This window comes from Mycolicibacterium aichiense (genome assembly GCF_010726245.1).
Classification (GTDB): Bacteria; Actinomycetota; Actinomycetes; order Mycobacteriales; family Mycobacteriaceae; genus Mycobacterium; species Mycobacterium aichiense.
In genome coordinates this window covers 3,813,289-4,736,034 of the sequence record NZ_AP022561.1, presented here as the reverse complement: position 1 = coordinate 4,736,034, position 922,746 = coordinate 3,813,289, and the positions used below count along the sequence as shown (strand labels likewise).

The following is a 922,746-nucleotide window of genomic DNA, read 5'->3' as shown; positions in this document are numbered from 1 at the left end:
GCGTGAGCACGACTGCGGCACCGAGCGCGGCATCCTGGTCGACCTGGCCGAGCGCCAGGCCGACGGCAGCCTGATCCGGGATCCGCACGTCGAGACCTCGGCGTACGCCCGCACGCTGGCCGCAGACGCGGTCGACGAAGCAGGCAACGTCGTCGTCACCGCCGGACACGATCTCGGCGACCCGGCGATCGACGCCCTGCTGGAGGCCGGCATCACCTCGGTCAAGGTCCGCTCGGTGCTCACCTGCACCAGCGCCTCGGGTGTGTGCGCGATGTGCTACGGCCGTTCGATGGCCACCGGCAAGCTGGTGGACATCGGCGAGGCCGTCGGCATCGTGGCCGCGCAGTCCATCGGTGAGCCCGGCACGCAGCTGACCATGCGCACCTTCCACCAGGGTGGTGTTACCGGTGGCGCCGACATCGTCGGTGGTCTGCCCCGCGTGCAGGAGCTGTTCGAGGCGCGTATTCCGCGGAACCGCGCACCGATCGCCGACGTCGCAGGGCGGGTCCAGCTGGAGGAGACCGACAAGTTCTACAAGATCACCATCGTTCCCGACGACGGGAGCGAGGAGGTCGTGTACGACAAGCTCTCCAAGCGTCAGCGGTTGAAGGTGTTCAAGCACGACGACGGTTCCGAGCGACTGCTGGTCAACGGTGACCACGTCGAGGTGGGCCAGCAGCTCCTCGAGGGCTCGGCCGACCCGCACGAGGTGCTGCGTATCGAGGGCCCGCGCAAGGTGCAGATCCACCTGGTCAAGGAAGTCCAGGAGGTCTACCGGGCGCAGGGTGTGTCGATCCACGACAAGCACATCGAGGTCATCGTCCGGCAGATGCTGCGGCGCGTCACGATCATCGACTCGGGCGCAACGGAGTTCCTGCCCGGCTCGCTGACCGAGCGCGGCGAGTTCGAGTCGGAGAACCGTCGGGTTGTCGCCGAGGGCGCCGAGCCCGCGGCCGGCCGTCCGGTGCTGATGGGTATCACCAAGGCGTCGCTGGCCACCGATTCGTGGCTGTCGGCGGCGTCGTTCCAGGAGACCACTCGCGTGCTGACCGATGCGGCGATCAACTGCCGCAGCGACAAGCTGCAGGGTCTGAAGGAGAACGTGATCATCGGCAAGCTGATCCCGGCCGGTACCGGTATCAACCGCTACCGCAACATCCAGGTGCAGCCGACCGAGGAAGCCCGTGCTGCGGCGTACACGATCCCGTCCTACGAGGATCAGTACTACAGCCCGGACTTCGGCCAGGCCACCGGTGCCGCGGTGCCGTTGGACGATTACGGTTACTCGGATTACCGGTAGCTAGTCAAGGAAAAAGCCCCCGCCTCGGCGGGGGCTTTTTTCTGTTGCCGAACGTAACGCCAGGGCGGGTTTCGGCGCCGAATGCCACCCTGGCGTTACGCTCGGCGGCCGCGCGATGAGTTTGGTTGACCACCGGGGTCTAACCGCTATGACCCAACTGCTCAGAGTCCACAACTTCATGGTGTCGCGCGACGGCTTCGGCGCGGGTCTCAACCAGTGTTTCGAGCGGCCATTCGGCGACGCCGATCAGCCCGCTCTGTTCGCCTGGGTGGGCGCGACGGCCAGTTGGGTGGGCCGGCGCGACCCGGGTGGTACTCGCGGCCTCGACGACTACTTCACCCGTGACTTCTACAACAACATCGGCGCGGAGATCATGGGCCGCAACAAGTTCAGTCCCTACCGCGGACCGTGGGAGGACCACCCCGAGTGGCGCGGCTGGTGGGGCGAGGAGCCGCCGTTCCACACCCCGGTGTTCGTCATGACCCACCACGAACGGTCGTCGCTGACGTTGGGGGAGACGACATTTCACTTCACCTCGGACAGCCCGGCCCGCGTCGTGGAGCAGGCGAAGGCGGCCGCCGCCGGCAAGGACGTTCGGCTCGGCGGGGGTGCGACGACGGTTCGGGAGTTCCTCGACGCCGGCTTGGTGGACACGCTGCACGTGGCGGTCGCCGATATGACGATCGGAGCCGGATCGCGGCTGTGGGAGTCGCCCGACGAGCTCGACGACCGGTTCCACCACGAGGTCGTGCCAAGCCCGAGTGGGGTCACCCATCACCTGTTCTGGCGGAGATGACGGCTGTGCGCGGCGTCGGTGCGCGCGCCTAGACTCGACTGTGTGCTCATTGGTTCCCATGTCCACGGCGATGACCCGCTGGCGGCTGCGGCCGCCGACGGCGCCGAGGCAGTGCAGTTCTTTCTCGGCAATCCGCAGAGCTGGAAGAAGCCCAAACCGCGCGACGATGCCGAGACGCTGAAGGCGTCGCCGGTCCCGCTGTACGTGCATGCGCCATATCTGATCAACGTGGCGTCGGCCAACAACCGGGTGCGCATCCCGTCGCGCAAGATCCTGCAGGACACCTGCGACGCCGCCGCCGAGATCGACGCGACAGCGGTGATCGTGCACGGCGGTCACGCCGACGACAACGACATGGAGGCCGGCTTCGAGCGCTGGGCCAAGGCTCTGGCGCAGCTGGAGACCAGTGTGCCGGTGTATCTGGAGAACACCGCCGGCGGCGATCATGCGATGGCGCGCCACTTCGACACGATCGCCCGGCTGTGGGAGCGCATCGCCGATACCGGCATCGGATTCTGCCTTGACACCTGCCACGCCTGGGCGGCCGGCGAGGAGCTGATCGACGCCGTCGAGCGCATCAAAGCCATCACCGGCCGCATCGACCTGGTGCACTGCAACGATTCCCGCGATGCCAAGGGGTCCGGCGCTGACCGGCACGCCAATTTCGGTGCAGGACAGATTGATCCGCAACTTCTGGTCGCGGTCGTGCAGGCGGCCGACGCACCGGTGATCTGTGAGACGGCCGACGAGGGACGCAAGGACGACATCGCCTTTCTTCGCGAACACCTCAGCTAGCCGTGTGGGCTCGTCGAGTCGCGCTGGTGGTTGCGCTGGTTCTGGTGGCGGCCTGCGCGCCCGCGACCGGATTCGCGCCGGGTGTCAGCGCGCACACGATCCGGGTCGGCGGCGTCGACCGCGACTACCGGCTCTACGTTCCCGACGGTCTGCCGAAGCCGGCGCCGCTGGTCGTGATGCTGCACGGGTGGACCGGTAGCGCCAAACAGGCGCAGCGGAAGTACGGCTGGGACGAGCAGGCCGACTCCGCCAAGTTCGTGGTCGCCTACCCCGACGGGGTGGGCGGATCGTGGAACGCCGACTGGTGTTGCGGACAAGCGCGCAAGGACAACGTCGACGACGTCGGTTTCATCACCGCCGCTGTCCGCAACATCACCGAGAAGCTGGACATCGACACGACGCGCATCTATGCCGCGGGGATCAGCAACGGCGGCATGATGGCGTACAAATTGGCCTGCAACACCGGCCTTTTCGCGGCTATCGGGCCGGACGCGGCAACTCAGCTCGCTACCTGCCCGGCGCCGCACCCGACGTCGGTGCTGCACATCCACGGCACCGACGACCGTCTGGTCCGCTATGACGGTCAACCTGGGACCGCCCTGCCGATCGCGACCATGACACCGCCAGATGTCAGTGCGTTCTGGCGCAACGTCGATCGATGCGGATCCCCGGCGACGACCGTCGACGGAGATCTCACGACCTCGGTCGCCAGCTGTCCGAATGGGCGCAGCGTCGAGCTGATCACCGTGGCCGGTGGCAAACACGACTGGCCATCATTCGCCACCGAGCGGATGTGGGACTTCTTCGCCGCGCACCCCGGCCGGCGCGCCTAATTACCCGGGTCGCTTCGCTCGCCCCTCGCCTTCGGCCGGGCGGTACCCCCAGCCCGCCGAACCTAGACCAGATAGACCTTTCGCAGCGTCTCGGTCACCGTCCACACCGTCGGGGTGTCCTTGGCCAACCGCACCACGTCGCCGGCGCCCAGCGTGAGCGTCGGGGAGCCGTCGTCGAATTCGACGGTGGCGGCACCGGAGAGCACCACGAACAGTTCGTCGGCCTCGATGTCGCGCATGACTCCGGGTGTCATCTCCCACACCCCGACCTCGAGGCCGCCGAACGATCCGAGTTCGGCTGTCCCGGTGTGCGGCTCACCGCGCACCGACTGGTCGGCGGGCACCGGTTCGTGTTCGAGCCACTGGGTGGCGGCGTGGATGACGGAGTTCGGCTTCACGTCATCCAGCCTGCCATATTACGAATCTTGTGCGATTGTCGTAGAACTGTAATAGTGGTGCCATGTCGGACACGCATGTCGTCACCAACCAGGTCCCGCCGCTGACGGACCACAACCCGGCCAGCTCGCCGGTCCTGATCGAGGCCCTCATCCGCGAGGGCGGCCAGTGGGGATTGGACGAGGTCACCCAGCTCGGCGCGCTCGCGGGCAGCGCTCAGGCCCAGCGCTGGGGCGAGCTTGCCGATCGCAACCAGCCGATCCTGCACACCCACGACCGCTACGGCTACCGCGTCGACGAGATCGAATACGACCCCGCCTATCACGAGTTGATGCGCACGGCGATCGCTCACGGGGTGCACGCCGCGCCGTGGGCGGACGACCGTCCCGGCGCCCACGTGGTGCGCGCGGCGAAGATGGGGGTATGGACTCCCGAGCCCGGGCACGTCTGCCCGATCTCGATGACCTACGCCGTCGTCCCCGCGCTGCGGCACAACCCCGAGCTCGCTGCGATCTACGAGCCGCTGCTGACCAGCCGGACGTATGACCCCGAATTGACAGTGCCTGCCACCAAAGTCGGCATCACCGCGGGAATGTCGATGACCGAGAAGCAGGGCGGCTCCGACGTCCGTGCCGGCACCACCCAGGCTGTGCCCAACGGCGACGGCAGCTACACCATCACCGGTCACAAGTGGTTCACCTCCGCGGCGATGAGTGACATCTTCCTGGTGCTGGCACAGGCGCCCGGCGGACTGAGCTGTTTCATGCTGCCGCGCGTGCTTCCCGACGGCACCCGTAACCGAATGTTCTTGCAGCGCTTGAAGGACAAACTCGGCAACCACGCCAACGCCTCCAGCGAGGTGGAGTACGACGGTGCCATCGCCTGGCTGGTCGGCGAGGAAGGCCGCGGCGTGCCCACCATCATCGAGATGGTCAACCTCACCCGGCTGGACTGCACGCTGGGCAGCGCCACCAGCATGCGCAACGGCCTGACCCGCGCGGTGCACCACACTCAGCACCGGAAGGCGTTCGGCGCCTACCTCATCGACCAGCCGTTGATGCGCAATGTGATCGCCGACCTCGCCGTCGAGGCAGAGGCGGCGACCGTCGTCGCGATGCGGATGGCCGGGGCCACCGATGCCGTGGTCCGCGGCGACGAACGCGAGAGCCTGCTGCGCAGGATCGGCCTGGCTGCCGCCAAGTACTGGGTGTGCAAACGTGCCACCCCGCACGCCGCCGAGGCAATGGAATGCCTGGGCGGCAACGGGTATGCCGAGGAGTCCGGGATGCCGCGCCTCTACCGGGAGGCGCCACTGATGGGCATCTGGGAGGGGTCGGGCAACGTCAGTGCCCTGGACACGTTGCGCGCCATGGCGACCCGTCCCGAGTGCGTCGGCGTCCTCTTCGACGAACTGGCGATCACCGCCGGCCAGGATGCGCGGTTGGACGCGCACGTGGCCGACTTGCGATCCGAGCTGGAGAACCTGGACGGCATCGAATACCGCGCACGCACGATCGCCGAGGACATCACGGTGGCGCTGCAAGGTTCGCTGCTGGTCCGCCACGGTCATCCCGCGGTCGCCGAGGCGTTCCTGGCCTCCCGGGTCGGCGGCAACTGGGGCGGTGCGTTCGGGACGCTGCCCGCCGGGCTCGACCTCGCGCCGATCATCGAACGTTGCCTGGTGAAGGGATGACCGAACTCAAGACGATGACCTACGAGGTCACTGATCGGATCGCCCGCATCACCTTCAACCGGCCCGACAAGGGCAACGCGATCGTCGCGGAGACGCCGCTGGAGTTGGCCGCGCTGGTCGAACGCGCCGACCTGGACCCCAACGTGCACGTCATCTTGGTGTCGGGCCGCGGCGAAGGATTCTGCGCCGGTTTCGATCTCGGCGCCTACGCCGACGGCTCGTCGTCGGCCGGCGGTGGGGACCGGCAGGGCACCGTCCTCGACGGCAAGACGCAGGCGGTCAACCACAAGGCAGACCGGCCGTGGGACCCGATGATCGACTACCAGATGATGAGTCGCTTCGTGCGCGGCTTCGCCAGCCTGATGCATGCCGACAAGCCGACGGTGGTCAAGATTCACGGCTATTGCGTGGCTGGCGGCACCGATATCGCGCTACACGCCGATCAGGTGATCGCCGCCTCCGACGCCAAGATCGGTTATCCGCCGACCCGCGTCTGGGGTGTTCCGGCGGCCGGGCTGTGGGCGCATCGGCTGGGTGATCAGCGGGCCAAACGCCTTCTGCTGACCGGGGATTGCATCACCGGCGCGCAGGCCGCCGAGTGGGGCCTGGCTGTCGAGGCGCCGGATCCGGCCGACCTCGACGAGCGCACCGAACGGCTGGTCGAGCGAATCGCGGCGGTCCCGGTGAACCAGTTGATCATGGTCAAGCTGGCGATGAACACCGCGTTGTATCAGCAGGGTGTTGCGACCAGCCGGATGGTCAGCACGGTGTTCGACGGGATCGCCCGGCACACCCCGGAGGGGCACGCGTTCGTGGCGGACGCCCGCGAACACGGCTTCCGGGAGGCGGTCCGCCACCGCGACGAGCCGTTCGGTGACCACGGCCGCCGCGCGTCGGGGGTCTGACGCGGTGCCGCAGTCGTTGGCGAAGATGACCGCCCGCTCGGTGGTGCTGAGCGTATTGCTCGGCGCTCACCCGGCGTGGGCCACCTCGGCCGAATTGCTGCGGCTGACATCGGATTTCGGGATCCGCGAGCAGACCCTACGGGTGGCGCTGACCCGGATGGTCGCTGCCGGTGATCTGGTGCGTTCCGATGACGGGTATCGACTGTCGGACCGGCTGTTGACCCGCCAGCGGCGCCAGGACGATGCACTCCACCCGCGCATGCGCGACTGGAACGGCGACTGGGTCACCGTGGTGATCACCGCGGTCGGTATGGATGCCCGGGCCCGCGCCTCATTGCGAAATATGCTGCAGCTCAAGCGGTTCGGCGAGATCCGGGAGGGCGTCTGGTTGCGCCCGGACAACCTCGACGACGAGCTGCCCGCCGAGATCGCCGAACGGGTGCGGGTGTTGCACGCCCGTGACGACGATCCGGCTGAGCTGACCGAGCGGCTGTGGGATCTGCCTGGCTGGGCCGACGCGGGGCGCCAGCTCCTGGATGACATCGGCGCGGCTGACGACATTCCGGCGCGGTTCCGTGCCGCCGCCGCGATCGTGCGCCACCTGCTCACCGATCCGGTGCTGCCGGACGAACTGCTGCCGGCGCGCTGGCCGGGCGCCGCGCTGCGGCGGGCCTATGCAGACTTCGCCGCCGAACTGGTCGCGCGGCGGGATGAGGGACAACTGGTGGAGGCAAAATGACCGATCCGGTACGCGTCGAAAAGAATGGGCCCGTCACGACGGTGATCCTCGACCGTCCACAGGCCCGTAATGCCGTCGACGGTCCCACCGCGATGGCCTTGTTCAACGCCTTCGACGAGTTCGACAACGACGAGTCGGCATCGGTGGCGGTCCTGTGGGGCGACAACGGAACCTTCTGTGCCGGAGCCGATCTCAAGGCCATCGGCACACCCGACACCAATCCCACCCACCGCGATGGCCCCGGGCCAATGGGCCCCAGCCGCATGCAGTTGTCCAAACCCGTGATCGCCGCGGTCAGCGGGTACGCGGTGGCCGGTGGCCTGGAGCTGGCGCTGTGGTGCGATCTGCGGGTGGCCGAAGAAGATGCCGTGTTCGGGGTGTTCTGTCGCCGGTGGGGGGTTCCGCTGATCGACGGCGGCACTGTGCGCCTGCCTCGTCTCATCGGCCACAGCCGGGCGATGGACCTGATCCTGACCGGCCGGGCCGTGGGCGCCGAGGAAGCACTGGCCATCGGCCTGGCCAATCGCGTGGTCCCGGCAGGCCAGAGCCGCCAGGCCGCCGAGGAACTCGCCGCCGAACTGGCCCAGCTTCCGCAGCTGTGCCTGCGCTCGGACCGGATGTCGGCGCTGCACCAGTGGGGTCGGTCCGAAGCCGATGCCATGGACTTCGAATTCGGCAGCCTGTCGCGGGTGGCCGCCGAGTCTCTTGCCGGTGCACAGCGATTCGCCAAGGGCGCCGGCCGGCACGGTGCGAAGGCGTGAGCCGCGACTGCTACGACTTGTTGAGCGTGTTCCCTGAGCCCAGGTTGTTCACCTTCGGGTCGCCCTTGTAGGTGATCGTGTTGTTGAGGCCGACGACGGAGAGTTCCTTGTCGATCGTGCCGAACGTGATCTTGTTGTCCGCGCCGCCGATGTTCACCGACGCGCACGTGCCTTTGACCGTCAAGGTGTTGTTGGAACCGCCGACGTTCAGCGACTTGCCGTCGGCGCAGTCGATCTCCGCGGTCGTGCCGAACGAGCCGTAATTGATGGTGTTGCCCACTTCCACCTGTGCTCCGGACTGTCCGGCGGTGGCCGTCGGGGAGGGTGATTCCTTACTGGTGGATCCGCAACCCGCCAAGGCGATGGCGGCGAGAACGCTGATCCCAGCGATGAGGGTGGGGGAGTGCATCGGCATTCGTCCGTCCTTCGCGATTACCCCGGAACGCGGTCGATCCGGTTGTCATTCCTACCTCGCGGCCCACATCGAGGCCGTGGTGTTGTAGACGACGTTATCGGCCATCACGGTGTTCTACGACCCCTGCGTGGTGACTGCCCGGCATGATCTCGTCCCGGCGATGTGGTTCTGCACCGTGGATGTGACCGTTCCGGTGATACCCGCCTTCAGGGCGGCAGCGCCGGTCATGATGTACGCGCCGACGTGGTGTCCCCAGCTCACCGACATGTCTCAACTTTCACTCAACCCGAGTTGGAGCCCACGGAGCAGTCGGTCGGTCAACTAGAGTTCTCCGTCGATCCACCAGTGAAGGACTTGCGATGACATCTCGGCCGGAACCGGAGTCGGCGGCTGTCCGCCCGCGCCCCGGAAACCGGTCGTCCGCGAGGTCGAACAAGCTCAGCCGCGAGGTCATCGTCAACGCGGCCCTGACCTTCCTCGATCGGGAAGGCTGGGACGGACTGACCATCAACGCTCTGGCCACCCAGTTGGGCACCAAGGGTCCGTCGCTCTACAACCACGTTCACAGCCTGGATGATCTGCGCCGCACGGTCCGCATGCATGTCGTCGACGACATCCTGCGGATGCTGTCGGCCGCCGGGCAGGGCCGCACCCGCGACGATGCCGTGACAGCGATGGCCAGCGCCTACCGCAGTTATGCCCACCATCACCCGGGCCGATACTCGGCTTTCACCCGCATGCCCCTGGGCGGTGACGACCCCGAGTTCACCGCCGCGTCCCACGCTGCGGCTGCGCCGGTGATCGAGGTGCTGGCGTCGTACGGCCTGGACGGCGACGGTGCGTTCTACGCCTCGCTGGAGTTCTGGGCGGCGATCCACGGTTTCGTCCTGCTGGAGATGACGGGCGTGATGAACATGGTGGACACCGACGCGGTGTTCTCCGACATGGTCCTGCGACTGGCGGCCGGGATGGCACGGCGGAACGAAGCGGACGGCTGAGCCCACCCGGGCACCCGAATATTCGGTGCTGTCGGGAACCGGCGCCAGCATTCAGGCGTTGACCTGCAGTAAGGCGCCGTGCACCGAGTTTGGAGGGGCGTGCCCCGCCTGGTATCGTGGAAGCTCGTGCCTGGCCGATAGGGGCGCTTGCGGGGACGCATGCGCGCACGCCGGGCAAATTCGCATGTCCAGTATGCATCGGATTCGACCGGTGCACGGTGTGTGCGACACGCCCGGCAGCGGGGTACGCGGCGGGGTGAAAACAGCAGTACAGAGACTTGAGAAGCGCCGAAAGACGTACGAGAGAAGAAAGCCGGTAGATGCCAACCATTCAGCAGCTGGTCCGCAAGGGTCGCACCGACAAGGTCGCGAAGGTCAAGACCGCGGCCCTCAAGGGCAGCCCGCAGCGCCGCGGCGTGTGCACCCGCGTGTACACGACCACCCCGAAGAAGCCGAACTCGGCACTTCGCAAGGTCGCGCGCGTGAAGCTGACGACCGGCGTCGAGGTGACCGCTTACATCCCCGGTGAGGGCCACAACCTCCAGGAGCACTCGATGGTGCTGGTCCGCGGCGGTCGTGTGAAGGACCTCCCCGGCGTTCGCTACAAGATCATCCGCGGCTCGCTGGACACCCAGGGTGTCAAGAACCGCAAGCAGGCCCGTAGCCGTTACGGCGCGAAGAAGGAGAAGAGCTAATGCCGCGCAAGGGTCCCGCGCCGAAGCGCCCGTTGGTCAATGACCCGGTCTACGGCTCGCAGCTGGTCACCCAGCTGGTCAACAAAGTTCTGCTGGACGGGAAGAAATCGCTGGCAGAACGCATTGTTTATGGTGCGCTCGAGCAGGCTCGTGACAAGACCGGCACCGATCCGGTCATCACCCTGAAGCGCGCTCTCGACAACGTCAAGCCCGCCCTGGAGGTGCGCAGCCGTCGTGTCGGTGGCGCTACCTATCAGGTGCCCGTCGAGGTCCGCCCGGAACGCTCCACCACTCTGGCCCTGCGCTGGTTGGTGAGCTTCTCCAAGGCGCGCCGCGAGAAGACCATGATCGAGCGGCTGGCGAACGAGATTCTCGACGCCAGCAATGGCCTGGGTGCAGCCGTGAAGCGGCGTGAAGACACCCACAAGATGGCCGAGGCGAACCGGGCCTTCGCGCACTACCGCTGGTGATTGCACTGCCGGCGGCCACCGCGTGGCGGCTGCCGGCGCATGACCACACCAAATTGAGAAGCGAAAGAGTGGGAATTTAGCCGTGGCACAGGACGTGCTCACCGACCTGAACAAGGTCCGCAACATCGGCATCATGGCGCACATCGATGCCGGCAAGACGACGACGACCGAGCGCATCCTCTTCTACACCGGTATCTCGTACAAGATCGGTGAGGTGCACGACGGTGCCGCCACGATGGACTGGATGGAGCAGGAGCAGGAGCGGGGTATCACCATCACCTCGGCCGCTACCACCTGCTTCTGGAACGACAACCAGATCAACATCATCGACACCCCGGGCCACGTCGACTTCACGGTCGAGGTGGAGCGCTCGCTGCGCGTGCTCGACGGTGCCGTCGCCGTCTTCGACGGCAAGGAAGGTGTCGAGCCGCAGTCCGAGCAGGTCTGGCGTCAGGCCGACAAGTACGACGTCCCGCGCATCTGCTTCGTCAACAAGATGGACAAGCTGGGCGCCGACTTCTACTTCTCGGTGCAGACGATGAAGGATCGCCTCGGCGCGAACGTCGTCCCGATCCAGTTGCCGATCGGCTCCGAAGGTGACTTCGAGGGCGTCGTCGACCTGGTCGAGATGAAGGCCAAGGTCTGGCGCGGTGAGACGAAGCTCGGCGAGAAGTACGACGTCGTCGACATCCCGGCCGATCTGCAGGAAAAGGCCGAGGAATACCGCACCGCGATGATCGAGGCCATCGCCGAAGCCGATGACGACCTCATGGAGAAGTACCTGGGCGGCGAAGAACTCACCGTCGAGGAGATCAAGGGTGGTCTGCGCAAGCTGACCGTCACCAGCGCCGGCTACCCGGTGTTGTGCGGGTCCGCGTTCAAGAACAAGGGCGTGCAGCCCATGCTCGACGCGGTCATCGACTACCTCCCGACCCCGCTGGACGTTGCGGCCGCCGAAGGCCACGTCCCGGGCAAGGAAGACGAGATCATCTCGCGCAAGCCGTCGGCCGACGAGCCGTTCGCCGGGCTGGCGTTCAAGGTCGCCACGCACCCGTTCTTCGGCAAGCTGACCTACGTCCGGGTGTACTCGGGCAAGGTCGACTCCGGCGCGCAGGTCATCAACTCGACCAAGGGCAAGAAGGAGCGGCTGGGCAAGCTGTTCCAGATGCACTCCAACAAGGAGAACCCGGTCGAGTCGGCGTCCGCCGGTCACATCTACGCGGTGATCGGCCTCAAGGACACCACCACCGGTGACACCCTGAGCGATCCGAACAACCAGATCGTGCTGGAGTCGATGACGTTCCCCGATCCCGTGATCGAGGTCGCCATCGAGCCCAAGACCAAGAGTGACCAGGAGAAGCTGAGCCTCTCCATCCAGAAGCTCGCCGAAGAGGATCCGACCTTCAAGGTGCACCTGGATCAGGAGACCGGCCAGACCGTCATCGGCGGTATGGGCGAGCTGCACCTGGACATCCTGGTGGACCGGATGCGCCGCGAGTTCAAGGTCGAGGCCAACGTCGGCAAGCCACAGGTGGCCTACAAGGAAACCATCAAGCGCGCTGCCACCAACGTCGAGTTCACGCACAAGAAGCAGACCGGCGGTTCGGGCCAGTTCGCGAAGGTCCTCATCAACCTCGAGCCGTTTACCGGCGAGGACGGTGCGACCTACGAGTTCGAGAACAAGGTCACCGGTGGCCGCATCCCGCGGGAGTACATCCCCTCGGTGGATGCTGGTGCACAGGACGCCATGCAGTACGGCGTGCTGGCCGGCTACCCGCTGGTCAACGTGAAGGTCGTGCTGCTCGACGGTGCGTACCACGACGTCGACTCATCGGAAATGGCCTTCAAGATCGCCGGCTCCCAGGTGCTGAAGAAGGCTGCCGCCATGGCGCAGCCGGTCATCCTGGAACCGATCATGGCCGTCGAGGTCACCACGCCCGAGGACTACATGGGTGATGTGATCGGCGACCTGAACTCCCGCCGTGGTCAGATCCAGGCCATGGAGGAGCGCAGCGGTGCGCGCGTCGTCAAGGCGCAGGTTCCGCTGTCGGAGATGTTCGGCTACGTCGGCGACCTCCGGTCGAAGACGCAGGGCCGGGCTAACTACTCCATGGTGTTCGACTCGTACGCCGAAGTTCCGGCGAACGTGTCGAAGGAGATCATCGCGAAGGCGACGGGTCAGTAATCCTGGCCCGCCGGCTTGGCGGACCACAACTGAAAACATCAACACTGCAACTAGCTTGCAAACAACAAGTCCAGGAGGACACAGAAGTGGCGAAGGCGAAGTTCGAGCGGACGAAGCCGCACGTCAACATCGGGACCATCGGTCACGTTGACCACGGCAAGACCACGCTGACTGCAGCAATCACCAAGGTTCTGCACGACAAGTACCCGGAGTTGAACGAATCGCGCGCATTCGACCAGATCGACAATGCGCCCGAGGAGCGTCAGCGCGGTATCACCATCAACATCTCCCACGTGGAGTACCAGACCGAGAAGCGTCACTACGCGCACGTCGACGCCCCCGGTCACGCTGACTACATCAAGAACATGATCACCGGTGCCGCCCAGATGGACGGCGCGATTCTGGTGGTCGCCGCCACGGACGGTCCGATGCCGCAGACCCGTGAGCACGTGCTGCTTGCCCGCCAGGTCGGCGTCCCCTACATCCTGGTGGCTCTGAACAAGGCCGACATGGTCGACGACGAGGAGCTCCTGGAGCTCGTCGAGATGGAGGTCCGCGAACTGCTGGCCGCCCAGGAGTTCGACGAGGAAGCCCCGGTCATCAAGGTGTCCGCGCTCAAGGCCCTCGAGGGCGACCCGCAGTGGGTCAAGAGTGTCGAGGACCTGATGGACGCTGTCGACGAGTCGATCCCGGACCCGGTCCGCGACACCGACAAGCCGTTCCTGATGCCCGTCGAGGACGTCTTCACGATCACCGGCCGCGGCACCGTGGTCACCGGTCGTGTCGAGCGTGGCGTGATCAACGTGAACGAGGAAGTCGAGATCGTCGGCATCCGTCCCACCACCACCAAGACCACGGTCACCGGTGTGGAGATGTTCCGCAAGCTGCTCGACCAGGGCCAGGCCGGTGACAACGTCGGTCTGCTGGTTCGTGGCGTCAAGCGCGAAGACGTCGAGCGCGGCCAGGTCGTCGTGAAGCCCGGCACCACCACCCCGCACACCGAGTTCGAGGGCAGCGTCTACATCCTGTCCAAGGACGAGGGCGGCCGGCACACGCCGTTCTTCAACAACTACCGCCCGCAGTTCTACTTCCGTACCACGGACGTGACCGGCGTGGTGACCCTCCCCGAGGGCACCGAGATGGTGATGCCCGGTGACAACACCGACATCTCCGTCAAGCTGATCCAGCCCGTGGCCATGGACGAGGGCCTGCGGTTCGCGATCCGTGAAGGTGGCCGCACCGTCGGCGCCGGCCGGGTCACCAAGATCATCAAGTGATGATCTGATCCAGTTCCGCGAAGCGGCGCTCACCTTCGGGTGGGCGCCGCTTTCGTTTGTCGCCAACCACTCGCGCGCCGGTGCTAGGCTTCGGCATCCACAGCGGGGTGGGGCCATGGACGACGACGACTTTCAGCAGCCGGCATACCCGCCGTCGGTCCTGTTCGGCGGCGCGGCACTGCTGGCTGTGCTCGGCGGAATCGTCGCGTCGGTGCTGATGGTCAGCGCGGCAAGCGTCGACGTCCACCGCGTGCCACCCGCGCCGCGCAGCCAGCCGGCCGCGCACCCGGCGTCCCCGGCCCCTGTTCGGCCCGCACCGCCGGCAGAGTCCGGGGCGCAGAACAGTCTCGAGCTGCTCGTCGATCGGTTGGTCCCGCAGTTGCCGGGCTTGGACCAGCTGCTGCAAACCCCCTGAACAGGGCCGTCAGCAGCACCGTCACAGACTGCAACAAGTGGTCCCAAGCGACTTTGGTGGAGTTAGTCTGATCGCGACATTGCTGGCCGAGAAGGGGTGTGCCAAATGTTCGGGCGGTATCTCAAAGCGCAATTGACCGTGCTGCTGTTCGGCGGCCTCGTCGGTCCGATCTTCCTGATCGTCTACTTCGCTCTCGGACCGTTCGCGCGGCCGTACATCGGGTGGATGTTCTGGGTCGGGCTGTTGATCACGGCGGGCGACGTGCTCGCCGCCCTGTGGTTGACCAACTCCGGGATGAAGTTGGCCGCCAAGCATGAAGAGCTGAACCAGCGCGGTGTTCTGGTGCTGGCGCAGGTCACCGGCATCTCGGATACCTCGTGGTTCGTCAACGACCAACAGATGATCAAGGTGAATCTCCACTTCGAGGTGCCCGGTTATCAGGGTTTCGACAGTCAGGAAACGATGGCGTCGAGTCCCACCCGCATGCAGATCCTCAATGCCCACAAGCTGGTCGCGCTCGTCGAGCCGGGCACGCAGAAGTACGAAATCGACTGGAACGCCAGCGCTTTGATCGCCGGTGTGGTCCCTGCGCAGTTCACGCTCGCCGAGGACAACAAGACCTACGACCTGCGCGGGCAGGCCGGCCCGCTCATGGAGATCATGCAGATCCTGCGTGCCAACGGCGTGCCGATGAATGGCACCATCGACATCCGGTCCAATCCTGCGGTGCGCCAGCAGGTGATGGCAGTCGTTCGGCGGGCCGCCGCCGGGCAGCCGGCAGCCACCGCCCCGCCGCAGGCTGCGCAACCTGCCACCCCGCCATACCTGCCGCCGACGATGCCGGAAGTGTCCACCGCGCAACGTCTTCAAGAGCTCGAGACGCTGAGAGCGACCGGCGCGATCACCGAGGCCGAATACACCGCGAAGCGACAGCAGATCCTGGCCGACCTCTAGCCGCCGGCCTCGACCGACGCGTGCAATCGCACTCTAGGAGAAGGGAACTGGTGTGGTGACGTCTGCATCCGCGTCGTACGGCGTGCATTCCGAGGTGGGAACGCTGCGCAAAGTGCTGGTCTGTTCACCCGGTCTTGCCCACGAACGGCTGACGCCCACCAATTGCGACGACCTGCTGTTCGACGACGTGCTGTGGGTGCAGAACGCCCGCCGGGATCACTTCGACTTCATGGACAAGATGCGGGACCGCGGTGTGGCGGTGGTCGAACTGCACGACCTGCTCACCGAAACGATGGCGATCCCGGACGCCCGCACCTGGCTTCTCGACCGCAAGATCGTCGCCAACGAGGTCGGCATGGGGCTGGTCGAGGACACCAGATCGTTCCTCGACGAGTTGCCCGCCAGTCGGCTCGTCGAGTTCCTGATCGGCGGGCTGTCGACCCGTGACCTACCCGTCGACCTCGGCCGGGGCTACCGTGCCCTGGCCCGCGAGCACGCGGGAATCACCGAGTATCTGATGCCGCCGCTGCCCAACACGTTGTACACCCGCGACACCACGTGCTGGATCTATTCCGGTGTGACACTCAACCCGCTGTTCTGGCCGGCCCGGCATGACGAAACGCTGCTGATGAAGGCCGTCTACGAGTTCCATCCCGACTTCACCGGATCGACCGTGTGGTGGGGTGATCCCGAAAAGTCATGGGGGATGGCCACTATCGAGGGTGGCGACGTGTTGGTGCCCGGCAACGGCGTGGTGTTGATCGGGATGAGCGAACGGACCTCACGGCAGGCGATCACCCAAGTGGCGGCGACGTTGTTCGAGCGCGGCGCGGCTGACCGGATCGTCCTGGCGGGAATGCCCAAGTTGCGCGCCGCGATGCACCTCGACACGGTGTTCACCTTCGCCGATCGCGATGTCGTGACCATCTATCCCGAAATCGTCGACAACATCCAGACTTTCACGCTGCTGCCCAGTGATTCGGCGCCCGGTCTGGACGTCATCGAAGAGACCAAACCGTTCGTGGAGGTGGTCGCGAACGCCTTGGGGCTCGGGGCGCTGCGGGTGGTCGAGACCGGTGGCACCGCCTATGACTCCGAGCGACAACAGTGGGACAGCGGCAACAACCTGGTGGCCGTCGAGCCGGGCGTGGTGTTCGCCTACGACCGGAACACCCACACCAACTCGCTGCTGCGCAAGGCCGGGGTCGAAGTCATCACGATCGTCGGTGCCGAACTGGGTCGCGGACGAGGCGGCGGTCACTGCATGACCTGCCCGATCGTCCGCGACCCGGTCGTCTACTGAGCCGGGTCAGTTGCTGCACTACCCGAGTGGGTCATGGGCAGACACGACGTCACATTTGCGACCACTGGCCGGGAAGTATTTAGAACACGTTCCAGTCCTCTTGCTAGCCTGGCCTGGGCTGACTGAAAGGACCATTGATGACAACATCGTCGGGGACGCTCGAGGGGCGAGTCGCGTTCGTCACCGGTGCCGCGCGAGGCCAGGGCCGCGCGCACGCTGTACGGCTGGCACGCGAAGGCGCCGACGTCATCGTCTCCGACATCTGCGCCTCTGTCAGTGACACCATTCCCTATCCCGGGACTACCCCGGAGGACCTGAACGAGACCGTCCGGTTGGTCGAAGCCGAGGGCCGCAAGGTGCTGGGACGGGAAGTCGACGTCCGCGACGACGCCGCGGTGCGCCAGCTGGTGGCCGACGGGGTCGAGCAGTTCGGCAGGCTCGACATCCTGGTCGCCAACGCCGGCGTGCTGTCCTGGGGCCGGTTGTGGGAACTGACCGACGAGCAGTGGAACACCGTCATCGACACGAATCTCACCGGAACCTGGCGCACATTGCGTGCAGTCGTCCCAGCGATGATCGAGGCCGGCAACGGCGGCTCGATCATCGTGGTGAGTTCGTCGGCAGGAGTCAAGGCCACCCCGGGTAACAGCCACTACGCCGCGTCCAAGCACGGGCTGACCGCACTGACGAACTCGCTCGCATTGGAAGCCGGCGAGTACGGCATCCGGGTCAACTCCATCCATCCGTACTCGGTGGCCACCCCGATGACCGAAAACGACGCGATGTTGGGCGTTTTCGGCGCACACCCGAGCTATCTACACGGCTTCGCCCCGATGCCCTACCTCCCGGTGGGTCAGAACGCGACCGGAAAGCGGTCCGACTTCATGAACGTCGACGAGGTTGCCGACGTGGTGGTGTGGCTGGCCGGCGACCAATCGGCCACCCTGTCGGGTTCGCAGATCAGCGTCGACCGTGGTGTGATGAAGTACTAGCGGTCAGCCCGGTAGTACCAGCACCGGAACGGGGCTGTGCCGCAGGATCTTCGAGCCCCGTGAGCCCAGGAACACCCGCGCGATTCCGCCGACGGGCGATGTGCCGATCGCCAGCAGGTCACCGTCTTGCCAATCGACGGCGTCCAGAGCATCGTCCCAGCCGTTGCCGGTGGCCACCTCGACCTTGACGTCCGGTCCGACTATGCCGTCGGTCTTCAACTGCGCCAATGCCTCTCGTGCGTAACCGGCCAACTGCTCCAGGATCGAGTCCTCGGCGCTCAAGCCGACTTCCGGCGGGTACATCGTTCGGCCCCGAACCGCGAACGTGATCACCCGCATGGGCACGTTGAGCCGTCGGCCGAGTTCGGCGACACGCTGCACGACATGCAGTGTGTCGGCCGTTCCCGGGTAGGCGGCCGTGATCCGGGTCAGGCCGCCGGCCTTCGAACCGCGATAGCCGCGCGGGCTGATCGCCATCGGCACCGGCGAGGAGTGCAGCAGGCGGTCGGCGGTCGAGCCGATCACCACCTGCCCGAGCTTGCCGTCGGCGGCCGAGCCGAGGATCAGTACCTCCGCTTTGAGCTCGGAGATCGCTTCGAGGAGGCCGCCGGACACCGAGCGGTGCGACACCTTGTGATATCTGACGTCGAGCCCATCGGCGATCGCGTCGATACAGTCCCGGGCCTGCGCTGCGGAGTTCGTTGCCAATTGTTCGGCGTACTGGGCATATTCGGCGTCGATGCGGCCGAGCGACGGGGTCATCCAGGGTCGCGGCACGACAGTCACCACGGTCAGCGACGTCTGCAGGGTCCGGGCGGCTTCGACCGCCAGATACAGCGGCGAGCGACCGCTCTTTCCTGAGAGGTAGCCGACGGCGACGGTCACGGCTCGTCCTTGATCATCACGTCGTCGCCGCCGGGCACCGCCGTCGGAAGGGAACCGTCGGGGCCCGCGGCGTTCAACGCGCTGTGGCGCCGTCCCCAGAACAGATAGAAAAGCAATACCAGAGCGACGCAGCCACCGAAGACCAACCACGTCTGCCAGCGCAGGCCGTAGAGCACCGCGGCGCAGGCCAGGATCGACAGAACGGGTGTCACGGGGTAGCCCGGGACTTTGAACGGCCGCTCGAGGTCGGGTTGGCGCACCCGCAGGATCATCACACCGGCCGACACCGTGATGAACGCGACCAACGTGCCGATCGACACCGCGTCGAGTAGCCAGTTCAGCGGAATGAAGCCGGCCAGGATGCCGGTGACTGCGGCGACGATGACCGTGTTTCCCACCGGAGTCATGCTGCGCGGGTTGACCTTTGCGAACATCGACGGCAGCAGCCCGTCTCGGCCCATCGCGAACAGAATGCGCGTCTGCCCGTACATCACGACCAGCGTCACCGAGAAGATGGAGACCACCGCGCCGGCTGCCAGAACTGTGCTGGCCCAGGTGCTGCCGGTGATGTTCTCCAGGATCACCGACAGCCCCGCTTCGGCTTGTTCGTCCGATCCGAAGTCCGCGGCGTCCTGCGTGCCCAGGCCGGCGAACGCGACCAGGATGTAGAAGGTGGTGACCACGAGGAGGGCCGCGATGATGGCCCGGGGCATGGTCTTCTGCGGATTCTTTACTTCGTCGCCGGCGGTCGATACCGCGTCGAGACCGATGAACGAGAAGAAGATCATGCTCGCGGCGGTGGTGATGCCGGGAACGCCCTTGTCCCAGAAGCCGTGGAAGTGATCGGCGTTGAACGCGGTCAGCGCGATGACGATGAACATCCCCAGCACGCTGAGCTTGATCAAGACCATCACGGTGTTGACGAACGCCGACTCGCTTGCACCACGGATCAGCAGGGCCATGCACATCAGGATCAGCAGGACTGCGGGCAGATTGACGATGCCGGGGGCGGAGTCCCACGGGGCGGCACTCAAGGACTGCGGCAGCTGCCACCCGAACAGGTTCTGCAACAACTTGTTCAGATAACCGCTCCACCCGACGGCGACGGCCGAGATGGATACGCCGTATTCGAGAAGCAGACACGCTGCCACGCCCATGGCGACGACTTCGCCCATCGTCGTATAGGCATACGAGTAGGTCGAGCCCGAGACCGGCACCGACGACGCCATCTCTGCGTAGCAGATCGCCGACAGCCCGGCCGCGACCGCGGCCAGCAGAAACGAGACCAACACCGCCGGACCGGCTTCCGGCACCGCCGCGGACAGCACGAAGAAGATGCCGGTGCCCACGGTTGCGCCGACACCGAAGAGCGTCAACTGGAAGGTGCCGATACTTCTCTTCAGATGGTCGGAGGCACCGTGTGCGACCGGAGCACCGGCGACGGGGCGGCGACGGAACAGTTGCTGGGAGAGGCTCAGCGGCGGTGCGGTCATAGTGCCTCCTGGGGTCACCGAACTGAACTACTCGTTACGAGTGTGCACCCGCCTGCGCCAGCACACTTGCGAACTGCCCAACCGCCCAATCGATCTCCTCGGCGGTGATCACCAGCGGGGGAGCGAACCGCAACGTCGACCCATGAGTGTCCTTGACCAGCACTCCGCGCTCGGCGAGGGCGAGGCTGAGCTGCTTGCCGGTACCGAGTCGCTCGTCGATGTCCACGCCGGCCCACAGTCCCATACCGCGGACCGCGAGCACCCCGTGGCCGATCAGCGACCGCAATCGGGCGTGCAGATGGAGGCCGAGTTCGGCTGAGCGGGCCTGGAATTCGCCGCGCCGCAGGATGCCGACAACGGTGGAACCGATCGCCGCGGCCAGCGGATTGCCGCCGAACGTCGACCCGTGCTCGCCGGGATGAAGAACCCCGAGGATGTCGCGGTCGGCCACCACCGCCGAGAGTGGGACCACGCCGCCGCCGAGTGCCTTGCCGAGCAGATAGACGTCGGGCACCACACCCCAGTGGTCGCAGGCGAACGTATGGCCGGTGCGGGCCAGGCCGGACTGGATCTCGTCGGCGATCAGCAGCACGTTGCGCTGGGTGCACACTGCGCGCAGCCGGGGCAGGTAGTCGTCGGGCGGCACGATGATCCCGGCCTCGCCCTGAATGGGCTCGATGAGTACGGCGACCGTGTTCTCGTCGATCGCGGCTGCGACGGCGTCGGCGTCCCCGAACGGCACCGACCGGAAGCCGGGGGTGAACGGGCCGAAGCCGCCACGCGCGGTGTCATCAGAGGAGAAGCTGACGATGCTGATCGTTCGTCCGTGGAAGTTGTTCTCGGCGACAACGATATTCGCCATCCCGGCTGGGACACCCTTGACGTCGGCGCCCCACTTTCGGGCGATCTTGAGGCCACTTTCCACTGCCTCGGCGCCGCTGTTCATCGGCAGCACCATGTCCTTGCCGCAGAGCCCGGCCAGGGCGGCACAGAACGGGCCGAGCTGATCGGAGTGGAAAGCCCGGCTCACCAATGTCACGGCGTCGAGCTGGCGGTGGGCGGCGGTGACGATCTCGTCGTTGTGGTGGCCGAAGTTCACCGCCGAATACGCCGCAAGGCAGTCCAGGTAGCGGCGGCCCTCGACATCGGTGATCCACGCGCCGCAGGCATGGGAGGCCACCACCGGAAGCGGCGAATAGTTGTGCGCGGCATAGGCGTTGTCCAGTGCGATTGCCGCGGCGGTTGCGCCGGTGACGGTGTCAGCCATGGTCATGAAAACACCTCCAACGTGCAGCATTTCACTGAGCCGCCGCCCTTGAGCAGCTCGGAGAGGTCGACACCGATCGGGTGGAAGCCGGCCCGGTGGAGCTGCTCGGCGAAGCCGGTGGCCTGCGCGGGATGTACCACGTGCTTGCCGTCGGACACCGCGTTGAGGCCCAGCACGTAGGCATCGGCGCTCGCCACTTCGATGGCATCGGGGAATAGGCGGCGCAGCTGGGTTCGGGCGTCGTCGGTGAACGCCGATGGGTAGTAGGCGATCGTGGTGTCGTCGAGCACCGTCAACGCGGTATCGAGGTGATAGAACCGCGGATCGACGAGCTCCAGCGAGATCACCGGCATGCCGGTGAGGGTGCTCACCTCGGCGTGTGCGTTCAGATGGGTGCGAAAACCGGTGCCTGCCAGAATCATTGATCCGACGACCAGCAGGTCGCCTTGGCCCTCGTTGACGTGGCGGGTCGCTACCGGATCATGCCCGAGTTGGTCCATCCAGGCGGCATATGCCACCGATTCGCCGTGCCGCTCCGCATGCTTGAACCGGGCGACGATCGCGGTTCCGTTGATGATCAGTCCGGCGTTGGCGGCGTACACCATGTCCGGCAGGCCCGGTACCGGCTCGACGAGGTCGACGGTGTGGCCGAGCCGGCGATACGTGTCACGCAGGTGTTGCCACTGGGCGAGTGCCAACTCACCGTCGACGGGCGTGCTGGTGTCCATCCACGGGTTGATCGCGTACTCGACGGTGAAGTACGTCGGTGGGGTCATGGCGTAGTGGCGGAGTCGCTGGCTGCGCGGTGTCCTCGTCGACCCGACGGCGACATCGGGGGATATCGTCATGAATCAACCATAGAAGTGCAGTTTGACGCAATCAATCGATAACTATTGCGTGTCCATGAATGATCTATTGCGTCACCGCTAACATTGCGGTGATCTGTTGTGTGCCGTGCGAAAGGGCTGCTGAATGGACCGGCTGGACGACACCGATGAGCGGATCCTGGCCGAGCTCGCCGAGCATGCCCGCGCGACCTTCGCCGAGATCGGGGAACGGGTGAACCTGTCTGCTCCGGCGGTGAAGCGCAGAGTCGACCGGATGCTCGACGCCGGGGTGATCCGCGGGTTCACCACGGTGATCGACCGCAGCGCTGTCGGCTGGAACACCGAGGCGTACGTGCAGGTCTACTGTCACGGCACGATCGCGCCAGATCGATTGCGCGCGGCCTGGATTGACATTCCCGAGATCATCAGCGCCGCCACCGTGACCGGAACGTCGGATGCCATCCTGCATGTGCTGGCTCGCGATATGAGACACCTGGAGGCAGCGCTGGAACGCATCAGGTCGAGCGCCGACATCGAACGCAGCGAGAGCATCGTGGTGCTGTCCAACCTGATTGACCGGTCGCCCGCCTAACTGGTCGGTAGGTGCAGGCTGGCGCGCACGTGGCGACGGCGATCGTGTAAGAACACCACGTGAGCACGAGCGAAAACGGCATCCTGATCGTCGGCGGCGGCCTGGCCGCCACCCGCACCGCCGAGCAGTTGCGCAAGTCGGAGTACACCGGCCCGGTCACCATCGTCAGCGACGAGGTGCATCTGCCGTATGACCGCCCGCCGCTGTCGAAGGACGTGCTGCACGCCGACCTCGACGATGTCGCGCTCAAGCCCGCCGAGTTCTATTCCGAGAACGACATCACCCTGCGGCTGGGTAGCGCTGTCACGTCGCTGGACACCGGCGCCCGCACCGTGACCCTTGCCGACGGCTCGGTGCTGGGATACGACGAGCTGGTCATCGCCACCGGCCTGGTACCCAAGCGCATCCCGTCGTTCCCCGACCTGGAGGGCATCCGCGTTCTGCGCTCGCTCGACGAGGCGCTGGCGCTGCGCGCCCACGCCGCGTCGGCCCGGCAGGCGGTGATCATCGGTGCCGGCTTCATCGGCTGCGAGGTCGCGGCAAGCCTGCGCAAACTCGGTGTCGAGGTGGCCCTGGTCGAGCCGCAGCCGGCTCCGCTGGCCTCGGTGCTCGGCGAGCAGGTCGGCAACCTGGTCACCCGCCTGCACCGCGCCGAGGGCGTCGACGTGCGCACCGGCATCGGCGTGGCTGAGGTGCGCGGCGAGAACGGCCACGTGACGACCGTAGTGTTGTCCGACGGCAGCGAGCTGCCCGCCGACCTCGTGGTGGTCGGCATCGGGTCGCGGCCGGCCACCGACTGGCTGGAGGGCAGCGGTGTGGCCGTCGACAACGGGGTGGTGTGCGACGAGGCGGGCCGCACCAGCGCCCCCGGCGTGTGGGCACTCGGCGATGTCGCATCCTGGCGCGACGCCACCGGACATCAAGCCCGCGTTGAACATTGGAGCAATGTGGCCGAGCAGGCCCGGGTCATCGTGCCGTCGATGCTGGGGCAGGAGGCCCCATCGGTGATCGTGGTGCCCTACTTCTGGAGCGACCAGTACGACGTCAAGATCCAGTGCCTGGGAGAGCCGGAGGCCACCGACACGGTGCATGTCGTCGAGGACGACGGTCGTAAATTCCTGGCCTTCTACGAGCGCGACGGCGTCGTGGCCGGAGTGGTCGGCGGCGGCATGCCCGGCAAGGTCATGAAGACCCGCGCCAAGATCGCGTCCGGCGCCCCCATCGCCGACGTTCTCCCGGCGTCCTAGAACTCGCCGAGGTAGAACCGCCCACCCTGGTCGTCGGTGCACTCCGCCGTCAGCCCGTAGGGCTGCGGGGCCGGCTCGGCGAGAACCGATCCGCCCGCCTCCCGAACCCGGGCGACCGCCGCCGCGACATCGGACACCGTCCACATCGGCACCACGCCCGGTGTGTGCGAGCCGCCGGCAGCGCCGGACATCGGGTGGGTGTTCTGAACCGCCCAGCCGTCCTCGACCCGACCGCGTTCGAACGTCCATCCCAGCACCTGGCCGAAGAACTCGCGGAACGCCGTTGACTCACCGACCTCGTAGGTGACGTAGGACAGCTCACCGGGACCTGCCCCGTTGAGCAGCGGACGACGCTGGCCCGGGTCCGGCCGATAGATCGCGAACGCGGCGCCCTGGTTGTCGCGGGCCTCCAGCAGAGTGCCGACCACAGATTCGCGTGACGCATCCACCCGCCCGCCGGCGGCAACGATCGCGGCGCGCGCCTCATCCACGTCGTCGACCGCATAGCAGCAGAACAGCGTGGTGCGATCGGACGGCGAAAAGCCGATCGCCTCAACGGCATTGCTGACCTGACCGGCTGAATCGCACACCCAACCGAGCACCTGGGAGTAGAACGCGATCGCGCGGGCGGGGTTTGGGCTGTGCACTGACACGTAGCCGATGTCGCCGTGCCGGATCGGCTCGCGAACCGGCCCGCTGAGCATCCATCGATGGCCGAACGGGTCGCGGATGGTGGCAGTACGCGACCCGTGCCCTTCGTAGGGTTCGCGTTGCACCTCGGCGCCCTGAGCCCTGGCCCGGGCCAGGGCAGCGTCGGTGTCGGCGACCTCCACCATCAGGCTGACCGAGTTGACCCCCCGCTGCGGCGCCTGCAATCCGAGATCAGGGGATTCGTCGGCCAGGTACAGGACACCGCCGCTCACCGACAGTTCGGCGTGGCCGATGCGTCCGTCATCCATCACGATCGGGTCGCCGATCAATTCCGCGCCGAAGGCGTCGCGATACCAGTCGATCGCGGCGCGGGCGTCGGCCACCGTGAGGTACGGCAACGCGGCGGGGCGGGGGATGCCGGTCTGGGGTGCCGGCGCGTTCAGTTCGGCGACTGCTGTCGCGGTGCCGCTCATGGTGACTCCTTGGGTGTTCGCGGGTAAGGACAACGCGGACTCGAGCCGCGCACGCAACTCGGCCGCGAAGGACGGATCCGGTTGCACGGGAAGGTCTTCGGTGGTCAAGACGCGCAGGGGATCGGTCATGAAACACCTCCTTCCGGGTAGAGCTTTCTGAAGGCACGCCGGGCGCGGACCAAGAGCGCCTCGGTGGCGTGCACGCTGCGTCCGATCAGCTCCGCGCACTCGGGCACCGAACAGTCGTCCATGTAGCGCAGTGCGAGCACCACACGATGGGCTTCTGGGAGTCGGGCGAGCACGCTCTCGGCGACGATGCGGTCCAGCTGCGCGTCCCACTCGTCGGCGGCTTCACTGTCGGGCACGTCGGCGACCGGCACCGTGGACCGGGCCGAACGGCGCCGGTAGTGGTCGGCCAGTTTGTGCCGAGCCACCCCGAGTAACCACGGGACCGCCAGCGGCGGTGGTGCGGGCCGTCGGGCGGCATCCATCGCCGCGAGGAACGTCTCCGACGTGAGGTCCTCGGCGGTGGCCCGATCACCGCACCGGCGGACGAAATATCCGTAGACGACCGGAAGCGCGTCGTCGTAGAGCTCTAGCAGCCGGTACGGAGCATCGGGGGGTTCCGGATCCGCGCTCACACCCTTATCGTCGTCGCGCCGGGCGGAACTCCGACGGGTCCGCTGAAGATTTTTTCCGGCGCGCCGCCGTCAGCGTCCGTCCAGGTCGTCGAGTCCGTGCGCCACGACGTCGAAGGCATCGCCGATCGCCTGCGGCAGCGAGACCGCCTCGTCGGCCAGCCAGTACTCGTAGGCCGACAGGGCGACCCCGAGCATCAGCCAGGCGACCGACTGCGGAACCAGGTCACCGGGCTTGCCGCCGGTGCGGGCGGCCACGAAATCCGCGACCACGCCGCGCCAGCCCGCGTACATCGTCATCGAATACGCCTGCAGTTCCGCGGTCTGCAGGATCACCCGCATCCGCTGCCGGTGCCGTTCGGTCTCGGAGGGGTCAAAAGTGTTGAACGCCAGCAGCGCCGAGCGCAGCGCCGGGCTGATCGGTTCGGTGTCGGCGACCCGGTCGAACAGGTCGCGGAAGTGCTGCAGGTGTGCGTCGAAGTCACCCCAGGGGATCGCGTTCTTCGACGGGTAGTACCGGAACAGGGTGCGCCGGGCGATACCCGATGCCGCCGCCACGTCGTCGACGCTGACCGAGCCGAACCCGTAGTTGGCGAACAGGTCGAGGGCGACGTCGGTGATGTGGTCTCCGGTGGTGGACCTGCGCCGCCCCACCCGGGCGCCCGGAGAGCCTCCAGCACCAGTCGTCATCGACCCGCCCTTCCTTTTCGGCACTCGATGCCATATTCTTGCGATCTCGATCACAATTGTCGAGAACCTGGGCCGACGAAAGGGTGCTTTTCATGGAGCCGAGCCAAGCAACCGAGAACGAAACCGAACTGGTGACCGAGACGCTGGTCGAAGAGGTCTCCATCGACGGGATGTGCGGGGTCTACTGACCGTGCCCGCCCACGCTGTGGGCGATCCGGCTGTGGCCGGGTCGGCCTTCGACCCGGCACTCAGCTGGCGCTTGCATCCGCAGGTGGCCGTGCGACCGGAACCCTTCGGCGCGCTGCTGTACCACTTCGGCACCCGGAAGCTGTCGTTCCTGAAGAACCGCACCATTCTGGCCGTCGTGAATTCGCTGCCCCAGCATCCCGACGTGCGCTCCGCCTTGCGGGCGGCCGGGGTGGACGAGCCCGACGAGGCGCCCTATCTGCATGCATTGAGCGTGCTGGCGACCTCGAACATGCTGACCTGCAAGGATTCCCAATGACTTCGGTAGCACCGGTACCCCGGCTGATCGAGCAGTTCGAGCGCGGCCTCGACGCCCCGATCTGTCTGACCTGGGAGCTGACCTACGCCTGCAACCTGGCGTGCGTGCACTGCCTGTCGTCGTCCGGCAAGCGCGACCCGCGCGAGCTGTCCACGGCGCAGTGCAAGGGCATCATCGACGAGCTCGAGCGCATGCAGGTCTTCTACGTCAACATCGGTGGCGGCGAACCCACTGTGCGCCCGGACTTCTGGGAGCTGGTGGACTACGCCACCGCACACCACGTCGGGGTCAAGTTCTCCACCAACGGCGTGCGCATCACCCCTGAGGTGGCCGCGCGACTGGCCGCGAGCGACTACGTCGACGTGCAGATCTCCATCGACGGCGCCACCGCGGAAGTCAACGACGCCGTGCGTGGCCCGGGCTCCTTCGAGATGGCCACCCGCGCGCTGGAGAACCTGGCCGCGGCGGGCTTCAAGGACGCCAAGATTTCCGTGGTGGTCACCCGCCACAACGTCGACCAGCTCGATGAATTCAAAGCCCTCGCCGACCGCTACGGCGCCACCCTGCGGATCACGCGGCTGCGTCCTTCCGGGCGTGGCGCCGACGTGTGGGACGAACTGCATCCGACCCCCGAGCAGCAGGTGACGCTGTATGACTGGCTGGTCGCCAAGGGCGAGGGAGTGCTGACCGGCGACTCGTTCTTTCACCTGTCCGGCCTGGGCGCGCCCGGTGCGCTGTCGGGTTTGAACATGTGCGGCGCGGGCCGGGTGGTCTGCCTGATCGATCCGGTCGGTGACGTCTACGCCTGCCCGTTCGCCATCCATGACCGCTTCCTGGCCGGAAACATCGTCCGGGACAACGGTTTCGACAATGTATGGAAGAACGCCCCGCTGTTCCGCGAACTGCGCGAGCCGCAGTCGGCCGGTGCGTGCGGCAGCTGCGGGCATTACGACGCGTGCCGCGGTGGCTGCATGGCCGCGAAGTTCTTCACCGGCCTGCCGCTCGACGGTCCCGACCCGGAGTGCGTCGAGGGTTACGGGGTGCCCGCCCTGGCGACCGAGCGGGACAAGCCCCGCCCCAGCGCCGATCACTCCCGCGGCAAACCGATCCTGCTGACTCTGTCCACCCGGCCGCCGGCCAAGCCCTGCAACGAAAGTCCGATCTAGTCATGGCACGCGACACCTGGTTCGAAACCGTCGCCATCGCGCAGCAGCGCGCCCGCAAGCGCCTCCCGAAGTCGGCGTACGGCGCACTCATCGGTGGCAGTGAGAAGGGCCTCACGGTCAACGGCAACAACGAGGCCTTCAACGAGCTCGGCTTCGCCCCGCATGTCATCGGCGCTCTTGAGAAGCGGGATATGGCAACGACGGTGATGGGCCAAGAGGTTTCGGTGCCGGTGCTGATCTCACCGACCGGCGTGCAGGCCGTGCACCCCGACGGTGAGGTGGCCGTCGCCCGCGCCGCCGCAGCCCGCGGCACCGCGATGGGGCTGTCGTCGTTTGCCAGCAAGCCCATCGAAGAGGTCGTCGCGGCCAACCCGAAGACGTTCTTCCAGATCTACTGGCTGGGCGACCGGGACGCCATCGCCGCCCGCGCCGAGCGGGCCCGCGCCGCCGGGGCCGTCGGACTCATCGTGACCACCGACTGGAGCTTCAGCCACGGGCGCGACTGGGGCAGCCCCAAGATCCCGGAAAAAATGGACCTCAAGACCATGATCAAGATGAGTCCGGAGGTTCTGACCAAGCCGAGCTGGTTCTACCAGTGGGCCAAGACCATGCGCCCGCCGGCCCTGTCGGTGCCGAACCAGGCCGCCAGGGGCGAGGCCGGCCCGGCGTTCTTCGACGCCTACGGCCAGTGGATGGGCACGCCACCGCCGACGTGGGACGACATCGCCTGGCTGCGCGAGTTGTGGGGCGGACCGTTCATGCTCAAGGGCGTAATGCGGATCGATGACGCCAAACGTGCTGTGGATGCTGGCGTTTCGGCGATCTCGGTGTCCAACCACGGTGGCAACAACCTGGACGGCACGCCGGCATCGATCCGGGCGCTGCCTGCCATCGCCGCGGCCGTCGGTGACCAGGTCGAGGTGCTGCTCGATGGCGGTGTCCGTAGGGGCAGCGACGTCGTCAAGGCCCTCGCGCTGGGTGCCCGCGCGGTCATGATCGGCCGCGCCTACCTATGGGGTCTGGCGGCGAACGGGCAGGCGGGTGTGGAGAACGTCCTCGACATCCTCACCGGCGGCATCGACTCGGCCCTGCGGGGGCTGGGGAAGGCGTCGGTTCACGACCTGACGGCCGAGGACATCTTGGTCCCGGACGGCTTCGTCCGGGCGCTCGGAGTGCCCGGCGGCGGCGCGCACTGACCCCGCCATAAGCTAGCCTCTGGTGCTGGCGTGACTGACGGGACGACGGTGAACGCTCCTGGTGGGCGGTGCCGTCCCGATTGCGAAAGAAATCCGTCTTCTCCTCGAACAATTGGCGCATAGCAGGTGAATTCGGCCTACCATCGGCGCGTGGCTTTACGGAGCGAGCTGGGCAACTCGACATCGAGTCAGCTTCGCGATACCTCGCCCACGATCTTGATCCCGGTCGGTTCGACCGAGCAGCACGGCCCGCACCTGCCGCTGGACACCGACACCCGCATCGCCACCGCGGTGGCCCGGGCTGTCACCGCAGACCTCGACGGGTCGGATCATGATCAGTATCTGCTCGCGCCCGCGATCGCCTACGGCGCGTCCGGCGAGCACGAGGGGTTTGCCGGGACGGTGTCGATCGGCACCGCGGCGCTGACCACCGTACTGGTCGAGTACGGCCGTTCAGCGTGTGGCTGGGCGCGCCGGGTGGTCTTCGTCAACGGTCACGGCGGCAACCTGGAAGCCATGCGCTCCGCGGTGCGCCTGCTGCGCACCGAGGGCCGCGATGCCGCCTGGTGCCCGTGCATCGCCGAGGGCGGCGATGCCCACGCCGGCCATACGGAAACGTCTGTATTGCTACATATTTCACCGGCGGACGTGCACACCGACGCCTGGTGTAGCGGGAACAGGGCTCCACTGGCTACCCTTTTGCCGCAGATGCGTCTCGGGGGGGTGGCCGCGGTGAGTGAGGTGGGCGTGCTGGGTGACCCGACGACGGCGACTCCGGTCGAGGGTGAGCGCATCTTCGCGCAGATGGTCGCCGATTGTTCACGACGTATCGGCCGGTGGCGCCCGGCCGACGACGGGCTGCTGATATGACCCAGCCGCGGTTGCCCGACGGCTTCGCGGTTCAGGTCGATCGTCGGGTGCGCACACTCGCCGAGGGCTCGGCCCTGCTCGGCGGTTCACCGACCCGGCTGCTGCGCCTGGCGCCGGCAGCTCAGACCTTGCTGGACGGCGGCCGCCTCGAGGTGCGCGACGCGGTGAGCGCCCAGTTGGCCCGCACCCTGCTCGACGCCACCGTCGCCCATCCCCGCCCGGCGGGGGGTCCGTCGCACCGCGACGTCACCGTGGTTATCCCCGTGCGCAACAACCCCTTTGGGCTCTATCGGCTGATCATGTCGTTGCGCGGTATGCGCGTGGTGGTCGTCGACGACGGGTCCGAGATGCCGATTCAGCCCGACGATTTCGCCGGCGCCCGCTGTGATGTCGAGGTGGTGCGTCACGCGCGCAGCAAAGGACCGGCTGCTGCCCGCAATACCGGGCTTGCCTCTTGCGCAACAGATTTCGTAGCCTTCCTGGACTCCGATGTCGTTCCGCGGCGCGGCTGGCTCGAGGCGCTGCTTGGTCATTTCTGCGATCCCGCGGTGGCGCTGGTGGCCCCGCGCATCGTCGGGCTCGGACACAGCGATCAGCTGGTCGCCCGGTACGAGGCGGTGCGGTCGTCGCTGGATCTCGGTGAGCGCGAGGCTCCGGTGATGCCGTACGGCCGGGTGTCCTACGTGCCGAGCGCGGCGATCATCTGCCGGCGTTCGGCGCTGCTCGAGGTCGGGGGTTTCGACGAGACCCTGCCCTCGGGTGAGGATGTCGATCTGTGCTGGCGGTTGATCGAGTCCGGTTCTCGGCTGCGCTACGAACCGATTGCGCTGGTCGCCCATGAGCACCGCACCCAGATGCGAGAGTGGCTGGGTCGCAAAGCTTTCTATGGCAGCTCGGCCGCGCCGCTGTCAATTCGGCACCCGGACAAGATGGCCCCGGTGGTGATCTCGGCGTGGAGCCTGCTGGTGTGGCTGCTGATGGCTCTGGGCTCGGTGGGCGGCTATCTGGCCTCGCTGGTGTTCGCCGGGGTGACCACCCGGCGCACGGCGAAGGCCATGCAGAACACCGACGCGGGAATATCCGAGGTGGTGGTCCTGGCTCTGCGCGGTATCGGCGCGGCCGCCCTGCAGCTGTCGGCGGCGGTATGCCGGCATTACTGGCCGCTGGCGTTGGTGGCGGCCCTGCTCTCCCGGCGGTGCCGGCAGGCGATCCTGGTGGCAGCGGTGCTCGACGGTGTGCAGGACTGGATCACCCGCAACCGCAGCACGGACGTCGAGGGTAAGCCGATCGGCCTGTTCGCCTACCTGTTGCTCAAGCGCCTCGACGATCTGGCGTACGGCGCCGGGTTGTGGACGGGTGTCGTCCGCGAGCGCACGTTGCGGCCGCTGAAGCCGCAGATCAAAACCTGACTTGGTGGCCGACCACAGCACCCGCAGCGACGTCCTGATCGTCGGTGCCGGAAGCGCCGGATCCGTGTTGGCCGAACGCCTCTCGGCAGACGTGGGGTGCCTGGTCACGGTCGTCGAAACCGGGCTCGGTCCCGACGAGCCGGGTGTCCGAGCCCTCACCCGCAACGGCCTGCAACTGCCCATCGGCGCCGCGAGCCCGCTGGCCCAGCGCTATCGGACCCGCCTGACCGACGATCCGCCCCGCGACGCCGACGTCGTCCGCGGTGTGACGGTGGGCGGCTCCGGTGCGGTCAATGGCGGCTATTTCTGCCGGGCATTGCCGGTCGACTTCGACGGGCCTGCCGTGCCGGGCTGGTCATGGAACGAGGTGAGACCGCACTACCGCGCCATCCAGACCGATCTGGACTTCCCCGACCGCGCTGACGGTGGTCCCATCGCCATCCGGCGCACCAACGAACTCGTCGGCAGTACAGCCGCTTTCGTCGATGCGGCCCAGGCCGCCGGATTGCGCTGGCTACCTGACCTCAACGCCGAGCCCACCGGGGACAATGCGCCACCCGGCATCGGGGCGGTGCCGCTGAACATCGTCGACGGTGTACGCAGCGGCCCCGGCGCGGCATTCCTGGAACCGGCTGCCGCCCGCCCCAATCTGACCGTGCTGCCGCGTACCCGCGCCCTGCGTGTCCGGCTCTCCGGCGGTCGCGCGGTCGGCGTCGAGGTCGTCGGCCCGAACGGGCCGGCTGTGTTGGAGGCCGACCGGGTGGTGCTCTCGGCGGGCGCCATCTCCTCGGCGCACCTGCTCATGCTCTCGGGCATCGGACCCGCCGCGACCCTGCGCCGGCTCGGTATCGCGGTGGCGGCCGACCTGCCGGTGGGGCAACGAACCTGGGACCACCCGGAGTGGGTGCTGCCGACAACCTGGACCGTCGCGCCCCAGCGTCCGGTGCTCGAAGTGGTGCTGGTCATCGACGGCCTCGAGATTCGGCCGTACACCGGTGGTTTCATCGCCATGGTCGGCGACGGCACCGCCGGCCGCCCGGATTGGCCCCATCTCGGTGTGGCGCTGATGAGTCCCCGGTCCACTGGGCACGTCTCGCTGCAGTCCGCCGACCCGATGCTCACCCCGTTGATCGAGCACCACTACGACAGCGCGGGCGAGGATACCGCCGCGTTGCGGCGCGGCTGCGACTATGCCGCTGAGATACTGGGAACCACAACACAACTCGGGGAACCGATGTGGTCGACTTCCCAGCATCTCTGCGGCACGGCCCCGATGGGGCTCGACACCGACGAGCATGCCGTCGTCGATCCGCGGTGCCGGGTGCGGGGGATCGACAATCTCTGGGTGGTGGACGGTTCAGTCCTGCCGCGTATCACCAGCCGCGGCCCCCACGCGACGATCGCGATGATCGGGCACCGCGCCGCTGACTTCGTCTCGTCCGGTTAACCGTCGGACGAGCCGCAGTTGGCGGCCGTCCCGGCCGGGGGCCCACAACCCGATCAGCACGGCGGCGACCCCGACGAGAATCGCGAGCACCACGATCGAGCTCTGCATTGCGTGCAGGAAGGCCGACTTGCTGATGTCGGCCAACTGGGCGCCGGCGGGCCCGAGCCGGGTGGACACCGCCAGCGCTTCGGCCAGTGAACCACCGGCGGCCTGTCGCACGGGCGGCGGGAACGCCGACAGTTGTTCGCCGAGGCGGTGAGTGTATTGACCGGCCAGCACCGAGCCCGCCAAGGCGATACCCAGCGCGGCGCCGACTTCACGGACGGCGTCGTTGACCGCCGACGCCACGCCCTGCTTGTCGTCGGGTGCGGCGTTCATGATCGCCGATGTGGTCGGGGCGGTGCACAGCCCGACCCCGGTGGCCAGTACCAGCAGCGGCCAGGCCAGGCCGAGGTAGGACGAGTCGATCCGCAGGGTCAACAGACAGACGAATCCGGCTGTCAGGAAGAGCAATCCGGTGAAGACGACCATCCGTAGACCCAGCCGCGGCAGGTACCACGACGACGTCACCGACAGCACGCCCAGCGGGAGTATCAGCGGGGTCAGTGCCATTGCGGTTTGCAATGCCGAGTAGCCCAAAATCAGCTGCGTGTACTGCATGGCGAGAAACATGAACCCGAAGTTGGCCAGGAACAACACCGCGATCGCGGCCGCACCGGTCGCGAAATCGGCTCGCCGGAAAAGGGATACATCGAGCAGCGGATGTAGTCGGTGGGCTTCCAATACGCCGAATGCCGCGGTAAGCGCCAGCCCCGCGGCGAGGCAGCAGATCACCAGCGGATCCGACCAGCCGCGTTGGGGCGCCTCGACGATGCCGAACACCAGTATTGCGACGGCACCTGCGATCAGTAGCGCGCCGGGCCAGTCGAGCGGGGGAGTCGCAATGTCGCGGGAATCGCTGACCGTCCAGGTCAGCGCGAACAACAGCACGCCTGCGCCTGCCAACGCCCAGAAGATCGACTGCCACGGCCAAAATCGCAGCAACACACCGGAACCCAACATGCCAAGCACGGCGCCGCTGCCGGCCACCGCGGCCCAGATGCCCACCGCCTTGGTGCGTTCCGACTTCGGATAGACCACGGTGAGAAGGGACAGCGTGGCCGGCATGACGAACGCAGCTCCCGCTCCGGCCACCGCCCGAGCCGCGATGATCTGAATCGGTGAGTCGAAGAAGATCGGCGCCAGCGATGCCAACGTGAAAATAGCCAGACCGATCAATAGAGCGCCGCGGCGGCCGTAGCGATCACCGATGGCTCCGGCCGGCAGCAGCAGGCAGGCCAGTACCAGGGTGTAGCTGTCGACAACCCAGGTCAGCTGGGACTGGTTGGCCGAGGTCGACACGGCGATGTCGCCCAGCGCGGTGTTGAGGGCGATCATCGAGGAGATCACCAGCGCCACGCCCAGGCAGGCGACGGTCAATGTCCACGTTCGCTGCAGAGTCGAGACGTCCCGGAGTCGGCTATCGGTACCCTTGTCGGGCCGGATCGAGGTGTCCACGCAGGGCCTTCCTTCGGTCGCAGGTCCAACTGTGAGACTATCCGTCTCAAAAATATTCAAACGTGCTGATCGGCACCGGGGAGGTTTCAACTCATGGCAAGCCGACGCAGTGACCCCAGACCTGCGCGTTCACGCGCGCGGTTACTGGACGCCGCAACGGCATTGCTGCGCACGGGCGGCCCCAGCGCGGTCACCGTCGACGCCGTCACCCGCGGCGCGAACGTCGCGAGGGCGACCCTGTACCGGCATTTCCCGAGCGGAAACGACCTGCTGGCCGCCGCGTTCCACAGTCTTATTCCGCCGGCCCCGATGCCGCCGGAGACCGGGACGCTGCGGGAGCGCCTACTGGCGCTGCTGCAGGCGCAGGCCGACCTCATCTCGGAGACCCCGGCGCTGTTGTCAGCGACCTACTGGCTGGCGTTGGGCCCGGACATGGAGCACCTGCCCGGCAAGACCGGGGACGCGGACAGCCCGGAGGTCCGCACCCTGCGGGAGCGGGTCGCCCAGCAGTACGGCGCACCGTTCGACGCGATCTTCGACAGCCCGGACGCCCGGCGCGAGCTGGGCGAGGTCGACCGCGCGCAGGCCATCATGCTGTTGATCGGCCCGCTGGTTGCAGGCCGGATCAGTACGCTCGCCGACTTCGACTACCGCGAGTGTGCCCGCGCCGCGGTGGACGGCTTTCTGGCCGTCCACCGGATCAGTGAGATCACTTCAGCGAGTAGCGAATCGGCAGGCGTTTGAGGCCGCCGACGAAGGTGGTGGCCATGAGTTCGGGTTCGCCGGCGAGTTCGATGGAGCTGATGCGGGGGACGAGTTCGGTGAAGAAGCTGTTCATCTCCATGCGGGCCAGGGCTGCGCCCAGGCAGAAGTGCACGCCGTAGCCGAACGACAGGTGCTTGTTGGGGTCGCGGCCGACGTCGAAGCGCATCGGGTCGGCGAAGACCTCTTCGTCGCGGTTGGCCGAGACGTAGGACAGCAGTACGGATTCGCCCTTGGCGATGGGGACGCCGCGGACCTCGGTGTCGGCTTGGGCGGTGCGCATGAATTCCTTGACCGGCACGATGCAGCGGATCATCTCCTCGACCGCGGTGCCCATCAGGGAGGGATCGTTCTGCAGACGCTGTAGCTCACCCGGGTTGCGGATGAGTTCGAGGAGTCCGCCGGCGATTCCGGCGCTGGTGGTGTCGTGGCCGGCGCTGGCGACGATGACGTAGTAGGAGGCGGTGTCCATGTCGGACAACGGTTCTCCGTTGATCGTGGCGTTCGCGATCGCCGAGCTCAGGTCCTCGGTGGGGTTTTCGCGCCGGGAAGCGGTCAGCGCGTTGAAGTAGTTGAAGAAGTCCAGCAGCACCGCGAGCATGTCGTCGGTCTTGCCGCCGCGCTGGAACTCTTCGTCGTCTCCGCCGAACATCTCCTGGGTGAGCTTGAGCATCCGCGGGAAGTCGGACTCCGGAAGGCCCAGCAGCGACAGAATGATGTAGAGCGGAAAGTTGACCGCGATCTCCTGCACGAAGTCGAGTTCGGGTCCCTGCTCGAGCATCTTGTCGACGTAGATCTTGGCCAGCTCATCGCAGCGGGTCTTCAACGCGCGCATGGCTTTCGGGCGGAACCAATCGGCACCGATCTTGCGCATGTCGCGGTGCAGCGGGTCGTCCATATGGATCAGCGTGCGCAGGCCGATCCCTGCTTCCATCTGCGCACGCAGCACATCGTCGGCTTCGGCGATCGCCAGCAGTGGTCGCGGATCGTTGGTGAACAGGTCGTTCTGCCGCTCGATGTCCATGATGTCGGCGTGCTTGGTGATCGCCCAGAACGGGCGGTAGCCCTCTGCTTCGACCCACGAGACGGGGGCATGCGCACGCAGGTGAGCAAGCGATTCGTGCATCCGCTTCTCATCGGTGTAGCCCAGCGGACTGGCCAGAACCCGGGCCGCCTTGTCCATGATCCGTGGGGTCATCGGGTCTCCTCGCTCACTCATACCAGAAACTTGACGGGTGTCAGGTTCCTAGTTTGGCGCGAATTCTGCCAGGTCGCAGGCAAATCGCGGGAATTGCCAGGTCATGGCTCGGGCGGTCGGCCGCGTAGGCTCGATTCTCGTGCCACACCAATCGAGGAGCCGACGACTGCGGCGCGCGACGGTGCTGCTCATCGCCCTGGCCGTAGCCGCATGCGCGCGGAACAGCGGTGAGCCGCAACCTCAGGGTGCCGCGGCAGCCGAGCCGGAGTCGGCGGTGGTGCAGACCGCGGCCGGTGCGCTGCGCGGCGTGGTGGCCCCCGGCTATCGGGTCTTCAACGGCATTCCCTACGCGGCGGCACCGGTCGGGCCACTTCGCTGGCAACCGCCGCAGCCGGCGGCACCCTGGCCCGGTGAGCGCGATGCCACCAAACCGGGTGTGCGGTGCATCCAGGACACCACCTACGACCCCGACTACGGGCGTCCCACAGGTGAGGACTGCCTGAACCTCAACGTCTGGACTCCTGACGGGGCGAGCCGCTCTCACAAGAAGCCGGTGATGGTGTGGATTCACGGTGGCGGTTTCCTCAACGGCAGTGCCGACATCTACGACGCGCGGTGGATGGCCACCCAGGGCGACATCGTCGTCGTCACCGTCAACTACCGGCTCGGAACCCTGGGGTTCCTGGCGGATCCCGCGTTGAGTCAGAACGGCGACGTCGGCAATTACGGCCTCGCCGATCAACAGGCGGCGCTGCGGTGGGTTCGTGACAACGTCGCCGAATTCGGCGGCGACCCAACCCAAGTCACGATCGCCGGAGAATCTGCTGGTGCGATGTCGGTGTGCGACCACCTGGTCGCGCCCGAGTCGGCCGGCTTGTTCCGCGCAGCGATCCTGCAGAGCGGGCCGTGCCAGGCGCAGGCGGACCGGCCTACCGCCCAACAGGTCAGTGCCGAATACGCGGCCGCGGCGGGGTGCACCGATGCAGCCGCGGTGGCGGGGTGCCTGCGAAGGCTGCCCACCGAGGCCCTGCGACGCGCTCCGCTCTATGTCGGGTTCGGCCCCGACAAGCTGACCGGGCCGGTCACCGGTACCGACCGGTTACCGGCTGACCCGATGACCGCGATCGCGTCGGGCCGGGTGACTCGGATGCCGGTGCTTGTCGGCAGCAACGGTGACGAGTTCGCGATGTTCGCCGCAATCCAGTACCTCAAGGAGCGGCAGTTGCCGCCCTATCCGCAGTTGATGGCGAAAACGTTCGGCGGGGACGCCGCTGCGGTCGCCGACCGTTATCCGCTGGATCGGTACGGCGGCAGCGTGGGCCTGGCGTACTCCGCGGCGGTGACGGACAGCGTATTCGCTTGTCCCGCAGACCGAATCGCGTCTGGTCTGGCGCGCACCGGACCGGTGTACGCCTACGAGTTCAACGACCGCACGGCGCCGGCCCCCGACCCGCTGCGTGCGGCGCCGTTCCCGGTGGGGGCCAGCCACTCGCTGGAGTTGCGGTATCTGTTCGACGTCGGCGGCGCTCCGCCGCTGGACCCGGCGCAACGTGTGTTGTCCGACCAGATGGTGGCCTACTGGAGCCAGTTCGTGAAGACCGGCTCTCCCGAGGTGACGGGGTTGCCGCAGTGGCCGGAGTTCGGCGCCGACGAAGCCACCGGCAAGCGACTGTCGCTGCAGACCGGCGAGTTGACGGTCACCACCGACTTCAGTGCGCGGCACCAGTGCCCGTTCTGGACGAGCCGCAGCGGGGCGCGCTAGCTGCTCCAGCGCGGGTGGGCCACCACAGCCAGCGCGTCGGCGACATCGGCCGCCAGTGGCCTGCGCCGGTCTCCGCGATTCCTTACCCACTGTTGAAAGGCGAAATCGGCTGCTGCAAAGGACAGTTGGACCAGCAGCCCGGGGCGCCAATCCTCGGTCGGGTCGGCGTCCATACGCGCAGCCACGAGCTGGATCATTTGTTCGCGATCCGCGGTGGACAGCAGAGTCGCCCGGTCGAGCAACTCGGGTGCGGTCAGGATCGCCGCCCGCCAGTTCTCCAGATCGACATCCTCGAAGGATCCGACCCGGCTGACGATCGCGGCGGCCAGTGCGACGTCGGGGGCTTCGTCGTGCGGACGACGCACCAACAGCGATGCGATGGCAGCGTTCCCGCGCTGTACGGCCCCGAGCAGCAGATCCTCCTTGGTCGCCACGTGGCGGAAGAACGTTCGCGGTGACACCGACGCTTCGGCGGCGATGTCCTCGGTGGTGACGTTGCCGAATCCCCGTGCGGCGAAAAGCCGATAGGCCGCGGCGTGGATATCGGCCCGCACCTGCGCCCGCTGCCGGTCCCGTAGGGTCGGCGGCCGCTCTGCGGGCGGACTGCTCACCGGTAGGTTCCCATCCCGCCGTCGACGTTGATGGTCTGGGCGGTCATGTACGAGGCGTCACGGCTGATCAGGAAGGCGACCACCGCGCCGATGTCGGCGTGGGTGTCGCCGATCCGGCGCAGTGGAACACCTTTGACGATCTTGTTGTAGATGTCGGGGAAGGCGTCGCTCCATCCCGCGACGCCGTCGGAGTTCGCGAACGGGCACACCACGTTGACCCGGATGTTGTCGACACCCCATTCCAGCGCAGCGACTTTCGACATACCGCGAATCGCTTCCTTGGCGCCGGCATAGGCCCCGAACGACTTCTGGCCACCGGTCCCGCTGCCGGAGCCGAAGTTCACGATGGACCCGCCGCCGGCGGCTTTCAGTACCGGGTAGGCGGCCTGCATGAGGAAGAAGGTGGCCCGTGGGCCGATGTTGAAGACGAGATCGTAGTCGGCCATCGTGATGTCGGTGAAGGGCTTGGGTTCATCGGTGGCAATCGCGTTGTTGATCAAAGCGTCGATCCCACCGAATGATTCGACCGCGACGTCGACGATGTGCTGATAGCTGGAGTGGTCGCACAAGTCGGCGACCAGAGGCACGGCGTGCTGGTCATCGCGCAGGGCCCCCGCGACGCCGATCACGCCCGGGTCGCGGTCCACCATCAAGACCGAGGCGCCGCGTTCCAGGAGCGCCGCGCTGATTCCCCGGCCGACTCCGCGCGCCGCTCCGGTGACGATCACCCGGTGACCGCTCAGCGATTCCGGATGCCAATAGGTCGCCTCAGCGGACACCACGATGTAACTCCTCCGATGTGCGTGCAGTACCTGGGAACTCGATGAACTCCACCGCGGTTCCGTCGGGATCCTTGACGAAGAACATCCGCACTCCCGCGATGTCGAACGGAGCCTGGTCCGGCGCGAACCCCGCCGCCTGGACCTGCCGGTAGGTGTCGTCGAGGTCGGTGACCGACAGCGAGATGTTCTGGTTGCCGACGAATGACCGCTTCGCCGGACGGCTGCCTGTACCCAGCGACAGCAACTCGATCATCACTCCGCCGATCAGACCGCCCACCACCCGGCCCTGGTTCCCGTCGCCGGCGCCGAGTGCATGGTCGAATTGGTCCCCGGCCATGGTCTGGTCGAAGACCACGTCCATGCCCAGCAGCCCCCGGTAGAACCCCAGCGCCCGGTCCATGTCGGTGACGCCGACCACCAGATGCGAAAACCGAAGGTCCCGAAGGCTTTCCACGATCACTTGGCCAGGTGTGGCGCGGCCCGGCCGGCGATCAGCGGCAGGTCGAGATACGTCTTGATCCCGGGTGCGGCCTCACAGACATAGGGGATGGCGCTGATGCAGTGGTTGGCGGTGGCCACGACACCCGGGTTGCGCTTGAGCCCCTCCTCGACGGTTTCCGGTTGCAGCCCTTTGAAAGTCAGTGACACATCGCAGTCACCGGTGACCTCCACCTCGAAGCGTTCGCCCTTCTCGCCCAAGGTCCACGGCGGATCGAGTTCCACGTCACACATCAGCCAGTTCACCGCGGCCGTGACGACCGGCTCGTCGTCGACGATGGCCTGCCACTTGAAGCGGCGAGCGGCCACCGTGCCCGCCTCCATCGGAACCACCAGCTCGTCGGTTCCGTGGACCGCGACGGCGACCTCCTGTGTGGAGCGGATGCGGGGATCGGACCGAAAACCCAACTGATCGGCGACCATGCGCACCGATTGTTTGAAGCCGGCTTCCAGCAGCGCGGCAATGGGTCCACTCATCGCCTGTTCCGGCGTCAGACCGAAGCCCATCACCTCCCGCACCACCAACGGTGCGTTGTAGGTGCGGATGTCGGAGAATTCCTCGGCCCGGACATGGGTGATCGCGGCGGTGAGTGCGGAGATCATCAGCGGGAACCGCTCGGTGATGCCGCCGGGATGGATACCGGAGCCGTGCAACGTGGCGTTGCCTGCCGCGCACGCCTCCTCGAGGGCCTGCACCGCGGGATTCTCCCGGTCCGGGTAGACCCAGCCCACCGGGGTCACCACGTTCTTGCCGGAGCGCAGGATTCGCGCGACCACCGAATCGTCGGGCAGCAAGGGGGAGTACATGACGCAGTCGGCGTCCAGCGCGAGCAGCTCGTCGATGTCGGTCGTGGCGGCGACCCCGATGGGGGCTTCGCCGATCACCTCGCCGACGTCGCGGCCGTTCTTGTCGGAGCTGTGAACCCAGCATCCGACGAGGTCGAGTTCGGGGTGACGCAGCACGCCCTGGATTGCCGCCTTACCCACCCCACCGGTTGCCCACTGAATCACGCGATACATGAGCGGCATCGTATGCCGATATGGCAGTGACTGTCACCTATTTCAGTGCAGAAACCGGCCGACGGCCCGCCGGTCAGACGTATCGTCCGGCAAGGGACACAGCTATCGGGGGCGACGATGGACAACTCACGTTTGGATCGCACCGGCGGCAGCGCCGGTATCGCATTTGTCATCGCGACCGTGGTGGCCGCGATGCTGACGGGTAAGCCCCCCGGGCCCGAGGCCAGTAACCAGGCAGTCCAACGGTTCTTCGTCGACCACCACAGTCAGGTGGTGCTGCAGGGGTGGTTGTACGCGCTGGCGACGGGGTTGGTGATCTGGTTCGCGGTCGCGGTCCGCCGTCTGCTTCACACCGCAGCCGTCGGTCGTCATCTCGGCGATCTGTTCTTCGTCGGCACGGTGGCTGTCGCCGCGTTGTCCTTCGTCTCGATGTCGATCCGGATCGTCGCGGCGGGGGCGGCACATGAGCTGTCGGCCTCCGCGGTGCGCGCGGTGGGAGCCGATTTCAGTCTGGTGTTGTTGGCGCTCTGCGGCTTCATCGTTGCTCTCGCCGCGACCGGCTATGCGGGCTGCGTGTTCTCGCAAGCCGTGTTGCCGCGGTGGACCGGGTGGCTGGCGGTCATCGCTGCGGTGGTCAATCTGGTGGGGACGTTCAGCGTGTTCCTCGACGACGGCCCGTTCTCCATCGAAGGCGGGTGGGGAACGCTGCTGCCCGTCGCCGCCACCGGAGTGTGGTACCTCGGAACCTCGGTCAGCTTGTATCGGGCCCACCCGACTGCCACCCCGGCCCCGGCCGGGTAACGGCGTGCGGCAAGAATTGGTCGGTTCGCCGCTGCGATCCGGCTCGGCTGGAGGTGTCACCCGACACGGCCAAACCGACCCGCTACCAGGGTTCGGGCGGATTTAGCTGGGGCTCTGGCCGAATTTGGCTGGTGCCGCGATCTAGGGCATACTGTTCGGGTTGCCTTGAGCCGGGTTCGCCTCCCCTGCGGGAGCGTGCCGCCCAAGGTGTACGACCGGCGCCCGAACGGGCGCGTCCGGTCCCCATCTCGGAGTGCGGAAGATTTCGACCGTGCGTTCGGGACTGCGTGAGGGCGACACACCCGACCGCGGGGGCCGGAGCACCAGAGACAGGTAAAGAGCGGCGGCGATAGCCAGCGCTGTGACTCCGGCGAGAGCCGGCGGGAACGGCGCATGACCACCGTGTCCCTCCATGGGACCAAGCAGGAGTGAAGGTAGGAGAAGCGTGGCGGGACAAAAGATCCGCATCAGGCTCAAGGCCTACGACCACGAGGCCATTGATGCCTCGGCGCGCAAGATCGTGGAGACGGTCACCCGTACCGGTGCGAGCGTGGTTGGTCCGGTGCCGCTGCCGACGGAAAAGAATGTGTATTGCGTCATCCGCTCCCCGCATAAGTACAAGGACTCGCGGGAGCACTTCGAGATGCGCACGCACAAGCGACTCATCGACATCCTCGACCCGACGCCGAAGACCGTTGACGCTCTCATGCGCATCGATCTGCCGGCCAGCGTCGACGTGAACATCCAGTAGTAGGGGAGTCGACGAACAAATGGCACGAAAAGGCATTTTGGGCACCAAGCTGGGCATGACCCAGGTGTTCGACGAAAACAACCGGGTCGTCCCCGTCACGGTCGTCAAGGCCGGACCCAACGTGGTCACCCGCATCCGCACGCCCGAGCGTGACGGCTACAGCGCTGTGCAGCTCGCCTACGGCGAGATCAGCCCCCGCAAGGTCAACAAGCCGGTCACCGGTCAGTACGCCGCCGCCGGGGTCAACCCGCGCCGGCACCTCGCCGAGCTGCGGCTCGACGATGAGGCTGCTGCCGCCGACTACGAGGTCGGTCAGGAGCTGACGGCGGAGATCTTCGCCGACGGCGCCTACGTCGACGTCACCGGGACCTCCAAGGGCAAGGGCTTCGCCGGCACCATGAAGCGACACGGCTTCAAGGGCCAGGGGGCCAGCCACGGTGCGCAGGCCGTGCACCGTCGGCCCGGCTCGATCGGTGGCTGCGCCACCCCGGGCCGCGTCTTCAAGGGCACCCGGATGTCCGGCCGCATGGGTAGCGACCGCGTCACCACGCAGAACCTGGTGGTGCACAAGGTCGATGCCGAGAACGGCGTGCTCCTGATCAAGGGTGCTGTCCCCGGCCGCAACGGCGGGCTCGTGATGGTTCGCACGGCAGTCAAACGAGGTGAGAAGTGACTCTGAAGATTGACGTTCGCACTCCGGACGGCAAGCAGGACGGCACCGTGGAACTCCCGGCCGCCCTCTTTGATGTGGAACCGAACATCGCGCTCATGCACCAGGTGGTGAATGCGCAGCTGGCCGCCAAGCGCCAGGGCACCCACGCCACCAAGACTCGCGCTCAGGTCTCCGGCGGCGGCAAGAAGCCGTACCGGCAGAAGGGCACCGGTCGCGCCCGTCAGGGTTCGACCCGCGCTCCGCAGTTCACCGGTGGTGGCGTCGTCCACGGCCCGCAGCCGCGTGACTACAGCCAGCGCACCCCGAAGAAGATGATCGCCGCCGCACTGCGTGGTGCGTTGTCGGATCGGGCGCGCAACGAGCGGATCCACGCGGTGACCGAGCTGATCAGCGGGCAGACCCCGTCGACCAAGAGCGCCAAGACGTTCCTGGGTTCGCTGACCGACCGCCGCAAGGTGTTGGTCGTGATCGGCCGGGCAGACGAAGTCGGCGCCAAGAGCGTGCGGAATCTGCCTGGTGTGCACGTGATCTCGCCGGATCAGCTCAACACCTACGACGTTCTCAACGCCGACGACGTGGTGTTCAGCGTGGAAGCGCTGAATGCCTACATCGGCGCCAATGTTCAGGAGGTTTCGGCCTGATGGCGACCGTGACTGATCCCCGCGACATCATCTTGGCCCCGGTCATTTCCGAGAAGTCGTACGGACTGATCGAGGACAACGTCTACACGTTCATCGTCGCACCCGGCTCGAACAAGACGCAGATCAAGATCGCCATCGAGAAGATCTTCAAGGTGAAGGTCGACTCGGTGAACACCGCCAACCGGCAGGGCAAGCGCAAGCGCACCCGCACCGGTTACGGACAGCGCAAGAGCACCAAGCGCGCGATCGTGACCCTGGCCGCCGGCAGCAAGCCGATCGACCTATTCGGAGCTCCCGCCTGACCCGGCGGGAACGACTGCAGATAGAACTCAGGAATAGATAATGGGAATCCGCAAGTACAAGCCGACGACCCCCGGTCGCCGCGGTGCCAGCGTCTCCGATTTCTCCGAGATCACTCGCTCGACTCCGGAGAAGTCGCTGATCCGCCCGCTGCACGGCACTGGCGGTCGTAACGCCCACGGCCGAATCACCACCCGCCACAAGGGCGGCGGGCACAAGCGTGCCTACCGGGTGATCGACTTCCGGCGCAACGACAAGGACGGCGTCAACGCGAAGGTCGCTCACATCGAGTACGACCCGAACCGCACCGCGAACATCGCACTGCTGCACTACCTGGACGGCGAAAAGCGCTACATCATTGCGCCGCAGGGTCTTTCGCAGGGCGACATCGTGGAGTCGGGCGCCAATGCCGACATCAAGCCCGGTAATAACCTGCCGCTGCGCAACATCCCGGCCGGTACCGTGATCCACGCCGTCGAGCTGCGTCCCGGCGGCGGTGCGAAGCTGGCCCGCTCGGCCGGCTCGAGCATCCAGCTGCTGGGCAAGGAAGGCGCCTACGCCTCCCTGCGTATGCCGTCGGGTGAGATCCGCCGCGTCGACGTGCGCTGCCGCGCCACCGTCGGCGAGGTCGGCAACGCCGAGCAGGCCAACATCAACTGGGGCAAGGCCGGCCGCATGCGGTGGAAGGGCAAGCGCCCCACCGTCCGTGGTGTGGTGATGAACCCGGTCGACCACCCGCACGGTGGTGGCGAGGGCAAGACCTCCGGTGGCCGCCACCCGGTCAGCCCGTGGGGTAAGCCCGAGGGCCGCACCCGCAAGCCCAACAAGCCGAGCGACAAGCTCATCGTCCGACGCCGGCGCACCGGCAAGAAGCGCTAGGCAGGAGATTAAGACATGCCACGCAGCCTGAAGAAGGGTCCGTTCGTCGACGACCATCTGCTCAAGAAGGTCGACGTCCAGAACGAGAAGAACACCAAGCAGGTCATCAAGACCTGGTCGCGTCGTTCGACCATCATCCCGGACTTCATCGGTCACACCTTCGCCGTCCACGACGGTCGCAAGCATGTGCCGGTGTTCGTCACCGAGGCGATGGTCGGCCACAAGCTGGGCGAGTTCGCACCGACGCGCACGTTCAAAGGTCACATCAAGGACGACCGGAAGAGTAAGCGGCGATGACGACTGCAACCACCGAATACCCGTCTGCGACGGCCAAAGCGCGCCACATCGGGATCTCTGCGACTAAGGCTCGCCGAGTGATCAACCTGGTTCGCGGCAAGAGTGTCGAGGAAGCTCTCGACATCCTTCGCTGGGCGCCGCAGCAGGCCAGCGAGCCGGTCGCCAAGGTGATCGCCAGCGCTGCTGCCAACGCGCAGAACAACGACGGTTTGGACCCGGCGACTCTGGTCGTCGCGACCATCACCGCCGACGAGGGCCCGACCGCCAAGCGCATCCGGCCGCGCGCGCAGGGTCGCGCGTACCGAATCCGCAAGCGCACCAGCCACATCACGGTGATCGTCGAGAGCCGTCCGGAGCGCAAGGAGCGCTCTGCGGCTTCCGCTCGCTCGCGTCGTGCCCAGGCCAGCAAGGCGGCCTCGACGGCGCCGGCCAAGAAGGCTCCTGCCAAGAAGGCTCCGGCTGCCAAGAAGACGGCCGAACAGACGAAGGAGGGCTCGGAGTAGTGGGCCAGAAAATCAACCCCCACGGCTTCCGGCTCGGTATCACCACCGACTGGAAGTCCCGGTGGTACGCCGACAAGCAGTACGCGGACTACGTCAAGGAAGACGTCGCGATCCGTCGCCTGCTGGCCACCGGTCTCGAGCGCGCCGGGATCGCCGACGTGGAGATCGAACGCACCCGTGACCGGGTCCGCGTCGATATCCACACCGCGCGTCCGGGCATCGTGATCGGCCGTCGTGGCACCGAAGCCGACCGCATCCGCGCCGACCTGGAGAAGCTGACCGGCAAGCAGGTTCAGCTGAACATCCTCGAGGTGAAGAACCCCGAGAGCCAGGCACAGCTGGTCGCCCAGGGTGTCGCCGAGCAGCTGAGCAACCGTGTGGCGTTCCGTCGCGCGATGCGCAAGGCCATCCAGTCAGCCATGCGGCAGCCCAACGTCAAGGGCATCCGCGTGCAGTGCTCGGGCCGTCTCGGCGGCGCCGAGATGAGCCGCTCGGAGTTCTACCGCGAAGGCCGGGTGCCGCTGCACACGCTGCGCGCCGACATCGATTACGGACTGTACGAGGCCAAGACCACGTTCGGCCGCATCGGCGTGAAGGTGTGGATCTACAAGGGCGACATCGTCGGTGGCAAGCGTGAGCTCGCCGCCGCCGCACCCGCCGCCGACCGTCCGCGCCGCGAGCGTCCGTCGGGCACCCGCCCGCGCCGCAGCGGTGCGTCGGGCACCACCGCGACGAGCACCGAAGCCGGTCGTGCCGCCAGTGAAGAAACCGCAGAGTCTGCGGTTCCCGTCACAGCGGAGGCGCCGGCCGTCGAGCCCGCCGCTGAAACCACGGAGAGCTAACTCATGCTGATTCCCCGTAAGGTCAAGCACCGCAAGCAACACCACCCCAGGCAGCGTGGTATCGCCAGCGGTGGAACGTCGGTGACGTTCGGTGACTACGGCATCCAGGCACTGGAGCACGCCTACATCACCAACCGGCAGATCGAGTCCGCTCGTATCGCCATCAACCGGCACATCAAGCGTGGCGGCAAGGTGTGGATCAACATCTTCCCGGACCGTCCGCTGACCAAGAAGCCCGCCGAAACCCGCATGGGTTCGGGCAAGGGCTCGCCCGAGTGGTGGGTGGCCAACGTCAAGCCCGGTCGCGTGCTGTTCGAGTTGAGCTACCCCAATGAGCAGATCGCGCGCGAAGCACTGACCCGCGCGATCCACAAGCTGCCGATCAAGGCACGCATCGTGACACGAGAGGAGCAGTTCTGATGGCTGTTGGCATCAGCCCCGGCGAACTGCGTGAGCTCACCGACGAAGAGCTGACCGACAAGCTGCGGGAATCCAAGGAAGAGCTGTTCAACCTGCGCTTCCAGATGGCCACCGGGCAGCTGGACAACAATCGCCGGCTCCGCACCGTGCGTCAGGAGATTGCGCGCATCTACACCGTGCTGCGCGAACGTGAACTGGGTCTGGCCGCCGGACCCGCTGGTGAGGAATCGTAATGGCAGAAACAAAGGGCACCAAGCACACTGAGCGCACCGAGCAGTCGCGCGGCCGTCGCAAGACGGTCATCGGCTACGTGGTCAGTGACAAGATGCAGAAGACGATCGTCGTCGAGCTGGAATCTCGCAAGAGCCACCCGCTCTACGGCAAGATCATCCGGACCACGACGAAGGTCAAGGCGCACGACGAGAACGGCGACGCCGGTATCGGCGACCGCGTCTCGCTGATGGAGACCCGCCCGTTGTCGGCGACCAAGCGCTGGCGCCTGGTCGAGGTGCTCGAGCGCGCCAAGTAAAACTCCGGTCCTAGCAAAGGCGAGCCACGGCTGAATAAGCCGCGGCTCGCCTTTGTCGTGATCACCATCCTGCAACTCGTCTGCGAGGCGCCGACAGAACGCCGCGCAACGGTGACCGGCGTGGGATTCTGTGCGTATGACCACGGAGTTCAACGGCAAGATCGAACTGGATATCCGCGATTCCGAGGCGGACTGGGGCCCATATGCGGCGCCCACTGCGCCGGACAACGCGCCCAATGTGCTCTACCTGGTGTGGGATGACATCGGCATCGCGACCTGGGATTGCTTCGGCGGGCTGGTGTCCATGCCGGCGATGTCGAGGATCGCCGAGCGCGGCGTGCGGCTTTCGCAGTTCCACACCACGGCACTGTGTTCCCCGACGCGCGCGTCGCTGCTGACGGGCCGGAACTCGACCACCGTCGGCATGGCGACCGTCGAGGAATTCACCGACGGTTTCCCCGGTATCAACGGCCGGATTCCCGACGACACCGCGTTGATTTCGGAGGTGTTGGCCGAGCGCGGCTACAACACGTACTGCGTGGGCAAGTGGCATCTCACGCCGATCGAGGAGTCCAGCCTCGCCGCGACCCGCAGGCACTGGCCGCTGTCGCGCGGCTTCGAGCGGTTCTACGGCTTCATGGGCGGTGAGACCGATCAGTGGTATCCCGAGCTGATGTACGACAGCCATCCCGTGGAGGCGCCGGCCACTCCCGAGGAGGGCTATCACCTCTCGAAGGATCTGGCGGACAAGACAATCGAGTTCATTCGCGATTCCACGATGATTGCTCCCGACAAGCCGTGGTTCACCTACCTGTGCCCGGGGGCCGGGCACGCCCCGCATCACGTGTTCACCGAATGGGCCGACCGCTACTCCGGAACGTTCGACATGGGTTACGAGCGCTACCGCGAGATCGTCCTGGAGAACCAGAAGAAGCTCGGGATCGTGCCGCCGGAGACCGAACTGTCCGCGGTGAATCCGTACAACGACGTCACCGGACCCGACGGCCAGCCCTGGCCGGAAGGGGACACCGTGCGTCCGTGGGAATCGCTGTCCGACTCCGAGAAGCGGCTGTTCTCCCGGATGGCCGAAGTGTTCGCCGGCTTCCTGTCCTACACCGACGCCCAGATCGGCCGAGTGCTGGACTATCTGGACGAATCCGGTCAGTTGGACAACACGATCATCGTCGTCATCTCCGACAACGGCGCCAGCGGCGAGGGTGGGCCCAACGGGTCGGTCAACGAAGGCAAGTTCTTCAACGGCTACATCGACACCGTCGAAGAGAGCATGCGTTTCTTCGACGAACTGGGCGGTCCCACCACCTACGGCCACTACCCGATCGGGTGGGCGATGGCGTTCAATACGCCTTACAAGCTGTACAAGCGCTACGCCTCACACGAAGGCGGCATCGCCGACACCGCAATCATCTCCTGGCCCAACGGAATTGCCGCACACGGTGAAGTCCGGGACAACTACGTCAACGTTAGTGACGTCACGCCGACCGTCTACGAGCTGCTCGGCATCGACGTCCCGCACACGGTGAAGGGGATTGCCCAGAAGCCGCTCGATGGAGTGAGTTTCAAAGCGGCACTGGAGGACTCGACGGCAAAGACCGGCAAAGAGACCCAGTTCTACACGATGCTGGGCACTCGTGGCATCTGGCACAAGGGGTGGTTCGCCAGCGCCGTGCACCCCGCCTCGCCGTCGGGCTGGTCGCATTTCGAGGACGACCGCTGGGAGCTCTACCACATCGAGAACGACCGCAGCCAATGTCACGACCTCGCAGCCGAACACCCGGAGAAGCTCGCCGAATTGCAGAAGCTGTGGTTCAGCGAGGCCGAGAAATACAACGGCTTGCCGTTGTCCGACCTCAACGTGGGGGAGATGCTGGGCCGCTGGCGACCCACGCTGGCCGGTGATCGGCCGCGCTACATCTACTACCCGAATACCGCGCCGGTGGGGATGGGTGCCTGTGTGAACATCGTCGGCCGCTCGTTCTCGGTGCTGGCCGAGGTGGCCATCAGCACGCCCGACGTGCGCGGCGTGCTGTTCAAGCAGGGGGCCGGCCACGGCGGCTATGTGCTGTTCGTCGCCGACGGACGCCTGCAGTTCGTCTACAACTTCTTCGGCGAAGAGGAACAGCGGGTGATCGCCCCGGAGCCGCTGCCGCTGGGCGACCACATCCTGGGGGTGGGTTACGCCCGGACCGGCACGGTCGACGGCAGCCATACCCCGGTCGGCGACGCCACGCTGTACGTCGACGGGGCCGCGGTGGCCACCCTGACCGGTGTGAAAGCCCACCCGTTCACCTTCGGGTTGGCCGGTGGCGGGGTCAGTGTCGGCCGCAACCTCGGCCAGGCTGTCTCGGCCGCCTACCAGGCACCTTTCAGCTTCACCGGAGGAACGATCGCCCAGGTTGTGGTTGACGTGTCGGGGACTCCGTATGTCGATGCGGAGCGCGAGCTCGCGGTGGCCTTCGCCAGGGACTGAGCGCCGCGTCATACTGGAGCGGTGACTCGGCTGGTATGTGCCGCTGCGGCGGTGATGGTGCTGGCCGTTCCAGGCGTTGCCGCCTGCGCGCGCAACAGCGACGGGATGCCGATCCGTGCCGAGGCGTCCTCCTCCTCCGCTACCAGCGCCGCACCCACGTCGGCGTCGCCGTCCACCCGGGAGACCGACGAGCCGGAGTCGTCGCAACCGGGTGTGCTGGAGACCACCAAGGTGCCCGTCCCGCCGAACGCCGCCGTGTGCCGACAGGACCAGCAGGGTCAGACGGCGGTGGCCGCCGTCGCCGACCCGGCCGCGCCCAAGATCACCGTTCGGGTGCCGGAGGGATGGTCGGTGACCCCCGGCGCCGGCGATGTCGGTGCGTCGCTGTCGGGGCCTGACGACATGGTCGCCAAGGTGACGATCGCGGCCACCACGCTGGAGCCGGCCGATGCCTTCACCCGGTACGGCGATGATCTGATGGCCAAGTATCCGATCAGCACGCTGAGCCTGTTGCCGGGTGACTTCTGCGGATTCAGCGGGCAGAAGCTGATCGGCACCTGGGCCCAGGATCCGGACGAGTCGCTGGAGTACCACGACCGCATCGCCCACATCTGGACCAACAGCGGCAACTATCTGGTCGCCGTGCACGTGGAGGCGCCGGCGGGAGCTCCCGGTTTCGACGAGGCCGCCTCGGTGCTGACCGACAAGTTCAGCATCGTCATACCCTGAAGCCATGCTCACCGAGCTCGTCGAGGTGCCCGGCGGTGTCTTTCGAATGGGGTCGACGAGTTTCTATCCCGAAGAGGCGCCGATCCACACGGTCACCGTGGACGCATTCGCGATCGACCGGCATCCGGTCACCAACGCGCAGTTCGCTGAGTTCGTCGCTGCCACCGGGCATGTCACCGTCGCCGAGAAGGCACTCGACCCGGCGCTGTATCCCGGTGTGCCGCAAGCGGATCTGCAACCCGGTGCCCTGGTGTTCCGGCCCACTTCGGGCCCGGTGGATCTGCGGGACTGGCGGCAGTGGTGGGACTGGGCGCCCGGCGCGAACTGGCGCGCACCGTTCGGGCCCGGCAGCGACATCGCGGACAAGGCCGACCATCCCGTCGTGCAGGTGGCCTATCCCGACGCGGCCGCCTACGCGCGGTGGGCCGGCCGGCGGTTGCCGACGGAGGCGGAGTGGGAGTACGCCGCACGGGCCGGCAGCACCACGGACTACGTCTGGGGAACCGAGCCGACCGTCGAGGGCGCGTTGATGGCGAACACCTGGCAGGGGCGGTTCCCGTACCGCAACGACGGGGCGTCGGGGTGGACGGGGACCTCGCCGGTGGGGACTTTCCCGGCGAACGGGTTCGGGCTGGTCGACATGATCGGCAATGTCTGGGAGTGGACGACCACCCGGTTCTCGGCGCACCACGTGCTGAACCAGAAGGACCAGAGGAATTCGTGCTGCCCGCCGCCCACCGTGCCCGATCCCGCCGTCAGCCAGGCCCTCAAAGGCGGCTCGCATCTGTGCGCGCCGGAGTACTGCCACCGGTACCGGCCCGCCGCGCGGTCGCCCCAGTCGCAGGACACGTCGACCACCCACATCGGCTTCCGCTGCGTGGTGAGCGGCTGACCTGAGCCGAGATCGACGAAACGGCGCGATCCACTCGCACTTCCTCGGCGATGTGTCGGTTTGGGCGTCATGAACTGCAGCGATTTGGAGCTTTTGGGCTCGTCACCTAGCATGTAGGGGTTGCCTAGGGCAGACCTCGGTTATCTCCACGCGAGAAAACCCTGCGTGCTCTTTGGGCAGCAAGAACAAGACCGCGCACGTCAGGTCGGCATCTGCCGTGCACACAGTTAACCAGGTCGAGGAGATCTAGTGATTCAGCAGGAATCGCGGCTCAAGGTCGCCGATAACACGGGCGCCAAGGAGATCTTGTGCATCCGTGTTCTGGGTGGCTCGTCGCGGCGCTACGCCGGTATCGGCGACGTCATCGTGGCGACCGTCAAGGACGCCATCCCCGGTGGCAACGTCAAGCGCGGTGATGTGGTCAAGGCCGTCGTGGTGCGCACCGTCAAGGAACGTCGCCGCGCCGACGGCAGCTACATCAAGTTCGACGAGAACGCCGCCGTCATCATCAAGAACGACAACGACCCGCGAGGCACCCGCATCTTCGGCCCGGTCGGTCGTGAACTGCGCGAGAAGAAGTTCATGAAGATCGTCTCGCTGGCCCCGGAGGTTTTGTAAATGAAGGTCCACAAGGGCGACACCGTGCTCGTCATCGCCGGTAAGGACAAGGGCGCCAAGGGCAAGGTCCTGCAGGCCTACCCGACCCGCAACCGCGTCCTCGTCGAAGGCGTCAACCGGATCAAGAAGCACACCGCGCAGTCGGCGAACGAGCGCGGCGCATCCTCGGGCGGCATCGTCACCCAGGAAGCTCCGATCCACGTCTCGAACGTGATGGTGGTCGACTCCGACGGCAAACCGACCCGCGTCGGCGTTCGCCGCGACGAGGAGACCGGCAAGAACGTTCGCATCGCCAAGAGCAACGGCAAGGACCTCTGAGAGATATGACTACCGCAGAAAAAGTTCAGCCCCGGCTGAAGGCGCGCTACCGCGAGGAAATCAAGGACGCGCTCAACAAAGAGTTCAACTACGCCAACGTCATGCAGATCCCCGGCGTGGTCAAGGTCGTCGTCAACATGGGTGTCGGTGACGCCGCCCGCGACGCGAAGCTGATCAACGGCGCGGTCAACGACCTGGCGCTGATCACCGGCCAGAAGCCGGAGATCCGCAAGGCCCGCAAGTCGATCGCACAGTTCAAGCTGCGCGAAGGCATGCCGATCGGTGCGCGGGTGACCCTGCGTGGCGACCGGATGTGGGAGTTCCTCGACCGGCTGGTGTCGATCGCGCTGCCGCGTATCCGCGACTTCCGCGGCCTGAGCCCCAAGCAGTTCGACGGCCACGGCAACTACACCTTCGGACTCGCCGAGCAGTCGGTGTTCCACGAGATCGACGTCGATTCGATCGACCGTCCGCGCGGCATGGACATCACCGTCGTCACCTCGGCGACCAACGACGACGAAGGTCGGGCGCTGCTGCGCGCGCTGGGCTTCCCCTTCAAGGAGAACTGAGCAGATGGCAAAGAAGGCACTGGTCAACAAGGCCAATAAGAAGCCGAAGTTCGCCGTGCGGGCTTACACCCGCTGCAACAGGTGCGGGCGTCCGCACGCCGTCTTCCGCAAGTTCGGCCTGTGCCGAATCTGCTTGCGCGAGATGGCCCACGCCGGCGAACTGCCCGGTGTGCAGAAGTCCAGCTGGTAACAGACCCCTACAGAACAGGTGCGCAGCAGGCCCCCGAGGGAATCGACCCGAGTGGGAACCGTTGCGAGGAAGGTAGACAGGCCCAGTCATGACCATGACGGACCCGATCGCAGACTTTTTGACACGTCTGCGCAACGCCAATTCGGCGTATCACGACGAAGTGACCCTGCCGCACTCGAAGATCAAGGCGAACATCGCCGAGATCCTCAAGAGCGAGGGGTACATCAGCGATTTCCGCACCGAGGATGCTCGGGTCGGCAAGTCACTTGTTGTCCAGCTCAAGTACGGCCCCAACCGCGAGCGCAGCCTCGCCGGATTGCGCCGGGTGTCCAAGCCCGGTCTGCGGGTGTACGCGAAATCCACCAATCTGCCGCGGGTTCTCGGTGGGCTTGGCGTGGCGATCATCTCCACGTCGTCCGGCCTGCTGACCGACCGCCAAGCGTCCCGACAGGGCGTGGGCGGCGAAGTCCTCGCTTACGTCTGGTAGCGGGATAGGAGAAGCAGAACTATGTCGCGTATTGGTAAGCAGCCGGTGGCCATTCCCGCCGGTGTTGATGTGACGATCGACGGTCAGAACCTGTCGGTCAAGGGCCCGAAGGGCACGCTGGAGCTGGCGATCGCCGAGCCGATCACCGTGTCGCGCAGCGACGACGGCGCAATCGTGGTGAGCCGGCCCGACGACGAGCGGCGCAGCCGTTCGCTGCACGGGCTCTCGCGCACGCTGGTGTCCAACCTGGTGACCGGTGTGACCCAGGGTTACACCACGAAGATGGAGATCTTCGGCGTCGGTTACCGCGTCGCGCTCAAGGGCAGCAACCTCGAGTTCGCGCTCGGCTACAGCCATCCCGTGGTCATCGAGGCCCCGGAGGGCATCACCTTCGCGGTGGAGACGCCCACCAAGTTCTCGATCTCAGGTATCGACAAGCAGAAGGTCGGCCAGATCTCGGCGAACATCCGTCGGCTGCGCCGCCCGGACCCGTACAAGGGCAAGGGCGTGCGGTACGAGGGTGAGCAGATCCGCCGCAAGGTCGGAAAGACAGGTAAGTAAGCCATGGCTCAAGCACAGAAGGCAGCCAACGATCGGACGCCGGTCGGCACGAGTGTCTCGGCCGCGCGCCGGGTTTCGCGCCTGCGTCGGCACAACCGGCTGCGTAAGAAGGTCGTCGGCACCGCCGAACGGCCGCGTCTCGTGGTCAACCGCTCCTCGCGGCACATCCACGTGCAGCTCGTCAACGATGCCGAGGGTGTCACGGTCGCTGCGGCATCGTCGATCGAGGCCGACGTCCGCGCCGTCGAGGGTGACAAGAAGGCCCACAGCGTGCGAGTCGGTCAGCTGATCGCCGAGCGCGCCAAGGCTGCAGGCGTCGAGGCCGTGGTGTTCGACCGCGGCGGCAACACCTACGGCGGCCGCATCGCGGCGCTGGCCGACGCGGCTCGCGAGAACGGACTCAAATTCTAATGATGAACAACGGAAGGACCGCATGATGGCGGAGCAGACCGCAGCCGGCAGCGCGCCGGATACCGGCGCCCCCTCAGCCGGCACCCGTACCGACGTACAGCGCGGCGGACGTGACGATCGCGGTGGCCGTGGCCGTCGTGATGATCGTGGCGACCGCGGTGGACGTGGTGGCCGCGACGGCGGCGAGAAGAGCAACTACCTCGAGCGCGTCGTCACGATCAACCGGGTTTCCAAGGTGGTCAAGGGTGGTCGGCGCTTCAGCTTCACCGCCCTGGTCATCGTCGGTGACGGCAACGGTCTGGTCGGTGTCGGCTACGGCAAGGCCAAAGAGGTGCCCGCCGCGATCGCCAAGGGTGTCGAGGAAGCTCGCAAGAACTTCTTCCGCGTCCCGCTGATCGGTGGCACCGTCACCCATCCCGTGCAGGGCGAAGCCGCGGCCGGTGTCGTGATGCTGCGTCCGGCCAGCCCCGGTACCGGTGTCATCGCCGGTGGCGCGTGCCGTGCCGTGCTGGAATGCGCTGGCGTGCACGACGTTCTGGCCAAGTCGCTGGGCAGTGACAACGCGATCAACGTGGTGCATGCCACCGTTGCCGCGCTCAAGCTGCTGCAGCGTCCTGAAGAGGTGGCCGCTCGTCGCGGGCTGCCGATCGAAGACGTCGCGCCAGCAGGCATGCTGCGCGCGCGTCGGGAGAGCGAAGCGCTGGCTGCCGCAGCAGCGCGTGGTGAAGGAAGCGCATAACCATGGCAGAGCTGAAGATCACCCAGGTGCGCGGCATCATCGGTGCCCGCTGGAAGCAGCGTGAAAGCCTGCGGACCCTGGGTCTGAGGAAGATTCGCCAGACGGTGGTTCGCGAGGACAACCCGCAGACGCGTGGCCTGATCAAGGCTGTGCACCACCTCGTTGAAGTAGAAGAAGTGGTTGAGGCTAAATCATGAGCGTCATCAAGCTGCACGACCTGAAGCCGGCTCCCGGCTCCAAGACCGCGAAGACTCGCGTCGGTCGCGGTGAGGGCTCCAAGGGTAAGACGGCCGGTCGTGGCACCAAGGGCACCAAGGCCCGCAAGAACGTGCCGGTGACCTTCGAGGGCGGGCAGATGCCGATCCACATGCGGCTGCCCAAGCTCAAGGGTTTCCGTAACCGGTTCCGCACCGAGTACGCCGTCGTCAACGTCGGCGACCTGAACAAGGCCTTCCCGGAGGGTGGCACCGTCGGTGTCGACGACCTGGTGGCCAAGGGTCTCGTTCGCAAGAACGTGCTCGTCAAGGTTCTCGGCGACGGCAAGCTGACCGCCAAGGTCGACATCACCGCGCACAAGTTCAGTGGCAGCGCCCGCGAGGCCATCACCGCTGCAGGCGGTTCGGTCACCGAGCTGTAATTCGAGTTCCACGACAAAAGCCCCCGCACTTTGCGGGGGCTTTTCTCGTTGTGTCAGCTCAGCTGCGGAATGACTTCGGCGGCAAGGCGTTCCATCTGCTCGCGATCCTCCGCCAGGCTCGCGCCGACCGGGTGCAGCAACAGCGTCTGCGCGCCGGCGTCGATCACCTCGCGCAAACCGCGCACCACATCCGACGGTGTGCCGGCCACCGGAACCGCGTCCACGCCGGGCATCGAGCCGTAGATCCGGCGCAGACCGGCCAGCACCCGCTCGCGGGCCCGGGCCGCATCGTCGTCGACGATGAGATACACCCGCTTGCCGATCCGGAACGTGTCCGGATCCTTGTGCTGCTCGGCCATTTCGGTGCGCAGGGTCCGCACGGCGGTCGCGAAGTTGGCGGTCGTCGATGATCCCGCGCCCATGAACGCGTCGCCGTGACGTACCGCGCGGGCGATCGCGCGCGGGGCGTTGGCGCCGAACCAGATCGGCGGGTGTGGCCGCTGCACGGGTTTGGGCGCGATCGGCAGATCGTCGACGTCGCGGAACCGGCCGTGAAACGTCACCCGCGGCTCGTCGGACCACGCCGCCTTCATCAACTGCAGGCCTTCGGTGAAGCTGCTGATGAACGTGGCCGGGTCGACGCCGAACGCCTCGAACTTTCGCCGGCCACCGCCGGGCGCCACCCCGAGCTCCAGGCGGCCATGACTGAGCCGGTCGACGGCGGTCACCGTCGAGGCCAGCTGCAGCGGGTCGTGCAGAGAGGTGATCAGCACGGCCACGCCCAGTCGCAGGGTGGTGGTGCACGCTGCGGCCCAGGCCAGCAGTTCCATCGGTGCGATCATCGGCGACGGGCCGATGATCTGCTCGATCGTCCAGCCGCCCTCGAAGCCGAGTTCCTCGGCACGGGTCAGATAGCTCCGCAGCCCCTCGCCGTCGAAGCCGTCGGCGTCGAACTGCGGTATCGAGATCGAGTACTTCACCACTCCACGGTACGAGCGCGCGCAGGGGCACCCGCACCGGCGTGGGTAATCTCGACTGTATGTTCGCCTTCCTGCCCGCGATACCGGGCGCCGACGACCTCCGCGACGCGCTGCGGCGCATCGACACCGCCCGGCACCACGGTGTGCCCGACGGCTGCATCCTGGAGCTGGACCTGCAGACGGTGCCGCCGGAGTCCAGCGGCTTCGATCCGCTGACCTTCATCACCGGTGGCGGCCGGACGATGCTGCTGCGCGACGCGGTCGCCGCGATCCATCGCGCCGCAGAGGATCCGCGGGTGGCGGGACTGATTGCCCGCGTTCAGCTTTCGGCTGCCCCGGCCGGACCGGTGCAGGAACTGCGGGCCGCCATCGCCGCCTTCAGCGAGACCAAGCCGTCGCTGGCGTGGGCCGAAACGTACCCCGGCACCTTGTCGTACTACCTGGCGTCCGCCTTCTCCGAGGTGTGGATGCAACCGACGGGCACCGTCGGCCTGATCGGTTTCGCCACCAACGCCCTGTTTCTGCGGGACGCCCTGGACAAGGCCGGTATCGAGGCGCAGTTCGTGACGCGCGGCCAGTACAAGTCGGCAGCCAATCTGTTCACCCAGGACCACTACACCGACGCCCATCGCGAGGCCGATTCCCGGTTGATCGCCAGCCTGCACAGCCAGGTGTGGCAGGCCATCGCCGAGTCGCGGCACATCGACGTGGCCGCGGTCGACGTACTGGCAAACCAGGCGCCGCTGCTGCGCGACGCCGCGGTCGACGGACACCTGGTCGACCGGATCGGCTTCCGCGACGAGGCGTACAGCCGGATCGCGGAACTCACTGGCGCTCAGCCTATTCCCGGGTCGCTCCGCTCCTGCCCTCCGGAAGGTGTTTCGCCGGAATCCGGTGACGCCGACTCCGGCGACAACGCCCCGCCGCGGCTGTATCTGTCCCGCTACGCGCAGGCGGGCAAGGGCGGTCCCGCGGTGCCGATGCCGTCGGTGCCGGGCCGCAAGAAGCGCCCGAGGATCGCGGTGGTCACCGTCGCCGGGTCGATCGTCAGCGGCCGCGGCGGCCCACAGGGCCTGCCGATCGGGCGGTCCAGCGCCGGCGGTGACACCATCGGAGCGGCGCTGCGCGAGGTCGCGGCCGACGACGATGTGGACGCGGTTGTCGTCCGGGTGGACAGTCCCGGCGGCTCGGTGACGGGCTCGGAGACGATCTGGCGCGAAGTGAACCGCCTGCGCGCCAAGGGTAAGCCGGTAGTGGCGTCGATGGGCGCGGTCGCCGCATCGGGCGGTTACTACGTCGCGATGGCCGCCGACGCCATCGTCGCGAACCCGGGCACCATCACCGGGTCGATCGGTGTGCTGACCGGCAAGCTCGTGGCACGGGGCCTCAAAGAGCGCCTGGGGGTCGGCTCGGACAGTGTGCGCACCAACGACAATGCCGACGCGTGGTCGGTCAATGCGCCGTTCACCCCGGAACAGCAGGCTCTGGTGGAGGCCGAGGCCGATCTGTTCTACACCGACTTCGTGCAGCGGGTGGCCGAGGCTCGGCACATGTCCGTCGAGGCGGTCGAGGCGGTGGCGCAGGGCCGGGTGTGGACCGGGGCCGATGCCCTCGAGCACGGATTGGTCGACGAACTCGGGGGCCTGCGGACGGCGGTACGACGGGCCAAGGTGCTCGCCGGGATCGACGCCGACACCAAGGCCGAACTGGTCAGCTACCCCAGCTCGTCGCTGCGGGACTTCCTGCGCCCCAAGCCTTCATCGCAGCCGGCTGCGGCCTCACTGCCGGAAGCCATCGCGGTGCTGATGGGCCAGTCCATCAGGGGAGTGGTGGATCAGAGCGAGCGTGCCCTGACCGGAACCACTGCGCTATGGCTGGGGTTCAGCCCAGAGTGGCGCTGACGTAGACGATTTCACCGAACGGGTCGTTGTCGTCCCGCTCGGGCCTGGGCGGCAGTCCGAGCTGGCGGAACAGCTCCTCGTCGGCGACCCCGGTGACATCCCAGCCCTTCCCGGTGAGGTACTCCATCACGTGGCTGCGAGGGCCGGCGTAGACCAGCGACCCCATGTCGATGTCGAGGCCCTGTTCGCGGGCCTGGGCGGTCATCGCCGTCCCCTTCGACGGGTCGAAATCCATGATTCCGGGCACGAATTCGGTGGCCACGGCGCTGCCGGGCGCGCTCAGCTCGGTGATCGTGTCGAACAACCGGTCCTGTGCTTCGGACGGCAGATAGACCAACAGTCCCTCAGCCAGCCACGCGGTGGGCAGGCTCGGGTCGAAGCCGGCGGCGCGCAGTGCGGCCGGCCAGTCCTCGCGCAGATCGATGCCGACGGTGTGGCGCTGGGCGGTCGGCTGAACACCGAGGTCGTCGAACACTCCGGTCTTGAACGCGATGACGTCGGGCTGATCGATCTCGAACACCACGGTGCCCGACGGCCACGGCAGCCGATATGCGCGGGCATCCAAACCGGACGCCAGAATCACGGCCTGCCGGATGCCGGTTCCGGTCGCCGAGATGAAGTAGTCGTCGAAGAACTTGGCCCGCACGCCCATTGCGTCGATCATCGACTGCACACGCTCGGGAGCGAGGTCGCCGAATGCCGAGGTGTCCAGTTCGCCGTCGATCATCTTGATGAAGAAGTCGATGCCGACCGCGCGAACCAGGGGATCGGCGAACGGGTCGTTGACCAGCCGCCGCGGGTCGCTGGTGGCCAGCGCGCGTCCGGCGGCCACGGCTGTCGCGGTGGCGCCGACGCTGGAGGTCAGGTCCCAGCTGTCGTCATTGGTTCGGGTCATCACTGCTCCTGTGATCGGGTGGCGGTCAGGTAACCGGTGCTGTCGCTGAACTGCACCAGCGTCTCGTCGTCGGGCAGGTCAAAGCCGTTGGCGGCGTAGGATTCCCGGGTGCTCACCGTGCTGATGCGCCACCCGCGCTCGGCGAGGTAGTCGCCCGCCGAGTTGCGCTCGCCGTCGTAGAACAGGGCAGGCAGGTCGATGTCGGAGCCGATCTGTGCCGAGTACTTCTTGAACCTGTCGCGCCAGCTGTCCGGCAGTGTCGTTCCGGCGGCCATGAATTCGGTGGCGAATCGGCTTCCCGGTGCCGACAACGCGGTGACGTTGTCCAGCAATCGGTCCTGGGCCTCCGGCGGCAGATAGATCAACAAGCCCTCGGCGATCCACGCCGTCGGCTGGGTGATGTCGAAACCGTGTTCCCGCAATGCCGTCGGCCAGTCATCGCGCAGGTCGACCGCGACGGTGCGGCGATCGGCGGTCGGCGAGACCCCCAGGTCGGCCATCACGCGGGTCTTGAATTCGATGACCTGAGGCTGGTCCAACTCGAACACCACCGAGCCGGCGGGCCAGCTCATCCGGTAGGCGCGGGTGTCCAGACCCGAGGCCAGGATGACGGCCTGGGTGATGCCGTCGCGGGCGGCGTTGGTGAACACGTCGTCGAAAAACCGGGTGCGCACGGCGATCTGCTCGGTCATCCGGCGCCGGTTGAGCATCGGGTCGTCCTCGATGTTGGCTTCGCCGTTGGCGACCCGGATGAGGGACTCCACGCCCACGGCCTTGACGAGTACCTCGGCGTACGGGTCGTGGATGAGTGCGTCCGGGCCGCGGGAGGCCAGCGCGCGCGATGCCGCGACCGATGTCGCGGTGGCGCCGACGCTGGATGCCAGGTCCCAGGTGTCGCCGTCGTATCGGCTGTTTGTCTGGCTCATGGTGCTACTTCCGGATTGCGGTGACGGACACGGAGTTCCGCAGTGATTCGGTCAGGGTGGTCTCGGGGAAGGGGCGTCCGTACGCGGCGAACAGGTCTGCTCGCGCCTGGGAGCCGACCTGCCAGCCTTGCTGTTCGAGGTAGCCGATGACGGGGTTTCGTTCTCCGTCGTAGAACAGATCGGACATGTTGATGTCCAGCCCTCGTTCGCGCCATTGGTCGCTGATCGCCTTGGAGCGCTCAGCCAGACCGCGGCCGCCGTCCGGGTGGTATTCAGTGGCGATCCGGCTGCCGGGCGCGGACAGCGCGGTGATGTTGTCTAACAACCGGTCCTGGGCTTCCGGTGGCAGATAGACGAGCAGGCCTTCGGCGCTCCAGGCGGTCGGCAAGGTGGCGTCGAAACCGTTGGCCCGCAGTGCGGCCGGCCAATCGTCGCGCAGGTCGACGCTGACCGTGCGGAGATCCGCTGTAGGGGAAGCGCCGAGCGCGGCCAGCGTCTCTGTCTTGAAGTCGATGACCTGGGGCTGGTCGATCTCGTAGACCACGGTGCCCGCCGGCCAGTCCAGCCGATACGACCGAGAGTCCAGGCCGGAGGCCAGGATGACCGCCTGTCGCACTCCGGCGGCGGCCGCAGTCAGGAAGAAGTCGTCGAAGAAACGGGTCCGCACCGCCATCACACCGGTCATCACCCGGGCGGTCTCGGAGCCGTCCATGGCTGCCATGTCGATGTCGCCGTCGACCATCTTCGTGAAGACCTCGATCCCGACGGCGCGGACCAGGGGAGCGGCGAACGGATCGTCGATAAGGGCGTTCTCTTCGCGGCTGGCCACCGCGCGGGCGGCGGCCACCATGGTGGCGGTGGTGCCGACGCTGGTGGCCAGGTCCCAGGAGTCGGAGTCGCTGCGGCTCATCGGGCGCCGCCGTAGATGGCGCTGAGGTAGTAGAGCTTGCCCATCGGCTCGTCGTCGTCGAAGGTCCCGCGCCGGCCGGCGGCCAGCAGGTCGTTGACCGGGGAGCGATCGACCTGCCAGCCATGGTCGGTCAGGTAGTCGCTGGCCTCGTTGCGCTCGCCCAGATAGACCAGCGAGCCGAAGTCGAGGTCGAAGCCGTTGTCGCGCCAGTGCTGCGAGATGGTCTGCATCTTTTCGCGCGACTCTTCCTGTTCCTCGGGGTTCGACGGCGGCGCGGCGTCGATGGCCACCCGGCTCCCGGGAGCGGACAGGTCGGTGATGGTGTCCAGCAGACGGTCCTGCGCGTCCGGCGAGAGGTAGCCCAGCAGACCTTCGGCGCTCCACGCGGTGGGCGCCTGCGGGTCGAAGCCTGCCTCGCGTAGCGCGGTGGCCCAGTCGTTGCGCAGATCGATCGCCACCGGCCTGCGGTCACACGTGGGTGCGGCGCCCTGCTCGGCCAGCGTCTGGGTCTTGAACGCGATGACGTCGGGCTGGTCGATCTCGTAGACGACCATGCCGGCCGGCCAGTCCAGTCGGTAGGCACGGGAGTCGAGGCCGGAGGCGAGGATGACGACCTGACGGACACCGGCGTCGGCGGCGCCCAGGAAGAACTCGTCGAAAAACTTCGTGCGCACCGCCATGTTGTCGGTCATCCGGGTGACGCCCATGGCGCTGTCGTCGTCCGGGTTCGGCAGGTCGCCGCTGGCCATCTTCGTGAAGAAGTCGACGCCGACGGCCCGCACCAGGGGTTCGGCGAACGGGTCGTCGATCAAGGGGTCGTGCTCCCGGCTCGCCGCCGCGCGGGCAGCGGCGACCAGAGTCGCGGTGGCACCCACACTGGAGGCCAGGTCCCAGGTGTCGTTGTCGGTACGCGTCATCGTTTGACCTCACTGCCGCCATTTATACTTAGCTGAGTTAACCACTATCGACTGTACGTTGTTCCCGCTGTGCGATTCCTGAGCGCGCAGCGGCCTGCGGCCGTACCGATTCCCGCGTCGCTTCGCTGCTGCCCGCCGGAAGCTGATCCGCGGATTCCCGCCCTGCCTGGGCCAACTGTTACTCTCGTAGACTGTTTGAGCGAGCGGTGCCGCGGGTGAAAATCCAGGCGGCGATCGGCGCAAGGCAGGATTACCCGAACGCTGGCCAGGCCAGCCCCAATGGCACGCTGTGACTCACGTCCGGCTGCCCAGGAGGAAGAGTGCTCTCGGCTTTCATCTCTTCGCTCAGGACGGCCGACCTGAGGCGAAAGATCCTGTTCACGTTGGGTGTTGTGATCCTGTACCGGGTCGGCGCCTCACTGCCGTCCCCCGGGGTCAACTACAAGAACGTCCACCAGTGCATCGAGCAGGTGAGTGGTGGTGCCGGCGGGCAGATCTATTCGCTGATCAACCTGTTCTCCGGCGGCGCACTGCTGCAGCTGACGGTGTTCGCGGTGGGCGTCATGCCCTACATCACCGCCAGCATCATCGTGCAGCTGCTCACGGTGGTCATCCCGCGTTTCGAACAGCTGCGCAAGGAGGGTCAGGCCGGTCAGGCCAAGATGACCCAGTACACGCGCTACCTGGCGATCGCGCTGGCCATCCTGCAGGCCACCAGCATCGTGGCCCTGGCCGCCAACGGTGGACTGCTGCAGGGCTGCACCCTGGACATCCTGCAGAGCACCAGCATCTTCTCGCTGGTCATCATCGTCCTGGTGATGACCGCGGGCGCCGCGCTGGTCATGTGGATGGGCGAACTGGTCACCGAGCGGGGCGTCGGCAACGGCATGTCGCTGCTGATCTTCGCCGGTATCGCTGCTCGCATCCCCGCTGAGGGCAAGAGCATCCTGGACAGCCGTGGCGGCCTGATCTTCACCGCGGTCTGTGGGGCGGCTCTACTGATCATCATCGGCGTCGTATTCGTCGAGCAGGGACAGCGCCGCATCCCGGTGCAGTACGCCAAGCGCATGGTCGGCCGGCGGATGTACGGCGGCACGTCGACCTACCTGCCGCTGAAGGTCAACCAGGCCGGCGTCATCCCGGTGATCTTCGCGTCGTCGCTGATCTACATCCCGCACCTGATCACTCAGCTGATCCAGAGCGGTCGAACAACCCCGAGCAACGGCTGGTGGGATCGTTTCGTCGCCAACTATTTGACGAACCCAGCGGATCCCGTTTATATCGCCATCTACTTCGGGCTGATCATCTTCTTCACCTACTTCTACGTCTCGATCACGTTCAACCCTGACGAACGTGCCGACGAGATGAAGAAGTTCGGCGGCTTCATCCCGGGCATCCGGCCGGGCAAGCCGACCGCCGACTACCTGCGGTACGTGTTGAACAGGATCACCCTGCCCGGCTCGATCTACCTGGGTGTGATCGCCGTCCTGCCGAACGTCTTCCTGCAGATGGGCAATAGCGGCGGCGTCCAGAACCTGCCGTTCGGCGGTACCGCGGTTCTGATCATGATCGGTGTCGGTTTGGATACGGTCAAACAGATCGAGAGCCAGCTCATGCAGCGCAACTACGAAGGGTTCCTGAAGTGAGAATCGTTCTGCTGGGACCGCCGGGCGCGGGCAAAGGAACTCAGGCGGTCAAGCTGGCGGACAAGCTCGGCGTACCGCAGATCTCGACCGGTGACCTGTTCCGGCATAACATCAGCACCGGCACCGAGCTGGGGCTGGAGGCCAAGAAGTACCTCGACGCCGGTGACCTGGTTCCGGCGACGCTGACCAACGCGCTGGTCGACGACCGGCTCAACGACGCGGATGTGTCCGGCGGCTTCATCCTCGACGGCTTCCCCCGCTCGGTGGAGCAGGCCGAGGCGCTCAAGCAGATGCTGGCCAAGCGCGACTTGGTGCTGGATGCGGTGCTCGAGTTCCGGGTGCCCGAGGATGAGCTGGTCGAGCGCCTCAAGGGCCGTGGCCGCGCCGACGACACCGAGGACGTCATCCGCAACCGGTTCAAGGTGTACCGCGACGAGACCGCGCCGCTGCTCGACTACTACTCCGACGAGCTCAAGACCGTCGACGCCGTCGGCAGCCTCGACGAGGTGTTCGCGCGGGCGCTGCACGCACTCGGTCGCTGAGTTTCGATGGTTTCACTGCCCGGGCTGCGCAATCGCAAAACCGTTCCCGCCCGCACGCCGGGGGAGCTGGATGCGATGGCCGCCGCCGGCGCCGTGGTGGCGGCAGCGTTGCGGGCCGTCCAGGCGGCCGCCGCCCCCGGGGTATCGACCAAGGACCTCGACGACGTCGCCGAGTCGGTGATCCGGCAGGCCAGCGGCACCCCGTCTTTTCTCGGCTATCACGGCTATCCGGCCAGCATCTGCTCGTCGGTCAATGACCGTGTGGTGCATGGCATTCCGATGGCCGACGAGAAGCTCGCCGACGGCGACCTGGTGTCGATCGACTGCGGGGCGATCATCGACGGCTGGCATGGCGATGCCGCTGTCACGTTCGGAATCGGCACTTTGATCGCGATGGATGAGGCGCTGTCGGCGGCGACGAAGCAGTCGATGGAAGCCGGTATCGCGGCGATGATCCCGGGCAACCGGCTCACCGACGTGTCGCATGCCATCGAGAAGGGCACCCGCGCGGCCGAGCAGACCTACGGCCGCCGGTTCGGCATCGTCGCCGGCTACGGCGGGCACGGCATCGGCCGGGCCATGCACATGGACCCGTTCCTGCCCAACGAGGGCGAGCCCGGTCGCGGCCCCACACTGGTCGCCGGATCGGTGCTGGCGATCGAACCGATGCTGACCCTGGGCACCACCAAGACCCGAATCCTGGCCGACGAGTGGACCGTCGTCACCGCCGACGGGTCCCGCGCCGCGCACTGGGAACACACCGTCGCCGTCACCGACGACGGCCCGCGCATCCTCACGGTGTAATCGGCGCCGAGACCGCCATCATGGCTGTTGTCCGGCGACGATCACGACCCTGAAGTCGATTTCGCGGCTGACGCCCGGCGGCGAGCGCACACTGTGAACCAAACACCCACCGGTTACGTGTATCAGCCGGGAGGTTGACCATGGACGACCCGGAGGCGGCGTTGGTTCGGGTGCTCTACGAGGAGCACGCGGCCGCGCTATGGCGCTATGCGCTGCGGCTGACCGGCGATCCGGCCCGCGCGGAGGACGTGGTCCAGGAGACCCTGCTGCGGGCCTGGCAGCATCCGGAGGTCGCCGGCGACGCCGAGCGTTCTGCACGGGCGTGGCTGTTCACGGTCGCCCGCAACATGATCATCGACGAACGGCGCAGCGCCCGGTTCCGCCGGGAGACCGACTCGCTGAACACCGACGGTGCGCCGGAGCCCGCAGGGCCGGACGAGGTCAACAGCGCGCTGGACCGGCTGCTGATCGGGGATGCGCTGGCGCAGCTGTCGCCCGATCATCGCGCCGTCGTCCGCCGTTCCTACTATCTTGGCTGGACCACAGCGCAGATCGCGGCCGACCTTCAGATCGCCGAGGGGACGGTGAAGTCGAGACTGCACTACGCGGTGCGCGCGCTTCGGCTGACGTTGCAGGAGATGGGGGTGACCCGGTGAAGGATCCACACGATCCGTACGAGACATGGGACGCCGCCTACGTACTGGGGTCGCTGTCGAGCAGTGAGCGCCGCGAATACGAAGCGCACCTCAGCGGATGCGTGCCCTGCCGTTCGTCCGTCGGCGAGCTCAGCGGGATGCCCGCGCTGCTGGCCATGCTCACCCCCGACGAGGTGACCGCCATCGACACCGGCGGGATGGAACCACCGCCGTTGCGCCCGCAGCTGCTCGACGGCGTGCTGTTCGAGGTGCGCAGGCGCCGTCGCCGGGGCCGGTGGATCACCTGGTCGGTGGCCGCCGCAGCCGCTGCGGTGCTGGCCGTTGGTGTCTTCGTCGCGATCAAGCCCGCACCCTTCGGCGCGCACACCCCAGCCCCGCAGGTCTCGGCCGCGACGGTCAGCATGACGCCGGTGATGCCGTCGTCGTTCGACGCGACGATCCAGGTCACTCCGATGGGGTGGGGCACCCATATCGAGATGACCTGCACCTACCACCAGGAGATCGGCGCCGACGCGACCGAGGACGCGGACAAGCTGGCGATGTATGCCGTCGGTCGCGACGGCAGCAGGGTGCAGTTGGCGACGTGGATGGCGCGCGAAGGGGAGTCCGCCTCGCCGACCGGCAGCACGTCGATGCCGATGGAGAAGATCGCCGCAGTCCAGGTCGTCAAGGCCGAGACCGGCGACGTGCTGTTACAGCGCAGCCTGTAGGTCTGCGCCATGCGGTATGAATGTCCGGATGGCCGAATCAATCCCGCCCGCCAAGCCGGACCCGATCGCTGCCGCGCGACGCAACTGGGAGCGCGCCGGGTGGGGTGATGTCGCCGAGGGCATGGTGGCGGTGACCTCGGTGATGCGGGCCCACCAGATCCTGCTGGCCCGGGTGGAGAACGCGTTGCGGCCCTACGATCTGAGCTTCTCCCGCTTCGAGCTGTTGCGGCTGTTGGCGTTCAGCCGCTCCGGGGCGTTACCGATCACCAAGGCCTCAGACCGGTTGCAGGTGCACGTCACCAGCGTCACGCACGCGATCCGCCGGCTGGAGGCCGACGGATTGGTCAGGCGCGTGCCGCATCCCACCGACGGGCGCACCACGCTGGTCGAGATCACCGACCTGGGGCGCTCGACGGTGGAGGACGCCACCGCCACGCTCAACGAGGTGGTGTTCGCCGATATCGGGATGGCCGCGCCGGAAGCCCGGGCCCTGGTGGCGTCTATCGAGACGCTGCGCCACCACGCCGGAGATTTCTAACGCAGGGTTTCGATGACCGCGCTGAAGTCCAGATCGGCGTGCTCCTCGGCGAACTTGGCGTAGATCTCGGCGGCATGGGTGCCCAGTGGTGCGGTGGCGCCGGTCGAGGACACCGCATCCATCGCCAGCCCGAGGTCCTTGTTCATCAGCGCGGTGGCAAAGCCAGGCTGGAAGTTGTTGTTGGCCGGTGACGTCGAAACAGGTCCGGGCACAGGGCAGTTCGTGTGGACCGCCCAGCAGTTTCCGGTGGCGCCGGTGATCACGTCGAACAGCGACTGTGCCGACAGGCCCAGCTTCTCGGCCAGCACGAAGGCTTCCCCCACGGCGATCTGCTGCACGGCCAGCACCATGTTGTTGCACAGCTTGGCGGCCTGGCCTGCGCCCGATGACCCGCAGTGAATCACCTTGCTGGCCATCGGATCCAGGACCGGTCGAGCCCTGTCCAATGCTTCGGCGTCGCCGCCGACCATGAATGCAAGCGTGCCCGCGGTGGCACCCTTGATGCCGCCGGAGACGGGGGCGTCGAGCTGAGCCATCCCGGCCGCCGAGGCCTGTGCGTTGACGTCGCGGGCGTCGTCGACGGAGATCGTCGAGGTGTCGATGAACAGCGTGCCCGTCGCGGCGGCCGGAAGCGCTTCGGCATAGCAGGCTTTCACGATCGCACCGTTGGGCAACGAGGTGATGACGACGTCTGCCTCGGACACTGCGGCGGCGCCGGCGTCGAAGACCGTCGCGCCTTTCTCCTCGGCCGCCGCGCGTAATGCGGGTACCGGATCAAAGCCCCGCACCGTGTAGCCGGCGTTGACCAGATTGGCCGCCATCGGCCCGCCCATATGGCCCAGCCCCAGGAACGCGACCGTCGTCATGTGTGGCTCCTTTGCCTCATGCCGTTGCGCGTGCCCGGGCAGCTTCTGCTCGCCCGATGACCACGCGCATGATTTCGTTGGTGCCCTCCAGGATTCGGTGCACCCGCAGATCGCGAACGATCTTCTCGATCCCGTACTCCCGCAGGTAGCCGTATCCGCCGTGCAACTGCAACGCCTGGTCGGCGACCTCGAAGCAGGCGTCGGTGACATACCGTTTGGCCATGGCGCACAGCGCGACCTTGTCCGGTTCGTTGTTGTCCAAGGCGACGGCCGCGCGCCACAGCATCAACCGCGAGGTTTCCAGCGCGGTCGCCATGTCGGCCAGCGTGAACCGGATGGTCGGCTCGTCGAGAAGTGCTCCACCGAAGGCCTGCCGGTCGGCGAGATAACGCGCCGCTTTCTCGTAGGCGGCTTGTGCGCCACCCAGTGAGCAGGCTGCGATGTTGAGACGTCCGCCGTTGAGGCCATTCATCGCGATACCGAATCCGGTGCCCTCACCCTCCGGGCCGCCCAGCATCGCCGCAGCGGGGACCCGCACGCCGTCGAGGATCACCTGCGCGGTGGGCTGCACGTTCCAGCCCATCTTCTCCTCCTGTGCGCCGAAAGTCAGCCCAGGGGTGTCCTTTTCGACGACGAACGCCGAGATGCCACGCGGTCCGTCGGCGCCGGTGCGGGCCATCACGATGTACACGTCCGAGCTACCCGCGCCGGAGATGAACTGCTTGACCCCGTCGAGCACATAGTGGTCACCATCGCGAACCGCCTTGGTGCGCAACGCCGAAGCGTCCGATCCCGCTCCCGGCTCGGTGAGGCAGTAGCTGGCGATGGCTTCCATCGAGGCGAGCCGCGGGATCCACGACTTGCGCTGGTCGTCGGTGCCGTAGGTGTCGATCATCCACGCGCACATGTTGTGGATCGACAAGAACGCCGCCAGTGCAGGGTCGGCCGTCGAGAGCTGCTCGAAGATCCGCACTGCGTCCAGGCGCCGCAGCCCGCTGCCGCCGACGTCCTCGGCGCAGTAGATGGCGGCCATCCCCAGCTCGGCAGCCTCGCGCAGCACGTCGACCGGGAACTCCTTGGAGTGGTCCCAGTCCAAGGCATGGGGCGCAAGGCGTTTGATCGCGAACGCGGCCGCCGTGTCGGCGATCACGCGATCGTCGTCGTCGAGGGTCAGATAGTTCATTGCATTGTGGGGATGACGAACTCGGCGCCGTCCTTGATTCCCGACGGCCACCGCTCGGTGACGGTCTTGGTCTTGGTGTAGAACAGGATCGAGTGCGGACCGTGCTGGTTGAGATCGCCGAAGCCGGAGCGCTTCCAGCCACCAAAGGTGTGGTAGGACACCGGAACCGGGATCGGAACATTGACGCCGACCATGCCGACCTGAACGCGGGAGACGAAGTCGCGAGCGGCATCACCGTCGCGGGTGAAAATGGCCACCCCGTTGCCGTATTCGTGCTCGGTCGGCAGCCGCAGCGCCTCTTCATAGTCGTGTGCGCGCACGATGCACAGAACCGGGCCGAAGATCTCGTCGGTGTAGATCGACATGTCGGTGGTGACGTGGTCGAAGAGGGTGGGGCCGATGAAGAAGCCGCCCTCGAGGCTCGCGTCATCGAACGTCATCTCATCGCTGGTCTTCTCGCGGCCGTCGACCACGATCTCGGCTCCCGCGGCCACACCGGCGTCGATGTAGTCGCGGACCCGCTGCAGTGCGGCGCTGGTCACCAGCGGGCCGTAGTCGGCTTTGGGGTCCAGGCTGTGTCCGACGCGCAGCTCATTGATGCGTTCGACGAGCCTGCCGCGCAAGCGGTTTGCGGTTTCCTCCCCGACCGGGACCGCGACGCTGATGGCCATGCAGCGTTCACCGGCGCTGCCGTAACCGGCGCCGATCAGCGCGTCGACGGCCTGGTCCAGGTCAGCGTCGGGCATGACGATCATGTGGTTCTTGGCGCCGCCGAAGCACTGCGAGCGCTTACCGTTGGCCGCCGCGGTGGAGTAGATGTACTGCGCGATGTCGGAGCTGCCGACGAAGCCGACGGCCTTGATGTCGGGGTGCTGCAGGATCGCGTCGACGGCTTCCTTGTCGCCCTGCACCACCTGGAACACACCGGCGGGCAGGCCGGCTTCGAGGAACAGCTCGGCCAGGCGCACCGGGACCGAGGGGTCCCGCTCGGACGGCTTGAGGATGAACGCGTTGCCGCAGGCCAGGGCGGGGCCGGCCTTCCACAACGGGATCATCGCCGGGAAGTTGAACGGCGTGATGCCGGCGACGACGCCGAGCGGCTGGCGGATCGAGTACACGTCGATGCCGCCGCCTGCGCCTTCGGTGAACTCACCCTTGAGCAGGTGCGGGATGCCGATGGCGAACTCGATGACCTCGATGCCGCGCTGGATGTCGCCCTTGGAATCGGGGACGGTCTTGCCGTGCTCGATGGACAGCAGCTCGGCGAGCTCTTCGACGTTGGCGTTGACCAGCTCGATGAACTTCATCAGGACGCGGGCGCGCCGCTGCGGATTCCAGGCCGCCCATTCCTTCTGCGCTTCGACCGCGGAGGCCACCGCGGTATCGACGTCGGCGGCTGAGGCCAGCAGAACCTGGGCCTGCACCTCACCGGTGCTGGGGTTGAAGACGTCCGCGGTGCGCGTGCTGCTGAGGTTGCTGCGCTTACCGTCGATGAAGTGCTGGATGGTTGTGCTCATGACTGCCCCTTGGCTGACCTGCCGGCTGAATACTAGGACATCCTAGTAACGCTGTGACCGGCTACGCAAGGGGGCAAGGAGCCGTCTCGCAAGGGCCGCGACGGGGCGCCGGGCGGGCCGCGCCGCCGCGTGGGCCTACCTTCTTCCGAAACGCGATATCACCGGCGATATCACGTTGTGGAAAAACGGCTATCGCCTCGCCCTCGACCACTCAACGCCACTGGTAGCGCGTACTCGGCCGACCCGTCTTGCCGTATTCGGTGAGGCGGGTGACGGTGCCGTCGTCGGCCAGCCGTTCCAGGTAGCGCCAGGCCGTCACCCGGGAGACGCCGACCAGTTTCGCGGCCTCGTCGGCGGTCAGCCCGTCGGCGCGATCACGCACGGCGCGGGCGATCTCGTCGGTGGTCCCGGGTGCGGCGCCCTTGGGGGCCACCGACTTATCGGTGCTGCGGAGCTCGGCCAGCGCACGGTCCACCTCGGCCTGGCTGGCCGCCTCGGTGCCCGCCGGCAACGCCTCGCGGTAGCGGCGGTAGCGCTCGAGGCGGTCGCGGAACGCGGCGAACGTGAAGGGCTTCAGCAGGTAGGCCAGTGCACCGTGGGCGACGGCGGCGCGCACCATCTCCAGATCGCGTTCGGAGGTGATCGCGATGATGTCGGGGGCGGGCCGCAGCCCGGACAGCGCCGAGGCCAGGGCGATCCCGCTGGCGTCGGGCAGGCCGAGGTCGAGCAACACCAGGTCGACGGGTGATTCGGCTTCGGCGGCGATGCGCATCGCGTCGCGTGCGGTGTTGGCTATGCCCGCGACGGTAAAGCCTTGCAGCCGAGACAGATACGCGTTGTGCGCTTCGGCGATCAGCGGTTCGTCCTCGACGATCAGCACGGTGATCATCGGATCGTCACCGTCACCACCGAGCCGTAGGTGACGTCGGCGCTCAAGCTGCCGCCGTGCCGGTTGACGATCTGGGCGACCAGCGCGAGCCCGAGGCCCTGGTGTCCTTGGTCGCCGCCGGACTTGGTCGAATAGCCGCGCTGCCTGGCGCGTGCGAAGGTGTCGGGGTCCATGCCGGGGCCGCTGTCGGCGACCTGGATCTGCAGCTGCTCGTCACTCTGGTTGACGGTCACCTCCACCCACGGGTCGTCGCGGTCGCACGCGTCCATCGCGTTGTCGATCAGATTGCCCAGCACAGTGACCATCTCCTGCGGGCTCAGCAATGCCTCGGCCGGCAGGTGGGTCTCTTCGGTGATGGTCAACTCGATGCCGCGCTCGTCGGCCTCGGCGGTCTTGCCGAGCAGCAGCGCCACCAGGGCGGGTTCGCCGACGGCGTCGGAGACCCGGTCGACGAGCTGCTGGGACAGCGCCAGTTCCTGGGTGGCGAACTTGACGGCCTCCTCGGGACGGCCCATCTCCACCAGCGTGACGACGGTGTGCAGTTTGTTGGCCGACTCGTGAGCCTGTGCGCGCAGCGAGTCGGTAAAGCCCTGCAGTGAACTCAATTCGCCCAGCGCGCCTTGTAATTCGGTGCGGTCACGAATGGTGACGACTTCGCTGTCCGACGCGCTGACCGCGGAGCGGTTGACCACCAGTACCCGGTCATCGGTGAGCCGGACCTCGTCACGCACACCGGGGTCGTTGCCGCGCAGGAACTCTGGCAGATCGGCCCGGGTTATCGGGCCGGCAGGCAGGGCCAGCAGGCGTCGGGCTTCGTCGTTGGCCAGTGCGACGCCGCTGCGGTCCAACACGATCAGCCCTTCGGAGACCGAGTGCAGGATGGCGTCGTGGTGGTCGTACATCACGCGCAGCTCGTCGGGCGCCAGGCCGTGGGTCTGGTGCAGGACGCGCCGTCGGATCGCCCAGATGCCGACGAAGGACAGGGCCAGTGCCCCGGCCGCAACGCCGACGATCATCAGCCATTGCGAACGCCAGCGCGCGGAGAGGCTTTCGAGCGTGATGCCGGCGGCGACAAGCCCGATGACCTGTCCGCTGTCACTGCGCACCGGCGCGATGGTGCGCACCGACGGACCGAGGGTGCCGGTGTAGACCTCGGTGAAGACGTCGCCGCGCAACGCCGGCTCGATGGTCCCGATGTACTTCTGGCCGATCTGCTCGGGGTTGGTGTGGGTGAACCGGGTGCGGTCGGGCGCCATGATCGTGATGAAGGCGATGCCGGTGCTCTTGCGGACCGCCTCGGTGACCGGCTGCAGAACCCGTGCAGCGTTGCTGCTTTCGATCGCTTCCGCCGTGGACGGCGCGTCAGCCAGGGCGACGGCGATCGCGGTGACCTGCTGACGGGCGGCTTCGTCGCCGTGGCGTTTCGCATCGAAGAGGGCCAATGCGCTGCCTGCCATCACCACCAGCAGGATTACCGCGGCCTGCAGCGCGAAGGCCTGGCCCGCCAGGGAGCGCGGCAGTACGGCCACTGCCCACCTCCGCGATGAACGTAATGAACTAAAGCGTGACCTGCGTCACGTGAGGGTAAACCATCCTTTCAGACCTATTGCCGTCACACCGGAAGGAAACCGCTCATGACCACGGTTGTGGATCGTCCAGGCGGCGATGAGAAACCCCCCGCGCCCAAGCGCCGGGATCGCACCCACTGGCTGTACATCGCTGTCATCCTCGCGGTGGTCGGCGGCGTCGCCGTCGGTCTGATGGCCCCCGGCATCGGCAAGGACGTCGGCGTTCTGGGCACGATGTTCGTCGCCCTGATCAAGATGATGATCGTCCCGGTGATCTTCTGCACGATCGTGCTGGGTATCGGATCGGTACGCAAAGCCGCCACCGTCGGCAAGGTCGGCGGGTTGGCGTTCGGCTACTTCCTGGTGATGTCGACGATCGCGCTGGGCATCGGCCTGTTGGTCGGCAACCTGCTGCATCCCGGCAGCAGCCTCAAGCTCTCGGAGTCGACGGCCGGCAAGGGAGCGCAACTGGCCGAGCAGGCGCACGAGTCGGGCGGTTTGATCGAGTTCATCCAGCACATCATTCCGACGTCGCTGTTCTCCGCACTGACGGACGGCAATGTGCTGCAAGGACTTTTCGTGGCGCTGCTGGTCGGGTTCGCGATCCAGGCGATGGGCACCAAGGGTGAGCCGATCCTGCGTGGGGTGGAGCATCTGCAGCGGCTGGTGTTCAAGATCCTGGCAATGGTGTTGTGGCTGGCCCCGATTGGCGCGTTCGGTGCGATGGCCAATGTGGTGGGCCAGACCGGGTGGAGCGCGGTGACCAACCTGCTGGTGCTGATGCTGGGCTTCTACCTGACGTGCGTGGTGTTCGTGTTCGGTGTGCTCGGCGCGCTGCTGCGGATGGTGGCCGGGGTGTCGATCTTCAAACTGGTCCGCTACCTGGCGCGGGAGTACCTGCTGATCTTCGCCACGTCGTCCTCGGAGTCGGCGCTGCCGCGGCTGATCGCGAAGATGGAGCACCTTGGTGTGCAGCAGAGCACCGTGGGTGTGGTTGTGCCGACCGGATATTCGTTCAACCTGGATGGCACCGCGATCTACCTGACGATGGCGTCGTTGTTCATCGCCGATGCGCTCGGCGACCCGCTGTCGGTGGGGGAGCAGATCGGTCTGCTGGTGTTCATGATCGTGGCGTCCAAGGGTGCGGCCGGGGTGAGCGGGGCCGGGCTGGCGACGCTGGCCGGCGGCCTGCAGGCCCATCGGCCGGAGATGCTCGACGGGGTCGGCCTGATCGTCGGGATCGACCGATTCATGTCCGAGGCCCGCGCGGTGACCAACTTCTCCGGCAACGCGGTGGCCACTCTGCTGGTGGGTTCGTGGACCAAGACGGTGGACACGGCCAAGGTCGACCGCGTGCTGTCCGGCAGCGATCCGTTCGACGAGGTCACCATGCTCGACAACGATCACCCGCCGGCGTCACAAAAGGAGGCAGTCGCGGCCTGATCGCCAAGCTCACGACACCCCGGGAGCCCTTCCCCCGGGGTGTCGTGCCGTCCGGAGGCGAACATGGTCGTGAAACGGAAAAAGCCCGGCTGTCGGGGGGGCCGCCGGGCCTTTCCGCGAGAAGAGCCAGGCTCTGTCGCCCCTTCACCGTAGCGCAGCTCGCTGTGAATTACGGCTCTGAACTGGGTGAAAGCTGTGAGTTACCAATGACTTCAGTCGGCACTCCCTGTGATCCGCGGCGTTCTCGGCGGTGACCTGGGGTGCGACGCAGGTTTCGCCGGCCCCGTGGTCATCGGAGCCCGAGGTCGCACGCGCTAACGTCATGGGCGCGCCGATCGCCCGGCGCGCGCCCCCATAGCCCAATTGGCAGAGGCAGCGGACTTAAAATCCGCACAGTGTGAGTTCGAGTCTCACTGGGGGCACGGTTTAACAGGAAATATGCCGAAGCGGCCAGTCCGCACGGCGCGTCAGTCCGCGTACAGTCCGCAGCGATCTTCCATGCTGCGGACCATGAGCGCACCGACCAAGCGAAACGACCGGGCAGGCGAGGAGGACCGTTGGCACCGGCCAGCGCGGCGCGGCGAACAGGTCAACTGGCCCGCTGCCAACATGCCTGGCCCGGTCTGGTGTACCGACCCGAAGCACGGCAAGAGTGGCGCGCTGGTATGTACCGTGCGTCACGGCCAGGGCAAGCGTTGGCTAGCTCGGTGGGTGGACCACGACGGCCAGGAGCGCAGAACGGCGTTTGACCGGCGCGCCGATGCGAAGCGCCACATTGATGGGATCACGACGGCGCTGATTACCGGCACATATGCCGATCCGCACCTCCGCTGTGACCTTCGGGACCGTGGCTGAGACTTGGTTTGCGGCTAAGGCTGCTAACCGGGCACCTAAGACGGCTGCCGGTTACCGGAGCTTGCTAGACGTGGTGATCGTGCCCAAGTGGGGAACGGAGCGGTTGCGTGACCGGCACTGAACAGACTCATTCGATGGTGCGCCCAATTCTCCGCTGGAATGATGCACGGATGGCCGACGATGATTCTTCAGGCGACCGCGTAGCGAGAGAGTGGCCGCTGGAGGGACATTTTGAGTGTGGGGGTCAGGGGCTCATCGTGACGCCGGATTGCTTGAGCGGAGAGTTCAAGTCGCGGACCGCGAACCACGACATCATTATCAGCTTGCCGCAGCTTGACACGCGTCGCCCGCATCCGACGCTGCGTTCGCCTCGATGGACCTATGGCCCAATCGACGAGGATGAGGATCAGGACCAGGACGCCTGGGGGCTCGTGCTTCCGGACCTCGGCACGCTGAAAGTGCGGGCGCTGCTTTCACTGGCCGGTCTACCGGTGGACGATGATGAGTTAGACGAGGTCCAGTTCCGCGTCTTGCGCTGCCGGTTCTACACATCGCTGACGGCGTCCACCGACGAGGAATTCGAAGCTGCCGCCGATAAATTCGTGATGGAGCTTGAGGATTGGTGGGCGCGCTTCACTTCTTGGGTAAGCATTTTGACATCGCAAGACTTCGTACAGATCGGCGGCGGCAATTCAGGGATCTCGGCGGCCTTCTTCTACAAAAGCTGGAACGTTGAGGCGTGGACAACGGATGCGGACGGGCAGCGCATGAGCGAAGAAAGTTATGGGTACGCGACTGAAAATCGTGTACAGCCAACCCCCTTGGAGCTACAGAATCTCCAGGCGTGCATAGCCGCTACCGGCGACGGAGGTGCACCCCCGACGGAATGGATGTTGATTCGTGATGCGCGTTCACTGTTGAACACAGGTCAGACGCGGAGGGCGGTAATTGACGCTGCGACTGCAGCAGAGCTTGCAATGACTAAGCTCATCGACAACTACCTCGCTACGGCCAACACCACCGATATAGTGAAGAAAGCACTAGACGCGAGGTATCGAGCGCTCGAGGGACGCGCACGATTGCTGAGGGACCTGCGCAAGGGGCTGCTATCCCACCGACTAGATGAAGACCTTATTAAGCCGCGGAATTACGCAACTCACCGCGGTCACGCATTGACAGACGAGCAGGCGCAGACGGCAGTCGACATGGCTACTGCCGTTGTCGAAGAGGCGTATCCCCTCGCCAGCCTCCTGCATACGAACACAGCTTGATCAGCGACGTTGGACTTCGACGGTCTTGCCGGGCGCGCCGCCGACCGACCCGGCGTCGCGGTCGCCCTACTCCTTGGTGCTGCGGATCGTGCGAGCAATCGCTCGGATACAACTGCTCCGACTTTTGAGCACCCACCAATATTAGATTTGAAACAAGTCGATCTAGAGCAGCGGCTTACGCCAGTTGCGCCGCGCGGGCCGAATTTGGGCCGAACCTGTCGCCTGGCCTCGCTAAAGTCGCTCCATGCTTCGTCGTTTAGAACCTACCGGTTCGTATCGCTCGTTGAGCAGAGGATTCTGGCCGGCTGACCTGCCGTTGGGTAAGCGCTCGGTTATCTACGGCCACAACGGAAGCGGAAAATCCTCGTTCGCGTCGCTGCTCTTCGAGATCGCTTCCGATGGCAGTTCCACCGAGGTTCTGTGGGAAGACGAGAATGGACAGCAGCACACCGTGCGTGCAGGGCACGGCGGACCGTCGCCTGCTGTCGCGGTGTTCACGAAGGCGTGGGTACAACGCAACCTGTCGCAGTTCCTCGACGGAGCAACTGCTTCCCCCATCGTGACGCTCGGCGAAGAGGCGATCGAAGCGAAGGAGCGGGAGAAGGAGTTATCACGGCAGATCGAAGACCATCGCGCTAAGGCCCAAGAGGCGGACAAGAAGCGGCAGGATCACACTTCGAGGGCGCGGAAGCTTGCCACCGCCGCTCAGAACGCCGTGGCCGATCAACTGCGTGAATTCGACTACCAGCGCTTCTCCAAGAATCGCTACTCAATGCCCGTCGTTGAGGGGAAGCTTCGCGACTACAACGGGGAGTTCCCTGATGAGAGCCAACACGCTGAGGCTCTTAAGCGACTCGGGGAAGGCGCTGCCGACCGTGTGAGAGCAATTCCGGACCCACCTACCGGACGGGTGGTCGATCTTGAGGTCCTTGGTGCCTTGCTCGCTGAAACACCAACTCGCGTCGCCCTCGAAACGCTTGCCGCTGACCAAGTTCGGCAGGCATGGGTTGAACAAGGCATGCCGCTTCACGAGCATCTGGACGAGTGCCTCTTCTGCGCGGGACCGCTTACGAACGAGCGTCGTGCGAAGCTAGCCAAGCACTTCGACCAAAGCTGGTTTCAGATCCGTGAGCGTGCGCTTTCGTTGCTCCAACAGGTCAATGCAACAAAGGTGGCTTTCGAGGGCTGGCTCGCTAACATGCCAGACCCGAAGGAACTGTGTAGTGAGGTCCGCGACGGGTACGGCGTCCATGTGAAGGTGGTCGCGGCGGAGGTGGCGGCGCGGCTCGCGGCGCTGGAAGAGGTGAGGAAAGCACTCCAACTTAAGGCCGATGACCCAAGCGTCACGCCAGGGGTACCGGATGTGAACATACTTGCTACCGATCTATTGTGTGCTCCTTTGCAGCAGGCTGTTGCCGAGCACAATGAGCAGGCTGATCAACACAATGTCGTCGTTGAAGCTCGCTACGAGACGGTCTTGAACCATATTCTTGGCTCGCGGAGTGAAGCCTTTCGCAACGCAGAATCGGCTGCGCAGGGTGCGCAAGCAGATGCGAAGGCCGCAAATGATGCTGCTGATCTTGCTTCAAGGACACTCGCAGCGATCCGTCAACAGCAATTCTCAAACAGCCAGATGGCCGAGACGCTTACCAAGGACTCAGCCCGCGTGTATGGCAAAGACCACCTCAGTGTTGGCGTCACGGACGACGGAAAATCGTACGCATGCCTCCGCGGGGGTGCCCCGGCCACCCACCTAAGCGACGGCGAGCGCACCACATTGTCGCTGCTCTATTTCCTTCGCAAACTGGAAGACGAGACCGTAAGTGGCGACAAAGCTGCACGCCTCGTCGTTATTGATGATCCGTCGAGTTCGCTTGACCGCGAAGCGTTATTCGCAACGCATCAGTGGCTTGTCGACTCGCTTAGGGGGTTCGGGCAGTTCGTTGTTCTCACCCATGATTTCGGGCTTCTTGGACTCTTCCTTAAATCGCAGAAGAACGCATGGAGCGACTCGCGGAGGAAGATCCTCAAAGAGCAGAACGCCGACGAGGCGCGGTTTCCCAAGGCCACCTTTCTTGAGATGTACGCTTCATTGGACCAAGGTGTTCGCCGCACCAGGATCGCACCACTACCTGCGATGCTGCTGCAACAGACCACGGAGTATGCCTACCTGTTCAGGCAAGTGATGGACGGTGTGGCCAACGGACCTAGTCACGACCGTCTGTTTCTCTTGCCGAATGCGGCCCGTCGCGTATTGGAAGTCTTTACCAGCTATAAGGCACCGCACCTCGGCAACTTCGATCAGCGCCTAGCGTCATTAATGGACGTTGCTACCGAAAATCCGTATCGCGACGTCTACGACTTCTGTAACCGATTCTCGCATGGGGAGGGGCATGAAAGCATCGACGTGCTCGATGGGCGCGTAGTACATGGTCAGATTCGCCGATGTATGAAGTTTTTCAAATTCGCAGACCCAGAGCATTTTGAGCGAATGTGTCAGGCCACAGGTGCAGATGCGCATGCCATTGCATGAGTTGGGCCCCAAGTCGTCCGGTCGGCCCGGTTCGAGTCTCATTGGGGGCACTAATATGAGCAGGTCTCGCTAGTCGTATGCGTACAGCGTGGCGCCCCCGGGCACAACGCTGAATCCGTAGGTCTCTGTTGCCTCACGAAGAACCTTTGAGATGCGGAGGAAGCTCGGAATTCGTAGGTCGACATCACGGCCGCTGGTTGAAGAGGTCGTCTTGAAGCCGACAAGTTCTTGCTTCGATAACCCGAGTGGCCTCGGGGTAGGTAAGCCTTGTTCGGTTAGGAGATTACGTCGCCGGCGAGTGGCGAGCCAGACTTGGTTAGATAACCATCCATCGAGGGCGCGCAACTGTGCGTTATCATTCACTAGTGGATAGAACGCCATTACGCCTTCAAAGCGCATGAATGGAACCGTCCCATCTAAGTATCGGCGGATTTCCTTCTCGCTGAGTGGGCCATATATATATCTACGAATCTGCAATAGGCATGTGACGTAGTCCCGATCATTAACTGTTAGTTGACTCGGCGACTGCTGATGGCGAAGTGGTTCACGAATGAGGTTATTGTAGATGAATCCGCTTATCTTTTGTTTAATTCGTTCAACGGCGTTTTCTCCAATACGCATATCGCGCAGTGTTAAAGAATGTCCCAAATAGTTGATCGATGTGGCCTTGTTGAGTTCCGTCTTGGCTCCGGCATTCCGCACCAGGAGGCGGATGCCTTCGCTCTTCTTGACGTTGATTGGGGAGCCTATCTGCTCGGCCGCCTCATGCAGAAGCTCGGCCGCACTACAGATTCGTCCGTAATCAGAACTCCATATCAACGTATCGTCCGCATAGCGCACAAAGCCAACACCTAGTCGCTCAAGTTCGCGGTCCATCTCGGTCGCGGCGATATTCGCTAGGAAGAGGCTTATCGACGTTCCCTGGGCCAGTCCTACTGCGCCTGATTTTATTTCATCCCCGCCTGTGGATTCGATTTCCACTGGGCGGATACTTAGAAACGAACGGATGAGACTCTCCTCAAGGGGGGTCATTATTATATCCAAACGCTGCATGGCCTTGAAGAGATAGTCGTGATCTATTCTGTCAAAGAATTTGGTGAAGTCGTATTCTGCAACGAAAAGTCGATGCTTGGTCTTGAGTTCGTACCTTGCGTAGGACAAAGCATCATGTGGAGATAGGCCCGGTCGGTATGCGTAGGATCGCGAACTCATCTTTGACAAGTTCTTGCGGGACAGTGATCGGAGGAGCCGGTTCGAAATTACTTCGTCCGCTATCTCGAACGTCGTGATGGTTCGCTTACCGCCGCCAGCCTTATCTACCTGAAACTGTGCGGGCGCGTGCGGAACGTAGTAGCCGCCTTTGAGGCGAGCGGTCATGGCGTGCGCAATGGACGAGGCGCGGGCGCGTACTAAATAGGGGTTGAAGCCAGGTGTTTTTTGCCAGGTCGGGGGCCGCTGAACACTCAGCAATTCGGGCGTCTCAGTGCAGCGTCGCGATCTGCGAGCGTTTTCGTCGATAACCCACTTGGCGTACTCTTCGTGCTCCTTGATCAGTCGGTTGGACGCCAGCTCAAGTTTCTCTTGCAGTTTCCACCACATCGTGTTCTCCTACAAAGAAATTAGGGGCCAGGCGGACCGCCCGACCCCTAACCGGCTTCGCGTCATACGAAATTATGCTTTCACTGCTCCGAACGTGTCGAAGCCTCGAGTGAGTAGGCGGTGATCAACCCGTTCCCCTACTCGCTACCGACGCCAGGCCTAGCCCCTCTTGGGACCCGCATCGGATCATACGCATGGAAACAAGCCGCGGCTCATATTTGCGCGGTAGAAGGCGCTAACCCACGTCGCCTTGCCCAGTCGGCTTCTTGCCGTGGCGAGCGACTGGCCCCCGGCGACATCCGCAGTAGCGACTTAGAGCGGCCGGAGCGTCCTGTTGCTGAGTAGTTCCGTCTCAACCAGTGAATGCTCGCGAGAATCCCGCAGGAAGACCAACATAGTTTGAAGTCACCGACGGCGAACGGGCGGTGCATGGGCCCTGCGAAGTCCGATCTCAGTCCGCAGCCAGTCCGCATGAAGCCCGCAAGCGACTCAGGAGGACCGCAATCGTTCGCCAACCAAAGCCTTTGCCGTGCAATGTCTTAACGAGATGAACGAGCAATAACCGTAAGAATCCGAGACTGGCTGCGAGCCGGCGAAACGTTAGTATTGCGATCTTAAAATCCGCACAGTGTCGGTTCGAGTCCGACTGGGGGCACCTGCCGCCCGCGGCGACCCATCGGCCCTGCCTATGGCTGGTCGCAGCGTTCCCTCTTGGACATCGCCCGCTGATTTCGGCAGCGTGGATCGCATCATCGTCAGCAGGTCAGCGTCGACCGGCCCGTCCGAAGGAGACGCTGCGTGCCGCAGTCCGGGTTCTCTGTCGACAACTTCACGCTGGTCACACCAAGAACGTACGGCCAGCTCGAGGTCGGCGAGATATTTCGCGCACCCAGCCGTACTGTCACCGACGCGCACGCCTCGGTGTTTCAGGCGGTCTCGGCGGACAACCATCCCGTGCACTACGACGTCGAGTGGGCCCGGGCGCACGGCCATGTCGCCCCGGTGGTGCACGGCCTTCAGGTGTTGGCGTTCACCGCCCCCGGCGCCACCCCCTTTCCCCACATCATCGGCGAGGTGTTCGTCAGCTTCGAGAGTGTGTCCTGTCGCTTCCTCGGCGAAGTCCACGCCGGTGACACGCTGTACCCGCAGCTCGAGATCATCTCGTTGTCCGACGCCGGTGAACTCGGCCGCGTGACCACCGCGGCGACCGTGCACAATCAGCGCGGTGAATTGGTGCTCGACGGTCAGCACACCTACCTGCTCCGGCGCTGACGCGTCCCGGACCCGAACTCTCGACCCGCTGAGGAGCTGAGCACCTGTGCCCCAACCGACCGTTGTCCTGGTCCACGGCGCGTTCGCTGATGCGTCCACATATGCCCCGGTCACGAAAGCGTTGCTCGACGAGGGTATTTCGGTGCTGGCACCCGCAGTGCCCAATCGCAGCCTGCTCGGAGATGCCCGCGAGATCCGGTTTGTCGTCGAACAGCTCGACGGCCCCGTCCTGCTCGTCGGTCATTCCTATGGCGGTGCGGTGATCACGGTGGCCGGCGCCGCCGACAACGTCGTCGGTTTGGTGTATCTGGCCGGCTATGCCCTCGACGAAGGTGAGAGCCTGGCCGAACTCCAGGGCGGCTTCCCGGATTCGGAATTGACCGCCGCGCTGGTGCAGACCGATGTGCCCGCGTCGGTGGCCGGTGAAGCCCGCGTCGACGTCACGGTTGTGCCGGAGCGCTTCGGGCCGGTGATCGGTGCCGACGTCGACCCCGAACTGATTGCCACACTGGCGGTTTCGCAGCGACCGCTGGCCGCCGCTGCATTCGTCGAGGCGGCGCCAGGGGCCGCCTGGCGATCCAAGCGGTCCTGGGCCGTCGTCGCCGCCGATGACCACGCGATCAACCCCGACGTGCAGCGGTTCGGCTATCAACGTGCCGGTGCGACCACAATGGAGATCAACTCGTCACATCTGGTGACGCTCTCGCACCCACAGGAGGTCGCAGCATTGATCAGCGCGGCGCTCACCGAGGTCACTGTCTGATGGCCGCCGGCGACACACACTTCTACCGACCCGAGGACGGACACGGGCTTGCGCACGATCCGTTCAACGCGATCGTCGGGCCGCGCCCGATCGGCTGGATCTCCACCCGCAGCGCCGAAGGCATAGCCAACCTCGCGCCCTACAGTTTCTTCAACGCCTTCAGCTACACCCCGCCGTTGATCGGGTTCTCCTCGATCGGCTGGAAAGACACCGTGGCCAACGTCGAGGCAACTGGAGAGTTCGTCTGGAACCTGGCCACCCGCCCGCTGGCCGAGGCGATGAACCTGACATCGGCTTCTAAGCCCGCGACCGAGGACGAATTCGCCTGCAGCGGTTTGACACCCGAGCCGAGCCGTCTCGTCAGTGCTCCTCGGGTCGGCGAGAGTCCGGTGAACTTCGAATGCAAGCTGACCCAGTTGATCCGGCTGACCGGCATCGACGGGCAAGAGTCGCAGAGTTGGCTCGTCATCGGACAAGTCGTCGGCGTCCATATCGACCAAAAGCTCTTGGTCGACGGCGTCTACGACACCGCTGCCGCGGCGCCCATCCTGCGCGCGGGCGGGCCCGCCGCATACGCCGCGATCACCCACGATTCGATGTTCAGCATGACCAGACCTGACGACCAACAGAATTAGAAAGGGCGCCATGCCGACGATCACCACCGATGACGGCGTCGAGATCTACTACAAGGACTGGGGCACAGGGCAACCCATCGTGTTCAGCCACGGCTGGCCGCTGTCCTCCGACGACTGGGACGCGCAGCTGATGTTCTTCGTCAACCACGGTTATCGGGTGGTGGCTCACGACCGGCGCGGACACGGCCGCTCCGAGCAGGTCTCCGAAGGTCACGACATGGACCACTATGCCGACGACCTCGCCGCAGTCGTCACCCATCTCGATCTGCACGGCGCGGTGCACATCGGGCACTCCACCGGCGGCGGGGAAGTGGTGCGGTATCTGGCCCGCCACGGCGAAAGTCGCGCCGCCAAGGCCGTTTTGATCTCGTCGGTCCCGCCGTTGATGGTGCAAACCGACGCCAACCCCGGTGGCCTCCCGAAGTCGGTGTTCGACGACTTCCAGCTGCAGGTTGCGACCCGGCGTTCGGAGTTCTATCGCGAGGTGGCCGCCGGTCCGTTCTACGGATTCAACCGAGACGGAGTCGAACTCTCTGAAGCGATCGTCGCGAACTGGTGGCGCCAGGGCATGACCGGCGGAGCGAAGGCCCACTATGACGGCGTAGTGGCGTTCTCGCAGACGGATTTCACCGAAGACCTCAAGGGGATCGGAATCCCGGTCTTGGTGATGCACGGCGACGACGACCAGATCGTCCCCTACGCCGACGCGGGGCCGTTGTCGGCGGCGCTGCTGCCCAACGGCACGCTCAAGACGTATGCGGGCTTCCCGCACGGAATGCCCACCACCCACGCCGAGACGATCAACGCCGACCTGCTCGAGTTCGTCCGGTCCTGACCGTCAGGCCGATTCGCGCGCCGCGGTGCTGAATTCCTTCCAGACGCCGAAGAAGGCCTGGGTGGCGGCGGCGGGCTCGATGTCGTTGCGCCACACCAGGATTTTGTCGAAGCCAACGCTCGGGGCGAGGGTGCGAATCGCAAGGTCGGGGCAGTCCTGCAGGGCGGGATCTGAATCTGCGGAGATTGCGACGCCGACACCCTGGCGGGCGAACGAGACCTGTAGCCGAACGTCATTGGCGACGTAGTTGACCGTGATGTCGGCTCCGCTTTCGGCGATGGCGGTGTCCAGGCGTGACCGCAGCGCACTCGACGCGGGGTAGGTGATCACCGAATGGCCGCTCAGCGCGGCGATTGTCACCGGTTCGGCGAAGGTGAACACCGCCGGGTCGAAGACCGCTACCAGGTGACCGGAGAACATCGGGGCGCTCGCGATCGTCGCCGGCAGGGTGCCGTCCGGTCGGGCGATCACCGCGACGTGCAGCCGGCCCTGAACCACCATGTCCAGTAGGGGCGTACTCGTCGCTTCGGTGAGGTGTATGTCGATGCCCGGGTGAGCCTTGCGCAACGCGCCCAGCAGCATCGGGATCGAGGTGTTCTCCACACCGCCGCCGGTGCCGATCCGGAACTCGCCGCGCAGCAGGCCTGCGCGCGCGGAGAATTCCGCCTTGGCGTTCTCGGCGGCCGCCAGGCATTGCCGGGCGTAGGGCAGCAGGATCTCGCCGCCGTCGGTGAGTGCCACAGTGCGGGCGTCGCGGTCGAACAGTGGTTCGCCGAGCTCGCGCTCCAGAGCATTGATCTGGCCACTGATGGTCGGCTGCGTTACGTGGCAGCGTTGAGCTGCTCTGGTGAACGAGAGCTCGTCGGCGACCGCGACGAAGTACTCCAGACTGCGAAGGTCCATCCGATAAGGATGGCGTACGCCGGGCGAACGCGCCCTAACTCCCACGCAGCAGCTCACCCGCTCGCCGCAACACGTCCAGCTGCGCGGGGTTGTACAGTTCGGCCATTGCGTCGTCGATCACCTTGTCCGCGAACCGCTTTCCGCGCGGAGCGTCGGCGCGCGAATCGTCCAGACCTGGATTCGCCTCGCGCACGGCGCGGATGTAGGGAACCAGTCGTTCGGCGAGCGCTTGCCGGGTCTCCTCGGACGCATCGGCAGCCAGATTGTCCAAGTCGGCAGCAGCAGGATCATCAGGCGTCTGCCGCATCATGTCCGCATAGACCTGCGCGCCGCGGGTCCGAGCACGCGGCTCAGGACCACGACGAGCGAGCGGTCCGCGTCGGTCATTTTCGCCGCGGTGTCGGGCGCCACGAAGTCGGGCGGCAGATCGGTCGGTGCGGACTGCGTGAGCAGCTCGGCCAGCTCTGCGCGAACACGCTGTAACCGCGTGATCGTCTCTGCCAATTCAGCGTCGAGTTCGCGCAGTGCCTGTTCTGGGTATTCGTCGTGCTCGCCTATGGCGGCGATCTGGGGGAGTGAGAAGCCGAGGTCGGTCAGCCGCTTGATGCGGACCAACCGAACCAGATGCGCGACGCCGTACTGCTTGTACCCGTTGCTGCGCCGCGTGGGCTCGGGCAGCAGGCCGACGTCGTGGTAGTGGCGCACCGCGCGCAGACTGGTGCCGGCCAACTCGGCGAGTTCCCGCGTGCTCCAGGCCACGGTTCCATCATGGTTGATCAGCGCGGCTTGACTGTGCCGCTACGTCCGAGTGTGCGATGGATTGATGATCAGACCTGCGCACATCTCCGTCGACGACTTCTTCAAGCCGCCCGTCCGTGCGGCCGCCTCGATCTCTCCGGACGGCACTCGCGTCGCCTATCTCGCACCGTGGCGCGACCGGCTCAACATCTGGGTGCAAGGTTTGAATGACGGCGCCGAACCGCGGCGCGTGACCGCCGACGAGACACGCAGCGTGCTGCACTTCTCCTGGACCGATGATCCGCGTTGGCTGCTGTACCTGCAAGACGCCGGCGGCGACGAGAACTGGCACATCATGCGCGTGGACCTCGACGATCCAGAGGCCCAAGCAACAGACCTCACCCCGTTCCCGGGCGCCATGTCGGCCTTTGAGCTCCTACCCGAGAAGCCGGGGAAGGCCCTGGTCCACTCCAACAAGCGCAGTCCGACGCAGATGGACGCCTACGAATTGGACATCGCGTCGGGCGAGCTGACACTGCTCGCCGAGAATCCCGGCGACGTCGTCGGGTGGTTGGCCAGCCGGCGTGGCGACCTGTTCGCCACCAAGCTGAACCAGGGCGGCGATCTCGAAGTCCTCGAGTGGGTCGGTGGATCGCTGCGCTCCATCGCTCACTACGACGGCAAGGACTACACCATGGGCATCTATCCCATGGTGGTGACCCCGGACGGCGGCGGGATCTGGATGGGCTCGAATGAGGGCACCGACCGCACCCGTCTGGTGCGGCTCGATGTGGCCGACGGCAAGCAGTACGCCGTCGACAGCCACCCGAGGTTCGACATCGACACCTGCGCCCAGGTCTGGCCGGGGTTACCCGAGCCGCTCATCCAGAGCCGCGCCACCGGCGAACTGCTCGGCGTGCGGTATCTCCATGAGCGTCAAGTCATTCAGGCTCTCGACCCGCACTTTGCCGACGTCCTGAGCGCGCTGGGAAAACTCTCCGACGGAGACATCGGGGCGCTGTCCTGCGACAACGGCGGGACCAGGTGGATCGTCAGCTTCACCCACGACCGCGATCCCGGCGCGACCTACTTCTACGACCACGACACCGGTGACAGTCGGCTGTTGTTCCGTCCGTTCCCACATCTCGATCCCGAGCAGCTCGCTCCGATGCTGCCGGTGACGATCCCCTCGCGCGACGGTCTGGAACTGCACTCCTACCTGACCCTGCCGATCGGAGTCGAGCCCAGGAACCTGCCCTTGGTGCTGACTGTGCACGGCGGGCCATGGGCGCGGGACAGGTGGATGTACAACCCCGGTGTTCAGCTGCTCGCCAATCGCGGATATGCCGTGCTGCAGGTCAACTTTCGAGGCTCGGCCGGCTACGGCAAGGCCTTCCAGAAAGCCGCGATCGGCGAGTTCGCAGGCAAGATGCACGACGACCTGATCGACGGCGTCGAGTGGGCGATCGAGCAGGGATATGCCAACCGCGAGCGGGTCGCAATCCTCGGCGGATCCTACGGCGGTTACGCAACACTCGTCGGCGTCACGTTCACTCCGGATGTCTTCGCCGCCGCGATCGACTACGTGGGCATTTCGGACCTGAGCAATTTCATGCGGACCCTGCCCGAAGTAGCCCGGCCGCACCTGGCCAACAACTGGCACCTTTTCGTCGGCAACCCCGACGATCCAGAGGAACTGGCCGACATGCTCGCTCGCTCACCGATCACCAAGCTGGACCAGATCACGACACCGCTGCTGGTTATCCAAGGCGCCAACGATGTTCGCGTCGTCCAGGCGGAATCCGACAAACTTGTCGAGGGTCTGCGTGCCCGCGGCGTCGAGGTCGAGTACATGGTGAAAGAGGACGAGGGCCACGGCTTCGTCAATCCGAACAACACGATCGACATGTGGAACGCCGTGGATCGATTCCTGGAGAAGCATCTGTGACTGTCAGGTGTGAACGCCGAACGGCATCCGACTGCTCGGCGATGAACGCTGGGCCGGGTTCGGGTGCGCAACAATTTAGATCCGCCAGCAAACCCGCCACCGGACACGTTCCGAGTGGACGCGGGGGCGGCGATCGAGCGCGATCTGATTTACGCGCCCGACGCTGGTCCGCTGGGTATGCCGTCGCGCAGGCCCCTCCGCCCTCCGCCGCTCGCGCAAACGCCGTGAAATTTACATAAGAACGGTTATGGTACTGAAAGGTAACTTAGATCACGGTCTCAGCAAACCGCCTAACTTACCCCAGGGTAAGTTAGGCGGTCGGTGTTGATAGCTGTCCATCCTCTCCGGTTCACCGCCCGGCAACCTGATGAAATCCTCAAGAAGGTCGTGAACAGCGGTGTTGATCGGGCGCATCGGCAGATAGCTCAGCTATCCAGGGTCCTTTCGACGCGCAAGAAAGTTTCCGAAACCTCTACTTACTGACGAGTAAGGTGCGCTACGTTGTGGCGCTGAGGGGGGCCAAACATCTTCGAAGGAGAGTCATGAACGCTGCTGTTCGCCCGTACGCCACCGCTGGTGTTGCGCTGGTGGGAGCGAGTGTCATCGCGATCTCACCACTAGCGCCACCGCTGCCCGATGCCCAGGCGCTGCAGCGGTCGATCTCGTCGGTCAGCGTCGAGCTCAGTGCCGCGGTCAACCCGATCGAGAACTGGGTGCAGGTTTTCCAGAAGTCCGCAGCAAATCTCGGTGCACTCGGCCAGCAGATCGCCGCCAGCCCGGCGCCAATCCTCAAGCAGATCGTCGAGAACCAGCTCGCGAGCCTGAAGGCCTTGCAGACGGCCTATACCAATGACGCGGCGAACCTCAAGCTGATCTTCGAAAGCGTCCCCGGTACGATCGAGACCGCTCGCGGCCAGCTCCAAAGCGGTGACATTGTCGGCGCTTTCGACACCATCAACAACACCGTCGTGATCCCGCTCGCGCTGAACCTCGTTACGATCGTTTCCGATTCGACCGTCCCTCTGGTGAACACGGTGAACAACTTCGCCAAGGCCTTCGCCACACTGCCCAACACCGTCTTCCAGGTGGTCCTGCCGATGACGTTCCCGCTGGTGTCGACGATCAACGCCGCGGTGCAAGCGACGCAGGACGTGTACGACGGAGTGGTCGCCGGCGACCCGGGCGCCGTCCTCAACACCCTGGTGAACCTCCCCGCGAATCTGGTCGGCGGCTTCCTCAACGGGTCGGGCACCGTCCTCGGATTCATCGATGCCCCGGGCCTTCTGACGCCGTACAGCCCCGACTTCGGTTTCCTGGCCAGCGGGCCGATCGCCAGCCTGATCCAGCTGCGCGATGTCATCGCCCAAGCAATCGGAGCCACTCCGCCGGCCACGGCCGCCATCAGTGCGGCCAAGGTGCCCGCCGCCGCCAAGACGGTCACCCTCTCGACCGCTGCCCCGGAAACAACCGGCACGGCGTCGGCGGCCAGGGGTGCCACCAAGGCGGAATCGGAGGCTGCGGCTGACGACACGTCGGCCTCCGCCGACGCGACCGAATCTGCCACTGGCGGAACGGGTTCCACGAAGGCCAGCGTCAAGGCCACCCCTGCGGTGACGGCAGCTGCTTCCGGCAGCTCGGACTCGTCAAGCGACACCAAGGCCGGATCGTCCACCGCCGGTCACGATTCGAAGGCCGGCAGCGGCAAGAAGAGTTCGTCGGGTAAGTCCGGCAGGTCCGCCAAGGCCGGCAAGTAAGTGTGACCGCTCAGCGCCGGTCGCCCCCGATCGGGGAGGGAGCGACCGGCGCTGTGGCGTCGCTGCGAGACGCAGCGGCGGATGGGCCTCAGCGTCCGAAAAGCCTTCGTGTGTCGCAATTGATCGCTACAACTGTGACAACTAGCGGCTGTGCGCAGCTGCGCCACGGCTGGTCTTGTTGATCGCAGCGACCAGATCGCTCTTGTTCATCGTCGAACGACGCGGAATGTCGAGCTTGCGTGCGATCTCGGTCAAGTGTTTCTTGGTCGCATGGGCATCGACCCCCTCAGCGGTCTTGCTGTTGGCCTTCTTGGCTTTCTTCTCCCAGTGGTCGCCGACCTTTTCGAACTTGTTCTTCAGCGCGCTATAGGCGACGCGGTGGGCGCGCTCGGCGTCACTGTATTCCTTCTCTGCCGCATCGTGTGCTTTGGCGAAGGTGCGCTGGGCCTTCTTGCCCGACTTCTGCAGGGTGCTTGGCAGTTCGCTCTTCTTCGGCTTGCCGTTCTTCTTGGTCATCGGCACGGTGTTCGCTCCTTTCGGGTTGATCTGGCATGAGCCGCCACGAGCCGAGTGCTCGGCCGGGGAGCCCGCTGATTCGACGCCGACTACCCGCTGATGAGTCAGCTAAACGCCCCGCCCAACCTCGTGCCCATGTCGACTGCGACTTACCTTGTGGCACAAGGAATTCATCAGGGGGTTGCGCCCGCTGTCGCCGGTGATTCGCGCTCGAGCTTTCTTCGGAGACGCTGCAACCGCCACGGATGATCCTCGTGCGGCCACATCCTCTCGATCGCGGCGTTGAACTCCGCGCCCAAAAGCACTGCGAAAGCAGTGATGTAGAGCCACAGGACAACAGCAATGGGCACCGCGAGTTGGCTGAAGACGGCGTCGTGCCGAACGCTCAATGAGAGGTATGCCCGCAGCCCGGCAGACGCCAGCAACCAGATCGCCATGGCGAGTAAGGCGCCGGGCAAGTCGCGGCGCCAGGGTGTCCGCCATGGGGCGCCGACGTGGTAGATCGTCGCCAAGCCGACGATCAATACCCCGACGACCGATGGCCAGAAGAACAGGTGAAGTGTGCCAAGCGTGGTCTCCTCGACGGAGTCCGGCGCCACCCATTTCACAATCCGCGGACCGAAGACCATGGGCGGCAACACTGCCCCCGCACTCAGGAGCAGACCGATGGTGAGTCCCAAAGCCAGCAGGCGCCGCCGCCAGCCGGGTCGCGGTTCGAGGTCATAGGCGATCGTGATCGTCTCGAGGTAGCGATTCACCGCCCGTGAACCGGTCCAGACGCTCAGCAGCAGGGCAACGGAAACGACCCCTCCGCGCGTTTCGGTCAGCACGGTGTCCACCAGCTGCTCATAGGTGGCATAGCTGGGATCCGACAGGAACGACCTGGGGATTCCGAGTACGAGTTGGCGGAAGCCGCCGCGGCCTTCCGGGCCGAGCGCGGCTGCCACGAATCCGAGTGAACCCACGACCGCCAACAGCAGGGCCGGCAGCGAGATCAACGTGAAGAACGCTGCCTCGGCCGCCAACCCGGGGACCCGATCGTCGAGTGTCCCGCGGCCGGTACGGCCGATCAGCCGGCAGGTCTGCTGCAACGGCCTGGGTAGGAGGACGAACATCGCGTAACCGCGACGCCGCAGGGTCGAGCGCGCGGAGACGGCGGTCTCCGACATGCGCGACCACGCGTCTTGCGGCCTGCTTCGCAGTGACACTGCACCCAGCGTAGGAGGAGGCTGGCTCGCCAGCGGCGCGCGACGAGTGACGCGAGCTGATCGGCATGAATCCCCAACCGAATCGGTGTCCGGGCCCGCGGGAGGTGAACCTATCCGGCTTTCGGGGTACGTAACGTCGTGAACATGGATGCACGCAACTTGGCCTTGGAATGGACGGACACCACCCAGCACTGGCTCGTGGAGGTGCCGATCCGCCTCGCGGTGTACCTGATCGTCATCCTGATCGTCCGGTATGTGCTGCACCGAATGATCGACCGTGCGACTACCGGCCGGAGTGGCAAGAGCAGCGCCGGTGAGCAGCGGCTCCAGGATACGAAGCCCACCTTGCTGCGCCGCCTTCGTCATGGCGTCCCGGTGACAACCATCAGCGATCAAGCCAGCACTCGACGCCAGCAGCGTGCTCACACGATCGGGTCGGTCCTGAAATCCACAGTGTCGATAATTCTGCTGTCATGGTTGGTGCTGGCAGCACTCAATGTGGTGGGGGTGAATCTCGCGCCGTTCATCGCCTCGGCCGGCGTGATCGGCCTTGCGGTCGGATTCGGTGCCCAGAACCTGGTGCGCGACTTCGTCAGCGGCGTGTTCATGCTGCTCGAAGACCAATACGGGGTGGGTGACATCGTCGACCTCGGCGAGATGAGCGGCGAGGTCGAAAGCGTTGGTCTGCGCATCACCACCGTCCGCGACATCGACGGCACGTTGTGGTACGTCCGTAATGGAGAGATCTCCCGGGTGGGCAACATGAGCCAGGAATACGCGGTGGCCCGTATCGAGGTGCCGGTCGCGTTGACCGCCGACGTCGAACAGGCGGAGCGGGTGGCACTGGAGGCGGCCGCGCAGGCTATCGAGGACCCGACGGTGGGCGCAAAGGTGCTCGGCGAGCCGGAGATGCTCGGCGTGCAGGAACTTGCCCCGGACCTGCTGACGCTGCGCATGACGTTGAAAACCAGGCCGGGGGCGCAATGGTCGGTGCAGCGCCGACTTCGGCGGGAGATCCTGCAGGCCTACGACGAAAGCGGCATCGAATTGCCCTATCCGCGGGGGCGTATCCACGCCGTGGTGGGCGGCAACGCCGAGAAGTGAGGCGGGACGGGGCTGTTAGCGCATCGGAGAGAACAGATTACTGGGGGTAGCCCAGACTCCAGCCGCGGTACTGCCAGCCCGACCCCACATGTGGACTCGGCAGAATCTGGATGTTGTGTCCGTCGCCGTACCCTCGCTTGAGCCCTTGGACGCCGCCGGAGATATATGTTCCGTCACCACGGGCAATGTCGATGTGGGCGCCGTACGGGCTCTTGCTGAAGACGAGTGCTCCCCGCGGCGCATCCATGTCGGTATGTATCTGACCCTGTTGGAGCAGCGTCTGGTACATGGTCTCGGCGGCGCCATCCCAGCCGTACTTCGCCTGCGGCACGTCGAAGGCATAGGCCACAAAAGCCTCGCACCCGTAGGGGCCGAACATGTCTGAGCCGAGCGCACTTTCGGCCTTCGAGATGGCGTCGTCGGCTCCGGCGATCCTCTCTGCGGAGGCGGCGGGTGCGAACAGCAGTGCTACGGCCAGCGACAGTGCCGAGATTACGAGAGAAATGCGGGCGTTCAACTCATGGCTCCGATCCGACGTGAACGTTGGCCTCGTCGATGGGGCCGTGACTCGGTCTGCTCGTACGAGCCGCAAGGCTCGATCCAGATAACTTAATGGGTCCGTTCAGGTTGTGTTCAGATACCCGTCACGAGGTCGTCAAAACCGCTGGTGATCGGGTTTTCACCCGCAGACCACACCGGACGGCAGGCGGACTCGCTGAGTTCCGCCCGCTCAGACGGCCGCCTCGGACTGAGGGATCGCGGACACGACTGTGAGGTCATAATCGGTGACCTGCCATGCCTTCATCAGCGCGCTCAAGGAGAACTCGCGGCCGCCCGTATCCAGTGCGCTGTCGTTCACCCACACCTTCCCGTTCGTCACATCCACCTTGAGCACCTGTATTTGGTGGTTGTAGTCGGTGAAGTTCGGGTTGGCGCTGGACGCCTTCCAGCCGGGGAGCGACGAATACAACGCGTTGTTATTGATTCCGACCGTTACCGCCTTGCCTTGCGCCAGAGCGGCATCCATGTCGTTGAGTGCGCGTTGCCCGTCCGCGGGTGTCGCGGCGGAAATACGCTTGCCGTTCGCGTCGTAGGTCCCGTACACGGTGTTGACTGCCGTCACCGGGTAATGATCCTGCATCAGGACGACGGCGTCTTTCGGCCACGCGCCCATTTCGATCAGCTCACTGAGGAACATCTTCCGGCCGGGGATGACGACGCTGTCGAGCTCCTTGGCCCAATTGACAACCGTCGTCTCGTCGACGGTTTGTGTCCCGGTGACCTGTGCGGCCGCCATCGCCGAGGCCATCAACAAGCAGTTCCAGAAGCTCTGCTGGCGGTGCAGTTGCGCCAACTCGGTCACGTCACCGCCGTACACGCCCGTACCCGTGACGGTCACGTTGATTGTCCGGTCGATGGTGTCGGGCTTAGCGATCCCCATCGTCACGGCGACAGAATGCAGCACACCTTGAACGAAGCCCGCAAACCCCGGCAACTGAGCACGGCTGCCGTTGTTGACTGTGATGGTGAAACTGTCGCTGATGCCCGGGGCCACCATGTCGGGGTTGGGCGTGTAGACGTAGTTGCCAGTTGTCTCATCCAAGGTCAGCGAACCGTACTTCGGCTGTGTTTTCACCGAATACGTCACCGGGAATCCATTGTTGCTCTTGGCGTTGAGCTCAATGGTGATCACCTTGTTCGTGCCCCACTGGCCCCACACGTTCGGCGCGACCGTCGGTGACTGATTGAAGAAGGTGTACGACAGTGCCTGTGTGAACCCGCTCCACATCGACTGCAGTGCCGCAATGGCGTTGACGGAGGACGCTTTTCGCGCGTTAGCCGTCGGTGTGCTGGTAGCAGAACGGGTGTCGCTCACGACCGATGCGGCTGTCAGTGCGGTGGCCGACCCGGGCCCCCCAGGGTTGCCCGAGTTGCCGTAGGAGCCATTGTCACCAGGCGTGGCGTTGTTGCTTATCCCGCCGGTGCCGTAGTTGCCGTAGTTACCGCCGCCGCCGCCTGTGCTCGGGCGAGGACCGCCGGTTCCGCCGTTGCCGCCGTCACCGCCGTTGCCGCCGTCGCCGCCATTGCCACCGTTGCCATAAACGCCCTGACCGCCTTGGCCGCCGGCTCCGGCCCGGCCACCCGTGCCGCCGTCGCCCGCGACACTCTGGCTCGATCCGTTGCCGCCTTGGCCACCCTTGCCGCCGTCTCCGCCCTTGCCTCCTTGGCCGCCGAGGCCGAAGCTCCATCCGGCTCTGCCGCCGTCTCCGCCCCAGCCGCCATACCCGCCGTCGGCGCTTGCACCACCGACTCCGCCGATTCCGCCGACGCCGCCGTCACCGCCGCGACCGCCGATTGCGTTCTGGTCGTTGGTGTTTCCACCGGCTCCACCGGCTCCGCCCCGACCGCCCTGGCCGCCGACGCCACTCGAGCCGGAAATTCCGTTGGACGGAATTGCGAAGAGGTAGGCGCCTCTGCCGGCTTGGCCTCCGAGGGCACCACCGGGGCCACCCTCTCCGCCGGCACCGCCATTACCACCGTTGTAACCATTTCCGGTGGTTACGTTGTACGCCTTCGCCCAGTAATTGAAGCCACGTCCGCCGACACCGCCCCAGCCGCCCTTGCCACCGCTGCCGCCGTTTCCGCCGATACCGAAAACCAGGCTGCCGTTGCCGCCGTTGCCGCCGCTACCGCCCTCGGCGCCCGCGAAACCTTCCAGTCCATTGGGTGCGTCGGCGGTTCCGTTATCGCCGGGCCGTCCTTCCTGCCCGACGCCGCCGGCGCCGCCGTTGCCGCCGCGGCCGAACACCGATAGAGCTCCGACATCGCCCCCGTCGCCGCCGTCGCCCCCGCCGAAACCGCCCGCTCCGCCGGCGCCCCCGTTGCCCGTCCAGAGGCCACCGCGGCCTCCTTCACCGCCGTGGCCGCCGTAATCGTCTTCGTGGCCCTGTTGCGGACTGTCGCCACCGGCCCCGCCGTTGCCGCCGATCGAGTACAGCGAGAACCGACCGCTGTCTCCGCCGTCGCCACCGTCACCGCCGTAGCCGGCCTTGCCGCCGTTGCCGCCGTTGCCGCCGACACCTCCCATCGAGAACAGTCCGGTGTCGCCTCCATCACCGCCCTTGCCGGCCTTGCCGCCGTACTCGATGGCGTTGCCGCCGTCGCCACCGTTGCCGCCGTTGCCCCAGAACACGCCACCGTCGCCCCCGTTGCCGCCCACGGGCCCTTCGGTTCCCAGTGCCACGCCGGCGTTGCCGCCATTGCCGCCCCTTCCGAAGAAGCCGGCCGAGCCGCCGTTGCCGCCGGTCGCGCCACCTTGGGTTTGAGTGCCGTTTCCTCCGGAACCACCGTTGCCCATGATCAGGCCGCCGCGTCCGCCGTCGCCGCCGGAGCCATTGCCGTCGGTGGCCACGGCTGCGCCTCCCTTGCCGCCGTCTCCGAATAGCCCGGCCGCACCGCCGTTTCCGCCGTTGTAGCCGGCTCCGCCGTTACCGAAGATGCCGGCGCGGCCGCCGTTGCACACGCTCGGGCAGGTGGCGGAGGTATAGGAGAATCCGTTGCCCATCAACAAGCCGGCGTTCGGGTGCGCGGCCGTGCCGTTGCTGAAGAAGATGCTCAGGATCGACTCGATGCCGACGGCGGGGACCACGCGCGCCGACGGCGGCGTGCTACTGACCGTTGCGTTGGCGCGGGGAACCGAAGGCTCGTCGGTGGTGACCGCCGCCGCGGGGCTCACCTGCGCGATGGACGGCGCTTGGCTGACAGCGGCGGTGACGGCTGATGTCTTGTGGTCAGACTTGGCCGTGCTCTTTGCGGTCGCGGAGTTCTTGGCGCCATTGGGATTACGGGCCGCGTGTCCGTTGACGCCCGCTGATCGCGGTTTCTGCCGGGCGGTACTCGCGTGCCCCGTCGACTTCGCCGGACCGCTGGCCGCGGAACTGTTCGTGGTGGATCCCTTGGCGTCCGACGAGCCGCTGGAATCGGCTGACGCAACGGCAGGGAGCGAAGCGATGGCCGCACCGACACCGAGGGCAACCGCCGAGGCGCCGAGCCAGGTCAAAAACCGCGCATTGCCCGTGGGTGCCTGCCTCGGGGGCGTCATCCCGCCGAACTCGGCAGGAAGCAATCGCACCTCGGACGGCTGGCTGATTCGGGCATGACTCGATGACGGCATGACGGCACTTCCCCCACTAGTGACCACGGCTTGATTGGTTGCCGCACGCCTGGCTGCCGGCAACTTGTTGCAGGCTATAACTAATTAGCTGCAACGTCATGGGATCACCGAAATGTTCGGGCGGACCTTTCACGGGAGGGACATCCGGGTGCACCCGACCCGGTAGCTCACCGCAGTTCTGGGCGCCGGCGCGAAGTCGGATCACCCGGTCGTTTGTCTGCCTATTATCAGCCGATGCGCGGATCCAAGATTCTGATCACCGGAGTGAGTGGCCAGGTCGCCACCCCTGTCGCCCTCGCCATGGCGCCGGACAACGAGGTGTGGGGCATCGCCCGGTTCACCGACTCTGCGGTCAAGGACAGCCTCGAGAGAGCCGGCGTCCGGTGCGAGACCATCAACATGGCGGCCGGGGACTTCACCGGGCTGCCGACCGATTTCGACTACGTGCTGAACCTGGCGGTGGCCAAGAGCGGTCGCTGGGACAAAGACCTCGCCGCCAACGCGGAATCGGCGGGTCTTCTCATGGCGCACTGCCGCGGCGCACAAGCGTTCCTGCACTGTTCTTCCGGCGCGGTCTACGACCCGCCCGGCGACGAGCCGCGGACCGAGCGCACCGTTTACGGCGACAACCACAAGAGCCTGCTGCCGACCTATTCCATCACCAAGATCGCCGGTGAGACCGTCGTCGCGACCATGGCACGCGCCCTCGGCGTCCCGACCACCATCGCGCGCCTCAACGTTCCCTACGGCGACAACGGCGGCTGGCCCTATTTCCAGATGGAGATGATGCTGCGCGGCATGCCCGTCCCCGTCCCGCCCGGCGGGCCGGCCGTCTACAACCCCATCCACGAAGACGACATCATCGCGATGATCCCGAAACTGCTTGAGGTGGCCTCAGTTCCGGCCACCACCGTCAACTGGGGCGGCGATCAATACGTCAGCGTCCAAGAATGGTGCGCCTTCCTCGGATCGCTCGTCGGCACGGAACCGGTCTTCGAGGAAAGTGATCAAGCGCTGCGCGGCAATCCGTTGGACGTCACCAAAATGCATGAGCTCATCGGGGGCACCAGCGTCGACTGGCGCGACGGGATGCGGCGGATGGCAGCCAAGTTCCGCCCGGAGCTGGTCGGCTCCTAGCCCGCCGGTGGCCGAAATGACGCGTCGGCGCACCCGCACCGCGTAGGGTGCGAGCCACCACGCGATCGCTTCACCCATCCCAGACGGGAGGGCATACGGACCATGCCCGACAACGAATCCACTTCGACGATGCGGCCTCATTTCGAGGACATCCAAGCTCACTACGATCTGTCCGACGACTTCTTCGGCCTGTTTCAGGACCCGACCCGAACGTACAGCTGCGCCTATTTCGAACCCGCCGACCTCTCGTTGGAAGAAGCCCAGATCGCCAAGATCGATCTGAACCTGGACAAGCTCGATCTGAAGCCGGGGATGACGCTGCTGGACATCGGCTGTGGGTGGGGCGCCACGATGAAACGCGCGATGGAGAAATACGACGTCAACGTCATCGGCCTCACGCTGTCGAAAAACCAGCATGCGCACACCACAGAGCTGCTCGGCGCGGTCGATTCCGGGCGGACCCACGACGTTCAACTGCATGGCTGGGAAGAGTTCACCGAGCCCGTGGACCGGATCGTGTCGATTGAGGCATTCGAACATTTCGGCTTCGAGCGCTACGACCACTTCTTCAAGAACTGCTTCAACATCCTGCCCGACGACGGGCGAATGACCATCCAGAGCACCACCAGCTACCACCCCTACGAGATGGCCGAGCGCGGCACGCCCATCACGTTCGAGGGTCTGCGGTTCGTCAAGTTCATCCTCACCGAGATCTTTCCCGGCGGTCGCATCCCGACGGCCACCATGATGCAGGAACGCGGCGAGGCAGCCGGATTCACCGTCCCGGAGGTGCTGTCGTTGCGACCGCACTACATCAAGACCCTCGGCATCTGGGGGGATGCTCTAGAAGCCAACCGCGACAAGGCAATCGAGATCCAATCCGAAGAGGTCTACGACCGCTACATGAAGTACCTCCGCGGCTGCCAGGGCATGTTCACCAAGGAGTACTGCGACGTCAACCTCGTCACCTATCACAAGCCCGCGGCCTGAGGTCTGCATGCGCTCGACCGATCTCTGCCCGTGCGGGTCCGGCGCACCGTTCGGCCGCTGCTGTCTGCCGCTGCACCGGGGCGAGAGCAAGGCCGGCACCGCGCAGCAGCTGATGCGGTCCCGATACAGCGCCTACGCCGTCGGCGACCTCGACTACGTGTGGCAGACCTGGCATCCGCGCACCCGGCCCGACGCGCTCCCTCCGGCCGACGGGCTGACCTGGACCGGGCTGGAGATCGTCGACACCGCCGACGGGCAGCCCGGTGACGAATCCGGTGAGGTCGAATTCCGGGCGCGGTACCGGCAAGGCCCCCGACCTGGGGTGTTGCACGAGCGGTCGCGCTTCGCCGTGCGGGCCCGTCGCTGGTTCTACCTCGATGGGGACATTCTCGACTGACCAAATCCGCGCCCGGGCGCGGCCGCTGCTTTATGGTCGAGCCGTGCCCGAATTGGACCGTCGAAGCATGATGTTGATGTCGGGGCTGGGCCTGCTTGCCGCCGCACTTCCGATCCCGAGTGCGAACGCGGAAGCCCCCTACCTATTCCAGGACGATTTCGACGGACCGGCGGGGTCGGCCCCGAACCCGGCGAATTGGTCGATACAGAACTGGCAGGACGACGTCTGGCCTCCGGTCGAAAGCCAGTACCGCGACGACCGGCGCAACGTCTTCCTCGACGGAAACTCCAACCTCGTGCTCCTCGCCACCCACGAAGACGATCAGTACTTCAGCGGCAAAGTGCGGGGAAACTGGCGAGTCCCCATGGGCCATACCTGGGAAGCGCGGGCCAAGCTCGACTGCCTGACCTCGGGCGCCTGGCCCGCGTACTGGGCGGTCAACGAAGATCCGTTGCCCGACGGTGAGGTCGACATCTTCGAGTACTACGGCAACCGCAGCTGGGCGCCGGGCACCACGGTCCACGCGGCATCGAACGGCAAGACGTGGGAAAGCAAGTCGATCGCCGGGCTGGTCGACGGTGGCTGGCACACCTGGCGGATGCGTTGGGACGCAGACGGATTCAAGTTCTGGCGCGACTACGTCGACGGTGCGAAGCCCTACTTCACGGTGCCGCCCAAGCCGATCCCGGTCCACGGCAACCCCACCGACCTGCGCTGGCCGTTCAACAATCCCGGGTATTGGCTGGCGCCGATGTTCACCCTCGCGGTCGGGGGACCCGGCGGCGGTGATCCTTCGCTGGGTAACTGGCCGGCGGCGATGCTGATCGACTGGATCCGCATCTGGTAGCCGACGCTACCGCGGGGCAGCCAACCTCATCCCGGCGCCGCTACGTGCCGCCGGTTCCCGCGTCGACAACGCCTGCCTCATGTGCTCCGGGAGTCTCCGGCATCTCATGCCGCCCACCGCCCGATCGACGCTGAAGAAACCACACACCAGCCCCCACCGAGACCACTGCGCCGACGACGATGGTGGGCCACATCAAAACCTGCGCCAGCCAGACCCGCCGCTGGATTCTGAGGACGCGCTGCTCGGCATGCCGAACACGGGCCAGCTTGTTCATGTGTCCTCTAATGCCCACGATCAGCCGGGAGAAAACAGTCGCAATGTGGGATCGGTAGGCGCGTCCCTGCGGTGGGATGACGACATGACATCCGCCCGACCGGTTTTGCTTCTGGCGACGGTCGTTCTGCTCGCCGGTTGTTCCGCCGGGCAGAACACCGCGCCGGTCACGCAGGCGACCGCACCGCCGACCACGTCGGTCTCGGCACCACCGCCCCCTACCGCACCGACCACAGTCACCGTGACGGCCACACCCACCACCACGCCGCAGTCCGCTCCGAGCGCCGCAGGGGGATGCTCAGGCGAGGACCTCACCGTCACCACCGGGACCTTGCAGGAATCCGGCGCGCAACGTCAGGTCATCGTGTCCTTCACGAACACGTCCGGACACGCCTGCACACTGGTCGGATATCCGGGCGCTGATCTGGTCACGCCCGCCGGCGGCGTGCTGATCAACGTGCCACGCCGCCCCGCCAACGCAGCGCATCGACTGACGCTCAACCCCGGCGACGTCGCCACCGCCGACGTGACGGCCTCGGCACTCGACTCGGCAACGGGCAAGGCGTGCGCGCGGTGGGGAACCCTGGTCGTCACTGCACCCGATGACGTTGTGCCCCATACGATGAACGTCGACGTGCCGATCTGCGACGCGACGGTCAGCTCGGTCGACTGATGCCCTTACCGGCAGCCGCCGGCGGGGGTGGTCACGAACAGGTTGTCGGCACCACTGGCATCGGCATGCGAGCCGCAGTACGCGGTCGGCTATTCAATTTTCACTCTGGCATCACAAGGAGCCGGATGAGGGCGTCAGCGATGGATGCCGGTCGTGCGGAAACGGCTTCGATAGGAGCTCGGTGACACGCCCAACGCCCGGCGGAAGGTTCGGCGCATGGTGTCCGCCGACCCGAAGCCGGCCCGCCGCGCAACGGTCTCTTGGCCGTGATCGCCGGTCGCCAGCAGTACTTTCGCCGCCTCCAGCCGGGCCTGCTCGACGAACCGCGACGGCGTCAACCCCACTTGGTCGCGGAACATCCGAACCAGATGCCGCTCGCTGACGGCGGCGCGTTCGGCCATCGACGCGATCGAATGATCGGCTGCCGGATCGGTCACAACGGAGTCGAGGATCTCGCGTAGCCCGCGCGATACCGGCGAGGCGGCCTCGGTCCAGACGCTGAACTGGGCCTGGCCGCCGGGCCGTTGCAGGAACACCACCATCCAACGCGCCACCCGCCGGGCGACGTCGGGGCCGTAGTCGCTTTCCACCATGGCCAGGCCGAGGTCGACGCCCGCGCTGATTCCCGCCCCGGTGATGTACGGGCCGTCCTGAACGAACAACGAATCCGGCACCACCTCGATCTCGGGGTAGGTGCGCGCCAACTCCTGGCAATGCGCCCAATGGGTGGTCGCACGGCGGCCTTCGAGCAAGCCCAGGGCTGCAAGCACGAACGCGCCGGTGCAAACCGAGGCCACCCTGCGTGCCCGCGGAGCCAGCTCGCCCACCATTTCCAAGGCCGACGCCACGACGTCCGGGGTCTGCTCTTCGGGGATGTCGTGCTCGCCGGGGGTGAAGTAGAAGTCCGGCGGCACCCCACCCGGGACGATCAACGTGTCGATGTGGTCCGGCACCTCGGTAAGCGGGACGTCGACCTTGAGGGTGACGAACGAGGTCGTGTTCACGGCTTCGCCCGTCAGCGAGGCCAGGATCACCTGGTATCTCGCGCCGAAATCGTTTGCCCGCGCGAATATTTCGAGTGGCGCGGCCACATCTTGTAGCGTCACTTTGTCATACAGCGCGAACACGACGATCTTGGGCGCCGGTGATTCCCGCGCATTCGCGGGTCGACGCCCCGCGGCGGTCGGCCGCTGTGATCTGTGCTCGCCTGACACCCGGTGCTGTCCTCTCGTGACCCCATCCGAGGTGAAGTCAACGTAGCGGCACCACGGTGCGACGGCAACGTGAACGGTAGGTCGGTACCGATAAGTCCGGAATTGCGCGTTTCGTGTCCGGACCTGACGGGCCGAGCAATCGGGCCGTAACACCGCTGAAACCCCCTGGGCGGAGGCTGATTTCACCGTACTCCGCTCCGGTGTCGAAGCGAGTCACCAAACCTTCTAAGTAGGTGGGCCATGGATTCTCGGACAGCCCTGACGCTGAGCATCGGCGTGCTCGGCGGCGTGGCAGTCGCGTTCACTGCCGAAGTCATCACCGTGCCGATCTGGGTGGTGTTCCTGGCGTGGGCGTCGTTCTTCTTCGTCGGTGGCGGTGTCGCCGGCTGGGTCCGGTCGGTCTCGTCGAACATCGTCGGTGTGGTCATCGCCTCGGCCAGCCTGTACGCCGCCTATCTGATGGGCGGCAGTCTGCTGGTGACCGCGATCGCGGTGGGTGTCGGCAGCGCTGTCATGGTGCAGGCGTCGTGGGTGCCTCTGTTGGCCACCACTCCCGCCGTCGTCGTCGGATTCGCCTCCACGGTCTCGACGGTCGCCGGACGAGGCAACGACATCACCGTCACCACCGTCTCGCACCCGGGGCTCGTCGCCGCGGTGGCCTGCATCCTCGGCGCATCCTTTGGCCTGCTTTCGGAGTACCTGGCCACCGCGATGACGAAGAAGCCGGTCGCAGACACCGCACCCCCACACACGGAAGGAAGCCCGGCCTGATGAAACTGCAGCACTATCTCGGTGGCCTTGAAGGCCTGCCCGAGCCGTTGACCCTGGAGAAGCGGGTCTTCGTCGAGGAGTGGGAGAAGCGCATCTTCGGCATCCACGTCGCGATGATGGGCTTGTCGAACCATCTGGGGGCCGCGCTGCCGGCGTATCCGATCGACGAGGTGCCCACCGCCTTCAAAGACGAGTGGACGTGGGCGGACCTGCGTACCGGCGCCGAGGCGATGAACCCGTTCGACTACTTCAAGTTTCGCTACTACGAGAAGTGGCTGGGCGGCATCACCCAGTTCTTCATCGACAAGGGCTATGTGACCGAGGAGGAGCTCGCCGAACGGATGAACGAGGCGGCCTCGGGCGCCGACGCCGAGGACCTTCCGGCGATCGACGACCAGGTGATCGCCTATCTCCGCCTCGGGGACAGTCCGCGCCGCGACGTCGCGCACCCGAAGTTCGCGGTCGGCTCGCAGGTGCGCATCACCAATGTGCCCGCCGACGCGCACAGCCGGCTACCCGGTTACCTGCGCGAACGGGTCGGCACTGTGGAACGCGTCTTCGAGGGTGACTACGGCTACTTCACCCACACCGGCGATGGCATCGGTGACCCGATGCCGATCTACATCGTCGAATTCGATCCGGCCGAGATCTGGGGCCCGCGCGCCGAGGGCGGCCCGCTGAGGCTTTATGCCGAGTTGTTCGAAGCCTATTTGGCACCGATCGAGGAGAAAGCATGACCGGACAGTTCGCCTATCCACCCGACCGCGAGGAGATCAGCGCCAAGCAGGTGGCTGCACTCGAGGCGCTGCTCATCGAGAAGGGCGTCATCACACCGCAGACCGTGGACAAGGTGCTGGCCTACTTCGAGACCGAGATGACGCCGCTCAACGGCAAGAAAATCGTCGTAAAGGCTTGGACTGATCCCGAATTCGCAGCCAAGGTGGTGGCCGACACACCTGCGGCCGTCGCAGAACTGGACCTGCCGGAGGGGATGGCCGGCGCCGAGGGCGAGCACCTGCAGGCGGTGGCCAATACCGCCGGTGTGCACAACCTGGTGATCTGCACGCTCTGCTCGTGCTTCCCGTGGCCGGTGCTCGGGCTGCCGCCCTATTGGTACAAGGATCCGACATTCCGGTCGCGGGCCGCTCGCGAACCGCGCAAGGTGCTCGCCGAGGTCGGTCTCGAGCTGCCCGCCGACACCGAGATCAAGGTGTGGGACTCCAGCGGCCACTCGCGTTGGTTCGTCATTCCCGAACGGCCCTCGGGCACTGAGGATTTCACCGACGAGATGTTGATGGATCTGGTCACCACGGAGTCGATGATCGGAGTTGCATTGGCGGGTCCGACGTCATGAAGCTGCATGACACCTGCACCACCGACCAGGCCGCGCCGCAATTCGACCATGAGTGGCAGCGCCGCGCCTTCGGGCTGGCGCTCGCGCTCTCGGAGTTCCGGCACTACCCCTGGAGTGAGTTCCAGGAGACGCTGATCTCGACGATCGGCGCGTGGGAAGGCCTGCCCGAATCCGAACGGGGGCAATGGGAGTACTACGACCACTGGGTTGCCACCCTCGAGAAGCTCGTCGACCGCCACGAGCTCCTGACTGCGCCGCTGCTCACCGATGCCAACGATCACGCACTCGCCCACGAGCACGACCACGACCACTAGAACTGCGAGGACCTTTCGATGAACGAAGCCAATCCCACCCTCGGTGCGCCGCGTGTCGACCTGCGTGCGGCGGCGAACAGTCTTGCCACCCCACTGCGGTTGGCGGTGCTGACTCTGCTCGCGCTGATCGTCTACTACTTCGTCGGGTATGACCAGGGTGCCGTGTCGGTGTTCGGCTCGGACACGCATATTCACGAGTTCGTGCACGACGCCCGTCACCTGCTGGGGTTCCCGTGCCACTGACCGCCGAATTGCCTGCAGCTGTGCGCTATCTCGTGCCCGGGGTGATGGGCGGCATCGTCTGCTTCGCGTTCAGCCGGTGGCTGATCGAGCCGTTGATCTCCACCGCGGTGGACTACGAAGGTGCTCGCGAACACGCCGAGGCCGAACTCGCCGGAGAAGCTCATGGTCACGGTCACGAGCTCTTCAGCCGTTCGGTGCAGGAGAACTTCGGTGCCGCGGTCGGGATCATCGCCTTCGCCGTCGCGATGGGCGTGCTGTTCGTGGTGGCTTACACCGTGATTCGTTCTGCGATCGAGCGACGCGGCGGGACGGCCGATCCCACCGGCCTGGCTCTGCTGTTGTCGGCGGGGATGTTCGGGGCGATCACGTTGGTGCCGGGCCTGAAGTATCCGCCGAATCCGCCCACTGTCGGTCTGGAAGAGACCATCGGTGCGCGAAGTTCGGCCTTCCTGACCATCACGGTGGTCTCGGTGATCGCGGCGTCCGTCGCGACAGCCGCCGGGCTGGCGTGGTCTCGGCGGTGGGGGAGTTGGCCGGCGACCGCGCTCGCGGCCGGTGGCTACGGCGTGGTCATGCTGGCCACGTTCGCTGTGCTGCCCGGCTTCCACGAGGTTCCCGGCCCGCTTTCCGGACCGGACGGCATCCTGATCGAGGGCTTCCCGGCGCAGGTGCTGGCCGACTTCCGGGTGTATTCGTTGCTGAACCAGGCATTGATGTGGGCGGCGATCGGCGTGACGTGGGCGCTGCTGTCGGGATTGGCCGCCCGCAGCCGGCGGCGCTCGCTCGGAATGGATTATGTCGCAGCCTGACTGATCTCGGTGGTCGGTCATGCGACACTGACTCCCAGAGCAGGTGATGGGAGAACGTAGATGTCGCGCTGGACGAGGATCACCCGGGTCGCCGCTGTGGTGCTCGCCGGGCTGGTGATGGCGAATGCTGCACCGGCGCTGGCGGATCCGGGTGATCCGGCCGCGGGTCAGGACCCGACGCCGTTCATCGGCGTCGCGCCGTTCGGGCCACCGAGAATAGCTCCTGCGAACGGCTCGACGGTGGGCGTGGCTCAACCGATCATCATCGACTTTCCCGGACTTGTGGAGGACTCCGGCGCCACCGAGAACGCCATCCACGTCTCGTCGAACCCACCGGTCCCCGGCAAGTTCTACTGGATGACCCCCACCCAGTTGCGGTGGCGCCCGCTGAGCTTCTGGCCTGCGCACACCGCGGTGACTGTCGACGCAGGCGGTACCGTGTCAACCTTCCGCACCGGTGACACGCTGATCGCCACTGCCGACGATGCCACCCATCAGCTGACCGTCACTCGCAACGGGGTGGTGGAGAAGACCATCCCGATGTCGATGGGCATGGCGGCAGGTGGGCATCAAACCGCCAACGGGACCTATTACGTGCAAGAGAAGATGCCGTCGGTGGTGATGGACTCCTCGACCTACGGGGTCCCGGTCAACTCCACGTACGGCTACAAGACCACGGTCGAGCTCGCCGTGCGATTCGATGACAGCGGCAACTTCGTGCACAGCGCGCCCTGGTCGGTCGACGACCAGGGAAAGCGCGACGTCAGCCACGGGTGCATCAACATCAGCCCAGCCAACGCCCGCTGGTTCTACGACAACTTCGGCGCCGGCGACCCCATCATCGTGAAGAACTCGACCGGTACCTACACCAGGGTCGACGGGTCCAGCGACTGGCAGCGATAGCGGGTCGCGTTTTCGTTCGCTGGGGGAGCCGCACGCGGACAGAGATGCGGCAAAGCCTGCGTTCGCAGGCCGCTGAGCGATTTGCCAGAAGGTGCCACACCGGGAGCCGCGGGACCGGCCGAACGGTCCAAACACGGCTCATCCCTGTCGAATTCGATTTTTCGGCCCCGGCCATGGGGTAGGTTGCTCACGGGTCAGGGGTGACACGACGACGGGGAGTCACTATGTATGCAGTCCCTCGGCCCTTTGTTGCCGCCACGGCGGCAGTGGTCGGCGCCGGCGCCATCGCGATCAGCCCGGTAGGCCCGGTGGGCCCGGCGGCACTGGACATTCACGCCGCGCCTGCGATCCAGTTGGCTGCGAGCACCGACTGGGCGGACATCTTCACCAGAGCCGGCCAGAACGCGCAGGCGTTGTTCGACACCTGGCGACAGGCGCCGGCTCCCGTGCTGCAGCAGATCGTCGCCAACCAGATCTCCTACCTCAAAGAGCTGCCTGACTTCGCCGCCGTCGCCAACCAGATCCAGACCCATCTCCGGGCCGCGCTGGCCGCACCGACCGCTCCCGATCTGAGCACTCTGGACCCCACCCACGGAACCTTCTACCAACTGCTGCCTGCGGTCTTGCAGTTGCCCGGTGTCCCAGAAGCGTTGAACCTCATCATCTCCCCGACTGGGCGGCAGTTGCTGGGCTTTTCGACGACTGCGCTGAGCGGTTTGATCCTCGGCATGGCCGGTCCGGTGCTGGGGCCCCTGATCGTGTTGTCGTCGAGCGTGGATGCGATCCGGGCGGAACTCACCTCGCCGACGCCCGACGTGGCTGCTGCGCTCAGCACGTTGACGAACATCCCCGCGGCCATGACCGACGCATTCCTCAACGGCGGCCAGCACGTCGACCTGACGGCGCTGGCGAAGACATTCGGACCGGTGATCGGAGTCAGCTTCCCGGCCGGCGTGCAAGTCGGGGTCGCACTCGGCGGTCTACTCAGCCCGGGCGGCTCGATCTTCAATGCGCTGGATTTCGCATACGACAACAACCTGCTCGGTGTCCTCCACATCCACGTCCCGCTCGCCACCGGTACCGGTGTCGGGCCCATCGGGGCGTTCATGGACTTCACCAGAGCCATCGCCAAGGCCATCGGGTGGACCCCGCCCGCGAGCGCCGCCACCGCCACCGCCACAGCTCGGAGTGTGGCTGCGCCGAGCGGTTTGGCCGCGGTCAACGAGGTGCCGAAGTCCGTTCTGGCCGCCGCGCCCACCGCCACCGTGACGACGCCCATTGCCCCCAAAGCCACCACGAACCGTGATGTCAAGGCGAGCAAGGGAAGTAGTGCCGCAGCTCGCGACAAAACCACCGCCAAGCGCACCCCGGCGGCGGCCGGGTCCGGCAAGGGATCCAGCGCGCGGGCGAAGGCGCCGGCAAAAGCCGCGGCCGGGTAGCCGCCGGTCAGCGTTCCAAACTCGGTAGCCGGGCCCTCGGCGCGCCAGGGCCACGTTTCGACCGCGTCGGGCGATGATACGGGTGTGGCTGCTGATACCAATGTGACTAACCAGGAACCGCCGGTCGAGCGCCCGACATCGCAACCGGAGGCGTCCGCCGAGGCCATGGCCGGTGAGCCGCCGGCCGACCCAGCTCCCGTGTCGCCGCCCAAGCCGCGGACCTGGTCCATGCCGAAGTCGCCGATCACGCGCAAGCAGGCCGACGACGTCGGTCGCGTGGCGCTCAAGGCCGTCATCGGCATCGGCCGTTTCATCGCCGCTTTCGCCAGGAACTCAGCGCTCGCCGTCACCAAGATGTGGCGGGTGATCGAAGGCGTGCCGGCGGCCGTGCAGCTGTTCGGTGCCGCGGGCATCGGGATGCTCCTCGGCATCGTCGGCGCGATCACCCTGCACTCGACTGCGGGCCTGGTCTGCACCGTCGTCGTCATCCCGGTCTGCGCCGCAATCCTCGGTGCGCTCGGCCACCGGTGGTATCGGGGACTGGGTATCGACACGACTGAGCACTTCACGTCGGCCGAACCGACGCAATCCGACCTGCGGCGCTCGGTCGAGTACGTCGACAAGAAGCTGGCGCTGGCTCTCAACGCGTTCGGCACCGAGCAACACCAGCAGGCTGTCATCGCGTTGTTCCAGGCCAAGACGGCGGTCGAGCTCACGCTGGGGACGGAGCAGGACCCGCCGAGCCATGTCGACCTGTCGCTTCGTGCGGACGACTACGCCTTGCGGCCGAGGATCCGCGCCGGGTCGGCTTCTGCTCTGCCAGAAAGCAATTCGCTGGCGGCATCGTGACCGCACCGACGATCACCGGTCAGGTCGCTCTGGTCGAGGACGACTACACGCTCGTCATCAACCGTGGCGGCGACGCCGGGGTGAGACCGGGCATGATCTTCGCGGTGCACTCTACGTCGGGTCCGGTGATCACCGATCCCGAATCCGGCCGCGAATTGGGCAGGCTCAGCCGGGAGAAGCTGCGGGTCCGCGTCTTCGATGTACAGCCCCTGTTCGCCCGCGCGCACACCTTCGTCGAGACCGACAGCTTCCACGGCCTGCTCGGAATCCCCTTCGTGCCCGACGACGACGTCGTCGTCATCGACGTCGGTGACACAGTCGAATTGATCCCTCGAGACGCGCGCCGAACGCACGTCGCAGCCCAGTAGTTACGAAACGCGACGCCGGTCAGTCCCCAGCCCGCGGGCTGACCGCGAGCAGCGGAAGTTGTTGGCCCGCTGCGATCGACATGCGCTGGCGGGCAAGTGCAGGCCATGCCTGCACTGCACAGAACGGCGCGCACTGGTGCTGAGCTGCGCTGGTGCCGACGTGCACGCAGCACTGCACCAGGCGTTCCTCGATCATGGTCGACATGTCCATGAACGGCTTGATTGTGATGCGGACGACCCGTTCGCCCAGCATTCGGCGGAGCTTGCGACGCCGTCCGGGCAGCGCCGACGAGGCCATGGTGAGTAGCGTGCTCATGCCGAGATCGCAACTCTCGCAAATGGTTCGCCACACATCGCCGATATCGGGGTGCGACAGCGACGACTGCTCCGAGAGCAGGCCGAGCAATGATTCCTTGACCGCCAGGCGCAGCTGCTGGGGAAGCTCGCTGTCGGCGATCCGATTCGACACCAGCCCTAGTCTGGCCTTGAGGCCGTCGTGGCCGAGCAGCGACACCAGCGAGCGCCACGCGCCGGCGTCGTCACGAATCAGGTATCCGACCGAGCAGCAGTGCGGGTGCGAGCACGGTAGGGCGGTGAGGTCGCGCCACGTCACCGCGCCGTCGGTCTGCGGCCCGAGCCGCTTGAGCACCCCGGTGTGGGTGAGCCGGTCCAGAGGGTCGATGTGCCCGGACCGGCCGGAGCCGAACTGCGGCTGGATGCTGATCCCGCCGACGTAGGGTGTCGCCAGAGCCAGCGTGACCATGTCGCCGATCTCGGTGTCGTTCACCCCGAGGGCAGCCGTCATCACCAGCGTCGTGAAGATCTCCCGCTGCGACAACCGTTGCAGTGCGGCGTGCTTCACTGCGCGCAGATCCCCGCCGCGATGATGGCGATGTGCGGCCTCGGTGAGACCGTCGTACTGCAGATACACCTCGACGCGGTCGCGGTGCTCGGTGAGCAGGTCGAGCAGGCCGTCGTCGTTCGCGATGCGAACGCCGTTGCTGTTGATCAGTATTCGGGTGATCGGCCGACAGGTCAGTTCGGTCAACAGCTCGGGAAGCGCCGGGTGCAGTGTCGGCTCTCCACCGGAGAGCATCAGCACGTCGAGGCGGCCGTTCTCGCGGGCCAGCCGCTGGTCCACGTTGGCCAGCACGTCGGCGACGGCGACCACGTTGCGCAGGTCCGGTGAGGAACCCGTGAAGCAGGTGGGGCAGCGCAGATTGCAGGTTTCGGCGATGTCTTCGAGAAGGATGCACGTGTGCTGGGTCTGCATCTCCGGCAGTCCGCGCAGATACGCCGACGGGATCGGATCGAAATTTCCCGCCACATCGGGGGTGTGGGCCTTGGTGGGCGCAGTCCATTCCTCCAGGTAGCGCAGGATCTCCGGATCCTCGTCGTAGAGAGTGCTCACCAAACCGTGCGTCCCGCAGCCACGCTCGAGCCACACCCGCTGGTCACGCTCGACGAGCCGGCCGCTGAGGCGGGCGACATCGGCCAGCGACTTTTCGGGGGCCTCGTCGTGGCAGGACGGGCAGAAGGCGGTGACGTAACGCAACAACCGATCGCCGCGCAACCCCATCCCGGCGGTCACGCGTACAGCTCGGGGTTGAGACCCGTGCAGAATCCGACGGAGACGACGGATAGCACCGCCCAGCCGATCATCAGGCCGAGGCCCAGCCCCTTACCGTTCGCCTTCCCGGTGGCCAGCAGTACACCGCCCCCGCCGAAAGCGATGAGCGCCAACACCACTGCGCCGAGGACCACGGTGCCGTGCCCGCGCCCGTCGGACATGGCCAGCACGGCGAAGGCGATGACGAAGTTCAGCGGCATGTACAGAAACGCCCCGAGGAACACCATCCCGACCGAGATGCGCGGGGAGTGTGGTTGCCACGGCGGCGGCACAGGTGGCGGGTAGTCGTACTGACCCGGCGGCCGATACCCCGGCGGCGGCGGGTATCCCGGGGGCGGCGGGTACCACGGCGGCTGCGGCAGATAGGCGGGCGGCAGCGGCTGCTCCGGTGGGACGTCGTCGCCCTTCTCGCCGTTCCCCTTCTCGTCGTCGCCCGGTGGGGGAGTCGTCATGCGTGTACCTCCTGCCGCTGCGCTGGGAAGCGATAGTAGCCGCGGCGGTAGCCATACCACATCCGAACGCCGACAACGGCGAGCGAAGGCAGCAGGAACCATTGCGGCCGAGTCAAATCCAGCCACACCGTCTGGTTGGCGCGGGTGAACTCGACGAAGAAGCGGAACACGGCGTATGCCGCGACGTAGATGACGAACAGTTCACCCGGCCTGGTGATGCGGGGCCGCAGCCACATCAGCGCAGCGAAAGCCGCCAGCTGGAAGGCGATTTCGTACACGAACGACGGGTGCATCGCCTGGCCGGTGAGGCAGCCGGGGCATTCGGGTGTGCTGGCGGCGGCGTGTACACCCCAGGGCAGGGAGGTGGGCCGACCGGGCGCTTCGGTGAGATGGCACCCGATCCGGCCGACGGCCATCCCGAGTGCCACCGCCGGTGCGAACAGGTCGCCGGTCTTGCCCCGGTACCCGCCGAGTCGTTTGGCGATCAGCACCCCGACGTAGGCTCCGAGCAGGCCGCCCAGAATGCTTTTGGAGCCGTACTCCCAGGCGCGTGCCAACGTGGGGTTGGCGGCGAGATCCAGGTGACGTGCCCAGCCGGAGAGGCGCATTCCGATCGCGCCGCCGACCAGCGCTCCGGCGACCGCGACGAGCGACTGGTCGTTGACGGCCCCTCGCCGACGCGCCTCGACCATGAACACGACCATCGCGGTCACCACCCCGAGTCCGACGAACAGACTGTGCACCGGAATCGCCACCGGTCCGACGTGCCATTCGGGGACCATGGGTCAAAACCTATCGGCAATTTCGCGACCGCGACGTGTGATTGCCTGCGAGTGGTTCGGTTCGGACCGCCGCGTCGGCGTCCACGGTGGAATAACGTGACATGTCACGTAGTTCTTCTGGCTATACGTCCCACACATCGAGGAGTAATCATGGGTCAACTGAGCGGCAAGACAGCCCTGGTCACCGGCGGCACGTCGGGCATCGGCCTGGCGACCGCGCAACACCTGGCGGCCGAAGGCGCGCATGTCTTCCTGACCGGACGAACCCAGGAGCGGGCCGATGCGGCGGCGGCCACGATCGGTGACGCCGCGACTCCAGTCGCGGCCGACGTCACCGATATCGATGCCCTCGACCGTCTCGCCGAGGTGATCGGGCAACGTGGCGGCGGCGTGGACGTGATCTTCGCCAACGCGGGCGGTGGCGAGTTCGCGACTCTGGAGGAGGAGACACCCGAACACCTGGCCGACACCTTCACCCGCAACGTCGGCGGCACGGTCTTCACCGTGCAGAAGATGCTGCCCCTGCTCAACGAGGGCGCCTCGATCGTGCTCACCGGGTCGACGGCCGCCAGCCGCGGAGTGCCCGCCTTCGGTGCCTACGCCGCATCGAAGGCCGCCATCCGCTCGTTGGGCCGGACCTGGGCGGCTGAATTGGTCGGCCGCAGGATCCGGGTCAACACCGTGGTCCCCGGGCCGATCGAGACACCCGGGCTCAAGGGTCTGGCTCCCAGTGGCCAGCATGATGCGCTACTCGACGGGGAGGCCGCGACGGTGCCGATGGGCCGCGTCGGTAACCCCGGTGAAATCGCCACTGTGGTGGCGTTTCTCGCCTCCGACGCGAGCAGCTTCATGACCGGGTCTGAGATCTTCGTCGACGGCGGGTCCGTTCAGGTCTGATCCGGGCGCGGCAGCGTTCCCTCCCGCAGGATGCTGTCGTAGACGACCGCCAGGATGTCGGCCAACTGCTCGTCCTGGCGGTCGTCGAGGTCGGAGAAGAACAACGTGCGAACCCATTCCGCATGCAGCGGCGCGGCCGAACGCAGCGTGTCCCAGCCGGCGTCGCTGAGCAGCACGTCGGTGGATCGCCGATCGGTGTCCGATCGCACACGTTCGACCAAGCCGCGACCGTTCATCCGCTGAAGATGATGGGACAGCCTGCTGCGTTCCCAGCCGATCGTGGTCGCCAGCGCGGTCAGTTGGGTACGTCGGCCCGGCGCCTGCGACAGCGCGTTGAGCACCGTGTAGTCGCTGAGCGACAGTCCGCAGTCGGCCAGCAGTTGCCGGTTCATCTCGTATTCGAGCCGGTGATACACCCGCATGTAGTTCAGCCAGGTCCGCTGCTGGGAAGCGTTGAGCGGATAGCTCTTACGGCGTGCGGCCACGCGGGGTTCTCCTGTCTGAACAATGTGACGTGTCACGCATCGTAAGTCTGCCCGCTGCGCGTTCAGAAACGTTTCACAACATGTGCAGTGCGGGGTGGCACACTCGCCAGATGGATATTGACCCCACCGATACCGCCGTCGTCGTCATCGATCCGCAGAACGACGTGTTGAGCCCGACGGGTAAGAACTGGGAGGTTCTGGCGGCGTCGGTGACGGAGAACAACACGGTGGGACACCTCGTCGAGATCTTCACCGCTGCCAAGGCGGCCGGTTACCCGGTGGTCATCTCGCCGCACTACTTCTATCCCACCGACCACGGCTGGCTGTTCAACGGACCGCTGGAGTCCGACGAACTGGCCACCGGCACGTTCGCCCGCCGCGGTGCTTTGACACTGGACGGATTCGACGGATCCGGCGCCGACTGGCTCGAGGAGTTCAAGCCGTTCATCTCCGACGGTTCGACGATCGTGGCCAGCCCCCACAAGGTGTGGGGACCTCAGACCAACGACCTGGTTCTGCAACTGCGCAAGCGCGGGATCACCAAGGTCGTGTTGTGCGGCATGCTCGCCAACATCTGTGTGGAGTCCCATCTGCGGGATCTGCTCGAGCAGGGGTTCGAGGTGGCGGTGGTCCGCGACGCCACCGCGGGCCCACGACATCCGACCCGAGGTGACGGATATCAGGCGGCGCTGGTCAATTACGCATTTCTGGCGCACGCTGTGCTGAGTACCGACGACGTGGTCGCAGCCATGGCAGTTCCGACGGAAGGCTTGACGTGACGGAATCCCGGCCACCGTTCCCGCCCTTCGACCACGAAGCTGCGCTGCAGAAGGTTCAGGCCGCCGAAGACGCCTGGAATACCTGTGACCCGCAGCGCGTGAGCCTGGCCTATACCGCCGACAGCCTCTGGCGTAACCGCGATCAGTTCGTCACCGGCCGCGAGCAGATCGTGGAGTTCCTGACCACCAAATGGGAGCGCGAACTCGACTATGCGTTGCGCAAGAGTTTGTGGGACTTCCACGGCAACCGCATCGCGGTGCGCTTCCAGTACGAATGCCGCGACGCAGGCGGCCAGTGGTGGCGCAGCTACGGCAACGAACTGTGGGAGTTCGCCGACGACGGGTTGATGCGCCGTCGTGAGGCCAGCATCAACGACGTCGTCATCGACGAATCCGAACGACGTTACTTCGGGCCCCGGTCGGAAAACGAACGAGGCCGCGATATTCCGCTGCGGTGACCCCGAGCTGACAGGGAGACGACATGAGCAAGCATTACGCGTCCATCGCCTTCACCGACGATGTCCGCGCCGTCCAGAGCGATCATGGCAGCGACGCGTTCTACGGCCGCAAGATCGTGGCCGGTAAGGCCGCCCCGGGACGCGACCCGCTCACCGAGGACGAGAAGGACTACCTGAGCGAGCGGGACGGCTTTTATCTGGCTTCGGTGTCGGAGACTGGGTGGCCGTACGTTCAGTTCCGCGGCGGCAACCCGGGATTCATCCACGTCGTCGATGACCACACCATCGGCTGGGCCGACTTTCGGGGCAACCTGCAATACATCAGTACCGGCAACATGACCGGTGACGATCGGGTGGCGATCATCGTCCTCGACTACGCCCATCAGCGCCGGCTGAAGATCTTCGGGCACGCCCGCATCGTGACCGCCGACGACGACCCGGAGCTGCTGAAAGCCTTGACCGATCAGACCGACGACTCGGTGGTCGAGCGGGCCGTCCTGATCGATGTCGAGGCATACGACTGGAACTGCCAGCAGCACATCACCCCGCGCTTCAGTGCGGCTGAACTCGAACCCGCGCTGGAACCCCTACGCACCAAGCTGGCGGAGCTGCAGGCTGAAAACGACCGCCTGCGTGCCCAACTCGACGACCCGAAGGGGTGATCAGCCAATGGCGACACTGGTCTCGGTCAATGTAGGGCTCCCCAAGGATGTGGCGTGGAACGGGCGCACCGTGTACACCGGCGCCTGGAAGGCCCCGGTGTCTGGTCCGCGGATGGTGCGCCGGCTCAACGTCGACGGTGACGGCCAGGGGGATCTCGGCGGTCACGGCGGTGAGAACCGTGCCGTCCTGGTGTACCAGGTTGCCTCCTATGAGTATTGGGCCGACGAGCTCGGTCGCGACGACTTGGGGCCGGGTGTCTTCGGGGAGAACCTGACCGTCGACGGGCTGCCCGACGACGAGGTCTGCATCGGTGATCGGTATCAGATCGGCGAGGTGGTCCTGGAGGTGACCCAGCCCCGGGTCACGTGTTATCGCGTCGGAATGCGGTTGGGCGAGCCGCGAATGGCCGCCCTGCTGGTGTCACATCACCGGCCCGGGTTCTACTGCCGGGTGCTGGCCGAAGGCGAACTCATGGCCGGCCAAGAGGTGGTCAAGATCGCAGACGGTCCACAGCAGGTCAGTGTCGCCGAGATCGACGCTCTGCTCTACCTTCCCGGGCATTCCGGTGACGCCCTGCAGCGCGCTCTCGCGGTCCCGGCGTTGAGCCCCGGGTGGAAGACCTCGTTGCAGAGCCTGCTGGAGCAAGGCTCCGCAACGGGCAACACCGGGCTGACCGGGGTGGCGCCACCACCGCCGGTATGGCCGGGCTTCCGCGCGCTCAAAGTGACGGCGGTGCGCGACGAGAGCCGCAATGTCCGCTCGGTGTCGCTGGCCGACCCCGCCGGTGAGCCGTTGCCGAAATGGCTTGCCGGCCAATCGGTCGTACTGCGGATGGCGGTTGATCCCGACGGGCCTCCGCTCGTGCGCAACTACTCGCTGTCCAACGAGCCGGGCATGCCCGAGTACCGCATCGGCGTCAAGCGCGAACCGATGGGCACGGTCAGCGCATACATCCACGATCATGTGACGGTCGGCGACCTCGTCGAAGTCGCGGCGCCGCGGGGGAGCTTCTTCCTCGACGACAGCGCGCGGCCGGTGGTCCTGATATCGGCGGGTGTCGGGGTGACTCCGGTGTTGTCGATGCTGCATTCGCTGGCCCAGAGCGGCTCCGAGCGCCCACTCTGGTGGCTGCACGGCGCGCGGGACGGCACCGAGCAGCCGTTCGCTGCAGAGGTCAGGGATCTGCTGAATCGAATGCCGCACAGCATGTCTCGGGTATTCTTCAGCCGCCCGAGTGCGTCCGACCGGGTGGGTGTCGAGTTCGATCAACAGGGCCGGCTGACGGCGCAGGCATTGAGCGATCTCGGCCTACCGGTCGCCGCGCAGGTCTTCATCTGCGGCCCGGAACCATTCATGGACGCGGTGAGCGAGGCCCTTCTCACACTTGGTATCGACGCCCGCGACATCCACTCCGAGAGGTTCGGCGCCCATACGGCGATCACGCCCGGCATCGCGGCGGCCACCGCGCGTCCGCCACACCAGCCCGAAGGCCCGCCCGGTCCGGGACCCAGCGTGCAATTCGCGCGGAGCGCGCTCGCCGCGCCGTGGCGGCCCACCGACTCCAGCCTGCTCGAGTTCGCCGAAGCCTGCGATGTACCCACCCAATGGTCGTGCCGCACCGGGGTGTGCCATACCTGCGAGACGGCGCTTCTGGCCGGTAGCGTGCGCTACGAACTCGAGCCGCTGGAACCACCGGCCGACGGAAACGTGTTGCTGTGCATCGCCGCTCCGGCTGAAGACGTCGTCGTCGACCTGTGAGCCGTCAGGACTTGGCGAGGTAGCGTTGGAAGCGCCGCTGGGTGGTCGCCGACACCGGCCCGTCGGCGGGCCGTAGCGCATCGGTCATCAGGGTCCGCACCGCCTGGGTGTCGAAGTGGGTTCCGATCGCCACGAGGTGGGTGTCCGTTCCGGACGGGGTGGCGCTTCGTGCGATGTGCACCGTAGGCCCGACGACGTTGACCACGAAGCCCCGCACCGCGCTGCGATGCCGCACCGCCACCCGCCCTTTCATCCGGTACACGCCTGCGGGCGGAAACTCGAGCAGTTCGAGCAGCCGCGCCGGATCGATCGGCTCGGTGGCGGTCACCGTCACCGACTCGGCGTGCACGTGGTCGTGCTCACCGACCGTTTCTTCGAACAGCGCGTCGCGAAACGACAACTGGCCGGTCTCGCCCGTCGCCGCGGCGACGTCGTACAGCAGGGCCGGGTCGATGTTTCCGTTCGTGGCACCGATGACGTGGGCACGTGAATTGCGTTCCCGTACCCGGGCTTCGATCCTTGCCAGCACGGCATCGTGGTCGTCCGCGGGGACCTGATCGAGTTTGTTGACGACCACCAGCGTCGCCGCGCCGTAGCGGGCCGGTGCGACGCCGCCGCGGTCGACGGTGTCGAAATGCTGTACGGCATCGACCACATCGACGACGCCGCCGTCGCGAACTCCGGTGATCTCGCTGAACCCGATGATGCGGGCCAGTGCCGCTGGATCGGCAAGCCCGCTGGCCTCCACGATGATGGCGTCCAGCCGCAGCTTGGGATCCGCGAGCCGAGCCAGGGCGGCGTCCAATTGGCCGTCGTCGGGAAGGCAGCAGATGCAGCCGCCGGCAATCGAGGCGGGCTCGTCGATCTGCCCGCTGATCAAACCCGCATCGACATTGATCTCGCCGAAGTCGTTGATTACCACTCCGATCCGAGCCTGCGGGGTGCGCAACACATGGTTGAGCAGCGTCGTCTTACCCGCGCCCAGATGGCCGGTGAGCGCGATCACCGGGATCGTTGCGCCGCTGACAGCCCGGGACACCACGTTCCAGATGGTGCCATACGCGGCCGTGCCTCGACTCCCCACCTCGGCACGTTTGCTGGAAGCTATGAATGTTCACCTCGCGGCCGGCGAATGCCAAGACGGCTACCGCCGCGGCGCCGCAATGCCCAGCATGCCGTCCGGCCGCCTCGACGACTCAAACATTGCTGGGCGAAACACCCTCTCAGGCAGTGGCTACCTCGCTGCCGGCGGGCTAAAGTGCCTCAGGCAATCGTATCTTCCGGTCTGTTTCGCGGCGCTGTCGCGCAGTGCCGTGGGATCCATGTCAGGACCGGGTCGAGTCGTTTGCTGTATAGATGCGGCCGTGCGCGGGGCGCGCGCCGTGGCCGTCTCGAACTCGGGGGGAACAATCGTCACCGATCGCCAAGCGCTGACAACCCGCGGACGGGTGTGGGCCGGCCGTGGCGTCGTGGTCGCGTTGGCTCTGCTGCTTCTCACGATGATCGCAAACCCGCCCGCGAATGCCGTCGTGATGTGGCACCCCAAGGCTGCGCCGCTGCCCACCCCGTGGACCAAATTGGTTGGGCCGGACAACGCGCTGCCCGACTACCCGCGCCCGCAGATGACACGGGCGTCCTGGATGAACCTCAACGGTGTGTGGGGTTACATGGGTCGGTCGGCGGGCACGGTGTTGCCCGCTCCTCCCGCGCCGAGCGCATACGGCGAACAGATCCTCGTCCCGTACCCCGTCGAGTCCGCCCTGTCCGGCATCCAGCGCCACGACGACGAGATGTGGTACCGCAAGGTGGTCAAGGTGCCGAGCAACTGGGTGGGACAGCATGTGCTGCTGCACTTCGGTGCGGTCGATCAGATCGCGACGGTCTGGGTGAACAACCACGAGGTGGCCCGGCACGAAGGCGGTTACACCGAATTCAGCGTCGACATCACCCGGGCGCTGCAGTGGCCAGGCCCCCAGGAGATCACCGTCCGCGTCCAGGACCGCAACGACGCCAACCCGTTCCCGATCGGTAAGCAACGCAATCGACCGAAGGGGCTGTTCTACACCGGCGCGTCCGGGATCTGGCAGACGGTCTGGATGGAGCCGGTCCACGCCACCTACATCAACAAGGTGGACATCAGCACGGATCTGACGGGTATGACGGTCACCCCGCGCATCGCCGGAACGAAGGGCCAGCGCGTCGTGGTCTTCGTCGTCAAGCCCAACGGTGGCCGGGTGGTCGCCGTCGGCTCGTCCGGAGCCGGTGACACCATTCGTCTGCCGGTGCCGGAGCCGCACCTGTGGACACCCGACGATCCGTACCTGTACGACCTGAAGGTGGCGCTGGTGGATCCGTCGGGCAGGGTCGTCGACGCGGTGTCCAGCTATGCCGGGCTGCGCACGATCGGCACCATGCCCGACCCGCAGGGCCGGCCGCGAATCGCGTTGAACAACCGGATCACCTTCCTGCACGGCCCCCTGGATCAGGGGTACTGGCCCGACGGCATCTACACCGCGCCCACCGACGACGCGCTCAAGTCGGATCTGGTGCGGATCAAGGAACTGGGCATGAACTTCGTGCGCAAGCACGGCAAGGTGGAGCCCGCGCGCTGGTACTACTGGGCAGACAAGCTGGGGCTGATGGTCTGGCAAGACATGCCGTCGCTGGATGTATCCCTGGACATCCCGGTGGGTCCCGCTCCGGAGCCGTCACCCGCCGCGAAGGCCAATTTCGAGAAGGAACTGCTGGCCATGATCGACCAGCTGCGCAGCGTGACGTCGATCGTCGGCTGGGTGCCGTTCAACGAGGGCTGGGGAGAATTCGACACCGCCAGGATCGCCGGCGTCACGAAGGCGGCAGACCCCACTCGCATGGTGGACGCCAACAGCGGGGTGAACTGCTGCAAGTCCCGTGGCGACACCCTGGCCGGCGACATCTACGACGACCACACCTATGTCGGCCCCGGCGAACCGCAGATCCACGACGACCTGATGAAGGCGCACTCGAAAGGCCCCGTCCCGGTGGATAATCGGGTACGCGTCGACGGTGAATACGGTGGGCTGGGACTGGTGCTCGACCAGAATCGCTGGCCCGGTCGACCCGAGGCCTACGAAATGGCCGGCAGCCCGGCGCGACTCACCGAACGGTATGTCCAAGTCAGCCGCAGGCTGGAAGACATCGTTCGAAGGACAGGCCTGTCCGGGGCGATCTACACCCAGACCACGGACGTCGAGAATGAGGTCAACGGCTTCTTGAGCTACGACCGCTGGCAGGTCAAGATGCCGATTGCCGTTGTGGCCGAACGCAATCGCGCGGTCATCGCCGCCGGCACCCCGGGGATGGCACCGCAAGACGTCCGCCGGTGACGGCGATTGCCCTGTCGAACGTCCCGGTGTGGTCTACCGTGGTCCGATGCCGTACGGACGTAGCTTCGGACTCGTGGCCGGGATCGCCGCCACGTTGATCGCTGGTGCGAGCGGGATCGCGCACTCCGCACCACCCCCGCCGAGTCCCGATCAGGCCAGCGCCGAGTGGACCATCACCGACGGCTATTTCGTCAAGCAGATCGGCTGCACCCCCGAGACGCCGGGTGATCCGCAGTCGATCACCTGGGACCCGCCCGGGTTCATCCCGGGCTTCGGCGGGCAGGGAATGATCAACGACGCCAATCCGGCGCTGGGCGGTCATTTCTCGGCTCGGTGGGATCCGGCGCCCGGCTTCTGGGACGTTCAGTACGAATTCTGCTGAGCCAGAAGCTGATCCGCGCGCTACTGGTCTCGCGATGCGAGGCCGGCCGGGGCGTGCCCGATGGCCCGGTGGATGGCGTCGGCGAGTGCCAACGCACTTTCCTCGGTCAGCTCCAGTGCCACGCGGGCGGCGGGTCCCAGTGCCGGATTGAGCACGTCGATGTTCACGGTGTGGGTGTATGGCGCGTGCACCGGGTGGTCGACGTAGACGGTGGCCCGGTCGGCGCCGAACCATCCTGTCGCGCCCTTACCACTGCCCTCGATGGCGACGCGTTCGGTGAGATAGGTGCACATGAGCTGGCAGACCTAGCCTTTCAGGTGGGCGGCGAAGAAAGCGTCGATGCGCCGCCAGCCGTCGACGGCGGCGTCGACGCGATAGGCGGGCCGGTCGACGGAGAAGAACGAGTGCCCCGCACCGTCATAGCTGTGGAACTCGTGCGGCTTGCCGAGCCGGGTGAGCTCCGCGTCGAGGGTCGCCACGGCTTCGGGCGTCGGGAACCTGTCCTCGGCCCCGAACAGTCCGAGCATCGGAGCGCTCAGACTCGGCGCGAGGTCGAGGATCGGTTTCATCGCCTTGGGCATTCCCTCCGGCGGATCCTCGACGATGAACGCGCCGTAACAGTTGACCGCGGCGTCGAACGGCAACGAACATGCCGCCAGGAACGCGTGACGTCCACCCGAACAGTGACCGATCACGCCGAATTTCCCGTTCGCGCCCGGCAGTCCACCGAGGTGGGCGACCGCGCCGGCGACATCGCCGACAAGGCGCTCGTCGGGAACGCCGCCCGCGGCACGGGCGGCGGCCGCGGCATCGTCGGGATCGGCGCCCGGCGCCTCCCGCGAATACAGGTTGGGGCACACCACGTGGTAGCCGCTGACGGCGAGTCGGCGAACGAACTCCTTGGTCTCCCTGTCGTAGCCGGGCATGTGGTGGATCCACACCAGACCCCCGCGCGAACCGCTGGTCAGCGGTCCCGCCCAGTAGGCCTCGATCTCGTCGCCGCCGTGTCCCTTGATCGTGATGGTTTCCGCGCGGATCGCGTCCGAGCCCGCTCGTGTCATCGCACCGCTCCTTGGTTGAGTCTCACCGCCGCTGGTTTACCCGCCCCGCCACTCGTCATGATGGAAGGTGACGTGATCCACGGCAAGGGAGTCCCATGTGAATACCGCATCCGAGCAGCCGGCGACTGATTATCCACAGGTGGCCGCGGCGCGCGGCCGGATAGAACCGGTGCCCCGCCGCGTCCGCGGCTTCCTCGGCACGGAGTTGATCTTCGACACCACGGCTGCGCGGTACGTATGGGAGGTCCCGTACTACCCGCAGTACTACATCCCGCTCGCAGATGTGCGATCGGAGTTCCTCCAGGACGAGGACCATCCACAGCGCGTGCAATTCGGCCCGTCGCGCACGTATGCCCTGACCGCGGGGGCGCAGACGCACTCCGCGGCGGCGCGAGTGTTCGACGAGGGAGAGGGCCCGGTCGCCGGGCTCGTCCGATTCGACTGGGCAGCGCTGAGCTGGTTCGAGGAGGACGAGCCGATCTATGGCCACCCGCGCAACCCCTACGCGCGGGTCGATGCGCTGCGTTCCCACCGTCACGTCAGGGTCGAACTCGACGGCGTGGTGCTGGCGGACACCCACAGTCCCGTTCTGTTGTTCGAAACCGGTTTGCCGACAAGGTATTACATCGACCGCACCGACGTCGCTTTCGTGCATCTCGAGCCGTCGGACACCCAGACTCTGTGCCCGTACAAGGGCGTCACCTCGGGCTACTGGTCGGTGCGGGTCGGCGACACCCTGCATCCCGATCTGGCCTGGACCTACAACACGCCGCTGCCTGCGGTCGCGCCGATCGGGAACATGATCGCCTTCTACAACGAGAAGCTCGACATCAGCGTCGACGGCGCCGCGTTGCCCCGGGCGCAGACGCACTTCTCGTAGCTTTGGATTCCTGGCCTGACCTCAGTCGTCGGTGACGGTCAACGTCACATCGATGTTGCCCCGGGTGGCGTTCGAATACGGGCAGACCTGGTGCGCCTTGTCGGCCAGCGCGACGGCCGTCTCATGGTCGACGTTGGGTAGCACGATCTCCAGCTCGACCGCCAGGACGAAGCCGCCCGCATCGTTGCTGCCGAGTGAAACCTTGGCTCCCACAGCTGAATCGGAGACATCGGCCTTCTCTTGGCGGCCCACGAGCCGCAGGGCGGAGTGGTAACACGCGGCGTAACCCACGGCGAACAGCTGCTCGGGGTTTGTTCCGGTACCCGTGCCACCGAGTTCCTTCTGGATGCTCAGATCGACATCCACCTTGCCGTCCGAGGTGCGGCCGTGCCCGTCGCGGCCGTCGCCGGTGGCCAGTGCTTCAGCGGTGTAGAGAACCTTCATCGGAGTTCCATTCCTGTCGGTGAGCGAGCTGTCGTCGAGTCGTTGCACTGCATCGGGCGACCGCCTGATATGCAGGAAGTCCTGGCTTGCAACGCTTTATCATCGCATCTTCTGAGCAGGTGCGGAACGGTCCGAGCTCAGTGCGCAATCACATTGTGCACAGCTAAATGGGCCGACATGTAGCTTGCTCGACACAGCTGTGGCGCGAGGCGGGGCGCGCACCACCGGGCAGACGTTCAGTGGTCGAGCGAAGATTTACCACAGGCAATGGTTGCCTCAGAGCAATCATGACGTGTGAGTGCATGGTAACGATTTGGTAACGGCGGATGGGGTGACGAGGATCGCGCTGCGTCCCATCGGCGCAGGTAGCACAGACGCCGCAACCGCCTCGCCGCGTCCAAGGTGCAGTCTCACAGCTTGCTCACAACGCTTTGCGGGGCCTACGGTCAGCTCGCCGAAGACTTGAACTGACGACGACGATGACTTTGTTCGGTGGTGAGATTTCAACCCGAGATGAATGCTTCCAACACCCACGGGCTGCAGACTCCGTGGACCATTGATTCAGGTGGCGTGACCAGGCAACACGTGTCCTGGGAACGACACCTACGGTGCCCCTCCTCAACCGACGCTGTCGCGATGCGGCAGCTGGTCGACGCCACAGGGGTGCTCGACGTGAATTCGACATACGCATATCTGCTGCTGGCCACGGATTTTGCCAAGTCCTCCATTGTGGCGGACCGGGACGGCGAGCTATGCGGTCTTATCACCGCCTATCACCCCCCGGAGAGGCCGGAGGTGCTGTTCGTCTGGCAGGTCGCGGTGACCGAACGCGTGCGGGGCACCGGCCTGGCGGCGGCGATGCTCGACGAGCTCGTGAAACGCGTTCGCCGAGCCCGGCACGGCCATCCTCTGACCGTCGAAGCCACGGTGGGCCCCACCAATGGGCCGTCCCGCGCATTGTTCGGTGGCTTCGCCCGCCGTCATGGCGTCCCAATGACCGAGCGGCCCTACTTCGGCGCCGAGCTTCTCGACCCCGAGTGCGAACACGAAGACGAACCGATCTTGCGTATCGGGCCTATCGCGGCAGCACTTTCCGACTGAACCCACCCCGAAAGGAAACATGACAACCCAGGCAATGGTGCCTTCGTTCAATGACTCTCAGCTACCTGACGTCTACGACGCCGTCGAGTCGGAGGTGCGCAGCTACTGCCGCGGCTGGCCGGTGGAAATGGCCGGAGCCAGCGCTTCCTGGTTGACCGATACCAGCGGCCGACGTTATCTGGACTTCTTCGCCGGCGCGGGGGCTCTCAATTACGGGCACAACAACCCCCTCCTCAAGCGGCCGCTGCTCGACTACCTCAGCCGCGACATGATCGTGCACTCGCTGGACCTGGCAACCGAGGCGAAGACCGCATTCTTGGAGACGTTTCAGCGATTGATTCTTGCCCCGCGGGGCATGGACTACAAGGTGCAGTTTCCCGGGCCCACCGGCACCAACGCGGTAGAGGCGGCATTGAAGCTGGCACGAAAAGTGACCGGCCGCGAGTCGGTAATCAACTTCACCAACGCTTTTCACGGAATGACATTGGGGTCGCTGTCAGTGACCGGCAATTCCATGAAGCGTGCCGGAGCGGGTATCCCATTGGTTCACGCGACGCCGATGCCGTATGACAACTACTTCGACGGCGTCACCGCGGACTTTCACTGGTTCGAGCGAGTGCTCGACGACTCCGGTGGCGGGCTCAACCATCCAGCCGCGGTGATCGTCGAGACGGTGCAGGGCGAGGGCGGGCTCAACGTGGCTCGGGCGGAGTGGCTGCGCGCTCTTGCCGAGTTGTGCAATCGGCGCGAGATCCTGCTGATCGTCGACGATGTTCAGATGGGCTGTGGCCGGACCGGCAGGTTCTTCAGCTTCGAGGAAGCCGGGATCAAGCCCGACATCGTGACACTCTCCAAGTCGATCAGCGGATACGGGCTTCCGCTGGCGCTGACGTTGTTCCGGCGCGACCTCGATGTGTGGGCACCAGGGGAACACAACGGCACTTTCCGCGGTAACAACCCGGCTTTCGTGACGGCCACAGCGGCGCTCGAAGCGTATTGGCAGGACACCACTTTCGCTGACCAGACCCTGGCCAAAGGCGGCCTGATGCGAGACCGCCTGAATGCCATTGCGACCTCGAACCCCAAGATCAGCGCCCGCGGACGTGGTATGGCGCAGGGGTTGAAATTCGACGACGCGCCGACGGCGGCGAAGGTGTGCCGTGCCGCCTTCGAGCGCGGCGTGTTGATGGAAACCAGCGGCCCCGCAGACGAAGTGGTCAAGTTGCTACCACCACTGACGACTCCGGACGCCGAGATCGTGCTCGGCATCGACATACTCGCCGAGGCGGTCGCCAGCACGTCGTCCTGACATCCGCCAGATCAGCAGAAGGAGTTCACCTGTGATTGTCCGTACCACCGATGAGATAACCGGCACCGATCGTGACGTGGCCGCCAAGGAGTGGAGGTCCAAGCGCATCATCCTTGCCGGCGACGGAGTTGGATTCTCGTTCCACGAGACCACCATCAACAGCGATTCGGTCAGCGAGTTCCACTACCGCCACCACGTCGAGGCCGTGTGGGTTGTCGAGGGTAGCGGGACGTTGACCAACCACGAGACCGGTGAGGAGTATCCGCTCACCCCGGGCACGATGTATCTGCTCAATGGCCATGAGCGCCATCGGGTGACGTGTACCGAACAGATGCGGATGATGTGTGTGTTCAATCCGCCGGTGACCGGTACCGAGGTACATGACGAGACGGGAACCTACCCGCCCGCGGAGCCCGTCAGGTGAGCGGTCACCCCCACGACAACTACCCGACCCGGCTCGAGCGCCCGGCCGACCCGATCGCTCGAATCGAGCCGACGGTGTGGGGCGAGGGCAACGATGGACCGCTGTCCGAGCATGACCTGAAAACGATGGCAGCCAACGGCTACCTCACTCGTCCTCAGACACTCGGACAGAACTGGCTCAGACCGATGGGTGATGAGCTGGCTCGTATCGGCGGCCTGATCGATGATGAGGATCCGCGCATCGTTCGCGAACGGCAGGGCGGCATCCGCTCGGTGTTCGAGCCGCATCTGTTCAGTGACGTCATCGCAGAAGTGATCGGCCTCGACACCGTTCTACCGGTAGCGCGTCAATTGCTCGGCAGCGACGTCTATCTGCACCAGGCCCGGGTCAACCTGATGCCGGGATTCACAGGGACCGGCTTCTATTGGCATTCGGACTTCGAGACCTGGCACGCCGAGGACGGTATGCCGACGATGCGTGCGGTGTCGTGCTCGATCGCGCTCTCCGAGAACTATCCGTACAACGGCTCACTCATGGTCATGCCCGGATCGCATAGGACGTTTTTCCCGTGCGTGGGTGCTACGCCGACACGCAACCACACGTCCTCGCTGGTCCGGCAGGAAGTCGGTGTGCCCGATCAAGCAACCCTGACCGCGGCAGCGAATCGGCACGGAGTCGACCAGATCACCGGCCCGCCCGGCGGCGGATTGTGGTTCGACTGCAACATCATGCACGGATCGGGATCCAACATCACACCGTTCCCACGGTCGAACATCTTCCTGGTGTTCAACTCGGTCGAAAACAAACTCTGCCAGCCCTTCGCGGCGGCCGAGCCGCGTCCTGAGTATCTCGCCGCGCGCACCACCGAGCCGTTTTCCGTGCAGTCCGCAACCGCATAGGTTCACAGCACCTTCGACAGGAACTCCTGCAGCCGTTCGCTTTTGGGGTGGTCGAAAACCTGGTCGGGGGCATCGTCCTCGACGATGTTGCCGTCAGCCATGAAGATCACCCGCGAGGCGACCTCGCGGGCGAAACCCATCTCATGGGTGACGACCACCATCGTCATACCGCCCTCGGCCAGGTCTCGCAGTACCTGCAGAACGTCGCCGACCATCTCCGGGTCCAGGGCACTCGTCGCCTCGTCGAACAACATGATCGACGGATCCATCGCCAGTGCCCGCGCGATCGCCACCCGCTGCTTCTGGCCCCCGGAGAGCGTCGCGGGCTTCACGTGGGCCTTCTCAGCGAGACCGACCTGGCCGAGCAGCTCCATCGCCTTCTTCTCGGCCGCGGCCTTGTCCATCTTCTTGGTCGTCAGCGGCGCCAGCGTGACGTTCTGCAGGACTGTCATGTGCGGAAACAGGTTGAAATGCTGGAACACCATGCCGATGTGCTGGCGAACCTTGTCGAGGTCGACTTTGCGGTCGGTGAGATCGAAGTCGCCGACCATCACTTTGCCCGCGGTGATGTCCTCGAGCTTGTTCAGGCAGCGCAGGAACGTCGACTTTCCCGACCCGGACGGGCCGATGACGCACACCACCTCGCCCTGCTTGATGTCGGTGGTGATGCCGTCGAGGACCACGAGTTCACCGAACGACTTCTTGAGCTCTTCGATGTGGATCATCACCGTGCCTTCCGGCTTCGTTTCGGCGGAATCGGGAACGAGGTCGGTCATTTCACGATCCTTTTCTCGACGCGGTCGGAGAGTTTGGTGAGCGCCATGATGACGATGAAGTAGATGATCCCGATGATCAGCCACATCTTGAACGACTGGAAGTTGCCGGCGATGATGATGCGGCCGGTCTGCGTCAGTTCGGCGATGCCGATCACCGACAGGATCGAGGTGTCCTTCAGCGTGATCACGAACTGGTTGATGTACGACGGGATCATCGTCCGGATGGCCTGGGGCAGTATGACTTTTCGCATCGTCGGCAGATATCCGATGCCCAGACTGCGGGCCGCCTCCATCTGTCCTTTGTCGACGGACTGAATGCCGCCGCGCACGATTTCGGTCATGTACGCGCCCGCGTTCAGCGACAGGGTGATGATGCCCGCGGTCAGCGCGCTCATCTGGAAGCCCAGCGCCGATGGGATGCCGAAGTAGATGAAGAAGGCCTGCACCAGTAGTGGTGTGCCGCGGAAGATGTCGACGAACGTCGTGCCGATCGCACGCAGCACGATAGACCGGGATACCCGGAACAGGCCGAAGATGACTCCGAGTACCAGGGCGATCGCGATCGAGACGACCGTCAATATGACGGTCATCTTCAGCCCCTGCAGCAGGATCGGGTAGGTGCTCTTGATCAGCCCGAAGAATGAATTGTCATCCTTCGAGGCGCCTTCACCGAGGTAGCTGTTGACGATCTGGTCGTACTTCCCGGACTTCTTGAGGTTGTCCAGACCGGCGTTGAACTTCTTGATCAGCTCGGCGTTGCGGCCCTTGTTCACCGCGAAGCCGTAGCCGGTCGGCTCCTCTTTGGGGGTGACGGTCTTGAAGCCGTTGCCTTGCGCGATGCCGTACAGCAGCACCGGGTAATCCTCGAATACCGCCACGGAGTTGCCGGTCTTGACCTCGTCGAACATCGACGAGGAGTCCGCGAACGAGACCACCTGGAAGCCGTACTTGTCCTTGATGGAGTTGGCGAAGGTCGCGCCCTGGGTGCCGTTCTTGACCGCCACCCGCTGGCCGCGCAGGTCCTCATAGGACTTGATGTCGTTGTTGGTCTTCAGCACCGCCATCTGAATACCGGACTCGAAGTACGGCTCGGAGAAATCGAAGACCTGTTTGCGCTTGTCGGTGATCGACATACCGGCGATCACGCCGTCGACCTGATTGGCCTGTACGGCCTGCAGTGCAGCGTCGAAGCCGAGCGGTTTGATGTCGACGGTGAATTTCTGATCCTCGGCGATCGCGCGGATGAGATCCATGTCGATTCCGACGAAATTGCCTTGCTTGTCCTGGAATTCGAACGGAGCGAAGGTGGTGTCGGTGGCGATCAGGTAGTTCTCGCCGTCGGCTGATGCCCGCGCGGGCGCGAACAGTCCGGTGGTGAGCATTGCCAAGACGGCGGCCAGCGCCACCAAGGCAAACCCCCGCGCAGTACTTCGGTGAGACTTTCGGCGTAACCATCCGGTCGGCATGCGCTGCCCTCCCATTTTCCGATTGTGCGCGTGCAGTTCACGCTAACGTCAAGACTCGCCGCGTGTCTGGCTAACTGCCCATCGACGACGAGGAGTGTCATGACCATCCGACTGGTGACCTGCGCCGCGATCGCGCTGCTGCTGTGCCCGGCGATGACCACCGTAACGGCCTCGGCGACGCCAGCCGGCGGCGACGTGACGCGCATCGACCTCGCCAAGGGAGACACCGAGACGCCGGTGTCGATCACCACCGACGGGCCCGCGACGCAGATCGTCCAGAGCCTGTCGATGGCGCCCGGCGCGACCAGCGGTTGGCACACCCACCCCGGCACCGAATTGTCGGTGATCACCGGCGGCGCGGTGGCATTGCAGACCGCCGGTATGTGTACCCCGGTGACCTACGCCGCCGGGCAGGCGGTCGCGATTCCGGCCGGCGTTGCGCATCGCGTCGCCAACGAATCCGGTTCGCGCGCCGAGGTCGTCGTCACCTACACGCTGCCGGTCGCCGCCCCGGTCCGCGAGGACGCTGCCGACGTGTGCGCTGAATAGTCCGATCCCGGTATTTGCCAATATCTTTCGTCGAGAACTACGTCAACCCTGCTGGACAGTATTGGAGAAGCCCGACTTGTCGATCGTCGGTGAGCCGACGTGGTAGGTGATCTTGTTGTCCATCCCGGATGCCTCGATGGCGTCGGCCGCATCGACGGTGACGATATTGTTCATGCCGGACACCTGAACGCGCTTGCAGCGGCCGGTGATCACCACGGTGTTGTCCATGCCGCTGATGGTGACCACGCTGTCGTCGCACGCGAGCCGCTTGTTCTCGTTGACACCGGAGACGCTGAGATTCTGGCCTGCTTCAGGCGGGGCCTCGGTGGCAGCCGAATTCGACGGGGGAGCCGGGGTGCTGCGGCTGGGCCGGATGGCCGTGGTGAACGTGCCACCGCCGCCGGAGATGGTGGGCAGGCCCGGCGACGTCCGGCTGGCGTTGAGGTGACTGGTGATGAGGATCGCGCCACCGCCTACGGTGAGCCCAAGCACCAACAGCACGAACACAATCCAGCCGAGTCTCAAGCCCGGGGTGGATGACGAAACGGACGGCTGCGGCATCGGCGGGCCGTAATAGCCGGGGGGAGGCGGCGCCCAGCTGCTCGGCGGTCCGGAGATCCCCAGCTCGCTGGTGTGCGCCTGCTCGGTCAGCGGACGCTCGAGTTGCTGAATGCGTTTCTCGGGATCGTCGTCTGGGTTCATCGCCTCGCGCTCCTCGGTTCCGGTGCCGACAGAATATTGCCCACACGTGCTTGTCCGGGGGCTGATGAGGCCAAACTTGTGGGTGAGCGCGACATCGCCGGTGTTTGACCTCGAAAGGGTCATTGATTGATGTCGAAAGCGCCCGTTTTGCGGTGGTCACCTCCGGGTATCTGCCGGCATGGTTCGACCGCATCCCATCATCCGGCTGGCGCTGCACACGCCGGTCGAGATCTACGAGCACGGCTTCGGCCGGCTGCTCGGCAAGCGCTTCGTTCGCCTCAGTCACGGCGGATCCGAGTCGTGCGGCTGCCGCACGGTACTCGAAGTCATCGGCGCCAGCGACGACGAGGTGATGGTTATCGCCGGTCTCGGACCGTCATGTGAGTGGTTCCGCGACATCGCCTCCGGTTCGCCGGCATCAATCGAGATGGGTGGGGTGACATTCTCTGCCGAGCACCGGGTGCTCAGTGAGCCGGAGGCCGTCGCGGTGATCGCCGAATACGAACGGCGCCACTGGCTGATCCGGCCCATCGTCTACCGGGTGATGGGGATCCTGCTGTGCCGGGAGTACGACGGAAGCCCGGCCGCGCACGTCGACCTCGCGCACCGGCTGCCGATCGTCGCGTTTCGTCCTGCTCGCCTGGCTGCCTAGGTATACGGTCCTCTCGGCAACTTCTCCGCGGAAGTGGAGGTCGATGACCGAGGTGACTTCGCCGGCGCCGGGCCGGGCCTATCGTGTGCTGCTCACCCAGGGCACGCTCTACACGACGGGCACCCAGCTGGCCAACGTATCGGTGGTCCTGCCGTTCATCTGCGCCCAGGAGGGGTACTACTGGGCCGCCGGGCTGCTCTACCCCGCCTACTGCATCGGGATCGTCGGGGGTAACTCCCTGTCGCCCTACGTCCTCGCCCGAGCTCGCCACCTCAAACACCTGGTCATCGCGGCCACCACATTTCTGATGGCGACCCTGGTGGTGATCAGCGCGTTCTCGGCGTGGACCAAGTGGTTCATCGCGGGTATCTTCCTTGCGGTCTCACTTGCCACCGGAATCGTCGGGGGAGTCTCGAAAGTTGCTTTCTCGGAGGTGGTTTCGAGCAAGTTGGCAGAACAGCGCCGCAGCGATCTGATTCTCACGCAGGGTGCGATCGGCGCGATACTGGCGATCGGGACGACTCTGGTGCTGCTGCCTTTCCTAGCTCAGCGCGACCCCGCCCACAGCCATCTGGACCTGCTCTGGCTGGGCTCGTCGGGACTGCTTGCCGCCGCGATCGCCGCGGTGTTCATCGGTCCGGTGCGTGCGTCCGAGGTCGACCGGGTGACGTTCAAGGACACCTACCGCGACGGTGTGCGGGCAGCGCGGTCACAATCGTGGTTTCGCCGCTATGCGCTCGTCCAGTTGCTGTTCGTCCCGGTCAGCCTCGGCACGTCGTTCTACAGCATCCATGCGTCGGTGAATCACAGCGACACCGCAGGCAGCCTGCACGTCCTGGTGATCTCCTCGAGTATCGGCATGGTGGCGGGCGCACTGTTCTGGCGCTTCGTCAGCCGTGCCCTGGGGGTGCGCGGCATGCTGATCAACAGCGCTCTGCTCGGGTCGGCGGCCGCCGCCATCTGCGTGGTGATGGAGTACCGCGACGACCTCAACCACATCTGGATCTACGGCATCGTGTTCATCCTGGCGACGATGGCCAACCAAGCCATCTTCAGCGCCAGTTTGGCCTGGATCGGCGCGTTCGCCCCCGAGGATCACCGCGCCACCCTGCTGGGTTTCGGTTCGCTGATCATCGCCGTGGAGTCGTCGCTTCTCGGTGCGGCACTCGGCGCGGTGGCTCAGAGCGCCGCGGTGGTCGGTCCGATCATCACGATCCTGGGACTCAACGTGCTGGCCGGGATGGCGGCGGTGTGGGTGGCGCCCGGCCGAGAGGGCTAGTTCGGCAGCAGTAGCCGAACGGCGTGGGCGACGACGGCGTCGACATCATCGCCAAGGGTGCCGGCCAGCCACTGCTGAGCCAACTCGGCCATCGCGCCCGCATACATCGCGGCGCCGACTTCGGTTGCCACCCGGTCGGATTCGGGCGCGGTCCGGCGATGCTCGTCAAGCACGAGCTCGCGGACGTGGTCCTGGGCCAGGGTCCGGCGAGCCGCCAGTGCCGGGTTGGTGCGAGCTTCGGTGAACAGGATCTTGCCCCGCCGCGGGTCTGCCGAACTGAACTCGAGCACGGCTCGGATGCCGGCCGCAAGCCGGGCCCGCCGGTTGGCGGCACCGGCCATCGCCGCGGTCAGTAGCCCGCCGAGTTCTCCGGCCACCTCGTCGTACACGGCGCCCAGAAGCGCGTCGGTATCGCTGAAGCTCTCATAGAAGTAACGCGTGTTGAGTTCGGCTTCCCGGCACACCGACCGCACGGACACCGCGGTTTCGCCGCCGTCGCCGAACAACACGTAGGCGGCGCGGACCAGAAGGGCCCGGCGCTCGGCCTGTCGGTCGGTCGCGGATAGACCCGCCCACCGGGTGGCACTCGGCATCGGCCGAGGATATACGGCGATCGGTCGGCGCCGTGTTATTTTGGTTACGGGCGTAACCAAAATGGCGTGCTTGCCGGAAGGGACCAGCCGAGATGAAACTGCCGCTGCCGCACCAGCTTCTCGAGCGCAAGATCAGAAGCGATTTCGACAAGAACATCCGAGGAAAGTTCTTCCGTGGGCTGGAGTTCGCCGAGCCGGAAGGTGACCCGGGCTGGTTCGGTCCCGGAAGCGCGGTCTGGCATGTTCATTCGCACACCCCCGCACTGATCTTCGGACTGCAGTGCGCCGCGTTCATCGAACGCTTCGATCCGAGCATCTTCTGGATGGGCTCCGACCACTCCCGGGTGGTCGAGCACGATGACGACGGCAACCCCACGGGCCGGCTGGATCTCAAGGGGTCCGGGATTCGTCTGGCGCACTCGGTGGCGTTCTTCATCGGAACCGCCTACGGATCCACCGCCACCGCCGAGCGGGTCGCCGAAACCGTGCGGGCTATGCACCACACGATCAAGGGGGTGCGACCCGACGGCCTGCCCTACGACGCCGACGATCCGGAATGGCTGCGCTGGAATTACGCCACTGTCGTGTGGGGAATCGCGACGGGCCACGAGCTCTATCACCCGACGCCGCTGCGCAACATCGACCGCTATTACGGCGAGTTCGTCAGGGTCGGCCATGCCCTTGGCGGCACCGACCTGCCATCGACCAAGGCCGAGACCCTGGATTGCCTGCGGTCGTATCTGCCGCGGCTTGCTCTGACCCACGGTGCCGCCATGTTCACCGGACCCAACCTGCAGAACAATCCGGACGTTCCGCAGGAGGCCAAGTTCTTCGACTGGGCCATCCGCGACAGCATGCCCGACTGGGCGGCGCAGATGCTCGGGTATCAACCGCCTCATCCGGTCGAACGGGCCGCGCGGCGTGCCGCAACCTGGGCCGCCCTCAACGGGACACACCTTGCGATGGATCCACTGCCGGAGTTCCAGCAAGCCTGCCGGCGGGTGGCCGACGGCACGATGGTGGACCACACGGAGCCGTCCTACGTCTTGGGCAGCGACCCGATCCGCAGCCGTGAGACTGTCGAATACATGGTGTGATCTGGACCACTGGCGAATTGCTGAGACGCACTCGCTAAGCGCGCCGATCAGCGAACACGTTCGGGATCAAGATCGCTTCGGATCGAATCCTGCCCCGCCGAGGCTCCGAGCGCGTCAATAAAATAAGGATTTTCCTTAAGAATTTAGACGCGGCTGAGGCATTGTGATTTGTGCCTCTTTCGGCTTGGGGTCGGTAAGAAATTCTAAGGACGCGGCGCTTTGCGTTCATTCGTTTGTGATCTTGAATGCTGGCAAAAATGCACGTCAGCCGGTATTTCTCCGGGGCTGCCATGCCTTTGCAACGAAATGATAACGATCGTTGTCTTAGCAGGTGCTGAGATCTTCGGAGTGCTTGGTAATGGGTTCTGAAAAGCCGCGAATTCTCCGTGAATTGACTCGCTACACTCGACCCAGGCGGTTACCGGCAGGTAACGCGAAAACGACTAAAGACAATGCGCGGCGCAGTCCAGGCCGCCGGAGGTACGAGATCATGGCAAACACAACGGGAGTTACGGAAGGGTCCAATGTCACCGGTGTCGCGGTGGCTGAGCGGGTCGCCGCAGAGCGCTCTTTGTGGCTGTCGGCGCTGCCCTCGATCCGGCGAGCCCCGATCGGTGATCTGCTGCCGCAGCTGCTGGGCGGCGCCGAACTGGAGCCGCTGACCGAGCCGATCGCGGCGCCGGTCATGACCGTTGCGCGCACACTCGCCGCCGGGCATGGACCCGTCAGCGACATCGCCGTCAGCCCCGACGGCCGTCATCTGGTCACCGCCCACTACGGCGCCGACGTGGTGTGCGTCATCGACACCGCGACGCTGTCGGTCACCGCGACCATCGACGGGATCAGCGAGCCCTACGCGGCCGTCATCGTCGGTGACCGCGCCTATGTCAGTGCGGCCTCCAACGCCGAGGACGCCGTCGTCGCCGTCGACACCCGCACCGCGACCCCGCTCGCGGCCAAGACTTTCGACATGACCCTCTCCGGCCTGGCCGTCAGCCCGGCCGGCGACGTGCTCTACGTCGGCAGGACCGGCGAGGATGGTGTCGATATCGCGGTCATCGACATCGAATCCGGCTCGGTCACCGACGTGGCCATCCCGGCCGCGCCCGGCGCCTCCATCGAGACGGTTCGGCTCAACGCCGACGGCACCCGTCTGTTCGCCGCGTTGAGCACCCCGATGGGCGGCATGCTGGCGATCATCGACACCAGGGCCCGCGCGGTCAAGGCCGCCGTGTCCATCGACGGCTCGATCGGTGACATCGCTGTTGTGCCCAACGGCCGCACCGTTTTTGCCACCGGATGGGACATCGAGCTCGGCGGCGTCATCCATGTCATCGACGTCGCCGGTGCTCGGGTGACCGACACCATCGACATGGGCGGCGTCCCCACGCAACTGGTGCTCAGCCGCGGCGGTGCGTGCGCCTACATCGTCGACCGTGACGAGATCGCGGTGATGTGCACCGCCACCACCGAGATCGTCGACAGCGTCGCCATCGGCCCGCAGCTGTCCTGCCTCGCTGTCGACCCGGTGCGGAACCGGTTGTACGCGGCCGACTACGCGGGTGCGATCACCGCCGTTCGGCTGGATCCGGCAGCGCCGCAGCCGCAGTTGGCCGTCGCCGCTTCCTGACCGGCCTGCCACGATGGAGTCATGAGTGCGACTCCCCGGCAGCGCGTCGTCAACGTCGTCCAGCGGCGGGTAGCCAACCCACTGATGCGGCTGGTCCCGATTCAGACGCTGCTGGAAACGACCGGGCGAAAATCCGGCCGACCGCGGACCACCCCGATCGGCGGTCGACTCGACGGTGACACGTTCTGGTTGGTGTCGGAATTCGGCGATCGATCCCAATACGTCCGCAACATCGCGGCCAACCCGCGGGTACGGGTCCGCATCCGCGGTCGCTGGCACAGCGGTACCGCGGTGGTGCTACCTGGAGACGACGCGCGAGCGCGACTGGCCAAGCTTCCGCGGATGAACAGTGCGGCGGTGCGCGCGATGGGAGACAACCTGCTCACCATCCGCGTGGACTTGGACTAGTGAGCGCTGCAGTCCAGTGACACCGAGATCGTCTGGCTGGTGACGACCGGCACCAGGATGGTGCGATTGTTGCCCCGCCCCGGTCCGGTGTAGGGCACCCACTGAGTGACGGTCTGGGGATTGCGCACGTTCGTGACCACGCACTTCGACATCGGACCGGTGCCGATGCGGTCGATGTTCACCGTGTAACCCTGATTCTGCAGCTGATTGATCGTGGCCTGAGCCGAACTGTCGGCCCAGGCCGTCGCGGCCGGCCCTGCGACGATGCCACCCGCGGCCGCCACCGCGGCGAGCGCATATGCGGTCCGCATGATCGCGCCTCCTCTTTTCCCGCCCAATGATCCTCCAACTACATCGTCGTTGCCGACGAAAACGTTCCCGCTCCCGAAGATTCGCCCGGAGTTGTTTAGCCGCGGCAGGGCCGGGAACCCCGCCCTTGCGGGTGGATGCGCGGTCACACGGTCGAAAACGATTGGCGCCGCGCGAGAAATTGCCCGATCAATGGGATGCACGGTGCGCATGCGCCTCATCCTGCACTGCAGGAACGTACGCCAAGGAGGACCTATGGCAGGCAACAGCGGACCCGAAGAGGGCATCAAGGGCGTCGTCGAAGACGTCAAGGGCAAGGCCAAGGAAGCCGTCGGCGCCGTGACCGGCAGCGATGACCTCACCGAAGAAGGCAAGGCCCAGCAGGACAAGGCCGAGGCTCAGCGCGACGCTGCGGCCAAGGAAGCCGAGGCCGAAAAGGCTCGCGGCGAGGCCAAGGCCCAAGAGAAGCGGCAGGAGTCGCACCAGTAGACGGAAGAACCCGGCCGGAGATAACCGGCCGGGTTCTTTTTTTCAGCGTCGTGGCGCGTACATGATCAGTGCCACTCCCAACAGGCAGATCACCGAACCGGTCACATCCCAGCGGTCTGGACGGAACCCGTCGGCCGCCATTCCCCACAGCAGTGAACCCGCGATGAACACCCCGCCGTAAGCTGCAAGAATCCGGCCGAAGTGTGCGTCGGGCTGCAGCGTCGCGATGAAACCGTAAGCGCCCAAAGCGATTACGCCGAAACCGGCCCAAATCCAGCCCCGGTGCTCGCGGATGCCCTGCCACACCAGCCAGGCGCCACCGATCTCCAGAAGCGCCGCAGCCAGGAACAGAGCCGCGGATTTCAGCACAGCCATCGGGTCAGCATGGCACGGGCGAGTTGCTCACACCCACGCCGAGCAGTCGCCAACGACACAGTGTGGGAGCCCGACCTGTGGTCAACACCAGCCCGGTGTCCGCCGCAGAATTGCCTTCCGGCACCCGGGTCCGGCTCAGCCACGACGTGCTGCGCCTGGACGACGGCCACCGGGTCGGGGTCTCGACCGGGGGTCGCGGCGTCCCGCTGGTGTTCCTACACGGATACGGGCTGAACGCGCGGGCCTATCTGCGGCTGCTGAGTCGGCTGGGGGCGCTGGGATTCACCGTGATCGCTCTCGACGCCGCCGGGCATGGCGGAACGCCGACACTGCCCGCCCAGGCCACGCTGGAAGGCCGCGTCGATCTGACGCTGCGCGCCCTGGATTCGATGGGCGTCGGTAAAGCGGTCTTTCTCGGCCACTCCATGGGCGGACGGATGATCGTCGACCTGGCGTCGCGCGCACCCGAGCGGGTCTTGGCGGCTGTCTTGCTCAACGCCGCCGCAGGCGCCCCGTTCGACGAGTCGATCTCGCCCGGGCACCGCTCGCCGCGCGCGGTTGTCGAGCGGTTGCTGGCCGTTGCCGTCGACGCCCAAGGCGACCCGAGGCGGCTCCCGGTCGGTGAATTGGCCGGCTACGTGCGGCTGATGGCGGGTGCGTTGGTGCGAAACGCGCGTGCGCCATTCGGACTGACCGGCTCCCTGCGGGCGCTGCTGGGCTCCGGCGACTTCGCCGACAAGCTGGTCGCCATGCGCACCAACGGTGTGCCCACGATCGTCGTCCACGGCGAGAAGGACGGCGTCGTGCCGTTCGAGAACGCCTACGACATGGCTGAGCGTGCCGATGCCACCCTCTACCGGGTTCCGGGCGCGCACCATTCGTGGATGTTGGCTCACCCGCGTCAGGGCGCCGACATGGTGCGCCAGTTGCTCGGCGCAGAACTCGGCCGGGCACTGGAACGGGTGTACCGGGATACCCCGGACCTGGCCGCCGACGAGCTCGAGCCTGTCCAACTCGAATTGCTCCGGCCGCGCGCCGGCAGCCGCGCCGTCGCCTCTTCGGTTTCCGGTGGCCGGCCCGTCGACGGGCACCGGTCGCATCGACCGGGTAGCCGATCCCGGACCTGCTGCGTTGCCCGTCGCGATAGATTCGGGCCATGCAGAGCACGATGCAGAACTTTCCGCTGACCGTTTCCGCGATCCTGCGCTACGCCGCCACGGTTCACGGCGATCGGACCGTCACCACTGCGACCGGCGACGGGTTCCGGCACGCCACCTACCGCGAGGTCGGAGCGCAGGCCGCCCGGCTGGCCAATGCGTTGCGGCGCCTGGGCATCGCGGGCGATGACCGGGTTGCCACCTTCATGTGGAACAACCAGGAACACCTGGAGGCCTACGTCGCGGTGCCCTCGATGGGGGCGGTGCTGCACACGCTGAACATCCGGTTGTTCCCTGAGCAGATCGAGTTCGTCGCGTACGAGGCCGAGGATCAGGTGGTGATCGCCGACCTGTCGCTGGCTCCGATCCTGGCCCCCGTGCTGCCCAAGATGGAGACGGTGCACACGGTGATCGCCGTCGGCTCCGGCGATCTGGAGCCGTTCGAGGCATCGGGCAAGCGGGTGGTGCGCTACCACGACGTCCTCGGGGCCGAGTCCGATGAGTTCGATTGGCCGGAGATCGACGAAAATTCGGCTGCCGCAATGTGTTACACCAGCGGAACAACCGGTCATCCGAAGGGTGTGGTCTATGGGCACCGGTCGAACTACCTGCACTCGATGGCGGTCTGCAGCGGTAACGGGCTCGGACTCAGCTTCTCCGACAAGGCTTTACCGATAGTGCCGATGTTCCACGCCAATGCCTGGGGTCTGCCCTATGCGGCATTGATGGCCGGTGCCGATCTGGTGCTGCCCGACCGATTCATGGATCCCACCTCGTTGGTGACGCTGATCGAAAGCCAGCGTCCGACGGTGGCCGGCGCGGTGCCGACCATCTGGAACGACGTGATGAACCATCTGGACCGCAACCCCGGTCATGACATCTCGTCGCTGCGGCTGGTGTCCTGCGGCGGTTCGGCTGTTCCGGTGTCGTTGATGAAGGCGTTCGAGGAGAAGTTCGACGTGGAGATCCGCCAGCTGTGGGGGATGACCGAAACGTCGCCGATCGCCACCCTGGCCTGGCCGCCGCCCGGCTTGAGCCCCGAAAAGCAGTGGGAGGTACGCGGAACGCAGGGCCGGCCGATCTGCGGTGTGGAAACCCGCATCGTCGACGACGCGGGCGCGGTGCTGCCCAACGACGGCGAGGCGGTCGGGGAACTGGAGGTTCGCGGTGCATGGATCACCGGCTCCTACTACCGCAACACCGACGAGTCGAAGTTCCAGTCGGGCTGGTTGCGCACCGGGGACGTGGGGCGTATCGACGGTCAGGGCTACATCACGTTGACCGACCGCGCCAAGGACGTCATCAAATCCGGCGGTGAGTGGATCTCGTCGGTCGAACTCGAGAACTGTCTGATCGCCCACCCCGCCGTCCGGGAAGCCGCGGTGGTCGGGGTGCCCGACGAACGCTGGCAGGAACGGCCGCTGGCCGCGGTGGTGCTGCACGAGGGGGCGCAGGCCTCGCCGGAGGAACTACGGAATTTCCTGTCCGACAAGGTCGTTCGGTGGTGGCTCCCGGAACGGTGGACATTCGTAGATGAGATCCCGCGTACCAGCGTCGGCAAGTACGACAAGAAGACCATCCGCGCCAGGCACGCCGACGACGTCTACGACGTCACCTACCTCGGGTAGTCCGGCCGTACCGGCGACGGAACTTCTCGACCTGCCCCGCCGCGTCCATGATCCGGCGCTCGCCGGTCCAGAACGGATGGGAGTCCGCGGTCACCTCCGCGACTACGAGAGGGTAGGTGCACACACCGTCGGCCGTCTCCACGTCGATCGTGCGTGACGTCGTGATCGTGGAACGGGTCAGGAACGTCGTGCCGGTTGTGGCGTCCTGGAAGACCACCGGGCGGTAGTCCGGGTGGATATCGGGTTTCAACGGTCTTCTCCGTGATTGGTGGTGGGTGTGTTTGTGGGTGAGGACAATTCGTTGATATCCGCCGCGTCGCCGCAGGGCTCCTCGTGCCAGTGACCGAACGGGTCGGCATAGTCGGCCCAGCTTTCGGGACTGTTCATCTCGTCGTCGGTGACCAACGCCCGGCGCAGCGCGTCCTCGATTTCGAGGCGTTCCGCCCCGCAGACCAGAACGGTCATCGACGTTCGACGATCGCCGTAGCGGTCGTTCCAGGCCAGGCTTGCCAGAACCCGGCGCTCCGGCCCGACGTAGGCGGCCTCCGATTCGCTCATCGCCGCCAGCCACTTTCCGCCTGAGCTGACGCGCAGGCCGCCACCGGCGGACTCCAGGTACATCACGTTGTCGGGCTCGTTGGCCAGCCAGATCCGGCCGCGGGTGCGCACCACGCCGGTCAGCAGGACGTCGAGCGCCGCGTGAAGGCGCTCGGGCTGGAACGGGCGGTCGGCGGCGAACTCGAGAATGCTGACCTGTCCGTCGGTCTCCAGTGGTGGCTCACCGTCCAGCAGCGGGCCATGCGGATCGTCGCTGCGGCCACGGCGCGCGCCGGGCTCCAGGTTCGCCACTGCTTCCTCGACGTGGTCGGGCAGTTGAATGATCCACGCGCGAGGCGCCAGCCGACGCAGGACGGCCACGGTGGTGCGGTCCACCCTCGGCGCGACGATCACGTCGGCGAACTCGGCTTGGCCGACCATTACCTGGGCCACGGTGCGCCCGTCGTCGAGCTCGTCGTCGCAGAGCGCGTGCGCGAGCCAGGTCGATGAATCCAAACAGATTATGACGCCGATGATTTCGACATCCCGCGAGGCGGGTCCGTCCAGGTACCCGGGGCCCAGGCGGGTCCGGACGTGGTTGATGGCCCAGCAGACAGGTTCGGGCTCCAGGTTGGGCTCCAGGTGTATGACGATCCGCTCCACGTCGGCGCGGCGGTGCAGCCTGCGCAGCAGCAGGAGCAGGTCGTTGCGCACCGTGCACGACAGGCAGCCGTGTTCCAGCTCCAGGACATAACCGGCGGACGTGGGGACGCCGTTCTGGACGGTGGCCAGAACTCGGTGCACCACGTGGCCGTCGAAGTGGTGCCGTACGACCAGAGTTCCCTCCTGCCGCAGCAGTGTTCTGGTCACGGCGTCGCTGTCACCGTGACCCGCGACGAGCAGTACCGGGGTTCGCACCACACCTCCCGTATTGAAAACGATTTCCATTAACTGCCGGCACACGCTACAGTGCGAAAGGGCACTTGTCGAAAACCATTTTCAATAACACGAACCACCGCAGGAGGGTTGTCGATGTCTGCACGATGCCAAGTCACCGGGCGCTCACCGGGTTTCGGCAATTCGGTATCGCACTCGCATCGGCGCACCAGCCGGCGCTGGTCGCCGAACATCCAGATCAAGACCTACTACCTGCCCTCCGAAGGTCGGCGGGTCCGGCTTCGGGTCAGCGCCAAGGGCATCAAGGTCATCGACCGCGACGGGATCGAAGCCGTGGTGGCGCGCTTGCGCCGGGAAGGACAGAAAATCTGATGGCACGCAACGAGATCCGGCTGACGGTGAAGCTACGGTCTACCGCCGGCACCGGTTATACCTACGTGACGAAGAAGAACCGACGCAACGATCCCGACCGGATGGTGCTGCGGAAATACGATCCCGTGATCCGTCGCCACGTCGAGTTCCGAGAGGAGCGCTGAGGTGGCCAAGCGATCCAAGATCGTCAAGAACGACCAGCGCGTCGACATCGTCGCCCGCTTCGCCGAGCGGCGCGGCGAACTCAAGCGCATCATCCGTTCGCCGGGCAGCACTGCCGACGAAAAGCTCAGCGCCCAGCGCGAACTGGCACGTCAGCCCCGCGACGCCAGCGCGGTGCGAGTGCGCAACCGCGACGCCGTCGACGGCCGTCCCCGCGGACATCTGCGGAAGTTCGGGCTGTCGCGGGTCCGGGTGCGCGAACTGGCCCACCGAGGTGAGCTTCCCGGCGTGCGGAAGGCGAGCTGGTGAAGGCCAAGAACCGTAACCGGCGCCCCGCCGCGGAGGTCCGGCCACGGCGCAACATGCTCGCCGGGATGGGCCTGATCGAGGTGGACTACAAGGACACCGCCACCTTGCGGGTGTTCATCTCCGAACGCGGAAAGATCCGGTCGCGCAAGGTCACCGGCCTCACGGTGCGCCAGCAGCGGCAGGTCGCGACCGCCATCAAGAATGCCAGGGAGATGGCGCTGTTGCCGTACCCGGGGGCGAGATGACGTCCACGCCGTTCACTGTTGTGGTCTGCGCCGGTTGCACGCCGCCGGACACCTCGGTGCTCGACGCGCTGCGGACCATGGTGCGGGAGAGTTCAGGCGGAATGCTGGTTTCCACGCCGTGCCTCTTGGGCCCGGAGGGCTGTCCCGACGGCTGTCAGGCGCATCGGGGCCAGGGCGCGGTCGCCATGCTTCAGCCGTGCCGTGCTGATCGCACGCCGGTCGGTCCCGCGCGGTGGATCGACCTCAGCGTTCCGCGCGTTGGTAGGCGGTGACGACCGCCGCCCCGCCGAGACCGATGTTGTGCTGCAGCGCGGCGGTGACGTTGTCCACCTGACGCTTGTCCGCGGTGCCGCGCAGTTGCCAGGTCAGCTCGGCGCACTGCGCCAGGCCGGTCGCGCCGAGCGGATGCCCCTTGGAGATCAGCCCGCCCGACGGGTTCACCACCCAGCGCCCGCCGTAGGTGGTGTCGTCTTTGTCGATCAGCTCGGGAGCCTCACCCTCGCCGCACAGACCCAGGGCCTCGTAGAGCAGCAGCTCGTTGGCCGAGAAGCAGTCGTGCAACTCGATCACCTGGAAATCCGTCGGGCCGAGACCGGACTGATCGTAAACCTGTTGCGCAGCCTGCACATTCATGTCGTAGCCGATGATGTTGGCCGCGCTGCCGTCGAACGTCGACGCGAAATCGGTGGTCATCGCCTGCCCGACGATCTCGACGGCCTGACCGGCCAGCCCGTGTTTGTCGACGAACGCCTCACTTGCCACGATCGCCGCGCCGGAGCCGTCCGAGGTGGGCGAGCACTGCAGCTTGGTCAGCGGATCGGAGATCATCTTCGCGCCCAGGATGTCGTCGAGGGTGTACTCCTCCTGGAACTGCGCATACGGATTGTTCACCGAATGCTTGTGGTTCTTGAAACCGATCTTCGCGAAATGCTCGGCGGTGGTGCCGTACTTCTTCATGTGCTCGCGGCCGGCCGCACCGAACATCCACGGCGCCACCGGAAACGTCATCGAGTCGGTCTCGTTGAGGGCGACGATGTGACGCATCAGCGGCGACTCGCGGTCGTCGGCGCCGCCGCCGAGCGAGCCGGGCTGCATCTTCTCGAACCCGAGGGCGATGGTGCAGTCGGCGAGACCACCGCGGATGGCCTGCGCGGCCAGGTACAGCGCCGTCGAGCCCGTCGAACAGTTGTTGTTGACGTTGACGATCGGGATGCCGGTCATACCGAGCTCGTAGAGCGCACGCTGCCCGGAGGTCGAGTCACCCGAGCAGTAGCCGACGTACCCCTGCTGCACCTCGGCGTAGTCGATGCCGGCGTCGGCCAGCGCCTTGGTGCCGGACTCGTTGGCCATCTGGGGATAGTCCCAGCCTTCGCGGCGGCCCGGCTTCTCGAACTTGGTCATCCCGACCCCGACGACGAACACCCGGTTCTTTGTTCCGGCCATGGCCTATTCCTTCCGTCTCCGCTGACGATCCCGTTAGTGTAGACCCGATTGGAACACGTTCTAGTTTCCTGTAGAGGAGCACCAATGACGTTGCGAGTCGTGCAGTGGGCAACCGGGTCGGTCGGGGTCGCGGCGATCAAAGGTGTGCTGGAACATCCCGAACTCGAACTGGCCGGCTGCTGGGTGCATTCCACCGACAAGGCCGGCAAGGACGTCGGCGACATCATCGGAACCGAACCGCTGGGCGTCCTGGCCACCAATAGCATCGACGACATCCTCGCCCTGGACGCCGACGCGGTGATCTACGCGCCCTTGCTGCCCAACGTCGAGGAAGTGACCGCACTGCTGCGCTCGGGCAAAAACGTCGTCAGCCCGCTGGGTTGGTTCTACCCGAGTGAATCCGAAGCCGCCCCGCTGGCGGCCGCCGCCCGCGAGGGCAACGTCACCCTGCACGGCGCCGGGATCGGACCGGGCGCGGCCACCGAGCTGTTCCCACTGCTGCTGTCGGTGATGTCCACCGGGGTGACATACGTTCGTGCCGAGGAGTTCTCCGACCTTCGGACCTACGGCGCACCCGACGTGCTGCGCCATGTGATGGGCTTCGGCGGAACGCCGGAGAGCGCGCTGACCGGACCGATGCAGAAACTGCTCAACGGCGGCTTCTTCCAGTCGGTTCGGCTCATCGTCGACCGCCTGGGTTTTGCCGCCGAGCCGCAGATCCGCACCTCCCAGGAGGTGGCCGTCGCGACCGCGCCCATCGACTCCCCGATGGGGGTGATCGAACCCGGCCAGGTCGCCGGGCGACGCTTCCACTGGGACGCCGTGGTGACCAACACCATCGTCGTGCGCATCACGGTCAACTGGCTGATGGGCGAGGAAAACCTCGATCCCGCATGGTCTTTCGGCCCGGCGGGGGAGCGCTACGAGATGGAGGTGCGCGGCAACCCGAACACGTTCGTCACGGTCAAGGGCTGGCAGCCGGAGAGCGTCGAGGAAGGGTTGGTCAGCAACCCCGGCGTGGTGGCGACCGCGGCGCACTGCGTCAATTCCGTTCCGGCGACCTGTGCCGCCGCGCCGGGCATCGCGGACTTCTTCGACCTGCCGCTGATCACCGGACGCGCAGCACCGCAGCTCGCACGCTGACTATCGTTGACGAGATGGCTCACCCCGTCGTCGTCCAGCAGTCCCGCGCCATTCCCGTCGCGGTACCGGATGCGTTCGCCAAGACGCTGCCGATGCCGCTGCCCCAGTTGTTCCACCGCTGGTACGGACCGATCCCGCCAATCAAGGCCGTGCACGACCAGACCGGCGACTGGTCGGTGGCGGGGCAGACCCGCACCATCGTCTTGGTCGGGGGCGGAGGCATGCGGGAAACCCTGACCACGGTGGACGCACCACATGCGTTCGGCTACACCCTCACCGACGTCCGCGGCGCGATGGCACCGCTGATCGATCACGTCGAGGGGCTCTGGGCCTTCAGTGAACACGGCACCGGCACCAAGGTCACGTGGCAATGGACCTTGCACCCCAAGTCGGCGCTGTCCGCGCCGTTGCTTCCGGTGTTCGCCCGGATCTGGCGGGGTTACGCCGCTCAGGCTCTGGCCACCCTGTCGGATCACCTGCTGAGCTAGCGGCCACCGGCCTTCACGCGCTCCCGACGACTTGTGTTGCGGGCTGGAACCCACCCGCTTCCGCGCTCACCGTGGCACCTGGCACCAACGGGATCACGGCGAGGCCTTCGTCATTCGTGGTCACCGTCAACGGGCCCAGTGAAACCTTCGCTCCACGGACGGGACGAGCCTGTGGGTCTTCGGGAATGGCGGCGGTGACCAGCACCCGATTCCCACCGGCTGGAAACGAAATCGACAGCGGTGGCTGAGATCGTGTGGGACAGTTCTTTTGAGTTGGGATGCCCGCAAGCTTTACACCGTTGATGGCGGACTCCACGCCGCCCAGGTAGTTGCTGTCCGGGCCGACGACGACGAGCCCGCGTAGATAGCCTTGCCGAGCGCCTCTACTCGTCAGGTTTGCACTCCAGGTAGCGGTCAGGGGAGCGAGCACCACGAGGACCGTCTCCACACCGTCCAAGAACGTTGCACCGTCATCGGAGTAGTTCGCATAGGACACCGAGAACCTGCCCGAGGCATACGCGCCGAAGTAGGACACCAGAGCCGTCCCCGAGTACTTGCCTTTCAGCAGCCGGACCGGCCGGATGCGCCCCATCAGCGGATTGAAGTCCTTGACGGGAACCGACCACTGCGCGATCTTCGCCGGATCCTGATGTATCGGGGTCTGGGGGACTGTCGGTGTGCGGGCGGGGAACTTGAGAATGCTTATCCGCGTTTGTTTTCCGGTGCTGCCGGGACCCGGTTGTTCGTTGACCAGCGCGCGAGTCGAATCATCGAACCAACTCCAGCCCCTGATGGTCCACGCCGGGTCGATGACGATCGGCTGGCCGGAGTATCCGTCTTCTTGCTGGCCAATCGCCGTGTCCATCAGCCAGGGTTCGTTCATGCACCGCCTGTTGTTCCACAAGCTGACCCGTCCGATCTGGCCGAAACTGGCGCTGTCGATCAGCGCAGGACGGACCAGCTGTGTGAAGACGGTCATGCGGTTCAACCCGCGCGCCGAGCTGAAGTAGGTGGTCCTGCCATCAGGAGCGATCTCGCCGGCTTCGTTGTAGTCGAGGTCGCTGGTCAATGGGCGTCGATCGCCGGTGGCCGTGTCGAGTAGCCAGATGTCGTAATTGAGTCCGGTACTGGTGGTCTGATACTTCAGCGTTCGGCCGCCGTTGTTCCAACTCGCACCTTCGTAGAAGTGCGCCGCGTTGGCCAGATCCGCTGCAAAATCGGTCTTCTTGACCCATGTCGGGTTGAAGATTCGCTGGTCGGTCAGGGTGTACTGGTCACCGTTGAGCGTCAGCCTCGCGATGCTCATTCGCGTGCCTTCGATCGGATTGACTTCGTTCCAGGTGACGTATTCGCCATACCAGTCCGGCTTGGCTTCCCGGTTCTGACCGGTGAGCAGGCTGCCGCCGGCGGGAAATTGGACTTTCCTGCTGGTCTTGGTCTGACAGTCATAAATCGAAGGGGCACACTCCAGGATCTGATAGTCGATGTGGCCCGCTCCACCTCCTTGTTGCCCCGAGGTATTGGCGAACCAGATTCGCTTGCTGTCGCCCATGGCCTTGATCTTCGTCGCGTTGGTCGCGACGCCGCACGAGATGCACTGATAGGCACCACCGTTCAAGTCCGTGGTTGCGATCTGGGAATTGCCTGCGATCATGACCTCGACAACGAGGTGCTGATCGTCGGGCGCTACGTCGGCGGAGTCCACAGTCACGCCCGGCGGAAGTGAAAAGCTCAGCACCTGTTCGACTTCAAACGGTTCCAGCGACGGTGGTTGTGCTGCAGAAGCGACTGGCGGGCGGGCGATCACCACCGCCGCGACAGTGGTTGTCATGACGACGAACAGCGACAACAACTTGTATCGGACTGAACCGGGGAACATCGAGACTTCTCGCCTTCTGGTCAGGCACCGTCGATCGTGCGGACTTGGGCCCGCCGATTACCTGGTGCTCATCGCCTCGCGGTGTCGAATAGGGGACCGAGCAGGACCTGCCGGATCTTCGAGACGAGAGGGGATCTCGCCGGCCTCTGATCCCCGCGTACCCCCGCCGCTGCGATGGCTGCTGCCGCGGCGAAATCGGGATCACTGCCGGGTGCTGCATGGGAAATGACGATGACGCTGACATCCGGCGATGGCGTATCGCTCGTGTTCACGATCAGCGGACCCGGATCTGCAGGTGCTTGGTGCAACGACGGCGCAGGGGCGCTGAATATGGTGGCGCCCGCCAAGACGGTCAAGGCCCAGATGCCCAGCGCGCCAGAGCGTTCGTACACGGTGGTGCCGGCGACGTCTAACGCCATGACGATGACTCCCTCCGCGCTATGTTACATACAATAATGTACGTATGTATGCATCAAAGGCAAGAGGGCTCGCCGTATCGACGCTCGCAGCTGGGGGATAAGTAGCAGTTGTTACGTGCAGTGCAGCATGAATAAAGATCGGAGGTGAACGGTTGCGGAACTGATCAGCGTGCGTTCAGCAACGCCGCGGGCCCGCGCTGCATCAGCTGGCGCCCGATGATGATCCGCTGAATCTCGCTGGCGCCCTCCCAGATTCGCTCCACCCGCAGCTCGCGGAACATCCGCTCGGCGACGTTCTCCCGCATGTATCCGCGCCCGCCGAAGATCTGTACCGCCCGATCGGCGACCCGGCCGGCCATCTCCGAGCAGTACAACTTGGCCATCGAGGCCTGCCCGTGCAGTGCCTTACGGTCGAGCCCGGCGTCGATACCGCGGGCCACCTCGTAGAGCATGCTGCGCGCGGCGAACAGCTCGGTGGCACTGTCGGCGAGCATGCCGGCCACCAACTGGTAGTCGCCGAGCGGTTTGCCGTCGACCATGCGATCCGTTGCGAACGTGGTCATCTCGTCGACCAGGCGTTGAGCGGCGCCCACGCAGCGCGACGCCACCATGAGCCGTTCGAACCGAAACCAGTCCTGGGTGAACGTCATAGCTTCGCCCTCGGCGCCGACCAGGTGACTGACCGGAACGCGGACATCGGTGAACGACACGATCGGATGCTCGTCGGGAATGTGGTGTGAATAGTGCGGGGTGCGCACCACCTCCACGCCCGGCCAGGGCAGATCCACCACCAGCAGCACGTGGTCACCCTCGTGCGGACCGCCGACCAGAACAGCCTGAACGAAGACGTACTCGGCCAAGTTGAACGACGTGACGTGCCACTTGATCCCGTTGATCACGTACTCGTCGCCCTCGCGGCGCGCGGTAGTCTCCAATGCCGACACATCGGAGCCGGCGAACTCCTCGGTGATGGCATACGCCTCGTGCTTCTCGCCACGCACCGCGGGCAGTAGCCAGCGCTGCTTCTGGTATTCGGTGGCCACCTCGGCCCACCATTGCGGCGGGGTGTGCATCACCCAGGCGATCGCGTTGGTGACCTTGCCGACCTGCTCCTGGACCAGAACCTGTTGCAGCGCAGTGAATCCCGGACCGCCCACCGAGGTGGGCATGTTGGTGGCGTACAGGCCCAGTTCGATCGCCCTGGCGTGATGCGCGGCGGTCAGCTCCTTGGGCAGCTGGCCGCCGGCCATCTCGGCATCCACCTCGTAGGGGATCAGGGTCTCGACGAATTCGCGGGCGGTGTCCCGGATCCGCAGGTCTTCGGCTGTCAACCCGTACATTCGCGGTGCTCTCCGCTCGCTGGAAGCTCTTGACTGAGCGTTCAGTCTATGCCACGGTCTTGAGGTATGGCCAGCAGTCGCAGTGCGGACGTCGTGGTCGTCGGTGGTGGAACAGTCGGGGCGTGGACGGCCGTGCAATTGGCCGAACGCGGCGCAGGCCGGGTCGTGCTCCTGGAGGCGCAGACACTCGGTGACGGGGCCAGCAGCCGCGCCGCCGGAATGGTGCGCGCACAAGGCGGCACCGAGACCGCGATCCGGCTGGGGCTGCGCAGCCAGGAGTTCTACTCCACCAGCGGGGACCGCTATCCGTTGGACTGCGGCTTCGTGGCGCAGGGCTATCTGATGCCGTGCTTCACCGATGCCGAAGTGCAACAGGCCCACGATCGGATTGCGTTGCAGCGCCGACTCGGACTCGCCGTGGAATGGCTGTCCAGTTCCGATATCGACGACCGGCACACGGGTTTGACGCCCGGGGTGACTGCAGGCGGCTCATACGCACCCGGCGACGGATACATCAACGCGCCACGCAACGTCCTGGCCTACGCCGCCGCGCTGACCGCACACCGAGTGGATGTCCGGGAACACTGCGCCTTCACCGGTCTGCGGGTTGCCAAGGGCCGAGTGGTCGGCGTCGACACAACAGCGGGTCCGGTCGACACCGGCCGCGTGGTGCTCACCGGTGGTCCGATGCTCGGTGAGGTCGGCGCTACGGCGGGCGGGCGCATCCCGGCGGGGGGTACCCGGCACCAGGTCGTGGTCACCGAACCGCTGCGTGACGCCGACATCGACGAACTGCCTATGGTGTTCGACGTCAGCGAGGGAATCTACTGGCGTCCTGGCGAATTCGGCGGCGTGCTATGGGGGATGAGCAACCCGGCCGAACGTCCCGGCGAGGCAACCGAGTTCGACTGGAGCTACTACCAGAAGGCGCTGGCACGCATCGAGTCGCTGTTTCCCGCGGTGCGCGGACTGGGGCTGCGGCGCGTATGGGCGGCGACGATCGACTACACCGGAGATCATCTGCCGATACTGGGTCCGCTGCTGGCCGACGATGGTGCGGTGGACGGCACCGTGGTGGCCAGCCCGGCCGGGCACGGCATGATGTGGGGTCCGGCGGTCGCGGAGGCAGCCGCGGACCTCACGCTCACGGGTGGGTGTGACTGGCTGGATCTGACCGACCTCGGTTTGGACCGCTTCGATGCCGACGGCAACAGCCGGCTCGAGCCTGAACCGATCTCCCTGCCGTTTCCCGAACACGCCTGACACGAAAGGGCTTTCTCCCATGACCGCTGCTGTGCTGACCACTGTCCTGGCCCAGGCGGCCGACGCCGAACTCGAGGATTGGGGCCCGCTGGAGGAGGCCACCGGCGACCCGATGGCGACGCACGGTGTGGAGGTGTGGGTCGATGGCGACAAGTCGGCAGGCATCTGGCAGTGCGCCCCCGGTCCGTCGCACTGGACGCTCGAGGTCAACGAGATGATCTACGTGGTGTCCGGACGGATGACCGTCACCCCCGACGGTGGCGAGCCCAGCGACGTCGGCGCCGGCGATCTCGCGGTCTTCCCGGTCGGCTGGACCGGCACATGGGTGATCCACGAGACGCTGCGCAAGGCTTACGCGATGTTCTGATTCGATCACCGAGCGCGCGGGATGACGAGCGCGTCGACGGCCACCACACCGGTCGCAGACACGATCACCGGGTTGGCTTCGACGGCATCGAGGTGCTCACCGAGTTCGATTGCCAGCTGCGAGAATCCGACGATAGCGTCCGCAAGGGCGTCGACGTCGGCCGCGGGTGCGCCTCGCCAGCCCATCAACAACGGCGCGCTGCGCAATGACTGAACCAGCTCGCGGGCAGTGTCCCGACTGATCGGCGGACAGGCGACCGCGCGGTCCGCCAGCAGCTCGACCAGCGTGCCGCCGGCGGCGACCACGATCATCGGGCCGAAGTTGTCGTCGCGCACCACACCGAGCGAAATCTCGACACCCGCAGGGGCCATCGCGTCGACGCTGACGTCGGATCCCAACCGCTCGGCCATCTCTTCGTAAGCCACCCCGAGCGATTCGCGGTCACCGATGCCGAGCACGACTCCGCCGACATCGCTCTTGTGCGCGGCGCCGAGTGTTTTCAGCACCACCGGGTAGCCGACGGCATCCGCGGCGGCGAGCACCTCCGCGACGGTGTGTGCGGAATATGAACGGGTGACCGGAATGCCGTAGTCGGCCATCAGCCGGAAGGCGGCCGGCGCGTTCCACTCGGCCGCGGTCAGTTCGGCCGTCCAGCGCTGTGCCCGCTGGGCGTCGATGTGGGGGAGTGCCGTCGAGACCGGCAGCGGCCAGCGGGCCAGGTGGCCAAGGGCCGCGATGCCGCTGCGGGCGCCTTCGAGGACCGGAATGCCGTTGTGCCGCAGACCCGCTGCTGTAGCGCCGTCCACCGCCGACGGTACCGAGGCCAGCACCGCAAGCGGGGCATGGGTGCCGGCGGCGACGTCGAGCATCGCATCGGGGTAGGCGGTGTCGTCGTCGAACTCGGTGACCAGGTCGACGGCCAATGCGGTCACCGCCACGCCTGGATCATCGACCAGTGCCCGCAGACAACCGCTGAACAACGCGCGGGTATCGGCGCCGGTACCCCACACGTCAAGGGGGTTACCGGGGGACAACCCGTCGTCGAGCAGTTCTGCGAGTGTGCGTAACGTCGGGGTGGCGAGTTCGGCGAAATCCACCGCCAACTCATGTGCCAAGTCGGCGCACAGTGCACGTTCGGCCCCGGAATCGTGCACCGTGGCGATGCCGCGCGAGCCGGGGCGTCGTCGACGGCCGGCCTCGAAAAGTTCGATGGTGTCCACGAACTCGGCCATGTCGGTGACCCGGATCGCGCCGGTGTCGGCGCAGAATGCCTGCCAACCGGCCGCGTCGCCGGCCAGCGCACCAGAGTGGGCAGCGACCATCGCGCGCCCGCGCGGGGAATGGCCGACCGGCAGGATCACCACGGGGATGTCGCGCTGTGCCGCACGGCGCAGCCCGGCTCGCAGCCGTCCCACCGACCGCGGGGTCTCCAGCAGCAGGGCGATCATCGTCGTGCCCGGGTCCTCGACGATGTAGTCCAGGTAGTCGGCGGTGTCGGTGACCAGTTCTTGGCCTGAGGAGATCGCCACGCGGAACCCGAAGCCGCGCGACGCCCGCAGGATGGTGGAGAACGCCGAGCCTGAGTGGGTGACCAGCGAAACACCGCCCGACGGAAGAGGATCCGTTTCCAGATAGCCGAGCGCGCGCAGGCCGGTGACATTGTTGACAAAGCCCATGCACCCCGCGCCGCACACTGCCATCCCGGCGTCGGTGGCGGCCTGTGCTACGGCCCTGCGCAGCGGTGCACCGTGGGCGGAGCCGAAGATGACCGCCGACTTCACGCCCACTGCGGCCGCATTGTTCAACTCTGCCAGCAGCGCGGTGTCGGGTACTCCGAGCAGCACCAGGTCCACTGGCTCGTCGAGCGCGGCCAGCGACGGGGCGCAGGTGACACCATCGATGCGCTCATAGCGAGGATTGACCAAATGCATTCGCGCCGAACTGCGGCGAGCTTCGATGATCATCCGCTCCCCGAAGCTGCCCGGTTTCGCCGAGGCCCCGACGAGCGCCACCGAGCGGGCCTCCAGCATGGTGGCGACGCAGCCCCGCCGGCTGTCGCTCATCGCCTGCGGAAGCGCTTCTTCTTCGTGTCCGCCAGTGCGGCTCGCGCCGCCTGCCAGCCGGGGATACCGCACACTCCGCCGCCCGCGTGGGTGCCGGAGCTGCCGTTGTACAGCCCGGCGATCGGCGTGCGGTAGTCGGCGTAGCCCGGTGCGGGTCGCATGTGGAACAACTGCTCCAGGGACAACTCACCGTGGAAGATGTTGCCACCGATGAGGCCGTACTCCTGTTCCATCTCATGCGGCCCGACGATGTCGCGATGCAGGATCGAGGACTTGAAGCCCGGTGCCACCTGGTCGTACAGGTCGATCAGGCGATCGGTGTAGGCATCCAGCTCCGCGGTGTGCGGTTCGTTCGCCCAGTCCGCGGGCACCCACTGGGTGAACAGCGACATGATGTGCGTGCCATCGGGATTGAGTGTCTTGTCCAGAGTCGTGGGAATGACGCCGTCGCTGAAGGGCATCAGCGCGGGCTTGCCGACGCGAGCGTCCTGGAATGCCGCCTCGATGTACTCCATCGTGGGCGCCATCTCAACCGATCCGGTGTGGTGCTCGGCCTGCCCGTCGCTGGGATCGGCGGTGAAGTTCGGCAGCTCAGCCAAGGCCAGGTTGATCTTCACCACGCCACTTCTGGTCTTGAAGTGTTCGATATCGGCGACAAACTCGGCAGGCAGCTCGGTGCGCGGAATCTGGTCCAGGAACGCCGTTTTCGGGTGCAACGTGGTGACGACCAGGGGTGCGCGCAGCTCGTCGCCGTTGTCGAGCACGACGCCCTCGATTCGGCCGCCCCGCACCAGCATTCGGGAGACCCTGGCCTTGGTGCGGATCTCTGCGCCGAAGCTCCTGGCCGACCGGGCGATTGCCTCCGAGACCGCACCCATGCCGCCCTCCGGGTAGCCCCAGCTGCCGAGCTGGCCGTCGCCGACGTCGCCGATGGAGTGGTGCGCCATCACATAGGCGGTGCCGGGCTCATACGGTCCGGCCCAGGTGCCGATCACACCGTTGACGGCCAGAGCGCCTTTGATTTGCGGTGATTCGAACCAGTCGTCGAGCAGATCGGCGATGCTCATGGTGAGCAGTCGGGTGACATCTCCCATCATCCGGGTCGTCATGCCGCGTTGACTCCAGCCGAGTTTCGCGAGCTCGAACAGATCCGACGGCTTGTGCGATCCGATGTTGGGTGGCACCTGGGTCAGCAGTGGCCCCATGACGTCGGCGATACCTTCGAGCCACGCGTTCCACTTCGGCCAGGTGTCGGCGTCCTTCTTGGAGAACTTGGCCAGCTGCTCGTAGGTGCGGGCCGGGTCGTCCTCGTAGATGGTCAGTGACCCGCCTTCTGGAAACGCCTGGTAGTACGGGCCCATCGGGTGCACCTTGTAGCCGTGCCGTTCCAAGCTCAGATCCCGCACGATCGTCGGTGGCATCAGGCTCATCACATAGGACAGTCTGGTGACGCGCAGATGTGGCGCGTCCTCCCACGGCGCCTCGGTGGTGGCCGCGCCGCCGAGCGAAGCGCGCGATTCCAGCACGACGGTGTTGGCGCCCGAGCGCGCGAGGTAGGCCGCCGAAACCAGCCCGTTGTGACCGCCGCCGATGACGATGGCGTCGTAGGTGTTCGACATGACGCTCCACTTCCGTCCGCCCGTCCGGGGCAGGCTTTGACTGACTGTTCAATCTAATCGAGTGTTAGGCTTTCAACAAGAGTCGGCACCGGAGCCGCTGAGGGGAGTACGACGAGATGGCAGATCCCGCACCCGCGACCGAGAACAATGAGGCGAGGCGCATCCAGATGTTGCGCGCCGCAGCGGAGCTCATCTGCGAACGCGGCTTCTCCGAGACCAGGATCTCTGATGTGGCCAAACGGGCCGGGGTCAGCTCGGCGTTGGTCATCTACTACTTCGGCACCCGGGACCGGCTGCTGGTCGACGCGCTGCGCCACTCCGAGGAATCCTTCTATGAGGCGGCCGAGCGGATGCTCTCCGAGGTGCCGTCGGTTCGCGAACGGTTGTCTCTGCTGATCCAGTGGACGTGTGTTCCCGAGGCGGAGAACGAGATCCCCGGCGCGTGGGGTCTGTGGTTCGATCTGTGGGCGCAGGCGTTTCGGCACGACGAAGTCAAAGCGGGCCGGGTGGAGCTCGACGCGCGCTGGCGCCGGATGATCGTCGACACCGTGGAGTCGGCGGACCTGAAGTCAGACGTGGACGCGAAGATGTTCGCCCTGGAGTTCTCGGCTTTGCTGGACGGCCTGTCGATCCAGGTGGCACTCGAGGATCCGGAAGTCGATTCCAAGTTGGCCTACGAGATCGCGATGCGGTTCGCCGAGCGGGAGTTGGACCTGCCCCGCGAGAAGCGCACGCTGGTGGCGGCCGGTAAGGGCCGGCGCTCGCGCTAAACCGGGCCTGCGACCAGATCCGCCGCCGGATCCTTGATCACGACCGCTGCGCTGCGGGCCAGGACCCGCACGGCATCCGTCGAACACACGCAGGTGACCGGCATTCCGGCGTCGTACGCCGCTGACCCGGGACCGTATCGGTTCGGGACGTCGACGACAAGGGCTGTCGGGCCGCCGACGTCGACGTGCACCTGGGTCGATGCGCCGTGGTAGACGACCTGGGCCACCGTGCCGCGAATCGCGTTGTGCCCCGGGGGCACCGGGTCATCGGGGGACTGTAGTGCGATGCGCTCGGGCCGGATCACAATTGCAGCAGGCCCGGGCCGGCACGAGGTGTCCACCGTGGCGCCGAGGCGCGTCGCCAGTGCCGAGCACAGCGCGGCACCGTCGTTGATCTCTAGCACCTCGGCATCGAAAATATTGGCTGCGCCGAGGAATCCGGCCACATACGTGGTTGCCGGAGCGGAGTAGATCTCTTGCGGAGGACCGACCTGTTCGACGCGACCCTCTGCCAGGACGGCGATCTGGTCGCTCATCGTCAACGCTTCGTCCTGGTCGTGGGTCACGTAGACGAACGTGATCTCGACCTCGCGCTGGACGGCTCGCAGTTCGAGCTGAAGTTGCCTGCGCAGCTTGGCATCCAGAGCACCGAGCGGTTCGTCGAGCAGCAGCACCCGGGGCTGCAGAACCAATGCACGGGCCAGGGCGACGCGCTGCTGCTGGCCGCCGGACAGCTGGGTGGGACGCCGTTTGGCGAACTCGTGCATCCGGACCAGCTCGAGAGCCTCACCGACCCGGCGTTTGACGTCCTGCTTGGGGGTCTTCTGGTAGCGCAGCCCGAACGCCACGTTGTCCCAGACCGACATGAACGGGAACAGCGCGTAGGTCTGGAAGACGGTGTTGACCGGTCGCTTGTGAGGCGGATCCTGCGCGACATCGCGGCCGTCGAGCTCGATACGTCCCGAGTCGGGCTTCTCGAATCCGGCGATCATCCGCAGCGTGGTGGTCTTGCCACACCCGGACGCCCCGAGCAGCGAATAAAACTGTCCCGCTGGAATATCCAGGTCGATACCGGTCACGGCGGGAACGCCGTCGAAAGCCTTGGCCAGCTGATGCAGCCGGATGGCGCCGCCGGTCACCGGCGGCCGTCCCGACAGCACGCGGTCAGGCCGCCACCGCCTCGGCCAGCCGGGCGAAATTCGCGGCGAACCGGTCGACATCGGCCTCGTCGTGCTGAACGGACAACAACCATTGCTCCACCTTGCCCCAGGGTGGTAGGAACACACCGCCATTGTGCTGCATGAGCCAGTGCAGGTGGCCCAATCGGTCGTCGATCTGCAGAAAATCGCGGAAGTCATGGACCGGCTCGCGCTTGAACGTCACACAGCCTTTCGCTCCCACGCTGACCACGTGCCAACCGTAGCCGTAGCGGGCGGTCGTCGCCTCCAGAGCGCCGCGAAGCCGCTGGGCCAGCGACGCCATCCGGGTGTATGCCGCCGGTGTGAGCACCTCTGAGAGGGTGGCCCTGGTGGCGGCCATTGCCAGCGGGTTGCCGTTGAAGGTGCCGACCTGTTCGTACCGGCCGTCGGCGATCGCCGACATCACCGCAGCGGTGCCACCGATTGCCGCGACCGAAATGCCACCACCCAAAGCCTTTGCCAAACAGACGATGTCGGGAACGACACCCGATGCCGCGGTGACCCCACCCGGACCGGTGGTGAAGCCGGTCTTCACCTCGTCGAAGATCAAAAGGGCGCCGTCGGCGTGCAGTAGGTCGCGAAGGGCGGCCAGGTAGCCGTCGTCGGGCGGGATGATGCCGGCGTTCATCATCACCGGTTCCAAGATCATCGCGGCGACCTGGCCGCGGTGCTCGGCCAATGCCCGGGCCACCGCCTCAGGATCGTTGAACGAGACCACCACCACCAGATCGCGGATCGCCGCCGGGATGCCGGTATTGCCCGGCACACCGATCGGATGGTCGCGCGGCCCCACCTCGTCGGCATCGGGCAGCACCGAGACCTGCACCGAATCGTGGTGGCCGTGATAGCACCCCTCGACCTTGATGATGAGGTCTCGCCCGGTGACCGATCGGGCAAGATGCACGGCATCCATGGTGGCCTCGGTGCCGGAATTGGCAAAGCGCCACAACGGTAGATCGAAACGGCGGGCCAGCTCTGTCGCGATCCAGATCGCGTCCTCGGTCGGCTGGGCGAAGTGCGTGCCCCGGCGCACCTGGCCGCTGACCGCCGCGACGATCGCGGGGTGAGCGTGGCCGGCGATCGACGCCCCGTAGCCCCCGTGCATGTCGACGTATTCGGTGCCGTCGACGTCGTAGACCTTCGAGCCCGCGCCGTGGCTCATCCATACCGCCTGCGGTTGGGCGATCTGCCAGTTCGATGTCGCCCCACCGGCGAGGTGTTCACGTGCACGGCAGATCATTTCGGTGCTGCGCGGCTGCCGCGCCAGAAACACCTTCTCCTCGTCGGCGATCAGTCTGTCGACCGCATCCTCAACCTGGCTCTCGATTGTCGGCGAAGCCACTCCGGGCCACCTTCCGCTCGATTAGCGTGCGGACCTGCGAAAAAGCCGTCCGACATCTATTGACTGAGCGTTCAGTCTATGTCAGAGTCCAGGGAGCTATCAAGACTCGAGACGACTCGAACCACGGAGGCGCGGATGCCAGCACCCATCGGTCCCGGCCCGAATCGTCGGCAGTTCCTCCAGCGGGCCGCCTTGCTGGCCGCGGGCACTCCCGCGCTTGTGGCGTTCCTTGACGCGTGTTCCAAAGGGGGGCAATCAACTTCGGCCCCCACTTTGAAGATCGCGTCACCGCAGAACCCGGTGAAGTGGGATATACCGAACGACAACAAGCCGATCGCGGACGGGCTGGCGCCGGAAAAGGGTGCCACGCTGCAGCTGTACAGCTACGCCGACTACATCGCACCGGATGCGATCAAGTCGTTCGAGGACAAGTACTCCACCAAGGTGGCGGTGTCGACGTTCAACGACACCGATGAGGCCATCACGAAGATCCGTGGCGGCAATGTCGACTACGACATCTACTTCCCGAGCTACGACCAGATCAGCCGGCTGGTGAACGGCGGCCTGGTCCGTCCGCTCAACCACAGCTATATCGGCAACATCACCAATGTCTGGCCGTTCTTCGCCAACCCCTGGTACGACCAGGAGTGGCGCTTCACCGTGCCTTACACCGTGTACACCACCGGCATCGGCTGGCGCACCGACCAGGTGCCCGCCGACATCGGCGCATTGAAGAACCCCTACGAGTCATTGTGGGATCCGGCCTACAAGAACAAGACTGCCGTCATCGACGACTGGCACACCGCGATGGCGATGGTGCTGCTGAAGATGGGCATCACCGACGTCAACACCTCCTCGGCCGACGATCTGAAGAAGCTCGGTGACCAGCTGACCGAGCTGGTGAAGGCGACGTCGCCGAAGGTCACGGTCACGATGTACAGCGACCTGCCCGCAGGACAGCTCGGACTGTCGCAGATGTGGTCGGGGGACATCGTCAACGCGGTCAACTACCTCCCGGAAGGGACGGGTCCGGAGATCCTGCGTTACTGGTTCCCGTCCGACGGCAAAGGGCTGGTGGACAACGACCTGATCGTCCTGCTGCGCGGCGGCAAGAACCCGGTGCTCGGGCATCTGTTCCTCAACCACATGCTCGAGACCGAGGTGGCCAAGCAGAACTTCAAGCAGATCGGGTATCAACCGCCGCAGGTGTCGCTGAACCCGGACTCGCTTGTCGCAGACGGTCTGGTCCCGGAGAACCTGAAGAGTGCAATCGTGCGTCCCGAGTACTTCGATACCGGCTACCGGTTGTTGGAACTGGACGCCGCCAATGATGCTGCCTGGCACAATGTTTGGCGTGCCTTCAAGGCCGGGGGATCCTGACCGCGGTGCCCCGCGTGCGCAACAGCCGGTTGTGGCCTCTGCTGGCGATGCCCGGCACGCTGTGGCTCACGGTGTTCTTCCTGGCGCCGCTCTACGTGGTGCTGGCCATCGTCTTCGGCCAGGTCGATCCGATCTTCCGCACGCCCATCCCGGTGTGGAACCCGTTGGAGTGGGACCCGTCTCAGTTCACCTATGTGCTCACCCACATCGTCGGCGCCGACGGCGTCTACGGGCCGGCACTGGTACGCACCGCGGTCTACGTGGTGCTGGCGAGCGTCCTGTGCCTGGTGATCGCGTTCCCGGTCGCGTACTTCACCGCGCGACTGTCGGGCCGGTGGGCAGGGGTGCTGCTGGCGGCGTTGATCGCACCGTTCTGGATCAGCTACATGATGCGAATGCTGGCCTGGGTCAACCTGCTTCAGGACGACGGCATGGTGAACCGGCTGCTGCGCTTTGGCGGCCTGTTCGACGTCAATGTGCACTGGCTGACCGGACAGCCGGTGGTGGTGGTGCTCGGCCTGGTGTACGGATACGTGCCGTACATGATTCTGCCGCTCTACGCCGGCCTCGACCGGTTGCCTCAGGCGACCCTGGAAGCCGCACGGGATCTGGGCGCCAACAGGTTCGGGTCGTTCTGGAGGGTGACGTTGCCGATGTGCCGGCCGACGATCGTGGCCGCCGTGCTGCTGACCTGCCTGCCGATGCTCGGTGACTACTTCACCTCCGACATGCTGTCGGCCTCGCCGAAGACGGCAATGGTCGGCAACCTCATCAACGACAGTGTGCAGTCTCCCGGGCAGACCGGTCAGGCCGGTGCGTTCGTGATGTTGGTGCTGATCGTGACCGTGGTGCCGATGTTCTACTACGTGCGCGTGACCTCGCGCGGCGACGAGGTGTCCACATGAGAGGCCCGCTGGCGTGGTGGCGCGATCCGTGGCGGCCGCCGCGGATCCTGACGGCGGTCACCGCCGTCTATCTGGTGTGGTCGTTGCTGCCGGTGTTGATCGCGGTGGCCTTCTCCTTCAACGACGGCCGGTCACGAACCAATTGGCAGGGCTTCTCCTTTCGCTGGTACTGGGGCGACGCGACCAAGTCGGTGTGGCACGATGCGTCGCTGCACACCGCTCTGTTGCAGACGTTGAAACTAGGGGTGATCACCACGCTGATCACGGTGCCGCTCGGTGTGTTGTTCGCCATCGGCATCGACCGGTGGCGGGGACGGCTGCCCGCCGGCGCCAACTTGATGATGTTGGTGTCGTTCGTCGTCCCCGAGGTGTTGCTCGCTGTCGCACTGCTGTTCGTGATGACATCGCTGGCGTTGCCCTTCGGGCTGGGCACCTCCGCGCAGGTGATCGGTCTGGTCACCTTCCAGATCGCGTATCCGGCCGTCCTGGTACGCGCCAGGCTGGCCACGATCGGATCCCACTATGAAGAAGCGGCAATGGATTTGGGGGCATCCCCGATGCAGGCACTACGGCGGGTGACGGTGCCGATGCTGTTTCCGGCGATCTTCGCCAGTACTGTCCTGGTGTTCGCCGACGTCATCGACGACTTCGTGCTGGTGCGCTACCTGTCCGGAAACTCTGCCACCGAGCCGGTTTCGGTGAAGATCTACAACACTGCCCGTGCCGCGCCGACCCCGGCACTCAACGCGCTGGCGACGCTGTTGCTGGTTGCGGCGCTGATAGCGGTGACCGTCGGATACTTGGTGTACCGCCGACTGACCCGCGGCGACGACACCGCGGGCGGCGGCATCGCCGCATTCGCCGGGGAAGCCTGAGCCACGCCATCTCTGGACCTGCGCGGGTAGTCGGACTAGTCTGACTGTATGTTCAAACAGACTCCGGCGCCGGTGCCTGCCGAGGGCCTCGCGGCCGCGCTCGCCCCGTTCGGGCAGTCGCGGATGTTGCCGCGGGAGGCCTACGTAGACGGAGCAGTCTTCGAGTGGGAGAAGCAGAACATCTTCGGCGGATGGCATTGCGTGGGCCATGCCGGTGATCTGGATGGTGTCGGCGCCCAGAAGGCGGTCGGTTCGGGTTCGGACGGAATCCTGTTGGTGCGTGGCGAAGACGGCCGGGTGCGGGCGTTCGCCAACGTGTGCCGCCACCGCGGTCATGAGTTGCTTGCCTGCGGTGCGAGCGCCAAGCGGCGCGGAATCATCTGCCCCTACCACTCGTGGTCGTACAAGCTGAACGGCGAGCTGCGCAATGCGCCGGCCTTCGACGACGTCGGCGGGCCCGACCCGGTCGAATTCGGTTTGACCGAGCTGGCATTGGTGGATTGGCACGGTTACCTGTTCGTCGACCCCAGCGGTAGCGACGGCGATTTCGCTGCGCATATCGCGGGACTGGAAGAGGTCGTCGGCCCCTACCGGACCGAGGATCTGACAGTGGTCGCGCGGCACTCCTACGAGCTGGAGACGAACTGGAAGGTGATCGTCGAGAACTACCAGGAGTGCTACCACTGCTCGACGATTCACCCAGAGCTGTCGAAGATCAGCCCACCGACCAGTGGTGAGAACATCGATCTGCCCGGCGACTGGATGGGCGGCTGGATGGGCATGATCGACGAGGCCGAGACGATGTCGCTGAATGGGCGAAGCGGCGGGGTGGCGATCAAGGGTCTGTCCGAGCACGAGCTGCGCACCGTGATGTATCTGGTGGGGTTCCCCAACCTGCTCGTGAGCCTGCACCCGGACTATGTGATGACCCACCTGATGACGCCGCTGGCCGTCGACCGCACCCATGTGGAATGCGCGTGGGCCTTCCCCAGAGAAGCTCTGGACAAGCCCGGTTTCGACCCGTCGTACGCGGTGGACTTCTGGGACCTGACCAACCGGCAGGACTGGGCGGCATGCGAGTCGGTGCAGCGCGGGCTGAGCTCGCCGCATGCCAAGCCGGGCCCGCTGGCACCCGACGAGGACGGCGTCTACCAGTTCGTCACCCGGGTCGCACGGGCCTACATGGGATCTCGCTGACCGCTCGCGGAGCTGGTAACGTGCGGTTCGGGCGCGCAGGACCGCCCGACGTCCGCTCGAAGAGGCTCAGCCTCCCTGCTTTTGGCTTGTGAATCCTGACCGACCTCCTTCTCGGCCCGGCCTCGCGGACGCAGGGCACGTGAGAGGAGGCCGTCATGGCCAGCAGCCTGCCCGACAATCCGTCACTGGAGCATTTGCGCTCCGACGCCCGTGCTCTGCAGCGTCGGGTCATGGCCGACGACCGCGAAGCGATCGAGGCCGTCCGCCGTCATCATCCCCGTCCCGACATTGCGCTGCAGCGCTTTCGGCTGCACGACGGGCAACTCACGGTCGCCCGCCGGTACGGATTCAGCGGGTGGCCCGCGCTCGTCGAGTTCATGGCGGTCGCCGGCGAACTCGCCGTGGACCCCGGTGGGGTCGACGAGGCCACCTTTGGCGCGGCCGATCAGTTCTGCTCGCTCGCGTCGTTGCGCTATGACCACACCGATGCCCCACCACGGTGGCAGGCCGCCGCGACACTACTCGAGTCCAATCCTGCTGTGCCGCAGCATCATGTGTGGGCCGCAGCAGCGGCGGCCGATCCGGTGGCCGTGAACCAGCACCTCACGGACCGGCCAGAACTGGCGAGCGCACGGGGTGGCCCCTTCGGCTGGGTTCCGCTGATGTATCTGTGCTACTCGCGGGTCCCGCTGCGGCACAAGGAGAGTGAGGTCGTGGCTGCAGCCACTGTGCTGCTCGATGCCGGCGCCGATCCCAACGCCGGCTATCTGTGGCGCGCCCTGTCGACGCCGTTCACGGCGCTCACCGGAGTATTCGGCGAAGGCGAGCAAGGCCCCGGTCGTCAACCCCGGCACCGGTTCGTTACCGCCTTGGCTCGTCTGCTGCTGGAGCGTGGCGCGCATCCCGTCGACCAGCAGACCCTCTACAACCGGATGTTCCGATCCGATGATTCGCACCTCGAGCTGTTGTTCGACCACGGCCTGGCGGACGCAGGCCCGAGTCCGTGGGAACAGCGCCTGGGCGAAGCGATGGAAACCCGCGACCAGATGTGGCAGCGCCAAATCGATTGGGCCGCCGACCATGGTTTCGCAGAACGACTGGCCCTGCTGGCTCGCCACGGGATCGACGTGTCGGGAGCCGAGCCGGTGCAACCGTCGTTTCCCGAGGACCCGAACGTCCGCGACGCCGACGGCGCCACGCCGCTGCATCACGCGGCCTGGAGCGGGGACCTGGACCTGATACGCCGGCTGCTCGATGCCGGCGCGGACCCGGACCTGGCCGACTCTCGCTATGGGACGACGCCTTTGGGATGGGCGCAGCACGCCTACCAGACCGGCGCGATCGACTACCTGAGCAACTGGCAGACTCACACGCTGTGACCACCAAACGGGCCCTGATACTGGCCGGCGGCGGTATCGCCGGCATCGGCTGGGAGACCGGCATTTTGCGCGGGATCGCCGACGAGTCGCCGGATACCGCGCGGAGTCTGCTGGGTTCCGATGTGCTGGTGGGAACCTCGGCCGGTTCGACCGTCGCCGCGCAGATCAGCAGTTCGCTGTCGCTGGAAGCGCTCTTCGAACGTCAGACCGCCGAACCGTCATCGGAGATCGATCCCGGGGTGGACATCGATGCCATCTCCGCCCTGTTCCTCACGGCGATGGCCGAACCCGGCGAGCTGACCGAGAAGCTTCAGCGGATCGGACGCATCGCGCTGGACACGCCTACCGTCGGTGAGGCGGTCCGCAGACGTGTGATCGAGGCGCGGCTCCCCGAACATCATTGGCCGGACCAAGATCTGCGGATCACCGCCATCGACACCGCAACCGGGGAACTGGTGGTGTTCGACTCGAGCTCCGGGGTGGACCTCGTCGACGCCGTGGCTGCCAGCTGCGCGGTGCCCGGTACCTGGCCGCCGGTGACGATCGGCGACCGGCGCTACATGGACGGCGGCGTCAGCAGCTCGGTCCACACCGCGGTGGCCGCCGACTGCGCGACGGCCGTGGTGCTGGTGCCGGCGAGCGAATCGGCGCCGTCTCCATTCACCCACGGCACCGCGGCCGAGATCGCCGGCTTCGGTGCGCGCACCCTTGCCGTCTTCGCCGACGATGCATCCCTGAGCGCCTTCGGTCCCAATCCGCTGGACCCGCGCTGCCGGGTCCCGTCGGCATTGGCCGGGCGGGAGCAGGGCCGCCGGGTTGCGGCCGCCGTCACGGAGTTTCTGGCGTGATGATGATTTCCGGGCCGATGTGACGGTAGCCGTCCAGTGCCTTGACGGCCAGCTCTCGGCCTAGGTCGATGATCTCGGCGGCCCGATGGAAATCCAAACTGCGGCAAGCGGTTCGGGGCACCTCGATGAGCAGGTCCGGGGGATAGGCTGCCATCTGATGGCGGGCCAGCGCGGCCTGCGCGATGTCGATGGTGCGGTTCATCACCGCGAAGCTGCCCAGCTTGGGGACCGGGGCCTCACGCGAGCTGTCGATAAGTTGATCGTCGCTGCTCAGCTCGACGTCGTCGCCCTCGCCGTCGTCGGTCACCGAACTGGTCCCGAAGCGGCTCAGCATCGACCTCGCCGCAGGGGTGTCCAGAATCGAGCGGGCGGTATTGGTATCCAACAGTGCCGATGTGCTGCGCAACAGCCGACCGAGCCATTCGCTGCTGGCGGCGACTTCGGGGGCCTCGGTGGTGTCCTGGCTGCCCGCCGGGTCGGGGCCCGACAGGCTGATCGCGATCGTCAGGTCGGCATTGACGGCGGCGATCGGAGCCAATGGCAGCGGGTCGAGGATTCCGCCATCGGCCAGTAGCCTGCCGTCGAGCACGTGCGGCGCGATGACGCCGGGAATCGCGATCGAGGCGCGGATCGCGGCGTCGACGGGTCCGCGCTGCAGCCACACCGATTTCCCCGCGATCAGGTCGGTGGCCACCGCGGTATAGGGGATCGGCAGGTTCTCGATGGTGACGTCGCCGAGGATGTCGCGAACCGCGTCGAGAATCTTCTCGGCGCGCAGCACGCCTGCCGCGGTGATCGACGGATCGAGCAGCCGCAGCACGGCTCGCTGCGTCAACGTCTGAGCCCACTGTGCGAACTCGTCAAGCGACCCGGCCGCATGCAGGCCGCCCACCAGAGCTCCCATCGACGAGCCTGCGACACCGACGATCTCGTAGCCGCGACGCGTCAGCTCGTCGATCACGCCGATGTGCGCGTATCCCCGCGCGCCGCCGCTGCCGAGCGCAAGAGCGACCCGGGAGTTGGGGGATTGGTCGGGCATGGGGTCCATTCTGCTCACCGACAGCGGAAGGGCACCCCTTTCGGGATGCCCTTCCGTGGTGGCGCGTGTCACCGCGCCGCGCTCAGTCGCGCTGAATCACGTCGATGGTGCCGAGCTTGTCGCCACCAACGGTGTATCCGAGCGAATCGATTGTGGTGTCGCGGGCGTCACCGGACCCGCTAGGGGCGGCGGCCGCCGGGGCGGCCAGGCCGATGACGAGCGCGCTCATCGCGGTGCCCAGCAGGCCCGCGACCGCGTACTTGGTCATGATGATGTGCCTCTTCTTCGTTTCCTCGTCTGCCGGCTTTCGCCGGTCAATTACAAAGAAGTAAACCGCGAGGTCAGGCAATTAATTCCGGTGGCAGCAACTGAACGACGGCTGGCAGTAATCGGATTCCACGACGTACAGCTGGGCGCGGCGCCCGGAGTCGTCTACGGCAGGCGGACTAGGTGATTACCAGCGCCAGGGCTGCTGCGGCAGCCACCTCCACCAAGCAGTAGAACCAGTTGGGATAGAACGGCGTTCGGTCGCCGCACAGCGCCGCGATCACCCGTCCGAACGCCATACCGGCCAGAGCCACCGCGACCGCGAGCACGATGCCGGTGCGAACCTGCGGCTGCAGCAGGCCATAGCCGAGTACGCCCCCGACCGCGACACCGAAGCCGCCGTAGACCGCACGCACCTCGGCGCGTGCCTCCGGGCGCTCGAGGACGATGCCGAACGGTTCGATGAGGCTCGCCGGTGCCGCCAGGCCGTAGAGACCCATCCCGAGGAAGAACACGGCGACGATGGTGATCACCACAGGGCTCATATCGGCAGTATCGGGGCGAAACCACGACGGCGTCGACGACGGGCACCCCACACATCAGGCCAGGAGCGCCGGGCTGGCGTCTAGGTCGCTGACTACCGTGCGCTTGCGCATCGCGTCCTTGCCCGTCCAGTGTGCGACCTCGAATTCCGCAATGCGCCTGTTCGTTTCGAGATCGAAAGGACGGGAAGGGTCGTTTCCGGCGCCCAACGACAGGCGGCGCGGATGAAGACTCGCCGCGGTCAGCGGGTGACGACGACCTTGCCGGTCATCCGGCCCGACTCCACGAGGCGGTGCGCTTCGCACAGCCCGGCCGCGGAGAAATCCGTGATCGTCTCGGTGACGGTGCTGCGTAGCTCGCGGCGGTCCACCATCGCCGCCACCTCGGCGAGCAGCCGCTGCTGGGCGATCATGTCCGGCGTCTCGTACATCGACCGCGTGAACATCAGCTCCCAGTGCCACGCGATGCTCTTGGCTTTCAGCGCGACCAGCTCGAGTCCCTCGGGCTCGTCTATCGCGGTGATGTGGCCGAAGGGCGCGACGATCGCGGCGTAGTCGTCGATGTTGCCGGCCGAGTGCGGGGAGAACAGGTATCGCACGCCGTCCGGTGCCACCGCCAGGGTCTCATCCCGCAACCGGCGGTGGTCGACCACCACGTCGGCGCCCATCCGCTCAGCCCACCGCCGCGACTCGTCGCGGCTCGCGGTGCCGATGACCCGCACGCCGGTCAGCGCCTTGGCCAGCTGGATCATCACCGAGCCGACCCCGCCCGCCGCACCGAGCACCAGCAGGTCGCCGGTCGACTCCGGCGTGAGGCCGAAGCGGTCGAACAGCGATTCCCATGCGGTGATAGCCGTAAGCGGCAGGGCGGCGGCGTCGGCGAAGGACAGCGAGGACGGCTTGCGTGCGACGATGCGCTCGTCGACGGCCTGCAGCTCGGCGTTGCTGCCCGCGCGGGTGATGTCGCCTGCGTACCAGACCTCGTCGCCGACGGCGAGTGTCTCGACCGCCGGGCCGACCGCCTCGACGACGCCCGCCGCGTCGTACCCGAGGATCGCCGGTTCCGCCGACGGCGTCAGCCCGCGGCGCTGCTTCGTGTCGACTGGGTTGACCGACACGGCCTGCACGCGCACCAGCAGATCGCGGGGCCGCAGCTGCGGTACGGGGACGGTGACATCGCGCAGGCTGTCGTTCAGGTCGTCGGCGGCGAACGCGCCCACGGCGGCCATCGTTGCGGTCATGCCTTCTCCCAACTTCGCGGCACGGTGGTTTCATCCCGGCGCGGCTGCATCGACCCTGACTGTGCTCAGCCCCGCCGACGACGCGCGCACCGCCACCCGCCGTCAAAAGGTAATTCGGCGTCCGCCATCTCAACCGGAATCTTGAAAAAGCCTGGTAGAAGCGACGTCACCCGCCAACGTTGAGTGGACCTACAGCTCCCTGGCCCCGAGTTTTGCTACCCGTGATCGAAAGGCTCAGCAGCCGCCCTCGGCGGCGGCCCTCACCGCGATGATGACCGCGGCCTGCTGCGCCGTCGAGAGCTGCCCCCAGGTGCTGTTGAACGTCGCCGGGCCCGGGGCCGCGTTGCTCTGCACTTCCTTGAGGAACGGTTCGATGAGCGTCGCCGGTTCACCGCCCTTGGCTTCCATCCACTTCTTCGTCGCCATGCAGGCCTGCGCATATTGCTCTTCGGTCGATTCGGCGGGCGCGTCGATCCGGGTGGTGACGCCACCGGGCGACGTGCCGACCGTGCCCGACGGCGCAGCCGCTTCCGTCGACTGCGCCCCGCTGCTCGACGGCGCCGAAGTCGTGGACGGGGGCTGCCCGCCGCCGCCCGATGAGCATGCCGTCAGCACGGCTGCCACCCCCGCGACACACGCCGCGGCGGCTGACAAGGAGCGACATCGGTAGGGGCGCATCGTTTCAATCTATGCAACACTGGCGGCCATGACGGAGCAGACCAGGTCCAGGGAGTGTTGTCGGTACTAGCCGACCCCCCGATCTGACCCTGCAACGTGCGGAAAGTTTCTCGTCATGCCGTATTCGGGCGCTGCCCTCTCACTTGCCACCTTCCCGTCCATCGCACCAGCGGTCTCCGCGCCCACCCGGCTGCGGTTGCCCGACCTCATGCACGCCACCGATCGATACGCCGACGGCGTACTGCGCGGCCAATTCAACATGCTGCTGCCCCCCGGTGGCCCGCCGAGCGACGAACGCTGGTTCACCAGGCTGCACGCCGACGATGAGCTCGACGTCTGGCTGATCAGCTGGGTCGCCGGCCACACCACCGAGCTGCACGACCACGGCGGATCGCTGGGTGCGCTGACCGTGCTATCCGGCGCGCTGCACGAATACCGTTGGGACGGTGAGCGATTGAATCGCCGTCGCCTCGACGCCGGCGACCAGGCGGCTTTCCCGCTGGGGTGGGTGCACGACGTCGTCGGCGCACCGGCCGTTGCGGCCCCGGCCTCTGCCACACTGAGTGTGCACGCGTATTCGCCGCCGTTGACGGCGATGTCGTATTACGAAGTCACCGAACGTAATACGTTGCGCCGCACCCGCACCGAGCTGACCGACGCACCCGAAGGGAGCTGATCCGATGAGCAGCCGAATCGACCGCGTCCTGGCCGACGCCCGAGCGCGACTGCACCGGCTGACGGCGCAGGAGATCCCGGCGGCACTGCGACGAGGTGCCATCCTGGTCGACATTCGACCGGCCGCCCAACGCGCCGCCGAAGGCGAGACGCCGGCCGCGCTGGTGGTCGAACGCAATGTGCTGGAGTGGCGCGCCGACCCGACCAGCGAGGCCCGGTTGCCCCAGGCGACCGACGATGACATCGAGTGGGTGATCCTGTGCTCGGAGGGCTACACCTCGAGCCTGGCCGCGGCCGCGTTACAGGATCTCGGATTGCACCGCGCCACCGATGTCGTCGGCGGCTATCAGGCGTTGGCCGCGGCCGGTGTACTCGCCGAGCTGAGCACACTCACTCCGGCGCAGTGACGATTCCGCGTAGCCGCTCGGTCTTCTCCGGTGTCCACCCCGGCGGTTGCAGGATCGACGCCCACGCGTTGACGACGTCGCGCACGTAACGGTGGCCGTGCCCGTCGGGAACATCGACGGCCACCGCCATGTCGGCCGACACCTGCAAGAACGTGACGATCGGAATCCAGTACATATCCGGCGATACGTCGTACCCACGTGCTTCGCGTAACCAATCCGGTTCGGCGAACAGCAGATTCGGGTTCCACCAGCTGATCGGATCGGACGCGTGCTGGAGATAGACGATCCGTGGGTACCCCCACGGCTTGTCCGGCCTACCCAGATTGTCGGGGCGCGCAGAGAACCGGATGTTCTGACCGTCATCGAAGATCGGCAGCCACATCGGGGATCCGGCGTCGCGATTGACGGTGACGTAGTCCCACATCGTGTTGTTGAACGTCGGGCCCGAAAACAGTGCGCCGTCGGTGCGCGCGATGATGTTGTTCGGGCTCAGGAACGGAGCCTCGCCGCCAAAGGATCCCAGGCTCTCGCCGAACACCACGATCTTGGGCCGCTGCGCCTCGGGCATCTCGCGCAGTCGTGCGTCGACCGCCTCGAACAACGCCTGGCCTGCCTGTCGGGCGTTCTCCTTGTCCACCAGGAACGACAACCAGCTCGGCAGGAACGAGTACTGCATGCTGACGATCGCGGTGTCGCCGTTGTACATGTATTCCAGCGCGGACGCTTCGGCCTCGTTGATCCAGCCCGTTCCCGTCGTGGTCGCGACGGCGATGACCTTGCGCTTGAATCCGCCGGCGCGCTCCAACTCTCGCGCCGCAAGCTCGGCGGACGCCTTGATTCCGTTGGCGGAGTTCTTGCCCGCGTAGGCCCGGATCGGTTCGACCGCGGGGGTGCCGTTGAATTTGGTCAGCTGTTCGACCGACGGCCCACCGGCGACGAACGTGCGGCCCTGGTGGCCGACGGTGTCCCACGCGACCAGTGAGCCCGGGCCGCCGGAGCGCAGCGGGGTTTTCGGAGCCGGGTTGTCCGGATCCATCTCGTCGTTCACCGAGGCGAAAGTGCTGTTCAGGAAGCTCATTCCGCCCCTGATGATCACGCCGTTGAGCACGGCGATGGTCAGGCTCAGCAGCAGCACGACCACAACCACCGCCGAAACCCGCGGTGGCGCATACCGATTCAGCAGGCACACCATATATCTGACGAGTCTGCCTACCAGCTGGCCGATTTCGACGAACAGGAACAGGATGACCACGCCGATGATCGCGGCCTGCGGGTAGTTGTACCACTGCAGCCGTGGCACACCCATCAGGTCGCGGACGTGGTCCTGCCAGACGTGGAACCAGTAGATCGTCACGACCAGCCAGACGACTCCGACGGCGACCAACACCGGCCAGGACCACCGTGGCGGGTGCGGGCTCGACGGCCGCGACAACATGAATCGCACCAGCCAGACGGCAAAGACGCCCAGCCCGTAGCCGACCGCACCGGCGGCGCCGCTGACCAGGCCTTGGAACAGCGGTCCGCGCGGCAGCAGCGACGGGCTCAGGGACAGGCCGAGGAACACCAGGCCGACAGCCGTTCCGGTGAACGTGTAGCGGCGCTGCCACCAATCCGGCTTGGGCTCGGATTTGGGCTCCTCCACAACCTCCGGCTCGGTGACGGTCACGTCAGCACCTTAGCGGTGCGTGAAGTTCGCAGGGCGCTTCTCGGTGAAGGCGGCCATTCCCTCGGTCTGGTCGTCGGTGGCGAATGCGGAGTGGAACAGCCGACGTTCGTAGAGCAGGCCTTCGGTCAGCGTGGATTCGAACGCGCGATTGACCGCCTCTTTGGCCATCCGGGCGGCCGAGCGCGACATCTGCGAGATCGTCGTCGCGACGGCTTTGGCCTCGGTGAGCAGCTCGTCGGCCGGTACCACCCGCGACACCAGACCGCTGCGCTCGGCCTCGGCGGCATCGATGGTGCGGCCGGTCAGGATGAGGTCCATCGCCTTGGCCTTGCCGATCGCCCGGGTGAGCCGCTGCGAGCCGCCCATGCCGGGCAGCACGCCCAGTTTGATCTCGGGTTGGCCGAACTTGGCGGTGTCGGCGGCGATCAGCACGTCGCACATCATCGCCAACTCGCATCCACCACCGAGGGCGTAGCCGGCGACCGCGGCGACGGTCGGGGTGCGGACGGCGGCCAGCTTGCCCCACGCCGCGAAGAAGTCCGCGTCGAAAACCTCGGAGAACGAGAGCTCGGCCATCTCTTTGATGTCGGCGCCGGCGGCGAACGCCTTCTCGTTGCCGGTGATGACGATGGCGCCGATACCCGGATCGTTGTCGAATTCGGCGGCGGCCGTGGTGACCTCGACCATCACCTGGCTGTTGAGGGCGTTGAGCGCCTTGGGCCGATTCAGGGTGATCGTGCCGACCCGCTCGTCGCGGTCGACCAGGATGGTTTCAAAGTTTTCGTGGCTCATCATGTCCTCACTTGAAGGTCAGGTCCGGCTCTGCCGGCGCGAAATACTGTTCCACATCCTGCTCGGTCACCGCGGCCAGTGACGGCGGGTTCCACGTCGGGTTGCGGTCTTTGTCGATGATCTGCGCGCGGATGCCCTCGACGAAGTCGTGGGAGTCCAGCGACGCCGACGACACCCGGTACTCCTGAACCAGAACGTCTTCCAGAGTGTCCAGCTCGGCGGCCCGCCGCACCGAGGCCAGCGCGACGGACGCCGCGATGGGGGAACGGGACGCGATGAGGTCGCCGGCTTTCCTGGCGTCCTCGTTGTCGTGGGCGCGCAGGGCGGCGACGATGTCGGCGACGGTCTCGCCCGCATAGCATTCGTCAATCCAATGCTGTTGCGACAGAAGATGACTGGCCGGTGGATCGGTGGCGAACGCCTGGACGGCGGCGTCCACGCCCTCGGCGACGATCGCTTCGACGAATCCCTGGAGCTGCACGTGCGGCACGTAGTGGTCGGCGAACCCGAGCACGATGGCGTCGGCCCCGGAGAACGCCGCGCCGGACAGTGCAGCGTGCAGGCCGAGTTCACCGGGGGCGCGGGACAACAGATAGGTGCCGCCGACGTCGGGGACGAAGCCGATGCCAACCTCGGGCATGGCGATCTTGGAGGTGTCGGTGACCACGCGAACGCTGCCGTGCGCGGCGACGCCGACACCGCCGCCCATCACGATGCCGTCCATGATCGCCACGTAGGGCTTGGGGTAGTTGGCGATCTCGGCGTTGAGGCGGTATTCGTCGAGCCAGAAGCGGCGAGCTTCGGAACCGTCTCCGCGGGCGCTGTGATAGATCGCCACCACGTCGCCGCCGGCGCACAGGCCGCGTTCCCCCTCGCCGGCGAGGACCACTGCTTTGACGGCGTCGTCGTGCTCCCAGTCGGTGAGTGCCTTCGTGATGATCGTGACCATCGTGTGGGTCAGCGAGTTGATGGCCTTCGGGCGATTGAGCGTCAGGAAGCCGACGCCGCCGTCGACCCGGGTCAAGACTTCGTCGGATTCAGCCGTCACGGCAGAGCGGTCCTTTCCGTCCATCAAATTGGTTGGATGTCCTAGTTTTTCACTGGGGAAAGTACCAGTTGGCAAAAGATCGTCACCCGCCGGATGCCGCTCACAGGTAAGGTCAGGCTTCGTAGCGCCGGACACGCCGGGAAGAACGTTGTGGACTTCCTGGGAACTGGTTCCGGCAGCCGTTCGTTGACGGTGTGTTACGCGACTTCCAGGAGAGGATTCCGACGGTGCGGGAGACCAGCAACCCGGTATTTCGTTCGCTGCCCAAGCAGCAGGGCGGATACGCACAATTCGGTACCGGTGTAGCCGGTGCCCAGCAGGTGGCTTACCAGACCGATCCCTACGCGGGCGCCTACCAGCCGCAGACGGGCGTCTCGCGGCCCATGACGATCGACGACGTCGTCACCAAGACCGGCATCACCCTTGGTGTGCTGTCCGTTGTCGCGGTCATCTCCTACTTCCTCGTCTCGGCCAACCTGGCACTGGCCACGCCGCTCACGCTGATCGGTGGGCTCGGTGGGCTGGTCCTGGTGTTGATCGCGACCTTCGGTCGTAAGCAGGACAACCCGGCCATCGTTCTGAGCTACGCCGCGCTCGAGGGACTCTTCGTCGGCGCGGTGTCGTTCATCTTCGCCAACGTGGTGGTGTCCGGCGCCAACGCCGGTGTGCTGATCAGCCAGGCGGTGCTCGGCACCATCGGCGTGTTCTTCGGCATGCTCGTCGTCTACAAGACCGGCGCGATCCGGGTCACCCCCAAGTTCACCCGCATGATCGTCGCGGCCATGGTCGGCGTGCTGGTGCTGATCCTGGGCAACTTCGTGCTGGCGATGTTCGGTGTCGGCGGCGGTGAGGGCCTCGGCCTGCGCAGCGGCGGCCCGGTGGCCATCATGTTCTCGCTGTTCGTGATCGCGCTGGCAGCATTCAGCTTCCTGATCGACTTCGACGCTGCCGACCAGATGATCCGCGCCGGTGCGCCGGAGAAGGCGGCCTGGGGTGTGGCCCTCGGCCTGACCGTGACGCTGGTCTGGCTGTACATCGAGATCCTGCGGCTGCTCAGCTACTTCCAACAGCGCTAGCTGCTTCACCGTGCAAAGCCCCGGCCTGACGGCCGGGGCTTTGTTTTTGTGCGGGCTCATCGAGGCAGACCTCACGGCGCTGCACACGGCCTTTTCGGCGCACTCAGTTCTGACTCGATGGGCTGTGGATGGGTGCGCACAGCAATGGCAGTTCACCGCGATCCTGTTCCAGTGCAGCGGGTGTTCATCGGAAGCGACGCGATAGCTGCGGGCGAGCTGACTCGGTACCAACTTCGGGCCCACTGCCGACGCATCTTTCCGGACGTGTACGCGTATGGAGGTGGTGAGCTGTCGGTTCGTGACCGCGCAGCCGCGGCTGTTCTTTGGTCTCGGGGCCGTGCGGTCGTGACCGGTTTGGCGGCATCCGCAGTGCACGGATCGAAATGGATCGATCCATCGATACCGATCGAGCTCGCCTGTCCGAACAACAAGGCGCCAGCCGGGATCATCAGCCGCGCCGAGACGCTGTTCGATGACGAAGTGCACTCCATACCGGGTCTTCCGGTTAGCACCTTGGCGCGCACCGCGTTCGACCTCGCGCGGCGCGGGACGGTGAGACAGGCGGTCACGCACGTTGATGCGCTCGCCAACGCCACCCGGTTTAACGTCGACGACGTACTGGCGCTGCTGCCACGCCATTGCAATGTGCGAGGCGTGCGCCGAGTGCCCGCGGTCCTCGACCTCGCCGACGCCGGATCACAATCCCCGCGCGAGACCTGGTTGCGGCTGCTGCTGATGGCGGCTGGATTTCCGCGCCCCGAGACCCAGATCCCAGTGCTCAGAGATGACGGCCGTTCGCGCTACTTCCTGGATATGGGGTGGCGCGACGTGATGGTCGCGGTCGAGTACGACGGCGAGCAGCATCGCTTGGACCGCGGTATCTATCGCAACGATCGAACCCGATCGGAATTCATCGCCGACATGGGATGGCGCCGGATTCGAGTGGTCGCCGGCGATCGAACTGCCGACATCATCGAACGGACCAGGCGCGCATGGACATCGAGTCAGACCCCAGGGCGATGAAGCGGTACCGATCGTCGCCCTGAGGTCTGTCTCGATGACGAACTAGCTGAGGCGCTCGATCACCATGGCCATGCCCTGGCCACCGCCGACGCACATCGTCTCGATGCCGAACGTCTTGTCGTAGGTCTGCAGGTTGTTCAGCAGCGTGGCGGTGATCCGCGCGCCGGTCATGCCGAACGGGTGCCCCAGCGCGATCGCGCCGCCGGAGACGTTCAGCTTGTCCTCGTCCATGCCGAGCGCTCGCGCCGAGCCGAGCACCTGGACCGCGAATGCCTCGTTGATCTCGTAGAGGTCGATGTCGCCGATCGTCATGTTCGCCTGTGCGAGAGCCTTTTTCACAGCCTCGATCGGGCCGAGGCCCATGATCTCCGGTGACAGGCCGGACACGCCCGTCGAGACGATGCGCGCCAGCGGGGTCAGCCCCAGCTCCTTGGCCTTGGTGTCGGACATGATCACCAGCGCGGCCGCGCCGTCGTTCAGGGGACACGCATTACCCGCGGTGATCGTGCCGTTGGGCCGGAACACCGGCTTGAGCTGGCTGATCTTCTCGTAGGTGGTGCCGGCGCGCGGGCCGTCGTCCTTGGACACCACGGTGCCGTCGGGCAGCGTGACCGGCACGATCTCGCGCTCGAAGAAGCCGCTGTTGATGGCCTCCTCGGCCTTGTTCTGGCTGCGGACGCCCCAGTGGTCCTGGTCCTCGCGGCTGATGCCGGTGAACAGCGCCACGTTCTCGGCGGTCTGACCCATCGCGATGTACACGTCGGGCAGCAGGCCGTCCTCGCGCGGATCGTGCCACTCGTCGGCACCGGCGGTGGCCGCCTCCGAGCGCGCCATCGCATCCGCGAACAGCGCGTTCTTGGTGTCCGGCCAGCCGTCGGCGTTGCCCTTGCCGAAGCGCGACACCGTCTCGACGCCGGCCGAGATGAACGCATGGCCTTCGCCGGCCTTGATCGCGTGGAACGCCATCCGGGTGGTCTGCAGCGACGACGAGCAGTACCGGTTGACCGTGGTGCCCGGCATGAAGTCGTAGCCCAGCTCGACGGCAACGGCCCGGCCGATGTTGAAGCCCGACTCACCGCCGGGCTGACCGCAGCCCATGATCAGGTCGTCGATGTCATGCGGATCCAGCGAGGGCACCTTGTCCAGCGCGGCGCGCACCATCTGCGCGGCCAGATCGTCGGGACGGATGTCGACCAGCGACCCCTTCATCGCGCGCCCGATGGGCGAGCGGGCGGTGGAAACGATGACAGCTTCGGGCATGACGGCTCCTTGGTGTGCAGCTTGGGTGCAGCGAGACTGCACACGAACCTAGCTCGCGGTCACCACGATCGGTGCGGGGACCCCGGTTGTTCTGCGGCGCAGCAGCTGCGCCAGCGGCCCGAGCCGGTCGGTCAGAGCCCGTACCTCCGACTTGGTCGCCCACGGCAGATCGGGCACGGTGACACCGGTCCACTCGCCCAGGGCATGACAGAGCGCGGGCATCAGTTGGTTGGCGGCCAGCGCATATCCCGCGGCCGACGGGTGGTAGCGGTCCTCGGAGAACATCACCTCGGGCGCCTGCCGGAAGTTCGGCGCCAGCAGGTCAGCCAGCGGCACCGGCACTCCGCCCGCGGCGCGCACCGCAGCCGCCTGCACGCGGGCCAGCCGCAGGCCGCGATTGCGGGCCGTCCATCGCAGCGGCTGGGGGATGTCTTTGATGACACCGAAATCGGGACACGTCCCGACCACCACCACCGCACCGGAGGCGCGCAGGCGTTGCACGGCTGCGCCCAGCCGACGCGCCGACGGGCTGATGCCGTTGAGCGCGGTGATGTCGTTGGCGCCGATCATGATCACCGCGGCATCGGGCGGCGGGCCTGCCACGAACATCGCGTCGACCTGACCGGACAGCCCCTTGGACGTCGCACCCACGATCGCCTTGGTCGACAGCCGGATGAGCTTGCCGGACTCCTCGGCCAGACCACGGGCGAGCAGCACCCCGGGCACCTCGTCGGCGCTGCGACAGCCGTAGCCGGTGGCCGTCGAGTCGCCGAACACCATCAGATGCAGGTCAAAATCCATCCCGCGTTCCCAGCGCTGGACGGGGCCGCCGCCCGGGGCGTAGACACCGTCCGCCCGCGGTGGGATGTCCCAGGACTTCGGAATCACATTGCGGACCTGGTCCGCCTGACCGGTGAGCAAACTGCGCGCACCCAGGACGGCGGTTCCGGTCGAGGCCAGAACCCCCGCCGCTGCCAGCGCGGCCGTTGACTTCCGCGGAGCGCGTATCCCCACGAGCCCAGTTTAGGTGCTGCTCGGGCGTCAATTCGGGGCGCAACAGTGGACCCGCGATTACAGACAGGTATCAGATCCGGTAAGAAATCAGATCGTTAGTTGTTATAGGTAAGGCAGATGGCAAGCTAAGTTACCGGGCTTCGCTCAAGTGCCCGGGACACGTATCTACATTGGCGTAGGGAGTGTTGACGATGACCGCACCCAGCAAGATCCGGGCTTCTGCCCCCCATCATGTTCACGCTGGTAGCGGTCGCCCGCGCCGGTACCCGGTCAGCGACGGCGCGCCGGTCGAGGTCGTCGAGAGCGGCCCGAGCGTCGCCGCACGGCTGGTCTCAATCGGCACCCGTGCCACCATGTGGCCCACGTTGGCGGTGCTGAGCCACGTGCCGCACTGGCCATGGCCGTTCGGTCTGGTCGACTTCGTCGCCCGCGCGCTGCTGCCCACGCCCGGCACGGTGCGCGCCACGGTCGGTTTGCCGAACGCCTCGGCGCAACTGGTCCGGGCGCCCGGCGTCCTGCCTGCCGACGGCAACCGCCGGATCGTGCTGTACATGCACGGTGGCGCCTTCCTCACCTGCGGGGTGAACTCGCACAGCCGCATCTCGGTCGCGCTGTCGAAGTTCGCCGACTCGCCGGTGCTGGTGGTCGACTACCGGCTCATCCCGAAGCACACCATCGGCAACGCCGTCGACGATTGTTATGACGCGTACCAGTGGCTACGGACCCGCGGCTACGAGCCCGACCAGATCGTGCTGGCCGGCGACTCCGCGGGTGGTTATCTGGCCCTGACTCTGGCGCAGCGGCTGCAGGCCCTCGGAGAGGAGCCCGCCGCCCTGGTCGCCATCTCGCCGCTGCTGCAGCTCGACCACGAGCAGAAGGTGGCCCACCCCAACATGCGCACCGACGCGATGTTCCCGCCCAAGGCGTTCGACGCCCTGGTCGCCCTGGTTGCCCGAGCCGCGGCCAAGAACATCGTCGACGGCGAGCCCGAGGGCGTCTACGAGCCGCTCGACCACATCGAGCCCGGCCTTCCGCGCACGCTGATTCACGTGTCCGGATCGGAGGTCCTGCTACACGACGCCCGGCTGGCGGCGCGTCGGCTCGCCGCCGCCGGTGTACCCACTGAGGTGCGGGTGTGGCCCGGCCAGATCCACGACTTCCAGCTCGCGGCGCCGCTCATCCCCGAAGCCAAGCGCTCACTGCGACAGATCGGCGAGTACATCCGCGAAGCCACCGGCTAGCCGCGCGGATCCGCCGCCTGACACGATGTAGGCATGCGAATCGCGTCGCACATCAGCGAGCTGATCGGGCACACCCCACTGGTCCAACTGAACTCCGTCGTGCCGGAAGGCGCGGGGGTGGTCGCGGCCAAGATCGAGTACCTCAATCCCGGCGGCAGCGCCAAGGACCGCATCGCCGTGAAGATGATCGACGCCGCCGAGGCCAGCGGTCAGCTGAAGCCGGGCGGGACGATCGTCGAACCCACCTCCGGCAACACCGGCGTCGGCTTGGCGCTGGTCGCTCAGCGACGCGGCTACAAGTGCATCTTCGTCTGTCCCGACAAAGTCAGCGAGGACAAGCGCAATGTGTTGCGGGCCTACGGCGCCGAGGTCGTCGTCTGCCCGACGGCCGTCGCCCCCGACGACCCGGACAGCTACTACAGCGTGTCCAACCGGCTGGTCACCGAAATCGAGGGTGCGTGGAAGCCCGACCAGTACTCCAACCCGATGGGACCGGCCAGCCACTACGAAACCACCGGTCCGGAGATCTGGGCGGATACCGAGGGCAAGGTCACGCATTTCGTCGCCGGCGTCGGCACCGGCGGAACGATCACCGGCGCCGGGCGCTATCTGAAAGAGGTGTCCGGCGGCAAGGTCAAGGTGATCGGAGCCGACCCGGAGGGCTCGGTGTACTCCGGTGGCACCGGACGGCCCTACCTGGTCGAGGGTGTCGGTGAAGACTTCTGGCCCGCCGCCTACGACCCGGCTGTGCCCGACGAGATCATCGCGGTCTCGGACGCGGATTCGTTCGATATGACCCGACGGCTGGCCCGCGAAGAAGCGCTGCTGGTCGGCGGCTCCTGCGGGATGGCGGTCGTCGCCGCGATCAAGGTGGCCCAGGAGGCCGGCCCCGATTCGGTGGTCGTCGTGCTGTTGCCCGACGGCGGCCGCGGGTACCTGTCCAAGATCTTCAACGACGGGTGGATGTCGTCGTACGGATTCCTGCGGACCCGCCTGGACGGGTCGCTTATCGAGCCGACGGTCGGCGATGTGTTGCGCGGCAAGTCCGGGGCGCTGCCCGACCTGGTGCACACCCACCCGTCGGAAACCGTCCGCGACGCCATCGGCATCCTGCGCGAGTACGGCGTCTCCCAAATGCCGGTGGTCGGCGCCGAACCCCCGGTGATGGCCGGCGAAGTGGCCGGCAGCGTCTCGGAGCGGGAACTGCTCTCCGCGGTGTTCGAGGGACGCGCCAAGCTCGCCGACGCGGTGGCGGTGCACATGAGCCCGCCGCTGCCGTTGATCGGTGCGGGCGAACTGGTCAGTGCGGCGGCAAAGTCGTTGGGGGAGCGGGACGCATTGATGGTGGTCGAGGAGGGCAAGCCGGTCGGCGTCATCACCCGCCACGATCTGCTCGGTTTCCTGTCCGACGGACCCCGGCGACGCTGAAGTAGTTTCTCGGACAAATTCTTTGGGCGCCGTATTGCGCTCAGATGAAGATTGCGCTTTGTCGCGATACGCAGGTACTTCTCAGGTACATTTAGGCCGCTTTATCCCAGGTGATCACTCTCGAAGTGGAAGGCGCCATGACCGAACAACCGCCAGGCCCCCCGCCGGGGAGCTACCCGCCGCCGCCTCCAGGGAACTACCCGCCACCGCCTGCCGGTAACTATCCACCGCCGCCACCGCCCCAGGGCGGTTACGCACCGCCGCCGCCGGGTGCCGCCTTCGGCGACCCGCCTGCGCCCGGTCAGCCGGTTCCCCAGCTGCCACAAAGCGCCTACACGTCGTGGTTCACCCGGGTCGTCGCGTGGCTGATCGATTACATCCCGGCCTACATCATCTTGGGCATCGGCTATGGCGTCGTGATCGCCACCACGGACACCGAATGCGTCACCGACACGTCGCAGTACGAGACCGCTGACTACTGCGCGACGGGAACCTCGACAGTCGGCACGCTCGCTCTGGTCGTCGCAGGCTTGATCGCGATCGCGTTCGTGATCTGGAACCTCGGCTACCGCCAGGGCACCACCGGGTCGAGCATCGGCAAGTCCGTGATGAAGTTCAAGGTGGTCAGCGAAAAGACCGGACAGCCAATCGGTTTCGGTCTCTCTTTCGTGCGCGAGATCCTGTATCTGGTGGCTTCCTACATCTGCCTCGGCATCGTGTGGTTGATCGCCGTGCTGTTCCCGCTGTGGGACAGCAAGCGCCAGACCCTGGCCGACAAAATCATGACGACCGTCTGCCTCCCTCTGTAGACAAGGACTTTCGATGACGCAACCGCCCCCGCCTCCCGGTAACTACCCGCCCCCGCCGCCGGGGAACTATCCGCCGCCCCCGCCGCCGGGGAATTACCCGCCGCCCCCGCCGGGGAACTATCCGCCGCCGCCCCCACCCGGCGCCGGCGTGCTGTCGAAGGAGGCGTACACCCCGTGGATCAAACGGGTCGGCGCCTTCATCATCGACGCCCTCCCGATCGCGATCCTGTCCGGAGTCGGCCAGGGCCTGATGGTCGCCACCGGCGAGAACAACTGCACATCGAGCAGCGTCGACAACAGCTATGGCGTGTACTGCACCTCGCAGCCGTCCACGCTGGGCCTGATCCTGTCGTTCGTGTTCGGGCTCGCCAGCCTGGCGTTCTGGGTCTGGAACTACGGCTACCGCCAGGGCACCACCGGGTCGAGCATCGGCAAGTCGGTGCTGAAGTTCAAGGTGATCAGCGAAAAGACCGGCCAGCCGATCGGTTTCGGGCTCTCGGTCGTGCGCCAGATCGCCCACTTCGTCGACGCGATCATCTGCTACATCGGTTACCTGTTCCCGTTGTGGGACGCCAAGCGGCAGACGCTCGCCGATAAAATCATGACGACGGTGTGCGTGCCGCTCTGATGTCTCGAGCCGTTAGGCTCGAAACCGATGAGTGAGCAACGCAGCACAGCGGGCAGGAGCGAAGCGACCCGGGGTATCGGGGAAGCGGACAGGCATCGGGCGCAAGGGTTCGCGACCAGGGCCATCCATGCCGGGTACCGTCCCGATCCCGCGACCGGTGCGGTCAACGCGCCGATCTATGCCAGCAGCACCTTCGCGCAGGACGGCGTCGGCGGCCTGCGTGGTGGCTTCGAGTACGCCCGCACGGGCAACCCGACCCGTGCCGCGCTGGAGGCCGTGCTCGCAGCGGTCGAGGACGGAACCTTCGGGCGCGCCTTCAGTTCGGGCATGGCCGCCACGGACTGCGTACTGCGGGCGGTGCTGCGCCCCGGCGACCACGTGGTCATCCCCGACGACGCCTACGGGGGCACCTTCCGGCTCATCGACAAGGTGTTCACCCAGTGGGGGGTTGCGCACACGCCGGTGGCGCTGTCCGACCTCGACGCGGTCCGCGCGGCGATCACCGCCACCACCAAGCTGATCTGGGTGGAGACACCCACCAATCCGCTGCTGTCGATCGCCGACGTCGCCGCCATCGCCGAGATCGCCGCGGTCGGCGGCCAGAAGGTGTTGGTGGACAACACGTTCGCATCGCCGGCGCTGCAGCAGCCGCTGAACCTCGGTGCCGACATCGTGCTGCACTCGACGACGAAGTACATCGGCGGGCACTCCGACGTGGTCGGCGGCGCGCTGGTCACCAACGACGAGGAGCTGGACACCAAGTTCGCGTTCCTGCAGAACGGCGCCGGCGCGGTGCCCGGCCCGTTCGATGCGTATCTGACGATGCGTGGCCTGAAGACCTTGGAGCTGCGGATGCAGCGGCACAGCGCGAATGCAGCGAAGGTAGCCGAATTCCTGGCGGAGCACGACGCAGTGAGCCGGGTGCTCTATCCCGGTCTGCCCTCGCATCCCGGGCACGAGGTCGCAGCGCGGCAGATGAGCGGATTCGGCGGCATGGTGTCGGTTCGGATGCGCGACGGAATCGAAGCGGCACGCCGGTTGTGTTCGCGCACAGAGGTTTTCATCCTCGCTGAATCACTGGGCGGGGTCGAGTCGCTGATCGAGCACCCCGGTGCCATGACGCATGCGTCGACGGCGGGATCGCAGCTCGAGGTGCCCGACGACCTGGTTCGCCTCTCGGTCGGGATCGAAGACCCGGCGGATCTGCTCGGCGACCTCGAGCAAGCCCTAGACTAGCGCCGGCCGCACTGCGGCGGTGGTCACCGCCAGATTGACTTCGGCCATGTTGGCGTCGTCAACCCATGTGCCGCTGGCGATTTCGCTGGCTCGATCGCAGACCCAGTGCCAGCCGCGGTCGTTCAGACTCAGCACTGCGCCCAGTGCGCCGACGGTGTGCAGCAGCGAGATGATCGTCGCGGTGGCAGGGTCGGGGCGGTTGCCGTCGAACAGGGTGGACAGCAGGGCGGACCGGGCCTGGTCCACCCGTGCCCGGCTGGCCAGCGGCCAGGCGTAGGTGTTTCTGCGAAACCGATTCTGCGACAACGCAATCTGATGAATCTGGCCGGTGCGCAGCAGCTGGTCGATCACGCGGTCCTCGGTATGCTTGCGCAGCTTACCGATCGCCTCGGTCGCGCTGACCGGTGCCTGTTCGAGCAAGGCCAGCGCCGGGCGGACGACCGGATCCAGGGGAGGTGGCCCGGCTAAGGCAACCAGTCGATCGGCCGGGACGGGTTCGCCCGGTATCGCAGGCCGGACCCGGCAGTCGTAGGCGAGGTCCAGCAGCACTGCGGCGGCCAGCAGCCGGTGCAGCCGGCCCGGCTCCACGGCAGGCTGTGCCGCAGCGTTGTCGAGCAGCAGCAGAAGAAGGTCTTCGGCGATGCGCGCCACGCGCGAGCGGTTACGAGTGGTAGGGCTCGGCGCTGACCAGCGTGACCTTGACGGTCTTGCCGCTCGGCACCGCGTACTCGCGGGTGTCGCCCACCTTGGCGTTGAGCAGCGCGCCGCCCAGCGGGGAGTTCGGCGAGTAGACCTCGAGCTTGTCGTGGTCGATGCCCTCCTGGCGGGTGGCGATCAGGAAGGTCTCGGTGTCGGACTCGTCGCCGTCGTAGTAGACCTTGACCACCGAACCGGGGAGCGCAACGCCGGACTGCTTGGGCGCCTCGCCCACCTTGGCGGTGTTCAGCAGCTCCTGCAGCTGGCGGATGCGGGCCTCCTGCTGGCCCTGCTCTTCGCGCGCGGCGTGGTAGCCGCCGTTCTCGCGCAGGTCGCCCTCTTCGCGACGATCGTTGATCTCGGCGGCGATGACCGGACGGTTGGCGATCAGCTGATCCAGCTCGGTCTTGAGGCGGTCGTACGACTCCTGGGTCAGCCAGGTCACCTGGGTATCGGTCATCTCGCTGCGCTCCTCGTTTGTTGGTTACGCGATGTTCGCGTTGCAGTCTGTCGTCGCTGCTGGGAACATGCGGATGGTTCCGCGTGTATTGCCATCGAAGAGCTGCGATCAAACGCGCTAATGAAGCAATACACGGCTCCCAGCAGGAACCGTGTATCGACTCAGTCTACCACCGCGAGGACAGGCAGCCTTCATGCTTTCGCAGTTGGTTGTTGGTCGTTCCGTCGCCGGTCAGGGCGCGACGAGGTATCCGGGAACGTCAGTTCCGCAACCGTAAATATCGCCGACGAATGGTCGTTTGTACGACTTCACAAATGTAGTGACCTGCACCGTTGCCGCTTGCGACGGCGGCACCAGAATTTCCCGCCGACCGGTTTCGTCGCCGTCATGAGAACGGACTCGGACAATGCAATGCACCGGCCGGGACGGGTCCTTTCGGGTCACGCTGATCGTCACCGAAACGGTGTGATCGTCCGTGACCTGATACGCCGCGATCGTGCCCTCGACATCGTTGCCTTCAAACCGCTGATAGGCGATCAGAGCGAGCACCAATCCGCCGGCCAACACCAGCACACCCAGCGCGAACGCCACCCGACGCCGGGTGGTCGCCGGCAGGCGGGTACGCCCGTAACGCTCCTGCGGGAGCGGCGGGGGACTATCGGTCATGGGTTGGAGTCACGTCTCTAGTCAGCGGGCTTCGATTACGGGTATCCACGCCCGAATGGAACTATTGGACTATAGGGCGTGCTGTCGCTGTTACATCAGCACGTAAGGGCCAATGACGAGACAGTGAGTACAGGGGAGAAGTGACCGAACTGCGGCTGATGGCTGTGCACGCCCATCCGGACGACGAGTCCAGCAAGGGCGCGGCAACCGTTGCCCGGTACGCCGCCGAAGGCCACCGGGTCATGGTGGTGACTCTGACCGGCGGCGAACGTGGCGACATTCTGAACCCGGCGATGGACCTGCCCGAGGTGCGCGGCCGGATCGCCGACATCCGGCGTGACGAGATGGCCCGCGCCGCGGAGATCCTCGGGGTCGAGCACCACTGGCTGGGATTTGAGGACTCCGGCCTGCCCGAAGGCGATCCGCCGCCGCCGCTGCCCGACGGCTGCTTTGCGTTGGTGCCGCTGGAGCAACCGGTCGGCGAATTGGTGAAGCTGATCCGCGAGTTCCGTCCGCACGTGATGACCACCTACGACGAAAACGGTGGCTATCCGCATCCGGATCACATTCGCTGCCACCAGGTTTCGGTGGCCGCCTATGAGGCCGCCGCCGACTACCGGCTGTATCCCGACGCCGGCGAACCCTGGGCGATCAGCAAGCTCTACTACAACCACGGCTTCCTGCGTGCGCGCCTGCAGCTGCTGCAGGACGAGTTCGCCAAGCACGGCCAAGAAGGCCCGTTCGCCAGCTGGCTGGCGAAGTGGGACCCCGAGATCGACATCTTCGCCGGACGGGTGACCACCAGGGTGCTGTGCTCGGAGTACTTCAATCAGCGCGACGAAGCCCTCAAGGCGCACGCCACCCAGATCGACCCGGACGGATTCTTCTTCGCGACGCCCATAGAGTGGCAGCAACGATTGTGGCCCACCGAGGAGTTCGAACTGGCTCGTTCGCGGGTGCCCGCCAAGTTGCCTGAAGACGACCTGTTCACCGGAATCGAGATCTTCGAGTGAGAGACCTGTTCACCACCGCTGTGTCGGTGCTGGCTGATCCGCCCAAGAACACCGGGCCGGATTTCGGCAAGGCCAGCCCGTTCGGCCTGCTGATCGTCGTCGTCCTGCTGATCTGCGTCTTCATCCTGGTGTGGTCGATGAACCGGCATCTCAAGAAGCTGCCCCAGAGTTTCGATGAGCAGCCGGTCGACGGCGAAGCCATCGCCGCGACGACCACCGACGAGACCGCCGGCGCCGAGCGCGAGACCAAGACACCGCCGCATGAGCCCAGCGGCTAACACCCTCGGCAGCGCGACCAGCCCCTACCTGCGTCAGCACGCCGACAACCCGGTCCACTGGCAGCAGTGGACCCCCGAGGCGCTGGCCGAGGCGGCGCGCCGGGACGTGCCGATCCTGTTGTCGGTCGGGTATGCGGCCTGCCACTGGTGTCATGTGATGGCCCACGAGTCCTTCGAGTCCGAGGACGTCGCAGCGGTGGCGAATGCAGATTTCGTCTGCATCAAGGTCGACCGTGAGGAGCGGCCGGACCTCGACGCGGTGTACATGAACGCGACGGTGGCGATGACCGGCCAGGGCGGCTGGCCGATGACCTGCTTCCTGACCCCCGACGGCCGGCCGTTCTTCTGCGGCACCTACTACCCGAAGCCGCAGTTTCTGCAGCTGCTGGACGCGGTGTCCGAGACCTGGCAGACCCGCCGCGACGAGGTCGAAGAGGCATCCGATCAGGTGGCCGGGGAGCTGCGCCGAATGACGACCGGCCTGCCTGACGGCGGGCCGGAGATCGAGCCCGCGCTGTGCGACCACGCCGTGATGGCGATCCTGCGCGACGAGGACGTCGAGCGCGGCGGTTTCGGGCGGGCTCCCAAGTTCCCGCCCTCGGCGTTGATGGAGGCGCTGCTGCGGGCCTATGAGCGCACCGGCTCGCCATTGCCGTTGGACGCTGTGGTCAGGGCCGGCACCGCGATGGCTCGCGGCGGCATCTACGACCAGCTGGCCGGCGGGTTCGCGCGCTACAGCGTCGACGCGGACTGGGTGGTGCCGCATTTCGAGAAAATGCTCTACGACAACGCCCTGCTGCTGCGAGCGTATGCGCACTGGGGCAGGCGCACCGGTGACCCGCTGGCCTTCCGGATCGCGGCCGAGATCGCCGGTTTCCTGCTGAACGATCTGGCCGACGGCGGCATGTTCATCTCTGCGCTGGACGCCGACGCCGCGGGTGTCGAAGGCTCGACGTATGTCTGGACACCGGCGCAGTTGAACGAAGTGCTCGGTGAGGATGACGGCGCCTGGGCGGCAAGGCTTTTCGCGGTCACCGAGAGCGGTACCTTCGAGCACGGTTCGTCGGTGCTGCAGTTGCCCGCAGATCCCGACGACGCGCAGCGTTTCGAGCGGGTCCGTGCGGCGCTGCTGGCCGCCAGAGCGACGCGGATGCAGCCTGCGCGGGACGACAAGATCGTCACCGCATGGAACGGCTTGGCCATCACAGCGCTGGCCGAAGCCAGTGTGGCCCTTGATGTTCCACCCCTGCTGACGGCGGCGTCGCGGTGTGCGCAGGCCCTGCTGGAGCTGCACATCGTCGACGGCAGGCTGCGGCGGGCCAGCCTCGGCGGGATGGTGGGCGACAGTGCGGGCATCCTCGAGGACCACGCAGCGCTGGCCACCGGGTTGCTGACGCTCCACCAGCTCACCGGTGAGGCGGCGTGGCTGGCGAGCGCCACCGATCTGCTCGACACCGCGCTGCGGCACTTCGCCGACCCGGACCGTCCGGGTCGCTGGTTCGACACCGCCGACGACGCCGAGCAGCTGATGGTCCGACCTGCCGACGCGTTGGACAACGCGACGCCCGCCGGCGCCTCGCTGATCGCCGAGGCGCTGCTGACCGCCGCGCACCTGGTCGACGCCGACCGCGCGGCTCGCTACGGGCAGGCCGCCGAGGCCACCTTGTCGGCACATTCGGCTCTGCTGGCCCGTGCGCCGCGGTCGGCCGGTCACTGGCTGGCGGTCGCCGAGGCGGCAGTGCGCGGTCCGCTGCAGGTGGCTGTCGCCAGCGAGGGACCTGACTCTGAATTGCTTTCCGCCGCGCGGCGATTGGCGCCCGGCGGCACCATCGTCGTCGGTGGGGCGGTCAACTCCTCGCCGCTGCTGGAAGGCCGCGACCGGATCGGTGGAAACGATGCGGCCTACGTGTGTCGCGGCCGGACCTGTGACCTGCCGGTGACGGGAGCCCGGGAACTCGCCGACGCGCTGGGTGTGTCCGTGTAGCGTTTGCGGCCATGAGCGATGCCCTCGATCTCGAAGCCTTGGTCAACCGTTACCTGAGCACCGTCGCGGCGGGTAAAGCGGCCGATGTCGCTGCGCTGTACGCCGAGGATGCCACCCTGGAGGATCCCGTCGGCTGCGGCGAAGTCCATATCGGCCGACAGGCGATCGAGGGCTTTTACAAGAACGTCGAAGGCGCCGAGGTGAAATCGGAGCTGCTGTCGTTCCGCGCCGGTGGGACCGAGGCGGCGTTCATGTTCGCCCTCACGGTTGCGGGCGCGATGCGGATCGAGGTCATCGAGGTGATGGCGTTCAACAGCGACGGCGAGATCACGTCGATGAAGGCCTATTGGGGCCCGGAGAACGTCACTCAGCTCTGAGCGGTCCCAACCCCGGGTCGCTTCGCTCCTGCCCGCCGAGTCAGAAAACCGCGAACCACATCGCGATGTAGTGGCAGGTCGCAGCGACCGCGGTGCAGGCGTGGAAGAACTCGTGGTGGCCGAATGTCGTCGGCCACGGATTGGGCCACTTCAGCGCGTAGAACACCCCGCCGACGCTGTACAACAGCCCGCCGACGACCAGCAGCACCATGGCGGCGATCCCGGCACCATTCATGATCGGGACGATGAACCACACCGCCACCCAGCCCAGCACCAGATAGAGCGGCACGCCCACCCACCGTGGCGCCGACGGCCAGAAGCACTTCAGGAGCACACCGGCCAGCGCGCCGCTCCACACGATGGTCAGCAGGATCGCGCCGCTCCTCTCGGGCAGCGCCAGCATCGCGAACGGGGTGTAGCTGCCGGCGATGAAGATGAAGATCATCGAGTGGTCGAGCCGCTTCATCCACTTGCGGGCACCCGGCGACGTCCAGGTCACCCGGTGGTAGGTGCCGCTCACGGTGAACATCGCCACGATCGTCAGCGTGTAGATCAGCGTGGAGATGCCGGCCCGTGTCGATTCCACCGACCATGACACCGACACCAGCGCGGCACCGGCGATCGCGCCGATGACGGCGGCGTAGACGTGAATCCAGCCTCGCAGCCGTGGTTTTCCGAAGAACTCGACGGCGGCGTCAACGACGGCCTCGGGGAAGTCCTCCGCGTCCGACGACGTCGATCGGCGGGGATCGGTGGTGTCGACTCCTGCGGTCATCTCACCTCCATTGCGCCGGTGGCCACTGCCGCTCACAGTAGTCTGGATTGTCGTGGAGATCATTCCCCCGCGCCTCAAGGACCCGGCGTACCGGCTCTACGAGATGCGGCTGCGCCAGGAGCTGGCGCGCTCCAAGTCCCAGCTACCCCGCCATATCGCCGTCCTGTGCGACGGCAACCGGCGCTGGGCTCGTGATGCTGGTCACGACGACGTTGCCTACGGCTACCGGATGGGCGCGGCCAAGATCGCCGAAATGTTGCGCTGGTGCGCCGAATCCGGCATCGAGATGGCCACGGTCTACCTGTTGTCCACCGAGAATTTGCAGCGCGATCCGCAGGAATTGTCGGAGCTGATCGAGATCATCACCGACGTCGTCGAACAGATCTGTGCACCGGCCAACCGCTGGAGTGTGCGGACCGTCGGCGATCTGGAACTGCTCGGGGAGGAGCCGGCGCGACGGCTACGCGACGCCGTGGACAGCACCGCGCCGCTGGCGTCGACCGCGGCATTTCACGTCAACGTCGCCGTCGGTTACGGCGGGCGGCAGGAGATCGTCGACGCTGTGCGAGCGTTGCTGAGCAAGCAACTGGCCAACGGTGCCAGCCCGGAACAGCTGATCGAGTCCGTCACGATCGACGGCATTTCGGAGAACCTCTACACGTCGGGGCAGCCTGATCCCGATCTGGTGATCCGGACGTCCGGGGAGCAGCGGCTGTCCGGTTTCCTGTTGTGGCAGAGCGCCTATTCGGAGATGTGGTTCACCGAGGCGCACTGGCCGGCGTTCCGTCGGGTCGACTTCCTGCGCGCGTTGCGCGCCTACAGCCGCAGACATCGTCGATTCGGCATGTGATGGCCGCGCTGTCAGCAGTGGTGTTCACACTGAGCTGGTGGCTCGGTCTGTATCTGCTGGCACGTGACCCGCGTAAGCCGGTGCTCGCGCTGGCAGCGGTGGGGCTGTGCGGGTTCGCCGCCGTGGTGGCACTGGATGCGGTGCGGGTGGTCAGCGTCGCGCACGCCCAACTGCTCGGCCAGATCGAGATCTACCTCGTCGCGGTACCCGGGGTGGCCTGGTTCGCGGTCGTGCTGGAACTGGCCAGGCCGACGGACACCTGGCGCGGCCGCGCCGCCGAGCTGAGCCTGGTCGGCGTGGTCGCCGCCCTCACCCTGGTGGGCGCGGTGTTGGCCGGCTCGGTCGAGGGCCCGCTGCGAACCGGCCACTGGGTGATGTTCGCGGTGATCTCGGTGTCGACGCTGGGCGCGACAGTGGCCGCCGTACGCCGGGCCGCGCAGCCGGGTCGGGTCGCCGGTGTGGTGGTCATCGCCACGCTGTTCTTCGCGCTGGGCAACGCGATCCTGGTGATCCCGCTGGGCCTGGTGCCGAGCTGGCTGGCGTTGGCGTCCACCGGTTTTGACGTGCTGCTGCTCGGGTTGGCGGTCGCGTTGTGGGATGCGTTCGACGAAGGCCAGGCACTGCGCGCGGACATGCTGCGGTCGTTCATCGCCTCGGCGGTGGTGGCGGTGCTGTTCGGCGGGCAGGCGCTGATCGGGATGGCGGTCACCGGCGCCGACGGCCCGGGCCGCACCGCGCTGACCGCACTGCTGTTCACCAGCCTCGCGGTCGCCATCGCCATCAACGTGCTGGCCGACCCGCTGGCCGGGCTGCTGGACCGGTTGGCGTTCTCGAGATCGCCGCGCCTGCGCGCTGACCGCGCCGCCCTGCGTGGTGCGGAAGCCGCGCTGCCGCTGGTCGCCGAGAACCCGTTGGACGCCCTGGACGACGAGGCCTTCGCGCGGCTGACCCGCCGTGCGCTGGGCCACTACGGCGATCTGTCCAAACTCGTCGCCAGTCCACTGACGCAGCTGCCCGTCATCGATGAGCGACTGGCCGCCCGCGGAGCGGCCGACCAGCCGGTGGAGCGCGCCAACGAACTCAAGGCGCTGCTGGCCGATCACATCGCCCGGCTCAAGCCCCGCGACGGCGGCGAGTTCGGCACGACAGAGCACTGGCGCTACTACAACTCGCTGTACTTCCCGTACGTCGTCGGGGTGCGCGCATACGCCCAGAACGCCACCGCCGCAGGCCTGGACCCGGTCGCGCGGCAGGCGTGGCAGTGGTTCGTCACCGAGGTGCCGCAGCGCTCGCTGCACAACTGGCAGAACGCCGCGGCGCGGTTGATCGCCGCGGACCTGCGCGCCCGGATGGCCGTCGCACGGCCCTGAGCTGCGGTTGGCAGTGCCTGGCAGTGCCAGGCGTCGATCTGGCAGTGCGCGTCGAGCACCGTGATGACCATGACCGCCATAACCACCGGGAACCATCCGTTCTCCGATTCACAAGATTCGCTGCTGCGTTTCGCGATGCGCGTCGACGGCACCGGAACCGGCGTGCTCGGCCTCGCCGTCGCGGCGATGGCTGACCCGCTGGGTCGGCTGACCGGACTGTCCTCGGCGCAGGGTTATATCGCCGGCGCCGCGTTCGTCCTCTGCGGGCTCGTCGTCTACGCGCTGGCCGCCTCACCCGACCTGCGCCGCGTCGGCGCAGGACTCGTCGCGTTCAACGTCGTGAGCACCGTAGGTTTCATCGCGCTTGCCGAGACCGCGGTACTGCCGCTGACCACGTTCGGATCGATCGTCGCGCTGGCCGGCGGGCTCTACACCGCCACCTTCGCTGTCCTGCAATATCTCGGAATTCGCCGTTTGGAGGCACACGCATGACCACCACCCTGTCCACTCGATCGTCGGATTCGTTGTTGCGCATGGCCATGCGGGTCGACGCCGTCCTGTCCGGGCTGTGCGGCATCGTCCTGATGGCGGCCGCCGGACCGATCTCCGGGTTCACCGGCTTCTCTAAGGCCGCCGAGTTCACCACCGGAGCGGTCTTTCTCGTCTACGCGGTGGCGGTGTTCCTGGCCGCGGGACTGCGCCGGGTGCGCACCGCAGGCATCGTCACCGCGATCGCGAATCTGGTGTTCACCGTCGCGGCGGTGGTGGTCGTGATCGAGCTCGACCTGACCACCGCGGGTGTGGTCGCGACGCTGGGCAGCGGCGTGTACACCCTGGTGTTCGCCGACCTGCAGTACCTCGGGGTGCGCCGCATCAAATAGGGTTGCGCACATGCATGTCGTAGCGTTCGCCGCCTCGCGCAAGGCGGTCCTGGAAGAAGCCGGCGGGGTCACCGCGGAAGGCTTTCCGATGACGAGCTGCTACGTCGAGAGCCTGCCTGCACAGATCACCGTGCCGCTGGTGCTTGCGGTGCACGCCCAGGGCGGCACCGATTACGAGCCGCGCCGCTTCATCGTCGCGAAATCGCCCGAGGGTGAGCGGGTCGGGCTGTTGGAGTTCGCCTGGCAGTGGCCCGACAACCCAGGCGTGCCGGTGAAGTTCCGGGTCTTCGCCCACCACCTGCCGATCACCGTGTACTCCGCGGGGATCTACCGGGTGGGCCTCTACGACGATCCGGACGGCGCCGAGGCGGAGTTCGAGTTCCCGCTGCCGGTGTTGCGGCTCAACCCGCTCACCGGAGCGCCGACCAACTAGGTCTCCCGCTAGAGCTTGCGCAGCCGCAGCCGGTTGATCGCATGATCGGCGTCCTTGCGCAGCACCAGCGTGGCGCGCGGGCGCGTCGGCAGGATGTTCTCGATCAGGTTGGGCCGGTTGATCGAACTCCAGATTTCCCGGGCGGCCGCGACGGCCTGGGCGTCGGTCAGCCCCGCGTAGTGGTGGAAGTGCGAAGCCGGGTTCGCGAACGCGCCCGCCCGCATCGCCAGGAACCGGTCGACATACCACTTTTCGATGTCCTCGATGCGCGCGTCGACGTACACCGAGAAGTCGAACAGGTCCGACACCATCAGGGTCGGACCGGTCTGCAGGACGTTGAGTCCTTCGAGGATGAGGATGTCCGGGTGAGTGACGACGTGCTTCTCGCCGGGAACGATGTCATAGATCAGGTGTGAGTACACCGGGGCGCACACCTGATCGGCGCCGGACTTCACCGTCGTCACGAACCGCATCAACGCGCGGCGGTTGTAGCTTTCCGGGAAACCCTTGCGATGCATCAGGTTTCGACGGTTCAGTTCGGCGTTCGGATACAGAAAGCCGTCGGTGGTGACCAGGTCGACGCGGGGGTGGTGCTCCCAGCGGGCCAGCAGCGCCTGCAGCACACGGGCGGTGGTCGACTTGCCGACGGCCACGCTGCCCGCGACACCGATGACGAACGGCACCGGCCGGTCCGGGTTCTGCTGCGGCTCACCGAGGAACTCGGAGGTGGCGGCGAACAGCCGCTGACGCGCTGCCACCTGCAGATGGATCAGCCGGGCCAGTGGAAGGTAGACCTCTTCGACCTCGAGCAGGTCGATCTGCTCACCCAGGCCGCGCAGCCCGATCAGTTCGTCCTCCGTCAGCTTCAACGGGGTCGACATGCGCAGGGAACGCCATTGACTCCGGTCGAACTCGACGTAAGGGCTGGGTTCGCTCAGCCGCGCCATGGTGCCAGTCTTGCAGTTAGCTTGGTTGACATGCAGCCCGGCACCCTTATCCGCGATTACTTAACCCTCGGTTTGCGGTTCGACCGTATCGAGGAAGGCTACGTCGACTCCTTTACCGGCGATCCCGCGTTGCGCCGCGCCGTGGCCGACGAGCCCGCTCCCGAGCCTGCCGAACTGGCCAGGCAGGCCGACCGGTTGCTGACCGAACTGCCCGGCGTCGCCCGCACGGGTGGCTTCACCGACCAGCGTGCCGACTTCATCGGCGCGCACCTGCGGGCTCTGCAGTTCTCCGCGCGCAAGTTCGCCGGCGAGACGGTGGGTTTCGTCGACGAGGTGCGCAACTACTTCGATGTCGAGATCAGCCGCGGCGACCCCGAGCGCTACCGAGCGGCCCACGCCCGCATCGACGAGGTGCTCGGCGGCAGCGGTCCGCTGGCCGACCGGATGGAAGCGCATCGCCGCTCCGACGAAATCCCGCCCGAACGGCTCGAGGAGTGCATTCACGCGTTTTCCAGCGCGCTGCGCGACACGGTGCGGGCGACCTACCCGCTGCCCGACGCCGAGACCATCGTCTACGAGGTGGTCACCGACAAGCCGTGGTCGGGCTTCAACTACTACAACGGCAACTACACCTCGACCGTCGCGGTCAACGCCGACCTCAAGCAGCAGATGGCCAACCTGCCGCGGCTGGTAGCCCACGAGGCCTACCCCGGCCACCACACCGAGCACTGCCGTAAAGAGGCCGGGCTGGTCGCCGGCCAGGACCAGCAGGAGCAGACCATCTTTCTGGTCAACACCCCGCAGTGCCTGATGGCCGAGGGCCTGGCGGATCTGGCGCTGTATGCCGCGGTCGGGCCGGGGTGGGGAAGTTGGGCAGCAGACATCTACGCCGACCTCGGGCTGCGGTTCGACGGCGAGCGGGCCGAGGCGCTGTCGGAGGCGACGGCGGCGCTAGCCGACGTCCGCCAGGACGCGGCGCTGATGCTGCATGACGAACACCGCGACGTCGACGAGGTCGTCGCGTTCCTGCAGCGCTGGCTCCTGGTGGACGACACCCGGGCACGGCAGATGCTGCGGTTCCTGTCCTCGCCGCTGTGGCGGGCGTACACCAGTACCTACGTCGAGGGGTACCGCCTGCTGCGGGGCTGGCTCGACGCCCGGCCGGCCGGGGTGAGCCTGACCGAACGGTTCGGCCGGCTGCTCGACGAGCCGCTCATTCCATCTACGTTGCGGGTCGACGTGGCCTGAACAGGGCCGGATAGGCTTGGGTCATGACCGCAGACTCGACGATTTCGACGCACGCCCCCGCTCAGGGCGCCGACTACGCTGCCAGCGCCAGCGAGGCGTACCGGGCGGCGCTAAAGGTCATCGAGTCCGTCGAGCCGCGGATTGCCGATGCGACCCGCAAAGAGCTTGCCGATCAACGGGATTCGCTGAAACTGATCGCCAGCGAGAACTACGCCTCGCCCGCGGTCCTGCTGACCATGGGCACCTGGTTCTCGGACAAGTACGCCGAGGGCACCGTCGGTCACCGGTTCTACGCCGCCTGCCAGAACGTCGACACCGTCGAGTCGCTGGCCGCCGAGCATGCGCGCGAACTGTTCGGCGCCCCGTACGCGTACGCCCAGCCGCACTCCGGTATCGATGCCAACCTGGTCGCGTTCTGGGCCATCCTGGCCACCCGGATCGAGGCGCCCGCTCTGACCGATTCGGGGGTCAAGCACATCAACGACCTCTCCGAGGCCGAGTGGGAGCGGCTGCGCGCCCGGCTGGGTAGCCAGCGGCTGCTGGGCATGTCGCTCGACGCGGGCGGTCACCTCACCCACGGCTTCCGGCCCAACATCTCCGGCAAGATGTTCCACCAGCGCAGCTACGGCACCGATCACGAGACCGGCCTGATCGACTACGACGCCGTCCGTGCCGCGGCCAAGGAGTTCAAGCCGCTGATCCTGGTCGCGGGCTACTCGGCATACCCGCGGCGGGTGAACTTCGCGACGATGCGCGAGATCGCCGACGAGGTCGGCGCCACCTTGATGGTCGACATGGCGCACTTCGCCGGGCTGGTCGCGGGCAAGGTCTTCACCGGCGACGAGGATCCGGTGCCACACGCCCACGTCACCACCACGACCACGCACAAGTCGCTGCGCGGCCCGCGCGGTGGTCTGGTGCTGGCCACCGAGGAGTTCGCACCCGCCGTCGACAAGGGCTGCCCGATGGTGCTGGGTGGGCCGTTGTCCCACGTCATGGCCGCCAAGGCGGTTGCGCTGGCCGAGGCTCGCCAGCCGTCGTTCCAGGCCTACGCCCAGCGGATCGCCGACAATGCCAAGGCTTTCGCCGAGGGTCTGCTCAAGCGCGGCGCGACGCTGGTCACCGGCGGCACCGACAACCATCTGGTGCTGCTCGACGTCCAGTCTTACGGGCTGACCGGCCGCCAGGCCGAATCCGCCCTGCTGGACTCTGGTGTGGTCACCAATCGCAACGCGATCCCGTCCGACCCGAACGGCGCCTGGTACACCAGCGGTATCCGGTTCGGTACGCCGGCGTTGACCACCCGCGGGTTCGGTCCCGCGGAGTTCGACAGGGTCGCCGAGCTGGTGGTCGAGGTGTTGTCCAACACCGAGGCCGAAGGCACCTCGAAGGCCAAGTACAAGCTGGCCGACGGCACGGCGGATCGGGTGCACGCTGCCGCCGCCGAAATGCTGGCGGCCAACCCGCTGTATCCCGGGCTGACTCTGTAAGGCGTCGGGCCGGCGAAACGCCGGTGGCCGGGTTTTTAAACACCCGTGTCTTTGAGTTACAGTTACTTCATGGCACAGAAACCTGTCGCGAATGCGCTGACGCTCGAACTCGAGCCGGTTGTCGCTGACAATCTGGTTCGCTATCTGGCCACCGCCGACGAGTGGTACGGCCACGACTATGTCCCGTTCGACCAGGGCGAGAACTTCGCCTTTCTCGGCGGCAAGGACTGGGAGCCCGCCCAGGTCACCTTGCCCTCCGAGGTCGTCGACGCCTTGGAGATCCTGCTGATCACCAAGGACAACCTCGCCGGGTATCACCGCGAGCTGGTCGAGCACTTCATTCTCGAGGACAAGTGGGGTCGCTGGTTGGGCCGCTGGACGGCCGAGGAGAACCTGCACGCCATCGCGCTGCGGAACTACCTCGTGGTCACCCGCAACTTCGATCCGACCGCCAACGAGGACGTTCGCGTCAACCACGTCATGCGCGGCTACCGGGCCAAGAGCTTCACCCAGATCGAGACGCTGGTGTTCATGGCGCTCTACGAGCGGGCGCACGCGGTGTTCACGCGCAACCTCCAGGCCAAGATCGACGAGCCGGTGCTCAACGGACTGGTCGGCCGAATCGCCGCCGACGAGGAACGGCACGAAGAGTTCTTCGCCAACCTCGTCGCGCACTGCCTGCAAACCCACCGCGAGTCGACGATCAACTCGATCGCCCGTCGCGCGGCTGGATTCGGTCTGGTCGGCGGCGACATCTGGGAGTACCAGGACAAGCTGAACAACGTCGCTCAAGCCGGCATCTTCGGCTACGAAACCTCGCGCAAGGTGGTCACCGATCGCATCGCGGCTTGGGGTCTGGGCGACGAGGCGACGCTGAAGAAAATCGTTCGCTCATAACACGCCCGCGCGCCTGATCGGCGAGCGCGCTGGGACCGGAGTAGCGTCACTTTCGATGGCTAGCGACATGCTCTGCTGTCCGGGCGGTACCTATCGTTTCGACTACGACAGGACCGGTCCCGGTCCTGGTGCCGCAGTGTCCGCCGAGGGGTTCGCGGGGACCGCGTGAACCTGAGGAGCGCCCAGTGACCGATTCGCAGTCGCCCGTTCGGACGTATGTGCTCGACACCTCAGTCCTGTTGTCCGACCCGTGGGCGTGCACCCGGTTCGCCGAACACGAAGTGGTGGTACCGCTCGTGGTCATCAGTGAACTGGAAGCCAAACGCCACCACCACGAGTTGGGTTGGTTCGCCCGGCAGGCACTGCGGTTGTTCGACGATCTCCGTCTGGAACACGGTCGCTTGGATCAGCCGATACCCATTGGCACAGAAGGCGGAACGCTCAACGTCGAACTGAACCACAGCGACCAGTCGGTGCTGCCGTCCGGGTTCCGCACCGAGAACAACGACACCCGGATCCTGACGGTCGCCGCCAACCTGGCGGCGGAGGGTAAGCGAGTCACGTTGGTCAGCAAGGACATTCCGCTGCGGGTCAAGGCCGGCGCGGTCGGTCTGCTGGCCGACGAGTATCACGCCCAGGACGTGATCACCTCCGGCTGGACCGGAATGACCGAGCTCGATGTGGCTCCCGAGGATGTCGACGCTATCTTCGCCGAGGGCGAGATCGATCTCGAGGAGGCGCGTAATCTGCCGTGCCACACCGGCGTTCGGCTGCTCGGCGCCAACTCCAGCGCGCTGGGCCGGGTGAACGCGGACAAGAAGGTTCAGCTGGTGCGGGGTGATCGCGAAGTGTTCGGCCTCCGGGGAAGGTCCGCCGAACAACGCGTCGCCCTCGATCTGCTGCTCGACGAGTCGGTGGGCATCGTCTCGCTGGGCGGCAAGGCCGGCACCGGCAAGTCGGCGTTGGCGTTGTGCGCGGGTCTCGAGGCGGTGCTGGAGCGCCGCACCCAGCGCAAGGTCGTCGTGTTCCGCCCGCTGTACGCCGTCGGCGGCCAAGACCTGGGGTACCTGCCGGGCAGCGAGAGCGACAAGATGGGGCCCTGGGCGCAGGCGGTCTTCGACACCCTCGAAGGCCTGGCGTCACCGGCCGTGCTGGAGGAGGTGCTCTCCCGCGGGATGCTCGAGGTGCTGCCCCTGACGCACATCCGGGGGCGTTCGCTGCACGACTCGTTCGTGATCGTCGACGAAGCTCAGTCGCTGGAGCGCAACGTGCTGCTGACCGTGCTGTCGCGGCTGGGCAGCGGATCGCGGGTCGTACTGACCCACGACGTCGCGCAGCGCGACAACCTCCGGGTCGGGCGTCACGACGGTGTGGCTGCGGTCATCGAGAAGCTCAAGGGCCACCCGCTGTTCGCCCACGTCACGCTGATGCGCAGCGAACGATCGCCGATCGCCGCACTGGTCACCGAGATGCTCGAGGAGATCAGCCCCGGCGCCCTGCCCTGACACGGCGGAATCGCTGAGAATCCCTCCCAGGCGCGCCCGGTAAAATCACACGCGTGCCACGCCGCCCCGACAGCCTGTCCTGGTCCTACGTGCGGACTGTCGTGGGTGTCGTGGCGGGCGTGGCCGTCGTCGTGATCGGGGGTTTCACCGGGCACGTCAAGGTGGCCAAGGCTGATGCCGTCGACTGCACGGTGGTCAAGTGCGTGGCGCTGACCTTCGACGATGGGCCGTCGCCGTACACCGACCGCCTCTTGGGCATCCTCAACGACAACGACGCCAAGGCCACCTTCTTCGAGATCGGCAACAAAGTGGCGGCCAACCCGGCCGGTGCGAAGCGGGTCGTCGACGCCGGCATGGAGCTGGGCAGCCACACCTGGGAACACCCGAACATGACGGCGATCCCCCCGGAGGATGTTCCTGCCCAGTTCAGCAAGGCCAACGACGCCATCAAGGCGGCCACCGGGCAGACGCCGGTGCTGTGGCGGCCTGCCGGCGGGCTCACCAACGACGCGGTCAACAAGGTGGCCGCCCAGTACGGGCTCGCCGCGATCCTCTGGGACGTGATCCCGTTCGACTGGATGAACGACTCCAACACCGCAGCCACCCGCTACATGCTGATGACCCAGATCAAGCCCAACTCGGTGGTGCTGTTCCACGACACCTATTCGTCGACGGTCGACTTGGTCGAGCAGTTCATCCCGGTCCTCAAGGCCAACGGCTACCACCTGGTGACCGTGACCCAGATGCTCGGCCCGCGGGCGCCGGGCAGCGTGTACGGCAGCCGCGACAACGGTCCGCCCGCCAACGATCTCCAGGACATCCCGCCCGGCGACATTCCGACCCTGCCCGCGACCCCGTCGCCGAAGCCGATGCCGAACATTCCGATCACCGACATCCCGGGGGCCAATTCCGGTGGCTCCAACAACGGCGCATAGTCGGCGCGCCTAGGTGCACACCGCCACCTCGTTCGTCCTCACCCTGCTGGTGCTCGGCTATGCCGTGGTGTCGGGCTTGGTGGGCCGGTGGTACGTCGCCCCGGCGTTGATCTTCGTCGGGCTGGGAATGTTGTTCGGGCCCTTCGGTTTCAACCTGCTGCAAGCCGGCCCTGGCACCGAGGGCTTCACGATCCTGGCGCAGCTCGCGCTGACCGTGATCCTGTTCAACCAGGCGGCAAAGCTGGACCCGGGCAAGGTGTTCCGGCGCGGGCATGTCACGTTCCGGCTGCTGGTGATCGGCATACCGCTGACTCTGGTGCTGGGAACGCTGACCGCGGCAGCACTGCTGCCGGTGCTGCCGTGGTGGGAGGCGGTGTGCCTGGCGGCGATCGTGGCGCCCACCGAGGTGGCGCTCATCGAAGCGCTGACCGAGGACGGCCGGGTTCCGGAGCGGGTGCGCAATGCGCTGTCGGTGGAAAGCGGCTTCTACGACGGCTTTGCGCTCGCGGTGCTGCTGGCCGCACTCGCGCTGGCCTCGGCACACACCGACGAACGCCCGCGGGACTGGACCTGGTTCGTGGTGCGCACCGAGGTGGTATCGCTCGCGATCGGGGCGGCCGTCGGACTGCTCGGCGCGGTGGTGATCGCGTGGTCGCGGCGGCGGGAGTGGATGAACGACACCTGGGCTCAGCTGGCCACCCTGGCCATTGCGCTGATCTGTTTCGAATTCGGCGAGCGGGTGCACGCCAGCGGGTTCGTCGCCGCCTTCACCGGAGGTCTGGCGTTCGCGATGGTCGCGCGGCGCAGCAACACCCAGGTGTCGAACCAGGTGACGGATGCCACCGCACAACTACTGGAGTTGTTGGTATTCGCGATGTTCGGCGCGTTCGCGGTGATCGACGCCTGGCAGCACACCAGTTGGCGAGTGGTGCTGTTCTGCATCCTGGCGCTGTTCGGCGTGCGCGTGATCGCTGTGCTGGTAGCGCTGATCCGCACCGATCTGCCCGCCTACAGCCGAGTGTTCATCGGCTGGTTCGGGCCGAGGGGTATCGGCACGGTAGTGCTCGGGCTGCTGGTGATCGAGCGTGGCGAGATCCAGCATCCCGACCTGCTGACCCAAGCCGGCGTGATCGCGGTGACGCTGAGCCTGGTACTACACAGCGTCACCGCGCCCCTTGGGATTTCACGCTATAGGCAGGGCGCCTAGGCTAGGCGGCGCCGGCTCCGTCGCCTCCGCTGCCACCGGCACCACCCGTGCCGCCGTTGGCGCCGTTGTGGTTGTTGCCCGGGTTCGTGCCGTTTCCGCCGTTACCGGGCGTCGCGCCACTGCTGCCGGCGCCACCACCGCCACCGGCGCCCCCGGTTCCGCCGTTTGCGCCGGTCCCTCCCGCTCCGGTCGAGCCGCCGGTACCGCCGGTGCCGCCCTTTCCGCCCTTGCCGCCTGCTCCGGTAGAGCTCGTCCCGCCCTGGCCACCCTGTCCGGCGGTGCCGGCGCCGCCTCCCGCAGCCCCCGAGCCGGTGCCGCCCTGGCCGCCAGTACCGCCCTGACCGCCTTGGCCACCAGTGCCGCCGGTCACGTTGCCGGTGCCACCTTTACCGCCCTTGCCGCCGCCGCCACCGGTTCCGCCGGTGCCGTTCGTGCCGAGGTTCGCTCCGCCGGTACCACCTTGACCGCCTTGGCCTCCCGTGCCGCCGACCACGCCCGCGCCGCCGTTGCCGCCGTCGGCGCCACTGCCGGCCGGCTCGGTGGAATCGTCGCTGTTGACACCATTTCCGCCGGTGCCACCGTCGCCGCCGTTGCCGGTCGCCCCGGTGCCGCCGAAGATCCCGCCGCTGCCGCCTGCCCCGGCGTCGCCGCCGTCACCACCGGCACCAGGCGGCACCACGCCCGACGGGTTGCCGTAACCGGCCCCGCCGGTGCCGCCCTTGCCGCCGATGCCACCCGAGCCGCCGAAGAATCCGCCGCTTCCGCCCTGGCCGCCGTTTCCGGCCTTGCCTCCGGTCACCGACGAGGCGGTGCCCGCAGTGCCGGTGCCGCCCTGGCCGCCGGCGCCGCCCGCGCCGAAGAAGAGTCCGCCGTTTCCGCCGCGGCCACCGACTTGGCCGGCCAGGCCGGTCCCGCCGGTCCCGCCGGCGCCGAAGAAGAGTCCGCCGTCGCCGCCGTTGCCTCCGTTCAGGCCGTCACCACCGCGGCCGAACAAGATCCCGGCGTTGCCGCCGTTGCATTCAGTACCCGTGCAGCCGGCTTGGGCGTCGAGTCCGTCACCGATCAGCCAACCACCACGGCCGATCGGCCGAAAGACGTCGAAACCGTTAACGGTGACAGCGGAGGCGAGCGCGTTGGGTGTGAATGCACCGCCGATCAACGAGTTGTGGTTGTCGAGGAACCACAGGTCCGTGCCGGGGTTCAAGGGTGCGGGTGCCAGCGGCGATCCGAACGACGCCAGCTGGACGGCGGGCGAACCGGTCACCGGGGGCGGTGTGTCGGGGGAGGACGCGAGCAGGACGCCGACACTCAGCATCGCTGTTCCGCCGACCCCGGCGGTGATGCATCGCCGTGCTGACCTGCCTGCGGGACGGCCGACCTTGCGGTGTTTGGACATGCGAACCCCCTTGATTCAACGCCACCGTGCGAACTTGATTGTTTGCTGCGAGCGGATGGCTCAATGTAGACATTTGCTGAATCGGCGGTCAAGGATTTCGGCAAAATTGTCACAGATCGGCGAAGGTGGGTTGTCCCGCGCGACAGAAGTTCACGAAATTGACGTTGCCACAGCTAAATTCGGCCGTGTTCCCAGCGGTCGGGCGCGTCCCCCGTCGGCCGAACCTCGCGCGCAAACGTGTGTCCATGTATTTGCCATCGCGAGCAATGTTGAAATTCGGGTTAGCTGTCCCGATGGTGATACGGCATTGTCAGCCGTGGGACTCCATGCCGAGTTTTCGCGCATAACGCCATCGAGGGGCCGGGTTGTGAACCCGGCCCCTCGATAGTCAGCGCCGCCCGACGGCGGCGTCATCGACTTTTAGTCGCCCGGCTTGACCTTCGCCATGGCCAGCACGTCGAGGCGCTTGTCGAGTTCTTCCTCGGAGAGCTTGTCGCCGATCAGGCCGCGGTCGATGACCGTCTGCCGGATCGTCTTCTTCTCTTTCAGAGCCTGCTTGGCGACCTTCGCGGCCTCCTCGTAGCCGATCGCCGAGTTCAGCGGCGTCACGATCGACGGGGAGGACTCGGCCAGCTCGCGCAGGTGCTCCTCGTTGGCGATCAGGCCGTCAATGCACTTGGTGGCGAACAACTTCGACACGTTGGACAACAGGGTGAACGACTCCAGCAGGTTGCGCGCCATCATCGGGATGTACACGTTCAGCTCGAACGCGCCCGACAGGCCGCCGACCGTGATGGCGGCATCGTTGCCGATGACCTGTGCGGCCACCTGGGTGACCGCTTCGGGGATCACCGGGTTGACCTTGCCCGGCATGATCGAGCTGCCCGGCTGGAGGTCGGGGAGTTGGAGTTCGCCCAATCCGGTCAGCGGGCCCGAACCCATCCAGCGGATGTCGTTGGCGATCTTGGTGAACGACGCGGCGATGGTCTTCAGCGCGCCGGAGGCCTCCACCAGCCCGTCGCGCGCGGCCTGGGCCTCGAAAGAGTCCTTCGCCGTGCGCAATTCGGCCAGACCGGTCTGCTCGACGAGCACGTCGACGACCTTGGCGCCGAAGCCGTCCGGGGCATTGAGGCCGGTGCCGACCGCGGTGCCGCCGATGGCCAGCTCGCCGAGGCGGGGGAGGGTGGCCTTCACTCGTTCGATGCCGGCCTCGACCTGGCGGGCATAGCCGCCGAACTCCTGGCCAAGGGTCACCGGGACGGCATCCATCAAGTGGGTGCGCCCGGACTTCACCACGGTGCGCCACTGGCGGGCCTTGCCGGCCAGCGACTCGTGCAGCACCTCGAGCGCCGGAATGAGATGGCGCACAGCGGCTTCCGTCGCCGCGATGTGGGTGGCGGTGGGGAAGGTGTCGTTGGAGCTCTGCGACATGTTCACGTCGTCGTTCGGGTGCACCGTCACGCCGTTGCGCTCACAGATCGAGGCGATCACCTCGTTGGCGTTCATGTTGGAGCTGGTGCCCGAACCGGTCTGGAAGACGTCGATGGGGAACTGGTCGTCGTGCAGCCCGTCGGCGATCTCACCGGCGGCGGCGATGATCGCGTCGGCCTTTTCCGCGGACAGCTTGCCCAGGTCCTTGTTCACCTGTGCGCAAGCGGCTTTCAGCAAGCCCAGCGCGCGGATCTGGGTGCGCTCCAGACCGCGGAAGGAGATCGGGAAGTTCTCGACGGCCCGCTGGGTCTGGGCGCGCCACAGGGCGTTGATCGGAACCCGGACCTCGCCCATCGTGTCGTGCTCGATGCGGTATTCGCCCTCGACAGCACTGTCGGTCATCAAACGCCTTTCTTAGGGGAGTGGATATGCGGCGGTCTTGTCCCCGGTGAAATCCACCGCGGAGTATTCGTTGAGCTTGGAAAGCCGGTGATAGGCGTCGATCATCCGGACGGTGCCGGACTTCGACCGCATGACGATCGACTGGGTGGTGCACCCGCCGCCGAAGTAGCGGACGCCCTTGAGCAGGTCACCGTCGGTGACGCCGGTGGCGCAGAAGAAGACGTTCTCCCCGGCGACCAGGTCCTTGGTCGTCAGGACCCGATCCAGATCGTGGCCGCGGTCGAGGGCCTTCTGGCGCTCCTCGTCATCGGTGGGCGCCAGTTGGGCCTGGATCTCGCCGCCCATGCACCGGATCGCGGCGGCCGTGATGATGCCCTCGGGCGTGCCGCCGATGCCGGCGAGCAGATCGGTGCCGGACTCCGGGCGGCAGGCCGAGATGGCGCCTGCGACGTCGCCGTCCGAGATCAGCCGGATACGGGCGCCCGCTTCGCGGACTTCGGCCATCAGCTTGGCGTGCCGGGGCCGGTCGAGGATGCAGACGGTGATGTCGGAGACCGAGGCCTTGCGGACCTTGGCGATGCGCTGGATGTTGGCGGCGATCGGTGAGGTGATGTCGATGAAGTCGGCGACGTCGGGACCACCGGCGATCTTGTTCATGTAGAAGACCGCCGACGGGTCGAACATCGCGCCGCGCTCGGCCACCGCGAGAACCGAGATCGCGTTCGGCATGCCCTTGCTCATCAGGGTGGTGCCGTCCACCGGGTCGACGGCGAAGTCGCAGTCCGGCCCGTCGCCGTTGCCGACCTCTTCACCGTTGTAGAGCATCGGGGCGTTGTCCTTCTCGCCCTCACCGATCACCACGACGCCGCGCATCGACACCGAGTTGACCAGCTCACGCATGGCGTCGACGGCCGCGCCGTCACCGCCTTCTTTGTCACCTCGGCCGACCCACCGGCCGGCGGCCATGGCGCCTGCTTCGGTTACCCGAACCAATTCGAGGGCGAGGTTGCGATCTGGCGCTTCACGGCGGCGGGCGTCTGGCATGGCTGAGATTGTCCCAGAAGCCGGTCAGCCGTCCAGACCTGGGATACTGGCGGGCGTGAGTACCCCGTCCGAGACCGGCATACCGCCCCGGGAGCCCAAGCCCCGGCTGCTCCAGGACGGTCGCGACATGTTCTGGTCGCTGGCTCCCTTGATCGTGGCCTGCATCGCGCTGGCCGGGCTGGTGGGGATGTGTTCGGTGCGGCCCGACAGCCCTCGCGACGGGACGCCACCGCCGTATGACGCCGCCGCCGCGCTGAAGGCCGACGCCGAGACGCTGGCGATTCCGATCCGGTTGCCGCAGGTGCCGGCCGGTTGGCGGGCCAACTCCGGCAGCCGCGGCGGAATCGACGCCGGCCGCACCGACGCCACCGGGCAGCGCCAACGCGCCGTCACCGCGACCGTCGGCTACCTCGCCGCGTCCAAGATGTATGTGAGCCTGACCCAGAGCAATGCCGACGAGCAGGCGCTGGTGGGCTCGATCCACTCGTCGATGTATCCCACCGGCGCCCAGGACGTCGATGGGGTGAAGTGGATTGTCTACGAGGGCGGCGAGGGCACCGAGCCGGTGTGGACCACCCGGCTCGACAGTCAGGCCGGCCCGGCTCAACTGGCCATAACCGGGGCCGGGAGCAGTGACGACTTCCGTACGCTGGCCGTTGCCACACAGACGCAGAAGCCCCTGCCGCCCGGCTGATGAGGAGACGTCGATGCCCGGACCTGAAGCCGACCTGACCGGATGGGTCGGCGAGCCCTTCACGGCAGCCGGTATCACCCATGACGTCTACCGCAAGGGCGAGGGCCCCGGGGTGGTGCTGATCCCGGAGATTCCCGGCGTGCACCCCGGCGTGCTGGCATTGGGAAACTATCTGGTGGACAACGGTTTCACGGTGGCCATCCCGTCGTTGTTCGGCACTCCGGAGGCGCCGTCGATGACGCCGGCGATGGTGCCGGTGCTGGCGCGAGCGTGCGTGGCCCGGGAGTTCGCCGCGTTCGCGACGAACAAGGATCGGCCGGTGTCGCATTACCTGCGAGCGCTGGCGCGGGACGTGAAGGAGAAGAGCGGCAGCAAGGGCGTCGGGGTGATCGGGCAGTGCTTCTCCGGTGGTTTCGCGCTGGCGGCCGCCGTCGACGACAGTGTGCTGGCCTCGGTCCTCAGTCAGCCGTCGGTGCCGATCGGGTTGACGCCCAAGCAGAAGCGCGACCCCGGGATGAGTGAGGCCGAGCTGAAAGTGATCGAGAAGCGGGCCGCCGACGAGGGCTTGTGCGCGATGGGTCTGCGCTTCAGCGAGGATCCGATGGCACCGGCCGAGCGGTTCACGACGCTCAAGGACCGGCTCGGCGACGCGTTCGAGGTCATCGAGATCGACTCGTCGAAGGGCAACGCGGGCGGCTTCAGCCGGATTGCGCATTCGGTGCTCGCCCTCGAGGTGCGCGAGGTCGACGGGCACCCGGCCTTCGAGGCACGCAAGCGGGTTGTCCAGTTCCTCAAGGACCGGCTGTTCTGAGGGCTATTCGCGCTCGACGACGTTCAGGCCGTGGGCGGGTGTCCACCACTCGATGACGAGCAGCGTGGCGGCGTCGTTGAGGTGGGTGAGCACGACTTCGGTGATGTCGGCGCGGAAGAGGTCGCTGTCGGGGCCGTCGGAGATGGAACCGGAGTGAACGGCCCGTCCGGCGATCTTCGCCTCGCCGGGCCATTCCGCTTCTGCGCCGTCGACCGGGTCGACCGTGGCGGTGTGCAGCGCGAAGCGAGGATCGCGACGTAGGTCGGAACCCTTGCGCGCGTTGGGCATTGAGCCGAACGTGAGCTCTCCGTCGGCGAAGGTGCATTCGATGCCGGAGATTCGCGGTGACCCGTCGGCACGCAGCGTCGCAATGGTCTTGTGCTTGTGGGCGTCGAACAGCGACTGCACCCGCCGGGCGAACTCGGGTGCGCCCGCGTGGACATCCCGCCAGCTTGTCACCCCCCGAGCGTAGTACCGAACATATGTTCGGAAAAAGTCAGCTGCACGACTATTTCAAGCCGTCCGACAGGGCGGAGCCGCGGGCCCTGCTGGTCAGCATCGGTGTGTCGGCCAGGGCGGAGAATCAGGCCACTGCGCGGCGGCTGGCGGCCATCGCCGAACTGTTCGAACTGCGCCGTCGTGAGCGGGGTGAACGCGCCGACTGGGCGGTCGACACGTGGGCGGCGGTGGGAGCGGAGGTGTCTGCCGCGCTGCGGATCAGCCTCGCGAAGGCGGGCAGCTACCTGAACTATGGGCTGGCGATGCGGCGACTGCCCGGTCACCCGCGTCGCATTCATCGACGACGACAGCGCGACTTTCAAGGCTGAGGGCGCCGAACTCGACGAAGCCGAACCGGCCCGGTCCGAGGCCCTCGTGTACACGTCGAAAGCGACCATGCTGGCGCGCCTTTCGCGCGAGCAATTCAACCAGCCGCAGACCGCCGAGCAGATCGCCTCCTCGGTGTCCCGCGCCCTGGTTCGCAAAGCCGACGCCGCACTCCTCGCCCAGGCCGAACCGAGCCCGGTCAACGCCCCCGTGGCAGGTCTGCTCAACACCACGGGCGCGGTCGACGCTGGGCCGATCACCGACAGCCTCGACGGGCTGATCGACCTGATGCCGCCCTGCAGACCAACCGCGGAACACCCACCCACATCGTGCTCGGTCCGCTGGGCTGGGGCGAATTCCGCAAACTCAAGACCGGCACCGACTACAACAGCAGCCTGCTGGGTGCGGGAACCACCGGCGCCGTGGAACGGCTCCTGTCGTTGCCGGTCGTCGTCAACAACGAGATGACCGCCAACAGCGGCCTGATCATCGACAGGACGGCCATCGTGTCCGCGCTCGGCCCCGCCAACGTCGCCACCCATGAATCCACCTACTTCACAAGCGATTTGATCGCAGTGCGGGGTCCGTGGCGCGTCGGGCACGTCGTGGTGCTGCCGAGCCGGTGCGGCAAGTTCACCATCGGCGGCGGCAAGCTGATCGCCGTCAGTTGCCATCGGAACTGCGGTACTCAACGTCTCGTTTGTCTTCCGCACGCGTGGACTCGTAGCCCTTGACGTAGTCCAGGGTCGGCTCCGGCCCCTGGACGCCGGGGCCTTCGCAGTCGGTGTTCGACCCGATGTCTTCCGGGTTGGGGTTCGTCATTGGCCCTCCCTCTGCCGAAGAGGAGCGTTTCGTGGGCGGCGGGTTCAGGCTCGCGGAGAGCCTTCGACTGACCTTAGGTCCGGCTCACCAGGCCACTTGGGCTTGTCGTCGGGCCTAATTTGCGTGGACTTCGAACCCTTTACATCGCCGAGGTCCGGCTCTTCTTTATTATCTGTCATCCCACTATTCCCTTTGATCTACAGAAGGACTGTGATCAGGTCTTGACTGGGTGCGAAGTCAGGACCAGCCCTCCCGTGAATGCCACGGTACACAGCAGCGTGAGGAGAGCGGTCCATAATGCCCACTTCCGCCGCTTAAGGTGAGGTTGGTTGGCGTCTAGCAGCTCGGTGATCTTTCCGACGTATGCCAAGTAAAGCGATTCAGCGCTCTGAAACTTCACGTCCGGTGCGCGGCCACGCATGTCGGTGGCCATCGAACTACCGTCAAGTGTGAACATCCAGCCGCTGCGTGGCTTCATGACGTAGATCGCGGCGAGCGCAGTGACAACGGGGAGCATCACAAACGCCGCAAGAACCCAACCTGACATGTCCATCACCGAATGCAGAACGCTGTCGGAGTATGCCTTGCCAAACGCACCGAGGAAGGTCGCGGCGAGCGTCAGTAACCCGATTATGTCCTTGGCCTTGGATTGGAGCCCCGCGAGTTCGGTGTGCTGCCCGTCTAGTTCTGCAAACGCTTGGTCCAATGCCATTTTTGCTTCTAGTTCGCGTGGGTCAGTCATTGTTTGATTAAATCGCTGCGGTGCAGTTCCTGCGGTCATATAGCGGACAAGAACCCGGTAGCCACACCACAAATACTTGACAAACAGGGGGCGCCCAATCCCTCCCTTGGGTGCTACCGTCTCACGGCACGGACTGGTAAATCCCTTCAGTACGGCTATGGGATTCTCCGCTGGGGGCGACAGAATGGTGCCCCTAGAATTGCACGGTGACCATCGTCTCGGAAGAGCAGTACCGGGTACTCGCGTTTATCGCGGCGTGCAATCGAAGCTCCTATCGCCCGACGGCCACGCAAGTCATGTTGTGGCATAACAACCCGGAACCAGCTGAGGCTGAATACCGCATCGTTCAGGGTACTGGGGTCGGCTCCATGGGCTCCGTTGTCCGTGATTACGAGCGGATGGTTGACACGATGCTCGGCAGCCGGTTCCAGTCAACTATCACGTCGATTAGGGACCAGCTGCTTGGCAAGGATGCACGAAGAGAACTGGTTAAGCCTGGCGAGACGTTTATCGGGCACCTTGTCCGTCTGACGTGGTTGGAGGAGACGCCTGGTTCTGGAGAGGAACCGGGTTTAGTGCTCACCGAGCTTGGCCGTGCGTTGCTGCGGGACCGCGAGCGCGGAGCTACGGAGGAAGACGTGAGTGTCGTTGTCCTCGAAGGGCAAGACCCCCTTGCCTACCCAATCTTGGTAGGGCAGCTCGCCAATGCGGGCGCAGGTCTCCTCATCGATCCTTATCTGAAACTCGACGGCCTACACAGAATTGTCGTGAGCACACAGTTGACACGGCTCCTCGTATCGGGCAAGAGGTCCAACAATGCGGAATTGTCGGCGATGCAGACGCATCTTGACAGTGCCAGCCTTTCGCGGCCAGTCGAGGTGCGAAAGTCGACCAAGTTGCACGACCGGATTCTCCTTACCGAGGACGGGGCTGTGTTGACGCTCGGTACATCGCTCAACAGTGTTGGCACCACAACAACGGTCATGTCGCCGATGCCGTCGCCAGCACGCGAGTCCTTGCGGGAGCTATGCGAGCAATTGTGGTCGGAAGCAACTCTAGTCGGACCACAGATTGTCGAGGTTGAGCCCGACGATGATGGCCTCGACGAAGAGAACAACGGCGGTGAGCAAAACTGCGATGGCGGTGCGGTCCCAGGAGTGTAAAGCCAAGAAGCTCAAGGCCTAAGCCGCGATCCCGGAGGTCATGTTGCATAGGAGTTGAGCGTTGATGGAGCGCAGAATGCGGTTGTGACGGTTCTGGGTGTTCGGCCTCGGGCTGTGGGGTCGGGCCGCGGGTATGTGGCTTCGAGTGCGCGGCGGGTGCCGTTGTTGCCTGCGCGTCGGCATGATGGGCAGCGGCTGGCGCGGTGCCCCCCGGGGTGGCTGCGCGGCGGGGTGAGGCTCCGATGACGGCGCCGGGCTGCTTCAACGTGTGTTCGGGTTCGGCGTCTTTGGCGCTGGGGCTGGCCTGCCCGAGCTGGAGGAGTTGCTCGGGCTGGTGCCGGTCGACTGCTGACCGCCTGCGCGCCTTGTCCGGATTTCGAGACGGGCTGCGCGCGGCCAGGTTGTCACCGCGTGGCAGCCCGGTGCGGCCAGAGGATCGGCGGGATCCTGATGGCTGGTATGCGATCAGAGCGGGGTGTTGGTTCAGGGCTGCTCCTCAGATCAGCCTGAGGCGGCTTGGGGACTACCGCTACGGTCGGCGAATGGATATCGGGGGGTTTGCACTCGGTGGTACCGATGAGCACGGCAATAAGTTCACGTCTGTGCTTGCATCGGCAGTCCCGGACCGGCTGACGACCGCTGACTTGCCAAAGCCGGTGGTGGAGCAACTGCAGTTCTGCAATTTCGCGATGCACGCGCAACTGTCGGGCCATATGGGCGTGCTCGACAACCTTGAACAGGTCGCCGCCGATCCGCCCGATTTCAAGGTTCGCCTGAATGGCCAACCGGAAGCTGGAGTCGAGTTGACGACATTAGGCGTAACGAACATCGCGAGGCAGCGATTGGCAGAGATGCGCCAAATCGCACTGGCGGCAGAAGGCCAAATAACGGCCGATCGGGCGAGGTTCTCGCACCTAAACGGCCGAGTGGTCACTCTGGCTGAACTGCAGAGCGATGCCGACCGTCCACCTCGCCGCACCCCGGCTCAACGAGAACAGCTCGTCGACAACCTGCTGCAGCAACTAGAGGTGGACTTTGGCACTAGAGGCATCCCTGTCCCCGATGGGCAACTGCCGCAACATATTCCAGCTCATCTTGCTCAGCTAGGGATCCGGACGGTCGAAGACTACCTCATCTACGTAGATCAAGCTTCACAGCAGGAGTTCCATCAGCTGCAGGCTGCTGTTCAGATCAGTATCGACCACACCGAGCTGCGCGAAACCCTGCTGAAGGGAATCGACGAGAAGGACAAAGTCGGCAACGACATCCTCCTGATATCGACGGGCAGACCCGACATCCATGGCCAGATCGTTCCAGCTGATGCATTCGTATTCCAGATCGCCCGAGAGATGGTCCAAGGTGGTCTGCCCATCGCCCCGACGCACCTCAGCCAGATAATCCTTCACCACTGGAATTCGCCACAATTCATTGTGTTATTCGACCGAGCCGGTGGGCCGAAATTGGTGGAACCGAACCGGTAGAGGGCAGCCGTTGGAGAGGGGCGAAATCCGCCTGACCTGCGCTGTTACGGGGATGCCTTCCAACGCCTGCCTACGGGACGGTGATCTGGTCCCTGCCTGGCGGTCAGACCTACGTCACCACACCGGGCAGTGCCCGGTTGGTCCCGAGCTTGATGATTCCGACCCCGGCGCCGAGTGGACGGCCGGAAGTCGAGTCGGCGGGCGATCGCAGCGTCCTGATGCCGCGTCGCAAGACCACCCGGGCGCAGAACCGTGCGAAGTACGTCGCCAGCGAACGCCGGCGCAACCGCCGTCAGCACTCAGCACGCCACAGTGCACTGCTCGGACCCGCACCACCGCCGAACGACGACGATCCGCCGCCGTTCTAATGAGGAAAGGCCAGCGTATTCGCGTGCGTCAATATACGATGCGCGCGTGACCACCGCTCCTGCCGAGCCACAGAGCCCGACTCCCGCCGCGAAACCCGCGTCGCGTGGCAAGACCGTCGCCATCCTCACCGTGCTCGTCGTCGTGTTGGCCTACATCGTCACGTTGTTCGGCTATTGGTGGCTGTCCGGCTCCGCCAAGGAACTGGAGGCGTCGGGCGAAGGCAATGGATCAGAGACGACGGTACTGATCACGTTGCAGTCGTTGCGCACGGTCGACTACAAAGCGGACGCCAAAGTGCTTGTCATCCCCGCTGATTCACTGGTGGATGAGAAGCTGGACACCCTCAAGGAAGATATCGCGGTGCGGTTGCATCCGTGGAACTCCTTGGGCGACTTGAAGTTTCCGGCCGGGGCCGCGCCGGCAGAGGTGACGACGACCATCGACGTCGATGGCGATGTGAACACCTGGCCGTTCGATCGGTACCAGACCCAAGGCATCAGCGCCGACCTACTGGTGGGTGAGGGCGACGATCGCAAGATCATCCCGGCCAAGGTTGAGATCGCCGGCGCATTGCAGGGTTGGGACTTGTCCAGCGAGCAGGTCGCCCCGTCGCCCGCGGCCAAGGGGGACGGCGACGCGACGCAGGTGACCTTCAGCCGAGCCCTCGGACCGCTGGCATTCGACCTCGGCATCGTCATCGTGCTGCTCACCCTGCCGACCATCGCGATCTTCACCTCGGTGCTCGTGATCACCCGGCGCAAGCAGTTCCAGATGCCGTTCGCAACGTGGTACGCAGCAATGCTGTTCGCGATCGTCCCGCTGCGCAACATCCTGCCGGGCGCTCCGCCGCCGGGTGCATGGATCGACATGGCTTTGGTGCTGTGGGTGATCGTCGCCCTGGTCGCCGCCATGGTGATGGTCGTCATCTCCTGGTTCAAACAGGTCGACTAGCTTTCGGCAGGCTCGCCGTCCCCGGCGACCGTATCGATCAGTTTTCCTGAGCGATGTGGTGTGAACACGTGCACTATCCCGCCGCGGCTGGAGAAGATCGTCGCAGACATCTGACGCTGTGTCGAGGAGATCTGCGGGTGAATCAGGATGACTTATGAGCTACGTAGCTGACAAAAACCGTTACGACGTAGCCGAATACGCGCGCAGCGGCAGAAGCGGCCTCATGCTGCCCCGCATATCGCTGGGACTGTGGAACAACTTCGGCGACGACCGACCATTCGAGGTCCAGCGCGCCATCGTGCGGCGCGCCTTCGATCTAGGGGTGATCCACTTCGACGCCGCCAACAACTACGGACCCCCCGCGGGATCGGCTGAGCGCAACTTCGGGCGCATCCTTCACCAAGACCTGCGGCCGCATCGCGACGAGCTGATCATCTCGACCAAGGCCGGCTACGACATGTCCGAGGGTCCCTATGGCGAGTGGGGGTCGCGCAAGACGATGCTCTCCTCACTCGACCAGTCCCTGTCCCGGCTGAACGTCGACTACGTCGACATCTTCTACTCGCACCGACCCGACCCCGACACACCCATCGAAGAGACCATGGGGGCCTTGGCGCACGCCGTTCGGCAGGGCAAGGCTCTCTACGTCGGAATATCGAACTACAATGCCGACGAAACACGTTCCGCCGCTGCTGCTTTGACGGCTGAGGGGGTGCCGCTGACGATTCACCAGCCCTGCTACAACATGTTCGAGCGTTCCCCAGAGCACGGTCTGTGGGACGCAATCACCGAGACCGGCGCCGGCAGTATCGTCTACTCCCCGCTGGCCCAGGGTTTACTGACGTCGCGCTACCTCAACGGAGTTCCGGCCGGCTCGCGAGCGAGTGTGGGCCGCTGGATGACTGAAGCCAACATCTCCGAGGTCTACCTGGAGCGGGCCCGTGGCCTCAATGCGATAGCGCAACAACGCGGCCAGTCGCTTGCGCAGCTGGCGATCGCCTGGGTGCTCCGTCAGCCCGCGGTGACCAGTGCGCTGGTGGGCGCATCCAGTACCGCACAACTCGAAGACAGTCTGCAGGCTTTGAAGGGACCGGAGCTCACCGACGACGAGCTGGCACAAATCGAGATCTTCGCCGTAGACGGCACCGGCGAGGTCGCAGCCGAGTAACCCCTACTGGCCCTGGGGCTCGCCGTCCCCAGCGACCGCCGCTGTAGCTTCAGTCTCGGCTGCGAGACGCCGCCGGAACAACCGGCGGCGTTTCTCGGGCGGCTCGTGTGACGTCATCTCCACGCCCTTGTACACGGCCAGGTACACCGAAATCGTCGTGACGATGATGATCATCAGGACCGGGCCCAACACGATGCCCCAGAAGCCGAACATGGCGATCCCGGAGAACACCGCGAGCAGCATCAGCGCGGGATCTAGCCGGGCCTCGCGCGGCACCAGGATGGGGCGCAGGAAGTTGTCGACGTTGGTGACGCCGATGATGTGGAACAGCACCACGAACAGGCCGCCGGCGATGTTGCCGAAGAACATCATCCCGATGCCGAACGGGATGGTGATGATGCCGCTGCCCAGCGGAATGACCGACAGCGCGGTGAGGAAGATCGCGAAGATGAAGAACCCGTTGTGGAACCCGCCGATGTAGATCGACGCCGCGCCCAGCAAGCCCTGAACCAGCGCAATGATGAACTGGCCCTTCACCGTTCCCTTCACCATCGCGCCCATCTTGGCCAGATAGAGGTCGGTGACTTCTTCGCCCAGCGGGTTGAGACGGCGGATCAGCGTCAGCAGCTGTTCCTGATTGGTCAGCAGCGAGACCAGCACGTACAGAAAGATGATCGCCGAGGTGACGACGCCGATCGCGCCGCCCGCGGCGCCCTGCAACGCGTGCAGCAGCCAGCGTCCGACGTTCTGGGAAACGGTCACCAGCGAGCCGCGTACCGAGTCGGGGGTGACCGAGAAGTGGCCGAACGGCAGTTTGGCCAGCGCGTGATTGGCGTAGTCCAGCGCTTTGTCACCGACGGTCGACATGTCGGCGTTCTGCACCCATTCCGCCACATGCACCACCATGTGCGAAACCTGAAGCACCGCAAGCGTCACCAGCGCACCGACCGGGATGATGACGGTGGCCAGCGCCGCCAGCACCGTCATCGTCGCCGACAACCCGGTCCCGAACCGGCGCCGACACCGGTTGTACAGCGGGGTGAACAGGTAGGCGACGATTGCCGCGATCACCACCAGGATGAAGTAGTGCCGCAGGAAGTAGGCACCCAGCAGCACGGCGATCAGCGTGACGATCGCCAGCGCGCGCTTCTGGGTGACGGTGAACTCGGTGTTCACGCGAACTACTGATTCATCAGCCGGGTCAGGTGCTCCGCAATGTTGGGGTAGCGCTTGAGGTGCGCGCCGCCGTTGAGGTCGAGGATCTCGCCGGTGAGCCAGGACGACTGCGGCGAACACAGGAACGCCACCGCGTCGGCGATGTCCTGCGGCGTTCCCGCCCGGCCCAGCGCGGTGTTCTCGACGTACTCGTCGACGACACCGGGGACCATGGCCGCGCCTTCGGTCAGCGGCGTGTGCACGAAGCCGGGCGCCACGGCGTTGACCCGGATGCCGCGCGGACCCATCTCCAGCGCCGCCACCTGGGTCAGCATCGACAAGCCGGCCTTCGCCGCGCAGTAGGCGCTCATCCCGACCGCTGGCTGCCGGGCGTTGAGCGACGTCAGCGACACCAGCGCACCGCCTTCGCCGAGATGGCGGCCGGCATGCTTCATCACCAGGAAAGCGCCGTTGAGGCAGACGTCCACGACCGAGCGGAACTGCTCCGCGTCGAGCTCGGTGATGACACCGAAGCCACTGAACCCCGCACAGTTGACCACTACGTGCAGGCCGCCCTCGCGAGCCACGACATCGTCGAAAAGGGTTGCCACCGAGGCTTCGTCGGTGACTTCGACCTCAGCCCAGCTGTGCGGATCGCCCAGCGTCGCCGCACGTTCGCGAGCCAGATCGGTGTTGCGATCGGCGATCGTCACGCGGATGGCCTGGGCCGCGAGGGTCTGGGCCGTCGCCCAGCCGATCCCGGACGCGCCTCCGACAATCACCGCTACCTGTTCGGTCATGACACCTTCCCGTCGTTCTCCGGGGCTCCCCATTTGCGCCGCACCGCTTCCCACGGGTTGCCGTACCCGGGCGGCTGACCGTAGTACGGCGACTGGCGTTTGAGGTACTCCCGCGCCAACGGGGCGATCATCCGGAAGGCGTAGCGCTTCCAGCCGACCTTGTCGGCGGTCTCGGCCAGCATGTCGGGCCAGGAGTAGTGCTGGTGTTTGAGCACCTGTTGTGCGGTCGCCGAGTCCATCCAGTCGGTGGCGAACCAGCCGCCGTCGTCGTTCGGGTCACCCTTGCGTCCTGGTGGTAGCGCGCCGACCAAGCCCATCGCCGCCGTCGTCGCCGACCCGATGTCGCCCTGCCGCAGCCGGTGGGTGTCGTCGCCTCCGATCAGCAGGGTCTGGCCCGCGACGTCGGCTGTGGTGGCCGCCGCGAATGCGCACGCCACATCGCGGACGTCGACGGTCTGCAACCGCCCGTCGGCGGGCAGCACGCCTTCGAAGAAGATCAGGTTGGGGTCCATCCCGAGGTTGGGTTCGGTGGTCAGCACTCCGCCGAGGCGCAGGATCACCCAGTCCAGACTCGACGCGCGCACGATGCCCTCGGCTTCGACCTTGTGCTTGCCGTAGTTGTCGTACGGGTTGACCGGCGTCTGCGCGGTCAGTACATCGGTGATGTGATGCGGGTTGCGCGGCCCGTAGACGGCGATACTGGAGGCCTGCACCAGACGCGCCGGATTGGGATGCGCCTCAAGGGCTTTCACCAGATTGGCGGTCGCGCCGACGTTGACCTGGTAGGCCAGTTGCGGTTTGGCGTAGCACAGCGGTGGGATCACCGCGGCCAGGTGGATGACGGCGGCGGGGGAGACCTCGACCAGCAGCTTCTCGACCGCGGCCGGGTCGGTGAGGTCCGCCCAGCGGACCTGGACCCCGGCAGGGAGATCCGCAGCGGCCTTCACGGTCGCCGGGGTCTCGAGGTCGGTGGCGACCACCTGGCGGCCGGTGGCCGCCAGCCGCTTGACCGTGGCACTCCCCACCAACCCGAACGCGCCGGTCACCAGCACAGCGTCGGACATCGAACTCCCTCCCGGTCTGAGAACGCGTTCTAGTGAAGCACGGGCGGGGTACTGGTCCTATCGCTTCACGCAGCGGAAGCCGATATGGCTCATCCCGGTGTCGACCATCTGCGGCCGGCGCGCGGCGGGGCGGTAGCGCATGCAGTAGCTGTCCGCGCACAGGAACGAACCGCCCTTGAGGACCTTGCGTGGAACCGTGAACTGCGGTTGTGCGGGGTCATAGCTGGCCGCCTCGCTGGCCGCCCACCAATCGGTGGTCCACTCCCAGACATTGCCTGCCATGTCGAACAGTCCGTATCCGTTGGGCGCGAAGGAACCGACGTCGGTGGTGCGTCCGTAGCCGGGTTCCGGGCGCCAGGGAAACTCGCCGTGCCAGTAGTTCGCCAGTCGGTCGCCGGGCCGTTCCGGTTGATCGCCCCACGTGTAGTCGGCGTGCTCGTGCCCGCCGCGGGCCGCGGTCTCCCATTCGGCCTCGGTCGGCAACGCCAGTCCCGCCCAGGCCGCGTACGCTTCGGCGTCTTCGTAGGCGACGTGAACGACGGGGTGCTCGGCGCGGTTGGCGATCGACGAACCAGGTCCTACCGGGTGCCGCCACGAGGCACCCGGCGTCCAGGTCCACCACTGGCTGAGGTGACGCAGGTCGACGGGGCCGGTGGTCCGGCGGAATACCATCGAGCCCGGCTGCAGGTTGGCCGGCGGCGCGCCCGGATAGTCGGCCGGGTTCAGCGGCCGCTCGGCGACGGTGAGATAACCGGTGGCCGAGACGAATTCGGCGAACTCTGCATTGGTGACCTGCCGGGGCTGGATGCGAAAGCCGTCAACCGTCACCGCTCGTGGCGGGGCTTCCTCGGGGTAGTGCAGGTCGGATCCCAGTATTGCCGTCTGTCCGGGGATCGCAACCAGTTCGGGTTCAGTCACTGAACACGATTCTCCAGTCGTCGCGCATGCTGACCCGTGTCCAGCCGGATGTCTCGACATGATCGAGAGCCTTCTCCGCCCCTGCGGTGTAGGCGAATTCGCGGTCGGCGTCATCGTGGTGGATCACCATCGCCAGCGACGGTCCGGATGCGGCCATTGCGTACTGCAGCATCTCGATGTCGCCGTTGGAGTTGCCCACGGCGAAGATCGGCCGCCGGCCCACCCGGCCCCAGATGCGCACCGGCTTGACCGGACCGTCGTTGAGGAACTCCGGTTGGGCGGTGGTCAGCAGTTCGCCGTTCTGGTAGATCAATCCGACCGAACTGCCGATCACCCGTTCGGGCGGGACACCGTACATCGCCGTCGTGACGGGCCGCATGAAGTCGCGGCCGCCGCCGGAGACGATGTAGTTGGTGAAGCCGAATGACTCCAGGTAGCGCAGAAGTTCGATCATCGGTGCATACCCGCAGGCGGTGTAGGCGCGGCCCAGTGTCGGATGCCTTGCGTCGGCGAAAAACGCGTTCACCCGCGCCGCGTGCTCCTCGGTGGTGATGGTGGCGTTGGCTGAGAGGACAGCCCCGGCAAGGAGTTTCAGGTCGGAGTCGTCACCGTTGTAGTGCTTGGTATCGGCCTCGCCGAACCAGGCCAGATCGCCGGATGCCGCGGCGGTGTACGGCTGTTCGGCGGCCAGCGCGGGATCGGCGGCCACCTGTTCGGCGATCCGGCGCACCAGGAAGTCGAGCTGGATGTAAGCCGGCTTCTCGCACCACAGCGTGCCGTCGTTGTCGAACACGGCGACGCGCTCCTCCGGTGCCACCGAATTGACCGCCCGCTCGGCGAATTCGACGATGGCCGACTTCGTGGGCCCGTCGGTCCACGATTCCAGCATCCCCAACTCAGCCGCCGACCGTCTGGAGGAAGTCCTGAAGTTTCTCTACGGCGCTGCTGACGGTGAACGAGGCCGGTTCCCGCCTGGGCGGGAACTCTTTGAAGGTGTCCAGGAACTGCAGGACGACCGCGTTGGCCATGAACGCGATGTAGTCGTGATCGAGGAACCAGTCCCAGTAGGTGTTCGACGTGATGTCGGCGCGTTCGAACGGATCGGTGCGCAGGTTGAAGATCTTGGGTGCGCGCAGCACGGTGAATGGCTCGAACCAGATCCGCAGCGTGCCCTCGCACCGCTGCTCCATGAACACGACCTTCCAGTTTTCGATCCGGATGCCGAGCACGTCGCAGTCGTCGGAGAAGTAGATCAAACCGCGGCGTGGACTCTTGTCCACCTCGCCGGTCAAATACGGCAGCAGGTTGTAGCCGTCGATGTGCACGTGATAGGTCGTGTCGTCGATGGTGTGGCCCTGCTTCAGCTTGTCCACGATGTCGGGCACTCCGGCGGCGGCCAGGATCGTGGGCAGCCAGTCGTGGTGCTGGATGATCTCGTTGGACACCACGCCAGCGTCGATCTTGCCGGGCCAGCGGACCATCTCGGGCACCCGGAACGCACCCTCCCAGTTGCTGTTCTTCTCGTTGCGGAACGGGGTGGTGGCGCCGTCGGGCCAGGTGTTGGCGTGCGGGCCGTTGTCGGTGGAGTAGACAACGATCGTGTCGTCGGCCAGGCCGAGCTCGTCAAGGGTGTCCAGCAACAGTCCGACATGCCTGTCGTGGTCGACCATGGTGTCGTGGTATGGCGACTGCCATCGTCCGGCCTGACCGAGGCTCTCCGGCTTGGTGTGCGTTCGGAAGTGCATGTGCGTGGTGTTCATCCACACGAAGAACGGTGTGGCGGAGTCCTTTTGACGCTTGATGAAGTCGATACATGCCGCAGTGGTCTCGTCGTCGATGGTCTCCATCCGCTTCTTGGTCAGCGGACCGGTGTCTTCGACGCGCTGCTTGCCCAGGGGGCCGAAGCGCTCGTCGACCTCATCGGAGGCCTCCTCGGTGGCCCAGGAGTGGATCACGCCGCGCGGCAGCAGACTCTTGCGTAGCCGAGGGGCCTCCTCCTCGGTTGGATAGTCCGGATGCTCGGGCTCCTCCTCGGCGTTGAGGTGGTAGAGGTTGCCGAAGAATTCGTCGAAGCCGTGCGCTGTCGGCAGGTATTTGTTCAGGTCGCCCAGATGGTTCTTACCGAACTGGCCGGTGGCGTAGCCCAAGGGCTTGAGCAGCGTGGCGATGGTCGGATCCTCTGGCGACATGCCCATGTCGACGCCGGGCATACCGACCTTGCTCAACCCTGTCCGGTAAACGCTCTGGCCGGTGATGAACGACGAACGACCGGCCGTGCAACTCTGCTCGCCGTAGGAGTCGGTGAAGCGCATGCCCTCGGCGGCAATGCGGTCGATGTTGGGTGTGCGGTAGCCCATCAGGCCGTCGCTGTAGCAGCTGAGGTTGGTGATCCCGATGTCATCGCCCCAGATGACCAAGATGTTCGGCTTGCCGTCAGGCATGACGTGGCCCTCCTTCGGTCCGATCGCCTATGCGTTCACGCTATTCGCACCGGTGATTCGGTGTGACCGGAATCAGGCTTTGCAGCTTTCGTATTTCGCGATGAGGACGCGTTCCTCGGGGATCGGCGCGTACACCAGCGGGTCGTGTCGGGTGCAGCCGCCGACGGTGACCGCGACCGGGCCACGAGCGAAGCCGCGACCACCGATGTGTCCCGACAGCTGGTCGCTGGCGCTGTAGAGCACGGGCGCCGGCAATGTGGCGACGAACGGCAGATGTGCCTGCGCCAGCCGCAAAGCGACCGCGACATCGTGAGAGCCGATGGTCTTCTCGGAGAACCACACCGGTGGTGTCACCGGGTCGTTGATCCGGAGCCGGTCGATGTGCGGGATCGGCTGATCGGCGTTGAGCCGGTTGAACACGTTTAGTTCGGCCGCCGTGGGTAGTCGTCGCGAGGTCTTGATCTCGGCGGGGTGTTCCTTGCCTGCGTCGATTGTCCAGTCCAGCCCGGCCAGCTGCCGAAATCGAGCCGACAACGTGCCCGCGGCCGCGCTTACCGTGGTGTAGTCGCCGGGGTCGGCGAATTCGAGGACCGCCAGATTGGAGTGACCAGCCTCCTGAGTCGTCAGCTGTCCGCCTGGGTGGGTGATCGTAGCTCGCATTGACACTGTGGCAGAAGGAAATTCGCTTCTCAGTGCAACCCAGTCGCGAGTCTGGGCGATGATCTGATCGGCGTTGGTGATCGCCAGCACGCCGCTGTCGACGGCGAAGACGTTCCACCCGTGCCGCAGGTCGAGTTCGAGCCGGTAGCCGGCGTACTTGCCGCTGCTGATATCCCGTAGATAGCTCGCGGTGATCGTGGCTGCCTGGCCGGCTGTGACGCTGTCGGAGACGTCGACGTAGAGGCGAAAGTAAACCCGGCCCTGAGCCTGACTGTGTGCGATGTCCGCAGCGGCGTCCACGACGCCTGGCAGCTGCCGGACCTGAGCCGTCAGCGCCCGCGCGTCGGTGCTGCGGTCCGGCACGCCGGTACCGCAGCCCGCCAGTACGCCGATCATCATCGCCACCGCACCAAGGGCGCTGGCGACACGGCGGATCGACACGGCGACGTAGTTTACGGGCGGCAATCCTGGTGATGTGCTGTGCGACCCGAATGCCGGTGTACCTCGCAGCGCCGAGAAGGTGCATGGTCGAGGAGCGTCGGACGGTGGCCGATGCGTCGCCGGCTCGGTCGGCGACGATCGGTGTCGTTACGCTCGAAGTCATGCCGCGCAGATATCGAGTACTCACCGCGGCCGTTGTGGCTGCGGGGCTGACCGCGCTGCACACCCCGTCGGCCAGCGCAGGGACCGGCCACGAACCGCTGACCGCGGCGGGCCTGGTTGCGGCGCTGCAGTCCGAAGGTGTCGCGGCACCGAACCCGATTGACACCACCGCACAGGAGTGCCCCGCTGTGGACTGCTCACAAGCGATCGTCACCGACACCATGCGGGTCAAGTCCTTCCTGACGGTGCCGCAAGCCAAGTGGTATGCGGTGCGGCGTGGCCTGCCGCGGTTCGCCAACATGGTCATCGAATTCGCACCGCCGCTGACCAGCGCGCAGCGAGACGACTATCTCCAGGCGATCGGACGGTTGTTGCCGTGAGTTCCGCTCGCCTTTCCATGGGGGTGACGGTCGTTGTACTGCTGGCCGCCGCACTGCAGGGCTGCAGTCCCCGGGAGGCGGCCGCTCCATCACGCCCTTCGGCCCAGAGCGGACCTGTGATGCTCAACAACGTTTCGGTCGCCGAGGTGCTGAACGCCCTTACCAAGGCCAAGCTGCCCGCGCTCAACCCCCACGACGTCACCGCGTCGGCCTGCCCGACGGCAGGATGTCTGGAGGCGACCGACACCGATACCGTGTCGATCCTGAAATTTCCGAGTACCGGCCGAGCGGAGCTCTACGCCGCCGCGGTTCCGGACATGCTGCAGGTCGAAGACATCGTGGTCGTGTTCGCCCCGACGCTGACGAGCGAGCAGAAGGCCGCCTACGGGCAAGCCGTCAAGAACGCGATGCGTTAGCCCTTCATCTCCGCGTAGAGGTCGGTGTAGTAGGGCAGACAGTGCTCGAGCGCCTCGCCGGTGGTGTAGAGCGGCTGGTAGCCCAGGTCGCGGCGGGCCTTGGCGATGGAGAAGTAATTGTCGATCGACACCCGTTCCACCGCAAGCGGTTCCAGCGGCGGCTGCGGAAACTTGAACTTGAAGTGCAGCCACTGCCAGCCGGTCAGGACGGCATGGACGAAGCCGCCGGGGATCCATACCGTGGGCCACTTCTCGCCGCAGGCCTCAACCACCGGCCGGGAGAAGTCGAACATGTTGATCGGCTCGCCGTCGTTGATGAAGTACGCCTGCCCAGGTGCCGTGCCACCGGGCACCAAATGCTCTGCGGCCAGGATGAATCCGTGTACGAGGTTGTGCACGTAGGAGTTGTCGAGCTTGGCATCCTTGTTGCCGACGAGAACCTTGACGTGCCCGGCGATCACTCGCTCGAAGAGCTTGCGGAACATGGTCTGATCGCCCCGGCCCCAGATGCCGCTGGGGCGGATCGAACAGGTCAGCAGACCGTCCACGCCGTTCTGGCTCAGCACGAACTTCTCGGCCACCACCTTGGTCTCGGTGTAGAGGTCGTTGAAACGTGCTGTGTAGGGCAGTGTTTCGTCGCCGTTGACGATCCGCTGGCCGCCCATGACCACGCTGTTGGAGGCGGTGTAGACGAACCGCTTGACGCCGGCCGCCTGGGCGGCGTGCACCAGGTTCTTGGTGCCTTCGACGTTGACGTCGAAGCTGCGCTTGCGGTACTCCGCGGTGACCGATGCCCCACCCATCAGGTCGATGATCGCCGCGGTGTGGATGATCGTGTCGATCCCGTCGACGGCGGCCGCGACGGTGGTGGTGTCGCAGATGTCGCCCTGGACCACCTCGAGGCGCTCGTGGGAGGGCAACGCCGACGGTGCCCGGTCGAAGGCGCGGACAAAGTGTCCACGGTCCAGCAGCTCGGTCACGAGGTTGGCGCCGACGAATCCGGCGCCGCCAGTCACCAGGACGCGGCCCAGCTCGGTTGTCAGGGTGGCATCACTCATGGCGGGGAGAATAACTGAAACACGTTCCAGTTTTCCAATGTCGCAGGTTAGCGCGCCGGCCGGATCAATCCTCGTCGGCGTCGCGGGCGGCCAGCGCATCTTCGATGCGTTTGCGCGCTCCGGCTAAGTGCTCCTCGCAGCGTCGTGCCAGTTCCTCGCCTCGTTCCCACAACTTCAGCGACGAATCAAGATCGAGCCCGCCTTGCTCGAGCACCCGGACGACCTCGATCAGCTGATCCCGGCAATCTTCGTAGCCAAGCTGACTAATGGGCGTCGTCTCGTCAGGTTTGCTCATGGGGATCCGTCCGTCGGGCCTGTGCTACTTGCGCCGATCGCACCGTCGCCGACGCGGATGCGCAGCGCGGTCCCGGCCGGCGCGTCGTCGGTAGAGCGAAGGATCTCAGCTCCTTGTGGGCTGAGCACCTGGACCACGGCGTAACCGCGCGCCAGGGTTGCCGCCGGGCCCAGGGTGGCCAGCCGCGCCGCGAGGTGACCGATCCGGTCGGTTTCGGCCGCGACGAGGCGCTTGACGTCACGGCGGACGCAGGCCCGGGCCCGCTCGATCTCCTCGGTGCGATGTGTCAGCGCGCCCAACGGGTCGGCCAGCACCGGCCGGCTACGTAAATGGGTGACGGTCCGCTGCTCGCGGCCGACCCAGTTGCGCAGCGCCTGCGCACTGCGGTGCCGAAGCTCGGAGACCAACGCCCGCTCGGCTGCCGTGTCAGGCACCACCTTCTTGGCGGCGTCGGTCGGGGTGGCCGCGCGCATGTCAGCCACCAGGTCGCACAGTGGGTTGTCCGGCTCGTGTCCGACGGCGCTGACCACCGGTGTGGTGCACGCGGCGATCTCACGGCACAGCGTCTCGTCGGAGAACGGCAGCAGGTCTTCGACGCTGCCGCCGCCGCGGGCGATCACGATGACGTCGACGTCGGGGTCGGCGTCGAGTTCGCGCAACGCCTCGACGATCTGCGCCACCGCGTTGACGCCCTGTACGGCGGTGTTGCGGATGGCGAAGCGGACCTCGGGCCAGCGGGCGGCCGCCACCGTGGTCACGTCGTGCTCGGCCGCGCTGGCCCGGCCCGTGATCAGGCCGACGGTAGAGGGCAGGAACGGCAGCGGGCGCTTGAGCCGCGGGTCGAACAGTCCCTCGGCCTCCAGCAGCCTGCGCAACCGTTCGATGCGGGCCAGCAGCTCGCCGACGCCCACCGCGCGAATGTCGCTGACGCGCAACGAAAACGAGCCGCGAACGGTGTAGAAGCTCGGCTTGCCGCACACCACCACCTGGGTGCCCTCGGTGAGCTTCACCGGCGCCGAGAGCAGCAGGTCACGGGAGCAGCTGATATCGAGCGACATGTTGGCCGCCGGATCGCGCAGCACCATGTATGCCGTGGAGTTGCGCACGTTGATCTGGGTCAGCTGACCTTCGACCCACACCGTGCCGAGCTTGTCGATCCAGCCGGCGATGCGGATGGCCACCGCGCGGACCGGATACGGATTCTCCGCAGAGTTGCTCTGAGCGCTGGTCACTTGGCGGACGCGCGGGTGATCCTGTTGGCCAGCAGCGTCTGGAACGGGGCGCGGGCCTTGGAGGCTTCCTCGTAGGCCAGCAGGGCTTCGAGGTCGGCCACGCTGAGCGATTGCAGCCGGGCGCGCAGTTGCGCCAGGGTCAGCGACTCGTAGTCGAGCTCCTCGGCGATCGGCGGCGCACTCTTGGTGGCCGTTGCCCGAGACGAGGGCTGCGACGAGGCCTGGGCCGAAGACTGCGACTTCGGCTCGACGCCGTCGGTAGTGCTGTACAGCGCGAACCGGCCCTCGGTGAGACGCTCCCCGTCGTGCACGGGCGCGTCGTCGTCCTCGCTGGCGGAGTCCTCGTCGAAGGTCGCCCACTCGGGCTGCTCGTCCTTCGGCGGGAAGATGTTCTCCAGGGCGCTGTCGCCCTTGATCACCAGGTCGGCCAGGTCCTGCTGAACCTTCATCACGATGTGCGCGATGTTGCTCGCCACCGTCATCGGATACATCAGGATCGTGGAGGGCAGCTTGCGGGTTTCCTCGATGGCGGTCACGGCGGCGCCGACCAGCAGACGAACCCCATATGGTGCTGTTGCCATGGCAGACAGCCTACGGCTGGCCCCGCCGCGTTGCGGGAACGTACCCTGGAAACCATGCCGCCTACCGTCAACATGGGGATTCCCGGTGCCGCCAGTACGGCTACCGGGCCCGTAACCGGCAAGCGGGTGCTGCTGGCCGAACCGCGCGGTTACTGCGCGGGCGTGGACCGCGCGGTGGAGACCGTCGAACGCGCCCTGGAGAAGCACGGCGCGCCGGTCTACGTACGCCACGAGATCGTGCACAACCGCTACGTGGTGGACACCCTGGCCAAAGCCGGTGCGGTGTTCGTCGAGCAGACCGACGAGGTGCCGGAAGGCGCCATCGTCGTGTTCTCCGCCCACGGTGTGGCGCCGACCGTGCACGAGGAGGCGGCGGCCCGCAATCTGCAGACCATCGACGCGACCTGCCCGCTGGTCACCAAGGTCCACAACGAGGCCAAGCGGTTCGCCCGCGACGATTACGACATCCTGCTCGTCGGCCACGAGGGTCACGAGGAGGTTGTCGGCACCGCCGGTGAGGCGCCCGAGCACGTTCAGGTGGTCGACAACCCGGACGCCGTGGACAAGGTGACGGTGCGCGATCCGAACAAGGTGATCTGGCTGTCCCAGACCACGCTGAGCGTCGACGAGACCATGGAGACGGTGCGACGGCTGCGGGAGAAGTTCCCGACGCTGCAGGACCCGCCCAGCGACGACATCTGCTACGCCACCCAGAACCGGCAGGGCGCGGTCAAAGCGATGGCGCCGGAGTGCGATCTGGTGATCGTTGTCGGCTCGCGAAATTCGTCGAACTCGGTGCGGCTGGTCGAGGTGGCGCTAGGCGCCGGCTCGAAAGCGGCCAAGCTCGTCGACTACGCCGACGACATCGACCCGGCCTGGTTGTCGGGAGTAACGACTGTCGGCGTGACATCGGGTGCCTCGGTTCCCGAGGTGCTGGTGCGCGGGGTGCTCGACCGGCTGGCCGAATACGGCTACGGCACTGTGCAGACGGTTACCACGGCCAATGAGACGCTGGTGTTCGCGCTGCCGCGGGAGATCCGGCCCGCCCGCAGTTAGTTCTGCGACTCACCGCTCGGGACCTGCCGAGAGTAACGCCATGGCGGTAATCCAGGCGTTTCCTCGCCGTGGGGTTACTGTCGGCGCGGGCGCACCGAAGGCGCCGTTGAACCGGGTTCGGTCAGCGGTCGGGGCGCCACGATTCGGCGTCCCAGTCATTCGCACTCGGGCGACGCGACCTCGGCTGGCGGCCCGGCTCCGGATCGACGTCACCGCGATAACGCACCCTCGACACCGGGTGATGGGTGTCGCTGTCGCCGTTCGTCCGTCCGGGCGGGCGTTGCCGGGTCGGCGGTTCGTACGGCGGGTACGGCTCGTAGGACGGATAGGGCTCGTACGGCTCGAATCGGCTGCTGCGCCGCGGGGGTGAGCCGTAGGGGTCCCTGCGGTCGCGGGCCTCACGGGGCTCACGGGGCTCACGCGGCTCACGCCGAGACGACGTGCGGCTGTTCGGATCACGCGGCGGCTGGCGGCGGCGTCGCGGAGTCTCGGGATAGTCGAGTGCGTCGGGCTCGGCGTCGACGGGACGGCGACGGGACGACTGGCGGCGGGGCCGTTCGGGCGCCTCGGTGATGTCCTCGAGCGGGGGACGGGCGTGCCGCGAGCGGGTCGGTGCCGGACGCTTGGCGGGCCGTTCCGAGCGGGGACGCCGTTGCGCGGTCGCGGGCCGGTCGATGCCGTGTTTGCGTTTGGGCGCCTCGTCGGCGTCGTCATCGTCGTCATCGACGTCACCGCGCTGGAGCACCGACGAGAACTTGGCCGCCAGCCCCGCGAACAGGCCGGGGCCCGCAGCGGTTTCGTCGTCGCCGTCGTGGCGGGCCGTCGCCGACGATTTGGCCGACATTCCGAAATACCAGCGCACCAACCCGATTAGCAGAACGCCGGCCGAGGTGAACAGCATCAGCGGGAAGCGTTCGATCAGCGGGTAGCCGAAATTGATCAGAGTGTCCTTGACGCCGGTGAACGCTGCGCCGTGGAACAGGAAGTAGGAGCCCGGCACCATCACGAACAGGATCAGCGGAGGCTGAATGACGGCCGTGAAAATACTGGAGTGGCGCACCGCGAGAACGGCCGCCACACAGCCGAGCGCGTACATGGCGGCGAAAACGTTGCCGAGTTCCTTGTTGCCGGAGCCGGCATCGAAGGCGAAGCCAATTGTGGTGGCGATCACAGCAATCAGGACGGCGGCCCACCATGGCACGCCGGACAGGTTCGGGTGCGCCGAGCGGTGTGCGGGCGCCACGGAGGACCTCGCTCGCTGTGCTGACACACGTAGACCGTACCGGCTCCGGCTGAATGTGGACCGTCAGCGGGGCCGCTAGACGGAAATCGTCGTCCGGGGCTTTCTCCTGACTGTTCGCTCGTGCTGAGCGGCTGAGCCCTCGGAATCGTCGGTCGTGCCTCATGCGGTGGGAACAATCGACCGCTGTTCTGAGGTCGCTGACCCGCAACAATGTGCTGGCAGCCAACTACCCGTTCGCGACGATCGAGCCGAATGAGGGCGTCGTCCCGCTGCCCGACGCTCGAGGCCGACCAAACTGACGCCGACGAGTGCGTTCGGCCGAGGCGGACGATGTGCAGATATCACCGCGCGGGGACACCGCGTCGCACCGAAGGCGGCCGGAGTCATTCACACCGACTTCGAGAAGGGCTTCATCAAGGCCGAGGTCGTGTCCTACGACGACTTGGTGGAGGCGGGCACGATGGCCGCCGCCAAGGCGGCGGGCAAGGTGCGGATGGAAGGCAAGGACTACGTGATGGCCGACGGCGACGTGGTCGAGTTCCGCTTCAACGTCTAGCCACAACACAAAGTCGGGGAAGCGACAGACAGCTCTGGCGTCCTCAGTGGAGACCGCCTGTGCGCGGTCTACTGGTGGCGGTGTTCGTGCGGTGGTCGGTACGAAGGCCCGTATTTGCGGTCAAGCCACCAATTTCGAATCTTCGACACCCATTGGGGTTTCATCGACCCAGCCTCGTCCTGTTTGAGGGCGGACGCAAATAACGGGCAGACGGCGAGGTGGTGGAGTTCCGGTTCAACGTAGATGCGCGGTGCTGTAGCTATTTATCGATCGTCCGCGCGTGGGTCGCTTGCAGGATGCCGAGTGGCCCTAGCGGCAGCAGTTGGGGTCCAGCACTGTGCAGAGCGCGACCAGCGCTTCGCGGCGAGGTCGGTGGTAGACGTTCATCCCGCGACGCTCGGATTCGACCAGACCTGCCCGACGCAACTGAGAAAGATGGTGGCTGACTGTTGATTCGCTCAGGTCGACCGCCGCTGCCAGGTCGCAACTACACACCTCGCCCGCGTCCGAACCGAACAGCAATGAGACCAGCTTGACCCGAACCGGGTCCGCTAATGCCTTGAGCCGCAACGCGATCTCGAGTGCCGCCTGATCGCTGACGGGGCCGGCGGCCACTGGCGCACAGCGGACCGGCGCGGACATGTCCACTGTGGGCAGTGTCTTCGGCATGCTCACATCTTGCCACGGATGTTGACATACGTCGAAGAGGTGGCATCATCGTCGGTGAACAGAGTTCGACATAAGCCACATAGGTAGGAGCCGTCATGTCTCGCGCCCAACTCGCTCTCAACGTCGATGACCTGGACGAGGCCATCACGTTCTATTCGAAGCTGTTCGACACCCAACCGGCCAAGGTGAAGCCGGGTTACGCGAACTTCGCCATCGTCGACCCCCCGTTGAAGCTTGTCCTGCTGGAGAACCCAGGTAAGGGCGGCACCATCAACCATCTCGGTGTCGAGGTCGAATCCAGCGCGACCGTCCACGCCGAGATCGCCCGCCTCACCGGCGAAGGTCTGTTCACCGACGAGGAGATCGGCACCACGTGCTGCTTCGCCACCCAGGACAAGGTGTGGGTAACGGGTCCCGCCGGGGAGAAATGGGAGGTCTATACCGTCCTCGCGGATTCGGACACCTTCGGCAACAGCCCCGAACACGCTGAGGGAGGCACCGCCGAGGGCGGCGTCTGCTGTGGCGGCACCGCTGCCGATGCCGACGAATCGACCGCTACCAACGCCTGCTGCTGATCGTGAACGCGTCCTCCCCAACCGGCGTCGATACCGCGGTCGTCGGGAAGCTCTCGCTGCTGGACCGCTTCCTGCCGGTCTGGATCGGCCTTGCCATGGCGGTGGGCCTACTCCTGGGCCGCCTGGTACCAGGGCTGAACGCCGCGCTGGACAAGGTGCAGGTCGACGGCATCTCGCTGCCGATCGCGCTGGGCCTGCTGATCATGATGTACCCGGTCCTGGCCAAGGTCCGCTACGACCGGCTGGACACCGTCACCGGGGACCGCAGACTTCTCGTCAGTTCCCTGCTGTTGAACTGGGTCCTCGGACCCGCGCTGATGTTCGCGTTGGCCTGGCTCCTGCTGCCCGATCTACCCGAGTACCGCACCGGACTCATCATCGTCGGCCTTGCCCGCTGCATTGCGATGGTCATCATCTGGAACGACCTTGCCTGCGGCGATCGCGAAGCCGCCGCCGTCCTCGTCGCCCTCAACTCCGTCTTCCAGGTCGTCATGTTCGCAGTGCTCGGCTGGTTCTACCTGTCCGTGCTGCCCGGCTGGCTGGGGCTGGAACAGACCACCATCAGTACCTCACCGTGGCAGATCGCCAAGTCGGTGCTGATCTTCCTGGGCATCCCACTACTCGCCGGCTATCTGTCCCGTCGCCTGGGAGAGAAAGCCAAGGGCCGCGCCTGGTACGAGTCCTCATTCCTGCCGAGGGTCGGACCGTGGGCCCTCTATGGGTTGCTGTTCACCATCGTCATTCTTTTTGCGCTGCAGGGTGATCAGATCACCAGTCGCCCGCTGGACGTAGTCCGCATCGCGCTCCCGCTGCTGGCCTATTTCGCGATCATGTGGGGCGGGGGATACCTGCTCGGCGCGCTACTCGGGCTGGGCTACCAGCGCACGACCACCCTGGCATTCACCGCAGCCGGCAACAACTTCGAGCTCGCCATCGCCGTCGCGATCGCCACCTACGGCGCCACCTCGGGCCAGGCGCTCGCAGGCGTGGTCGGTCCGCTCATCGAAGTGCCGGTCCTCGTTGCGTTGGTCTACGTCTCCCTCGCACTACGACGGCGTTTCACCAACACCGCCCTACCATCGCCCGCGATGCCCGACAGGAGCACGACATGAATGACGTCACCGATACGAAGCCCACCGTGCTCTTCCTGTGCACCCACAACGCCGGACGGTCGCAGATGGCGCTCGGATACTTCAACCACCTCGCCGCAGACAACGCGGTGGGGTGGTCCGGAGGCTCGGAACCCGCCGACGAGATCAACCCGGCCGCCGTGGCCGTCATGGCCGAGGTCGGCATCGACATCGCGCGCGAGTTCCCGAAGCCGTGGACCGAAGAGATCGTCCGGGCGGCCGACGTCGTGGTCACCATGGGCTGCGGCGATACCTGCCCATTTTTTCCTGGAAAGCGTTACGAGAACTGGGAACTGCCTGACCCGGCAGGACAGGAGATCGACGCCGTCCGCCCGATCCGCGACGAGATCGAGGCGCGCGTGCGGGGACTTCTCGCCGAACTCGGCATCGAAGCCGCTGTGCGCTGACCACACCGGTCGGCCTCCCCGATGAATTCCGCCGGCTGAGCGAGTCTGTATGGCATGGGAAAGCTGATCTTCACCGCGAGCATGTCCATCGACGGCTACGTCGCCGACACCGACGGCGACTTCCAATGGTCGGCCCCCGAGGGGGCGGTGTTCGCCGTCCACGTCGAGCGGATGGGCGAGGTGTCCACCGAGGTGCTGGGGCGCCGGACCTTCGAGCTGATGCAGTACTGGGAGACCGATCCCGACGACCACGTCTGGACGCCGGCGGAGCAGGAGTTCGCCCGTCGCTGGCGGCGCATCGACAAGGTGGTGGCATCCTCGACGCTGACGCACGACGACATCGGGTCGCAACGCGTGCGTCTGGTGCCGGACCTGAGCCTGGCCGAGCTGCGGCGAATCGTCGACGACGCGCCGGGAGTGGTCGAGATCTTCGGGCCGACCATCGCGGCCGCCGCGATCCGGGCCGGCCTGGTCGAGGAATTCCAGTTCTTCGTGGTTCCGAAGGTGGTGGGCGGCGGCCTGCGCGCACTACCCGACGATGTGCGGCTCGACCTCAGCCTCGAGGGGTACGAGACGTTCGACAACGGCATCGCGCATCTACGCTACGTACCTCGGCAGGGCTGACCCTTAAGCAAGGCAACCCTTATGTGTGACAGCGGGATTCGATGTCGGGGTTATGACGCCGGAAGCGGGCGCCGAAACCTAGACTCACGCTAATCAAGGTCAGTGGCGGCCAAGGGGGTCTGGTGGACGGGGGTGCACAGGTCTCCGTCGATGCGCTGGCGGCAGAGGCGGGTTTCGATGCACTGCCGCCAGATGCCGGCATCGTGGTTCAGAACCCCGCCGGTGAGATCATCGCCGCCTCCGAAGTGGCGCAGGAGATCCTCGGATTGTCGTCCGACCAGATGCTCGGACGGACGTCGCAGGACCCGCGCTGGGCAGCGGTGGACGAAAACGGCCGATTCCTCGAAGGTGCAGAGGCGCCTGCCATGGTCGCTTCGCGCACCCGAGTTGCGGTGCGCGACAAAGTAATGGGCGTGCACCGCCCCGGCAGTGATGCCGCGGGGCGCCATGTGTGGATTCACGTCGACGCGGTGCCGATCTTCCGGGCCGGCGAACATCACCCATGGGCGGTGGTGGCAGCCTTTCGGCCGGTCAGCGGCGAAGCCCTGCACGCTCTTCAGCTGCGCGAATCCGAGCGACTCTTCCGCATGATCGCCGAATACAGCTCCGACATGGTCGCCTGGCAGCTGGTCGAGCACACGACGTTCCTGTGGGTGTCGCCCGCGTCGCGGACCGTGCTGGGATTCGAGCCGGACGCAATCATCGGGACGCGCGGGATCGATCTGGTCCACCCCGACGAACGGGCCTCGCTGGCGGAGACCTGGAAGACCACCAGCGGTGCGGTCAGAAGATTCACGATGCGCATGCGGCACGCAGACGGGGATTACCGCTGGATCGAGACCACCGCGCACGTCCTGCCCGTGGACGGTGACATGCCACAGCAGATGATCACCGCTCACCGCGACGTCAGCGACCGCGTGCAGGCCGAACGGGCCCGCGATGCCGCGGTGCGGATGTTCGAAGTGACCATGAGTCGCGCCACGATCGGCGTCGGCTGGCGCGGGCTGGACGGGACGCTGGCCCGGGTCAACCCCGCGCTGTGCAGCATCCTGGGCAGGAGCGCCGAGCAGTTGGTCGGGCACTCACTAGGGGAGTTCGCAACGGACGACGGATCGGTGTTCGAGGACGCTATCGCCGCCGTTCACGCGGGAGAACGCACCCAGCACGAGAGCGAACGGCAGTTCCTCCGGCCGGACGGGACGGTGGTCTGGTGCCTGCACACCGTTGTCGGGCTACCCGACGAGTTCGGCGTCGTCTCCTCGTCGCTGGTTCAGCTCCAGGACATCACCCAACAAAAGAAGGCGGTCGCACAGCTCGAGGAGGCCGCGCTGACCGACCCGCTCACCGGACTGCCCAACCGAACCGTTCTGGAAGATCGCCTCACCCGCGCTCTCGGCCGGGCAAGAGTCACCAACACCCTGGTGGGCGTACTGTTCATCGATCTCGACGATTTCAAGAGCGTCAACGACCGCTACGGCCACGATATGGGCGATAAAGTCCTGTGCGAGATCGGAATTCGCTTGGCTGCCGCAGCACGCTACACCGACACTGTCGTCCGTCTGGGTGGCGACGAGTTCGTCGTCGTCCGCGAACGTCTCCACGACCTCTCCCAGCTGGACGACCTCGCTGAGCACATCGGTCGCCGTCTATCGACACCGTTCGACGTCGATTCCCGCGAGCTGAGCATCAGCGCGAGCATCGGGCGCGCGGCGGGCTCTGATCTCACTGCCGCGCAACTGCTTTCCCGTGCCGACGAAGCGATGTACCGCACCAAACGCGACAGGCGCGGCGGTGCGTAGGGGAGTTCAGGCGTAGCCGACCCAGCCGCGAACGGTGAACGCCGCGAAGAACTCGGTGACATCGGTGAACCCCGCTTCGCGCAGGATGGCGCGGTCCTGGTCTGGCGAGAGAACGGGAACCTCGGTGGCAATGGCGTTGCGCGCCTTGTCGACATCCGCGGTATCGATGCCCGCGGCGATGAGGTTCGCGACATGGCGGCTGATCCACACGTCCCGTTCACCGCCGTCTTGCGGAAAGCTCATGTGCGCGACGACGAACGGCGCACCGGGCGCCAACCGCTGCCGGACCTGCGCGGCCGTCTCGACGCGGAGCTGCCGGGGCAGGAAGTGCAGTGTCAGCAGACTTGTCGCGGCGGCGAACGGACCGTCTGGAGCGTCCTCGATGTATCCCCGGTGCATGCGGACCCGCTCGGCATAGGGCCCGAGGTTTCGCGCGGCAAGCTCCAGCATCGCTGCCGACGGGTCCACAGCGTCGAACGTCCACCCCGGCTGGGCTTGGGCGAACGCCGTGGTCTCCAGCCCTCCGCCGGCTCCGAGCACCAGAACTCTGGCATCGGACGGCGCGCGCTCATCGATGAGAACCGTGGCCATACGGTGGATGTCGCGGTAGGCAGGCACCATCTTGGCCGCGCGGGCGGCGTACATGTCGACGAAGTGTGGATCATCGAACGGATTCGCTGTTGAGGTCATCTACCGATGGTGCTGACGCGCCGGCGATAGCGCCAAGGAGATTTGCCGATCAGGCAAGACGGGCGAGGCGCCACGCCGACGGCGGCGGATGCCCGCGCGCTACTATCCGCGAATGCGCGGAACACGGTTGGTCACGGTCTCTCTCGGCCTGTTGGCCGTCGTACTCATGAGTGCGGCATGCGGAAATTCCAACCAGTCCGCCCAACAGTCGCCGACCAGCACACCTCCCGGAACGTCGATGGCGCCCACTCTGGAAGCAGTCGCATTCGGCACCAAGGTCGACATCGCGTCGTCCGACGGCACCGCGGCCTACACGATCGACAACTTGCAGCCGGTGCCGCCGGACGCCCAGATCGTCCCGGCCAAGGGCACGATGTACGCCGTCGACGTGACGATCGTCGCCAAGAGCGGCACACCCACCTACAACGGCTTCTACCTCGTCGCGCGTGCCGCCGACGGGTCGAACATCGCTCCCGCCGTCGGTGCTGTCCGGCCCGGCATCACCTCAGGCCAGCTCGCGCAGGATCAGCAGGTCGCCGGCCACGTGGCCTACGACGTTGCGCCGGGCCAGACCATCACCGCGATCCAGTTCCGCGACCCGAAAGGCAAAGTGCTTGCGGTCTGGGGATCGGGGTAGGTTCGGCTCGGGAGGTGCGTCATGCGATGGGGGATCGGACGATCGGTGACCGCGATGCTGGGCGCGGCGGCCGCTGTTCCGATCGTATTCGCACCGGTGGCCTCAGCCGACACGGCACAGGCGACCATCGACGACCTGCAGTCCCAGGGCTACGTCGTCGCGATCAACTGGGTCGACGGCAACACCGGTGCGCCGTTGTCATCCTGCCGGGTGGTCGCCGTCCACAATCCGGACAGCTCGCCCGGGGAGTCGACCAGCGCGACCACCGTCTACGTCGACCTGTCGTGCCCGCACCGTGAGTCGCCGGTCGGTATCGGCGTCGGAATCGGCTTCTGACGAATCAGTCTGCCAGGACCTGGATTTCGTCACCGAGTCGATAGCCGTCGACCAAGGGTAGGGCGTCACCGCTCCAGAACCTGCCGGGATCGAACCAGTTCTCGTTCTTCTCGGTGGCCAGCAAGCCCATCTCCTCGTAGGTGATGGCCACCGTCTCCGCGCAGTAGGCCGTCTGCAACCCGACTTCACGCTCGGCGAGTTTGCGTCGCTGCGCGGAGTCACGAACCTTCTTGTGTACGACCGGGATTCCCCGCGTCCAGTCGCTGACCGTGGGTAGCCGCCCACGCAGCCAGCGGCCCGTCAACCGCGCGGTCGAGGGGAACGGGGTGCCGTCCATGCGGGCGATCACCTTCAGCAGCTGATCTTCGTGCTCGCGAGTGACATCCGGGGTGAGCTGGCGCAGCCAGCACCGCTGACCGTAGTGGTGCAGCCATTGCTCGACGGCCTCCCGGGCGTCGTTGAGCTGCACCCCGCGGTGATTGGTGCCGGTCCACAGGTCCAGCAGCTTGTGGCCGAGCTCGGCGTGCCAGATCAGCGGCGGCAGATCGTCGATCGCGACGGTCATGCCGACATGATTGACCGGGGCGTTGGTCAAAGTCTGGATCGCCCGGTCCGGACCAGATCCGCCGCGGAACAACCAGACGTCACCGGTACGGGTTTCGTTCAGCGCCTGTGTCAACGACACGGTGTGCTCACTCACCAGCGCAGCATAATGTGATCGCATGCGCGGTATCTGGAAGTGGATCGGTCTGGCCGGTGCGGCCGGCGTCGTCGCGGGCGGGGTACTCGTCGCGCGGGACCAGCGGCGCCGCAAGGCGTACACCCCCGACGAGATCCGCGCCCGGCTGCATCAGCGCCACGCCGAAGCTGACGCCGCACCGAAAAGCTAGGCCACCGCGTACAGCCGGTAGCTGCCGCTGAACCCCTTGAGCTCGGCGTCCCGTCCCTCGTCGAAGGTCTGCTGATCGCCGACGGCGGCCCGCACCGGCTCGCTCACCAGGATCTCGCCGCCATCGGCCTGACTGGCGACCCGCGCCGCCATCGCGACGTTGCGGCCGAACAGGTCGTCGCCGCGGCGCACCGACTTGCCCATGTGGATGCCGATCCGCACTCGAATGCTGTTGTTTCGCAGCCTTTTCGCGTCGCGCGCCAATTCCCGCTGCATCGACACGGCGCAATTCACCGCGGCGGCGGGATCGGCGAAGGCCACCATGAACCCGTCGCCCTGACTCTTGACGACGTGGCCGTCGTGTTTGTTCACCAACCGCCGGACCATCCGGTCGTGGCTGCCGATCAGCTTGACCCACGCTCGGTCCCCGATGCGTTCGTTGAGTGCCGTGGACTCCTCGATGTCGGAGAACATCACCACCACCTTGCCGTCGGGCGCCAGCCGGGCCAGATCGGGCCGCTCGACGTCGGCCCAGTCGGCGAGTTCCTCGATCGACGATCGCACCGCGCCGCCCAGGCCCTGGGTGCGGACCAGGTTGGCGGTCTGCCACACCTGCTTGACCGCCTCCCGGCCGCCCGTCCACAGCATGTTGCGGGTATCCAGGCGCCCGCGCAGCTCCTCGGTTTCCCGCCGGCTGGCCGCCAGACGTGAGCGCATCACCAGCAGCGCGATCGTTTCGGCCACGGCCAGCACCGCCAACACCGCAGCCGCGATCGTCCAACCCACTGTGCGCCGCCCTTCTGTCCGCGATCCTGAACAGATGATGCCTCCTTACTACGAGAGCAGATTCATCCGCGCGAATCACCCCCGGCGCGCGCAGGCAATCTGGCTGCGCTGGACGCGGCTGCTGCCCAAGCCCGGCGACGCGGTGGCGGACGTCTGGGTGATGCTGTTCGACCCCGACGGCGAGGGCAACTGCGCGCTGAAGGTGCCGCATCCACTCAGCGACGCCGACTACCTGTCCGATCCCTGGTCGGCCAGGATCGCCGACAGCGTGATCGACGACGTCCACGCACGCGCGAGGCTCGACGGAGCGTCGTGCGATCTGGCCATCACGCCCGGGGACGAACCGCCGGTCAAACTCCTCACCGACCGCTCCTATACGGCGAAGTTCCCGACCGCCAAGACCCAGGTGCGTCACCCGCTGGCCCGCTTCGACGGCACGGTGACCCTCGGCGACGCCCGGGTCGCCGTCGACTCGTGGACGGGCAGTGTCAACCACAATTGGGGCAGCAAGCACACTCCGGCGTACGCCTTCGGTCAGGTGTGCGGATTCGACGAGCATCCGAACTCGAGCCTCGAGGTGGTCACTGCGCACGCCGCGCTCGGACCGCTGCGGTTGCCCGCCACGACACTGTTCGTCCTGCGTCATGCGGGTTGGGAGGTGGCCGTGCGGTCCATCCTGAGCGCACGCCACACCCACGGTTCGTACGAGCCGTTCACCTGGTCTTTCGGCGGCCGCACCGACGGATTCGAGCTGCACGGCGAGATTAGCGCCGAACCGGGCGACGTCATCGGGCTGGTCTACACCGACACCAACAGTGCGACCAAGTACTGCTACAACTCCGCGCTGGCGAACTGTCGAATCACGCTGTCCGGCAACGGTATTGATACCGAATTGATTGCCTCGCGACGGGCGATGTTCGAGATCCTGACCGACCGGCGGCACGGCGACGTGCCGCTGTTGGCCTAGCCACGGTCGCCGGACCTTGAGCAATCCGCCCAGTTCAGGGCCTTCGTCTGCGTAAACTGCGGCCGTGGGGGACAGCCGTGCCTGGCCTGTCATGCGTCGAGGCAAGGAACTCGCCGCGATCCAGGCGACCCTGCAGGGCCGGCCCGGCCAATGCGGGACTCTCCTTCTGGGCGACGCCGGTGTCGGGAAGACCACGCTGGCACGGATGGCCGCGCACACGTTGCGCACCGCCGCGGTGTGGGTCGCAGGCAGCGAGTCCGCGCGCGACGTTCCGTTGGGTGCGTTCGCCCATCTGCTTGCCAGTCCGATGCCCACCGATCCGGTGGCCATGCTGGCCGCCGCATTTCACGCCGTCCGCCGGGAGAAGCTGGCGCTCATCGGCGTCGACGACGTGCACCTGGTCGACCACCTGTCCGCGACTCTGCTCCACCAGCTGGCTGTCGAAGGCGCGGTGCGCATCGTGGCGACCGCCCGCAGCGGCGAGCCGATTCCCGAGACGATCACCGCGTTGTGGAAGGACGGCTACCTGGCCCGGTTGGATGTCGCGCCCTTCAGCAAGGCCGAATCGGTGGCGCTCGTCGAGACGGCCCTCGGCGGCCGGCTGGAGCGGCTCTCCGCCGACCTGATGTGGGAAGCCTCCAGCGGCAACGCATTATTCGTCAGGCACCTCGTCGAGGGTGCGCTGGAAGCCGGAACCCTGCGTCAGGTCAACGGCGTCTGGCAGCTCCGTGGTGATACGGCGGTGGCCTCGAAACTGGCGCCGCTGCTGAGCGGTCGGCTCGACCGGTTGCCCGACGACGAACGCCGGGCTCTGCAGCTTTTGGCGGTGTCGGAGCCGCTGACACTGGACGTGATGTCCGAGCTCGTGGACAGCGATACGCTGGAACGCGCCGAGCGGCGGGGGCTGATCCGAGTCGTCGACACCAGCGGGATGGCTGAGATTCACTTCACCCACTCGGTGATCGGTGACGTCATCCGGCAGAACCTGGGCCATGTCGCGAGCCGCCGCCTGCGGACCGAGCTGGTCGGTGCGATGGATCTGCATCCACCGCAGGGGCCGGTGCAACGCGTGCGCCGCGCCGAACTCGCGCTGTATTCCAACACCTCGATGGACGCCGAATTCTTGTCCCGTGCAGCAGAAGACGCGATCGCCCTGATGAACATCACGGTTGCCGAGCGGCTGGCGCGCGCCGCCGTCGACGCCGGTGGCGGCCTGGTGGCCTCCGAACTGCTCGCGCGAACACTGCTGTGGCAGGGGCGGGCCCCGGAGTCCGAACTGATCCTGGCGTCCTTCGACCCGGACACCCTCACCGAGTTCGAGTTGGCCCGATGGGGCATGGCGCGAATTGCGAATCTGCAGTGGTCGATGGGCGACTCCGCCGCCGCCGCCGATATCCTGAAGATGTTGCAGCAGAGGATCACTCACCCTCGGGTGCGGGTGGGCGTGGACAGCCTCGCGGCCGCGCTGGCCGTGCTCGACAATCGACTCGATGAGGCCGTCGAGCTTGCCGACAAGGTGCTGGCCGATCCGACCGCGCCACCCATTGCCGTCGGATGGGCGGTCTTCGGCGGTGGTATGGCGGCCGCGCTGAAAGGGTGCACCGCCGACGCGGCGCGACTGGCCGCGCGGGGCCACCAGGTCTACGACAAGATCGATGGACTGCTGCGGTTCCTGCTGGCGCTGGCCGAAGTGCGTGCGCTGACGCTGGCCGGAGATTTCGCAGCGGCGCAGGCGCGTTCGGGTGACATCGTGCGGATCACCTCGCCCAGCCAGTACCGCGCCCGCGCGATGGCCAACGTCCTGGCCGGCACCGTCGAACTGGGGCGTGGCCAACTACGGGTGGCGATGGGCCGGCTGGAGGAGACCCTGGCCGCACTCAGTGGTGAGGCGGCCGCCTCGTGGAATGTTCCGGCCAGAATGCTTCTGGTGCAATGCTATTGCGGACTGGGCTACGACTCGGCCGCCGCACCTTTGGTCACCGAGCTTCGGGAGCTGGTGAGCCGCGCGGCGACGATGTTCGAACCTGCGGTCCGGATCGCCGAGGCCTGGCTGGCCGCGGCCATGGGCCATGTCAGCGGCGCGGTCACGATGGCCCTGCGCGCGGCCGACCTGGCCGCCGAGTCGGGTCAACGCGCCATCGAGCTGATGGCGCTGCACGCCGCCGCGCGATTCGGGGACAAGACCTGCCTGCCCCGGATAGTCGAGGTGGCCGCGGTGATCGGCGGGCCGCTGGCGGCGATCGATGCGTCGCACGCCACCGGACTGATGAACAACGATGGTGCAGCGGTGTTTTCAGCGTCGCAGGAGTTCGAGGCGATCGGCGCGTTGCTGTCGGCGGCGGATGCCGCTGCACAGGCCGCGGCGCTCTTCGAGGCCGCGGGACAGCGCAGGCCGTCATTGGAGGCCGCGGCCGCCGCCGACCGGCTCGGCAAGGAATGCGGAGGATTGAAGACACCAGCACTGATGGCCACGTCGCAGCCGCTGCCACTGTCCAGGCGGGAACGCGAGATCGCCCAGCTGGTCGTGCGCGGACTGTCCAACCGCGACATCGCCGAGCGGCTCGTGGTATCGACGCGCACCGTCGAGGGGCACCTGTACCGGATGTACCTCAAACTCAACGTGACCAGTCGCGAGGACCTGCGCGACATCATCCGCCACGCGCTCGACGACGAAGGGCCTGGTTGACTGGCGGTATGTCCATCCTCGTCGTCGGCAGGCTCGAACCGTCCTTGGAGAAGCAACTGACGGCGCGGCACACGCCACTACGGTTTCCCGTCGACGTGCAGCAGGCCCACGAGGTCACGGTCATCGTGTGCGGTGGCAGGCCGGGTGTTGATGCAGCGCTGATGGATTCGTTGCCCGCGTTGGGGGCCATCGTGAACTTCGGCGCCGGGTACGACGCCGTCGACGTCGACGCGGCCCGCGAGCGGGGGATCGGGGTGAGTAACACCCCCGACGTCCTCAACGACACCGTCGCCGACACCGCGCTGGGGCTGATCCTCGACACCATGCGCCGGTTCAGCGCCGCGGACCGATATGTGCGGGCAGGCCGCTGGGCCACCGAGGGACCGTTTCCCTACACCCGCGACCTCAGCGGCAGCCGTGTCGGGATCCTGGGGCTGGGTCGGATCGGCTCGGCGATCGCCACCCGGTTACGCGGATTCGACTGTGCCATCGCCTATCACAATCGCCGCAAGCTACCCGACAGTCCGTACCGTTACGCCGCCTCACCGGTGGAACTGGCGGCGGCCGTCGACGTCTTGGTCGTCGTCACCGCCGGGGGTCCCGACACCGCGCATCTGGTGGATCGCGATGTGCTGGAGGCGCTCGGCCCGGACGGTTTCCTGATCAACGTCGCCCGCGGCAGCGTCGTCGACCAGGACGCACTGATCGAGTTCCTGGAAGCGGGCCGGCTGGCGGGTGCCGGTCTGGACGTCTACGCGGCGGAGCCCGACGTACCTGTCCGGCTATGGGAACTCGACAACGTCGTGCTGTTGCCGCACCTGGGCAGCGCGACGCTGCGAACCCGAACGGCGATGGCCACGTTGGCGATGCGCAACCTGGAGGCGTTCCTCGCCAGCGGTCAGCTGGTCACACCGGTCTAGCGGGTGACGAACGAGACGACGGCCTCGCTGAACGCGTCGTTGTCGTCCCCGGCTGCGGTGTGGCCGGCGTCGGACAGTTCGACGAACTCGGCGGCAGGCACCTTCGCCAGGAAGTCCTGCACCCCTTCGGCACTGACCACATCGGACAGCTTGCCGCGGATCAGCAGGATCGGGATGGTCAGGTCGATGGCGGCCTGTTCGAGCCGCTCCACCCGGCCGAATGGATCGTCTTTCGGAGCGGTCAGGAACGCGGGATCCCAATGCCAGAACCACCGGCCATCCCGGAACCGAAGGTTCTTCTTGAGGCCGTCGAGATTCTTCGGCCGCTTACGGTGCGGAAGGTAGCCCGCGATGGCGTCGGCGGCCTGCTCCAGGTTGTCGAAGCCGTCCACATTGCTGAACATGAAGTCCCGGATCCGGGCGCTGCCGTCCTTCTCGAAGCGGGGCACCACGTCGACCAGCACCAGCTTGGTCACCACAGCGGGCCCGGCCTGTTCGGCCACCAGGATGCTGGTCAACCCGCCCATGCTGGCACCGATCAGCACCACGGGGCGGCCGATCTGCTCGAGCACCCGCAGCACGTCGGCGGACAACGAATCGACGCTGTAGTCGGCATCGGGGGCGCGGTCGCTGTCACCGTGTCCGCGAGCGTCCAGTGCGATCACGTGGAAACCGTGGTCGGCCAGGACCTGCCCGGTGTTCTTCCAGGAGAACCGGTTCTGCCCGCCGCCGTGCAGCATGAGGATCGTCGGGCGCTCAGCCGCCGACTCGGCGCCCCGGTTCCACTCATCAGCAACGAGGGCGAGGTCGTCGGTGCCGCGGAACTCCACTGTCTGACCGCTGTTCGTACTGCTCACCGGCATCCTCTCGACCGAACCTGAACAGCACGTTACATAGCGGTGCTATCGATGAGTTTCGGCACCCCGGCCGGTCAACCCCTTCGACCGCTCGAGAGGAGACCACCCGTGCCCACCATCACCCCGTCGCTGTGGTTCGACGACGACCTCGAGGAGGCGATGCGGTTCTACACCGGCGTCTTCCCCAACTCGTCCATCGATTACGTCAATCGCTACACCGACGCGGGGCCGGGCACCGCCGGCCAGGTCGTGTCGGCCGGCTTCACCCTCGACGGAACCCGGTTCGTCGGCATCAACGGTGGCCCGGTGTTCTCGTTCACCGAAGCGGTGTCCTTCCTGATCGAATGCGCTGACCAGGCTGACGTCGACTACTACTGGGATGCGCTGGTCGCCGGTGGACAGGAATCGCAGTGCGGCTGGCTCAAGGACCGGTTCGGGCTGAGCTGGCAGGTGGTGCCCACCCGGCTCTACGAGCTGCTCTCCGACCCCGACCAGACCAGAGCGGCCGCCGCGACCAAGGCCATGCTCGGCATGCGCAAAATCGTCATCGCCGATCTGGAGGCCGCTGTCGCGAACCCGTGACGGCCCTCACAGCGCCTACCGGTAGCCTTTCGCCCCAAGTGCGGGTGATCGGAGCCCGGTAACGCCGCAGAGGGAGAAACATGGCCGACGAGCCTGCCGAGCCTGCCGACGAGCCCACCACGGCCGTCGAGCTCGGGGTTGACGGGGAGACGCCGCCCGCACCGCCGAAACCGGCGCGCTCGCACGTCCAGCTGGCGCTGATCGTGGGCACGGCCGTCGTGGTCGCCCTGGCCGCACTGACGGGATGGCTCGGCTACCGGGCTTATGAGTCCCGACAGACCGCCCAGCTGCAGGACCTGCTGGTCGCAGTCGGCCGCCAGGGGGCTATCAACCTGACGACCATCGACGCCGCCGAGGCCGACAAGGATGTGCAGCGCATCCTCGACTCGGCAACCGATGCGTTCTATGACGATTTCGCGAAGCGGTCTCAGCCGTTCATCGAGGTGGTCAAGCAGGCCCAGTCCAAATCGGTGGGTGAGGTGACCGAGGCGGGGCTGGAGTCGGTGTCGGGGAACGAAGGCCAGGTGCTGGTGGCCGTCACCGTCACCACCTCCAACCGGGGTGCACCCAACCAGCCCAAGCGCTCCTGGCGGATGCGTCTGACGGTCAAGAAGACCGGTGACGACGAAGCCAAGGTCTCGAAAGTGGAGTTCGTACCGTGACGACTGAGGACGCCAAGCCAGACCCTGAGGTCACCGAGGAAGACGCCACCGCGGCCGAATCCACCGACACCGATACCGACGGCGCCGCCGAGGTGGCGGCTGCTGCCGAGGCCGCGCCGAAGAAGCGGTTCAGCCTCGCCGGGGCGGTGGCCTTCGGCGTGCTGCCGATCGTGGCGCTGCTGCTCGCGGCGGCGGCGGGCTATCTGCGCTACGAGGATTCGTCGCGCCGGGACGCAGACACCGCTCGCACCGAATCGGTGCAGGCGGCCAAGGACTCCACCGTCGCGCTCTTGAGCTACAAGCCCGAGTCGGTCGAGAAAGACCTCGGCGCGGCGCGCGACCGGCTGACCGGAAGCTTCTTGGACGCCTACACACAGCTGATCAACACCGTCGTCATCCCGGGTGCGAAAGAGAAGAAGATCTCCGCGCTGGCGGCCGTGCCTGCGGCGGCATCGGTTTCGGCCAAGCCCGACCACGCGGTGGTGCTGCTGTTCGTCGATCAGACAGTGGTCGTCGGCACCGATGCGCCGACCAACACCGCCTCCAGCGTGCGGGTGACCATGGAGAAGGTCAACAACCGCTGGCTCATCTCGGGATTCGATCCGATCTAGCGGACAGGGGGGCGATGAACGAGCCGCGCTGGATTGACGTCTCCGCGCCGGCGGTGCAGTTGCGCGCGCTGAGCTGGGGCCCGGACGACGGTCCAATCGCATTGTGCCTGCACGGCTTTCCCGATACTGCCTACGGGTTCCGGAAATTGGCGCCGCATCTGGTGGCCGCCGGCTACCGGGTCGTCGCGCCGTTCATGCGCGGCTACGTGCCCTCGTCGCTTCCCGCCGACGGCAGCCAGCACATCGGGGCCGTGATGGACGACGCGCTGCGGGTGCTTGCCGCGTGCAATCCCACCGGAGCCGACGTGGTCATCGGCCACGACTGGGGCGCGATCGCCGCGACCGGTTTGGCCGCGATGCCGGACAGCCCGTTCACCAAGGCCGTCGTGATGTCGGTGCCGCCGTCGGCGGCGCTGCGGCCCGGGGGCGGCAGGAAGCCGGCCAACCGGGGACGGCTGCTGCGCCTGCTTCCGGCGCAACTCCTGCGCAGCTGGTACATCACCTACTTCCAGCTGCCGTTCGCCCCGGAGCGTTCGTCGTCGTGGATCGTCCCGCTGCTGTGGCGCCGCTGGTCGCCCGGCTACAACGCCGCCGAGGATCTGCGCCACGTCGACGCCGCCATCGGCACCCCGGATCGTTGGCGCGCCGCGCTGGGCACCTACCGAGCCACCATCCGCAACACCCGCCCGCCGAGCCGTTACGCGGAGCTCAACCGGCTGTGGCTGGAGGTGCCGCGGCTGCCCACGCTGTACCTGCACGGCAGCGACGACGGTTGCATGACAGCGGAATTCACCCCCTGGGTGGCGGGTGTGCTACCGCCGGGCAGCGAAGTGGCGATCGTCGAGCACGCCGGGCACTTCCTTCAACTCGAACAGCCCGAGGTGGTGGGCGGGCAGATCGTCGACTTCCTGCGCGCTACTTCTTCTTGAACGCCGGATGCTGGCTGGCCAGCAGCGGCAGCAACAGTCGCCGCGGAGTCAGGTGATAGATCGCCGTCGCCGCCCGGTTCAACCGGCCCGGCACCACGACCGCTTTGCCCGCCGCCAGCCCGTCGACGGCCGCCGTGGCGACGTCCTCGGGTGACACCCACAGCGGCTTGGGTAGTGCGGCCTCGGCATCCTCGGTGGAAAACCCTGCGGCCTCGCCGAATCCGGTGTGTACCGGACCCGGGCACAGCGCGGTGACCGTGATGCCACTTTCCGCGAGTTCCTGGCCCAACGCCCGGCTGTAGGAGAGCACGAACGCCTTGGCCGCGCCGTAGACCGCCTGCCCGGGCAGCGGGCCGAAGCCGGCCACCGAGGCGACGTTGAGCACCGCCCCCCGACGCCGGCTCACCATGCCCGCCACGAAGCGGGTGCACAGATCGACGACCGCCGCGACGTCGACCTCCACCACGTTCAGTTCGGCGACGGGATCGGCCGCGGCGACCGGGCCCATTGTGGACAGCCCGGCGTTGTTGACCAGGATGTCGACGTCCAGCCCGAGTTCGGCGACCCTGCCGGGAAGCGCGGCCCGCTCGTGGGGCTGCGAAAGATCAGCGCCGACAACCGAACTCGGGCCAGGAAGCGTTTCTGCGAGTGCGGTGAGCTGCTCGGTGCGGCGGGCCACCAGTACGACGTGGTGACCGCGCGTGGACAGCACGCGGGCGATTTCGGCGCCGATGCCGGAGGAGGCTCCGGTGATCAGCGCGGCGCGGTCGGGACCGGGAGTCGGCAACACCCGGTCAGCCTAGGACAATGGCCGGCATGACTGCCAGCAGAGCGATGACCGCGGTTGACGCGCAGATGTTCTGGATGTCGGCCGTCGTTCCCAGCGATCAGCTGGTGCTGTACGCCTTCGACGGTTCGCCCGCATCGCCGGAGGCCGCCGTCGACGAACTGCGCCGGCGCGCCGAGGCGTGTGACGAGCTGCGGATGCAGGTGACGGACGACAGCCGGTGGCGATACCCGCGCTGGTGCCGCGGTGACGTCAGCGCCGACCAGTTCGTGCTGCACGACGCCGGGGGAGTGGACTGGCAGGGCTGCCTGGACGCGGCCGCCCGGTTCCGCGGTGACCCGCTAGACCTTCACCGAATGACTTGGCGCGCACACATTTTCCCGCGAGTCCAGAGTGTTCCGGGAGCCCGGGGAACGGGATCGGTGGTCGTCATGCAGACCGGCCATGCGTTCGCCGACGGCACCCGCGGGACCCTGCTCGGCGGAGCGCTGCTCGGCCGGCAACAGCCGGTGCCGGTGCCCGCGCCCGCGCGGCGAGGTTTCCTGCCGGCGCGCGGGGTGGCCGCTGCGCGTGCGTATCGCCAACTGGTACGCGACACCGAGGCCGGGCGGGTGCCGCCGGCCACGCCGGGTGCTCCGCTGCTCAGCATCAATCAGCGGCCCCGCGCGACGCCGGTGCTGCGGACGCTGGTGCTGGACCGCGGCGAGCTGACCAAACCCACCGTCACCATCGGGGCGTTGGTGCTGATCGCCGAGGCGCTCGGCGGATACCTCGCTGCGCGTGGCGAGGACACCTGCGCTCTGGCGGCCGAGGTGACGATGGCCGGACAACAGGGCTCGGGCGGGCACAACAACTTTCGCAACGTCGGGATCCGATTGCACCCGGAGGTCGACCGCGCCCGGCGCGTGGAGCTGATCGCCGCCGAGCTGGCCGCCCAACGTCTGCGCGGCGAGCACCCGGCGCTGCGGGCTTCGGCCGCCGCGTCCGCTGCTGTCCCGGCGGCGCTGTTGCGCTGGGGGGTGCGGCAATTCGACCCGGACGCGCGGTCGGCGACGGTCACCGGCAACACCGTGGTGTCCAGCGTGAACCGCGGGCCCGCCGATCTGTCCTTCGGCGGCCGCCCGGTACTGCTGGCCGCCGGGTGGTCGGGGCTCTCGCCGATGATGAGCCTGACTCACGGAGTGCACGGCCTCGGGGACACCATCGCGCTCAGCGTGCACGCCGACCCGGACAACGTCGACGTCGACGACTACCTTGACCGGTTGCGAGCGGCGCTGGCGGTCTGAACATTTGCCGTCGACCGCGTGAAGCCCGGTCGACGGCGGCTACACCTAATTGCCCCGGATGATAATTCTGGGCCCATGGCGGATGTGGCTGTGGTGCGTTGGCTTCAAGCGGGTGCGGTCGCGGCCGGTGTGGGGGCAGCGATGCTGGCGGCGCCGGCGATCGCCTCAGCCGACAACGGCGGCGGTTCGGCAGCGCCGGCGTCGCACTCGGCGCGGCAAGCGGGCGCCGTTAAAGCGTCGGTTGTCGGCGAGCGTCGTCCCACGGTGGGTCCACGCAAGGTACAGGCCTCGGCGCGGCCGACTGCTGACCGACGACGCCCACGCTTTCCCGGCTTCCCCGGCCCGGTCACCGGCGTCGGGAATCCCACCGGAAACGACGATCCAAGCACATCCACCGAGATCGTCACCGGCCTCTTCCGCGAGATTCTGCGCGCCGACCCCACCGCCGAGCAGTTGACGCGCTACACCGCCGTGTTCGACGCGAGGGGGCAAGCCGCCGTGGTGAACCGCCTCTACACGTCGACGGCCTTTCGTCAGCAACAGGTCAACAGCTATTACCTCGAACTACTCGGAAGAGCGCCCACCGCAGGAGAATTGGCGGCGGGCACCATGGAGCTGCGGATGGGTGTTCCCGAGCCGCTGGTGGTCGCCCAGGTGGCCAGCACCCGGGAGTTCTACCGGGTGAGCGGCGGCACCGCCGACACCTATGTCCAGCTGCTCTACCGGAGCCTGCTGGGCGAGCCGGCCGATGCCGGCCAAGCGGCCATTTACGTCCAGGAGTTACGGTCCGGCCGGCCGACGCAGGTGGTGGCCGTCCAGTTCATCAAGGCCAACGCGTTTCGCGCCGTGAAGATCCAGGAGATCTTCCAGGTCGTCCTCGGCCGGGCGGCCACCGACGCCGAAGTCGCCTCCTACCTCGGTAGCTGGATTCGCAACGGCGGCCTGGCCGGCACCGCGACGAAGGTCCTCAACAGCGCCGAGAACACCGGACGGATGACGACGGACGGGGTACCGCTGCCCGACATGGTTGCCGTCGACCAGCTGCAGCAGATCCTGATGGCACGGTACAACGAGGACCCGGACGGCTTCGTCAACCTGTTCAACACCTACCTCAAGACCGATCCCGTCACCGGCGAGCAGTGCCCAAGTACCTGCAACACACCGCTTTTGGCCTTGATCACCACCGGTGGACTGACCCGAGGCATCCCCAACCAGGCCATCGCGGTCACCCCGATCACCGCAGCCGTGAGCAGTCTGTTGCCGACGCAGAACGAGATCGATGCGACCAAGGCGCTGGAGGATCCGCTGCAGGACCCAGACCTGCTCGAGGACTACCTGGCCGGCGGCACCGTGCTCGCCAAAAGCGTGATCCTGACCGCCGACGACGGGCTCTACATCGTCGACGGTCACCACCGCTGGGGTGGCCTCTATGTCATCAACCCGTACTCCCAGCTGAGCTCGATCGACCTGGGCTACGTGCCCAACGCCCAGGAAGCGCTCAAGGAGACGCAGGTCGCCATCGTGGCCGAACAGGGGTACCTGAGTGCGCAGACCGTCACCGGCGACAACCTTTACACGATCAGCAAGGACGACTTCGACGACTTGGTCGAAGGTCTGATCGACAGTGGCGACGACAAAGACAAGATCCTGAAGATCTTCAAGAAGGAGAAGGATCTCACGAGCATGGCCCAGATTCAGGATTACCTGTGGGCCAACGTGATTCGGATGCGCCAGTTCAACGAGCCGGTTGCGGGAGCCACCAGCCGCGGCTACATGCCCCAGCCACCGAACAGCGACTACCAGCCGCTGATGCACTGGATGGAGAACGGCGCACTGAGCTACACCATGCCGGTGATCGGCTACGTGGGCTGAGCGCCTGCCCAGCACGCGGCGCGATGCTCTAGGTTTACCTCCATGACTGCCTACAGTGTCGGACTGCTGATCCTGCGTGTGGTGCTCGGCGTGACCATGGCCGCCCACGGTTACAACAAGTTCTTCGGTGGCGGCCGGATCAAGGGGACCGCAGGCTGGTTCGAGAGCATCGGCATGAAGCCCGGCACCTTTCATGCGCGGGTGGCGGCCAGTACCGAGATGGCGGCGGGGATCGGGCTGGCGCTGGGCTTGCTGACGCCGATCCCGGCCGCGGGCTTCGTCGCACTCATGCTCGTCGCGGCCTGGACGGTGCACCGGCACAACGGCTTCTTCATCGTCAAGGAGGGCTGGGAGTACAACCTGGTGCTGGCGGCGGCAGCCGTCGCGATCGCCGCGACCGGCGCGGGCAAGTACAGCCTGGACTACCTGTTGTTCAAGGGCACCAGCGTCTACCCGTGGCTGCACGGGTGGTGCGGCCTGCTGATCGCGCTGGTGCTCGGCCTGGCCGGCGGTATCGGTCAGCTGGCCATCTTCTACCGCCCGCCCGCCAAGTCCTGACCGGCGCAGTCCCGCGGCGCGGGAATTCGCACCCGTCCGACTAGAACACGTTCTAGTCTTTTTGCCATGGGATTTCTGAAGCAGGAAGTGCCCGTCATCGACTTCGAGACGTGGAGCAAGGGCACGCGCGCGGAGAAGATCAAACCGATGGCACGGCACTGGGCCGAGGTGGGCTTCGGAACGCCGGTCGCCCTGCACCTGTTCTACGTCATCAAGATCCTGCTCTACGTCTTCGTCGGGGCGCTGTTCGGTTTGGCCACCGCGGGCATCGGCGGACTCACCGACATCGGGTCGTGGTGGTCGGAGCCGATCGTCTACGAGAAGGCCGTGCTCTACACGATGCTCTTCGAGGTCGTCGGGCTCGGTTGCGGCTTCGGCCCGCTGAACAACCGGTTCTGGCCGCCGATGGGATCGATCATCTATTGGTTGCGCCCCAACACGATCCGGCTGCCACCGTGGCCGAAGGTGGTGCCGTTCACCAAGGGCGACAACCGCGGTCCCGTCGACATCGTGCTCTACGGGGCATTGATCGTGATGCTCGTTGTTGCGCTGTTCTCCGACGGCACCGGGCCCATCCCGGAGCTCGGCACAGAGGTGGGCCTGCTGCCGACCTGGCAGATCGCGACCGTCGTGGCGCTGCTGGCGCTGGCCGGTCTGCGCGACAAGGTGATCTTCCTGGCCGCCCGCGGCGAGGTCTACGGCGCGTTCGCGGTGGCCTTCCTGTTCAGCGGTGTCGACATCATCATCGCCGCCAAGCTGGTGTGTATGGCGATCTGGATCGGTGCCGCGACGTCCAAGCTGACCCGGCACTTCCCGTTCGTCATCTCCACGATGATGTCCAACAGCCCGGTGGTCCGGCCACGGTTCCTCAAGCGGATGTTCTTCAAGAAGTTCCCCGAAGACCTTCGGCCCGGCCCGATGTCGCACACGCTGGCCCACATCAGCACCGCCATCGAGATGGGCATCCCGTTGGTGCTGTTCTTCTCCCACGGCGGCTGGCCGACCACCATCGCCGCGATCGTGATGCTGTGCTTCCATTTCGGCATCCTGTCGGCCATTCCCATGGGCGTGCCGCTGGAGTGGAACGTCTTCATGATGTTCTCGGTGCTGTCGCTGTTCGTCGCGCACGCCCAGATCGGTATCACCGACATCACCTCGCCGTGGCCGATCCTGCTGTTCCTGGCGCTGGCCACCACGGTCTTCCTCGGAAATACGGTGCCGCGCAAGGTGTCCTTCCTGCCCGGCATGCGCTACTACGCAGGCAACTGGGATACCACACTGTGGTGCGTGAAGCCCTCGGCCGAGGCGAAGATCGAGCAGAACCTGGTGACGATTGCCAACATGCCGGCCGCGCAGCTCGAAAAGTTCTACGGGAGTAAGGAAGCCGCGCAGATCCCGCTGTTCATGGGGTACGCGTTCCGCGCGTTCAACACCCACGGCAAGGCGTTGTTCACCCTCGCTCACCGCGCGATGGCGGGGGGCAATGAAGAGGACTACTCGATCACCGACGGCGAACGCATCTGCAGCATGGCGATCGGCTGGAACTTCGGCGACGGGCACATGCACAACGAACAGCTGATCGCGGCGATGCAGAAACGCTGTCACTTCGAGCCCGGGGAGGTGCGCGTGGTGCTGCTCGACGGCCAGCCACTGCACCGGCAGCGGCAGGAGTACCGGCTCGTGGACGCCGCCACCGGGGAGTTCGAGACCGGATACGTCAACGTCGCCGACATGGTGAACCGTCAGCCGTGGGACGACACACTGCCGGTGCACGTCACGTCGGGACGCGACTGACCGAACGGTTGGTTGACCCGCTTGACGGTCGTCAAACGGCGTGTGTTTTGATCCAGAGATCACCCCGTCGTAAAGGAGAAAGCCGATGGCTGAAGCGGTAATTGTCGAAGCTGTACGTTCACCAGTCGGGAAGCGCAACGGTGGTCTGTCCGGTGTGCACCCCGCCGAGCTGTCGGCCCAGGTGCTCAACGGTCTGGCGCAGCGCGCCGGTATCGACCCCGAGATCGTCGACGACGTCATCTGGGGCTGTGTCATGCAGGCCGGTGAGCAGGCCCTCGACATCGCGCGTACCGCGGTGCTGACCGCAGGCTGGCCCGAATCGGTTCCCGGCGTCACCGTCGACCGCCAGTGCGGCTCCAGCCAGCAGTCGGTGCACTTCGCCGCCGCCGGTGTGGTGGCCGGCCACTACGACGTCGTCGTCGCAGGTGGTGTCGAGTCGATGTCGCGCACCCCGATGGGTGCCTCGCTGGCCAACGGCGGCAACCCCTACTCGGCCGGATTCAAGGGTCGCTACGACCGCACCCCCAACCAGGGCATCGGCGCGGAGATGATGGCCACCAAGTGGGGCCTGAGCCGCACCGACCTCGACCAGTTCTCCCTGGACTCGCACGAAAAGGCTGCTGCCGCACAGGACTCCGGCGCCTTCGAGGACCAGATCGTGGGCATCAAGGATGCCGACGGCAACATGGTGCTCAAGGATGAGGGCATCCGCCGCGGCACCACCCTGGAGAAGATGGGCCAGCTCAAGCCGGCGTTCTCCGAGGACGGCGTGATCCACGCGGGCAACTCCTCGCAGATCTCCGACGGCTCGGCAGCGCTGCTGTTCATGTCTGCGGAGAAGGCAAAGTCGTTGGGCCTCAAGCCGATCGCCCGTGTCCACACCGCGACGCTGGCCGGCTCGGATCCGGTGATGATGCTGAGCGGCCCGATCCCGGCCACCCAGAAGGCACTCGCCAAGTCGGGCCTGAGCGTGGACGACATCGGCGCCTTCGAGGTCAACGAGGCGTTCGCGCCGGTTCCGATGGCCTGGCTCAAGGAGATCGGCGCCGACGAGAAGAAGCTCAACCCCAACGGCGGCGCGATCGCCCTGGGCCACCCGCTCGGTGGCTCCGGTGCCCGTCTGATGACCACGCTGCTCTACCACATGCGCGACAACGGAATTCGCTACGGTCTGCAGACCATGTGCGAAGGCGGCGGCCAGGCCAACGCCACCATCCTCGAGCTGCTGTAGTGACCGACGTGCACGCCCCCGCCGCTCTCGGAGAGCGGCGGGGCAACGTCCTGCTCATCACCATCAACCGGCCGGAGGCGCGCAACGCGGTCAACGGCGCGGTCAGCACCGCCGTCGGCGATCTGCTCCAGCAGGCCCAGGACGACGCTGACGTCTGGGCGGTGGTGATCACCGGTTCCGGCGACAAATCGTTCTGCGCTGGGGCCGATCTGAAGGCAATCTACAAGCGGGAGAACCTCTTTCACCCGGAACACCCGGAGTGGGGTTTCGCCGGGTACGTCCGCCACTTCATCGACAAGCCGACGATCGCCGCGGTCAACGGCACCGCCCTGGGCGGCGGGACCGAGCTGGCACTGGCCAGCGATCTGGTGATCGCCGAGGAGAGCGCCAAGTTCGGGTTGCCGGAAGTCAAGCGCGGCCTGGTCGCCGCGGCAGGTGGCGTGTTCCGGATCGTCGAGCAACTGCCGCGCAAGGTGGCCATGCAGCTGCTGTTCACCGGCGAACCGATCACCTCGGCCGAGGCACTCAAGTGGGGCCTGATCAACGACGTCGTGCCCGATGGCACCGTCGTCGACGCGGCTTTGGCTCTGGCGCAACGCATCACCGTCAACGCGCCGCTGGCGGTTCAGGCCAGCAAGCGCGTCGCGGTCGGTGTCGACGACGGCGTGATCACCGCGGACGAGGCAGGCTGGACTCGCACCATGCGCGAGATCGGCCCGCTGATGAAGTCCGAGGACGCCAAGGAAGGGCCGCTGGCCTTCGCCGAGAAGCGCCCACCGGTCTGGAAGGCGCGCTGACCTAGTTAGGCCGTCGCGGGCTTGGTCGTCGTCGGAGTGGCCGACGTCGACTCGGCAGGCGAAGACGTCGTGGTCGGCGTCGTGCTCGTGGTGCTGGTCGAGGTGTTCGGCTCCGGGGCATCGGCCGGGCTGAGCACGGTGTCGATCATGTAGATGTACGCGCCCCGAGCCGTGTAGCCGCACACCAACTTCGCGGTGTCGTTGACCTTGATGTCGCCGCCCTTGCCGGTCACGTTGATCGGGCTGCCCTGCTGCGTGGGCATCTTGCCGTGCAGATCGTCGGGACCCAGGTAGCCGAGCACCAGGTGGTAGTACAGGGTGGACGTCAGCGCGGCCGGGTCACTCTTGAGCTGCGCGAGGGTGGCCTCGTCGAGCTTGGCGAAGGCGTCGTTGGTCGGCGCGAACACCACGTAGGGGCCACCGTCGATGACACTGACGATGTTGACCGCCGGGTTGAATCCGCCGGAGATGGCCGCGCTGAAGGTGCTCAGATCCGGGTTGGCGGCGATCGCCGCGGTCGCGTTCTGGTTGCCCATGTTCGTGAAGGAGCCGGAGCCGCTGGGAATGCGGTTCTTGTACGCGTCGCAGCCCGAGCCCTGCGGGTCGGGCAGTTGGCTCATGCTGGGGACCGGGATCTGCGTGGTGGTCGGTGCCGCCGGGGTGGTGGTGTCTGTCGTCGGATCGGCGTAGGCCTGGACGGCCGTGGGGATCGCGATGGCGATGGCGGCCAACCCTGCGGCGACGCCAAGGGACTTGGTACGAATGCTCACTTCGGCTCCTTTTGAGTCTCTAGTGGAGTCGGCGAAATGCGGGTCCCCGTTACCGCTGCGCCCCGGGGAATCGTACTGGCAGCAAAGCTTCAGTCTCAAAACGGCTGGTGAAGCTGCAGTTCAGAGCGCTGCCCGGCGCAGGGCTCCTGACCACGTCTGCCTACGATGTCGGCCATGGCCGAACCATTGATCATGTCCGTCGGCGGGCACAGCCCCGAACTGCACGCCGAATCCTGGGTCGCACCCAACGCGGCGGTGATCGGCCAGGTGCGGCTCGCCGCGCGGGCCAGCGTCTGGTATTCGGCGACGTTGCGCGCCGAGGCCGAATGGATCGACGTCGGCGAGGGCAGCAACATCCAGGACGGCTCCACCGTGCACGTCGACCCGGGCTTCCCGGTGAAGATCGGTGCGGGCGTGACGGTCGGGCACAACGCCGTGCTGCACGGCTGCACGGTCGAGGACGGTTCGCTGGTCGGGATGGGGTCGATAGTGCTCAACGGTGCCGTGATCGGCGCGGGATCGATCGTCGCCGCCGGCGCGGTGGTGCCGCAGGGCATGATGGTGCCGCCGCGATCCCTGGTGGCCGGTGTTCCCGCCAAAGTCCGCCGCGAGCTGTCCGACGCCGAACTGGACGGCAATCGGATGAACGCCGCGGTCTACGAACACCTCATCGACCTGCACCACGACTCCGCCTAACCGCCGGCGGGATCGATCTCACACAATGGTCAGGTTTGCGGCAGGGCAAGACTGCCGATATGTCCTAGCGTGAAGTCGATGCGGATCTTGGTCACCGGTGCCACCGGATACGTCGGTTCCCGGCTGGTGGCCCGGCTCCTCGACGACGGTCACGAGGTCGTCGCCGCGACCCGCAACCCGGAGAAACTGGGCCGGTTCGGGTGGTGTGACCGGGTGACGGCGGTCGTCTTCGACGCCGACGATCCGACCTCCGTCGAGACGGCGCTCGCCGTCTCCGGGCATATCGACGTCCTTTACTACTTGGTGCACGCCATCGGCCAGCCCGGCTTCCGTGAGCGCGACAATGCAGGCGCGGCGAACGTGGGCAAGGCCGCGGCTGCTGCCGGCGTGGGGCGCATCGTGTACCTCGGCGGCTTCGTGCCCGCGGACGACACGCTGTCCGAGCATTTGGCCGGCCGCGCCGAGGTCGCCGCGGCCCTTGCCGTCGAGGGCGGCGCCGAACTGGTCTGGCTCGGCGCGGCGGTGATCATCGGCGCGGGCTCGACGTCGTTCGAGATGGTCCGCTACGTCGGCGACCGGTTCTGGGTGATTCCGTTGCCGCCGTGGGCCGACCACGACATCGAGCCGATATCGATCAGCGACGTGCTCTACTACCTGCTTGCCGCGGCCGATCCGGCGGTGGTTCCTGCCGGGTCGTACGACATCGTCGGGCCCGACGTGGTGACGTACGGCGAACTGTTGCAGACCTACATCGACGCAGCGGGTGAACTGCGGGCCGGGCTGCCGGTAGGCGATATCGTGCCGCAGGCGGTGGTCGGCCGGGTGGCCGGCGCCGCGGTACCGGTGCCCAGCGGGTTGGCCGCCGATCTCATCGAATCGCTGGACCATCCGATGACGGCCTCCGACACTGTCCTACGTGACCATGTCGCGGACCCGCCCGGTGGACTCACCACCATCGAAGACGCCGTCGCCGCAGCGGTGGCCAGCCCGCCGCCATGCCCGGTCGACCGACTGGCCGACCCGCATCATCTCGCCGACAGTGATCCGATGTGGGCCGGCGGCGATGCGCTGCGACTGCGACGGATGGCCGCCACGGTGACTCCCGGGGTGGCGCGGCCCGCGTTGCGGCTGCTGAACTCGGTGCCCGGCCCACTGGCCGGAGTGCTGCGGACCGGCCTGGACCTGTTGCTGGCGAAAGTCCGTTTGTTATGACGATGCTGGCTGAGCTTCGGTCGGTGGCATCCAATGTTGCTGTACCGCACCAGGAGTGGCCGTCGGCGATCCGCCGGCGGCGCATCGCGGTGTGTGTGGTGCTGGTCCTGGGTGCGGCACTTCTCGGCTTGTCGCTGACCCGCAGGCCCGGTGACGCGGCGTTCTACTGGCTGACGATGGCGCTGGCGGCGACGTGGGCGTTCGGCGCGCGGGCGTCCGGCCCGGTGCACCTGGGGTGCATCCGCTGGCGCGGGCGAAATCAGCGTCCGGTCATCACCGGGCTCGCGATCGGATTGCTGCTGGGTGGAGTCTTTGTGCTCGGCGGTCTGGTGACCCGTGAGATCCCGCCGGTGGCCGCAGCCATCACCCGCGTTCTGGAGTACGCCAATCACGGCAGCCTGCTGCTGATCGTGGTCATCACCCTGGTGAACGGCTTGGCCGAGGAGATGTTCTTCCGCGGCGCGCTGTACACCGCACTGGGTGGATTCCATCCGGTGGTGATCTCGACGGTGCTCTACACCATCGCCACGTGTGCCAGCGGCAACTGGATGCTCGGCTTCGCCGCGATCATCCTCGGCACGGTGTGCGCCCTGGAACGCCGAGCCACCGGCGGAGTGCTGGCACCCGTGCTGACCCACGTGGTGTGGGGTCTGATCATGGTGCTGGCACTGCCGCCGATGTTCGGCATCTGGCACTAGGCGGGATTGGCCGGCTCCTCATCGGGTCGTCCCTCCCCGCATCGTCGACCGGCCTAACGCAGCGGGTGGGCGATCTCGTCGCGCGGCATCCGCGCCGCGACGAGCGCGACCGCGGCCAGTAGCACCGGCGCGATACCGGTCACCGCAAAAATGAGTTCCACCGGAACCACTTTCGACAGCGGTCCCGCGACCGCCATCGATACCGGCATGAACGCGAGCGAGACGAAGAAGTCCAGACTCGACACCCGGCCCAGCATCTCCGGCGGCACCCGGCGCTGCAGCAGCGTGCCCCAGATGACCATGCCCGCGCCGTCGGTGAGGCCTACGACGAACAGCGCGATCACCATCACCGGCAACGACGACGTCGCACCGACGAGCACCAGCGGAAGGGAGCCCGCGCCCCACATCGTCATCATCACCGTGAGGTAGCGCCGCGGCAGCCGCCGCGAGGACACCGCCAGCGCGCCCAGCGCACTGCCTAGTCCGAACGAGGCGAGCATCAGGCCGTATACCTGCTCGCCGTGGGCGAACCGGTTGTGGGCGATGAACGGAAGCAGTACTTCGATCGGGCCCATCGCCAAGAACACCCAGGTGCAGGCGAACAGCAGCGTCCAGCGCAACCATCGGGTGTGCAGGACGAACCGAAGGCCCTCCCTGAGATCGGTGAGCGCATGCGGCTTTTCGCGCTCGACGGTCATCACGATGTGTGAGCCGTGACCCGGGCGCATGGACACCAGCAGCGTCAGCGCGATTGCGAAGAGCACGGCCACCGTGACCGAGCCGAGAGCGGGGAAGGTGATCCCGATCAGCACGCCGGCCACCGCCGGGCCGACGGCCTGCTGCAGGGTGGGCCGGATCGCGCCTTCGACACCGTTGGCCGCCAGCAGCTGCTCGGCAGGCAGGATGCGCGGTAGGTAGGCGCTGTAGGCCGGGAAAAAGAACGCGGCACCGATGCCGAGAACCGCTGCCGCAGTTGCCATGTGCCACAGTTGCAGCTCGCCGAGCATGCCGAGGATGGCGACGGCGCCGGTGGCGGCGAGGTTGGTGACCTCGACGGCGATGATGATGGCGCGCTGCGATACCCGGTCGGCGACGATGCCGCCGACGAGGATGAAGGCCAGCATGCCGACGGCAAGGCAGGCCGCGACCAGAGACAGCGCGGCAGGGTCGTCGGCGAGGGCGATGACCTGCAGCGCCATCACGACAGTCCACATACCTTCGGCGAACAGCGAGATCGACATCGCCGAGATGAGCAGCCGGAATTCGCGGTACCGGAAGGGGGCGAGCACACGCCAGCGGCCGGTGGGTTTCACCGGCTCGATGTCGTAGTGCGTACTCATGCCTTCGATGGTCGCTGACCGGTCTGCGTCACGTCCAACGATTTTCGGTCAGCCGAACAGGTCGTCGAGCGATGGCGCGGGGCGGCCGGCGAGTTTATAACTCACCCACTGGTTCAACGAGATTCCCTGCTCGGCGGCCTCGACCACCAGTCGTTCGTGCAGCGCGGGCGAGGTGCGTACTGCGAACTTGCCGCTGTAACGGTGGTCGGTCAAGGACTCCGATGGGTCCATGCCGATCTCAGCCAGTTCGTCGAGTTCCCGGGCGATCAACTTCTCGACACGCTCGATCGCTTCATGGGGCGTGAGTGCCGTCGCGTACCGGCCGTTGAACTCCAGGCAGAGTCCGAGGTACTGGCAGTAGTCATCAGACCATTCAGCGCGGTACGTGTAGTTCGGCATCGCCCCATGATGGCCAGGTGGTCCGACATTTCCGGGTGGCCGTGTGCGTCAGGGGGCCGAGGGGGTGACTGGCTTTTCCAGAACGTGATATCACCGGCGATATCGCGTTCTGGAAAAGAGTGGTACTGCCCTGCCTGCTCGGCTAGTCGTCGGTGAACGTGGGCGAGCGGTGTTCCTGGAATGCCCGGGTTCCCTCGCGGAAGTCCTTGGAGCCCAACAGAACCAGCTGGCCTTCGCTTTCCCGGCCGATCGCCGGTTCGAGTTCGGTGAGCGTCGCGGCGTTGATCGCCTGCTTGGTCTTGCGCAGCGCGATCGCGGGACCGGACACCAGCTTGTCGAGCACTGCGGCCACGCCGGCCTCCAGTTCATCGGCGGGATAGACCTCGCTGACCAGACCGAAGTCGAACGCGTCGGCTGCCGAAATGCGTTCGGCCAGAAGCGCCATCTTCATGGCGCGGGCCCGTCCGATCGAGGCAGCCACCAACGCCGAAGCACCGCCGTCGGGCATCAAACCGATCTTGGTGAACGCCAGCAGGAAAAACGCCTTCTCCGAGGCCAATACGATGTCGCAGGCCAGCGCCAACGACACCCCGACCCCGGCCGCCGGTCCATGCACCACCGACACCACCGGCTTGGGCAGGTTTACGATCGCCCGCACCGCGCGGTTCGCCTCCTGCAACACCTCATCCGGGGTGTCCGGGCGGCGCTCGGACTGATCCTCGGCGCTGATGCCCGCACCGGAGCTGAACCCCCGCCCGGCCCCGCCGAGCCGCACGGCCCGGACGGCCGCGTCGTCAGCCGCATGTTCGAGGACGTCGGCGAGCGTGCGCAGCATGATCGCGTTCAAGGAGTTCAGGCTGTCCGGCCGGTTCAGCGTCACCGACAGCACTCCGCGCTCGAGTGACACGGTCAGTTCCGGGACTCCGGTGTAAGCGTCGATGGTCGTCATGGCTGCACCTTAGCCCCGGCGGGGGCGCAGCCCACGACGGGTCAGGCCAGGTGTAAATAGTTAAGGCGGCGATCAATCAACTGGAGGGTAGACACCTATGGCCGGACCACTGCACGGTTTGCGAGTCATCGAATTGGCAGGCATCGGACCCGGTCCGCATGCCGCGATGATCCTCGGTGACCTGGGCGCGGACGTCGTCCGCATCGACCGGCTCGGCAAGGGCACCGGCACCCCCAGCAACGACTACCTGCTGCGCAATCGTCGCTCGGTCGGCGCCAACCTCAAGGACCCGAACGACCGCGACATGGTCCTGGGTCTGATCGCCAAGGCCGACGTCCTCATCGAGGGATTCCGTCCCGGCGTCACCGAACGCCTCGGGCTCGGACCGGAGGACTGCGCCAAGGTCAACGAGCGCCTGATCTACGGCCGCATGACCGGGTGGGGTCAGGACGGGCCGCGCAGTCAGCAGGCCGGCCACGACATCAACTACATCTCGCTCAACGGCTTGCTGCACGCCGTCGGGCGGGTCAACGAACGTCCCGTCCCGCCGCTGAACCTGGCCGGTGACTTCGGCGGCGGCTCGATGTTCCTGCTGGTCGGCATCCTGTCCGCGTTGTGGGAGCGCGAGCGCTCCGGCAAGGGGCAGGTCATCGACGCCGCGATGGTCGACGGCTCCAGCGTGCTGGCCCAGATGATGTGGGCGTTCCGCCACATGGGCATGTGGAGCGACGAGCGCGGCACCAACATGCTCGACACCGGTGCGCCCTACTACGACACCTACGAGTGCTCCGACGGACGGTACGTCGCGGTCGGCGCGATCGAACCGCAGTTCTACGCCGAACTGATCGAGAAGCTCGGGCTCACCGACGCCGACCTGCCCGACCAGAACGACATCACCCGCTGGCCGGAACTGCGCGCGGTGCTCACGGACACCTTCGGCAAGCACGACCGCGACCACTGGGCCACGGTGTTCGCCGGCAGCGACGCCTGCTGCACGCCTGTGCTGTCGTTCGCCGAGGTCGACACCGAACCGCACAACACCGAGCGCAACACCTTCTACGCCGAGGCGGGCTCGACGTTCCCCGCTCCCGCCCCCCGGTTCTCCCGGACCGCGCTCGACACCCCGGCCGCACCCGGCGTACCGGGAGCCGACAACGAGGCCGTCCTGCGCGACTGGGTATAGTCCCCAACCAACCAGTAGGTCGAGCTATCTGAGTATCTGAAAGGAAACCATTCGTGGAGATCAAGGACGCCGTAGCCGTCGTCACCGGCGGAGCCTCAGGTCTGGGCCTGGCCACCACCAAGCGGCTGCTCGACGCGGGCGCCTCGGTGGTCGTCATCGACCTCAAGGGTGACGACGTCGTCGCCGAGCTGGGGGAGCGCGCCAAGTTCGTCGCCGCCAATGTCACCGACGAAGAGGCCGTCAGCAAGGCGCTCGACATCGCCGAGTCGCTCGGCCCGGTCCGCATCAACGTCAACTGCGCGGGCATCGGCAACGCCATCAAGACCCTGGGCAAGGACGGTCCGTTCCCGCTGGACGGCTTCAAGAAGGTCGTCGAGGTCAACCTGATCGGCACGTTCAACGTGCTGCGCCTGGCCGCCGAGCGGATCGCCAAGACCGAACCGCTGAAGGGCGAGGAGCGCGGCGTCATCATCAACACCGCCTCGGTCGCGGCCTTCGACGGCCAGATCGGGCAGGCCGCCTACTCGGCGTCCAAGGGTGGCGTGGTCGGCATGACCCTGCCGATCGCGCGCGACCTCTCGCGCAGCCTGATCCGGGTGTGCACCATCGCCCCCGGCCTGTTCAAGACCCCGCTGCTGGGTTCGCTGCCCGAAGAGGCGCAGCGCTCGCTCGGCCAGCAGGTGCCGCACCCGGCTCGCCTCGGTGACCCCGACGAGTACGGCGCACTGGCCGTGCACATCGTGGAGAACCCGATGCTCAACGGTGAAGTGATCCGCCTGGACGGCGCGATCCGGATGGCTCCGAGGTAGGACCATGGCCATCAAGACGAAGTTCACCGAGACCTTCGGGGTCGAGCACCCGATCGCCCAGGGTGGCATGCAGTGGGTCGGTCGCGCGGAACTGGTTGCCGCCGTTGCCAATGCGGGCGGGCTCGGTTTCATCACCGCGCTCACCCAGCCGACCCCGGCGGATCTGGCCAACGAGATCGCCCGCACCCGGGACATGACCGACAAGCCGTTCGGGGTGAACCTGACGATCCTGCCGGCCATCAACCCGCCGCCGTACGACGAGTACCGCCAGGTGATCGTCGACGCGGGCATCAAGATCGTCGAGACCGCCGGGTCCAACCCGGCACCGCACCTGCCGATGTTCCACGACAACGGCATCAAGGTGCTGCACAAGTGCACCTCGGTGCGGCACGCGGTCAAGGCCCAGAGCCTGGGGGTCGACGGCATCAGCATCGACGGGTTCGAGTGCGCCGGACATCCCGGTGAGGACGACGTCCCGGGCCTGGTGTTGATCCCGGCCGCCGCCGAGAAGATCGAGATCCCGATGATCGCCTCGGGCGGATTCGCCGATTCCCGCGGCCTGGTGGCCGCGCTGGCACTCGGTGCCGACGGCATCAACATGGGCTCGCGGTTCATGTGCACGGTCGAGTCCTGCATCCACCAGAACGTCAAGGAAGCGATCGTGGCCGGCGACGAGCGCGGCACCGAGCTGATCTTCCGCAGCCTGCACAACACCGCCCGGGTGGCCTCCAACGTCGTCTCGCGTGAGGTCGTGGAGATCCTCAAGGGCGGCGGGCAGTTCGAGGACGTCAAGGATCTGGTGGCCGGCGTGCGCGGCCGCAAGGTGTTCGACGACGGTGACATCGATGCCGGCATCTGGACCGTCGGCACCGCGATGGGCTTGATCAACGACATCCCGACCTGTGCCGAGCTGATCTCCCGGATCGTCTCCGAAGCCGAGGAGATCATCGGCGGACGGCTGGCGGGCATGATCGACAGCCAAGACGCAAAAGTGCCCGCCTGATCCCAGGCGGGCACTGCCCACATCAAAGCTCCGGACGGCGCGTCACCGCATCAGCCGTGGGGCGCCGTTTGGCGCAGCGCGCTAGCTCGCGTTGGCGAGCGGCGGCTTGTCCTCGAACTGCTCGGAGGTGTCACCCTCCACGAGAAAGTCTCCGTGATACAGCGCGTCGAAATCGATCTTGATGACATCGGCACTGGTGTCGTCGATCCACATACCCAGGACTCTATGAGTCGGCATTAAGGAATCTTTGAGCCAGGATTCGGAGTTTCCTGGCAATTGTTACTCGCGAGTCAGGTCGTGCCTTACTCAAAAGTCAGGTTGGTCACGGCTGCGGCCAAAAACCGCCTGCGGCTAGGGTGGCTCTGAGCAGGGAGGACATCACAGATATGTCACAGCAGACCGTGGACAACCCGTTCTTCGCCCGCTTCTGGACGATGTTGTCCGCTCATGAGTCCGAGGCCATGCGCAGGCTCCGCCGCGAGAATCTCGCCGGGCTGCATGGGCGTGTCCTCGAGGTCGGGGCGGGCACCGGAACCAACTTCGAGTTCTATCCCGACACGGTGACCGAGGTGGTCGCCCTCGAGCCGGAGACCCGCCTCGCACCGTTGGCCGAACGCGCCGCCGCGGCGGCCCGCATTCCGGTCACCGTGATCGAGTCGACCGTCGAGACCATGCCCGCGACCGAACCGTTCGATGCGGTGGTGTGCTCACTGGTGCTGTGCTCGGTCGCCGACCCCGACGGGGTGCTGCGGCAGCTCAAGTCCGTGCTGAAGCCGGGCGGCGAGCTGCGCTACTTCGAGCACATCGCCGAAGGCGGATGGCGCGGTCAAGTGCAGCGGGTGGCCGACGCCACGATCTGGCCGCGGTTCGCAGGCAACTGCCACACGCACCGCGACACCGAGCGCGCGATCTCCGGGGCCGGGTTCGTCATCGCGACCGCGCGCCGCGAGGCGCAGTTCCCGGCATGGGTGCCACTGCCGGTACACGAGGTCGCACTGGGCCGGGCGACGAAGAACTAGTTCGTCAACAGTTCGGGCAACTGCTGCAGCAGGGTCGGCAGCGCGGTGCTGGCCGACTCGCGGATGGTGAGCGTCGCATTCGCCGACAGCGGAGTCGGCTCGGGATTGACTTCCACGACGACGGCTCCGCGGGCCAACGCCACATCCGGAAGGCCGGCCGCCGGATAGACGATCCCGGATGTGCCCACCACCACCAGGACGTCGGAGGTCGCCACCGCTTCGACGGCGGCCTGCCACGGCTCGTCGGGCAGCTGTTCGCCGAACCAGACGATCCCGGGACGGACCAGTCCGCCGCATTCGCACTGCGGCGGCATCTTCTCCAGCTCAGGCTCCGGCATGTCCGGCAGTTGACCGTGGTAGCGCGAACCGCAGGTGTCGCACCAGAACTCGAACAGGCTGCCGTGCAGGTGGTGGACCGGGTTGCTGCCCGCCCGTTCGTGCAGATTGTCGACATTTTGGGTGATCACCGAAACCTCGGCGTAGTCCCGCCAGGCCGCCACCGCGCGGTGCCCGTCGTTCGGCTCGACCTGCTGCACGAGGTGATGCCGCCACAGATACCAGGCCCACACCCGTTCGGGGTGGTTCTGCCACCCGTCTGTGCTCGACAATTCGTAGGGGTCGTATTTCGCCCACAAACCGGTCTTGTCGTCGCGGAACGTCGGCACGCCGCTCTCGGCGGAGATCCCCGCCCCGCTCAGTACCGCGATACGCACATCCCCCAAAATAGCCGGTCTGGGCGATACTTAGCATGTGTCGGATTTGGGGGTCTGGTTACGCGTCGACGGTCAGGCCACGCGTCCGCTGTTTGATCAGCTCAGAACACAGCTCATCGAGGGGATCCGGGACGGGCGCCTTTCGCCCGGCACCAGGCTGCCGACGGTGCGCGAACTGGCCGGTCAGCTGAATCTGGCCGTCAACACCGTCGCGCGGGCCTACCGGGAACTGGAAACCGCGGGCATCGTCGAAACCCGTGGCCGCTTCGGAACTTTTGTGGCCCGCGCCGATCCCGCCGACGCCGCGATGGCCGCGGCGGCCAATGCCTACGTCGAAGCCGCGCGTGCGCTGGGACTGGGCAAGCAGGAGGCGCTGCAATATCTGGACAAGGCGTTCGGCTGAGCCGTCAGCCGAATTCCAGCAGCGTGTAGGAACCGCGGAAGCGCTTCGTCGGGCCGAAGTTCCAGATTGCCGGCCACACCTTGTCGAAGAAGAAGCCGCGGCCTTTCGGCATCGGGATGTCGTGGACCGCGGTGATCCCCGGCACCGTGTTGACCAGGTCGGCCAGCTGCACGGTGGTGAGGCTGAACGGCATCGGTGGGACGCGGTAGTGCTTCGAGGACTTCATACCCTTCGGGGCAAGCTTCTTGACGAACACCGGCGGCACGTCGAAGAACATCTGGCCGCCGGGAAAACGCTTGGCGCACTGGGCAATAAGGTCCATCGCCTCGTTCGGCTGCAGGTACATCAGCAGGCCTTCAGCGGTGATGAACACGCCGTTCGCCGTTTCCACCCGGTCCATCCAGCTGTAGTCCAGCGCGGACTGCGCCAGCGCGGTGATTCGCGGCGACGACGGCAGCAGACGCTCGCGCAGCTCGATCACCGGCGGCAGGTCCACCGACACCCAGTGGAACTGGGGATCCGCTATGGCGTCGCTCAACCGCCAGAAGCTGGTCTGGAAGCCTTCGGCCAGCGCGACGACGGTGGCCTGCGGGTGCGTGCGCAGATAGTTCACCGCGCAGGAGTCGACCGCCAGTGAGCGCAGCGCCATTTCCTGGCCCTTACGGCCGAACTTGTCGAAGTCGAAGTCGATGGAGTCGACGACCTTGATCGCCATCGGGTCGCGCAGGATCGCGCCCGGCAGACTCGCCTGGTAGGCGCGTCCGTTGAGCGTCAGCAGCGCGGTTTCGGAGACACCGCCGAGCTGACTGGCGTCGATCTTTTCCGTTGTCATGTCAATACCTTCGCCAGAGTGCGCAAGTTGCGCGTGGTGGTCGACGATTTGTAGCGCTTCTTACCCATCGTCTTACCGACGGCCGAGTCCAGCGTCGAGGACTTGGGGACCTGCCAGTAGAGGACACCGTCACCGCGTTCGATCTTCTCGTCGGGTCCGGCCTCGCCGGCCAGATCGGCCAGCTCGTCGAGGATGGCCGGATCGCTGACGAACGTCACGTACGAGTGATAGCCCTCGACCTCGGGTTCGAATGGATAGCCGTCGGCGATGGCGCGCAGCGTCTCGAGGTCGTAGACCAGCACCCAGGCTTCATATCCGAACGCATCCCGAAGTGCCGCTTCGGCTTTCGTACGCACCGTCTTGGCGGCGGCACCGCTGTCGAGCAACACGTTGCCGCTGGCGAGGATGGTCTTGACGTTCTTGAAGCCGGTGTCGGTGAAGGCGGCGGCGACGTCGGCCATCTTCATCGTCGTTCCGCTCACGTTCACACCGCGCAGGAAAGCCGCGTAGCGGGTCATGTTCTCGATGCTAGCGACGTAGGCTCGGGGGATGTCCCGTCAGGTGTTCGACGACAAACTGCTGGCGGTGATCGCGGGCAACTCACTGGGCGTGCTCGCGACCATCAAACGAGACGGCCGCCCGCAGCTGTCCAACGTGACGTATCACTTCGACCGGCGCAATCTCGTCGTCGAAGTCTCCATCACCGAACCGCGCGCCAAGACGCGCAATCTGCGCCGCGACCCGCGCGCCTCGATCCTGGTGTCCTCCGACGACGGCTGGTCCTATGCGGTCGCCGACGGCAACGCGATCCTCAGCCCGCCCGCAGCCGAACCACACGATGACACCGTCGAAGCTCTCGTGGCGCTGTATCGCAACGTCGCCGGTGAGCATCCGGACTGGGACGACTATCGACGTGCCATGGTCACCGACCGTCGGGTCCTTCTGAAGCTGCCGATCTCGCACCTCTACGGAATGCCGCCCGGCATCCGCTGACCAACGGGTTAGTCTGACCGCATGGCCGAATCAGAGTCCGAACCGCAGGACGACAACAAGCGCAAGTTCCGTGAGGCGCTGGAGCGTAAGAAGGCGAAGTCGGCGGGCGGATCAGCGCACACGGACAGCGGCCCCAAGCAGCCCCGCTCGCACGGCCCGGTGGAGAACCGGCGGGAATTCCGCCGTAAGAGCGGCTAGCCGGCGGCATGCTCGGAAAGCTCTGCCGCCGGGCGTGATTCCTGCCAGAGGATGGCTGCGAGACAGACCAGGGCGAGCACCCCGACCGCGACCGCGAACACGGTGCCGCCGGTGCGCAGCCCCCACGCCTGTGCGGCGAAACCCTCTCCGATCACCGGGATCGAAATCGCGATGTAGGCCACCACGAAGTAGGTGGAGCTGACCTCGGCCCGCCGCTCCGCCGGAGTGCGTTCGGCGACCGCCGCCAAGCCGCGGCTGAAGCTGATGCCTTGGCCGGCGCCGGCCACCACGGCCGCGGCGATCAGGCCGGGCAGTGACGAATAGTGCAGGGCGACAACCAGAATGCCCATGCCGACTGCCAGGATGGCGCAGCCCAGTGCAACCGCACGCTGCGGTTCGATACGAGTTCCGGCGATCTGCGCGATCGCCGAGGCGCCGAAGATCGAGCCGGCCATCAAGCCGGCCAGCGCATGATTGCCGATCCCGATGACGTTGGTCAGCAGCGACGGCGCCACCGAGGTGAACAACCCCGTGACGGCAAAACCGGCGAAGGCGGCCAGCGCGGCGGTGATGAACACCGACCGCACCTCGGGCGGCACCGAAAGCCGTTGCAGGCCGAGCTTTCCGGTGCGGCTCGACGTCTCGGGCACCGACAGGATCGCGACAGCGGCCAGCACCATCAACCCGATGTGGACGAGGTAGGTGAGCTTCAGCGGGCTCGGCGCGTACTGCGCCAGGATGCCGGCCAGGATGGGTCCCGTGCCGAGGCCGCCGATGTTGGCGATCGTCGCCACCGCCGCCGCGCGGGTCCGCCAGCTGGGCGGCGCGGCTTCGATGACCGCCGCGGTGGCGGTGCCGGTGAAGACACCCGCCGACAACCCGGAGAGCACCCGGCCCACCAGAAGCTCGGGCACCGAGTCCGCGAACAGGAACATCACCGCACTGGCCAGCGCTGCACCGACACCGGCCAGCAGCACCGGCCGTCGGCCGATGGCGTCGGACCAGCCGCCGAACACCAGCAGCGCGAACAACACCCCGCCGGCGTAGGTGGCGTAGATGACCGTCGTCGTCAGGACTGCGAAGTGCATCTGATCGGAGTAGAGCGCGTACAGCGGAGTCGGCAGCGTGGTGCCCACCATGACCGCGGCGAACGCGTAGGCCAACAGGGCGAAGGCGAACGATGTGCGGGTGGATGCCATGCGAATAGTCAACGCGAGCGCGCTGTGCACATTCCTGGCGAGCAGACACAAACTCGGGCGGATCGGTCGTCCGAAGCCCGAGTTTGTGTCTGCTCGGCGCTAGTGGTGCGTGGCCTTCTCCGCGCCCACCCCGGTCAGCGACCGGACTTCCATCTCCGCGTTGATCTCCGGATCGCCGGCGTCCTTCGACGTCAGCGTTCCGACGACACCGAGGACGAACGCCAGCGGAATCGACACGATGCCGGGGTTGGCCAGCGGGAACCAGTCGAAGTTCGCACCGGGGATCATCGCGGTCTTGTTGCCCGAGACGGCCGGCGAGAAGACGATCAGCACCAGGCAGCTGATCAATCCGCCGTACATGCTCCACAGGGCGCCGCGGGTGTTGAACCGCTTCCAGTACAGGGAGTACACGATCGTCGGCAGGTTGGCCGAGGCCGCCACCGCGAAGGCAAGCGCCACCAGGAACGCGACGTTCTGGCCGTTGGCCAGGATGCCGAGCCCGATCGCGGCGACACCGAGTACCACCGCGGTGATGCGAGAGACCTTGACCTGCTCCTCCTCGGTCACCTTGTGACTCTTGAGAACGCTGGCGTAGACGTCGTGGGCGAACGAGGCCGACGCAGTGATGGTCAGACCGGCGACCACGGCCAAGATGGTGGCGAATGCGACCGCGGAGATGACGCCGAGCAAAATCACCCCGCCGAGCTCGAAGGCCAACAACGGGGCGGCCGAGTTCTGCCCGCCCGGGGCGGCCAGGATCTTGTCCGGCCCCACCATCGCCGCCGCGCCGTAGCCCAGCGCCAGGGTGAACAGATAGAACGCACCGATCAGGCCGATCGCCCACACCACCGACCGCCGAGCCTCTTTCGCGGTCGGCACCGTGTAGAAGCGCATCAGCACGTGCGGCAGGCCCGCAGTGCCGAGCACCAGCGCCAGACCCAGCGACAGCAGGTTGATCTTCGAGGTGGTGTTGGCGCCGTACTGGGCACCGGGAGCCAGCACGTCGCGGCTGGCGACGCCCTTGGTGGTGGCGTCATGCACCATCTGCTGCGCCGAACCCAGGATGTCGGAGAAGTTCAGACCGAACTTGACCAGCACCATGGCCGTCATGATTGCCGCACCCGCGATCAGCAGGACGGCCTTGATGATCTGCACCCACGTGGTGCCCTTCATGCCGCCGACCAGCACGTAGACGATCATCAGCACACCGACCACCGCGATCACGAAGGACTGGGCGGTGCGGCCGTGGACGTCGAGCAACAGCGCGACCAGGCCACCGGCGCCGGCCATCTGGGCCAGCAGATAGAACAGCGACACCGTCAGCGTCGAGGTGGCCGCGGCCACCCGCACCGGCCGCTGCTTGAGCCGGAAGCTCAGCACGTCGGCCATTGTGAATTTGCCTGTGTTGCGCAGCAATTCAGCGACCAGCAGCAGGGCGACCAGCCACGCGACCAGGAAGCCGATCGAATAGAGGAAGCCGTCATAGCCATACACCGCGATAGCGCCCGCGATGCCGAGAAAGCTTGCCGCAGAAAGATAGTCGCCGGCGATGGCGATGCCGTTCTGCGGTCCGGAGAACGCCCGGCCACCGGTGAAGAACTCGGTGGCGTTGGTGTTGGTGCGACCGGCGCGGATCACGATGAACAACGTGATGAGCACGAAGGCCACGAAGATGCTGATGTTGACGACCGGATTGCCGATTCGGGCTGCCTCGGCCAAGACGGTGGTGCTCACTTGGCCGCGCCTTCCATCTCGGTGCGGATGGCCTCGGCGCGCGGGTCGAGCTCCCGATTGGCGAACCGCACATACAAGCCCGTGATGAGGAATGTCGTCACGAACTGGCCCAGACCGATGAGCAGTCCGACGTTGATGTTGCCCCACACCTTGACGGCCATGAAGTCGTGGGCGAAGGCGCCCAGCAGCACATAGGTGGCGTACCAGATCAGGAAGAACGCCGTGGTGGGAAACACGAAGCGGCGCAGTGTGCGGCGCAGCTCCTGGAACTCCGGGCTGGCCTGCATGGCCAGGTATTGGGCCCCGCTGGGATGGGTCTCCCGTGGCGGCAGGTCGGTTGTGGACACCGCGTGCTCCTCAGCTCGAAAAGGTGTGAACTCCGGTCGTGTTCACAGGCTATTGAGAGGTGCATCACAGTCCTAGAGCGCGCGCGGACGATGCGTTGAACGGTTGGCGCTCGGCGCTGAACGGTCCGCTCAGCCGCGGGGGACTCGTTCCAGCCCCATGCCGAGCCGCTCCGGTACATGCATGCGCGCGAAGATGCGCGCCACATCGGGGGGCACGTCGCTCCGGGTGACGCGGCTGACGAGCACCATCGTCGCGAACGCCAGCGGAACGGTGATGGCGGCGGGGTAGCCGATCAGCGTTGTCAGCCAGCCGCCGAGCACGTCGTCGTCGACCCAGCCGGTGATCGAGATGAGAATGGCCAGACCCGATGCCAGTGCGCCGACCACCAGCCCGGCGATCGCCCCGGTCGCGGTCAGCCCGCGCCACCAGATACCGAGAACCAGCAGCGGGCACAGTGTGGACGCCGCGACGGCGAACGCCAGACCGACACCGCGCGACAGTTCCAGAACCGGCGCGACGAGCGAGAGCGGGATCGGGATGAGGCCGGCTATCAGCGCCACGATCCGGAAGTCGCGGACCCGCCCGCGCAGCACATCGGTGGACAGCGCGCCGGCGATGCTGACCAGCAGACCGGACGAGGTCGCCAGGAAGGCCGCGATCGCGCCGGCCGCGACCAGCGCGCCGAGCAGTTCCCCGGGTAGCCCGGCGATGGTTGCCGACGGCAGCAGCAGCACCGACGCATCGGCCTTGCCGGTGATCAGTAGCTGGGGCACGTACAGCCGGGCGAACACTCCGAGCAGCACCGGGAACAGATAGAACAACGACAGTAGGGCGATCACGCTCAGAGCGGTGCGGCGTGCGGCGCGTCCGTCGGGGTTGGTATAGAAGCGGACCAGCACATGGGGGAGTCCCATCGCGCCGAGGAATGTTGCCACCATGATGGAAAACACTTGGTAGAGCGGATGTTTGCCGCCCAGTCCGCCGCCGCTGACGATCCACGCCGAGCCGCTGGCGGGTGCGCCGACGACGACGGGGGTCTGGGCTCCGGCGGCCAGCGTCAGGGTGGTGCCCTTCTGCAGGCTGTACTGGCCGGGACTGTGCAGGGCACCGCTGTGCGTCGGGCCGGACACCGTGACACCGGCCGGGTCGGCGACCGTGACGACCACGTCGGTGTCGATGCTGACGGCGGTCGGCTGGTCCACGGTGGGTGGGAGCGGGCCGCCGAGTGCGGGGTGTTCGTGCCCGAAGTGTATGAGCAGAGCCAGGGCCGGCACCGCGACCGCGGTCAGCTTCAGCCAGTACTGGAAGGCCTGGACGAACGTGATCGAGCGCATGCCGCCACCGACGACATTGGCGATCACGATCCCGCCGACCGCGAGCGGCCCGATCCAAACAGGCACGCCAAGAAGGGTTTTCAGCGCAAGTCCGGCACCCTGATACTGGGGAACGAGATAGAAGATGCAGACGGTGACGACGACGAGCATCGCGACCCGGCGCACCCTCGGTGAACCGAGCCGGAACTCCGCGAAGTCCGGCACGGTGTAGGCGCCGGAGCGACGCAGGGGAGCGGAGACGAACAGCAGCAGACCCAGGTAGCCCGCGGTGAAGCCGACCGGATACCACAGCGCGTCGGCACCGTACTTGGCGATCAGCCCGGCGACCCCGAGAAACGAGGCCGCCGAAAGGTATTCACCCGAGATCGCGGCGGCATTCCAGCGTGGGCCCACGGTGCGCGACGCCACCAGGAAGTCCGATGTGGTGCGCGACAGCCGAATTCCGTAGGCGCCGACGGCCACCGTCGCCACCGCGGCGGCGAGCAGGCCGCCCGCGGTCAGGGCCGTCGCCGTCGATCCGCTCACGGCGGACTCTCATCGTCGACGACGCCCATGAAGTCGCGTTCGCCTTGTTCGGCGAGCCGGATGAAGAGCCGACCGATGCCGTAGAGAGCCGGGTAGACCAGGATTGCCAGGGTCAGCCAGTTCAGCCGCATCCCGAACACGCTGGCATTCGACAACTCTGGGAACACCGCGTTGATCAACGGCAGCGCCGCCATGCCGCCGGCCACCACCGCGGCCAGTCGCAGCGCCAGCCCGAGCTGGGCCCGCACCAGTCCGCGCACCAGCGCGTCGCCGACCTCGGTCTGCTCCTGCACCTCCACCCGGGTGTGCACCAGGCGGCTGCCGCGCCGGTGGGCCAGCACGACGCGCTCGCGCTGCGGGCGAGCCGGCCTAGTCATCGGCGGTCCCCGGCCGGAAGGTCCGCATCGGATCACGGATCAGCCGGTCGCGCAGTTCGCGGGCCTGGCGGCGGCTGACCGGAAGCTCGACCGGTGCCGAGGCCCCGTTGGCGCGCAGTCGCACCATCGTCGAGGCGCCGGAGGTGCGCAGCCCGGTCACCATGTTCAGTGCGACGAGATAGGACCTGTGCACCCGCTGGAACCCGCGGCTGCGCCAGCGATCCTCCAAGGTGCTCAACGGAATTCGCACCAGATGCGAGCCGGAGGCGGCGTGCAGGCGGGCGTAGTCGCCTTCGGCCTCGACCCAGCCGATGGTGTCGCAACGCACCAGCTGGGTCACCCCGCCGAGCTCGACCGGGATGGTGTCGGCCTGCGGCTCGTCGGCAGGAGGGGCCGGCTCCGCGGCGCGCGCGGACACCACTCGCCGGACCGCCTCGTCGAGGCGCTCCTTGCGGATCGGCTTGAGCAGATAGTCCAGCGCGCCGACCTCGAAAGCGGCCAGCGCCTTGTCGTCATGCGCGGTGACGAACACGACGGCGGGCGGGTGCGCGAAATTGCCGAGCACACTGGCCAATTCGAGGCCCGAGAGCCCCGGCATGTTGATGTCCAGGAAGATCGCATCCACGGTGCGTTCGTTGATGATGCGCAACGCGGACGTGGAGTCGCCGGCGCCGGTCACCTCGGCGACATCGGGATGCTCGCCGAGCAGGTAGGTGAGCTCGTCGAGCGCCGGGGCTTCGTCGTCGACCGCCAACACCCAGAGCTGCACTGCCACTTCACCTCCTAGACGTGGACGCCCGCGCGAAACTTCGGCACTCGCATGATCACCTTCGTGCCCGCTCCCGGGGCGGTCTCGACCACCAGACCGTAGTCGTTGCCGAACGCCGCGCGCAGGCGATGGTCGACATTGCTCAGCCCGACGTGGGCGGTCTGCTCGCCGTCGCCGAGGACGTCGCCGTGCCCGGAGCGCAGGGCGTCCGGATCCATGCCGACGCCGTCGTCCTCCACGCTGATGACGCAGTCGGAACCCTCGTTGTGAGCGATGATTTCGATCGATCCGCCCTGCCGCCCGGCCAGGCCATGGCGCACCGCGTTCTCGACCAGCGGCTGCAATGCCAGGAACGGCACAACGACGGTCAATACCTCGGGTGCGATCTGCAGGGTCACCGACAGGTTGGGCCCGAACCGGGCACGTTCGAGAGTCAGGTAGCGATCGATGTTGCGCAGCTCATCGGCCAGCACCGTGTAGGGGCCCGCGGAGCGGAACGAGTAGCGGGTGAAGTCGGCGAACTCCAGGATGAGGTCGCGGGCCCGGTCGGGATCGGTGCGGACGAACGAGGCAATCGTGTTGAGCGCGTTGTAGATGAAGTGCGGGCTGATCTGGGCGCGCAGCGCGAGCACTTCGGCCCGGTCGAGCCGGGCCCGCGACGCGTCGAGTTCGGCCAGCTCGAGCTGGCTGGCGGCGTAGCGCGCCACCTCGGCGACCGCACCCAGCATGCCGGGCGAGGGTTCGGCGGTGTTGACCACGACGAGCACACCGATCACCGTGCCGTCGTCGTCGAGCAGCGGCTGGGCCACCACGGCGGGGGTCTGGTCGCGGGCGAGCACTCGGCGCTGGCCGGAGATCGCGTCCCGGGCGGTGTGGTGACAGACCTCGAGGATGGCCGGCGTCCACAGCGCGTCACCGAGCGGATCGAGTGCCAGCAGACCGGTGTCGCCGTCGTAGAGCGCGACGCCGTCCGAGCCGGTGAGGCCGCGCAGGTGCGGGGCGGCGCCGGTCGCGGAGTCGGCGTCCAAACCCTTGCGCAGTGAGCGTGCCGCCAGCGAGGCGGTGTGCAGCGCGGCGTGCACCGTCCGTTCGGCCGGTGTGGTGACCACGCTGCGGGTCAGCACGGCGATCGCGCCGACGATCAATGCGACCGCGGCGAGCGCGACCGCCAGCGCGAGCGCTACCGCACCCGACATCTCGGCGCCTCGCCTACTGGACGGGGCAGGCGTACTTCCGGGCTACGTCGAACACCCGCTCCTGCGCTCCGGGGCCGATCACGCCTTGCGCCGCCAGCTCAAGACCGATGTATCCCGGTATGCCGCCGATGCACGCCTGATGCGCGACGCGCCACGCGGTGTCGGGATTCAGGTTGTAGCCGTTGCGGGCCAGGCCCTGCATGTACAGGTCGAATTCGGGGGTGCCCTGATCCGGTATCGCGTGCGCGGTGCCGGCCAAGGCGAGAGCGGTCGCGACCGCCGCGACCGCAGGAGCAATCACCCGTCTCATGCGTTCACGATTGCACACCGCAGCGGCGCAGATACCCGAACCGATCCGATCGTCGTCCTAGACTGTCGGCCATGGCGAGATTGCAGCTCACCGGAGATCCCGCGTCCGACGACCTGTTGAGTGAGGATCCGTTCGCCCTGCTGACCGGCATGCTGCTGGATCAGCAGGTTCCGATACACTTACAAAATGAGTTCAGCGCCAAGAGCCCTGGTCGGGGCACGAGTCTCGGTAGTCCAAGGGCCTCAGAAGGTCTCGCATCTCGCTCAGATCGAGACTGCGACTAACTGGGCAATCTCCAAGGGCTACAACATCGTTGGGACCTTCGAGGATCTCGGTGTCTCTGCCGAGAAGCGTCCGGAAGACCGGCCAGACCTCGGGCCGTGGCTGACGCCTGAGGGCGCAGCGCAGTGGGACGTGATCGTCTGGTCGAAGATGGACCGCGCTTTCCGGTCTACCCGGCACTGCGTCGACTTCGCAAGGTGGGCTGAGGAGCAGCACAAGGTCGTGGCGTTCGCCGACGACGGGCTGACGCTGGACTACAGACCCAAGCGGCCAGGAGCCGTGAAGGGTATTGACGAGATGATGGCCGAGCTGTTCGTCTACCTCGGATCGTTCTTCGCGCAGCTCGAGCTGAACCGCTTCAAGACGAGGGCTCAGGACAGCCACCGGGCACTGCGCGGCATGGACCGCTGGGCCTCCGGAGTACCGCCTCTCGGGTTCAAGGTGGTCGATCATCCGAGCGGTAAGGGTAGGGGTCTAGCTACCGACGAGGTCGGCAAGGAGCTGCTGCACGAGATGGCTCGCCGTCTGCTGGACGGCTGGAGCTTCATCCGCATCGCGGCGTGGCTCAACGAGCAGGGTGTGCTCACCAACATGGACCGCGCTCGGGCGGCTGCTGGCAAACCACCGAAGGCTCGTCCGTGGAACGTCAACGTCGTCATCGACGGGCTGACCTCTCCACGTACACAGGGCTTCAAGATGACTGGGCGAGGCAAGCACGCGAGGACTGTGCTCGACTCCGAGGGGGATCCGATCCGGATGGCTCCGCCGACGTTCGATGACGCCACCTGGGCGCAGATCCAGAAGGCTGCCCAGCTCCGGAAGATCGGGCGGCGCAACCCGAGCAGGAGCGCGAACCCAGTCCTCGGGGTGGCCTTCTGCGGATGCACCGGCTGTCCAGCGTGCGGTGTCACCGAGGGCATCTGCGGGGCGTCCCTGGCCCAGCAGCACACGAAGAATCGGAGCGGGGGCGAGGACTATCGCTACTACCGCTGTGGTCGGACTCCGCTCAACTGCAACGGCGTGACGGCCAAGGCCGAGGACGTGGACTTTCAGCTTGCCCACGAGTTCACCTACTTCCGTGGCGATGAGCCGATGACCCGCAAGGTGTTCGTGCCGGGGGAGGATCGCAGTGCCGAGCTGGAGCAAGTCAACGCGACCATCGAGCGGCTGAGGATGGAGTCCGACGCCGGCCTCCTGACGACTCCTGAGGACGAGCGGATGTGGCTGGAGAGGATGAAGGCCCAGGTAGCCAAGCGCGACCAGCTCGCGGCCACTCCAAGCCGCGCAGCGGGGTGGGCGATCGAGGAGACCGGCCAGACGAAAGCTGACGCATGGAAAGCCGCCGACGAGAGCGAGCGGAGGCAGCTCTATCTCGACGCGGGCCTGAGGTACCTGCTCTGTCGGAAGGGCGAGCGCAGCTACTTCGATCGAAGCTACGATGGGTAGCTCACAGCACTCTCACAGGGGGAGATCTATGTACGACCGACCGGTGCAACCGGGTTGGTATCCGGATCCGAACGGCATACCGGGGCTCAGGTGGTTCGACGGCGAGCAGTGGACACCAAACTTCAGCGGGGCACAGCAGGGGCCAGCGCCCTCTCAGGCGGTCGCTGAGAAGCCGAAGGACCGGAACCCCTTGTTCCTGTTTCTCGCCGGTCTGTCGGCGCTACCGACGGCGTTCTTCGGCTGGGCGTACTACGAGTCCCAGGCGACGATCTCGGGCATCCTGTTCCTCTTCTGCTTCGCGTGGACGTACTGCTGGTGGAAGATGTCGGACCGGTACCGCTAAACGCAAAAAAGCCCCCTCCGAAGAGGGGGACTTTCTTACGCTACTGCCGCAGCAGCTTCGTCGGACATCGGAGGCTGCCAGTCACGGAGCGTCCAGTTGTCGATGGGTCCGGAGCCGAGGCCCAGTTCCCTGCCGTGTCGCACGCCGCCGTAGCGGAAGTCGCGACCGTGCTGAACGACGTTGTCAGTGTCAGTCCACTCGAGACCGATCGGCTCGCCGTTCTTGAGCACCACGTAGGTGTTCCGAGGCGCGTCGTAGTACATCGAGTAGAGACCTGCACCGCCGCCTGCTACGGCCTTCCGCTCGGTCATGGAGACCGCAGTCAGGGATCCCGTCCAGATAGCCACGCGGTTGTTGGCTACGGCCAGGACGACGGCCTGGGAGCCGTCTCGGGAGCAGTGCATCGCCAGCCCGGAGTGGAACTGGGATGAGGTTGCGGGGTAGACGTTTCCGTCGACTCGCTGAGCATCGCCGTTCGTCGGTCGGACGTACACCGCGCTCTGCGTTCCCTTGAAGAGAGCCCCACCGTCGGTGATCGAGCCGGTGCTGACGCACTTCCCGTTGACGATCGCGAGGTTCTTCTGCGGGCCAGCGGATCCCGCAGCGATGACGGTGATCAGCGACCACAGACCGCCCATCGCGGAGCGGTTGAAGTCGTCGGAGAACGACTGGTCGGTCAGCGGCAGGTTCTTCGCAGCCAGAAGCCCCCAGGGGGAGATCATGGAAGCGCCACGGGCAGTGGAGCACTCAGCAGCGGTGTAGCTGGACTTGCCGCTAGTTGCCGCCGTGCTGGTGTAGAACTGGCCCTGAACCATCGCGTCGGTCAGCGTCATGGACACCGACCTGACGATCGGGTTCGTGGTAGACGCGTTCCGGAGACGGATCAGGTAGCGCTCACCGGCCTGGACGATCTGGCCGGGGATGCTCGTCTCGACATAGGTCGTGCTCGTGGTGATCAGCGACGAAACGTCAACGGAGACAAGGCGAGTAATGCTGCCATCTACGTTCTCCCGGAACAGCTCCATGAAGACGTTGTTGAGGGCGGTAGTGCCCTCTTTCCAGAGCATCATGCCCATCGTGTCGATGACCGTCGAGTTCGAGATCGTGATGTACGAGCCACGAGACTGGTTCTGGAGCACCGACCAACCTGCGGCGTCGGAGTACGCACGGTTGTTCAAGCTCAGCGTGTGGGTGTGCGCCGTGCCGGCCGACTGGCCGTCGGTGAAGCCGTACACCTCGTACTGGGCGTTCATGTACTCCGGGTAGACCACGTCACCGATCGGGTAGCGGCAGACCCAGGTGGGGTTCCGCGCTGTCGAGGTGACCGCCGAGATGGCGAAGTTCTGCAGGTTGATCTGCGTGCTCGAGGTCTCGCGCTGAAAGCCGATCAGGTTGAGGAACCAGTTCTGGAAGTTGGCCACTGCCTGGGTGATTGGCGTGACTACGAGTCCGTTGACGATGTCGCCGAACTGGTTGATCATCGACTGCAGGTTGCCCAGGGCTCCGCTGAGACCGTTGACCAGAGTCTGCGGGATCGAGCCGATGACCTCTGCCGGGTTGGCCAGCAGCTTCTGGATCAGCACGGTCAGGTTCTGTCCGTAGACGTTGACGCTGACCCACCAGTCCTGCACCGCCGCGACGGCGGCGTTGATAGGCGTGACGATCGCACCACCGAGGATGTCGATCATCTGCCTGAGTTCCGTTGACAGGTGGTTGAATACGTTGAGGAGCCAGTCGTCCCACTGGTCGATGCCGAGGAACTTCGCCACGTCGGTGAGCGCGTTGGTGATCGCGTTGACCGCGCCTTGGACTGAGTTCCACGCGTCCGGGGGAGCCGGGAGGAGTGATTGGAACTGCCGCAGAACGTCCAACGGCAGCCGTTCTAGTTGCTGCCGAAGGAGGTTCAGTGCGGTGCCGGGGGTCGGTGCAGGGATCGAGAACATCGAGCGTATGATCTGCTCGTTGTACTTCTGGCCGAAGTTGTAGGAGCCACCGCCGATTTGGAATGCGCCGTCGGCGTCGGCAGCTTCTACTGCCGCGCCTGGGTAGTCAGTCATCTAAGCCTCTCAGAGGGGAAGACGAGAGGCCCCGATGGGGTCTGCCTTCCAGAGCGTTTCGAAAGCGAAGTAGTCGAGGTGGTCCGACATGGTGCAGTCCTTGTCGGCGTGCTGAACGAGCGCCTGGTGGTGCCAGCGGGCGTCGTAGACCGACCACGCGGTGAACGAGCGGAGCGTCTCCCGGACGGTCGCCAGCTCGAGCACGATCGACGTAACCTGCTCCTGCAGAGCGCGAATGATCTCGTTGTCATCGTTGACGAGTTCCTTGCGCCGGCCGCGCTTGTCCTTCTGCCGGTCGTGCCACCACTTGCCGCCGGGGAGCACCTTGGCCAGACCCTCGAACTTCTCGATGATCTGCGACCCGACGTACAGGACGAACATGATGACCGCGAAGAGTCCGATCCAGTTCTGCGGCAGGTACTGCCAGATCTCAGGTGACATGGGACTTCTTCCTACGGGCGAAGAGCCAGTGGACGTATGCGAACACCGCCATCGCTCCTGGTGCAGTGGACAGGGCATGCTCGCCGTCAAAGACGGCTGCGACATAGGCCAGGGTCATGGCGCTGTAGAGGATCATCAGGCCCGAGTGGGCGACGAAGCTGGGCCACGCCCTTGCGCTGGAGTCGTTGGCGCTCAGCGGGACTCCGGACATCAGAGCCTCACCGAACAGGCCGACGACGGCGAAGGTGATGAAGCCTGCGCCCCACACCTGGATCGGCGCGCTGGCCACGATGTCGGTGGTGGCTAGGGTCACCTGAGGGGTCAGGATGAACGCGATCCCTCGGAGGATCGCCTCGCACAGGATGACGATCTGGAGCACCCTGATGCCGAACGGGGGAGTGTAGCGGTAGGTCATTCGATGACCTCGCCGCCCAAAGGCGGGCCAACGGAACCGTCGGGGATCAACCCGGCGTCCTGATACTGCTTGATCATCGCTTGGTTCTCCTGGTCAGTGAGCTGCCGAATGTTCGGAATGCGAACGGGCTCAGGGTCTTTCTCATCGAGACCGACCCATCGGGCAGCGGGATTCATGTGGTGACGCTGGCCCCGGAAGGGCTGCTGAAATCTGATTTCCTGCTCAGGGAGCTGGCTGACGTGGATGTTTCCGTTCTCATCAGCCAGCGCCCTCAGAGCGTCGACATGCCGAAACCCACACTTCCACAGGTGTTCTGACCAATCGGCCAGGTAACCAGGGTGGGTGATAGCTCCGGTACCCGCAACCATCGGTAGGTTGCGTAGAGCCCACATGGCATGCTGCCGTGGGTCATTCGGGTCGTGAGCTTCTTGTGTGGGAATCGACATGGCGGTGCCTTTCGTGTTAGTAGAGCCCGATTTGCCCCATAGCGCCGTTGAAGCGCTTGAGTTCTTCGAGGATGTGGAGAGCGGGACTCTGCGCCTCGCGGTAGCCGACCGTGACTTGCCAGCCCGAGGGGCCGTCCTTGTCGATCCGGTACTTCAGCCGCTTGATCCGCTCAACGAACAACTGGTGCTCGATCGGGTAACCGAGCACCGACGTGCCGACGCGATGTCCAATCCAGCAGTGGCCGTAGCCATTCGGTGCGAAGATGTACGGACTTGCGTCGGAGACCTGGAGGGTGTGGGCCGTCCTGGTCCGGGTGCGGTGGATCTCAGCCGCGATGCCTGCAAACGCCGAGAGCGTGAAGGCACGCATGTTGCCTTCGACCATTCCCTCGAAGTAGTGGAAGTCACCGAGACTGGTCTTGATGTCCTCGAGTCCAGCGATCGGAAGTGACATCCCCATCGCACGCAGCGTGGGCACTTCCATGAACGCGCCGAAGACATCCGAGTAGATCGGCTCCAGCACCGCATCCATCAGGCCGCCCAGAGGCGGCAGGTCGATAGCTCCACCGAACGCACCAAGGCTCGCGAGAGCCGAGTTGATGTACGAGGTGAGGAGATCGCCTCCGATGTTGATCAGAGCACTGATGCCCTCGTTAATTCCAGGGGCCGAGCCTCCACCGGCCAGGAAGCTGGTGTCAGTGGCCTCGTAGTACGAGAACTCAGATGCGGTGATGCCAGTGAGCGGACCCTCCTCGAATACGACCCACGGAGACTTCGGGCTGGTGCCCAGGAACAGTGGGTTGTAGTACTCGCCGGGGTACTTGTAGTCGCCCGAGAAGACGTCCACGCCCTCGACCTGCCCGTCGGAGGTCAGGTTGACCGCCGCCCGGACGAACCCGGTCAGCCACGAGCCGCCGAAGGCGGTCTCGGTGCCCCAGCCACCGTTGTCCTCGACGTCCCATACGAGACAGCCGTGGCGCAGCGGGATGAGCTGCAGAAGATCCTCGACCTCCGGGATTCCCCAGAGGCCCTTCAGATCATCGAACGGGTGAGGGTCGCGGTCCTTCAGGTACCGGCGACACGTCAGCGTGAGCTGGTGATCCTCGAGCTGCTTCTTGACCGTGTCGTAGAACGTCCCGAACCTCGAGAAGACCATGTCGACGGGCGACTTGTCTGCGAGGAACGGGAACGGCTTCACGATGTTGCGCCAGTTTGCTGGGTTGAAGCTCGGACCCATCCACTCGTTGATGTCCGTAGGGTCATCAGGGAGTGTCCAGAGACTCGACTCCAACCTCAGTAGATTGACGAAAAGCGTAACCAGGATGCACCATTTGGCCGGACCGAAGATGATCCAGATCTTGGGGAACTGCACCTCGGGCCTGAGGAACGGGTTACACCAGACGCGGATATGCTTAGTTTGCTCGAAGTCGTGCAGGAACACGATCTCGAGGTAAGCGTCACCGTTCTTCTCCTTGACCACGCGATAGTGGTCCATGCACCCGCTCCAGCGAGCGCCCTGCTTCTCGATGACGATGTGGACGTTGCGCTTGGCGCGGCCACGGTGGTTCATCACCCACTTGGCCAGGTAGTGGTCAAGCGAAAGCTGCAGTGTCGCAACGCCGGTCTCGTTCTCGATGAACTCGAACTCGAGCACCCGCTCGCCGGCCACCAAGCCTCGGAGGCGGTAGTCGCCGTCGTACAGCTCGGCCTCGGGCGGCTTCAGACGGTCCCGCTCGCGCTTGGCCATCCGGGCCTGGATCTTCTTCCAGAGATCCTCGGATTCCTTGAGCGACTTCAGGCCACTCATTCGAGCCCCCAGCAGCGCGTCCACGGCCTCGGGAGCCGCAAGGTGACCACCTGGCCTGGGGCGCACCCAGACGCGGTGATCTCGAACTCACGCTCCTCGGTGTAGGGCGGGATCATGTTCCGGAACCGGACGCCGTTCATCCGAGCCCACACCTGAGAGCCGCTCTCGGAGCTGATCTGCTCCTCGCGGCGGTCGGTGTTGATGACGCAGTTCTCTCCGTAGATCAGACCCGGCAGCTTCAGCCGTCGGTTCTCGAACTCCGGGTCCTCGAACGAGTAGTCCGGGAGGATGAACTGAGTGAACGGGGCCTTCTCCCAAGGGATCGGGATAGAGATGCTCGCGCCCAGCAGGTTCATGTCGAAGTCTGGGATCGGCTCGGTGGAGCCGGGGACAGTCCACTTCGGGGCGATGTACTGGTCGGTCGGGTTGAGCCCTCCTTGGCCACGCCCCACCTTGATCTTCAGCGTCTCTCGCGGGAGCTTCTCCCACGGCCACTGGCCGGGGATGTTGATCATTGATGGCTTGAATCGGGTGTCCTGCTTGGTCTTCGCCGAGAAGACCTTGTCGTCCTCGTACCAGAACGGGTCGTACGCGATGCACGACATGACGGTCAGGTTGATCGTGTTGCCACGAGGGTCGGTCTTCATCTGGACCGTGGGGGATTCGAACAGCCGGATGTGCAGGTACCGAGTACCGGAATCCGGGGTGGTCACGTAGAGCTTGCAGTCGCGGTTGAACGCCCATGCCTTGCGCCACTCCGAGTCGCGGGAGAGCCAGCTCTTCGAGCCAGACTTCGCGTCGTTCAGGATCTCGACCCCGAAGACGATGTCGCGCTTCAGGATTCGGTGGTTCAAGTAGCGAGCACCGGGGTAGTTCCCCGGCTCCTCAATCACGACCTTGACGGGAGGGTCGTAGAAACAACCCTCCACGTCTGTGGCCAGGAACACTCCCTGGTCACCGGTCGTCAGATTGAAACGCTCACCGTTGACACCCTCGAGTTCCACGATGGTGTCGGTGATCAATTGCTTACCTCCTGTTGGGTGTCAAGTCATCGACCGACGATTGAGAGCGCGTTCTTCGACTCAGTGCGGTCCTTGATGGACATCGCCTCATCGACAGAACCGATCTGGAAGATGTACTGGATGCCCTCGGTGATCGCCTTCGAGATGACGCCGTTGCCTGAGATGCCCAGATCCGAAAGGAACTGCTTGCCAGTCGCTTTCGCGAAGTCGACAGGCGTCTTCATCAGACCGGACGCAGCCTTCACGAGCGGATCGTCATCAGCGACGTCGCCGAACTTCTGCTCGTTCTTGATGCGGTCGTTCTGGTAGCTCAGCAGATCCTTCTGCGCCTGGAGCTGATCGAGCTGGTTCCGGAGCGCCTCGCGGCCGGCCTTGTCGTCCTTGGGGACGGCGTTGTACTCAACCTTGAGTCGCTTCTTCTCCTCCTCGAGAGCTGCCAGCATCTGCTTCAGATCGTCAGACTTGAGGTTGTCGAACATCCCCGAGCCGTCGGTGCCAGCTTCCATCGCCTGCTTGATCTGCCCCGCAACGTCCTTCGCCAGCGAGAGCACGTCCTGTAGGCCGTTGCTCATGCCGGTGTGCAGACCCTGCATCAGGGCTTCACCGTTCGGGATCAAGACGACCTTGTCGTACGGGAGCGGACCCTTCAGGGCCGCGATCTTGGCAGCGATGCCAGAGACGAAGTCGTAGACCTTCTGAGCGCCAGCCTTGATGCCGCCGAGCAGACCGTTCATCAGCGCCTGTCCAGCGCCGCTCAGGTCGATGCTCGTGATCGCACCTACGATTCGGCCACCCATACCCGAGACGAAGCCGATGACGGCTTCTACGCCCGCTGAGACGGCACCCTTGATGCCCTCCCACGCGGACTGCACCGCGTTGGTGACTCCGTTCCAGGCACCTTGGGCAGCGGCCACGATGCCGTTCCAGGTGCCCTGAGCGATACCGCTGATCTGAGAGAAGACTCCCGCGATCGTGGGGACGATCGAGCTGAACGCGTTGACGAGCATCTGCCCCGGATTCTGGATCGTGGAGAAGATGGTCGAGAACGTCGCCTGGACGCGCTCACCGATTCCCGACAGAACACCCTCAACACTCGCGACAGCCTCGTTGAACTTGTCGCGGATGAAGGTGGACGCCGTGACGAACGGGGCCTGCATCTTCTCGGCCCAGCCAGAGAAGTCTGGCCCGTCACCGAGGAACTTCTTGTCGGCGAACAGGCTGTCGAACTTGTCGCGGACGTAGTTCACGTTGAACGCGTTGTCCAGCCAGGTCTCGAACGAGTCGAGCCCCTTGCCGATCTTGCCGTCGAACCACGGGTCCTGCTTCTTGCCTGCCTCGCGGTCCTCCTTGGACTTCAGCGGGTTGATGTTTGCCCACTCAGGCACCTTGATGGAGCTGAACTTGTCGGAGAGATCTACGATGTCCCGCAACAGGTTTGCGATGCCCTGCAGGTCGTCCTTGAAGTTCTGGATCTTCTGCGGGTCGCTCAGGAAGTCGATGCCCTGCTTGCCGATGTCGACCAGCGCGTCGAGCACGATCTTGAGCGTGTCCCCGAGTCCGCTGAACGCTTCCTCGAGTGGGGTCTTGCCGGTGAACCAGCTCGGTCGAGTCATCTTCTCGACCCACGCCGAGAACGAATCGCCAACCTTGTTGAACCAGTCCACAATTCCCTGCAGCGGCTTGCCGGTGAAGGACTGCACCAGGCCCAGCAGGCCGTCGGTGAACTTCCCGATGCCCGGAGCTGCGTTGCTGATCGCGGAGCCGATGTTCTGGATCGAGCCCTCGAGCTTGGCCATGCCAGCGCTGGAGGTGATCGTGTCGACCACCGACTTGGCCACGTTGGCCAGACCGTTGGACACCGAGGGCAGCGACCGCTCGAGAGCGGGGAATACCTTGCTCAGTTGCTCGAAGACCGGGGTGAACGCCTTCTGGTTCACGTCCGACATCACGCCCTTGAGCTGATCGAACGGACCCTTCAAGACCTCTGCGGCCTTCTTGATCCCGTCCAGCCCCAACGTGATTGCGCCGATCGGTGCGAGCACAGCGGCCAGTAGACCGGGCAGCGCCATCAGCGCCGTCGACACGATTCCGATCAGCGGGGTCAGCGTGGCGAGCACGCCAGCCGCGATCACCGCGTAACCAGCCGGGTTGATGCCCGAGCCGAAGCTCGGCCCCTTCATGTTCGCGAGCTTGTCGGCGAAGCCCGAGAGGAAGTTCCGGTCGACATCAGCGTCGACCTTCACCTTCGTCTTCATGCCTGCCGTCTTGGCCTTGACTTCCTCCCGGAAGTTGCCCAGGTTCGGCTCGACGTCGATCGTCACTTTCAGCGAGTTCTCAATCGCCTCAAGGTCTCTGGCCAGCTCCGACCGGAACTTCTTGGAGTCCGGAGACACCTTCACGGAGATCCGTGCGACCTCCACGCCGGTCGCCATACCGGCCTTTCTAGCCATTCATCTGCTCCCTCTTCATACGGGCGGCCCGCTTAGCGGCCACCACCATCGCCGCGAACGAACCCGGTTTGGGCTCGGCGGCTTGCGGTTCTAGATCATCTGGACGTGGGAATGGCTTGGGCAGCTTGGGCTTTGACTTGGCCGGGTCTCGGTTAGCGAGCAGGAACAGGTGGTTGCCTGCCTTCTGCGCGTCGACAAGCTCCGCTAGCGCGTAAAGGCGCTCATCCCAGCCCCGGTACTGCATGCCACCGCGTCGGGCCGCGTAGAACGCGCCCTCCTTGGGAAGACATACGACCAGGGCCAGGACGAACCTCGGCGAGAGCGGATCTTCATCTAGGAACAAGTCCCGCAGGTCGACCCGGTAGTACTGGAGCAGATCCGCGAGAATCGCCCCGCCGAACTTGTCGATCAGGCCGGCGAGGACGCGGCTTCCCCCAGTTGCGTCTCCCGTGCCCAGACCTGCAGAACCGTGGTGTACAGCTCAGCGCGGATCCGGGGATCCTCTTCCTTGTCCAGCTCGGACAGGAGCCGTCGCGGCGACGTGCAGATCAAGCGGAGAGCCCTGGCGATGATGCTGCACGCCTCGTTGGCGTACTCATCGATCAGCTCGTCGTCGTCCTCGTCATCCTCGTTCAGGTCATCCAGGTCCGAGATCTCGCGGATGGCAGCCAGAACCGCTTCACGGTCCTTCTTCGGCATCCGGAGTACGGGCTTCAGCTCGGCGGTGACATCGTCTCCGAGAGCGATCACGACCGGCTGGTACTTCTTGCGTGCCTCGGCGCGGATGGCGTCGAGATCGACAGTGTTTGTCATGGCGAACCTTTCGTATGTGGGCGGGCTAGATGGCGGGCAGGAGGGGGAGGCAGGCCCGCCAAGGAAACCTCCCCCTCCGGGGTAGACACCCGTTGGGTGTCAAGTAGTGATCAGCCAGCGTCCGGGACGTTGAACAGATCCTCGTTGATCCACGAGAACGGAAGCTCGTCCTCGTGATCCAGGTAGGTGAATCGCACCGGCAGCGCAGCGAGGTCATCGATCGGCAGTTCGATCGAGTCGTCGCGCTTCACGCTGGACTTGTGGGCGTGATGGCCCAGGCGCAGATCCTCGTCTTCGATGACGACGAAGACAGCCTTCTCGTTGACCTGGCCGGTCTTCACACCGAACACACCGGGGGTCTCGGAGGCGTTGGGGCCGTAGTACAGCGACAGCGCGTCCTCATCGAACTGGTGCAGCACGATCGTCAGGAAGTCGATCGGATCGTCGGTGGCGATCTCGCGCAGCTTCTTCTTCTGCCACGAGCCCTTCATCTCGGTATCGCCGCCCTCGAAGCCGAACTCAGGCAGGGTGCCTCGGCTGGTGTGGCCGACGCTCGCCCAGCCGGTCGCGCCGGTCCAGGTGCTCGGGTCCTTCAGGTTGATCGTCTTGAGCTGAGCCGGGGTCGGTGCAGCGGTGCCCACGGGGGCGACGTACACGTAGCCGACCGCAGCGGTCAAAACTGCATCGTCGTTTTCGGCCATTTAGGTTGCCTTTCGTCAGGATGTGGTTCGCGGCCGGCGCACGCCGAGCCGGATCAGCCCCTGGACACGCCAGGAGTCGGAATAGAGGGAGCTGAACTGCGTTGCGCCCATCGTTTCGAAAATGGACGTCAGATACCCTGCGGGAGTGGTGATTTGGTCCCCTACCGCGTCGTACAAGACGTCGAGAGCTGTCTCGTACAGCTCCTCACAGGTGATGAGACCCTCTGAGCCGTCGCCGAAGTCGGTGTAGGCCGACATCTCGATCACCGGCTTTACGTGGAGCTTCGGTGCTTTCGGGTTCCGGACGCCGCCGATGCGACGGATGTTGATCATCGGGAAGTCCCGGTAATCGATGTCCGGTACCCAGGTCGTGACCTCCACACCGGCCAGTCGAGGATCGCTCCTGAGGATGTGTGCCACCACCTTCTGTACGCGGGGCAGACTCGCCATAAGCTCTCCTACATGGTGTGACCGCCGTAGGCGGCTCGGGTCAGGATGTATTCGGGGTCAGGGGGTTTCGTGTCGGTTCCTGCGAACCAGCCGGAAGGATCGTGGCCGAACTCCAGCGCCATCGCGTTGGGAGCGTGCAGCGTTGTGAAGCAGTCCACGTCGTGCTCAGTCGACTCGATCTCGGCAGGGAAGTAGCCCTTCGGCGTGACGCGAGTCGTCTTGTTGGCCTGCGCCAGGAACGACCTGGCTCGACCTGACACATCCCGATTAACCCGTCGCACACCACGTTTGGTGTCGACGTGCCGCGCTGCGGCCTCGTTGGCGATGGCATAAACCTTGGCCATCAGAACCTCTTGATGGTGTAGTCGACGCGAGCCGTAGCCGGTGAGGCGTCGTAGACCGTGGCGTCACCGAAGACTGACCACCGCTGCCCGTTCCACTCGACCTGGCTCTGTGCTCCGAGGATCCCGTGAGCCTTGGTGAACGAGCGCGGGAAGCGCATGCGGTAGACCTTCTCGGACTCGAAGCCCTCGTTGTCCTGCTCGGCCCGTCGGGCTGACGTTCCGGACTGGTTGGCTACCTGCATCCGGGCCAGCGCCGGGATGCCTGTCTTGGACGGTCGGGTGAACTTGTTGCCGTCGGAGTCGACGGTCAGCTCTTCTGGGTAGACGGTGACCTTCTGGTACCGCGCACCGGTATCGAGGAGGCTCATGGGCTGTCCGTAACGGTCCGGGCTCGCGGCTTCGAGACGCGAGGCAGGTTGCCCCAGTGGATGCGCCAGTCGTGGACGCAGTAGCAGATGCCAAGCTCGTGGTCGCATAGCGAGCGGTCGACCTCGTCGGGTCGAACCGCCACGATGAAGCCGGGAGGGTAGACGATGGGGGCGCGGAAAGCATCGCTGGCGCTCATGTCGGCAGCACAATCTCGGGGGCAATCACCGACATTCGGGACAGCCGGTTGACTCCGAGGATCTGCCACTCTTCGGCCAGGATCTCCAGCTTGCCGCTGGCGAGGTCCGTCCGGAGCTGGTACATGTACGAGCCGTCGGTCTCCGACATGTAGCCCTCGGGGTTACGCACAAGGCGCAGAACAGCATCAGCTTCGATGTCGATCAGATCGGCCTTGAACGTCTCGGACTCTTCGACCTTGGTGGCCAGGTCCGGAATGCGCCTCTTGATCATGCGCTCTACCTGCTCGAGTCGTCGCTCGATCAGGGCCATCACTTCGGGCTCAGGCTCCTTGGCCCACAGGACCACAACGTCGTTCGATGTTGCGTAGGACATGGGTGGCTCCTTAGTGGGGGACACCCCAGAGAGGGCCGGTTTTAGGCCGGCCCCCTCCGTTGGGTGTCAAGTTCCGATCAGGCGGGGACCTGGTCGGTCAGGCGAACGAACGCCTGGGGGTCGTTCACATGCAGGCCGTACTCAGCCTCGACACGGACTGCGACGAGGTTGTGCTGCCACAGCGACACGAAGTTCGGCTGCGTCGGCGTACCCAGGTTCAGGGTCGCCTGGTCGGTGACGTCGAAGGACAGACCGCCGACCTGGCCCCAGATGATCTGGGAGAAGTCGCCCTGGAAGCCCAGGATGCGGTAGTCGTCTTCGGTGCCAGCGCCACCCGGAACATCGATCGCGACGTGGTCGCTCAGGATGGTCGGGCGCGACACGATACGACCGCTGCGGAACGGGCTGGCCGCTTCGCCGTAGGTCGACTCGATGAACAGCGGACGACCGTTCTGGTCCTTCGCGCCGTTGAGGATCGGCTCGACCTTGTCGTCCAGAAGCGTGTGGGTCCACTTCTTGTCGTCGTCCACCAGGAGCTGCAGGCCCCGGACGGCCACCGCGTCGTACACGGTCTGGTCGTTGGCAGTGCCCTTGTCCACCAGCGAGACGGCCTTGGTCGTCTGGTTGATGAAGGTCGGGAACGGGCTGCCCGCACCGCTGATGGCGGCGGCGTCGAACTTGGTCGCGAACGCGGTGCCCACCTTGGTACGCATGGTGCCCAGGTAGTTGGCGGGGTTCGCACGGACGGTTTCCGCAGACGCCACGAAGATCGTCGCGATCTTGTGGGGAGCGATGGTCTGGGAAGTCATGTCGCCCTTGGTGATCGGCTTCATGTCGCCTTCACCGATCCACTCAGCGGTCACGTCGCCGGTCCAGTGGGGGATCTTCTGACCCGTGGTGCCCATCGGCACCTGCTGAGCGAACTGCTGAACGATCGAGCGCTTCTCAGCCTCGGCGAAGTAGTCCTTCGCCATCTCGGGCTCGAGGTAGCCCTTGAACATGGTGTCGCCGGTCTGGGCGATCTGAGAGTGGTCGACCTCGAAGTCCTTGCCTGCGGCCATTGTTGGCCCTTTCTGTTAGGAGTGAAATTACTTGCGGGAGAAGGGATTACTTGTTGATGAGTTCCATCATCGCGTTGAGAATCCCGTCGCCGTTGAGCGCGAGAGGCGGCTTGCCACCCTTGCCCTGGGATGGGTCGAATGCAGGACTGGTGGTCTTGAATCCACCGGCCAGCTCGAAGGCAGACTTCGCGGACTCAGTGATCGAGTCCTTGTCTTCGCCCTTGAGGATGGAGGTGAACGCGAGAACCTTGTCGCTGGGGACCTTCAGCGAGAGAGCGGTCTGGAGCTTCTCCAGCTCGATCCACGCGTTGCCCAGCTCGTTCTGCAGTTCGGTGTAGGCGACGTCGCGTGCTGCCAGCTCGGCCGCGTGAGCCTCGTTGGCTGCCTTCACGGCTGCCTCGACCGCAGCGTTCTTGTCGGTGCGGTGCTTGGCGGCTTCCTGGCGAAGCTCCTTGACGTACGCCTCGTCGTAGACCTTGGGCGTCGGCTCCAGCGGCTTGTCGGTGGCCTCCGGGGCCGGGGTGCCTGCGGGAGTTTCTGCTGCGGCTTCGGACATTAGTTTTGCCTCCTGGGCATGGTTATGAACCCGCCTGGGGTTCAATGGATTACGCCGCGTAGGCGTAGGATGGGATGGAGATCTCGCCGCGAGCTAGGCGGCGACGGAGCGCGTTCTGCGTCTCCTTGTTCAGGTTGTTGGAGCGGGCCTCGCCCGAAGCGATGAGCTTCCGGGCTTCCTTGGTGGCATCGATCCAGAGCTGTTCGGCTCTTTCCTGCGCGGCCTTGCCAGGCCAGTTCGCCACGTCGAAGACCGGGAACGCGAGGCAGTCGCACCCTGCGTGCCACTCCTCGATGTACTCCTCGGTCTCTGCGCGGAACTTCTCGAGATCGAAGTTCGCCTCTCGGTAGAGGTCGAGCACGGTCTCGTCATCGAGAGCTATCCCTGCGGTGCTGGCCTGGGTGTACTCCGGGCCGCGAGAGATGAGCATCAGGCACCAGGCGCATGTTTCGCGACCAGTAGCCACCCTCGCCCAGCCCTGCACGATCTGTGGGGCTGGGTCATTCTTGACAGCGCCGATGATCTGTCGGCGTCCTGCCATTTCCACTTCGCGAACCGTTGTCAGGACTGTCCGGGTTACAGCACTCTGGGGAGAGTCGGCCTGCGACATACCCTTTCGTGCTGGCTCCATGTTCCTGACGAACCACTTCCACTCCAGCTCGCTCAGGAACCTCTCGTTCCTGGGAAGTCCGGGGTGGTGCTGTTCGCGCTGGAAGTCGTAGAAGTCCCGGCCCAGGGCGGCAGCTTCCGCATACCGCCGCTGGACCTCGGGGAACAGAATCTGCAAGAGGCTCAACCACTCTCCTGGGGAGAGGGCCGGCCCGGTGAAGAGTCCTGCAAACTTCCGAACGTAGCTAGCTAGCCCTGCAGTGATCCCGGCCTGCGCCGTCTGATACTGCTCAGGGTTCACGCGGTCTCCTTGTCGTCCTTCGAAACGACCTTGGCGTCAACCGGTTTGGCTTCCAGACCGTTGGGTCCTGTCTTGCCCTGGACGCCGGTATCGCCGCCGTCCTCGGAGTACATGGTGCCCATGAGGCCCAGGCCCATAGCCGCTTCCTGCTCGTCCCAGACGCGCATCTCTTCGCGCTCCTTGGGGGAGTAGCCCATGTCGATTCGAGCCCGCTCACGCGGGATGACTCCCTGGCCGTTGCCGTAGAGCTTGGCCGCTGCGTCGGCCTTGGCCGCGTACGTCGGAGTCGACGGGTCGCGCCAGACCGTCTCCATGCGGAGCATGTCCGGGGGAACCTCACCGCCGTGAACCATCCTGTACGCCAGGCGCATTGCCTCTTCCAGAGCGCCGCCGAAGATCATGTTCTTCCGCTCGACCTTCTTGATGAGCCGGTTCTCCGTCGCCCGGATGGCGTCGGCAGAGGGAGGATTCTCCGAGGAGGTGCTGAGGTACTGCGGGGGAAGCCCTGTGTACGAGGCGACCTGCTTGGCGATCGAATCGAGGGCCAGCGTGAAGTTCGCCAGCTCGGCAGCCGAGAACTGCTGGATCTTGCCGTCGCCGTCCTCGAACGCGAGGATGCGGGCGATGTAGGCGTCGAACAGGGTCTGGCCGGTGATCGGGTCCACGCCGATCTCTTCAGGCTTCACACCGAAGATCAGCCGCTGCGGAACACCCATCAGCTCGGCGGTCGCCTGCATCAGCATCAGGATCCGACCGGCTGCGTCGGTCATCGACCGAAGCTCCGGGGTGATCTCGCTGGTGCCGTACAGATCCGAGAGCCGGGTCCGGTTCGGCAGGGGTACCACCGGGACGGCCTGTAGACCGTGGGTGACCTGGAACCAGGGCTGCCACTCGTTGTCGGCCTTGAACCACCCGAAGGTGTCGTTCAGGGTGTAGAGCGTGGCTGCCTGGATCTCATTGCCCTCCTCGTCGTAAGCGACTCGAATGGCCTGGGAGACCTTGCCCACGCGGGGATCGATCTTGGCGTACATGCGTGTCGGAGGCTCGATCCGGATGAGCGGGATCTTGGGATCCCATCCGAGGTCGATCTGCGGGTCTGGCATGGACAGCGTGATGTACGAGCGTCCGTGGACGTAGGCGTCGGTGTAGCCAAGTGGGGCCTCGATGTCGAGGTTGTTGGCTTGCCACCAGTCCCACAGCTCCTCGTCGGCCTCGTCAGCGCCGCCGATGCGGAACCCCTCGACCGACTGCCGCTCCGCGATGGAGTCGACGTACAGGCGCGGGTAGCCAACGTGGGCGAGCAGCGACTGCATCTCACGCGGGACCGTGACGCCGATGGCCTCGGGCCGGCGCTCTGCTTCGTAGTAGCTGGTGTTGGTCTTGAGGTCCTTGGCGTGGTCCTCGAAGGCCGAGATCATCTCGTCTCGGGCATCTTCGGGATTGACGACCTCTTCCTGTCCGGGCAGCGGGGCTGTCATCGGACGGCCACCACCCGGCCACTGCGGGCCTTCTTACTCATCAGGTAGTCCTGTCTCGCCCCGAACGCGAGGACCGCGCAGACCGCAGCGTCGATCTTCTTGCTGGAGTCCTTCGTGGCCTTGCGAATCGAGATGGCGTCGTAGATTGTCGGATGGCGGTGTGCGTGCAAGATGTGCTGGCGCAGAACACCGTTGTTGTTGTGGAAGACCTCTCGCTCGAGCACAGCGTCGAGGAAGCGTTCGCAGTCGAACGCGAATCGCTTTGTCTGGCCGCGCATGTCGAATGCGATCGGATTGCCGGGGGAGGCGTTGACCTTGATCCGCTTCTTGAAGTCGCGGCCCCACTGGTCGACGTAGGCTTCGAACTCCTTGACATCGGCCCGGAACGCGACCACGTCGTATCGCTGGAACGCGGAGCGCACCGTGGCGTCCACGGCCTCTCGAGGTACTTCGCCGCCGTACTTCTCGGGATCCCAGACGTTGAGGACGAACAGCATCCCGTCATCGACCCGGCACGCCACCAGGGCGGTCCAGTCGTTGGATTTCGAGCCGTCGAACCCGAGCGTGATCTTCTGCCGGGGCTGTAGTGCGAACACCGGATCGGTGAGCGCGAGCCGGTCCCACTCTCTCGGTGAGATCCACGCGTCTTCCGCAGCGTCGACCTGGTTTAGGAACTTGCGCCGAGACTCCGTGGGGGAGTTCTTCGGGTTCAGGATCGACTTGAGGATGTCCTCGATCGGCAGCCACGTTGAGTCGCCTCGGGCGATCAGCAGGCCCTGCCGTAGACGCTCCACGCCGGCCGCATAGCCTTCGGGATCGTCCTTCCAGAACGGGATCTCGGGCTGGCCGATCGGAGTGTCTGCTGGGGCCTCCAGCGCGTCGTACATCAGGCCGACGTCGAGGATCTCGCCGGAAGCGATGTCCTCCCAGGCCCGATACGACAGCTCGGCTACCGTGTCCTTGCCGGGGATGTGGGCGTTGCAAATCGACAGCGTGCGAGCGCCGTCGACCTTGGTCATGTTGCCTTCGATGACGTCTGCCATCGCGTGGCCGTCGTTGACCTTGCCGTCCGGACCCTCGCCCCACCACTGCGTCTCGTTCTGAACGACGAACGTCGGGCGGTTACCCTCCATCGACGCGGGGCTTGAGGTCGCTGCTTCTATGCGTCCTGCGCCGCCGTCGCTGTAGATGATGAAGCGGTTGATGTCGAGGTTGTAGTCGGACTTGAGCTTGGCCGAGATCATCGACGGGAACAGCGAGAAGGTGTTCTTCGTCTGGTCCTGGCTGACCGCCGCCACCGTGATCCACGGGGAGTTGCGGCGCTTGCCGACCGGAGTGCCGTCGGCGTCGAAGTGTGAGAAGGCTACTGGGCCACAGAGTTCCGCGAGGCAAATCGCGGCGGTGAAGGGGTCCTTGCCCCAACCCTTCATGCGTCGGATGACGCCTTCGCGGTAGATGTACTGGCCGTTGTCATCTACGGCGTACCACCAGAGGACCAGCCGTACCTGCTCGTCGGTGGGGAGGAACATGTTCTCGTTGACCGGGACACCGGCCTCGGACAGTTCGATCAGCAGGCGCAGCCGCGCCGGATCATCGTGCCCGCCAGGAGTATTGACGTACTCCGACATCCAGGCGAGGACACCCCACCCGAGAGTCTTCTCGGGGAGGTGCCAGTTGCCATCAGCCGTCTTCTGCCAAGACGGCCCGATGATGTGAGGGGGAGACGGGGCAAGCTCCGGATGGTGGTTGTTGAGGCTCACCCCGCCTCCTTTCTAGGTCATCGGTCGTAGGGAGCTAGGTAGGGGTCTTGGTTGACCGCCGCCTGGCTGTACGCCGTCGGGAACTGGTTGAGGATCTGGCTGGCCAGCGGGCCGAAGACCGGCACGTTGCCGACCGCCCCGGCGATCACCTGTCGGATCTGCTCAACGTCGCTGTTGCTCTGCGCCTGCTTGACGAGCGCGTCCTGAACGCCCTGAGCGACCCGCTCAGCGGCAGACTTGCTGTCCCGGTTGGGAGTTCCGAAGACAACGCCTCCGGAGGTCAGACCGGCACCGAGGGCACCCATCCACTCACCGAAGGTCAGAACCGAGAGGTCCGGACCGTGAGCGGCCAGTGCGGCGGCTCCGAGAGTGGCTGTGATGACGGCCATTACGGCCTTGGCGATGGTGGGGATGGAGTACTTCATCTGGTTCCGTTCGGTGGGTAGGCGGCGATGTACGCCTCGAGTAGGGCCTTGTCGTCACGCTCGATGGAGGCGACGATGTTCTGATAGACCCGGACTGTGACCGGGTCGGTCTTCACGCCCAGGCCGCGAGCGGCCAGCACGATTCGGTGCAGCTCACCGAGATCGCCTGCGCGAGCACGCCGTTCAGCGTGGATCGGGTGGAGCATGCCGTCGAGGTTGTGTACCTTCTGGTGCAGCATCCAGATCGCGCCCTCTCCGGGCGTGGCCAGGTCGCTGGTCGATGGGGTCTTGTTGAACCAGCAGGCGTGCAGCTCCCGGATCATCTTCTGGATCTCTGGATCAGCCAATTCGTCGTCGTCTTCCTGTGAGATGAGCACCAAGAGCAGGTCGCCCATCGTGTTCGCGAGGTTGTATCGGGTCTGCCTGTCGGACAGGCCGTTGTAGCCGCCGTTGATGGCGTACGTGACCCCGTTGAGGTCGCGTGCGTCCGACATTGCGTTGATCTGCGGGCGGGACACCGTCCAGTACCAAGCCGCTCCGACGCCAGCCCACTCGAGGTCGGCCAGAGCGCGGTAGTTCACGACGAAGTAGTCCGGAGTCGGCACCAGCCCTCGGTCGTAGCACCACTTCGAGAACGCCCGGTAGTTGTAGTCCCAGGTGATCTGGATCCACGTCCGACCGATGTACGGCGCGTAGCGCCCGTTCTTGGCGATCTCCTCGGTGTAGACGAACCCACCTGACTCGTGGCCGATCTGGGCCAGCCACATCGCGATGCGAGGGGCGTTGGTGCAGTCAGCCTGCTTCAGGCCAGCGCTGACGGCTGGCAGGATCTCCTTGGCGCGAGCCATCGAGAGGCCGGTGGCCTTCGAGAGCACCCAGACCGGATCGGTACCGGCCGGCGTCGGCGTGTCACCGCGCCTGAACGTCGAGAAGCCGTCGGGCCGGATCTTGCGGAGGATGAAGTCTCCGACACGCGGGTTGTTCCAGGTGCCGTAGCCCATCTGGAAGTGCATCTCATCGATCGGGTCGGTCCAGTCGCCGCCCCAGTAGATGATCTCCTCATAGAACGCGAGAAGCTCGCGGAGAGTTGCCATCTGGGCGGGAGTGAACGTGCCGCGCTTGCGGAACGGGTGGGTGTTCCACCGGAGGTCCATCGCCGTACCGTTGAGGTGGTTCGACGTGGAGACAGAGTTCGTCGGGGTGTAGCAGCAGCAGTCAGCGTTGTACAGCGGCTCGATGTAGGCGTGGTAGTCCGCTGCGAAGGCGCGCATGACCGCGAGCGGCCAGCCCTTGAGGAACTGCATCGAAACGCCAGGTGCCCCAGGGATTTCCGACCACTGGAGCATGTCCTGTCCGACCCACGGTGGCCGCCAGCCGTTCTCGGAGTCGGGGCGGGCCATCAGACCCCCAGGAGCTTGGCGAGCACCTTCAGAGCCAGGTCATCGACCTTGCCGGGGATGTGCTTCGACACCTCGTCCAGCAGCTCAGGGTGCTTGCGGAGGTAGCTGACGGCGAACTTCAGAGCGAGCGCGAGCAGCTTGCCTTGCAGCGTGGTCATGGGCATTCCTTTCGTTGGGTGTCAAGGTGGTTCCCCATCAAGGATTCGAACCTCAACCTCTCGGTCCAGAGCCGAGCGTCCTGCCAGTTGGACTAACGGGGAAAGACCCAGCCCTACAAGAGAACTGGGTGGATGCACGCTCGCCAGGAGTCGAACCTGGAACCGGCGGCTTTGGAGACCGCTGCTCTACCAATTGAGCTACGAACGCTTGCGGGGGCTCCTCCCAGAAGGCAGGAGCCGCCCGATTGTCTTACAGCGCCACAACGGAAATGCGGCGGTTCAGGAACCGGGAGCCGACGTTGTAGGTCCGGTACTTCATCTTGAATGTCGTTGTGCCAGGGTTCAACCCGGTCAGCAGGAACGTCGCACCTACAGCGCCGAGCAGTGAGCCTCCGGTGATCTCCGGACGCTGCATGATCGCGTATGAGTCGTCTGCAGCCTTGGAGTTGGCTCCGGACATCGCGAAGCTCACGAAGCCTGCGTACCCGTTGCCAGATCCGAAGATGTGGCTGTACAGGCTGACCATGACCGATCCGCTTGCGCCTACCGTCACAGACACTGAGTCTGTGGTGGTGCCAAGGTCTGCGTAGGAGGTCGAGGTCAAGCCCTCTTCAGTGGCTACGAACGCTTCCGCAGCTTGCCCGACGGATCCGGCCGGCCCCTGCGGGCCTTGGGGTCCTTGGTCACCCTTCGGCCCCTGAGGGCCGGTAGCTCCGGTATCACCCTTAACGCCTTGTGGCCCTTGGGATCCCGTGTCACCCTTCGGTCCTTGTAGGCCGGTATCGCCCTTTGGTCCGGTTGCACCTGTAGCTCCTGGGTCACCTTTCGGACCCTGAATGCCTTGTGTCCCTTGGGGTCCGGTGTCGCCCTTCAGGCCCTGCGGCCCTTGAGCACCCGTGTCCCCCTTGTCGCCCTTGGCACCTTGAGGACCGGTGTCACCCTTAACGCCTTGCGGACCTTGGATGCCTTGCGGACCCTGAGGTCCGACGAACGGGACACCCATGCCGTTGGCTGGGAAGCTGGTTGCATCACGGAAGTAGAGCTTGCCGTCGGCCTGGACGATGAACGCCTGGCCGGGTAGCGCGTTGGATGGCAGGTTGGCGTAGGTGGCCACCGTACCCTCGATGTCGAGGCTGAGGCCCGCCTCACCTTGGATACCCTGCAGACCGCGAACACCTTGTGGACCCTGGTCACCCTTCGGCCCCTGAATACCCTGGGGGCCTTGGTCACCTTTCGGTCCGGTAGCGCCGGTCGGACCGACATCACCCTTCGGGCCTTGGAGGCCCTGCACGCCCTGGGGGCCAGTGTCGCCCTTATCACCCTTGGCTCCGGTAGCTCCGGTGGCTCCAGTGTCTCCCTTGGGGCCTTGCGGCCCGGTGGGTCCTGTCTGTCCTTGGGGTCCGGTGAGACCGGTCGGCCCCTGCGGGCCGGTATCTCCGCGAACACCCTGGATGCCTTGTGCTCCTTGGGGGCCGATCGGACCTTGCGGTCCTTGTGGACCTCGCGGGCCGACGGGACCAGCCACTGGGAGCACGCGGTCGAGAGGCTTCTCCAGCGTGCCGACGACGGTACCTTCGGGCTTGCCGACGTAGGAGACGGCTGGAACACCCTGCGGGGGAATGCCTTTCAGTCTCACTGCTGCACCGTCACATTCCCTCGGGTGACCGGGAAGCCTCCGCGTGGCTCACCTTCCGGGAGGAAGACGAGCTGCCACGGCGTGCGGTTGCCGATGGTGTCGACCTCTTCGCTCTCTACCTTGAGAGTGGCTCGAGAACCCTCGATGTCGAAGTCCCACAGGGTCGTTGCACGTCGACCGAGGTCGATGTACTCAGTGCGGATCTCCGGAGTGACCGGGGTAGCGGTGATGTCGTTGGTGAGCGCCGATGCGTTGCCGACGAGCAGCGGGTGCGGTCGGTTGCCCGCCTTGTTGATGAACTCCACGGTGTACCGGTGGTTCCAGTACTGGTCGACCGCCACCGACTCCACCGCGCCGGCCAGGAGCGTCTGGTTCTCGAAGAACTGCTTGAGCATCCCGCCGTTGAAGAGCACGTCGAACGTGACCAGGTCCACCTCGGTGTAACCCTTGAGCGACCGGCAGATGATGGTGAACTCCGTGTTGCTCTTGATGTCGAACTCAAGCTCGATCGGGAGCTTGTTGTCGAACATCTCGAAGAACTGCATCACCTTCTGGGTCAGCGTGTCCATCATCCGACCGTCGAGGACGGAGCGGCGACCGTTCTGGATCGTCCGGGTGTCGAAGCGGGTCAGCAGGTTTCCGGTGAGACCGCCGCCGAAGAAGTCGTTGGCGTCCTGCTTGTACGCGTGGACGGTGATCAGGTCGACGTCCCGAGCGGCCAGGAGGCCGGTGTACTCGATGTCGAAGTTGGTGCCCACACCTCCGGTGACCTTCGTGACCACGATGTTGCCCTTGCCGAGCTGGGGGAGTTCCTCGAGCGCGGCCTGGATCGTCGGGGCGTCTGCCTCGAATCGGATCGGGTCGGTGTCGTTGGCGCGGTAGGACAGGATCATGCGGCCTTCACCGAGCTGCTGCCCGAGCCAGCCGAGCAGGTTGGTGACGTTCAGCCGCTGCTTCTCGTTCTGGCTGTGGCCGGTCAGCTTGACGTTCAGGTGCCAGACCGGATTCAGGCCGGTGCGGGAGACCTTGACGTTGCCCGCGCCGATGGCCGGGATGTTCTCGAGCGCGGAGCGCACGTCGACCGTCAGGTCGTACGGGGACTGGTCCGCGTTGTAGAAGTCGATCGGCTCGGACTCAGCGCCGTCGTAGCTGAAGGTGTAGATGCCGTCTTCGGCCCCGAGGATCTCGACCTGCTGCACGCAGTTGTGCTCTCCACCGGTCTCCAGCTCGAAGAACAGGTCTCCGGGCGGGAAGGGAGTCGGATTGCCTTGAGCGTCAATATTGTCGAAGGCCCAGGTGAAGTCGCGGCCCTTGGTGACGACCAGGCTTTCCTTGTCAAGCTCGATGCCGATGGTGGCCATGCTGTCCTTTCGAGGTGGGGAAGACGTGTGTCAACCCCGAAGGGGGGAGCGCCGGAGCGGCGGCGCTCAGAACCCCCTCCGGGGGACGATCACTCTCCCTTCGCAGCGTTGGCGGCTGCGAGTCGCTGCTTGAGCACGTCGGTGACGTCGAGGACTTTCCCACCGGTCGGGGCGGTGGAGGCGCGCTCAACTTCGAGCCGCACACGTCGTCGGTCACCTTCGGTCAACAGCAGCGCGGAGAGCATCTGATTGATTGCGGTGAGTTTCATCGCACCGATGGTTTTCTTGTATCGGTTGCCGTTCTTGTCAACGGCCCACCCAACAAGTTCCTCATTCAGCGCGAGCAATGCGAGCTTTGCGTAAGTCCAGTCGGTCGGCTCGTAATACTTCACGGCTGCCGATTTCTTGATGGACTCGTAAATCTCGATGACCAATGGATGGGTCTCGCCATCGCACGACACGTCACCGAGTTCCGGAATTTCGACCGGGCCGATCATCGAGATCGTGTCGGTCTCGGTGTCCTTCTTGTTCCGGCGCACCAATTCTTCGTCGCGTTTACCGATAGGGCCTCGAGTGCCCACAATTGACCTCCTGGGTCTGAATGCGGGCTCCTGGCCCGATTATCGTCGCCCAGGGTGTCGTTCTTGCGGTCGTTTCCTCCGGGCCTTGAGTTCCCGACGGCGATTTACGCCTTCGGTGGATGATTTCTTGCCGTGACAAATACGGCAGAGCGATTGCAGGTTGTCGAAAGAGTGGTCGTCACCCGGCTTAACGTGGTCGACGTCGGTCGCGGCGCGAACACAGCCCGGACCTTTCACCTGGCAGAGCCAGCGGTCGTGCCTCAGTCGCGGGAGGCGGTACTTCAGCTCCCAGTCGGGCGGCAGTCGCTGCCGGCGGGTAGAGCTGTACCAGCTCACGGTTGCGTTACCCCTTAATAGAAGCCGCGCTCCAGGCGCGGCTAGAAGATCCGGCGATTGCCGGATCAGAGAATGACCGGCCATCAAGGCCGGTCTTGAATCGGAGCCGCTTGGTGCGGCTCCTCTAAGAGGATCCGAGCCTTAAGCGAGGATCTTTCCCCTCCTTAAGGTTCCCCTCTCTTTTTCCCCTACATATGTATATGCCTGTAATTTGCGAGATCTGGGCCTACGTGTGACGCACTTCACCTTGACAGCCAACGCGCTGTGTGCCGCTCTGTCGATTCGGGGGTATAACCCCCCTGGTGGGGGTGTGTTTGTCCGTCAGCGAGGCCCACAGCCTCGCGGAGGTGCCTTCTAGCTCGCTCCCTTCGACTTCATCGACTTGGAAACCCGTACACGATGGCTCACCCGCATAACCGACCGGTCGAGATAGGCGGGGGAAGGGGTACCCCCCTGGGGTACCTGACCTGCAGCGGAGCAGCAAAAGCCCAGGCCGGCACGCCTAGCCCAGCCCAGGCCAGCAAAGCCCAGGCCGCACACCCAGCACACCCCACTAGCTGCACATACCCCACCCCAGGCATCCCCCACTAGCAACCCGGCATACCCCCCACCCTGCAGGGGGTAGGCAGGCCACCCAGCACCCAGGGCAGGCCACCCACACCCAGCACCCAGGGCACTGGGCACGGCATCCGCACTGCATTCGCCGCAGCTCACAGGCCAGATTGCAATTCGGACTTGACACCCAACGGTGCGACGTGGTTAGCTCATGTCGTTCGGTCAGCACGACGGACAAGGCGCAAGTCGCCGGTGGAGCGGGGGAGATCCGCTTCGGTACAGGACATTCGTCCCAGGGCCTGCGAGAATCGCTCGACTTGACTCCCAACGGACCGCATGGTACGGTGAGAATCACAAGTTCACAGCGGGATCTACAGGGTGGGCCTTTCCAGCGGCCTAATGAGCGCACAGCGTTATAGCGAACAGCCCGAACTTGACTCCCAACGACGAACCTGATAGAGTGAGAATCACGCAAGACGGACTGACCAACCTGCAAAGTCCGGTTCCCTTTGGGACCGGGAGGTCTGCGGCCAGAATTGGCCTAAGAAAGAGCACGCGGCGAGCGTGACTGAGAGAGGGCTCTCAGTTGGTCGCGGAGCAATAAATAGTGGCGCGGCATGACGGACCTTGGTCCTGATTGTCGGTGATGGCCAGAATCGGGCGGAGGTACCCGAGGATCTAGGGTTCGCACATCACCAGCTTTCCCCCGAACCGTAATCGGGTCGGTCGACCGAGCTTTGTTGAGGCGGTCGGACGTGAGTTCCGTAATTACCATCGGCGCAAGGGATAAAGCGATTGGCTGATTCGACTGAGTTCGGCATCTGTGCTCTCAGGTTTGATTCCTGAGGAACGGTCAAGGGCAGGCACTGGCGGCATAGCGCGAGGGTTCGACTCCCTCTCTGCCCACTCATCAACTTGACACCCAACGACAGGACTAGACATGATCGCTGAGCATCGCGAGGTCCGTGTGACCCGTCGCAAGAGCATCGTCACCCCGTTCGCAGCTCCCGAGCTGTCGCCGGTTCGCACCGTAGACATCGAGCTCGACAAGGGCATCCCCGGATGGACCGACAAGGACGTGCTGGTCGAAGAGATCAACCGGCCAGGTAACCACAAGCCCGTCAAGCTCGCGAAGCAACAGCTCGAAGAGATGACCATGGGCACCGTGCTCCGCAAGCCTCGCGTCAAGCGTCGCTGAACTTGACTCCCAACGGAAGGATAGGCATGAACGTCACCAAGGTCTACATCGCAGGCATCGGCTGGGTCGCCTCGCGAGGCAACAGCGTCTACCGGGTCTCGGGCAAATGAGCAGGAGACTGCCGGCCTCTGATCCCCGCGTCGTCGGAGGTACCTACTTCAGCGGCTACTGGCGCATGGAGTACGTCGTCCTCGAGATGGACACCGTCGGAGATCTGACGTGGTTCACCGTCGGGTGGCAAGACGACCGCATCACCACGCACTGCACCGCTTGGGATCCCAGGCGTGACCGAGTCATCTCCCAACCCTCACCTTGACACCCAACGAAGGGACCATCATGGCTACCGCACTGCAGCTTTCACACGATGAGGTTCTGCGCCTCCGAGCAGGCGTGACGCTTCGCACCGTCACCAAGCGGATCATGGACGTCTACCGCGTAGCGTCCGACGCCGACATCCTGGCCGGGAAGGGATGGTACGACGAGGCGCGACGTGTCGCCCGTGAGCTTGCCGAAGAGGCAGGTATCAGCGTCACCGCTGCGGCGGCTGTCATCGCACACCTGAGTCCTCGTTGCCCGTGGGAACGCAACATCTCGATGGCTCAAGAGTTGGTCCGGACCGGGACCACCAAGGGGCTGTACGGCAACATCGCCAAGGCACGGCTGGCCATGATCGTGGACGATCCGTGGTCGACCTTCGGTGATGGTCCGAAGACGAAAGCGTTCGCGGCCAACATCATCGGTGACGACCACGCGGTGACCGTAGACGTGTGGGCCTCTCGCATCGCCGGGATCAACGAGCAGCAGCTCGGCCGCGTCGGGGTCTATGAAGCTGTCGCCCATGCCTATCGGCTCGCGGCGAAGCGAGTAGGCATCACCCCTGCAGAGATGCAGGCCATCACCTGGGTCGTAGTTCGCGGCTCTGCCAACTGACCAACTTGACACCCAACGAGAGGTAGACATGAAGCACGCTGCGCCCATCATCACCACCATCGCCGGAGCTATCGGGTCGTTCGGCCTGGTGTTCGGCCTGGGGAGCCTGTACATCGCCAGCTCGGACGCTGAGCCACCGATGGTCAACCTGACCGAGCTTCGGACGGTCGACGGCTACGACTACCCGGTCTGCTCTGAAGAGGATTGCTCGGATCAGCCTGGGCAAGTGGGGATTTGGTGCTCCAAGCGGAGCGGTAACTGCTACCTGGAGCTGGGCGAAGAGGCCACGTTCCTGATCAACGACGACACCGTCACCACGAACTGAGAGGCACCGAACCATGACCGCGATGCTCACACGTACCGAGTACGTCACCATGACCCTCGAAGAGGTGTCGCAGCTCCGGGCAGGAGATGTCGACGCGTACGGAGGCAATGATTCGGTCTCTGTCGCTGACAGCGGCCCGCACTTGGCCGAGTACTACGAGACAACGCCTCGATACAACTACCGGGGCGGCGTGTGCGGCATGTTCTGGGACAAGGTCCAAGAGGTCGTAGACATCCTGCTCGTCTCCCATGAGTGGCCGTTCGAGCCTCTGACTGTCGGGGGCGACACCCTCTACGACGGACACCACCGAGCCAACGCCGCGATCATCGCGAACTGGGACAAGCCAATTCCAGTCGAGCCGTGGTGAGCCGTGGACCTCGATCTCATGCTCGGAGCACGTAAGGCACGCCGGCTCCAGCGATCCTCATGGACAGCTCCTCGCCAGACCAACAACCAACCAGCACCGAAGGATTCGAAGAAATGACCAGCCCCAGCACCACCACACGTCCGCTCAACGAGATCGCCATCGAGATCAGCCGGGTGTGGAAGAAACCGTACTTCGGTGCGGCTCCCTACATCGAAGCGATGAAGTCCCTTCGAGGTGTGGGTGACAGCTACGGGTTCGATGACGCCCGATCGATCGTCCTGTACTTCCTGTCCAACGCCGGGACGTGGCGCGGCGAGGATGCCCGTCGGATCAAGGCCGAGCTGAAAGCGATGGTGAAGTGATGCTGACCCTCACGGTCCAGAAGTACGGCAGCACCAAGAAAGCCACGGCCAAGGCCAACGCTCCGCGCATCCTGACCGACCACCTCGAAGCGGCTACGCGCCGCGCTGGTGATCGGTTCGAGATGTCAGCACACATCCTGTCGGCTGACTCGAAGCTACCGTTCGGTCAGATCTTCCGTGACGGCAAACCCGTTGCAAGTTGGGGGATCTCGTGACCATCACGACCTCGGTCAACCAAGCCAAGGATGATCTAGACGTCGCGCTGGGGGAGGCCAGGAGACTAGATCTGCTCCTGCCTCCGCTGCTCTCAGATCTCCAGCGGTACGTCGGATCCGACAACGAGCTGGCAGTCATCGCCCACGCCGTGGACACGATCCACGCCAAGCTCCGCAAGGTTCGGGCGTCTCTGTAGCTACGTCCTCAACTTGACACCCAACGGAGGTGAGACGTGGACAACGTCATCGGTCGCTGCCAGCACTGCAACGTCCAGATCTTCGAAAACCCAGACGCAGACCCGGCTTTGGACGCTATGGCGCACCTCTGCTGGAAGTGCGTAAAGCCTTGGAAGGCAGAGCAATGAGCAAGCCCCGGATCCTCGACCTGTACTGCTGCGCTGGTGGCGCTGGGATGGGTTACCACCGAGCAGGTTTCGAGGTGGTAGGCGTCGACATCGAACAGCGGGACAACTACCCGTTCGAGTTCCATCGCGGAGATGCGATCGAGTTCCTCAAGGAGCATGGTCACGAGTTCGACGCGGTTCACGCGAGCCCGCCATGCCAGAGGTATAGCGCGCTCACCACGGGAACACACAGCTACCGGGAGAACAACTTCCCGGACCTGCTGCCGCCAACGCGTGAAGCGTTGGACGCGGTCGGCAAGCCGTACATCATCGAGAACGTCGTCGGCGCACCGATCCGTGCGGACCTGAAGCTGTGCGGCCTGATGTTCGGACTGCGGGTGTTCCGTCATCGGCTCTTCGAGGTGTCAGGCTTCTGGGCACCGCAGCCAGATCACCCGTCCCACAAGGGACATCGTGTCGCCGGATGGCGGCACGGCGTCAAGTACGAAGGCGACATGGTCGCGGTGTACGGCCACGGAGGCGGCAAGGGATCGCTGCAGGAGTGGCAAGACGCGATGGGGATCCACTGGACGAGCGTCCGCAAGGAGATCGCCGAAGCCATCCCACCAGCCTTCACCGAGTACATCGGCCATCAGCTCATGGCCCAGCTCCGAGAGGAGGCATGGGTTTGAGCGATGAACTGATCGAACTGCTGAACAAGTACCGCAAGCTCGCCAACGACCTGCACGACGAGGAGAACTAGCCATGACCGCCACCCTGACCAGACCCGCAACCATGACGCAAGCTATGGCACACCAGATCACAGTCGGCTTGATCCGGGAGCACGGTCTGGTCGGGTGGAAAGTCAAGCTGGACAACGCCCGTCGGCGGGCCGGCCTGTGCGATCACACGAACAAAGTGATCAGCCTGTCCAAACATCTGATGGCTATCCGTTCCTACGAGGACACGATGATGACCATCACCCACGAACTGGCCCACGCGCTGGTCGGCCCGAGGCACGGCCACGACGCGGTGTGGGCGGCTAAGCACCGATCGCTCGGCGGCAACGGAAAGCGTTGCTTCCAGCTCGAAGAGGTAGACCGTACGGCTCCGTGGCTCGGAACGTGCGACCACGGAAAGCAATTCGCAAGATACCGGCAGCCCAAGAGGCTCGACGGATGGCGCTGCCGATGCACGGCAGGAGCCTCGCCGGTCGTCTGGAAGAGGAATCGATGATCCAACGTATCTGGGCCACAACACTGTTCATCCTCGGCCTGATGATCTTCGCGGCGGCGGTAGCCATCGCGTACTCCGGTGAAGCTCACGCCGATGTGTCGGCGCGGTGTTATGCACACCTGGCCGAGATACCGGCCAGCCAGAAAACTACGGCAGCGGGGGACCGTAGGTATCACTTGGAGCACGGCGAGTTCTCGCCCTGCACCGAGCAGGATGCCAACGATGGCCGGGAGGCGGCGGTGTCGAGGGGTCCTGCCGCCTCCCACGACGACGACAAGCGCAAGGACGACGACAAGAAGTCCCGCTACTGCCGGAAGCATTGGTACTGCTGATGAAGTTCAAGGTCAGGTGCCAGTGCGGCACGGTGCTGAAGGCCGAGAAGCGCAAGCTCTTCGGCATCGCTGTGCGAGTCCATGAAGTCCAGAACGGCCACGCCGTGCAGATCAAGGAGCTGTGAAATGCCGCTATACAAAACGACTTTGACCATCGAGAACTTCGAAGACCTCGACCAGATCGCGGATGCTCACGCAACAGGAGCGTTCACCAACCGCGACCGCTACGAGGGCCACCCGGAGATGCAGAACAACTGCAACGTGGTCTGGGCAGCCAAGGCCCTGCAGACGTACGTCAACGTCGTCGGTCGGGACACGATCGAGACATCGGTCTCCGACCTCCTCGGAGATCTGATGCACCTGTGCGATGCGGCCGGCCTCGACTTCGATGAGCTGGTGAACAAGGCCGAGTACGACTACGGCGCGGAAGTGGAGGATCTGCAGTGAAGATGCGAATCGAGTTCGACACGGACAACGCAGCCTTCGAGGACGACTTCAGCCTGCAGGTCCACGAAATCCTCGACGAGATCAGTCAGCAGGTAGTCGGCGGCTGGCGCTCCGGGACCATCAAGGACTGGAACGGGGCGACCGTCGGCCAGTGGACACACGAGGAGGCATGACATGTACGTGGACGACGTAGACGACCTGGACGAGCTGCACGATCTGCTTGCTGAGGCCCATGACCGGCTCCTGGCCAATCCGGGGAATGAGCAGGCTCAGTGGGACATCGAGGACATCGAAAACCGCCTTGAGCAGGTAAAAACCGAAGACGTGGTACAAGCCACCGGCTGCGAGGAGATCTAAACATAGGGGCACTTACTAGTTGCTAGGACGTCATAGCTTCGGTTATGTTCGTAAGGTGTTGCCAGCATGTTAGTGAGGTGTTCTCAGCGCGTTGCCAGGTTCTGGTGGTAACGAATCCGCGTCGGGGGACGAAACACCTCATATACCCGATAAGGCGAGAAATGACTTGACAGTCAACTACTATGCTCCTTGACATGGAGCTACAACTGAAATCCTTACTCATGGAGGGAAACATGAGCGGCAAAATCACCAAGCAGCCCGGACAGCGAGCTGCGCTCACACTCTCAGACATTGAGAGTCTTCGCAGGAAGGGGTACAACCAGAGCCAAATCGCAGACATGTACGGCGTATCGCGCCAAGCTGTCTCGTGGCACAAGCACACCTACGGAGGTTCGTTGACACCCCGTCAGATCGTCAACAAGGCGTGGCCTTGGAAGACGACAAACCTCCATGGCAAGGCAGTGGCGTACCAGCGCCTGCGTGACCACGGCGAGTTCATGGCTAACGGATTCAAGGATATGAGCGACGAAAAGAAACGTCGCTTGGTTCGCTGGTGGGAGTTCTTGCGGGACAACGACGTTGTCCTCGAGTTCGACCCCAACCTGCCTCCGGAGCCTGGAGTAGCTCCGCACGGAGGCTTCGCGTACCGACCCCGGAAGTTGTCAGACGACGACCTCATAATCAGGGCCAACGAGTACACGAATCTGACCGAGGAAGGCGACATGATCTGGTGCTGGCCACCAGACGATGTCTTCGATCATCACAGATAAGAGAAGGCCCGACGCTGTGCGGGGGGGCCGGAAACAGGATACGAAAAGTGCCACTGACACGCCTAGTAGAAGCATTCCCCGGAGCCCGACATACCGACGTAGAAACGATCGTGGACAGACCGAGGTGGCTTTTCGCTCAGCGTTGTGAGGCGTGGATGGAGGACACACCTGAACTGGCGGTGACCTTGCTCCTCGTCTATCGAAGCTCCTTGGTGAGGAGCACCAAACCGATCTATCAGCCTGTGCAGGATCTCATCCTCGGAGCCGACTGCATGGATGTGTTGGGGGAAGGGGAGTTTGAAGACGAAACCATGATGAACAACCGGGGGCTGTTCTCCGTCTTCAGGCTCTACAGCGCGAGCGTGGTCGACCCCGCACCGTGGTCGCTGCCCTGTCTCCAGACGATCATCAAGACGCACATCTACGGAGAGTTGGTCAGATGAGCAAGACATCGCTGCCGCTGCGGAGCGTCAGCCAGTTGAACCAGTACACCCGCTGCCCGATGTCGTACAAGCTGGCCCGCATCGACAAGGTGTGGGCGAGGCCGGCCGCGTGGCTGCCTCAGGGCACCGCGTTCCACACGGTCGCGGAGGTCATCGAGAAGGCCCGCATGGAGGGCCGAGACGTGACCCTCGAACGGGCAGAAGAGATCTTCCGCGAGGAGTACGCCAAGGACATCGGAGCGTTGTGCGACGAGACCCCGAACTTCGAGTGGTGGTTCTGGTCCGGGCCGTACAACGGAGAGGCCGACATCGAGCGCCGGTTCCACATCGGGCTCGAGCAGATCAACAAGTTCATGGCGTGGCGTGAGACCCAGGGCCAGGAGATCTGGATGACTCCCGAGATCCGCGATCGTCGCTGCATCGTCGGTGACGACGAGGCTGGGCAGGAGCACCACGTCGCTGACTGTGACTGCAAGCCAAGTAAGCCCGCGATCGAGCTGTCGTTCAGCATCGAGCTGGAGTTCCCACCCGAGCTGGGTGCGATCACAGGGACCTATGAGGCCGACGGCATCACCGTGGAGTTCACGGTCGACGGCATCCGGGTCCGAGGATTCATCGACGCGATCGTTGTGGTCGACGGGGAGTTGAGGGTCCGTGACTACAAGACCGGGAACAAGCCGGGAGACGACTTCCAGCTTGGCGTCTACGCGCTCGCTGTAGCGATGATGTTCGGCATCGAGGCCCCCAAGAAGGGGGACTACTTCATGGCCGGTAAGAAGGGCAAGAAGCCGGTCATAACGGAGCCGTACGACCTCACTGAGTGGACGCGGGAGAAGATCACCGCGAGGTTTCACGAGATCGAGGAGAAGATCCAGGCCGGGGATTTCCCGGCTGATCCGGAGCCCGACAAGTGCGGTTTTTGCGACGTGAACTATTCCTGCCCCGTTTTCCAGTAGTTCAGCTTGACACCCAACGGGGTGTGTTACGTCACAGCTCGGCCCGGTCTCGAAAAATTACACGCATATACATAGGCAGGAAGAAAATGAGCCGGAACGAACTGCTGGCGACGACGACACCCAACGGGGTGGCGATCTTCAAGGAACACGTCGGGTACGTGATCCCAGGCAAGGAGTACACCTGGGTGGAGCTTGGCCCACGACCAGATATGCCTCCGTGGCACGCACAGGCGCAGCCAGCGCGCTACCCGTTCCCGGACCACGACGCGGCGCTCAAGTTCGCACGAGCTGAGAGTGAGACCAGCCCTGGCCGGGACGTGGTGATCGCTTACCCGGACGGTCGGCGCTGGGACGGGAAGGCGTGGGTCGCGTGAGGGACATCCAACCTGGGATGAACGTGGAGAAGCAGCGGCGAAAGCTGACTGTCCTCCATGACGAGGCACCGCCGTGGCACCGCGCCTACATCCGCACACTGATCGACGCGTTCGACACCGAGGTAGCCGCAGGCCGGCCGACCCCGGCCAGGGCGTTCATCCCGATGTATCACGAGGAGTTTGGTCTGTGACCAGCTTGACACCCAACGAGAGGAACCGATGACCCCGCGAGACTGGGATCCCAACCACCCGATGCTCCGGAGCCCGCTGGCTCCGCACGAGACGGCAGGCGTGCTGCGGGTACACCGCGCAGGCTTCAAGGGTCCGGACATCCTGAAGCTGCTGAAGATGCGAGCCACCCGGTTGTCTCGGGAGCTGGAGCGCGCCATCAGCGCGGAGCAGGAGGCAGCTCACCAGGGCCGCAAGATCCACGACGCCAAGATCCCCCAGGGGACGGTGTGACGGCCACCGAGCAGCTCAAGAAGGATCTCACCCAGATCATCAAGGGCTGGGAGGACCGGCTCGGGGGGAAGCGCCACCAGACCATCGACCTCCGAGATGCGTTGTACGACTACATCATCGAGACCTACGGGCCTCCGTTCTGATGGAGTGGATCGGGGCGTTCGCCATCTACATCGCCGTTGTCGTGGCCCTCGCGGTCACCTGGCCATGAAAGGAGATTCGTGTACACACCACGGCAGTCGCTCTACATTCGCGGCACTGCCGGTGATCCGCTACCCCAGGTCTGGGATGCGCTCGCAGCCAAGGGAACTGTGTTCCGGAGGGGCCAGCTCGTCCTCGTCTGCGCCGGCCCAGGCACGGGCAAGTCGGCGCTGATCCTGGCCTACGCCATCAAGGCGAAGGTGCCCACGCTGTACTTCAGCGCGGACTCCGATGCGTTCACCCAGTTGACGCGATCGGTCCAGGTTCTCACCGGCTGGGATACCGAGCACGCGAACCGAGCGGTACGCAACGAGGACATCGGTGATGTCGCAGCGCAGCTTGACGAGCTGCCAATTCGGTTCAACTACAAGGCATCCCCGTCGCTCGACGTGATCGAGGACTCGTTGCAGGCGTATGACGCTCTCTACGAGGACTTTCCGGCTCTGATCGTTGTGGACAACATCACCAACGTCCGCACCGAGTCAGGGGACGGTGATGACCCGTTCTCGGGCCTGGAGGCTCTGATGGATTACCTCCACGAGATGGGCCGGGAGACCGGCTCGTGCGTCATCGGACTGCACCACGTCACCGGTCAGCACAACGACGGCAACAAGCCAATCCCGTTGTCTGGCATCAAGGGACAGATCGGGCGCGTGCCCGAGATGGTCCTGACCTTGCACCGCTTGTCGGACGGCTACGGCTCCGACCAGCTCAACGTCTCCACGGTCAAGAACCGAGGGGGGAAGTCTGACGCGTCGGGCCAAGACTTCGCCTCGCTGGAGTTCGTTGGCGAGACCATGCAGATCACCGATTTCTGACCAGCTTGACACCCAACAGGAGAACCATGAAGAAGATCATCGCTTCCACCATCGCTGCCGTCGCGCTCGGCCTGAGCGTCGTCGGCTGTTCGTCGGACGCGGATGTCGCGTCGGAGAACCTCAGCAAGGCCGCTGACAACTTCGAGATCAACCGTCGCATCGTGTTTTTCAACGGCATCACCGACAAGTACCTGCTCGAGATCCAGGGCCGGTGCTCGATCAACCCGGACACCGGGGCCAAGAAGCTCGACGTGACGTGCAAGACCAAGGACGGCATGAAGAAGCACTTCCTCGGCCTGAGCGACAACGTCTCCTACTTCGTGGAGCAGGTCGACGGAGCACACGTCAGCACCGACTTCTACCAGGTCAACTTCAAGCCGCAGGCGATCCTTCCGGACATCGAACTGCGCTGATCTTGGTGGGGAGGGTAATAGGCCGTTCTGGGCAATAGGCACGCCGTACCCCGGTGCGCGAGCTGCCCTCCCCATCACCCAACCTTGACACCCAACGAGAGGAAAACATGACCACCCCGAACGCTATGCCGAAGAAGCTCAACCCGATCCACCAGCAGATCCTGGGGGATCTGATCAAAACCAAGCCGGTCTCGTGGACCCACAAGTCCCTCGACCCGGAGAGCCCGGATCCCAAGAAGCCCAACGTCATCAAGACCAAGGTCGTCGGTATCGAGCTGGCCAACGGTCTGGCCCGGAACGTCTCCGAGGAGAACGTCGACCGCCTCGCGAAGAGGTGGGTTGCGTGAGCACCGGGGAGGTCATCCACCTCCTCGAACTGGCGCTGATCATCTTCCTGGTCATCAGCGGCTGGATGCGCGGCCCTGAGGGTCCGCAGGGACCACATGGACCACAGGGACCGATGGGCTACATCGGCGAGAAGGGCGAACCCGGAGAATGCAGATGCAACACACCACGATAGTTCTGGACGACGGCTTCCGGGTCGGAGTATCCGAGGTCGGTTCCGGCCCAATGACTCTGGTGTTCCTCCACGGTCTCACCGTGAGCGCACCGGCCTACTCCGAGCTGTTCGAGCAGCTCGCGGGTAAGGGAATGCGGGTCATCGGTCTGGACGCGGCCAACCACGGTCGCAGCAGCTCGTTGCCCTGGGGCCACACGATGGCCGACATGGCCGACATCACCGTCCGGGCGCTGGACGCTCTGGGAATCGAGCGGGCGATCTTCGCCGGTCACTCGATGGGCGGCGGCTTGGTCGCTGAGGTTGCGGCGCGTAACCCGCACCGCGTGCTCGGGGCGGTCCTGATGGACGCTGCTACGGGCCAGGAGCACCACGATTCGATCTGTGTGGGCAACTACCTCACGTTCGGTATTCGGGCGGCACAGAAGCTCTCAGCGGCTGTGCTGGATGTCGTGGGTGATGCCGCAGACGCGATCCGCGTGCGTGACGCTGGTGAGCGGGCCAGCCTCGTAGGCACTCTGCGCGGCTCGGTATCAGGTCTTCGTTGCGTCAAGGCTGCCTACGCGCTGATGCGGGCCAACACGGTACCGCTGCTGACGGCGATGAACCGCCACGGTGTACGGACGGCAGTGCTCCACGGCCTGCACGACCAGATCGTCCCGTACGAGGCCGGCGTGAGCACGGCTCGGCTCACCGACGGGGTGTTCTACGCGGTGGACGGATTCCACTCGTGGATGCTGGTGGACCCAGCCCTGGCCGCTGATCTGATCAGCTTGGCGCTGCTCGACCTGTTCCCCCGGCGCTACATCATGGGGGCGAGCTGAGTGGCTCGAAAAGCCACCAAGCCGAAAGAGAGGGTATGCGTTGACTGCGTCACCGAGGGAATCACGTCCAAACGCAAGGCACCTCACCCCGGACCCCGCTGTGCTACGCATCATCGGGCAAAGAAACGAGAGCGCAGTTCAGGCTCATGGGCGGCGAGAATACTTGCGACGTACGGTATTACCGCTGACGAGTACTGGGAGATCTACGAGTTCCAAGGCGGTCGGTGCTACATCTGCCAGCGATCCACTGGCAAGATTAAGCGCCTCAGTGTCGACCATGACCACAAGACTGGAATCATCCGGGGTCTTCTCTGCACCATGTGCAACAAGTACACCCTCGGATGGGCTCGGGACTGCATCGAGTTCTTCAAGCGGGCCATCGCATACCTGACGAGCCCACCGGCTGTCCAGGTCATCGGGGAGCGCATCGCGCCGATCGAAGCAGACAAGCTCAGGAGTCAACCTTGACACCCAACGGAATCGCAGCGGCCATCCTCCGGTACTACCCGGACTGGGATCCTCCCGAGGATCGCAGCGAGTGGAACAAGTGCCTGTGCCCGTTCCACGGGGAAGAACACCCCTCTGCCGCAGTGAGTTACGACAACCAGGGCTTCAACTGCATGGCCTGCGGGGTGCGCGGAGACGCGATCTCGATCATCCGACACGAAGAGGAGGTGAGTTTTGCAGAGGCTAAGCGAATCGCAGAGAGCCTATCTGTGGGAGGCAACCACCCAGTACCGAAAAAGCCTGCCCGGAAGTCCAGCCGACGAGTATTTGGCGAGTCGGGGCGTGGCTCGAGTTCCCCAGTTCGGTCTGGGGTTCGTGGCAGATCCACTCCCTGGACATGAGATGTACCGAGGCTGCCTCTCGATCCCGTACATGCGCTGGTCGCAGTGGCGGGGATGGTCGGTGGCCTCAATTCGCTTCCGGCGCTTGGACGGTCGCGATCCGAAGTACATGACCGTGGCCGGGGATCGGCCTCGGATCTACAACACCGCAGCCCTGACCCGTTACTCGCGGGACATGGCGATCTGTGAGGGCGAGATCGACACGATCACCGCCGAGCTGAGCGGGATCCCATCGGTGGGACTCGCTGGCGCGCAGATGTGGAAGCCGTACATGCGGGAGCTGTTCCTCGGCTATCGCATCGTGAACATCCTGGCCGACGGAGACGACTCCGGGATGGACTTCGCACGGCAGGTAGCAAAGACGCTGCCGAACGCCCGGATCATCCCGATGCCCGATGGCGAGGATGTCAACTCACTAGTGATAACGCGGGGCAAAGACGCTCTGCTGGAAAGGATCTGATGCGAACCATGTTCGCTCCCGTGACGATCTACACGCAGCCGGGGTGCGGCCCCTGCACCGTGGTGAAGGAGCTGCTGGAAGAGGCTGGCATCGACTACGACGCGGTGGACGTGACGCTCAACAGCGAGGCGTACGACTACGTCACCAAGGTGCTGAAGCTGCGCTCGACTCCGGTCATCGTGACCGACACCCACGATCCCATCGTCGGAGACGACCGGGACAAGCTGCAAGACCTCATCCACTACTACACCGCATCGGAGACTGGCCTGTGACCGAGACCATCCTGCAAGAAGCTGAGCGAATCATCAACGGCCCCCGTCGAACTGACTACGGGCCGGTGGAGGAGTCCTTCCTCGACATCGCGAGCCGATGGACGGTCGAGCTGGGTCCGAAGCTCAAGGAGCCGCTGACGGCGTTCGACGTCGCCCACCTGATGGTGCAGATGAAGCTGTCCCGAGCCAAGAACGGCTTCCACCGGGACTCCTACGTCGACATCTGCGGGTACGCGGGTCTGACCGAGAAGCTGCCGCAGCCCAGCACGGATCCGGAGCCGTTCGAGACGAACACGGTCGCGGTCCGGATGGAGGACTTCACCATCAGCTCGGTGTCGGACATCCTCCGTGTGAAGAACGGCCTGCCCCGGAAGTGGCACTACCTGAACCACGAGATCCCGGACGAGGTAACGCTCGTCACCGACAAGGTCGGCGCTCTGTGGTGGCGGCGTGAGGGCGGCTACTGGCGTCGACAGCACGACGGCATGTCGCCTCGCGGAGTCTCCTCCGACGAAGTGAGTCCTTTCACCGAGGTTATCGAGGAGTTCGATGTCTAAGCGGATCGTCGTCATCAGCGACACCCAGATCCCGTTCGATGACCGGAAGGCCCTCAAGGCCGTCATCCGGTTCATCGGGGATACCCAGCCCGACGAGGTCGTCCACATCGGGGACCTGATGGACTACCCGTCACCGTCGCGGTGGACGAAGGGGACCTCCGAGGAGTTCTCCAAGCGGATCAAGCCGGATTCGGAGCAGGCAAAGACCCGCTTCCTGGCCCCGCTCCGCGCCGTTTTCGACGGCCCGGTGCTTGTCCACGAGGGGAACCACGACAGTCGCCCGTTCGACTATCTGGCCAAGTTCGCGCCGGCCCTGATCGAGTACGCCGACGACTTCCGGTTCCAGAACCTGTTGGACTTCGACGGATTCGGCGTCAAGGTGGCTCCGGAGTTCTACAAGATCGCTCCGGGCTGGATCTCGACGCACGGCCACCGTGGCGGCGTTCGGCTGACGCAGAAGTCTGCTGACACCGCGTACAACGCGATGGTCCGGTTCAACACCTCGGTGATCATCGGACACACCCACCGGCAGGGCATCAAGCCGCACACCTGGGGCTACGGAGGTCACCAGAAGGTGCTGTGGTCGATGGAGGTCGGCAACCTGATGAACATGAACCTGGCCCAGTACCTCAAGGGTGCAACGGCCAACTGGCAGACAGGATTTGGGATGTTGACGATCGAGGGCAACCACGTCAAGCCTGAGCTGGTGCCGATCGAGAACGGTCGGTTCTCGGTCGACGGAAGCGTCTGGGAGGTCTAGAACTTGACACCCAACAGGCTCCCGTTCCTTCACCGCAACCCCCGTTCGCGACAGCCAGTCGCGGCGGGGCCTGCAGAGGACATCGGCCCGTTCTTCGGGGACGGATACGCGTACGGACAAGGACACGGCGGCGCGGCATGGCACGCGGTCGCTTTGGCCAGGAAGGACAGCTAGTGAACGAAGAGCTGCTAGCGCCAGAGATCACGAAGGCAGCGCGGTCGGTGGCCAACCAGTGGCCGGGTGTGGTCGAGGCAGAGGACATCGAGCAGGACATCTGGGAGCACATCCTCAGCCGTCCGAACACGCTCGACGCTCTGTTCCACATGGAGCCGAACCCTCGGTACCAGACGATCTCCAAGATCGGCCATCGCATCGCCAGCAAGGAGCGCGACGACTACGACTACTTCACCGGGAACTTCCGGTATTCGGTCAACGAGGTCAAGCGGCTGCTGGAGAGCGGTGCCATCGGCGGCGCGGAGTACACCGTCCAGTCCGGGTGGTCTTCTGAGGAAAACGTCTCCAGCGGAGGCGAGTTCGAGGACGCGGTGACCGCGAGCATCTCGATGGAGACGGACCTGCAGCATGCGCTGGCCCGCCTCAAGGAGACGACTCCTCAGTATCACGACATCCTGATCCGCAAGTACGTCAACGAGGAATACCTCTCGACGGGTGCGGAGAAGAAGCGTGCTACCGACGCTCTGAAGTCGCTGGCCGACAACATGAACAGCAGCCACAAGCAGCAGCACGTCGAGCGTCCGGATGGGCCTGGGACACGCAAGCTGGTGTCTCGCGCTGCGGCACAGGCGATCTCAGCATGAAGACGCTGTTCGACGGTGAGTTCAACGGGATGGCCGGCTCGGAGATGTACCGGGCCGAGGTGTTCCCGGAGCTGTTCCCTCACCAGCCGCCGATGCTGCTCGAGAACTGGTCTCAAGACGACCTGGAGATGTATGTCGGAGGGTGCTTCACCCCCGGCTATGGAGAAAGGAAACTGTGACTGAAATCCCCTGGGGGCCAACAGGTGAACTCGTCTATAACCGCACGTACGCTCGAACAAAGCCAGACGGCTCTAAGGAGACGTGGGGAGAGACAGTTCAGCGAGTTGTTGACGGCAACCTCGCGCTCGTTCCGGAGCGCTATCAACTCGACGGTGAGCGTGAAGACCTCATCAGGCTCATGGAGCGTTTCGCTCTCCTGCCCGCTGGACGGCATCTTTGGGCATCCGGGGTGCGAAATGCCCAGCACCTGTTCAATTGCTGGGTGTCCGGGTGGCCCGAGAAGATCTCGGAACACTTCGAGTTCACGTTCATGCGCCTCATGGAAGGCGGGGGAGTAGGGGCGAACTACTCGAACTGCTACCTCGACCAGTACGGTCCGGTTCAGCAAGAGCTGTTCGTCCACATCGTCTGCGACCCAGACCATCCCGACTACGAGGACATGAAGGCGGCAGGCATCCTGTCGACCGAGTACGACCCCGACTGGGTCGGTGCCTTCGAGGTCGAGGACTCCCGTGAGGGCTGGGCGGCAGCCCTGGTGGATCTGATCGACACCCACTACCGGGACGAGGTCACCCACTTCCAGCGCGTCTACGACGTGAGCCGGGTTCGCCCGTCGGGGGCGAAGCTGAAGACGTTCGGTGGATTCGCCAGCGGCCCAAAGCCGTTCGCGGAGATGCTGATCAAGGTCTGCAAGCTCATGTCTCTGCGGGGATGGGCCGGAATGCCTCTCACCGGGCTCGACGCGATGGAGGTCGATCACGCTATCGCCTCGTGCGTGGTGGCCGGTGGAGTTCGCCGGTCAGCTCGCATGTCGATGATGCACTGGAACGATCCTCAGATCCGCGAATTCATCAACTGCAAGGCCGAGTCTGGTGAGCACTGGACGACGAACATCTCGGTCGAGGTCGATGAGGAGTTCTGGCGACTGTGTCAGGCCGACATCAACACCTGGGAGGACGTTCTCGAGCAGGCGACTGCTCGCGACGTGATGGAAGCTCTCTCCGAGGGAGCCGTCCGGAACGGCGAGCCTGGGATGTGGGACTCGAGCCTGTCCAACGTCGGTGAGCCGAACAAGGTGGTCTGCACCAACCCGTGCGGCGAGATCACGCTGGAGCCGTGGGAGCCCTGCAACCTGGGGCACATCAACCTCGCGGCGTTCGTCCGTGACACCGGTAAGACCGACTACCTCGGTCTGATCAAGGCGCACCAACTGATGACCCGGTTCCTGATCCGTGCCACCTTCTCGGAGGTAGCTGACCCGAAGAGCCGGGAAGTGCTCGACCGTAACCGGCGCATCGGCGTCGGGCACCTCGGTGTGGCTTCGTATCTGGCCCTCACAGGCCAGGCTTACAACGCGACGGCTGCGAACACCCGGTTCAAGAAGCTGCTGCGCGAGCTGGCTTCTGAGGTCGATGAGGCTGCGGAGCGGTTCTGTCACGAGCTGCGGATCCCGGTGCCGGTGAAGAAGCGAACGATCGCACCTACGGGCACGGTCGCGAAGCTGGCTGGAGTGAGTGAGGGTATCCACCCGATCTTCTCGCGCTACTTCATCCGGAGGATCCGGTTCAACGGCCACAACGACCTGTCGGAGCTGTCGCGGCTGAGTCGGGAGGGCTACCACGTCGAGGACGACCTGTACGCCCCGAACACAGCCGTGGTGTCCATTCCTACCAAGGACACGCTCCTGGCCGCTGTGGAGGAGATCTGGGGTGCCGAACGGGCCGAGTGGCTGGTGCAGTCAGCCGACGAACTGAGCCTCCGCGAGATGCTCTCGGTTCAGGCCACCTACCAGATGTGTTGGGCCGACAACGCGGTGTCGTTCACCGCCAACGTCGATCCGGACGCGTACAGCGCGACTGATGTCGCCAAATCGCTGAAGAAGTTCGCAGGGGTCATCAAGGGCTCCACGATCTTCCCGGAGGCCAGCTTCCCGCAGGCTCCGTACGAGCGAATCACCAAACAGCAGTACGAATCTGCTGTTGCAAAAGCCGTCTCTGACGGTGTCGATGAAGAGTGCGCTAACGGCGCATGCCCCATTAAGTGAGAGGTAACACATTGTCATACGATGACCCGTTCGCGGACGCACCGGCTCAACCCGAGCCGACCCCGGAGCCCACTCAGGCTCCTGCCCCTGCCCCGGCTCAGACGGCACCCGCCCCGGTGGCGACCGCTGCTGCTCCGGTGGCGGTCTCTCCCAGCGGAGACCTGTCGGTGACCTTCAAGGGCGACGGCAGCTACGGCTTCCCGTGGATCGTGCCGAAGTACACCAGCGTCTCCGAGGCTCTGGTCGACCTGGGCGTCAACCCCGACGAGGTCTCGGCCATGTCGCAAGGTCGGCGGTGGATCTCCCTGTTCGAGCGAGCCAAGCAGATGAACGACAGCTTCGCCGCGCTCGGTGGCGGCGCTCCGTCGAAGCCTGCCGGTAACGGCGGCGGTGGGGGTGGACAGCAGCAGCAGTCCCGCGCCCCGCAGGAGGCCAAGGAAGCTCCGAACGGCGAGAAGCAGTACTGCCAGCACGGCGAGATGGAGTACAAGTCGGGCATCTCGAAGAAGACCGGCAAGCCATACGCGCTGTTCTCCTGCACGGCACCTCGCGACGAGCAGTGTGCCGCGAAGTGGCCCAGCAAGTAGTCACGCCTCGAGCTTGACACCCAACGGGGGCCGGCACCGACGACCGGCCCCCACGACACTCTGAGCGGAGAGTATGAAAGCCACACTGATTGCGGCGACAGAGGTCAATCCATTTGCGCTGCAGGAGATTGGGTACGAGCCCAATCCATTCACCAAGCCTGACGGCGATGAGCCGTTCGGCGACTACGACGCCGACGAGCTGGCTGAGTTCGCAGGCCGTAACTGCTACCGCAGCTTCAACCGCCCGAACCCCGCTACGCGGGAGAACGAGGACTACCTCAAGCACATCCTCGAGATCGGGCACGAGAGCGTGCTGGAGCACGCTTCGGCGACGTTCTACATCGAGGCCAGCCGTTCGGTCCTGGCCGAGCTGAGCCGACACCGTCACCTGTCGTTCAGCGTGGTCTCGCAGCGGTACGTCGACCCGACGCCGCTGGGCGTCCACTGGCCCCCGGTGCTGGACAAGCTCCCGGCTCTTGACCGGGCGTACGCCGAGGACATCCTGCTCGGTGCCAACGACAGCTCCACGGCTGCGTACGACGCTCTGATGCTGATCTTCGAGGCGAACAAACTGCCCCGCAAGCAGGCTCGCGAAGCGGCGCGGTCGGTCCTGCCGAACATGACCAGCTCACCGATGGTCGTGACGGCGAATCACCGGGCATGGCGCTACGTCATCAAGGCGCGGTGGCACGAAGCCGCCGACGCCGAGATCCGTGAACTGGCCGGGGAATTGCTGCAGAAGCTCCGGGAGATCGCTCCTGGGATCTACCAGGACATCCCCGACACCCCCTACAGCTACTGAGAGGAACACATGGGACAGCGGGCTACCGCCATCACCCTGATCGATCGCGTCGTCATCACGACGGGCGAGCCGTTGCTGGACGCCAGTGAGGGCGTCCTGATCATCCAGCACGAGGGCGGCACACACCGAACCTTCAACTGGGACTTCGTCATTGACTACTACCAGATGAGCGAGGAAGAGACTCGCGCTCTGGGCGGGGAGGAAGAAGACTGATGCGGAAGAAGCATCTGAAAGCTGCGCTGGCGCAGGAGAAGTCGCTGGGCGACACGTTGATCTCTGAGAACGATCAGCTCAAGGTTGATCTGGCAGAGGCTGAGGCCAACCTGTCGGTGGCCAGCCGGTGCAACATCGAGCTGCGGGCAGACAACACGGCGGTACACGCCGCCAACGTCAAGCTGGCGCGTCGACTCAACGAGGCCCTGGAGTCGAATCGAGATCTCTCGTCCAAGCTGCGTCGGGCGACGGACCTGTTCGGCAATGCGATGGCCTTGGCCAAGCCGGATACCGGCCCGGACCGGGCGAATCGACAGAAGCTCACCGAGCAAGAGGTCAAGGACATCCGCGCCGCCTATCGGGGCGGGATGAAGCAGAAGGATCTCGCCGCCAACTACGGCGTCAACCCGGCCACCATCAGCCGCACCGTGAGAGGGCTCTACCACTGATGAAGATGTACGCGATCTACGACCACGACGGCGTCCTGAACCTCTACAGCAAGCGCGAGGTCTGGCAGTGGCTCAAGGCCGAGAAGCGTTGGCACGTCTTGGATAAGCGCCGCAAGCGCCAGGAGGGCGTCCCCCACGCTGTGCTCGTCATGCGTCGGATGGGCAAGCCCGAGACGCCAGTCCGCTACAACCGCGCCTACCGGCGCTCGCTGAGAAGGAAGTTCGCCTGATGAAGGTAACCGAGAAGAGCCGCAAGACAATCTACGTCGAGTTCGAGGAGGGTGACACCCTCTACGAGGCGTGGCAGAAGCTGGGCAAGATCAACGCGGCCGAATGGCCGATCAAGATCGAGGCTGGCGCGATCGTCATCGTGGAGCCGGAACGCCGATGAAAGTCCAACGCATTGAGCGGTTCTCGATTCCGATCACCGGCAGCCGGGAGAGCCTGAGCTTCGACGGAGGCACTACCGTCCGGACGCTGAAGCGGGCGCTCAACAAGCTCCCGCTGGACGGCAAGATCCAGCTCGACTACAGCCAGATCATCGTCATGCACGTCCACGACGACATCGAGGTGGATGGCGAATGAGGTACGTGCTGACCAACGCCGACGATGACCTGTTCCAGAAGAAGCAGGTTCGGATCGTGATCGACACGTATCCCGAAGTGGCCAAGAAGATCTTGGACGCTGCCGAGAAGCTCGTGGACGAGCACAACGCGGAACAGGACCGGATCGCAAAGGAGTCGATAAAGGCGGCTCTGAGCCGACGTTGCGTGCGTCCGTCGGATCAGTACTCCTTCCAACATCCAACCAACCCGTACCTGTAGGAGGGACATGATCGAGCTACGGCATGAGGTCGAGGGCGACCTCGTCACCATCAAAGTCGTTGAGACACCGGAGGATCTGGAAGGCTTCCGCGACTTCATCCGGGCTCACAAGCGCGCTCTCGCCGTCGATACTGAGACGACCGGGCTGGACATCTACAGCAGCACCTTCCGGTGCCGCCTAGTCCAGTTCGGTACTCAGGACGAAGCCTGGGTGTTGCCGGTCGATGAGAGTCCCACACAGCTCCAGCAGGAGACGCGCGAGGCACTCGCGCAGATCGAGACCATCGTCATGCAGAACGCGTCCTACGACCTGCAGGTGCTCGACCGCACGATGGGCATCAAGATGGAGGATGTTTGGCCGAAGGTGCTGGACACCCAGATCCTGGCCAAGCTGGTCGACCCCCGGCCCGTCAAGGCCGGCGGGTTCGGTCACTCGCTGGAAGAGCTTATCGCCAAGTTCATTTCGACGGAGCAGGCCGAGACGGTCAAGGGCCTCATGGTCAAGCTGGCGCAGGAGCACAAGACGACCAAGGCGAAGATCTGGTCGATCATCGACCTGTGGCACCCGGAGTACCTGACGTACGCCGGGATGGACACAATCTTCACGGCTCGGCTGTGCAGCAAGCTGACCAAGCTGGTCCCGGACGTGTCCCGGAAGCTCGTTCCCTACGAGCACAAGATCTCCGAGATCTGCAGCTACATCGACCGCAAGGGGTTCCTCCTCGACGTCGAGTACTCCCAGGAGCTGGGCGACCAGTGGCTGGCCGAGAAGGAGGTCTGGGACTCGATCCTGCTGACCGAGTACGGCATCGACAAGATGTCGAACGACCAGTTCGCCTCTGCCATCGAGGATCTCGGCTACAAGATCAAGGGCCGCACCGACAGTGGCAAGAAGCAGGTCAACGATGAGCTGTTCGAGACGCTGATCAAGCAGGGCGGTGAGGTCGGGGAGCTGGCCGCGATCATCCAGCAGTCGAAGAAGCTCGGGAAGTGGCGTAACACCTGGGTGAAGAAGTTCCTCGACAGCCGGGACGATCAGGACCGCTGCCACCCGTTCACCAACCCGTACGCGGCGCGGACCTCGCGCATGTCGATCACCGGTATCCCGGCGCAGACGCTGCCTGCCGGGGACTGGAAGGTGCGTCGGTGCTTCATCTCGGAGCCCGGACACGTCATGTCGTCCATCGACTACCAGACCCAGGAGCTTCGCGTGCTCGCGGCGCTCTCCGGGGACAAGACGATGATCGAGGCGTTCCGTACCGGGGCTGATCTCCACCAGATGACCGCAGACGCGGCCAAGGTGGGCCGCAAGGTCGGCAAGATGGCCAACTTCCTCACGGTCTACGGCGGCGGGCCAGCGGCCCTGGCCGAGCAGGCTGGGATCGACTTCCCAACGGCCAAGCGGGTTCTGGAGGCGTTCGCGAGGACGTACCCAGGAGTGGCTCGCTACGGCAAGAAGCTGGGGATGGACGCGGCTCGGGACGGCTACATCACCAACGCGATGGGCCGGCGGCTGCCGGTGGACAAGTCTCGGAGCTACTCAGCTCTGAACTACATGGTGCAGTCGTCGTCGCGTGACGTGACCTGCCGGGCTCTGATTCGCCTCCACGAGGCCGGATTCACCCCGTACCTCCGTCTACCCATCCACGACGAGATCGTGGCCTCACTGCCCGCTGACAAGGCGGCGTGGGGCGCTCAGCGCATCGCCGAGCTGATGAAGGACGAGATCGGCCCGGTGATCATCGGCACCGACCCGGAGGTCGGAGGCCGCGCCTGGGGATCACTCTACGTCTCGGACGAGGAACGCCCGAACATCACGGACCCGTACCTGCTGGTGGCGTGACCACCCGCGTACTGATCACAGGATCGAGGACATGGGCAGACCGTAGACGGATATTCGAAACCCTGGATTGGGCGTATCACAACGCCCCTCCGGGGCCTTTCGTCGTAGTCCACGGAGACGCTCGCGGAGCGGATTCCATTGCGGGACTGTGGGCTCGGATCATGCACCTGGTCGATCCGGACGTGACAGAGGAGTGGCACCCAGCCGACTGGGACCAGTACGGCAAGGCCGCAGGCCACATCAGAAACAACCACATGGTCTCGCTCGGAGCGGACCTATGCCTCCCCTTCCCGCTGGGGGAGTCCAGAGGAACAAGGGGCTGCATGCTGGCAGCCCAGAAAGCAGGCATACCAATGAAAGCCGCCGTATCACTCCCGGCACCGGACGGTCTGAACGACGACCTGATGGGTCGGGCGATCTACGAGCTGAACAAGCTCGGGACGATCATGCCGAACCCGCTGAGCGGTGAGTCGGCCATCGAGGTGTTCGAGATCCCCAACGCGATGAAGCCTCAGGGCGCTCCCAAGGAGCTGCGGTTCCTGCGGTTCGTCGCTGACCTGATGCCGTACGTAGGCCAGCCGTGACGGCCCCTACGTGGACCGCAGTCTTCGCCAGCACCAAAGATCAGGCCGAGGGTCTGGCCGAGTCTCTCGGGCTGGTGGACTACGTCGCATACGGAGTTGACAAGGGCAGCAGCCAGTTTGAGGGCGCTCGCGCCGGTCGCACGCTCATCGAGTCGGGCACTCAGGTCCCGATCGATCTGGCAGAGCTGATCTACGCCACCACCGTTGTGTTGTACGGAGGTCGCGTGTTGTGGGTTAGCGCAAAGGATCTCGGGTTGGAAGGTTGGTTACTGCCGTGACGCTGGGCCAGAAGTTCGCTGTGATGCAGCAGTTCGACGGTCGACTGGTCGACACGTTCGGGCTCGAGTTCGTGCTGCGAGAAGCCATGCGCGGCTTCACCAAGTCTGCTGAGCGCGACCCGCAGGTCATCGTCCCGTTCCATCACACGGTCAAGCAGTTGCACCGGTACGACATGATGCACGACGCGGATCTGGTCCGTACCGAGGCGTATGTGATCCGGGCGCAGCTCGCCATCGAGGGGCCTCGTTGACGGAGCACGCACTGCCGCACGCTCTGGTGACCGACCGAGCTGTGTTCTTCGACGGACAGGAGCTGCCCTGGCACATCGCCGAGGGCGGCGTCCATTTCCGGTACGGGGGCCGGGACGACCTGCACCGGCTGACGATCGAGTTCTTCGTGGAGAGTGCGACGTTCCTCGGGATCGATCAGGAAGCGCCGTGGGTCGTAGTCCAAGAGAGCGCGTGGCTGACAGCCCACAACTCGAAGTGGAAGACGCTCGAGGCCGTCATCAAACTCGACTACTGGGTTGAGCTTGGTTGGATCAAACATCTTATGGGAGAACTGAATTGAACGCAGACCTGGAGGCACAGGACCGCGATTTCTTCGACATTCTGTACCAACAGTGGTCGAAGACGACCTGGGCCAACTGCTCGTACTGGATGCCGTTCGAGGACGAGGACTTCACGTTCGGGATCAAAGCCGTTGTGCAAGAGACCGATTCGGAGATCGTCATCGCACGAGGGCTCACGGAGCCTGACGCAGACTTCATCTGCGGCCTGCACGGGGCTCTCCCGGACCTGACCCGTCGACTGCACGACGCTACCGACGAGGCCGTCCGAAAGGACGAGGCCAACGACGACGCGCAGGTGCTTCTCGCCGACGCCCTGCGAGACAACATGAAGCTCACCGAGATGCTGGACCGAGCAGGCACGCGCCTGCAGGAGTTGGGAGAGACGCTGTGAAGAAGGCCAAGCTGAAGGCTGAGCTGACCTCCTGGCGGCTGGACAGCACGTTCGACAGCAACCGGCTCACGGTCGAGGTCGACTTGCCACCCACCGGTATGCGGTGGGGCTGGGAGTCCGGAGCTGATCTGGCTCGGATGATCACCGACTACGCGCACTACCGCAGCAAGCCGTACTGGCGGCGCGTGTGGGACGCGCTGAGAGGGCTCTGATGTGGGAGTCCCACGACCCGTTCATTGACGGGTCCATCCCGGCCCCACGGAAGCCGATCCTGGCCGTCTACGACGACTACACGGTCGAGTTGTCTGGCCAGCGGTTCGCACTGGCGACCCCGCCTCAGCTCGACGCGTACAGCCGCTATCCGGACGAGCGACAGAAGGTCCGGGTGTCATTCGACTGCTACGAGATCCTGCCTGTCCTGGCAGCCAAACCGAAGCGCCGACGGGCCAGTGAAGCCCTCGGCTTAAGGCGACCGAAATGAAGCAAGGAGCTTAATGATGCAGCAGATGGTGTTCCTCACCCTCACACCCCCGGATGGGGAGGGCAAGCTCTACATCGAGCACCGGGAGATCACGTCCGTCTACGAGCTGCCCGACGGCAGCACCGAGGTGGCCGGGTATCTCGTCAAGGAGTCGTTCGAGCAGATCTTCGAGAAGCTCACCGAGGCGTACAAGCTCGTGGAGGGCGTCGAGTGAAGATCGGAGATCTGATCCGTCAGCTATCGACGCTGCGGGCTCAACACAAGACCGACTTCGAGGTCATGCGGTGGAACTCGTGTTGCTGCTACGGCGACGATGAGGTCGACATCGAGAACGTCGAGCTTCAGCCGAACGACGGGCACCCCTACGTGGTCCTCAGCTAATGCGGATCATCGTGGTACATGAGGACGGCGACCGATCCTCTCGGGTGGCTCTTCTCGCCCAGGAGGTGACAGCGTGTGTTGCCTCAGGCTCGATGCAATACCAAGGTGTCGACGTTGAAGTTCGGCACGAGTTCGACATGTGAAATCAGGCCCCCTGGGTTCGGCTTCGGCCGGCCTGGGGGGTCTTTTTTTTGTGCCCAACAAATACATAGCTTTCCTATGTATATGGGAAGGCTCTGCCCGGAGGCTACGATCACGATGTGCGGGCAGGGGTGTGTTCTCATCGTGTTGGGACTTTCCAGCAGATCCCGATGGAGACGGCGTTCGCCGGGCCGCGCAAGATCGCCGAGCGGATCGGCGGCATCGACCCCCGGCTGATCGCCGACTGCGATCCCGAGCAGTTCACTGAAGAATTCTCGAAAACTCCTGCCGTACACCGATTTCCGGGATCGATGGCCAAACGTGTGCAGGACCTGGCCCGCGAGATCGTCGACCGCTACGACGGCGACGCCGCCCAGCTCTGGCTCGACGGCGATCCCGACGGCGCCGAGGTGCTGCGCAGGCTGAAGGCGCTGCCCGGCTTCGGCGAGCAGAAGGCCAAGATCTTCCTGGCCCTGCTGGGCAAGCAGTACGGCGTCACTCCCAAGGGCTGGCGCGAGGCGGCCGGTGACTACGGCAAGGCCGGGACCCACATGTCGATCGCCGATGTGGTCGACAAGGGGTCGCTTGAGGAAGTCAGGGCGTACAAGAAGAAGATGAAGGCCGCAGCGAAGGCGAAGGCCTGAGCCATAGAGTGGGCCAAGGCGAAGGCCGGATAACGGAGGAACCATGAAGACGCACATCAACTGCCCGTGTGGCGAAGCGATCAGCGCCAAGGACGAGGACGAACTCGTCGACCTCACCAAGCAGCACCTGGCCGCGGCGCACCCCGGCATGGATTACGGCCGGGACGAAATCCTGTTCATGGCCTACTAGGCACTGTCATCGACTCAGAACCGAGAGCGACGTTTTCGCCGAAATCATCGCTCTCAGTTCTATCTCGATGCGGTCAGACCACCCCGACGGCGGCCTCGAGTTCCGCGAGTGCGGTTTCGGTCAGCGGAATGAGGTCGCGGACGTCGGCCATCACCTCACGGTCGGCGATGTACCCGACGCCGATCTGGTCGGCGTAGGAGCACAACGTCACGTTGAGCGCCATCCCGTCGTACACCACTGATACGGGGTAGATCTCGTCGACGCTGGCCCCGTTGAGGTAACTCTGCCGGGGCGGCCCCGGCACATTCGAAATCGGCAGGTTGTAACTGGGCCGCACCCATGAACTGAACGGCAGCAGCGGTGCCAGCGCCGTCGGCACGACAGCCGGCATCAGGACCATCAGCATCGCGCCCGGGCCCCGCGCCGCGACCTGGTACTTGACCCCAGCCATCGCCTCGTGGACCAACCGCAGCCGCTGCGCCGGGTCGTCGCGGTTGGTGGCCAGCGGGCACAGCCCGAGACCGAATTGGTTGCCGTGCCCGTTGTCGGCGGCGGTCGCATCGCGGTCGCGCACCGTCACCGGGCACAGCGCCACCAGCGACTGCTCGGGCAGTTCGTCCTGTGCAGTCAGCCACTCCCGCAGCACACCGGCGACCAACGCCATCGCAACGTCGTTGCCGGTGACGTCTGCCGCGTGCTGGATCGCGCGAATTCTGTTGTGGTCCAAACTGGTTGCCGCAAACGCCCGCTGATGGCTCAGCTTGGTGTTGAACCGGGTGTGCGGCGCGCCGAACGGCGCCGCGATCGTGGGCGTGATCAGTCCGCCGACCAGGTTGGTCACTTCCGCCGATGCGACGTTGCGCGCCAGATTCAATCCGGACGCCGCGACGCCCGCGGCGTCACGCACCATCGACAGCGGATTGAGGCCGCGGTGACGGGGCGGTTCTGGTGGTGTGGCGTCGGCGTAGAACGGCGGCATGTCGCGCCGGTCCGGATCTTCCGACAGCGAGTCGGCGATCATCTTCAGGCCCGCGACGCCGTCGATCACGATGTGATGGATCTTGATGTACAGCGCGAGCCGGCCGCCCTCGAGCCCGTCGATCAGATACGCCATCCACATCGGCGCCGACCGGTCGAGCGGCTCGGCGTGCAACTCCGACACCAGATCCCAGAGTTCGGTGGTGCCCGCATCCGGCGGCAGCGTCAGCCGGTGTACGTGGTGGCGCATGTCCAGCTCGTCCACCTCGCGCCACACCCACAAGCCGCCGGTGTCCACGCCGCGGTAAGGCCGTCGGCGCAGCCGCGGGTCGACCGGGTCGGAGGCGGTCAGGGCCTGCTCGTAGAGCTCGTCGACGAACGTCGTGCTCGAGGTCCCGGTCGGTGGGGTCATGATCAAAGCGACGGCGACGTGCATCGGGCTGGAGATCAGCTCAGCCGTCAGCATCATCGCGTCAAGCGGATCGAGCGTCTCCATGTGGTACCGACCCCCGTCGGGTTGGACTGCCGATCCCCAACCCTAGCGCGGCTTTTCGCGCCTCAGGGCACGACGGTCGAACCGATGGTCGGCATGAAGGTGCACTGCTTGTCGACAGTGGTGACCTGGCCGAAGATCGTCGACATGATGCTGCCGGAGCCGGTGTCGGCGATGGCGGTCAGCGTGGTCGGGCCCGCGGAGTTGATGTCCGGGTTCGGCTTCAGCGTGACGCCGCCGGACTTGCCGGTGGTCAGGTTCACCCAGGTGACGTTCAGCGGGAGCTTCTGCTCGGCGGCCGGAGCGGGAGTGCCCACCGCGGTGAACACGTAGGCGGTCTGCCCGGCGGCCGGACCCGGGGTCGGGATCTTGGCCGGGCCTGCGACGGAGATCGCGGTCGCGATCACGTTGCCGCCGTCTTTGAGGCAGCCGTTGCTGATCGACGGGTACATGAAGTCCTGGGTCGGCGGGCTGGCCGGGTCGTAGTTCGGCGGAGTCGCCGCCGCGGGCGCCGGGGCCGGCGTGGCGACGTTGATCGAGTTACCGGCCGGCGTCGCCGACGGGGTGGGCGGGGCGGCCGGGTTCACGACGGTCACCGGGGTGGGGACCTCGGGCAGCGCCTCCGGCGCCGGGCCGACGGCATGCGCGGGGTCGATGCCGACCGGCAGATGTGCTTCGGTGCCGAAGATCGAGCTGGGCGCGGCGCCGTCGGGGAGGTGTTCAGGCAGGGGGACAGGGCCGTTACCCGTGCCGGGCGTCAGCAGCGGCGTGGTGCCGTGCGCGACGCCGAGCGCCTGGGGGGCGGCGGGGGGAGCCGCCGCAGGCAACGCGGCCGACGGGCCGGCGGCCCCGCCCTCCTGCACGAACTTGGTCACTTGCTGGGCCAGTGCCGCCGAGCCGCCCGGCGTGGTGGCACCACCAGCGAGTTGTGAAGCAGCCGCAAGCAGCAGCGACTGCGCCGATGAGGGGTTCCCCGCGGCCTGCTGGACGACCGGGCCGAGCATCTGCATGGCGTCGAGGCCGGGCAGCTGGCCGGGATCCAGCGGGATGGCCGGGTCCGCGGCCGCGACCGGGCTGAACGCCAGGTTGGTTGCGGCCACGAACGCGGCGGTGGTCAGCCCGATAGCCATTTTGGCGATCTGCGGCACGGTGAACTCCCTCATCGGGTGGTGGTTGGTCAGGGCAGAGCGGACAGCGGCAGCAGCTGGCCGAGGCCGGCGCCACCCGGGGTGGTCGGCGCGACCGGGCCGCTGGCCGGCGGTACCCCGGCCGGTCCGGCGACCCCGGTCGCCACGGGGGCGATGGGGGCCGGGTTACCGACCGACAGGCTGTCGCCGACCTTGACCGGGAACGGCATGTCCGTCGGGGTCAGGCTGCCCAGGTCACCGGGCACTCCGAGCTGATTGAGCAGCGGGGCGACGGCCCCGGTGATCCCGCCCGGGGCAGGAGCGGCCGGTGCGGCCGCGGGGGCGGCCGGGGCCGGCATGCCCGGCAGCGTGGCGGTGGCCGGAGCGCCAACGATCGGCGAGACCGGCAGCGTCGACGGTGCGCCGGTGAGAGCCGACGCGCCGCCGAGAGCGGTCGCAGCGGACTGCAGAATCGCCGCGGCGCTGGCCGGGTTCGTGACGAACTGCTGCAACATGTTCAGCGCGGGCACGCCGGGAACAGCCGGCGAGACACCGGGGTCGGCGCCGGCCGACGGGCTCAGTGCGAGCGCGACCGAGCAGAGCCCGGCAGCACCAATTATGTTGGCGGCGAATAGCTTTGATCTACGTGACATGGTCATCCCAACTCCTCGAGTGCAGGTCTAACCCGAAGGTAGTCCGTTACTAGAGTTACTCAAGTGACACGTGTGGTGTTTATTCAACCGTTACGGCAGTGATGGTCTTGTGTGATGCGCGGGCCCGTGTGGGCCCGCTCGAAGTTCGGCGCGGTAACCGGTGTACAGCCCCGGTTAGCGCGCCGAAGTTGGGAGCGCAGCATCCGTCGCTACAGTCGCCACGTGGACACGAAGGCCCGGGCGCGGCCAGCCTGGCTGGCCCCGGTGCTGCTGATCGTCAGCGTGGCCGCGCGGCTGGGGTGGACCTACCTGGCGCCCAACGGCGCCAACTTCGTCGACCTCCACGTCTATCTCGGCGGCGCGGGGGCGCTCGACCATCCCGGCACGCTGTACTCCTACGTCTACGCCGACCAGACCCCCGACTTCCCGCTGCCGTTCACCTACCCGCCGTTCGCGGCGCTGGTGTTCTATCCGCTGCACCTGCTGCCGTTCGGAGTGGTCGCGTTCTGCTGGCAGCTCGGCATCATCGCCGCGCTCTACGGCGTGGTGCGAGTCAGCCAGCGGCTTCTGGGCACGCCCGCGACGGACGGCCGCGCGGTCGCGATGATCTGGACCGCCGTCGCGATCTGGCTCGAACCACTGCGCAGCAACTTCGACTACGGCCAGATCAACGTGATCCTGGTGCTGGCTGTGCTCTGGTCGGCCTACAGCAGCCGCTGGTGGCTGTCGGGTCTGCTGGTCGGGCTCGCGGCAGGCATCAAGCTGACGCCGGCCGTGACCGGGCTCTACTTCCTGGGTATGCGCCGCTGGGGCGCGGCGGTCTTCTCCGCGGTGGTGTTCGCCGGCACGGTAGGGCTCTCGGTAGCGGTGATCGGTCAGCAGGCCCGCTTCTACTTCACCGATCTGCTCGGTGACGCCCGGCGGGTCGGCCCGATCGGAACCTCGTTCAATCAGTCATGGCGCGGGGCGGTCTCCCGCATCTTCGGCCACGATGCCGCCTACGGGCCGGTGGTACTGGCCGCGATCGCGGTGACTGCGGTCCTCGCAGTCCTGGCGTGGCGCGCCTTGGACTCAGACCGGCTGGGGTGCCTGTTGGTGGTGCAGCTCTTCGGCCTGTTGATCTCGCCGATCTCGTGGACTCATCACTGGGTGTGGTTGGTGCCGCTGATGATCTGGCTCCTGCATGGCCCGTGGCGAAATCGACTGGGCGCCAAGGTGCTCGGCTACGGGTGGCTGGCACTCACGGTGATCGGGGTGCCCTGGCTGCTCAGCTTCGCCCAGCCGACGATCTGGCAGATCGGCCGACCCTGGTACCTGGCGTGGGCCGGGTTGATCTACGCCGTGGCGGCGCTGGCCACACTTGCCTGGATAGCGGCTACACCTCGCCGACAATCCCGTTGATATCGGACGCCATCTGCACATCCTTGTCGGTAATCCCGCCTTCGGAATGCGTGACCAGTACGAAAGTAACTGTGCGCCAGCGGATGTCAATGTCGGGATGATGGTCTTGGCGCTCGGCGCTTTCGGCGACGCGGCGCACTGCGTCGATCCCGTCCAGGAATGTCGGGAACTTCACCGAGCGTCGCAGTGCGCCGTCGGCGTGCTCCCAGCCGTCGAGCTTCGTGACGGCGGAGTTCACTTCTTCATCGGTCAGCACGGCCATACCGTCCAGTCTTCTCCGGTCTGAACGCTGGCGGAAGGCCGGAAGAAAAAACAGGGACATCTGTCTCAAATTCGGGACTCGTCGCCATAAGTGATGTTAGGTTGCCAAAGTTGCTCGACCTGTCGTCTCAAGAAACGGGACGGGTTCGCATTCGCACGTCAACCTCGGGGGTCTTGATGAATTCCTTCGCCGTGTCCACGATCACCCGACGGCCAGCATGGTTGCGGGCGCTCCCCGTTGAGTTCGGTGGCTGGCTCGGTGCATCGGCGGTCGCGCTCGGCATCGGCGCGGCACTGGCCTCGATGCCCGCGACGGCGTCGGCCGATTCGACCGGCTCGGCCGGTACCAAGGGGCCGAGCACCTCGAGCAGCTCCACCAAATCCACCGGACAGCACCGGCCCCACGTCGGCTCCACGCCCTCGGCCACGGCGAAGGTATCCAAGCCGGCCTCGAAGTCGGCGGCTGCCACCGAGGTCGTCACCCCCAAGACCACAGCGGCGGCAAAGGCGACGCTGCCCAGAGCGGCCGCGGTGCCGGGCCTGCCGACGCCGGAAACCGTCGTCGCATTCTTCGTCAGCAACGGGACCGCCGCGCACCCCAACGCCGGGATCATCGCCGGCAACGGCTACTCATGGACGGCTGAGACCTGCACGGGCACCGCTGCGTGCAAGGGCGGCAACGGCGGGTTCTTCGGTGACGGCGGAGCCGGGTTCAACGGCGGCAAGGGCGGAGCGGCGGGCGGATTCGGCAACGGCGGCGCCGGCGGCGCAGGTGTCGAAGCCGGCAACGGCGGCAACGGCGGTGCCGGTGGTCTCATCATCGGCAACGGCGGCGCGGGTGGTGGTGGCGGCGAGGCGTTCGCGCAGGGCACCAAAGGTGGCGACGGTGGCGCGGCCGGCATGTTCGGCAACGGCGGCAAGGGCGGCGCGGGCGGTGTTCTCGCCGGCGAAGCCGCGGAGGGCGGTACCGGCGGCCAGGGTGGCAACGGTGGCGCCGCAGGCCTGTACTACGGCAGCGGTGGCGCTGCGGGCAAGGGCGGCAACGCGATCCCGATCGGAGCAACCGGTGGCGACGGCGGCCACGGTGGCAATACCGGGCTGCTGTCGATCTGGGGCACCGGCGGCGCCGGTGGCGCGGGCGGCGCATCCACCAACGGCGGCAAGGGTGGTGACGGCGGCAGCGGCGGGTTGTTCTCGATCTTCGCCAACGGTGGCGCGGGTGGCGCCGGTGGGGCGTCTCCCACCTTCGGGGCCAACAGCGATCACGGAGGTGACGGCGGCCACGGCGGCACCGGTGGACTCTGGTCGGGTAACGGAGGCGCCGGTGGGGCAGGCGGTTTCGGCGGGGGTGACGGCGGTAACGGCGGAAGCGTCGGGATGTTGTCGCTCGTGGGCGCCGGCGGCAACGGCGGCGATGGCGGTGTCGGCCAGACGGGCGTACCCGGCGCGAGCCCGACGATCGGCCCCATCGACGGCGGTCCGGCTGGTGACGGCGGACCGGGTGGTAAGGGCGGTCACGGGGGCAACGGCAGCTTTGTTTTCGGTAACGGAGGCAACGGCGGCGTCGGTGGCCAGGGCGGTGCCGGTGGACAGGGCGGCAACGCTCGCTACCCCGGGTACACCTACGTCGGTGACGGTCTGGCCGGCGGCAACGGTGGCGATGGTGGAAACGGCGGAGCTGGAGGAGCCAGTGGCGGTGCCGCCGGGGCCGGCCGCTACTTGTTCGTGATCGCCTCCAACGGCTCCAACGGCGTCAGCGGGGCCGGTGGCATCGGCGGCAACGGCGGTGTGGGCAGCTTGGGCGGCTACACGGGCGATCCCGATGGCAACGGCGGCGTCGGAGGTTACGGCGGCAAGGGCGGTGCCGGCGGAATCGGCGGAACCGCGGCGGCCGGCGGTCGCGGCGGCACGGGTGGCGCGGGCGGTCGCGGCGGCAATGCCGGAGTCAACGGCACCGGCGGTGACGGCGGTAACGGCGGCAACGGCGGCCTCGCTGGGCAGGGCGGCATCAACGGCGGCGACGGCGGCCGCGGCGGCTTCGGCGGGGCGGCCGGATCCGGTGGCACTGGCTACAACGGCGGCAACGGCGGCACCGGCGGCAACGGCGCTGACGGCGGCACCGGTGGATCCGGCGGCGGCGACGGTGGACCCGGCGGCGGCGGCGGGAGCGGCGGTTGGGGTGGCATCGCCAACGGTGGTACCGGCGGTAAGGGCGGATACAACGGCACTCCCGGCACCAACGGCGCCCCAGAAGTAACAGCTTCGGCGGCCGCAGTCAGTGCGAATGCCGTTGCGCTGCGCCCAGTTACGGCCAGCGCGACGGCCGCGGCCACGTCCATGCCGACTCTGCAGTCGATGTTCAGCGACTTGTCGCGCGAGCTGAACTACATCTTCTTCAACCGGGCACCCGCGTTGTCGTGGCAGTCGTACGCGCCGTTCGGCCCCGGTAAGACCATCCGGGTCGACGCCATCGCGGCGAGCAACAACGGCTACCGCGTCACCTACGGGATCAGCCAGCAGCCCCGGTACGGCACCGTCACCCTCGACCAGGCCACCGGGCGTTACCTCTATACACCGGACTCGACGCTGGTCACCCCGGGTATCCAGGACAGCTTCACGATCACCGTCAACAACGGAACGGCGGCCGCCCTGCCCGGCGCGCTGGGCATGCTGCAGAACGCGTTGCACACCATCGCGGTGAAACTGGGTATCGCCCAACCCGATACGGTCTCGCGGGTCGTTTCGGTGACGGTGCCAGGGACGGGGTATTACGGCAATCGGGCGGCCAGTCAGTGGTGGGTGAAGCAGAGTTACAACAACTGCACGCTCATGGCGACGGCGATGGCCGTCGGCCAGGTCAGCGGCTTCGAACCCGACGAGCCCACGATGGTCACCCTGGCCAAGACCACGGCCAGTGTGGTCTATCCCGGTCGGCGGATGTATCTCGACGAGGACATTGCCAACGGGGTGGCTGTCAAGGACGCGGTCCAGCTGATGAACACCAACCCCGACTGGGGCGTCACCGCGACCACCCAGCGCTACGGCACCTACGACGAGAACGGCACCCGGATCACCGGGGCCACGGCGGCCGACGCGCAGATCGCACTGGGCGACCTGGAGGCCGCACTGGCCGCGGGCAACGCGACGATGGTCACCGTCGACGCGAAGTACACCTGGGGTACGCAGGCGGCCTATCAGTCACCGGCAACACCGAATTACAACCCCCTGACCCATGAGGCAGTGGTGATCGCCGTCGACACCGCAAAGGGCATGGTGTACTTCAACGACAGCGGACCCCAGTATGGAAAGGACATGGCCGTACCGATCGGTGCGTTCCTCAACGCCTGGCAGACCAACGACTACGAGCTGACCGTCGTCTCGGCGAATACCCAGAGCACATAAGCTCTTCGGTGTGTCCCAGATCGTCGTGGCCGGAGCACTGATCTCCGGCGCGACGCTTCTGGTCGCCCAGCGGCAACGTCCGCCCGAACTGGCCGGGCTCTGGGAGCTGCCGGGCGGCAAGGTCGCGACCGGGGAGTCCGAAGCCGACGCGCTGGCGCGGGAGCTCAGGGAAGAACTCGGGGTCGACGTCGTCGTCGGGGAACGCCTGGGCGCCGACCTGGCGATCGGTGAGTCAATGGTCCTGCGGGCCTACGTTGTCACCCAGACCGGCGGGGCCCTGCACCCGCACGACCACCGTGCCCTGCGGTGGGTGAGCGTCGCGGAGCTGGAATCGCTCGACTGGGTGCCCGCCGACCGGGCGTGGCTGCCGGAGCTTGCGAAACGCCTTGGGGAGTGAGCCCACCGCCCTATGATCTGGGGCGTGCTCACCGACGTCACCGCCGACGTTGATCTCACCGACGGCCGGTTCTACGCCAGCGGCTCGGCCCGCGAAGCCTACCGCTGGATGCGTACCCACCAGCCGGTCTTCCGCGACCGCAACGGCCTGGCCGCCGCCGCGACCTATCGCGCGGTGATCGACGCCGAGCGGCAGCCGGAGCTGTTCTCCAACGCGGGCGGGATCCGTCCGACGACTCCGCCACTGCCGCACATGATCGACATGGACGACCCGCAGCATCTGTTGCGGCGCAAGCTGGTCAACGCCGGCTTCACCCGCAAGCGCGTACGCGACAGGGCGAAATCCATTGATGCGCTGTGCGACACGTTGATCGACGCGGTGTGTGAACGCGGCTCGTGCGACTTCGTCCGCGACCTCGCGGCACCGCTGCCGATGGCCGTCATCGGCGACATGCTCGGCGTGGCCCCGGAAGACCGCGACACCCTGCTGGCATGGTCCGACGACATGGTGGTGGCGCTGAGCTCGGCGGCCACCGAGGAGTCGCTGCTGGCCGCGGCCACCGCACTGACCGCCTACAACGAGTTCATGGCCGGCTTCGTTGCGCAACGCCGGCGCGAACCGGCCGACGATCTCGTCAGCGTCCTGATCGCCGCCGACGTCGACGGGCAGCGGCTCACCGACGAGCAGATCTACGCCGAGACACTGCTGATCCTCATCGGTGGTGACGAGACCACCCGCCACACGCTGTCCGGCGGAACCGCCGAACTGAGCCGCCACCCCGAGCAGTGGCACGCGGTCAGCGATGACCCCGACCTGTTGCCCGGGGCGGTCGAGGAGATGCTGCGCTGGACCTCGCCGATCAAGAACATGTGCCGAACTCTGAGCGCCGACACCGACTTTCACGGCACGGCGCTGCATCAGGGCGAGAAGATCCTGCTGCTGTTCGAATCGGCCAACTTCGACGAGACGGTCTTCGGTGATCCCGATACCTTCCGCATCGACCGCACTCCCAACAACCACGTCAGCTTCGGCTTCGGTACACATTTCTGCCTGGGCAACCAGCTGGCCCGTCTGGAGCTCACCGCGATGACCCGCCGGGTGCTGGCGCGGCTACCGGATCTGCGGCTGGTCGACGGCGCGGAGTTGCCGCTGCGGCCGGCCAACTTCGTCAGCGGGCTGGAAGCCATGCCCGTCGAATTCGCGCCAACCGCACCGGTTTCGCGCTGAGGACCCGTCGTGGGCGTGCTCCGGTTCATCTGGCAGCGCGTCCTGGCGTTCGACCGGATCGGCTCCCGGATTCCGCAGCTCATCCAAATCTGGCTGCTGGAACTGCTTTTCGCGTTGCCGCTGGCGTTCTTCGTCGGTAAGGCCATCGACATCCACGGCGCGTTCGGGGTGCCGGGCACGGGGGAGTCGATGCCGGGGACTTTCTGGGGTGCGCTCGTGGTCGCACTGGTCGCCGGGTTCTTCTTCGTGCGCTCACTGGTGAAACCCCGGATCGTGAAGGGTTCGTGGGCTCCGGTGGTGCACGCCGACGTCGGCGACTTCACGGTGTACGCCGCCAACGACCAAGCCCGGGTCGACTACGTCTACTTGAGCAGCCACCCGTCGTACGCGCTGCTGCTCCTGCTGACCGTGCCCATTCCAGGGGTGATGGTCGCGGCCACCACCAATCAGGGTGACAGCACCTTCTACTGGCGGATCACCGGCATCGTCGGTCTGGCCATTCTCGGCTGCATGGCGCTGGCGCGGATATTGGCCTGGTACGTCTTCAGATTCGGACGGCGACAGCTTGACGATCAGGTGTCGGGTCTGCCGGTGTCGGCGCGCCGGCTCGGCTGGGAGATCGCCTGGAAACCGGTGCTGATGCTGGTGGTGCTGATGTACGCCATCGTGTGCATCCCGCTGGGCTGGATGTGGATCGCCGAGAAACGCACCATCGCGCGGCTGCCCGAGGTGACCGTGGCCGACGCCCGGGACCACGTCGGCGACTATCGCCGGGTGCAGGGGACGCCGGCATCCCCGCCGCAGTACTGGGCGCCTCGCGGAACCGGACGCGGCGGCAACAACTATGCCGGGGCCGGGATCCTCGTCGACCTCGACGCCGGAGGGCAGGCGCTGCTGCTGGCGGAATCGATGTCGGTGCCGGACTTCCGCGGCGTCCTTCAGCGCACCGACGGCGGTCGCCTCAACGCCACCGGCAAGGTGATCGACCAGATCACCGCCGACCAGCGCATCTACTACGGATTCGACCCGGGCGCATTCGGCGCGGCACCGCCGGGCGGGCGCGTCATGCTGCTGCTGTCCTACCCCTAGTACTTGAGGGCGTCACCCGCGACCCGCACATCGGCGAACTGTCGCGGATGATGCGCGGCGTGCACCGGGTGCATGAGCACGGGGTGGCGGCAGTGCGGGCACGTCTCCGGCTGCCGGCGGTCCGACGACACCGTCAGGTGGCGACACCCCGCACACCGGACGACATATGCCGCACCGATCCAGTTCAGCAGCCCGAGATAGATGGCGGCAGTCGCCGCGGTGCCGAGCACCACGATGAGGGCAATAGTGAGAACTTCGTAGACCGTCATGTCCGAACCTCCTTTGACGGTATGCATTCACGGTAACTCCGCCGAGTTTGCGAATGGTGTGGAAAGCCTGTTGGAATGCCGTGCGTGGGGACGCTGGCGACACTTTCGCGGCAATGCTGGCTGTTCGCGGTGGGTTCGGCCTGTTTCGCCGCGGCGACCGTGCCCGGTTTCTCCGCCGTCGCCGGTGCAGGTGCTGCCAACTGGCTCTGCTTCGTCGGCTCCTGGTTCTTCACCGCGGCGGCCTGGATGCAACTGGTTCTTGCCACACCGCCCTGGAAACTCGAATGGCTTTCGGCGGCAATCCAATTCGTGGGCACCGTGCTGTTCAACATCAGTACCGGTGCCGCAGTGTGGGCGCACGCGACCGGAGTGCGCCGCCACTACGTCTGGACCCCGGACGCGTTGGGGTCGGTCGCCTTTCTGGTGAGCGCGGCGCTCGGGGTGGCGGCGGCCACGATCGCGGTGGGGCTGATCGCGCTCGGGTCGCGCGACTGGCAGGCGGAATGGATCAACATGATCGGCTCGATCGCGTTCGGGGTCTCCGCGGTCGGTGCATTCGTGCGGCGAACCGGAATCACCGAGGACGCGCTGGTAGCGAACCTGGGGACCTTCTTCGGAGCGCTGTGCTTCCTCGCTGCGGCGCTGCTGGTGCTTCCACGTTTTCGCGAAAGGGCACCTGCGCTGCGAGAATCAGGGCCGTGAACAACCGAGACTTCCGCAATGTCGCCATCGTGGCGCACGTCGACCACGGCAAGACCACCCTGGTGGACGCCATGTTGCGGCAGTCCGGAGCCCTGACCCACCGTGGTGACGACACCATCGAACGCTTGATGGATTCCGGTGACCTGGAGAAGGAAAAGGGCATCACGATCCTGGCGAAAAACACCGCCGTGCATCGTCATAACCCCGACGGCTCGATGACAGTGATCAACGTCATAGACACCCCCGGTCACGCCGACTTCGGCGGCGAGGTCGAGCGCGGCCTGTCCATGGTCGACGGCGTGCTGCTGCTGGTCGACGCCTCCGAAGGCCCGCTGCCGCAGACCCGGTTCGTGCTGCGCAAGGCGCTCGCCGCGCACCTGCCGGTGATCCTGGTGGTCAACAAGACCGACCGGCCCGATGCCCGGATCGCCGAGGTCGTCGAGGAAAGCCACGATCTGCTGCTCGACGTCGCCTCCGACCTGGACGAGGAAGCGCAGGCGGCCGCGGAGAAGGCACTGGACCTGCCGACGCTGTACGCCTCGGGACGGGCCGGCATCGCCAGCACCACCCAGCCCGCCAACGGCGAGAACCCCGACGGCGAGAACCTCGATCCGCTGTTCGATGTCCTGCTCGAGCACATTCCGCCGCCGCAGGGCGATCCGGAGGCGCCGCTGCAGGCGCTGGTGACCAACCTGGACGCGTCGGCGTTCCTGGGCCGGCTCGCGCTGATCCGCATCTACAAGGGTCGCCTCAAGAAGGGCCAGCAGGTGGCCTGGATGCGCGAGGTCGACGGCCATCCGGTGATCACGAACGCCAAGATCACCGAGCTGCTCGTCACCGAGGGCGTCGAACGCACCCCCACCGAGGAAGCCGTGGCCGGTGACATCGTCGCGGTGGCCGGCATCCCCGAGATCATGATCGGCGACACCCTGGCCGACCCCGACCACGCGCACGCGCTGCCGCGGATCACCGTCGACGAGCCGGCGATCTCGGTGACCATCGGCACCAACACCTCGCCGCTGGCGGGCAAGGTGTCCGGCCACAAGCTCACGGCGCGAATGGTCAAGAGCCGCTTGGACTCCGAACTGGTCGGCAACGTCTCGATCAAGGTCGTCGACGTCGGCCGGCCGGATGCCTGGGAGGTGCAGGGCCGCGGTGAGCTGGCGCTGGCGGTGCTCGTGGAGCAGATGCGCCGAGAAGGCTTCGAGCTGACCGTCGGCAAGCCGCAGGTGGTCACGCGCACCATCGACGGCAAGCTGCACGAGCCGTTCGAGGCGATGACCATCGACTGCCCCGAGGAGTTCGTCGGCGCGATCACTCAGCTGATGGCCGGCCGCAAGGGCCGCATGGAAGAGATGGCCAACCACGCGGCCGGATGGGTGCGGATGGACTTCATCGTGCCCAGCCGCGGGCTCATCGGCTTCCGCACCGACTTCCTGACGCTGACCCGGGGCACCGGAATCGCCAACGCGGTGTTCGACGGGTATCGGCCGTGGGCGGGGGAGATCCGGGCCCGTCACACCGGTTCACTGGTGAGTGACCGCTCCGGCCAGATCACCCCGTTCGCTATGATTCAGCTGGCCGACCGTGGGCAGTTCTTCGTCGAGCCCGGGCAGGAGACCTACGAGGGCCAGGTCGTCGGAATCAACCCGCGAGCCGAGGACCTTGACATCAACATCACCCGTGAGAAGAAGCTCACCAACATGCGGTCCTCGACCGCTGACGTGATGGAGACGCTGGCCCGCCCGCTGGAGCTCGGTCTCGAGCAGGCCATGGAGTTCTGCGCCGAGGACGAGTGCGTCGAGGTGACGCCGGAGATCGTGCGGGTGCGCAAGGTCGAGCTCGACGCCACCAGCCGGGCGCGGGCGAAGTCGCGGGCCAAGGCCAGGGGCTGACCTGCGACCTATCGCTACTCTGAGGGGCGTGCCGAGGAGACCGTGCAGCCTTCGAGCCCTGGCTGTGCTGTTGTCAGTGCTGGTCACGGCCGCGTGTACGGTCAGCCCGCCGCCGGCCCCGCAGAGCACCGAGACCACGGAGTCGCCGGCGCCGTTGCCGCCCAAGGCGACCCAGATCATCATGGGCATCGACTCGATCGGCGCCGGGTTCAACCCGCACCTGCTGTCGGATCAGTCCCCGGTCAACGCGGCGATCAGCGCGCTGGTGCTGCCGAGCTCGTTCCGGCCGGTACCCGACCCGGCCACGTCGACCGGCTCGCGCTGGGAGATGGATCCGACGCTGCTGGTCTCGGCGGAGGTGACCAACCAGAACCCGTTCACCGTCACCTACAAGATCCGTCCCGAAGCGTCGTGGACCGACAACGCCCCGATCGCCGCCGACGACTTCTGGTACCTGTGGCGCCAGATGGTCAGCCAGCCCGGAGTGGTCGACCCCGCGGGCTACGACCTCATCACCGGCGTGCAGTCGATCGAGGGCGGCAAGACCGCCGTGGTGACCTTCGCGCAGCCGTACCCGGCGTGGCGGGAGCTGTTCAACGACCTGCTGCCGGCGCACATCGTCAAGGATGTGCCGGGCGGCTTCCCGGCCGGCCTGGCCCGCGCGATGCCGGTGACCGCCGGCCAGTTCCGGGTGGACAACATCGACCCGCAACGTGACGAGATCCTGCTCGCCCGCAACGACCGGTTCTGGGGACCGCCGGCGCACCCCGACCAGATCCTGTTCCGCCGCGCCGGCGCGCCCGCCGCGCTGGCCGACTCGATCCGCAACGGTGACACGCAGGTGGCGCAGGTGCACGGCGGGGCCGCTGCGTTCGCCCAGCTGTCGGCTATCCCGGATGTGCGAACCGCGCGGATCGTCACTCCGCGGGTCATGCAGCTGACGCTGCGGGCGCGCGAGGCCAAGCTGTCGGATCCAGCTGTCCGCAAAGCGATTCTGGGGCTGCTCGACGTGGATCTGCTGGCCGCCGTCGGCGCCGGCAGCGACAACACCGTCACCCTGGCGCAGGCGCAGGTGCGTTCGCCGAGCGATCCGGGCTACGTGCCCACCGCGCCACCGGCACTGGGCACGCAGCGGTCCCTGGAACTGCTCGAGCAGGCCGGCTTCCAGATCGACCGGACCCCCACCGAGTCGCCGGTGCCGTCGCCGCCGTCGGCGGGTTCGCGCACCGAGACACCGCAACCGGGGCCGCCGGAGATCACCCGCGGTCGGGTCAGCAAGGACGGCGAGATCCTGTCGCTGGTGATCGGCGTGGCGACCAACGACCCGACGTCGGTGGCGGTCGCGAACACCGCGGCCGACCAGCTACGCAGTGTCGGTATCGCCGCGACCGTGCTGGCCCTGGATCCGCCGGTGCTCTACGGCGATGCGCTGGTGAACAACCGCGTCGACGCCATCGTGGGCTGGCACGCCGCGGGCGGTGACCTGGCCACCTCGCTGGCGTCGCGCTACGGCTGCCCGGCTTTGGAGGCCACGCCTGTTCCGACGGCGGCTCCGACCAGCACGACGGCAAGCCCGTCGCCGACACCGTCGGCCAGCCCGCCGCCGGTGACCACGCCCGTGACGCCGACCAGCCCACCGCCGCCCACTCCCGAGTCGGGTGCGCTGGTGCAGGCGCCGTCGAACCTGACCGGAATCTGCGATCGCAGCATTCAGCCCAATATCGCAGCGGCCCTTGATGGTTCGGCCAAGATCGACGACGTCATCAACCTGGTCGAGCCGCGCCTGTGGAACCTGTCGACGGTCTTGCCGATCCTGCAGGACACCACGATCGTCGCGGTGGGCCCGAGCGTGCAGAACGTCAGCCTGAGTGGGGCGGTGCCGGTCGGCATCGTCGGTGACGCCGGCCGATGGGCCAAAGCCGCGCAGTAGGCGGCTGTTGTAAGTACTCCTATCGGGCCGAGGCGGCCTTGTGCGCGCGCTTGGAACCGGCGACACCGCCCTTCTTGGCGGTGGACGTGGCGCCGCCGGCTGCGGTCGTCTTCGTATTTGTGGACTTGGTGAGGCGGCTTGCCGCTCCGCTGGGGGCCGGCACCGTGGGGATCGGCCGTGTGGTGGCCCCGGGGCCGGCGAGGAGGTCGGCATAGACCCGCGCTCGCCCGGTGTCGATCTTGAAGGCGAGGTCGTTTGCCGCGGCGGTGACGGCCTGCTGGATCGGTGCCCGGCCTGCGGTCAATGCGGTGACGATGTCGCCGGTCTGGGCGAGCGTCGAGGCGAACGCCGTCGCCCCGGCCACGGCGCCGCCCAGCACGGTCAACGGGCCTTGCACCAGTGCCTGAGCCGCGATCTGATAGCCGGCGACGAGGGCGTCCTGGGATGCGGTGAAGGTGCGTTCGAGGGTGGCCTGCAGCCCGAAGCCGCCGAACGGCATGCGCGATGCGGTGAGCAAGCTGAACGTGTTGGTGATCGGCACCTGAAGGGCGAGCAGTGCCACGCCGAGCGCTTGGGGGACGTCACGGCCGGCCTGCAGCGCGCCGATGAACGCGGCGGGGCTGCTGATCAGTCCTTTGCCCAACCCGACCAGACCCCAGCCGGTGAACGGGGCATAGGTCGGTAGGGGCGCGGGGGTGTTCGGACCAAGGCAGTATGTGTCGCACTGCTGGGTGCTGCCGATCAGGATCGGCGTCGCGGCGAGGATGTCGCCGAGCAGGTTGATGCCGATCTGGTACGGAATCGCGCCGAATGCCGGGATGGAAAGGTCGGTGAGCTGGATCTGGGGGAGGTGCACCGAGGTGATGGGCGTGCTCTGGCTGGGGGTCAGCGGACTCACGGCGATGATGCCCGCCCCTGCGAGCGCGATGCTGGTCTTGTAGAGCGAGGTGACAGTGGCAGGCATTTCTGGCTCCTTCGCCGAGGTATACCGACCAGGCGAAACTTACCTGACAGCAAACTGACAAACTGCGAGTTGGCAGAAGTGGCGAACGGTGTTTGAGCGGACAACCAGTTCGGCCCGCGCGGGCGCCGTCAGTCGGTCGACGAGCCGGCGCCGGAAGATCCCGACGAACTGGACGAAGAAGTCTTCGAGTCCCGGGCCGACCCCGCCGTCGAGCGGGTGGTCCCCGTCGCCGGCTTGCTGTCACCGCGGCCCTTGGTCGGGGTTGTCGTGCCGGTGCCCGAGTCGCTGGAGTCGGTCGACTTGGTCGCGGGGGACGTCGTGGTGGTGGGCCGCAAACTGGCCGCCGTCGGCGTGGTGTCCGGTTTACGAGCGGAGCCGGCCTTGTTGTTCTGGCCGGACGGCTCCGGTGTCGCGGTATCGGTGGCCGGCTCACTGGTAACCGGTTTGGCCTCGGTCCCTGCGCCGGCGGTCGCCGAGGCGACCAGATTCTTCAGTGCCGCGGGCGGTGGGATGGCCGGCGGCCGACGCCCGTACAGAACGTCCCTGATCCCGTCGAGAATGATCAGCCCCGGGCCCCAGAACGCCCGGATCGCGGCTTTGACGGTGTCCAGCGCGCCGGCGATGTCGCCGGCGAGCAGATCCAGAGCAGCGGTCACGACGAATTGCGGAACGCGGATGATCACCGCCACCACGGCGTAGGCCGCCTCGACGACTTTTCCGCCGAGATATGAGGTGTCCAAGACCAGGCCATTGAGCGCCTGCACCACGTCGGAACTGACGACCGAGGTGACAAATCCCGTGGTGGATGGGACAGGAGTGGCGTTTGCCGACTCGACGAAGCCGGACCCGATCGGTTCTGGCCGGTAAGCAGTTTGCTCGGGGAGGGCCGCGACGACCGACGGTTCGGGATTGATCGCCGAGCTGACCTCGCGGCTGATGCGATCGGCGTCCGCGGCCAGGGCGGCCAGGATCTGCGCGAGCGCAGGGCCGATGTCCGAACTCGGCAACTTCGGCGTCAGTGCGCTGAGCAGGGATTTATCGGACGGACTGAGCAAATCGGGGCTGGTGGACAGCTGCGTCGTGGAGATCTGCATGTCCCTGGATGGAGGCGCGAGGGGGTTGGCCACGACCACAGTCGCCGCCACGAGTGCCACCCCTGTAGTGAGGAATGGCCCCAACGCCCGTCGCATGCCGTCTCCCTAATCCGTGTTTGCGGCACGGCTAGGAGAACGATACCTGAGAATAGGCTGATAAGGGTAAAGACACCGCCTGAGAATTTTTTTAAGCGAAAATTCCTGTTTACCGAGGTGGGGGCCAGAAAATCCTTGTGAGCCAACCCATTTAGGACGGCCGGTACCTTAAGGGCGGCTGAGGAAATTTGCATACGCACAGACTGGCTAATTCTGGTGCCTCACACCGGCGGCACGCTCGATTTTTCGTACACCAGCCACCGCATCTCGACCGGGCGTTGATCGCGGGGCACGTCGAACACGTCCAGCCCACTGACCCATTCGGCGTACCAGCTGGTCGGCGGCCAGGTCCCGGCAGGCAGATGGTCCTTCTCGTAGTCGTAGACCGACACGTCCGACACCAGTGCCAGCGCAGACCCGGCGAGCGCAGCCGCCATCTGGGGTTGGGTGAAGATCGTCGTGTAGCACTGTTGGCCCAGCTGCAGGGCCCCGTCGTCCGGGGTGTAAGCGCGGTGCGCGACGAAGGCGTTGAACACCAGCCGACCCCCCGGGGCCAGGCAGTGGGAGGCCAACTCGAAGATCCCGCGGAGCTGATCAGTCGACCGGAAGTCCGACACCACCTCCGACAGCAAAATCAGGCGGTAGTCGCGGCGCAGATCATCCATCGTCGCGAAGATGTCGCGCTGCAACACCCGTACTGCCAGCGACTCACTCTGTGCAGCCTCGCGGATGCTCTCGGCGAACGACGCCGTCATCTCCACCGCGTCGACGTCGTGGCCGCGGCGCGCCAGCGCCAATGCGTTGCGTCCGGTTCCCGCACCCAGATCCAGGATCGGACACGAGCGGGGGTCGGCCGCTTCGCCGGCCAGCGCCCACACCCGGGCGTCGGGTTCGGATCCGAACAGCGGTGGTTCGCGGGTGGCGATCCAGTTCTCGTACGCGCCTTCGACCGTCCACCAGCGGCTCTTGACGTGGTAGTTCAGCACCGTTCCGACCGGGGCCGCATACGAGATGACGATCTCCGAGCGCGGCGACGCGCCGAACGCCTCGGTCAGCTGGTCGCGCAGGATGCCGCGGAGTTCGTCGACCTGCTCGACGGTGAATTCACTGCCCAACGCCGCGAACAGGTTGGCGCACATGGTCACGTATGCCTCGAGCAGGCCGGGCACGGCGGGCAGGCTGATCTCGCCGGTGGCGACCGAACGCCGGAGCAGCCGGCGCGTCATCGCGCTCTGAAGCGATGGATCGGCGGTCGGGGACAGCGGCACGTCTTCCACGTGAGTCCTTCTACCCGATCCGGCGGCGGTTGTCAGTGATCGGTTTGCTCGTTCACCGGAATTTCGCGGCGCCGGGTGAGTAGACCGTCGAGCACACTGGCGGCGCCCGCGGCGGCGGCGAAGACGATCAGCAGCCACCACGGGGGATGGGCCAGCTCCCACACGAACAGCGCCGCCCAGGCGGGAGCACCCTGAGTGACGGCGAGTACGCCCGCGGCGCAGGCCAGTGACACCGCCGGGACGCTGACCGTCACCGGCGTCCAGGCGTTGATCGCCATGGCCACCAGCGAACCCATCGCCGCGCCGGTTGCCAATGCTGGCGTCAACATGCCGCCGACCGCGCCCGCGCGCAGGAACAGTGCGGTCACCAGCGGCTTGAGCACCAGCAGCGTCCCGGCCGAGGCCAGCGTCAGCCCGGAGGCGACGCTCACGGTCAGCACGCTCTTGCCGTTGCCCGGCAGTTCGGGCCACCAGTGCGACAGCACACCGACCAGCAGTCCGGCTGCGGCGATCGCGGGGATCAGCAGCCAGGAGTCGCCGACCCGGTGAGCCTTCGCGTACTGCATCAGCCGGTTGAAACCCCGGCCCACCGCGAGCGCCAGCGGGGAGATCAGTACGGCGAACCCGGTCAGCAGATAGGACAGTTCGGGATCGGGCCAATGCAGCGGCACCTCCAGATGGGTGACCGGTGCGGCCACCGCCACCGCGATGCTGGAGGTGATCATCGCTGTTCCGACGGTGCGCAGGCTCCAGCTGCCCAGCACGATCTGGATGGCGAACAGCGCGCCGCCCATCGGCACGCTGTACACCGCCGCCAACCCGGCCCCGGCCGCGCAGCCGAGCAGGATCCGGCGATCGCCGGCGGTGAGCGCCCACCTGGAGGTGCCCAGATCGCCGAGCGCGGCGGCGAACTGGCGGGGTGCGCCCTCCCGGCCGAGCGACGCGCCGGCGCCCACCAGCAACACCTGCAGGCAGGCGTCGAGCGACAACGCGAGCCGCGGCATCGGTCGCGGAGACTCGATGGCCTCGGACAAGGACGGCACCCGGGTGCGTCGCCGCAGCAGCCACCAGCCGAGGCCGGCGAGCGCTCCGCCGATCGTGGGGCCGACCGCGCGGCGCACCGGACTCGAGCCCGTCACTCCGTCCAGCAGGGTCCCGAAGCTGTAGTGGAACGTGAGGTGCTCGACGGCGTGCAACAGCAGGGTGGTCGCGGCGCCGGCGAGCCCGGCCAGCAGCCCGATCGCGACGACCGCGCAGCCGAACTCCAGGTGGCGCCGGTTCACGGGCCGAATCTATGCCACGTGCGCCGGTAGGGTGGCCGACGTGGCTGAGCAGGAAACCCCGCGACTGTTGTTCGTACACGCCCACCCGGACGACGAGACGATGAACAACGGGGTGACCATCGCGCGCTACGCGCAACGCGGCGCCGAGGTCACCGTCGTCACCTGCACCCTCGGTGAAGAGGGCGAGATCATCGATGACCGTTGGCTGCGACTCGCCGTCGACGAGGCGGATCAGTTGGGCGGCTACCGAATCGGGGAACTGACGACGGCCCTTGCGGCGCTGGGACTGTCCGGCCCGCGGTTCCTCGGCGGCGCGGGCAAGTGGCGCGACTCGGGCATGCCCGGCACCCCGGCGCGCAAGCACACCAAGTTCGTCGACGCCGACGTCGACGAAGCAGTCGGACTGCTGGCCGACGTCATCGACGAACTGCGCCCGCACGTCGTCGCCACCTACGACCCGGGCGGCGGCTACGGCCACCCCGACCATGTCCAGACTCACACGATCACCACCGCCGCGGTCGCGGCCGCGACCTGGAGGGTGCCGAAGTTCTACTGGGGTGTCATCTGCGCCAGCGCTTTTCGGGACGGCGTCAACGCGCTGCGCCCCGACGACGTGCTGTCCGACTGGATCATGCCGCCCGCCGACGTGGAGTTCGGTTTCCCCGACGACAAGATCACTGCGATCGTCGAGGCGCCCGAGCATGTCGACGCCAAGGTCGACGCGATCGCGGCCCATGCCACCCAGATGCTGGTCGGTCCGACCAGGCGGGCGTTCACGCTGTCCAACAAGCTCGTGCTGCCCGTGCTGGCCGCCGAACACTATGTCCTCGTCGAGGGCGCAGCGGGCCCGACCGACGAGCGGGGTTGGGAGACCGACCTTCTCGGCGGACTCGGCTTCGGGCACTAGGTTGAACCGACCTCGATCGACCCCGGCGGGACCGCGCCGCGCCACACGCTCCGTTGAGGTCGCCGACGACCCGGGCACGACGGACCCGGCCATCCGCACGGTGGTGCTCGCCCTGCTGGCCGTCGACGGCGTGCTCTCGGCCGTCGCCGGCGCGCTGTTCCTGCCGCTTTATCTGGGCGGGGTGCCGGTGCCGATCAGCGCGCTGGTCAGTGGTCTGGTGAATCTCGCCCTGGTGTGGGCGGCCGGCCACTGGACGGACTCCGACCGCCTTGCCGCGCTACCGCTGATGACGTGGCTGGTCACCGTCGCCGCGCTGACCCTGGGCGGGCCGGGCGGTGACATCGTCTTCGGCGGCCCCGGAGTGATGGCCTACTCGGTGCTGATCTTCCTGGCGTTGGGTGCCGCGCCGCCCGCGGTGTTCTTATGGCGGCGCACCCGCTAGCTGTTGCCCTTCGCGGCCTTGCTTCGCGCCGAACCGCCCGTCGACTTCTTGGCGCCGGATGTGGCACCCGACTTGGTCGAGCCACCCTTGTCCGAACTGGCGCTGCTGTCCGCCTTGGCGGACTTGTTGGTGCTGACGACCTTCGGCGCGGGGGTGTCCACCGAGCTGTTGGTGTCGGTGACCGCCTGCGCGGTGACGGCGGTGTCGTCGGCTGCGTCGGCCGTCTGGGTGACCGCCTGCGGACGGCCGGAATGGGCGAGGCCGGACTTGGCGGTCGCCGTTTCGGTCTTCTGCTCGACGGCGGCGCCGGCGCTCGCGGCCGCGGCAGGCGTCTTCAGCGCTGCGAACGGCAGCGGCGGCAACGGCGGCAGCGGGAACGGGAACCACTGCAGGCTCCAGAAGTACGCGACCTCCTGGGTGCCGACCACGCCGAGGCTGTTCAGGGTGGTCTGGGCGATCGCGGTCAGCCCGTTGCGCCAGACCGTCGGGTTCCAGAAGTCGTTGACCACCGGGTCCAGGAAGTCGTAGACGACGCTGTTGGCCACCGGGACGGTGAAGTTGGGGTACCAGATGTAGATCTGATCGCTGATGAGATAACCGAACGGGATCCATCCGAGTAAATACGGGCCCAGGTCCAGGGCGAAATAATTGCCCCAGTAGAGGACCCACTGATAGGCCGCGTCGATGGCGTCCGAGGCGGCATTGTTCGCCTGCGCTGTCTTGGCTGCTGCGGGCCGGCCGGGTGACGGGGCGACGTCCGGCGCGCCGATGGTGGCTGCGGCGGCATTGACCTGGTTGACCAGCGGCTGAACCGCCGCTGAGAGGCGGACGGAGTCCAGCGACATCGCGGCCGGCGCCGAGGGCTGCACGGGCGTCAATGCCACGGCGCCGACGACCGCCGCCGCTATCCCAGCGGTCAGATATGAACGGACGGACACGGTCATGGCGAACCCCCTGCTTCAGACACAGCTAATACTGACAATTTACGTTGCGTGCGCGTAAGTGTTACAGATTTTGTCGCCGTGTCCCGGTCACTGAGCGGGCCCGACGGGCAAGGTCGCGCGGCCACGTGCGAGGACTACTGTGTGCAGCATGTCAGTCGCCGGAGTTTCAGATTGTGGGACGTGCGGATGATTTCTCAGCTGTCGACGGTTACCGGGGAGTGGCCCTGAACTCGCAGCCAAGTAGCCCGTTGCCCACGCCGGTGGTTCCGCAGCGGACTGATGCTCCGCCGCCCGCTGCGCTGAGACGCGTCCTGCGTCGCGCCCGCGACGGTGTCGCCCTCAACGTCGACGAGGCGGCGATCGCCATGACCGCCCGCGGTGACGACCTCGCCGACCTGTGTGCAAGCGCGGCCCGGGTTCGCGACGCCGGCCTGGACTCCGCAGGCCGCCGGGGCTCTGGCGGGCGCCTGCCGGTCACCTATTCGCGCAAGGTGTTCATCCCGGTTACTCATCTGTGCCGCGATACCTGCCATTACTGCACCTTCGTGACGGTGCCGGGCAAGCTGCGTGCCGAGGGCAAGGGCATGTTCATGGAGCCCGACGAGATTCTCGACGTGGCACGTCGGGGCGCGGAATTGGGTTGCAAGGAAGCTCTTTTCACTCTCGGTGACCGTCCTGAGGCCCGCTGGGACGAGGCCAAACAGTGGCTGGACGAGCGCGGCTACGACTCCACCTTGGATTACGTGCGCGCGATGGCGATCCGAGTGCTCGAAGAGACCGGCCTGCTGCCGCACCTGAACCCCGGGGTGATGAGCTGGACCGAGCTGTCGCGGCTCAAGCCGGTCGCGCCGTCGATGGGCATGATGCTCGAGACCACGTCGCGGCGGCTGTTCGAGACCAAGGGGCTGGCGCATTACGGCAGCCCGGACAAAGATCCCGCGGTGCGGCTGCGGACGCTGGATGATGCAGGCAGGCTGTCGATTCCGTTCACCACGGGATTGCTCGTCGGGATCGGTGAGACGCTGACCGAGCGCGCCGAGACCATGCACGCGATCCGGCGCTCGCACAAAGAGTTCGGGCACGTTCAGGAAGTGATCGTGCAGAACTTCCGGGCCAAGGACCACACCGCGATGGCGTCGGTACCCGATGCCGGCATCGACGACTTCCTGGCCACGATCGCCGTGAGCCGCCTGGTGCTCGGTCCGAAGATGCGCATTCAGGCGCCGCCGAATCTGGTGTCGCGGCAGGAATGCCTGGCGCTGGTCGGGGCCGGTGTCGACGACTGGGGTGGGGTGTCGCCGCTGACGCCCGACCACGTCAACCCGGAGCGGCCGTGGCCTGCCCTGGACGAGTTGGCTGCGGTGACTGCCGCGGCGGGTTACGAACTGGTGGAACGCCTTACCGCGCAGCCGTCGTACGTGCAGGCGGGTGCGGCGTGGATCGATCCCCGGGTGCGCGGACATGTGGATGCGCTGGCCGATCCGGACACCGGATGGGCGCTGGACACCAAGCCGGTGGGCCGGCCCTGGCAGGAACCCGACGAGGCGTCGGAGTCCCTGGGCCGCACCGATCTTCATTCGGCCATCGACACCGAGGGCCGGCTGACCGAGACCCGCAGTGATCTCGGCAGCGCGTTCGGGGACTGGGAGTCCATCCGGGAGAAGGTCTCCGAATTGGCCGCCCGCGCACCGGAGCGCATCGACACCGATGTGCTGGCGGCGCTGCGGTCGGCCGAACGCGACCCGGGGGGCTGCAGCGACGACGAATACCTGGCTCTGGCCACCGCCGATGGCCCGGCAATGGATGCGGTTGCCGCCCTTGCTGATTCGCTTCGCCGCGAGGCGGTCGGTGATGACGTGACGTTCGTGGTGAACCGGAACATCAACTTCACCAACATCTGCTACACCGGCTGCCGGTTCTGCGCGTTTGCTCAGCGCAAGGGCGATGCCGACGCGTACTCGCTGTCCACCTCCGAGGTTGCCGACCGTGCGTGGGAAGCGCACGTCGCCGGAGCCACCGAGGTCTGCATGCAGGGCGGGATCGACCCCGAACTGCCGGTCACCGGTTATGCCGATCTGGTGCGGGCGGTCAAGGCGCGGGTGCCGTCGATGCACGTCCATGCCTTCTCGCCGATGGAGATCGCCAACGGGGTGACCCGCAGCGGCCTTTCGGTGCGCGAATGGCTGACCTCGCTGCGCGAGGCCGGGCTCGGTTCCATTCCCGGCACCGCCGCGGAGATCCTCGACGACGAGGTGCGCTGGGTGCTGACCAAAGGCAAGCTGCCCACCTCGGAGTGGATCGACGTGGTGACCACCGCGCACGAGGTGGGGCTGCGATCGAGCTCGACGATGATGTACGGCCACGTCGACACCCCCAAGCACTGGGTGGGGCATCTCAACGTGCTGAGAGCCATCCAGGACCGCACAGGCGGGTTCACCGAGTTCGTGCCGCTGCCGTTCGTGCACCAGTCATCGCCGCTGTACCTCGCCGGCGGAGCACGTCCTGGCCCGACGCACCGGGACAACCGCGCGGTGCACGCCCTGGCGCGGATCATGCTGCACGGCAGGATCTCTCACATCCAGACGTCTTGGGTGAAGCTGGGCGTCGAGCGCACGCAGGTTATGCTGCAGGGCGGCGCCAATGACTTGGGCGGCACTCTGATGGAAGAGACCATCTCGCGGATGGCCGGCTCGGAGAACGGCTCGGCGAAGTCCGCCGAGGAGCTGATGGCGATCGCCGCCGGTATCGGCCGTCCGGCGCGTCAGCGCACGACGACCTACACCGACCTGGCGGCCTGAGGCTCAAGCACCGAGATTCTGGGCCTTGAGCCAGGTGAGCGCGACATCGGCGACCTCCGGCCAGCCGTGGTCGACGATCAAGGAATGTCCCTTGCCGGTGAATTCGTGGAAATCGGTGACAGCCGACGATTTCGCGTACCGCTTGTAGGCGCCCCGCGCGGTGACCAGGGGCACCGTGTGGTCCTCGGTTCCGCCGGTGATCAGCAGTGGCCCGCGCCCGGTGTTCGCGGTGTCCGCGGTGGCGGCCGAGTTCGGCACGAAGTTGGCCGTCCCCACTTCGAAGAGCGGCTTGCACGGGGACGGGATCGCCCATTGTTCCCACAGCGCATCGGATTCCGTCTCGCTCAGCGCATTGCCGAACCCGTAACGCCACTGTCCGCGGGTCAGCCCTTTGGCGCGACCGTGGTTGAGCGGGTTGCCCAGCACCGGGAACGCCGAGCGCAACTGGGCCAGTGGGAGGGCTCGGATGCCCTTGATCGGAGCGGGATTGATGGCCACCGCGGCGGCAAGCTTGTTCTGGCCCAGGAGCAGTTGGGCGATCAGACCACCGAACGAGTGCCCGATCGCGATGGGCGGGGTATCGAACTGGTCGATGATCGCCGCGAAGTGATCGGTGACCTGCCGCAGACTGAATCCGGCTTGCGCGTCGAGGTTTTCGCGGGTTGCGGTCACTGTTTCCGCTTCGCCCGGCCAACCCGGCGCGATCGAGCGGTGGCCCTCGGTGGCGAACCGCTCGATCCAGGGCTGCCAGGAAGTGTGCGATACCCACAGTCCGTGGATGAAGACGATATCGGTCATGGCGGAGACGGTAGGTGGGCACTGTTGACCACAAGTGGACGACCAGTGAAGTGCGTTGCCCGCCCGGCGTCAGTTGGTCGCGGCGGCGTGCAGCGACTGGCGGAACTGTGTGCTGAGGAATTCCTTCGCGCGATCCTCGGGCCAGCCCAGCACGGTCACGGTGAAGTGGAAACCATTGTGCGGTCCGTAGTGGTAGAGGGTGATGTCCGCGAAGTCCTCGTCGGTGAACGAGTCGGCGAAGTCGCCCAGAGTGCGTAACTTGCGGGCGATTTCGTACAGCGCGGCGCGATGCCGCGCCATCGCCTGCCCCAACGATTCGGTGGCCGCCTCGTCATGAACCGCGGTCGCGAGAACCAGTTGAACGATGTCGTCATACCGGCGCCAGAACTCCAGATACGAGTCGGCGAGCGCCGCATAGACCTCCGCCGGCGATTCGCATCGCTCAATCTGGTCAAGGGTGCCTTGCACCAGGTCTGAGGTGGTCCAGCTGTCCATCAGTGAGCGCAGCAGACCTTGCTTGCCGCCGCACTGTTGGTACACCGTCCCTGCGGACACCCGGCTGGCCGCGGCGATGTCGTTGATCGTCGTGGCGAAGTAGCCGCGCTCGGCGAACAGCGTCCGCGCCGAGGCGAGCACCGCTTGACGCGTTTGTTCGGCGTATTCGTCTCGGCGTGAGCGGCGACGTTCCGATGGTCGTTCGTTCGTGCCGGGCGGTGAAGTCATGAGGGAACGAATCCTACATCGGAGTAATGGTGAACCCAGTGAAGCTACTGTGAACCTATTGTACATTGGCTGTATTGACTGTAGTGTCACTGCAGTGAGTTGGACTGCGGGCGGCGCCGCGTCGGAGGATGACGGCTCGCAGCTGCGCTTGCAGATCCTCGGGCCGCTGCGGGTATGGCGCGGCGAGATCGAACTGGACGCCGGACCGCGTCAACAACTCTGTTTGCTGGCAATGCTGTTGGCCCAGCCTGGGCAACCGGTGAGCACCGGGGCGTTGATCGATCTGATCTGGGGTGAACACCCACCGGACAGCGCGCTCAACGTCATCCACAAGTACGTGGGAGCGCTGCGTCGCGTCTTCGAACCATCGCTTCCGCCGCGGAGTTCGGGAACCCAGCTGCTCCGGCGGGGCGGCGGTTATATGTTCACGCCAGCAACGGCGGCTCTGGACCTGGCCGAGTTCCAGCAGCGCGTCGACGCCGCCCGGCGCGCTCTCGGTGAGAAACAACCCGACGTCGCCCTTGGGCATTACGAAGCGGCTCTGGGCCTCTGGAGGGGCGCGGCGGGCGACGGACTGGACTGCGCAGCGTCGGCGGCCCCGCTGTTCGCCGAGCTCAACAATCGATTCTTCGACGCGTGCGTGGGCGCGGCGGAATTGGCGCTGTCGATGTGCGCGCCGCAGCGAATCTCCGCGCCCCTGCGGCTGGCTGCTGCGATGGCTCCGCTGAACGAGCCGGTCCACGCTGCCCTCATCGCGGTGTTATCGGCGCAAGGGCAACAAGCGGAGGCGCTCAATCTGTTTCGCGTCACCCGCCGGCGACTCGCCGATGAGCTCGGTATCGAGCCGGGCCAGACGCTGCATCGTGCCCATCAGCGGGTGCTGCGCCAACAACCGGTGCGTGCCGCAACCTTCGTTGCCCAGTCGCCGCCGGTCACCGGCGTGATGACGCGGACCGCGGGTTTCGTCGGTCGTTTTCGAGAGACGGCAGCCGTCGCCGAATCGGTGAATGGTGCGATCGCACGCAGCACAGGACTCGTGCTCGTGGAGGGCGAACCCGGAATCGGCAAAACGCGTCTACTCGAAGAGATTCGCGCCACCGCCGGACGGCACGCGCTGATGGCGTGGGGTGACAGTCCACCGTCGGCTGGCACTCCGGCGATGTGGCCGTGGGTCCAGGCACTCAACGCAGTTGTGGCGGCACTTCCTGAGGAGGCGCAGCAACGCTGGCGTGCTGGAGAGATCGGCCACCTTCTGGATTCGGCTTCTGAGGCGTTGCCGCCCCCGTTGCCCGACAGCGGGGCGCGGTTCCGTCTGTTCGAGCGGGTAACCGCGTTGATCGGGGAGTCCGCGGCCGCACGACCCGTGGTGCTGGTCATCGACGATCTGCACTGGGCTGACCGGCCCTCGCTGGAACTGTTCTCGCACTTGGCATCCAGACTTCCCGACGGTGTTGCACTCGTCGGCGCGCTGCGAGATAAAGCGCCCGCACCGCGCGCCGACCTCACCCGGATGCTCGCCATCGCCAGCCGCGTGCCAGGTGTGCGCCGAATCCGGCTAGAACCGCTGACCCAATCTGATGTCGCCGATCTGATCCGATTCGAGATGGGGCGAGAGCCCAGTGTCAGTGCGGTCAGCAGCATCCATCGGCGGACAGTGGGCAACCCGTTCTTCGTGCGAGAGCTGTCACGGCTGCTGGCCCACCGTGAGACGTCGGTCGGTGACACGCCGGTCAGCGCGGAAGTGCCTGCCACGGTGCGCGACATCGTTCACGATCGCATCACCCACGTCGCCGACATGGACAGGGTCCTGCTGTTCACGGCTGCGTTGATCGGCCGCGACGTCGACCTCCGGGTGCTTGCCCACGCCGCGGGCCTCGATGCCGGGGAATGCCTCGACTGCCTAGAACCGTTGAACGAACTCGGCATTCTTGCCGCCACTGCAGATCCGTTCCAGTTCCGGTTCGTCCACGACTTGGTGCGGGAAGCGGTTGTCGAGCTAATTCCCGCCCACCGCACCAGCCGCATGCACGCCCGCATTGCCGATGCGCTGCAAGCCTTTTCGCGGGAAGGGGAAGTGCTGCTGGAGCGCCTCGCCCACCACCTGTGGGCCGCGGGGCCCTGCGTGCAACCGGATCGGACAGCAGACGCGCTCATGCAGGCCGCCCGGCGGGCGGTGAACAAGTGCGCATTCGAAGCGGCCGAGCACCACCTCTGCGCGGCCATCGAGTTGTCCCGGCAGGCCGCCGCGCCGGAACTGGAACTCGCTGCCCTGACCCAGCTCACCGCGATGGTGGGCATGCAGTCGATGTACGGCGCGCATGGATTGCGGGACATGTTGGAACGTGCGGAACGGCTGGCGGTCGGACTCGGGCGGGAGCGCGATGCCGCCGGGTTTCTCTATTCACGGTGGGCGGCTCATGCGCAGGCGATCGAGCTCGACGTCGCTCGCCCCCTGGCGCAGCGGTTGCTCGAACGAGGGTGCGCGTCCGCTGATCCCGTGGTGCGCTCGTACGGCTTTCAGGCCTGGGGGATCCAGCAGTGGAACGCCGGCCACATCGGTGAAGCATTCCGCTATCTGGTGCGCTGCAGGCAGTCGTTGCTCGACGAACTCCGCAACGACGAGGACCCGGTGTGCCGGGATCTGCACTGGCTGATGACGGGAATGCTGGCGGAGACCACTGCGCTGCACGGCGATCTCGACTCGGCGAAAGAGCTTTTCGACGTTCTCGAGTCCGCCGCGGGCGCGGAACCGTACTTGATCACGGTATGGGCGGCAATGGTGTGCCGGACCGCAGTGCTCGCCGGCGACCCGCACTGGGCGCTGCAGGTGGTGGCGCGCGGCCTCGAAGTGGACCCCGGCTTCAACTTCGTGTTTCTCGGGACGTATCAGAGATTGGCCGGCTGCTGGGCGGCGGCGATGACCGGTGATCGACCCGTCGATGCCGCCGCGCGTGACGCAGAGGCGCTCATCGCGGCGAACCTGCTGGACCCGCCGCGTTCCTGTGTGGCGACCTGGTGTGCGCTCCTGGCCGAGATGTGGCTTGAGGCAGGCGAATCCGACCTAGCCGCGACCGCACTCGAGCAGGCCGAGCAACATATGCGTGACCACGGCCAGCGGTACGCGGAAGGGTTTGTGCTTCTGATGCGCGCGCGGTTGACGCACGCCCGCGGGGTGCCGTCGGCTCAGGTGCGGGTAGCGGCGCAGCACGCCCGAGCGGTATCGGTGGACCGTGAGGCGCATCTGTTCGCCAGGCGAGCCGAGGCGCTTCTCGACGAACTCGATTCAGCCGCCATGCAACGCGCGGTCTGAGCGCCTGCAGTCCATTGCGAGTCCATTAGGTGTCAACAAGGACCACCTAACTTGGCAGGCATCCCGACCACAGGAGCGTGCCATGAGTCTTGTCCGCTATCACACCGCCACAATCGACGGTATCGATGTCTTCTATCGCGAAGCCGGCGACCCCGCCAACCCGACGATCCTTCTGCTGCATGGGTTCCCGTCCAGCTCGCACATGTTTCGCAATCTCATTGCCTCGCTTGCCGATTCCTATCACCTCGTGGCGCCGGACCATGTCGGTTTCGGCCAGTCGTCGATGCCGACGATCCACGAATTCGACTACAGCTTTGACAACCTGACCGCGGTGACCGAGAAGCTGATCGCCCGGCTCGGCCTGGAACGTTTCGCCATCTACATCCACGACTACGGCGCACCAATCGGTCTGCGGATCGCCAGCGCGGCTCCGGAGCGGATCACCGCGATCATCACACAGAGCGGTAACGCCTATCTGGAGGGCTTCACGCCCTTCTGGGACATTCTGTTCGCCCATGCCAAGGACCGCGCCGCCAATGAGCGCGGCGTTCGCGAATACTTCACCGCGAGCAAGACGTACTGGCAGTACACCCACGGCGTACCCCACGATCGGCTGGACCGCATCGCACCCGAAGCGTGGCAACTCGATCAGGCCGGGCTGGACCGCAAAGGCAACGACGAGGTCCAGCTGCAACTGTTCTGGGACTACCAGTTCAACCTCGACGGGTACCCGGGATTCCAGGAGTACTTCCGCACCCATCAGCCTCCGCTGTTGGTGACCTGGGGCCGCAACGACGAGATATTCGGTGCCGCAGGAGCAGAGGCCTTCCGGCGCGACCTGCCCGACGGCGAGTTCCACCTGCTCGACGCCGGCCACTTCGCGCTGGAGACACACGGCGAGGAGATCAGCGGATACATCCGGGAGTTTTTGGGCAAGGTGACCGGGTAGGTCCGGTCAGAGGTTGGCGGTGAGGAAAGTGCGGATCAACGGCAGCGCTTCGTCGAGCGCACTTTCCAACAAGAAGTGACCGCCGTCGATCAGATGAATCTCGGCGTTGGGCAAGTCGACCTTGAATGCTGCGGCACCGTGCGGACCGAACACCGGATCGCTGCGACCCCAGACCGCGAGGAGCGGGACGCCGGACGCCCGAAAGTACTCGTGGACAGCGGCGTACAGCGGGGGATTGCTGGCGTAGTCGCGGAACAGTGCGAGCTGGATGAGGTCGTTTCCCGGCCGGGACAGCCGGGCGTGATCGGTGATCCAGGTGGTCGGATCGACCAACGTCTCGTCGGCGACTCCGGCCAGATACTGCCAGCGAGTCATCTCCAGCGTCAGCGCCTGGCGAACCCCCGACTCGGTCTGCGGATTCTGATGCGCCCAGTAGGCCCACACCACCCGGAAGAAATCGGGCTGGAAGCCCTCCTGGTAGGCGTTGCCGTTCTGGGTGATGATCGCCGCGATCGACGACGGGTCGCGCAGTGCCAGGCGCCAGCCGATCGGTGCACCATAGTCGTGGACGTACATCGCGTAGCGGTGCACACCCAGGTGGCGCAGCAGTCCGGCGGTCAGGTCGGTGAGTGCGTCGAACGTGTAGGTGAATTCGCCGGCCGGCGGAGCGTCGGAGAGGCCGAAACCGAGATGGTCCGGGGCTATCAGATGCCATCGGTCGGCCAGCAGCGGAATGAGGTTGCGGAACATCGACGAACTGGCCGGAAAACCGTGCAGCAGAACAAGAATCGGTGCTCCGAGCGGCCCCGCCTCGCGGTAGAAGACCCGGTGTCTGTCGATGACGGCGAACCGATGGTGAATGGCGGGCATACTCAGTCGAAGACGACGACGGCACGCCCGACGATGTCGCCGCGTCCCAGTGCTTCGAGGGTGTCGTTGATATCCGCGAGGCGGGTCGGCACGACGTGATGTTTGATAGCGCCGCGCCTGGCCAGCGCGAGCACCTCGATGAGATCGTTGTGGTTGCCCCAGAATGAGCCGAAGTAGGACTTCTCACCACTGACGAACGGGAAGAGCGGCAACTCGACCCGCTCACCCATCAGACCGACTTGAGCCAGTGCGCCCTCGGTCGCCAGGATCGATGCCCCCAGCCCGAGGGACTCCGGCGATCCGGCACAGTCGAGCACCGCGTCGACCGTCCGCCGTCCGGTGAGCTGTTCGAGTTCGTCCTGTACTGCGTCGACCGACTTGTCGCGGACGTTGACGGTGTGGTCGGCACCGTTTTCGGTTGCTACGGACAGCTTCTCGGCGCTGCGTGCGAATCCGACGACGGTGGAGCCGCCGCCGAGGAGCTTGGCGTACTGGATCCCATAGCTGCCGAGTCCGCCGATGCCGGTGACGACGACGGTGCGGTCCGCGCCGAGCTTGCCGGCGGCGAGGAGCTTCTTCATCCCTCGGTAGGGTGTGATCCCGGCGTCGGTCAATGGAGCGAGATAAGCGGGCGTGACGTCGGGCTGGTCGGCGACGGAGATGAGGTGGTCGTAGGGCGCCAGCATGTATTCGGCGAACCCCCCGTTCGGGCCGAAGCCGACGAGTTGTCCGTTGCCGCAGAGCTGTTCATTGCCTTCATGGCATTGCCGACAGGTTCCGTCACCCCAGTTCGGGTTCACGATGACCAGATCGCCGTCGCGCAGGCCGGACTCATCGGGGACCTCGGAACCCAGCGCGGCGACATGCCCGCAGATTTCGTGACCGGGGGTGAAGGGCAATTCCACCGGGAGTCCGGCACAAAAGTAGCCGTCCAGCAGTTGGTAGTCGCTGCGGCACATGCCCGTCGCGGCAACCTTGAGGAGTACCTGGTTGGGCTGCGGCTGCGGGATCGGGATGTCATCGATGCGCAGCGGTTGATTGAACTCGTGAATGCGTGCCGCGAGCATGCCGGTGGACACCTCCGATAGTCGGGGTTTCGGTACCTCCACGCTAAGGCTCTGCTGTTGACGGCGACTGGACATCGACTGGATGAAGTCGACGTTCGCATGTGCTGGGATGGTCGCAAGCACAGGTACTTCTGGCTGAGGAGATCGCGAAATGAGCGTTCCGTATGTCCTGTTCGTGGTGACGAACGCGGCCTTCATCGGACCGCACCACCGGGCCACCGGCTTTTTCTTCCCGGAGATCGCCCATCCGGTCCATGAGTTGGACCGCGCCGGCATCGCCGTCGAATTCGCCTCGCCGCTGGGTGGCAAGCCCCCCGAGGACGGATTCGATGACTCCGATGAGGTGCAGACGTCGTTCCTCGGCAGCGCGGCCTACCGCCGTCTGTCGCGAAGCCGAAAGCTGTCCGAGGTCGATGTGCTCGACTACGACGCGGTGTTCGTGCCGGGCGGCCTCGGTCCCATGGTGGACATCACCGGCAACCCGGAAGTCAAGGACACCGTGCGTCGCGCGTGGGACGCCGGCCTCATCGTCTCCGCCGTCTGCCACGGGCCGTCGGCCTTCCTCGGCGTGACACTGGCGGACGGGAGCCCGCTGGTGCGTGGCCGCAAGCTGACCGCGTTCTCGGACGCGGAAGAGGACGGATATGCCGACCAGGACGTGCCGTTCGACCTGGAGCAGGCTTTGCGGGCCGAAGGCGCGCTCTACGAGCGGGCCGAGCCCTGGCACCCGAACCTCGTCGTCGACGGGCGGTTGATCACCGGACAGAATCCGCAATCCGGGTCCATCGTCGGTGAAGCACTGGCGCGCGCACTCACGCGGACCTGATGGACGCCTCAGTCGTGGTGATCGCGCACTGGCGGACCACCGAAGCCGATCTCGATGCCGTGCTCGAGCGTACGGCGACGCTGCGCAGGTTGTCGCTCGCCGAACCGGGATGCCTGGGTTACGACGCCTACCACAGCACCGAGGAGCCGACCTCGTTGGTGATCGTCGAGCGCTACCGGGACGTGGCGGCGCAGCAGGCGCATCTGGATTCAGCGCACTACCAGGAGCTGGTGGCCGACGGTATCCGGCCGCTTCTGGTTGCCCGGAACGTGGAGATCCTGCAGGTACGGGAGCTCGACTAGCAGCGCAGGGATGGTGTTGGCGGCGCGCACCGGTGTCGTCGGAGCCGTTGCGGGTATAGCTCGCTAATATACGAAACGTCTAGTATCAGTAACCGCGCGAAACGCCTTGTGCGAACCGGTGGGGGATGGCCGACAAGTTAGGGCACACTGAGTCGGCTATCCGGTGACCGGCATCGGATACTAGGCGTTCCCAGCAGCCCCGCAGACATACAGCCACCCCGAATAGAGCAGACCGAGGAGAACCTCAAGTGACGTACACGATCGCCGAGCCCTGCGTCGACATCAAGGACAAGGCATGTATCGAAGAGTGCCCGGTCGACTGCATCTATGAGGGTGCGCGCATGCTGTACATCCACCCCGACGAGTGCGTGGACTGCGGTGCGTGCGAGCCGGTCTGCCCCGTCGAGGCGATCTACTACGAGGACGACGTGCCGGATCAGTGGGCGTCCTACACCCAGATCAACGCCGACTTCTTCGCTGAGCTGGGTTCGCCGGGCGGTGCCTCCAAGGTCGGTCAGACCGACAACGACCCGCAGGTGGTCAAGGACCTGCCGCCGAAGGAAGAGGCCTGACGGCTCCCGTCCCGTTGCGCGCGCGGCGGCGCCCGGTATCGGAGGCGCTGCCGGTTTTTCCGTGGGACACCCTCGCTGAGGTGACGGCCACCGCGCGGGCTCACCCGGGCGGCATCGTCGACCTTTCGGTGGGCACCCCGGTAGATGACGTAGCCGAGGTCATCCGTGAAGCTTTGGCTGCGGCCAGCGCTGCGCCGGGATATCCGACGACGGCGGGAACGCCGGCCTTGCGGGCCTCCGCGGTGGCTGCGCTGCAGCGGCGCTACGGCATCACCGGCCTGCCCGAGCACGCCGTCCTGCCGGTGATCGGCACCAAGGAACTCATCGCGTGGCTGCCGACTCTGCTGGGCCTGGGCGCCGACGATCTGGTGGTCGTTCCGGAGCTGGCCTACCCGACTTATGACGTGGCCGCGCGGCTGGCGCACGCCCGGGTGATGGCGGCCGACTCGGTGACCCAGCTCGGTCCCGAGTCGCCCGCGGTGTTGTTCATCAACTCGCCGAGCAACCCGACCGGCAAGGTTCTGGGCCGCGACCATCTGCGCAAGGTCGTCGAATGGGCCCGTGAACGCGGCACGCTCGTGGTGTCCGACGAGTGCTATCTGGGCCTGGCATGGGAAGAGGAGCCGACGTCGGTTCTGCATCCGTCGGTCAGCGGCGGCGACCACACCGGCCTGCTGGCGGTGCACTCGCTGTCGAAGAGCTCGTCACTGGCGGGGTATCGCGCCGGCTTTGTCGCCGGTGACCCCGATGTGGTGGCCGAGCTGCTCGCGGTGCGCAAGCACGCCGGGATGATGGTGCCGGGGCCGGTGCAGGCGGCGATGGTGGCCGCGCTCGACGACGACGCCCATGAAATAGAGCAGCGGCAGCGCTATGCGCGCCGCCGCGACGTCATGCTGGCCGCGATGCGGTCGGCGGGTTTCACCGTCGACCACTCCGAGGCCGGTCTGTATCTGTGGGCCACCCGCGGTGAGCCGTGCCGGACGACGCTGGCGTGGCTGGCCGAGCGTGGCATCCTCGTCGCTCCCGGGGAGTTCTACGGAGCCCGGGGTGCCCAGCACGTTCGGGTGGCGCTGACCGCGACGGACGAACGTATCGCCGCCGCGGTGGAGCGGCTGGCCTGAGCCAGCCGCCCCACCCCAAGCGGGGTCAGTAACTCATCGTCAGTTCATGTTCCAGGGTTCGCCGTAGGTGGTGACGCTGTCACCGGCCTTGGAGATCAGGCGGGCGAAGGGGCGCAGCAGCACGCCGCCGGCCGCGCCGGTGACGGTGCCGTGGGCGTTGGCCACCGCGACCGAGCCGTTGGGACCTTCGACGTCGACGGAGAACGTGGCGACTTCCTGGATGCCGGGGCCGTTGCCCAGGTCAGCCGAGATCGACACACCCGGGAACAGGTTCGGGGTGATCACCGAACCGAGCGGGTTGAAGCCCGTCGGGGAGATGTTGGCGTCGTCGAGCAGGATGTTGGGGGTGGTGTAGCTGAAGTTGATGCCCACGCCCAGCGACCAGGGGAAGCCCACCTGGTAGCCCAGCTCCAAGGTGCCCGCGAACTCATCGGCACCCGGGCCGACCACGCTGTAGACAGCCTTGCCGGAGTGGAACCACTCCCGAGTCAGCCGGTTGCGGTCCAACGGGAACACACCATTGAGGAAGGTGTCCCACTGCTGCACCGTCATCGTCCGGCCACCGCCGTCGACCAGACTCAGCTCATTATCCAAACCTGCGTGCGACGTGCCTGTCCCGACGAAGAGTGCCGCGACGGCGGCGATCATCGCCACCAGCACTCGACCCATGTATTTCATCCTGACCCCTTGTGCTCAGTGGTTCGACGGTGATCGGGGGGCCCGGTTCACCGAGGTTTCTGGCGCCGTGACGGGCCTCACAGCCAGTCATGACAAAAGCCTCATCGGCAACAGATGCAACAGTGTTACCAGGTTCATCAAAAAATTTCTCGCTGAATGCGGCGCGGCTGCTTGACTGCTCAGATCACGCGGTAGCCCGCAGGCTCAATGACAGTAATAGCCGGACGTCGGGATCGCTCAGCGAAGTGGAAAGTGCCTGCTCCAGACGGCGCGCCCGATAGCGAACCGTATTCGGGTGGACATGAAGGACCGCCGCCGCCGCCGCCACATCGCCGAAGCAGTCCAGGTAGACCCGCAGGGTCTCTGCCAGCGTTGGGTCGGCTTCCCGCAGGGCGCGCACCCGCGGATCGATCAGCCGCTCGTCGGCCGCCACCAACGTGACGATCTCGTCGAGCAGCACCGTGGTGCGCGCCTCGGCCAGCGTGGTCACCTTGCCGAACACCGGGTGACGCTGGGCGCTGTCGAAGACGCGGTCGATCTCGCGGCGGGCGCCGGCGACGGCGGCCAGCCCCGCGATCGGAGCTGCGATCACCGCGTGCAGGTCCAGCCCGAGCTCGGCGTGCAGCGTGCCGATGGTGCCGCGGATCCACGACACCACCGCAGCGGTGCGACCGGAGTCCGGCAGGACGACGTAAACCCGCGAAGCGCCGGCGGCAACCTGCGCGTCGGGGCGAAAAGCGCTGGCGCTCAGCGCCAGAACGTCGGGCAGCCGAGGGTCGGCGACGGTGCTGACGAAGCCGATCACGGCGGCGCGGCCGTCCAGGGGGATGCGCAGTTCCCGGGCCACCCCGGTCAGGTCCACCTCGTCGGGATCGGCCAGCCCGAGCAGTTGTTGCACGGCCAGCAGGTGAGCCGAGGGCCGTGCGGCCAGTCGAGCCGTGATCCGGGCAGCCAGTACCGCCGCGCCGCGCAACACCTCGCCGGCGTCGTCGGCCAGCGGCCGGGTGCCCTGCTGCACCCAGATGGTGCCCTCGAATCCCGGCGGCCCGTCCTGGCGATGGATGCCGATCGCCAGCCGCGGCCGCAGCCCCAGTTCCGGCCGCTCGTCGACCGCCACCACGTCGGCCCCGGCGCGCAGTCGGTCGAAGATGCCCCATTGCGCGATCCACCGAAGATGCTCGGGCGGCCCGGCCCGGCCCAGGATGGACAGCCGCCGCAGCTCGTCGGCCTCGTCGTTGGACGCCGAATAGGCGAGCACGTGCGACTGCGCGTCCTCGATGCTGACCATGCCGTGGGTGCGATCCGCGATCGACTGCGCCAGCGCGAACAGATCGGTACCGGAATCGGTGAACGAGTCGGTGCGACGGTGTTCGAAGACGTGGTTGACCAGGCGGTACAGCCGTTCCCACCGAGCCTTCGGGTCGACGGCGACGACCGCGGAGCCGGCGGCGACGGCCCGGGCGACGACGGCGTCGGACGGCTCCTTGACGAAGATCGCCGCGGGGGAACCGTGCGCGGCGACCTGCCGGTCCAGCCATCGGACGGCGTCGGTGTCGGAGATGCCGAGGAGAAAGAACACGTCCGCCGATCCGGCGCTGACCGCCAGGCCCAGCCGCACGTCGTCCGAGTCGATCAGTGCCGCCGAACGGACCGGCCGGTCCAGCCCCCTCGGCGCCTCGACGAGCCGAACCAACGTCGCATCCAGGGCCAACACCAGCTGGCCGAGGCTGACGCCGGTATCCCGCACGTTGTCCGATGCTACTAGCACACTGCCTCAAGATTGGCGGATCAGCCAACATCTCGAGTCGTGTCAGGAGCCATCCTGAGGTGCATGGACGCCCGCACCGATGTTCCCGCGCCGGCCAACGAGCCGGTTCACGACTACGCGCCTGGATCTGCCGAACGGGACCGCCTCTGTGCGGCCCTGCACGAGCTGTCCGCCAACCCCGTCGACCTGCCGCACGTGATCGGCGGCGTGCACCGCCTCGGCGACGGCGACCGCATCGACGTGGTCCAACCGCACCGGCACAGCGCCCGGCTGGGCACTGTGACCAACGGCACGGCCGCCGACGCCGCCGCCGCGGTCGATGCGGCGATCACCGCCAAACACGACTGGGCCGCCACCCCGTTCGACGAACGGGCCGCGGTGTTCCTGCGCGCCGCCGACCTGCTGGCAGGCCCGTGGCGGGAGAAGATCGCCGCGGCCACCATGTTGGGCCAGTCCAAGACCGCCTACCAGGCCGAGATCGATGCCCCCTGCGAGCTGGTCGACTTCTGGCGCTTCAACGTTGCCTTCGCTCGGCAGATCCTGGCCCAGCAGCCGATCAGTGGACCGGGGGTGTGGAACCGCACCGACTATCGCCCCCTGGACGGCTTTGTCTATGCGATCACCCCGTTCAACTTCACCGCGATCGCCGCCAACCTGCCGACGGCGCCGGCGCTGATGGGCAACACCGTGGTGTGGAAGCCGTCGATCACCCAGACCTTCGCGGCCTACCTGACGATGCAACTGCTCGAGGCGGCCGGGCTGCCGGCGGGCGTGATCAACCTGGTGGCCGGCGACGGGCTCGCGGTTTCCGATGTCGTGCTGGGAGACCGGCGGCTGTCCGGTATCCATTTCACCGGATCGACCGCCACGTTCCAGCACCTGTGGCGTGAGGTCGGCGCCCGCATCGGCGACTACGACAGCTACCCGCGGCTGGTCGGCGAGACCGGCGGCAAGGACTTCATCGTCGCGCACAGCTCGGCTGATCCGGATGTGTTGCGCACCGCGCTGATTCGCGGCGCGTTCGACTATCAGGGCCAGAAGTGTTCGGCCGCCTCGCGGGCCTTCATTCCGCGCTCGGTGTGGCAGGCCATGGGTGACGATTTCCTCGGCGCGACCGAGGCATTGAGCTACGGCGATGTCACCGACCTGTCGAACTACGGCGGGGCCGTGATCGACGCCCGCGCGTTCGCGAAGAACGCTCGCGCTTTGGAAAGGGCCAAGAGCGCACCCGGTGTCACCGTCGCCGCTGGCGGTGAATGTGACGACAGTGAAGGCTATTTCGTGCGCCCGACGGTTCTGCTCTCCGACGACCCGACCGACGAGGCGTTCAGCACTGAGTATTTCGGGCCCATCCTGGCCGTCCACGTCTTTCCCGACGACGAGTTCGAGGCTGTTCTCGACGTCGTCGACGGCGGCTCCCGCTATGCGCTCACCGGAGCGGTGATCGCCGACGACCGGGCTGCTGTCGCGACGGCGGCCGAGCGACTGCGGTTCGCGGCCGGCAATTTCTACGTCAACGACAAGCCGACCGGTGCGGTCGTCGGGCAGCAGCCGTTCGGCGGATCGCGGGCCTCGGGCACCAACGACAAGGCGGGCTCACCGCTGAACCTGCTGCGCTGGACGTCGGCGCGGTCCATCAAGGAGACGTTCGTTCCGCCGACAAGCCACACCTATCCGCACATGGGGGTGCAGTGATGAGTGCCTTCAATCGAATTGCTCGACCGGTCATCCTGGCCGCCAGCCGCTCGAATCGGTTGCGGCACAGCGCCGAGCGCCTACCGATCGCGCGTGACGTGGTCGGCCGGTTCGTGCCGGGGGAGACGACAGACGACGCGCTGGCCGCGGTCCGCGCGCTGCGCGATTCGAGAATGGTCAGCATCGACTACCTCGGTGAGGACGTCACCGACACCGATGCGGCCGAGGCCACCGTCAAGGCCTACCTCGACCTGCTCGATGCGCTCGGTGCCCGGGTCGAGAACGCGGCCACCGTCCGCCCGCTGGAGGTGTCGCTCAAACTGTCCGCGCTCGGCCAGGCACTACCGAAGGACGGCGACAAGATCGCGTTCGAAAACGCGCACACAATCTGCCAGCGGGCGCAGCAGGTCGGTGTCTGGGTCACTGTCGACGCCGAGGATCACACCACCACCGACTCGACGTTGTCGATCGTGCGCGAGCTGCGTACCGAATTCGATTGGCTGGGAACCGTTCTGCAGGCCTACCTCAAGCGCAGCGAGGCCGACTGCGCCGAGTTCGCCGCAACCGGGGCCCGGATCCGGCTGTGCAAGGGCGCCTACGACGAGCCGGCGTCGGTGGCCTACCGTGATGCCGCCGACGTCACCGGGTCCTACCTGCGGTGTCTGCGAACGCTGATGGCCGGCAACGGATATCCGATGGTCGCCTCGCACGATCCTGTCGTCATCGCCGCCGCCGGGGAGATGGCGATCGAATTCGGCCGGGATACCGACCGTTTCGAGTACCAGATGCTGTACGGCATCCGCGACGACGAGCAGCGCAGACTCGCGGCGGAGGGTAACCAGGTCCGGGTGTACGTGCCGTTCGGGACGCAGTGGTACGGGTACTTCGTGCGCCGACTTGCCGAACGCCCGGCCAACCTGATGTTCTTTCTGCGAGCCCTGACGCACCGCTAGACAAGGATTCGCACCTGAGCGCACTCGACGCCATCACCTTGCTGATCGCCGGTGTGCTCGGTGGGTTGACGGGCAGCATCGCCGGGCTGGCCTCGGTGGCGACCTACCCGGCCCTGCTGGCCATAGGTCTGCCGCCGGTGACGGCGAATGTGACCAACACGGTGGCCCTGGTGTTCAACGGCATCGGCTCGGCGTGGGGATCTCGGCCCGAACTGGCCGGACAAGGACGTTTCATCACCCGGATGGCGCCGGTGACCATCGCGGGCGGGGCCGCGGGCGCGGTTCTGCTGCTGACCACCCCGGCCGATGCGTTCGAGAAGGTGGTCCCGGTTCTGCTCGCCCTGGCCTCGGTGGCGATCGTCGCTCCGCGCGGCACGCCCCATCCCGGGCGCCGGCGCCGACTCGTCGTGGTGGCCGAGGGCGTCGCGATCTTCGGAATCGCTCTGTACGGCGGCTATTTCGGTGCGGCGGCGGGCGTGTTGTTCCTGGCGTTGCTGCTCAATGCGGGAGCCCACAGCCTCGCCCACGCCAATGCCGCCAAGAACATCCTGCTCGGATTGGCCAACACCGTTGCGGCGGTGCTGTTCGCGTTCCTCGCGCCGGTGCACTGGCTCGCGGTCATCCCGCTGGGCGCCGGCTGCCTGATCGGATCCCGGCTGGGACCGGTCGTGGTCCGGCGCGCTCCGGGCACCCCGCTGCGCATCCTCATCGGTGTTGCGGGTCTGGTGCTGGCGGTCAAGCTCGGGTTCGACGCCTACTGACCGGGGTCAGCGAGACCAGCAGCACGCCAAGGGCGAAGGCGATGCTGAGGGTCAGGGGGAACCGCCCGGTGGGGGCGAATCCGAGGGTGGCGAACACCGAGATGGTCACCGCGATCGTCAGCGTGCCCGCGAACAACAACGCTTCGCCGAGCCGGGGCGGGATGGCTATTGCGACCTGGGGCAGCGGCGCCGAGAACAACCTGCGGCCCCACCACAACAGCAGCAGCTCGACGGCCGCCACCACGGCAAGGATCGCCACCCACTCCAGCCGGAACCACCACCAGGCCGCCGTGCCGAGGGTCGGTTGCGGCAGCAGCCCGGTGGGATACCCGGCGACCGCGACGATCACCACCGGGACCATGTGCCACAGGTAGAGGGCCATCACGTTGTCATTCGCGATGGCCAGAACGCGCTGCGTACGAACGGATTTCACCATCCGGTTCACCGCCGGCGCCACGGCCAGCACCACACCGGCCTGGACTCCGCCGAGCGCCAGCAGGGCCAGGTTGGGTGGTCCGGTGTTGTTCACGACGGCGCCGGGGACCCCGATCATGCTGACCGGATAGGGCCCGACGGTGACCGCCAGCGCCAGCACGATCGCCGACAGAACAGCCACCGCGATCGCCGCGCGACGACACAGTGTGCCGTCGTGCCAGGCGATGCCGAGCTGGTAGAGCACGCCCCAGACCAGCAGATAGTTCAGCCAGCCGACGTAGGGCAGGTGCGCACCGATGGCCGCCACATCCACCGCCGCCACGGCGAGCGTCATCACGAACGGCACCCACTTGCCCCAGCGCCGGTGTGCGGCGACCGCGACCGGGGTCAGCGCGACCACCACCACGTAGATACCCAGGAACCACAGGTGCATGGCCACCGCCCAGGCGCCGAAGTCGAGCTCCGAGCCCGCCACCCCGACCCGGCCGAGGAGGGCCACGACCAGTAGGGCGAACGCGACGTAGACCACGGTCGGTCCCAGCGGGCGGACCAGTCGCCGCCGCAGCCACGCCTGCCTGGACTCGTCGGGGCTGCGCTGTGTCCACGACACCGCACTCGCGTAGCCGGCCACCACGAAGAACACCGGGACGACCTGGAAGATCCACGTCAACCACTGCGTCCACGGCATGTCGACCAGCGGATTCTCCCGCCAGAACCCGCCGTCGGAAAAGGTCAGCGCCGCCGCGATCCAGTGCCCGATGACGACGAAGACCAGGGCGACCACCCGGTAGAGGTCGAAAGCATGGTTACGCGCCGCCGTCGTCGTGGTCGCCGTGTCGGTCACGTTATCCATTGTGCGGGCGCGGGGGTCCAGGGTCAGGCGGGCACTGCCGAGACGGGCATGACGACGCTGCCGCGGCAGGGGCCCGACGCGATGTCGGTGTGCCAGGTGCCGCGCAGAGATCCGTCCGGCTGCGGCGTGTAGAACGCCCACGAGGTCGCCGGGCTCCACTGCTTCTGATACCCGTCACCGAGGAAGCAGTCCCACACCCAGTCGTAGGTGGTGGCCCACTCGGCACCGTTCCACGTGTAGCGGGTCGGCTGCGGGATCGTCGGGTTACTCGGTGCGGGCCCGTCTACGACGGTCGCCACACAGGCGCCACCCGAGCAGGCTGTCGACAAGGTGAACACCGCGCCGAAGTCGTTCTCCTTCTGGCGAGTCGCCGGGCTGGTGCCCGCCTTCAGCGAGGCGTAAGTCGTCATCTGGTATCGCCCGTTCCAGGCCAGCGGCTGACCGTGCGCCGAGGCGGGGGACACCAGTCCCGCGGCGCAGATCGTCGCGGCGGCCACCAGCGTGGCACCCCAACTTTGGCTGCTCATGACTCCTCGGAACGTCGTATGCGAGTTATCAGCGTAGCCGTCAGAAAACCTCAACTGTCACAACTGCCCCACGCGTGTGGGTCACGATTAGGCCTCGAAACGCTCTTTGAGCAGCAGTTGTGCATACGCCGCGAGCGACTGGGCATCGGTGATCTCACCGGCGCGGATCAACTCCTCGAACCGGCTGCGCTCGAACCATTCGAAGTGCATGTCCTGCTCTTCGTGCTCACGGTCGGGCTCACCCTCGGTGACATCCGTGGCCAGGAACACCCAGCCCCGCTGGCTCATGATCCCGGGTGCGACGTCCAGGCGGCCGAGCAACATCAGCGAGCCTGCCGTAAGGCCGGTTTCCTCGCGCAGTTCGCGGGCCGCCAGATCGGCCGGTTCGATGTCGGGGTCCCCCGGGACGGTGCCCATGGGGAATTCCCAGCGGCGGGCACCCATCGGATAGCGGTACTGCTCGACCATCGCCAGCCGGTCGCCGTCGACGGCGATGACCACCGCATAGTCGGGGCGGTCGACGACGCCGTGGATACCCGTGGAGCCGTCCGGCCGTTCGACGATGTCCTCACGCACCGACATCCAGTGGTTGCGGTACACCTCGCGCGATGAGAGCTGGGTGATGGGCTTCACCGGCCCAGTATGTTCGGTAGCGTCGGCGGGGTGCTGCTGGCCTCCCTGAATCCCGCCACCGTCGCCGCCGGAGCCGACATCGGCGACGCCGTGCGGATCGACGACGCAGTGTTGTCCCGCAGCGATCTCGTCGGGGCGGCGACGTCGGTGGCCGAGCGCATCGGCGGTGCCCGCCAGGTCGCCGTGCTGGCCACCCCCACCGCGACCACCGTGCTCGCCGTCACCGGCTGCCTGATCGCCGGCGTCCCGTTCGTGCCGGTACCCGCCGACGTCGGGGTCGCCGAACGCGCGCACATCCTCACCGACTCCGGTGCCCAGGCCTGGCTGGGGGAGCTGCCCGCCGATCTCGGTGGCCTGCCGCATGTTCCGGTGCGGCTGCACGCACGGTCGTGGCATCGCTACGCCGAGCCTGCGCCGTCGAGCACCGCGATGGTCATGTACACCTCCGGCACCACCGGCCTGCCCAAAGGCGTGCTCATCAGCAGGCGCGCCATCGCGGCCCAGATCGACGCGCTGGCCCAGGCCTGGCAGTGGACCCCCGACGACACCCTCGTGCACGGGTTGCCGTTGTTCCACGTGCACGGCCTGATCCTCGGGCTGCTCGGGTCGCTGCGCGTGGGAAATCGCTTCGTCCACACCGGGAAACCGACCCCGGCCGGGTACGCCGCCGCCGGTGGCAGCCTGTACTTCGGGGTGCCCACCGTGTGGTCGCGGGTGGTCGCCGACACCGGTGCCGCCACCGCTCTGGCCTCGGCTCGGCTGCTGGTGTCCGGAAGTGCTCCGCTTCCGGTCCCGGTGTTCACCCGGCTGACCGAACTGACCGGCCAGCCACCCGTCGAGCGGTACGGCAGCACCGAATCGCTGATCACGCTGAGCACCCGCGCCGACGGTGAACGACGGCCCGGCTGGGTTGGCTTGCCGCTCAACGGGGTTCAGACCCGGCTGGTCCACGAGGACGGAACGGTCGCGCCGCACGACGGCGAGACCATCGGCAGCCTTCACCTCAAGGCCCCGACAGTGTTCGACGGCTACCTCAACCGGCCCGATGCCACCGCAGAGGCGTTCGACGCCGACGGGTGGTACCGCACCGGCGATGCCGCCGTGATCGATGGCGGCGACATGCACCGCATCGTCGGGCGAGAATCGGTGGACCTGATCAAGTCCGGCGGTTTCCGGGTCGGCGCGGGTGAGGTCGAGACGGTGCTGCTCGGCCACCCGGGTGTCGAGGAGGTCGCGGTGGTGGGTCTGCCCGACACCGATCTCGGCCAGCGGATCGTCGCGTTCGTGGTCGGCGATGCCAACCCGGAGGACCTGATCAGCTTTGTCGCCGAGCAACTTTCGGTGCACAAGCGACCGCGGGAAGTGCGGTTGGTCGAGTCGCTGCCGCGCAACGCGATGGGCAAAGTCGTCAAGAAGGAGTTGATGAAATGACGCTGCGGTTCAGCGAAGTCTGCATCGACGCCCACGACATCCACGCGCTGTCCGCGTGGTGGTCGACGGTGCTGGGCTGGCCCGCCGAGCCGACCGAGGACGGCGATGTGGCTCTGCGTGCCCCCGCCGGCGCCGGGCCCGACTGGCTGTTCCTGGCGGTGCCTGACGGCAAGACGGTCAAGAACCGCATCCACTTCGACTTCACGCCCGACGACCAGCAGGCCGAGGTCGACCGGGTGCTCGGGCTCGGGGCGCGCCACGTGGACATCGGCCAGGGTGAGCAGAGCTGGGTGGTGCTGGCCGATCCCGAGGGCAACGAGTTCTGCATCCTGTCGGCGAAGTAGCGCTCGCCACCCAGGTTTCTAGCGCCTGAAGGCCGCGGCGATCTCGGCAACCCGCGGATCCGCCCGGAGCTCCTCGAGGGTCTCAGCCAGCGGCAGCCGCCAGTTCGGGTATTCGTCGATCGTGCCCGGAAGGTTCGGCTGCCGAACCTCGCCGATGACGTCGTACGGCGAGATCAACTTCAGCCGGCTCGGCGTCGACGCCAGAAAACGGTGCATCGCAGAGATGATCGACGCTTCGTCGGGTTCACCATCGGCCAGCAGCCCTTCGCTGCGCAGCAATGCAACCCATTCCGCGCGCTCGGTGGCGGCGTTCGCTTCTTCGGCCGGGACGTCGTCGAGCAGGCCCAGGTCGGCGCGGGCGCGCACATGCTCGCCGCGGAGAAACCCTGCGGCAGTGGGCAGGTCATGGGTGGACAGGCTGGCCGCCGCACGTTCCGGCCACGCCGCCGAAGGGAGCAGCGGCTGGTCCGGGTCCGCCTCGTCGCGGGTGAACCACGAGACCGCCGAGCCGAGCATGCCGTTGGCGGCCAACGCCTCAGTGACCTCCGGTTCGACGGTGCCCAGGTCTTCACCGACGACGACCGCGCCGGCCCGGTGCGCCTCCAGGGCGAGAACCGCAAGCATGACGTCGGCGTCGTAGTGCACGTAGGTGCCGCGATCCGGGGTGTCGCCGGGCGGTATCCACCACAGCCGCCACAGACCGGCCACATGGTCGATGCGCAGACCATCCGCGTGAGACAGGATGGCGCGCAACATGTCCCGCAATCCCACGTATCCGGTGGTGGCCAGGCGGTCGGGACGCCACGGCGGGAGGCCCCAATCCTGGCCGCGAGGGGTGAAGTTGTCCGGCGGCGCGCCGACGCTCACGCCGGCGGCGAGCACATCGGCCAGCGCCCACGCGTCCGCGCCGTCGGCGTCCACCCCGACGGGCAGGTCGTGCAGCACGCCGAGGGCCATGCCTGCGGTTCGGCCGGCCGCGCGTATCGCGGCCAACTGCTCGGCGCACTGCTGCTGCACCCAGGCGTGAAAGTCGACTCGCGACGCCAGTTCCCGACGGGCAGCCAGGACGGCGGACCCCGTCACATCGCGCAGCGGAGCAGGCCACCGGCTCCACCGTCCGCCATGCCGCTCAGCGAGCGCGCAGTAGGTCGCCCAGTCGGTCAACCCCTCCGTGCCCGGGGATCCATCGAGCGGGGTGGGCCGGCCCACCGCGCGCCAGAGTGCTTCCAGCGCAGAGCGTTTGGCCGCCCACACCAGGTCGTGATCGATGCGCTCGGTGCTTGCCGACACGCGCAGCGCGTCCACCTCCGCGCGGGTGCCGGGGTCGGCCCGGTGATACGCCCCGAGATCCTCGATCCGCAGCGCCAAAGGATTGGAGAACCGCCGGCTCGACGGCGTGTACGGGGAGGGTTGCACCGGATGCGTCGGGCCCGGTGCGTGCAGCGGGTTGAGCAGCACCGCACCGGCGCCGTGCTCGGCGAGCGTCCACTGCAGGAACTCCCGCAGATCACCGAAATCGCCGATGCCCCATGACCGCTGCGAGCGCAGGGCATACAACTGCAGCATCCAGCCCCACGTGTCGGGCGTCTGCGGCACCTGCGCAGGTGCGGCCACCAGCGTCACCTGCTGGCCGTCGCGGGTGTGCAGGCGGTACCAGCCCGGCGCAAGATCTCCGGGCAGCTCGTCGCTCAGCTCGATGCGGCTGCCGTCCTCACCGACGAGCAGTACGGCCCCGGGCACCGAGTGCGGTGTGCCGGTCAGCCGGACGGCGATGGTCGGGGCCAGTCGCCCAGCGCGTCGGCGCTCGGCGAGCGCGGCCAATGCGGCGCGCCGGGCGGCCTCGGTGGTTGCGTCTACGTCGAGCAACCCCAGAACGCGGATCACCACATCGGCGTCGACCTCGACCGGCTCACGTCGCTCGTTGCGATAGGAGGTTGCCACGCCATGGGCCGCGGCCAGCTGCCGCAAGTCATCTCCGAACACGCTGCTGCTATACCCGAGCAGTCGTCTTTCACACCCGACCTAGTTGGCGTGCAGTGCCTCCGCCTAATTCGCGTGCAACGCGGCGTTGAGCGCGATGCCCTTGCCGTCGCGGGCCACCACCTCGACGGCGCCGGTCACCGAATTACGGCGGAACAGAAGGTTGTTCGCGCCGGACAGTTCGCGGGCCTTGACCGTCGTGCCGTCCGGGGTGGTGACTTTGGTGCCGGCCGTCACGTAGAGGCCGGCTTCGATGATGCAGTCGTCGCCCAGCGAGATACCGAGGCCGGCGTTGGCACCGAGCAGGCAGCGCTTGCCCACCGAGATGACCTGCGTGCCACCGCCGGACAGCGTGCCCATGATGGACGCACCGCCACCGATGTCCGAGCCGTCGTCGACGACCACACCCGCCGAGATCCGGCCCTCCACCATCGACGCGCCGAGTGTGCCCGCGTTGAAGTTGACGAAGCCTTCGTGCATCACGGTGGTGCCCGGTGCCAGGTGTGCGCCCAGGCGCACCCGGTCGGCATCGGCGATCCGCACCCCGGCCGGCAGTACGTAATCGACCATTCGCGGGAACTTGTCGACGCCATAGACCGCCACGTGACCGCGGCTGCGCAGCCGCAGCCGCACGTCTTCGAAGCCCTCGATCTGGCATGGGCCGAAATTGGTCCACACCACGTTGGTGAGCACACCGAAGATGCCGTCCAGATTCAGGCCGTGCGGCTCGACCAGCCGGTGCGAGAGCAGGTGCAGCCGCAGGTATGCGTCATAGGTGTCGAGCGGCTTGTCGGCCAGGTCCGCGATCACCGTGCGCACCACGATCGTCTCCACCCCGCGGGCCGGATCGGGGCCGGCGGCGGCCGCCAGATCGTCGGGCACCTCGGCAACGGAGAGCCGGGTGCTGCCCGACGGGCTGTATGCGCCCAGTTCCGGGTCCGGGAACCAGGTGTCGAGGACGGTCCCGTCCTCGGTGATGGTGGCCAATCCGACGCCAGCAGCAGAAGTCACGGTGCTCCACCGTAATGCATCGCGCTGCCCGCTAGCCTGGTCAGTTGTGTTGGATCTACACGCTGACCCGATCGCGCTGACCGCCGCGCTCGTCGATATCCCGAGTGTGTCGCGGGATGAGGCGCGCATCGCCGGCGAGGTCGAGTCGGCGCTGCGCGCGCAGACGTCGGGCTACGAGATCATCCGCAATGGCGACGCGGTGCTGGCCCGCACGAACTTCGGCCTGCCGTCGCGGGTGGTGCTGGCCGGTCACCTCGACACCGTTCCGATCGCCGACAACGTGCCGTCGCGGTTCGACGCCGATCACCTGTATGGGTGCGGCACCTCGGACATGAAGTCCGGTGACGCGGTGTTCCTGCACCTGGCCGCCACCATCGCCGAGCCCGCCCACGACATCACCCTGATCTTCTACGACTGCGAAGAGATCGAAGCCTCCGCCAACGGACTCAACCGGATCCAGCGCGAGCTTCCGGACTGGCTGACCGCGGACGTCGCGATTCTCGGTGAGCCGTCCGGCGGCTATATCGAGGCCGGCTGTCAGGGCACCTTGCGGGTGGTGATCTCGGCGACCGGAACGCGGGCGCATTCGGCGCGATCCTGGCTGGGCGACAACGCCATTCACAAACTCGGCCCGGTGCTCGACCGGCTGTCCGGATACCAGGCCCGGATGGTCGAGATCGACGGCTGTACGTACCGCGAAGGGCTGTCGGCGGTGAAGATCGACGGGGGTGTGGCAGGCAACGTCATCCCCGACGCCGCGCAGTTGACCGTGAACTTTCGGTTCGCGCCGGACCGCTCACCCGACCAGGCACTGGCTCACGTGCGAGAGGTGTTCGACGGGCTCGACGTACATCTGGAGCAGACCGATGTCGCCGCCGGTGCGCTCCCCGGGCTGAGTCATCCCGCGGCGGCGGCGCTGGTGGCGGCCGCCGACGGGATGGTGCGTGCCAAGTTTGGCTGGACCGACGTCGCCCGGTTCGCCGCGCTGGGCATCCCCGCCGTGAACTACGGGCCGGGCGACCCCAATCTGGCGCACAAACGCGACGAACGGGTGTCGCTGGCCCAGATCACCGCCGTCACCGAGACGTTGCGGCGCTACCTCACCGGGTGAACGGTCTTACCGAGCGGCGCGGGAGTTGAGCCGTTCGACCACGGCCTGGCCTCCGTTCCAGCCCGGTAAACCGGTGACCCCTGGCCCAGGGTGGGCTCCCTGCCCGACGAGGAAGAGGTTGTCCACCGGCGTGGAGTATTGCGACTCGCCCGGCACGCCCCTGCGGTTCCAGATCTGCACCGGGCTCAGCGTTCCGTGTGCGAAGTCGCCTTTGTGCGCACTGAACGCGCTGCCGAAGTACCGGTTGGAGAACACGACCCGTTCGCCGATGCGCTCTCGGAAGCCGGGGGAGAACCGCTCGATCGTGGCCAGGCAGGCGTCGGCGTAGCGCTCCTTTTGCTCGCGGTGCTCGTCGGCGTCCATGCCCACCGGGAAGTACTGCGCGTAGATCGTGGCACTGTGATGGCCTTCGGGCGCCAGCGTCGTATCGCAGTAACTCGGCATATACAGATAGGCGGGCGGATTCTCCGCCGGGAAACGGCCGGCCCGGTACTGGTCCCAACCGTCGGCGACGTACTCCGCCGAGGGAAGGTAGGCCAGCGTCGGGACTTTCTTGCCGTTGTCGGACACGAAGGGTTGCAGCCGCTCGATCCACTCGGGCTCGCCCTCGATGGTCATGTGCGCCTGGATGTATCCCAGATCGAAGTTGATCTCCCGGAGCTTCCGCACGAAGTCCGTCGGGAAGTGTTGTTCGCCAGTCAATCCCAGGAAGGTCGTATACGGGTCCGCGGTCGAGCACACCACGTCGGCGGTGACCGTCGATCCGTCGCGCAACGTCACTCCGGTGGCCTTTGGGCTTCCGCTGCTGGATTCCACCACAATCGATTTGACTGGTGTCGCCAGCCGGACGTCCACTCCCATCGACTCGGCCCGCCGCTGCAGTGCCTTGCTGAGGTTGCCGATGCCGCCGCGCGGCATCACGATGCGGTCGGTCATCTCGCCGGGGCTGCGCAACATGTAGTGGTAGACCAATGACGCCCCCGATCCCGGCGTCCACGGCCCGCCGTCGAACCCGTCGACCGCCATCGCGGCCATCGAGCCTTGCAGGGTGCGGGCCATGTCGCCCGGGAAGAACCGCCGGACGATGTCCATCGCCGGCCCGAACCACATGTCCGCGAACGCTCGCCGGGTTTCGCGGTCGGCTTGTTCTGCGATGACCTCGAAGATATCGATCTCCGGGTCGAACATCGCCTGTCGGAAGTACTTGTCGAACTGCCCGACATGCGCGAAGAGTTCACCGGCGGCCATCGCCACATCGGGCCCGTGATCCTCGAGCATGTGCGTGGCCATGCGCTCCATGTCGTTGTAGAGCACGAATGGCACGTCGCCCTCGTCACCGAACGTGCAGGCCGACGACCACTGCGGCACCAGCTCGTATCCGAAGTCTTCGATCTCGAGCCGCTTGGTCATCTGTTCCGACCACACCAGCACCGCCCAGGCGCCGACGCTGTGCTGGTAGCCGTCGAACAGGGTTCGGGTGGCGGCCATTCCGCCGACGAAGTGATTGCGTTCCACCACCAGCACGGATGCCCCTGCCTTGGCCAGCACATTCGCGGCGGTCAATCCGTTGTGGCCGGCTCCGATGATGATCGCGTCGAAATCTGGCATGACGTCTCCGTTCGGTTGTAACTGCGCATCCCCAAAATGGCAGATGTGACATTCTGGTGTCAAGGATGACAATTTGTGGCTTTGGCTTACAGTGACCCCATGGTCGGAGCGTTGACGTCTGCGACATCCAAGGCCGAGCGCACGCGGCTTGCGTTGCGCGATGCGGCGATCAAGCGGTTCGTGTTGGAGGGTTTCGACGCGACGTCGGTCGCCGACATCGCCGCGGACGTCAGCGTCAGTGAGCGCACCTTCTACCGGTACTTCTCGACCAAAGAGGAAGTGCTGTTCTCCGATTACGAACTGCGCCTCGAGTGGTTTCGCCGGGCATTGGAGGTAAGGCCACGCGGCGAACCGATCGTGACCTCCGTGATGACCGCGACCGAATCTTTCCCTGGTGAGCCTGCCGTGCTCGCCGAGCTGGCCAGGCTTCGTGATCGCGACCTTGGCGCCGGGCGCATCGAGTGGCATCTGCACCGTCTGCAGGCTCGGTACGCGTCGACCATCGAGAACCATCTGCTGCCCGCCGAACCGACGGTCGACGAGCGGCTGACGGCGCGCATTCGCTCGTTGATGATCGGCAGCGCGGTATTCAGCGCTCTCGACATCTGGATGCGCACGGCGGCGGGTGACCTCGCCGAACTGCGGCGACTCACCGAACTCGGGCTGCGCACAGCTGCCGACGGACTCTGAGCGAGTTCTTGCTTCTGTCGCATCTGACGTTTTAGTGTCATGTGCGACATTTGCTCAGTGCTGTTCGATGGGAAGGAAACCCGCGATGGACCGCGACGAGTTGATCGGCATCCTCAAAGACATCCTCGAACTGGCATCCGACGGCAGCACGGCCATGACCGACGACGTCGTCGAACTCGACAGCGCCAGGTTCTGCGATCCGGAGCGGTTGGCTCGGGAACGCGAGGTGTTATTCCTGCGCCGCCCGCAGGTGGTCGGCATGGCTGTCGATCTGAAACCCGGGCACTTCTCCACGCAGACCGTAGCCGGCGTGCCAGTTCTGCTGACACGTGACAACGACGGCGGATTCCACGCGTTCCTCAACGCATGCCGGCATCGCGGCACCACGCTGGCCGACGGATGCGGCAAAGCTCGTCGGCTCGTATGTCCCTGGCACGCTTGGTCATACGATCTGAAAGGATCGCTGACCGGGGTGGCCCACGCCGGCACCTTCGGTGACGTCGACAAGGGACAGACCGGCTTGATCGCACTGCCCGCCGCCGAACGCTACGGCATGTTGTTCGTCACGCCGACGCCTGGCATGGAGATCGACATCGACGCGATGATGGGCGATCTCGGAGCCGAGTTGGACGGCTTGGATTTCTCGCGATTACATCTGGTAGCCGAGCGCACCACCGAGGTCGACCTGAACTGGAAGTTGGGCAACGACACCGGATTCGAGCTATACCACGTGTCATATCTGCACAAGGACAGCGTAGGGCCAGCCAACATCGGTAACACCGGTCTGTACCGGCGCTACGAGTACAACCATCGGATGGCGGCGGTGTCGCCCGCCGCGCTGGATCTGATCGGTACACCTGAAAGTCAGTGGCGGCCGATGGATCACCTGCAGTTCATCTACAACATCTTCCCCAGCACCGGCTTGGTCGTCGCGGCACCGATGGTGGCCCTGACCCGACTGGATCCGGGCTCGGTTCCCGGCAAGTCGACGTTCCGGTTCGCCTCGTACAGCTGGGAGCCGCTGGACGACGAAAATGCCCGTGCGGGGGCGGAATTCATGAACGAGTTTCTCTACAACGTCGTCACCAGCGAGGACTTCCCGACTGCCGCACGCACCCAAGCGAATCTGGAGACCGGCCTGCTCGACCGCATTCTCGTCGGCCGCAACGAGCCGGCCATCGCCTGGGCGCACCGGGCTTATGACGTGCTGATCACCGGGTGAACGCGCAGTCCACCGTCTCCGCCAGTTTCGAGATCGCCCCGGCGGCCTGCGCATCGCCGAGCCGGGCCGCCTCATTCCACGCCCACACCGCGACCCCCAGCTGACCGCTGCGCTCCGCGCCGCGGGCCGCTTCGCGTGCGGCGTCGATCGCTGCGTGGGTGCCGTCGCCGACGGTGGCCAGCCGCCATGCCCGCGCCACCCCCAGTTCGGGGGCGAACAACGCGGATTTGGTGCCGTGCCGGGAGTCGGCCCGGCTCAGCGCCTTCGCCGAATCGGCGATCTCACCCTGCTGGGCCAGCGCGGTGGTCAGGTACATCAGCGACAGCGGACCCCACGAGTAGCCGGTGCGCTCCAGCGTCGCCGCGGCCGGGCCGAGTAGTCGCGCTGCACCCGTCGGATTCCCCTGGGCTAGCAGCACCTGCGCCAGCAACACCTCTCCGATCGAGCGGCCCGGCTGGGCCAGCTCGGCGAAGTCGGTGAACTCACCGGCGACCTCGAGCGCGGCATCGGGCTGCCCGGTCATCAGCAGCGTGGTGGTCTGCGCCAGGCCGACGGTGAATCGCAGCAGGCCGGGGTGCTCGGCGTCCAACGCCCGCTTCACCAGTGCGTCCACCTGATCGAAGCGGCCCATCCGTGCCGCGCACAAGGCCGAGGCGCTGGCCGCCCACGCCACCGCCATGTCCTCGGCCTCCGGCGCCGCGAGCACGCCTGCCGCGATCTCGACGGCCCGCGCCACGTTGCCCGCGTTCATCGCGAACGTCGCCGACAGCGCGTCCAGGGTCAGCCTGGCCGCCGTCGAGTTGATCCGCTTGCGGGTGTTCTGCAGGAACGCGGTGGCGCGCTCGGGTTCGGACAGCATCCAGAACTGATTGGCCGCGCGCGGCAACGCCCACGCCATCACCTCGTCCTCGGTGAGTGCGGCCGCGTCGACCTCGGCGAGCACCGAATCCGCTTCCCGGCCGCGGCCCTGCCAGGCCAGCGCGTAGCTGAGCGCGAGCCGGGCGTCGAAGCGTTCGGACCGCGCCAGGGCCGCCCCGGCGAGCCGTTCACTCAGGGTCAGATCGCCGAGCCGCAGCGCCTGCTGTGCTGCCGCCACCACGTCATCGACGGGCTCGGGGGAGTCGCTGTCCAGTGCGAGCGCCGCGCGGCCGAGGCGATCACAGAGGTGGCGGTGAGGCTGGGCGGCGAGCTGGGTCAGGATCTCGGTTCGTAACCGCCTGGTGTCGGCCGGGTCGGCTTCCTGGTTCATCCGCTCGACGAACAGCGGGTGACCGGCATACACCGTCTGGCCGAATAGCTCTGCGGCACCGGCTGTTTCGGCCTGTACAACGGCGTCGTCACCGGCGAGTGCGGCCAGGTCGTCGCGCGACAGCGGCTCGTGTACGGCCAGGTAGCTCAGTGCGGTGCGGGCCCCGGTCGGTAGCTCGGCCAGATACGCATCGACCAGACCGGCCAGTGACGTTGCCGCCGAACGGGTCTGCAGATGCAGTCGCAGTTCCAGCGGATTGCCGCCGGTGCGGCGGTACTCGTCGCCCAGCGGCCGACCCAACGCGGTCAGCACGGCCCCGGTCTCGTCCTGGTCGAGCGGACCGACGTCGAGCGCGGTCAGCAGTTCATCGTCGACCAGTGCGGTCACCGCCGACGGCAGCGTCGCGCCCGCCCGGACCGTGACGATCAGCCGGGCCGACCCGTGCCGCGCCAACTGATAGACCAGGCTGGCCGACAACGGATCGAGCAGTTGAGCGTCGTCGACGATGATCAACGTGCTATCCGCTTGGGCGAGCAGAGATTCCAGCGCCGAGTGGATCAGTGCGGCAGGCTTTCCCACCTCGTGGACCTCGACCAGTGGGCCGAACGCCCCGAACGGCACGGCGGCCTGGCCGCCGGTGGCTTTCACCCGGACCGGCGCGGTCTCCCCGAGCCGATCGGCGATCTGGCCGGCCAGCGTCGTCTTGCCGACCCCGTCGGCGCCGACCAGGACCAGCCCGCGATGAGTGCCGAGCAGCTCGATCGCGCGGTCGCAGGACTGGCGCGGCACGAGCGGCCACTGATTCGGCATAGCCGGACTGTATTTGCCTGCACCGCACCGGCACGGCAATAGCGGTAAATCGGCTGCGTTAGGTTTGCCGGTGTGGAACCCGAGAACCGCGACGACGAGTGGGCGGTGTGCGTCTACTGCGCATCCGGCCCGCGTCACCCCGACCTGCTCGACCTCGCCCGACGGGTGGGGGAGGCGATTGCCGACCGGGGCTGGACGCTGGTGTCCGGCGGCGGCAACGTCTCGGCGATGGGCGCGGTGGCCGAGGGTGCCCGCTCCCACGGTGGGCGCACGGTCGGGGTCATCCCCAAGGCGCTGGTGCACCGGGAGCTGGCCGACGTCGATGCCGACGAGCTGATCGTCACCGACACCATGCGTCAGCGCAAACAAGTCATGGAAGACCGCAGCGACGCCTTCCTGGCACTCCCGGGCGGGATCGGCACGCTGGAGGAACTTTTCGAAACGTGGACCGCGGGGTACCTGGGTATGCATGAAAAACCGGTGGTGCTCCTTGACCCCACCGGCCACTACGACGGTCTGCGCACCTGGTTGGGGTCACTCGTCGAGCCCGGTTTCGTCGCACAGGCAGCATTGGACCGGCTGGTGGTCGTCGATGTCGTCGAGGCGGCGCTCGACGTCTGCGCACCCCGGACGTGACCAGGGTTACTCTGACTCGCGGGACGGGCGACACACGGGAGGTGGCATCGATGGCCAGCAATAGTTCTGCCGAATCCGGCGATTCCGGCGCGGGAAAGTCGGGTGCGAAGCATTCGGTAGGGCTGCTCGACCTGGCCACCCGGTTGCCCGCGGTGGTGATGGATGCGCCCGTGATCGTGCGCGGCGCACTGACCGGTCTGCTGGCGCTGCCGACCACGAAGACCTCCATCGGCAAGGTGTTCCAAGATCGCGCCGCGCGCTACGCCGACCGCGTGTTCATCCGGATGGGCGACGAGAAGATCACCTACCGCGAAGCCAACGAGACGGCCAACCGGCTCGCGGCGGTGTTGGCCGACAAGGGAGTTGGCCGCGGCGACGTGGTCGGCATCATGCTGCGCAACTCGCCGCATGCCGTCCTGATGATGCTCGCCGCGGTCAAGTGCGGCGCGGTTGCCGGCATGCTGAATTACCACCAGCGCGGAGATGTGTTGTCGCACAGCATCGGTCTGCTGGATGCGAAGGTCGTGATCGCCGAATCCGACCTGATCGATCCGATCACCGAAAGCGGCGCCGAGGTAGCCGACCTGGTGACGATCGAGGATTTCGTCGAACAGGCCAAGGGCAAGTCGACCGACAACCCGGCGTCGGCGTCACAGGTCCAGGCCAAGGACACCGCCTTTTACATCTTCACCTCGGGCACCACCGGGCACCCGAAGGCCAGCGTGATGACCCACCACCGGTGGCTGCGCGCGCTGGCGGCGTTCGGCGGATTGGGGTTGCGGCTCAACAGCAATGACACCCTGTACTGCCCGCTGCCGCTCTACCACAACAACGCGCTCACGGTCGCGGTGTCCTCGGTGATCAACGCGGGCGGCACTCTGGCACTGGGCAAGTCGTTCTCGGCGTCGCGGTTCTGGGACGACGTGATCAATATGGAAGCCACCGCCTTCATCTACATCGGCGAGGTGTGCCGCTATCTGCTGAACCAGCCGGCGAAGGACACCGACCGCGCCCACAAGATCCGCGTCATCGCCGGCAACGGGTTGCGCCCGGAGATCTGGGAGGAGTTCACCCGCCGGTTCAACATCGGCCGGGTCGCCGAGTTCTACGCCGCCAGCGAGGGCAACACCGCCTTCATCAACATCTTCAACATCCCCAAGACCACCGGCATCAGCCCGATGCCACTGGCTTACGTCGAGTACGACGCGGAGACCGGCGAGCCGGCCCGCGACGAGAACGGCCGGGTCCGCAAGGTGGCGCCCGGTGAGCCCGGCCTGCTGATCAGCCCGGTGAACAAGCTCTCGCCCTTCGACGGCTACACCGACAAGGAAGCCAGCGAGAAGAAGTTGGTCCGCAATGCCTTCAAAGAGGGCGATGTCTGGTTCAACACCGGCGACGTGATGAACCCGCAGGGCATGCGCCACGCCGCCTTCGCCGACCGGCTCGGCGACACCTTCCGGTGGAAGGGCGAGAACGTCGCCACCACCCAGGTCGAGGCCGCGCTGGGCCAGGACAAGAACGTCGAGGAGTCGACGGTGTTCGGCGTCGAGGTGCCCGACACCGGCGGGCGGGCCGGGATGGCGGCGGTCAAGCTCCGTGACGGAGTGGAATTCGACGGCAAGGCGCTGGCCGACACCGTCTACGGCAACCTGCCCGGTTACGCCGTGCCGTTGTTCATCCGGATCGTCGAGTCGCTGGAGACCACGTCGACGTTCAAGAGCCGCAAGGTGGACCTGCGCAAGCAGGGCTACGGGGCCGACGGCGACGAGATCGAGGACCCGCTCTACGTGCTGAAGGGCCGTGACGAGGGCTACGTACCGTTCTACGACGAGTATCCCGAGGAAGTGGCGGCCGGCTCCCGGCCCAAGGGATAGGCAGCCGCCATGTCGTCGAACTCTGCGCCACCAGGCACCATGGTGGAGTGAAGTCGACGTTCTGCGGACGGCCGGTGGCCGGTGATCGCGCGCTGATCATGGCGATCGTCAACCGCACACCCGACTCGTTCTACGACCGGGGCGCGACCTTCACCGACGAGGCCGCCAAGGACGCCGCCCACCGGGTGGTTGCCGAGGGGGCCGACGTGGTCGACGTCGGGGGAGTCAAGGCCGGGCCCGGAACCCTGGTCGACGCCGACGAGGAGATCGCCCGGGTGGTGCCGTTCATCGAGTGGCTCCGCGGCGAGTATCCCGACCAGCTGATCAGCGTCGACACCTGGCGTTCCGCGGTGGCCAAGCAGGCCTGCGCGGCCGGAGCGGACCTGATCAACGACACCTGGGCCGGTGCCGACCCGTCCCTTCCCGAGGTCGCCGCCGAGTTCGGCGCCGGGCTGGTGTGCTCCCACACTGGGGGTGCGACGCCGCGCACCCGGCCGTTCCGGGTCAGCTACGGCACGACCGTGACCGGCGTGGTCGACGACGTCATCGCCGAGGTCACCTCCGCCGCCGAACGCGCGGTGGCGATCGGGGTGGCCCGGGACGCGATTCTGATCGACCCGACCCACGATTTCGGCAAAAATACTCATCACGGTCTTAGTTTGTTGCGCCACGTAAAAGATCTTGTTAATACCGGATGGCCCGTCCTGATGGCACTGAGTAACAAGGATTTCGTCGGGGAGACTTTGGGTGTGGAGCTCACCGAACGCCTCGAGGGCACGCTGGCAGCGACCGCTTTGGCCGCCGCCGACGGAGCCCGGATGTTCCGGGTGCATGAAGTGGGACCCACTCGGCGTGTGCTGGAAATGGTCGCGTCGATCCGTGGGGAGCGTCCGCCGGCGCGGACGGTGAGGGGCTTGGCATGACCGAACTCGCCAACGACACACTTCCCGGCGACACCTGGCTGTCTGACCACAGCTGGAGCCGGCCGACCTGGACCATCGCTGAACTGGTGGCCGCCAAACGCGGCCGCACCATCTCCGTCGTCCTTCCTGCGCTCAACGAGGAGGAGACCGTCGGATCGGTGGTGGACACCATCCGCCCGCTGCTGGGCGGCCTGGTCGACGAGCTGATCGTGCTGGATTCCGGCTCCACCGACGACACCGAGATCGAAGCCATCGCCGCCGGCGCCCGGGTGGTCACCCGCGAGCAGGCGGTGCCCGAGGTGGAGCCGCAGCCCGGCAAGGGTGAAGTGTTGTGGCGCTCGCTGGCGGCCACCACCGGCGACATCATCGTGTTCGTCGACTCCGATTTGATCGACCCCGACCCGATGTTCGTTCCGCGACTGGTCGGTCCGCTGCTCACCGGCGACGGCATCCACCTGGTCAAGGGCTTCTACCGGCGGCCGCTGAAGGTCGGCAAGGGTGAGGACGCCAACGGTGGCGGCCGGGTCACCGAACTGGTCGCCCGTCCGCTGCTGGCCGCGCTGCGCCCCGAACTGGGTTGCGTGCTGCAACCGCTGGGCGGCGAGTACGCCGGCACCCGCGAGCTGCTGACCTCGGTGCCGTTCGCCCCGGGCTATGGCGTGGAGATCGGCCTGCTGGTCGACACCTACGACCGGCTCGGGCTGCAGGCCATCGCGCAGGTCAACCTCGGCGTCCGCAGCCACCGCAACCGGCCGCTGATCGAGCTGGGTGCGATGAGCCGCCAGGTGATCGCCACGCTGCTGTCCCGGTGCGGCATCACCGACTCCGGGATCGGGCTGACGCAATTCCTGCCCGACGGGCACGACGGCTACCTGCCGCAGACCACCAAGGTCTCGCTGGCCGACCGGCCGCCGATGAACACCCTGCGCTGAGCGCGCTCTCACCCATACCGACATTTCGCAGCAGAAATGCGAGTGCAAGCGTGCAGAACGTCGATCTCGGCGCAAGTAATCTCGTGACGTGACATTGATCCTGCTGTACCTGGTGGTGCTGATCCTGATCGGCATCGTCCTGTTCGGGGTGGCCAGCCTGGTGTTCGGGCGGGGCGAGCAGCTGCCGCCGCTGCCGCGGGCCACCACGGCCACCGTGCTGCCCGCCTCCGGGGTCACCGGAGCGGACGTCGAGGCCGTCAAGTTCACCCAGGTGCTGCGCGGCTACAAGACCAGCGAAGTGGACTGGGTGCTGGACCGGCTCGGCGCCGAACTGGACCAGCTGCGCGGCGAACTCTCCGCGGTACGCGCAGCCGCCGGGCTCGACGAGCCGGTACACACCCACCACGCCGCGCCTGCTGCCGACGAGGAATCGGTGTGACGGAACCCGCGCCGGACGACGGCCGCACCCGCTGCGGCTGGGCGCAAGGGTCGCAGCTGTACCGCGACTACCACGACGACGAGTGGGGCCGGGAGCTGCGCGGCGAGGTGGCGCTGTTCGAGCGGATGAGCCTCGAGGCGTTCCAGAGCGGCCTGTCGTGGCTGATCATCCTGCGTAAACGGGACAACTTCCGGCGGGCGTTCAGCGGCTTCGACATCGAAACGGTGGCCGGCTACGGCGACCGTGACGTCAGCCGGTTGATGGCCGATGAGGGCATCGTGCGCAACCGCGCCAAGATCGAGGCCACCATCGCCAACGCCAGGGCCGTCGCCGAACTCGACGTCGACCTGTCCGACCTGTTGTGGTCCTACGCCCCGCCGCCGCGCCCGAGGCCCAAGACGATGGCCGACGTGCCGGCGATCACGCCGGAGTCCCAGGCGATGGCCAAGGACCTCAAGAAGCGTGGTTTCCGCTTCGTGGGCCCCACCACCGCCTACGCGCTGATGCAGGCCACCGGGATGGTGGACGATCACCTGGCGTCGTGCTGGGTTCCCGGCCCGACCACACCCTGACGGCGCAAATCGGACCCCCTAAATCGGCCCTTTCACACCAATGCTCGCCGATAAGGAACAATAGAATCGAAAACAAGCAGTTCAGTGCCGACGCACCAGCCACGTGCCCGGCGCTGGACCGGGTCCGTGAGCACGGGCCGGCTCGAACCTGGAGGGAGCACTCGATGGCGGCGATGAAGCCCCGGACCGGTGACGGTCCGCTGGAAGCAACCAAGGAGGGGCGCGGCATCGTGATGCGGGTACCGCTGGAAGGCGGCGGACGACTGGTCGTGGAGCTGACACCCGACGAGGCGGCCGCCCTGGGTGACGAACTCAAGAACGTCACCAGCTAACTGATCCACCCTCGAAACCCCGCGTCGACGCGCGGGGTTTCTTCTCGGCCGGTCGCCCTTCGGGCTATGCCGACACCTTGCGGTAAATTTCGAGCGTCTGCTCGGCGATGTGCGCCCACGAGAACTCGTCGATGCAGCGCTGCCGGCCGGCCGCCCCGAATCGGCGCGCCTTCTCCAGATCGCCCACCAGCGCATTGACCGCCTCGGCGAGCCCGGCCTCGAAGCCAACCGGGTCGCTCGACTCGTAGTGCACCAGCGTTCCGGTCACCCCGTCGTCGACCACCTCAGGTATGCCGCCCACGTCGGATGCCACCACGGCCGTTCCGCAGGCCATCGCCTCCAGATTCACGATGCCGAGCGGCTCGTACACCGAGGGGCACACGAACGCCGTTGCTGCCGAGAGTATTTCGCGGATCTTCCCGATGGGCAGGAACTCCTGCACCCAGAACACGCCACTGCGCCGCCCGGCCAGCTCCTGCACGGCCGAGCTCACCTCGGCGGCGATCTCCGGGGTGTCGGGCGCACCGGCGCACAGCACCACCTGGATCTCCGGGTCGAAGCGGTGCGCCGCGGCGATCAGGTGCGGGACACCCTTCTGCCGGGTGATCCGGCCGACGAACGCCACCATGGGCCGCGATGGGTCGACGCCGAGTTCGGCGAGCACCGACTCACCCCGCTCGGGCGGCGCCGGATACCAGACGTCGGTGTCGATTCCGTTCTTCACCACATGAACCCGGTCGGGGTCCAACGCCGGATACACCGACAGAACGTCGTCGCGCATGCCGGAACTGACCGCGATCACCCCGTCCGCCGCCTCGACCGCGGTGCGTTCCACCCACAGCGACACCCGGTAGCCGCCGCCGAGCTGCTCGGCCTTCCACGGCCGCAACGGTTCGAGGGAGTGCGCGGTCAGCACATGGGGGACGTCGTACAGCAGCGAGGCGAGGTGACCGGCCATCCCGGTGTACCAGGTGTGCGAGTGCACCACCGTCGCCTCGGCGGCCGCATTGGCCATCACCAGATCCGCGGACAGCGTCGACAGCGCCGGGTTGGCCCCCTTGAGCGCAGGATCGGGCTGATGGACGAAGGCGCCCTGGCGTGGGGCGCCCATACAGTGCACGTCCACCTCGCACAGTCGCCGCAACTGTGCGACGAGTTCCGTCACGTGTACGCCCGCCCCGCCGTAAACCTCGGGTGGATACTCCCGAGTCATCATCGCCACCCGCATACGCCCGACCGTAGTGGGCGGCGCTGCGCGGCGCATCCTCCTTCCCGTCGCTTCGCTCGCCCCGACCTTGTGGGTCAACGTGCTTGCGCGCGACCCCAAGTCGCTTCGGTCGCGACACGACGACCTGCAATAGCGGCGTTGGCCTAGCCGTCGGTTGCGTGTGCCGATAGGTTTGCAGGATGAGGGAATTGCCACACGTGCTGGGCATCGTCCTGGCGGGCGGAGAGGGCAAACGGCTCTATCCGCTGACCGCGGACCGGGCCAAGCCGGCGGTTCCCTTCGGCGGCGCGTACCGCCTCATCGATTTCGTGCTGTCGAATCTGGTCAACGCGCGCTACCTCCGCATCTGTGTGCTCACCCAGTACAAGTCGCACTCGCTGGACCGGCACATCTCGCAGAACTGGCGGCTGAGCGGTCTGGCCGGTGAATACATCACGCCGGTTCCCGCCCAGCAGCGTCTCGGCCCGCGCTGGTACACCGGCTCGGCCGACGCGATCTACCAGTCGCTCAACCTGATCTACGACGAGGATCCGGACTACATCGTGGTTTTCGGTGCCGACCACGTGTACCGGATGGACCCCGAGCAGATGGTGAAGTTCCACATCGAGAGCGGGGCCGGGGCCACCGTCGCCGGTATCCGGGTGCCTCGCGCCGAGGCGCACGCATTCGGGTGCATCGACGCCGACGAGTCCGGCCGCATCCGGGAGTTCATCGAGAAGCCCGCCGACCCGCCGGGTACGCCGGACGATCCCGAGCAGACCTTCGTGTCGATGGGCAACTACATCTTCACCACCAAAGTGCTGATCGACGCCATTCGCGCCGACGCCGACGATGACAACTCCGATCACGACATGGGCGGCGACATCATTCCGCGGCTGGTGTCCGACGGCATGGCCGCGGTGTACGACTTCAGCAACAACGAAGTCCCCGGCGCCACCGAGCGCGACCACGGCTACTGGCGCGACGTCGGAACGCTGGATGCGTTCTACGACGCCCACATGGATTTGGTGTCGGTGCACCCGGTGTTCAACCTCTACAACAAGCGCTGGCCGATCCGCGGAGAGTCGGAGAACCTGGCACCCGCGAAGTTCGTCAACGGCGGCTCGGCACAGGAGTCCGTGGTCGGTGCCGGGAGCATCATCTCCGCGGCGTCGGTGCGCAATTCGGTGCTGTCGAGCAACGTCGCGATCGAGGACGGCGCGATCGTCGAGGGCAGCGTGCTGATGCCCGGTGTGCGGGTTGGCCGCGGCGCGGTGGTCCGGCACGCCATCCTGGACAAGAACGTGGTCGTCGGCCCCGGCGAGATGGTCGGCGTGGACCTGGAGAAGGACCGCGACCGGTTCGCGATCAGCGCAGGCGGCGTGGTGGCCGTCGGCAAGGGCGTCTGGATCTAACCGGCCGGAAGCAGGTCAGGTCCGATGATCTGGACGCTGCTGCTGCCACCCCCGTCGCTGCCGGTCACCACGATGGCACCGGAATTCGGCTCGACGGCAACGGAATTGGGCTGACGCACGGTGGCCACATCGGCGAGGGTCCGGCTCGCCGCCGGGTCTGCGATATCCACCACCCGCACCGCGTTCCGCTCGGTCAGCGTGATGAAGAGGCGGTGGCGCCGGGCGTCGTAGGCCAGCCCGTAGGGCTTGCCGGGTGCCTCGATTCTGGCCACCTGGGTGACCTTCGGATCGACACGTTCGAGGTAGACGGCACCGCCGTCGGTGTCGGCGAACGCGGCCAGATCACCGGAAAGCGAGACCGCGTGGGTGAGTTTGGCGCCCACCGGGGCCTGGCTGACCAGCTCACGCGTCGAGCCGTCGTACACCCATACCCCGTTTCCCTGGACATCGGCGACGGCCGCGTAGTTGCCGACGGCCGCGACACCGCCGGGCTGCGGAGGGCCGGCGGGCAGCGAGGCGACCACCTGACCGTCGCGGACGAACAGGACGCCGCCGCCGCCTTCGTTGGTCACCACGATGGTTCCCGACGACGTCGCCGCCGCGTCGTGCGGCTGGCGTCCGACTCCGGTGACGGTGGCGGTGATGGTGCCGTCGGTGAGGTTGAGTTCGAGTAGCTCATCGGTGCCCTCCAGCGGGGCCAGCACGGGGCCGTCCGGACCGGCCAGGCTGAGGTGGCGAGCGGCGCTCGGGGTCGGGATCCGCTGGCGTTGCGTGCCGGTCGCGGCATCGAACAGCACTATGCCGTTGGGATCCCGCACCGCGACGGCCGCGATTCCCGACGTCCCGACGACGACGCCTTCCGGTGCGTTGCCGAGCGGGACGACGATGCCGGCCGGCGCCGCGGTGGGCGGACCCGCCCTGGCCGGCTCGGCGGGCGGGGCGTGCGTCGTGGTGACCGGCTGGGGTTCATCGGCCTGACCGGCGCACCCGGCCGCCACCGAGCATCCGATCGTCAGTACGCACAGAGACGTTCGGATGCGGTGGCCCACCTGCGCACAATGCCCCACCGAGATGTCGGCTAAACCGGACCCCGCGCGGCCTTGCGCCGTCGCCGGCGCCGCCACAGCGCGACCGCGGCCCACGCCAGGGCGATCATCACCACGAGCACCAGCGCGGGGATGAGTATCGCGATGAACACCAGTGCGACGCTGACGATGTCCTCGATGGTGCTGAGCACCGGCGCCGCGGTGCCGGCCGAGGCGACGTTGGCCGCCGGGCGGACCGCCGTTTTGGTCAGGTGGACGACCAGGGCCGTGACGACACCGATGGCGATCGGAACCCACTGGCCGGTCCTGGCGAATTCACCGGGGTCGGTGACCGCGGCGGTCTGCGCGGCGGTGCCCGACCCGAAGACGATGCCGCCGGCCGTCGGGCGGACGAACGTCTGGACGGCGTCGTTGACCGAGTCGAGAGCGGGGATCTTGTCGGCGACGACCTCGATCAGCAGCAGCACCGCGACGATGGCGATCACCCAGCCGTTCTCCAGCCACGACCACCCGGCCGGCAAGGTGACGAGGTCGGTGAACCGGGCCAGCAGCGCAAGCGACAGCAGCGGGATGTAGGCGTTGAGGCCCGCGGCGGTGGCCAGCCCGAAGCCGGTCATCAGCTCCAATGGCGCCTCCCATGCCGTGACGGTCGTCCTGTACAGGATGACGCGTCACTGTGCCGGGCGTCAGGCGTCGATGAGATCCATCTCCGCCGGGCTTGCGCCGCCGATGGCTTGCGAGATGAAGCTGCGCGTGGTCAGCGGGCCGCCGAACTGCTGCAGCAGACCGCCCTGGTCGTTGCGCCCGAGATCGATCGCTTCGAATCCGAACTGCTCGATGAGTGCGGCCACGTCGGCGTTGGCGGCCGCGTCATTGCCGGACACGAACAGCACGCGGCGTCCGCCGTGACCGTCACCGGGGTCGTGGGCGAGCACCTTGGCCCAGGTATGGCCGAACGCCTTGACCACCCGGGCATTGGCCGACCACTGTTCCACGAGGTCCGAGGAGGCGCGGCCGCCCAGGTCGGCCGGCGAAAAGGTGCTGTAGTCAATGGCATTGGTGGCATCGACGATGATGCGCCCATTCCAGTCGGTTACCTGGCCGACCAGACCCTCGACAGCGTCGAACGGGACGGCCAGGACGACGACGTCGGCGAGCAGCGCATCGGAGACGTCGGTGGGCACGATGTGCGAGCCCAGCCGCTCGGCGAGCGGCGCAACTCCCGCCGGTCCTCGCGAGGCGGCCACCGCGACGTCGAGGCCGATCCGCGCGAAGTGGCCCGCGACCGCCGATCCGATGTTGCCCGAGCCGATGATGGCATAGGTCATGTCAGCGCCTCACAGTTTTGTAGTAACCATTAAAGTTATTGATCGCGACGTTAGCAGAATCCATGACGGGGTGACGCTTAGGATCGACGCCATGGCTCGGCCCCCGAAGTTCGACCGCGCGGAAGCGTTGCGTCGGGCCATGCACCTGTTCTGGGAGCATGGATTCGAGGCCACCTCGGTCAACGATCTGACCGGGGCCATGGGCATTTCGGCCCCCAGCCTCTACGCCGCGTTCGGGGACAAGCAGGCTCTCTACGACGCGGCCGTCGACCTGTACGAACTGACCGCCGTGGTGCCACCCGCGCTGGAAGCGGCCACCGCCCGCGCGGCCTTCGAGATGATGCTGGACCGGGCGGTGGAGCTCTACACCCGGCCCGGCCATCCGCGCGGCTGCTTCGTCATCGCCGACCCACTGTTGCGGCAACGCAGGGGAGTTGGCCGCGCCGCGATCGCCGACCGGTTACGCCAGGCTCAGCGCGCGGGCGACCTCGACGGCGAGGTGGACGTCGAGGCGCTCACCGACTACATCGACACCGTCCTGCGAGGTTTGTCGGCCAAGGCCCGGGATGGCGCCAGCCGCAAGCAATTGCGGGCCGCCGCGGATCTCGCGCTGCGTGCCTGGCCTAAGCGGGCGAAGCGCCGGGCTCCTTCGTCACCACCGTGAACAACTGGGCGATGCGCTCGTTCTCCACGATCGCGACGTCGAAACCGGAGATCAACGGCTCGGTCCCGGCTGAACCGGGGGCAAAGACGTCGAACGCGAGAAACCCCATGTTCGCGGTCTGGCGCACGGGTCCGGACTGGACGAAATTCAGGCCGGCGAGCGGCCCGTCGAGCAGTGCTTGAGCCTTCTCGTGCAGGCGATCCTGACCGACGACGGTCTCCTCGGCATCCGACCACCGCACGTCCGGTGCGTAGTTGCGTCGAACGACCTCGAGACGTTGTTGTCCATCGCGCTCGTTGAACACCGCCAGGAGGTTCTCCTGCATGAGGCGAGTGATGTTCGGATTCAACGAGTTTCCTATCCTACGCGGGCACGGGCACTCGTCAACTTAAATGGTCATGCAAGTTAGGTCAAGTGCTCACCAGATCAGCGGCACCAGGCGGTAACGCACCTTCTGCGTGTACTCCCGATAGCCGTCCAGTTCCTCGGTGAGCATCTTCTCCTCGTCGATGATCCGCGCCGCCATCAACAGCAGCCCGACGACGACCAGCAGCAGAGCCCAGTACGAGCCGAGCGCCAGTGCGATCCCGATCATCAGGATCACATTGCCGAAGTACATCGGGTGCCGCACAAAGCCGTACAGCCCGGTGCTCACCAGCGGCTGGCCCTCCTCGACGATGATGTTGGCCGAGGCGTAGTGGTTCTGGACCACCACCCACATCGCCAGGCTCAGACCGGTTGCCACCAGCACATCGCCGACCACCGACAACCACGCAGGTACGGTCGACCAACCGAAGCGGTAGTCCAGGGCCGGCACCACCAGCATCGCGGCGAAGACCAGGAACGTCCCGGCGATCACGACCTTTTGGACCGGCCGGGTCTCCGCCCTGACACCGGCATGGGTGCGCCGCTCGAAGGCGTCGGGATACTTCCGGCCCAGGTACAGCGTCGGGATCAAGCTCGCGATGCTGAACACCGCCAGGAACGCCCAGCCCTGCCAATAGCTCAGGGTTCCCGCCGGGACGAACAGCAGCACAGCGAAGGCCGCGATACCGCCGATGGCCGAGATCGCGATTCGAAGTGACGGTCCCATGGTTCTCCTAGATGACGTCGCGGCGGCGATAGACCGCTCCGGCGATCACCGTGACGGCGACGGCGATCATCACCATCACGCCCAGTGCCGCAACGGAAACCGATGACGGTGCGGTGGTACGACCGACCGGTGAGGCCTCGATCAGCCACCGCGGCAACCGCAGCAGCGCACCGAGATACAACGCGAGGACCACGAATGTGACTGCCAGCCAGCCGATGCCGGGATGACGCAGCGCGACGCCGAGGGCGGCGATGCCGGCCATCACCGCCATCGCAGGCAGGAAGGCCAGCGCAGCCAACGTCAACCGCAGGATCGTGGTGGGCTCACCCAACGTCAGGCCGGCGCCGATGCCGTTGCCCAGGCCCGCGCAGGCCAGCAGCACGGCCGCGCCGGTCAGTGCCGCGCCGACCGCCGACAACAACCATGCCCAGCGCGACACCGAACCAGCAAGCACGGCTTCGCCGATCCCGGACTCGTCGTCGCGGTGTAGCCGCACCACCACCGTAACCACATACGCGGTGGTCGCCGCGGCCAGGAACTGCGTCATGGTGGTGTACACGCCGTCGGTGCCCTGCGCTGAAAGCACCCGGGCCAGAAGTTCATTGCCCTTGGCCGCGTCCAGCAGCGACTTGGTCATCGAACCGAACGCCGCCCCCGCGATGAGCAGGCCGACCGCCCAGCCCACGGTCAGGCCGCGATGAATGACCAACTGTAGTCCGAAGACCCCACCGACCGGGCGCGCACGGGAGTGTTCGCCGGAGGACGCCAGGAGGCCGTCGTCGTACTGGCGGCGGCTCTCCAGCGCGACGGTCGCTGCGGCCAGGACGACGGCCAGCGCGGCCAGCAGCGCGAGTGGCCACCAGCGCAGCGCGACGAAGGGGCGCATCTGCTGTGCCCAGGCGATGGGGGAGAACCAGCTCAGCGCGCTGCCGGAGTTGTCGATCACGTCGCCCGCCCCCCGCACCAGCACGGCCGCGGCCAGTGTCGCGAGCGCGGCTCCGCTGGCCGTTCTGGCCTGCCGCCACAGCTGCGCACTGAGCGCCGCGACAGCACCGAAAACAGTTGCGACGGCAGTGATTCCCACGCACATTGCCGCGGTGTCGACCACCGCGAAACCGCTGGCGGCCATGGCGATCGTCATCGTCACCGACAGCACGGCGTTCACCAACACGACCAGGATCAGGGCGGCGGCGGTGCGGGCGTGGCGGCCGACGATCGAGGAGAGCACCAGTTCGGCGGCACCGCTTTCCTCTTCGGCGCGGGTGTGGCGGATGACGGTCAGTATCGACAGGATCGATGCCGCCACCATCAACGTCAGGGTCAGCTCGTTGGCCATCATGACGCCGAGGTCGGTTTCGTTACCGCCGAACATCGGCCCGCCCAACATGATTCCGGCCGGAGTCTTGAGCAGGTTCACGCGCGCCTGGCGCTGCGCCTCGTCGGGATACGCGAGTTTGATCCCATTGGGGGCGTAGACCATCATCAGCGTCAGCGCCGAGATCCACGCCGTCAGCCGGATCCGATCGCGGCGCAGGGCGAAGCGGACGAGCGTTCCGGTCCCGGTCAGCCGGGACGGGGCGGGGGCGGTTGCGGTTGCGATCATGGCGCCGGCGTCCGGTATTCGCGCAGGAACAGGTCTTCCAGGGAGGCCGGCGTGACCGTCAGGTCCGCGATCCCGAGCTGGGTGAGATGCACCATCGTCGCGTCCAACGCGTCGCGGCCGACGGTGAATCGCACCCGACCGTCGACGATGTCGACGTCGTGCAGGCCCGGCCATCGGGTCACCACGGTGGGATCGCGGTGGGTGCGTGCCGTCACGGTAGTCCGCATCAGGTGCTGGAGCTGGGCCAGTGGCCCGGATTGCACCGTACGTCCGGCGCGGATGATGGTGACTGTGTCACAGACCTTTTCGACCTCGGCCAGGACGTGGCTGGAGAGAAGGACCGCCGCACCGCGACCCGCGACCTCGCGGACGCATTCCTGAAAGACGTTCTCCATCAACGGGTCGAGGCCCGATGTCGGCTCGTCGAGGATGTAGATGTCGGCGTCGGTGGCGAAGGCCGCCACCAGCGCCACCTTCTGGCGGTTGCCCTTCGAGTACGTACGGGACTTCTTGTTCGGGTCGAGTTCGAAGCGCTGAATCAGCCAGTCCCGGCGGCGGGGATCGGCACCGCCGCGCAGCCCGCATAGGAAGTCGATCACCTGACCGCCGGTCAGGTTCGGCCAGAGCGTCACATCCCCGGGCACGTAGGCGATGCGCCGGTGCAGAGCCACAGCGTCGTGCCACGGGTCACCACCCAGCAGGCGCACATGGCCGCCGTCGGCGCGCAGCAGCCCCAGAAGGATGCGGATGGTGGTGGACTTACCCGCGCCATTGGGCCCCAGGAAGCCCGCGACCGAACCGGCGCGGACGGTCAGATCCATGCCGTCCAGGGCCCGGGTCCGACCGAAAGTCTTGACCAGACCGTGGATTTCGACCGCCGCGGTGTCAGTCCGCGCTGTCGGTGCCGATGCCGTCGTCATGTTGTTCTCCCTCGGTGTGGGTCACAATTTCGCCGTGTGCGGCGAAGCTGTCGAACATCGTCGAATCGGTGAGCAGGCCCTCGGTATAGAGCTCGAGGGCGGGCAACATCATCTCGTTGGCGTAGTCGTGCAGAACGGCCCGCAAATCCGTTGGGTTGTCATGCAATTGGAGGTAGAGCAGGAAGGCGCCACCGCCCGCCATGCCGAGGTACTTCGCTCGTGCGGCCGGGTCACGGCTCGGCCTGATCGTGCCGGCGCGGACACCCTCGTCCAGGTAGCCCTCGACATTCGCGAACATGGTGCGCCAGAGGTTTCTTGCCAGCTCGCCGCCGGTCTGCATGCTGCGCACCAGGTAGGCCATCATCGGCGCGAACGATTCGATCTCGGCCGCCGCGGCGAGCCAGGTGGCCGGGTCGGTGGAACGGATCGTTTCGGATTTCTCGCTGCGGACCTCTTCGGCGATGTAGTCGTCGCACGCTTGGCGTAATCCGTCCTTCGATCCGAAGTGGTGGATGACGAGCCCCGGGCTCACCCCGGCCGCCTCGGCGATCGCCCGCACCCCGACGTCGAACCCGCGCGCGCCGAACAACTCGATGGCGGCATCGCGGATCCGGGCCACCGTCGTCAGGTCCGTTGAACGCATGTTTAGTATGCTAAACACTTGTTCAATCGTCGGTCAAGCACCTACCGCCGTCGGATCGAGGATTTCGTGGTGGGGCGGTCGCCGACGCCTCAGGCGGCGGTGCGCAAGGCGACCGGCTGGATAGCCACCTGCGTAGGCCGGGCGGCCCGGTTGAGCAGGATCTCGAAGGTTCGGGCGGCGCCCACCGACCCGTAGGAGTACGGCTGCTCGCGGCAGAGCGATTCGCCGGCGATGTCTTTGATCACGACCCGGACGAGATGGCTGGTCGGATCGGCGGACGAGCCGGTCTCGGTGACGGTGGTCGCCAGGCCGGCCAACGGCATTCGCGCCGCGTTTCGGCCGTGGCCCACGATGAGCAAACTCTGCGTGATGCGTAGGTCGCTCCACGTGGCCAAGACGCCGTCGCGGCGGTTACGGCGACTTTGCGAGAGATCGAAAACCACCGCGGCAATTCCGAGGAGCGCGAAAGGCACGAACAATGTAGCCACCATCACGGGACTAATCCGTGGATCCATATTCCCCCCCCCAGAAACACCGTGCGATGTCAGCCGTTAACGGCCGGACATATTCCCGCAATATTTCTGCCTCGCACCGACTTTGGCGTGAGGATGCCCACGAAAACAGTAAGGCAAACGCGTATGCGATGACTCCTCTCGATCAGAGTCGCTCTCAATCACGATGGCCTCACGGTTGGAAATCCTATTGAGTCGAAGGCGCGGATAAGTGCACTTTTGGAGAGTTTGCTGAAATTGCAGTAAGTGGACTCATAGCAACGATTTACCAGCTGAGAATTTGCCCCGGTGCACGCCGACGGCGGGTCTCTGGCTGTTCTGAAAATGGCATATTTCTGCTGGTGGCAGCATTTCCTCGCGCATGACGGCAAGAGTGGGTGTCACGCAATCTGCACGCTCGTTGAATATCAGCAAACTTCGGGCGCGAAAATGACGGGAAAAGGTCCGCCGGCTGCGGTGATCACCGGATCACCCGCTCTGTCGGATCAGTCGCGGGCGGCGACCAGGATTCCGTCGCCCAGCGGAATCAGCACCGGGGTGAGGCGCTCGTCCTCGGCGATCAGCCGGGCCGCCTCGCGCACGGCAGCGACCTCCGCATCGTTGGCCGCGGGGTCACCGGCGCGGCCGCCGAGCGCGGCGCGATGGACGACGATCGCGCCGCCCGGGCGCAGCAGGCGGATTCCCTCGACGATGAAGTCGGCCTGATCGGACGGTGCAGCGTCGAGAAACACCAGGTCATATGACTCGTCGGCCAGCCGGGTGAGGACTTCCTGGGCTCGGCCGGCGATCAGCCGGGTGCGCGACGGGCCGATACCGGCCTCGGTGAATGCCTGCTTGGCGATGCGCTGATGCTCGGGCTCGATGTCGATGGTGGTCAGCACGCCGTCGTCGCGCATCCCGGACAGCAGCCACAGCCCGCTCACACCGGCGCCGGTGCCCACCTCGACAACTGCTTTGCCGCCGGACAGCCGGGCCAGTACGCTGAGCAGCGCTCCGACTGCCGGTGTCACCGCTCCGGCGCCGGCATCGACAGCTCGCTCCCGGGCGGCCGCGACAATGGCGTCCTCGGAGATCGAACCCTCCGCATGGGCGAGCATCCGGTCGGCGCGGCTGGCCTCCGGCTGGCCGGTTTGGTCCTCGTTAGTGGCCATTCTCAGCAGCGTAGGCGCAGTTGGATCGGCGGGTGGGCAGGCGCGCCCGGCGCCGGATGAGTGCCGAACCCGCCGGTCCGAGGGGTCGCGCGGGAACGTCAAGGATGACGCGCCGTCCAGCAGTGAAAGAGCTGGACACGAATCGATAACGAAAGTATTTCTTAGTCAAACCTTAGTTAGCTCAAATCGCCCCCACACAGGTTTGGGGAACGGTAGCGGGCATGGAACAGAGCCCCCGCTGGTCGGGGAATATGCCCGACAACGGTCGCGTTGTCAGGCTTGATGCGGTCGACGGCACCCCGCCGTCAACGCAGGTCAACCAGGAGGATCCGACGACCACCACATTGATGGCTCCGGCGCACATGTCGCACCCCGAACAGCTGGGGGAAGCCGAGTGGGTTGAACCGTCCGAGGAACTGCAGGGCACCGCGGTATTCGATGCCACCGGCGACCGGACGGCCATGCCGTCCTGGGATGAGCTGGTGCGGCAGCACGCCGACCGGGTGTACCGGCTGGCTTATCGCCTGTCGGGCAATCAGCAGGACGCCGAGGACCTCACCCAGGAGACCTTCATCAGGGTGTTCCGTTCTGTGCAGAACTACCAGCCCGGCACGTTCGAAGGCTGGCTGCACCGCATCACCACCAACCTGTTCCTCGACATGGTCCGCCGTCGCGGCCGCATCCGTATGGAGGCGCTGCCCGAGGATTACGACCGGGTCCCCGCCGACGAGCCGAACCCCGAGCAGATCTACCACGACTCGCGACTGGGTGCGGATTTGCAGGCCGCCCTGGATTCGTTGGCGCCGGAGTTCCGTGCCGCCGTCGTCCTGTGTGACATCGAGGGTCTGTCCTACGAGGAGATCGGTGCGACGCTCGGCGTCAAGCTGGGTACCGTGCGCAGCCGCATCCACCGCGGCCGGCAGGCGCTCCGCGATTACCTGGCGGCCCATTCCGGCCAGCGGGGATTGGCTGACTTCACCGCCGAATCGGCGTAGACCGACGGGCAGCGGCCAAACTGTGGCCGGCATGTCATGTCACCGAGGGTTTCGCGCGCTACATTCGATCTAGCGGCGCGCAGCACCAGCGAGTAAGCCACGTGTGCTGGCGCGGCCGACGCGAACCCCGAGAGGAGCGCAGTGATGGTCGACCGTGGACACATGTTCCGTCGAGCATTCTCCTGGTTGCCCTCGCAGTTCGCCTCCCAGAGCGACGCGCCCATCGGCGCGCCCCGCCAATTCGGCTCGACCGAGCACCTGTCCATCGAGGCGATCGCCGCGTATGTCGACGGCGAGCTACGGATGAAGTCATATCTACGGGCGGCGCACCATCTGTCGCTGTGCCCGGAGTGCGCGGCCGAGGTGGAGGGCCAGAGTCAGGCCCGCACCGCGTTGCGGGATTCCCTTCCGATCAGTATGCCGAGCAGCTTATTGGGTCTGTTGTCGCAGATCCCGCAGGCGGCGCCGGATGATCCGGGTGCCCCGGACGGCCGGACGCGCCCCGGCGGCGACATCCAGCCCGGACTCGCCGATCAGTTAGCTGAACGCACAGACCGCGACCGGCGTAAGCGCCGGTAGGGTGGATGTGAAATCGGGCAGCGTCATGCCCGGTCCCACAGCGCGCGCTCGCGGCTGAGCGCTTGGATAGAGGTTGAACTTGAGCCCCAATCAGGACAACTCCGGCAGCAGCCCCCGTCTGGCACCGCGTCCGGTCTCCCGGCCTGCCGTCGATCCGGCCGCCACCCGCACATTCGGGCGCCCGCAGGGTGTCGACGGCTCGTTCGTGGCCGAGGAACTGCGTCCCGCCAAGTTCCGCGGGGAGGTCGAATTCCAGCCCAAGGACCACGTCCCGGACCCCGTGCTGGGGGAGGCGTTCGGCCGGCCCTACCCGGGCGGCGACTCGCTGCAGCGGCACCCTGCCGATGCCGGGGCCCTCGACGCTGAGCGCGACGTCGATTCCGACGACGCCGACGATCCCTGGCGGGATCCGGGCGCGGCGGCCGCGCTCGGTACGCCGGCACTGCAGCAGGCGGCACCTGTCGTCGCGGCCGGGCCCACCGGCAAGCTCGGCGTGCGGGACGTGCTGTTCGGCGGGCGGGTGTCCTACGTCTCGCTGGCGGTGTTGGGCATCATCGCGCTGCTGATCGGTTTCGCCGGCGGATGGGTGGGCCGCAAGACAGCCGAGGTCGTCGAGGCGTTCACCACCTCGAAGGTCTCGCTGGCCACCAACAGCACCGGTGAGGTGCCGCCCGGCCGGTTCGCCAAGGTCGCCGCGTCGGTCGCCGACTCCGTCGTCACCATCGAGGCGGTCAGCGACGACGAAGGCGCCCAGGGCTCCGGCGTCGTCGTCGACGGTCGCGGCTACATCGTCACCAACAACCACGTGATCTCGGATGCCGCCAACAATCCGAGCAAGTTCAAGATCTCGGTGGTGTTCAACGACGGCAAGTCGGTGCCGGCCAACCTCGTCGGCCGTGACCCCAAGACCGACCTGGCGGTGCTCAAGGTCGACAACGTGGACAACCTGACAGTGGCCCGCTTCGGGGACTCCGACAAGGTTCACGTCGGTGACGAGGTTATTGCCGCCGGTGCCCCGCTGGGTCTGCGCAGCACCGTCACCCACGGCATCATCAGCGCGTTGCACCGGCCCATCCCGCTCTCCGGTGAGGGATCGGACACCGACACCGTGATCGACGCCATCCAGACCGACGCCTCGATCAACCACGGCAACTCCGGTGGCCCGCTGATCAACATGAACTCTGAGGTCATCGGCATCAACACGGCTGGAAAGTCGTTGTCCGACAGTGCAAGTGGCCTCGGATTCGCGATCCCGGTCAACGAGGTCAAGCAGACCGTCGAGGCACTGATCAAGGACGGCAAGGTCGCGCACCCGACCCTCGGGCTCTCGGCGCGCTCGGTCAGCAACGACCTCGCCCAGGGCGCTCAGGTGGCCAACGTCAAGGCGGGCAGTCCCGCCGAGAAGGCCGGCATCCTCGAGAACGACATCGTGGTCAAGGTCGGCAACCGCACGGTTGCCGACGCCGATGAGTTCGCGGTCGCCATCCGTCAGCTCAAGATCGGTCAGGACGCGCCCATCGAGGTCATCCGCGACGGCCGCAAGGTCACGCTGACGGTGAACCCCGCGCCGGACAACTGACCCGATGTTCGCGAACGTCGGCTGGGGCGAAATGCTCGTGCTGCTGGTCATCGGGCTGGTGGTGCTCGGCCCCGAGCGGCTGCCGGGCGCCATCCGGTGGACATCGAATTCGTTGCGGCAGGCCCGCGACTACATCAGCGGCGCCACCAGTCAGCTGCGTGACGACCTCGGACCCGAGTTCGAGGATCTGCGCCAGCCGCTGAGCGAGCTGCAGAAGCTGCGCGGTATGACGCCGCGTGCTGCGCTCACCAAACATCTTCTCGACGGCGACGATTCGTGGATCGGCGAGGCCTTCCAGGCGCCGGACACAGTGAAGCCGCACAGTGCGCCGCCTCCGCAGGCGGTCGTGCCCAAACCCGAGCCGTTGCCGCCCGGCACGCCGGCACCGTTCGACGCCGACGCGACCTAGACCGTCATCGAGTGAGCGTCAGCGCTCCAGATCCAGCCGACTTCTCGAACGTGGGCTCTCACTCAATAGCCGTGGCCTAGAGGTGGCGGGTGGTGTCCAGGCCCAGCGACATGCCGGCCAGCCCGCGCCGTCGTGCTGCCAGCTTGTCGGCGATGCCGCGCAGTTCCTTGCCTGCCGCCGAATCGGGCGCTGAAAGAACAAGCGGGACACCGGAATCGCCGGCCGCCACCAACGCGGGGTCAAGCGGCACCTGGCCGAGTAGCGGCACATCAGCGCCGACGGAACGGGTGAGACTCTCGGCCACCTGGCGTCCGCCGCCTTCACCGAAGATCTGCATCGTGGTGCCGTCCGGCATCAGCAGCCCCGACATGTTCTCCACCACGCCGACGATGCGCTGGCGGGTCTGCAGCGCGATCGCCCCGGCGCGTTCGGCCACCTCGGCGGCGGCGAGCTGCGGTGTGGTCACCACCAGGATCTCGGCGCCCGGAACCAGTTGGGCCACCGAGATCGCCACATCGCCGGTCCCAGGCGGCAGGTCGAGCAGCAACACGTCGAGATCGCCCCAGTACACGTCGGCAAGGAACTGTTGCAGCGCCCGGTGCAGCATCGGTCCCCGCCACACCACCGGGGCGTTGCCCTGGGTGAACTGGGCGATCGAGATGACCTTCACGTCGTGGGCGACCGGCGGCAGGATCATCGACTCGACCTGGGTGGGGCGGTCGTCGGTGCCCATCATGCGCGGCACCGAGTGGCCGTAGATGTCGGCATCGAGCACGCCGACCGACAAGCCCCGAGCCGCCAGCGCTGCGGCCAGGTTGACCGTCACGCTCGACTTGCCGACCCCGCCCTTGCCGGAGGCGACGGCGTACACCCGGGTCAGCGACCCGGGCTGGGCGAACGGGATCACCGGCTCGGGCGCGTCGCCGCGCAGCTGCTTGCGCAGTTCGGTGCGCTGCTCGTCGTTCATCACATCGAGCGTGACGGTCACCGCGGCGGTGCCCGGCACATCGGCGACGGCCCGGGTCACCTTGTCGGTGATCTCGGTCTTCTTCGGGCACGCGGACGTGGTGAGGTAGACCTCGACGTGGACGGCGCCGTCGTCGGCGACCGAGATGCTCTTGACCATGTTGAGCTCGGTGATCGGCTTGCGCAGCTCGGGATCGATCACTTTGCCCAGCGCAAGGCGCACCTGGGTCTGAAGTTCGCTCTTTTCGGACATCAGGGCCGAGTCTAGGTTGTGCGACCCCCGTCAGCGGAAACGGCCTGAGTACCGACGCGACGCCCGACGGCGACGGTCGCCAGCACCAGAACGCCGATGACGACGATGGTGATCACCGAGTTGACGCCGTTGGCGGTGTCGACGGAGAACCTGCCGATGACGATCAGCCGGATCGCGACCTCGAGCAATAGACCGAGACCCCACATCGCGGAGAGCCGGATGTGAATGCGACGACGACGGTCGGCGTCAACCTCCTCCGGCTGGTCGTCGGCGTTGCTGAATCGGTCACTGACGACCTGCGTCAGCGGGGTGCCGATCACGCAGCTGCCCAGGAAGATCAGTCCGCCGATCGCGTTGACGACGGTGTTGCCGACCAGCACCAGCTTGGGGTCGGTCGTGGACAGGGCGACGGCCAGGCTGAGCCCGAAGGTCAGCAGCAGGTAGACGGCGAACGGGTCCAGTCGCCGAGCTCTGACCACGCCGTAGATCACGCGCAGGCCGGACAACACCGTGGCCGACAGCAGGGCGATGTATTCGGACACCCCCGCTGCGCGCAGCCCGTAGTAGGCGACAAGCGGCGGTGCGACGTCAGCCCCGACAGTCTGGAGCACGGGGCGCATCGAGCGCCGTTGCGCCGGGTGGCGTTGACTCACAACGCGTTACGGTATCGCCACTGGCTGTCCGCTCGCTGTGCGAACTCGGACCGCCCGGTGCGGGTGGCTAGCTGGCCGGACCCGGCAGCGCGCCGTGCACCGCAGGCAGCGGCGCCACCGGCACCTCGGCAACGGGCTCTGGAGCGGGCGGCGGGGGCGGCAACAGCCACGGCGGCTGCCACGGCGGCGGCGCTTCCGGCATGGCCTGAGGCTGGGCGGCAACCGGCGGGGGAGCCTGCGAACCGAGGCAGATCACCTGGCACGGCAGCGCCGGCAGCTCACTGGCGGGGCCGGGCAGCGGGCCGAGCGCCAGCGATCCCGCGGTCTCGGTGTTGTTGATGCTGAGCTGCGCCAGCGGATCGGTGGGCGGCAGCCCGATGGCATTGAGCGGCAGTCCCGGGCCCAGGCCCTCCGGGTTCTCCAGGTGGGCGTCCCCGAGAGCGGGTGCCGGCCCGACGATCGGCGGCAGGTTGATCGGCTCGACGCCGGTGGCGTAGGCGGCGGCCCAGCCCAGCACGTTCTGGGCATATGCCATCGAGTTGTTGTAGCGCAGGATCGCGGTCAGCACCTGCGACTGATTACGCAGATTCAGCCCACCGCTGCACAGGTAGCGGGCCGCGGCCAGCGCCGCGTCGTAGACGTTCTGCGGGTCGGCCTTGCCGTCGCCGTCGCCGTCGGCGGCATAGCGCGACCAGGTGCCGGGCAGGAACTGCATGGGGCCCATCGCCCGCGCATACACCGGGCGGCCGGCCTGGACCGTCTGCACGATGACCTCGTTGCCCGACAGGGTGCCGTCCAGCGTCGGGCCGTAGATCGGGTTGATCGCGGTGCCCCGGGCATCGGTGGCACCGCCGTTGGCGTGCATCGACTCGATACGGCCGATGCCGGCCAGCAGGTTCCAGCTCAGCCCGCAGCCGGGCGCGGCCACGGACATCTTCTGTTCGGCATTGCGGTAGGCCGCCAGCGGAACCGACGGGATACGCAGCGACCCGATCGAGCTGACCACCATCGCCGGCGGCGGAGCCGACGGGGTGGCCGCCGCGAAGTGAAAGTTGGTGGGCTGCTTGGTCAGAGCGACGACGGTGACACCCGAGGTGTCGATTTGCGGTGACACCGCAGCCAGCGGCATGACTTCCTTGCCGACCACCGGCGCATGCGGCAGGTCGGGCGCTGCGCTCACGGCTCCGGCAAGCACGACCGGGGTGAGCACAGCAATTCCGAACGCAGGCTTCCGCACCATCCGGCTGACGCGGTTTCCTATGCCCACTCGTCCGTCCTCAGATCATGCCGCCTGTGTGAACCAAGTCACCATACATATCTTCGTGACCTCAGTGGTATCCAATGGTCACCTTTGTCACTAACTCACCTCGTCGCCAAGGGGCTCGACGGCCGACCGGGCCTTCTTGGCTTTGTCCTTTTTGACCTTGCCGCCGTTGTCGGCCTGCAGCGATTCCAGCAATTCGCGAATCTCTTCGAGTTCGCGGCGAAGGTAGTCGCGGGTGGCGACCTCACCGACCGCCAACCGCAGCGATGCGAGCTCGCGGGCCAAGAACTCGGTATCGGCTTTGGTCTGCTCAGCGCGTCGGCGATCTTCCTCCAGCGACACCCGGTCGCGGTTTTCCTGCCGGTTCTGCGCCAGCAGGATCAGCGGCGCGGCATAGGCGGCCTGGGTGGAGAACGCCAGGTTGAGCAGGATGAACGGGTAGGGGTCCCACCGCCAGCGCACCGCGAACAGGTTCAGTGCGATCCAGACGACGACCAGGATCGTCTGCCAGGCGAGATAGCGCCCGGTGCCCAGGAAACGGGCGATCGATTCACTGAACCGGCCGATCGCCTCCGGATCGACGTTGAACGACAGCCGACGCGACGAGCGCGGAGTGTCGAGGCGCTGGCGCGCGGACAGCTCGCTCACGTCGTCCCCTCTGCGCTGGCCGCCCGCTCGGACAGTTGCGGATCCTCGTAGCTTTCCCGCCAGTCGTCGGGCAGCAGATGGTCGAGCACGTCGTCGACCGTCACCGCGCCGAGCAGGTGGTTCTCCTCATCGACCACTGGACCGCAGACCAGGTTATAGGCGGCGAAGTACCGCGTCACCCCGGCCAGCGACGTGTTCGGGGTGCAGCTGGGCAGGTCGGTGTCCACGATTCCGCTGACCAGGTTGGCGGGCGGTTCACGCAGCAACGCCTGCAGGTGCACACAACCCAGGTAGCGGCCGGTGGGTGTGGCCGTCGGGGGCCGCACCACGAACACCAGCGACGCCAGCGCCGGCGTCAGGTCGGGATCGCGCACCCGGGCCAGCGCTTCGGCGACCGTGGTGTCGGGCGCGAGCACCACCGGGTCGGAGGTCATCAGACCGCCCGCGGTGTCGGGTGAGTGACTCAGCAGGCGTCGCACCGGCTCGGAGTCCTCCGGGTCCATCCGGCGCAGCAGCACCTCGGCCTCGGTCGGGTTCAGCACACCGAGAAGGTCGGCGGCGTCGTCGGGGTCCATCGCCTCCAGGACGTCGGCCGCTCGTTCGGTGTCGAGCTGCAGCAGCAGGACGGTCTGGTCGTCCTCGGGCAGCTCCTGGAGGATGTCGGCCACTCGCTCGTCGTCGAGCGCGTTGATCAGCTCGGTGCGGCGCTTGGCGGGCAGATCACGGATCGCGTCGGCCACCTCGATCGGGCGCTGGCCTTCGAACTGGTGCAGCAGCTGGGCCACGCCCTGGCCGGGCATCGACAGCGCCGACGGGGTCAGGCCGGCCACGTTGTGCCAGTCCACCACCTGGATCGTCGAACGCCGGCCCAGCCTGCGATGGCTGCGCACCGCGACCCGGGTGACCACCCAGTCCCGGACGCGGGACTGCTCGATACCCAGGTCGACGACGATGACGTCGACACCCGACATCTGCGGCAGCTCGGGGTCGTTGACCCGCACCCGGCTGTCGAGGACCTGGCCGAGCACCAGGACCTCACCGGGCCGCTGCGCGAAGCGGCGCAACGACACATTGCCGGTGGTGAGGGTGACGGCGTTCGGCTCGATCGCGGTGACTCGCAAGATCGGAACGAAAATTCTTCGGCGAGTGAGCATTTCGACCACCAGGCCCAGGACGCGCGGTTGCTGGCGGACGATGCTCATACTGATCACGACGTCGCGAACGCGGCCGAGGGATTCGCCATCCGGACCAAGCACGGCCAGTCCCGCCAGCCGCGCCGCGTACACCCTGTTCACCGACGCCATGAGTCAAAGGGTAGGAGTGTAGGGGTGGAGAACGCCTATCGACCCCGCCGAACCTGCCTGTCGGTTCCTGGCAGCAGTCTCAAGATGATCGAGAAGGCCAAGGCATTGCCTGCCGACGAGGTGTTCCTGGACCTCGAGGACGCGGTCGCGCCAGATGCCAAGGCGCAGGCCCGCAAACAGGTCGGCGCGGCGTTGGCGAGTCCGGGCTGGGCGGGTCAGCTGCGGGGAGTGCGGGTCAACGACTGGACAACGCCGTGGACGTACTCCGACGTGATCGACGTGGTGTCCGAGGTCGCTTCGGCCCGCGACGGTCACCTCGACGTCATCGTGCTGCCCAAGGTGACCGACGCCAGCCACGTCCACGCCCTCGACCTGTTGCTGACCCAGCTCGAGCTGACCCACGGTCTGCCCGTCGGGGGGATCGGTGTCGATGCCCAGATCGAAGATGCCAAGGGACTGGCCAACATCCACGCGATCGCCGCGGCGCCGCGGGTGCAGGCGTTGGTGCTCGGCCCGGCGGATCTGATGGCCAGCCTGAACATGCGAACCCTGGTGGTGGGCGAGCAGCCGGAGGGTTACGACGTCGGCGACGCGTATCACCACGTGTTGATGACGATCCTCGTTGCCGCCCGCGCGCACGGCATCGCCGCGATCGACGGGCCGTATCTGAAGGTGCGTGACGTGGCGGCGTTCCGGCGGGTGGCCGGGCGTTCGGCGGCGCTGGGCTACGACGGCAAGTGGGTGCTTCATCCCGACCAGATCGACGCGGGCAACGAGATCTTCTCTCCTGCCCAAGCCGAATACGACCGCGCCGAACTCATTCTCGAGGCCTACGACTGGCACACGTCGACGGCGGGCGGAGCCCGCGGCGCGGTGATGCTCGGTGACGAGATGATCGACGAAGCCAGCCGCAAGATGGCGCTGGTGGTCGTCGGCAAGGGCCGGGCGGCCGGGATGCAACGTCAGGGTGAGCGATTCACCCCGCCGAGCTAATAGCTGCTGGGTGAGGTCGTGGTACTGGCGGCGAGGATGACCACGAACGCGATGTAGAGCACGATCAGGGCGATGATCACCGCGCCGATGGCCACGCCGGCGACCGCGAGCCCGAAGCCGTCCTGCCCGGTGCGCTTGGTTTCCCGCATTGCGACGATCCCGAGAATGATGCCTGCGATCGAGGGCAGCCCGCAGAGCAGCAGACCGGCCAGCGAGGTCACCAACGCCGCGATGGCTTTTCCGTTGGTGCCGGGCGGTTTGGTCGGCCGGTACGGGTCGTAGGGATCGCCATAACCGGGGTAGGCGGGGGGCGGGTACGGGTACCCCGGGTACGCCGTGGGCGGCGGGTAGGGCGCCGGATACACCGGTGGTGGCATCGTGGGGAAGTTCGATGGATAGTCCACCGGCGCGTACGGATCAGCCGGCGGCGGTGTGCCCTCCGGGTGCGGGGGATAGGTCATCGGGTCAGCGCCAGGCGTAGATCGCCCAGATCATGCTGATGATCAGGGTTGCGACGCCCACGACGATGCCGGCGATGGCCAGACCGTAGCCGCCCTGACGGGTTCGCTTGATCTGGTTGAGCGCGATGATGCCGCAGACGATCCCGACGATCGAGCCGATCCCGCACAGCAATCCGATGACCGACGCCACCAGTGACGAGATCGCCAGGGTGTTGGTGCCCTGCTCGGGGGCCGGGTAGCCGTAGCCGCCCGGATACGGCGCGGCGCCGTACTGCGGCGGCGGCGGGGGCGGGTAGGCGCCGGGCTGCGGAGGCGGATAGGCCGACGGTTGTTCGGCGTAGCCAGGTGCCCCGTAGGCGCCCGGGGACGGCGGCGGGTAGCCCGGCTGCGGGCCGTAACCCGGCGGTGGGGGCGGATAGCCAGGCGCGCTGTACCCCGGCGGCGGCGGGTAGGCCCCCGGAGCGTCGTAGCCGGGATAGGCCGGCGGGGCGGACTCGTAGCCCGACGGGGCGGTCTCGTAGCCGGGTGACGCCGGGTTCTGTTCGATGGGCGGGGCTTCGTGCGTGCCCTCGGACGGGCCCTGTTCGCCCGCGTTCTGCGGCTTTTCGCCGGAGTCGCCGCCGGAAGCTGTCATGCTGTTCAACCTAGCGTATGTGCAGGTGGCGCGGGGCTGGCTGGCTGTTGGGGCACCAACGCCCGCGCTACCACGTTGATCAGGGTTGATGAGGAATCTCACCCGCGTGAAGCGGGTGCGACACGACGCGACAAATGCCGCGCACGACAGGAGAATGAGCAGTTATGACCAGCCCTTTCCAGGGTCAGAACCCCGGCGGCGCCGCAGCCGCGCCACGCCGCGGGCCGGTCGGCCTGCCCACCCCGCCCAAGGGGTGGCCGATCGGCTCGTACCCCACCTATGCCGAGGCCCAGAAGGCCGTCGATTACCTCTCCGACGAGCAGTTCCCGGTCGAACAGGTGACCATCGTCGGCGTCGACCTGATGCAGGTCGAGCGCGTCACCGGCCGGCTGTCATGGCCCAAAGTGCTGGGCGGTGGCGTGATCACCGGCGCCTGGCTGGGGATCTTCATCGGCCTGGTGTTGGGATTCTTCAGCCCCAACCCGTGGGCGTCACTGATCACCGGCGTGGTCGCCGGCGTGATCTTCGGATTGATCACCTCGGCCGTCCCGTACGCGATGGCGCGTGGGACAAGGGATTTCAGCTCCACCATGCAACTGGTGGCTGGCCGCTACGACGTGTTGTGCGATCCGCAGAGCGCCGAGAAGGCGCGGGACATGCTGGCGCGCTTGAAGATCTGATGCGCTGATCACGGCGGATGCGGTCACGATCTGGCCGCATCCGGCGTGGGAGTGTTGCACATCACCGTAGGAGGGCTCTACGGTTTGGCCGCGGGGCATTGCCCTGCCGTGATGCAGCCTGCGCCGAGCGCGGACAGTTGCCGCACGTATCGGAGAAGGCGGGTGAAGGCGGGAGGCGGTGGGGAGATGGCTTGCCCAGGCGCACGCGCTCGGCGGGTCGGGGCGGCCGCGATCACCGCACTGACATGCGCCTCGCTGGTCTCGTCGTGCAGCTCCGGCGGGCAGGGTCTGGTGGTCAGCTTCTACACCCCGGCCAGTGAGACGGCGACGTTCACCGCGGTGGCCAAGCGCTGCAACTCCGAGCTCGGCGGCCGCTTCCGCATCGAACAGCGCAGCCTGCCCAAAGCGGCCGACGATCAGCGGCTGCAGCTGGCGCGCAGGCTGACCGGAAACGACCGCACACTCGACGTGATGGCGCTCGACGTGGTGTGGACCGCGGAGTTCGCCGAGGCGGGCTGGGCATTGCCGCTGTCCGACGACCCGGCCGGACAGGCCGAGTCCGATGCGACCGACAACACCCTGCCCGGCCCGCTGGAGACGGCCAAGTGGCAGGACAAGCTGTACGCCGCACCGGTCACCACCAACACCCAATTGCTCTGGTACCGAGCAGATTTGGTGGCGCCGCCGCCGGACACCTGGGACGGTATGGTCGCCGAGGCCACCCGGTTGCACGCCGAGGGTAAGCCCAGCTGGATCGCGGTGCAGGCCAAGCAGTACGAAGGCCTGGTCGTCTGGTTCAACACTTTGCTGGAAAGCGCTGGGGGACAGGTGCTTTCCGACGACGGAAAGCGGGTCACGCTGACCGACACGCCAGAGCACCGGGCGGCGACGGTCAAGGCGCTGCAGATCATCAAGGCCGTCGCCACCGCACCGGGGGCCGACCCGTCGGTCACCCAGACCGACGAGGGTACGGCGCGACTTGCCCTCGAACAGGGCAAGGCGGCGCTGGAGGTCAACTGGCCCTTCGTGTTCGCCTCGATGCTCGAGAATGCCGTCAAGGGTGGGGTGCCGTTCCTGCCACTCAACGACAAGCCCGAACTGCAGGGCAGCATCAATGACGCCGGCACCTTCTCACCGAGCGACGACCAGTTCACCGTCGCCTTCGACGCGTCCAAGGAGGTGTTCGGGTTCGCCCCCTATCCGGGGGTGATCCCGGGCCAGCCCACTCGCGTCACCCTGGGCGGGCTGAACCTCGCGGTGGCCAAGACCACCCGGCACGCGGCCGAGGCGTTCGAAGCGGTGCGCTGTATCCGCAACCTGGAGAACCAGAAGTACACCTCGATCGAGGGTGGTCTGCCCGCGGTGCGCGCATCGCTGTACGACGATCCGGAGTTTCAGAAGAAGTATCCGCAATACGCGATCATCCGTGATCAGCTGACCACCGCAGCCGTGCGCCCGGCGACGCCGAACTATCAGGCTGTGTCCACCCGGATTTCGGCCACACTGGCCCCGATCACCCAGATCGACCCGGACAAGACCGCGGACGAACTCGCCGAGCAGGTGCAGAAGGCGATCGACGGGAAGGGGTTGATCCCGTGACCGCCCCCGCCCGCAGCGATGACCGCCGCTCGCAACGCAAGCTGGCCTACCTGCTGATCACCCCGGCTGTCGTTCTCATGCTCGCGGTGACCGCCTACCCGATCGGGTACGCCCTGTGGCTGAGCCTGCAGCGCTACAACCTGGCCAGCCCGGCCGACACGAAGTTCATCTGGTTCGAGAACTATCAGACCATCTTGAGTGACAACTACTGGTGGACGGCGTTCGTCATCACGCTGGTCATCACGGTGATTTCGGTGGCGATCGAGTTCGTGCTCGGCATGGCGCTCGCACTCGTCATGCACCGCACCATTTTCGGCAAGGGGCTGGTGCGCACCGCGATCCTGATTCCGTACGGCATCGTCACCGTTGCGGCCTCCTACAGCTGGTACTACGCGTGGACGCCGGGCACCGGCTACCTGGCCAACCTGCTTCCGGACGGAAGTGCGCCACTGACGCAACAGATCCCGTCGCTGGCGGTCATCATCGGAGCCGAGGTGTGGAAGACCACCCCGTTCATGGCGTTGCTGCTGCTGGCCGGGCTGGCACTGGTGCCCGAGGATCTGCTCAAGGCCGCCGAGGTCGACGGGGCGGGCCCGTGGACCCGGCTGGTCAAGGTGACGTTGCCGTTGATCAAGCCGGCGATCCTGGTGGCGCTGGTGTTCCGCACGCTGGATGCGTTCCGCATCTTCGACAACATCTACGTGCTGACCGGTGGCGCCAACGACACCGCATCGGTGTCGATCCTCGGCTACGACAACCTGTTCAAGGCGTTCAACATCGGCCTCGGCTCTGCGATCAGCGTATTGGTGTTCCTGTCGGTGGCCGTCATCGCATTCGTCTACATCAAGCTGTTCGGCGCGTCCGCGCCCGGCACGGACAACGAGGTGCGCTGACCATGTCTGAGCGCGTGGGAGCCCGGCGAGCGGTGAGCTGGGTCGTGATCGATGCGATCGTGGTGATCTACGCACTCTTCCCGGTGTTGTGGATCCTGAGCCTGTCGCTCAAGCCCACGTCAACGGTCAAGGACGGCAAGCTCATTCCGTCCGAGATCACCTTCGACAACTACAAGGGCATCTTCAGCGGCGACGCGTTCAGTTCCGCGTTGATCAACTCGATCGGCATCGGGCTGATCACGACGGTGATTGCGGTGGTGATCGGGGGTATGGCGGCCTACGCGGTCGCTCGGCTGGAGTTCACCGGTAAGAAGGCGCTGATCGGCGCCGCGTTGCTGATCGCGATGTTCCCCCAGATCTCTTTGGTGACACCGCTGTTCAACATCGAACGCCGGCTCGGCCTGTTCGATACGTGGCCCGGCTTGATCATTCCCTACATCACGTTCGCGCTGCCGCTGGCGATCTACACGCTGTCGGCGTTCTTCCGGGAGATCCCCTGGGACCTCGAGAAGGCGGCCAAGATGGACGGCGCAACACCGGCTCAGGCATTCCGCCGGGTGATCGCGCCCCTGGCCGCGCCGGGCATCGTGACCGCGGCGATCCTGGTGTTCATCTTCGCGTGGAACGACCTGCTGCTGGCGCTGTCGCTGACCGCTACCGACGCCGCGATCACCGCGCCGGTGGCCATCGCGAACTTCACCGGCAGCTCGCAATTCGAGGAGCCGACCGGGTCGATCGCGGCAGGTGCGATGGTGATCACGGTTCCGATCATCGTGTTCGTTCTGATCTTCCAACGACGGATCGTCGCCGGGCTGACCTCCGGCGCGGTGAAGGGGTAGCGAGGTTTTCGATGGCCGAGATAGTCCTGGATCATGTCAGCAAGAACTATCCGGACGGCGCTGTCGCCGTGAAGGATCTGAGCCTGACGATCGCCGACGGCGAGTTCGTCATCCTGGTCGGGCCGTCCGGCTGCGGTAAGTCCACCACCCTGAACATGATTGCCGGCCTGGAAGATATCAGCGCCGGGGAGCTGAGGATCGGCGGTGACCGGGTCAACGAGAAGGCGCCCCGCGAACGTGACATCGCGATGGTCTTCCAGTCCTACGCCCTCTACCCACACATGACCGTCCGGCAGAACATCGCGTTCCCGTTGACGCTGGCCAAGCTGAACAAGGCCGACATCGCCAAGAAGGTCGAAGAGACGGCGAAAATCCTTGACCTGACCGAACTTCTGGATCGCAAACCCTCGCAGCTGTCCGGAGGCCAGCGCCAGCGGGTCGCTATGGGCAGGGCGATCGTCCGCCAGCCCAAGGCGTTCCTGATGGACGAGCCGCTGAGCAACCTCGACGCCAAGCTGCGTGTGCAGATGCGCGGTGAGATCGCCAGGCTGCAGAACCGGCTGGGCACCACCACCGTCTATGTCACACACGACCAGACCGAGGCGATGACACTCGGTGACCGGGTCGTGGTGCTACGCGGCGGAGAGGCACAGCAGATCGGCACGCCGGGCGAGCTCTACGAGCGGCCGGCGAACCTGTTCGTGGCCGGATTCATCGGCTCGCCGGCGATGAACTTCTTCCCGGCGACGCTCGACGGTATGAGCCTGCGGTTGCCGTTCGGCGAGGTGACGCTGAGCCAGGATGTGCAGAACGTTCTGGCTCAACATCCCAAGGCCGCCAACGTCATCGTCGGCATCCGGCCCGAGCACTTCGAGGACGCGGCACTGCTCGACGCCTACGAACGCATCCAGGCCACGACCTTCGAGGTGACGGTGGATCTGGTCGAGTCGCTGGGCGCCGACAAGTACGTGTATTTCACGACCGGCGGCGACAGCGCGAAGGCGGCCCAGCTGGCCGAGCTGGCCGCCGAGTCCGGTGCCGGTGGGAACGATTTCGTGGCAAGGCTTTCCGCAGATTCGAAGGCGGCGATCGGGCAGTCGATCGAGTTGGCGTTCGACACCGCCAAGCTGCACATCTTCGACGCCGACAGCGGAGTGAACCTCACCATTGCACCCGCAGGTTAAGTGAGCGAGCCCCTGGATTCGGTCCGCGCTCACCTACGCGGCCACTTCGCCGACGCCGGACTCGACGCCGAGCCGGATTCGGCGAGCGTCACGTTCCTCGGGCTGGAGCGCATCGAGGTGTTGCGCTTCGGGCCGGACGCCAGCGGGGTGGCTCACTATGTGACGCTGGGCTGTTCGCTGCACCCGATGACCGAACCGACGGCCGGCATCGCCGACCCGTTGCACGGCCCGCGCGCCGAGGTCGTCCTCACCCTGCGCGCCACCACCGCACCCCCGGGTCTGGCCCGCAGCCTGGCCGTCGTGGCGGCGACGCCGGCCGTCGAGGGGGTGGTGCTGGTCGCCGACGCGCTGATCGACCTGTCCGCGCCGCTCTGGGACGGTGCCGCGTTCACCGCTGTGCTGCTGGGTGATTCGGCTCTTCCCGACCTGCCGCTGGAGGCGCCCCGCGACCCGGTGCGCTTCCTGGCGGCGATCCCGGTGACGCAGACCGAGGCGGCGTGGGTACGGCTCAAGGGTGCCGACGCGATGCGCCAGGCCTGGCTCGACGACGGAGTCGACGTGCTGGACCCGAACCGGCGTGCGGCGCAACCGGGTTAGAGCCTCACAGCCAGTTGTTGCGCCGGAAGTTCAGGTAGAGGAACCCGCAGACCGTCGCCATGAGGGCGAGCACCGCCGGGTAACCCCAGGTCCATGACAGTTCCGGCATGTGCTCGAAGTTCATGCCGTAGATGCCCGCGATCATCGTCGGCACCGCGGCGATCGCGACCCACGCCGAGATCTTGCGCATGTCGACGTTCTGCTGCATGCCCACCTTCGCCAGCGCGGCCTGCACCAGCGACGACAGCATCTCGTCATAGGACTCGATCCGGTCGGCCGCCTGTGCCGCGTGGTCCAGGACGTCGCGCATATAGCGCAGCACCTCTTTGGACATCAGGTCCTTGAAGTCGGGATTGAATCGGCCGAGTGCGACGGTGAGAGGTGAGACCGCCCTTCGCAATTCGACGACTTCCCGCTTGAGCAGATAGATCGGCTCGATGTCGGTCTTCTTCAGCGGCGAGAATGTCTCCGACTCGATGGCGTCGATATCGCATTCCATCAGTTCGCTGACGTCGCGGTAGGTGTCCACGACGTGGTCGGCGATCGCGTGCATGACCGCATACGGGCCCAGTGCCAGGTGCTGGCGTTCTTCTTCCAGGTGTTTGCGAAGCCCGGCCAGTCCGGTGTGGTCGCCGTGGCGCACCGTCACGACGAAGTCGGGGCCGACGAACACCATGATCTCGCCGGTTTCGACGATTTCACGGGCCAGCGCGACCGACTCGTGCGGCACGTACGTCACCGTCTTGAGGACCAGGAACAGGGTGTCGTCGTAGCGTTCGACCTTGGGGCGCTGGTGGGCGTGCACCGCATCCTCGACGGCCAGCGGGTGCAGGCCGAACACCTCGGCGACCGCCTGCATCTGATGTTCGTCGGGTTCGTGCAGGCCGATCCAGACGAACGCCTTCTGCCCGCCGGCCTCGAGCTCGCGAACCCGTTCCAGCGCGGCGGCGTGGGTGAACTTGCCGGCAAGCCGGTCACCCTCGACGTAGACCGCGCAGTCGACCATGGCCCGAGCGACTGGCACGTGAATGCGTTTGACGTCGACGGGGGCGGATCGGGTACGGGTCACTCCCAGCAGAGCCTGTGGGCGTGGACGAAACGACGGCATGACCCGACCTCCCCTTGAGCGGCAGGCGGGGCCCTGACGGGCCCCGCGGAAATGTTACGCGCCAGTAGTGTTGTCGGCGTAGTTCACGCCAGGGAGACCCTGGTCGGTGAGCTTTTAGGGGCGAGTACCCTGACGCCGTGTCCGAAACAGTGAGTACCCCCCGCGTCGTTATCGACGACGAAGAGATCTTCGCCGCTCACGTGGGCGGCAAGCTGTCCGTCGAGCTGAAGGCGCCGCTGGACACCCAGCGCGCACTGTCGATCGCCTACACCCCCGGCGTAGCCCAGGTCAGCCGCGCGATCGCCGCCGACCACACCCTGGCCGCGCGCTACACCTGGTCCAATCGGCTGGTCGCGGTGATCAGCGACGGCACCGCCGTGCTCGGCCTCGGTGACATCGGTCCCGCGGCGTCGCTGCCGGTCATGGAGGGCAAGTCCGCGCTGTTCAAGACCTTCGGCGGGCTGGACTCCATCCCGATCGTGCTGGACACCAAAGACCCCGACGAGATCGTCGAGACGATCATCCGGCTGCGCCCGACGTTCGGCGCGGTCAACCTCGAGGACATCTCGGCGCCGCGCTGCTTCGAGATCGAGCGCCGCCTGATCGAGGCGCTGGATTGCCCGGTCATGCACGACGACCAGCACGGCACCGCGATCGTCGTCCTCGCGGCCCTGATCGGCGCCACCAAGGTGCTCGATCGCGACATGCACTCGCTGAAGGTGGTCATGTCGGGTGCGGGTGCCGCCGGAGTCGCGTGTACGAACATTCTGTTGGCCGCGGGCATCACCGACATCACCGTGCTGGACAGCCAGGGCATCCTGCACACCGGCCGCGACGACATGAACTCGGTCAAGGCGGATCTCGCCACCCGGACAAACCCGCGCGGGCTCACCGGCGGGATCGCCGAGGCGCTCAACGGCGCCGACGTTTTCATGGGAGTCTCGGCCGGACTCGTTCCCGAGGAATTGATCGCCACGATGACCCCCGGCGGAATCGTGTTCGCAATGTCCAACCCGGACCCCGAGATCCACCCGGATGCGGCCCGCAAGCACGCCGCGATCGTGGCGACCGGCCGAAGCGACTTCCCGAACCAGATCAACAATGTTCTGGCGTTCCCCGGTGTCTTCCGCGGAGCGCTGGACGCCGGGGCGCGCCGGATCACCGAGAAGATGAAAGTCGCAGCAGCAGAGGCGATCTTCTCCGTCGTCGGCGATGACCTGGCGGCCGATCACATCGTGCCCAGCCCGCTGGATCCCCGGGTCGGCCCGGCCGTGGCCGCAGCGGTGGCGGCGGCATCCGAAGCCTGAGCGAAACGTGCTGAGGCCGACGATGTTTCGCCGGCTGATGCTCGGACTTCTGGTCCTGGCGGCGGTCGCCTGCGGGTCGCCGGCGCCGGGACCGTCGATGGCCGTGGGTGCCACAGCCGACCCGGAATACACCCTGCTGGCCAATCTGTACGCCGCCGCTCTGCGCTCCTATGGGACAGGTGCGCACGTGGAGATCGTCGACGATCCGTTGCAGGCACTGGATTCCGGAGCGGTCAGTGTGGTGCCGGGGTTCACCGGACGACTGCTGCACAAGTTCGCGCCTGGCATCACGGCCCGCTCGGATTCGCAGGTGTACCGCGCTCTGCTGGGGGTGCTGCCGGAGGGGGTGGGTGCCGGTGACTACACCACCGCCGCCGACGACAAGCCCGCGCTGGCGGTCACCGATGCGACCGCGTCGGCGTGGGGCAGCCGCGATCTGACCGCACTGGTGAGCCATTGCGCCGGGCTGCGCCTCGGAGCGGCCGCGCACGTCCGTGGGTTGCCGACTGTGGTCGGTAGTTGCACACTGCCTGCCCCGCGCGAATTTCCAGATGCGGCAACGATGTTCGCTGCGCTGCGGGCAGGCGACATGACGGCCGCATGGACGGGGACCGCCGACACCGGCGTGCCGAGTGATGTGGTCGTCCTGGCCGACCGCAAACCGGAACTGGTGATGGCCGAGAACATCGTGCCGCTCTACCGTCGCAACGAACTCGACGACGCACAGGTCCGCGCGATCAATGAACTCGCGGGCGTACTCGACACCGGCTCGCTGGTCGACATGCGCCAACACGTCGCGCAAGGGCGCGATCCGCGGTCGGTCGCCGAGGAATGGCTGTCCGCGCACCCGTTGGGGCGCTGAGAAGATCAGCGCATCGGGGGAGCGAGCTTGGGCAGCACGGTGGAGAACAGCTGCTGGTAGCCCGAACCGGTGATGCGCACGATCACGTCGAGGATCTTGGCGTCGGCGCCCACCAGCACCCGCGCCTTGTTCTTGCGGACGGCGTCGAGAATGATCTGAGCCGCACGCTCCGGCGTCGTCCTGGCCAGCTTCTTGTCGAAGGCACTGGCCATCGCCGCTTGATCAAGCCCCTCGGCCACAGTCGAATTGCGCGCGATCGCGGTCTTGATCCCGCCGGGGTGCACCGTGGTCACCTTGACCGGGTGCTTGGCCAGGATCATCTCCTGGCGCAGCGCCTCGGTGAAGCCGCGCACCGCGAACTTGGCCGCGTTGTAGGCGGCCTGGCCGGGAACCGAGAAGATGCCGAACAGGCTGGAGACGTTGACGATGTGGCCGTCGCCGGACTCGATGAGGTAGGGCAGGAAGACCTTGGTGCCGTTGACGACGCCCCAGAAGTCGACGTCCATGATCCGCTCGATGTCCTTGAACTGGCTGATCTCGACGTCACCGGAGAACGCGATGCCTGCGTTGTTGTAGATCTGGTTGACCTTGCCGAAGTGCGCCTTGACGCCGTCGGCGTAGGCCTGGAAGGCCTCCCGCTCGGTGACGTTCAGCCGGTCGGCCTTGACGTCCACACCGATCGCCTTGAGGCGCTCTTCGGTGATCGCCAGACCCTCGGTGTCGATATCGCTGATGGCCAGCTTGGCACCCGACCGGCCCAATTCGATCGCCAGTGCCTGACCGATGCCTGACCCGGCTCCGGTCACCACCGCTACCTTTCCGGCGAACCCCTGCATGAACGACTCCTCCGAGTTGTTTGACGCATGTTTAATGGGACCTAGGGTATCGGTTCAGCACCCCGCCGGTAACAGCGGGATGGTCGACCGCGATGCTTAGAGCATGACATTTCGCCGTATGGCCAGCGTCGGGGCGGTTGCCGGACTGATCGCCGGCGCCGTCGCGCTGGCGGCGCCCGCGCAGGCGGACACCACCACCGACGACTTTTTGGCTGCGTTGGGCAATGCCGGGATCACCGGGATGGACCCCGCGCAGGCCGTCGAGATGGGGCAGTCGATCTGCCCGCTGCTGGCGGACCGCAGCCAGAACACCGCCGACATCGCCTCCACCGTCGCTGACCGGATGGGCCGTCCGCTGGGCGCGGCCACCATGTTCACGGGCCTGGCTGTGTCCTACTTCTGCCCCCGCGCCATGCAGGATCTGGCGAATGGCAACTCGCCGATCCCGCTGGACTTGCTGAACAACTTCGGCTTCTGAAGCGGCTGCCGCTGGCCGCCGGACAGGTGATGGCGGGCGCCGGTGTGCGTCGTCCTCGTAGGCCACGTCAGCGGGTCACCACCAACGTGATCGCCGGCTGGAGCCAACGTTGTGATCCCCGCTGACCGCCGTGGGGGGGACCGCCAGAGGATCGATTGGTCCGCTGGCGACCAAGTCGAGCACTTCGGGTAGATACCTGAGGGCGCCGGCTGACATTTCGAGCAGCGCCATTGGCCACCAGTTCCGGGTATTCGATCGCGAAGCTCTCACCCGCGAGTTCGAGGTCCCCGCCGAGTGGGAGCCAACCTCGCTGATCCGTGTGCCGGATCAACCCAAGGCCCACATTGGGTCGATCGGTCCGAAACCGATGTTGAACCCGAAGGGCTGCGGCGCCCGGGACGGCTTGTCGACTTTGATGGACGCGTGGCCCTGCCTCTGGCAGAGTGATGCGCCGCCATTGTCGCGGCATGTCGCCGTATTCGATGCCGCCCCGGCGACTGGTGCCAAAGCCACGGTCGCCGCGGTGACGCCCGCGAGAATGAGCGGCGCGATAGCGCCCTGGAGTCTGGTGGTCATCGGTGGTTCCTTTCCGCGAGGCCTTAGACAGGCCATGCATTCGGAAGTCGCTGTCGCACAGTCTGTTTGACAGTGAACTTCGCTATGCATCCAGGTTAAGCCGGTGTGCGCGCCGTTTCACGTGACTCATATCGAACGCAAACTTCTGTGCTGCAACGGATCTGAACGCCGAAAGGCCACGGGGAAGCCTCCAGAAGGAGGATCCGCCGCGGCCTTGGTCGATCTAGCGCAGGGCTGCTATCCGAGCGCCCAGATCGGGGCGAGGGGACCGGCTTGGCTGCCGAACCCCCACTGCATTCCAGAGTCGCGTGGAGTCGTCACGATCGAAGCGTGCCCCTGCTTCTGGCACACCGACGTTCCGGTGGACTCACGACACTCTGGTGAACCACTGGTAGACGCCTGAGCGGCTGGTGCGGCCGCAATCGCGGCGGCAGCGGCCCCGGCGATGATGAACGGGCTCAGGCGGCGCAAGGTAGTGGTCATCTCGATTCCTTTCATCGGTTGTACTCGTTCTGGGCTGAATTCGAGCGGCGGGCTGCGTCAACGAACTCCGTTGTTCTGTAGTCGATTCCGCTCGTCGTCCCACGCCTCTAGCCTAGAAGGTTTCGGCCGCTTGCTCATTCAACTCATAGCGGAAACAAATGTGAGAAGCGCTTGCGGTCTGAAGCCTTCAGGCGACGATATGAGGAGGTCGGGCGACCATTGGATTCAGTTGATCGAGACCGGCTTACCAGGATCGGCCGATGCCTACGGCCCGGCCGTAATCGCGGCGGCGGTGGAGCCGGCGATCAGAAAGCTCAGATGGGACAACGTCATAATCAGGGCAATCCCTCACGTCGTCCCGAAGGCCGGGTGGGATCTACGCGGCCAGCGCATCGGCTGACAGCCTGTCCGCGAGCGGTTTCCGCCTTGCCGTCCCACATCTCGATTCTGGAAACGGCTGGCCAACCTGCCATCCAGCTCATAGGAAGTTCAAATCTTGAGGACTCGGTGAGTGCAGAGGTATCGAAACTGTGAATCGGGTGTTCCCCGGTTTTGACTCCACCTCCACGGTTCCCCCGTGGGCCTGAACGATGGAGCGCACGATCGCCAAACCCAAACCGCTGGAACCAGACTCACGTGCGCGAGCTTTGTCGGCGCGGACGAATCGATCGAAGAGATTGGGTATGACCTCGGGGGGAATGCCGGGCCCGTCGTCACTGACGACCATCTTCACCGTGGCCGGGTCACCGGGTGCGATGCCGACCGCCGCCGTGACATTGACGCCGGCCGGAGTATGGATGCGGGCGTTGGCCAGCAGGTTGGCCAGTACCTGGTGTAGGCGTGCTCTGTCGCCGCGGATCCGTACCTGGTGATCGGGGAGCTCGAGGTGGAAGTGATGATCGGGCGCACTCACCGCGGCGTCGTTCACCGCATCGGCCACCAGGTCACACAACTCGACGTCCTCGATATCGAGATCATTTCGTTCCTCGAGGCGAGACAGCAGTAGCAGGTCGGCGACCAGTACGGACATCCGGCGGGACTCGGCCTCGATGCGCGCCAGGGCGTACTCCGTGGTCTCCGGCAGCGTCGCGCTGTCCTGCCGGGTCAGCTCCGCATAACCGAGGATCGAGGCCAGCGGGGTCCGCAACTCGTGGCTGGCATCAGCCAGGAACTGCCGCATACGCCGGTCGGAGGCAGCCAGGTCTGCGAGTGCGGAGTCGACGTTGATGAGCAGCCTGTTCAAGGCGTGTCCGACGACTCCGACATCGGATTCCGGGTCGGTGTCGGATTCATCGACACGCGCAGTGATGCGAGTCTCTGTTCCATCCAGCCGCAGCGTCGCTACCTCGCCGGCAACCGCGGCGATGCGTCGCAGAGGCTTGAGCGCGTGACTGACCGTCCACACCGTGCCGATTCCGGTGGCCAACAGCGCCAGCACGACAAGAATGACGACGATGAGCGTCTCGTGCGCCACCGTCTTCTCGGCCGGTCGCAAGGAAACGGCTGCCACCAGCCGCTCTCCGGCACCGACGTCCCGGCTGTCCGCCCGATACGGACCGAGTTCACCGAGTTGGACGGTACGCGGCCCGCTGTCAGCCCAATTCACGGCTTCCATGGCGCGCTGGGCATCGGCCGGCGCCGGTAGTTGTGCGCCGTCGGCAAACACATTGGAGTAGACCACGGCGCCGTCACGAACCACCGCGATCGCTGTGCCCGGCGCCTGGTTTTGGAAGGCGCTCGCGCGTCCCATCGGCATGCCGGTCGCGTCGGGGGCGATGGTGCGCTGGGCGTCCCACTTGGCATAGGCATAGGAGAACGCCGCAAGAGAATTCGCCACCTGGGTGTCGCTGAGGCGAATCGCCTCGTCGCGCAGACTGATCACCGCCACCGTGCCGACCACGATCAAGGCGACGCTGACGATGGAGGACACTCCGATGGCGAGCTGGCGTCGCAGGGAGCGACGCCTCCACCACCGTTTCGAAGCGGTCATTGCTCCTCGGGCGGGCGCAACATGTAGCCGACCCCGCGCACGGTCTGAATCATCGGCTTCCGTCCGTCGTCGATCTTGCGGCGCAGATAGGAGATGTAGAGGTCGACGATGCTCGAGCGACCGCCGAAGTTGTAGTTCCACACCCGGTCCAGAATCTCCGCGCGGGTGACGGCGCGCCGGGCGTTGCGCATCATGTAGCGCAACAACTCGAACTCGGTCGAGGTCAACGTGATTCGCTCACCGCCCCGGGTTACCTCCCTGCTAGGGCCTGAGAGAACCAGGTCACCCACTTTGAGGGTTTCCTCGCTGGGGTCGGTCATCGCGTTGGCCCTTCGCAGCAGGCCCCGCAACCGTGCGACGAGTTCTTCCAAGCTGAACGGCTTGGTCAGATAGTCGTCGGCTCCCGCGGTCAGTCCTTGGACGCGATCCATCACCGAGTCCCTGGCGGTGAGGAACAGCGTCGGGGTATACCGGTCGTTCTCGCGGATCTGCTTCAGGATCTGCAAGCCATCGGTGTCGGGCAGCATGATGTCCAGGACCAGCAAATCAGGTTCGACGTCGCGGAACTTCTGGGCGGCCTGTTCACCGTTGTGCGCCACCTCGATGTCCCAGCCCTCATAGTTGAGAGCCATCTGCACGAGATTGGTCAGCGCCGGCTCGTCGTCGACCAGCAGCACGCGGATCGGCGTTCCATCCGCGCGGGTGATCCGCGGCAATTGACCGAGCACGGCCTGCCGGCGTGGACGAGATCCGGGCGCCTGAGAATTTACCGACGTAGCCATGCCATCAATGGTGGCCAAACACATGATGAATTGTCATGAAATCCATACTCGCTTCAAATGTGCGGATTTCAGACCGACGTCATCGATTCGTCATGGCGTCCTGGCCGGCGGCTACATTGACCGCAAGAGGCTGAGGCCTAGCCGAAGGCCTCGTCGATGATCTCCTGCTGCTCGACGGCGTGCACCTTCGACGATCCCGACGACGGCGCCGACATGGCGCGCCGCGAGATGCGCTTGATCCCGGCCAGCTTCTCCGGCAACAACTCCGGCAGCGTCAGGCCGAATGTCGGCCAGGCGCCCTGGTTCGCCGGCTCTTCCTGCACCCAGAAGAACTCGGTGGCATTCGGATACGAGTCCAAGGTGTTGCTCAGCCGCCGCTTGGGCAGCGGGGCCAGCTGCTCGACGCGGACGATCGCGACGTCGTCTCGCTTGTCCTTGTCTTTGCGGGCCACCAGCTCGTAGTAGATCTTGCCGCTGGTCAACAGGATCCGGGTGACCTTGTTCCGATCGCCGTCACCGTCGGTGTAGGTCGGCTCCTCCATGATCGACCGGAACTTCTGCTCGGTGAAGTCCCGGATGTCGCTGACGGCAGCCTTGTTGCGCAGCATCGACTTCGGCGTGAACACGATCAGCGGACGGTGCACCCCGTCGAGGCCGTGGCGGCGCAGCAGGTGGAAGTAGTTCGCCGGGGTCGACGGCAGTGCGATCGTCATCGAACCCTCGGCCCACAACTGCAGGAATCGTTCGATGCGGCCCGAGGTGTGGTCGGGTCCCTGGCCCTCGTGGCCGTGCGGCAGCAGCAGCACCACATCGGAGAGCTGGCCCCACTTGGCCTCACCGGAGCTGATGAACTCGTCGATGATCGACTGCGCGCCGTTGACGAAGTCGCCGAACTGCGCCTCCCACAGGACCAGCGCGTCCGGATTGCCCACCGAGTAGCCGTATTCGAAGCCGACGGCCGCGTACTCCGACAGCGCCGAGTCGTACACCATCAACTTGCCGCCGGTCGGCGTGCCGTCCGGGTTGACGGTCAGCAGGTCCAGCGGGGTGAACTCCGCACCGGTCTTGCGGTCGATGATCACCGAGTGCCGCTGGGTGAACGTGCCGCGCCGGGTGTCCTGTCCGGAGAACCGGATCAGCTTGCCCTCGGCCAAAAACGTTCCGAGCGCCAGCAATTCGGCGAACGCCCAGTCGACCTTGCCCTCGTAGGCCATCTCGCGCCGCTTCTCCAGCACCGGCTTGACGCGCGGGTGCACGCTGAAGTTCTCCGGGAACGCCAGGTGCGCATCGCCGATGCGGGCCAGCAGCGACTTGTCCACAGCGGTGGTCATGCCGCGCGGGATCATCTGGTCTTCTTCGACCGACTCGCTGGGTTCGACCTCGTGCTTCTCGAGATCGCGAACCTCGTTGAACACCCGCTCCAGCTGACCCTGGTAGTCGCGCAGCGCGTCCTCGGCCTCTTTCATCGAGATGTCGCCACGGCCGATGAGAGCTTCGGTGTAGGTCTTGCGGACACCGCGCTTGGTGTCGATGACGTCGTACATATAGGGCTGGGTCATCGACGGGTCGTCACCTTCGTTGTGCCCGCGACGGCGGTAGCACAGCATGTCGATGATGACGTCCTTCTTGAACTTCTGCCGGAAGTCCACCGCGAGGCGGGCCACCCAGACGCAGGCTTCGGGATCGTCGCCGTTGACGTGGAAGATGGGCGCTCCCACCATCTTTGCGACGTCGGTGCAGTACTCCGAGCTGCGCGAGTCCTGCGGCGAGGTGGTGAAACCGATCTGGTTGTTGACGATGATGTGGATCGTGCCGCCGGTGCGATAGCCCCGCAGTAGCGCGAGGTTCAGCGTCTCGGCCACCACGCCCTGGCCGGCGAAGGCCGCATCGCCGTGCAACATCATCGGCATGACGGTGAAGCCGTCTTCACCGGTCCCCTTGTCCAGCAGATCCTGCTTGGCCCGGACGATGCCTTCCATCACCGGGTCGACAGCTTCGAGGTGTGACGGGTTCGCGGTCAGGGAGACCTCGATGTCGTTCTCGCCGAACATCTGGATGTAATTGCCGCTGGCACCGAGGTGGTACTTGACGTCGCCCGAGCCGTGCGCCTGGGACGGGTTCAGGTTGCCCTCGAACTCGCTGAAGATCTGCGAGTAGGGCTTGCCGACGATGTTGGCCAGCACGTTGAGCCGGCCGCGGTGTGGCATTCCGATGACGACCTCGTCGAGCGCGTGTTCGGCGGCCTGGTCGATCGCGGCGTCCATCATCGGGATGACGGTTTCCGCGCCCTCCAGCGAGAAACGCTTCTGCCCAACGTATTTGGTCTGCAAAAAGGTCTCGAACGCCTCAGCGGCGTTCAGCTTGGACAGGATGTACTTCTGCTGGGCGACCGTCGGTCCTTCGTGCTTGACCTCGATGCGCTCCTGAAGCCACTTCTGCTGCTCGGGTTCCAGGATGTGGGTGTACTCCACGCCGATGTGGCGGCAGTACGCGTCTCGAAGTAGCCCGAGCACGTCGCGCAGCTTCTTGAATTCCTTGCCGGCGAATCCGTCGACCTTGAACACCCGGTCGAGGTCCCACAGCGTCAGGCCGTGGGTGTTCACGTCGAGGTCGGGGTGGCTGCGGAAGCGGGTCTTGTCCAGGCGCAGTGGGTCGATGTCGGCCATCAGGTGCCCGCGGTTGCGGTAGGCCGCGATCAGCTCCATCACGCGGGCGTTCTTGTCGACGATCGAATCGGGGTTGTCGGTGCGCCAGCGGACCGGCTCGTAGGGGATGCCCAGCTCGAAGAAGATCTCGTCGAAGAAATCGTCGGAGAGCAGCAGCTGGTGGATGGTCCGCAGGAAGTCGCCGGACTCCGCGCCCTGGATGATGCGGTGGTCGTAGGTCGACGTCAGCGTGATCAGCTTGCCGATGCCGAGCTCGGCGATGCGCTCCTCGCTGGCACCTTGGAACTCCGCCGGGTATTCCATCGCGCCGGCGCCGACGATCGCGCCCTGCCCGGACATCAGCCGGGGCACCGAGTGCACAGTGCCGATCGTGCCGGGGTTGGTCAGCGAGATCGTCACTCCGGCGAAGTCCTCGGCGGTCAGCTTGCCGTCGCGGGCGCGCCGCACGATGTCCTCGTAGGCCGCGATGAACTGGCCGAACCGCATGGTTTCGCAGTTCTTGATCGCGGCGACCACCAGCGACCGCTGTCCGTTCTTACCCTGCAGGTCGATCGCCAGGCCCAGATTGGTGTGCGCAGGCGTGACGGCGTTGGGTTTGCCGTCGATCTCCGCGAAGTGGCGATTCATGTTGGGGAATGACTTGACCGCCTGCACGATCGCGTAGCCGAGCAGGTGCGTGAAGGACACCTTGCCGCCACGGGTGCGCTTGAGGTGGTTGTTGATGACGATGCGGTTGTCGATCATCAGCTTCGCCGGGATGGCCCGCACGCTGGTCGCGGTCGGGATTTCCAGCGAGGTGTTCATGTTGCGGACGACGGCTGCTGCCGCGCCGCGCAACACCTGGGTCTCGTCGCCGTCGTCCGACGAGGACGCCGGTGCCGGCTTGGGTGCGGGCTCCTTGGCGGGCGCCTCCTTGGCCGGGGCTTTGGCCGGTGCGGCCTTGGCCGTGCCGTTGTCGGCCGGCGCGGGCTTGGCGGGCGCCGGCTTGGCCGGCGGGGGAGCCGGTGCGGGTTCCGGCGGAGCGACGGGCGCCTTGGTGGCCGTGGACTGGCCGTTGCCGCCGGCGGCCGAGTCGGTCGTCGGCTCCGGGTTGTAGTCGACCAGGAACTCGTGCCAACTGGGATCGACCGAGGAGGGGTCGTCGCGGAACTTGCGGTACATCTCCTCGACCAGCCATTCGTTCTGTCCGAATGGTGAACTAGTACTGCTCACGGCAGTTCCTCGCCTCAATTCCTTCGTCCCGGCAAGCCGTGCTCGACGGTTTGCCCCACTCTTGCGCCACGACACCTGGCCGCCGTCTAAAAGGCTATCGCTTCTCCGTTGTTCCCGAAGCACGTCAGCTCCATGCCCGAAGCTGGTGCGACAACCGGTCGTCGGAGGTCGGCGAACGGTTATCCGCCCGGCTCGATCGCTGGCAGCAGGTGCAGGCTCACCGGCCACCGGCTGGGCGCGGGCCCAAACGCCGCGCGGGCATTGTTCACTATCTTTTTGCCCATCATTCGGTTGCCACCGCCACCCACCGCGGCACCGATGCCGACGGGAAGCATCTTGCCGAACGCCATCGCCGAGCGCTTGAGCGTGAACCGCTTGACGAAGTAGCGCATCAGTCGGGTGTTCAACTGGGCCAGCGCCGGCAACGGCAGCATGTCCGCACCCTCGGCAAGCCACGCTCCGCTGGTGCGGCTCGGGCCGATCAGGTCGGCTATCGCGCCCCTGCTCTCTTCACCGACGAGCACCGCCAGCACCAGCGCGCGGCGACGCTCGCGCTGCTCGAGCGGGATGCCGTGGACATCGGCGACAGCCAGGACGAACACCGTGGTGGCCTCCAGGAAAACCAGCGTCTCGCCGGCGACCGCCGACAACGCCGCCAGTGTGCCGATGCCGGGGAACGCCGCCGCCGACCCGACGGCGGCACCGCTGGCCATCACCGCGGCCAGATAGCGCTTCTCGAGCTTGGTGACGATCTCGGCCGGGGTCGCTTCGGGATTGGATCGGCGCAGTCGCGCGACGTAGGCGCGGACCGCCGGGGCCTGGGCGCGAGTGCTGCGCTCCAGGATCTGGGAGAGCACCCGCGCAGTCATGGTCGCGTCGTCCTCGACCTTGGCCGGCAATTGCTCGCGACGGAGCTTCATGGGTGTGCCTTCCTGATAGGCGTAACACCAGGCTAACGAACGACCACCAGGTAAAGGTGCCTCGCGGTGATCCCGGTCACCGTGGGTCGGATAGCCGCAGGAGGAACAAATAATCGGCTGCGCGTGCTGTGGGTGGGCATGGCAACATCGCGAACTGTGACTGCCACCCGCAACCCGCAGCCGCTGAGCGCGGACGTTGCGGTTCCGAGCCGGCTGCGAATGATCGTGGTGCTGGGCGCGCTGGTGGCGCTGGGACCGCTGACCATCGACATGTACCTGCCTGCGCTTCCGCGGATCGCCGACGAGCTCGGGGTGTCGTCTTCGGTGGCGCAGCTGACGCTGACCGGAACGCTGGCCGGGCTGGCTCTCGGGCAGCTGATCGTCGGTCCGCTGTCGGATTCGCTGGGGCGGCGACGCCCGCTGATGGCCGGGATCGCGTTGCACATGCTGGCGTCGCTGCTGTGTTTGTTCGCACCCGATATCGCGGTGTTGAGCCTGGCCCGGGGCCTGCAGGGGATGGGCGCGGCCGCCGCGATGGTCGTCGCGGTCGCCGTCGTCGGTGACCTGTTCGACGACAGCGCCGCCGCAACCGTGATGTCACGGCTGATGCTGATCCTCGGGGTGGCGCCGATCGTCGCGCCGTCATTGGGGGCGGCGGTACTGCTCAAGGCGTCGTGGCACTGGGTGTTCGCGGTGTTGATCGTTCTGGCGGGCGCGCTGCTGTTGGTTGCGGCGCTCGCGCTGCCGGAGACCCTCCCGGTGGGCAGCCGCCGACCGCTGCGGGTCCGCTCGATCGCGGCGACCTACGGGAGTCTGCTGCGCGATCTGAAGTTCGTCATCCTGGTGATCGTCGGCGCGCTCGGGATGGCCGGGCTGTTCGCCTATATCGCCGGCGCGGCCTTCGTCCTGCAGGGCCGCCACGGTCTGGATCAGCAGACGTTCGCGTTGGTGTTCGGGGCGGGGGCGATCGCGTTCGTCGTCGCCACCCAGCTCAATGTCATTCTGCTGCGCCGGTTGTCCCCGCAACGCATCCTGATGATCGCGCTTACCGTGGCGACCGGGGTTGGCGCGGTGTTCGTCGCACTGTCGGTGACCCACACCGGCGGTATCTACGGCTTCCTGATTCCGGTGTGGGCTGTCCTGGCGATGATGGGCTTCGTCATCCCGAACGCTCCCGCGGTCGCGCTGTCGCGCCACCATGAAGCGTCCGGAACCGCCGCCGCCCTGCTGGGTGCCGCGCAGTTCAGTGTCGGCGCGGTCATCGCGCCGGTCGTCGGCTTGATGGGCAACGACGAGGTCGCCCTCTCGGTGGTGATGACCGCCGGTGTGGCGATCGCGTTGGTGGCGCTGCTGTTCGTCGGGGGCACCGACGACGCCGCACCGAGTCAGACACCGCAACGATGATTCCGGCCGTGGACTCGCTCTCAGGTCTGGCTCGACGGGTCGATAGGCTCGATCCGGCGGCGTGACGGCTTGAGGCGCGGGGGCCCACCAATCGTCCGGCGGGGGTTTGGCGGGGGCGCGCGCCGACACCATCGCAGTAGCCGAAACGAGGTAGTGGATATGACCAGGAACATGGCCGGCCCGGCGCCGGACGTGGACTTGGACCCCGATCCGGTCGCGGCGCCCGACGTGCCGGCCAACCCGTGGCCCGCCCTGTGGGCCATGCTGGTCGGCTTCTTCATGATCCTGGTCGATTCGACGATCGTCGCCGTCGCGAATCCCAGCATCATGGACGGGCTCCAGATCACCGACTACGACACCGTGATCTGGGTGACCAGTGCGTACCTGCTGGCCTACGCCGTGCCATTGCTGTTGGCCGGCCGCCTCGGCGACCGCTTCGGACCCAAGAACCTCTACATCGTCGGGTTGGCGATCTTCACGGTGTCGTCGTTGTGGTGCGGTCTGGCCGGCTCCATCGACACGCTGATCGCCGCCCGCGTGGTGCAGGGGCTCGGCGCGGCGCTGCTGACGCCCCAGACCCTGTCGACGATCACCCGGATCTTCCCGCCCGGGCGACGCGGCGTCGCGATGAGCCTGTGGGGCGCGACGGCCGGGGTGGCCACACTGGTCGGCCCGCTCGCCGGCGGCGTGCTCGTCGGCCGGCTGGGCTGGGAGTGGATCTTCTTCGTCAACGTGCCTGTCGGTGTGATCGGTCTGGGGTTGGCGGTCTGGCTGATCCCGGCGTTGCCCACCCGCAAACACCGGTTCGACATCGTCGGGGTGGCGCTGTCCGGGATCGGGATGTTCCTGGTGGTGTTCGGCCTGCAGGAAGGCCAGGCTCATCACTGGGCAGCGTGGATCTGGGCCGTGATCGTCGCCGGCATCGGCTTCTTCACCGCGTTCGTGTACTGGCAGTCGATCAACCGCAACGAGCCGCTGATCCCGCTGCAGATGTTCGCCGACCGCGACTTCAGCCTGTCCAACATCGGCGTGGCCGTGATCGGTTTTGTCGTCACCGCGATGATGCTGCCGGTGATGTTCTACGCACAGGTGGTGTGCGGGCTGTCGCCGACGCGCTCGGCGCTGCTGATCGCGCCGATGGCGGTGTCCAGTGGTGTGCTCGCCCCGTTCGTGGGCCAGTTGACCGATCGGGTTCACCCACGTCCGATCCTCGGTTTCGGTTTCTCGGTGCTGGCGATCGCGTTGACGTGGCTGTCGATCGACATGACGCCGACGACGCCGATCTGGCGGCTGGTGCTGGCGCTGACCGCGATGGGGGTCGGGATGGCGTTCATCTGGGCGCCGCTGGCTGCGACCGCCACCCGCAACCTGCCCGCGCACCTGGCCGGTGCCGGGTCGGGCGTGTACAACGCGACCCGCCAGGTGGGCTCGGTGCTGGGTAGCGCCGGGATGGCCGCGTTCATGGCGTCCCGGATCAGCGCCGAGATGCCGGCCGCACCGGCTGATGCCGCTCCGAGCGACCTGGCGGTGCTTGCGCTTCCGTCGTTCTTGCGGGAACCGTTCGCCGCCGCCTTGTCGCAGTCGATGCTGCTGCCGGCGTTCGGGGCGCTGTTCGGCATCGTGGCCGCGTTGTTCGTGGTCGGCGGGTTCGGTTCCCCGCGCCCGGTCCGGGACGGCGACGAGGTCACCGACGAGATCCCGGTCTACGACGACGGCTATGACGACGACTACTACCTGGAGTACGTGGTGGATCGGGAGCCGGTCGCGCCGCCGGTGCGTGACGAGCGCGACGACGAGACCGAGGTGATCAGATGGCACCCGCCAGTCGCGCGGCCCGAGCTGGGTGCGGAACCGGTCGGCTTGCCGCACAACGGTTTCCCTGTAAATGGTGACCGATCACGGCACCGTCTCAGCGATCCGGGCGAGTCTCGGCCGGCTCGGCACTACCGCGACGAGCCCGCCGAGGTCCAGAGCCATGGCCGTCACTCACGCCCGGGTGACTGACCGAAGGCTCACCCTTCCGCACGTTCTTCTCGATTGAGTACTATGCTCGCTGAAAAAGAGAATGCAGTTTTCAGCGAGGAGAATGATGGCCGCGAAGGGTTCGCTCACCGACCGCACGCTGGTCGTGTCGGGCGGTAGCCGGGGTATCGGTCTGGCCATCGCGCTCGGCGCGGCACGGCTCGGCGCCAACGTCGTGCTGCTGGCCAAAACCGCTGAGCCGCACCCGAAGCTGCCGGGCACGGTCTACACCGCGGCCGCCGACATCGAGGCTGCCGGCGGCAAGGCGGTCGCCGTCGTCGGTGACGTGCGCAGCGAAGAGGACGTCGCACGCGCTGTCGACGCCGCGGTGACCGAGTTCGGCGGGGTCGACATCTGCGTGAACAACGCCAGCGCCATCGCCACCGACCCCACCGAAACGCTGTCGGCCAAGAAGTTCGATCTGATGCAGCAGATCAACATTCGCGGCACATTCCTGTTGACCAAGGCGTGCCTGCCGCATCTGCGCAGATCGCCCAACGGCCACGTCATCACCATCGCCCCGCCGCTGAACCTCAACCCGCACTGGCTCGGCGCACACCCGGCCTACACCCTGTCCAAGTATGGGATGACACTGCTGTCGCTGGGCTGGGCAGCCGAATACGCCGACACCGGAATCGGATTCACCTGCCTGTGGCCGGAGACCTATATCGCGACCTCGGCGGTGGCCAACTCGGCGGACTTCGAGGAGGCGCTGGCATCCTCGCGCAGTCCTGAGATCATGGCCGACGCGGCGGTCGAGATCATCACCTCGCCCGCCGCGAAGGTCAACGGCGGTTGCCTGATCGACTCCGACGTACTGCGTGCCGCCGGTGTCGAGGACCTGTCCCGCTACGGCGGGGGCGACAGCCCGATCATCGACATCTTCGTCGACCGCTAGCTGACGGGCATCAGATCCTGGTACTCGGTGCGAACACCCTGGCCGTAACTGCGGAACGCTTCGACGGGGCCGACTGTCGAGTCCAGCCCGGCCGCGACCGCCGCCTGCGCCTTGAACACCCTTGCCGCAGCGCTCAGTTGGTGGCAGACCTCGGCTCCTCGGCGACCCACGCTGGGCAGCCAGACATCGCCCCAGACGGTGACCTCGGTGCGTGCCGAGCGGACCGATGCGGCCAGTGCGTCGCGGACCCGATCGTCCTCTCCGCACACCGCCCCGGCCAGCGCGAGCGCGGTGGGAAGGTCCGACCCGTCGAACATCACGCGCAGCGCGGTGGGCTGCACGCCGAGGATGCGCAGAGCGTCGAGGTCTCCGGCGTGGGCGACCGCGACCCGCACATCCCAGCCGGCCATCACCCGATCGAACAGCCAGCCGCCGGCCGAGTCGACGACGTCGGCGACGTGGGCGCCGACGACATCGAGTTGGTAACGGGCCAGCCTGGGTGTCCGCTGGCGCGACCTGGCCACCTCGTGCTGCCGGTCTCGCCGGTCGAGTTCATGCACGCCACACAGCGTGACACTTCGTAGGTAATCTGTAAAGGTCATCATCGGCCGAAGAATCGTCGCAGCGCCTCGGCCTGCATCACCAGCAACGTCTGGCTGACCTCCCAGTCCGGGGACAGCGAGTCAAAACCGTGACAGGTACCGCCGAAGACGTGCAGGTCGGTGCGGACACCGAAACTCATCAACCGGCCCGCGTAGTCCAGCGCCTCATCACGCAGCGGATCCAACTCCGAGCAGGTGATCAAGGTGCTTGCCGCCCCGATCATTTGGTGGCTGCGCGCGGGCACCGCGGCGGCGCTCGGAAGGGTCTCGCCGAGGTAGTGCCGCCACATCGCCTCGGCCGCGGCACCGTCGAACCCGGGCGTCGAGTCGAACTCCGCCTTCGATGCCGTGGGGCGGTCATCGAGCACCGGCTGGTGTAGCAGCACGCCGACGATCGGCGGAGCCTGGCCGGCGGCGGCCCGCTGCGCCAGACCCGCGGCCAGCGCCGCGCCCGCACTGTTACCGGCGAGCACAAGGCGATCGCGGTCGAGCCCAAGGTCCGGCCCGGCCGTCCAGCTCCGCTGCAACACCGTCATCGCGTCGTCCAGCGCGGCGGGGAAGGGGTGCTCGGGTGCCAGCCGGTAGTCGACGGACACCACGGTGCATTCGCCGCGGCGGGCCAGTTCGACGCACTGCCGGTGATCGGTATCGAGATTGCCGAGCATCAATGCTCCGGCGTGGCAGTAGATCACCGCGGGCGACGGAGATGTGGCGCCGCGGTAGATGCGCACCGGAACGCCTGCGGCATGGCCGTCGACGATGTCGACCCCGGCAGTGTCGATCTGTGCGACAGCATCGGCGCGCCGGACGTCGAGCGAGATCCGCACGGCGGCAAGGGTGTTCAGTGACAGATCAGTGCGTGCGGCGGCGAACGCATGCAGGGCGGGATCCAGCCGGCGGAGAAGCTCGGGGTCCGGTTCCATGGCTAGACAGCCGGCGGGGTGAACGTGTAGTCGCGCGGGCGAAACCGGCGGGTCATGGCCCAGAACGCGCCTGCGCTGCGCGGCCACTGTGTGACCACCCGGCCGTTGGGTGCTCGGAAGTAGTTGCTGCACCGCGTGATCCACACGGTGCCTTCCATCCAGCGGTCGACGTCGGTCAAGAAGGCCGACATGGTGTCGGTCCGCACCGCGACATAGTTTCTTCTGTTGCGGCGCAGATGTTTCAGGGCCCGCACGACGTAGCGGGCCTGGGCCTCGAGCACAAAGATCACGCTGTTGGAGCCGACGTTGGTGTTCGGCCCGTACAGCATGAAGAAGTTCGGGAAGCCCGGAACCGTCATGCCCAGATAGGCGAAGGCGCCGTCGCGCCAGGTATCGTGCAGCGATCGGCCGTCCTCCCCGCGGACCTCGATCTGGCCCAGGTAGTCGGTGGCGGCATACCCGGTGGCGCACAGCACCACATCGACGTCCAGTTCGGAGCCGTCCGCGGTGACCAGTGCGCGTGCCCGCAGTGAGCGGGCCGGGCTGGACACCACCTCGACGTGCGGTTGGGTCAGCGTCGACAGGTAGTCGGCAGCGAACACCAACCGTTTGCAGCCAAGCGGATGGTCCGGGGTGAGCTTGGCCCGCAGGTCGGGGTCGGCAACCGATGCTTCCAGGTACCGCAGCGAAATGTCTTTGAATTCTTGCGTTTTGTCGCTGCCGTTCTCGATCACCGAGATGTTGCGTTCACTGCGTAGCCACAGCCGGGTCCGGTAGAGCTTCTTGGCGAACGGAACCCACCGGAAGACCCAACGCTCCCGGTCGCTGTACGGCCGGTCCGGCTTGGGCAGGATCCAGGTGGGGGAGCGTTGCACCGAGTACACCTTGTCGGCGACCTTGGCCACCTCCGGAAGAAGTTGCGACGCAGTGGACCCGGTGCCCAGCACGGCAACCCGGGCCCCGGTGAGGTCCACCGAATGGTCCCAGCGCGCGGTGTGCATCAGCGTCCCGGTGAACGGTTCCTGCTCGCGCAGCTCGGGCATCAGTGGCCGGGTGAACATCCCCACCGCCGAGACCACGATGTCGAAGGTGTGCTGGGCGCCGTCCGAATCGGTCAGCGTCCAGGTGTTGGTACCCGAATTCCACTGTGCCGAGGTTATTTCGGTGTTCAGTCTCAAGTGCGGCCGCAGGCCGTGGCGGTCGGTGGAGCGTTCGAAGTACTGCAGCAGTTCGGGCTGTCCGGGCCACATTCGGCTCCACTGTGAGTTCAGGTCGAACGAGTACGAGTACAAGTGCGACTTCACATCGCACGCCAGGCCCGGATAGGTGTTGATGCGCCATGTGCCACCGACGCCGTCTTCACGGTCGAAGATGGTGAAGTCCCGGAACCCGGCCTTGGACAGAAAGATTCCGAGCGCCAGACCGCCGGGGCCGGCGCCGATGATACCGACCGACAGCGCGGTCACCCGATCCGCAGGCACTGGCCACCGTCGACGACGAGCTCTGCTCCGGTGATGAACGACGCGTGCTCGGACACCAGGAACGCCACCGCATCCGCGACTTCCATCGGCTGGCCGAGGCGGCCGCTGTAGGACCGTTCGATCAGCCGCTGCCGCGCCGTGTCATCGAGCATCGGGGTGTCGATCGGCCCGGGGAACACCGCATTGACCCGGATGCCGTCACCGGCGAGCTCGGCCGCCGCGATCTGGGTCAGGCCACGCAACGCCCATTTCGACGATCCGTACGCCGCGTGGAACGGGAACGGCCGGATCGCGCCGGTACTGCAGGTGTTGACGATTGCCGCACCCTCGGCCGCGCGGAGATGGGGAAGTGACGCCCTGATACCGAGGAATGGTCCCAACGTGTTGAATCGCCAACTGCTTTCGAACCCTTCCGCGGTCTCCTCGGACAGCGGCGCCCGGTGCAGCACGCCGGCATTGTTGACCAGCGTGCTCAGGCCACCGAAGCGCTTGACCACCTCGGCCACCGCGGACGCCCACAGCTCCTCGGAGGTGACGTCCAACTCGACGGCGATCACCCCCGGGTCGTCGAGCTCCTCGACCTGCTTGCGTAGATCGTCGATCAGCCGGTCGGCGGCGCCCACTTCGAACCCGTCGGCCCGCAACCGTCTGACCAGCGCCGCACCCTGACCGCGCGCGGCTCCGGTGACAAGTGCGACCTTGGCTGTCATGCGCGTCCTTTCGCTTCGGCGAGATGCGCAATTGCCCCGCGGCGCAAAGCCTGCGACTCCGGGGCCAAGGTGATCAGCTGAAAGCCCAACGCGGCCAGTTCCTTTCCTGTGTTCCCATCACCGGCGTGGATGCCGGCCACGATGCCCGCCGCCGCTGCGGCCTGGTGTACGCGGACGATCGCATCCCTCACCTTCGGCCGGCTGGTCGCCTTGACCACCTCGTGGCCGAGGGAGATTGCGAGGTCCGCCGGTCCGACGTAGACGCCGGCAAGACCGGGGACCGCGCAGATCTCGTCGACCGCGTCCAGGCCGGCTGCGGTCTCGATCATCGCGAACACGCTCACCCGATCAGCCAACGCAACGGGGTCGATACCCAGGCTGGCCCGGAGGGGACCGAAGCTTCGGATGCCGATGGGCGCGTAGCGGGTTGCCGCCACCGCTTCGGCGGCCTGTTCGGGACGGTCGACCATCGCGACGATGATCGCGTCGGCGCCGGCGTCGAGCACACGCCCGATCGGTGCGGCCGCCGTCGAGGGCACCCGGACCGCGGTGGCGATCGGGACGTGCTCCATACGGCGCAGGATCTGCGCAACCTCGGCGTCGTCGAGGTAGCCGTGCTGGATGTCGAAACCGACGTAGTCGTAACCGGCGTGGGCGAATTCGTCGGGGCCGAGAAAGGTGGGACCGGTGATCCAGCCACCCCATACCTGCGGTTTGTCGGCGAGCGCCTGCTGCAGTCTGCTGGCGGTCATGAGGCCACGATCGAGATCTTGACCCGTCCCGGGGTCGGGCGGCAGGCGAACTCGAAAGCCTCCTGCACGTCGGCGACGTCGAAGGTGTGCGTGACGTAGTTGCCCAACAGGTCGGGATGCTTGCGGGCGAACGCGTCCGCGGCGTCGAGCACTCGCCGGCGGTCCAGTGTCACACCGGATTTCAGCGTGAGATTGTTGCGCAACATGGTGCGCATGCTGATCGGATAGCTGTCGTCGTCGGGCACACCGAAATAGAACACGGTGCCGCCGAATCCGGCCGCTTCGACCGCGTTGTTGAGGGTGGCGACCTGGTGCCCGACGGCTTCGATGACGATGTCGGGTTTGTCGTGCGGTGCCAGGTGCGCCACCCAACGGTCGCTGGTGGACCGAACCACGGTGTCCACACCGAACGTCGCGCCGACGTCGTCACGGTAGATGGGGTCGACCCCGATGACGTGTGCTGCGCCGGCGGATTTGGCCGCAAAGGAGAACAACAACCCGATCGATCCCTGGCCGATCACGGCCACCCGTTTGCCGTCCAGCCGTGGAAGTTGTTCGAGCGCATACAGAATGCAGGCCAGCGGCTGCAGACCCACCGCGTGGGCCGGGCTCAGCGACGGGTCGTAGGGAGCCAGTCCGTTGCCGTCGGAGATCACGAATTCCATCAGGCCGTCGAATCCGGACGCCCAGCCGACGACGCGGTCACCGGGCTGGTGCTCGGGGTGGTTACTGGCCAGGACCTCGCCGACGATCTCGTGGACCGGGAAGCCCGCCAGCTCGGCGGCGAGTGCCCCGGTGTCGCCGGGCAGGCGGCCCTGCACGCCCTTGAAACCGGGGATGTCGCTGCCGCAGATGCCGGCGGCCAGGAACTTGAGCAGCACCTGTCCGTCGCGCAGCCGGTCGTGCGACGGGTCGAGCACCGTGACCCGTTCGAACGTGTACGGCGCGACAAGCCGATAACACCACACAGGCTCAGGCCTCCGGTAACGCGTGGGTCGTTGACAGTGCCACGTACGGAGCGTGACATTTGTGCGATGTTTTGTAAAGGTAGGGCATGACCGTTCTCGGCTCCTTGTCTCGCGCTCAGCTTGCCAGCGGATTCTGCTTCGGTGAAGGCCCCCGCTGGTTTGAAGGCCTGCTGTGGATCTCGGACATGCTTGGCGAGGCCGTGCACACGATCAGCATCGACGGGTCGGTGACCACGGTGGGGCTGCCCGGGCACGCACCGGCCGGTCTGGGGTTTCGTCCCGACGGCACGTTGTTGATCGTGTCCACCGAACGCCGGCTGGTGCTGGGCTATGACGGGGAAGTCGTCACCGAGATCGCCGACCTGTCCGGGATCGCACCCGCCGGCCTCGGCGACATGGTGGTCGACCCGCAGGGCCGGGCCTTTATCGGTTCGCAAGCCCGCGAGGGGGGCATCATCGCCCGGCTCGATCTCGACAATGCGGCGACCGTGGTGGCCGGTGATCTCGATTTCCCCAACGGGATGGCGATCACGCCGGACGGCGGCACGCTGATCGTCGCCGAATCGATCGGGCGGCGGCTGACCGCCTACGAGATCGGCGCCGACGGGTCTCTGTCCGGGCGTCGGGTCTTCGCCGACGGGCTCGACGGTCCGCCGGACGGAATCGCCCTGGACGAGGACGGCGGGGTGTGGACGTCGATGACCCTGGCGCATCAGTTCGAGCGGGTGGTGGCCGGGGGTGAGGTCACCGACCGCATCGACATCGGTGACCGCGCGGCGATCGCCTGCATGCTCGGCGGCCCGGACCGGCGCACCCTTTTCTTGGTGTCGGCCCCCGATGCGTATCCACAGCGGCTCGTCGGCACCCGGGGATCGTGCGTCGAGATGGTCAGGGTCGACATCCCCGGCGCGGGCTTTCCGTCAATCGAGAGGTGACCATGACCGACAGCTACTACGAACTCGTCGACCCGGACGATCCCCGCGGGGAGAAGTTCCGGGCCACCGACTTGGTTCGCAGCACGTGGACGTCGCACATTCAGCACGGCGGCCCGGTGTCGGCTCTGTTGGTCCGTGCCCTGCAGGGTTGTCAGCGTCGAGACGACACCCGGCTCAGCCGGGTGGTCGTGGATCTGCTGGGCCCGGTTCCGGCGGACGGTGATCTGTGGATGACCGCGTCCGTCGAACGACGCGGCAAACAAATCGAATTGGTGTCCGCCCAGATGCTCGGTACGGGCCCGGACGGGCAGCCCCGCCCGGTCGCCAGTGCCAGCGGATGGCGGATGCTGACGCTGGACACCGAAGCGCTGCTGTCGGCGCCGGTCGCTCCGCTGTCACCGCGCTCGACGGGGGTCAATCGCAACCTTGCCGACAACTTCGACCGCAATTACGTGCACAGCCTCCAGTGGCTGTGGCTGACCGACCCCCTGGCACCCGGTCCGGGCGAATCGTGGCTGCGGCCGCAGGTCGATCTGGTGGCAGGCGAGGAGATCACCCCGCTGGAGCGGTTGTTCGCGGTCGCCGACTGCGCCAATGGCATCGGCTCGAAGATCGACATCAGGAAGTACACGTTCCTCAATACCGATCTGGTGGTGCATCTGCACCGGGTCCCGGTCGGTGAGTGGACGGGTATCCGCGCCGAGACGATGTACGGCCCGGATGGGGTGGGGACGACGGTCGGCACCCTGTTCGACGACGACGGGGCCCTCGGCGTCATTGCGCAGTCGGTGTTGGTGCGGCCTCGGTAGTTCGGTCGGCGTGAGCCCGGCGGCGAGATCGACGGTAGCGCGGGAAAGTTCGAGTGGGGGTCACGGTGGTGTCGATCTCGGTGCGCCGGGCCGGTCGATGACTCCCATTCACGGACTTTGTCGCTCCGAGGCGGGGGCGCAAGCCGCACCTAGTCGAACAGCACTGCCGGATTCAGGTAGCCCGTCGGGTCGAAGGCCGCCTTGATCGTGCGCATCGCGGCGATGTCCTGCTCAGTGCGCGCCATCGACAGGTATGCACGCTTGCGGCTGCCCACGCCGTGCTCCGAGCTGACGTTCCCGCCATGGGCGGCAATCAGATTCATCATCGCGGCGTACAGGTGCGCTTCCTGTTCGGCACCGCAGCGCAGGACGTTCAGGTGCAGATTGCCCTCACCGACGTGGCCGAACAGAACCGGGACCGCCTCGGGTGCGTGCTCGGCGACCAGACCGGTGGAGTCCGCGGCGAACGACGGGATCGCCGACAGTGGCAGGGAGACATCGAATTTCAGCGGTGGCCCGAACAGCCCGACCACCTCGGCGGTGGACTCCCGGACCTGCCAGAGCCGCTGCTGGGCGGTGCTGTCGACGCCGACGGCCGGCTCACCGGCCAGCTCGGCATCCGCCAGTGCATCGGCCAGGCGCTCGGTCAGATCGGTCTCACCGGCCAGCTCGATCAGCAGCAGCCACGCTCCGTCGGTGGGCACCGGCACGTCGAAATGCTCGGCGGCCAGCGCGGCCGCCCGCGCGTCGATGAGCTCAAGGGCCGCAATCGATTCGGTGTCACGCAGCGCGCGCCCCGCGCTCACCAGGGCGTGCAGGTCATGGAATCCGCACACCGCCGTCACCCGATGCCTGGGCGCCGGGTGCAGCCGAAGGTCCAAACCGGTGACGACGCCCAGAGTGCCCTCGGCGCCGATGAACAGTGAGGCCAGGTCGTAGCCGGTGTTGTCGGCCCGCACCTGGCTGTGCCGGTGTACCACCGATCCGTCGGGCAGCGCGATGTCCAGACCGAGCACCTGTTCGCCCATATTGCCGTAGCGGACGGTACGCAGGCCGCCGGCGTTGGTCGACGCCATCCCGCCGACTGTGGCGGAATCCCGTGCCGCGAGGTCGACACCGAACAGCAGCCCGGCCGCAGCGGCCGCGCGCTGGACGGCCGCCGCGGTCACACCCGCCCCGACGCGGATCCGCCGCTCGACGACATCGACAGCACCGATCTGCGTGAGCCGTTCAGTGGACAGCAACACGTCGTCGTGCTCAGGAACTGTTCCTGCCACCAGCGACGTACGCCCGCCCTGGACCGTCACGCACACCCCGGCCTCGCGACACTCCCGCAGCACCGCGGCGACCTCATCGGTCGAGCCGGGCCGCACCAGCGCGCTGGCCGTGCCGCGGTACCGCCCGGTGTAATCGACGCTGCGGCCATCCAGGACATCGGCGTCGGTGAGGACGTGTGCCTCACCCACGATGCCCCGGAGCCGTTCGGCCAGCGAAGAACTCATGCCGTGGGTTTACCACACATGGCCAGGAATGCTCCCAACTCCACCAACCCCGCCGGCGTGGAGGGCAGATAGTCGGTCAGCAGTGCCGAACGCACGATCATCGCCGCATATTTAGCCCGGCTGACCGCGACGTTGAGCCGATTGCGGTTGAGCAGGAAGGAGATTCCGCGCGGTACCTCGGCGATCGAGGAGGCCACCAGCGACACGAACACCACCGGGGCCTGTCGGCCCTGGAACTTGTCCACCGTGCCGGCCTGCACGTCCGAGAGCCCGGCCGCGTCGAGCAACCGCCGCAGCAGCACCACCTGCGCGTTGTACGGGGTCACGATCAGCACGTCGGCGGCGGCCAGCGGCCGGGTGCCGTCCTCGTCGGTCCAGGCCGACCCCAGCATCGCCTCGATCGCGGCAACGATCGTCTCGGCCTCTTCACGGCTGTCCGTCGAGTTGCCGTCGTGGTCGACGGTCAGTACCTGCACCCCGGGCTCGACACCGTCGAGGTGGCGTGCCGCGGTGCGCTCCTCGACCGAGTGCAGCCGGTTGTCGTAGGACAGCCGCGACACCGCCGCACATACCGCCGGATGCATTCGGTAGGAGCGGTCCAGAAAGTAGCCGAGTTCCTCGGGCAGCGTGTGCTGCCCGTCGACGAGCCAGCCGAGCGCCGAGGCGTCCACCGGCTCAGGGTGGGTGCCCTGGCTGACCTGCGGGAGTTGCTGCGGGTCCCCCAGCAGCAGCAGGTTGCTCGCGGCGTGTGCGACGGCGATGGTGTTGGCAAGGCAGAACTGGCCGGCCTCCTCGATGACCAGCAGGTCCAGGCTGGCCGGGGGCACCCGCGACGAGTTCGCGAAATCCCATGCCGTGCCGCCGATCACGCAGCCGTCGTTGCCGCCGATGAACGCGGGATAGGTCTTTTCGTCGATATCTGTCCAGGGGCCCGTCCCGCTGGGCTTCTTGGCCACCACGGCCGGGTCGACGCCGGCGCCGATGATGTCGCGAAACAGGTTCTCCACCACGGCATGTGACTGCGCGACGACGCCGATGCGCCAGCGATGTTCGTTGACCAGGACGGCGATGACCCGGGCTGCGGTGTGCGTCTTGCCGGTGCCGGGCGGTCCGTGCACCGCTACATACGACGAATCCAGCGCCAGCAGAGCGGCGGTGATGTTCGCGACGCAGTCCTGCGTTCGAGGCAGCGGCCCACCGGTTCGGGGTGGCCGTCGCAGCAGGATGTCGACCACCGCTGACTGCGGTAGGGCGGGAAGTCCGGCGGCGATCTGGACTGCGGCCGCGTCGATCGACTCGCGCAGCGCCTTCGTCGGAAACGGGGGACCGGGCGTCAGCGCGAACGGAACGGCATCGAATACCCCGCCGCTCTTCGGTTCTCGTTCCATCACCAGTACCTCGGTCGGCGCGGCCGGGTCGTCGCACCCGAGCACGGTGACCGAGGAGTACGCGCGCCGCTCCGGGTCGTCGGACAGGCCTGCCGGGGTGGGCGGCTGGTACATCGCGTACATGTCGCGGTCGAGCTCGCCGGCCGCGATCGAGCCGGTCAACACCAGTCGTCGCTGCTGTTTGCGGGCGCGTGGTGGTACGTTCCAGTCGGTGTCGACGGTTACGTTCTCGGCGAGGAAAACTCCCGGGGTGTCGGACCACTCGTCTACGGGACTGTTCAACCGGTCGAAATGGCCCCACCAGAAGGGTTTATCCTCGCGGCGGTGATACCCGCGGGCTGCGGCGATCATCGCCACCGCCCGCTGCTCGGGACTGCGCGCGGTGACATCGTCGCCGGCGAACGCGCCCAGTGCGCGCGACAGGTCATCGTCGACGTCGACCTGCCCGCCGTCGGCGACCGGCTGTGCGCCCAGCGGGGGCACCCCGGCCTCAAAGGCGCGCTGCAGCAACCAGTCCCGCAATACCCGGGTGGATCGGCAGTCGTAGAGGTTGTAGTCCTCGATCTGCTTGAGTACCGTCGCGGCCTCGTCGGCCCGGCCGTCGGCGAGCAGTTCGCAGTAGCGCGCATATTCGGTGATCGAGTCGGTCGCGGTGGTGACGTCGCCGCCCCTCAGCTCGGCTCCCATGTACAGCGGCTCGAGCGACTTCAGGCTGTAGTTCTCGGTACCGACCCGAATGCTCTTGCGCACCAGGGGATACAAGTCCACCAGCACACCGTTGCGCAACAGGTCGTCGACTTCGTTCTCGCCCTCGCCATAGCGACCGGCCAGCCGCAACAACGCTGTCCGCTCGTAGGCCGCGTAGTGGTAGATGTGCATTTTCGGGTGCCGCTTGCGGCGCTTGCGCACCATGTCCAGAAAAGCCTTGAGCGCCTTGCGCTCTTCGCGCCGGTTGTGGGCCCACAGCGGCCGGAAGTCCCCGCCCGCACCGAGCACACCGAACATGTACTCCAAACCCCAGTCGGTGCCGTCGGCCGTCCACAACGGGTCGCCCTCGAAATCGAAGAACAGGTCACCCTTGTCCGGATCCGGCAGCAGCATCAGCGGCTGCGGGTCGGCGACCTCGTACGGCGGTTTGCCACCCACCCGCGGGGCGATCTGCAGGCGGGCTTGGCGTTTCAGCGTGTCGACCATCCGGGCCGGCATCTCCGGCACCGGGCCGGTGTGCTCGGCCAGCTGGTGCAGCGTGGTGATGCCCGCCTCGAGCAGGCGCGCGCGCTGGCTGACCCGGATTCCCGCGACCAGCAGCAGGTCATCGGACTCGCGCACCTGCGTGTCGCATTCCGGGCAGCGCATGCACGCCCGCACGGTCTCGTCGGACCAGCTGACCGCGGCATCGCCGGCCAGGTGGCGATCCAGCAGCCCCTGCAACTCGGCGCGACGGGAACGGTAGACCGGCAGCAGTTCGGCGACGCGATAGGACGTCGTCGACCCGTTGCCCAGGACCAGCTCCACCTCATCGTGGACTTGCACGCCGGCTGCCGCGAGTGTCTCGGCGTACGCGGCCAGCTGCAGGAGTGCCTCGACCTTCACCGACCGGGCGAGTTTGGTGTCGCGCAACCGGTAGCGATCACCGTCGAGCACCAGGAAGTCGGCGAATCCGGCGAACCGGCCGTCGAACATGGCGGCCTGGTAGATGACGGGTGCGCGCCGCCCGACCGCGCTCAGGGTGGCCTCGGCCGCGGCGGTCAGGCCGGCGACGGAGTAGGACGGCCTGCCGATGACGGCGACGTCGGACAGTGAGCGCAGCTCGTCGAGATGACGCTGCTCGTGCTGGTCACCGAGCTCGGCGGTTCGGGCCAGCAGCTCGTCTTCGACCGACACCGCGGGGCCGCGGCCGAGCTTGGCGTCGAAGGCGCGCAGCAAGGCGTACTCGCATCGCGCGGCGGCGGCGAGGTCGGAGGCGCTGTAGACGACCCGGTCGTCGGCGACGAACACAGACTCACTGTAGGCGGGGCGACCGACGGCCGGCCGTGGGCGACTATGAGCGTTTCGGAACTCTGCTGCGCGGGGACTCGTACCGTGTATTCGTGCGGCCGTTCGCGGATTGTGCCGTTGGCGGCCCGCCGGAACTATCCCGGTGAAAGGGAAGATCATGAGGCGCACAGCGATACTGATGTCGTCATCGTTGCTTGCCGCTGCGTTCTTGAGCGGGTGTGGCGGCGACACCCAGTCGTCGTCTCAATCCGCTGCTCCGCTGACGCCCCTCCCCGTCGTGACGAGTGCCGCCCCCGCGTCCGGGGGTGACATCGTCATCTCGAACATGAGCTACACGGTGCCGCCGTCAGTCAAACCGGGCCAGCAGTTGACGATCGTCAACAACGACTCGGAGAACCACACCGTCACTGCGGACGCGAACAACGAGTTCGATGTCCGGATCTCAGGTGGCGGCGGCAGGGAGACTCTGACCGCCCCGACGACGCCGGGCACCTATCCGTTTCACTGCAAGTACCACGCCAACATGCAGGGCGTGCTGACCGTCGCCTAGTGGGAGCGCACCGACTGCTCAGCCGTTGCCGATGAGCTCCACGCCGTTGCCGTTCCAGCGGAATTTCACCACGCTCTGCATGCCCAAGCCGTTGACGTAGGACAGCGCGACGGTGTCGCCGGTGCTCTGCGTGGTGTCGACGCCGTTGAAGCCGTAGGTGTCGGGCACCCCGGTCGGGATGAACTTACCGAGATGGAACATCACCGCCCGGGTGTTGGGATTGGCGGCGTTGGTGTTGGCCTTGATGATGATGGCCGACAGTTGCGCACACTCGTTGTAGTTGCCGGCGATCGGGACCGGGTACCAGCCCTGGTTGCTGTTCGGGTCGCGGGGGAGTTCGGAAACGGTCTGCGCGATGGCCGGCGCCGCCAGATTGACGGCGCATGGGTCCGGCGGCGGCGTTGTGGTCGTCGTCGGCGGTGGTGGCGGCGGGGGCGCTTCGGTGGTGGTCACCGCGCTCGTCGTCGGCTGCGGAGTCTTGGCCACCGTCGAGTCACCGGAGCTACAGCCGGCGAGCGCTGTCCCCACCACGACCGCCGCCGCCATTAGCCGAACCCACACACCGGCCGACGGTACCGGCCTTTCGGAGCAGAAGCGGGTTACGGCACGCTGCGGCAGTAGACTGCAGATCCGATGACAACCCCGGACGACGCCCCCCAGACCTTCGCCGACCTGCAGATCCACCCCGCGGTGCTGCAGGCCGTCTCCGATGTCGGCTACGAAACCCCCTCCGCGATCCAGGCCGCCACCATTCCGGCGTTGCTGGCCGGCTCCGACGTCGTCGGCCTGGCGCAGACCGGCACCGGTAAAACTGCGGCATTCGCGATCCCGATTCTGTCCAAGATCGACCCCGCCAGCCGCACCACTCAAGCGCTCGTGCTGGCGCCCACACGTGAATTGGCCCTGCAGGTGGCCGAGGCGTTCAGCCGCTACGGTGCCCATCTCAAGGTCAACGTGCTGCCGATCTACGGCGGCTCCTCGTATGTGCCGCAGCTGGCCGGACTCAAGCGCGGTGCACAGATCGTCGTCGGCACCCCGGGACGCGTCATCGACCACCTGGAGAAGGGCAGCCTGGACCTGTCGCACCTGGACTACCTGGTGCTCGACGAGGCCGACGAGATGCTGCAGATGGGGTTCGCCGAAGACGTCGAGCGCATCCTGGCCGACACCCCGGAGTACAAGCAGGTCGCGCTGTTCTCGGCGACCATGCCGCCGGGCATCAAGAAGATCACCACCAAATATCTGCACGACCCGGTTGAGGTCACGGTCAAGTCGAAGACCCAGACCGCCGAGAACATCACCCAGCGCTATTTCCAGGTCTCGTATCCACGCAAGATGGACGCGCTGACCCGGCTGCTCGAGGTCGAGCAGGGCGACGCGATGATCGTGTTCGTCCGCACCAAGCAGGCCACCGAAGAGGTTGCCGAGAAGCTGCGCGCCCGCGGGTTCGCCGCGGCGGCCATCAACGGCGACATCCCGCAGGCCGTGCGCGAGCGCACGATCAGCCAGCTGAAGGACGGCACGATCGACATCCTGGTCGCCACCGATGTGGCCGCCCGCGGATTGGACGTCGAGCGCATCTCGCATGTGGTGAATTTCGACATTCCGCACGACCCGGAGTCCTACGTGCACCGCATCGGGCGCACCGGCCGGGCCGGCCGCTCGGGCACCGCGCTGTTGTTCGTCACCCCGCGGGAACGCCACCTGCTGAACTCGATCGAGCGGGTCACCCGGCAGAAGCTGGTCGAGGGCCAGCTACCGTCGGTCGAAGACGTCAACGCCCAGCGGGTGGAGAAGTTCCGCGACTCGATCACCGACGCGCTCAATGCGCCGGGGTTCGAGATGTTCCGCAGACTGATCGAGGACTACGAGCGCGACAACGACGTGCCGTTGACCGATATCGCTGCCGCGCTGGCGCTGCAGAGCCGCAACGGCGAAGAGTTCCTGATGACCGAGCCGCCGCCGGACAAGCGCCGCGAACGGCCTGACCGGCCGGATCGCCCGGAACGCGACCGTGCGCCACGCAAGACCCGCGACGATCTGGCGACGTATCGCATCGCGGTCGGCAAGAAGCAGAAGGTCGGTCCGGGGTCGATCGTCGGGGCGCTGGCCAACGAAGGCGGCTTGCACAGAAGCGATTTCGGGCACATCACGATCAAGGAAAACTTCTCACTGGTCGAGCTGCCTGCCAAGCTGTCCAAGGAAACGCTGAAAGCGCTTGAGAAGACCCGGATTTCCGGTGTGCTGATCGATCTGAAGCCGGATCGCGGCAGCCCACGATACGACACGCGTCCCGACTCGCGTCCCTCCGGCGGGAAGCCCCGGCGCACGAGCCGATGACCGCGTCCGGTCAGGTCGACCAAGGCGGACTGGAAGCAGTTTCGGGTGTCGACCGGGTCGCCTCGCTGACCGGTGTCCGCGCCGTCGCGGCGCTGCTGGTGCTGGGTACGCACGCTGCCTACACGACCGGCAAGTACACGCACGGGTTTGTGGGTCTGGTGTATTCGCGGCTGGAGATCGGCGTGCCGATTTTCTTCGTGTTGTCCGGCTACCTGTTATTCGGCCCGTGGGTGCGCGCCGCCGCGGCCGGGCAGGCGGCACCGTCGGTACGCCGGTATGCCTGGCATCGGGTGCGGCGCATCATGCCGGCCTACGTGATCACCGTGCTGGCGGCCTACCTGATCTACCACTTCCGGTCCGCCGGACCGAATCCCGGCCACACCTGGATCGGCCTGTTGCGCAACCTCACCCTGACCCAGATCTACACCGACAACTACATGTTCAACGGCTATCTGCACCAAGGACTTACGCAGATGTGGAGCCTGGCGGTCGAGGTCGCGTTCTACGTCGCGCTGCCGTTCTTGGCCTGGTTGCTGCTTGTCGTGCTGTGCCGGCGGCGCTGGCGTCCCGGTCTGTTGCTGACCGGGCTGGCGGTGCTCGCGCTGATGAGTCCGGCGTGGATGGTGCTGGTGCACACGACTGACTTTCTGCCCAGCGGCGCGCGGCTGTGGCTGCCCGGTTATCTGGCCTGGTTCATCGGCGGCATGCTGCTGACGGTGTTGCAGGCCATCGGAGTTCGGGTGTTCGGGTTCATTGCGGTGGCCCTGGCCGTCGTCTGCTTTCTGATCGTCTCCACCCCGATCGCCGGCGAGCCGACCACATCGCCGACCGGCATCGCCCAGGCGTTGGTGAAGACCGTGTTCTACGCCGTGATCGCGACATTGATCGTCGCGCCGCTGGCACTGGGGAACCGCGGCTGGTACGCGCGGGCGCTGGCCACCCGGCCGATGGTCTGGCTCGGCGAGATCTCCTACGAGATCTTCCTGGTCCATCTGGTGGTGATGGAGATCGCGATGGTCGAGGTGCTGCGCTGGCCGGTCTATACCGGTTCCGCGCCCGCGCTGTTCGTGGTCACGCTGATCGTGACGATCCCGGTGGCGTGGCTGCTGCACCGGTTCACCCGGGTGCGCACCTAGTCCTTGCGTTGAGGCCGCATCCAGAGCGAAGAATCTGCGAAATCCACGCTCTCAGTGCGCTCTCAATAACCCCTTCTCTCCGCTTATTCCAGGGTGGCGATGCCCTCCGCGTCGACGGCCACCGTGGCGCCGGCGATGTCCTCGGTGACGGTGGCTGCCGCCTGAGACGGATCGGTGATGACGGCCAGTGCGCGACTGCCGATCGGGGTGCGCACAGCAAGGAAGGCTTTTTCGGCGGTGTCCTCACGTGTGAATGGGGTGGTCCAGGTCTCCACTGTGCCGGTGCCGGCCCACGCGTCTTCGGCGAACACGGTGGGCTCGGCGTCAACAGCTGATTGCACGTCCTCCCAGCGGAATTCATCGGTGGGCGGCTCGGTTCCGTAGATCCCGAAACTGTGTTTGGTCAGATACCCGCCATTGGCGGTGATCAACCCGACCGAGCCGGGCGCGCCGGTGAGTCGTTCGGCCATCGTTGCGATGGAATGCGACACGTAGTTGTTCCACGGTCCACCGGCAAAGGTGAGGCCCCCGGTGACGGTCAGTGGTCGGCGCGGATCATCGGTCGGCAGGCCCAACTCGTTGGCTCCGACCTGAACCGCGCTGGGGAAACAAGAATAGATATCGATCAGATCGATGTCATCGATGCCGCGCTGAGCCAATTCCAACACCCGCTCACCGCCGATCCGGATACCCGGGGATCCACTGAAACTCGCCCGCTGCCCGATCAGATATGTGTCGTGCGCGTCGGTGCCCGCATACGGGAACACCCACCGCTCCCGCGGAATTCGCAAATGCTGCGCCTTGGCCACCGAGGTCAAAATCAGAGCGGCACCTTGATCGACCATGTTGTTGGAGTTCATCAACTTTGTGTAGGGCCAGCTGATCATCCGGTTGGACGGACCCTGCCGCCAGATCTGCTCGGCCGGCACCGCCGTACGGGTCCAGGCGTGCGGATTGTCCTGGGCCGCTTCGCTGAACTGCGCCCACAACGCCCCGATGCGCTGCCGATGCGCGTCGGCGGATTCCCCGGACGCCAGACGCAACGCTTGCTCGAACATCGGATACACGTACGCCGGGCGGTCGAGTCCGATCCGGGTCTCCGCGGGGCCAGCCAACGCGAACTCCTCGTCGGCCCCGGTGGGCAGCGGCACCGACTCGTCCTGTTTGGTTCCGACCCACTTCTCACCCCGGGCCCGCATCCGGGTGCGGCTGCGCCAAGTCTCGCCACCAGCGATCAACACCACCTCGTTACGGCCCTGCTGAATGTCCAGGCACGCCTGGTTGACCAACGACTGCGGAACGTTGCCACCAATACTGGTGTAGCGGGTCGCCGCGTCAGGGGCGCCGATGCGCTGGGCCAACAACAAACCCGCATCCCGATACCGCCACGACAACAGATTGACGATCCGAACCGCATCGACGGCCTCGAGCACTCGCGGAGCCGCAGAAACCCGCGCCGCCTGCTCCATCAGGTCCACCGGTTCGGTGGCTGCACTCTCCTGGCGCTGGTTGACCTGGCCATAACCGACGAGTACCGGCGTGCGGGGGTTGAGAGACATGTCCGGAGTCTAATCATTATAGGTAAAGTGTTGGATCGCCGGCGAGAGCTCCGCCCGATCGGCAGCCATCGGAGCACGGCCGCACTACCGCCGTCCCCGCCTTGTTCTCCGCCGGCTAGCTAACGCAAGGTCGCAAAAGCGCAGCACGAGTGCTGGTTATGGCCTAACATCGATAGATAAGATGCCAAGGCGGTCCGACATGACCGGTGAGTCGAGGAACGCATGAGCGGGCAATCGCAACAACTCTGGTCGATCCCCGAACCGGGTGGAGTCCCTGATGGCCCGACCCGATAAGCCCCTGGTGAGCCGCTCCGCTGCGGTGCTCGCGGCGGTCGAGATCATCGGGGCCGAAGGGCTCGACGCCTTCACCATGCCGCGGCTGGCCGATGAATTCGGTATCCGGGTGCCGTCGCTGTATCACCATTTCCGCGACCGGGACGACGTGCTGCTTGCGGTGGTGCGGTATGTCGCAGGCACCGCTGTCGCGACATCGGAGGTCGTACCCGGCCCCGACTGGCCGGACTTCTTCGTCGCGCTGGCGATGAACTTCCGGCGGTCGTTCATGTCGCATACCAACACCGCGCCGCTGTTGTTGCGCTACCGCCCTCGCGATCTCCTGCCGGGCGGGTACGAGGCCGCGGCCGCGTTCTTGAAGTGGTCCGAAGTGCCGGTGGCGCTGCATATCCGCATCCTTGACGGCATGGAGACGCTGCTGATCGGGGCCGTTCTCTGCGAAGATCTCAATCCTGCAATAGCTGCGGATAACAGCTTTCACAGCTGCGCTGTCGAACCGGGCTCTGCTTTGGCCAGTGCGCTCAAGGCCTGTGATCTGAGCGCCGACGCGATGTTCGAGGGCAAGGTACGCGCATTCCTACTCGGAGTGACACAGATGGTGGGATCGAGCTGACGACAGCTCTCGATTAAACCTAACGACATGAGGTATTGACGGCGGCGCGTGCGCCTGCATACTGTGATCGCGCGCCGCGCCGCCCACCGTGTGGCGCCCTTTGCGCGGCAGGCACGCGATCGCCGACCGAGACGAGTCCAGGCGGCCATGCATTACGCCGATGCGGTGGCTGAGAGGAGTGGAAACAGTGACCTGGGCCTCGACAGATGCGCCGCTGGCCGGCCTGCGGATCGTGGACACCACGACCGGTGAGGTGGCCCAGGTGACCCGACTGCTGGCCGATCTGGGCGCTGAGGTCGTGAGGGTCGAGCCTGCGGGCGGGTGCGGGGAACGGCGCCTACCACCGCTGATCGACAGCCAGAGCGTCGCCTTCGCGTTGCACAACGCCAACAAGCGCAGCGTCATCCTGGACGCCTCCGACGACGGCGACCGCGAACAATTCCTGGCTTTGGTGAGCGGTGCCGACATTATCGTCGACAGTGGAAATCCAGGACAGGCCAGCGCATTCGGCGTACCCGTCGCGGATCTGGCACATCGTTACGAGCATCTGGTCGCAATGTTGGTGACCGACTTCGGCACGCAGGGGCCCCGGTCGCACTGGCGTGCCAATGATGCTGTGCTGGTGGCGATGTCGTCGGTGTTGTGCCGTTCGGGTGCACCGGATGGCCCGCCGGTGCTGCCACCGGCGGGGATTGCCTCATCCACGGCCGCGGCGCAGGCGGCGTGGGCGGTGCTGGTCGCCTACTTCCACAGGTTGCGAACCGGGCGCGGTGAGTATGTCGACTTTGCTCGCTATGACGCCGTGTTGCAGGCCCTCGATCCACCATTCGGCGCGCAGGGGCAGGCTGCCGCGGCACGCGGGCTCAGCACCGCGCGGCGCGGTCGGCCGAAGAACCAGGACTCGTACCCGATCTTCGCCAGTAGGGACGGCTGGGTGCGCATCTGTATCTTGGCACCTCGACAGTGGCGCGCCATGCGAGCGTGGCTGGGCGAGCCCGCCGAGTTCCAAGACGTGAAATACGACAGCATCAGTGCCCGCGCAGCCGATTTCGACAAGATCCGCACTTTGATCGCCAGACTGTTCGCGCGTCACTCCGGCGAACAGCTCGTCGCCGAGGGTGCTGCGCGGGGCGTGCCGGTCGCGGCCATTCTGACTCCAGCAGAGGTGATGGAGTGCGCGCATTTCAACGCCGTGTCGGCGTGGACCGATGCCGCCATCACCGATGAGTCGATCGTGACGGTGCCCGACGGCTGCGTGGTGGTCGACGGTGTACGGGCCGGTGTGAGGTGGTTGGCGGGCCGGGCCGGTAGTTCGGAGCCGGTGTGGCCTGAGCGGCCCGTGACCGTGGCCGCTGCGGAGGCCACGGCGCGCCCGCTCGAGGGCGTGACAATCCTGGATCTGGGGGTCATCGTCGCCGGGGGAGAGCTGGGCAGACTGTTCGCCGACATGGGTGCCGAGGTGATCAAGATCGAGAGTCCGTCCTACCCCGACGGGCTGCGGCAGGCGCGTCCGGGCCAGATCATGAGTGAGTCGTTCGCCTGGACGCACCGCAACCAGATGGCGCTGGGACTGGACCTACGCGCCGACGGCGGTGCGGAGTTGTTCAGCCGACTGGTTGTCCGCGCAGATGCGGTGTTCGCCAACTTCAAACCGGGAACCCTTTGCGCACTCGGTTTTTCATTCTCTCAGTTACAGGAGATCAACCCGCGACTGGTATTGACCGAAAGCAGTGCCTTCGGTGACAACGGCCCCTGGAGCTCCCGACTCGGCTACGGTCCGCTGGTGCGGGCCGCCACGGGCATCACCCAGCTGTGGGCCACCGAGGATCCGCCGCGCCCGGACTCGCCCTATCCGTTCTCCGACGCCGTCACGGTGTTCCCCGATCACCTCGTGGCGCGACTGGCGGCGATTGCCACGCTGGCCGCGCTCATTCGACGCCGCCGGACCGGTGTCGGGGCACAAATCCACATTTCCCAGGCCGAAACGGCGGTCAGTCAGTTGGATGCGCTGTACACGACGTCGTGGGCGCGCGCCCGCGGCACTGCGGTGACCGAGGATCTGACCCTGCACGGCGTCTACCCGTGTGCTGGGGACGACGAATGGTGTGTCGTGACGGTCGGTTCCGACCATGACTGGAACGCTGTTGTGAAGGCACTCGAGGCCGCCGGACTCGACACCGATCCACGATTCGGCTCCGCGTCTGACCGCTGGGAACACCGCGCCGAATTACACAGCGCTCTCCAGCGTTTCACTCGGCGGCACGATGCTCATACTCTCGCCGAGACGCTGCAGCAGACCGGTGTCGCGGCCGCCCCCATGCTGCGAGGCAGTGACATCATTGATGAGCCGCAGGTGCGGTCCCGCGGCTTGTACGCGGAGATGACGCATCCGTTGTTCGACGTGCGGCTGCCGACCGAGACAGGCCCTGCGCAGTATCGGCGCATTCCGCCGGCTGAACTACGCCCGGCACCGCTGCTCGGTGAGAACACCGTCGACGTGTGTCGCCGGCACCTGCAGATGGACGATGCGGCGGTCGAACGCCTCATCGCCGCCGGTGTCCTGTACGCACCGCCCGCACCAGCATCGATTGCGGAGGAATCACTGGCATGACTGTGTCCAGCCAAGTGCCGGCCGAAACCGACACCGCCCGCATATTCGTCGGTGGCACCTACCGCGAAGCCGCACAGACCATTCCGGTCATCGATGCGGCCACCGGCGAGGTTTTCGCTGACGGCCCGAACGCCACGACATCCGAGATCGACGACGCTGTGGCCGCGGCGCACGAGGATCCCGCGTTGCGCTGGGCGTCCGCCGCACCTGCCGAGCGTGCCGAGGTCCTCAAGCGGTACGCCTCGGCGCTGCGGTCCCGCGGTGAGGACACCGCACGGATGGTCTGCCGCGAAAACGGTATGCCGATCACCTTGTCCCGTGCGGTGAACGGAATCTTCCCGGCCGCGCTGGTCGGCTACTACGCGAAGTTGATCAAGGCGTGGGAGCCTGAGGAAACCCGTCCAGCTCTGGTTGGGCACACCGTGGTGCGGCGCGAGCCGGTCGGCGTAGTGGGGGCCATCACGCCCTGGAATTATCCACAGGCACTGGCGATTATGAAGATCGCGCCGGCTCTGGCCGCCGGCTGCCGTGTAGTACTCAAGGCTGCCCCGGAGACCGCACTGGATGCGCTGGTATTCGCCGACGCGGCCGTGGAGGCGGGTCTTCCGCCGGGGGTACTCAGCGTCGTGCCCGGGGACAGCGAAGCAGGCGCCCATCTGGTGAGCCATCCCGGGATCGACAAGGTGGCGTTCACCGGATCCACCAACGCCGGCCGGATCATCGGCGCCGAGTGCGGTCGACTGATCAAGCCCGTCACGTTGGAGCTCGGCGGCAAGTCCGCAGCGGTGATCCTCGACGACGCCGATCTGGCGGCGACGGTGGCCGGCTTGCGGACGGCGTCATTCGTCAACAACGGCCAAACATGTCATCTCAGTTCGCGCATTTTGGTCCCGAACTCGCGCTACGGCGAATTCGTCACCGCCATAGCCGACTTGGCTACCAGCCTCAAGGTCGGCGACCCGCTCGACGAGACGACCGACGTCGGCCCGCTGGTCAGTGCTCGGCAGCGGGACAGGGTTCTCGAGTACATCGAGATCGGCCGTGGCTCAGGGGCCCGGCTCGTCGCGGGTGGCTCGGTGCCGGTGGACCGGCCGCGCGGATGGTACGTCGCTCCCACCGTGTTCGCCGATGTCGACAACCGTGATCGAATCGCTCAGGAAGAGATCTTCGGCCCGGTGATTGCCGTCATCGGCTATGACGATGAGGCCGAGGCAATCAGGATGGCGAACGACACCGAGTTCGGCCTGGCCGGCACGGTATGGTCGCGCGACACCGGGCGAGCGCTGGACGTGGCCCGGGCGATGCACACCGGCTCGGTGGGAGTCAATCACTATCAGCTGGATATCCAGTCGCCGTTCGGTGGTGTCAAATCGAGCGGTCTAGGCCGTGAGCTCGGCCCGGAAGGTCTGGACGCCTACCGGATCACCAAATCGATGTACTGCGCCGACCAGATCGCGGGTTAGGGTCCGATGGCTGCTATCACCGGGAAGGGGCGAGACCTTGCCGCCCGGATCGACCTCGCGCCATGGCACGCCGAGGATCTGCGCGTGGGAGACTGGATGAACCTGGGCACCGTGCGGGTCGACCGCGACGAGATCCTGGCCTTCGCCAGCAGGTTCGATCCGTTGCCAATCCATCTCGACGAGACCAACCCGGTGTTCGGTGATGTGATCGCCAGCGGGGTGCACACCATGGCGTTGTTCTCCAGCCTGGCCTCTCGTGAGTTCATACCGCGGCTGGCGTTATTGGCAGGCAAGGGAATTGACCAGCTGCGCTTGCCCGTCCCGGTGCGCCCGGGCGCAACGCTGGCCGGGGCCGTTGAGATCGTGGATATCGCTGAGCGTTTGGCCAGGGCCGACGTGACGTACAGCTCCATCCTGACCGACGAAACTGACCGGGTGGTGTTGAGTTTCATCGGGATCACGGTCGTGGCCCGGCGTCAGACCGCAGACGTCTAATTGGTCTGCTGTGCAACGCTGTTCAGCAGTGGGTAATCCAGGGCGTTGGGGAAACGATCACCCGTTACCGAATACTGAATTGCTTGGTCAGAATGACCCTCTGTGCGGGCAGAGGTGCTGAACGGATCGGTCGGCGAAGTGCAGGGCCAGTCCCATTCCCCAATCTGAATGCATCGAGGCGACGTGACGTCCGGCGTCCCAAAGCGAAGCGTCGTTCGGCGGTCGCATGAGATTGCACACGGCCTGCCCCTCAAGGATGGCCTGTCGGCTGTCCACGACGATCCCGTCCCCGGCGATCGCCTGGAGGAAGACGGAGTAGTTTGCGCTGGGGTCGACACTGTCCGGCTCGGCGTATGCCGGCGCCACGGATGCGATCGTCAGCAGCGTAAAGGCGCTCACCGCAATCCTTCTCCACTGCGACCCCATCCTGACCGCGTCGCGGTCGGACCCGAAACCAGTCGGCACGGCCGTGCGGTGGAAATGGCCCAAGCTGATCATCCCGATAAACTACAGTAAGTAGATAAGTAGTCAATCCAAATCCTGAAGATCGGAAGGCGCTGGTTGCTGCGTCCTGAGCCGGAACTTGGTAGCCGCCGCTCACGAAGCGAGTGACGGTTGACACACTTATCCTAAGGTCATAAGGTTACTTGCAGAGGCCCTTGTCGATTTTCGTGTTCGCTGCGCGAGAGGATCTTGGACGGCTACTGTCCTCAAGCCGCGCACCGCTGGATTTTGTGGACTTGAGTGCGGCACCTGTTGCTTACGAGACACCCTCGCGGGCGCGCATCAGTACTGAGGCCGCAAGTGTCCCAAGGAGATTGTGTTGATCACGTGGAATTGTTCGGGGGCTGTGGCAATCGGGGCGTTCGTCCTGGGCGTGAGCGCTGCCATGCCAGCGCACGCCGATCCGTTGGTCCCTCCTACGCCGGCCGAAATCAACTTCCTCGATCAGGCTCGCCGCGTGTTCGCGGCCAGTCACAACCCGGTGTCTTTCCGCAGCGATGGTGAATTGCTGAGCGACGGTTGGTACGCCTGTGACAAGCGGGCCGCGGGCTTCGTGGGGACCGAAGCAACCCTGGTGACACCGGCGCTCACGCAGCTGGCCTTCATCTACCTATGTCCGTGATGCACCCGGCGTAGTCGGCCGGCTCGCGGACAATCACGGATTCGGGTCGCCGGCATCGGACGTTGAAAGCGCTTTCGTCCGGGGTTTCTGGTGGGACCTCGAAATCCTGCAGTCCAGAACGGCTTTCGATATCTCGTTTGCCTTCGGCCGGGCGAGTGCGCCTAGGGCCACTCGGGTTTGCGGGTGTGCTCGTTGGGTGTGAAGGGCCTGGGGCCCGAGACTAACGGCAGCGAAAATAACGCGGGTGCATTTGGGGCTTGGCAACTAAAGCTATTAGGTATAGGTTGTTACTCGCTGTGAGCCAAACCACTTTGCTGTAGGTTTAGCGTCACCGCCCACAACCCAGTTGCTCGAGGTCAACGTAGCGGAGGGGCCGCGTGCAGGTTTCGGCGCCATATCCGGACATGACCGAAGTCGTCCATGACGGCGATGAGCGACATGAGTAACGCAAGCCGGTTCACCGGCCGGATTTCACAAGCGACGATGGGAGAGCAGTAGTGGCTCAGTCGAGGCTCGCAGTCACCGAGCATCGAGGTGCGTCCATGGTCTTCCAGTCGGGTCCACTCGCGGGCGTCCGACCACGGTGCTGCAGCGCCGTAGTCGCAGACCTGGCCGAGTCCGGGTTGGGCGGATGGTAAACGTCGCGGATCCACCCGCTGCGACCAGTCGGGCTGGCAATCTTCGCCACCATCAGCCACAGTCCGGCGCGCTCCACTCCGCGAAGCGCAACGCGACACGGCTGGCCAAGGCTCCGGTGGCGGCCGCCGGGACCACCGGTCGCGGCGTTGCCCTTGCTATTTCCGTTCTGCGCTATGCCATTCAGGACACCGTCACCGGCCGACTGCCGGCGGGTGAGTTCGTCTGGCAAGCCTGGGCACTGTTCAAGGTCACCGCGACCCCGGCTGTATTGATGGCAATACCGATCGGCGGGATCGTCACGGTTGTCGTGTCGGGACTCGTGGCGCAAGTGGGTGCAACCGCGCTTCTCGGCGCGGCAAGTGGAGTGGGGGTTCTGCGCCAGGGGGCGCCCGTCACAGCAGGTCTGCTTATGGGCGGTGCCGCGGCATCGGCGATCGCATCTGACTTCGGGGCGCGGGCCATTCGCGAGGAGCTTGACGCCATGCGAGTACTCGGTGTGGACCCGGTTCGTCGCCTCGTGGTACCTCGTTTCTTGGCGCTGTTGCTGATCGCACCCATGCTGACCCTGGTCATCATCGTGTCGGGAACGGCGTCTGCGTTCCTGCTCTCGGTCTCGGTGAGCGGCGTGGCGCCTGGGAGCTTCTGGAACTCATTCGGAACGTTCGCCAAGATGACGGACGTTTACTTTGCGATCGGAAAGGGCCTCGTTTTCGCCGCGATCGTGGCCGTCATCTCCTCGATGCGGGGCATGGAGGCGAAGGGCGGGCCGCGCGGTGTCGCGGATGCCGTCAACGCGGCCGTGGTGATCAATGTCGTTCTCATCCTGTTCGCGAACCTTGCGATCACGCAGATCTCGACGATGTTCTTCCCCACGGCGGTGGCGTGATGTCGGCACCGTCTGGTTTCGGGCGCGCGGGTGCAGCCGTTGCCGACACCGTCAAGAAGCCCGTGAGCGGATTCGGCCACTGGATCTTGTTCATCGGTCAGGTCTTCTACTACTTGCCCCTGACCGTGCGGCGCTACTCTCGTCAGACCTTGGCCGCGACCCTCAACATGGCGTGGGGCAGAGGATCGCTGATCGTCGATGGCGGCACGATCAGCGTGCTACTCCTACTAGGCATCGCGACCGGTGCGTCTCTCGGGATCGAGTCACTTGCGGTATTGAACATCCTGGGATTCGGATCGCTATCGGGCATCATCGGCGGAATCGGTGCCGTCCGAATTCTCGGACCCATTGTCGCCGGAATCGCGTTCATGTCCCAAGCGGGTACGCGCATGACCGCCGAAATCGGAGCCATGCGGATCGCGGAAGAGATCGACGCCGTGGAGGCGATCGGCCTGCGGCCCATTCCATTTGTCGTCGGCACTCGACTCATCGGCGCATTGACGTGCGTCATACCCGGCTATCTGCTGACCGTCATGGCCGTTTTCTACACGATCCAAACGGTGGTCGTTGTCTTCAACGGCGAGCACGGAGGTACGTACTTCCACTACTTCGCCATGTTCCTCACGCCGATTGATCTGCTCTATTCGACGATCAAGTTGACCATCTACTGCATTGCGGTGACGTTGATTCATTGCTACTACGGATATTTCGCCTCCGGTGGACCGGTAGGCGTCGGCATGGCGTCGGGTCGGGCCGTGCGCGCGAGTCTGGTGACCATCGTGGTCCTGGACTTCACCACCACTGTGCTGCTGTGGGGTCTGCAGCCCGAGTTCATCTTCAAGGGATAGAGGGAATCTCATGTTGAGAGGATCCGCGCAGCGCCAGGAACGGGTGCTGATGTCCATCAGCGGCGCCGTCGTCTTGTGCATCGCTGTGGCGGTATCACTCGTCATCGTCGACCCATTCGGCGAGCGGGCAAAAGGGCTTTATTCCGTGGTGATTTCGACTCCTTATGTTGGACAGGGTGTGCAGGCGGGCACGGCAGTCGTCATGCACGGCGTCAAGGTCGGGCAGGTCACCGACGTCACCAACTTGGCCGGCGGTGGCGTGCAATTGGAAACGGCCCTGCAGTCGCAACCCACCCGAGGCCTTACCGACAGTGTCAGCATAGATTTCAGGCCGATCAACTACTTCGGCGTACCGGGCATCAACCTCGTGCCGAATCCAGGAGGCCGAGAACTCAAGGACGGCAGCAGACTCAGTCTCACACCGTCGGGAAACTTCACCCTTTCGGAACTGCTCAATCAACTGGGCAATGTCTCTGAAGCATCCCTCACCCCGCAGTTGATCAAGGTGATCGATCGCGTGACCCGCTACACCGACGGCTTGAACCCGCTGTTCGAAACCGCGGTGACCGTATCGCGGGCCGTTGAGGCCGTGCAGATACATCCGACGGAGGACCAACTGATCAAGCTGTCTTCGGCAGTCGAAGCCGTACCACCATTCGCGAACGAGGCGATCATCGCCGGCAGGCGGATCATCGACTACAGCTATTACCCCGGGCAGATCCGTGGACCTGCGTCGTCCAGCGGCCCAAAATACGAGTTCCCCTTCCTGACCGACGTCGACACACCGAGCCTCGGTGACATCTCCCCGGAGTTCTACGCCAAGCACTGGGACACCTACCTGAGCCTCGCGCAGAATGGCCTGTTCGGTGCGGTGGGCAAACTCGTGAGCAGCCACGTAGATGACCTCATCCCGTTGATCAGCGGTATCAAAGCGATCACCGATACCGGACCCGTTCTGCTGCGACCGCAGGATGTGGCGGAGAAGCTATCGGAACTGCGTTCCCGATTCGAGAAGCTCTATGCCGGAAACGGTACGCAACACGCAGTTTCGGTCCGGATTCTGCTGGACAGCTTGCCCGGCGTTGCGTCGTCGGTCGGGATCGCGACGGAGGGCACCCCGTGAAGCCGTTAGCTGCCTCGTGGCGGATCGGCGTTGCGCTCGTCGTGTCGGTCGTGCTCTTCATTCTGCTGTCGAACACCCTCGTCAATCCTGTCGATGTCCAAACACGAACGTATGTCGCGGAATACACCGATGCCTCCGGTCTTCATCAGGACGGCGATGTACGGGTGCGGGGAGTTCGTGTCGGCAAGGTCGAATCGGTCGACCTGGCCCGAGTCGACGGCCAGAATGTCGCCCAGGTGAAGTTCACGCTGGACCGCAAGTACGGCGTCGTGCCCGCCACCCGGCTCGCCATCAAGTTCCAGGCGCTCACCGGTGTTCGCTATGTCGATGTGACGGACCCGGCTGAGAACTATGCCGAGGCGAACTTGGTCAAGCAGATACCGACGTCCATGACCCAGCCCTCTTTCGACGTGACCGCCCTCTTCAACGGTCTGCAGCCCGTGCTGGCAACGTTGAGCCCCGAGGAGATCAACACGTTCACCGCCAACGCCGCATCCTTCTTGACCGGCGACGGCAGTGGATTGGAACCGCTGCTGCAAAGCATCCGCCGGCTCACGGAATTCGTGTCTGACCGTCAGCAGGTCGTCGCAACGTTGATGAACAACCTCGCCCAGATCGCCAATGGGATAGGCGGCGCCTCCGAGCGGTTCATCCACATCATCGACCTGGTGAACCGGCCTGTGGACAAGGTGAATTCGGTTCTCGACGAGTTTCGCAAGGATCTGCTGTACAGCAAGGACTTCTTCGATCCGGTCACCCGGCTGCTGCACAACGCCGGGTTCAGAAACGGAAACAACGTCGACGATGCGTTGGATCGGGCATCGAGCAACCTCGACAATTTCTTCGACGCCTTCAAGCTGGTCCCGGTGATCAACGAGAACGTCCCACCGCCGGGCAGCGACGGGACCGAAGTGCAGCCGTGTTCGAGGGGCAACTTTCAACTTCCCGAAACGATGGATGTGCTGCTGAATGGTCAACGGGTGGTGTTATGCAATCGCTGATGTCAAGTCGTCTTCTGCGGAGCCCGGTGTCCTGGGGTGTTGCGACCATCGTGGTCGCGGCCGTCATCGGACTGGTGTTGGCATACGTCTACTACAACCCGCCGGGCCAAGAGCAGGCCGTGTCCTTTTACACCGATGACGCGAACGCGATACGTGTCGGAGAAGAGGTGCGCATGGCCGGAATCAAGGTGGGGACGGTGACCCGGTTGACGCTGGAGCCGAATCAGGTTCTGGTGCAATCGAAGATCGACAATCAAGCCTTCGTCGGCGATCAATCGCAGGTCGACGTTCGCATGCTCACCGTTGTCGGTGGCTACTACGTCAATCTTGCGTCGATGGGTAACGCCCCGCTGGGAAATCAGAAAATTCCAGCCTCACGAGTCACGATGCCGTACAGCCTGATTCGAACGCTGGCCGACACCACCAAGATTACCGAGCACGTCGATACCAAGCCGTTGAACGAGTCGCTCAATCAGATCTCGCAGGGCTTGACCGGCACCAACGTACAGGTGGTCGCCACCACGATAGATGCCGGCAACGCACTGATGTCGACCGTGGAGCGGCAACGCGGTCAGGTCACCGAAATTCTCAACCTCTCCGATGAATACATCCGGGCGCTGGCCCAATACCGAGACAAGTTCACCCAACTGGTGCGGAAGGTCTCGATCGCCACGCAGACGATGGTGATCTACGACAAAGGCATCTCCCAGACGCTGCAAGGTCTGGGCGAAGTCCTCCTCGCCATCAAACCGCTGGCCGACACTTACGAGGCTCACCAGGCCGAATTCGTCGAAAAGATAAGAGATTACCTCGAGCGAGGCCGGTCCTTCGTCGAACGCAACGGGCTGACCATTCGCGCACTCAAGCGGGTACAGAATCTGTTCGATCGAATCCTCAACGCTCAGAACGCCGACCCGGGACTACTGGCAACAGACCTTTGCGTACCAGTGCCTGGGAGTGCCTGCTGATGAGTCCGCTGCGTCCACCCGGGATCCGGGGCCTGGCATCGGTGTCGGTCATTGCGATTGCCGTGGCCGCCTGCTCCTCGTGCGCGTCACCTACCAAGGCAGAAGCCGCCCACTATTGCGCGATCATGCCTGACAGTGTCGGACTCTACGTCGATAACCCCGTGACGCACTTGGGCTTTCCCATCGGGAAGGTCACCGCGCTGACTCCGTCTGCTCAGTCTGTTCGGGTGGATTTCACCGTCGATGATGGACGGAAGATCCCCGCGGATGTCAAAGCAGTCACCAGGTCGACATCGATCCTTGCCGATCGAGCATTGGAACTCGTCGGAGATTACGAGCAGACGCAGAAGTTGCTCCCGAACGGCTGCATCCCACTCGGTCGATCGTTGACCCCGAAGAGTCTGTCTCAAGTCATCGGATCCTCGACGAACTTCATCAACTCGATCAATCCCGCAGGCTCGGACAACATCGGGCAGATGGTGACCGGTATCGATCGAGCGCTGCGCGGCCAGGGGCCGGGGGCCAACAGGTTGCTCACGACCACGTCGTCGGTCGTCGATGCGCCTGACCAGGCCATCGGTGATCTTGCTTCGGTGACCCGCAACCTCAGGCAGTTGACCACCACGCTGGTCGATGTCGAGCCGACGCTGCACGGGGTGTTCGACGATCTGGCCACCTCCGCAGGTGAAGACGCCGCCGAAACTCTTGAAGGCTCCTCGAAGACGATGGAAGGAATCATTCCCGTCATCGAAGCGGCCGGAAGTATCGAGAAGGAACTGGGCCCACAAATTCAACAGCTACTCGAGGCGGTGTCGGTCTTCCTCAGGAAGGCAAGTCCGCGCGCACCGTATTACGCGAGTCTGCTCAACGTGGCGCCGCGCGTGCTCAACGGGTTGATCAACCTCGTCAACAACCACGATTTCACGCTGCACTACCGGCCGCCGCTGTACCGGATTCGCACGCCCGACGGCGTTGCTCAGTGCAACATCATGAACGCGTCGGTCCCGGGCAGTTGTGCAAACGTCAAAGGAACGCCCTACGCGGTGGACGTGGCACTACTGCAGTATGTCCTCACTCTGGCGGCGGCCAAATGACACGGCAGTCCCGGTGGCTGGCCGGTGTCATGACAACCGTCGCCCTGACGGTGTCATCCTGTGCCGCAGTCAATGTCGATGCGCTACCGCAGCCAGGGCCCTCATACGACGACGGCTATGACATCGTCATGAAGTTCGACAGCGTGCTGAACCTCCCCGACCGCGCGAAGGTGGTACTGGACGGCGTCACCGTCGGTGTCGTCTCGAAGGTGACCCTAGCCAGCGAAGACGTCGACGTGACCGCGCGGATGAAGCGCGGCATTGTCATCCCGTCGAATATCCATGCGGTGCTGCAGCAGGCAACCGTATTGGGCGACATCTACGTTGCGCTGGAGCGGCCGCCGGCTGACACGGGGCCGGCCCCCGCGCTGGCGCGGGGCGGGGTTATCCCGGTTGCTCAGACGACGTCCCCGCCGCAGCTGGAAGACACCATCGCCAGCCTGGCCAACTTCGTGTCCAGCGGGTCCATTCAACGGGCACAGAACACCATCATTCGGCTCAATCGCGTCGTGCCGTCGAGTGACGAGGTGCGGATCTTGACAAGCCGGGTCGAGACCGACCTCTCAGCCCTGGCGGGAAACCTCGATTCGGTTGACCGGCTGCTCGACGGAGTGGCGAAATCCGCCGAGGTCGTGAAAAACCGGGTTCCGGACCTGCAGTACCTCTTCTCGCCGAAGGGGCAGCTCGGATTCGAGCATCTGGTCGCGGTGCTGGACTACATCGGCACCATCCTGCCCAGCGTTGGCAGCATCACGTTGGGTGGCTACTGGCTTGTGCCATTCCTGAATTCGCTGGCGGACTCCACGGGCGCGCTGCAGGAGTCGAAGGTGGCAGGTGAAGCCGAGATACCGAAGTATCGCAAGGTGTTCACCGAGATGTTCCTCCCGGTCGACAAATACCCGGCCATCAACATCACCTCGATCATCGGGCCGGACGGCCGCGAACTCTCCTCCAACGTCGCGGACGTTCTTCGAATTCTGGGGGCAACGCCGTGAGCGTCATCAAGGTGAAGGACGTCATCTCGTACTTGGTCTTCGCGGCAATCATCGCGATTGTCCTGTGCTACTTCGCTTCCCTTGGACTTCGTATCCAACCGCCGGCGCACCGGACGAACCTCTCCATGGACGTTCCAGACGTCAACGGCCTGGTGCCCGACTCGAATGTTCTCTTACGCGGTGTGCCCGTGGGCAAGGTGACGAGCACATCGACGTCCCTGCATGCGGCGTCCATTGCGTTCTACGTCGATGGTGCCTATCAGATTCCCGTCGACACCGAGGTGCAGCTGCAGAATCTGTCGGCGCTGGGCGAGTCCTACATTGAACTGGTCCCGCGCAGCGACGACGGTCCGATGCTGAAGGACAACCAACACATCTCCACGGCGTCAGTGGTCCAGCCGCCGTCGATCTCCGAGTTGGCGACAAGCGTTGTGCGCGTCCTGCACCAGATGGATCCGGAGGCACTTGCTCGCATCATCGACGAGTCTGATGCCGCCCTGCCGGACCCCGTCGCTGTGTTGCCCAACTTGTCGCGCGCCAGCAACCAGTTCAACAACATGCTCAACGGGCTGGACGGGCAGGGCCGCGAGCTGCTCAGCAACTTCGGGACGCTCATTCACAATTCCGAGTGGGTGAACCCCGATCTGACCACTTTCACGCCGGTGGCGGCGAAGGCCGGGGTGAACTGGCAGGACTTCTACAAGCATCTCCCAATCCTCATGAGCCGCAACCAGCCCGAAGCCATCGCCGGGTTGAACAACCTTGTCGCGCGTCTTCAGGCGTTCCTCGATACGAGTGGCGGCGATCTGAAGCTGGTGGGGGAGGCGCTGCAACCGAAACTCAACACCATCGCCGCGACGTTGATGAACTTCGACACCGGACAGATCCTGGACCACTTCCTCCAACAAGTGCCCGCAGACGGGCTGATCACGCTACGAGTCACCCCGTGACACCCCGGCGAGCGGCTGCCCGCCCGGCATCCCTCTCGAGAAAGGCAACACCATGACCGTCAACGACACCGACATCCAGCAGACGCGGGAAGCCGACCTAATGGTTGACGCAGAAGCGAACTCAGCGGATATCGCCGCCGCGGCAGAGGCCGGTAAGACGTCATCATTTGGGCCGCGGGCCATTTCGTTGAGTCTGAGGGGTCTCATCCTCGGCGCGATCATTGCGATACTCGTCGTCGCGGTCGCCACCCTGGGTTGGTTATATGTGGGTGCGCGTCACCAAGTTGACCAGCAAGCCGTCAAGTCAGCCAACGACGCGCATGCCGAGAAGATTGCGCTGGACTACGCGGTCAACGCCGCGACGATGGACTTCAAGGACCTGCAGGCCTGGCATGTGAAACTTGTCGCAGGCACCAGTCCGGAGCTGACGAAGAAACTGTCCGACGCGGGTACCTCGATGGAGCAGGTCCTGGTTCCGCTGCAGTGGAGTTCGACCGCGAAACCCCTGATCGCCAAGGTCAGATCGTCCACGGGCGGTGTCTATGTCGTGGACAGTTTCGTCAGTGTGCAGACCAAAACCGTGCAGGCGCCCGAGGCGCTGCAATCGACGGCGACCTACAGCACGACGATCGACAGCAATAACAACTGGTTGATCACCGATGTCGGGGGCATCGGCTCCGCGATGGGTTCGAAGTGAGACATCGAATTTCGCGCAGCAGGTGTGCTGTCTACTCCGCTGTGAGTGTATGCGCGATGGCGTTGGTGACCGGATCGCCGGCCGGCGCCGATCCCAACGCCGAGATCCCCATTCCTGGTCCTGCGTCTGATAGCTCGTTGATCAGGCCGCTGCCCGTCATCACGCCGACACCTTCCAGCTGGGCGCCGAAGTTCCCCTTTCCGTATGACCAGACGAAAGACAAGGTCACCGCCGCCGACGTGACAGCAATGAGCGAAATGTGCCAGTGGTACAACGCCCAGTACGCCACGCTTCGATCCCAGATCGCGAGACTGCAGAAGAACCGGATCGGTCCGGACGGAAACGATTTCGACTACACCCGAGACAACATCGGGCAGCAGGTGGACATCGTGACGGGCAACATCGGCCAAGCCCTCGACTTCTTGACACCGCGGGTGCAGGCGCTCACCCAAGCACAGAATCCATACGGCGACAATTACTTTCCCATCTACAAAGGCGAAGCCTTCTACAAACTGTGGGAGCAGTTGTCCAACGTCAATGCTGGGATCCTGGCGCATCAGCCTGACTGGTTCACCGCGCCATCTGTACAGAAGGCGCAGCGGTGGGGCAGTGATATCTACCGCTCGCGCGTGTGCGAACAATGACAACATGTGGGTGGGGTTGTGCAACATGATGATTGAGCAGCTCATCGCCAGAGCCCAGTGGGTGACGGGGCTCCGCTTCGAGCTCCCTTCTCGCGTTCGAATCACAACCGGGATGCTCGCCACCGCTCTCGCCTTGACCAGCCTATGCATGCCACCGGCAGCGCTGGCGGATTCCACCGACTTGCTGAGGGCGGCGGTGGCGGCCGCTCGACCCGCGGCGTGCCCGCTGCGGCCCGACCCGGTGATAGACCAGGCGGCCGAGGAAATCAACCAGACGACTGACAGATGGATCAATAACGCGGCACGGGCTGTTCCGGAGACCAACGCGCTCGCGGTGCTGCGGGATCTGGGCTACGGAGGCACCACGGCAACGATCTTGTCCGGCGCTGCGACGGCTCCAGCCAACGCCATCAAGGCAACCCTGCTTCAGGGTTTCGACAAGCTTCCGGACTGCTCATACAAGGACTTCGGTGTGAGCACCCTGTACAACGCGAAGAAAGACATGACCCTGACAACTGTCGTACTGGCCGCGTAACAGACCTGCCGGTCAACGTGAAAGCTCGATGTTCATTGCTCAAAGGTGGAGGACGACAGATGAATTGGACTCGCCGGGTGACGGTCTCGCTGACCGTGTGCCTCACCGGGTTGTTCCATCTGCCAGTGGCGCACGCTGAAGATACGGTTACCTACGACATCTTCTCGGACTCGGTCGGCCAATTGGCCGGTGTCGAATACCGCGACACCGCAGGCAAGCATCTGCTCCAGGATGTGTCGCTGCCCTGGACTCTGACGGTGCCGGTGGCCGATGCGACCAGCCCGACGGCGGATGGCGCCGAGCTGCGAGCCGACTGGAGACCCAACTTTCGAACCGCAGCGACCGTCGCGCGAGTTCTGCAGGGGCACTTCGTGACGGTGCGCATCACGAAGGGCCAGACCGTTCTCTGTGAAAGCATCCTCGACTTGGGAAATGCCACCTGTTACGGCAGCGTGCCGCATACCGCGGAAAACGAGTCGTCACCAGGGAACCTTCCATGATGTGCCGAATACTGAGAACTGCGCCGCGAATCATCAAATTGCTCTTCATATCCACCGGAATCAGTGCGATCCTGCTGACGGGTTCGCCTGCTGTGCTCGCGGAGCCGAACGGGGGTTCCGCGACGAGCCCCTACCCCTCGACCTACCTCATTCTCGACTATTACGACAAGGTCAAGTACGACGACTACTTCACAAGTAGTGCTGGGGGCGTGTGGTTCTCGACCCCACTCGGGCTGAACTGCGGCATCTGGGATCGAGGTAGTTTCGGCTGCGTCGGTGATATTCGCGGGGCGCCCCCGGGAACGACGAACATCGGATGGGTGAACGGAAACGTCGTCACCCGATACGACTGGCTGCTGGGAGTTCAGTTTCCTCAGGGGCGAGCCGAACGTGAGCTGTCACCCCGCAGCTACATCGAATACAACGGGACGCGGTGTGCCACGATGGCCGATACCAGCACCTATTGCGCACGCGGTCCTTTCAGGTTTTTCGTCACGCCAACGCGAACCTGGCTGAGCCCCCCATGACGTCGGGGAATCTCGGCTGAGTCACCACTACGAAATGGAGCGTGAATGCACATAGCTGCTGGGGTTGTCACCTGCCTGGCCGGGATGGGGTTGGTAGTGGCGGCAGCGCCACTCGCGCACGCCGACGATGCCGACGTCATTCGTGAGGCGCGAAGCATCGGCATTTTGAACAGTGATGTCAACATCATCAGCGCGGGTCGGTCGGTCTGCTACGTGCTGCGATTGGGCAACCGTCCTCCGGTGGAGATCAGTGGCAAGATCGCACGAACCTTCGTCATCGACCAGGATCAGGCTCGCCGATTCTCCTTGGCGTCCGCGAACGAGTGGTGCCCGCAATGGAGTGGACTGTTCGCGGACTGATCCGCTCAATCCAATTCTGCCGGAGCTTAACTCAGGCACACGCGGTGAGGCTTCCGCTGCCACCAGGAGGAATTTGTATGGGTATTGCAATTGCGGTCGAGGGGTTGACTAAGTCATTTGGTTCCCAGCGAATTTGGGAAGACGTGACCCTCGATATCCCCGCCGGTGAGGTCAGCGTGCTGCTGGGTCCGTCGGGTACCGGTAAATCAGTGTTCTTGAAGTCGTTGATCGGTCTGCTGCGCCCCGAGCGCGGCAAGATCATCGTCGATGGCACCAACATCATCGAGTGCTCGGCCAGGGAGCTCTACGAGATCCGCACGCTGTTCGGCGTGATGTTCCAGGACGGCGCGCTGTTCGGCTCGATGAACCTGTTCGACAACACCGCCTTCCCGCTTCGTGAGCACACGAAGAAGAAGGAATCCGAGATCCGTCAGATCGTGATGGAAAAGCTCGACATGGTCGGCCTGGGCGGCGATGAGAACAAGTTCCCCGGTGAGATCTCCGGCGGTATGCGCAAGCGTGCCGGCCTGGCCCGCTCGCTGGTGCTGGATCCGCAGATCATCCTCTGCGACGAGCCCGACTCCGGTCTGGACCCGGTCCGCACCGCGTACCTGTCCCAGTTGCTGATCGACATCAACGCCCAGATCGATGCCACGATCCTGATCGTGACGCACAACATCAACATCGCCCGTACGGTGCCCGACAACATCGGCATGCTGTTCCGCAAGCACCTGGTGATGTTCGGTCCGCGTGAGGTCCTGTTGACCTCCGAGGAGCCGGTGGTGCGCCAGTTCCTCAATGGTCGCCGGATCGGCCCGATCGGTATGTCGGAGGAAAAGGACGAAGCCACCATGGCCGAAGAGCAGGCCATGGTTGATGCCGGTCACCACGACGGTGGTGTCGAGGAGATCGAGGGCGTTCCCCCGCAGCTGACGGTCACCCCGGGTATCCCGGAGCGCACCGCGGTCAAGCGCCGCCAGGATCGGGTGCGTCAGATCCTGCACACCCTGCCCCCGGCCGCCCAAGAAGCCATCCGCGACGACCTCGAAGGCACCCACAAGCTGCGCTCGCACACCTTCGCCGAAGAGTTCCCGGCCGCGGCCATCGACACCGCTGACTCGGCATCGCTGCCATGACGAATCCCCGATGCTGACGGTCCAGCCGATGCCATACGTAACCCGCTATCACGAAACAACTTTGGCTTGGATATTGGCCGAGTTGGCGGCAGACCGGCTTCCTCGTCGGCTCAGGGTCCAGGTTTTCGCCAGTATCGGTGCGGGCGATGTTCGGTCCGCGATATTCAGGCTGTTGGAGTCTTGCCATCGGGATGGCGTACCGATACCGCTGCAGATGAGGTTGTCGCTGAGCAATTGGCTCGACGGCTATGCCGGTACCGAGATAGAGGCCATCCTCCGGCCACTCATCGACAGTGGCGGCGCCGTTACTCTCGCTCGAACGTGAGCCAGGGGAATCGCGGAACCTCCTCGCGCGCAACCCCGGTGAACTGAGGCGGGCGCTTCTGCAGGAAGGATGCCACCCCTTCGGCCAGGTCGGGAGTCGTGAAGCCGTAGGAGATGGTCTGACGGTCGACCGCGAAGGCGGCTTCGGGATTGCCCCGGGCCGCCATCACGGTGAGACCTCTACGGATCACCGCCGCTGACACCGGTGCGACGGTAGATGCTATCTCGCGGGCGAGTGCGTCGGCGGCGGCCCAGAGCTTCTCGCGCGGATGTACCGCGGTGACCAGCCCGGCGTCCGCGGCCTCGTCAGCGTCGAAAATCCGTCCCGTGATCATCCATTCCTTGGCCTTGCCCAGCCCGACGATCTGGGGTAACAGCCACATCGATCCGGCCTCGGGGAACAGCCCACGGCGGGCGAAGACAAATCCGAAGCGGGCGTCGTCGGAGGCAAGCCTGAAGTCGGCGGCGAGTGTCATCGACAGGCCCACCCCGACCGCGGCCCCCTGGATGGCGACGATGACCGGCTTGTTGAGATTGACCATCGGTCGGGCGACCCGGGTGGCGGGTTCATCCCAGAGCGGATCGTCGGGATCGCCGACGGTGGGATCGCCGCCGGCCATGTCCATCCCGACGCAGAAATGCAATCCCGCCGCGCGCAGGATCACCACGCGCACCCGGTCGTCGCCGTCAGCGCCCAACAGCGCGGCGTTGAGTTCGTCGGCCATCGTCAGGGTGAATCCGTTGCGTGCCTCCGGCCGATTCAACGTGATGGTGGCGATCTGGTCCGCTGTGTCGTAGGTGATCGTGGTGAATTCCATGTCTGCACAACTCCTATGCATCACCTAGGACGTCTCGACCAGGTCGCGCCGGATGATCTCTTTCATGATCTCGTTGGTGCCGCCGTAGATCCGCTGGACGCGTGCGTCGATGAACGCCTTGGCCACCGGGTACTCCATCATGTAGCCGTAGCCCCCGTGCATCTGCACTCCGGCGTCCGTGACGCGGCCCTGCAGTTCGGTGGACCAGAACTTCGCCTTGGCGGCGTCGACGGCCGACAGTTCGCCGGCGTTGAACGCCCGCACGCACCGGTCGATGTAGGCGCGGTTCACGTCGATGGCGGTCTGCAGTTCGGCGAGCATGAATCCCGGCCCCTGCATGTCGATGATCCTCTTGCCGAACGCGAGCCGTTGGTTCACATACGACTTCGTCCAGTCGAAAACCGCCTCCGCGGACGTTTGCGCGGCAATGGCGATGCCGAGGCGCTCCAAGGGCAGGCTCTGCATCAGGTAGGTGAAACCGGCGCCCAATTCGCCCAGCAGGTTGCCGGCAGGCACGCGGACATCGTCGAAGAACTGCTCGGCAGTGTCTTGCGCGGCCAGGCCCATCTTGTCGAGCTTGCGCCCCCGCCGGAACCCTGGGGTTCCATCCTCGACGAGGAACAGGCTGTACCCGCCGGGGTCGTCGGTGCGCGCGAACACGATCACCACATCGCAGAGCACACCGCTGGTGATGAAAGTTTTGGAGCCGTTGATGATCCAGTCATCGCCGGAGCGCGTTGCCGTGGTCGTGATCGCGCGTAGGTCGCTGCCGGCACCTGGCTCGGTCATGGCGATCGCGCCGATAATGGATCCGTCGACGAAGCCCGGTAACCACCGCTTCCGTTGCTCCTCGTTGGCGTGGCGGAGCAGATAGTTCAGCACGATGTCGTCGTTGGTCGAGAAGCCGGACTGCAACGCCGAGGCGCCGACGCGAGCGATCTCCTCCTGGATGACCACGCGGTAGCGGTAGTCCAGCTCACCGGCGCCGCCGAATTCTTCGGGGACTGACAGTCCAAGAAGTCCCTGTTTGCCTGCGGCGAGCCAGGTCTCGCGATCCACGGCGCGGTCGGTGTCCCACTTCTCCATTTTCGGCACTGCATGGCGCTCCACGAAGCCGCGTACCGAAGTACGGAATACCTCATGGTCGGTTTCGAACAGGTCGGTCTTCATGCGGCTCCCGGAGATTTCGGAGTAAAACTAATATTGATAGGTTATAGCTAAAGCCGCCCGTGCCGTCCACCGGCCGCGACGGCTGAGCTGGATCGTGGTCGCGGCACTGCCGCAATGTGACCTTGACCACCTATTGCCAATAGGTTTATGGTCGTGGCACGCCGGCTTCCAAGGAGGGTGCACAGCAAGTGAGCGCACAAACGATCGACCTGCCCGACCGCCTCGTGACCGATTTCGACATCTACGACCCGTCGTTGGCCGGTGAAGTGGATCGACTCAACGAGAAGGTCCGCGAGCTGGCCGCCGCCGGCCCCGTGGTCTACTCGACCGCGTACGGCGGGCACTGGATCGTCACGGGCTACAAAGAAGCCCATGCGGTCCTTCGTGATGCTGAGACGTTCTCGAGCTACCCCAACAACCTGGTGGGCGCCGGGGATGGCAAGTTCATTCCGATCGAGCTCGATCCGCCCGAGCACACCTCCTACCGGAAAATCCTTCAGCCGCTGTTCAGCCCTCGCCGAATGAAGGAGATGGAGGCCGAGATCCGTCTGGTCGTGGATCGGCTCATCGACAAGTTCGCCGACCGTGGCTCGGCCGAGTTCGTCTCGGAGTTCGCCCACGAACTGCCCACCTCGGTCTTCTTGTCGCTCATGGGCTGGCCACTGGAGGACGCACCGCTGTTCACAGAGGCCACCGATATCGCCATTTTGGGCAAGCCTGGCGCGACCGAGGAAGAGAATTTGACGGCCCGCCTCCAAGCCGCCGGCCAGATGTTCGGCTACTTCGCGCAGGTGTTGGCCGACCGCCGGAGCCGCCCCGACGCCACCGACATCACCAGTGTCATCATCGACACCCCGCTGGACACTCCGGAGGGACCGCGACAGCTCACAGATGATGAGTTGTGCCGGATGTTCTTCCTGCTCTTGATCGCCGGCTTGCACACTGTGCAGGGCACGCTGGCGTGGAGCGTCATCCACCTCGCCGGCCGCCCGGCCCTTCGCCAGCAGCTCATCGAGGATCCGGGACTGCTTCCTGGCGCCGTCGAGGAGATGCTGCGGTATGAAGCGGCGGTCTCGATGGGGCGGCGTGCCACCGTCGACACCGAACTCGGTGGACTGCCGATCAAGCAAGACGACCAGCTGATCGTGATCTTGGCAGGGGTGAATCGCGATCGTGGCGAGTTCGTCGACCCCGATGAGGTGCAGTTGGATCGCACCCCGAACCGGCATTTGGCCTTTGGGTCGGGCCCGCATCGCTGCATCGGGTCCCACCTCGCCCGCATCGAGGTGGCCGCCGCACTCGAAGCGATTCACCGCCGCATCCCGGATTACCGCATCGATGCGTCGAAACCTGTGCTGTCGCACGCATCGCAGGTCCGCGGCGTGACTCAGCTGCCGATCGTCTTCACCCCGGAGAATCGGCGCGCCCGGCCCACCGGGTAGGCCACCTAGAGATAGCGGGTGTCCCGGTGGTCGCGCGACCGATAGAACAGGAAATACACATCAGATGGCCCTGAGCGCGTCGTCCACCCGGGTTGGTCCTCGGATATGCCCACTCTGCGAGTCGACGTGTGGACTGATGTTCACGATGGACGGCCGCCGGATCGTCGAGATCACGCCGAACCGGTCCGACGTCTTCAGCGCTGGGCATAGCTGTGCCAAGGGCATCGGGCTGGCCAGCGTCGAGAACGACCCGGACCGAATCCGCACGCCACTGCTGCGCAGGGCATCTGGTGACTTTCAGGAAGCCGGCTGGGATGAGGCGTTCGCGGTGATCGACGAGCGTCTGCCCGAATTCGTCGTCAACGATCCGGGCAGCTGCGCGGTCTACCACGGCAATCCGGCCGCACATCATCTCGATTCCCCGTTCTATCTCGGCGAGCTGTTGGCCGCACTCGGGACGCGTAACGTCTACTCGCCGGCCAGCGTCGACACCTGGCCCAAGAACCTCGCCCACCTGCTGCTCTACGGTTCGGGGCTGGGTATCACAGTGCCGGATATCGACCGCACCGACTACATGCTGGTGATGGGGTCAAATCCGTTGGTATCCAACGGGAGCACGATGACCGCGCCGGGAATGCAACGACGTCTGGAGGCGCTGCGCGCCCGGGGCGGCAGACTGGTGGTGGTGGATCCCGTGCGCACCCGCACCGCCGAGGTCGCCGATCTTCACGTGGCGATCCGGCCGGGGACCGATGCGTTATTCCTCCTTGGCGTGCTGGCCGTCATCGCCCGCGAAAACCTGGTCAAGTACCACCTCATTCCTGACGTGGTTGACAATCTCGCCCAGGTCATCACGATGGTTGCCGAGTACACCCCCGAGATCGTCGCGACACCGTGCGGCATCGATGCGCAGGTCATCTACCGTGTCGCGCGCGAATTCGCCACCGCGCCTTCGGCAGTCGCCCATTCCCGCATCGGCAGTTGTCTGCAGGAGTTCGGCACGCTGGCGAACTGGCTCATCGAAGTTCTCTCAGTGGTGACCGGAAATCTGGATCGGCCCGGAGGCGCGATGTTTTCGCTGCCGCCCGGCGGCGGCCCGAACACCTGGCCGGTGTCCAAACCGCCGCGGCTGATGTTCGATCGGTGGCGGTCCCGGGTGCGCCAGCTGCCGGAGCTGCTGGGCGAGTTGCCGGCCGCCTGCTTCGCCGAGGAGATCCTCACCCCGGGGCCGGGTCGCACCAGGGCGCTGATCACCCTCGCCGGTAACCCGGCGCGCTCAGTGCCCAACAGCAATGCCGTCGAAGCCGCGCTCCGCAGCGTCGAGTTCATGGTGTCGGTGGACTGCTACCTCAACGAGACGACCCGGTACGCCGATGTCATCTTGCCGCCGCCGCCGATGTCTACCCGCGGGCACCACGACATCCTGTTGGCGCACTTCCAAGTTCGCAACGTTGCCCGCTACAGTCCTCCGCTCATTCCGCTGTCCGAGAACGAATTCGCCGAGTGGCAGTTGCTGCTCCGACTTGCCGCCGCGGCGGCCGGGCAGCCGAACCGGTCGATCGAAGAGATGGACAATGCCGTGGCGGCGGTCGCCGCGCGTCGCGCCGCGGCGATCGCCGGCGTCGACATCGAGCAGGTACTGACCGAGACAGCGCGGCGAACCGGGCCGGCGCGGCTGCTCGACATGCGGCTACGCAGCGGCCCGTACGGTGACCGGTTCGGCACCAATCCGGGTGGCCTCACCCTCGAACAGTTGGAAGACAGTCCCAACGGAATCGACTACGGCCCGCTGCAGCCGCGATTACCCGAGGTGTTGCGGACCCCCAACGGCCGTATCGATCTGGCACCGCCGATGATCGTCGCCGACCTACCCCGGCTGGCGGCCGGCATCGACCGCCCGATACCGGAGTTGACGCTGGTGAATCGGCGACAGCCGCGCGGCATGAACTCCTGGCTGCACAACGCACTCCCGCAACCACATTCGGGACTATGTGCGCTTCTGATGTCCCCTCAGGATGCCGCGGCACACAGCCTGCTCTCCGGCGACCAGGTGACCGTCACATCCGCAACCACGTCGGTGACCGCCGAACTACGCATCGACTCCGCCCTGCGACCGGGGGTGGTCAGCATGCCGCACGGCTGGGGTCACACCGGGCCCGGCATGCAGACGCCCCACGCGGAATCCGCTCCCGGCGCCAACTACAACGCGCTCGTCGACGATGGCGCGCTGGAACCGCTGACCGGGTCCCCGATCGTCAACGGCATTCCGGTTGTCGTCCGCCTGGCGTAGGCGCCCACCGAACCCGCCCACCCGACGAGGAGCTGCGATGACCTATGTGGTGACCCAGAACTGCTGTAACGACGCCACCTGTGTGGAGGTGTGCCCGGTCAACTGCATCCATCCCGCACCCGGCGAACCGGGCTATGCCAGTGCCGAATTGCTGCACATCGACCCCAGGGCGTGCATCGACTGCGGTGCCTGCGCCGAGGTGTGCCCGGTGGACGCGATCGTGCCCGACCACGACATCACCGACGCCACTCGCCGCTATCTGGACGTCAATGCCGCCTTCTTCCAGCGCGCCGGCAGCCCTGAGCCGGCGGTCGCCGGCCGGGTGAAACCTACCGCGACAGCACATCCCGAGCGCCTGCGGGTCGCTGTCGTCGGATCAGGACCATCGGCGTTCTATGCCGCCGAAAACCTGCTGAGCCGCCGCGATGTGGACGCCGAAGTGACCATGATCGAACGGCTGCCCTTCGCCGGCGGACTCGTGCGCTACGGCGTGGCTCCCGACCATGCGAAGACAAAGTCCATCGAACGCACCTTCCAACGCACCCTGCGGCGCCCGGGGTTGACTGCCTACTTCGACGTCGAAGTGGGCGCCGACCTGAGCAGCGACGAACTCTCGGCACACCACCATGCGGTGCTGTTCGCCTCGGGTACCTCCGAAGACCGCCGCCTGGGCATCCCCGGCGCCGATCTGGCCGGCAGCCACTCCGCGCGCGAGTTCGTCGCCTGGTACAACGGCCACCCCGATTTCGCCGATCGCACTTTCGACCTATCCCACCCGCAGGTGGTCATTGTCGGCAACGGCAACGTCGCCCTCGATGTCGCGAGGATCCTCACTACCGACGTCGATCGGTTGCGGCACACCGACATTGCCGAGCATGCGCTCGATGCGCTGAGCGCCAGCGCGGTGCGCAACGTGATGGTGCTGGGCCGTCGTGGTCCCGAGGCGGCGGCGTGCACCACCCCCGAGCTGATCGGGCTGGCAGCCGACCCCGGCGTGGACATCACCGTGGACGACGCAGTTTCGGCCGGTGATGAGACACCGCTGAAGGTGCAGATCCTCGCCGAGTACGGCCGGCGCGCCCGACGACCGGGCAGCCGCACCATCGACTTCCGATTCCAGACCACCCCGGTCGAATTGGTGGGGGACACCCACCTCACCGGCGTGCGCGTGCAACGTCGGGGGATCGCGGGCTCGGCGATCGTGGACTGCGGGCTTCTGTTGCAGTCCATCGGGTATCGCGGTGCGCCCATCCCCGGCCTACCCTTCGACACCACGACGGGCACGGTGGCCAATCAAGCCGGACGGGTCTTCGATTCGGTCTCCGGCCATCCGGTCCGGGGGCGCTACGTTGCCGGGTGGATCAAACGTGGACCGACCGGCGTCATCGGGACCAACCGGTTCTGCGCCGACGAGACGGTGCACTGCCTAGTCTCAGACTTTCACAACGGCCTACTCAGGCAGCCGACGGCCGATCCGGATGCGTTCGCGCGACTCATCCAGTCCCGCAGCCCGCACAGCTTCGGTGCCGACGGCTGGATCGCCATCGACCGGCACGAGCGCGCCCAGGGGCGGCGCCTGGGCCGTCCGCGCGTCAAGTTCATCGATACCGAGTCGGCGCGGATGACCGTTGCCGCCGAAGAAGGAGGCCCGCGGTGAGCGGAACGGTTGTCGACGCCTTGGCCTTCTGGGCGCGTACCAAACCTGCCGCGACCGCGATCGACTTCGACGGTGACACGGTAAGTTACGCCGAGTTGGCGCGCTGGGCCGACGGTGTCGGCCATGTCCTCCTCGACCGCGGTGTACGACCCGGGGATCGAGTCAGCTTCGTCGGGGTGAATTCACTGGAGTGGTGTGCTGCCGCACTGGGCGCTCTCGTCGTGGGTGCCATCGCTGCGCCCTTCAACAATCGGATGGTCGCCAGGGAGTTGGCCGACTTGGTGCACGATTGCCAGCCATCCGTGGTGTTCTGCGATGAAGCTCTGCTGCCGCGACTAGATGACGTGCACGCCCAGGATCCGTCCTTCGAGATCGCGGTCTTCGAACGTGATGTGCGCAGCCTTCGGCACAGCTGCCCGACGCCGGTGCGTAGGCCGGTCATGGATACGAACATGCCCACGGCCATTGTGTTCACCAGTGGCAGCACCGGCCGGCCGAAAGGGGTGATCTTCACACACGACACCATCGCCGGCGTCGCTCATGAGTGGTCTCTGCTGGAACCGGTGTCCGGGCGAGATCTGCGACCGCTGATGGTGCTACCGCTGTTCTCGGCGGCCGGGATCATCTGGGGCATCGCACGAACGGTGCTCAATGGCGGAACGTTGTACCTCCAGCCCCGCTTCGACCCGGTCCGCGCGCTCGAGGTGCTCATCAGGGACAAGCCCAACACCCTGACCGGACCGCCGATCCTGTTCGAGCAGATCGCCGGCGTCGATGGCTTCGACGACGCCGACCTGAGCCATCTGTCGACAGCGCACGTCGGGGGTGCACGGGTGTCGGTCGAGCTGCTGGCCAGGTGGGCGCCCCGCGGCGTCGCCCTGCGTCAGCTGTACGGCCAGACCGAGATCGGCGGAACCGCGAGCGTGACACCTCTGGAGGAAGCCGCCCACGGTGCCGAAACCTGCGGCAGAGGTGGCATATTCACCAAGATCAGAGTGGTCGACGCCGACGGAGTCGACTGCCCGCCGCACGTGACGGGTGAGATTCTGCTGCGAGGACCGGGCATGATGCCCGGATACTGGCGCAATGAGGAAGCGACCCGCGCCGCCCTCGTCGACGGGTGGCTGCGCACCGGAGACCTAGGAATGCTCGACGAGCGGGGGTACCTCACGTTCGTCGACCGGCTCAAGGACATGATCATCTCCGGCGGGCTGAACATCTCGCCCGCTGAAGTCGAAGCCGTGATCGCGACGATGCCGGGTATCGAGGAGGTGGCGGTAATCAGTGTGCCCGACAAGAAGTTCGGTGAGACCGCGGCGGCTCTGATCAGGGCATCACGGCCCCTTGACGAGAGCGACGTCGTGCAGTTCTGCAACCAACGGCTCGCCGACTACAAGGTACCCCGCTATGTGGTCCTGTGCGAGGAGCCGCTGCCCAGACTGGCCAGCGGCAAGATCGCCAAACCGCTGCTGCGCTCGACCTATGCACAGATCCCCGGCAGCTATGCGCGCGTGAGGTGACTGAGTCTGTGGCAGTGAACTGTTCGCGCATCACCGATGGTGATGGACGTCGCCTATAGCGGTGGTGACTGGAACAAAAGCCGGCAAGACGAACTCGCGCAGCATCTTTCGATGTCCCGGATCTTCGGCGGAAGCGAAGTCGAGCCGGCCGACAAGGATGAACTGCACCAGGCCCAGCCATTCGGCGACTGCATTGATATCCAGATCAGGTTTGATCTCACCGCGCGCCATTGCTTGCCGGAAGATAGGACCCCACATCTCAGCGGTCAGGTTGGTGGCCAAGTGCGCGCCACCGACGATGGGGGTCGCCAGTTCCATGTGCTCGGGGCTCACCAACATCCGGACGATCGGATCCTGTCGACCGTGGTCCACAAGATAGATCAACCCTTCGACGAGCTGGTCGGCGAAAGTGGGGTGACTGAGGATGAAGTCGTAGGCGCGTGCGAACAGCATCCGCGAGCGCCGCTCGATCAGCGCGGCCAGGAGCGCGTCGCGGTCACCGAAGTAGCGATACACGGTGGGCCGGGACACCCCGGCCTCTTTGCCGATGTCGTCCATGGTCGACTTGGGCACGCCGTACCGCGTGATCACCCGCTCCGCTGCGGCGAGGATCTGCTGGCGAGCTTCGTCAGCGTCGGAGCTCAGGCCGCTGCCGCTCTTGCGGCGAGCCATCTCGTCTCCTGTCGCTCGGCATCTCGGAGTTCGTGATTCTACAAGCGATCGTCTACGTCTCTGGAGTGAACCGGATCGGCAGGCGCGCGCAACCGCGAACCTGGCTGGAATGAAAAACCGGTGGATCGGACTCGATGAGCTGATAGTCAGGGATCCGGCGGTGGATCTCCTCCAGTGCGATAACGAGCTCGATGCGGCCCAGGTGTGAACCAAGGCAGCGGTGCACGCCGGCGCCGAAGGACAAGTGCCGGTTGGGGTGACGCTCGATGTCGAAGTCGGTCGGAGCGGTGAACTCACCGGAGTCACGGTTGGCTCCGCACAGCATGACGATCAGCTGGTCACCTTCGGCGATGCTGACGCCGCCTAGCTGGACATCTTTGGTCGCCCGTCGCCCGGGGATGATCGCCGCCTCCATCCGCAGGATCTCTTCGACCGCCTTGGGGATCAGCTCCGGGTCGGCGACCAGTGCGGCCCGCTGTTCGGGATTCCTCACCAGGTGCACGATTGCCCAGCACAATGAGCCCTGCACGGTGTGCAGCCCGCCGATCAGCAACAGGAAGAACATCCGGTTGAGCTCTTCGTCGTTGAGCAGTCGGGTGCCTTCGGGCAGTTTGACTTCGGTGTGGATGAGCTTGGAGGTGATGTCCGTACCAGGATTGGCGCGGCGGGATTCCACGATGCTCTGGAAGTAGCCGAACATCTGCAGTCCGGCCATCATTCGCGCCTGATTGGACTCCTCCTCGGTACCACCGGGCTTGCCGAACAGAATGGTGTCGGTGGCCTCGGTGAACAGGGGTGCATCGGCCAGGGGCCAGTCCATCAGGGCGAGGAAGATCCGGGCGGGAAGCTCGTGGGCGAACGCCGACACGTATTCCACCTCGCCCTTGCCTGCGAACTCGTCGAGCAGCTCATTGACCACGGCGCGGATGTCGTCGGACAGCTTTTTCATCCGCTGGGGGCTGAACAGCGGCTGTAGCGCCTGCCGGTAGGAGGTGTGCTCCGGCGGGTCGAGCTCCAGGGGGATGAACTTGCCGATATCGCTGGTGACCAGATTGTTGGGATAGCTGGAGAAGGTCTCCGGATTGGTGAGCACCTCTTGAATCTCTTTGTAATGCGTGACAATCCAGTGTCCGCCGTGGGCGCGCGAGTAGACCACGGGTCCGATCGCTGCCAGTTCGGCCACCTTGTCCTGCATCACGTCGACGGGGGTGGCCAGAGCGGGGTCGTACACGTCGAAGTCGACGACCAGTTCAGTCGGGACGCTCGTTGCTGCGGTCATGTGGTGGGCTGTTCTCCGGTGTCTGGGTGGTCAGGAAACGGGTTGGGGGTTCAAGTCCTCGTCGAACCACATCCCGACGCGCGAGAGCGTGCCGCCGTCGGTGGCGCCGATGGTGGCGCCGGAGATGTAGGCGGAATCGTCGCTGACGAGGAACAGTGCGACCTTGGCGTTGTCATCGATCGACGGCGGGCGCTGCAGTTTGAGCGGGATGGGCGACACGGTCGGGTTCCAGGGTCCGGCGACCTCTTCGTAGGACTGGCCGACGACCGGAGTTCCGGGGGGCATGAGGAAGTTGGGCGACATCCCGTGTGTTGGCGCGATGGCGTTCACTCGAATTCCCCAGGGTCCCAGGTCAAGTGCGAGTCCGCGGACCAGCCCGTTGACGCCGGCCTTGGTGGCCGAGTACATGGCGATGTTGTGGTAGGCCACCAGCGACGCGGCCGACGAGGTAGCCAGGATGGTGCCGCCGCCGTTGGCCTTCAGGCTCGGGACAGCAGCCTGGGCCGTGTACACGACGCCGGACAGGTTGACCCCCAGCACGTGCTGCCAATCGGATTCGGTCAGGTCCTCGAATGCGACGTATTCGCCACCGGCAACGGAGGGAACGCCGCCCCGCGACACCACGCCTGCGTTGGCCCAAGCGATGTCGAGCTTGCCGTAATGTGCCACGGCCTCGTCGACGGCGGCCTGGATCTGCGCTTTGTCGGCCACGTCAGCGGTAATTGCGATCGCGTCTCCGCCCGCCTCCTGCACCAGCTTGAGTGACTGCTCAGCGCGATCACCGTCGATGTCGACGATGGCGACCTTGGCGCCTTCGGCGCTGAAAATCTGCGCACTCCGGCGACCCAGCCCAGACCCGGCGCCGGTGATGAGCGCGACTTTGTTCTCCAGCTTCATGATCCTCCTCGGTTGAGCCCCGCGGATCCTGCGCTTTGCGGGGCGCTCCACAACGTAGTGAGACTGTGACGTGAGACACCGGTCGGCCAAACCTTACGCCGGTAGATATGAGACGTCAATCAAGAAATGTCAGACGATAAATAAGCGGCGTTGTCGCAGCTGAGCGAGGTATGCGGTGGATCGGCGATGCGTGCGGACCGCCCTGAACGGTTGCGGTGGTACCGGCCTGTGTGTCGCGTCCTCGTACCCGACTAGGCTAACTCCATTAGATTAATCCGCGAAGGACGACTGTCCCGTTCGGCCTGCTCTTCATTTCGCGACAACCAGAAGGACGATGCGGTGTCATCGACGACCACACCTGAACCGATCGAGTCGATACTCGACCTGTATGGCCTTGCGGGTTCGGTGGCGATTGTGACCGGGGCCGGTAGCGGACTCGGTGCGGGATTCGCCCGAGCGCTGGCCGAGGCAGGGGCGGATATCGTCGTCGCGGGCCGGCGCCGGGTACAGCTCGATACGACCGCCGCGACCGTTCGCGCGACGGGTCGGTCTTGCCTGGTGGTCCCCACCGACGTCACACAGCCCGACGCGTGCGCAGAATTGGCCGAGGCCGCACTCGCGGAGTTCGGACGGGTGGACGTGCTGGTGAACAATGCCGGTGTCTCGCACGTCGCGCCGGCGACTTCGGAACGGCCGCAGGACTTTCAGGCGGTGATCGAGGTGAATCTGATGGGCGCTTACTGGGCGGCGCAGGCGTGCGCGCGCGTCATGCAGCCCGGCGCCAGCATCGTGAATGTGTCGAGCATGCTGGGTCTGGTGAAGTCCATCCTCCCGCAGGCGGCGTACACCGCAAGCAAGGCGGGACTGATCGGGCTGACTCGTGATCTCGCAAACCAGTGGTCAGCGCGAAAGGGCATCCGGGTCAATGCGATTGCGCCCGGCTTCGTCGAGACCGACATGATCGGTGAGATGTCCGAGGAGACACTGGCACGGTTCCTCGCCGCCTGTCCGATGGGGCGGGTGGGTACGCAACGTGAGATCGACGCTGCCGTGCTCTTTCTCGCCAGCCGGGCATCGAGCTATGTGACCGGATCGACGCTGGCCGTCGACGGCGGCACGTCGGGGCATTGATCGATCTGTCGGCAAGCCAGTCAGCGGGCGCGCGGAAACCGTTCCGGGACATCGTGATATTCCGCGCGGATGGCCCGCTTGTCTAGCTTGCCGCTCGGCAGGCGGGGCAGCGGCTGATCGCGAAGCACCACATAACGCGGGATCTTGTAATCCGACAGCAGGGTTTCGCAGTGCGCGATGACCGCCTCCTGGCTGGCCACGGTGCCGGTGATGATGGCGGCCGGGGTCTCGCCGAACCGGGCATCACTGGCGGCGATGACTGCGACCTCGTCGACTCCGTCGAGGGTGCCGATAGCCGATTCGAGTTCGACGGGCGAGATGTTGATCCCGCCCGAGATGATCAGATCCTTCATGCGGTCGACGAAAGTGATTCGGCCCGACTCGTCGGCGACTCCGAGATCCCCGCTGTGTAACCAGCCGTCCCGAATGGCCTGTGCCGTAGACGTGGGGTCGTCCCAGTAGCCCGGAGTCACCAGGGGGCCGCGCACCACGATCTCGCCCTGCTCGCCGGGACCACGAAGCTCTCCGTCCTCGCCCATGACCCGCACATCCGTGAAGATCGACCCGATGCCGCAGGAGCCCGGGTGCTCGAGCGCCTCATGGCGCAGCGTCGCGGTGGCCACCCCGCCGGCTTCGGTCATTCCGTAGATCTGGCGAAGTAACACGCCCTTGTCAGCCCACCTGCCGAGCAGTTCCACCGGCACCGCGGCGCCTCCGACGATCGCAGTTTGTAGCGAGCTCAGATCTGCTTCGGTGAATTCGGGTGTCTTCGCCATCGCTTCGAAGATCAGCGGTACGCCGAAAAGTGCTCGGACACCGTGGCGTTCGATGAGGCCAACCGCTCGCGAGGGGTTCAGTTCCGGTTCCACGATGAGCGTCCCGCCGAGCACGGTGGTCATCAACAGGCCGTAGACCAGACCTGGCGTGAACGCCAGGGGGAGAACCAGCAGGGTCACCGTACCGGGACGGAAGCCGTCCTGGGTGAGCGTGTTCTCCAGCACGATGGACAGCAGACCGGCGTTGGTGAGGATGACGCCCTTGGACAGGCCGGTCGATCCGCTGGTGAAGATGACGGCAATGGCGTCCTCTGGGGCGCGGTCGATCCTGAAGTCGTCGGGTTCGCCGGTGCGTTCGGCCTCGACGATGTCGAAGTCCACCACCCCGAACTCGTGGCCGCCGGGGCGGGCAGCCTGCGCAGCGGCCACGTGAGCGTTGCCGGCCAGGATCAAGCTCAGCCCGGCGTCGTCGGCGATCTTGCGGATCTCGGCCGGCTTGAGCCGAGCGTTCAGCGGTACCAGCACCGCACCGCTCTTCATGATGGCCAGTGCCGCCACCGGCCAGGCCAGAGCATTGGCGCTCAGCAATCCGACCCGATCGCCGGGTTTGACGCCGTCCTCGGAGAGTCGCCGAGCCAACCGGCTCGACCAGTCGTGCAGCTCGTGGAAGGTCAACCGGTCCTCGGCAACAATGAGGGCGGTTTCGTCGCCTTTGGTTCTGGCCCACCAGTTCAGGGCGGACCCGACGCTCGCTGCCATCTGCTCCTCGTTTCCAGGCTGAGACCGGGTCAGGCTGTCGCCGGGGACCCGAAGACTGTCGAACTCACCAGGGGGGCCATCGGGCCGCCGATCAGCAGTGAGATGTCCGCGCCGGCAACCGGGTTCGGAGATCCGCCGCGGATCTGACGTACTGCCTCCACTACCAGGCCGATGCCATGTACGAAACCTTCTGCAATGTTGCCGCCAGCGGTATTGATCGGGAGTGTACCGGTTTCGACAGTCAGGTTTTCGACGGTGAGGAATTCCCCGGCCGCGGGTCCGCCGGGAGACAGGCCATGGTCGATGATCGAAGCGACGGCCGGTCCAGTGAAGTTCTCGTAGACCTGTGCCACGTCGACATCACCGGGTCCGATTCCGGCACCGGCCCACAGCCTGGCCACCATCGCAGGATGGAAACCCGCAGTGCTGTAGTCGGTCTCATTCTCCACCGATTCGCTCCAGCCGGCGGCGGCGCCCTGCACCCCGGACAGGATAAGAGCGGGCACGCCGCGGTAGTCCCCGGACCGTTCCGCACTGACCACGAGAACCGCTGCAGCGCCGTCATTCTCACGTGAGCAGTCGAACAGGTGCAGCGGTTCGGAGATCCAGCGGCTGTTCTCGTAGCGGGTGTGGTCGACGGGATGGCCGTACGCCACGGCGTCAGGATTGTTCTGCGCGTGGTGATAACCGGTCAGTGAGATCGCTTCCATAGCCGAGCGGGGGACGCGGTCGACTTCGAGTAGACGCTGTGTGCGCAGCGCGCATATTTGGGCCGGCGCGAGCACGCCGTGTGCGGTGTACAGCGATCCGATGTGACCCTTGGCGAACGCCCGGCGTCCGTCGGTGCCCTCAGACAGGCCGCGGTAGACCGCGACGCAGTCGGCCTGACCGCTGTAAACGGCGGCGGCGGCGCAGTTGACAGCGGCGGCGATACCGCCGCCCCCGCCGCCCCACACTTCGGTGGACCAACGAACCTCGCGCACGCCCAGCGCAGCGCCGATGGCGAGGCCCTCACTGGAGTCGCCTCCGTAGGAGACGAAGCCGTCGATGCTGCGAGGATCGGCGCCGGCGTCCTCGCATGCCCGCAGGATCGCCGTGAGTATCAGTTGCGCCGATGTCAGAGGGCTGGTGCCGCGCTTGTAGTAGCCGGTCGAGCCGGTGCCGACGACGGCGGTGGATCCGCGGAAACTCATGACAGTGGGTTCTCCAGGTGCCAGCGCAGCAGGGGCCAGTGCTGTTCGTCGGGTGGCGGCTCGATGTCGCCGCGTACCGGCGCTCCGATGGTGGGGGTGATGCCGTCGGCATCAGCGAGGACGCCGACCACCCGCGCTCCATCGGCACCCGGCAACTCGACGAGGACTACGACGTAGGGCAGGTGACCGGTGCTCTCCGGGGTGAACGGCTGCCAGGTGCGGGTCCAGGAGTAGACGGTGCCGACCGGTGCGACGACCTCCCATCGGGTGTCCATCGAATGGCAGGACGGGCAGATGGGACGCGGCGACCAGATCCAGCGGCGGCATTCCCCACAGCGCTGGATCTTGAGCTCGCCTTCGCGAAGCGCGTCCCAGTGCGGGGCGTCCAAGCCGTCCGCACCCGGCCCAGTGATGTCCATCCAGGGTGCGGTGGCGGGGATGTTGCGCACGCTGAGCACCCGCCAGCTACCGTCCTCGAATCGCACCCAGCGGCTGCGCAATTCGAACCATTCGTCATCGGGCTTGCGGTACCGGATGACGGCGTCGTAGCGGCCGTCGCCGACGTCGGTGATGGTGCGCACCTCAGCGCTCTTGAGCGGCGTGGGGACATCGGCCGAGGCGATGAGTTGCCCGATACGGTCGGGCAGAAAATCGGCGAGCACCGCTCGGTTGTCGCCGGCGGCCACGGCCTTTCCGTGAGCTTCGACGGTCGCGGCAAGGCCGGCGGGCAGCGACTCGAGTTCGACGCTCATCGGTGGCCTCCGAGTTGTAGGAGCACGTCGGTGCGGTCGTGCTGGAAGTTGACCAGCCGGCAGACATTCACCCAGGCGGCGTCGTCGGAGTCGACGTGGATCACAAGCCCGGTGAGGCCGGCTTCGTGGGCGAGAGCCGCGGCTCCGTTGAGCAGGCGCCTGCGGGAGTTGGCGTCCGCCTGGGGCGTGGCGGCCAGTGCTCGCACGGTCGCGCAGCGGCCAAACTCCTCTGATTCCACCGCGGTGAAGTCCATGCCGACGGCGCCGATGACGCGGCCGCTCTCCCGAAGCGCATGATGGGGTCCGGCGGTCTCGATCAGCGTCGATGCCCACGGGTATTCGGCGAGGGCGGTCGTCGAGATCGGTTCCAGCACAGGAGCTCCGGCGGCCTCGTTGACCGAGGCTGTGGGTCTGACCAACTTCCATACCCGCCGGGTGCGGGCAATCAGGAACCGGTTACTGATCCGGCCGGAGGCGGGGTGGTTTCCCTTTGCCCAGGCCGTGACAATGTGCGCACCGGTGCCCTGCCACCCCTGCGGTCCCGAGGTGTCCAGCCCGATCCGCTCGAAGAGCAGAGTCATGATGCCGATCGAACGCAGTTGCGGATCGACCACGCCGGATGCTTCCGCGGTGCCGTCGTCATTGACCGTCAGACGGATCACGCCGGCGATGCGCTCGGGGTGATCGGCGGCTCCCAGTGCTGTGGCGTAGGGCAGCATCCACACCAGCAGGTGCCGGTATCGGGGATCGCTGCTCGCCATCGCGCCGGCGATGTCGGCGAATTCGATGGTGGTGTATTCGGGTTCGGCGTCGTAGTCGGCTGCACGGCGTAACAGGTCGGCCAGTTGGGTCGACTCGTCGTCGCTCAGCGTGTCCCGCCATTCGTATTTGATCATCTGGTCAGGACTCGACCGTACCTTCGGCCAGCAGCTTCTTTGTCTCGCGGCGGAACACTTGGTTGGCGGTCTCGTTGCGGCCCAGCAACATGTCTCCGGCATCAGCACTGGCCATTCCACGCTGGGAGTTACGCAGCAGGGGGAAATCCTCGTTGTGCAGGACGGCCAGCAGGATCTGCCAGTTCTTGTCCCAGACCTTGTTCCAGTGCTCTTCGGTCATCCCGGACCGCTCGACCGGCGGTACTATCAGGCGCTGCTCCATCCGAGATTTGGCGGGGTCGCTGATGTCCGGACGGAACGTCAAGAGCTGGAAATGATCCGGCTGCCGCAGCAGGGTGCTGTTGGGCAGCAAGAAGTGCGTCTCGGTGACGTAGCGGTCCAGATTCTCCTCGCCCGGATCCTCTTCCAGCCAACGGTCGATGGATTTGCGCGGCGCGATGAAGCGGCAGTGCCGGCCGAAGTCCTCGAACGCCATCACATTGGTGTGGATGATCTTGCCTGCAGTGTTGGGATGGGCGTACTGGATGTGGTAGCCGTCCAGAAAGGCGTCCTGCATGATCTTCCAGTTCGTCGGCTCATCGAAACCTGCCGAGCGGACACAGTGCAGTTCGTCGAGGCGGTAGCCGGCCAGGATGGCATCCATGTCCGGACCCAGCCAATCCGCGACATCGATGGTCGCGTGCGCATTGTCGACCAGCCAGATGAAGCCGTGACGCTCCTCGCACGGCAATTCGATGAGCCCGCGTTCCTTCCGGTCCACCTCGCCGAAAGTGTTGTCACGAGTGATCATTCGCAGTGAGCCATCGGGATCATATGACCACCGGTGATACTGGCACGAGAAGAACCGGCAACGGCCCTTCTCGGAGTCTTCAAGCATGGCCCCGCGGTGCCGACACAGATTGACGAACGCCTTGATGCCACCGTCGCGCTGCCGGACCACGATGACGTTGTTGCGCGGCATCTGCACCGTCAGGAAATCGAACGGTTTAGCGAGCTCAGACCCGTGCGCGACGATTGATGGAACCCGGCCGAAGATGTGGTCACGTTCCTGCTGGGCCAGAACCGGGTCGGTGAACTCTTCGGCAGTGAACGGGACGACGTCGTCGAATTTGTCGGTGGTCTCGTTACGCAACAGCTCAAGTGCTCGGCGGATGCGGTCTTGCCTGGGGAGCGATGTCGTCATGATCTGCCTTTACTACTGAGCGGTGAATTGACCGGCCACTGAGCGTCACTGGGAACCTGCAGGTTCGCAATCCTGCCCGGAAGCGCGTCGTGTCTACGGTGGCCGGAACCGACCCGCGACCCGCGCCGCCGATGCCAAAAAACCTTACGCCGATAGGTATGAGACGTCAATCAAGAACTGTCCGTTGATGCACCGCCTCGGCGATACCGCCATGTTTCCCATTGCCGGGGACGTTTCCCATTGCCGGGGACAGGGATCTTGGCGGCAGCATCTCTCGGAGGGGGCGTCGCTCGGGCGGATCGGGGCCCGGGACGTTCAGTTGTCTTCGATGATCAGCGCCAGCTCGGGGCAGGACGCGACGCCGTCACGGATGACGCGCTCGTCGGCGGGGTCCACTTCGTGCGGTTCGAGGATGGAATATCCGTCGTCGTCGATCGGGAACAGGTCGGGATCGACGGCGTAGCACTGAGCATGGCCGGCGCACTTGGCCCTTTCGAGTCGAACCTTCATGTGCATGCCTCCTTGGCTGATGGAACGGACGGTGGCAGGTGACAAAACTATAGGTTTTAGGTAGGTGAAAGCGATAGTGGTCAACAGTCGGTCGAAACCTTACTCTTTTAGATATGGTGCGTCGGCCACCGAAGGGAAAAGTACTTTTCATGAACGAAACCAGCACTGCCTCCGCGCTCGATCCGCGAACCACCATCACGGTTCGGTGCCCAGGAGATGGGCGCATCGTGGGCGCCGTGCCCGAAATGGACGAAGCGGCGGTGGCTGCATTGGCCGGCCAGCTGCGGTCAGCGCAGCCTGCTTGGGAAGCTCTCGGCCCCCGCGGCCGCAGTGTGCATCTGCTGCGCTGGCTGGACTGGCTGCTCGACAACGAACGCAGGATCCTGACCCTGGTCCAGCAGGAGACTGGGAAGTCCTGGGCTGATGCATCTTTGGAGATGGCCGTAGCCATCGACGTCATCAACTACTTCACGGCCAACGGTGAGAAGTTCATGGCCGATCGGACAGTGAAGGCGGCGGGCGCCGCCAACAAGGTGCGCCGGCTGCGGGTGCAGGTTCGGCCACATCAGCTCGTCGGGCTCATCACCCCGTGGAACGGACCGCTGGCCAGCCCGATGATGGATGTCGTCGGAGCGTTGGTCGCCGGTGCCGCCGTCCTGTGCAAGCCGTCCGAGGTGACGCCGTTGGCGTGGACCGAGGCCGTGCGTGGGTGGAACGAGGAGATAGGCGCTCCGCCGGTGCTGGGATGTGCCAACGGCGCGGGGGCCACCGGTGCGGCCGTTGTGGACCAGGCGGACATGGTGATGTTCACCGGGTCGGTGCGCACCGGCAGGGCCATCGCCGTGCGCTGCGCGCAACGACTCATCCCGTGCAGCCTGGAACTCGGCGGCAAGGACGCGCTGATCGTGCTCGCCGACGCCGATATCGAGCGGGCCGCGGCCGGTGCGGTGTGGGGCGGCATGACGAACTCCGGGCAGGCGTGTGTTGGTGTGGAACGCGTCTACGTGGAGGCGCCCGTCTACGACCGCTTCGTGACCCTGGTGACCGAGAAGGTCGCCGCCCTGCGCCAAGGCATGGACCAGCCAGGCAGCTTTGCCTGCGATATCGGCGCCATGGTCACATCGGCACAGGTCGACATCGTCGCCGACCACGTCGCCGATGCGGTGGCCAAGGGCGCGCGCGTTCTGACCGGAGGTCACCGCAGTCCGGGGGGCAACTTCTTCGAGCCCACCGTGCTGGTCGACGTAGACCACACCATGACGTGTATGCGCGAGGAGACCTTCGGGCCGACCCTCGCCATCATGCGGGTCAGCAACGAAGACGAAGCGATCGCGCTGGCCAACGACTCCGAATATGGACTCAGCTCCAGCCTGTGGACTCGCGACCGCGCCAGGGCGGATCGCCTCTCGCGACGGATCGAGGCGGGTTCGGTATCGGTCAACAACGCAGTGGTGGCGACATTCCAGATGCCGATACCAATGGGGGGCTGGAAGAACTCCGGACTGGGAACGCGGTTCGGTGGTGCACACGGCGTGCTGAAGTACTGTCGGCAGCAATCAGTGGTCGAGGAGCGGTTCGCCCTGAAGTCGGAGCTGCTGTGGTACCCGGTGATCCCGGCCAAGGCCAGGATCATCGCCAAGCTCACCCGGCTGATGGGCGCGCACGACTGGCGCCGTCGACTGGGCATCGGCCGGTCGTGACGGCGAGCACGGCTCTGTGTAACACGTTGGGGCACTCGATCATCGGTTAGTGCCCCAACCACCGGGTTGATTGAAACCACGCGGACGAAAACTGATGACTCTAGGTTGGACACCGCGTGACGCAGGCTCGATGAGCCGCGGCGTCAGTGCGGACATATCCGGGCCGGGCCCTGGGCAAGGTATGCTAAACGAGCATCGTTAGGTTAAACCCGGGGAGTGGCATGGCGAGACCGTCTAAACCGCTGATCACCCGGTCGACGGCAGTCGCAGCATCTATCGAGATTATCGATTCTGAAGGCTTGGAAGCCTTCAGTTTGCCACGGCTTGCCCAGCACCTCGGTGTCCGCGCGCCCTCGCTCTATCATCATTTCTCCGATAAGAACGAGATCCTCACTGCCATCGCCAAGCACATCGCGGGTAAATCCGTTATCAAACCCAGGCGTCAGCCCGGCCCCGACTGGCCGGAGTATTTCGTCAGTTTGGCGCTGAATTTCCGTCAGTCGGTCCTGCGCCACCGGAACGCGGCCCCAATTCTCGTCGAGCACCTGCCGCGGGAGATCTTGATCGACAGTTTCGAGGACGCGGCCCAATTCCTCAGCGACTCAGGGGTGCCCCTGCACCTGCACATCCAGATTCTCGATGGCATGGAGATGCTCTGTATTGGTGCTGTGATGGTCGAACCGCTGCGCCGTCCCGCAGGCGGGCGCAGCCTGTTTCCCAACATCGATGCTGCTGCGCATCCGCATCTCGCTGAAGCTGCCGCGGCAAACGAGCTTTCGGTGAAAGAGATGTTCGCCGAACGCATCCGGAGTTTCCTCTACGGTGTCGTCCTCACTGGCGAAAACCGACAGGCTGGCAACGAAGAATCGGCATAGTCATGTCCGTATCGGTGAGCGCTCAAGCGTCGCGTTGAGATCGCATCCAGAGCGAAGTATTTGCGAGATTCTCGCTCTCAGTGCGCTTTCAACGATGGGTTGGAGTCGCTGGGGCACACCATCGGAACGACGAACTCCTCGAGAATCGCCCGCTCGTCCTCGGCGTCGCGGCCGGGAAAGATCAGCAGCGACGTCAGCACCCGAACCAGCCAGCGGGCGCGTCGGTGGACGACCTCGGGATCGTCGGGCCGCAGCGACAACAGGAAGCCGGATGTCAGCGCCTGAATGACCTCGGACTGCTCGGCGATCTCCGCACCGATGGGCGAGTCGGCGGTAGCGAACCACGAAGACAGCGCCGGGCTTTCCCGCACCAGCGTCATCGACGTGGTGAGCCCGGTCAGTAGCCGCTCCCGCGGGTCGGGGATGCCGTCGATCAACTCGGTCAACTGCTCGTAGAGCCGGTAGGCCTCGCGGTGCACGTACGCGGTGTACAGCACCTCCCGGTTCTCGAAGTAGCGGTACAGCGTGGCTCGCGAACACCCTGCGGCACGGGCGATGTCATTCATCCCGACGCTTCGGACGTCGTTGCCTGCGAACAGCTCGCCGGCGGCGTCGAGGATGCGGTCGGTGGCCACCTCTGCCCGGCGCGAACTCAGCCAGTCGCCCGCCATCAGCCGCGCACCCGGAACGGCACCGACAGCGGCCGGCGCACATAACCGCCCCCGGCCCACACGATACCCGCCTCGTCGATCTCGAAATCCGGGCAGCGCGAGAGCAATTCGGTGAGTGTCACCCGCGCCTGCATGCGGGCGGCCGCCGCGCCGAGGCAGTGATGTGCGCCGTGGCTGAACGTGAGGATGTTGCGCGGACGCCGGGTGACGTCGAGTTCGCCGGCGTCCGGGCCGTATTGGCGTTCGTCGCGATTGGCCGACCCGTACAGCAGCAGCACCTTGCGTCCCGCCGGAATGGTCTTGCCGTGCAGTTCGACATCGCGGGTGGTGGTCCGGGCAAGTCCCTGCACCGGAGAGGTCAGCCGGAGCAGTTCGTCGACGGTGTCGGGGATCAGCTCCGGTTGCTCGACGAGCATGCGGCGCTGGTCGGGACGCTGATGCAGCAGCGGCATCGAACCGCCGAGCATGCCGGTGGTGGTGTCGTTACCGCCGGTGACCATGGTGAAGGTGAAGGCGAGCACCGACAGCGTCCCGGCGATGTCGCCGTCGGCGCCGACACCGGCGGCCACCAGGTGCGACACCGTGTCGTCTTCGGGCTCGCGCCTGCGCCGTTCGATCAGCTCGGAAAAATAGCCCATCATCGAACCGATGGCGTCGCTGACCGATCCCAGAGCGCTCAGTCCGCCGGCGTTCGCCGCGACGATCGCCTCGGTCCAGCCGTCGAACTGGTCGCGATCCTGCTCGGGGACGCCGAGATAGTGCGCGACGACCATTGACGGCAGCGGCTTGAACAACTCGGTGACGATGTCCCCGCCGCCGTCGGCGCGCAACCGTTCGATGCGCTCGACGACGAACTCGCGGACCTTGGGTTCGACGGCCTCGACCTGCCGCGGGGTGAAGCCGCGTGACACCAGCCTGCGGAACTCGGTATGCACGGGCGGATCCTGCATCACCATCGGCGGGTTGTCCTGCAGCCCAATCAGTTCCAGCTCGTTATAGTTGACGGTCAGGCCCTGGGCCGAGGAGAACGTCTCGTGGTCCCGGGCGGCGGCGAAGATGTCGGCGTGCCGGGACAGCACCCAGTAATCGTGGTCGGGGTTTTCCGGCACGACGTGGTGCACCGGATCGTGGTCACGCAGTGCCCGGTACATCGGCCAGCGATCACCCCAGGTCTCGGCGGTGGCCAGCTCGAAGCGGGCTTCGGCGTCGTGAGACACAACAGCGGTCATGTCTTATGGTTACGACAAGCCTAGGTTTGTGTCAAGAGTCGTGCCTGATTCCACATGACGTGGGCACACCCTCAGGGCTGCCGACGGGGCATTGCTGAAACTGCGGAACCACTCCGTTACCAGAACGCGGGGACGGCCTCTCTGCAAACCCTCTCTCGAGCGCGGCGCATCCATGTCAGCAACACAGCCCTGCAGTCGGCGGGCTGTGGTCGAGTCACCGCTGTGACGACGAGTCGTGCCGCAGTCGAACTCCGGCCGAGCAACAATCGAACAGTCGCGCGAGTCAATGAAGTTCCTTGACAGGCTAACTAGCAAAGCCATACATTCGACTCGCCCAACAGGTCGTTGGGTTTCAGCAATGGGAATTTCGGGCTCCCGTCGGTGTGCGATTGGAACCCGCATCCGGGGGGAGTTTCATGCCGTCGTCAGTCCGCTCATCCTTCGCCACCCTGACCCGAGTTTCGGCCTATTCGTACCTTGCCGCTGGCGTCACGGGTGCAGCCGCGGTCGCCGGGCTGGGCGTCGTTCTGTCGGCGGCTGCCGCTGAGTCGGCGCCGGCGACAGCGAATGTTCGCCTGGCTTCCGTGGACTCGATGATGCCTCTTGCGCCGGTGAATTGCGTTGTGAGCGAGCCGAGCTGCGGCGTTTCTCCGACATCGACTACGACACCTGCCATTGCCAACGCGGTGATGGCCTCGATAAGCATCCGTCCCATTGTTGGCGAGGGGGGCTGGCTCATCGGCGACGGTATCGATGCGGCAGACGATTGCGTGGGAGCGGCCTGCAACGGCGGCAACGGAGGACTGCTCTGGGGAAGCGGCGGTGACGGCGCCAACGGTGGCCGCGGGGGAGACGCGGGAATGCTGTTCGGTGATGGCGGCAAAGGCGGCGCCGGCCTCAACGCGGTTTATTCCGATACCCAACTCATCAGCGCCGCAACCGATGGCGGTAACGGCGGCCGAGGCGGTCTGTTCTTTGGCAATGGTGGCAGGGGTGGCGACGGCGGTAAGGACCAGAACTATCTCGACTCCGCTGTAGTGGCCGCCAACAACGCGACCGGAGCCTCCGGTGGAAACGGTGGTGCCGCAGGCTGGTTCGGCGGCGATGGTGGTAACGCCGGCTGGGGAGGTGACTCGTTCTCGCAGAATGGCAATGCCGTTGCCGGAACGGGCGGTCGGGGTGGCGCTGCCAATGTCGGCAGCGGTGGCCTCGGAGGCGACGGTGGCAACGCTGAGTCCGGGACCGGCGACGCAAATGGGGGCGCGGGCGGCGCCGGTGGCAAGTCCGTCAACGGCGGCGGTGGTGGAGGCGGCTGGGGTGGCGACGCTGCAGCGTACGCCCGTGGCAAGACCGCCCGAGGCGGGGCGGCCGGGTCTGGCGGTGCGACGGTCATGGGCGACGGCGGTGATGGCGGCCGAGGCGGCACAGGCTGGGGCCAGACAGATGCCGCTGCAGTCGGAGGCGCTGGCGGCGCAGGCGGCAGCACGGTGGTCGGCAATGGAGGTACCGGTGGTGGTGGCGGACTTGCCGACCCGGTGACTGCAAATGGAACCGGCGGTGCCGGGGGCCGCGGCGGCAACTCGGCCTTGGCGGGTACCGGCGGCGGCGGCGGCGGCGGGGGAGAAGCGTACGCCGAAGGCATCGACCAGCAATCGACATTTGGCACAGCCCAGGGCGGTAACGGCGGGGCTGGCGGCCATGGCGGCGTGATCGCAGGCATTGGAGGTAGCGGCGGCGATGGTGGCAATGCCAGTGTGCCGCCACTTAATTCGGGCGGGGAGGGTAATACCCCCATCGCCGGAACCGGTGGAGCGGGTGGCCGTGGCGGTGCTATCGCCGGCACTCCAGGCAAGGCTGGCAAAGATGGCCAGGCAACCCGGCGCGATGCCGATTCGTCGGCCAATCGATCCGCCGGATCTGCTAGGTAATCCGCCGGATCTGCTAGGTAAACAGCCCAGCTTTCGCCAGTCGGCACTGGGCCGGGTGACCGGTCCAGTGCCGACGGCATAACGCAACATGAACCCGTCTTGCCCATGACCGGTGTAAGCCGCGTAGCAAGAGGGAACAGCACCTCCGGTCGAAAACTGCAGCAGCTCGAGGTGGGACACTACCGGTCGTCATGGAGGACTCGCTTCATCGCCGAGGCACGCGTTGAGTCAGATCCATCCCCGGCGTGGTGTCTAGCCGCGAAGGAAGTGCTGCCGCTGCAGGAAAGTCAAGACATCGTGCCTTGAGCGCCGAACGTCGTCCACTGCTGTAATCGCGGCACACCGCAGCACCGTGGCCAGCCGCCAAACCGCTACTCTCACAACCGAATTACTCTTAGAGCCCACTTTGCGTTGGGTAGAGCACGAAGACCTCGACGTGATCGCGCGTTCACGCCGAGGTCTTCGCCAAGTCGCCGCTTATCCGCAAGCGAGCGTGCTGTCAGCGGAAGTGCACCAGGTGCTGGGCCTTCGCGGGGTCGTTGTTGTTGAGGTCGCCCATGGCGAAGGGGGTGTTCACAACCGAGTCCAGCGCATCCTTGCGCGGCATGTTGGCTACCCAGGCGGTTCGCGGTATCGGGTTTCCGGTCTGTTCGCCTGCGAAGATCAGGTAGGAGTCGGCCGACCACGCGCGAATGAACACGTCCAGGGGGATCTGTACGTCGCGGCCAACCGGCTGATTCGTTATGGGGTCTAGATCGTCGCCGAGGCCGCTGTCATTCAGATGAACGATGTTGTTGTTCGTATCGACGCCGATCACAACCACTGAGTGGTCTGCTGTCTTGACGTTGGGCGGCGGATCCTTTTTGTAGACCTCGGCCCAGACGACCGCGGAATCGATACCCACGATCACTGCCTTTTTTGGATCGTCGAGGGTGGACTTGAGATCCTCTAGCGCCTGGTTCGGATCCGTGTATCGGGTATACGTCGTCGTAATACCATGATTCGCCAAGAGCGCTCGAGCGTCCCCATCGTTGATTCCTGTGTCGCTATTCAAGCCGAGGTACATCGACTTGCCGGGCCCGCGGTTCACGCTTGGAGTGGTAGAGGCCTCGTACACGATCTGAGCCTCGCTGGGTGTCTTGCCGGTGAGCTGACCGATCACCATGGCTGTTGCCATCAAGGTGCAATTCATAGAGTGCTGGGAAACCCAGTATTTGGCGTTCGTCGTCGGGTCGCCGTACATCCGCCCTTGCTCGAGATCGCGGACGGCTGAACCGACCGAGTCGACGACGGTCTGCGGACTTGGTGCCGGCAAGGTCGGTGTTGTGGCCGGCGTGGTGGTGGGCGCCGCGACGACGTTCAGGACCACTCTGCGTTTGGCTTGTCCGACGCCGCTGGGTCGCAAAGTCACACTGGCGCGCGTGAGTGATGCACGATTGGACGCGTTTGCGGCCGTAGAGTCAGGCGCCGCAACGCTTTCAGCCGGTGCGGACGAACCCGTCGCGGACTCTGAGGAGCGAGTCGCTCCCGGTTGGGAGGAACGCGGGCGCTCTCTCTTGGCTGCCGGCTTGGATGACGATGCCTGACTGCTGGCGCTCGGCCCCGACGACGACGTGTTCTCCGATGGGGACGCCGTGGCCGTAGCCGCGGTCGCGCCGGCAACCGCGAGACCAACCCCGACTGCAAAAGCAAACGTGCCGACATGTGCAAGAGACTTCGCTGAGCGCATTAGCGCAACCCCCAGAAAGGTGAAATCCGCAGCGCCTGTCGACGCTGAGCCTGGTTGACCCGAGTGCAACTTATCACCGAAAGATGCTGATCGGTAGTGGCTTTTCCATGCTCGACACTAGGAATGTTCCGCCCGTTCTCACTCGATTCGAGAGGAACGTGGTTCTTGCCCTCGCTTGCTTGTGCGGGTAGCGGATATAGCGGGCAACCACTCCGTGGTGCGAGAGGGCTAATAAGCTCGGTTAACTTGAATGCGTCAGCCGAGAGGGTGTGATAGCGCGGCAGCACCTTGTTTCGGCCTGGCGCCCGGCATCTAGCAGAGGGAGTGGACGGGCTCAGTCTTAACCGGATGCCGGACGTCGGCGTCACCATGACAGCGCAGCGACGGAGCATCAATTGCTGTGTCAATCAACGCTATTCCGATTCTTGGCGTAGCTGCTCCGCCGACTTCCCCGCCCACCGAGTGTCCGGTGGCGCGAGCGTTGCGTTGACGGCGACTCCGTCGTGGGTTTCGCGACCGCCGCGCCAGTGGCCGGGGTGACTCGCAGAGGACCCCGGGCACTGACGGCTGATCTGCCTACCGATTGTCGGTGCTGAACAGGTACCACCCGCCGTCGCCCGGACCGCAGTACCAGTACGGGTAGGCACGGTCGAAGCCCGGATCGTTCCAGACGAGTGGCGCGTCCGCCTGGCATTCGCCCTCGGTGGCCCAATGCCACGGGACTCCGTTGGCGTCGGTCTCCAGGTAATCAGTGGCGTTGGCCGTACCTGCTGCCCCCATCAACCCCCCGAACGCCAACGCAGCCACCGCGATTGCCTTCTTCATTACATCCCCCCTGTGGAGTTTTTGTCAGTTTGCTGAGGGCATGCTAACCCACAGATCCGCGCGGAGGTTGAAATCAAGACTTCAGAATGGCTTGGGTGCGTTGGTCTTCCCCGAGCGACTCGGCCAGATCCGTGATCGCATCGAACGCTTCTCGATGTGCTGCGCCGTCGACGCGTCGGCGGGGGCGAAGCGGATCAGCGGATGGGTGCTGCCGTCGCTGCACGCGGCAGTCGCCGAGAACTACTCATCCTCGGGCCACAGAATGAATTCATCGCAGACGTACCGAACGGGCTCAGGGCCGGCGTCGCGCAAAGCGGTCTGGACCGTGCGCAGATGCTCGACGGTCATTTCCAGCGGCGGTTCGTCGGGCTGAAAGGAGGTCAAGACGGGATAGTCCACTCCCGCGGTTCTCGTCATCTCGATGTGACACCCGATCACGTGGGTTATCGGGTGGGAGTCACAGAACGCGACCAAGCGGTCGACGCTGAGGGTAAACGCTTGCCAGTCAACGATATAGAGACGGCCGCGGTAGATTGTGTCGCCGGTGAACAAGATGCCGGTCATGCGGTCGTAGAACGTGACCGCTGAGTCCTGATGGCCGGGCGTGGCGAGAACATCGAGGGCGCGATCCCCGAGATCCACCGTCTTGACCGCATCAGGTTCAGCGGCGAAACCGAAATAGTTCCACGCCGTGCTCTTGTCGGCCGGCACAAGCACCGTGGCGGGGCGGCCGGCGAACTGGTGGTCGCCGGCGACGTGGTCATCGTGCGAGTGAGTGTGAAGTATCAGCAGCTCGTACTCTTGCCGCCCTGCGCGGCCGCGACGGCTGGTCCACCGTTCGATCAGTTCGTCCACCACCGCCCGCAACGGAAAGAACTCCGGCGATGCGGTCGCGCCCGTGTCGAGAAGCACAGCACGGTCGCGTCCGAAGAGCAGGAACATGAACGGCGCTTCGTAGTCGATGGCCATGTTCTGGCGCAAGATGACTGTGTCGTCGTCGTACCAATGGATCTGTATGTCGGGATCCGCGTTGTGCTTTGCGGAGATCGAACCGTGGATCCATCGCACATCCAGTGGTCGCGCTGCAGGTACGTGGCGCAGATCGCTGACAGGCATCAACCCTCCAAGGTGCGTCGTCTTAACGAGCCGGGTACGGCGCACATCTCGTCCGGGGAAGCGCTGTCGCGCATCGACAGCTGTGGACGCTAGCACCTGTCTGTGCGATGCGTCGAGCGGCAGGAAACGGTTTGTCTCTCAGACGTATCGGCGCAATGCGATTTTGGCCAGTGCTACGGCGTCGTGTCCGTTCGAAGCCGGGGTCGCGTCCCGTTCGGTTGCGGCTGGCCGTGCGAGCGGGGGTTCACGGCCGGCCTCGACGAGTGCCCGGTGCAGAGCCGCAGCTTCCCCGTGAGCGCCTAGACGTGCGAGAAGGCGCGTCACATCCGCCAGCGTATCCCACTGGTAGGAGCCGATACCTGCGCTGCCGAACTCCCAATGGTCGACGAGGTCGGCGAAAATCCCTGCGGCGGCGACCGGGTCGCCGTGCACAGCGCGGATCGCGGCATCTTCGGCGCAAGCGACACCGATCAGCCAGTTGTTGACTACACCGGCGGCGAGCTCACGGGCTTGCTCGAACAACGTCATCGCCCGCTCGGGCTGGGTAGGGGCCAGCGCCCGTCCGAGCGCGCACAGCGCCATCGCCCGGACCGTGGGATTGGCAACCCTATCGGCGACTTGCATCGCCTCGTTGCCGGCGGCCAGACCCGCGCCGGGATCGCGCAGCGCCGCATGGCACACGGTGATGTTGTACAGGACCCAGACCAATCGGTGCGGATCGGTCGCCACGCGGGCGGCGATCAGCTCGCGCTGGTAATGCTCCAGAGCCGCAGCCGGGTCGCCTTCGTAGAGTGCGATATCGGCGAGGATGTCGGTGGGATCAGCGCAATAGGAGACGTCGGCACTCGCCGACCGCTGCGGGACCAGCGCGACCAGTTGTCGTGCACGGTGATAGCGCCCGGCGAACCATGCTGCGCGCGCTGCGGTTCCGACCGCGGCGGAATACAACGGATGATCCTCGTCGGCGATCTGCACTATTTTCTCGGCCCACTCACCGCAATGCACTCCGATGCGCATGAACATGACCTCGGGCAGTGAGATGACCAGTCGCAGCGCGCGGTCGACGTCACCGACGGTGACCATCGTCTCGAACGCTGAGCGCAGGTTGTCGTAGTCCGGTGTGGTGTATCTGGCCGGTTCGGTGACGAACCGTGCGATCCACTCCGCCTCCTGCGCACCTCTGACTCCGGCAGCGGCCGCAGCGATGAGGTCGGTGAAATAGTGCGCATGGCGCGTGGTCGTCTCGGCAAGGCGCCCCGTGTCCGCAAGACGTTCGCGCCCATAGGCGCGCAGTGTCTCGAGCAGTCGATAGCGGGTGGCGCCGGGGCCGGTCTCCACCTCCACCATGGACTTGTCGACCAGTCCCATCAGCAGTTCGACGGAATCGTCTTCGCTCATCCGAGGTTCGGCGCACACCGCGTGTACCGCGTCGAGATCGAATCCGCCCGCGAACACCGACAGGGTCGCGAACAGCGTCTGCTCCTGATCCGACAGCAGCTGATACGACCAGTCGATCGTTGCGGTCAGGTTCTGGTGACGTGGATGAGCGCCGTTCACCCGGCCGCTGAGCAGTCGCAGTCGATCGAGGCGGCGCACGACATCGGCAGTCGACATCGCGCGCATCCGAGCCGCCGCGAGCTCGATAGCCAGCGGCAACCCGTCGAGCCGACGGCAGATATCGGCGACCGCCCCCGTTCGCTCGCGCTCGGGATCGAAGTCCGGCCGGCTGGCTCTGGCTCGTTCCACGAACAACGTGGTGGCCGCGTCTTCGGTGAGCGGCCTGACCGGTACCACCTGCTCGCCTCCAGCCCCCAATGATTCCCGGCTCGTGGCAAGAACTTTCACGTCAGGACAGTGTGTGGTGATCCGGTCCATGAGCAGAGCAGCCTGGGGCAGGACGTGTTCACAATTGTCCACCACCAGCAGCATGCGCTGCCGCTGCAGGAACTCGATGAGTGCGTCGTCAGGGCGCAGATCCGCGCCGGGCTGAAATCGAAGGGCAGCGCACATCGCGCGACTCACGGCTGCCCCATCGTCCAACGGGACCAGTTCGACGATGACCACACCGTCGGCGAATCGGTCTGCCGCCTCCTGCGCGACCGCCAGTGCCAGCCTGGTCTTGCCGACGCCCCCGACGCCGGTGAGAGTGACCAGTGCGCTCTCGTCGAGCGCGGTGAGCGTTGTGCGCACATCACCGGCGCGGCCGATGAGCCGCGTTGGCCGCCTTGGTATATGCCGACCAAGGGTCGAGGGCCACGGCCCTACCGGCGATCCAGCGTCACGGTGCAGGATCTGAACGTACACCGCCTCCAGTGCGGGACTAGGGTCGACGCCGAGCTCGTTACCCAGGCGTTCGCGCATGAGCCGGTAGGTCTCGAGGGCATGGTCCTGCCGGCCGCTGCGATACTGCGCAAGCATCAGTTGACCGGCGACCCGCTCATCGAGCGGATGGGTCTGCGCTGTCTCCAACAGCTCACCGAAAATTTCCGCGTGCCGACCCGCGCGCAAGGCGGCGTCATTGCGATCAAGAAACACGGAAAACCGTTCAGCAGCAAGCGAACTGCGCAGCTGATTGGCCCAGGGTGTGTCGATTGCAGACAGTGGCTCGCCTGTCCACATGTCGAGCGCGTTGTTGAACAGCGTCACCGCGTCTACGGGGATCTGAGTCTTTCGGGCGTCGCGAACCTGGTGCCGAAAGCGATGCAGATCTACTGACTGCTCATCGGCTTGCAGCATATAACCGCCGGGTCCGCGGGTGATGCGTGCCTCGCCGACTCCGGTAAACGAACGGCGTAGCCGAGAGACATACGCGGCCAGAGCATTACGCGCCTTCGCAGGCGGAGTGTCAGCCCATACCCGGTCGATGAGGACATCTGGAGGCACCGGGCGGTTCAGGTCGACCAGCAGACAGAGCAGCACGCAGCGTTGTCGGATGTGACCGATGTCCACCCGGCGCTCATCGACATGCGCGTCGACCTCGCCGAGCATCCGAAACAACAGCCCCACGCCCTACAGGTTTCACCATTGGCGACCACACGGCAATCAGCCGATCGTCAGCTCACCTCCACCACTACGTCGGCTTTCGGCCCTTGCCTGCAGTGCCGCTGGCGCCGTTGGCCGTCTTGCCGAGGCCGCCCGGCCCACCCAAGCCGGCCAGCCCGCCGGGCCCGGCGTTGCCGCCGTTGCCACCACCACCGCCGATCCCGGGACCGTTGGTCGACCGGCCTTGGCCGCCTTGGCCGCCGGTCCCGCCCGAGGAGAGCAGCCCCCCGTTTCCGCCTGTCCCGCCCTGGCCACCGAAGCCCTGACCGTCGGTGCTCTGCGCATTGCCGCCGAAGCCGCCATTGCCGCCCGCGCCCGCCTGGAACCCGCCATTACCGCCGGTGCCGCCGTTGCCGGCTTCGGTCAGCGTTCCACCGTTGGCGTTGCCGCCGGAACCGCCGTTGCCGCCATTGCCTCGCACGACAGTGTTGCCACCCTGACCGCCAGACCCGCCCGTGGCGCTCGTCTTGCCCAATGCTGAGCCGCCGGTACCGCCGTTGCCTGCGGCACCGAGGTAGGAGTCGCCACCTCGTCCACCCGCACCCCCGAATCCGGCGCTGTTCGTGCTGACCGCTTTGCCACCGTTTCCGCCGTTGCCGCCCCTGCCGGAAAACAACCCTGACCGGCCGCCGTCGCCGCCCTTGCCGCCGCCGGCCGACTCGACGCCGTTGGTGCCGCTGCCGCCCTGGCCGCCGTTACCGCCGTTGCCCGCCAACACTCCGGCGGCGCCCCCCTTACCGCCGGCGCCGCCGGCGCCCAGAAAGTTGGTGCCGGCGTCCGCTCCGGCTCCGCCGTTTCCGCCGTTGCCGAACACACCGGCACTGCCGCCGTCGCCGCCGCCGCCTGCTCCTTTTGCGTTTCCGCCGTTGCCGCCATTCCCGCCGAGGAGCCCGCCGCGGCCGCCGTCGCCGCCGCTGCCGAGAACGGTCGCCGAGCCGCCGTTGCCGCCGTTGCCGAACAGCAGACCGCCCCGACCACCGTTCTGGCCAGGGCCGCCGTCGGCGCCGTTGCCGATCAACAGACCGGCGTTCTCGCCCGGTTCGTCCCCGTTGCTGATGAAGATGGCGATGAAGTCGCGGACCGGATTGGCGGCGGCAGCGTGATCGATGACCGCTGCCGGGCGAGGTTGCGCCGCAGCATGATTGCGATGGAAGCGCCGCGGCGCTGTCGGCAACGTCGTCGGGCGGGGGAGGGCGGCGAATAACGTTGTGACGGTGCGGCCGCGCCCGAGTGCGGACACTGCCGGGGCTGACGTCGATCCCCGGCCGGGTCCCGATCGCGACACCACGAGAAGTGACGATCGCTGTCCCGCGCGCGGGCTTTCTGGTGACGGTGGAAACGCTGGCGACAGAGGTGTCGCGGGAGCAGCGTCGTCGTGCACCACGATGCGTAGGTGTGCCTGGTGTAGCCCCACTTGGTAGTGGTTCGGGGCGAGTGCAATCTCCGCGCCGAGGAGTGCGGTCAGTACCCCGATCCGTGCAACCGGGGCGATGTAGTGGTCAAACATCGGTGTCTTCGCCGACTTTCGTCTCAAGTTGAGTTCGGGGCGGGGAGACGGTGTTCGCAGCACACCGCGTTGCCCGGGACCTACCGACTGTGGGGCACCGTTGTTCGGCGGGTGTGAAGCATTCGTGAAATGGCCAGGTGGAAGGCTGTTTGCCCCCGAAACATCACACGAAGCTACGAGTCGCTGGGACCTTTGGGCAGCGTCGCCAGTAGGGCAGCGAGGCCGTATTCGAAAACGGCGTCGTAGTCGGTCGGTGATTGCAGCGCGCGGACCAGGTCACGGTCCGGCCAGTCGTCGGCCCACAGCGTGGGGTCTTCCTCGTCGTGCTTGGGACCGCGCACCGCCGAGAACTGCATGATGGCCGACGATATGACGTGAACCTCGATGGCCCGCAACACCAGCGCTGCGCCGGTTCCGGTGACACCCAGGCGGGCGAGTTCGGTCGCCAGGCGCTGCTGCACCGGCAGGAACAACGCCGGGGTGCGGTTGCGCTCGTGGGCTATGCCGAGCAGGTGCTGGCGGTCGATGAGTGCGCGGCGCTGTGCGCGGGCAAGGGCGGCGATGCGCTCGGCGGGGTCGTCGGCGTCGGCGGGCAAGGCCGCCATATCGCCGACCAGGCGTTCGACGAGACTGTCGAGCAGCTTGTCCCGACCGCCGACATGCCAGTAGATCGAGGTGACCGCGACACCGAGTTGCTCGGCGAGTCCGCGCATCGTGAACGCGTCGACGCCGTCGTGCTCGATCATCCTGGCTGCCGCGTCCAGGATGGACTCCGCGGTGACCGGGTCAGGACTTCGGGCCACCGGGTTCACCTCCGGTCATGCGGTCAGCTTCCGGGAGGTCGAGGTAGCGCTCGAGGTTGCGGTGCAGGTTGATCACGCGCCGCTCCTCATTGGACAGTGTCACATGGGTGAAGCCCGGTTGACGCAGCCCACGTTGGAGACCGGCCAATACTGAAATATCCTGCGTCAGAACCAGACCCGGATGAGCCTCGTCGGCGCTCATGCGCACGTCGATTGGGCGGGTACGTGGTGCACCCGGCGCCATCCGGCTCCATAAGTACATGACGAGCTCACCGTGTTCGGGATCGGGGCCAGGGTGTGAGGTCATCACCGTCAGGTGGTCGGCGTTGGTCAGCAACGTCAGGTTGGGAAACACGTTGTACTGGTGTAGCAACATGATTTGCTCGGTGCTGGCCCAACCGAGGTCGACCCCGCGACTCGCCGCGAACTCCCTTGTGCGGGCGGCAATCACATCAGGTACCGAATCTCCCCCTGGGTACGGCGTGCCCTCCTCGACGCCCATCAGCGTGCCCTGAGTGGCCACGTACGCGTCCCAGACGTCGTTGTCGGAGATGGGTTCCTTCAGGTGCGGGCTCGGCACTCCGTAGAATTGCTCCGACTTTCCGGTGTGACCCCAGATCTGTTGCGGTGCAAAGACATCATCCATGCACCGGTGCAGTTCGGGGTGCAGCGTCTGGATGTGGTAGGTCTCGCTGTAGCCGTCGGCGATCGTCTTCCAGTTGGCGTCGACCTCGATCGTCATCGTGGCGTAGCAGCGGAAATCCTCGAGCCGGTTCCATGCGATGTCGGCGGGCATCGCCTCCAGATAGTCGCCGAGAGGCATCGCGGCGGCGTCGAGGTTGACGAACACCAGCCCCGCCCAGACATCGACTGAAGCAGCGACGAGAGGGTAGTCCTCCATGCGCAGCGCGCCGAAACCCTTGCGGTTGGGCACGCGCTTCAGCGCCCCGGCGAGGTCCCACGTCCAGCCGTGGTAGCCGCACCGCAGCTCGCGCAGCTCCGAGCCGGCGCCCGTGCACAGCGAATTACCGCGGTGCCGACAGACGTTCTGGAATGCTCGCAGCTGCGTGTCGTCACGGACGATCAGGACCGAATATGGCCCGCACCGATATTCGAAGTAATCACCCGGCTCCGCGACATGATCGAGCGTGCAGGCGAGCTGCCAGATGCGCGGCCACAGATGGTCGTTCTCGAGGCGGGCGAACTCGGGGGAGTAGTAGCGCGCGGCGGGCACGCGGGTCGGGCCGGCCGGAGGCGGCCCGATCGCGTCTTCGCGTCGAACATCGTGCGCCGTGTGCGTCACCATGCGCCTCCTTGCGAAATCTTCTCCAAACGGTATTACACCCGGCCCTGTAACGGTGTTACATTGGCGAACGGAATCCCATGGACATCGTGTGTCGAGGAGCAGCCATGTTCGACCTCAAGATCACCGGCGGGACCGTCGTCGACGGCACGGGCGCCGACCGTTTCGTCGCCGACGTGGCCGTCAAGGACGGGAAGATCGTGGAGGTGCGGCGCCGCAGCGCGTCCGACGCGCCGCTGGCAGGCGAGGCCGCCGAAACCATCGACGCCACAGGCAAAGTCGTGGCACCCGGGTTCGTCGACATCCACACGCACTATGACGGTCAGGTCAGCTGGGACAGCCTGCTCGAACCGTCCAGTAACCACGGCGTCACCACCATCGTCACCGGCAACTGCGGCGTCGGTTTCGCGCCGGTGCGACCCGGCTCCGAGCAGTGGCTGATCGAGCTGATGGAGGGCGTCGAGGACATTCCCGGCAGCGCGCTCACCGAGGGCATGACCTGGGGGTGGGAGAGCTACCCCCAGTACCTCGACGTGATCGGCAAGGGCAACTACGCCGTCGACGTCGGCAGCCAGGTCGCGCACGGATCGGTGCGGGCCTACGCGATGGGCGAGCGGGGAGCCCGCAACGAGCCAGCGACTCCCGACGACATCGAGGCAATGGGCCGTCTGGTTCGTGAAGCCATCGAAGCCGGGGCGCTCGGGTTCTCGACGTCGCGCACGCTCGGCCACCGCGCCATGGACGGTGAGCCAGTGCCGGGCACCTTCGCCGCCGAGGACGAGTTGTTCGGCCTGGGCCGGGCGATGGCGGCCGGTGGTCAGGCCGTCTTCGAACTTGCGCCGCAGGGTGTGGCCGGCGAGGACATCATCGCGCCGAAGAAGGAATTGGAGTGGATGCAGCGCCTCGGCGCCGAGATCGACCGGCCCATCTCCTTCGGCCTGATCCAGGTCGATGCCGCACCCGACCTGTGGCGCGAGCAGATGGACATCTCGGCAGCCGCGCACGCCGCGGGCGCCCGGCTCTACCCGCAGATCGCGGCGCGCCCGTTCGGCATGCTGTTCGGCTTCCCGGGCCACCACGCCTTCACCCATCGCCCGACCTTCCGAAAGCTGAAGGGGGAGTTGGGTCGTGAGGAGCTCGCACACCGGCTCGCCGACCCGGCGGTCAAGGCTGCGATCCTCGGTGAGGACGACCTGCCGCCCGACCCCAACAAGCTGTTCGACAACATGAACATCCTCGTTCAGTACGCCTTGGGTCGGATCTACCACCTTGGCGACCCGCCGGACTACGAGCCCACCGACGAGCGCACGGTCGAGAAGATCGCCGCCGACCGCGGCGAGGACCCGCTGGCCACGCTGTACGACCTCATGCTGGAGGCCGACGCCACCAACATGCTGATGCTGCCGTTCTTCAACTACTCGTACGGCAACTGCGACGCCATCCACGAGATGCTGACCCACCCGGCCGGTGTCGTCGGGCTGTCCGACGGTGGTGCGCACTGCGGAATGATCTGCGACGCTTCCTATCCCACGTTCCTGCTGACCCACTGGGCCCGCGATCGGCATCGTGGTGCGAAGCTGCCGCTGGAGCATCTGATCCGCAAGCAGACCCACGACACGGCGCAGCTGTTCGGCCTCAGTGACCGCGGCGTCATCGGTGTCGGCAAGAAGGCCGACCTCAACGTCATCGACATGGACGCGCTGCGGTTGCATCCGCCGAAAATGGCTTACGACCTGCCGGCCGGCGGAAATCGGTTGGTGCAAGGCGCGTCCGGCTACGCCGCGACGATCGTCAGCGGCACCGTCACGCGCCGCGACGGCGTCGACACCGGCGCGCGTCCGGGCCGGCTGGTCCGCGGGGCCCGCTGAACGCTAGCTGAACACGCCCAACTCGTCGAGCACGTCGGCGTAGGCGAGCACGTCCGCGGCGAACAGCTGCGGCTGCTCGAACGCCGCGAAGTGGCCACCGCGGTCCTGGATCGTGTAGTGCACCAGGTGATAGTGCTTGTGCGCCCACACTTTCGGGATTCGCACCAGCTCTTGCGGGTAGACCGCGTAACCGGTCGGGACGTCGACCCGGCCCGACCACGGGCTCAGCGCACCGGTGCCGGCGTGGGCCGCCTCGTAGTACAGTCGCGCAGCCGAGGTCGCGGTACCGGTCAGCCAGTACATCATGAGATTGTCGATCAGCCGGTCGGTGCGGATCGGCATCCCGCCGCGGACGTCGCTCCAGGCATGGAACTTCTCCAGGATCCAGCCGGCCAGGCCCACCGGCGAATCCTCGAGTCCGTAGCCGAGTGAATGTGGCCGGGTGCCTTGGATTTCCATGTACGCGGTGCCTTCGGCCATCCGCTCGGCGGAGGCGATGAATGCGGCCATCTCTTCCTCGGTGACACCGTCCATCGCGTCGGGACCCTCGGCGGACGCGAAGAGCATGTTGGTGTGGATGGCGACCGCGCGATCCGGGTAGTGCTCGCCGAGGTATCGCACGACCAGAGCACCCCAGTCGCCGCCCTGAGCCAGGAAGCGCTGGTAACCCAGTTGCGTCATCACCTCGGCGACCGCTGCCGCAACAACCGAGGTGTCGACGCCGCGTTGGGTGGTCGGGCCGGAGAACCCGTATCCGGGCATCGAGATCACCACGACGTGGAACCGCTCGTGCAGCATCGGCAGGGCGTCGAGGAATTCGATGATCGAACCCGGCCAGCCGTGTACGAGCACCAACGGGATGGCCTCGCTGTTGGCGGACCTGCGGTGCAGGAAGTGGACGTGCTGACCGGCAGCGTGGGTCACGAACGACCCGACGGCGTTGATCTCGGCTTCGGTTGCCCGCCAGTCGTACTCGTCACGCCACCGGTTGACGAAAGCCTTCAGGAACGACTGATCGGTGCCGTAATCCCAGCCACTGCCGGGCAGTTCGGCCGGAAATCGGGCGGATTCGAGGCGGCGGCGCAGGTCGTCGAGATCGGCTTGCGGAACCGCGATCTCGAACTGCGTGGGGGAGTGAGTCATCGCCGTCCACCCTAGCCAGGCGGGACCTGCTGACGGAGCTAAATGACCGCGCCGGGATTCAGAATCCCGTCGGGGTCCAGCGCGGCCTTGATCCGGCGATTGAGTTCCATTGCTTCAGGACCCAATTGACCTGCGAGCCACGGCTTCTTGAGCCGTCCGACCCCGTGCTCACCGGTGATCGTCCCACCCAGCGACACCGCCAGGTCCATGATCTCACCGAACGCCTTCTCGGCCCGCTCGGTCATCGCGGCGTCGGCAGGATCGAAGACGATCAGCGGGTGGGTGTTGCCATCGCCGGCGTGGGCGATCACCGAGATCACCAGATCGCGGTCGGCCGCGATCTTGGCCACCCCGCCCACCAGCTCGGCGAGTGCAGGCAGCGGCACTCCGACATCCTCGAGCAGCAACGAACCCTTGGCCTCCACCGCGGGAATGGCGAACCTGCGGGCCGCGACGAACGCCTCACCCTCGGCCGGATCGGATGTCGAAAAACATTCTTTGGCACCGGCTTCGGTGAAAACCCGGGCCATGTACTCGGCGTCCTCGGCGCCGGCCGGGCCCCGGTCGTCGGAGGCGGCCACCATCATCGCAGCCGCCGAGCGATCCAGTCCCATCCTCAGCTTGTCCTCGACGGCATTGATGGACACCGCGTCCATGAACTCCAGCATCGAGGGCCGGATGCGTCCGGTGATCGTCACCACCGCACCGGCCGCGGCCTCCACCGAATCGAACGTCGCCACCACGGTGCACGCCGACGGCTGGGGCGGCAGCAGCCGCAGCGTCACCTCGGTCACCACCCCGAGGGTGCCTTCACTGCCGACGAACAACTTGGTCAGCGACAGCCCGGCAACATCTTTCAGGCGCGGGCCGCCGAGGCGAACCGCGGTGCCGTCGGCCAGCACCACCTGCATGCCCAGTACGTAATCGGTTGTCACGCCGTACTTCACACAGCACAGACCGCCGGCGTTGGTGGCTATGTTGCCGCCGATGCTGCAGATCTCGTCCGACGACGGGTCGGGCGGATACCACAGGCCGTGCTCCGCGACCGCCTTCTTCACCTCGGCGTTGAGCAGACCCGGCTGCACCACCGCGGTGCGTGTCACCGGGTCGACGGTGATGTCGCGCATCTTCTCCGTCGACAGCACGATCCCGCCGTCGACGGCGGTCGCGCCACCGGAAAGTCCGGTGCCCGCTCCGCGCGGCACCACCGCGACACGGTTCGCCGAAGCCCAGCGCAGCACCGTCTGCACCTCTTCGGTGCGGGTGGGCCGCACCACAGCCAACGGCATCCCGGCGGCGGGGTCGGCGGCGCGGTCGTGGCGGTAGGACGCCAAGATGTCGGGGTCGGTGACGACGACCCCGTCGGGAAGCTGAGCGGCCAGGCCGGCCAGAGCACTCACGGCCATTGCGCCATCCTAGGCGCGTCGTCGTCCAACTCCTTGAGGGCGGGCAGCCAGGGACACACGATGCCGATCGCCAAGATCGGCACCGCCAGTACCAGGAATGTCACCGTGAGACCGAACGCGTCGACCAGCGGGCCGGCCAGCGTGAACCCGATCGGGCCCGCGGCGTAGGTCATCGACGTCATCACCCCGACCACCCGTCCGCGCAGCTGCTCGGGGGTGCGGGTCTGCATGATCGAGTTGTAGATGGGCCCGATCGGCCCGTACACCAGGCCGACCAGCGCGGCCAAGGACAAGATGACCGGCAGCGGCGGCAGGAACGCGATGACCGCCACCGCGATGCCGAACGTCAGCACTGCCGTCAGCACCGTCGCGCGCTTGCTGGCCACTTTCGACAGCACGGTCCAGCTCAGTGCCCCGACCAGCCCGCCGATCGACAACGCCATCAGCACCCAGCCCAACTGGGCCGGCTCGTTGCGGTCGGTGAAGTACTTGGGGAACAGCACACTTTCCATCGGCAGGTACAACCCGGTGACGGCGAGGTCGACCAGGCCAAGGGTGCGCAGAACCCGGTTCCGCCAGACGAACTTCAACCCTTCCAGAACTCCGGAAACCACGCTCTCCGGTAGCTTTTCGCGTTGCGGACGGCCGGTACCCTCCAAGCGCAGCACCGCCATCGCCAGGATCGCCAGCCCGAACAGCGCGGCGGTCACCCACATCGCGTTGACACCGCCGAGCGTGGCAATGAGCAGGCCGCCGACACCCGGACCGGTGATGTAGGCCAGGTTGAACACGGCCTCATAGACGCTGTTGGTGTGATCGAGGGTCCAGCCTGCTCGGACCGCCGCCTCGGGCAGCATCGACTGCCGCGCGGTCATGCCGGCCGGATCGAAGAACGCGCCGAGGGCGGCCAGTGCGGCCAGGACGAGGGTGGTCAGCACCTCGGTGCCGAACGCGATCGCCAAGACCGGGATCGCGGCCACCGCGATGGCCGACAGTGCGTCGGAGAGCATCGCCACCCGGCGTCGACCGACGAAGTCGACGGCGGCACCGGCGATGAGGGTGGCGAACAGCAGCGGCAGGGTCGCCGCGCCCGCAACGATAGAGGCATCCACCGCACTGCCGGTGCGCTGGAGCACCAGCCAGGGGAACGCGACCATGGAGATGCCGTTGGCGCCCGCGGCCAGGAAGGTCGAGGACAGGATCAGCAGCGCGGGGACGCGCGTGATGGTCACCGGCAGAGCTTAAGTTCTCGCACGCCGTGCGGGACCCGGGCAGAGTGGACCGGTGACCCTCTTTCCACATCCCCGGACCGGCGTCCTGTTCTCCTCGCCGGTCCCGCCGGGTACGGGCTGGCCAGGGGACCCGGCTGTGCCCGAGACCACGGTGGCCACCGACGCCGCCCAGGTGGCGGCTCTGGCGGCGGAGGCCAGCGACGTCGGGGAAGTGGATGCCCAGGTCAGCGTGTGCCGGGCATGTCCCAGACTGGTCGCCTGGCGGGAAGAGGTGGCGGTCACCAAACGTCGCTCGTTCGCCGGCGAACCGTATTGGGGCAGGCCGATCACCGGATGGGGCTCGGCGCAGCCGAAGATTCTGGTGCTGGGCCTGGCCCCGGCCGCCCACGGGGGCAACCGGACGGGGCGGGTGTTCACCGGTGATCGCTCGGGGGATCAGCTGTTCGCCGCGCTGAATCGCGCGGGGTTGGTGAACCAACCAACCAGCGTCGACGCAGCAGATGGCTTGACCACCAAGGATATTCGGGTAATGGCCGCGGTGCGGTGTGCTCCGCCGGCCAACAAGCCCGCGCCCGAGGAACGATCGACGTGTGAGCCGTGGCTGACCGCCGAGTGGCGGCTGATCGCGCCCTCGGTGCGGGTGATCGTCACCCTGGGCGGGTTCGGCTGGCAGGCCGCGCTGCGCTTGCTCGCCGATGACCTGCCTGCGCAGGCGAAACCGAAGTTCGGGCACGGGGTGGTCGTCGATTTGCCGTCGGGGCGGCAGCTGCTGGGGTGCTATCACCCAAGTCAGCAGAATATGTTCACCGGGCGACTCACCCCGGCCATGCTCGACGACGTGTTCACCGACGCTGCTGCACGCGCGGGCCTGCGGCGGTGACCTTATTCCCGGGTCGCTTCGCTCCTGCCCTCCGGTGACCTTATTCCCGGGTCGCTTCGCTCCTGCCCTCCGGTGACCTTATTCCCGGGTCGCTTCGCTCCTGCCCGCCGGTGAAGGGAAGCATGCGCGCACTCGTATCGTTGAGGTGACTATGCGGCTTTCTGTCCTCGACCTCGTTCCGGTACGCACCGACCAGACCACCGCCGACGCGCTGGCGGCCACCGTACGGCTGGCTCAGACCGCCGACCGCTTGGGATTCACCCGGTATTGGGTGGCCGAACACCACAACATGCCCGCGGTCGCGGCCACCAGCCCGCCGGTGATCCTGGCCTACCTGGCTGCCCAGACCACCCAGCTGCGGCTGGGTTCGGGTGGGGTGATGCTGCCCAACCATGCCCCGCTGGCTGTCGCCGAGCAGTTCGCGTTGTTGGAGGCCGCCGCGCCGGGACGGATCGATCTCGGGATCGGCCGTGCGCCCGGCTCCGACCCGGTGACGTCGTACATGTTGCGGGGCACGCGGGACGATTCCGATATCGAGAACTTCCCGCAGTACCTCGACGACGTCGCGGCGCTGATGAGCGCGCACGGGGTGCGGATCCCGATCCGCAACCAGGACTACATCCTCAAAGCCACGCCGGCGGCGGTCGAGGAGCCGCGACTGTGGCTGCTCGGCTCGTCGATGTACTCCGCGCATCTGGCCGCCGCCAAAGGCCTGCCGTATGTGTTCGCGCATCACTTCGCCGGGCAGGGCACCGTCGAGGCGCTGGCCACCTACCGGTCGGAGTTCCGGCCCAGTGCGGTGGCCGCCGAGCCGGTGACGTTCATGACGGTCAACGCGGTGGTCGCCCCGACCCGGTCCGAGGCCGAGGCGCTGCTGCTGCCGAACCTGCAGATGATGGCTCGGCTGCGCACCGGCCAACCGCTCGGGCCGCTCGACCTGGTCGAGGACGCGGCGGCGGTGACCATGCACCCGCAGGCCGAGGCGATCATCGCCGCCGGGCGCGGCAAGGCCGTGGTCGGGTCACCGTCCGAGGCGGCCGACCAGGTTCGTGCCGTGGCCGCAGAGTTCGACGTCGACGAGGTGATGGTCAACCCCGTTGCATCCGCGCATCGCGGGACCGACCCGGCGACCGCCCCGGACCGGGAGACCACGCTGGAGCTGCTGGCGAAAGAGCTTTTCTAGCAGGTGCTTTCAGGACTACTTCACCGAGATCGACGCTGGCGTGACGTTTACTCGACCTTTCCCGCGCTGCCGTCGATCTCGATGTCAGCCGGTGGGGGATGACAAGGATTGTCGCTCGGAGGCGGACGCTCAGGGTGTCAGGCGCACGACCGGGATGGGCCTCCTGGTGCCGCGCTGATAGGAGCTGTAGCGGCCGCCGTTGTTCGAGTCGCAGATGTGCCACAGCCGCGCGTAGTCCGGGTCGTCCGGCATCACGATGTGTGCCGTAACCGCCAAACGTTTTCTGCCCAGGTTGATTTCGATCTTCGGCTGCGCGCGCAGATTGTGGTACCACGCCGGATTGCGGTCGGCTCCGCCGTTGGACGCGACGATCAGGTAGTCCTCGCCATCGCGGTAGTAGGCGAGCAGATTCGACCGGGGCTGGCCGGTTTTCGCCCCGATGGTGTGCAGCATCAGCGAGGACGGAACCCCGGGCATCCGGTGCCCGATCAAGCCGTTGGTGCGCCGGTACACCCAGTCGTGCACCTTCACGAACGTCATCAGTGCGGAATCGGGCATGGCTCTCTCATCCAGTTGTGTCGAGCTGGGACAGGGCGTCGCGCAGGATCCGTCCGGTGCCCTCGCGGTCGGGGTCACGGCGCAGGAGCATCCCCTTGGCGAACGACAGCTTGTCGCCGTCGCGCCGCGGGATCACATGCAGGTGAATGTGAAACACCGTCTGCATGGCCGACTTGCCGTCGTTGATCGCGATGTTGTTGCCGGTCGCGCCGAGATCCGACGCGCGGGTCGCCTGCGCGATCCGCTGCCCGACGGCGAGCATCCCGGCCAGGGTCTCGGCAGGGGTGTCGGTGAGGTCGACCGTGTGTCGCTTGGGCACCACCAGGGTGTGGCCCCGGGTGAATGGGCGGATGTCCAGGAAGCCGAGGAAGTCGTCGTCGGAGTAAACGCGGATGGCAGGTGCCGTACCGGCGACGATCTCGCAGAACACGCATGCCATCTGGTCACCGTAGCGGGCAGCGTTAGGCTGCGGGAGATGGACTCCACCGACATTGCCTTCGCCGGTGCTGCCGAGCAGGCGCGCATGCTCGTCAACGGCACCATCACCGCGCCCGCCCTGCTGGAGTTGTACCTCGACCGGATAGCGCGCGTCGACCGGGAATTGCGGGCCTATCGCGTGGTGCTCACCGACAGCGCGCGCCGGGAGGCCGTCGCCGCGCAGGAGTTGCTCGACGCCGGCGAGCGCAGGCCGCTGCTGGGCGTCCCGATCGCGATCAAGGACGACGTCGACGTCGTCGACGAATTCACCTGCTACGGCAGCAGCGCCTACGGACAGCCGCCGACGAGCGATGCGCTGGTGGTGCGCCGGCTGCGGGAGGCCGGTGCGGTGATCCTCGGCAAAACGTCGGTGCCGGAGATGATGCTCTGGCCGTTCACCGAGACGATCTCCTTCGGCGCCACCCACAATCCGTGGGATCTGGAGCGCGCGCCCGGCGGCAGCAGTGGCGGCAGCGGTGCGGCCGTGGCCGCGGGGCTCGCGCCGATGGCGTTGGGCTCCGACGGCGCCGGGTCCATCCGTATTCCGTCCACCTGGTGCGGGCTGTTCGGACTCAAGCCCCAGCGTGACCGGGTGCCGATGGCTCCGCACGACGACGCGTGGTGCGGCTTGTCCGTCAACGGCCCGATGACGCGCACAGTGGAGGACGCCGCGCTGTTCCTCGACGCGACGACGCAGGTGCCGGGCCCGGCAGGGGGATTCGTCGCCGCCGCGAGCCGGGAGCCGGGCAGACTCCGAATTGCCTTGAGTAGCAAGCTTCCTCCGACCATGCTCGGTCGAGTCGGGAAGGCGCAGCAGAAGGCACTCGACGGTGCCGAGACGCTGCTGCGCGATCTCGGCCACGAGGTGATCTGGCGCGATCCCGACTATCCGGCGTGGGCGGTATACGGCCATGTGCTGCCGCGGATGTGGCGGGGCGCCTTCCAGGATGCGACCGCTCTGCCGCACCGGGAACGGCTCGAGCCGAGGACCAAAGGCATTGCCCGGCTTGGCCGCTTGATCTCCGAGGCGCAGATCGCCAAGGTGCGTGCGGCCGAGCCGGCGCTCGCCGCGCGGGTCCAGTCGATCTTCGACCACGTCGACGTGTTGATCACCCCCGGCACCGCGACCGGTCCGTCGCGTATCGGGCAGTATCAGCACCGCGGCGGGGTCGCGACGCTGGCCATGGTCTCGGCTCGGGTGCCGTTCAACGCGATGTTCAACGCGACGGGCCAGCCCGCCGCCGTGGTCCCGTGGGGTCTCGACGACGCCGGGGTGCCGATGTCGATCCAGCTGGTCGGCCGGCCCTCGGACGAGGCGACGCTGTTGTCGTTGAGCCACCAGATCGAGATGGCGCGGCCATGGGCGAACCGAAGACCGCCCGTCTCCTGACGGGAGTGGGCGCCTCTCAGCGCGGAGTGGCGGGTGATGCGGGAGCACTGATGGCCGGTAGCAGCTGAGTTCGGAGGAATTCGAGCTGCCCGAGTTCGGTCAGCAGTCGCGCGGCGATCGATCCGGTGGCGCCTGTCGTAGCCCACCAAAGGTGCGCCCGCCGAGCCGGGGTGGCCTGTTGACGGGCATGGCCGGCGGCGTTGATGACGATAGCTCGCGCGTGAATGCTGTAGGGCAGATGAATGATTCGCGGCGTCGCGCGGGTTCTGGCGCCGTAGCTGTTTTCGTAGAGCTGCATGACGGCAAGACTGCCGCTGTCGCGCTCGTCCAAAGTTGCCGTCACCAGGTGTCCGGGATCGGCAAGCAGGCCCATGAGTACGTGGGCGGATCCGAGGACGTCGCTGCCGTACCGATATGCCACCGAGTGCGCGCCGCTCAGCGCCTGCTCCGCGGGCCTGTTCAGCGACGCCAGCGCCTGTGCCATTCGTGCGGCGCTGAGGTCGCCTTCCGGAATCGGGGCACCCGCGATCATCCGCGAAATTTACGATAGCGAAGGCAGTTGCGCAATATCGCGATATTGTAGTTCAGCTAATTTAATTGCCCGCCCGCGTAAGGGCAGGTCACGGCCAGAACTCGCGTCGGAGCTGGCCCTGGGTGATCAGGATGTTCACCGAGTCCTCCCAACGGCGAAGTTGGGACGGGTTGGTGAGCGGCTCGGTGAGGTGCTGCTCGAGCTGCCGGCGGAAGACAATGGCACCGAAGACCAGCAGCAGAGGGTTGAGTGCCGCCCACACCACATCGAGATCGCGATGGACTGCTCCGGCCTGGGCGAGCTGCTCCCATCGCGCGATTCCCATCCGCGCCATCGCGTCGAAGAGCCCGACGCCGCCGGCGGCACCCTCCACAAGCTGGCGCCCCATGAAATCCAGCGCCGCCACATGTTCGGCGAACAGCCGGCTCACTCGACGCCCGATCTCAGGGGCCGACTCGGCCGGCGACTCTGGCATTGGCTGGGCCATCACGGTGCCGATGACCTCGAGCGCGTGCGCCTCCGCCGCTTCGATCAAGCCCACCTTCGACGTGAAGTGGTGCTGTACCAATCCCACCGACACCCCGGCGGCGTCGGCGATCATCTGCAGCGTCGTCTCGGCGGTACCACGTAGAGCGAAAAGTTCCAACGCCGCGTGAATAATCGCGCTCCGTCTGGAGCCCTCTGCGGCAACGTCCGAGTCCACAATCTCACCTGTCCGTTACGGCGTCAGTTGTCCCTCCATAGCGAGCCACCGGCGACCCGCCACCGCGCCACTACGGCCGTCGCCCCGCGGTTGACAACGTCCGTGGGCGGACTCCGAGGTCAACCCAACAGGCTCTACCTAGCGATTGTGACAGTTCAGCGCGTCTGGCCATACGTTGATTCGCTCGGCGCGTCGGCTGCGGCATTTCCGAACGGCGCGAGCGCCGCGCTCCAGGTCGCGAGTTTGGCGGCGTAGCGCATGGTCTGCGCGGGGCTGGTCGAGGGCAGACGCACGAACGTGGCAGGCGTATCAGCGCGCACCAGCCGGCCGAAGTTGCGTTCGGCCGCCGCTCCGTTGAAGCACACCCGTTCGATGCGCGGCTGGGAGGAGAAGTATGTCCCGAAGTCGTTGGGCACCATACTGTCCGGCTCGACGGCGGAATCCAGGCTCCCGACCCGTCTGCAGTGCTTGAGTACGTCCCAGACGGCGATGCGGTGGCGGCGTAGTACCTCGGTGCGATGCTGATACGGAGCGTCGGGCTCACACCCGAACACCTCACCGATGATGTGCCAGAACGCATTTCGTGGGTTCCCGTAGTACTGCCCGCTGGCCAGCGAGAGCACGCTGGGCATGTTGCCGAGAATCAGCAGCCGCGCATCGGACGAGCCGATGGGAGGCAGCCCTTCCAGGAGCGGGGATCGTGACATCGGGGTCGACGGTATACGTTGGGTCGGTGACCGACACCGTCGACCCAGAGGCCGCCGGGCTGCTCGACGGGCTCACGGGCGATGCCCGTGCCCAGCGAGCTGAATTGATTCCCTGGTTGATCGAGCAGGGCATCACCGTCGAGGAGATCCGGGGGGCGTTCGCGCCAATGCTGCTCCCCGGGCGCCGGATCCTCGGCGATGACGGGACGAGGCTGTCGGCTCGGCAGATCAGCGAGCAGACCGGACTGGACCTCGATCTGCTCCGGCGCTTCCAGCGCGCCAGCGGCCTTGCGACGGTCGATGATCCCGACGCGGCGGTGTTCCTCAAACCTGACGCCGAGACCGCCGTGCACGTCAAGCGGCTTCTGGATCTGGGATTCGATCCCGACCGGCTGCTGGCCGTGTATCGCACTCTGGCAGAAGGCCTTTCGCGTGCCGCCGAGGCGATGCGCTACATTGCAGTCGCCACGACGATGCAACATCCCGGCACCACCGAACTCGAGATGGCGCAGGGCGCGCAGGTGTTGGTCAGCGCGGTGGCACCGCTGCTCGGCCCGATGGTGCAGGACATGCTCATGCTGCAGCTGCGCCACGCCATGGAAACCGAGGCGATCAACGCCAATGAAAGGGCTGTCGGCGCATCGCTTCCCGGCGCCCGCGACGTCGCGGTCGCCTTCGCCGACCTCGTCGGGTTCACCAGGCTGGGCGAGACGGTCCCGCCCGAGGAGCTCGAACAGCTCGCCAACCGGCTCGCCGACGCCGCGCGCGATGTGGCGGTGCCGCCGGTGCGATTCATCAAGACGATCGGCGACGCGGTGATGATGGTGTCCACGGACACTGCGGCATTGCTCGACGCGATGCTGACGCTCGTAGAAGCCACCGAAGCCGACGACGCCCTGCCGCAACTGCGGGTGGGTGTGTCTCATGGCCAGGCCGTCAGTCGCGCGGGTGACTGGTTCGGCAGCCCGGTCAACCTGGCCAGCCGGGTGACCTCGGCGGCCCGGCCCGGGTCGGTCCTGGTGTCCGAGGCGGCGCGGGAACAGATCGGGGACGACCCCTCCTTCAGCTGGTCGTTCGCTCGGGCGCGGCACCTCAAAGGCATTCAGGACGAGGTCAAACTGTTCCGGGCCCGCCGGGCCGAAAAGCTCTGATCGACAGCCCTTCCACGTGCCCGCCGCGTGGCGGCCGTTCGCCCACAGAGAATGCCTGGCGCATACTCTGTAACGGTGTAATCATGTAATACATGAAGCACCAACATGCACATCGTCGGCCCGGCCGCCCCGGCGGCTGGCAACAGGCCGACCAGCCCGACGCCACCGACGCCGGCGAGTGGTTCGCCGGTCGTCTGCCCGATGGATGGTTCGCCGGAGACCCGACGGTCATCGTCGACCGTGAAGAGATCACCGTGATCGGGCGGCTACCCGCGGCGGACACACCGGACAGCGACGCGCGGGCGGCGGGCCGGGCATCCCGGTTCCGGGAGGACACTCGCTCCGAGCGAATCCGGATCGCCGAGGAGGCCCAGGACAAGTACGGCCGCAAAGTCTCCTGGGGCTTGGACATCGTCTCAGAAGGCTCCGCGGAACCGGAACGAATTCTGTTCACGCACATCGCCGTTCCGGTGATGACCCGCCTCAAGCAACCTGAACGCCAGGTGCTCGACACGCTGGTCGACGCGGGCGTCGCCCGGTCGCGCTCGGACGCGCTGGCCTGGAGTGTGCGCCTCGTCGGTGAGCACGCCGAGGAATGGTTGGCCAAGTTGCGCTCGGCCATGGCCGAGGTGGACGACCTGCGGGCCGAAGGCCCCGGGCTCTGACGTCGCGAGGGGGTTAGGCCTGCGTCATCGCGTAATAAGCGCCCCGGCGAGCGAGAAGCTCGGCGTGGCTGCCGGTTTCGACGATCCGGCCGGCTTCCATGACCAGGATGCTGTCGGCGTCGCGGATGGTCGACAGCCGGTGGGCGATGATGAAACTGGTTCGGTCCCGGCGCAACTTTGTCATCGCATGCTGGATCAGCAGCTCGGTGCGGGTGTCCACCGAACTGGTCGCCTCGTCGAGGATCAGCAGCTGGGGGCGGGCCAGGAACGCCCTCGCGATGGTGATCAGTTGCTTCTCGCCGGCACTGATATTGCCGCCGTCATCGCTGACCCGGGTCTCATAACCATTGGGCAGCGTGTGGACGAACCGGTCGACATACGCGGCCCGGGCCGCCTCGATGACCTCGTCCTCACCCGCGCCGGGCTTCCCGTAGGCGATGTTCTCGGCGATCGTGCCGCCGAACAGCCAGGTGTCCTGCAGAACCATCCCGATTCGTGAGCGCAGCGACTCCCGGCTGACGTCTCTGATGTCGGTGCCGTCGAGCAGGATCCTCCCGGCGTCGACGTCGTAGAACCGCATCAGCAGATTGACCAGAGTGGTCTTGCCGGCCCCGGTCGGACCGACGATCGCCACCGTGCTGCCCGGCTCGGCGACCAGCGACAGGTCTTCGATGACCGGGGTGTCGGGCCGATAGCTGAACGACACGTTCTGGAATTCGACGCGGCCGCCGCCGTTGCCGGCCAAGGCGATTGGCACGTCCGGGGTTTCTTCGGGCTCGTCGAGAAAGTCGAAGACCCGTTCGGCGCTGGCCACGCCGGACTGCAGTGTGTTGTACATGCCGGCGACCTGGGTCAGGGGCTGGTTGAACTGGCGGACGTACTGGATGAAGGCCTGGATGCTGCCCAGCGTGATCTGGCCGGTGGCGACCTGATAACCGCCGACCACGGCGACTGCGACGTAACTGAGATTCCCGATGAACGTCGTCGCGGGGGAGACCAGGCCGGAGAAGAACTGTGCGCCAAAGCTTGCGTGGTAGACGTCGGAGTTGAACTCACGGAACTTCTCCTGGGCGGCGGCCCGGTGGCCGAAGGTCTTGACCACGGTGAAGCCGCTGTAGGTCTCCTCGATGTGAGCGTTCAGCCGGCCGGTGTTGGTCCACTGGGCGATGAACATCCGCTGCGAACGGCGTGCGATCACCCGGGTCACCCACAGCGACAACGGAACCGTCACGACGGTGATCAATGCCAGCAGCGGGGAGATGCTCAGCATCATCGCCAGCACCGCAAGCACGGTGAGCACCGATGTCAGCAACTGGCTGATCGTCATCGACACCGAGGTCTGGATGTTGTCCACATCGTTGGTGACTCGGCTCAGCAACTCGCCACGCTGCCGGGAATCGAAGTAGGACAATGGCAACCGGTGGATCTTCTCCTCCACGTCGGCGCGCAGTGCGGTGATGGTGCGTTGCACGATCACGTTGAGCAGCCGGGCCTGCGCCCAGATCAACAGTGCGGCAACCACGTACAGTGCCAGCGCCAACAACAGGGTGCGGCCCACCGCGGCGAAGTCGACTCCGCGGCCGGGTACCACATCGGTTCCGGACAGCAGGTCGGCGAACGTGGTGTCACCGCGCGCCCGGGCCGCCGCCACCGCTTGGTCTTTGGTGATCCCGGCCGGCAGCTGCCGGCCGATGACTCCGTTGAACAGCAGGTCGGTCGCGTGGCCGAGGATGCGGGGACCGATGACACCCAGCGCGATGCCGACGATGGACAAGCCGATGACCGCCGCGGTCGGCCACCGGTGCGGTGTGAGCCGCCGGAGCAGCCGCAGCGCCGAACCCGTGAAGTCGCGCGATCGGGCCTGCCGCGGGTCTTGGCTCATCGCGCGCATGCCACCGCCGCGGAACGCGGGCCCGGTCATCGGCCGCCGCCGACGCTCAAGTCGACCGACTGGGAGTCGGCGAACTGCGCATAGGTCTCACAGCCGGCCAGCAGCGCGTCGTGGGTCCCGGTGCCGACCACCCGGCCGCCATCCATCACGACGATGGAGTCGGCCTGCATGACGGTCGAAATGCGCTGGGAGACAATGATCACCGTGGAATTCGCGGATTCTTCACGAAGCGCGGCCCGTACCCGGGCGTCGGTGTGGACGTCGAGTGCGGAGAACGCGTCGTCGAACAGGTAGATCGCCGGACGCCGGATCACCGCACGTGCGATCGCCAGTCGCTGACGTTGCCCGCCGGAGAAATTGATACCTGCCTGCGCGACCCTCATCTCGAGACCATCGGGATGGGCGCGAACGAAGTCGTCGGCCGCGGCGACCCGCAGCGCCCGCCACATCTCGTCGTCAGTCACTACCTGTCCCGGGGCCGCGCCGAGCGCCAAGTTGTCGGCGACGGTGCCGGAGAACAGATACCCCCGTTGCGGAACCAGGCCGAGGGTGGCCCACAGATGCTCGGGGTCGTACTCGCGTACGTCGATCCCGTCGACCCGGATCGCGCCGTCGGTGACGTCGTAGAGCCGGCAGATCAGGGATATCAGCGTCGACTTCCCGGACCCGGTGCTCCCGACGATCGCCGTTGTCGTCCCCGGCCGGGCGGTCAGCGAAACACCCTCCAGCACAGGGCGCTCCGCACCCGGGTAGCAGAACGTCGCGTTGTCGAGTGTGACCGCACCGCGGATGCCGCCGTCCGGGAGTCGTGGCGAGGCGGGGCTGCTGATCGCCGGCTCGGTGTCCAGCACTTCGGTGATCCGTTCGGCGCAGACCGAGGCCCGGGGCAGTATGACCAGAATCAGGGTGGCCATCAGAACGGCCATCAGGATCTGCATGAAATACGACAGGAACGCGATCAGCGAGCCCACCTGCATGTGTCCGGAATCGATGCGCAGGCCGCCGAACCAGATCAGGGCGACGCTGGAGATGTTGATGGTCAAGGTGGTCACCGGCAGCATCAGGGCCTGCCAGCGTCCGGCGGCCAGCGCCGTGTTGGACACGGCCGCGTTGGCGACAGCGAACCGGTCGCGCTCGAACGGCTCTCGGGCGAACGCGCGGATCACCCGGATGCCCGAGAGCTGTTCGCGCATCACCCGGTTGATGCCGTCGATGAGCCGCTGCATGCTGCGGAAGATCGGCAGCATCCGCGACACGATCCAGAAGTTGGACAGCGCCAGCACCGGAACGCTGACGAGGAGAAGCCAGGACAGGCCGGCGTCCTGATGGATCGCCATGATGATGCCGCCGACGCACATGATCGGTGCTGTCACCAGGGTCGTCGTGGTCATCTGGATGAGCACCTGGATCTGCTGGACGTCGTTGGTCGTCCGGGTCAGCAGCGACGGCGCCCCGAACCGCGCGGTCTCCCGCTCGGAGAACGTGGTGACGTGGTGAAACATCGCCGAGCGCAGGTCGCGACCGAACCCCATGCCGGTCCGGGACCCGAAGTAGACCGCGACCACCGCGCACACCACCTGAAGTCCGGTGACGGCCAGCATGACCAGCCCGAGTTCGGTGATCAGCCCGGTGTCGCCCTTGGCCACGCCGTCGTCGATGATCGCTGCGTTGACGGTCGGCAGATACAAGGAGGCCAGCGTGCTGACGGTCTGTAACGCCATCACCGCCGCGACCAGCCACCGGTACGGCCGGACATACTGTCTCAGCAGCGCCAGGAGCATTTCGCTACTGTTGCACACCGCTACCGGGGCACCGCTGACGTTGTCGGGCCGCGCCGTTTTCTGTCGCCGAGAATCGCGACAAAGTGGCAGGTCAAGCGGCCTGTCGGTGGTTGTGTCGAGGGGCTGCCGCTACAGTGCATGCTGTGACTTGCAGCAGGTGCGCATGACAGCGACGCGCAAACTCGCGTTGGCTGCCGGGGTTGTAGCCATCGCGGCCTCTATCGGCGCATGCTCGGATTCGGGCAGCGGCCCCAGCCAGCCACAGGGTTCGCAGGCTCCCGCGCCGCAGTCGGGCAACGCCAAACACGGTCCGATGTTCCCCGAATGCGGTGGCATCACTGACCAGACGATGGCCGAGCAGACCCGGGTGACCGGCTTGGTGAACACGGCCAAGAACTCGGTCGGCTGTCAGTGGCTGGCCGGCGGCGGGATCCTGGGACCGCACTTCTCCTTCACCTGGTACCGGGGCAGCCCGATCGGGCGGGAACGCAAGACCGAAGAGCTGTCGCGCACCAGCGTCGAGGACATCAACATCGAGGGCCACAGCGGGTTCATCGCCGTCGGCACCGATCCGACTCTGGGGGACAACCTGTGCGAGGTCGGCATCCAGTTCAACGACGACTTCATCGAATGGTCGGTCAGTTTCGCCGAGAAGCCCTTCCCGCCGGCCTGCGACGTGGCCAAGGAATTGACCCGTCAATCGATCGTGAATTCCAAATGAGCCCGCGCCGGGTAGCAACCGCGGTGGGTGCGGCGCTGTGCGCTCTGGTGATGGTCAGCGGCTGCGCCAAGACAGTCGAGGGCACCGCGGCCAAGTCGGGCTCGGGCAGCGTGCCGCGCAACGACAACTCGGCCCAGCAGTACCCGAACCTGCTCAAGGAATGTGACGTCCTCACCACCGACATCCTGGCCAAGACGGTGGGCGCGGACCCGCTGGACATCCAGAGCACCTTCGTCGGTGCCGTCTGCCGCTGGCAGGCCGCCAACCCGGCCGGCCTGGTCGACATCACCCGCTTCTGGTACGAGCAGGGCAGCCTCGACAATGAGCGTTCGGTCGGGCAGTTCCTCAAGTACCAGATCGAGAACCGGTCGATCGCCGGTGTGCCGTCGATCGTGATGCGGACCAGCGATCCCAATGGTGGGTGCGGTGTCGCCAGCGACGCAGGCGGTGTCGTCGGGTGGTGGGTCAACCCGCAGGCCCCCGGCATCGACGCGTGCGGTCAGGCCATCAAGCTGATGGAACTGACGCTGGCCACCAACTCCTAACGCGGCACGTGGAATGAGGTCAGCTCGGCACAGCTGAGTTCCAGGGCCGCCCAGCCGACCGGCACCCGCAGCACGGCGATGGCCGACGTCGGGTACTTCATCGCGATGCCGTCGGCCGCCCCGCGGTCCGAACGGTCGGGGTCGGCCAGGCCCAGTGACAGCTGGCTCATCGTCGGTTCGTGGCCCACCACCATGAGCGTCGCGACATCATCGGGCACCTGGTTGATTTCGAGCAGCATCGTTCCCGGGGTGGCGCCGTAGAGCCGTTGGGAGTAGGTGACGGGCGCCGTGATACCGGTGCGCTCGAGGGTTTGACGGGTGCGGGTCGCCGTGGAGCACAGCACCAGATCGATCGCCGGGATGTTGGCCCGCAGCCACTCGCCGGCCAGGCCGCCTTCCCGGACACCGCGGGACGCCAGCGGCCGGTCGTGGTCGGGCACCCCGTTGGGGTAGTCCGACTTGGCGTGGCGCATCAGGACGAGGGTGCGTTCTCCAGCAGTCACCGGCCCAGGCTAAACCCCGATCGGTACATGCCGGACGAGGTCCACGGACTTGTCGGCGCCGCGCCCTACACTCGCCGCAGCACCCCACCGAGAACAGGAAGGACGCCCGCGAATGCGATTTCTGCACACCGCCGACTGGCAACTCGGCATGACGCGGCATTTCCTGGAAGGTGAAGCCCAGCCGCGGTACTCGGCCGCCCGGCGTGATGCGGTCGCAGGCCTCGGCGCGCTGGCCCGGCGGACCTCCGCGGAGTTCGTCGTCGTCGCCGGTGACGTGTTCGAGCACAATCAGCTTGCGCCCAAGGTGGTCAGCCAGTCGCTGGAAGCGATGCGCGCCATCGGCGTTCCGGTGTATCTGCTGCCGGGCAACCACGATCCACTCGACGCGTCGTCGGTGTATACCAGTGCCCTCTTCCGGGCCGAATGCCCGGACAACGTGACCGTGCTGGACCGCGACGGGGTGTGGGAGGTGCGTCCCGGGGTGCAGTTGGTCGCGGCGCCATGGCGCACCAAGGCACCGACCACCGACCTGGCAGCCGCGGTGCTGGGGGACCTTCCGGCCGACGGCACCGCGCGCGTTCTGGTCGCCCACGGCGGAGTCGACGTGCTCGACCCCGATCCCGGCAAGCCGTCGCTGATCCGGATGGCTGCCGTGACCGATGCTGTCGCGCGCGGCGCCGTCCACTATGTCGCCTTGGGCGACAAGCACTCCCGTACCTGCGTCGGCGAGAGTCGCAGGGTGTGGTATTCCGGCTCGCCGGAAGTGACGAACTTCGATGACGTCGAGGCCGATCCGGGTCATGTCCTGCTGGTCGACATCGACGAGGCGGACCCTGCGCATCCGGTCACCGTCGATTCCCACCAGGTCGGACGGTGGCGGTTCGTGACGTTGCACCGCCAGGTCGACGACACCCGCGACATCGCCGATCTCGACCTCAATCTGGATCTGCTGGCGGACAAGGACCGTACGGTCGTTCGGTTGGGGTTGACCGGCTCGCTGACCGTCACCGACCGTGCGGCGCTGGATGCCTGCCTGGACAAGTACGCCCGGCTGTTCGCCTGGCTCGGCACCTGGGAACGACACACCAACATCGCGGTCATGCCTGCCGACGGCGAGTTCGACGACCTGGGCATCGGTGGGTTCGCCGCGGCCGCCGTCGACGAGCTGGTCGACACGGCCCGCTCCGGTGACGACGAAGCCGCCCAGGATGCCCAGAGCGCGCTCGGGCTGTTGCTCCGGCTGGCCGGGGGGAGCGCGGCGTGAAACTGCATCGGCTGGCTCTGACGAACTATCGCGGAATCACCCACCGCGACATCCAATTTCCCGACCACGGCGTGGTCGTCGTATGCGGTGCCAATGAGATCGGCAAGACGTCGATGATCGAGGCGCTCGACCTGCTGCTGGAATCGAAGGACCGCTCGACGAAGAAAGACGTCAAGCAGGTCAAGCCGACGCACGCCGATGTCGGATCCGAAGTCCTCGCCGAAATCAGCACCGGCCCATACCGTTTCGTTTACCGGAAACGCTTTCACAAGAAGTGCGAGACCGAACTCACGATCTCGGCGCCCCGGCGCGAACAGCTCACCGGGGACGAGGCGCACGAGCGGGTCCTGGCCATGCTCGGGGAGACGGTCGACACCGAGCTGTGGCACGCGCAGCGGGTTCTGCAGGCCGGCTCGACGGCGGCGGTGGACCTGTCCGAATGCGACGCCCTTTCGCGGGCACTGGATTTGGCGGCGGGCGACGACGCGGCGCTCTCGGGCACCGAACCCCTGTTGATCGAACGGATCGACGCTGAATACGGCAAGTACTTCACGGCGACGGGTCGGCCGACCGGTGAGTGGGCGGCGGCGATAGCCCAGCTGCGTGCGGCCGACGAGGACGTGGCCCGGTGCGCGGCCGCGGTCGCCGAAGTCGACGAACGCGTGCGCAGGCATGCCGATCTCGCCGAGCGACAAGCCGTGCTGGCCGACCGCGGCCCCAGTGTCGCCCAGCGGCTGGCGGCCGCCCAGACGGCGGCCACCGCGCTGGCCGCGCTCGGCGACCAGCTGCGTCAGGCCGAGCTGATCGCGACCGCGGCGCAGGGCACCTGCGCCGCATCGAGCGCCGCGCAGGCGCAACGGGCTCGCCTGCGCGAGGATGTGGCGGCGCGCATCGCCGCCGTTGCCGACGTCCAATCGCGGCTGGCAGCCGCCATCGAGGCCGAACACACCGCCCGCGAAGTCGTCGAAATGGCGTGTGCGGCAGCCGCGGAATCGACCGCCGTCCTCGCCACCGCGCAGGAGACGGTAGACCAGGCCCGTCGGGTGGTGGATGCGCTGGCCGCCGACGAGCAGGCGCAGCGTCTCGCCGCGCGGCTGGAGCGGATCGAGACGATCGAGCACGACCTGGCCACCCTGACCAAGGAGCTCGCCGGGATCACGCTGACCTCTGAGGTGATGGCCGATGTCGAGTCGGCCGCGGCACTCGTCGAGCGGATCGAGGCACAGCTCACCGCCACTGCGACGACGGTGGAGTTCACGGCGGCCACCGATCTCGAGCTGACGGTGGGGGCGCAGACCATCCGGCTGACTGCTGGACAGAGCTGGGCGCCCCCCACGTCATCGCCGACGGCAGTCGAGCTGCCCGGGATGCTCAGTGTGCGGATCGATCCGGGCGCTACCACCTCCAGCGTTCAGGCCAAACTGGAAGCGGCACAACTGGTTCTGGCCGAGGCGCTGCGGCAGGGCGGTGCCGTCGACCTCGAGAGTGCGCGGAATCTCGACCGCCGCCGCCGGGAACTGGTCAGCAACCGCGATCAGTTGGCCGCGACACTGGCCGGGTTGTGCGAAGACGAAGGCGTGGTGGAGATGCGCGCGCGGCTGGCATCTCTGCGTGAGACGATCTCGCCTGTCCTGCTGGCCGCGGGTATCGACGCTGCCGCCGCGCGCGCGGCGTTCGTGAGCGCGATCGAGGCGCGTGAAACCGCGCGTGCCGACGCCGATCTGCATCAGCGGGCGATGGCCGGTGCCAATGTCCGGCTGACCGAAAGCAGCACGGCGGCAACGGTTCTTCGGGCAAAGGCGACCGACGCCGGTGCCGAACTCGATGTGGCCAGAGAGCGGTTGGCAGCACTGCGCGCCGACAGCGACGACGAGCAGCTGGCCGCGCAGGCGGCCGCCGACGTCGAGGCTCAACGACAGGCCGACGCGGCGGTGGCCGAGCTGGCGACGGCGTATGCCGCCTGCGACCCCGCTGCCGTCCAAGCGGAGCTTGCCGAGGCCAGCGCCGCGGCAGCTGCGCTGGAGGGCGAGTACGCGCAGGTCGGCCAGGCTCTCAACGACATCACCGTCGAGCTCGGCATCATCGGCAACGAGGGCCGGCAAGGCAGCCTCGACACTGCCCAGATCGCCCGCGAACACGCCTTCGCCGAGCATTCACGGGTGTCTCGCCGGGCTCGGGCCGCGCAGTTGTTGCGATCGGTGATGGCCCGCCACCGGGACAACACCCGGCAGCGTTACGTCGCACCGTTCCGCAGCGAAATCGAGCGGCTGGGCCGTCCGGTGTTCGGGCCGAGCTTCGAAGTCGAGATCGACAGCGATCTACGAATCTGCAACCGCACCCTGGATGGTCGGACTGTTCCCTACGACTCGCTGTCCGGAGGTGCCAAGGAACAACTCGGCATTCTGGCTCGGCTGGCCGGTGCAGCGCTGGTCGCAAAGGAAGACTCCGTACCGGTGGTCATCGACGACGCGCTCGGCTTCACCGACCCGGACCGGCTGACGAAGATGGGTGCGGTGTTCGACACCGTCGGAGACAACGGGCAGGTCATCGTGCTGACCTGCACACCGGCCCGCTACCTGGGCGTGCACGATGCCCACGTCATCGAACTGATCGCCTGAACTGTCCCTCGCGGGTTGGTCATTCCGGTTCGTCTGCGGCCGCCCGAGCCGAGGAATCGCTGTGCCTGTGCTGAGAACTCGCCGTGAACGCCGGTATTCGGTATTCAGCCGATCGGCGAGCGACACTGCGCGGCAATAATTCTGGAAAGTCGCTGTGTGACGTGGGCCATCCCGGCGCAACCGGGTGAGGCGAATTACAGGACCGCACCGTCTCGTTTATCTAGAATGTCTAATATTGTTTCCGGATGAGTCGGGATAGCCTGTGTTGCAGTACTACTGACGATCTGTTGGCGCAATACATGTCGCCGGACGGCACCATATCCGTCCCTGATGACCTCACCCTCACCTCTTTTCTCGCCGACCATGCTGAGCAGGAGGAGTACCGCGCCGCCTATCGCTTCGTCGACTACTCGCACGATGCTGACGGCAGCATCGAGGAGCTGAGCTGGCGGTCGTTGGCGACCGCTTCCAACGCTGTGGCGGCCAGGCTCCGCCAGGTCACCGCACCTGGAGACCGAGTGGCGATACTGGCCCCCCAAGGGCTGCACTACGTCATCGGTTTCTTCGCCGCCATCCACGCCGGAACCATCGCGGTGCCGTTGTTCGTGCCGGCACTCTCCGGCCATGCCGAACGGCTGAGAGCGGTTCTTGCGGACTCGAATCCGCGCGTAATCCTGACCACCGCAGGTGCAGCAGAATCAGTTCGTGACATGCTACGCGCGATAGCCACGGCAGATCGGCCGCGCGTCATCGCCGTCGATGCCGTCCCGGTTTCCCTCGGCCAGAACGCGATCCACATAGAGCACACTGCCGATGACGTCGCTTACCTGCAGTACACCTCTGGTTCGACGCGCACACCGGTCGGTGTCGAGATCACTCACCGGTCCGCGTGCACCAACGTCGCACAGATGATCCTGGCCGGCCGGCTGGACATGGGAATTCGAAGCGTGAGCTGGCTTCCGCTCTACCATGACATGGGACTGGTCATGATCATGTTTCCGATGTTGTGCGGTGGTCAGATCACGCTGATGGACCCGATGGCATTCGTCCGTCGCCCCTATCGATGGATTCGGCAGCTCGCCGACGAGGCGGTGCACGGTCGGACTTTCGCAGCAGCACCCAATTTCGCCTTCGCGCTCTGCGCTGAACGCGGCCTCCCGCCGGCCGGCGAGCAGGTGGATCTCGGCAACGTCGCCGGTTTGCTCAACGGCTCGGAGCCCGTGACGATGGATGCGATCGACAAGTTCACCGCCGCGTTCGCTCCCTACGGCTTGCCCGCCACGGCGATCAAGCCGTCGTATGGAATGGCCGAGGCGACGTTGTCGGTGGCCAGTATCGCCGCCGGCGCCGCCGCCTCCGCGATCCATCTCGACAGGAGCGCGCTGGCCAAGGGCCATGCGGTTCCGGTGGACGCCGGCGCTGCGGGGGGCGTGTCACTCGTGTCCTGCGGCCAACCGATACCCGACCAATGGCTCGTCATCGTCGACGCGGCTTCCGGTGCCGAACTGCCCGATGGGTGCGTGGGGGAGATCTGGCTGCACGGCAACAACATCGGGCGAGGGTACTGGGGACGTGCAGACGAGACCCGAGAAGTCTTCGGGAACAAGCTGCAAACCCGCCTGGAGACCTCGAGTCACGCCGATGGTGTGGCTGAGAACGGAACATGGCTTGCGACAGGAGATCTCGGTGTCTACCTCGACGGTGAGCTCTACATCACCGGCCGTAGGAAGGACCTGATCATCATCGATGGCCGCAACCACTACCCGGTCGACATCGAGGCCACCGTGAGCCAGTCCACCCCGGCGATTCGGGACGGATACGTTGCGGCGTTCGCCATTGCGTCGAAACCATGCGACTCGGGCTCCGGCACTGCGGGCGAGCTTCTCATCGTCGTGGCCGAACGCGCCGTCGGTTCGAGTCGGATGGACTCCGCCGTCGTGGTGGAGGCGGTACGGGCGGCAGTGGCCCGCACCCATCACATCCCGGTCAGTGATTTCCGGCTGGTTCCTGCCGGGACGATCCCGCGCACCACCAGCGGCAAGCTGGCACGGCAAGCCTGTCGCGCGGCGTATCTCGCAGGGGAATTCTGCTGAGTCTCAGTCCGCTAGCGCCAGAATCTCGTCGAATCCCGCTGCCAGACAATCGCAGAACACCTCGAAGTCCGGGATAGCGCCCGCGTCGACGTCGATGCCGAGGGCGCAGGTGTCGACGTAGGTCAGCAAGGTCACGTTGACCGCCGCGCCCACGGTCGGGCCGAAGGCGTATTGCTTGCGCACCCGCGCGCCGCCGAGATAGACAGGCACGGGAACCCCCGGGACGTCACTGCACAGGAAGTCGACGTTGCGCAGGATCGATCCGATGTACCAGCGCGGCATCGCGTTGAGGGCGCCGGCGATCAATTGCGTGTACGGAATCGACTTTTCGTTGCGCACCCGGCCGGTGCAGTCGTGAATGCTTCTGATGCGTCGTGCCGGATCGGTGATCCCGGCATGAACGTCGAACCGCATCAAGGTGATCCGGTTACCGCCAGTCTCGTCGTCTTCGGTGCGTAGGTTGATCGGCATCGTCAGATGCAGGTCGAAGACGCCGACACCGTGTTTGTCGTGGTAGCGGCGCAGGCCGCCGGCCACCCCTGCGACGAACGCGTCGTTGAGTGCGCCACCGCTGCGGTGGGCGGCTTCGCGCAGTCGCGGCATCGGAACGTCGAGCACGCCGAGCCTGCGAACCAGTGTCCGGTCTTTCATCAGCGCAGAGCCCGGTTTGTTCACCGGGCGAATCGTCCGGTACACCGACGCGGCCAGTTCGCCCGCGGACTCGACGGTATGCCGGGGACGTCGAATGATGTTGAACAACAATCTCGGAGCGATCTTGACCGACTCGCTGAGCAGAGTGCCGATCACGCCGGCGTCGTAGCGCAGGGCATCGCCGTACTCCGCCAGGGGTTGGCGCGCAGAAACGGCCGGCGCCGCGGGCATCGTCTCGACGCCCTGAGCATCCTCACTCAGATCGAAGAGCCGCATCGCGATCTGAACGCCACCGACGCCATCGGTCAGTGCGTGGTGGAATTTGCACAACACGGCAGCCGCGCCGTCGTCGAGGCCCTCGATCAGGGTGACCTCCCACATCGGCCGGGCCCGGTCGAAGTCGGACATCGCGGCCAGCCGGGCCATCTCGAGCACACCGTCCAGATTCCCCGGCTCCGGCGCCGATACCCGGCGCATGTGATAGTTCAGATCGAAGTCGGGGGCATACTCCCAGCGCGGCGGCGTCGGCGGCGGTGAGTTGACCACCCGCTGCCGGAACATCGGCAGCTCGCGGCTGACCAGATCGAACCGCTCCCGCACCAGGTTCCAATCCGGGGACCGGTCGAGAAGTATCACCGTCACCACCGTGGATCTCAGCCGCGGATCGGCTTCCATCGACCAGGTGAACGCGTCTGTGTTGCGCATGAATTCGGTCATGATCTGCTCCCACCATGAACGTACGACGCCACGGCAGCGGGCAATACGTCACCGGGTCAGCTGGTGACTTTGTTCCCTGACACTGGGGACCTCAGCCTGCGACAGGCAAGGGTGGGCTCAGAGCTCCCACGTTCGCATCGGCGGCATCGCCCAGCCCGAGATGCTCGCGCAGTGTCGTGCCGGTGTACTCGGTGCGGAACAGCCCGCGACGCTGCAACTCGGGGACCACCGAGTCGACGAAATCGTTGAAAGTCCCTGGCGTCGCCGCCGAGGACACCATGAATCCGTCGGCCTCCCCGGCATGAAACGATTCCTCGATCTGGTCGGCGACCTGCGCCGCGGTGCCGACGAACTGCGGCAGCAGCACACCCTGCGCATACCAGGCGCCGATATCGCGCAGGGTCAGGCTGTCGCGTTTGGCCACGCGGCGGACCGCGTCGAAAAGTCCTTGGGTACCGCTGACTTGGACGTCTTCGACCGGGGCGTCCAGGTCGTAGCCGGAGAAGTCGTGGTCGGTATGGACGCTCAGTGTGATCAGCCCGGAGATCGGGTCGGCGAGCTCGTTGTGATAGGCCTGCTTCTCCCGAGCGATGGACTCGGTCTCGCCGATGAACGGGATGAATGCCGGGAAGATCAGCACCGTGTCGGGGTTGCGGCCGAAGGTCTCTGCGCGCGACTTGATGTCGTCGTAGTAGGCCCGCCGGCCTTCGGGAGTCGGGTCGATCTCGAAGATCGCCTCCGCCCACCGCGCCGCGAAGTCCCGGCCGGTACTCGACGACCCGGCCTGGATCAACACCGGCCTGCCCTGCGGGGAGTGCGGCACATTCAGCGGCCCGCGGGAGCGGAAATAGCGACCGTTGTGATCGACGTGCCTGATCCGGTCAGGGTCGGCGAACACCCCGGACTCTTTGTCCAGGACCAGCGCGTCGGGTTCCCAGCTCGACCACAATTCGAGGGTGGTCCGGACGAACTCGTCGGCCCGCTCGTACCGGAACTCGTGACCGAGGTGCTCGTCGTGGCCGAAGTTCTGCGCCTCTCCTTGGGTCAGCGATGTCACGATGTTCCACGCCACGCGTCCGCGGGTGATGTGATCGAGGCTCGCGAAGATCCGCGCCAGCTCGTACGGATGAAAATAGGTGGCGGATTTGGTGATTGCCAATCCCAGCTTCGACGTGACGGCCGCGATACTGGCGGCCACGATCGACGGGTCCAGGGTGGCAGTGGCTTGAGTGCCGCGCCGCAGCGGCTCGGCGATTCCGTCACCGAACCGGACCGGCGCGGCCAGCAGGTCGGCGAAGAACAGGAAGTCGAACTTGCCGCGCTCCAGGATGCGCCCGATGCGGTGGTAGTACTCCGGGGTGAGGAAGCCGGTGTCGCTGGCCGGATGCCGCCACGCGGCATGTGAATGGGTGACCTGGGAGGCGATCTGGAAGCCACCGAGGTGCAGTTGCCGGGTCATGAGGTGTCCTTCAGGTACGTCGAGATCGACGAAATGTGGGGGTCTGCTCGCGCTTTCGCGGCGACATGTCGGTTGGGCGAAAGAGGGATCAGAAGTAGGCGTTCGCGGGGATCGGCGTGCCGTGCAGCAGGTTCTGGCCGACCACCCGGGCCTTGTAGGCAACCGGGTTGTGCAGGGTGATGGTGCGGATGTTGCGCCAGTGCCGGTCCAGATTGCGCTGACGGCTGGCCGCGCTGGCCCCGCCGAGCTCGAGCAGCCGGGTGGCCGCGTCCAGTGCGACGGCGTCGAGGTGGACCTTCACCTTGGCGACCTTGAGCTGCGCGTCAGCCGCCTGAGCGGCGTCGGGCACGCCGTCTTGCACCGAGTCTGTCGCCGCCTCGATGGCAGACGCCGCGTCCAGCACGGCCGCCCGCGCGATGTAAGCGGTGCTGGCCAGCTCGCCGAGCTGACGCTGATACAGCGGATCGTCGACCGGACGCTCGGTCAGCGCGTGGCTGAAGCTGCGGGCGCGCGAGCGCAGCAGCTCGGCGCCGTCGTCGACGATCGACTGGAGCACACCGGCGACAACGGCATGGATGTAGAGCTGCAGTGCCGCGTACTGCACGGTCGGCACCGGCTCGGCGTCGTACGGGGTGTCGGTCAGAATTTCGTCGGGCGCGACGTCGACGCCGGTGAAGACGGTGGTCCCGGTACCGGTCCGGCGCTGGCCGAAGCCGTCCCAGTCGTCCACCAGCCGAACGCCGTCCCGGTCGGCGGGCACGATGACGGTGGCCACCGAGTCGTGGTCGGTGGTCGCGGTGACGGTCAGATAGTCGGCGAACAGCGTCCCGGTGCTGTAGTACTTCTCGCCGGTCAGCCGATAGCCGCCGGGCACGGGCAGCAACCGGGTGTTGAACACCAGGCTGCCGACGGCGTTCGAGCCTTTCTCGCTGAAGGCGTTGCCCACTATGTGACCGTCGGCGACCGTGGCCAGCCACTGCCGTGACCGCGGCTCCTCGCTATTTCCCGAGTCGCTTCGCTCCTGCCCTCCGGAGAGGGTGCGAAGTCGTTCCTCCACGAACCAGAAATGGGTCCGGAAGATATGTGCCACAATGGGATCCGCAGCGGCCACATCGATGACGGTCGAAAATAGCTGACGGACAGTGAAGTTCGATCCACCGAGGTCGATCGGTAGTCGCAAGGTGCCGAAGCCGGCCTGCTTGAGCGCGCTGACTTGGTCAAAGGGGTTCTCGTCGTTGAGGTCTCGGTCCCTGGCGCCGGATCGGATCTGATTCAGCAGATCATCGAACTCTGCGGTGCCGGGCAGGATACGGTTGACAGGCTGCACTGTGGTCATGGTTTCGTTCTACGCCGGAGCCGCGTCGGCAAGCACTGCTTTGACTCACCCCGAACCTAAGGAGCGCGACGGCGCATTCCATTCCCGCGCCCGGCGAGGCAGAATCGACGGCATGACAGGCCGGCGGCGATGACTCTGAACGAGAAGCGCCGCCGCGCCCACGAGAAACTCGCGGCGCTGCCCGGAGTTCGGCCGATCCGCCGCCCGGTCACGGCGACCGGATCCGACGAGTTCGACCTGTATTACGTGCGCACCGGCCGCAAGACCCGACATCCGCTGGTCATCATCCCCGGTGGGCCCGGTGCGGCCTCGATCGCGCTCTACCGGGGCCTGCGCCGCCGGGCCGCCGCCGAGGGCCTCGACGTGATCATGATCGAACACCGGGGCATCGGGATGTCCCGCCACGACGACAACGGCGCCGACCTGCCGCCCGAGGCGCTGACCATCGAGCAGGTGGTGGACGATGTCGCCGCCGTGCTCGACGACGCCCAGGTGGACAGCGCCGTCATCTACGGCACGTCCTACGGGACATATGTCGCCGCCGGGGTCGGGGTGCGCCACCCGTCTCGGGTGTTCGCGATGATCTTGGATTCGCCGCTGCTGGCCGGCGACGACATCGAGGTGGTCCGCCAGACCGTGCGCAGCGTGCTGTGGCACGGCAGGCATCCCGACACCGAGGAACTGGCGGACAAGGTCCGCCGGCTGGCCGACGAGGGCGTGATGACCCCGGCCGGGGCGCAGCTGGCCGCCACCGTGTACGGATTCGGTGGCGCGCGACTGCTGGACCGGCAGTTGGACCTGCTGCTGGCCGGCCGCAACCTGGTCTGGACGGCGATGGGTCACTTCGGGGATCTGATGGTGAACCGAAAAGCGCCGTACCGCAACGAGAGCGACCTGGTCGGACGGATCGGCTATCGCGAGCTCAACTACGCGGCCGATCCGGACGGTCTGCCGCTGGATCCGGCTGTGGCCATGCGCGAGTTCGCCGCCGGCGAGGCGACGCGGTTCGAGGCCGAACCGTTCGACCTGGTTGCGGAGATGCCGAAGTTCACCTGGCCCACCGTGGTCGTCTCCGGCGGACGCGACCTGATCACGCCGCCCGCGGTCGCCGATCGCATCGCCGAGTTGATTCCCGGCTCGGTGCTGGTACGACTACCGACCACCGGCCACAGCGTGCTCGACACCAAGGAGCGGGCAGCGCTGCGAATCGCCGAGGCGGCAGCCATCGGTCGGATCGATACCCTGCGGGGACAGGAGGCAGAGCTCGACGGGATGCCGAGCGTCCCCGCGGTGCGGCTGATGGTGTCTGCGTTGGAGGTGGCCGCTCGGGTCGAGGCGGTGCTGCCCGCAGCGCTTCCGCGCGCGGTGGCCCGGACTATCCCCAAGCCCGTTACTTCATGAATCCTATTGCGGTGTAGTTCAGGTCGCCCAACCCGGCCGGCCCGTAGTTGGCCAGGTTGCTGCGCACCGCGACGTTGCCCGCGGACTGGAACAACGGCAGGCTGAACCCCTCGCCGAAGATCAGCTTGTCCACATCGTTGGCCAGGCCGCGGGCCTTATCCGGGTCGAGTTCGTTGAGGACTTGCTCGACCTTGGCGTCGATATCGGGGCTGCTGATCTTGCCGAAGTTGCTCTCGGCTCCGGTGGTGTAGATCTGGTTCAGGCAGCACAACGCGAAAGCATCACCCACCCAGGAGAATTGAGCGATGTCGAAGTCGCCGGGGATGATGTGGTTGGTGAAGAACCCGTTGCCGGGCTTGGCATCGATCTGCAGATTCACCCCGATCTGGGCGAGGCTGTTCTGTGCGACGAGGGCTACCTGCCTGGTGGTCTGCGCGTCGTAGAGGACGTCGCGAATGACCAGCTGTTTGCCGTCCTTCTCCCGGAACTGCCCGGCCTGTTTCCAGCCGAGGGCATCGAGTTCTTGTTTGGCCTTCTCCGGGTTGAAGGCGATCACTTCGCTGTTGTCCTGGTAGCCCTGCTGGCCCGCCACGAAGATGTGGTTGTTCAGCGGAACGGGTTTGTCGACCAAACCGCGTTGGGTCACATCGGCAATCGCCTGACGGTCGATACCCTTGGAGACGGCCAGCCGCAGCGCCTTGTCCGAGAGGATGGAGCCGGGCGCGCCGTTGAAGGTGAAGTGATACCAGCTCAGACCCGGCGATCGCCGGATCGAGATGCCGGCAGTGCGCCGGGCGATGGTCAGTTCGTCCAGCGAGCCCAGACCGGTGGCATCGATCGTGTTGTTCTGCAGCGCAGGCAGTCTCGCCGCGTCATCGAGCACCAGGAAGGTGAACGAGTCCAACACCGGCGCAGTGCCCCACCATTTCGGGTTGCGGGTCAGCACGATCCGCTGGGCGGTGCGGTCCAGTGACGAGATCAGGAACGGTCCTGCCGACGGTCCCGGACCGTTGAGTTGTCCCTTGTTGAACACGTCAGGGTTGGCAGTCATGGCCTTGGGCAGCAGCATGGTGTTGCCTGCGAACATGCCTCGCCATTCGGCGTAATGCTTGGCGAAGGTGATGACGGCCTGCCGGTCGTCGACACCCTTGGTGACCGATGCGACCCGATCGCTGCCGTTGGGTGAGGCGATCGCGAAGGCCTTGTCCTTGCCGCTGGTCGCGTTGATCTGGGAGGCGATGTCCTCCCAGGTGATCGGGGTTCCGTCGGACCAGACGGCCTTGGGGTTGATGGTGTAGGTGACCACCTGCGGGTCGGTGCCGGTCAGCTCCACGTTGGTGAAGTAGTCGGTGTTGACCTTCATCGAACCGTCGGCGGCGATGACGAACGCGCGCGGCATGGTGGGCCGCAGGATCGCGCCGGTGTCGGCCTCATTGCCATCGATGTTCAGTGTGTTCCAGTTCGACGGGAACGACGACAACGCCAGTCGCAGATTGCCGCCCGGCTGCAAGGTGGCCGGGTCCTGCGGATTGATATCGCTGGTCGAGCCGAGCTCGGCGTTGCCGCCGGCCGAGGGGACGTCGCGCTTGCTGCCTGAGCAGCCCGCCACCACCAGACTTGCCACGACTGCCAGCACTGCAATTCGGCCGGCGCTCCGGCGGATCGATCGGGTCACGCCACTGATGCTAACTGCGAGTGGGATCCGGTTGCGGGATAGCGGCCAGCAACTTTCTGGTGTAGTCGTGCTGCGGGTTGGCGAAGATGTCGTCGGCATCGCCGTACTCCACCATCGCCCCGCGGTACATCACGACGATGCGATGGGCGAGATGCTTGACCACCGACAGATCGTGCGAGACGAACAGATAGGACAGGTCGAACTCGCGCTGCAGGTCCAGCAGCAGGTTGATGATGCCCGCCTGAATGGACACATCCAGCGCCGACACCGGTTCGTCGAGCGCCAGAATCTTGGGCTGGAGCGCCAATGCCCGGGCGATGCCGATCCGCTGCTTCTGGCCGCCGGAGAACTCACTGGGGTAGCGGCTGGCGTCGGCGCGACGAAGCCCGACGATCTCGAGCAGTTCGGCAACCCGCGTGTCACTGCTCGTCTTATCGAAACCATTGGCGCGCAACGGTTCAGCCAGCAGTTCGAACACCGGCAGCCGGGGGTCGAGGGATGCCACCGGATCCTGGAACACCACCTGCAGATCGCGGCGCAGTTCCCGGCGCCGGGCGGCTGTCAGGGTGGCGACGTCATTGCCCAGAACCTCGATGGAGCCGGACTCCGGCGCCGCCAGGTCGAGGATCTGGTGCAGCGTGGTGGATTTGCCGGAGCCGGACTCGCCGACAATGCCCAGGGTCTGCCCGCGCATCAGGTCGAAGCTGAGGCCGTCGACAGCGCGAACCTCGCCGATGGTGCGGCGGAACACCACGCCTTTGGTCAGCCGATAGGTCTTCACCAGGTCCCGCACCGTGATCACCGGCGCCGGTTCCGCGGAGTCGTCGACGGCCACCGGCTGAGTGGACACGCCGTAAATCTCGGCCGCGGTGCGGCCGGTGACCTGGTCGGTGCGGATGCATGCCGCCAGGTGGCCTGCGGATGCCGGGTCGACGGGCACCAGTGCCGGTTCATCTGCGCGGCACTCGTCGATGGCCAGCGGACAGCGCGGGTTGAACGGGCAGCCGGGTGGCACATCCACCAGCGAGGGCGGTGCCCCCGGAATGGGCACCAGTCGCGTTCCCTGCGGCGAATCGAGGCGTGGAACGGAGCCCAATAGTCCTGCGGTATAGGGCATTCGACGGTCGCGATACAGTTCGTCCACCGAGGCGACCTCGACGGGGCGCCCGGCGTACATCACCAGAGCCCGATCGGCGAACTCCGCGACCACGCCCAGGTCGTGGGTGATGATCAGCACGCCCGCGCCGGTGACGTCGCGGGCGGTCTTGAGCACCTCGAGGATCTGAGCCTGAACGGTCACATCGAGTGCGGTTGTCGGCTCGTCACAGATCAGCAGGTCCGGATCATTGGCGATGGCGATCGCGATGACCACCCGTTGGCGCTCACCGCCGGACAACTCATGCGGAAAGGCCCGGGCCCGCCGTTCCGGCTGGGCGATTCCCACCAACTCGAGCAGCTCGACGGCGCGCGTGCGCGCAGCCTGCTTGCCGACGTCGCGGTGGTGCACGGTGATGGCCTCGGCGATCTGGTCGCCGACGGTGTAGACCGGGGTCAGCGCCGACATCGGGTCCTGGAACACCGTTCCGATGCGGCGCCCCCGGATCTTCGACATCTCGGCGTCGGACAGGCCGAGCAGCTCCCGGCCGGACAGCCGCACCGAACCCGACACGGCGGCATACTCCGGGAGCAGGCCGATGACGGCCATGGCCGCCGCGGACTTGCCCGACCCGGATTCGCCGACCATCGCGACGACCTCGCCGGGGCGCACCTGATAGGTCAGGCCCCGCACCGCGGTCAGGTCGTCGCCGTCGGTGGGGAAGCTGACCGCGAGGTCGGTGACCTCCAGCAGAGCCTCGCTCATGGCTTCGTCTTCTTCTTCCTGCGACCGCGGCGCAGCGTGGCGCTGCCGGGGTCCAGCGCGTCGCGCAGCCCGTCCCCGGTGAGGTTGGCGCACACCAGGATCAGCACCAGAACACCGGCGGGGAACAGGAACACCCACGGGAACGTCGTCGCCGATTTGGTGCCGTCGGCGATCAACGTGCCGAGCGAGATATCGGGTGGCTGGATGCCGAAACCCAGGAAGCTCAGCCCGGTTTCGGCGAGGATCGCCACCGCCACGTTGAGTGCGGCGTCGATGATCAGGATCGAGGCCACATTCGGGATGATGTGACGGGTGATGATCCGCCGACTCGAGACGCCCATATACCGTGCGGCTTGGACGAATTCGCGCTCCCGAAGGCTCATCGTGAGGCCTCGCACCATGCGCGAGCTCACCATCCAGCTGAACCCGGCCAGCAGGACGATCAACAAGATGACGTTGGCCGAGCTCTTGGTGATCGGCGTGAGGATCGCGATCAGGATGAACGACGGCACAACCAGCAGCAGGTCCACCAACCACATCAGCGTCCGGTCGCGCCAACCGCCGAAGTAACCCGCGATGGAGCCGACGGTCGCGGCGATCCCGGTCGAGATCACCGCCACACATACGCCGATGAGCATCGACTTCTGCATACCGCGCAGGATCTGAGCGAACAGGTCTTGGCCCAATGCGTTGGTGCCGAACCAGTGGTCGGCACTGGGTGGGTCCTGCAGCGCATAGAAGTCGAGATCGGTGTAGGACCAGGGCAATAGCGGCGGCAGGGCGTAGCACCCGATGAACAGCACGGCCAGGATCACCAGCGACGCCATCGCACCCCGGTTGCGGGCGAAGCGGCGCAGCACCAGTGTTCGCCGCGAGGCGAACTCCTCGGGCTTCACACCGGAGCGGGCGCTATCGGTCGTCTCGGTCACGTCACCCTCACCCGGGGATCGAGCATCGCGTAGATGACATCGGACAGCAGCCCGGCCAGAAGCACGACCGCACCGGAGAACACCGTGATCGCCGCCACGATGTTCGTGTCCTGGGTCGCTATGCCCTGGACCACCCACTCGCCCATGCCATGCCAGCCGAAGATCTTCTCCACGAACACTGCCCCGGTGACCAAACCCGCGACGCCGTAGGCGAACAGCGTTGCCATCGGAATCAGTGCGGTCCGCAGCCCGTGCTTGAACAACGCCTTGCGCCGGGTGAGCCCCTTGGCCCGCGCAGTGCGGATGAAGTCCTGGCCCAGCACGTCGAGCATCGCATTACGTTGGTAGCGGCTGTAACCGGCGATCGCGCCGAGCGCAAGCGTGACCGAGGGCAGGATCAGGTGCTGCATCCGGTCGACGAACTGATTCCAGGAGCCGCCGACGGCGTTCGGGGAGGTCTCCCCGATGTATTCGAAAAGGTGCACTCCGAGAATCGAATTAACCCGCAGCGCGGCCAAAATCGCCAAGTTGGCGATGACGAACGTCGGCGTACTGATCACCAACAACGACAGCAGAGTGATCACCCGATCGGATAATCGATATTGCCTGATCGCACCCCAGGCGCCGACCACGACGCCGATCACGGTGCCCAGTACCGAGCCGATCACCAGCAGTCGCAGGCTGACCCCGATGCGGCGGCCCAGTTCGTCGGAGACCGGCTGCCCCGTGACGGTCGTGCCGAAATCACCGCGTACCGCGCCGGCCACCCAGTGGGCGTAGCGCAGAGGGATCGGCTTGTCGAGATCGAGTTCGGCGGCTTTGGCGTCGATCACAGCCTGCGGCGGACGCGGATTGCGTTGCATCAGACTGTTCAACGGCGCGAACGTCAATGACGTCAGCGTGAACGTGAGAAACGACGCCAAGGCCAGCAGCACCACATAGTTGAGCAGCCGGCGCGCCAGAAAACGCGTCATGGGCCGCTGCCCGGCGCAGGGTGCATGCAGCACAGGGTAGGAGATGGTCGGTCGAAACGGCGCCAAGACCTACGGGCGGTGCACGGTTAGGCGGCCGGGGACATGGGAAGACTGCGTGCGTGCACGTGAAGCAGATCACACAACGATTGGCTCCAGCCCTGCTCGTCGCAGTGGCGCTCCCGGCACTGGCGGCATGCCAGGACAAGGGCACCACCGTCGATCCGACCACGACCAGTCCCAGCCCGACGACAGCGCAGACGTCGAAACCGATGCTGCCGAGTTCGTCGATTGCGTCGGCCAGTCCGCAACCACCGACCCCCGGCGGCGGCTAACCCGCACGTCAGCGGCGCGCAGGTTTGGTCTCACAGCTTCGGGTTAACCAATTGCCAGCGGTTTGGCAGGGTAGCCGGCCCGCAGAACTGGTCCGAGACCGATTGGAAGTGTCGAGATGACAAACATCAAAACGCTGTCCGCCGTGGTCGGCGGCAGTGCGATTGTGGCCATGGGTGCACTGGGCGTCGCGATAACCGATAACGGGAGCGGCACGATCGTGTCCGACCCGGGCACCTTCACCTCGCCCGCGACGTCCTCGATGACGACAGGCGAGACCACGAAGGAAACCGCGGTGGAGCCGACGAAGACGCCGGAAGTCGCGGCGCCGCCGGTCACCGCGACGACTCCCGAAGCGCCCTGAGACTTGCAATCAGCCTGATCGTTCATGGTGGCGGCGGCGGACTACGTCGCTAGCATCGCGATCATGAGCGTCACCGATCAGTACCTGGCGAACAACGCGGAATACGCAAAGACCTTCACCGGTCCGTTGCCGTTGCCACCCAGCAAGCATGTCGCGGTGGTGGCGTGCATGGACGCCCGGCTGGATGTGTATCGGATCTTGGGCCTGGGCGACGGTGAAGCACACGTCATCCGCAATGCCGGGGGAGTGATCACCGACGACGAGATCCGCTCGCTCGCGATCAGCCAGCGGCTGTTGGGGACCAAAGAGATCATCCTGATTCACCACACGGATTGCGGGATGCTCACCTTCACCGACGATGTCTTCAAAGGCGAAATTGAGGATGAGATCGGCATCAAGCCCGAGTGGGCCGCCGAAGCGTTCACCGACCTCGAGGCCGACGTGCGGCAGTCCCTGCGTCGGATCGAGGCCAGCCCGTTCGTCACCAAGCACGAGTCGCTGCGCGGATTCGTTTTCGACGTGGCCACCGGCAAGCTAGCCGAAGTCACTCTGTAGTTCGGTCTGCGCGTAACCCTTGACTTGCTTCGTCATGCTGGTTAGATTCCGGGTTAGCTTTGTAATTCTGGTCAAATCTACCAACTTTACGAGGAAATCATGGCGAGTCCGGTGGTCGAACGCCCCAAGCCGGGGCAGTACGAGCTGAGCCACCTTCGGTCCCTGGAGGCCGAGGCAATTCACATCATTCGCGAGGTCGCAGCCGAGTTCGAACGGCCGGTGCTGCTGTTCTCCGGCGGCAAGGACTCGATCGTGATGCTGCATCTGGCGATCAAGGCGTTCGCGCCCGGCCGGCTGCCGTTCCCGGTGATGCATGTCGACACCGGTCACAACTTCGAGGAAGTGATCGCCACCCGCGACGCGTTGGTCGAGCGGTACGGCCTGCGCCTGGTGGTGGCCAGTGTCGAGGAGGACATCGCGGCAGGCCGGGTCGTCGACAATGGCCCGTCGCGCAACCCGCTGCAGACCGTCACGTTGCTGCGGGGCATCCGGGAGAACAAGTTCGACGCTGCCTTCGGCGGTGCCCGCCGCGACGAGGAGAAGGCTCGGGCCAAGGAGCGGGTGTTCAGCTTCCGCGACGAGTTCGGTCAGTGGGATCCGAAGGCGCAGCGCCCCGAGCTGTGGAACCTCTACAACGGGCGTCACCGCAAGGGTGAGCACATCCGCGTCTTCCCGTTGTCCAACTGGACCGAGTACGACATCTGGGCCTACATCGGTGCCGAGGAGATCACGCTGCCGGGCATCTACTATGCCCACCCCCGGCAGGTCTTCCAGCGTGACGGGATGCTGCTGGCCGTCCACGAGTTCCTGCAGCCCACCCCCGATGAACCGGTCTTCGAGACCTCGGTGCGGTTCCGCACGGTGGGCGACGTGACCTGCACCGGCTGCGTGGAGTCGACCGCCTCCACCGTCGAGGAAGTGATCGCCGAGACCGCGGTGTCTCGTCTGACCGAACGTGGCGCCACCCGCGCCGACGACCGTATTTCCGAAGCCGGCATGGAAGACCGCAAGCGCGAGGGGTATTTCTGATGAGCACTCTGTTGAGGATTGCCACCGCCGGCTCCGTCGATGACGGCAAGTCGACCCTGATCGGCCGCTTGCTCTACGACTCCAAAGCCGTGATGGAAGACCAGCTCGCCGCTGTCGAGCGGACGTCGCGCGAGCGTGGCAACGACTACACCGACCTCGCACTGGTCACTGATGGCCTGCGCTCCGAGCGGGAGCAAGGCATCACCATCGACGTCGCCTACCGCTATTTCGCCACGGCGAAGCGGAAATTCATCATCGCCGACACCCCTGGCCACATTCAGTACACCCGCAACATGGTCACCGGAACCTCGACCGCGCAACTGGTGATCGTGCTCGTCGACGCGCGGCACGGCCTGCTCGAGCAGTCCCGCAGGCATGCGTTCCTGGCCTCGCTGCTGGGCGTTCAGCACGTCGTGCTGGCGGTAAACAAGATGGATCTCATCGATTGGGACCGTGAGCGTTTCGAATGGATCCGCGAGGAGTTCCACGCCTTCGCCGCCCGCCTCGACATCCACGATGTCACCACCATCCCGATGTCGGCGCTCAAGGGTGACAACGTGGTGACGAAGTCGGACAAGGCGCCCTGGTACGACGGTCCGCCGCTGCTGAGCCACCTTGAAGAGGTCTACATCGCCGGCGACCGCAACCTGGTCGACGTGCGCTTCCCGGTGCAGTATGTGATCCGGCCGCAGACCGTCGAGCACGCCGACCATCGCAGCTACGCGGGCACGATCGCCGGCGGCGTGATGCGCCCCGGGGACGAGATCGTCGTATTGCCGAGCGGAAAAACCAGTCGTATCACCACAATCGACGGGCCGACCGGACCGGTCGAGGAGGCGTTCCCCCCGATGGCGGTGTCGATCAGTCTTGCCGACGATATCGACATCTCCCGCGGAGACCTGCTGGCCCGCCCGCAGAACCAGCCGGTGGCCAGCCGGGAATTCGACGCCACGGTCTGCTGGATGGCCGACGAGTCCTCGCTGGAGCCGGGACGCGACTACATCATCAAGCACACCACCCGCACCACTCGGGCCCGGGTCGGCGCGCTGGACTATCGCCTGGACGTCAATACCCTGCACCGCGACAAGAGCGCAACGGCGTTGAAGCTCAACGAACTCGGCCGGGTCACCCTGCGCACCCAGGTGCCGCTGTTGCTCGACGAGTACTCCCGCAACGCCGCGACGGGATCGTTCATCCTGATCGATCCCGACACCAACGTGACGGTGGCCGCGGGCATGGTCCGCGACACCGCGCCGACGGCCGCTCGCAGCGCGTCGCCGAACACGGTGCGCCACCAGTCGCTGGTGGACTCCGGTGACCGGCTCACGAAGGGGCGCACCCTGTGGTTCACCGGCCTCTCCGGCTCGGGGAAGTCCTCGGTGGCGGTACTGGTGGAGCAGAAGCTGCTCGAACATGGTTGCCCCGCTTATATTCTCGACGGTGACAACCTGCGCCACGGGCTCAACGCCGACCTGGGCTTCTCGATGGCGGATCGGGCTGAGAACCTGCGCAGGCTAGCCCACATCGCCACGCTGATGGCCGATGCCGGTCTGACGATCCTGGTGCCCGCGATCAGCCCGCTCGAGGAACACCGGGAGCTGGCCCGCAAGGTGCACGCCGACGCCGGCGTGGAGTTCTACGAGATATTCGTCGACACTCCGCTCGAAGACTGTGAGCGACGGGATCCCAAGGGGCTCTACGCCAAAGCCAGGGCGGGGGAGATCACTCACTTCACGGGAATCGACAGCCCCTATCAGCGGCCGAAGAACCCGGATCTGCGGCTGACCCCCGATCACGAATGCGACGAGCTGGCCCAGCAGGTCATCGATCTGCTGGAGGCCCAGGCGTGAGCGACCACGATCTGGCAGCCGAGCTGGCCACGCAGGCCGGCAAGCTTCTGCTCGACGTTCGTGCCGAGCTGGCCGACGCCTCAGGTGCGGAGCGAAAAGCAGCGGGCGACAAGCGCTCTCACGATTACCTGATGGAAGCGCTCGCCGCGGCACGGCCCGAGGACGCGGTGTTGTCGGAGGAGGGTGCCGACGATCCGATCCGGCTTCGCAGCCGACGGGTGTGGATCGTCGATCCGCTCGACGGGACGCGGGAGTTCTCCGAACTCGACCGCGACGACTGGGCGGTGCACGTGGCACTGTGGGAGGACGGCGAGTTGATCGCCGGCGCGGTTGCGCTTCCCGCCCAGGGCATTACGTTGGCGACCCCCGCCGTGTCGCCGCCCCCGGCTGCGCCGAGCGCGCCGCGGATCGTGGTGTCGAGGACCCGGCCCCCGGCGGTCGCGCTGGCAGTTCGCGACGCGTTGGGCGGCGTGCTGGTCGAGATGGGTTCTGCCGGAGCCAAGGTCGCAGCCGTGATTCAGGGCCGCGCTGACGTGTACGTGCACGCGGGTGGTCAATACGAATGGGATTCGGCTGCCCCGGTGGCTGTCGCCCGCGCCGCCGGGTTGCACACCTCACGTATCGACGGCTCACCGCTTCAGTACAACCGGCCCGACCCGCTGTTGCCCGATGTCGTGGTGTGTCGGCCGGAATTGGCCGAGGCGGTGCTGGCCGCGACGCAGTAGCGTTGCGCCATGACTGAACTCAACACCCTGCGGGCGCTCGCGGGCCTACCGCTCGACCCGCCGAGTCTGGCCACGTCGACGCTGATCCTGATCGACTGCCAGAACACCTACACCCAGGGCGTGATGGAACTCGAGGGTGTTGAGGCCGCACTGGATGAGGCGGCCGCGCTGTTGGATCGCGCGCGGACTGCGGGCATTCCGGTGATCCACATCCAGCACGACGACGGCCCGGGGTCGCTGTACGACGTCAGTGGCGAGAGCGGGGCGATCGTGCCCCGGGTCGCCCCTCGCGACGGGGAACCGGTGGTGATCAAGAACTACCCCAATTCGTTCGTGCAGACCGACTTGGATGAGCGGCTCAAATCGGTGGCTGCCGAGAATCTGATCATCGCCGGATTCATGACGCATATGTGCGTGAATTCGACCGCGCGTGGTGCGTTCAACCTCGGGTATGCACCCACGGTGGTCGCAGCCGCGACCGCCACAAGGTCGTTGCCAGGTGTGGACGGTACCGACATCCCTGCGGCATCGCTGCACGCCGCGAGTCTTGCCGCTCTCAAGGATTTGTTCGCTGTCGTCGTCGCCGATTCGGGTGCGATCTCAGACTGAGGCCGCGCTTCGGCCCTTTCCTGAGAGATTGAGGCCATGAACCTGAGATTCCGCGGGCCCGATGTGGCTCTGCGACACGCTCATCGGGTGGTTTTCTAAACGCGTGCTGGTGCGATCGCAAATTTGCTGATCGAGCTCCAGGACGACTCACCTGCATGTCAGCGCCGGTAAGAAGATTAGCTATCCGACACGTCTTGGTGATTCTGACGTTTCCGTCAGAAAATATTTTCGGCTAAATCGTCAATTATCGCTTTCCCTCAGGTTTTTCTCAGGTACGTTCAGCTTTGTCAGTGTTGACCCCAGCCCGGGAGGGATTGAAATGCAAATCTCCATACGCTCTCAGCTCATTGCGGGAACCGCTGCCGTTGTCGGCGCCAGCGCGATTGCAATGACGCCAGTAACGCAGGCCAATCTCGCTCTGCCCGACCTCCAGGTGCCGTCGGCCGGCCAGGTGGCCCTGGCCGGGTTCGACAGCCCACTATCGGAACTCCTCGGCACGTTCAGTTCCTTCAATCAGTGGGTGCTGAGCGCCGATAACACGACCGCCGGCTACACCGACCTCGGCGGCCTGGTCACCGCTGGTGGCGTCGCCATCGCGAAGGGCGGCTACCAGTTCAACGCGGTCGGTCTGCTTCCGCAGATCATCAACGACCACCTGCCGATCATCAGTCAGCTCGGGTACAACGGGGCGGCCTCCCTGGGGAGCGCCGCCAACGCCGCGACAACGATCGGGCTGATCGCCAGCGAAGGTGTGTGGAACCTACCCGGCGCCTTCGTGACGGCCACTCAGCAGGCGCTCTCCGGGGATATCCCCGGCGCCATCGCGACGTTGCAGTCGGCGATCGTGGGACCGTTCGTGGCCGCTGGCCAGGTCGCCCTCGCCAGCGCCAACTACATGCTGGACAACGCGGTCGCACGGGGTACCGCCCTGCTCGGTGCCGTTCCGGACCTGGTCAACCTGGTCGTCCAGAGCTCCATCGGGCAAGCTCAGGTGCTTGCGGGCACGTTCAGCGCCGTCGTGCAGAACGTGATCACGGGCATCACGAACGGTAATGCCGAGGAGGCGTGGAACGCCGCGGTGGACGGATTCTTCGGACCGCGGGGCGTCCCTGGCGCAATCCTCAACCTGACGGTCGGCGCGGGTGTGCAAACGGATGCGACCACGGTCGTGCCGAGCGTTCGCGGCGTGATCCAAGCCGCCGTCCATGGCATCGCCGACGCGCTGTCGCAGACCGGATCGGCGCCGCCCGTTCCGCCGCCGGCCGCCGCCGCCGCGAAGACGGCATCCCCGTCCGCGTCGGCACTGCGTGTCGCGGCTGTGGAGTCGTCGCCCGCGGATGACAGCGGTGCCGGCAACGCCAAGTCCGGTAGCGGCAGCGATACGTCCGCTTCCGACCACTCCACCGCCAGCAAGGGCAAGGCCGGCAGCGCAGGCAAGTCCGGCGCCAAGAAGGGCGTGGCCGGCTCCAAACGGCCCGCCAAGGCCTCGGCCGGTTAGTCCGCGGAGTAATCCGCGGCATCGATGGGGTGCCCCTGCTTTTCGAGGTCTTTGAAAAGGAGGGGCACCCTGTTTTCCCCTTCGTCAAATTAAGCCTATTACTCGAATAGCAATTGGGTCTTTCTCTCTAAGTTTCCTCTCAGGTATTCTTAAGGCCGCAATTGGCCTGAGTGCCGGGAGGTGAGCACACGGTGCGGCGCGGCATTGGTGCGATTTTCACGACTGGAGTAGCCCTCGTGGGAGCGACGGTCGTCGTCGCCAACCCGGTGTCGGCACCCGCGTCGGATGTTCGCGTTCCCCCGGTCAAGCTCTCGGCCGACAGCACGGCATCAACCACCGCTCTCGACCGGGCTCTGCTCGAGACGTTGACCCGAGACGCCGGTGGCGCAAGCCCCGCGGACCCGCTGAAGAGAGTGGTCGCCGGGGTCGTCACCAACGTCACGATGCTCAGCGGTCGAGCAGTGGATGAAGCGTTGTGGACCGACGTTCCCGGGAGACCGACGCCGGTGCGCGTCCCGTACCCGCCGCCGGTGCCGCCGAAAGCGGTCGCCGATCTGCTCAGCGGGAAGCCGGCCGTCGTGCCGTCAGCCAATGCGTCCCCCGCGATCATCGAGGATCGAGCCCTCCAACATGCCGTGACTTCGGTCGGGGATTACGTGGGCTATGTCAGCGTGCAGGTCGTCGAGACCACCGTCGCGGCCGCCCGGATCGCCGTGGCCAAACCGCGGCTGATCGCGGACACGCTGGCTGCGCTCACCGACGGTGACGTCGATGCCGCCATCTCCACTGCCCTGCGGGTGGTCGCGGTGCCCGTCGGGCCGCCGTCGAAGATCGTCAAGGCGATCCGCGGGGAGGTCCGTCAGCGGCTGACCGAGCTGACGGATATTTTGCGTCGGCCGGTGCCGTCCCGGCCGAAGGCGACCCTGACTCCGACGGTCAGCCTCTCATCCGTCGCTGACAGCGTGGCATCGCTTCGCCGCTCGCTGGGCCATCGCCGCGGCGTGACTCTCACGGCCAGACCGGGGGCATCCTCCAAGCCGGGGACCTCCACCGAGCCCGAGACGTCGACCAAGCCCGGGGCGGCGGTCGACACGACGGGCACCGCCACCACCGACAGCGACGCCAAGCCGACGGCTGCCAACGGCGCGACGGATCTGAGCGACGGAAACAAGGCGGTGCCCAGCACCACGGCTTCCCAGTCCCCGGTCCAGCAGCGGGCCCAGAACCCGGTAACCCAGGTTCGTACCTCGCTGGACCGGTTCGCCGACACCCTCCGCAAGGCGCTCACACCCCATCGGGCTCCGCAGCGCACCGGCACCACACCAGCACCGGCCTCAGACGCCTCGTGAGCCTGCTGCCGACCAGGCAGTGGCAGAATTCGCGGAATGCGGATGTCAGCGAAGGCGGAATACGCCGTCCGCGCCATGATCCAGCTCGCGTCAGTCGACTCGGGCGCACTGGTCAAGACGGAGGATCTGGCCAAAGCCCAGGGCATCCCCGCGCAATTCCTGGTCGACATTCTCTCCGGTCTGCGGACCGACCGGCTGGTGCGCAGCCACCGCGGCCGCGACGGCGGCTACGAGCTGGGCCGACCGGCCGCCGACATCAGCATCGCTGACGTGTTGCGCTGCATCGACGGGCCGTTGGCAAGTGTGCGTGATATCGGCTTGGGCGACCTGCCCTACAGCGGACCGACGGCGGCGCTGACCGATGTGTGGCGGGCGCTACGTGCCAGCATGCGCTCAGTGCTCGAGGAGACCAGCCTGGCCGATGTGGCCGGCGGGCAACTGCCAGCCCACGTTGCCGATCTGGCGCACGACTATCTCAGGCAGGAGAACCGGCGCGGGCACCACGGCTAGCCGGCGCCCGATCCGTACGGCCGGGTGATGATCTCGAGGTAGTGGCCCCCCAGGTCACGGAAGTAGACGCCGCGACCGCCGTCGTTGTGGTTGATCTCGCCGGGCCGGGCGGCGCGGGGATCAGCCCAGTGCGGCAGCTCTCGATCGGAGATCTTGCGATAGATCGCGTCGAAGTCGTCCTCGGACACCAGGAAGGCGTAGTGCTGTGGGTGGATTGGTTGCTCGGCGGGAACGTCGGCGAAATCCAGGCTCAGCCCGTGCTGGAGGGTGACAACGAGGAAATGCCCGAACGGCACCGCATCCGGTAGCCCGAACAGCTCCGTCAGGAAATCGGCGGATTGCTGCTTGTCATGTGCCGCGACGATGGTGTGGTTCAGCTCGATTGCCATTACCCTTGCCAGTCAAGCACTTTGGGTCACCCCGTGCAATCATCGCCGGCCTGCCCGGTCGGAGCCCTCGGATGCCGTACCGTCTGTTGCTTATGGCAACACCGCAGACCCGGGTCGAAGTGCTGGGCAACATCGGGCCCAACTGGTTCGCATCGGTGATGGGCACCGGGATCGTCGCGACCGCGGGCGCGACGCTGCCGCTGCAGTTTCCTGGACTGCGCGGCTTCACCGAGGTGGTCTGGGTGATCGCCGCGGGGCTACTCGTCGTGCTGATCGCGATTGTCGGCCTGCATTGGCTGCGCCATCCGACGGTTGCCCGCACCCATGCCCGTAATCCGCAGATGGCGCATTTCTACGGTGCGGCACCGATGGCGCTACTGACCGTCGGCAGCGGTGCCGTACTGATCGGCCGTGATCTGATCGGCGAGCGGCTCGCCGTCGACCTGGACTGGGTGCTGTGGACGGCCGGCACCGTGGGTGGGCTGTTCACCGCGGTGAGCATCCCATTCCTGATGTTCACCCAGCACAACGTCGAACCCGACGCCGCATTCGGCGGCTGGCTGATGCCGGTTGTGCCGCCGATGGTCTCGGCGGCCGCCGGGGCGTTGCTCATCCCGCACATGGCGCCGGGCACGGGGCGCACCACCATGCTGTACGGCTGCTACGCGATGTTCGGACTGTCCCTGGTTGCCGCGTTCATCATCATCACACTGATCTGGAGTCGCCTGGCGCTCTACGGAACGTCCGGCACCGCGCGGGTTCCCACGCTGTGGATCGTGCTCGGTCCGCTCGGCCAATCCATCACCGCCGCAGGACTTCTCGGCCACGTCGCGGCATCGGCCGTCGAGCCCGAGCTCGCCGCGGGCCTGAATGCGTTCGCCGTCATCTTCGGAGTTCCGGTGTGGGGCTTTGCGATCCTGTGGATCGCGCTGGCCGCCGCACTGACGATTCGCACGCTGCGCCGGGGTATGCCGTTCGCCCTGACGTGGTGGAGCCTCACCTTCCCGGTGGGCACCTTCGTCACCGGCACCACTCAGCTGGCGGTGCACACCAACCTGCCCGCGTTCGAGGTCGCGGCGGTGGTCGCCTACGCCGGGTTGCTGAGCACCTGGCTGCTGGTTGCGGTGCGGACCGCACGAGGCAGCCTGCGGGGCAATCTGCTCAACCCGCCGCCCGCCGCCGGGCCGATCCGCGCCCAGAAGGACCCCGCGCGCTAATCAGCTAGCGCCCAAACCGACGATTCGCCGCGAAAGTTCGAGTGCCACGCGGGGAAAACGTCGATCTCGAGGTGCTTCGACAACTAGTCGCGTGGATCGAGCGGGTTGACCCGGTTGACGATCAGCGGATCAGCCTTGGTGAACGGGAAATTGGGCAGATCGTCGATGTGAACGTTGAACGTCGCAGCGAGCACTTCGCGCGAGTACGCGCTCGCCGACGCCCGATACCCGATATCGCCGGGGGTGGGCTGGTCGAAGAAGATCGCGAAATGCAGGTCGGGAGCATCGAACACTTCGATGTGGTGCGGGTAGGCGCGAGGGATGAAGTACATGTCACCCTGCTCCAGATACCAGGTGTCCAATGTTCCGTCGGGGTTCATCACGGTCATCCGCGAACTTCCCGACGCCACATAGCCCATCTCCGCGGTGATCGGATGCCAGTGGGGTTCGCGCATGCCGTCCTCGCGGATTCGAAGGGAGTACATCGACATGTCCTTGAGTGCGGGCCAGAATTGGACCCGGGCCAGGCGTGCCGATCCGACCGCGCTGCCGACCGGCGGGCTTTGGGCTTCGACCCCGAATTTGTGCGGATCGTTGAAGTGAGCGGTGCTCGGAACTGACGGATCGCCCACGCGCGCCGCCAGTTTCCGGTCCGTGGTGTCGCGGCGGATCTTCGCGAAATCCGAGGCCGGCAGGTCGTAGGTGTTACCCAGCACCGCATCTGTCATCGCGCCGAACGCGGCGCCGAGGCCGAAGTCCTCGGGCCGCTCGTGCCGGAACGACAGGATGAACTCGGCAGGCTCCTCGCCGATGTTCTCGATGTGGTGCAGCGACCCTGAGTCGACGTGGAACATCTCGCCGGCACCGATTGTGAACGACGAAAATTGGCTGCCGCTGTCGAGCACCGACACCAGCGATGTTCCCGACACGCAGTACGCCAGTTCGTTGGCGTTGGCATGCCAATGCGGCGTGCGCATCGCACCGGGATTGATCACCAGGCGTTTGATCGACAAGCCGGACAGGATAGGCAGGTTGTCGGCAGTGACGCGGCGGATCGAACCGAGGTCCGATTCTTCGACGATCTCACCGTCGAGCAACGACATGGAATGTTCGCTGCGCTCGAGTTTTGTCATCTGACTGCACCTTCCGTTGGGCGAACGTGACGACGTGACAAGCTCACTGCTCAAGGACGTTCGGTTGGGCGTTACTTGCGGGCGGTGAGCTCCAACGCGATGTTGTCGGGATCGCGGAACTCAAGGATGTAGGCCACGCCGATGTCCTTGATCTGCTCGTGCTCGATGCCGAGGGAATCAAGGTGGGCGGCGGCTTGCTCGAGGGCGTCCAGGCTGGGCAGCGTGAAGGCCAGGTGGTCGAGGCCGACCCGGTCCTCGTCGAAGGCGCCGGTGCCGGTGGGTCGCAGCCCGATCAGGTTGTCGCCGATGTTGTAGATGACTCCACCGAAGAGGAACGAAAGCTGCTCGCGAGTCGCTGCGTCGGCGTTCGCCGGCAGCTCGGCGTAGACCGGCCAGCCGAACACGCTGTCGTAGAACCGGCGGGAAGCCCCGATGTCGGTGACGGTCAGCCGCACGTGGGCAACGGCGGAAGTGGTGATCGGCATGTGCTCCATCCTGTCAGTAGGTCGGATCGGCGCGGGTGGTCGCCCGGGGCGTGCCAGAATCGCGAACGTGCAGATTGGCATGACATTGCCGGTGATGGAACCGGACGTTGACGCAGACATCCTCAAACGCTGGGCGCAAACGATCGACGAAGGACCGTTTTCCTCGCTGTGTTGGGGGGAGCGGATTGCATTCGGCAACCCCGATTCCCTGACCCTGCTCGGCGCCCTGGCCGGCTGGACCGAACGGGTGCCGCTGGTGGCCACCGTCGTCGTACCCCAGCTGCACGACCCGGTGATGCTCGCCAAGGGGCTGGCGACCGGGGATCTGCTGTGTGGCGGACGGCTGACCGTCGGCCTGGGTGTGGGCGGCCGGCACGAGGACTACCGCGCCGTCGGCGCCGACCCGAAGACACAGACCATGCGTGACATGGCCGAGCGGGTGGCCATCATGCAGCGGGTGTGGGCAGGGGAGAAGATCACCGATTCGGTGCTGCCCGTCGGACCCAGCCCCGCCCGCGAAGGCGGACCACGGCTGCTGGTCGGCACCACCGGGCCCAAGACGGTGCGCAGCGCCGCGCCGTGGGCGGAGGGTCTGGCCGGTATCTCGATGGATCTCGACCTCGAGAAGGAGAACGCTTTGTTCGACGTCGCCCGCGACGCATGGGCCGCCGCGGGCAAGCCCAAACCCCATCTGGCGACGTCGTTTTGGTTCGCACTCGGCGAGGGCGACGCGCCCCGCCAGCAGGTCATCGATCATCTGCGTCACTACATGAACTGGATACCGCGAGAGATCGTCGACGTGATCGCCCCGACCAGCGGTTGGGCCGGTACCGAGGAGGAGCTCGTCACGGTACTGCGGGGCTTCGCCGAGATCGGGACCGACGAGGTACACCTCATCCCGACCAGCAGCGACATCGAGCAGGTGCGCCGGGTCGCCGAGCTGGTCGGTGAGATTTCCGCCCACACGGGAGTTTCGGCGTAGAACTGCGAGAGGATGACCGATGACCCAGCCGTACGGCAACTATCAGATCGAGATCTACTTCCAGGGTCTGACCGGTACAGTGCCCAGCCTGCCGATGTCGTTCGACGAGTTGGAAGCCCGTGCCGCCCAGGCCCTTCCGCCGTCGATCTGGTCCTACGTCGCCGGCGGCGCGGGTGACGAGCGCACCCAACGGGTCAATGTCAGCGCCTTCGAACAGTGGGGCTTGATACCACGCATGCTGGTCGGCGCCACCGAGCGCGACCTGTCCGTCGAGCTGTGGGGACGGCGCTGGCCCGCGCCGGTGTTCATGGCGCCGATCGGGGTGATCGGGCTGTGCACCCAAGACCACCACGGCGACCTCGCCGCCGCGCGGGCGGCCGCCCGCACCGGGGTGCCGATGTGTGTGTCCACGCTGACGATGGATCCTCTGGAGGACGTCGCTGCCGAATTCGGCGACACGCCAGGGCTTTTCCAGCTGTACACCCCCACCGACCGTGAGATGGCGGAGAGCTTCGTGCACCGCGCCGAAGCCGCCGGGTACACCGGCATCGTGGTCACCTTGGACACCTGGGTGCCGGGCTGGCGGCCGCGCGACCTCTCCACCGCCAACTTCCCGCAGCTGCGCGGCATGTGTCTGTCCAACTACATCAGCGATCCCGTCTTCCGCGCGAAGGTCGATGCCGACATCGACGCCGACCCCCGCAACGCCGTGCTGGCCTGGGTCAGCAATTTCGGAAACTCGTTGACGTGGGAGGACTTGACCTGGCTGCGATCGCTGACGTCGTTGCCGCTGATCCTCAAGGGTATCTGTCATCCCGACGACGCCCGGCGCGCGATCGATGCCGGTGTCGACGGCATCTACTGTTCCAATCACGGCGGACGGCAGGCCAACGGCGGCGTGCCGGCCATCGATTGCCTTCCCGATGTGGTGGCGGCGGCGGGTGACGTTCCGGTGCTCTTCGATTCCGGAATCCGTTCGGGCGCCGACATCGTCAAGGCCCTGGCGCTGGGCGCCAAGGCCGTGGGTATCGGGCGCCCCTATGCCTACGGCGCGGCGCTGGGCGGCACCGACGGGATCGTGCACGTGCTGCGCTCACTGTTGGCCGAGACGGACCTGATCATGGCCATCGACGGCTACCCGACGCTGGGGGACCTGACCCCCGACGCGCTGCGGGCCGTGCGACAGTAATCCCATGCCGCAACCGTCTATCAGGGTCAGCCGCCTGCCGGAGAAGCAGAACACCGAACGTGCGCGCCTCGACGAGCTTCTCGATGCCACTCCGCTGGCGACCGTCGCGTTGATCCGGGACGGGCACCCGATGATCTTCCCGATAGGCTTCGCCCGGATCGGCGATGAACTGGTGATCCACGGATCGACGGGCTCGCCCTGGCTGCGCCAGCTCGCCGACGGTGCGGCGGCCGCGGTCTCGGTCACCGCCCTCGACGGAGTCCTGGTGGCGCGCAGTGGCTTTGAGTCGTCCTTCCAATTCCGCAGCGCCACACTGTTCGGAACCTTCGTCACGATCGAGGAACCCGACAAAACCCGCTATCTCGAGACGCTGACCGACACTTTCATCCCGGGCCGGGTGGCGGAGCTTCGCGCGAGTTCGCGCAAGGAGCTGGCCGCGACCATGGTGCTGCGGATGGAGATCAGCGATGACAACTGGTCACTCAAGATCGGCGATGGGTGGCCCGAGGACGATGAGGGCGACGTGGCTGCCGGGGCATGGGCGGGCGTGGTCCCGCTGACATGCGTTTACGGCGAGCCGCGCCGGGCGCCGGACTGCGATCCCGCAACGCCGGTGCCGCCGTCGGTCAGGGCGATGACTGGTGAGCTGTCGAACCGGCGGGGGCGGCAGTTTCGTCAGTGAACGGTTTCGGGCGGAGGATCAGACTGAAAACCAGTGCCACGACGCCGATTCCGACCGCAAACCAGAATGCCTGCTGGAACGTCGAATCCGTTCCCGAGCCGACGATCGGTCCGGCCCAGGCGAAGCCGAGGGTGAAGCCCATTCCGTAGCTGGCGTTGGCGATGCCGGGCAGCGCCCCCGGCGCCTCGTCGGATGCCTGCAGGACGCCCAGTGAGCTCAGCGGTGTGAGTATCACTGCGGTGCAAGTGAATCCGAAGACCACCATCAGCGCCGCAACCGCATATTTGTGGTCGGCGAACACCGCCATCAGCGCGACCACGACGATCGACGCCACGATCCCGGCTCGCAGGACGGTGACGAATCCGATGCGTACCGCCAACCGTCCGATGAACGGTGCGGTGATGACCTGCACGACCGCACCGGGGGTCAGGAACAACAGGGCGGTCATCGTCGCGTTGAGACCGAAGCCGGAGTCCGGGTCTTCGGCCATCGCGGGCACGATGAAGCCGAGAACCACCATGAAGGACCCCATCACCAGAATGGTGACGACAAGCAGCGGCCAGGCCTCACGCGAACGCATGTGCTTGAGAGCGACGAGGGGATGGTCCACTCTCCTGTCGACCACCACCAAGGCGAGGAAACCCACAACGGCGGCCGTCAACCAGATGAGCGCGGGCGTCGACCCCCACCCCTGGTGGCCGCCGTTGGACAAGAACATGGTGAGTCCGGCGACGGTCAGGCCGATGAAAACGGCACCGATCCAGTCCATCCGGCCCTCCGCGCGGGCAGCCTCGTCAGCGGGAACCCATTTCCACACGAAGGCGACGGCGATGAGACCGACCACGAGGATCAGGGCGAAGATCGAACGGTAGCCGAACGCGTCGGTCATGATGCCGGCCAGGAACGCGTCGCCCCCGGCCACCCCGCCGTTGATGGACGCCATCACCCCGCAGCACACACCAAACGTGGCTCCGGACAGGCGTGCTCGAAGAATCAGGAAAGCAAGACCGTAGGTGATGTTGGATGTGCCCTGCAGGAACCTGCCGACCACGACGACGGGGAGTGAGGTGCTCAGGCACAGCGCGGTCCCGATGCACATCACCACCACGATGCCGATCAGGACGCGCTTGCGTCCGATGTAGTCACTCCAACGGATCAGCACGACGTTGGCGAGCGCCCCGGCCAGGTAGAACGGGGTCGACATCGCGACGAACGCACCAGGTCCCAGGGTTTCGTTGATGTCTCGGACGGCCGGCGCCAGCATGGTGGCGTTCAGCGAGAACGACATCAGCGAGAAGACCAGAGCGGCCACCAACAGGACGATCTGCCTGCGAGACAGGGAATCCGTCTCGGAACTGGGCGGCTGGCTCACGATGGATGCATCGTAAGTGACGACGTCCCGTCGCGCCGCTGTTCAGCTGGGGTTTTTGGGCCCGAGCAGATTGCGCCAGAATGTCCGGAACCACTCGGGAAACGCGACGTCCTCGCCACGGTGTTCCGGCGGCGGCGTCGCCGGCTGGTCGGGCCGATCGGGCTCGGGTGGGATGGGTTCGGTCACGGTGTAGCCCACCGTATCGGAAGGGGTCTACGCGGACAGCTCATCGGTGGGCTGCGCGGCGATCGCAGCCAACCACTCGGCGCTGACGGTCAGATCGTCGAGTTGGCGGTCGATACCCTCCACCCGGTGGGACAGTTCGCGCAGCTGGCGCGCCAGCCCAGCCCGTTCGCGGACCAGCTTGGCCCGTAACCGCTCGACCATCACCAACAACGACTGAGCCTCCGAGCTGGTCGGGGTTTCGGCGGTCGCGGTCATCGGCGTCTCCTAGGGAGAAAGGAGATATTCCCATACCCCCAGCCCGTGGTCGCTGAACATCGAAATTCGGCGAATCAGTCGGCACTGTCGCTGTTCGCGGCACGGCGGGCGGCGACCAGATGCAAGAGCAGGCCGACCGCGAGCAGGATCGCGCCGAAGAGCCAGACCTTCGCACTCTGCTGGGTGAGCAACAGCAGGCAGGACGCCACGCCCAGCACCGGCACCGGCGTCCACACCTGGAAATGCGAGTGGTTCACGGTGTCGCGGCGCAACACCAGGACGGCGACGTTGGTCGAGATGAAGACGAACAACAGCAGCAGCACAACGGTTTCGGCCAACGTCGACAGCTCGCCGATCGACGTCAGCGCCATCGCCGCGACGGTGGTGGCGACGATCGCCGCCCACGGAGTGCGCCGATTGGGCAGTACTGCGCCGAGTGCACGAGGCAGCAGGCGATGCTCGGCCATGCCGAAGGTCAGCCGGCTCGCCATGATCATCGTGAGCAGCGCACCGTTGGCGACCGCGACGAGCGCAATCAGACTGAACACCGTGTCGGGTATGCCGACGCCCGACGCGGCGACCACCGACAGCAGCGGGCCCGACGATGTCGACAATTCCTCCGACGGCAGGGCGATGGCGCTGGCGAGCCCGACCAGCGTGTACACCACACCCGCCGTGAGGAGCGCCCCGAACAGTGCCCGCGGGTAGACCCGGCTCGGGTCACGAATCTCCTCGGCCACGTTTGCCGACGTCTCGAACCCGACGTACGAGTAGTACGCCACAATCGCCGCACCCAGGATCGCCAGCGCCGGCGACGAGTCCGGCGGGAAGGCGGTCACCCGCGAGACATCCCCGCCACCGCGGCTCATCAGGACGGCGACCGTGACCACCACGATGATCAACCCGCTGAGCTCGACGACCGTCATCACGGTGTTGCTCTTGACCGACTCGCTGATACCCCGGGCATTGAGGCAGGCCACCAGCAGCAGGAAGACGACCGCGGCCGGCACCGCGGGCACGTCGATGAACGTCTTGAGGTAGTCACCGGCGAATGCCAGCGCCAGGCCGGCCGCACTGGTCACGCCCGCCGCGAGCATGCTGAACCCGACGAGGAAAGAGATGGCCGGGCGGTGGAAGGCACGCTCGGCGAAGACCGCCGCCCCGCCGGCCCGCGGATACTTGGTCACCAGCTCGGCGTAGGAGCCTGCGGTGCACAGCGCGAGCAGCATCGCGATCAGCAGCGGTGCCCACAGCACCCCGCCGACTTTCTGGGACAGCACACCCATCAACGCGTAGACGCCCGCGCCGAGCACGTCGCCGAGGATGAACAGATAGAGCAGCGGCCCGGTGATCTTGCGTTTCAGCTTGGTGTCGGTAGCGCGCGCCAGCGCGTCGGCAGTCATGGCGTGGGGGATAGCCGCTCGGCGGCAAAAAACACCGACGAACTAGGCGAGGACGCGATCGGCTTCCCGCAGGCCGCTCAGGTAGGCGCCGTGGACCGTGCCGAACCACTCAGGATTGGTGGCCTCGCCGGCGAACATCAGCCGCTCACCGACGGGCTCGCCGAGAGCGTGCATGTCGTCCGGGCTCGACCCGACGGCGATGAAACTGTATGAGCCCCGGGCGAATCGGTCGGTTCCCCACGTCGTCACGATGGACCCGGTGGGCTTGGGGGCGTCGATCGCGGTGATCAGTTCGTCCACCGCGTCGGCATCCGACATCGACTCGCGCGACCAGGCGGCCCGCCCGCCGCGCAACCCCACCAGTAGAGGTTTGCCGGCGAAGACGAGTCCATTGACCAGATCGGTGACGGGCTGGTTGTCCCCCACGAGGCCGATCATCGGCGTGGTTTCCGGCCAGAAGGGCGCATCGAAGGCCACGACCACCTTGTTCAACAGGCCGAACCCGAGGCGCTCGATGGCGCCCCGCTTGACCTCGGGAAGCGGGGGGTCGAAGGCGATGGTTGCGGCCTTGAGGACTCCGAGTGGAACGGTGACGATCACCCGATCCGCGGTGACGGTGCCCTGCGCGGTGTCGATGCGGACCTGGTTGCCGCCGTGCGCGATGCGGGTGACCTCGGTGCCCAGACGGACGTCGAGGCCCTTCGCGAGGTGCTGGGACAACTGGGTATAGCCGCCGGGAAGTATGACGTCAGGACCCGTGAACTGTTCTTCGCTGCCCAGCCAGCGCAAGGACAACTGGGCCGGGTCGGCCGCGTACTCGCCCGCGATGCGTGAGGTGACGTTCCACGCGACCAACGGATCGTCGAGGTTCGCGATCCCGATCAGTCCGTCGGCCACCGACTCGTCGGCCGAGGCGTCACCGCTGCGATCGTCGAGTTCGCGGGCGATCCGGTGCCAGTCATCCGCCGACGCCGCGGCGGCCTTTTTGTCGACGAGCCGGTGATCCTCGAGCAGGACGAAGTCCTCGAAATCGGTCGGTACCGTTTTTGCCCCGACGTCGTGGGCCAGCGTGGTGAGGGGATTGCTCTCGGTGCCGTGGATCCACGAGGCGCCGATGTCGATCGGCACGCCGAGCGAGGTGTCGGTCCACGTGCGGCCACCGATCCGGTCCCGAGCTTCCAGCACGGTCACCCGCAGACCGGCGTCGGCCAGCTTCCGCGCGGCGGCGAGTCCGGAGAATCCGGCGCCGACGACCACGACATGATCGCGGTCCTTGTCGTTCGTGCCGCCGCACCCCGGCAACAGTGGAGTGGCCGCGAGCGCGCCGAAGCCCAACAGGAACCCGCGGCGCCCGACCCCACGCATGGCGGTGACGCTAGACGCCCTTCCCGGGCGATCGCGCCCGATTCGCCGATGTCGCCAGCGGGTCGGCCGGGGGTTCGTGCTGACCTTTGCTATGCACTAAGCGTGCAACCCACCACAGCGCCCGAACCGCTGAGCCCCAAGCCAGTGCCGACCGTCGTGGCGCTGTGCCGACGGCTGGTCGGTAATCCGGTCTTCGAAACCCTGATCGTGATCGTGATCTTGATCAACGCCGCGATGCTGGGGGCGGAAACCTTCCCCACGGTGTCGGACGGACTCGACCACGCCTTCGATGTGGGCTACAACGTCATCCTCGCGATCTATGTCGTCGAGTTGCTCATAAGGTTCACCGCGGCCGGGTGGAACGTTCGGGAGTTCACCAAGACGCCGTGGAACATCTTCGACTTCATCGTGATCGCGGCGTCCTTCATCCCGGGCATGCGGACGACCGCGATGCTGTTGCGTCTCGTGCGACTGGCGCGGATCGTGCGCATCATCCGCTTCCTGCCCGACCTGCACGTGGTCATGGGCGCGATCGCACGAAGCATCCCCGGCGTGGCGTCGCTCGCGGCCGCCACCGCGCTGCTCATCTACATCTACGGGATGCTCGGCTGGGTGTTCTTCGGCAACTACGCTCCCGAGCATTTCGGGAACATCGGCCGCGGGATGATGACGATGTACGTGATGCTGACGCTGGAGAACCTGCCCGAGAACGTGGACATGGGACTGAAGGTGTCGCCGTGGTCGGTGCTCTTCTTCATCAGTTACACGGTCATCCTCAGCTTCCTGGTGTTCAACCTGTTCATCGGCATCGTGCTCAACTCGATGGAGGAAGCACGGGCAGCCGACCGCAGGCAGCACGAGAGCGATGACCTGCTCGAGCGGTTACGGCTGGCGCGTCAGGCACTCGAGGATGCCGAGCGGGAACTGCAGCGCACGCACCGGGACGACCGTAAACCGGGCCTGTGAGCCTGCCGCCGGCTGTGAGTTGAGGCGTTTTCCGCACGACGCAAGAGCACCGTGATTAACTGGCGGCTTCTCAAGATGCGGCAGTTGTGGCAAATAGAAGGGCACTCGTCCATGAACTCAGAGCGGTGCTTACGACGAGTCGTCGTTGTGGGAAGTCTGATCGCACTATTTCCGCTCGTGCCGGCGACGCCCGCCTCGGCGGACCCGATCATGGATGCGCTGGCTAACACCTCGTGTACCTACGCGCAGGTGACGGCCGCCTTGAATGCGGAGGCACCGGCCCTTGGTAAACAGCTCAACGGACGGCCCGATATGCAGGCCAATATTCAGCAGTTCCTCGCCATGTCCCCCGACCAGCGTCAGCAGGCGCTGGCCCAGCAGCAAGCGGTGAACCCACAGTTGAATGCGCTCATCTTCGCGCAGATCGGCCCACAGATTACGCAGGTCGCGAACACCTGCATGAATTACTGACTCCGCGTTTGGCCGGATTCCGGGTTGGCCGGGACCGTTGCGCCGGGGAGCCCAACCGCACACCGTAAACGTGGTTATGGCATTTGCGCCCAGCCATGACGGACCTGGCCAGGACGGTCGTGATTTCTGAGAATTCTGTCACCACCTGTTTTGCTGCACTCCGGACGACGGAATTCGTTGAACTGGGGATAAAAGCACCAGCGACATATCGTTTCGGCAACGGTGCCGGCGAGCGTCGGCGTAGGGTCGTCTCAGAGTTACCGCCGGGTAGGCCGCCGGGGGCATGAACGTGTTCTAAAACCAAGATTTGTCGCGCGCGTAAAGCTAGAGTCGCACCTCATGCAGGCGACGTTGGCTAACTCTCATCCGACCAATGGCGCCTCTTCGGCGTTGCTCGATGGGTCGGACGTCACCGAGGCGCTCGCCGCAATCCGCAGTCCGGTCGCAGTCGTGGCCTCGGCGCACGGGCCCCGCACGGTGGTTCTCGACGGCGCCGGCGTGCTGACGCCGGAGCTCATGCGCCACGACATCCTCGCGGTCTTGCCACCGATCTATCCCGAATGGCTCGGCGACCGGAGTTTCACCGCGACGCATGGTGTGCGGTTCCCCTACGTCGTCGGCGAGATGGCCCGCGGTATCGCTACGCCCCAGATGACTGTCGAGGGTGTGCGCGCCGGGGTGATGGCGTTCTATGGAAGTGCCGGGCTGGATCTGGCAACCGTGGAAGCGGGCCTGCGTGAAATTCAGGCCGCGCTCGGTCCGAACGCCAGCGGGTGGGGCGCCAACCTGATCCACAATGTCCAGAGCGACGGCGTCGAACTAGCGACGGTGGATCTGTTCCACCGGCTCGGTGTCCGCTACGTCTCCGCCTCGGCGTTCATGCGACTCACGCCCGCCGTCGTCCTCTACGCGGCCAAGGGGCTGCGCCGCGACGCACACGGACAGGTCGTGCGGTCCGGGCACATATTCGCCAAGGTGTCCCGCGACGAGGTCGCCCGCCAGTTCCTCTCGCCCGCCCCGGAAGCGATGTTGACCGCACTTGTCGCCGAGGGCCGGCTCACCGCGGAAGAGGCCGCGCTGGCCGCCGGCATCCCGATCGCGGAAGACATCACCGCCGAGGCGGATTCGGGCGGCCACACCGACAACCGCGCGCTGACTGTGCTTCTCCCGCGATTGATCAGCCTGCGCGACGAGATCGCCTCCACCTATCGCTATCCGGTTCTGCCGCGGGTCGGTGCCGCCGGCGGGTTGGGGACACCGGCGGCGGTCGCCGCCGCCTTCGCCGCCGGAGCCGCGTACGTGCTGACCGGTTCGGTCAACCAGTCTGCGGTGGAAAGCGGTCTCTCGCCGGATGCGCGAGCGCTGCTCGGAATGGCCGAATCGACCGATGTGGCGATGGCGCCTGCCGCGGACATGTTCGAGATGGGCGTGACCGTGCAGGTCCTCAAGCGCGGCACCATGTTCGCTCAGCGCGGCCACCGGCTGGCCGAATTCTATCGTCGCTACTCCTCACTCGAGGAGGCGCCGGCCGAGGAACTCGCGAACCTGGAGAAGACGGTCCTCGGCCGCAGCGTCGCCGACATCTGGGCGGACACCGAGGCGTTCTTCGCCAAAAGTGACCCGCGGCAGGTGGAACGCGCGGCGGCGGATCCGAAACATCGCATGGCGCTGGTGTTCCGGTGGTACCTCTTCACGGGTTCGCAGTGGGCGCGCGACGGAAACACCGCCCGCCGCGGCGACTATCAGATCTGGTGTGGGCCTGCGATGGGTGCCTTCAACCAATGGGTTCGGGGGAGTTTCCTCGAGCCAGTGGAAGCGCGGACGGTCCGCCAGATCGCGCTCAACCTGCTCGAGGGAGCCGCGACTGTGACCCGTGCCGGCCAGTTACGGGCAGCGGGCGTCGCGATGCCTGCTGCCTCCTTCGATTTCCGTCCACGTCCTCTCGGATAAGGGTTATCTTGACTGACAACACGCACCAGCCCACTGCAACTCCTATCGCGGTGGTCGCCATGTCGGCGATCTACCCGGGTGAGTCTGGGCTCGACGGCTTCTGGCGCACGATCACCACCGGCCGCGACGCGATCGCCGACGTTCCTCCCTCGCATTGGCTGATCGAGGACTACTTCGACGCCGACCCGAAGGCGCCGGACCGGACCTATTGCAAGCGGGGCGGTTTCATCGAGGCCGTGGACTTCGACCCGGTGAAGTTCGGGCTGCCGCCAAACGCTTTGCCGTCGACCGACACCGGACAGATTCTCGCCCTGGTGGCGGCCCGGCAGCTGCTCGACGAGGTGCAGCGCGGCGGCGCCGACATCGACCTGGATCGGGTGGACGTCGTACTCGGGGTCGCTTCGACGACCGAACTCGTGGTGCAGATGGGCTCGCGGATGCAGCGGCCGATCTGGCGTAAAGCCTTGCTGGAAAACGGTTTGTCCGAGAGCGAAGCCGACGAGATCTGTCAGGACATCGCCGATCACTATGTGCCGTGGCAGGAGAGCACCTTCCCGGGTCTGCTCGGGAACGTGATCGCCGGTCGCGTCGCCAACCGCCTCAATCTCGGCGGGGCCAACTTCGTCACCGACGCCGCCTGTGCGAGTTCACTCTCCGCGCTGCAGTCGGCGCTGCACCGGTTGTATCTGCACGAGTCGGACGTGGTGCTGACGGGCGGCGTCGACGCGCTCAACGACGTGATGATGTACATGTGCTTCTCGAAGACGCCGGCGTTCTCCGCGACCGGTGACTGTCGGCCGTTCTCCGAGGGTGCGGACGGCACGATCATCGGTGAGGGCGTCGGCATGGTGGCCCTCAAGCGTCTCGCCGACGCCGAGCGTGATGGCGACCAGATCCACGCGGTGATCCGCGGTTTGGGTTCGTCGTCGGATGGGCGTGCGTCCAGCGTCTACGCTCCTCGTTCCGAGGGGCAGGCCAAGGCGTTGCGTCGGGCGTACGAGCGCGCCGGCTATGACCCCTCGACGGTGGAACTCGTTGAGGCGCACGGCACGGCAACCAAGGCCGGCGATGTCGCCGAGTTCGCCGGATTGAAGTCGGTATTCACCGACAATTCGGCTCGGATCGCGCTGGGATCGGTGAAATCCCAGATCGGTCACACGAAGGCCGCAGCGGGCGCCGCCGGTCTCATCAAAGCCGTTCTTGCGCTGCAGCATTCGACGCTGCCCGGCACCCTGAAGGTCGATCGGCCCAATCCTGCAATGGGGATCGAAGATTCGCCGTTCTACGTCAACGCGCAGACCCGGCCCTGGGTGCGTAAGGGCGATCAGCCCCGGCGAGCGGCCGTCAGCTCCTTCGGCTTCGGCGGCAGCAACTTCCACGTGACGCTCGAGGAGTATCAGGGCGAGCACCGTGCCAAGCGGCTGCGGACCCTGCCCAGCGAGCTGGTGGTGCTCAGTGCGCCGTCGGAGGCCGAACTGCAGAAGCGGGCTTCCGATATTGCCGCGGCCGCCCGCGCCGGCGAAAGCCTCGCGCGCATCGCCTTCGATGCCGCAGAGGTCTTCGACGCATCGCAGCACGCGCGTGCAGGGCTGGTGGCGACCGACGCCGAATCACTTGCCGCGGTGGCTGACCGGCTCAGCATTGCGCTGGCCGGTGGCACCGTCGCGACGCTCAAAGATGCCAACATCGCCGTCGGCCTGGGCCCGGCACGCGACGGCAAGACCGCCTTCCTGTTCCCGGGGCAGGGCAGCCAGTACGTCGGGATGGGGGGTGACCTCGCACTGGCCTTCCCCGAAGCGCTCGCGATCTGGGACGGGCTGCAGGGTGATCTGGCCGACCTGCCCGGCGTCGTGTTCCCGGAGCCGGTGTTCGACGCCGCTGCGGCCGATGCGCAGAAGAAGGAACTCACCGCGATGGCCAACGCGCAACCGGCCATCGCCGCAACCAGTCTCGCGCAACTGGCGCTGCTCGACCTCCTCGGTGTGAGCGCCGATGCCGCGGCCGGCCACAGCTTCGGTGAAGTCACCGCGCTGGCAGCCGCCGGTGTCCTGCCGATGGAGAGTCTCGTCGAGACGGCACGCACCCGCGGCACGCTGATGAACGAGGCGGGCCAGGGCAAGGACGGCGCGATGCTGGCGGTGTCGGCGACCGCCGATGACGTACGTGCGCTGGTGGCATCGCAGCCGGACAACGGATCGCTGGTCGTCGCGAACGACAATGCGCCGACTCAGGTGGTTCTTGCCGGTCACGAGACCGATATCGCGTGGGCCGAGAATGCGGCGAAAGCCAAGGGCTGGACGGCGGTTCGCCTGCCGGTCGCCTCGGCGTTCCACTCCCCGATCGTGGCTTCGAGCTGCGCACCCCTGACCGCATATCTGAAGACGCTGAAGATCGGCCAGCCGAACTTCCCGGTGTACGCCAACGCCACTGCGCAGCAGTACGGCGAGGAGGTCGCCACCCAGCTCGGCGATCAGGTGCAACAGCTGGTGCGTTTCCGCGAGATGATCGAGGCGATGGCCCGCGACGGGGTCACGCGTTTCGTCGAGGTCGGCCCAGGACGGGTGTTGACCGGACTGGTCGGGAAGATCCTCGGATCGACTCCGCATGCCGCGATCTCCCTGGACGACCAGAAGGCCGATGGGCTGCGCGGTTGGCATCGCGGCCTCGCGGCGTTGGCCGCCGACGGCGTGGCCCTGGACCTCGGCGCCCTCTTCGATCACTACGAGGAGCCGTTGCAGTACGTTCCTGCCCCCAAGCATGCGGTGAAGGTGGGAGGCGCCAACCTGGGCAAGCCGTATCCGCCCGCCGACGGCAAGGTGTCGATCACCCCGAAGCGCACTCGGGTGAGCACGCCCAGCCCGGCACCGGCGGCCGCCACGGCGCCCGCTATTGAGAAGCCGGCGCCGACCGTTCAGCGCATGGCGTCGCCTGCGGCTGCCGCACCGGCGCCGGTGGCGCAGGCACAAGCGCCCGTGATTCACCAGCAGGCACCGGTGGTGCAGCAACAGGTGGAGGTACAGGCCGAGGTCATCGAAGCGCCGCTGTCCGGCGATGTGTGGAGCGTGATCGACAGTATCCAGAAGGAAACCGCCGAACAGCACCAGCGCTACATGGATGTCGTCACGCGCAGCCATCAGGCATTCCTGGACATGTCCACCCAGATGATGGCCCACGTCGTGGGCGATCCGCGGACGACTGCGCAAACTCCGATGGTGACGGCCAGCGTTGCAGCGCCACAGGTTGTGGCCCCTGCGCCTGCTCCCGTCGCGGTTGCGCCCGCGCCGGTTCCGGTTATGCCCGCGCCGGTTTCGGCTGCGGCTGCGGCTGCGGTTACGCCCGCGCCGGTGATCGCACCGCCGGTCACTCCCGCTGCCCCGGTCGCGTCGGTGACTCCGCCGGCTGCGGCTGCGGGTCCGGCTGCGGGTGATGTTGTGCTGTCGATTGTTTCGGAGAAGACGGGTTATCCGGTGGACATGCTCGGGTTGGGCATGGAGATGGAGGCCGAGCTGGGGATCGATTCGATCAAGCAGGTCGAGATTTTGGCGGCGTTGCAGGCGAAGTTCCCGGGTGCCCCGGAGATCCCGGCCTCGGAGTTGTCCGGGTTGCGCACTCTGCAGGATGTGGTGGATACGGTCGCCGGTTTTGCGGCGCCGGTGGCTGCTGCGGTTGCGGTGGCTGCGCCGGTGTCTGCGGGCCCGACTGTCGCCGCCGGTGATGTTGTGCTGTCGATTGTTTCGGAGAAGACGGGTTATCCGGTGGACATGCTCGGGTTGGGCATGGAGATGGAGGCCGAGCTGGGGATCGATTCGATCAAGCAGGTCGAGATTTTGGCGGCGTTGCAGGCGAAGTTCCCGGGTGCCCCGGAGATCCCGGCCTCGGAGTTGTCCGGGTTGCGCACTCTGCAGGATGTGGTGGATACGGTCGCCGGTTTTGCGGCGCCGGTGGCTGCTGCGGTTGCGGTGGCTGCGCCTGTTTCTGCGGGTCCGGCTGCGGGTGATGTTGTGCTGTCGATTGTTTCGGAGAAGACGGGTTATCCGGTGGACATGCTGGGGTTGGGCATGGAGATGGAGGCCGAGCTGGGGATCGATTCGATCAAGCAGGTCGAGATCCTCGCCGCATTGCAGGCGAAGTTCCCGGGGGCCCCGGAGATCCCGGCCTCGGAGCTGGCCAACCTGCGCACCCTGCAGGACGTTGTCGACACCGTCTCCGGATTCGCGGCGCCCGCACCGACATCCGCTGCGCCGGCTGCGTCTGCGGGTCCGGCTGCGGGTGATGTTGTGCTGTCGATTGTTTCGGAGAAGACGGGTTATCCGGTGGACATGCTCGGGTTGGGCATGGAGATGGAGGCCGAGCTGGGGATCGATTCGATCAAGCAGGTCGAGATCCTCGCCGCATTGCAGGCCAAGTTCCCGGGGGCCCCGGAGATCCCGGCCTCGGAGCTGGCCAACCTGCGCACCCTGCAGGACGTTGTCGACACCGTCTCCGGATTCGCGGCGCCCGCACCGGTCGCGGTTTCGACTGCCCCGGTCGCAGTGGCGGCCGCCGGCCCGACCGTCGACGCCGGTGATGTTGTGCTGTCGATTGTTTCGGAGAAGACGGGTTATCCGGTGGACATGCTCGGGTTGGGCATGGAGATGGAGGCCGAGCTGGGGATCGATTCGATCAAGCAGGTCGAGATTTTGGCGGCGTTGCAGGCGAAGTTCCCGGGTGCCCCGGAGATCCCGGCCTCGGAGCTGGCCAACCTGCGCACCCTGCAGGACGTCGTCGACACCGTCTCCGGATTCGCCTCCGGTGGACGCACCGAACAGCCCACCACTGCACCGCAGCCGGCTGCGTCCTCCTCCGCGCCGGTCGGCCTGTCCTGCACCGAAGCCGAGTTGCGCGCCGCTCCGCCCACCGGTCTCGCGATGGCGGGCCTGCGCGACGGCGTCGTCTACATCACCCGTGAGGACCCTAACTTCGCCGATGCTCTGCACACCTCGTTGACGGCTCGCGGCATCAACGCCAGCACTGTCGACGAGGTACCCGCCGAGGCGGGCGCCGTCATAAGCCTTGCGGCCCTGTCCGCAGCCCGCACACCCGAAGACTGTGTCGCCATGCATCTGCGCGCATTCCACGCCGCACGCAGCGTCGCCAGGAGCAGCGCTGCGACAAGGGTATTCGTCGCCGTACAGTCGACAGGCGCTCGGTTCGTCGCCGCCGACGTACCGGTCGGAGTCGCGAGCTTGGTGAAGACCGCAGGCTGGGAATGGCCGAACGCATCCGTGCGAGCCATCGACATGGAAAGCCTTGACGCCGAGCGACTCGCGGCCGAACTGCTAGAGGGCGGTAGCGGTATCGAGGTCGCGCTGCGCGCCGACGGCACCCGGTTGGTGGCGGTCGACGACATCGAATCGTCGGTCGGCGAGGGTGAGACGATCAGCGTCACCACGGGCGGCGTTGTACTGGTCACCGGTGGCGCTCGTGGTGTGACTGCGGACTCGGCGCTGGCGCTGGCCAAACGCCATGGCCTGCGGCTCGCGCTGCTCGGCCGCACGCCCCTGCGAGAGGTGAGCGCCGACGAACCGGCCGGCACCACGGCCGCCGAGATCGCCACCGCCCTGGCGGCATCGGCGCGGGCCCGCGGTGAACAGCTCAGCCTGCCGCAGGCACGTGCTCAGGCCGAAACCCTGCTGGCCGAGCGGGAAGTCCGGGCCACCTTGTCGACCGCAGAGCAGCAGGGCACGCCGGCGCGCTACTTCGCGGCCAGCATCACCGACCGCGCCGCGCTGGACAACGTGCTGAACGAGGTCCGGGCCAACTTCGGACCGATCGTCGGTGTCGTTCATGGCGCTGGTGTGCTCGCCGACAAGCGCCTCGAAGACCTCGACGACGACGGATTCCTCAAGGTGTTCAGCACGAAACTGGTTGGTGCGGAGTCACTCCTCGATGCAACCTCGTGTGACGACCTGCGCTTCATCTCGTTGTTTTCCTCCATTGCCGCGCGAGCAGGCAATCCCGGACAGGCGGCATACGCGTCCGCCAACGCGGCGCTGGAGGCCATCGCAGCCCGCGAGTCCGCACGGCGCAACGGTGAATGTGTCGTCCGCGCATTCGGCTGGGGACCGTGGGACGGCGGAATGGTCGACGCGACATTGAAGAGCCGATTCCTCGCGGGCGGTGTGGGTGTCATCCCCATCGACGAGGGAGCACAGTTCTTCGCCGATCACGCGCTGTGCCGGTCGTCGGCCACCGCGGTCGTGGTTGCCGCCCCCGCCGAGCCCCGGCTGCGGGCAGCGCACCTGGAGTGGGATGTGTCGGCGGAAAAGCTGCCGGTGCTCACCGATCACCAGGTCCGCGGCAAGGTGGTGGTGCCGGTGGTGATCGCGCTGGATGCGATTCTGCGCGCGGCCCGTGGCCTGGTCGCCGACACCTGCCCGGTGGTCCGTGATTTCCAGGTGCTCTCCGGTGTCACCTTCGCCGAAGGCGAAAAGCAGACACTGCGAATCGATTTCGAACCCGTCGGCTCGGAATACGCGGTGTCGGTCAGTGATGCGCAGGGCCGGGCCCGCTACCGCGCCACCGTCGACACCGCAGCCATCGCGGCGCCACAACTGTCGGTTCCGCCGGTGTCGGGATCGGCCTGGCCGGTCAACGTCGACGAGGCGTACGCCGGACCCCTGTTCCATGGACCGCAGTTCACGGTGGTCGAGCGACTCGACACGTTCGGCGCTGCCGGCGGAAGTGCGGACCTCAAGAGCCTTGACGCTCTCGGCTGGCCGCAGAACGGCTGGGCAATCGACGCCGCGGGTGTCGACGGCGGGCTGCAGCTCGGCATCGTGTGGGCCGCTTCTCAGGGGCGTCCGCTGGTGCTGCCGATCCGTATCGCGCGTGTTGTTCTGCACCGGGCGTTCGGCGAGGGCAGTATCGGACGCTGCCGGTTGGCCGCACACCCGGTCAACGACAAGCGGGTCGACTTCGACATCGCGTACGAAACCTCCGACGGTGCGCTCATCGCAACGCTCGAGGGTGTCGAGTTCTACGCCGCGGGCGGCGCCGCGGACACTCCGGCGTGAGCGTTTTCGAACCCGTCGCGATCGTCGGACGCAGCTGTGTGCTGCCCGGCGCAGGGACACCCGAGGAGTTGTTCGACGCATCGCTGAGCGGACGCTGTCTGCTGACCCCCACGCCGAGTGATCGATGGCGGGGGGTGGACCCGAACAAGCTGCTGGCCAGCGACAAGCCAGGGTTGCGGGTGTCGTCGGCGACCGGAGGTTATGTCGACACGTCGTTCGACCTGAGTCAATTCGCCGCGCGCATACCGGATTTCGACCGACTCGATCCGATCGTTCGGTGGCTGGCTCAGTGCGCGCAGCAGGCGCTGGGCGGTCCGCTCGCGGCGCCACGCACCGGCTTGATCGTCGGCAATCTGTCCTACCCCAGCACCATGGGCACCGCGTTCGTCGAGGCCGTCTGGACGGGGGAGGGCAACGACGATCCGCGTAACCGGTTCTCGTCGGGGCTGCCCGTGCACCTGGTTGCCGGGGCGATGGAGATGAATGGTCCGGTGTTCGCGCTCGACGCGGCCTGCGCATCGTCGCTCTACGCCATCAAACTCGCCTGCGACGCATTGCACGACGGTGATGCCGACGTGATGCTCGCCGGCGGCGTCAACGGATCGGACGACCTGTTCCTGCACCTGGGTTTCACCTCGCTGCAGGCGCTGAGCCCGACAGGGCAGTCTCGCCCGTTTCACGCGGAAGCCGACGGACTGGTGCCGTCGCAAGGTGCCGCCCTGGTGGCGCTGAAGCGTCTGGCCGACGCGGAGCGCGCCGGGGACAACATCCTCGGGGTGATCCTGGGCGTCGGGCTCTCGAACGACGGCCGCCAGAGCGGCTTCCTGGCACCGGCGGTGGGCGGTCAGACCCGTGCCATGATGTCCGCGCTGGAGCAGGCTGGGCTGACCCCCGCCGACATCGACTACGTGGACTGTCACGCCACCGGCACCCCGCTGGGTGATGCCACCGAGCTGCAGAGCATCGCGGCCGCCTACGGTGACGTTCCGCTGAAATTGGGTGCGCTGAAAGGCAACCTGGGTCACACCATCACGGTGTCCGGAGCGGCGAGCTTGGTAAATGTGCTCTCCGCCATGCAGGCGTCGACCATTCCGCCGACCGTGTGTGGGAAGCCGACCGACAAGCTCGCCGATACGCCGTTCACCTTGGTGACCACTCCCACGGCGTGGGACGGCCCGGTCAAACGCGCGGCGGTCAGCAACTTCGGGTTCGGCGGCAACAACGCCCACCTGATCGTCGAGAATTACCGCGGCCCACAACCGTCGATGACCCGGCAACAGCCGCCGACCGACGAGATCGTGATCTGCGGAATCGGTGTGGTCACCGGCGACGCAGGCGATCCGGAGGCATTCCGCCGCCGGGTGTTCGGTCCGGAGGCGCAGCCCACCCCACTCGACAGCGTCGCACTGGACCTCGCCGGGCTCGGATTCCCGCCCAACGAACTCGCGGGCAGCCTCAGCCAGCAGACCGTCATGCTGGCAGCGGCCGGACAGGCGCTCGACGGTGTCGTCACCGATCCGGACCGCACCGGAGTGTTCGTCGGTATGGGCTGCGACGCCATGATCGCGCGGCAACGGTTGCGGGTGCTCAACACCGACAACGAACGCTGGCTGGACGCCAACGCGCAAGCGGCCCCCAAGCTGACCGCCGACGGCGTAGTGGGAACCATGCCGAACATTCCCGCCAACCGCATCCACGCGCAGCGCGACTTCCGCGGATTCGGATTCACGGTGTCCACCGAAGAACTGTCCGCGATCACCGCTCTGCAGATCGGCATTCGAGCGCTGCGGCACGGTGAGCTCGACACCGTCGTCGCCGGCGCGGTCGACATGTGTTGTGAGCCGGCGCATTCGCGGGCAGCTGATGCGCTCGACGCCGACACCAGCGTGGGTCACGGCGACGCCGCGGTGGCCTTTGTGCTCAAGCGGCGTGCGGACGCCGAGGAGGCCGGCGACGAGATCATCGCTGTCATCGACACCGACGACGAACCGCTCGAAACGGATCCGAATTTCGCGGTCGGCCGGATCGGCCGCACCCATGCGGCCAGTGCCGCCGTGGAGATCGCGGCCCGTGCCGAAGCAGTCCGGGCCCGGGTGCGGGTGGACGAGGCCGGGGCTCAACCGGCGCCGGGCGGTACCTCGGCGGCGGTGTGGGTGGAGGCGCTGGGCGGGCATGCCGACGGCATCACCGTATCCGCCGCCGACGGCGCGCCCAAGCCACTGGCTGTTGGCGTCGTGCCGTTTTCGCAACGCTATGCCGGCAACAGCCGGGCGGATCTGCTCGCGCGGATGCGGCGTGGCGAGCCAGGTGGCGCCGGACCGGTCCGGTGTTCATTGGTCGGTGACAGCGAGTCCACGGTGGACAAACTGCGCCAGCAGGCGCTCCAGCGCCTCGAACGCTTCGAGGCGCCTGCGATCCCCGGCATCGCCTATGCCGAGGAACCGATGGCCGGCGAGCTGGCGTTCACGTTCACCGGTGCCGCCGCGGCGTACCCGGGCGCCGGGCGTGATCTGTTGTTCGCGTGGCCCGAGATCGGTGACGCGCTCACCGAACGACTCTCCGGTGTCGGGGATCTGGCGCGCGCGCTGCACGGCGCCGGGATCACCACGCTGGATCCGCGCACCCAGCTGACCGGCTGCGCTCTGGTCTGCCAATCGCAGGCCGAGTTCTCAAGGGCCGTACTCGGTCTCACACCGACTGCGGCGATCGGACTTTCGTCGGGTGAGACTAACTCGCTGTTGGCCTTCGGGGTCTGGCGTGATCTGGAACCGATGCTTGGGGAGATCGAAGCGTCCGGCATGTACGGCGACGAGCTGACCGGTGACTGCCGGGTGGCCGCCGCCGACTGGGGGCTCGGAGATCAGCCGGCACCGTGGGAGTGCTGGCGGATCACCGCGCCGCGGGCCGAGGTCGACGCTGCACTGGCCACCGAACCGCGCGCCTACATGACGATCGTGCAGGCACCGGACGACTGCGTCATCGGTGGGGATCCCGCGGCATGCCGCCGGGTGATCGACGCGCTTGCCGGCGCCACCGCGATCCCGCTGGGGCTGGACATGGTCATCCATTGCGAGGCCATGGCGCCGTTCGCCGAAACCTGGCGCAGCATTCACACCCGGGAGACGCACGAGGTCCCCGACATCCGCTTCTACACCAACGCGGTCAACCGGGCCTATGTGCCCACCCGTGAAGCAGCCGCCGAGGCGATCACCCGCCAGGCCCTTGAGCCGATCGACTTCCCGGCAACGATTCTGCAAGCCTGGGACGACGGTGTCCGGATCTTCGTCGAGCACGGCCCGCGCAGCATCCTGACCGGGGCGGTCGGCAAGATCCTCGGCGACCGACCGCATCTGGCTGTCGCGCTGGACCCCCAAGAACGGCGGGGGCTGCGTGCGTTGGCCGAGAGCGTGTCCAAGCTGTGGGTGCACGGACTGCCCGTCGACATCGAGGCGTTCGAGGCGCGTATCCGGCAACTGCGCGAGCAGCGGGAGCCGGCGTCGTCGGAGGGCACCCGCAAGCTCACGCTGGCCGCTCATTGGCCGGACATCGTTTCGGTTCCCGAGGCGCCCCAGACTGTTTCGCCTCCCGCACCACCCATGCCTGTCTCGACGCCGGCGGCGTCCAGAAACGGAAGTACGCCAATGCCTGAAGTGCGAAGTGTTCAAGTCATGCCGCCCGCGCCCGCGCGACTTACGCCGCTGGTGGTAGCCGAGGACCTCGTCGTGCACAGCGTCACGGAGACAAGCACTGTCGTGGCCCGGCCGGTTGCGCCTGCCGCGCCGGCGGCTGCCACGCGCAGCGATCAGACGACGACGGCGTTGAACCTGGTCGCCTCGGTCAGCCACGCGCACACCGCGTTCCTGGAGCGGCAGGCAGAGGCTCACTCGTCGTTCCTGAAGTCGCGCGGCGATCTTCTCGCCCTCGTGTCGGGACGGCGGGGATCGAATTCCACCGTCGCGACGAGCGCGCCGGCCGTCTTCACACCCGCACCGGCGGCTGCCCCCGCTCCCGTGGCGAGCGCACCGGTCATGCCTGCGCCGAGTGCACCGCCACCACCGCCGCCACCACCACCCGCACCACCCGCCCCGCCGCCGCCCCCGGTCACCGTCGGCCAGCCCGCGCCGCCCGCTGCGCCGGCGCAGGCGCCTGCGCCGAGCAAGCGGTTGGCTGCGTCGAAAGAGCCGCTGTGGACCCGTGCTCAGCTGGAAGTTCTTGCCGGCGGCAAGGTCTCGGAGGTGATGGGACCGAAGTTCGCCGAGTACGACCAGTACGAGCGGCTGGTGCGGATGCCGGAGCCGCCGCTGCTACTGGCCGATCGGGTGATGAGCATCGAGGGCGAGCCCGGAACGATGGGGACCGGCCTGATCGTCACCGAGACCGACGTCGACCCGGACGCCTGGTACATCCACAACGGCCGCATGTCACCGGGTGTGGTGATCGAGAGCGGGCAAGCGGATCTGTTGCTCGCCTCCTGGCTTGGCGCGGATTTCACCAACCGCAGCGAACGGGTCTACCGCCTGCTCGGCTGTGACCTGACGTTCATGGGTGAACTGCCCAAGGGTGGCGACACGCTGCATTACGAGATCCACATCGACGGTCACGCGAAAACCGGTGATACGCGGTTGTTCTTCTTCCACTATGACTGCTACATCGGCGACCGGTTGATGATCTCGGTGCGCAACGGGCAGGCGGGATTCTTCTCCGATGCCGAGCTTGCCGAGTCGGACGGGGTGCTGTGGGACGCCGCTGACGACGCGCCGCGCGATGGCGCAGTCCGGGACGAGCCACCCGTGGTCACCCAGAAGCGTTCCTTCAGCGCCGCCGACGTCGAGGCCTTCACCGACGGTCACGCTTACCGGTGCTTCGGGCCCGGCTTCGAACGGGCCGCTGCGCATACCCGCACGCCGTCGCTGCCGAAGGGCAGACTGCGGCTGATCGACGAGATCGCCGAATTCGATCCCACCGGCGGGCCATGGGGCCGCGGTTACCTGCGTGCCACCGCCGCCGTGCCCAAGGACATGTGGTTCTACGACGGGCATTTCAAGAACGATCCCTGCATGCCCGGCACACTGATGGCCGATGCGGCCACCCAGGCGCTGTCGTTTGCGATGGCTGCCTACGGTTTTACCATCGAGAAGGATGGGTGGCGGTTCGAGCCGGTGCCCGACGATATGGCCCGTTTCGTCTGCCGCGGCCAGGTGACGCCGGACGCCGACCACATGCTCGACTACGAGGTGTTCATCGAAGAGATCATCGACGGGCCCACGCCGACGGTCTTCGCCGCACTGCTCTGCCGCAGTGACGGTTTCAAGGTGTTCCACGCCCGGCGCTTCGGGATGCGCCTGGTCCCGGACTGGCCGATGCCGCCGGGTGCGCCCGGGCCAGTGCAGATCCTGGCCGGCACCAACGATGTTCGCGGTGACCAGGGCGCGCTTCTGGCGTGCGGGCGCGGGATGCCGTCGGATGCGTTCGGCGCCCTGTATGCGCCGTTCGATGGCACGAGGCGGGCACCGCGCCTGCCGGATGAGCCGTACCATTTCATGTCCCGCGTGCTCAGCGTGTCCAGCCCGCCGGGAGTTCCGACCAAGGGTGGCACTGTCGTCGCGGAATACGATGTGCCAGAGGGTGAGTGGTACTTCGCCGACGCGCACGTCGACGCGGTGCCGATGCCGGTGCTCATCGAAATCCTGCTGCAGCCGTGCGGCTGGTTGTCGTCGTACAACGGATTCGCCGCGAATCGTCCCGACGACGTGGTGTTCCGCAATCTCGACGGCGGCGATGTCATCCAGCATCGGCCGGCCCGGGTAGGCACCCTGCGGGTGACCTCGACGCTGGAGCGGTTTGCCGATGGCGCCGGTTCGACGATCGTCTTCTTCGACGTCGTCTGCACCCAGAACGACGACGTCGTCATGACGATGAAGACGGCATTCGGCTTCTTCAGTCCCGAGGCGCTGCGCAACCAAGTCGGCTTGCGAATGAAAACCGGTGTGCTCGAGGCGCTTTCCGAACCGGCGCCGGTCGAATTGCCGTACCGGGCGCCTGAGCTCGACGGCGCACCGTGGCTGGACCAGGGCCGGCTTCAGGTGCTCGACCGGGTCAAGTTCTGGCCCGGCGGGGGAGAAGCCGGGCTGGGACGGCTGGTCGCCGAGTACGACGTCACCCCGGAAGCGTGGTTCTTCAAAGCCCACTTCTTCCAAGATCCGGTGCAGCCGGGTTCGCTGGGTCTGGAAGCCATGCAGCAGGCGGCCCGCGCGGCGTTCCGGCTGGCCGGTTTGGCCGGCGCGGGCGACGAATTCGAGTTCGAGCCGGTCGCTTTGGACCAGATGTTCAGCTGGAAGTTCCGCGGGCAGGTGACACCGACCAACAAGCGCACCAAGTCAGAGATCGAGATCCTGTCGACACAAAGCGACGACCGCGGCGTGCTCGCGGTGTTCGACGGCCGGTTCTGGTGTGACGACCTGTGCATCTACGAGACCCGTGGGATGGGCGTTCGCGTCATCCGACGGGTGTCATGAAGGGCATCATCCTGGCGGGTGGTTCCGGTACCCGCCTGCACCCGATCACTCTTGGGGTCTCGAAGCAGTTGATCCCGGTGTATGACAAACCGATGGCGTATTACCCGTTGTCGACGTTGATGTTGGCGGGGATTCGCGACATTTTGGTGATTACGACTCCGCATGATGCGGAGAGTTTTGAGCGGTTGTTGGGGGATGGGTCTCGGTTCGGGGTGTCGATCACGTTCGCGCAGCAGCCGTCTCCCGACGGCCTGGCTCAGGCGTTCACCATCGGTGCGGACTTCATCGGCAACGACAAGGTCGCCCTCATCCTGGGTGACAACCTGCTCTACGGACCGGGGTTGGGCACTCAGCTCAAGTGTTTCGCCGATGTCGACGGTGGCCAGATCTTCGCCTACTGGGTGGCCGAGCCGTCGGCCTACGGTGTGGTGGAATTCGACCCCACCGGTGTGGTGGTGTCGCTGGAGGAGAAGCCGAAGCAGCCCCGAAGCAACTTCGCAGTCCCTGGGCTGTACTTCTACGACAACAACGTGGTGGCGATCGCCCGAGATCTGTCACCGAGCGATCGCGGCGAGTACGAGATCACCGACGTCAACCGGGCGTACCTGGACCAGGGACGGTTGCGCGTGCAGGTGTTGCCGCGCGGCACGGCGTGGCTGGACACCGGGACGTTCGATCAGATGACCGACGCTGCCGATTTTGTCCGGACGATGGAGCGTCGGACGGGGTTGAAGATCGGGGTGCCGGAGGAAATCGCCTGGCGGCAAGGCTTTCTCACCGATGATGAGCTGCGGGAGCGCGCCGAGCTGTTGGTGAAGTCGGGGTACGGCTCGTATCTGTTGGATCTGTTGGAGAGGGGTCTGTAGTGGCGCAGCTTCTGGTCACCGGAGGCGCCGGGTTCATCGGATCAAACTTCGTGCATTACGCGCATCAGCACACCGACCACTACATCACCGTGCTGGACAAACTCACCTATGCCGGGAATCGGGAGTCGTTGGCCGGTTTACCCGAGGATCGGGTCAGCTTCGTGCACGGTGATGTCGCCGATGCTGAGCTCGTCGACAAGTTGGTGGCAGGCGCCGACAGTGTGGTGCATTACGCGGCGGAGACCCATAACGACAATTCCCTGGATGATCCGGAACCGTTCTTGCGCACCAATTTGATCGGGACGTTCACGTTGTTGGAGGCGGTGCGTAAGTATGGGGTGCGGTATCACCACATTTCGACTGACGAGGTGTACGGCGATCTGGAGCTGGATGATCCGGGCCGGTTCACCGAAGCCAGCCCGTACAACCCCTCCTCACCGTATTCGTCGACGAAGGCGGGCAGCGATCTGTTGGTGCGGGCGTGGATGCGTTCCTACGGTGTGGCCGCGACGATCTCGAACTGCTCGAACAACTATGGCCCGTATCAGCATGTGGAGAAATTCATCCCTCGTCAGATCACCAACGTGCTGCGCGGGGCGCGCCCCAAGCTCTACGGGGAGGGGTTGAATGTGCGGGACTGGATCCACGCAGATGATCACTCCTCGGCGGTGTTGATGATCCTGGAGAACGGCCGGATCGGGGAGACGTACCTGATCGGTGCCAATGGCGAAAAGGACAACCGGACCGTCGTCGAGTTGATCTTGACGATCATGGGCCAGCCCGCCGACGCCTACGACCATGTTCCGGATCGCACCGGTCACGACCTGCGCTATGCGATCGATGCGACCAAGCTGCGCGACGAGCTCGGGTGGCGGCCGCGTTATCCTGACTTCGAGCAAGGGCTGGCCGCGACGATCGAGTGGTATCGCGACAACGAAAGCTGGTGGGCGCCCGCCAAAGACGCCACCGAGGCTTTCTACGCCAGACTCGGGCAATGACAGGGGAGCGCAAGCAATGACGGAGCTCGGAAAACCACTCCGCGCGACGGAGACGGCGATTCCCGGCTTGGTCATCTGGGATCTGCCTGTTCACGGTGACAATCGGGGCTGGTTCAAGGAGAACTGGCAACGCGAGAAGATGGTGGCCGCCGGGATGCCCGACTTCGGGCCCGTGCAGAACAACGTCTCGTTCAACGAATCCGCCGGCACCACCCGTGGCATTCATGCCGAGCCGTGGGACAAGTACATCTCGGTGGCGACCGGACGGATCTTCTGCGCCTGGGTCGACCTGCGCGATGGCCCGACGTTCGGGACGGTGGTGACGGCGGAAGTCGACCCGTCCCGGGCCGTGTTCGTGCCGCAGGGTGTCGGCAACGGATTCCAGACCCTGGAGCCGAATACTGCTTACACCTACCTGGTCAACGACCATTACTCGCCGGATGGTGTCTATACCTCGCTGAATCCAGCCGACGAGACCATCGCGATCGACTGGCCGATCCCGCTGGATCAGGCCGAGCTGTCCGCCAAAGACCGGGCTCAGGGCCCGCTGTCGGAGGTTGTCCCCGTGCGGCCGCGCAAGATCCTGGTGATCGGTTGTAACGGACAGTTGGGCCGCGCTCTGCGTGACGCCTACGACGGCCTGTCGTATGTCGAGTACGTCGATCTGCCCGACTTCGATCTGACGTCCCGCGATTTCGCCTCGGCGCGCTCCTGGCGCGAGTACCAGACGATTGTCAACGCCGCGGCCTACACCGCGGTCGATCTGGCTGAGACTCCGGACGGTCGAGAGGCGGCGTGGGCGGCGAACGTCGCCGGCATCGCGAACCTGGCGCGGGTCGCGGCGGCACACCGCCTGACGGTTGTGCACGTGTCGACGGACTACGTGTTCGACGGGAGCGCGACGCGGCCCTACCGTGAGGACGATCCGATGACGCCGCTGGGCGTCTACGGGCAGACGAAAGCCGCCGGCGACCAGATCATCGGGACACTGGACCGGCGTTACATCCTGCGCACCTCGTGGGTGATCGGTGATGGCCGAAACTTCGTGCGCACCATGCTTTCTCTGGCCGAACGAGGTATCGACCCGTCGGTGGTCGACGACCAGATCGGCCGGCTGACGTTCACCTCGGAGCTGGCCCGGGCCATCCGGCATGTGACCGAGACCCGCGCACCGTACGGGACCTACAACGTGACCGGATCCGGGCCGGCCACGTCCTGGGCCGACGTGGCGCGGCGTACGTTCGAACTCGCCGGTCACGATCCTTCGCGGATCAGCGGGGTGTCAACGGCGGAGTACTTCAGCACGGCCACGAATCCTGTTGCGCCGCGCCCGCTACACGGGGTCCTTGATCTCGCGAAGATCGAGTCCACCGGGTTCGTGCCCGCTGATGCCGGTGAGAGCCTGGCGGATTACGTCCGCCTGGAGACCCGGACAGCAGTCAATTAGACCGTTGCTCTTGGGATTTCGGCGGTGACGGGTTCGTCATCCGCACGGTCCTCGCGAGGCAGCATGTAGGCGCGAACCGACGCGCGTGTTCCCTCGGACCGGAGCATGAAGCTCGCCGGGCGGGGACGCACCAGCTGCGGCCACCAGAACCACCTGCCGAGCAGCACGGCGATCGACGGCGTCATGAACGACCGTACGACAAGGGTGTCGAACAACAGGCCCAGGCCGATGGTGGTGCCGACCTGACCGATGATCTGCAGATCGCTGGTGACCATCGCGGCCATGGTGAACGCAAACACCAAGCCGGCGTTGGTCACAACTTTTCCGGTGCCGCCCATCGCGCGGATGATGCCGGTGTTGATGCCGGCCCCCAACTCTTCCTTGATCCGCGATACCAGCAGCAGGTTGTAATCCGAGCCGACCGCCAACAACACGATGACCGACATCGGCAGCACCATCCAGTGCAGTTTGATGCCGAGGATGTATTGCCAGAGCAGCACCGACATACCGAAGGACGCGCCCAATGACAGCGCGACAGTCCCCACGATCACCAGGGCTGCGATCAGGCTGCGGGTAATGAGCAGCATGATGATGAAAATCAGGCAGAGTGCACCGATCGCCGCGATCCAGAGATCGTATTTGGAGCCGTCGCTGAAGTCCTTGAACGTCGCGGCGGTCCCGGCGATGGAGATCTTCGACCCTTGCAGTGGCGTCGTTTTGAGCGCTTCCTCGGCCGCGAGTCGGATCTTGGCGATGCTCGCGATGCCCGCAGGCGACGCGGGTTCGTCCTTGTGGGAAATGATGAACCGCGCGGCTTTTCCATCGGGGGATAGGTAGGAGCTCATCGCCCGCTTGAAATCAGGGTTCTCGAAAACCTCTGGCGGCAGATAGAAGGTGTCGTCGTCCTGGGCCGCGTCGAATGCCTGCCCCATGGCGCCGGTGTTGGAATTTGAATCGTCGAGCACTCCGAACGTTCCGGACATGGTGGCGTGCATTTTGAGCATCATGTCCCGCATCGATTCCATGATTGAGATCATCTGAGGGATCTGCACGAGAAGCTGGGGCATTAGCTGGTCCAATGTCGCGAACTGGACGAGCATTTCCTTCATTTTGTCGTTGATTTGGCTGATGCCGTCGATCGCGTCGAATACCGATCGGATCGAGAAGCAGATCGGGATGTCGTAGCAGTGTGGCTCCCAATATAAATACGCCCGGATGGGCCTGAAGAAGTCGTCGAAGTCGGCAGCGCCCCCCATGAGCAGCTTGACCACTTCGGACATTTCTTTCGTCGTGATGAACGAATCGTGGGTGATGTCGTTGAGCCGCTTCTGCAGTTCATACATGCGCTTCATCAACACGATTTGCCGGTCGAGCAGCTTGACCTGCGCGAGCATGTCGTCCATGCGTGCTTTCAGGAACTTGATACTGCTCTGCATGCCCGCGTTCTGCATATCCATCAGGAAGGGCACCGAGGTGTGCTCGATCGGTGTGCCTTCAGGGCGGGTGATGCCCTGAACCCGGGAAATGCCAGGCACTTTGAAGATGGACTTTGCCAGTCTGTGCAGGATCAGGAAGTCAGCCGGATTCCGCATGTCGTGGTCGGATTCGACCATGAGGATTTCGGGCATCATCCGGGCCTGGGAGAAGTGCCGGTCAGCGGCCGCGTTTCCGACGTTCGCGGGAAGATCCTGCGGAATGTAGAGGCGGTCGTTGTAGCTCGTCTGGTAGCCGGGCAGTGCAAGCAGGCCGACCAGCGCGATCGCGATCGTGGTGATGAGAATGGGTACCGGCCAGCGGACGACCGCGGTGCCGATACGTCGCCAGCGGCGGTTCCTCAGCCGGACTTTGGGATCGAACAGCTTGATGCGGCTGCCGACGGCCAGAAAAGACGGAACCAGCGTGACGGCAACCGCGACCGCGACGAACATGCCGACCGCCGACGGCACACCCATGCTCTGGAAGATGGGTAGCCGAGTGAAGCTCAGGCACAGCATCGCTCCGGCGATGGTCATACCGCTGCCCAGGACGACGGGGGCGACGCTGCGGAAGGTGCTGTAGAAAGCGGATTCAATGTCTTCACCACATTGACGCGCCTCGTGATATCGGCCGAAGAAGAAAATGCCGTAATCGGTTCCTGCGGCCATTGCCAGCGCAACCAGCAAGCTGACCGCAAACGTGGAGAGGCTGATGACGCTGTGGTCGGCGAGAAACGCCACGACGCCGCGCGCAATAAGGACTTCGATACCGACCGTCAGCAACAAACCGATGACTGTGATGATCGAGCGGTAGACGAAGAGCAGGATCACGAAAATGATGACGCCGCCGACCGCGGTCATCTTGATCATCGAGTGGTCGCCCGCGTGCTGCATATCGGCGACCAATGCCGCCGGGCCGGTCACATAGACCTTGATCCCGGGTGGCGCGGGCGTTCGTTCGACGATACCGCGGACGGCGTTGATCGACTGTCCACCCAGTGTCGTGCCTTGATTACCGGCCAGGTTCAACTGGATGTAGACGGCTTTACCGTCTTTGCTCTGCGCACCGGATGCGGTGAGCCGATCCCCCCACAGGTCTTGCACGTGCTCGACATGCGTTGTATCGCTTTTCAGCTCGCGAATCAGTCCGTCGTAATACGTGTGTGCTTCCTCGCCGAGTTCCTGCTGACCCTCCATCACCAGCATGGCGAAACTGTCGGAGGTGGATTCCTGGAACACATTGCCCATGCGGTGCATCGCAATGACCGCCGGGGCATCCTGTGGCGCCATCGGCACCGAATGGTCCCGACCGACGGTCTCCAGCCAGGGAACGAAAAAGGTCACATAGACGGTGATCGCCACCCAGGCCACAATGATGAGCGGTGACAGCGCGCGAATTGAACGCGCGATAGCCGGCCGTCGGGTCGGGCTGGTCGGTTCGGCCGGCTGGGCTGCGAGTTGGGTGTCCGCCACTTACCGCTCTTGGTTCTGCAACAAGGCGCGCACTAGCGGACGCGGTCCTGTCGGTCGGAGCATTGAGCTGGCGGGACGGGGCCGAACCCGCTGTGGCCACCAGAACCAGCGGCCCAGCAGCGCGGCGATAGACGGTGTCATGAACGCGCGTACCACCAAGGTGTCGAACAGCAGGCCAACTGCGATCGTGGTGCCGACTTGGCCGATGCTGATCACATCGCTGACGATCATCGACGCCATGGTGAACGCGAACACCAGGCCCGCGGTCGTCACGACTTTGCCGGTTCCAGCCATAGCGCGGATGATTCCGGTGTTGATACCGGCGCTCAGCTCTTCCTTCATTCTCGCGACCAGTAGCAGGTTGTAGTCAGATCCGACGGCCAAAAGGATGATCACGGTCATCACGAAGACCGACCAATGCAATTGAATGCCGAGTAGGTACTGCCATATGAAAACGGCCAGGCCGAAGGACGCACCTAGTGAAAGCAGTACCGTCCCAACGATCACCATCGCTGCAATAAGGCTTCGCGTGACGATCAACATGACGACGAAGATCAGGCACAGCGCCGAAACGACCGCGATGATCAAATCGTATTTGGTTCCGGTGACGGTGTCTTTGACGAGCGCGGCGGTACCGGCGAGAGAGATCGGCGAGCCCTCCAAAGGAGTGCCCTTGAGAGCTTCCTCCGCCGCGCTCTTAATCGCATCGACTCGGCCAATGCCGTCGGGCGAGGTGGGGTCGCCCTTCTGGGAGATCAGCATGCGAACGGCCTTACCGTCCGGTGAGATGAAGATCTTCATGACTCGTTTGAAGTCTTCGTTTTTGAAGACCTCCGGCGGAATATAAAACGAGTCGTCGTTCTGGGCGGCGTCGAATGCCTTACCCATGGCAGTGGAATTCGTGCCGTTGCCGTCCATCTGGCCCAACACACCGGACATAGTGCTGTGCATGGTGAGCAGCATTCCGCGCATGCTCGTCATGATCGCGATCATCTCCGGGAACTGGGCAAGCAGCTGCGGCATGATCACGTCCATCTGGTCCAGATTCGCGGTCAGCTGTTGCAGTTTGTCGGTCAGTCCGTCGACGCCGTCAAGGACGTCGAAAATGCTTCGTATTGACCAGCAGATCGGGATGTCGAAGCAATGCGGTTCCCAGTAGAAGTAATTGCGGATGGGCCGGAAGAAGTCTTCGAAGTCGGCGATATGGTCACGCAATTGCATGGTGATATCGGCCATTTCGTGCGTGCTTTTCACCATCTGATGCATCGTGGCTGACAACTGCTTCATCAAGTCGTACATGTGCGACATGATGGCGATGGTCTGCCCTAATTGATCGGCCTGTGTGAGCAGGTCCGCCATACGCTGCTTCTGGAAGAACATGAACTGCTGCTGGCCGGCCTGCTGCGCGCTCATCAGATACGGAATCGTCGTGTGCGCGAGAGGGGTTCCCTCGGGGCGTGTAACGGCCTGAACTTTCTCGATACCCGGAACTGCAAGGACCGCCTTGGCCAGCTTGTTCAGCACCAGGAAATCTGCCGAATTGCGGAGGTCGTGATCCGTCTCCACCATCAGTATTTCGGGCGTCATCATCGCCGACGGCGGGAAGTGCCTCGCCGCTGCGTTGATGCCGTCAGTGGCGGGAATGCTTTTCGGCAGGAAATGCTGGTCGTTGAAGTCGGGCTTGAAGCCGGGCAGCGTCAACAGTCCGACCAGCGTGATCGCCAGGGACGCAACCAGAATGGGCCCAGGCCACCGGACGATCGCCGTTCCGATGCGCCGCCATCCGCGGGTGCTGGCAGGCCGCTTGGGCTCGAACAGGCCGAAACGGCCGCCTGCGGCGATGACCGCCGGAACGAGGGTGAGGGCCACTGCGACCGCGACCAAGATGCCGACCGCGCACGGGACGCCCAGAGCTTGGAAGGCGGGCAGTCGGGTGAAGCTGAGACAGAACGTGGCCCCCGCAACCGTCAGGCCGGTGGCCAATACGACGTGGGCGACCCCGCGGTAGGTCGTATAGAACGCCGTCTCGCGATCCTCGCCGGCAAGGCGCGCCTCGTGATAGCGCCCGATGAAGAAGATGCCGTAGTCCGTTCCGGCCGCGATCACCAGCGCCACCAACAAGTTCACCGCAAGACTCGTCAGTCCGATGATCTCGAAATGGCCTAGGAGCGCGACGATTCCGCGGGCCGCCTGCAGCTGTACGAAGACCACCATCAGCAGCGCGATCACGGTAAGTGGCGCGCGATAGATGATCAGCAGCGTCACGAGAATGACCGCGATACTCACCAAAGTGATGGTGGTGACCGTGCTGTTTCCGGCGACACTGATGTCGGCGGCCAGCGCCGCGGGACCGGTCACGTATGTTCTGATGCCCGGTGGGGCGGGAGTCTGTGCGACGACGTGCTGGACGGCCTGGACCGATTCGTTGGCTAGGGCGTCGCCCGCTCTGCCAGTGACGATGATCTGAACGTAGGCAGCCTTACCGTCATCGCTCTCCGCGGCTGCGCTGGTAAGTGGATCACCCCAGAAGTTCTGGATGTGCTGCACGTGCTTTGTGTCGCTTCGCAATTGCCGGATCAGCCGGTCGTAGTACGCATGCGCGTCATCGCCAAGGGGTTGTTGACCTTCGAGGACGATCATCACCGGGGCGTTGCCGCTCGTGGACTCCTGGAACACCTCGGACATGCGCTGCGTCGCCTTCCACGACGGCGCGTCGGTGGGGTTCTGGGAGACCGCGTGCTCGGCCTCGACCTGCTCCAGAGTTGGAACGCCGAGCGTCAAGCCGACGATGATCGCCAACCAGCCCAAGATGACCAGCGCCGAGAATCGGCGAATCGTGTCCGCGACGACGGGCCGGCCGGTGTCCAGCTGGTGATTACTCATGCGGCCTTCAGCAGACAGGAGACGAAGGAACTTACTTCATGCGTCACGGTCTTCTCGTCCTTGACGACGCCGTCGACAGATATCCGGCAGCCGATGGTGTCGCTGTCGCCTTGCGCCGCGATGCTCCCGATGCCCGCGGCAGCCGAGATCGGGAACTCCAGCGACCACGGCAGCGTCGCGTCGGTGTGTACCGGGTTGCCGTCTTCGTCGAAATAGCTGATCTGGGCCGGCGTTCCTGAAGGTCCGAAGATCTCGTACTTCATATGCTTGGGGTTGTACGGCTTGCCCTTGTCGTTCTTGGTGTCGCCGTACGAGAGCGACTTCTCGCTCCCGAAGATCCCGTGCAGGCGATACACGGTCAGGCCCCCGGCGGCGAGCACGGCGATCACCACCAGTGGAATCCACAACCGGCTTAACGACTTCAGCGGTAGGCCACGATTTCGACTCTTACGGGCGGGACTTGCGGCCTGGGGCGGTGGTGGAGCCGATGGGTGAGCAGGCGGCGCGGGGGCGTCGTCGTGGGGGCGGATGATGACATCGGGCTGAGTTTGCGCAACGTCGGGCGAACGTCCTTCGATCACCGCACGACGACCTTTCCCATCTTCCACGCGCTTCCGCTTCCAGCACCAGCCGCCGGCTGGAGAATGCACCAACTCATCGGGTGGCAAGCCCTCTCGGCGTCGCCTGTGTGGCGGGCGTCACAGTCCCTCGTACGGTTATCCCCGCAAACGAGCGACGCCCCCGAGAGCGCGACCGATCTCGACGAGAGTCAACCATGATGAGGGCCTCCGTATGGGCTCTTTTGGTGATGCAACAGCGGAGCATACGCGCTTGCGCATGCGTAAATGTGTGGTTATGGCTAACTGTTATACCGGCTTCGTACTGGTTGCATTGACGTGCCCGCAAGCAGCCTCGCCGCAGGCTTGGAAGTTTCACTCGGAGCGAAATCGCTAGTCGATCTCGCCGCTGAGGCCGAACTCGGCCAAGGTGCGTTCGGCCAGTTCGCGCAACGCTGCCCGAGTGGTCACCGAACCCGGTTGATAGCCCCGCACGCAGACGCCGACCTGGTTCATCTCCATCGAAGTCCCGACGAACACCTGCAATTGGCTGCCCGTCCGCTCTAGCCACCCTCGGGTGACGTTCTGGCTCGCGCCGCGCGCGAACATCGCGTCACACAGCGTGCCGTCGGGCCTGCTCGCTGCGGGGCCGGTATCGCCGAGGTTCGAGCAGACCGCGGGTCGCTCCGGATCGCTGACCGCGTAGTCGATCAGATGCCGCCATGCGCGCTTTGGGGTGAAGGGCGTCAGTGCGACGAGCTCAGCCGACTCGTCCTCGGTGTCCTTGGCATCCTTGAGCGCCTGCTTGATCGAGGTGCGGGCCTGCGTCAGATCGGTCGTCACACCGTTCGGGTCGATACCTACCCGAACGAAGGAGACGGCGACCGCGCGCGCATCGTCCATGGTGCGGGTGTTGACCGTCAGCAGTAATCGGACGTCCGCGGCGTCGCCGTGTGTACGACCCATATGCCGGTCGAGTCGAGCGGTGAATGCCGCGGCCAATGCGCTGGCGGTTCCGCCGAGTGCTTCAGCTCGGGCATTCCATTCGTCCAGCCGGAGCCGGATCCAGATGTTGGGCGCGATGACGAGGTCATCCGCGCCGCGGGTCGAAACGGCCACCGGCAGCGAGGCCTGCGCCTGGGAGTGAGTGACATCTTGCTGGCGCCGCCGGGCTTCCTTTGCCGCAGCGAGAACCGCCCGGCCGACCGAGGGAACATCGCGCGCAGTCTCGACGGCGTCCTGGGTCAATGCGCGCAGTCCCGGGCGAGAGCGCGGCGGCGGGTAGCCCAGATCGCGAGACATGCCCAGCAGCGCCTCGGTCACCGCGACCGCAGCGCCGATGCCGTCGATGACGTAATGCGAGAGCACGAGGCTGATCGCGGTGGAGCCGTCGCTGAGCGGGACAACACTTATTCGCCAGCCGGGTCCCGATTCCGGGTCGATGGGGAGTTGAGTGCGCTCGTCGAACCAGTCGCCGAGTTCCGCTCGCGGGCGAACGGTGGTGGCGATTTCGAGCTCTGACGATTCCGGCGCTGCGACCCACCGATGCCGGCCGAAGGGCAGCGGCGACCGCTCGATGAGCCGTCCCATCATTCCTTTGCCGAGTTCGCGGCGGAACCGCTTCAGCGCTTCTATGTCAACCGCGCGCTGGTAGACCCAACCGACCTGCATCACTTCCTTCTGGCCGGCCGCTTGATGACCCGCGTAGAAGGCCTGGTCCATCAAATCGAGCCGATTGTCCCGCTGAGCAGCATCGTTGGCCGCGGGCGCAGGGCGGTCCTGGATTGACACGAGCGTCAGAGTAGCCGACCGGTGTGGTCGGGAGGGCTGGACTCGAGCGGTCGCCGCGGTCATGACGTAACCGGGCGATACCTTGTCGAGGAAGTCGGCGGACCCCTATTCTGCGGCGGTGATCAAAAGTCAGCCGGGCGCCCAGGGTCGACCGGTTGCTCTCTTCGTATTGGGTAACGGGCGGTCCGGAACTTCGGCTCTGGCACAGGTTCTCGCGCTCAGCGGTGCCGCGCTTCCGCCCGGCTTGTTGGGCGCCACGTCCGAGAATCCCCGGGGCTTCTTCGAACCGCGTGCCGTCATCCACCTGAACCAGGCGATTCTGCACGACCACGGAAGTTCCGGCTACGACACTTCGCTGGTGCCGCACGACGACGATGTGTTCAGCGTCGGACGCAACACCGCGTGGGTCGCCAAGGCGAAGGACTATCTCAGCGGACTTCCGGCCGCACCACTGGTGGTCATAAAAGAACCGAAGACGACGACGGTGTCGGGCATCTGGTTCGAGGCGGCCCGCCAGGCGGGGTTCGACGTCGCCGCCGTGATCGCGGTTCGCCATCCCGACGAGATCATCGGTTCGCTCAGGAAGCGAGCCAACCAACAGAACTATGTGGACTCGTCACCGGAACTCACCTGCGCCTGGTGGTTGAAATACAGTCTGCTGGCCGAACGAGACACTCGCAGTGTGCCGCGGGTGTTCGTCGAATACGCCAACCTCCTCAGGGACTGGCGTCTGGAGGTGAAGCGGATCTCCACTGCGCTGGGTGTCGATCTCGACATCGAGGACGAATGCGCGGTCGACGAGTTCCTCACCCCTGACCTGCGGCATCATCAAATCCGCGGCGCGGTGACCGAGCCCTTCGGCACTGACTGGATCGGCACGGTCTACGAAACTCTGGCCGCCGCTGCGCGGGACGAGTCCTGGGATGCCTCGGAATTGGATCGTGTGTACGCCGCCTTCGCGGCCGGCGAGCGCGGCTTCAGTAAAGCCTTCGAGGATTCCCGTCGCTACCGCAACATCAACCGCCTGCTGCCACCGCCACTGGTCAAGCTGGGTTTGGAGACCCTGGCCCTTGCGCACCGGCGCAAGGGGACATGGTCATAGTTGCGCCGGGTGGTACCTGACCGAGTTACGCTGCCCGGCGGCTGAGCGGGTACGGGGACGAAGGGCCGGGAGCATCCGATGAAATTTGTGCTGGCTTTTTACGGCACCCGTGGCGATGTCGAGCCCGGGATCGCTGTTGGGCGCGAACTGATGCGCCGCGGTCATCACGTGCAGATGGCCGTCCCTCCGGACGCGATCGGTTCGGCCGAGGCTGTCGGCCTCGAAGCCGTGGCCTACGGGCCGGACACCCGGACCTGGCTGGAGGACACCCGCGACTTCTGGGGCTTCTTCTTCCGCAATTTCTGGCGCGTCCGCGATGTGCGGAACTACCTCCGGGAATCCCGTGAGCCCGGCATCAAGGCGTGGGGCGAGATGACCAAGGCGCTGGCTTCCATTGCGGGCGGGGCGGATCTCTTGGTGACCGGAGTGAGCTACGAGGAACTCGCGTTCGACGTCGCTGAATATAGCGGCACTCCACTGGCCACCCTGTTGTGGTATCCGATGCGGGTGAACGGCAAGCTCTTGCCGTTCTTGCCCGAACCTGCAGTCCGCGCGGTCATGCGGCTGGGGGAGGCGGTGATCTGGCGGGGGGTGAGAAACGAGGTCGGCGAAGCGCGGCGTGAGCTGGGACTGCCCCCGGCGACCGGGCCGGTACCGGGGCGGATCGCCGAACTCCAGCTGCTGGAGATCCAGGCTTATGACGCCGCGCTGTTCCCGGGGCTGGCACAGGAGTGGGCGCACTGGGAAGGTCAGCGCCCCTTCGTCGGGACCCTGACGCTGGAGTTGGCCACCGAAGCCGACTCCGACGTGATGGCTTGGATTGCCGCGGGGACGCCGCCGATCTGCTTCGGTTTCGGCAGCATTCCGGTCGAGTCACCCGCCGACATGATCGCAATGATCGCCAGCGCTTGCGCACAGGTCGGCGAGCGGGCGTTGGTGTGTGCTGGCTGGACCGATTTCAGCGACGTCCCGCAGTACGACAACCTGAAGGTTGTGGAAGCGGTGAACTACGCGACGATTTTTCCGTCCTGCCGTGCGGTCGTGCACCACGGCGGCGCGGGCACCACCGCAGCAGGGCTGCGCAGTGGAATTCCGACATTGGTCCTGTACATGGCGGATGTGCAGATGATCTGGGGCGCCGCGGTCAAGAAGCTGAAGGTGGGGACCTACCGGAAGTTTGCCGCCGCCTCCGAGAAGACGCTGGTCAAGGATTTGCGCACCATTCTCGCCCCCGAATATCGCACTCGTGCCCGCGAGCTCGGAGCCCGGATGATCACGCCCCCCGACAGCGTCTCGACCGCCGCGGACCTCATGGAGAACTTCGCCCGCAGCAAGCAAGCCCGGTGAAATCCGATCCGGGCAAACTCCGATAACTGACGGCTGGGCAAGTTTAGACTCAGCGCCGAAATGCTGGCATGCGAGATAGGGCCATTTTGACCATCACCGACTACGACGTGCGATCTCTGTACCTCGACCTGCTCCGGCGGAACCTGACCCGGTTCGGAATGCATGAGCGGATGCCCTCGGACTGGCCGTTGCGGCGACGTCTACTGCTGAAAGCTGCCAACACCTTAGGTCCGAAACTTCGCGGTGGCGGCGTGAGCGCTCAGAACTATCGGGAGGCGGGACTGGACTGGCCGGCCGAGGCCGAGACGATGATCGGTATGAAACGGCTCACCAGCCTGCAGGAGTGCGTCGAGACGGTACTTGCCGACGACGTCCCCGGCGACCTCGTCGAGACCGGAGTGTGGCGCGGCGGCGCGTGCATTCTGATGCGGGCGGTGCTGGCTGCCTATGGGGATCGGACCCGCAACGTGTGGCTCTGTGACTCCTTTCAAGGTGTTCCGCGCTCTGATACCGAGAACTACAAGGCGGACAAGGGGATTCACGCAGAGATCGTCTCGGGCATCCTCGGCGTTTCAGAGGCCGACGTCCGGAAGAACTTCGAGCGTTACGGCCTGCTGGACGATCAAGTTCGTTTCCTGCCAGGCTGGTTCAAGGACACGCTGCATGACGCTCCGATCGAGGCCATCTCGGTGCTGCGACTCGACGGCGACCTCTACGAATCCACGATTCAGGCGCTGGACGCGCTCTACCCGCGCCTGTCGCCCGGCGGCTTCTGCATCGTCGACGACTACCTGGCGGTGAAGGCGTGCGAACAGGCTGTCACCGACTATCGGAACAAGCACGGGATCACCGCGGAGATCGTCGACATCGACGGCACCGGAGTGCTGTGGCGCAAATAGCGCAGACGGAACTGTCTTCGCCATCGCGCAGGAAACATGGCTGACGGCTCGGTACGGATCGGCATTCTCGGTGCTGCCGGCGTCGCGCGAACGGCGGTGATTAAACCGGCCAAGGACAACCCCGAGGTCGAGGTTGTGTCGGTGGCCGCTCGCGATGTCGACCGCGGACGCGCTTACGCCGCACGGCACGGCATCGGCACAGTCCACGACAGCTACGAGGCGCTGATCGCGGATCCCGCCGTTGACGCCGTATATATACCGCTACCGAATGCCTTGCACGGCAAATGGATTCGAGCCGTGCTCGAAGCTGGCAAGCATGTTCTGGTGGAGAAGCCGTTCGCGGCCAATGCCGCCGAGGCCCGCGAGCTGGCGGCGCTGGCGGCCCAGTCGGATCGCGTGGTGATGGAAGGTCTGCACCACCGCTACCACCCCGCCTCGGTGCGGATCGAGCAGATCCTCGCCTCTGGGGAACTGGGGACGATTCAGCGGGTCGAGGCGGTCAACTGTTACCTGCTACGTGACTTCGCGGGTTCTCGTTACAGCTACCCGCTTGGCGGCGGAGCGACGATGGATCTCGGGTCCTACATCGTCGACACGATTCGAGTGTACGGGGGCTCGACCCCGGAAGTTGTTTCCGCACAGGCAAAGATACGCGGATCGCAGATAGACCGGGTGATGACCGCGGAGCTCAGATTCGCCGAAGGCCACACCGGCAGGCTGCATTGTTCGATGTGGTCGGCCGAGGTGCCGCATTACGGCACGAAGGTGGTGGGGGACCGAGGCGAGTTGAGGTTGCATCCGCTGGCGCCGTTTCAGCGGTTCTCGGTCCGATCCGCCGACGGCAGACGCGATGAGAAGTTTCCGATGCGCGCCACCTACGCCTATCAACTGGATGCGTTCGCGGGGGCGGTGTTACGGGGCGAGCCGGTGCGGACATCTGCGGTGGATGCGGTTGAGAACATGACGATCATCGACGGGATCTACCGTGCCGCCGGCCTTGCCGTCCGCGAACCGGTCTAGCCGCCAGTTCGGCAGGTAGCCTGCCGCCGGTCAACCAGGCGTCGGCGACGCGGGCGAAGAGATCCGGGTGGTGCAGAGGCCAGTCATGTCGCATACCTGTGGCGACTCGATCGACACCGTGCGGCATTGATCGCGCGAGCAATGCCGCGCATCGGTGAAGCGCTCGCATTTCACCAGTGCCGGTTACGAACAATGATGGTGCGAACGACTTTTGCAGTCCGGCAGGGATGGTGAATCCTGCCGACGACTCAGCAATATGGGCGAAGTGCGCACCTGCATTCAACCGGGCGTCCTGCTCATAGCTCTCGTTCTGCACGGCGTACCCGGCGTCCCAATAGCGATTTATCAGAAGCCATCGCAGTGCAGCGGTGCGGGCGAACATGCCGGCCAGCTTGCGTGTGAGCTGGACCGCCGGCAGTGTGTTCACCACGGTGCTGCTCAACACCGCCCGGTCGACGAGATGCGGTTCGGTGGCCAAGAGCTGGACTCCGACCTGGGCCCCGAGTGAGTAGCCGACCACGTGCGCGCGGCCGGTTTCGACGCGGGCGCGGATCAGTTCGGCCACCATGCCGGCTGCTCGGCCCATCTCGAACGGGCCTGCCTGAAAGCTCCTGCCGTACTGAGGAAGATCAGGAACCAGACAGCGGTAGTGCGGTAACCGGGCGACCACCGGATTCCAGGTCCAGCCGCTCATGATTCCGCCATGCAGGAATACGATCGCGGGCGCGTCGACCGGACCGGAGGCGCGTACGAACAGATCCACTCCTGCGATGCTAGGTCAGTCGGCGAAGTGCGCTTCGTTGATGTGCTCGGCGACCCGCAGCGCGTTGGCGGCGATCGTCAAGCTCGGGTTGATGCCGCTGCTGGACGGGAAGAACGACCCGTCCACGACGTAGAGGTTGTCCACCTCGTGTGCGCGGTTCTGCGGGTTCAGCACACTGCTCGCCGGATCGGTGCCGAAGCGGACCGTGCCGCAGACGTGGCCCAGGGTTCCGTTGTCTTCACCGGTACGCAGGGTCAGCGTGCGGAACGGCTGCAGCACCTCTTTGAGTGCACCCAGGAACACTTCGCGGCGCTGGATCTCGTTGGGATGCAGCCGGTACTGCAGGCGCAGCCGCTGACGGCCGTCGACACTCGGCCGATCGCTGGGCAAGACACGGTTGTCCCGATAGGGCAGGTCTTCCATGATCGCGGCGAGGACCAGTCCGCCGCTGATCACTCTGTCGTAGATCGGCCGCGCAATGGGGCTGCTCCACCGCAAAGCCTTTGAGATCCAGCCTGGCTGGTTCATCATCATGTCGATGGGGGCCAACGAGGCCATCGAGCTGGCTGACTGCACCGTGCCGTATTTCTGGCCGTCGATGAAATAGAAGTCGTTGAGTCCGATCTCTTTGTTCTCGGCGGTGATCTTGCTGCCGCGCTGGGGCCAGATCTCGATCCAGTCCATGACATGGCGCATGAGGTTGCGGCCCACCATGTCTGAGCCGTTGGCCAGCCCACGATTCCAGTCCCCGGATCGGGAATTTAGCAACAGCACCGGGGTGGCGAGCGCGCCCGCCGCCAGCACCACCACTTTGGCCCTCAGCGCGAGCATGTCATGGCGGCGCTGGCAGATCACGCGTTGTACCCGGGTCTGGTCTGACTCGAGCCGCAGCACCCGGCATTCGGCCAGCAGCGCAGCACCGTACTCGGTGATGGCGGGCAGCACGCCGCTTCGGGCCCCGTCGTACTTGCACCCCTTAGGGCAAAGGTAGGCCTGGCATGTCGCGCAGTCGTCGGTGTAGTCACAGGCCATCGGCAGGTGATAGGGATGAAGTCCGCGCCCGGCCAGATAGTTCACCAATGGCTGATTGTCTGCCGAAAACGGCGGCGCGGCGGGCAGTCCCACGTCTGCCGATTCCGGCCGCAGCGGATCCGGCTGGCCGCGTACCCCCAGGAGTTTCTCGGCCTCGGCGTACCAGGGCGCAAGCTGTTCGTAGGTGATCGGCCAGGTCTCCGGCACAGTGGATTCGCCAGGGTCGGTGAAGAACTGGCGGGGAGCGAAGTCGTCGACGAAAAACCGTTCGCAGACCATGCCGTAGAGAGCGGAAGATCCGCCGGGCCCGGCGCCGATGAACGGAACAAACTTTTTCGGGAAGCGCCCGCTGATATCGGTAACTTCGTCGTTGCTGCGGCCCGCACGGGCCAGCGTGTCGTAGTAGGTCTCTTTCGACCGGGAGGCTTGTGGCTCGGCCATTTCCGGCATCGCTGCGCGGATCGTTCCCGGTGTCCCCGGCAGCGTCGAGCGTCCCTTCTCCACGAACAGGACGCGCCGGCCCGCTCGGGCCAGCCGTTGGCCGAGCATGCCACCACCCATACCGGCGCCGACGACGATGACGTCCCACTCGACGCGTTCGGCCCCGCGCCCAGTCAGTTCGCCGTCAGGCACAATCGAGCTCCTCGTTGAGATTGCCCAAAACCGGCCTGATCTGGGCGATTCGGGATGGTATCAACGCAAGCCGAGAATGGCGGCGAATTCGGCGTCGTGGCGATCACGCTCGAAGCGCCTGACCGATTCCGCGGCACCGTAGGCGAGGCGGCGGCGCAGGTCTTCGTCCGCTTCCAGCTTCATCAAGTTGGCTGCGAGCGCGTGTGCGTCGCCCGCTGGACTCAACAGTCCGGCGACGTAGGGCTGGATGATCTCTGGGGTGCCACCGGAGTTGGTTCCGCAGACCGGAAGTCCCGCTCGCATCGCCTCCACAGTCACCCGGCCAAAGGCTTCGCTTTGGCTACACATCAGACCGACGTGGGCGGCTGCCCAGTAGGGGCCGAGGTCGCGGGTCGGCCCGTGAATGGTGACCAGGTCTTCGACGCCTAGGCGTTGAGCAAGGGCGTGAAACGGTTGTTGGTTGCCAGTCCCGATGAGTGAGAGTTCGATGTCGACACCGGCCTGGCGCGCGATCGCGACGGCTTCGATGGCCAGCCGCTGTCCCTTGGCATGCGAGAGATAACCGGCTAGGACGGTTCGCATGCGCTCATCGGGGTGGCGCTCCGGCGGTGTGCCGAGTGGAGTGTCTACGGCCGGATAGAACACGACCGTGTTCATTGTCGGATCTATCCCAAGCACGGCTTCCTCGACCGCTTGCGAAATGCAGATCGCTGTGTGCGATAGCCGGCCGATCATGCGGACGGTCCTGGCGTAGCCGTACAAGAACCAAAGTCCGTGATCGTCTCGCCCGAATTCGTCGACCATCCAGTAATGGGGGATGCCGAGAATTTTGGCAGCGATAGCGTGCGACGGAATGGTCATCGTATTGGTGACCACTACGGTGGGGCGCTCGCGAATCAGCAACGCCAGTGCCTGCACGATGCCCGGGAGCAGAACAATGTTGTAGGGAAGCCAGCCGATAACCACGTGCGGGTCGATGCGAAACCGCGACCATTTGCCGAAACCCCACCACGGAACCCACGCAGTTTTTGCCCTTACCCCGTATCCAGCGCAGGCCTTGACGGCGTCGCCTTTGCCTGGGAACACGGCGACGACATCAATGTCCGGCCGCTTCTCCCGGAGAGCCAAGAGCGCGTCTCGGAAACAAATAACACCGCCGCCGCCGAAGCTGCTGACATTCGAGACCACGACAGCTCGGGGAGCGGCGTTTTGATCGCATGAAGTTCCGTTCGCGCGAAGGCGGTTTCGCGCACGGTGCATGACCCCGGCGGCAAACATGGGCGAAGTATAGGGGACGGTCCACCGGCGCTAATCCGTATCGGCACCGCGCGATCTCGCGGTTGCGGTGACGCCGGCCAATGGCGATTAAGCTGCGTGAATTGGTGATCTGGTCGCTTCAAACAAGGTGTTAGCATCGCGCATGCCTGACAGCGCTGCCACCGTTCGGATCGGCGCGCTGGGCGCGGCCCAGATCGCGCCGGCGGCCCTGATTGAGCCCGCCAAGGGCAACCCGGAGGTCGTGGTCACCGCCGTCGCGGCGCGCGACGTATCACGCGCCCAAGCTTTTGCGGCCAAACATGGCATCGCGCGGGTGCACAAAAGCTACGAGGCGCTGTTAGCCGACCCAAAGGTTGACGCGGTCTACAACCCGTTGCCAAACGGCTTGCACGGCAGGTGGACTCGAGCCGCGCTGGAGGCTGGTAAGCACGTCCTGTGTGAAAAGCCGTTCACCGCCAACGCCGCGGAGGCCCGCGAGATCACAGACTTGGCGGCGGAGTCGGATCGGGTGGTGATGGAGGCGTTTCACTACCGGTATCACCCGTTCGCCGTGCGCGCCGAGGAGATCATCGCATCTGGAGAACTGGGCACCCTGCAACGTGTGGATGTCGCGTTCTGTTTTCCGTTGCCCAAGTTCTCCGACATTCGCTACAACTTCGCCCTCGCCGGAGGCGCCACCATGGACGCCGGTTGCTATGCAGTGCACATGCTGCGGACATTCGGCGGTTCGACGCCGGAAGTTGTTTCGGCACAGGCGAAGCTGCACACGCCGCAGGTGGACCGGGCGATGCGGGCCGAATTGCGCTTTCCCGAAGGTCACACCGGCCGGCTTCGGTGCTCGATGTGGTCGGCAGATCTGCTGCGGATCAGTGTCACGGTGTTGGGCGATCGCGGCGAGCTCCGAGTGATCAACCCGGTGCTGCCGCAGCTGTTCCATCGGTTCACCGTCCGCACGGACGCCGGCAAGCGGGTCGAGCGCTTCCCGCGACGCGCCAGCTATGCCTACCAGCTGGACGCCTTCGCCTCGGCGGTGCTCCGCGGCGCGCCGGTGCAGACCGGCCCGCTGGATGCGATCGAAAACATGACCGTGATCGATGCGATTTACCGCACTGCGGGTTTGCCCGTCCGCGAGCCGAGCCGCTGACGGTAATGTCAATTCGGGCCATCCATGGCTAGAACGCGTTCTAGTATCGCGGCGGCGGCTTGAACAGGGAGAGAGAAGGAATGCCAGATAGCGCTGGCCGGGTACGCATCGGCATCCTGGGTGCGTCCAGCTTCGCGCCGACGACGATCATCAACCCGGCTAAGGACAACCGCGATGTCGTGGTGGCTGCGGTGGCGTCGCGTGACCAGCCCAGTGCCGACGAATTCGCCGCCAAGCACGGCATCGCGAAGGCTTACGGCAGCTACGAGGCGCTGATCGACGACCCGGAGCTGGACGCGATCTACGTTCTGGTGCCGACCAGCATGCACGGTAAGTGGACGAAAATCGCGCTCGCCGCCGGTAAGCATGTGCTGGTCGAGAAGCCGTTCACGGCGAACGCCGCCGAAGCCCAGGAGATCGCCGATCTGTCCGCGTCGTCGGACCGTGTCGTCATGGAGGCGATCCAATTCCGCCACCATCCACTGACCCGCCGTGTCGAGGAGATCATCGCCTCAGGTGAGCTGGGTGTCCTGCAGCAGGTTGACGTCACCCTGTGCGTGATGCTGCCGACGTTCAAAGCCAATTGCTACAACTACGCCATGGCGGGCGGCGCGATGATGGACGCCGGCAGCTACGTGACGAACATGGCCCGCACGTTTGGCGGCTCGACGCCGAAAGTTGTTTCGGCACAGGCAAAATTGCAAAAGCCCCGGGTCGATCGGGCAATGAAGGCCGAACTCGAATACGCCAACGGCCACACCGGGCGCTTGCAGTGCGCGCTGTGGTCGGGGAATCTCTTTCGAGCAAGCGCCAAGGTCGTCGGTTCTGACGGCGAATTGCGCTGGCTCAGTCCCGCCGCACCTAACCTGTTCCCGCGGCTCTCGATCCGGTCGGCCAACGGGAAACGGTCCGAGCGCTTCTCGCGCCGCCCCACCTATTCCTTCCAGCTGGACGCCTTCGCCGGATCGGTGCTGCGCAACGAGCCGGTGCGGACATCACCCCAGGACGCCGTCGAGAACATGAGCGTCATCGATGCCGTCTACCGTGCGGCGGGCCTGCCGATCCGGGAGCCGAGCTGAGCGGTGGTCAAGCGATGAAAGCGGTTCTGGCATGCCACGGCGTCCGCGGTGATGTCGAGCCCAGCGTTGTCATTGGTCGGGAACTCCTGCGCAGAGGCCACGATGTCGTCATCGTCGTCCCACCGAATGTGGTCGGCTTCGCCGAGGCTGCAGGCCTGACGGCGATCGCTTGGGGCACGGATTCGCAGGTCATGATGGACGCGCAGCGTGACTACTGGACATGCTTCTTCCACATGCCCTGGCAACCGAAGGATCTGACCCGGCTGGGCGATCGAATCGGGGAGATAGTCACCCGGTGCTGGACGGAGGAAGCGTTCTCGGCCCTGGCTTCGGCAGCCGACGATGCGGACCTGATCATTGCCGGCAATGGTTTCGAGCAGTTCGCGGCAAACGTCGCCGAACACCGCGGCATTCCGCTGGTCACTGTGGACTTCTTTCCCATGCGGGCCAACGGCAGGGTGCTACCCCTTCTGCCGCCGCCGCTGGGCCGCGCTGCGATGACCGCCTATCAGCGAGTGTCCTGGACAGGTGTGGTGAAGGACGTCGAGGACACCCAGCGTCGTTTGCTTGGCCTGCCACCAGCAACAGAGCCCTGGCCAGCCCGAATCGCCGAACGGGGATCCCTGGAGATCCAGGCCTACGACGCGGCGTTCATCCCGGGGTTGGCGGCCGAGTGGGCTAGTTGGAGTAGCCAACGCCCGTTCGTCGGGACGCTGACGCTGGCGTCCCCCACACAGTCCGATGACGAGGTCGCGTCCTGGATCGCCGAAGGAGCGCCGCCGATCTTCTTCGGGTTCGGCAGCGTGCCGGTCGGTTCTCCCGCCGACACGGTCGCCATGATCAGTGCGGTTTGCGAGCGGTTGGGCGCGCGAGCGGTGGTGGGTGCCGGCTCATCTGATTTCGCCGAGATCTCCTGTCCCGAGCACGTCCAGCTGGTGGGCTTGGTGAACTTCGCGGAGATCTTCCCGCTGTGCCGCGCAGTGGTGCATCACAGCGGTGCCGGGACCATCGCTGCGTGCCTGCGATCGGGAGTCCCGCAGGTGGGTCTTTGGACTCTGCCCGACCAGTGGTTGCGGACCAGCCAGCTCAAGCGGTTGAAGGTGGGTACCGGGCGTCGCTTTACCGCCACAACCGAGAAGTCACTGATCGCGGACCTGCGCACGGTGTTGGCGCCGCAATACCTCACCCGGGCTCGGGAATTCTCGAAACTGATGACAACACCGGCCGAAAGTGCAATGGCGGCAACTGATCTCGTCGAAAAATTCGTCCGCCTGAAACGTCTTTGCTGATCGGGGAAATGCATGGTTGTACACGCTAAGACAGCGTTGATTACCGGGATCACCGGGCAGGACGGTGGTCACCTTGCACCGCTCCTCCATGAGAAAGGCTATGAGGTCTTCGGCGTCATCCGTGGTCAAAGCAACCTTAAAAAAGAGCAGCTACTCGATGAGTTCCCGTACGTCAACCTCATCGAAGCCGACCTGCTGGACCCATCATCGATAATCCGCGCAGTGGACCAATCAGACCCGGACGAGTTCTACAACTTTGGTGCGGTGAGCCAAGCAACCGTGTGCAATCGATTCGCCCGTTCGGGCTGGGAAGCACTCCAACCAGTGTGTACAGCACTCGGGAAGCCCCTTCCGCCTGTCGAAATCAACCAGCGCCGTGCGATCGATCTCTCAGTGATCAGCGGGAGTGCTGAGCGGCCGATATGCGAAATCGGTTGGCATGCAGGATTGAGTTCCGCACTTCCATCGATGATGTCGTCGAAGGGATGAGTGGGCACAAGGTCATGTAATCCGTTGGCGCCCCGTGTGGGCCAACCAGAGTCAGATCGATCCTCGAGATTTACGAAGGCCTTTGGTCAACACCGAGGCAGGGGCCGTCGGCAACGCAGAGTAGGACTACATTGGGCTTCCGCAGCGCACTAACGTTCTGGACGGAGCGTTTCAACAGCGCAGTGCTATCAAAGCAGCGTGTCCTCATCGGCCAGGGACTGGCGTGGCGGGTACGAGACATTCCGTCGATCAACAACTTCTCCGACGTGGAATTCTCCGTCTTCAGCCAGTGGGGAGATGACGGCATCATCCAGTGGCTTATTCACCGGATTCCAGGCCTGAGCGAAACATTCGTCGAATTTGGCGTCGAAGGCTACCAGGAGGCAAACACCAGATTTTTGCTCGTCAACGACAACTGGCGCGGCCTGGTCATGGACGGCTCGCGGCTGAACATCGAGGCCATCAAGCTCGACCCCATCTCGTGGCGCCACGACCTCCAGGCCACCTGTGCCTTCGTTACCGCTGAGAACATCGACCAGCTGCTTCTATCGCACGGGTTTGAAGGTGACATCGGTCTACTGCACATCGACATTGATGGCAACGACTACTGGGTTTGGCGCGCGATCACTGCGATCCGTCCCGCAATCGCCATCATCGAATACAACAGCGTGCTGGGTGCGGAACGGGCGATCACCATTCCCTACGACCCGAAGTTCACGAGAGGGGGACCCACCAACGTGTTGTACTACGGGGCATCTTTACCTGCTTTGTGTGACCTAGGCCAGTCCAGAGGATATGACTTCGTTGGCAGCAACAGCGCGGGCAATAACGCGTACTTCGTTCGCTCTGATCTGCAGCACGGTCTTGAGCCCCTCACGGCGGCAGGGGGTTATGTCGAGTCAAAGTTCACCGAGTCCCGAAATGGTAAGGGTGAGCTGACCTACTTGCGTGGAGAGCAGCGATTGGCCTCCATTCGCGGTTTGCCGGTGATCAACACCCGAACTGGTGTCGAGGAGCAGCTCTGAGCCGAACTGGCACAACTCTTTTTGCGAAGACCGCGCCAGTCTGGCATCACATGATCTTGCGATAGACCTCAGCGGTAGCGGCGGCGCAGGTGTCCCAGGAGAAGGCGCTCAGGCGCGCGTAGCCGCGTGACCGCAGATCGGCTCGCAAGGTTTCAGACGTCACGACACGTTCCAGAACCGCGCGCAACTCCTCAGAACTATTTGGATCGAAATAAAGTCCGGCCGTGTCGACCACTTCCGGAATCGACCCGGCATTGCTGCACACGACCGGGCAACCATGGCTCATGGCTTCAAGTGGGGGGATGCCGAAGCCCTCGTACTTGGACGGATAGATGAACGCACTGGCACCCCGGTAGCGCGCCGCGAGATCACGGTCGGACCCGGACTCGAAGCGCACCCGGTCCGCGATGCCCAACCGCTCGATTCTTTTGCGTTCGTGGTACATCTGGGGGTTTCCGCCGAAGGCAATCAGCTCGAAATTCCGCAGCGCGGGGGAACTGCTGTATGCCTCCAACAAAGTATCAAAGTTCTTGTATCCGTCGCGGTGTCCAACATATAGGAGCGTGGGCCTGTCTTGACCTCCGTCTGCAGTCCCATCGTTAGCGTCTTCAGTCAGCGAATAGCCAAGGTGTACAACGCTCGTGCGTTCTGGATCGACGCCGTGTAGGCGCACGAGGTCTTGCCTCGTGTTCTCCGATATGCAGATCACGTGGTCGGCGCGATTGACAGTGGCGCGTTTCGCAGCGATTGTCTGTTTATCCTCGGGCATGAACAACTCGTGAATCATGTCGTAGACCGTCACAACGCGACGCTTCGCATTACCGAAGGGCTTGGTCGCGTAGTAGGTCTCGTGCACGATGTCTGCATCCGAGTGCGACCAGGCAAGCGGGGCGATCACCTGATTCGTACGTTTGACTGCAAGTGGCACCCAGCCGAACACGTTGTAGGGCACGTACTTCCCACGGGTGAAACGACGAGCGGAATCGGCTGCTAGATAGGCGTTGACATGCAGCGGAGCGATGACGGAGACCTCCGACACCGTGTCGGCCGGTAGCCGGATTGCCAGCTCGAGAAAGTAGCGCGAAACACCGCCATAGCGCTGCATGGAGAAGATCTGGTGATCGAATGCGACTTTCACTGACGCCGAGCCCCGGTGAATTCAGCCTTAACTGTTGCCTGATGATCGACCAACGTACTTTTTGTTAGGGCATAGGCGATTCGGGGACGTAAGTGGGACAGAGCAGGTGCGACTACGTGGTTGGAAATGTCACACGTAAGTATTTTCATGCGGCCTCCTCCACCCCGGACACAGCCGGACCTCGACGAGTGTAGTGGTAGGCCCTAGTTCCCATCGGCGCATGTGCACATCAATAAGCACAACGTACGAGAACGAACGGTTTTATGAGACTTTTGTTGGCGATCAGATAACCTTCGCTACACAGGCGGTGTGCTCGTCGGCGTTACGCGCCGTGCGTAGGGTCGCTGATGATGACTCACTGGTAAAGAAAGCTCTCGTGTATGTCGGGAAACGAGTGAAATTCTTGGTAGCTCTCGGAGTGCCGTCATGTGGCGGCCATGGCCGAGACCATCTAGCTGGCCGAGACGTGGCCGCTGGCTTTGTGGTGCGGTGCTCGGAGAGCGTTTCGCCTTCGATGGACCTCGATCTGCCATCGCGGCCGCGCCGAGCGGATGAGTTGAGATGAGCGCGGACCGGGAAGTGGCCGGCGACAGCGACAACAATGACGACGGGCGCTGCCGTCGCCGGAAGCTAACGCTCGGAGAAGAATTCGATCCGCGAAGCAATGCGCTGAATGCCTGGCGATTGATACTGGCGACCGGTGTCATCCTCTATCACTCCTGGCCCCTCACCGGGCGGCACGTGTCTGTCGCGCCGGTTCAGCAGCTGCTGGGAAACGGATGGGTGGACGGCTTCTTCGCAATCTCGGGATTCTTGATCACCTGGAGTTGGTTCCGGCACAGCAGGGCTCGCGATTACTTCATCGCTCGAGGTCTGAGAATCCTTCCCGGGCTGTGGGTATGCCTTGTCGTCACCGCATTTGTCATCGCTCCGATCGCAATCGAGATCCAGGGTGGCTCGGCGGCAAAGCTGCTGTTGTCGCCCGGGCCGTTCAAGTACGTCCTGGGAAACAGTGCCGTACAGCTACTTCAGCACGATATTGATGGCACGCCCAGTGGGATCCCGTGGAGCGGGGAATGGAACGGTTCTCTATGGACCCTCTTTTGGGAGGCGCTTTGCTATGTCGCTATCGCCGGCCTCGGTATAGTCGGGCTGCTGCGGCGCCGCTGGCTCATTCCCATACTGCTGGCGCTTGCGCTGTACTGGTCGGCCACACTACCGCCGTATGGCGCCCTGATCGATGCGCCGCCGGGCGCGCACGTGCAACTCGACGCAGCGGCCCAGCAGTTGGTCCTCAGCGGCATGGCCGCGCGTTTCGGTGTGATGTTTCTGTCCGGAGCTCTCATCTATCAACTCCGGAACGTGATACCTGCGCGATGGTCACTGGTCGCGTTGAGCGTCGCCATCGTGGTCGGATCGAGCTTTCTTCCCAACTATCGCGTCCTTGCGGCGATTCCGTTGGCGTACGCCATCATCGTTTCAGGGGCTCTCGTCCACAACAAGCGTTTGACGCTTAGGACGGATCTGTCCTACGGCGTCTACATCTACGCATTTCCGGTGCAGCAGTTGCTCGTACTCTCAGGCCTTGCCTTCTTGAACCCGTTTGCCTTCGCGATCGTCGCCGCTGTCGCCACCGTGCCGTTAGCCGCATTGAGCTGGTTTATGGTTGAGAAGCCGGCGGTCGCGCTGAGGTCGCGGCTCAAGCCTAAGGGGCCACCCGAGTTTCGTTCACGTGAAGATGCCTCGCTTCAAACGATTGAGTCGGACTCGTTTGAAGTACCACCGGACGCTTCGAAACAAGGTTGAGATCTATGAGACGTGATGTATCCGAAGGGAAATCATGACCAACAGTTCGTGGCTTCGGCAACTCGCGAAGTATCTCGCCCGCTTTGACCTTCGTGAGGTATTCGGCGACCGCACGGTCGTGCGTAATGTGCAAGGCGTCCGGCTGGCGATGCCGTGGTCGCACCGGCTTCCGGACTACGCGCGCCTCTATCCCACCTACGGCCAAAACCTTGTCGACCTGGCGGTGGGTCTCGGGGAGATTGACAAGCCTCTAGGTGTCATCGATGTAGGAGCGAACATCGGCGACTCGGCAGCCCAGATCCTCGCGAGAGTCGATGCCCGCGTGCTCTGCGTCGAAGGAGACCCCGAATACCTGCCCTATCTCGAGCGGAACATCGGGTCCGACGACCGGTGTGTGATCGAGTTCGGACTACTGGTCACCGAGCTCTCCGATGCCGCCGGCCTCGGTGCGGTCCGAGCAGGCGGCACGACCCGTTTCGCCCAGGACGGCGCCGGCGACGGGGCTACGCCGGTGGCCGTGGCCGAGCTGGCGAGCCGCCACCAGGAACTGCCGCCGATTCGGCTCGTCAAGTCGGACACGGACGGCTATGACACAACGCTGATCCCACCGCTCGCGCGGGCTTATGCCGAATCCCGTCCGGTGTTGTTCTTTGAGTACGATCACGACCTGACGCGCAAGGCCGGCAAGCCCAATCCCGTTGCGGTGTGGGCAGATCTCAGGGATGCGGGCTACTCGTCCGTCGGCATCTGGGACAACTTCGGAAAGGCACTCCATCTCCTGTCGATTGACGACGTGCCAGCCCGGGCCGCGATATTGGACGCGCCGTTTGCCGATCGGGGGTACTACTACTGGGACGTCGCCGTCGTCCACGCCGACGACGATGCTGGCAAAGCCGTGGTAGAGCGACTCATCCCAAAATCGCGGTGAGCACCGGCTGGCCTAAGACAGCTCCACAGCGTCCGGCCCACCACCACGACCGCAGGTGAAGCGTTGGCGTCCATGGCGTATTCAGCTCGCGAAGTGGGCCTCGTTCAGATGCGCGGCCACCCGTAAGGCGTTGGCAGCCACCGTCAGGCTCGGATTCAGGCCGGCGCTGGACGGAAAGAACGAAGTGTCGACGACGTAGAGGTTGTCGACCTCGTGCGCGCGGTTGAGCGGGTCCAGCACGCTGGTGGCGGGATCGGTCCCGAACCGGCAGGTACCGCAGACGTGGCCCATGTTTGAGTTTTCTCTACCACTGCCCAGGCCGCGGGTGCGAAACGGCTTCAGGACCTGCTTGAACATCCGCAAGAACGCCGCGTGGCGCTCGACCTCACTGGCATGCAGGCGGTACTGAATCCGCATCCGCTGCCGGCCATCTGAACCCGGGTGTTCGGGCAGCAGCACCCGATTGTCGGCGTACGGCAGGTCTTCCATCATCGAGGCCAGGATCAGTCCACCCGTGAAGAATCGGTCGTAGACCCGGCGCACCGCCGGGCTCATCATTCGAAGTGCTTTCGCTTGTGGGCCAGGGCGGTTGGTCAGCCATTCCATCGGGGGGATGGCGCCGAACGACTGTACGGTCCCGTATTTCTGGCCCTCGCAAAAGTAGAAATCGTTGAGGCCGATCTCTTTGTTGGCGGCCGTGATCTCGGAGTCGTGTTCCGGCCAGATCATGATCGGATCGAGTAGATGGCGCATCAGATTGCGGCCCACCACGTCGGAGCCGTTGGCAAGTCCGCACGGCCAATCGCCTGATCGTGAATTGAGAAGCAGCACAGGGGTTGCCAGTGCGCCCGCAGCGAGTACGACCACCTTTCCGGTCAGCGTGAGCCGGCCGGTGGGGTGTTCGCACATCACCCGCCGGACGTGGGTGTGGTCAGCCTCGAGGTGAACCACCCGGCACTGCGTCAGCAGGGTGGCCCCGTGCTCGGTGACAGCGGGCAGCACGCCGTTGCGTGCCGAGTCGTTTTTGCACGACTGCGAGCAGAGGAAGGTTTGACAGGTGGCGCACTCGGGCGTGTAATCGCAGGCCATCGGCAGGTGGTACGGATGCAACCCGCGCCCCGAAAGGTAGTCGACAATCGGCTGGTTGTCGGCAGAGAATGGCGGTGCCGCAGGCAGATTGACGTCGGATGCTTCAGGCCGCAGTGGGTCGGGCTGGCCGCGGACGCCCAGCAGCCTTTCCGCCTCGGCGTACCAGGGCCTCATTTCGTCGTAGGTGATGGGCCATTTCTCGGGCACAGTGGAATCGCCCGGGGCGTCGAAATTCTGCCGAGGAGTGAAGTCCCGTGCGAAGAATCGTTCGCAGACCATCCCGTACAGCGCGGACGAGCCCCCGGTTCCGCTACCGATGAACGGGACGAAGCGTTTGGGGGAGCGGCCGCTGATGTCCTCGACCTCATCGGTCGACCGGCCGCCACGGGCCAGGGCGTCGAAGTAGGTCTGCGCGGACCGAGTCGCACGCGGCTCAGCTAGTTCCGGCATCGCGGAACGAATCGTGCCCGGCGCCCCAGGCAGAGTCGAGCGGCCTTTTTCGACGAACAACACGCGCCGGCCGGATTGAGCCAGCCGGTAGCCGAGCATCCCGCCGCCCATGCCGGTGCCTACCACGATGACATCCCACTCGATGCGTTCTGCCTCGCGCGCGGTCACTGCGCCGTCAGCCAAATCGGGCTCCTCAGCATGATGGCCCAAATACTGACCTGGTCTGGGCGATTCGGGATGCTATCAACGTTAGGCCGGTGCCACGGCCGAACGCTTACTGGCTCGTCAAAAATCCGGTAATAATGGCCGTTGCTCCTGTTGGTGTGGCCGCAGGACGACCGAAAGGCCGGAACCGGCGATGAAACTTGTGCTGTCGAGCTATGGCGGTCGCGGCGATATCGAGCCCGCCGTGGTCGTCGGCCGTGAGTTGCTGCGCCGAGGCCACGACGTCCGCATAGCTGTCCCGCCCAATCTGGTGGGTTTCGCCGAGGCGGCCGGGCTCTCGGCAGTTGCTTACGGGCTGGATTCCACGGACATCCTCGAACTTCAGTGGCGATATTTCACGTTGTACGGCCGGACTCCGTGGAAGCTCAAGGAACTCAATCGGATGGCCGCCGAAACCGCGCAGTTTGCGCAGCACTGCTGGGCGGAGATGACCACGACGCTGGCGTCGGCGGCTCAGGACGCCGACCTGTTGCTCACCGGGCTGATCTTCGAGCAGCCGGCGGCCAATGTCGCAGAGGCCTATGACATTCCGCTGGTAACGCTGCACTATTTCCCGTATCGGGTACACGGCCAGCTTCTGCCGCTGCTGCCGTCACCTCTGAGCCGGCTGGCGATGACGGTCAACGAGTGGACCGCGTGGCGCGGCACTCGCAAAGGTGAGGACGCGCAACGCCGCGGGCTGGGTCTGCCGCGGGCCGGCGGACCCGTGCCCCGCCGTATCGCCGATCGAGATTCGCTGGAGATCCAGGCTTACGACGAGCTGGTTTTTCCCGGTCTCGCACGCGAGTGGACCAAGTGGGATGGTCGGCGGCCGTTCGTCGGGGCGTTGGCGATGGCGTCGCCGACCGCTTCCGATGACGAGGTGGCGGCCTGGATCGCAGACGGCACGCCGCCGATCTTCTTCGGGTTCGGCAGCGTACCGATCGGAGCGCCTTCGGACACGATCGCGATGATCGCCGCGGCGTGCGCGCAGTTGGGCGAGCGCGCGATCGTCGGCGCGGGCGGCACCGACTACAGCAACGTTCCACAGTTCGACCACGTGAAGATCGTCGGGCAGGTCAACTACGCGACGATTTTCCCGACCTGCCGGGCGGTGGTACATCACGGCGGGTCCGGCACGCTGGCTGCCTGCCTGCGGGCGGGGGTCCCCCAATTGGTGCTGTGGACGTTGCCCGATCAACCCTTTTTTGCTGCGCAGCTCAAGCGGCTGAAGGTCGGTGCCGGGCGTCGTTTCTCGACGACAACAGAGAAAACGCTGGTAAAAGGCCTGCGACGAATCCTCACCCCGGAATATGCAGCCTGTGCTCGCGACATCGCCCGACAGATGACCACACGGGGGGACAGCGTCGCTGCAGCCGCCGATCGGGTGGAGGAATTCGCGCGCCTGAAATGCCGCGTCTGATCAGTTGTCCCGGCCATCCGAATTTCGGGTCGACGACGTCAATATTGGATTAGGCTGCCGAGCGACCCGCCTGGTCGTGAGACCCGGTTAATTCCAGCACGCGCACGCGTCGTTGTAAGGGAGCTAGGAACGGCGATGGTTAGAGGCGCGTTCGGACAAAGCGATGCCGAGGTCGACCTCTTGGTCCGGGGTATGCGGGCCGGGATCGCGGTCGTGGGCTTCGGCTACATCGGCACCGTGATCGGAGCCGTGCTGGCCGACCGCGGCTGGCCCGTTACCGGAATCGACGTGCGCGCGAACATCGTCGAGGAGATCAACCAGGGCAGGACGAGTGTTCCCGAGCCCGGCCTCGGCGAGCTCGTCGCTGACAGCGTCCAGGTCGGGCGCCTCCGAGCCACGTCGGACTTCAGTGTCATCGCGGACAACGACTTCATCATCGTCACCGTCGGTACGCCGCTGGGCCCGGACTACGAGCCGATCGTCGACGACATCAAGGCAGCGGCGCGAGCAGTCGGGGAGCACCTGCAGCGGGGCCACCTCGTCATCCTGAAGAGCACGGTTCCACCCGATACCACCGAGACGCTCGTCCGGCCGATCCTCGAAGAAGTATCCGGTCTGAAGGCCGGTGTGGACTTCGGGTTGGCTTTCTGCCCCGAGCGGCTGGCCGAAGGGCAGGCAATCCGTGAGCTGACGTCGATTCCCGTCGTGGTCGGTGCGGTCGACGAGCGCAGTGCCCGTAGCTGCGCCACGTTGTGGCGCCACGGTCTCGGACTCGAATCCATCGTCGTCGAGGATCCGCGGACCGCGGAGATGGTGAAGCTCGCCGACAACCTCTGGATCGACCTGAATGTCGCGATGGCCAACGAACTCGCGAAGGTGTGCGACCGTCTGGACATGGACGTGCTCCAGGTCATCGCGGCGGCGAACTCCATGCCGAAAGGCAGTCACAACGTCAACATCCTGATGCCCAGCATGGGGGTAGGCGGCTACTGCCTGACGAAGGACCCGTGGTTCGTCAACCACCTCGGCGAGACGCTCGGGTTGGACCTGCAGGTGCCTAAGACATCGCGGACCGTCAACGACACGATGCCTGAGTACACCTATGGCCTTCTCACCGCGCTGCTGGCCGATCAAGGCAAGGCGATCGAGAACAGCAAGATCGCCGTGCTGGGCATAGCGTTCAAGAACAACACCGGCGATTGTCGTCTCACACCGACGAAATACGTTGTCGCCCTTCTCGAAGGGTCGGGATGCCAACTCACCGTCCACGACCCCTGGGTGCCCGACGAGGAAGCCCACACGGTCACCAAGATCCCGCTGAGTCCGGACATTGAGTCGGCCGTCAAGGATGCCGATGCGCTTGTCGTCCTGGCCGGGCATCGGGAATTCCACCAGATTCCGCTGGTTCGGCTCGCGGACCTCGCGGCCGACCGGTGCGTCTTCCTGGACGGGCGTAACAGTTTCGACCCGGCTGCCGCGCGCGCCGCGGGTTTCATCTACAAGGGGATCGGCCGGTAGTCGGCCGAGAAGTGCCCACCCACCACACGCACAACGAAAGAGCACGTATATGTCCAATGTCGTCGTGACCGGCGGCTACGGTTTCATCGGATCGCATCTGGTTACCGCCTTGTTGGAACGCGGCGACACCGTCACCATTTTCGACTTCGCGAAGAACACCCGTGACAGCAGCATCGACTTCGACGGCCATCCCAACTTCCGATTCGTGCAGGGCGACGTCACGGACTTGGCGGCACTGGAAGCGGCGTTGACCGGTGACGTCGACACCGTGTTCCATCTGGCCGCGGTCGTCGGTGTCAAGAACTACATGAACGATCCGCTTCAGGTCCTCGACGTCAACGTCATCGGTACGCGAAACGTACTGGAGTTGAGTCAACGCCACGGCATTCGCGTGGTGTTCGCCAGTACCTCAGAGGTGTTCGGGAAGAATCCCAAGCCGCCGTTCGCCGAAGACGACGACCGTGTGTTGGGGTCGACCAAGACCGCGCGCTGGAGCTACAGCACCAGCAAAGGGATGGCCGAGCATCTGGTGTTCGCGATGCATGCCGCCTACGGACTGCCCGTCACGGTAGTTCGGTACTTCAATGTCTATGGTCCGCGGCAGAATCCCATATTCGTGGTGTCGCAGACCATTCATCGCATCCTCAATGGACTTCAGCCGTTGCTCTACGACTCGGGCGATCAGACCCGGTGTTTCACCTACGTCGACGACGCTGTCGCCGGGACCCTGCTCGCCGCCGACAGCGACGCGGCAATCGGTGAGGCTTTCAATGTCGGAAGCATGGTCGAGACGACCATGCGCGAAGCGGTGGATCTTGCGATCAAGATTGCCAGTGTGGATTCGGTGTCCAGCGCCGAAGCGGTCGACACGGCAGCACGTTTCGGCGGCCGTTACGAAGACATCCCGCGACGCATCCCGGACTCCACCAAGGCGCAGCGCGAACTGGGCTGGCGGCTGAAGGTCGATGTCGAGGAGGGCATCCGTCGCACCATCGAGTGGGCGCGCGCCAACCCATGGTATCTCGAACTATCGGCCGGGGACGGTAAGGGCTAGGACCCCAATGAAATTCGTGCTGGCGAATTGGGGTACGCGCGGCGAAGTCGAGCCATTCGCTGCAATCGGGCGGGAACTGGTCCGCCGCGGACACGATGTGCATCTTGTCGTCGCGCCGGAGATGGTTGGTTTCGCCGAGTCCGCCGGTACACAGGCCGTCGCCTTCGGGCCAAGTCTGCGGGTAGCCGATGACCCCCACCACGAGTACTGGAAACTGTTCTTCAGCAAGCCATGGAAACTCCGGACATTGAACAAGCTGCTGGCCGAATTCGCGACGCCCCTCAACGAGTATCGGCAGCAGGTCGAAAAGACCCTGCTGTCGCTGTCGGACGGTGCCGATGTGCTCCTCACCGGATTGAATTATGAGGACGTCGCATCCAATGTCACCGAGCATTGCGGCACCCCGCTGGCCACGCTGCAGATCTTTCCGCTGCGGGTCAACGGTTTTGAGATGCCATTCCTTCCTGCACCGCTGTGCCGCGCTGTGATGAAGATGGTGGAGTGGCTGACCTGGCGCGGGCACAAGGCCGAGGACGACGCCCAGCGTCGTGCCCTCGGACTCCCGAAGGCCGGCGGGCCTTGGACGCAGCGGATCGCCGAACGTCAATCGATGGAAATCCAGGCCTACGACGAGGTGTGCTATCCCGGGCTGGCGGACGAGTGGGCACGATGGAACGACCGGGAGATCCCGCAACGCCCTTTCGTCGGGGCGCTGACAATGCAGCTGCCGACCGATGACGATGCCGACGTCGCGGCGTGGATCGATGCCGGCACGCCACCGATCTTCTTCAGCTTCGGGAGTATGCCGGTCGACTCGGCAGCTGACACAATCGCAATGATCGCCGGCGCCTGTGCGCAGCTCGGAGAGCGGGCGCTGGTGGGCGCTGGATGGACCGATTTCAGTAGAGTCCCCGCCTACGACCACGTCAAGATCGTCGGGCCGATGAACTACGCAGAGATCCTTCCGAGCTGCCGCGCGGTCGTGCACCACGGCGGCGCCGGGACCACGAACGCGGGCCTGCGCGCTGGGCGTCCCACGTTGATCACCTGGATGCTGCCCGATCAGGGGTGTTGGGGGTCCCGGCTCAAGAAGCTGAAAGTGGGCACCGGCCGACGATTCGTCGCCACCACCGAGAACACGTTGGTGGCGGACCTGCGGACGATTCTCACTTCCGAATATGCCAGGCGTGCACAGCAACTCGCCGACCGGATGATCACGCCGGCGGAAAGCGTCGCCCTCGCCGCCGACCTTTTGGAGAAGTTCGCGCTGTCCCGCCGCGGTTGATCAGGGGCAGATACCGACCCACTGCGGGTCGCCCGCGAGTTGCTGGCAGTTGGCCACCAAAGACTTCGCCGACTGGGCGGCGCTGACACCGACGAGCACCGGGAGCATGGCCATCGCCGCGATCGCTGCGGCCAAATGCGGTCCGGGTACTTCGCGTCGCCGGGTCCGCAGAGTCCGGTTCGACTGGCGTAGAGCAGATACACCAGGCCCACGTCGAAGGTGATCGTCACGCACCAGCGTCGTCCATGCGGGGTCTCGAGGAACCTGTGACGGGCTCGCTCGCAGTGCCCCTGACGGGCGAGCATCGTCACAGCGAACGGGGCGATCCCGGCCACCATCGATCCCACCCAAGGGAACCCCGTGGTTGAGACCGCTGATCGGAGTGTTCTTGGTTGTGACGGTGATGAACGGCACGTCCGATCGGTGTAGGCGTGCTCGCCGTCGGCACGATCCGGCAGCCCATCGCACTCCGCCGAGGCGGCCCGCCGCCCCAGAAGTGCGATCGTCAGCGCGACGGCCAGCGCCAGGAAGACCGCGACGAGTGCCTGCAGAACGGGTCCGTATGCAGCAGGAGCATTCCGACGGTTCCGTAAGCGACCGTTGCTTGACGTCGGACGTCGCGGCTGACCTCAACCGCGGATACCCCCGGATTCGGTGGCCTTACGGTACCCGCGAACAGCCAGCGGCCCGACTACCGCGGTGCCGGCAATCGTCCACAGCGCCCCCCACAGCAGAGGCCATCCCGGAACTCCCCCTTGTGCGAGTGTCCGCATCGATTCCACTATCGGTTCCATCGGCTGAAAGCGCAGCAATGGCCACATCCATGACGGCAGCGACTCAACCGGCGGAGAACCAGAGCTGGCGAACACGGCAGTAATCGCCGGCAATCCGAGCCAAATCAGCGTGGTTCCATCTTTTGCCCGCACCGCGATCGCTATCACGGCCATCGCGAACACGACTACGACCATCACCGGTACCAATAGGTAGAGCAGCAGCTCGAGCGGGCCCCCTCGGAACCGAAGTCCCAAACCGATGCCGACCGCGGTGATGAATGCGGTGCTCACCAAAGTCCGAACCGCCTCCGCGATCAGCCTGCCGGTCAGGGCGCTGGCACGGTTGACCGGTAGCGCCCACAACCGGCTGAGAAGACCGCTATCGCGTTCGAAAGACATGCTGAGACCAACTGCAAGCGCCCCGGAGAACGCTCCGGCGATCGCACAAGTAGGCACCAAACCGTAGAGGCTGTCGGACCCAGTGATCCGCAGTACCGATTTGCCGACCAGCAGATAGTAGGTGATGAGCAAAAAAGTCGGGAAAACGAGAGATTGGATCGGCACCAGCGGGCTGCGGCGCCAGTGGATGAAGTGCTGGCAGGCGAATACCCAACTCTCGTAGAGCAGCGAGCTGCGCGGCGCAGCCGGCACCTTCATGTAGTACGCCTCTGCATGCGCACCGCGATCGTTCCGAAAACCGCCAGCAGTCCGAGGCACCAGGTAAAGCTGCTCGCCAGACTGCCGACCGCGACACTGCCGGCAGCCAGTTCACGCAATGTGTCGGTCACCTGCGAAACAGGTTGGTAGCGAACAAATCCGTGCAACCACTCGGGGAACGAGTCAACCGGAGCCATGCCGGTGGACAACATGGTGAGCATCATCTGCGGGACCAGGAGGATCTGACTAGAGCCTCCGGTCCGTCCGATCTGGGCACCTGAGACCCGCACCCCGACCGCGTCTGCGGCGAGTGACAGCGCCAGCGTCAATGCCAGAACGAATAAGGCGAACAGCGCGAGGTGGCCTGGGCCACCAAGTAGCCGGAAGCCGAACGCGTAACCAGCGGCGAGCGTGGCGATGAGCACGACGACCCCGCGGATAAGGCAATACAGCATGCGAGCGGACAGCGGCGCCAAGGAAGAGATGGGCATGGTGCGCAGACGAAGTCCGAGCTCGGACTGATGATCTCGGGTGGCGCGGTCGACGGTCGTCAGCGCACCTAGCAATGTCACTTGAACGATGATCACCGGCAGCAGGTACTGCGAATAGCCGATGCCGCCCGTATCGATCACATTTCGCAGCGCGAGGTTAAAGATGATGAAGTTCCCGGCCGGTGCGAGCACCGCGAACGGCAGATCACTGCGCAGCGTGTTGCGCACCATGCGTTCAGTCAGAACGACGACTGCACTCACGCGGTGACGCTGCCGGTCAGGTGTAGGAACACCTCGTCCAAGGATGGCTTGCGCAACGAAATATCTTCTAGCTCAACGTCGAGCTGGTCGACCCGGCGGAACACCTCGCTGAGCGTCGCAACACCATTGGGTGCCAGCACCGACACGGTGTTGGCGTCTTCGTCGGCTTGGGCGTCCTGCAGATCTGCGACTGCAGCCAGGATCCTGGAAAGATCTGCCGGATTGACCGGACTCACAGTGCAGTAGCTGAAGCCGATGCGCCGCTTCAGATCATCGGCCGTCCCAGTCGCCACCACCCGTCCCTGATTGAGCACGACAACCGAATCGCTCAGCAGGTCTGCTTCCTCGAGGTACTGAGTCGTCAACAGCACCGTCACGCCGTCGGCGGCCAGTGACGACACGAGGTCCCACACGTTGCGGCGACTGCGCGGATCCAATCCGGTGGTCGGCTCGTCGAGGAAGAGAACCTTGGGCGGGACTACCAGTGCGGCGGCAATGTCGACCCGCCGCCGCATGCCGCCGGAATAGGTGAGCACGTTGCGGTCGGCAGCGTCGGCGAGATCGAACTGCTCGATCAGGGCTTCGGCCCGCTTGTGAGCCTCCTTGCGGCGCAGGCCATGTAGCCGGCTGAACATCACCAAGTTCTCCCGGCCGGTGAGCTGCCAGTCGATTGCCGCGATCTGTCCGGTCATCGCAATGGATGCGCGGACGGCGGCTGGATCCTCGCTGACGTCGTGTCCGGCCACGATCGCTCTGCCGTAGGACGGTTCCATCAAGGTGGACAGAATGTTGATGGTGGTGGTCTTTCCAGCACCGTTGTGGCCGAGCAGAGCGCACACGGAACCGCTCGCGACAGAAAAACTCACGTCCTGCAGGGCGAGTATGTTTCCGTCAAACGTCTTCGCTACGCCGTCAAGCTCGATCACAAATATTGACCATAGCGTGAGCAGAGTCGGCGCGGGCCAAGTAGCGACGTCTTGGTCGCAACCGAGAAACTCAATGCAATCGCCTATCTCTTGACAGAGGTGATCAGTGTTCGACGGAGAGAATCAGTTATTTGCCAATCCAGTCGAGAAGGGCGCGCATACCCTCCTCGAGCGACCACTTGGGACGCCACCCGAGCTCATTCGTCGCGTGCTCGATATCGCACCTCGCGGCGCGAACGTCGCCGTCGCGGAATTTCCCCACAACGACCGGGTCGGGTGCCCCGCAGATGGTCGCGAGTTGTTGCGCGAGTTCATGGATTGTGGTCGGGACGCCTGACCCGATGTCGACGCATCGCGACGGTGCGGCCGGGCTCTCAATTGCCATGAAGATCGCCTCGACAACATCGTCGATATAGACGAAATCCCGGACGATCTGGCCGTCCTCGTAGACCTCCAAGGGCTGCTTCTCGCGAGACAGCCGTGCGAAAAGCGCGACGATGCCGGTGTACGAATTCGTCAGAGACTGGCCCGGCCCGTACACGTTCTGAAGGCGCAACACGCTGAGCCGGGTGTCATGAGCGGCCGTCCAGGAAGCCAGGATGTGCTCCTGGGCGAGTTTGGTTGCGGCGTAGATATTGGTGGGCCGAGGCTCGGTCTGGACCGCACTGCTTGCGAGCGGAACGGCGCGTTCTCCCCTGGGGCCGTGCGGATCCCAATCACCTGCGACGAGCTGGGCATGGCTGCGAGACGCCGGGTAAAAGACGTGGTTGCCGGATTGCCAGGCACCTTCGCCATACACGGCTCGAGAGGATGCCAGCACCAGCTGCGCAGGTACGTGCCCGCAACGACTTAGTGCGTCAAGCAGTTGCGTGGTCCCGACGACGTTGACCGTACCGTGGCGGCTGGCTTCCGAAAGTGATTGTGCGGTACCGGTTTCAGCCGCAAGGTGCACGATCTGCGAAGGCTTGAACAGGCGCAGGACGGCATCGCAGTCAGGGGCATGCGTGACGTCGCCGGTGAAAAACCGAACGGAGGGCGGCAGGTCGATCACTGTGCCTTCGGCGTGCACCTGCTGATGCAGGATGTCCATCACTGCTACCTCGTAGCCGACTTCGACGAGACGGCGCGCAAGCGCGGACCCGATGAAGCCGGCACCGCCGGTGATGAGGATGGATCGTGACGTTGACAACAGAAGCCTCCTGGTAGCTAACGGTGGGCGAGTGCACGGTCGGCTAGCGCTGCGATGGCTGGGGTCAGCACCCGCGAGTACTGCAGGGTCAGATGGCTCACGTCGAGGTAGACCAATGTGTTGCCGACGATGACGGGGCAGCGCTGGGCGGTGCAGAACAGATCGGTTAGGTCCGCGTACTGCCCGCCGCCGGCGGCCGTGGCGCGGGCCTCGGCGCTGATACCGGATGGATCTACCGCCGCCGAACGGGCCAGCGAGCAGGCCGCCGCATTGTCCAGATGACCAGACACGCAGATCGGCACGTTGGCGTGCGGGCTCGGTATCGGCCCGAGCACCAGCACCTCGGTGCCCATATCGCGCAGTTGCCGCACCAGGTGTGTCATGCCGTCCAGCCAGGCTTTGTCGTATGCGCGGAAGCCCGACATCGTCTCGTCGATGCCGTATCCCCGCCACATGCTCACCACAACGAGTCGAGGGCGTTCGGCCGCGAGCCGGGTCAAGATCTCGTCGCGCCACTGCTGGCAGTGCTGAAGATCTTCGACCAATTGGCCGAACGCGCCGCCGGATCGTGCATCGATCAGGGCGCACGCTTCCTTGGCCATCATCTGCAGGCGCCAGTGCCGTTGGGCGGCGATTTGCTGGAACGCCGGCGTCCACATCGCGGCGTGCGAATCACCAATCAGCGCAACGGTATTTGTCGAGCTGGTGTCGCCCATGAAGCAGTCGGGTTGCCCGCTGTTGTACGGTGATCGCAGGCATCCCTGGTAGGTGAAGTCCACCTGTTCGGCGGCCAGGTTGTTCAGCGGCGGGGCGAGGTTGGATGGTACGGGCGCGTTGCTCGTGACGGCACTCGCGAGCGCGGTCTGTACCTGCGCGACGGTCTGTGCAACGGCGGCGTCGTAGGCCGAGATGGCTGAGCCGGTCGGGACCGACGGGCCGGTGAGGGTCACCGCGGCTGCCGGTGCGCCGCGCCCGATCGGGGTCGGCACGACCTGCAGAAGCCCGAGGCCGACGAAGACGGCGATCGCTGTGGCCACGGCGCCCAGGCCAAGGCTGCGCCACGCGGAGTCGCGGATCTTCGGGGCGAACCGCAGCGGGTTTTCCAGATAACGCATGGTCAGCCACGCCAACCCGGCTGCAAGCAGGGCCGCGATGATCCGTTCGCCCAATCCCAGCGGACGGTCCAGCAGTGCCGGTGCGAGAACGAGGACCGGCCAGTGCCAGAGGTACCAGGAGTAGGAAATGCGGCCGATGGCGCGCATCGGCGACGTGCTCAGGAATTGTCCGCAACCCTCTGATGGCGTCGCGCAGCCGGCGCCGATCACGAGTACCGCACCGAGCGTGGGCAGCAGTGCTGCCGTGCCGGGAAACGGTGTCGTCGAGGTGAACCACACGCCGGCGAACACGATCATGCCAAGACCGAGCCAGCCGGCAATCGCCGCTATCAGGGCAGAGAGGCGTTGCCAATGAATTGCGGTGAGCGCGACCAGTCCGCCGACAGCCAACTGCCACGCCCGCGTGGGTAGCGAGAAGAACGCCAACGTGGGCACGACGTAGGTGATCACCAGTGACATTGCAAACGAGATGACGGTGACCAGCGTGAGGACGATGAGGTACGGGCGCCGCGACGACGCGATGGCACGCGTCTTGTCGCGCCGGAAACGCCTTATCACCCAAGCTGTTCCGAGTAGCAGCGGCGCCCAGACCAGATAGAACTGCTCCTCTACGCCCAACGACCAGTAGTGCAGGAAGGGCGAGGGTGTCAGCAGATCCGAGAAGTAGTTGATGTTGTCGATGACGAACCAGTAGTTGCCGACATAGAGCGCGCTGGCGATGCCGTCGTACAGGACCGTCGGAACACGCAGAGGCGGCAACAGGAGTATCGACGCGACCATCGTGGCGACGCCGACCATGGCCGATGCGGGCAGCAGTCGTCGCGCGCGGGCGCCGTAGAACTTCCGCAGCCGAACGCTGCCGGTGCCGCTCACCTCCCGCCAGAGCAGGCCGGTGATCAGGAAGCCGGAGATCACGAAGAACACGTCGACGCCCACGTAGCCGCCGCCGATGCCGGGCACGGCAGCGTGGAACAACACGACGGCGGTCACGGCAATGGCACGTAAGCCCTCGATGTCCGGGCGGAAGTGCGACTTTTCGGGGCGCCGACTGTGCTGTTCTTCGCTAGCCCTGAGGCTGTCGGCGTGAGCCAAGATCACCTACCTGCTTTATCAGCGAATGCGTCAATTGAGTCGAGGCATTCTTACACTCCGGCGGCGGCGTCAGTGGACATTTGGCGAAGAGGTTGGTCGCACTAACTGATCGCGAGCGCACGATCCGCCAGTGCACCGAGGGCCGGTGCCAGCAACCGGACGTATTCGATCGTCAGGTGGTTCTTGTCGAGGTACACCAGTGTGTTGCCGACGATGGCCGGGCAGCGCTCCGCGGTGCAGAACAGGTCGGTGATGTCGGCGTATTGGCCGCCGCCCGCCGTGGTCGCGGCGGCCTCCGCCGCGATACCGGCTTCGTCGACCGCGCGCGATCGGCTCGCTGAGCATGCCGTCGCGTCGGCGAGGTGACCGGACAGACAGATCGGCGGCACCGAGTGCGGGTCGGGGATCGGACCTAGAACCAGCACCTGTGCGCCGGCGTCACGCAGCTGCCGGACGAGGCGAGTCAGGCTGTCGTTCCACGACGCGCTGTACGACGTCAAGCCAGCCGGGTAGCCGGAGCCGGGACCGTACTGCCGCCACATCGTGACCACGATCAGCTTCGGGTGCTCGGCGCGGAACCGGTCGACCACCTGACCACGCCACTGCTCGCACTCGGTGTACTCCCGGTGCAGTTGTGGGCTGGTGATGGGCAGATCCAGCAATGGACAGCCTGCCTTGACCACCATCTCCAACCGCCAACCGCGCTGCTCGGCGATAGCGCGGAAGCCCTGATTCCACATCGCCGCATTCGAGTCACCGACCACCGCCACCGCGTTCGTCGACGCGGTGTCGCCGGAGGCGCACTCAGGCGCGGAGACCTGCCAACCGCTGAGCATGCAGCCGCTGCGGTACATGTCGTTGAGCTCGGCCGCGGCGTCGGCAAGTGGCGGCTGAAGGTTCGACGGGACATCCCTCAGATCAACTGATGCCGCCACCGCAGACTGCACTTCGGCGAACGCATGCTTGACCGCCTCGTCATAGGACGCGGCGTCGCCCCGCGCGATCGGAGGTGGCAAAGCGGTGAAATTCAGCGGCCTGGCCGGAGCTCCACGTCCGACCGGGGTCGGCACCACGACCAGCAGGGCCACGCCCACAGCGGCCGCGACTGCGGTGGTCACCGCGCCCAATCCCAGGCTGCGCCAAGGCGACTCGCGAATCTTCGGAGCGAACCGCAACGGGTTCTCGACGAACCGCAGCGTCAGCACCGCGAGCCCGGCCGACAGCAAAGCCGCGGTCAGCCGGCCTGCCAGCCCCAATGAGTGGCCGACGATCAGCGGCGCGAATATCAGCACCGGCCAATGCCACAAGTACCAGGAGTAGGAAATGCGACCAATGGAGCGCATCGGCGCCGCACCCAGCAGCCGTCCGCATCCCTGATCGGGTGCGGCGCAGCCTGCGCCGATGATCATGGCCGTTCCGAGCGTCGGCCACAGCGCCGCGGTACCCGGATATAGCGTGCTGGCACTCAACTGGCGGCAGGTCACCAGGATCACGGCGAGCCCAGCGCACCCGACGATCGCGGCCGCACGTGGTGAGAGTCGGCGCCATTGGCCTGCGGTCAGTGCGATCAAACCGCCGACGGCCAGCTGCCACGCGCGGGTTGGCAACGAGAAGAATGCGACGAACGGCGCCCAGTACGACGCGACCAGCGACATTGCCAACGAGATCACGGCGACTACGGCGAGGATCACCAGGTAGGGGCGCACGGATGCGGTCGCCTGGATTGCGGTGCGCCGGCGCGACCGCCGGATCAGCCAGGCCGCACCGAGGATCAGCGCCGGCCAGACCAGATAGAACTGCTCTTCGACACCGAGCGACCAATAGTGCAGGAACGGCGACGGCGGCAGGTACGGCGCGGAGTAATCGACCCCCTGCAGGAGGAAGCGGTAATTGCTGACGTATAGCGCGCTGGCGATACCGTCGCCGAAGGCGGTGCGGGCCTGCAGCGGCGGCAGCAATACGGCCGCGCCGATCGCGGTGACGACGCCGACGAGTGCCGAGGCAGGCAGCAGTCGGCGGGCGCGGGCGCCGTAGAAGCCGCGCAATCGGACCGTGCCGGTGGAATTCGCCTCACGCCACAGCAGCCCGGTGATCAAGAACCCTGAAATGACGAAGAAGACATCGACGCCGACGAACCCGCCCCCGATGCCCGGCACCTCGGCGTGGAAGAGGACCACCGCCAGAACTGCGACCGCCCGCAATCCCTCGATGTCCGCACGGAACCCTGGTTTCCCCATCCAGCCCGGCCTCTCTACTTCTGGGCCAGCGCGCGATCGGCCAGGGCCGCTGCCACCGGGGCCAGCGCCCGTGCGTAGGTCTGGGACATGTGGTTCTCGTCGAGGTAAACGAGGGTGTTGCCCACGATGACCGGGCAGCGCTGCAGGGTGCAGAACAAGTCGGTGGTGTCGACGTACTGCCCGCCGCTCGCCGTGACCGCGGCAGCCTCGGCGGTGATCCCTGATGCGTTGACCGCGGACGATCGAGTCGGTGTGCAAGCCGGCACGTTATCCAGATAGCCCGACAGGCACGCAGGCACATGGAAGTGCGGATCCGGGATCGGTCCGAGCACCAGCACGTCGGCGCCGGTATCGCGGAGTCTCTGCACCATGCGGGAGAGGCCGTCGATCCACCCAGCGTCATAGGACCGGTAGCCGGACAGGGATTCGGTGGTCCCGTAGCCGTGCCACAGGCTCAGCACGATCAACCGCGGCCGCTCGGCTTTCAGCCGACGGACGATCTCCTGGCGCCATTCCGCGCAGTGTGCGAGGAGCTCTGCCAATCGGCTCAACGGATTGGTGATCGGTATATCCAGCAACGGGCAGGCGCCCTTGGCCATCAGCTCGAGGCGCCACTGTCGTTCGGTAGCGACCCGCTGGAACGCGGGAGTCCACATCGCCGCGTGCGAGTCGCCGACGAGGGCGATCGTCGTTGCCGACGTGGTGTCACCCATGGCGCATTCGGGCTGTCCACTCTCGAACGGCCCGCGTAGGCACCCGTTGAAGGACAGGCCCTTCTTCTCGGCGAGAGCGTCGAACAACGAGGGCGCCAGGTTGGCGGGTACGGATGTGAGGTCGGCCGACGCGGCGACGGCGGTCTGCACTTGGGCGAATATCTGCTTCACCGCGGCGCGGTAGGTCGGTGAGGGCGCGCCCGTCGCGACGGTTACCTCGGTGAATGTCACCGGCGTTGCGGCGGCACCGTGCCCGATAGGCGTGGGTGCAACCTTCAGAAGCCCCAGCCCGACACAGACTGCGATCACGGTGGCGACAGCGCCGAGCCCGAGGCTTCGCCATCCGGAGGTGCGGATGGCCAGCGCGAACCGCAGCGGGTTCTCAAGATACCGCAGCGTCAGCCACGCAAGTCCGGCCGACAAGAGCGACGCGATGACCCGTTCGGCCAAGCCGAGCGAGTGCCCGAGCGCGAACGGTGCGAGGACCAGCACCGGCCAATGCCAGAGGTACCACGAGTAGGAGATGCGACCGATGGCGCGCATCGGCGCCCATCCGAGCAGGCGTCCGCCGCCCTTGGTCGGTGTGGCGCAGCCGGCGCCGATGACCAATGCCGCACCGAGCGTCGGCAGCAGTGCCGCGACCCCCGGGTACACGGTGGCGGGGCTGAGCCACCCGCAGGCCAGCACGATCAGAGCCAGGCCGGCCCAGCTCGTGGCGGCGGCGGTCCGAGGCGAGAGGCGTTGCCATCCAAGGGATGTCAGCGCCACCAACCCGCCGACGGCCAGCTGCCAAGCCCTGGTGGGCAAGGAATAAAACGCCGCGGCCGGCAGGATGTAGCTGCCCAGAAAAGACAGGACGAACGACACCACTGCGACCAGTGTGAGCAGGACGATGAACGGGCGCTTTGACGATGTGACGCCGTCCGCCGGCCGGTGTCGCGCTCGGCGCGCCAGCCGGAGCAGCCACACGGTGGCGAGCAACATCGGTGCCCACACCAGATAGAACTGCTCTTCGACGCCGAGCGACCAGTAGTGCAGGAACGGCGACTGCGTGATGTGGTTGCTGAAGTAGTCGACACCGCGCAGGACGAACTGGTAGTTGCTCACGTAGAGCGCGCTGGCGATCCCATCGGTGACGGCGGGCCGAGCCTGCAACGGCGGCAACAGGATCACCGAAGCAGCCATCGTGACGATGCCGACGGTGGCCGATGCCGGCAACAGGCGGCGGGCGCGAGCGCCATAGAAGTTGTGCAGCCGGACCTTCCCGGTGCCGCTTAGTTCACGCCACAGCAACCCGGTGATCAGGAATCCGGAGATGACGAAGAACACGTCCACGCCGACGTACCCGCCACCGATGCCGGGAACCGCGGCGTGAAACAGCACGACGGCCAGCACGGCGACGGCCCGCAGACCTTCGATGTCTGCACGGAATATTCCCGGTTCGGAGCGTCGGGTCGGCCGGCTGGCGGTGGGGCTAACGCTGTCGGCCTGGTGCAAGATCACCTAACTTGTCGAGCGGACGCCTGTGTCGGTCGAGGCATTGTTGCATTCGCGTCCGTCAATAAGGGGTGGTTTATCCGTGTTCGGCGATCCACGTGGTGGTGTAGCTCAGTGTTGCGGGGATGCTCTTGGTCAAGCCGGCGCCGATCGATTTCTCGAGTTGGCCGCCCACCAAGGGAATCTTGACCTCTACGCTTACCGACGAGCGCAGCTGCGATACGTGGCCTGCCGCAGCCAGCCAGTTCTCGGCGCGGCTCGATCCGAATCCGCCGGCCGCCGATACGTCGACCGCGCCCCGAACCCGGCCGTCGCCTGCGGATCGCCATGTTTCGCGGTACTGGAGCTTCAGATCGCCGGGAATTGCCTTGGCAATCAGGCCGGGCAACATCTGGCGACCGAGGTATTGGGTGATGTGCACATCGACCGTCCCGTCGACATCGACGGTCAGTGAATCCAGGGTGGATGCGGCGTCGCCCGCCAACCGGTCCGCCCAGTAGTCGGCGCGTCCGAACGTCGCGTGAATCGACTCGACGCTGGCGGCGGATTCGCAGACGATCTCGAATGAACGCGGCATAGCCGACCATTCTTACCCGCACGGGGAGTGAGTCGAAACCCTCATGCCGGGCAACCCCTTTGTGGTAGGAACCACGCGTGAATATCAGCGGCGTCAATTTCAACAGCGGCCTCGTCAAGTTGGCCGATGCGATGCCAGGTGTGAACCGGATCAGGGCCGTCCAACAGGCGCTCGCCATGCGCTCCGATCCGGTCTATCTGGAGATCGGTGTCTCGCGCGGGCAGGCCTTCCAGCGGATCAGCGCCGACGTCAAGTTCGCCGTCGACCCGGCGTTCCGGCTGACCGAGCGCACCCGTGAGCTCGCCGACGCCAAGGGCCGGGTCACCAAATACTTCGAGACCACCAGCGACGCGTTCTTCGAGAACGAGACGGCACTGCTGCAGGAGCATCCGGTCGACGTCGCGCTGATCGACGGCCTGCACACCTACGAGCAGGTGGTGCGCGACGTCGAGAACACCGTGCGCTACCTCAAGGACGACGGCGTGATCTTCCTGCACGACTGCAACCCGCCGTTCGAGTTGGCGGGCCGTCGCGCGGAGTCGTGGGACGAGTTCATGGCGCAGCAGTCCGGGCCGTTGAAGATCGGCATCTGGAACGGCGACGTCTGGAAAGCGATCGTCGAGCTCCGCAGCACCCGCTCCGACCTCGTGGTCGGCGTGCTCAAATGCGACCAGGGTGTCGGATTCGTCCGCAAGGGCACACCGGAGTCGACGCTGCCGTACACCCCGCAGCAGGTCGCGGCGCTGACCTATGCCGACCTCAAGGCCGACCGCACCCGTCTGCTCAACCTCAAGCCGCCCCGGTATCTCGGCGAGTTCCTTGCCATGAGCCCCGCCCAGTAGCTCGTCCCGATTCGGCGATGAAGTTCGTACTGGCAACGTGGGGGAGTCGCGGCGATATCGAACCCACCGCGGCTGTCGGCCGTGAGTTGGTGCGCCGGGGGCACGAGGTGTCCATGGCGGTGCCGCCGGATCTGATCGAATTCAGCAAGGCCGCGGTCCCGGACACGGTCGGATTCGGCCCGAATTCGCGATCGATTCTCGACGCACACCGTGATTACTGGACGTGCTTCTTCAGCACGCCGTGGCGACTGCGGCAGATGGCCAGAGCGCGCCGGGAGATCTCGGGCCCCCTTTTCCAGGGCTGGCAGGACATGAGTGCGACGCTGATGTCGCTGGCCGACGGGGCAGACCTGATCTTCAGCGGCATCAACTTCGAAGATGCCGCCGCCAACGTCGCCGAACACTTCGACATCCCGCTGGCCACCTTGCATTACTTTCCGCTGCGGCCCAATTCCCGCGTGCTGTCTTTCCTGCCTGCACCGCTGAGCCGGGCAGTGGTCCGGGCTTTCTGGTGGATGTCGTGGCGTGGGACGAAGAAGGTCGAAGACACCCAGCGTCGCGAACTGGGCTTGCCCAAGGCCGAGCACTCGGCGCCCCGGCGGATCACTGAGCGCGGGTCGCTGGAAATCCAGGCCTACGACGAGGCGTGCTTCCCCGGGCTCGCGGGCGAATGGGCACAGTTCGACCAGCAGCGGCCGTTCGTCGGCACACTGACCCTGGAGTTGGGCGCCGACACCGACGACGAGGTGCTGTCCTGGATCGCGGCGGGCACGGCACCGATTTTCTTCGGCTTCGGCAGCATTCCGGTCGAGTCGCCGGCCGACACGATCGCGATGATCGACTCAGCCTGCGCACGGCTGGGGACACGCGCGCTGGTTGGCGCGGCCAACACGGATTTCAGCGACGCCCCGCACTCCGAGCGGGTCAAGGTCGTCGGTCTGATGAACTATGCGACGGTGTTCCCGGCCTGCCGCGCGATCGTCCACCACGGGGGCTCGAGCACCACGCCCATCGCCATGCGCGCCGGAGTTCCTCAGCTGATTTTGTTCTGGGATCTCGTGCACGCGATCTACGGGGGCGCGGTCAAGCGGTTGAAGGTGGGCGTCGCCCGGCGATTCTCCACGGTGACCGAGGAGACATTGGTGGCCGACCTGAGCGCCGTTCTTGCTCCCGAGTACGTCGCCCGAGCCCGTGAACTCGCCACCAGGATCACCGAACCAGCCAAGAGCGCCGCCGCCGCCGCCGACCGTCTGGAGGATTTCGCCCGCAGAGGTCCCGTCACGCGGTGATGACGGCGCCGGGCGCCGCGCTTGCTGGCTCGTGACGCTAATGGTCGTAGCCGGGTTGTGAGCACTTGTACGGCACTGGCCAGCGTCACGACGAAATGCCACGAAGGTGGCTCTAACTGCGCCATCTGAGAGAAACCCGTGGCCACCACTGTCAGTCGACGGCGTCTGGATACAAAAGGTTGCTATCCGGTGATGTGAGTCACACCCAACTTCATGACATGGGTCACACCACGAAGTATGGTTTGGAACTTGTTCTACCTATATTGACGAGAGTGTCGGGAGACGCGGTGAGCACCAATCCGTTCGATGACGACGAGGGCGCCTTTTTTGTGTTGGTCAACGACGAGGAACAACACAGCCTGTGGCCGGCGTTCGCCGACGTCCCTGCCGGATGGCGTGTCGTTCACGGTGAAGCCGATCGCGCTGCCTGCCTGGAATACATCGAAGCGAACTGGCCCGACATCCGACCGAAGAGTCTGCGCGATCGGTTGGCAGGAAGTCGAGCGTCTGACTAGTTGAGGGTTTGGGTCTGGGAGTCGTGATGGAACTCAACGAGGACGCGCTTCCGCTGACGCGCGCGCAGCTGGACATCTGGCTGGCACAGGAAACGGGTCAATCCGCAACCGACTGGCAGATCGGCATGCTGTTGAAAGTCGAGGGCGCGCTGGAGCGCGACGCCTTCGAGTGGGCGCTCACGCGCGCGATGCGAGAAGCCGAACCGGTCAGGGCGGCGTTCTTCGAGGAGGGCGGCAAGGTCTTCCAGCGGGTGATCGACTACCCGGAGATCGACCTGGACTTCTACGACTTCAGCGGAGCGGACGACCCCGAGCGGGAGGTGCAGGAGACGGCGCTGTCGATCCAGCGCACGACGATGCCGTTCACCGGCCCGCTGTTCAAGTACGCGCTGTTCGAAACCGGGCCTGCCGAGTTCTATGTGTTCGGATGCTTCCATCACATCGTCATCGACGGTGCCGGAATCTGGTTGCTCGTCAACCGCGTCGCATCGATCTACTCCGCCACCATCTCCGGCGACCTCGTCCCGCCCGCGTTCTTCGGCTCGCTGAAAGACCTGCTGGACTGCGAAGCGGAATACGAGGCGTCCGCCGACTTCTCCGCCGACCAGGAGTACTGGTCGCACCACCTGCCGGCCGACGGAGTTGCAGGCAACCAGCGATCGGAGTCGCCCGACGACAGCGACCTCGGCTTCCGTTCAGCGCCTGTCCGGCTGGATTCGGCAGTGCTGCGCCGGGTCGACGAGCTGGCCCACATCTGGGACATCCCTCGCACCGCGGTCATCGCCGCGGCGAGTGCGCTTCTGGTGCGGGGCCGGTGCGGGGCGGGTGCCGAGGTGGTGTTCGACTTCCCGGTCAGCAGGCGGGTACGACCGGAGTTGAAGACGTTGCCTGGCATGGCCGCGGGACTGGTGCCGCTGGTGCTCGGCACCCCGGCGCGGACGTCGATCCGCGACTTCTGCACGCAGGTTGACACCCGCATGCAAGAAGCGCTGCAGCACCAGCGATTTCCGGTGCACGCCCTCGAACGCGGCTCACAGGCATCCCGGTTGGCGATCAACTTCTTCCCGGCCGCGTTCACGTTGGACTTCGGCGGTGCCCCCGCATCGGCCACCATGACCAACTCGGGTCTGGCCGGCAGCTCGGGATTCACCTTCTCCGGGCTGGGGGAGGAGTTGTATCTCAACGTGCTCGGCTCGGGACGTCTGTTCGCGGAGTGGGATTCCGCCGAGGTGACCAGGCGGCTGGTGCAGGTGCTGGTGGCGATGACTGCGGACCCGGCCAGAAGCCTGTCATCGATCGACGTGCTCGACGGTGCCGAACGCGACCGGCTCGCCTCCTGGGGTAATCGTGAGGGGCTCACCGATCAGCTCGGCACGCCGGCGTCGATCCCAACACTTTTCGCGGCGCAGGCGGCCCGAGTCCCCGATGCGGTGGCGCTCAGCTACGGCGAGCAGGCATGGACCTATCGCCGGCTCGACGAGACATCGAACCGGTTGGCCAACCTCCTGGCGGCGCGCGGCGCGGGCCCGGGGCGACGGGTGGCACTGTTGCTGCCGCGATCGGCCGAGGCGATCGTCGCAATCCTGGCCGTCCTGAAGACGGGCGCGACATATATCGCCATCGATCCGGCGGTTCCGGACGCGCGCATGCAATTCGTGCTCGACGATGCCGCCCCCGTCGCCGCGATCACCAATTCCGATCTGCGCCAACGCCTTGACGGACGCGACATGCTGATCATCGACTTCAGCGATCCGGCCGTCGACGATCAACCGGCGACCGCGTTGCGGGGGCCAGAGCCCGATGACATCGCGTACATCATCTACACATCGGGCACCACGGGAACCCCCAAGGGCGTACCGATACCGCACCAGAACGTCACCCGGCTGTTGGAGGCGCTGGCCGCCGACATGGTGCTGGCCGATCAGGTCTGGACCCAATGCCATTCCCTGGCATTCGATTTCTCGGTGTGGGAGATCTGGGGCGCGTTGCTGTATGGCGGCCGGGTGGTGGTGGTACCGGACGCGGTGGTCCGTTCGCCGGAAGACTTCCACGCCCTGCTGGTATCCGAGCGGGTAGAGGTGCTGAGCCAAACCCCATCGGCGTTCTACGCACTGCAGAACGCCGACTCGCCGGCGGCTGGTGACCTATCCCTCAAAGCCGTGGTGTTCGGTGGCGAAGCGCTTGAACCACAACGACTCCGAACCTGGCTGCAGAATCACCCGGGATCACCGCGGATGATCAACATGTACGGCATCACCGAGACCACGGTGCACGCGTCGTTCCGCGAGATCACTTCGGCCGACACTGACAACGCGGTCAGCCCGATCGGGCGGCCACTGGCCAACCTGGGCTTCTTCGTGCTCGACGGGTGGCTGCAGCCCGCTCCCGCAGGCGTGGTCGGCGAACTGTACGTGTCCGGCTCGGGGCTGGCCTACGGATACGTCGGCCGCGCCGGCTTGGCGGCAACCCGGTTTGTGGCATGCCCTTTCGGGGAGCCGGGCGCCCGGATGTATCGGACCGGCGACCTGGTGCGCTGGACAGCAGACGGCGAACTCGAGTACGTGGGCCGCGCCGATGAGCAGGTCAAGATCCGCGGCTACCGCATCGAACTCGGCGAAATCCAGTCCGCCCTCGGCGATGTGGAGGGCGTCGAGCAAGCGGTCGTGATCGCCCGCGAAGACCGCCCCGGCGACAAGCGATTGGTCGGCTATATCACCGGGACCGCGGACCCGGCTGCGGTGCGTGCGGCCGTGGCTGAGCGCCTTCCGGCCTACATGGTTCCATCCGCCGTCGTCACGATCGGCGCGCTGCCGCTGACGGTGAACGGAAAGCTCGACACGCGGGCACTGCCGGCGCCCGAATATCAGGATGTCGACTCCTACCGGGCCCCCGGCGACGCCGTCGAAGAGATCCTGGCGGGAATCTATGCCCAGGTTCTGGGGCTGGAGCGGGTCGGGGTGGACGAGTCGTTCTTCGAGCTGGGCGGGGACAGCATCCTCTCGATGCAGGTGGTGGCCCGGGCTCGGGCCGCGGGCGTGTTGTGCCGTCCGCGTGACGTTTTCGTCGAGCAGACGGTGGCCCGGCTGGCTCAGGTGGCCAAGGTGATCGACGCCGACACCGACCTGGCCGGCGACGGGGTGGGTCCAGTGATCGCGACGCCGATCATCCGCTGGCTGGAAAGTCTGGAAGCCGCGGGTAGTCCCGTTGCCCACTTCAACCAGACGGTGGTTGTCCAGGCGCCGGCGGGTACGACCGAAGCCGATGTGCTCGAGATGCTGCAGCTTCTGCTGGATCGACATGCAATGCTGCGACTGCGGGTCGACCGTGACAAAGATGGCCGCTGGTCCCTGGAGGTGCCCGAGGCCGGTTCGGTGGACGCACGTTCGCGCCTGCACACCGTCGACGCACTCACCGACGACGCAGTGCTTCATGCCGGAACCCAGTTGAACCCGTCGGACGGCGTCATGCTGAGCGCGGTCTGGGTGACCTCGACGAACCGGCTGGTGGCGATCATCCACCATCTGGCGATCGACGGGGTGTCGTGGCGAATTCTGTTGGAGGACCTGAACTTCGCCTGGGCCCGGCATCGCGCCGGCGAGCCGGTCGTGCTGCCCGAGCCGGGTACGTCCTTTGCTCGGTGGGCGTCGGTGCTCGCTGAGCATGCGTACCGCGCCGGTGTTGTGGCAGAGGCGGACGTGTGGCGAAAGATCGCCGCGACGCCGGCCGCATTGCCTCAGGTGGATCCCTTTACGGACACGATGGTGACCGCGGGGAACCTCGCGGCAGTGCTTGACATCGAGACCACCAAGGCGCTGCTCGGGGACGTCCCGGCAGCGTTTCATGCCGGCGTTCACGAGATCTTGTTGATCGCATTCGCTTTGGCCGCAACGGAATTCCTGGGAACCGGTGGGGCGCCGATCTCCATTGACGTCGAGGGGCATGGGCGCGACGAGGACTTGGCCGCCGACGTGGACCTGTCGCGAACAGTGGGCTGGTTCACGGCGAAATATCCGGTGGCGCTGGAAGTCGGCGGTTTGACCTGGGCTCAGGTGGCTGCCGGCGACGCGCGGCTCGGCGCGGTGGTCAAAGCGGCCAAGGAGCAGCTTCGCGCCATGCCCGAAGGCCTGAACTACGGAGCCTTGCGCTATCTCAACCCCGAGGTCGATCTGGAAGCACCCGACCCGGTGATCGGGTTCAACTATCTGGGCCGCCAGGGCGCGACGAGCGCCGAAACATCCGGGGACGCCTGGCAGATCTGCTGGGACGGCCTGGCGAACATCAGTCCGAGCGTGAAGCCGCCGATACCGTTGATGCATACCCTGGAGCTCAATGCCGGCACAGTGGACACCGACGCGGGTCCGATCCTCACCGCCCAGTGGATGTGGGCACCGTCGGCACTCAATCAGGCACAAGTAAATCGGCTGAGCCAGTTGTGGTTTGAGGCGTTGACCGGTATCTGCGCGCATGTGCAGGGCGGCGGAGGCGGGTTGACTCCGTCGGATATCGCGGCCAGCCTCACCCAGGAGCAGATCGACGAGCTTCAGCGGCAGTATGCGGATAGCTGATGCTTTACCGCTGACTCCGCTGCAGCAGGGGTTGTTCTTTCACGCCAGTGCGGCTCAGGGTGGCGACGATGTCTACGCTGTGCAGCTGTACGTCGGCTTGAGCGGTCCGCTGGACCCGCAGCGGTTGCACGACGCGGTGCAGGCGGTGGTGGCCAGGCATCCCAATCTGGCGGCCCGGTTCTCGCAGAAATTCGCCGAGCCCGTGCAGGTCATTCCGGCTGATCCGGTGGTGCCCTGGCAGTATGTGGAGCTCGATACCGAAGACCAGCTCACGGAGCTTTATGCTGCAGAACGAGTCGCGGTGTGCGAGTTGGGAAATCAGCCGGCGTTTCGGGCAGCACTGGTCCGGACCGCGGCCGATGAGTATCAGTTCGTGCTCACCAACCATCACATCGTGCTCGATGGGTGGTCGCTGCCGATCCTGTTGGGCGAGGTGTTCGCCAGCTACTACGGGCAGCGGCTGCCCCCGGCGCCGCCGTACCGCCGGTTCGTCAGCTGGTTGACGGGCCGTGACCTCGACGCGGCTCGCGCGGCGTGGCGTGAGGTGCTGGCAGGGGTCGAGACTCCGACGATGGTCGGGCCAGCGGGGCGGGAACCCGGCGGACGCGCGATCGCCTCTTTCCAGCTGTCCGAGGACACCACCAGGGCGTTGGGTGAGGTGGCGCGTTCGTGTCACACGACAGTGAGCACCGTGCTGCAGGGCGCCTACGCCCGGGTGCTGATGGCACTGACCGGTCAGCGCGACGTCGTCTTCGGCACGACAGTGTCCGGCCGGCCGGACGAGGTGTTCGGCGCGGACGCGATGGTAGGCCTGCTCATCAACACGGTGCCGGTGAGGGTCGGCATCGATGCGACGACCACCACCGCTGATCTGTTGGGGCAGGTGCAGAGTGATCATGCCCAGACGCTGGACCACCAACACCTGGCGCTGAGCGAGATTCACCGTCTCACCGGCATGGATCAGCTGTTCGACACCTTCTTCGTCTACGAGAACTACCCGATCGACGCGGCCACGCTCTCCGGCAGCGACGGATTGTCCGTGACGACGTTTGCCCACCACGAGACCAACCACTATCCGCTGTCGGTTCAGGCAATTCCGGGTGACGAGCTGACACTGCGCGTCGAGTACGACACCGACGTGTTCGACGCGGCGGGCATCGACGCTCTGGTCGGGCGGCTCACGCGCGTGGTGGCGGCGATGATCGCCGATCCCGAGCGGGCGTTGTCGACTCTGGACCTGCTGACCGATGACGAGCGCGCCAGACTCGATGGCTGGAGCAATCGCGCGGTACTGGCTCAGCCGGTACCCCCGCCGCCGTCGATCCCCGAGTTGTTCGCGGCGCAGGTGGCGCGTACCCCGGAGGCGCCTGCGCTGACCTTCGACGGCCGTACGATGACCTACCGCGAGCTCGACGCTGCTGCCACCAGACTCGCATATGTTCTGGCGGACAAGGGTATTGGTCCAGGTCAGCGAGTGGCGATTCTCTTGCCGCGATCGGCGGATGCAATCGTATCGATTCTGGCGGTGCTCAAGACCGGGGCGGCGTATGTGCCGATCGACCCGGCCGCACCGTCGGCCCGGATGGAGTTGGTGCTGGCTGACGCCGAGCCGGCGGCGGCGATCACCAACTCCGCGTTGGCCCAGCGGTTGGCGGGACACAACATACGGCTGATCGACGTGAATGACCCGGCTCTCGATCATCAGCCCGGAACCGACCTCGTCGGACCGACACCGGAGGACATCGCCTACCTGATCTACACCTCGGGAACCACCGGGGTCCCCAAGGGCGTGGCCATCACCCATCGCAACGTTGCGCAGCTGATGGACTCGCTGCACGCGGCAGCCCTTCCACCGACACGGGTGTGGTCGCAGTGCCGCTCTTATGGATTCGACGTCTCGGTCCAGGAGATCTTCGGCGCGCTGCTGGGCGGTGGCCGCCTCGTGGTGGTGCCGGAGTCGGTGGCCCGCGCGCCGGAAGACCTTCAGAGACTGCTGGTTTCCGAGGGCGTAAGCGTATTCAGCACCACTCCGTCCGAAGTGGGGATGTTGTCGCCCGCGGCACTGGAGTCGGTGGCGCTGATCATCGGAGCCGAACCTTGCCCGACCGAGCTGGCGGATCAGTGGGCGCCCGGACGGGTGATGATCAACGCCTACGGCCCCACCGAGACGACGGTCGACGTCGCATTGAGTGCACCGCTGGCCGCCGACTCCGGGCCGGTGCCGATCGGGCCACCCATCGCGGGGGCGGCACTGTTCCTTCTCGACGGCTGGCTACGGCCGGTGCCGCCCGGCTCGATCGGTGAGTTGTACGTGGCAGGCCGCGGTGTCGGTGTCGGCTACTCGGGCCGCGCGGGGTTGACCGCGTCCCGCTTTGTGGCCTGCCCGTTCGGCGGATCGGGAACACGCATGTATCGCACCGGCGATCTGGCGTGGTGGGGCGCGGACGGCCAGCTGCGCTATGTGGGTCGCGCCGACGAGCAGGTGAAGATCCGCGGCTTCCGCATCGAGCTCGGTGAGGTCCGCTCGGTGCTGGCCGGCCTCGACGGGGTCGACCAGGCGGTGGTGATCGCCCGCGAAGACCGTCCCGGCGAGAAGCGGCTGGTGGGTTACGTCGTCGGGACAGCCCAACCTGCAGCACTGCGTTCGGCGCTGGCCGAGCGACTACCCGAATACATGGTGCCCGCAGCGCTCATGGTGATCGATGCGCTGCCGCTGACGGTCAACGGAAAGCTCGACCGAAAAGCGTTGCCGGCGCCGGAGTTTCAGGACGTCAGCCATTACCGCGCACCGACAACGGCGGTCGAGGAAATCCTGGTCGGCATCTATGTGCAGGTACTGGGTGTGCAGCGCGTCGGCGTGGACGACTCGTTCTTCAACCTGGGCGGTGATTCGCTGTCGGCGATGCGTCTGATCGCGGCGGTGAATGCCGGAGTGAACACCCGCCTTTCGGTGCGAGCCCTGTTCGACGCCCCGACCGTTGCGCAATTGGCCGCCGTGATCGCAGGCGACGAGGTTGCGTCGACACCGGCAGCCGCCACACCCGTGCCGACTCCTGTCGTCGCCAAGAACACCTCGACCGGTGCCGGCGGCAGCTTCCGGATAGCCGACGTGCTGCCGCTGACCCCTTTGCAGCAGGGACTGCTGTTCCATGCCAGTGCGGCTCTGGGCGGCGACGACGTGTACGCGGTGCAGCTGTATGTCAGTTTGACTGGTCCCCTGGACGAGGAGCGGCTGCAGGCAGCGGTGCAGGACGTCGTCGCGCGGCACCCGAACGTGGCGGCGCGATTCTCGCAGAAGTTCGCCGAACCGGTGCAGATCATTCCGGCGGACCCGGCGGTGCCGTGGCAGTACTTCGACTTGGCCACCGCCGGTGGCGACGTCGGGGAGCTGATAGCACAGATCTGTGCCGCGGAACGTAGTGCGGTGTGCGAGTTGGCCACTCAGCCGTCATTCCGTGCGGCGCTGATTCGGACGGCAGCAGATCAATACCGGTTTGTGTTGACCAACCACCACATCGTCCTGGACGGTTGGTCGCTTCCCATTCTGCTCGGCGAGGTGTTCGCCAGCTACTACGGGCAGCGGTTACCTCCGGCCGCGCCGTATCGGCGGTTCGTGAGCTGGCTGTCCGGCCGCGACCTCGACGCCGCGCGCGCGGCGTGGGGTGAGGTGCTGGCCGGTTTCGACACGCCGACATTGCTCGGCAGCGCAGGCCGGGCGAGCCTCGGGCACCGCGAGGTGGTGGCATCCGTGGTCCCCTGGCACACCACGAAAGCTCTTGCCGAGCTTGCACGCTCACGCCACACGACGGTGAGTACGGTGCTGCAGAGCGCCTTCGCGCGGGTGTTGATGTCCCTGACGGGACAGCGTGATGTGGCATTCGGCACGACCGTGTCGGGGCGTCCCGATGAGGTTTTGGGAGCCCACTCGATGGTGGGTCTGTTGATCAACACGGTGCCGGTGCGGGCAACGATCACCGCGGCGACAACCACGACCGAACTGCTACACCAGCTGCAGAACTCTCATGCGCAGACGCTGGATCATGAGCACCTGGCGCTCAGTGAAATACACCGTGCAACCGGTCACGACCACTTGTTCGACACATTCTTCGTGTACGAGAACTACCCGATCGATGCCGCCAAGCTGTCCGGCGCCGACGGGCTGTCCGTCACGAACTTCGCGCACCGCGAATACAACCATTATCCGCTGGCGATGCAAGCGATCCCCGGTGACGATCTGCACTTGCGAGTCGAGTACGACACCGACCTCTTCGACGCGGCCGCGATCACGACGCTGATCGAGCGGCTGAAGCGGGTATTGGCAGCGATGATCGCCGATCCCGACCGTCCGCTGTCTTTGATCGACGTACTCGACGACGCCGAGCACGCCCGAGTGGACCAGTGGAGCAACCGGAACGCTCTCGCGGAGCCGGTGCCCACCAGGTCGATTCCGGCGTTGTTCGCCGCGCAGGTGGCGCGTGCTCCGGACACGGTGGCGTTGACGTGCGGCGAGCATTCACTCACCTACCGAGAGCTGGACGAGGCTACAAACCGCTTCGCACATCTGCTGGTCGGCAAGGGGATTGGTCCCGGGCAGCGGGTGGCACTGCTGGTGCCGCGCTCTGCAGAGGCGATCGTGTCGATTTTGGCGGTCCTCAAGACGGGCGCAGCCTACGTTCCGATCGACCCGGCCGCACCGTCCGCGCGGATGCAGCTGGTACTCGGCGACGCTGCGCCTGTCGCGGCGATCACCACCCCGCAGCTCGCCGAGCGCCTCGACGGCCACGGCCTACCGATCATCGACGTGCATGACCCTGCGGTAGCGGACTGCCCGAGCATCCCGTTACCGGGCCCGGTGCCCGAAGACATCGCATATCTGATCTACACCTCGGGCACCACGGGAATTCCCAAGGGTGTGGCGATCACCCACCAGAACGTCACCCAGCTGCTGGCGGCGATGGACACCAAGATCGCGATGGCAGAACAGGTCTGGTCGCTCTGGCACTCACTGGCCTTCGACGTCTCGGTGTGCGAGATGTGGGGTGCGCTGCTGTATGGCGGACGGCTGGTGGTGGTGGGAGAATCGGTGGCTCGCGCACCCGAGGAGTTTCATGCGCTGCTGGCCGCAGAACAGGTCAGCGTGCTGTCCCAGACGCCGTCGGCGTTCTATGCGTTGCAGACCGCCGATACGCTGCGGCCCGAGGTCGGACGTGAGCTCAATCTGCGCGCGGTGATCTTCGCCGGCGAAGCCCTTGAGCCGCAACGTCTCCGACCGTGGCTTGCCAACCACCCGGACACCCCGCGCTTGCTCAACCTGTACGGCACCACCGAGACCGCCGTACACGCATCGTTCCGCGAGATCGTGCACGCGGATATCGCGGGCGATTCCGATGTGAGCCCCGTCGGGGGGCCGTTGGACGATCTGGCGTTCTTCGTCCTCGACCAATGGTTGAAACCGGTTCCGGACGGTGTGGTCGGTGATCTCTACGTGGCCGGGCCGCAGGCTGGTTTGGGCTATTGGCGTCGCCCGGGCTTGTCGTCGTCCCGTTTCGTCGCATGCCCGTTCGGGCCGCCCGGTCAGCGGATGTATCGCACCGGCGATCTGGTGTGGTGGGGTGCCGACGGCGAACTGCGGTACGTGGGGCGCGCCGACGAACAGGTCAAGATCCGCGGGTATCGCATCGAACTCGGCGAAGTCCGGGCCGCACTCGCCGCGGTGGACGGGGTCGAGCAGGCGGTGGTGATCGCCCGCGAGGACCGACCGGGCGAGAAGCGACTGGTCGGCTATATCACCGGGTCAGCCGATCCCGTAGCTGTCCGCGCGGCGATGGCCGAGCGCATCCCGGAGTACATGGTTCCGGCCGCGATCATGGCGATCGACACGCTGCCGCTGACAGTGAACGGCAAACTCGACCGGCGCGCCCTGCCCGCGCCGGAGTTCGTCGATACCGATTCCTACCGCGCAGCGACGACCGCGGTTGAGGAGATCTTGGTCGGCATCTACGCCAACGTGCTTGGCGTGCAACGGGTCGGCGTGGACGACTCATTCTTCGATCTCGGCGGCGACTCGCTGTCGGCAATGCGCCTGATCGCCGCGGTGAACACCGGAATGAACACCCGGCTGTCGGTGCGAACGTTGTTCGAGGCTCCGTCGGTCGCGCAACTGGCGCTTCGCATCGGCGGAGAAGACAACAGGTTGTCGCCGCTGGTGCCGATGGAGCGCCCTGAGGCGATCCCATTGTCGTTCTCGCAGAACCGATTGTGGTTCCTGGATCAATTACAGGGGCCCTCACCGACGTACAACATGGCAGTCGGTCTGCGGCTTCAAGGGCACCTCAATGTCGACGCGTTGGGCGCGGCGCTGGCTGACGTGGTGGGTCGCCACGAAAGCCTGCGCACCGTGTTCGCCGCACCTGACGGGGTGCCTCAGCAGGTGGTGATACCAGCGCAGCAGGCGGACTTCGGATGGGAGGTCATTGATGCGGCCGCCTGGACGTCGGCCCAGCTGGACGACGCAGTCAGTGCTGTCGCACTGCACGCCTTCGATCTTGCCGTCGAGATTCCCATGCAGGCACGACTGTTCCGGATCAGCGAGAGCGACCACGTGGTGGTGGCCGTGGCGCACCACATCGCCGCAGACGGCTTGTCGATGGACCCGATGGTGCGTGATCTGGGCGTGGCCTATGTCTGCCGCAGTGCGGGCCTGAACCCGATGTGGGCCGAATTACCAGTGCAATACGTCGATTACACGCTCTGGCAGCGCGCGCAGTTCGGTGACCTGGACGACAGCAACAGCCTGATCAATGCCCAACTGGCGTACTGGCAAGATGCGTTGTCCGGCATGCCCGAACGGCTCGAGCTTCCGACTGACAGGCCATACCCGCCGGTGGCCGATCAACGTGGCGCCACCACGTCGTGGCAGTGGCCCGTCGAATTACAGGAGCGGATCACCCAGGTAGCCCGCGAACACAATGCGACCAGCTTCATGCTGATCCAGGCCGCGCTGGCACTACTGCTTGGCAAGCTCAGCGCGAGCACCGATGTGGCGGTGGGATTTCCGATCGGCGGCCGGCGAGATCCCGCCCTCGACGACCTGATCGGGTTCTTCGTCAACACCCTGGTGCTGCGCGTCGACGTCGGCGGTGACCCCACCGTCGCGGACCTGCTGGATCAGGTGCGGACTCGCAGCCTCGCAGCCTACGAACACCAAGACGTGCCGTTCGAAGCCGTCGTCGAGCGGATCAATCCGACGCGGTCGCTCAACCATCATCCGCTGGTCCAGGTGATGCTGGCCTGGCGGAACCTGCCGGGGGAGACCAGCGACGACATCGCCATGGCTCTGGGGGACCTGCAGGTCACCCAGCTCCCGCTCGACACCCACACTGCGCGTGTCGATCTCGCGTTCTCGTTGAGCGAACGGTTGACCCACGACGGCGCGCCCACCGGGATCGCCGGGATGGTGGAGTTCCGCACCGACGTCTTCGACGCCGCCACCATCGAGACGTTGGTCGCGCGACTGCACCGCGTACTGGTTGCCATGACGGCCGAGCCGACCCGACGGGTGTCCACAATCGATGTGCTCGACCCCGCCGAGCGTGCCCGCCTCGACACGATCGGTAACCGCGCGGTGTTGACCAGGCCGACGCAGGCTGAGGTGTCGATTCCAGAGCTGTTCGCCGAACGGGTTGGCCGCGCACCGACAGCCGTCGCACTGACGTCCGGCGACGTGTCCATGACCTACCGGGAGCTGGAGGAGGCGGCAAACCGGTTCGCATACCTGCTGTCCGGCAAAGGTGTCGGCGCCGGCGACTGCGTGGCGTTGTTCATGGACCGCTCGGCCGAGGCCGTCGTCGTGATGCTGGCCGCGCTGAAGATCGGCGCGTCCTACCTCGCCATCGATCCCGCGCTGCCTGAAGCCCGCATCGAATTCATGCTCGGCGATGCCGCGCCGGTCCTCGTCGTGACCACGGCCGAGCTACGGCCCCGGCTGCACGGGCACGATGTCGCGGTCGTCGACATCGACGATCCGGCCGTGGCCCGTCAGTCCGCGGCGGCGCCGCCGCCACCGGACCCGGACAACATCGCCTACCTGATCTACACGTCGGGCACCACCGGAACACCCAAAGGCGTTGCGCTGAGCCACCGCAACCTGGCCCACCTGGCGGCTTCTGCCCATCCCGCACTTCCGCCCGATCAGGTGTGGACGCAGTGCCACTCCTATGCCTTCGACTTCTCGGTATGGGAGATTTGGGCCGCACTGCTCGGTGGCGGGCGGCTACTGGTGGTACCCGACGCGGTGGTCCGTTCGCCCGACGACTTCCACGCGCTGCTGGTCCGTGATCGCGTCAACGTTCTCACCCAGACCCCGTCGGCGGTCGCCGCGCTGCGCCCGCAGGGGCTCGAATCGGTGGCGCTGCTGCTGGGCGGTGAAGCCTGTCCGCCGGAGGTGGTGGAACAGTGGGCACCCGGCCGCGTGGTGATCAATGCTTACGGCCCAACCGAAGTCACCGTGTATGCGTCGATGAGTGCGCCCTTGGTGGTCGGCGCCGAGGTGCCGATCGGAGCGCCGCCGCCGACCGTCGCCCTGTTCGTCCTCGACGACCGGTTGCAGCCGGTGCCGGAGGGCGTGGTCGGTGAACTGTATGTGGCGGGCCGCGGTGTCGGAGTCGGGTACATCGGGCGCACCGATCTGACGGCTTCGCGGTTCGTGGCCTGCCCGTTCGGCGATCCCGGAAACCGGATGTACCGCACCGGCGACCTGGTGCGGTGGCGCGCCGACGGGCAACTGCAGTACCTCGGTCGCGCCGACGAGCAGGTCAAGATTCGCGGCTACCGGATCGAGCCCGGCGAGATCCAGGCCGTCCTGGCCGGTCTCGACGGGGTCGAGCAGGCCGTGGTGATCGCCCGTGAGGACCGTCCGGGTGACCCACGCCTTGTGGGTTACTTCACCGGGACGGCGGATCCGGTCAAGATCCGTGTCGCGCTCGCCGAGCGACTCCCGGCGTACATGGTGCCGGCCGCGGTGATCGAACTGGCCGCGTTGCCGCTGACCGTCAGCGGCAAGCTCGACCGGCGGGCACTTCCGGCGCCGGACTATCAGGATGCGGAAAGCTACCGTGCGCCAAGCACTCCGACCGAAGAGATCCTGGCGGGGATCTTCGCCCAGGTGCTGGGTACCGAGCGCGTCGGCGTCGACGACTCGTTCTTCGACCTGGGCGGGGATTCGTTGTCGGCGATGCGTCTGGTCGCCGCGGTCAACAACAGCCTGGGCTGCGGTCTCGCGGTGCGGGCGCTCTTCGAGACGCCCACCGTGGCGCAACTGGCACCCCGGCTGTCCGGAGCCGAGGGCTCCGCGGAGCCACTGGTCGCCGGTCCGCGGCCGGAGGTCGTGCCGCTGTCCTTCGCACAGAACCGATTGTGGATCGTCGACCAGCTCCAAGGGCCGTCACCCATCTACAACCTGCCGGTCGCGTTGCGGCTGCGCGGCGAGCTGGATGTGGATGCTCTGGGTGCGGCGCTGGCCGACGTGGTGGACCATCAGGAGAGCCTGCGGACACGTTTCCCCGAGGTGGCCGGAGTGCCCGAACAGCTCATCGTGCCCACCGAGATGGCCGATTTCGGCTGGACCGTCATCGACGCGACCGGCTGGTCGGACAGCGAACTCGCTGACGCCATCGACACGGTGACCGGCTACGCATTCGACTTGTCGCAGGAAATCCCCATGCAAGCCAGGGTTTTCCGGGTCGCCGGTGACGAACATGTGCTGGTTGCGGTGGTGCACCACATCGCCGCGGACGGGTGGTCCATCGCTCCGCTGGTGCGCGATCTGGGTGTCGCGTACGCGAGCCGGTCGGCCGGTGAGGCTCCCGGCTGGGCCGACCTCTCGGTCCAGTACGTCGACTACACGCTGTGGCAACGAGCGCGGCTCGGCGATCTGGCCGATGCCGACAGCCGCATCTCCGCCGAACTGAGCTACTGGGAAGACGCACTCGCCGGCATGCCCGAGCAGTTGCAGCTGCCGACCGACCGGCCATACCCGATGGTCGCCGACTACCTCGGCGCGCGGCTCGACATCGACTGGCCTGCCGAGCTACAGCAAGCGGTCGAACGGGTGGCGCGCGAGCATAATGCAACCAGCTTCATGGTGATCCAGACCGCATTGGCGGTGCTGCTGTCGAATCTGTCCGCCAACAGCGATGTGGCGGTGGGCTTCCCGATAGCCGGGCGTGTTGACACCGCGCTGGACGAACTGGTCGGATTCTTCGTCAACACCTTGGTGCTGCGGGTTGACCTGTCCGGCAACCCGACCTTCGCCGATCTGCTGGCGCAAGTGCGTCGACGCAGCCTGTCCGCCTACGAGCATCAAGATGTTCCGTTCGAGGTACTGGTCGAGCGGCTCAAGCCGACCCGCAGCATGGCCCACCACCCGTTGGTGCAGGTAGTGTTGGCGTGGCAGAACTTCGGTTGGCAGGCAGGCGATGCCGCCGGTTTGTCGCTCGGCGAGCTGCAGGTCGAACCCCTGGCGGTGGACACCAAGACCGCCCGGATGGACCTCACCTTCAATCTTGCCGAACGCTGGACCCCAGCGGGTGAGCCCGCCGGTATCGGTGGTGGTATCGAATTCCGCACCGATGTGTTCGACGCCGCCAGCATCGAGAAGATCGTCGAGCGGCTACAGCGTGTGCTCGAAGCGATGACTTCCGAGCCGAATCAACACATGTCGGCGCTGGACGTTCTGGATAGCGCCGAGCACGCCCGGCTTGATCAGGTCGGCAATCGAAGCGTGCTCACTGAAGCGGTGCCGAGCACCAAGTCGATCGCGTCGGTGTTCGCGGCGCAGGCGGCGCGGACGCCCGATGCGATGGCGGTCACCTTCGAGGGCCGTTCGATGTCGTATCGCGAGCTCGATGAGGTGACCGACTGCGCCGCCCGTGTGCTGATCGGCCGTGGGGCGGGCCCCGGGCAGCGGGTGGCGCTGCTGCTGCCGCGCTCGGCCGAGGCGATCATGGCGATGGTGGCCGTCGTCAAGACCGGTGCCACCTATGTTCCGATCGACCCGGCAGTGCCCGAGTCGCGACGACAGTTCGTGCTGGGTGACGCCAAGCCGGTCGCCGCGATCACCACTGCGGCGTTGACGGAACTGCTTGACGGGCAAGCCCTCTCGGTCATCGATGTCAACGATCTGAACGACCTCGCCGTCGATACCAGCGCGGCACTACCCGGGCCGCACCCGGACGACGTCGCGTACATCATCTACACCTCGGGCACGACGGGCACACCCAAAGGCGTGGCGATTCCGCACCGCAACGTTATTCGGCTGCTCGAGACCCTGGACGCCGATATGGACATGACGGGGCTCGCCTGGTCGCAATGTCACTCGCTGGCGTTCGACTTCTCGGTGTGGGAGATCTGGGGCGCGTTGCTGTACGGCGGCCGCGTGGTCGTGGTCCCCGACGCTGTGGTGCGTTCCCCGGAAGACTTGCACGCCCTTCTCGTTTCGGAACGCGTCGGGGTGCTCAGCCAGACTCCGACCGCGTTCTACGCACTGCAAGCCGCCGACGCCGCACATCTCGAACTCGGTGCACAGCTGGTACTGGAGGCTGTGGTGTTCGGCGGGGAAGCGCTTGAGCCGCAACGCATGCGCCCGTGGCTTGAGAATCACCCCCCGGGTTCGCCGCGCTTGATCAACATGTACGGCATCACGGAGACCACGGTGCACGCCTCGTTCCGCGAGATCGTGGCCGGCGATGCGGATAGCGCCGTCAGCCCCATCGGGGTGCCGCTTGGTCACCTCGGCTTCTTCGTCCTCGACACGCTGTTGCGTCCGGTCGCGCCTGGGGTGGTCGGTGAGCTGTACGTGGCCGGCGCCGGGGTGGCCGACGGGTACATCGGTCGGGCCGCCTTGTCGTCGACCCGCTTCGTGGCGTGCCCGTTCGGGGAACCCGGCGCGCGGATGTATCGCACCGGTGACTTGATGTATTGGGGCGCAGACGGCGAACTGCGCTACATGGGACGCTCCGACGAGCAGGTCAAGATCCGCGGATACCGCATCGAGCTCGGCGAAATCCAGTCCGCCCTGGGAGCATTGGACGGAGTCGACGATGCGGTGGTGATCGCTCGTGAGGACCGGCCCGGCGACAAACGTCTGGTCGGATATTTGACCGGCATGGTGGATCCGGTTGCGGCGCGCGCCGCGTTGGCGGACAAGCTGCCGTCGTACATGGTCCCCACCGCGGTGGTCGTGATCGATGCGCTGCCGCTGACGGTCAACGGCAAACTCGACACCAAGGCCCTGCCTGCGCCGGACTATCACGACGCCGACTCCTACCGTGCGCCCTCGGACGCCGTGGAGGAGATCCTGGCAGGCATCTACGCGCAGGTTCTCGGCCTGGAACGGGTGGGCGTCGACGAGTCGTTCTTCGAGCTCGGCGGCGACAGCATCCTGTCCATGCAGGTGGTCGCCCGGGCGCGCGCTGCCGGCGTGCTGTGCCGTCCGCGCGACGTTTTCGTCGAACAGACCGTGGCCGGGCTGGCCCGGGTCGCCACCCTCACCGACGGTGAGAGCGATGTGGTGGACGAAGGTGTCGGCCCACTGGCGGCGACCCCGATCATGCGGTGGCTCAACGAAGTTCAGGGACCGGTCGACCAGTTCAACCAGACCGTGTTGATCCAGGCGCCGGTCGGCGTCACCGAGGACGACGTGCTGGTGGTGCTGCAAGCCATCCTCGACCGCCACGCGATGTTGCGGCTGCGCATCGACGACGACGGTGCGGGCGGTTGGTCACCGATCGTGCTCGAGCCGGGAGCGGTGGATGCCGCGGCGTGCCTGCAGACGGTCGAGGTGCTCTCGGATGAGGTGGTGACGGAGGCCAGGTCACGGTTGAACCCGGCGGCCGGCCAGATGGTCACCGCCCTGTGGGCGGTGCCGACGGGGCAATTGCTGATGATCGCGCACCACCTGGTCGTCGACGGTGTGTCGTGGCGAATTCTGCTGGAGGACTTCAACCTCGCGTGGGCCCAGCATCACGGCGGCCAGGAGATCGCGCTGTCCGCCCCGCGTACATCCTTCGCCCAGTGGGCGTCGGTTCTGGCCGAGTACGCGTACCGGCCCGAGGTCACCGGACAGCTGGAGCGCTGGCGGCACATTGCCGCGATGCCCGCACTATTGCCTGCGGTGCAACCGGCGGTCGACACCTACGCCAACGCTGGCAGTCTGTCGGTGGAGCTGGACCCCGAGACGACCAGGATGCTGCTCGGCGAGGTGCCTGCAGCTTTCCATGCCGGCATCAACGACATTCTGCTGATCGCCTTCGGGTTGGCGTTGGCCGAATTCCTCGGCGCCGCAGGCGCACCGGTCGTGATCGATGCCGAAGGTCATGGGCGGCAGGAGGATATCGCCGATGTCGACCTGTCACGCACCGTCGGGTGGTTCACCACCAAGTACCCGGTAGCTCTCCGGACGGCCGGGCTGGACTGGGGGCAGGTGCTCGCCGGCGATATCGCTTTGGGGCCGATCGTCAAAGACGCCAAGGAGCAGCTTCGCGCCCTCCCGGACGGCTTGACCTACGGACTGCTCCGCTATCTCAACGACGACGTTCAGCTGGCCGGCGCGGACCCGACAATCGGATTCAACTATCTCGGTCGGATGGGCGCAGGCGGCGGCCAGGTGTCGGGGGACATCTGGGAGATTCGGGAGGACGGCTGGAAGGTGACCGGCCCTGCGGCGGCGGTCCCGATGCCATTGATGCACACCGTCGAACTCAATGCCGGCACAGTGGAAACCGCCGATGGACCGCGGCTGCGGGCTGGATGGACCTGGGCGCTCAGTGCGCTGGATCATGAACAGGTCACACGACTGAGCGAACTGTGGTTCGACGCGCTCGCCGGCATCTGCGCGCACGTGAACGCCGGCGGCGGCGGGCTGACACCCTCCGACATCGCGCCCGCGCAGCTGACCCAGAAGCAAATCGACGAGCTCTGCCGGGTCAACGACGTCGCCGACATCCTGCCGCTGACGCCGCTACAACAAGGACTGCTGTTCCACGCCGACATCGCTCACAGCTGCGGCGACGACGTCTATGCCGTACAGATGGCTGTCACGTTGGGCGGCCGGCTGGATCCCCACCGCCTGCACGAGGCTGTGCAGGCCGCGGTCCAACGACATCCCAATCTCGCGGCGCGCTTCTGGCGGTCCAGCGGGCGAGAAAAACGCGACCCGGCGATCTATTCAGGTGGCGATCCGGTCCAGGTCATCCCGACCGACCCGGTGGTGCCATGGCGCTATGTCGACTTGACTCATGTCGCCGCCGAACGCGACGACCAGATCGAACAGCTGTGCGCGGACGATCGGGCTGCGGTCTGTGATTTGGCCGGTCAGACGGCATTCCGGGCCACGCTGATCCGCATCGCCCCCGGCGAGCACCGGTTGGTACTGACCAATCACCACATCCTGCTCGACGGATGGTCGCTGACCGTGTTGCTGCAAGAAGTCTTCGCCGGGTATTACGGACAGCGGCTGCCTGCGGCTGTGCCATATCGCAGATTCATCGGTTGGCTGGCCGACCGGGACGTTCGATCAGCGCGTTCAGCGTGGGCCGAAGCGCTTGCCGGGTTCGACACTCCGACAGTGGTCGGGACTCGAGATCCCTTGGGCCAAGGGCCGCGGAACGTCACGTCGCTTCGGGTCTCGGAGAAGACGACGCAGGCGCTCAACGACCTGGCTCGCGCCCAGCACACCACCATCAGCACCGTATTGCAGGCCGCCTGGACTCAACTGTTGATGGCGATGACCGGCGGTCGAGACATCGCCTTCGGCGTCGTGGTCGCGGGTCGCCCCGCCGATGTTCCAGGCGTGGACTCGATGGTGGGGCTGCTGATCAACACGGTGCCACTGCGGGTCACCGTCTCACCGGATGACACCACTGCGGATCTGCTCGGCCGTCTTGCCGATGCGCGAAGCCGTACATTCGAGTACGAGTACCTGGGCCTCAACGAGATTCACCGGGCAGTCGGCCAGAGCCGGTTGTTCGACACCGTCTTCGTCTACGAGAACTATCCGACCGACACGTCCTTGTTGTCGGGCGCGGACGGGCTCACGGTGAGCGACGTCGACAGCCGCGATTACTACCACTACCCGCTGACCGTTCAAGCCGTGCCGGGTGACGAACTGGACCTTCGCATCCAGTACCGCACCGATGTGTTCGATGACAACGCCATCCAGCGACTGATCGCTCAACTCGAGCAGGCTCTGATCGCGATGGCTGACGATCCCGGTTCCCCTCTGATTTCGTTGGAACACTGGGACACCGCGACATCGGTCGTGCCGACGGTGGACTATCCGCACGAAAGCCGTGGTCCCGCTACCGATGTCGAAGCAAGCCTGTGCGGCATCTACGCCCGGGTGCTCGGCACCGAACACGTCGGGGTGGAAGACTCGTTCTTCGACCTGGGTGGCGACTCACTGTCTGCCATGCGCGCGGTCTCCATTCTCAACGCCGTGTTCGATCGTCAGCTGCCAGTGCAGGCCCTGTTCGAGACACCAACGGTGCAAGGACTCAGCCAGCGGCTGGGATAGCGACTGCTATTTCTGTGACGCCTCGTCGTAGCCGGCGCTCGTGTACCACTGCGTCACGTCGTAGCCGGCGTCGTAGCGGGTCAGCCATTCCTTCGCGAGAGCAGGCATCTTCGACTTGGCGGGCTTGTGGCCCGGAATCTGGCTGCGCATGACGCCCAGCGCGGCGACCGCTTGCTCCCGCAGCGGGATGTGCGGGTAGAACTTCTGGATCGGTCCGTAGTCGGGGACATCGAGTGTGCAGAACTTCTGCAATAGCGGGAAGCGCACTGCAAGAGTTGTTTTCAGCCCCGGACTGCCGAACATCGAGGTCGCGTCGACCTTGCGCACGTCGAGCGGGATGAGTTTGTTGAAGTTCCTGGTGATCGACACCATTGCCGCCCCGCCGTGCTGGAACACCGACGGTGCCACCCGCATGCGGTACCAAGGTTCTCCGACGACTGCGTCGTAGATGATCAGCGCCGAGCTGCGGTGTTCAATCTCTTCGACGAAGTGCCACAGGAATAGTGAGGCCACTCGGTCGTCTCCGGGTGCGAACAAGGTGTCGGCGTGGTTGAGCATCATCGTGAAGGTCGGCGTGAACGTCGCCTCCAGATCGGCGATATAGGCCAACCGATACTTCACCGGGGTGGTGACGGTCAGGTCGTCGTACACCGCCATCACGTCGTCGAGAGCCTCTTGCAGCGCCGGATACGCCTTGATCAGACCTTTGGCATGTTGGCGATGGGCCATGCTGTGCTGGCCCTCCTGGCGGACGAACGCCAGAGCCTCCTCCGCGACCGCGGGATCGGTGATATCCGGCAACACCTCGTGGACCGTCGCGCTGATCATCTTCTCGATGGCCAGGAACATGAACGACAGCATGTTGCCCGCGCAGGAGAACGCCGGATCGGACGGATTCCAGTTGAACGGGACGGGACGTTCGGCGAAGGCGAATCGCAGCTTTCGCACGATGAGATCGGTCATCTGTTCACCACATGTAGGGAATCAGTCGGGACCGGACCTTCTGGGTGTACTCGCGATATCCGTCCAACTCGTCACCGAGCAACTTCTCCTCGTCGTGGATGCGGGTGGCGAGTGCGGCAATTCCCGGCATGACGAAGGCCAGCGCCCAGAAGGAGCCGACAGCCAACGGCAGGCCGACGAGAATCAGGACGTTGCCGGTGTACATCGGGTGTCGCACCAGTCCGTAGAGGCCGGTGCTGACCACGTGCTGGCCTGCCTCCACCTGGACGGTTGTGGACGCGTACGTGTTCTGGATGGCGACCAGCACCGTGACGACCAACCCCGCGCCGGCCAGTGCGCTACCGATGACGCACAGCGCGGCCGGCACCGCAGACCAGCCGAAGCGATGGTCCAGACCACCGACCACGCAGATCGCCACCAGCGAGCCGTAGAGGCCGAGCATCACCATCTTCTGCACGGTTCGGCCCTCGGCGACCGGGCCGCTCTTCATCCTACGTTGTAGGACAACAGGGTTCGTTATCTGCAGGTAGATGCTGGGCACCCAGGCGGTCACTGCGAAAACCGCCAAGAACACCCACGCCTGCCAGTAGTCGAGGGTGCCTGCGGACACGAACAGCAACAGTCCGATCGCGACGAGCTGACCGAGGCCGAGTGCGGCCACTCTGAGAACGGCGTTCACTATCCTCCCAAGAATCCTGTCCTGTAACGCCTACCGCTACGCCGACGCGTCACTGTTGGACGGCGCCAGCCTCTCGCACAGCAGCTCCGCCAGTCCGCGAATGGTGCCGACGGCGAGGTCGCTCGGCGTCAAGCGCACTCCTGTCTCGGTTTCGATGCGGGTGCGCAACTCCAGAGCGCCCAGGGAGTCCACCCCGTATTCGGACAGCGGCCGGTCCGGATCGATGCTGCGCCGCAGGATCAGGCTCACCTGATCGGAGATCAGATGCCGCAGCCGGGCGGGCCACTGGTCGCGCGGCAACTCACTGAGCTCGGCTCGCAATCGGCTTGTGCCGGTGGAGCCGTGGCCGGTGATCTTGAAAGCCTCCGCGAACGGGGTGCGCTGGGCGAAGGCGGTCAGCCAGGTGTTGTCGACCGTCGGCGCGTACCCGGTGTAGGCACGGTCGTGGCGTAGCAGCACATCGAGTGCGTACGCCCCTTCGTCGGGAGCGATGGCACCGGCGGTGTCGGCGAGCTTCGTGCCGCGGCCGATCCGACTCCAGGCGCCCCAGGCGATGGCGGTTGCCGGCAGTCCCTGAGACCGCCGCCACCGAGTGAACGCGTCGAGCCAACTGTTGGCGGCGGCGTAAGCGCCTTGGCCGGGCGAACCGACCAGTGCGGCGGCTGAGGAGAAGGAGCAGAACCAGTCGAGCGGCTGATCGGCGGTCGCGGCATGCAGGTTCCACGCACCGTAGGCCTTTGGCGCCCAGTCGCGTTCGATGAGATCGTCGGTTATGTTGGCCAGGGTGGCGTCATCGATCACCGCCGCGGCGTGCAACACACCACGGACCGGCAGACCGGTGGCGGTCGCGGCTTCTACCATTTTCTGCGCGGTGGCGGGATCGGCGATGTCACCACAGTGCACCACCACGTCGGCGCCCATCGCCCGGATCAGCTCGATCGTCTCGAGCGACTTCAACGTCGGCTGCGAGCGGGAGGTCAGCACGATGCGCCCACAGCCGGCGATGGCCATCTTCTCCGCGAGGAACAGGCCCAGCCCGCCCAGACCGCCGGTGACCAGGTAGGCGCCGTCGTTGCGGAACGGCGTCACCTGCTCGGCCGGCACGATGGCTCTGCTCGTTCCCGTCTGAGGGATGTCGAGCAGGAGCTTACCGGTGTGCTGCGCCGCGCCCATCACGCGGATAGCGGTGGCGGCTTCGGCCAGCGGGTACTCGGCGTACTGCGCAGGTGGCAGATCGCCCTCTGCGACAAGCTGATTCACCGTCCGCAGCAACTCACCCACCCGCTGGGGATGGCTGAGTGACATCAGGGCGAGGTCGACGTAGTAGAACGTGAGATTCCGGCGGAACGGGAACAGTCCCAGCCGGGTGTTGCCGTAGACGTCGCGCTTGCCGATTTCGACGAAGCGGCCGCCGACGGCGAGCAATTCCAATCCGGCCCGCTGCGCGGCGCCGGTCAGCGAGTTGAGGACGACGTCCACACCGTAGCCGTCGGTGTCCCGGCGGATCTGCTCGGCGAAGGCGGTGCTGCGGGAATCGTAGACATGCTCGATTCCCATGTCGCGCAGCATCTGTCGCCGTTCTTCGCTGCCCGCGGTGGCGAAGATCTCGGCGCCCGCGGCCCGCGCGACACCGATGGCGGCCTGGCCCACGCCGCCGGTCGCGGAGTGGATCAGCACGCGGTCAGCGGCGGTGATGCGGGCTTGATCGTGCAGTCCGTACCAGGCGGTGGCCGTCGCGGTGGCCACCGCGACGGCCTGGTGATCGGTCAGTCCCGGCGGAAGCGTCGCGGCCAGCCTGGCATCGCAGGTTACGAACGTCCCCCAACAGCCGTTCGCGGAGAACCCGCTGACCCGGTCGCCGACACGATGGTCGATGACGTCAGGCCCAACCGCGGTGACCACGCCGGCGAAATCCATGCCCAGTTCCGGCAACGCGCCCTCGATCGCGGGGAACAGCCCCATGGCGACAAGGACGTCGGCGAAGTTGATGCTGGACACGCCAACAGCGACCTCGATCTGCCCCGGTCCGGGCGTGACGCGTTCATAGGCGACCAGCTCCAGTGTTTCCAGATCCCCGGGCGTGCGGATCTGCAGGCGAACGCCGTCGAACTCGTTGTCCGCCAGGGTGATATGCCGGTCATCGGGGGCAAGCGGGCTGGGCATCATCCGCGCGGTATACCACTGGCCGCCTCGCCAGGCGGTCTCATCTTCGTCGGACCCGCTGAACAGATGCCGAACGAGATGTTCGGCATCGGCGGCGTCGTCGACATCGATGTGGGTGGTACGCAGATGCGGATGCTCGGCACCGATAACCCGCACCAAGCCACGCAGGCCGCCCTGCTCCAGATTGGGTGTGTCCTCGGCCAGCACGGTCTGCGCAGCGTGGGTCACCACGAACAGGTGCGGCAACTGCGTCGGAGTCTGCAACAGTTCGCGGGTGATACGAACCAGATGCCCGACGTATTCGCCACCCCGCGACGCGAAATCGGCCCCACCGAGCCCTGTTTCACCTGGTCCATTGAGGATCACCATCCCCGTGACCTGTCCAGAGCGCAGGTTGTCGGCCAGCTGTCCGGCGTGGACCGGGTGATCGGCGGATCCCGGCCAGCACATGGTGGTGCACTGCGCGCCTTCGCGTTTCAGTGCGTCGGCCAACGAGGCCGTGAGCGCGGTCGGCGTTGCGGTGGTACTGACCAGCAGCCAGGTTCCTGCGTCGACGTGAGGTGGTTCAGGTAGCTGCCGCGGGTGCCACTCGATGGTCAGCAACCGCTCGCTGAGCAACCGATCTTGTTGAGCTTCCTCAGATTCGCCTGTGCCGCATCGTAGTCCGTGCACGCGGAGCAATACTGCGCCGTCCTCGTCGAGCACATCGAGGTCGGCCTCGATCTCGGACGAGTCGACGCGAGTGATACGGACGTGGCAGTAGCGGGCGGTGCGGGTGGCGGAGTACAGCCGCAGCCGCCGCACGCCGAGGGCCAGCCCCAGTGCACCGTCGCCGGTGGCTTGGATCTGCGGGCTGGCCGCGACCGCCTGGAAGCAGGCATCGAGAAGCGCTGGGTGCACGCCGTACGCACTCTGTTGTGAGCGGATCTTGCTGGGCAGCACGACCTCGGCCACGACGGTGTCTGTTGCCTCCGCGCCGGTGTGCACGGCGCTGAGACCGCTGAAGGCCGGGCCGTACTGAACACCACGCTGATCCATGCCCGCGCGCACCTCGGTCCCGTCCGTCCGATGCGGATGCAGGGCGAGTAGTGCGTCGATGTCATAGGCGGTGGGGTGCTCGCCGCCGGCCGTCTTCAGGGTTGCGCTGGCCCGACGTACCTGCGCGCCGCCTTCCTCGGACTCGACGATGAACTCGACCACGCCGGGGGAGGACACCGTCGCCGAGGCGCCGACGGTGGTCTGCTGATCGAGCAACAGGGCCTGCTCGAAACGGATGTCGTGGACCTCGGCGGCATCGCCCAGCACGGTATGCGCGGCGCTCAGGGCCATTTCGCAGTACGCCGCCCCGGGCAACAGAGGCACGTCGCGGATCGAGTGGTCGGCCAGCCAGGGTTGGGCCTCGGTGCCGACCTCGGCCTGCCACACATGGCGCTCGGGTTCCTCCTGCAGTCGTACGTGCGGGCCGAGCAGCGGGTGTACCGCTATCGAGTGACCGCCGTGCGCAGGGGTGTCCTTGTCGCCGTGCTCCAACCAGAGCCGGCGCCGCGTCCAGGTCGGCAGTGGAGCGTCCACCAGTTGACCGGTCGGATACGGCACGGCGAAATCAATTGCCGCACCGGCACTGTGGAGTCCGGCCAGCAGATCGCGCAAGCCGTTCGGCTGGGCCTGCTCACGCCGCATGGCAGCAAAGGTGGCAACCGGAGTGTCCAACGTGCCGGCGGCGCGCTCGATCGCGTGGGTGAGCATCGGATGTGGCGACATCTCTGCGAACACCCGGTAGCCGTCTTCCAAGGCGGCCCGCACCGCAGCGGCGAACCGGACCGTGTTGCGAAGGTTCTTCACCCAGTACTTGTTGTTACACACCGGCTCCTCGCGCGGGTCGAAGCCCGTCGCGGAGTAGAAGGGAATCTCTGGCGTCCGCGGCGTGATCTCGGCCAGGACCTGTGTGAGTTCATCGAGAATCGGATCGACGAGGGGAGAGTGCGCTGCCACGTCGATCAGCGCCTGACGCACCATCACGTCGCGTTCTTCCCAGGTCGCCATCAACTCGCGCACGGTCGCTGCCGCACCGCTGACCACCGTGGACTCGGGGGCGGCGACGACGCCGACCACGACATCCTTGATGCCGCCTAGGGTCAGCTCCGAAAGTACCTGCTTGGCAGGCAGTTCCACCGATGCCATGATCCCGGCCCCCGCGATTCCCGCCATCAGCAGCGCGCGACGGCAGACCACCCGCACACCGTCCTCGAGAGACAGCGCCCCGCAGACCACCGCGGCGGCGACCTCACCCATCGAATATCCGATGACCGCGCCTGGACGCGCACCGTAGGCAGCCATGGTCGCCGCCAGCGCGACCTGCACGGCGAACACGGTCGGCTGGAGGTGGGCGTCACCGCTCACCACGTCCGCTGCCGTCATCGCGGCGGTTACCGAGAACCCGGACTCCTCGGCGACCAGCGGCTCGATCTGCGCAATCGTCGCGGCGAAAACCGGTTCGGTGGCCAGCAATTCGGTGCCCATGCGGGCCCACTGCGATCCCTGTCCGGAAAACACCCATACCGGTCCGCGCTCGCCGTGTCCCAGTTCGGCCGGATAGGGCGCATCGCCATCGGCCACCCCACGCAGCGCTCTGGTCAATTCCGGTCGGGTGCGGGCTGTCACCGCGGTCCGCACCGGGCGGTGCGCGCGACGGCGGGCCAACGTGTACGCCAGATCGGGCAAGGCGACGTCGTCATGGGTTTGCACCCACTGGCCGAGGCGGCCCGCGGTGCGGCGGAGCTGCTCTGCGGAGGTCGACGACACCGGGAAGAGAAGCGCGACGGGTGTGACGCTGTCGTCCTCCCCGACGTTCGGCCGGCTCTGGGGGAGAGGAGCTTGTTCGACGATGGCATGCACGTTGGTGCCGGACACCCCGTACGACGACACAGCCGCACGCCGCGGATGTAGGCCGCTGGTGGGCCACTGCGTCGTCTCCTGCGGCACGAAGAGTTTCGTCGGGATGCGGGCCAGGTCGTCGGGCAGGCGGGTGAAGTGCAGATTGCGCGGAACCGCACCGTGCTGCACAGCCAGAATCGCTTTGATCAGACCGACGGCACCGGACGCCGATTGCGAATGACCGGCGTTGGTCTTCACCGAGCCCAGTGCGCAGGGCTCGGAGGTGCCGTACACCGCGCTCAAGCTGGCGAACTCGATCGGATCACCGACCGGTGTGCCGGGTCCGTGCGCCTCGATCATGCCGATGCTGTCTGCGTCGACGTCGGCAGCAGCCAGCGCGGTCCGGTACACCGCGGCCTGGGCAGCGGCGGAGGGGGTGGAGATGTTCACGGTGTGGCCGTCGTGGTTGGCGGCCGTACCGCGGATGACGGCGAGGATCCGGTCGCCGTCGCGCAGCGCATCCGGCAATCGCTTGAGCAGCACCATCGCACAGGCTTCGCCGGCGACATAGCCATCGGCTGCGACGTCGAAGGCGCGGCAGCGTCCGGTCGGGGATAGGTGACCCGCTGCCGTCCCAGCCAGATATTTGCGCGGGTCCAGCATCACGTACGCGCCCCCGGCGAACACCAGGTCGCTTTCACCCTCGCTCAGGCTGCGGCATCCCATATGCACTGCGAGCAGGCCGGACGAACACGCGGTGTCGACGGCCAGTGCGGGACCGCGGAGTCCGAGCGTGTAGGCGATGCGGCCGGCCGCCATGCTGAAGGTGTTTCCGGCGAATCCGTACGGCCCCTCCATGGCGTCGGAATCGGCCGATACCGTTTGGTAGTCGGCATGGGTCAATCCGGTGAAGACACCGGTCAGCGAGTCCTTGAGCTTGTCCGGTGTGAGCCCGGCGTGCTCCATGGCCTCCCAGGCGGTCTCCAACAGCAAGCGGTGCTGCGGATCGATCGCCGCGGCCTCATCTTCGTTGATGCCGAAGAATTCCGAATCGAAGCCGGCGACATCGTCGAGGAATGCGCCCCACTTCGATGCCGTTCGACCTGGCACACCGGCTTCGGGGTCGTAGTACTCGTCGTTGTCCCAGCGATCGCGAGGGACTTCGGTGACCAGGTCGTCGCCCCGCAGCAACGCCTCCCACAGCTGCTCAGGGGACTCGATACCACCGGGGAGTCGGCAGGCCATGCCGATGACGGCGATCGGCGTGGGCGATGTGGCGTTCACAGCGGCCGAGGGATCCGCCGGGTCTGAACAACCTGTCCGGTCATCGATCGCACCGAATGAAACCATCCCGTCTCTCCACAGCAACGAAAACTGCGGACCGGTCCGTTGCTGACTCACCGCCGGTTCCCCCGAACCCGGGCAAGGCAATTATTGACGCAGACGCAGCGTTGCGGGTCAAGTTTGCTTGATTCGCAACTATCCGCAGCGGCAGACCGACGAGTCGAGCCGTTGCGCAGGTGCCTTCGGCGCCCGCTTAGCGACGGTACGGGGTACTTGACGCAAGCGTCACTCAAATCCCGGTTCAAAGGTATCGGGACAACGGCCTTTGATAGCTTGCTTCGCGTGACACAGGCGATCGAGGCTTCTCTTCCGGCTCTGCTGCGCGAGCGAGCAAGTATGCAGCCGGACGACACGGCGTACACCTTTATCGACTATGACCAGGACTGGGCCGGCGTCCCGATCAGCCTGACGTGGCCGCAGTTGTATCGCCGGGTCACCAATATGGCCCGTGAGCTCCGGCTGACCGCCGCGGCCGGCGACCGAGCGATGATCATCGCGCCGCAGGGGCTGGAGTACATCGTCGCTTTCCTCGGTGCGCTACACGCCGGAGTGATTCCCGTCCCGCTGTCGGTCCCGATGGGGGGTGTCACCGACGAGCGGGTCGAATCGGTACTCCGCGACGCCTCGCCTGTTGCTGTTCTCACCACTTCCGCGGTGGTAGCCGAAGTCGCTCGCAGCGTGACGCCGGAATCGGGGCAGCCGGCGCCCGCGATCATCGAAGTCGATCGGCTCGACCTGGACGCCCCGCCGCAGTCCGGTGGCGGAATGTACGAGGACGGCAGTCCCCACGACACCGCCTATTTGCAGTACACGTCGGGCTCGACGCGTTCGCCGGCCGGCGTGATGATCTCGTACACGAATCTCCTGACGAACCTGCAGCAGATCACCACCGACTACTCGCGGCATGCCGGCATCACTCCGCCGGACTTGACGTTCGTCTCGTGGCTGCCGTTCTTCCACGACCTCGGATTGATCCTGGGAGTGTGCTCGCCGATCGTGCTGGGGACCAGCGCGGTGCTGACCAGCCCGGCGTCGTTCCTGGTGCGGCCCGCGCGCTGGATGCAGTTGCTGGCCACCAATCCGTGCCCGTTCACTGCGGCACCGAACTTCGCGTTCGATCTGGCGACGCGCAAGACGTCCGACGAAGACATGGCCGGACTCGACCTCGGCGGTGTGCACACCATCCAAAGCGGCGCCGAACGCGTCCAGCCGGCGACGATCAAGCGGTTTACCGACCGGTTCGCTCGGTTCAACCTGAACGAGAACGTGATCCAGCCGTCCTACGGCATGGCCGAGGCGACGCTCTACATGTCGACACCCAAGCCCGAAGACCCGATCAAGGTCGTCCACTTCGACTCCGACGCGCTGACCGCCGGCGAGGCCAAGCGGGTCAGCGGTGCCGAGGGGACGCCGTTGATCAGCTACGACGGCCCCATCAGTGCTCGCTCACCGATCTTGCGGATAGTCGACCCGGAGACCCATTCGGAGGTTCCCGAAGGCAAGACCGGCGAGATCTGGTGCCACGGCGACAACGTCAGCGCCGGCTACTGGGAGAAGCCCGAGGAGACGGCGCGCACGTTCGGCGCGACGATCGTCTCGCCATCGGAGGGCACGCCCGTCGGACCGTGGCTCCGGACCGGCGACGTGGGCTTCATCTCCGAGGGCGAGTTGTTCGTCGTGGGCCGCATCAAGGACATCCTGATCATCTACGGCCGCAACCATGCCCCCGACGACATCGAGGCGACGGTCACCGAGGTCACCGGCGGCCGCTGTGTCGCGGTCGCTGTTCCCGACGACTCCGTCGAAAAGCTGGTCGTGGTGATGGAGATCAGGAAGCGTGGCGACACCGAGGCAGAGGTCGCGGAGAAGCTCGAGGCCATCAAACGCGATGTGACGGTGGCGATTTCGAATACGCACGGCATCGCAGTCGCGGATCTCGTGCTGGTGGGCCCCGGTTCCATCCCGGTCACCACAAGCGGCAAGGTCCGGCGACAGCTGTCGAAGGACCTCTACCAGCGCAACCAGTTCACCCGGGTGGACGCCTAACGCCTTACGGCAATCCAGGGCTGCCGTCTGCTCCGCCGGTCGCCGTCCCATTGGCCGCGACGGCGATGCCACCGGTGCCACCTGCCCCGCCGGCTGTTGTCCCGCCGCCGCCGTTGCCGCCCTTGCCGCCGATGGAGTTCCCGAGGCTGTAGTTGTACGCGATCCCGCCCTGGCCGCCGGCGCCACCGGTGGTCGTGCCGGTCCCGCCGGCACCGCCCTGCCCACCGACCGCATTGCCGGGGGAGACGACGCCGGGAATCAGCGTCGCGACCGACAAGAGGTAGTCCCACAACGGATCGCTCGAGAGGTCAGCCGTGCCGCCTGCGCCGCCGTTGCCGCCTGCTCCGCTGGTGCCGGTTCCGCCTGCGCCGCCGTTCCCGCCGTACACGCTCCCGGGGTGGTAAACGCCGGTGAAGTAACCGAATCCGAAGCTGACGACAGCGCCGCCTGCGCCGCCGTTGCCACCCGTTTGGCCGTCCCCGCCTGTGCCGCCGTTGCCGCCGGCGCCGCCGATCAGACCGCCGCTCCCGCCCGCGCCGCCGTCGCCGCCGACTCCGGCGGTGTTGGCTCCGCCTGCGCCGCCGTTACCGCCGACGCCGAACAACAGGGCGGACCCGCCTGCGCCGCCGGTTCCGCCGTTCGCGCCGTCGCCGCCGTTGCCGCCGTTACCGATCAGGCCGCCGGCTCCGCCATTGCCGCCCGTGCAGCCGGCACTGTTGGTGCAGGTCGCGCCGGTCCAGGTGTAACCCTTGCCGCCGCTACCCAGTAACCAGCCGCCGCCCTGCCCGTCCGGGTTCGTCGCGGTGCCATCCGCTCCGTTGCCGATGATCGGACGGCCCTGCCATTCGTTGGTGACGAGGGCGGTAACGATCTCGGGGAAGCTGATCGATACCGTCGGGCCGCCGCCTCCCGTCTGGGCATACGCGACGATCGCGCCGATGATGTCGGTGAGCGTGAGATTCGGTGGGGCGGTGGGCGAGTCCGCCGCGGACGCCGTCAGAGTCGCCGCGGTCCTGGCCGACGTCGCGGTGCCGGATTGCACGACGGATGCGGCCGGCTCGGTCGTAGCGGCCTCGGCGGTGGAGCTCGAGTCGGCAGCCGCTGCGGGCGTCGCCGCCGGCGTTATGCGGCGAGCGGCTGATGTCGACTTTGCAGGGATGGTGCGGTTGCTGGCTCCCGGTTTGACGGTGCCGGTGCGTTTGGGCGCTGTCGTTCGTCCTGTACCGCCGACTTTCGCGCCGGTGCTGCTGTGTGCTGACGACGGGGAATCATCGCTGGGTGAATCGGCGTGGGCCACACCCGTCGCGCCGTTCAGCGCAGCGCAAACGCCGAGGGCGAGGGCGCCAGTGCCCAACCAGATTGATACTTTGCTGTGAAGCGGCTGGGGGGCCGGCCGGCCGACGGTGCGCCGACGGCGAGATCTCGCCGGGTTTGTCGCGCGGTGTCGTGCAGCCATGGTTTGCTCCCATGCTCGCTGATGCGGTAGCGGTCACATGGTAACAACGCGCGATCCTCGCGACGGCAAACTTTCGATCGCCCGGTTGACGGCTGCGTCGTGCGGCGTCAGGTGCCGCCAGCCCCACCAGTCCCGGCGGTGCCACCCGTCCCGCCGGCCCCGCCGTTGACGCCGGTGGGACCACTGCCCGGGTTGCCTGCTCCGCCACCGACGCCGCTCTTGCCGGCACCTGCTCCCGCCCGACCCGCACCGCCGGTGCCGCCACCGCCCCCGGTGCCGCCGGTGCCGCCGGTGCCGCCGGTGCCGCTACCACTACCGGTCCCGCCGGTGCCGCCGGTTCCACCGACCACGCCGTTGCCGCCGACACCACCGGCCCCGGTGGTGCCCCCGTTGCCGCCGGTGCCGCCGGTGCCGGCATTGCCACCGATCCCGCCGCCGCCGCCGCTGCCGTTGCCGCCGCCGGCGTTGCCGCCCTTGCCTCCGACGCCTGCGGTTCCGCCCGTTCCGCCGGCGCCGCCGCTACCGGAGCCCCGCCCGGTTCCGCCACCGCCGCCGGTGCCCGCGGTGTTCGCGTTGCCGCCGGTGCCGCCGGAGCCGCCGTCGGTCCCGACGCCGCCGGCTCCGCCTGCTCCGCCGGTGCCACCGGTCCCGCCCTTGCCGGCCGTATTGGTGCCGATGGTGGTGTTGCCACCCTTGCCGCCGGTTCCGCCGGTGCCGCCGGTTCCGCCCGCGCCGCCCTTGCCGCCGCCGATTCCGCCGATACCGCTACCGCCGGCGCCGCCCTGGCCGGCGGTGCCACCCGTGCCACCGGTGCCGCCCGCGGAGGGATTGGCGCCGTTGGAACCGGTGGTGCCGGTCGCCCCGTTGCCGCCGTTGCCGCCCGTGCCGCCGACACCACCGGTACCGATGCTGCCGTTTGCCCCTCCGTTGGCGCCTGCGCCGGCCGCGCCACTGGTTCCGCCCGTGCCGCCCTTGCCGCCGGTCTGACCGACGCCGCCTGCGGTCGTATTGGTGCCGCCGGTCCCGCCGTTACCGCCGGCGCCGCCGATACCGCCGTTACCGCCGGCGCCGCCACCGACTCCGCCGATACCGCTGCCGCCCGTCCCGCCTTGTCCGGCAGTGCCGCCCGTGCCTCCTGTTCCGCCCGCGGTGGGCGTGGTGCCGGTCGTGCCCGCTGTGCCGGTGCCGCCGACGCCGCCATTGCCGCCCGTGCCGCCCTGGCCACCGGTGCCGGTGCTGCCGTTGGCACCGCCGTTGGTGCCGGTGCCTGCGGCACCGGCGTTGCCTCCGGTGCCGCCCTTGCCGCCCGCGGCTGCGTTGCCGCCGGTCGTGCCGGTGTTGGTGCCTCCGGTGCCGCCCGCACCGCCTTGGCCACCGATGCCGCCCTGTCCGCCCGCGCCGCCGCCGACCCCGCCGATGCCGGCGCCGCCGGTGCCGCCGGTGCCAGCCGCACCGCCCTGGCCGCCCTGGCTGCCCGCCGTCGGAGCTGTCGTGGAGTTGGAGCCGGCTGTTCCCACTCCGCCGACGCCACCGGTTCCGCCGGTGCCGCCGACGCCACCGGTGCCGATGGTGCCGTTGGCGCCGCCGTTGGTGCCGGTGCCCGCGGCGCCGGCGTTGCCGCCGGTGCCGCCTTGGCCGCCGGCTGCACCCTGGCCGCCTGCGGTGGTGTTGGTGCCTCCGGTTCCGCCCCCACCGCCTTGGCCGCCGATACCGCCTTGGCCGCCTGCGCCGCCGCCGACCCCGCCGATGCCCGCGCCGCCGGTGCCGCCGGTACCGGCTGCGCCGCCCTGGCCGCCCTGGCCGCCGGCGGTCGGTGTGGTGCCGGTCGTCCCCGTGGTGCCTGCCCCGCCGACGCCACCATTGCCGCCGAGTCCGCCAGTCCCGCCGGTGCCGATCGTGCCTGCCGCCCCGCCACCGGTTCCCCCGACACCCGCCGCACCGGCATTGCCGCCGGTGCCGCCTTGGCCGCCCGCGGCGCCGGCCCCTCCGGTGCTACCGATGTTGCTGCCACCTAGGCCACCGGTGCCGCCATTACCGGCGACACCGCCCTGGCCGCCTTGGCCGCCACCGGTACCGCCGATACCCGCTCCGCCGGTGCCGCCGGTTCCGCCCGCGCCGCCCGCGCCGCCTTGGCCGCCGGCTGTCGGAGTCGTCGCGGAATTGCTGCCCGATGTTCCCGTCCCGCCGCTGCCGCCTTGGCCGCCGGTACCACCCTTGCCGCCGGTGCCGGTGCTGCCGTTGGCGCCGCCGTGAGTGCCGGTGCCCGCGGCGCCGGCGTTGCCGCCGGTGCCGCCTTGGCCGCCGGCTGCACCCTGGCCGCCTGCGGTGGTGTTGGTGCCTCCGGTTCCACCGGCACCGCCTTGGCCGCCGGTACCGCCTTGGCCGCCTGCGCCGCCGCCGACCCCGCCGATGCCTGCGCCGCCTTGGCCGCCGGTGCCTGCTGCGCCGCCTTGGCCGCCTTGTCCGCCCGCGGTGGGTGTGGTGCCGGTGGTTCCGGTGGTGCCCACTCCGCCGACGCCGCCGGTTCCGCCGGTGCCGCCTTGGCCACCGGTGCCGATGGTGCCGTTGGAGCCGCCGTTGCTGCCGATGCCAGCGGCGCCGGCGTTGCCGCCGGTGCCGCCTTGGCCGCCGGCTGCGCCCTGGCCGCCTGCGGTGGTGTTGGTGCCTCCGGTTCCGCCGGCACCGCCTTGGCCGCCGGTACCGCCTTGGCCGCCTGCGCCGCCGCCGACCCCGCCGATGCCCGCGCCGCCGGTGCCGCCGGTGCCGGCTGCGCCGCCTTGGCCGCCTTGTCCGCCCGCGGTCGGCGTCGCGCCGGTGGTTCCGGTGCTGCCCACTCCGCCCACGCCGCCGGTTCCCCCGGTTCCTCCGACGCCGCCGGTGCCGATCGTGCCTGCCGCGCCGCCACCGGTTCCGCCGACGCCCGCCGCGCCGGCGTTGCCGCCGGTGCCGCCTTGGCCGCCCGCGCCACCCTGGCCGCCTGCCGTGGTATTCGTGCCGCCGATTCCGCCTACGCCACCCTTACCGCCGATGCCGCCTTGGCCGCCCGCGGCGCCGCCCGCTCCACCGATTCCGGCACCGCCGGTGCCGCCTTGACCCGCGGCACCTCCGCTGCCGCCTTGTCCGCCCGCGGTCGGAGTCGCGCCGGACGTGCCGGTGGTGCCCGTGCCACCAGCGCCGCCATTGCCACCGAGGCCGCCGGCCCCCGCACTGCCGATGGTGCCGATGGTGCCGCCGTTGCTGCCTGCGGTGCCGGCCGCGCCAGCGGTGCCGCCGCTGCCGCCCTGTCCGCCTGCGCCGCCGCTGCCGCCGTTGTTGCCGGTATTCGCGCCGCCGTCCCCACCGGTGCCGCCGACGCCCGCGACACCGCCTTGGCCTCCGGTGCCACCACCGGCCCCGCCGATGCCTGCGCCGCCGGTGCCGCCCTGTCCGCCTGCGCCACCCTGGCCGCCCTGACCGCCAGCTGTCGGCGTGGTGCCGGACGTGCCGGTGGTGCCCGTGCCACCGGCCCCGCCCTTTCCGCCGAGGCCGCCGGCCCCCGCACTGCCGATGGTGCCGATGACGCCGCCGCCACTGCCGCCGAGACCGGCTGCGCCGGCGTCTCCACCTTGGCCGCCCTGCCCGCCGGCGCCGCCGCCGCCGCCAGTTGTACCCGTGTTCGAGCCGCCTTGGCCGCCGGTCCCGCCGACGCCGGCGACACCGCCCTGCCCGCCTGCGCCGCCGCCCGCGCCGCCGATGCCAGCGCCGCCCGTGCCGCCCTGTCCGCCTGCGCCGCCCTGGCCGCCTTGGCTGCCCGCGGTGGCCGACGGTCCCGTCGTGCCGGCGGCGCCGACGCCGCCTCCGCCGCCTGCACCGCCGGTTCCACCCGCTCCGCCCGTGCCGATCGCACCTGTCGCACCGCCGCCGCTGCCACCTAGGCCGCCGGCGCCGGCGCTGCCTCCGGTGCCGCCCTGCCCGCCTGCACCGCCGGCGCCGCCGCTGGTACCGGTGTTCGTCCCGCCGGTGCCGCCCGCACCGCCCTTGCCGCCGACACCGCCTTGGCCGCCGGTGCCGCCACCCGCGCCGCCGGTACCGCCTTGCCCGGCCGCGCCGCCCTGGCCGCCCTGACTTCCCGCGGTGGCCGAGCTACCGGTAATGCCTGCGCTGCCGGTTGCGCCGCCACCGCCGTTGCCGCCGAGGCCGCCGGCACCGCCGAGGCCCATGGTGCCGCTTGCACCACCGTTGCTGCCGCCCGCGCCCGCTGCGCCGCCGGCACCACCGGTACCGCCCTGGCCGCCTGCACCGCCGGCGCCGCCGCTGGTGCCGGTGTTGGTGCCACCGAGCCCGCCGGTGCCACCCTTGCCGCCTGCGCCGCCGTTTCCGCCCCGGCCACCTACGATGCCGCCGCCACCTGCACCGCCATTGCCGCCCGCACCGCCGCTGCCACCCGCGCCGCCCTGACCGCCGGCAGAGGGTGCGGTCGCGGAATCGGTGCCGGCCACCCCGACCGCACCGTCAATGCCGTCGCCGCCGTCGCCGCCATCACCTGCGCTGCCCGCGGCTCCGTAGGCGGAGCCGCCCGCGCCGCCGGTGCCGCCTGGCTGGCCCGCACCGCCGCTGGCCCCGCCGCTGCCGCCCTTGCCGCCAGTGGCAAGTCCGCTGGCGAGGGTGTTGTAGGCCATTCCGCCCGTACCGCCGGCCCCGCCGACGGTCGCACCTGCGCCACCGTTTCCGCCGGCAGCGCCGACGGCTGTACCCCAGGGTGCGGGCACTGCACCGTTGAGGGTGAAGTCATAGGGGCCCATGATCGCGGCCCCGCCTTCGCCGCCTGCGCCGCCAGCCCCGATGGTGCCGATTCCGCCCTGGCCGCCGGCCCCGCCGACGGCGTTTCCGAAGCCGTAGCTGTTGGCGATTCCGCCCGCGCCGCCGTTGCCGCCAGTTCCGCCGTTGCCACCCGCGCCGCCGGCCCCGCCCGCCTGCATGGCACCGCCACCCGTGCCGCCGTTGCCGCCGGTGCCGGTGCCGCTGTTGCCACCAGCGCCACCCGAGCCGCCTGCGTTCAGGTATCCGCCTGCGCCGCCGTTGCCCCCGTTGCCGCCGTTGCCGCTCCCCAGTCCGGCTCCGCCGTCCCCGCCGTTGCCGCTACTACCGCCGCCGATCAGCCCGCCCTGGCCGCCGGCGCCGCCGTTGCCGCCGGCCTGGCCGGAGACTGTCGCCGCGCCGCCGGCGCCACCCTGACCCCCTGCTCCGAACCAGAGTGCTGATCCACCATTTCCGCCGGCTTGCCCGGCAGCGCCCGTTCCGCCTCTGCCCCCGTTGCCGACGAGACCCGCCAAACCCCCGTTGCCGCCGGCGATTCCGGAATTGGACGGCGCGGACCATCCGTCACCACCGTTGCCGAACAACCAGCCGCCCGGCTTGCCGTTCGGGCTATCCGCCGTCCCGTCGGCGCCGTTGCCGACCAACGGCCGCCCGGTGAGCACGGTGATCGGATCGACGTTGTCACTCGCCCGCGGTGTCTTCGCGGCGAGCAGGCTGTTCGGTGCCGGCAGTGCCGTCCCTGGAAGAGACAGCGCGTGAACTCTCAGGTGCGGCGAGTTGGCAGGGACGTGCTCGGGCTTGTGAGGGCCCGCGGCAGCGGGTACCGCGACGCTGCCGCTATGGGTGGCGTTGGCTGGGCGATGGCTTGCTGGCGTGGTGCGTCCGGTGCTGCCCGCTTTGGAACTGGCGCCCCCGTGAGGGGCGGAGTCGGGGCTGGAATCTGCATGGGCGATGCCGCTCGCAGCGGCGAAGGTGGCACAAAACCCAACTGTGACGGCGCCTGTTCCGAGCCAGAGGGAGAGCTTGCTGTGGCGTTGCTGCGCGCGACGAATCGCCTTGGCCTTCGTTCGCCCCGCCGCACGATGCCTCGCAGCCATGGTTTGCTCCCAAGTGGCTATTGCTACAAGTTGCGAATCGTAGCAACGTTTGGTGCCGAGGTGCGGGATTCTTGGGATCTGCTGTGTCTTCGCTGCCAAAACGCGCTAAATGCGCTGGCAGACGTTCGTAATGATGACTAAAGACCTCGACGGAAGGGATGCCTTACCCAGCCGCCGAGGGTGAAATTTCAGTGCAGCGCGTGTTTTGGCAACGAGCGGGTCAGTTTGCCTGAGCCTTGCCAGAGCTGCCGGATCGCGCCGATTTTGCGACCTTCTTGCCGTTGCCGCCGGACGGCGACGAGGTGCCCGGCCGCTTCTGGCCGATGCCACGCGAGCTGGTGGCCTTCTTGCTCCCAGTCGTGGGCGTCGTCGCGGTGGCGTCCTCGGTGCTGCTGCTTGATGCAGCAGGGGTGGCAACCTTCTTGCTGCTGCCGACAGCTGCTGCACCCCCGGCGATGACGCCGTTGATGTCGATGCCCGGAAGCGACCTCGTGATCGTCTTCAGGTTTTGGCTGATCGCCCCGGCGATCGCGAACGGACCCCAACCAGCTGTCACGACGTTGTCGTCGCCGAAGAAGTTGAATGCCAGGCTCAGCGTGGTGTTGGGGAACGGGCCCCAGGAGGACACGGTGTTCCCATTGCCCAGGACGTTCCCGGCCGCGGTAAGGATGCCTTGGGCTTTGACGATGCTGTCGCCCAGGAAATTCGTGGTTGAGCTGAAAAATCCTTGTGTCCATGCGGTGCCCGCGTCGCCGATGTTGAGGGCGAGGTTGCCGAAGCCGCCGGCACTGGTGGCTTTGGTGCCGTCTCCGCCCACCGCGCTGGCAAGGGTGAGATTGAGGCTGCCGATGTTTGTCATGGTGCCAGGGCCGATTTGCAGGGCGATGTTGCCGAGGCCGGCGACGCCCGTCGACTGCGGCCCGGTCCCGCTCATCATCATCCCGATGGCGAAGTTGAGAGCGCCAATGGCTGCGGAGCTGCCCGGGCCCTGCTGCCACGCGATGTTCAGGAGTCCGGGAAGAGTGGATGCCCTCGCTTGCTCGCCATTGGCCACCGCGAAGCTGAGGAAACTGAAGGTCGTCGCAGTGGCTGCGTTGGTGCCCAATGAAATCGCGCCGCTGAAGAATCCATTGCCCGCATTTGCGGTTGCATTTGTGCCGATGGCGATGGCGAAACTGGTCAGGTTGCTTGTGCAGCCCCCACCGTTACCGATGCCGAAGGCGGAGATGCAGCTTGCGTTCGCTGCGGGGGCTTCGCCGAGAGTTCCGAGGGTGAGCGCGCCGGAAACCAGGGCCCCAAGCACCATGCCGCCTCTGGCGCGAACTCGATTCATCAATTAGCCCTATGGGTTGTGACATCTTTGCTGGCTGAGACCGTACGTGACGCGGTTGGAGCTTACAGCTTTTCCGATGGATATTCACCCAGGCTTTCCACAGAGTGGGCCTCAGACTTCCGCGGACTGGTGAGGCGGATGATGAGGGAGGGACTCGGACCCATCCTCGTGGCCGCCCGTGTTGGTGAGCGTTTAAACAGCTCAAGCCAGTTTTGACTCAGTCAGTGTGACTATCACATCGGTTTGTTGGAGCGCCGGAATGAGCGAGACGACCAGCGGGGTTTGGATGTCCCGCCGACCGCGCTGCGGCACCGGATTCACCTATCTTGGCAATGTCGCAGTCGTCAGCACTGGTATTTGCCACCCTTAACTATGTCTTGCCAGACGACGCTGGGGAGCCTGCGGTGTGGCCGGATGCTCAGAACGGTCTCATTCCGAATAGCGGACCGTCGCGAAAAGTGGATCGGTTACTGCTTCCGATGCTTTCCACCGCCGGAGCTGCTGCCATTCGAGCCTGACTTCGCACTATCACTGGAGTCGCTTGCTGAGTCCGGCTTCCGATGGCGGCCGCCCGACGCGGTTGTTGTCGTCTTGGTGTCGTTGCCTGCAGTCGTCGTCTCGCTGGCACGATGACGTCCGCCACCGGAGGTGACCGTCTTGTTGGCCGGCGCGCTGCGGGAGGCGGTCGTCGTTGTCGTCTCGCTGGCCTCGGCCGGTGTGGAAGCCGCGCTGCTACTGGTCGTGACGCGCAGCGGTTCGGACTGCCGCCCGCTGCCGCCGACGCCGACGTCGGATCCGTCGCTTGATCCGCCAGACCCACCGTTTGCACTGCCGGCCGCCGGTAGGTGGACCGTCGGCAGGTGCAGCGACGGAGGGTTGAACGACGGCAGGTTCAGCGAGGGCAGATTGACCGACGGCGCGTGGAAGGTGGGCATGTGGAACGTGGGCGTCGAGAACGCCGGTAGCGATGTCGGCAGGTGGAAATTGTTGAAGTTGATTCCCGGCCCTTTGAGAAAGAGCGACGCGGCTTCCTGGTTGAACGACAGCATGAAGGACAGGGGGCCGTTGACGGCGTCGAGTACGTTGCCGATGCCCCATGAGTTCACCACTGAGCTGAACAGCACGGGAAAGCCGGTCTGCGACATGAGCTGAACCACGTTGCCGGTTCCGATGAGGTTCGCGGCGAGGCTGAACAACCCCTGTATCGCCACGGTATTCGTGCCCAGAAGGTTAGCGGCCGTAGTGAAGAGGCCCTGGGCGAAAACGCTACCCGCGTCGCCGAGCAGATTGAGAGCCCATGCGCCGATACCGCCGGCTGCGGTCGACTGCAGCCCGCCGCCGTTGCGCAGAATGCTCAAGGCGAGGTTGAGGAGGCCGACGGTCGTCACCGTCCCCGCCCCGAAGTTCAGAGACAGGTTGCCAACGCCGGCTGCGCCTGTCGTTTGTGTCCCACCGCCGTTCGGCAGGCCGAGCGCGATATTGAAGCCGCCGACGGTCGAGGCTGTACCCGGCCCGAGTTGGATGGTGATGTTGCCAAGGCCGACGGCACCAGAGGAATTTGGCGCTCCGCCCGGTGCGCTGGCGCCGAGGACGAAATTCAGCATGCCGCCGAGCGTCGATGCGGCGCCCTGACCGAATTGCAGGTTGATTCCGAACAACGAGCCGAGCGTGGCCGAGGATGACCCGTTCCCGAAAGCTCCGGCGAAGGTGAACGCGGCGATGTTGGTCAGCGCGGTGGCGCCGTTGCCGATCGCGATGGCACCGCCGAACAGGGCGTTACCGGCATTTGCGGTGGCGCCGGGGCCGATCGCAATGGCCAGGGTGGTCAGGTTGCTCGTACAGCCGTTGCCGTTGTTCAAACCGAAGGCCGAGAAGCAGTTGGCCTGGGCGGTCGGTGTTGCGGTGAATGCCCCGGCGGCAAGCGCGCTGGAGACCAACGCGCTAAGTGCTGCGTTACGACTCCGTTGGACCCGCCCCACCGACCATCCCGTCCCTCGAACCTGTATTTGCTGGTTTGGACCGTACCGGACAAGTCCGCGCAACTGACAGTCTTCTCCTGGATCGTCGCCGGTGATTCATGTCTGATGCGTCGACGGCGAATGGGCGAGGTGCCACCGCGCGACGCGCGACCATCGGGCCCCGGTGTCGGCAAGGCCGCACCGCAATTCGCTCGCTGTCGAGGGGATGGCCTGAGGGAGCAGGGCTTGGAGTGCAGTTGGCGCGACTGAATTCCGGAGGCAAGCAACGGAATTGACTCAACGGATGTTTGTCGCTTTGACGACGGCGGGCCCATGCGGATCCCGCTTCGAACTGAGTGCCCCCGGCAGGATTCGAACCTGCGGCCTTCTGCTCCGGAGGCAGACGCTCTATCCCCTGAGCTACGGGGGCGCACGCACAGCTGCGCCAATGGGCTCCGACAGCCTAACTCATCTGGGTGACTGCTCCTGCCCGCCGGACCTATCCCCGGGTCGCTGCGCTCCTGCCCGCCGGACCTATCCCCGGGTCGCTGCGCTCCTGCCCGCCGGACCGATCCCCGGGTCGCTGCGCTCCTGCCCGCCGGACCGATCCCCGGGTCGCTGCGCTCCTGCCCGCCGGAGGCCGAGATATCGATTCGGGCGCTGACCACGTCAGACCATAGGATGGACCCTCGTGACACCCGCCGACCTCGCCGAGCTGCTCAAGACCACCGCCGCCGCGGTGCTCGCCGAGCATGACCTGGATATCGCCGCCCTGCCAGCGACAGTGACCGTCGAGCGTCCGCGCAACCCTGAGCACGGTGACTACGCGACCAACGTGGCGCTGCAGCTGGCCAAGAAGGTCGGTGCCAATCCCCGTGAGCTGGCCGGCTGGCTGGCCGCGGCGCTGGCCGCGGCCGACGGTATCGCCGCCGCCGAGGTCGCTGGGCCCGGCTTTGTGAATCTGCGCATCGAGGCCTCGGCGCAGGGTGTCATCGTGAGCAACGTGCTCGCCGCGGGCGCGAGTTACGGCAATTCCACCGCGCTCGACGGAACCCGCATCAACCTGGAGTTCGTCTCGGCCAACCCCACCGGCCCGATCCACATCGGCGGCACTCGCTGGGCCGCCGTCGGTGACGCTCTTGGCCGGCTGCTGAGCACCCAGGGTGCCGCGGTCACCCGGGAGTACTACTTCAACGACCACGGCGCCCAGATCGACCGGTTCACGAACTCCCTGATCGCCGCCGCGAACGGAGAGCCCGCGCCCGAAGACGGCTACGCCGGCGACTACATCAAAGACATCGCTGACCAGGTGCTGGCCGAGGCCCCCGACGCGCTGAGTCAGACCGGCGATGAGCAGAAAGAGACCTTCCGCTCCATCGGCGTGGACCTGATGTTCAACCACATCAAGGAATCGCTGCACGAGTTCGGCACCGATTTCGATGTGTACACCCACGAAGACTCGATGCACACCAGTGGGCGAGTCGATCAGGCCATCGCCAAGTTGCGCGAAACCGGCAACATCTACGAGAAGGACGGCGCAACGTGGTTGCGCACAACGGAATTCGGCGACGACAAAGACCGGGTTGTCATCAAGAGTGACGGTCAGCCCGCCTACATCGCCGGCGACCTGGCCTACTACCTGGACAAGCGTCAGCGCGGATTCGATCTGTGCATCTACATGCTGGGCGCCGACCACCACGGTTACATCGCCCGGCTCAAGGCCGCCGCGGCCGCCCTCGGCGACGACCCCGACACCGTCGAGGTACTGATCGGGCAGATGGTCAACCTGGTTCGCGACGGACAGCCGGTCCGGATGAGCAAGCGCGCCGGAACCGTCATCACCCTCGACGATCTGGTCGAGGCCATCGGTGTGGACGCGGCGCGCTACTCGCTGACCCGCTCCTCGGTGGACACCCCGATCGACATCGACCTGCAGCTGTGGTCGTCGGCGTCCAGTGAAAACCCGGTCTATTACGTGCAATACGCGCACGCTCGGCTCTCGGCTCTGGCCCGCAATGCCGCCGACCTGGGGTTGACCCCTGACACCGAGCACCTGGAACTGCTCACCCACGACAAAGAGGGCGCGCTGATCCGCAACCTCGGCGAGTTCAGCCGAGTGCTCAAAGCCGGTGCCTCGCTGCGCGAGCCGCACCGGGTGTGCCGCTACCTCGAGGACCTGGCCGGCGACTATCACCGGTTCTACGACTCGTGCCGGGTGCTGCCCATGGGCGACGAAGAGCCAGGCGATCTGCATCGTGCGCGATTGGCTCTGTGCGCGGCCACCCGCCAGGTGATCGCCAACGGTTTGAGCATCCTCGGCGTGTCGGCACCGGAGCGGATGTGAACGCTCACCCAGCTGGCCCGCGCCATGCCGACGAGATCCATCACGGCGGCGCGCCGCAGCAACCGCAGACCGCCGCAGATGCACTGTTGCTTGCTCCGAATGTATGGCCGCGCAACCTTGTTCGTGGTGACGACGGCGAAGTATCGATCGCGGGTATATCGGTGACCGACCTGGCCGCCGAATACGGAACGCCGCTGTTCGTCATCGATGAGGACGACTTCCGCTCCCGGTGCCGCGAGATCGCCGCGGCGTTCGGCGGCGGCCACAACGTGCACTACGCGGGTAAGGCGTTCCTGTGCAGCGAGATCGCCCGCTGGGTGGACCAGGAGGGCCTCTCGCTCGACGTCGCCAGCGGCGGGGAACTCGCCGTCGCTCTGCACGCGGGGTTCCCGGCCGAGCGAATTGCCTTCCACGGCAACAACAAATCCGTCGACGAGCTCACCACTGCGGTCAAGGTGGGTGTCGGACACATCGTGCTGGACTCGATCACCGAGATCGAACGCCTCGATACGATCGCCGGCGAGGCCGGTGTGGCGCAGGACGTATTGCTCCGGGTCACCGTCGGTGTGGAGGCGCACACCCACGAGTTCATCGCGACCGCCCACGAGGATCAGAAGTTCGGCCTGTCACTGGCCAGCGGCGCGGCCATGGACGCGGTGCGCCGGGTGTTCGCCGCCGACCACCTGCGCCTGGTCGGACTGCACAGTCACATCGGCTCGCAGATCTTCGACGTGGCGGGCTTCGAGCTCGCCGCCCACCGGGTCATCGGTCTATTGCGCGACGTGGTCGCCGAGTTCGGGGTCGACAAGACCGCGCAGATGGCCGTTGTCGATCTCGGTGGGGGACTGGGCATTTCCTACCTGCCCCAAGACGATCCGCCGCCGATCGAGGATCTCGCCGGAAAGCTGGACGCGATCGTGCGCAGTGAGTCGGCGGCTGTTGGATTGCCCGCGCCCCGCCTGGTCGTCGAGCCCGGCCGGGCGATCGCCGGGCCGGGCACGGTGACGCTGTACGAGGTCGGCACGGTCAAAGACGTCGCGGTCGGCTCGGGCGCCTCGCGGTGCTACGTCAGCGTCGACGGCGGGATGAGCGACAACATCCGCCCGGCGCTCTACGGCGCCGAGTACGACGTCCGGCTGGTGTCTCGGGATTCCGACTCCGCGCCGACGTTGGCCCGGATCGTCGGAAAGCATTGCGAGAGTGGCGATATCGTCGTCCGTGACACCTGGGTTCCCGAGGACGTGACACCCGGTGACCTGCTGGCGGTGGCCGCCACCGGCGCCTACTGCTATTCGATGTCCAGTCGATACAACCTGATCGGCCGCCCCGCAGTGGTGGCCGTGCGCGACGGGCGGGCTCGCCTGATCCTGCGCCGGGAGACCGTCGACGATCTGCTGAGTTTGGAAGTGAGGTAGGAACCGATGACGGAAAAAGCAATAGGCGTAGCGGTATTGGGCCTGGGTAACGTCGGCAGCGAGGTTGCCCGGATTATCGAGGAGAGCGCGCCGGACCTGGCGGCCCGCATCGGTGCGCCGCTGGAGCTGCGTGGCGTGGCGGTGCGCCGGGTCGCCGATGACCGCGGCCTTCCGGTGGAGTTGCTCACCGACAACGTCGAGGAACTGGTGTCCCGCGAGGACGTGGACCTCGTCGTCGAGGTGATGGGGCCCGTCGAACCCGCGCGCAAAGCCATCCTGACCGCGCTCGAGGGCGGCAAATCGGTGGTGACGGCGAACAAGGCACTGCTGGCGCAGTCCACCGGTGAGTTGGCCCAGGCCGCCGAACGAGCCCATGTCGACTTGTACTTCGAGGCCGCTGTGGCTGGTGCCATCCCGGTGATCCGGCCGCTGACGCAGTCGCTGGCCGGCGACACTGTGCTGCGTGTGGCGGGCATCGTCAACGGCACCACCAACTACATCTTGTCCGAAATGTCTTCCACCGGAGCTGATTACAGTTCAGCGCTGGCCGATGCGAGCGCTCTGGGGTACGCCGAGGCCGACCCGACGGCCGATGTCGAGGGTTACGACGCCGCGGCCAAGGCCGCGATCCTGGCGTCGATCGCGTTCCATACCCGGGTCACCGCCGACGACGTCTACCGCGAGGGCATCACCAAGATCACCCCGGAAGACTTCGAGTCGGCCAAGGCCCTGGGATGCACCATCAAACTGCTCTCGATCTGCGAGCGGGTCACCGGAAGTGATGGGCAGCAACGAGTTTCCGCCCGCGTCTACCCGGCGCTGGTCCCGTTGAGCCACCCGCTGGCCAACGTCAACGGGGCGTTCAACGCCGTCGTCGTCGAGGCGGAGGCCGCCGGCCGGTTGATGTTCTACGGTCAGGGCGCCGGCGGCGCGCCGACGGCGTCGGCGGTGATGGGCGATCTGGTGATGGCCGCCCGTAACCGGGTGCAGGGTGGCCGCGGTCCGCGCGAATCCAAGTACGCGCAGCTGCCGATCGCGCCGATGGGCATGATCGAGACCCGGTACTACGTCAGCATGACCGTCACCGACCGCCCCGGCGTGTTGGCCTCGGTCGCAGCCGAATTCGCCAAGCGTGACGTCAGCATCGCCGAGGTGCGTCAGGAGAGCATGGCTGACGAGGGTGCCCGCATCGTCGTGGTGACCCACCGGGCCACTGACGCGGCGTTGTCGGAAACCGTTGCAGCACTGGCCGATCACGATGCGGTGCAGGAAGTCAACAGCGTGCTGCGCCTGGAGGGAACCAGCGAATGAGCTCAATCAAGGCATCTCCCGTGCACACCCCGTGGCGCGGACTGATCGAGGCCTACCGGGACCGGCTGCCGGTCGGCGCGGATTGGACTCCGGTCACCCTTCTCGAGGGTGGCACCCCGCTCATCAGTGCCCCGCGGCTGTCGGAAAAGACCCGCTGCACAGTTCATTTGAAGGTCGAGGGTCTCAACCCCACCGGCTCCTTCAAGGACCGCGGTATGACCATGGCGGTCACCGACGCCGTCGCGCGCGGTCAGCAGGCCGTGCTCTGCGCCTCGACCGGCAACACCTCAGCGTCGGCAGCGGCATATGCCGCCCGGGCCGGGATCACCTGTGCGGTGCTGATCCCGCAGGGCAAGATCGCGATGGGCAAGCTGGCTCAGGCGGTCATGCACGGCGCCAAGATCATTCAGATCGACGGCAACTTCGACGACTGCCTGGAGCTGGCCCGCAAGCTGACCAACGATTACCCGACCATCGCACTCGTCAACAGCGTGAACCCGGTGCGCATCGAGGGCCAGAAGACCGCGGCGTTCGAGATCGTCGACGCGCTGGGCATTGCACCGGACGTGCACTCGCTGCCGGTCGGCAACGCAGGCAACATCACTGCGTACTGGAAGGGCTACCGCGAATATCACCGCGATGGCCTGTCCGAGCGGTTGCCTCGCATGCTCGGCACGCAGGCTGCCGGCGCGGCGCCGTTGGTGTCGGGTCAGCCGGTCACCAACCCCGAGACCATCGCCACCGCGATCCGCATCGGTTCGCCAGCGTCCTGGGACGGGGCGGTGACGGCCCAGCAGGAGTCCGGCGGCCGGTTCCTGGCGGCCACCGATGACGAGATCCTCGCGGCATATCACCTGGTCGCCGAGTTGGAAGGCGTGTTCGTCGAGCCGGCATCGGCCGCCAGCATCGCCGGTCTGCTCAAATCGGTCGAGGACGGCTGGGTCAAGCCCGGCTCCTCGGTGGTGTGCACCGTGACCGGCAACGGCCTGAAGGATCCGGACACCGCACTGCGCGGCATGCCGGAAGTGAAACCGCTGCCGGTGGATCCGGGCGCCGTCGTCGCCGAGCTGGGCCTGGCCTGAGAGACGTGCCCCGGTGACCGTGAAACTGCCTACCGGCCTGACCTCCCACGCCACTGTGGCGGCGTCCAGCGCCAACCTCGGCCCGGGCTTCGACAGCCTCGGCCTGGCGCTGGGGCTTTACGACGAGATCGTGGTCGAGACCACCGACGCCGGGTTGATCATCGAGGTGGAGGGCGAAGGGGCCGGGCAGGTGCCGCAGACCGCCGAGCATCTGGTGGTCCGGGCCCTGCACCGGGGCCTGACGGCCGGTGGTGCGGGCGTCCCGGGACTGCTTGTGCGCTGCCGCAACGCGATTCCGCACTCTCGTGGTCTCGGTTCGTCCGCCGCGGCGGTTGTCGGAGGGTTGGCGGCCGCGAATGGCCTTCTGGCACAGGCGGATTTGGAACCGCTGACCGATGCGCAGCTGATCCAGCTGTCGTCGGAGTTCGAAGGTCACCCTGACAACGCGTCCGCCGCGGTCCTCGGTGGGGCAGTGGTGTCGTGGACCGACATCAGCACGACACCCGCGACGTACACGGCGGCTCCGCTGCGACTGCACCCGGACATCCGGCTGTTTCCGGGAATCCCGCAGGTAAGGTCGTCGACCGCGGAGACCCGGGTGCTGCTCCCTGACCAGGTCAGCCATGTCGATGCCCGCTTCAACCTGAGCAGGGCCGCGTTGCTGGTGGTTGCGCTCACGGAGCGGCCGGACTTGCTGATGGCGGCCACCGACGACGTTTTGCACCAGCCGCAGCGCGGGCCTGCCATGCCGGCCTCGGCGGAATACCTGCAGGTGCTGCGGCGTTGTGGAGTTGCAGCGGTGCTCTCCGGTGCTGGTCCGTCGGTCTTGGCCATCACGACCAGCGCGGAACTGCCGGCTGAGGCCGTCGAGTTCGGCACCGCGACGGGATTCACCGTCAGCGAGATGAGCGTCGGCAAAGCAGTTCGCTGGAGCTCGGGCGTCGCAGTCCGCGGCTGACTTGCGCACACGCCGGAGGCGATTTCTTGCTTTCCGGCGCTAAAGGGGGATATCCTCGGTGCCGTCCCGGCAATCGCAGCGACTGTTCCTGCGCCGACACTAGGACGACCACCAATTTCTCTTGTGTTCAACTCATGGACTGACGGTTCGCCATACCTCCATGGTCGCGAATCCCGGCGATCACCGTTGACACACAGACGATGGTGAGACTTCGCATTCAGCGAATCGGCTGAATGCCAGAACCCCTCGCCCCGATGAACGGCGGGGGAAAGAAAGGAAATCCGTGACCGATACGGACCTGATCACGGCTGCAGAACGCGCCCCTCAGACGGAGGCGCCCGCCGTGACCGCAGAATCCCCCTCGGCGCCTGACTCTCGGCCGGACACCTCCCCGCAGGCCGCCCCCAGTGGGGACGCCGGCCCGAGCGCCTCGCTCTCCACGATGGTTTTGCCCGAACTTCGTGCCCTGGCCAGCCGCGTTGGTGTCAAGGGAACCTCCGGAATGCGCAAGAGCGATCTCATCGCCGCCATCAAGGAGCACCAGAACGGCGGCAACGGGACCGCCCCACGCAGTGCCGACACCGCCGAGAAGGCGCCCGCAGCCCAGCCCGCCGCCGAGCCCACCGAGGCCCGCGACAACACCGAGGCCCGCGACAACGCCGAGAACACCGCCGACACCGCGTCCGCCGACACCAATGGTGGCGAACCGCGTCGCCGTGAGCGGCGGACCGCGACCCGTGAGGCCGGAGCCTCCGGGTCCGACGCTGCAGACCAGCCGAAGTCGCAGGACAATCGGCCCGAGCAGGGTGAGAAGAAGTCCGAGAACAAGGCCGACAACCGCGACTCGGGTGACCAGGGCGCCAACCAGTCCGGCGGCCAGCAGAACCAGAACCGCGGGGACAACCAGAACCGTGGTGACAATCAGAACCGCGGGGAGAACCAGAACCGTGGTGACAACCAGAACCGCGGGGACAACCAGAACCGCGGGGACAACCAGAACCGCAACAACAACAACCAGAACCGCGACAACGACGGCGACGACGACGACCGCCAGGGCCGTCGCGGCCGCCGGTTCCGCGACCGTCGCCGCCGCGGTGAGCGGCAGGGTGGCGAGGGCGGTGGCGGCAACGACACCGAACTGCGCGAAGATGACGTCGTTCAGCCGGTCGCCGGCATCCTCGACGTGCTGGACAACTACGCCTTCGTCCGCACCTCGGGCTACCTGGCCGGTCCCAACGACGTCTACGTCTCGATGAACATGGTCCGCAAGAACGGCCTGCGCCGCGGCGATGCCGTCACCGGCGCGGTCCGGGTGGCCAAGGAAGGCGAGCAGAACAACCAGCGGCAGAAGTTCAACCCGCTGGTCCGCCTGGACAGCGTCAACGGCGGCCCGGTCGAGGCGGCCAAGAACCGGCCAGACTTCACCAAGATGACGCCGCTCTACCCGAACCAGCGACTGCGCCTCGAGACCACCAGCGACCGCCTGACCACTCGGGTAATCGACCTGATCATGCCGATCGGCAAGGGCCAGCGGGCCCTGATCGTGTCGCCGCCCAAGGCCGGTAAGACCACGATCATGCAGGACATCGCGAATGCGATCACCCGCAACAACCCCGAGTGCCACCTGATGGTGGTGCTGGTCGACGAGCGTCCCGAAGAAGTCACCGACATGCAGCGGTCGGTCAAGGGTGAGGTCATCGCCTCGACCTTCGACCGTCCGCCGTCAGACCACACCCAGGCCGCCGAGCTGGCCATCGAGCGGGCCAAGCGCCTGGTCGAGCAGGGCAAAGATGTCGTGGTGCTGCTCGACTCGATCACCCGCCTGGGCCGTGCCTACAACAACGCCTCGCCGGCGTCCGGCCGCATCCTGTCCGGTGGTGTGGACTCGACCGCGCTGTATCCGCCGAAGCGGTTCCTGGGCGCGGCCCGCAACATCGAGCACGGTGGCTCGCTGACCATCATCGCGACGGCCATGGTGGAGACCGGTTCGACCGGTGACACCGTGATCTTCGAAGAGTTCAAGGGCACCGGCAACGCCGAGCTCAAGCTCGATCGCAAGATCGCCGAGCGCCGGGTGTTCCCCGCGGTCGACGTCAACCCGTCGGGCACCCGCAAGGACGAGCTGCTGCTGAGCCCCGACGAGTTCGCGATCGTGCACAAGCTGCGGCGCGTGCTGTCGGGGCTGGACTCGCATCAGGCCATCGACCTGCTGATGAGCCAGCTTCGCAAGACCAAGAACAACTACGAGTTCCTGGTTCAGGTGTCCAAGAACACGCCCGGCGGCCCCACCGGCAACGGCGACCTCGACTAACCCGAACTAGCTCTGCCTCAGTGCGTCCATGCCGGGCGCCAGCAGACCGTCGAGTGCCGACCAGGGCACTGTGATCGTCGGTGTGCCGTGGAAGAACTGGTAGTCGGCGAAGTGAATCTCCAACCCCGCCGGCGTCGGAATCCAGTTGGCGAAGTTCGCCTCTGTCGGCGCGTTGCCCGGTTCGTCGGGCATCGGCGTCGGCCCCACTCCGCTGACGGCGGGCAGTAACGCCTTCGTCTGTTCGGAGAGCTTGTCCAACCCCGCTTGTTTGTCAATGAACAAGTCTCCCAACGTGATCGGCTTGGCGCTGCGCGCGTCGATCACCACTGTGCTGACGTAGCTGCTCGGATGCGCCGACGGCGTATGCACATACAGGCCGCTGATCAATTCCGACACCGATGCGCCGCCGAAGTAGATCTGCGGCTGGGTCTCGAACGTCCATGTGCCGTCTGGGTCGGCGTCGCGTTTGACCGGTTCCAGCTGTCCGTCGGCGGAGGCGTGCACCGCGCTGTTGAAGGCTCCGGCCACCCGTGGATCGCCACCGGTGATGGTGTCGACGGCCAATGTCCATCGGCCCTTGCCGTCGGTGGTGGCATCACCGGCGGTGGACCGGGTGACCGAATAGGTCTGTTTGTTGGCGACGCCCTTCGTGGGCGCCTCGGTCGTGGGCGACGCAGCCGCGGACCCAGACGAGCCGACGGCCGCCGTGGTGGCCGTCGTCGTCGCCGACGTGTTTGTCGAACCCCCGCATGCGGTGAGACCGACGGCCAAAGTTGCAACCAAGACCGCCCCCCGGCGGCTGCGTGTGCCCATGCCTGACATTGTGTCAGGCGGTCGGTCGGTGCGGCGCAGAGATTATGATTGCGCTTGGCGCGCAATGGTTTTCGGCAGCGCTCACTCCGCGGCGGGTGCCATCCGGAGTCCGGGGAGCACGTAGCGCCGCATGAAGCGCAGCACGGCGGCGTGGTCGTCGGGGTCGATCGTCTCGCCGGGAACGGTGCCGAGGGTGATCTGCACCCGGGCCACCCACTCGGCTGCCTCGTCGAGGTCGGTGTCGGCGTGGATCTCGCCGCCGTCGCGTGCCGCCTCCAGGTACGGCCGCCAGAACCGGCCGAGATCGGGCACCAGGCCCTGCACGCCGGCGCCGGCGCAAGCCGCGAACTCCTCGGGTTCGTCGCGTCGCAGCTGCATCACGAGCGCGCCGGGGGAGTCGTAGGCGCTGCGGCCCAGCCGCACTCCGACGGCCAATCGATCCTCGAAGGTGTCGAGTCCGTCGAGCACTTGGTGCGATTCGGCCCAGAACGCATTGTTCAGGCGCACGATCGCCGCACCCAGCAGCGAGGCCTTGTCGGGGTAGTGCCGGTAAAGCCAGCCGCGGGAGACCCCCGCTGCCTCGGCCACCTCGGAGACCGTGGTCGCCCGGATGCCCTTGGCGCGCAGGCACGACTCGGCGGCGTCCACCAGCCGCTCCTGCACGGATTTCTGTCGGCTGTCGGCGTCGGCGCTGGCAGTCACCTTGGTGGCCCTCCTTGTCTCGACCCGACAGTCCCGATACGGACATCCTTTCAAACGGGACCGGCCAGCCGTCCCGCACACTGGTAGACAGATCTGGCATTCTGTTTACCCTGCGCTTCTATTGTGACCTAAGGCACTCTGGAAAGCCGCGGGATGCCGAAGTTGGCCGAAGAGGGGAGATCCGTGGCCGAGACCGTCCAGCAGCTGCTTCGTCAGCGCCTCGACGACACCACACCGGCGGTGAAGTTCGGCGAGCAGGTGTGGACCTGGCGCGAACACCTCGACGAGGCCGCCCGCCAGGCGGCGGGGCTGATCGCGATCGCCGACAGCGATCGGCCACTGCACGTCGGCACGCTGCTGGGCAACACTCCCGCGATGCTGACCGCTATGGCGGCGGCCGGCCTCGGCGGCTATGTGCTGTGCGGGGTCAACAACACTCGCCGCGGTGCGGCGCTGGCCCGGGACATCGTCAAGGCCGACTGCCAGATCCTGCTCACCGATTCGGCGCACCGTGAACTGCTCGAGGGCCTGGAACTGCCCGGCGTCCAGGTGTTCGACGTCGACTCCGACGAATGGTCGGCGCTGCTGGCCGACGCCGGCGAGCTGACACCGCACCGGGAAGTCGCCGCGACCGACACGTTCATGCTGATCTTCACCTCCGGCACCAGCGGCGAACCCAAGGCGGTTCAGGTCGCGCACATGATGGTGCCGTTCGCCGGCGTCGCGCTGGCCGACCGGTTCGGGATCACCGCCGATGACGTCTGCTACCTGTCGATGCCGCTGTTCCACTCCAATGCGCTGATGGCCGGCTGGGCGGTGGCGCTCAACGCCGGTGCGGCGATGGCGCCGGCCGCGTTCTCGGCGTCCGGCCTGCTCGCCGACCTGCGTCGGTACGGTGCCACCTACATGAACTACGTCGGCAAGCCGCTGGCCTACGTACTGGCCACACCGGAGCAGCCCGACGACCACGACAATCCGCTGCGGGTCGCGTTCGGCAATGAGGCCACCGACCGCGACATCGCCGAATTCGGGCGCCGCTTCGGGTGCGCGGTGTGGGACGGGTTCGGTTCCACCGAGGGCGCGGTCATCATCACCCGCGAGGATGACTGCCCACCCGGTTCGGTAGGGCGCGGCTTCCCCGGCGTGGCCATCTATGACCCCGAGACCCGGCAGGAATGCGCGACGGCGGTGTTCGACGAGGCCGGCGCGCTGGCCAACGCCGACGAGGCGGTGGGGGAGATCGTCAACACCACCGGCGGCGGCATGTTCGGCGGGTATTACAACGACGGCAACGCCACCGACGAACGCCTGCGCCACGGCATGTACTGGTCCGGTGACCTCGGCTACCGCGACGCCGACGGCTGGATCTATCTGGCCGGCCGCACCGCGGACTGGATGCGCGTCGACGGCGAGAACATGGCCGCCGCTCCCATCGAGCGGATCATCCTGCGGTTGCCGCAGGTCAGCCAGGTGGCGGTCTACCCGGTGCCGGACGAGCATGTGGGCGATCAGGTGATGGCGGCGATCGTGCTCGCCGACAACGCCGAACTGACCCCCGCCGAGCTGGAGGACTTTCTGGCCCATCAGTCGGACCTGTCGCCCAAGTCGTGGCCCCGGTACGTCTGGATCGCCGACGAGCTGCCGGCCACCGCCACCAACAAGGTGCTCAAGCGTGAGCTGATCATCCAGGGGACCAAGCCCCGCAAGGGTGTGCTGTGGACCCGCGCGGCGCGGTCGAGGAGCTACGCCATCGCCTGAGGAATAGGCCGAGGCGACCGCGCGTTTGGGCTGGTGACGGTCAACCTGGCATACTGGATCGTCGACCACCTCAGGTACCGGTTCACGCTCGAACTGCCAGGAAAACACTCGGGCGACCCGGCGACCATCGAATGCAGAGGACACCATGAAAACTGGGATTCATCCCGCTTACGCCGAGACCACCGTGGTCTGCGGTTGTGGCAATTCGTTCACCACTCGCAGCACCAAGGACGGCGGACACATCACCGTCGAGGTGTGCTCGCAGTGCCACCCGTTCTACACCGGCAAGCAGAAGATCCTCGACAGCGGCGGCCGCGTCGCCCGCTTCGAGAAGCGCTACGGCAAGCGCAAGACCGGCGAGACTGCCGACAAGTAGCTGCTTTACCGACGCCCGCTCTGCTGCCATGCGCGCAGGCCGGGCGTCGGTTTGCGTTCGGGGCCGGTTGACGACAGGAGGAAGCGATCATGACGCACGCGACGGTTGAGGCCGTGCTGACCGAACACGCCGACCTCGAACGTCAGATGTCCGATCCGGCACTGCACGCCGACGCGGGCAATGCCCGCCGGGTCGGCCGCCGGTTCGCGCAGCTGGCCCCGATCGTCACCACCTACCGCAGGCTGGAGACCGCCCGCGGCGACCTCGACGCGGCCCGCGAGCTTGCCGCCGAAGACGCCTCGTTCGCTGCCGAGGTGCCCGAGCTGGAAGCCAGGGTCGCCGAGCTTGATGCGCACCTGACCGATCTGCTGGCGCCGCGGGATCCGCACGACGCCGACGACATCGTCCTCGAGGTGAAATCCGGTGAGGGCGGCGAAGAGTCGGCGCTGTTCGCCGCCGACCTGGCACGGATGTACATCCGGTACGCCGAGCGGCACGGCTGGACGGTCACGATGCTCGACGAGACATGGTCGGATCTCGGTGGCTACAAGGACGCGACGCTGTCGATCCGCAGCAAGGGCGACTCGGCGGACGGCGTGTGGTCGCGGATGAAGTTCGAGGGCGGCGTGCACCGGGTGCAGCGGGTGCCGGTCACCGAATCGCAGGGCCGGGTGCACACGTCCGCGGCCGGCGTCTTGGTCTACCCCGAACCCGAAGACGTCGAGGCTGTCCAGATCGACGAGTCCGACCTGCGGATCGATGTGTACCGCAGCTCCGGGAAGGGCGGGCAGGGCGTCAACACCACCGACTCGGCGGTCCGCATCACCCACCTGCCCACCGGCATCGTCGTCACCTGCCAGAACGAACGCTCCCAGCTGCAGAACAAGGCCCGCGCGATGGTGGTGCTGGCCGCGCGCCTGCAAGCCCTCGCCGAGGAGCAGGCCTCGGCCGACGCGTCGGCAGACCGGGCCAGCCAGATTCGTACGGTCGACCGCAGCGAGCGGATCCGTACCTACAACTTCCCCGAGAACCGCATCGCCGATCACCGGATCAACTTCAAGGCGCACAACCTCGATCAGGTGCTCGACGGCGATCTGGACCCGCTGCTCGATGCCCTGGCCGAGGCGGACAAGCAGACCCGGCTCCAGCAGGCATGAACCGGCTGCGGCAGGCCATCGACGTGGCCACCGCTGCGCTCGCTCGCGCGGGCATCGACTCGGCACGCATCGACGCTGAGCTGTTGGCGGCCCATCTGGCCGGCACCGTTCGGGGCCGGCTGGGCACCATCGACGAGCCCGACGCCGACTTCTTCCGCCGCTATCACGAGATCATCGACGCCCGGCGAACCCGCGTTCCGGTGCAGCACCTGACCGGCTCGGCGCCGTTCGGCCCGCTGGATCTGACGGTCGGTCCCGGGGTGTTCATCCCGCGTCCGGAGACTGAGGCGCTGCTGGAATGGGCTCTGGCGCAACGCTTGCCCGATCACCCGACGATCGTCGACCTGTGTACCGGATCCGGTGCGCTGGCGATCGCGCTGGCCACGCAGCGACCGCAGGCGCGGGTGATCGCCGTCGACGACGACCCCACCGCGCTGGGCTACGCCCGCCGCAACGCCGAGTCGACGGCCGTCGAACTCATCGAAGCTGACGTGACCGTCGCGGGGCTGCTCCCAGAGTTGCGCGGTAGCGTCGACCTCGTGGTATCCAACCCGCCGTACATCCCTGTCGGGGCAGAGCTGGAACCCGAAGTGGCCGACCACGACCCGGCGCATGCGCTGTTCGGCGGCGACGACGGTATGGCCGTGATCGGTCCTATCGCGCGCCTGGCCGGTGGCTGGCTCAGGCCCGGCGGACTGCTGGCTGTCGAGCACGATGACACCACGTCGGAGCTGACTGTTGAAACCATCAGTGCCACAGACTTTTTCGCCGACATCACCCCACATTGCGATCTGGCCGGCCGCCCCCGATTCGTGACCGCCCGCCGGGTAAAGGAGTCAGCGTGACCCAGGTGTTCGACTGTGCCGACCCCGACAAGCGCGCCGAGGCGATCGCCGCCGCGGCGGCGGCGGTCAAGAGCAGCCGGCTGGTCGTGATGCCCACCGACACGGTGTACGGCATCGGGGCGGACGCCTTCGACAGCGGTGCCGTGTCGGCGCTGCTGGCCGCCAAGGGCCGCGGTCGCGACATGCCGGTCGGTGTGCTCGTCGGCTCGTGGCACACCATCGAGGGCCTGGTGTATTCGGTGCCGCACAGCGCCCGCGAACTGATCCGGGCGTTCTGGCCCGGCGCGTTGAGCCTGGTTGTGCAGCAGGCGCCCTCGCTGCAGTGGGACCTCGGCGACGCCCGCGGCACCGTGATGTTGCGGATGCCGCTGCACCCGGTCGCGATCGAACTGCTGCGCGAGACCGGGCCGATGGCGGTCTCCAGCGCGAATTTGTCCGGCCGTCCGGCGGCGACGACCTCGGAGGAGGCGCAGCGCCAGCTCGGTGATCTGGTTCAGGTGTATCTCGATGCCGGGCCGTCGCAGGAGCAGGCCGCCTCGACGATCGTCGACCTCACCGGGTCGACCCCGCGACTCCTGCGCGAGGGGCCGATCAGCGCGGCCGCCATCGCCGAGGTACTCGGCACCGACGTCGCCTCGTTGACCCCCTGAGCCGTCACAGATTGGTGCAGTACGGTTTTTGCGATGGCCAGCACATCGGAATTCGTTGCGAGCACCGCGCTCGCGCTGGCTGACCGTGGTGCCGGTGTTCCGTTGCGCGAGTTGGCCCTTGTCGGGCTGACCGCCGCGATCATCACCTATTTCTCCACCGGCTGGGTGCGGGTGTTCGCCACCCGGGTCGGCGCGGTGGCCTATCCGCGCGAGCGTGACGTCCACCTCAAGCCGACCCCGCGGATGGGTGGCCTGGCGATGTACGTCGGCGTCGTCGTGGCGGTCTTTCTGGCGTCTCAGCTGCCCGCGCTCACCCGCGGCTTCATCTACTCCTCGGGCATGCCGGCGGTCGTGGTCGCCGGTGGACTGATCATGGGCATCGGGCTGATTGACGACCGGTGGGGCCTGGATGCGCTGACCAAGTTCGCCGGCCAGATCACCGCGGCCAGCGTCCTGGTCACGATGGGCGTGGCGTGGAGTGTCCTGTACATCCCGCTCGGCGGGGTCGGGACCATCGTGCTGGACCAGGTGTCTTCGATCCTGCTGACGTTGGCATTGACGGTGTCGATCGTGAACGCGATGAACTTCGTCGACGGCCTCGACGGGTTGGCGGCGGGGCTCGGCCTGATCACCGCGCTGGCGATCTGCATCTTCTCGGTCGGCCTGCTGCGCGACCACGGCGGCGATGTGCTGTTCTACCCGCCCGCGGTGATCTCGGTGGTGCTGGCCGGCGCGTGTCTGGGGTTCCTCCCGCACAACTTCTACCGCGCCAAGATCTTCATGGGCGATTCCGGCTCGATGCTCATCGGCCTGATGCTGGCCGCGGCCTCCACCACCGCGGCCGGCCCGATCTCGCAGAGCGCCTACGGCGCGCGCGATGTGTTCGCCCTGCTCTCGCCGTTCCTGTTGGTCGTCGCGGTGATGCTGGTGCCGGCGCTGGACACGCTGCTGGCCATCGTCCGCCGCACCCGCGCCGGCCGCAGCCCCCTGAGCCCGGACAAGATGCATCTGCATCACCGGTTGCTGCAGATCGGGCACTCCCATCGCCGCGCTGTGCTGCTGATCTACCTGTGGGTGGGCATCATCGCCTTCGGTGCGGCGGCCACCATCTTCTTCGACCCGCGTTACACCGGGGCGGTGATGCTGGCGGCGATCGTCGTCGCCATCGTGGTCACGTTGATCCCACTGTTGCGCCGCCGGGACGACGATTACGAGGGACTTTACGACAGTAAGTAGTAGACGTGTTTTCTGCCGTCTACCATGTGGTACGGTGCTGGCAGAACCCAGCCGAGACACAGCAAGAAACCTCGCGGGTTGCCGGCCCGGCCCATCGGATTCACGTCCGATCGGCGCCGATTTACGACCGACAAAGGGAGCTGCCCCTTGGGTGATTCCAGCGCGCCTGTCGCCCTCCGATACGCTCGGCGGACCAGGACGAAGGATCACTTGACCGGCTCCCCAGAACGCAAGATTGAGGTGAACCTGTGACGACACCAGCGCAAGATGCGCCGTTGGTGTTTCCGTCCGTTGCCTTCCGGCCCGTTCGGCTTCTTGCGATCTGTGCTGCGCTGACCGCCCTCGCTGTCGTGCTGGCCGCGGTCGCCGGCTACATCCTGTTCGGGGTTTTCTTCGGCGTCGGCCTGGCACTGGGCCTGGTCAACGCCGTGCTGGTTCAGCGGTCGGTGGAGTCGATCACCGCCGGCGACCACCCGCTCAAGCGCAAGATGGCACTGAACTCCGCGACCCGGTTGCTGGTGATCACGTCGATCGGCCTGGCGATCGCGATCATCTTCCGGCCGCTGGGGCTGGGTGTGCTCTTTGGTTTGGCGCTGTTCCAAGTTCTTTTGGTTGTGAGCACCGCGTTGCCGGTGTGGAAGAAGATTCGCACGGGCGAACACGACGCCGACGTAGTTGCAAGCCCCGGAGCTGCCGGCTCCGCCGACGAAGCACCGAAGGATTGACCACGCGATGAGTGAACGCATCCTCGCCGAGGCCGCCATCGAGGTCGGCCACCACGACACCGCCAAGTGGCTGGGTCTGACGGTCAACGTCGACACCATCATGGCTACCGCGATCGCCGCCGTGATCGTGATCGCGCTGGCGTTCGTGCTGCGGGCCAAGGTCACCTCGACCGGCGTGCCCAGCGGCGTTCAGCTGCTGTGGGAGACGCTGACGACTCAGATGCGCGGCCAGATCGAATCCGCGATCGGCATGAAGATCGCTCCCTTCGTGCTGCCGCTGGCGGTGGCGCTGTTCATCTTCATCCTGATCGCCAACTGGATCTCGGTGCTGCCGGTGCAGTACGGCACCGCCGACGGCAGCACCCACGAGCTGCTCAAGCCGCCGGCCGCCGACATCAACTTCGTGCTGGCTCTCGCGCTGTTCGTGTTCTTCTGCTACCACGCGGCAGGTATCTGGCGCCGCGGCCTGATCGGTCACCCGGTGAAGCTGCTCAAGGGCCACGTCGCGTTCCTCGCCCCGATCAACCTCGTCGAGGAACTGGCCAAGCCGATCTCGTTGTCGCTCCGACTTTTCGGCAACATCTTCGCCGGTGGCATCATGGTCGCGCTGATCGCGCTGTTCCCGCCGTACATCATGTGGGCGCCCAACGCGATCTGGAAGACGTTCGACTTGTTCGTCGGTCTGATCCAGGCCTTCATCTTCGCGCTTCTGACGATCCTGTACTTCAGCCAGTCGATGGAACTGGAAGAAGACCACCACTAAAAGACGTGTTCGACCCAAGGACCACCCACTCACCTGGTAGGAGTCCTACCAGCAACCAAGGAGGATAAGTAATGGCAGACCCTCAAATCGTCATGGGAGCCCTGATCGGCGGCGGGCTCATCCTGGGCGGCGGCGCCATCGGCGCCGGTATCGGTGACGGTATCGCCGGTAACGCCCTGATCTCCGGCATCGCCCGGCAGCCCGAGGCCCAGGGCCGGCTGTTCACGCCGTTCTTCATCACTGTTGGTCTGGTCGAAGCGGCGTACTTCATCAACCTGGCGTTCATGGCCCTGTTCGTGTTCGCCACGCCTGGCGCTTCCTAGTCGGCATGGGGGAGCACAGCGTCACTCTGTTGGCGGCCGAGGAAGGTGGCACCCAGAACTTCCTCGTCCCCAACGGCACCTTCTTCTTCGTACTCGCGATCTTCCTGATCGTGCTGGGCGTCATCGGCAAGTTCGTCGTGCCGCCGGTCCAGAAGGTGCTCGGTGAGCGCGAGAAGATGGTCGCCAAGACCACCGAGAACAACCGCAAGGCCACTGAGCTGGATGCCGCCGCGGACTCCGATTTCCAGAAGGTGATGGCCGAGGCCCGCACCGAGGCATCGGGGATCCGCGACGAGGCCCGGGCCGAGGGTCGCAAGATCCTCGAGGAGCACCGGGGCCGCGCCAGCGAGGAGGCTGCCGCAACCCTGCAGCAGGCGGCCGATCAGCTCAAGCAGCAGAGCGACAGCATCTCCGGTGACCTGAGGTCGTCGGTCGACACGCTTTCTGCCACGCTGGCCAGCCGCGTTCTGGGTGTTGAGGTCTCCAGCGAGTCGGCGACAACGGCGCCGGGACGGTAGGACATGTCAACCTTCATCGGACAGCTCATCGGCTTCGCGGTCATCGTGGCCATCATCTGGCGGTACGTCGTGCCGCCGTTGAAGAACATGATGGCCAACCAGAAAGAGGCCGTCCGCACTCAGCTCGAGGACAGCGCGAAGGCTGGTCAGCGGTTGGCTGATGCCGACAAGCATCACGCCAAGCGGGTCGACGAGGCCAAGGCCGAAGCCAAGCGCATCGTCGAAGAGGCGCGGGTCGATGCCGAAGGCATCACCGCGCAGCTGCGTGCGCAAGCAGATGTCGAGGTGGAGCGGATCAAAGTTCAAGGTGCGCAACAGGTTCAGTTGCTGCGCGCTCAGCTGATCCGGCAGTTGCGTCAAGACCTCGGCAGTGAGTCGGTGCGGCGCGCGGGCGAGTTGGTGCGTGCCCATGTCGCCGACTCGCAGTCGCAGTCCGCGACTGTCGACCGCTTCCTGGACGAACTGGATTCGATGGCGCCGGCGGCGTACGCGCCCGAGGCGGGTTCGGATCTGCGGTCGGCCAGTCGCGATGCCCAGGCCGCGGTGGTCGAGAAGTTCGACGCGCTGACCTCGGATCTGTCGGTCGACGAATTGTCCGCCCTCTCCGATGACCTTGCGTCGGTGGCCGGTCTGCTGATCGCAGAACCCATCCTGGCCCGCCATCTCGCCGAGTCCTCCGGTGAGGTCGACGCCAAGAAGCAGTTGATTCACCGGCTGCTCGGCGGCAAGGTCGGCGACAAGACACTGGACCTGCTCGAGACCGCGGTATCGGTGCGCTGGTCGTTGACCTCGGATCTGGTCGACGCCATCGAGCATGTCGCGCGGCTGGCACTGCTGACCCGCGCCGAACGTGAGAATCAGGCTGACGAGGTCGAGGAGCAGCTCTTCCGCTTCACCCGCATCCTGGACGAGCAGCCCCGGCTGACCTCCCTGCTGGGTGATTACACCGCACCGGCCGATGGTCGGATCGAGTTGCTGCGCAAGGTCCTCGGCGACGGTAGCGGCGCCAGCGCGACCGCGACCGCACTGCTGGTTCAGACCATCAGTCTGCTGCGCGGCGACCGGGCCGACGAAGCGGTGCTGGCACTGGCTCAACTTGCGGTCGCCCGGCGCGGCGAGGTCGTCGCTCAGGTCAGTGCGGCCGCCGAGCTCAGTTCGGAGCAGCGCACCCGCCTGACCGAGGTGCTGACCCGGATCTACAACCACCCTGTTTCGGTGCAGCTGAACATCGATCCGTCTGTGCTGGGCGGCCTTTCGGTCGCCGTCGGCGACGAGGTGATCGACGGGACGTTGTCCTCACGGCTGGATGCAGCTGTGACGCGGCTTCCCGACTAGCCGACCGACCGACCGGCCGACAAGCCAACCGAACCCCAAGACCCAAAACAAAGGCAGGAAGACGAAAAGCCATGGCAGAGTTGACAATCTCGGCTGACGACATCCAGGGCGCCGTCCAGGAGTACGTCTCGAGCTTCGAGGCGGATACCGGGCGCGAGGAGATCGGCACCGTCATCGACGCCGGCGACGGCATCGCCCACGTCGAGGGTCTGCCCTCGGTGATGACCCAGGAGCTGCTGGAGTTCCCCGGCGGCGTGCTCGGTGTGGCGCTGAACCTCGACGAGCACAGCGTCGGCGCGGTGATCCTGGGTGAGTTCGAGAAGATCGCCGAGGGTCAGCAGGTCAAGCGGACCGGCGAGGTGCTCTCGGTGCCCGTCGGCGACGCCTTCCTGGGTCGCGTCATCAACCCGCTCGGCCAGCCGATCGACGGTCAGGGTGACATCGAGGCCGAGGGTCGCCGCGAGCTCGAGCTGCAGGCGCCGTCGGTGGTGCAGCGTCAGGGTGTCGGTGAGCCGCTGCAGACCGGCATCAAGGCCATCGACGCGATGACTCCGATCGGCCGCGGCCAGCGCCAGCTGATCATCGGTGACCGCAAGACCGGCAAGACCGCCGTCTGCGTCGACACCATCCTCAACCAGCGGGGCGCCTGGGAGACCGGCGATCCCAACCAGCAGGTGCGCTGTGTCTACGTCGCGATCGGCCAGAAGGGCACCACGATCGCCTCGGTGAAGCGGGCCCTCGAAGAGGGTGGCGCGATGGAGTACACCACCATCGTCGCGGCCCCGGCTTCCGATGCCGCCGGCTTCAAGTGGCTCGCGCCCTACACGGGTTCGGCCATCGGCCAGCACTGGATGTACAACGGCAAGCACGTGCTGATCGTGTTCGACGATCTGTCCAAGCAGGCCGACGCCTACCGCGCCATCTCGCTGCTGCTGCGCCGCCCGCCGGGCCGCGAAGCCTTCCCCGGCGACGTCTTCTACCTGCACTCCCGCCTGCTGGAGCGTTGCGCCAAGCTCTCCGACGAGCTCGGTGGCGGCTCGATGACCGGTCTGCCGATCATCGAGACCAAGGCCAACGACATCTCGGCGTTCATTCCGACCAACGTCATCTCGATCACCGACGGCCAGTGCTTCCTGGAGTCCGACCTGTTCAACCAGGGTGTGCGCCCGGCCGTGAACGTCGGTGTGTCGGTGTCCCGCGTCGGTGGTGCCGCTCAGATCAAGGCGATGAAAGAGGTTGCCGGTTCGCTGCGTCTGGATCTGTCGCAGTACCGCGAGCTGGAGGCCTTCGCGGCCTTCGCCTCCGACCTCGACGCCGCGTCGAAGGCTCAGCTGGACCGCGGCGTGCGCCTCGTCGAGCTGCTCAAGCAGGCCCAGTACAGCCCGATGGCGGTCGAGGATCAGGTCGTCGCGATCTTCCTGGGCACCCAGGGGCACCTGGATTCGGTTCCGGCCGAGGATGTTTCGCGCTTCGAGTCCGAGTTCCTGGAGCACGTGAAGGCCAGCCACGCCGAGATCCTCACCGGCATCAAGGAATCCAAGAAACTCTCCGAGGAGGCCGAGGAGAAGCTGGTCTCGGCCATCAACGAGTTCAAGAAAGGCTTCGCCGCCAGCGACGGCAGCTCAGTGGTCGCCGACGAGCACGAAGCTGACGCTTTGGATCCCGAGGACCTGGAGAAGGAATCGGTCAAGGTCCGTAAGCCGGCGCCAAAAAAGAACTAGTAGAAGAGCTATAGGGAAATGGCAGCCACACTTCGGGAACTACGCGGACGTATCAAATCCGCCTCGTCGATCAAGAAGATCACGAAGGCTCAGGAGTTGATCGCCACGTCGCGGATCGCCAAGGCGCAGGCCCGGGTCGATGCAGCCCGGCCCTACGCCACCGAGATCACCAACATGCTCACCGAACTGGCGGGCGCAAGCGCGCTCGATCACCCGCTGCTCGTCGCGCGGGAGAAGCCGCGGCGGGCCGGTGTGCTGGTGGTCTCGTCGGATCGGGGTCTGTGCGGCGGCTACAACGCGAACGTCTTGCGCCGGGCCGAGGAGCTCTTCTCGCTGCTGCGGGAAGAGGGCAAAGATCCGGTGCTCTACGTGGTGGGCCGGAAAGCCCTGGGCTACTACAGCTTCCGTCAGCGTGAGGTCAAAGAGTCGTGGACCGGCTTCTCCGAGCGGCCCGATTACGAGCACGCCAAGGAGATCGCCGACACCCTGGTGACGGCGTTCATGTCCGGTGTCGACGACGAGGGTGACGAGGCCGGCGCTGACGGCGTCCTCGGTGTCGACGAGCTGCACATCGTGTCGACGGAGTTCAGGTCGATGCTGTCGCAGACGGCGACGGCGCTGCGGATCGCCCCAATGGTCGTCGAGTACGTCGGCGAACCGGAAACCGGCCCGCAGACGCTGTTCTCGTTCGAGCCCAATGCCGAGGAGCTGTTCGACTCTCTGCTGCCGCGCTACATCGCGACACGCGTGTACGCGGCGCTGCTCGAGGCGGCGGCGTCGGAGTCGGCGTCTCGTCGGCGCGCCATGAAGTCGGCGACCGACAACGCCGACGATCTGATCAAGGCACTCACGCTGGCGGCCAACCGCGAACGTCAGGCGCAGATCACTCAGGAAATCAGCGAAATCGTCGGTGGCGCCAACGCGCTGGCCGACGCGAAATAGGCCACACAGGAAGCGAAGAGAGAATGACTGCTGCCGTAGAGACCAAGACCGCCGGACGCGTCGTCCGCATCACCGGCCCCGTGGTGGACGTCGAGTTCCCGCGTGGCTCAGTGCCCGAACTGTTCAATGCGCTGCACGCCGAGATCACCTTCGGCGCGCTGGCCAAGACTCTGACCCTCGAGGTTGCTCAGCACCTGGGTGACAACCTGGTGCGCTGCATCTCCATGCAGCCGACGGACGGCTTGGTGCGTGGCGTCGAGGTGTCCGACACCGGCGCCTCGATCTCCGTGCCGGTCGGCGACGGGGTGAAGGGCCACGTGTTCAACGCCCTCGGCGACTGCCTCGATGACCCGGGCTACGGCAAGGACTTCGAGCACTGGTCCATCCACCGCAAGCCGCCGGCCTTCGCCGACCTCGAGCCGCGCACCGAGATGCTGGAGACCGGCCTCAAGGTCGTCGACCTCCTCACCCCGTACGTGCGTGGCGGCAAGATCGCCCTGTTCGGTGGTGCCGGCGTCGGCAAGACCGTGCTGATCCAGGAGATGATCAACCGGATCGCCCGCAACTTCGGTGGCACCTCGGTGTTCGCCGGTGTGGGGGAGCGGACCCGTGAGGGCAACGACCTCTGGGTCGAGCTTGCGGACGCCAACGTGCTCAAGGACACCGCGTTGGTGTTCGGTCAGATGGACGAGCCGCCAGGCACGCGTATGCGGGTCGCCCTGTCCGCGCTGACCATGGCGGAATACTTCCGCGACGAGCAGGGCCAGGACGTGCTTCTGTTCATCGACAACATCTTCCGGTTCACCCAGGCCGGCTCCGAGGTGTCCACGCTGCTCGGCCGTATGCCGTCCGCCGTGGGTTACCAGCCGACCCTGGCTGACGAGATGGGTGAGCTCCAGGAGCGCATCACCTCGACGCGTGGCCGTTCGATCACCTCGATGCAGGCCGTGTACGTGCCCGCCGACGACTACACCGACCCGGCGCCGGCCACCACGTTCGCGCACCTGGATGCCACCACCGAGCTTTCCCGCGCGGTGTTCTCCAAGGGCATCTTCCCGGCGGTGGATCCGCTGGCGTCGAGCTCGACGATCCTGCACCCGAGCGTCGTCGGTGACGAGCACTACCGGGTCGCCCAGGAAGTCATCCGGATCCTGCAGCGCTACAAGGATCTTCAGGACATCATCGCGATCCTCGGTATCGACGAGCTCTCCGAAGAGGACAAGGTCCTGGTGTACCGCGCCCGCAAGATCGAGCGCTTCCTGAGCCAGAACATGATGGCCGCCGAGCAGTTCACCGGGCAGCCCGGTTCCACGGTTCCGCTCAAAGAGACCGTCGAGGCCTTCGACAAGCTGGCCAAGGGCGAGTTCGACCACCTGCCCGAGCAGGCGTTCTTCCTGATCGGTGGCCTGGACGACCTGGCGAAGAAGGCCGAGAGCCTCGGCGCCAAGCTGTGAGTTTCACAACGCGAAAGGTGATGTGAGATGGCCGAATTGGACGTCGACATCGTCGCCGTCGAGCGCAAGATCTGGTCGGGTAAGGCGACGTTCGTCTTCACCCGCACCACGTCCGGCGAGATCGGCATCCTGCCTCGACACATCCCGCTCGTGGCACAGCTCGTCGATGACGCGATGGTGCGTGTCGAGCGGGAGGGCGAGGACGATCTGCGGATCGCGGTCGACGGCGGTTATCTGTCGGTCACCGAGGAGGGCGTGACGATCCTCGCCGAGTCCGCGGAGTTCGAGTCCGAGATCGACGCGGACGCCGCCAAGTCCGATGCGGCGTCCGACGACCCGCAGACTGCTGCCCGGGGTCGGGCGCGTCTGCGCGCCCTGGGCCAGATCGACTAGTCGAGAGCCAGCGACTGATGAGCGCGCCGATGATCTTCATGGTCGCGCTGGTCAGTGTGCTAGTACTCGTCGTCGCGGCTCTGTCCTATCGGTTGTGGAAGCTGCGCCAGGGTGGGACGGCGGCGATCCTGCGCGACACCCCTGCGGTCGGCGGGCACGGCTGGCGGCACGGAGTCATCAGGTATCGCGGGGATGAGGCCCGGTTCTATCGGCTGTCGAGTCTGCGATGGTGGCCGGATCGCCGGCTGAGCCGGCGTGGGCTCGAGGTCATCGCCCGACGTGGCCCGCGCGGCGACGAGTTCGACATCATGTCCGACGCGATAGTCGTGCTGGAACTGCATGACATCACCGGTGAGCGCGGCCGCGGGTATGAAATGGCGCTGGACCGCGGGGCTCTGACGGCGTTTCTGTCCTGGGTCGAATCGAGTCCGTCGCCGCGGGCGCGGCGCCGCACCGCCTGACTTACGTCTTCGCAGGCCCTTCGGCTTTGCCGCCGCCGGGCTGCCACAGCACGTCACCACCCGGATTGGCCACCCGGCCCAGGATGAACAGCAGGTCAGAGAGCCGGTTGAGGTAGCGCGCCGGCAGCGGGCTGACGGTATCGGGATAGGTCTTGACCGCGATCCATGCCGAGCGCTCGGCACGTCTGGTCACCGTCCGCGCGACATGGAGCAGGGCCGACAACGGGGTGCCGCCGGGCAAGATGAACGAGTTCAGGGCCGGCAGATTTTCGTTGTAGTGGTCGCACCACGCCTCGAGCCGCTCCACGTACGGGGCGGTGATCCGCAACGGCGGATACTCGGGGTTTTCGACGACCGGAGTGGACAGGTCGGCGCCCGCGTCGAACAAGTCGTTCTGGATCTGCACCAGGACTTTGCGCAGGTCGTCGTCGGGTTGACCCAGGGCGACGGCCACTCCGAGCGCGGCATTGGCCTCGTCACAGTCGGCGTACGCGATCAGCCGCGCGTCATTCTTGTCCACCCGTGAGAAATCACTCAGTCCCGACGTCCCGTCGTCGCCGGTCCGGGTATAGATGCGGGTCAGGTGTACTGCCATGGGTGAAACCGTACCGGCCTGGTGGCACGGAGCCGGGCCTTGCCTCCACTAAACTAACGGCCGTGGGCGAGCGTTTCGTGGTGACCGGTGGTAACCGGTTGTCGGGCGAAGTCGCCGTTGGGGGCGCCAAGAACAGCGTTCTGAAGCTGATGGCGGCCAGCCTGCTGGCCGAGGGCACCACCACGATCACCAACTGCCCCGACATTCTTGACGTACCGCTGATGGCGGAGGTCCTTCGCGGCCTCGGCGCGAATGTGGAACTCGATGGGTCGATTGTTCGGATCACCTCACCCGACGAGCCCAAATACGAAGCCGACTTCGCCGCGGTGCGCCAGTTCCGGGCCTCGGTCTGCGTGCTGGGCCCATTGGTCGGACGGTGTAAACGCGCCCGGGTCGCACTGCCCGGTGGCGACGCGATCGGCTCGCGCCCACTGGATATGCATCAGGCGGGGTTGCGCCAGCTCGGCGCCGACTGCACGATCGAGCACGGCTGCGTGGTGGCCACCGCCGAGCGCCTGCACGGCGCCGAGATCCAGCTGGAGTTCCCGTCGGTGGGGGCGACCGAGAACATCCTGATGGCCGCGGTCCTGGCTGAGGGTGTGACCACGATCCACAACGCGGCCCGCGAGCCCGACGTCGTCGACCTCTGCGAAATGCTCTGCCAGATGGGCGCCCAGATCGAAGGCGCTGGAAGATCGACACTGACGATCACGGGCGTCCCTCGGCTGCACCCCACCGAGCACCGGGTGATCGGCGACCGCATCGTGGCCGCGACGTGGGGTATCGCTGCGGCGATGACCCGCGGTGACATCGCGGTCACCGGGGTGGACCCGGCTCACCTTCAGCTGGTGTTGCACAAGCTGCACGATGCCGGCGCCACTGTCACCCAGCACGACAACGGGTTCCGGGTGGTGCAGTACGACCGTCCGAAGGCCGGCAATGTGGCGACGCTGCCGTTCCCGGGCTTTCCCACCGATCTGCAGCCGATGGCGATTGCGCTGGCGTCGATCGCCGACGGGACGTCGATGATCACCGAGAACGTGTTCGAGGCGAGGTTCCGGTTCGTCGAGGAGATGATCCGCCTGGGTGCCGATGCCCGGACCGATGGTCACCATGCGGTGGTGCGGGGAATCCCGCAGCTTTCGAGTGCACCGGTGTGGTGTTCGGACATCCGGGCCGGCGCCGGGCTGGTGCTGGCCGGGCTGGTCGCTGACGGAGAAACCGAAGTTCACGACGTGTTTCACATCGACCGGGGCTACCCACTCTTCGTCGAGAATCTGGTGCGACTTGGAGCTGAGATAGAACGCGTGTAATGTAGGCAGTCGGCCAGCCGCGCCGGACCCAGAGATGGGGAGGCAGCGGCAAGTTGACAAGCCAACAACAGCAAGTAAGATGGCAGGGTTGCCTGCTGGCGGTCGTCGGCCGGGTGTGTTGTTTGAGAACTCAATAGTGTGTTTGGTGGTTTTTGTTTGTTGTTGTTTTTTGCCGCATTCTGATACCCCCGTGTTGGGGTGCGGTTGTTGATGCCAGTTTTGGTGTCTTTTGTTTGGTTTCAGGCTTGTTCTGATTCGAATTCTGCCTTGCCTTTTTGGGTGAGGGGTTTTTGTTTGGAGAGTTTGATTCTGGCTCAGGACGAACGCTGGCGGCGTGCTTAACACATGCAAGTCGAACGGAAAGGCCCTTCGGGGTACTCGAGTGGCGAACGGGTGAGTAACACGTGGGTGATCTGCCCTGCACTTTGGGATAAGCCTGGGAAACTGGGTCTAATACCGAATAGGATCATGGCCTTCATGGGTTGTGGTGGAAAGCTTTTGCGGTGTGGGATGGGCCCGCGGCCTATCAGCTTGTTGGTGGGGTAATGGCCTACCAAGGCGACGACGGGTAGCCGGCCTGAGAGGGTGACCGGCCACACTGGGACTGAGATACGGCCCAGACTCCTACGGGAGGCAGCAGTGGGGAATATTGCACAATGGGCGCAAGCCTGATGCAGCGACGCCGCGTGAGGGATGACGGCCTTCGGGTTGTAAACCTCTTTCAGCAGGGACGAAGCGCAAGTGACGGTACCTGTAGAAGAAGGACCGGCCAACTACGTGCCAGCAGCCGCGGTAATACGTAGGGTCCGAGCGTTGTCCGGAATTACTGGGCGTAAAGAGCTCGTAGGTGGTTTGTCGCGTTGTTCGTGAAAACTCACAGCTCAACTGTGGGCGTGCGGGCGATACGGGCAGACTTGAGTACTGCAGGGGAGACTGGAATTCCTGGTGTAGCGGTGGAATGCGCAGATATCAGGAGGAACACCGGTGGCGAAGGCGGGTCTCTGGGCAGTAACTGACGCTGAGGAGCGAAAGCGTGGGGAGCGAACAGGATTAGATACCCTGGTAGTCCACGCCGTAAACGGTGGGTACTAGGTGTGGGTTTCCTTCCTTGGGATCCGTGCCGTAGCTAACGCATTAAGTACCCCGCCTGGGGAGTACGGCCGCAAGGCTAAAACTCAAAGAAATTGACGGGGGCCCGCACAAGCGGCGGAGCATGTGGATTAATTCGATGCAACGCGAAGAACCTTACCTGGGTTTGACATGCACAGGACGCCGGCAGAGATGTCGGTTCCCTTGTGGCCTGTGTGCAGGTGGTGCATGGCTGTCGTCAGCTCGTGTCGTGAGATGTTGGGTTAAGTCCCGCAACGAGCGCAACCCTTGTCTCATGTTGCCAGCACGTTATGGTGGGGACTCGTGAGAGACTGCCGGGGTCAACTCGGAGGAAGGTGGGGATGACGTCAAGTCATCATGCCCCTTATGTCCAGGGCTTCACACATGCTACAATGGCCGGTACAAAGGGCTGCGATGCCGTGAGGTGGAGCGAATCCTTTCAAAGCCGGTCTCAGTTCGGATCGGGGTCTGCAACTCGACCCCGTGAAGTCGGAGTCGCTAGTAATCGCAGATCAGCAACGCTGCGGTGAATACGTTCCCGGGCCTTGTACACACCGCCCGTCACGTCATGAAAGTCGGTAACACCCGAAGCCGGTGGCCTAACCCTTGTGGAGGGAGCCGTCGAAGGTGGGATCGGCGATTGGGACGAAGTCGTAACAAGGTAGCCGTACCGGAAGGTGCGGCTGGATCACCTCCTTTCTAAGGAGCACCACGAGAATCAGGCCCGCCCACATCGTGTGGGGGTTCGGTGATCTGATCGATTCGTTGGATGGCCTTTTATCACCTGTCGTGGGTGTCACCTGTAGTGGGTGGGGGTCTGGTGCACGACAAGCAAACGACCAGGACGGGGACCTTCCTTTGGTGGGGGGTTGTCTGGTGCTGCCAAACACACTGTTGGGCTTTGAGACAACAGGCCCGTGCCCGGGGTTCCGGGTGGCTCCGCGTTGGCGGGGTCGGTGTGTTGTTGCTCCATCTTTGGTGGTGGGGTGTGGTGTTTGATTTGTGGATAGTGGTTGCGAGCATCTGGTACGCATGAGGCGCCGGCTTCCTTTGGGGGTTGGTGGTTTTGTGTGTGCGATTGATGTGCAATTTCTTTTTTCGAATTGGTTTTTTGTGTTGTAAGTGTTTAAGAGCGCATGGTGGATGCCTTGGCACTGGGAGCCGATGAAGGACGTGGGAGGCTGCGTTATGCCTCGGGGAGCTGCCAACCGAGCGTTGATCCGAGGATGTCCGAATGGGGAAACCCGGCACGAGTGATGTCGTGTCACCCACTACTGAATACATAGGTAGTGGGGGGGAACGCGGGGAAGTGAAACATCTCAGTACCCGTAGGAAGAGAAAACAATTGTGATTCCGTTAGTAGTGGCGAGCGAACGCGGAGGATGGCTAAACCGTATGCATGTGATACCCGGCAGGGGTTGTGTGTGCGGTGTTGTGGGACGTTTCGTCTTCGGTCTGCCGGCCGGGGCGGGAGTGATAAACCGTGGTGTTAGGTGAAGTGACCTGGGATGGTCTGCCGTAGTGGGTGAGAGCCCCGTAACTGAAAACATCACGGCTCCTGTGGAACTGTTCCCGAGTAGCAGCGGGCCCGTGGAATCTGCTGTGAATCTGCCGGGACCACCCGGTAAGCCTGAATACTTCTCAGTGACCGATAGCGGATTAGTACCGTGAGGGAATGGTGAAAAGTACCCCGGGAGGGGAGTGAAATAGTACCTGAAACCGTGCGCTTACAATCCGTCAGAGCCCTCCTTCGTGGTGGGGTGATGGCGTGCCTTTTGAAGAATGAGCCTGCGAGTCAGGGACATGTCGCGAGGTTAACCCGGGTGGGGTAGCCGTAGCGAAAGCGAGTCTGAATAGGGCGTATCCACACAACAGTGTGTGGTGTAGTGGTGTGTTCTGGACCCGAAGCGGAGTGATCTACCCATGGCCAGGGTGAAGCGCGGGTAAGACCGCGTGGAGGCCCGAACCCACTTAGGTTGAAGACTGAGGGGATGAGTTGTGGGTAGGGGTGAAAGGCCAATCAAACTCCGTGATAGCTGGTTCTCCCCGAAATGCATTTAGGTGCAGCGTTGCGTGTTTCTTGCCGGAGGTAGAGCTACTGGATGGCCGATGGGCCCCACAGGGTTACTGACGTCAGCCAAACCCGAATGCCGGTAAGTGAAAGCGTGGCAGTGAGACGGCGGGGGATAAGCTCCGTACGTCGAGAGGGAAACAGCCCAGATCGCCGGCTAAGGCCCCTAAGCGTGTGCTAAGTGGAAAAGGATGTGCAGTCGCAGAGACAACCAGGAGGTTGGCTTAGAAGCAGCCACCTTGAAAGAGTGCGTAATAGCTCACTGGTCAAGTGATTGTGCGCCGATAATGTAGCGGGGCTCAAGCACACCGCCGAAGCCGCGGCATCAACCTTGTGTTGATGGGTAGGGGAGCGTCCTGCACACCGGTGAAGCAGCCTGGTAATGGAGCTGTGGAGGGTGTGGGAGTGAGAATGCAGGCATGAGTAGCGATAAGGCAAGTGAGAACCTTGCCCGCCGAAAGACCAAGGGTTCCTGGGCCAGGCCAGTCCGCCCAGGGTGAGTCGGGACCTAAGGCGAGGCCGACAGGCGTAGTCGATGGACAACGGGTTGATATTCCCGTACCCGTGTGTGAGCGTCCCTGATGAATCCATTCTGCTAATCGCCCAAATGGTGGCCAACCAATTCCTTCGGGAAGCGGGGGTCGCCGGCTGCGCGAGACCCGGGTGGGTAGTAGTCAAGCGATGGGGTGACGCAGGTAGGTAGCCGTACCAGTCAGTGGTAATACTGGGGCAAGCCCGTAGGGAGTCAGATAGGCAAATCCGTCTGGCATATATCCTGAGAGGTGATGCATAGCCGAGTGAGGCGAATTCGGTGATCCTTTGCTGCCAAGAAAAGCCTCTAGCGAGCGCACACACGGCCCGTACCCCAAACCAACACAGGTGGTCAGGTAGAGAATACCAAGGCGTACGAGTGAACTATGGTTAAGGAACTCGGCAAAATACCCCCGTAACTTCGGGAGAAGGGGGACCTCCTACTGTCATGGCACTAGCTGCCGGCAGCGGTGGGGGGTGGCACAAACCAGTGAGAAGCGACTGTTTACTAAAAACACAGGTCCGTGCGAAGTCGCAAGACGATGTATACGGACTGACGCCTGCCCGGTGCTGGAAGGTTAAGAGGACCCGTTAACCCTTCGGGGTGAAGCGGAGAATTTAAGCCCCAGTAAACGGCGGTGGTAACTATAACCATCCTAAGGTAGCGAAATTCCTTGTCGGGTAAGTTCCGACCTGCACGAATGGCGTAACGACTTCTCAACTGTCTCAACCATAGACTCGGCGAAATTGCACTACGAGTAAAGATGCTCGTTACGCGCGGCAGGACGAAAAGACCCCGGGACCTTCACTATAGCTTGGTATTGGCGTTCGATACGGTTTGTGTAGGATAGGTGGGAGACTGTGAAACTCACACGCCAGTGTGGGTGGAGTCATTGTTGAAATACCACTCTGATCGTATTGGACTTCTAACTTCGGACCGTATATCCGGTCCAGGGACAGTGCCTGGTGGGTAGTTTAACTGGGGCGGTTGCCTCCTAAAATGTAACGGAGGCGCCCAAAGGTTCCCTCAACCTGGACGGCAATCAGGTGTTGAGTGCAAGTGCACAAGGGAGCTTGACTGCGAGACGGACATGTCAAGCAGGGACGAAAGTCGGGACTAGTGATCCGGCACCCCCGAGTGGAAGGGGTGTCGCTCAACGGATAAAAGGTACCCCGGGGATAACAGGCTGATCTTCCCCAAGAGTCCATATCGACGGGATGGTTTGGCACCTCGATGTCGGCTCGTCGCATCCTGGGGCTGGAGCAGGTCCCAAGGGTTGGGCTGTTCGCCCATTAAAGCGGCACGCGAGCTGGGTTTAGAACGTCGTGAGACAGTTCGGTCTCTATCCGCCGCGCGCGTCAGAAACTTGAGGAAACCTGTCCCTAGTACGAGAGGACCGGGACGGACGAACCTCTGGTACACCAGTTGTCCCACCAGGGGCACCGCTGGATAGCCACGTTCGGACAGGATAACCGCTGAAAGCATCTAAGCGGGAAACCTTCTCCAAGACCAGGTTTCTCACCCTTTTAGAGGGATAAGGCCCCCCGCAGACCACGGGATCGATAGACCAGACCTACACGCACCGCAAGGTGTTCAGGGAACTGGCACTAACCGGCCGAAAACTTACAACAACCAAAACAACAAACCAATTTGTTTTCGGAAACTGTAAAGACGCACACACATTGCCCGCAACCACACCACAACAATCAACACACTGCACCCCACCACCAAAACTATGTACACTCGGAAAAGAGTGAATAAAGTTACGGCGGCCATAGCGGCAGGGAAACGCCCGGTCCCATCCCGAACCCGGAAGCTAAGCCTACCAGCGCCGATGATACTACCCCACAGGGTGGAAAAGTAGGACACCGCCGAACACAATTTAAGACCTGTGCCCCCTAATTTCGATTAGGGGGCACAGGCATTTGTGTATGTAGACGTCAATCGAATAGCGAAAGATCGGCCGGAATTCGGCTTTTCTCCAGCGCCAGCAATGCGCGCTTTCGATCAATTCCTCCGCCATATCCGGTCATTCCGCCGGTTGAACCGATAACGCGATGACAGGGGACGATGATGCCGATCGGATTTCGGCCATTTGCCATTCCCACCGCACGCGATGCTCCCGGAGATCCGATTTGCATGGCGATTTCTCCATAAGACCGAGTCTCGCCGTACGGAATGGTGCGCAAAGCCGACCAGACTTTGCGTTGGAATTCGGTTCCGCCGAGTTCCAGGTCGAGGTCGAATTCGGTGAGTTCACCGGCGAAGTAGGCCGCCAGCTGCTCGACCGCGTCGGCGAATATCTCATCATCGGACTGCGCCCAGTCGGACCGATCCGGCTCATGCGTCTGGTCCACCATCCGTAGATGTCGCAGCGTCGATCCCGTGCCGGCCAGGGTCAGTGGACCCACCGGGCTATCGATGATTCGGTACCGCATTGTCGTCGTCACGGTGTCTCCTTCGGTGGCCAGTGATTCACGGAATGGTCCAGAGTCGTCCACAGATGCTGCACGGCGTATGACCGCCATGGTCGCCAGCGTGCACTGTGTGTGGTCAGCTCCCGCACGTCGCCCGGCAGGCCGAGTTGTTCGGCCGCGAGTCGCACACCGAGATCGCCGGCCGGAAAGGCGTCGGGATCACCCAGCCCCCGCATCGCGACGATCTCGGCCGTCCACGGTCCGATTCCGGGTAGCGCCAGTAGCTGTTGACGAGCCTGCTGCCAGTCGCAGCCGGGATTGAGTGTCAGCTCGCCACCGGCGAGGGCCTCGATCAGCGTGGTCACCGTGCGCCGCCGGGTGGCCGGCACCGCAAGGTGCGCCGGATCGATGTCGGCCAGCTGAGCGGTGCTGGGAAACGTGTGCGTCAGGCCGCCATGCGGATCGGCCACCGGTGTGCCGTAAGCGGCGACGAGCCGGCCGGCGTGGGTGCGTGCCGCCTTGGTGGAGACCTGCTGACCGAGTACGGCCCGCACCGTCAGTTCTTCTTCGTCGACGGTTCGCGGGATCCGCTGCCCGGGCGCCTTGCTCACCACTGGGCTCAAGTCGGCGTCGGCACCCAGCACATCGAGTACGGCTTCCGGGTCGGCGTCGAGGTCCAACAGCCGCCGGCAGCGGGCGATCGCCGTCGACAGATCTCTGACATGCTCGAGCACCAGCGTGCAGCGCACGTGGTCGGGCTGCGGTGTCAGGCTCACCACGCCATAGCCCGACGGGAGGCGAAGTGTACGGCGGAAGGCGCCGTCGCGAACCTCTTCACAGCCGGGGACAGCAGTGCCCGCCAGGTGCCCGAACACGCCTTCGTAGGCGAACGGGGTGCGTACCGGCAGCCGCAGTGACAATGCTTGCCCGTCGGGCGCGCTCGCCGACCAGTCCCGGCGGGAGGCTTTGGCCCGCAACGCTGTCGGTGTGGTGTCGCAGGCCGCCCGCAGGGTGTCGTTGAACTGGCGGATGCTCGCGAAGCCAGCTGCGAACGCGATATCGCTGAACGCCATGTCGGTGGTCTCGATGAGCACCCGTGCGGTCTGCACCCGCTGTGCGCGGGCCAGGGCCAGCGGCCCGGCACCGACCTCGGCCTGCAGCATCCGCTCCAACTGGCGGGCGGTGTACCCGACCCGGCTGGCCAGTCCCGTGACGCCTTCGCGGTCCACTGCGCCGTCGCCGATCAAACGCATCGCCCGGGCCACCGCGTCACCGCGGACATTCCATTCCGGCGAACCCGGTGAGGCATCCGGTCGGCACCGTTTACAGGCCCGGAAGCCCGCTCGCTGGGCGGCCGCGGAACTGGGGTAGAAGCGCACGTTGCGGGCCAGTGGCAGCCGCACCGGGCAGCTCGGCCGGCAGTAGATGCCGGTGGTCTTGACCGCGGTGACGAACCAGCCGTCGAACCGCGAGTCCTTGGACTGGACTGCGCGGTAGCAGCGGTCGAAATCGTCATGCACGTCTTGAACTTTTACACGTCGGCACCGACAGCACTAGCGGAAAAACGACATCGTGGTCGCGTGCCGGTGGGCGGCGGCTTCCGGCACAGATCAGGAGATCGCCAGACCGGCCACGATGAGCCAGATCGCGATGTAATGGCATGCCGCGGCCGCGGCGGTGAAGGCGTGGAAGAACTCGTGGTAGCCGAAATACGCGGGCCACGGGTTGGGCCATCGCAGCCCGTAGAGCACGGCACCGATGTTGTACAGCACGCCGCCGGCAATCAGGAGACCGACGACGGTCAGCCCGGCACCGTCGAGAAGTGTTCGGGCGTAAGCGATTGCGGCGTAGCCGAGCATCACGTACAGCGGCACGCCGATCCACCGCGGCGCCGAGGGCCACAGCACCTTGAGCGTGATGCCGGCCGCCGCGCCGATACACACGATGGTCAGAACTCTGGTGGCGGTCTCTGCTGGCATCGCCAGGACGGCGATGGGAAAGTATGTGCCCACGATGAACACGAAGATCATCGAATGGTCGGCACGCTTCATCCAGTTCAGCGCCTTCGCCGAACGCCACCGCACGAGGTGATACGTCGCGCTGATGCCGAACATGGCGACGATGGTGGTGGTGTAAATCGTTGTCGCCCAAGCCGCGTTCGGGGAGGCTACCGCCAACGCCACACGCACCAGCGCCACACTGGCGACGATGGCGACGATGGCCGAGGACAGGTGAATCCAGCCGCGGACCCTCGGCGTGCCGAGCACATCGACGATCGGCTCGGCTCGGCCCGGGGCTGAAGGCAGGAGTGGCGGCGCGGCTTCCCCGGATGTCACGCGGGAACGGCCAACCGAGTCGGCTCATCGTGGCCGCGCAGCGTCACCGCATCGGTCAGGACCCAGTGGGCACGCTCGGAATCGCCGGCCCGCTCGACGGTCGAGGCGGTCACCAGCAGGCGGTTCTCGGTGGATTTGGCGAGCTCGGACAGGCGTGCGGCTTCATTGACCGGTCCGCCGATCACCGTGTATTCGAATCGCTCGTTGGCACCGACGTTGCCGGCCACAACCTCCCCGGCGGCGACCCCGAGTCCGGCCGGGCATTCCGGGACCTCCTGCTCGAGGCGCCGCATGATCGTGCGGGCTGCGGCCAGCGCATCGTCTTCGGGGTTGTCGAGCGTGACCGGCGCACCGAACACCGCGAGCGTGGCATCACCCTCGAATTTGTTGAGCAGACCGTTGTGCCGGTTGACCTCTTCGACGATCACGGCGAAGAACCGGTTGAGCAGGTCGACCACCTCGATCGGGGGCAGCGTGGCGACCAATTGAGTGGAGCCGACGATGTCGACGAAAAGTACTGCCACGTGGCGCTCTTCACCGCCGAGCTGCGGTTTCTGCATTTCGGCGGCCGCAGCCACCTCGCGGCCGACGTGACGGCCGAACAGGTCGCGCACCCGTTCGCGCTCCCGCAACCCGGCGACCATCGAGTTGAATCCCCGTTGCAGCTCTCCGAGTTCGGTGCCGTCGAAGACCACGACGCTGGCCTTGAGATCCCCGTCCTCGACGCGTTTGAGCGCAGAGCGCACCACCCGCACCGGAGTCGCGGTGATCCAGGCGAGCACCCACATCAAGGCGAACCCGAACACCAGCGTGGCCGACGAGGTGATCAGGATGGCGACCTCGAGCTGCGTCTTGGTCATGTTGTCCAACACCAGCGAGATCAGGGCGCTGAGCCCGATGCCGATCACCGGCACGCCCGACCCGAGCATCCAGACCGTCATCGTGCGGCCCATGATCCCCGGCGCCAGCCGGTGCGGCGGCGGCCCGGCTGCCAGCGCCAGCGCTGCAACAGGGCGCAGTGCGAACTCGGTGGCCAGGTAGGCGCCGGTGGAGACCATCACCCCGGCAAAGCCCGTCACGAGCAGGATCCGGGGAATGAAGTCGGTGTCGAAAAGCCCGTAGAGGATGGTGAAGATCACCGTGCCCACCACCCAGAGCGACAGCTGGGCAAGCGCGACGCGCCACGGGGTGAAGAACGCGTTGCGCTGGTCGACGCGGGTCGGCGCACGGCCTTCGGCTGCCCACCGGAGGTTTTTGACCGTGCGGGTGGTGATCCACCAGCTGCCGAACGCGAGCGCGGCTGCCGCATACGCGGGTGCGACGCCGAAGGTGAGCCACGCCGGCACGTCGGTGAACACGCTGGGTACCGGATAGGCCACGCTGACCAACAGGGCCGCGACCACGATGCCCAGGACGTTCACCGCCAGCAGCGATACCGTGACCAGCGTCTGGATCCGGACCCGGCGGCGGGCCGGGCTTTCGTTGACCCTTCCCAGGATCAACGAGCCGTAGGCCGGTGGGCCGGCCAACCGGCCGCTTTGCCGGGTCACCCGTTCCAGAACCCGGCCCAACCGCTGCGCGAGGCTCGGGGGGGACGTCATGGTGGTGTCAGCCTAATTCGCCGGGCGTCGTAGACCCTAAGCTTGGGCGGTGCGCCTCGTGATCGCCCAATGCACCGTCGACTACGTCGGTCGCCTCACCGCCCACCTGCCGTCCGCTCGCCGACTGTTGCTGATCAAGGCCGACGGCTCGGTCAGCATTCACGCCGACGACCGTGCCTACAAGCCGCTGAACTGGATGAGCCCGCCGTGCTGGCTTACCGAGGAGGCCAAAGACGACTCATTGCCGGTGTGGGTGGTGGAGAACAAGGCCGGTGAGCAGTTGCGGATCACCATCGAAAGCGTCGAGCACGACTCGAGCCACGAACTCGGGATCGATCCCGGACTGGTGAAGGACGGCGTCGAAGCGCACCTGCAGAAGCTACTGGCCGAGCACATCGAGCTGCTGGGTGACGGCTACACACTGGTTCGCCGGGAGTTCATGACGGCCATCGGCCCGGTGGACATCCTCTGCCGTGACGACGAGGGCCGTACGGTCGCGGTGGAGATCAAGCGCCGCGGCGAGATCGACGGTGTGGAGCAGCTGACCCGCTACCTCGAGTTGCTCAATCGGGACAGTCTGCTGGCGCCGGTGACCGGGGTGTTCGCCGCCCAGCAGATCAAGCCGCAAGCCCGAACGCTGGCTACCGATCGCGGGATTCGTTGCCTGACTTTGGATTACGACGTCATGCGGGGGATGGACAGCGACGAGTTCCGGCTCTTCTGATGCCGCGGCACCGGCCACCTCGCCCAAAAGACCGCGGTGTTCCGCCGCTACCCCTGCCGCGCCGCATCGAGTCGGGCGCAGACGGATTCGACTACGAAGTGCGATCGGTACCGGGTGCGCGGGCGGTCAAGACCTACCGGTGCCCCGGCTGCGATCACGAGATCCGCTCGGGGGTCGCGCATGTAGCGGTATGGCGCGCCGACGATGGTGAGTCCGCGCTTGAGGATCGACGGCACTGGCACACCGCCTGCTGGGCGAACCGCGCCACTCGCGGGCCGACCCGGAAGTGGTCGTAGAAATCTGGCGTGACCTAGTGTGACGCGGCCGGCTCGACGAGCTCGACCAGAACGCCGCCGGCATCCTTCGGGTGGATGAAGTTGATCCGTGAGTTCGCGGTTCCGCGGCGCGGTGCGTCGTAGATCAACCGGACACCCTGGTTGCGCAACTGCTCGGAGATGGCGTCCAGGTCGCTGACGCGATAGGCCATCTGCTGGATGCCGGGGCCGCGCTTGTCGATGAACTTCGCGATCGTGGAGGTCTCATCCAGGGGCGCCATCAACTGGATCTGGGCGCAGTCCGGGGCCGCGTTCTTCAGCGACAGCATGGCCTCACGAATGCCCTGGTCGGTGTTGATTTCCTCGTGCACAAGGATCATCCCGAGGTGCTCGTGGTACCACTGGATGGCCGCGTCGAGATCCGGCACCGCGATGCCGACATGGTCGACAGCGGTGACAAGAGCACTGGCCAGGACTGGACGGGCGTCAACTTGCTCAGCGGTCATAACGCAAAGGTAACCTAACCACATCGGATTCAACACTGGGGGATCCGTGGATAGCCGCCTCGGGGCGGTGCGAAACGCTCTTGGAGGTAGGTATGACGACGTCGGTGATCGTTGCTGGAGCACGTACTCCCATCGGGAAACTGATGGGTTCGCTCAAAGACTTTTCCGGCAGTGATCTGGGTGCGATCGCGATCAAGGGCGCGCTGGCGAAGGCCGGAGTCCCGGCGTCGCTGGTCGACTACGTGATCATGGGCCAGGTGCTGACCGCCGGCGCAGGCCAGATGCCGGCTCGCCAGGCCGCCGTGGCTGCCGGTATCGGATGGGACGTGCCCGCCCTGAGCATCAACAAGATGTGCTTGTCCGGCATCGATTCGATCGCCCTGGCCGATCAGCTGATCCGGGCCGGTGAGTTCGACGTCGTGGTCGCCGGCGGCCAGGAGTCGATGACCAAGGCGCCGCACCTGCTGATCAACAGCCGCGAGGGCTACAAGTACGGCGATGTCACGGTGCTCGACTCCATGGCGTACGACGGCCTGCACGACGTGTTCACCGACCAGCCGATGGGCGCGCTCACCGAGCAGCGCAACGACACTGACAAGTTCACCCGCGCCGAGCAGGACGAGTTCGCGGCTCTGTCGCACCAGAAGGCTGCCGCGGCCTGGAAGGACGGCGTTTTCGCCGACGAGGTCGTGCCGGTCGCGATCCCGCAGCGCAAGGGCGACCCGATCGAGTTCAGCGAGGACGAGGGCATTCGGGCCAACACCACTGCCGAATCGCTGTCCGGGCTCAAGCCCGCGTTCCGCAAGGACGGCACGATCACGGCGGGCTCGGCCTCCCAGATCTCTGACGGCGGTTGTGCCGTCGTGGTGATGAACAAGGCCAAGGCCCAGGAGCTCGGGCTGAGCTGGCTGTGCGAAATCGGGGCCCACGGCGTGGTCGCCGGCCCGGATTCCACACTGCAGTCGCAGCCGGCCAATGCGATCAAGAAGGCCATCGCGCGCGAGGGCATCACCCTGGACCAGCTGGACGTGATCGAGATCAACGAGGCGTTCTCCGCCGTCGCGCTGGCCTCCACGAAGGAACTGGGTGTGGACCCCGAGCGGGTCAACCGCAACGGCGGGGCTATTGCCGTCGGCCATCCGATCGGTATGTCGGGTGCGCGGATCACGCTGCATGCGGCGCTGGAGCTCTCGCGGCGCGGATCGGGTTACGCCGTGGCCGCGCTCTGCGGAGCGGGCGGCCAGGGCGACGCGCTGGTCCTGCGCGCCGGCTGACCGGGGTAGCCCGGACCTCGTCAACGACGAGGCGTAGTAGCTGGCCTGCTGCTGCGGCACAATGGCTGCATGACGAGCACCTTTGACATCCGAAGCACGGCAAGCCGCTTCCGGTTGGTGGCGCTGGCCGAAGCGGTGAGCTGGGTCGGGCTGCTGGTCGGGATGTACTTCAAGTACCTGGGCAGTCCGCGTACCGAGATCGGCGTCAAGGTTTTCGGCATGGCCCACGGGGTGGTGTTCATCGCGTTCGTGATCACTGCTCTGATGGCGGGCATCGCCTATAAGTGGGGCGTGCTCACGTGGTTGCTGGCGTTGCTGGGGAGCATTGTGCCGCTCGGCAGTGTGATCTTCCTCATATGGGCTGATCGGACGGCGAAATTGGCGTCGGCAGCGGCTGGTGCGGCTTCTGGTCAGCCACTCGATTCGGCGCCCTTGACGACGTGACAGACTTGGCAACGTGACGCGTCCACGCCCCCAGATCGGCCCGGCCCTGGCCGGCGCCGTCGACCTGTCCGGCCTCAAACAGCGGGCTGCGCAGCCCGCGGACGGTGCGACCGCCCCCAGTGGTGGTGTCGAGGTCACCGAGGCCAATTTCGAAGCCGAAGTCCTGGTTCGCTCCGGCCAGCTGCCGGTCGTTGTGCTGCTGTGGTCGCCGCGCAGCGACGCCTCGGTGCAGTTGGGTGAAGTGCTTGCCGCGCTGGCCGCCGACGACAACGGAAAGTGGTCGTTGGCGACGGTCAACGTCGACGTGGTCCCGCGGGTCGCCCAGATGTTCGGCATCGAAGCGGTGCCGACCGTGGTGGCGCTGGCCGGTGGGCAGCCGCTGGCCAGCTTCCAGGGCATGCAACCCCCCGAGCAGTTGCGGCGCTGGGTCGATTCGCTGCTGCAGGCGACAGCTGGGAAGCTCTCCGGCTCAGGCGATTCCGGGGAAGAGGCAGCCGTCGACCCGGCCCTGGAGCAGGCGCGCGAACTGCTGGAGTCCGGCGATTTCGCGGCCGCCGCCGCGGCGTACCAGGCCATTCTCGACGCCGATCCGCAGCATGCCGAAGCCAAGGGTGCGTTGCGGCAGATGACCTTCCTGCAGCGCGCCACCGAGCAGCGCCCGGACGCGGTGGCAGTGGCCGACGCCGCTCCCGACGACATCGAGGCGGCGTTCGCCGCCGCCGACGTGCAGATCCTGAATCAAGACGTCGTCCCGGCCTTCGACCGCCTGATCGCGCTGGTGCGCAAGACATCCGACGAAGAGCGCACCAAGGTGCGGACCCGGCTGATCGAACTGTTCGAGCTGTTCGATCCCGCCGACCCCGATGTCATCACCGGCCGACGGAACCTGGCCAACGCGCTGTACTAGTCCTCGGTCGGTGCGGGTTCCAGCCAGATCGCGGAGTTCGGCGGCAGCACCAGCGTCGCCGATGCCGGCCGGCCATGCCAGGGTTCGTCGGTGGCCTCGACGGCACCGAAGTTGCCCGCCCCGGCACCGTTGTAGACCGTCGCGTCGCTGTTGAGCACCTCGCGCCAGGTTCCGGTGTGCGGCAGCCCAAGCCGGTAACGGCTGTGCTCGGCTCCGGAGAAGTTGAACACGCACGCCAGCACCGAGCCGTCGCTGCCGTACCGCAGGAAGCTCAGCACGTTGTTGGCCGAGTCATTGGCGTCGATCCAGGAGTAGCCCTCCGGCTTGGTGTCCTGGCTCCACAGCGAAGGGCGGCTGCGGTAAAGCTCGTTGAGGTCGGCGACGAACCGCTGAATCCCGGTCGAGTAGCTGTTCTCGTCGAGCTGGTACCAGTCGACGCCGCGTTCCTCCGACCATTCCGCGCGCTGACCGAACTCCTGGCCCATGAACAGCAACTGCTTGCCGGGGTGGGCCCATTGGTAAGCCAGCAGGCTGCGCAACCCGGCCGCCTTGACGTGGTCGTTGCCCGGCATGCGGCCCCACAGGGTGCCCTTGCCGTGCACCACCTCGTCGTGGCTGATCGGCAACACGAAGTTCTCGCTGAACGCGTAGAGCAATGAGAACGTCAGCTCGCCGTGGTGATAAGTGCGATAGATCGGGTCCCGGCTGATGTAGTCCAGGGTGTCGTGCATCCACCCCATGTTCCACTTCATCGAAAAGCCAAGGCCGCCAAGGTTGGTTGCCCGGGTCACCCCTGGCCACGAGGTGGACTCCTCGGCGATCGTGACGATGCCCGGATGGCTCTTGTGCACGGTGGCGTTCATCTCCTGCAAGAACTGCACCGCCTCGAGATTCTCCCGGCCGCCGTAGATGTTGGGCGTCCAGCCGCCGTCGGGGCGCGAGTAGTCCAGGTAGAGCATCGATGCGACGGCGTCGACCCGCAGACCGTCGATGTGGAACTCCTGCAGCCAGTACAACGCATTGGCCACCAGGAAGTTGCGCACCTCGGCACGGCCGAAATCGAAGACGTAGGTGCCCCAGTCGAGTTGCTCACCGCGGCGCGGGTCCGAATGCTCATACAGCGGGGTGCCGTCGAAGCGGCCCAGCGCCCAGGCGTCTTTGGGGAAGTGCGCGGGCACCCAGTCGACGATGACTCCGATGCCGGCACGGTGCAAGGTGTCGACCAGGTGCCGGAATTCGTCGGGGGTGCCGAACCGAGAGGTCGGCGCGTAGTAGGACGTCACCTGGTAGCCCCACGATCCGCCGAACGGGTGCTCGGCGACCGGAAGGAATTCGATGTGGGTGAATCCTTGGGCCAGAACGTATTCGGTGAGTTGGTCGGCAAGCTCGAGGTAGCTCAGGCCGGGCCGCCAGGAGCCCAGGTGCACTTCGAGGGTGCTCATCGGCTCGAACACCGGATTCTGCGCCGCCCGCTGCGTCAGCCAGTCGGAGTCGTTCCAGGTGTAGTCCGAGGTGAACACGCGCGACGCGGTGTGCGGCGGGACTTCGGTCGCGAACGCGAACGGGTCGGCGCGGTCGGTAACCGATCCGTCGACGCCGTGGACCCGGAATTTGTAGAGCCCGTCGGTGGGGAAGCCGGGCCAGAACAGTTCCCACACACCGGAGGAGCCCAGCACTCGCATCGGGGCGTCATTGCCGTCCCAGTGGTTGAACTCGCCGATCAGATTGATGCCCTTGGCATTCGGGGCCCAGACCGCGAACGACACGCCCTCCACCACGCCGTCGGCGGTCTCGAACGACCGCGGGTGCGCACCCAGGATCTCCCACAGCTGCTCGTGGCGTCCCTCGCCGAACAGATACAGGTCCATCTCGCCGAGCGTGGGCAGGAAGCGGTAGGCGTCGGCGACGGTGATGGTGTGTCCGCCCGGGTAGGTGACTTCGAGCCGGTAGTCCACCAAATTCGTGAACGGCAGCGCCACCGCGAACACCCCGGAATCGATGTGCGCCATCGGGTGTCGCTCGCCGCCGACGAGGGCGACCACCTGCTCCGCGTGCGGCTTGAGCACCCGGATCACCGTGTGGTCGTCGTACTCGTGGGCGCCAAGGATGCTGTGCGGGCTGTGATGGACTCCGGACTCCAACCGGGCCAGCTCGCCAGGATCCGGCGCCAGGTGCGGGCTGGCCAGTTTCTTGGTTTTCGTCATAGGGAAGGCTCCTTCGTCGTTCCCGTCATTCCCGGCGCAGCAGAACTGCTCTTTGCTCCTGCGGGACCAACGGCATGTTCAGGATGTGCGCGACGGCCCGGGCCGGTTCCAGTCGCACATAGTTCGACTGCCCCCATTGGTATTCCTCCCCGGTGATCTCGTCGCGCACCCAGAAGCGGTCATAGGGCTGCATACCCAAAGCGGCCATGTCTAGCCACAGGGTGCCTTCCTCGGGGCCGAATGGGTTCAATGTCACCACCACCAGCACGGTGTCGCCGGATACCGGGTCGAACTTGCTGTAGGCCAGCAGTGCATCGTTGTCGACGTGGTGGAAGGTGATGGTGCGCATCTCGCACAGCGCGGGGTGGAGGTGGCGAATCTCATTGAGCCGCCGCAGGAATGGCTCCAGTGACTGGCCCTGGGCCAGGGCCGCCTCGAAGTCGCGAGGCCGCAGCTCGTATTTCTCGGAGTCCAGGTACTCCTCGCTGCCGTCGCGCACCGGTAGATGCTCGAAGAGCTCGAAGCCGGAGTACACGCCCCACGAGCTGCCCATGGTCGAGGCCAGCACAGCCCGGATCGCGAACATGCCCGGACCGCCGTGCTGCAGACTCTCGTGCAGGATGTCGGGCGTATTGACGAAGAGGTTTGGGCGGGTGTAGTCGGCGTGCTCCGCGATCTGGCGGCCGAACTCCTCGATCTCCCACTTGGCGGTACGCCAGGTGAAGTACGAATACGACTGCGTGAAGCCGAGTTTCGCAAGCCCGTTCAGGCGCGCGGGGCGGGTGAACGCCTCCGCCAGGAATAGCACGTCGGGGTCGATGGCCTTGACCTGGCTGATCAGCCATGCCCAGAAGTTCGGCGGCTTGGTGTGCGGGTTGTCTACCCGAAAGATCTTGATGCCGTGGTCCATCCAGTGCCGCACCACTCGCAGTACCTCGTCGTAGAGGCCGCCGGGATCGTTGTCGAAGTTCAGCGGGTAGATGTCCTGGTACTTCTTCGGCGGGTTCTCTGCGTAGGCGATGGTGCCGTCGGGCAGCTCGGTGAACCATTCCCGGTGATTCTTGGCCCACGGGTGATCCGGAGCGCACTGCAGCGCCAGGTCGAGTGCGACCTCCAACCCGTTGTCGCGCGCCGCGTCGACGAACCGGTCGAAGTCCTCGATCGTCCCGAGTTCGGGGTGGACGGCGTCGTGGCCGCCCTCGTCGCTGCCGATCGCCCAGGGCGACCCCACATCGCCCGGTTCGGCAGTGACGGTGTTGTTGCGGCCCTTGCGGTGCACCTTGCCGATCGGGTGGATGGGCGGCAGGTACACGACGTTGAACCCCATCGACGCGACCCGCGGGAGGGCCGCCGCGGCGGTCTCGAACGTGCCGTGCACGGGCCGGCCGTCCTCGTCGCGGCCACCGGTGGACCGGGGGAACAGTTCATACCAGGCGCTGCACCGCGCCAACGGCCGATCCACCCAGATCCCGTACGTGCTACCCCGGGTGACGAGCTCACGCAGCGGAAACTGGGCCAGTAGTTCGGTGACCTCGTGCGAGAGTGCCAGGGCCGCGCGGGTCAGCGGGTCTCCGGATTCGCGAAGTGCCGCCGCGGCCTCCAGCAGCGGCGCGCGGCGGTCACGCGGCACTCCAGTGGCGGCGCGGGCCAGCAGATTGCCGCCGACGATCAGGTCGTTGTTCAGCTCCGACTCGCCCTGACCGGCGTGGAGCTTGACGGTGACGTTGTGCCGCCACGTGGTGAGCGGATCGCCCCAGCCGTCGATCCGGAATGTCCACAGGCCCACCCGGTCGGGCACGAACTGGCCGTGGAAGACGTCGGGGGTGCGGCCCATCTCCATCGGGTACAGCTGGGGTTTGACCCGGCTGACCGCGGGGGACGCCTCGGTCAGTTCGGCACCCTCGAGGGCCTTGACGCGCCGGGCCGGATTCTGCCCGAGCTGAGGGTGAGCAGTTCCGAGGTAGCGCACCACCAACGTCGCCGCCACCGCGTCATGCCCCTCGCGCCACACCGTCCCGGCGACCGGCACGACTTCGCCGACGACCGCCTTGGCGGGATAGGTACCGCAGGACACAACGGGCGCGACGTCATCGATCTCGATACGACCGGGCACCCAACCACTCCATTCCTGACCTGTGCGACGTGGTCTGCTCCGCGTCGGCTTGAGTCGGTTTCTCGTTGTCGTGGCGCAGCAACCCTGGTCGCTGCACCGGTCGTGAGTCTTCTTGACCCTCGGGGTAACCGCATCGCGCCCTCTTCACACCGTAGTGCGAAGAATGACGGCCTGCGGAAGAAGCGCATGCTCACGCCAACCGCACCAGGGGTCTCAGTAAGGTAGGAACGCGTGAAGGCCCTCCGCAGATTCACGGTCCGTGCCCATTTGCCCGAGCGGCTCGCAGCCCTCGGCCGATTGTCGACCAACCTGCGCTGGTCGTGGGACAAGCCAACACAAGATCTGTTCGCCTCGATCGATCCGCGACTGTGGCAACAGGCCGGTCAGGATCCGGTTGCGCTGCTCGGTGCGGTCGCCCCGGCGCGGCTCGACGAGCTGGCTGAGGACGAGCAGTTCCTCAACGCTCTCGATCAGTTGGCCGCAGATCTGGACGACTATCTGAGCCGGCCGATGTGGTACCAGGAGCAGGACTCCAAGTCGATGCCGTCAGGTATCGCGTACTTCTCGATGGAGTTCGGCGTCGCCGAAGTCTTGCCGAACTATTCGGGCGGCCTGGGCATTCTGGCCGGCGATCATTTGAAGTCGGCATCGGATCTGGGGCTGCCGCTGATCGCTGTCGGCTTGTACTACCGGTCCGGGTATTTCCGGCAATCTCTGACTGCCGACGGCTGGCAGCACGAGAACTATCCGTCGCTGGATCCGCAGGGGCTGCCGCTTCGCCTGCTGGCGGACGCGGCGGGCGCGCCGGTGCTCGTCGAGCTGGCGATGCCGGACGCCAAGGTGCTGCGCGCCAGGGTGTGGGTGGCCCAGGTGGGCCGGATCCCGCTGCTGCTCTTGGATTCTGATATCCCCGAAAACGAACACGATCTGCGCACCGTCACCGACCGGCTCTACGGCGGCGACCAGGAGCACCGCATCAAGCAGGAGTTGCTCGCCGGGATCGGCGGCATCCGGGCCATCCGTGCGTTCACCGCCATCGAGGGTCGGCCCGCCCCGGACGTGTATCACATGAACGAGGGCCACGCGGGCTTCCTGGGGGTGGAGCGGATCCGCGAATACATCTCCGAGCAGAAGCTGGATTTCGATACCGCGCTGACGCTCGTGCGGGCCAGCACGGTGTTCACCACCCACACTCCGGTCCCGGCGGGAATCGACCGCTTCCCGGTGGAGATGGTGCAGATGTACTTCGGCGATGACGGGAAAGATGGCCTGTTGCCGGAGGTTCCGGTCGGACGGGTGCTGGCGTTCGGCGCCGAGGACGACCCGTCGAAGTTCAACATGGCGCACATGGGCTTGCGGTTGGCGCAGCGCGCGAACGGGGTGTCCCTGCTGCATGGGCGCGTCAGCCGCGCGATGTTCGACGAGCTGTGGCCCGGCTTCGACCCGGCCGAGGTGCCGATCGGCTCGATCACCAACGGTGTGCACGGGCCGACCTGGGCGGCGCCGCAGTGGATCGAGCTCGGCCGGGAACTCGCCGGCTCCACCGAGGCGCTGCGCGAGCCGAATGTCTGGGCGAGGCTGCAACAGGTCGACACCGGTCACATCTGGTGGATTCGTTCTCAGCTGCGCGCGCTGCTGGTCGAAGACGTGCGCCAGCGGCTGCGCCGGTCGTGGCTGGAGCGCGGCGCCTCCGAGGCCGAACTCGGCTGGATTGCAACGGCTTTCGATCCTGATGTGCTGACCATCGGTTTCGCCCGCCGGGTGCCCACCTACAAGCGTCTGACTCTGATGCTGCGTGATCCGCAGCGCCTCGAGGCGCTGCTGCTCGACAAGGACAGGCCGCTGCAGCTGATCGTCGCAGGTAAGTCGCACCCCGCCGACGATGCGGGCAAGGCGTTGATCCAGCAGATCGTGAAGTTCGCCGACCGGCCGGAAGTCCGCCACCGCATCGCCTTCCTGCCCGACTACGACATGTCGATGGCCCGCCAGTTGTACTGGGGCTGCGATGTGTGGCTGAACAACCCGCTTCGTCCGCTGGAAGCCTGCGGCACGTCGGGTATGAAGAGCGCGCTGAACGGGGGACTGAACCTGTCCATCCGCGACGGCTGGTGGGACGAGTGGTATGACGGCGAAAACGGTTGGGAGATACCGACGGCCGACGGGCTGGCCGACGAGAACCGCCGCGACGACATCGAAGCTGCGGCGCTCTACAACCTGCTCGAACAGTCGGTGACGCCGACGTTCTACGACCGGGACGACAAGGGTGTGCCGAACCGCTGGGTGGAGATGGTCCGGCACACCTTGCAGGGCCTCGGACCCAAGGTGCTGGCGTCCCGGATGGTGCGCGACTACACCGAGAAGTACTACGCGCCCGCTGCTCAGTCGTTCCGCCGCACCAGCGCGCCGATCGACGGTTTGCCGTTCGGGGCGGCCCGTGAGCTGTCGGCCTACCGGCAGCGTGTCCGGGAGGCCTGGCCGCACATCGAGATCACCGATGTCGACAGCACCGGGCTGCCCGACACACCGCTGCTGGGGTCGGAGCTGACGCTGACCGCGACCGTCGCGCTGGCCGGGCTGAAACCGGACGAGGTCGACGTGCAGGCGGTGCTCGGCCGGGTCGATGCCTCCGACGCGCTGCAGGACCCCGTCACCGTGGACATGGTGCACTCGGGTTCCGGTGACGGCGGGACCGACATCTTCTCGACGACGACCCCGCTGCCGGTGGCCGGTTCGGTGGGCTACACCGTCCGCGTGCTGCCGCACCATCCGCTGCTGGCCGGCGACAACGAGCTCGGTCTCGTCACGCTGGCGTAACGCCGGGAGTTGCTGAACCGGTTAGCAGGGCAGGGGAGCCACCTGTAGGTTCCCAACAGGATGTCGAGGGGTCCCGCATTGGGGCGGACCATCGGCAGCCGGGAAGGTGTTCGGGGCAGTGTTCGTTCGTCGCGCAGCGCTGATGGCGCTGGTGGGCACCTTGTTGGCCGCGCCGGTACCGGCATCGGCCGATCCTGATCCCGGCGGCCCCGACTTGAGTCAGCCCGTCGCCGCGGCCGACCCGGCCGCACCGCCGGTCGATGACGGGAAGGTGGCCTCGACGCCGCCGGCCATCACGAAATCGCCGGACGGATGGACGCTGACGATTTCGGCGAGCGACGAGGTGCAGATGCCGATCGCTCCGCTGACCACCGCCATCTCCTCACGGGAGTACTCCGTGAGCGGCATCTTCAACGGCGCGCTCGACGGCCCCGGCGAGAACCCGAGGGGAGTGTTCGAGGTCGGCTACCAGATCGGGTGCGGCATCGACATGAGCACCTCCAACGGCGTCGCCCTTGGCGGAACGATCGGGGTGAACTCGTCGCTCGGAATCATCGGGCTGGACTTCCCCAACAACGCGGCCGAGGGTCTGCTGCCCGGTATCGGCGGCAACGTCGGCGGCGCCATCACCGTCGGTCTCAAGCCCGGCATCATCAACATCGTTCCGGTGACCAAGAAGCAGTACAAGGGCGACCGGCCGTGGGTGTCCATCAGCAACTTCCACGTGAAAATCGATGGCTGCGTGGGGGAGTCGTTCATCCGTTCCTATGCCACGCTGAGCAAGTCCACCGATGAAGGCGATGCGATCCTGTCCTGGTACGGGGTGACGAAGAAGATCTAGCTTACATCGCGGCGGCCGCGTCGGGATTCAGGATGAACAGCCCGGCAATCGTCTCGTCGTCGCGGAAGGTGATGCGAGCGACGAAATCTCCCGCCTCGAAGGACAGCCGGGTGTTGGTGGTCGTGACCTCGCCGATCCGCACGGCTGTGATGTCTCCGTGGTTCTGATAGGCGCCAGCCCTTGTGGCGATCTCAGCCCAGCCGAAGGCGAGCGCCTCGTCGGTGAGTTGCTCGCGCATTGTGGTGTCGAAGCGGGCACTGACATCGGACCACCGGCCGTGCGCAAGATCGTCGATCACGGTCCTGGCCAACTCGTCGGCGTCGGCGAGCGGACTCGGGTTTCCGTAGCGCTGCACTGCGGTCTGATGGGACACACCGAGCGCCTCGCCGATTTCCTGCCACGTTCTGCCTGCCTCGTGCGCTTGGTGCACGGCCTCGGCTGTTACCGCCTCGGCCCGTTGTTGAGCGTCGTACGCCGCGCGCACCGATTCCAGGGGATCCACATCATCGAGTGTGCGCCCAGATCGCGAACGGCGTCCACATCCCGATCTCCATGCACACTCGCCGGGCGCCGTCCTAGGGGAAGCGCTTGATGCAGCGGTCCTGATCGCCGAGCACTCCGATGCGGAAGGCGTCGATGCGATTGAAGCCTGCGGGCACCGACTCGCCGTTGACGTCGCCGGCGACCAGGCCGTTGGTCAGCAGACCCGACACCGCCTCGTCGATGTCGCCGGCCGTCAGCGCCACGGTGTTGCCGTCGGGGGTGGTGACCTCCTTGGACAGCTTGGTGGTGGCGACGCCCGTCAGGCACGCGGTGCGCAAACCGGCTTCGGCGTTGTCGAGCACCAGGCCGCCGCGCTCGTGCTGCAGCGCCAGCATGTAGCGCGACACCAGCACGGAATAGGCGGTGTTGTCACCGGTGACCAGGACGTTGTCCTGACCTTCGTTGAAGGCGCCCATCTTCTCCAACCCCGGCAGGTCGATGGCGATCGTGTTGCTGGCCGGGCAGTAGGACACCGGCGGGCTGGGCCGGGCGTCGGGGCATTTCGACGCCGACCCGGCGTCCAGGCTCAGGGTGGGCGGGTTCTTCGGCGTGAACAGGATGTTCATCGCCTCGATGATCGAGCGGACCGACTCCTCGCTGACCGGCCACTCACCGGTCTGGTCGCGCTGCAGTTCGATCGGCAGGTCTCCGCGGCGCTGGCCGATCTCTTGGGCGTCGATGGCCGCACACGAGGACGGTCCGTCGGTGAACCCGGTCTGGAACGCCGAGATCCGCTCGAACGCCGACCCGTGCTCGTCGCCGCCGTCGGCGTAATCGTCTTGGCTCAGCAGCGGGTCGCGGAACGAGATCATCGCGGCCAGAAGGTTGTTCAGCCCGTCGCCGGTGCTCAGGGTGAATCGTTTCGAGTTGCCTTCGGCCACCCACCGGATGTAGACGCCGGCGAGGCAGTCGGCCTGTTGCTCGGCGACCAGAGTGGGGGTGCCCTTCTTGTTGAGCTTGGCCATTTTCTGAATGGCGTGCCCGTATTCGTGAGCCAGCACCATCGTGATTGCCATGTCGCCGTTGGCCTTTCGCAGCGCGGGCAGCAGTACGCCGCGATCCCAGCCGATGGTGTTGTCGTCCTCGCAGAAGCCGGCATTGATCAGGTCGGAGGTGGTGTCGCCGCAGAATTCGCCGTCGTATTCGTTGGAGTCCCAGGAGATCAGGTCCTTGACGGGCCGGAACTCCCCGTCGAACGAGCCCGCGTAGTTGTCCTTCCAGAACGACTCCAGATCGCTGACCGACTGGGCGCCGATCTCGTCGTCCTTGCCGCCGTCACTGTGCAAGACCTTGCGCGTCGGCTTCTCCGCGTCCGAGCGCAGACCGCTGGCGCCGTCCACCGCCTGCAGGCCGCCGACCTTGAACGGATCGTCGAAGACGGACACGGCCTTTCCGGAGATGGTGGTGCCGCAGCCGGCCAGCACCACAGCGGCGCTCGCGACGGCGAGCAGGCGTGCGAGGTGTCGTCGGCGCATGGGGCCACCCTCTCCGAGGCATCGAAATTTGCTCTCACCATTGTGCCGTCCGCCTGCCGCTACCGATGCCAACTCACGGCGGGCCCCCGTCGCGTAGGCGCTGAAGTGCCTGCTTGACGCGCTCGGGATCGGTGGTCGGCCAAAACGGCGGCAGCGACGCGCGCAGGTAGCCGCCGTATCGCGCGGTCGCCATCCGTGAATCCAGAACCGCCACGACGCCCCGGTCGTCGGCGCGACGCAGCAACCGGCCCGCCCCCTGGGCGAGGAGCAGGGCGGCATGGGCGGCGGCGACCGTCATGAACCCGTTGCCGCCCCGCGCGGCGACGGCCCGCTGCCGCGCCGTCAGCAGCGGATCGTCGGGTCGGGGGAACGGGATGCGGTCGATGAGCACCAGCGACAGCGACGGCCCCGGCACATCGACGCCCTGCCACAGCGACAGCGTGCCGAACAGCGACGTCTCGGGGTCGGCGGCGAACTTCTCGACCAGCGCCGCGGTGTTGTCGTCCCCTTGGCAGAGGATCGGGGTGTCGATGCGGGCCCGCAGCGCCTCGGTCGCCGCCTTGGCGGCGCGCATCGAGGAGAACAGCCCCAGGGTGCGTCCGCCGGCCGCCTCGATGAGTCCGGCGATCTCGTCGACCTGTTCGGGGGAGCCTGCGGAATCCCGGCCCGGCGGCGGCAGATGCGCCGCGACGTAGAGGATCCCGGACTTGGCGTGCTCGAAGGGGGAGCCGACGTCCAGTCCGGTCCACTTGGGTCCGCCGCCCAGCCCCCAGGCGCCAGCCATTGCGTCGAACGAACCGCCGACGGTCAGCGTTGCTGACGTCAAAATCGTTGTTGCACTGTCGAATAGCCGGGTGCGCAGCAGCCCGGCCACCGAGAGCGGGGCGACGCGCAACACCGGACGGAGGGTTCCGCGGTTATCTTCGTGGTCCAGCCACACCACCTCGGTGCGGTCGGGGATGGCCGGGACAAACGAGTCCAGCACCCGCGACGCCGCGTCGCCGATCTCGGTCAGCGCCGCGATCGCCTCGTTGCGGGCCGCGGCGGCCTTCGGGTCCTTGGGCGCCGGGTCGATGTCGCCTCGGGCGGCGGCGGCCGCATCCCGCAATGCGGTCAGGTAGGTGGCCAACTCGTCGTCGAGGTAGTCGAGCCGGCCCGGCTGCGCGTCGTGGATCGCCGAGGAGAACGTCGCCACCGCCGCGTCCATCCGTTGCACCAGCGCCGGGCTGACCAGGCGGGAGATCCGCCGGACGGCCACTCCCAGCGGGGCGGGGGTCAGTTCACCGGTGGCCACCGACGTCACCCGGTCCACCAGTTCATGGGCCTCGTCGACCACCAGATACTCGTGCTCGGGCAGCACCGCGGCATCGGCGATCGCGTCGATCGCCAGCAGCGCGTGGTTGGTGACGATGACCTCGGCGCGGCCGGCTTCACCGCGCGCCCGTTCGGAGAAGCAGTCGGTGCCGTACGGGCAGCGCGCCATGCCGAGGCATTCCCGGGCCGAAACGCTGACCTGCGTCCAGGACCGGTCGGGCACACCCGGTGTCAGCTCGTCACGATCGCCGGTCTCGGTGGACGACGCCCATGCCGTCAACCGGGCGACATCACGGCCCAGCGCGCTCGCCGCGACGGGCTCGAACAGTTCCTCCTGCGATGCGTCACCCGACTCGTCTGCGCTTCCGTTGTGAATCTTGTTCAGGCACAGATAATTTCGCCGCCCTTTCAGCAACGCGAACTTGGGTCGCCGAGGCAGGGCGGGTGCCAACGCGTCGACCAGCCTGGGTAGATCGCGGTCGACGAGCTGGCGTTGCAGCGCGATCGTCGCCGTGGACACCACGACGGGCGACCCCTCCGACACCGCGCGGGCGATTGACGGGATCAGGTAGGCCAGCGACTTGCCGGTCCCGGTGCCGGCCTGCACCGCCAGATGCTCGCCCTCGGCGAAGGCGTTCGCGACCGCCTCGGCCATCTGCACCTGCCCGGGGCGCTCGGCGCCGCCGAGTGCGGACACCGCCAACGCCAGTAACTCGGTGACCGGCGGCACGTCGCCGTTGTGGCTGTCGTCGCTCACCGGGACCGCACCGGCACCTGTCGGGTCGGGATCGCCGGCTCGCCTTGCGAGAGCGCCAGGCCTTCCCAGGGCAGGCTGCGCAGCCCGCGCACCACGAGCTCACGCGCGGCGGCCAGGTCGGCTGACGCCACCGGCCGGCCTGCGCGCACCAGCGGCACGGTCAGCACCCTCGCCGGCTCGGTCACCTCGGGTGCGGCGGCCACCGGGTAGATGACCTCCTCGGTGATCGTGCCCGTCGGTCGGGACAGCCGCAGCGCGGCCTTGCGTCCGCCGTGAGACTCCTTGTGGCTGCTGCGTTTCTGCACGGGAATGCCGTCGACCTCGACGAGTTTGTAGACCATGCTGGCGGTCGGGGCGCCCGAGCCGGTGGCCACCGAGGTCCCGACACCGTAGGTGTTGACGGGGTCGGCCCGCAGCGCGGCGATCGAGAATTCGTCGAGGTCACCCGACACCACGATCTGGGTACCGGTGGCACCCAGATCGTCGAGCTGGCCGCGCACTCGGCGGGCCAGTACCCCGAGGTCACCGGAGTCGATGCGCACCGCGCCGAGGCCGGTTCCGGCGACCTCGATCGCGTTGGCCACCCCAGCCGTCACGTCGTAGGTGTCGACCAGCAGCGTCGTCCCGACGCCCAGAGCGTCGACCTGCGCACGGAAGGCCGCCTGTTCGTCCGGGCCCGCCGAGGTGGTGTGCAGCATCGTGAACGCGTGCGCGCTGGTGCCCATCGCCGGGATGCCGTAACGGCGGTTGGCTTCGAGGTTGGAGGTGCCGGCAAAGCCGGCGATGTAGGCAGCGCGGGCCGCCGCCACCGCCGCCTGCTCGTGGGTGCGGCGCGAACCCATTTCGATCAGTGGGCGACCGGCGGCCGCGCTGACCATCCGCGCGGCCGCCGAGGCGATTGCGGTGTCGTGGTTGAAGATCGACAGGGCCAGCGTCTCCAGCAGCACGCACTCGGCGAAGGTGCCGGTGACCGACAGGACCGGCGAGCCGGGGAAGTACAGCTCGCCCTCGGCGTAACCGTCGACATCACCGGTGAACCGGAAGTCCTGCAGATAGTCCAGCGTCGCGTCATCGAGGAAGGACCGCAGGGGAGTCAGTGCGTCGTCGTCGAAGATGAACTCGCCCAACGCTTCCAGAAACCGGCCGGTGCCCGCGACCACGCCGTACCGGCGGCCGTCCGGCAGGCGGCGGGCAAACACCTCGAAGGTGGTCCGGCGCTCGGCGGTGCCGTCGCGCAGCGCGGCCGCGAGCATCGTCAACTCGTACTTGTCCGTCAGCAGGGCGGCGGTCACAGCGCAACCGTATCGGCCGCCCGGCGGGCTGGATAGCGGAAGAGGCGGCTCGCTATCCTTGGTCGCATGGGTTCGCAAGCAGCTCCGACTCGGCCGGACGCCAGCGGAGCGCAACGCACTGAATCCGTCGCTGCCGTCGATACCCCGTGGGTGACGATCGTGTGGGATGACCCGGTGAATCTGATGAACTATGTGACCTACGTGTTCCAGAAGCTGTTCGGCTACAGCGAGCCGCACGCCACCAAGCTCATGCTGCAGGTTCACAACGAGGGCAAGGCGGTGGTCTCCGCCGGGAGCCGGGAATCCATGGAGGTCGACGTGTCCAAACTGCATGCCGCCGGGTTGTGGGCGACCATGCAGCAGGACCGCTGACCGCGTGCGCAAATGGAAGCGGGTCGACACCGCTGAGGGTCCTCGGTTCCGCTCGGCGCTGGCCCCGCACGAGGCGGCGCTGCTGAAGAACATGGTCGCTTCGGTGCAGGGCATGCTCGACGAGCGGGAGGCCGCGACGCCGCCGGATCCGCTGGAACAGATCACCGGAATCCGGGCAGGCAACCCGCAGGCGCCCGACGACACGACGATGCGGCGCCTGCTGCCCGACTTCTTCAAGCCCCAGCGTGATCATCCGGCCGGCTCCGCTGCTGCCGAAAGTCTCAACGGTGCGCTGCGCAGCCTGCATGAGCCGGACATCATCGATGCCAAAAGATCTGCGGCGCAACGGCTTTTGGACACTCTCCCGGATGGTGGGGGCAGGTTCGAGATCACCGAGGACGATGCCAACGCCTGGGTGTCCGCGGTCAACGACGTCCGGCTGGCGCTGGGCGCGATGCTCGAGATCGGCCCGGAGGGCCCCGACCGTCTGCCGACCGACCATCCGCTGGCGGGTCACCTCGACGTCTATCAGTGGCTGACCGTGCTGCAGGAGTATCTGGTGCTCGGCCTGATGGGCAAGCCCATCCGATGACGAAGCGCAGGCCCATCCGATGAACACCGGGTCGATCACCGACGTCGGGGGCATCCTGGTCGGTCACCACCACCGCCTGGACGACGATGCGAGCCTCGGCTCCGGCTGGGCCTGCGGCACCACCGTGATCGTTGCGCCACCCGGCACGGTCGGCGCCGTCGACGTTCGCGGCGGCGCGCCCGGCAGCCGCGAGACCGACCTGCTCGACCCGGCCAACAGCGTCCGCCACGTCGACGCCGTCGTGCTGACCGGCGGCAGTGCCTACGGTCTGGCCGCCGCCGACGGCGTGATGACCTGGCTGGAGGAGCAGGGCCGCGGGGTCGCGATGGACGGTGGCGTCGTCCCGATCGTTCCGGCCGCGGTGATCTTCGATCTCCCGGTCGGCGGCTGGGCGTGCAGGCCCACCGCCGAGTTCGGCTATGCGGCGGCGAGCTCGGCCGGTGCGGAGGTGGCGGTGGGAACTGTGGGTGCGGGTGTCGGTGCCCGTGCCGCGGTGCTCAAGGGCGGCGTCGGTACCGCGTCGATGACCCTCGAATCCGGGGTGACCGTCGGGGCGATCGTCGTCGTGAACAGTGCGGGCAACGTCGTGGACCCGGCCACCGGGCTGCCGTGGATGAGCCACCTCGTCGCGGAGTTCGGGCTGGCTGCGCCGCCCGCCGAGCAGATCGCCGCGCTCACCGCGCTCGACAAGGAGTCCAGCCCGCTCAACACCACCATCGCCGTCGTCGCCACCGACGCGGCGCTGTCGCCGGCCGGGTGCCGGCGGTTCGCGGTCGCCGCCCAGGACGGCCTGGCGCACACCATCCGTCCCGCGCACACCCCGCTGGACGGTGACACCGTCTTCGCGCTGGCCACCGGCGCGGTCGAGCTGCAGCCCGATCCCGATACGCCGGTGTCGATGGTGCCGGAGACCAAGGCGCTCGCGGCGCTCGGCGCGGCCGGCGCGGATTGTCTGGCGCGGGCTGTACTGGTCGCGGTGCTGGCAGCTCAGTCGGCGGCCGGCGTGCCGACCTACCGCGATGTGGTGCCGGGGGCCTTCGGCGTCGGTGCCTGACCCACGCTCGACCCCCGCAGAGGTGCTCCACCGGTAGCCTGGACGAAGCCGACGAGGCGCTGGCAAGGCCAGCTCTGGGCGTAGAAGAGGTATGAGGCACAGATGAACCAGCCGTTGGGTTACCCGGCGACTCCGCCGCAGCCCAAGAAGCCCGCAGCGTGGAAGGTCGGCGGCGCCACCATCCTGTCGTTCGTCGCGCTGCTCTATGTCATCGAGATCGTCGATCAGCTCTCGGGACACTCGCTGGACCGCAACGGCATCCGGCCACTGGAAACCGACGGCCTGTGGGGCATCGTCTTCTCGCCGCTGCTGCACGCCAACTGGCAGCACCTGGCCGCCAACACCGTGCCGGCCCTGGTGCTCGGCTTCCTGGTGACGCTGACCGGTATGGCCCGATTCGTCTGGGCCACCGCGATCATCTGGATCGTCGGCGGATTCGGTACCTGGCTGATCGGAAACGTCGGCTGCGGGCTGGAGACCAACCACATCGGCGCCTCCGGGCTGATCTTCGGCTGGCTGACCTTCCTGTTGGTCTTCGGCTTCTTCACCCGGCATATCTGGTGGATCGTCACCGGGATCGTGGTGCTGTTCGTCTACGGCGGCGTGTTGTGGGGGGCGCTGCCCGAATTGACCACCTGCGGCGGGGTGTCCTGGCAGGGCCACCTGTGCGGGGCGATCGCCGGGGTGCTGGCGGCCTATTGGCTGTCCGGCCCGGAACGCACAGCGCGGGAACGTAAGAAGGCCGGCCAGTTTCCCGGCCTGACGTCATGAGCGACCGCTTCGCGCCGGTCGGCATCTTCGATTCGGGCGTGGGCGGGCTGACCGTCGCCCGCTCGATCATCGACCAGCTGCCCGACGAGGACATCATCTACGTCGGCGACACCGGCAACGGCCCCTACGGCCCGCTGACCATCCCCGAGGTTCGGGCGCACGCACTGGCGATCGGCGACGACCTCGTCGAGCGCGGGGTCAAAGCTCTCGTCATTGCCTGCAACACCGCGTCGTCGGCCTGTCTCCGCGATGCGCGGGAACGCTACGACGTGCCCGTCGTCGAGGTGATTCTGCCCGCGGTGCGGCGCGCGGTGGCCACCACTCGCACGGGACGCATCGGCGTCATCGGCACCCGGGCGACGATCGCGTCCGGGGCCTACCAGGACGCGTTCGCGGCGGCGCGCGACGTCGACGTCGCGGCGGTGGCGTGCCCGCGGTTCGTCGACTTCGTCGAGCGCGGCGTCACCAGTGGCCGCCAGGTGCTCAACCTGGCCGAGGGGTATCTGGAGCCGCTCCAGCGCGCACAGGTCGACACCTTGGTGCTGGGCTGCACGCACTACCCGTTGCTGTCCGGGCTGATCCAGCTGGCCATGGGGGATTCGGTCACGCTGGTGTCCAGTGCCGAGGAGACGGCCAAAGACTTGCTGAAAGTTCTGACCGAGCACGATCTGCTCCGGCCGCACGAGGCGCCGGCGGCGACCCGGCTGTTCGAGGCGACGGGTGATCCCGAGGCGTTCACCGCTCTGGCTGCGCGCTTCCTGGGTCCGGCCATCACCGGCGTCCACCCCGTTCATCGTCACGTCTCGGCGCCAACGTGATTCTCTCTGACAAACCCGTCATGTTTTCCTCTTGTGGCAACCGGGCATGGCAAGCTGGTGGCTGTGCGAATCACCGTCCTCGGTTGCTCCGGCAGTGTTGTCGGGCCTGATTCGCCGGCGTCCGGCTACCTGCTGACGGCACCGGACACGCCGCCGCTCGTCCTCGATTTCGGTGGCGGAGTGCTCGGCGCGCTGCAGCGCTACGCCGATCCCAACGAGGTGCACGTCCTGCTGTCGCACCTGCATGCCGATCACTGCCTGGACTTGCCCGGCCTGTTCGTGTGGCGCCGCTACCACCCGAGCCCGGCCCAGGGCCGCGGCATCATGTACGGCCCGAGCGACACCTGGACGCGGCTGGCGGCGGCGTCGTCGCCGCTCGGGGGCGAGCTCGACGACTTCTCCGACATCTTCGACATCCGCCACTGGCAGGACAACCAGCCCGTGCAATTCGGTGCCCTCACCGTCCTGCCGCGGCTGGTGACCCATCCGACCGAGTCGTTCGGAATGCGCATCACCGACCCGTCCGGCGCCACACTGGTTTACAGCGGCGACACCGGCGTGTGCGAGTCGCTGGTCGAATTGGCAAAGGGTGCAGACGTTTTCCTGTGCGAGGCATCGTGGACGCACGCACCGGAGCGGCCACCGCATCTCCATCTGTCGGGCACCGAGGCCGGCCGGATGGCCAAGCGTGCCGGCGTCGGCGAACTGCTGCTCACCCACATCCCGCCGTGGACGTCGCGCGAGGACGTGATCTCCGAGGCCAAGGCGGAGTTCGACGGTCCGGTGCACGCCGTGGTGTGCGGGGAGGCCATCGAGGTCCGTCGGCACTGACGCCCGACTCGGGTGTGCTTGACGAACTCCGCCGCGGCTCGTCCGCGCTGCATCGTCGCTCGGCTAGTGTTGCCCGGTGTCCCGACGACAAGACGGCAGGCTTGACGACGAGCTGCGCCCGGTAACCATCACCCGTGGCTTCACCTCCCACCCGGCCGGCTCGGTGCTCGTCGCCTTCGGCGAGACCCGGGTCATGTGCACAGCGAGCGTCACCGAGGGGGTGCCGCGCTGGCGCAAGGGCTCCGGGCTGGGCTGGCTGACCGCGGAGTACGCGATGTTGCCAGGAGCCACCCACACCCGCTCGGATCGCGAATCGGTGAAAGGTCGCGTCGGCGGCCGTACCCAGGAGATCAGCCGCCTGGTCGGGCGCTCGCTGCGGGCGTGCATCGATCTGGCCGCGCTGGGCGAGAACACCATCGCCGTCGACTGTGACGTGTTGCAGGCCGACGGCGGAACCCGCACTGCGGCAATCACCGGCGCCTATGTTGCGCTCTCCGATGCCGTCACGTACCTGGCGGCGGCAGGCAAACTGTCCGACCCGCGCCCACTGTCGTGTGCGATCGCCGCGGTCAGCGTCGGGGTGGTCGACGGCCGCGTTCGCGTCGACCTTCCCTACGAGGAGGATTCGCGCGCCGAGGTCGACATGAACATCGTCGCCACCGATACCGGGACGCTGGTCGAGGTCCAGGGGACCGGGGAAGGTGCGACGTTCCCGCGGTCGACGCTGGACAAGATGCTTGACGCTGCGCTCGGTGCGTGCGAGACCTTGTTCGCCGTCCAGCGCGACGCGTTGGCTCTGCCGTATCCCGGTGTGCTGCCCGACGGTGCGCCGTCGAAGAAGGCGTTCGGGAGCTGAGCTGAAGCGCGTACTCGTCGCCAGCCGCAACGCCAAGAAGCTGGCCGAACTGCGCCGGGTGCTCGACGCCGCCGGGCTGGCCGGGCTGACTCTGGTTTCGCTCGATGATGTCCCGCCCTTCGATGAGGCGCCCGAAACCGGTGCCACCTTCGAGGAGAATGCCCTGGCCAAGGCGCGCGACGGCTACGCGGCGACGGGGCTGCCCACTGTCGCCGACGACTCGGGGCTGACAGTCGCCGCCCTCAACGGGATGCCGGGGGTGCTTTCGGCGCGCTGGGCCGGAACACATGGCGAGGACGCCGCCAACAACGCGTTGCTGCTGGCCCAGTTGCGTGATGTGCCCGACGAACGGCGTTCGGCGGCGTTCGTGTCGGCGTGCGCGCTGGTCTGGGGTCCCGGCGACGCCGACAGCGCGGTGGTGCGCGGCGAGTGGAACGGGGCGATCGCCCGGGAACCGCGCGGTGCGGGCGGCTTCGGCTACGACCCGCTGTTCATCCCCGAGGGCGAGAGCCGCAGCGCTGCCGAGCTCAGCCCGGCCGAGAAAGACGCGGCGTCGCATCGCGGCCGGGCGCTGGCGTTGCTGATCCCGGCACTGAGATCGCTGCTCAGATGAGTGGAACGAGATTTTCCTAGCGCATCTAACCTGTGCCATGATGCTCGGGTGGGTCGTCACTCGGTCCGGGCGGCGCACCCCGGTGTTCTGATCGCCGTCTTGGCGGCGGCGGGCATCAGCGTGTCGTTGACGCAGACGCTGATGATCCCGCTCATTCCCGAGCTCCCAATGCTGTTGCACACCAGCCCGTCCAACGCGTCGTGGACGATCACCGTCACCCTGCTGACCGCGGCGGTGGCCACCCCGGTGTTCGGGCGCCTCGGCGACATGCACGGTCCCAAGCCGATGTTGATGATCTGCGCGGGTGCGATGGCCGTCGGCTCTTTGATGGCCGCGGTTACCAATTCTCTGGTGCCGTTCATCATCGGGCGGGGGCTGCAGGGGCTGGCCCTGCCGATCATTCCGCTGGCCATCAGTGTGCTGCGCTCGGCGCTGCCGGCCGAGCGGGTCGGCCCGGCGATGGGGCTGATCAGTTCGTCACTGGGTGTCGGCGGCGCGATGGGCCTTCCGCTGTCGGCGGTGATCGCCCAGAAGGCCGACTGGCACACATTGTTTTGGGGCGCAGGCGTTCTCGGCATCCTGGCGATGCTGCTGTTCGCCTTCCTGGTGCCCAATGTCCCGGCCAGCTCGGCTGACCGGTTCGACCCGCTGGGCACCCTGCTGCTGGCGGTGGGGCTGGTGACCCTGCTTCTGCCGATCTCCAAGGGTTCGACCTGGGGCTGGACCAGTTCGACGACGCTGTCGCTGTTCGTGCTCTCCGTCGCGGTGTTCGCGATCTTCGCCCGCTGGCAGTTCCGGACCGCGTCGCCGATCGTGGATCTGCGCACCACACTGCGGCGGCCGGTGCTGACCACCAACATCGCCGCGGTCCTGGTGTGCTTCTCGATGTTCGCGCTGTCGCTGGTCGGTCCGCAGGTGCTCGAGCTGCCGGCCGGAACGGGCTTCGGCCTGGGGCAGTCGATGTTGCAGGCCGGTTTGTGGATGGCCCCCGGCGGGCTGGCGATGATGGTCGCGGCCCCGCTTGCCGCACGTACCGCGGGCCGTCGCGGTCCCAAGTTCACGTTGGTCTGCGGTTCGGCGATCATCGCGGCCGCCTACCTGGCTGCGTTGTGGCTACTCGGCAGTCCTGCGGCGGTGATGGTGGTCAACGTCGTCGTGAGTTTCGGTGTCGGGTTCGCGTACTCGTCGCTGCCCGCGCTCATCAACGCCGCGGTGCCGGTGTCCGAGACGGCCGCCGCCAACGGAATCAACGCGCTCGCCCGATCTTTGGGCACATCGGTGTCCAGCGCTGTCATCGGTGTCGTGCTCGCGACGATGACGATCACCTACGCCGGACACGTCGTGCCGTCGCTGCACGGTCTGCGAACGGCGCTGCTGATCGCTGCCGGTGTCGCCGCGCTCGCGGCCGCTGTCGCGATGACGATCCCGACTCGGGCGGACACCGCCGTCGCTGGCTGGTCGCCCGACGAACTCGAGCTGTCCGACGACCCGCTGATCAAAGGTTGAAGCGGGTCTTCAGCTCCCGGGTCTGCACCTGCTCGACGATGATGCCCAGCAGCGGGATGGTGCCGGCCAGCAGCACGCCGATGGTCTTGGCGATGGGCCAGCGCACCTTCACCGCGAGGTTGGCGGTGAAGAGCAGATAGATGAAGTAGACCCAGCCGTGCACCACACCGATCCAGGTGGGCGGGTCGTCGACCTTCACGATGTACTTCAGCACCATCTCGTAGCAGAGCGCGATCAGCCACAGGCCGGTCGTCCAGGCCAGGACGCGGTATCCGAGCAGGGCTTTGCGGATCGTCTCGCTCGGGACGCCCGCGGGGGTGTGGGCTTCGGGCGACTCGGGTGCGGTCATGCGGTGGTCCTGTTCTGATCTTCGTGGGCCCTGGTCTGGTTTTCTTGGGCTCTGTCGGCCGCGGCCAGCTCGGCCAGGTAGGCGTTGTATTCACGCATTGCGGGGTCGGCCTCATCGGACTCGGCTCCGGCCGTGGGCCGTTCGGGAAGCAGTCCGGCGGGGATCTCGGTGATGGAGTCGGCGTCCGGCGGCGGCTCGGGCACGCCTTCTTCTTCATAGCGGATGAACTTGCGGTAGGCGTACACGCAGAATCCGGCGAACATCGGCCATTGCAGGGCGTAGCCCAGGTTCTGGAAGCTGCCCGACGTCGACTCGAATCTGCTCCACTGCCACCAGCCCAGGGCCAGGCAGCCGCACGCGGCGATGATCACCAAAACGATCAGCGCGAACCTGCGGCGGCGGGTCGTGGACACACCACGACGGTACCCTGCCAGCGGTTATGGGTTCACCGGTGAGTGGCGCTCAACACTTGGGGCCGAAGCCTGCGCCGGGCTAATCCTGGCCGATGCGCCCGGTAGACTCCGATGTCTTGCGGGCGTGGTGGAATTGGCAGACACCCGGGCTTTAGGTGCCCGTGCTTGAAAGAGCGTGAGGGTTCGAGTCCCTCCGCCCGCACAAAATGCCCTCGTGGCGTGCGTCACAACGGTTTAAGTCTCGACCAGATCTCACGCCGGTCACAAAGCTAATCTACTAGCTCGACTAACTTTTGAACTCTAAGCTCGGTCTCAGGTAGTTGATGAAAAACGGAGCTACGGTGATCGAGTTGGGCAAAGTCAGAGATGTCGTTTTCTTCGCGGCGGCGACATCGAGGCTCTACCTGACACCCGATAAGAAAATGGCACCGAGAGTGGAGTACCGGTGAGCGATCCCATGATGACGTCCGTCGACTTGATCCGTTATGCGATCGCCGACCAGGTGCGTGAACTTGGCGGAGACACCGACAAGATCGACCAGATCGCCATGTCTGCGGCCTACGCCATCTTCATCGGCATGGCCGCCGACGCATCCCGCCAGGCGCGCTGATCTGACGTTCGCCTTGGGCTCAGCCGAATAGGCTGCCTGATCCCTTTTGTGTTCGGCCACAGATGGCCACAATCATTGCCCCACGCTGATCCGGCTCAACCGATCGGGAAGTGGTCCGACCCTGCGTCGCCGCCCGGAATCACCGGGATGACGATGGCCGATGGATGAGCAGCGTCATGCAGGACGGTCTGCGTTGCCTGCTGCGTCGCGACGCTCTGCCCGAACGGCTCACCGGTATTCGGGTTCGGGGCGAACTGCGGATAGTCGCTGCTGGAGATCTCCAGTCGGATCCGGTCGCCGGAACCGAACTCATAGCTCGTCGGCCAGATCGCGATGTGGTACTCGTAGGGCTGGTTCGCCACACCGGGGCGCGGGTCGGACAACGAGTCGCGGAACGCCGTCCGCACGATCCCGTTGTTGAGGTTGATCGCATCTCCGTCGGGCTTGACCACGATCAGCTTGGCGGTGAAGTCGGTGTCGACGGCCGACGAGGACGCCCACAGGTCGACCGTCACCGGTCCGGTCACCTCGGTATCGGCTGCCAGCGGATCGCTGGTGTAGACCAACACATCGGAGCGCTGTTCGACCGGTATCTGGTCGTAAGGCCCCTGCGGTCCCGAACGGGCACCGCAACAGGAATGCCCGCCGACGCTGGGAGCCGGATCGGTCGGGTCGTAGACGTAGCGGTCCGGTGTCTGGCCGACGGCCGTTGCTGTCGTGGTCAATGTGCCGGTGCGCGAATTCATTTGGCCGTCGCCGGACAGGAAATAGCGAGTCCACCGGGTCTGGGGCAGCGGCCAGCCCGGCGCCGACTTCCAGCGATTGGCGCCCATCAGGAAGTAGTCCACCCGCGGGCCGGCGCCGGAGGTCCCGTTGACGCCATTGCTCATACCCTTGAGGAAGTGGTCGTACCACTGCAGCATCAGTTCGTTGATCGGAGTCGCGCCGACGGAGCCGATGTCCTTCAGCAGTGGCGCCGGCTCCGACCCCGACCGGCCCCAGTCCACGTGGTCCCAGGGGCCGATGACGAGTCGCTGGTTCGTCCGGGCTTCGGGCGTGGCCGCCGACGTCACCATCCCGGTGAAGTTCTCGATGCCGCCGGCCAGGAATGCGTCGTACCAGCCTTCGACGTCGAGAACCGGCACCCGAACCGACGGATAGCGGTCCCGGATGCTCCACTGTCGCCAGAAGTCGTCCCGGGTCGAATGCGCGATCCAGTCGAAATACCACGGTGCCACAGCAGGATTCGCGGGCTGCAGCGGCGGGAGGGCTCGGTAGGGCAGGAAGTTCAGCCATCGGGTCGAGTCCGCCGCGGCGGACTTGAGCGCGGCGGCAGTCGGGTCGTCGCGCCGGTTCTCGGCCGCGGTGGTGGCCAGACCGAGCGCCCAGGGCTGCACGAACGCCAGCCGGAACTCGCCACCTTCGTACATCCAGCCGTCGTAGTAGTCCGAGGCGGTGTTCGCCGGAACGATGGTGACCAGGTGTGGGGGCGCTGTCGTGGCGGCCAGCCATTGGGTCGCGCCGACATACGACGAGCCGTACATGCCCACCTTGCCGTCCGACCCTGGCAACGCGGCAGCCCACTCCACCGAGTCGTAGCCGTCGTCGCGATCGTGGGTGAACTCGCTGAAGGTGCCCCCGGAGCTGCCCTGTCCCCGAACGTCTTGGATGACAACGAGATAACAGTGCGAGGCGAACCAGTCGGGTGTCTGGTAGCGCCACGGCTGCACCTGGGCGCCGGACTTCCCGTACTGGGTGCGCATCAGGATCACCGGAACCGGGCCGGAGTGCTCCGGCCGGTACACGTCGGCGCGCAGCACCGTGCCGTCGCGCATCCGGGCCGGCACGTCGGTCTGCTTGCTCACCGTGCACGGGCCGCGGCCGGTCGAGGGCGGCCACGCAGCGTCGGTGACGCGCCTGCTCGATCCGCCGCATGCCGACAACACCAGGGCCAGCGCCAGCATCACCGCGAGGGCACGCGTCGTTCGCACGTTTCCACGCTACGCAGGTGGGCTCAGATCATCTCTCTCGCGGTGAGCCACCGCATGATGGGCCAGCCCGCGAACACCGGCAGCCAGCAGGTCAGAACGCGATAGAGCAGGACAGCGGGAACGCCGACGGCGGCGGGTACGCCGAAGGCGGCGAGTCCACCGATCAGGGCGGCTTCCACCGCGCCGACACCGCCGGGGGTGGGTGCCGCCGACGCGAGCGTGCCGCCGACCATCGTGACGATCGTGACCGTGACGAACGTGGTGTCACCGCCGAACGCCGAGATGCTGGCCCATAGCACCAGTGCCATTCCCAGAGTGGTTGTGGCGCAACCGAGTACGATGATGGCGAGCCGCTTGGGTTCGCGCATCAGGTCCAGCAGCTCACTGCCGACTTCCTGGAGTCTGGGCCGCAATGCCGTGCCGAGCCAGCGGCGTGCCTTGGGCACCAACAGGAATGTGCCCACGATGCCGAGCGCGACGCCACCGATCAGGTACAGCAGGGTGGTGCTCGGCACGAAGTGCGACAGGTCGGCGGTCGCGCCCGCGGCGACGCTGAACAGGATCAGCAGTGTCACGTGGGTGATCACCTGCACCGCCTGCTGCAGCGCTACCGCGGCGGTGGCCCGCAGCGCGCCCAGCCCACCCTTCTGCAGGAAACGGGTGCTCAGCGCCAGCCCGCCGACACCCGCCGGCGTGGTGGTGGCGGCGAAGGTGTTGGCGAACTGCATGATGACGAGGTTCCGGAAGCTGACGAGCCCGGATGCGCACGCCCACAATGCAGCCGCCGCACCGACATACGTCAGCGCGGAGACGGCCAGCCCGAGCAGCGCCCACCACCAGTTCGCATTGCGCAGTTCGCTGAAGAAGGTGGGCACCGTGCTGATGAACGGGTAGGCGACATAGACCAGTGCGACCAGCAGAACCAGCTGGATGACCTGCTTGCGGGTGAACCGGGTGATGGTCTCGGTCTTGATCTCATCAGCGCCGGTCTGCCGTTTGACCTCGTCGCGGGCGGCGGCCATGACGGCCTTGGGATCGTTGACGGACTTGCGAATTCGGGCCGGGACCGCAGCCCGGGTCAGGCGTCGCGATGCGGTGAGGACGGTCTCCTTGCCCAGGGTGTGGACGGCGGCCTGCACGGCGGCTTCGGGACTGAACCGGTCGGACGTCGTCACCAGCAGTGCGGCGATGTCGGACTGCAGTTGCTCGTCGGTCGCGCCGTATTCGGAGTTGCCGAATCCGCCGAACAGCACCTTCCCGGAGTCGACCGTCATCTCCTTGAACCGCAGGTCGCCGTGCGCGATCTGGTGGCGGTGCAGCACTCCGAGCGAACCCCAGACCGCGGTCACCAGGGCCTCGTCGCAGGCCGAGCCGATCGGGGAGCCCAGCGGCGGGGTGTGGGCGTACAACGTCCACCCGCGGTCCAGTGCCGCGACCACCATCGTGGTGGTGTTGGACACTCCGAGGTCGCAGACCGCGATCGTCATCAGTGCGCGGTGTTCGACAGCGCGGCGCATCGAGGCCTGCAGCGGAGCGGTCTCGGAATCGCGCAGAATGAGCCAGCGCCAGAACTGGCGCAAGGCGCCGCCACTGCGCTGATTGGGCCCGTACATTTCCAGGACCACCCGCGAACCGGCGTCGTCGGCCCCCGCCAATTCCAACGGCCCGGACCCGGCCGGCCGCACCACCGTCAGAGACGTCACCAGAAACCCGCGGCGGGCCAGCGCGCGCACGGTTCCGTCGAGGGGGACTTCGAGCGCCGGGGTGCCGACCACCCACACCGTCAGGGCCCCGACGAACCAGCCGACCGAGAGTCCCAGCAGCGAGCGGGCTGGCACGACCGCGCTGACCACCAGGTGGATCGGCACGAACGCCAGCAGCAGCGTCCACCACCATCTCCGCCAGCGGCCCGGCAGCCACGGCCCGGACACGGTGAGGACGGCGGCCAGCATCGCGATCCAGCGGGGATCGTCGAGGAATTGCGACAGCGTGGTCGACAGCCGCTCGGAAAGGTCGAAATGCCAGCGGGGCGCGGCGATCCCGTTGCCGGTGATCGACAGTGAGATCACGGCGAGGAATCCGGCGGCCACGTACGCCGCGAACAACTTCCACTGCCGCGCGCCGATCAGCCCGATCAGGATCACGAACGGCAGCGCCAGGATCGCGACGCCGTAGGCGAGATACACCAGGTTGGACTGGGTGGGGGTGAGCACACCCACGATCATCGAGACGGATTTCTCGAGTCCGACCCAATCGTTGCGGGTGATCAGCGAGCTGGTGACCACGATCACCAGGACGAGGGTCGCCAGCGAGAGACGCACGATGTCGTTGGTCCGGCGGGTCAGCGGCAGCAGCACGTCGCCGGAGATGGCAACATCGCGTCCGTCAACTCGCACCGCTGCAACCTATCCCGACTTTCACCGGGGAGGTCTCATTGACCGCCCGTCAGACGAAGCCGACGTAGCCGAGCAGTGCCGCGGCGCCCACCACGATCAGCGGATTGGTCTTGGTCCGCACGAAGATGAGAGTCGCGACGCCGGTGATCAGATACGCCCGCCAGTCGTGGTCGGCGGCCTTGCTCATGACCAGCGAACTGGCCAGGATCAATCCCACGGTCAGCGGAGCGAAACCTTTTTCCACCGCGTAGCGCAGCTTCGACTTCTGGGCCTTCTGCCAGGACACCGTGATCAGGTACATCAGGCCCGCCGCCGGCACCACCATCGCCACCGTGGCCAGTAGACCGCCGACGATGCCGCCGATCACGCCGAAGGTGCCGAGGCCGGCCGCATAGCCGACCAGTGCCACGATCAGGATGCTCGGCCCCGGTGCGGCCTGCGAGATCGAGAAGATATCGGCGAACTGGGAGTTCGTCAGCCAGTGGTGCCCGGTCACCGCCTGCAGGTGCATGTCGGGCAGCACCGTGTTGCCCCCGCCGATCGACAGCAGCGACAACGAGCCGAACATGCCGATCAGGGCCAGGAACGTCTTCATGCGTCGACCGGTTCCGGCGTCTTGCGGGGCCAGGCCCAGATCAGGCTCAGGGGCGCCAGGATCGCCAGCGTCAGCAGCAGCGGCCAGCGGAGCACCCCGTTGAGGACGAAGCTGGCCAGGAAGAAGGCAACCGGCATCACGCCTTTGAGGCATTTCTGACCGGTTTGGATGACCATCGCCAGGGTGAGGGCGACGGCGGCCGCCGAGGCGCCGTGCAAGGCGCCCTTGATCGCGGGCACTTCCTTGAACGTGAAGTAGACGAAGCCGAGCGTCAGCACAATCGCGACGGGCATCAGGCACAACCCGATCACGGCCGCGACGGCTCCGGCCAGTCCCTTCATCTTGGTGCCGACGAACACCGCCAGGTTCACCTGATTGGCGCCCGGCACGATCCGGCACATCGTCATCGCGGAGAGGAACTCCTCTTCACCCAGCCACTGTTTCTCGACGACGATGACCTCGCGCGACCACGCACCCAGACCGCCGCCGAACGACGCCAGCGCGATGTGATTGAAGGTCCGCGCGACCTCGAACAGGGAGACCTTCTCCCGGGTCGGACCGGACTCACTCATGGACCAGGTCGTGGTCGTGCGGGAACTCGTCCTCGACCGGACGGTTCTTCTCGAGCGGATCGGGTGGCTCGTAGTGGCTGGAGGCTTGCCAGTCGCTCTTGAAGACCTCTTTGAGCCGAGCCACCACATCCGGGTCGTCGGTGGTGACACCGAGTTCGCGGCGAAGGTCGAAGGCGCTGCGATCGATGTTCATCGACCCGACCAGAACTTCTCTGCCGTCGATGATCAACAGTTTGGCGTGCACCCGCAGGTTCTTCTGCTTGCGCACCTCGACGCCGAACCGGCGCAGCGTGCGCAGCGAGGCGAACGTATCGAGGATGTCCCATTCGCTGATGCCGTGCTTGCCGCCGCACAGGACCCTCACCCTGACGCCGCGGTGCGCGGCCGCCGCGATGTGGTCGAGGATCACGGCATCGACGTACTTGGGGTGCTGGATGTACAGCTTGCGCTCAGCGGAGTCGATGAACCGGGCCATGTGGTACCGGGAGTTGGAGTTACTCCACAGCAGTCCTTCGTATCTGGGCGGTGTGAAGTCTCGATGCTCCCAGTCGGCGTTGAACACCTCGACGATCTGGGCGATGTGTAAAGGATCATGGGTGATGATGCCGTAGTCACGGGTGAGCGTGAAGTACTTGATCATCAGGTTGTAGGTCGCGACCATTGCCGCGCTCTCGTCGACGACAATCGACTTCTCATGCGTCACATAGAATTTGGGGCTGGACCACTGGACGTCGATGCCCGCGCTCTTGAACGCCTCGTAGCTCTCGTCGTTCGCCCGGTCGCCGCCCGAGCGCTGCGGGTTGAGCATGATCCGAACGTCGACCCCGGCCTTCTTCCGGTCGATCGCAGCCTCGATCAAGCTGGGCTCGGTGAATGTGAATTGCTTTATCAGAAGCGACTTTTGCGCGCTCATGATGAATTCGCGGACCGGTTCCAAACCGTCGTCTGGCTCGACGATCACGCGCGGGGCGTTAGCAGGCATAGGTTTCGGATGCTAGCACCAGAACTGCCCCGGCACTTTGCCGTTGGGTGAATGTCGGGGGCGCGTCGCGCTCGGTCGGCACCGTCGTGACTCAGGGTGGCGGTGCCGGAACAGCCGGATCTGCCAGCGCAAAGCCGAGTCCGGGTGGGACGTTGACCTCCGGACCGGGCGCCGTGCCGGGCAGCGGCTCGCCAAGTTGCTCGTAGGGGACCTGGCCGAGCAGTGCGCCGTCGAGCGCGCCCTCGGAGTACATCGCGTGCAACCGGCGCAGGAAGGCCAGGCGGCCAGTCCCGGGCTGCTCGGCTGACGGGCCGATGCCGATATCGGGTTCGCCCTGCCCCGGCGCGGCGGGGGCGACGTTCTGTGCAAGGAGATAGTCATTGTTCAGGGCGCGCAGATCCGGCGGTGCGGCGGCATTGGGCGCACCCGGTGCGGACGGAACCGGGTTCTGCCCCAGCAGAAGTCCCGGCGCGTACACCGAGAGGTCGGGCAGCCCGAGCGGCCCGGCCGCCGGCTCACCGCTTTGGGCGAGAACGCTGCCAACCGACGCGTTCGGCGGCACGGGTACCGGCACCACGGGATCGCCGGGTCCGGGATCGGCTGCGGCGCTCGCAGACCCGATGAGCGCCGCACAGGTCGCGGCGGCAAGCATCACCGTCGACACCAGCGTCCGGTGGCCCGTGTTCATCGCGCTCTGTCCTCCTGGCCTCGATCCTCGTCACACCGTAGTCGGCATTCGCCGCGACGATGCCGCGAACGGTGGCGAGGGTGCGGTCAGGGGGCCGGCGCCGGCGGTGGCGGGAGCAGTGCCGGGTCGGCGGGGACAGCCGGAGCCGGCGGGGCTCCGGGGTCCCCGGGCGGCGGCGCCGCCGGGTCGGGCAGGAACTGCTCGGGCCCTGCCGGGATGTTGGTGCCCGGCGGCGGGGCTGTCCCCGGAAGCGGTTGCCCTAGTTGGTCGGCCGGCATGCGTCCCAGCGCGCCGTGAAGGAAGGCGTGCACACCCTTCCATTGATTGACCCGGGCGAAAGGTCCGTCCGCACCCGGTCCCAGCTGATAGGGGGACTGCTGGTCCGGGGTGGGCATGCTGTTGTTCTGCGCCATCAACAGCTGCGCGCCGTTGAGGATGTCGGCGCTGGGCGGTGTGGCGGGTGCGGTGCCTGCCAGCGCCGGGGTGGGTGTCTGGCCGAGCAGCAGCTGGTTGCCTGCGGGGCCGCCGAGGATGCCCGCGAATCCGTTGACCGAATCCGAAATGGTCGCCGGCGACGGGATGAATCCCTCGGGAGACGGCGGTGGCGGCGGGGCCGCCGGGTCGACCGGCGGCGGGTCGTCGGCGGCGGCGGTCGCCATGGGGGCGACCGCCGCTCCGACCGCGAGCGCGGTCACGACCGCGCCCTTGACGAGCATTCTGGGTAGCTGGCGCATCCGGTGTCAGAAGACTTTGGTCACGCCGTAGTACGCGACGATGTCGTCGGCGTCGGTTCCGGAACTGGTCAGCACTGCATACGAGCGCAAAGACGATGCGCCGACACAGTTGTCGATCTTGATGTGGATGTCCTTGAGCGTCACACGGGCCGAGGTCCCCTTGAAGGACTTCTTGTCGACGACGACGTTGGTGACCGTGCCGGGGCGCGGATCGACTTCGATCTGGCCCTGGACCGGGAAACTGATGGAGCCGGGCAGCGACAGGCCGCCGGTGCCGAGGCTGGCGTTACCCAGGCTCGCGCCGACCGAACCGATCAGCTTGACCTTGTCCATCTCGACCCCGCAGCCGACCTGGTATCCGGCCTCCAGCGTTCCGCCCGACACCGAGCCCGTGGTGGTGCCGGTGAATGTGCCGCCGACCACCCAGTCGCGCGAGGACAGCGACGTCGTCAGCGGTGCCACCGGCAGCTGCGTCTCGTCCTTCGCGACCACCGTGAGGGTGCGGCCGTCGGGTGTCTTGGCGATACCGGGAACCTCGGAGGCGACGGCGCCGTTGTCCGGTGGTGGGGGAGGAGCACCTGCGTCAGCGACGGGCGGCGCCGCCGGATCGGCCGGGTCGGCCAACGCGAGCGGGGTCGCTCCCATCGGGATCAGCATGCAAACTGCAGCCGCGGTGGCAAAGCGATGCAACATATCCTGTCGGCGCCTTCCGTCTGTCACTGGTGAAATGTCTGTGAGAGATGATTGATTTGTTGGGTGTCCGGTCGGTGAACGCGGCGTCAACAGTCAACGCCCTGGATTCGACCACTGGGCGTTCTCGCGGTAATGCAGGTAGTGCATTTCGGCTGCCCACCACCACGTCCGTGACGGGCAGCCGAGTGCGAGAACGACGATGTGAAGTTGTTAAACGGCTTTCGTGACGCCGAGGTAGGTGACCACGTCGTCGGTGTTGTCGGTCGAGCTGGTCAACGTGGCGTATGAGCGGATGAAGGACTGGCCCGCACAGCCATCGATCTTGATCCGGAAGCCGGTGATGGAGATGCGCGGCGCAGTGCCCTTGAACGACTTCTTGCCGACCGGCACGATGTTGACGACACCCGGCTTCAGGTCGATCTTCATCTGGTACGACGCCGAAAGGCCAAGAGTGACGGGCAACAGCGAGCCGTTGACGACCGGGATGCCAACGCCGGGGGTGATACCGCCGGTCGCGATGGACTCGATGTCGTCTTGGATGATGCCGCAACCGATTTGGTAACCGGCCTCCAGTGTGCCGCCGGCCAGTTTGGTGCTGCCGCCACCGTCAACCGATCCGGTGAAGGTGCCGTCGACGAGGTACTCGCGTGACCACGGCGAATTGGTCAGGGAAGCGACGGGTTCCATGGACTCGTCCTTGCCCGACACATTGAGAACCCAGCCGTCGGGCGTCTTGAGAACTCCGGGCGCAGCCGACGGCACCGGTCCCGCCGGGCCGTTGGGCACCGGGCCTGCGTTGGCAACAGGTGCCACGTTGGGATCTGCCGGCGGGTCGGCCAGCGCCAGCGGAGCCGCCCCGATTGGGGCCAGCAGGCATACTCCGGCCAATGCGGCAAAGCGTTTCAACATGTCGTGTTGGCGCCTCTCGTAGTTGATAACCACTGTGTCGTTCGGAGGAATCATTGAGTTGGAGGGTGTCTGAATGGTTAACGCTGCCAAAACAACTCCCGCCCGGTTACCGTCTACCGTGCGTCATTTCGTCCCGTAGCCGCTCAGACGGGTGCGGTTGGGTCTCAAGGGAATACCAACTGCGTACAGCGCCGGTGAAGGAGACACCCGATGGATCCCCTGGCGGTGCCCGTTGTTCGGCAGCCGTTCACCATCCCGACAGATATCCCGTTGATCATCGTTCTGTCCTGACCCTGTGGAGCCCTGACGGCACGGATTCCGGGTGGGGCTGGTTTGGAACTTCCAGCCGGACGGTTCGGGGGAGCCCACGATCCAGGAGGAAGCAATGAGATCACTGCAACACGGCCGGATTCTGACTGCCACCCTGCTGGTGTCGGGCTCGGCTCTGCTGTGCGCACCGGCTGCGTTTGCCGATCCTGATGCGCAGACCGACCAGCCGGCACCCGCGCCCGGCACTGTCGCGGCGGTTGTCGCCGCTCCGCCACTGGATGCACCGCCGCCGGATGCGGCTCCTTCCAGTGCGGTACCCGACGCCTGCAAGCAATTCGGGATGGCGCTGGACCATGCGTCGTCGTATTACGAGGACTTTGCCTACGACTCGGCCGGCGGCGGCAACAGCGTCAACTACGACGATCCGAACGTTGCAAACGCAAATGTCTACGGCCGCACCGCATTGCGTGAGTCCGCGGCCGCCGCCATGTCGGCAGCGTCGGCGCCGGGTCTACCCAATGACATCGCGGCCCCCATGCGGTCATGGTCGTTGCGGGCCACGAAGCTGTTGATAATCATGGGAATTCGTGGCGGCGGTGACTCGTTGAACTCGACCGCAAACGATATGAACACCGACGCCAACAATGTGCAGATGGCGTGTGCGATGAACGGCGCGCGCGCCTGACCCGAATATCAACCCGCTCAACCGAAATCGGCCCCCTCCTTTCGGAGGGGGCCGATTCGTGTTCTGACGGGTTATCCGCCTGCGCCGCCGGTGCCGCCCTTGCCGCCGGTCGGGCCGAGGCCGCCGGAGCCGAGCTGGCCGCTCTTGCCGGAAGTGGCGCCGCCCTTGCCGCCGGTGCCGCCGTTGCCGCCCTTGCCGCCGGAGATCACGCTGCCACCGCCGGTGGCGCCGGTGCCGCCCGCACCACCGGTGCCCGTGGTCGCGCCGTTGCCGCCGTTGCCGCCGGCACCGCCTGAGCCACCGCTGAAGCCGCCGAAGCCGCCGAGGCCGCCGTTGGCGCCCTTGCCGCCCGTCGCGCCGGCGCCGCCCTTGCCACCGGCACCGCCAGCGCCACCGTTGTTACCGGCCACGCCACCCTTGCCGCCGGTGCCACCGCTGCCGCCGGCGCCCGTCGTACTGGTGCCGCCATCACCGCCGGCCGCGCCCGCGCCACCGTTACCGGCCACGCCTCCGGCGCCGCCCGAGCCACCGGTGCCGCCGTTCCCTGCAGCGCCGGTTCCGCCTGCGCCACCGACACCGCCGCTGCCACCGGCACCGCCGCTGCCCGACCCCAGGCCACCGGCACCGCCGGTGCCGCCGGTGCCGCCGTTACCACCAGTCGCGGTGCCCGCGCCGCCCGCGCCGCCGGCGCCGCCCGCGCCGCCCGCGGCGGAGCCATAGAAGCCACCCTTGCCGCCGTTACCGCCTGCGCCGCCGTCGGTTCCGGCCGCGCCGCCGCCGTAGCCCGCGCCGCCGGCGCCGCCCGCACCCGCGGAGCCGCTGCCGAGGACAGGCAGGCTCGCGGCGTCTCCGCCGTTGCCGCCCTTGCCGCCCGCCACACCGGCGGTCGTGCTGGCGCCCCCGGCCCCGCCGGAGCCGCCGCTACCGGCGAACGGTCCGGCGTTGCCGCCGTTACCGCCGGCACCGCCGGCGATGCCCTTTCCGCCGTTGCCTCCGCCGCCGCCGAACAACGCGCCGCTGGAGGAGCTGCCGGCGATCAGGCCGCCGTTGCCGCCGTTGCCGCCCTTTCCGCCGTTGATGCTGGCGCTGGTGGCGTCGCCGCCGTTGCCGCCGTTGCCGTACAGCCCGGCGCTCCCGCCGTTGCCGCCGTTGTAGCCGTTGCCGCCGTTGCCCATCAGCAGGCCGCCGCGGCCACCGTTGCAGGAGGCGCTGGCGCACTGGGTGTCGGCGGCGCTGTAGCTGTAGCCGTTACCGATGAGCAAGCCGCCGTTGGGGTGCTCGGCGGTGCCGTTCCCGATGAACTGGCCGACCAGGTTGTTGGCGGCGTTGGCCGATGCCGCGGCCGTCGGGGCAGCCGCCTTGGAGTTGTTGCCGGCGAGGCTGTTTCCGAAGAGCAGCAGATCCGACTCGGTTGACGTGAGTTTGTACGCCGGCGACGCCACCGCTGTGGAGGCATCGGTGGTGGCGAACAACACGGCCGCACCCACCATCGCCGCACCGGCGACGCCCGTGGTGACGAAGGCTGGCGCAGCCACCCGGAGCGATTTCTTGCGGTGTTTGGACAAGGTCGAATTCCCTTCGAAGAAGACGTTCAGTCCGGCAAATGCGCCGAGTGGTCCCTGACAGAGAAATCCAAGGAGACAACCCTTACCCCGGACTGGACCCCACTTGGCGCGCTGCCGAACTTCGTGCAAACGCCAGCTGAACTCAACCTGTAAAAGCCGTCGTAGTGGCTATTTGCAGAGTTCGGCGATCTTGCTGTTCGTCTTCTCCGCGTCGCTTAGCCGCTCGGCTTGCTTCGGGTCGGTGTTGGCGACACCGGCTAACGCGTTCATCGAAATATCCTGCAACCCGGTCGCGAAGCCGCGAATCGCGTCGGCCAGATCGCTCGGCGTGGCCGGGCTCAGGTGCGCGAGAAGGTAGGTCGCACCGCCCGCCATGGCCAGCCGCGCGTTGGCCGCCACCCCCTGAACCTCGGCGCCCGGATCGGCGTGGGTCTGCAATGACACCGCTGCACTGACTGTGCGGTAGGCGTCGCACGCATTGGCTTTCGGGTCACCGGTCTGCGGTGCGGCGGTCGGCAGTGGATTCGAGGGAGTCGGCCGGAACAACGCCCATCCGGCGAGTGCCACCGCAATCAGTGCGATCACCAGCGCGACGGGAGCGAGCCAGCCCACCGACGACTGGGATTGGTGGGTGGGACGGTGCGATGTCGACGTCGTGGCGTCAATATCGTCGGTCGGCTCCGGCATACCCACGATCCTAATCACGGGCCGCGGCAAAGCCGTAAAAGCGTATTCTGGCAGCGGAAAGCCTTTGGGGTATATCGATGACGATGCGTTGGGGGCGACGGCCGGTGTGGTTGATGGTTGCCGCCGGGCTGGTGGCCGGGGCCGTAGCCGCAGTGCCTGCCGCCGTGGCGCAGGGCTGCCCGGCCGGGCACGTCAATAACGAGTACACCGGTCAGTGCTATCTCGAGGGCAGTGCCCCGACCATCAACGGCGTGCCGTGTGTGGCGAGCAATCTTGGTCTGTGCCAATCATTTCGGCAGAATCAGCAGCCGCCGAGAAAGCCCTACACCGCAATCGGTTAACTGCGGGTCAACGTCTTCGTCATCAGCCGTTGCATCCAATTCGGCGATATCTGCGACAGTGCGGCCAACACGGTGGTCTGGCGGCCCACCGGATAGTGCACCCTGGCCAGTCGGCTGCGGCGGTGTGTCGCCGCGTAGACCGCGGCGGCCACGTCGTCAGGCTGTAGGTTGACGCCCAGCGACTTGGTGCTGCCGGTCTCGACGCCGTCGGTCATGGCGGTCTTGACGAACAGCGGCCACATCGCCAGCACCCGGATTCCGTATCGGCGCCATTCGAGTTCCAGCGCCTCGGTCAGCGCGCGTAGCGCGAACTTGGTTGCCGAGTAGGTGGCGAGCTCCGGCTGGCCGTACAGCGCTGAGGCCGAACACATGTTGACCACCTGGGCGCCCGGGGTGTCGCGCAGGTAGGGGAACGCGGCATGCAACCCGGTCAGCGCGCCGGTGAAGTTGATGTCCACCATCTGCCGGTGCACGTTGAGCGGAACGTCGGCGAACGGACCGGTGGTCAGGACTCCGGCATTGTTCACCAGGACATCGAGTGTGCCTGTGCCGCCGGTGAATTCACGCAGTCGGGCCGACCACTGATCGGCATTGGTGACGTCGAGCTCGCCGATCGCGACATCGCCTCCGAGTGCACGGATCTCCTCGCGCAGCCCGGTGAGCCCGTCGAGGTCGATGTCGTATGCGCCCACCCAGTAGCCGTTTCGGGCGAAGGTCAGTGCGGTCGCCCGCCCGATACCCGCAGCGGCTCCGGTGATGAAGACGCCGGGTGCGCTCATGTCACACGACTTTCAGGTGCCGGACGTGGACCTCGGGTTCGGAGGCGATGCGATCGTTGGCCGCGGCCATCGCGGTGTCGACGCGCACGGCTGCGGTCTGGCAGGCTGCGGTGGCCTTGCGGCCCAGACCTCCCACATCGTCGGCGGCGTTTCGGAGATACGCCGTCAGCGTGACGCGCAGCCGGTCGCCGACCAGGGCCAGACGATTGCGGAACCGATCGTCGACCGTCACGGTGACGTAGGGCAGTTCGAGCTTGATCATGAGCGCCTCCAGAGCCGTTCTTGTCGAATGTAGACGAAGTCGGCAGCGAGTCGGGCACGTGCGGTCAGGGTCGCACGCCGATCGTCGTGGAGTTCAGGTACTCCTCCCGCGGCGACGTCGACATCGGTCATTGCACTCACCCCTGGTCGCATGCAAGCCTGTCACCCGAAACCGAGAATCCGATTCTCGCACGAGAGGAACGCCATGGGTACGGCCGCCAAGGGATATGTCATCTTGACCGAGGACATCAAGGACCCGGAGGGGATGAAGGCCTACGGCAAAGCCGCGGGCGCCGCGATGGGTGGTGTCAGGGTGCTCGCCGTCGATGCCAAACCGCAAGTGCTCGAAGGTGATTGGCACGGACACCAGACAGTGGTGCTGGAGTTCGAGTCGGTAGAAGCTGCGAAGGCCTGGTACGACTCGGACGCCTACCGCGCTGCGCGGGAGCTGCGGCGCGCGGCCGCCGACACCAACGCGGTGATCCTCTCCGGGTTCTAGCCCCAGGCGTGCTCGGCGCCCCTCTGGCGATACCAGTCGATCAGGTCCGGGTCGTCGATCGAACGCGGGTCGAGTGATACGTCGGTGTGCCCGGCCATGATCGCGGTCACCGGTACCTCCAGTTTTTTGCCGGTGCGGGTGTGCGGGATCCCGGGAGCGGAAATGATGTCGTCGGGCACGTGACGCGGAGAGAGGCTGGTGCGGATCGCCGAGCGGATGGTGTCGGCGAGCTCGTCGTCGAGCACCCGCCCCGGCGCCAGCGTGACGAACAGCGGCATCCAGTAGGCGCCGTCCGGTCCGTCGATGCCCAGTACGAACCCCTCGGTCACCGCATCGATCGCCTCGACCACCTCGTAGATGTCAGCCGAGCCCATTCGTATCCCGTGCCGGTTGAGGGTGGCGTCGCTTCGCCCGTGGATGATGAGTGAACCGCTGTCGGTGACGGTCACCCAGTCGCCATGCCGCCACACGTGCGGTGCCGTTCCGTCTGCCCATTCGTGATCGAAATACGCTGCGCGGTAACGGGACCCGTCATCATCGTTCCAGAATCCCACCGGCATCGACGGCATCGGCACAGTGATCACCATTTCGCCTACGTCGTTGACCAGCGGCTCTCGTTGCGGTGACCAGCTGTAGAGAGCCACCCCGAGGTAACGGGTGGTCAGCTCTCCCGGCACCACTGGCATGCCTGCGGTGCCGCCGGCGAAGGCGGTCACCACGTCGGTGCCGCCGCTGATCGAGGAGACCGCGACGTGCTCACCGACGTGCTCACGCACCCAATCGAACAGGTCGGCCGGCAGCGGTGATCCCGTGCTGCCGATCGTCGTCAGGAGGCGCAGATCATGTTGGGCGCCCGGATGCAGGTCGGCCTTGCGTGACGCCAGCAGATGGCCGGGACTGGTGCCGAAGTAGGTGACCTTCTCGTCTTCGAGCAACTGCCAGAGCCGGTCGGCATCCGGGCACAGGGGGTGCCCGCTGTAGCAGACAACTGTCGAGCCGCACAGTAGTCCTGCGATCCGGAAATTCCACATCATCCAGCTCAGCGCGGTCTGCCAGAAGAAGATGTCGTCGGACCCCAGATCTCCATGTAGCGCAGCCGCTTTCAGATGTTCGAGCACGACACCGCCGTGGCCGTGCACGATCCCCTTCGGCCGGCCGGTGGTGCCGGAGCTGAAGAGCACCCACAGGGGATGGGCGAACGGGACGGCGGTGACCTCGGGGTCGACCGGATGGGCCACAATCGCGCGGTAGTCGTCGCTGTCGAGCAGCACCAGGTGCGGCCGGCCGGGCAGCAGGGTCAGTAACTCGTCGGTGTCGTTGCGCTTGTCGAACCAGCGCCCGTTCAGCCGGTACCCGTCTGCGCTGAACAGCACCTTGGGTTCCAGTTGCGCCAGCCGTGATGCGGCACCCTGCGGTGCGTAGTCCTGCCCACAAGCCGACCAGACCGCCCCGAGCGCCGCGGTCGCCAGGAACGCGATCATCGCCTCGGCGACGTCGGGCAGGTATCCCGCCACGCAGTCCCCGGTCTGTACCCCGAGCCTGCGCAGTTCGGCAGCCACCGCGCCGACCCGGCCGGCAAGCTCGCTCCAGCCGATCTCGGTACGGGTGCCGTCTTCGTCGATGCCGACGATCGCCGCACCGGGGCGCCCGGTATGGCGAAGGATCTGGTCGAGGTAGTTCAGCCGGACGCCGGGAAACCAGACGGCGCCGGGCATCGTGGCGTCGGCGAGCACCGCCTCGTCGCCGGACGCGGGACCAACCTCGGCGCGCACGTCAAAGTGCTCCCACAGTGCGCGCCAGAAACGAGCGGGATGGTCGACCGACCACTGCCACAGCTCGGCGTAGCCTCCGCCGGGGGCGCCGTGGCGTGCCGCCGTGGTCGAGGCGAACTGCTTCCACTGGGGTTCTGGGCCCGGCATCGTGATCCTCGCGTCCGCTGGGTAAACGTCACTCGCTGTCGCGCCCACTCAACAAGTACCGCTCTGAGCAGTCAACCCCGCGACACAAACCGCCGCGAAGATGTTCGCGGTGCGGTAATTGATCGCCCAGCTGTCCACTTGGTGAACGCTAGGATCCTTGGCTGTGACCGACAAGCCCACTGTGGTTGCGCGTGTCGCCGCGTTGCTGGGTGCGGTCGGGGCCGCGGAACCTGCTGGGGCATCGACGACGGAGGTGGGCAAGGCCGCCGCGCTCGCCCGTCCGACCGCCCATCGCCTGCTCACCTCGCTGGCCGAGGTCGGGCTGATCGACCGGGACACCAAGACCGGGCGATGGCTGCTCGGCCCCGAGATGTATCTGCTGGGCGCTGTTGCCGCAAACCGGTACGACGTCACCGACAAGGCCCGCGAGGTGGTCGCCCGCCTTGCCGCCGAGACCGGTGAGAGCGCCTTCTTCTCGGCGAGGCGCGGCGATGAGACGGTCTGTCTGCTCAGCGTCGAGGGCAGTTTCCCGCTGCGGTCCCACGTCCTGCGCGAGGGCATCAGGTTTCCGCTCGGGGTGGCCTCGGCCGGGCTGGCAATCCTGAGCCACCTGCCCGCCGAGGAGGTCGATGACTTCTTCTTGCGGGCGGTGCCCGCGGCCGATTGGGGTGACGAGCACACCGAGGAGTCGATCCGGGCCAGGATCGAGGCGACCCGCCTCACCGGATACGCGGTGAACCCGGCGTTGATCGTCGAGGGCAGCTGGGGCATCGCGGCGGCGGTGTTCGACCAGAACGGCAGGCCGGCCTGGGCGCTGAGCCTCACCGGGGTCGAAACCCGCTTCAGACCCGACCGGCGCCAGGAACTCGGCACACTGCTGCTTGAGCAGGCGCACCTGCTCTCCGGGCGGCTCAGCTCGTAGGGTCGACTGCCTCACCAGCGTCTTCCGCGAATTCTGCACATGACTTGCCCAAAGCGGTATTGGCATTCTCATAAACTGCAAGTACGGTATCCACCGATGGACCACCTATCCCACACGTCGTCGGGAATCCCGCTGCAGCCGGTGTACGGACCGGCCGACCGCAGTGGCGATCCCCCCGCGCCGGGCGCGTTTCCGTTCACCCGGGGCAATTTCTCCAGCGGCTACCGCGGACGGTTGTGGACGTTCCGCCAGTATTCCGGCTTCGGCACCGCCGAGGAGTCGAACGAGCGCTATCGCTACCTGCTCGAGCAAGGCGGTACCGGACTGTCGGTCGCCCTGGACCTGCCGACCCAATGTGGCTACGACTCCGACGATCCGGAGTACGGGGAAGAGGTCGGCCGGGTCGGTGTCGCGGTCGACACCCTCGCCGATGCCGAGATCCTGTTCGACGGGATCCCGCTGGACGCCATCAGCACCAGCTTCACCATCAACGGCACGGCCGCGATCCTGTTGGCGTTCTATGTCGCCGCCGCGGAGAAAAAGGGGGTGCCGCGCGAAAAGCTGACCGGCACCATCCAGAACGACATCCTCAAGGAGTACGCCTCGCGCGGAACGTGGATCTGGCCGCCGGAGCCGTCGCTGCGCCTGATCGCCGACACCATCGAGTTCTGCGCGGCCGAGGTACCGCGGTTCAACGCGATCTCGGTCGCCGGCGCGCACTTCCGCGACGCCGGCGCCAACGCCGTACAGGAGATGGCATTCACCCTCGCCGACGGTGTCACCTACTGCGACACCGTCGTCGAGCGCGGCCGGATGACGATCGACCAGTTCGCGCCACAGATCTCGTTCTTCTTCTACACTCACGGCGACTTCTTCGAGGAGATCGCCAAATACCGTGCGGGACGGCGTCGTTGGGCGACGATCGTGCGGGAGCGGTGGGGAGCCAAGACCGACAAAGCCGCGATGTTCCGGTTCGGCTGCGTCTCGGGCGGGGCGTCGTTGTACGCGCCGCAGGCGCAGAACAACCTGGTGCGGGTGGCCTATGAGGCGTTGGCCTCGGTACTCGGTGGCGTGCAGTCGATGTTCACCGCGGCCTGGGACGAGCCGTTCGCGCTGCCCAGCGAGGAGTCCGCGACGCTGGCGCTGCGCACCCAGCAGATCCTGGCTTACGAGACCGGGGTGGCCCGGGTGGCCGACCCGCTCGGCGGCTCCTACTTCGTCGAGGCGCTCACCGACGCCACCGAGGAACGGATTATCGAGATCATGTCCGACCTCGAAAAGCACGGCGGCATGGTGCAATCCATCGAGGATGGTTACCTGCAGGGCCTGATCGCCGACGAGGCCTACAAGATCCATCAGGACGTCGAATCGGGCGTCCGGCCGGTGGTCGGGGTGAACAAATTCGTCGTCGACGAGCCCGCCCCGGACCTGGCCACCTACGAGCTCGACGCCGAGGGCCGTGACAAGCAGCTGCGGCGGCTGGCGAAGGTGAAGGCCGAGCGCAGTGAGCTCGCAGTGAAAGAAGCCCTTGCCGCACTGGCCCGTTCAGCGGAAGGTGACGACAATCTGATGCACAATCTGATCGACTGCGCCAATGCCTACTGCACGGTGGGAGAGATGGTCTCCACGCTGAAGTCGGTGTGGGGCGAATTCCAGCAACCGGTGGTCTTCTAGTGAGCGCTCGCATTCTCGTTGCCAAGCCCGGTCTGGACGGCCATGACCGCGGAGCCAAGATCGTGGCCCGCACCCTTCGTGACGCCGGCTTCGAGGTCATCTACACCGGCATCCGCCAGCGCATCGAAGACATCGTGTCGATCGCACTGCAGGAAGATGTTGCGGTGGTGGGGCTTTCGATCCTGTCTGGCGCGCACCTGGCGTTGACCAAGCGGACCGTCGACGCGCTGCGGGACGCCGACGCCGGCGACATCGCGGTGATCGTCGGCGGCACGATCCCGCAGAGTGACGTGGCCAAGTTGCTGGAAGTCGGTGCCGCGGCGGTATTTCCGACCGGGACGTCGCTGGAGACCCTGGTGACCGACGTCCGTGCTCTGACCTCAGAACAGGTGGGGTGAGTGATGCGTCTTGGAGTGATGATCGGCGCCGAGCGGGGCGATATGGCCCGCAAGGTGAAGAAGCTCCTCGAAGACATCGAGTGGGCCGAGGCCGCCGGCTTCGACACCGCGTGGATGCCGCAGGTGCCCAACGACTACGACGCCCTGACGATGGTGGCTCAGATGGGCGCCCGAACCTCGCGTATCGAGTTGGGCACAGCGGTGGTACCGCTGCAGGCACAGCACCCGATCGCACTCGCCCGCCAGGCGCTGTCGGTGCATGCCGGCAGCGGCAACCGGCTGGCGCTGGGCGTGGGACCGTCGCACCACTGGATCATCCGCGACATGCTGGGGCTGCCCTACGAGAAGCCGGCGTCCTACACCCGCGACTACCTCGAGGTGCTGAACGCCGCGCTGGCAGGCCCGGGTGATGTGGACGTCGAGAACGACACCTTCACGGTGCACAATCCGACTGTGCTGCAGGCGGAGTCGCCGCTACCGGTATTGCTGGCTGCCCTGGGTCCGGTGATGCTGCAGATCGCGGGTGAACTCACCGACGGCACGGTGCTGTGGATGGCCGACGAGCGCGCGATCGGCGACCACATCGCGCCGCGGATCACCAAGGCCGCCGACAACGCAGGCCGGCCCGCTCCGCGCATCGTCGCCGGAATCCCGGTGTGCCTGTGCGCGAACTCCGAGATCGAGGCGGCCAAGGACCGGGCCAACCGGATCCTTGCCGAGGCCGAGACGTCGCCCAACTACCAGAAGCTGCTCGACCGCGGCGACGCACGCAACGTCGGCGACCTGTGCGCGGCCGGCGACGAAGAGGCAATCCTGGCCCGGTTCCGCGCGTTCGCCGACGCCGGAGTCACCGACCTGTCGGTGCGCCTGCTGCCGATCGGGGAGACCCGGGACGAGTTGGTGGCGTCGAAATACCGCACCCGCGAGGTGATTGCGCAACTCGGCGCCGAGGTGCGATGAGCACCGCCGCTCCACTATCCGGCGTTCGAATTCTTGAGGTCGGCACCATGCTGGCCGGGCCGTATGCCACCATGCTGCTCGCCGATCTCGGTGCGCAGGTCATCAAGATCGAGCCGCCCGGCGGGGAGATCTCCCGTCAGGTCGGGGACAGCTATTTCGCCAGCCTGAACCGCAACAAGCGCAGCGTGTGCCTGGACCTGGCCTCCGAAGCCGGCCGCCAGCGCCTCGGTGAGCTGGTCGCGGAATCCGATGCGCTGCTGGTCAATATGAAGCCCTCGGTGATCCGGCGGTTAGGGCTCACCTATGAGGCGCTGCGCGCGCACAACGAGAAGATCGTGTGTGTCGCGCTGACGGGCTACGGCCTCGCCGGCGGCGACGACCCCGCCTTCGACTACGTGATCCAAGCGGCCACCGGCGTGGCCGCGATGACCGGTGACCCGGATGCGCCGCCGACTCTGCCGGGCTACTCGTCGGCCGACAACTCCACCGGGTTGACCGCGGCGCTGGGACTGCTGGCGATGATCGTCTCCGGGCGGGGTGGGCAGGTGGACGTCTCGCTGCGCGACGTGATGTTCTCGCAGCTGAACTATCGGGCCTCGGCCTATCTCAACGATGGTGTGCACCCGCGTCGGCATCCGTTCGGTGCGCACTCGTTTTACGTTCCCGCGCAGCTGTTTCCGACCGCGGATGGGTATCTGGCGCTGTTCGTCACCCACGACGGCTTCTGGAAGATCTTCGCCGCCGAGGCCGGCATCGACGGCTTCCCGACGATGGCCGAGCGATCGGCGCACCGCGATGAGGTGCTGGCGATCGTGACCGCAGCGCTGGCCGCCGACACCGCGGCGGGCTGGGAGGCGCGGTTGCGTCCGTTGGGGATTCCGGCGGCTGCGGTGCGATCGCTGCCCGACGCCCTCGAGGCGACACCGGAGGTCGTCGTCACCGCGGGGGATTACCGGCTGGTCGGCAGTCCGGTGCGGGTGGTCGGATATGAACCCGACTATCTGCCGCCCCCGGTGCTCGACGAGTTTCAGTCGTCGTAGGTCACGGTCACGTCGGATTCGGGCACGCCCTGGCACGTCAGGATCAGGCCGTCGTCGATCTCGCTGTCGTCGAGGACCTCGTTGACCCGCATCGTGACCCGACCGTCGGTGAGCGTCGCGATGCAGGTTCCGCAGTTACCGGCTTCGCAGCTGTAGGGCGGGGTCAGTCCGGCGCGTCGGGCGGTCTCCAGCACCGTCTCGCCGTTGTTGACCGGCATGGTCACCGTCTTACCGTCCAGCGTGATCGTCGCCGTGCTCACTTCTCTCCTCAGCGTTCGCGCAGTATCATTCTACCCAGATGAGAATACAGTTCTCTACTGGCGATAGTATGTTCTCGTTTGTTGACCTGTAGATGGGATTGTCACTGACCATGTGCGAGCGGACTGAGCCGTGAGCGACGTGAGAGTGCTTGCCTTCGAGGACCGCATCTACACACGATCTCAGGTCGATGCGCTGTCTGCGGGATTGGCAGGCACTCTCGCGAGCCGTGGCGTGCGGGCCGGGCAGCGCATCGCGCTGATGTCGTCGAACCGGCCCGAGTTCATTTTCGCCGTGCACGCCATCTGGCGCCTCGGTGCGTCCGCGGTGTTGATCAGCCCAGCCTGGAAAGCGGCCGACATCGGCCATGCGCTCGACGTATCCCGCGCCGACCATGCCGTCGGTGACAGCCCGTTGTTGGCCGACCTGATGCCGATGCTCAGCCTCGACGATCCGATCAGCCCGGGGGAGCCCTCCCCGGTGGAGTACGCGGCTGACTCCGATGCCGTACTGGTGTTCAGCTCGGGGACCACGGGTATGCCCAAAGCGGTTCGGCACACTCATGGTTCGCTGGCCGCGAGCATCCGGCACTGGCGTCAGGCTCTTGGCCTGACGGCAGTCGATCGCATGCAGATCGTCACACCGCCGTCGCACATCCTCGGCCTGCTCAACATCGCCACCGTGCTCGACGCCGGCGCGTGGATGCGGCTGCATCGCCGGTTCGACATCGACACCATGCTGCAGTGCATCCAGGATGACCGCATCACCGTCGAAATGGCCGTCGCGCCAATCGCATTGGCGATCGCTTCGCATCCGAAGCTCGACACCTACGACCTGTCGTCGCTGCGCTACATCATGTGGTGCGCCACCCCGGTCACCACCAGCGTCGCCGAGGCCGTGACCGAACGCACCGGCGTCGGCTGGATCTCGGCATACGGCACCAGCGAGGTACCGGTGATCGCGTGCTGCCCGCGCGATATGGCCCGGCTCGACACCGTCGGGCGGCCGATCCCCGCGGTGCGCATCGTGTCGACGGATACCGGCGAACCGGTCGGGCCGGGCGCGGTCGGCGAGATCCAGGTGCGCTCGGAATCAGCGATGGCCGGCTACCTGCCCGCCGAGGCCACCGACGAGGCGTTCGACGACGGCTGGTATCGCACCGGGGACCTCGGTTTCCTGGACGACGGCTGGCTGCGAATCACCGACCGGCTCAAGGAAATGGTCAAGGTGCGGGGCTTCCAAGTCGCTCCCGCCGAGGTCGAGTCGGTGCTGCACGGCCATCCCGCCGTGGCCGACTGCGCGGTGTTCGGTGTGCCCGACGAGGCGGACGGTGAGGCCGTGATCGCCGCGGTCACCGTCGCCGAGCCGGTGAGCGCCGAGGAGCTGGACGCACTGGTCGCCCAGAAGCTGGCGTCCTACAAACGTCCCCGCGACATCGTTTTCGTGCCCGAAATCCCGCGCCTGCCATCGGGCAAGGCGTTGCGGCGAGTTCTCAAGGAGCAGTATGGATGCACGCCTGACCAGTGAGCAGCAGCAGCTGCGCGATGCCGCCGCTCGGCTGGCCGACGACTTCGGGCCGGGCTCCGTCGCGGACCTGGACGACCAGCAGCGCCGGGCGCGGCTGGCCAAGACCGTCGACGCGACCGGCTGGCGGTCGCTTCGTTCCGACGGTGCCAGCGGCGTCGAAGTCGCCTTGGTGGCCGAGGAATTCGCCCGTGGTCTGGTCGACGTGCCGTTCCTCGGGCCGGTGCTCGCCGACGATCTGTACCGCCTGCTGGCGGCCGACCCGGTGCCGGCGACCATCGCGGTCGGTGACACCGTGATCGACGCCGACGGGGCCGCCGCCGCGATGCGGCTGACCGGTCACACCGTCGACTCGATCGGTGTCGGCGCGGCCCGCGACGGCGCGGACCTGACCCGCGTCACCGCCGCCGCCTCCGGCTCACCGGACACCGTTGGGGAGCTGACCGCCGAGCAGGCGCAGCGCTGGTACGCCCTGGCGCTGGCGGTGACGACGGCCGACCTGGTCGGAGCGGCACGCGGCACCCATACGCTGGCAACCGAATACGCGAAGGTGCGCGAGCAGTACGGCTCAGCCATCGGTTCCTACCAGGCTGTCGCCCACATGCTGGCCGAGGGCCTGGCGCTCATCGAGGGGTCGGTGAGCGTGCTGCGCCACGCCGCTTGGGCTGTCGACGAGCTGCCCGCAGAAGAAGCAGTGGAAGCCGGCCGGGTCGCCAAGATCTACTCCGCACGAGCCGCACTCGCGGTGTGCGAGATGTCGATCCAGGTGCACGGCGGCATCGGCAACACCTGGGAGTGCCTGGCCCACGTCTATCTGCGCCGGGTGCTGGCCGCCACCGAGACCTGGCCAGTCAAGTTGGAGGAGTTGACCATTGGACTTTCGTGATTCGCCGGACGAGGCCGCCTTCCGGGAGCGGTTGCGCGGCTGGCTGACAGAGCAGAAGGGCAAGTTCCCGACCTCGGGCGACGCCTACTGGGCCAAGGCGGGGGACTGGCACCAGGCGCTCTACGCCGCCGGGTTCTTCGGCACCTCGTGGCCGTCGGCGTATGGCGGCCAGGGCTTGCCACCCGTGTTCGACGTGATCGTCGACGAGGAGATCGCCAAGGCCGGGGCGCCCGCGCGCCCGAGCCTGGGCTACCTGGTGGTCGGTCTGAGCCATCACGGCAGCGAGGAACTGCGGCAGCGCTTCCTGCCCGGGATGATCAACGGCACCGAGCGCTGGTGCCAAGGCTTTTCGGAGCCCGGGGCCGGATCGGACCTGGCCTCGCTGACCACGACCGCGACCCGAGACGGCGACGAGTACATCGTCAACGGTCACAAGATCTGGACCAGTTACTCCGACTGCGCCGACTGGTGCCTGGTGTTGGCCCGGACCGACAAGGAGGCGGCGAAACACAAAGGCATCTCGGCCTTCATCGTCACGATGCACCAGCCCGGGATCGTCCAGCGGCCACTGAAGATGATCAGCGGTGTCACCAAGGAATTCGGTCAGGTCGAATTCGACGGCGCGCGGGTACCCGCCGCGAACATGGTCGGCGCACCAGGTGACGGCTGGAAGCTGGCGATGACCGTGGTCAGCCACGAGCGCGAGCCGTCGACGCTGGGGTTCTCTGCGCGGTACGGAAAGCTGGTGCGTCAGATGGCGTCCCGGGTCGAGGGCCCGGCCCCCGACGAGCTGGCGTGGGCGTGGGTGCAGACCGAGATGTTGCGCCTGCACGTGCGCCGGCGTCTGTCCGAGCAGCTCGACGGCATCAAGCACGGACCGGACGGGTCGCTGGACAAATTGTTGATGACCTGGACCGAGCAGTCGGTAGGACATGCCGCGTTGGCCACTGTCGGCACCGACGATGAGGAGTTGTTCGGCGCCTACCTCTACAGCCGTGCCCAAAGCGTGATGGGCGGCACGTCACAGATTCAGAAGAACATCATCGCCGGACGAATTCTTGGACTGGGAGTTTAACGACATGTACGACATGCCAGACGAAATCGACGTGCAGGCCGACGGTCCGCTGCGGATCATCACACTGAACCGGCCCGACGAGCTGAACGCCGTCAACGACAACCTCCATGTCGGACTTGCCAAGATCTGGGAGGCGCTGGGCGAGGATGCCTCCGCGCGGGCGGCGGTGATCACCGGTGCGGGCCGGGCGTTCTCGGCCGGCGGCGACTTCACCTACCTCGACGAGCTGCGCAACGACGAAGCGTTGCGGCAGAAGACGATCAAGCACGGCCGTGATCTGGTGATCGGTATGGTCCGCTGCCGCATCCCGGTGGTCGCGGCCGTCAACGGCCCGGCGGTCGGGCTGGGCTGCAGCCTGGCCGCACTGTCCGACGTCGTGTACATCGCCGAGAACGCGTTCTTCGCCGACCCGCACGTGTCCATCGGTCTGGTCGCCGCCGACGGCGGGCCGCTGGTGTGGGGATCGCAGATCAGCCTGCTGCAGGCCAAGGAGTTCGCGCTGACCGGGGTGCGGATCACCGCGCAGCGCGCAGTCGAACTCGGGCTGGCGAATCATGTTGTGGCCGATCCGGTCTCGGAGGCGATCGCCTGCGCAAAGAAGATCATCGAACTCCCGCAGCAGGCGGTCGAGGCCACCAAGCGGCTGATGAACATCCAGCTGGAGAAGTCGGTGATGGCCTCGCTGGACTACGCCAACCTCGCCGAATACGTGTCGTTCGGCACCGCCGACTTCAACAGGATCGTCGACGGCTTGATCGCCAAGAAGTAGATCGCGACAGTAACGCCACGGTGAGAATTCCGGCCGGAGTCCGCCGTGGCGTTACTGTCGGCGCGGGCGCTACTTCGGCGGGAAGCGCAGCGCACCGTCCAGTCGAATGGTCTCGCCGTTGAGGTAGTCGTTCTCGGCGATCGACAGTGCCAGTGCGCCGTACTCGACCGAGCGTCCCATTCGCTTCGGGAACGGCACCTGCGGGCCCCAGTACGCCTCCAGTTGGTCGGCGGCCTTCCCGTAGGCGGGGGTGTTGATGGTGCCCGGCGCGATCGCCATCACCCGGATGCCCAACGGTGAAAGGTCGCGTGCGGCAACCAGAGTCATCGCCACCACGCCACCCTTGGCGGCCGAGTAGGGCAGTTGTCCGATCTGGCCTTCATACGCCGCGATAGATGCGGTATTGATGATCACCCCGCGAGCCCCGTTGTCGTCGGGCTCCTGGCGCGCCATCGCGGCCGCGACATGACGCATCACGTTGAACACCGCGGTCAGGTAGAAGGTGATGGTCTTGGTAAACGCCTCCAGCTCCATCGGGGCGCCGTCCTTGCCGACCAGCCGGCCCCCGCCGGCCGGGCCGCCGTGGGTGTCCACCGAGATGCGCAGCGGCCCCAGTTCTTCGGCGGCGGAAATGGCGGCCAGCACATCGTCGTCGTTGGTGACATCGGTGCGGACGTAGGGGATGGCGAGCTCGGCGGCAAGTTCCTTGCCCTTGTCGTCGGCCAGGTCGGCGATCACTACCTTGACACCGGCCGCGTGCAGTTTGCGCACGGTCGCCTCGCCTAGGCCACCTGCACCACCGAAGACGACGGCGGAACTCCCACTGATCTGCATAGCGTTACCCTTCTTGCAACTGACGCTCTCTAGTTGAGAGAATAGTATTCTCATACCGACCGGATTTGGTCAATCACGTAGGGACGTAGCGTTGCCCTCTATGGATGTCGCCGAGCTGATCACCGCGGCCCGCGGCGGGAACATGCGCGCGGTCGGGCGGCTGCTGAGCCTCGTCGAGAGCGACCGCCGCGACGAGGTGCTCACCGAGATCGGCCGGGCCGTGGTCCCGGTGGTGGGCGTGACGGGCCCGCCCGGTGCGGGCAAGTCGACCACGATCGCGGTTCTCGTCGCGGCGTATCGCGAACGCGGACAACGGGTTGCGGTGCTGGCCGTGGATCCGTCCTCGCCCTACAGCGGGGGCGCGTTGTTGGGGGACCGGATCAGGATGGCGCAACACATCAACGATCCCGACGTGCTGATCCGCTCGGTGGCCACCCGCGGCCATCTCGGTGGCCTGGCCGCCGCGGTGCCCGCCGCGATCCGGCTGCTCGGCGCGCTCGGCTTCGACGTCGTCCTGCTCGAGAGCGTCGGGGTCGGGCAGTCGGAGATCGAGATCGCCGCCGTCGCCGATCCGACGATCGTGATTCTCAATCCCGGTGCGGGGGATGCGGTCCAGGCCGCTAAGGCGGGCCTGCTCGAGGTCGCAGACCTGGTGGTGGTGAACAAGGCCGACCGAGAGGGTGCCGCTCAGACGGTGCGCGACCTGAAGTTCGAGACGCACGTACCGGTGCTGACACTGGTCGCCGCCCGGGCCGAGGGGGTGGGGGAACTCGTCGAGGCGATCGAGGCCCACCGGCGCGCCGACACCGCCGAGCGCCGCACCGCACGAGCCCGCGCGCAGGTGTTGTCACTGGCGCAGAGCCGGCTGCATCGCCATCCGGATCTCGACGCGCTGGCACAAGCCGTCGCCGACGGAAGCCGTGATCCGTACAGTGCCGCGGAAGCCTTGATCGCTCAACCGGTTTCTCCCGCGGTCGAGCGGTGAACCGGCTTACTTACGGGCGAATCCCTGCGAGCAGAACGTCCACACTTCGTCCCCGCTGATCGGCGTGTGGACGTTCTCGTCGTCCTCGACCCCGCTGGACTGGGCGATGAACATGATGGTCTGCATCGTCATCGCCGCCATCCGGCGAGGGTTGGCGTCTTCCCTCAACTCGCCGGCAGCGGACGCCTCGTCCATCAGTTCGGCGAACAGCGCCACCAGCGGTGCGTGAGCGACCTTGACCTCATTGGGATGCGAGATCAGCAGCTGGGGGGCGAAGTCGGTGAACAATGGCCGGCGCGCGGTCGGATCCGGCCGGGACAATTCGAACAGCAGAGTGACGGCGACCTTGAGCCGGTCCAGCGGATCGGTCTGAGCCGACGTCGCGGCCCGGATCTGGTCGGCGGCTCGGCTCAGCGCATCCTCGAACAGGGCGAGCAGTAGCTCGTGCTTACCGTCGAACTGCAGATAGAAGCTTCGTAGCGACTGTCGGGACCGGTCGACGACTTCCTGCACGGTGAAGTCGGTGCTGCCCTTTTCGGTGATGATCGCCTGCGCGGCATCGAGGAATCGCTGCACGCGCTGCCCGGCGCGCACCTTGGCGGTCCGGATAGACCGCTCGACGGCGCGCTGCTTCCAGGCAGGCTCTTCGCTCGGGCTGTTCACTGCCGGGCTCGAGACGTGCGGATGCGGTTTCCGATGTTGCTCACGGTAAGAGAGTACTACTCTCAGCGACGAGAATTATGTTCTCAATTCAATACTGACCAAAATTTTTGTTCCGGCCAGTCTAACGGGTGACCAGCGCATTCGCCGCCATGGCGTACGTCACAGATTTCCGAGCCGTGGAGCCTGACCCAGCGACCTGATCGCCGACCCGGCTTCCCTGGTCAGATCACGTGCCGAGCCGAGCAGCCCGTCGAGCACGAATATTCGCTTTACGTGCCGGTGCAGGTCGTGCTCGTCGGTGAACCCGATACCGCCGAGAACCTGCTGACAGTGCTTGGCCGCGGTCAATGCCGCCTGACCAGCAGCCGCCTTACCCAACAGACAGGCCAGATCCGTGCCCTCGCTCTGGGCCACCGACAAGGCCGCTTCGGCGCCCTCGACGGCGACCAGGGTCTCGGCGAGCCGGTGGCGCACCGCCTGGAACGACCCGATCGGACGGCCGAACTGGACCCGGTCGACGGCATGCTGGCGTGCCAGCCTCAGCATCGCCCGGGCGGAACCGGTCAGCCACCAACCCAGCGCGAGGCGGCCCCTGGCCACCGGCACCTCCGAGCCGGTGTCGACGGTGCCGATCGGCAGTTCGGGATCCATCGCCGAGCGCACGCCGTCGGTGCGCTCCCACCTCACCCAGCGCCCACCGGTGTACGGCAGCGCGATGGTGCCGCCCGGCGCGCGCCCGGTAGACGCGAGTACGACGTCGTTGATCACACCGGCATGCGTGCCGGTCTCGCCCAACAGCCGGAACACCAAGCCCGTTGCCTCAGCCGGGATCTCGTCGAGCATCTCCAGCCAGCCGAGGTCGCGCAGAACATCCTCGACATTGGGGGTTCCCTCCACCGCCGCGGCGCTCATCGACTTTTCGAGCGTGTCGGCCAGCATTCCCAGTTCGCCGTCGTCCACGTCTCACTCCTTCCCGAGATCGAGAAGCCGGCGGGCGATGATGTTGCGCTGGATCTCCGCGGTGCCGCCGTAGATGGTGGCCGAGCGCGAGTACAGGAACTCCGAACGCCAGGGCGTCTCGTCGAGCTCGAGCACCCCGGGCAGCACATCCCGTGCGGTGTCGTAGAGGCGCTGTTCGGCACCGGCCAGCAGCACCTTGTCGATCGAGGTCTCCGGCCCCAGCTTCGCCCCTTCGGCGAAGCGGTGCTGGGTCGCCGCCGACCTGCAGCGCACGGTGTGCAGTGCCAGGTAGGCCGCGCCGAGCTCAGCGTCACCGGCGTCGGTCTCGTCCGCGATCAGGCGGTCCAACCGGGTGAACAGGTAGGAGATCCGCTGCCAGAAACAGGTGGATCGCTCGAATGGCAACAGGTCGTTGGCCAGCCGCCAGCCATCGCCGGGATTGCCGAGCATGCGATCGGCCGGCACCACCACGTCGTCGAAGTACACCTCGCAGAATTCGTCCACGCCGTGCATGGTGTGCAGCGGCCGCACCGTGATGCCGGGGGAGTCCATGTCGACGAAGAACGCGGTGATGCCCTCGTGTTTAGGCGTTTCCGGCGAGCCGGTCCGGGTCAGCAGGACGCAGCGCTTCGAGAACTGGGCGAAGCTGGTCCACACTTTCTGGCCGTTGATCACCCACGCGTCGCCGCGCAAGGTGGCCTTGGTGCTCAGCGATGCCAGGTCACTGCCTGAGCCGGGCTCGGAGAAACCCTGGCACCAGTGCTCGTCGCCGCGCAGATAGCGCGGCACCATCTCGGCGGCGAGTTCCGGCCGCGCGTACGAGATCATGGTCGGCACAAGGACTTCCATCATCGAGTACGGACCAGGCTCGGCGATGTTGCGACCGAGGACCTCCTCGGCGACGATCATCCGCATGATCACCGAGCCGCCCAGACCGCCTACTTCTTCCGGCCAGCCGTAACGCATCCATCCGGCGTCGTAGAGGGCTCGGCGTACCCGGCTCATCTGCTCGATATGGGCGGGCAGCGAATGATCCGGGCCGGGGCTCAGATCGTGCGCGTCGAGCCAGGCTCGCAGGTCGTTGCGGAATTCGTCGGCGGTCGTGCCGGATTCGGCTGCCGTGGTCATCCGCCGGCCGGCCGGCCGATCGCGTGCGGGCGGCCCGAATCGTGCACACCGGTGCGCCGGATGAACGTCATCGCGCGGGTGTTCAACCGCCACCCCTTCTCGGTCCGCAGGTAGGTGTCGCGGTAGTAGCCGATGCGCATGTCGTGCGCCGAATGCTCGATGAAGCACAGCGGCTGGGTGCCGGTGGCCTTGTCGGGGTCGTTCTCGTCGAATTCGACCAGCGACTCGCCGGTCATGAACAGCCCTTTGGGTGCGGCGTCGACGAGCTCGGGGAACCGTCCCAGTGAATAGGTTTCGCCGAACGCGCTGTAGGTGCCGTCTTCGGTGAAGACTTTCACCAGATTCTCGACATCCAGCTGGGTGATGGTCACCGCGTAGCGGGCGAGCAGTTGCTGGATCTCGACGATGTCGTCAGTCCGTTTTGTTGACATAGACCTTCCCGCCTTTCATGACGAAGGTGACGTTCTGGGTGACGGTGATGTCGGACAACGGATCACCGGGCACGGCGATGATGTCGGCGAGCAGTCCTTCGGCGATCCGGCCCCGGTCGGTGACGTTGATCAGGTCGGCTCCGACGACGGTGGCCGCCCGCAGCACCGCGGCCGGCGGCATCCCCCATTCCACCAGGGTCACCAGTTCATCGGCGTTCTTGCCGTGCGGGATCGCGGGTGCATCGGTGCCGACCGCGATCTTCACCCCGGCCTCGTAGGCGGCCTTGATCGACGTCTCCGCCTTCGGGAACATCTCGGCAGCCTTGTCCTGCAACACCTTCGGTGCGTGCGAGACATCCATCGCCTGGGCGAGCCGGCGGGTGGTCACCAGAAAACGATCATTGTCGACCAGCATCTGGATGGCCTCGTCGTCCATCAGGAAGCCATGCTCGATGCAGTCGATCCCGCACGCCACCGCATGCTTGACGGCCTCGGCGCCGTGGGTGTGGGCGGCCACCCGCAGCCCGCGCCGGTGCGCCTCGTCGACGATCGCCCGCAGTTCCTCGTCCGAATAGTGTTGCGCCCCTGCCTCACCGGTCAGCGACATCACGCCCCCGGACACGCACACCTTGATCAGCTGCGCGCCGTGCTTGATCTGGTAGCGCACTGCCTTGCGGACCTCGTCGACGCCGTTGGCGATACCCTCCTCGACGGTCAGCTCCAGGGCGCCCGGCATGAACGCGGCGAACATGGTCGGGTCCAGATGCCCGCCGGTCGGCGTGATGGCATGCCCGGCAGGCACGATCCGCGGACCGTCGATCCAGCCCGCATCGATCGCCTTGCCCAGCGCGACGTCCAACAGGTAGCCGCCGGTCTTCACGAACAGCCCGAGGTTGCGCACCGTGGTGAAACCCGCGCGCAGCGTGCGGCGGGCATTGCCGACCGCGCGCAACACCCGGGTGGGCGGATCATCCTGTACCTGCGAGAGGCCGGGGTTCTCGCCCCGGCCGCCCATCAGGAGGTTGACCTCCATGTCCATCAACCCCGGAAGGAGGATGGCGTCTCCCAAATCGATGACATCGGAGCTCTCGTCGACTTCGCCCCCGACGGAGACGATCCGGTCGCCCTCGACCTTCACGATGCCTGGGCGGACGATCTCACCCGCGTCGACGTCGACGTACCCGGCTGCCTTGAGGGTCGTTGCGCGTGGCGACGAGCCGCTTGCGCGAAGAGCAGACAACCTAGACCACCGGCTCCTTGATCAGTTCGATATACGCGGCGCCGCTGTCGAGCACGCGGGGCTGCTTCCACACCTCGACCGGAAAGCTCACCTGCACGATCGACTGTCCTAGGTGTACCAGAGCCTTGGCGTCTTCCGGCATGCCTTGGAGCGGAAAGCGGGCGTCGACGTAGACCATAATGTCCTCCAGTCGCGCCAAGCCGGCGTCATACAGCTCTTGCATCTCGGCCATCGTCGAGTTCAGTCGCTTCTGATAGCGCTCTTCCTCGGTGGGCAGGCACCAGTCGCTGAAGCGCTCCAGATCGGCGAATTCCGCTGGCAACTTAGACATTTGCTGGATCCCTTTCTTCAGCCCTCGGGCTGGGCGCGGCGGCCGCCCCGTTTCCGTTCCCGGCGGCCAATGACTCTTTGTACCGATCCACGTACTTGTGCGCGGTGTGGTGCAGATGGCGCAACAGGATCTCCTGATCGCAGAGCGGGAAATCCAGTACGGCGCGGGTGCCGATCTGGGTCTGCGTGGCTTCGAGGGTGTTGGCGTCCTGGAACGCGTACTCCTTGAAGGTCACCGCTGCCAGTTCCTGGGAGAGTCGTTCGCGCAGGTTCTTCGGCGGCACGAAGTACAGATCGGCCTCGAAGATGTGGGAGTCCACCGCAATGGGCCAGTAGTTGTAGGTCAGGTACCAGCCTGGCGCCCAGAACAGCAATGTGAAGTTCGGGAAGAACTCGAACGAGTCCTGGCCCCACGTCGAGTGCCGGCCAGGATTGATGGCGGGTGGCAGCTCGTCGGGCAGGATGCCCTTGATAGCCGGGCGGTCCCACGGGCCGAACAGACCGCTGTGCAGGATCCGTTCGATGGGCTTGACCATCTTCAGATCCTTCGGCGGACTCATGCCGCCCCAGGACGAGATCATCGAGTGGTCGCCCTTGATGTCGTAATGCAGCGCCTCGAAGCCGAATTTGGCGAGCTTCTCGGCCTCTTCTTTCTCCGCCTGCTTCATGTGCAGGATCGGCGCGTGGTAGAACTCGACGAAGGCGTCGATGAACAGCTTCCAGTTGGAGCCGACCGTCGCGCGATAGCTGTAGTGCTCGGTCATTTCGTGGAAGGGATAGCCCTTCAGGCCTTGACCGAACTCGCCGAGGTACTCCTCGAGCGAGACCGCGTCGTCGTCGAAGTTGACGAAGATGAAGCCTTCCCACACCTCGCAGCGCACCGGCTTGAGTGGGTAGTCGGCCTTGTCGACGTCGAAGAACTCCTGCTCCTGCTGGATGAAGGTCAGGTCCCCCTTCAACGAGTACCGCCAGGCGTGGTATTTGCAGACGAATTGCCGGCAGCTGCCCGAAACCTCTTCGCCGGGATAGTCATTCCATACCAGCTTGTTGCCGCGATGGCGGCACAGGTTATAGAAGGCGCGGACCTCGTCGCCGTCGTTGACGATGATGATCGACGTACCCGGTCCGACCGACGGCAGTTCGCGGGTGATGTAGTTGCCCTTCTTGGGGATCAACTCCACGCGGCCCATCTGCAGCCATGTCTTGCGGAAGATGGCCTGCTGCTCCAGCTTCCAGTGTTCGGGATCGATCGAGTCCTCGTAGTTGACCGGACCGGTGCCGAGTTCCGGCCAATTCTCGGTCCAGCTGCCGACATCCGGCTTCTTGAAAAACGCCACGTACTTACCTTTCGTTCTCGAGCTGTACGCCGAAAGTGTTGAACGCCATCGCCAACATGCCGTAGGCGCCGACGGTGAAGACGAAGTCCATGCGCTGACGCTCGGTGAGATGGTTGCCGAGCGCGGCCCAGGTTTCGTCGGTGAGATTCGATTTCTCCTCGAGCTCGTCGGTGGCCTCTACGACCAGCCGGTCGAGCTCGTCGATGGCCCCGCCGCTGCGGATGGCCTCGACGTCGTCGTCGGTCAGCCCTTCCGCCTTGGCCATCTCGACGTGGTGGGCCCACTCGTAGGTGCAATCCCGGCGATACGCCACCCGCAGGACCGCGACCTCACGCAGCCGGGCCGGCAGCGTGGAGCGGAACAGTAGATAAACGTTGAAGCCGAGGTACGCCTTGGCCAGGTCGGGGTGGCGAACGAGAGTCGACAGTGCTGTGCCGGCGCCCTCGGGGTTCTGCCGGTCGCGCGGCACCATGCCCTTGAGCGCGAGCTGGACCTCGTCGTCCCACTGCTCCGCAGGTAGCGGTGTCAGACGCATAGGTAACACCCTCTCGCAGTGGAGAATCGCATTCTCATATCGGGATAACAGGTTTCCATGAACGGGGCGCAAGGTCAATCCCCGCACTTGAGCAGGGCCGAAAAACCAAGGTCGAGCAGGCGTGTCGGCGGGTCGGCTGACGGACCGCGTGCACCGGTGAGCGCTTTACCGGATGTTGATTCTCGTGGAATGAGAAGCTAGTTTTCATTACAGAGGTCCGCGACGGAAGGAGCCGGTATGCGCAAAGAGGACATGATCCTGATCAGCGTCGACGACCACATCGTGGAACCGCCCGACATGTTCGCCAATCATCTGCCGAAGAAATATGCCGACGACGCTCCCCGGCTGGTGCACAATCCCGACGGCTCAGACATGTGGCGGTTCCGCGACATCACCATCCCCAATGTCGCGCTCAATGCGGTGGCGGGCCGGCCGAAGGAGGAGTACGGCCTGGAACCCCAGGGGCTCGATGAGATCCGGCCGGGCTGCTACAACGTCGACGAGCGGGTCAAGGACATGAACGCCGGCGGCATCCTGGGCTCGATGTGTTTCCCCTCGTTCCCGGGATTCGCCGGCCGGTTGTTCGCCACCGAGGATCCGGAGTTCTCGCTGGCGCTGGTGCAGGCCTACAACGACTGGCACGTCGAGGAGTGGTGCGGGGCCTACCCGGCGCGCTTCATCCCCATGACGTTGCCGGTCATCTGGGATCCGGTGGCTTGTGCGGCCGAGATCCGCCGCAACGCCGACCGAGGGGTGCACTCGCTGACGTTCACCGAAAACCCCGCGGCGATGGGCTATCCCAGTTTTCACGACTTCGAGCACTGGAAGCCGATGTGGGACGCCCTGGTCGACACCGACACCGTGCTCAATGTGCACATCGGCTCCTCGGGACGGCTCGCGATCACCGCCCCCGACGCGCCGATGGACGTGATGATCACGCTGCAGCCGATGAACATCGTCCAGGCCGCCGCGGACCTGTTGTGGTCACGGCCGGTCAAGGAATACCCGGACCTCAAGATCGCCCTGAGTGAGGGCGGCACCGGCTGGATTCCCTACTTCCTGGAGCGCGCCGACCGCACCTATGAGATGCACTCCACCTGGACCGGGCAGGACTTCAAGGGCAAGAAGCCGTCAGAGGTGTTCCGCGATCACTTCCTGACCTGCTTCATCTCCGATCACGTCGGGGTCCAACTGCGTAACGACGTCGGCATCGACAACATCTGCTGGGAAGCCGACTACCCCCACTCGGACTCGATGTGGCCCGGTGCCCCCGAGCAACTCGACGACGTCCTTCGTGAGCACAATGTGCCCGACGACGAGATCAACAAGATGACCTACCAGAACGCCATGCGCTGGTACCACTGGGACCCGTTCACACATATTGCCAAGGAACAGGCGACGATCGGCGCGCTGCGCAAGGCTGCCGAAGGTCACGATGTCTCCATCCAGGCGCTGTCGAAGAAGGAGAAGACCGGCGCCAACTTCGCCGACTTCGCGGCGAACGCCAAGGAGCTGTCCGGCAACAAGGACTGACAAGGTCCGTAGGCGACAGGGCGCCGGTGCGCACAGCGGGAGATCGCGCCGGTGCACGGGCCTGTGTGCCGACATCGAGTAGAGGAGCGTTGTTGTGTCTTCAGGTATGAGCTTCGAACTGACCGAGGATCAGGAGCTGATCCGTAAGTCGGTGCGGGAGCTGGCATCACGCTTCGACGACCACTACTGGATGGAGAAGGACCAGCAGCACGAATTCCCTTCGGAATTCTACGACGCCATCGCAGGTGGCGGTTGGCTCGGGATGACGATCCCCGAGGAGTATGGCGGCCACGGTCTGGGCATCACCGAGGCGACCATCTTGGCCGAGGAGGTCGCCCGCTCCGGCGGCGGGATGAACGCGGCGAGCTCCATCCACATGTCGATCTTCGGGATGCAGCCGGTGGTGGTCTTCGGCTCCGACGAGATGAAGGCCGCGACCCTGCCGCGCATCGTCAACGGCGATCTGCACGTATGCTTCGGCGTCACCGAACCCGGTGCCGGACTTGATACTTCGCGCATCACGACATTCGCCAGGCGCGACGGTGACAGTTATGTCGTCAACGGCCGCAAGGTGTGGATCTCCAAGGCGCTGGAATCCGAGAAGATCCTGTTGCTGACCCGCACCGAGAGCCGCGAGGACGTCGAGAAGCGGGGCGGCAAGCCGACCGAAGGGCTCTCGCTGTTCCTCACCGACATCGATCGGGACCACGTAGACATCCGCCCCATCAAGAAGATGGGCCGCAACGCGGTCAGCTCCAACGAGGTGTTCATCGACGATCTGCGGGTCCCGGTCGCCGACCGGATCGGCGAGGAGGGCAAGGGCTTCTCCTACATCCTGCACGGGCTGAATCCGGAGCGGATGCTGATCGCGGCCGAGGCGCTGGGGATCGGCCGGGTGGCGCTGGACCGCGCAGTGAAGTACGCCAACGAGCGTGTGGTGTTCGACCGGCCGATCGGGATGAACCAGGGCATCCAGTTCCCGCTGGCCGACTCGCTGGCCCGCCTCGACGCGGCAGAGCTGATCCTGCGCAAGGCAACGTGGCTCTACGACAACGGAAAGTCGTGCGGCCGGGAAGCCAACATGGCCAAGTATCTGTGCGCGGATGCTGGTTTCGCGGCAGCCGATCGCGCGCTGCAGACCCACGGCGGCATGGGTTATTCCGAGGAGTACCACATCTCCCGGTTCTTCCGGGAGGCGCGCCTGATGAAGATCGCGCCCGTCAGTCAGGAGATGATCCTGAACTTCCTCGGTGCGAATGTGCTCGGCCTGCCCAAGAGCTACTAGGAGCCGGGAGTCTGGCCGACCGTATGGTGATCTGATGACTTCTGCGCAAGGACCGGCAGCGCCGCTGGCCGGCATCACTGTCGTGGCGTTGGAGCAGGCGGTGGCGGCACCGATGTGTACGCGCGTCCTGGCTGACTTCGGCGCTCGCGTGATCAAGGTGGAGAACCCCGCGGGCGGGGATTTCGCCAGGCACTACGACGACGTCGTCAACGGCCCGGGCGGCCTTGCGGCCCACTTCGTCTGGGCCAACCGCAACAAGGAATCGATTGCGCTGGATCTGAAATCGGCCGAGGGCCTGGAGGTCCTACACCGGTTGCTCGACCGCGCCGATGTGTTGGTGTCCAATCTTGCGCCGGGTTCCACCGCCCGGCTCGGCATCTCAGCCGACCAGCTGCGTGATCGGCACCCTGATGTGATCGCGGTCGAGATCGACGGGTACGGCGCAGGCGGGCCGCTGTCGAACAAGCGCGCCTACGACCTGCTGGCGCAGTCGGAGTCGGGATCGTGCGCGGTGACCGGTTATCCCGGGAAACCGGCCAAGCCCGGACCGCCGATCGCCGACATCTCCACCGGGCTGTACTCGGCGTTGTCGATCATGGCGCTGCTGATCTCGCGCGGTCAGCGGGAGCGGCGCGGCTCCGCCGTCACCGTGAGCCTGTTCGACACGATGATGGACCTGATGGGGTATCCGCTGACCTATGCGCAGCACTCCGGCATCGATCAGGAGCCGCTGGGGATGAACTCGCCGGCGGTCGCGCCGTACGGCTCCTTCGATACCGCCGACAATCAGACGGTGGTGCTGGGAACCACCAACGACCGGGAATGGCAACGGTTGGCACGCGAGATCATCGACCGGCCCGACTTGGCCGACGACCCGCGGTACGCCAGCAACTCCGATCGGTGCGCCCACCGCGACGAACTCAACTCGGCCATCCAAACCTGGTGTGCGCAGCACGATCTCGCGCATATCCAAAAGACGGCCGACGCGGCGGGCATCGGCAACGCCCGCTACAATCTGCCCAGCGAGGTGCTCGCGCACCCGCAGTTGTCCGATCGTGACCGCTGGCGGACGGTGGAAACCACCGCGGGTCCGATCCAGGCCATCCTGCCGCCGCCGATCATCGAGAACTACGAGCAGCCGATGGGCCCGGTACCCGGCCTCGGTGAGCACACTGATGCGTTGCTGGCCGAATTGGGCTTGTCGGACAACGACATCGGCAGACTGCGTGAGCAGGGTGCCGTCGCGTGAATGATCGTCACAACTAAGGAGAAGCCATGCGGGAAACGGTGATCGTCGAGGCGGTCCGCACCCCGGTCGGTAGGCGAAACGGCGGGCTGTCCGGCATGCATGCCGCCGACCTGGCGGCGGTGGTGCTCAACGCACTCGCCGAGCGCACCGGCTTGGACCCGGCGACGGTCGACGACGTGGTGTGGGGCTGCGTGTCCCAGGTTGGTGACCAGTCGAGCAATATCGGCCGGTTCTCGGTTCTGGCCGCCGGCTGGCCGGAGTCCATTCCCGGCACCACGGTCAACCGGGCCTGCGGATCAAGCCAGCAGGCACTGGATTTCGCCGCGCAGGCAGTGATGTCGGGCCAGCAGGACGTGGTGGTCGCCGGCGGCGTCGAGGTGATGAGCCGTGTTCCGCTCGGGTCGGCGCGGGCCACCGGCATGCCGTATGGCCCGAAAGTGCTCGAACGTTATGACGACTTCTCGTTCAACCAAGGCATCTCCGCGGAGATGATCGCGCAGAAGTGGGGACTCTCACGCACCGACCTCGACGAGTTCTCGGCGCGCAGCCACGAATTGGCCGCTGCGGCACAGGATCGCGGGGCCTTCGACGACCAGATCGTCCCGGTGGCCACCGACTCATGCGTGGTGAGCGCCGACGAAGGCATCCGCCGGGGGACCACCGTCGAGAAACTGGCCGGACTCAAACCGGCGTTCACCGAGGACGGCGTCATCCACGCCGGTAACTCGTCGCAGATCTCGGACGGCGCGGCCGCCCTGCTGGTCACCACCGCCGAATATGCTGCCGCACAGGGCTGGACACCGCTGGCGCGCTACGTCGCGGGGGCAGTCGCCGGCGCCAACCCGGTGATGATGCTGACCGGCCCGATTCCTGCGACGGAGAAGGTGCTGGGCAAGACCGGTCTGAGCATCGACGACATCGGAGTGTTCGAGGTCAATGAGGCGTTCGCGCCGGTGCCGATGGCGTGGCAAGCCGACACCGGCGCCAAGACCGAGCGTCTCAACCCGCTCGGCGGCGCGATCGCGCTGGGCCACCCGCTGGGCGGCTCGGGCGCGGTGTTGATGACACGCATGCTGTATCACATGCGCGACAACGGAATTCGCTACGGACTGCAGACGATGTGTGAAGGCGGTGGCACTGCCAACGCGACCGTCGTCGAGCTGATCGGCTGACGGGCTCGATGCGTCGCGATCTGTTCACCGCCGACCACGAGGCGTTTCGCGAGCTCGCTCGGGACTTCATCGAGAAGGAGGTGGTGCCCGCCTATCCGCAGTGGGAGAAGGCGGGCCGGATGCCGCGCGAGACGTTCGCGAAGCTCGGGGAGACCGGGATCATGGGCGTCACGCTGCCCGAAGAATACGGCGGCGGCGGCCAGGACGACTACCGCTACAACGTGGTCCTGCAGGAAGAAGCCGCCCGCGCACTGGTCACCTTGTCGACGGTCCGCACCCAGCTCGAGGTGATCCTGCCGTATTTCCTGCACTACGCGAACGACGAACAGCGAGCCCGCTGGTTCCCGGGTCTGGCAGCGGGCACGCTGCTGACCGCGGTCGCGATGACCGAGCCCGGCACCGGGTCGGACCTGGCCGGGGTGCGCACGACCGCGGTGCGAGATGGCGACCACTACATCGTCAACGGTGCAAAGACTTTCATCACCGGCGGCATGCAAGCCGATCTGGTGGTCGTGGTGGCGCGGACGTCCACCGACCCGGACAATCGTCGCGCCGGGCTGACGTTGCTGGTCGTCGAGGACGGGATGGCGGGCTTCACCCGCGGACGCGAACTCGAGAAGATGGGCTGCAAAGTTCAGGACACCGCGGAGCTGTCATTCGTGGACGTCCGCGTGCCTGCGGCCAACGTGCTGGGGGAGGAGGGGCAGGCCTTCAGCTACCTCGGGCACAACCTGGCCCAGGAGCGGCTCACCGTGGCGGTGGGCTCGGTGGCCCAAGCCCGCTCGGCGATCGCCGCGGCGATCGAATACACCCAGAGCCGCAAGGCTTTCGGCACGCCCGTCGCCTCGTTTCAGAACACCAAGTTCGAACTCGCCGCCTGCTCGACGGAGGTGGAGGCCGCCCAGGCCATGCTCGACCGGGCGGTCGCCCTGCACGTCGAGGGCGAGCTCAGTGGCGCCGACGCCGCCCGGGTGAAGCTGTTCTGCACCGAGATGCAGCAGCGCGTGATCGACCGCTGCCTACAGCTGTTCGGCGGTTACGGCTACATGATGGAGTATCCGATCGCCCGGCTCTACACCGATGCGCGGGTGACCCGGATCTATGCCGGCACCAGCGAGGTGATGAAGGTGATCATCGCCAAGTCCCTGGGGTTGTAGCCGGCCCGCCGTCGCGCTGGACCCGTCGCGAGATCGACTCCATGGCTGCTGACGGCGCCAATTCACGGCCCTGACGTCGGTCTCGGGCTAAGCGGTTTGCTGACCAAAAAATTTCCGCTGAGACCCTTGTCACACACGACCAAACCAACCTACTGTGTGTTCACTAGGTTGGTCTGGCGGAAGGGAGCGCGGTGACGACGACGACTCGGCCCTACGCCACCCTTCTCGCCAAAGGCGAGGACCGTAAGCAGCGCATTCTCGATGTCGCGCAGCGGCTGCTGGCCCGTAACGGCTGGCGTAACACCACTCTGGCGCAGATCGCCAAGGAGGCGGGCGTGACCGCCGCGGGGCTACTGCATCACTTCGAGTCCAAGGAACAGCTGCTTCACGCGGTGCTCGACGCCCGGGATGCCGACGACAGCGAGCACGCCGACTACCTGACCGGCGACCTGGTCGAGGGCATCGCCAATGCCGCTGACCGGTTCGACCGGTCACCGCAGCTCGTCGGCACCTTCGCGGTGCTGATGGTGGAGAACATCGCACCCGACGCCCCGCTGCACGACCGGCTGGTGGACCGCTACCGGCAGGCGGTCGACATCATCGCCGACCGGATCCGCAGCGGTCAGGCCGAAGGCCGATATCGATCAGACGTGAACCCGGCCCGGAAGGCCGTGGAAATCCTGGCATTTGTGAATGGAATGGAGACCTCATGGCTGCTCGACCCGTCGATACCGCTGATCGATGTGTTCCGGGAGTACTCCAGGTCGCTGGCGAGCCAGCTGATGGCGCCCGCCGGATCATGAGATACCGGCTCGACATCGTCGCCCCCAGCGTCGCCGAGGCGGTGCGACACGCAGGCGGTTGGATCTTCGACCGCGTGATGGCGGGCTGGGATGTCAACGTCCTGCTCGCGGAGCCCGGGGACACCCGCCCCTTGACGATCCTCGGCGCCCAGACTTCCGACTTCGAATCGATGATCGCGGCCGGTGACGATCAGCCGCACCCGCAGGCGCTGGCGGTGGCCGCCGATCTGCTCGACACCGATGCACGGGTCCGCGAGGGCGTGCTTCGCGCGCTGGATTACGGCATGACCGAGGTGGCGTTGTGGGGCGACGCGCAGCCGAGTGATCTCGACCGCGCCATCGCGTGCGTCGAGCACCGCCTGAGCTCAGCGGCGCGGGTGTTCAAAGCACAGGCACTGGCCGCCGCCGACGTCGACGACGTATCAGTCGCGGCGACCGAGACCTTCCGAAGCGGCGCGATGAGCTGCCCGCCGATCGGCGCCGACCTGGTCCCGGCCGGCTGAGGCCGACCGGAACCTACTCCGTGATGGAGATGGCCTGCCGGGGGCACTGACGCACCGCGTCGCGAATCTGGGCCTCGTTCTCCGGGGTCACCTCGTCGGACAGGACGTGCAGGTAATCCTGGTCGTCAACCTGGAATACCTCCGGGATGATCCCCATACAGATCGCATTGGCCTCACACAGGCCGAAATCCACTTCAATCTTCATCGCAGGACCTTCACCGGTACGTGGGAGAAACCCGCCACATTCTGCATCTGAACCCGGCGCAGCCCCTCCCACTGGACTTCGTAGCGGGGCATGAAGTCGAGCAGCTTCTCCAGCGCGAGTGCGCTTTCCATGCGCGCCAAGGCGGCGCCAAGGCAGCTGTGGATGCCGTAACCCAGTCCGAGGTTCTGCGCCTCGGTGCGGTCGCGGTCGATGTCGAAGGCGTCGGCGTCGGTGAAGGCGTCCGAGTCCCGGTTGGCCGACGCCAGCAGGAGGAACACCGGCTTACCCGCCGGGATCTTCCCGCTGGGCACTTCGGTGTCCTTGAGGGTGTACCGGACGTTGTACTGCACCGGCCCCTCGTAGCGCAGCAGTTCCTCCACCGCCGCGGGAATCTTGTCCCGGTCGTCGAGCAGCTTGCGCCACTGCTCGGGGAAGCGGGCGAAGTTGACCGCTGCTGTCCCCATCAGCTTGGTCACGGTCTCGGCGCCCGCACCGCCGAGAAGTGTTGCAAAACCACAGATTTCGATGTCATCCAGCCTGCGCATGTTGCCGTCGTCATCGGGGATCTCGGCGGCGATCAGGCGGCTGATCATATCGTCCTGCGGGTTCTCACGCCGTTCCTGCACCAGGCCGTAGTAGTACATCGCGGTCTCGATGTTGGCCTGCATGCCGGCCTCACTGGTCCCGATCTGCCCCGGTTCACGGGACAGGCTGGTGTCGATCCAGTGCCGAACCTGCTGCCGGTATTCCTCGGGGACGCCGGCCATCCGGGTGATGACCTCGACCGGGAACGGCCCGGAGAAATCCTGGACCACGTCGAAGTTGTCCGGATCGGCTGCTGCCAGATACTTGTCCACCAGTTCGATGACCACCTCACGCTGCGACTGCACCGCGCGGGGGGTGAAGGCTTTGTTGAGCAGACTCCGCATGTGCCGGTGCTCGGGCGGGTCCATGAAGATGATCGACTTCTGCGGCGGCTCGTCCGCCTTCACCATGGCCAGATCGCAGCCGCGGGTCGACGAGAAACTCTCATGATCCTTCAGCGCCGCCGCGACATCCTCGTGCCGGGAGATGGCGTAGAAGTCCTCGCCTGCGTCGTAGTACAGCGGGGCCTCGGCTCGCATGCGCGCGTAGATGTCGAACGGGTTGTTGAAGTACTCCTGCGAGAACGGATCGAAGACGAGTTCAGCCTGAGTCATTGCGTTCTCCTCCGAGGCGAGAGCTGGGCTATAAGCGTTACGGAAGGTTGGTTGAGTGTAACGCTAACAGTGGGGTCGGCGGGAGAGCGGAAAATGGCTAATTCCCCTGACCTTTCGCGCTGGACAGGCCGGCGTCGACCACCGCGGCGAGGAGTCCGAGGTCGGTTCCCAGATCGGCGGCGGTCGCGCGGACAGCGGCGACGTCCTTGCCGATGAATTCGCCGACGGCAGAGATGAATCCGCTCGCCGAGCCGACGCGTGCGATCGACTCCAGAGCCCGGCTGGTACCGCTGCCGTGGGGGAGCGCGCTGAGCAGAGTGGCCTCGTCGACACCGAGGCGACCGGCGAGCCCGACCGCCTCCGCCACGATGCCGATCTGCGCGGCGAACAGCGCGTTGTTGATCAACTTGACCCGCTGACCGAAACCGGTCGGTCCGACGTGCAGCACCGGGTCGGCATAGCTGCACAGCACCGGTCGCGCCCGCGCATACGCGTCGTCGTCGCCGCCGACGAACACCGTCACCGTTCCGGCGGCGATGTCATGCGGTCCACCACTCACCGGTGCGTCGAGCACGCCGACGCCGAGGTCGCCGGCCTGCGCGGCGATCGCCTCGGCGGTGCGCGGATTGCCCGTCGTGTGCACGATCAGCACCGAGCCCGGCCGCATGGCACCCAGCAGGTCATCGGCCAGGACGATCTGGCGCACCTGCTCGTCGGTGAAGACACAGAGAGCCACTGCCTCGGCGTCATGTGCCACCTCAGTGGCGCAGCCGACCCCGGTGGCGCCCAATTCCGTTGCCGAGGAGCGCTTCTCGGGAGTCCGGCCGAGCACGGTCACGTCGTGGCCGGCGCCGGCCAGCCGCCGCACCATGGGTGCACCCATCCGGCCCGCGCCGATGAAGCCGACTTTCACCGTGGGTTGTCCATCAACCTCAGTGCGGCGTCGGCGGCGTCGAGCACCGCGCCGGGCTGCGCGCCGGCCTTCTCGGCGATGCCGGCGATCAGGCTGACGTCCTTGTGCAGCAGCCCCGCGGCGACCTGCTTGAGAATGTCCAGGTTGCCGCCGAAGCGGGCCACGCTGCCCAGCGCGAAGCTGTTGGCCGACCCCCGGGTGATCACCTCCGACAGGTTCTCGGGCGTGATACCCAGCGCCGCACCGAGATCCAGCGCGGTCTTGGCGGTCGCGATGTTCGCGGTGAACAACAGGTTGTTCAGCAGTTTGGTCACCTGCCCGGAGCCGACGTCACCCAGGTGCACAATCGGATCGGCGTAGGTGGCGAACACCGGGCGGACCTTGTCCACGACGGCATCCTCACCGCCGACCATCACCAGAAGCTTTCCCTCGTCGGCCGCCGGGCCACCGCCGCTGACCGGCGCATCGATAACCGAGACTCCCTGAGCTGCGGCCTGCTCGGCCAACTGACGGCAGGTGTCGGGATGCACGGTGGCGTGCACGGCGATGACGCCACCGGGCTGCAGTCCGGACAGCACGCCGCCGTCGCCGGTCGCCACCTCGAGCACGTCGGCGTCACCGACGACACACAGGCACACCAGGTCACTGCTGGCAGCCAGCTCCTGCGGCGAGGCCGCGACCGTGGCCGCGGTGTCGGCGAAGGGTTCCACCGATGCCGCGCGCCGGGCCCACAGCGTGAGCGGGTAGCCGCCCTCGACGATCCGGCGTGCCATGGGTGCGCCTTGGCTGCCCAGCCCGATGAATCCGACGCGCATTAGCCGGCCTCTCTGCCCAAATCGGCGGTGATGCAGTGCGTGAAGAACGACAAGACACTCGAGTGATACTGCGCCGCAGCAACACCCAAGCTCAGATTGTGGCCGGCGCCGTCCTGGTGGTGGATCTGGACCCGCGGCGACGAGCCGAACAGTGCGGCGATGTCGGCCAGCGCTTCAGGCGTCGAGTCCCATACCCGTTCGTGCTCGGCGGCGGTGAAGCGCACTGGCGCGGTGACATGGCCGGCGAGTGCCGGGAAATCCCGCCCGGCCCAGTGGGTCGAGATCTCCGCCTCTTGCGGCGGCGCGCCGGCGGAGCCGACGGCGTTGATCACGTCGGCGGGGTAGAGCTCTTCGGGCGCCCAGATCAACTCCCGCAGACCGGCGGGCCGATGGGTCGGGGTTGCCTGCTTGAGAATGGCTCGGGCAGCCGGATATTGGCGTAGGCCGGTGCCGGCCAGTTCGAGGCCCAGCAGGTCGTGACCACGCTCGGCGACGGCCATCCGCAACGCGAGTTCGCAGCCGTTGGAATGCGCCAGGATGAACAGGCCCGCGCCACGGTCGCGCTTACCGAGGATGGCGTCAGCGGCCCCAAAGGTCAACCCGACCCGGCGTTGCGGGTCCCACATCGAATCGGCGTAGGGCGCCGACGCTCCGTAGCCCGGCCGGTCGAGTGCCACCGCGCTGAAACCCGCTGCGGCCACGGCCCGTACGAACGACAGCTCGGGGTGGTTGGGGCAGTCGAAGTACGCCGCCGAAGACGCCCCGCCGTGCAGGGCGATGATGACTCCCTGTGGATCCGCCGCCTCGGCGAACAAGCCCGACATCGGGATCCCGTCGACCGGAACCATCCGGCGCACCGGGGTGGCTGTGCTCACCGGTCGACCCGCATCAGAAGAACCCCGCTCGGCGTCAGCCCTCCGCTGCTCGCCACCGCGACGCGGGCGCCCGCGACCTGCCGGTCGCCGGCCTCGCCCCGCAGCTGGCTGACCGCCTCGTGGATCAGGCCCATGCCGTGGGTTCGGCCGTGGGAGAGCTGGCCACCGTGCGTGTTCAACGGGAGCACACCGTCGCGGGCGATGTTGGCGCCTCCGTCCAGAAAGTCCTTCGCCTCGCCGATCCCGCAGAAGCCGAGCGCCTCCAGCCACGACAAACAGTTGAAGGTGAACCCGTCATAGAGCTCGGCAACGTCGACATCGCTGGGGCGCAACGAGGTTCGCGTCCACAGATGCGCCGACTGGCCCAGCACCTGAGGCTCGTGGGTCAGCGTCGTCTGATCCCAGTCGGTGCGTTCGATGATCTGGGTGCCGACCGCCTCGAACAACACCGGCGGCTTGGGCAGGTCGCGGGCGGCCTCCACCGCGGACACGATCACGGCGACAGCGCCGTCACAGGGCACATCGCAGTCGTAGAGCCCGAACGGTGTGGTGATCGGCCGCGCCGACAGGTAGTCCTCCATCGTCATCGGGTCGCGGTAGATGGCGGTCGGATTCAGCGCGGCGTTGGACCGCTGGTTGATCGCGATCCAGCCCAAAGTTTCGCGGGTGGTGCCGTACCGGGCGAAGTGCCGTTGGGCGTTGAGCGCCAACGTGTGTGCAGCGGACGTCGCGCCGAACGGCATCTGCCAGCTGCTGGTGCGCGCCCCGCCGGGCGGCGCCATCTTGCCCTGCTTGAGCAGCTCCTGGAAGGTGGACTCCCACAGCGTCCGGAAGCACAGCACGTGTCGGGCCATCCCGGTGGCGACGGCCATCATCGCGGCGATGATGGATCCGCCCGGCCCGAACGTGTCCATGCCGCCGTTGATCCACGTCGGGCGCAGTCCCAAAGCGCCCTCCAGTGCGGTCACCCCGCCCTCGCCCATGCCGGCGATGTCGAGGCCGGGATAGGTGGACAACCCATCGATATCGGCGAACGTGAGCCCGGCGTCGGCCACCGCGGCTTCGCAGGCCTCGACGGTCAACGCCAGCGGGTTCACCATCAGGCGGCGGCCCAGCCGTGACGCGCCGATCCCGGTGATCGCCGAGCGCTCCTCGAACTTCGTGGTGGTCAGCGGTGGCCGGACATGCTTGGCGAAGTCCTGCGGGGCGATGTCGTCGGCAGGCTGGTCGGTGAGCTGTTTCGGTGTCACCGGGCGGAACAGCGGCAGATAGACGTCGTCGTTCTGCTCGAAGACGACCTCGACCAGCTGACCCAGTTCGAGATCGGCGGGGTCGGCGTCGATGATGTTGGTGGTCAAGCGGACTCGCGGATCTTCCTGAATCGCCACCTGGGCCACCACGTAGGGGGCAGGCAGGCCCGGAATGCTGAACCGCTCGTTGACAGTGAACGCCGACAACACCGCCTTGCCGCTGACCGGCCGGGCCTTGAGGTCGTGGCTTCCGCAGTACCGGCATACCGGCTGCGGCGGATGGATCAACGAGCAGCACCCTTGGCACTCCTGGATGCGAAGGGTGTCGTCGGCTCCCGACGTCCAGAAGAACTCGTTCTCGCCGGTGACCTGAGGCAGCGGGGCGCGGCTCACTGCGCGTAGCCCCAGCGGGCCTCGAAGACCGGTGAGTCGTCGGCCGGTGTGTCCGCAGGCCGGGTTTCGCCGTCGAACTCGTTGTCGCTGATCTCGATGATCGCGTGCACCGGGCAGTCGAACAGCGCCCGCAGCACATCGTCCCGGTCGGCCTCGGCCACCCTGCCGTCCCCGATCAGGGACGCATAGCCCCAGTCGTCGAGCGAAAAGTGCTTCGGCGCGTGCTTGGCGCAGGCGCCGAAACCGTCACAGATCGTCCGGTCCAGCCGAATTCGGATCTCACCACTCATGGCTGCGTCACCGCCTCCACCTCGTAGGGACGCTGAGCGCTGAATCGGCCTGCCCCGCACGGATCGCAGGCGCCGGCCAGATGCTGTTCGACAACCGCGGGGAAATGCCTGAGCAGGCTGCCCGCCACATTGGCCGCGCCGTCGAGGGTGGCGCAGGCACCCCGGCCGCGCAGCACGACGGACCAGCGCTCAAGACGGGCCACGTCTTCGGCGGTGGCCGCACCGTCGCGCAGCGCTCCTGCAGCCGCGGCCATCGCCGCCGTGCCGTTGAAGCACGACCCGCACTGCCCGGCGTTCTCCCGGTCGAAGTAGGCCAGCACCGACGCGGCCACGGCCACCGGACAATCGTCGGTGAGAATCGCCACCGCGCCGCAACCGAGGCCGCATCCCAGCTCGCGGAACGTCTCGTGATCCAGGGTGGTGTCGAGCACATCGCGGTTGAGCAACCCCGCGAAGTATCCGCCCATCAGGGCGCCCTGCACCGAGTCCGGCGAAACGCCGTGTATGGCAAGCACATCGCGGAAGGGCATGCCGTGGGGCACCTCGTAGAGGGCCGGTGGCCGTCCGGCTCCGGTGATCGTCATCAGGAAAGTGCCCGGCGAGGCCGCCGTGCCTGCCGAGCGGAAGGCCGCGGCGCCGTTGCGCTGGACATACGGCAGGTTCGCCAGTGTCTCGACGTTGCTCACCAGAGTGGGGTGTCCTGCGACGCCGTGTTGGAACGGCCGTGGCGGTTTGTCACTCGGCTTGGCCGGTCCGCCGTTGACGGCGCGCACCGCGGCGGTTTCCTCACCGGCCACGTAACCGGCGGCTACAGTGACGATCGAAATCTGAAGGCCGCCAAGCGTATCGAAACCGACCTCAGTGAGCGCGTCGTCGACGGCGCGCGCCGCATCGAGGTCGGAGACGTAGATGTAGGCACGCTGGGCGCCGACCACGCGGGCGGCCAGCCGCACGCCGTCGAGCACGAGGTGCGGACGGTGGCGCAGCAGCCAACGGTCCTTCACCGACGCGGGCTCGCCCTCTTCGCCGTTGGCCAACACGACGGTCTCATGGCCGCGGGAGTGCGCGGCGCGCACCGTGCGCAGTTTGACCGCCAGCGGGAAGGCGGCACCGCCGCGGCCGAGAAGGCCCGAGCCCTCCACCTCGGTGAGCAGGCTCTCGGCGCTGTCCAGCGGTGAGTATCCACCGACGGACATATAGGCGCTCATGCTCTCCACCGTTGCGGGCAGCCGCAACAACCGCGGGGTGCAACCCGGGACGCTGGCGACGGTCAAGGCCGTGCCTGCGGGTGCAGTCGCATTCATCGGTCACCTCTTCTGATTCGGGCACCCGTCACGAGATCGCTAGGCTGGGACCCATGAGAACGGCGGTGGTGCGTGTCGATGTCGACCCGGCCGGTGAGCTGACGCCCGCGCAGCTCACCGAGGGCGTGGCGGCGCTGCGCAAACTCGCCGAGGACAGCGGTGTGACCGTGGTCGACAACAACCTGGCCGCGATGCCCCGCGGCCGCAGGGAAGCCGAACTTTTGATCAGCAACGCCACGGAAGCCGATCTGACGGGTGTCGGTGTCACCTTGTGCGCCAGGGCATTCGGCACCGAACCGGTGATCGGTGTGGTGACCTACGTCAGCCGTGGGACTGACGAAGATGCGCACGGGGTGCTGGCGGGATTCGGGTTGCGCGGTGAGATCGCCCGAACGGAGGGCGACGACGGCTACGACATTTTGGACGTCTCGCTGAGCAAGGCCGACATGGCGCGCATCCCGGAGAGCCGGGTGCACACGGCGTTGGAGGCGTCGACCAACTGCGAAATCCGCATCCGCCTGGTCTGAATGCAACCGGGTGCTCATCGGCCCAGGAAGTCCAGAATGGCCGGGGCCGCCTGCACCCAGGTATCGAACATGTTGAAGTGCTTGACCTTTCCCGATGCGCGGTCCTCACCGGCGCGCTCCCAGGCATCCTCCGGCCACGGCGGGTCGATCAGCGTTGAGCCCTTGATGAGGCAGTTCACCTCGAGCGAGGTGCGCTTGGGGTGGTCCCAGTCGTTCTCGCCGCCGCGGATGATCAAGGTGGGTACCGTGATGTCGCCGAAGAACTCGTCATCGACGCCGGGGATCGCCTGACCGGGCTTGGGGACGAACGCATTGAGCCAGCGCAGCATCACCCGGAGGAACTCGTCGGAGTCCATCGCGAGGATGCGCTCTCTGTTCGCCGGGTTCTCGGCGATGCGCTGTTTCCATTCGTCCACGTGCAGAAGCCCTTTGATGCCGAGGCCTCGCACCGCGAGGATGCTGGGCACCAGATAGTACGAGCCCAGCACGAAGCTGCCGTAGACGCCGCCGACGATGTTCCAGGTCACCAGCTTGGTGGCGATCTCCGGGTACAGGATCGTGGTCAGGATCGAGTCCCGGGCGCCGCCGGATCCGCCGGCGATGATGCACGGACCGATACCCAGGCCGGTGATCAACCCGTGCAACGTCTCGGCGCGCATGTGGGATTCACTCTGCCCGTAGAACTGGAGGTCGGACTTCCCGCAGTTGGGTCGGTCCCACAGCAGCACCCGGTAGCCGCCCTTGACCAGTTCTTCGGCCAGCGGACGCAACCCCTCGATGTCCTTGCTGTATCGGCCGCCGGGCGTCAGGGCGATGAAATCACCCGCTTCGCCCAGGATCTCGTAGACGACGTTTCCGCCGTTGATCGTCATCGCCTGTTCGCCGTCGCGCAGCTGCGGACCGGTCGTAACCGCGCTGCTCATGCGGCCCCCTCGCAGGCTCGGGTGCCGCATGCCTGCCGTTGATTCGCTCCGCAAGCGTCGCTCATGCCATCACCAGAACGTCGTCGCCCACCACGCGGACCGGGTAGGTGCGGATGCTCCACTCCGGCTTGACCGCAGTCGTGCCGGTCGCCAGCTCGAATCCCCACTGGTGCCAGGGGCAGTAGATGTACTCGAGATCGCGGACCATCACCGCGTCGCCCGGAACGCTCTCGTCGACGATGTTGCGCCCGCGGGGGCGTCCCGAGCACAACGGGCCGCCTTCGTGCGGGCAGTAGTTGGCGATCGCGTAGAACGTGCCGTTGACGTTGTACACCCCGACGCCATGCCGGCCGATCGGCACCAATTTGTGTGTGCCGGGCGGAATTTCGTCCACACTGGCGACGACGTGTTCTCGGCCCTGCGCCAGGCGGGGCTGCTTGTCGGGTTTGGTCATCTGCTCAGAACACCCGGGTCTGACCCTCGAGGGCCGGGACGGTGTCGGGCAGGCCGTACGTCTCGATCCCGTTGCGGAACATCACCGCTTCCCGCGCGTGCTCGGGAAGGTGCTTGACCAGCCAGCGCGGATCGTCGTAGGTCCAGTGCGGGTAGTCGGAGGAGAACAGCAGGATCTTCTCGCATTCCATCCATTCGAAGGCCCGCAGCAGTTCGGTCTTGTCCTCGGGATAGTCCAGCGGCTGGGTGGTGAATTTGATGTGGTCCTTGACGTACTCGCTGGGCTTGCGCTTGATGTCCAGCCAGGACTTGCGCGCGTCGTAGATGGCGTCCATCCGCCACATCAGCGGCAGGATCCAGCTGAAGGCGTGCTCCACGAACACGATTCGCAAGGTGGGGAACCGGTCGAAGAGCCCGTCGAAGATCATGCTCATCACTTGGTTGGCGGCCAGCAACGAGTAGCTCACCATGAAATCGTGGTTGTAGCTGGGCAACCCCACCGGCGGGATCGGCAGGGTCTCGAAGAAACCCCGCGACAGGTGGCAGCTGACCGGTTTGTTGGCTTTGACGGCCGCCGCCCAGATCGGATCGTATTTCGGGTCACCCCACGACGGTCGCGGCTCGGCCTTGATCATGACCTGGGCCATGTACGGGTGCTCGGCCCACTTTTCGATCTCCCGAGCGCCGCCTTCGGGGTCTTCGATGGCGACCAGGATCGAGCCGCGCCACCGTTCGTGCCAGTTTGTCTTGCTGTCCAGCCAGTGCTCGGCCTGCCAGGTGTTGTGCGCGTAGGACAACGCCGCCGTGGCTTCGGGTATCCGGCACGGCGCGTGCGCCGGTTCGAGGATGCAGACGTCGGCGCCGGCCTCCATGATGGCCTGGCGTAGCGCGAGGTCGGGGTCGCTGCAGGCGAATTCGCCGTCGTCGGGGAAGGTGTCGACACGCATCGCGTAGGCATGCGCGTAGTCGGGTGCGTCATAGTAGATCGTTTCGCCGACCCGATGGTTCCTGAAGTACTTGGTCCGTATCGGCTCTGGGATGTACTCCTGCAGAACGCCACGCTTGGGCACCGGATGGACATCGGAGTCGACGCACCGGATCGCGATGCGTTCGGCGGGAGCGACTCGCTCCTGGCTGTGGGTGAGAGTCATCGTGATCTCCTTAGCTCTCTATGCGAGTCAGTGTGTTCCGACGCCGGCAGGGATGTCTATGCCGTAGAGCGCCGCGGCGTTGCGCCAGCAGACCTTCTCGCGCTGCTCGGCGGTCCACGCGCTGGGCAGCGCGCGGACATCACCGCAATGCCAGTGCGGATAGCTCGAACCGAACATCAGCATGTCCTCCTTGCCGGTGAAGGACAGCCATTCGTCGGCGAACTCGGCTTCGCCAGGCCCGTCGAGGCTGTTGTGGATGAAGTGGACGTGCCCGGGCAGGTAGTCACTCGGCATCTTCGGTGCCCACGGGGTCTGTTCAAGGTGCGGCCGTCCGAAGCAGTCCATCCGCCACATGAACGGTGTCAACATGTCACCGGCGCCGTCGGCGAACACGAACTTCAGGTCCGGCATGCGCTCGAACACGCCCTCGGCGATCAGGTTCAGCAGGTGATAGATGTAGCTCAGTGAGCTGAAGCCCAGGTACTGCTCGTAGGTCCGGGTATGCCCGGACGGCGTCGGGGGGAACGCGATGCCCTCACCGGTTTCGATGTGGGTGGCCACCGGCAGGCCTGCGTCGACGGCCGCCTCCCACAGATCCCAGAACTGCGGCTTGCCGTAGAGCTCCCGGGACTGCATCGGGATGCCGATCTGGACGACCCGCGGGTGATCCTTGTACTTCTCGATCTCCCGGAGCGCGCCGCGGATGTCGTCGGGGTTGACCCGGATGGTGCCACGGAAGCGCTCACCGAATTCGGCATGATCCAGCCAGCGCGACACCATCATCTCGTTGTGGGCGGCCAGGATCGCCGTGCCCAGGTGCCGGTCGGGCATGATGCCGCGGCCCATCGGATGCAACACCGCGACGTCGACTCCGCGATCGTCGAATAGCTGATGGGCGACGAAGGCCGGGTCGGAACCCGGGTACTGACGATCCGGCCCGCGCGTCCCCTCGAGGTATTCGCCGCCGGGTGCGCCGTACCAGTCCATTTCGTAGTCGGGGAAGCCGCGGCTCATGAACGGCTCCCGCATCACGCCCCGCAACTCAGGCGTGGACCCGAAGAAGATGTGCACGCTCGCGTCGATGACGGGAGTCGTCGTCCCGTCGCGGTGCTCTATCACCAAAGCCGCCTTCCGGAGGTCCGTCTGCGAGTAAACCCGAGTTCTTCAGGAGCAAGAATACTGTTCTCACGATTGAGAGTAGAACCTCATTACCACTTTGCCTCAACCGACCGTAGGCAGCAAGCAAATCAGCCGGTAGAGTGCGATACCGTCTTAGGAGAACCTGTGGTTCACGAATAGAGAATCAGATTTCCATTCGGGTGCTCTGACCCGGGTAGGAGGCGGCGAGTGCTACTGGAATTCGATGCTGATCAGCGGTTGTGGCAGGACACGGTGCGTGACGCGGTGGCCAAGCAGTGCCCCGCTTCGCTGATCCGCGGGATCGCCGAGGACGGCATCGACCCGACACCGCTGTGGGAGTCCTATGTGGACGCGGGTTGGACGGAGCTGGCCGACCCGGAGAACGCGGTCGAGCTGGCGATCGTGCTGGAGGAGTTCGGTCGGGCGACCGACCCGACGCCGTTCCTGGCCACCCTCACCCAGTTCGCGCCGCTGGCCGGTGATCGCTACGACCCCCGCCAGGCGGGGACCGCGGTCTTCGAGGGCATCACCGCTCATCGCGACAACAGCGGGTGGGTGCTGTCCGGAACGTGCCGGTACGTTCTCGACGCCGACCGGGCGCAGAAGCTCGCGGTGGTGACCGACGCCGGCGTATTCCTCGTCGACGCCGCCGTCGCCACCGTCACCCGGCTCTCGGTGTTCGATCCGGTCATGCACGTCGCCGACGTCACCTTCCCTGGCGTGGTGGTGTCCGACAACGATCGTGTGCACGCCGACCCTGAGCAGGCCCGCCACGTCGCCTTGACCGGAGTCGCGATCACGACCGTCGGCGCATGCCAGCGGATTCTCGACCTGGCTCTGCAGCATGTCCGGGATCGCCACCAGTTCGGAGTGCCCATCGGCTCCTTTCAAGCGGTGCAACACAAAGCGGTCGACATGCACGTCGCGATCGAGCGGGCCCGCGCCCTGTCCTATTTCGCCGCGCTGACGATCAGCGCCGACGACCCGCGCCGCCGATTGGCCGCCGCGATGGCGAAGGCGGCGGCCGGTGACTGCCAGTCGGTGGTCTTCCGCCATGGCCTGCAACTGTTCGGCGCCATGGGATTCACCTGGGAGAACGACGTTCAATTCGCGCTCAAGCGCGCCAAATCCGGCGAGCTCATGCTGGGTGGCGCCGCCGAGCATCGCGCCGTGATCGCCGACGAGTACAGGGAACTGTAGATGCAACTTTCATTCGATCCCGACGTCGAGGCGTTTCGCGACGAGTTCAGTGCGTTCCTGGACGCCAATCTGCCGACCGAGGCCGAGACCCAAGAGCGGCCGCGGTCGGTGTCCCACATGCCGGCCTGGGCGCGGCGCTGGCAGCGGCTGCTGTTCGACAACGGCTGGCTGCTACCCGGTCAGCCGCCGGAGTTCGGCGGCCGCAACGCCTCGATCCTGCAGCAGTTCGTGCATCTCGAGGAGCTCTGCCGCCGCAGGATCTATCACAGCTTCAATCCGCAGGGCGTGAATATCATTGCGGCATCGCTGATTTCGTTCGGATCTGACGAGCAGAAGCACCGATGGGCGGTGCCGGTGCTCAAGGGTGAGAAGACCGCGTCGTTGGGGATGAGCGAGCCGAGTGCAGGCTCGGACCTCGCCTCGCTGCGCACCCGCGCAGTCTTGGACGGCGATCACTTCGTGGTCAACGGCCAGAAGGTGTGGACCTCTGGCGCCCACGACGCCGATTTCCTGCTGACGTTCGTCCGGACCGACCCGGACGCCCCCAAACACAAGGGCATCAGTGTGCTGCTGATCCCGACCGACCTGCCCGGGGTGGTGTGCCGGCCGTTCGCGTCGATCTGCGGGATCGACGACAAGGACTTCAACGAGGTGTTCTTCACCGATGTCCGGGTTCCGGCGGAGAACCTGGTCGGACCACTCAACGGTGGTTGGGGAGTGGCCAACGGATCGCTGGGCCACGAGCGCACGATGATGTGGCTGGGCTTCGCCGACCGGATCGCCAACATGATCGGGGATTTCGAGCCGAGAACGCCCCTGGAGAAAGACCAGTACGCGTCGATGATCATGGACTACCAGGCGCTGCGACTGATGGGTTCGGAAGGATTGGCGAAGGCTGCCCGCGGGGAAACCGACGTGGCCTCGGTGTCGGTGGTCAAGCTGTTCGGTTCCGAGGCCGAGCTGCGAGCGTCCGAATACGCGCTCACGGCAAGCGGATCCGATGGTCTGGTTCATCCGTCCAGCACCGGGCCCTACGCGCACCTCAACCTGGATCACTACTTCGCCAGCTGGTTCGAGCGTCACGCCCGCAGTTTCTCCGGAACGATCGCCGGCGGTACCTCCGAGATCCAGCGCAACATCATCGCCGCGCAGGTGCTGGGCCTGCCCCGGTCGAAGTAGACGATCCGACCCGATTCAGCCCTGCCTGCGTGCGCCGCCGGGTCACGCCAGGCACCCGTTGGCGATCCTGGGTGTGCCAGTCGCGCGCCTGGTGAGAGAAGCTTTCTGCCTTGGGGTTAATTCCCGCGCGCGATGGGTATAGAGCTCTCACTCGATCGGATCCAAGGTGTTGGAAACCTGCCGGCACCCCCCGTGAGTCGTTTGCTGACTGATTTCTGACGTCGTCAAGAGGCTCTCAGGAATTCTCAGGTTATTCCGAGTTGCGCAGGTACTTAAATGAGCGTCAGTTAACTCACTGTGCAACCGAAAGAGCGATAATCAGTCGATCCCAGCGAATAGTTATCGCGCCGCGACCGATCTGCGTTACCGCAGTCGCAGAACTCGTCACCTGGGCACTTCCCGACTGGTCCCGCCCGTACTCGACACCGAACTGCGTAGACCGCGATGTTCCCCATCGCGTCGCGGTTCAAACCGGTTTCTGCAAACTGGTCGGGCTGCTGCGCATGCATCGCGGTGAGCGCCCGACGGACCGGGCCCCGGGCCGGCGAGCGGCGTGTCGCGCCTGCGATTCGCGGTGAATTTTTCTCGGCGGCCGGAACGCCGGTCTGCCAGCAGCAGCGAACCCGGCCACGGGTCACAACTGACACACTGGTTCTTGCTGACTGTTCGCTTAGCTTATGATTTCGGCCGGCCAGACTACCCCGGTTTCGGTGGTTTGTGCGGTGGGCCAGGCGCGGGTGTGGCTACCTCATTAGGCGTGCTTAGGCGCTATGTGGGCCGAGGCCGGGACGCCCCGCGAAGGCGCACCCCCGCCGGGACGGCAGCTGACGCACAATTATTTGCTGTAACTATATATGCGGACCCGTTAAATAATATCGGCTAATTTCGATCTAGCTAACTCGAATGGAATTGGTCACGGATTCGACACAGCAACCCCAAAAAACTGAGAGCAAACACTTGGCTACTTAGCTTCTTCTCAGGTATGTTCGCGGCTGTCGGGGCACAGCCATTTTTAAGGGGAAGTCATGGACGTTGCTGTTCGGTCGTATCTGACCGCGGGGGTGGCAGTCTTCGGGGCCAGCGCGATTGTGCTGGCGCCCATTCAGGTGACGCCGCCAGATCTGCATCTGGTGCGCGATCGCGCTATGTCGGCACTTGCCGACGTCTCACTGTCCTCTCTGGAAGACGTGATCCAAGCCATCAACAACGGGTGGAACGGTGTCAAGGGCGGGCTCAACGCTCTCAACAGCGCTGCCGACACCGCGATCACTCAGTTCGGTGATGCGCTGCAGTCGACCTTGATCGCCGGAATCGGTTCGGGCAACACCGCTCTGCAGTCCGTCGTCGACGGACTGCTCGACGGTGGGAGCACGCTTGCCCGCGCGGTCGACAACGCGATCGCCGCATTCCCGAACCCGCAGGCGTTCATCGACGCGGTGGTTCAGGCCTTCGCCAACGTCGACGTCAACCTCGGGCTGGCGCTGCAGGCCGCGCTGAATGCGGCACTGAACCTGAACCTGGCGCTGAACCTGAACGCGGAGGAACTGGCCAACGCCTTGATCGCCGGCGGCGCCGCTCTTGCCGCGGCATTCAACGCCGCGGTCGCGGGCTTCCCGACGCCGGCCGACTTCGCGGCGGCGTTCGAAGCTGCGCTGTCCGCCGTCAACCCCACGCTCGGCATCGTCGCCAACGTGATCACCAACCTCACCGGTGCGCTGGGCGACGTCGTCCGCGCGGCGATCACGGCCAAGGTCGACATGTTCCAGGCGGTGCTCACCGCACTCGCTGACAGTGGCAGCGCCCTGTTCACGGCCTTCCAGGCTGCGTTGTCGGCATTCCCGAACCCCGCGGCGTTCATCACCACGCTGGTTCAGGCCTTCACCAACATCAACGCCAACCTGGGCCTGCAGCTCATGCTCGCGCTCCAGGGCGAGATCAACAGCGTGGGTGACCTCCTCCAGGCTCTCGTCAACGGTGGCGTCACCCTGGCCGCGGCATTCAACGCAGCCCTGGGCGATTTCCCGAGCCCGGAGGCGTTCGTCAACGCGCTCACCGGTGCGCTGGCGGCGCTCAACCCGACGCTGGGTGTGCTCGCGAACGCGTTCACCACGTTCACCGGTCAGCTGGCGACCACGATCCAGGCCGGAATTGCGGCCGGGCTCACCGGTTTCCAGGCTCTGCTCGATGCGCTGGGCAACCCGCTGAGTGCGCTTTCGGCAGCGTTCCAGGCGGCGCTGGCCGCGTTCCCGAACCCGCAGGCGTTCTTCAACGCTCTGGTTCAGGCGCTGAGCAACATCGACGTCAACCTGGGTCTGGCGCTGCAGGCCGTGATCAATGCGTCGATCGACGGCCCGCAGGCCTTCCTCGAGGCGCTGATCTCGGGTGGGGCGGCACTGGCGGCAGCGTTCAACGCCGCACTGGCCAACTTCCCGAGCCCGCAGGCCTTCGTCGACGCCTTGGTCGGCGCGTTCGCAGCGCTCAACCCCACGCTGGGCATCCTGGCCGACGCGTTCACCACGTTCACCGGTCAACTGGCCACCACGATCCAGGCCGGAATTGCGGCCGGGCTCACCGGTTTCCAGGCGCTACTCGATGCTCTGGGTAACCCGCTGAGTGCATTGTCGGCGGCCTTCCAGGCGGCGCTGGAGCTGTTCCCGAACCCGCAGGCGTTCTTCAACGCGCTGGTTCAGGCGTTCGGCAACATCGACGTCAACCTGGGTCTGGCGCTGCAGGCCATCATCAACGCGTCGATCGACGGCCCGCAGGCCTTCCTCGAAGCGCTGGTCAACGGCGGGGCGGCACTGGCGGCGGCGTTCAACGCCGCACTGGCCAACTTCCCGACCCCGCAGGCCTTCGTCGACGCGCTCACCGGCGCGCTGGCGGCGATCAACCCGACGCTGGGCATCCTGGCCAATGCACTGACCACGTTCACCGGCCAGCTGGCGACCACGATCCAGGCCGGAATTGCGGCCGGGCTCACCGGTTTCCAGGCGCTGCTCGACGCGCTGGGTAACCCGCTGAGTGCACTGTCGGCGGCCTTCCAGGCAGCGCTGGCCGCGTTCCCGAACCCGCAGGCGTTCATCAACGCGCTGGTTCAGGCGTTCAGCAACATCGACGTCAACCTGGGTCTGGCCTTGCAGGCCGCGCTCAACGTCGGCGTCGACGGGCTGCAGGGCTTCGTGGACGCGCTGGTCAACGGGGGAGCGCAGCTGGCTGCGGCATTCAACGCCGCACTGGCCAACTTCCCGAGCCCGCAAGCCTTCGTCGACGCGTTGGTCGGGGCATTCGCAGCGATCAACCCGGCCCTGGGCGTGCTCGCGGATGCGTTCACCACGTTCACCGGTCAGCTGAATGCGACCATCCAGGCCGGAATTGCGGCTGGGCTCACCGGTTTCCAGGCTCTGCTCGATGCGCTGGGCAACCCGCTGAGCGCGCTGTCGGCAGCGTTCCAGGCGGCACTGGAGGCGTTCCCGAACCCGCAGGCGTTCATCAACGCTCTGGTCCAGGCGTTCGGCAACATCGACGTCAACCTGGGCCTGGCTCTGCAGGCCGTGATCAACGCCTCGATCGAGGGCCCGCAGGCCTTCCTCGAAGCGCTGGTGTCGGGTGGGGCGGCACTGGCGGCGGCGTTCAACGCCGCACTGGCCAACTTCCCGACGCCGCAGGCGTTCGTGCAGGCCTTCGCCAACGCACTGGCGGCGCTGAACCCGACCCTGGGCATCCTGGCCAACGCGTTCACCACGTTCACCGGTCAGCTGGCCACCACCATCCAGGCCGGCATCGCGGCCGGTGGGACCGCCTTCCAGGCGGTGCTCGACGCGTTGAGCAATGGTGCCACCGCGCTGTCGGCGGCGTTCCAGGCGGCTCTGGCTGCGTTCCCGAACCCGCAGGCGTTCGTCAACGCGCTCGTCGACGCTCTGGGCAACATCAATGTCGACCTGGCACTGGCCTTGCAGGCAGCGCTCAACGTCAACCTTGATGGGGCACAGGCGATCATCGACGCGCTGGCCAACGGGGGTGCGCAGCTGGCAGCGGCCTTCAACGCGGCATTGAGCGACCTCCCGAGTCCGGGCGAGTTCGTCACTGCGGTCACCGGAGCGCTCGGTGGCGGTCTGCAGGTCGCACAGCAGGTGTTCAACCAGGGTGCAGCAGCACTCCAGGCTGGAATCGACGCCGGTGTGCAGGTGGGCAACCAGCTCCTCAATGCACTCGGCAACGGGCTGGTCCAGGGCGGTGCGGCTCTGAACGCGGCGATCAACGCCGCGCTGGCTGCCTTCCCGAACCCGGAGATCGTGGTCAACGCGCTTGCGACCGCGGGCGCACAGATCGCCGCAGGGCTGAACACCCTGGTCAAGGGGATCAACGCGAGCCTGGGGATCAACATCAGCTTCGACATCGGTGGCATTCACATCGGTGGTGGCATCAACGCCGGAGCAGGGGCCGCGGCCCTCGCTGCGGCCGGTGCCGCAGGGGCCGCCACGGTGACGAGCATCAACGACAAGGTGACGGGCATCGCAGGCAACGCGCCGACGGTCTCGCTGAAGGTTGCGGACTCCACGCCCGCGCCGACGGCGAACAAGACCGCCGACACGACGCCGTCGACGTCGGCACCGAGCACGAAGGTCTCGGCTCCCAAGCTGACCCTTCCGGCTCCGCCGAAGATCTCGCTGCCCGCGCCGCCGAAGATCTCGCTGCCTGCGCCGCCGAAGATCTCGCTGCCTGCGCCGCCGAAGGTGTCGCTGCCGTCGCTGCCGAAGCCGTCGACCAAGGGATCCTCGGACACCAAGGGATCCTCGGACACCAAGGCCGGCACCAAGGCCGACAGCTCCGCCAAGGGCTCGGGCTCCGGTTCGGGTTCGGGTTCGGCCAAGGGCGGATCCGCCGGCAGTGCAAAGAAGGGCGCTGCCTAACCAGCACGAAACGAACTGTGGCCCTCTCCGGAAGGAGGGGGCCACAGTCGTTGGTTCAACCGTTCACCAATCGATGACGGCGGCCTCTTTGCGCTCGGTGATGGGGCGGGCCAGACCCTGCTCCTCGCAGATCCGCTGCAGGTTGGCCAGCGTCTCGTCCAGCCCGGGACCGAGACGCGGTCCGGGAGTGAAATCGGCAGGCAGGTGTTTCATGCCCTGGATGACGCCGATCGTCTCGTAGTGCACGGTTCCCTCCTGATCGCAGACGTAGTCCGGCATGCGGTCGAGCACGGCGGTGACCATCGACTTGAACACCGTCCGAGCCACGTTCGACCCGACGCATCGGTGCACACCGATACCGAAGCTGAAGTGGCGGTTACCTTTTCGGTCTAGCACAACCTCATTGGGCTTGTCGAATACCGAGGGATCCCGGTTGGCCATCGCCCACGACAGCCACAGCCGCTCACCCTCTTTGAAGCGGTGGCCCTCGACCTCCACGTCCCCGGCGAACGTGCGGCCATCACCGGGTGCGGGGGTGTAGTAGCGCAGGAACTCCTCGGTGGCGGAGTCCAGCAGCGCGTCCCGCTCGCGGCTGAGCCGGTCCCGCTCGGCGGGATGCTCGCTCAGCCATTCCAGTGAGTGGGCGGTGAGAGCGGTGGTGGTATCGAAGCCCCCGCCGATGATCAGCCCGAGGTTGCCCAGGATCTCCAGATCGGGGGCCGGCTCGCCGTCGATCCGCAGTTGCAGCAGTGCGTTCACCAGACCGGGCCGCGGATTCTCGCGGACCTCCATCATGGTGGTGACCATGTCGAGGCCCATCTGCCGGTTCATCTCGGCGACACGCGCGGCGTCCGGCGAGTGTTCCGGGGTGGAAACCGACAGGTGGGCGGGCTCGCTGTACACCGGCCACTTCTGCAGCTCGATCCCCATCATCGCGAGGGTGAGCACCGCGGGCACGATGTTGGCGAGGTCATCGACGAAGTCGATGTGCCCGGTCTCGATCTTCTCGTCGAGCGACGCTCGTACGATCTCGTCGACGAACGGCACCCAGCGCTTCACCGCGGCGGGGGACAGGTACGGGTTCAGTGCCCCGCGGTAGGAGCTGTGCTCGGGCTCGTCCATTTCCAAGATGCCGCCGCGAACCACCGTGGCCCGCTGAGCCTTTGGGATGGTGATGCCTTTGTAGGGTGTTTCACCGGTGAGGTCGTGGTGGTTGGAAACCACCGGACAGCGCGCGAGCTCGAAGACCTCTTTGCTGCCGGCGGCCACCCAGTGACCGTCGTAAACATCGGTCCACGCCATCGGGCAGCGGGACTGCATCTCCTCGGTGATCTTCTCGAACTGCTGCCGATATTCCGGCGTGTGCCGATCGAAGTGATAGGTCGGCTGCTTTCGTTCGGTGTCGTCGGTGACGTCATCGATACTCAAGGCATTGTCTCCCTTGATATTTGGCTGGCAAGACTGGGGGTCAGTCCTCTTCGATGAGGATTGCCTGTTCCGGACAGGACTGCGCGGCTTCGCGCACGAGCTCGATCTGATCGGCCGGAACCTCTTCGGTCACCGGCGACGAGCTGCCGTCGATATCGCTGAGCTCGAACATGTCTGGAGCGATCATGGCGCACAGCGTGTGCCCCTGGCACCGGTCCTGGTCGACCCGAACCTTCACGAATTCCCTCTCAAATCTTCTGGTAGTTCCGGGGTTCAGACGTGGTAGTCGTACCACTTGAGGTAGCCGCCGGCATCTACGCGCAGCTGCATACCGGTGACGTAGCGAGCCTCGTCCGACGCCAGCCACAGCACCGCGTTGCTGATGTCCAGCGGCTCGACGAAGTTGACCTTCATTGCCTGCTGGATGCCGAACACCGGCTCAGCGTCGGCGCGGGTCGGGTTTTCGAGATCCGGCCGGAACGAGCGATACATGGGGTCGCTCTGCAGCATGTCGGTGTTGCAGTTGGTCGGGTGAACGACGTTGGCCCGGATACCGCGCACGGCGAGCTCGGTGGCGAGGTCATGGACATAGTTGGACAGCAGGCGTTTGGCGACCATGTACGACATCCCGCCTGGGTCCGCGCCGGGGTTGTCCTTCTGGTGTGCGTCCATCAGCGCCGCGGTGGAGCCGGTCGCGATGATCGAGGCACCTGCCTCCAGATGGGGAAGTGCCACCTGGATCGCATTGATGGTTCCGATCAGGTTGGTGTTGATGACATCGCACCACGCCTGCAGTGGGGGCTGCCCTTTCATCCCGGCGATGCCCGCCTGGGCGACGACGATGTCGACCTTGCCGAACTCGGCGAGCCCCTGGTCGAGGGCGGCCTTGAGTTCGGCGGCTTCCCGGACGTCGGCCTGCGCGGTGACGATGCCGCGCCCGGTCTTCTTGACCAGTTCGGCGGTCTCCTCGAGATCCTCGGGGGTCGCCATCTTGTAGCCGATGGTGTCGATGTCCTTGCACAAGTCGACAGCGATGATGTCGGCGCCTTCCTCGGCCAGCCGCAGGGCATGGCTGCGGCCCTGCCCGCGCGCGGCACCGGTGATGAAGGCGACTCTGCCCTGGACTCGTCCCACGGGTATTCCTCTCTCTGACTGCTGTCGTGTTGTGTTGAAAAGTCTTGTGGTGCCGGTGCTCAGGTGTGCGCGATGTCGAGGAATCGCCGGAACAACGTGCGGCCCGACAGGCCGCCGATGGCCAAGGCCGTCGTCACCAACGATCTCCGCCGCACTTTGGGTGGGTCGCCGATCCAGCGGATCTCGTAGCTCAAGAATCGCCCTTTCTGATATGAGAACGCTACTCTCGGTGTGATCTATTTCGCAAGACACATCCGCGCAATGTGTCTAACTGCGGAGATGCGCCGCCGGACGACATCCAGAGGGGTGCGTCATGGATGTGACGTGTTCGGTGAACGCGGCTTGAGTTCTCTCGCTCTGAATGTATGATTCGCCGGAGATGAGAACCGAGTTATCCGACGACTGGAGGAGTTGCTGATGTCGGCCCAGGACACGACGGCCACCATCGCGAGCGGCGAGCAAGCGGGGCAGGGCCACGTGTCCGAGCGGCACATGCTGATCGACGGCCAACTCGTCGATGCGCAGCACTCCTATCCGTCGATCAATCCGGCCACCGGAGACGTGGTGGGCTACGCGCCCAACGCGGACGTCGCCGACGCCGAGCGTGCGATCGCCGCGGCCCGAACGGCCTTCGACGCCACCGACTGGTCCACCAACGTCGAGCTGCGCATCCGGTGCCTCGAGCAGTTGCACACAGCGCTCGTCGAGCACAGCGACGAACTGCGTGCGCTGACGATCGCCGAGGTGGGTGCCACCAAGGCGTTGACCGAGAGCGCCCAGCTCGATGACCCGATCCGGATCGTCGGCTACTACGCGAACCTGCTGAAGACGTATTCGATGTCCGAAGACCTCGGCGAGATCGAGAGCCGGGGGCAACGCCACCACCGCTGGGTCGAGAAGGAAGCCGCCGGTGTGGTGGCCGCCATCATCGCCTACAACTATCCGAACCAGCTTGCGCTGGCCAAGCTGGGTCCGTCGTTGGCGGCCGGCTGCACGGTCGTCCTCAAGGCCGCGCCGGACACCCCGCTCACCACGCTCGCTCTTGGTGAGGTGATCGCCAAATACACCGACATCCCTGCCGGCGTCATCAACGTGATCAGCTCCACCGACCCCGCGGTCGGTGCCGCACTGACCACCAGCCGCGACGTCGACGTCGTGACCTTCACCGGGTCGACGGCGACCGGACGCAAGATCATGGCAGCGGCCAGCGACACCATCAAGAAGGTCTTCCTGGAGCTCGGCGGCAAGTCGGCCATGGTGGTGCTCGACGATGCCGACTTCACGAACTGCGCCATGATGGCGGCGTTCATGATCTGCTCGCACGCGGGCCAGGGCTGCGCGATTACGACGCGGCTGCTGGTTCCCCGCGCGCACCACGACGAGATCGTCGAGCTGGTAAAGAATTTCATGGGCATGGTCCGCTACGGCGACCCGGCCGACCCGGCCACCTACATGGGACCGCTCATCAACGACACCCAGCGCGAGAAGGTCGACGCCATGGTCCAGCGCGCGGTGGCGGCCGGCGCGACCGTGGTCATCGGCGGGAAAAAGGTCGACGGCCCGGGCTTCTTCTATGAGCCCACGCTGATCACCGGAGTCGATCCCGACAGCGAGCTCGCGCAGGAGGAGATCTTCGGACCGGTCCTGGCGGTCCTCGCCTACGACGACGACGACGATGCGGTGCGGATCGCCAACAACTCCATCTACGGGCTGTCCGGCGGAGTGTTCGGTGGCCAGGACCGCGCGCTGGCGATCGCCCGACGGATTCGCACCGGCACGATGGGCATCAACGGCGGCAACTACTTTGGCCCGGACAGTCCGTTCGGCGGTTACAAGCAGTCCGGTGTCGGCCGCGAGATGGGTGTGGCCGGCCTGGAGGAATTCCTCGAGCGCAAGACGCTCGCGGCGGTGGTGTCGTGAGGCCGCTCGACGGGGTCCGCATCCTCGAGGTGGCGATGTACGGCTTCGTGCCGTCGTGCGGTGCGGTGTTGGGGGAGTGGGGCGCCGAAGTCATCAAGGTCGAGCACGCGGTCACCGGTGATCCGCAACGCGGCTTGCGGCAGACCGGCTCGCTGCGGGTCGAGGGTGATCCGAATCCCAATGTGGAGCACGCCAATCGGGGCAAGCGCAGCATCGGACTGGACATGTCGGTCCCAGAGGGCAAAGAGGTTCTCTACGAACTCGCCCGCCGGTCCGACGTGTTCCTGACCAGCTTCCTGCCCGGGCACCGCGCCAAGTTCGGCATCGACGTCGACGACATCCGTGCGGTCAACCCGAACATCATCTACGCGCGCGGCAGCGCCTTCGGGCCGCGTGGCCAGGAGTCGGAAAAGGGCGGTTATGACATGACCGCGTTCTGGTGCCGGGCAGGCACGGCGGCGACGATCACACCGCCGGGAACCGAGGGCATGATCGCCCCGCCCGGACCGGCCTACGGTGACACCATCTCCGGCACCAACCTCGCAGGCGGAATCGCGGCGGCGTTGTTCAAGCGCGAACGCACCGGCGAAGCCTCGGTGGTCGACGTGTCGCTGCTCGGCAGCGGCCTCTGGGCGATGGGCCACACCATCGCGTTGACTCAGCATCTCGGTGAGCAGCTGGTGGCACCCGTGCCGGGCGTTCACGGCTCACCGATCAATCCGCTGGTGGGCCTCTACGAGACCGCCGACGGCCGCTACATCTCGTTTGTGATGATGCAGCCGACCAAGTTCTGGGCGGACGTGTGCCGCCACATGGATATCGCGGAGTACATCGACGATCCGAGGTTCGGCGGCGCCGAGCAGATCGCCGCCAACACCGCTGATGCCGTTGAGATCCTGGGCAAAGCGATGGCCACTCGGACCCTGTCGGAATGGTCGACGCGGTTCGCCACGCTGGCCGGTCCGTGGGCGCCGGTGCAGGACACCCTGCAGGCCGCGGCCGATGCCCAGGTGCGGGCCAACGAATACCTGGTGAAGGCCGGGGAATTGGAGCTGGTCGCCAATCCGGTGCAGTTCGACGTCGCCGCTCCGCGCAGCGGCCCGGCGCCGGGATTCGCCGAGCAGACCGACGAGATCCTCGCCGAGATCGGCCTGGACTGGGACCGCATCATCGAACTCAAGACCGCTGGCGCGGTCACCTAGGTCGCGCCGGAGATCCATGCCCCACATCGTCGCCATTGGCACCTATCTACCCTCATGGGGGTGTGACACACATCGCATTGCCGGCGATGATGAGGACGCCATCACACTTGCTGTTGAAGCGGGCCGGGCGGCGCTGTCCGAGGGCGGCGCCGTCGAGCGGGTGGTGCTCGTCAGCCGGGACCTGCCCCTGGTGGAGAGCAGTAACGCCGCGGTGCTGCTGGCCGGTCTCGGTCTGGATCCTGAGCTCGAGGTCGACGAGCGGCTCGGCGGCGCCCCGGCCACGCTCGACGCGGTCAGCTCGGCTCGGCCGCGCACGCTGGTCATCGGCTCCGACTTGGATCCGGCTGGGGCAGCGGCGATCCTGACCGGCGAGGACGGCTTGCAGGTTCGTACCGCCGCGCGGGTGGCCCGCAGTCTGCCGGTCCGCACCCGCAATGCCGACGGGGTGGTGCACGACTATGGCGACCCGCGGCTACTCCACGAGCGCGGGCTGGTCGCCTCGCTGGCAGCGGCCTGGCTCGACACTCCGGTCGCGCTGGCCGGCGTCGACCATGATCGCGCGATCGAACTGTGCGGCGGCGAGCCACCTGTCGTGCCGACCGCGGGTGCCAGCGCAGGGCTGTTCGCCTTGGCGGCGCTGGCCGAGTCGAATGTCAACGGCCCGTTGGTTGCCGTGGAACAGGCCAGCCTGTCCGGCGTGACGGTGGCCGGCGGCGGTGCTGCCGTCTACCGGCGCGAGCCGACGGCGCAACCGCGACCGCAGACCAGGGCTGTCGCCGGACCCGACATCCCGATCTCACTGGCCGCCTATGAGCGGGCGTTCGAAGCCAAGGTGCGGTGGGAGGCCGGCCGCCACAGCGGCAGCGAGGAACTGGACTTCCCGCCCCGCTACCGTCTCGACGATGCCGGCCGGCTGGCCACCGACTACGAACTGGTGCCGCTGCCCCGGGTGGGAAGCGTCTACACCGAAGTCACCGTTCACATTCCGGTACCGGGTCTGCGAACGCCCTACTCGTTGGTGATCGTCGAGCTCGACGGTGTCGGTGTGCGCGCACTGGTCAAAGTCACCGGATTCGAGGCCGGGACCGTGCGCATCGGAGATCGTGGTCGGCTGACGCTGCGCCGGGTCGCCGTGCGATCGGGTGTGCCCGACTACGGGTACGCGTTCGAGCCGTACGCGCCCGCGACCCCGCGGACACCGTCGGTCCGGTCATGGGGTGCGGCATGAGACGTGTCGCCATCGTCGGCGCCGGGATGACGGCGTTCGGCGAGCACTTCGCCCTCGGGCTGAAGGACCTGCTCCCGATGGCGTTCGCCGAGTGTGCCGCCCGGGTTGACAAGGGCGTCAACAAGTCTGAGATCGACGCCGCCTGGTTCGGTGCGATGGGAACGGCCGACGGTTTCCCGGCGGGGATACTTGCCGATTCGCTCGGACTGCCCGACCTGCCGGTGACCCGGATCGAGAACTCCTGTGCGACCGGCAACGACGCGGTCCGCAATGCCCTCTACGGCATCGCCTCCGGTGCGGCCGATGTCGCGCTGGTGATGGGTGCGGACAAATTGCGGGAGACCGCTTCCAAGCAACTGCTGTGGGAGTGGGAGGCGATGGCCCGCGACATGGCGTGGGACTATCCGCTGGGATTGGTCGCGCCCGCGGGGTTTGCTCTCCATGTTGCGCGCTATTTGCACGAAACTCCGGCCACGCGTGAACACATGGCGATGGTGGCGGTCAAGAATCACCGGCACGGCCTGTCAAATCCAAAGGCGCGGCTCCGCTTCGAGGTCACCATCGATGAGGTTCTCGCCGCGCCGATGGTGGTCACACCGTTCGGCGTCTACGACTGCGCGCCTCAAAGTGACGGCGCCGCAGCGCTTTTGTTAGCAGCCGAGGATGTGGTGGACCGTTTCACCGACCGGCCGGTGTGGATCCGCGGGGTGGGGCTGGGTTTGGATTCCGTGATGCATCAGCACAAAGCGGATATGACGACGTTCCCGGCGACAACCCGTGCGGCGAAAAGGGCTTTTAGAATGGCAAATTTGACGCCCTCGGATATCGATGTGGCGGAAGTTCACGATTTCTTCACCGGCATCGAATTGATCAGCTATGAAGATCTCGGCTTCGCCGAACCCGCAGAGGCCTACAAGTTAATGGAGGCCGAGGTGACTTGTGTGGGTGGAGCTTTGCCGGTGAATCCCAGCGGCGGCCTGAAGTCCAAGGGCCATCCTCCGGGTGCCACCGGAGTGGCCCAGTGCGTGGAACTCTTCGACCAGTTGCGCGGGGAAGCCGGCAATCAGGTGGATGGCGCCCGAATCGGTTTGGCTCACAACATCGGTGGTCCGACAGCAGTCGCTGCGGTGACAATCTTGGAAGGACCGGGTGGCCATGGCGGGTAAGGGGGCCGAGCGTTGGTCGCCGGGCATCGCTCTGAATGGGCTGTCGGGTCCGATGCAGGCTATTGGTGGCTTGTTTGCGATGTCGGCTGATGCTGTGCGGTTTGTGTTTCGGAAGCCGTTTCAGTGGCGGGAGTTTTTGGAGCAGGCGTGGTTTGTGGCGCGGGTGTCGTTGGCGCCGACGTTGTTGGTGGCGATTCCGTTCACGGTGTTGGTGTCTTTCACGCTGAATATTTTGTTGCGGGAGTTGGGTGCTGCTGATCTGTCGGGGGCGGGGGCGGCCTTTGGTGCGGTGACTCAGGTGGGTCCGTTGGTGACGGTGTTGATCGTTGCGGGTGCTGGGGCGACGGCGATGTGTGCGGATTTGGGGTCGCGCACGATTCGTGAGGAGATCGACGCGATGGAGGTGCTGGGGATCAACCCGGTGCAGCGGTTGGTGACGCCGCGGATGTTGGCTTCGGGTTTGGTTGCGCTTCTGTTGAATTCGTTGGTGGTGATCATCGGGATTTTGGGTGGTTATGTGTTCTCGGTGTTCGTTCAGGATGTGAATCCGGGGGCGTTCGCGGCGGGGATCACGTTGTTGACCGGGGTGCCGGAGGTGATCATCTCGTGTGTCAAGGCGGCGTTGTTCGGGTTGATCGCGGGTTGGTGGCCTGTTATCGGGGTTGACGATCACCGGGGGTGGCGCCAAGGCGGTGGGTAATGCGGTCAATGAGACGGTGGTGTACGCGTTTATGGCGTTGTTCGTGGTGAACGTGGTGGTCACGGCCATCGGTATCCGGATGAGCGCCCGGTAGATGGCGTCGTTACAGGCTTTGTATCCGCGGATCGCCCGGCAGGTGCGCCGCCCGTTGGGCACGATCGGGCGGATCGGGGATCACACGATCTTCTATGGTCGGGCGATCGCGGGCACCCCGCACGCGGCGTTGCATTTCCGTAAAGAGATCATCCGGTTGATCGCCGAGATCTCGATGGGTGCGGGCACGTTGGCGATGATCGGTGGCACCGTGGTGATCGTCGGGTTCTTGACGTTGGCCGCCGGTGGGACGTTGGCGGTGCAGGGCTATTCCTCGCTGGGCAATATCGGTATCGAAGCACTCACCGGCTTTTTGGCCGCGTTCATCAACGTGCGCATCAGCGCCCCGGTGGTGGCCGGGATCGGCCTGGCCGCCACCTTCGGGGCGGGGGTGACCGCCCAGTTGGGGGCGATGCGGATCAACGAGGAGATCGACGCCCTGGAATCGATGGGCATCCCCCCGGTCGAATATTTGGTGTCCACCCGGATTGTGGCGGGCATGGTGGCGATCACCCCGCTGTACTCGATCGCGGTGATCCTGTCGTTTGTGGCCTCCCAGTTCACCACCGTGGTGTTGTTCGGCCAGTCCGGCGGCCTCTATGACCACTACTTCAACACGTTCTTGAACCCGATCGACCTGCTCTGGTCGTTCCTGCAGGCGATCTTGATGGCCATCACGATCCTGTTGATCCACACCTACTTCGGCTACTTCGCCACCGGCGGACCCTCCGGGGTCGGCGTCGCGGTCGGCAACGCGGTACGCACCTCCCTGATCGTCGTCGTCTCGGTCACCCTGCTCATATCCCTGGCCATCTACGGCTCCAACGGCAACTTCAACCTGTCCGGATAGGGAGATGACGTGACACGAAATCTCGGTCCGGGTCCGGCCGACCGGTCGGAAACCGAAACCGCCGCCGCACCGGTGGCGGCCCGAACAGGCGCAAGCTTCGGCGCGACCGGGTGGGCGCGACCAGTGGCCGGCCTGTCCACAGTGGTCGTCGTGGCGGCGATCGTCGCGGTCGCGGTCGGCCTGTTCCGTGGCGACTTCACCAAAACTGTTCCGGTGACCGTGATCTCGGACCGTGCCGGCCTGGTGATGAATCCGGACGCCAGGGTGAAGATGCGCGGTGTGCAGGTCGGCAAGGTCGAGTCGATCCAAACCCGGCCCGACGGCACTGCCGAACTGCGGCTGGCGATGGATCCCGCGCAGCTGCGCAAGATCCCGTCCAACGTGGTCGCCGACATCGCCTCGACGACGGTCTTCGGCGCCAAGTACGTCAACTTCGAACCCCCGACCGATCCCTCGCCGAAACCCATGTACGCAGGACAGGTTCTGCAGGGCCAGCACGTCACGGTCGAGATCAACACCGTGTTCCAACAGCTGAACCAGGTCTTGAACAAGATCGACCCGACCCAGCTCAATGCAACGCTGGGTGCATTGTCGAAGGCGTTCGCGGGGCGCGGTGAGCAATTCGGACAGACCGTTGCCGATTTCGACAGCCTGCTGGCCAGGCTGGAGCCCAGCCTGCCGAATATGGCCAAGGACATCGAACTGACCGCACCGGTGGCGGCCGCCTACGCTGACGCCGCACCGGATCTGGTCCGGACGGTGCAGAACACCAACAAGATCAGCCAGAGCATCGTCGACGAGCAACAGAACTTGGATACCTTCCTGGTCAACATGATCGGCCTGGCCGATCAGGGCAACGAGGTACTCGGCACCAATCAGCTGGCGCTGAGCAAGGTGCTTCACTTGCTGGCGCCCACGACAGCCTTGTTCAACGAATATGCACCGGCGATCAACTGCACGCTCGAGGGCATGAACGTCGCCCGTTTGCAGCCGCCTGCTATGGATCCTGGCGTGATCGTCAACGTTGCTTTCACATTGGGCATCGAGCGATACCGCTATCCGTCCAACCTGCCGAAGGTCGCGGCCACCGGCGGTCCGCAGTGCATGGGCTTGCCGAACATCGGTTTCGGCAACAAGTCCAAGTACCTGGTGACCGACACCGGTGCCAACCCGTGGCAGTACGGCAACCAGGGCATCGTGCTGAACTCCGATGGTCTCAAGCAGCTGTTGTTCGGCCCGCTGGACGGACCGCCGCGCAACACCGCACAGATCGGACAACCCGGATGATGCGCACCACAAGCACATTGGTCAAGTTCGGCGTGTTCGCCGTCGTGATGGTGGTCCTGACCGCGTTCCTGTTCCTGACATTCAGCAACTACCGCAGCGGCTCCACCAACGGATATTCGGCTGTGTTCGGTGACGCCTCCCGCTTGAAGGAGGGAGACACGGTCCGCGTCGCCGGTGTTCGGGTGGGCACCGTCGACAGTGTCGACCTGCTGGCAGACAAGAATGTCCTGGTCACCTTCGATGCCGACCGCGACATCGTGTTGACGACGGGAACCCAAGCGGCAGTGCGGTATTTGAACCTGACCGGCGATCGGTACCTGGAACTCGTCGATGGACCCGGCTCGACCCGGGTGCTGCCGGCAGGCTCCCGAATACCCAAGGACCGAACTCAGAGCGCGCTGGATCTCGACCTGTTGCTCGGTGGGCTGCGGCCGGTGATTCAGGGGCTCAACCCGCAGGATGTCAATGCCCTCACCGCATCGCTGATCAACATCCTGCAAGGGCAGGGTGACACTCTCGATTCGCTGTTGAGTAAGACCACGTCATTCTCGAATGCGCTGGCCGACAACAGCCAAACCGTCGAGCAGCTCATCGACAACCTCAAGGTCGTCGTCGACACACTGGCCAAGGACGGCGACAAGTTCTCCGGCGCCATCGACAAGCTCGAGAAGCTGATCTCCGGTTTGTCCCAGGACCGCGAGCCCATCGGGACGGCGATTACGCAGCTGGACAACGGAACTGCCTCGCTGACCAGCCTTCTCGACCAGGCCCGCGAGCCGTTGAAAGGTGATGTCGAGCAACTCAATCGTCTGGCACCGCTGCTGGACGACCACAAGATAGTGCTCGATCGGGGTCTGCAGCGCGGTCCGGAGACCTACCGCAAACTGGCCCGACTTGGGGCTTATGGCAGCTGGATCATGTACTACATCTGCGGGTTGTCCATCCGGGTGACTGATCTGCAAGGACGGACCGGGGTCTTCCCGATGATCAAACAAGAATCCGGTAGGTGTTCGGAGCCCTAATGCTGAAATACCGAGCTTCAAACCTTTGGCGCGCCGGCTTTCTCGGCGCGGTCCTGATCATGCTGGTGATCGCTGTCGGGTTGCAGCCCGAGCGTTTGGTGCAGCTGGCCACTTCGGTGCGTCATCAGGCGCTATTCACCGAGGCCGGTGGGATCACCGTCGGCAACGACGTGACGCTGTCCGGCATCAAGATCGGTTCGGTCACCGACGTTGCACTGGACAACGGCGATGCGCTGGTCACCTTCACGACGGCGGGCAAGTACGCGCTGGGCTCGCAGACCGCGGCGCACATCCGCACCGGCTCGCTTCTCGGCGAGCGAGTGCTCACGCTGGAATCGGCAGGCAGCGGCACTCTTCGCTCCGGCGACGTGATCCCGACGACCCGCACGTCGTCGCCCTACTCTCTCACCGAGGCCGTCAGTGATCTGACCAGTAACACGGCCGGCACCGACACTGCGTCGCTGAACCAGTCGCTCGACACCCTGTCGGCGACGATCGACCAACTCGCACCGAAACTGGGACCGACCTTCGACGGCCTGAGCAGGTTGTCGCGATCGCTCAACAGTCGAAACGAGAACCTGGCCGGTCTGTTCAAGAGCGCCGCCGACGTCACCACAGTGTTGGGGCAGCGCAGCCAGCAGCTGAATACGTTGATCCTCAACGCCAATGACCTGCTGGCCGTGCTCAACGACCGGCGTGAGGCGATCGTCGACCTACTGGCCAACACCGCCGCGGTGTCGGCGCAGCTGACCGGTCTGGTGCACGACAACGAGGACAAGCTGGCGCCGACGTTGCAGCGGCTGAATTCAGTGGTCGCAATGCTGGAGAAGAACAAAGACAACATCGGCAAGATGCTGCCGAGTGTGAAGAAGTTCATCCTGTCCGAGGGCGAGACGCTGGCCAACGGCCCGTACTACAACGCGTATGTGCCGAACCTGCAGCCCGCACAGTTGCTTCAGCCGTTCATGGACTATGCGTTCGGCTTCCGCCGTGGCGTCAACGCAGGCCAGCCGCCGGACAACGCGGGGCCGCGCGCCGAATTGCCGCTGCCGTACAACGGTATTCCGGGAGGGTCCCGCTGATGATGCGCAGACGTTGGGTGAAGGTGCTGTCGGTTCTGCTGGCCGGGCTGCTGGTGGTGGGTGCGGCGGTTCTCGTGCGGAACATCTTCTTCGGCCCCAAGACGGTCAACGCCATTTTCACCACCGCGACCGGCATCTACCCCGGTGACGACGTCCGGGTTTCGGGTGTCAAGGTCGGCACCATCAAGGCGATCGAACCGCAGGGCACCCAGACCAAGCTGGTACTCGACGTCAACCGCGACGTCCCGATTCCCGCCGACGCCAAGGCGGTGATCGTGGCGCAGAACCTGGTCGCCGCCCGCTACGTGCAGTTGACGCCGGCCTACCGGAACAACGTCGGCCCGAAGATGGCCGACGATGCGGTTATCCCGCTGGACCGCACGGCAATCCCGGTGGAGTGGGATGAAGTGAAGGCACAGCTCATGCGGCTGGCCACCGACCTCGGACCGCAAAGCGGCGTCTCCGGTACGTCGGTGTCACGCTTCATCGACAGCGCCGCCAACGCACTCGACGGCAACGGTGACAAGCTGCGCCAGACCATCACCGAGCTGGCCGGAGTCTCCCGCGTCCTGGCCGGCGGCAGCGGCAACATCGTCGACATCATCAAGAACCTGCAGACCTTCGTCACGACCTTGCGCGACAGCAACGAGCAGGTGGTCATGTTCCAGAACCGGCTGGCGACGTTGACCAGCGTGATAGACGGCAACCGCTCGGACCTCGACGCCGCTCTGAAGAACCTGTCGGTGGCGATCGTGGACATCCAGCGGTTCGTCGCGGGCAGTCGTGATCAGACATCGGAACAACTTCAGCGGCTTTCGAATGTCACCACGAACCTGCTGGACAACAAGATGGAGATCGAGAACATCCTGCATATCGCGCCGAACGCGTTGACCAACGCATACAACATCTACAACCCGTCGTCGGGAAGCGCAGTGGGACAGTTCGTGTTGAACAACTTCTCCAACCCGACGGAATTCGTCTGCGGGGCAATCGGAGCCATCGAGAACACGACAGCCCCGGAAACGGCGAAGCTGTGCAGCCAATACCTCGGTCCGGCCCTTCGCCTGCTGAACTTCAATTACCTGCCGATCGGTATCGATCCGTATCTGATGCCCGCCGCCGCTCCCGACGAGATCGTGTATTCACAGCCGAATCTGGCACCGGGCGCCGGCGGCCCGACGCCCGATGTTCCGCCGCTGCCGCCCTACCATTCGGCGTACGAGGGTGTTACGCCGGGACCTGCGCCGTTCACCGGCCGCGCACCAGGTGAGGCACCGCCGGGTGCGGCGCAGTTGCTGCCGGGTGGATCTCCGGCGATACCGCCTTCGGTGATCTCGTCGTTGCCCGGCATGTTGAACCCGGCTGGCGCGTCGCCCGGTCCGGCACCAGGTCCCCCGATGGCCGCGGAAGCAGGAGGGACACCATGATCAGCGGAAAAGCCCTGCAGCGGGCTGTGATCACCGGGTCCTGCGTTGCGCTGGCCACCAGTGCGTGTGCGTTCCAGGGCGTCAACTCGCTGCCACTGCCCGGCGCCGTGGGCCGCGGGTCCGATGCCGACGTCTATCACGCCGAGGTCGCGAATATTGCGACCCTGGAACCGAACTCGCCGGTCATGATGAACGACGTCGTCGTCGGTAGCGTGCGGAAGCTAACGGTCAAGAACTGGCACGCCGACGTCGAATTCTCGGTCAAGCCCGATGTTGTCGTGCCGGCGAACGCTGTGGTCAGCGTCGGCCAGACCAGCCTGCTCGGTTCCATGCACCTGTCGTTGAACACTCCGATCGGCCAAGGGCCGAGCGGGAAGCTCAATCCGGGCGCGACTATCTCGCTGAATGCATCCTCGACCTATCCGACCACCGAGCAGACACTGGCCTCGCTGGCGGCTGTGGTCAACGGCGGCGGGCTGGGCCAGATCGGCGATGTCATCCACAACTTCAGCACTGCTGTCACCGGCAACGAGGCTGCGTTCCGCGACTTGATCACCCGACTGGACACGTTCGTAGGAACGCTGGACGGCCAGCGCGACAACATCGTCTCGGTGATTCAGTCACTCAATCGGATGGCATCGACGTTTGCCGGGCAGCGTGACGATCTGAGTCGGGCGCTGCAGAAGATTCCGCCGGCCATTGATGTACTCATCAAGGAAAGGCCAACGCTCACAACGGCTTTGCAGAAGCTCGGTACCTTCAGCGACACGGCGAACCGACTGGTCAACGAGTCGCAGGCCGACCTGGTGGCCAACCTGAAAAACCTGGAACCGGCGATCAAGGCGTTCGCCGACGTGGGGCCAGACCTGGACGCGTTGCTCGAGTATGCGATCCACTTCCCGTTCACCCAGAGCTTCATGGACCGCGCTATCCGAGGTGACTACTACAACCTGTTCGCCACCATCGACCTGACCATCCCGCGGTTGAAGCGCACGCTGATGCTCGGGACGAGGTGGGGAGACGCCAGCGCACAGCTCGTTCCCGCGCCCGGCGATCCGGCATATCTCAACTACACCTATGACCCGCTCAAGACGGGAGTTGCGCCCCCGCCACCTGATGGCTTGGACGACAATCCGCCGGTGACACCGCCGCCGGCGGCGATCGCCGCCGCGGGCCCGATCCTGCCTCTTGTGCCACCGTCGCCGACCGGGCCCCCGGGGACGCAGATCTACACCCAGGAGCAACTGGCCGCCACGGGAGTGCAACCGATTTTCGCCGGACCCTATGGGGCCCCGGCAAATCCGCCGGCCAACACACCGCCGGCGGCGTCGACGGGAGGGGGCGGCTGATGCTCACACGGTTCGTACGCACCCAGCTGATCATCTTCACGATCGCCTCGATCGTCGGCGTGGCCATCATGATGTTCGCCTACGTCCAGTTGCCCACCCTGCTGGGATTGGGCAGGATCACGGTCACGCTCGACTTGCCCGCTACCGGCGGTCTGTACCAGTTCAGCAATGTGACGTATCGGGGCCTGCAGGTCGGCAAGGTGACCTCGGTCGAGCTCACCGATACCGGCGCCCAGGCGACGCTGTCGCTGGATACCTCACCGAAGATCCCAGCCGACCTCAAGGCCGAGGTACGCAGCATGTCGGCGGTGGGTGAGCAGTACGTGGAATTGTTGCCTCGCAATGACAAAGCGCCGTATCTGCAAGACGGTTCCGTCATTCCGGTCGGCAGCACGTCGATCCCACAATCGGTGGGCCCGATGCTCGACCAGGTGAGCAAGCTGATGGACACCATCCCCAAGGACAAGCTCAGCCAACTGCTCGGTGAGACCTACCAGGCGTTCAACGGCACCGGCTATGACTTCGGTTCACTCCTCGACTCGGGAGCGACAATCACCCGCGACGTCAACGGGATCGCCGACAACACCAGGGCTTTGATCGACGACGCCCGCCCGTTCATCGGGGCGCAGGAAATGACCACCGACTCGATCCGAACCTGGGCGCAGAGCCTGGCCGGTATCACCGAGCAGGTGGCCGACAATGACCCGCAGTTCCGGTCGATCCTGCGTGACGGTCCCGGCTTCGCGCAGGAGACCTCACGGCTGCTCGAGCAGATCAAGCCGACGCTGCCGTTGCTCTTGGCGAACATGACGACATTCGGTCAGATCTTCCTGACGTACAACAAGTCCATCGAGCAGCTGCTGGTGCTCGTTCCTCCGTTCGTCGCCCAGATCCAAACCTACCTACCAAGCAACAGTCCCGCGGGCCTGCCGAACGGTGACTTCGCCTTGGGCCTCGGCGATCCCGCGGCGTGCACGGTCGGGTTCATGCCGCCGTCGTCGTGGCGCAACCCGGCCGATACCTCGGTCATCGACACACCCGATGATTTGTACTGCAAACTGCCGCAGGACTCGCCGGTCGCGGTTCGCGGTGCGCGCAACTATCCGTGCATTGAACATCCGGGTAAGCGGGCGCCGACAGTCGAGCTGTGCAACGACCCCAAAGGTTTTCAGCCGTTGGCTCAGCGGCAACATGTGACCGGTCCCTATCCGATCGACCCGAACCTGATAGCCCAGGGCATTCCGGTGGACAGCCGAGTGCTACCGGATTCCAACATCTATGGGCCGCTGCAGGGCACGCCGCTGCCGCCGGGGGTGAGTGCGCCGCCGCCCGGTGCCCCGCCGATCGACTCGCCACCACCGAACTTCGCGGGCACCGGACCGGGTCCGCTGTTGCCCGGTCAGCCGATCTACGAAACCCCGCCGGTGACACCACCCGGCCCGCAGGGCGATATCGGCCCCGCGCCGATCAACCTGCCGGGACCGGAGAACATGCTGCCGCCCGACCTGCAGCCGCCACCGCCGCCGGAATCTGATGTTCCGCAGGTGACTCCGAGTTCGTTCAGTCCAGCCGGCCATAAGGCGCCCGCCTTGCAGGTCGCCAAGTACGATCCGCGTACCGGTCAGTACATGGGCAGCGACGGCACGCTCTACCGCCAGACGAACCTGGCCAAGCCGGCGACGACGTGGCAGGACATGCTGCAGAGCTGAAAGGGGATGACAATGCCTGTATCTCGGGTACCGACCGCCATCGGCGCGGTGGCCGTCCTCGCTGCCATCTATAGCGCGGCGCCCGCTGCGGCAGAACAGAATTGGGGTATCAACGGCACTTTCCTGACATCGTCAAACGGCGAGTGGGCGAAGGTCAACGACCGTTATCAGGACCAGCCGTCCGAGCGTCAAACCTGGACGATCTCCACCCAGTGCATTTCACCCACGGAGTGCACCGGAACCGTGCACAGTGACGCGGGCTGGACTGCCCCCATCTTCACCACCGATGGTCTGTACTACGTCAAGCGCACTATTCCGAACTGGCGGTTCTGTGCCGACGGAGCGGCAATCGAGGGTTTCCAGGAGTACAAACTCTATCCGGTTGGCTCCGACGGCCACTTCGACCTGGCAGCAACGGAATACACCGGCGAGAATCGGGTTATCGGACCGAGCGGGTCGTGCGGTCGCAATCAGCCGCCGGTGATCCATATGCCGTTCTACATGAAACCGGCGTAGGCCACTACCAGTTCTTCAGCGAGCACAGCGCGCCCTTGGGCCCGCTGTCGCGCTTCACGACCTGGCCGTTGATCTCCAGGGTGCAGTTGAAACCGGCTGCGGCCTTGGGAATTGCGCCCGTGGCCTGGACGACGACCATGCTCCACTGGATCGGGTCGGTCAGTGTGGCCTCGAGAACCCACGGCTTGTTCGGCCCGACGGTCGCTTCGACATTGGGGCTGAAGACATACGGGTCGTGGCTGTAGTCCGAGAATGTCGGCGGATCGGTGTCGCGGTAATAGATCTCTGCGATGACGGGTTTGTCGGAGGTCACGGTGTAGCGCACGTTGTACGCGGGCGGTGGCGGGGGAGGAGCCGGATCGCCACCGGGTAGCGGTTCGTCGGCCACCGCTGGCGTCGCGAAACCCATTGCGGCGCAGAGGACGACAAGGGCAGTGCCGGACAACTTCGAAGACAGTCTCATGGTCACATCCGGTTCAGACTGAACGGGTAGGTGAAGCTGCCGCCCGCGGCGCCGTCGCACCCGGCATCGAATGTCGAGACCATCGAACCGGCAAGGGTGTTCGCGTCCCAGGTGTACACGTCGTGGGTGGGAATGGTTGGGCCGTAGTAGATGTCACCACACCGCAGGCCGAACGGGTCGTCGATGGTGAAGGTGTACTGGCCGTTGACGAGCGGCGCGTCGCCGGCACTCTGGACGGCCTTGGCGATCGGCCGCGGCAGCGTGAGGATGTGGATGCAATTGGGGAGGTTGTCATATGTGTCCGGTGCTTTGCATGGCGTCAGCGCCGACCAGACCCAGGTATGAAAGTCCCTGCGGTCGGGCATGATCAGCTCGTAATTGCCGAGGTTCATCTCAGCGGATGCCGGCGGTGCGAGTGCCACCGTTGCCGCCACCACGACTGTGGTGATCACAAGGGATTTCACGCTGGCTTCCTCCACGTTCGGTGCGCACGGTGCGAAGCCCCGGATATCGCACGCCGCGAGATTGGCATTCTCGTCATCGGAGAATACTATCTTCCGCCTTCCCGGAGAAAGGGTTTGGTGGTTCTGTTCGCCGGTCAGGCGAATTCGACGTCCGACACCTTCAGCTGGTCGCCATCCCGCTGCAGGCTGACCACGACCCGCCACACCCGTGGCTGCTGGTCCTCCTTGGGGGCATCCGGCCCGGTGCGCTGCGAGGTGGCCGCGACCAGGACGGTGGCCGAATCCTTGTCCATCGACTCGACGGCGGTGTCGTTGACGGTGACCTTGGTGACGACCTTCGATTGCTGCATCGCCTTGATCAGATCGTCGGCGCCGTCTTGGAAATTGGCTTTGAACTTGCCCGTCGAGTCGTCGATTACCCGCTGCACGCTCTCTTTGGCCTGATTGAAGTCCATCGACATCAGGTTCACCACGCCTTGCCGCGCTGCGGCCGAGAACTCGGCTGTGCGATGCCGCTGTGCCTCGGCGTCCTGGTGTTTCCACACCATCCATCCGGTGCCGCCGAGCAAGCCGATGATCGCAAGAATGGCCACCGCGGCGGCGATGGTCTTACCGACGGGCAGGCGCCGTCGGCGCTTGTTGTCCGGCGCGGCAGGCGATTCGATGTCCCCGGCAGGGGCAGGTTCGGTGCCCTCGGTGGTGTCGACTTCGGCGTTCTCGGGATCGGTCCCGGTCTCCGGGACTGCCGGCGCCTCGTCGCGAGACTCGGCCAGCTTGCGGCGCAATTCGTTTGCGCGGGCCCGGGCTGCCTCGGCCCGAGCCTCCGCCGCCGCCGCCGCAGCCTCCGCCGCCTCGGCGGAGTTCAGGTCGTCGGGGTCGGGAGCTTCGGATTCACGGTTGCCCGGCGGCATGGGACCCTCCTCGTCCATCGCGGTCGCATGGCGACGCGCGACGCTAGCACTGCCGCCCAGCATTACACAGCGGCTAACCCGGTCTGTGGGAGGCGGGTTTTTCTTCCCGGTTTCTTTTCTGAGCCGGAGAATTCGGTTACCGAATATGCGAGAGTGTTCGGGTGCGATCGACCGTGGCAGTTGTTGCTGGACTCATGGCGGCTGGAATGCTGATGCCGGCGTCGGCGTCCGCGGATCCCGACGGGCCGCCGATCAACGCCAACGAATGCAATGACGCGTTCTGCACCCCGGGTATCACGCCGGGTGTCGAACTCGGTGCCCCGTGCAGCAATACGACGTATTACGTGTTCGGCGTCGACACCCGTAACAACTGGGGCCGGTTGATCTTCTGCGGCTCACCGCGGCGCTACGAACCGCGGTATTTCCGGTCGCCGCCGATGGTGGGCGTCAAGAATCTGAACACCGACTGTGTGGGCTATGAGAACTCCGTCGCGCAGGCTCCCGACGGGATGTTTTTGACCTGCGTCGCGGCCGGCGGGCGGACCCGCTGGGTGCAGGGCGACGCCTGAGTCACCCGTGCGGGGCGACGGCTGGGCGCCGCCCCGACAACGTCAGCCTCTGCCGGTGAACCGGACGTGGATGTCGGCCAGCCCGCGCAGGATGTATGTCGGCTCGTAGTTGTATCGACGGTTCTCGGCCGAGCCGTGGAACTCCTCGTCGATGGTGATCTCGCCCATCCGGTCCAGCATGCGTTCCAGCGAGACCCGTCCCTCCACCCGCGCCAGCGGTGCGCCGGGGCAGGAGTGGGCACCGCGGCCGAACGCGATGTGCTCGCGGACGTTGGGCCTGCGGACCTGGAATTCGTGGGGGTCGGTGAACCGCCGCGGATCTCGGTTGGCCGCACCGGGCAACACCATGACGACGGTGCCGGCCTTGATGTTCATGCCGCCGAGCGTCGTGCTCCGGCGGGCCAGCCGGGAGTCACTCTTGACCGGGCTTTCCAGGCGCAGTGACTCCTCGACGAAGGTCGGGATCAAACTGCGGTCCTTGCGCAGCGCCTGCTGCAGGTCGGGCCGCTCCACCAGAGCCTTGATCGCCGCCGACAGAAGCTTGGCGGTGGTCTCCTGCCCGGCGGCGAACAGGAACGTCGCGGTGCGGGCCACGTCGATGACCTCCGGGATCGATCCGTCCGGGTACGTCGCGCTCGCCAGGTCCGTCAGGACATCCCCGCGGGGGTTGCGGCGACGGTCTTCGAGGTAGGCGCAGAACTTCTCGTCGAGGAACTCCAGCGGGTTGAGGACCATCGTCTCCTGGTCGAGGTTTCCGACCCGGGCGCCCGGCCGATCGGCGCCGAGCACCGTGCGGAATTCCTTGTGGTCCTCTTCGGGGACGCCGAGCAGGTCCGCAATTACCAACAGCGAGAACGGTTTTGCGTACTCGGCAAGGAACTCGCTGCAACCCAGCGAGAGGAACTCGTCGAGCTGGCGATCGGCCAGCCGCCACATGAAGTCCTCGTTCTCCTTGAGGCGCTTGGGCGTCAGCAAGCGGCTGAGCAGTGAACGCGCCTTGGTGTGGTCGGGCGGGTCCATCGTCACCATGTGCTCGTACATGGGGAACTGTTGGCGGTGCGCGTCGATCTGCGCGTTGAGGTCGTCGCCCTCCGGGGTGAACGGCAGGGGCGGGAACGGGCCGCCGAGAGCCACGATGTTGGAGAAGGCATCGGCATTCTTGTAGACCTCAAGGGCTTCTTCGTAGCCGGTGACGGCGACGAATCCGTGCGGCTCAAGTCGCAACACCGGGCTCTGCTCACGCAGATAGTCGTAGTACGGGTAGGGGTCGGGAACCAGCGACTGATCGGTGAGGAAGTCAACGGTGGCGAAATCGGTCATGCGTGTAGTTCCTCCCGGCGGGCTGATTGCTGAGCACCTGCTTAGCATGGCGTAAAGTGCGTGGTCAAGGCCGGAACCCATAGGCCCACGTACTATCGGCGTGTTCGATCGGCGGTCGTGGACAGAGCAGAGGTGGCACATGGCATCGGCGCGGCGGATAGGTGCGCCCGACGCGAAGAATCGCGCGGTGCTGTTGGACGCCGCTGAACAGCTGCTGATCGAAGAGGGCTACGCGGCGGTGACCTCACGCCGGGTCGCCGAGAAAGCGGGACTGAAGCCGCAACTCGTGCACTACTACTTCCGCACGATGGACGACCTGTTCCTGGAGATCTTCCGCCGCTACGCCGATCAGGGAATGGAAGCCCACCGGGTGGCGCTGGCCTCGCCGCAACCCTTGTGGGCGCTGTGGCGATTCGGGATCAACCCGGACGCGAGCCGTCTGACCATGGAGATGGCGGCGCTGGCCAATCATCGCAAGGCGCTGCGCACCGAGATGTCGCGATACGCCGAGCTGTTCCGCGAGCAGCAGCGCGAGGTGTTCGTGACCGCCCTGGACCGGCACGGGGTGCTGCCCAGCGAAGTGCCGCCGGTGGTGTGGTCGATCCTGCTGACCGGCCTGTCGACGGTGGTGATGCTGGGCGAGGCGCTCGGCGTGACCGCGGGCCACGCGGAGACCATGGAACTGGTCGAGCGCTACCTCACGCTGATGGAAGGTCCGCCGCAGTCGGTGGAAGACTCAGCTCACCAGTGGCGCAGCGAGCAGAGCGCGCCCTTGGGGCCGGAGTTCTCCGCGACGACGACGCCGTCGACCGCAAGCACGCAGTGAACGTTCGGCGGGGTGGGCGATAGCCCGCTGGTGGCCGCCACCATCGCCCACTCGTCGGGGTTTGCCAACTGAACGTTGAGCACCCACTTCTTGGTGGGGCCGATATCCGCCTCGACCTTCGGGCTGAAGACGTAGGGGTCGTGGCTGTAGTCCGACCAGTTCGCCGGTTCGGTGTCCCGGTAGTAGATGTCGGCAGCCCGGAACGGCAGCTCGGAGAACACGCTGTAGGTGACTTGGTGCAGCGGCTCCTCGGCGCCGGCGGGAGCCGACGAACCGGCGACGCACACCGCAGCCAGTGCAACCGCAGAACACATCCGGACTAAGCGCATGGCTCAGTTTGGCATGGGAAAGTCCTCCCGGGGCACGGTTTCTTGTGTGGTGGGACCTTCTATGCGACAGTGCGCTTAGAGAACTCTATTCTCGCTTTCGGCGAAGCAGCATTCCCAGTAAGGGGGTCGGCCATCAGAGACGCGCTCATTCTCGACGCGGTGCGCACTCCTCGCGGCCGGGGTCGCCCGGACGGCGCGCTGCACGGCATCCATCCGCAGGATCTGTTGGCGCAGTGCCTCACCGCGACGGTCGATCGGCTGGGCTTCGATCCCGCCGCCGTGGACGACGTAATTGCGGGCAACGGAATCTTGGCGGGGGAGCACGGTGATGACATCGCCAGACTGTCGCTGCTGCTGGCCGGCTGGCCACAGACGGTCCCCGGAATGACGTTGAACCGGTTCTGTGGGTCCGGACAACAAGCCGTCACAGTGGCGGCCGCCGGGATTGCCGGTGGCCAACAGGATCTGGTGGTGGCCGGCGGCGTGGAGTCGATGTCACGGTGGAACGTCGGTGTCGGAACGCCGACCATCGACGGCGCGAATCCGGCGTTTCGGCGACTGTACCCGACCGTGCCGCAGGGTATTTCGGCCGATTTGATCGCCTCGGTGGAAGGATTCGGCAGAGCGGACGTCGACGCATTCGCGGTCGCCAGTCAGGACCGCGCCGCAGCGGCGATCGCGGGCGGATACTTCGACCGGTCGATCATCGCGGTGCTGGGCGGTGATGGCGAGATCGCCGCGGACCGCGACGAGCATCCTCGGCCGGGAACGACAGTGGAAAAGCTGGCCACGCTGCCGCCCGCCTTTGAACGCATGGGCGCAGCGAACCTGGACGGCGAGAACCTCAGCTTCGACGAGATCTGCTTGAGCCGGTACCCCGATGTGGCGCGCATCGACCACGTGCACCACGCGGGCAACTCCTCGGGCGTCGTCGACGGTGCCGCGGTGGTGACGCTGTCATCAGCTGACTGGGCGCGGGCTCACGGTGCGGTGCCGCGCGCGCGGATTCGCGCCACCGCGGCGATTGGCAGCGAGCCGATCATCATGCTCACCGCACCCGGCCCGGCGGCCGAGCGCGCTCTGGCCAAGGCCGGAATGACAATCGGCGACATCGATCTCTGGGAGATCAACGAGGCGTTCGCCGCAGTGCCGCTCAAGACGATTCGCGATCTGCGCCTGGATCCGGAACGGGTCAACGTCAACGGCGGAGCGATCGCGCTCGGACATCCGATCGGGGCAACCGGGGCCATGTTGATCGGCACAGTGCTCGACGAGTTGGAACGTCGCGACCGCACCACCGGCGTGGTCACCATGTGTACCGGCGGCGGAATGGGTACGGCGACCGTCATCGAGCGGGTGTGATGACCGAGACCCTCGAGCTCGAGACGCCGGCGCCCGGCGTCCTTCTGATCCGGCTCAATCGCCCGAAGCAACTCAACGCGATCAACGAGGTCATGCGCGACGAGCTTGCGCTCACCGTGGCTGCGGCGGGGCGGGACCAGTCGGTACATGCGGTGGTGATCACCGGTGCCGGTCGCGGCTTCTGTTCGGGGATCGACATCCGTCACTTCGGCCCGGGCATGCTCGATGCCAACGCCCCCGCCATCGACCGGCTGCGCTTCCAGGAGGCGATGGCGGGTCTGGTGCGCGCGGTCGCCGACCTGCCGCAACCGGTGATCGCGGCGGTCAACGGAGCGTGCGTGGGCGCAGGATTGGCGCTGAGCTTGGCCGCCGATATCCGGATCTGTTCCACCGCAGCCACATTCGGCAACGCTGCGATCCTGCTCGGACTGTCGGGCGCGGAGATGGGGATGAGCTATCACCTGCCCCGGATCGTCGGGGCGGGGGTGGCCGCGGACTGGATGCTCACCGGCCGCACCGTGCCTGCTGAGGAAGCGGACCGTCGCGGGCTGGTCAGCCACCTGGTGGAGCCCGAGGAGCTGGTCGAGCGATCCGTGGATATCGCCCGTCGGGTCGCCGAACTGGCGCCGTTCGGAGTTCAGCTGACAAAGCGTGCGCTGCAGGTCAACATCGCCGCCGCGGGGCTGGGCCCGGCGCTGGAGCTGGAGAACCGCAATCAGGTTCTCAGCCACGCGACCGATGACGCGGCCGACCGCCGATCCACCTGGTCGTAATCGGAAGGGACGAAACACATGTCATGGGACTTCTCCACCGATCCGGATTGGGCTGATCAACTGAAGTGGGTCGAGGAATTCGTCCGCTCGGAGTGCGAGCCGATCGACTACATCGTCTCCGAATCGCATGACCTCACCGACCCGGTACGCCAGGCGTTGATTCCGCCGCTGCAGCAGATCGTCAAAGACCGCGGCTTATGGGCCACTCACCTGGGCCCGCATCTCGGCGGCCCGGGCTACGGGCAGGTGAAATTGGCGCTGCTCAATGAGATCTTAGGCCGGTCCGAGTGCGCGCCAATCGTTTTCGGTTCGCAGGCGCCGGACTCGGGCAACAGTGAGATCCTCGCGCACTACGGCACGCCGGAGCTCAAGGAGCGTTATCTCGAGCCGCTCCTGGACAACCGCATCATCTCCTGCTTCTCGATGACCGAACCTCAGGGTGGCGCCGATCCCAAGATCTTCGAGACCACCGCTGTGCAAGACGGCGACCATTGGGTCATCAACGGCGAGAAGTGGTATTCGTCGTTCGCGTCCAAAGCGTCGTTCATCATCGTGATGGCGATGACCGACCCCGATGCCGCGCCGTACGACCGGTATTCGATGTTCGTGCTGCCCGGCGGCACCCCCGGGATCAACGTGCTGCGCGATGTCGGGCTGGGTTACCAGCCGCTCGGGGGCGGCGGCCGCGAGGGCTACGTGCGGTACGAGAACGTGCGTGTCCCCGCCGACCACATGCTTGGCCCGCGCGGTGGTGCGTTCGTGGTGGCGCAAACCCGGTTGGGTGGCGGTCGAATTCACCACGCGATGCGGACCGTCGGCCTGGTGCGGCGGATATTCGACATGATCTGCGAGCGGGAAGTGTCGCGCTACACGCAGGGCAGCGTGCTGGCGGACAAGCAGATGGTGCAGGAGATGGTCGCCGACTCCTGGATGGAGATCGAGGCGTTCCGGCTGCTGACTTTGCAGACCGCGTGGAAGATCGACCAGTACAACGACTACAAGGCGGTACGGGCCGATATCTCGGCCGTCAAGGCGATGATGCAGAAGGTGTTGCACGACGTCTCGGCGCGCGCACTGCAGATTCACGGTTCGCTGGGTACCAGCCACGAGATGCCGTTCGTGCAATACCTGACCGAGTCGTTCGTGCTGGGGCTCGCCGACGGGCCGACCGAGGTGCACAAGGTGACCTTGGCCCGGCTGCTGCTGAAGAACCGCGAACCGGCGCCGGATCTGTTTCCCTCCGAACACCTCTTGCGATTGCGAGCCGCCGCCGAAGAGAAGTTCGCCGACCGGCTGGCCGGCATTCCGCGCGGCTAGTCCTTTTCGGCGTCCTTGGCAAGCAGGCGTTCTGGGTGGTGGTAGGTGTTGGTGCCTGCGGTGAGTGGGAGTTGTGGTGGGGGGATCCATTCGGTGTTGCCGTTGGCGAGTTTTCGGGTTTTCCAGCCGTGGTCGAGGAGTCGGTGATCGGCCGGGCAGGCCAGGGTGAGGGTGTCGATGTTGGTCAGCCCGCCCTGGGCCCATTCGTCGACGTGGTGGACCTCGGTGAGATAGCCCGGTGCGTCACATCCCGGGCGGGTGCAACCGCGTTCCTTGCTGTGCAGCATGATCCGCTGATCAGCCGATGCCACCCGTTTGGTGCGGCCCAGCCATAACGCCTGCCCGCGCATCCCGTCGAACAGGGCCAGGTAGTGGTAGGCGTGGCTGGCCATCCGGATGACGTCGGGGATGGGTAGCAGGGTTCCGGTGGCGGTGACCGCGTGCCCGGTCTTGGCCTGCAGGTCCTGCAGGGTGGCCGAGACGATCACCGTGACGGGTAACCCGTTGTGCTGACCGAGTTTCGGATCCCCGAGCTGACCGCGCACCAGTGCGGTCAACGCGTCATGTTGGCGTTGGGCGTGGCTGCGCAGGTCGCGGTCGGCCACATCCTCGGATGGGGTGAGGGTGGGGGTCTGGTCGGCGGGGTTGCACACCCCGGGTGCGGCGAACTTGGTGAACCACCCATCGAGCAGCGCCCGCAACTCCGGCGTGGCGATCAGCCGGCCCACACTCATCCCGTCGACTTGTTGCCCACCGCACCAGACGAAGCCGCGTTTGCGGGCGCGGTCGTCATCGGAGAACGTCCCGTCCGGGTTGAGGTGCAGCGCCAACCGGTGGGCGATCTTGTCCAACTGATCGGGCCGCATCGTTTGGGCGTGCTCGGCCAGTGTGCGTTCGGCCCTCTCGACCTCCACCGTCGGGACATGATCGGGCAAGTCACGGAAGAATTTCTGGATCACCTTCAGATGCTCGCCATCCAACTGCCCGTCGTGCCAGGCCTTGGAGGTCTCGGGCAGCAGCGGCGGCAGCGGCTCACCGGTCAACGCCCGCCGCGGCGCCACCTGCTCGGCATCCCGCATGCGGCGTTTGGCCTCCCGCGGACTGATCCGCAACACATCGGCCAGGGTGATCGGTACCGGCGGGCAGCCCTCGACCTGCTCCAACCGCCCCACCACCGCGTGCGACACTGCGACCTGCCGGCGTCGCGCGGTCTCCAACCGCTGCAGAACCCTGAACCGATCCGGCGGTGACAACCCCTCGAGATCGACTGCGGCCAACGCCTCGACGACATCGTCGAGCGCCTCCAACACGCCGTCGATCAAACCCATACATCGAACATTAGTGCGAACCACCGACAAAAACCCGACGCCAAAGCCGACCTGTGGATGAAGTCAGAACTGTGGAAAACTCTGCCCTGCTTCGTCGTTCGTGCCTCAAGCCAGGTAATGGGCCGCTCGGTTGAGTAAGCCGGGCAGGGCCTCGGCCATCGCCTCCAACGAGGGGTCGGCTGTCATCCGGCGCCGGTTGTGTTTGACGATCAGCGACCAGGTGGCCGTCGACTTGAAACAGGCAAGCGCCTGGAACCACTCGAGGTCGGGTACGTGCCTTCCCACCGCATCCCGGTAATCGGCGACCAATTCGCGCACCGGCGGGGTCGTCCCGCGGTACGGGGTGGCTCGCCGATAGGTGTCCGGGTCGGAGTTGATCAGGAACCAGCCGACGTCGACACGCGGGTCGCCGACCGACCAGATCTCCCAGTCGATCACAGCGGTGATGCCCTGCTCGTCGGCCAGCAGGTTGCCCAATCGAAAGTCGCCGTGCACGATAGCCGGCGCGATCGGGGGCGGGGTCGCGACGTGCAATGCGTGCGCAACCTGTTGCCAACCGGGCGCGAGCGCCGGATCCACCGTTTCCAATGTGCGACACCATTTGTCGACCTCGGCAGCCGGGGCTATGACCGGTTCGCCGGTCAGGCCGAACTCGGCAGGTGACAGCCGGTGCAGCACACCCAGAGTGTGGGCGGCACGATGAAACCGCTCGGCGACCGCGGTCTCCGCACCGGCGTCGTCGGGGCCGAACAGCGGCTCCACCGACGTTCCGGGGGAGAACGACATCACGAACAGCGGTGGTATGTCCGGTGGTTCGCCCGCGTCGTCGAACAGGATCTCCGGCACCGGCACCGCCGTGCCCTGCAGGGCCTGGATGATTCTGGCCTGACGAAGAACATCACGGTGCGCGATGGGCGCGTGGCCGGGCGGGGCGACCTTCACCACGACACGACGATCGGCGAGGTCACCGGCGAAGGTCAGGCTCGAGGCCCCACCGGCCAACGGCCGCAGCCCGGAAATCCCCTGGGAGGCAAGGCGGTCCCGCAACTCGTCGAGGAGATCGCCGGTCAGCTCAGCGCGCCGATCTCGCGAAGAAATGTCTGGGTCTGCACGATGCGCCCGGTCACGGTCGACGGATCGCCGGTACACAGCTCCAACGCGGTCCTCGTGATCAGCTCGATGTCCTCGGTATCGGTCTTCGCGAGGTCCAGGCTGCCGGCCCCCGGAGTGGCGACAGGGTTGGTCGGCGCGGCGGCGTTCACGGCGATACCGTCGTCGTACAACTCGGCCGCAAGGCTTTTCGTCATCCGGTTCATCGCCGCCTTGACCGTGCCGTAGATCCCGAACCCGGCGGTGCGGTCGAACTCGGAGAACGGCGGTCCCGGGGGCAGATCGCCGCCAACCGAGGTGAGGTTGAGCACCCACCCGCGGCCGCGCTCCCGCATGGCCGGGATGGCGAGCTGCGTCAGGTGCAGCGGTGCAACGACGTGCATCTCCAGCATCAACCGGACCCGCCGCTCGGGGAATCCGTCCAGCGGGCGCAGGAAGGTGACCGCGGCGTTGTTGACGACGATGTCCGGGGCGCCGACCTGAGCAACGGTCTCGGCGAACAACCGCTCGCGGTCCGCGGAGTCGGACAGGTCCGCGGCGATGGTGACGGCGGTGCCGCCGGCGTCGACGATCTCCTGCTGGGTCTGTACCAGTGAGCCGTCGTACTTCGGATCGGGTTCGGCGGTGCGGGCGGTCAGCACCACGGTGGCGCCCTCGGCGGCCAGTCGCTGCGCTATCGCCTTGCCGAGGCCCCGGCTACTGCCGGTCACCAATGCGACCTTGCCTGTGCACCGTCCTGACACGTCGGCTCCTCTCACGACTATCCGAGAACCGGTTCTCCGAAAGCGAGAATCACGTTACCCTGCACCTCGGCGCGACGGACGCGAAAGGTCGAATCATGGTCGAGTGGCACCTGTACATCCCGCAAAGCCGAATGGGCATCGACGATTTGGTGCTGCGAGCCCAGACGGCCGAAGCAAGCGGTTTCGACGGGGTGGCCTTCCTCGATCATCTCGAGACGCCGATGGCACCGGCCAGCCCGATTTGGGAAGCGATGACGACGGCGACCTGGGTGGCCGCCCGAACCGAGCGCCTGCGGATCGGTCACCTGGTGCTCTGCGATCCCTTCCGTGCGCCCGCGGTGTTGGCCAAGCAGGCCGTCACACTTGCCGAGGCATCGGGCGGACGATTCGATTTGGGCCTGGGCTCCGGGTCCATGCCCGACGAGCTGGCCAAGTTCGGATTCGGCACCGCGACAGGAAAGCAGCGGGTAGCCGCTCTCGAGCAGACCCTCATCGCGCTGAAGGGGTACTGGGCCGGTGACGACGCCCAGCAGCCCCAACCGAGCAGGCCGATCCCGCTGCTGCTCGGCGGTCGCGGACCCCGGATGCTGGAGCTGGTACGCCAGTACGCCGACTGGTGGAACCTGCCCGCCACCTACGTCCAGGAGTTGCCGAAACTGTTGCCCGCCATCGGCGCGGCGCGCGCCTCAGTCCAGCAGATGGTCGGGTTCATCGGCCGCAACGCCGACGGCGACGAGGTGGCTGACAAGAGCCGCCGACGCTGGGGACATCTCGGTCCCGGTCTGGTCTGTGGCCGTGCCGACGAACTCATCGCGTACTTCGCCCGACTGCGTGACCAAGGGGCGCAACGGTTTTACATTTGGTTTGCCGATTTCGGTGCACCCGAGTCGATCGCCGAGTTCGGCGAAACGGTGATCGCGGCCTTCCCGAACTGAGCGTCCCTAGTCGCCCGCACCGGCCAGGACTTCGGGGCCGTACTTACCTGCGATGAAGTTCCACGGGTCGGCGTACCGGCCGCGGCCTTCCTGGCGGCGTTGCGCGGCCAGCACCAGTCGCATCACGGGCCTGATAACAGGTCCCGCCAGTCCCAGGACTGTCTTCAGTGCGCCGCTTTGCGATCCGGCCACCCAGGCTACGGTCTCGGGCCAGGGGTGTTCTTGAAAGTCCAGCAACGCTTGGGATTCCGTCGTGTCATACCACCCGGTGAAGCTCCAGCCCCGCTCGTCGTCGGGGTCGCCGGGAAGACTGGCACCGGCCCCGAGCCGGCCGAGTCCCATCGCGGACATCATGTCGTCTTCGACGTCGCGATGCGTGTGCAGGTGGGTTTCATCGCCGCCGATCAACAGTACCTTGCCGTCGATGGCCTTGGTGCGGTCGACCCCGTTGGCGAAGGCCAACGCGACGTCGCGGGCGTCGACGGTGTGCAACCGGTTGTCGCCGGGAGTTGCTCGCATCAGAACCAGGTAGTCACTGTTCATCGAGCCTGCGGCGTCGGGGGAGATGACACCGGCCAGACGCAACATCGCATGCGGCAGGCCGCTATCGGTGATCACCTTCTCGGCCAGCACCTTGTCCTCGCCGTACTGGTCGATGGGATTCACTGGTGTCGTCGGAGTGATCAGTTCGGGGTAGCGATAAGGGTTTCGGGACCCGTACACCGACGCACTGGATGCATAGATGATCGTCGGTGGTTCGGGCAGTGCGGCGGCGGCCCACACCAGGTTGGTGGTACCGCCGACATTGACCCGGCGAGCCAGTTTCGGATTGCGGTATGAGGCCGGTGCCAGCATCGCGGCCAGGTGGACGATCGCGGTAGGAGGGTGGTCACCAAGCATTTCGCTCACCGCATCGGCGTCGGTCAGGTCGGCGTACACCGGCAGGAATGCTCCGGGGTGTCGCCCGGCGGCCAGCCGGGCCGCGACCGTCCGGGACGTCTCGGTCGGCAGGTCGGTGGCGACGACGGTGTACCCGCGGTTCACGAGGATTTCGGTGCAACGCCAGCCGACTTGACCGAATGCCCCGGTGACCAGAACTGTGCGTTGTGACATCAGACCATGCCTCGCTTTCGTGCCAGCCGCGCCGCGGAATCACGCAGGCGTGGCGAAATCCGAATGGAGAATAGGGGATTGAATACGTCCTCGCGCAGCCTGGTCAGGGTGGAAGTCTTGATCCGCCACTGTCCGCCGGACTTCTCGTAGGTCTCGTGATAGTGGCCGTACCCCGCGAGGTTGACGCCGGGGGCAAGGCGCACAACGTCGTTCAGCGCCCAGATTCCTGTGGCGGTGGACGGCGAGGTCAGCTCGATCTCCGGAGCGTGAACCTGATGCACGGTGGGTTGAGAGGGCTTGCCCAGAGTCTTCTTGATGAACTCGACCATGTTGTCGGCGCCGGTGATGAGCACACCGCCGGATGGGGTGGTGTCACTGACGAAGTCGTCGGTGAAGACGTCCCGCCAGCCAGCCCAGTCTTTGGTGTCGAGCAGGCGGCAATATCGGGCTTTGAGCTTCTTGATCTCTTCGATATCCATTGCCGCGTCGGTCACCGGCACAGGCTAGCGAACAGCGGCTGCGCCGGCGAGGAACTCACGCGGCAACGCCCGATGTGATAGATCGCGCCGTAAACTCTCGCGAATGGCAAAGGCGTCGTCGGATGCGCAGCGGCGGGGCGGACGGCCGACGCAGGCCGAGGCCGCGGCTCTGCACCTTCGGATCCGGGAAGCGGCGGTGCGGACGTTTCTCGAGAACGGCTACGACGCGACGACGATGGTCGCGATCGCCGAGGCCGCCGGAATCGCCAAACCGACGCTGTACGCTCGCTACCCCGACAAGCGCGCGGTGTTCCTCGACGTCATCCCGTGGGCGTTCAGCCGGGCGGTGCCGGTCGACACTGGCGATGCCGCCGACGAGCAGGATTTGCGTGCCGCCTTGGTAGCCATCGGCGAAGGTGCGCTGCGTCAAGCACTCGATCCGGACATCGTGCAGCTGCATCGAATCGCGCGCAACGAAGCACACCGCTTTCCCGAATTCGCGCTCAGCGCTGACTCTCTCGGCTGGGCGCGCCGCCAGCGGCAGGTGATGGATCTCCTTGCGCGCCATGCCGAGTCCGGTGCCATCGAGGTCGACGACATCGAGCTCGCGGCAGAGCATTTCCTGGCCATGGTCGAGGTGTTGCCCGCCCGGTTGGCCGATTTCGGCCTCTACCGCAGCCAGAAGGAAGAGCGCCGGCGTCTGCTGCACGCGGTCGATCTGTTCCTGCGCGGAGTCCTGCCCCGGTAACTATACGCCGGTGTATAGTTACCGGCCATGAGCCTGTCGGTTGTCGATATCGCACCGGCTATCGCCTCCGAAGTCCGGGCCACCAAGGCGGACTTGCTCAGCGGTGTGCATGCCGACAGTCTTCGTGACCTCCTCGAACGCCGTGGTGTGCTGGTGTTTCCGCAGATCGGTTTCAGCGACGCCGAACAGGTCGAATTCACCGAGACGCTGGGCACATTCGCGCCGGAACGCACTGGAGAGCAGGTCTACTCCGTCACCCTGGACACCAGCATCAACGAGCTGGCCGACTATCTGAAAGGCTCGCTGTACTGGCACATCGACGGGACGATGAACAGCGTGCCGATCCGCGCCTCGCTTCTGTCGAGCAAGGTCGTGTGCCCGGACGGCTCCGGCGACACCGAATTCGCCAATACCTACGCGGCCTACGACGCGCTGGAGGAAGCCGACAAGCACACGCTCGAATCGCTGCGGGTGATGCACTCGGCGTGGAACACGCTGTTCTACTACGAGCCCGAACCCAGCTACCCGACGCTGCGGGCGATGATGGCGATCGGCGACCGCGAACTTCCGCTGGTGTGGAATCACCGCTCTGGGCGCAAATCCCTGGTGCTGGGGTGCACGGCGCGCCACGTGGTGGACATGGACTTCCGCAAGAGCGTCGAACTGCTTGTCCGGTTACGGGATTGGGCCACCCGACCTGAGTTCGTCTACCGCCACCACTGGACGGTCGGCGACCTGGTCATCTGGGACAACACCGGAACCATGCACCGCGCCACGCCCTACGATCCGCAGTCCGGCAGGTTGTTGCACCGCACCAAGCTGGAAGGCGAGGAGCCGTTCGCCTGATGGACGTCCAGCCGGCCGCATTTCTGCGCACCACCCTTCCGTTGGATCTGTCCTGCCTCACCGACCTGGACAGTGGTCGGTACCACTCGATCTGGTTACCCGACCACATGGTCAGTTTCTGGCCGGATTCGTTGTGGACACCGGAATTCACCGACCTGGCCACCGTGTCACCGTCGCCGCACCGACATCTCGACGGCATGGCGGTCGCTGCCGCCGCGGCAGTGCTCACCACCACTGTGCCACTGGTCACCAGCGTGGTCGACACGGTCCGGCGCCATCCCGCACTACTTGCCCAGAGCGCCCTTACTATCGACCACCTGTCGCGCGGTCGGTTCATCTTGGGGCTCGGCAGTGGCGAGAACGAGAACATCGTGCCGTACGGCTTCGACTTCGCCAAGCCAGTGAGTCGCCTCGAGGAGGCGCTGAAAGTCATTCGGCTGCTGTGGGATAGCCCCGGTCCGGTCGACTTCCACGGCCAGTTCTACCGGCTGGAGCAGGCCCGCCTCGACACCGAGCCTTACGCGGGACGCGTGCCGCCGATCTGGATCGGTGCCAGCGGCCCGCGCATGCTCGAGATCGTCGGCCGGTACGCCGACGGTTGGTGGCCGGCCGGCGCATGGACCCCTGATCACTATGCGGAGATGTTGCGCGCGGTGCGCCAGTCCGCCGACCGAGCGGGCCGGGACCCGATGGCGATCACCCCGTGTTTCGTGCAGGTGTGCCTGATCGGTGAGGACGACGCCGCCATCGAGCGGATCGTCCGGGCGCCGCTGGTGGCCAGCTTTCTGCTGCAGGTATCGGCACCGGTGTTGCGCCGCTTCGGATTCGACCATCCGATGGGGGAGGACTGGGCCGGCTTTCACGACATCAATCCGGCCACCCTCACCCGGGAGCGCATCATCGATTTCCTTGCCCGTGTCGATCCCGAGGCAATCCTCGCTTTGGTCCCGCACGGTACCCCGAAACAGGTCGCACGGACCATCAAGTCGTATGTCGACGCCGGACTTCGGGTTCCCAAGATCCTGGACTACAGCACGATGGCAGGTCTGGAATTCAGCGCGGCATCGGCGGCCAACGTACGTCGGACCGAAGATGAGCTGCTGATCCTGTGTGGAGGACGGCCATGACCGATCGACTGGATGCCGCCGATCTGCTCACCCGCGCGCGGGCCGAGACCGGCTGCGACGACTTCGGCGATCCGAGCCTGCCGGAGCGGTTCACCCTGGCCGTCGATCACCTCAACGGTGTCGGCTTGGACGCCAACGGAATTGCCGAGGCCGAGCGTGTCTGCCACTGGCTGTTGACGTCGCGACTGGAACTGATCGCGGACCGGAGCCGTTATCCGATCGCCGACGAGGTGATCGACCGGCCGATGTTCGTCACAGGCGAGCCACGCTCGGGCACCACATTGATGCACGCCCTGATGTCGGTGGACCCGCACGGCCGTGCGCTTCGCTTCTGGGAAGTGATGTACCCATCGCCGCCGCCGGGCCTCGCCGCAGCGGACGATCCGCGCCGGGACAAGGCCGATGCCGACTGGCGTGAGATCAACACCACGATGCCCAAATGGCTGCACAGCCATCCGTACAACGACATGCTCGGTGACGGACTTCCGGAAGACGAACGCACCTGGGCGTACGACTTCCGGGTGATGACACCGACCGCATGGTGGCGGGTGCCGATGCCGACGCTGGTCGGCGGACTCCCGACGGATCCGGCCGCGCAGTACCGGCTGCACAAGGCGATGTTGCAACAGTGCCAATACCACCGGCCACGCAAATACTGGGTGCTGAAGGGTTTCCACGGCTTCCGTCTGGAGGCATTCTTCGACACCTACCCGGACGCGAATCTGCTCTGGCTGCACCGTGATCCGGTACAGGTCGCCGCATCGCGCACCATGATGATGGCCGACATCCTCGAGGGCATCATCGGGCCCGTCGATCTCCAGGCCGCCGCAAAGATGCATCTCGAACTGACCCGGGCCAGCATCAGGAACACGATGAGCGCGCCACTGGTCGACGATCCGCGCATCATGCACATCCCGTACCTCGATTTCATCGCAGACCCGATCGCGACCGTACGGACCTACTACGCCTTCTGCGGTCGTGATCTCAGCGGCGGGGCTGAGTCGGCCATGCGCACCTACCTGGCCGAGAACCGTGGCGACCGCTATGGCAAATTCCGCTACTCCACATCGCTGCTGACCGACATCGGGGAGAACCTGGACGATCTACACGCCGAGTTCGCACCGTTCCGGGAGCGCTTCGGAGTTCCGATCGAAAAGCGGGACTGAGCCCGGGATGCACGAGCAGCTATCCGTCCATGACGTCACCTTCCTGGGGTCGAGTCCGGCTGAACTGCAACGCCATTGGACGCAACTCGGTGTGCGGTGTCTTAGTGTCATCGACACCGAGCTGCTTGACCCCGACTTCCAGCGAGTCGTCGGATCTGGTGACTATCTGGTGCAGGCGGTCTGCCACGTCTTCGGTTCCGGCCTAGTCCCGATTGACCGGCGGACGGCCGGCGCCGCCCGCAGCGCACTATCTCGGCTGATCGACGTCGCCGCATCCGTCGATGCCCGCTGCATCTACCTGCTTACCGGCGGCCGTGGCGAGCTCAGCTGGTCGGAGGCCGCCGAGGCCTTCGGCACCGCGATCGAGCCGTGCCTGCACGAGGCCGCACAGGCCGGCATCAGCCTGGCCATCGAGAATGCCAACGCCGTGTACGCCGACATCCACATGGCGCACAGTCTGCGCGACACCATCACGCTTGCCGAATCGGCCGGACTCGACATCTGTATCGATCTGTTCCACTGCTGGGCCGAGGCCGACCTTGCGGGATTGCTGCGCAGGGCGCTTCCCCGGACGCGGTTGATCCAGCTGAGTGACTATGTGCTGGGCGACCGCGCGCTGCCTGCCCGGGCGGTACCGGGTGATGGCGCGATCCCGATCGAATCGTTTGTGGCCCAGGCGCTGGCCGAGGGCTATCGGTTCGGCTTCGACCTCGAGCTGCTGGGGCCGAGAATCGACGCAGAAGGACGGCTGCCGGCGGCGCAGCGGGCGTGTGATGCGGTCCGCGGGATGCTCGACCGGCTCGGCGGCTGAGGAGAGGGGGAGTCCGGTGGCGTTTGGCGATGGTCCGGAGGACAAGGCGCTCGATGATGCGTGGAGCGAGTTCTGCGATCGACTGAAGGCCGCCGGCCGGCAGTCGTTCAAGGACTTCAACGCCACCTCAGGGGCTCAGCGGACCGACGCGTTCCGTTTCCTCACCCAGAACCTGGGGCAGGCCTTCGACCTTGCGCTGGAAACCCGGGATTCGCGGTACCCGAGCATCCACGCCTTCTGCGGTCCGACCCGCAAACTCGGCGGCGATTGCGCGGATTTCACCTATCAGCAGGCGTGGATTGACGGTGAGTCGATCTATCGAGTCACCGGAACACGAGGTACCGCGCGATTTTTCAACGTCACCGTACAGGGCGCGCGCCCGGCCGGCCCGCACGTCCTGCACGAGCCGTTCGGCGATGTGCCGGAGGCCAATGTGTTCGGCCACCAACTGCATGTCGAACCGGACGGCACGTTCGAGCTGTACATCGGCGGGCCCGAGCGTGGCCTGAACTGGTTACCGACCACACCTGCCACCCGGAAGCTGTTCATTCGACAGGGTTTTGACAGCTGGGATGAGCGACCCGGTGTGCTGCGTATTGAGCGCGTCGACATGGCCGCACCCAGGCCGGTCCCGACTGCGACCGCAATGGTCGACGCGATGGGATGGGCCGGCGATTTCGTCACAGGCCTGATGACCAGCTGGCCCGAATTTCCATTCACCTACGGCGGAGTCGACAACGAGCACCCGAATCGGTTTCCGGAAACGGAAGCCACCGAGGCCGACGCCAAGCGCGGCCGCGTCGCTGCGAACATGTACTGGGAACTGGGCCCCGACGAGGCGCTGATCGTCGAGTTCGACGCGCACGAGGGTCTCTGGATGATCACCAATATGGGCACATTTTTCACCAGCATGGACTTCCTCTACCGTCCCGTCAGCTACACCCCGAGCCGCGCGTCTGTGGACGACGACGGCAAGATCCGGCTGGTTCTCGCCCACGACGACCCCGGCGTGCAGAACTGGGTCGACACCCAGGGGTTCGAGCGCGGCAACCTCACCTACCGTCACATGCTCGGGGGAGAGCCCGCCGTCCTGTCCACTCGCGTGGTCGCCCGCACCGAACTCGGCGATGCGCTGCCGCCGGAGACCAAGCGCATCAACGCTTATGAGCGCACCGCGCAGATGTGGGAACGGTTCACCGCAGTGCGCGCCAGGTTCCCGCTCTGATGCCGGCGCTACTTCCCGCGGTTCATCACCCGGTCGGCAGCTTCCCAGTGCTCGTCGGACACCCACAGTTCGGCGAACGCGTCGATGGCTTCGGCCGGGGTGACGCCGCCGATCACCTTCTTGATACGACCGGCCGGCCGGTCGGCCAACGACCTTGCCAGCGTTCGCCATTCGTCGTCGAACGAATCTCGCGGAACCACCCTATCGATCAGGCCCCACCGCTGCGCCTCAGCGGCAGTGAGTACCGTGCCGGACCCGGCGAGCAGCAAGGCTTTGCCGTTGCCGACGAGTGCCGCCAGCCGCTCGGCGCCGCCCCAGGCCGGCATGATCGCCAACGAAACCTGGTTGAAGCCGATCTTGATGTCGTCGGCGGCGATCCGGATGTCGGCGGCGACGGCGACTTCGGCTCCGCCGCCGAGGGCATGCCCGTTGAGTGCGGCGATGACGGGGGCGGGGAAACCGGCGATGCGGTCGCAGATCGCGCGCATGCGGGCAGCCATCGCGGCGGCCTCGTCGGTGGTGCGCAGCGCGCTCAGTTCCTTGAGGTCACCGCCGGACACGAATGCCCGGTCGCCGCCGCCGCGAATGACCAAGGCCAGCGCGCCTGCCGCCGCGTCGAGCGCCTCCTCGAGTTCACCCATGGTCGACAGTGCGATCGCGTTACGGGCGTGCGGACGGTCGATCGTGAGGACTGCAAGGCCGTCGCTCGTCTCCAGATCGACCATGTTTGCGTTCTCCAATTCCGGTATTGGCATTCTCGATGACGGAGAATAGCATCGCCAAGCGGAGGTGCTGCAGTTGAGGAATATCCCGGTTGAGCTGAGCAAACGCTACATCGAGGAAGGCTGGTGGACGCCGGATACTCTCGGTGAGCTGCTGGCCAAGGGTCTGGCGGCCAACCCCGACACCGGGTTCTGGGTGCACTCCGCGGTACGGCCGTTCAGTGGGACCTTCCGCGACGTGGAGATCCTTGCGCGCCGGCTGGCGGCCGGGTTGCGGTCCCGCGGGGTCGGCCCCGGTGACGTCATCGCCTTCCAGCTGCCCAACTGGGTCGAGGCCGCGGTGACGTATTGGGCGACGTCGTTCCTGGGGGCTGTCGTCGTGCCGATCGTGCACTTCTACGGTCGCAAGGAATTGACCCACATCATCGGCACGGCACGGCCCAAGGTCTTCATCACCACCGAGCACTTCGGACACATGACGTATCAGCCAGATCTGTGTGCCGAGATCCCGATCGTGGGCCTGGTGGGCGACAACTTCGATGACCTGCTGGCCGACGAACCGATGGACGGCGAGCTGCACACCGATCCGGCAGGCCCGGCGCTGATCGCGTTCACCTCCGGAACAACCCGCGATCCCAAGGGCGTGATCCACAGCCATCAAACGCTGGGGTTCGAGACTCGGCAGCTGCTGGAGAACTATGCGCCCGACCGCGGCAGACAGATCACCGCGACGCCCGTCGGCCACTTCATCGGTATGGTCGGTGCCTTCCTGATTCCGGTGCTCGAAGGCGCGCCCATCGACCTGACCGACGTCTGGGATCCCGGCCGGGTGCTGGAACTGATGGAGTCCGAAGGCATGTCGATCGGCGGCGGCCCGCCGTACTTCGTCACAAGCCTGCTCGATCACCCCGATTTCACCGACGCGCACATGAGCCGGATCAAACACGTCGGCCTCGGTGGCTCGACGGTGCCGATCGCGGTGACCCGTCGGCTCGCCGATCTGGGTGTGCACGTCTTCCGCTCCTACGGCAGCACCGAGCACCCGTCGATCACCGGGTCACGGCCGAGCGCGCCGGAGGACAAGCGGCTGTTCACCGACGGTGACGCCCGGCCCGGCGTGGAGGTCCGTCTGACCGACGAAGGCGAGATCCTCTCTCGCGGACCGGATCTGTGCCTCGGGTACACCGATGACATGGTGACTGCCAAGGCTTTTGACGCTGAGGGCTGGTATCACACCGGAGACATCGGCGTCCTCGACGAGGACGGCTACCTGACGATCACCGACCGCAAAGCGGACGTGATCATCCGCGGTGGCGAGAACATCAGCGCGCTTGAGGTCGAGGAGCTGCTGCTGAGCATGCCGGCGGTCGCCGAAGCGGTGGTGGTCTCTGCGCCGGACGCCCGTCTCGGCGAGCACACCGCTGCCGTGCTGCGCGTCCGGGAGGGCCACCGGATGCCGACGCTGCAGGAGGTTCGCGCGCACTTCGACAGCTGCGGTGCGGCACGGCAGAAGTGGCCCGAAGAATTACACGAGGTGGCAGGGGACTACCCCCGCACAGCCAGCGGTAAGGTGCAGAAGTATCTGGTGCGCAAGCACATTGCCGAGCGTTGACATCGCACTGGGAGCGAACTTTTCGCCGAAGGCTCGCTCTCAGCACGCTCTCAACGCCACGCCTCATGGACTCGTCGCAGGATGTCGTACTTTCGGTGACCTGCCAGCACTCTGACGCGCCGCCAGCCGACCTGTGTGATGTATTCCGATCGGATCACGTCGCCGCCGTAGATGTCGCGATCGAGGCGGTGTTGCTCGCCGTCGTATTCGACCGCGACCATGACATCGGGCCAGCCCATGTCGAGAAAGTAGTGCGAATACCCGTCGGCTCGGAGCACTGGAATCTGAGTTTCTGGCCGCGGAAATCCGGCGTCCATCAGCAGCAGTCGCAACCAGGTTTCACGCGGCGACTGCGCGCCGGCGTCGACAAGCTCCAGCAGCTGAGGCACGCGACGCAGACCTTTGACGTGGGGATGACACTCGGCCACCGCGAGAACATCACCGACTCGGAAGGCGGTGGCCGCGGCCAGCGCGTCGAGCCGCTGGACAGCCTTGGCCGTGGGCCCGTGTCGCGCGAGGTCGAACGCGGTCCGCTCGATGCTGGTGACGGCCACACCGTGCCGCGACGTGATTTCCGCGTCGAACAACGTGTCTCGGCAGATCTGAACGCCCGCTGGAGATTTGCGACCGGGCCAGTTCACTTCGATGACGGCGTTGTGGTCCACCCACTTTGCGCCATGCAGTGCTGACGCGGCCGCACCCGAGATGACACCTTGGCGTCCGGACCACAACCACGTGGCAATGGTCCTGTCGCGGAGCGAAGGCGCACACTTCGCGGTGTAGACGTCAGGCAGCACGCGTTGGTAATGCGCCCGCAGCTCGTACTTCGTAACCCTGCCCGCCGCCAACGCCTCGCTGCCGATGAACACCTGCGCCATGGGTTGCAGGGTGTCAAAGGGCGCACAGGGACGTGTTCACCCATCCACAGGGCGTTGAGAGCGCACTCAGAGAGAAGAATTCGCGAAATCGTCGCGCTCAATGCGCTCTCAACGAGAAGCCGCCGCCAGGCCCGCGGCGCTCTCAACGAGAAGCCGCCGCCAGGCCCGCGCGGTAGCCGAACACCATCGCCGGCCCCAGGGTTCCGCCGGCCCCGCCGTAGGCGCGACCGGTCACGCCCGCCATCGCGTTGCCCGCGGCGAACAGCCCGGGGATCGGTACACCGCTGACGTGCAGCACCCGGCCGTCGCTGTCGGTGCGCGGGCCGCCCTTGGTGCCCATGGCGCCGATGCCCACCGGTACCGCGTAGTACGGTGGCGTGTCCAATGGGCCCAGGGTCTGCAGCGCCGGGGTGGACGCCGAATTGTCACCCCAGTATCCGTCGTACGCGCTTGCGCCACGGTCGAATTCGGGGTCTACCTCTGCGGCGACGTTGTCGTTCCACACGGACAGGGTCGCGCTCAGGCCGTCGGCGTCGATGCCGGCCTTCTCCTCCAGCTCGGCAAGCGTCGCTGCCTTGTTGAACCAGTCGGGCGCCTCACCGCCGGGCTCGACACCCAGGAAGCCGTAGCGCTTCAGATGCTGATCGTCGAAGACGATCCATGCCGGATCGTTGACGTATCCCAGGCGCGGATCGAGCTGATGGAACGGTCCGGACATCGAGTTGTATTCGCCGGCCTCGTTGAGGAAACGCTTTCCGAACCGGTTGACGATGATGCTGCGCGGCCGGGTGCGTTCGAGGCGCACGCTGCGGCTGCGCGGCCTGCCACCCAACGTGTCGCCGGGAATCTGAATGACGGGCACCCACCAGGCTTCGCCCATGTTCGCCAGGTCGGCGCCGTGCGCCATGGCCATCCGCAAGCCGTCGCCGGTGTTGTTCGGCGGTGACACCGGTCCACGCAACGGCCCGCGCAGGTAGGCCTCGACCAGTCGTTGATCCCATTCGAATCCGCCGGTGCCGAGGATGACGGCTTTCTTGGCACGGACTCGAATTTCGTGATCGTCCAGAGCAATCCGCACTCCGGCGATCGCCGACGCCGACCCGATCAGCTCCAGCGCGCGGGCCTCGGTGACCGGGGTGACGCCGAGATCCAGCAGGCCCTTGAGCAAGCCCGCGATCAACGCGGTACCGGCAACGCAGTAGTCGCCGTCCATATCGTCGACGGCGGCGTGGATGCGTGCCCGAGTCTCGGCGTCGATGCCGACATTGCTGAAGTCGATGGGGAACGACGTGATGCGCGACGCCCAGTCGTCCAGCGTGGCGAGGTCAAATGGCCTGGCGTTCAACGATCGTCCGCCGCCCGGCTGGCCACCCGGGAGTTCGGGCTTGTAGTCGGGGAAGCCCTCGGCGACCTCGAACTGCAGCGCGCTGTTGCTCTCGACGAAGTCGAGCATTGCCGGGCCGGTGCGGACGAACGTCTCGACCAGTTCGCGGTCCATGACGCCCAGCGATTGGGCCTCAAGGTATTTCAGCGCATCCTCGACGGTCAGCTCACCACCGGCCGCCCGGTCGTGCGCTGGAATCCAGACGATGCCGCCGGAGACCGCGGTCGTCCCCCCGACGGTCGGCGCCTTCTCGAACACCGCCACCGATGCGCCACTGGCCGCTGCGGTCAGCGCAGCGGTCAGGCCGGCCGCGCCGGTGCCGAGCACCACGACGTCGACTTCGCGGTCCCACGCAGGTGGGCCAGACTGGCCGGAGTCCCAGGTGGTGTCCGCCATCGCTTCACTCCTATTGCCGCACAGTGCTATTGGTGTGTGCATTTACCGAACGCACGTGTTCGTTGTTGTCACGCTAACGACGCCGATCGCACAGTGTCAAGCGCTCCATCCGGCATAACCCCAGTTCAGCGGGGTGCTTAACTCAAAACCACCGAAAGTCGCTGTGCCGCCGCGATCGCCGACTCCCGCCCGTGCAGCACCACATCTTCGCGGTGTGAGATCAGGTTGATACACGTGTGCGGCGAGCCTGTCGGCCGGTGTACCGGAACCGCGAGACCGTAGGTGTTGGGCTCGACCTCCCCGTAGGTGATGATCCAGCCCTGTTCGCGCGCGCGGGTGACCAACGGACGTTCGCCCGGCCGCACCGGCATGCTGGCCAGCAGTGCGATACCGGCCGCGCCGCGGTCGAGGGGATAGCGGCTGCCCTCGTGGAAGGACAGCTGATAGGAGACCCGGGTTGGCACGATGACGGCGATCGCGACCTGCTGATCACCCTCGGCGACCAATAACGACACCGTGGTGTCGAGCTCGTCGGCGAGGTTCCGCAGCGTCGGCATCGACAGTTCGCGGATGTTGTTGTCGAACGAGGCACCCAGAGCGGCGAGCCCGGCCGCGGCGCGGAACCGTCCGTCCTCGGCTTTGGCCACCATCCGGTACGAGGCCAACGTGCTCAGCAGTCGGTAGGCGATGGTCCGATGCACGCCGATGTGGTCGGCGACCTGTTGGATGGTCAACCCGCCTTTCGCTGCCGCGACCAGCTGCAATGCGTGCAATCCACGGGCCAGGGTCTGTGACCCCGGCGCAGCGCTGATCGGGCTTTCGGTGGGTGTCTGCGTCATATCGTCCCCGTGCGTGAGGTGCGAATCCGGGCTCGAGTCACCCCGGATTGCCTTGACAGACGGCACTCCGAGAGTGATGCTCTTAAACTATCGCACACCGTAGTTCAATAATTACACATACCGCTTACAAAAAGCGAGAATCCCATTATCACCGAGGATAGGGGCAGCCGGGTGCCGGAGTTCGAGAGCGTCTGGAGTGATCTGCAGGGCGTTGCGTTCTCGCAGGGCTACCTGGATGCCGGCGGAGTGCGCACCCGCTACCTGCACGCCGGCGACCCGAGTAAGCCGACGCTGGTGCTGCTCCATGGCTCGGGTGGCCACGCCGAGGCGTACGTCCGCAACCTCGAGGCGCACGCCGAACACTTCTCGACCTGGTCGATCGACATGCTGGGGCACGGCTACACCGACAAGCCCGGGCACCTGCTGGAGATCCCGCACTACGTCGAGCATCTCGCTGCCGTCCTCGACACCATCGGGGCGCAGACGGCACACATCTCCGGTGAATCGCTGGGCGGCTGGGTCGCGTCGCGGTTCGCCGTCGACCACCCCGACCGGCTCGAGCGGTTGGTGCTGAACACCGCCGGCGGTTCGCAGGCCGACCCCGAGGTGATGAAGCGGATCATCACGCTGTCGATGGCCGCTGCGGAGAACCCGAGCTGGGATACCGTGCAGGCCAGGATCAAGTGGCTGATGGCAGACAAGTCCAAGGACTACGACGACATCGTCGCCAGCCGCCAGCGGGTGTACCGGCAACCCGGGTTCGTCAACGCGATGCGCGACATCATGGCGTTGCAGGATCCAGAGATCCGGCAGCGAAACCTGATGAGCCCCAGCGACTACGGCGCAATCGCCGCGCCGACGCTGGTGCTGTGGACCAGCGACGACCCGACCGCCGACACGACGGAGGGCCGCCGGATCTCGGAGATGATCCCGGGTGCGCGCTTCGAGGTCATGCAAGGCTGCGGGCACTGGCCGCAGTACGAGGATCCCAAGACGTTCAACCGCCTGCACATCGACTTCCTGGTGGGCCGGTGAGTATGGAGTTCGACGTCGTCGTGGTGGGTGCCGGGCCGGTTGGGTTGACCCTTGCCAATATCCTTGGCCTGCAGGGGGTTCGCACATTGGTGGTCGATGAGCGAGATGCGCTCATCGACTATCCGCGCGGGGTGGGCCTCGACGACGAAGCCCTGCGGACCTTTCAGGCGATCGGCCTGGCGGACGCCGTACTGCCGCACACCGTGCCCAACCAGATCTTGCGGTTCTACGACGGCAAGCGGAGATTGCTCGCCGAGATGGCACCGCCCGACGCGCGGTTCGGCTGGCCCAAGCGCAACGGTTTCGTCCAGCCGCTGGTCGATGCCGAGCTCTACAAAGGCCTCGGCCGGTTCGGCAACGTCGAGGTGGCATGGGGTCATCCGATGACCTCGATCACCGAGACCGCCGACGGAGTCGTCGTCGAGCTGTCGCCCGCCGATTCCCACCCCCGAACGGTCAGCGCCCGCTACGTCGTCGGCTGCGATGGCGGCCGTAGCGCCACCCGCCGTCTGATGGGGGTGTCCTTCGACGGCACGACGTCGTCGACCCGCTGGCTGGTGGTCGACATCGCCAACGATCCACTCGGACATCCCAACAGCGAGGTCGGCGCCGACCCGGTCCGGCCCTACGTCTCGATCGCCATCGCCCACGGCATCCGGCGCTTCGAGTTCCTCATCCACGGCCACGAGACCGACGAACAGGCCGAGGACCCCGCGTTCGTCGCGCAGATGCTGTCCCGGCTGGTGCCCTACCCGGACAAGTGCGACATCATCCGCCGCCGCCTGTACACCCACCACTCCCGAATCGCGAGCTCATTCCGCAAGGGACGCATCCTGATTGCCGGGGACGCCGCCCACCTCATGCCGGTGTGGCAGGGCCAGGGCTACAACAGCGGCATCCGCGATGCCGCCAACCTCGGCTGGAAGCTGGCAGCCGTGGTCAAGGGACAGGCCCGCGATGCGCTACTGGACAGCTACGACGTCGAGCGCCGTAAGCACGCTCGCGCGATGATCGACCTCTCGACCACAGTGGGCAAGGTCATCTCGCCGACCAACTCGCGCGTGGCCGCCGCCCGGGACGCGGTGATTCGCGCCGCATCCCTGGTGCCCACGCTGAAGCGGTATGTACTGGAGATGCGGTTCAAGCCGATGCCCCGCTACGAGCAGGGTGCGGTGGTGCACGCCGAGCCGCGGTCACCGTCGTCGGCGGTGGGCACCCTGTTCATCCAGCCCCGGGTGGACACCCGGGACAACCAGAACGTCCTGCTCGACGACGTCATCGGCCCGTGGTTCGCCTTTGTCTGCTGGAGCAACAACCCCCGACAACTGCTGGGGGAGAAGGACTTCGCGGCGTGGAAGTCGCTGGGTGCGGTTTTCGTCGCGCTGCGTCCGATCACCCAGTTGCACTGGACCGGACACGACGACCCCGACGTCATCGTCGTCGGGGACCGTACCGGCGCACTCAAGGCATGGTTCGACGCACACGAAGAGTCGGTGATGTTCCTGCGGCCGGACCGCTGCATCGCCGGCGCCTGCATCGCCCAACGCACACCGGAACTGAGCACGGCCCTGCTCGACACACTCACCTTGACCCCGGGAGGAGGCACCGATGCCACTGGCGCTCTGCTGTATGTCACACAGCCCGCTGCTGAACCTTCCCGGCCCGTCGGCGGAACTACTTGACGACATCAACGGACGGCTGGCCGAAACCCGGTCATTCGTAGCGGAATTCGACCCCGAGCTCGTGGTGATCTTCTCACCGGACCACTACAACGGGTTCTTCTACCGGTTGATGCCGCCGTTCTGCATCGGCACAGCGGCCGCCGGCGTCGGCGATTACGGCACGCACGCCGGACCGTTGAATGTGCCGGCCGCACTCGCCAACGAGATGGCGGCAGCGGTGTGGGACGCCGGTGTCGACGTCTCCTTGTCGGCGGCCATGGACGTCGATCACGGCACGGTCCAGCCGCTCGAAGTGCTGTTCGGTTCCGAAAATCTGCCCGCCGCCGCGCCGCCCGTCATCCCGGTGTTCATCAACTCGGTGGCCACTCCGTTGGGGCCGCTCAAGCGCACCCGGGCGCTGGGCAGCGCGATCGGTGAATTCCTTGGCACCCTGGACAAACGAGTGCTTGTCGTCGGATCCGGTGGGCTGTCCCATGACCCACCGGTGCCGACGCTGGCGACTGCGCCACCCGCGGCGCTCGAGCGCATCGTCGGCGGGGCGCCGATGTCCCCGGATGGGCGAACGGCACGGCAGGAGGCCGTGATCGCCGCTGCCTACCAGTTCGCCCGCGGCGAGAGTGCACTGCAGCCGCTGAACCCGGACTGGGACCTTGCCCTGCTCGACCTCATCGACACCAACCGGCTGGCCGAGGTGGACGGCTGGACCAACGACTGGATCGCCCGCGAAGCCGGCAACTCCGCGCACGAGATCCGAACCTGGGTGGCGGCATTCGCCGCGTTGGCGTCCCAGGGTGACTATCAGACGCAGCAGCGCTACTACCGCGCTGCTCCCGAGTTGATCGCGGGATTCGCGATCCGGACGGCGGTAACCGCATGAGCGACAACCACTTCGATCATTCAGTCGACGTCCTCGTCATCGGCTCCGGCGCAGGCGGTATGACCGCGGCGCTACGCGCTGACGCCTTGGGGCTCGACACCTTGATCGTGGAGAAGTCGCCCAAGTTCGGCGGATCCTCCGCACTGTCCGGCGGCGGCATCTGGGTGCCTGGTGCACCGTCACAGCGCAAAGCCGGCTACTGCCCGGATCCCGACGGGGTGTTCACCTACCTCAAGACCATCACCGGGGGTCTGGTCAGTGACGAACGGCTGCGCACCTACGTCGACACCGCCCCGGCAATGATGGAATTCCTCGAAAACTCCAGTGAGTGGTTCGAATTCGTCTGGAAGCCGGGATATGCCGACTATTATCCCGAGCTGCCTGGCGGTTCGGAACGGGGCAGCACCATCAACGTGCCCGAGATCGATCTGCGCAAGCTCGGCGACGAGGAGGCGAACCTTCTCGCGCCACTCGCTCTGGCGCCGAAGGGAATCTGGTTCGCTCCCAAGGATCTGCGGCTGTTCTATCAGGTCCGGCAGAACTGGCGCGGCAAGGCCGTGCTGCTGAAACTGATCTGGCGGATGTTCCGGGCGCGGGTATTCTGCGACCGGATGGCGGCCATCGGGCAGTCCCTGATGGCGCGGATGCGCCTGGCGCTCAGAGAAAAGGACATCCCGCTGTGGCTGTCGTCGCCGATGACCGAACTGATCATCGATGTGGATGACAACGTGGTCGGCGCCGTCATCGAGCGGGCCGGCAAGCCCGTGCGCATTGCCGCTCGGCGCGGCGTGGTGGTGGCCTCCGGCGGGTTCGATCACGATATGGCCTGGCGCCGTGAGCATCTGCCGGTGCTGGAAAAGGACTGGAGCTTCGGCAATCCGGCGGCCACCGGCGACGGTATCCGGGCGGGGGAGAAGGTCGGGGCCGCCACCGATCTGCTCGACGAAGCGTGGTGGTTCCCGGCTATGTGCTGGCCGGACGGCCGTCTGCAGTTCATGCTCAACGAGCGGATGATGCCCGCGCAGTTCGTGGTCAATGGCGCCGGGAAGCGGTTCATCAACGAGGCCGCGCCATATATGGACTTCGCACACGCGATGATCGAAGGGCAGCAAGCGGGCACCCAGCACATCCCGTGCTGGCTGATCACCGACATCGCGTCGTTCCACCGGTACGTGGTCGGTGGGCACCTGCCGATTCCGAAGGTGCCGTTCGCGCCGGTACCCACCGGCCGTAAGATCCCGCAGGCCTGGCTGGACTCCGGAATCGTCAAGACAGCGAATACATTCGGTGAGCTGGCGGCCAAGATCGGCGTGCCGCCCGGTGAATTGCAGCGCACCGCGGACCGGTTCAACGAGCTCGCGCGCCGCGGACACGACGACGACTTCAATCGCGGAGACAGCGCCTACGACAACTATTACGGCGATCCCACGCTGTCCAACCCCAACCTGGCCCCGCTGGGCGCGCCGCCGTATCTGGCGTTCCAGATCATCCTCGGCGACCTCGGCACCTCGGGTGGCCTACTCACCGACGAGCACGCCAGGGTCCTCCGCGAGGACGGCACCGTCATCGGTGGTCTCTACGCCACCGGGAACGCCTCGGCCGCCGTGATGGGCCGCAGCTACGCCGGCGCCGGCGCCACCATCGGACCCGCTATGACGTTCGGATACGTCGCAGCAGAACACATCTCCCACAATTCCAATCGAGAGGTAACCGCATGAAGATCTCGCTGTTCTACGAGTTTCCGCTGCCGCGGCCGTGGTCGGAGGACGACGAGCACCAGCTGTTTCAGCATGGCCTCGACGAGGTGGAGCTCGCGGACAAAGCCGGGTTCTCCACCGTGTGGCTCACCGAGCACCACTTCCTGGAGGAGTACTGCCACTCCACCGCCCCGGAGATGTTCCTGGCGGCAGCCAGCCAGCGCACCAAGAACATTCGGCTCGGTTTCGGCGTGATGCACCTGCCGCCGCCGATCAACCATCCCGCCCGCATCGCCGAGCGGGTCGCCACCCTGGACCACTTGTCGAACGGCCGGGTCGAGTTCGGCACCGGCGAAGGCTCGTCGGTCGCCGAGCTCGGCGGCTTCGACATCGACCCCGCCGACAAACGGACCATGTGGGAAGAAGCGCTCGAGGTGTCGATCCGGTGTATGACCGAGGCGCCGTTCACCGGTTTCAAGGGCGAGCACGTCCAGATGCCGGCCCGCAACGTCGTCCCGAAGCCGCTGCAGAGCCCGCACCCGCCGGTGTGGGTGGCTTGCACCCGCCCGTCGTCGGTCCAGATGGCCGCCCAGAAAGCCATCGGCGCACTGAGTTTCGCCTACACCGGTCCGGAGGCTCTCAAGGAGCGGGTGGACGGCTACTACAAGGAGTTCGAGGAGCAGGGCACGCCCGTCACCCCGGCGATCAACCCGAACCTGCTCGCGATCGGCGGTGACCTGTCGATGATGGTGGCCAAGACCGACGAGGAGGCCCTCAAGCGGATCGGGATCGGCGGCGGCTTCTTCTCGTTCGGCATCATGCACTACTACATCAACGGCATGCACATCCCCGGTCGCACCGGGGTGTGGGAGCTGTACGAGAACGCCGTCAAGGACGATCCGACACTGGCATACGGCCCGGGCCGCGGGGCGATCGGTTCTCCCGATACGGTGCGCGAATTCTTGCGTGGTTACGAGGCCAGCGGTGTCGACGAGATCATCCTGCTGCTCAACCCGCGCAGCCACGAGGGCACGATGGAATCCATCGAGATCATGGGCAAGGAGATCTTGCCGGAATTCATCGAACGCGACGAGAAAGCCGTCAAGGACAAGGCCAAGCGCCTGGCGCCGGTGATCGACAAGGTCGAGGCCCGCCGCCAGCCGTCGGAGGCTCCGTTGTTCGACGAGACCTACGCCTTCGGCGGTCTGCCCACCGGCCGGGGTGGAAAGTTCACCGCCGGTGAGATTCCCGAGGCGATGGCCGAGATCAACGAAGGCCGCGTGAAGGCCGCACAGTTGGAGAAAGAGAAGCGGGAAGCCAAGTAGCCCCGTGTCCACGATCGACGATCTGCTGCGGTACGACGGCCGCCGGGTGGTCGTCACCGGCTGCGCGTCGGGAATCGGCGCGCAGCTGTGCGATCAGCTGACCGCACTGGGTGCCGAAGTGGTCGGCCTCGACATGCGCCGGCCGTCGAGCGGGGTCGACGAGTTCGTCGAGATCGATCTGGCCGACCCCGGCTCGATCGACCGGGCGGTGAACGCGGTCGGCGGTCCTGTCGACGCGCTGTTCAACGTGGCCGGGGTGTCCTCGGGGATCGGTAACCCCGTGCTGGTCGTGACGATCAACTTCCTGGGCACCCGGCACCTCACCGAGGCGATGCTGCCGCAGCTGCAGCCCGGCGCGTCGATCGTTTGCGTGTCCTCGTTGGCCGCCGCGAACTACCGTGAGAACCTGCCGCAGGCGGCCGGCTTACTGGCGACGGGATCGATGGCAGAGGGTGTCGAATGGTGCCACGACCACCCCGACGCGCTGGCCGACGGCGGTTACCGGCTGTCCAAGGAGGCGATCATCGGTTACGCGGTCACCACTGCCGTGCCGCTGGGCGCCAAGGGTATCCGGATCAATTGCAGCGGACCGGGTGTCACCGACACCCCGATCCTCGACCAGCTTCGGTCTGCTTACGGGCAGGGACGACTCGACGACATCCCCAAGCCCCTGGGCCGGGTGTCGAACCCGACCGAGCAGGCGGCGGTGCTGGCGTTTCTGGGCAGCCGGGCCGCCGGCTACATCACCGGTCAGGTCATCTGGGCCGACGGCGGCAACATCGCGGCGCGGCACGCCGCCGACTACGAGAAGGGATGACCAGGTGCACAGTATGAGCGATTTCCGTCGGGTTGCCGACGACGTCCGTAACTGGGGACGGTGGGGCGACGACGACGAGCTCGGCACCCTGAACTTCATCACCCCCGAGAAGGTCGCTCAGGCAGCCGCAACGGTCCAGAACGGCAAGGTGTTTCCGCTCGGTGTCGACTTCGGATCGTCCGGCCCCCAGGGCGCGTTCCAGTATCGGCAGAACCCCACCCATGTGATGACGATCGACGGCGGCGACGCCAACACGCTGCTGGAGTACGGGCCCACGTGGCTGAGGAACCCGGCGGCCGTGCAGCTGAGCGGGTATTCGACGGCCGGGCCGATGCGATTCAACGACGACATGATCATCATGCCGCTGCAGGCTGCCACGCAGTGGGATGCGCTGTCGCACGTGTACTACGAAGACAAGCTGTACAACGGTTTTCCCGCAGACTCGGTGACCAGTCTCGGCGCGTACTACTTGGGCATCGACAAGGTCGACGGCAAAGGCATCACCTCTCGCGGTGTCCTTCTGGACATCGTGCAGCTGCGCGGGGTACCGACGTTCTGCGAACTTGGCGAGCCGATCACGCCGGCCGAACTCGACGAGGCGGCCCGCAGGCAGGGTGTCACCATCGAACCGGGCGACATCGTGCTGATCCGAACCGGCTGGTGGGCGCGGTTTTTGGAGACCCGTGACGGACGGGAACCCGGCGCGGGACTGGATTGGACCTGCGCGTCGTGGCTACACGATCATCAGGTCGCCGCCGTGGCGGCCGACAACCTGATGGTGGAGAACCCGGTGTCGGGTGTCGACGGCACCATCTTGCCGATGCACATGTTGTGCCTGCGGGATATGGGCTTGATGTTGGGCGAGTACTGGAATCTCACCGAGCTGGCCGCCGATTGCGCGGCCGACGGCCGTTACGAATTCCAGCTCGTCGCGCCCCCGCTGTCGGTCACCGGTGCGGTTGGGTCACCCGTCAACCCGATCGCGATCAAGTGAGCTTCCAGCATCGGACCCTTGTCGTCGACGGCCTGACGACGCACTTCCTCGAGGCGGGCGAAGGTGAGCCGGTCGTACTCCTGCATGGGGGCGAGTTCGGTGTGAGTGCCGAAATCGGTTGGGAAAGAGTGATTCCCGAACTGTCTCGGCACTATCGGGTATTGGCTCCGGACATGCTGGGTTTCGGCGAGTCGGCGAAGGTCGTCGACTTCACCGACGGCCGGGGCATGCGTATCCGGCACATCGCCCGGTTCTGTGCCCTGCTGGGCATCGACTCGGCCCATTTCGTCGGCAACTCGATGGGCGCCATCAATTTATTGGTGGACATGACCTCGGAATCGCCGGTGCTGCCGGTGCGCACTGCGGCCACGATCTGTGGCGGCGGGGAGATTCAGAAGAATCGGCACACCACCGCCCTCTACGACTACGACGCCACCTTCGAGGCGATGCGCGCGATCGTCGAGGCGTTGTTCTTCGACGCGTCGTATCCCGTCGACGATGACTACGTGCGGCGGCGCTACGAGTCGAGTGTCGCGCCAGGGGCATGGGAGTCGTTGGCGGCAGCGAGGTTTCGTCGCCCCGGCCTCGATGTCCCGCCGATGCCGTCCAGCAAGCGGGCCTACGAGCGCATCCGCGTGCCCGTGTTGGTGGTGGAGGGGGCCGGTGACAAGCTGCTGCCCTCGGGATGGGCTGCCGAGATCGCCGGGCAGATCACGGCAGGCCGATCGGCGGTGATCGATGATGCGGGGCACTGTCCACAGATCGAGCAACCTGATGCGCTCGTCGAATTGCTGCTGGGGTTCTTCGCCCAAACCGACAGTTCGCAGAAGAACTCCGAGTAGGAGCCTGCGCAACGTCGATCCCGGCGGACCGCTGACTCGCCCCCAGCTCCGCTCGACGAGATTGAACTGGCGCAGGAGAAGTGCGAGTAACCAGCTGCGTGAGTTCAATCTCGTCAGAGCGCGATGCGTTTCAGCGCGGCTCGGTCGCCGAGATTGACGTTGTGCAGCGTTCTACTCGCACTTTCCCGGCGAAACGCCGGTTTGGGCGACGAGAGTGACCAGCTAGAGCCCGACTCGCTCGATCCCCACGTACGCCGAACTCAATGCCGGCGTCTGCGACAGCGGATCGACGGGGGAGCCCTCGACGAGCAGGTTGCGGTTGACGCCGAACGACACCGGCTCGGCACCGCCGCGTGGGTCGAACACCCGCGAGCCCCAGCCGTGGTCGACGATCACGACGCCGGGCCGGGGCCTGTCGCTGATCACGGCGGTGAGCTCGATCGCACCGATGTCGGAGAACACCCTGACCCGATCCCCGTCGGCGATCCCGAGCGCGGCCGCATCGTGGGAGTTGATCACCGCATGATTGTCCTTGCCCGACGGGTGCAGGCCCGGAATGTCGTTGAGCCACGAATTCATCGAGTGCCGGCGCCGGCTGTTCGCCAGCTGGAACGGACGCCCGGCCGGTGCCACGGGATGCGGTTCGGCGAGCAGCTCGCGGGCCCGGTCCACAAACTCCACGGGTGCGACGTGAATCTTCTTGTCTGCGGTGCGCAATGCCTTTCGGAGATGTCCGAATTCGCGTTTGCCGAACACCCAGCCGTGCGGATGCGCCATGACCGCACGCCAGCTGATCCCGCGACACGACGCGATGATCATCCGGTCGATCCAGTGCGGCCCGAACGCGCACGACGGTTTGCGCGTCACCCTGGCCAGCGCCCGCGTCGCCCTCACGAACCCGTTGACGCCCCGGATTCCCAGGAAGGGCCGCTTCATCGCCAGCGTCAGATCGAGGAAGAACCGCCACTCCTCGCGAGCATCATCCGGTGGGTCGATCGCCCGCCGCCCGTACTGGACGTAGGGTTCGTCGTGCAGGCCGCTGGTGAGCGCCAGCAGATCGTCCCGTTCCAGCCAGTGCGCTGCGGGAAGCAGCCAATGCGCGTGCCGGTGGCTTTCGCGCTGCAGGAAGTCGATCACGACCAATAGATCGAGCTGACCCAGCGCGGCATCCAGACGTGCGCCATCGGGCCCGGAGACGACGGGGTTGCCTGCGTTGATCACCATCACTCGGATCTGCCCCGGCCCGGGAGTGGTGATCTCGCCGGGCAATTCGTCGAGTCCGTGATGGCCGGCCACCATGGGCCGGCCCTGCACCCGGCTGCGATGATCCACCGGCTTGGCGAACGCCGCCAGCTTCAACGCGTCGACGTAGCCACGCTCGAATCGTCGCCCACCCGGCCGGTCCATCCGTCCGGTGATGACGTTGAGGACGTGCCCCAGCCACTCGCCGATGGTCCCGGCCAGATGCAGCGAGACCCCGGTGCGGGTGATCGCCATGGCACCGGGTGCGCCGGCGAAATCGCGTGCCAGCGTCTCGATGTCGGTGCGGGGAATGCCGCAGCGCGCTGCCAGGTCGTCGAGGTCGGCCTCGGCGGCCAACGCGCGTAATGCGGCCATCCCGCCGGCGAGGTCGCGGCAGTCGTCGCGGTGCTCGAGGCCCTCGTCGAGGATCACCTTCACCATGGCGAGCAGCAGCGCCCAGTCCTGGCCGGGGCGGACGGCCAGATGGGTGTCCGCCTTCTCGGCACTCTCGGTGCGGACCGGGTCGACCACCACGATCCTGGCGCCCTGTCGTTGCCGGGCCAGCGCCCGTTTCCAGCCGCCCGGCACCGTCTCCACCCAATTCCACGCGCTGACAGCTGGATTGGCGCCCACCAGAAGGAAGAAGTCGCAGTTGTCGATATCGGAGACGGGGACGAACAACTGTGAGCCGTACATCGCCTGCGCCACGACGTGCAGAGCGTTCTGATCGACCGAGCCGACGTAGTAGCGGTTCTGGCTGCCGATGGCGTCCAGCCAGCCGGTCATGAACAGCAGGTTCGACGACGAGAAGCCGGACGGATTGCCGGTGTAGGTCGCGACGGCGTCGGGACCGCCTGCGGAGATGATCGCCGACATCCGCGCGGAGATGTCGGCGACGGCCTCGTCCCATGTCGCCTCGACGTAGCGGTCGCCCACCCGCCGCATCGGGCGGGTGATGCGGCGAGGGTGTTCGACCAGCTGGGCGGCGGTGCGGCCCTTGGCGCAGAAGTCCGCCCAACTGTGCGGATTCTGTTTGTCCGCAGAGATTTTCACCACCCGCCCCGCCTCGACGGTGACCTCGACACCGCACGAGGCAAGGCAGTACCGGCAGAACGTGTGGACGGTCTGCGGCGGTGTGGGGGTTATTTCAAGCAACTGCCGCCGTCGACGGGCAAGGTGACGCCGGTGATGTAGCGGGCCTCGTCGGACGCCAGGAACAGCACCGCGTTGGCGATGTCCTCCGGCTCCACCCAGCCGATCGGCAGGGTGTGCATCAGCTGACCGACCACCTTCATGTCCTCGGGGCCCGGGTTCTCCAGGTCGGGACGGAACAACTTCATCGTGCCCTCGTTCATGAACAGCGGAGTGTTCACGTTCGTCGGGTGCACCGAGTTGACCCGGATGTTCTGCGCACCCAGCTCGACGGCGAACGTCCGCATCAGGCCGACCACACCATGTTTGGCGGCGACGTAGTGCCCGGTGTGCGGATAAGCCTTGAGCCCGCCCACCGAGCTGGTCAGGATGATCGATCCGCCACGGCCGCCTTCGAGGATGTGCGGCACACCGGCTTTCACCGTCTTCCACACGCCGCCGAGGTTGATGTCGATCATCGCGGTCCAGTCGGTCTCGCTGGTCTTGTCCAGCGTCTGGCCGCCGTTGCCGATGCCGGCGTTGGCCACGATGATGTCGAGCCGGCCCAGGGCGTCCACGCCCGCGTCGACCGCGTTCTTGAGCGCGTCGTAGTCGCGGACGTCGACCTCGGCGGTGTAGATCTGCCGGTTGTGGCCCTTGACCAGGTCGGCGGTCTCGGCCAGATCTTCCGGCGTCGACGCCGCGATCAGGTCGACGGTGTCGATCTTCTTACAGATGTCCACCGCGATGATGTCGGCGCCTTCTGACGCAAGCCGCACCGCGTGCGCGCGACCCTGCCCGCGTGCCGCGCCGGTGACGAACGCGACTTTGCCCTCTACCCGTCCTGCCATGATTGTTCAGTCCCTTCGTAGGTGATGGATGTCAGGGGACGATCGTCGGCATGGCATCCCAGCCTCGGACCGCGGTGGTCTGAGACTTCTTCGCGCCCGCCCAGTCGACCTCCCAGGTGGGGAAGCGCTTGAGGATCTCTTCGAGCGCGATTCGACCCTCCATCCGGGCCAGCGCGTTGCCCATGCAGAAATGGGTACCGGCCCCAAAAGTCATGTGCGACTTGAGTTCACGGTGAATGTCGAATACGTCGCCGTCGGGTGCGAACCGGCGATGGTCGCGGTTGGCCGCGCCAACCAGCATCAGCATCGCCGACCCCGCGGGGACGGTCTGGCCGTAGTACTGGACGTCGCGGGTGACGTAGCGGGCGATCTGCAGAGCGGGCGGTTCCCAGCGCAGGATCTCTTCGATCGCCTGCGGGATCAAGCCCGGGTTCTCGGCGAGTTCACGACGCTGGTCGGGGTATTCGGCCAGGGTCTTTCCCGCCCAGCCGATCAGACGGGTGGTGGTCTCGGACCCGGCCGTCGCAATCACCGTCAAGTACAGCAGCAATTCCTCGCGCTGCAACCGCCGAACTGTGCCGGTCTCGTCGGTGAATTCGGCGTTGAGCAGATCGGTCATGATGTCGTCCGACGGGTGATCGCGCCGGTAGTCGATGAATTCGGCGAACACCTCGCCGGTGGCCAGCAGATCGACTTCCTTTTTCTGCAGCGTCGCCTCGCCGTGATCGGTGATCGCGCGCTGGCGGTCCTCCGGAATGCCGAGGAGCATGCCGATCACCCGCATCGGCATCTGCTCGCCGAGGTCGTTGACGAAGTCGAACCGGCCGGTACCGATCAGGGGATCCAGGCACCGGGTGGTGAATTCGCGGATCTGCGGCTCCAGCGCGGCAACCTTGCGCGGGGTGAACACTCGAGACAACAAATTGCGGTGGATGTTGTGGATCGGCGGATCCTCGAAAATCAAAGTGCCGGGCGGAATCTCCATGCCGGACTTGATGATCTCCAGCAATGCGCCGCGGCCGGAGATGAACGTTTCGTGGTCGATGACGGCCTTGTTGACATCGTCGAACCGGCTCAGCGCATAGAAGTCGAGATCCGCATTGTGGTACAGCGGTGCTTCCTCGCGCAGGCGCGCAAACATCGGAAACGGGTTGATGTTCTGGTCGACGTCATAGGGGTCGTAGTGAAGATCGTGAGCGGCACTGACTGTCACCGGAATGTTCCTCCCATGGGCCATCGGTGGAGCAACAATTGCAGTTCTGTTCAAAACGTGTCAATGGCATGTGCGGAATGCGTGAGCTTTGCTGACCAAGTGAGAGAACATCGTTCTCATCCCGCTCGCTTACGTGGTCGCAGCCGTTTGGTCGGCTAGCTCGTGACCAGGTTGAATAGGGGAGTGTCGCGCAGCGAATCGTCCATGAGAGCCCAGGTATGACGCTCGTTGCCGGTGTGGACTCGTCCACCCAATCCTGCAAGGTCGTGATCTGCGATGCGGACACCGGCGCGGTCGTGCGATCGGCCAGCACAGCGCATCCTCCCGGCACCGAAATCGACCCCGAAGACTGGTGGCAGGCTCTGCAGAACAGCGTGGCCCAGGTCGGGGGCCTCGACGACGTCGCCGCGATATCCATCGGTGGTCAACAACACGGGATGGTCTGTCTCGACGACCGTGGCGCCGTCGTACGACCCGCGCTGCTGTGGAACGACACCCGCTCGGATATTGCCGCGGCCGACTTGCTGTCGGACTCGGGTGGGGCGGCGTGGTGGGCCGATCAGATCGGTGTCGTGCCAGTCGCTTCGATCACGGTGGCCAAGCTTCGCTGGCTGGCCGACCACGAACCGGGTAACGCCGACTCGACCGCCGCGGTCTGTCTCCCGCACGATTGGCTGACCTGGCGACTGCGCGGTACCACCGACATCGGTGAGTTGTGCACCGACCGCAGTGACGCCAGTGGCACCGGCTATTACTCGGCGGCGACCGGTGCGTACCGAGACGATGTGCTCACCACCGCCATGCGCGGCCGCAGGCCTGCCTTGCCGCGGGTCCTGGGTCCGCACGAGCCGGCCGGGCAGACCGCCACCGGCGCGGTGTTGGGGCCTGGCGCCGGGGACAACGCCGCCGCCGCATTGGGGCTCGGTGCCGGTGTCGGTGACTGCGTCGTTTCGTTGGGCACCTCCGGAGTCGTCAGCGCCGTGAGCGAAGCGGCGCCGCGTGACCCTGAGGGGCTGGTTGCCGGCTTCGCCGACGCGACGGGGCGGTATCTGCCGCTGGTGTGCACACTCAACGGCGCCCCGGTGCTGGCCGCGGTCTCGGACATGCTGGGGGTGACCCTCGAGGAATTCTCCCGCCTGGCGCTGCGTGCGCCTGCCGGTGCCGAGGGCCTGATCTGGGTGCCCTACTTCGACGGCGAACGCTCACCGAACCTGCCCGCCGCCTCCGGTGCGCTGCACGGTGTGACCAGTCGTAATCTGTTGCCGGCCAACGTAGCCCGCGCTGCCGTTGAAGGATTACTCGCCTCGACGCGGTTCTGTCTGGACAAGATCGCCGAGCAGGGAGTCGGCGCCGAACGGGTGATGATCGTCGGCGGCGGCGTGCGCTCCGAAGCGATCCGGCGGATCGCGCCGGCTGTGCTGTCCATGGCGGTCGAGGTACCCGAACCGGGCGAGTACGTCGCACTCGGTGCCGCCCGTCAGGCGGCGTGGACGCTGACCGGCGGCGACTGCCCGGCGTGGTCGTCGGTCCCGTCCGTGGTCTATGAAGCAGAGCCGACTCCAACGGTGATGGAGCGCTATCAGGATGCCTGCCTGCTGACGCTGGGCCGAGACAGATAGCGCCGCACGGTGCGCCCACGCACCCCCGAGAGGATCTCGTAGTCGATCGTGCCCGCGGCGCGTGCCCAGTCCGCGGCGGTCTGCTCGCCGGTGATTCCAGAACCGAACAGCACCGCCCGGTCACCCTCGGTCACGCCGGTTGCGCCGGGCCCGAGGTCGACGACGAACTGGTCCATACAGACTCGTCCCGCACTGGGGAATCGTCGCCCGCCGATCATCACTGCGAACCCGTCCGACAGCACCCGAGGGATGCCATCGGCATACCCACAGGCGACGACCGCGATCGTGGTGTCGCGCGGCGCAATCCACATGTGGTTGTACGAAACTCCCTGTCCTGCCGAGATCTTCTTGACGAGCGCGATCTCGGCCGTCAGCGTCATCGCCGGTTCGAGACCGAAATCGCCGAGCTGTGGCAGGGGGGTGCGCCCGTAGATGGCGATTCCGGCGCGAACCAGATCGCGCGACAGATCCGGGCGAGTCAGTGCCGCAGCTGAATTCGACACGTGCACCACCTGTGCGGGTGTGCCGGCCCGGCGCAGATCTGACACGCAGTCATCCAGATGTGCCGCCTGCCGAGTATTCAGCGGATGATCTGGTTCATCACCTCTGGCAAGGTGTGTCATCGCGGTCCGCATCACCACCGAACCGGATGCCACACATGTGGCGACGCCGCCGCACAGCTGCGGCCACTCGGGTAGCCCGGCGCCGCCGCGTCCGAGACCGGTGTCGACCTTCACCCCGATCGTCGCGGCGGTGCCCACGGATTCGGCTGCCGCCGCCACAGCCGACAACTGACGGACCGAGGACACCACCACTTCCACGTCCGCGGCAACCGCGGCAGCGAAATCGGTTGTGGGCGTGTGGAGCCAGGCAACGATCGGAGCGGACACCCCGTCGCGGCGCAGTACCAGGGCCTCGTCGACCGTGGCGACGCCGATCTCGGCCGCACCGGCCGCCAGCGCGGCGCGCGCGACCTGGGTGGCGCCGTGGCCGTAGCCGTCGGCCTTGACAACGGCCATCACGCCCGAGCGCGCCCGGTCACCCACCACGCCCACGTTGTGGGCGATCGCGCCCAGGTCGACGACGGCCTCGACGGCCGCCATGTCAGTAGTCGATGGCTTCGATGAGGGGCGACGGCTCGTCCATCAACGCCCAGAAGCGATCCCGGATCGCCACCGTCAATGGGCCTGGTCGGCCGTCACCGAATGCGTCGCCGTCCAGTGAGACGATCGGCGTCACGCCGCCCGCCGTGGTCACCGCCATCAACTCGTCGGCATCGTAGAGTTCGCGGCTGGTCACGTCGCACAAGGTCGCTTCGATGCCCATGCCGTCGGCGATCTCGAAGACCGTCTTGCGGGTGATCCCGGGCAGCGCGTTGCGCGACGGGGAGAACAGCTTCCCATCCTTCACGATCACGACGTTGAAGCCAGGTCCTTCGGCCACGCAGTTGTCGGCGTCGAGCAGGATGGCGGTGCGGGCCCCGCGGTCCTTGGCCTCGAAGCTGGCCGCGGTGAGATCGCCCCACTGATAGTTCTTGATCGTCGGGTCGACGGTGTTGCGTCCCGCCCGCCGGACGTGCCGCGGCACGACGGCGGTTGTCCCGAAGATCTGTTCCTCGGGCGGAAATGCCCACAGGTAGGGGATCGCGTAGATGTAGACCTGGTGGTTGAGCTTGGACAAGTCCTTCTCGCCCTTGCGTTTTCCGTAACCACGGGTGACGGTCAGGTTGACGAACGACTCTCGAAGTCCCGACAGCGCGACGCAGCGCTTGGTGATGTCGGCCAGCTCCTCCTTGGTCATCCCGGCGTCCAGTCGCAGCTTGCGAGCGCCGTCGAGCAGCCGGTCCAGGTGATCGCCGAGCCGGAAGATGTTGCCATGCCAGACATGCGCGACGGTGTAGGTCAGGTCGGAGTGCCCGAAACCGGTGTCGAAGATGGAGATCCGCGCCTCGGAGGCCGGCACGTACTCACCTTCGATCCAGGCGGCGCCGCCCGCGAATTCGGTGGAGTAGTCCAACTCGTAGTCGCTGTATTGGATCACCGACCCGGGCGGGGTGTCCTCGCGGATGGCGCCAGGCTCGACGCTGACCAGATTGCTGGTGGCGAAATCGGTGTGAATCGTCATGTGGGTGCTTCCTTTTCGGAGTTAGTCGTTGACGAGGTGGGTGCGGGCGAAGTCCGATCCGGCGTCGCCGCGGCTGAGCCGGCCGCGAAGTCCGGTGCCCCACCACAGGGCACCGACAGCGACGATGCCGAGGAACACCCAGCCATTGCCGGCGAACTGCGGCAGGAATATCAACGCCACTGCGACGCTGAGGAACACGATCAGCGCGGTGACGTAGACCGGTACGCGGAAACGGCCCAGATCGAAGGTGCCCGGTTCGCCCTGCGGGATGGTGCCCTTGCGCACGCCAATCAGCAGGCCGATCGTCTGCAGGATGTAGACCGAGAAGAACAACAGTGAGGCGATACCGAGGATGTAGTTGAACGCCTTCTCGTTGACCAAAGCGGACAGCAGCAACACTGTGGACAGGCATCCGAGACCGATGACCGCGTACGTGGGGGTCTTGCTCTTGGCTGAGACGTGACGCCACAGGTGGGAGGCCGGCAGCATGTTGTCGCGTGCCATCGAGTACGTCAACCGGGTGGCCACCAGAATGTTGGACAGCAGACACGCCAGGATGTTGGTCAGTGCCACTGCCACAACGATTTTGGTGACAACGGGGCCGGCCTGCTGGTTGATGATCTCCTCGATCGGCGCCGCCGAGTTGGCTTCGACGGCCGCCTCGTCGCGGATCGCCAGGACGTAGACGACGTACATCAGCAGCTCGATCACGATCGAGGTGACCAGTGCGTAGAACATGGTGCGTGGGACCACGTGGCGGGCGTTCTTGGTTTCCTCGGCGACGTCGGCACCGGACTCCACGCCGATCAGGCCGAAGAACGGGCCGAGTGCGGCGGCCAGCCAGGCCACTACGTAGGAGTCCTTGTCGCCAGACTCACCGCCGGTGAACAGTACCGAGATGGGTTGGTGGTGGTCGGGGGCGGAGAACGCGATGATCGCCACCAACAGTGTCGCGCCGACGGTGACGATGAGCTCCAGGCTCACACCGATGTTGTTGACCATGGTGGCGAAGCGCACGCCATAGATGTTTATGAGCACGCAGAGGAACACCACGCCGATGGCCACCACGATCTGTTCGCTCTGGGTCATGTTCCAGCCGAACAGGCCGCCGAGGTAGCCCGACAGGATGAAGCCGACGCCCGTCATGCCACTGATCCAGCCGAGCAGAGCGACGAACCCGGTGAACCAGCCGAGACTGGGCCCGTTGATCCGGCTGGTCCACTGGTAGGCGTAACCGGCGAGCGGGATCTTCGCGGTGAGGTCCGCGGCGATGAACGCCCATAGGGCGAACACCATGCCGGCCAACAGCAGAGTCCAGACGAAGGGCCCTCCGGCCGTGAAGTATCCGGCGCCGAATCCGGTGAAGACCGCGGTGGTGGCACTGATGGTGGCGAATCCGATGGCGAACGACGCAAGGGAGCCCACCGACCGGTCAAGTCGCTGCTGGTAGCCGAACTCGGCGAGCCGGGCGTCTTCGCTTTCGCCCGGTCGGGCTGGGGGTGGTAGCGGTGAATGAGTGGAGGGGGTCAGCGCATCGGTCATGGTCACTCCAGGTCAGGGCGGCTCATAGAACAACTGAAGCCAGGAAAACCCGCCGTGAACGGTTTCGGAAGTTCCACATTTCAATGGACTTATAAGCGTGGTTTATCAACGGGTTCTTCGCCGAAGTTCCAGTGCTCCTGAACGTGCGAGACCAGCGCCGCTGCCTGCGGAGACAGCCGCGCGGGGTGCCACGCCAGCGCGGTGTAGCTGGGCGGGCGCCCGGTGATCGGCACGTAAACAATTCCGGGGCGGTCGTAGAAATGCGCCACTGACGATGTCGTGAAGCTGATCCCGAGGCCGCGGGCGATCATCGTGGTCTCGGCTTCGTATGTCGCGGCGATGCCGGCGATCGACGGCGGGCGGTTGCCACGTGCGTCCATCGCCAGCCAGTAGTCACGCCAGACGCCGGCGGTCATCGGTGCGCACACGATCGGTTCGTCGAGCAGGTCGGTGATGTCGACCTCGGTGCGGGTGGCCAGCCGGTGATCCCTTGGCAGGCACGCCACCCAGCTCTCGGCGTCCAGAAGAAGCATCCGGTGATCGGGCAGATCCACCGGTGGCCGGATCAGCGCGACCTCTGTGCTTCCGTCACCGAGACCAGCGGTGGGGTCGGCGAAGTCGTACTCGCTGGGTTCGACGACCACGCCCGGGTGGGCCGCCTCGAAATGCCGAACGATGCGAAACAACAGATCTGCTCCGGTACCGATCAGGTAGCCGAGTCGCAACACGCCCTGCTGTGTCCCCGACATCGTCACCAGGTTGGCGACGACGGCGTCAACACCGCTGAGCGCCTGCTGCACCTGGGGGAGCCACGCTGCGCCCAAATCCGTCAACGCGACCTCGCGGGTGTTGCGGGTGAACAACGCGACACCGAACTGGAGCTCGAGTTGTTTGATCGCCGTCGACAACGCCGGCTGGGTGATGAACAACTTGTCGGCGGCGCGCCGATAGTTCAGCTCGGTGCCGAGGACCGCGAAGTACCGCAACTGGCGCAACGTGACATCGGCTTTCGTGGTGCCCTCCAGGCTCGAGACTCATCGTGAGCTTCCAGTGTGCGTCGATCTCGGCGAGATTGACGTATTTAAATCACACGCTTGACTTACCTCGCGGGCTGCGAGTTGACTGCGTACGCGCACCGGATCGGCGTGCCGACGAGAGGGATTGGGCTGTCATGGGCAACGAATTGGCAGGCAAGATCGCGGTGGTCACCGGCGGTGCGTCGGGCCTCGGGGCTGCCATTGTCGAGCGATTTCTGGCCGAGGGTGCCGCCGTCGCGTTCGGCGACATCGACGCCGAACAGGGGCGCGCCCTGGCCGACGCGCACGGCGCCAAAGCGCTGTTCCTGCCGACCGATGTGGCCGACACCGAGCAGCTCACCCGCCTGATCGACACTGCGGCCGAGGAGTTCGGCGGCCTCGACGTGATGGTGAACAACGCCGGGATCTCCGGAAAGATGCACCGGAGTTTTCTCGACGATCACCTCGACGACTTCGAACGGGTGATGGCGGTCAACCTCAAAGCCGTGATGGCCGGGACCCGGGATGCTGCCCGGCGGATGACCGAGCGTGGCGGCTCCATCATCAACCTGACCTCGATCGGCGGAATCCAGGCCGGCGGGGGTGTGATGACCTATCGCGCGTCGAAGGCCGCGGTCATCCATTTCACCAAGTGTGCCGCGATCGAATTGGCCAACTACGAGATCCGGGTGAACTGCCTTGCGCCCGGCCACATTCGGACGGCCATTGTGTCGAAGTCCGCGCACGGCATGGATCCCGAGCAGGTGGCGAAGTTCGAAGCGGGCATTCGCGCCACCATGCGCGCCGACCGGCCACTGGAGCGGGAGGGAACTGCCGAGGACGTGGCCGAAGCGATCCTGTACTTCGCAGGCGACCGCTCGCGGTACGTCACCGGCACCGTTTTGCCGGTCGACGGGGGAACCGCGGCGGGCAAGCCGGTGCCGAAGAAGAAAAAGCCGGCAGATTCTTAAATCAATCGCTTGACTTAATCACGATCACGGCGTTGACTGACGTGCGATGACCACCGCCACCACCTCTTCGGGGGGCACCCGCACCGATCGGGCAAGCCTCACCCGTGAAGCGATCCTCACCGCCGCCGAGCGGCTCTTCGCCGAGCACGGCGTCTTCGCGGTCTCCAACCGTCAGGTCAGCGAGGCCGCCGGGCAGGGCAACAATGCGGCCGTCGGCTACCACTTCGGTACCAAGACCGACCTGGTCCGCGCGATCGAACACAAGCACGCCGTTCCGGTGGAGAAGCTGCGTGAAGAGCGGATCGCCGCGATGCCCGGCACCGGAATCGGCCTGCGCGACTGGGTCGAATGCCTGGTGCTGCCGTTGACCGATCACCTGACCGAGTTGGGCAACCCCACCTGGTATGCCCGGTTCGCCGCGCAGGTGATGGCCGACCCGGCCTACCAGAAGACCGTCACCCGTGACGCGCTGGCATTGCCCGCTCTGATCACGGTGGTGGAGGGCATCAACCGGTGCCTGCCGGAGGTGCCGGGCCATGTGCGGATGGAACGCAACATCATGGCGCGCAACCTGTTGATGCACACCTGCGCGGAATACGAGCGGGCTCTTGCCGAGGATTCGCCACTGCCTCTGACCAATTGGCGCACAGCCGCTTCCGGACTCGTCGATGCGATCGTCGGACTGTGGCTGGCTCCTGTGACACGACAAGGCTAGTACCACGATGAACGTCACCGTCGACCAGAACAAGTGCGTTTCCTCCGGTCAATGCGTGCTCAACGCGGCCGAGGTCTTCGATCAGCGTGACTCCGACGGTGTCGTTGTGCTGCTCGAAACCAACCCGCCTGCAGATCAGCAGGACAACGCGCGCCGGGCGGCCGCGGCTTGTCCCGCGCAGGCCATCTACGTCGAGGAGTGAGGCATGTCGGACACATTGACGTCTGAGGCGACCGACGCGGCAACCGCCCCTGAGTACCCGATGGAGCGCGAGGCCGGATGCCCGTTCGCGCCGCCATCCCCGATGCTCAAGATGAACGAGACCAAACCCCTGTCGCGGGTGCGGATCTGGGACGGCAGCACGCCGTGGCTGGTCACCGGATATGAGGCGGTCCGCACGCTGTTCGCGGACCCACGGATCAGTGTCGACGACCGGATCGATGGCTTCCCGCACTGGAACGCGCACATGCTCGCTACCGTGAACAAGCGGCCTCGTTCGGTCTTCACCTCCGACGCCGAGGAACACACGCGCTTCCGGCGGATGTTGTCCAAGCCGTTCACGTTCCGGCGGGTGGAGACGCTGCGCAGTGTGATCCAGCAGGTCACCGACGAGTGCATCGACGACATCCTGGCCGGGCCCAAGCCCGTCGACATGATCAAGAAGCTCGCCTTGCCGGTGCCGACCCGGGTGATCAGCGACATGCTCGGCGTGCCCTACGAGGACCACGAGTTCTTTCAGGAACACGCCAACGCCGGGTTGGCCCGCAACGCCGCCGCCGACGCCATGCAGAAGGGTGCGATGAGCCTGCACCAGTATCTGATCAACCTGGTGGAGAAAAAACAGCAAGAGCCCGCTGAGGACGCCATTTCCGATCTCGCCGAACGGGTCTCCGCGGGCGAGATCAGTGTGAAGGAGGCCGCCCAGCTGGGTACCGGCCTGCTGATCGCGGGTCACGAGACCACCGCCAACATGATCGGGCTCGGTCTGTGTGCCCTGCTGGTGAACCCGGAACAGGCTGCGCTGCTGCGTGATTCCGACGACCCGAAGTTCGTCGCGAACGCGGTAGAGGAACTGATGCGCTTCCTGTCGATCATTCAGACCGGTCAGCGCCGGGTGGCCCTCGAGGACATCGAGATCGGCGGCGAGACCATCAAGGCCAATGAAGGTGTCATTCTCGATCTCGCCCCGGCGAACTGGGATCCCGCGATGTACCCCGATCCCGGCACGCTCGACCTGACCCGTGATGCCAGCCAGCAGTTGGGTTTCGGCTACGGCCGGCACCAGTGCGTCGGCCAGCAACTGGCCCGTGCCGAGATGCAGATCGTGTTTCCGACCGTGTTGCGCCGGATCCCCGAGATGAAGCTGGCGATCCCGTTCGACGAGGTGCCGTTCGCGGAAGACCGCCTTGCCTATGGCGTTTACGAGCTTCCCGTTACTTGGTGACAAGCCCCCTCAGCCCTAATCGATTGGAGTGTCCACGATGTCGACGTTGACTGCCACGCTCTACCCGCCGGAAGGTTTCGGCGCGCCCAAGAATCGTCAGGGCCACGCCACAGGTGACTTCGGATTGCCCGCCGGCACCGAGGTTTTCTCGGCGGACAACCACATCTCGGTGGCCCAGGATATCTTTTACGAGAAGTTCCCCGAGGACCTCAAAGGTCAGGCCCCGCGGATCTGGTATGAGGACGGCGCCTACATGGTCGGCATGAAGGGCAAGGCGTGGACCGGCGGTGACTTCGGCCGGGTACTCATGCAATACGACGATCTGGCCGGGGCGTCGACCAACGACATGGCTGCCCGCGTCCGCGAACTCGCTGAGGACGGTATCGACAAGGAGTTGGCATTCCCCAACGCCGTTCTCGCATTGTTCCACTACCCGGATAAGGCGTTGCGGGAGCGGGTGTTCCGTGTCTACAACGAGGTGATGGCCGAACTGCAAGAGCAGTCCAAGGGGCATTTCTATGGTGTCGGCCTGATCAACTGGTGGGACCCGAAGGGCACCCGCCAGAACCTCGCAGAGCTGAAAGCTCTCGGGCTCAAGACTTTTCTGCTGCCGCTCAATCCGGGCAAGGATGACGACGGCAACATCTACGACTACGGCGCCGCGTCGATGGACGCGGTCTGGGACGAGATCGAAGACTCCGGCGTACCCGTCACGCACCACATCGGAGAGACGCCGCCGAAGACGCCGTGCGAGAACAACAGCGTCGTCGTCGGAATGATGGTCAATGTCGACTCGTTCCGCGAACAGTTTGCCAAGTACGTCTTCTCCGGAATCCTCGACCGGCACCCGAAGCTGAAGGTCGGCTGGTTCGAGGGCGGAATCGCCTGGGTGCCCACCGCACTGCAGGATGCGCAGCACATGCTCGCGTCCTACCGGCACATGTTCAACCACGAGTTGTCCCACGATCCTCGGTACTACTGGGACAACCACATGTGCGCCTCGTTCATGGTGGACCCGCTCGGCTTGGAGCTGATCGACAAGATCGGCGTGGACAACGTGATGTGGTCGTCGGACTACCCGCACAACGAATCGACCTTCGGTTACTCGGAGAAGTCGCTGGCGACCGTGGTCGAGGCAGTGGGCCCGGAGAACGCGGCCAAGATCTGTAGCTCCAACATCAAGAATTTCCTGGGCGTCCAGTGACGACATCCACCCATTCCGGCGTCACCCAGATCGCCCGGACCGGGTACACATGGCTGGATATTCCGCAGGAGCCCGACTTCGCCAGGATGCGCAGCGAAGTCGCCGCCCGTCTGCATGCCGCGATGGCCGATCAGGGCGTGGACGCCCTGGTGCTCCTGGGCAACAGTAATGTCATGTACGGCACCGGAATCAGCTGGCCGCTGGCCGACGCCGGGTTGTCGCACGTGGAGCGGCCGGTGGCGGTGATCCTGGCCGACGACGAGTACCCGCACCTGTTCCTGCCGTTCCAGGAGGACGCGGCGGTGGAATCCGGCCTGCCCGATGACCATCTGCACGGGCCGGTGTACCTCGAATTCGACGAAGGTGTAGCGGAATTCGCGGATATCCTGGCCACACTTGTCCCGCCGGGCGCTTCGGTGGCGACCGATGAGTTGACCGGGGCGATGCGACGAGCCGGCACGGCGCTGTTCCCCACCCCGCCGGTGGACGCCGCCCCGACGGTCGGTGCGGCGAAACTGGTGAAGACCATCGACCAGATCGCCTGCATCCGGCGAGCCTGTCAGATCACCGAACTGGCCGTCGCCGAGATACAGAAGTCGCTGGTGCCCGGTGCTCGTCAGATTGATCTGTCTGCTGAATTCGTCCGTCGCACTTTCGAACTCGGCGCGACTACGAACATGTTCGACTCGATATGGCAGGTCATGCCCACGTCGAAGGCGACCCAGGGAACCTGGACCACCACCGGCGATCTTGCCCTGCCGCTGTTGACCACCGAGCGCGAGCTGGCGCAAGGCGACGTGTTGTGGACTGACGTGTCCATCGCCTACCACGGCTACTGCTCTGATCATGGGCGTACCTGGATCGTCGGTCAGGAACCGACACCGGTGCAGCAGCAGCAATTCGAGAAATGGAGCCGGGTTGTCGACGAGGTGCTCTCGGTGACCAAGGCCGGCGCCACCTGTGGTGATCTCGGGCGCGCGGCGATCGCCGCCGCGGGCGGGGAGAAACCGTGGCTGCCGCACTTCTATTTGGGTCATGGGATCGGAACGAGTGCGGCCGAAATGCCGATGATCGGAACGGACCTCGGTCAGGAGTGGGACGACAACTTCGTCTTTCCGGCCGGCATGTTGCTGGTGTTCGAGCCCGTGGTGTGGGAAGACGGCACCGGCGGCTATCGGGGCGAGGAGATTGTCGTCGTCACCGATGGTGGCTGGATGCCGCTGACCGCCTATCCATACGACCCGTATGAGGTGCCCAATGGGAATTGAGATCGAGGCCGATACCCGGGCTCTGCGGCTCAGCCGTCGCGAGCGTGCCTTGGCCCAGATGGAGGCCCACGACCTGGACGTGCTGGTGCTGGGCCGTCAGGCCAATGTTCGCTACATCTCCGGTGCCCCCCAGTTGTGGGTAGTGGGCACCCGCCCGTTCGGACCGATCTGTGAATTCGTGCGTGCCACCGGCGAGATCCACCTCAACAGCACGTGGGATGAGGGCATACCCGAGGAAATCCCGCACGAGAATCTGTATGGGTTCGCATGGAATCCCATGACATTGGTCGAGATCCTGAAGAACATCAACGGCGCCGCTACCGCACGGCGAGTGGGAACCGACGCCCTGACGCCGACTTTCGCCAAGCTCCTGCCGATGGCGTTCCCGAACGCGGAGTTGGTTGACGCCGAGCAGGCCATGCAGGCTGCCCGCCGGATCAAGACTCCCCAGGAAGTGCAGGCATTGCGTCACGCGTTGGCGATCGCCGAGGAGGGTCTGGCCGCGGGTGTGACGGCGCTCGGTCCGGGGACCACCGCGAAATTCATCACCGCTGCGGTGTTGGAGGCGGAAGCCGCCGGTGGGGTGAGTACCCCGGCAACCCAGGATGCCGCGTGGGTGACGTCAAAGGAGAGTCCGTGGCGCCGCGCCGAGGGCGGCGGGGTGATCCGCGAGGGTGACCTGGTGGTGTTGTCAGCCGGGGTGCTGGCCGACGGATATGTCGCCGAAGTGGCCCGCACGCTCCCGGTCGGCGAACCCACCGATGCTATGCGCGGGCTCTACCGGCGCCGGGATTCTCTGTGGGACAGCCTGATCGCGGCTTGCCGACCGGGCAACGCCACCAGCGCGCTGTTGGATGCCTACGCCCGCGCCGGTGAGCAACTGCCGGTCACGCCGGTGGCGCACGGCCTCGGCCTGGGGTTCGACCCGCCAGTCGTCTCGCCACAGCTACGGGCCACTGCCGATGCCGAACTGCTGGAGGCGGGAATGGTGCTCGCCATCACCGCCCACGTCTGGGAGGAGTCGGTCGGCTCGGTCATCACCCGAGACGCTGTGTTGATCACCACTGACGGGTGCGAGGTACTGACGTCTAGTCCGGCGTGGAGCGCCGCGGCGAGCGTCGGTACGAGCAATGGCTAAAGCCGGACGCCCGTCGGCCGAGGAGATCATCCTCTACGACAAGGACCCGAAGACCAAGATCGCCACGATCACCTTCAACCGGCCCGAGTACCTCAATGCGCCGACCGCCGCTGCGCGCCTGCGATATTCGGACCTGTTGTATCAGGCCGGTGTCGACGATCAGGTAAAGGTCGTCGTCATCCGGGGCGCGGGGGAGGATCTCGGCAGCGGTGCCGACCTCCCCGAGTTCATGGAGTTGCAGAACGACGAGGACACCGGCCCACGGCTCGGCGAGTTCCGGATTCCGCCTGGTGCAGTGACGTATCCGCCGCAGGGGACGTACCGCCGTGGCGCCTCGATCGGCGCGTGGTACGCCAGCCCGCAGTCGGGTATCCGGACACTGCAGGACTTCAAGAAGATCTCGATCCTCGAGGTCAAGGGGTACTGCTACGGCTGGCACTTCTACCAGGCCGCCGACGCCGACCTGGTGATCTCCAGCGACGATGCACTGTTCGGCCATCCGTCGTTCCGCTATTACGGCTGGGGCCCCCGGATGTGGTGGTGGACGCAGATGATGGGCATCCGCAAGTTCCAGGAGATGGTCTACACCGGCCGGCCGTTCACCGCAGCCGAGATGTACGAGTGCAACTTCCTCAATAGCGTGGTGGCGCGGGAGGAACTCGAAGACGAGGTCAGTCGGTACGCACTGGCCTGCGCGCGAAACCGGCCCACCGACACAGTTTTTCAGCAGAAGATGTTCTTCGAGGTGTTCAAGCAGTTCCAGGGCGAGTACCTGGGCAGTCTGCTCGGTAGCACCTTCGAGTCGCTGGGTGGCGCGGCCGCGCGCGACGAGGACGAGTTCGACATGCACGCGGGACTCGACTCGGGACTCGCCGGCGCGGTGAAGGACAACGACAGCAAGTTCCCACCGCAGTGGCGGCTGTCGAAGTCCGGACGCGCGAAAGCCAAGGCCGAGAAGACCGAGACCAAGAAGACGAAAAAGAAGAAGAAGTAGCGATGACCGACTCGCCACTGACCGGCTTTGTCGTGGTCGACCTGTCCACCGGTATCCCCGGCGGGTACTGCACCAAATTGCTCGCCGACGCCGGTGCCGACGTCATCAAAGTCGAGGCACCCGAAGGTGATCCGCTGAGGCGATGGTCGGCCTCGGGTTCGCAGATCGGGCCGAACGAGGATGGCGCGCTGTTCAGCTTTCTGGCTGGTGGTAAGCACAGCGCAGTCGCCGACCCGGACCTCGACGAGGATCTGCGGTGGGTGGGCGACCTGCTGGCCGGCGCCGACGCCGTGGTCTGGTCACCGGGTTCACCGCTGGCCGAGCATCCGGCGCTGGCGCCCGCCGCCATGCACGCCGCCCATCCGCACCTGATCGTCGTCGCGATCACACCATTCGGTCTCGACGGTCCGTGGAGTGACCGGCCCGCAACCGAATTCACGCTGCAGGCGTGGTCCGGCGGCATCGTCGGGCTGGGACGCGGCGCGCCGGACCGTGCACCGGTCTACGTCGGCGGCCGGGTCGGCGACTACCTGTCCGGGGCGTATGCCAGTGCGGCGATCCTGGCGTCCCGAATGCGGGTGGTGGCCGGCGGCGCCGGTGAACTCATCGATCTGTCCATGCTGGAAAGTCACGTCATGGGTCTGACGTACTACCCGGTGACCTACTTCGACATGCTCGGGCGGCCCTGGCGCGATGCCCGCAAGTTGACCGTCCCAGGCGTCGCCCGAGTCAAGGACGGCTTGGTCGACGTCGGATGTGGCACCGCTCAGCAGTGGTTTGATCTGTGCGCGATGACCGGCCACGAGGAGTGGATCGACGAGAACGCGCCCGTGAGCATCACCGAGCAGGCCGGCGAGAAAGCCGACGAGCTCTACGCCTGGATGGCCGTACACACCGGTGACGAGGTGCGCGAGCTGGCCACGGCATTCCGGATCCCCAACGCGCCGGTCGCCACCCCCGACACCGTCGAGTCGCTGGAGCATTTCGTCGCTAGGAAGACGTTCGTCACCCACCCGGCCGGCTTCCGCCAGCCCGGCCATCCCTACCGGATCACCGGCGTCGAGTTGCGCCCGCCGTCGCCGGCCCCGCGACTCGGCGAGCACACCGACCGGCATCGCCAGACGCCGCGCACCCCCCGGGAGCCTGGTACTGCTCAGGATCGATTGCCACTCAGCGGGATTCGCGTGGTGGATCTCACCACGTTCTGGGCCGGGCCGTCGGCCACCCACCTGATGGCGCTGCTGGGTGCCGAGGTGATCCACGTCGAGTCCGCGCGCCGCCCCGACGGCACCCGGATGATCGCCGGGGTGCCGGTCACCGAAGCCCACTGGTGGGAGAGACAGCCGATTTTTGCGGCGCTGAACACCAGTAAGAAGGACATCACCCTCGACCTGGGCACTGAACGCGGCCGAGAGCTGCTGCTCCGGCTGATCGCCACCGCCGACGTGGTCGCCGAGAACTACACGCCGCGGGTACTCGATCAGCTCGGACTGGATTACGGTGCGTTACAACGCATACAGCCGGATATCGTGATGTGCCGGATGCCGGGTTTCGGGCTGGACGGTCCATGGCGGGACAATCCGGCGTTCGCGTACGTGATCGAGGCCGCCGCCGGTATCAGCTGGCTCACCGGCTACCCGGACCGCAATCCGTACGAACCGTATTCCCTCGGCGATCCCAACGCCGGTGTGCATGCGCTGAACGCGGTGCTGCTCGCCCTCGAACATCGCCGGCGCACCGGCAAGGGAGCACTGGTGGAGGCCGCGATGGTGGATGCGGCCCTCAACATCGCCGCTGAACAGATCGTCGAGTACACCGCGTACGGCGCGGTGCTCCAGCGCGCCGGCAATCGGGGACCGACAGCATCACCGCAGAACCTGTACCGCAGCAACGAGATCGACGAGTTCGGCCGGGACGACTCCTGGGTGGCGATCGCCGTCGAGACCGACGAGCAGTGGCAGGCGTTGCGCAGCGCACTCGGTGACCCGGGCTGGGCCGCCGACGCCGAACTCGATACCGAGAGTGGCCGGCGCGCCCACGAGGACGTCGTCGACCGGCACCTCGGTGCGTGGTGCCGGGACCGCACCGGGGACGAGATCGTCGCCGGGCTGTGGCCGGCCGGCGTCCCGGTGGCCAAGGTCATCCAGCCGCATCGACAGACCGAACTCGAGCAGCTTGCCGCCCGCGAGTTCTTCGAGGTGCTCGATCACCCGGTGAATGCGCCGGCGAGGTTCACCACGATGCCGTTCCGACTGTCCCGCCGAACACCGCCGATCCACATCGCGCCCGCGCCGCTGCTCGGCCAGCACAATCACGAGCTGCTGGTCGAACTCGGCTTGTCCGACAGTGACATCGAGGAACTGATGGCAGCTGGAGTGATCGGCTCGGCACCGCCGGGCTGAGGCTAGTGCCGGCCAGTGACGACCGGTGTGACCAATTCCAGCAGCCAACCGCCCCACTGCGCGTCGGTGCGTTTTCCGGGTAGCGCCAATGCGCTGGACACAGTGACCAGAAGCCCGGTTGCGACGAAGGTCCGGACGCCCATGGCGTCGGCGCCGGTGAGGTCCGTGATGGTCTGCTGCAGTGTCAGATAGCGGGCCGCCACCTCGTCGCGCACAACGGGGTCGCCCGCCGCGGCATACGCATGCAGCAGCACCAGCGCGACGGTGCGGTCTCTCTGCAGCAGGCGGCGGTAGGCATCGCCGAGCGCGACGAGGGCCGGACCGGAGTTCGCCTGGTGGGCCGTGGCGGTCGACACGAACGCTTCACTGACGCGATCGAACACCCAGGTGACGACTTCCAAGAAGAGTTCCCGCTTCGAGCCGAACATCTGCACGATGCGCGGATGAGAGACCTCCGCACGCGCCGCGATCGCCTCCAATCGTGTTCCAGCCAAACCAGTTTCGGCGAACTCGATCGCGGCCGCGGCGATGATTTCGCCGCGGCGAACCGCCGCCGGCTTGTACACCCGAGGAGCCGGAGATTGGCTCATCGTCGTTCGGTACCCCGGATCTGGCGCTTGACCAGTTCGTTGTCGTAGAGGCACCGGTAGGTCGTGATCAAGCCGTCCTCGTTGAATTCCAGCCGATCATCGCCGTGAAACTCGACGACGGCGCCGGTACGGGCGACCGTGCCGGTGAACTTCCACGCCACCAGCACGGCGCGCCGGGAGACGTCGGCGAACAAGCCCTCGAGCGCGAAGGTGTTGTCGGGGAAGGTGCGTGCCATCTCGGTCACGAAGTTCTTGATCGGCTCGCGCCCATACACCGTCTGGCCCAGCGCCGGTTCGTCGTAGACCAGGTCTTCGGCGCACAGCGCGGCGACGGCGTCGCCGTCGTGATCGTTCCATGCGGTGGCCCACCTTCGGCAGAAGTCCTTCACTGTGGGGGGATCGGAAATCGCGGCCGGGCTGATCACTGTCATGGTGCCAACTTACTAGTTTGTAAGAAATCAGGCAACGACGGTGGCTGGGGAGGGGGACGTATTGCCTTGACCGCACTCATGAGAATAGGATTCTCTTCAACTGCATAAGGAGGATTTCATGGGTCAACTGTCGCACCGGGTGGACGTGCCGTTTCCGATCTTCGACGCGGACAACCATCTCTACGAGCCGCCGGAGGCGCTGACCAAGTTCCTGCCGAAGGAATACAAGGACTACGTCCAGTACGTGCAGGTCAACGGCCGCACCAAGATTGCGCTGCGCGGTCAGATCAGCAATTACATTCCCAACCCGACCTTCGAGGTCGTCGCCCGGCCGGGCGCGTGGGAGGAGTACTTCAAGTACGGCAACCCGGACGGTAAGACCAAGCGCGAACTGTTCGGTGAGCCGATGCGCGCCATCCCCGCGTTCTTCGAGCCCGGCCCGCGCCTCGAGGTGATGAACGAGCTCGGTCTGGACAAGACCCTGATGTTCCCGACCCTGGCCAGCCTGCTGGAGGAGCGGCTCTCCGATGACCCAGTGGCCATCCACGTCCTGGTCCACTCGCTCAACCAGTGGCTCGACGAGGTGTGGGGGTTCAACTACCAGAACCGCATCTTCACCACGCCCGTCATCACGCTGCCGATCGTTGAGAAAGCGATCGAGGAGCTCGAGTGGGTGGTCAAGCGGGGCGCCCGCTGCATCCTGGTTCGCCCGGCGCCGGTTCCCGGATTCCGTGGGCCACGGTCGTTCGCGTTGCCCGAGTTCGACCCGTTCTGGGAGCGCGTCGTCGAGTACGACCTGCTGGTCGGCATGCACTCCAGCGACAGTGGCTACTCCCGGTACACCTCCGAATGGGACGGTGCCAGCGCCGAGATGCTGCCGTTCCAGACCAATGCGATGGGCATCCTCAACGAGTGGCGCCCGATCCAGGACTCGGTGGGGTCGTGGGTGATTCACGGTGCGCTATACCGCCATCCGAAGCTGAAGGTCGCGATCGTCGAGGCCGGCTCCAAGTGGATGACCCCGCTGCTCGACGGTTTGGCCGAGGTCTTCCGCAAGGCCCCGGAGGCTTTCCCGAGCGATCCGGTCGAGATGGTCAAGAGCCGCATCCATGTCAGCCCGTTCTTCGAAGACGGCATCGACGATCTGGTCAACCTCGTCGGAGTGGATCAAGTGCTCTACGGCTCGGACTGGCCGCACCCTGAAGGGCTGGCCGAGCCGACCTACTACATCGAGGCCCTTCAGCATCTGAAGGCCGACGATCAGGCAAAGATCATGGGCGGCAACCTGTCCCGCCTCGTCACCGTGTGATTCGAGCGGGCCGTCCCATCGAGCCCGACTGGCAGACCATCCCTGAGATGGTCTTGAGCGCGGCGGACCGATTCGGCGACTCGGAGGCAGTCGTCGACGGTCCGCTGCGGTTGTCCTTCGCCGAGGTCGCGCACCGGGTGCGGTGTGCGGCAGGCGCGTTCGCGAACCTGGGCGTCGAGAAGGGCGACCGGGTCGCGATCTGGGCGCCCAACTCCGCGCACTGGATGATCGCAGCCTTCGGGGTGCTGACCGCAGGCGGCATCGTCGTGCCGGTCAGCACTCGCTATAAACAGGCCGAAGCCGCCGACATCATCACCCGCAGCGGCGCCAAGGCGGTCCTGGTCGAAAAAGGTTTCCTGGGACAGGATTTCACCGTCCCGGCCGGTGTGCCGGCAATCGACCTCACGTCCGGCTTCCTCGAAGAGGGCCAACCCCTGCAGCGGGAGGTCAGCGGAACCGACATCGCCGACATCATCTACACCTCGGGGACCACCGGCCGGCCCAAAGGTGTGATGATGAATCATCTGCAGAACCTCCGGATGTACACCGAGTGGTGCGACCTGGCGGACCTGCGCCGAGGCGATCGCTACCTGATCGTCAATCCGTTCTTCCACACCTTCGGATACAAAGCCGGCTGCATCGCCACCTTCATCCGCGGCGCAACGATGCTGCCGGTCCCGGTCTTCGACGTCGACCGCGTAGTCGAGCTGATCGCGGCAGAGAAGATCACGATGCTGCCGGGGCCGCCGACGCTGTATCACTCGCTGCTGGCGGTGCCGGACAAGAGCAAGCTCGCCACGCTGCGGGCCGGGGTGACCGGTGCCGCCGACATTCCGGTGGAACTCATCCGCCGGGTGCACGAGGAACTGCCGTTCCGCACACTGGCCACCGGCTACGGGCTCACCGAGGCCGGCACCGCGACGCTGTCCCGGCCGGGGGACTCGTTCGACGACGTCGCCACCACAGCAGGCGTGCCGTGCGATGGCGTCGAGGTGCGCATCGCCGACGACGGCGAAGTGCTGGTCCGGGGCTACAGCGTCATGCAGGGTTACTTCGACGATCCGGCGGCCACGGCTGAGGCCATCGACGCCGACGGCTGGCTGCACACCGGAGACCTCGGCAGCTTCACCGAGTCGGGACGCCTGAAGATCGTCGGGCGCAAGAAGGACATGTTCATCGTCGGCGGTTTCAACGCCTACCCGGCCGAGATCGAGGGCTTCCTGATGGAACACCCCGCTGTAGAGCAGGCGGCGGTGATCGGTGTGCCCGACGAGCGGCTCGGTCAGGTCGGCAAGGCGTTCGTCGTACTGAAGGGGGATGCTCGGCTGTCGGAGGACGATCTGATGGCCTGGAGCCGAGACCGGATGGCAGGTTTCAAGGTGCCCCGGTCGGTCGTAATCGTCGACAGCCTGCCGCTGAACGCCACAGGCAAGGTGATGAAAGACCAGCTGCGCTGAATAGGCGGAAACGTCATTTCCGCACCAAGAGTGGCAGTTATTGGCGCTGCTGGCACCGGCTCGTCGAATGAACTTACCGCCTGATGATAATGTCATTCTCACCTGTTATCGCGCGTCGGTCGTACGTGTGGCGGACGGCACAGTGCTCGCCCGTACGCTGGCGGGATGTTTGGTCCAGAGAGGAGTCCGACATGCGACGCATATCTGCTGTAGCGCGCCGCGTGCCGGACCGCAAAGACATGTGTGGGTGCCATGGCGGCTGACGTCAACGAGGAGGCGGTCTCCGAAGCGCTGGCCGAGCTCGCCGAGGCCGAGGCGGCCGAGGCCGAAGCCCGAGCCGAGGCGGCGCGCGCCAAGGCCACCGCGGCGCGCTTGCGAGGAGTGGAACCCGATTCCGCGGATGAGGATCCCGCCGACGCCGACGCCGAGGGCGCCGAGGGCGCCGAAGACGGCGAACTCGAGCCCCGCGGGTGGTGGGCGCGCATCGGTGCCGTCGCGGTCGCGGTCGCGGTGGTCACGATCCTCGCCATCGCATCAATGGTGGTGACCGGCCTGATGCTCGTCGAGCACCAGAGGGTCGTCGCCCAACGGGCGCATCAAGCCGAGCTGGTGGCCGCGGCGCGCGAGGGCGTGATAGCCCTGCTGTCCATCGACTACAACCGGGCCAAGGCCGACGTCCAGCACGTCCTCGACTTGTCCACGGGCACGTTCAAGGACGATTTCACCAGGGGTGCAGAGGATTTCGTCAAGACCGCCGAGCAGTCCAAAGCGGTGACCGTCGGCACGGTCAAATCCGCCGCGTTGGAGAAGGAGAGCGGCGACACCGGCGTGGTGCTGCTGGCTGCCTCTTCGACCGTTACCAATGCCAATGGAGCACATCAAGATCCGCGCGCCTGGCGGATGAGCGTGACAGTCGCGCGTGATGGTGCCCAATACAAGATGTCGAATGTGGAGTTCGTGCCATGAGCAGTGATAAGACCACCGAGCCCGTTGAGGGCGACAAGACGGCCAACGAGCCCGTCGAGGGCGAGAACAACACCGATGTAGCCGTCGTCGACGAGGACTCGACCGCAACGGAACTCGACGCGGAGACCACCGCCGAGGGTGACGACATCGCGACCGAGTCCGATACTCCGGCGTCGAGCAGGCGGCGCGGTCCATTGAGTTGGGCCGCCAGCAACTGGGCGGCAATCCTGCTGGTGGTGTTGCTGGTTGCATCGGCGGGTGCCGCCGGCGGCGTCTACTGGTGGCTGTACCGGCCGGACCAGCAGACCAATTCTGCTGCTCAGCAGCAGGCGATCAACGCCGCCCGCGACGGCACGGTGGCCTTGCTGTCGTACTCCCCGGACAGCCTCGACAAGGACCTGGCCAACGCCAAGTCGCACCTCACGGGCGAATTCCTCAAGTACTACAGCCAATTCACCGATCAGATCGTCGCGCCTGCGGCCAAGCAGAAGGGCGTCAAGACGGAGGCGACCGTCGCGCGGGCGGCGCTCTCGGAGATGCATCCCGGCGACGCGACGGTGCTGGTCTTCGTCAATCAGGTGACCACCAGCAAGGATCGGCCCGATCCGGCCCTGGCGACCAGCAGCGTCATGGTGAAGCTGACGAAGACCGACGGCCACTGGTTGATTTCCGAATTCAACCCCATCTAGGCCAGCTGAACAGGAGGACCGATCGATGAGCGTGGCACTGTTGTTGGAGATGGCCGCCTCTGATGCCGAGCGCGTCGGAGTGGTCAGCGACGACCAGCGACTCACCGTGGGCGAGCTGAACACGCTCGCCGACGGTGGGGCGGGCGTCATCGACTCCCGCGGTGCCGGCAGCGTGGTCTATGTCGGCCTCGGCGGAGTCATGCTGCCGCTGCTCATCTTCGCCTCGGCGCGTGCCGCACGGGCGTTCACGCCGCTGAACTATCGCCTGTCGGCCGAGGCGCTGGCCGAACTCATCGACCGGCTACCCGACCCGTTGATCGTCTTCGACGCCGAGTACGCCGACGTGGTGGCCGGTTTGGGTGCCGCGCGAATCGAGTCGCGGGAGTTCCTGGCCGCAGCAGCGACGGCCGAGCCGGTCGCCGAGTTCCCGGACCCCGACGACGTCGCCGTGGTGTTGTTCACCTCCGGGACCACGTCACGGCCCAAAGCAGTTGAGCTGTCGCACAACAACCTCACCAGCTATGTGACCGGCACTGTCGAGTTTTCGTCCGCCGAGCCCGGTGATGCCGCACTGATCTGTGTGCCGCCGTACCACATCGCGGGCGTCAGTGCGGCGCTGTCGAATCTCTACGCCGGTCGAAAGATGGTGTACCTGCGCAAGTTCGACGCGCGTGAGTGGATCCGGCTGGCCTCCGCCGAGGCGGTCACCAGCGCCACCGTGGTGCCGACCATGCTCGATCGCATCATCACCGAGTTGGAGGCCAACCCCACACCGTTGCCGTCGCTTCGGTCCCTGGCGTACGGCGGCTCCAAGGTCGCCCTGCCCCTGGTGCGTAAGGCGCTCGAACTGCTACCCGCGGTGGGCTTCGTCAACGCCTATGGGTTGACCGAAACCAGTTCCACCATCGCCGTTCTCAGCCCGGATGACCACCGGGCGGCGCACGCGGCCGTCGAGGAGTCCGCGCGCAAGCGTCTTGGCTCGGTCGGCCAGCCTGTGCCGGGGATCGAGGTGCAGATCCGCGCCGACGACGGCACTGTCCTGGGGCCGGAGGAGGTCGGCGAACTGTACGTCCGCGGTGATCAGGTGTCTGGCCGCTACGCCGAGATCGGCTCGGTGCTCGACGCCGAAGGCTGGTTCCCCACCAAGGACGTCGCCTACCTCGATGCCGACGGTTACCTGTTCATCGGCGGACGCTCCGACGACACCATCATCCGCGGCGGGGAGAACATCGCTCCTGCCGAGGTGGAGGACGTCCTCGTCGAACACCCTCACGTGCGCGATGTGGCCGTCGTCGGCGTCGAGGATGACGAATGGGGCCAGATCATGGTCGCCGTCGTCGTGCCGGTCGCCGACATCACCCCGGATCCTGAAGACCTGCGCGCACACGTTCGCACCCAGCTGCGTGGGTCACGAACCCCGGACCGGGTGGTGTTCCGCCACGAATTGCCCACCACACCGACCGGCAAAGTGCTGCGCCGCCAGCTTGCCGACGAGCTCAAGTCGCCGACCGCCACCCCGTGATCCCAGGAGGACAGCCATGATCAAGACCGGTACCCGACTTCAGAGCCAGGTATGCGACACCCAGGTGATCGTCGTGCGCTCATCGGATAGCCTGGACGACCTGCGGGCCGGCGGCGTTCCGATGATCCCGCTGGATGGCGAGAAAACCGAAGGCGCGCAACTGGATCCGGACTTCTCCGGCGGCACTGTGATGGGCAAGCGCTACGTCGACTCCGACGGCGCCGAACTCCTGGTCACCAAGGCCGGCGCCGGCAGCCTCAGTGTGGGCACCACACCGCTGGAGCAGAAGACCGCTAAACCGCTGCCGGCCAGCGACTAGGGGTCGGCGTGAACGGCGCGGCGGAGGTCGAAACCCACACGCTCGTGCTGGCTATGGACTACCGGGTTCCGGATCCCAGCCGGGTCTGGCCGGTGCTGCGCCGCAGCCGGTCCGCGCTCGCCGATCTCGGCGCGCACTACGTGTTGGTCTACACCTCGACGCGCGAGCACGGTCGCGTCATGGTCACCATCTCGCTGCGGAGCAAGGAACCCATCCTCGAGGTGCTGCGTTCGCGGGTGTTCCTCAACTGGTTCGACGCTGTCGGCCTCGACGACATCCCGGCCATCTTCGCCGGCGAGACGGTGGACAAGGTGACGCTGGTCGAGCCGTCCGAGGAGACCCCGCCGGGGGTGATCGTCGGGGCGATCGCCGCGGTCGATGACGTATCCGCCATGATCGGGCGAGTTCACCAGGGACTGCCTCGATTTGAGGCCGCCGGAGTGCGTGCCGTCCGTATCTTCAGGGCCTTCGACGACGACCACGAAGTGATGATCCTGCAAGAACTCGACGACGAGGCCGACGCCTCCGACTGGGTGAATCATCCCGACGTGGCCGCGGAGTGGATGGGCCACACCGGAGTCGGGGCCTACCCACCGGTCTTCGTCGGCAGGCTGCAGCACATCATGCGGCTGGACGAGAACGGCTGAGAGCCGATCGATGTTCGTCTGCCTTTGCAACGGTGTCACGAGCCAGGTGGTGGCCGAAGCCGTCGAGGCGGGCGCTACGACCACCAAACAGGTCGCGACGGCATGCGGAGCGGGCGCCGAATGCGGCCGATGCCGGCGCACGGTTCGCGCCATCATCGATGCGGCCGATTCGGCTGAACACAAGCGCCACAACGGCTTCCTACCCAAGGGGTGACGATGGATGTGCAGCGCATCAGCGACGAACTCGAGATCGCCGCGGTGTTGCACCGCTACGCCCGGGCGGTCGACACCCGTGACTGGGATCTGCTGCGGTCCCTGTTCACCGACGACGCCTGTCTCGACTACAGCTCCGTCGGTGGGCCGGCGGCGGGCCGCGACGAGGTCTGTTCGTGGCTGGAGCGCTCGCTGACGGTGATGCCGATGACGCAGCACCTCGTCACCAACATCGAGGCCGCTATCGACGGTGACACTGCAACGGTGCGGGCGATGTTCTACAACCCGATGCTGCTGCCGGGCGCAACTGAGACAAGTGCGTGCGGCGGTTACTACCACCACGTTATGGTCCGCACCGACAGCGGATGGCGCAGCAGGCAGCTGCGTGAGGAGAACCTCTGGTTCGACAATCCGCCGAGTCCGCGCAGGCGAGCGGAGTTGACCGAGGAGGCCGAGACATGAGTGGTGTCATCGTTACCGGAGCCGCGTCGGGGATCGGGCGGGCGTGCGCAGAGGCGCTGATCGCCGACGGACGCCGAGTCGCGTTGTGGGACATCGCCCCGGCGGTGGCGGAGGTGGCCGACGGACTCGGCATGCCCCACAGCGTGATCGACGTCTGCGACGGCGACGCGATGAGCGCTGCCGTCGACGCTGCGGCGACCGCGATGGACGGGATCGACGGACTGGTGCACGCCGCCGGGCGGGTCATTCCCGAACCGGTGGGCGCCTTCACCGAGGAATCGTGGGACGCGGTGCTCGACGTCAACCTGCGCGCCCAGGCGATCCTGTCGCAACTGCTGCTGCCACACCTGCAGGAAGCCGCCCGCGCCGGCGCCGCTCCGGCGATCGTCGGCATCTCGAGCATCGAGGGGCTGACCGCCAACCCGTTCATCCCCGCCTACTGCGCCTCCAAGGCAGGCCTGCTGGGGCTGACCCGATCGATGGCCGCTCAGCTGGGTCCGGAAGGGATCCGGGTCAACGCGGTGTGCCCCGGCTTCATTCGCACCCCGATGCTGCAGATCGCCCTCGACGTCGACGAGGTGCGCGAAGGCTTCGAGGCGGCCGCACCCATCGGCAGGCTGGGAAACCCCGACGAGGTCGCTGCGGCGGTGGCGTTCCTGATGTCGCCGAAAGCGTCGTTCATCACCGGCGCCCACCTGGTGGTCGACGGGGGAGTGACCAGCAGACATCCCTGACGCTGGGATCAGCCCACTCAAGTCCCCACAGCTTGGGACTTACGCCCCTGTCAGATCCTGGGTGGCGCGGCGACAGTGGATGTATGAGCGCGCAGTTTCCCGAGCCCGATACCATTCGGACTGTCCTGAGCCTGGCGATGCGGGCACCGTCGGTGCACAATTCGCAGCCCTGGCACTGGCGGGTCGGGCCCAGCAGCCTGCATCTGTACGCCGACCCCAGCAGGCACCTGCCGAACACCGATCCCGACCGGCGCGACATGCTGGTCAGCTGCGGTGCTGCTCTGCACCATTGCACCGTCGCGCTGGCCGCGCTGGGGTGGCAGGCCAAGATTCGCCGCTTCCCCGATCCGGCCGACAGTGCTCATCTGGCGTCGATCGAGGTCGTGCCGCTCGCGGCCGGTGAACTCGACGTCACGCTGGCAGCCGCGATCACCCGGCGTCGCACAGACCGGCGCACGTTCAGCTCATGGCCGGTACCCGGTGGTGATGTCGCGCTGATGGGTGCGCGCGCCGCACGGGCTGGGGTGATGCTGCGCAAGTTGGACCTGCTGCCGCATCTGACCGAGATCGTCGCCCGATCGGTGTCCCAGCACGCCGCCGATGCCGACTATCTCAGTGAGCTCAGCGCGTGGAGCGGTCGGTACGGATCGCTGGCGGGAGTTCCCGCCCACAACACTCCCGCACCCGACCAGCACGCGACGCTGCCCGCCCGAGTGTTCGCGGGCCCGATCCTGGCGCAGCCGTCGGAAACGCCTGCCGCTGAGGACAACGGCATCCTGCTCGCGCTGGGCACCGAGACCGACGACGACCTGGCCCGCTTGCGCGCCGGCGAGGCGACCAGCCTGGTGCTGCTGTCGGCGACCGCCATGGGACTGGCGACCTGCCCGGTTACCGAGCCGCTGGAGATCGGCGAAACACGAGAAGCGGTGCGCGAAGACGTCTTCGGCACAAGCGGTTACCCGCAGATGTTGGTGCGCATCGGCTGGGCGGCGGTGAACGCCGACCCGCTGCCTGCCACCCCTCGCCGGCCATTCTCGGAAGTGGTCGGCGGGCTCGACAGTCGCGTGGCGTGACAACCCGGAAGGAATATGAAATGTCAACTTCTGCAACGAAATACGACATCATCGTCGGTGTCGACGGATCCCCGGAGTCGAAGGTCGCCGTCGACTGGGCGGCACGCGACGCAGCGTTGCGGGGCGCACAGGTGCACCTGGTGCATGTCCTGAGCTCACCCGCGGTGATGACCTTCCCCGAGGTGCCCGTACCGAGCGGTTACTTTCAGTGGCAGGAGGATTCGGCTCGCGAGATCCTGGCGAGCGCGGCTGAGACCGTCGCGGCCGCCACCAAGGACCTGAAGGTCACCACCGAGATCGTGAGTGGCTCGCCGGTGCCGACGCTGGCCGACCTGTCCAAGGACGCCCAGCTGATCGTGGTCGGATGCCGGGGTCGCGGTGCGCTGGCCCGCAGTCTGCTGGGCTCGGTCAGCACCGGCCTCGTCCACCATGCGCACTGCCCGGTGGCGATCATCCACGACGAAGACACGTTGACGGCGCGCCCGTCGAAGGCCCCGGTGGTCGTCGGCGTGGACGGTTCACCGGCCTCGGAGAAGGCGCTGGAAATCGCGTTCGAGCAAGCCTCGTTGCGAGGAGTGGAACTGGTCGCCGTGCACGCCTGGAGTGACACCGGGGTGTTCGAATTCCCCGGGCTGGACTGGTCGGCGCTGCGATCGATCGCCGAGGAGACACTGGCCGAGCGGTTGGCCGGCTGGCAGGAGCGCTACCCCGATGTTGTGGTGCACCGGCTGGTGGTGGCAGACCGGCCCGCGCAACAGCTCATCGAGCAGTCGGAGTCGGCTCAGCTGACAGTCCTCGGCAGCCACGGACGTGGCGGATTCGCCGGGATGCTGCTGGGGTCGGTCAGCACCGCGGTGGTGCACGGATCTCGGCAGCCGGTGATCGTCGCACGCAGCGGCTAGCCCCAAACACCGCAGAACGCAACGCCTTACGGCAGCGGTGCGCTCCAGCGCAGTACCGTACCGCCGCCTTCGGCGTTGTCGACGGTGAAGTCTCCGCCGACCTCGTACGCTCGGCGGCGGAGGTTGATCAGCCCGCTGGGGTTGACCTCGGCCGGCATGCCGCGACCGTCGTCGGCCACCTCGATCGCCAGCTCGTCCTCCACCCGAACGGTGACGCTGAGTGACTGGGCGTCGGCGTGGCGCACCGCGTTGCTGACCGCTTCGCGAACCACCGCCTCGGCGTGGTCGGCCAGCCCCGCTTCGACCACCGACAGCGGCCCGACGTACTGAATGGCGATCCGCGGCCCCGAACCGGCGAACCCATTGACAGCGTCGTCGAGGCGCTGCCGCAGCTGTGTGGTGGTGCCCACCGACCCGCCGTGCAGGTCGAAGATCGCGGTGCGGATCTCCTGAATGACCTCCTGCAGGTCGTCGACGCTGTTCGTCAGCCGCTGGCGCACTTCGGGCAGTCGGCTGCGCGGAATCGTGCCCTGCAGGGAAAGTCCGATCGCGAACAACCGCTGGATGACGTGGTCGTGCAGGTCGCGGGCGATTCGGTCGCGGTCGGAGAGCACGTCCAACTCGCGCAGATGGCGCTGGGTCGAGGCCAACTGCCAGGCCAGCGTGGCCTGGTCGGCGAACCCCGCCATCATGTCGAGCTGTTCGTGGCTGAACGTCTGCCTGCCGAGGCGCCGCAGGATCACCACCACCCCGGCGACGGTGTCGGTGGTTCGCAACGGCAGCACCAGCGCCGGGCCGATCCCGGGTATCGCGGACAGTTCGTCGCTGATGTCGGTGAACCGCTGCGGTGCCTGTGCGGCGAAGGCGTGGCCGATGACGCTGTCCCGCACGGTGATTGGCGGTAACGATCCTGGTTGGCCGACCTTGCCCGCCGTCTCCACGACCAACAGTTCCTCGACCTGGTCGACGGGCAGCTGAATATCGCTGGGCACCGCGACGAGTACCACGTCCGCCGCCGTGAGTTTGAGCGCCTCGTCGGCGATGAGCCGGAACACCTGGGCCGGGTCCGCGCCACCCAGCAGTTCGGTGCCGATGTCGCGGGTCGCCTCGATCCAGGACTGCCGCGTGCGGGACTGCTCGTAGAGGCGGGCGTTGTCGATCGCGATCCCCGCCGCGGCGGCCAATGCCTCCACCAGGACCTCGTCGTCCTCGCTGAACGGCTGCCCGTCCGCCTTGTCGGTGAGGTACAGGTTGCCGTACACCTCGTCGCGGATGCGCACCGGAACGCCGAGGAAGGTGCGCATCGGCGGGTGATTCGGCGGGAAGCCCACCGACGCCGGATGCTGGGTGATGTTGTCGAGCCGGATCGGTTTCGGCTCGTCGATCAGGTGGCCGAGGACGCCGCGACCGGAGGGCAGCGGGCCGATCAGTTCATGGGTTTCGGCGTCGATGCCCTCGTAGATGAACTCGACGAGCTCATGGTCGTGGCCGCGTACACCCAGTGCCCCGTAGCGGGCGTCGACAAGGTCGATCGCCGTGTGCACGATGGTCTTGAGCGTGACGTCCAATTCCAGACCCGAGGTCACCACCAGCATCGCCTCGACCAGCCCGTCGAGCCGGTCGCGTCCCTCGACGATCTGCTCTACCCGGTCCTGGACCTCGACAAGTAGCTCGCGTAGGCGAAGACCTGACAATGTGTCACGCAACGGCGACGCCGCCTTGCGATTCCCGTTTGGTCCGACACTGTCGGTCACAACCCTCATGTTGCCACCAGAAGGCAACGGCCGCTTCACTCTTGGCTGCGCTGATTGTGGTCGAGCTTCGAGATGAACACTGCGGCTTGGGTGCGACGCTCCATCCCAAGTTTTGCCAGAAGACGCGATACGTAGTTTTTCACCGTCTTCTCGGCAAGAAACATGCGCGCCGCGATTTGCTTGTTCGTCAAGCCCTCGCCAAGTAGGCCGAGCAGGACCCGTTCCTGTTCAGTGAGACCCGATAGGGGATCGGAACGTTCGGCTGCACCGCGCAACTTGGCCATCAGCGCCGCGGCGGCCCGATTGTCGAGCAGCGACCGGCCCGCACCGACATCCTTGATCGCCTCGGCGAGCTCCATACCCTTGATGTCTTTGACCACATAGCCGCTCGCCCCGGCGAGGATGGCGTCGAGCATTGCCTCATCGGAGGTGAACGACGTCAGCATCAGGCACCGCAGATCGGGCATCCGAGAGAGCAGGTCGCGGCACAACTCGATGCCGTTGCCGTCGGGCAACCGCACGTCGAGCACCGCGACGTCGGGATTGAGCGCAGGGATCTGCGCCAGCGCGTGGGCCACCGAACCGGCTTCACCGATGACTTCGAGATCGGGATCGGCGGACAGCAGGTCGATCAGTCCACGGCGAACGACTTCGTGGTCATCGACGAGGAAGACCTTGACCATGGTGCAACGATATCGGGAGTTCGCTGGTCCGTGTCACAACAATCGCTGACGGTCGACGACCAGAACTGAGCAATCGGTGTTGTGCAGGGCCGCCGACCCGGTCGGACCCAGTAATTCCTCGATTCCCCGCGCGTTGCGTGCGCCGACCACGACGAGCTGGATGGATCCGGCGTGTTTGGCCAGATAGTTCAGCACGCTGCCGTGGATCGCGACCGGTCGGGCGTCGAGATCGGGATATTGGTTCTTCCAGTGCGACAGCCGGCGGTCCAGTTGCGCGCGCACCATCCGGTTGCCGTCGGAGACCGCGTGGGAGTCGTGGACGTCGGTGTAGCGCGACTGCCACGAGCCGAGAACCCGCAGCGGAGCGCCCCGCAACCTCGCTTCGGCGACCCCGAATTGCAGGACAGCAGCGCTGTCGGGGGATTCGTCGAGTTCGACGACGATCCAGCCCGGCTCGGGCCCCGCGACGCGATCCTCGCCTCGCACGATCGTGACGGGGCAATGCGCCGCGGTGACCAGCGCGGTGGCCGTCGACCCGATTCGATCGGCGTCGAAGTGCTTGAGCCCGACCTCGCCGACGCAGATCATCGCCGCCACCCGGGAAGCCTCGACCAAAGTGGCGATCGGCCGGCCCTGAAGGATCTCGACTTCGAGCTTGACCTGCCGGCCGGTGGCCTCGACCGCGTCCGCCGCGGAGCGGACCGCCGATTCGGCCCCGGCCAGCAGGCGCGCCTCCTCCTGCGGGTCCACCGGATCTGGGCCGGGCGGGTGGATCGCGTAGACCAGCCGCAGCGGAATATCGCGGCTGACCGCTTCGTCGATCGCCCACAAGGCGGCTCGTACAGCGCCCCGAGAACCGTCGATGCCGACCACGATCGACGGCGGTGTGAACGGTTCGGGCATCAGGGGCTCCCCGGGACGGCGGACTCCATTGTCACCGACGACGACATCAGAGCGAGGTGAAAACGCCGGGCCGCTAACCGGCCGCGGCTTCGATCTCCGACATCGAGGTCGCGAAAAGCTGACTGGCCAGGTTGGACAACGCCCGCGCGACGGCTACCTCGTCGCGCAGTTCCACCGCGTGTTCGGTGCCGGCATCCATCCGGGCGGTCCCCGTACCCACCAGGGCGGTACTGCGCCAGGAGAGTAGAGCGGTGGCCCGGGTGCGGTCGGCATCCTCGTCGACGGCGATCAACACGGCCGAATGCTTGGTCTGGTCGAGATCTTCCATGACGTCCCCCTCAGTCACATCGATCCGACCACGGGGGCCGGCGCCACCGCTAGGGGCCGAAGTCCCGACGGAGTGGGCCGTTCGGCGGCTCAGCGTTTCGGCCTCGGCGGCGCGAGAACTTTCATGACCATGCGCATCGCCGGCTCGGGAACGCGGTCCTTCATGGCGAGTGCGGTCTCGGCGAGACGACCGCGCGCCGGGGTGCCGCGACCGAACAGCCGGTTGAACGGACCGCCCGACGGTTCCAGCTCGACGTGCATCGGCGGACCACCATCGGCGGCGCCGAGCGCCGAGGAGATCACGATCCGCTGGATCTCGCTGGTGCCCTCGAAGATGGTGTACAGCTTGGCGTCCCGGTACCACTTCTCCACCGGATGGTCGCTGATGTAGCCCCAGCCGCCCATGGTCTGAATGGCCCGCTCGGTGGTCTTGACGGCGATCTCACTGGCGGCCAGTTTCGCCATCGAGCCTTCACCGCGCTCGAACGGCACACTGTTGGCAGCCATCCAGGACGCGCGCCAGGTCAACAGCCGGGCGGCGTCGATGCCGGTGGCGAGGTCGGCCAGCGGGAAGGCAATGCCCTGGTTGTCGATGATGGGAGCGCCGAACGCCTCGCGGCGGTTCGCGTAGGCGGTCACGTATTCCAGTGCGGCGCGGGCGATTCCGAGCGCCTGGGCCGCGACCATCGGGCGGGTCTGCTCGAATGTGCCGAGCGTGGCCGAACCGGAGCGCCGCCCGCCGGTGGCCATGGCTTCGCGGGTCTTCGCCAGTTTGTGCTCGAGCTTGTCCTGGCCGCCCAGCAGGTTCGCCCCCGGCACCCGCACACTGTTGAACTTGAGCTCCGCGGTGTGCGACGCCCGGCAGCCGAGCTTGTCGAGTTTTCGGACGAGCTCCAAACCCGGTGTACCACCGGGCACTACGAACAAGGCCTGTCCGCGATGGCCCAATTCTTCGTCGACGACGGCGTTGACGACGTGCACGTTGGCGATGCCACCGTTGCCGATCCACATCTTGTGCCCGTCGATGATCCAGTCATCACCGTCACGACGGGCCCGGGTCCGCAGGTTGCGCACATCGCTGCCACCCTGGGGTTCGGAGATCGCCAATGCCGCGAGCTTCAGATCCCCCGGGGTGCCGAAGCACTCCGGCGCCCAGGTCAGCATCTGCTCGGGGGTGGCGGCCTGCCCGATGGCCGAGAGCGCCAGCGCCGGCATGACCACGGCCAAACCTATTCCCGCGCAACCCCAGAACAGCTCCTCCATGAACATCGGCAGCGACAGGCCGGTCGGATCACCGATCAGGTCGCGGTAGAAGAGCGGACTATAGAACCCTCGCCGGGCGGCTTCCTCGAGCACCGGCCAGGGAAACTCCTGGCGTTTGTCGTAGTCGGCGGCCACCGGCCGGATGCAATTCTCGGCGAACTCGTGCGCGCGGCGAGCGAGATCGTGCTGCGCCGTAGTCGGCGTGAGGTCCAGACCCATCGTGCGTCCCTTCGACGCTTGGGTGATACCTCCGGTACCGCATGATCAAACGTCGGGCCAGGGTGGGAAAAGTTGGAGCCCGGGCTGCCGCGGAGTCGGGTTTCACGGCAGCTCGGGGCTGACTGGGATATCGACCCTCACCCGGCCGGTGTTACTGACGTTTTTTGCCCTGGTTGGCGGGGTAGTCGACCGGGCACGGAGGTGATGTCGATGCCCAAGACAACCAAGCGCGGCGACGCCAAGAAGGGCGAGTTGCCCAGCACTCTGAAGAAATCCGACGCAAAGGCGCAGCGCACGTTCGCCAAGGCGCACGACGCGGCTGCCGAGGAGTACGGCGAGGGCGAGCGGGCCCACCGAGTGGCCTACAGCGCTCTCAAGCACAGCTACGAAAAAGTCGGCGACCACTGGGAGGCCAAGAGCTCCAAGGGACCCTCGGATTCCCGGGCAGAAAGCGGTGGTCCGAATCCCAAAGGCACGAGCGCCGAAGGGGTGGACGCCAACGCGAGCAAGAAGCATCTGCTCGATGTCGCGAGACGACTCGACATCAGCGGACGTTCATCGATGAACAAGGCCGAATTGGTCGACGCGATCATGAAGGCCAATCGCCGCGAGAGCAGCCGCAACCGCTGATCAGCGGTCCCGACGAGGAGTGGCCGGCGTCGGCTCGGAGTCACTGAAGAACTCCAGAAGGTACCGGCTCTCCTCGATCTCGCCGATCGTGCGCCTGGCTTTCCTGCGGGTGATCAGGATGCCGGCGATCGCAAAGGCCCACACGACGTATTGGACGCACCAGGCCAGCCGGAACGATTCGAACGAGTAGCCGCCTGCCGCACCGATGATCACCCCCATCGCCTGCATGACCAGCAGCGAGGCCAGAAAACCGCCCATGTTCACGGCGCCCTGCGCGGTGCCCAGCGTCGAGCGCGGATTGAAGGTGCGGGCGAAATCGAAGCCGACCATGGACCCCGGGCCGCCGAACGAGATCACCACGATCAGGACGACCAGAAGCCAGTGCGGCGCGGCGTGGGGCAGGGCGAGTACGACCGTCCAGATGAGCGCATTGCTGATGACGATGCCCAGCACGATCCACGACCGCCGGTGCGGGTGCCGGCCGGTGATGATCCCGATGAGCACCCCGAAGACAATCGCCGCGACTACCGAGATGGTCAGCAGTGTTCCCGCCTCACCGCGCGAAAGATTTTGCGCCACCGTCAGATACGGAACGCCCCACATCAGGGCGAAGACGGTGACCGAGAACTGGGTGCCCATGTGGGTGAAAAATCCCAACCGGGTGCCCGGGCGCATCCAGATTGTCTTCACGCTGGCCAGCGTCTCGCGCACGCTGATCACCGGGTCGTGGGCGGTGACGCCAGGCGGTGTGTTCTTCACCAGGGCCAGGGTCAGAACCAGAGACAGCACACCGAACGCCGCGACGGCCAAATAGGCCCGGGTCCACCCCGACCCGATGAGTAGCGACAGGAACGGCACCGCCGAAAGCACCTGTCCCAGTTGGCCTGAGATGCCGGTCAGCTGGGTCACCAGCGGGATCTGGCGCGGGGTGAACCAGTGCGGTACCAGCCGCAGGACCGAGATGAACGTGAATGCGTCGCCGAGCCCCACGACTGCGCGGGCGGCGATCGCCGTGGGCAGCGACACCGTCATTGCCAGCACCAGCTGGCCTGCCACCATCAGCGTCGCACCGGTCAGAATCATCTTCTTGGACCCGAAGCGGTCCAGCAGCAGGCCGGCCGGTATCTGTGCGGACGCATAGACGATCACCTGCAGCACGACGAACGTCGACAGCACGCCTGGGCTCGCCGAGAATCGCTTGGCGGCATCCAGCCCGGAGACTCCCATCGTGGTTCGGTCCAGGACGGCCACAATGTAGGCCAACGTTCCTGTCGACCACACAATCCAGGCCCGCACTGTCCGTCACCCTTTCGCCGATCCGCCCCATCAATCATCTCCCGGCGGCGCAAATTGATTCCCGGGCTATACCCGGGTTGAGGCGGGGTCACCGCCGAAGCGTTGCGCCAGCCACACCGGAATGATCGCGAGCAGGGTCAGCGTCGCGGCGACGACGTTGATCACCGGAGCCTGGTTGGGCCGGAACAGGTTGCCGAAGATCCAGATCGGCAACGTCTGCACCGTGGGGCCCGCAGTGAACGTGGTCACCACGATCTCGTCGAAACTGAGCGCGAAGGCCAGGATCGCGCCCGCGACCAGCGCGCCGCGCATCATCGGGAACGTGACATAGCGAAACGTCTGCCAGCCCGAGGCGCCGAGGTCGGCGGATGCGTCCTCCAGACCTGTGCCGAGCCGGCGCAGCCGGGCTTGGGTGTTGTTGAACACGATCACGATGCAGAACGTTGCGTGGCCGACGATCACCGTCGCCAATCCCAGCGTCATCCCCAGCGCCGAGGTGAACGTCGCGTTCAGTGCGATACCGGTGACGATCCCGGGCAGCGTGATCGGCAGCACGACCAGGAAGCTGATGGTCTGTCGCCCGAAGAACTCGTAGCGCTGCACGGCGAACGCGGCCATGCTGCCCAGCACCAGCGCGAGCGCCGTCGCGCACAGGCCCACCACCACCGAGTTGGCCAGGGAATGCCACATGCCGTCGCTGGCCCACGCGTCGGCCCACCATCGCAGCGTGAAACCGCTTGGTGGGAAAGCGAACGTCTTCGACGAGTTGAACGCGTTGAGGACCACAAGGAGCAGGGGAGCGTACAAGAAGACAAGCACGAACAGCGTCCAGATCCGAACCACCCTGCGCACGGTCGGTGACAGCATCAGACGTTCTCCAATGCGCCGGTGCGCCGCATCGCGAGCAGGTAGAGCACGATCGCGGCCAGCGGGATGAGCGACAGTGCGGCCGCCAGCGGCTGGTTGTTGGCGGTCACCAGTTGCCCGTAGATGATGTTGCCCAGCATCTGGGTTTTGCCGCCGACGATCGTCACCGCGATGTAGTCGCCCATCGACAGCGAGAACGTGAAGATCGAACCGGCCGCGATGCCGGGAAACACCAACGGCGCCACGATGGTTCGCAATGTGGTGAGATCCGATGCGCCCAGGTCGGAGCTCGCGTCGATCAGTGGGTCGGGCACCCGCTCGAACGCCGCGAACACCGGGATCACCATGTAGGGCAACCAGAGGTAGGCCAGCGTGAGCACCGTGGCGATCAGCCCGTAGCCCGGTGTGTAGCCGGCCACCCAGTGCAGCGGGCCCTCCGGGGACAGCAACATCCGCCAGGCGTAGGCCTTGACCAGATAGCTTGCCCACAACGGCGTGGTGACAGCGACCACCAGGGCCAGCCGCACGCGCGGTGAGGCGACCTTGGCCATGTACAGACCGAGCGGTACGGCCAACACGATGCAGATCGCGGTGACGCTCAACGCAATTCCGACGGTGCGCAGGGTGGCTGTGCGGAACACCGCGTCGGTGAGGACCCGCACGATGTTGTCACTGGTATAGGAGCGCACCACCGCACCGGTGAAGGTGTCGGTGCTCCAGAAGGCTGAAAGCAGCAGTACACCAAGCGATCCCAGGTAGGCCACCACCAGCCAGGCCAGTGGCGGAACGAGAAGGAAGGCGAGGCGAAGGCGCCGGCTCACCCCGTGGCTCAGCCCTTGATCTGCTGCCACTTGTCGACCCACTCGTTGTAGGCCGTGCAGTTGTCACCGCTGCCGTCCACGCATTGCTTCTGCGGCGTCGTCCAGTAGCTGATCTTCTCCGCGTAGGCGGAATCGGTGGCGTGGTAGGTGTCGCAGAACGTCTTGTCGCTGGTGAACTCGCAGGCCTTGGTCTGCGCCGGGGCCTCACCGAAGTATTCGGCGACCTGAGCGTTGACCTGGGGTGAGGTGATGTAGTCCATCCACTTGTACATGCAATTGGGGTTCTTGGCCTTCGACGAGACCATCCAGGTATCCGACCATCCGGTCGAACCCTCCTTGGGCAGCACGGTGGCGATCTTGACCTTGTTGTCCGACGTGATCATGTTCGCGATCACCTGCCAGGTGGTGCCGATCGCCGAGGTGCCGGACTCGAAGGCCTGCACCGCCTTGGTGTAGTCCGACCAGTACTCGCCGATGTTGGCGTGCTGGGCCTTGAGCAGATCCACCGCGGCATTGAGCTGGTCCTCGGTCAACGAGTACGGATTCTTGATGCCCAGTTCGGGTTTCGTCTTGGACAGGTACAGCGCAGCGTCGGCGATGTAGATGGGGGAGTCATACGCGGTGACCTTGCCCTTGTACTCGGGCGCACCGGGGAACACCGCACCCCAGCTGTCCGGCGCGCCCTTGACGACGTCCGTGTTGTACATCAGCAGGTTGGCACCCCAGCCGTGCGGGATGCCGTACATCTGGCCGTTGACCGAGTTCCACGGCTTGTCCTTGAGGAACGCCGAGATCGTGTCGTAGTTGGGTACCAGCTTGGTGTTGACCGGGGCGACGTCACCGGCGTAGATCAGCCGAAGCGTGGCGTCGCCCGATGCCGAAACACCGTCGTACTGGCCGGTGCGCATCAACTGGACCATCTCGTCGGAGGTGTTACCGATCTTGACGTTGACCTTGCAGCCGGTCTGTTGTTCGAACGGTCCTACCCAGTTGACCTTCGGGTCGTTGGATCCGTTCTCGGCGTAACCGGCCCAGGCGATCAGATTGAGCTGGCCCTCGCCATCGCCGAGGGCTGACAACGGCTCCATCTTGGGCGGTGCGGTGGTACCGCCGCCGCCGGAGTTGTTGGAACTCGAACAGGCGGCGACCAGTGCGGCGCACACGGCGAGCGTGACGCCGAGGCGGCGGGTGGTGGTTCTCATGACGAGCTCCTCTTGTTAGGCGGACAGGGATCGGACGGCGCTGTCTGGCCAGGCCAGGACCACGGTTGCGCCGTGGGAGAGCTCGGTGGAGGCCTCGGCCGACAGCAGGGTCGCGGTCAGGCCGACCCCGGATGCGTCGACGGCCACCCGGGTGATCGGTCCCGCATACACCACCTCGGCGACTTGGGCTGTGACACTGCGCATTCCGGCCGGGACGGCGTCGTCCGGGGTGAGCACGGCGATGCGCTCAGGGCGGATCGCGACGGTGCCGGACCGGCCGACCAGCGCCTCGGCGGTCGCACCGTCGACCACATTGGAGGTGCCGACGAAGTCGGCGACGAACCGGTTTGCCGGATTCTCGTAGACCTCGCGTGCGGCCCCGACCTGTTCGATGCGGCCGTCGTTGAACACCGCGAGCCGGTCACAGAGGGTGAGCGCCTCATCCTGATCGTGGGTGACGATCACGAACGTGATGCCGACCTCGCGCTGAATCGCCTTGAGCTCCACTTGCATCTGCTCGCGCAGCTTGAGGTCCAGCGCGCCCAGCGGTTCGTCGAGCAGCAGCACCTTGGGCCGGCCCACCAGCGCGCGGGCCAGCGCGACCCGCTGCTGCTGGCCGCCGGACAGCTGCTTTGGCTTGCGCGCCGCGTGCCCGGACAGTCGCACCATGTCCAGCGCTGCTGCCGTGCGCTCGCGTCGTTCGGCTTTCGGCACACCCTTGACCTTCAGGCCGTATTCCACGTTCTGGGCGACCGTCATGTGCGGGAACAGCGCGTAGTCCTGGAAGACGGTATTGGTGTCGCGCTTGGCCGGCGGCAGTGCGGTGACGTCGGCGCCGCCCAGGTGGACCGTGCCCGCAGTCGGCTGCTCGAAGCCGGCGATCATCCGCAGCACCGTGGTCTTGCCCGAACCGGACGGGCCGAGGATCGCGAACAGCTCCCCATCGGCAACGGTCAGGTCGGCGCCTTCGACCGCGGTCACGTCGCCGAACACCTTCCGCACCCCGCGCAACTCGATCTGCGGTGCGCGAGAGGAGGCTGGCGGCATGGGGTGGATCCTACGGATTGAGTTGTCCACCCGCAGCGTCATAGTTGACTTCGCCGGTTGCCGAACCTCTGGACCATCGGATTCGCGATCCACACCGCGGAGGCTCAAAGGTGATGCAGCTGTGACCGGTGTCGTTGGTGTGGTCGGTGAGGCAATTGTCATATTCTGAGGCGCGTGTCCATGTCGCGACGCGACGTCCTCAAACTGGCTGCGGCAACGCCGGCCGCCGTCGGTCTCGGGACGCTTGCATCGACCCTCGCTGCGTCCGTCGCGAGTGCCGAGCCGGCCACCGCCGCCACCGGTTCACTCGGCGTACTGCTGGACTACGCGGCCGGCGTCATCAGCGCCAGTGATCTGAAAGCGTCAGGTGCCCTCGGCGCCATCCGGTACGTCTCGGACCGGCGGCCGGGCGGAGACTGGATGCTGGGCAAGCCGATTCAGCTGACCGAGGCCCGCGATCTGTACCAGGCGGGTCTGAAGATCGTGTCCAACTATCAGTTCGGCAAGCAGGCCACCGCGGACTGGCTCGGCGGCCAGCAGGCCGGGCTCATCCACGCCAAGCGGGGCTGGCAGCTGCATACCGCCGCCGGTGGCCCGGTCGCCGCGCCGATCTACGTGTCGATCGACGACGACCCGACCCCGGATCAGTACACAACACAGGTCGCGCCCTACCTACGGGCCTGGGAATCGGTGATCGGACATCAGCGCGTCGGCGTGTACGGGAACTCCAAGGTCATCGACTGGGCCCTGCAGGACGGTCTCGGGTCCTGGTTCTGGCAGCACAACTGGGGCTCCCCGAAGGGCTACACGCACCCCGCCGCGCACCTGCATCAGGTGGAGATCGACAAGCGCACGGTGGCGGGGGTGGGCGTCGACGTGAACAACATCCTGAAGCCACAATTCGGCCAGTGGGACTGAGTCAAGGCGAAAAACTTACCGGCTAGTAAGGATTTGCCAGCAAACTCAACGACGCCATTTTGGTGAACAATTGTGGACTGAAAAACCGAGCAAGTGCTTGGGCGGCGATCTCGTGCGCAGACGCGCGACGGAAAATCGACAGGTAACGATTCGATAACAATCGTGCTTTGAACAGCACTGTTTCGCCTACTCAACCGTAACCACCTGCATGCAGGACGTTTGTCCGCCGATGTCTGGGCGCCTGTTCGGCGCGGTGTTACCCAGCGTGCTGTTACCCGTCCGTAGAACTCGTCAGTAACCAATCTCGGGCGGAAAATAGTGCTGGTTCTTATGCCACTCTTAGTACAGCCGAGATGTCAGCCGGCGCCCTCCAGGGGGAAGCGCGCGGCGGCCGTGATTCGACGGGGAATCGCCCACACAGACATACGAAACGAAGACGCGACGACCGCGACGACGAGCACGACAGGGAGATATACAAGGTGACGATCCACGAGCACGACAGGCTGTCCACGGGCGACGGATCATGGCGCGGGGGCGCCTCGGGGACAACCACGCATGCGCTGGTCGACCGTCTCAACGCCGGTGAGCCGTACGCCGTGGCCTTCGGTGGGCAGGGCAGCGCCTGGCTGGAAACCCTCGAAGAGCTGGTCACCTCGGCCGGGATCGAATCTGAGCTCGCGACGCTGGCCGGCGAGGCTGAACTGCTGCTCGAGCCCGTCGCAGACGAGCTCGTCGTGGTCCGCCCGATCGGCTTCGAGCCGCTGCGCTGGGTGCGCGCGCTGGCCGCTGAGGAACCGGTGCCCTCGGCCAAGCAGCTGACCTCGGCTGCGGTGTCGGTCCCCGGCGTCCTGCTGACTCAGATTGCCGCCACGCGTGCACTGGCGCGTCAGGGCATGGATCTTGCGGCCGCCCCGCCGGTGGCCGTCGCGGGCCACTCCCAGGGCGTGCTGGCCGTCGAGGCGCTGCGTGCCGGTGGCGCCAAGGACGTCCAGTTGCTCGCTCTGGCCCAGCTGATCGGCGCCGCGGGCACGCTGGTTGCCCGTCGTCGCGGCATTTCGGTCCTCGGTGACCGTCCGCCGATGGTGTCGGTGACCAACGCCGAACCGGAACGCATCTACGAACTGCTCGAAGAGTTTGCTCAAGACGTCCGCACCGTGCTGCCGCCGGTGCTGTCGATCCGCAACGGCCGGCGCTCGGTTGTGATCACCGGAACCCCGGAACAGCTGTCCCGATTCGAGCTGTACTGCGAGCAGATCGCCGACGCCGAAGCCGCCGACCGCAAGAACAAGAACCGTGGCGGCGCCGTCTTCGCGCCCGTGTTCGACCCGGTCCAGGTCGAGGTCGGCTTCCACACCCCGCGGCTGGCGGACGGGATCGACATCGTCGGCCGCTGGGCCGCCGCGGTCGGCCTGGATGTCGAGCTGGCGCGCGCCCTGACCGACGCGATTCTGGTGCAGCAGGTCGACTGGGTTGAAGAGGTCACCGCCCTGCATGACGCCGGAGTTCGATGGATTCTCGACCTCGGCCCCGGCGACATCCTCACCAGGCTCACCGCGCCGGTGATCCGCGGCCTCGGCATCGGCATCGTGCCCGCGGCCACCCGCGGCGGTCAGCGCAACCTGTTCACCGTCGGCGCGGTCCCCGAGGTGGCCAAGCCGTGGTCGAGCTACGCGCCCTCGGTGGTCACCCTGCCCAACGGCTCGGTGAAGCTGTCGACCAAGTTCACCCGGCTGACCGGTCGTTCGCCGATCCTGCTGGCGGGCATGACGCCGACCACCGTCGACGCCAAGATCGTCGCCGCTGCCGCCAACGCCGGCCACTGGGCCGAACTGGCCGGTGGCGGCCAGGTCACCGAGGCCATCTTCGACAAGCGTGTCGCGGAGCTCGAGACGCTGCTCGAGCCAGGCCGCGCCATCCAGTTCAATTCGCTGTTCCTGGACCCCTACCTGTGGAAGCTGCAGCTGGGCGGCAAGCGCCTGGTGCAGCGGGCGCGCCAGTCCGGTGCGCCGATCGACGGCGTTGTCGTCAGCGCCGGTATCCCCGAGCTGGAGGAAGCCGTCGACCTGATCGACGAGCTGAACACGGTCGGCATCGCGCACGTCTGCTTCAAGCCGGGCACGGTCGAGCAGATCCGCTCGGTCATCCGGATCGCCGCCGAGGTGCCCACCAAGCCGGTGATCGTCCACATCGAGGGCGGCCGCGCCGGTGGTCACCACTCCTGGGAAGACCTCGACGATCTCCTGCTGAGCACCTACTCCGAGCTGCGCGGCCGCGCCAACATCACGGTCTGCGTCGGTGGCGGCATCGGCACGCCGGAGCGCGCCGCGGAATACCTGTCCGGCCGGTGGTCGGCCGCCTACGGCTACCCGCTGATGCCGATCGACGGCATTCTGGTCGGTACCGCCGCGATGGCCTGCCTGGAGGCGACCACCTCGCCCGCGGTCAAGCAGCTGCTGGTCGACACCGTCGGCACCGATCACTGGGTCGGTGCCGGAAAAGCCGTGAACGGCATGGCTTCCGGGCGCAGCCAGCTGGGCGCCGACATCCACGAGATCGACAATGCCGCCTCCCGCTGCGGCCGTCTGCTCGACGAGGTCGCCGGTGACGCCGAGGCGGTCGCGGCGCGCCGCGAGGAGATCATCGCCGCGATGGCGGTCACCGCCAAGCCGTACTTCGGCGATGTCGGTGAGATGACGTACCTGCAGTGGCTGCAGCGCTTCGTCGAGCTGTCGGTCGGTGACGGCGACACCACGGCCGACACCAAGACCGACGACTCCCCGTGGCTCGACATCACCTGGCGGGACCGCTTCGCCGAGATGCTGCAGCGCGCGGAGGCCCGACTGAACGCGAAGGACACCGGTCCGATCGAGACGCTGTTCGATGCGTCGACGGCCGACGGCGAGTGGCTGCTGGAGAATCCGAGCCAGGCCCTGGAGGCGCTGCAGGCCCGCTATCCCGACGCCGGGTCGGTGCTGTTGCACCCGGCCGATGTGCCGTTCTTCGTGCAGCTGTGCAAGACGCTGGGCAAGCCGGTCAACTTCGTCCCGGTCATCGACAAGGACGTGCGGCGCTGGTGGCGCAGCGACTCGCTGTGGCAGGCCCACGATGCGCGCTACACCGCCGATCAGGTGTGCATCATCCCCGGCACGCAGGCCGTCGCCGGTATCGACCGGGTCGACGAGCCGGTCGGTGATCTGCTCGACCGCTTCGAGCAGGCTGCCGTCGACGAGGTGCTGGCCTCGGGCGCACAGCCCGAACCGGTCGCCGCGCGGCTGCGGGTGCGCACCGACGCGACCGGTCCGCTGGCCATCGTGCTCGATTCGCCCGACGTGCTGTGGGCCGGCCGCACCGCCACCAACCCGGTGCATCGCATCGCGGCCCCGTCGGAGTGGCTGGTGCACGACAACCGTTCGGCCACAAACCATTCCACCGGGGCGCGCCTCGAGGTCACCGCTGACAACCGGGTGGTGCTCAGTGTCCCGCTGTCGGGCACGTGGATCGACATCGCCTTCAGCCTGCCCGCCACCGTGATCGACGGCGGTATGCCGGTCGTGCGCACCGAGGACGCCGCCACCGCCATGCGCGCCGTGCTGGCCATCGCTGCCGGGGTCGACGGCCCCGACGCACTGCCGCCGGTCGCGGGCGGCTCGACCACCGTCACCGTCGGCTGGGATCCCGAGCGGGTCGCCGATCACACCGGCGTCACCGCGACGTTCGGTTCGCCCTTGGCGCCGACGCTGTCGATCGTTCCTGATGCGTTGGTCGGCCGCTGCTGGCCCGCGGTGTTCGCCGCCATCGGCGGTGCGGCCACCGACTCCGGCTTCCCGGTCGTCGAGGGTCTGCTCAGCCTGGTGCACCTGGACCACGCGGCCCGTCTGCTCAAGCCGCTGCCCAAGGAACCGACCCAATTGACCGTTACCGCAACGGCTTCGGTCGCCACCGACACCGAGGTCGGTCGGGTCGTGCCGGTAACGGTGAACGTCACCGACGCCAACGGCATGATCCTGGCGGTCCTCGAGGAGCGCTTCGCGATCCGCGGCCGCACCGGCGCCAAGGCGCTCACCGACCCGGTGCGTGCCGGGGGAGCGGTGTCGGAGAACGCCACGGACACCCCGCGTCGCCGTCGCCGTGACGTCACGATCGGCGCGCCGGTCGACATGCGTCCGTTCGCGGTGGTCTCCGGTGACCACAACCCGATCCACACCGACCAGGCCGCCGCGCTGCTGGCCGGGCTGGAGTCGCCGATCGTGCACGGCATGTGGCTCTCGGCCGCGGCCCAGCACGTGGTGACCGCCACCGACGGAAAGCCCGCCCCGCCGGCCAAGCTGATCGGCTGGACCGCCCGCTTCCTGGGCATGGTCAAGCCCGGCGACGACATCGACTTCCGGGTCGACCGGGTCGGAATCGACCTGGGCGCAGAGGTTTTGGAGGTCACCGCCAAGATCGGCACCGACCTCGTCATGAGCGCCACCGCCCGGTTGGCGGCACCGAAGACGGTGTACGCCTTCCCCGGTCAGGGCATTCAGCACAAGGGCATGGGCATGGAGGTGCGGGCTCGGTCCAAGGCCGCCCGCAAGGTGTGGGACACCGCCGACAAGTTCACCCGCGACACGCTCGGCTTCTCGGTGCTGCACGTGGTCCGGGACAACCCGACCAGCCTGATCGCCTCCGGTGTGCACTACCAGCACCCCGAGGGGGTGCTCTACCTGACGCAGTTCACTCAGGTCGCGATGGCCACCGTCGCCGCCGCGCAGGTCGCCGAGATGCGCGAGCAGGGTGCGTTCGTCGAGGGTGCGATCGCCTGCGGCCACTCGGTGGGTGAATACACCGCGTTGGCATGCGTGTCGGGGGTGTATCCGCTGGAGGCGCTGCTGGAGGTGGTCTTCCACCGCGGCAGCAAGATGCACGACATCGTCCCGCGTGACGAGATGGGCCGTTCCAACTACCGGCTGGCCGCGATCCGGCCGTCGCAGATCGACCTTCCCGATGCCGACGTCACGGAGTTCGTGGCCGAGATCGCCGAGCGCACAGGGGAGTTCCTGCAGATCGTGAACTTCAACCTGCGCGGCTCGCAGTACGCGATCGCCGGCACGGTGCGCGGTCTCGAAGCGCTGGAGGAAGAGGTCGAGCGGCGCCGCGAGATCAGCGGCGGCAAGCGGTCGTTCATCCTGGTTCCCGGCATCGACGTGCCGTTCCACTCGGACGTGCTGCGGGTCGGCGTCGACGATTTCCGTCGTGCGCTGGAACGTGTCATGCCCGCCGATGCCGATCCGGCGTTGCTGATCGGGCGTTACATCCCGAACCTGGTGCCGCGGCCGTTCACGCTGGATCGCGACTTCGTGCAGGAGATCCGGGATCTGGTGCCCGCCGAGCCGCTCGACGAGATCCTCGCCGACTACGACACCTGGCGTAACGAGAAGCCGCACGAGCTGTGCCGCAAGATCGTGATCGAGCTGCTGGCCTGGCAGTTCGCCAGCCCGGTCCGCTGGATCGAGACCCAGGACCTGCTGTTCATCGAAGAGGCGGCCGGCGGTCTCGGTGTCGAGCGCTTCGTCGAGATCGGCGTGAAGTCTGCGCCGACGGTGGCGGGCCTGGCCAGCAACACCCTGAAGTTGCCCGAATACGCCCACAGCACAGTGGAAGTGCTCAACTCCGAGCGTGACGCCGCCGTGCTGTTCGCCAGCGACGAGGACCCGGCGACCGACGACTCCGACGACGAACCGGCCGCAACCGGCGAGGCGCCGGCCGAAGCCGTCGCGGTCGAGGCCGCCCCGGCAGCAGCGCCGGCGGCCGCACCGTCCGGCGGCCCGCGCCCTGACGACATCGGATTCGACGCCGGCGACGCCACATTGGCGCTGATCGCGCTCAGCGCCAAGATGCGCATCGATCAGATCGAGCCGCTCGATTCGATCGAGTCGATCACCGACGGTGCGTCCTCGCGGCGTAACCAGCTGCTGGTCGACCTCGGTTCGGAGCTGAACCTGGGCGCCATCGACGGTGCCGCCGAGGCGGATCTGGCGGCGCTGAAGGGTCAGGTCGCCAAACTGGCGCGCACCTACAAGCCGTTCGGCCCGGTGCTCTCCGATGCGATCAACGATCAGCTGCGCACGATCCTCGGCCCGTCCGGCAAGCGGCCGGCTGTGATCGCCGAACGGGTCAAGAAGACCTGGGAACTCGGCGACGGCTGGGCCAAGCACGTCACCGCCGAACTGGCTCTGGGTACCCGCGAGGGCAGCAGCGTGCGCGGTGGCGCGCTCGGCGGCCTGCACGAGGGTGCGCTGGCCGATGCCGCGGCCGTGGACAAGGCGATCGACGCCGCGGTCACCTCGGTGGCGGCCCGCAAGGGCATCGCGGTGTCGCTGCCGTCGGCCGGCGGTGCCGGCGGCGGTGTGGTCGACTCGGCCGCGCTGACCGAGTTCGCCGAGACGGTGACCGGTCGCGACGGTGTGCTGGCGTCGGCTGCTCGCATGGTGCTGGGCCAGCTCGGCCTGGACACCCCGGTGACGGCCGCTCCCGTCGCCAGCGACGCCGAACTCATCGACCTGGTCACCGCCGAACTGGGCTCGGACTGGCCGCGGCTGGTGGCCCCGGCGTTCGACGCCAAGAAGGCGGTGCTGCTCGACGACCGCTGGGCCAGTGCGCGCGAGGATCTGGTCAAGCTCTGGCTTGCCGACGAGGGCGATATCGACGCCGACTGGCTGACGCTCTCGGAGCGATTCGAAGGTGCGGGCAATGTCGTTGCCACCCAGGCCAACTGGTGGCAGGGGCGGGCTCTGGCGAGCGGACGCAACATCCACGCGTCCCTGTTCGGCCGGATCGCGGCGGGCGCCGAGAACCCTGACAAGGGTCACTACAGCGACGAGGTCGCGGTGGTCACCGGAGCGTCCAAGGGCTCGATCGCCGCGTCGGTGGTGGCAGGCCTGCTCGACGGCGGCGCCACGGTGATCGCGACGACGTCCAAGCTCGACGACGACCGGCTGGCGTTCTACAAGGCGCTCTACCGCGACCACGCTCGCTACGGCGCGTCGCTGTGGGTGGTCCCGGCCAACATGGCCTCGTACTCCGACATCGACGCGCTGGCGTCGTGGGTCGGTAGCGAGCAGACCGAAAGCCTTGGGCCGCAGTCGATTCACCTCAAGGACGCACTGACCCCGACGCTGCTGTTCCCGTTTGCTGCACCGCGGGTGGCCGGCGACCTGTCGGAGGCGGGCTCGCGGTCCGAGATGGAGATGAAGGTCCTGCTGTGGGCCGTCCAGCGGCTGATCGGTGGGCTGTCGTCCATCGGCGCCGAGCGGGACATCGCCTCACGTCTGCACGTGGTGCTGCCCGGTTCACCCAACCGCGGCATGTTCGGCGGTGACGGGGCCTACGGCGAGTCCAAGTCCGCGCTGGATGCGGTGGTCAACCGCTGGAGTGCGGAGACGTCCTGGGCGCAGCGGGTGAGCTTCGCGCACGCGCTGATCGGCTGGACCAAGGGCACCGGCCTGATGGGGCACAACGACGCCATCGTCGGTGCTGTGGAAGAGGCCGGCGTCACCACCTACAGCACCGAAGAGATGGCGGCGATGCTGCTCGACCTGTGCTCGGTGGAGGCCAAGGTCGCCTCGGCCAACGCTCCGCTGAAGGTCGACCTCACCGGTGGACTCGGCGATGTGAAACTCGATATGGCCGAACTGGCTGCCAAGGCACGTGAGGAGATGACCGCCGACGCAGCCGGTTCCGACGACGAGCCGACATCGGGCACCATCGCCGCTCTGCCGTCGCCGCCGCGCGGCTACGTCGCGAACACGCCGCCGGCATGGGCTGACCTCGACGTCGACCCCGCCGACCTGGTGGTCATCGTCGGCGGCGCCGAACTGGGTCCGTACGGCTCGTCGCGTACCCGCTTCGAGATGGAGGTCGACAACGAGTTGTCGGCGGCCGGTGTGCTCGAATTGGCCTGGACCACCGGGCTGATCGGGTGGGAGGACGATCCCAAGCCGGGCTGGTACGACACCGCGACCGGTGAGCTGGTCGACGAGGCCGAGCTGGTGGAGCGTTACCACGACGCCGTTGTGGAGCGTTGCGGCATCCGCGAATTCGTGGATGACGGTGCGATCGATCCCGATCACTCCTCACCGCTGATGGTCAGCGTCTTCTTGGACAAGGACTTCAGCTTCGTGGTGTCCTCGGAGGCCGACGCCCGTGCGTTCGTGGAGTTCGACCCCGAGCACACCGTCGCCCGGCCGGTGCCGGACTCCGGTGACTGGGAGGTGATCCGCAAGGCGGGCACCGAGATTCGCGTACCGCGCAAGACCAAGCTGTCGCGGACGGTGGGGGCGCAGATCCCGACCGGCTTCGACCCGACGGTCTGGGGCATCAGCCCGGACATGGCCAGCTCGATCGACCGGGTGGCGTTGTGGAACATCGTCGCCACCGTCGACGCGTTCCTGTCGTCCGGGTTCACTCCGAACGAGCTGATGCGCTGGGTGCACCCCAGCCTGGTCGCCTCCACTCAGGGCACCGGTATGGGCGGTATGACGTCGATGCAGACGATGTACCACGGCAACCTGATGGGCAAGGCCAAGCCGAACGACATCCTGCAGGAGGTCCTGCCGAACGTCGTTGCCGCGCATGTGATCCAGTCCTACGTGGGCAGCTACGGCTCGATGATCCACCCGGTCGGTGCGTGCGCCACCGCGGCGGTGTCGGTCGAGGAGGGCATGGACAAGATCCGCCTCGGCAAGGCCGAGTTGGTGATCACCGGTGGCTTCGACGACATGACGCTGGAGGCCGTCATCGGCTTCGGTGACATGGCGGCGACCGCCGAGACCGCGACGATGCGGGCCAAGGGCATCAGCGACTCGAAGTTCTCCCGCGCCAACGACCGTCGCCGGCTGGGCTTCCTGGAGGCACAGGGCGGTGGCACCATCCTGCTGGCGCGCGGTGACCTGGCATTGAAGATGGGCCTGCCGGTGCTGGCCGTGGTGGGCTACGCGCAGAGCTTCGGCGACGGCGTGCACACCTCGATCCCGGCTCCCGGTCTCGGCGCGCTGGGCGCCGGGCGCGGCGGCAAGGATTCGCAGCTGGCCCGTTCGCTGGCCAAGCTGGGAGTCGGCGCCGACGACATCGCGGTGATCTCCAAGCACGACACCTCGACGCTGGCCAACGATCCCAACGAGACGGAGCTGCATGAGCGGCTGGCCGACTCGATGGGCCGTGCGCCCGGGGCCCCGCTGTTCATCGTCAGCCAGAAGAGCCTGACCGGTCACGCCAAGGGTGGCGCGGCGGTCTTCCAGATGATGGGGCTCTGCCAGATCCTGCGCGATGGGGTCATCCCGCCGAACCGCAGCCTGGACTGCGTCGACGACGAGCTGGCCTCCTCGGGCCACTTCGTGTGGCCGCGCGAGACCCTACGCCTGGGCGACAAGTTCCCGCTCAAGGCGGGTCTGGTCACGAGCCTCGGCTTCGGTCACGTGTCGGGTCTGGTCGCGCTGGTGCACCCGCAGGCGTTCCTTGCCTCGCTGAGCGAGCAGGAGCGGGCGGACTACACCAAGCGGGCGCACGAGCGGGTGTTGGCAGGTCAGCGGCGACTGGCCTCGGCCATCGCCGGTGGACGGCCGATGTACGAGAAGCCTGCCGATCGCCGGTTCAACCATGACGAGCCGGAGAAGCGCCAGGAGGCCGCCATGCTGCTCGACCCGGCCTCACGGTTGGGCGATGACGACGCCTACGTGCGATAAAGTCGCGCCGTGGCAATAGTCGGAGTGGGGATCGACGTTGTCTCCATCCCTGATTTCGCCGAGCAGGTCGACCAGCCGGGAACGGTGTTCGCCGAGACGTTCACGCCAGGTGAGCGCCGCGACGCCGCCGACAAGAGTTCGGTGGCGGCGCGGCACCTGGCGGCTCGGTGGGCCGCCAAGGAGGCCGTCATCAAGGCGTGGTCGGGCTCGCGTTTCGCGCAGCGTCCGGTGCTGCCGGAGGGCATCCACCGCGACATCGAGGTGATCACCGACATGTGGGGCCGGCCCAAGGTCCGCCTCACCGGTGACATCGCCAAGCACCTGGCCGAGGTGACCATTCACGTGTCACTGACGCATGAGGGCGACACTGCTGCGGCGGTGGCCATCCTGGAGACGGCCTAGCGCTCAGCCCGCCTGGTGGGTGATCTGGATCAGGTTGCCGCAGGTGTCATCGAGTACCGCCGTGGTCACCGGTCCCATGTCGACGGGCTCTTGGGTGAACCGAACCCCGAGTGCATCGAGCCGAGCGAACTCGGCCTGGACATCGTCGACGGCGAACGAGGTGAACGGGATTCCGTCGGAGGCCAGTGCCTCTTTGAACGGTTTGACTGCGGGATGGCTGTCCGGTTCCAGGACGAGTTCGGTGCCGTCGGGATCCTCCGGGGACACCACAGTGATCCAGCGGTGTTCGCCCATCGGAATGTCGTGCTTGGTCGTGAAGCCGAGGATCTCGGTGTAGAACCGCAGCGCCTTGTCCTGGTCGTCGACAAGCACACTCGTCAGGGTGATTCGCACGGTGGTTCCTCCGCTTTCTTCAGCCACCGCTCGACGATCGGTGCTATCGGTGCGGTGTCGATGTAGTGGTACTTGAAACGACCTGAACGCCTCGTCTCGACCAGGCCTGCGGTCTCGAGAATCTCGAGGTGCTGCGAAATTGCCTGACGTGACGAGCCCAGCCCGTGCTTGGTCGCCAGGCGGGCGCAGATCTCGAACAGCGTCTGACCGTTTCGGTCGGTCAGCTCGTCGAGGATTTTCCGGCGCGTGGGGTCCGCCAAGGCCTTGAAGACGTCGCCCACGAGTAGCACGATATGCAAGCGTTTGCTTGCCTGTCAACGTTCGCGTTCTGCTGCCGCTAACGTCGTTGGCATGAGCGATCTCGTCGAACGCGTGCAGGCGGTGCTTCCCTCGGTGCGGGCCGATCTGGAGGATCTGGTCCGCATCCAGTCGGTGTGGGCCGACCCGGCCCGGCGCGATGAAGTGCACCGCAGCGCCCAGGCCGTGGCCGACCTGTTGAGCAGTGCGGGCTTCGCCAAGGTCGAGATCGTCGCCGAAGGTGGTGCCCCCGCAGTGATCGCGCATCATCCCGCGCCGCCCGGCGCGCCGACGGTGCTGCTGTACGCCCATCACGATGTTCAGCCCGAAGGTGAAGCATCGCAATGGGATTCAGACCCCTTCGAACCGACCGAACGGGACGGGCGGCTCTACGGCCGGGGCACCGCCGACGACAAGGCCGGCATCGCCACCCACCTGGCGGCGTTTCGTGCGCACGGCGGCAAGCCGCCGGTCGGCGTCACCGTGTTCGTCGAGGGTGAGGAGGAGTCCGGCTCGCCGTCGCTGGGCCGGTTGCTGGCCGCCCACAAGGACAAGCTGGCCGCCGACGTCATCGTGATCGCCGATTCGGACAACTGGACCTCCGAAATCCCGGCGCTGACAGTGTCTTTACGCGGACTGGCCGACTGCGTGGTCGAGGTCGCGACCCTGGACCACGGTCTGCACTCGGGGCTGTGGGGCGGGGTGGTGCCGGACGCACTCAGCGTCCTGGTCCGCCTGCTCGCCAGCCTGCACGACGACGACGGCAACGTCGCTGTGCAGGGCCTGTACGAGACGACTGCCGCCGACGTCGACCGCGGACCGCAGTGGGTGCGCGCCGAGTCCGGACTACTCGACGGGGTGCAGGAGATCGGCTCGGGTCCTGTGGCGCAACGGATGTGGGCCAAGCCCGCGATCACCGTCATCGGCATCGACACCACCCCGATCGGTAAAGCGTCGAACACCCTGATTCCGCGCGCGAGCGCGAAGGTCAGCATGCGGGTCGCTCCCGGCGGGGATGCGGCTGCTCATCTGCACGCGTTGCGTCGCCACCTCGAGCAGCACGCCCCCTGGGGTGCGCACGTCAAGGTCATCCCCGGCGACGTGGGTCAGCCGTACGCGATCGATGCCAGCGGTCCGGTGTACGACGCCGCGCGGGCCGCCTTCCGGGAGGCCTGGGGCACCGACGTCGTCGACATGGGGATGGGCGGCTCGATCCCGTTCATCGCCGAGTTCGCCACCGCGTTCCCAGACGCCACCATCCTGGTCACCGGAGTCGAGGACCCGGGCACGCAAGCGCACAGCGTCAACGAGAGCCTTCATCTGGGGGTGCTGGAGCGCGCCGCCACCACCGAGGCGCTGCTGCTGGGGAAGCTGGGGGAGCCGACCTAGACCGCGATATCGCGGCGCAGCTTGGCGACGTGACCGGTGGCCTTGACGTTGTACTGGGCCACCTCGATCTTGCCCTTCTCGTCCACCACGAATGTCGAGCGGATCACGCCCTGCACGGTCTTGCCGTACATCTTCTTCTCGCCGTAGGCGCCCCAGGCGGTGAGGACCTTCTTGTCGGGATCGGACAGCAGCGGGAACGTCAGCTCGTCGCGCTCGGTGAACTTGGCCAGCTTCTCCGGCTTGTCGGGCGAGATACCGACGACGTCGATGCCCGCCCCGTTGAGCTCGGCCAGGCTGTCCCGGAAGTCGCAGGCCTGCTTGGTGCAGCCGGGCGTCATCGCGGCCGGATAGAAGTACACGATCACCTTGCGGCCTTTGAAGTCGGACAGCTTGACGGTCTTGCCGCTGGCGTCAGGCAGGCTGAACGCCGGCGCCGTGTCGCCGACTTCGAGGCGTGCTGTGTCGGTCACCTAGTAGTCCTTTCATCCACCGGTGCATCGGGGTTGGCCCGGGTTGATCTAGGGTAGTTCGGCATAGCGGCGATTTGGAGGACGGAAGTGGCTGACCGGGACCCCGAGGTCATCAAGGCCGAGATCGACCAGGCGCGGGACCGGCTGGCGGTCACGGTGGACTCGCTGGCCGAGCGCGCCAACCCACAGCGGATCGCCGACGACGTGAAGGCCGCTGTGCTGCGCTTCGTCACGAAGCCCCCGGTGGCCGCGGCGCTGGCCGGTGTCAGCGTGGTGACCGTCGTCCTCGTGATCCGCCGCATCCGCAACGGCTAGTTCCGGCGGATCATCCGCCAGAGTCGCAGCGGCAGCAATCCGATCAGGGGCGCGCGTTTGCCCAGGTCGTCAGTGTCGCGCCGGTTGAACGCCGTGGAGTAGCGGGCCGCGTGCGCCTCGCTCGGATACGTTTTGTAACCCGTTGTGCCGCAGCCACGTTCGCAATGGAAGTGCATCACCGGCCCATCGTTGGCGAACACCATCCGATGCCCCAGCATCCGGCATGCCGCGCTCACCGCTTCACCTCGTCCGCGGAGGTGAGCGGCGCCGCGATGTCCTCGAGTTGGCGGCCTTCGGCCTTCACGCCCCAGGCGAGTTCCACCAACCCGCCGACGGCCATCACCGCGGCGCCGACCAGGAACGCCACGGCCACCAAGCCACGCTCACCCGACCCGATCAGCTGCCCGAACAACAGCGGCCCGGTGATGCCACCGATCGCAGTCCCGACGGCGTAGAAGAAAGCGATGGCCAGCGCGCGGGTCTCCATCGGAAAGATCTCGCTGACGGTCAGGTACGCCGCGCTGGCACCGGCGGAGGCAAGGAAGAACGTGGCGACCAGGACGGCCATGAACCCCCACAGGCCGCCTGCCTCAGCGACGAACACCGCGGTGAGCACCACGGTGATTGCCGCCGAGCCGAGGTAGGACAGCACAATCATCGGCTTACGTCCGACGGTGTCGAACAACCGACCCAGGAGCAGCGGCCCGGTGAAATTGCCTGCGGCCCAGACAATGAAGAATGCCGGCACGATTCCGGATGAGACGCCATAGAAACTGTTGAGCAGGGTGCCGAGGTTGAACGTCACCGCGTTGTAGAGAAACGCCTGGCCGACGAACAACGCCAGCCCGAGCATCGCGCGTTTGGGATAGCGGGTGAACGCCACGTGTGCGATCTCGCGGAAGCCGATGGTGTGGCGTTGGTGGATCGTCAGTTCCCGGTCCGGTTCGTCGAGATGCGCGCCGGTGCGGTCGATCACGTCCCGCTCGATTTCGTCGACGATTCGTTCGGCTTCCTCCTCGCGGCCGTGGATGAACAGCCAGCGCGGGCTTTCCGGGACGTTGCGCCGAACCAGCAGCACCACCAACCCGAAGACGGCGCCGATACCGAAGGCCAGTCGCCACCCGAGGTTCAGCGGCAACCAGTCACCGTTGAGCAGGACCAACGATCCGGCCGCACCCAGCATCGCGCCCAGCCAGTAGGACCCATTGATTGCGAGGTCGACCCGACCGCGGTTTCGTGCCGGGATCAGCTCGTCCACAGCGGAATTCACCGCAGCGTATTCACCGCCGATGCCGGCGCCGGTGAGAAAGCGGGTGAGGAAGAAGTACCACGGCGCGAAGGAGAACGCCGTCGCAACGGTGGCCGCCAGATACAGGCCCAGCGTCAGGAGGAAGAGCTTCTTGCGGCCGAACCGGTCGGTCAGCTGGCCGAATACCAGGGCACCCACACAAGCGCCGACGACGTAGATGGCCGCCGCGATACCGATCTGCCCGGCGGTGATGGCCAGTCCGCTGCCGGGTTCGGTGAGCCGCGCGGACACGTTGCCCACCATGGTGACTTCCAGGCCGTCGAGCACCCACGCCGACCCCAGGCCGATGACGACGCGCCAGTGAAACCTCGACCATGGCAACCGGTCCAGCCGGGCGGGAACGTTGGTGGTGATCGTCTTGGTCTGTCCGCTTGTGGTCATCGCCGGCCCCCTGGGATGTGTCTACCGAGCAGGAAGGTGACCGGTACGTGGGACATCGCCGGGATCTCGCGTGGCAGAGCGACTCCGCTGTTGGTCACCGCTCTGATCTACCCCGTCGTTAGCCGCATCAAGCCAGCAGGAATTTCACAGGACCATGGTGATCGGGGTGGGTGCGGTCTGTGGGACTGCGGCGGGTCTTCGGCCGCGACTAGCGGCGGCGCAGCCAATCGCCGAACGAGCGGCGGAAACCGGGAGGATTGGCCGTCAGACCCAGCCGGCCGCAGCTGTGCACGTGTAGCGGCGTCGCCGGTGCAGGTGCCTGCTGAGCTACCTCGCCCTGGGGGTGGGGCACGAGGTTTTCCGGCTTCATGCGGCTAAGTCCTCACTACGTCACTGGACCCGTAGTCCGGGGGCGGCTGTTGGTCAGTACAGCTAACGCCGACTATAACACCGCTTTTTGCATAAGTGCAGTACAAAGGACTACATTGCGGCTTGGATGGCTCGTCCGGTTATCTCCACGCTGGCATTATTGCTGGTCAGTCCACTGTCCCAACGTTTTGCCCAGCAGATTCACAGCGACGCACCTCACAGTGGCCGCCGATAGGTATCGACGCGACCTCGGGCAACGTCGGCGTATCGATCAGGGCAAGACGATGGGTAGCCGTTCCCAGCCGCGCACGGTCGATGTCGGTGCCAGCTTGGCGTTCGCGTAGTCGATATCCCATTCGGGGAAGCGGTTGAGCAGCTCGTCGAGCGCAACCCGCCCCTCGAGCCGGGCCAGGTTGGCGCCGAGGCAGTAGTGGACACCTTTGCCGAACGTCAGATGGCTGATCGTGTCGCGGTGGATATTGAAGCTGTCGGGGTCGTCGTAACGGCGCGGATCGCGGTTGGCGGCGCCGAACAGCAGCAGCATCGCGCTGCCTGCGGGCACCGTCGTGCCGTAGCACTCGAAGTCGTTGAGCACATATCGTCCGACGTGCGGCCCGGTGGGTTCGAAGCGCAGCGTCTCGTCGATTGCGCGGTTCAGCAGCGAGCGGTCGTCGCAGACGTCGCGGCGCTGGTCGGGGTGCTCGGCCAGGACCTTGGCCAGCCAGCCGATCAGCCGGCCGGTGGTCTCGTTGCCTGCGCCGGCCACCACCTGGGTGTAGTGCAGCACTTCCTTGCGGGTCAGCTTGCGGGTGACGCCCTGGTCGTCGGTGAACTCGACGTTGAGCAGTGCGGTCATCAGATCGTCGGAGGGGTTGTTGGCGCGCCACTCGACGTAGTCGGCGTAGATTCGGCCGTCGGCGATGCGGTCGGGGTCGGCGACCCTCATCGGGGTGCCGGGTTTGGTGCGCAGGTTGGCGTCGTTGGCGTCGCGCACCGAAATCTGTTCGGACTCCGGGATTCCCAGCAGCATGCCGATGACCCGCATCGGCATCATTGAGGCCAGTTCGGCGATGATGTCGAAGCCACCCGAGCCGACCAGCGGATCGAGGCAGCCGACGCAGTACCGACGGATCTGGTCTTCGATCTCGGCCATCCGGCGGGGCGTGAACACCCGAGACATCAGACCGCGCAGTTGGGTGTGGGCGGGCGGGTCCTGGAACATCATCACGCCGCCGGGCATGTCGAAGTCGGACTTGATCAGCTCCAGGATGTCGCTGCGGCTGTTGGAGAATGTCTCCCAGTCCGACAGCGCCGCGTCGACGTCGGCGTGCCGCGACAACGTCCAGAAGTCGTATTGCTCGTTGTGGTAGATCGGCGCCTCATCGCGCAGGCGGGCATACACCGGGTAGGGGTCGGCGACGATGGCGACGTCGTACGGGTCGTAATAGACGGTGTCGTTCGCAATCGCCATATCCATCCCCGGTCCTGGCCCCGTCGCGTGCTGAGCGATCGCTCAAACTCTCGGGTGGTGCATGTCTAGCAGCCCCCGTGAGCGCTGGTCAAGGATGTTGCTGGGCGAAGACGACGCCGGGGTTCAGAATGCCGGCCGGGTCGAAACTGTGCTTGATCCGCCGCATCAATGCCAGTTTGGCCGGATCCTCGAGCTCGCAGAAATAGTCCGCCTTGGCCCGCCCGACGCCGTGTTCGCCGGAGATCGCTCCACCCAGCGCCATGCCAACAGCGAAGATCTCGGTGAGCAGCTTCTTGCGGGTCTCCGGGTGCTTGCAGAACAGCACGCCGTGCACGTTGCCGTCGCCCGCGTGCCCGCACCCGCTCATGCCGACACCCTCGGCCATCGCGATGTCGCGGGCCTTGCGCAGGAACTCGGGCATCGACGCCCGGGGGACGACGACGTCGATGATGTCGTCCGCACCGATCGCCTTCGCCGTCCAGAACACGTTCTCCCGCGCCACGATCAACCGGCGCGCTGAATTGCCTTGCAGTACATAGGCATCCAAGGCGCCCCAGTCGCTGAGCAGTTCGCCCAGCGCGGCGGCGTCCTCGTCGAGCCGGTCGGTGTGGTTGCTCTCCAGTGCGACGACGAGGTAGGCCGCGCAGGTGTCGCGGATCTCCTCGGGAACACCCAGCTCCAGCTTTTCGGCGTTGACGATCGCGGCCATCACGACGTTGTCGATGTACTCCACGATCGTCGGGTTCAGTCCGCTCGAGATCAGCTTCGGTACCGCGGCCATGACCTGGTCGAAATCGTCGAACGGCGCCAGGACGGTGACGCTGTGCGCCGGCCGGGGGACCAGCTTGACGGTGATCTCCGTCGCCAGCGCCAGCGTGCCCTCGGAGCCGATGATCAGCTGCGTCAGGTCGTACCCGGTGGAGATCTTCGACATCTTGCCGCCAGTACGGATGATCTCGCCGGTGGGCAGGACGGCCTGCAGACCAAGAACGTTGTGGCGGGTGACCCCGTACTTCACCGCTCGCATGCCGCCGGCATTGGTCCCGACGTTGCCGCCGACGCTGGACGACAGTTCGCCGGGATACACCGTGTAACTCAGTCCGACGCGGGCGGTCTCGGCATCGAGCTCGGTCAGGGTGACACCCGGCTGCACCACGGCGACGTGATTGTCGGTGTCGATCTCCACGATGGCGTTCATTCGCTCGAACGAGATCAGCAGCCCGTCGGCGACCGGTTGAGCGGCACCGGACAGGCCGCAACCCGACCCTCGAGCGGTCACCGGAATATGGTGTTCGGTGGCGGTTTTCAGCAGCGCGGCGACCTCGTCGGCGGTGGCAGGCTTGGCGAGGTAGGCGGGGCGCTGCGGCGGGATGGTCAGCGCTTCGTCGTGGCCGTAGTCCTCGGAGATGGCGTCGCCGGTCAGTAGGTGGGTGCGCCCGACGATGTCGGCGAGGAGTGCCGTCAGATCGGCCATGGCCAAACCCTAGTCAGCGGGGCTCAGGATCGACAGCTCACCGGGGAAGATTGTCAGCTGATAGATGGTGCCGTCCGGCCCCTGAGCCAGCTTGACGGTGCTGCCGGCCGTGGCGTCGAACGTCACCTCGTGGGTGAGCGACGTGTAGTCGGCGTTGAACCTGAGGACCTTGATCCACCCGCGGATGTAGTCGGCGATGAACACCGTGTTCTGGTAGCCGGAACCGAAGGCGGCGCCGGTGTAGTACAGGACCGAGGTGATGGCGGCGTTTCCGGCGGAGTGGTCGTAGGTGTAGATGGGATTGATGGAAGTGCAGGTAGCGCAGACACCTTCGGCGCCCGGCCAGCCGTAGTTACCGCCCTTGATGATGAGGTCGAGCTCCTCGACGGCGTTGTTGCCGACGTCGCCGGCCAGCAGGCGGCCGTCCGGGGTGAACTCGATTCGGAAGGGATTGCGCAGGCCGTACGCCCAGATCTGCGGCACCGCGTTCGGCGTGGTCACGAACGGATTGTCTTGCGGTGCAGAACCATCCGTGGGGTTCAGGCGCAGGATCTTGCCGTGGATGTTCGTCAGGTCCTGGGCGTTGGCGCCAAAGGTGTTGTCACCGATGCCCCAATAGAGCATGCCGTCCGGTCCGAAGAGCAGGTCGCCACCCTGGTGGTTGTTCTTCTCCTCATCGACTGAACGGAACAGCGGCAGTGCCGAGTTGGGGTCTATGCCGTCGGTGGTGACGGTGTATCGAGACAGTTGGTAGTGGGCGTCGGTGGTCGTGTAGGCGACGTAGACGTAGCCGTTGTCCGCGAAGTGGGGGTCCACCTCGATGCCGAGCAATCCGCGTTCGCCTTCGGTTCGGGTCGGGACGACGAGCAGAGGGTCGGGGCTCAGCGCGCCGTTCTGATACAGCCGGATGTCGCCGGCCTTCTCGGTGATCAGAATCCGGCCGTCGGGCAGGACGACGAAATCGGTGGGACTGGACAGGCCCGAAGCGATTGTTGTGCGGTCGAATACGGGCGGCCCGGTGGGCGCGGTGCCGCAGGCCATGATGGCGTCGTAGGTCCGTTCGGCGACGCGCTGCACCGCCCGCACCACCTGCTTGACCACCGGCTGCGCGGCGATCTGCTGGACGGCGTCCTCGGCCTGCTTGCGCACCCACGCCAGCGCCGCCCACGCACCGAACGGGTCGGGTGGTGGCGGCGGGATGGTCGGTGGACGAAGTTCGGACACGAAGAGCGCGCTGTAGGTCGCGACGGTCTTGAGCAGGTTGCAGGCACATGCGGTCACATCAGAGACGATCGAGTTCGCCGATCTGGCCGTCGCGACCGGCTTCACGAGTCGGTCGGCCCGCGGGCGCGGGGTGGCAGCTGCCGCCTTGCGGGCGTGGGAAGTCTGCGCTTGAGGACGGGGGGCGGCTCGGCCGGTTCGTGGTGCGTGCGATGCGCTCGATCCGGAATCGGCTGCGGTGTCTGCCACCGCACTACCGGGCGCGGTCAGCAGCGCCCATCCGAAAAACAGCGCGGTGGCGATGATGCCAATGCGCGCAACGTATTTGGTGTGCACCATCGGTGCCCCCCGGAAGGTTGGCCAGCCAACTGACGGCTGTGCCAATTGTGCCACCGCGGCAGGGCGGCGGGAGGTCATTCTGTGAAGTCCCTGGACATGACAAGAGCCCCGCCCGAGGGGCGGGGCTCTTGCTGATGTGCGCCGTCAGGGTTTCGAACCCCGGACCCGCTGATTAAGAGTCAGCTGCTCTACCAACTGAGCTAACGGCGCGAACCGCGTCAGCGACAATAACAAACACCACTGCCGAACATGAAATCCCCATGCTGGACCCCGTGCGGCCGCTGATCTGCATAGTCGCCGCCAGCCTGGAAGTTCCCTTAGACTATTGCCAAACATTCCCAGCGTTCGCACAGCTAGCAGGATTTGAGGGCGGTATGTGGCAGGTCGGCTCGCTGAACCGGCCGGGGCGTCGAACCCGGCTGGCGGCCCTCGCGATCATCCCTGCCCTTCTCATCGGGCTCAGCGGGTGCAGCAGCGGCGAGCCGGCGCCCGCCCAGGTCAAGGTCATCGCGGACAAGGGCACTCCCTACGGCGACCTGCTGGTGCCGCAGCTGACGGCATCGGTCAAGGACGGAGCGGTCGACGTCCCGCTGGACCGCCCGGTAACGGTGAGCGCCACCGGCGGGGTGCTCGGGTCGGTGACGATGGTCAACGAGTCCGGCAAGCAGGTGGCCGGCACGCTGAGCCCGGACGGCGTGACGTGGTCGACCAGCGAGCCGCTGGGCTACAACAAGAGCTACACGCTCAGCGCGCAGTCGATGGGTCTCGGCGGCGTGACGACCGAGAAGCTGACTTTCGAGACGCAGTCGCCGGAAAACCTGACCATGCCCTACCTATTGCCCGGTGATGGCGAGGTGGTCGGCGTCGGTCAACCGATCGCGGTGCGCTTCGACGAAAACATCCCGAACCGTCTGGCTGCCGAACGCGCGATCAAGGTGACCACCAACCCGCCCGTCGAGGGCGCCTTCTACTGGCTGAATAACCGTGAGGTGCGCTGGCGCCCGCAGAACTTCTGGAAGCCGGGCACCACCGTCGACGTCCAGGCCAATACCTATGGGGTCGATCTCGGTGATGGGCTGTTCGGCCAGCAGAACCTGTCGTCGCGCTTCACCATCGGTGACGAGGTGATCGCGACCGCCGACGACAACACCAAACAACTGACCGTCCGGCGCAACGGCGAGGTCGTCAAGACCATCCCGATCTCGATGGGCAAGAACAGCACGCCCACCAACAACGGTGTCTACATCGTCGGTGACCGGCTGTCCCACATGATCATGGATTCGTCGACGTACGGCGTTCCCTCCAACTCGCCCAACGGCTATCGCACCGAGGTGGATTGGGCCACCCAGATGTCCTACAGCGGCATCTATGTCCACTCCGCGCCGTGGTCGGTGGGGGCGCAGGGATATTCCAACACCAGCCATGGCTGTTTGAACGCCAGCCCGAGCAATGCGCGGTGGTTCTACGACAACACCAAGCGCGGCGACATCGTCGAGGTCCGCAACACCGTCGGCTCGACATTGCCGGGCACCGAGGGACTCGGCGACTGGAACATTCCGTGGCAGCAGTGGAAAGCGGGCAACGCCAACGCTTAGTGCCGGTCGTTGAAGGTGCGGACGAACGCCAGCACGCGGGGTGACAAGTGCGGGGGAGTCCACGGCTCGTGAGTCGATCCCGGCGCGGATTTCACAGCGTCAACACCCTTTTCGCCGCCGAATCGGCCGATCAACTCCGTGACGGCTGCGACGTCATCGGCGACGTTCGGGTACAGGATGTCGTCGATCTGGCCCTGCAGGGTCTGCAGTTTCGGCAGCACCCCCGTGATCATGTCCAGCACACTGGGATCGCGGCTCAGCACGGCGAGTTCGTCGGGTGCCAGGCATCTCTTGGCTGCGTGGTTCGCGTGTGCGGCCACGCGCTGACGGTCCAGGTGGACGTCCACTTGTGGCTCGCCGCGTCGGCGCGCGGTGAACTGGTACCGCAGCGCGGTGCTGTCGTCGTGCTGGATCAACTCGTACAACTCGGTCAGCCAACGGTAGTCGAACGACGACTCTGCGAGGTCGGCGAACAGCGCATCAACCGCCCGGGCCTGAGGACTGTTGTGGCCGAATGTCTTTGACGCACTCGCGACCGACCGTTGTCGATGGGCGTGCAGGGCGGCGGTGACGGCAGCCAGTGCCGAGCCGATCTTGCGGCGACGCTCGTCGTTGATGCGCTCGTCGAAGGTGGAACCGTGGGTGGTCTGTAAATCGAGGACGATGCCGGTCACGACATCAGTCAAGGTCTCGCTCGCAACTATGATGTGCTGCAACGACTCCCGGTTCACCATCGTCCGCAGGCGACCATAGGCCTCGCGGTAGCGCTTGTTCTCGCAATTCGTGAGCGCGCACACCTTGTCGAAGATGATCCCGGTGTTCACCGTCGGCCGGGCGCCCGATGCCTGCAGGCTGGCCACGATGGAGATGGTGCGCGCGTTGATCTCATCGGCCGGCGGACCACCCTCATGCAGCCAGCGGCCGCACTCGCGCCGCAGCGTGCCGAGGCAGCGCTTGATCGAGGTGTGCATCGCTGACGCCGTCATCCGGTCCCGGATGTCCGCCGTGCGGTAGTAGTCGAGTGTCGCCGACGTCATCGCATGAGCGAGGGCTTGCAGGGTGCCAAGCACGACCAGAACGGCCGGGTCGTCCTGAGGCGGGGGATCGGCTGCCGCGGCGCCCTGCCAGATCTCCCAGGCGTCGGCGCAGTAGTCGAAGGGGTCGTCAGCGTCGATGGCGTCGAGGGCCGCGCTGAACGCGTCGAGTCGATCTGTCCAGACACCGAGAGGGCCGGTGTCGCCGGCGAACCCGCTCGATTCAGTGGTTACGTCGTGGCCGTGCATGCTGCAACCCTCCCCCCAGCTAAGCGGTGCAGTTATTACCCGACGGTAACTCATGTTCGAATAATTGTGTCGGTCAACTGCGACGAACGGTCGAAATCTTTACCGTTTCGGTGTTCCGGGGAAGCGGATCAAGCCTCCTGAGCCGCGCGAAGGCGGAATTCGAACCGCTGGTCAGGCTGGACACCTGTCCGGCCCGCGCGGGATGGGAACAAATCGTTGGTGCTATGCCGAAAGCTGGTTGCCGAACTTGGTGGCAACCTGTAATCCGGCCATTGCGGCCGCGCTGCGTGCCTTGACGGTCGCGGGCCCTGGCAAACCTTCGTGCTGCCAGCGCTCGCATTGGAGGCGGACCGCATCCAGCTCGTCGATCAGCGAGGTGTGTAGGGCGGAGAGCGTCAGCGGATGGTCGCCGTTTCCTGTGCTGTGGTGATCGCGAGCACTGGACGTGATCGCCTCCGCCAACACCTCAATCACGCCCAGAACTAAAAGCATTGCCGGGTCGGTGGCCGAGGGGGGATCGGAGATAGCTGCGCTCTCCCAGATGTCCCACGCGTCCTCGCAGAACGTGTACGGGTCGTCGGCATCGATCGCGTCGAGAGCAGTGACGAAGGCGGCGAGGCGGTCCTGCCAGGCGGCCAATTGCTGCGAACCGTCGATTTCAGCGAATTCGTTAGTCGTCATCCCTCGGGTCCCTTCGCGATATGCGTCCCCCCGGACGCCAAGTTGGTGTCCTGGTCTTTACCCCGTCGAGAAACTTTTGAATCATCAATCTTTGCCAGGGCGCGCACGGACGACGTGAGTCGGACCACAGCACTGCTACGTCTGTTCTCGCATGAGGGGTCCGCGTCGGCCGACCGGAAACCATGCTTCGTGATAAGTGAACTATTAGCTCGCTCTTAGTCACTCGACCTACGCTCCCGTAGGTAGTCGGGCTGAGAGAGACCGTCATGCGCACCATCGATCCGGCCGGCATCTCGATCATCACGGTGGTGGTGGTGCTGCCCCTGGGCACCGCGGTGTCCGGCGCGCTCACCTGGTCGATGTTCGGGAACGTGTATGGCGGACTCGCGTTTCTCGGCCTCTTCATCGTGGGCGTCGCCGTTGAGAACGTTCGGCAGCGGTGCAGCGTCGCCCGGCGCGTACAAACAGACGCGGAGGTGGGGCGGTACATCGCGCGCCTGCACGCCGCCGCGCGCGAGTCCGGTGTGGAATTGGGCGCGCCGCGGAGGGCGCAAAAAGTCAGGCCCCGATATCGGGGCCTGACCTGCAGGGTGGCTGACGGGACTCGAACCCGCGACAGCCAGGATCACAACCTGGTGCTCTACCAACTGAACTACAGCCACCATCGCTGCGGACCGTCCGGAGGCGGCAGCAGCGTCGTCGATACTAGCTGTTGTCGGCCTCTCCAGCCGAATCCGATTCGCCCGGGGCGTCGACCTCGGCGGCGGCTGCGGCAATCTCGCTGGTAGAGGGCCCGGGCTGGGGGACGAACGCGGTGCGCCGGTAGTACTTCAGCTCGCGGATCGACTCCTGGATGTCCGCCAGCGCGCGGTGGGCGAGACCCTTTTCCGGCTGTCCGTAGTAGATCCGCGGATACCAGCGCCGGCACAGCTCCTTGATCGAGCTGACGTCGATCATCCGGTAGTGCAGGTAGTTGTCCAGCGTCGGCATGTCCCGGGCGATGAATCCGCGGTCGGTGGCGATCGAATTGCCCGCCAGCGGCGCGGTCTTGGCCTGCTTCACGTGCGAGCGGATGTACTCCATCACGAGTTCCTCGGCGGCCGGCACGTCGATGACCGACGCGCGGACCTCCTCGGTGAGCCCGGACCGGCTGTGCATCTGGGTGACAACCTCGACCATCCCGTCCAGGGACTCGTCATCGGCATGGATGACGACGTCGATACCCTCGCCGAGAACGTTGAGCTCGGCGTCGGTCACCAGGGCGGCGATCTCGATGAGCTTGTCGGTCCGCAGATCGAGGCCGGTCATCTCGCAGTCGATCCACACCAATTCTTCACGCACAGCGCTCAACCCTAAGCCCCCGCTGACTTGTAGTGTCGTATGGCCATCACCCGAGCGACCACGGAGGCGGCCGATGAGCAGCGAATCGACGACGACCCCTGCCCAGCAGATCGCCGCCGGCTACGTGACCACAGGGGCGACACTCGATCTCGGCTCGGTCGTCATCGATGGCGCAGTCGATCCGGCGGCGCAGGTCCGCATCCCGCTGGCCATGATGAACCGCCACGGCCTGGTCGCCGGAGCCACCGGTACCGGTAAGACCAAGACACTGCAGGTTATCGCCGAGCAGCTGTCTGCGGCCGGCGTGCCGGTGATGATGGCCGACGTCAAAGGTGACCTGTCCGGCTTGTCGCGGCCGGGGGAGTCCAGTGACCGGACCCTGCAGCGCGCCAAGGACACTGGCGACGACGACTGGGCGGGCGCGCCGTTCCCCGTCGAGTTCCTTTCGCTGGGCACCGGCGGAATCGGGGTCCCGGTGCGCGCCACGATTTCGGCCTTCGGACCTATTCTGCTGTCGAAGGTGTTGGGGCTCAATGCCACTCAGGAGTCCACGCTCGGACTGATCTTCCACTGGGCCGATCAACAAGGGCTGCCGCTGCTCGACCTGAAAGATCTCCGGTCGGTGATCACCTATCTGACCAGCGACCAGGGCAAGGAAACGCTGAAGACCATCGGCGGGGTGTCCGCCCAGACCGCGGGCGTCATTCTGCGCGCACTGGTCAACCTCGAAGCCGAGGGCGGCGACACCTTCTTCGGGGAACCCGAGATCGACCCCGCCGATCTACTTCGCGTCGATGCACAGGGCCGCGGCGTGATCACCCTGCTCGAGCTCGGCGACCAGGCCGCGCGGCCGGTGATGTTCTCCACATTCCTGATGTGGGTGCTCGCCGACCTGTTCACCTATCTGCCCGAGGTCGGTGACGTCGACAAGCCCAAGCTGGTGTTCTTCTTCGACGAGGCACACCTGTTGTTCACCGATGCGTCCAAAGCATTCCTGCAACAGGTCGAGCAGACGGTCAAACTGATCCGCTCCAAAGGTGTCGGGGTGTTCTTCTGCACCCAGCTGCCCACCGATGTGCCCAACAATGTGCTGTCGCAACTGGGTGCCCGCATTCAGCACGCGCTGCGGGCGTTCACACCGGACGACCAGAAGGCGCTGTCGAAGACGGTGCGCACCTACCCCAAGACCCAGTTCTACGATCTGGAAACGGATTTGACGTCATTGGGCATCGGCGAGGCCATCGTCACCGTGCTCTCCGAGCGCGGCGCTCCGACCCCGGTGGCCTGGACCCGGCTACGCCCGCCGCAGTCGCTGATGGACACCATCGGCCCCGATGCGATCAAGGCTGCGGCGCAATCGAGTTCGCTGTTCGCCAAGTACGGCCAGACCGTCGACCGGGAATCCGCCTACGAGATGCTGGCGACGAAACTGGCCCCGCCGCCACAGGAACCCGCCGACCTGCCGCCGCTGCTGCCCACCGGAATCGACCTGCCGCCGATGCCCAAGCCGCAGAAGGCCGAGCCCGGCGTGCTCGATCAGGTGATGAACAGCCCGGCGTTCAAGAGCGCGATGCGATCGGCGGGCACGGTGATCGGTCGCGAGATCACCCGCAGCATCTTCGGAACGGGCCGCCGCAGGCGCTAGGCACGCGCCGCGACCCTGGCTCGACTTCATCGAGATCGACGCCAGCGTGACCGTCACTCGATCTTGTCCACGCTCACGTCGATCTCGCTGACGAGCTCCGCGGGGATGGCCCTCGCCGCCACGGTGAGGAGCCGGGATCGACGAATTGCAGGCGTCCACTCGCACTTCTGCTGCCACATGTCGGTGTGGGTGAGAGAGCGCGAGTGAGCTAGTCGCCGCCCAGCTTCTTGTAGACCGCGCCGACGATCGGGGTGACGATCGAGCGCGGCGCGTACCCCGACGCCACCGACATCGCCTTGGACGTCAGTCCGGGCACCACTCGCATCTTGTTGTGCTCCAAGCCATCCAGCGAGATCCGCGCCGTGTACTCGGTGTTGATCCACAGGAAGTCGGGGATCAATCGCTCCACCAATGACTGCTCCGCCTCGTCGGGCAGCTCGGTACGCACCGGCCCCGGCGCCAGCACCGTAACGTGCACTCCGACACCCTTCAATTCGCCGCGCAGCGACTCACTGAATGTGTTCGCGAACGCCTTGGTCGCGGCGTAGGTGGCGTTGTTCGGGATCGGCGAGTTTCCGGCCGCCGAGCCCGAGATCAGGATGCCGCCGGCCTTGCGGGCGACCATCCCCGGCAGCACCGCCAGCACCAGATCGTGCACACCGAGAACGTTGAGCTGGACCTGCGCCCGCTCGGCCGCCGGATCCAGCTTCGCAACGGGCCCGAAAGTAGCGGTGCCCGCATTGGCGCACAGGATCGAGATCTCGTGGCCGGCCAGTTCGTCGGCGAACGCGGTCCGCGCGTCGGGATCCGCGAGGTCCACCGCGCGCACCTCGACATTGACGCGGTAGCGCTCGGTGAGTCGTGCGGCCAGCTCGGCCAGCACCTCACCGCGGCGCGCGGTGATGATCAGGTGATGGCCGCGGGCGGCGAGTTCGGTGGCCAGCGCCTCACCGATGCCTTGGGAGGCACCGGTGACGACGGCTCTGCTGTCCGGGGAGGGGGCGGGTACTGGCATGCGGCAATCGTAGGGGGATGGGTTGCGGTGGGCAGGAGCGCCAGCGACTCGGGCAGTGGATAGGGTGGCCCGCATGCCCAGGCCCCCGTCGGTTGCCCAGACCGCCGGGCGGTCAAAAGTTCTGGCGTGGGCCCTGTGGGACTGCGGTTCCACCGGGATGAACGCCATCGTCGCGACCTTCGTTTTCGCTGTTTACCTGACCAGCACGGTCGGCCAGGGTCTGCCGGGCGACACCTCGCCGGCAAGCTGGCTGGGCCGGGCGCTGGCACTTGCCGGCCTCACCGTCGCGGTTCTCGCGCCGCTCACCGGCGTGCTGGTTCAGGCACCGCAGCGGCGTCGCGCCGCCCTGATGCTGCTGACCGGGTTGGCGGTGCTGTCGACGACGGCGATGAGCCTCATCCGCGCGGAGCCGGCTTACTTCGCGATGGGCCTGGTGCTGCTGGCGTTCACCGCGGCGTGCGGCGACCTGGCCAGCGTGCCCTACAACGCGATGCTGAGGCAGCTCACCACCCCGCAGACGTCCGGGCGCATCTCCGGAATCGGAGCCGCCGCCGGATATTTCGGCAGCGTGCTGCTGCTGATGATCATCTACGTCGCGTTCATCGCAGGCTCAGGCCCGAACCGGGGGCTGTTCGGGGTCCCGGTCGATGACGGCCAGAACGTGCGCGCGGCAATGCTGATGGCGGCCGCCTGGTTCGTGGTACTGGCGCTGCCGCTGCTGATCACCGCTCACACCCTCGCCCCGGCCGCCGACCTGGAGCCGATGCCACCCGGTCAGGCCGGCGGGTACCGCGGATTGTGGAACGATCTGCGCTCGGAGTGGCGGCGCGACCGGAACCTGGTCTACTACCTGGTGGTCAGCGCAATATTCCGCGACGGCATCGCCGGCGTCTTCGCGTTCGGCGCGGTGCTCGGCGTCAGCGTCTACGGCATCTCGCCGTCCAACGTGCTCATCTTCGGGGTGATCGCCAGCACCATGGCCGCCCTCGGCGCGGTGATCGCCGGGCCGGTCGACGACCGGATCGGCGGCAAGCCGGTGATCGTCGCCTCGCTGACGTTGATGATCGTCGTCGGCCTTACGCTGCTGTCGCTGTCGGGCCCTGTCGTGTTCTGGATCTGCGGCCTGCTGTTGGCGCTATGTGTCGGACCGGTCACCACGTCGGCGCGCACGGTGCTGCTGAGGATGGTCAGCGACGGCAAGGAAGCCGTGGCGTTCGGGCTCTACACCACCACCGGGCGGGCGGCGTCGTTCCTGGCGCCGTGGCTGTTCTTCGTCTTCGTCGACGCGTTCCACGCCGACCGCGCCGGGCTCGGCGGGCTGTGCGTGGTGCTGGCCGTCGGCCTGCTGGGCATGCTGCTGGTGAAGGTGCCCAACAACCACCGGGCGGGTTAGCCCGCCCCGGTGCAGATCGTCAGGCCGCGGCCGGTGCGCTCCCGGACCTGCGAGCCGTTCACCGACACGCTGCAGGTCACGTCGCGCCCGACATTGACCACCGCGACGCTGGCCGAGGTCCGCGCCGGCGACGACAGGCTGACTTCCTTGCTCCACGGCAGCATCACGTTGAACTCGGTCTGCATGATGCCGCCGGTGTCGACGTAGGTGATATTGATCGCGCGACCGTCACCAGAGACCGTGTAGACGACGGTGTCGGTGCCCGTCGGGCTGGTGGAGTCGGTGGGCGGCGGCGCCGCGGTACCCGGTGCGCCGCTGGTCGTCGGCAGCGTGGGCCGCGTCGTCGTCGGCACCAGAGTGGTGGCCCGCGGCGCGGTCGTCGTCTCCGACAGCGACGGCAGCGGAGCCACCACGGTCGACTCTCTGGCCGAGCTGGTCACGATCACGAGGGCGATCACCAGTCCCACCACCAGCAGCACCGCGACCGCCGCGGCGATCCACAACCACTTCGG

882 protein-coding genes, 7 tRNA genes, 3 rRNA genes, 5 pseudogenes and 1 riboswitch (2 of these 898 cut by a window edge) are annotated in these 922,746 nt (G+C 66.2%); of the genes and pseudogenes, 520 read left to right on the top strand and 377 right to left on the bottom strand.

Annotation, left to right across the window (positions count from 1 at the left end; all coding sequences use genetic code 11):
- The 4 genes from G6N32_RS22915 to G6N32_RS22900 all read left to right on the top strand — a co-directional run.
- On the top strand, positions 1-1,300 hold the 3' portion of the coding sequence (locus G6N32_RS22915; protein ID WP_115321996.1) for a DNA-directed RNA polymerase subunit beta'. Its footprint begins 2,657 nt before the window's first position; only the last 1,300 of its 3,957 coding nucleotides appear in the window; the start codon falls outside the window, past its left edge; it ends in the stop codon at positions 1,298-1,300.
- A 148-nt stretch (positions 1,301-1,448) separates the two neighbouring features.
- The gene (locus G6N32_RS22910) at positions 1,449-2,096 is read left to right on the top strand and encodes a dihydrofolate reductase family protein (RefSeq protein WP_115321995.1); all 648 of its coding nucleotides are present in this window, start codon (positions 1,449-1,451) and stop codon (positions 2,094-2,096) included.
- Between the two features lie 42 nt (positions 2,097-2,138).
- Entirely contained in the window at positions 2,139-2,891 is a 753-nt protein-coding gene (locus G6N32_RS22905) for a deoxyribonuclease IV (RefSeq protein WP_115321994.1), read from the top strand.
- Positions 2,892-2,893: 2 nt separating this feature from the next.
- The gene (locus tag G6N32_RS22900; RefSeq protein WP_115321993.1) at positions 2,894-3,724 is read left to right on the top strand and encodes a CE1 family esterase; all 831 of its coding nucleotides are present in this window, start codon (positions 2,894-2,896) and stop codon (positions 3,722-3,724) included.
- 62 nt (positions 3,725-3,786) lie between these two features.
- Here G6N32_RS22900 and G6N32_RS22895 read toward each other — a convergent pair whose 3' ends face one another.
- A complete protein-coding gene (locus G6N32_RS22895; protein WP_115321992.1) occupies positions 3,787-4,122 on the bottom strand; it encodes a cupin domain-containing protein in 336 nt (111 codons plus the stop codon).
- A gap of 62 nt (positions 4,123-4,184) precedes the next feature.
- On the opposite strand from G6N32_RS22895, the gene G6N32_RS22890 reads away from it, so the two are divergent.
- From G6N32_RS22890 to G6N32_RS22875, 4 genes are read left to right on the top strand one after another with little or no spacing between them, the layout of a single operon-like run.
- Positions 4,185-5,813: an acyl-CoA dehydrogenase family protein gene (locus G6N32_RS22890; protein WP_115321991.1), complete on the top strand. Its 1,629-nt coding sequence runs from the start codon at positions 4,185-4,187 to the stop codon at positions 5,811-5,813.
- A complete protein-coding gene (locus tag G6N32_RS22885; RefSeq protein WP_115321990.1) occupies positions 5,810-6,718 on the top strand; it encodes a crotonase/enoyl-CoA hydratase family protein in 909 nt (302 codons plus the stop codon). The genes G6N32_RS22890 and G6N32_RS22885 overlap by 4 nt, the downstream gene beginning before the upstream one ends.
- A gap of 25 nt (positions 6,719-6,743) precedes the next feature.
- Positions 6,744-7,457 (top strand): PaaX family transcriptional regulator C-terminal domain-containing protein, encoded by a 714-nt coding sequence (locus tag G6N32_RS22880; protein ID WP_115322098.1) that lies wholly within the window; start codon positions 6,744-6,746, stop codon positions 7,455-7,457.
- Positions 7,454-8,218 carry a crotonase/enoyl-CoA hydratase family protein gene (locus tag G6N32_RS22875; protein ID WP_115321989.1) on the top strand — a complete coding sequence of 255 codons (765 nt, stop codon included), beginning with the start codon at positions 7,454-7,456 and terminating at the stop codon, positions 8,216-8,218. Before G6N32_RS22880 ends, G6N32_RS22875 begins: the two co-directional genes overlap by 4 nt.
- A gap of 10 nt (positions 8,219-8,228) precedes the next feature.
- Here the strand turns inward: G6N32_RS22875 and G6N32_RS22870 are convergent, their stop codons facing one another.
- Both G6N32_RS22870 and G6N32_RS22865 read right to left on the bottom strand, forming a co-directional pair.
- On the bottom strand, positions 8,229-8,627 hold the full coding sequence (locus tag G6N32_RS22870) for a DUF3060 domain-containing protein (protein ID WP_115322097.1): 399 nt from the start codon (positions 8,625-8,627) through the stop codon (positions 8,229-8,231).
- Positions 8,628-8,747: 120 nt separating this feature from the next.
- Positions 8,748-8,900, bottom strand: a complete 153-nt coding sequence (locus tag G6N32_RS22865; RefSeq protein WP_163789391.1) for a hypothetical protein — start codon at positions 8,898-8,900, stop codon at positions 8,748-8,750.
- Between the two features lie 92 nt (positions 8,901-8,992).
- On the opposite strand from G6N32_RS22865, the gene G6N32_RS22860 reads away from it, so the two are divergent.
- From G6N32_RS22860 to G6N32_RS22820, 9 genes are all read left to right on the top strand, one after another.
- Positions 8,993-9,631, top strand: a complete 639-nt coding sequence (locus G6N32_RS22860) for a TetR/AcrR family transcriptional regulator (protein WP_115321988.1) — start codon at positions 8,993-8,995, stop codon at positions 9,629-9,631.
- A gap of 320 nt (positions 9,632-9,951) precedes the next feature.
- Complete coding sequence (rpsL, locus tag G6N32_RS22855) at positions 9,952-10,326, top strand: 30S ribosomal protein S12 (protein WP_036343468.1); 375 nt, start codon at positions 9,952-9,954, stop codon at positions 10,324-10,326.
- Positions 10,326-10,796 (top strand): 30S ribosomal protein S7, encoded by a 471-nt coding sequence (rpsG, locus tag G6N32_RS22850; protein WP_036343469.1) that lies wholly within the window; start codon positions 10,326-10,328, stop codon positions 10,794-10,796. Before rpsL ends, rpsG begins: the two co-directional genes overlap by 1 nt.
- Before the next feature lie 82 nt (positions 10,797-10,878).
- Positions 10,879-12,981, top strand: coding sequence for an elongation factor G (gene fusA, locus G6N32_RS22845; RefSeq protein WP_115321987.1), 2,103 nt, complete (start codon positions 10,879-10,881; stop codon positions 12,979-12,981).
- Between the two features lie 86 nt (positions 12,982-13,067).
- Entirely contained in the window at positions 13,068-14,258 is a 1,191-nt protein-coding gene (tuf, locus tag G6N32_RS22840) for an elongation factor Tu (RefSeq protein ID WP_115321986.1), read from the top strand.
- Positions 14,259-14,373: 115 nt separating this feature from the next.
- Positions 14,374-14,673 (top strand): hypothetical protein, encoded by a 300-nt coding sequence (locus G6N32_RS22835; RefSeq protein ID WP_115321985.1) that lies wholly within the window; start codon positions 14,374-14,376, stop codon positions 14,671-14,673.
- Between the two features lie 105 nt (positions 14,674-14,778).
- Entirely contained in the window at positions 14,779-15,627 is an 849-nt protein-coding gene (locus G6N32_RS22830) for an SHOCT domain-containing protein (RefSeq protein WP_115321984.1), read from the top strand.
- Positions 15,628-15,682: 55 nt separating this feature from the next.
- Positions 15,683-16,930 carry an arginine deiminase gene (locus G6N32_RS22825; RefSeq protein WP_115322096.1) on the top strand — a complete coding sequence of 416 codons (1,248 nt, stop codon included), beginning with the start codon at positions 15,683-15,685 and terminating at the stop codon, positions 16,928-16,930.
- A 137-nt stretch (positions 16,931-17,067) separates the two neighbouring features.
- Positions 17,068-17,922: a mycofactocin-coupled SDR family oxidoreductase gene (locus tag G6N32_RS22820; protein ID WP_036343475.1), complete on the top strand. Its 855-nt coding sequence runs from the start codon at positions 17,068-17,070 to the stop codon at positions 17,920-17,922.
- Between the two features lie 3 nt (positions 17,923-17,925).
- On the opposite strand, the gene G6N32_RS22815 is transcribed toward G6N32_RS22820, so the two are convergent.
- From G6N32_RS22815 to ddaH, 4 genes are read right to left on the bottom strand one after another with little or no spacing between them, the layout of a single operon-like run.
- Complete coding sequence (locus G6N32_RS22815) at positions 17,926-18,807, bottom strand: universal stress protein (RefSeq protein WP_115321983.1); 882 nt, start codon at positions 18,805-18,807, stop codon at positions 17,926-17,928.
- Complete coding sequence (locus G6N32_RS22810; RefSeq protein ID WP_115321982.1) at positions 18,804-20,300, bottom strand: amino acid permease; 1,497 nt, start codon at positions 20,298-20,300, stop codon at positions 18,804-18,806. The genes G6N32_RS22815 and G6N32_RS22810 overlap by 4 nt, the downstream gene beginning before the upstream one ends.
- 34 nt (positions 20,301-20,334) lie before the next feature.
- The gene (rocD, locus tag G6N32_RS22805) at positions 20,335-21,573 is read right to left on the bottom strand and encodes an ornithine--oxo-acid transaminase (RefSeq protein ID WP_115321981.1); all 1,239 of its coding nucleotides are present in this window, start codon (positions 21,571-21,573) and stop codon (positions 20,335-20,337) included.
- Positions 21,570-22,415, bottom strand: coding sequence for a dimethylargininase (ddaH, locus tag G6N32_RS22800; RefSeq protein WP_170310606.1), 846 nt, complete (start codon positions 22,413-22,415; stop codon positions 21,570-21,572). The genes rocD and ddaH overlap by 4 nt, the downstream gene beginning before the upstream one ends.
- A gap of 124 nt (positions 22,416-22,539) precedes the next feature.
- On the opposite strand from ddaH, the gene G6N32_RS22795 reads away from it, so the two are divergent.
- Together G6N32_RS22795 and G6N32_RS22790 are read left to right on the top strand one after the other, a co-directional pair.
- Positions 22,540-22,986 carry an Rv2324 family transcriptional regulator gene (locus tag G6N32_RS22795; RefSeq protein WP_036343479.1) on the top strand — a complete coding sequence of 149 codons (447 nt, stop codon included), beginning with the start codon at positions 22,540-22,542 and terminating at the stop codon, positions 22,984-22,986.
- Between the two features lie 59 nt (positions 22,987-23,045).
- Complete coding sequence (locus tag G6N32_RS22790) at positions 23,046-24,233, top strand: NAD(P)/FAD-dependent oxidoreductase (RefSeq protein ID WP_115321979.1); 1,188 nt, start codon at positions 23,046-23,048, stop codon at positions 24,231-24,233.
- On the opposite strand, the gene G6N32_RS22785 is transcribed toward G6N32_RS22790, so the two are convergent.
- The 3 genes from G6N32_RS22785 to mftR form a co-directional block, all read right to left on the bottom strand.
- Positions 24,230-25,486, bottom strand: a complete 1,257-nt coding sequence (locus G6N32_RS22785) for a VOC family protein (RefSeq protein WP_115321978.1) — start codon at positions 25,484-25,486, stop codon at positions 24,230-24,232. The two genes, G6N32_RS22790 and G6N32_RS22785, sit on opposite strands and share 4 nt — an antisense overlap.
- Positions 25,483-25,998, bottom strand: a complete 516-nt coding sequence (locus tag G6N32_RS22780) for an RNA polymerase sigma factor (protein ID WP_115321977.1) — start codon at positions 25,996-25,998, stop codon at positions 25,483-25,485. The genes G6N32_RS22785 and G6N32_RS22780 overlap by 4 nt, the downstream gene beginning before the upstream one ends.
- A 69-nt stretch (positions 25,999-26,067) precedes the next feature.
- Complete coding sequence (mftR, locus tag G6N32_RS22775; protein WP_115321976.1) at positions 26,068-26,685, bottom strand: mycofactocin system transcriptional regulator MftR; 618 nt, start codon at positions 26,683-26,685, stop codon at positions 26,068-26,070.
- 92 nt (positions 26,686-26,777) lie between these two features.
- Here mftR and mftA point away from each other — a divergent pair, with 92 nt between their 5' ends.
- From mftA to mftG, 7 genes are all read left to right on the top strand, one after another.
- A complete protein-coding gene (gene mftA / locus G6N32_RS22770; protein WP_102807121.1) occupies positions 26,778-26,873 on the top strand; it encodes a mycofactocin precursor MftA in 96 nt (31 codons plus the stop codon).
- Positions 26,874-26,875: 2 nt separating this feature from the next.
- On the top strand, positions 26,876-27,190 hold the full coding sequence (gene mftB, locus G6N32_RS22765) for a mycofactocin biosynthesis chaperone MftB (RefSeq protein ID WP_410432262.1): 315 nt from the start codon (positions 26,876-26,878) through the stop codon (positions 27,188-27,190).
- Positions 27,187-28,356, top strand: coding sequence for a mycofactocin radical SAM maturase (gene mftC, locus G6N32_RS22760; protein ID WP_115321975.1), 1,170 nt, complete (start codon positions 27,187-27,189; stop codon positions 28,354-28,356). Before mftB ends, mftC begins: the two co-directional genes overlap by 4 nt.
- Before the next feature lie 2 nt (positions 28,357-28,358).
- Entirely contained in the window at positions 28,359-29,552 is a 1,194-nt protein-coding gene (gene mftD, locus G6N32_RS22755) for a pre-mycofactocin synthase MftD (protein WP_115321974.1), read from the top strand.
- Positions 29,553-29,678: 126 nt separating this feature from the next.
- Positions 29,679-30,422: a mycofactocin biosynthesis peptidyl-dipeptidase MftE gene (gene mftE, locus G6N32_RS22750; RefSeq protein WP_115321973.1), complete on the top strand. Its 744-nt coding sequence runs from the start codon at positions 29,679-29,681 to the stop codon at positions 30,420-30,422.
- Positions 30,419-31,831, top strand: a complete 1,413-nt coding sequence (gene mftF / locus G6N32_RS22745; protein WP_115321972.1) for a mycofactocin biosynthesis glycosyltransferase MftF — start codon at positions 30,419-30,421, stop codon at positions 31,829-31,831. Before mftE ends, mftF begins: the two co-directional genes overlap by 4 nt.
- Positions 31,832-31,835: 4 nt before the next feature.
- Positions 31,836-33,278, top strand: a complete 1,443-nt coding sequence (gene mftG / locus G6N32_RS22740; protein WP_115322094.1) for a mycofactocin dehydrogenase MftG — start codon at positions 31,836-31,838, stop codon at positions 33,276-33,278.
- Here mftG and G6N32_RS22735 read toward each other — a convergent pair.
- Positions 33,189-34,835: an MFS transporter gene (locus G6N32_RS22735; RefSeq protein ID WP_115321971.1), complete on the bottom strand. Its 1,647-nt coding sequence runs from the start codon at positions 34,833-34,835 to the stop codon at positions 33,189-33,191. The genes mftG and G6N32_RS22735 overlap by 90 nt on opposite strands.
- A gap of 93 nt (positions 34,836-34,928) precedes the next feature.
- Here G6N32_RS22735 and G6N32_RS22730 point away from each other — a divergent pair, with 93 nt between their 5' ends.
- Positions 34,929-35,579, top strand: a complete 651-nt coding sequence (locus G6N32_RS22730; RefSeq protein WP_115321970.1) for a TetR/AcrR family transcriptional regulator — start codon at positions 34,929-34,931, stop codon at positions 35,577-35,579.
- Here the strand turns inward: G6N32_RS22730 and G6N32_RS22725 are convergent.
- Complete coding sequence (locus G6N32_RS22725) at positions 35,545-36,795, bottom strand: cytochrome P450 (protein WP_115321969.1); 1,251 nt, start codon at positions 36,793-36,795, stop codon at positions 35,545-35,547. The genes G6N32_RS22730 and G6N32_RS22725 overlap by 35 nt on opposite strands.
- A gap of 103 nt (positions 36,796-36,898) precedes the next feature.
- Here G6N32_RS22725 and G6N32_RS22720 point away from each other — a divergent pair, with 103 nt between their 5' ends.
- Complete coding sequence (locus G6N32_RS22720; protein ID WP_115321968.1) at positions 36,899-38,557, top strand: carboxylesterase/lipase family protein; 1,659 nt, start codon at positions 36,899-36,901, stop codon at positions 38,555-38,557.
- Here the strand turns inward: G6N32_RS22720 and G6N32_RS22715 are convergent.
- The 4 genes from G6N32_RS22715 to G6N32_RS22700 are packed head-to-tail and all read right to left on the bottom strand — an operon-like array spanning position 38,554 to position 41,477.
- The gene (locus tag G6N32_RS22715) at positions 38,554-39,168 is read right to left on the bottom strand and encodes a TetR family transcriptional regulator (protein ID WP_115321967.1); all 615 of its coding nucleotides are present in this window, start codon (positions 39,166-39,168) and stop codon (positions 38,554-38,556) included. The two genes, G6N32_RS22720 and G6N32_RS22715, sit on opposite strands and share 4 nt — an antisense overlap.
- Entirely contained in the window at positions 39,165-39,950 is a 786-nt protein-coding gene (locus G6N32_RS22710; protein ID WP_115321966.1) for an SDR family NAD(P)-dependent oxidoreductase, read from the bottom strand. Before G6N32_RS22710 ends, G6N32_RS22715 begins: the two co-directional genes overlap by 4 nt.
- A complete protein-coding gene (locus tag G6N32_RS22705) occupies positions 39,937-40,404 on the bottom strand; it encodes a VOC family protein (protein WP_264028581.1) in 468 nt (155 codons plus the stop codon). Before G6N32_RS22705 ends, G6N32_RS22710 begins: the two co-directional genes overlap by 14 nt.
- Positions 40,405-40,406: 2 nt before the next feature.
- Entirely contained in the window at positions 40,407-41,477 is a 1,071-nt protein-coding gene (locus tag G6N32_RS22700; protein ID WP_410432265.1) for an NAD(P)H-dependent amine dehydrogenase family protein, read from the bottom strand.
- A 108-nt stretch (positions 41,478-41,585) separates the two neighbouring features.
- Between G6N32_RS22700 and G6N32_RS22695 the strand changes: the two genes are divergently transcribed.
- The 25 genes from G6N32_RS22695 (at position 41,586) to rplO (ending at position 56,743) form a co-directional block, all read left to right on the top strand.
- The gene (locus G6N32_RS22695) at positions 41,586-42,269 is read left to right on the top strand and encodes a hypothetical protein (RefSeq protein WP_115321965.1); all 684 of its coding nucleotides are present in this window, start codon (positions 41,586-41,588) and stop codon (positions 42,267-42,269) included.
- 445 nt (positions 42,270-42,714) lie between these two features.
- The gene (gene rpsJ / locus G6N32_RS22690) at positions 42,715-43,020 is read left to right on the top strand and encodes a 30S ribosomal protein S10 (protein WP_003883485.1); all 306 of its coding nucleotides are present in this window, start codon (positions 42,715-42,717) and stop codon (positions 43,018-43,020) included.
- 19 nt (positions 43,021-43,039) lie between these two features.
- Positions 43,040-43,693: a 50S ribosomal protein L3 gene (gene rplC, locus G6N32_RS22685; RefSeq protein ID WP_083120594.1), complete on the top strand. Its 654-nt coding sequence runs from the start codon at positions 43,040-43,042 to the stop codon at positions 43,691-43,693.
- A complete protein-coding gene (gene rplD, locus G6N32_RS22680) occupies positions 43,690-44,334 on the top strand; it encodes a 50S ribosomal protein L4 (RefSeq protein WP_115321964.1) in 645 nt (214 codons plus the stop codon). The genes rplC and rplD overlap by 4 nt, the downstream gene beginning before the upstream one ends.
- A complete protein-coding gene (gene rplW, locus G6N32_RS22675; RefSeq protein ID WP_083120596.1) occupies positions 44,334-44,636 on the top strand; it encodes a 50S ribosomal protein L23 in 303 nt (100 codons plus the stop codon). Before rplD ends, rplW begins: the two co-directional genes overlap by 1 nt.
- Positions 44,637-44,676: 40 nt before the next feature.
- Complete coding sequence (gene rplB / locus G6N32_RS22670; protein WP_005143876.1) at positions 44,677-45,513, top strand: 50S ribosomal protein L2; 837 nt, start codon at positions 44,677-44,679, stop codon at positions 45,511-45,513.
- 15 nt (positions 45,514-45,528) lie between these two features.
- Positions 45,529-45,810, top strand: a complete 282-nt coding sequence (gene rpsS, locus G6N32_RS22665) for a 30S ribosomal protein S19 (protein WP_003892827.1) — start codon at positions 45,529-45,531, stop codon at positions 45,808-45,810.
- Positions 45,807-46,313 (top strand): 50S ribosomal protein L22, encoded by a 507-nt coding sequence (gene rplV / locus G6N32_RS22660; RefSeq protein WP_115321963.1) that lies wholly within the window; start codon positions 45,807-45,809, stop codon positions 46,311-46,313. Before rpsS ends, rplV begins: the two co-directional genes overlap by 4 nt.
- A complete protein-coding gene (gene rpsC, locus G6N32_RS22655; RefSeq protein ID WP_115321962.1) occupies positions 46,313-47,155 on the top strand; it encodes a 30S ribosomal protein S3 in 843 nt (280 codons plus the stop codon). Before rplV ends, rpsC begins: the two co-directional genes overlap by 1 nt.
- 3 nt (positions 47,156-47,158) lie before the next feature.
- A complete protein-coding gene (rplP, locus tag G6N32_RS22650; RefSeq protein ID WP_115321961.1) occupies positions 47,159-47,575 on the top strand; it encodes a 50S ribosomal protein L16 in 417 nt (138 codons plus the stop codon).
- On the top strand, positions 47,575-47,808 hold the full coding sequence (rpmC, locus tag G6N32_RS22645) for a 50S ribosomal protein L29 (protein ID WP_115321960.1): 234 nt from the start codon (positions 47,575-47,577) through the stop codon (positions 47,806-47,808). Before rplP ends, rpmC begins: the two co-directional genes overlap by 1 nt.
- The gene (rpsQ, locus tag G6N32_RS22640; protein ID WP_115321959.1) at positions 47,808-48,104 is read left to right on the top strand and encodes a 30S ribosomal protein S17; all 297 of its coding nucleotides are present in this window, start codon (positions 47,808-47,810) and stop codon (positions 48,102-48,104) included. The genes rpmC and rpsQ overlap by 1 nt, the downstream gene beginning before the upstream one ends.
- 136 nt (positions 48,105-48,240) lie before the next feature.
- Positions 48,241-50,592 carry an arylsulfatase gene (locus G6N32_RS22635; RefSeq protein ID WP_115321958.1) on the top strand — a complete coding sequence of 784 codons (2,352 nt, stop codon included), beginning with the start codon at positions 48,241-48,243 and terminating at the stop codon, positions 50,590-50,592.
- A 21-nt stretch (positions 50,593-50,613) separates the two neighbouring features.
- Positions 50,614-51,321, top strand: coding sequence for a hypothetical protein (locus tag G6N32_RS22630; RefSeq protein ID WP_115321957.1), 708 nt, complete (start codon positions 50,614-50,616; stop codon positions 51,319-51,321).
- 4 nt (positions 51,322-51,325) lie between these two features.
- Positions 51,326-52,213: a formylglycine-generating enzyme family protein gene (locus tag G6N32_RS22625; protein WP_115321956.1), complete on the top strand. Its 888-nt coding sequence runs from the start codon at positions 51,326-51,328 to the stop codon at positions 52,211-52,213.
- Positions 52,214-52,462: 249 nt separating this feature from the next.
- Positions 52,463-52,831 carry a 50S ribosomal protein L14 gene (rplN, locus tag G6N32_RS22620; RefSeq protein WP_003892852.1) on the top strand — a complete coding sequence of 123 codons (369 nt, stop codon included), beginning with the start codon at positions 52,463-52,465 and terminating at the stop codon, positions 52,829-52,831.
- Positions 52,832-53,149 (top strand): 50S ribosomal protein L24, encoded by a 318-nt coding sequence (rplX, locus tag G6N32_RS22615; protein ID WP_047329116.1) that lies wholly within the window; start codon positions 52,832-52,834, stop codon positions 53,147-53,149.
- Between the two features lie 5 nt (positions 53,150-53,154).
- On the top strand, positions 53,155-53,718 hold the full coding sequence (rplE, locus tag G6N32_RS22610) for a 50S ribosomal protein L5 (protein WP_083120605.1): 564 nt from the start codon (positions 53,155-53,157) through the stop codon (positions 53,716-53,718).
- 4 nt (positions 53,719-53,722) lie between these two features.
- A complete protein-coding gene (locus tag G6N32_RS22605) occupies positions 53,723-53,908 on the top strand; it encodes a type Z 30S ribosomal protein S14 (protein WP_019510998.1) in 186 nt (61 codons plus the stop codon).
- An 88-nt stretch (positions 53,909-53,996) separates the two neighbouring features.
- Positions 53,997-54,395, top strand: a complete 399-nt coding sequence (rpsH, locus tag G6N32_RS22600) for a 30S ribosomal protein S8 (RefSeq protein WP_071947464.1) — start codon at positions 53,997-53,999, stop codon at positions 54,393-54,395.
- Between the two features lie 21 nt (positions 54,396-54,416).
- Complete coding sequence (gene rplF, locus G6N32_RS22595; RefSeq protein ID WP_115321955.1) at positions 54,417-54,956, top strand: 50S ribosomal protein L6; 540 nt, start codon at positions 54,417-54,419, stop codon at positions 54,954-54,956.
- Between the two features lie 3 nt (positions 54,957-54,959).
- Complete coding sequence (rplR, locus tag G6N32_RS22590) at positions 54,960-55,367, top strand: 50S ribosomal protein L18 (protein WP_036343534.1); 408 nt, start codon at positions 54,960-54,962, stop codon at positions 55,365-55,367.
- Positions 55,368-55,392: 25 nt separating this feature from the next.
- Complete coding sequence (gene rpsE / locus G6N32_RS22585; RefSeq protein WP_172507332.1) at positions 55,393-56,106, top strand: 30S ribosomal protein S5; 714 nt, start codon at positions 55,393-55,395, stop codon at positions 56,104-56,106.
- 2 nt (positions 56,107-56,108) lie between these two features.
- Complete coding sequence (rpmD, locus tag G6N32_RS22580) at positions 56,109-56,303, top strand: 50S ribosomal protein L30 (protein WP_083120607.1); 195 nt, start codon at positions 56,109-56,111, stop codon at positions 56,301-56,303.
- The gene (rplO, locus tag G6N32_RS22575; RefSeq protein ID WP_102807141.1) at positions 56,300-56,743 is read left to right on the top strand and encodes a 50S ribosomal protein L15; all 444 of its coding nucleotides are present in this window, start codon (positions 56,300-56,302) and stop codon (positions 56,741-56,743) included. Before rpmD ends, rplO begins: the two co-directional genes overlap by 4 nt.
- 53 nt (positions 56,744-56,796) lie before the next feature.
- Here the strand turns inward: rplO and G6N32_RS22570 are convergent, their stop codons facing one another.
- Positions 56,797-57,723 carry an LLM class flavin-dependent oxidoreductase gene (locus G6N32_RS22570; RefSeq protein WP_115322091.1) on the bottom strand — a complete coding sequence of 309 codons (927 nt, stop codon included), beginning with the start codon at positions 57,721-57,723 and terminating at the stop codon, positions 56,797-56,799.
- Between the two features lie 59 nt (positions 57,724-57,782).
- On the opposite strand from G6N32_RS22570, the gene sppA reads away from it, so the two are divergent.
- A complete protein-coding gene (gene sppA / locus G6N32_RS22565) occupies positions 57,783-59,624 on the top strand; it encodes a signal peptide peptidase SppA (RefSeq protein ID WP_115321954.1) in 1,842 nt (613 codons plus the stop codon).
- Here sppA and G6N32_RS22560 read toward each other — a convergent pair.
- From G6N32_RS22560 to G6N32_RS22545, 4 genes are read right to left on the bottom strand one after another with little or no spacing between them, the layout of a single operon-like run.
- Positions 59,605-60,519 carry a class I SAM-dependent methyltransferase gene (locus G6N32_RS22560; protein WP_115321953.1) on the bottom strand — a complete coding sequence of 305 codons (915 nt, stop codon included), beginning with the start codon at positions 60,517-60,519 and terminating at the stop codon, positions 59,605-59,607. The two genes, sppA and G6N32_RS22560, sit on opposite strands and share 20 nt — an antisense overlap.
- A complete protein-coding gene (locus G6N32_RS22555) occupies positions 60,519-61,445 on the bottom strand; it encodes a class I SAM-dependent methyltransferase (RefSeq protein WP_115321952.1) in 927 nt (308 codons plus the stop codon). The genes G6N32_RS22560 and G6N32_RS22555 overlap by 1 nt, the downstream gene beginning before the upstream one ends.
- 4 nt (positions 61,446-61,449) lie before the next feature.
- On the bottom strand, positions 61,450-62,355 hold the full coding sequence (locus G6N32_RS22550) for a class I SAM-dependent methyltransferase (protein ID WP_115321951.1): 906 nt from the start codon (positions 62,353-62,355) through the stop codon (positions 61,450-61,452).
- Positions 62,352-63,272, bottom strand: a complete 921-nt coding sequence (locus G6N32_RS22545; protein ID WP_115321950.1) for a class I SAM-dependent methyltransferase — start codon at positions 63,270-63,272, stop codon at positions 62,352-62,354. The genes G6N32_RS22550 and G6N32_RS22545 overlap by 4 nt, the downstream gene beginning before the upstream one ends.
- 320 nt (positions 63,273-63,592) lie before the next feature.
- Here G6N32_RS22545 and secY point away from each other — a divergent pair, with 320 nt between their 5' ends.
- The 6 genes from secY to G6N32_RS22515 all read left to right on the top strand — a co-directional run bounded on the left by secY (position 63,593) and on the right by G6N32_RS22515 (position 68,168).
- Entirely contained in the window at positions 63,593-64,918 is a 1,326-nt protein-coding gene (gene secY / locus G6N32_RS22540) for a preprotein translocase subunit SecY (RefSeq protein ID WP_115321949.1), read from the top strand.
- Positions 64,915-65,460 (top strand): adenylate kinase, encoded by a 546-nt coding sequence (locus G6N32_RS22535; RefSeq protein ID WP_115321948.1) that lies wholly within the window; start codon positions 64,915-64,917, stop codon positions 65,458-65,460. Before secY ends, G6N32_RS22535 begins: the two co-directional genes overlap by 4 nt.
- Before the next feature lie 6 nt (positions 65,461-65,466).
- Positions 65,467-66,264, top strand: coding sequence for a type I methionyl aminopeptidase (gene map / locus G6N32_RS22530; protein ID WP_115321947.1), 798 nt, complete (start codon positions 65,467-65,469; stop codon positions 66,262-66,264).
- A gap of 140 nt (positions 66,265-66,404) precedes the next feature.
- Positions 66,405-66,920 (top strand): sigma-70 family RNA polymerase sigma factor, encoded by a 516-nt coding sequence (locus G6N32_RS22525; RefSeq protein WP_115321946.1) that lies wholly within the window; start codon positions 66,405-66,407, stop codon positions 66,918-66,920.
- Complete coding sequence (locus tag G6N32_RS22520; protein ID WP_115321945.1) at positions 66,917-67,630, top strand: anti-sigma factor family protein; 714 nt, start codon at positions 66,917-66,919, stop codon at positions 67,628-67,630. Before G6N32_RS22525 ends, G6N32_RS22520 begins: the two co-directional genes overlap by 4 nt.
- Positions 67,631-67,658: 28 nt before the next feature.
- Complete coding sequence (locus G6N32_RS22515) at positions 67,659-68,168, top strand: MarR family transcriptional regulator (protein ID WP_115322090.1); 510 nt, start codon at positions 67,659-67,661, stop codon at positions 68,166-68,168.
- On the opposite strand, the gene mmsB is transcribed toward G6N32_RS22515, so the two are convergent.
- The 5 genes from mmsB to G6N32_RS22490 form a co-directional block, all read right to left on the bottom strand.
- On the bottom strand, positions 68,165-69,034 hold the full coding sequence (gene mmsB, locus G6N32_RS22510) for a 3-hydroxyisobutyrate dehydrogenase (protein WP_115321944.1): 870 nt from the start codon (positions 69,032-69,034) through the stop codon (positions 68,165-68,167). The two genes, G6N32_RS22515 and mmsB, sit on opposite strands and share 4 nt — an antisense overlap.
- Before the next feature lie 16 nt (positions 69,035-69,050).
- Positions 69,051-70,217 carry an isobutyryl-CoA dehydrogenase gene (locus G6N32_RS22505; protein WP_115321943.1) on the bottom strand — a complete coding sequence of 389 codons (1,167 nt, stop codon included), beginning with the start codon at positions 70,215-70,217 and terminating at the stop codon, positions 69,051-69,053.
- Complete coding sequence (locus tag G6N32_RS22500; protein ID WP_115321942.1) at positions 70,214-71,734, bottom strand: CoA-acylating methylmalonate-semialdehyde dehydrogenase; 1,521 nt, start codon at positions 71,732-71,734, stop codon at positions 70,214-70,216. The genes G6N32_RS22505 and G6N32_RS22500 overlap by 4 nt, the downstream gene beginning before the upstream one ends.
- 211 nt (positions 71,735-71,945) lie before the next feature.
- Positions 71,946-72,623 (bottom strand): response regulator, encoded by a 678-nt coding sequence (locus G6N32_RS22495; protein ID WP_115321941.1) that lies wholly within the window; start codon positions 72,621-72,623, stop codon positions 71,946-71,948.
- On the bottom strand, positions 72,620-74,152 hold the full coding sequence (locus G6N32_RS22490; RefSeq protein WP_232077259.1) for a sensor histidine kinase: 1,533 nt from the start codon (positions 74,150-74,152) through the stop codon (positions 72,620-72,622). Before G6N32_RS22490 ends, G6N32_RS22495 begins: the two co-directional genes overlap by 4 nt.
- A 105-nt stretch (positions 74,153-74,257) precedes the next feature.
- Between G6N32_RS22490 and G6N32_RS22485 the strand changes: the two genes are divergently transcribed.
- From G6N32_RS22485 to G6N32_RS22465, 5 genes are all read left to right on the top strand, one after another.
- Positions 74,258-75,634 (top strand): cation:dicarboxylate symporter family transporter, encoded by a 1,377-nt coding sequence (locus G6N32_RS22485; protein ID WP_115321940.1) that lies wholly within the window; start codon positions 74,258-74,260, stop codon positions 75,632-75,634.
- 348 nt (positions 75,635-75,982) lie between these two features.
- Positions 75,983-76,056: transfer RNA gene (locus tag G6N32_RS22480), tRNA-Leu, on the top strand.
- Between the two features lie 88 nt (positions 76,057-76,144).
- Complete coding sequence (locus G6N32_RS22475) at positions 76,145-76,489, top strand: hypothetical protein (protein ID WP_232077258.1); 345 nt, start codon at positions 76,145-76,147, stop codon at positions 76,487-76,489.
- A 107-nt stretch (positions 76,490-76,596) separates the two neighbouring features.
- The gene (locus G6N32_RS22470) at positions 76,597-77,760 is read left to right on the top strand and encodes a hypothetical protein (RefSeq protein ID WP_147292076.1); all 1,164 of its coding nucleotides are present in this window, start codon (positions 76,597-76,599) and stop codon (positions 77,758-77,760) included.
- A gap of 283 nt (positions 77,761-78,043) precedes the next feature.
- Positions 78,044-80,293 (top strand): AAA family ATPase, encoded by a 2,250-nt coding sequence (locus G6N32_RS22465; RefSeq protein WP_232077257.1) that lies wholly within the window; start codon positions 78,044-78,046, stop codon positions 80,291-80,293.
- A gap of 69 nt (positions 80,294-80,362) precedes the next feature.
- Here the strand turns inward: G6N32_RS22465 and G6N32_RS22460 are convergent, their stop codons facing one another.
- Complete coding sequence (locus tag G6N32_RS22460; RefSeq protein WP_115321937.1) at positions 80,363-81,892, bottom strand: reverse transcriptase/maturase family protein; 1,530 nt, start codon at positions 81,890-81,892, stop codon at positions 80,363-80,365.
- 798 nt (positions 81,893-82,690) lie between these two features.
- On the opposite strand from G6N32_RS22460, the gene G6N32_RS22455 reads away from it, so the two are divergent.
- From G6N32_RS22455 to G6N32_RS22440, 4 genes are read left to right on the top strand one after another with little or no spacing between them, the layout of a single operon-like run.
- Complete coding sequence (locus G6N32_RS22455; protein ID WP_115321936.1) at positions 82,691-83,164, top strand: MaoC family dehydratase; 474 nt, start codon at positions 82,691-82,693, stop codon at positions 83,162-83,164.
- Between the two features lie 46 nt (positions 83,165-83,210).
- The gene (locus G6N32_RS22450) at positions 83,211-83,927 is read left to right on the top strand and encodes an alpha/beta fold hydrolase (RefSeq protein WP_115321935.1); all 717 of its coding nucleotides are present in this window, start codon (positions 83,211-83,213) and stop codon (positions 83,925-83,927) included.
- Entirely contained in the window at positions 83,927-84,562 is a 636-nt protein-coding gene (locus G6N32_RS22445; protein ID WP_115321934.1) for a flavin reductase family protein, read from the top strand. Before G6N32_RS22450 ends, G6N32_RS22445 begins: the two co-directional genes overlap by 1 nt.
- Positions 84,563-84,572: 10 nt before the next feature.
- Complete coding sequence (locus G6N32_RS22440; RefSeq protein ID WP_115321933.1) at positions 84,573-85,397, top strand: alpha/beta fold hydrolase; 825 nt, start codon at positions 84,573-84,575, stop codon at positions 85,395-85,397.
- 3 nt (positions 85,398-85,400) lie between these two features.
- Here the strand turns inward: G6N32_RS22440 and G6N32_RS22435 are convergent, their stop codons facing one another.
- Complete coding sequence (locus G6N32_RS22435) at positions 85,401-86,300, bottom strand: LysR family transcriptional regulator (RefSeq protein ID WP_115321932.1); 900 nt, start codon at positions 86,298-86,300, stop codon at positions 85,401-85,403.
- A gap of 34 nt (positions 86,301-86,334) precedes the next feature.
- Positions 86,335-87,059: pseudogene (locus tag G6N32_RS22430) on the bottom strand (helix-turn-helix domain-containing protein).
- A gap of 64 nt (positions 87,060-87,123) precedes the next feature.
- On the opposite strand from G6N32_RS22430, the gene G6N32_RS22425 reads away from it, so the two are divergent.
- Together G6N32_RS22425 and G6N32_RS22420 are read left to right on the top strand one after the other, a co-directional pair.
- Positions 87,124-88,986: a S9 family peptidase gene (locus G6N32_RS22425; protein ID WP_115322088.1), complete on the top strand. Its 1,863-nt coding sequence runs from the start codon at positions 87,124-87,126 to the stop codon at positions 88,984-88,986.
- Positions 88,987-89,528: 542 nt separating this feature from the next.
- On the top strand, positions 89,529-90,740 hold the full coding sequence (locus G6N32_RS22420) for a hypothetical protein (protein ID WP_115321931.1): 1,212 nt from the start codon (positions 89,529-89,531) through the stop codon (positions 90,738-90,740).
- A 141-nt stretch (positions 90,741-90,881) separates the two neighbouring features.
- Here the strand turns inward: G6N32_RS22420 and G6N32_RS22415 are convergent, their stop codons facing one another.
- The gene (locus G6N32_RS22415; protein WP_115321930.1) at positions 90,882-91,262 is read right to left on the bottom strand and encodes a ChaB family protein; all 381 of its coding nucleotides are present in this window, start codon (positions 91,260-91,262) and stop codon (positions 90,882-90,884) included.
- A 167-nt stretch (positions 91,263-91,429) separates the two neighbouring features.
- Positions 91,430-92,425 carry a YihY/virulence factor BrkB family protein gene (locus G6N32_RS22410; protein WP_115321929.1) on the bottom strand — a complete coding sequence of 332 codons (996 nt, stop codon included), beginning with the start codon at positions 92,423-92,425 and terminating at the stop codon, positions 91,430-91,432.
- 183 nt (positions 92,426-92,608) lie between these two features.
- On the opposite strand from G6N32_RS22410, the gene G6N32_RS22405 reads away from it, so the two are divergent.
- Positions 92,609-93,568, top strand: a complete 960-nt coding sequence (locus tag G6N32_RS22405; protein ID WP_115321928.1) for a mechanosensitive ion channel family protein — start codon at positions 92,609-92,611, stop codon at positions 93,566-93,568.
- Positions 93,569-93,605: 37 nt separating this feature from the next.
- Here G6N32_RS22405 and G6N32_RS22400 read toward each other — a convergent pair whose 3' ends face one another.
- Both G6N32_RS22400 and G6N32_RS29190 read right to left on the bottom strand, forming a co-directional pair.
- Positions 93,606-94,085: a hypothetical protein gene (locus tag G6N32_RS22400; RefSeq protein WP_115321927.1), complete on the bottom strand. Its 480-nt coding sequence runs from the start codon at positions 94,083-94,085 to the stop codon at positions 93,606-93,608.
- Positions 94,086-94,298: 213 nt separating this feature from the next.
- Complete coding sequence (locus tag G6N32_RS29190) at positions 94,299-97,742, bottom strand: Ig-like domain-containing protein (protein WP_163789008.1); 3,444 nt, start codon at positions 97,740-97,742, stop codon at positions 94,299-94,301.
- Between the two features lie 234 nt (positions 97,743-97,976).
- On the opposite strand from G6N32_RS29190, the gene G6N32_RS22390 reads away from it, so the two are divergent.
- The 4 genes from G6N32_RS22390 (at position 97,977) to G6N32_RS22375 (ending at position 101,113) form a co-directional block, all read left to right on the top strand.
- Positions 97,977-98,879: an NAD-dependent epimerase/dehydratase family protein gene (locus G6N32_RS22390; RefSeq protein ID WP_115321923.1), complete on the top strand. Its 903-nt coding sequence runs from the start codon at positions 97,977-97,979 to the stop codon at positions 98,877-98,879.
- 102 nt (positions 98,880-98,981) lie between these two features.
- Complete coding sequence (locus tag G6N32_RS22385) at positions 98,982-99,869, top strand: cyclopropane mycolic acid synthase family methyltransferase (protein ID WP_115321922.1); 888 nt, start codon at positions 98,982-98,984, stop codon at positions 99,867-99,869.
- A gap of 7 nt (positions 99,870-99,876) precedes the next feature.
- Complete coding sequence (locus tag G6N32_RS22380) at positions 99,877-100,266, top strand: YchJ family protein (protein ID WP_115321921.1); 390 nt, start codon at positions 99,877-99,879, stop codon at positions 100,264-100,266.
- A gap of 52 nt (positions 100,267-100,318) precedes the next feature.
- Entirely contained in the window at positions 100,319-101,113 is a 795-nt protein-coding gene (locus G6N32_RS22375; protein ID WP_179964176.1) for a glycoside hydrolase family 16 protein, read from the top strand.
- A 40-nt stretch (positions 101,114-101,153) separates the two neighbouring features.
- Here G6N32_RS22375 and G6N32_RS22370 read toward each other — a convergent pair whose 3' ends face one another.
- The gene (locus G6N32_RS22370) at positions 101,154-101,387 is read right to left on the bottom strand and encodes a hypothetical protein (RefSeq protein ID WP_115321919.1); all 234 of its coding nucleotides are present in this window, start codon (positions 101,385-101,387) and stop codon (positions 101,154-101,156) included.
- Between the two features lie 84 nt (positions 101,388-101,471).
- Here G6N32_RS22370 and G6N32_RS22365 point away from each other — a divergent pair, with 84 nt between their 5' ends.
- Positions 101,472-102,059 (top strand): DUF4232 domain-containing protein, encoded by a 588-nt coding sequence (locus tag G6N32_RS22365; RefSeq protein ID WP_115321918.1) that lies wholly within the window; start codon positions 101,472-101,474, stop codon positions 102,057-102,059.
- A gap of 134 nt (positions 102,060-102,193) precedes the next feature.
- Here G6N32_RS22365 and G6N32_RS22360 read toward each other — a convergent pair whose 3' ends face one another.
- Positions 102,194-103,192: a GlxA family transcriptional regulator gene (locus G6N32_RS22360; protein WP_115322087.1), complete on the bottom strand. Its 999-nt coding sequence runs from the start codon at positions 103,190-103,192 to the stop codon at positions 102,194-102,196.
- 321 nt (positions 103,193-103,513) lie between these two features.
- On the opposite strand from G6N32_RS22360, the gene G6N32_RS22355 reads away from it, so the two are divergent.
- The 10 genes from G6N32_RS22355 to G6N32_RS22310 all read left to right on the top strand — a co-directional run bounded on the left by G6N32_RS22355 (position 103,514) and on the right by G6N32_RS22310 (position 110,323).
- Positions 103,514-104,044: a DUF1097 domain-containing protein gene (locus G6N32_RS22355; RefSeq protein WP_115321917.1), complete on the top strand. Its 531-nt coding sequence runs from the start codon at positions 103,514-103,516 to the stop codon at positions 104,042-104,044.
- Positions 104,044-104,781, top strand: coding sequence for a nitrile hydratase subunit beta (gene nthB / locus G6N32_RS22350; RefSeq protein WP_115321916.1), 738 nt, complete (start codon positions 104,044-104,046; stop codon positions 104,779-104,781). The genes G6N32_RS22355 and nthB overlap by 1 nt, the downstream gene beginning before the upstream one ends.
- Positions 104,778-105,398: a nitrile hydratase subunit alpha gene (gene nthA, locus G6N32_RS22345; protein WP_115321915.1), complete on the top strand. Its 621-nt coding sequence runs from the start codon at positions 104,778-104,780 to the stop codon at positions 105,396-105,398. Before nthB ends, nthA begins: the two co-directional genes overlap by 4 nt.
- A complete protein-coding gene (locus tag G6N32_RS22340; RefSeq protein ID WP_115321914.1) occupies positions 105,395-105,712 on the top strand; it encodes a nitrile hydratase accessory protein in 318 nt (105 codons plus the stop codon). The genes nthA and G6N32_RS22340 overlap by 4 nt, the downstream gene beginning before the upstream one ends.
- Positions 105,713-105,730: 18 nt before the next feature.
- Entirely contained in the window at positions 105,731-105,955 is a 225-nt protein-coding gene (locus G6N32_RS22335) for a CbtB domain-containing protein (RefSeq protein WP_036343583.1), read from the top strand.
- The gene (locus G6N32_RS22330; RefSeq protein WP_115321913.1) at positions 105,946-106,764 is read left to right on the top strand and encodes a CbtA family protein; all 819 of its coding nucleotides are present in this window, start codon (positions 105,946-105,948) and stop codon (positions 106,762-106,764) included. The genes G6N32_RS22335 and G6N32_RS22330 overlap by 10 nt, the downstream gene beginning before the upstream one ends.
- Positions 106,765-106,881: 117 nt before the next feature.
- Positions 106,882-107,667 (top strand): L,D-transpeptidase, encoded by a 786-nt coding sequence (locus G6N32_RS22325; protein WP_410432334.1) that lies wholly within the window; start codon positions 106,882-106,884, stop codon positions 107,665-107,667.
- A gap of 224 nt (positions 107,668-107,891) precedes the next feature.
- A complete protein-coding gene (gene gjpA / locus G6N32_RS22320) occupies positions 107,892-109,106 on the top strand; it encodes an outer membrane porin GjpA (RefSeq protein WP_147292073.1) in 1,215 nt (404 codons plus the stop codon).
- An 84-nt stretch (positions 109,107-109,190) separates the two neighbouring features.
- On the top strand, positions 109,191-109,955 hold the full coding sequence (locus G6N32_RS22315; RefSeq protein ID WP_232077253.1) for a hypothetical protein: 765 nt from the start codon (positions 109,191-109,193) through the stop codon (positions 109,953-109,955).
- On the top strand, positions 109,952-110,323 hold the full coding sequence (locus G6N32_RS22310) for a hypothetical protein (RefSeq protein ID WP_172507331.1): 372 nt from the start codon (positions 109,952-109,954) through the stop codon (positions 110,321-110,323). Before G6N32_RS22315 ends, G6N32_RS22310 begins: the two co-directional genes overlap by 4 nt.
- A gap of 19 nt (positions 110,324-110,342) precedes the next feature.
- Here the strand turns inward: G6N32_RS22310 and G6N32_RS22305 are convergent, their stop codons facing one another.
- From G6N32_RS22305 to G6N32_RS22295, 3 genes are read right to left on the bottom strand one after another with little or no spacing between them, the layout of a single operon-like run.
- Entirely contained in the window at positions 110,343-111,902 is a 1,560-nt protein-coding gene (locus G6N32_RS22305; protein ID WP_163789581.1) for a radical SAM protein, read from the bottom strand.
- 8 nt (positions 111,903-111,910) lie between these two features.
- Entirely contained in the window at positions 111,911-112,405 is a 495-nt protein-coding gene (locus G6N32_RS28980) for a hypothetical protein (protein ID WP_232077252.1), read from the bottom strand.
- Complete coding sequence (locus G6N32_RS22295; protein ID WP_115321909.1) at positions 112,402-113,187, bottom strand: prolipoprotein diacylglyceryl transferase; 786 nt, start codon at positions 113,185-113,187, stop codon at positions 112,402-112,404. Before G6N32_RS22295 ends, G6N32_RS28980 begins: the two co-directional genes overlap by 4 nt.
- A 150-nt stretch (positions 113,188-113,337) precedes the next feature.
- Here G6N32_RS22295 and G6N32_RS22290 point away from each other — a divergent pair, with 150 nt between their 5' ends.
- Positions 113,338-114,084 carry an SDR family oxidoreductase gene (locus tag G6N32_RS22290; protein ID WP_115321908.1) on the top strand — a complete coding sequence of 249 codons (747 nt, stop codon included), beginning with the start codon at positions 113,338-113,340 and terminating at the stop codon, positions 114,082-114,084.
- On the opposite strand, the gene G6N32_RS22285 is transcribed toward G6N32_RS22290, so the two are convergent.
- Positions 114,075-114,569, bottom strand: a complete 495-nt coding sequence (locus G6N32_RS22285; RefSeq protein ID WP_232077250.1) for a MarR family winged helix-turn-helix transcriptional regulator — start codon at positions 114,567-114,569, stop codon at positions 114,075-114,077. The two genes, G6N32_RS22290 and G6N32_RS22285, sit on opposite strands and share 10 nt — an antisense overlap.
- 110 nt (positions 114,570-114,679) lie before the next feature.
- On the opposite strand from G6N32_RS22285, the gene G6N32_RS22280 reads away from it, so the two are divergent.
- The 4 genes from G6N32_RS22280 to G6N32_RS22265 are packed head-to-tail and all read left to right on the top strand — an operon-like array spanning position 114,680 to position 118,227.
- Positions 114,680-115,348, top strand: coding sequence for a cysteine hydrolase family protein (locus G6N32_RS22280; RefSeq protein WP_115321907.1), 669 nt, complete (start codon positions 114,680-114,682; stop codon positions 115,346-115,348).
- Positions 115,345-115,806: a nuclear transport factor 2 family protein gene (locus G6N32_RS22275; RefSeq protein ID WP_115321906.1), complete on the top strand. Its 462-nt coding sequence runs from the start codon at positions 115,345-115,347 to the stop codon at positions 115,804-115,806. The genes G6N32_RS22280 and G6N32_RS22275 overlap by 4 nt, the downstream gene beginning before the upstream one ends.
- 23 nt (positions 115,807-115,829) lie before the next feature.
- Positions 115,830-116,468, top strand: coding sequence for a pyridoxamine 5'-phosphate oxidase family protein (locus G6N32_RS22270; protein ID WP_115321905.1), 639 nt, complete (start codon positions 115,830-115,832; stop codon positions 116,466-116,468).
- 7 nt (positions 116,469-116,475) lie between these two features.
- Positions 116,476-118,227 carry an MOSC domain-containing protein gene (locus tag G6N32_RS22265; RefSeq protein WP_115321904.1) on the top strand — a complete coding sequence of 584 codons (1,752 nt, stop codon included), beginning with the start codon at positions 116,476-116,478 and terminating at the stop codon, positions 118,225-118,227.
- A 4-nt stretch (positions 118,228-118,231) separates the two neighbouring features.
- Here the strand turns inward: G6N32_RS22265 and G6N32_RS22260 are convergent, their stop codons facing one another.
- The gene (locus G6N32_RS22260) at positions 118,232-119,266 is read right to left on the bottom strand and encodes a CobW family GTP-binding protein (RefSeq protein WP_170310642.1); all 1,035 of its coding nucleotides are present in this window, start codon (positions 119,264-119,266) and stop codon (positions 118,232-118,234) included.
- A 460-nt stretch (positions 119,267-119,726) separates the two neighbouring features.
- Between G6N32_RS22260 and G6N32_RS22255 the strand changes: the two genes are divergently transcribed.
- Both G6N32_RS22255 and G6N32_RS22250 read left to right on the top strand, forming a co-directional pair.
- Positions 119,727-121,592: a glycoside hydrolase family 2 protein gene (locus tag G6N32_RS22255; RefSeq protein ID WP_115322081.1), complete on the top strand. Its 1,866-nt coding sequence runs from the start codon at positions 119,727-119,729 to the stop codon at positions 121,590-121,592.
- Between the two features lie 46 nt (positions 121,593-121,638).
- A complete protein-coding gene (locus G6N32_RS22250) occupies positions 121,639-121,974 on the top strand; it encodes a hypothetical protein (protein ID WP_115322080.1) in 336 nt (111 codons plus the stop codon).
- Positions 121,975-121,994: 20 nt separating this feature from the next.
- Here the strand turns inward: G6N32_RS22250 and G6N32_RS22245 are convergent, their stop codons facing one another.
- Positions 121,995-122,267, bottom strand: a complete 273-nt coding sequence (locus G6N32_RS22245) for a DUF6295 family protein (protein WP_115321903.1) — start codon at positions 122,265-122,267, stop codon at positions 121,995-121,997.
- A gap of 12 nt (positions 122,268-122,279) precedes the next feature.
- Entirely contained in the window at positions 122,280-123,035 is a 756-nt protein-coding gene (locus tag G6N32_RS22240) for a dienelactone hydrolase family protein (RefSeq protein WP_115321902.1), read from the bottom strand.
- A 97-nt stretch (positions 123,036-123,132) separates the two neighbouring features.
- Here G6N32_RS22240 and G6N32_RS22235 point away from each other — a divergent pair, with 97 nt between their 5' ends.
- On the top strand, positions 123,133-123,915 hold the full coding sequence (locus G6N32_RS22235) for a DUF427 domain-containing protein (protein WP_115321901.1): 783 nt from the start codon (positions 123,133-123,135) through the stop codon (positions 123,913-123,915).
- Positions 123,916-123,936: 21 nt separating this feature from the next.
- On the opposite strand, the gene G6N32_RS22230 is transcribed toward G6N32_RS22235, so the two are convergent.
- Entirely contained in the window at positions 123,937-124,359 is a 423-nt protein-coding gene (locus G6N32_RS22230) for an organic hydroperoxide resistance protein (protein ID WP_115321900.1), read from the bottom strand.
- A 513-nt stretch (positions 124,360-124,872) separates the two neighbouring features.
- Here G6N32_RS22230 and ectA point away from each other — a divergent pair.
- The 4 genes from ectA to thpD are packed head-to-tail and all read left to right on the top strand — an operon-like array spanning position 124,873 to position 128,092.
- Positions 124,873-125,460, top strand: coding sequence for a diaminobutyrate acetyltransferase (gene ectA, locus G6N32_RS22225; protein WP_115321899.1), 588 nt, complete (start codon positions 124,873-124,875; stop codon positions 125,458-125,460).
- Positions 125,461-125,479: 19 nt separating this feature from the next.
- The gene (gene ectB, locus G6N32_RS22220) at positions 125,480-126,769 is read left to right on the top strand and encodes a diaminobutyrate--2-oxoglutarate transaminase (RefSeq protein WP_163789389.1); all 1,290 of its coding nucleotides are present in this window, start codon (positions 125,480-125,482) and stop codon (positions 126,767-126,769) included.
- Positions 126,770-126,800: 31 nt separating this feature from the next.
- Complete coding sequence (locus tag G6N32_RS22215) at positions 126,801-127,193, top strand: ectoine synthase (protein ID WP_115321897.1); 393 nt, start codon at positions 126,801-126,803, stop codon at positions 127,191-127,193.
- The gene (gene thpD / locus G6N32_RS22210; protein ID WP_115321896.1) at positions 127,190-128,092 is read left to right on the top strand and encodes an ectoine hydroxylase; all 903 of its coding nucleotides are present in this window, start codon (positions 127,190-127,192) and stop codon (positions 128,090-128,092) included. Before G6N32_RS22215 ends, thpD begins: the two co-directional genes overlap by 4 nt.
- Before the next feature lie 2 nt (positions 128,093-128,094).
- Here thpD and G6N32_RS22205 read toward each other — a convergent pair whose 3' ends face one another.
- Positions 128,095-128,868, bottom strand: coding sequence for an amino acid ABC transporter ATP-binding protein (locus G6N32_RS22205; RefSeq protein WP_115321895.1), 774 nt, complete (start codon positions 128,866-128,868; stop codon positions 128,095-128,097).
- The gene (locus G6N32_RS22200) at positions 128,865-130,250 is read right to left on the bottom strand and encodes an amino acid ABC transporter substrate-binding protein/permease (RefSeq protein WP_232077819.1); all 1,386 of its coding nucleotides are present in this window, start codon (positions 130,248-130,250) and stop codon (positions 128,865-128,867) included. The genes G6N32_RS22205 and G6N32_RS22200 overlap by 4 nt, the downstream gene beginning before the upstream one ends.
- A 183-nt stretch (positions 130,251-130,433) precedes the next feature.
- Between G6N32_RS22200 and G6N32_RS22195 the strand changes: the two genes are divergently transcribed.
- Positions 130,434-130,883, top strand: coding sequence for a cupin domain-containing protein (locus tag G6N32_RS22195; protein ID WP_115321893.1), 450 nt, complete (start codon positions 130,434-130,436; stop codon positions 130,881-130,883).
- Positions 130,884-130,925: 42 nt separating this feature from the next.
- Here G6N32_RS22195 and G6N32_RS22190 read toward each other — a convergent pair whose 3' ends face one another.
- Positions 130,926-131,585 carry a DUF3060 domain-containing protein gene (locus G6N32_RS22190; RefSeq protein WP_115322079.1) on the bottom strand — a complete coding sequence of 220 codons (660 nt, stop codon included), beginning with the start codon at positions 131,583-131,585 and terminating at the stop codon, positions 130,926-130,928.
- A 178-nt stretch (positions 131,586-131,763) separates the two neighbouring features.
- Between G6N32_RS22190 and G6N32_RS28670 the strand changes: the two genes are divergently transcribed.
- Together G6N32_RS28670 and G6N32_RS22180 are read left to right on the top strand one after the other, a co-directional pair.
- Positions 131,764-132,237 (top strand): hypothetical protein, encoded by a 474-nt coding sequence (locus G6N32_RS28670; RefSeq protein WP_197935780.1) that lies wholly within the window; start codon positions 131,764-131,766, stop codon positions 132,235-132,237.
- Positions 132,238-132,280: 43 nt separating this feature from the next.
- Complete coding sequence (locus G6N32_RS22180) at positions 132,281-133,516, top strand: MFS transporter (protein ID WP_115321892.1); 1,236 nt, start codon at positions 132,281-132,283, stop codon at positions 133,514-133,516.
- Here the strand turns inward: G6N32_RS22180 and G6N32_RS22175 are convergent.
- Positions 133,513-134,109, bottom strand: coding sequence for a TetR/AcrR family transcriptional regulator (locus G6N32_RS22175; RefSeq protein WP_115321891.1), 597 nt, complete (start codon positions 134,107-134,109; stop codon positions 133,513-133,515). The genes G6N32_RS22180 and G6N32_RS22175 overlap by 4 nt on opposite strands.
- Before the next feature lie 98 nt (positions 134,110-134,207).
- Here G6N32_RS22175 and G6N32_RS22170 point away from each other — a divergent pair, with 98 nt between their 5' ends.
- The 3 genes from G6N32_RS22170 to G6N32_RS22160 all read left to right on the top strand — a co-directional run bounded on the left by G6N32_RS22170 (position 134,208) and on the right by G6N32_RS22160 (position 137,244).
- Entirely contained in the window at positions 134,208-135,206 is a 999-nt protein-coding gene (locus G6N32_RS22170; RefSeq protein WP_410432336.1) for an oxygenase MpaB family protein, read from the top strand.
- Positions 135,207-135,696: 490 nt separating this feature from the next.
- A complete protein-coding gene (locus G6N32_RS22165) occupies positions 135,697-136,836 on the top strand; it encodes a YncE family protein (protein ID WP_163789387.1) in 1,140 nt (379 codons plus the stop codon).
- 21 nt (positions 136,837-136,857) lie between these two features.
- A complete protein-coding gene (locus G6N32_RS22160; RefSeq protein WP_115321888.1) occupies positions 136,858-137,244 on the top strand; it encodes a nitroreductase/quinone reductase family protein in 387 nt (128 codons plus the stop codon).
- Here G6N32_RS22160 and G6N32_RS22155 read toward each other — a convergent pair.
- Positions 137,241-137,555, bottom strand: coding sequence for a hypothetical protein (locus G6N32_RS22155; protein ID WP_115321887.1), 315 nt, complete (start codon positions 137,553-137,555; stop codon positions 137,241-137,243). The two genes, G6N32_RS22160 and G6N32_RS22155, sit on opposite strands and share 4 nt — an antisense overlap.
- A 253-nt stretch (positions 137,556-137,808) precedes the next feature.
- On the opposite strand from G6N32_RS22155, the gene mbp1 reads away from it, so the two are divergent.
- On the top strand, positions 137,809-138,042 hold the full coding sequence (gene mbp1, locus G6N32_RS22150; protein WP_115321886.1) for a microaggregate-binding protein 1: 234 nt from the start codon (positions 137,809-137,811) through the stop codon (positions 138,040-138,042).
- A 42-nt stretch (positions 138,043-138,084) separates the two neighbouring features.
- On the opposite strand, the gene G6N32_RS22145 is transcribed toward mbp1, so the two are convergent.
- The gene (locus tag G6N32_RS22145; protein ID WP_115321885.1) at positions 138,085-138,417 is read right to left on the bottom strand and encodes a YnfA family protein; all 333 of its coding nucleotides are present in this window, start codon (positions 138,415-138,417) and stop codon (positions 138,085-138,087) included.
- Positions 138,418-138,479: 62 nt separating this feature from the next.
- Here G6N32_RS22145 and G6N32_RS22140 point away from each other — a divergent pair, with 62 nt between their 5' ends.
- A complete protein-coding gene (locus G6N32_RS22140) occupies positions 138,480-139,604 on the top strand; it encodes an alpha/beta fold hydrolase (protein ID WP_232077248.1) in 1,125 nt (374 codons plus the stop codon).
- On the top strand, positions 139,574-141,202 hold the full coding sequence (locus G6N32_RS22135; RefSeq protein ID WP_115321884.1) for a long-chain fatty acid--CoA ligase: 1,629 nt from the start codon (positions 139,574-139,576) through the stop codon (positions 141,200-141,202). Before G6N32_RS22140 ends, G6N32_RS22135 begins: the two co-directional genes overlap by 31 nt.
- On the opposite strand, the gene G6N32_RS22130 is transcribed toward G6N32_RS22135, so the two are convergent.
- Positions 141,186-141,452 (bottom strand): type B 50S ribosomal protein L31, encoded by a 267-nt coding sequence (locus G6N32_RS22130; protein ID WP_115321883.1) that lies wholly within the window; start codon positions 141,450-141,452, stop codon positions 141,186-141,188. The two genes, G6N32_RS22135 and G6N32_RS22130, sit on opposite strands and share 17 nt — an antisense overlap.
- Positions 141,449-142,657: a ribosome hibernation factor-recruiting GTPase MRF gene (gene mrf / locus G6N32_RS22125; protein WP_115322076.1), complete on the bottom strand. Its 1,209-nt coding sequence runs from the start codon at positions 142,655-142,657 to the stop codon at positions 141,449-141,451. Before mrf ends, G6N32_RS22130 begins: the two co-directional genes overlap by 4 nt.
- 114 nt (positions 142,658-142,771) lie before the next feature.
- On the opposite strand from mrf, the gene rpmB reads away from it, so the two are divergent.
- The 4 genes from rpmB to rpsR are packed head-to-tail and all read left to right on the top strand — an operon-like array spanning position 142,772 to position 143,724.
- The gene (gene rpmB / locus G6N32_RS22120) at positions 142,772-143,008 is read left to right on the top strand and encodes a 50S ribosomal protein L28 (RefSeq protein WP_115321882.1); all 237 of its coding nucleotides are present in this window, start codon (positions 142,772-142,774) and stop codon (positions 143,006-143,008) included.
- Complete coding sequence (rpmG, locus tag G6N32_RS22115; protein WP_115321881.1) at positions 143,008-143,172, top strand: 50S ribosomal protein L33; 165 nt, start codon at positions 143,008-143,010, stop codon at positions 143,170-143,172. Before rpmB ends, rpmG begins: the two co-directional genes overlap by 1 nt.
- 1 nt (position 143,173) lies before the next feature.
- On the top strand, positions 143,174-143,479 hold the full coding sequence (gene rpsN / locus G6N32_RS22110) for a 30S ribosomal protein S14 (RefSeq protein ID WP_115321880.1): 306 nt from the start codon (positions 143,174-143,176) through the stop codon (positions 143,477-143,479).
- A complete protein-coding gene (rpsR, locus tag G6N32_RS22105) occupies positions 143,473-143,724 on the top strand; it encodes a 30S ribosomal protein S18 (RefSeq protein WP_115321879.1) in 252 nt (83 codons plus the stop codon). Before rpsN ends, rpsR begins: the two co-directional genes overlap by 7 nt.
- Positions 143,725-143,967: 243 nt before the next feature.
- On the opposite strand, the gene G6N32_RS22100 is transcribed toward rpsR, so the two are convergent.
- Positions 143,968-145,167: a lipid-transfer protein gene (locus G6N32_RS22100; RefSeq protein WP_115321878.1), complete on the bottom strand. Its 1,200-nt coding sequence runs from the start codon at positions 145,165-145,167 to the stop codon at positions 143,968-143,970.
- An 84-nt stretch (positions 145,168-145,251) separates the two neighbouring features.
- On the opposite strand from G6N32_RS22100, the gene G6N32_RS22095 reads away from it, so the two are divergent.
- Both G6N32_RS22095 and G6N32_RS22090 read left to right on the top strand, forming a co-directional pair.
- Complete coding sequence (locus G6N32_RS22095; RefSeq protein ID WP_115321877.1) at positions 145,252-146,310, top strand: NAD(P)H-dependent amine dehydrogenase family protein; 1,059 nt, start codon at positions 145,252-145,254, stop codon at positions 146,308-146,310.
- Positions 146,311-146,324: 14 nt separating this feature from the next.
- On the top strand, positions 146,325-146,798 hold the full coding sequence (locus tag G6N32_RS22090; protein WP_115321876.1) for an SRPBCC family protein: 474 nt from the start codon (positions 146,325-146,327) through the stop codon (positions 146,796-146,798).
- A gap of 13 nt (positions 146,799-146,811) precedes the next feature.
- Here the strand turns inward: G6N32_RS22090 and G6N32_RS22085 are convergent, their stop codons facing one another.
- The 3 genes from G6N32_RS22085 to G6N32_RS22075 all read right to left on the bottom strand — a co-directional run bounded on the left by G6N32_RS22085 (position 146,812) and on the right by G6N32_RS22075 (position 150,436).
- A complete protein-coding gene (locus tag G6N32_RS22085; RefSeq protein ID WP_147292072.1) occupies positions 146,812-148,608 on the bottom strand; it encodes a carboxypeptidase-like regulatory domain-containing protein in 1,797 nt (598 codons plus the stop codon).
- Positions 148,609-148,745: 137 nt separating this feature from the next.
- The gene (locus tag G6N32_RS22080) at positions 148,746-149,096 is read right to left on the bottom strand and encodes a hypothetical protein (protein ID WP_115321874.1); all 351 of its coding nucleotides are present in this window, start codon (positions 149,094-149,096) and stop codon (positions 148,746-148,748) included.
- Positions 149,097-149,260: 164 nt separating this feature from the next.
- Positions 149,261-150,436 (bottom strand): acyl-CoA dehydrogenase family protein, encoded by a 1,176-nt coding sequence (locus G6N32_RS22075; RefSeq protein WP_115321873.1) that lies wholly within the window; start codon positions 150,434-150,436, stop codon positions 149,261-149,263.
- Positions 150,437-150,502: 66 nt separating this feature from the next.
- Here G6N32_RS22075 and G6N32_RS22070 point away from each other — a divergent pair, with 66 nt between their 5' ends.
- Together G6N32_RS22070 and G6N32_RS22065 are read left to right on the top strand one after the other, a co-directional pair.
- Positions 150,503-151,699: an NAD(P)/FAD-dependent oxidoreductase gene (locus G6N32_RS22070; RefSeq protein WP_115321872.1), complete on the top strand. Its 1,197-nt coding sequence runs from the start codon at positions 150,503-150,505 to the stop codon at positions 151,697-151,699.
- 19 nt (positions 151,700-151,718) lie between these two features.
- Complete coding sequence (locus G6N32_RS22065) at positions 151,719-152,066, top strand: cupin domain-containing protein (RefSeq protein ID WP_115321871.1); 348 nt, start codon at positions 151,719-151,721, stop codon at positions 152,064-152,066.
- A 5-nt stretch (positions 152,067-152,071) separates the two neighbouring features.
- Here the strand turns inward: G6N32_RS22065 and G6N32_RS22060 are convergent, their stop codons facing one another.
- Positions 152,072-154,129: an acetate--CoA ligase family protein gene (locus G6N32_RS22060; protein ID WP_115321870.1), complete on the bottom strand. Its 2,058-nt coding sequence runs from the start codon at positions 154,127-154,129 to the stop codon at positions 152,072-152,074.
- Positions 154,126-155,748, bottom strand: a complete 1,623-nt coding sequence (locus G6N32_RS22055; protein ID WP_115321869.1) for a phytoene desaturase family protein — start codon at positions 155,746-155,748, stop codon at positions 154,126-154,128. Before G6N32_RS22055 ends, G6N32_RS22060 begins: the two co-directional genes overlap by 4 nt.
- Before the next feature lie 116 nt (positions 155,749-155,864).
- Between G6N32_RS22055 and G6N32_RS22050 the strand changes: the two genes are divergently transcribed.
- Positions 155,865-156,518 (top strand): TetR/AcrR family transcriptional regulator, encoded by a 654-nt coding sequence (locus G6N32_RS22050; RefSeq protein ID WP_115321868.1) that lies wholly within the window; start codon positions 155,865-155,867, stop codon positions 156,516-156,518.
- Here the strand turns inward: G6N32_RS22050 and G6N32_RS22045 are convergent.
- Positions 156,515-157,657, bottom strand: a complete 1,143-nt coding sequence (locus tag G6N32_RS22045; protein ID WP_115322075.1) for an ABC transporter ATP-binding protein — start codon at positions 157,655-157,657, stop codon at positions 156,515-156,517. The two genes, G6N32_RS22050 and G6N32_RS22045, sit on opposite strands and share 4 nt — an antisense overlap.
- 25 nt (positions 157,658-157,682) lie before the next feature.
- Positions 157,683-159,059 carry an aspartate aminotransferase family protein gene (locus tag G6N32_RS22040; RefSeq protein WP_115321867.1) on the bottom strand — a complete coding sequence of 459 codons (1,377 nt, stop codon included), beginning with the start codon at positions 159,057-159,059 and terminating at the stop codon, positions 157,683-157,685.
- Between the two features lie 135 nt (positions 159,060-159,194).
- Here G6N32_RS22040 and G6N32_RS22035 point away from each other — a divergent pair, with 135 nt between their 5' ends.
- From G6N32_RS22035 to G6N32_RS22010, 6 genes are all read left to right on the top strand, one after another.
- Complete coding sequence (locus G6N32_RS22035) at positions 159,195-160,439, top strand: polyamine ABC transporter substrate-binding protein (protein ID WP_115321866.1); 1,245 nt, start codon at positions 159,195-159,197, stop codon at positions 160,437-160,439.
- 5 nt (positions 160,440-160,444) lie between these two features.
- The gene (locus G6N32_RS22030; RefSeq protein WP_232077246.1) at positions 160,445-161,344 is read left to right on the top strand and encodes an ABC transporter permease; all 900 of its coding nucleotides are present in this window, start codon (positions 160,445-160,447) and stop codon (positions 161,342-161,344) included.
- A complete protein-coding gene (locus G6N32_RS22025; protein WP_115321864.1) occupies positions 161,341-162,219 on the top strand; it encodes an ABC transporter permease in 879 nt (292 codons plus the stop codon). Before G6N32_RS22030 ends, G6N32_RS22025 begins: the two co-directional genes overlap by 4 nt.
- A 48-nt stretch (positions 162,220-162,267) precedes the next feature.
- Positions 162,268-163,416, top strand: a complete 1,149-nt coding sequence (locus G6N32_RS22020; protein WP_115321863.1) for an aromatic ring-hydroxylating oxygenase subunit alpha — start codon at positions 162,268-162,270, stop codon at positions 163,414-163,416.
- Between the two features lie 155 nt (positions 163,417-163,571).
- Positions 163,572-164,795: an ankyrin repeat domain-containing protein gene (locus tag G6N32_RS22015; protein WP_115321862.1), complete on the top strand. Its 1,224-nt coding sequence runs from the start codon at positions 163,572-163,574 to the stop codon at positions 164,793-164,795.
- On the top strand, positions 164,792-165,643 hold the full coding sequence (locus G6N32_RS22010) for a patatin-like phospholipase family protein (protein ID WP_115321861.1): 852 nt from the start codon (positions 164,792-164,794) through the stop codon (positions 165,641-165,643). The genes G6N32_RS22015 and G6N32_RS22010 overlap by 4 nt, the downstream gene beginning before the upstream one ends.
- On the opposite strand, the gene G6N32_RS22005 is transcribed toward G6N32_RS22010, so the two are convergent.
- The 5 genes from G6N32_RS22005 to lpqV form a co-directional block, all read right to left on the bottom strand.
- On the bottom strand, positions 165,624-166,682 hold the full coding sequence (locus G6N32_RS22005) for a patatin-like phospholipase family protein (protein ID WP_115321860.1): 1,059 nt from the start codon (positions 166,680-166,682) through the stop codon (positions 165,624-165,626). The genes G6N32_RS22010 and G6N32_RS22005 overlap by 20 nt on opposite strands.
- An 82-nt stretch (positions 166,683-166,764) precedes the next feature.
- A complete protein-coding gene (locus G6N32_RS22000; protein ID WP_115321859.1) occupies positions 166,765-166,950 on the bottom strand; it encodes a hypothetical protein in 186 nt (61 codons plus the stop codon).
- 178 nt (positions 166,951-167,128) lie between these two features.
- Positions 167,129-167,494: a DUF4345 family protein gene (locus G6N32_RS21995; RefSeq protein WP_115321858.1), complete on the bottom strand. Its 366-nt coding sequence runs from the start codon at positions 167,492-167,494 to the stop codon at positions 167,129-167,131.
- A gap of 239 nt (positions 167,495-167,733) precedes the next feature.
- Entirely contained in the window at positions 167,734-168,732 is a 999-nt protein-coding gene (locus tag G6N32_RS21990) for a zinc-binding alcohol dehydrogenase family protein (protein WP_163789385.1), read from the bottom strand.
- 234 nt (positions 168,733-168,966) lie between these two features.
- Entirely contained in the window at positions 168,967-169,347 is a 381-nt protein-coding gene (gene lpqV, locus G6N32_RS21985; RefSeq protein WP_232077244.1) for a lipoprotein LpqV, read from the bottom strand.
- A gap of 178 nt (positions 169,348-169,525) precedes the next feature.
- Between lpqV and G6N32_RS21980 the strand changes: the two genes are divergently transcribed.
- Positions 169,526-170,086: a cupin domain-containing protein gene (locus G6N32_RS21980; RefSeq protein ID WP_115321856.1), complete on the top strand. Its 561-nt coding sequence runs from the start codon at positions 169,526-169,528 to the stop codon at positions 170,084-170,086.
- Between the two features lie 4 nt (positions 170,087-170,090).
- Positions 170,091-170,492, top strand: a complete 402-nt coding sequence (locus tag G6N32_RS21975; protein WP_115321855.1) for a rhodanese-like domain-containing protein — start codon at positions 170,091-170,093, stop codon at positions 170,490-170,492.
- Here the strand turns inward: G6N32_RS21975 and G6N32_RS21970 are convergent.
- Genes G6N32_RS21970 through G6N32_RS21960 form a run of 3 tightly spaced genes read right to left on the bottom strand, consistent with a single transcriptional unit; the run spans position 170,476 to position 173,998 of the window.
- Positions 170,476-172,158, bottom strand: a complete 1,683-nt coding sequence (locus G6N32_RS21970) for an alpha/beta hydrolase (RefSeq protein WP_115321854.1) — start codon at positions 172,156-172,158, stop codon at positions 170,476-170,478. The two genes, G6N32_RS21975 and G6N32_RS21970, sit on opposite strands and share 17 nt — an antisense overlap.
- Before the next feature lie 9 nt (positions 172,159-172,167).
- Positions 172,168-172,950 (bottom strand): enoyl-CoA hydratase, encoded by a 783-nt coding sequence (locus G6N32_RS21965; protein ID WP_115322073.1) that lies wholly within the window; start codon positions 172,948-172,950, stop codon positions 172,168-172,170.
- A gap of 7 nt (positions 172,951-172,957) precedes the next feature.
- Positions 172,958-173,998, bottom strand: a complete 1,041-nt coding sequence (locus tag G6N32_RS21960; RefSeq protein WP_115322072.1) for an enoyl-CoA hydratase/isomerase family protein — start codon at positions 173,996-173,998, stop codon at positions 172,958-172,960.
- 227 nt (positions 173,999-174,225) lie between these two features.
- Between G6N32_RS21960 and G6N32_RS21955 the strand changes: the two genes are divergently transcribed.
- Positions 174,226-175,074, top strand: a complete 849-nt coding sequence (locus G6N32_RS21955; RefSeq protein ID WP_083120767.1) for a Bax inhibitor-1/YccA family protein — start codon at positions 174,226-174,228, stop codon at positions 175,072-175,074.
- Positions 175,075-175,419: 345 nt separating this feature from the next.
- The gene (locus G6N32_RS21950; protein ID WP_336504515.1) at positions 175,420-176,097 is read left to right on the top strand and encodes a putative endonuclease domain-containing protein; all 678 of its coding nucleotides are present in this window, start codon (positions 175,420-175,422) and stop codon (positions 176,095-176,097) included.
- Positions 176,098-176,139: 42 nt separating this feature from the next.
- Here the strand turns inward: G6N32_RS21950 and G6N32_RS21945 are convergent, their stop codons facing one another.
- Together G6N32_RS21945 and G6N32_RS21940 are read right to left on the bottom strand one after the other, a co-directional pair.
- Positions 176,140-177,357, bottom strand: a complete 1,218-nt coding sequence (locus G6N32_RS21945; protein ID WP_115321853.1) for an acetyl-CoA C-acetyltransferase — start codon at positions 177,355-177,357, stop codon at positions 176,140-176,142.
- Between the two features lie 48 nt (positions 177,358-177,405).
- On the bottom strand, positions 177,406-178,371 hold the full coding sequence (locus tag G6N32_RS21940) for an SGNH/GDSL hydrolase family protein (RefSeq protein ID WP_115321852.1): 966 nt from the start codon (positions 178,369-178,371) through the stop codon (positions 177,406-177,408).
- Positions 178,372-178,562: 191 nt separating this feature from the next.
- Here G6N32_RS21940 and G6N32_RS21935 point away from each other — a divergent pair, with 191 nt between their 5' ends.
- The 5 genes from G6N32_RS21935 to G6N32_RS21915 all read left to right on the top strand — a co-directional run bounded on the left by G6N32_RS21935 (position 178,563) and on the right by G6N32_RS21915 (position 183,713).
- Positions 178,563-179,612: an alpha/beta hydrolase gene (locus G6N32_RS21935; protein ID WP_115321851.1), complete on the top strand. Its 1,050-nt coding sequence runs from the start codon at positions 178,563-178,565 to the stop codon at positions 179,610-179,612.
- A gap of 33 nt (positions 179,613-179,645) precedes the next feature.
- Entirely contained in the window at positions 179,646-181,040 is a 1,395-nt protein-coding gene (locus G6N32_RS21930) for a cystathionine beta-synthase (protein ID WP_115321850.1), read from the top strand.
- 137 nt (positions 181,041-181,177) lie between these two features.
- Positions 181,178-181,849 carry an Rv1078 family RDD domain-containing protein gene (locus G6N32_RS21925; protein ID WP_115322070.1) on the top strand — a complete coding sequence of 224 codons (672 nt, stop codon included), beginning with the start codon at positions 181,178-181,180 and terminating at the stop codon, positions 181,847-181,849.
- A gap of 13 nt (positions 181,850-181,862) precedes the next feature.
- Positions 181,863-182,477, top strand: a complete 615-nt coding sequence (locus G6N32_RS21920) for an Rv1078 family RDD domain-containing protein (protein WP_115321849.1) — start codon at positions 181,863-181,865, stop codon at positions 182,475-182,477.
- A gap of 27 nt (positions 182,478-182,504) precedes the next feature.
- Entirely contained in the window at positions 182,505-183,713 is a 1,209-nt protein-coding gene (locus tag G6N32_RS21915) for a cystathionine gamma-synthase (protein ID WP_232077242.1), read from the top strand.
- Here the strand turns inward: G6N32_RS21915 and G6N32_RS21910 are convergent.
- The 3 genes from G6N32_RS21910 to G6N32_RS21900 form a co-directional block, all read right to left on the bottom strand.
- Positions 183,705-184,364, bottom strand: a complete 660-nt coding sequence (locus G6N32_RS21910) for a GPP34 family phosphoprotein (RefSeq protein WP_115321848.1) — start codon at positions 184,362-184,364, stop codon at positions 183,705-183,707. The two genes, G6N32_RS21915 and G6N32_RS21910, sit on opposite strands and share 9 nt — an antisense overlap.
- 10 nt (positions 184,365-184,374) lie before the next feature.
- On the bottom strand, positions 184,375-184,869 hold the full coding sequence (gene greA / locus G6N32_RS21905; protein ID WP_071950063.1) for a transcription elongation factor GreA: 495 nt from the start codon (positions 184,867-184,869) through the stop codon (positions 184,375-184,377).
- A 231-nt stretch (positions 184,870-185,100) separates the two neighbouring features.
- On the bottom strand, positions 185,101-185,535 hold the full coding sequence (locus tag G6N32_RS21900) for a DUF4307 domain-containing protein (protein ID WP_115321847.1): 435 nt from the start codon (positions 185,533-185,535) through the stop codon (positions 185,101-185,103).
- Between the two features lie 140 nt (positions 185,536-185,675).
- On the opposite strand from G6N32_RS21900, the gene mca reads away from it, so the two are divergent.
- From mca to G6N32_RS21880, 4 genes are read left to right on the top strand one after another with little or no spacing between them, the layout of a single operon-like run.
- On the top strand, positions 185,676-186,548 hold the full coding sequence (gene mca / locus G6N32_RS21895; protein ID WP_115321846.1) for a mycothiol conjugate amidase Mca: 873 nt from the start codon (positions 185,676-185,678) through the stop codon (positions 186,546-186,548).
- Positions 186,545-186,826 (top strand): hypothetical protein, encoded by a 282-nt coding sequence (locus tag G6N32_RS21890; RefSeq protein ID WP_115321845.1) that lies wholly within the window; start codon positions 186,545-186,547, stop codon positions 186,824-186,826. Before mca ends, G6N32_RS21890 begins: the two co-directional genes overlap by 4 nt.
- Positions 186,810-188,810 (top strand): thioredoxin domain-containing protein, encoded by a 2,001-nt coding sequence (locus G6N32_RS21885; RefSeq protein WP_115321844.1) that lies wholly within the window; start codon positions 186,810-186,812, stop codon positions 188,808-188,810. The genes G6N32_RS21890 and G6N32_RS21885 overlap by 17 nt, the downstream gene beginning before the upstream one ends.
- A gap of 11 nt (positions 188,811-188,821) precedes the next feature.
- Positions 188,822-189,187 carry a nuclear transport factor 2 family protein gene (locus G6N32_RS21880; protein ID WP_036343651.1) on the top strand — a complete coding sequence of 122 codons (366 nt, stop codon included), beginning with the start codon at positions 188,822-188,824 and terminating at the stop codon, positions 189,185-189,187.
- Positions 189,188-189,227: 40 nt separating this feature from the next.
- On the opposite strand, the gene trhA (G6N32_RS21875) is transcribed toward G6N32_RS21880, so the two are convergent.
- On the bottom strand, positions 189,228-189,962 hold the full coding sequence (trhA, locus tag G6N32_RS21875; protein ID WP_115321843.1) for a PAQR family membrane homeostasis protein TrhA: 735 nt from the start codon (positions 189,960-189,962) through the stop codon (positions 189,228-189,230).
- A gap of 52 nt (positions 189,963-190,014) precedes the next feature.
- Between trhA (G6N32_RS21875) and G6N32_RS21870 the strand changes: the two genes are divergently transcribed.
- The 5 genes from G6N32_RS21870 (at position 190,015) to G6N32_RS21850 (ending at position 193,496) form a co-directional block, all read left to right on the top strand.
- Entirely contained in the window at positions 190,015-190,812 is a 798-nt protein-coding gene (locus G6N32_RS21870) for a (2Z,6E)-farnesyl diphosphate synthase (protein WP_036343654.1), read from the top strand.
- On the top strand, positions 190,812-192,182 hold the full coding sequence (locus G6N32_RS21865) for a hypothetical protein (RefSeq protein ID WP_115321842.1): 1,371 nt from the start codon (positions 190,812-190,814) through the stop codon (positions 192,180-192,182). The genes G6N32_RS21870 and G6N32_RS21865 overlap by 1 nt, the downstream gene beginning before the upstream one ends.
- A gap of 63 nt (positions 192,183-192,245) precedes the next feature.
- Positions 192,246-192,674: a hypothetical protein gene (locus G6N32_RS21860; RefSeq protein WP_410432295.1), complete on the top strand. Its 429-nt coding sequence runs from the start codon at positions 192,246-192,248 to the stop codon at positions 192,672-192,674.
- Entirely contained in the window at positions 192,671-193,063 is a 393-nt protein-coding gene (locus G6N32_RS21855; protein WP_115321841.1) for a hypothetical protein, read from the top strand. Before G6N32_RS21860 ends, G6N32_RS21855 begins: the two co-directional genes overlap by 4 nt.
- 10 nt (positions 193,064-193,073) lie before the next feature.
- A complete protein-coding gene (locus G6N32_RS21850) occupies positions 193,074-193,496 on the top strand; it encodes a hypothetical protein (RefSeq protein ID WP_115321840.1) in 423 nt (140 codons plus the stop codon).
- Between the two features lie 8 nt (positions 193,497-193,504).
- Here the strand turns inward: G6N32_RS21850 and coaA are convergent, their stop codons facing one another.
- Entirely contained in the window at positions 193,505-194,443 is a 939-nt protein-coding gene (coaA, locus tag G6N32_RS21845; protein WP_115321839.1) for a type I pantothenate kinase, read from the bottom strand.
- Positions 194,444-194,473: 30 nt separating this feature from the next.
- Between coaA and G6N32_RS21840 the strand changes: the two genes are divergently transcribed.
- The 6 genes from G6N32_RS21840 to G6N32_RS21815 all read left to right on the top strand — a co-directional run bounded on the left by G6N32_RS21840 (position 194,474) and on the right by G6N32_RS21815 (position 201,725).
- Positions 194,474-195,691, top strand: coding sequence for a DUF885 domain-containing protein (locus tag G6N32_RS21840; protein WP_115321838.1), 1,218 nt, complete (start codon positions 194,474-194,476; stop codon positions 195,689-195,691).
- A 23-nt stretch (positions 195,692-195,714) separates the two neighbouring features.
- Positions 195,715-197,181 (top strand): glycine hydroxymethyltransferase, encoded by a 1,467-nt coding sequence (locus G6N32_RS21835; RefSeq protein WP_115321837.1) that lies wholly within the window; start codon positions 195,715-195,717, stop codon positions 197,179-197,181.
- A 69-nt stretch (positions 197,182-197,250) separates the two neighbouring features.
- Positions 197,251-198,078 carry an acyl-ACP desaturase gene (locus G6N32_RS21830; RefSeq protein WP_115321836.1) on the top strand — a complete coding sequence of 276 codons (828 nt, stop codon included), beginning with the start codon at positions 197,251-197,253 and terminating at the stop codon, positions 198,076-198,078.
- Between the two features lie 218 nt (positions 198,079-198,296).
- A complete protein-coding gene (locus G6N32_RS21825; RefSeq protein WP_410432338.1) occupies positions 198,297-199,583 on the top strand; it encodes an RNA 5'-3' helicase PhoH2 in 1,287 nt (428 codons plus the stop codon).
- 53 nt (positions 199,584-199,636) lie between these two features.
- The gene (locus tag G6N32_RS21820) at positions 199,637-200,518 is read left to right on the top strand and encodes a polysaccharide deacetylase family protein (protein ID WP_115321834.1); all 882 of its coding nucleotides are present in this window, start codon (positions 199,637-199,639) and stop codon (positions 200,516-200,518) included.
- Between the two features lie 13 nt (positions 200,519-200,531).
- Positions 200,532-201,725 carry a cation:proton antiporter gene (locus G6N32_RS21815; protein ID WP_115321833.1) on the top strand — a complete coding sequence of 398 codons (1,194 nt, stop codon included), beginning with the start codon at positions 200,532-200,534 and terminating at the stop codon, positions 201,723-201,725.
- A 1-nt stretch (position 201,726) separates the two neighbouring features.
- On the opposite strand, the gene G6N32_RS29185 is transcribed toward G6N32_RS21815, so the two are convergent.
- From G6N32_RS29185 to glpX, 3 genes are all read right to left on the bottom strand, one after another.
- Complete coding sequence (locus G6N32_RS29185; protein ID WP_163789383.1) at positions 201,727-203,121, bottom strand: hypothetical protein; 1,395 nt, start codon at positions 203,119-203,121, stop codon at positions 201,727-201,729.
- A gap of 420 nt (positions 203,122-203,541) precedes the next feature.
- A complete protein-coding gene (locus G6N32_RS21805; RefSeq protein WP_115321832.1) occupies positions 203,542-204,954 on the bottom strand; it encodes a class II fumarate hydratase in 1,413 nt (470 codons plus the stop codon).
- 12 nt (positions 204,955-204,966) lie between these two features.
- Positions 204,967-205,998 carry a class II fructose-bisphosphatase gene (gene glpX, locus G6N32_RS21800; RefSeq protein WP_115321831.1) on the bottom strand — a complete coding sequence of 344 codons (1,032 nt, stop codon included), beginning with the start codon at positions 205,996-205,998 and terminating at the stop codon, positions 204,967-204,969.
- On the opposite strand from glpX, the gene G6N32_RS21795 reads away from it, so the two are divergent.
- Both G6N32_RS21795 and G6N32_RS21790 read left to right on the top strand, forming a co-directional pair.
- Positions 205,997-206,692: a DUF4245 domain-containing protein gene (locus G6N32_RS21795; RefSeq protein ID WP_115321830.1), complete on the top strand. Its 696-nt coding sequence runs from the start codon at positions 205,997-205,999 to the stop codon at positions 206,690-206,692. The genes glpX and G6N32_RS21795 overlap by 2 nt on opposite strands.
- 13 nt (positions 206,693-206,705) lie before the next feature.
- The gene (locus G6N32_RS21790; RefSeq protein WP_115321829.1) at positions 206,706-207,503 is read left to right on the top strand and encodes a dienelactone hydrolase family protein; all 798 of its coding nucleotides are present in this window, start codon (positions 206,706-206,708) and stop codon (positions 207,501-207,503) included.
- A 3-nt stretch (positions 207,504-207,506) separates the two neighbouring features.
- Here G6N32_RS21790 and G6N32_RS21785 read toward each other — a convergent pair whose 3' ends face one another.
- A complete protein-coding gene (locus G6N32_RS21785; RefSeq protein ID WP_115321828.1) occupies positions 207,507-207,962 on the bottom strand; it encodes a pyridoxamine 5'-phosphate oxidase family protein in 456 nt (151 codons plus the stop codon).
- A gap of 23 nt (positions 207,963-207,985) precedes the next feature.
- On the opposite strand from G6N32_RS21785, the gene G6N32_RS21780 reads away from it, so the two are divergent.
- Positions 207,986-208,330, top strand: coding sequence for a DUF222 domain-containing protein (locus G6N32_RS21780; RefSeq protein ID WP_115321827.1), 345 nt, complete (start codon positions 207,986-207,988; stop codon positions 208,328-208,330).
- Positions 208,331-208,657: 327 nt separating this feature from the next.
- Positions 208,658-209,062 (top strand): phage major capsid protein, encoded by a 405-nt coding sequence (locus G6N32_RS21775; protein ID WP_115321826.1) that lies wholly within the window; start codon positions 208,658-208,660, stop codon positions 209,060-209,062.
- 302 nt (positions 209,063-209,364) lie between these two features.
- Here the strand turns inward: G6N32_RS21775 and G6N32_RS21770 are convergent, their stop codons facing one another.
- Positions 209,365-209,892 (bottom strand): hypothetical protein, encoded by a 528-nt coding sequence (locus G6N32_RS21770; protein WP_147292071.1) that lies wholly within the window; start codon positions 209,890-209,892, stop codon positions 209,365-209,367.
- A 206-nt stretch (positions 209,893-210,098) separates the two neighbouring features.
- Between G6N32_RS21770 and G6N32_RS21765 the strand changes: the two genes are divergently transcribed.
- From G6N32_RS21765 to G6N32_RS21745, 5 genes are all read left to right on the top strand, one after another.
- Positions 210,099-211,055: a hypothetical protein gene (locus tag G6N32_RS21765; protein WP_115321824.1), complete on the top strand. Its 957-nt coding sequence runs from the start codon at positions 210,099-210,101 to the stop codon at positions 211,053-211,055.
- A gap of 542 nt (positions 211,056-211,597) precedes the next feature.
- Entirely contained in the window at positions 211,598-212,536 is a 939-nt protein-coding gene (locus tag G6N32_RS21760) for a hypothetical protein (protein ID WP_115321823.1), read from the top strand.
- Between the two features lie 80 nt (positions 212,537-212,616).
- Positions 212,617-212,904, top strand: coding sequence for a hypothetical protein (locus G6N32_RS21755; protein WP_197935777.1), 288 nt, complete (start codon positions 212,617-212,619; stop codon positions 212,902-212,904).
- Between the two features lie 46 nt (positions 212,905-212,950).
- Positions 212,951-213,856 (top strand): DUF4436 domain-containing protein, encoded by a 906-nt coding sequence (locus tag G6N32_RS21750; RefSeq protein WP_115321822.1) that lies wholly within the window; start codon positions 212,951-212,953, stop codon positions 213,854-213,856.
- 154 nt (positions 213,857-214,010) lie between these two features.
- Positions 214,011-215,024, top strand: coding sequence for an aldo/keto reductase (locus G6N32_RS21745; RefSeq protein ID WP_115321821.1), 1,014 nt, complete (start codon positions 214,011-214,013; stop codon positions 215,022-215,024).
- Positions 215,025-215,027: 3 nt separating this feature from the next.
- Here G6N32_RS21745 and G6N32_RS21740 read toward each other — a convergent pair whose 3' ends face one another.
- The 7 genes from G6N32_RS21740 to G6N32_RS21710 form a co-directional block, all read right to left on the bottom strand.
- A complete protein-coding gene (locus G6N32_RS21740; protein ID WP_115321820.1) occupies positions 215,028-216,200 on the bottom strand; it encodes an AI-2E family transporter in 1,173 nt (390 codons plus the stop codon).
- A gap of 5 nt (positions 216,201-216,205) precedes the next feature.
- Positions 216,206-216,979 carry an SDR family NAD(P)-dependent oxidoreductase gene (locus tag G6N32_RS21735; RefSeq protein ID WP_115321819.1) on the bottom strand — a complete coding sequence of 258 codons (774 nt, stop codon included), beginning with the start codon at positions 216,977-216,979 and terminating at the stop codon, positions 216,206-216,208.
- Positions 216,976-218,043 (bottom strand): NAD-dependent epimerase/dehydratase family protein, encoded by a 1,068-nt coding sequence (locus tag G6N32_RS21730; protein ID WP_115321818.1) that lies wholly within the window; start codon positions 218,041-218,043, stop codon positions 216,976-216,978. Before G6N32_RS21730 ends, G6N32_RS21735 begins: the two co-directional genes overlap by 4 nt.
- 57 nt (positions 218,044-218,100) lie before the next feature.
- A complete protein-coding gene (locus G6N32_RS21725) occupies positions 218,101-218,961 on the bottom strand; it encodes a formylglycine-generating enzyme family protein (protein WP_115321817.1) in 861 nt (286 codons plus the stop codon).
- Positions 218,954-219,850, bottom strand: coding sequence for an HAD family hydrolase (locus G6N32_RS21720; protein ID WP_115321816.1), 897 nt, complete (start codon positions 219,848-219,850; stop codon positions 218,954-218,956). Before G6N32_RS21720 ends, G6N32_RS21725 begins: the two co-directional genes overlap by 8 nt.
- Positions 219,851-219,857: 7 nt before the next feature.
- Positions 219,858-221,402 carry an arylsulfatase gene (locus tag G6N32_RS21715; RefSeq protein ID WP_115321815.1) on the bottom strand — a complete coding sequence of 515 codons (1,545 nt, stop codon included), beginning with the start codon at positions 221,400-221,402 and terminating at the stop codon, positions 219,858-219,860.
- A 72-nt stretch (positions 221,403-221,474) separates the two neighbouring features.
- Complete coding sequence (locus G6N32_RS21710) at positions 221,475-222,503, bottom strand: hypothetical protein (protein WP_115321814.1); 1,029 nt, start codon at positions 222,501-222,503, stop codon at positions 221,475-221,477.
- Positions 222,504-222,664: 161 nt separating this feature from the next.
- Between G6N32_RS21710 and G6N32_RS21705 the strand changes: the two genes are divergently transcribed.
- Both G6N32_RS21705 and G6N32_RS21700 read left to right on the top strand, forming a co-directional pair.
- Complete coding sequence (locus tag G6N32_RS21705) at positions 222,665-223,045, top strand: hypothetical protein (RefSeq protein WP_147292070.1); 381 nt, start codon at positions 222,665-222,667, stop codon at positions 223,043-223,045.
- On the top strand, positions 223,042-223,461 hold the full coding sequence (locus tag G6N32_RS21700; protein ID WP_147292069.1) for a hypothetical protein: 420 nt from the start codon (positions 223,042-223,044) through the stop codon (positions 223,459-223,461). Before G6N32_RS21705 ends, G6N32_RS21700 begins: the two co-directional genes overlap by 4 nt.
- Here G6N32_RS21700 and G6N32_RS21695 read toward each other — a convergent pair.
- Genes G6N32_RS21695 through G6N32_RS21680 form a run of 4 tightly spaced genes read right to left on the bottom strand, consistent with a single transcriptional unit; the run spans position 223,458 to position 226,627 of the window.
- Positions 223,458-224,531, bottom strand: coding sequence for a 3-beta-hydroxysteroid dehydrogenase (locus G6N32_RS21695; protein ID WP_115322067.1), 1,074 nt, complete (start codon positions 224,529-224,531; stop codon positions 223,458-223,460). The two genes, G6N32_RS21700 and G6N32_RS21695, sit on opposite strands and share 4 nt — an antisense overlap.
- Positions 224,532-224,583: 52 nt before the next feature.
- Positions 224,584-224,814 (bottom strand): exodeoxyribonuclease VII small subunit, encoded by a 231-nt coding sequence (locus G6N32_RS21690; protein ID WP_115321811.1) that lies wholly within the window; start codon positions 224,812-224,814, stop codon positions 224,584-224,586.
- The gene (gene xseA / locus G6N32_RS21685) at positions 224,811-226,046 is read right to left on the bottom strand and encodes an exodeoxyribonuclease VII large subunit (protein ID WP_115321810.1); all 1,236 of its coding nucleotides are present in this window, start codon (positions 226,044-226,046) and stop codon (positions 224,811-224,813) included. Before xseA ends, G6N32_RS21690 begins: the two co-directional genes overlap by 4 nt.
- Positions 226,043-226,627 (bottom strand): lipid droplet-associated protein, encoded by a 585-nt coding sequence (locus G6N32_RS21680; protein ID WP_115321809.1) that lies wholly within the window; start codon positions 226,625-226,627, stop codon positions 226,043-226,045. Before G6N32_RS21680 ends, xseA begins: the two co-directional genes overlap by 4 nt.
- A 54-nt stretch (positions 226,628-226,681) precedes the next feature.
- Between G6N32_RS21680 and G6N32_RS21675 the strand changes: the two genes are divergently transcribed.
- Entirely contained in the window at positions 226,682-227,683 is a 1,002-nt protein-coding gene (locus tag G6N32_RS21675; protein WP_115321808.1) for a 4-hydroxy-3-methylbut-2-enyl diphosphate reductase, read from the top strand.
- 121 nt (positions 227,684-227,804) lie between these two features.
- Here the strand turns inward: G6N32_RS21675 and G6N32_RS21670 are convergent, their stop codons facing one another.
- Positions 227,805-228,926, bottom strand: coding sequence for a DUF6542 domain-containing protein (locus tag G6N32_RS21670; RefSeq protein WP_232077240.1), 1,122 nt, complete (start codon positions 228,924-228,926; stop codon positions 227,805-227,807).
- A 295-nt stretch (positions 228,927-229,221) separates the two neighbouring features.
- Here G6N32_RS21670 and G6N32_RS21665 point away from each other — a divergent pair, with 295 nt between their 5' ends.
- Positions 229,222-229,482, top strand: coding sequence for a DUF933 domain-containing protein (locus tag G6N32_RS21665; protein WP_419538697.1), 261 nt, complete (start codon positions 229,222-229,224; stop codon positions 229,480-229,482).
- A gap of 309 nt (positions 229,483-229,791) precedes the next feature.
- Here the strand turns inward: G6N32_RS21665 and G6N32_RS21660 are convergent, their stop codons facing one another.
- The gene (locus tag G6N32_RS21660) at positions 229,792-230,151 is read right to left on the bottom strand and encodes an Rv2640c family ArsR-like transcriptional regulator (protein WP_115321805.1); all 360 of its coding nucleotides are present in this window, start codon (positions 230,149-230,151) and stop codon (positions 229,792-229,794) included.
- Between the two features lie 95 nt (positions 230,152-230,246).
- On the opposite strand from G6N32_RS21660, the gene G6N32_RS21655 reads away from it, so the two are divergent.
- From G6N32_RS21655 to G6N32_RS21635, 5 genes and pseudogenes are all read left to right on the top strand, one after another.
- A complete protein-coding gene (locus tag G6N32_RS21655) occupies positions 230,247-230,726 on the top strand; it encodes an ArsI/CadI family heavy metal resistance metalloenzyme (RefSeq protein ID WP_115321804.1) in 480 nt (159 codons plus the stop codon).
- Between the two features lie 2 nt (positions 230,727-230,728).
- Positions 230,729-231,838: an ACR3 family arsenite efflux transporter gene (arsB, locus tag G6N32_RS21650; protein ID WP_115321803.1), complete on the top strand. Its 1,110-nt coding sequence runs from the start codon at positions 230,729-230,731 to the stop codon at positions 231,836-231,838.
- A 5-nt stretch (positions 231,839-231,843) separates the two neighbouring features.
- A pseudogene (locus tag G6N32_RS21645) lies at positions 231,844-232,263 on the top strand (arsenate reductase ArsC); the annotation flags it as partial.
- Between the two features lie 54 nt (positions 232,264-232,317).
- Positions 232,318-232,887, top strand: a complete 570-nt coding sequence (locus G6N32_RS21640; protein WP_115321801.1) for a dihydrofolate reductase family protein — start codon at positions 232,318-232,320, stop codon at positions 232,885-232,887.
- Between the two features lie 122 nt (positions 232,888-233,009).
- Complete coding sequence (locus G6N32_RS21635) at positions 233,010-234,686, top strand: sensor domain-containing protein (RefSeq protein WP_115321800.1); 1,677 nt, start codon at positions 233,010-233,012, stop codon at positions 234,684-234,686.
- A gap of 6 nt (positions 234,687-234,692) precedes the next feature.
- Here G6N32_RS21635 and G6N32_RS21630 read toward each other — a convergent pair whose 3' ends face one another.
- On the bottom strand, positions 234,693-235,376 hold the full coding sequence (locus G6N32_RS21630) for a class I SAM-dependent methyltransferase (protein WP_115321799.1): 684 nt from the start codon (positions 235,374-235,376) through the stop codon (positions 234,693-234,695).
- A 112-nt stretch (positions 235,377-235,488) separates the two neighbouring features.
- Between G6N32_RS21630 and G6N32_RS21625 the strand changes: the two genes are divergently transcribed.
- Both G6N32_RS21625 and G6N32_RS21620 read left to right on the top strand, forming a co-directional pair.
- Positions 235,489-236,013 carry a DUF1942 domain-containing protein gene (locus G6N32_RS21625; RefSeq protein WP_163789381.1) on the top strand — a complete coding sequence of 175 codons (525 nt, stop codon included), beginning with the start codon at positions 235,489-235,491 and terminating at the stop codon, positions 236,011-236,013.
- A 21-nt stretch (positions 236,014-236,034) separates the two neighbouring features.
- Positions 236,035-236,349: a hypothetical protein gene (locus G6N32_RS21620; RefSeq protein WP_115321797.1), complete on the top strand. Its 315-nt coding sequence runs from the start codon at positions 236,035-236,037 to the stop codon at positions 236,347-236,349.
- Positions 236,350-236,353: 4 nt separating this feature from the next.
- On the opposite strand, the gene G6N32_RS21615 is transcribed toward G6N32_RS21620, so the two are convergent.
- Complete coding sequence (locus G6N32_RS21615) at positions 236,354-237,034, bottom strand: guanylate cyclase (RefSeq protein WP_115322066.1); 681 nt, start codon at positions 237,032-237,034, stop codon at positions 236,354-236,356.
- 37 nt (positions 237,035-237,071) lie between these two features.
- Here G6N32_RS21615 and G6N32_RS28505 point away from each other — a divergent pair, with 37 nt between their 5' ends.
- A complete protein-coding gene (locus G6N32_RS28505) occupies positions 237,072-237,239 on the top strand; it encodes a hypothetical protein (RefSeq protein ID WP_115321796.1) in 168 nt (55 codons plus the stop codon).
- On the opposite strand, the gene G6N32_RS21610 is transcribed toward G6N32_RS28505, so the two are convergent.
- Positions 237,236-238,024, bottom strand: a complete 789-nt coding sequence (locus tag G6N32_RS21610) for an adenylate/guanylate cyclase domain-containing protein (protein ID WP_232077238.1) — start codon at positions 238,022-238,024, stop codon at positions 237,236-237,238. The genes G6N32_RS28505 and G6N32_RS21610 overlap by 4 nt on opposite strands.
- 34 nt (positions 238,025-238,058) lie before the next feature.
- Between G6N32_RS21610 and G6N32_RS21605 the strand changes: the two genes are divergently transcribed.
- The 3 genes from G6N32_RS21605 to G6N32_RS21595 all read left to right on the top strand — a co-directional run bounded on the left by G6N32_RS21605 (position 238,059) and on the right by G6N32_RS21595 (position 242,597).
- Positions 238,059-238,991 carry a hypothetical protein gene (locus tag G6N32_RS21605; RefSeq protein ID WP_115321795.1) on the top strand — a complete coding sequence of 311 codons (933 nt, stop codon included), beginning with the start codon at positions 238,059-238,061 and terminating at the stop codon, positions 238,989-238,991.
- A gap of 64 nt (positions 238,992-239,055) precedes the next feature.
- On the top strand, positions 239,056-241,677 hold the full coding sequence (locus G6N32_RS21600; protein ID WP_115321794.1) for a helix-turn-helix transcriptional regulator: 2,622 nt from the start codon (positions 239,056-239,058) through the stop codon (positions 241,675-241,677).
- A gap of 8 nt (positions 241,678-241,685) precedes the next feature.
- Positions 241,686-242,597 carry a 2-hydroxyacid dehydrogenase gene (locus G6N32_RS21595; protein WP_115321793.1) on the top strand — a complete coding sequence of 304 codons (912 nt, stop codon included), beginning with the start codon at positions 241,686-241,688 and terminating at the stop codon, positions 242,595-242,597.
- Here the strand turns inward: G6N32_RS21595 and G6N32_RS21590 are convergent.
- Entirely contained in the window at positions 242,594-243,460 is an 867-nt protein-coding gene (locus G6N32_RS21590) for an alpha/beta fold hydrolase (protein ID WP_115321792.1), read from the bottom strand. The two genes, G6N32_RS21595 and G6N32_RS21590, sit on opposite strands and share 4 nt — an antisense overlap.
- A 102-nt stretch (positions 243,461-243,562) precedes the next feature.
- Here G6N32_RS21590 and G6N32_RS21585 point away from each other — a divergent pair, with 102 nt between their 5' ends.
- The 4 genes from G6N32_RS21585 (at position 243,563) to G6N32_RS21570 (ending at position 246,238) form a co-directional block, all read left to right on the top strand.
- Positions 243,563-244,036: a VOC family protein gene (locus tag G6N32_RS21585; RefSeq protein ID WP_115321791.1), complete on the top strand. Its 474-nt coding sequence runs from the start codon at positions 243,563-243,565 to the stop codon at positions 244,034-244,036.
- A gap of 80 nt (positions 244,037-244,116) precedes the next feature.
- Entirely contained in the window at positions 244,117-244,698 is a 582-nt protein-coding gene (locus G6N32_RS21580) for an Rv1363c family protein (RefSeq protein WP_115321790.1), read from the top strand.
- Complete coding sequence (locus tag G6N32_RS21575) at positions 244,695-245,309, top strand: hypothetical protein (RefSeq protein WP_115321789.1); 615 nt, start codon at positions 244,695-244,697, stop codon at positions 245,307-245,309. Before G6N32_RS21580 ends, G6N32_RS21575 begins: the two co-directional genes overlap by 4 nt.
- Before the next feature lie 14 nt (positions 245,310-245,323).
- Positions 245,324-246,238 carry an alpha/beta fold hydrolase gene (locus tag G6N32_RS21570; protein ID WP_115321788.1) on the top strand — a complete coding sequence of 305 codons (915 nt, stop codon included), beginning with the start codon at positions 245,324-245,326 and terminating at the stop codon, positions 246,236-246,238.
- Here the strand turns inward: G6N32_RS21570 and G6N32_RS21565 are convergent.
- A complete protein-coding gene (locus tag G6N32_RS21565) occupies positions 246,225-247,028 on the bottom strand; it encodes an SDR family NAD(P)-dependent oxidoreductase (protein ID WP_410432305.1) in 804 nt (267 codons plus the stop codon). The genes G6N32_RS21570 and G6N32_RS21565 overlap by 14 nt on opposite strands.
- 26 nt (positions 247,029-247,054) lie before the next feature.
- On the opposite strand from G6N32_RS21565, the gene G6N32_RS21560 reads away from it, so the two are divergent.
- The 6 genes from G6N32_RS21560 (at position 247,055) to G6N32_RS21535 (ending at position 254,563) form a co-directional block, all read left to right on the top strand.
- Positions 247,055-248,311 carry a WS/DGAT domain-containing protein gene (locus G6N32_RS21560; protein WP_232077235.1) on the top strand — a complete coding sequence of 419 codons (1,257 nt, stop codon included), beginning with the start codon at positions 247,055-247,057 and terminating at the stop codon, positions 248,309-248,311.
- A 75-nt stretch (positions 248,312-248,386) separates the two neighbouring features.
- Positions 248,387-250,183 (top strand): hypothetical protein, encoded by a 1,797-nt coding sequence (locus G6N32_RS21555; protein WP_115321787.1) that lies wholly within the window; start codon positions 248,387-248,389, stop codon positions 250,181-250,183.
- A 42-nt stretch (positions 250,184-250,225) separates the two neighbouring features.
- Positions 250,226-250,741, top strand: coding sequence for a DoxX family protein (locus tag G6N32_RS21550; protein ID WP_115321786.1), 516 nt, complete (start codon positions 250,226-250,228; stop codon positions 250,739-250,741).
- A 66-nt stretch (positions 250,742-250,807) separates the two neighbouring features.
- Complete coding sequence (locus G6N32_RS21545; RefSeq protein WP_115321785.1) at positions 250,808-252,535, top strand: DUF3556 domain-containing protein; 1,728 nt, start codon at positions 250,808-250,810, stop codon at positions 252,533-252,535.
- 85 nt (positions 252,536-252,620) lie between these two features.
- Positions 252,621-253,766: a thiolase family protein gene (locus tag G6N32_RS21540; protein ID WP_115321784.1), complete on the top strand. Its 1,146-nt coding sequence runs from the start codon at positions 252,621-252,623 to the stop codon at positions 253,764-253,766.
- Positions 253,766-254,563 (top strand): crotonase/enoyl-CoA hydratase family protein, encoded by a 798-nt coding sequence (locus tag G6N32_RS21535; protein ID WP_115321783.1) that lies wholly within the window; start codon positions 253,766-253,768, stop codon positions 254,561-254,563. Before G6N32_RS21540 ends, G6N32_RS21535 begins: the two co-directional genes overlap by 1 nt.
- Before the next feature lie 5 nt (positions 254,564-254,568).
- On the opposite strand, the gene G6N32_RS21530 is transcribed toward G6N32_RS21535, so the two are convergent.
- Positions 254,569-255,333, bottom strand: coding sequence for a fasciclin domain-containing protein (locus G6N32_RS21530; protein ID WP_115321782.1), 765 nt, complete (start codon positions 255,331-255,333; stop codon positions 254,569-254,571).
- A 174-nt stretch (positions 255,334-255,507) separates the two neighbouring features.
- Between G6N32_RS21530 and G6N32_RS21525 the strand changes: the two genes are divergently transcribed.
- The 3 genes from G6N32_RS21525 (at position 255,508) to G6N32_RS21515 (ending at position 257,939) form a co-directional block, all read left to right on the top strand.
- Positions 255,508-256,029, top strand: a complete 522-nt coding sequence (locus G6N32_RS21525) for a gamma carbonic anhydrase family protein (protein WP_115321781.1) — start codon at positions 255,508-255,510, stop codon at positions 256,027-256,029.
- A 78-nt stretch (positions 256,030-256,107) separates the two neighbouring features.
- Entirely contained in the window at positions 256,108-257,241 is a 1,134-nt protein-coding gene (locus tag G6N32_RS21520) for an NAD(P)H-binding protein (protein ID WP_115322062.1), read from the top strand.
- Positions 257,238-257,939, top strand: coding sequence for a CPBP family intramembrane glutamic endopeptidase (locus G6N32_RS21515; RefSeq protein WP_115321780.1), 702 nt, complete (start codon positions 257,238-257,240; stop codon positions 257,937-257,939). The genes G6N32_RS21520 and G6N32_RS21515 overlap by 4 nt, the downstream gene beginning before the upstream one ends.
- Before the next feature lie 53 nt (positions 257,940-257,992).
- On the opposite strand, the gene tet(V) is transcribed toward G6N32_RS21515, so the two are convergent.
- The 3 genes from tet(V) to G6N32_RS21500 all read right to left on the bottom strand — a co-directional run bounded on the left by tet(V) (position 257,993) and on the right by G6N32_RS21500 (position 260,627).
- The gene (tet(V), locus tag G6N32_RS21510) at positions 257,993-259,279 is read right to left on the bottom strand and encodes a tetracycline efflux MFS transporter Tet(V) (protein WP_115321779.1); all 1,287 of its coding nucleotides are present in this window, start codon (positions 259,277-259,279) and stop codon (positions 257,993-257,995) included.
- A 48-nt stretch (positions 259,280-259,327) separates the two neighbouring features.
- On the bottom strand, positions 259,328-259,678 hold the full coding sequence (locus tag G6N32_RS21505) for a type II toxin-antitoxin system HicB family antitoxin (RefSeq protein ID WP_115321778.1): 351 nt from the start codon (positions 259,676-259,678) through the stop codon (positions 259,328-259,330).
- A 142-nt stretch (positions 259,679-259,820) separates the two neighbouring features.
- A complete protein-coding gene (locus G6N32_RS21500) occupies positions 259,821-260,627 on the bottom strand; it encodes an enoyl-CoA hydratase (RefSeq protein ID WP_115321777.1) in 807 nt (268 codons plus the stop codon).
- Positions 260,628-260,724: 97 nt separating this feature from the next.
- On the opposite strand from G6N32_RS21500, the gene G6N32_RS21495 reads away from it, so the two are divergent.
- Genes G6N32_RS21495 through G6N32_RS21485 form a run of 3 tightly spaced genes read left to right on the top strand, consistent with a single transcriptional unit; the run spans position 260,725 to position 263,622 of the window.
- Positions 260,725-261,810 carry a CaiB/BaiF CoA transferase family protein gene (locus G6N32_RS21495; protein WP_115321776.1) on the top strand — a complete coding sequence of 362 codons (1,086 nt, stop codon included), beginning with the start codon at positions 260,725-260,727 and terminating at the stop codon, positions 261,808-261,810.
- Positions 261,811-261,863: 53 nt separating this feature from the next.
- Positions 261,864-262,619 carry a 3-hydroxyacyl-CoA dehydrogenase gene (locus G6N32_RS21490; protein WP_115321775.1) on the top strand — a complete coding sequence of 252 codons (756 nt, stop codon included), beginning with the start codon at positions 261,864-261,866 and terminating at the stop codon, positions 262,617-262,619.
- Positions 262,620-262,623: 4 nt separating this feature from the next.
- A complete protein-coding gene (locus G6N32_RS21485; RefSeq protein ID WP_115321774.1) occupies positions 262,624-263,622 on the top strand; it encodes an NAD(P)H-dependent flavin oxidoreductase in 999 nt (332 codons plus the stop codon).
- 81 nt (positions 263,623-263,703) lie between these two features.
- Here the strand turns inward: G6N32_RS21485 and G6N32_RS29180 are convergent, their stop codons facing one another.
- The gene (locus G6N32_RS29180; protein ID WP_096312721.1) at positions 263,704-263,835 is read right to left on the bottom strand and encodes a hypothetical protein; all 132 of its coding nucleotides are present in this window, start codon (positions 263,833-263,835) and stop codon (positions 263,704-263,706) included.
- Positions 263,836-264,008: 173 nt separating this feature from the next.
- Here G6N32_RS29180 and G6N32_RS21480 point away from each other — a divergent pair, with 173 nt between their 5' ends.
- Positions 264,009-264,641 carry a class I SAM-dependent methyltransferase gene (locus tag G6N32_RS21480; RefSeq protein WP_115321773.1) on the top strand — a complete coding sequence of 211 codons (633 nt, stop codon included), beginning with the start codon at positions 264,009-264,011 and terminating at the stop codon, positions 264,639-264,641.
- Here G6N32_RS21480 and G6N32_RS21475 read toward each other — a convergent pair.
- Positions 264,638-265,354: an NAD-dependent deacylase gene (locus tag G6N32_RS21475; protein WP_115321772.1), complete on the bottom strand. Its 717-nt coding sequence runs from the start codon at positions 265,352-265,354 to the stop codon at positions 264,638-264,640. The genes G6N32_RS21480 and G6N32_RS21475 overlap by 4 nt on opposite strands.
- Positions 265,355-265,391: 37 nt before the next feature.
- On the opposite strand from G6N32_RS21475, the gene G6N32_RS21470 reads away from it, so the two are divergent.
- Positions 265,392-265,757, top strand: a complete 366-nt coding sequence (locus G6N32_RS21470) for an Rv1152 family transcriptional regulator (RefSeq protein ID WP_115321771.1) — start codon at positions 265,392-265,394, stop codon at positions 265,755-265,757.
- 4 nt (positions 265,758-265,761) lie between these two features.
- Here the strand turns inward: G6N32_RS21470 and G6N32_RS21465 are convergent, their stop codons facing one another.
- Both G6N32_RS21465 and G6N32_RS21460 read right to left on the bottom strand, forming a co-directional pair.
- Positions 265,762-266,589 carry a class I SAM-dependent methyltransferase gene (locus G6N32_RS21465; protein WP_115321770.1) on the bottom strand — a complete coding sequence of 276 codons (828 nt, stop codon included), beginning with the start codon at positions 266,587-266,589 and terminating at the stop codon, positions 265,762-265,764.
- Positions 266,586-267,107, bottom strand: coding sequence for a DUF1697 domain-containing protein (locus tag G6N32_RS21460; protein WP_115321769.1), 522 nt, complete (start codon positions 267,105-267,107; stop codon positions 266,586-266,588). Before G6N32_RS21460 ends, G6N32_RS21465 begins: the two co-directional genes overlap by 4 nt.
- A gap of 31 nt (positions 267,108-267,138) precedes the next feature.
- Between G6N32_RS21460 and G6N32_RS21455 the strand changes: the two genes are divergently transcribed.
- Together G6N32_RS21455 and G6N32_RS21450 are read left to right on the top strand one after the other, a co-directional pair.
- Entirely contained in the window at positions 267,139-267,582 is a 444-nt protein-coding gene (locus tag G6N32_RS21455) for a PPOX class F420-dependent oxidoreductase (RefSeq protein WP_115321768.1), read from the top strand.
- A gap of 21 nt (positions 267,583-267,603) precedes the next feature.
- The gene (locus tag G6N32_RS21450; protein WP_102809812.1) at positions 267,604-267,780 is read left to right on the top strand and encodes a DUF5302 domain-containing protein; all 177 of its coding nucleotides are present in this window, start codon (positions 267,604-267,606) and stop codon (positions 267,778-267,780) included.
- Here the strand turns inward: G6N32_RS21450 and G6N32_RS21445 are convergent.
- The 8 genes from G6N32_RS21445 to G6N32_RS21410 form a co-directional block, all read right to left on the bottom strand.
- Positions 267,777-268,979: an MFS transporter gene (locus tag G6N32_RS21445; protein ID WP_115321767.1), complete on the bottom strand. Its 1,203-nt coding sequence runs from the start codon at positions 268,977-268,979 to the stop codon at positions 267,777-267,779. The two genes, G6N32_RS21450 and G6N32_RS21445, sit on opposite strands and share 4 nt — an antisense overlap.
- A gap of 99 nt (positions 268,980-269,078) precedes the next feature.
- Positions 269,079-270,713, bottom strand: coding sequence for a monocarboxylic acid transporter (locus G6N32_RS21440; protein ID WP_115321766.1), 1,635 nt, complete (start codon positions 270,711-270,713; stop codon positions 269,079-269,081).
- Entirely contained in the window at positions 270,710-271,060 is a 351-nt protein-coding gene (locus G6N32_RS21435) for a DUF485 domain-containing protein (protein WP_115321765.1), read from the bottom strand. The genes G6N32_RS21440 and G6N32_RS21435 overlap by 4 nt, the downstream gene beginning before the upstream one ends.
- 129 nt (positions 271,061-271,189) lie before the next feature.
- A complete protein-coding gene (locus tag G6N32_RS21430) occupies positions 271,190-272,920 on the bottom strand; it encodes a sodium/solute symporter (protein ID WP_115321764.1) in 1,731 nt (576 codons plus the stop codon).
- On the bottom strand, positions 272,917-273,297 hold the full coding sequence (locus tag G6N32_RS21425; protein WP_115321763.1) for a hypothetical protein: 381 nt from the start codon (positions 273,295-273,297) through the stop codon (positions 272,917-272,919). Before G6N32_RS21425 ends, G6N32_RS21430 begins: the two co-directional genes overlap by 4 nt.
- The gene (locus G6N32_RS21420) at positions 273,290-274,072 is read right to left on the bottom strand and encodes a LytR/AlgR family response regulator transcription factor (protein ID WP_115321762.1); all 783 of its coding nucleotides are present in this window, start codon (positions 274,070-274,072) and stop codon (positions 273,290-273,292) included. Before G6N32_RS21420 ends, G6N32_RS21425 begins: the two co-directional genes overlap by 8 nt.
- A gap of 8 nt (positions 274,073-274,080) precedes the next feature.
- Positions 274,081-275,262, bottom strand: a complete 1,182-nt coding sequence (locus G6N32_RS21415) for a sensor histidine kinase (protein ID WP_115321761.1) — start codon at positions 275,260-275,262, stop codon at positions 274,081-274,083.
- Between the two features lie 13 nt (positions 275,263-275,275).
- Complete coding sequence (locus tag G6N32_RS21410) at positions 275,276-275,572, bottom strand: DUF732 domain-containing protein (protein ID WP_115322061.1); 297 nt, start codon at positions 275,570-275,572, stop codon at positions 275,276-275,278.
- Between the two features lie 186 nt (positions 275,573-275,758).
- On the opposite strand from G6N32_RS21410, the gene G6N32_RS21405 reads away from it, so the two are divergent.
- Both G6N32_RS21405 and G6N32_RS21400 read left to right on the top strand, forming a co-directional pair.
- A complete protein-coding gene (locus G6N32_RS21405; RefSeq protein ID WP_115321760.1) occupies positions 275,759-277,300 on the top strand; it encodes a recombinase family protein in 1,542 nt (513 codons plus the stop codon).
- Positions 277,301-277,328: 28 nt separating this feature from the next.
- Positions 277,329-277,643 (top strand): DUF2510 domain-containing protein, encoded by a 315-nt coding sequence (locus G6N32_RS21400; RefSeq protein ID WP_115321759.1) that lies wholly within the window; start codon positions 277,329-277,331, stop codon positions 277,641-277,643.
- A 35-nt stretch (positions 277,644-277,678) separates the two neighbouring features.
- Here G6N32_RS21400 and G6N32_RS21395 read toward each other — a convergent pair whose 3' ends face one another.
- The 27 genes from G6N32_RS21395 to G6N32_RS21270 all read right to left on the bottom strand — a co-directional run bounded on the left by G6N32_RS21395 (position 277,679) and on the right by G6N32_RS21270 (position 301,274).
- Positions 277,679-279,700 carry a hypothetical protein gene (locus G6N32_RS21395; RefSeq protein WP_115321758.1) on the bottom strand — a complete coding sequence of 674 codons (2,022 nt, stop codon included), beginning with the start codon at positions 279,698-279,700 and terminating at the stop codon, positions 277,679-277,681.
- Between the two features lie 9 nt (positions 279,701-279,709).
- Entirely contained in the window at positions 279,710-280,141 is a 432-nt protein-coding gene (locus G6N32_RS21390; protein ID WP_115321757.1) for a hypothetical protein, read from the bottom strand.
- Positions 280,131-280,556: a hypothetical protein gene (locus G6N32_RS21385; RefSeq protein ID WP_115321756.1), complete on the bottom strand. Its 426-nt coding sequence runs from the start codon at positions 280,554-280,556 to the stop codon at positions 280,131-280,133. Before G6N32_RS21385 ends, G6N32_RS21390 begins: the two co-directional genes overlap by 11 nt.
- Positions 280,553-281,002, bottom strand: a complete 450-nt coding sequence (locus G6N32_RS21380) for a phage gene 29 protein family protein (RefSeq protein ID WP_115321755.1) — start codon at positions 281,000-281,002, stop codon at positions 280,553-280,555. Before G6N32_RS21380 ends, G6N32_RS21385 begins: the two co-directional genes overlap by 4 nt.
- Positions 281,003-281,018: 16 nt before the next feature.
- Positions 281,019-282,809, bottom strand: coding sequence for a Gp37-like protein (locus tag G6N32_RS21375; protein ID WP_115322060.1), 1,791 nt, complete (start codon positions 282,807-282,809; stop codon positions 281,019-281,021).
- Positions 282,806-283,831, bottom strand: coding sequence for a phage tail protein (locus G6N32_RS21370; RefSeq protein ID WP_115321754.1), 1,026 nt, complete (start codon positions 283,829-283,831; stop codon positions 282,806-282,808). Before G6N32_RS21370 ends, G6N32_RS21375 begins: the two co-directional genes overlap by 4 nt.
- 26 nt (positions 283,832-283,857) lie before the next feature.
- Positions 283,858-286,281: a phage tail protein gene (locus G6N32_RS21365; protein WP_115321753.1), complete on the bottom strand. Its 2,424-nt coding sequence runs from the start codon at positions 286,279-286,281 to the stop codon at positions 283,858-283,860.
- 408 nt (positions 286,282-286,689) lie between these two features.
- Positions 286,690-287,094, bottom strand: a complete 405-nt coding sequence (locus G6N32_RS28665) for a phage tail assembly protein (protein WP_115321751.1) — start codon at positions 287,092-287,094, stop codon at positions 286,690-286,692.
- Between the two features lie 110 nt (positions 287,095-287,204).
- Positions 287,205-287,795, bottom strand: a complete 591-nt coding sequence (locus G6N32_RS21355; RefSeq protein ID WP_115321750.1) for a phage tail tube protein — start codon at positions 287,793-287,795, stop codon at positions 287,205-287,207.
- 15 nt (positions 287,796-287,810) lie between these two features.
- Positions 287,811-288,245, bottom strand: a complete 435-nt coding sequence (locus G6N32_RS21350; protein WP_115321749.1) for a phage tail termination protein — start codon at positions 288,243-288,245, stop codon at positions 287,811-287,813.
- Between the two features lie 8 nt (positions 288,246-288,253).
- Positions 288,254-288,589, bottom strand: coding sequence for a DUF5403 family protein (locus G6N32_RS21345; RefSeq protein ID WP_115321748.1), 336 nt, complete (start codon positions 288,587-288,589; stop codon positions 288,254-288,256).
- Positions 288,589-288,957, bottom strand: a complete 369-nt coding sequence (locus G6N32_RS21340; protein WP_115321747.1) for a hypothetical protein — start codon at positions 288,955-288,957, stop codon at positions 288,589-288,591. Before G6N32_RS21340 ends, G6N32_RS21345 begins: the two co-directional genes overlap by 1 nt.
- A 193-nt stretch (positions 288,958-289,150) precedes the next feature.
- Complete coding sequence (locus G6N32_RS21335; protein ID WP_115321745.1) at positions 289,151-289,528, bottom strand: Gp19/Gp15/Gp42 family protein; 378 nt, start codon at positions 289,526-289,528, stop codon at positions 289,151-289,153.
- A gap of 77 nt (positions 289,529-289,605) precedes the next feature.
- A complete protein-coding gene (locus tag G6N32_RS21330; protein ID WP_115321744.1) occupies positions 289,606-290,589 on the bottom strand; it encodes a phage major capsid protein in 984 nt (327 codons plus the stop codon).
- Positions 290,590-290,635: 46 nt separating this feature from the next.
- Positions 290,636-291,145 carry a head assembly protein gene (locus G6N32_RS21325; RefSeq protein ID WP_115321743.1) on the bottom strand — a complete coding sequence of 170 codons (510 nt, stop codon included), beginning with the start codon at positions 291,143-291,145 and terminating at the stop codon, positions 290,636-290,638.
- Positions 291,146-291,194: 49 nt separating this feature from the next.
- A complete protein-coding gene (locus G6N32_RS21320; protein WP_115321742.1) occupies positions 291,195-292,055 on the bottom strand; it encodes a VG15 protein in 861 nt (286 codons plus the stop codon).
- Positions 292,052-293,533, bottom strand: a complete 1,482-nt coding sequence (locus G6N32_RS21315; protein WP_115321741.1) for a phage portal protein — start codon at positions 293,531-293,533, stop codon at positions 292,052-292,054. Before G6N32_RS21315 ends, G6N32_RS21320 begins: the two co-directional genes overlap by 4 nt.
- The gene (locus G6N32_RS21310) at positions 293,530-295,293 is read right to left on the bottom strand and encodes a terminase large subunit domain-containing protein (RefSeq protein WP_115321740.1); all 1,764 of its coding nucleotides are present in this window, start codon (positions 295,291-295,293) and stop codon (positions 293,530-293,532) included. The genes G6N32_RS21315 and G6N32_RS21310 overlap by 4 nt, the downstream gene beginning before the upstream one ends.
- A 17-nt stretch (positions 295,294-295,310) precedes the next feature.
- Positions 295,311-295,718: a phage holin family protein gene (locus G6N32_RS21305; protein WP_115321739.1), complete on the bottom strand. Its 408-nt coding sequence runs from the start codon at positions 295,716-295,718 to the stop codon at positions 295,311-295,313.
- Positions 295,715-297,118, bottom strand: a complete 1,404-nt coding sequence (locus G6N32_RS21300) for a M15 family metallopeptidase (protein ID WP_115321738.1) — start codon at positions 297,116-297,118, stop codon at positions 295,715-295,717. Before G6N32_RS21300 ends, G6N32_RS21305 begins: the two co-directional genes overlap by 4 nt.
- Positions 297,118-297,276: a hypothetical protein gene (locus G6N32_RS28495; protein ID WP_170310605.1), complete on the bottom strand. Its 159-nt coding sequence runs from the start codon at positions 297,274-297,276 to the stop codon at positions 297,118-297,120. Before G6N32_RS28495 ends, G6N32_RS21300 begins: the two co-directional genes overlap by 1 nt.
- A gap of 27 nt (positions 297,277-297,303) precedes the next feature.
- A tRNA-Gln gene (locus G6N32_RS21295) sits at positions 297,304-297,378 on the bottom strand.
- Between the two features lie 33 nt (positions 297,379-297,411).
- Positions 297,412-297,484 (bottom strand) — tRNA-Trp (locus G6N32_RS21290).
- Positions 297,485-297,526: 42 nt separating this feature from the next.
- Positions 297,527-297,829 (bottom strand): hypothetical protein, encoded by a 303-nt coding sequence (locus tag G6N32_RS28955; RefSeq protein ID WP_218565267.1) that lies wholly within the window; start codon positions 297,827-297,829, stop codon positions 297,527-297,529.
- A gap of 1,079 nt (positions 297,830-298,908) precedes the next feature.
- On the bottom strand, positions 298,909-300,273 hold the full coding sequence (locus G6N32_RS21280; RefSeq protein WP_115321735.1) for an LtfC-like domain-containing protein: 1,365 nt from the start codon (positions 300,271-300,273) through the stop codon (positions 298,909-298,911).
- 89 nt (positions 300,274-300,362) lie between these two features.
- Complete coding sequence (locus tag G6N32_RS21275) at positions 300,363-300,854, bottom strand: phage terminase small subunit (protein ID WP_115321734.1); 492 nt, start codon at positions 300,852-300,854, stop codon at positions 300,363-300,365.
- Between the two features lie 39 nt (positions 300,855-300,893).
- On the bottom strand, positions 300,894-301,274 hold the full coding sequence (locus tag G6N32_RS21270) for an HNH endonuclease (RefSeq protein ID WP_197935775.1): 381 nt from the start codon (positions 301,272-301,274) through the stop codon (positions 300,894-300,896).
- Positions 301,275-302,685: 1,411 nt separating this feature from the next.
- On the opposite strand from G6N32_RS21270, the gene G6N32_RS21265 reads away from it, so the two are divergent.
- The 56 genes and pseudogenes from G6N32_RS21265 to G6N32_RS20995 all read left to right on the top strand — a co-directional run bounded on the left by G6N32_RS21265 (position 302,686) and on the right by G6N32_RS20995 (position 327,955).
- Entirely contained in the window at positions 302,686-302,943 is a 258-nt protein-coding gene (locus G6N32_RS21265) for a hypothetical protein (RefSeq protein ID WP_115321732.1), read from the top strand.
- Positions 302,944-303,049: 106 nt separating this feature from the next.
- Complete coding sequence (locus tag G6N32_RS21260) at positions 303,050-303,259, top strand: hypothetical protein (protein WP_115321731.1); 210 nt, start codon at positions 303,050-303,052, stop codon at positions 303,257-303,259.
- Positions 303,260-303,279: 20 nt separating this feature from the next.
- Complete coding sequence (locus G6N32_RS21255) at positions 303,280-303,873, top strand: DUF7178 family protein (RefSeq protein WP_115321730.1); 594 nt, start codon at positions 303,280-303,282, stop codon at positions 303,871-303,873.
- A gap of 28 nt (positions 303,874-303,901) precedes the next feature.
- Entirely contained in the window at positions 303,902-304,198 is a 297-nt protein-coding gene (locus G6N32_RS28660) for a hypothetical protein (RefSeq protein ID WP_197935765.1), read from the top strand.
- 22 nt (positions 304,199-304,220) lie between these two features.
- A complete protein-coding gene (locus G6N32_RS21245; protein WP_232077231.1) occupies positions 304,221-304,565 on the top strand; it encodes a hypothetical protein in 345 nt (114 codons plus the stop codon).
- 113 nt (positions 304,566-304,678) lie between these two features.
- Complete coding sequence (locus G6N32_RS21240; RefSeq protein WP_115321728.1) at positions 304,679-304,927, top strand: hypothetical protein; 249 nt, start codon at positions 304,679-304,681, stop codon at positions 304,925-304,927.
- Positions 304,927-305,142: a GAF domain-containing protein gene (locus G6N32_RS21235; protein ID WP_115321727.1), complete on the top strand. Its 216-nt coding sequence runs from the start codon at positions 304,927-304,929 to the stop codon at positions 305,140-305,142. The genes G6N32_RS21240 and G6N32_RS21235 overlap by 1 nt, the downstream gene beginning before the upstream one ends.
- Complete coding sequence (locus G6N32_RS21230) at positions 305,139-305,339, top strand: hypothetical protein (protein ID WP_115321726.1); 201 nt, start codon at positions 305,139-305,141, stop codon at positions 305,337-305,339. The genes G6N32_RS21235 and G6N32_RS21230 overlap by 4 nt, the downstream gene beginning before the upstream one ends.
- A 164-nt stretch (positions 305,340-305,503) precedes the next feature.
- Complete coding sequence (locus G6N32_RS21225; RefSeq protein ID WP_115321725.1) at positions 305,504-306,178, top strand: DNA cytosine methyltransferase; 675 nt, start codon at positions 305,504-305,506, stop codon at positions 306,176-306,178.
- 73 nt (positions 306,179-306,251) lie between these two features.
- Complete coding sequence (locus G6N32_RS21220; protein ID WP_115321724.1) at positions 306,252-306,722, top strand: SprT-like domain-containing protein; 471 nt, start codon at positions 306,252-306,254, stop codon at positions 306,720-306,722.
- Positions 306,719-307,054 carry a DUF7199 family protein gene (locus tag G6N32_RS21215; RefSeq protein WP_115321723.1) on the top strand — a complete coding sequence of 112 codons (336 nt, stop codon included), beginning with the start codon at positions 306,719-306,721 and terminating at the stop codon, positions 307,052-307,054. The genes G6N32_RS21220 and G6N32_RS21215 overlap by 4 nt, the downstream gene beginning before the upstream one ends.
- Positions 307,054-307,179, top strand: a complete 126-nt coding sequence (locus G6N32_RS29175) for a hypothetical protein (RefSeq protein ID WP_264028604.1) — start codon at positions 307,054-307,056, stop codon at positions 307,177-307,179. The genes G6N32_RS21215 and G6N32_RS29175 overlap by 1 nt, the downstream gene beginning before the upstream one ends.
- Position 307,180: 1 nt before the next feature.
- On the top strand, positions 307,181-307,501 hold the full coding sequence (locus G6N32_RS21210) for a hypothetical protein (RefSeq protein WP_115321722.1): 321 nt from the start codon (positions 307,181-307,183) through the stop codon (positions 307,499-307,501).
- Complete coding sequence (locus G6N32_RS21205; protein ID WP_163789377.1) at positions 307,498-307,674, top strand: hypothetical protein; 177 nt, start codon at positions 307,498-307,500, stop codon at positions 307,672-307,674. Before G6N32_RS21210 ends, G6N32_RS21205 begins: the two co-directional genes overlap by 4 nt.
- 1 nt (position 307,675) lies before the next feature.
- Positions 307,676-307,858: a hypothetical protein gene (locus G6N32_RS21200; protein WP_115321721.1), complete on the top strand. Its 183-nt coding sequence runs from the start codon at positions 307,676-307,678 to the stop codon at positions 307,856-307,858.
- 194 nt (positions 307,859-308,052) lie between these two features.
- A complete protein-coding gene (locus G6N32_RS21195) occupies positions 308,053-308,628 on the top strand; it encodes a hypothetical protein (RefSeq protein WP_232077229.1) in 576 nt (191 codons plus the stop codon).
- Positions 308,629-308,783: 155 nt separating this feature from the next.
- On the top strand, positions 308,784-309,071 hold the full coding sequence (locus tag G6N32_RS21190; protein ID WP_163789375.1) for a hypothetical protein: 288 nt from the start codon (positions 308,784-308,786) through the stop codon (positions 309,069-309,071).
- Positions 309,068-310,027: a RecB family exonuclease gene (locus tag G6N32_RS21185; RefSeq protein WP_115321719.1), complete on the top strand. Its 960-nt coding sequence runs from the start codon at positions 309,068-309,070 to the stop codon at positions 310,025-310,027. Before G6N32_RS21190 ends, G6N32_RS21185 begins: the two co-directional genes overlap by 4 nt.
- 86 nt (positions 310,028-310,113) lie before the next feature.
- On the top strand, positions 310,114-310,401 hold the full coding sequence (locus tag G6N32_RS21180; protein WP_197935763.1) for a hypothetical protein: 288 nt from the start codon (positions 310,114-310,116) through the stop codon (positions 310,399-310,401).
- The gene (locus G6N32_RS21175; RefSeq protein WP_115321718.1) at positions 310,398-310,592 is read left to right on the top strand and encodes a hypothetical protein; all 195 of its coding nucleotides are present in this window, start codon (positions 310,398-310,400) and stop codon (positions 310,590-310,592) included. The genes G6N32_RS21180 and G6N32_RS21175 overlap by 4 nt, the downstream gene beginning before the upstream one ends.
- A gap of 28 nt (positions 310,593-310,620) precedes the next feature.
- Positions 310,621-310,863: a hypothetical protein gene (locus G6N32_RS21170; RefSeq protein WP_115321717.1), complete on the top strand. Its 243-nt coding sequence runs from the start codon at positions 310,621-310,623 to the stop codon at positions 310,861-310,863.
- Positions 310,860-311,006 carry a hypothetical protein gene (locus G6N32_RS21165; protein WP_163789373.1) on the top strand — a complete coding sequence of 49 codons (147 nt, stop codon included), beginning with the start codon at positions 310,860-310,862 and terminating at the stop codon, positions 311,004-311,006. The genes G6N32_RS21170 and G6N32_RS21165 overlap by 4 nt, the downstream gene beginning before the upstream one ends.
- A 78-nt stretch (positions 311,007-311,084) precedes the next feature.
- Entirely contained in the window at positions 311,085-311,882 is a 798-nt protein-coding gene (locus G6N32_RS21160; RefSeq protein ID WP_115321716.1) for a DnaB-like helicase C-terminal domain-containing protein, read from the top strand.
- A gap of 26 nt (positions 311,883-311,908) precedes the next feature.
- The gene (locus G6N32_RS21155; RefSeq protein ID WP_115321715.1) at positions 311,909-312,295 is read left to right on the top strand and encodes a beta-sandwich lipoprotein; all 387 of its coding nucleotides are present in this window, start codon (positions 311,909-311,911) and stop codon (positions 312,293-312,295) included.
- A gap of 107 nt (positions 312,296-312,402) precedes the next feature.
- A complete protein-coding gene (locus tag G6N32_RS21150) occupies positions 312,403-312,642 on the top strand; it encodes a hypothetical protein (protein WP_115321714.1) in 240 nt (79 codons plus the stop codon).
- Positions 312,639-312,815 (top strand): hypothetical protein, encoded by a 177-nt coding sequence (locus G6N32_RS21145; protein WP_163789371.1) that lies wholly within the window; start codon positions 312,639-312,641, stop codon positions 312,813-312,815. Before G6N32_RS21150 ends, G6N32_RS21145 begins: the two co-directional genes overlap by 4 nt.
- Entirely contained in the window at positions 312,791-313,636 is an 846-nt protein-coding gene (locus G6N32_RS21140) for an alpha/beta fold hydrolase (protein WP_419538669.1), read from the top strand. Before G6N32_RS21145 ends, G6N32_RS21140 begins: the two co-directional genes overlap by 25 nt.
- Positions 313,637-314,104, top strand: a complete 468-nt coding sequence (locus tag G6N32_RS21135; RefSeq protein WP_115321713.1) for an endonuclease VII domain-containing protein — start codon at positions 313,637-313,639, stop codon at positions 314,102-314,104.
- Positions 314,105-314,226: 122 nt separating this feature from the next.
- Positions 314,227-314,484 (top strand): hypothetical protein, encoded by a 258-nt coding sequence (locus G6N32_RS29305; protein ID WP_410432340.1) that lies wholly within the window; start codon positions 314,227-314,229, stop codon positions 314,482-314,484.
- A 61-nt stretch (positions 314,485-314,545) separates the two neighbouring features.
- Positions 314,546-314,944, top strand: a complete 399-nt coding sequence (locus G6N32_RS28950) for a toprim domain-containing protein (RefSeq protein WP_232077227.1) — start codon at positions 314,546-314,548, stop codon at positions 314,942-314,944.
- A gap of 8 nt (positions 314,945-314,952) precedes the next feature.
- Positions 314,953-315,216 carry a glutaredoxin domain-containing protein gene (locus G6N32_RS21120; protein WP_197935759.1) on the top strand — a complete coding sequence of 88 codons (264 nt, stop codon included), beginning with the start codon at positions 314,953-314,955 and terminating at the stop codon, positions 315,214-315,216.
- Positions 315,213-315,773 carry a DUF6378 domain-containing protein gene (locus G6N32_RS28585; protein WP_174901049.1) on the top strand — a complete coding sequence of 187 codons (561 nt, stop codon included), beginning with the start codon at positions 315,213-315,215 and terminating at the stop codon, positions 315,771-315,773. The genes G6N32_RS21120 and G6N32_RS28585 overlap by 4 nt, the downstream gene beginning before the upstream one ends.
- Positions 315,766-316,533 (top strand): metallophosphoesterase family protein, encoded by a 768-nt coding sequence (locus G6N32_RS21110; protein ID WP_115321709.1) that lies wholly within the window; start codon positions 315,766-315,768, stop codon positions 316,531-316,533. The genes G6N32_RS28585 and G6N32_RS21110 overlap by 8 nt, the downstream gene beginning before the upstream one ends.
- Positions 316,534-316,706: 173 nt before the next feature.
- Positions 316,707-317,351, top strand: coding sequence for a hypothetical protein (locus G6N32_RS21105; protein ID WP_115321708.1), 645 nt, complete (start codon positions 316,707-316,709; stop codon positions 317,349-317,351).
- Positions 317,348-317,530: a hypothetical protein gene (locus G6N32_RS21100; RefSeq protein WP_115321707.1), complete on the top strand. Its 183-nt coding sequence runs from the start codon at positions 317,348-317,350 to the stop codon at positions 317,528-317,530. Before G6N32_RS21105 ends, G6N32_RS21100 begins: the two co-directional genes overlap by 4 nt.
- Positions 317,494-319,575: a ribonucleoside-triphosphate reductase, adenosylcobalamin-dependent gene (gene nrdJ / locus G6N32_RS21095; protein WP_336504491.1), complete on the top strand. Its 2,082-nt coding sequence runs from the start codon at positions 317,494-317,496 to the stop codon at positions 319,573-319,575. The genes G6N32_RS21100 and nrdJ overlap by 37 nt, the downstream gene beginning before the upstream one ends.
- Before the next feature lie 11 nt (positions 319,576-319,586).
- Positions 319,587-320,162 carry a D29-gp49 family protein gene (locus G6N32_RS21090; RefSeq protein ID WP_232077226.1) on the top strand — a complete coding sequence of 192 codons (576 nt, stop codon included), beginning with the start codon at positions 319,587-319,589 and terminating at the stop codon, positions 320,160-320,162.
- Between the two features lie 73 nt (positions 320,163-320,235).
- The gene (thyX, locus tag G6N32_RS21085; RefSeq protein ID WP_115321705.1) at positions 320,236-320,964 is read left to right on the top strand and encodes an FAD-dependent thymidylate synthase; all 729 of its coding nucleotides are present in this window, start codon (positions 320,236-320,238) and stop codon (positions 320,962-320,964) included.
- A 9-nt stretch (positions 320,965-320,973) separates the two neighbouring features.
- Positions 320,974-321,177 (top strand): hypothetical protein, encoded by a 204-nt coding sequence (locus G6N32_RS21080; RefSeq protein WP_115321704.1) that lies wholly within the window; start codon positions 320,974-320,976, stop codon positions 321,175-321,177.
- Complete coding sequence (locus tag G6N32_RS28945; protein ID WP_115321703.1) at positions 321,177-321,626, top strand: helix-turn-helix domain-containing protein; 450 nt, start codon at positions 321,177-321,179, stop codon at positions 321,624-321,626. Before G6N32_RS21080 ends, G6N32_RS28945 begins: the two co-directional genes overlap by 1 nt.
- On the top strand, positions 321,626-321,856 hold the full coding sequence (locus G6N32_RS21070) for a hypothetical protein (protein ID WP_115321702.1): 231 nt from the start codon (positions 321,626-321,628) through the stop codon (positions 321,854-321,856). The genes G6N32_RS28945 and G6N32_RS21070 overlap by 1 nt, the downstream gene beginning before the upstream one ends.
- Entirely contained in the window at positions 321,856-322,017 is a 162-nt protein-coding gene (locus tag G6N32_RS21065) for a hypothetical protein (RefSeq protein WP_163789368.1), read from the top strand. The genes G6N32_RS21070 and G6N32_RS21065 overlap by 1 nt, the downstream gene beginning before the upstream one ends.
- Positions 322,014-322,211: a hypothetical protein gene (locus tag G6N32_RS21060; protein ID WP_115321701.1), complete on the top strand. Its 198-nt coding sequence runs from the start codon at positions 322,014-322,016 to the stop codon at positions 322,209-322,211. Before G6N32_RS21065 ends, G6N32_RS21060 begins: the two co-directional genes overlap by 4 nt.
- The gene (locus tag G6N32_RS21055; protein WP_115321700.1) at positions 322,208-322,450 is read left to right on the top strand and encodes a hypothetical protein; all 243 of its coding nucleotides are present in this window, start codon (positions 322,208-322,210) and stop codon (positions 322,448-322,450) included. Before G6N32_RS21060 ends, G6N32_RS21055 begins: the two co-directional genes overlap by 4 nt.
- 7 nt (positions 322,451-322,457) lie before the next feature.
- On the top strand, positions 322,458-324,293 hold the full coding sequence (locus tag G6N32_RS21050) for a DNA polymerase (RefSeq protein WP_115321699.1): 1,836 nt from the start codon (positions 322,458-322,460) through the stop codon (positions 324,291-324,293).
- Positions 324,290-324,877: a DUF2493 domain-containing protein gene (locus tag G6N32_RS21045; RefSeq protein ID WP_115321698.1), complete on the top strand. Its 588-nt coding sequence runs from the start codon at positions 324,290-324,292 to the stop codon at positions 324,875-324,877. The genes G6N32_RS21050 and G6N32_RS21045 overlap by 4 nt, the downstream gene beginning before the upstream one ends.
- Complete coding sequence (locus G6N32_RS21040; protein WP_115321697.1) at positions 324,874-325,155, top strand: hypothetical protein; 282 nt, start codon at positions 324,874-324,876, stop codon at positions 325,153-325,155. The genes G6N32_RS21045 and G6N32_RS21040 overlap by 4 nt, the downstream gene beginning before the upstream one ends.
- The gene (locus G6N32_RS21035) at positions 325,152-325,406 is read left to right on the top strand and encodes a hypothetical protein (protein WP_115321696.1); all 255 of its coding nucleotides are present in this window, start codon (positions 325,152-325,154) and stop codon (positions 325,404-325,406) included. The genes G6N32_RS21040 and G6N32_RS21035 overlap by 4 nt, the downstream gene beginning before the upstream one ends.
- Positions 325,403-325,726 carry a hypothetical protein gene (locus G6N32_RS21030; protein ID WP_197935757.1) on the top strand — a complete coding sequence of 108 codons (324 nt, stop codon included), beginning with the start codon at positions 325,403-325,405 and terminating at the stop codon, positions 325,724-325,726. Before G6N32_RS21035 ends, G6N32_RS21030 begins: the two co-directional genes overlap by 4 nt.
- Positions 325,723-326,118, top strand: coding sequence for a hypothetical protein (locus tag G6N32_RS21025; RefSeq protein WP_197935755.1), 396 nt, complete (start codon positions 325,723-325,725; stop codon positions 326,116-326,118). The genes G6N32_RS21030 and G6N32_RS21025 overlap by 4 nt, the downstream gene beginning before the upstream one ends.
- The gene (locus tag G6N32_RS21020; RefSeq protein WP_115321694.1) at positions 326,115-326,330 is read left to right on the top strand and encodes a hypothetical protein; all 216 of its coding nucleotides are present in this window, start codon (positions 326,115-326,117) and stop codon (positions 326,328-326,330) included. The genes G6N32_RS21025 and G6N32_RS21020 overlap by 4 nt, the downstream gene beginning before the upstream one ends.
- Complete coding sequence (locus tag G6N32_RS21015; RefSeq protein WP_115321693.1) at positions 326,330-326,599, top strand: hypothetical protein; 270 nt, start codon at positions 326,330-326,332, stop codon at positions 326,597-326,599. The genes G6N32_RS21020 and G6N32_RS21015 overlap by 1 nt, the downstream gene beginning before the upstream one ends.
- A 16-nt stretch (positions 326,600-326,615) precedes the next feature.
- Positions 326,616-326,813, top strand: a complete 198-nt coding sequence (locus G6N32_RS21010; RefSeq protein WP_163789366.1) for a hypothetical protein — start codon at positions 326,616-326,618, stop codon at positions 326,811-326,813.
- Positions 326,810-326,980: a hypothetical protein gene (locus G6N32_RS21005; protein ID WP_163789364.1), complete on the top strand. Its 171-nt coding sequence runs from the start codon at positions 326,810-326,812 to the stop codon at positions 326,978-326,980. Before G6N32_RS21010 ends, G6N32_RS21005 begins: the two co-directional genes overlap by 4 nt.
- A gap of 299 nt (positions 326,981-327,279) precedes the next feature.
- Positions 327,280-327,765, top strand: a pseudogene (locus G6N32_RS21000) (HhH-GPD-type base excision DNA repair protein); the annotation flags it as partial.
- 43 nt (positions 327,766-327,808) lie between these two features.
- Positions 327,809-327,955, top strand: a complete 147-nt coding sequence (locus tag G6N32_RS20995; protein WP_005147085.1) for a hypothetical protein — start codon at positions 327,809-327,811, stop codon at positions 327,953-327,955.
- 73 nt (positions 327,956-328,028) lie between these two features.
- Here G6N32_RS20995 and G6N32_RS20990 read toward each other — a convergent pair whose 3' ends face one another.
- The 3 genes from G6N32_RS20990 to G6N32_RS20980 all read right to left on the bottom strand — a co-directional run bounded on the left by G6N32_RS20990 (position 328,029) and on the right by G6N32_RS20980 (position 331,212).
- Positions 328,029-329,429, bottom strand: a complete 1,401-nt coding sequence (locus tag G6N32_RS20990; RefSeq protein WP_115321691.1) for a wax ester/triacylglycerol synthase family O-acyltransferase — start codon at positions 329,427-329,429, stop codon at positions 328,029-328,031.
- A 62-nt stretch (positions 329,430-329,491) separates the two neighbouring features.
- On the bottom strand, positions 329,492-330,589 hold the full coding sequence (locus G6N32_RS20985) for an Rv1157c family protein (RefSeq protein WP_410432322.1): 1,098 nt from the start codon (positions 330,587-330,589) through the stop codon (positions 329,492-329,494).
- Positions 330,590-330,603: 14 nt separating this feature from the next.
- Positions 330,604-331,212: a hypothetical protein gene (locus tag G6N32_RS20980; RefSeq protein WP_147292067.1), complete on the bottom strand. Its 609-nt coding sequence runs from the start codon at positions 331,210-331,212 to the stop codon at positions 330,604-330,606.
- 216 nt (positions 331,213-331,428) lie between these two features.
- On the opposite strand from G6N32_RS20980, the gene G6N32_RS20975 reads away from it, so the two are divergent.
- Positions 331,429-332,607 (top strand): mannosyltransferase, encoded by a 1,179-nt coding sequence (locus G6N32_RS20975; protein ID WP_232077222.1) that lies wholly within the window; start codon positions 331,429-331,431, stop codon positions 332,605-332,607.
- Here G6N32_RS20975 and G6N32_RS20970 read toward each other — a convergent pair.
- Positions 332,582-332,869, bottom strand: a complete 288-nt coding sequence (locus G6N32_RS20970) for a 4a-hydroxytetrahydrobiopterin dehydratase (RefSeq protein ID WP_115321688.1) — start codon at positions 332,867-332,869, stop codon at positions 332,582-332,584. The genes G6N32_RS20975 and G6N32_RS20970 overlap by 26 nt on opposite strands.
- A gap of 176 nt (positions 332,870-333,045) precedes the next feature.
- Here G6N32_RS20970 and G6N32_RS29170 point away from each other — a divergent pair, with 176 nt between their 5' ends.
- Genes G6N32_RS29170 through G6N32_RS20950 form a run of 4 tightly spaced genes read left to right on the top strand, consistent with a single transcriptional unit; the run spans position 333,046 to position 338,983 of the window.
- Positions 333,046-336,270 (top strand): cysteine peptidase family C39 domain-containing protein, encoded by a 3,225-nt coding sequence (locus G6N32_RS29170; protein ID WP_163789361.1) that lies wholly within the window; start codon positions 333,046-333,048, stop codon positions 336,268-336,270.
- 10 nt (positions 336,271-336,280) lie between these two features.
- On the top strand, positions 336,281-336,667 hold the full coding sequence (locus G6N32_RS20960) for a (deoxy)nucleoside triphosphate pyrophosphohydrolase (RefSeq protein WP_115321686.1): 387 nt from the start codon (positions 336,281-336,283) through the stop codon (positions 336,665-336,667).
- 12 nt (positions 336,668-336,679) lie between these two features.
- On the top strand, positions 336,680-337,894 hold the full coding sequence (locus G6N32_RS20955; RefSeq protein ID WP_115321685.1) for a cytochrome P450: 1,215 nt from the start codon (positions 336,680-336,682) through the stop codon (positions 337,892-337,894).
- A gap of 9 nt (positions 337,895-337,903) precedes the next feature.
- Positions 337,904-338,983 carry a hypothetical protein gene (locus G6N32_RS20950; protein ID WP_115321684.1) on the top strand — a complete coding sequence of 360 codons (1,080 nt, stop codon included), beginning with the start codon at positions 337,904-337,906 and terminating at the stop codon, positions 338,981-338,983.
- On the opposite strand, the gene G6N32_RS20945 is transcribed toward G6N32_RS20950, so the two are convergent.
- Entirely contained in the window at positions 338,980-339,252 is a 273-nt protein-coding gene (locus G6N32_RS20945) for a hypothetical protein (RefSeq protein WP_115321683.1), read from the bottom strand. The genes G6N32_RS20950 and G6N32_RS20945 overlap by 4 nt on opposite strands.
- Positions 339,253-339,327: 75 nt before the next feature.
- On the opposite strand from G6N32_RS20945, the gene G6N32_RS20940 reads away from it, so the two are divergent.
- Genes G6N32_RS20940 through G6N32_RS20930 form a run of 3 tightly spaced genes read left to right on the top strand, consistent with a single transcriptional unit; the run spans position 339,328 to position 343,779 of the window.
- A complete protein-coding gene (locus tag G6N32_RS20940; protein WP_115321682.1) occupies positions 339,328-339,954 on the top strand; it encodes a hypothetical protein in 627 nt (208 codons plus the stop codon).
- Complete coding sequence (typA, locus tag G6N32_RS20935) at positions 339,951-341,849, top strand: translational GTPase TypA (RefSeq protein ID WP_036343786.1); 1,899 nt, start codon at positions 339,951-339,953, stop codon at positions 341,847-341,849. The genes G6N32_RS20940 and typA overlap by 4 nt, the downstream gene beginning before the upstream one ends.
- Before the next feature lie 19 nt (positions 341,850-341,868).
- On the top strand, positions 341,869-343,779 hold the full coding sequence (locus G6N32_RS20930; protein ID WP_115321681.1) for an ABC transporter family substrate-binding protein: 1,911 nt from the start codon (positions 341,869-341,871) through the stop codon (positions 343,777-343,779).
- Between the two features lie 19 nt (positions 343,780-343,798).
- On the opposite strand, the gene G6N32_RS20925 is transcribed toward G6N32_RS20930, so the two are convergent.
- The 4 genes from G6N32_RS20925 to G6N32_RS20910 form a co-directional block, all read right to left on the bottom strand.
- A complete protein-coding gene (locus G6N32_RS20925) occupies positions 343,799-344,743 on the bottom strand; it encodes a hypothetical protein (protein ID WP_115321680.1) in 945 nt (314 codons plus the stop codon).
- A gap of 128 nt (positions 344,744-344,871) precedes the next feature.
- Positions 344,872-345,837 (bottom strand): hypothetical protein, encoded by a 966-nt coding sequence (locus G6N32_RS20920; RefSeq protein WP_147292066.1) that lies wholly within the window; start codon positions 345,835-345,837, stop codon positions 344,872-344,874.
- Between the two features lie 317 nt (positions 345,838-346,154).
- Entirely contained in the window at positions 346,155-347,210 is a 1,056-nt protein-coding gene (locus G6N32_RS20915) for a class I SAM-dependent methyltransferase (RefSeq protein WP_410432326.1), read from the bottom strand.
- Between the two features lie 32 nt (positions 347,211-347,242).
- Positions 347,243-348,493 (bottom strand): chloride channel protein, encoded by a 1,251-nt coding sequence (locus G6N32_RS20910; protein WP_115321678.1) that lies wholly within the window; start codon positions 348,491-348,493, stop codon positions 347,243-347,245.
- Positions 348,494-348,533: 40 nt separating this feature from the next.
- Here G6N32_RS20910 and mshB point away from each other — a divergent pair, with 40 nt between their 5' ends.
- On the top strand, positions 348,534-349,400 hold the full coding sequence (gene mshB, locus G6N32_RS20905) for an N-acetyl-1-D-myo-inositol-2-amino-2-deoxy-alpha-D-glucopyranoside deacetylase (RefSeq protein ID WP_115322052.1): 867 nt from the start codon (positions 348,534-348,536) through the stop codon (positions 349,398-349,400).
- 91 nt (positions 349,401-349,491) lie between these two features.
- The gene (locus G6N32_RS20900) at positions 349,492-349,842 is read left to right on the top strand and encodes a hypothetical protein (RefSeq protein WP_174901050.1); all 351 of its coding nucleotides are present in this window, start codon (positions 349,492-349,494) and stop codon (positions 349,840-349,842) included.
- On the opposite strand, the gene G6N32_RS20895 is transcribed toward G6N32_RS20900, so the two are convergent.
- Positions 349,839-350,786: a hypothetical protein gene (locus G6N32_RS20895; protein WP_115321676.1), complete on the bottom strand. Its 948-nt coding sequence runs from the start codon at positions 350,784-350,786 to the stop codon at positions 349,839-349,841. The genes G6N32_RS20900 and G6N32_RS20895 overlap by 4 nt on opposite strands.
- A 248-nt stretch (positions 350,787-351,034) precedes the next feature.
- On the opposite strand from G6N32_RS20895, the gene G6N32_RS20890 reads away from it, so the two are divergent.
- On the top strand, positions 351,035-353,584 hold the full coding sequence (locus G6N32_RS20890) for a bifunctional FO biosynthesis protein CofGH (RefSeq protein ID WP_276047431.1): 2,550 nt from the start codon (positions 351,035-351,037) through the stop codon (positions 353,582-353,584).
- 3 nt (positions 353,585-353,587) lie between these two features.
- Here G6N32_RS20890 and G6N32_RS20885 read toward each other — a convergent pair whose 3' ends face one another.
- Positions 353,588-354,382, bottom strand: coding sequence for an alpha/beta hydrolase (locus G6N32_RS20885; protein WP_115321674.1), 795 nt, complete (start codon positions 354,380-354,382; stop codon positions 353,588-353,590).
- A 69-nt stretch (positions 354,383-354,451) separates the two neighbouring features.
- Positions 354,452-355,105 carry a TetR/AcrR family transcriptional regulator gene (locus G6N32_RS20880; RefSeq protein ID WP_163789358.1) on the bottom strand — a complete coding sequence of 218 codons (654 nt, stop codon included), beginning with the start codon at positions 355,103-355,105 and terminating at the stop codon, positions 354,452-354,454.
- Positions 355,106-355,199: 94 nt separating this feature from the next.
- On the opposite strand from G6N32_RS20880, the gene G6N32_RS20875 reads away from it, so the two are divergent.
- Positions 355,200-358,415 carry an ATP-binding protein gene (locus G6N32_RS20875; RefSeq protein ID WP_232077219.1) on the top strand — a complete coding sequence of 1,072 codons (3,216 nt, stop codon included), beginning with the start codon at positions 355,200-355,202 and terminating at the stop codon, positions 358,413-358,415.
- Between the two features lie 82 nt (positions 358,416-358,497).
- Positions 358,498-359,364, top strand: coding sequence for an alpha/beta fold hydrolase (locus tag G6N32_RS20870; protein ID WP_115321672.1), 867 nt, complete (start codon positions 358,498-358,500; stop codon positions 359,362-359,364).
- A 6-nt stretch (positions 359,365-359,370) separates the two neighbouring features.
- Here the strand turns inward: G6N32_RS20870 and G6N32_RS20865 are convergent, their stop codons facing one another.
- Both G6N32_RS20865 and G6N32_RS20860 read right to left on the bottom strand, forming a co-directional pair.
- Positions 359,371-360,234: an alpha/beta fold hydrolase gene (locus tag G6N32_RS20865; protein WP_115321671.1), complete on the bottom strand. Its 864-nt coding sequence runs from the start codon at positions 360,232-360,234 to the stop codon at positions 359,371-359,373.
- 2 nt (positions 360,235-360,236) lie between these two features.
- Positions 360,237-361,343 carry an NAD(P)-dependent alcohol dehydrogenase gene (locus G6N32_RS20860; RefSeq protein ID WP_232077218.1) on the bottom strand — a complete coding sequence of 369 codons (1,107 nt, stop codon included), beginning with the start codon at positions 361,341-361,343 and terminating at the stop codon, positions 360,237-360,239.
- A 109-nt stretch (positions 361,344-361,452) separates the two neighbouring features.
- Between G6N32_RS20860 and G6N32_RS20855 the strand changes: the two genes are divergently transcribed.
- The 4 genes from G6N32_RS20855 to dapC all read left to right on the top strand — a co-directional run bounded on the left by G6N32_RS20855 (position 361,453) and on the right by dapC (position 364,122).
- Positions 361,453-362,127 carry a type 1 glutamine amidotransferase domain-containing protein gene (locus G6N32_RS20855; RefSeq protein WP_115321670.1) on the top strand — a complete coding sequence of 225 codons (675 nt, stop codon included), beginning with the start codon at positions 361,453-361,455 and terminating at the stop codon, positions 362,125-362,127.
- Positions 362,127-362,429 carry a putative quinol monooxygenase gene (locus G6N32_RS20850; protein ID WP_115321669.1) on the top strand — a complete coding sequence of 101 codons (303 nt, stop codon included), beginning with the start codon at positions 362,127-362,129 and terminating at the stop codon, positions 362,427-362,429. The genes G6N32_RS20855 and G6N32_RS20850 overlap by 1 nt, the downstream gene beginning before the upstream one ends.
- A gap of 248 nt (positions 362,430-362,677) precedes the next feature.
- Entirely contained in the window at positions 362,678-363,001 is a 324-nt protein-coding gene (fdxA, locus tag G6N32_RS20845; protein WP_036343792.1) for a ferredoxin, read from the top strand.
- A 14-nt stretch (positions 363,002-363,015) separates the two neighbouring features.
- Entirely contained in the window at positions 363,016-364,122 is a 1,107-nt protein-coding gene (gene dapC, locus G6N32_RS20840) for a succinyldiaminopimelate transaminase (protein WP_115321668.1), read from the top strand.
- A 39-nt stretch (positions 364,123-364,161) separates the two neighbouring features.
- On the opposite strand, the gene G6N32_RS20835 is transcribed toward dapC, so the two are convergent.
- Together G6N32_RS20835 and G6N32_RS20830 are read right to left on the bottom strand one after the other, a co-directional pair.
- Positions 364,162-364,800, bottom strand: a complete 639-nt coding sequence (locus G6N32_RS20835) for a porin MspA (protein ID WP_115321667.1) — start codon at positions 364,798-364,800, stop codon at positions 364,162-364,164.
- A 184-nt stretch (positions 364,801-364,984) separates the two neighbouring features.
- On the bottom strand, positions 364,985-366,547 hold the full coding sequence (locus G6N32_RS20830) for a PucR family transcriptional regulator (protein ID WP_115321666.1): 1,563 nt from the start codon (positions 366,545-366,547) through the stop codon (positions 364,985-364,987).
- A gap of 84 nt (positions 366,548-366,631) precedes the next feature.
- On the opposite strand from G6N32_RS20830, the gene pruA reads away from it, so the two are divergent.
- Genes pruA through G6N32_RS20815 form a run of 3 tightly spaced genes read left to right on the top strand, consistent with a single transcriptional unit; the run spans position 366,632 to position 369,977 of the window.
- Positions 366,632-368,263 carry an L-glutamate gamma-semialdehyde dehydrogenase gene (gene pruA / locus G6N32_RS20825; RefSeq protein ID WP_115321665.1) on the top strand — a complete coding sequence of 544 codons (1,632 nt, stop codon included), beginning with the start codon at positions 366,632-366,634 and terminating at the stop codon, positions 368,261-368,263.
- The gene (locus tag G6N32_RS20820; RefSeq protein WP_115321664.1) at positions 368,263-369,216 is read left to right on the top strand and encodes a proline dehydrogenase family protein; all 954 of its coding nucleotides are present in this window, start codon (positions 368,263-368,265) and stop codon (positions 369,214-369,216) included. Before pruA ends, G6N32_RS20820 begins: the two co-directional genes overlap by 1 nt.
- 38 nt (positions 369,217-369,254) lie before the next feature.
- Positions 369,255-369,977: a sulfite exporter TauE/SafE family protein gene (locus G6N32_RS20815; protein WP_232077216.1), complete on the top strand. Its 723-nt coding sequence runs from the start codon at positions 369,255-369,257 to the stop codon at positions 369,975-369,977.
- Here the strand turns inward: G6N32_RS20815 and G6N32_RS20810 are convergent.
- The 3 genes from G6N32_RS20810 to G6N32_RS20800 all read right to left on the bottom strand — a co-directional run bounded on the left by G6N32_RS20810 (position 369,952) and on the right by G6N32_RS20800 (position 372,374).
- Complete coding sequence (locus G6N32_RS20810; protein WP_115321663.1) at positions 369,952-371,265, bottom strand: acyltransferase family protein; 1,314 nt, start codon at positions 371,263-371,265, stop codon at positions 369,952-369,954. The genes G6N32_RS20815 and G6N32_RS20810 overlap by 26 nt on opposite strands.
- A 23-nt stretch (positions 371,266-371,288) precedes the next feature.
- Entirely contained in the window at positions 371,289-371,792 is a 504-nt protein-coding gene (locus G6N32_RS20805; protein ID WP_115321662.1) for an Rv2253 family sensor-like surface protein, read from the bottom strand.
- Between the two features lie 87 nt (positions 371,793-371,879).
- Positions 371,880-372,374, bottom strand: coding sequence for an NUDIX domain-containing protein (locus G6N32_RS20800; RefSeq protein WP_276047572.1), 495 nt, complete (start codon positions 372,372-372,374; stop codon positions 371,880-371,882).
- Positions 372,375-372,455: 81 nt separating this feature from the next.
- Between G6N32_RS20800 and G6N32_RS20795 the strand changes: the two genes are divergently transcribed.
- On the top strand, positions 372,456-373,856 hold the full coding sequence (locus tag G6N32_RS20795) for an acyl-CoA synthetase (protein WP_115322048.1): 1,401 nt from the start codon (positions 372,456-372,458) through the stop codon (positions 373,854-373,856).
- Positions 373,853-374,200: a VOC family protein gene (locus G6N32_RS20790; protein ID WP_115321660.1), complete on the top strand. Its 348-nt coding sequence runs from the start codon at positions 373,853-373,855 to the stop codon at positions 374,198-374,200. The genes G6N32_RS20795 and G6N32_RS20790 overlap by 4 nt, the downstream gene beginning before the upstream one ends.
- An 18-nt stretch (positions 374,201-374,218) precedes the next feature.
- Here G6N32_RS20790 and G6N32_RS20785 read toward each other — a convergent pair whose 3' ends face one another.
- Both G6N32_RS20785 and dapD read right to left on the bottom strand, forming a co-directional pair.
- Positions 374,219-376,183: a 4-alpha-glucanotransferase gene (locus G6N32_RS20785; RefSeq protein ID WP_115321659.1), complete on the bottom strand. Its 1,965-nt coding sequence runs from the start codon at positions 376,181-376,183 to the stop codon at positions 374,219-374,221.
- Between the two features lie 63 nt (positions 376,184-376,246).
- A complete protein-coding gene (gene dapD / locus G6N32_RS20780) occupies positions 376,247-377,191 on the bottom strand; it encodes a 2,3,4,5-tetrahydropyridine-2,6-dicarboxylate N-succinyltransferase (RefSeq protein WP_115321658.1) in 945 nt (314 codons plus the stop codon).
- Positions 377,192-377,237: 46 nt separating this feature from the next.
- Between dapD and dapE the strand changes: the two genes are divergently transcribed.
- Positions 377,238-378,302, top strand: a complete 1,065-nt coding sequence (dapE, locus tag G6N32_RS20775) for a succinyl-diaminopimelate desuccinylase (protein ID WP_115321657.1) — start codon at positions 377,238-377,240, stop codon at positions 378,300-378,302.
- Positions 378,303-378,308: 6 nt separating this feature from the next.
- Here the strand turns inward: dapE and G6N32_RS20770 are convergent, their stop codons facing one another.
- Positions 378,309-379,910 carry a phytoene desaturase family protein gene (locus tag G6N32_RS20770; protein WP_115321656.1) on the bottom strand — a complete coding sequence of 534 codons (1,602 nt, stop codon included), beginning with the start codon at positions 379,908-379,910 and terminating at the stop codon, positions 378,309-378,311.
- Between the two features lie 99 nt (positions 379,911-380,009).
- Between G6N32_RS20770 and G6N32_RS20765 the strand changes: the two genes are divergently transcribed.
- Positions 380,010-380,600, top strand: coding sequence for a TetR family transcriptional regulator (locus G6N32_RS20765; RefSeq protein ID WP_115321655.1), 591 nt, complete (start codon positions 380,010-380,012; stop codon positions 380,598-380,600).
- A 67-nt stretch (positions 380,601-380,667) separates the two neighbouring features.
- Positions 380,668-381,822: an aromatic ring-hydroxylating oxygenase subunit alpha gene (locus G6N32_RS20760; protein WP_115321654.1), complete on the top strand. Its 1,155-nt coding sequence runs from the start codon at positions 380,668-380,670 to the stop codon at positions 381,820-381,822.
- Here the strand turns inward: G6N32_RS20760 and G6N32_RS20755 are convergent.
- Entirely contained in the window at positions 381,812-383,881 is a 2,070-nt protein-coding gene (locus tag G6N32_RS20755; protein WP_115321653.1) for an ATP-binding protein, read from the bottom strand. The two genes, G6N32_RS20760 and G6N32_RS20755, sit on opposite strands and share 11 nt — an antisense overlap.
- A gap of 72 nt (positions 383,882-383,953) precedes the next feature.
- Between G6N32_RS20755 and G6N32_RS20750 the strand changes: the two genes are divergently transcribed.
- From G6N32_RS20750 to G6N32_RS20720, 7 genes are all read left to right on the top strand, one after another.
- Entirely contained in the window at positions 383,954-384,517 is a 564-nt protein-coding gene (locus G6N32_RS20750; RefSeq protein WP_163789356.1) for a cytokinin riboside 5'-monophosphate phosphoribohydrolase, read from the top strand.
- 50 nt (positions 384,518-384,567) lie between these two features.
- On the top strand, positions 384,568-386,391 hold the full coding sequence (gene fadD6 / locus G6N32_RS20745; protein WP_115322047.1) for a long-chain-acyl-CoA synthetase FadD6: 1,824 nt from the start codon (positions 384,568-384,570) through the stop codon (positions 386,389-386,391).
- 47 nt (positions 386,392-386,438) lie between these two features.
- Positions 386,439-387,314: a dihydropteroate synthase gene (folP, locus tag G6N32_RS20740; protein ID WP_115321651.1), complete on the top strand. Its 876-nt coding sequence runs from the start codon at positions 386,439-386,441 to the stop codon at positions 387,312-387,314.
- Complete coding sequence (locus G6N32_RS20735; RefSeq protein WP_083121248.1) at positions 387,311-388,246, top strand: glucosyl-3-phosphoglycerate synthase; 936 nt, start codon at positions 387,311-387,313, stop codon at positions 388,244-388,246. The genes folP and G6N32_RS20735 overlap by 4 nt, the downstream gene beginning before the upstream one ends.
- 88 nt (positions 388,247-388,334) lie before the next feature.
- Positions 388,335-388,685, top strand: coding sequence for a DivIVA domain-containing protein (locus tag G6N32_RS20730; RefSeq protein ID WP_036343814.1), 351 nt, complete (start codon positions 388,335-388,337; stop codon positions 388,683-388,685).
- The gene (locus G6N32_RS20725) at positions 388,682-389,257 is read left to right on the top strand and encodes a DNA-3-methyladenine glycosylase I (protein ID WP_115321650.1); all 576 of its coding nucleotides are present in this window, start codon (positions 388,682-388,684) and stop codon (positions 389,255-389,257) included. Before G6N32_RS20730 ends, G6N32_RS20725 begins: the two co-directional genes overlap by 4 nt.
- A 164-nt stretch (positions 389,258-389,421) precedes the next feature.
- The gene (locus tag G6N32_RS20720) at positions 389,422-389,589 is read left to right on the top strand and encodes a DUF3117 domain-containing protein (RefSeq protein WP_005059648.1); all 168 of its coding nucleotides are present in this window, start codon (positions 389,422-389,424) and stop codon (positions 389,587-389,589) included.
- Positions 389,590-389,653: 64 nt separating this feature from the next.
- Here the strand turns inward: G6N32_RS20720 and glgA are convergent, their stop codons facing one another.
- Entirely contained in the window at positions 389,654-390,817 is a 1,164-nt protein-coding gene (glgA, locus tag G6N32_RS20715; protein ID WP_115321649.1) for a glycogen synthase, read from the bottom strand.
- Between the two features lie 179 nt (positions 390,818-390,996).
- On the opposite strand from glgA, the gene glgC reads away from it, so the two are divergent.
- Positions 390,997-392,211 carry a glucose-1-phosphate adenylyltransferase gene (glgC, locus tag G6N32_RS20710; RefSeq protein ID WP_036343821.1) on the top strand — a complete coding sequence of 405 codons (1,215 nt, stop codon included), beginning with the start codon at positions 390,997-390,999 and terminating at the stop codon, positions 392,209-392,211.
- Here glgC and G6N32_RS20705 read toward each other — a convergent pair.
- Genes G6N32_RS20705 through G6N32_RS20695 form a run of 3 tightly spaced genes read right to left on the bottom strand, consistent with a single transcriptional unit; the run spans position 392,208 to position 394,585 of the window.
- Positions 392,208-393,260 (bottom strand): NHL repeat-containing protein, encoded by a 1,053-nt coding sequence (locus G6N32_RS20705; protein ID WP_147292065.1) that lies wholly within the window; start codon positions 393,258-393,260, stop codon positions 392,208-392,210. The two genes, glgC and G6N32_RS20705, sit on opposite strands and share 4 nt — an antisense overlap.
- A 29-nt stretch (positions 393,261-393,289) precedes the next feature.
- Positions 393,290-393,883, bottom strand: coding sequence for a DUF4126 domain-containing protein (locus G6N32_RS20700; protein ID WP_115321647.1), 594 nt, complete (start codon positions 393,881-393,883; stop codon positions 393,290-393,292).
- 60 nt (positions 393,884-393,943) lie between these two features.
- Positions 393,944-394,585 carry an NADPH-dependent F420 reductase gene (locus tag G6N32_RS20695; RefSeq protein ID WP_115321646.1) on the bottom strand — a complete coding sequence of 214 codons (642 nt, stop codon included), beginning with the start codon at positions 394,583-394,585 and terminating at the stop codon, positions 393,944-393,946.
- 91 nt (positions 394,586-394,676) lie between these two features.
- Between G6N32_RS20695 and G6N32_RS20690 the strand changes: the two genes are divergently transcribed.
- Positions 394,677-395,249, top strand: a complete 573-nt coding sequence (locus G6N32_RS20690) for a TetR/AcrR family transcriptional regulator (protein ID WP_115321645.1) — start codon at positions 394,677-394,679, stop codon at positions 395,247-395,249.
- On the opposite strand, the gene G6N32_RS20685 is transcribed toward G6N32_RS20690, so the two are convergent.
- The 7 genes from G6N32_RS20685 to G6N32_RS20655 form a co-directional block, all read right to left on the bottom strand.
- Positions 395,209-395,574: a nuclear transport factor 2 family protein gene (locus G6N32_RS20685; RefSeq protein WP_115321644.1), complete on the bottom strand. Its 366-nt coding sequence runs from the start codon at positions 395,572-395,574 to the stop codon at positions 395,209-395,211. The two genes, G6N32_RS20690 and G6N32_RS20685, sit on opposite strands and share 41 nt — an antisense overlap.
- Positions 395,575-395,667: 93 nt before the next feature.
- A complete protein-coding gene (locus G6N32_RS20680; protein ID WP_115321643.1) occupies positions 395,668-396,342 on the bottom strand; it encodes a methyltransferase family protein in 675 nt (224 codons plus the stop codon).
- Between the two features lie 7 nt (positions 396,343-396,349).
- Positions 396,350-397,945 carry an ABC transporter permease gene (locus tag G6N32_RS20675; RefSeq protein ID WP_115321642.1) on the bottom strand — a complete coding sequence of 532 codons (1,596 nt, stop codon included), beginning with the start codon at positions 397,943-397,945 and terminating at the stop codon, positions 396,350-396,352.
- Entirely contained in the window at positions 397,942-398,865 is a 924-nt protein-coding gene (locus tag G6N32_RS20670) for an ABC transporter ATP-binding protein (RefSeq protein ID WP_115321641.1), read from the bottom strand. The genes G6N32_RS20675 and G6N32_RS20670 overlap by 4 nt, the downstream gene beginning before the upstream one ends.
- Positions 398,831-399,508 carry a TetR/AcrR family transcriptional regulator gene (locus tag G6N32_RS20665; RefSeq protein ID WP_115321640.1) on the bottom strand — a complete coding sequence of 226 codons (678 nt, stop codon included), beginning with the start codon at positions 399,506-399,508 and terminating at the stop codon, positions 398,831-398,833. The genes G6N32_RS20670 and G6N32_RS20665 overlap by 35 nt, the downstream gene beginning before the upstream one ends.
- Positions 399,509-399,597: 89 nt before the next feature.
- The gene (locus G6N32_RS20660) at positions 399,598-399,981 is read right to left on the bottom strand and encodes a hypothetical protein (protein ID WP_147292064.1); all 384 of its coding nucleotides are present in this window, start codon (positions 399,979-399,981) and stop codon (positions 399,598-399,600) included.
- A 524-nt stretch (positions 399,982-400,505) separates the two neighbouring features.
- Positions 400,506-401,171, bottom strand: coding sequence for an O-methyltransferase (locus tag G6N32_RS20655; protein ID WP_115321638.1), 666 nt, complete (start codon positions 401,169-401,171; stop codon positions 400,506-400,508).
- Between the two features lie 347 nt (positions 401,172-401,518).
- Here G6N32_RS20655 and sigE point away from each other — a divergent pair, with 347 nt between their 5' ends.
- From sigE to tatB, 4 genes are all read left to right on the top strand, one after another.
- Entirely contained in the window at positions 401,519-402,166 is a 648-nt protein-coding gene (gene sigE / locus G6N32_RS20650) for an RNA polymerase sigma factor SigE (RefSeq protein WP_232077813.1), read from the top strand.
- 144 nt (positions 402,167-402,310) lie between these two features.
- Entirely contained in the window at positions 402,311-402,745 is a 435-nt protein-coding gene (gene rseA / locus G6N32_RS20645) for an anti-sigma E factor RseA (protein ID WP_115321636.1), read from the top strand.
- Between the two features lie 79 nt (positions 402,746-402,824).
- A complete protein-coding gene (gene htrA / locus G6N32_RS20640) occupies positions 402,825-404,324 on the top strand; it encodes a serine protease HtrA (RefSeq protein ID WP_115321635.1) in 1,500 nt (499 codons plus the stop codon).
- Between the two features lie 4 nt (positions 404,325-404,328).
- Entirely contained in the window at positions 404,329-404,733 is a 405-nt protein-coding gene (gene tatB / locus G6N32_RS20635; RefSeq protein WP_115321634.1) for a Sec-independent protein translocase protein TatB, read from the top strand.
- Between the two features lie 76 nt (positions 404,734-404,809).
- On the opposite strand, the gene G6N32_RS20630 is transcribed toward tatB, so the two are convergent.
- The 5 genes from G6N32_RS20630 to G6N32_RS20610 all read right to left on the bottom strand — a co-directional run bounded on the left by G6N32_RS20630 (position 404,810) and on the right by G6N32_RS20610 (position 409,821).
- Entirely contained in the window at positions 404,810-405,952 is a 1,143-nt protein-coding gene (locus G6N32_RS20630) for an Mrp/NBP35 family ATP-binding protein (protein ID WP_115321633.1), read from the bottom strand.
- 11 nt (positions 405,953-405,963) lie between these two features.
- Positions 405,964-406,605, bottom strand: a complete 642-nt coding sequence (locus tag G6N32_RS20625; protein ID WP_147292063.1) for a VC0807 family protein — start codon at positions 406,603-406,605, stop codon at positions 405,964-405,966.
- Positions 406,606-406,672: 67 nt separating this feature from the next.
- A complete protein-coding gene (locus G6N32_RS20620; protein WP_115321631.1) occupies positions 406,673-407,845 on the bottom strand; it encodes a lytic transglycosylase domain-containing protein in 1,173 nt (390 codons plus the stop codon).
- A gap of 117 nt (positions 407,846-407,962) precedes the next feature.
- On the bottom strand, positions 407,963-408,517 hold the full coding sequence (locus tag G6N32_RS20615; RefSeq protein ID WP_115321630.1) for a DUF1003 domain-containing protein: 555 nt from the start codon (positions 408,515-408,517) through the stop codon (positions 407,963-407,965).
- Positions 408,514-409,821, bottom strand: coding sequence for a magnesium transporter MgtE N-terminal domain-containing protein (locus G6N32_RS20610; protein WP_115321629.1), 1,308 nt, complete (start codon positions 409,819-409,821; stop codon positions 408,514-408,516). The genes G6N32_RS20615 and G6N32_RS20610 overlap by 4 nt, the downstream gene beginning before the upstream one ends.
- A 24-nt stretch (positions 409,822-409,845) precedes the next feature.
- Here G6N32_RS20610 and G6N32_RS20605 point away from each other — a divergent pair, with 24 nt between their 5' ends.
- On the top strand, positions 409,846-410,814 hold the full coding sequence (locus tag G6N32_RS20605) for an HpcH/HpaI aldolase/citrate lyase family protein (RefSeq protein ID WP_115321628.1): 969 nt from the start codon (positions 409,846-409,848) through the stop codon (positions 410,812-410,814).
- On the opposite strand, the gene G6N32_RS20600 is transcribed toward G6N32_RS20605, so the two are convergent.
- Together G6N32_RS20600 and G6N32_RS20595 are read right to left on the bottom strand one after the other, a co-directional pair.
- Positions 410,811-411,275, bottom strand: coding sequence for a DUF4190 domain-containing protein (locus tag G6N32_RS20600; protein ID WP_115321627.1), 465 nt, complete (start codon positions 411,273-411,275; stop codon positions 410,811-410,813). The two genes, G6N32_RS20605 and G6N32_RS20600, sit on opposite strands and share 4 nt — an antisense overlap.
- Before the next feature lie 4 nt (positions 411,276-411,279).
- Entirely contained in the window at positions 411,280-411,918 is a 639-nt protein-coding gene (locus tag G6N32_RS20595) for a DUF4190 domain-containing protein (protein ID WP_232077212.1), read from the bottom strand.
- A 155-nt stretch (positions 411,919-412,073) separates the two neighbouring features.
- Between G6N32_RS20595 and G6N32_RS20590 the strand changes: the two genes are divergently transcribed.
- From G6N32_RS20590 to G6N32_RS20565, 6 genes are all read left to right on the top strand, one after another.
- The gene (locus G6N32_RS20590; RefSeq protein ID WP_115321625.1) at positions 412,074-412,589 is read left to right on the top strand and encodes a general stress protein; all 516 of its coding nucleotides are present in this window, start codon (positions 412,074-412,076) and stop codon (positions 412,587-412,589) included.
- A 186-nt stretch (positions 412,590-412,775) separates the two neighbouring features.
- On the top strand, positions 412,776-414,188 hold the full coding sequence (locus G6N32_RS20585; protein WP_115321624.1) for an ABC transporter substrate-binding protein: 1,413 nt from the start codon (positions 412,776-412,778) through the stop codon (positions 414,186-414,188).
- The gene (locus G6N32_RS20580; protein ID WP_115321623.1) at positions 414,185-415,081 is read left to right on the top strand and encodes a carbohydrate ABC transporter permease; all 897 of its coding nucleotides are present in this window, start codon (positions 414,185-414,187) and stop codon (positions 415,079-415,081) included. The genes G6N32_RS20585 and G6N32_RS20580 overlap by 4 nt, the downstream gene beginning before the upstream one ends.
- 14 nt (positions 415,082-415,095) lie before the next feature.
- A complete protein-coding gene (locus tag G6N32_RS20575) occupies positions 415,096-415,920 on the top strand; it encodes a carbohydrate ABC transporter permease (RefSeq protein ID WP_172507338.1) in 825 nt (274 codons plus the stop codon).
- Positions 415,921-415,931: 11 nt separating this feature from the next.
- Complete coding sequence (locus G6N32_RS20570) at positions 415,932-417,104, top strand: ABC transporter ATP-binding protein (RefSeq protein WP_115321621.1); 1,173 nt, start codon at positions 415,932-415,934, stop codon at positions 417,102-417,104.
- Positions 417,105-417,701, top strand: a complete 597-nt coding sequence (locus G6N32_RS20565) for a suppressor of fused domain protein (protein WP_115321620.1) — start codon at positions 417,105-417,107, stop codon at positions 417,699-417,701. It begins immediately after the preceding gene.
- A 4-nt stretch (positions 417,702-417,705) separates the two neighbouring features.
- Here the strand turns inward: G6N32_RS20565 and corA are convergent, their stop codons facing one another.
- Positions 417,706-418,809, bottom strand: coding sequence for a magnesium/cobalt transporter CorA (corA, locus tag G6N32_RS20560; protein ID WP_115321619.1), 1,104 nt, complete (start codon positions 418,807-418,809; stop codon positions 417,706-417,708).
- Positions 418,810-418,946: 137 nt separating this feature from the next.
- Here corA and G6N32_RS20555 point away from each other — a divergent pair, with 137 nt between their 5' ends.
- Positions 418,947-420,116 carry an NAD(P)-dependent malic enzyme gene (locus tag G6N32_RS20555; protein ID WP_115321618.1) on the top strand — a complete coding sequence of 390 codons (1,170 nt, stop codon included), beginning with the start codon at positions 418,947-418,949 and terminating at the stop codon, positions 420,114-420,116.
- A 22-nt stretch (positions 420,117-420,138) separates the two neighbouring features.
- Positions 420,139-420,978, top strand: coding sequence for a glycine betaine ABC transporter substrate-binding protein (locus G6N32_RS20550; protein ID WP_115321617.1), 840 nt, complete (start codon positions 420,139-420,141; stop codon positions 420,976-420,978).
- A 5-nt stretch (positions 420,979-420,983) separates the two neighbouring features.
- On the opposite strand, the gene G6N32_RS20545 is transcribed toward G6N32_RS20550, so the two are convergent.
- On the bottom strand, positions 420,984-421,814 hold the full coding sequence (locus G6N32_RS20545) for an SDR family NAD(P)-dependent oxidoreductase (RefSeq protein ID WP_115321616.1): 831 nt from the start codon (positions 421,812-421,814) through the stop codon (positions 420,984-420,986).
- A 103-nt stretch (positions 421,815-421,917) separates the two neighbouring features.
- Between G6N32_RS20545 and G6N32_RS20540 the strand changes: the two genes are divergently transcribed.
- Positions 421,918-422,292, top strand: a complete 375-nt coding sequence (locus G6N32_RS20540) for a DUF732 domain-containing protein (protein ID WP_115321615.1) — start codon at positions 421,918-421,920, stop codon at positions 422,290-422,292.
- 327 nt (positions 422,293-422,619) lie between these two features.
- Here the strand turns inward: G6N32_RS20540 and G6N32_RS20535 are convergent, their stop codons facing one another.
- The 6 genes from G6N32_RS20535 to G6N32_RS20510 form a co-directional block, all read right to left on the bottom strand.
- Positions 422,620-422,868, bottom strand: coding sequence for a hypothetical protein (locus G6N32_RS20535; protein ID WP_147292062.1), 249 nt, complete (start codon positions 422,866-422,868; stop codon positions 422,620-422,622).
- A 237-nt stretch (positions 422,869-423,105) separates the two neighbouring features.
- Positions 423,106-423,351 (bottom strand): hypothetical protein, encoded by a 246-nt coding sequence (locus G6N32_RS20530; RefSeq protein WP_147292061.1) that lies wholly within the window; start codon positions 423,349-423,351, stop codon positions 423,106-423,108.
- 478 nt (positions 423,352-423,829) lie between these two features.
- Positions 423,830-425,341 (bottom strand): sensor histidine kinase, encoded by a 1,512-nt coding sequence (locus G6N32_RS20525; protein WP_115321612.1) that lies wholly within the window; start codon positions 425,339-425,341, stop codon positions 423,830-423,832.
- A complete protein-coding gene (locus G6N32_RS20520) occupies positions 425,338-426,123 on the bottom strand; it encodes a response regulator transcription factor (RefSeq protein ID WP_115321611.1) in 786 nt (261 codons plus the stop codon). Before G6N32_RS20520 ends, G6N32_RS20525 begins: the two co-directional genes overlap by 4 nt.
- Before the next feature lie 137 nt (positions 426,124-426,260).
- A complete protein-coding gene (locus tag G6N32_RS20515) occupies positions 426,261-430,001 on the bottom strand; it encodes a multifunctional oxoglutarate decarboxylase/oxoglutarate dehydrogenase thiamine pyrophosphate-binding subunit/dihydrolipoyllysine-residue succinyltransferase subunit (RefSeq protein WP_115321610.1) in 3,741 nt (1,246 codons plus the stop codon).
- 179 nt (positions 430,002-430,180) lie between these two features.
- Entirely contained in the window at positions 430,181-430,921 is a 741-nt protein-coding gene (locus tag G6N32_RS20510; protein WP_115321609.1) for a hypothetical protein, read from the bottom strand.
- A 138-nt stretch (positions 430,922-431,059) separates the two neighbouring features.
- On the opposite strand from G6N32_RS20510, the gene G6N32_RS20505 reads away from it, so the two are divergent.
- From G6N32_RS20505 to G6N32_RS20495, 3 genes are all read left to right on the top strand, one after another.
- Complete coding sequence (locus tag G6N32_RS20505) at positions 431,060-432,325, top strand: multidrug effflux MFS transporter (protein WP_115322046.1); 1,266 nt, start codon at positions 431,060-431,062, stop codon at positions 432,323-432,325.
- Positions 432,326-432,586: 261 nt separating this feature from the next.
- Positions 432,587-434,329: an MFS transporter gene (locus tag G6N32_RS20500; protein WP_232077810.1), complete on the top strand. Its 1,743-nt coding sequence runs from the start codon at positions 432,587-432,589 to the stop codon at positions 434,327-434,329.
- 85 nt (positions 434,330-434,414) lie between these two features.
- Positions 434,415-435,245, top strand: a complete 831-nt coding sequence (locus G6N32_RS20495; RefSeq protein WP_410432487.1) for an SDR family oxidoreductase — start codon at positions 434,415-434,417, stop codon at positions 435,243-435,245.
- Here the strand turns inward: G6N32_RS20495 and G6N32_RS20490 are convergent.
- The 6 genes from G6N32_RS20490 to G6N32_RS20465 are packed head-to-tail and all read right to left on the bottom strand — an operon-like array spanning position 435,242 to position 440,681.
- Positions 435,242-435,805: a hypothetical protein gene (locus G6N32_RS20490; protein ID WP_115321606.1), complete on the bottom strand. Its 564-nt coding sequence runs from the start codon at positions 435,803-435,805 to the stop codon at positions 435,242-435,244. The two genes, G6N32_RS20495 and G6N32_RS20490, sit on opposite strands and share 4 nt — an antisense overlap.
- Positions 435,806-435,846: 41 nt before the next feature.
- Positions 435,847-436,770 carry an alpha/beta hydrolase gene (locus tag G6N32_RS20485; protein ID WP_115321605.1) on the bottom strand — a complete coding sequence of 308 codons (924 nt, stop codon included), beginning with the start codon at positions 436,768-436,770 and terminating at the stop codon, positions 435,847-435,849.
- Between the two features lie 2 nt (positions 436,771-436,772).
- Positions 436,773-438,251, bottom strand: coding sequence for a flavin-containing monooxygenase (locus G6N32_RS20480; RefSeq protein WP_115321604.1), 1,479 nt, complete (start codon positions 438,249-438,251; stop codon positions 436,773-436,775).
- Positions 438,233-438,961, bottom strand: coding sequence for an SDR family NAD(P)-dependent oxidoreductase (locus G6N32_RS20475; protein ID WP_115321603.1), 729 nt, complete (start codon positions 438,959-438,961; stop codon positions 438,233-438,235). The genes G6N32_RS20480 and G6N32_RS20475 overlap by 19 nt, the downstream gene beginning before the upstream one ends.
- The gene (locus G6N32_RS20470) at positions 438,958-439,713 is read right to left on the bottom strand and encodes an HpcH/HpaI aldolase family protein (RefSeq protein WP_115321602.1); all 756 of its coding nucleotides are present in this window, start codon (positions 439,711-439,713) and stop codon (positions 438,958-438,960) included. The genes G6N32_RS20475 and G6N32_RS20470 overlap by 4 nt, the downstream gene beginning before the upstream one ends.
- The gene (locus tag G6N32_RS20465; protein WP_115321601.1) at positions 439,710-440,681 is read right to left on the bottom strand and encodes a zinc-binding dehydrogenase; all 972 of its coding nucleotides are present in this window, start codon (positions 440,679-440,681) and stop codon (positions 439,710-439,712) included. The genes G6N32_RS20470 and G6N32_RS20465 overlap by 4 nt, the downstream gene beginning before the upstream one ends.
- Positions 440,682-440,767: 86 nt before the next feature.
- Between G6N32_RS20465 and G6N32_RS20460 the strand changes: the two genes are divergently transcribed.
- Complete coding sequence (locus G6N32_RS20460) at positions 440,768-441,616, top strand: SMP-30/gluconolactonase/LRE family protein (RefSeq protein WP_115321600.1); 849 nt, start codon at positions 440,768-440,770, stop codon at positions 441,614-441,616.
- A 2-nt stretch (positions 441,617-441,618) separates the two neighbouring features.
- Complete coding sequence (locus tag G6N32_RS20455; RefSeq protein ID WP_115322045.1) at positions 441,619-442,425, top strand: thioesterase family protein; 807 nt, start codon at positions 441,619-441,621, stop codon at positions 442,423-442,425.
- Positions 442,426-442,574: 149 nt separating this feature from the next.
- Here G6N32_RS20455 and G6N32_RS20450 read toward each other — a convergent pair whose 3' ends face one another.
- Together G6N32_RS20450 and G6N32_RS20445 are read right to left on the bottom strand one after the other, a co-directional pair.
- On the bottom strand, positions 442,575-443,927 hold the full coding sequence (locus G6N32_RS20450) for an FAD-binding oxidoreductase (RefSeq protein ID WP_115321599.1): 1,353 nt from the start codon (positions 443,925-443,927) through the stop codon (positions 442,575-442,577).
- Positions 443,924-447,313, bottom strand: coding sequence for a TM0106 family RecB-like putative nuclease (locus G6N32_RS20445; RefSeq protein ID WP_115321598.1), 3,390 nt, complete (start codon positions 447,311-447,313; stop codon positions 443,924-443,926). The genes G6N32_RS20450 and G6N32_RS20445 overlap by 4 nt, the downstream gene beginning before the upstream one ends.
- Before the next feature lie 277 nt (positions 447,314-447,590).
- Between G6N32_RS20445 and G6N32_RS20440 the strand changes: the two genes are divergently transcribed.
- Positions 447,591-447,863, top strand: a complete 273-nt coding sequence (locus tag G6N32_RS20440) for a cupredoxin domain-containing protein (protein WP_232077210.1) — start codon at positions 447,591-447,593, stop codon at positions 447,861-447,863.
- 18 nt (positions 447,864-447,881) lie between these two features.
- Here G6N32_RS20440 and G6N32_RS20435 read toward each other — a convergent pair whose 3' ends face one another.
- Complete coding sequence (locus G6N32_RS20435) at positions 447,882-448,409, bottom strand: LppP/LprE family lipoprotein (protein ID WP_115321597.1); 528 nt, start codon at positions 448,407-448,409, stop codon at positions 447,882-447,884.
- An 87-nt stretch (positions 448,410-448,496) separates the two neighbouring features.
- Between G6N32_RS20435 and G6N32_RS20430 the strand changes: the two genes are divergently transcribed.
- Both G6N32_RS20430 and G6N32_RS20425 read left to right on the top strand, forming a co-directional pair.
- The gene (locus tag G6N32_RS20430; protein WP_115321596.1) at positions 448,497-450,203 is read left to right on the top strand and encodes a DEAD/DEAH box helicase; all 1,707 of its coding nucleotides are present in this window, start codon (positions 448,497-448,499) and stop codon (positions 450,201-450,203) included.
- Positions 450,200-451,339, top strand: a complete 1,140-nt coding sequence (locus G6N32_RS20425; protein ID WP_115321595.1) for an acyltransferase family protein — start codon at positions 450,200-450,202, stop codon at positions 451,337-451,339. Before G6N32_RS20430 ends, G6N32_RS20425 begins: the two co-directional genes overlap by 4 nt.
- 83 nt (positions 451,340-451,422) lie before the next feature.
- Here G6N32_RS20425 and G6N32_RS20420 read toward each other — a convergent pair whose 3' ends face one another.
- On the bottom strand, positions 451,423-452,898 hold the full coding sequence (locus G6N32_RS20420; protein ID WP_115321594.1) for an acetyl-CoA acetyltransferase: 1,476 nt from the start codon (positions 452,896-452,898) through the stop codon (positions 451,423-451,425).
- 277 nt (positions 452,899-453,175) lie between these two features.
- Between G6N32_RS20420 and G6N32_RS20415 the strand changes: the two genes are divergently transcribed.
- The 4 genes from G6N32_RS20415 (at position 453,176) to G6N32_RS20400 (ending at position 458,374) form a co-directional block, all read left to right on the top strand.
- The gene (locus G6N32_RS20415; RefSeq protein WP_115322043.1) at positions 453,176-453,805 is read left to right on the top strand and encodes a TetR/AcrR family transcriptional regulator; all 630 of its coding nucleotides are present in this window, start codon (positions 453,176-453,178) and stop codon (positions 453,803-453,805) included.
- A 187-nt stretch (positions 453,806-453,992) separates the two neighbouring features.
- Positions 453,993-456,416: a CaiB/BaiF CoA-transferase family protein gene (locus tag G6N32_RS20410; RefSeq protein ID WP_232077208.1), complete on the top strand. Its 2,424-nt coding sequence runs from the start codon at positions 453,993-453,995 to the stop codon at positions 456,414-456,416.
- On the top strand, positions 456,413-457,879 hold the full coding sequence (locus G6N32_RS20405; protein WP_115321592.1) for an aldehyde dehydrogenase: 1,467 nt from the start codon (positions 456,413-456,415) through the stop codon (positions 457,877-457,879). Before G6N32_RS20410 ends, G6N32_RS20405 begins: the two co-directional genes overlap by 4 nt.
- Before the next feature lie 6 nt (positions 457,880-457,885).
- The gene (locus tag G6N32_RS20400; protein WP_115321591.1) at positions 457,886-458,374 is read left to right on the top strand and encodes a MaoC/PaaZ C-terminal domain-containing protein; all 489 of its coding nucleotides are present in this window, start codon (positions 457,886-457,888) and stop codon (positions 458,372-458,374) included.
- Positions 458,375-458,461: 87 nt separating this feature from the next.
- Here the strand turns inward: G6N32_RS20400 and G6N32_RS20395 are convergent, their stop codons facing one another.
- Positions 458,462-458,872, bottom strand: a complete 411-nt coding sequence (locus tag G6N32_RS20395) for a DUF732 domain-containing protein (protein WP_115321590.1) — start codon at positions 458,870-458,872, stop codon at positions 458,462-458,464.
- A gap of 325 nt (positions 458,873-459,197) precedes the next feature.
- Between G6N32_RS20395 and G6N32_RS20390 the strand changes: the two genes are divergently transcribed.
- The 15 genes from G6N32_RS20390 (at position 459,198) to G6N32_RS20320 (ending at position 472,403) form a co-directional block, all read left to right on the top strand.
- Complete coding sequence (locus G6N32_RS20390; RefSeq protein ID WP_232077207.1) at positions 459,198-459,500, top strand: hypothetical protein; 303 nt, start codon at positions 459,198-459,200, stop codon at positions 459,498-459,500.
- 631 nt (positions 459,501-460,131) lie between these two features.
- Positions 460,132-461,025 carry an ABC transporter permease gene (locus G6N32_RS20385; protein WP_232077205.1) on the top strand — a complete coding sequence of 298 codons (894 nt, stop codon included), beginning with the start codon at positions 460,132-460,134 and terminating at the stop codon, positions 461,023-461,025.
- Entirely contained in the window at positions 461,025-461,873 is an 849-nt protein-coding gene (locus G6N32_RS20380) for an ABC transporter permease (protein ID WP_115321589.1), read from the top strand. The genes G6N32_RS20385 and G6N32_RS20380 overlap by 1 nt, the downstream gene beginning before the upstream one ends.
- A 49-nt stretch (positions 461,874-461,922) precedes the next feature.
- Positions 461,923-462,996: an MlaD family protein gene (locus G6N32_RS20375; protein ID WP_232077809.1), complete on the top strand. Its 1,074-nt coding sequence runs from the start codon at positions 461,923-461,925 to the stop codon at positions 462,994-462,996.
- Positions 462,993-463,997 carry an MlaD family protein gene (locus G6N32_RS20370; protein WP_115321587.1) on the top strand — a complete coding sequence of 335 codons (1,005 nt, stop codon included), beginning with the start codon at positions 462,993-462,995 and terminating at the stop codon, positions 463,995-463,997. Before G6N32_RS20375 ends, G6N32_RS20370 begins: the two co-directional genes overlap by 4 nt.
- Positions 463,985-464,965: an MlaD family protein gene (locus G6N32_RS20365; RefSeq protein ID WP_115321586.1), complete on the top strand. Its 981-nt coding sequence runs from the start codon at positions 463,985-463,987 to the stop codon at positions 464,963-464,965. The genes G6N32_RS20370 and G6N32_RS20365 overlap by 13 nt, the downstream gene beginning before the upstream one ends.
- Positions 464,965-466,059 (top strand): MlaD family protein, encoded by a 1,095-nt coding sequence (locus G6N32_RS20360; RefSeq protein WP_115321585.1) that lies wholly within the window; start codon positions 464,965-464,967, stop codon positions 466,057-466,059. Before G6N32_RS20365 ends, G6N32_RS20360 begins: the two co-directional genes overlap by 1 nt.
- On the top strand, positions 466,056-467,054 hold the full coding sequence (locus tag G6N32_RS20355; protein ID WP_115321584.1) for an MlaD family protein: 999 nt from the start codon (positions 466,056-466,058) through the stop codon (positions 467,052-467,054). The genes G6N32_RS20360 and G6N32_RS20355 overlap by 4 nt, the downstream gene beginning before the upstream one ends.
- Positions 467,051-468,004 carry an MlaD family protein gene (locus G6N32_RS20350; protein WP_115321583.1) on the top strand — a complete coding sequence of 318 codons (954 nt, stop codon included), beginning with the start codon at positions 467,051-467,053 and terminating at the stop codon, positions 468,002-468,004. The genes G6N32_RS20355 and G6N32_RS20350 overlap by 4 nt, the downstream gene beginning before the upstream one ends.
- Before the next feature lie 52 nt (positions 468,005-468,056).
- Positions 468,057-468,701 carry a hypothetical protein gene (locus tag G6N32_RS20345; RefSeq protein WP_115321582.1) on the top strand — a complete coding sequence of 215 codons (645 nt, stop codon included), beginning with the start codon at positions 468,057-468,059 and terminating at the stop codon, positions 468,699-468,701.
- 56 nt (positions 468,702-468,757) lie between these two features.
- A complete protein-coding gene (locus G6N32_RS20340) occupies positions 468,758-469,345 on the top strand; it encodes a hypothetical protein (protein ID WP_232077203.1) in 588 nt (195 codons plus the stop codon).
- A 4-nt stretch (positions 469,346-469,349) separates the two neighbouring features.
- The gene (locus G6N32_RS20335; RefSeq protein ID WP_115321581.1) at positions 469,350-469,880 is read left to right on the top strand and encodes a hypothetical protein; all 531 of its coding nucleotides are present in this window, start codon (positions 469,350-469,352) and stop codon (positions 469,878-469,880) included.
- Between the two features lie 77 nt (positions 469,881-469,957).
- Positions 469,958-470,380, top strand: coding sequence for a hypothetical protein (locus G6N32_RS20330; RefSeq protein ID WP_232077201.1), 423 nt, complete (start codon positions 469,958-469,960; stop codon positions 470,378-470,380).
- Between the two features lie 572 nt (positions 470,381-470,952).
- On the top strand, positions 470,953-471,267 hold the full coding sequence (locus G6N32_RS20325) for a DUF732 domain-containing protein (RefSeq protein WP_115321579.1): 315 nt from the start codon (positions 470,953-470,955) through the stop codon (positions 471,265-471,267).
- Between the two features lie 77 nt (positions 471,268-471,344).
- Positions 471,345-472,403, top strand: coding sequence for an ABC transporter ATP-binding protein (locus tag G6N32_RS20320; RefSeq protein ID WP_115321578.1), 1,059 nt, complete (start codon positions 471,345-471,347; stop codon positions 472,401-472,403).
- Between the two features lie 305 nt (positions 472,404-472,708).
- Here G6N32_RS20320 and G6N32_RS20315 read toward each other — a convergent pair whose 3' ends face one another.
- Positions 472,709-473,545: an enoyl-CoA hydratase-related protein gene (locus G6N32_RS20315; RefSeq protein ID WP_115321576.1), complete on the bottom strand. Its 837-nt coding sequence runs from the start codon at positions 473,543-473,545 to the stop codon at positions 472,709-472,711.
- 24 nt (positions 473,546-473,569) lie between these two features.
- Positions 473,570-474,715: an acyl-CoA dehydrogenase family protein gene (locus G6N32_RS20310; RefSeq protein WP_115321575.1), complete on the bottom strand. Its 1,146-nt coding sequence runs from the start codon at positions 474,713-474,715 to the stop codon at positions 473,570-473,572.
- A gap of 188 nt (positions 474,716-474,903) precedes the next feature.
- On the opposite strand from G6N32_RS20310, the gene G6N32_RS20305 reads away from it, so the two are divergent.
- The 4 genes from G6N32_RS20305 (at position 474,904) to G6N32_RS20290 (ending at position 481,624) form a co-directional block, all read left to right on the top strand.
- Entirely contained in the window at positions 474,904-476,157 is a 1,254-nt protein-coding gene (locus G6N32_RS20305) for a cytochrome P450 (RefSeq protein ID WP_232077199.1), read from the top strand.
- Positions 476,158-476,221: 64 nt separating this feature from the next.
- Positions 476,222-478,447, top strand: a complete 2,226-nt coding sequence (locus G6N32_RS20300) for a molybdopterin-dependent oxidoreductase (protein WP_172507327.1) — start codon at positions 476,222-476,224, stop codon at positions 478,445-478,447.
- A gap of 37 nt (positions 478,448-478,484) precedes the next feature.
- Positions 478,485-480,104: an FAD-dependent oxidoreductase gene (locus G6N32_RS20295; RefSeq protein WP_115321574.1), complete on the top strand. Its 1,620-nt coding sequence runs from the start codon at positions 478,485-478,487 to the stop codon at positions 480,102-480,104.
- Entirely contained in the window at positions 480,101-481,624 is a 1,524-nt protein-coding gene (locus G6N32_RS20290; protein ID WP_115321573.1) for a class I adenylate-forming enzyme family protein, read from the top strand. Before G6N32_RS20295 ends, G6N32_RS20290 begins: the two co-directional genes overlap by 4 nt.
- 30 nt (positions 481,625-481,654) lie before the next feature.
- Here the strand turns inward: G6N32_RS20290 and G6N32_RS20285 are convergent, their stop codons facing one another.
- From G6N32_RS20285 to G6N32_RS20275, 3 genes are read right to left on the bottom strand one after another with little or no spacing between them, the layout of a single operon-like run.
- Complete coding sequence (locus G6N32_RS20285; RefSeq protein ID WP_115321572.1) at positions 481,655-482,296, bottom strand: TetR/AcrR family transcriptional regulator; 642 nt, start codon at positions 482,294-482,296, stop codon at positions 481,655-481,657.
- 52 nt (positions 482,297-482,348) lie between these two features.
- The gene (locus G6N32_RS20280) at positions 482,349-483,575 is read right to left on the bottom strand and encodes a cytochrome P450 (protein ID WP_115321571.1); all 1,227 of its coding nucleotides are present in this window, start codon (positions 483,573-483,575) and stop codon (positions 482,349-482,351) included.
- A gap of 30 nt (positions 483,576-483,605) precedes the next feature.
- The gene (locus G6N32_RS20275) at positions 483,606-484,472 is read right to left on the bottom strand and encodes an SDR family NAD(P)-dependent oxidoreductase (RefSeq protein ID WP_115321570.1); all 867 of its coding nucleotides are present in this window, start codon (positions 484,470-484,472) and stop codon (positions 483,606-483,608) included.
- Between the two features lie 339 nt (positions 484,473-484,811).
- On the opposite strand from G6N32_RS20275, the gene G6N32_RS20270 reads away from it, so the two are divergent.
- Complete coding sequence (locus tag G6N32_RS20270; protein ID WP_115321569.1) at positions 484,812-485,603, top strand: SDR family NAD(P)-dependent oxidoreductase; 792 nt, start codon at positions 484,812-484,814, stop codon at positions 485,601-485,603.
- A gap of 20 nt (positions 485,604-485,623) precedes the next feature.
- Here the strand turns inward: G6N32_RS20270 and G6N32_RS20265 are convergent, their stop codons facing one another.
- From G6N32_RS20265 to G6N32_RS20240, 6 genes are all read right to left on the bottom strand, one after another.
- Positions 485,624-487,138, bottom strand: coding sequence for a class I adenylate-forming enzyme family protein (locus G6N32_RS20265; RefSeq protein WP_115321568.1), 1,515 nt, complete (start codon positions 487,136-487,138; stop codon positions 485,624-485,626).
- A 29-nt stretch (positions 487,139-487,167) separates the two neighbouring features.
- A complete protein-coding gene (locus tag G6N32_RS20260; protein ID WP_115321567.1) occupies positions 487,168-488,331 on the bottom strand; it encodes a thiolase C-terminal domain-containing protein in 1,164 nt (387 codons plus the stop codon).
- On the bottom strand, positions 488,328-489,083 hold the full coding sequence (locus G6N32_RS20255; RefSeq protein ID WP_115321566.1) for a Zn-ribbon domain-containing OB-fold protein: 756 nt from the start codon (positions 489,081-489,083) through the stop codon (positions 488,328-488,330). Before G6N32_RS20255 ends, G6N32_RS20260 begins: the two co-directional genes overlap by 4 nt.
- Positions 489,080-489,979, bottom strand: a complete 900-nt coding sequence (locus tag G6N32_RS20250; protein ID WP_115321565.1) for a hypothetical protein — start codon at positions 489,977-489,979, stop codon at positions 489,080-489,082. Before G6N32_RS20250 ends, G6N32_RS20255 begins: the two co-directional genes overlap by 4 nt.
- A gap of 4 nt (positions 489,980-489,983) precedes the next feature.
- Complete coding sequence (locus G6N32_RS20245) at positions 489,984-491,162, bottom strand: aromatic ring-hydroxylating oxygenase subunit alpha (RefSeq protein WP_115321564.1); 1,179 nt, start codon at positions 491,160-491,162, stop codon at positions 489,984-489,986.
- A gap of 315 nt (positions 491,163-491,477) precedes the next feature.
- Positions 491,478-491,672 (bottom strand): ferredoxin, encoded by a 195-nt coding sequence (locus tag G6N32_RS20240; RefSeq protein ID WP_115322037.1) that lies wholly within the window; start codon positions 491,670-491,672, stop codon positions 491,478-491,480.
- A gap of 149 nt (positions 491,673-491,821) precedes the next feature.
- Here G6N32_RS20240 and G6N32_RS20235 point away from each other — a divergent pair, with 149 nt between their 5' ends.
- Together G6N32_RS20235 and G6N32_RS20230 are read left to right on the top strand one after the other, a co-directional pair.
- The gene (locus tag G6N32_RS20235; protein WP_115321563.1) at positions 491,822-493,372 is read left to right on the top strand and encodes an aldehyde dehydrogenase family protein; all 1,551 of its coding nucleotides are present in this window, start codon (positions 491,822-491,824) and stop codon (positions 493,370-493,372) included.
- A 221-nt stretch (positions 493,373-493,593) separates the two neighbouring features.
- Entirely contained in the window at positions 493,594-494,247 is a 654-nt protein-coding gene (locus tag G6N32_RS20230; RefSeq protein ID WP_115321562.1) for a TetR family transcriptional regulator, read from the top strand.
- Between the two features lie 77 nt (positions 494,248-494,324).
- On the opposite strand, the gene G6N32_RS20225 is transcribed toward G6N32_RS20230, so the two are convergent.
- Both G6N32_RS20225 and G6N32_RS20220 read right to left on the bottom strand, forming a co-directional pair.
- On the bottom strand, positions 494,325-494,918 hold the full coding sequence (locus G6N32_RS20225) for a TetR/AcrR family transcriptional regulator (protein WP_115322036.1): 594 nt from the start codon (positions 494,916-494,918) through the stop codon (positions 494,325-494,327).
- Positions 494,918-496,147, bottom strand: a complete 1,230-nt coding sequence (locus G6N32_RS20220) for a cytochrome P450 (RefSeq protein WP_115321561.1) — start codon at positions 496,145-496,147, stop codon at positions 494,918-494,920. Before G6N32_RS20220 ends, G6N32_RS20225 begins: the two co-directional genes overlap by 1 nt.
- A 689-nt stretch (positions 496,148-496,836) precedes the next feature.
- Between G6N32_RS20220 and G6N32_RS29165 the strand changes: the two genes are divergently transcribed.
- Positions 496,837-498,075 (top strand): hypothetical protein, encoded by a 1,239-nt coding sequence (locus G6N32_RS29165; RefSeq protein ID WP_178059288.1) that lies wholly within the window; start codon positions 496,837-496,839, stop codon positions 498,073-498,075.
- Between the two features lie 499 nt (positions 498,076-498,574).
- On the opposite strand, the gene G6N32_RS20210 is transcribed toward G6N32_RS29165, so the two are convergent.
- The 7 genes from G6N32_RS20210 to G6N32_RS20180 all read right to left on the bottom strand — a co-directional run bounded on the left by G6N32_RS20210 (position 498,575) and on the right by G6N32_RS20180 (position 508,403).
- Complete coding sequence (locus G6N32_RS20210) at positions 498,575-499,444, bottom strand: C39 family peptidase (RefSeq protein ID WP_163789352.1); 870 nt, start codon at positions 499,442-499,444, stop codon at positions 498,575-498,577.
- A 936-nt stretch (positions 499,445-500,380) separates the two neighbouring features.
- On the bottom strand, positions 500,381-500,629 hold the full coding sequence (locus tag G6N32_RS20205; RefSeq protein WP_115321558.1) for a hypothetical protein: 249 nt from the start codon (positions 500,627-500,629) through the stop codon (positions 500,381-500,383).
- Positions 500,630-500,869: 240 nt separating this feature from the next.
- Complete coding sequence (locus G6N32_RS20200) at positions 500,870-501,598, bottom strand: MBL fold metallo-hydrolase (RefSeq protein WP_237674114.1); 729 nt, start codon at positions 501,596-501,598, stop codon at positions 500,870-500,872.
- A gap of 158 nt (positions 501,599-501,756) precedes the next feature.
- Positions 501,757-501,822, bottom strand: a riboswitch (guanidine-III (ykkC-III) riboswitch).
- Positions 501,823-501,883: 61 nt separating this feature from the next.
- A complete protein-coding gene (locus G6N32_RS20195) occupies positions 501,884-504,751 on the bottom strand; it encodes an AfsR/SARP family transcriptional regulator (protein WP_115321556.1) in 2,868 nt (955 codons plus the stop codon).
- A gap of 64 nt (positions 504,752-504,815) precedes the next feature.
- Positions 504,816-506,027, bottom strand: coding sequence for a hypothetical protein (locus G6N32_RS29160; RefSeq protein WP_163789350.1), 1,212 nt, complete (start codon positions 506,025-506,027; stop codon positions 504,816-504,818).
- 440 nt (positions 506,028-506,467) lie between these two features.
- Positions 506,468-507,097, bottom strand: a complete 630-nt coding sequence (locus G6N32_RS20185) for a TetR/AcrR family transcriptional regulator (protein WP_232077198.1) — start codon at positions 507,095-507,097, stop codon at positions 506,468-506,470.
- A complete protein-coding gene (locus G6N32_RS20180; protein WP_115321554.1) occupies positions 507,081-508,403 on the bottom strand; it encodes an aromatic ring-hydroxylating oxygenase subunit alpha in 1,323 nt (440 codons plus the stop codon). The genes G6N32_RS20185 and G6N32_RS20180 overlap by 17 nt, the downstream gene beginning before the upstream one ends.
- A gap of 104 nt (positions 508,404-508,507) precedes the next feature.
- Between G6N32_RS20180 and G6N32_RS20175 the strand changes: the two genes are divergently transcribed.
- Positions 508,508-510,268, top strand: coding sequence for an N-acyl-D-amino-acid deacylase family protein (locus G6N32_RS20175; protein WP_115321553.1), 1,761 nt, complete (start codon positions 508,508-508,510; stop codon positions 510,266-510,268).
- Between the two features lie 3 nt (positions 510,269-510,271).
- On the opposite strand, the gene G6N32_RS20170 is transcribed toward G6N32_RS20175, so the two are convergent.
- Genes G6N32_RS20170 through tap form a run of 3 tightly spaced genes read right to left on the bottom strand, consistent with a single transcriptional unit; the run spans position 510,272 to position 514,049 of the window.
- Entirely contained in the window at positions 510,272-511,411 is a 1,140-nt protein-coding gene (locus tag G6N32_RS20170) for an epoxide hydrolase family protein (protein WP_115321552.1), read from the bottom strand.
- Positions 511,412-511,449: 38 nt separating this feature from the next.
- The gene (locus G6N32_RS20165; RefSeq protein WP_115321551.1) at positions 511,450-512,817 is read right to left on the bottom strand and encodes an FAD-binding oxidoreductase; all 1,368 of its coding nucleotides are present in this window, start codon (positions 512,815-512,817) and stop codon (positions 511,450-511,452) included.
- Positions 512,808-514,049 carry a multidrug efflux MFS transporter Tap gene (gene tap, locus G6N32_RS20160; protein ID WP_115321550.1) on the bottom strand — a complete coding sequence of 414 codons (1,242 nt, stop codon included), beginning with the start codon at positions 514,047-514,049 and terminating at the stop codon, positions 512,808-512,810. Before tap ends, G6N32_RS20165 begins: the two co-directional genes overlap by 10 nt.
- Positions 514,050-514,101: 52 nt before the next feature.
- Here tap and G6N32_RS20155 point away from each other — a divergent pair, with 52 nt between their 5' ends.
- Both G6N32_RS20155 and G6N32_RS20150 read left to right on the top strand, forming a co-directional pair.
- Positions 514,102-514,929, top strand: a complete 828-nt coding sequence (locus G6N32_RS20155) for a uracil-DNA glycosylase (RefSeq protein ID WP_115321549.1) — start codon at positions 514,102-514,104, stop codon at positions 514,927-514,929.
- 151 nt (positions 514,930-515,080) lie between these two features.
- A complete protein-coding gene (locus G6N32_RS20150; protein ID WP_115321548.1) occupies positions 515,081-516,112 on the top strand; it encodes an LLM class flavin-dependent oxidoreductase in 1,032 nt (343 codons plus the stop codon).
- A gap of 129 nt (positions 516,113-516,241) precedes the next feature.
- Here the strand turns inward: G6N32_RS20150 and G6N32_RS20145 are convergent, their stop codons facing one another.
- Both G6N32_RS20145 and G6N32_RS20140 read right to left on the bottom strand, forming a co-directional pair.
- Positions 516,242-516,670, bottom strand: a complete 429-nt coding sequence (locus G6N32_RS20145) for a nitroreductase family deazaflavin-dependent oxidoreductase (RefSeq protein WP_115321547.1) — start codon at positions 516,668-516,670, stop codon at positions 516,242-516,244.
- Positions 516,671-516,677: 7 nt separating this feature from the next.
- Entirely contained in the window at positions 516,678-517,109 is a 432-nt protein-coding gene (locus G6N32_RS20140; RefSeq protein WP_115321546.1) for an HIT family protein, read from the bottom strand.
- Between the two features lie 36 nt (positions 517,110-517,145).
- Here G6N32_RS20140 and G6N32_RS20135 point away from each other — a divergent pair, with 36 nt between their 5' ends.
- Positions 517,146-518,537, top strand: coding sequence for an amidase (locus tag G6N32_RS20135; RefSeq protein WP_115321545.1), 1,392 nt, complete (start codon positions 517,146-517,148; stop codon positions 518,535-518,537).
- Positions 518,538-518,553: 16 nt separating this feature from the next.
- On the opposite strand, the gene G6N32_RS20130 is transcribed toward G6N32_RS20135, so the two are convergent.
- From G6N32_RS20130 to G6N32_RS20120, 3 genes are all read right to left on the bottom strand, one after another.
- Positions 518,554-519,069, bottom strand: a complete 516-nt coding sequence (locus tag G6N32_RS20130) for a hypothetical protein (RefSeq protein ID WP_115321544.1) — start codon at positions 519,067-519,069, stop codon at positions 518,554-518,556.
- Between the two features lie 88 nt (positions 519,070-519,157).
- The gene (locus G6N32_RS20125; protein WP_115321543.1) at positions 519,158-519,772 is read right to left on the bottom strand and encodes a TetR/AcrR family transcriptional regulator; all 615 of its coding nucleotides are present in this window, start codon (positions 519,770-519,772) and stop codon (positions 519,158-519,160) included.
- A 155-nt stretch (positions 519,773-519,927) separates the two neighbouring features.
- Entirely contained in the window at positions 519,928-520,479 is a 552-nt protein-coding gene (locus tag G6N32_RS20120; RefSeq protein ID WP_115321542.1) for a DNA-deoxyinosine glycosylase, read from the bottom strand.
- A gap of 26 nt (positions 520,480-520,505) precedes the next feature.
- Here G6N32_RS20120 and G6N32_RS20115 point away from each other — a divergent pair, with 26 nt between their 5' ends.
- On the top strand, positions 520,506-521,630 hold the full coding sequence (locus G6N32_RS20115; protein ID WP_115321541.1) for an adenylate/guanylate cyclase domain-containing protein: 1,125 nt from the start codon (positions 520,506-520,508) through the stop codon (positions 521,628-521,630).
- A gap of 92 nt (positions 521,631-521,722) precedes the next feature.
- A complete protein-coding gene (locus G6N32_RS20110; protein WP_115321540.1) occupies positions 521,723-522,295 on the top strand; it encodes an ATP-binding transcription factor AbmR in 573 nt (190 codons plus the stop codon).
- 13 nt (positions 522,296-522,308) lie between these two features.
- Here the strand turns inward: G6N32_RS20110 and G6N32_RS20105 are convergent, their stop codons facing one another.
- Together G6N32_RS20105 and G6N32_RS20100 are read right to left on the bottom strand one after the other, a co-directional pair.
- A complete protein-coding gene (locus G6N32_RS20105) occupies positions 522,309-524,216 on the bottom strand; it encodes an ABC transporter ATP-binding protein (protein WP_115321539.1) in 1,908 nt (635 codons plus the stop codon).
- A complete protein-coding gene (locus tag G6N32_RS20100) occupies positions 524,213-525,967 on the bottom strand; it encodes an ABC transporter ATP-binding protein (RefSeq protein ID WP_115321538.1) in 1,755 nt (584 codons plus the stop codon). Before G6N32_RS20100 ends, G6N32_RS20105 begins: the two co-directional genes overlap by 4 nt.
- 163 nt (positions 525,968-526,130) lie before the next feature.
- Here G6N32_RS20100 and G6N32_RS20095 point away from each other — a divergent pair, with 163 nt between their 5' ends.
- Both G6N32_RS20095 and G6N32_RS20090 read left to right on the top strand, forming a co-directional pair.
- Positions 526,131-526,688, top strand: a complete 558-nt coding sequence (locus G6N32_RS20095) for a DUF3558 domain-containing protein (RefSeq protein WP_174901048.1) — start codon at positions 526,131-526,133, stop codon at positions 526,686-526,688.
- A gap of 50 nt (positions 526,689-526,738) precedes the next feature.
- Complete coding sequence (locus G6N32_RS20090) at positions 526,739-527,233, top strand: DUF3558 domain-containing protein (protein WP_410432640.1); 495 nt, start codon at positions 526,739-526,741, stop codon at positions 527,231-527,233.
- Here G6N32_RS20090 and G6N32_RS20085 read toward each other — a convergent pair.
- On the bottom strand, positions 527,230-527,706 hold the full coding sequence (locus G6N32_RS20085; RefSeq protein WP_115321536.1) for a SixA phosphatase family protein: 477 nt from the start codon (positions 527,704-527,706) through the stop codon (positions 527,230-527,232). The genes G6N32_RS20090 and G6N32_RS20085 overlap by 4 nt on opposite strands.
- A 142-nt stretch (positions 527,707-527,848) precedes the next feature.
- Between G6N32_RS20085 and G6N32_RS20080 the strand changes: the two genes are divergently transcribed.
- From G6N32_RS20080 to G6N32_RS20070, 3 genes are all read left to right on the top strand, one after another.
- Positions 527,849-529,000 (top strand): metallophosphoesterase family protein, encoded by a 1,152-nt coding sequence (locus tag G6N32_RS20080; RefSeq protein ID WP_115321535.1) that lies wholly within the window; start codon positions 527,849-527,851, stop codon positions 528,998-529,000.
- Positions 528,997-531,618, top strand: a complete 2,622-nt coding sequence (locus G6N32_RS20075) for an AAA family ATPase (RefSeq protein WP_115321534.1) — start codon at positions 528,997-528,999, stop codon at positions 531,616-531,618. The genes G6N32_RS20080 and G6N32_RS20075 overlap by 4 nt, the downstream gene beginning before the upstream one ends.
- Positions 531,619-531,863: 245 nt before the next feature.
- Positions 531,864-533,711, top strand: a complete 1,848-nt coding sequence (locus G6N32_RS20070) for an AMP-binding protein (RefSeq protein ID WP_115321533.1) — start codon at positions 531,864-531,866, stop codon at positions 533,709-533,711.
- 3 nt (positions 533,712-533,714) lie between these two features.
- Here G6N32_RS20070 and G6N32_RS20065 read toward each other — a convergent pair whose 3' ends face one another.
- The 3 genes from G6N32_RS20065 to G6N32_RS20055 form a co-directional block, all read right to left on the bottom strand.
- On the bottom strand, positions 533,715-535,079 hold the full coding sequence (locus G6N32_RS20065) for a wax ester/triacylglycerol synthase domain-containing protein (protein WP_115321532.1): 1,365 nt from the start codon (positions 535,077-535,079) through the stop codon (positions 533,715-533,717).
- 91 nt (positions 535,080-535,170) lie between these two features.
- The gene (locus G6N32_RS20060; protein WP_115321531.1) at positions 535,171-536,538 is read right to left on the bottom strand and encodes an LLM class flavin-dependent oxidoreductase; all 1,368 of its coding nucleotides are present in this window, start codon (positions 536,536-536,538) and stop codon (positions 535,171-535,173) included.
- Between the two features lie 88 nt (positions 536,539-536,626).
- Positions 536,627-537,874: an acyl-CoA dehydrogenase family protein gene (locus G6N32_RS20055; RefSeq protein WP_115321530.1), complete on the bottom strand. Its 1,248-nt coding sequence runs from the start codon at positions 537,872-537,874 to the stop codon at positions 536,627-536,629.
- A 129-nt stretch (positions 537,875-538,003) separates the two neighbouring features.
- Between G6N32_RS20055 and G6N32_RS20050 the strand changes: the two genes are divergently transcribed.
- The gene (locus G6N32_RS20050; RefSeq protein ID WP_115321529.1) at positions 538,004-539,275 is read left to right on the top strand and encodes an alpha/beta hydrolase; all 1,272 of its coding nucleotides are present in this window, start codon (positions 538,004-538,006) and stop codon (positions 539,273-539,275) included.
- Here G6N32_RS20050 and G6N32_RS20045 read toward each other — a convergent pair.
- Genes G6N32_RS20045 through G6N32_RS20030 form a run of 4 tightly spaced genes read right to left on the bottom strand, consistent with a single transcriptional unit; the run spans position 539,265 to position 544,714 of the window.
- A complete protein-coding gene (locus G6N32_RS20045) occupies positions 539,265-540,938 on the bottom strand; it encodes an oligopeptide ABC transporter substrate-binding protein OppA (protein WP_115322034.1) in 1,674 nt (557 codons plus the stop codon). The genes G6N32_RS20050 and G6N32_RS20045 overlap by 11 nt on opposite strands.
- A gap of 22 nt (positions 540,939-540,960) precedes the next feature.
- Complete coding sequence (locus G6N32_RS20040) at positions 540,961-542,811, bottom strand: oligopeptide ABC transporter ATP-binding protein OppD (protein WP_115321528.1); 1,851 nt, start codon at positions 542,809-542,811, stop codon at positions 540,961-540,963.
- Positions 542,808-543,740: an oligopeptide ABC transporter permease OppC gene (locus G6N32_RS20035; protein ID WP_172507326.1), complete on the bottom strand. Its 933-nt coding sequence runs from the start codon at positions 543,738-543,740 to the stop codon at positions 542,808-542,810. Before G6N32_RS20035 ends, G6N32_RS20040 begins: the two co-directional genes overlap by 4 nt.
- Positions 543,737-544,714 (bottom strand): oligopeptide ABC transporter permease OppB, encoded by a 978-nt coding sequence (locus G6N32_RS20030; protein WP_115322032.1) that lies wholly within the window; start codon positions 544,712-544,714, stop codon positions 543,737-543,739. Before G6N32_RS20030 ends, G6N32_RS20035 begins: the two co-directional genes overlap by 4 nt.
- A gap of 119 nt (positions 544,715-544,833) precedes the next feature.
- Here G6N32_RS20030 and G6N32_RS20025 point away from each other — a divergent pair, with 119 nt between their 5' ends.
- From G6N32_RS20025 to G6N32_RS19980, 10 genes are all read left to right on the top strand, one after another.
- Positions 544,834-545,046, top strand: a complete 213-nt coding sequence (locus G6N32_RS20025; protein ID WP_115321527.1) for a hypothetical protein — start codon at positions 544,834-544,836, stop codon at positions 545,044-545,046.
- A 116-nt stretch (positions 545,047-545,162) separates the two neighbouring features.
- Positions 545,163-545,408 carry a hypothetical protein gene (locus G6N32_RS20020; RefSeq protein ID WP_147292060.1) on the top strand — a complete coding sequence of 82 codons (246 nt, stop codon included), beginning with the start codon at positions 545,163-545,165 and terminating at the stop codon, positions 545,406-545,408.
- Positions 545,409-545,471: 63 nt separating this feature from the next.
- Positions 545,472-545,963, top strand: a complete 492-nt coding sequence (locus tag G6N32_RS20015) for a beta-class carbonic anhydrase (RefSeq protein WP_115322031.1) — start codon at positions 545,472-545,474, stop codon at positions 545,961-545,963.
- A gap of 99 nt (positions 545,964-546,062) precedes the next feature.
- On the top strand, positions 546,063-546,992 hold the full coding sequence (cysD, locus tag G6N32_RS20010) for a sulfate adenylyltransferase subunit CysD (RefSeq protein ID WP_115321525.1): 930 nt from the start codon (positions 546,063-546,065) through the stop codon (positions 546,990-546,992).
- The gene (cysC, locus tag G6N32_RS20005) at positions 546,992-548,842 is read left to right on the top strand and encodes a sulfate adenylyltransferase subunit CysN (protein WP_115321524.1); all 1,851 of its coding nucleotides are present in this window, start codon (positions 546,992-546,994) and stop codon (positions 548,840-548,842) included. Before cysD ends, cysC begins: the two co-directional genes overlap by 1 nt.
- Positions 548,839-549,567, top strand: a complete 729-nt coding sequence (locus tag G6N32_RS20000) for a 3'(2'),5'-bisphosphate nucleotidase CysQ (RefSeq protein ID WP_115321523.1) — start codon at positions 548,839-548,841, stop codon at positions 549,565-549,567. Before cysC ends, G6N32_RS20000 begins: the two co-directional genes overlap by 4 nt.
- 9 nt (positions 549,568-549,576) lie before the next feature.
- Complete coding sequence (locus tag G6N32_RS19995; protein WP_115321522.1) at positions 549,577-550,176, top strand: isochorismatase family protein; 600 nt, start codon at positions 549,577-549,579, stop codon at positions 550,174-550,176.
- A gap of 388 nt (positions 550,177-550,564) precedes the next feature.
- Positions 550,565-551,674 carry a hypothetical protein gene (locus G6N32_RS19990; RefSeq protein WP_115321521.1) on the top strand — a complete coding sequence of 370 codons (1,110 nt, stop codon included), beginning with the start codon at positions 550,565-550,567 and terminating at the stop codon, positions 551,672-551,674.
- A 236-nt stretch (positions 551,675-551,910) separates the two neighbouring features.
- A complete protein-coding gene (locus G6N32_RS19985) occupies positions 551,911-553,023 on the top strand; it encodes a hypothetical protein (RefSeq protein ID WP_115321520.1) in 1,113 nt (370 codons plus the stop codon).
- A gap of 36 nt (positions 553,024-553,059) precedes the next feature.
- Entirely contained in the window at positions 553,060-553,533 is a 474-nt protein-coding gene (locus tag G6N32_RS19980) for an Rrf2 family transcriptional regulator (protein WP_115321519.1), read from the top strand.
- Here the strand turns inward: G6N32_RS19980 and G6N32_RS19975 are convergent.
- Positions 553,530-553,922 carry a VOC family protein gene (locus G6N32_RS19975; protein ID WP_115321518.1) on the bottom strand — a complete coding sequence of 131 codons (393 nt, stop codon included), beginning with the start codon at positions 553,920-553,922 and terminating at the stop codon, positions 553,530-553,532. The genes G6N32_RS19980 and G6N32_RS19975 overlap by 4 nt on opposite strands.
- Positions 553,923-554,014: 92 nt before the next feature.
- Here G6N32_RS19975 and G6N32_RS19970 point away from each other — a divergent pair, with 92 nt between their 5' ends.
- Complete coding sequence (locus G6N32_RS19970) at positions 554,015-555,139, top strand: TDT family transporter (protein WP_232077195.1); 1,125 nt, start codon at positions 554,015-554,017, stop codon at positions 555,137-555,139.
- A gap of 83 nt (positions 555,140-555,222) precedes the next feature.
- On the opposite strand, the gene G6N32_RS19965 is transcribed toward G6N32_RS19970, so the two are convergent.
- Both G6N32_RS19965 and G6N32_RS19960 read right to left on the bottom strand, forming a co-directional pair.
- Positions 555,223-556,272: a cupin domain-containing protein gene (locus tag G6N32_RS19965; RefSeq protein ID WP_115321516.1), complete on the bottom strand. Its 1,050-nt coding sequence runs from the start codon at positions 556,270-556,272 to the stop codon at positions 555,223-555,225.
- A gap of 71 nt (positions 556,273-556,343) precedes the next feature.
- Complete coding sequence (locus G6N32_RS19960; protein WP_115322030.1) at positions 556,344-556,757, bottom strand: VOC family protein; 414 nt, start codon at positions 556,755-556,757, stop codon at positions 556,344-556,346.
- A 79-nt stretch (positions 556,758-556,836) separates the two neighbouring features.
- Between G6N32_RS19960 and G6N32_RS19955 the strand changes: the two genes are divergently transcribed.
- From G6N32_RS19955 to G6N32_RS19945, 3 genes are read left to right on the top strand one after another with little or no spacing between them, the layout of a single operon-like run.
- The gene (locus tag G6N32_RS19955; protein WP_232077807.1) at positions 556,837-557,739 is read left to right on the top strand and encodes an LLM class flavin-dependent oxidoreductase; all 903 of its coding nucleotides are present in this window, start codon (positions 556,837-556,839) and stop codon (positions 557,737-557,739) included.
- A 19-nt stretch (positions 557,740-557,758) separates the two neighbouring features.
- The gene (locus G6N32_RS19950) at positions 557,759-558,928 is read left to right on the top strand and encodes a lactate 2-monooxygenase (protein WP_115321514.1); all 1,170 of its coding nucleotides are present in this window, start codon (positions 557,759-557,761) and stop codon (positions 558,926-558,928) included.
- A 4-nt stretch (positions 558,929-558,932) separates the two neighbouring features.
- Positions 558,933-559,610 (top strand): pyridoxamine 5'-phosphate oxidase family protein, encoded by a 678-nt coding sequence (locus G6N32_RS19945; protein ID WP_115321513.1) that lies wholly within the window; start codon positions 558,933-558,935, stop codon positions 559,608-559,610.
- On the opposite strand, the gene G6N32_RS19940 is transcribed toward G6N32_RS19945, so the two are convergent.
- The 5 genes from G6N32_RS19940 to G6N32_RS19920 all read right to left on the bottom strand — a co-directional run bounded on the left by G6N32_RS19940 (position 559,555) and on the right by G6N32_RS19920 (position 564,191).
- Positions 559,555-560,982 carry an MFS transporter gene (locus G6N32_RS19940; RefSeq protein ID WP_197935750.1) on the bottom strand — a complete coding sequence of 476 codons (1,428 nt, stop codon included), beginning with the start codon at positions 560,980-560,982 and terminating at the stop codon, positions 559,555-559,557. The genes G6N32_RS19945 and G6N32_RS19940 overlap by 56 nt on opposite strands.
- 42 nt (positions 560,983-561,024) lie before the next feature.
- Complete coding sequence (locus G6N32_RS19935; protein WP_163789347.1) at positions 561,025-561,168, bottom strand: hypothetical protein; 144 nt, start codon at positions 561,166-561,168, stop codon at positions 561,025-561,027.
- Between the two features lie 27 nt (positions 561,169-561,195).
- On the bottom strand, positions 561,196-561,423 hold the full coding sequence (locus G6N32_RS19930) for a hypothetical protein (protein ID WP_115321512.1): 228 nt from the start codon (positions 561,421-561,423) through the stop codon (positions 561,196-561,198).
- 74 nt (positions 561,424-561,497) lie between these two features.
- Positions 561,498-562,826: an APC family permease gene (locus tag G6N32_RS19925; protein ID WP_115321511.1), complete on the bottom strand. Its 1,329-nt coding sequence runs from the start codon at positions 562,824-562,826 to the stop codon at positions 561,498-561,500.
- A gap of 42 nt (positions 562,827-562,868) precedes the next feature.
- Complete coding sequence (locus G6N32_RS19920) at positions 562,869-564,191, bottom strand: flavin monoamine oxidase family protein (RefSeq protein ID WP_115321510.1); 1,323 nt, start codon at positions 564,189-564,191, stop codon at positions 562,869-562,871.
- 102 nt (positions 564,192-564,293) lie between these two features.
- On the opposite strand from G6N32_RS19920, the gene G6N32_RS19915 reads away from it, so the two are divergent.
- From G6N32_RS19915 to G6N32_RS19880, 8 genes are all read left to right on the top strand, one after another.
- Positions 564,294-565,157 carry an ion transporter gene (locus G6N32_RS19915; RefSeq protein WP_115321509.1) on the top strand — a complete coding sequence of 288 codons (864 nt, stop codon included), beginning with the start codon at positions 564,294-564,296 and terminating at the stop codon, positions 565,155-565,157.
- Between the two features lie 147 nt (positions 565,158-565,304).
- A complete protein-coding gene (locus tag G6N32_RS19910; protein WP_232077193.1) occupies positions 565,305-565,628 on the top strand; it encodes a hemophore-related protein in 324 nt (107 codons plus the stop codon).
- 339 nt (positions 565,629-565,967) lie between these two features.
- Positions 565,968-567,578 carry a PfaD family polyunsaturated fatty acid/polyketide biosynthesis protein gene (locus G6N32_RS19905; RefSeq protein ID WP_115321508.1) on the top strand — a complete coding sequence of 537 codons (1,611 nt, stop codon included), beginning with the start codon at positions 565,968-565,970 and terminating at the stop codon, positions 567,576-567,578.
- A gap of 8 nt (positions 567,579-567,586) precedes the next feature.
- Positions 567,587-574,633 carry a type I polyketide synthase gene (locus G6N32_RS19900; protein WP_147292059.1) on the top strand — a complete coding sequence of 2,349 codons (7,047 nt, stop codon included), beginning with the start codon at positions 567,587-567,589 and terminating at the stop codon, positions 574,631-574,633.
- The gene (locus tag G6N32_RS29155) at positions 574,630-581,148 is read left to right on the top strand and encodes a beta-ketoacyl synthase N-terminal-like domain-containing protein (protein WP_115321506.1); all 6,519 of its coding nucleotides are present in this window, start codon (positions 574,630-574,632) and stop codon (positions 581,146-581,148) included. Before G6N32_RS19900 ends, G6N32_RS29155 begins: the two co-directional genes overlap by 4 nt.
- Positions 581,145-582,014 carry a glucose-1-phosphate thymidylyltransferase RfbA gene (gene rfbA / locus G6N32_RS19890; protein WP_115321505.1) on the top strand — a complete coding sequence of 290 codons (870 nt, stop codon included), beginning with the start codon at positions 581,145-581,147 and terminating at the stop codon, positions 582,012-582,014. Before G6N32_RS29155 ends, rfbA begins: the two co-directional genes overlap by 4 nt.
- Positions 582,014-583,012, top strand: coding sequence for a dTDP-glucose 4,6-dehydratase (gene rfbB, locus G6N32_RS19885; RefSeq protein WP_115321504.1), 999 nt, complete (start codon positions 582,014-582,016; stop codon positions 583,010-583,012). The genes rfbA and rfbB overlap by 1 nt, the downstream gene beginning before the upstream one ends.
- Positions 583,013-583,028: 16 nt before the next feature.
- Positions 583,029-584,459, top strand: coding sequence for a sugar nucleotide-binding protein (locus tag G6N32_RS19880; protein ID WP_115321503.1), 1,431 nt, complete (start codon positions 583,029-583,031; stop codon positions 584,457-584,459).
- Here G6N32_RS19880 and G6N32_RS19875 read toward each other — a convergent pair.
- The 4 genes from G6N32_RS19875 to G6N32_RS19860 form a co-directional block, all read right to left on the bottom strand.
- Positions 584,456-587,407 (bottom strand): MMPL/RND family transporter, encoded by a 2,952-nt coding sequence (locus G6N32_RS19875; protein WP_115321502.1) that lies wholly within the window; start codon positions 587,405-587,407, stop codon positions 584,456-584,458. The two genes, G6N32_RS19880 and G6N32_RS19875, sit on opposite strands and share 4 nt — an antisense overlap.
- Positions 587,408-590,290: an MMPL/RND family transporter gene (locus G6N32_RS19870; RefSeq protein ID WP_115321501.1), complete on the bottom strand. Its 2,883-nt coding sequence runs from the start codon at positions 590,288-590,290 to the stop codon at positions 587,408-587,410.
- Positions 590,287-590,697 (bottom strand): MmpS family transport accessory protein, encoded by a 411-nt coding sequence (locus tag G6N32_RS19865; protein WP_232077191.1) that lies wholly within the window; start codon positions 590,695-590,697, stop codon positions 590,287-590,289. Before G6N32_RS19865 ends, G6N32_RS19870 begins: the two co-directional genes overlap by 4 nt.
- A 543-nt stretch (positions 590,698-591,240) precedes the next feature.
- A complete protein-coding gene (locus G6N32_RS19860; RefSeq protein WP_232077190.1) occupies positions 591,241-592,638 on the bottom strand; it encodes a non-ribosomal peptide synthetase family protein in 1,398 nt (465 codons plus the stop codon).
- 121 nt (positions 592,639-592,759) lie between these two features.
- On the opposite strand from G6N32_RS19860, the gene G6N32_RS19855 reads away from it, so the two are divergent.
- The 4 genes from G6N32_RS19855 (at position 592,760) to G6N32_RS19840 (ending at position 597,006) form a co-directional block, all read left to right on the top strand.
- Positions 592,760-593,740, top strand: a complete 981-nt coding sequence (locus G6N32_RS19855) for a sulfotransferase family protein (RefSeq protein WP_115322025.1) — start codon at positions 592,760-592,762, stop codon at positions 593,738-593,740.
- A gap of 78 nt (positions 593,741-593,818) precedes the next feature.
- A complete protein-coding gene (locus G6N32_RS19850; RefSeq protein ID WP_115321500.1) occupies positions 593,819-595,087 on the top strand; it encodes a glycosyltransferase in 1,269 nt (422 codons plus the stop codon).
- A gap of 68 nt (positions 595,088-595,155) precedes the next feature.
- Positions 595,156-595,986: a TylF/MycF/NovP-related O-methyltransferase gene (locus tag G6N32_RS19845; protein WP_276047876.1), complete on the top strand. Its 831-nt coding sequence runs from the start codon at positions 595,156-595,158 to the stop codon at positions 595,984-595,986.
- 36 nt (positions 595,987-596,022) lie between these two features.
- The gene (locus G6N32_RS19840; RefSeq protein WP_115321498.1) at positions 596,023-597,006 is read left to right on the top strand and encodes a Gfo/Idh/MocA family protein; all 984 of its coding nucleotides are present in this window, start codon (positions 596,023-596,025) and stop codon (positions 597,004-597,006) included.
- Here G6N32_RS19840 and G6N32_RS19835 read toward each other — a convergent pair.
- From G6N32_RS19835 to G6N32_RS19825, 3 genes are read right to left on the bottom strand one after another with little or no spacing between them, the layout of a single operon-like run.
- Positions 596,954-597,769 (bottom strand): alpha/beta fold hydrolase, encoded by an 816-nt coding sequence (locus tag G6N32_RS19835; protein WP_115321497.1) that lies wholly within the window; start codon positions 597,767-597,769, stop codon positions 596,954-596,956. The two genes, G6N32_RS19840 and G6N32_RS19835, sit on opposite strands and share 53 nt — an antisense overlap.
- 15 nt (positions 597,770-597,784) lie before the next feature.
- Entirely contained in the window at positions 597,785-599,434 is a 1,650-nt protein-coding gene (locus G6N32_RS19830; protein ID WP_115321496.1) for a GMC oxidoreductase, read from the bottom strand.
- A gap of 60 nt (positions 599,435-599,494) precedes the next feature.
- Entirely contained in the window at positions 599,495-600,712 is a 1,218-nt protein-coding gene (locus tag G6N32_RS19825; RefSeq protein ID WP_115321495.1) for a glycosyltransferase family 4 protein, read from the bottom strand.
- 142 nt (positions 600,713-600,854) lie between these two features.
- Between G6N32_RS19825 and G6N32_RS19820 the strand changes: the two genes are divergently transcribed.
- From G6N32_RS19820 to G6N32_RS19800, 5 genes are all read left to right on the top strand, one after another.
- Positions 600,855-601,856: a Gfo/Idh/MocA family protein gene (locus G6N32_RS19820; protein ID WP_115321494.1), complete on the top strand. Its 1,002-nt coding sequence runs from the start codon at positions 600,855-600,857 to the stop codon at positions 601,854-601,856.
- 80 nt (positions 601,857-601,936) lie between these two features.
- Positions 601,937-602,935, top strand: coding sequence for a Gfo/Idh/MocA family protein (locus G6N32_RS19815; protein WP_115321493.1), 999 nt, complete (start codon positions 601,937-601,939; stop codon positions 602,933-602,935).
- Between the two features lie 14 nt (positions 602,936-602,949).
- Entirely contained in the window at positions 602,950-604,224 is a 1,275-nt protein-coding gene (locus G6N32_RS19810) for a glycosyltransferase (protein ID WP_115321492.1), read from the top strand.
- A 12-nt stretch (positions 604,225-604,236) separates the two neighbouring features.
- Positions 604,237-604,713: a GDP-mannose 4,6-dehydratase gene (locus G6N32_RS19805; RefSeq protein ID WP_115321491.1), complete on the top strand. Its 477-nt coding sequence runs from the start codon at positions 604,237-604,239 to the stop codon at positions 604,711-604,713.
- 131 nt (positions 604,714-604,844) lie between these two features.
- On the top strand, positions 604,845-605,738 hold the full coding sequence (locus tag G6N32_RS19800; protein ID WP_115321490.1) for a hypothetical protein: 894 nt from the start codon (positions 604,845-604,847) through the stop codon (positions 605,736-605,738).
- A gap of 46 nt (positions 605,739-605,784) precedes the next feature.
- Here G6N32_RS19800 and G6N32_RS19795 read toward each other — a convergent pair whose 3' ends face one another.
- A complete protein-coding gene (locus G6N32_RS19795; protein WP_115321489.1) occupies positions 605,785-606,876 on the bottom strand; it encodes a glycosyltransferase family 4 protein in 1,092 nt (363 codons plus the stop codon).
- A gap of 561 nt (positions 606,877-607,437) precedes the next feature.
- Here G6N32_RS19795 and G6N32_RS19790 point away from each other — a divergent pair.
- Both G6N32_RS19790 and G6N32_RS19785 read left to right on the top strand, forming a co-directional pair.
- Positions 607,438-608,682, top strand: a complete 1,245-nt coding sequence (locus G6N32_RS19790) for an acyltransferase family protein (RefSeq protein WP_115321488.1) — start codon at positions 607,438-607,440, stop codon at positions 608,680-608,682.
- 34 nt (positions 608,683-608,716) lie between these two features.
- The gene (locus tag G6N32_RS19785) at positions 608,717-609,610 is read left to right on the top strand and encodes an FkbM family methyltransferase (RefSeq protein WP_115321487.1); all 894 of its coding nucleotides are present in this window, start codon (positions 608,717-608,719) and stop codon (positions 609,608-609,610) included.
- An 81-nt stretch (positions 609,611-609,691) separates the two neighbouring features.
- On the opposite strand, the gene G6N32_RS19780 is transcribed toward G6N32_RS19785, so the two are convergent.
- The gene (locus G6N32_RS19780; RefSeq protein WP_115322024.1) at positions 609,692-611,332 is read right to left on the bottom strand and encodes a GMC oxidoreductase; all 1,641 of its coding nucleotides are present in this window, start codon (positions 611,330-611,332) and stop codon (positions 609,692-609,694) included.
- A gap of 175 nt (positions 611,333-611,507) precedes the next feature.
- On the opposite strand from G6N32_RS19780, the gene G6N32_RS19775 reads away from it, so the two are divergent.
- From G6N32_RS19775 to G6N32_RS19760, 4 genes are all read left to right on the top strand, one after another.
- Positions 611,508-612,776: a glycosyltransferase gene (locus tag G6N32_RS19775; RefSeq protein WP_115321486.1), complete on the top strand. Its 1,269-nt coding sequence runs from the start codon at positions 611,508-611,510 to the stop codon at positions 612,774-612,776.
- Positions 612,777-612,911: 135 nt separating this feature from the next.
- Positions 612,912-614,294, top strand: coding sequence for a nucleotide sugar dehydrogenase (locus tag G6N32_RS19770; RefSeq protein WP_115321485.1), 1,383 nt, complete (start codon positions 612,912-612,914; stop codon positions 614,292-614,294).
- 49 nt (positions 614,295-614,343) lie between these two features.
- Positions 614,344-615,348: an NAD-dependent epimerase/dehydratase family protein gene (locus G6N32_RS19765; protein ID WP_115321484.1), complete on the top strand. Its 1,005-nt coding sequence runs from the start codon at positions 614,344-614,346 to the stop codon at positions 615,346-615,348.
- A 7-nt stretch (positions 615,349-615,355) separates the two neighbouring features.
- Positions 615,356-616,633 carry a glycosyltransferase gene (locus tag G6N32_RS19760; protein ID WP_115321483.1) on the top strand — a complete coding sequence of 426 codons (1,278 nt, stop codon included), beginning with the start codon at positions 615,356-615,358 and terminating at the stop codon, positions 616,631-616,633.
- Here G6N32_RS19760 and G6N32_RS29150 read toward each other — a convergent pair whose 3' ends face one another.
- The 9 genes from G6N32_RS29150 to G6N32_RS19725 all read right to left on the bottom strand — a co-directional run bounded on the left by G6N32_RS29150 (position 616,634) and on the right by G6N32_RS19725 (position 628,161).
- Positions 616,634-616,768 (bottom strand): hypothetical protein, encoded by a 135-nt coding sequence (locus tag G6N32_RS29150; RefSeq protein WP_264028748.1) that lies wholly within the window; start codon positions 616,766-616,768, stop codon positions 616,634-616,636.
- 494 nt (positions 616,769-617,262) lie between these two features.
- Positions 617,263-618,063 carry an ABC transporter permease gene (locus G6N32_RS28490; RefSeq protein ID WP_170310604.1) on the bottom strand — a complete coding sequence of 267 codons (801 nt, stop codon included), beginning with the start codon at positions 618,061-618,063 and terminating at the stop codon, positions 617,263-617,265.
- Positions 618,060-618,815: an ABC transporter permease gene (locus tag G6N32_RS28485; RefSeq protein ID WP_170310603.1), complete on the bottom strand. Its 756-nt coding sequence runs from the start codon at positions 618,813-618,815 to the stop codon at positions 618,060-618,062. The genes G6N32_RS28490 and G6N32_RS28485 overlap by 4 nt, the downstream gene beginning before the upstream one ends.
- On the bottom strand, positions 618,812-619,741 hold the full coding sequence (locus tag G6N32_RS19750) for an efflux ABC transporter ATPase subunit, DrrA-related (RefSeq protein ID WP_115321482.1): 930 nt from the start codon (positions 619,739-619,741) through the stop codon (positions 618,812-618,814). The genes G6N32_RS28485 and G6N32_RS19750 overlap by 4 nt, the downstream gene beginning before the upstream one ends.
- A gap of 127 nt (positions 619,742-619,868) precedes the next feature.
- A complete protein-coding gene (locus G6N32_RS19745) occupies positions 619,869-620,912 on the bottom strand; it encodes an NAD-dependent epimerase/dehydratase family protein (RefSeq protein ID WP_115322023.1) in 1,044 nt (347 codons plus the stop codon).
- Between the two features lie 35 nt (positions 620,913-620,947).
- Positions 620,948-623,140 carry an acyltransferase family protein gene (locus tag G6N32_RS19740; RefSeq protein WP_115322022.1) on the bottom strand — a complete coding sequence of 731 codons (2,193 nt, stop codon included), beginning with the start codon at positions 623,138-623,140 and terminating at the stop codon, positions 620,948-620,950.
- A 98-nt stretch (positions 623,141-623,238) separates the two neighbouring features.
- Positions 623,239-625,374: an acyltransferase family protein gene (locus G6N32_RS19735; RefSeq protein ID WP_115321481.1), complete on the bottom strand. Its 2,136-nt coding sequence runs from the start codon at positions 625,372-625,374 to the stop codon at positions 623,239-623,241.
- A 14-nt stretch (positions 625,375-625,388) separates the two neighbouring features.
- Entirely contained in the window at positions 625,389-627,590 is a 2,202-nt protein-coding gene (locus G6N32_RS19730; RefSeq protein WP_115321480.1) for an acyltransferase family protein, read from the bottom strand.
- Positions 627,591-627,660: 70 nt separating this feature from the next.
- Positions 627,661-628,161 (bottom strand): DUF2505 domain-containing protein, encoded by a 501-nt coding sequence (locus tag G6N32_RS19725; RefSeq protein ID WP_115321479.1) that lies wholly within the window; start codon positions 628,159-628,161, stop codon positions 627,661-627,663.
- A 131-nt stretch (positions 628,162-628,292) separates the two neighbouring features.
- On the opposite strand from G6N32_RS19725, the gene G6N32_RS19720 reads away from it, so the two are divergent.
- The 5 genes from G6N32_RS19720 (at position 628,293) to G6N32_RS29145 (ending at position 650,943) form a co-directional block, all read left to right on the top strand.
- Positions 628,293-629,003 carry a class I SAM-dependent methyltransferase gene (locus G6N32_RS19720; RefSeq protein WP_115322021.1) on the top strand — a complete coding sequence of 237 codons (711 nt, stop codon included), beginning with the start codon at positions 628,293-628,295 and terminating at the stop codon, positions 629,001-629,003.
- Between the two features lie 17 nt (positions 629,004-629,020).
- Complete coding sequence (locus G6N32_RS19715) at positions 629,021-630,292, top strand: glycosyltransferase (RefSeq protein WP_115321478.1); 1,272 nt, start codon at positions 629,021-629,023, stop codon at positions 630,290-630,292.
- Positions 630,293-630,579: 287 nt separating this feature from the next.
- Positions 630,580-630,807, top strand: coding sequence for an MbtH family protein (locus G6N32_RS19710; protein WP_115321477.1), 228 nt, complete (start codon positions 630,580-630,582; stop codon positions 630,805-630,807).
- Between the two features lie 26 nt (positions 630,808-630,833).
- Complete coding sequence (locus tag G6N32_RS28915) at positions 630,834-635,372, top strand: non-ribosomal peptide synthetase (protein ID WP_115321476.1); 4,539 nt, start codon at positions 630,834-630,836, stop codon at positions 635,370-635,372.
- A complete protein-coding gene (locus tag G6N32_RS29145) occupies positions 635,359-650,943 on the top strand; it encodes a non-ribosomal peptide synthetase (protein ID WP_115321475.1) in 15,585 nt (5,194 codons plus the stop codon). Before G6N32_RS28915 ends, G6N32_RS29145 begins: the two co-directional genes overlap by 14 nt.
- Positions 650,944-650,949: 6 nt before the next feature.
- On the opposite strand, the gene G6N32_RS19695 is transcribed toward G6N32_RS29145, so the two are convergent.
- Genes G6N32_RS19695 through pks2 form a run of 3 tightly spaced genes read right to left on the bottom strand, consistent with a single transcriptional unit; the run spans position 650,950 to position 658,972 of the window.
- Positions 650,950-651,906, bottom strand: coding sequence for a metal-dependent hydrolase (locus tag G6N32_RS19695; RefSeq protein WP_115321474.1), 957 nt, complete (start codon positions 651,904-651,906; stop codon positions 650,950-650,952).
- 4 nt (positions 651,907-651,910) lie between these two features.
- Positions 651,911-652,585 carry a methyltransferase family protein gene (locus G6N32_RS19690; RefSeq protein WP_115321473.1) on the bottom strand — a complete coding sequence of 225 codons (675 nt, stop codon included), beginning with the start codon at positions 652,583-652,585 and terminating at the stop codon, positions 651,911-651,913.
- A gap of 36 nt (positions 652,586-652,621) precedes the next feature.
- Complete coding sequence (gene pks2, locus G6N32_RS19685) at positions 652,622-658,972, bottom strand: sulfolipid-1 biosynthesis phthioceranic/hydroxyphthioceranic acid synthase (RefSeq protein ID WP_115321472.1); 6,351 nt, start codon at positions 658,970-658,972, stop codon at positions 652,622-652,624.
- 276 nt (positions 658,973-659,248) lie between these two features.
- Here pks2 and G6N32_RS19680 point away from each other — a divergent pair, with 276 nt between their 5' ends.
- Complete coding sequence (locus G6N32_RS19680; RefSeq protein ID WP_115321471.1) at positions 659,249-661,012, top strand: AMP-binding protein; 1,764 nt, start codon at positions 659,249-659,251, stop codon at positions 661,010-661,012.
- 4 nt (positions 661,013-661,016) lie between these two features.
- Here G6N32_RS19680 and G6N32_RS29140 read toward each other — a convergent pair whose 3' ends face one another.
- The 5 genes from G6N32_RS29140 to G6N32_RS19655 all read right to left on the bottom strand — a co-directional run bounded on the left by G6N32_RS29140 (position 661,017) and on the right by G6N32_RS19655 (position 672,083).
- On the bottom strand, positions 661,017-662,366 hold the full coding sequence (locus G6N32_RS29140; protein ID WP_163789345.1) for a PGRS repeat-containing protein: 1,350 nt from the start codon (positions 662,364-662,366) through the stop codon (positions 661,017-661,019).
- A gap of 209 nt (positions 662,367-662,575) precedes the next feature.
- Entirely contained in the window at positions 662,576-667,927 is a 5,352-nt protein-coding gene (locus G6N32_RS29135; RefSeq protein WP_163789343.1) for a PGRS repeat-containing protein, read from the bottom strand.
- Between the two features lie 655 nt (positions 667,928-668,582).
- Positions 668,583-669,695, bottom strand: coding sequence for a hypothetical protein (locus G6N32_RS19665; protein ID WP_147292056.1), 1,113 nt, complete (start codon positions 669,693-669,695; stop codon positions 668,583-668,585).
- A 467-nt stretch (positions 669,696-670,162) separates the two neighbouring features.
- On the bottom strand, positions 670,163-671,353 hold the full coding sequence (locus tag G6N32_RS19660; RefSeq protein WP_147292055.1) for a hypothetical protein: 1,191 nt from the start codon (positions 671,351-671,353) through the stop codon (positions 670,163-670,165).
- Between the two features lie 657 nt (positions 671,354-672,010).
- Positions 672,011-672,083: transfer RNA gene (locus G6N32_RS19655), tRNA-Arg, on the bottom strand.
- Positions 672,084-672,344: 261 nt separating this feature from the next.
- Here G6N32_RS19655 and argS point away from each other — a divergent pair.
- The 6 genes from argS to rho all read left to right on the top strand — a co-directional run bounded on the left by argS (position 672,345) and on the right by rho (position 681,074).
- Positions 672,345-673,997 (top strand): arginine--tRNA ligase, encoded by a 1,653-nt coding sequence (gene argS, locus G6N32_RS19650; RefSeq protein WP_115321464.1) that lies wholly within the window; start codon positions 672,345-672,347, stop codon positions 673,995-673,997.
- Complete coding sequence (lysA, locus tag G6N32_RS19645) at positions 673,994-675,412, top strand: diaminopimelate decarboxylase (protein ID WP_115321463.1); 1,419 nt, start codon at positions 673,994-673,996, stop codon at positions 675,410-675,412. The genes argS and lysA overlap by 4 nt, the downstream gene beginning before the upstream one ends.
- Positions 675,413-675,418: 6 nt before the next feature.
- The gene (locus G6N32_RS19640) at positions 675,419-676,723 is read left to right on the top strand and encodes a homoserine dehydrogenase (protein ID WP_115321462.1); all 1,305 of its coding nucleotides are present in this window, start codon (positions 675,419-675,421) and stop codon (positions 676,721-676,723) included.
- Positions 676,720-677,805 (top strand): threonine synthase, encoded by a 1,086-nt coding sequence (gene thrC, locus G6N32_RS19635; protein WP_115321461.1) that lies wholly within the window; start codon positions 676,720-676,722, stop codon positions 677,803-677,805. The genes G6N32_RS19640 and thrC overlap by 4 nt, the downstream gene beginning before the upstream one ends.
- Positions 677,806-677,818: 13 nt before the next feature.
- A complete protein-coding gene (gene thrB / locus G6N32_RS19630) occupies positions 677,819-678,763 on the top strand; it encodes a homoserine kinase (RefSeq protein WP_115321460.1) in 945 nt (314 codons plus the stop codon).
- Between the two features lie 283 nt (positions 678,764-679,046).
- Positions 679,047-681,074, top strand: a complete 2,028-nt coding sequence (rho, locus tag G6N32_RS19625) for a transcription termination factor Rho (protein ID WP_115321459.1) — start codon at positions 679,047-679,049, stop codon at positions 681,072-681,074.
- 6 nt (positions 681,075-681,080) lie between these two features.
- Here the strand turns inward: rho and G6N32_RS28890 are convergent, their stop codons facing one another.
- Together G6N32_RS28890 and G6N32_RS19615 are read right to left on the bottom strand one after the other, a co-directional pair.
- Entirely contained in the window at positions 681,081-681,887 is an 807-nt protein-coding gene (locus G6N32_RS28890; RefSeq protein ID WP_232077186.1) for an RsiV family protein, read from the bottom strand.
- 81 nt (positions 681,888-681,968) lie between these two features.
- Entirely contained in the window at positions 681,969-682,589 is a 621-nt protein-coding gene (locus G6N32_RS19615) for a TetR/AcrR family transcriptional regulator (protein WP_102809534.1), read from the bottom strand.
- Between the two features lie 183 nt (positions 682,590-682,772).
- Here G6N32_RS19615 and fadD1 point away from each other — a divergent pair, with 183 nt between their 5' ends.
- The 16 genes from fadD1 to G6N32_RS19535 all read left to right on the top strand — a co-directional run bounded on the left by fadD1 (position 682,773) and on the right by G6N32_RS19535 (position 697,246).
- The gene (gene fadD1, locus G6N32_RS19610; RefSeq protein WP_115322019.1) at positions 682,773-684,347 is read left to right on the top strand and encodes a fatty-acid--CoA ligase FadD1; all 1,575 of its coding nucleotides are present in this window, start codon (positions 682,773-682,775) and stop codon (positions 684,345-684,347) included.
- A 145-nt stretch (positions 684,348-684,492) separates the two neighbouring features.
- On the top strand, positions 684,493-684,723 hold the full coding sequence (rpmE, locus tag G6N32_RS19605) for a 50S ribosomal protein L31 (protein WP_115321458.1): 231 nt from the start codon (positions 684,493-684,495) through the stop codon (positions 684,721-684,723).
- Between the two features lie 89 nt (positions 684,724-684,812).
- Positions 684,813-685,880 carry a peptide chain release factor 1 gene (gene prfA / locus G6N32_RS19600; RefSeq protein ID WP_115321457.1) on the top strand — a complete coding sequence of 356 codons (1,068 nt, stop codon included), beginning with the start codon at positions 684,813-684,815 and terminating at the stop codon, positions 685,878-685,880.
- Entirely contained in the window at positions 685,877-686,725 is an 849-nt protein-coding gene (gene prmC, locus G6N32_RS19595) for a peptide chain release factor N(5)-glutamine methyltransferase (RefSeq protein ID WP_115321456.1), read from the top strand. Before prfA ends, prmC begins: the two co-directional genes overlap by 4 nt.
- Entirely contained in the window at positions 686,722-687,375 is a 654-nt protein-coding gene (locus G6N32_RS19590) for an L-threonylcarbamoyladenylate synthase (protein WP_115321455.1), read from the top strand. The genes prmC and G6N32_RS19590 overlap by 4 nt, the downstream gene beginning before the upstream one ends.
- Before the next feature lie 33 nt (positions 687,376-687,408).
- The gene (locus tag G6N32_RS19585; RefSeq protein WP_115321454.1) at positions 687,409-688,611 is read left to right on the top strand and encodes a glycosyltransferase family 4 protein; all 1,203 of its coding nucleotides are present in this window, start codon (positions 687,409-687,411) and stop codon (positions 688,609-688,611) included.
- Between the two features lie 248 nt (positions 688,612-688,859).
- Positions 688,860-689,336: an ATP synthase subunit I gene (locus tag G6N32_RS19580; RefSeq protein WP_115321453.1), complete on the top strand. Its 477-nt coding sequence runs from the start codon at positions 688,860-688,862 to the stop codon at positions 689,334-689,336.
- 7 nt (positions 689,337-689,343) lie between these two features.
- Positions 689,344-690,099, top strand: a complete 756-nt coding sequence (gene atpB / locus G6N32_RS19575; RefSeq protein WP_102809539.1) for a F0F1 ATP synthase subunit A — start codon at positions 689,344-689,346, stop codon at positions 690,097-690,099.
- 71 nt (positions 690,100-690,170) lie between these two features.
- Positions 690,171-690,422 (top strand): F0F1 ATP synthase subunit C, encoded by a 252-nt coding sequence (locus G6N32_RS19570; RefSeq protein ID WP_036343982.1) that lies wholly within the window; start codon positions 690,171-690,173, stop codon positions 690,420-690,422.
- 5 nt (positions 690,423-690,427) lie between these two features.
- Complete coding sequence (locus G6N32_RS19565; protein ID WP_083122770.1) at positions 690,428-690,940, top strand: F0F1 ATP synthase subunit B; 513 nt, start codon at positions 690,428-690,430, stop codon at positions 690,938-690,940.
- Between the two features lie 3 nt (positions 690,941-690,943).
- On the top strand, positions 690,944-692,275 hold the full coding sequence (locus tag G6N32_RS19560) for a F0F1 ATP synthase subunit B/delta (RefSeq protein WP_115321452.1): 1,332 nt from the start codon (positions 690,944-690,946) through the stop codon (positions 692,273-692,275).
- Between the two features lie 71 nt (positions 692,276-692,346).
- On the top strand, positions 692,347-693,996 hold the full coding sequence (atpA, locus tag G6N32_RS19555) for a F0F1 ATP synthase subunit alpha (protein ID WP_115321451.1): 1,650 nt from the start codon (positions 692,347-692,349) through the stop codon (positions 693,994-693,996).
- An 18-nt stretch (positions 693,997-694,014) separates the two neighbouring features.
- Entirely contained in the window at positions 694,015-694,938 is a 924-nt protein-coding gene (locus G6N32_RS19550) for a F0F1 ATP synthase subunit gamma (RefSeq protein ID WP_115321450.1), read from the top strand.
- A 23-nt stretch (positions 694,939-694,961) separates the two neighbouring features.
- The gene (gene atpD / locus G6N32_RS19545; protein ID WP_115321449.1) at positions 694,962-696,392 is read left to right on the top strand and encodes a F0F1 ATP synthase subunit beta; all 1,431 of its coding nucleotides are present in this window, start codon (positions 694,962-694,964) and stop codon (positions 696,390-696,392) included.
- 27 nt (positions 696,393-696,419) lie between these two features.
- Positions 696,420-696,785 (top strand): F0F1 ATP synthase subunit epsilon, encoded by a 366-nt coding sequence (locus G6N32_RS19540; protein WP_102809544.1) that lies wholly within the window; start codon positions 696,420-696,422, stop codon positions 696,783-696,785.
- A 17-nt stretch (positions 696,786-696,802) separates the two neighbouring features.
- Complete coding sequence (locus tag G6N32_RS19535; RefSeq protein ID WP_115321448.1) at positions 696,803-697,246, top strand: DUF2550 domain-containing protein; 444 nt, start codon at positions 696,803-696,805, stop codon at positions 697,244-697,246.
- A gap of 1 nt (position 697,247) precedes the next feature.
- On the opposite strand, the gene G6N32_RS19530 is transcribed toward G6N32_RS19535, so the two are convergent.
- A complete protein-coding gene (locus G6N32_RS19530; protein ID WP_115321447.1) occupies positions 697,248-697,841 on the bottom strand; it encodes a cob(I)yrinic acid a,c-diamide adenosyltransferase in 594 nt (197 codons plus the stop codon).
- 62 nt (positions 697,842-697,903) lie between these two features.
- On the opposite strand from G6N32_RS19530, the gene murA reads away from it, so the two are divergent.
- The 4 genes from murA to rrf all read left to right on the top strand — a co-directional run bounded on the left by murA (position 697,904) and on the right by rrf (position 704,744).
- Positions 697,904-699,154 (top strand): UDP-N-acetylglucosamine 1-carboxyvinyltransferase, encoded by a 1,251-nt coding sequence (murA, locus tag G6N32_RS19525; RefSeq protein ID WP_115321446.1) that lies wholly within the window; start codon positions 697,904-697,906, stop codon positions 699,152-699,154.
- 291 nt (positions 699,155-699,445) lie between these two features.
- Positions 699,446-700,963 (top strand): 16S ribosomal RNA (locus G6N32_RS19520).
- A 417-nt stretch (positions 700,964-701,380) separates the two neighbouring features.
- Positions 701,381-704,498, top strand: a 23S ribosomal RNA gene (locus tag G6N32_RS19515).
- A gap of 133 nt (positions 704,499-704,631) precedes the next feature.
- Positions 704,632-704,744, top strand: a 5S ribosomal RNA gene (rrf, locus tag G6N32_RS19510).
- Together the 16S, 23S and 5S rRNA genes form the textbook arrangement of a ribosomal RNA operon.
- 63 nt (positions 704,745-704,807) lie before the next feature.
- Here rrf and G6N32_RS19505 read toward each other — a convergent pair.
- The 4 genes from G6N32_RS19505 to G6N32_RS19490 form a co-directional block, all read right to left on the bottom strand.
- Positions 704,808-705,305 (bottom strand): methylated-DNA--[protein]-cysteine S-methyltransferase, encoded by a 498-nt coding sequence (locus G6N32_RS19505; RefSeq protein WP_115320994.1) that lies wholly within the window; start codon positions 705,303-705,305, stop codon positions 704,808-704,810.
- A gap of 8 nt (positions 705,306-705,313) precedes the next feature.
- Positions 705,314-706,804, bottom strand: a complete 1,491-nt coding sequence (locus tag G6N32_RS19500; RefSeq protein ID WP_115320993.1) for a DNA-3-methyladenine glycosylase 2 family protein — start codon at positions 706,802-706,804, stop codon at positions 705,314-705,316.
- Positions 706,805-706,894: 90 nt separating this feature from the next.
- On the bottom strand, positions 706,895-707,620 hold the full coding sequence (trhA, locus tag G6N32_RS19495) for a PAQR family membrane homeostasis protein TrhA (protein ID WP_115320992.1): 726 nt from the start codon (positions 707,618-707,620) through the stop codon (positions 706,895-706,897).
- Complete coding sequence (locus G6N32_RS19490) at positions 707,617-709,221, bottom strand: adenylate/guanylate cyclase domain-containing protein (RefSeq protein ID WP_115320991.1); 1,605 nt, start codon at positions 709,219-709,221, stop codon at positions 707,617-707,619. The genes trhA (G6N32_RS19495) and G6N32_RS19490 overlap by 4 nt, the downstream gene beginning before the upstream one ends.
- 49 nt (positions 709,222-709,270) lie before the next feature.
- On the opposite strand from G6N32_RS19490, the gene nucS reads away from it, so the two are divergent.
- Positions 709,271-709,945, top strand: coding sequence for an endonuclease NucS (gene nucS / locus G6N32_RS19485; RefSeq protein ID WP_115320990.1), 675 nt, complete (start codon positions 709,271-709,273; stop codon positions 709,943-709,945).
- Complete coding sequence (locus G6N32_RS28885) at positions 709,945-710,241, top strand: Rv1322 family protein (RefSeq protein ID WP_115320989.1); 297 nt, start codon at positions 709,945-709,947, stop codon at positions 710,239-710,241. The genes nucS and G6N32_RS28885 overlap by 1 nt, the downstream gene beginning before the upstream one ends.
- A 14-nt stretch (positions 710,242-710,255) precedes the next feature.
- Here G6N32_RS28885 and mce read toward each other — a convergent pair whose 3' ends face one another.
- Positions 710,256-710,726: a methylmalonyl-CoA epimerase gene (mce, locus tag G6N32_RS19480; RefSeq protein ID WP_115320988.1), complete on the bottom strand. Its 471-nt coding sequence runs from the start codon at positions 710,724-710,726 to the stop codon at positions 710,256-710,258.
- Positions 710,727-710,818: 92 nt separating this feature from the next.
- On the opposite strand from mce, the gene G6N32_RS19475 reads away from it, so the two are divergent.
- The 3 genes from G6N32_RS19475 to G6N32_RS19465 all read left to right on the top strand — a co-directional run bounded on the left by G6N32_RS19475 (position 710,819) and on the right by G6N32_RS19465 (position 713,351).
- Positions 710,819-712,000 carry an acetyl-CoA C-acetyltransferase gene (locus G6N32_RS19475; protein ID WP_115320987.1) on the top strand — a complete coding sequence of 394 codons (1,182 nt, stop codon included), beginning with the start codon at positions 710,819-710,821 and terminating at the stop codon, positions 711,998-712,000.
- Between the two features lie 69 nt (positions 712,001-712,069).
- Positions 712,070-712,444, top strand: coding sequence for a DUF3817 domain-containing protein (locus tag G6N32_RS19470; protein ID WP_115320986.1), 375 nt, complete (start codon positions 712,070-712,072; stop codon positions 712,442-712,444).
- 13 nt (positions 712,445-712,457) lie between these two features.
- The gene (locus G6N32_RS19465) at positions 712,458-713,351 is read left to right on the top strand and encodes a tetratricopeptide repeat protein (RefSeq protein WP_115320985.1); all 894 of its coding nucleotides are present in this window, start codon (positions 712,458-712,460) and stop codon (positions 713,349-713,351) included.
- Here the strand turns inward: G6N32_RS19465 and glgB are convergent.
- A complete protein-coding gene (glgB, locus tag G6N32_RS19460) occupies positions 713,348-715,555 on the bottom strand; it encodes a 1,4-alpha-glucan branching protein GlgB (protein WP_115320984.1) in 2,208 nt (735 codons plus the stop codon). The genes G6N32_RS19465 and glgB overlap by 4 nt on opposite strands.
- Positions 715,556-715,580: 25 nt before the next feature.
- Entirely contained in the window at positions 715,581-717,668 is a 2,088-nt protein-coding gene (locus tag G6N32_RS19455; protein ID WP_115320983.1) for an alpha-1,4-glucan--maltose-1-phosphate maltosyltransferase, read from the bottom strand.
- A gap of 231 nt (positions 717,669-717,899) precedes the next feature.
- Here G6N32_RS19455 and G6N32_RS19450 point away from each other — a divergent pair, with 231 nt between their 5' ends.
- Complete coding sequence (locus G6N32_RS19450; RefSeq protein ID WP_115320982.1) at positions 717,900-720,482, top strand: glycosyltransferase family 1 protein; 2,583 nt, start codon at positions 717,900-717,902, stop codon at positions 720,480-720,482.
- 118 nt (positions 720,483-720,600) lie between these two features.
- Positions 720,601-721,323 carry an MspA family porin gene (locus G6N32_RS19445; RefSeq protein ID WP_232077184.1) on the top strand — a complete coding sequence of 241 codons (723 nt, stop codon included), beginning with the start codon at positions 720,601-720,603 and terminating at the stop codon, positions 721,321-721,323.
- Position 721,324: 1 nt separating this feature from the next.
- On the opposite strand, the gene G6N32_RS19440 is transcribed toward G6N32_RS19445, so the two are convergent.
- The 4 genes from G6N32_RS19440 to G6N32_RS19425 form a co-directional block, all read right to left on the bottom strand.
- The gene (locus tag G6N32_RS19440; protein ID WP_197935747.1) at positions 721,325-721,825 is read right to left on the bottom strand and encodes a DUF3887 domain-containing protein; all 501 of its coding nucleotides are present in this window, start codon (positions 721,823-721,825) and stop codon (positions 721,325-721,327) included.
- Positions 721,826-721,898: 73 nt separating this feature from the next.
- A complete protein-coding gene (locus tag G6N32_RS19435; protein WP_115320980.1) occupies positions 721,899-723,341 on the bottom strand; it encodes a neutral zinc metallopeptidase in 1,443 nt (480 codons plus the stop codon).
- Between the two features lie 73 nt (positions 723,342-723,414).
- A complete protein-coding gene (locus G6N32_RS19430; RefSeq protein WP_272871114.1) occupies positions 723,415-725,412 on the bottom strand; it encodes an ATP-dependent DNA helicase in 1,998 nt (665 codons plus the stop codon).
- Positions 725,409-726,704 carry a nicotinate phosphoribosyltransferase gene (locus G6N32_RS19425; RefSeq protein WP_115320979.1) on the bottom strand — a complete coding sequence of 432 codons (1,296 nt, stop codon included), beginning with the start codon at positions 726,702-726,704 and terminating at the stop codon, positions 725,409-725,411. Before G6N32_RS19425 ends, G6N32_RS19430 begins: the two co-directional genes overlap by 4 nt.
- 66 nt (positions 726,705-726,770) lie before the next feature.
- On the opposite strand from G6N32_RS19425, the gene clpS reads away from it, so the two are divergent.
- From clpS to G6N32_RS19380, 9 genes are all read left to right on the top strand, one after another.
- Positions 726,771-727,076, top strand: a complete 306-nt coding sequence (gene clpS / locus G6N32_RS19420) for an ATP-dependent Clp protease adapter ClpS (RefSeq protein WP_083121990.1) — start codon at positions 726,771-726,773, stop codon at positions 727,074-727,076.
- A gap of 4 nt (positions 727,077-727,080) precedes the next feature.
- The gene (gene aosR / locus G6N32_RS19415) at positions 727,081-727,668 is read left to right on the top strand and encodes an oxidative stress transcriptional regulator AosR (RefSeq protein ID WP_115320978.1); all 588 of its coding nucleotides are present in this window, start codon (positions 727,081-727,083) and stop codon (positions 727,666-727,668) included.
- Between the two features lie 19 nt (positions 727,669-727,687).
- On the top strand, positions 727,688-728,722 hold the full coding sequence (locus G6N32_RS19410) for a P1 family peptidase (RefSeq protein ID WP_115320977.1): 1,035 nt from the start codon (positions 727,688-727,690) through the stop codon (positions 728,720-728,722).
- A gap of 102 nt (positions 728,723-728,824) precedes the next feature.
- Positions 728,825-729,493: a rhomboid family intramembrane serine protease gene (locus tag G6N32_RS19405; RefSeq protein WP_115320976.1), complete on the top strand. Its 669-nt coding sequence runs from the start codon at positions 728,825-728,827 to the stop codon at positions 729,491-729,493.
- The gene (gene murI, locus G6N32_RS19400) at positions 729,490-730,311 is read left to right on the top strand and encodes a glutamate racemase (protein WP_115320975.1); all 822 of its coding nucleotides are present in this window, start codon (positions 729,490-729,492) and stop codon (positions 730,309-730,311) included. The genes G6N32_RS19405 and murI overlap by 4 nt, the downstream gene beginning before the upstream one ends.
- Positions 730,312-730,368: 57 nt before the next feature.
- Positions 730,369-731,142 carry a cyclic nucleotide-degrading phosphodiesterase gene (locus G6N32_RS19395; protein WP_115321438.1) on the top strand — a complete coding sequence of 258 codons (774 nt, stop codon included), beginning with the start codon at positions 730,369-730,371 and terminating at the stop codon, positions 731,140-731,142.
- A gap of 76 nt (positions 731,143-731,218) precedes the next feature.
- Positions 731,219-731,998 carry a ribonuclease PH gene (gene rph, locus G6N32_RS19390; RefSeq protein WP_115320974.1) on the top strand — a complete coding sequence of 260 codons (780 nt, stop codon included), beginning with the start codon at positions 731,219-731,221 and terminating at the stop codon, positions 731,996-731,998.
- Position 731,999: 1 nt separating this feature from the next.
- A complete protein-coding gene (gene rdgB / locus G6N32_RS19385) occupies positions 732,000-732,611 on the top strand; it encodes an RdgB/HAM1 family non-canonical purine NTP pyrophosphatase (protein WP_115321436.1) in 612 nt (203 codons plus the stop codon).
- Positions 732,612-732,659: 48 nt separating this feature from the next.
- Positions 732,660-734,117 carry an MFS transporter gene (locus G6N32_RS19380; protein ID WP_115320973.1) on the top strand — a complete coding sequence of 486 codons (1,458 nt, stop codon included), beginning with the start codon at positions 732,660-732,662 and terminating at the stop codon, positions 734,115-734,117.
- On the opposite strand, the gene G6N32_RS19375 is transcribed toward G6N32_RS19380, so the two are convergent.
- The gene (locus G6N32_RS19375; protein ID WP_115320972.1) at positions 734,107-734,466 is read right to left on the bottom strand and encodes a DUF3817 domain-containing protein; all 360 of its coding nucleotides are present in this window, start codon (positions 734,464-734,466) and stop codon (positions 734,107-734,109) included. The two genes, G6N32_RS19380 and G6N32_RS19375, sit on opposite strands and share 11 nt — an antisense overlap.
- Positions 734,463-734,879 (bottom strand): hypothetical protein, encoded by a 417-nt coding sequence (locus G6N32_RS19370; protein ID WP_115320971.1) that lies wholly within the window; start codon positions 734,877-734,879, stop codon positions 734,463-734,465. The genes G6N32_RS19375 and G6N32_RS19370 overlap by 4 nt, the downstream gene beginning before the upstream one ends.
- 118 nt (positions 734,880-734,997) lie before the next feature.
- Here G6N32_RS19370 and G6N32_RS19365 point away from each other — a divergent pair.
- A tRNA-Leu gene (locus G6N32_RS19365) sits at positions 734,998-735,081 on the top strand.
- 243 nt (positions 735,082-735,324) lie between these two features.
- Positions 735,325-735,489, top strand: a complete 165-nt coding sequence (locus tag G6N32_RS28480; RefSeq protein WP_165760920.1) for a hypothetical protein — start codon at positions 735,325-735,327, stop codon at positions 735,487-735,489.
- Between the two features lie 95 nt (positions 735,490-735,584).
- Here the strand turns inward: G6N32_RS28480 and G6N32_RS19360 are convergent, their stop codons facing one another.
- The 9 genes from G6N32_RS19360 to G6N32_RS19320 all read right to left on the bottom strand — a co-directional run bounded on the left by G6N32_RS19360 (position 735,585) and on the right by G6N32_RS19320 (position 745,049).
- Positions 735,585-737,453: a CocE/NonD family hydrolase gene (locus G6N32_RS19360; protein WP_115320970.1), complete on the bottom strand. Its 1,869-nt coding sequence runs from the start codon at positions 737,451-737,453 to the stop codon at positions 735,585-735,587.
- Positions 737,454-737,503: 50 nt separating this feature from the next.
- Positions 737,504-739,876 (bottom strand): lysylphosphatidylglycerol synthase transmembrane domain-containing protein, encoded by a 2,373-nt coding sequence (locus G6N32_RS19355; RefSeq protein ID WP_115320969.1) that lies wholly within the window; start codon positions 739,874-739,876, stop codon positions 737,504-737,506.
- A gap of 49 nt (positions 739,877-739,925) precedes the next feature.
- Positions 739,926-740,471: a chromate transporter gene (locus tag G6N32_RS19350; protein ID WP_115320968.1), complete on the bottom strand. Its 546-nt coding sequence runs from the start codon at positions 740,469-740,471 to the stop codon at positions 739,926-739,928.
- On the bottom strand, positions 740,468-741,043 hold the full coding sequence (locus G6N32_RS19345; protein ID WP_115320967.1) for a chromate transporter: 576 nt from the start codon (positions 741,041-741,043) through the stop codon (positions 740,468-740,470). Before G6N32_RS19345 ends, G6N32_RS19350 begins: the two co-directional genes overlap by 4 nt.
- Entirely contained in the window at positions 741,036-742,025 is a 990-nt protein-coding gene (locus G6N32_RS19340) for a phospholipase D-like domain-containing protein (protein ID WP_115320966.1), read from the bottom strand. The genes G6N32_RS19345 and G6N32_RS19340 overlap by 8 nt, the downstream gene beginning before the upstream one ends.
- A gap of 91 nt (positions 742,026-742,116) precedes the next feature.
- The gene (locus G6N32_RS19335; protein WP_115320965.1) at positions 742,117-742,713 is read right to left on the bottom strand and encodes a hypothetical protein; all 597 of its coding nucleotides are present in this window, start codon (positions 742,711-742,713) and stop codon (positions 742,117-742,119) included.
- Positions 742,714-742,799: 86 nt separating this feature from the next.
- On the bottom strand, positions 742,800-743,408 hold the full coding sequence (locus G6N32_RS19330) for a hypothetical protein (RefSeq protein ID WP_147292053.1): 609 nt from the start codon (positions 743,406-743,408) through the stop codon (positions 742,800-742,802).
- Between the two features lie 45 nt (positions 743,409-743,453).
- Positions 743,454-744,140 carry an MspA family porin gene (locus G6N32_RS19325; protein WP_115320963.1) on the bottom strand — a complete coding sequence of 229 codons (687 nt, stop codon included), beginning with the start codon at positions 744,138-744,140 and terminating at the stop codon, positions 743,454-743,456.
- A gap of 210 nt (positions 744,141-744,350) precedes the next feature.
- Positions 744,351-745,049 (bottom strand): MspA family porin, encoded by a 699-nt coding sequence (locus G6N32_RS19320; protein ID WP_163789340.1) that lies wholly within the window; start codon positions 745,047-745,049, stop codon positions 744,351-744,353.
- Positions 745,050-745,434: 385 nt separating this feature from the next.
- On the opposite strand from G6N32_RS19320, the gene G6N32_RS19315 reads away from it, so the two are divergent.
- On the top strand, positions 745,435-746,004 hold the full coding sequence (locus tag G6N32_RS19315; RefSeq protein WP_115321434.1) for an Rv2240c family protein: 570 nt from the start codon (positions 745,435-745,437) through the stop codon (positions 746,002-746,004).
- A gap of 71 nt (positions 746,005-746,075) precedes the next feature.
- Here G6N32_RS19315 and G6N32_RS29130 read toward each other — a convergent pair whose 3' ends face one another.
- Positions 746,076-747,539 (bottom strand): hypothetical protein, encoded by a 1,464-nt coding sequence (locus G6N32_RS29130; protein WP_163789338.1) that lies wholly within the window; start codon positions 747,537-747,539, stop codon positions 746,076-746,078.
- Positions 747,540-747,737: 198 nt separating this feature from the next.
- The gene (locus tag G6N32_RS19305) at positions 747,738-748,256 is read right to left on the bottom strand and encodes a hypothetical protein (protein ID WP_115320961.1); all 519 of its coding nucleotides are present in this window, start codon (positions 748,254-748,256) and stop codon (positions 747,738-747,740) included.
- Between the two features lie 77 nt (positions 748,257-748,333).
- On the opposite strand from G6N32_RS19305, the gene G6N32_RS19300 reads away from it, so the two are divergent.
- Positions 748,334-748,597 (top strand): hypothetical protein, encoded by a 264-nt coding sequence (locus G6N32_RS19300; RefSeq protein WP_232077182.1) that lies wholly within the window; start codon positions 748,334-748,336, stop codon positions 748,595-748,597.
- Here the strand turns inward: G6N32_RS19300 and G6N32_RS19295 are convergent.
- Together G6N32_RS19295 and G6N32_RS19290 are read right to left on the bottom strand one after the other, a co-directional pair.
- A complete protein-coding gene (locus tag G6N32_RS19295) occupies positions 748,594-749,376 on the bottom strand; it encodes an SDR family oxidoreductase (RefSeq protein ID WP_115320960.1) in 783 nt (260 codons plus the stop codon). The genes G6N32_RS19300 and G6N32_RS19295 overlap by 4 nt on opposite strands.
- A gap of 1 nt (position 749,377) precedes the next feature.
- On the bottom strand, positions 749,378-749,638 hold the full coding sequence (locus tag G6N32_RS19290) for a hypothetical protein (RefSeq protein ID WP_036344048.1): 261 nt from the start codon (positions 749,636-749,638) through the stop codon (positions 749,378-749,380).
- Between the two features lie 204 nt (positions 749,639-749,842).
- Between G6N32_RS19290 and G6N32_RS19285 the strand changes: the two genes are divergently transcribed.
- Positions 749,843-750,136 carry a DUF1330 domain-containing protein gene (locus G6N32_RS19285; protein ID WP_115320959.1) on the top strand — a complete coding sequence of 98 codons (294 nt, stop codon included), beginning with the start codon at positions 749,843-749,845 and terminating at the stop codon, positions 750,134-750,136.
- On the opposite strand, the gene G6N32_RS19280 is transcribed toward G6N32_RS19285, so the two are convergent.
- On the bottom strand, positions 750,133-752,055 hold the full coding sequence (locus G6N32_RS19280; protein WP_115320958.1) for an acetoacetate--CoA ligase: 1,923 nt from the start codon (positions 752,053-752,055) through the stop codon (positions 750,133-750,135). The two genes, G6N32_RS19285 and G6N32_RS19280, sit on opposite strands and share 4 nt — an antisense overlap.
- 163 nt (positions 752,056-752,218) lie before the next feature.
- Here G6N32_RS19280 and G6N32_RS19275 point away from each other — a divergent pair, with 163 nt between their 5' ends.
- The 5 genes from G6N32_RS19275 (at position 752,219) to G6N32_RS19255 (ending at position 757,049) form a co-directional block, all read left to right on the top strand.
- Positions 752,219-752,977: an IclR family transcriptional regulator gene (locus G6N32_RS19275; protein ID WP_115321431.1), complete on the top strand. Its 759-nt coding sequence runs from the start codon at positions 752,219-752,221 to the stop codon at positions 752,975-752,977.
- A gap of 96 nt (positions 752,978-753,073) precedes the next feature.
- Complete coding sequence (locus tag G6N32_RS19270; RefSeq protein ID WP_115320957.1) at positions 753,074-754,651, top strand: methylmalonyl-CoA mutase family protein; 1,578 nt, start codon at positions 753,074-753,076, stop codon at positions 754,649-754,651.
- Positions 754,651-755,049 carry a cobalamin B12-binding domain-containing protein gene (locus G6N32_RS19265; RefSeq protein WP_115320956.1) on the top strand — a complete coding sequence of 133 codons (399 nt, stop codon included), beginning with the start codon at positions 754,651-754,653 and terminating at the stop codon, positions 755,047-755,049. Before G6N32_RS19270 ends, G6N32_RS19265 begins: the two co-directional genes overlap by 1 nt.
- 3 nt (positions 755,050-755,052) lie before the next feature.
- Entirely contained in the window at positions 755,053-756,009 is a 957-nt protein-coding gene (locus tag G6N32_RS19260; protein ID WP_115321429.1) for an LLM class F420-dependent oxidoreductase, read from the top strand.
- Positions 756,006-757,049, top strand: coding sequence for a CaiB/BaiF CoA transferase family protein (locus G6N32_RS19255; RefSeq protein ID WP_115320955.1), 1,044 nt, complete (start codon positions 756,006-756,008; stop codon positions 757,047-757,049). The genes G6N32_RS19260 and G6N32_RS19255 overlap by 4 nt, the downstream gene beginning before the upstream one ends.
- Here G6N32_RS19255 and G6N32_RS19250 read toward each other — a convergent pair.
- Positions 757,037-757,309: a 2Fe-2S iron-sulfur cluster-binding protein gene (locus tag G6N32_RS19250; RefSeq protein ID WP_115320954.1), complete on the bottom strand. Its 273-nt coding sequence runs from the start codon at positions 757,307-757,309 to the stop codon at positions 757,037-757,039. The genes G6N32_RS19255 and G6N32_RS19250 overlap by 13 nt on opposite strands.
- 130 nt (positions 757,310-757,439) lie before the next feature.
- On the opposite strand from G6N32_RS19250, the gene G6N32_RS19245 reads away from it, so the two are divergent.
- The 4 genes from G6N32_RS19245 to G6N32_RS19230 are packed head-to-tail and all read left to right on the top strand — an operon-like array spanning position 757,440 to position 761,561.
- Positions 757,440-758,834: a class I adenylate-forming enzyme family protein gene (locus G6N32_RS19245; protein ID WP_115320953.1), complete on the top strand. Its 1,395-nt coding sequence runs from the start codon at positions 757,440-757,442 to the stop codon at positions 758,832-758,834.
- Positions 758,812-759,717 carry an acyl-CoA dehydrogenase family protein gene (locus tag G6N32_RS19240; protein WP_115320952.1) on the top strand — a complete coding sequence of 302 codons (906 nt, stop codon included), beginning with the start codon at positions 758,812-758,814 and terminating at the stop codon, positions 759,715-759,717. The genes G6N32_RS19245 and G6N32_RS19240 overlap by 23 nt, the downstream gene beginning before the upstream one ends.
- Positions 759,704-760,792, top strand: a complete 1,089-nt coding sequence (locus G6N32_RS19235; RefSeq protein WP_115320951.1) for an acyl-CoA dehydrogenase family protein — start codon at positions 759,704-759,706, stop codon at positions 760,790-760,792. The genes G6N32_RS19240 and G6N32_RS19235 overlap by 14 nt, the downstream gene beginning before the upstream one ends.
- Before the next feature lie 4 nt (positions 760,793-760,796).
- Positions 760,797-761,561 (top strand): enoyl-CoA hydratase/isomerase family protein, encoded by a 765-nt coding sequence (locus G6N32_RS19230; protein ID WP_115320950.1) that lies wholly within the window; start codon positions 760,797-760,799, stop codon positions 761,559-761,561.
- A 69-nt stretch (positions 761,562-761,630) separates the two neighbouring features.
- On the opposite strand, the gene G6N32_RS19225 is transcribed toward G6N32_RS19230, so the two are convergent.
- Complete coding sequence (locus G6N32_RS19225) at positions 761,631-762,395, bottom strand: SDR family NAD(P)-dependent oxidoreductase (protein ID WP_115320949.1); 765 nt, start codon at positions 762,393-762,395, stop codon at positions 761,631-761,633.
- A gap of 100 nt (positions 762,396-762,495) precedes the next feature.
- Here G6N32_RS19225 and meaB point away from each other — a divergent pair, with 100 nt between their 5' ends.
- Positions 762,496-763,380, top strand: a complete 885-nt coding sequence (gene meaB, locus G6N32_RS19220) for a methylmalonyl Co-A mutase-associated GTPase MeaB (protein WP_115320948.1) — start codon at positions 762,496-762,498, stop codon at positions 763,378-763,380.
- A 6-nt stretch (positions 763,381-763,386) separates the two neighbouring features.
- On the opposite strand, the gene G6N32_RS19215 is transcribed toward meaB, so the two are convergent.
- The 8 genes from G6N32_RS19215 to G6N32_RS19180 all read right to left on the bottom strand — a co-directional run bounded on the left by G6N32_RS19215 (position 763,387) and on the right by G6N32_RS19180 (position 770,004).
- Positions 763,387-764,043, bottom strand: a complete 657-nt coding sequence (locus G6N32_RS19215) for a TetR/AcrR family transcriptional regulator (protein ID WP_115320947.1) — start codon at positions 764,041-764,043, stop codon at positions 763,387-763,389.
- 159 nt (positions 764,044-764,202) lie between these two features.
- Positions 764,203-764,982, bottom strand: a complete 780-nt coding sequence (locus G6N32_RS19210; protein ID WP_115321427.1) for an acyl-CoA dehydrogenase family protein — start codon at positions 764,980-764,982, stop codon at positions 764,203-764,205.
- Between the two features lie 24 nt (positions 764,983-765,006).
- Positions 765,007-766,131, bottom strand: a complete 1,125-nt coding sequence (locus tag G6N32_RS19205; RefSeq protein ID WP_115320946.1) for an acyl-CoA dehydrogenase family protein — start codon at positions 766,129-766,131, stop codon at positions 765,007-765,009.
- A complete protein-coding gene (locus G6N32_RS19200) occupies positions 766,128-766,562 on the bottom strand; it encodes a nuclear transport factor 2 family protein (RefSeq protein ID WP_115320945.1) in 435 nt (144 codons plus the stop codon). Before G6N32_RS19200 ends, G6N32_RS19205 begins: the two co-directional genes overlap by 4 nt.
- Entirely contained in the window at positions 766,543-767,802 is a 1,260-nt protein-coding gene (locus G6N32_RS19195; protein ID WP_115320944.1) for a metal-dependent hydrolase family protein, read from the bottom strand. Before G6N32_RS19195 ends, G6N32_RS19200 begins: the two co-directional genes overlap by 20 nt.
- A 1-nt stretch (position 767,803) precedes the next feature.
- The gene (locus G6N32_RS19190) at positions 767,804-768,133 is read right to left on the bottom strand and encodes a hypothetical protein (protein ID WP_115320943.1); all 330 of its coding nucleotides are present in this window, start codon (positions 768,131-768,133) and stop codon (positions 767,804-767,806) included.
- Positions 768,126-769,469 (bottom strand): aromatic ring-hydroxylating oxygenase subunit alpha, encoded by a 1,344-nt coding sequence (locus G6N32_RS19185; protein WP_115320942.1) that lies wholly within the window; start codon positions 769,467-769,469, stop codon positions 768,126-768,128. The genes G6N32_RS19190 and G6N32_RS19185 overlap by 8 nt, the downstream gene beginning before the upstream one ends.
- Before the next feature lie 4 nt (positions 769,470-769,473).
- Positions 769,474-770,004 carry a carboxymuconolactone decarboxylase family protein gene (locus G6N32_RS19180; protein WP_115320941.1) on the bottom strand — a complete coding sequence of 177 codons (531 nt, stop codon included), beginning with the start codon at positions 770,002-770,004 and terminating at the stop codon, positions 769,474-769,476.
- Between the two features lie 237 nt (positions 770,005-770,241).
- On the opposite strand from G6N32_RS19180, the gene G6N32_RS19175 reads away from it, so the two are divergent.
- The 7 genes from G6N32_RS19175 (at position 770,242) to G6N32_RS19145 (ending at position 777,706) form a co-directional block, all read left to right on the top strand.
- Positions 770,242-771,537, top strand: coding sequence for an amidohydrolase family protein (locus G6N32_RS19175; RefSeq protein WP_115320940.1), 1,296 nt, complete (start codon positions 770,242-770,244; stop codon positions 771,535-771,537).
- A gap of 106 nt (positions 771,538-771,643) precedes the next feature.
- Positions 771,644-772,822, top strand: coding sequence for an acyl-CoA dehydrogenase family protein (locus G6N32_RS19170; protein WP_115320939.1), 1,179 nt, complete (start codon positions 771,644-771,646; stop codon positions 772,820-772,822).
- A gap of 34 nt (positions 772,823-772,856) precedes the next feature.
- On the top strand, positions 772,857-774,071 hold the full coding sequence (locus G6N32_RS19165; protein WP_115320938.1) for a CaiB/BaiF CoA transferase family protein: 1,215 nt from the start codon (positions 772,857-772,859) through the stop codon (positions 774,069-774,071).
- Positions 774,072-774,097: 26 nt separating this feature from the next.
- Positions 774,098-775,243, top strand: coding sequence for a thiolase family protein (locus G6N32_RS19160; RefSeq protein ID WP_115320937.1), 1,146 nt, complete (start codon positions 774,098-774,100; stop codon positions 775,241-775,243).
- 8 nt (positions 775,244-775,251) lie between these two features.
- Positions 775,252-776,400: an acyl-CoA dehydrogenase family protein gene (locus G6N32_RS19155; protein WP_115320936.1), complete on the top strand. Its 1,149-nt coding sequence runs from the start codon at positions 775,252-775,254 to the stop codon at positions 776,398-776,400.
- A 191-nt stretch (positions 776,401-776,591) separates the two neighbouring features.
- Positions 776,592-777,203, top strand: a complete 612-nt coding sequence (locus G6N32_RS19150) for a TetR/AcrR family transcriptional regulator (RefSeq protein WP_036344085.1) — start codon at positions 776,592-776,594, stop codon at positions 777,201-777,203.
- The gene (locus tag G6N32_RS19145) at positions 777,200-777,706 is read left to right on the top strand and encodes a hypothetical protein (protein WP_115320935.1); all 507 of its coding nucleotides are present in this window, start codon (positions 777,200-777,202) and stop codon (positions 777,704-777,706) included. Before G6N32_RS19150 ends, G6N32_RS19145 begins: the two co-directional genes overlap by 4 nt.
- Before the next feature lie 13 nt (positions 777,707-777,719).
- Here the strand turns inward: G6N32_RS19145 and G6N32_RS19140 are convergent, their stop codons facing one another.
- The 8 genes and pseudogenes from G6N32_RS19140 to G6N32_RS19105 form a co-directional block, all read right to left on the bottom strand.
- On the bottom strand, positions 777,720-777,911 hold the full coding sequence (locus G6N32_RS19140; protein WP_099252376.1) for a ferredoxin: 192 nt from the start codon (positions 777,909-777,911) through the stop codon (positions 777,720-777,722).
- Positions 777,908-779,110, bottom strand: coding sequence for a cytochrome P450 (locus G6N32_RS19135; RefSeq protein WP_115320934.1), 1,203 nt, complete (start codon positions 779,108-779,110; stop codon positions 777,908-777,910). Before G6N32_RS19135 ends, G6N32_RS19140 begins: the two co-directional genes overlap by 4 nt.
- A gap of 97 nt (positions 779,111-779,207) precedes the next feature.
- Positions 779,208-780,047 (bottom strand): annotated as a pseudogene (locus G6N32_RS19130) (NAD(P)-dependent oxidoreductase); the annotation flags it as partial.
- Positions 780,020-780,838, bottom strand: coding sequence for an NAD(P)-dependent oxidoreductase (locus G6N32_RS19125; RefSeq protein ID WP_115320932.1), 819 nt, complete (start codon positions 780,836-780,838; stop codon positions 780,020-780,022). The gene G6N32_RS19125 and the pseudogene G6N32_RS19130, both read right to left, overlap by 28 nt.
- Positions 780,838-781,713, bottom strand: a complete 876-nt coding sequence (locus G6N32_RS19120; RefSeq protein WP_232077180.1) for an alpha/beta hydrolase — start codon at positions 781,711-781,713, stop codon at positions 780,838-780,840. Before G6N32_RS19120 ends, G6N32_RS19125 begins: the two co-directional genes overlap by 1 nt.
- Entirely contained in the window at positions 781,710-783,356 is a 1,647-nt protein-coding gene (locus tag G6N32_RS19115) for a thiolase C-terminal domain-containing protein (RefSeq protein ID WP_115320931.1), read from the bottom strand. Before G6N32_RS19115 ends, G6N32_RS19120 begins: the two co-directional genes overlap by 4 nt.
- On the bottom strand, positions 783,353-783,634 hold the full coding sequence (locus G6N32_RS19110; RefSeq protein WP_172507325.1) for a ferredoxin: 282 nt from the start codon (positions 783,632-783,634) through the stop codon (positions 783,353-783,355). Before G6N32_RS19110 ends, G6N32_RS19115 begins: the two co-directional genes overlap by 4 nt.
- Positions 783,635-783,642: 8 nt before the next feature.
- Positions 783,643-784,950, bottom strand: coding sequence for an NADH-ubiquinone oxidoreductase-F iron-sulfur binding region domain-containing protein (locus tag G6N32_RS19105; protein ID WP_115320929.1), 1,308 nt, complete (start codon positions 784,948-784,950; stop codon positions 783,643-783,645).
- Between the two features lie 53 nt (positions 784,951-785,003).
- Between G6N32_RS19105 and G6N32_RS19100 the strand changes: the two genes are divergently transcribed.
- Positions 785,004-785,477 (top strand): hypothetical protein, encoded by a 474-nt coding sequence (locus G6N32_RS19100; RefSeq protein WP_115320928.1) that lies wholly within the window; start codon positions 785,004-785,006, stop codon positions 785,475-785,477.
- Between the two features lie 14 nt (positions 785,478-785,491).
- Here G6N32_RS19100 and G6N32_RS19095 read toward each other — a convergent pair whose 3' ends face one another.
- From G6N32_RS19095 to G6N32_RS19080, 4 genes are all read right to left on the bottom strand, one after another.
- On the bottom strand, positions 785,492-786,400 hold the full coding sequence (locus G6N32_RS19095) for an alpha/beta fold hydrolase (protein WP_115320927.1): 909 nt from the start codon (positions 786,398-786,400) through the stop codon (positions 785,492-785,494).
- A 61-nt stretch (positions 786,401-786,461) separates the two neighbouring features.
- Positions 786,462-786,854 carry a Rieske (2Fe-2S) protein gene (locus G6N32_RS19090; protein WP_115320926.1) on the bottom strand — a complete coding sequence of 131 codons (393 nt, stop codon included), beginning with the start codon at positions 786,852-786,854 and terminating at the stop codon, positions 786,462-786,464.
- 4 nt (positions 786,855-786,858) lie between these two features.
- Positions 786,859-788,004, bottom strand: coding sequence for an amidohydrolase family protein (locus G6N32_RS19085; protein WP_115320925.1), 1,146 nt, complete (start codon positions 788,002-788,004; stop codon positions 786,859-786,861).
- A 27-nt stretch (positions 788,005-788,031) separates the two neighbouring features.
- Positions 788,032-789,123: an amidohydrolase family protein gene (locus G6N32_RS19080; protein WP_115320924.1), complete on the bottom strand. Its 1,092-nt coding sequence runs from the start codon at positions 789,121-789,123 to the stop codon at positions 788,032-788,034.
- A 228-nt stretch (positions 789,124-789,351) separates the two neighbouring features.
- On the opposite strand from G6N32_RS19080, the gene G6N32_RS19075 reads away from it, so the two are divergent.
- The 3 genes from G6N32_RS19075 (at position 789,352) to G6N32_RS19065 (ending at position 796,433) form a co-directional block, all read left to right on the top strand.
- Positions 789,352-790,344, top strand: a complete 993-nt coding sequence (locus tag G6N32_RS19075) for an acyl-CoA dehydrogenase family protein (RefSeq protein WP_115320923.1) — start codon at positions 789,352-789,354, stop codon at positions 790,342-790,344.
- Positions 790,345-791,523: an acyl-CoA dehydrogenase family protein gene (locus tag G6N32_RS19070; protein ID WP_115320922.1), complete on the top strand. Its 1,179-nt coding sequence runs from the start codon at positions 790,345-790,347 to the stop codon at positions 791,521-791,523.
- A 1,025-nt stretch (positions 791,524-792,548) separates the two neighbouring features.
- The gene (locus G6N32_RS19065; protein WP_115320921.1) at positions 792,549-796,433 is read left to right on the top strand and encodes a hypothetical protein; all 3,885 of its coding nucleotides are present in this window, start codon (positions 792,549-792,551) and stop codon (positions 796,431-796,433) included.
- A 63-nt stretch (positions 796,434-796,496) separates the two neighbouring features.
- Here the strand turns inward: G6N32_RS19065 and G6N32_RS19060 are convergent, their stop codons facing one another.
- The 4 genes from G6N32_RS19060 to G6N32_RS29125 are packed head-to-tail and all read right to left on the bottom strand — an operon-like array spanning position 796,497 to position 799,189.
- Positions 796,497-797,861 carry a cytochrome P450 gene (locus G6N32_RS19060; protein ID WP_115320920.1) on the bottom strand — a complete coding sequence of 455 codons (1,365 nt, stop codon included), beginning with the start codon at positions 797,859-797,861 and terminating at the stop codon, positions 796,497-796,499.
- Between the two features lie 40 nt (positions 797,862-797,901).
- Positions 797,902-798,099, bottom strand: a complete 198-nt coding sequence (locus G6N32_RS19055; RefSeq protein WP_115320919.1) for a ferredoxin — start codon at positions 798,097-798,099, stop codon at positions 797,902-797,904.
- 35 nt (positions 798,100-798,134) lie between these two features.
- Positions 798,135-798,995 carry a mycofactocin-coupled SDR family oxidoreductase gene (locus tag G6N32_RS19050; protein ID WP_115320918.1) on the bottom strand — a complete coding sequence of 287 codons (861 nt, stop codon included), beginning with the start codon at positions 798,993-798,995 and terminating at the stop codon, positions 798,135-798,137.
- A gap of 59 nt (positions 798,996-799,054) precedes the next feature.
- A complete protein-coding gene (locus G6N32_RS29125; RefSeq protein ID WP_264028650.1) occupies positions 799,055-799,189 on the bottom strand; it encodes a hypothetical protein in 135 nt (44 codons plus the stop codon).
- Between the two features lie 223 nt (positions 799,190-799,412).
- Here G6N32_RS29125 and G6N32_RS19045 point away from each other — a divergent pair, with 223 nt between their 5' ends.
- The 13 genes and pseudogenes from G6N32_RS19045 to G6N32_RS18985 all read left to right on the top strand — a co-directional run bounded on the left by G6N32_RS19045 (position 799,413) and on the right by G6N32_RS18985 (position 814,546).
- The gene (locus G6N32_RS19045) at positions 799,413-800,915 is read left to right on the top strand and encodes an aldehyde dehydrogenase family protein (protein ID WP_115320917.1); all 1,503 of its coding nucleotides are present in this window, start codon (positions 799,413-799,415) and stop codon (positions 800,913-800,915) included.
- Positions 800,912-802,117 (top strand): CaiB/BaiF CoA transferase family protein, encoded by a 1,206-nt coding sequence (locus tag G6N32_RS19040; protein ID WP_115320916.1) that lies wholly within the window; start codon positions 800,912-800,914, stop codon positions 802,115-802,117. Before G6N32_RS19045 ends, G6N32_RS19040 begins: the two co-directional genes overlap by 4 nt.
- Positions 802,118-802,133: 16 nt before the next feature.
- A complete protein-coding gene (locus G6N32_RS19035) occupies positions 802,134-803,345 on the top strand; it encodes an OB-fold domain-containing protein (protein WP_115320915.1) in 1,212 nt (403 codons plus the stop codon).
- The gene (locus G6N32_RS19030) at positions 803,342-804,511 is read left to right on the top strand and encodes a thiolase C-terminal domain-containing protein (RefSeq protein WP_115320914.1); all 1,170 of its coding nucleotides are present in this window, start codon (positions 803,342-803,344) and stop codon (positions 804,509-804,511) included. The genes G6N32_RS19035 and G6N32_RS19030 overlap by 4 nt, the downstream gene beginning before the upstream one ends.
- A pseudogene (locus G6N32_RS19025) lies at positions 804,501-805,305 on the top strand (MlaE family ABC transporter permease). Before G6N32_RS19030 ends, G6N32_RS19025 begins: the two are co-directional and overlap by 11 nt.
- The gene (locus G6N32_RS19020) at positions 805,306-806,154 is read left to right on the top strand and encodes an MlaE family ABC transporter permease (protein ID WP_115320913.1); all 849 of its coding nucleotides are present in this window, start codon (positions 805,306-805,308) and stop codon (positions 806,152-806,154) included.
- A gap of 9 nt (positions 806,155-806,163) precedes the next feature.
- Entirely contained in the window at positions 806,164-807,441 is a 1,278-nt protein-coding gene (locus G6N32_RS19015; RefSeq protein ID WP_115320912.1) for an MCE family protein, read from the top strand.
- Positions 807,438-808,463: an MCE family protein gene (locus tag G6N32_RS19010; protein WP_115320911.1), complete on the top strand. Its 1,026-nt coding sequence runs from the start codon at positions 807,438-807,440 to the stop codon at positions 808,461-808,463. Before G6N32_RS19015 ends, G6N32_RS19010 begins: the two co-directional genes overlap by 4 nt.
- Complete coding sequence (locus tag G6N32_RS19005) at positions 808,463-809,545, top strand: MCE family protein (RefSeq protein WP_115320910.1); 1,083 nt, start codon at positions 808,463-808,465, stop codon at positions 809,543-809,545. Before G6N32_RS19010 ends, G6N32_RS19005 begins: the two co-directional genes overlap by 1 nt.
- Complete coding sequence (locus tag G6N32_RS19000; protein WP_115320909.1) at positions 809,545-810,972, top strand: MCE family protein; 1,428 nt, start codon at positions 809,545-809,547, stop codon at positions 810,970-810,972. Before G6N32_RS19005 ends, G6N32_RS19000 begins: the two co-directional genes overlap by 1 nt.
- Positions 810,969-812,321, top strand: coding sequence for an MCE family protein (locus G6N32_RS18995; protein WP_115320908.1), 1,353 nt, complete (start codon positions 810,969-810,971; stop codon positions 812,319-812,321). The genes G6N32_RS19000 and G6N32_RS18995 overlap by 4 nt, the downstream gene beginning before the upstream one ends.
- A complete protein-coding gene (locus G6N32_RS18990; RefSeq protein ID WP_115320907.1) occupies positions 812,321-814,030 on the top strand; it encodes an MlaD family protein in 1,710 nt (569 codons plus the stop codon). Before G6N32_RS18995 ends, G6N32_RS18990 begins: the two co-directional genes overlap by 1 nt.
- A gap of 12 nt (positions 814,031-814,042) precedes the next feature.
- Entirely contained in the window at positions 814,043-814,546 is a 504-nt protein-coding gene (locus G6N32_RS18985; RefSeq protein WP_115320906.1) for an Rv2253/PknI dimerization domain-containing protein, read from the top strand.
- A 4-nt stretch (positions 814,547-814,550) separates the two neighbouring features.
- On the opposite strand, the gene G6N32_RS18980 is transcribed toward G6N32_RS18985, so the two are convergent.
- The 3 genes from G6N32_RS18980 to G6N32_RS18970 form a co-directional block, all read right to left on the bottom strand.
- Positions 814,551-815,009: an Rv2576c family protein gene (locus G6N32_RS18980; RefSeq protein WP_115320905.1), complete on the bottom strand. Its 459-nt coding sequence runs from the start codon at positions 815,007-815,009 to the stop codon at positions 814,551-814,553.
- A 2-nt stretch (positions 815,010-815,011) separates the two neighbouring features.
- Positions 815,012-815,473 carry a hypothetical protein gene (locus G6N32_RS18975; protein WP_115321421.1) on the bottom strand — a complete coding sequence of 154 codons (462 nt, stop codon included), beginning with the start codon at positions 815,471-815,473 and terminating at the stop codon, positions 815,012-815,014.
- Positions 815,474-815,607: 134 nt separating this feature from the next.
- On the bottom strand, positions 815,608-816,384 hold the full coding sequence (locus tag G6N32_RS18970) for an Rv1363c family protein (RefSeq protein ID WP_115321419.1): 777 nt from the start codon (positions 816,382-816,384) through the stop codon (positions 815,608-815,610).
- Positions 816,385-816,578: 194 nt separating this feature from the next.
- Here G6N32_RS18970 and G6N32_RS18965 point away from each other — a divergent pair, with 194 nt between their 5' ends.
- On the top strand, positions 816,579-816,953 hold the full coding sequence (locus G6N32_RS18965) for a hypothetical protein (protein ID WP_410433015.1): 375 nt from the start codon (positions 816,579-816,581) through the stop codon (positions 816,951-816,953).
- Between the two features lie 42 nt (positions 816,954-816,995).
- On the opposite strand, the gene G6N32_RS18960 is transcribed toward G6N32_RS18965, so the two are convergent.
- Entirely contained in the window at positions 816,996-818,273 is a 1,278-nt protein-coding gene (locus G6N32_RS18960; protein ID WP_115320903.1) for a cytochrome P450, read from the bottom strand.
- A gap of 139 nt (positions 818,274-818,412) precedes the next feature.
- Between G6N32_RS18960 and G6N32_RS18955 the strand changes: the two genes are divergently transcribed.
- The gene (locus tag G6N32_RS18955; RefSeq protein WP_115320902.1) at positions 818,413-819,099 is read left to right on the top strand and encodes a TetR/AcrR family transcriptional regulator; all 687 of its coding nucleotides are present in this window, start codon (positions 818,413-818,415) and stop codon (positions 819,097-819,099) included.
- Here G6N32_RS18955 and G6N32_RS18950 read toward each other — a convergent pair.
- Complete coding sequence (locus G6N32_RS18950) at positions 819,015-819,413, bottom strand: Rv2576c family protein (RefSeq protein ID WP_115320901.1); 399 nt, start codon at positions 819,411-819,413, stop codon at positions 819,015-819,017. The two genes, G6N32_RS18955 and G6N32_RS18950, sit on opposite strands and share 85 nt — an antisense overlap.
- 162 nt (positions 819,414-819,575) lie before the next feature.
- Between G6N32_RS18950 and G6N32_RS18945 the strand changes: the two genes are divergently transcribed.
- Genes G6N32_RS18945 through G6N32_RS18935 form a run of 3 tightly spaced genes read left to right on the top strand, consistent with a single transcriptional unit; the run spans position 819,576 to position 822,880 of the window.
- Entirely contained in the window at positions 819,576-820,790 is a 1,215-nt protein-coding gene (locus G6N32_RS18945; RefSeq protein WP_264028880.1) for an acetyl-CoA C-acetyltransferase, read from the top strand.
- A complete protein-coding gene (locus tag G6N32_RS18940) occupies positions 820,790-821,563 on the top strand; it encodes an enoyl-CoA hydratase/isomerase family protein (RefSeq protein WP_115320900.1) in 774 nt (257 codons plus the stop codon). The genes G6N32_RS18945 and G6N32_RS18940 overlap by 1 nt, the downstream gene beginning before the upstream one ends.
- Positions 821,564-821,581: 18 nt before the next feature.
- Positions 821,582-822,880, top strand: coding sequence for an acyl-CoA dehydrogenase family protein (locus tag G6N32_RS18935; RefSeq protein ID WP_115320899.1), 1,299 nt, complete (start codon positions 821,582-821,584; stop codon positions 822,878-822,880).
- Here the strand turns inward: G6N32_RS18935 and G6N32_RS18930 are convergent.
- From G6N32_RS18930 to G6N32_RS18920, 3 genes are all read right to left on the bottom strand, one after another.
- Positions 822,877-824,208, bottom strand: coding sequence for an HNH endonuclease signature motif containing protein (locus tag G6N32_RS18930; RefSeq protein WP_115320898.1), 1,332 nt, complete (start codon positions 824,206-824,208; stop codon positions 822,877-822,879). The genes G6N32_RS18935 and G6N32_RS18930 overlap by 4 nt on opposite strands.
- Before the next feature lie 105 nt (positions 824,209-824,313).
- Complete coding sequence (locus tag G6N32_RS18925; RefSeq protein WP_232077176.1) at positions 824,314-825,255, bottom strand: phosphotransferase family protein; 942 nt, start codon at positions 825,253-825,255, stop codon at positions 824,314-824,316.
- Between the two features lie 20 nt (positions 825,256-825,275).
- Complete coding sequence (locus tag G6N32_RS18920; RefSeq protein WP_115320897.1) at positions 825,276-826,061, bottom strand: SDR family NAD(P)-dependent oxidoreductase; 786 nt, start codon at positions 826,059-826,061, stop codon at positions 825,276-825,278.
- 95 nt (positions 826,062-826,156) lie between these two features.
- On the opposite strand from G6N32_RS18920, the gene G6N32_RS18915 reads away from it, so the two are divergent.
- Positions 826,157-826,996, top strand: a complete 840-nt coding sequence (locus G6N32_RS18915; RefSeq protein WP_115320896.1) for an LLM class flavin-dependent oxidoreductase — start codon at positions 826,157-826,159, stop codon at positions 826,994-826,996.
- 6 nt (positions 826,997-827,002) lie between these two features.
- Here G6N32_RS18915 and G6N32_RS18910 read toward each other — a convergent pair whose 3' ends face one another.
- Positions 827,003-828,109 carry an NAD-dependent epimerase/dehydratase family protein gene (locus G6N32_RS18910; protein WP_115320895.1) on the bottom strand — a complete coding sequence of 369 codons (1,107 nt, stop codon included), beginning with the start codon at positions 828,107-828,109 and terminating at the stop codon, positions 827,003-827,005.
- Positions 828,109-828,588, bottom strand: coding sequence for a nuclear transport factor 2 family protein (locus G6N32_RS18905; RefSeq protein WP_115321414.1), 480 nt, complete (start codon positions 828,586-828,588; stop codon positions 828,109-828,111). Before G6N32_RS18905 ends, G6N32_RS18910 begins: the two co-directional genes overlap by 1 nt.
- A 103-nt stretch (positions 828,589-828,691) precedes the next feature.
- On the opposite strand from G6N32_RS18905, the gene G6N32_RS18900 reads away from it, so the two are divergent.
- The 6 genes from G6N32_RS18900 to G6N32_RS18875 are packed head-to-tail and all read left to right on the top strand — an operon-like array spanning position 828,692 to position 834,511.
- A complete protein-coding gene (locus G6N32_RS18900; RefSeq protein ID WP_115320894.1) occupies positions 828,692-829,336 on the top strand; it encodes a TetR/AcrR family transcriptional regulator in 645 nt (214 codons plus the stop codon).
- A 27-nt stretch (positions 829,337-829,363) separates the two neighbouring features.
- Entirely contained in the window at positions 829,364-830,182 is an 819-nt protein-coding gene (locus G6N32_RS18895; RefSeq protein ID WP_115320893.1) for a TauD/TfdA dioxygenase family protein, read from the top strand.
- The gene (locus tag G6N32_RS18890; RefSeq protein ID WP_115320892.1) at positions 830,182-831,309 is read left to right on the top strand and encodes an LLM class flavin-dependent oxidoreductase; all 1,128 of its coding nucleotides are present in this window, start codon (positions 830,182-830,184) and stop codon (positions 831,307-831,309) included. The genes G6N32_RS18895 and G6N32_RS18890 overlap by 1 nt, the downstream gene beginning before the upstream one ends.
- Positions 831,306-832,475 (top strand): sulfotransferase family protein, encoded by a 1,170-nt coding sequence (locus G6N32_RS18885; protein ID WP_115320891.1) that lies wholly within the window; start codon positions 831,306-831,308, stop codon positions 832,473-832,475. Before G6N32_RS18890 ends, G6N32_RS18885 begins: the two co-directional genes overlap by 4 nt.
- A 7-nt stretch (positions 832,476-832,482) precedes the next feature.
- Entirely contained in the window at positions 832,483-833,286 is an 804-nt protein-coding gene (locus G6N32_RS18880) for a sugar phosphate isomerase/epimerase family protein (protein WP_115320890.1), read from the top strand.
- A 16-nt stretch (positions 833,287-833,302) separates the two neighbouring features.
- Positions 833,303-834,511, top strand: a complete 1,209-nt coding sequence (locus tag G6N32_RS18875) for a DUF1214 domain-containing protein (RefSeq protein WP_115321412.1) — start codon at positions 833,303-833,305, stop codon at positions 834,509-834,511.
- Positions 834,512-834,519: 8 nt separating this feature from the next.
- Here the strand turns inward: G6N32_RS18875 and G6N32_RS18870 are convergent, their stop codons facing one another.
- Entirely contained in the window at positions 834,520-835,236 is a 717-nt protein-coding gene (locus G6N32_RS18870) for an enoyl-CoA hydratase/isomerase family protein (RefSeq protein ID WP_115320889.1), read from the bottom strand.
- A 73-nt stretch (positions 835,237-835,309) separates the two neighbouring features.
- On the opposite strand from G6N32_RS18870, the gene G6N32_RS18865 reads away from it, so the two are divergent.
- A complete protein-coding gene (locus G6N32_RS18865; RefSeq protein WP_115321410.1) occupies positions 835,310-836,845 on the top strand; it encodes an AMP-binding protein in 1,536 nt (511 codons plus the stop codon).
- A gap of 50 nt (positions 836,846-836,895) precedes the next feature.
- Here the strand turns inward: G6N32_RS18865 and G6N32_RS18860 are convergent, their stop codons facing one another.
- The 3 genes from G6N32_RS18860 to G6N32_RS18850 form a co-directional block, all read right to left on the bottom strand.
- Positions 836,896-837,723 carry a hypothetical protein gene (locus G6N32_RS18860; protein ID WP_115320888.1) on the bottom strand — a complete coding sequence of 276 codons (828 nt, stop codon included), beginning with the start codon at positions 837,721-837,723 and terminating at the stop codon, positions 836,896-836,898.
- Between the two features lie 142 nt (positions 837,724-837,865).
- Positions 837,866-839,503: an FAD-dependent oxidoreductase gene (locus G6N32_RS18855; RefSeq protein ID WP_115320887.1), complete on the bottom strand. Its 1,638-nt coding sequence runs from the start codon at positions 839,501-839,503 to the stop codon at positions 837,866-837,868.
- A gap of 137 nt (positions 839,504-839,640) precedes the next feature.
- Complete coding sequence (locus tag G6N32_RS18850) at positions 839,641-840,342, bottom strand: IclR family transcriptional regulator (protein ID WP_115320886.1); 702 nt, start codon at positions 840,340-840,342, stop codon at positions 839,641-839,643.
- Between the two features lie 171 nt (positions 840,343-840,513).
- On the opposite strand from G6N32_RS18850, the gene G6N32_RS18845 reads away from it, so the two are divergent.
- Genes G6N32_RS18845 through G6N32_RS18810 form a run of 8 tightly spaced genes read left to right on the top strand, consistent with a single transcriptional unit; the run spans position 840,514 to position 849,611 of the window.
- Entirely contained in the window at positions 840,514-841,377 is an 864-nt protein-coding gene (locus tag G6N32_RS18845; protein ID WP_115320885.1) for an alpha/beta fold hydrolase, read from the top strand.
- 2 nt (positions 841,378-841,379) lie between these two features.
- Positions 841,380-843,059, top strand: coding sequence for a bifunctional 3-(3-hydroxy-phenyl)propionate/3-hydroxycinnamic acid hydroxylase (locus tag G6N32_RS18840; RefSeq protein ID WP_115320884.1), 1,680 nt, complete (start codon positions 841,380-841,382; stop codon positions 843,057-843,059).
- A complete protein-coding gene (locus G6N32_RS18835) occupies positions 843,007-843,936 on the top strand; it encodes a 3-carboxyethylcatechol 2,3-dioxygenase (RefSeq protein ID WP_232077174.1) in 930 nt (309 codons plus the stop codon). The genes G6N32_RS18840 and G6N32_RS18835 overlap by 53 nt, the downstream gene beginning before the upstream one ends.
- Positions 843,933-845,654 carry an FAD-binding protein gene (locus G6N32_RS18830; protein WP_115320882.1) on the top strand — a complete coding sequence of 574 codons (1,722 nt, stop codon included), beginning with the start codon at positions 843,933-843,935 and terminating at the stop codon, positions 845,652-845,654. The genes G6N32_RS18835 and G6N32_RS18830 overlap by 4 nt, the downstream gene beginning before the upstream one ends.
- Positions 845,651-846,958 carry an LLM class flavin-dependent oxidoreductase gene (locus G6N32_RS18825; RefSeq protein ID WP_115320881.1) on the top strand — a complete coding sequence of 436 codons (1,308 nt, stop codon included), beginning with the start codon at positions 845,651-845,653 and terminating at the stop codon, positions 846,956-846,958. Before G6N32_RS18830 ends, G6N32_RS18825 begins: the two co-directional genes overlap by 4 nt.
- A 4-nt stretch (positions 846,959-846,962) precedes the next feature.
- On the top strand, positions 846,963-847,775 hold the full coding sequence (locus tag G6N32_RS18820) for a coniferyl-alcohol dehydrogenase (RefSeq protein WP_115320880.1): 813 nt from the start codon (positions 846,963-846,965) through the stop codon (positions 847,773-847,775).
- 13 nt (positions 847,776-847,788) lie between these two features.
- Complete coding sequence (locus G6N32_RS18815) at positions 847,789-848,769, top strand: cyclase family protein (RefSeq protein WP_276048318.1); 981 nt, start codon at positions 847,789-847,791, stop codon at positions 848,767-848,769.
- Positions 848,766-849,611: an alpha/beta fold hydrolase gene (locus G6N32_RS18810; protein ID WP_115320878.1), complete on the top strand. Its 846-nt coding sequence runs from the start codon at positions 848,766-848,768 to the stop codon at positions 849,609-849,611. Before G6N32_RS18815 ends, G6N32_RS18810 begins: the two co-directional genes overlap by 4 nt.
- 222 nt (positions 849,612-849,833) lie before the next feature.
- On the opposite strand, the gene G6N32_RS18805 is transcribed toward G6N32_RS18810, so the two are convergent.
- From G6N32_RS18805 to G6N32_RS18795, 3 genes are read right to left on the bottom strand one after another with little or no spacing between them, the layout of a single operon-like run.
- Positions 849,834-852,008, bottom strand: a complete 2,175-nt coding sequence (locus tag G6N32_RS18805) for a molybdopterin-containing oxidoreductase family protein (RefSeq protein WP_232077172.1) — start codon at positions 852,006-852,008, stop codon at positions 849,834-849,836.
- A complete protein-coding gene (locus G6N32_RS18800) occupies positions 851,996-852,835 on the bottom strand; it encodes a mycofactocin-coupled SDR family oxidoreductase (RefSeq protein WP_036344180.1) in 840 nt (279 codons plus the stop codon). Before G6N32_RS18800 ends, G6N32_RS18805 begins: the two co-directional genes overlap by 13 nt.
- A 31-nt stretch (positions 852,836-852,866) precedes the next feature.
- Positions 852,867-854,072: a cytochrome P450 gene (locus G6N32_RS18795; RefSeq protein WP_115320877.1), complete on the bottom strand. Its 1,206-nt coding sequence runs from the start codon at positions 854,070-854,072 to the stop codon at positions 852,867-852,869.
- 194 nt (positions 854,073-854,266) lie between these two features.
- On the opposite strand from G6N32_RS18795, the gene G6N32_RS18790 reads away from it, so the two are divergent.
- Complete coding sequence (locus G6N32_RS18790; RefSeq protein WP_115320876.1) at positions 854,267-855,667, top strand: xylulokinase; 1,401 nt, start codon at positions 854,267-854,269, stop codon at positions 855,665-855,667.
- Here the strand turns inward: G6N32_RS18790 and alr are convergent.
- The 4 genes from alr to G6N32_RS18770 form a co-directional block, all read right to left on the bottom strand.
- Entirely contained in the window at positions 855,628-856,770 is a 1,143-nt protein-coding gene (gene alr, locus G6N32_RS18785) for an alanine racemase (protein WP_115320875.1), read from the bottom strand. The two genes, G6N32_RS18790 and alr, sit on opposite strands and share 40 nt — an antisense overlap.
- Before the next feature lies 1 nt (position 856,771).
- On the bottom strand, positions 856,772-857,791 hold the full coding sequence (locus G6N32_RS18780) for an aminotransferase class IV (protein ID WP_115320874.1): 1,020 nt from the start codon (positions 857,789-857,791) through the stop codon (positions 856,772-856,774).
- A 21-nt stretch (positions 857,792-857,812) separates the two neighbouring features.
- The gene (locus tag G6N32_RS18775) at positions 857,813-859,333 is read right to left on the bottom strand and encodes an APC family permease (RefSeq protein WP_115321406.1); all 1,521 of its coding nucleotides are present in this window, start codon (positions 859,331-859,333) and stop codon (positions 857,813-857,815) included.
- Positions 859,334-859,422: 89 nt separating this feature from the next.
- Complete coding sequence (locus G6N32_RS18770) at positions 859,423-860,328, bottom strand: LysR family transcriptional regulator (protein WP_197935744.1); 906 nt, start codon at positions 860,326-860,328, stop codon at positions 859,423-859,425.
- A gap of 176 nt (positions 860,329-860,504) precedes the next feature.
- Here G6N32_RS18770 and G6N32_RS18765 point away from each other — a divergent pair, with 176 nt between their 5' ends.
- From G6N32_RS18765 to G6N32_RS18725, 9 genes are read left to right on the top strand one after another with little or no spacing between them, the layout of a single operon-like run.
- Positions 860,505-861,320 carry an SDR family NAD(P)-dependent oxidoreductase gene (locus G6N32_RS18765; protein WP_115320872.1) on the top strand — a complete coding sequence of 272 codons (816 nt, stop codon included), beginning with the start codon at positions 860,505-860,507 and terminating at the stop codon, positions 861,318-861,320.
- Positions 861,321-861,366: 46 nt separating this feature from the next.
- Positions 861,367-862,035, top strand: coding sequence for a TetR/AcrR family transcriptional regulator (locus G6N32_RS18760; protein ID WP_115320871.1), 669 nt, complete (start codon positions 861,367-861,369; stop codon positions 862,033-862,035).
- Positions 862,036-862,042: 7 nt separating this feature from the next.
- On the top strand, positions 862,043-862,237 hold the full coding sequence (locus G6N32_RS18755) for a ferredoxin (RefSeq protein ID WP_115320870.1): 195 nt from the start codon (positions 862,043-862,045) through the stop codon (positions 862,235-862,237).
- A gap of 3 nt (positions 862,238-862,240) precedes the next feature.
- On the top strand, positions 862,241-863,479 hold the full coding sequence (locus tag G6N32_RS18750; RefSeq protein ID WP_115320869.1) for a cytochrome P450: 1,239 nt from the start codon (positions 862,241-862,243) through the stop codon (positions 863,477-863,479).
- Between the two features lie 37 nt (positions 863,480-863,516).
- Entirely contained in the window at positions 863,517-864,683 is a 1,167-nt protein-coding gene (locus G6N32_RS18745) for an amidohydrolase family protein (RefSeq protein ID WP_115320868.1), read from the top strand.
- Positions 864,680-865,951: a M24 family metallopeptidase gene (locus G6N32_RS18740; protein ID WP_115320867.1), complete on the top strand. Its 1,272-nt coding sequence runs from the start codon at positions 864,680-864,682 to the stop codon at positions 865,949-865,951. Before G6N32_RS18745 ends, G6N32_RS18740 begins: the two co-directional genes overlap by 4 nt.
- On the top strand, positions 865,941-867,089 hold the full coding sequence (locus G6N32_RS18735) for a M24 family metallopeptidase (RefSeq protein ID WP_115320866.1): 1,149 nt from the start codon (positions 865,941-865,943) through the stop codon (positions 867,087-867,089). The genes G6N32_RS18740 and G6N32_RS18735 overlap by 11 nt, the downstream gene beginning before the upstream one ends.
- On the top strand, positions 867,082-868,083 hold the full coding sequence (locus tag G6N32_RS18730; RefSeq protein WP_115320865.1) for an enoyl-CoA hydratase/isomerase family protein: 1,002 nt from the start codon (positions 867,082-867,084) through the stop codon (positions 868,081-868,083). The genes G6N32_RS18735 and G6N32_RS18730 overlap by 8 nt, the downstream gene beginning before the upstream one ends.
- A gap of 2 nt (positions 868,084-868,085) precedes the next feature.
- A complete protein-coding gene (locus G6N32_RS18725; RefSeq protein ID WP_115320864.1) occupies positions 868,086-870,485 on the top strand; it encodes a CaiB/BaiF CoA transferase family protein in 2,400 nt (799 codons plus the stop codon).
- Positions 870,486-870,487: 2 nt separating this feature from the next.
- Here G6N32_RS18725 and G6N32_RS18720 read toward each other — a convergent pair whose 3' ends face one another.
- Positions 870,488-871,075, bottom strand: a complete 588-nt coding sequence (locus G6N32_RS18720; RefSeq protein WP_115320863.1) for a TetR/AcrR family transcriptional regulator — start codon at positions 871,073-871,075, stop codon at positions 870,488-870,490.
- Positions 871,072-871,506, bottom strand: coding sequence for a nuclear transport factor 2 family protein (locus G6N32_RS18715; RefSeq protein WP_115320862.1), 435 nt, complete (start codon positions 871,504-871,506; stop codon positions 871,072-871,074). The genes G6N32_RS18720 and G6N32_RS18715 overlap by 4 nt, the downstream gene beginning before the upstream one ends.
- A gap of 118 nt (positions 871,507-871,624) precedes the next feature.
- Between G6N32_RS18715 and G6N32_RS18710 the strand changes: the two genes are divergently transcribed.
- From G6N32_RS18710 to G6N32_RS18655, 12 genes are all read left to right on the top strand, one after another.
- The gene (locus G6N32_RS18710) at positions 871,625-872,815 is read left to right on the top strand and encodes an amidohydrolase family protein (protein WP_102808676.1); all 1,191 of its coding nucleotides are present in this window, start codon (positions 871,625-871,627) and stop codon (positions 872,813-872,815) included.
- Complete coding sequence (locus G6N32_RS18705) at positions 872,815-874,272, top strand: FadD3 family acyl-CoA ligase (protein ID WP_115321404.1); 1,458 nt, start codon at positions 872,815-872,817, stop codon at positions 874,270-874,272. Before G6N32_RS18710 ends, G6N32_RS18705 begins: the two co-directional genes overlap by 1 nt.
- A gap of 252 nt (positions 874,273-874,524) precedes the next feature.
- Entirely contained in the window at positions 874,525-875,238 is a 714-nt protein-coding gene (locus G6N32_RS18700; RefSeq protein ID WP_147292052.1) for an Rv1363c family protein, read from the top strand.
- Positions 875,235-875,927 (top strand): Rv1363c family protein, encoded by a 693-nt coding sequence (locus G6N32_RS18695; RefSeq protein ID WP_232077168.1) that lies wholly within the window; start codon positions 875,235-875,237, stop codon positions 875,925-875,927. The genes G6N32_RS18700 and G6N32_RS18695 overlap by 4 nt, the downstream gene beginning before the upstream one ends.
- A 25-nt stretch (positions 875,928-875,952) precedes the next feature.
- Positions 875,953-877,449 carry a class I adenylate-forming enzyme family protein gene (locus G6N32_RS18690; RefSeq protein WP_115320860.1) on the top strand — a complete coding sequence of 499 codons (1,497 nt, stop codon included), beginning with the start codon at positions 875,953-875,955 and terminating at the stop codon, positions 877,447-877,449.
- Between the two features lie 16 nt (positions 877,450-877,465).
- On the top strand, positions 877,466-877,768 hold the full coding sequence (locus G6N32_RS18685) for a hypothetical protein (protein ID WP_115320859.1): 303 nt from the start codon (positions 877,466-877,468) through the stop codon (positions 877,766-877,768).
- 53 nt (positions 877,769-877,821) lie between these two features.
- Positions 877,822-878,415: a fatty-acid--CoA ligase gene (locus G6N32_RS18680; RefSeq protein WP_115321400.1), complete on the top strand. Its 594-nt coding sequence runs from the start codon at positions 877,822-877,824 to the stop codon at positions 878,413-878,415.
- A gap of 10 nt (positions 878,416-878,425) precedes the next feature.
- Positions 878,426-878,629 carry a (2Fe-2S)-binding protein gene (locus tag G6N32_RS18675; protein ID WP_115320858.1) on the top strand — a complete coding sequence of 68 codons (204 nt, stop codon included), beginning with the start codon at positions 878,426-878,428 and terminating at the stop codon, positions 878,627-878,629.
- Positions 878,630-878,631: 2 nt separating this feature from the next.
- Positions 878,632-879,090 (top strand): nuclear transport factor 2 family protein, encoded by a 459-nt coding sequence (locus G6N32_RS18670; RefSeq protein WP_115320857.1) that lies wholly within the window; start codon positions 878,632-878,634, stop codon positions 879,088-879,090.
- Entirely contained in the window at positions 879,087-879,824 is a 738-nt protein-coding gene (locus G6N32_RS18665; protein ID WP_115320856.1) for an SDR family NAD(P)-dependent oxidoreductase, read from the top strand. Before G6N32_RS18670 ends, G6N32_RS18665 begins: the two co-directional genes overlap by 4 nt.
- 83 nt (positions 879,825-879,907) lie before the next feature.
- Positions 879,908-880,897 (top strand): Acg family FMN-binding oxidoreductase, encoded by a 990-nt coding sequence (locus G6N32_RS18660; RefSeq protein WP_115320855.1) that lies wholly within the window; start codon positions 879,908-879,910, stop codon positions 880,895-880,897.
- A gap of 20 nt (positions 880,898-880,917) precedes the next feature.
- Entirely contained in the window at positions 880,918-881,799 is an 882-nt protein-coding gene (locus tag G6N32_RS18655; RefSeq protein ID WP_115321398.1) for a universal stress protein, read from the top strand.
- A 26-nt stretch (positions 881,800-881,825) separates the two neighbouring features.
- Here G6N32_RS18655 and G6N32_RS18650 read toward each other — a convergent pair whose 3' ends face one another.
- The 5 genes from G6N32_RS18650 to G6N32_RS18630 all read right to left on the bottom strand — a co-directional run bounded on the left by G6N32_RS18650 (position 881,826) and on the right by G6N32_RS18630 (position 886,948).
- Complete coding sequence (locus tag G6N32_RS18650; protein WP_115320854.1) at positions 881,826-883,562, bottom strand: GAF domain-containing sensor histidine kinase; 1,737 nt, start codon at positions 883,560-883,562, stop codon at positions 881,826-881,828.
- A 26-nt stretch (positions 883,563-883,588) separates the two neighbouring features.
- Positions 883,589-884,236, bottom strand: a complete 648-nt coding sequence (gene dosR / locus G6N32_RS18645) for a hypoxia response regulator transcription factor DosR/DevR (protein ID WP_115320853.1) — start codon at positions 884,234-884,236, stop codon at positions 883,589-883,591.
- A gap of 33 nt (positions 884,237-884,269) precedes the next feature.
- Complete coding sequence (locus G6N32_RS18640; RefSeq protein WP_115320852.1) at positions 884,270-885,139, bottom strand: universal stress protein; 870 nt, start codon at positions 885,137-885,139, stop codon at positions 884,270-884,272.
- Positions 885,140-885,212: 73 nt separating this feature from the next.
- Complete coding sequence (locus tag G6N32_RS18635) at positions 885,213-885,467, bottom strand: dsRBD fold-containing protein (RefSeq protein ID WP_197935742.1); 255 nt, start codon at positions 885,465-885,467, stop codon at positions 885,213-885,215.
- An 89-nt stretch (positions 885,468-885,556) separates the two neighbouring features.
- On the bottom strand, positions 885,557-886,948 hold the full coding sequence (locus G6N32_RS18630; protein WP_115320851.1) for an acyl-CoA dehydrogenase family protein: 1,392 nt from the start codon (positions 886,946-886,948) through the stop codon (positions 885,557-885,559).
- A gap of 210 nt (positions 886,949-887,158) precedes the next feature.
- Between G6N32_RS18630 and G6N32_RS18625 the strand changes: the two genes are divergently transcribed.
- Complete coding sequence (locus tag G6N32_RS18625) at positions 887,159-887,578, top strand: ChaB family protein (RefSeq protein WP_115321396.1); 420 nt, start codon at positions 887,159-887,161, stop codon at positions 887,576-887,578.
- Here the strand turns inward: G6N32_RS18625 and G6N32_RS18620 are convergent, their stop codons facing one another.
- From G6N32_RS18620 to G6N32_RS18600, 5 genes are all read right to left on the bottom strand, one after another.
- Positions 887,579-888,874: an MFS transporter gene (locus tag G6N32_RS18620; RefSeq protein ID WP_115320850.1), complete on the bottom strand. Its 1,296-nt coding sequence runs from the start codon at positions 888,872-888,874 to the stop codon at positions 887,579-887,581.
- 66 nt (positions 888,875-888,940) lie between these two features.
- Positions 888,941-889,741 carry an ABC transporter permease gene (locus G6N32_RS18615; protein ID WP_115320849.1) on the bottom strand — a complete coding sequence of 267 codons (801 nt, stop codon included), beginning with the start codon at positions 889,739-889,741 and terminating at the stop codon, positions 888,941-888,943.
- Positions 889,741-890,592 carry an ABC transporter permease gene (locus tag G6N32_RS18610; protein ID WP_115320848.1) on the bottom strand — a complete coding sequence of 284 codons (852 nt, stop codon included), beginning with the start codon at positions 890,590-890,592 and terminating at the stop codon, positions 889,741-889,743. Before G6N32_RS18610 ends, G6N32_RS18615 begins: the two co-directional genes overlap by 1 nt.
- Positions 890,571-891,764: an ABC transporter substrate-binding protein gene (locus tag G6N32_RS18605; protein WP_115320847.1), complete on the bottom strand. Its 1,194-nt coding sequence runs from the start codon at positions 891,762-891,764 to the stop codon at positions 890,571-890,573. Before G6N32_RS18605 ends, G6N32_RS18610 begins: the two co-directional genes overlap by 22 nt.
- Positions 891,765-891,779: 15 nt before the next feature.
- Entirely contained in the window at positions 891,780-892,811 is a 1,032-nt protein-coding gene (locus tag G6N32_RS18600) for an ABC transporter ATP-binding protein (RefSeq protein ID WP_115321394.1), read from the bottom strand.
- Positions 892,812-892,985: 174 nt separating this feature from the next.
- On the opposite strand from G6N32_RS18600, the gene G6N32_RS18595 reads away from it, so the two are divergent.
- The 3 genes from G6N32_RS18595 (at position 892,986) to acpS (ending at position 903,853) form a co-directional block, all read left to right on the top strand.
- Positions 892,986-893,729, top strand: coding sequence for a glycoside hydrolase domain-containing protein (locus tag G6N32_RS18595; protein WP_115320846.1), 744 nt, complete (start codon positions 892,986-892,988; stop codon positions 893,727-893,729).
- A gap of 479 nt (positions 893,730-894,208) precedes the next feature.
- Entirely contained in the window at positions 894,209-903,451 is a 9,243-nt protein-coding gene (locus G6N32_RS18590; RefSeq protein ID WP_115320845.1) for a type I polyketide synthase, read from the top strand.
- A 9-nt stretch (positions 903,452-903,460) separates the two neighbouring features.
- Positions 903,461-903,853 carry a holo-ACP synthase AcpS gene (acpS, locus tag G6N32_RS18585; protein WP_071942777.1) on the top strand — a complete coding sequence of 131 codons (393 nt, stop codon included), beginning with the start codon at positions 903,461-903,463 and terminating at the stop codon, positions 903,851-903,853.
- 3 nt (positions 903,854-903,856) lie between these two features.
- Here acpS and G6N32_RS18580 read toward each other — a convergent pair whose 3' ends face one another.
- Positions 903,857-904,246: a VOC family protein gene (locus G6N32_RS18580; RefSeq protein ID WP_115320844.1), complete on the bottom strand. Its 390-nt coding sequence runs from the start codon at positions 904,244-904,246 to the stop codon at positions 903,857-903,859.
- Positions 904,231-904,527, bottom strand: a complete 297-nt coding sequence (locus tag G6N32_RS18575) for an ArsR/SmtB family transcription factor (RefSeq protein WP_115320843.1) — start codon at positions 904,525-904,527, stop codon at positions 904,231-904,233. Before G6N32_RS18575 ends, G6N32_RS18580 begins: the two co-directional genes overlap by 16 nt.
- Before the next feature lie 70 nt (positions 904,528-904,597).
- Here G6N32_RS18575 and G6N32_RS18570 point away from each other — a divergent pair, with 70 nt between their 5' ends.
- A complete protein-coding gene (locus tag G6N32_RS18570; protein ID WP_115320842.1) occupies positions 904,598-905,932 on the top strand; it encodes a dipeptidase in 1,335 nt (444 codons plus the stop codon).
- Here G6N32_RS18570 and bcp read toward each other — a convergent pair.
- Positions 905,929-906,402 (bottom strand): thioredoxin-dependent thiol peroxidase, encoded by a 474-nt coding sequence (bcp, locus tag G6N32_RS18565; RefSeq protein ID WP_115320841.1) that lies wholly within the window; start codon positions 906,400-906,402, stop codon positions 905,929-905,931. The genes G6N32_RS18570 and bcp overlap by 4 nt on opposite strands.
- An 87-nt stretch (positions 906,403-906,489) precedes the next feature.
- Here bcp and G6N32_RS18560 point away from each other — a divergent pair, with 87 nt between their 5' ends.
- Positions 906,490-906,717: a DUF3618 domain-containing protein gene (locus tag G6N32_RS18560; protein ID WP_115320840.1), complete on the top strand. Its 228-nt coding sequence runs from the start codon at positions 906,490-906,492 to the stop codon at positions 906,715-906,717.
- Here G6N32_RS18560 and G6N32_RS18555 read toward each other — a convergent pair.
- From G6N32_RS18555 to G6N32_RS18530, 6 genes are all read right to left on the bottom strand, one after another.
- Entirely contained in the window at positions 906,714-906,953 is a 240-nt protein-coding gene (locus G6N32_RS18555; RefSeq protein WP_115320839.1) for a hypothetical protein, read from the bottom strand. The genes G6N32_RS18560 and G6N32_RS18555 overlap by 4 nt on opposite strands.
- Entirely contained in the window at positions 906,950-908,407 is a 1,458-nt protein-coding gene (locus G6N32_RS18550) for an MFS transporter (RefSeq protein ID WP_115320838.1), read from the bottom strand. Before G6N32_RS18550 ends, G6N32_RS18555 begins: the two co-directional genes overlap by 4 nt.
- A gap of 640 nt (positions 908,408-909,047) precedes the next feature.
- Positions 909,048-910,247, bottom strand: a complete 1,200-nt coding sequence (locus G6N32_RS18545) for a cytochrome P450 (RefSeq protein ID WP_115321392.1) — start codon at positions 910,245-910,247, stop codon at positions 909,048-909,050.
- 88 nt (positions 910,248-910,335) lie between these two features.
- Positions 910,336-911,721: an FAD-binding oxidoreductase gene (locus tag G6N32_RS18540; protein ID WP_115320837.1), complete on the bottom strand. Its 1,386-nt coding sequence runs from the start codon at positions 911,719-911,721 to the stop codon at positions 910,336-910,338.
- Between the two features lie 9 nt (positions 911,722-911,730).
- A complete protein-coding gene (locus tag G6N32_RS18535; protein ID WP_232077164.1) occupies positions 911,731-913,281 on the bottom strand; it encodes a PQQ-dependent sugar dehydrogenase in 1,551 nt (516 codons plus the stop codon).
- Between the two features lie 137 nt (positions 913,282-913,418).
- Positions 913,419-913,491, bottom strand: a tRNA-Lys gene (locus G6N32_RS18530).
- Between the two features lie 164 nt (positions 913,492-913,655).
- Here G6N32_RS18530 and G6N32_RS18525 point away from each other — a divergent pair.
- Entirely contained in the window at positions 913,656-914,876 is a 1,221-nt protein-coding gene (locus G6N32_RS18525; RefSeq protein ID WP_115320836.1) for a L,D-transpeptidase, read from the top strand.
- On the opposite strand, the gene G6N32_RS18520 is transcribed toward G6N32_RS18525, so the two are convergent.
- From G6N32_RS18520 to orn, 4 genes are all read right to left on the bottom strand, one after another.
- Positions 914,873-916,159: a hypothetical protein gene (locus tag G6N32_RS18520; RefSeq protein WP_115320835.1), complete on the bottom strand. Its 1,287-nt coding sequence runs from the start codon at positions 916,157-916,159 to the stop codon at positions 914,873-914,875. The genes G6N32_RS18525 and G6N32_RS18520 overlap by 4 nt on opposite strands.
- A gap of 222 nt (positions 916,160-916,381) precedes the next feature.
- Positions 916,382-916,840 carry a hypothetical protein gene (locus G6N32_RS18515; RefSeq protein ID WP_115320834.1) on the bottom strand — a complete coding sequence of 153 codons (459 nt, stop codon included), beginning with the start codon at positions 916,838-916,840 and terminating at the stop codon, positions 916,382-916,384.
- A gap of 589 nt (positions 916,841-917,429) precedes the next feature.
- Positions 917,430-917,502 (bottom strand) — tRNA-His (locus tag G6N32_RS18510).
- Positions 917,503-917,545: 43 nt separating this feature from the next.
- Positions 917,546-918,181 carry an oligoribonuclease gene (orn, locus tag G6N32_RS18505; protein WP_115320833.1) on the bottom strand — a complete coding sequence of 212 codons (636 nt, stop codon included), beginning with the start codon at positions 918,179-918,181 and terminating at the stop codon, positions 917,546-917,548.
- 73 nt (positions 918,182-918,254) lie between these two features.
- Here orn and G6N32_RS18500 point away from each other — a divergent pair, with 73 nt between their 5' ends.
- Positions 918,255-919,826: a helicase HerA-like domain-containing protein gene (locus G6N32_RS18500; RefSeq protein ID WP_115320832.1), complete on the top strand. Its 1,572-nt coding sequence runs from the start codon at positions 918,255-918,257 to the stop codon at positions 919,824-919,826.
- A 53-nt stretch (positions 919,827-919,879) separates the two neighbouring features.
- Here the strand turns inward: G6N32_RS18500 and G6N32_RS29120 are convergent, their stop codons facing one another.
- Both G6N32_RS29120 and cmrA read right to left on the bottom strand, forming a co-directional pair.
- Positions 919,880-920,005 carry a hypothetical protein gene (locus tag G6N32_RS29120; RefSeq protein WP_264028875.1) on the bottom strand — a complete coding sequence of 42 codons (126 nt, stop codon included), beginning with the start codon at positions 920,003-920,005 and terminating at the stop codon, positions 919,880-919,882.
- Positions 920,006-920,034: 29 nt separating this feature from the next.
- Positions 920,035-920,841: a mycolate reductase gene (gene cmrA, locus G6N32_RS18495; RefSeq protein ID WP_115320831.1), complete on the bottom strand. Its 807-nt coding sequence runs from the start codon at positions 920,839-920,841 to the stop codon at positions 920,035-920,037.
- 73 nt (positions 920,842-920,914) lie between these two features.
- Between cmrA and G6N32_RS18490 the strand changes: the two genes are divergently transcribed.
- On the top strand, positions 920,915-922,234 hold the full coding sequence (locus tag G6N32_RS18490) for an MFS transporter (RefSeq protein WP_115320830.1): 1,320 nt from the start codon (positions 920,915-920,917) through the stop codon (positions 922,232-922,234).
- On the opposite strand, the gene G6N32_RS18485 is transcribed toward G6N32_RS18490, so the two are convergent.
- Positions 922,231-922,746: the 3' portion of an MmpS family transport accessory protein gene (locus tag G6N32_RS18485; protein ID WP_115320829.1), read on the bottom strand. It continues 246 nt past the right edge of the window; only the last 516 of its 762 coding nucleotides appear in the window; its start codon lies beyond the right edge, outside the window; its stop codon occupies positions 922,231-922,233. The genes G6N32_RS18490 and G6N32_RS18485 overlap by 4 nt on opposite strands.

Coding starts and splice junctions, on each gene's coding strand:
- G6N32_RS22910 (WP_115321995.1), top strand. CDS start 1,449: ATGACCCAACTGCTCAGAGTCCACAACTTCATGGTGTCGCGCGACGGC.
- G6N32_RS22890 (WP_115321991.1), top strand. CDS start 4,185: ATGTCGGACACGCATGTCGTCACCAACCAGGTCCCGCCGCTGACGGAC.
- G6N32_RS22885 (WP_115321990.1), top strand. CDS start 5,810: ATGACCGAACTCAAGACGATGACCTACGAGGTCACTGATCGGATCGCC.
- G6N32_RS22880 (WP_115322098.1), top strand. CDS start 6,744: ATGACCGCCCGCTCGGTGGTGCTGAGCGTATTGCTCGGCGCTCACCCG.
- G6N32_RS22875 (WP_115321989.1), top strand. CDS start 7,454: ATGACCGATCCGGTACGCGTCGAAAAGAATGGGCCCGTCACGACGGTG.
- G6N32_RS22870 (WP_115322097.1), bottom strand. CDS start 8,627: ATGCACTCCCCCACCCTCATCGCTGGGATCAGCGTTCTCGCCGCCATC.
- G6N32_RS22865 (WP_163789391.1), bottom strand. CDS start 8,900: ATGTCGGTGAGCTGGGGACACCACGTCGGCGCGTACATCATGACCGGC.
- G6N32_RS22860 (WP_115321988.1), top strand. CDS start 8,993: ATGACATCTCGGCCGGAACCGGAGTCGGCGGCTGTCCGCCCGCGCCCC.
- rpsL (WP_036343468.1), top strand. CDS start 9,952: ATGCCAACCATTCAGCAGCTGGTCCGCAAGGGTCGCACCGACAAGGTC.
- rpsG (WP_036343469.1), top strand. CDS start 10,326: ATGCCGCGCAAGGGTCCCGCGCCGAAGCGCCCGTTGGTCAATGACCCG.
- G6N32_RS22835 (WP_115321985.1), top strand. CDS start 14,374: ATGGACGACGACGACTTTCAGCAGCCGGCATACCCGCCGTCGGTCCTG.
- G6N32_RS22830 (WP_115321984.1), top strand. CDS start 14,779: ATGTTCGGGCGGTATCTCAAAGCGCAATTGACCGTGCTGCTGTTCGGC.
- G6N32_RS22820 (WP_036343475.1), top strand. CDS start 17,068: ATGACAACATCGTCGGGGACGCTCGAGGGGCGAGTCGCGTTCGTCACC.
- G6N32_RS22810 (WP_115321982.1), bottom strand. CDS start 20,300: ATGACCGCACCGCCGCTGAGCCTCTCCCAGCAACTGTTCCGTCGCCGC.
- rocD (WP_115321981.1), bottom strand. CDS start 21,573: ATGACCATGGCTGACACCGTCACCGGCGCAACCGCCGCGGCAATCGCA.
- ddaH (WP_170310606.1), bottom strand. CDS start 22,415: ATGACGATATCCCCCGATGTCGCCGTCGGGTCGACGAGGACACCGCGC.
- G6N32_RS22795 (WP_036343479.1), top strand. CDS start 22,540: ATGGACCGGCTGGACGACACCGATGAGCGGATCCTGGCCGAGCTCGCC.
- G6N32_RS22785 (WP_115321978.1), bottom strand. CDS start 25,486: ATGACCGATCCCCTGCGCGTCTTGACCACCGAAGACCTTCCCGTGCAA.
- mftR (WP_115321976.1), bottom strand. CDS start 26,685: ATGACGACTGGTGCTGGAGGCTCTCCGGGCGCCCGGGTGGGGCGGCGC.
- mftA (WP_102807121.1), top strand. CDS start 26,778: ATGGAGCCGAGCCAAGCAACCGAGAACGAAACCGAACTGGTGACCGAG.
- mftC (WP_115321975.1), top strand. CDS start 27,187: ATGACTTCGGTAGCACCGGTACCCCGGCTGATCGAGCAGTTCGAGCGC.
- mftD (WP_115321974.1), top strand. CDS start 28,359: ATGGCACGCGACACCTGGTTCGAAACCGTCGCCATCGCGCAGCAGCGC.
- mftF (WP_115321972.1), top strand. CDS start 30,419: ATGACCCAGCCGCGGTTGCCCGACGGCTTCGCGGTTCAGGTCGATCGT.
- G6N32_RS22730 (WP_115321970.1), top strand. CDS start 34,929: ATGGCAAGCCGACGCAGTGACCCCAGACCTGCGCGTTCACGCGCGCGG.
- G6N32_RS22725 (WP_115321969.1), bottom strand. CDS start 36,795: ATGACCCCACGGATCATGGACAAGGCGGCCCGGGTTCTGGCCAGTCCG.
- G6N32_RS22720 (WP_115321968.1), top strand. CDS start 36,899: ATGGCTCGGGCGGTCGGCCGCGTAGGCTCGATTCTCGTGCCACACCAA.
- G6N32_RS22700 (WP_410432265.1), bottom strand. CDS start 41,477: ATGCCGCTCATGTATCGCGTGATTCAGTGGGCAACCGGTGGGGTGGGT.
- G6N32_RS22695 (WP_115321965.1), top strand. CDS start 41,586: ATGGACAACTCACGTTTGGATCGCACCGGCGGCAGCGCCGGTATCGCA.
- rplC (WP_083120594.1), top strand. CDS start 43,040: ATGGCACGAAAAGGCATTTTGGGCACCAAGCTGGGCATGACCCAGGTG.
- rplW (WP_083120596.1), top strand. CDS start 44,334: ATGGCGACCGTGACTGATCCCCGCGACATCATCTTGGCCCCGGTCATT.
- rplB (WP_005143876.1), top strand. CDS start 44,677: ATGGGAATCCGCAAGTACAAGCCGACGACCCCCGGTCGCCGCGGTGCC.
- rpsS (WP_003892827.1), top strand. CDS start 45,529: ATGCCACGCAGCCTGAAGAAGGGTCCGTTCGTCGACGACCATCTGCTC.
- rplV (WP_115321963.1), top strand. CDS start 45,807: ATGACGACTGCAACCACCGAATACCCGTCTGCGACGGCCAAAGCGCGC.
- rplP (WP_115321961.1), top strand. CDS start 47,159: ATGCTGATTCCCCGTAAGGTCAAGCACCGCAAGCAACACCACCCCAGG.
- rpmC (WP_115321960.1), top strand. CDS start 47,575: ATGGCTGTTGGCATCAGCCCCGGCGAACTGCGTGAGCTCACCGACGAA.
- rpsQ (WP_115321959.1), top strand. CDS start 47,808: ATGGCAGAAACAAAGGGCACCAAGCACACTGAGCGCACCGAGCAGTCG.
- G6N32_RS22635 (WP_115321958.1), top strand. CDS start 48,241: ATGACCACGGAGTTCAACGGCAAGATCGAACTGGATATCCGCGATTCC.
- G6N32_RS22625 (WP_115321956.1), top strand. CDS start 51,326: ATGCTCACCGAGCTCGTCGAGGTGCCCGGCGGTGTCTTTCGAATGGGG.
- rplX (WP_047329116.1), top strand. CDS start 52,832: ATGAAGGTCCACAAGGGCGACACCGTGCTCGTCATCGCCGGTAAGGAC.
- rplE (WP_083120605.1), top strand. CDS start 53,155: ATGACTACCGCAGAAAAAGTTCAGCCCCGGCTGAAGGCGCGCTACCGC.
- G6N32_RS22605 (WP_019510998.1), top strand. CDS start 53,723: ATGGCAAAGAAGGCACTGGTCAACAAGGCCAATAAGAAGCCGAAGTTC.
- rpsH (WP_071947464.1), top strand. CDS start 53,997: ATGACCATGACGGACCCGATCGCAGACTTTTTGACACGTCTGCGCAAC.
- rplF (WP_115321955.1), top strand. CDS start 54,417: ATGTCGCGTATTGGTAAGCAGCCGGTGGCCATTCCCGCCGGTGTTGAT.
- rplR (WP_036343534.1), top strand. CDS start 54,960: ATGGCTCAAGCACAGAAGGCAGCCAACGATCGGACGCCGGTCGGCACG.
- rpsE (WP_172507332.1), top strand. CDS start 55,393: ATGGCGGAGCAGACCGCAGCCGGCAGCGCGCCGGATACCGGCGCCCCC.
- rpmD (WP_083120607.1), top strand. CDS start 56,109: ATGGCAGAGCTGAAGATCACCCAGGTGCGCGGCATCATCGGTGCCCGC.
- rplO (WP_102807141.1), top strand. CDS start 56,300: ATGAGCGTCATCAAGCTGCACGACCTGAAGCCGGCTCCCGGCTCCAAG.
- sppA (WP_115321954.1), top strand. CDS start 57,783: ATGTTCGCCTTCCTGCCCGCGATACCGGGCGCCGACGACCTCCGCGAC.
- G6N32_RS22560 (WP_115321953.1), bottom strand. CDS start 60,519: ATGACCCGAACCAATGACGACAGCTGGGACCTGACCTCCAGCGTCGGC.
- G6N32_RS22555 (WP_115321952.1), bottom strand. CDS start 61,445: ATGAGCCAGACAAACAGCCGATACGACGGCGACACCTGGGACCTGGCA.
- G6N32_RS22550 (WP_115321951.1), bottom strand. CDS start 62,355: ATGAGCCGCAGCGACTCCGACTCCTGGGACCTGGCCACCAGCGTCGGC.
- G6N32_RS22545 (WP_115321950.1), bottom strand. CDS start 63,272: ATGACGCGTACCGACAACGACACCTGGGACCTGGCCTCCAGTGTGGGT.
- map (WP_115321947.1), top strand. CDS start 65,467: ATGGTTTCACTGCCCGGGCTGCGCAATCGCAAAACCGTTCCCGCCCGC.
- G6N32_RS22525 (WP_115321946.1), top strand. CDS start 66,405: ATGGACGACCCGGAGGCGGCGTTGGTTCGGGTGCTCTACGAGGAGCAC.
- G6N32_RS22515 (WP_115322090.1), top strand. CDS start 67,659: ATGGCCGAATCAATCCCGCCCGCCAAGCCGGACCCGATCGCTGCCGCG.
- mmsB (WP_115321944.1), bottom strand. CDS start 69,034: ATGACGACGGTCGCGTTCCTGGGGCTGGGCCATATGGGCGGGCCGATG.
- G6N32_RS22505 (WP_115321943.1), bottom strand. CDS start 70,217: ATGAACTATCTGACCCTCGACGACGACGATCGCGTGATCGCCGACACG.
- G6N32_RS22500 (WP_115321942.1), bottom strand. CDS start 71,734: ATGAGCACAACCATCCAGCACTTCATCGACGGTAAGCGCAGCAACCTC.
- G6N32_RS22495 (WP_115321941.1), bottom strand. CDS start 72,623: ATGATCACCGTGCTGATCGTCGAGGACGAACCGCTGATCGCCGAAGCG.
- G6N32_RS22485 (WP_115321940.1), top strand. CDS start 74,258: ATGACCACGGTTGTGGATCGTCCAGGCGGCGATGAGAAACCCCCCGCG.
- G6N32_RS22475 (WP_232077258.1), top strand. CDS start 76,145: ATGAGCGCACCGACCAAGCGAAACGACCGGGCAGGCGAGGAGGACCGT.
- G6N32_RS22460 (WP_115321937.1), bottom strand. CDS start 81,892: ATGTGGTGGAAACTGCAAGAGAAACTTGAGCTGGCGTCCAACCGACTG.
- G6N32_RS22445 (WP_115321934.1), top strand. CDS start 83,927: ATGGCCGCCGGCGACACACACTTCTACCGACCCGAGGACGGACACGGG.
- G6N32_RS22440 (WP_115321933.1), top strand. CDS start 84,573: ATGCCGACGATCACCACCGATGACGGCGTCGAGATCTACTACAAGGAC.
- G6N32_RS22435 (WP_115321932.1), bottom strand. CDS start 86,300: ATGGACCTTCGCAGTCTGGAGTACTTCGTCGCGGTCGCCGACGAGCTC.
- G6N32_RS22425 (WP_115322088.1), top strand. CDS start 87,124: ATGATCAGACCTGCGCACATCTCCGTCGACGACTTCTTCAAGCCGCCC.
- G6N32_RS22420 (WP_115321931.1), top strand. CDS start 89,529: ATGAACGCTGCTGTTCGCCCGTACGCCACCGCTGGTGTTGCGCTGGTG.
- G6N32_RS22410 (WP_115321929.1), bottom strand. CDS start 92,425: ATGTCGGAGACCGCCGTCTCCGCGCGCTCGACCCTGCGGCGTCGCGGT.
- G6N32_RS22405 (WP_115321928.1), top strand. CDS start 92,609: ATGGATGCACGCAACTTGGCCTTGGAATGGACGGACACCACCCAGCAC.
- G6N32_RS29190 (WP_163789008.1), bottom strand. CDS start 97,742: ATGCCGTCATCGAGTCATGCCCGAATCAGCCAGCCGTCCGAGGTGCGA.
- G6N32_RS22390 (WP_115321923.1), top strand. CDS start 97,977: ATGCGCGGATCCAAGATTCTGATCACCGGAGTGAGTGGCCAGGTCGCC.
- G6N32_RS22385 (WP_115321922.1), top strand. CDS start 98,982: ATGCCCGACAACGAATCCACTTCGACGATGCGGCCTCATTTCGAGGAC.
- G6N32_RS22380 (WP_115321921.1), top strand. CDS start 99,877: ATGCGCTCGACCGATCTCTGCCCGTGCGGGTCCGGCGCACCGTTCGGC.
- G6N32_RS22370 (WP_115321919.1), bottom strand. CDS start 101,387: ATGAACAAGCTGGCCCGTGTTCGGCATGCCGAGCAGCGCGTCCTCAGA.
- G6N32_RS22365 (WP_115321918.1), top strand. CDS start 101,472: ATGACATCCGCCCGACCGGTTTTGCTTCTGGCGACGGTCGTTCTGCTC.
- G6N32_RS22355 (WP_115321917.1), top strand. CDS start 103,514: ATGGATTCTCGGACAGCCCTGACGCTGAGCATCGGCGTGCTCGGCGGC.
- nthB (WP_115321916.1), top strand. CDS start 104,044: ATGAAACTGCAGCACTATCTCGGTGGCCTTGAAGGCCTGCCCGAGCCG.
- nthA (WP_115321915.1), top strand. CDS start 104,778: ATGACCGGACAGTTCGCCTATCCACCCGACCGCGAGGAGATCAGCGCC.
- G6N32_RS22340 (WP_115321914.1), top strand. CDS start 105,395: ATGAAGCTGCATGACACCTGCACCACCGACCAGGCCGCGCCGCAATTC.
- G6N32_RS22335 (WP_036343583.1), top strand. CDS start 105,731: ATGAACGAAGCCAATCCCACCCTCGGTGCGCCGCGTGTCGACCTGCGT.
- G6N32_RS22325 (WP_410432334.1), top strand. CDS start 106,882: ATGGCGAATGCTGCACCGGCGCTGGCGGATCCGGGTGATCCGGCCGCG.
- gjpA (WP_147292073.1), top strand. CDS start 107,892: ATGTATGCAGTCCCTCGGCCCTTTGTTGCCGCCACGGCGGCAGTGGTC.
- G6N32_RS22305 (WP_163789581.1), bottom strand. CDS start 111,902: ATGGGGTTGCGCGGCGATCGGTTGTTGCGTTACGTCACCGCCTTCTGC.
- G6N32_RS28980 (WP_232077252.1), bottom strand. CDS start 112,405: ATGACGACTCCCCCACCGGGCGACGACGAGAAGGGGAACGGCGAGAAG.
- G6N32_RS22295 (WP_115321909.1), bottom strand. CDS start 113,187: ATGGTCCCCGAATGGCACGTCGGACCGGTGGCGATTCCGGTGCACAGT.
- G6N32_RS22290 (WP_115321908.1), top strand. CDS start 113,338: ATGGGTCAACTGAGCGGCAAGACAGCCCTGGTCACCGGCGGCACGTCG.
- G6N32_RS22280 (WP_115321907.1), top strand. CDS start 114,680: ATGGATATTGACCCCACCGATACCGCCGTCGTCGTCATCGATCCGCAG.
- G6N32_RS22270 (WP_115321905.1), top strand. CDS start 115,830: ATGAGCAAGCATTACGCGTCCATCGCCTTCACCGACGATGTCCGCGCC.
- G6N32_RS22265 (WP_115321904.1), top strand. CDS start 116,476: ATGGCGACACTGGTCTCGGTCAATGTAGGGCTCCCCAAGGATGTGGCG.
- G6N32_RS22255 (WP_115322081.1), top strand. CDS start 119,727: ATGATCGCAAACCCGCCCGCGAATGCCGTCGTGATGTGGCACCCCAAG.
- G6N32_RS22250 (WP_115322080.1), top strand. CDS start 121,639: ATGCCGTACGGACGTAGCTTCGGACTCGTGGCCGGGATCGCCGCCACG.
- G6N32_RS22245 (WP_115321903.1), bottom strand. CDS start 122,267: ATGTGCACCTATCTCACCGAACGCGTCGCCATCGAGGGCAGTGGTAAG.
- G6N32_RS22240 (WP_115321902.1), bottom strand. CDS start 123,035: ATGACACGAGCGGGCTCGGACGCGATCCGCGCGGAAACCATCACGATC.
- G6N32_RS22230 (WP_115321900.1), bottom strand. CDS start 124,359: ATGAAGGTTCTCTACACCGCTGAAGCACTGGCCACCGGCGACGGCCGC.
- ectA (WP_115321899.1), top strand. CDS start 124,873: ATGAATGCTTCCAACACCCACGGGCTGCAGACTCCGTGGACCATTGAT.
- ectB (WP_163789389.1), top strand. CDS start 125,480: ATGACAACCCAGGCAATGGTGCCTTCGTTCAATGACTCTCAGCTACCT.
- G6N32_RS22205 (WP_115321895.1), bottom strand. CDS start 128,868: ATGACCGACCTCGTTCCCGATTCCGCCGAAACGAAGCCGGAAGGCACG.
- G6N32_RS22200 (WP_232077819.1), bottom strand. CDS start 130,250: ATGCTCACCACCGGACTGTTCGCGCCCGCGCGGGCATCAGCCGACGGC.
- G6N32_RS22195 (WP_115321893.1), top strand. CDS start 130,434: ATGACCATCCGACTGGTGACCTGCGCCGCGATCGCGCTGCTGCTGTGC.
- G6N32_RS22190 (WP_115322079.1), bottom strand. CDS start 131,585: ATGAACCCAGACGACGATCCCGAGAAACGCATTCAGCAACTCGAGCGT.
- G6N32_RS28670 (WP_197935780.1), top strand. CDS start 131,764: ATGGTTCGACCGCATCCCATCATCCGGCTGGCGCTGCACACGCCGGTC.
- G6N32_RS22180 (WP_115321892.1), top strand. CDS start 132,281: ATGACCGAGGTGACTTCGCCGGCGCCGGGCCGGGCCTATCGTGTGCTG.
- G6N32_RS22175 (WP_115321891.1), bottom strand. CDS start 134,109: ATGCCGAGTGCCACCCGGTGGGCGGGTCTATCCGCGACCGACCGACAG.
- G6N32_RS22165 (WP_163789387.1), top strand. CDS start 135,697: ATGGCAAACACAACGGGAGTTACGGAAGGGTCCAATGTCACCGGTGTC.
- G6N32_RS22160 (WP_115321888.1), top strand. CDS start 136,858: ATGAGTGCGACTCCCCGGCAGCGCGTCGTCAACGTCGTCCAGCGGCGG.
- G6N32_RS22155 (WP_115321887.1), bottom strand. CDS start 137,555: ATGCGGACCGCATATGCGCTCGCCGCGGTGGCGGCCGCGGGTGGCATC.
- mbp1 (WP_115321886.1), top strand. CDS start 137,809: ATGGCAGGCAACAGCGGACCCGAAGAGGGCATCAAGGGCGTCGTCGAA.
- G6N32_RS22145 (WP_115321885.1), bottom strand. CDS start 138,417: ATGGCTGTGCTGAAATCCGCGGCTCTGTTCCTGGCTGCGGCGCTTCTG.
- G6N32_RS22135 (WP_115321884.1), top strand. CDS start 139,574: ATGCAGAGCACGATGCAGAACTTTCCGCTGACCGTTTCCGCGATCCTG.
- rpmB (WP_115321882.1), top strand. CDS start 142,772: ATGTCTGCACGATGCCAAGTCACCGGGCGCTCACCGGGTTTCGGCAAT.
- rpmG (WP_115321881.1), top strand. CDS start 143,008: ATGGCACGCAACGAGATCCGGCTGACGGTGAAGCTACGGTCTACCGCC.
- G6N32_RS22100 (WP_115321878.1), bottom strand. CDS start 145,167: ATGGCCGGAACAAAGAACCGGGTGTTCGTCGTCGGGGTCGGGATGACC.
- G6N32_RS22095 (WP_115321877.1), top strand. CDS start 145,252: ATGACGTTGCGAGTCGTGCAGTGGGCAACCGGGTCGGTCGGGGTCGCG.
- G6N32_RS22090 (WP_115321876.1), top strand. CDS start 146,325: ATGGCTCACCCCGTCGTCGTCCAGCAGTCCCGCGCCATTCCCGTCGCG.
- G6N32_RS22080 (WP_115321874.1), bottom strand. CDS start 149,096: ATGGCGTTAGACGTCGCCGGCACCACCGTGTACGAACGCTCTGGCGCG.
- G6N32_RS22075 (WP_115321873.1), bottom strand. CDS start 150,436: ATGTACGGGTTGACAGCCGAAGACCTGCGGATCCGGGACACCGCCCGC.
- G6N32_RS22070 (WP_115321872.1), top strand. CDS start 150,503: ATGGCCAGCAGTCGCAGTGCGGACGTCGTGGTCGTCGGTGGTGGAACA.
- G6N32_RS22065 (WP_115321871.1), top strand. CDS start 151,719: ATGACCGCTGCTGTGCTGACCACTGTCCTGGCCCAGGCGGCCGACGCC.
- G6N32_RS22060 (WP_115321870.1), bottom strand. CDS start 154,129: ATGAGCGACAGCCGGCGGGGCTGCGTCGCCACCATGCTGGAGGCCCGC.
- G6N32_RS22055 (WP_115321869.1), bottom strand. CDS start 155,748: ATGTCGAACACCTACGACGCCATCGTCATCGGCGGCGGTCACAACGGG.
- G6N32_RS22050 (WP_115321868.1), top strand. CDS start 155,865: ATGGCAGATCCCGCACCCGCGACCGAGAACAATGAGGCGAGGCGCATC.
- G6N32_RS22035 (WP_115321866.1), top strand. CDS start 159,195: ATGCCAGCACCCATCGGTCCCGGCCCGAATCGTCGGCAGTTCCTCCAG.
- G6N32_RS22025 (WP_115321864.1), top strand. CDS start 161,341: ATGAGAGGCCCGCTGGCGTGGTGGCGCGATCCGTGGCGGCCGCCGCGG.
- G6N32_RS22020 (WP_115321863.1), top strand. CDS start 162,268: ATGTTCAAACAGACTCCGGCGCCGGTGCCTGCCGAGGGCCTCGCGGCC.
- G6N32_RS22015 (WP_115321862.1), top strand. CDS start 163,572: ATGGCCAGCAGCCTGCCCGACAATCCGTCACTGGAGCATTTGCGCTCC.
- G6N32_RS22005 (WP_115321860.1), bottom strand. CDS start 166,682: ATGCCCGACCAATCCCCCAACTCCCGGGTCGCTCTTGCGCTCGGCAGC.
- G6N32_RS22000 (WP_115321859.1), bottom strand. CDS start 166,950: ATGACCAAGTACGCGGTCGCGGGCCTGCTGGGCACCGCGATGAGCGCG.
- G6N32_RS21995 (WP_115321858.1), bottom strand. CDS start 167,494: ATGAGCCCTGTGGTGATCACCATCGTCGCCGTGTTCTTCCTCGGGATG.
- G6N32_RS21990 (WP_163789385.1), bottom strand. CDS start 168,732: ATGACCGCAACGATGGCCGCCGTGGGCGCGTTCGCCGCCGACGACCTG.
- G6N32_RS21980 (WP_115321856.1), top strand. CDS start 169,526: ATGCCGTATTCGGGCGCTGCCCTCTCACTTGCCACCTTCCCGTCCATC.
- G6N32_RS21975 (WP_115321855.1), top strand. CDS start 170,091: ATGAGCAGCCGAATCGACCGCGTCCTGGCCGACGCCCGAGCGCGACTG.
- G6N32_RS21965 (WP_115322073.1), bottom strand. CDS start 172,950: ATGAGCCACGAAAACTTTGAAACCATCCTGGTCGACCGCGACGAGCGG.
- G6N32_RS21945 (WP_115321853.1), bottom strand. CDS start 177,357: ATGCCCGAAGCTGTCATCGTTTCCACCGCCCGCTCGCCCATCGGGCGC.
- G6N32_RS21935 (WP_115321851.1), top strand. CDS start 178,563: ATGACCGCACCCAGCAAGATCCGGGCTTCTGCCCCCCATCATGTTCAC.
- G6N32_RS21930 (WP_115321850.1), top strand. CDS start 179,646: ATGCGAATCGCGTCGCACATCAGCGAGCTGATCGGGCACACCCCACTG.
- G6N32_RS21925 (WP_115322070.1), top strand. CDS start 181,178: ATGACCGAACAACCGCCAGGCCCCCCGCCGGGGAGCTACCCGCCGCCG.
- G6N32_RS21920 (WP_115321849.1), top strand. CDS start 181,863: ATGACGCAACCGCCCCCGCCTCCCGGTAACTACCCGCCCCCGCCGCCG.
- G6N32_RS21915 (WP_232077242.1), top strand. CDS start 182,505: ATGAGTGAGCAACGCAGCACAGCGGGCAGGAGCGAAGCGACCCGGGGT.
- greA (WP_071950063.1), bottom strand. CDS start 184,869: ATGACCGATACCCAGGTGACCTGGCTGACCCAGGAGTCGTACGACCGC.
- G6N32_RS21900 (WP_115321847.1), bottom strand. CDS start 185,535: ATGACCGATAGTCCCCCGCCGCTCCCGCAGGAGCGTTACGGGCGTACC.
- G6N32_RS21885 (WP_115321844.1), top strand. CDS start 186,810: ATGAGCCCAGCGGCTAACACCCTCGGCAGCGCGACCAGCCCCTACCTG.
- G6N32_RS21880 (WP_036343651.1), top strand. CDS start 188,822: ATGAGCGATGCCCTCGATCTCGAAGCCTTGGTCAACCGTTACCTGAGC.
- trhA (WP_115321843.1), bottom strand. CDS start 189,962: ATGACCGCAGGAGTCGACACCACCGATCCCCGCCGATCGACGTCGTCG.
- G6N32_RS21865 (WP_115321842.1), top strand. CDS start 190,812: ATGGCCGCGCTGTCAGCAGTGGTGTTCACACTGAGCTGGTGGCTCGGT.
- G6N32_RS21860 (WP_410432295.1), top strand. CDS start 192,246: ATGACCATGACCGCCATAACCACCGGGAACCATCCGTTCTCCGATTCA.
- G6N32_RS21855 (WP_115321841.1), top strand. CDS start 192,671: ATGACCACCACCCTGTCCACTCGATCGTCGGATTCGTTGTTGCGCATG.
- G6N32_RS21850 (WP_115321840.1), top strand. CDS start 193,074: ATGCATGTCGTAGCGTTCGCCGCCTCGCGCAAGGCGGTCCTGGAAGAA.
- coaA (WP_115321839.1), bottom strand. CDS start 194,443: ATGGCGCGGCTGAGCGAACCCAGCCCTTACGTCGAGTTCGACCGGAGT.
- G6N32_RS21840 (WP_115321838.1), top strand. CDS start 194,474: ATGCAGCCCGGCACCCTTATCCGCGATTACTTAACCCTCGGTTTGCGG.
- G6N32_RS21835 (WP_115321837.1), top strand. CDS start 195,715: ATGACCGCAGACTCGACGATTTCGACGCACGCCCCCGCTCAGGGCGCC.
- G6N32_RS21830 (WP_115321836.1), top strand. CDS start 197,251: ATGGCACAGAAACCTGTCGCGAATGCGCTGACGCTCGAACTCGAGCCG.
- G6N32_RS29185 (WP_163789383.1), bottom strand. CDS start 203,121: ATGTCCAAACACCGCAAGGTCGGCCGTCCCGCAGGCAGGTCAGCACGG.
- G6N32_RS21805 (WP_115321832.1), bottom strand. CDS start 204,954: ATGACCGACAGTGCTGTCGAGGGCGAATACCGCATCGAGCACGACACG.
- G6N32_RS21795 (WP_115321830.1), top strand. CDS start 205,997: ATGGCTGAGATTGTCCCAGAAGCCGGTCAGCCGTCCAGACCTGGGATA.
- glpX (WP_115321831.1), bottom strand. CDS start 205,998: ATGCCAGACGCCCGCCGCCGTGAAGCGCCAGATCGCAACCTCGCCCTC.
- G6N32_RS21790 (WP_115321829.1), top strand. CDS start 206,706: ATGCCCGGACCTGAAGCCGACCTGACCGGATGGGTCGGCGAGCCCTTC.
- G6N32_RS21780 (WP_115321827.1), top strand. CDS start 207,986: ATGTTCGGAAAAAGTCAGCTGCACGACTATTTCAAGCCGTCCGACAGG.
- G6N32_RS21770 (WP_147292071.1), bottom strand. CDS start 209,892: ATGACTGACCCACGCGAACTAGAAGCAAAAATGGCATTGGACCAAGCG.
- G6N32_RS21760 (WP_115321823.1), top strand. CDS start 211,598: ATGGATATCGGGGGGTTTGCACTCGGTGGTACCGATGAGCACGGCAAT.
- G6N32_RS21745 (WP_115321821.1), top strand. CDS start 214,011: ATGAGCTACGTAGCTGACAAAAACCGTTACGACGTAGCCGAATACGCG.
- G6N32_RS21735 (WP_115321819.1), bottom strand. CDS start 216,979: ATGACCGAACAGGTAGCGGTGATTGTCGGAGGCGCGTCCGGGATCGGC.
- G6N32_RS21730 (WP_115321818.1), bottom strand. CDS start 218,043: ATGTCCGACGCTGTGCTGGTGACCGGCGCGTTCGGGTTGGTGGGGAGT.
- G6N32_RS21720 (WP_115321816.1), bottom strand. CDS start 219,850: ATGCTGGAATCGTGGACCGACGGGCCCACGAAGTCGGCCATCGTCGAA.
- G6N32_RS21715 (WP_115321815.1), bottom strand. CDS start 221,402: ATGCCTGACGGCAAGCCGAACATCTTGGTCATCTGGGGCGATGACATC.
- G6N32_RS21705 (WP_147292070.1), top strand. CDS start 222,665: ATGCCGCGCAGATATCGAGTACTCACCGCGGCCGTTGTGGCTGCGGGG.
- G6N32_RS21690 (WP_115321811.1), bottom strand. CDS start 224,814: ATGAGCAAACCTGACGAGACGACGCCCATTAGTCAGCTTGGCTACGAA.
- G6N32_RS21680 (WP_115321809.1), bottom strand. CDS start 226,627: ATGGCAACAGCACCATATGGGGTTCGTCTGCTGGTCGGCGCCGCCGTG.
- G6N32_RS21675 (WP_115321808.1), top strand. CDS start 226,682: ATGCCGCCTACCGTCAACATGGGGATTCCCGGTGCCGCCAGTACGGCT.
- G6N32_RS21660 (WP_115321805.1), bottom strand. CDS start 230,151: ATGCCGAAGACACTGCCCACAGTGGACATGTCCGCGCCGGTCCGCTGT.
- G6N32_RS21655 (WP_115321804.1), top strand. CDS start 230,247: ATGTCTCGCGCCCAACTCGCTCTCAACGTCGATGACCTGGACGAGGCC.
- G6N32_RS21640 (WP_115321801.1), top strand. CDS start 232,318: ATGGGAAAGCTGATCTTCACCGCGAGCATGTCCATCGACGGCTACGTC.
- G6N32_RS21630 (WP_115321799.1), bottom strand. CDS start 235,376: ATGACCTCAACAGCGAATCCGTTCGATGATCCACACTTCGTCGACATG.
- G6N32_RS21625 (WP_163789381.1), top strand. CDS start 235,489: ATGCGCGGAACACGGTTGGTCACGGTCTCTCTCGGCCTGTTGGCCGTC.
- G6N32_RS21620 (WP_115321797.1), top strand. CDS start 236,035: ATGCGATGGGGGATCGGACGATCGGTGACCGCGATGCTGGGCGCGGCG.
- G6N32_RS28505 (WP_115321796.1), top strand. CDS start 237,072: ATGCGCGGTATCTGGAAGTGGATCGGTCTGGCCGGTGCGGCCGGCGTC.
- G6N32_RS21605 (WP_115321795.1), top strand. CDS start 238,059: ATGATGCCTCCTTACTACGAGAGCAGATTCATCCGCGCGAATCACCCC.
- G6N32_RS21595 (WP_115321793.1), top strand. CDS start 241,686: ATGTCCATCCTCGTCGTCGGCAGGCTCGAACCGTCCTTGGAGAAGCAA.
- G6N32_RS21590 (WP_115321792.1), bottom strand. CDS start 243,460: ATGCCGGTGAGCAGTACGAACAGCGGTCAGACAGTGGAGTTCCGCGGC.
- G6N32_RS21580 (WP_115321790.1), top strand. CDS start 244,117: ATGGCCGACGAGCCTGCCGAGCCTGCCGACGAGCCCACCACGGCCGTC.
- G6N32_RS21570 (WP_115321788.1), top strand. CDS start 245,324: ATGAACGAGCCGCGCTGGATTGACGTCTCCGCGCCGGCGGTGCAGTTG.
- G6N32_RS21560 (WP_232077235.1), top strand. CDS start 247,055: ATGACTGCCAGCAGAGCGATGACCGCGGTTGACGCGCAGATGTTCTGG.
- G6N32_RS21555 (WP_115321787.1), top strand. CDS start 248,387: ATGGCGGATGTGGCTGTGGTGCGTTGGCTTCAAGCGGGTGCGGTCGCG.
- G6N32_RS21550 (WP_115321786.1), top strand. CDS start 250,226: ATGACTGCCTACAGTGTCGGACTGCTGATCCTGCGTGTGGTGCTCGGC.
- G6N32_RS21545 (WP_115321785.1), top strand. CDS start 250,808: ATGGGATTTCTGAAGCAGGAAGTGCCCGTCATCGACTTCGAGACGTGG.
- G6N32_RS21540 (WP_115321784.1), top strand. CDS start 252,621: ATGGCTGAAGCGGTAATTGTCGAAGCTGTACGTTCACCAGTCGGGAAG.
- G6N32_RS21525 (WP_115321781.1), top strand. CDS start 255,508: ATGGCCGAACCATTGATCATGTCCGTCGGCGGGCACAGCCCCGAACTG.
- G6N32_RS21520 (WP_115322062.1), top strand. CDS start 256,108: ATGCGGATCTTGGTCACCGGTGCCACCGGATACGTCGGTTCCCGGCTG.
- G6N32_RS21515 (WP_115321780.1), top strand. CDS start 257,238: ATGACGATGCTGGCTGAGCTTCGGTCGGTGGCATCCAATGTTGCTGTA.
- G6N32_RS21505 (WP_115321778.1), bottom strand. CDS start 259,678: ATGCCGAACTACACGTACCGCGCTGAATGGTCTGATGACTACTGCCAG.
- G6N32_RS21500 (WP_115321777.1), bottom strand. CDS start 260,627: ATGACGACCATCGACGCTTACACCGGAGTCCCGGAACTGACCGTGTCA.
- G6N32_RS21495 (WP_115321776.1), top strand. CDS start 260,725: ATGGCCGGACCACTGCACGGTTTGCGAGTCATCGAATTGGCAGGCATC.
- G6N32_RS21485 (WP_115321774.1), top strand. CDS start 262,624: ATGGCCATCAAGACGAAGTTCACCGAGACCTTCGGGGTCGAGCACCCG.
- G6N32_RS29180 (WP_096312721.1), bottom strand. CDS start 263,835: ATGTGGATCGACGACACCAGTGCCGATGTCATCAAGATCGATTTCGAC.
- G6N32_RS21480 (WP_115321773.1), top strand. CDS start 264,009: ATGTCACAGCAGACCGTGGACAACCCGTTCTTCGCCCGCTTCTGGACG.
- G6N32_RS21465 (WP_115321770.1), bottom strand. CDS start 266,589: ATGACAACGGAAAAGATCGACGCCAGTCAGCTCGGCGGTGTCTCCGAA.
- G6N32_RS21460 (WP_115321769.1), bottom strand. CDS start 267,107: ATGACCCGCTACGCGGCTTTCCTGCGCGGTGTGAACGTGAGCGGAACG.
- G6N32_RS21455 (WP_115321768.1), top strand. CDS start 267,139: ATGTCCCGTCAGGTGTTCGACGACAAACTGCTGGCGGTGATCGCGGGC.
- G6N32_RS21450 (WP_102809812.1), top strand. CDS start 267,604: ATGGCCGAATCAGAGTCCGAACCGCAGGACGACAACAAGCGCAAGTTC.
- G6N32_RS21445 (WP_115321767.1), bottom strand. CDS start 268,979: ATGGCATCCACCCGCACATCGTTCGCCTTCGCCCTGTTGGCCTACGCG.
- G6N32_RS21425 (WP_115321763.1), bottom strand. CDS start 273,297: ATGACTAGGCCGGCTCGCCCGCAGCGCGAGCGCGTCGTGCTGGCCCAC.
- G6N32_RS21415 (WP_115321761.1), bottom strand. CDS start 275,262: ATGTCGGGTGCGGTAGCGCTCGCGCTGGCGGTCGCGCTCGCCGCGGTC.
- G6N32_RS21410 (WP_115322061.1), bottom strand. CDS start 275,572: ATGAGACGGGTGATTGCTCCTGCGGTCGCGGCGGTCGCGACCGCTCTC.
- G6N32_RS21405 (WP_115321760.1), top strand. CDS start 275,759: ATGAGTTCAGCGCCAAGAGCCCTGGTCGGGGCACGAGTCTCGGTAGTC.
- G6N32_RS21400 (WP_115321759.1), top strand. CDS start 277,329: ATGTACGACCGACCGGTGCAACCGGGTTGGTATCCGGATCCGAACGGC.
- G6N32_RS21395 (WP_115321758.1), bottom strand. CDS start 279,700: ATGACTGACTACCCAGGCGCGGCAGTAGAAGCTGCCGACGCCGACGGC.
- G6N32_RS21390 (WP_115321757.1), bottom strand. CDS start 280,141: ATGTCACCTGAGATCTGGCAGTACCTGCCGCAGAACTGGATCGGACTC.
- G6N32_RS21385 (WP_115321756.1), bottom strand. CDS start 280,556: ATGACCTACCGCTACACTCCCCCGTTCGGCATCAGGGTGCTCCAGATC.
- G6N32_RS21380 (WP_115321755.1), bottom strand. CDS start 281,002: ATGTCGATTCCCACACAAGAAGCTCACGACCCGAATGACCCACGGCAG.
- G6N32_RS21375 (WP_115322060.1), bottom strand. CDS start 282,809: ATGAGTGGCCTGAAGTCGCTCAAGGAATCCGAGGATCTCTGGAAGAAG.
- G6N32_RS21365 (WP_115321753.1), bottom strand. CDS start 286,281: ATGGCTAGAAAGGCCGGTATGGCGACCGGCGTGGAGGTCGCACGGATC.
- G6N32_RS28665 (WP_115321751.1), bottom strand. CDS start 287,094: ATGACAAACACTGTCGATCTCGACGCCATCCGCGCCGAGGCACGCAAG.
- G6N32_RS21355 (WP_115321750.1), bottom strand. CDS start 287,795: ATGGCCGAAAACGACGATGCAGTTTTGACCGCTGCGGTCGGCTACGTG.
- G6N32_RS21350 (WP_115321749.1), bottom strand. CDS start 288,245: ATGGCGAGTCTGCCCCGCGTACAGAAGGTGGTGGCACACATCCTCAGG.
- G6N32_RS21345 (WP_115321748.1), bottom strand. CDS start 288,589: ATGGCCAAGGTTTATGCCATCGCCAACGAGGCCGCAGCGCGGCACGTC.
- G6N32_RS21340 (WP_115321747.1), bottom strand. CDS start 288,957: ATGAGCCTCCTCGATACCGGTGCGCGGTACCAGAAGGTCACCGTCTAC.
- G6N32_RS21335 (WP_115321745.1), bottom strand. CDS start 289,528: ATGTCCTACGCAACATCGAACGACGTTGTGGTCCTGTGGGCCAAGGAG.
- G6N32_RS21330 (WP_115321744.1), bottom strand. CDS start 290,589: ATGGCCGCAGGCAAGGACTTCGAGGTCGACCACTCTCAGATCGCCCAG.
- G6N32_RS21325 (WP_115321743.1), bottom strand. CDS start 291,145: ATGTCCGAAGCCGCAGCAGAAACTCCCGCAGGCACCCCGGCCCCGGAG.
- G6N32_RS21315 (WP_115321741.1), bottom strand. CDS start 293,533: ATGACAGCCCCGCTGCCCGGACAGGAAGAGGTCGTCAATCCCGAAGAT.
- G6N32_RS21305 (WP_115321739.1), bottom strand. CDS start 295,718: ATGAAGTACTCCATCCCCACCATCGCCAAGGCCGTAATGGCCGTCATC.
- G6N32_RS21300 (WP_115321738.1), bottom strand. CDS start 297,118: ATGGCCCGCCCCGACTCCGAGAACGGCTGGCGGCCACCGTGGGTCGGA.
- G6N32_RS28495 (WP_170310605.1), bottom strand. CDS start 297,276: ATGACCACGCTGCAAGGCAAGCTGCTCGCGCTCGCTCTGAAGTTCGCC.
- G6N32_RS21280 (WP_115321735.1), bottom strand. CDS start 300,273: ATGGCCACCATCGGCATCGAGCTTGACAAGGAAAGCCTGGTCGTCACC.
- G6N32_RS21270 (WP_197935775.1), bottom strand. CDS start 301,274: ATGGCCGGTCATTCTCTGATCCGGCAATCGCCGGATCTTCTAGCCGCG.
- G6N32_RS21265 (WP_115321732.1), top strand. CDS start 302,686: ATGATCGCTGAGCATCGCGAGGTCCGTGTGACCCGTCGCAAGAGCATC.
- G6N32_RS21260 (WP_115321731.1), top strand. CDS start 303,050: ATGAGCAGGAGACTGCCGGCCTCTGATCCCCGCGTCGTCGGAGGTACC.
- G6N32_RS21255 (WP_115321730.1), top strand. CDS start 303,280: ATGGCTACCGCACTGCAGCTTTCACACGATGAGGTTCTGCGCCTCCGA.
- G6N32_RS28660 (WP_197935765.1), top strand. CDS start 303,902: ATGAAGCACGCTGCGCCCATCATCACCACCATCGCCGGAGCTATCGGG.
- G6N32_RS21245 (WP_232077231.1), top strand. CDS start 304,221: ATGCTCACACGTACCGAGTACGTCACCATGACCCTCGAAGAGGTGTCG.
- G6N32_RS21240 (WP_115321728.1), top strand. CDS start 304,679: ATGACCAGCCCCAGCACCACCACACGTCCGCTCAACGAGATCGCCATC.
- G6N32_RS21235 (WP_115321727.1), top strand. CDS start 304,927: ATGCTGACCCTCACGGTCCAGAAGTACGGCAGCACCAAGAAAGCCACG.
- G6N32_RS21225 (WP_115321725.1), top strand. CDS start 305,504: ATGAGCAAGCCCCGGATCCTCGACCTGTACTGCTGCGCTGGTGGCGCT.
- G6N32_RS21220 (WP_115321724.1), top strand. CDS start 306,252: ATGACCGCCACCCTGACCAGACCCGCAACCATGACGCAAGCTATGGCA.
- G6N32_RS21215 (WP_115321723.1), top strand. CDS start 306,719: ATGATCCAACGTATCTGGGCCACAACACTGTTCATCCTCGGCCTGATG.
- G6N32_RS29175 (WP_264028604.1), top strand. CDS start 307,054: ATGAAGTTCAAGGTCAGGTGCCAGTGCGGCACGGTGCTGAAGGCCGAG.
- G6N32_RS21210 (WP_115321722.1), top strand. CDS start 307,181: ATGCCGCTATACAAAACGACTTTGACCATCGAGAACTTCGAAGACCTC.
- G6N32_RS21200 (WP_115321721.1), top strand. CDS start 307,676: ATGTACGTGGACGACGTAGACGACCTGGACGAGCTGCACGATCTGCTT.
- G6N32_RS21195 (WP_232077229.1), top strand. CDS start 308,053: ATGGAGCTACAACTGAAATCCTTACTCATGGAGGGAAACATGAGCGGC.
- G6N32_RS21190 (WP_163789375.1), top strand. CDS start 308,784: ATGGAGGACACACCTGAACTGGCGGTGACCTTGCTCCTCGTCTATCGA.
- G6N32_RS21185 (WP_115321719.1), top strand. CDS start 309,068: ATGAGCAAGACATCGCTGCCGCTGCGGAGCGTCAGCCAGTTGAACCAG.
- G6N32_RS21180 (WP_197935763.1), top strand. CDS start 310,114: ATGAGCCGGAACGAACTGCTGGCGACGACGACACCCAACGGGGTGGCG.
- G6N32_RS21170 (WP_115321717.1), top strand. CDS start 310,621: ATGACCCCGCGAGACTGGGATCCCAACCACCCGATGCTCCGGAGCCCG.
- G6N32_RS21155 (WP_115321715.1), top strand. CDS start 311,909: ATGAAGAAGATCATCGCTTCCACCATCGCTGCCGTCGCGCTCGGCCTG.
- G6N32_RS21150 (WP_115321714.1), top strand. CDS start 312,403: ATGACCACCCCGAACGCTATGCCGAAGAAGCTCAACCCGATCCACCAG.
- G6N32_RS21140 (WP_419538669.1), top strand. CDS start 312,791: ATGCAGATGCAACACACCACGATAGTTCTGGACGACGGCTTCCGGGTC.
- G6N32_RS21120 (WP_197935759.1), top strand. CDS start 314,953: ATGTTCGCTCCCGTGACGATCTACACGCAGCCGGGGTGCGGCCCCTGC.
- G6N32_RS21110 (WP_115321709.1), top strand. CDS start 315,766: ATGTCTAAGCGGATCGTCGTCATCAGCGACACCCAGATCCCGTTCGAT.
- G6N32_RS21100 (WP_115321707.1), top strand. CDS start 317,348: ATGAAGACGCTGTTCGACGGTGAGTTCAACGGGATGGCCGGCTCGGAG.
- thyX (WP_115321705.1), top strand. CDS start 320,236: ATGAAAGCCACACTGATTGCGGCGACAGAGGTCAATCCATTTGCGCTG.
- G6N32_RS21080 (WP_115321704.1), top strand. CDS start 320,974: ATGGGACAGCGGGCTACCGCCATCACCCTGATCGATCGCGTCGTCATC.
- G6N32_RS28945 (WP_115321703.1), top strand. CDS start 321,177: ATGCGGAAGAAGCATCTGAAAGCTGCGCTGGCGCAGGAGAAGTCGCTG.
- G6N32_RS21070 (WP_115321702.1), top strand. CDS start 321,626: ATGAAGATGTACGCGATCTACGACCACGACGGCGTCCTGAACCTCTAC.
- G6N32_RS21065 (WP_163789368.1), top strand. CDS start 321,856: ATGAAGGTAACCGAGAAGAGCCGCAAGACAATCTACGTCGAGTTCGAG.
- G6N32_RS21060 (WP_115321701.1), top strand. CDS start 322,014: ATGAAAGTCCAACGCATTGAGCGGTTCTCGATTCCGATCACCGGCAGC.
- G6N32_RS21055 (WP_115321700.1), top strand. CDS start 322,208: ATGAGGTACGTGCTGACCAACGCCGACGATGACCTGTTCCAGAAGAAG.
- G6N32_RS21050 (WP_115321699.1), top strand. CDS start 322,458: ATGATCGAGCTACGGCATGAGGTCGAGGGCGACCTCGTCACCATCAAA.
- G6N32_RS21015 (WP_115321693.1), top strand. CDS start 326,330: ATGTGGGAGTCCCACGACCCGTTCATTGACGGGTCCATCCCGGCCCCA.
- G6N32_RS21010 (WP_163789366.1), top strand. CDS start 326,616: ATGCAGCAGATGGTGTTCCTCACCCTCACACCCCCGGATGGGGAGGGC.
- G6N32_RS20995 (WP_005147085.1), top strand. CDS start 327,809: ATGAAGACGCACATCAACTGCCCGTGTGGCGAAGCGATCAGCGCCAAG.
- G6N32_RS20990 (WP_115321691.1), bottom strand. CDS start 329,429: ATGGAGACGCTCGATCCGCTTGACGCGATGATGCTGACGGCTGAGCTG.
- G6N32_RS20985 (WP_410432322.1), bottom strand. CDS start 330,589: ATGAGGGAGTTCACCGTGCCGCAGATCGCCAAAATGGCTATCGGGCTG.
- G6N32_RS20980 (WP_147292067.1), bottom strand. CDS start 331,212: ATGACCATGTCACGTAGATCAAAGCTATTCGCCGCCAACATAATTGGT.
- G6N32_RS20970 (WP_115321688.1), bottom strand. CDS start 332,869: ATGGCCGTGCTGACCGATGAAGAAGTGAACTCCGCCGTCACGAAGCTC.
- G6N32_RS29170 (WP_163789361.1), top strand. CDS start 333,046: ATGAATTCCTTCGCCGTGTCCACGATCACCCGACGGCCAGCATGGTTG.
- G6N32_RS20955 (WP_115321685.1), top strand. CDS start 336,680: ATGATCTGGGGCGTGCTCACCGACGTCACCGCCGACGTTGATCTCACC.
- G6N32_RS20945 (WP_115321683.1), bottom strand. CDS start 339,252: ATGACGGTCTACGAAGTTCTCACTATTGCCCTCATCGTGGTGCTCGGC.
- G6N32_RS20940 (WP_115321682.1), top strand. CDS start 339,328: ATGCCGTGCGTGGGGACGCTGGCGACACTTTCGCGGCAATGCTGGCTG.
- G6N32_RS20925 (WP_115321680.1), bottom strand. CDS start 344,743: ATGCCTGCCACTGTCACCTCGCTCTACAAGACCAGCATCGCGCTCGCA.
- G6N32_RS20920 (WP_147292066.1), bottom strand. CDS start 345,837: ATGCAGATCTCCACGACGCAGCTGTCCACCAGCCCCGATTTGCTCAGT.
- G6N32_RS20895 (WP_115321676.1), bottom strand. CDS start 350,786: ATGACCGTGTCCGTCCGTTCATATCTGACCGCTGGGATAGCGGCGGCG.
- G6N32_RS20885 (WP_115321674.1), bottom strand. CDS start 354,382: ATGACCGATATCGTCTTCATCCACGGACTGTGGGTATCGCACACTTCC.
- G6N32_RS20880 (WP_163789358.1), bottom strand. CDS start 355,105: ATGACTTCACCGCCCGGCACGAACGAACGACCATCGGAACGTCGCCGC.
- G6N32_RS20870 (WP_115321672.1), top strand. CDS start 358,498: ATGAGTCTTGTCCGCTATCACACCGCCACAATCGACGGTATCGATGTC.
- G6N32_RS20865 (WP_115321671.1), bottom strand. CDS start 360,234: ATGCCCGCCATTCACCATCGGTTCGCCGTCATCGACAGACACCGGGTC.
- G6N32_RS20855 (WP_115321670.1), top strand. CDS start 361,453: ATGAGCGTTCCGTATGTCCTGTTCGTGGTGACGAACGCGGCCTTCATC.
- G6N32_RS20850 (WP_115321669.1), top strand. CDS start 362,127: ATGGACGCCTCAGTCGTGGTGATCGCGCACTGGCGGACCACCGAAGCC.
- G6N32_RS20835 (WP_115321667.1), bottom strand. CDS start 364,800: ATGAAATACATGGGTCGAGTGCTGGTGGCGATGATCGCCGCCGTCGCG.
- pruA (WP_115321665.1), top strand. CDS start 366,632: ATGGACGCCCGCACCGATGTTCCCGCGCCGGCCAACGAGCCGGTTCAC.
- G6N32_RS20820 (WP_115321664.1), top strand. CDS start 368,263: ATGAGTGCCTTCAATCGAATTGCTCGACCGGTCATCCTGGCCGCCAGC.
- G6N32_RS20810 (WP_115321663.1), bottom strand. CDS start 371,265: ATGGATAACGTGACCGACACGGCGACCACGACGACGGCGGCGCGTAAC.
- G6N32_RS20805 (WP_115321662.1), bottom strand. CDS start 371,792: ATGAGCAGCCAAAGTTGGGGTGCCACGCTGGTGGCCGCCGCGACGATC.
- G6N32_RS20800 (WP_276047572.1), bottom strand. CDS start 372,374: ATGTCGGTGCGTGAGGACATCGTCGAACGGCCGGACGGCTCCACGGGT.
- G6N32_RS20790 (WP_115321660.1), top strand. CDS start 373,853: ATGACGCTGCGGTTCAGCGAAGTCTGCATCGACGCCCACGACATCCAC.
- G6N32_RS20770 (WP_115321656.1), bottom strand. CDS start 379,910: ATGCCAGATTTCGACGCGATCATCATCGGAGCCGGCCACAACGGATTG.
- G6N32_RS20765 (WP_115321655.1), top strand. CDS start 380,010: ATGGTCGGAGCGTTGACGTCTGCGACATCCAAGGCCGAGCGCACGCGG.
- G6N32_RS20760 (WP_115321654.1), top strand. CDS start 380,668: ATGGGAAGGAAACCCGCGATGGACCGCGACGAGTTGATCGGCATCCTC.
- G6N32_RS20755 (WP_115321653.1), bottom strand. CDS start 383,881: ATGCCGAATCAGTGGCCGCTCGTGCCGCGCCAGTCCTGCGACCGCGCG.
- fadD6 (WP_115322047.1), top strand. CDS start 384,568: ATGGCCAGCAATAGTTCTGCCGAATCCGGCGATTCCGGCGCGGGAAAG.
- G6N32_RS20735 (WP_083121248.1), top strand. CDS start 387,311: ATGACCGAACTCGCCAACGACACACTTCCCGGCGACACCTGGCTGTCT.
- G6N32_RS20720 (WP_005059648.1), top strand. CDS start 389,422: ATGGCGGCGATGAAGCCCCGGACCGGTGACGGTCCGCTGGAAGCAACC.
- glgA (WP_115321649.1), bottom strand. CDS start 390,817: ATGCGGGTGGCGATGATGACTCGGGAGTATCCACCCGAGGTTTACGGC.
- glgC (WP_036343821.1), top strand. CDS start 390,997: ATGAGGGAATTGCCACACGTGCTGGGCATCGTCCTGGCGGGCGGAGAG.
- G6N32_RS20695 (WP_115321646.1), bottom strand. CDS start 394,585: ATGACCTATGCCATCATCGGCTCGGGCAACATCGGATCGGCGGTCGCG.
- G6N32_RS20690 (WP_115321645.1), top strand. CDS start 394,677: ATGGCTCGGCCCCCGAAGTTCGACCGCGCGGAAGCGTTGCGTCGGGCC.
- G6N32_RS20685 (WP_115321644.1), bottom strand. CDS start 395,574: ATGCAGGAGAACCTCCTGGCGGTGTTCAACGAGCGCGATGGACAACAA.
- G6N32_RS20680 (WP_115321643.1), bottom strand. CDS start 396,342: ATGGGACCGTCACTTCGAATCGCGATCTCGGCCATCGGCGGTATCGCG.
- G6N32_RS20675 (WP_115321642.1), bottom strand. CDS start 397,945: ATGATCGCAACCGCAACCGCCCCCGCCCCGTCCCGGCTGACCGGGACC.
- G6N32_RS20670 (WP_115321641.1), bottom strand. CDS start 398,865: ATGACGACGGCATCGGCACCGACAGCGCGGACTGACACCGCGGCGGTC.
- G6N32_RS20665 (WP_115321640.1), bottom strand. CDS start 399,508: ATGCGTTCAACGGACCTGACGACGGTGGCCCGGATCCGCGATGCCGCC.
- G6N32_RS20655 (WP_115321638.1), bottom strand. CDS start 401,171: ATGGCCACTAACGAGGACCAAACCGGCCAGCCGGAGGCCAGCCGCGCC.
- sigE (WP_232077813.1), top strand. CDS start 401,519: ATGGCTCCGGCGCACATGTCGCACCCCGAACAGCTGGGGGAAGCCGAG.
- rseA (WP_115321636.1), top strand. CDS start 402,311: ATGGTCGACCGTGGACACATGTTCCGTCGAGCATTCTCCTGGTTGCCC.
- tatB (WP_115321634.1), top strand. CDS start 404,329: ATGTTCGCGAACGTCGGCTGGGGCGAAATGCTCGTGCTGCTGGTCATC.
- G6N32_RS20630 (WP_115321633.1), bottom strand. CDS start 405,952: ATGTCCGAAAAGAGCGAACTTCAGACCCAGGTGCGCCTTGCGCTGGGC.
- G6N32_RS20620 (WP_115321631.1), bottom strand. CDS start 407,845: ATGGTGCGGAAGCCTGCGTTCGGAATTGCTGTGCTCACCCCGGTCGTG.
- G6N32_RS20610 (WP_115321629.1), bottom strand. CDS start 409,821: ATGGCGTCGGTGAACAGGGTGTACGCGGCGCGGCTGGCGGGACTGGCC.
- G6N32_RS20600 (WP_115321627.1), bottom strand. CDS start 411,275: ATGACCTATCCCCCGCACCCGGAGGGCACACCGCCGCCGGCTGATCCG.
- G6N32_RS20590 (WP_115321625.1), top strand. CDS start 412,074: ATGACCAGCCCTTTCCAGGGTCAGAACCCCGGCGGCGCCGCAGCCGCG.
- G6N32_RS20585 (WP_115321624.1), top strand. CDS start 412,776: ATGGCTTGCCCAGGCGCACGCGCTCGGCGGGTCGGGGCGGCCGCGATC.
- G6N32_RS20570 (WP_115321621.1), top strand. CDS start 415,932: ATGGCCGAGATAGTCCTGGATCATGTCAGCAAGAACTATCCGGACGGC.
- corA (WP_115321619.1), bottom strand. CDS start 418,809: ATGCCGTCGTTTCGTCCACGCCCACAGGCTCTGCTGGGAGTGACCCGT.
- G6N32_RS20550 (WP_115321617.1), top strand. CDS start 420,139: ATGTTTCGCCGGCTGATGCTCGGACTTCTGGTCCTGGCGGCGGTCGCC.
- G6N32_RS20545 (WP_115321616.1), bottom strand. CDS start 421,814: ATGCAGGGGTTCGCCGGAAAGGTAGCGGTGGTGACCGGAGCCGGGTCA.
- G6N32_RS20540 (WP_115321615.1), top strand. CDS start 421,918: ATGACATTTCGCCGTATGGCCAGCGTCGGGGCGGTTGCCGGACTGATC.
- G6N32_RS20535 (WP_147292062.1), bottom strand. CDS start 422,868: ATGACCACCAGACTCCAGGGCGCTATCGCGCCGCTCATTCTCGCGGGC.
- G6N32_RS20530 (WP_147292061.1), bottom strand. CDS start 423,351: ATGACCACTACCTTGCGCCGCCTGAGCCCGTTCATCATCGCCGGGGCC.
- G6N32_RS20525 (WP_115321612.1), bottom strand. CDS start 425,341: ATGACCGCTTCGAAACGGTGGTGGAGGCGTCGCTCCCTGCGACGCCAG.
- G6N32_RS20520 (WP_115321611.1), bottom strand. CDS start 426,123: ATGGCTACGTCGGTAAATTCTCAGGCGCCCGGATCTCGTCCACGCCGG.
- G6N32_RS20510 (WP_115321609.1), bottom strand. CDS start 430,921: ATGAAGCTCCGTCGCGAGCAATTGCCGGCCAAGGTCGAGGACGACGCG.
- G6N32_RS20505 (WP_115322046.1), top strand. CDS start 431,060: ATGGCAACATCGCGAACTGTGACTGCCACCCGCAACCCGCAGCCGCTG.
- G6N32_RS20500 (WP_232077810.1), top strand. CDS start 432,587: ATGCTGGTCGGCTTCTTCATGATCCTGGTCGATTCGACGATCGTCGCC.
- G6N32_RS20495 (WP_410432487.1), top strand. CDS start 434,415: ATGGCCGCGAAGGGTTCGCTCACCGACCGCACGCTGGTCGTGTCGGGC.
- G6N32_RS20485 (WP_115321605.1), bottom strand. CDS start 436,770: ATGGAACCGGACCCCGAGCTTCTCCGCCGGCTGGATCCCGCCCTGCAT.
- G6N32_RS20475 (WP_115321603.1), bottom strand. CDS start 438,961: ATGACAGCCAAGGTCGCACTTGTCACCGGAGCCGCGCGCGGTCAGGGT.
- G6N32_RS20470 (WP_115321602.1), bottom strand. CDS start 439,713: ATGACCGCCAGCAGACTGCAGCAGGCGCTCGCCGACAAACCGCAGGTA.
- G6N32_RS20460 (WP_115321600.1), top strand. CDS start 440,768: ATGACCGTTCTCGGCTCCTTGTCTCGCGCTCAGCTTGCCAGCGGATTC.
- G6N32_RS20455 (WP_115322045.1), top strand. CDS start 441,619: ATGACCGACAGCTACTACGAACTCGTCGACCCGGACGATCCCCGCGGG.
- G6N32_RS20450 (WP_115321599.1), bottom strand. CDS start 443,927: ATGAGTTCTTCGCTGGCCGAACGGCTCCGGGGCATCGTGGGTGAGGCA.
- G6N32_RS20435 (WP_115321597.1), bottom strand. CDS start 448,409: ATGGCGGCGGCGGTCGTGGTGGGGACAGCGCTCGCCGGCTGTAGCTCC.
- G6N32_RS20430 (WP_115321596.1), top strand. CDS start 448,497: ATGACAACCCCGGACGACGCCCCCCAGACCTTCGCCGACCTGCAGATC.
- G6N32_RS20425 (WP_115321595.1), top strand. CDS start 450,200: ATGACCGCGTCCGGTCAGGTCGACCAAGGCGGACTGGAAGCAGTTTCG.
- G6N32_RS20420 (WP_115321594.1), bottom strand. CDS start 452,898: ATGTCTCTCAACCCCCGCACGCCGGTACTCGTCGGTTATGGCCAGGTC.
- G6N32_RS20415 (WP_115322043.1), top strand. CDS start 453,176: ATGGCCCGACCCGATAAGCCCCTGGTGAGCCGCTCCGCTGCGGTGCTC.
- G6N32_RS20405 (WP_115321592.1), top strand. CDS start 456,413: ATGACTGTGTCCAGCCAAGTGCCGGCCGAAACCGACACCGCCCGCATA.
- G6N32_RS20400 (WP_115321591.1), top strand. CDS start 457,886: ATGGCTGCTATCACCGGGAAGGGGCGAGACCTTGCCGCCCGGATCGAC.
- G6N32_RS20395 (WP_115321590.1), bottom strand. CDS start 458,872: ATGATCAGCTTGGGCCATTTCCACCGCACGGCCGTGCCGACTGGTTTC.
- G6N32_RS20385 (WP_232077205.1), top strand. CDS start 460,132: ATGGTAAACGTCGCGGATCCACCCGCTGCGACCAGTCGGGCTGGCAAT.
- G6N32_RS20380 (WP_115321589.1), top strand. CDS start 461,025: ATGTCGGCACCGTCTGGTTTCGGGCGCGCGGGTGCAGCCGTTGCCGAC.
- G6N32_RS20375 (WP_232077809.1), top strand. CDS start 461,923: ATGTCCATCAGCGGCGCCGTCGTCTTGTGCATCGCTGTGGCGGTATCA.
- G6N32_RS20365 (WP_115321586.1), top strand. CDS start 463,985: ATGCAATCGCTGATGTCAAGTCGTCTTCTGCGGAGCCCGGTGTCCTGG.
- G6N32_RS20360 (WP_115321585.1), top strand. CDS start 464,965: ATGAGTCCGCTGCGTCCACCCGGGATCCGGGGCCTGGCATCGGTGTCG.
- G6N32_RS20355 (WP_115321584.1), top strand. CDS start 466,056: ATGACACGGCAGTCCCGGTGGCTGGCCGGTGTCATGACAACCGTCGCC.
- G6N32_RS20345 (WP_115321582.1), top strand. CDS start 468,057: ATGACCGTCAACGACACCGACATCCAGCAGACGCGGGAAGCCGACCTA.
- G6N32_RS20340 (WP_232077203.1), top strand. CDS start 468,758: ATGGCGTTGGTGACCGGATCGCCGGCCGGCGCCGATCCCAACGCCGAG.
- G6N32_RS20335 (WP_115321581.1), top strand. CDS start 469,350: ATGTGGGTGGGGTTGTGCAACATGATGATTGAGCAGCTCATCGCCAGA.
- G6N32_RS20325 (WP_115321579.1), top strand. CDS start 470,953: ATGCACATAGCTGCTGGGGTTGTCACCTGCCTGGCCGGGATGGGGTTG.
- G6N32_RS20320 (WP_115321578.1), top strand. CDS start 471,345: ATGGGTATTGCAATTGCGGTCGAGGGGTTGACTAAGTCATTTGGTTCC.
- G6N32_RS20315 (WP_115321576.1), bottom strand. CDS start 473,545: ATGGAATTCACCACGATCACCTACGACACAGCGGACCAGATCGCCACC.
- G6N32_RS20310 (WP_115321575.1), bottom strand. CDS start 474,715: ATGAAGACCGACCTGTTCGAAACCGACCATGAGGTATTCCGTACTTCG.
- G6N32_RS20300 (WP_172507327.1), top strand. CDS start 476,222: ATGGCCCTGAGCGCGTCGTCCACCCGGGTTGGTCCTCGGATATGCCCA.
- G6N32_RS20295 (WP_115321574.1), top strand. CDS start 478,485: ATGACCTATGTGGTGACCCAGAACTGCTGTAACGACGCCACCTGTGTG.
- G6N32_RS20285 (WP_115321572.1), bottom strand. CDS start 482,296: ATGGCTCGCCGCAAGAGCGGCAGCGGCCTGAGCTCCGACGCTGACGAA.
- G6N32_RS20280 (WP_115321571.1), bottom strand. CDS start 483,575: ATGACCGCAGCAACGAGCGTCCCGACTGAACTGGTCGTCGACTTCGAC.
- G6N32_RS20275 (WP_115321570.1), bottom strand. CDS start 484,472: ATGAAGCTGGAGAACAAAGTCGCGCTCATCACCGGCGCCGGGTCTGGG.
- G6N32_RS20265 (WP_115321568.1), bottom strand. CDS start 487,138: ATGGCAGCGAGCGTCGGGTCCGCCCTGAACTGGTGGGCCAGAACCAAA.
- G6N32_RS20260 (WP_115321567.1), bottom strand. CDS start 488,331: ATGAGTTTCCGCGGATCCACCGCCGTCGTCGGCACCGGCTCGACCGGC.
- G6N32_RS20255 (WP_115321566.1), bottom strand. CDS start 489,083: ATGAGCGTCGAACTCGAGTCGCTGCCCGCCGGCCTTGCCGCGACCGTC.
- G6N32_RS20250 (WP_115321565.1), bottom strand. CDS start 489,979: ATGATCAAATACGAATGGCGGGACACGCTGAGCGACGACGAGTCGACC.
- G6N32_RS20245 (WP_115321564.1), bottom strand. CDS start 491,162: ATGACGACATCGCTCCCCAGGCAAGACCGCATCCGCCGAGCACTTGAG.
- G6N32_RS20240 (WP_115322037.1), bottom strand. CDS start 491,672: ATGAAGGTTCGACTCGAAAGGGCCAAGTGCGCCGGCCATGCTCAGTGC.
- G6N32_RS20235 (WP_115321563.1), top strand. CDS start 491,822: ATGAACGAAACCAGCACTGCCTCCGCGCTCGATCCGCGAACCACCATC.
- G6N32_RS20230 (WP_115321562.1), top strand. CDS start 493,594: ATGGCGAGACCGTCTAAACCGCTGATCACCCGGTCGACGGCAGTCGCA.
- G6N32_RS20225 (WP_115322036.1), bottom strand. CDS start 494,918: ATGGCGGGCGACTGGCTGAGTTCGCGCCGGGCAGAGGTGGCCACCGAC.
- G6N32_RS20220 (WP_115321561.1), bottom strand. CDS start 496,147: ATGACCGCTGTTGTGTCTCACGACGCCGAAGCCCGCTTCGAGCTGGCC.
- G6N32_RS29165 (WP_178059288.1), top strand. CDS start 496,837: ATGGCCTCGATAAGCATCCGTCCCATTGTTGGCGAGGGGGGCTGGCTC.
- G6N32_RS20205 (WP_115321558.1), bottom strand. CDS start 500,629: ATGAAGAAGGCAATCGCGGTGGCTGCGTTGGCGTTCGGGGGGTTGATG.
- G6N32_RS20200 (WP_237674114.1), bottom strand. CDS start 501,598: ATGGCCATCGACTACGAAGCGCCGTTCATGTTCCTGCTCTTCGGACGC.
- G6N32_RS20180 (WP_115321554.1), bottom strand. CDS start 508,403: ATGGTGACGCACACGGCGCACGATGTTCGACGCGAAGACGCGATCGGG.
- G6N32_RS20175 (WP_115321553.1), top strand. CDS start 508,508: ATGTTCGACCTCAAGATCACCGGCGGGACCGTCGTCGACGGCACGGGC.
- G6N32_RS20170 (WP_115321552.1), bottom strand. CDS start 511,411: ATGACTCACTCCCCCACGCAGTTCGAGATCGCGGTTCCGCAAGCCGAT.
- G6N32_RS20165 (WP_115321551.1), bottom strand. CDS start 512,817: ATGGCCGTGAGTGCTCTGGCCGGCCTGGCCGCTCAGCTTCCCGACGGG.
- G6N32_RS20150 (WP_115321548.1), top strand. CDS start 515,081: ATGCGGCTTTCTGTCCTCGACCTCGTTCCGGTACGCACCGACCAGACC.
- G6N32_RS20145 (WP_115321547.1), bottom strand. CDS start 516,670: ATGCCCGATTCCGCACTGATGACGTTCGTGAAGGTGCACGACTGGGTG.
- G6N32_RS20140 (WP_115321546.1), bottom strand. CDS start 517,109: ATGGCATGCGTGTTCTGCGAGATCGTCGCCGGTACGGCACCTGCCATC.
- G6N32_RS20135 (WP_115321545.1), top strand. CDS start 517,146: ATGGACTCCACCGACATTGCCTTCGCCGGTGCTGCCGAGCAGGCGCGC.
- G6N32_RS20130 (WP_115321544.1), bottom strand. CDS start 519,069: ATGATCGCGGGTGCCCCGATTCCGGAAGGCGACCTCAGCGCCGCACGA.
- G6N32_RS20120 (WP_115321542.1), bottom strand. CDS start 520,479: ATGTCACGATCCCCGCTCCTGGAAGGGCTGCCTCCCATCGGCTCGTCC.
- G6N32_RS20110 (WP_115321540.1), top strand. CDS start 521,723: ATGAAGCACCAACATGCACATCGTCGGCCCGGCCGCCCCGGCGGCTGG.
- G6N32_RS20105 (WP_115321539.1), bottom strand. CDS start 524,216: ATGACCGGGCCCGCGTTCCGCGGCGGTGGCATGCGCGCGATGAGCCAA.
- G6N32_RS20100 (WP_115321538.1), bottom strand. CDS start 525,967: ATGCTCCTGGCGCTGCTGAGACAGTATGTCCGGCCGTACCGGTGGCTG.
- G6N32_RS20095 (WP_174901048.1), top strand. CDS start 526,131: ATGACAGCGACGCGCAAACTCGCGTTGGCTGCCGGGGTTGTAGCCATC.
- G6N32_RS20090 (WP_410432640.1), top strand. CDS start 526,739: ATGGTCAGCGGCTGCGCCAAGACAGTCGAGGGCACCGCGGCCAAGTCG.
- G6N32_RS20085 (WP_115321536.1), bottom strand. CDS start 527,706: ATGCGCCACGCCAAGTCGGACTACCCCAACGGGGTGCCCGACCACGAC.
- G6N32_RS20080 (WP_115321535.1), top strand. CDS start 527,849: ATGCGATTTCTGCACACCGCCGACTGGCAACTCGGCATGACGCGGCAT.
- G6N32_RS20070 (WP_115321533.1), top strand. CDS start 531,864: ATGAGTCGGGATAGCCTGTGTTGCAGTACTACTGACGATCTGTTGGCG.
- G6N32_RS20065 (WP_115321532.1), bottom strand. CDS start 535,079: ATGACCGAATTCATGCGCAACACAGACGCGTTCACCTGGTCGATGGAA.
- G6N32_RS20060 (WP_115321531.1), bottom strand. CDS start 536,538: ATGACCCGGCAACTGCACCTCGGTGGCTTCCAGATCGCCTCCCAGGTC.
- G6N32_RS20055 (WP_115321530.1), bottom strand. CDS start 537,874: ATGACCACAGTGCAGCCTGTCAACCGTATCCTGCCCGGCACCGCAGAG.
- G6N32_RS20050 (WP_115321529.1), top strand. CDS start 538,004: ATGACTCTGAACGAGAAGCGCCGCCGCGCCCACGAGAAACTCGCGGCG.
- G6N32_RS20040 (WP_115321528.1), bottom strand. CDS start 542,811: ATGAGCGAGGCTCTGCTGGAGGTCACCGACCTCGCGGTCAGCTTCCCC.
- G6N32_RS20030 (WP_115322032.1), bottom strand. CDS start 544,714: ATGACGCGTTTTCTGGCGCGCCGGCTGCTCAACTATGTGGTGCTGCTG.
- G6N32_RS20020 (WP_147292060.1), top strand. CDS start 545,163: ATGACAAACATCAAAACGCTGTCCGCCGTGGTCGGCGGCAGTGCGATT.
- G6N32_RS20015 (WP_115322031.1), top strand. CDS start 545,472: ATGAGCGTCACCGATCAGTACCTGGCGAACAACGCGGAATACGCAAAG.
- cysD (WP_115321525.1), top strand. CDS start 546,063: ATGGCGAGTCCGGTGGTCGAACGCCCCAAGCCGGGGCAGTACGAGCTG.
- cysC (WP_115321524.1), top strand. CDS start 546,992: ATGAGCACTCTGTTGAGGATTGCCACCGCCGGCTCCGTCGATGACGGC.
- G6N32_RS19995 (WP_115321522.1), top strand. CDS start 549,577: ATGACTGAACTCAACACCCTGCGGGCGCTCGCGGGCCTACCGCTCGAC.
- G6N32_RS19990 (WP_115321521.1), top strand. CDS start 550,565: ATGACGCCAGTAACGCAGGCCAATCTCGCTCTGCCCGACCTCCAGGTG.
- G6N32_RS19980 (WP_115321519.1), top strand. CDS start 553,060: ATGCGGATGTCAGCGAAGGCGGAATACGCCGTCCGCGCCATGATCCAG.
- G6N32_RS19975 (WP_115321518.1), bottom strand. CDS start 553,922: ATGGCAATCGAGCTGAACCACACCATCGTCGCGGCACATGACAAGCAG.
- G6N32_RS19970 (WP_232077195.1), top strand. CDS start 554,015: ATGGCAACACCGCAGACCCGGGTCGAAGTGCTGGGCAACATCGGGCCC.
- G6N32_RS19965 (WP_115321516.1), bottom strand. CDS start 556,272: ATGACAAAACTCGAGCGCAGCGAACATTCCATGTCGTTGCTCGACGGT.
- G6N32_RS19960 (WP_115322030.1), bottom strand. CDS start 556,757: ATGCCGATCACCACTTCCGCCGTTGCCCACGTGCGGCTGACCGTCACC.
- G6N32_RS19955 (WP_232077807.1), top strand. CDS start 556,837: ATGACATTGCCGGTGATGGAACCGGACGTTGACGCAGACATCCTCAAA.
- G6N32_RS19950 (WP_115321514.1), top strand. CDS start 557,759: ATGACCCAGCCGTACGGCAACTATCAGATCGAGATCTACTTCCAGGGT.
- G6N32_RS19945 (WP_115321513.1), top strand. CDS start 558,933: ATGCCGCAACCGTCTATCAGGGTCAGCCGCCTGCCGGAGAAGCAGAAC.
- G6N32_RS19930 (WP_115321512.1), bottom strand. CDS start 561,423: ATGACCGCGACCGCCGAAACCCCGACCAGCTCGGAGGCTCAGTCGTTG.
- G6N32_RS19925 (WP_115321511.1), bottom strand. CDS start 562,826: ATGACTGCCGACGCGCTGGCGCGCGCTACCGACACCAAGCTGAAACGC.
- G6N32_RS19920 (WP_115321510.1), bottom strand. CDS start 564,191: ATGCGTGGGGTCGGGCGCCGCGGGTTCCTGTTGGGCTTCGGCGCGCTC.
- G6N32_RS19905 (WP_115321508.1), top strand. CDS start 565,968: ATGCAGGCGACGTTGGCTAACTCTCATCCGACCAATGGCGCCTCTTCG.
- rfbA (WP_115321505.1), top strand. CDS start 581,145: ATGAAGGGCATCATCCTGGCGGGTGGTTCCGGTACCCGCCTGCACCCG.
- G6N32_RS19880 (WP_115321503.1), top strand. CDS start 583,029: ATGACGGAGCTCGGAAAACCACTCCGCGCGACGGAGACGGCGATTCCC.
- G6N32_RS19870 (WP_115321501.1), bottom strand. CDS start 590,290: ATGAGTAATCACCAGCTGGACACCGGCCGGCCCGTCGTCGCGGACACG.
- G6N32_RS19850 (WP_115321500.1), top strand. CDS start 593,819: ATGAAATTTGTGCTGGCTTTTTACGGCACCCGTGGCGATGTCGAGCCC.
- G6N32_RS19845 (WP_276047876.1), top strand. CDS start 595,156: ATGCGAGATAGGGCCATTTTGACCATCACCGACTACGACGTGCGATCT.
- G6N32_RS19840 (WP_115321498.1), top strand. CDS start 596,023: ATGGCTGACGGCTCGGTACGGATCGGCATTCTCGGTGCTGCCGGCGTC.
- G6N32_RS19825 (WP_115321495.1), bottom strand. CDS start 600,712: ATGTTTGCCGCCGGGGTCATGCACCGTGCGCGAAACCGCCTTCGCGCG.
- G6N32_RS19820 (WP_115321494.1), top strand. CDS start 600,855: ATGCCTGACAGCGCTGCCACCGTTCGGATCGGCGCGCTGGGCGCGGCC.
- G6N32_RS19815 (WP_115321493.1), top strand. CDS start 601,937: ATGCCAGATAGCGCTGGCCGGGTACGCATCGGCATCCTGGGTGCGTCC.
- G6N32_RS19810 (WP_115321492.1), top strand. CDS start 602,950: ATGAAAGCGGTTCTGGCATGCCACGGCGTCCGCGGTGATGTCGAGCCC.
- G6N32_RS19805 (WP_115321491.1), top strand. CDS start 604,237: ATGGTTGTACACGCTAAGACAGCGTTGATTACCGGGATCACCGGGCAG.
- G6N32_RS19790 (WP_115321488.1), top strand. CDS start 607,438: ATGAGCGCGGACCGGGAAGTGGCCGGCGACAGCGACAACAATGACGAC.
- G6N32_RS19785 (WP_115321487.1), top strand. CDS start 608,717: ATGACCAACAGTTCGTGGCTTCGGCAACTCGCGAAGTATCTCGCCCGC.
- G6N32_RS19775 (WP_115321486.1), top strand. CDS start 611,508: ATGAAACTTGTGCTGTCGAGCTATGGCGGTCGCGGCGATATCGAGCCC.
- G6N32_RS19770 (WP_115321485.1), top strand. CDS start 612,912: ATGGTTAGAGGCGCGTTCGGACAAAGCGATGCCGAGGTCGACCTCTTG.
- G6N32_RS19765 (WP_115321484.1), top strand. CDS start 614,344: ATGTCCAATGTCGTCGTGACCGGCGGCTACGGTTTCATCGGATCGCAT.
- G6N32_RS19760 (WP_115321483.1), top strand. CDS start 615,356: ATGAAATTCGTGCTGGCGAATTGGGGTACGCGCGGCGAAGTCGAGCCA.
- G6N32_RS28490 (WP_170310604.1), bottom strand. CDS start 618,063: ATGAAGGTGCCGGCTGCGCCGCGCAGCTCGCTGCTCTACGAGAGTTGG.
- G6N32_RS19735 (WP_115321481.1), bottom strand. CDS start 625,374: ATGGGGAAACCAGGGTTCCGTGCGGACATCGAGGGATTGCGGGCGGTC.
- G6N32_RS19725 (WP_115321479.1), bottom strand. CDS start 628,161: ATGCCGCGTTCATTCGAGATCGTCTGCGAATCCGCCGCCAGCGTCGAG.
- G6N32_RS19720 (WP_115322021.1), top strand. CDS start 628,293: ATGCCAGGTGTGAACCGGATCAGGGCCGTCCAACAGGCGCTCGCCATG.
- G6N32_RS19715 (WP_115321478.1), top strand. CDS start 629,021: ATGAAGTTCGTACTGGCAACGTGGGGGAGTCGCGGCGATATCGAACCC.
- G6N32_RS28915 (WP_115321476.1), top strand. CDS start 630,834: ATGGAACTCAACGAGGACGCGCTTCCGCTGACGCGCGCGCAGCTGGAC.
- G6N32_RS29145 (WP_115321475.1), top strand. CDS start 635,359: ATGCGGATAGCTGATGCTTTACCGCTGACTCCGCTGCAGCAGGGGTTG.
- G6N32_RS19695 (WP_115321474.1), bottom strand. CDS start 651,906: ATGACCGATCTCATCGTGCGAAAGCTGCGATTCGCCTTCGCCGAACGT.
- pks2 (WP_115321472.1), bottom strand. CDS start 658,972: ATGGTTTCATTCGGTGCGATCGATGACCGGACAGGTTGTTCAGACCCG.
- G6N32_RS19665 (WP_147292056.1), bottom strand. CDS start 669,695: ATGAATCGAGTTCGCGCCAGAGGCGGCATGGTGCTTGGGGCCCTGGTT.
- G6N32_RS19640 (WP_115321462.1), top strand. CDS start 675,419: ATGACGGAAAAAGCAATAGGCGTAGCGGTATTGGGCCTGGGTAACGTC.
- thrC (WP_115321461.1), top strand. CDS start 676,720: ATGAGCTCAATCAAGGCATCTCCCGTGCACACCCCGTGGCGCGGACTG.
- G6N32_RS28890 (WP_232077186.1), bottom strand. CDS start 681,887: ATGGGCACACGCAGCCGCCGGGGGGCGGTCTTGGTTGCAACTTTGGCC.
- rpmE (WP_115321458.1), top strand. CDS start 684,493: ATGAAAACTGGGATTCATCCCGCTTACGCCGAGACCACCGTGGTCTGC.
- prfA (WP_115321457.1), top strand. CDS start 684,813: ATGACGCACGCGACGGTTGAGGCCGTGCTGACCGAACACGCCGACCTC.
- prmC (WP_115321456.1), top strand. CDS start 685,877: ATGAACCGGCTGCGGCAGGCCATCGACGTGGCCACCGCTGCGCTCGCT.
- G6N32_RS19585 (WP_115321454.1), top strand. CDS start 687,409: ATGGCCAGCACATCGGAATTCGTTGCGAGCACCGCGCTCGCGCTGGCT.
- atpB (WP_102809539.1), top strand. CDS start 689,344: ATGAGTGAACGCATCCTCGCCGAGGCCGCCATCGAGGTCGGCCACCAC.
- G6N32_RS19570 (WP_036343982.1), top strand. CDS start 690,171: ATGGCAGACCCTCAAATCGTCATGGGAGCCCTGATCGGCGGCGGGCTC.
- G6N32_RS19565 (WP_083122770.1), top strand. CDS start 690,428: ATGGGGGAGCACAGCGTCACTCTGTTGGCGGCCGAGGAAGGTGGCACC.
- G6N32_RS19560 (WP_115321452.1), top strand. CDS start 690,944: ATGTCAACCTTCATCGGACAGCTCATCGGCTTCGCGGTCATCGTGGCC.
- atpA (WP_115321451.1), top strand. CDS start 692,347: ATGGCAGAGTTGACAATCTCGGCTGACGACATCCAGGGCGCCGTCCAG.
- G6N32_RS19550 (WP_115321450.1), top strand. CDS start 694,015: ATGGCAGCCACACTTCGGGAACTACGCGGACGTATCAAATCCGCCTCG.
- atpD (WP_115321449.1), top strand. CDS start 694,962: ATGACTGCTGCCGTAGAGACCAAGACCGCCGGACGCGTCGTCCGCATC.
- G6N32_RS19540 (WP_102809544.1), top strand. CDS start 696,420: ATGGCCGAATTGGACGTCGACATCGTCGCCGTCGAGCGCAAGATCTGG.
- G6N32_RS19535 (WP_115321448.1), top strand. CDS start 696,803: ATGAGCGCGCCGATGATCTTCATGGTCGCGCTGGTCAGTGTGCTAGTA.
- G6N32_RS19530 (WP_115321447.1), bottom strand. CDS start 697,841: ATGGCAGTACACCTGACCCGCATCTATACCCGGACCGGCGACGACGGG.
- G6N32_RS19505 (WP_115320994.1), bottom strand. CDS start 705,305: ATGCGGTACCGAATCATCGATAGCCCGGTGGGTCCACTGACCCTGGCC.
- G6N32_RS19490 (WP_115320991.1), bottom strand. CDS start 709,221: ATGACGTCCCCCCCGAGCCTCGCGCAGCGGTTGGGCCGGGTTCTGGAA.
- G6N32_RS28885 (WP_115320989.1), top strand. CDS start 709,945: ATGCCGCGGCACCGGCCACCTCGCCCAAAAGACCGCGGTGTTCCGCCG.
- mce (WP_115320988.1), bottom strand. CDS start 710,726: ATGACCGCTGAGCAAGTTGACGCCCGTCCAGTCCTGGCCAGTGCTCTT.
- G6N32_RS19475 (WP_115320987.1), top strand. CDS start 710,819: ATGACGACGTCGGTGATCGTTGCTGGAGCACGTACTCCCATCGGGAAA.
- G6N32_RS19470 (WP_115320986.1), top strand. CDS start 712,070: ATGACGAGCACCTTTGACATCCGAAGCACGGCAAGCCGCTTCCGGTTG.
- glgB (WP_115320984.1), bottom strand. CDS start 715,555: ATGACGAAAACCAAGAAACTGGCCAGCCCGCACCTGGCGCCGGATCCT.
- G6N32_RS19435 (WP_115320980.1), bottom strand. CDS start 723,341: ATGCGCCGACGACACCTCGCACGCCTGCTCGCCGTCGCGAGCGCCGCT.
- clpS (WP_083121990.1), top strand. CDS start 726,771: ATGGGTTCGCAAGCAGCTCCGACTCGGCCGGACGCCAGCGGAGCGCAA.
- G6N32_RS19410 (WP_115320977.1), top strand. CDS start 727,688: ATGAACACCGGGTCGATCACCGACGTCGGGGGCATCCTGGTCGGTCAC.
- G6N32_RS19405 (WP_115320976.1), top strand. CDS start 728,825: ATGAACCAGCCGTTGGGTTACCCGGCGACTCCGCCGCAGCCCAAGAAG.
- murI (WP_115320975.1), top strand. CDS start 729,490: ATGAGCGACCGCTTCGCGCCGGTCGGCATCTTCGATTCGGGCGTGGGC.
- G6N32_RS19375 (WP_115320972.1), bottom strand. CDS start 734,466: ATGACCGCACCCGAGTCGCCCGAAGCCCACACCCCCGCGGGCGTCCCG.
- G6N32_RS19360 (WP_115320970.1), bottom strand. CDS start 737,453: ATGCTGGCGCTGGCCCTGGTGTTGTCGGCATGCGGCGGATCGAGCAGG.
- G6N32_RS19350 (WP_115320968.1), bottom strand. CDS start 740,471: ATGAAGACGTTCCTGGCCCTGATCGGCATGTTCGGCTCGTTGTCGCTG.
- G6N32_RS19345 (WP_115320967.1), bottom strand. CDS start 741,043: ATGAGTGAGTCCGGTCCGACCCGGGAGAAGGTCTCCCTGTTCGAGGTC.
- G6N32_RS19340 (WP_115320966.1), bottom strand. CDS start 742,025: ATGCCTGCTAACGCCCCGCGCGTGATCGTCGAGCCAGACGACGGTTTG.
- G6N32_RS19335 (WP_115320965.1), bottom strand. CDS start 742,713: ATGAACACGGGCCACCGGACGCTGGTGTCGACGGTGATGCTTGCCGCC.
- G6N32_RS19325 (WP_115320963.1), bottom strand. CDS start 744,140: ATGTTGCATCGCTTTGCCACCGCGGCTGCAGTTTGCATGCTGATCCCG.
- G6N32_RS19320 (WP_163789340.1), bottom strand. CDS start 745,049: ATGTTGAAACGCTTTGCCGCATTGGCCGGAGTATGCCTGCTGGCCCCA.
- G6N32_RS19315 (WP_115321434.1), top strand. CDS start 745,435: ATGAGATCACTGCAACACGGCCGGATTCTGACTGCCACCCTGCTGGTG.
- G6N32_RS19305 (WP_115320961.1), bottom strand. CDS start 748,256: ATGCCGGAGCCGACCGACGATATTGACGCCACGACGTCGACATCGCAC.
- G6N32_RS19300 (WP_232077182.1), top strand. CDS start 748,334: ATGACGATGCGTTGGGGGCGACGGCCGGTGTGGTTGATGGTTGCCGCC.
- G6N32_RS19295 (WP_115320960.1), bottom strand. CDS start 749,376: ATGAGCGCACCCGGCGTCTTCATCACCGGAGCCGCTGCGGGTATCGGG.
- G6N32_RS19290 (WP_036344048.1), bottom strand. CDS start 749,638: ATGATCAAGCTCGAACTGCCCTACGTCACCGTGACGGTCGACGATCGG.
- G6N32_RS19285 (WP_115320959.1), top strand. CDS start 749,843: ATGGGTACGGCCGCCAAGGGATATGTCATCTTGACCGAGGACATCAAG.
- G6N32_RS19280 (WP_115320958.1), bottom strand. CDS start 752,055: ATGCCGGGCCCAGAACCCCAGTGGAAGCAGTTCGCCTCGACCACGGCG.
- G6N32_RS19270 (WP_115320957.1), top strand. CDS start 753,074: ATGGACCACCTATCCCACACGTCGTCGGGAATCCCGCTGCAGCCGGTG.
- G6N32_RS19260 (WP_115321429.1), top strand. CDS start 755,053: ATGCGTCTTGGAGTGATGATCGGCGCCGAGCGGGGCGATATGGCCCGC.
- G6N32_RS19255 (WP_115320955.1), top strand. CDS start 756,006: ATGAGCACCGCCGCTCCACTATCCGGCGTTCGAATTCTTGAGGTCGGC.
- G6N32_RS19240 (WP_115320952.1), top strand. CDS start 758,812: ATGGATGCACGCCTGACCAGTGAGCAGCAGCAGCTGCGCGATGCCGCC.
- G6N32_RS19230 (WP_115320950.1), top strand. CDS start 760,797: ATGTACGACATGCCAGACGAAATCGACGTGCAGGCCGACGGTCCGCTG.
- G6N32_RS19225 (WP_115320949.1), bottom strand. CDS start 762,395: ATGCAGATCAGTGGGAGTTCCGCCGTCGTCTTCGGTGGTGCAGGTGGC.
- meaB (WP_115320948.1), top strand. CDS start 762,496: ATGGATGTCGCCGAGCTGATCACCGCGGCCCGCGGCGGGAACATGCGC.
- G6N32_RS19210 (WP_115321427.1), bottom strand. CDS start 764,982: ATGCTGGCCGACACGCTCGAAAAGTCGATGAGCGCCGCGGCGGTGGAG.
- G6N32_RS19205 (WP_115320946.1), bottom strand. CDS start 766,131: ATGACCACGGCAGCCGAATCCGGCACGACCGCCGACGAATTCCGCAAC.
- G6N32_RS19200 (WP_115320945.1), bottom strand. CDS start 766,562: ATGTCAACAAAACGGACTGACGACATCGTCGAGATCCAGCAACTGCTC.
- G6N32_RS19190 (WP_115320943.1), bottom strand. CDS start 768,133: ATGTCTAAGTTGCCAGCGGAATTCGCCGATCTGGAGCGCTTCAGCGAC.
- G6N32_RS19180 (WP_115320941.1), bottom strand. CDS start 770,004: ATGCGTCTGACACCGCTACCTGCGGAGCAGTGGGACGACGAGGTCCAG.
- G6N32_RS19175 (WP_115320940.1), top strand. CDS start 770,242: ATGCGCAAAGAGGACATGATCCTGATCAGCGTCGACGACCACATCGTG.
- G6N32_RS19170 (WP_115320939.1), top strand. CDS start 771,644: ATGAGCTTCGAACTGACCGAGGATCAGGAGCTGATCCGTAAGTCGGTG.
- G6N32_RS19165 (WP_115320938.1), top strand. CDS start 772,857: ATGACTTCTGCGCAAGGACCGGCAGCGCCGCTGGCCGGCATCACTGTC.
- G6N32_RS19160 (WP_115320937.1), top strand. CDS start 774,098: ATGCGGGAAACGGTGATCGTCGAGGCGGTCCGCACCCCGGTCGGTAGG.
- G6N32_RS19155 (WP_115320936.1), top strand. CDS start 775,252: ATGCGTCGCGATCTGTTCACCGCCGACCACGAGGCGTTTCGCGAGCTC.
- G6N32_RS19145 (WP_115320935.1), top strand. CDS start 777,200: ATGAGATACCGGCTCGACATCGTCGCCCCCAGCGTCGCCGAGGCGGTG.
- G6N32_RS19140 (WP_099252376.1), bottom strand. CDS start 777,911: ATGAAGATTGAAGTGGATTTCGGCCTGTGTGAGGCCAATGCGATCTGT.
- G6N32_RS19135 (WP_115320934.1), bottom strand. CDS start 779,110: ATGACTCAGGCTGAACTCGTCTTCGATCCGTTCTCGCAGGAGTACTTC.
- G6N32_RS19125 (WP_115320932.1), bottom strand. CDS start 780,838: ATGCGCGTCGGATTCATCGGGCTGGGCAGCCAAGGCGCACCCATGGCA.
- G6N32_RS19105 (WP_115320929.1), bottom strand. CDS start 784,950: ATGAATGCGACTGCACCCGCAGGCACGGCCTTGACCGTCGCCAGCGTC.
- G6N32_RS19100 (WP_115320928.1), top strand. CDS start 785,004: ATGAGAACGGCGGTGGTGCGTGTCGATGTCGACCCGGCCGGTGAGCTG.
- G6N32_RS19095 (WP_115320927.1), bottom strand. CDS start 786,400: ATGAGCAGCGCGGTTACGACCGGTCCGCAGCTGCGCGACGGCGAACAG.
- G6N32_RS19090 (WP_115320926.1), bottom strand. CDS start 786,854: ATGACCAAACCCGACAAGCAGCCCCGCCTGGCGCAGGGCCGAGAACAC.
- G6N32_RS19085 (WP_115320925.1), bottom strand. CDS start 788,004: ATGACTCTCACCCACAGCCAGGAGCGAGTCGCTCCCGCCGAACGCATC.
- G6N32_RS19070 (WP_115320922.1), top strand. CDS start 790,345: ATGCAACTTTCATTCGATCCCGACGTCGAGGCGTTTCGCGACGAGTTC.
- G6N32_RS19065 (WP_115320921.1), top strand. CDS start 792,549: ATGGACGTTGCTGTTCGGTCGTATCTGACCGCGGGGGTGGCAGTCTTC.
- G6N32_RS19045 (WP_115320917.1), top strand. CDS start 799,413: ATGTCGGCCCAGGACACGACGGCCACCATCGCGAGCGGCGAGCAAGCG.
- G6N32_RS19035 (WP_115320915.1), top strand. CDS start 802,134: ATGCCCCACATCGTCGCCATTGGCACCTATCTACCCTCATGGGGGTGT.
- G6N32_RS19030 (WP_115320914.1), top strand. CDS start 803,342: ATGAGACGTGTCGCCATCGTCGGCGCCGGGATGACGGCGTTCGGCGAG.
- G6N32_RS19020 (WP_115320913.1), top strand. CDS start 805,306: ATGGCGTCGTTACAGGCTTTGTATCCGCGGATCGCCCGGCAGGTGCGC.
- G6N32_RS19010 (WP_115320911.1), top strand. CDS start 807,438: ATGATGCGCACCACAAGCACATTGGTCAAGTTCGGCGTGTTCGCCGTC.
- G6N32_RS19005 (WP_115320910.1), top strand. CDS start 808,463: ATGCTGAAATACCGAGCTTCAAACCTTTGGCGCGCCGGCTTTCTCGGC.
- G6N32_RS19000 (WP_115320909.1), top strand. CDS start 809,545: ATGATGCGCAGACGTTGGGTGAAGGTGCTGTCGGTTCTGCTGGCCGGG.
- G6N32_RS18995 (WP_115320908.1), top strand. CDS start 810,969: ATGATCAGCGGAAAAGCCCTGCAGCGGGCTGTGATCACCGGGTCCTGC.
- G6N32_RS18990 (WP_115320907.1), top strand. CDS start 812,321: ATGCTCACACGGTTCGTACGCACCCAGCTGATCATCTTCACGATCGCC.
- G6N32_RS18985 (WP_115320906.1), top strand. CDS start 814,043: ATGCCTGTATCTCGGGTACCGACCGCCATCGGCGCGGTGGCCGTCCTC.
- G6N32_RS18980 (WP_115320905.1), bottom strand. CDS start 815,009: ATGAGACTGTCTTCGAAGTTGTCCGGCACTGCCCTTGTCGTCCTCTGC.
- G6N32_RS18970 (WP_115321419.1), bottom strand. CDS start 816,384: ATGCCGCCGGGCAACCGTGAATCCGAAGCTCCCGACCCCGACGACCTG.
- G6N32_RS18965 (WP_410433015.1), top strand. CDS start 816,579: ATGGCGGCTGGAATGCTGATGCCGGCGTCGGCGTCCGCGGATCCCGAC.
- G6N32_RS18960 (WP_115320903.1), bottom strand. CDS start 818,273: ATGACCGATTTCGCCACCGTTGACTTCCTCACCGATCAGTCGCTGGTT.
- G6N32_RS18955 (WP_115320902.1), top strand. CDS start 818,413: ATGGCATCGGCGCGGCGGATAGGTGCGCCCGACGCGAAGAATCGCGCG.
- G6N32_RS18950 (WP_115320901.1), bottom strand. CDS start 819,413: ATGTGTTCTGCGGTTGCACTGGCTGCGGTGTGCGTCGCCGGTTCGTCG.
- G6N32_RS18940 (WP_115320900.1), top strand. CDS start 820,790: ATGACCGAGACCCTCGAGCTCGAGACGCCGGCGCCCGGCGTCCTTCTG.
- G6N32_RS18935 (WP_115320899.1), top strand. CDS start 821,582: ATGTCATGGGACTTCTCCACCGATCCGGATTGGGCTGATCAACTGAAG.
- G6N32_RS18930 (WP_115320898.1), bottom strand. CDS start 824,208: ATGGGTTTGATCGACGGCGTGTTGGAGGCGCTCGACGATGTCGTCGAG.
- G6N32_RS18915 (WP_115320896.1), top strand. CDS start 826,157: ATGGTCGAGTGGCACCTGTACATCCCGCAAAGCCGAATGGGCATCGAC.
- G6N32_RS18910 (WP_115320895.1), bottom strand. CDS start 828,109: ATGTCACAACGCACAGTTCTGGTCACCGGGGCATTCGGTCAAGTCGGC.
- G6N32_RS18905 (WP_115321414.1), bottom strand. CDS start 828,588: ATGGATATCGAAGAGATCAAGAAGCTCAAAGCCCGATATTGCCGCCTG.
- G6N32_RS18900 (WP_115320894.1), top strand. CDS start 828,692: ATGGCAAAGGCGTCGTCGGATGCGCAGCGGCGGGGCGGACGGCCGACG.
- G6N32_RS18895 (WP_115320893.1), top strand. CDS start 829,364: ATGAGCCTGTCGGTTGTCGATATCGCACCGGCTATCGCCTCCGAAGTC.
- G6N32_RS18890 (WP_115320892.1), top strand. CDS start 830,182: ATGGACGTCCAGCCGGCCGCATTTCTGCGCACCACCCTTCCGTTGGAT.
- G6N32_RS18885 (WP_115320891.1), top strand. CDS start 831,306: ATGACCGATCGACTGGATGCCGCCGATCTGCTCACCCGCGCGCGGGCC.
- G6N32_RS18880 (WP_115320890.1), top strand. CDS start 832,483: ATGCACGAGCAGCTATCCGTCCATGACGTCACCTTCCTGGGGTCGAGT.
- G6N32_RS18870 (WP_115320889.1), bottom strand. CDS start 835,236: ATGGTCGATCTGGAGACGAGCGACGGCCTTGCAGTCCTCACGATCGAC.
- G6N32_RS18860 (WP_115320888.1), bottom strand. CDS start 837,723: ATGGCGCAGGTGTTCATCGGCAGCGAGGCGTTGGCGGCGGGCAGGGTT.
- G6N32_RS18855 (WP_115320887.1), bottom strand. CDS start 839,503: ATGGCGGACACCACCTGGGACTCCGGCCAGTCTGGCCCACCTGCGTGG.
- G6N32_RS18850 (WP_115320886.1), bottom strand. CDS start 840,342: ATGACGCAGACACCCACCGAAAGCCCGATCAGCGCTGCGCCGGGGTCA.
- G6N32_RS18840 (WP_115320884.1), top strand. CDS start 841,380: ATGGAGTTCGACGTCGTCGTGGTGGGTGCCGGGCCGGTTGGGTTGACC.
- G6N32_RS18835 (WP_232077174.1), top strand. CDS start 843,007: ATGTCACACAGCCCGCTGCTGAACCTTCCCGGCCCGTCGGCGGAACTA.
- G6N32_RS18830 (WP_115320882.1), top strand. CDS start 843,933: ATGAGCGACAACCACTTCGATCATTCAGTCGACGTCCTCGTCATCGGC.
- G6N32_RS18825 (WP_115320881.1), top strand. CDS start 845,651: ATGAAGATCTCGCTGTTCTACGAGTTTCCGCTGCCGCGGCCGTGGTCG.
- G6N32_RS18815 (WP_276048318.1), top strand. CDS start 847,789: ATGAGCGATTTCCGTCGGGTTGCCGACGACGTCCGTAACTGGGGACGG.
- G6N32_RS18800 (WP_036344180.1), bottom strand. CDS start 852,835: ATGGCAGGACGGGTAGAGGGCAAAGTCGCGTTCGTCACCGGCGCGGCA.
- G6N32_RS18795 (WP_115320877.1), bottom strand. CDS start 854,072: ATGGCCCATGGGAGGAACATTCCGGTGACAGTCAGTGCCGCTCACGAT.
- G6N32_RS18790 (WP_115320876.1), top strand. CDS start 854,267: ATGACGCTCGTTGCCGGTGTGGACTCGTCCACCCAATCCTGCAAGGTC.
- alr (WP_115320875.1), bottom strand. CDS start 856,770: ATGGCGGCCGTCGAGGCCGTCGTCGACCTGGGCGCGATCGCCCACAAC.
- G6N32_RS18780 (WP_115320874.1), bottom strand. CDS start 857,791: ATGACGATTCACACCGATTTCGCCACCAGCAATCTGGTCAGCGTCGAG.
- G6N32_RS18775 (WP_115321406.1), bottom strand. CDS start 859,333: ATGACCGATGCGCTGACCCCCTCCACTCATTCACCGCTACCACCCCCA.
- G6N32_RS18765 (WP_115320872.1), top strand. CDS start 860,505: ATGGGCAACGAATTGGCAGGCAAGATCGCGGTGGTCACCGGCGGTGCG.
- G6N32_RS18760 (WP_115320871.1), top strand. CDS start 861,367: ATGACCACCGCCACCACCTCTTCGGGGGGCACCCGCACCGATCGGGCA.
- G6N32_RS18755 (WP_115320870.1), top strand. CDS start 862,043: ATGAACGTCACCGTCGACCAGAACAAGTGCGTTTCCTCCGGTCAATGC.
- G6N32_RS18750 (WP_115320869.1), top strand. CDS start 862,241: ATGTCGGACACATTGACGTCTGAGGCGACCGACGCGGCAACCGCCCCT.
- G6N32_RS18745 (WP_115320868.1), top strand. CDS start 863,517: ATGTCGACGTTGACTGCCACGCTCTACCCGCCGGAAGGTTTCGGCGCG.
- G6N32_RS18735 (WP_115320866.1), top strand. CDS start 865,941: ATGGGAATTGAGATCGAGGCCGATACCCGGGCTCTGCGGCTCAGCCGT.
- G6N32_RS18730 (WP_115320865.1), top strand. CDS start 867,082: ATGGCTAAAGCCGGACGCCCGTCGGCCGAGGAGATCATCCTCTACGAC.
- G6N32_RS18725 (WP_115320864.1), top strand. CDS start 868,086: ATGACCGACTCGCCACTGACCGGCTTTGTCGTGGTCGACCTGTCCACC.
- G6N32_RS18720 (WP_115320863.1), bottom strand. CDS start 871,075: ATGAGCCAATCTCCGGCTCCTCGGGTGTACAAGCCGGCGGCGGTTCGC.
- G6N32_RS18715 (WP_115320862.1), bottom strand. CDS start 871,506: ATGACAGTGATCAGCCCGGCCGCGATTTCCGATCCCCCCACAGTGAAG.
- G6N32_RS18710 (WP_102808676.1), top strand. CDS start 871,625: ATGGGTCAACTGTCGCACCGGGTGGACGTGCCGTTTCCGATCTTCGAC.
- G6N32_RS18700 (WP_147292052.1), top strand. CDS start 874,525: ATGGCGGCTGACGTCAACGAGGAGGCGGTCTCCGAAGCGCTGGCCGAG.
- G6N32_RS18695 (WP_232077168.1), top strand. CDS start 875,235: ATGAGCAGTGATAAGACCACCGAGCCCGTTGAGGGCGACAAGACGGCC.
- G6N32_RS18690 (WP_115320860.1), top strand. CDS start 875,953: ATGAGCGTGGCACTGTTGTTGGAGATGGCCGCCTCTGATGCCGAGCGC.
- G6N32_RS18685 (WP_115320859.1), top strand. CDS start 877,466: ATGATCAAGACCGGTACCCGACTTCAGAGCCAGGTATGCGACACCCAG.
- G6N32_RS18680 (WP_115321400.1), top strand. CDS start 877,822: ATGGACTACCGGGTTCCGGATCCCAGCCGGGTCTGGCCGGTGCTGCGC.
- G6N32_RS18675 (WP_115320858.1), top strand. CDS start 878,426: ATGTTCGTCTGCCTTTGCAACGGTGTCACGAGCCAGGTGGTGGCCGAA.
- G6N32_RS18670 (WP_115320857.1), top strand. CDS start 878,632: ATGGATGTGCAGCGCATCAGCGACGAACTCGAGATCGCCGCGGTGTTG.
- G6N32_RS18665 (WP_115320856.1), top strand. CDS start 879,087: ATGAGTGGTGTCATCGTTACCGGAGCCGCGTCGGGGATCGGGCGGGCG.
- G6N32_RS18660 (WP_115320855.1), top strand. CDS start 879,908: ATGAGCGCGCAGTTTCCCGAGCCCGATACCATTCGGACTGTCCTGAGC.
- G6N32_RS18655 (WP_115321398.1), top strand. CDS start 880,918: ATGTCAACTTCTGCAACGAAATACGACATCATCGTCGGTGTCGACGGA.
- G6N32_RS18650 (WP_115320854.1), bottom strand. CDS start 883,562: ATGAGGGTTGTGACCGACAGTGTCGGACCAAACGGGAATCGCAAGGCG.
- dosR (WP_115320853.1), bottom strand. CDS start 884,236: ATGGTCAAGGTCTTCCTCGTCGATGACCACGAAGTCGTTCGCCGTGGA.
- G6N32_RS18640 (WP_115320852.1), bottom strand. CDS start 885,139: ATGCCCGAACCGTTCACACCGCCGTCGATCGTGGTCGGCATCGACGGT.
- G6N32_RS18635 (WP_197935742.1), bottom strand. CDS start 885,467: ATGGAAGATCTCGACCAGACCAAGCATTCGGCCGTGTTGATCGCCGTC.
- G6N32_RS18630 (WP_115320851.1), bottom strand. CDS start 886,948: ATGGGTCTGGACCTCACGCCGACTACGGCGCAGCACGATCTCGCTCGC.
- G6N32_RS18625 (WP_115321396.1), top strand. CDS start 887,159: ATGCCCAAGACAACCAAGCGCGGCGACGCCAAGAAGGGCGAGTTGCCC.
- G6N32_RS18615 (WP_115320849.1), bottom strand. CDS start 889,741: ATGCTGTCACCGACCGTGCGCAGGGTGGTTCGGATCTGGACGCTGTTC.
- G6N32_RS18605 (WP_115320847.1), bottom strand. CDS start 891,764: ATGAGAACCACCACCCGCCGCCTCGGCGTCACGCTCGCCGTGTGCGCC.
- G6N32_RS18600 (WP_115321394.1), bottom strand. CDS start 892,811: ATGCCGCCAGCCTCCTCTCGCGCACCGCAGATCGAGTTGCGCGGGGTG.
- G6N32_RS18570 (WP_115320842.1), top strand. CDS start 904,598: ATGAGCGATCTCGTCGAACGCGTGCAGGCGGTGCTTCCCTCGGTGCGG.
- G6N32_RS18550 (WP_115320838.1), bottom strand. CDS start 908,407: ATGACCACAAGCGGACAGACCAAGACGATCACCACCAACGTTCCCGCC.
- G6N32_RS18545 (WP_115321392.1), bottom strand. CDS start 910,247: ATGGCGATTGCGAACGACACCGTCTATTACGACCCGTACGACGTCGCC.
- G6N32_RS18540 (WP_115320837.1), bottom strand. CDS start 911,721: ATGGCCGATCTGACGGCACTCCTCGCCGACATCGTCGGGCGCACCCAC.
- G6N32_RS18535 (WP_232077164.1), bottom strand. CDS start 913,281: ATGGTGCACACCAAATACGTTGCGCGCATTGGCATCATCGCCACCGCG.
- G6N32_RS18525 (WP_115320836.1), top strand. CDS start 913,656: ATGTGGCAGGTCGGCTCGCTGAACCGGCCGGGGCGTCGAACCCGGCTG.
- G6N32_RS18520 (WP_115320835.1), bottom strand. CDS start 916,159: ATGCACGGCCACGACGTAACCACTGAATCGAGCGGGTTCGCCGGCGAC.
- G6N32_RS18515 (WP_115320834.1), bottom strand. CDS start 916,840: ATGACGACTAACGAATTCGCTGAAATCGACGGTTCGCAGCAATTGGCC.
- G6N32_RS18500 (WP_115320832.1), top strand. CDS start 918,255: ATGAGCAGCGAATCGACGACGACCCCTGCCCAGCAGATCGCCGCCGGC.
- G6N32_RS29120 (WP_264028875.1), bottom strand. CDS start 920,005: ATGTGGCAGCAGAAGTGCGAGTGGACGCCTGCAATTCGTCGATCCCGG.
- cmrA (WP_115320831.1), bottom strand. CDS start 920,841: ATGCCAGTACCCGCCCCCTCCCCGGACAGCAGAGCCGTCGTCACCGGT.
- G6N32_RS18490 (WP_115320830.1), top strand. CDS start 920,915: ATGCCCAGGCCCCCGTCGGTTGCCCAGACCGCCGGGCGGTCAAAAGTT.